830 protein-coding genes, 6 tRNA genes, 1 other RNA gene, 2 pseudogenes and 2 riboswitches (2 of these 841 running past the window's edge) are annotated in these 922746 nt (G+C 47.2%); of the genes and pseudogenes, 664 read left to right on the plus strand and 175 right to left on the minus strand.

Translation table 11 applies throughout. The features are described 5' to 3' along the window. The 6 genes from MHB82_RS08480 to MHB82_RS08505 all read left to right on the plus strand — a co-directional run. Positions 1–622, plus strand: the end of a protein-coding gene (locus MHB82_RS08480) for an NHL repeat-containing protein (RefSeq protein ID WP_341174441.1). It extends 845 nt beyond the left edge of the window; 622 of the gene's 1467 nt are visible here — the last part of the coding sequence; the start codon falls outside the window, past its left edge; the stop codon is at positions 620–622. After that, positions 603–1223, plus strand: coding sequence for a YIP1 family protein (locus MHB82_RS08485; RefSeq protein ID WP_183521348.1), 621 nt, complete (start codon positions 603–605; stop codon positions 1221–1223). The genes MHB82_RS08480 and MHB82_RS08485 overlap by 20 nt, the downstream gene beginning before the upstream one ends. 14 nt (positions 1224–1237) lie before the next feature. After that, positions 1238–3823 carry a DUF5696 domain-containing protein gene (locus MHB82_RS08490; protein WP_341174442.1) on the plus strand — a complete coding sequence of 862 codons (2586 nt, stop codon included), beginning with the start codon at positions 1238–1240 and terminating at the stop codon, positions 3821–3823. Next, complete coding sequence (locus tag MHB82_RS08495) at positions 3820–4719, plus strand: carbohydrate ABC transporter permease (RefSeq protein WP_095359179.1); 900 nt, start codon at positions 3820–3822, stop codon at positions 4717–4719. Before MHB82_RS08490 ends, MHB82_RS08495 begins: the two co-directional genes overlap by 4 nt. Before the next feature lie 30 nt (positions 4720–4749). Then, on the plus strand, positions 4750–5760 hold the full coding sequence (locus MHB82_RS08500) for a carbohydrate ABC transporter permease (protein WP_095359178.1): 1011 nt from the start codon (positions 4750–4752) through the stop codon (positions 5758–5760). A gap of 91 nt (positions 5761–5851) precedes the next feature. Further along, positions 5852–6814 (plus strand): glycosyl hydrolase, encoded by a 963-nt coding sequence (locus tag MHB82_RS08505; RefSeq protein WP_341174443.1) that lies wholly within the window; start codon positions 5852–5854, stop codon positions 6812–6814. Positions 6815–6926: 112 nt separating this feature from the next. On the opposite strand, the gene MHB82_RS08510 is transcribed toward MHB82_RS08505, so the two are convergent. Then, complete coding sequence (locus MHB82_RS08510; protein WP_341174444.1) at positions 6927–7208, minus strand: SunI/YnzG family protein; 282 nt, start codon at positions 7206–7208, stop codon at positions 6927–6929. A gap of 211 nt (positions 7209–7419) precedes the next feature. Between MHB82_RS08510 and MHB82_RS08515 the strand changes: the two genes are divergently transcribed. Continuing rightward, entirely contained in the window at positions 7420–7938 is a 519-nt protein-coding gene (locus MHB82_RS08515) for a GrpB family protein (protein ID WP_341174445.1), read from the plus strand. 58 nt (positions 7939–7996) lie between these two features. Next, a complete protein-coding gene (locus tag MHB82_RS08520; protein WP_341174446.1) occupies positions 7997–8539 on the plus strand; it encodes a hypothetical protein in 543 nt (180 codons plus the stop codon). Between the two features lie 103 nt (positions 8540–8642). Here MHB82_RS08520 and MHB82_RS08525 read toward each other — a convergent pair whose 3' ends face one another. The 3 genes from MHB82_RS08525 to MHB82_RS08535 form a co-directional block, all read right to left on the minus strand. Then, complete coding sequence (locus MHB82_RS08525) at positions 8643–9758, minus strand: MFS transporter (protein WP_095359234.1); 1116 nt, start codon at positions 9756–9758, stop codon at positions 8643–8645. A 74-nt stretch (positions 9759–9832) separates the two neighbouring features. Then, complete coding sequence (locus MHB82_RS08530; protein WP_341174447.1) at positions 9833–10378, minus strand: TetR/AcrR family transcriptional regulator; 546 nt, start codon at positions 10376–10378, stop codon at positions 9833–9835. Between the two features lie 73 nt (positions 10379–10451). Further along, positions 10452–11222, minus strand: a complete 771-nt coding sequence (locus MHB82_RS08535; RefSeq protein WP_110821144.1) for a DeoR/GlpR family DNA-binding transcription regulator — start codon at positions 11220–11222, stop codon at positions 10452–10454. Between the two features lie 210 nt (positions 11223–11432). On the opposite strand from MHB82_RS08535, the gene MHB82_RS08540 reads away from it, so the two are divergent. From MHB82_RS08540 to MHB82_RS08640, 21 genes are all read left to right on the plus strand, one after another. Next, on the plus strand, positions 11433–12398 hold the full coding sequence (locus MHB82_RS08540) for a metallophosphoesterase family protein (protein WP_095359164.1): 966 nt from the start codon (positions 11433–11435) through the stop codon (positions 12396–12398). Positions 12399–12439: 41 nt separating this feature from the next. Next, the gene (locus MHB82_RS08545) at positions 12440–13297 is read left to right on the plus strand and encodes an EamA family transporter (protein WP_341174448.1); all 858 of its coding nucleotides are present in this window, start codon (positions 12440–12442) and stop codon (positions 13295–13297) included. A gap of 260 nt (positions 13298–13557) precedes the next feature. Then, positions 13558–14109, plus strand: coding sequence for a nucleotidyltransferase family protein (locus MHB82_RS08550; protein ID WP_341174449.1), 552 nt, complete (start codon positions 13558–13560; stop codon positions 14107–14109). A 181-nt stretch (positions 14110–14290) separates the two neighbouring features. Next, on the plus strand, positions 14291–15022 hold the full coding sequence (locus MHB82_RS08555) for a YdcF family protein (RefSeq protein ID WP_341174450.1): 732 nt from the start codon (positions 14291–14293) through the stop codon (positions 15020–15022). 184 nt (positions 15023–15206) lie between these two features. Beyond that, positions 15207–15728 (plus strand): hypothetical protein, encoded by a 522-nt coding sequence (locus MHB82_RS08560; RefSeq protein WP_341174451.1) that lies wholly within the window; start codon positions 15207–15209, stop codon positions 15726–15728. 78 nt (positions 15729–15806) lie between these two features. Further along, positions 15807–16688 (plus strand): TIGR01777 family oxidoreductase, encoded by an 882-nt coding sequence (locus MHB82_RS08565; protein ID WP_341174452.1) that lies wholly within the window; start codon positions 15807–15809, stop codon positions 16686–16688. Between the two features lie 168 nt (positions 16689–16856). Beyond that, positions 16857–17858, plus strand: a complete 1002-nt coding sequence (locus MHB82_RS08570; protein WP_341174453.1) for a beta-ketoacyl-ACP synthase III — start codon at positions 16857–16859, stop codon at positions 17856–17858. After that, on the plus strand, positions 17848–19068 hold the full coding sequence (locus MHB82_RS08575; protein WP_255247887.1) for an ATP-grasp domain-containing protein: 1221 nt from the start codon (positions 17848–17850) through the stop codon (positions 19066–19068). Before MHB82_RS08570 ends, MHB82_RS08575 begins: the two co-directional genes overlap by 11 nt. Then, entirely contained in the window at positions 19065–20060 is a 996-nt protein-coding gene (locus tag MHB82_RS08580; protein ID WP_341174454.1) for an NAD-dependent epimerase/dehydratase family protein, read from the plus strand. The genes MHB82_RS08575 and MHB82_RS08580 overlap by 4 nt, the downstream gene beginning before the upstream one ends. Continuing rightward, a complete protein-coding gene (locus MHB82_RS08585) occupies positions 20054–20914 on the plus strand; it encodes an MBL fold metallo-hydrolase (protein ID WP_341174455.1) in 861 nt (286 codons plus the stop codon). The genes MHB82_RS08580 and MHB82_RS08585 overlap by 7 nt, the downstream gene beginning before the upstream one ends. Further along, positions 20911–22227: a F390 synthetase-related protein gene (locus MHB82_RS08590; protein WP_341174456.1), complete on the plus strand. Its 1317-nt coding sequence runs from the start codon at positions 20911–20913 to the stop codon at positions 22225–22227. The genes MHB82_RS08585 and MHB82_RS08590 overlap by 4 nt, the downstream gene beginning before the upstream one ends. A 98-nt stretch (positions 22228–22325) precedes the next feature. Continuing rightward, positions 22326–23183 (plus strand): SDR family oxidoreductase, encoded by an 858-nt coding sequence (locus MHB82_RS08595; RefSeq protein WP_341174457.1) that lies wholly within the window; start codon positions 22326–22328, stop codon positions 23181–23183. A 116-nt stretch (positions 23184–23299) separates the two neighbouring features. Then, positions 23300–23881: a DJ-1/PfpI family protein gene (locus tag MHB82_RS08600; protein WP_110821199.1), complete on the plus strand. Its 582-nt coding sequence runs from the start codon at positions 23300–23302 to the stop codon at positions 23879–23881. After that, on the plus strand, positions 23878–24426 hold the full coding sequence (locus tag MHB82_RS08605) for a GNAT family N-acetyltransferase (protein WP_341174458.1): 549 nt from the start codon (positions 23878–23880) through the stop codon (positions 24424–24426). Before MHB82_RS08600 ends, MHB82_RS08605 begins: the two co-directional genes overlap by 4 nt. Beyond that, on the plus strand, positions 24423–25322 hold the full coding sequence (locus tag MHB82_RS08610; RefSeq protein ID WP_341174459.1) for a serine/threonine-protein kinase: 900 nt from the start codon (positions 24423–24425) through the stop codon (positions 25320–25322). The genes MHB82_RS08605 and MHB82_RS08610 overlap by 4 nt, the downstream gene beginning before the upstream one ends. A 110-nt stretch (positions 25323–25432) precedes the next feature. After that, positions 25433–25798 carry a hypothetical protein gene (locus MHB82_RS08615; protein WP_341174460.1) on the plus strand — a complete coding sequence of 122 codons (366 nt, stop codon included), beginning with the start codon at positions 25433–25435 and terminating at the stop codon, positions 25796–25798. A 1-nt stretch (position 25799) separates the two neighbouring features. Further along, positions 25800–26495 (plus strand): GNAT family N-acetyltransferase, encoded by a 696-nt coding sequence (locus MHB82_RS08620; RefSeq protein ID WP_110821133.1) that lies wholly within the window; start codon positions 25800–25802, stop codon positions 26493–26495. A 91-nt stretch (positions 26496–26586) separates the two neighbouring features. Next, positions 26587–27027, plus strand: coding sequence for a hypothetical protein (locus MHB82_RS08625; protein WP_095359152.1), 441 nt, complete (start codon positions 26587–26589; stop codon positions 27025–27027). A gap of 24 nt (positions 27028–27051) precedes the next feature. Beyond that, a complete protein-coding gene (locus MHB82_RS08630) occupies positions 27052–27438 on the plus strand; it encodes a hypothetical protein (RefSeq protein ID WP_341174461.1) in 387 nt (128 codons plus the stop codon). Positions 27439–27536: 98 nt separating this feature from the next. Then, a complete protein-coding gene (murI, locus tag MHB82_RS08635) occupies positions 27537–28319 on the plus strand; it encodes a glutamate racemase (protein WP_341174462.1) in 783 nt (260 codons plus the stop codon). 42 nt (positions 28320–28361) lie between these two features. Then, positions 28362–28895: a histidine phosphatase family protein gene (locus tag MHB82_RS08640; protein WP_341176612.1), complete on the plus strand. Its 534-nt coding sequence runs from the start codon at positions 28362–28364 to the stop codon at positions 28893–28895. A gap of 71 nt (positions 28896–28966) precedes the next feature. Here the strand turns inward: MHB82_RS08640 and MHB82_RS08645 are convergent, their stop codons facing one another. Both MHB82_RS08645 and coaA read right to left on the minus strand, forming a co-directional pair. Continuing rightward, a complete protein-coding gene (locus tag MHB82_RS08645; protein WP_110821130.1) occupies positions 28967–29329 on the minus strand; it encodes a DUF423 domain-containing protein in 363 nt (120 codons plus the stop codon). Between the two features lie 61 nt (positions 29330–29390). Beyond that, on the minus strand, positions 29391–30320 hold the full coding sequence (coaA, locus tag MHB82_RS08650) for a type I pantothenate kinase (RefSeq protein ID WP_341174463.1): 930 nt from the start codon (positions 30318–30320) through the stop codon (positions 29391–29393). A gap of 196 nt (positions 30321–30516) precedes the next feature. Here coaA and MHB82_RS08655 point away from each other — a divergent pair, with 196 nt between their 5' ends. From MHB82_RS08655 to odhB, 10 genes are all read left to right on the plus strand, one after another. After that, complete coding sequence (locus tag MHB82_RS08655; protein WP_095359146.1) at positions 30517–31302, plus strand: DUF3891 family protein; 786 nt, start codon at positions 30517–30519, stop codon at positions 31300–31302. A gap of 149 nt (positions 31303–31451) precedes the next feature. Beyond that, the gene (locus MHB82_RS08660) at positions 31452–31946 is read left to right on the plus strand and encodes an 8-oxo-dGTP diphosphatase (RefSeq protein ID WP_110821128.1); all 495 of its coding nucleotides are present in this window, start codon (positions 31452–31454) and stop codon (positions 31944–31946) included. Between the two features lie 43 nt (positions 31947–31989). Continuing rightward, positions 31990–32364, plus strand: coding sequence for a YybH family protein (locus tag MHB82_RS08665; RefSeq protein ID WP_095359144.1), 375 nt, complete (start codon positions 31990–31992; stop codon positions 32362–32364). Positions 32365–32506: 142 nt separating this feature from the next. Then, a complete protein-coding gene (locus tag MHB82_RS08670; protein WP_341174464.1) occupies positions 32507–32929 on the plus strand; it encodes a GNAT family N-acetyltransferase in 423 nt (140 codons plus the stop codon). Positions 32930–33111: 182 nt separating this feature from the next. Then, positions 33112–33597: a GNAT family N-acetyltransferase gene (locus MHB82_RS08675; protein WP_095359142.1), complete on the plus strand. Its 486-nt coding sequence runs from the start codon at positions 33112–33114 to the stop codon at positions 33595–33597. Continuing rightward, entirely contained in the window at positions 33594–33950 is a 357-nt protein-coding gene (locus MHB82_RS08680) for a cupin domain-containing protein (RefSeq protein WP_341174465.1), read from the plus strand. The genes MHB82_RS08675 and MHB82_RS08680 overlap by 4 nt, the downstream gene beginning before the upstream one ends. A gap of 155 nt (positions 33951–34105) precedes the next feature. Further along, positions 34106–34537, plus strand: coding sequence for an NUDIX domain-containing protein (locus MHB82_RS08685; protein WP_341174466.1), 432 nt, complete (start codon positions 34106–34108; stop codon positions 34535–34537). Positions 34538–34748: 211 nt separating this feature from the next. Further along, positions 34749–34822: transfer RNA gene (locus MHB82_RS08690), tRNA-Pro, on the plus strand. A gap of 560 nt (positions 34823–35382) precedes the next feature. Then, positions 35383–38256, plus strand: coding sequence for a 2-oxoglutarate dehydrogenase E1 component (locus tag MHB82_RS08695; protein ID WP_341174467.1), 2874 nt, complete (start codon positions 35383–35385; stop codon positions 38254–38256). Between the two features lie 5 nt (positions 38257–38261). Continuing rightward, positions 38262–39545, plus strand: coding sequence for a 2-oxoglutarate dehydrogenase complex dihydrolipoyllysine-residue succinyltransferase (odhB, locus tag MHB82_RS08700; RefSeq protein WP_341174468.1), 1284 nt, complete (start codon positions 38262–38264; stop codon positions 39543–39545). A 125-nt stretch (positions 39546–39670) separates the two neighbouring features. On the opposite strand, the gene MHB82_RS08705 is transcribed toward odhB, so the two are convergent. The 4 genes from MHB82_RS08705 to MHB82_RS08720 form a co-directional block, all read right to left on the minus strand. Further along, the gene (locus MHB82_RS08705; RefSeq protein WP_341174469.1) at positions 39671–40651 is read right to left on the minus strand and encodes an alpha/beta fold hydrolase; all 981 of its coding nucleotides are present in this window, start codon (positions 40649–40651) and stop codon (positions 39671–39673) included. A 27-nt stretch (positions 40652–40678) separates the two neighbouring features. Continuing rightward, entirely contained in the window at positions 40679–41656 is a 978-nt protein-coding gene (locus MHB82_RS08710) for a type I phosphomannose isomerase catalytic subunit (RefSeq protein WP_341174470.1), read from the minus strand. A gap of 212 nt (positions 41657–41868) precedes the next feature. After that, entirely contained in the window at positions 41869–42453 is a 585-nt protein-coding gene (locus MHB82_RS08715) for a class I SAM-dependent methyltransferase (RefSeq protein WP_341174471.1), read from the minus strand. A gap of 1 nt (position 42454) precedes the next feature. Beyond that, on the minus strand, positions 42455–43408 hold the full coding sequence (locus MHB82_RS08720) for a TIGR01212 family radical SAM protein (protein WP_341174472.1): 954 nt from the start codon (positions 43406–43408) through the stop codon (positions 42455–42457). A 305-nt stretch (positions 43409–43713) separates the two neighbouring features. On the opposite strand from MHB82_RS08720, the gene MHB82_RS08725 reads away from it, so the two are divergent. Together MHB82_RS08725 and trmB are read left to right on the plus strand one after the other, a co-directional pair. Further along, positions 43714–43914 (plus strand): hypothetical protein, encoded by a 201-nt coding sequence (locus MHB82_RS08725; protein ID WP_095288345.1) that lies wholly within the window; start codon positions 43714–43716, stop codon positions 43912–43914. Positions 43915–44065: 151 nt separating this feature from the next. After that, positions 44066–44815 (plus strand): tRNA (guanosine(46)-N7)-methyltransferase TrmB, encoded by a 750-nt coding sequence (trmB, locus tag MHB82_RS08730; RefSeq protein ID WP_095359134.1) that lies wholly within the window; start codon positions 44066–44068, stop codon positions 44813–44815. A 95-nt stretch (positions 44816–44910) separates the two neighbouring features. Here the strand turns inward: trmB and MHB82_RS08735 are convergent, their stop codons facing one another. Next, the gene (locus MHB82_RS08735) at positions 44911–47163 is read right to left on the minus strand and encodes an AraC family transcriptional regulator (RefSeq protein WP_341174473.1); all 2253 of its coding nucleotides are present in this window, start codon (positions 47161–47163) and stop codon (positions 44911–44913) included. Positions 47164–47567: 404 nt separating this feature from the next. Between MHB82_RS08735 and MHB82_RS08740 the strand changes: the two genes are divergently transcribed. The 3 genes from MHB82_RS08740 to MHB82_RS08750 all read left to right on the plus strand — a co-directional run bounded on the left by MHB82_RS08740 (position 47568) and on the right by MHB82_RS08750 (position 51058). Then, on the plus strand, positions 47568–48473 hold the full coding sequence (locus MHB82_RS08740) for an ABC transporter permease (protein WP_095359132.1): 906 nt from the start codon (positions 47568–47570) through the stop codon (positions 48471–48473). A 30-nt stretch (positions 48474–48503) separates the two neighbouring features. After that, positions 48504–49406: a carbohydrate ABC transporter permease gene (locus MHB82_RS08745; protein WP_341174474.1), complete on the plus strand. Its 903-nt coding sequence runs from the start codon at positions 48504–48506 to the stop codon at positions 49404–49406. Positions 49407–49504: 98 nt separating this feature from the next. Beyond that, positions 49505–51058, plus strand: a complete 1554-nt coding sequence (locus tag MHB82_RS08750; protein WP_426640406.1) for an ABC transporter substrate-binding protein — start codon at positions 49505–49507, stop codon at positions 51056–51058. Positions 51059–51164: 106 nt separating this feature from the next. On the opposite strand, the gene MHB82_RS08755 is transcribed toward MHB82_RS08750, so the two are convergent. After that, complete coding sequence (locus MHB82_RS08755) at positions 51165–52313, minus strand: MGDG synthase family glycosyltransferase (RefSeq protein ID WP_341174476.1); 1149 nt, start codon at positions 52311–52313, stop codon at positions 51165–51167. Between the two features lie 50 nt (positions 52314–52363). Then, a complete protein-coding gene (locus MHB82_RS08760; RefSeq protein WP_110821117.1) occupies positions 52364–52891 on the minus strand; it encodes a phosphatase PAP2 family protein in 528 nt (175 codons plus the stop codon). A gap of 700 nt (positions 52892–53591) precedes the next feature. Between MHB82_RS08760 and MHB82_RS08765 the strand changes: the two genes are divergently transcribed. The 9 genes from MHB82_RS08765 to MHB82_RS08805 all read left to right on the plus strand — a co-directional run bounded on the left by MHB82_RS08765 (position 53592) and on the right by MHB82_RS08805 (position 62403). Continuing rightward, positions 53592–54830, plus strand: coding sequence for a glycosyltransferase family 2 protein (locus MHB82_RS08765; protein ID WP_095359127.1), 1239 nt, complete (start codon positions 53592–53594; stop codon positions 54828–54830). A 305-nt stretch (positions 54831–55135) separates the two neighbouring features. Further along, positions 55136–55630 (plus strand): translation initiation factor IF-3, encoded by a 495-nt coding sequence (gene infC / locus MHB82_RS08770; protein ID WP_110821116.1) that lies wholly within the window; start codon positions 55136–55138, stop codon positions 55628–55630. A 24-nt stretch (positions 55631–55654) separates the two neighbouring features. Further along, on the plus strand, positions 55655–55858 hold the full coding sequence (gene rpmI, locus MHB82_RS08775) for a 50S ribosomal protein L35 (RefSeq protein WP_017689665.1): 204 nt from the start codon (positions 55655–55657) through the stop codon (positions 55856–55858). Between the two features lie 88 nt (positions 55859–55946). After that, positions 55947–56306 carry a 50S ribosomal protein L20 gene (rplT, locus tag MHB82_RS08780; RefSeq protein ID WP_095288335.1) on the plus strand — a complete coding sequence of 120 codons (360 nt, stop codon included), beginning with the start codon at positions 55947–55949 and terminating at the stop codon, positions 56304–56306. A gap of 556 nt (positions 56307–56862) precedes the next feature. Further along, entirely contained in the window at positions 56863–57903 is a 1041-nt protein-coding gene (locus MHB82_RS08785; RefSeq protein WP_095288334.1) for a BMP family lipoprotein, read from the plus strand. A gap of 343 nt (positions 57904–58246) precedes the next feature. Then, positions 58247–59785: an ABC transporter ATP-binding protein gene (locus MHB82_RS08790; protein ID WP_341174477.1), complete on the plus strand. Its 1539-nt coding sequence runs from the start codon at positions 58247–58249 to the stop codon at positions 59783–59785. Further along, positions 59778–60857 carry an ABC transporter permease gene (locus MHB82_RS08795; RefSeq protein WP_110821115.1) on the plus strand — a complete coding sequence of 360 codons (1080 nt, stop codon included), beginning with the start codon at positions 59778–59780 and terminating at the stop codon, positions 60855–60857. The genes MHB82_RS08790 and MHB82_RS08795 overlap by 8 nt, the downstream gene beginning before the upstream one ends. Next, a complete protein-coding gene (locus tag MHB82_RS08800; protein WP_095288332.1) occupies positions 60858–61820 on the plus strand; it encodes an ABC transporter permease in 963 nt (320 codons plus the stop codon). 208 nt (positions 61821–62028) lie between these two features. Then, positions 62029–62403, plus strand: a complete 375-nt coding sequence (locus MHB82_RS08805; protein WP_095359124.1) for a hypothetical protein — start codon at positions 62029–62031, stop codon at positions 62401–62403. A 6-nt stretch (positions 62404–62409) separates the two neighbouring features. On the opposite strand, the gene MHB82_RS08810 is transcribed toward MHB82_RS08805, so the two are convergent. Further along, entirely contained in the window at positions 62410–62853 is a 444-nt protein-coding gene (locus tag MHB82_RS08810; RefSeq protein ID WP_375335114.1) for a GNAT family N-acetyltransferase, read from the minus strand. A 601-nt stretch (positions 62854–63454) separates the two neighbouring features. On the opposite strand from MHB82_RS08810, the gene ilvB reads away from it, so the two are divergent. The 4 genes from ilvB (at position 63455) to MHB82_RS08830 (ending at position 68660) form a co-directional block, all read left to right on the plus strand. After that, the gene (gene ilvB / locus MHB82_RS08815) at positions 63455–65206 is read left to right on the plus strand and encodes a biosynthetic-type acetolactate synthase large subunit (protein ID WP_110821114.1); all 1752 of its coding nucleotides are present in this window, start codon (positions 63455–63457) and stop codon (positions 65204–65206) included. Next, the gene (ilvN, locus tag MHB82_RS08820) at positions 65203–65685 is read left to right on the plus strand and encodes an acetolactate synthase small subunit (RefSeq protein WP_095288328.1); all 483 of its coding nucleotides are present in this window, start codon (positions 65203–65205) and stop codon (positions 65683–65685) included. The genes ilvB and ilvN overlap by 4 nt, the downstream gene beginning before the upstream one ends. 301 nt (positions 65686–65986) lie before the next feature. After that, the gene (ilvC, locus tag MHB82_RS08825) at positions 65987–66979 is read left to right on the plus strand and encodes a ketol-acid reductoisomerase (RefSeq protein ID WP_095288327.1); all 993 of its coding nucleotides are present in this window, start codon (positions 65987–65989) and stop codon (positions 66977–66979) included. 139 nt (positions 66980–67118) lie between these two features. Beyond that, entirely contained in the window at positions 67119–68660 is a 1542-nt protein-coding gene (locus MHB82_RS08830; RefSeq protein ID WP_341174478.1) for a 2-isopropylmalate synthase, read from the plus strand. A 164-nt stretch (positions 68661–68824) separates the two neighbouring features. On the opposite strand, the gene MHB82_RS08835 is transcribed toward MHB82_RS08830, so the two are convergent. Beyond that, entirely contained in the window at positions 68825–69805 is a 981-nt protein-coding gene (locus tag MHB82_RS08835) for an aldo/keto reductase (RefSeq protein WP_095359120.1), read from the minus strand. Positions 69806–70021: 216 nt separating this feature from the next. Between MHB82_RS08835 and leuB the strand changes: the two genes are divergently transcribed. The 15 genes from leuB (at position 70022) to MHB82_RS08910 (ending at position 90942) form a co-directional block, all read left to right on the plus strand. Next, a complete protein-coding gene (gene leuB / locus MHB82_RS08840) occupies positions 70022–71107 on the plus strand; it encodes a 3-isopropylmalate dehydrogenase (RefSeq protein ID WP_341174479.1) in 1086 nt (361 codons plus the stop codon). A gap of 287 nt (positions 71108–71394) precedes the next feature. Beyond that, complete coding sequence (locus MHB82_RS08845) at positions 71395–71934, plus strand: peroxiredoxin (protein WP_062320195.1); 540 nt, start codon at positions 71395–71397, stop codon at positions 71932–71934. A gap of 363 nt (positions 71935–72297) precedes the next feature. Then, entirely contained in the window at positions 72298–72714 is a 417-nt protein-coding gene (locus tag MHB82_RS08850; protein ID WP_024628323.1) for a hypothetical protein, read from the plus strand. Between the two features lie 466 nt (positions 72715–73180). Next, positions 73181–74284 carry an ATP-binding protein gene (locus MHB82_RS08855; RefSeq protein WP_095359119.1) on the plus strand — a complete coding sequence of 368 codons (1104 nt, stop codon included), beginning with the start codon at positions 73181–73183 and terminating at the stop codon, positions 74282–74284. A gap of 124 nt (positions 74285–74408) precedes the next feature. Continuing rightward, positions 74409–75377, plus strand: a complete 969-nt coding sequence (locus MHB82_RS08860) for an AAA family ATPase (protein WP_341174480.1) — start codon at positions 74409–74411, stop codon at positions 75375–75377. 2 nt (positions 75378–75379) lie between these two features. After that, positions 75380–76504: a DUF58 domain-containing protein gene (locus MHB82_RS08865; protein WP_095359117.1), complete on the plus strand. Its 1125-nt coding sequence runs from the start codon at positions 75380–75382 to the stop codon at positions 76502–76504. Then, positions 76501–77811 (plus strand): DUF4129 domain-containing protein, encoded by a 1311-nt coding sequence (locus MHB82_RS08870; RefSeq protein WP_341174481.1) that lies wholly within the window; start codon positions 76501–76503, stop codon positions 77809–77811. The genes MHB82_RS08865 and MHB82_RS08870 overlap by 4 nt, the downstream gene beginning before the upstream one ends. A 99-nt stretch (positions 77812–77910) precedes the next feature. Then, positions 77911–78867: an aldolase catalytic domain-containing protein gene (locus tag MHB82_RS08875; protein ID WP_095288318.1), complete on the plus strand. Its 957-nt coding sequence runs from the start codon at positions 77911–77913 to the stop codon at positions 78865–78867. Between the two features lie 376 nt (positions 78868–79243). Continuing rightward, positions 79244–81370 carry a bifunctional diguanylate cyclase/phosphodiesterase gene (locus tag MHB82_RS08880; RefSeq protein ID WP_095359115.1) on the plus strand — a complete coding sequence of 709 codons (2127 nt, stop codon included), beginning with the start codon at positions 79244–79246 and terminating at the stop codon, positions 81368–81370. A 142-nt stretch (positions 81371–81512) separates the two neighbouring features. After that, positions 81513–81586: transfer RNA gene (locus MHB82_RS08885), tRNA-Pro, on the plus strand. Between the two features lie 11 nt (positions 81587–81597). Beyond that, positions 81598–81668 (plus strand) — tRNA-Gly (locus tag MHB82_RS08890). A gap of 554 nt (positions 81669–82222) precedes the next feature. Beyond that, positions 82223–84127, plus strand: coding sequence for a ribosomal protection-like ABC-F family protein (gene abc-f, locus MHB82_RS08895; RefSeq protein WP_341174482.1), 1905 nt, complete (start codon positions 82223–82225; stop codon positions 84125–84127). 410 nt (positions 84128–84537) lie between these two features. Further along, positions 84538–85572 carry a phenylalanine--tRNA ligase subunit alpha gene (pheS, locus tag MHB82_RS08900; RefSeq protein ID WP_341174483.1) on the plus strand — a complete coding sequence of 345 codons (1035 nt, stop codon included), beginning with the start codon at positions 84538–84540 and terminating at the stop codon, positions 85570–85572. 69 nt (positions 85573–85641) lie between these two features. Continuing rightward, the gene (pheT, locus tag MHB82_RS08905; protein ID WP_341174484.1) at positions 85642–88095 is read left to right on the plus strand and encodes a phenylalanine--tRNA ligase subunit beta; all 2454 of its coding nucleotides are present in this window, start codon (positions 85642–85644) and stop codon (positions 88093–88095) included. A 138-nt stretch (positions 88096–88233) separates the two neighbouring features. After that, positions 88234–90942 carry a hypothetical protein gene (locus MHB82_RS08910; protein ID WP_341174485.1) on the plus strand — a complete coding sequence of 903 codons (2709 nt, stop codon included), beginning with the start codon at positions 88234–88236 and terminating at the stop codon, positions 90940–90942. A gap of 101 nt (positions 90943–91043) precedes the next feature. Here the strand turns inward: MHB82_RS08910 and MHB82_RS08915 are convergent, their stop codons facing one another. Further along, positions 91044–91433, minus strand: coding sequence for a cytochrome C oxidase subunit II (locus MHB82_RS08915; protein ID WP_095359111.1), 390 nt, complete (start codon positions 91431–91433; stop codon positions 91044–91046). Positions 91434–91681: 248 nt separating this feature from the next. Beyond that, complete coding sequence (locus MHB82_RS08920) at positions 91682–92047, minus strand: phage holin family protein (protein WP_095288311.1); 366 nt, start codon at positions 92045–92047, stop codon at positions 91682–91684. 188 nt (positions 92048–92235) lie between these two features. Here MHB82_RS08920 and MHB82_RS08925 point away from each other — a divergent pair, with 188 nt between their 5' ends. The 4 genes from MHB82_RS08925 (at position 92236) to MHB82_RS08940 (ending at position 97119) form a co-directional block, all read left to right on the plus strand. Further along, on the plus strand, positions 92236–94602 hold the full coding sequence (locus MHB82_RS08925; protein ID WP_341174486.1) for an endonuclease MutS2: 2367 nt from the start codon (positions 92236–92238) through the stop codon (positions 94600–94602). A gap of 70 nt (positions 94603–94672) precedes the next feature. Then, on the plus strand, positions 94673–95092 hold the full coding sequence (locus MHB82_RS08930; protein WP_164764308.1) for a DUF350 domain-containing protein: 420 nt from the start codon (positions 94673–94675) through the stop codon (positions 95090–95092). A gap of 125 nt (positions 95093–95217) precedes the next feature. Next, positions 95218–95784 (plus strand): hypothetical protein, encoded by a 567-nt coding sequence (locus tag MHB82_RS08935; RefSeq protein ID WP_095359109.1) that lies wholly within the window; start codon positions 95218–95220, stop codon positions 95782–95784. A 120-nt stretch (positions 95785–95904) separates the two neighbouring features. After that, positions 95905–97119, plus strand: coding sequence for an MFS transporter (locus MHB82_RS08940; RefSeq protein WP_341174487.1), 1215 nt, complete (start codon positions 95905–95907; stop codon positions 97117–97119). 70 nt (positions 97120–97189) lie between these two features. Here MHB82_RS08940 and MHB82_RS08945 read toward each other — a convergent pair whose 3' ends face one another. Next, positions 97190–98410 carry an NAD(P)/FAD-dependent oxidoreductase gene (locus tag MHB82_RS08945; protein ID WP_341174488.1) on the minus strand — a complete coding sequence of 407 codons (1221 nt, stop codon included), beginning with the start codon at positions 98408–98410 and terminating at the stop codon, positions 97190–97192. Between the two features lie 99 nt (positions 98411–98509). On the opposite strand from MHB82_RS08945, the gene MHB82_RS08950 reads away from it, so the two are divergent. The 7 genes from MHB82_RS08950 (at position 98510) to MHB82_RS08980 (ending at position 102773) form a co-directional block, all read left to right on the plus strand. Continuing rightward, on the plus strand, positions 98510–98740 hold the full coding sequence (locus tag MHB82_RS08950; RefSeq protein WP_095359106.1) for a hypothetical protein: 231 nt from the start codon (positions 98510–98512) through the stop codon (positions 98738–98740). 37 nt (positions 98741–98777) lie between these two features. After that, the gene (locus tag MHB82_RS08955; RefSeq protein WP_095359105.1) at positions 98778–99173 is read left to right on the plus strand and encodes a spore coat protein; all 396 of its coding nucleotides are present in this window, start codon (positions 98778–98780) and stop codon (positions 99171–99173) included. A 182-nt stretch (positions 99174–99355) separates the two neighbouring features. Then, positions 99356–99856 (plus strand): Lrp/AsnC family transcriptional regulator, encoded by a 501-nt coding sequence (locus MHB82_RS08960; protein ID WP_095288304.1) that lies wholly within the window; start codon positions 99356–99358, stop codon positions 99854–99856. A 13-nt stretch (positions 99857–99869) separates the two neighbouring features. Then, positions 99870–101078 (plus strand): aminotransferase class I/II-fold pyridoxal phosphate-dependent enzyme, encoded by a 1209-nt coding sequence (locus tag MHB82_RS08965; RefSeq protein ID WP_341174489.1) that lies wholly within the window; start codon positions 99870–99872, stop codon positions 101076–101078. Between the two features lie 189 nt (positions 101079–101267). Continuing rightward, positions 101268–101489 carry an aspartyl-phosphate phosphatase Spo0E family protein gene (locus MHB82_RS08970; protein ID WP_307721001.1) on the plus strand — a complete coding sequence of 74 codons (222 nt, stop codon included), beginning with the start codon at positions 101268–101270 and terminating at the stop codon, positions 101487–101489. Positions 101490–101647: 158 nt separating this feature from the next. Next, positions 101648–102199, plus strand: a complete 552-nt coding sequence (locus MHB82_RS08975; RefSeq protein ID WP_095359102.1) for a hypothetical protein — start codon at positions 101648–101650, stop codon at positions 102197–102199. Positions 102200–102233: 34 nt separating this feature from the next. Beyond that, positions 102234–102773: a bifunctional adenosylcobinamide kinase/adenosylcobinamide-phosphate guanylyltransferase gene (locus tag MHB82_RS08980; protein ID WP_176476027.1), complete on the plus strand. Its 540-nt coding sequence runs from the start codon at positions 102234–102236 to the stop codon at positions 102771–102773. 112 nt (positions 102774–102885) lie between these two features. On the opposite strand, the gene MHB82_RS08985 is transcribed toward MHB82_RS08980, so the two are convergent. Next, the gene (locus MHB82_RS08985; RefSeq protein ID WP_095359100.1) at positions 102886–103497 is read right to left on the minus strand and encodes a DedA family protein; all 612 of its coding nucleotides are present in this window, start codon (positions 103495–103497) and stop codon (positions 102886–102888) included. A gap of 227 nt (positions 103498–103724) precedes the next feature. On the opposite strand from MHB82_RS08985, the gene MHB82_RS08990 reads away from it, so the two are divergent. From MHB82_RS08990 to MHB82_RS09025, 8 genes are all read left to right on the plus strand, one after another. Next, positions 103725–104300: a cob(I)yrinic acid a,c-diamide adenosyltransferase gene (locus tag MHB82_RS08990; protein ID WP_095359099.1), complete on the plus strand. Its 576-nt coding sequence runs from the start codon at positions 103725–103727 to the stop codon at positions 104298–104300. Next, positions 104297–105292 carry an RluA family pseudouridine synthase gene (locus MHB82_RS08995; RefSeq protein WP_341174490.1) on the plus strand — a complete coding sequence of 332 codons (996 nt, stop codon included), beginning with the start codon at positions 104297–104299 and terminating at the stop codon, positions 105290–105292. The genes MHB82_RS08990 and MHB82_RS08995 overlap by 4 nt, the downstream gene beginning before the upstream one ends. 224 nt (positions 105293–105516) lie before the next feature. Then, positions 105517–105882 (plus strand): arsenate reductase family protein, encoded by a 366-nt coding sequence (locus MHB82_RS09000; protein WP_095359097.1) that lies wholly within the window; start codon positions 105517–105519, stop codon positions 105880–105882. Positions 105883–106056: 174 nt separating this feature from the next. Beyond that, positions 106057–106950 (plus strand): 5'-3' exonuclease, encoded by an 894-nt coding sequence (locus MHB82_RS09005; protein WP_095359096.1) that lies wholly within the window; start codon positions 106057–106059, stop codon positions 106948–106950. 5 nt (positions 106951–106955) lie between these two features. Beyond that, positions 106956–108062 (plus strand): phosphodiester glycosidase family protein, encoded by a 1107-nt coding sequence (locus MHB82_RS09010; RefSeq protein ID WP_255247885.1) that lies wholly within the window; start codon positions 106956–106958, stop codon positions 108060–108062. Between the two features lie 30 nt (positions 108063–108092). Further along, on the plus strand, positions 108093–108782 hold the full coding sequence (locus tag MHB82_RS09015; protein WP_341174491.1) for an MOSC domain-containing protein: 690 nt from the start codon (positions 108093–108095) through the stop codon (positions 108780–108782). Positions 108783–108852: 70 nt separating this feature from the next. After that, positions 108853–109731 carry an ROK family protein gene (locus tag MHB82_RS09020; protein ID WP_095359093.1) on the plus strand — a complete coding sequence of 293 codons (879 nt, stop codon included), beginning with the start codon at positions 108853–108855 and terminating at the stop codon, positions 109729–109731. 181 nt (positions 109732–109912) lie between these two features. Next, positions 109913–110914: an HRDC domain-containing protein gene (locus MHB82_RS09025; protein WP_341174492.1), complete on the plus strand. Its 1002-nt coding sequence runs from the start codon at positions 109913–109915 to the stop codon at positions 110912–110914. Between the two features lie 98 nt (positions 110915–111012). Here the strand turns inward: MHB82_RS09025 and corA are convergent, their stop codons facing one another. Continuing rightward, positions 111013–111948, minus strand: a complete 936-nt coding sequence (gene corA / locus MHB82_RS09030) for a magnesium/cobalt transporter CorA (RefSeq protein WP_095288290.1) — start codon at positions 111946–111948, stop codon at positions 111013–111015. Between the two features lie 49 nt (positions 111949–111997). Between corA and MHB82_RS09035 the strand changes: the two genes are divergently transcribed. The 7 genes from MHB82_RS09035 to MHB82_RS09065 all read left to right on the plus strand — a co-directional run bounded on the left by MHB82_RS09035 (position 111998) and on the right by MHB82_RS09065 (position 119769). Next, a complete protein-coding gene (locus MHB82_RS09035; RefSeq protein ID WP_176476026.1) occupies positions 111998–112141 on the plus strand; it encodes a hypothetical protein in 144 nt (47 codons plus the stop codon). A gap of 261 nt (positions 112142–112402) precedes the next feature. After that, positions 112403–112528: riboswitch (SAM riboswitch) on the plus strand. A 238-nt stretch (positions 112529–112766) separates the two neighbouring features. Beyond that, positions 112767–113684 carry a homoserine O-acetyltransferase MetA gene (gene metA / locus MHB82_RS09040; RefSeq protein WP_095359091.1) on the plus strand — a complete coding sequence of 306 codons (918 nt, stop codon included), beginning with the start codon at positions 112767–112769 and terminating at the stop codon, positions 113682–113684. Between the two features lie 24 nt (positions 113685–113708). After that, complete coding sequence (locus MHB82_RS09045) at positions 113709–114896, plus strand: PLP-dependent transferase (protein WP_095359090.1); 1188 nt, start codon at positions 113709–113711, stop codon at positions 114894–114896. Next, positions 114889–116058 carry an aminotransferase class I/II-fold pyridoxal phosphate-dependent enzyme gene (locus tag MHB82_RS09050; protein ID WP_341174493.1) on the plus strand — a complete coding sequence of 390 codons (1170 nt, stop codon included), beginning with the start codon at positions 114889–114891 and terminating at the stop codon, positions 116056–116058. Before MHB82_RS09045 ends, MHB82_RS09050 begins: the two co-directional genes overlap by 8 nt. A gap of 380 nt (positions 116059–116438) precedes the next feature. Next, a complete protein-coding gene (mqnC, locus tag MHB82_RS09055) occupies positions 116439–117578 on the plus strand; it encodes a cyclic dehypoxanthinyl futalosine synthase (RefSeq protein ID WP_095288286.1) in 1140 nt (379 codons plus the stop codon). A gap of 215 nt (positions 117579–117793) precedes the next feature. Next, entirely contained in the window at positions 117794–118759 is a 966-nt protein-coding gene (locus tag MHB82_RS09060) for an aldo/keto reductase (protein WP_341174494.1), read from the plus strand. Continuing rightward, positions 118756–119769, plus strand: coding sequence for a zinc-binding alcohol dehydrogenase family protein (locus MHB82_RS09065; RefSeq protein WP_341174495.1), 1014 nt, complete (start codon positions 118756–118758; stop codon positions 119767–119769). The genes MHB82_RS09060 and MHB82_RS09065 overlap by 4 nt, the downstream gene beginning before the upstream one ends. Before the next feature lie 120 nt (positions 119770–119889). On the opposite strand, the gene MHB82_RS09070 is transcribed toward MHB82_RS09065, so the two are convergent. The 4 genes from MHB82_RS09070 to MHB82_RS09085 all read right to left on the minus strand — a co-directional run bounded on the left by MHB82_RS09070 (position 119890) and on the right by MHB82_RS09085 (position 123352). Next, the gene (locus MHB82_RS09070; protein ID WP_127539438.1) at positions 119890–120795 is read right to left on the minus strand and encodes a YitT family protein; all 906 of its coding nucleotides are present in this window, start codon (positions 120793–120795) and stop codon (positions 119890–119892) included. A 110-nt stretch (positions 120796–120905) separates the two neighbouring features. Further along, positions 120906–122144, minus strand: coding sequence for a cation:proton antiporter (locus tag MHB82_RS09075; RefSeq protein ID WP_110821089.1), 1239 nt, complete (start codon positions 122142–122144; stop codon positions 120906–120908). A 4-nt stretch (positions 122145–122148) separates the two neighbouring features. After that, positions 122149–122643 (minus strand): cation:proton antiporter regulatory subunit, encoded by a 495-nt coding sequence (locus tag MHB82_RS09080; protein ID WP_110821088.1) that lies wholly within the window; start codon positions 122641–122643, stop codon positions 122149–122151. Between the two features lie 304 nt (positions 122644–122947). Beyond that, on the minus strand, positions 122948–123352 hold the full coding sequence (locus MHB82_RS09085; protein ID WP_095359083.1) for a hypothetical protein: 405 nt from the start codon (positions 123350–123352) through the stop codon (positions 122948–122950). Between the two features lie 172 nt (positions 123353–123524). Here MHB82_RS09085 and MHB82_RS09090 point away from each other — a divergent pair, with 172 nt between their 5' ends. From MHB82_RS09090 to MHB82_RS09165, 16 genes are all read left to right on the plus strand, one after another. Beyond that, complete coding sequence (locus MHB82_RS09090) at positions 123525–124478, plus strand: putative sporulation protein YtxC (protein WP_110821087.1); 954 nt, start codon at positions 123525–123527, stop codon at positions 124476–124478. 418 nt (positions 124479–124896) lie between these two features. Beyond that, positions 124897–126834 carry a threonine--tRNA ligase gene (gene thrS / locus MHB82_RS09095; protein ID WP_095359081.1) on the plus strand — a complete coding sequence of 646 codons (1938 nt, stop codon included), beginning with the start codon at positions 124897–124899 and terminating at the stop codon, positions 126832–126834. A 400-nt stretch (positions 126835–127234) separates the two neighbouring features. After that, on the plus strand, positions 127235–127768 hold the full coding sequence (locus MHB82_RS09100; RefSeq protein ID WP_375335113.1) for a 3D domain-containing protein: 534 nt from the start codon (positions 127235–127237) through the stop codon (positions 127766–127768). A 112-nt stretch (positions 127769–127880) separates the two neighbouring features. Then, complete coding sequence (locus MHB82_RS09105) at positions 127881–128099, plus strand: hypothetical protein (protein WP_095288277.1); 219 nt, start codon at positions 127881–127883, stop codon at positions 128097–128099. Between the two features lie 181 nt (positions 128100–128280). Beyond that, a complete protein-coding gene (liaF, locus tag MHB82_RS09110; RefSeq protein WP_095359080.1) occupies positions 128281–129339 on the plus strand; it encodes a cell wall-active antibiotics response protein LiaF in 1059 nt (352 codons plus the stop codon). A 3-nt stretch (positions 129340–129342) separates the two neighbouring features. After that, positions 129343–130380, plus strand: coding sequence for a HAMP domain-containing sensor histidine kinase (locus tag MHB82_RS09115; RefSeq protein ID WP_341174497.1), 1038 nt, complete (start codon positions 129343–129345; stop codon positions 130378–130380). Next, entirely contained in the window at positions 130377–131039 is a 663-nt protein-coding gene (locus tag MHB82_RS09120) for a response regulator transcription factor (RefSeq protein WP_341174498.1), read from the plus strand. Before MHB82_RS09115 ends, MHB82_RS09120 begins: the two co-directional genes overlap by 4 nt. 147 nt (positions 131040–131186) lie before the next feature. Continuing rightward, entirely contained in the window at positions 131187–132869 is a 1683-nt protein-coding gene (locus MHB82_RS09125) for a S1C family serine protease (protein WP_341174499.1), read from the plus strand. Between the two features lie 186 nt (positions 132870–133055). Beyond that, positions 133056–133745, plus strand: coding sequence for a response regulator transcription factor (locus MHB82_RS09130; RefSeq protein ID WP_095288273.1), 690 nt, complete (start codon positions 133056–133058; stop codon positions 133743–133745). Between the two features lies 1 nt (position 133746). After that, on the plus strand, positions 133747–135207 hold the full coding sequence (locus MHB82_RS09135; RefSeq protein ID WP_341174500.1) for a sensor histidine kinase: 1461 nt from the start codon (positions 133747–133749) through the stop codon (positions 135205–135207). A 67-nt stretch (positions 135208–135274) separates the two neighbouring features. Further along, positions 135275–136228: a 4-hydroxy-3-methylbut-2-enyl diphosphate reductase gene (locus MHB82_RS09140; RefSeq protein ID WP_095288433.1), complete on the plus strand. Its 954-nt coding sequence runs from the start codon at positions 135275–135277 to the stop codon at positions 136226–136228. Between the two features lie 236 nt (positions 136229–136464). Further along, positions 136465–137529: a 3-deoxy-7-phosphoheptulonate synthase gene (gene aroF / locus MHB82_RS09145; RefSeq protein ID WP_095288271.1), complete on the plus strand. Its 1065-nt coding sequence runs from the start codon at positions 136465–136467 to the stop codon at positions 137527–137529. A 401-nt stretch (positions 137530–137930) separates the two neighbouring features. Then, positions 137931–139355, plus strand: a complete 1425-nt coding sequence (gene glnA, locus MHB82_RS09150; RefSeq protein WP_095288270.1) for a type I glutamate--ammonia ligase — start codon at positions 137931–137933, stop codon at positions 139353–139355. 229 nt (positions 139356–139584) lie between these two features. Next, positions 139585–140673, plus strand: coding sequence for a 3-phosphoserine/phosphohydroxythreonine transaminase (serC, locus tag MHB82_RS09155; protein ID WP_095359076.1), 1089 nt, complete (start codon positions 139585–139587; stop codon positions 140671–140673). A gap of 137 nt (positions 140674–140810) precedes the next feature. After that, positions 140811–141275, plus strand: a complete 465-nt coding sequence (trmL, locus tag MHB82_RS09160) for a tRNA (uridine(34)/cytosine(34)/5-carboxymethylaminomethyluridine(34)-2'-O)-methyltransferase TrmL (RefSeq protein ID WP_095288268.1) — start codon at positions 140811–140813, stop codon at positions 141273–141275. Positions 141276–141446: 171 nt separating this feature from the next. After that, complete coding sequence (locus MHB82_RS09165) at positions 141447–141701, plus strand: AbrB/MazE/SpoVT family DNA-binding domain-containing protein (RefSeq protein ID WP_024629045.1); 255 nt, start codon at positions 141447–141449, stop codon at positions 141699–141701. A gap of 97 nt (positions 141702–141798) precedes the next feature. On the opposite strand, the gene MHB82_RS09170 is transcribed toward MHB82_RS09165, so the two are convergent. Further along, positions 141799–142722 (minus strand): serine hydrolase domain-containing protein, encoded by a 924-nt coding sequence (locus MHB82_RS09170; protein ID WP_341174501.1) that lies wholly within the window; start codon positions 142720–142722, stop codon positions 141799–141801. 466 nt (positions 142723–143188) lie between these two features. Here MHB82_RS09170 and MHB82_RS09175 point away from each other — a divergent pair, with 466 nt between their 5' ends. The 7 genes from MHB82_RS09175 to MHB82_RS09205 all read left to right on the plus strand — a co-directional run bounded on the left by MHB82_RS09175 (position 143189) and on the right by MHB82_RS09205 (position 154461). Next, a complete protein-coding gene (locus tag MHB82_RS09175) occupies positions 143189–143953 on the plus strand; it encodes an alpha/beta hydrolase (RefSeq protein ID WP_095359074.1) in 765 nt (254 codons plus the stop codon). Between the two features lie 11 nt (positions 143954–143964). Continuing rightward, positions 143965–144924 (plus strand): ABC transporter permease, encoded by a 960-nt coding sequence (locus MHB82_RS09180; RefSeq protein WP_095359073.1) that lies wholly within the window; start codon positions 143965–143967, stop codon positions 144922–144924. 18 nt (positions 144925–144942) lie between these two features. Next, positions 144943–145845 carry a carbohydrate ABC transporter permease gene (locus MHB82_RS09185; RefSeq protein ID WP_095288264.1) on the plus strand — a complete coding sequence of 301 codons (903 nt, stop codon included), beginning with the start codon at positions 144943–144945 and terminating at the stop codon, positions 145843–145845. Between the two features lie 55 nt (positions 145846–145900). Continuing rightward, complete coding sequence (locus tag MHB82_RS09190; RefSeq protein ID WP_095359072.1) at positions 145901–147499, plus strand: ABC transporter substrate-binding protein; 1599 nt, start codon at positions 145901–145903, stop codon at positions 147497–147499. Between the two features lie 133 nt (positions 147500–147632). Beyond that, positions 147633–149798, plus strand: a complete 2166-nt coding sequence (gene bglX / locus MHB82_RS09195; RefSeq protein ID WP_341174502.1) for a beta-glucosidase BglX — start codon at positions 147633–147635, stop codon at positions 149796–149798. 121 nt (positions 149799–149919) lie between these two features. Further along, a complete protein-coding gene (locus MHB82_RS09200) occupies positions 149920–153291 on the plus strand; it encodes a GH36-type glycosyl hydrolase domain-containing protein (RefSeq protein ID WP_341174503.1) in 3372 nt (1123 codons plus the stop codon). 153 nt (positions 153292–153444) lie between these two features. After that, positions 153445–154461, plus strand: coding sequence for a LacI family DNA-binding transcriptional regulator (locus MHB82_RS09205; RefSeq protein WP_095359069.1), 1017 nt, complete (start codon positions 153445–153447; stop codon positions 154459–154461). Positions 154462–154808: 347 nt separating this feature from the next. Here the strand turns inward: MHB82_RS09205 and MHB82_RS09210 are convergent, their stop codons facing one another. Beyond that, positions 154809–155873, minus strand: a complete 1065-nt coding sequence (locus MHB82_RS09210) for a phosphodiester glycosidase family protein (protein ID WP_341174504.1) — start codon at positions 155871–155873, stop codon at positions 154809–154811. Then, positions 155870–156280 (minus strand): hypothetical protein, encoded by a 411-nt coding sequence (locus MHB82_RS09215; protein WP_341174505.1) that lies wholly within the window; start codon positions 156278–156280, stop codon positions 155870–155872. Before MHB82_RS09215 ends, MHB82_RS09210 begins: the two co-directional genes overlap by 4 nt. Before the next feature lie 429 nt (positions 156281–156709). Here MHB82_RS09215 and MHB82_RS09220 point away from each other — a divergent pair, with 429 nt between their 5' ends. The 3 genes from MHB82_RS09220 (at position 156710) to MHB82_RS09230 (ending at position 159604) form a co-directional block, all read left to right on the plus strand. After that, positions 156710–157366 carry a response regulator transcription factor gene (locus MHB82_RS09220; RefSeq protein WP_095359066.1) on the plus strand — a complete coding sequence of 219 codons (657 nt, stop codon included), beginning with the start codon at positions 156710–156712 and terminating at the stop codon, positions 157364–157366. Between the two features lie 140 nt (positions 157367–157506). Then, on the plus strand, positions 157507–158730 hold the full coding sequence (locus MHB82_RS09225) for an aminotransferase-like domain-containing protein (RefSeq protein WP_341174506.1): 1224 nt from the start codon (positions 157507–157509) through the stop codon (positions 158728–158730). Between the two features lie 184 nt (positions 158731–158914). Next, positions 158915–159604 (plus strand): FMN-dependent NADH-azoreductase, encoded by a 690-nt coding sequence (locus MHB82_RS09230; RefSeq protein WP_426640425.1) that lies wholly within the window; start codon positions 158915–158917, stop codon positions 159602–159604. A gap of 98 nt (positions 159605–159702) precedes the next feature. On the opposite strand, the gene MHB82_RS09235 is transcribed toward MHB82_RS09230, so the two are convergent. Next, positions 159703–160572, minus strand: coding sequence for a DUF2161 domain-containing phosphodiesterase (locus MHB82_RS09235; RefSeq protein WP_341174507.1), 870 nt, complete (start codon positions 160570–160572; stop codon positions 159703–159705). 358 nt (positions 160573–160930) lie between these two features. Here MHB82_RS09235 and MHB82_RS09240 point away from each other — a divergent pair, with 358 nt between their 5' ends. The 4 genes from MHB82_RS09240 (at position 160931) to MHB82_RS09255 (ending at position 168048) form a co-directional block, all read left to right on the plus strand. Then, a complete protein-coding gene (locus tag MHB82_RS09240) occupies positions 160931–162826 on the plus strand; it encodes a PrkA family serine protein kinase (RefSeq protein ID WP_095288253.1) in 1896 nt (631 codons plus the stop codon). 245 nt (positions 162827–163071) lie between these two features. Next, positions 163072–164076: a globin-coupled sensor protein gene (locus MHB82_RS09245; protein WP_110821074.1), complete on the plus strand. Its 1005-nt coding sequence runs from the start codon at positions 163072–163074 to the stop codon at positions 164074–164076. 130 nt (positions 164077–164206) lie between these two features. Next, complete coding sequence (locus MHB82_RS09250) at positions 164207–165211, plus strand: LacI family DNA-binding transcriptional regulator (RefSeq protein WP_095359062.1); 1005 nt, start codon at positions 164207–164209, stop codon at positions 165209–165211. A gap of 356 nt (positions 165212–165567) precedes the next feature. After that, the gene (locus tag MHB82_RS09255; protein WP_341174508.1) at positions 165568–168048 is read left to right on the plus strand and encodes an EAL domain-containing protein; all 2481 of its coding nucleotides are present in this window, start codon (positions 165568–165570) and stop codon (positions 168046–168048) included. Between the two features lie 86 nt (positions 168049–168134). Here the strand turns inward: MHB82_RS09255 and MHB82_RS09260 are convergent, their stop codons facing one another. Further along, entirely contained in the window at positions 168135–169571 is a 1437-nt protein-coding gene (locus MHB82_RS09260) for a SpoVR family protein (protein ID WP_341174509.1), read from the minus strand. After that, the gene (gene yhbH, locus MHB82_RS09265; RefSeq protein WP_095288248.1) at positions 169568–170734 is read right to left on the minus strand and encodes a sporulation protein YhbH; all 1167 of its coding nucleotides are present in this window, start codon (positions 170732–170734) and stop codon (positions 169568–169570) included. Before yhbH ends, MHB82_RS09260 begins: the two co-directional genes overlap by 4 nt. A 260-nt stretch (positions 170735–170994) precedes the next feature. On the opposite strand from yhbH, the gene MHB82_RS09270 reads away from it, so the two are divergent. From MHB82_RS09270 to MHB82_RS09310, 9 genes are all read left to right on the plus strand, one after another. Next, positions 170995–172326: an MFS transporter gene (locus tag MHB82_RS09270; protein WP_341176613.1), complete on the plus strand. Its 1332-nt coding sequence runs from the start codon at positions 170995–170997 to the stop codon at positions 172324–172326. A 378-nt stretch (positions 172327–172704) separates the two neighbouring features. After that, positions 172705–173976 (plus strand): sulfotransferase family protein, encoded by a 1272-nt coding sequence (locus MHB82_RS09275; RefSeq protein ID WP_445671226.1) that lies wholly within the window; start codon positions 172705–172707, stop codon positions 173974–173976. After that, on the plus strand, positions 173973–175910 hold the full coding sequence (locus MHB82_RS09280; protein WP_341174511.1) for an asparagine synthase-related protein: 1938 nt from the start codon (positions 173973–173975) through the stop codon (positions 175908–175910). Before MHB82_RS09275 ends, MHB82_RS09280 begins: the two co-directional genes overlap by 4 nt. Positions 175911–175965: 55 nt before the next feature. After that, positions 175966–176097: a paeninodin family lasso peptide gene (locus tag MHB82_RS09285; protein ID WP_110821067.1), complete on the plus strand. Its 132-nt coding sequence runs from the start codon at positions 175966–175968 to the stop codon at positions 176095–176097. Between the two features lie 137 nt (positions 176098–176234). Further along, entirely contained in the window at positions 176235–177179 is a 945-nt protein-coding gene (locus tag MHB82_RS09290) for an HPr kinase/phosphorylase (protein WP_110821066.1), read from the plus strand. Next, positions 177176–177475 carry a lasso peptide biosynthesis PqqD family chaperone gene (locus tag MHB82_RS09295; RefSeq protein ID WP_341174512.1) on the plus strand — a complete coding sequence of 100 codons (300 nt, stop codon included), beginning with the start codon at positions 177176–177178 and terminating at the stop codon, positions 177473–177475. Before MHB82_RS09290 ends, MHB82_RS09295 begins: the two co-directional genes overlap by 4 nt. Before the next feature lie 4 nt (positions 177476–177479). Further along, positions 177480–177962 (plus strand): lasso peptide biosynthesis B2 protein, encoded by a 483-nt coding sequence (locus MHB82_RS09300; protein ID WP_341174513.1) that lies wholly within the window; start codon positions 177480–177482, stop codon positions 177960–177962. Continuing rightward, positions 177952–179142, plus strand: a complete 1191-nt coding sequence (locus MHB82_RS09305) for a nucleotidyltransferase domain-containing protein (RefSeq protein ID WP_341174514.1) — start codon at positions 177952–177954, stop codon at positions 179140–179142. Before MHB82_RS09300 ends, MHB82_RS09305 begins: the two co-directional genes overlap by 11 nt. Positions 179143–179148: 6 nt before the next feature. After that, positions 179149–180984 carry an ABC transporter ATP-binding protein gene (locus MHB82_RS09310; protein ID WP_176476028.1) on the plus strand — a complete coding sequence of 612 codons (1836 nt, stop codon included), beginning with the start codon at positions 179149–179151 and terminating at the stop codon, positions 180982–180984. A 104-nt stretch (positions 180985–181088) separates the two neighbouring features. On the opposite strand, the gene cysC is transcribed toward MHB82_RS09310, so the two are convergent. Continuing rightward, positions 181089–181724, minus strand: coding sequence for an adenylyl-sulfate kinase (gene cysC / locus MHB82_RS09315; protein ID WP_095359051.1), 636 nt, complete (start codon positions 181722–181724; stop codon positions 181089–181091). Positions 181725–181872: 148 nt separating this feature from the next. Between cysC and MHB82_RS09320 the strand changes: the two genes are divergently transcribed. Then, on the plus strand, positions 181873–182271 hold the full coding sequence (locus MHB82_RS09320) for a hypothetical protein (protein WP_095359050.1): 399 nt from the start codon (positions 181873–181875) through the stop codon (positions 182269–182271). A 120-nt stretch (positions 182272–182391) separates the two neighbouring features. Further along, positions 182392–183174 (plus strand): delta-lactam-biosynthetic de-N-acetylase, encoded by a 783-nt coding sequence (gene pdaA / locus MHB82_RS09325; protein ID WP_095359049.1) that lies wholly within the window; start codon positions 182392–182394, stop codon positions 183172–183174. A 101-nt stretch (positions 183175–183275) separates the two neighbouring features. On the opposite strand, the gene MHB82_RS09330 is transcribed toward pdaA, so the two are convergent. Further along, positions 183276–184124: a DegV family protein gene (locus tag MHB82_RS09330; RefSeq protein ID WP_341174515.1), complete on the minus strand. Its 849-nt coding sequence runs from the start codon at positions 184122–184124 to the stop codon at positions 183276–183278. Between the two features lie 52 nt (positions 184125–184176). After that, positions 184177–184611 carry a hypothetical protein gene (locus MHB82_RS09335; protein ID WP_341174516.1) on the minus strand — a complete coding sequence of 145 codons (435 nt, stop codon included), beginning with the start codon at positions 184609–184611 and terminating at the stop codon, positions 184177–184179. Positions 184612–184892: 281 nt separating this feature from the next. On the opposite strand from MHB82_RS09335, the gene MHB82_RS09340 reads away from it, so the two are divergent. Further along, positions 184893–185279, plus strand: coding sequence for a DUF423 domain-containing protein (locus MHB82_RS09340; protein ID WP_110821058.1), 387 nt, complete (start codon positions 184893–184895; stop codon positions 185277–185279). Between the two features lie 138 nt (positions 185280–185417). Here MHB82_RS09340 and MHB82_RS09345 read toward each other — a convergent pair whose 3' ends face one another. Continuing rightward, on the minus strand, positions 185418–185993 hold the full coding sequence (locus tag MHB82_RS09345) for a hypothetical protein (protein WP_095359045.1): 576 nt from the start codon (positions 185991–185993) through the stop codon (positions 185418–185420). A 336-nt stretch (positions 185994–186329) separates the two neighbouring features. Between MHB82_RS09345 and MHB82_RS09350 the strand changes: the two genes are divergently transcribed. Further along, entirely contained in the window at positions 186330–186632 is a 303-nt protein-coding gene (locus MHB82_RS09350; protein WP_095359044.1) for a YunC family protein, read from the plus strand. Between the two features lie 159 nt (positions 186633–186791). Here MHB82_RS09350 and mtnA read toward each other — a convergent pair whose 3' ends face one another. Further along, on the minus strand, positions 186792–187865 hold the full coding sequence (gene mtnA, locus MHB82_RS09355) for an S-methyl-5-thioribose-1-phosphate isomerase (RefSeq protein ID WP_095359043.1): 1074 nt from the start codon (positions 187863–187865) through the stop codon (positions 186792–186794). A gap of 22 nt (positions 187866–187887) precedes the next feature. Then, a complete protein-coding gene (gene mtnK, locus MHB82_RS09360; RefSeq protein ID WP_341174517.1) occupies positions 187888–189105 on the minus strand; it encodes an S-methyl-5-thioribose kinase in 1218 nt (405 codons plus the stop codon). A 298-nt stretch (positions 189106–189403) separates the two neighbouring features. On the opposite strand from mtnK, the gene MHB82_RS09365 reads away from it, so the two are divergent. The 9 genes from MHB82_RS09365 (at position 189404) to MHB82_RS09405 (ending at position 197301) form a co-directional block, all read left to right on the plus strand. After that, positions 189404–189865 (plus strand): Dps family protein, encoded by a 462-nt coding sequence (locus MHB82_RS09365; RefSeq protein WP_095359041.1) that lies wholly within the window; start codon positions 189404–189406, stop codon positions 189863–189865. Between the two features lie 137 nt (positions 189866–190002). Next, positions 190003–190578, plus strand: a complete 576-nt coding sequence (locus MHB82_RS09370; protein ID WP_341174518.1) for a DUF1802 family protein — start codon at positions 190003–190005, stop codon at positions 190576–190578. A gap of 365 nt (positions 190579–190943) precedes the next feature. Next, positions 190944–191726 (plus strand): Fe-S cluster assembly ATPase SufC, encoded by a 783-nt coding sequence (gene sufC, locus MHB82_RS09375; RefSeq protein ID WP_095359039.1) that lies wholly within the window; start codon positions 190944–190946, stop codon positions 191724–191726. Positions 191727–191750: 24 nt separating this feature from the next. Then, positions 191751–193055 (plus strand): Fe-S cluster assembly protein SufD, encoded by a 1305-nt coding sequence (sufD, locus tag MHB82_RS09380; RefSeq protein ID WP_095359038.1) that lies wholly within the window; start codon positions 191751–191753, stop codon positions 193053–193055. Next, complete coding sequence (locus MHB82_RS09385; protein WP_183521222.1) at positions 193052–194272, plus strand: SufS family cysteine desulfurase; 1221 nt, start codon at positions 193052–193054, stop codon at positions 194270–194272. The genes sufD and MHB82_RS09385 overlap by 4 nt, the downstream gene beginning before the upstream one ends. Continuing rightward, positions 194262–194693, plus strand: coding sequence for a Fe-S cluster assembly sulfur transfer protein SufU (sufU, locus tag MHB82_RS09390; protein WP_095359036.1), 432 nt, complete (start codon positions 194262–194264; stop codon positions 194691–194693). Before MHB82_RS09385 ends, sufU begins: the two co-directional genes overlap by 11 nt. A gap of 20 nt (positions 194694–194713) precedes the next feature. Further along, positions 194714–196111: a Fe-S cluster assembly protein SufB gene (sufB, locus tag MHB82_RS09395; protein ID WP_095288223.1), complete on the plus strand. Its 1398-nt coding sequence runs from the start codon at positions 194714–194716 to the stop codon at positions 196109–196111. A gap of 200 nt (positions 196112–196311) precedes the next feature. Next, a complete protein-coding gene (locus tag MHB82_RS09400) occupies positions 196312–197034 on the plus strand; it encodes a M23 family metallopeptidase (RefSeq protein WP_341174519.1) in 723 nt (240 codons plus the stop codon). A gap of 135 nt (positions 197035–197169) precedes the next feature. Next, complete coding sequence (locus MHB82_RS09405; protein WP_212676985.1) at positions 197170–197301, plus strand: YjcZ family sporulation protein; 132 nt, start codon at positions 197170–197172, stop codon at positions 197299–197301. A 137-nt stretch (positions 197302–197438) separates the two neighbouring features. On the opposite strand, the gene MHB82_RS09410 is transcribed toward MHB82_RS09405, so the two are convergent. Further along, positions 197439–198488: an HD-GYP domain-containing protein gene (locus MHB82_RS09410; RefSeq protein WP_341174520.1), complete on the minus strand. Its 1050-nt coding sequence runs from the start codon at positions 198486–198488 to the stop codon at positions 197439–197441. Between the two features lie 120 nt (positions 198489–198608). Further along, entirely contained in the window at positions 198609–199358 is a 750-nt protein-coding gene (locus MHB82_RS09415; protein ID WP_341174521.1) for a molybdenum cofactor biosynthesis protein, read from the minus strand. Between the two features lie 121 nt (positions 199359–199479). Here MHB82_RS09415 and MHB82_RS09420 point away from each other — a divergent pair, with 121 nt between their 5' ends. From MHB82_RS09420 to MHB82_RS09450, 7 genes are all read left to right on the plus strand, one after another. Beyond that, positions 199480–200913 carry a bifunctional metallophosphatase/5'-nucleotidase gene (locus MHB82_RS09420; RefSeq protein WP_095359032.1) on the plus strand — a complete coding sequence of 478 codons (1434 nt, stop codon included), beginning with the start codon at positions 199480–199482 and terminating at the stop codon, positions 200911–200913. A 105-nt stretch (positions 200914–201018) separates the two neighbouring features. Continuing rightward, positions 201019–202101, plus strand: a complete 1083-nt coding sequence (locus MHB82_RS09425) for an HD-GYP domain-containing protein (RefSeq protein WP_341174522.1) — start codon at positions 201019–201021, stop codon at positions 202099–202101. A 222-nt stretch (positions 202102–202323) separates the two neighbouring features. Then, positions 202324–203460 (plus strand): radical SAM/CxCxxxxC motif protein YfkAB, encoded by a 1137-nt coding sequence (yfkAB, locus tag MHB82_RS09430; RefSeq protein WP_095359031.1) that lies wholly within the window; start codon positions 202324–202326, stop codon positions 203458–203460. A gap of 58 nt (positions 203461–203518) precedes the next feature. Beyond that, a complete protein-coding gene (locus MHB82_RS09435; protein ID WP_095359030.1) occupies positions 203519–204892 on the plus strand; it encodes a hemolysin family protein in 1374 nt (457 codons plus the stop codon). 234 nt (positions 204893–205126) lie between these two features. Continuing rightward, positions 205127–205366 (plus strand): spore coat associated protein CotJA, encoded by a 240-nt coding sequence (locus MHB82_RS09440; protein ID WP_095359029.1) that lies wholly within the window; start codon positions 205127–205129, stop codon positions 205364–205366. Then, positions 205356–205631: a spore coat protein CotJB gene (locus MHB82_RS09445; protein WP_095288152.1), complete on the plus strand. Its 276-nt coding sequence runs from the start codon at positions 205356–205358 to the stop codon at positions 205629–205631. The genes MHB82_RS09440 and MHB82_RS09445 overlap by 11 nt, the downstream gene beginning before the upstream one ends. Before the next feature lie 141 nt (positions 205632–205772). After that, the gene (locus tag MHB82_RS09450; protein ID WP_110821050.1) at positions 205773–206342 is read left to right on the plus strand and encodes a manganese catalase family protein; all 570 of its coding nucleotides are present in this window, start codon (positions 205773–205775) and stop codon (positions 206340–206342) included. A gap of 85 nt (positions 206343–206427) precedes the next feature. Here MHB82_RS09450 and MHB82_RS09455 read toward each other — a convergent pair whose 3' ends face one another. From MHB82_RS09455 to MHB82_RS09470, 4 genes are all read right to left on the minus strand, one after another. Then, a complete protein-coding gene (locus MHB82_RS09455; RefSeq protein WP_341174523.1) occupies positions 206428–207420 on the minus strand; it encodes a 3-oxoacyl-[acyl-carrier-protein] synthase III C-terminal domain-containing protein in 993 nt (330 codons plus the stop codon). A 54-nt stretch (positions 207421–207474) separates the two neighbouring features. Beyond that, entirely contained in the window at positions 207475–207825 is a 351-nt protein-coding gene (locus MHB82_RS09460; protein WP_341174524.1) for a hypothetical protein, read from the minus strand. Between the two features lie 184 nt (positions 207826–208009). Next, positions 208010–208378 carry a carboxymuconolactone decarboxylase family protein gene (locus tag MHB82_RS09465; protein WP_110821047.1) on the minus strand — a complete coding sequence of 123 codons (369 nt, stop codon included), beginning with the start codon at positions 208376–208378 and terminating at the stop codon, positions 208010–208012. An 11-nt stretch (positions 208379–208389) separates the two neighbouring features. Beyond that, positions 208390–210021, minus strand: a complete 1632-nt coding sequence (locus MHB82_RS09470; RefSeq protein WP_341174525.1) for a thiamine pyrophosphate-binding protein — start codon at positions 210019–210021, stop codon at positions 208390–208392. 416 nt (positions 210022–210437) lie between these two features. On the opposite strand from MHB82_RS09470, the gene MHB82_RS09475 reads away from it, so the two are divergent. Then, positions 210438–211427, plus strand: a complete 990-nt coding sequence (locus MHB82_RS09475) for a Gfo/Idh/MocA family protein (protein ID WP_341174526.1) — start codon at positions 210438–210440, stop codon at positions 211425–211427. Positions 211428–211573: 146 nt separating this feature from the next. On the opposite strand, the gene MHB82_RS09480 is transcribed toward MHB82_RS09475, so the two are convergent. Continuing rightward, positions 211574–213292, minus strand: coding sequence for a methyl-accepting chemotaxis protein (locus MHB82_RS09480; protein WP_341174527.1), 1719 nt, complete (start codon positions 213290–213292; stop codon positions 211574–211576). A gap of 291 nt (positions 213293–213583) precedes the next feature. Between MHB82_RS09480 and MHB82_RS09485 the strand changes: the two genes are divergently transcribed. Next, entirely contained in the window at positions 213584–214270 is a 687-nt protein-coding gene (locus tag MHB82_RS09485; RefSeq protein ID WP_095359022.1) for an HAD hydrolase-like protein, read from the plus strand. A gap of 158 nt (positions 214271–214428) precedes the next feature. Here the strand turns inward: MHB82_RS09485 and MHB82_RS09490 are convergent, their stop codons facing one another. From MHB82_RS09490 to MHB82_RS09510, 5 genes are read right to left on the minus strand one after another with little or no spacing between them, the layout of a single operon-like run. Next, positions 214429–215613: a YheC/YheD family endospore coat-associated protein gene (locus MHB82_RS09490; RefSeq protein WP_095359021.1), complete on the minus strand. Its 1185-nt coding sequence runs from the start codon at positions 215611–215613 to the stop codon at positions 214429–214431. 35 nt (positions 215614–215648) lie between these two features. Further along, on the minus strand, positions 215649–216755 hold the full coding sequence (locus MHB82_RS09495; RefSeq protein WP_095359020.1) for a YheC/YheD family endospore coat-associated protein: 1107 nt from the start codon (positions 216753–216755) through the stop codon (positions 215649–215651). Further along, positions 216755–218128: a YheC/YheD family endospore coat-associated protein gene (locus tag MHB82_RS09500; RefSeq protein WP_095288141.1), complete on the minus strand. Its 1374-nt coding sequence runs from the start codon at positions 218126–218128 to the stop codon at positions 216755–216757. The genes MHB82_RS09495 and MHB82_RS09500 overlap by 1 nt, the downstream gene beginning before the upstream one ends. A gap of 60 nt (positions 218129–218188) precedes the next feature. Then, positions 218189–219379 (minus strand): YheC/YheD family endospore coat-associated protein, encoded by a 1191-nt coding sequence (locus tag MHB82_RS09505; protein WP_341174528.1) that lies wholly within the window; start codon positions 219377–219379, stop codon positions 218189–218191. Between the two features lie 30 nt (positions 219380–219409). Next, on the minus strand, positions 219410–220777 hold the full coding sequence (locus MHB82_RS09510; RefSeq protein WP_110821040.1) for a YheC/YheD family endospore coat-associated protein: 1368 nt from the start codon (positions 220775–220777) through the stop codon (positions 219410–219412). Between MHB82_RS09510 and MHB82_RS09515 the strand changes: the two genes are divergently transcribed. From MHB82_RS09515 to MHB82_RS09530, 4 genes are all read left to right on the plus strand, one after another. Beyond that, positions 220770–220976 (plus strand): hypothetical protein, encoded by a 207-nt coding sequence (locus tag MHB82_RS09515; protein ID WP_095288138.1) that lies wholly within the window; start codon positions 220770–220772, stop codon positions 220974–220976. The two genes, MHB82_RS09510 and MHB82_RS09515, sit on opposite strands and share 8 nt — an antisense overlap. Positions 220977–221056: 80 nt before the next feature. Next, a complete protein-coding gene (locus MHB82_RS09520) occupies positions 221057–221404 on the plus strand; it encodes a YlbF family regulator (RefSeq protein ID WP_095288137.1) in 348 nt (115 codons plus the stop codon). A gap of 96 nt (positions 221405–221500) precedes the next feature. Continuing rightward, positions 221501–221788: a hypothetical protein gene (locus tag MHB82_RS09525; RefSeq protein ID WP_076289792.1), complete on the plus strand. Its 288-nt coding sequence runs from the start codon at positions 221501–221503 to the stop codon at positions 221786–221788. Between the two features lie 171 nt (positions 221789–221959). Beyond that, positions 221960–223294 carry a DRTGG domain-containing protein gene (locus tag MHB82_RS09530; RefSeq protein WP_095359017.1) on the plus strand — a complete coding sequence of 445 codons (1335 nt, stop codon included), beginning with the start codon at positions 221960–221962 and terminating at the stop codon, positions 223292–223294. 153 nt (positions 223295–223447) lie between these two features. Here the strand turns inward: MHB82_RS09530 and MHB82_RS09535 are convergent, their stop codons facing one another. From MHB82_RS09535 to MHB82_RS09545, 3 genes are all read right to left on the minus strand, one after another. Beyond that, on the minus strand, positions 223448–223789 hold the full coding sequence (locus tag MHB82_RS09535; protein WP_095359016.1) for a YtpI family protein: 342 nt from the start codon (positions 223787–223789) through the stop codon (positions 223448–223450). A 95-nt stretch (positions 223790–223884) separates the two neighbouring features. Then, positions 223885–224373 (minus strand): hypothetical protein, encoded by a 489-nt coding sequence (locus MHB82_RS09540; RefSeq protein WP_095359015.1) that lies wholly within the window; start codon positions 224371–224373, stop codon positions 223885–223887. Positions 224374–224394: 21 nt separating this feature from the next. Next, complete coding sequence (locus tag MHB82_RS09545) at positions 224395–224724, minus strand: YtrH family sporulation protein (protein ID WP_095288133.1); 330 nt, start codon at positions 224722–224724, stop codon at positions 224395–224397. A 243-nt stretch (positions 224725–224967) separates the two neighbouring features. Here MHB82_RS09545 and MHB82_RS09550 point away from each other — a divergent pair, with 243 nt between their 5' ends. From MHB82_RS09550 to MHB82_RS09585, 8 genes are all read left to right on the plus strand, one after another. Beyond that, positions 224968–228960 (plus strand): DNA polymerase III subunit alpha, encoded by a 3993-nt coding sequence (locus MHB82_RS09550; protein ID WP_341174529.1) that lies wholly within the window; start codon positions 224968–224970, stop codon positions 228958–228960. Positions 228961–229185: 225 nt separating this feature from the next. Beyond that, positions 229186–229674: a phosphatidylglycerophosphatase A family protein gene (locus tag MHB82_RS09555; RefSeq protein ID WP_095288131.1), complete on the plus strand. Its 489-nt coding sequence runs from the start codon at positions 229186–229188 to the stop codon at positions 229672–229674. 251 nt (positions 229675–229925) lie between these two features. Next, the gene (locus tag MHB82_RS09560; protein ID WP_017689496.1) at positions 229926–230114 is read left to right on the plus strand and encodes a hypothetical protein; all 189 of its coding nucleotides are present in this window, start codon (positions 229926–229928) and stop codon (positions 230112–230114) included. Between the two features lie 409 nt (positions 230115–230523). Further along, positions 230524–231417 carry an acetyl-CoA carboxylase, carboxyltransferase subunit beta gene (gene accD, locus MHB82_RS09565; protein ID WP_095359012.1) on the plus strand — a complete coding sequence of 298 codons (894 nt, stop codon included), beginning with the start codon at positions 230524–230526 and terminating at the stop codon, positions 231415–231417. After that, entirely contained in the window at positions 231418–232458 is a 1041-nt protein-coding gene (locus MHB82_RS09570) for an acetyl-CoA carboxylase carboxyltransferase subunit alpha (RefSeq protein ID WP_341174530.1), read from the plus strand. 107 nt (positions 232459–232565) lie between these two features. After that, positions 232566–233993, plus strand: a complete 1428-nt coding sequence (gene pyk, locus MHB82_RS09575) for a pyruvate kinase (RefSeq protein WP_095288128.1) — start codon at positions 232566–232568, stop codon at positions 233991–233993. Positions 233994–234128: 135 nt separating this feature from the next. Continuing rightward, positions 234129–234635 (plus strand): acyl-CoA thioesterase, encoded by a 507-nt coding sequence (locus MHB82_RS09580; protein WP_095359010.1) that lies wholly within the window; start codon positions 234129–234131, stop codon positions 234633–234635. A gap of 6 nt (positions 234636–234641) precedes the next feature. Beyond that, positions 234642–235037, plus strand: a complete 396-nt coding sequence (locus tag MHB82_RS09585; protein ID WP_110821036.1) for an FxsA family protein — start codon at positions 234642–234644, stop codon at positions 235035–235037. Positions 235038–235127: 90 nt separating this feature from the next. Here MHB82_RS09585 and ytvI read toward each other — a convergent pair whose 3' ends face one another. After that, the gene (gene ytvI, locus MHB82_RS09590) at positions 235128–236246 is read right to left on the minus strand and encodes a sporulation integral membrane protein YtvI (RefSeq protein WP_095359008.1); all 1119 of its coding nucleotides are present in this window, start codon (positions 236244–236246) and stop codon (positions 235128–235130) included. A 469-nt stretch (positions 236247–236715) separates the two neighbouring features. On the opposite strand from ytvI, the gene citZ reads away from it, so the two are divergent. The 4 genes from citZ (at position 236716) to MHB82_RS09610 (ending at position 240788) form a co-directional block, all read left to right on the plus strand. Beyond that, positions 236716–237828 (plus strand): citrate synthase, encoded by a 1113-nt coding sequence (gene citZ / locus MHB82_RS09595; protein ID WP_095359007.1) that lies wholly within the window; start codon positions 236716–236718, stop codon positions 237826–237828. A gap of 150 nt (positions 237829–237978) precedes the next feature. After that, on the plus strand, positions 237979–239271 hold the full coding sequence (icd, locus tag MHB82_RS09600) for an NADP-dependent isocitrate dehydrogenase (protein WP_095359006.1): 1293 nt from the start codon (positions 237979–237981) through the stop codon (positions 239269–239271). Between the two features lie 15 nt (positions 239272–239286). After that, complete coding sequence (gene mdh / locus MHB82_RS09605; RefSeq protein ID WP_095288122.1) at positions 239287–240228, plus strand: malate dehydrogenase; 942 nt, start codon at positions 239287–239289, stop codon at positions 240226–240228. 134 nt (positions 240229–240362) lie between these two features. Then, positions 240363–240788 carry a hypothetical protein gene (locus MHB82_RS09610; RefSeq protein ID WP_095359005.1) on the plus strand — a complete coding sequence of 142 codons (426 nt, stop codon included), beginning with the start codon at positions 240363–240365 and terminating at the stop codon, positions 240786–240788. A gap of 158 nt (positions 240789–240946) precedes the next feature. On the opposite strand, the gene MHB82_RS09615 is transcribed toward MHB82_RS09610, so the two are convergent. After that, positions 240947–242506 carry a histidine kinase N-terminal 7TM domain-containing diguanylate cyclase gene (locus MHB82_RS09615; protein WP_341174531.1) on the minus strand — a complete coding sequence of 520 codons (1560 nt, stop codon included), beginning with the start codon at positions 242504–242506 and terminating at the stop codon, positions 240947–240949. 363 nt (positions 242507–242869) lie between these two features. On the opposite strand from MHB82_RS09615, the gene MHB82_RS09620 reads away from it, so the two are divergent. The 12 genes from MHB82_RS09620 to MHB82_RS09675 all read left to right on the plus strand — a co-directional run bounded on the left by MHB82_RS09620 (position 242870) and on the right by MHB82_RS09675 (position 256053). Continuing rightward, positions 242870–243739, plus strand: a complete 870-nt coding sequence (locus MHB82_RS09620) for an SDR family oxidoreductase (protein WP_341174532.1) — start codon at positions 242870–242872, stop codon at positions 243737–243739. Between the two features lie 290 nt (positions 243740–244029). Next, positions 244030–244365, plus strand: coding sequence for a cupin domain-containing protein (locus MHB82_RS09625; protein ID WP_095359002.1), 336 nt, complete (start codon positions 244030–244032; stop codon positions 244363–244365). 40 nt (positions 244366–244405) lie between these two features. Then, a complete protein-coding gene (gene pnpS / locus MHB82_RS09630) occupies positions 244406–246235 on the plus strand; it encodes a two-component system histidine kinase PnpS (protein ID WP_095359001.1) in 1830 nt (609 codons plus the stop codon). 117 nt (positions 246236–246352) lie between these two features. Next, positions 246353–247084, plus strand: coding sequence for a response regulator transcription factor (locus MHB82_RS09635; RefSeq protein ID WP_095288117.1), 732 nt, complete (start codon positions 246353–246355; stop codon positions 247082–247084). A gap of 149 nt (positions 247085–247233) precedes the next feature. Then, entirely contained in the window at positions 247234–248418 is a 1185-nt protein-coding gene (locus tag MHB82_RS09640) for a methyl-accepting chemotaxis protein (protein WP_341174533.1), read from the plus strand. 220 nt (positions 248419–248638) lie between these two features. Beyond that, on the plus strand, positions 248639–249394 hold the full coding sequence (gene pstB / locus MHB82_RS09645) for a phosphate ABC transporter ATP-binding protein PstB (protein ID WP_095288115.1): 756 nt from the start codon (positions 248639–248641) through the stop codon (positions 249392–249394). Between the two features lie 64 nt (positions 249395–249458). Beyond that, complete coding sequence (phoU, locus tag MHB82_RS09650) at positions 249459–250118, plus strand: phosphate signaling complex protein PhoU (protein WP_095288114.1); 660 nt, start codon at positions 249459–249461, stop codon at positions 250116–250118. A gap of 222 nt (positions 250119–250340) precedes the next feature. Beyond that, positions 250341–252995, plus strand: coding sequence for a DNA polymerase I (gene polA / locus MHB82_RS09655; RefSeq protein ID WP_341174534.1), 2655 nt, complete (start codon positions 250341–250343; stop codon positions 252993–252995). 113 nt (positions 252996–253108) lie between these two features. After that, positions 253109–253939, plus strand: a complete 831-nt coding sequence (gene mutM, locus MHB82_RS09660) for a DNA-formamidopyrimidine glycosylase (RefSeq protein ID WP_095288112.1) — start codon at positions 253109–253111, stop codon at positions 253937–253939. Between the two features lie 192 nt (positions 253940–254131). After that, the gene (locus MHB82_RS09665; RefSeq protein ID WP_341176614.1) at positions 254132–254887 is read left to right on the plus strand and encodes a manganese efflux pump; all 756 of its coding nucleotides are present in this window, start codon (positions 254132–254134) and stop codon (positions 254885–254887) included. Between the two features lie 9 nt (positions 254888–254896). Continuing rightward, the gene (gene coaE / locus MHB82_RS09670) at positions 254897–255493 is read left to right on the plus strand and encodes a dephospho-CoA kinase (RefSeq protein WP_341174535.1); all 597 of its coding nucleotides are present in this window, start codon (positions 254897–254899) and stop codon (positions 255491–255493) included. Further along, on the plus strand, positions 255490–256053 hold the full coding sequence (locus tag MHB82_RS09675; protein WP_095358995.1) for a lytic transglycosylase domain-containing protein: 564 nt from the start codon (positions 255490–255492) through the stop codon (positions 256051–256053). The genes coaE and MHB82_RS09675 overlap by 4 nt, the downstream gene beginning before the upstream one ends. Positions 256054–256208: 155 nt before the next feature. Here the strand turns inward: MHB82_RS09675 and MHB82_RS09680 are convergent, their stop codons facing one another. Continuing rightward, positions 256209–256433, minus strand: a complete 225-nt coding sequence (locus MHB82_RS09680) for an alpha/beta-type small acid-soluble spore protein (protein ID WP_095288108.1) — start codon at positions 256431–256433, stop codon at positions 256209–256211. A gap of 113 nt (positions 256434–256546) precedes the next feature. Between MHB82_RS09680 and nrdR the strand changes: the two genes are divergently transcribed. From nrdR to MHB82_RS09700, 4 genes are all read left to right on the plus strand, one after another. Continuing rightward, positions 256547–257014, plus strand: a complete 468-nt coding sequence (nrdR, locus tag MHB82_RS09685) for a transcriptional regulator NrdR (protein ID WP_095288107.1) — start codon at positions 256547–256549, stop codon at positions 257012–257014. Between the two features lie 185 nt (positions 257015–257199). Then, positions 257200–257272 (plus strand) — tRNA-Ala (locus MHB82_RS09690). 296 nt (positions 257273–257568) lie between these two features. After that, on the plus strand, positions 257569–258378 hold the full coding sequence (locus MHB82_RS09695; RefSeq protein WP_341174536.1) for an alpha/beta hydrolase: 810 nt from the start codon (positions 257569–257571) through the stop codon (positions 258376–258378). A gap of 48 nt (positions 258379–258426) precedes the next feature. After that, complete coding sequence (locus MHB82_RS09700) at positions 258427–258948, plus strand: MarR family winged helix-turn-helix transcriptional regulator (protein WP_095358993.1); 522 nt, start codon at positions 258427–258429, stop codon at positions 258946–258948. A gap of 207 nt (positions 258949–259155) precedes the next feature. Here the strand turns inward: MHB82_RS09700 and MHB82_RS09705 are convergent, their stop codons facing one another. Both MHB82_RS09705 and MHB82_RS09710 read right to left on the minus strand, forming a co-directional pair. Next, entirely contained in the window at positions 259156–260805 is a 1650-nt protein-coding gene (locus tag MHB82_RS09705) for a DUF4179 domain-containing protein (protein ID WP_341174537.1), read from the minus strand. Further along, on the minus strand, positions 260780–261325 hold the full coding sequence (locus MHB82_RS09710) for an RNA polymerase sigma factor (RefSeq protein WP_341174538.1): 546 nt from the start codon (positions 261323–261325) through the stop codon (positions 260780–260782). Before MHB82_RS09710 ends, MHB82_RS09705 begins: the two co-directional genes overlap by 26 nt. A 241-nt stretch (positions 261326–261566) precedes the next feature. Here MHB82_RS09710 and MHB82_RS09715 point away from each other — a divergent pair, with 241 nt between their 5' ends. Both MHB82_RS09715 and MHB82_RS09720 read left to right on the plus strand, forming a co-directional pair. Continuing rightward, positions 261567–262412 carry an AraC family transcriptional regulator gene (locus MHB82_RS09715; RefSeq protein WP_341174539.1) on the plus strand — a complete coding sequence of 282 codons (846 nt, stop codon included), beginning with the start codon at positions 261567–261569 and terminating at the stop codon, positions 262410–262412. Positions 262413–262422: 10 nt separating this feature from the next. After that, positions 262423–262896, plus strand: coding sequence for an NUDIX domain-containing protein (locus tag MHB82_RS09720; RefSeq protein ID WP_341174540.1), 474 nt, complete (start codon positions 262423–262425; stop codon positions 262894–262896). 637 nt (positions 262897–263533) lie between these two features. On the opposite strand, the gene MHB82_RS09725 is transcribed toward MHB82_RS09720, so the two are convergent. Together MHB82_RS09725 and MHB82_RS09730 are read right to left on the minus strand one after the other, a co-directional pair. After that, positions 263534–264748, minus strand: a complete 1215-nt coding sequence (locus MHB82_RS09725) for a helix-turn-helix domain-containing protein (protein WP_341174541.1) — start codon at positions 264746–264748, stop codon at positions 263534–263536. Between the two features lie 914 nt (positions 264749–265662). Further along, the gene (locus tag MHB82_RS09730; RefSeq protein ID WP_095358987.1) at positions 265663–267165 is read right to left on the minus strand and encodes a hypothetical protein; all 1503 of its coding nucleotides are present in this window, start codon (positions 267163–267165) and stop codon (positions 265663–265665) included. 188 nt (positions 267166–267353) lie between these two features. Between MHB82_RS09730 and MHB82_RS09735 the strand changes: the two genes are divergently transcribed. The 3 genes from MHB82_RS09735 to MHB82_RS09745 all read left to right on the plus strand — a co-directional run bounded on the left by MHB82_RS09735 (position 267354) and on the right by MHB82_RS09745 (position 272813). Beyond that, positions 267354–268838 (plus strand): amidase family protein, encoded by a 1485-nt coding sequence (locus MHB82_RS09735; protein ID WP_341174542.1) that lies wholly within the window; start codon positions 267354–267356, stop codon positions 268836–268838. Positions 268839–269083: 245 nt separating this feature from the next. Next, positions 269084–270649 carry a class I adenylate-forming enzyme family protein gene (locus MHB82_RS09740; protein ID WP_341174543.1) on the plus strand — a complete coding sequence of 522 codons (1566 nt, stop codon included), beginning with the start codon at positions 269084–269086 and terminating at the stop codon, positions 270647–270649. 133 nt (positions 270650–270782) lie between these two features. Further along, entirely contained in the window at positions 270783–272813 is a 2031-nt protein-coding gene (locus MHB82_RS09745) for a YheC/YheD family protein (RefSeq protein WP_341174544.1), read from the plus strand. A gap of 188 nt (positions 272814–273001) precedes the next feature. On the opposite strand, the gene MHB82_RS09750 is transcribed toward MHB82_RS09745, so the two are convergent. The 3 genes from MHB82_RS09750 to MHB82_RS09760 all read right to left on the minus strand — a co-directional run bounded on the left by MHB82_RS09750 (position 273002) and on the right by MHB82_RS09760 (position 274486). Continuing rightward, the gene (locus tag MHB82_RS09750; protein WP_341174545.1) at positions 273002–273298 is read right to left on the minus strand and encodes a putative quinol monooxygenase; all 297 of its coding nucleotides are present in this window, start codon (positions 273296–273298) and stop codon (positions 273002–273004) included. 89 nt (positions 273299–273387) lie between these two features. Next, positions 273388–274038 (minus strand): nitroreductase family protein, encoded by a 651-nt coding sequence (locus MHB82_RS09755; RefSeq protein ID WP_095358983.1) that lies wholly within the window; start codon positions 274036–274038, stop codon positions 273388–273390. 28 nt (positions 274039–274066) lie between these two features. Further along, positions 274067–274486 carry a MarR family winged helix-turn-helix transcriptional regulator gene (locus tag MHB82_RS09760; RefSeq protein ID WP_095358982.1) on the minus strand — a complete coding sequence of 140 codons (420 nt, stop codon included), beginning with the start codon at positions 274484–274486 and terminating at the stop codon, positions 274067–274069. Positions 274487–274881: 395 nt separating this feature from the next. On the opposite strand from MHB82_RS09760, the gene MHB82_RS09765 reads away from it, so the two are divergent. The 8 genes from MHB82_RS09765 (at position 274882) to MHB82_RS09800 (ending at position 283846) form a co-directional block, all read left to right on the plus strand. Further along, on the plus strand, positions 274882–275403 hold the full coding sequence (locus MHB82_RS09765; protein WP_341174546.1) for a TetR/AcrR family transcriptional regulator: 522 nt from the start codon (positions 274882–274884) through the stop codon (positions 275401–275403). Positions 275404–275523: 120 nt separating this feature from the next. Next, positions 275524–276477: an SDR family NAD(P)-dependent oxidoreductase gene (locus tag MHB82_RS09770; protein WP_341174547.1), complete on the plus strand. Its 954-nt coding sequence runs from the start codon at positions 275524–275526 to the stop codon at positions 276475–276477. 395 nt (positions 276478–276872) lie between these two features. Further along, on the plus strand, positions 276873–278300 hold the full coding sequence (locus MHB82_RS09775) for an NAD(P)-binding domain-containing protein (RefSeq protein WP_095358979.1): 1428 nt from the start codon (positions 276873–276875) through the stop codon (positions 278298–278300). Positions 278301–278542: 242 nt separating this feature from the next. Next, a complete protein-coding gene (locus MHB82_RS09780; protein ID WP_141236946.1) occupies positions 278543–278917 on the plus strand; it encodes a hypothetical protein in 375 nt (124 codons plus the stop codon). A gap of 266 nt (positions 278918–279183) precedes the next feature. Next, positions 279184–279930 (plus strand): DeoR/GlpR family DNA-binding transcription regulator, encoded by a 747-nt coding sequence (locus tag MHB82_RS09785; protein WP_341174548.1) that lies wholly within the window; start codon positions 279184–279186, stop codon positions 279928–279930. Positions 279931–279932: 2 nt separating this feature from the next. After that, entirely contained in the window at positions 279933–280844 is a 912-nt protein-coding gene (pfkB, locus tag MHB82_RS09790) for a 1-phosphofructokinase (RefSeq protein ID WP_341174549.1), read from the plus strand. 86 nt (positions 280845–280930) lie between these two features. Next, on the plus strand, positions 280931–282898 hold the full coding sequence (locus MHB82_RS09795; protein WP_341174550.1) for a PTS fructose transporter subunit IIABC: 1968 nt from the start codon (positions 280931–280933) through the stop codon (positions 282896–282898). Between the two features lie 162 nt (positions 282899–283060). Then, positions 283061–283846 carry a class I SAM-dependent methyltransferase gene (locus MHB82_RS09800; RefSeq protein ID WP_341174551.1) on the plus strand — a complete coding sequence of 262 codons (786 nt, stop codon included), beginning with the start codon at positions 283061–283063 and terminating at the stop codon, positions 283844–283846. 117 nt (positions 283847–283963) lie between these two features. Here the strand turns inward: MHB82_RS09800 and MHB82_RS09805 are convergent, their stop codons facing one another. Together MHB82_RS09805 and MHB82_RS09810 are read right to left on the minus strand one after the other, a co-directional pair. Beyond that, positions 283964–285103, minus strand: coding sequence for a zinc-dependent alcohol dehydrogenase (locus tag MHB82_RS09805; RefSeq protein ID WP_095358973.1), 1140 nt, complete (start codon positions 285101–285103; stop codon positions 283964–283966). A 78-nt stretch (positions 285104–285181) separates the two neighbouring features. Then, entirely contained in the window at positions 285182–286345 is a 1164-nt protein-coding gene (locus MHB82_RS09810; protein ID WP_341174552.1) for an oxalate decarboxylase family bicupin, read from the minus strand. A 290-nt stretch (positions 286346–286635) separates the two neighbouring features. Between MHB82_RS09810 and MHB82_RS09815 the strand changes: the two genes are divergently transcribed. Further along, positions 286636–287196, plus strand: a complete 561-nt coding sequence (locus tag MHB82_RS09815; RefSeq protein ID WP_341174553.1) for a nitroreductase family protein — start codon at positions 286636–286638, stop codon at positions 287194–287196. Positions 287197–287333: 137 nt separating this feature from the next. After that, positions 287334–287852, plus strand: a complete 519-nt coding sequence (locus MHB82_RS09820; RefSeq protein ID WP_341174554.1) for a MarR family transcriptional regulator — start codon at positions 287334–287336, stop codon at positions 287850–287852. An 87-nt stretch (positions 287853–287939) separates the two neighbouring features. Here MHB82_RS09820 and MHB82_RS09825 read toward each other — a convergent pair whose 3' ends face one another. Beyond that, positions 287940–288821: an SDR family NAD(P)-dependent oxidoreductase gene (locus MHB82_RS09825; protein WP_341174555.1), complete on the minus strand. Its 882-nt coding sequence runs from the start codon at positions 288819–288821 to the stop codon at positions 287940–287942. Positions 288822–289029: 208 nt separating this feature from the next. On the opposite strand from MHB82_RS09825, the gene MHB82_RS09830 reads away from it, so the two are divergent. Further along, positions 289030–289464, plus strand: coding sequence for a MerR family transcriptional regulator (locus tag MHB82_RS09830; protein WP_095358969.1), 435 nt, complete (start codon positions 289030–289032; stop codon positions 289462–289464). 74 nt (positions 289465–289538) lie between these two features. Here the strand turns inward: MHB82_RS09830 and MHB82_RS09835 are convergent, their stop codons facing one another. Beyond that, positions 289539–290471, minus strand: a complete 933-nt coding sequence (locus MHB82_RS09835) for an AraC family transcriptional regulator (protein WP_341174556.1) — start codon at positions 290469–290471, stop codon at positions 289539–289541. A gap of 160 nt (positions 290472–290631) precedes the next feature. Here MHB82_RS09835 and MHB82_RS09840 point away from each other — a divergent pair, with 160 nt between their 5' ends. The 5 genes from MHB82_RS09840 to MHB82_RS09860 all read left to right on the plus strand — a co-directional run bounded on the left by MHB82_RS09840 (position 290632) and on the right by MHB82_RS09860 (position 295394). Continuing rightward, positions 290632–290916 (plus strand): Atu4866 domain-containing protein, encoded by a 285-nt coding sequence (locus MHB82_RS09840; protein ID WP_341174557.1) that lies wholly within the window; start codon positions 290632–290634, stop codon positions 290914–290916. A gap of 19 nt (positions 290917–290935) precedes the next feature. Next, a complete protein-coding gene (locus MHB82_RS09845; protein ID WP_095358966.1) occupies positions 290936–291673 on the plus strand; it encodes an SDR family oxidoreductase in 738 nt (245 codons plus the stop codon). 57 nt (positions 291674–291730) lie between these two features. Then, positions 291731–292633: a LysR family transcriptional regulator gene (locus MHB82_RS09850; protein ID WP_341174558.1), complete on the plus strand. Its 903-nt coding sequence runs from the start codon at positions 291731–291733 to the stop codon at positions 292631–292633. Positions 292634–292865: 232 nt separating this feature from the next. Next, entirely contained in the window at positions 292866–293609 is a 744-nt protein-coding gene (locus tag MHB82_RS09855; protein WP_341174559.1) for a spermidine synthase, read from the plus strand. 165 nt (positions 293610–293774) lie between these two features. Then, positions 293775–295394, plus strand: coding sequence for a sensor domain-containing diguanylate cyclase (locus MHB82_RS09860; RefSeq protein WP_341174560.1), 1620 nt, complete (start codon positions 293775–293777; stop codon positions 295392–295394). 79 nt (positions 295395–295473) lie between these two features. On the opposite strand, the gene MHB82_RS09865 is transcribed toward MHB82_RS09860, so the two are convergent. From MHB82_RS09865 to MHB82_RS09875, 3 genes are all read right to left on the minus strand, one after another. Beyond that, positions 295474–295836: a winged helix-turn-helix transcriptional regulator gene (locus tag MHB82_RS09865; protein ID WP_095288069.1), complete on the minus strand. Its 363-nt coding sequence runs from the start codon at positions 295834–295836 to the stop codon at positions 295474–295476. Positions 295837–296054: 218 nt separating this feature from the next. Next, positions 296055–297047, minus strand: coding sequence for a Gfo/Idh/MocA family protein (locus tag MHB82_RS09870; RefSeq protein WP_110759577.1), 993 nt, complete (start codon positions 297045–297047; stop codon positions 296055–296057). 41 nt (positions 297048–297088) lie between these two features. After that, positions 297089–298282, minus strand: coding sequence for an adenosylhomocysteinase (locus MHB82_RS09875; protein WP_341174561.1), 1194 nt, complete (start codon positions 298280–298282; stop codon positions 297089–297091). 218 nt (positions 298283–298500) lie between these two features. On the opposite strand from MHB82_RS09875, the gene MHB82_RS09880 reads away from it, so the two are divergent. Further along, positions 298501–298585, plus strand: a tRNA-Leu gene (locus MHB82_RS09880). A 116-nt stretch (positions 298586–298701) separates the two neighbouring features. On the opposite strand, the gene MHB82_RS09885 is transcribed toward MHB82_RS09880, so the two are convergent. After that, on the minus strand, positions 298702–298893 hold the full coding sequence (locus tag MHB82_RS09885) for a hypothetical protein (protein ID WP_095358960.1): 192 nt from the start codon (positions 298891–298893) through the stop codon (positions 298702–298704). 158 nt (positions 298894–299051) lie between these two features. Here MHB82_RS09885 and MHB82_RS09890 point away from each other — a divergent pair, with 158 nt between their 5' ends. Further along, a complete protein-coding gene (locus MHB82_RS09890) occupies positions 299052–300200 on the plus strand; it encodes a sn-glycerol-1-phosphate dehydrogenase (RefSeq protein ID WP_095358959.1) in 1149 nt (382 codons plus the stop codon). 221 nt (positions 300201–300421) lie between these two features. Here the strand turns inward: MHB82_RS09890 and MHB82_RS09895 are convergent, their stop codons facing one another. After that, positions 300422–301018 (minus strand): helix-turn-helix domain-containing protein, encoded by a 597-nt coding sequence (locus MHB82_RS09895; protein ID WP_095288064.1) that lies wholly within the window; start codon positions 301016–301018, stop codon positions 300422–300424. A gap of 447 nt (positions 301019–301465) precedes the next feature. Between MHB82_RS09895 and MHB82_RS09900 the strand changes: the two are divergent. The 10 genes and pseudogenes from MHB82_RS09900 to MHB82_RS09945 all read left to right on the plus strand — a co-directional run. Then, positions 301466–301849: pseudogene (locus tag MHB82_RS09900) on the plus strand (phage holin family protein); the annotation flags it as partial. A 250-nt stretch (positions 301850–302099) separates the two neighbouring features. Then, positions 302100–302387 carry a Dabb family protein gene (locus tag MHB82_RS09905; protein ID WP_095288062.1) on the plus strand — a complete coding sequence of 96 codons (288 nt, stop codon included), beginning with the start codon at positions 302100–302102 and terminating at the stop codon, positions 302385–302387. 175 nt (positions 302388–302562) lie between these two features. Then, on the plus strand, positions 302563–303024 hold the full coding sequence (locus tag MHB82_RS09910; protein ID WP_341174562.1) for a DUF86 domain-containing protein: 462 nt from the start codon (positions 302563–302565) through the stop codon (positions 303022–303024). An 11-nt stretch (positions 303025–303035) separates the two neighbouring features. Next, on the plus strand, positions 303036–304001 hold the full coding sequence (locus MHB82_RS09915) for a DUF4261 domain-containing protein (protein WP_341174563.1): 966 nt from the start codon (positions 303036–303038) through the stop codon (positions 303999–304001). 182 nt (positions 304002–304183) lie between these two features. Next, positions 304184–304579, plus strand: coding sequence for a YtxH domain-containing protein (locus tag MHB82_RS09920; RefSeq protein WP_095358955.1), 396 nt, complete (start codon positions 304184–304186; stop codon positions 304577–304579). 229 nt (positions 304580–304808) lie between these two features. Continuing rightward, positions 304809–305618: a glutamate racemase gene (gene racE, locus MHB82_RS09925; protein ID WP_095288100.1), complete on the plus strand. Its 810-nt coding sequence runs from the start codon at positions 304809–304811 to the stop codon at positions 305616–305618. 237 nt (positions 305619–305855) lie between these two features. Next, on the plus strand, positions 305856–307088 hold the full coding sequence (locus MHB82_RS09930; protein ID WP_341174564.1) for a M14 family metallopeptidase: 1233 nt from the start codon (positions 305856–305858) through the stop codon (positions 307086–307088). A 148-nt stretch (positions 307089–307236) separates the two neighbouring features. After that, the gene (locus MHB82_RS09935) at positions 307237–307488 is read left to right on the plus strand and encodes a hypothetical protein (RefSeq protein WP_095288057.1); all 252 of its coding nucleotides are present in this window, start codon (positions 307237–307239) and stop codon (positions 307486–307488) included. Between the two features lie 149 nt (positions 307489–307637). Further along, positions 307638–307940: a heme biosynthesis protein HemY gene (locus MHB82_RS09940; RefSeq protein ID WP_095288056.1), complete on the plus strand. Its 303-nt coding sequence runs from the start codon at positions 307638–307640 to the stop codon at positions 307938–307940. A gap of 21 nt (positions 307941–307961) precedes the next feature. Continuing rightward, positions 307962–308183 (plus strand): DUF1450 domain-containing protein, encoded by a 222-nt coding sequence (locus MHB82_RS09945; protein WP_095288055.1) that lies wholly within the window; start codon positions 307962–307964, stop codon positions 308181–308183. Between the two features lie 79 nt (positions 308184–308262). Here MHB82_RS09945 and MHB82_RS09950 read toward each other — a convergent pair whose 3' ends face one another. Beyond that, a complete protein-coding gene (locus MHB82_RS09950; protein ID WP_341174565.1) occupies positions 308263–308634 on the minus strand; it encodes a hypothetical protein in 372 nt (123 codons plus the stop codon). Positions 308635–308862: 228 nt separating this feature from the next. Between MHB82_RS09950 and MHB82_RS09955 the strand changes: the two genes are divergently transcribed. The 3 genes from MHB82_RS09955 (at position 308863) to MHB82_RS09965 (ending at position 311360) form a co-directional block, all read left to right on the plus strand. Beyond that, positions 308863–309144: a hypothetical protein gene (locus tag MHB82_RS09955; protein ID WP_095358951.1), complete on the plus strand. Its 282-nt coding sequence runs from the start codon at positions 308863–308865 to the stop codon at positions 309142–309144. A 179-nt stretch (positions 309145–309323) separates the two neighbouring features. Beyond that, positions 309324–310154, plus strand: coding sequence for an aldo/keto reductase (locus tag MHB82_RS09960; RefSeq protein ID WP_341174566.1), 831 nt, complete (start codon positions 309324–309326; stop codon positions 310152–310154). A gap of 300 nt (positions 310155–310454) precedes the next feature. After that, positions 310455–311360: a prenyltransferase gene (locus MHB82_RS09965; RefSeq protein ID WP_341174567.1), complete on the plus strand. Its 906-nt coding sequence runs from the start codon at positions 310455–310457 to the stop codon at positions 311358–311360. Positions 311361–311511: 151 nt separating this feature from the next. Here MHB82_RS09965 and MHB82_RS09970 read toward each other — a convergent pair whose 3' ends face one another. From MHB82_RS09970 to MHB82_RS09985, 4 genes are all read right to left on the minus strand, one after another. Then, positions 311512–312249 (minus strand): DsbA family oxidoreductase, encoded by a 738-nt coding sequence (locus tag MHB82_RS09970; protein ID WP_341174568.1) that lies wholly within the window; start codon positions 312247–312249, stop codon positions 311512–311514. A 215-nt stretch (positions 312250–312464) separates the two neighbouring features. After that, positions 312465–312869, minus strand: coding sequence for a cytidine deaminase (locus MHB82_RS09975; RefSeq protein ID WP_221806940.1), 405 nt, complete (start codon positions 312867–312869; stop codon positions 312465–312467). Positions 312870–312950: 81 nt separating this feature from the next. Continuing rightward, the gene (locus tag MHB82_RS09980) at positions 312951–314945 is read right to left on the minus strand and encodes an LTA synthase family protein (protein ID WP_341174569.1); all 1995 of its coding nucleotides are present in this window, start codon (positions 314943–314945) and stop codon (positions 312951–312953) included. Between the two features lie 201 nt (positions 314946–315146). Then, complete coding sequence (locus MHB82_RS09985) at positions 315147–316298, minus strand: THUMP domain-containing class I SAM-dependent RNA methyltransferase (protein ID WP_095358946.1); 1152 nt, start codon at positions 316296–316298, stop codon at positions 315147–315149. A gap of 241 nt (positions 316299–316539) precedes the next feature. On the opposite strand from MHB82_RS09985, the gene MHB82_RS09990 reads away from it, so the two are divergent. Further along, complete coding sequence (locus MHB82_RS09990) at positions 316540–317172, plus strand: O-methyltransferase (RefSeq protein ID WP_341176615.1); 633 nt, start codon at positions 316540–316542, stop codon at positions 317170–317172. 560 nt (positions 317173–317732) lie between these two features. Here MHB82_RS09990 and MHB82_RS09995 read toward each other — a convergent pair. Next, on the minus strand, positions 317733–318947 hold the full coding sequence (locus tag MHB82_RS09995; protein WP_095358945.1) for an asparaginase: 1215 nt from the start codon (positions 318945–318947) through the stop codon (positions 317733–317735). Positions 318948–319382: 435 nt separating this feature from the next. Between MHB82_RS09995 and MHB82_RS10000 the strand changes: the two genes are divergently transcribed. Further along, on the plus strand, positions 319383–320588 hold the full coding sequence (locus tag MHB82_RS10000; RefSeq protein WP_341174570.1) for a cytochrome P450: 1206 nt from the start codon (positions 319383–319385) through the stop codon (positions 320586–320588). 89 nt (positions 320589–320677) lie between these two features. Here the strand turns inward: MHB82_RS10000 and MHB82_RS10005 are convergent, their stop codons facing one another. Beyond that, entirely contained in the window at positions 320678–321889 is a 1212-nt protein-coding gene (locus tag MHB82_RS10005; RefSeq protein ID WP_110759547.1) for an MFS transporter, read from the minus strand. Between the two features lie 194 nt (positions 321890–322083). Between MHB82_RS10005 and hemE the strand changes: the two genes are divergently transcribed. The 6 genes from hemE (at position 322084) to MHB82_RS10035 (ending at position 328565) form a co-directional block, all read left to right on the plus strand. Further along, a complete protein-coding gene (gene hemE, locus MHB82_RS10010) occupies positions 322084–323148 on the plus strand; it encodes a uroporphyrinogen decarboxylase (protein ID WP_095358942.1) in 1065 nt (354 codons plus the stop codon). Next, complete coding sequence (hemH, locus tag MHB82_RS10015) at positions 323141–324091, plus strand: ferrochelatase (protein WP_095358941.1); 951 nt, start codon at positions 323141–323143, stop codon at positions 324089–324091. Before hemE ends, hemH begins: the two co-directional genes overlap by 8 nt. Beyond that, positions 324091–325515: a protoporphyrinogen oxidase gene (gene hemY / locus MHB82_RS10020; protein ID WP_341174571.1), complete on the plus strand. Its 1425-nt coding sequence runs from the start codon at positions 324091–324093 to the stop codon at positions 325513–325515. The genes hemH and hemY overlap by 1 nt, the downstream gene beginning before the upstream one ends. 163 nt (positions 325516–325678) lie before the next feature. Beyond that, the gene (locus MHB82_RS10025; RefSeq protein ID WP_341174572.1) at positions 325679–327103 is read left to right on the plus strand and encodes a CapA family protein; all 1425 of its coding nucleotides are present in this window, start codon (positions 325679–325681) and stop codon (positions 327101–327103) included. Between the two features lie 34 nt (positions 327104–327137). Beyond that, a complete protein-coding gene (locus MHB82_RS10030) occupies positions 327138–327881 on the plus strand; it encodes a glycerophosphodiester phosphodiesterase (RefSeq protein ID WP_341174573.1) in 744 nt (247 codons plus the stop codon). Positions 327882–327932: 51 nt separating this feature from the next. Then, positions 327933–328565, plus strand: a complete 633-nt coding sequence (locus MHB82_RS10035; RefSeq protein ID WP_341174574.1) for a fumarylacetoacetate hydrolase family protein — start codon at positions 327933–327935, stop codon at positions 328563–328565. A 110-nt stretch (positions 328566–328675) separates the two neighbouring features. Here the strand turns inward: MHB82_RS10035 and MHB82_RS10040 are convergent, their stop codons facing one another. Beyond that, on the minus strand, positions 328676–329083 hold the full coding sequence (locus tag MHB82_RS10040; protein ID WP_110759534.1) for an SHOCT domain-containing protein: 408 nt from the start codon (positions 329081–329083) through the stop codon (positions 328676–328678). Positions 329084–329437: 354 nt separating this feature from the next. Here MHB82_RS10040 and MHB82_RS10045 point away from each other — a divergent pair, with 354 nt between their 5' ends. The 9 genes from MHB82_RS10045 to MHB82_RS10085 all read left to right on the plus strand — a co-directional run bounded on the left by MHB82_RS10045 (position 329438) and on the right by MHB82_RS10085 (position 338863). Further along, on the plus strand, positions 329438–329995 hold the full coding sequence (locus MHB82_RS10045) for a MarR family winged helix-turn-helix transcriptional regulator (RefSeq protein WP_341174575.1): 558 nt from the start codon (positions 329438–329440) through the stop codon (positions 329993–329995). 51 nt (positions 329996–330046) lie between these two features. After that, positions 330047–331489, plus strand: coding sequence for an aryl-sulfate sulfotransferase (locus MHB82_RS10050; protein ID WP_341174576.1), 1443 nt, complete (start codon positions 330047–330049; stop codon positions 331487–331489). 39 nt (positions 331490–331528) lie between these two features. After that, positions 331529–332557, plus strand: coding sequence for an ABC transporter substrate-binding protein (locus MHB82_RS10055; protein WP_445671253.1), 1029 nt, complete (start codon positions 331529–331531; stop codon positions 332555–332557). A 25-nt stretch (positions 332558–332582) separates the two neighbouring features. Next, entirely contained in the window at positions 332583–333359 is a 777-nt protein-coding gene (locus MHB82_RS10060) for an ABC transporter ATP-binding protein (protein WP_341174578.1), read from the plus strand. A 17-nt stretch (positions 333360–333376) separates the two neighbouring features. Then, on the plus strand, positions 333377–334150 hold the full coding sequence (locus MHB82_RS10065; RefSeq protein WP_095358932.1) for an ABC transporter permease: 774 nt from the start codon (positions 333377–333379) through the stop codon (positions 334148–334150). 225 nt (positions 334151–334375) lie between these two features. Next, positions 334376–335185, plus strand: coding sequence for a DUF92 domain-containing protein (locus tag MHB82_RS10070; protein ID WP_341176616.1), 810 nt, complete (start codon positions 334376–334378; stop codon positions 335183–335185). A 13-nt stretch (positions 335186–335198) separates the two neighbouring features. Beyond that, positions 335199–335777: a TetR/AcrR family transcriptional regulator gene (locus MHB82_RS10075; RefSeq protein ID WP_095288031.1), complete on the plus strand. Its 579-nt coding sequence runs from the start codon at positions 335199–335201 to the stop codon at positions 335775–335777. A 67-nt stretch (positions 335778–335844) separates the two neighbouring features. Further along, positions 335845–337776, plus strand: coding sequence for an ABC-F family ATP-binding cassette domain-containing protein (locus tag MHB82_RS10080; protein ID WP_341174579.1), 1932 nt, complete (start codon positions 335845–335847; stop codon positions 337774–337776). A gap of 148 nt (positions 337777–337924) precedes the next feature. Continuing rightward, positions 337925–338863, plus strand: a complete 939-nt coding sequence (locus MHB82_RS10085; RefSeq protein ID WP_341174580.1) for a hypothetical protein — start codon at positions 337925–337927, stop codon at positions 338861–338863. A gap of 104 nt (positions 338864–338967) precedes the next feature. Here the strand turns inward: MHB82_RS10085 and MHB82_RS10090 are convergent, their stop codons facing one another. The 5 genes from MHB82_RS10090 to MHB82_RS10110 all read right to left on the minus strand — a co-directional run bounded on the left by MHB82_RS10090 (position 338968) and on the right by MHB82_RS10110 (position 343042). Next, on the minus strand, positions 338968–340008 hold the full coding sequence (locus MHB82_RS10090) for a M42 family metallopeptidase (RefSeq protein ID WP_341174581.1): 1041 nt from the start codon (positions 340006–340008) through the stop codon (positions 338968–338970). A 101-nt stretch (positions 340009–340109) separates the two neighbouring features. Beyond that, entirely contained in the window at positions 340110–340493 is a 384-nt protein-coding gene (locus MHB82_RS10095; RefSeq protein ID WP_095358928.1) for a LapA family protein, read from the minus strand. A gap of 138 nt (positions 340494–340631) precedes the next feature. Further along, the gene (pepF, locus tag MHB82_RS10100) at positions 340632–342422 is read right to left on the minus strand and encodes an oligoendopeptidase F (protein WP_095358927.1); all 1791 of its coding nucleotides are present in this window, start codon (positions 342420–342422) and stop codon (positions 340632–340634) included. A gap of 197 nt (positions 342423–342619) precedes the next feature. Further along, positions 342620–342805 carry a hypothetical protein gene (locus MHB82_RS10105; RefSeq protein ID WP_095288025.1) on the minus strand — a complete coding sequence of 62 codons (186 nt, stop codon included), beginning with the start codon at positions 342803–342805 and terminating at the stop codon, positions 342620–342622. A 3-nt stretch (positions 342806–342808) separates the two neighbouring features. Continuing rightward, positions 342809–343042, minus strand: a complete 234-nt coding sequence (locus MHB82_RS10110) for a hypothetical protein (protein ID WP_095288024.1) — start codon at positions 343040–343042, stop codon at positions 342809–342811. A gap of 163 nt (positions 343043–343205) precedes the next feature. On the opposite strand from MHB82_RS10110, the gene MHB82_RS10115 reads away from it, so the two are divergent. Beyond that, positions 343206–343403 carry a cold shock domain-containing protein gene (locus MHB82_RS10115; RefSeq protein ID WP_056700251.1) on the plus strand — a complete coding sequence of 66 codons (198 nt, stop codon included), beginning with the start codon at positions 343206–343208 and terminating at the stop codon, positions 343401–343403. Positions 343404–343532: 129 nt separating this feature from the next. Here MHB82_RS10115 and MHB82_RS10120 read toward each other — a convergent pair whose 3' ends face one another. Next, positions 343533–344711, minus strand: coding sequence for an MFS transporter (locus tag MHB82_RS10120; RefSeq protein WP_341174582.1), 1179 nt, complete (start codon positions 344709–344711; stop codon positions 343533–343535). Positions 344712–344746: 35 nt separating this feature from the next. Further along, positions 344747–346087: a multi antimicrobial extrusion protein MatE gene (locus tag MHB82_RS10125; RefSeq protein WP_095358925.1), complete on the minus strand. Its 1341-nt coding sequence runs from the start codon at positions 346085–346087 to the stop codon at positions 344747–344749. Positions 346088–346320: 233 nt separating this feature from the next. Between MHB82_RS10125 and MHB82_RS10130 the strand changes: the two genes are divergently transcribed. Together MHB82_RS10130 and pfkA are read left to right on the plus strand one after the other, a co-directional pair. Beyond that, the gene (locus tag MHB82_RS10130; RefSeq protein ID WP_095288097.1) at positions 346321–347346 is read left to right on the plus strand and encodes a tetraprenyl-beta-curcumene synthase family protein; all 1026 of its coding nucleotides are present in this window, start codon (positions 346321–346323) and stop codon (positions 347344–347346) included. A gap of 54 nt (positions 347347–347400) precedes the next feature. Beyond that, positions 347401–348372 (plus strand): 6-phosphofructokinase, encoded by a 972-nt coding sequence (pfkA, locus tag MHB82_RS10135; protein WP_095358856.1) that lies wholly within the window; start codon positions 347401–347403, stop codon positions 348370–348372. A gap of 92 nt (positions 348373–348464) precedes the next feature. On the opposite strand, the gene MHB82_RS10140 is transcribed toward pfkA, so the two are convergent. From MHB82_RS10140 to MHB82_RS10155, 4 genes are all read right to left on the minus strand, one after another. Next, positions 348465–349829 (minus strand): MATE family efflux transporter, encoded by a 1365-nt coding sequence (locus tag MHB82_RS10140; RefSeq protein WP_341176617.1) that lies wholly within the window; start codon positions 349827–349829, stop codon positions 348465–348467. 181 nt (positions 349830–350010) lie between these two features. Then, positions 350011–351192 carry a putative glycoside hydrolase gene (locus MHB82_RS10145; protein ID WP_341174583.1) on the minus strand — a complete coding sequence of 394 codons (1182 nt, stop codon included), beginning with the start codon at positions 351190–351192 and terminating at the stop codon, positions 350011–350013. A gap of 162 nt (positions 351193–351354) precedes the next feature. Next, positions 351355–351543: a hypothetical protein gene (locus MHB82_RS10150; protein WP_170948057.1), complete on the minus strand. Its 189-nt coding sequence runs from the start codon at positions 351541–351543 to the stop codon at positions 351355–351357. A 174-nt stretch (positions 351544–351717) separates the two neighbouring features. Then, entirely contained in the window at positions 351718–352539 is an 822-nt protein-coding gene (locus MHB82_RS10155; RefSeq protein ID WP_095288017.1) for a YitT family protein, read from the minus strand. 302 nt (positions 352540–352841) lie between these two features. On the opposite strand from MHB82_RS10155, the gene MHB82_RS10160 reads away from it, so the two are divergent. From MHB82_RS10160 to MHB82_RS10175, 4 genes are all read left to right on the plus strand, one after another. Beyond that, positions 352842–354416, plus strand: coding sequence for a DEAD/DEAH box helicase (locus tag MHB82_RS10160; protein WP_095288016.1), 1575 nt, complete (start codon positions 352842–352844; stop codon positions 354414–354416). A gap of 206 nt (positions 354417–354622) precedes the next feature. Continuing rightward, positions 354623–355432: a YesL family protein gene (locus MHB82_RS10165; protein ID WP_341174584.1), complete on the plus strand. Its 810-nt coding sequence runs from the start codon at positions 354623–354625 to the stop codon at positions 355430–355432. Positions 355433–355483: 51 nt separating this feature from the next. Next, positions 355484–355675, plus strand: a non-coding RNA gene (ssrS, locus tag MHB82_RS10170) — 6S RNA. A 185-nt stretch (positions 355676–355860) separates the two neighbouring features. Beyond that, on the plus strand, positions 355861–356253 hold the full coding sequence (locus MHB82_RS10175; protein WP_095358853.1) for a DUF1499 domain-containing protein: 393 nt from the start codon (positions 355861–355863) through the stop codon (positions 356251–356253). A gap of 73 nt (positions 356254–356326) precedes the next feature. On the opposite strand, the gene tpx is transcribed toward MHB82_RS10175, so the two are convergent. Beyond that, positions 356327–356845 carry a thiol peroxidase gene (gene tpx / locus MHB82_RS10180; RefSeq protein ID WP_341174585.1) on the minus strand — a complete coding sequence of 173 codons (519 nt, stop codon included), beginning with the start codon at positions 356843–356845 and terminating at the stop codon, positions 356327–356329. A 146-nt stretch (positions 356846–356991) separates the two neighbouring features. On the opposite strand from tpx, the gene MHB82_RS10185 reads away from it, so the two are divergent. Both MHB82_RS10185 and MHB82_RS10190 read left to right on the plus strand, forming a co-directional pair. Continuing rightward, positions 356992–357621 (plus strand): rhomboid family intramembrane serine protease, encoded by a 630-nt coding sequence (locus MHB82_RS10185; RefSeq protein ID WP_095358852.1) that lies wholly within the window; start codon positions 356992–356994, stop codon positions 357619–357621. Between the two features lie 79 nt (positions 357622–357700). Continuing rightward, on the plus strand, positions 357701–358612 hold the full coding sequence (locus MHB82_RS10190) for a LysR family transcriptional regulator (RefSeq protein ID WP_095288011.1): 912 nt from the start codon (positions 357701–357703) through the stop codon (positions 358610–358612). Positions 358613–358650: 38 nt separating this feature from the next. On the opposite strand, the gene MHB82_RS10195 is transcribed toward MHB82_RS10190, so the two are convergent. Continuing rightward, positions 358651–359331, minus strand: a complete 681-nt coding sequence (locus MHB82_RS10195; RefSeq protein ID WP_095358851.1) for a zinc metallopeptidase — start codon at positions 359329–359331, stop codon at positions 358651–358653. Positions 359332–359359: 28 nt separating this feature from the next. Next, positions 359360–359788, minus strand: coding sequence for a MerR family transcriptional regulator (locus MHB82_RS10200; protein WP_095288009.1), 429 nt, complete (start codon positions 359786–359788; stop codon positions 359360–359362). A 355-nt stretch (positions 359789–360143) separates the two neighbouring features. On the opposite strand from MHB82_RS10200, the gene MHB82_RS10205 reads away from it, so the two are divergent. Genes MHB82_RS10205 through MHB82_RS10215 form a run of 3 tightly spaced genes read left to right on the plus strand, consistent with a single transcriptional unit; the run spans position 360144 to position 363409 of the window. Next, complete coding sequence (locus tag MHB82_RS10205) at positions 360144–361547, plus strand: ammonium transporter (protein WP_095358850.1); 1404 nt, start codon at positions 360144–360146, stop codon at positions 361545–361547. Between the two features lie 42 nt (positions 361548–361589). Beyond that, positions 361590–362675: a DUF294 nucleotidyltransferase-like domain-containing protein gene (locus tag MHB82_RS10210; RefSeq protein WP_095288095.1), complete on the plus strand. Its 1086-nt coding sequence runs from the start codon at positions 361590–361592 to the stop codon at positions 362673–362675. Continuing rightward, entirely contained in the window at positions 362672–363409 is a 738-nt protein-coding gene (locus tag MHB82_RS10215; protein WP_095358849.1) for an exonuclease domain-containing protein, read from the plus strand. The genes MHB82_RS10210 and MHB82_RS10215 overlap by 4 nt, the downstream gene beginning before the upstream one ends. Here the strand turns inward: MHB82_RS10215 and MHB82_RS10220 are convergent. Next, positions 363395–363883, minus strand: coding sequence for a Mov34/MPN/PAD-1 family protein (locus MHB82_RS10220; RefSeq protein ID WP_341174586.1), 489 nt, complete (start codon positions 363881–363883; stop codon positions 363395–363397). The genes MHB82_RS10215 and MHB82_RS10220 overlap by 15 nt on opposite strands. Positions 363884–364127: 244 nt before the next feature. On the opposite strand from MHB82_RS10220, the gene MHB82_RS10225 reads away from it, so the two are divergent. Then, positions 364128–364676, plus strand: coding sequence for a TlpA family protein disulfide reductase (locus tag MHB82_RS10225; RefSeq protein ID WP_341174587.1), 549 nt, complete (start codon positions 364128–364130; stop codon positions 364674–364676). Positions 364677–364750: 74 nt separating this feature from the next. On the opposite strand, the gene cimA is transcribed toward MHB82_RS10225, so the two are convergent. Then, positions 364751–366370 (minus strand): citramalate synthase, encoded by a 1620-nt coding sequence (gene cimA / locus MHB82_RS10230; RefSeq protein WP_127536437.1) that lies wholly within the window; start codon positions 366368–366370, stop codon positions 364751–364753. A 529-nt stretch (positions 366371–366899) separates the two neighbouring features. Here cimA and MHB82_RS10235 point away from each other — a divergent pair. The 3 genes from MHB82_RS10235 (at position 366900) to MHB82_RS10245 (ending at position 370238) form a co-directional block, all read left to right on the plus strand. Beyond that, the gene (locus MHB82_RS10235) at positions 366900–368201 is read left to right on the plus strand and encodes a DNA polymerase IV (protein WP_341174588.1); all 1302 of its coding nucleotides are present in this window, start codon (positions 366900–366902) and stop codon (positions 368199–368201) included. Positions 368202–368319: 118 nt separating this feature from the next. After that, complete coding sequence (locus MHB82_RS10240) at positions 368320–368562, plus strand: ferredoxin (RefSeq protein WP_062322102.1); 243 nt, start codon at positions 368320–368322, stop codon at positions 368560–368562. Positions 368563–368798: 236 nt separating this feature from the next. After that, positions 368799–370238 (plus strand): L,D-transpeptidase family protein, encoded by a 1440-nt coding sequence (locus MHB82_RS10245; protein ID WP_341174589.1) that lies wholly within the window; start codon positions 368799–368801, stop codon positions 370236–370238. Positions 370239–370316: 78 nt separating this feature from the next. Here the strand turns inward: MHB82_RS10245 and MHB82_RS10250 are convergent, their stop codons facing one another. After that, complete coding sequence (locus MHB82_RS10250; RefSeq protein ID WP_164764163.1) at positions 370317–370454, minus strand: hypothetical protein; 138 nt, start codon at positions 370452–370454, stop codon at positions 370317–370319. 270 nt (positions 370455–370724) lie between these two features. Between MHB82_RS10250 and MHB82_RS10255 the strand changes: the two genes are divergently transcribed. The 3 genes from MHB82_RS10255 (at position 370725) to MHB82_RS10265 (ending at position 373265) form a co-directional block, all read left to right on the plus strand. Then, a complete protein-coding gene (locus MHB82_RS10255) occupies positions 370725–371822 on the plus strand; it encodes a quinone-dependent dihydroorotate dehydrogenase (protein ID WP_341176618.1) in 1098 nt (365 codons plus the stop codon). A 140-nt stretch (positions 371823–371962) separates the two neighbouring features. Continuing rightward, positions 371963–372778, plus strand: coding sequence for a GTP pyrophosphokinase (locus MHB82_RS10260; RefSeq protein ID WP_095358843.1), 816 nt, complete (start codon positions 371963–371965; stop codon positions 372776–372778). Then, entirely contained in the window at positions 372765–373265 is a 501-nt protein-coding gene (locus MHB82_RS10265) for a DUF309 domain-containing protein (protein WP_341174590.1), read from the plus strand. The genes MHB82_RS10260 and MHB82_RS10265 overlap by 14 nt, the downstream gene beginning before the upstream one ends. A gap of 183 nt (positions 373266–373448) precedes the next feature. Here MHB82_RS10265 and MHB82_RS10270 read toward each other — a convergent pair whose 3' ends face one another. Beyond that, the gene (locus tag MHB82_RS10270) at positions 373449–373994 is read right to left on the minus strand and encodes a thioredoxin family protein (RefSeq protein WP_095358841.1); all 546 of its coding nucleotides are present in this window, start codon (positions 373992–373994) and stop codon (positions 373449–373451) included. A 217-nt stretch (positions 373995–374211) separates the two neighbouring features. Here MHB82_RS10270 and MHB82_RS10275 point away from each other — a divergent pair, with 217 nt between their 5' ends. The 5 genes from MHB82_RS10275 (at position 374212) to MHB82_RS10295 (ending at position 379912) form a co-directional block, all read left to right on the plus strand. Beyond that, positions 374212–375867: an RsmB/NOP family class I SAM-dependent RNA methyltransferase gene (locus MHB82_RS10275; RefSeq protein WP_341174591.1), complete on the plus strand. Its 1656-nt coding sequence runs from the start codon at positions 374212–374214 to the stop codon at positions 375865–375867. Further along, positions 375864–376610, plus strand: a complete 747-nt coding sequence (locus MHB82_RS10280) for a pseudouridine synthase (RefSeq protein ID WP_341174592.1) — start codon at positions 375864–375866, stop codon at positions 376608–376610. The genes MHB82_RS10275 and MHB82_RS10280 overlap by 4 nt, the downstream gene beginning before the upstream one ends. 681 nt (positions 376611–377291) lie before the next feature. Next, positions 377292–378095 (plus strand): Cof-type HAD-IIB family hydrolase, encoded by an 804-nt coding sequence (locus tag MHB82_RS10285; RefSeq protein ID WP_110759485.1) that lies wholly within the window; start codon positions 377292–377294, stop codon positions 378093–378095. A gap of 101 nt (positions 378096–378196) precedes the next feature. Further along, a complete protein-coding gene (locus MHB82_RS10290) occupies positions 378197–379264 on the plus strand; it encodes a hypothetical protein (RefSeq protein ID WP_341174593.1) in 1068 nt (355 codons plus the stop codon). Between the two features lie 102 nt (positions 379265–379366). Continuing rightward, positions 379367–379912, plus strand: coding sequence for a GNAT family N-acetyltransferase (locus MHB82_RS10295; RefSeq protein ID WP_110759481.1), 546 nt, complete (start codon positions 379367–379369; stop codon positions 379910–379912). Positions 379913–380024: 112 nt separating this feature from the next. Here the strand turns inward: MHB82_RS10295 and MHB82_RS10300 are convergent, their stop codons facing one another. Continuing rightward, the gene (locus tag MHB82_RS10300) at positions 380025–381419 is read right to left on the minus strand and encodes an RsmF rRNA methyltransferase first C-terminal domain-containing protein (RefSeq protein WP_341174594.1); all 1395 of its coding nucleotides are present in this window, start codon (positions 381417–381419) and stop codon (positions 380025–380027) included. Positions 381420–381610: 191 nt separating this feature from the next. Between MHB82_RS10300 and MHB82_RS10305 the strand changes: the two genes are divergently transcribed. After that, positions 381611–382741, plus strand: coding sequence for a glycosyltransferase family 4 protein (locus MHB82_RS10305; RefSeq protein ID WP_110759477.1), 1131 nt, complete (start codon positions 381611–381613; stop codon positions 382739–382741). Between the two features lie 108 nt (positions 382742–382849). Here the strand turns inward: MHB82_RS10305 and MHB82_RS10310 are convergent, their stop codons facing one another. After that, positions 382850–383908, minus strand: coding sequence for a YkvI family membrane protein (locus tag MHB82_RS10310; RefSeq protein WP_110759474.1), 1059 nt, complete (start codon positions 383906–383908; stop codon positions 382850–382852). 205 nt (positions 383909–384113) lie between these two features. Here MHB82_RS10310 and MHB82_RS10315 point away from each other — a divergent pair, with 205 nt between their 5' ends. The 4 genes from MHB82_RS10315 to MHB82_RS10330 all read left to right on the plus strand — a co-directional run bounded on the left by MHB82_RS10315 (position 384114) and on the right by MHB82_RS10330 (position 385914). Then, complete coding sequence (locus MHB82_RS10315) at positions 384114–384695, plus strand: xanthine phosphoribosyltransferase (RefSeq protein WP_341174595.1); 582 nt, start codon at positions 384114–384116, stop codon at positions 384693–384695. Positions 384696–384791: 96 nt separating this feature from the next. Beyond that, positions 384792–385121, plus strand: a complete 330-nt coding sequence (locus MHB82_RS10320; protein ID WP_095287969.1) for a hypothetical protein — start codon at positions 384792–384794, stop codon at positions 385119–385121. A 118-nt stretch (positions 385122–385239) separates the two neighbouring features. After that, positions 385240–385455 (plus strand): hypothetical protein, encoded by a 216-nt coding sequence (locus tag MHB82_RS10325; protein ID WP_095358831.1) that lies wholly within the window; start codon positions 385240–385242, stop codon positions 385453–385455. Positions 385456–385584: 129 nt separating this feature from the next. After that, on the plus strand, positions 385585–385914 hold the full coding sequence (locus MHB82_RS10330) for a carboxymuconolactone decarboxylase family protein (RefSeq protein WP_095358830.1): 330 nt from the start codon (positions 385585–385587) through the stop codon (positions 385912–385914). Positions 385915–385993: 79 nt separating this feature from the next. Here MHB82_RS10330 and MHB82_RS10335 read toward each other — a convergent pair whose 3' ends face one another. Next, positions 385994–386458 (minus strand): C40 family peptidase, encoded by a 465-nt coding sequence (locus MHB82_RS10335; RefSeq protein ID WP_110759472.1) that lies wholly within the window; start codon positions 386456–386458, stop codon positions 385994–385996. A gap of 5 nt (positions 386459–386463) precedes the next feature. Beyond that, a riboswitch (cyclic di-AMP (ydaO/yuaA leader) is annotated at positions 386464–386595 on the minus strand. 360 nt (positions 386596–386955) lie between these two features. Between MHB82_RS10335 and MHB82_RS10340 the strand changes: the two genes are divergently transcribed. The 12 genes from MHB82_RS10340 to MHB82_RS10395 all read left to right on the plus strand — a co-directional run bounded on the left by MHB82_RS10340 (position 386956) and on the right by MHB82_RS10395 (position 412165). Next, positions 386956–387040, plus strand: a tRNA-Leu gene (locus tag MHB82_RS10340). Between the two features lie 340 nt (positions 387041–387380). Beyond that, the gene (locus MHB82_RS10345; protein ID WP_341176619.1) at positions 387381–391268 is read left to right on the plus strand and encodes a X2-like carbohydrate binding domain-containing protein; all 3888 of its coding nucleotides are present in this window, start codon (positions 387381–387383) and stop codon (positions 391266–391268) included. Positions 391269–391545: 277 nt separating this feature from the next. Further along, on the plus strand, positions 391546–393756 hold the full coding sequence (locus MHB82_RS10350; RefSeq protein ID WP_341174596.1) for a helix-turn-helix domain-containing protein: 2211 nt from the start codon (positions 391546–391548) through the stop codon (positions 393754–393756). Between the two features lie 321 nt (positions 393757–394077). Beyond that, the gene (locus tag MHB82_RS10355) at positions 394078–394962 is read left to right on the plus strand and encodes an ABC transporter permease (protein WP_341176620.1); all 885 of its coding nucleotides are present in this window, start codon (positions 394078–394080) and stop codon (positions 394960–394962) included. 17 nt (positions 394963–394979) lie between these two features. Then, positions 394980–395879, plus strand: a complete 900-nt coding sequence (locus MHB82_RS10360) for a carbohydrate ABC transporter permease (RefSeq protein WP_181429810.1) — start codon at positions 394980–394982, stop codon at positions 395877–395879. A gap of 63 nt (positions 395880–395942) precedes the next feature. Beyond that, complete coding sequence (locus MHB82_RS10365; protein WP_341174597.1) at positions 395943–397589, plus strand: extracellular solute-binding protein; 1647 nt, start codon at positions 395943–395945, stop codon at positions 397587–397589. A gap of 95 nt (positions 397590–397684) precedes the next feature. Further along, a complete protein-coding gene (locus tag MHB82_RS10370) occupies positions 397685–399436 on the plus strand; it encodes a right-handed parallel beta-helix repeat-containing protein (RefSeq protein WP_341174598.1) in 1752 nt (583 codons plus the stop codon). 12 nt (positions 399437–399448) lie between these two features. After that, positions 399449–401833, plus strand: a complete 2385-nt coding sequence (locus MHB82_RS10375; RefSeq protein WP_341174599.1) for a glycoside hydrolase family 95 protein — start codon at positions 399449–399451, stop codon at positions 401831–401833. Between the two features lie 150 nt (positions 401834–401983). Further along, positions 401984–404026 carry an alpha-galactosidase gene (locus MHB82_RS10380; RefSeq protein WP_341174600.1) on the plus strand — a complete coding sequence of 681 codons (2043 nt, stop codon included), beginning with the start codon at positions 401984–401986 and terminating at the stop codon, positions 404024–404026. A 121-nt stretch (positions 404027–404147) separates the two neighbouring features. Further along, positions 404148–406478, plus strand: coding sequence for a glycoside hydrolase family 95 protein (locus MHB82_RS10385; protein WP_341174601.1), 2331 nt, complete (start codon positions 404148–404150; stop codon positions 406476–406478). Positions 406479–406574: 96 nt separating this feature from the next. Continuing rightward, positions 406575–408116 (plus strand): response regulator, encoded by a 1542-nt coding sequence (locus MHB82_RS10390; RefSeq protein WP_341174602.1) that lies wholly within the window; start codon positions 406575–406577, stop codon positions 408114–408116. A gap of 260 nt (positions 408117–408376) precedes the next feature. Then, on the plus strand, positions 408377–412165 hold the full coding sequence (locus MHB82_RS10395) for an S-layer homology domain-containing protein (protein ID WP_341174603.1): 3789 nt from the start codon (positions 408377–408379) through the stop codon (positions 412163–412165). An 80-nt stretch (positions 412166–412245) separates the two neighbouring features. Here the strand turns inward: MHB82_RS10395 and MHB82_RS10400 are convergent, their stop codons facing one another. Continuing rightward, positions 412246–413973: a cache domain-containing sensor histidine kinase gene (locus MHB82_RS10400; RefSeq protein WP_341174604.1), complete on the minus strand. Its 1728-nt coding sequence runs from the start codon at positions 413971–413973 to the stop codon at positions 412246–412248. A 253-nt stretch (positions 413974–414226) separates the two neighbouring features. On the opposite strand from MHB82_RS10400, the gene MHB82_RS10405 reads away from it, so the two are divergent. From MHB82_RS10405 to MHB82_RS10420, 4 genes are all read left to right on the plus strand, one after another. Next, complete coding sequence (locus MHB82_RS10405; RefSeq protein ID WP_341174605.1) at positions 414227–415183, plus strand: ABC transporter permease; 957 nt, start codon at positions 414227–414229, stop codon at positions 415181–415183. A 24-nt stretch (positions 415184–415207) separates the two neighbouring features. Next, complete coding sequence (locus tag MHB82_RS10410) at positions 415208–416098, plus strand: carbohydrate ABC transporter permease (protein WP_341174606.1); 891 nt, start codon at positions 415208–415210, stop codon at positions 416096–416098. Between the two features lie 137 nt (positions 416099–416235). After that, positions 416236–417846, plus strand: a complete 1611-nt coding sequence (locus MHB82_RS10415; RefSeq protein ID WP_341174607.1) for an extracellular solute-binding protein — start codon at positions 416236–416238, stop codon at positions 417844–417846. 202 nt (positions 417847–418048) lie between these two features. After that, the gene (locus MHB82_RS10420) at positions 418049–418876 is read left to right on the plus strand and encodes a divergent polysaccharide deacetylase family protein (RefSeq protein WP_445671254.1); all 828 of its coding nucleotides are present in this window, start codon (positions 418049–418051) and stop codon (positions 418874–418876) included. Here the strand turns inward: MHB82_RS10420 and MHB82_RS10425 are convergent. Continuing rightward, positions 418851–419612 (minus strand): N-acetylmuramoyl-L-alanine amidase, encoded by a 762-nt coding sequence (locus MHB82_RS10425; protein ID WP_341174609.1) that lies wholly within the window; start codon positions 419610–419612, stop codon positions 418851–418853. The genes MHB82_RS10420 and MHB82_RS10425 overlap by 26 nt on opposite strands. Positions 419613–419832: 220 nt before the next feature. Here MHB82_RS10425 and MHB82_RS10430 point away from each other — a divergent pair, with 220 nt between their 5' ends. Then, positions 419833–420057, plus strand: coding sequence for a YqzE family protein (locus MHB82_RS10430; protein WP_341174610.1), 225 nt, complete (start codon positions 419833–419835; stop codon positions 420055–420057). 100 nt (positions 420058–420157) lie between these two features. On the opposite strand, the gene MHB82_RS10435 is transcribed toward MHB82_RS10430, so the two are convergent. Genes MHB82_RS10435 through MHB82_RS10445 form a run of 3 tightly spaced genes read right to left on the minus strand, consistent with a single transcriptional unit; the run spans position 420158 to position 424410 of the window. Beyond that, complete coding sequence (locus MHB82_RS10435; protein WP_341174611.1) at positions 420158–421372, minus strand: hypothetical protein; 1215 nt, start codon at positions 421370–421372, stop codon at positions 420158–420160. Between the two features lie 24 nt (positions 421373–421396). Further along, positions 421397–422647, minus strand: a complete 1251-nt coding sequence (locus MHB82_RS10440) for a YqhG family protein (protein ID WP_341174612.1) — start codon at positions 422645–422647, stop codon at positions 421397–421399. Between the two features lie 2 nt (positions 422648–422649). Further along, on the minus strand, positions 422650–424410 hold the full coding sequence (locus tag MHB82_RS10445) for a DEAD/DEAH box helicase (RefSeq protein WP_110759435.1): 1761 nt from the start codon (positions 424408–424410) through the stop codon (positions 422650–422652). Positions 424411–424743: 333 nt separating this feature from the next. Here MHB82_RS10445 and MHB82_RS10450 point away from each other — a divergent pair, with 333 nt between their 5' ends. From MHB82_RS10450 to MHB82_RS10485, 8 genes are all read left to right on the plus strand, one after another. Continuing rightward, positions 424744–427380 carry an adenosylcobalamin-dependent ribonucleoside-diphosphate reductase gene (locus tag MHB82_RS10450; RefSeq protein WP_341174613.1) on the plus strand — a complete coding sequence of 879 codons (2637 nt, stop codon included), beginning with the start codon at positions 424744–424746 and terminating at the stop codon, positions 427378–427380. A 588-nt stretch (positions 427381–427968) separates the two neighbouring features. Next, entirely contained in the window at positions 427969–430053 is a 2085-nt protein-coding gene (locus MHB82_RS10455; RefSeq protein WP_341174614.1) for an acyltransferase family protein, read from the plus strand. Between the two features lie 208 nt (positions 430054–430261). Next, complete coding sequence (locus MHB82_RS10460) at positions 430262–431575, plus strand: extracellular solute-binding protein (RefSeq protein WP_095358795.1); 1314 nt, start codon at positions 430262–430264, stop codon at positions 431573–431575. Positions 431576–431745: 170 nt separating this feature from the next. Next, a complete protein-coding gene (locus MHB82_RS10465) occupies positions 431746–432624 on the plus strand; it encodes a carbohydrate ABC transporter permease (protein WP_095287994.1) in 879 nt (292 codons plus the stop codon). A 39-nt stretch (positions 432625–432663) separates the two neighbouring features. Continuing rightward, entirely contained in the window at positions 432664–433518 is an 855-nt protein-coding gene (locus tag MHB82_RS10470) for a carbohydrate ABC transporter permease (protein ID WP_341176621.1), read from the plus strand. Between the two features lie 29 nt (positions 433519–433547). Continuing rightward, positions 433548–435299 carry a sensor histidine kinase gene (locus MHB82_RS10475; RefSeq protein ID WP_110759427.1) on the plus strand — a complete coding sequence of 584 codons (1752 nt, stop codon included), beginning with the start codon at positions 433548–433550 and terminating at the stop codon, positions 435297–435299. Then, entirely contained in the window at positions 435296–436882 is a 1587-nt protein-coding gene (locus MHB82_RS10480) for a helix-turn-helix domain-containing protein (RefSeq protein ID WP_341174615.1), read from the plus strand. The genes MHB82_RS10475 and MHB82_RS10480 overlap by 4 nt, the downstream gene beginning before the upstream one ends. Before the next feature lie 82 nt (positions 436883–436964). After that, on the plus strand, positions 436965–439541 hold the full coding sequence (locus MHB82_RS10485) for a beta-mannosidase (RefSeq protein ID WP_445671255.1): 2577 nt from the start codon (positions 436965–436967) through the stop codon (positions 439539–439541). 92 nt (positions 439542–439633) lie between these two features. On the opposite strand, the gene MHB82_RS10490 is transcribed toward MHB82_RS10485, so the two are convergent. Both MHB82_RS10490 and MHB82_RS10495 read right to left on the minus strand, forming a co-directional pair. After that, a complete protein-coding gene (locus MHB82_RS10490) occupies positions 439634–440746 on the minus strand; it encodes an FAD-dependent monooxygenase (RefSeq protein ID WP_341174617.1) in 1113 nt (370 codons plus the stop codon). A 241-nt stretch (positions 440747–440987) separates the two neighbouring features. Beyond that, positions 440988–441512: an NAD(P)H-dependent oxidoreductase gene (locus MHB82_RS10495; protein ID WP_095358789.1), complete on the minus strand. Its 525-nt coding sequence runs from the start codon at positions 441510–441512 to the stop codon at positions 440988–440990. Positions 441513–441700: 188 nt separating this feature from the next. On the opposite strand from MHB82_RS10495, the gene MHB82_RS10500 reads away from it, so the two are divergent. Further along, the gene (locus MHB82_RS10500; RefSeq protein ID WP_095358788.1) at positions 441701–442183 is read left to right on the plus strand and encodes a MarR family winged helix-turn-helix transcriptional regulator; all 483 of its coding nucleotides are present in this window, start codon (positions 441701–441703) and stop codon (positions 442181–442183) included. Between the two features lie 88 nt (positions 442184–442271). Here MHB82_RS10500 and MHB82_RS10505 read toward each other — a convergent pair whose 3' ends face one another. Continuing rightward, positions 442272–442571, minus strand: a complete 300-nt coding sequence (locus MHB82_RS10505) for a hypothetical protein (protein WP_341174618.1) — start codon at positions 442569–442571, stop codon at positions 442272–442274. Between the two features lie 210 nt (positions 442572–442781). On the opposite strand from MHB82_RS10505, the gene MHB82_RS10510 reads away from it, so the two are divergent. From MHB82_RS10510 to MHB82_RS10520, 3 genes are all read left to right on the plus strand, one after another. Continuing rightward, the gene (locus MHB82_RS10510) at positions 442782–444806 is read left to right on the plus strand and encodes a Na+/H+ antiporter (RefSeq protein WP_341174619.1); all 2025 of its coding nucleotides are present in this window, start codon (positions 442782–442784) and stop codon (positions 444804–444806) included. 117 nt (positions 444807–444923) lie between these two features. Continuing rightward, complete coding sequence (locus tag MHB82_RS10515) at positions 444924–445862, plus strand: aldo/keto reductase (RefSeq protein WP_341174620.1); 939 nt, start codon at positions 444924–444926, stop codon at positions 445860–445862. A 67-nt stretch (positions 445863–445929) separates the two neighbouring features. After that, a complete protein-coding gene (locus MHB82_RS10520) occupies positions 445930–446694 on the plus strand; it encodes a polysaccharide deacetylase family protein (RefSeq protein WP_110759415.1) in 765 nt (254 codons plus the stop codon). Between the two features lie 78 nt (positions 446695–446772). Here the strand turns inward: MHB82_RS10520 and MHB82_RS10525 are convergent, their stop codons facing one another. Both MHB82_RS10525 and MHB82_RS10530 read right to left on the minus strand, forming a co-directional pair. After that, positions 446773–448314 (minus strand): DHA2 family efflux MFS transporter permease subunit, encoded by a 1542-nt coding sequence (locus MHB82_RS10525; protein WP_341174621.1) that lies wholly within the window; start codon positions 448312–448314, stop codon positions 446773–446775. 9 nt (positions 448315–448323) lie between these two features. Continuing rightward, positions 448324–448959, minus strand: coding sequence for an efflux RND transporter periplasmic adaptor subunit (locus MHB82_RS10530; RefSeq protein ID WP_095287931.1), 636 nt, complete (start codon positions 448957–448959; stop codon positions 448324–448326). 159 nt (positions 448960–449118) lie between these two features. Between MHB82_RS10530 and MHB82_RS10535 the strand changes: the two genes are divergently transcribed. From MHB82_RS10535 to MHB82_RS10545, 3 genes are all read left to right on the plus strand, one after another. Next, positions 449119–449589, plus strand: a complete 471-nt coding sequence (locus MHB82_RS10535; RefSeq protein ID WP_341174622.1) for a hypothetical protein — start codon at positions 449119–449121, stop codon at positions 449587–449589. 127 nt (positions 449590–449716) lie between these two features. Beyond that, positions 449717–449923, plus strand: a complete 207-nt coding sequence (locus MHB82_RS10540; RefSeq protein ID WP_095287993.1) for a YwbE family protein — start codon at positions 449717–449719, stop codon at positions 449921–449923. Positions 449924–449942: 19 nt separating this feature from the next. Further along, positions 449943–450539 (plus strand): DUF4269 domain-containing protein, encoded by a 597-nt coding sequence (locus MHB82_RS10545; protein ID WP_341174623.1) that lies wholly within the window; start codon positions 449943–449945, stop codon positions 450537–450539. Positions 450540–450553: 14 nt separating this feature from the next. Here the strand turns inward: MHB82_RS10545 and MHB82_RS10550 are convergent, their stop codons facing one another. After that, a complete protein-coding gene (locus tag MHB82_RS10550; protein ID WP_426641578.1) occupies positions 450554–451927 on the minus strand; it encodes a hypothetical protein in 1374 nt (457 codons plus the stop codon). Positions 451928–452396: 469 nt separating this feature from the next. Between MHB82_RS10550 and MHB82_RS10555 the strand changes: the two genes are divergently transcribed. From MHB82_RS10555 to MHB82_RS10650, 20 genes are all read left to right on the plus strand, one after another. Next, on the plus strand, positions 452397–454193 hold the full coding sequence (locus tag MHB82_RS10555; protein WP_341174625.1) for a sensor histidine kinase: 1797 nt from the start codon (positions 452397–452399) through the stop codon (positions 454191–454193). Between the two features lie 4 nt (positions 454194–454197). Further along, positions 454198–455811, plus strand: coding sequence for a response regulator transcription factor (locus tag MHB82_RS10560; protein ID WP_341174626.1), 1614 nt, complete (start codon positions 454198–454200; stop codon positions 455809–455811). Between the two features lie 197 nt (positions 455812–456008). Continuing rightward, positions 456009–456995, plus strand: coding sequence for an ABC transporter permease (locus tag MHB82_RS10565; RefSeq protein WP_176476010.1), 987 nt, complete (start codon positions 456009–456011; stop codon positions 456993–456995). An 18-nt stretch (positions 456996–457013) separates the two neighbouring features. Further along, positions 457014–457922, plus strand: a complete 909-nt coding sequence (locus tag MHB82_RS10570; protein WP_095358777.1) for a carbohydrate ABC transporter permease — start codon at positions 457014–457016, stop codon at positions 457920–457922. 151 nt (positions 457923–458073) lie between these two features. Continuing rightward, positions 458074–459597 carry an ABC transporter substrate-binding protein gene (locus MHB82_RS10575; protein ID WP_341174627.1) on the plus strand — a complete coding sequence of 508 codons (1524 nt, stop codon included), beginning with the start codon at positions 458074–458076 and terminating at the stop codon, positions 459595–459597. 130 nt (positions 459598–459727) lie between these two features. Continuing rightward, entirely contained in the window at positions 459728–460426 is a 699-nt protein-coding gene (locus tag MHB82_RS10580) for a hypothetical protein (RefSeq protein ID WP_095358775.1), read from the plus strand. Positions 460427–460732: 306 nt separating this feature from the next. Continuing rightward, positions 460733–462499 carry a sensor histidine kinase gene (locus MHB82_RS10585; protein WP_341174628.1) on the plus strand — a complete coding sequence of 589 codons (1767 nt, stop codon included), beginning with the start codon at positions 460733–460735 and terminating at the stop codon, positions 462497–462499. A gap of 69 nt (positions 462500–462568) precedes the next feature. After that, a complete protein-coding gene (locus MHB82_RS10590) occupies positions 462569–464191 on the plus strand; it encodes a response regulator (RefSeq protein ID WP_341174629.1) in 1623 nt (540 codons plus the stop codon). A 128-nt stretch (positions 464192–464319) separates the two neighbouring features. Further along, positions 464320–466002 carry an extracellular solute-binding protein gene (locus MHB82_RS10595; RefSeq protein ID WP_341174630.1) on the plus strand — a complete coding sequence of 561 codons (1683 nt, stop codon included), beginning with the start codon at positions 464320–464322 and terminating at the stop codon, positions 466000–466002. Between the two features lie 245 nt (positions 466003–466247). Beyond that, complete coding sequence (locus tag MHB82_RS10600; RefSeq protein ID WP_095358771.1) at positions 466248–467138, plus strand: ABC transporter permease; 891 nt, start codon at positions 466248–466250, stop codon at positions 467136–467138. A 30-nt stretch (positions 467139–467168) separates the two neighbouring features. Continuing rightward, positions 467169–468047, plus strand: a complete 879-nt coding sequence (locus MHB82_RS10605; protein ID WP_095287918.1) for a carbohydrate ABC transporter permease — start codon at positions 467169–467171, stop codon at positions 468045–468047. Positions 468048–468085: 38 nt separating this feature from the next. Further along, on the plus strand, positions 468086–469198 hold the full coding sequence (locus MHB82_RS10610) for a glycoside hydrolase family 53 protein (protein ID WP_341174631.1): 1113 nt from the start codon (positions 468086–468088) through the stop codon (positions 469196–469198). 34 nt (positions 469199–469232) lie between these two features. Continuing rightward, complete coding sequence (locus tag MHB82_RS10615) at positions 469233–471305, plus strand: beta-galactosidase (protein ID WP_341174632.1); 2073 nt, start codon at positions 469233–469235, stop codon at positions 471303–471305. A 175-nt stretch (positions 471306–471480) separates the two neighbouring features. After that, entirely contained in the window at positions 471481–472920 is a 1440-nt protein-coding gene (locus MHB82_RS10620; protein WP_110759386.1) for an NAD-dependent malic enzyme, read from the plus strand. A gap of 2 nt (positions 472921–472922) precedes the next feature. Then, complete coding sequence (locus MHB82_RS10625; protein WP_341174633.1) at positions 472923–473636, plus strand: HD domain-containing protein; 714 nt, start codon at positions 472923–472925, stop codon at positions 473634–473636. 362 nt (positions 473637–473998) lie between these two features. Next, entirely contained in the window at positions 473999–475063 is a 1065-nt protein-coding gene (locus tag MHB82_RS10630; RefSeq protein WP_341174634.1) for an FUSC family protein, read from the plus strand. A 132-nt stretch (positions 475064–475195) separates the two neighbouring features. Beyond that, the gene (locus MHB82_RS10635; protein ID WP_341174635.1) at positions 475196–475657 is read left to right on the plus strand and encodes a pyridoxamine 5'-phosphate oxidase family protein; all 462 of its coding nucleotides are present in this window, start codon (positions 475196–475198) and stop codon (positions 475655–475657) included. Positions 475658–475946: 289 nt separating this feature from the next. Further along, entirely contained in the window at positions 475947–478322 is a 2376-nt protein-coding gene (gene helD, locus MHB82_RS10640; RefSeq protein ID WP_341174636.1) for an RNA polymerase recycling motor HelD, read from the plus strand. A gap of 278 nt (positions 478323–478600) precedes the next feature. Next, on the plus strand, positions 478601–480457 hold the full coding sequence (ade, locus tag MHB82_RS10645) for an adenine deaminase (RefSeq protein WP_341174637.1): 1857 nt from the start codon (positions 478601–478603) through the stop codon (positions 480455–480457). 438 nt (positions 480458–480895) lie between these two features. Then, positions 480896–481816 carry a hypothetical protein gene (locus MHB82_RS10650; RefSeq protein ID WP_095358763.1) on the plus strand — a complete coding sequence of 307 codons (921 nt, stop codon included), beginning with the start codon at positions 480896–480898 and terminating at the stop codon, positions 481814–481816. A 70-nt stretch (positions 481817–481886) separates the two neighbouring features. On the opposite strand, the gene MHB82_RS10655 is transcribed toward MHB82_RS10650, so the two are convergent. Further along, positions 481887–482801, minus strand: a complete 915-nt coding sequence (locus MHB82_RS10655) for a helix-turn-helix domain-containing protein (RefSeq protein ID WP_341174638.1) — start codon at positions 482799–482801, stop codon at positions 481887–481889. Between the two features lie 174 nt (positions 482802–482975). Here MHB82_RS10655 and yicI point away from each other — a divergent pair, with 174 nt between their 5' ends. The 4 genes from yicI (at position 482976) to MHB82_RS10675 (ending at position 490117) form a co-directional block, all read left to right on the plus strand. Then, complete coding sequence (gene yicI, locus MHB82_RS10660) at positions 482976–485294, plus strand: alpha-xylosidase (protein WP_341174639.1); 2319 nt, start codon at positions 482976–482978, stop codon at positions 485292–485294. A 100-nt stretch (positions 485295–485394) separates the two neighbouring features. Beyond that, positions 485395–485553 carry a hypothetical protein gene (locus MHB82_RS10665; RefSeq protein WP_341174640.1) on the plus strand — a complete coding sequence of 53 codons (159 nt, stop codon included), beginning with the start codon at positions 485395–485397 and terminating at the stop codon, positions 485551–485553. A gap of 147 nt (positions 485554–485700) precedes the next feature. Continuing rightward, positions 485701–488631, plus strand: a complete 2931-nt coding sequence (locus MHB82_RS10670) for a glycoside hydrolase family 3 C-terminal domain-containing protein (RefSeq protein WP_341174641.1) — start codon at positions 485701–485703, stop codon at positions 488629–488631. 187 nt (positions 488632–488818) lie between these two features. Next, positions 488819–490117 (plus strand): MFS transporter, encoded by a 1299-nt coding sequence (locus MHB82_RS10675; protein WP_341174642.1) that lies wholly within the window; start codon positions 488819–488821, stop codon positions 490115–490117. A gap of 94 nt (positions 490118–490211) precedes the next feature. Here MHB82_RS10675 and MHB82_RS10680 read toward each other — a convergent pair whose 3' ends face one another. Beyond that, the gene (locus tag MHB82_RS10680) at positions 490212–491510 is read right to left on the minus strand and encodes an MFS transporter (RefSeq protein ID WP_095358758.1); all 1299 of its coding nucleotides are present in this window, start codon (positions 491508–491510) and stop codon (positions 490212–490214) included. Between the two features lie 33 nt (positions 491511–491543). After that, positions 491544–491966 (minus strand): MarR family winged helix-turn-helix transcriptional regulator, encoded by a 423-nt coding sequence (locus MHB82_RS10685; protein ID WP_095358757.1) that lies wholly within the window; start codon positions 491964–491966, stop codon positions 491544–491546. 249 nt (positions 491967–492215) lie between these two features. Here MHB82_RS10685 and fucU point away from each other — a divergent pair, with 249 nt between their 5' ends. The 3 genes from fucU (at position 492216) to MHB82_RS10700 (ending at position 494072) form a co-directional block, all read left to right on the plus strand. Next, positions 492216–492689, plus strand: coding sequence for an L-fucose mutarotase (gene fucU, locus MHB82_RS10690; protein WP_341174643.1), 474 nt, complete (start codon positions 492216–492218; stop codon positions 492687–492689). A 238-nt stretch (positions 492690–492927) separates the two neighbouring features. Next, positions 492928–493398 (plus strand): GNAT family N-acetyltransferase, encoded by a 471-nt coding sequence (locus MHB82_RS10695; RefSeq protein WP_095358755.1) that lies wholly within the window; start codon positions 492928–492930, stop codon positions 493396–493398. 53 nt (positions 493399–493451) lie between these two features. Then, positions 493452–494072: a TraX family protein gene (locus MHB82_RS10700; RefSeq protein ID WP_255247865.1), complete on the plus strand. Its 621-nt coding sequence runs from the start codon at positions 493452–493454 to the stop codon at positions 494070–494072. A gap of 72 nt (positions 494073–494144) precedes the next feature. On the opposite strand, the gene MHB82_RS10705 is transcribed toward MHB82_RS10700, so the two are convergent. Both MHB82_RS10705 and MHB82_RS10710 read right to left on the minus strand, forming a co-directional pair. Then, the gene (locus MHB82_RS10705; RefSeq protein ID WP_341174644.1) at positions 494145–497858 is read right to left on the minus strand and encodes a non-ribosomal peptide synthetase family protein; all 3714 of its coding nucleotides are present in this window, start codon (positions 497856–497858) and stop codon (positions 494145–494147) included. A 42-nt stretch (positions 497859–497900) separates the two neighbouring features. After that, entirely contained in the window at positions 497901–499643 is a 1743-nt protein-coding gene (locus MHB82_RS10710; RefSeq protein ID WP_095358822.1) for a methyl-accepting chemotaxis protein, read from the minus strand. Positions 499644–500308: 665 nt separating this feature from the next. Here MHB82_RS10710 and rpiA point away from each other — a divergent pair. From rpiA to MHB82_RS10775, 13 genes are all read left to right on the plus strand, one after another. Next, positions 500309–500980: a ribose-5-phosphate isomerase RpiA gene (gene rpiA / locus MHB82_RS10715; protein ID WP_095358753.1), complete on the plus strand. Its 672-nt coding sequence runs from the start codon at positions 500309–500311 to the stop codon at positions 500978–500980. Positions 500981–501125: 145 nt separating this feature from the next. After that, positions 501126–501587 carry a MarR family winged helix-turn-helix transcriptional regulator gene (locus tag MHB82_RS10720; RefSeq protein WP_095358752.1) on the plus strand — a complete coding sequence of 154 codons (462 nt, stop codon included), beginning with the start codon at positions 501126–501128 and terminating at the stop codon, positions 501585–501587. A gap of 241 nt (positions 501588–501828) precedes the next feature. Further along, positions 501829–502917 (plus strand): cobalamin B12-binding domain-containing protein, encoded by a 1089-nt coding sequence (locus tag MHB82_RS10725; RefSeq protein WP_341174645.1) that lies wholly within the window; start codon positions 501829–501831, stop codon positions 502915–502917. Positions 502918–502931: 14 nt separating this feature from the next. Continuing rightward, on the plus strand, positions 502932–504638 hold the full coding sequence (locus MHB82_RS10730; protein WP_095358750.1) for a hybrid sensor histidine kinase/response regulator: 1707 nt from the start codon (positions 502932–502934) through the stop codon (positions 504636–504638). Between the two features lie 132 nt (positions 504639–504770). After that, positions 504771–505724 carry an alpha/beta hydrolase gene (locus MHB82_RS10735; RefSeq protein WP_341174646.1) on the plus strand — a complete coding sequence of 318 codons (954 nt, stop codon included), beginning with the start codon at positions 504771–504773 and terminating at the stop codon, positions 505722–505724. Positions 505725–505777: 53 nt separating this feature from the next. Continuing rightward, positions 505778–506128 (plus strand): hypothetical protein, encoded by a 351-nt coding sequence (locus MHB82_RS10740; RefSeq protein ID WP_095358748.1) that lies wholly within the window; start codon positions 505778–505780, stop codon positions 506126–506128. A 21-nt stretch (positions 506129–506149) separates the two neighbouring features. Continuing rightward, positions 506150–506863: a class I SAM-dependent methyltransferase gene (locus tag MHB82_RS10745; protein ID WP_341174647.1), complete on the plus strand. Its 714-nt coding sequence runs from the start codon at positions 506150–506152 to the stop codon at positions 506861–506863. A 106-nt stretch (positions 506864–506969) separates the two neighbouring features. After that, positions 506970–507956: an N-acetylglucosamine kinase gene (locus tag MHB82_RS10750; RefSeq protein WP_341174648.1), complete on the plus strand. Its 987-nt coding sequence runs from the start codon at positions 506970–506972 to the stop codon at positions 507954–507956. Between the two features lie 65 nt (positions 507957–508021). Continuing rightward, positions 508022–508459: a GNAT family N-acetyltransferase gene (locus tag MHB82_RS10755; RefSeq protein WP_095358745.1), complete on the plus strand. Its 438-nt coding sequence runs from the start codon at positions 508022–508024 to the stop codon at positions 508457–508459. Positions 508460–508689: 230 nt separating this feature from the next. Beyond that, positions 508690–509148, plus strand: coding sequence for a MarR family winged helix-turn-helix transcriptional regulator (locus tag MHB82_RS10760; RefSeq protein WP_127536322.1), 459 nt, complete (start codon positions 508690–508692; stop codon positions 509146–509148). Next, positions 509145–512312, plus strand: a complete 3168-nt coding sequence (locus tag MHB82_RS10765; RefSeq protein ID WP_341174649.1) for an MMPL family transporter — start codon at positions 509145–509147, stop codon at positions 512310–512312. The genes MHB82_RS10760 and MHB82_RS10765 overlap by 4 nt, the downstream gene beginning before the upstream one ends. Positions 512313–512496: 184 nt before the next feature. Beyond that, on the plus strand, positions 512497–513123 hold the full coding sequence (locus tag MHB82_RS10770; protein ID WP_095358742.1) for a GDSL-type esterase/lipase family protein: 627 nt from the start codon (positions 512497–512499) through the stop codon (positions 513121–513123). A gap of 144 nt (positions 513124–513267) precedes the next feature. Continuing rightward, positions 513268–514323, plus strand: coding sequence for a phosphotransferase (locus tag MHB82_RS10775; RefSeq protein WP_341174650.1), 1056 nt, complete (start codon positions 513268–513270; stop codon positions 514321–514323). A 136-nt stretch (positions 514324–514459) separates the two neighbouring features. Here MHB82_RS10775 and MHB82_RS10780 read toward each other — a convergent pair whose 3' ends face one another. From MHB82_RS10780 to MHB82_RS10790, 3 genes are all read right to left on the minus strand, one after another. Further along, on the minus strand, positions 514460–515137 hold the full coding sequence (locus MHB82_RS10780; RefSeq protein WP_176476008.1) for a tetratricopeptide repeat protein: 678 nt from the start codon (positions 515135–515137) through the stop codon (positions 514460–514462). A 17-nt stretch (positions 515138–515154) separates the two neighbouring features. Next, complete coding sequence (locus MHB82_RS10785; RefSeq protein WP_341174651.1) at positions 515155–517128, minus strand: translation factor GTPase family protein; 1974 nt, start codon at positions 517126–517128, stop codon at positions 515155–515157. A 107-nt stretch (positions 517129–517235) separates the two neighbouring features. Further along, the gene (locus MHB82_RS10790) at positions 517236–518105 is read right to left on the minus strand and encodes an AraC family transcriptional regulator (protein WP_095358739.1); all 870 of its coding nucleotides are present in this window, start codon (positions 518103–518105) and stop codon (positions 517236–517238) included. A gap of 192 nt (positions 518106–518297) precedes the next feature. Here MHB82_RS10790 and MHB82_RS10795 point away from each other — a divergent pair, with 192 nt between their 5' ends. Continuing rightward, a complete protein-coding gene (locus tag MHB82_RS10795) occupies positions 518298–519815 on the plus strand; it encodes a tagaturonate reductase (RefSeq protein ID WP_341174652.1) in 1518 nt (505 codons plus the stop codon). Continuing rightward, on the plus strand, positions 519812–521326 hold the full coding sequence (locus MHB82_RS10800; RefSeq protein ID WP_341174653.1) for a UxaA family hydrolase: 1515 nt from the start codon (positions 519812–519814) through the stop codon (positions 521324–521326). Before MHB82_RS10795 ends, MHB82_RS10800 begins: the two co-directional genes overlap by 4 nt. A 173-nt stretch (positions 521327–521499) precedes the next feature. On the opposite strand, the gene MHB82_RS10805 is transcribed toward MHB82_RS10800, so the two are convergent. The 3 genes from MHB82_RS10805 to MHB82_RS10815 all read right to left on the minus strand — a co-directional run bounded on the left by MHB82_RS10805 (position 521500) and on the right by MHB82_RS10815 (position 525644). Then, positions 521500–522180, minus strand: a complete 681-nt coding sequence (locus MHB82_RS10805) for an AlkZ-related protein (protein WP_341174654.1) — start codon at positions 522178–522180, stop codon at positions 521500–521502. Positions 522181–522197: 17 nt separating this feature from the next. After that, complete coding sequence (locus MHB82_RS10810) at positions 522198–523169, minus strand: helix-turn-helix transcriptional regulator (RefSeq protein ID WP_095358735.1); 972 nt, start codon at positions 523167–523169, stop codon at positions 522198–522200. A gap of 447 nt (positions 523170–523616) precedes the next feature. Further along, positions 523617–525644: a beta-galactosidase gene (locus tag MHB82_RS10815; protein ID WP_341174655.1), complete on the minus strand. Its 2028-nt coding sequence runs from the start codon at positions 525642–525644 to the stop codon at positions 523617–523619. A gap of 150 nt (positions 525645–525794) precedes the next feature. Here MHB82_RS10815 and MHB82_RS10820 point away from each other — a divergent pair, with 150 nt between their 5' ends. From MHB82_RS10820 to coaD, 15 genes are all read left to right on the plus strand, one after another. Then, positions 525795–526631, plus strand: coding sequence for an AraC family transcriptional regulator (locus tag MHB82_RS10820; protein ID WP_110822643.1), 837 nt, complete (start codon positions 525795–525797; stop codon positions 526629–526631). A gap of 196 nt (positions 526632–526827) precedes the next feature. After that, a complete protein-coding gene (locus MHB82_RS10825; protein ID WP_181429974.1) occupies positions 526828–527619 on the plus strand; it encodes an alpha/beta hydrolase in 792 nt (263 codons plus the stop codon). A gap of 48 nt (positions 527620–527667) precedes the next feature. Further along, positions 527668–528330 carry an SGNH/GDSL hydrolase family protein gene (locus tag MHB82_RS10830; RefSeq protein ID WP_110822642.1) on the plus strand — a complete coding sequence of 221 codons (663 nt, stop codon included), beginning with the start codon at positions 527668–527670 and terminating at the stop codon, positions 528328–528330. Between the two features lie 14 nt (positions 528331–528344). Beyond that, positions 528345–529235, plus strand: coding sequence for an SMP-30/gluconolactonase/LRE family protein (locus MHB82_RS10835; protein ID WP_255247864.1), 891 nt, complete (start codon positions 528345–528347; stop codon positions 529233–529235). 351 nt (positions 529236–529586) lie between these two features. Next, positions 529587–531116: a response regulator transcription factor gene (locus MHB82_RS10840; RefSeq protein ID WP_341174656.1), complete on the plus strand. Its 1530-nt coding sequence runs from the start codon at positions 529587–529589 to the stop codon at positions 531114–531116. A gap of 18 nt (positions 531117–531134) precedes the next feature. Continuing rightward, a complete protein-coding gene (locus MHB82_RS10845; RefSeq protein ID WP_341174657.1) occupies positions 531135–532907 on the plus strand; it encodes a sensor histidine kinase in 1773 nt (590 codons plus the stop codon). 352 nt (positions 532908–533259) lie between these two features. Continuing rightward, entirely contained in the window at positions 533260–534552 is a 1293-nt protein-coding gene (locus MHB82_RS10850) for an ABC transporter substrate-binding protein (RefSeq protein WP_095358819.1), read from the plus strand. Between the two features lie 146 nt (positions 534553–534698). After that, on the plus strand, positions 534699–535586 hold the full coding sequence (locus tag MHB82_RS10855; RefSeq protein ID WP_095287984.1) for a carbohydrate ABC transporter permease: 888 nt from the start codon (positions 534699–534701) through the stop codon (positions 535584–535586). Further along, positions 535579–536409, plus strand: coding sequence for a carbohydrate ABC transporter permease (locus MHB82_RS10860; protein WP_095358728.1), 831 nt, complete (start codon positions 535579–535581; stop codon positions 536407–536409). Before MHB82_RS10855 ends, MHB82_RS10860 begins: the two co-directional genes overlap by 8 nt. Before the next feature lie 163 nt (positions 536410–536572). Next, entirely contained in the window at positions 536573–539620 is a 3048-nt protein-coding gene (locus tag MHB82_RS10865; RefSeq protein WP_341174658.1) for a glycoside hydrolase family 2 TIM barrel-domain containing protein, read from the plus strand. A gap of 153 nt (positions 539621–539773) precedes the next feature. After that, positions 539774–540079, plus strand: a complete 306-nt coding sequence (locus MHB82_RS10870) for a hypothetical protein (RefSeq protein WP_095358818.1) — start codon at positions 539774–539776, stop codon at positions 540077–540079. Between the two features lie 110 nt (positions 540080–540189). Next, a complete protein-coding gene (locus MHB82_RS10875) occupies positions 540190–540474 on the plus strand; it encodes a hypothetical protein (RefSeq protein ID WP_141236942.1) in 285 nt (94 codons plus the stop codon). 26 nt (positions 540475–540500) lie between these two features. Continuing rightward, positions 540501–540932, plus strand: coding sequence for a hypothetical protein (locus MHB82_RS10880; RefSeq protein WP_341174659.1), 432 nt, complete (start codon positions 540501–540503; stop codon positions 540930–540932). A 329-nt stretch (positions 540933–541261) separates the two neighbouring features. After that, on the plus strand, positions 541262–541870 hold the full coding sequence (gene rsmD / locus MHB82_RS10885; RefSeq protein ID WP_095287869.1) for a 16S rRNA (guanine(966)-N(2))-methyltransferase RsmD: 609 nt from the start codon (positions 541262–541264) through the stop codon (positions 541868–541870). Between the two features lies 1 nt (position 541871). Next, positions 541872–542378 (plus strand): pantetheine-phosphate adenylyltransferase, encoded by a 507-nt coding sequence (coaD, locus tag MHB82_RS10890; RefSeq protein ID WP_095358817.1) that lies wholly within the window; start codon positions 541872–541874, stop codon positions 542376–542378. On the opposite strand, the gene MHB82_RS10895 is transcribed toward coaD, so the two are convergent. Next, positions 542356–543606 (minus strand): nucleoside recognition domain-containing protein, encoded by a 1251-nt coding sequence (locus MHB82_RS10895; RefSeq protein WP_341174660.1) that lies wholly within the window; start codon positions 543604–543606, stop codon positions 542356–542358. The genes coaD and MHB82_RS10895 overlap by 23 nt on opposite strands. Positions 543607–543811: 205 nt before the next feature. Between MHB82_RS10895 and MHB82_RS10900 the strand changes: the two genes are divergently transcribed. Then, positions 543812–544852, plus strand: coding sequence for a SepM family pheromone-processing serine protease (locus MHB82_RS10900; protein ID WP_095358723.1), 1041 nt, complete (start codon positions 543812–543814; stop codon positions 544850–544852). 155 nt (positions 544853–545007) lie between these two features. Here MHB82_RS10900 and MHB82_RS10905 read toward each other — a convergent pair whose 3' ends face one another. Then, on the minus strand, positions 545008–546240 hold the full coding sequence (locus MHB82_RS10905) for a nucleotidyltransferase (protein WP_341174661.1): 1233 nt from the start codon (positions 546238–546240) through the stop codon (positions 545008–545010). Positions 546241–546496: 256 nt separating this feature from the next. Continuing rightward, positions 546497–547735, minus strand: a complete 1239-nt coding sequence (gene hmpA, locus MHB82_RS10910) for an NO-inducible flavohemoprotein (protein WP_341174662.1) — start codon at positions 547733–547735, stop codon at positions 546497–546499. 455 nt (positions 547736–548190) lie between these two features. On the opposite strand from hmpA, the gene MHB82_RS10915 reads away from it, so the two are divergent. The 8 genes from MHB82_RS10915 (at position 548191) to acpP (ending at position 554022) form a co-directional block, all read left to right on the plus strand. Then, positions 548191–548697, plus strand: coding sequence for a YceD family protein (locus tag MHB82_RS10915; protein WP_095358720.1), 507 nt, complete (start codon positions 548191–548193; stop codon positions 548695–548697). Positions 548698–548760: 63 nt separating this feature from the next. After that, on the plus strand, positions 548761–548934 hold the full coding sequence (gene rpmF / locus MHB82_RS10920) for a 50S ribosomal protein L32 (RefSeq protein WP_090923906.1): 174 nt from the start codon (positions 548761–548763) through the stop codon (positions 548932–548934). 416 nt (positions 548935–549350) lie between these two features. Next, positions 549351–549899, plus strand: a complete 549-nt coding sequence (gene fapR / locus MHB82_RS10925; protein ID WP_221192561.1) for a transcription factor FapR — start codon at positions 549351–549353, stop codon at positions 549897–549899. Next, entirely contained in the window at positions 549896–550891 is a 996-nt protein-coding gene (gene plsX / locus MHB82_RS10930) for a phosphate acyltransferase PlsX (protein WP_095358719.1), read from the plus strand. The genes fapR and plsX overlap by 4 nt, the downstream gene beginning before the upstream one ends. 8 nt (positions 550892–550899) lie before the next feature. Further along, positions 550900–551889 carry a beta-ketoacyl-ACP synthase III gene (locus MHB82_RS10935; RefSeq protein ID WP_095358718.1) on the plus strand — a complete coding sequence of 330 codons (990 nt, stop codon included), beginning with the start codon at positions 550900–550902 and terminating at the stop codon, positions 551887–551889. A gap of 27 nt (positions 551890–551916) precedes the next feature. Beyond that, entirely contained in the window at positions 551917–552849 is a 933-nt protein-coding gene (gene fabD, locus MHB82_RS10940; protein ID WP_341174663.1) for an ACP S-malonyltransferase, read from the plus strand. Between the two features lie 37 nt (positions 552850–552886). After that, positions 552887–553636: a 3-oxoacyl-[acyl-carrier-protein] reductase gene (gene fabG, locus MHB82_RS10945; RefSeq protein ID WP_095358716.1), complete on the plus strand. Its 750-nt coding sequence runs from the start codon at positions 552887–552889 to the stop codon at positions 553634–553636. Positions 553637–553788: 152 nt separating this feature from the next. Next, the gene (gene acpP / locus MHB82_RS10950; RefSeq protein WP_024630176.1) at positions 553789–554022 is read left to right on the plus strand and encodes an acyl carrier protein; all 234 of its coding nucleotides are present in this window, start codon (positions 553789–553791) and stop codon (positions 554020–554022) included. 46 nt (positions 554023–554068) lie between these two features. On the opposite strand, the gene MHB82_RS10955 is transcribed toward acpP, so the two are convergent. Further along, positions 554069–554209 carry a hypothetical protein gene (locus MHB82_RS10955; protein ID WP_337039190.1) on the minus strand — a complete coding sequence of 47 codons (141 nt, stop codon included), beginning with the start codon at positions 554207–554209 and terminating at the stop codon, positions 554069–554071. On the opposite strand from MHB82_RS10955, the gene fabF reads away from it, so the two are divergent. The 13 genes from fabF to MHB82_RS11020 all read left to right on the plus strand — a co-directional run bounded on the left by fabF (position 554201) and on the right by MHB82_RS11020 (position 567963). Then, positions 554201–555439 (plus strand): beta-ketoacyl-ACP synthase II, encoded by a 1239-nt coding sequence (fabF, locus tag MHB82_RS10960; RefSeq protein ID WP_095287861.1) that lies wholly within the window; start codon positions 554201–554203, stop codon positions 555437–555439. The genes MHB82_RS10955 and fabF overlap by 9 nt on opposite strands. A 13-nt stretch (positions 555440–555452) precedes the next feature. After that, positions 555453–556151: a ribonuclease III gene (rnc, locus tag MHB82_RS10965; protein WP_095287860.1), complete on the plus strand. Its 699-nt coding sequence runs from the start codon at positions 555453–555455 to the stop codon at positions 556149–556151. Positions 556152–556347: 196 nt separating this feature from the next. Then, positions 556348–559923, plus strand: a complete 3576-nt coding sequence (gene smc / locus MHB82_RS10970) for a chromosome segregation protein SMC (protein ID WP_110822631.1) — start codon at positions 556348–556350, stop codon at positions 559921–559923. A 74-nt stretch (positions 559924–559997) separates the two neighbouring features. Continuing rightward, complete coding sequence (gene ftsY / locus MHB82_RS10975; RefSeq protein WP_095287858.1) at positions 559998–561011, plus strand: signal recognition particle-docking protein FtsY; 1014 nt, start codon at positions 559998–560000, stop codon at positions 561009–561011. Positions 561012–561155: 144 nt separating this feature from the next. Beyond that, positions 561156–561803, plus strand: a complete 648-nt coding sequence (gene trhA, locus MHB82_RS10980) for a PAQR family membrane homeostasis protein TrhA (protein WP_110822629.1) — start codon at positions 561156–561158, stop codon at positions 561801–561803. A 262-nt stretch (positions 561804–562065) separates the two neighbouring features. Further along, positions 562066–562416 carry a putative DNA-binding protein gene (locus MHB82_RS10985; protein ID WP_095358713.1) on the plus strand — a complete coding sequence of 117 codons (351 nt, stop codon included), beginning with the start codon at positions 562066–562068 and terminating at the stop codon, positions 562414–562416. Positions 562417–562476: 60 nt separating this feature from the next. Next, positions 562477–563853, plus strand: a complete 1377-nt coding sequence (ffh, locus tag MHB82_RS10990) for a signal recognition particle protein (protein ID WP_024630183.1) — start codon at positions 562477–562479, stop codon at positions 563851–563853. A gap of 54 nt (positions 563854–563907) precedes the next feature. Continuing rightward, positions 563908–564180 (plus strand): 30S ribosomal protein S16, encoded by a 273-nt coding sequence (gene rpsP, locus MHB82_RS10995; protein WP_024630184.1) that lies wholly within the window; start codon positions 563908–563910, stop codon positions 564178–564180. A gap of 23 nt (positions 564181–564203) precedes the next feature. Beyond that, positions 564204–564434 (plus strand): KH domain-containing protein, encoded by a 231-nt coding sequence (locus MHB82_RS11000; RefSeq protein WP_024630185.1) that lies wholly within the window; start codon positions 564204–564206, stop codon positions 564432–564434. A gap of 248 nt (positions 564435–564682) precedes the next feature. Continuing rightward, positions 564683–565195, plus strand: a complete 513-nt coding sequence (rimM, locus tag MHB82_RS11005) for a ribosome maturation factor RimM (RefSeq protein ID WP_341174664.1) — start codon at positions 564683–564685, stop codon at positions 565193–565195. A gap of 1 nt (position 565196) precedes the next feature. Then, positions 565197–565970 carry a tRNA (guanosine(37)-N1)-methyltransferase TrmD gene (gene trmD / locus MHB82_RS11010; RefSeq protein WP_095358711.1) on the plus strand — a complete coding sequence of 258 codons (774 nt, stop codon included), beginning with the start codon at positions 565197–565199 and terminating at the stop codon, positions 565968–565970. Between the two features lie 223 nt (positions 565971–566193). Beyond that, entirely contained in the window at positions 566194–566571 is a 378-nt protein-coding gene (locus tag MHB82_RS11015) for a VOC family protein (RefSeq protein ID WP_095358710.1), read from the plus strand. 144 nt (positions 566572–566715) lie between these two features. Next, a complete protein-coding gene (locus tag MHB82_RS11020; protein ID WP_095358709.1) occupies positions 566716–567963 on the plus strand; it encodes a hypothetical protein in 1248 nt (415 codons plus the stop codon). Positions 567964–568002: 39 nt separating this feature from the next. On the opposite strand, the gene MHB82_RS11025 is transcribed toward MHB82_RS11020, so the two are convergent. After that, positions 568003–568932 carry a polysaccharide deacetylase family protein gene (locus MHB82_RS11025; protein ID WP_095358708.1) on the minus strand — a complete coding sequence of 310 codons (930 nt, stop codon included), beginning with the start codon at positions 568930–568932 and terminating at the stop codon, positions 568003–568005. A 307-nt stretch (positions 568933–569239) separates the two neighbouring features. Here MHB82_RS11025 and rplS point away from each other — a divergent pair, with 307 nt between their 5' ends. The 8 genes from rplS to MHB82_RS11065 all read left to right on the plus strand — a co-directional run bounded on the left by rplS (position 569240) and on the right by MHB82_RS11065 (position 576351). Next, on the plus strand, positions 569240–569581 hold the full coding sequence (gene rplS / locus MHB82_RS11030; RefSeq protein WP_018883527.1) for a 50S ribosomal protein L19: 342 nt from the start codon (positions 569240–569242) through the stop codon (positions 569579–569581). A gap of 298 nt (positions 569582–569879) precedes the next feature. Then, positions 569880–570497 carry a signal peptidase I gene (gene lepB / locus MHB82_RS11035; RefSeq protein ID WP_095358707.1) on the plus strand — a complete coding sequence of 206 codons (618 nt, stop codon included), beginning with the start codon at positions 569880–569882 and terminating at the stop codon, positions 570495–570497. Positions 570498–570658: 161 nt separating this feature from the next. After that, complete coding sequence (gene ylqF / locus MHB82_RS11040; RefSeq protein ID WP_095287850.1) at positions 570659–571522, plus strand: ribosome biogenesis GTPase YlqF; 864 nt, start codon at positions 570659–570661, stop codon at positions 571520–571522. Positions 571523–572048: 526 nt separating this feature from the next. Then, on the plus strand, positions 572049–572747 hold the full coding sequence (locus MHB82_RS11045; RefSeq protein WP_445671227.1) for a ribonuclease HII: 699 nt from the start codon (positions 572049–572051) through the stop codon (positions 572745–572747). 30 nt (positions 572748–572777) lie between these two features. Next, entirely contained in the window at positions 572778–574832 is a 2055-nt protein-coding gene (locus tag MHB82_RS11050; RefSeq protein WP_341174665.1) for a hypothetical protein, read from the plus strand. Continuing rightward, positions 574829–575137, plus strand: a complete 309-nt coding sequence (locus MHB82_RS11055; RefSeq protein WP_110822623.1) for an EscU/YscU/HrcU family type III secretion system export apparatus switch protein — start codon at positions 574829–574831, stop codon at positions 575135–575137. Before MHB82_RS11050 ends, MHB82_RS11055 begins: the two co-directional genes overlap by 4 nt. Next, positions 575134–575535, plus strand: coding sequence for a YraN family protein (locus MHB82_RS11060; protein ID WP_341174666.1), 402 nt, complete (start codon positions 575134–575136; stop codon positions 575533–575535). Before MHB82_RS11055 ends, MHB82_RS11060 begins: the two co-directional genes overlap by 4 nt. A 258-nt stretch (positions 575536–575793) precedes the next feature. Continuing rightward, the gene (locus tag MHB82_RS11065; RefSeq protein ID WP_341174667.1) at positions 575794–576351 is read left to right on the plus strand and encodes a nitroreductase family protein; all 558 of its coding nucleotides are present in this window, start codon (positions 575794–575796) and stop codon (positions 576349–576351) included. Between the two features lie 143 nt (positions 576352–576494). Here MHB82_RS11065 and MHB82_RS11070 read toward each other — a convergent pair whose 3' ends face one another. Both MHB82_RS11070 and MHB82_RS11075 read right to left on the minus strand, forming a co-directional pair. Continuing rightward, positions 576495–578099, minus strand: coding sequence for a YifB family Mg chelatase-like AAA ATPase (locus MHB82_RS11070; protein WP_341174668.1), 1605 nt, complete (start codon positions 578097–578099; stop codon positions 576495–576497). Between the two features lie 276 nt (positions 578100–578375). Next, the gene (locus MHB82_RS11075; RefSeq protein WP_095287845.1) at positions 578376–578804 is read right to left on the minus strand and encodes an organic hydroperoxide resistance protein; all 429 of its coding nucleotides are present in this window, start codon (positions 578802–578804) and stop codon (positions 578376–578378) included. Between the two features lie 229 nt (positions 578805–579033). Between MHB82_RS11075 and MHB82_RS11080 the strand changes: the two genes are divergently transcribed. From MHB82_RS11080 to MHB82_RS11595, 104 genes are all read left to right on the plus strand, one after another. Then, positions 579034–579489, plus strand: coding sequence for a MarR family winged helix-turn-helix transcriptional regulator (locus tag MHB82_RS11080; RefSeq protein ID WP_095287844.1), 456 nt, complete (start codon positions 579034–579036; stop codon positions 579487–579489). Positions 579490–579747: 258 nt separating this feature from the next. After that, positions 579748–580908: an ADP-forming succinate--CoA ligase subunit beta gene (gene sucC / locus MHB82_RS11085; RefSeq protein ID WP_095287843.1), complete on the plus strand. Its 1161-nt coding sequence runs from the start codon at positions 579748–579750 to the stop codon at positions 580906–580908. 182 nt (positions 580909–581090) lie between these two features. Continuing rightward, the gene (sucD, locus tag MHB82_RS11090; RefSeq protein WP_095287842.1) at positions 581091–582020 is read left to right on the plus strand and encodes a succinate--CoA ligase subunit alpha; all 930 of its coding nucleotides are present in this window, start codon (positions 581091–581093) and stop codon (positions 582018–582020) included. A 241-nt stretch (positions 582021–582261) separates the two neighbouring features. Beyond that, on the plus strand, positions 582262–583392 hold the full coding sequence (dprA, locus tag MHB82_RS11095; RefSeq protein WP_341174669.1) for a DNA-processing protein DprA: 1131 nt from the start codon (positions 582262–582264) through the stop codon (positions 583390–583392). A gap of 111 nt (positions 583393–583503) precedes the next feature. Further along, positions 583504–585603, plus strand: coding sequence for a type I DNA topoisomerase (gene topA, locus MHB82_RS11100; RefSeq protein WP_095287840.1), 2100 nt, complete (start codon positions 583504–583506; stop codon positions 585601–585603). Between the two features lie 15 nt (positions 585604–585618). Next, on the plus strand, positions 585619–586962 hold the full coding sequence (gene trmFO / locus MHB82_RS11105; protein ID WP_437126812.1) for an FADH(2)-oxidizing methylenetetrahydrofolate--tRNA-(uracil(54)-C(5))-methyltransferase TrmFO: 1344 nt from the start codon (positions 585619–585621) through the stop codon (positions 586960–586962). Between the two features lie 27 nt (positions 586963–586989). Next, positions 586990–587532: an ATP-dependent protease subunit HslV gene (gene hslV / locus MHB82_RS11110; protein WP_095287838.1), complete on the plus strand. Its 543-nt coding sequence runs from the start codon at positions 586990–586992 to the stop codon at positions 587530–587532. A 129-nt stretch (positions 587533–587661) separates the two neighbouring features. Then, positions 587662–589062: an ATP-dependent protease ATPase subunit HslU gene (gene hslU / locus MHB82_RS11115; protein WP_095287837.1), complete on the plus strand. Its 1401-nt coding sequence runs from the start codon at positions 587662–587664 to the stop codon at positions 589060–589062. A 986-nt stretch (positions 589063–590048) separates the two neighbouring features. Continuing rightward, complete coding sequence (gene flgB / locus MHB82_RS11120; RefSeq protein ID WP_095287836.1) at positions 590049–590456, plus strand: flagellar basal body rod protein FlgB; 408 nt, start codon at positions 590049–590051, stop codon at positions 590454–590456. 5 nt (positions 590457–590461) lie between these two features. After that, a complete protein-coding gene (flgC, locus tag MHB82_RS11125) occupies positions 590462–590911 on the plus strand; it encodes a flagellar basal body rod protein FlgC (protein WP_095358630.1) in 450 nt (149 codons plus the stop codon). 56 nt (positions 590912–590967) lie between these two features. Beyond that, complete coding sequence (gene fliE, locus MHB82_RS11130) at positions 590968–591279, plus strand: flagellar hook-basal body complex protein FliE (protein WP_095358629.1); 312 nt, start codon at positions 590968–590970, stop codon at positions 591277–591279. A gap of 147 nt (positions 591280–591426) precedes the next feature. Next, the gene (gene fliF / locus MHB82_RS11135; protein ID WP_095358628.1) at positions 591427–593010 is read left to right on the plus strand and encodes a flagellar basal-body MS-ring/collar protein FliF; all 1584 of its coding nucleotides are present in this window, start codon (positions 591427–591429) and stop codon (positions 593008–593010) included. A gap of 11 nt (positions 593011–593021) precedes the next feature. Continuing rightward, the gene (gene fliG / locus MHB82_RS11140) at positions 593022–594038 is read left to right on the plus strand and encodes a flagellar motor switch protein FliG (RefSeq protein ID WP_095287832.1); all 1017 of its coding nucleotides are present in this window, start codon (positions 593022–593024) and stop codon (positions 594036–594038) included. Beyond that, positions 594031–594885, plus strand: coding sequence for a FliH/SctL family protein (locus tag MHB82_RS11145; RefSeq protein ID WP_095358627.1), 855 nt, complete (start codon positions 594031–594033; stop codon positions 594883–594885). Before fliG ends, MHB82_RS11145 begins: the two co-directional genes overlap by 8 nt. Then, complete coding sequence (gene fliI, locus MHB82_RS11150) at positions 594872–596191, plus strand: flagellar protein export ATPase FliI (RefSeq protein ID WP_341174671.1); 1320 nt, start codon at positions 594872–594874, stop codon at positions 596189–596191. Before MHB82_RS11145 ends, fliI begins: the two co-directional genes overlap by 14 nt. A gap of 11 nt (positions 596192–596202) precedes the next feature. Next, the gene (gene fliJ / locus MHB82_RS11155; protein ID WP_095358625.1) at positions 596203–596655 is read left to right on the plus strand and encodes a flagellar export protein FliJ; all 453 of its coding nucleotides are present in this window, start codon (positions 596203–596205) and stop codon (positions 596653–596655) included. A 44-nt stretch (positions 596656–596699) separates the two neighbouring features. Next, the gene (locus tag MHB82_RS11160) at positions 596700–597638 is read left to right on the plus strand and encodes a MotE family protein (protein WP_095358624.1); all 939 of its coding nucleotides are present in this window, start codon (positions 596700–596702) and stop codon (positions 597636–597638) included. A gap of 35 nt (positions 597639–597673) precedes the next feature. Then, entirely contained in the window at positions 597674–599044 is a 1371-nt protein-coding gene (locus MHB82_RS11165) for a flagellar hook-length control protein FliK (RefSeq protein WP_341174672.1), read from the plus strand. A gap of 20 nt (positions 599045–599064) precedes the next feature. Then, complete coding sequence (locus MHB82_RS11170; RefSeq protein ID WP_341174673.1) at positions 599065–599607, plus strand: flagellar hook capping FlgD N-terminal domain-containing protein; 543 nt, start codon at positions 599065–599067, stop codon at positions 599605–599607. After that, the gene (locus tag MHB82_RS11175) at positions 599604–599987 is read left to right on the plus strand and encodes a TIGR02530 family flagellar biosynthesis protein (protein ID WP_341174674.1); all 384 of its coding nucleotides are present in this window, start codon (positions 599604–599606) and stop codon (positions 599985–599987) included. Before MHB82_RS11170 ends, MHB82_RS11175 begins: the two co-directional genes overlap by 4 nt. Before the next feature lie 81 nt (positions 599988–600068). After that, positions 600069–600887 carry a flagellar basal body rod protein FlgG gene (gene flgG / locus MHB82_RS11180; RefSeq protein ID WP_341174675.1) on the plus strand — a complete coding sequence of 273 codons (819 nt, stop codon included), beginning with the start codon at positions 600069–600071 and terminating at the stop codon, positions 600885–600887. Between the two features lie 68 nt (positions 600888–600955). Next, complete coding sequence (locus MHB82_RS11185) at positions 600956–601177, plus strand: flagellar FlbD family protein (protein WP_056700597.1); 222 nt, start codon at positions 600956–600958, stop codon at positions 601175–601177. Next, entirely contained in the window at positions 601177–601638 is a 462-nt protein-coding gene (locus MHB82_RS11190) for a flagellar basal body-associated FliL family protein (protein WP_341174676.1), read from the plus strand. Before MHB82_RS11185 ends, MHB82_RS11190 begins: the two co-directional genes overlap by 1 nt. A gap of 39 nt (positions 601639–601677) precedes the next feature. Further along, the gene (fliM, locus tag MHB82_RS11195; RefSeq protein ID WP_183520905.1) at positions 601678–602676 is read left to right on the plus strand and encodes a flagellar motor switch protein FliM; all 999 of its coding nucleotides are present in this window, start codon (positions 601678–601680) and stop codon (positions 602674–602676) included. Further along, positions 602666–603934 carry a flagellar motor switch phosphatase FliY gene (gene fliY, locus MHB82_RS11200; protein ID WP_341174677.1) on the plus strand — a complete coding sequence of 423 codons (1269 nt, stop codon included), beginning with the start codon at positions 602666–602668 and terminating at the stop codon, positions 603932–603934. The genes fliM and fliY overlap by 11 nt, the downstream gene beginning before the upstream one ends. Positions 603935–603962: 28 nt before the next feature. After that, entirely contained in the window at positions 603963–604328 is a 366-nt protein-coding gene (locus MHB82_RS11205; protein ID WP_095287820.1) for a response regulator, read from the plus strand. 11 nt (positions 604329–604339) lie between these two features. Continuing rightward, positions 604340–604876 (plus strand): flagellar biosynthetic protein FliO, encoded by a 537-nt coding sequence (locus MHB82_RS11210; RefSeq protein ID WP_341176623.1) that lies wholly within the window; start codon positions 604340–604342, stop codon positions 604874–604876. Then, on the plus strand, positions 604873–605628 hold the full coding sequence (gene fliP, locus MHB82_RS11215) for a flagellar type III secretion system pore protein FliP (RefSeq protein WP_095358618.1): 756 nt from the start codon (positions 604873–604875) through the stop codon (positions 605626–605628). Before MHB82_RS11210 ends, fliP begins: the two co-directional genes overlap by 4 nt. A gap of 25 nt (positions 605629–605653) precedes the next feature. Then, positions 605654–605923 (plus strand): flagellar biosynthesis protein FliQ, encoded by a 270-nt coding sequence (gene fliQ, locus MHB82_RS11220; RefSeq protein WP_095358617.1) that lies wholly within the window; start codon positions 605654–605656, stop codon positions 605921–605923. A gap of 10 nt (positions 605924–605933) precedes the next feature. Then, entirely contained in the window at positions 605934–606722 is a 789-nt protein-coding gene (gene fliR, locus MHB82_RS11225; RefSeq protein WP_095358616.1) for a flagellar biosynthetic protein FliR, read from the plus strand. 23 nt (positions 606723–606745) lie between these two features. Continuing rightward, positions 606746–607828, plus strand: coding sequence for a flagellar biosynthesis protein FlhB (gene flhB / locus MHB82_RS11230; protein WP_095287816.1), 1083 nt, complete (start codon positions 606746–606748; stop codon positions 607826–607828). 24 nt (positions 607829–607852) lie between these two features. Further along, complete coding sequence (flhA, locus tag MHB82_RS11235; protein WP_095358615.1) at positions 607853–609886, plus strand: flagellar biosynthesis protein FlhA; 2034 nt, start codon at positions 607853–607855, stop codon at positions 609884–609886. Further along, positions 609883–611238, plus strand: coding sequence for a flagellar biosynthesis protein FlhF (gene flhF / locus MHB82_RS11240; protein ID WP_341174678.1), 1356 nt, complete (start codon positions 609883–609885; stop codon positions 611236–611238). The genes flhA and flhF overlap by 4 nt, the downstream gene beginning before the upstream one ends. After that, positions 611235–612122, plus strand: a complete 888-nt coding sequence (locus MHB82_RS11245; RefSeq protein ID WP_095358613.1) for a MinD/ParA family protein — start codon at positions 611235–611237, stop codon at positions 612120–612122. The genes flhF and MHB82_RS11245 overlap by 4 nt, the downstream gene beginning before the upstream one ends. Positions 612123–612155: 33 nt before the next feature. Continuing rightward, positions 612156–613568 (plus strand): protein-glutamate methylesterase/protein-glutamine glutaminase, encoded by a 1413-nt coding sequence (locus tag MHB82_RS11250; protein WP_341174679.1) that lies wholly within the window; start codon positions 612156–612158, stop codon positions 613566–613568. 33 nt (positions 613569–613601) lie between these two features. Continuing rightward, on the plus strand, positions 613602–615668 hold the full coding sequence (locus tag MHB82_RS11255) for a chemotaxis protein CheA (RefSeq protein WP_341174680.1): 2067 nt from the start codon (positions 613602–613604) through the stop codon (positions 615666–615668). A 36-nt stretch (positions 615669–615704) separates the two neighbouring features. Beyond that, positions 615705–616163 carry a chemotaxis protein CheW gene (locus MHB82_RS11260; protein WP_095358610.1) on the plus strand — a complete coding sequence of 153 codons (459 nt, stop codon included), beginning with the start codon at positions 615705–615707 and terminating at the stop codon, positions 616161–616163. 9 nt (positions 616164–616172) lie between these two features. Further along, positions 616173–616793 carry a chemotaxis protein CheC gene (locus tag MHB82_RS11265; protein ID WP_095358695.1) on the plus strand — a complete coding sequence of 207 codons (621 nt, stop codon included), beginning with the start codon at positions 616173–616175 and terminating at the stop codon, positions 616791–616793. After that, positions 616786–617283 carry a chemotaxis protein CheD gene (locus MHB82_RS11270; protein WP_095287809.1) on the plus strand — a complete coding sequence of 166 codons (498 nt, stop codon included), beginning with the start codon at positions 616786–616788 and terminating at the stop codon, positions 617281–617283. The genes MHB82_RS11265 and MHB82_RS11270 overlap by 8 nt, the downstream gene beginning before the upstream one ends. Positions 617284–617287: 4 nt before the next feature. After that, the gene (locus MHB82_RS11275; RefSeq protein WP_341174681.1) at positions 617288–617731 is read left to right on the plus strand and encodes a hypothetical protein; all 444 of its coding nucleotides are present in this window, start codon (positions 617288–617290) and stop codon (positions 617729–617731) included. A 15-nt stretch (positions 617732–617746) separates the two neighbouring features. Further along, a complete protein-coding gene (locus MHB82_RS11280) occupies positions 617747–618535 on the plus strand; it encodes a FliA/WhiG family RNA polymerase sigma factor (protein ID WP_095287807.1) in 789 nt (262 codons plus the stop codon). Between the two features lie 60 nt (positions 618536–618595). Then, positions 618596–620005, plus strand: coding sequence for a DUF342 domain-containing protein (locus MHB82_RS11285; RefSeq protein ID WP_341174682.1), 1410 nt, complete (start codon positions 618596–618598; stop codon positions 620003–620005). 51 nt (positions 620006–620056) lie between these two features. After that, positions 620057–620371 carry a hypothetical protein gene (locus MHB82_RS11290; protein ID WP_095358607.1) on the plus strand — a complete coding sequence of 105 codons (315 nt, stop codon included), beginning with the start codon at positions 620057–620059 and terminating at the stop codon, positions 620369–620371. 65 nt (positions 620372–620436) lie between these two features. Beyond that, positions 620437–621006, plus strand: a complete 570-nt coding sequence (locus tag MHB82_RS11295) for a DUF6115 domain-containing protein (protein ID WP_341174683.1) — start codon at positions 620437–620439, stop codon at positions 621004–621006. Positions 621007–621009: 3 nt separating this feature from the next. Further along, a complete protein-coding gene (locus MHB82_RS11300) occupies positions 621010–621645 on the plus strand; it encodes an endolytic transglycosylase MltG (protein WP_095358605.1) in 636 nt (211 codons plus the stop codon). 273 nt (positions 621646–621918) lie between these two features. Further along, the gene (rpsB, locus tag MHB82_RS11305) at positions 621919–622617 is read left to right on the plus strand and encodes a 30S ribosomal protein S2 (protein WP_047842496.1); all 699 of its coding nucleotides are present in this window, start codon (positions 621919–621921) and stop codon (positions 622615–622617) included. A 120-nt stretch (positions 622618–622737) separates the two neighbouring features. After that, positions 622738–623388 (plus strand): translation elongation factor Ts, encoded by a 651-nt coding sequence (gene tsf / locus MHB82_RS11310; protein WP_341174684.1) that lies wholly within the window; start codon positions 622738–622740, stop codon positions 623386–623388. A 229-nt stretch (positions 623389–623617) separates the two neighbouring features. After that, positions 623618–624346: a UMP kinase gene (gene pyrH, locus MHB82_RS11315; protein ID WP_095287801.1), complete on the plus strand. Its 729-nt coding sequence runs from the start codon at positions 623618–623620 to the stop codon at positions 624344–624346. Beyond that, positions 624346–624900, plus strand: coding sequence for a ribosome recycling factor (gene frr / locus MHB82_RS11320; RefSeq protein WP_095287800.1), 555 nt, complete (start codon positions 624346–624348; stop codon positions 624898–624900). The genes pyrH and frr overlap by 1 nt, the downstream gene beginning before the upstream one ends. An 89-nt stretch (positions 624901–624989) precedes the next feature. Beyond that, positions 624990–625757, plus strand: a complete 768-nt coding sequence (locus MHB82_RS11325; protein WP_095358604.1) for an isoprenyl transferase — start codon at positions 624990–624992, stop codon at positions 625755–625757. A gap of 16 nt (positions 625758–625773) precedes the next feature. Further along, complete coding sequence (locus MHB82_RS11330) at positions 625774–626568, plus strand: phosphatidate cytidylyltransferase (protein WP_341174685.1); 795 nt, start codon at positions 625774–625776, stop codon at positions 626566–626568. 77 nt (positions 626569–626645) lie between these two features. Beyond that, complete coding sequence (locus tag MHB82_RS11335; RefSeq protein WP_341174686.1) at positions 626646–627785, plus strand: 1-deoxy-D-xylulose-5-phosphate reductoisomerase; 1140 nt, start codon at positions 626646–626648, stop codon at positions 627783–627785. Positions 627786–627898: 113 nt separating this feature from the next. Further along, positions 627899–629170 carry an RIP metalloprotease RseP gene (gene rseP, locus MHB82_RS11340; protein WP_095358601.1) on the plus strand — a complete coding sequence of 424 codons (1272 nt, stop codon included), beginning with the start codon at positions 627899–627901 and terminating at the stop codon, positions 629168–629170. A gap of 62 nt (positions 629171–629232) precedes the next feature. Beyond that, positions 629233–630687 (plus strand): proline--tRNA ligase, encoded by a 1455-nt coding sequence (gene proS, locus MHB82_RS11345; RefSeq protein ID WP_095358600.1) that lies wholly within the window; start codon positions 629233–629235, stop codon positions 630685–630687. A gap of 146 nt (positions 630688–630833) precedes the next feature. Further along, the gene (locus MHB82_RS11350; protein WP_341174687.1) at positions 630834–635156 is read left to right on the plus strand and encodes a PolC-type DNA polymerase III; all 4323 of its coding nucleotides are present in this window, start codon (positions 630834–630836) and stop codon (positions 635154–635156) included. Between the two features lie 256 nt (positions 635157–635412). Next, the gene (gene rimP, locus MHB82_RS11355; RefSeq protein ID WP_110822598.1) at positions 635413–635874 is read left to right on the plus strand and encodes a ribosome maturation factor RimP; all 462 of its coding nucleotides are present in this window, start codon (positions 635413–635415) and stop codon (positions 635872–635874) included. Positions 635875–635997: 123 nt separating this feature from the next. Then, a complete protein-coding gene (gene nusA, locus MHB82_RS11360) occupies positions 635998–637095 on the plus strand; it encodes a transcription termination factor NusA (protein WP_095287723.1) in 1098 nt (365 codons plus the stop codon). Positions 637096–637120: 25 nt separating this feature from the next. After that, on the plus strand, positions 637121–637429 hold the full coding sequence (gene rnpM / locus MHB82_RS11365; RefSeq protein WP_095287722.1) for an RNase P modulator RnpM: 309 nt from the start codon (positions 637121–637123) through the stop codon (positions 637427–637429). After that, complete coding sequence (locus MHB82_RS11370; protein ID WP_181429973.1) at positions 637419–637748, plus strand: YlxQ family RNA-binding protein; 330 nt, start codon at positions 637419–637421, stop codon at positions 637746–637748. Before rnpM ends, MHB82_RS11370 begins: the two co-directional genes overlap by 11 nt. Further along, entirely contained in the window at positions 637741–640341 is a 2601-nt protein-coding gene (gene infB / locus MHB82_RS11375) for a translation initiation factor IF-2 (protein ID WP_110822596.1), read from the plus strand. The genes MHB82_RS11370 and infB overlap by 8 nt, the downstream gene beginning before the upstream one ends. Positions 640342–640366: 25 nt before the next feature. After that, positions 640367–640726, plus strand: coding sequence for a 30S ribosome-binding factor RbfA (rbfA, locus tag MHB82_RS11380; protein ID WP_095358595.1), 360 nt, complete (start codon positions 640367–640369; stop codon positions 640724–640726). A 19-nt stretch (positions 640727–640745) separates the two neighbouring features. Continuing rightward, entirely contained in the window at positions 640746–641723 is a 978-nt protein-coding gene (locus MHB82_RS11385; RefSeq protein WP_341174688.1) for a DHH family phosphoesterase, read from the plus strand. Next, positions 641717–642640, plus strand: a complete 924-nt coding sequence (truB, locus tag MHB82_RS11390) for a tRNA pseudouridine(55) synthase TruB (RefSeq protein WP_095358593.1) — start codon at positions 641717–641719, stop codon at positions 642638–642640. The genes MHB82_RS11385 and truB overlap by 7 nt, the downstream gene beginning before the upstream one ends. Before the next feature lie 70 nt (positions 642641–642710). After that, entirely contained in the window at positions 642711–643649 is a 939-nt protein-coding gene (locus MHB82_RS11395; RefSeq protein ID WP_110822593.1) for a bifunctional riboflavin kinase/FAD synthetase, read from the plus strand. 159 nt (positions 643650–643808) lie between these two features. Continuing rightward, positions 643809–644078 carry a 30S ribosomal protein S15 gene (rpsO, locus tag MHB82_RS11400; protein WP_056700672.1) on the plus strand — a complete coding sequence of 90 codons (270 nt, stop codon included), beginning with the start codon at positions 643809–643811 and terminating at the stop codon, positions 644076–644078. A 232-nt stretch (positions 644079–644310) separates the two neighbouring features. Beyond that, entirely contained in the window at positions 644311–646413 is a 2103-nt protein-coding gene (gene pnp, locus MHB82_RS11405) for a polyribonucleotide nucleotidyltransferase (RefSeq protein ID WP_341174689.1), read from the plus strand. Between the two features lie 177 nt (positions 646414–646590). Next, complete coding sequence (locus tag MHB82_RS11410; RefSeq protein ID WP_110822592.1) at positions 646591–647586, plus strand: polysaccharide deacetylase family protein; 996 nt, start codon at positions 646591–646593, stop codon at positions 647584–647586. Positions 647587–647681: 95 nt separating this feature from the next. Continuing rightward, on the plus strand, positions 647682–648965 hold the full coding sequence (locus MHB82_RS11415; protein WP_095358589.1) for a M16 family metallopeptidase: 1284 nt from the start codon (positions 647682–647684) through the stop codon (positions 648963–648965). Further along, entirely contained in the window at positions 648925–649371 is a 447-nt protein-coding gene (gene dut / locus MHB82_RS11420; protein ID WP_170948039.1) for a dUTP diphosphatase, read from the plus strand. The genes MHB82_RS11415 and dut overlap by 41 nt, the downstream gene beginning before the upstream one ends. Before the next feature lie 139 nt (positions 649372–649510). After that, the gene (gene dpsA / locus MHB82_RS11425) at positions 649511–650410 is read left to right on the plus strand and encodes a dipicolinate synthase subunit DpsA (RefSeq protein WP_095358588.1); all 900 of its coding nucleotides are present in this window, start codon (positions 649511–649513) and stop codon (positions 650408–650410) included. Beyond that, positions 650407–651003, plus strand: a complete 597-nt coding sequence (locus tag MHB82_RS11430) for a dipicolinate synthase subunit B (RefSeq protein ID WP_095358587.1) — start codon at positions 650407–650409, stop codon at positions 651001–651003. The genes dpsA and MHB82_RS11430 overlap by 4 nt, the downstream gene beginning before the upstream one ends. Before the next feature lie 416 nt (positions 651004–651419). Continuing rightward, the gene (gene dapG, locus MHB82_RS11435) at positions 651420–652637 is read left to right on the plus strand and encodes an aspartate kinase (RefSeq protein WP_095358586.1); all 1218 of its coding nucleotides are present in this window, start codon (positions 651420–651422) and stop codon (positions 652635–652637) included. A gap of 45 nt (positions 652638–652682) precedes the next feature. Then, complete coding sequence (dapA, locus tag MHB82_RS11440; protein ID WP_341174690.1) at positions 652683–653561, plus strand: 4-hydroxy-tetrahydrodipicolinate synthase; 879 nt, start codon at positions 652683–652685, stop codon at positions 653559–653561. Between the two features lie 473 nt (positions 653562–654034). Next, the gene (locus MHB82_RS11445) at positions 654035–655714 is read left to right on the plus strand and encodes a ribonuclease J (protein WP_095287708.1); all 1680 of its coding nucleotides are present in this window, start codon (positions 654035–654037) and stop codon (positions 655712–655714) included. Between the two features lie 216 nt (positions 655715–655930). Then, positions 655931–656704, plus strand: coding sequence for a ClpP family protease (locus MHB82_RS11450; protein WP_371859910.1), 774 nt, complete (start codon positions 655931–655933; stop codon positions 656702–656704). Beyond that, positions 656701–656931: a YlzJ-like family protein gene (locus tag MHB82_RS11455; RefSeq protein ID WP_095358583.1), complete on the plus strand. Its 231-nt coding sequence runs from the start codon at positions 656701–656703 to the stop codon at positions 656929–656931. The genes MHB82_RS11450 and MHB82_RS11455 overlap by 4 nt, the downstream gene beginning before the upstream one ends. 90 nt (positions 656932–657021) lie before the next feature. Further along, positions 657022–659754, plus strand: coding sequence for an FtsK/SpoIIIE family DNA translocase (locus tag MHB82_RS11460; RefSeq protein WP_341174691.1), 2733 nt, complete (start codon positions 657022–657024; stop codon positions 659752–659754). A 189-nt stretch (positions 659755–659943) separates the two neighbouring features. Then, positions 659944–660771 (plus strand): spore cortex-lytic enzyme, encoded by an 828-nt coding sequence (gene sleB, locus MHB82_RS11465; RefSeq protein WP_341174692.1) that lies wholly within the window; start codon positions 659944–659946, stop codon positions 660769–660771. 130 nt (positions 660772–660901) lie between these two features. Next, positions 660902–662182, plus strand: a complete 1281-nt coding sequence (gene yfmF, locus MHB82_RS11470; RefSeq protein ID WP_341174693.1) for an EF-P 5-aminopentanol modification-associated protein YfmF — start codon at positions 660902–660904, stop codon at positions 662180–662182. A 3-nt stretch (positions 662183–662185) separates the two neighbouring features. Beyond that, positions 662186–663466, plus strand: a complete 1281-nt coding sequence (gene yfmH / locus MHB82_RS11475; protein ID WP_341174694.1) for an EF-P 5-aminopentanol modification-associated protein YfmH — start codon at positions 662186–662188, stop codon at positions 663464–663466. A 22-nt stretch (positions 663467–663488) separates the two neighbouring features. Next, positions 663489–664238, plus strand: coding sequence for an elongation factor P 5-aminopentanone reductase (gene ymfI / locus MHB82_RS11480; protein ID WP_426640577.1), 750 nt, complete (start codon positions 663489–663491; stop codon positions 664236–664238). A gap of 121 nt (positions 664239–664359) precedes the next feature. Then, the gene (locus tag MHB82_RS11485) at positions 664360–664623 is read left to right on the plus strand and encodes a DUF3243 domain-containing protein (protein WP_341174695.1); all 264 of its coding nucleotides are present in this window, start codon (positions 664360–664362) and stop codon (positions 664621–664623) included. A gap of 187 nt (positions 664624–664810) precedes the next feature. After that, positions 664811–665578 (plus strand): DUF3388 domain-containing protein, encoded by a 768-nt coding sequence (locus MHB82_RS11490; protein WP_095287700.1) that lies wholly within the window; start codon positions 664811–664813, stop codon positions 665576–665578. Positions 665579–665649: 71 nt separating this feature from the next. Beyond that, complete coding sequence (locus MHB82_RS11495; RefSeq protein ID WP_110822580.1) at positions 665650–666705, plus strand: helix-turn-helix domain-containing protein; 1056 nt, start codon at positions 665650–665652, stop codon at positions 666703–666705. A 73-nt stretch (positions 666706–666778) separates the two neighbouring features. Then, a complete protein-coding gene (locus tag MHB82_RS11500) occupies positions 666779–666943 on the plus strand; it encodes a hypothetical protein (RefSeq protein WP_164848671.1) in 165 nt (54 codons plus the stop codon). A 149-nt stretch (positions 666944–667092) separates the two neighbouring features. Further along, positions 667093–667584, plus strand: coding sequence for a YajQ family cyclic di-GMP-binding protein (locus MHB82_RS11505; protein ID WP_095287698.1), 492 nt, complete (start codon positions 667093–667095; stop codon positions 667582–667584). A 322-nt stretch (positions 667585–667906) separates the two neighbouring features. Further along, positions 667907–668494, plus strand: coding sequence for a CDP-diacylglycerol--glycerol-3-phosphate 3-phosphatidyltransferase (gene pgsA, locus MHB82_RS11510; protein ID WP_095358576.1), 588 nt, complete (start codon positions 667907–667909; stop codon positions 668492–668494). A gap of 108 nt (positions 668495–668602) precedes the next feature. Continuing rightward, positions 668603–669859, plus strand: coding sequence for a competence/damage-inducible protein A (locus MHB82_RS11515; RefSeq protein ID WP_095358575.1), 1257 nt, complete (start codon positions 668603–668605; stop codon positions 669857–669859). 237 nt (positions 669860–670096) lie between these two features. Further along, on the plus strand, positions 670097–671161 hold the full coding sequence (gene recA, locus MHB82_RS11520) for a recombinase RecA (RefSeq protein ID WP_095358574.1): 1065 nt from the start codon (positions 670097–670099) through the stop codon (positions 671159–671161). Positions 671162–671439: 278 nt separating this feature from the next. After that, entirely contained in the window at positions 671440–672180 is a 741-nt protein-coding gene (locus MHB82_RS11525; RefSeq protein ID WP_341174696.1) for a regulatory protein RecX, read from the plus strand. Between the two features lie 306 nt (positions 672181–672486). Then, positions 672487–674028 (plus strand): ribonuclease Y, encoded by a 1542-nt coding sequence (gene rny / locus MHB82_RS11530; RefSeq protein ID WP_095287693.1) that lies wholly within the window; start codon positions 672487–672489, stop codon positions 674026–674028. Between the two features lie 156 nt (positions 674029–674184). Next, positions 674185–674979 carry a TIGR00282 family metallophosphoesterase gene (locus MHB82_RS11535; protein WP_095358572.1) on the plus strand — a complete coding sequence of 265 codons (795 nt, stop codon included), beginning with the start codon at positions 674185–674187 and terminating at the stop codon, positions 674977–674979. A gap of 117 nt (positions 674980–675096) precedes the next feature. Continuing rightward, a complete protein-coding gene (locus MHB82_RS11540) occupies positions 675097–675357 on the plus strand; it encodes a stage V sporulation protein S (protein WP_019005392.1) in 261 nt (86 codons plus the stop codon). 102 nt (positions 675358–675459) lie between these two features. After that, positions 675460–676425, plus strand: coding sequence for a dipeptidase (locus tag MHB82_RS11545; protein ID WP_341174697.1), 966 nt, complete (start codon positions 675460–675462; stop codon positions 676423–676425). A gap of 200 nt (positions 676426–676625) precedes the next feature. After that, the gene (gene pduL, locus MHB82_RS11550) at positions 676626–677198 is read left to right on the plus strand and encodes a phosphate propanoyltransferase (protein WP_017689107.1); all 573 of its coding nucleotides are present in this window, start codon (positions 676626–676628) and stop codon (positions 677196–677198) included. A gap of 411 nt (positions 677199–677609) precedes the next feature. Then, the gene (gene miaB, locus MHB82_RS11555) at positions 677610–679166 is read left to right on the plus strand and encodes a tRNA (N6-isopentenyl adenosine(37)-C2)-methylthiotransferase MiaB (RefSeq protein ID WP_341174698.1); all 1557 of its coding nucleotides are present in this window, start codon (positions 677610–677612) and stop codon (positions 679164–679166) included. A gap of 315 nt (positions 679167–679481) precedes the next feature. Then, a complete protein-coding gene (locus tag MHB82_RS11560; RefSeq protein WP_095358694.1) occupies positions 679482–679895 on the plus strand; it encodes a RicAFT regulatory complex protein RicA family protein in 414 nt (137 codons plus the stop codon). Positions 679896–680194: 299 nt separating this feature from the next. Then, a complete protein-coding gene (locus tag MHB82_RS11565; protein WP_341174699.1) occupies positions 680195–680620 on the plus strand; it encodes a PaaI family thioesterase in 426 nt (141 codons plus the stop codon). 58 nt (positions 680621–680678) lie between these two features. Next, positions 680679–681482 (plus strand): NUDIX hydrolase, encoded by an 804-nt coding sequence (locus MHB82_RS11570; protein ID WP_095287688.1) that lies wholly within the window; start codon positions 680679–680681, stop codon positions 681480–681482. Positions 681483–681551: 69 nt separating this feature from the next. Continuing rightward, on the plus strand, positions 681552–682115 hold the full coding sequence (locus MHB82_RS11575; RefSeq protein ID WP_341174700.1) for a cysteine hydrolase family protein: 564 nt from the start codon (positions 681552–681554) through the stop codon (positions 682113–682115). Positions 682116–682277: 162 nt separating this feature from the next. Further along, positions 682278–683732 carry a nicotinate phosphoribosyltransferase gene (locus MHB82_RS11580; protein ID WP_341174701.1) on the plus strand — a complete coding sequence of 485 codons (1455 nt, stop codon included), beginning with the start codon at positions 682278–682280 and terminating at the stop codon, positions 683730–683732. Positions 683733–684111: 379 nt separating this feature from the next. Further along, positions 684112–684765 carry a hypothetical protein gene (locus tag MHB82_RS11585; protein WP_095358567.1) on the plus strand — a complete coding sequence of 218 codons (654 nt, stop codon included), beginning with the start codon at positions 684112–684114 and terminating at the stop codon, positions 684763–684765. Positions 684766–684802: 37 nt separating this feature from the next. Next, a complete protein-coding gene (locus MHB82_RS11590) occupies positions 684803–685822 on the plus strand; it encodes an acrylyl-CoA reductase family protein (RefSeq protein ID WP_095358566.1) in 1020 nt (339 codons plus the stop codon). A gap of 77 nt (positions 685823–685899) precedes the next feature. Further along, a complete protein-coding gene (locus tag MHB82_RS11595) occupies positions 685900–686457 on the plus strand; it encodes a hypothetical protein (protein WP_341174702.1) in 558 nt (185 codons plus the stop codon). A gap of 98 nt (positions 686458–686555) precedes the next feature. Here MHB82_RS11595 and MHB82_RS11600 read toward each other — a convergent pair whose 3' ends face one another. Further along, positions 686556–687074, minus strand: coding sequence for a MogA/MoaB family molybdenum cofactor biosynthesis protein (locus tag MHB82_RS11600; RefSeq protein ID WP_095358564.1), 519 nt, complete (start codon positions 687072–687074; stop codon positions 686556–686558). 170 nt (positions 687075–687244) lie between these two features. Between MHB82_RS11600 and MHB82_RS11605 the strand changes: the two genes are divergently transcribed. The 7 genes from MHB82_RS11605 (at position 687245) to MHB82_RS11635 (ending at position 694132) form a co-directional block, all read left to right on the plus strand. Next, positions 687245–688303: a CobW family GTP-binding protein gene (locus tag MHB82_RS11605; protein ID WP_341174703.1), complete on the plus strand. Its 1059-nt coding sequence runs from the start codon at positions 687245–687247 to the stop codon at positions 688301–688303. Positions 688304–688370: 67 nt separating this feature from the next. Beyond that, a complete protein-coding gene (locus tag MHB82_RS11610) occupies positions 688371–688706 on the plus strand; it encodes a four-helix bundle copper-binding protein (protein WP_095358562.1) in 336 nt (111 codons plus the stop codon). Between the two features lie 622 nt (positions 688707–689328). Then, on the plus strand, positions 689329–691056 hold the full coding sequence (gene argS, locus MHB82_RS11615) for an arginine--tRNA ligase (protein ID WP_341174704.1): 1728 nt from the start codon (positions 689329–689331) through the stop codon (positions 691054–691056). Between the two features lie 6 nt (positions 691057–691062). Further along, positions 691063–692130 carry an ABC transporter ATP-binding protein gene (locus tag MHB82_RS11620; RefSeq protein ID WP_341174705.1) on the plus strand — a complete coding sequence of 356 codons (1068 nt, stop codon included), beginning with the start codon at positions 691063–691065 and terminating at the stop codon, positions 692128–692130. Continuing rightward, positions 692127–692837, plus strand: coding sequence for a hypothetical protein (locus MHB82_RS11625; RefSeq protein WP_110822570.1), 711 nt, complete (start codon positions 692127–692129; stop codon positions 692835–692837). The genes MHB82_RS11620 and MHB82_RS11625 overlap by 4 nt, the downstream gene beginning before the upstream one ends. 100 nt (positions 692838–692937) lie before the next feature. Next, positions 692938–693492, plus strand: coding sequence for a hypothetical protein (locus tag MHB82_RS11630; protein WP_255247853.1), 555 nt, complete (start codon positions 692938–692940; stop codon positions 693490–693492). Next, positions 693485–694132 (plus strand): YdcF family protein, encoded by a 648-nt coding sequence (locus tag MHB82_RS11635; protein WP_341174706.1) that lies wholly within the window; start codon positions 693485–693487, stop codon positions 694130–694132. Before MHB82_RS11630 ends, MHB82_RS11635 begins: the two co-directional genes overlap by 8 nt. A 229-nt stretch (positions 694133–694361) precedes the next feature. Here MHB82_RS11635 and MHB82_RS11640 read toward each other — a convergent pair whose 3' ends face one another. Then, positions 694362–696452 carry an ABC transporter ATP-binding protein gene (locus MHB82_RS11640; protein WP_095358557.1) on the minus strand — a complete coding sequence of 697 codons (2091 nt, stop codon included), beginning with the start codon at positions 696450–696452 and terminating at the stop codon, positions 694362–694364. Positions 696453–696464: 12 nt separating this feature from the next. Continuing rightward, positions 696465–698210 carry an ABC transporter ATP-binding protein gene (locus MHB82_RS11645; RefSeq protein WP_341174707.1) on the minus strand — a complete coding sequence of 582 codons (1746 nt, stop codon included), beginning with the start codon at positions 698208–698210 and terminating at the stop codon, positions 696465–696467. Positions 698211–698704: 494 nt separating this feature from the next. Here MHB82_RS11645 and MHB82_RS11650 point away from each other — a divergent pair, with 494 nt between their 5' ends. Both MHB82_RS11650 and MHB82_RS11655 read left to right on the plus strand, forming a co-directional pair. Continuing rightward, on the plus strand, positions 698705–699001 hold the full coding sequence (locus MHB82_RS11650; protein WP_095358555.1) for a HesB/YadR/YfhF family protein: 297 nt from the start codon (positions 698705–698707) through the stop codon (positions 698999–699001). Positions 699002–699126: 125 nt separating this feature from the next. Further along, on the plus strand, positions 699127–699576 hold the full coding sequence (locus MHB82_RS11655) for an NUDIX domain-containing protein (RefSeq protein ID WP_095358554.1): 450 nt from the start codon (positions 699127–699129) through the stop codon (positions 699574–699576). An 83-nt stretch (positions 699577–699659) separates the two neighbouring features. On the opposite strand, the gene MHB82_RS11660 is transcribed toward MHB82_RS11655, so the two are convergent. From MHB82_RS11660 to MHB82_RS11670, 3 genes are all read right to left on the minus strand, one after another. Next, the gene (locus MHB82_RS11660) at positions 699660–700172 is read right to left on the minus strand and encodes an ADP-heptose synthase (protein ID WP_095287670.1); all 513 of its coding nucleotides are present in this window, start codon (positions 700170–700172) and stop codon (positions 699660–699662) included. Positions 700173–700355: 183 nt separating this feature from the next. Further along, on the minus strand, positions 700356–700799 hold the full coding sequence (locus MHB82_RS11665; RefSeq protein ID WP_095358692.1) for a DUF441 domain-containing protein: 444 nt from the start codon (positions 700797–700799) through the stop codon (positions 700356–700358). Between the two features lie 5 nt (positions 700800–700804). Then, on the minus strand, positions 700805–701803 hold the full coding sequence (locus MHB82_RS11670; RefSeq protein ID WP_110822564.1) for a YpdA family putative bacillithiol disulfide reductase: 999 nt from the start codon (positions 701801–701803) through the stop codon (positions 700805–700807). 170 nt (positions 701804–701973) lie between these two features. On the opposite strand from MHB82_RS11670, the gene MHB82_RS11675 reads away from it, so the two are divergent. The 6 genes from MHB82_RS11675 to MHB82_RS11700 all read left to right on the plus strand — a co-directional run bounded on the left by MHB82_RS11675 (position 701974) and on the right by MHB82_RS11700 (position 707168). Further along, positions 701974–702567 carry a DUF2087 domain-containing protein gene (locus MHB82_RS11675; protein WP_095358552.1) on the plus strand — a complete coding sequence of 198 codons (594 nt, stop codon included), beginning with the start codon at positions 701974–701976 and terminating at the stop codon, positions 702565–702567. Between the two features lie 516 nt (positions 702568–703083). Continuing rightward, a complete protein-coding gene (gene rsgA, locus MHB82_RS11680; RefSeq protein WP_255247852.1) occupies positions 703084–704175 on the plus strand; it encodes a ribosome small subunit-dependent GTPase A in 1092 nt (363 codons plus the stop codon). A 55-nt stretch (positions 704176–704230) separates the two neighbouring features. Further along, complete coding sequence (locus MHB82_RS11685; protein WP_095358551.1) at positions 704231–704569, plus strand: L,D-transpeptidase; 339 nt, start codon at positions 704231–704233, stop codon at positions 704567–704569. Between the two features lie 114 nt (positions 704570–704683). Next, positions 704684–705229 (plus strand): GNAT family N-acetyltransferase, encoded by a 546-nt coding sequence (locus MHB82_RS11690; RefSeq protein ID WP_341174708.1) that lies wholly within the window; start codon positions 704684–704686, stop codon positions 705227–705229. A 108-nt stretch (positions 705230–705337) separates the two neighbouring features. Then, on the plus strand, positions 705338–706813 hold the full coding sequence (locus MHB82_RS11695; protein WP_341174709.1) for an aldehyde dehydrogenase family protein: 1476 nt from the start codon (positions 705338–705340) through the stop codon (positions 706811–706813). A gap of 202 nt (positions 706814–707015) precedes the next feature. Continuing rightward, positions 707016–707168 carry a hypothetical protein gene (locus MHB82_RS11700; RefSeq protein ID WP_181429970.1) on the plus strand — a complete coding sequence of 51 codons (153 nt, stop codon included), beginning with the start codon at positions 707016–707018 and terminating at the stop codon, positions 707166–707168. 100 nt (positions 707169–707268) lie between these two features. On the opposite strand, the gene MHB82_RS11705 is transcribed toward MHB82_RS11700, so the two are convergent. Then, positions 707269–707508 carry a hypothetical protein gene (locus MHB82_RS11705; RefSeq protein WP_095287663.1) on the minus strand — a complete coding sequence of 80 codons (240 nt, stop codon included), beginning with the start codon at positions 707506–707508 and terminating at the stop codon, positions 707269–707271. Between the two features lie 422 nt (positions 707509–707930). Between MHB82_RS11705 and MHB82_RS11710 the strand changes: the two genes are divergently transcribed. The 11 genes from MHB82_RS11710 (at position 707931) to MHB82_RS11760 (ending at position 722561) form a co-directional block, all read left to right on the plus strand. Continuing rightward, positions 707931–708251: a hypothetical protein gene (locus MHB82_RS11710; protein ID WP_095358548.1), complete on the plus strand. Its 321-nt coding sequence runs from the start codon at positions 707931–707933 to the stop codon at positions 708249–708251. A gap of 55 nt (positions 708252–708306) precedes the next feature. Next, positions 708307–712311, plus strand: coding sequence for a type VII secretion protein EssC (essC, locus tag MHB82_RS11715; protein ID WP_341174710.1), 4005 nt, complete (start codon positions 708307–708309; stop codon positions 712309–712311). A 16-nt stretch (positions 712312–712327) separates the two neighbouring features. Further along, entirely contained in the window at positions 712328–713158 is an 831-nt protein-coding gene (locus MHB82_RS11720) for a hypothetical protein (protein WP_095287661.1), read from the plus strand. A gap of 6 nt (positions 713159–713164) precedes the next feature. Beyond that, on the plus strand, positions 713165–713713 hold the full coding sequence (locus MHB82_RS11725) for a WXG100 family type VII secretion target (RefSeq protein ID WP_095287660.1): 549 nt from the start codon (positions 713165–713167) through the stop codon (positions 713711–713713). Positions 713714–713910: 197 nt separating this feature from the next. Beyond that, positions 713911–714186 (plus strand): WXG100 family type VII secretion target, encoded by a 276-nt coding sequence (locus MHB82_RS11730; RefSeq protein WP_017689071.1) that lies wholly within the window; start codon positions 713911–713913, stop codon positions 714184–714186. 156 nt (positions 714187–714342) lie between these two features. After that, complete coding sequence (locus MHB82_RS11735) at positions 714343–716436, plus strand: hypothetical protein (RefSeq protein ID WP_341174711.1); 2094 nt, start codon at positions 714343–714345, stop codon at positions 716434–716436. A 33-nt stretch (positions 716437–716469) separates the two neighbouring features. Further along, entirely contained in the window at positions 716470–717222 is a 753-nt protein-coding gene (locus tag MHB82_RS11740; RefSeq protein ID WP_095287658.1) for a vWA domain-containing protein, read from the plus strand. Positions 717223–717242: 20 nt separating this feature from the next. Continuing rightward, positions 717243–718073, plus strand: a complete 831-nt coding sequence (locus MHB82_RS11745) for a protein phosphatase 2C domain-containing protein (protein WP_255247862.1) — start codon at positions 717243–717245, stop codon at positions 718071–718073. Positions 718074–718283: 210 nt separating this feature from the next. After that, positions 718284–719090, plus strand: a complete 807-nt coding sequence (locus MHB82_RS11750; RefSeq protein WP_341174712.1) for an SDR family oxidoreductase — start codon at positions 718284–718286, stop codon at positions 719088–719090. Between the two features lie 114 nt (positions 719091–719204). Continuing rightward, complete coding sequence (hrpB, locus tag MHB82_RS11755; RefSeq protein WP_341174713.1) at positions 719205–721724, plus strand: ATP-dependent helicase HrpB; 2520 nt, start codon at positions 719205–719207, stop codon at positions 721722–721724. 234 nt (positions 721725–721958) lie between these two features. Then, positions 721959–722561 carry a general stress protein gene (locus tag MHB82_RS11760; protein ID WP_095358543.1) on the plus strand — a complete coding sequence of 201 codons (603 nt, stop codon included), beginning with the start codon at positions 721959–721961 and terminating at the stop codon, positions 722559–722561. 191 nt (positions 722562–722752) lie between these two features. On the opposite strand, the gene MHB82_RS11765 is transcribed toward MHB82_RS11760, so the two are convergent. Then, positions 722753–723157 (minus strand): YidH family protein, encoded by a 405-nt coding sequence (locus MHB82_RS11765; protein ID WP_341174714.1) that lies wholly within the window; start codon positions 723155–723157, stop codon positions 722753–722755. A 63-nt stretch (positions 723158–723220) separates the two neighbouring features. Here MHB82_RS11765 and MHB82_RS11770 point away from each other — a divergent pair, with 63 nt between their 5' ends. The 5 genes from MHB82_RS11770 (at position 723221) to MHB82_RS11790 (ending at position 728251) form a co-directional block, all read left to right on the plus strand. Then, positions 723221–724369, plus strand: a complete 1149-nt coding sequence (locus MHB82_RS11770; protein WP_341174715.1) for an acyltransferase — start codon at positions 723221–723223, stop codon at positions 724367–724369. Positions 724370–724673: 304 nt separating this feature from the next. Beyond that, a complete protein-coding gene (locus tag MHB82_RS11775) occupies positions 724674–725048 on the plus strand; it encodes a helix-turn-helix transcriptional regulator (RefSeq protein WP_095287651.1) in 375 nt (124 codons plus the stop codon). A 2-nt stretch (positions 725049–725050) separates the two neighbouring features. Next, positions 725051–726055 (plus strand): Gfo/Idh/MocA family protein, encoded by a 1005-nt coding sequence (locus tag MHB82_RS11780; protein ID WP_341174716.1) that lies wholly within the window; start codon positions 725051–725053, stop codon positions 726053–726055. A 165-nt stretch (positions 726056–726220) separates the two neighbouring features. Beyond that, positions 726221–727498 carry an MFS transporter gene (locus MHB82_RS11785; RefSeq protein WP_341174717.1) on the plus strand — a complete coding sequence of 426 codons (1278 nt, stop codon included), beginning with the start codon at positions 726221–726223 and terminating at the stop codon, positions 727496–727498. A 108-nt stretch (positions 727499–727606) separates the two neighbouring features. After that, a complete protein-coding gene (locus MHB82_RS11790; RefSeq protein WP_341174718.1) occupies positions 727607–728251 on the plus strand; it encodes a helix-turn-helix domain-containing protein in 645 nt (214 codons plus the stop codon). A gap of 131 nt (positions 728252–728382) precedes the next feature. Here the strand turns inward: MHB82_RS11790 and MHB82_RS11795 are convergent, their stop codons facing one another. Then, positions 728383–728949, minus strand: a complete 567-nt coding sequence (locus tag MHB82_RS11795) for a TraR/DksA C4-type zinc finger protein (protein ID WP_095358537.1) — start codon at positions 728947–728949, stop codon at positions 728383–728385. A 254-nt stretch (positions 728950–729203) separates the two neighbouring features. Here MHB82_RS11795 and MHB82_RS11800 point away from each other — a divergent pair, with 254 nt between their 5' ends. From MHB82_RS11800 to MHB82_RS11955, 32 genes and pseudogenes are all read left to right on the plus strand, one after another. Continuing rightward, complete coding sequence (locus MHB82_RS11800; RefSeq protein WP_095358536.1) at positions 729204–729581, plus strand: DivIVA domain-containing protein; 378 nt, start codon at positions 729204–729206, stop codon at positions 729579–729581. A 41-nt stretch (positions 729582–729622) separates the two neighbouring features. After that, positions 729623–730057, plus strand: coding sequence for an Rrf2 family transcriptional regulator (locus tag MHB82_RS11805; protein ID WP_110822552.1), 435 nt, complete (start codon positions 729623–729625; stop codon positions 730055–730057). 33 nt (positions 730058–730090) lie between these two features. Continuing rightward, positions 730091–730588, plus strand: coding sequence for a metallophosphoesterase family protein (locus MHB82_RS11810; protein WP_095358534.1), 498 nt, complete (start codon positions 730091–730093; stop codon positions 730586–730588). Between the two features lie 268 nt (positions 730589–730856). Continuing rightward, positions 730857–731747, plus strand: coding sequence for a sugar phosphate isomerase/epimerase family protein (locus MHB82_RS11815; RefSeq protein ID WP_095358533.1), 891 nt, complete (start codon positions 730857–730859; stop codon positions 731745–731747). Further along, a complete protein-coding gene (locus MHB82_RS11820; protein WP_341174719.1) occupies positions 731744–732916 on the plus strand; it encodes a Gfo/Idh/MocA family protein in 1173 nt (390 codons plus the stop codon). The genes MHB82_RS11815 and MHB82_RS11820 overlap by 4 nt, the downstream gene beginning before the upstream one ends. Before the next feature lie 66 nt (positions 732917–732982). Next, positions 732983–734065 carry a Gfo/Idh/MocA family protein gene (locus MHB82_RS11825; protein WP_341176624.1) on the plus strand — a complete coding sequence of 361 codons (1083 nt, stop codon included), beginning with the start codon at positions 732983–732985 and terminating at the stop codon, positions 734063–734065. 229 nt (positions 734066–734294) lie between these two features. Next, entirely contained in the window at positions 734295–734696 is a 402-nt protein-coding gene (locus MHB82_RS11830) for an NUDIX hydrolase (RefSeq protein WP_341174720.1), read from the plus strand. Between the two features lie 10 nt (positions 734697–734706). Further along, entirely contained in the window at positions 734707–734958 is a 252-nt protein-coding gene (locus tag MHB82_RS11835) for a hypothetical protein (RefSeq protein WP_341174721.1), read from the plus strand. A 34-nt stretch (positions 734959–734992) separates the two neighbouring features. Further along, positions 734993–735490, plus strand: a complete 498-nt coding sequence (locus MHB82_RS11840; protein WP_341174722.1) for a GNAT family N-acetyltransferase — start codon at positions 734993–734995, stop codon at positions 735488–735490. Between the two features lie 83 nt (positions 735491–735573). Further along, positions 735574–736332, plus strand: a complete 759-nt coding sequence (locus MHB82_RS11845) for a creatininase family protein (RefSeq protein WP_341174723.1) — start codon at positions 735574–735576, stop codon at positions 736330–736332. Positions 736333–736405: 73 nt separating this feature from the next. Further along, complete coding sequence (locus MHB82_RS11850; RefSeq protein WP_341174724.1) at positions 736406–736987, plus strand: GNAT family N-acetyltransferase; 582 nt, start codon at positions 736406–736408, stop codon at positions 736985–736987. Between the two features lie 673 nt (positions 736988–737660). Next, positions 737661–738056, plus strand: a complete 396-nt coding sequence (locus MHB82_RS11855; RefSeq protein ID WP_341174725.1) for a VOC family protein — start codon at positions 737661–737663, stop codon at positions 738054–738056. Positions 738057–738110: 54 nt separating this feature from the next. Beyond that, entirely contained in the window at positions 738111–738674 is a 564-nt protein-coding gene (locus tag MHB82_RS11860) for a GNAT family N-acetyltransferase (protein ID WP_445671256.1), read from the plus strand. 67 nt (positions 738675–738741) lie between these two features. Then, positions 738742–738900: a hypothetical protein gene (locus MHB82_RS11865; RefSeq protein ID WP_341174726.1), complete on the plus strand. Its 159-nt coding sequence runs from the start codon at positions 738742–738744 to the stop codon at positions 738898–738900. A 269-nt stretch (positions 738901–739169) separates the two neighbouring features. After that, entirely contained in the window at positions 739170–739517 is a 348-nt protein-coding gene (locus tag MHB82_RS11870) for a hypothetical protein (RefSeq protein ID WP_341174727.1), read from the plus strand. A 168-nt stretch (positions 739518–739685) separates the two neighbouring features. Further along, positions 739686–740566, plus strand: a pseudogene (locus MHB82_RS11875) (methyltransferase domain-containing protein). Between the two features lie 18 nt (positions 740567–740584). Continuing rightward, positions 740585–741079: a hypothetical protein gene (locus MHB82_RS11880; RefSeq protein ID WP_341174728.1), complete on the plus strand. Its 495-nt coding sequence runs from the start codon at positions 740585–740587 to the stop codon at positions 741077–741079. Positions 741080–741130: 51 nt separating this feature from the next. Beyond that, on the plus strand, positions 741131–741676 hold the full coding sequence (locus tag MHB82_RS11885) for a GNAT family N-acetyltransferase (protein ID WP_110822540.1): 546 nt from the start codon (positions 741131–741133) through the stop codon (positions 741674–741676). 401 nt (positions 741677–742077) lie between these two features. Beyond that, a complete protein-coding gene (locus MHB82_RS11890; RefSeq protein WP_246058076.1) occupies positions 742078–742998 on the plus strand; it encodes a phosphate/phosphite/phosphonate ABC transporter substrate-binding protein in 921 nt (306 codons plus the stop codon). A gap of 31 nt (positions 742999–743029) precedes the next feature. Beyond that, positions 743030–743797 (plus strand): phosphonate ABC transporter ATP-binding protein, encoded by a 768-nt coding sequence (gene phnC, locus MHB82_RS11895; RefSeq protein WP_341174729.1) that lies wholly within the window; start codon positions 743030–743032, stop codon positions 743795–743797. 1 nt (position 743798) lies between these two features. Beyond that, positions 743799–744590 (plus strand): phosphonate ABC transporter, permease protein PhnE, encoded by a 792-nt coding sequence (gene phnE, locus MHB82_RS11900; protein ID WP_095287629.1) that lies wholly within the window; start codon positions 743799–743801, stop codon positions 744588–744590. Then, entirely contained in the window at positions 744587–745426 is an 840-nt protein-coding gene (phnE, locus tag MHB82_RS11905) for a phosphonate ABC transporter, permease protein PhnE (protein WP_341174730.1), read from the plus strand. The genes phnE (MHB82_RS11900) and phnE (MHB82_RS11905) overlap by 4 nt, the downstream gene beginning before the upstream one ends. Before the next feature lie 47 nt (positions 745427–745473). Beyond that, positions 745474–746478 (plus strand): tyrosine-protein phosphatase, encoded by a 1005-nt coding sequence (locus MHB82_RS11910; protein ID WP_341174731.1) that lies wholly within the window; start codon positions 745474–745476, stop codon positions 746476–746478. A gap of 158 nt (positions 746479–746636) precedes the next feature. Then, positions 746637–747290 carry a GntR family transcriptional regulator gene (locus MHB82_RS11915; protein ID WP_341174732.1) on the plus strand — a complete coding sequence of 218 codons (654 nt, stop codon included), beginning with the start codon at positions 746637–746639 and terminating at the stop codon, positions 747288–747290. A gap of 108 nt (positions 747291–747398) precedes the next feature. After that, on the plus strand, positions 747399–748034 hold the full coding sequence (locus MHB82_RS11920) for a hypothetical protein (protein WP_341174733.1): 636 nt from the start codon (positions 747399–747401) through the stop codon (positions 748032–748034). Positions 748035–748159: 125 nt separating this feature from the next. Then, positions 748160–748708: a glutathione peroxidase gene (locus MHB82_RS11925; RefSeq protein WP_341174734.1), complete on the plus strand. Its 549-nt coding sequence runs from the start codon at positions 748160–748162 to the stop codon at positions 748706–748708. 103 nt (positions 748709–748811) lie between these two features. Beyond that, complete coding sequence (locus MHB82_RS11930) at positions 748812–749669, plus strand: AraC family transcriptional regulator (protein WP_341174735.1); 858 nt, start codon at positions 748812–748814, stop codon at positions 749667–749669. 67 nt (positions 749670–749736) lie between these two features. Next, positions 749737–750492 carry an acyl-[acyl-carrier-protein] thioesterase gene (locus MHB82_RS11935; protein ID WP_341174736.1) on the plus strand — a complete coding sequence of 252 codons (756 nt, stop codon included), beginning with the start codon at positions 749737–749739 and terminating at the stop codon, positions 750490–750492. 117 nt (positions 750493–750609) lie between these two features. Beyond that, positions 750610–750858 carry a hypothetical protein gene (locus MHB82_RS11940; RefSeq protein ID WP_341174737.1) on the plus strand — a complete coding sequence of 83 codons (249 nt, stop codon included), beginning with the start codon at positions 750610–750612 and terminating at the stop codon, positions 750856–750858. A gap of 124 nt (positions 750859–750982) precedes the next feature. Continuing rightward, positions 750983–751585 (plus strand): nitroreductase family protein, encoded by a 603-nt coding sequence (locus MHB82_RS11945; protein ID WP_095287620.1) that lies wholly within the window; start codon positions 750983–750985, stop codon positions 751583–751585. Between the two features lie 104 nt (positions 751586–751689). Continuing rightward, a complete protein-coding gene (locus tag MHB82_RS11950; RefSeq protein WP_341174738.1) occupies positions 751690–753321 on the plus strand; it encodes an S-layer homology domain-containing protein in 1632 nt (543 codons plus the stop codon). Between the two features lie 188 nt (positions 753322–753509). Next, positions 753510–754439 carry an NAD(P)/FAD-dependent oxidoreductase gene (locus tag MHB82_RS11955; protein WP_095358512.1) on the plus strand — a complete coding sequence of 310 codons (930 nt, stop codon included), beginning with the start codon at positions 753510–753512 and terminating at the stop codon, positions 754437–754439. A 106-nt stretch (positions 754440–754545) separates the two neighbouring features. Here the strand turns inward: MHB82_RS11955 and MHB82_RS11960 are convergent, their stop codons facing one another. Then, positions 754546–754737, minus strand: a complete 192-nt coding sequence (locus MHB82_RS11960; RefSeq protein WP_095358511.1) for a hypothetical protein — start codon at positions 754735–754737, stop codon at positions 754546–754548. Between the two features lie 125 nt (positions 754738–754862). Between MHB82_RS11960 and MHB82_RS11965 the strand changes: the two genes are divergently transcribed. The 7 genes from MHB82_RS11965 to MHB82_RS11995 all read left to right on the plus strand — a co-directional run bounded on the left by MHB82_RS11965 (position 754863) and on the right by MHB82_RS11995 (position 759928). After that, the gene (locus MHB82_RS11965) at positions 754863–756308 is read left to right on the plus strand and encodes an FAD-binding oxidoreductase (RefSeq protein ID WP_341174739.1); all 1446 of its coding nucleotides are present in this window, start codon (positions 754863–754865) and stop codon (positions 756306–756308) included. Beyond that, positions 756305–756850 carry an MFS transporter gene (locus MHB82_RS11970; RefSeq protein WP_341174740.1) on the plus strand — a complete coding sequence of 182 codons (546 nt, stop codon included), beginning with the start codon at positions 756305–756307 and terminating at the stop codon, positions 756848–756850. The genes MHB82_RS11965 and MHB82_RS11970 overlap by 4 nt, the downstream gene beginning before the upstream one ends. Before the next feature lie 91 nt (positions 756851–756941). Then, positions 756942–757286, plus strand: coding sequence for a DUF3243 domain-containing protein (locus MHB82_RS11975; RefSeq protein WP_095287616.1), 345 nt, complete (start codon positions 756942–756944; stop codon positions 757284–757286). Positions 757287–757484: 198 nt separating this feature from the next. Further along, a complete protein-coding gene (locus MHB82_RS11980; protein ID WP_110822529.1) occupies positions 757485–758051 on the plus strand; it encodes a hypothetical protein in 567 nt (188 codons plus the stop codon). A gap of 151 nt (positions 758052–758202) precedes the next feature. Then, positions 758203–759060 (plus strand): heme o synthase, encoded by an 858-nt coding sequence (cyoE, locus tag MHB82_RS11985; RefSeq protein WP_095358508.1) that lies wholly within the window; start codon positions 758203–758205, stop codon positions 759058–759060. A gap of 139 nt (positions 759061–759199) precedes the next feature. After that, the gene (locus tag MHB82_RS11990; RefSeq protein ID WP_095358507.1) at positions 759200–759682 is read left to right on the plus strand and encodes a tetratricopeptide repeat protein; all 483 of its coding nucleotides are present in this window, start codon (positions 759200–759202) and stop codon (positions 759680–759682) included. A 42-nt stretch (positions 759683–759724) separates the two neighbouring features. Continuing rightward, the gene (locus tag MHB82_RS11995) at positions 759725–759928 is read left to right on the plus strand and encodes a hypothetical protein (protein ID WP_341174741.1); all 204 of its coding nucleotides are present in this window, start codon (positions 759725–759727) and stop codon (positions 759926–759928) included. Between the two features lie 81 nt (positions 759929–760009). Here MHB82_RS11995 and MHB82_RS12000 read toward each other — a convergent pair whose 3' ends face one another. Next, the gene (locus MHB82_RS12000) at positions 760010–760885 is read right to left on the minus strand and encodes a LysR family transcriptional regulator (RefSeq protein ID WP_095358505.1); all 876 of its coding nucleotides are present in this window, start codon (positions 760883–760885) and stop codon (positions 760010–760012) included. Between the two features lie 163 nt (positions 760886–761048). Between MHB82_RS12000 and MHB82_RS12005 the strand changes: the two genes are divergently transcribed. The 4 genes from MHB82_RS12005 (at position 761049) to MHB82_RS12020 (ending at position 766889) form a co-directional block, all read left to right on the plus strand. Next, positions 761049–761996, plus strand: coding sequence for a DMT family transporter (locus MHB82_RS12005; protein WP_341174742.1), 948 nt, complete (start codon positions 761049–761051; stop codon positions 761994–761996). 181 nt (positions 761997–762177) lie between these two features. Then, complete coding sequence (locus MHB82_RS12010; protein ID WP_341176626.1) at positions 762178–763218, plus strand: LacI family DNA-binding transcriptional regulator; 1041 nt, start codon at positions 762178–762180, stop codon at positions 763216–763218. A gap of 202 nt (positions 763219–763420) precedes the next feature. After that, positions 763421–765967 carry a beta-mannosidase gene (locus MHB82_RS12015; RefSeq protein ID WP_341174743.1) on the plus strand — a complete coding sequence of 849 codons (2547 nt, stop codon included), beginning with the start codon at positions 763421–763423 and terminating at the stop codon, positions 765965–765967. Positions 765968–766346: 379 nt separating this feature from the next. After that, on the plus strand, positions 766347–766889 hold the full coding sequence (locus MHB82_RS12020; protein WP_341174744.1) for a hypothetical protein: 543 nt from the start codon (positions 766347–766349) through the stop codon (positions 766887–766889). Between the two features lie 523 nt (positions 766890–767412). On the opposite strand, the gene MHB82_RS12025 is transcribed toward MHB82_RS12020, so the two are convergent. Beyond that, entirely contained in the window at positions 767413–769410 is a 1998-nt protein-coding gene (locus MHB82_RS12025; protein ID WP_341174745.1) for a beta-galactosidase, read from the minus strand. A gap of 307 nt (positions 769411–769717) precedes the next feature. Between MHB82_RS12025 and MHB82_RS12030 the strand changes: the two genes are divergently transcribed. From MHB82_RS12030 to MHB82_RS12050, 5 genes are all read left to right on the plus strand, one after another. Continuing rightward, positions 769718–770395, plus strand: a complete 678-nt coding sequence (locus MHB82_RS12030) for an SOS response-associated peptidase (RefSeq protein ID WP_341174746.1) — start codon at positions 769718–769720, stop codon at positions 770393–770395. A 236-nt stretch (positions 770396–770631) separates the two neighbouring features. After that, positions 770632–771762 carry an NADH-dependent flavin oxidoreductase gene (locus MHB82_RS12035; protein ID WP_341174747.1) on the plus strand — a complete coding sequence of 377 codons (1131 nt, stop codon included), beginning with the start codon at positions 770632–770634 and terminating at the stop codon, positions 771760–771762. Positions 771763–771907: 145 nt separating this feature from the next. Then, on the plus strand, positions 771908–772675 hold the full coding sequence (locus tag MHB82_RS12040) for a DeoR/GlpR family DNA-binding transcription regulator (RefSeq protein ID WP_095358499.1): 768 nt from the start codon (positions 771908–771910) through the stop codon (positions 772673–772675). 243 nt (positions 772676–772918) lie between these two features. After that, entirely contained in the window at positions 772919–773377 is a 459-nt protein-coding gene (locus MHB82_RS12045; protein WP_153978116.1) for an OsmC family protein, read from the plus strand. Positions 773378–773433: 56 nt separating this feature from the next. Beyond that, on the plus strand, positions 773434–774024 hold the full coding sequence (locus tag MHB82_RS12050; RefSeq protein WP_095358497.1) for a DUF2062 domain-containing protein: 591 nt from the start codon (positions 773434–773436) through the stop codon (positions 774022–774024). Here MHB82_RS12050 and MHB82_RS12055 read toward each other — a convergent pair. Continuing rightward, entirely contained in the window at positions 773999–774931 is a 933-nt protein-coding gene (locus MHB82_RS12055) for an AEC family transporter (RefSeq protein WP_341174748.1), read from the minus strand. The two genes, MHB82_RS12050 and MHB82_RS12055, sit on opposite strands and share 26 nt — an antisense overlap. Before the next feature lie 214 nt (positions 774932–775145). On the opposite strand from MHB82_RS12055, the gene MHB82_RS12060 reads away from it, so the two are divergent. The 13 genes from MHB82_RS12060 (at position 775146) to MHB82_RS12120 (ending at position 790796) form a co-directional block, all read left to right on the plus strand. Then, entirely contained in the window at positions 775146–776228 is a 1083-nt protein-coding gene (locus tag MHB82_RS12060) for a lactonase family protein (protein WP_110822518.1), read from the plus strand. 355 nt (positions 776229–776583) lie between these two features. Next, entirely contained in the window at positions 776584–777216 is a 633-nt protein-coding gene (gene hxlA / locus MHB82_RS12065) for a 3-hexulose-6-phosphate synthase (protein ID WP_090993813.1), read from the plus strand. A gap of 4 nt (positions 777217–777220) precedes the next feature. Further along, complete coding sequence (gene hxlB / locus MHB82_RS12070) at positions 777221–777784, plus strand: 6-phospho-3-hexuloisomerase (protein WP_095358494.1); 564 nt, start codon at positions 777221–777223, stop codon at positions 777782–777784. 203 nt (positions 777785–777987) lie between these two features. Continuing rightward, positions 777988–778347, plus strand: coding sequence for a winged helix-turn-helix transcriptional regulator (locus MHB82_RS12075; protein ID WP_095287596.1), 360 nt, complete (start codon positions 777988–777990; stop codon positions 778345–778347). A 179-nt stretch (positions 778348–778526) separates the two neighbouring features. Then, positions 778527–780329 carry an oligoendopeptidase F gene (gene pepF, locus MHB82_RS12080; protein ID WP_341174749.1) on the plus strand — a complete coding sequence of 601 codons (1803 nt, stop codon included), beginning with the start codon at positions 778527–778529 and terminating at the stop codon, positions 780327–780329. A gap of 109 nt (positions 780330–780438) precedes the next feature. Beyond that, a complete protein-coding gene (locus MHB82_RS12085; RefSeq protein WP_255247848.1) occupies positions 780439–780954 on the plus strand; it encodes a DUF2500 domain-containing protein in 516 nt (171 codons plus the stop codon). 202 nt (positions 780955–781156) lie between these two features. Next, positions 781157–782650, plus strand: a complete 1494-nt coding sequence (locus MHB82_RS12090; protein ID WP_341174750.1) for a rhamnulokinase — start codon at positions 781157–781159, stop codon at positions 782648–782650. A 2-nt stretch (positions 782651–782652) separates the two neighbouring features. Beyond that, positions 782653–783414 (plus strand): DeoR/GlpR family DNA-binding transcription regulator, encoded by a 762-nt coding sequence (locus tag MHB82_RS12095; protein WP_095358491.1) that lies wholly within the window; start codon positions 782653–782655, stop codon positions 783412–783414. 90 nt (positions 783415–783504) lie between these two features. Further along, positions 783505–784233, plus strand: coding sequence for a (Fe-S)-binding protein (locus MHB82_RS12100; protein ID WP_095358490.1), 729 nt, complete (start codon positions 783505–783507; stop codon positions 784231–784233). Then, a complete protein-coding gene (locus MHB82_RS12105; protein WP_341174751.1) occupies positions 784230–785747 on the plus strand; it encodes a LutB/LldF family L-lactate oxidation iron-sulfur protein in 1518 nt (505 codons plus the stop codon). The genes MHB82_RS12100 and MHB82_RS12105 overlap by 4 nt, the downstream gene beginning before the upstream one ends. Next, positions 785737–786462 (plus strand): LutC/YkgG family protein, encoded by a 726-nt coding sequence (locus MHB82_RS12110; protein ID WP_341174752.1) that lies wholly within the window; start codon positions 785737–785739, stop codon positions 786460–786462. Before MHB82_RS12105 ends, MHB82_RS12110 begins: the two co-directional genes overlap by 11 nt. Before the next feature lie 238 nt (positions 786463–786700). Continuing rightward, positions 786701–787258 (plus strand): glutathione peroxidase, encoded by a 558-nt coding sequence (locus MHB82_RS12115; protein ID WP_341174753.1) that lies wholly within the window; start codon positions 786701–786703, stop codon positions 787256–787258. 364 nt (positions 787259–787622) lie between these two features. Continuing rightward, on the plus strand, positions 787623–790796 hold the full coding sequence (locus MHB82_RS12120; RefSeq protein ID WP_341174754.1) for a bifunctional cytochrome P450/NADPH--P450 reductase: 3174 nt from the start codon (positions 787623–787625) through the stop codon (positions 790794–790796). 186 nt (positions 790797–790982) lie between these two features. On the opposite strand, the gene MHB82_RS12125 is transcribed toward MHB82_RS12120, so the two are convergent. Then, positions 790983–791390, minus strand: a complete 408-nt coding sequence (locus MHB82_RS12125) for a hypothetical protein (RefSeq protein ID WP_341174755.1) — start codon at positions 791388–791390, stop codon at positions 790983–790985. 121 nt (positions 791391–791511) lie between these two features. On the opposite strand from MHB82_RS12125, the gene MHB82_RS12130 reads away from it, so the two are divergent. After that, positions 791512–791856 carry a hypothetical protein gene (locus MHB82_RS12130; protein ID WP_110822509.1) on the plus strand — a complete coding sequence of 115 codons (345 nt, stop codon included), beginning with the start codon at positions 791512–791514 and terminating at the stop codon, positions 791854–791856. A gap of 125 nt (positions 791857–791981) precedes the next feature. Here the strand turns inward: MHB82_RS12130 and MHB82_RS12135 are convergent, their stop codons facing one another. The 7 genes from MHB82_RS12135 to MHB82_RS12165 form a co-directional block, all read right to left on the minus strand. After that, on the minus strand, positions 791982–793628 hold the full coding sequence (locus MHB82_RS12135; protein WP_341174756.1) for an MGH1-like glycoside hydrolase domain-containing protein: 1647 nt from the start codon (positions 793626–793628) through the stop codon (positions 791982–791984). 32 nt (positions 793629–793660) lie between these two features. Then, complete coding sequence (locus MHB82_RS12140; RefSeq protein WP_341174757.1) at positions 793661–794977, minus strand: ABC transporter substrate-binding protein; 1317 nt, start codon at positions 794975–794977, stop codon at positions 793661–793663. 42 nt (positions 794978–795019) lie between these two features. Beyond that, a complete protein-coding gene (locus tag MHB82_RS12145) occupies positions 795020–795859 on the minus strand; it encodes a carbohydrate ABC transporter permease (RefSeq protein WP_095287782.1) in 840 nt (279 codons plus the stop codon). Positions 795860–795864: 5 nt separating this feature from the next. Then, positions 795865–796779 carry a carbohydrate ABC transporter permease gene (locus MHB82_RS12150; protein WP_153978132.1) on the minus strand — a complete coding sequence of 305 codons (915 nt, stop codon included), beginning with the start codon at positions 796777–796779 and terminating at the stop codon, positions 795865–795867. A 126-nt stretch (positions 796780–796905) separates the two neighbouring features. After that, positions 796906–798507: a response regulator transcription factor gene (locus MHB82_RS12155; RefSeq protein WP_341174758.1), complete on the minus strand. Its 1602-nt coding sequence runs from the start codon at positions 798505–798507 to the stop codon at positions 796906–796908. Continuing rightward, positions 798485–800302, minus strand: coding sequence for a cache domain-containing sensor histidine kinase (locus tag MHB82_RS12160; RefSeq protein ID WP_341174759.1), 1818 nt, complete (start codon positions 800300–800302; stop codon positions 798485–798487). Before MHB82_RS12160 ends, MHB82_RS12155 begins: the two co-directional genes overlap by 23 nt. Before the next feature lie 133 nt (positions 800303–800435). Further along, positions 800436–801725: a Gfo/Idh/MocA family oxidoreductase gene (locus MHB82_RS12165; protein WP_095358478.1), complete on the minus strand. Its 1290-nt coding sequence runs from the start codon at positions 801723–801725 to the stop codon at positions 800436–800438. Positions 801726–801850: 125 nt separating this feature from the next. On the opposite strand from MHB82_RS12165, the gene MHB82_RS12170 reads away from it, so the two are divergent. Continuing rightward, positions 801851–802723 (plus strand): AraC family transcriptional regulator, encoded by an 873-nt coding sequence (locus MHB82_RS12170; protein ID WP_341174760.1) that lies wholly within the window; start codon positions 801851–801853, stop codon positions 802721–802723. A gap of 135 nt (positions 802724–802858) precedes the next feature. Here MHB82_RS12170 and MHB82_RS12175 read toward each other — a convergent pair whose 3' ends face one another. Next, the gene (locus MHB82_RS12175; protein WP_341174761.1) at positions 802859–803803 is read right to left on the minus strand and encodes a glycosyl hydrolase; all 945 of its coding nucleotides are present in this window, start codon (positions 803801–803803) and stop codon (positions 802859–802861) included. A gap of 368 nt (positions 803804–804171) precedes the next feature. On the opposite strand from MHB82_RS12175, the gene MHB82_RS12180 reads away from it, so the two are divergent. The 10 genes from MHB82_RS12180 to MHB82_RS12225 all read left to right on the plus strand — a co-directional run bounded on the left by MHB82_RS12180 (position 804172) and on the right by MHB82_RS12225 (position 813799). After that, positions 804172–804618 (plus strand): RidA family protein, encoded by a 447-nt coding sequence (locus tag MHB82_RS12180; RefSeq protein ID WP_341174762.1) that lies wholly within the window; start codon positions 804172–804174, stop codon positions 804616–804618. Positions 804619–804624: 6 nt separating this feature from the next. Further along, positions 804625–805215, plus strand: coding sequence for a GNAT family N-acetyltransferase (locus tag MHB82_RS12185; protein ID WP_341174763.1), 591 nt, complete (start codon positions 804625–804627; stop codon positions 805213–805215). A 17-nt stretch (positions 805216–805232) separates the two neighbouring features. After that, entirely contained in the window at positions 805233–806048 is an 816-nt protein-coding gene (locus MHB82_RS12190; RefSeq protein WP_341174764.1) for a phosphotransferase family protein, read from the plus strand. 31 nt (positions 806049–806079) lie between these two features. Next, entirely contained in the window at positions 806080–808260 is a 2181-nt protein-coding gene (locus tag MHB82_RS12195) for a class I SAM-dependent methyltransferase (protein ID WP_341174765.1), read from the plus strand. Then, the gene (locus MHB82_RS12200) at positions 808257–808850 is read left to right on the plus strand and encodes a histidine phosphatase family protein (protein WP_341174766.1); all 594 of its coding nucleotides are present in this window, start codon (positions 808257–808259) and stop codon (positions 808848–808850) included. The genes MHB82_RS12195 and MHB82_RS12200 overlap by 4 nt, the downstream gene beginning before the upstream one ends. After that, the gene (locus tag MHB82_RS12205; protein WP_341174767.1) at positions 808847–809530 is read left to right on the plus strand and encodes a 3'-5' exonuclease; all 684 of its coding nucleotides are present in this window, start codon (positions 808847–808849) and stop codon (positions 809528–809530) included. The genes MHB82_RS12200 and MHB82_RS12205 overlap by 4 nt, the downstream gene beginning before the upstream one ends. Then, on the plus strand, positions 809530–809907 hold the full coding sequence (locus MHB82_RS12210; RefSeq protein ID WP_341174768.1) for a hypothetical protein: 378 nt from the start codon (positions 809530–809532) through the stop codon (positions 809905–809907). Before MHB82_RS12205 ends, MHB82_RS12210 begins: the two co-directional genes overlap by 1 nt. A 174-nt stretch (positions 809908–810081) precedes the next feature. Then, positions 810082–811089: an ABC transporter substrate-binding protein gene (locus MHB82_RS12215; RefSeq protein WP_341174769.1), complete on the plus strand. Its 1008-nt coding sequence runs from the start codon at positions 810082–810084 to the stop codon at positions 811087–811089. A gap of 115 nt (positions 811090–811204) precedes the next feature. Further along, the gene (locus MHB82_RS12220) at positions 811205–812863 is read left to right on the plus strand and encodes an AraC family transcriptional regulator (RefSeq protein ID WP_341174770.1); all 1659 of its coding nucleotides are present in this window, start codon (positions 811205–811207) and stop codon (positions 812861–812863) included. Between the two features lie 24 nt (positions 812864–812887). Then, entirely contained in the window at positions 812888–813799 is a 912-nt protein-coding gene (locus tag MHB82_RS12225) for a GNAT family N-acetyltransferase (protein ID WP_341174771.1), read from the plus strand. A 107-nt stretch (positions 813800–813906) separates the two neighbouring features. Here the strand turns inward: MHB82_RS12225 and MHB82_RS12230 are convergent, their stop codons facing one another. Beyond that, positions 813907–814284, minus strand: coding sequence for a VOC family protein (locus MHB82_RS12230; protein ID WP_095358466.1), 378 nt, complete (start codon positions 814282–814284; stop codon positions 813907–813909). Between the two features lie 249 nt (positions 814285–814533). Here MHB82_RS12230 and MHB82_RS12235 point away from each other — a divergent pair, with 249 nt between their 5' ends. From MHB82_RS12235 to infC (MHB82_RS12265), 7 genes are all read left to right on the plus strand, one after another. Next, positions 814534–816648, plus strand: a complete 2115-nt coding sequence (locus MHB82_RS12235; RefSeq protein ID WP_341174772.1) for a putative PEP-binding protein — start codon at positions 814534–814536, stop codon at positions 816646–816648. Positions 816649–816866: 218 nt separating this feature from the next. Beyond that, positions 816867–818804: an LTA synthase family protein gene (locus MHB82_RS12240; protein WP_341174773.1), complete on the plus strand. Its 1938-nt coding sequence runs from the start codon at positions 816867–816869 to the stop codon at positions 818802–818804. Between the two features lie 246 nt (positions 818805–819050). After that, positions 819051–820058, plus strand: coding sequence for an LLM class flavin-dependent oxidoreductase (locus tag MHB82_RS12245; protein ID WP_095287568.1), 1008 nt, complete (start codon positions 819051–819053; stop codon positions 820056–820058). 68 nt (positions 820059–820126) lie between these two features. Beyond that, on the plus strand, positions 820127–820900 hold the full coding sequence (locus tag MHB82_RS12250; protein WP_341174774.1) for a metallophosphoesterase family protein: 774 nt from the start codon (positions 820127–820129) through the stop codon (positions 820898–820900). A gap of 103 nt (positions 820901–821003) precedes the next feature. After that, entirely contained in the window at positions 821004–821327 is a 324-nt protein-coding gene (locus MHB82_RS12255; RefSeq protein WP_110822490.1) for a (2Fe-2S) ferredoxin domain-containing protein, read from the plus strand. Between the two features lie 169 nt (positions 821328–821496). After that, positions 821497–822429 carry a manganese-dependent inorganic pyrophosphatase gene (locus tag MHB82_RS12260; protein WP_341174775.1) on the plus strand — a complete coding sequence of 311 codons (933 nt, stop codon included), beginning with the start codon at positions 821497–821499 and terminating at the stop codon, positions 822427–822429. Between the two features lie 97 nt (positions 822430–822526). Beyond that, positions 822527–823018: a translation initiation factor IF-3 gene (gene infC / locus MHB82_RS12265; RefSeq protein WP_341174776.1), complete on the plus strand. Its 492-nt coding sequence runs from the start codon at positions 822527–822529 to the stop codon at positions 823016–823018. A gap of 178 nt (positions 823019–823196) precedes the next feature. On the opposite strand, the gene MHB82_RS12270 is transcribed toward infC (MHB82_RS12265), so the two are convergent. Further along, a complete protein-coding gene (locus tag MHB82_RS12270) occupies positions 823197–824021 on the minus strand; it encodes a protein-glutamine gamma-glutamyltransferase (protein WP_341174777.1) in 825 nt (274 codons plus the stop codon). Between the two features lie 284 nt (positions 824022–824305). Between MHB82_RS12270 and MHB82_RS12275 the strand changes: the two genes are divergently transcribed. Further along, entirely contained in the window at positions 824306–827062 is a 2757-nt protein-coding gene (locus tag MHB82_RS12275; protein ID WP_341174778.1) for a PAS domain-containing hybrid sensor histidine kinase/response regulator, read from the plus strand. 87 nt (positions 827063–827149) lie between these two features. On the opposite strand, the gene MHB82_RS12280 is transcribed toward MHB82_RS12275, so the two are convergent. After that, positions 827150–827362 carry a hypothetical protein gene (locus MHB82_RS12280; protein WP_095358458.1) on the minus strand — a complete coding sequence of 71 codons (213 nt, stop codon included), beginning with the start codon at positions 827360–827362 and terminating at the stop codon, positions 827150–827152. 136 nt (positions 827363–827498) lie between these two features. After that, complete coding sequence (locus MHB82_RS12285) at positions 827499–828248, minus strand: hypothetical protein (RefSeq protein WP_341174779.1); 750 nt, start codon at positions 828246–828248, stop codon at positions 827499–827501. A gap of 698 nt (positions 828249–828946) precedes the next feature. Between MHB82_RS12285 and MHB82_RS12290 the strand changes: the two genes are divergently transcribed. From MHB82_RS12290 to MHB82_RS12360, 15 genes are all read left to right on the plus strand, one after another. Then, the gene (locus MHB82_RS12290; RefSeq protein WP_110822484.1) at positions 828947–830641 is read left to right on the plus strand and encodes a M3 family oligoendopeptidase; all 1695 of its coding nucleotides are present in this window, start codon (positions 828947–828949) and stop codon (positions 830639–830641) included. Positions 830642–830918: 277 nt separating this feature from the next. Then, positions 830919–832070 carry an iron-containing alcohol dehydrogenase gene (locus tag MHB82_RS12295; RefSeq protein ID WP_341174780.1) on the plus strand — a complete coding sequence of 384 codons (1152 nt, stop codon included), beginning with the start codon at positions 830919–830921 and terminating at the stop codon, positions 832068–832070. A gap of 553 nt (positions 832071–832623) precedes the next feature. Then, positions 832624–833793 (plus strand): glucose-1-phosphate adenylyltransferase, encoded by a 1170-nt coding sequence (locus tag MHB82_RS12300; protein WP_341174781.1) that lies wholly within the window; start codon positions 832624–832626, stop codon positions 833791–833793. 26 nt (positions 833794–833819) lie between these two features. Beyond that, entirely contained in the window at positions 833820–834923 is a 1104-nt protein-coding gene (gene glgD, locus MHB82_RS12305) for a glucose-1-phosphate adenylyltransferase subunit GlgD (protein ID WP_095287557.1), read from the plus strand. Between the two features lie 298 nt (positions 834924–835221). Beyond that, a complete protein-coding gene (locus tag MHB82_RS12310) occupies positions 835222–837654 on the plus strand; it encodes a glycogen/starch/alpha-glucan phosphorylase (RefSeq protein WP_341174782.1) in 2433 nt (810 codons plus the stop codon). 181 nt (positions 837655–837835) lie between these two features. Then, on the plus strand, positions 837836–838702 hold the full coding sequence (locus tag MHB82_RS12315; RefSeq protein WP_341176627.1) for an AraC family transcriptional regulator: 867 nt from the start codon (positions 837836–837838) through the stop codon (positions 838700–838702). 40 nt (positions 838703–838742) lie between these two features. Beyond that, entirely contained in the window at positions 838743–839204 is a 462-nt protein-coding gene (locus tag MHB82_RS12320) for a VanZ family protein (RefSeq protein ID WP_341174783.1), read from the plus strand. A 172-nt stretch (positions 839205–839376) separates the two neighbouring features. Continuing rightward, positions 839377–841086, plus strand: a complete 1710-nt coding sequence (locus tag MHB82_RS12325) for a glycoside hydrolase family 13 protein (RefSeq protein ID WP_375335142.1) — start codon at positions 839377–839379, stop codon at positions 841084–841086. 136 nt (positions 841087–841222) lie between these two features. Further along, positions 841223–841915 (plus strand): metal-dependent hydrolase, encoded by a 693-nt coding sequence (locus tag MHB82_RS12330; RefSeq protein WP_341174784.1) that lies wholly within the window; start codon positions 841223–841225, stop codon positions 841913–841915. A gap of 300 nt (positions 841916–842215) precedes the next feature. Next, entirely contained in the window at positions 842216–843568 is a 1353-nt protein-coding gene (dctA, locus tag MHB82_RS12335; protein WP_095358450.1) for a C4-dicarboxylate transporter DctA, read from the plus strand. Positions 843569–843893: 325 nt separating this feature from the next. Beyond that, complete coding sequence (gene treC, locus MHB82_RS12340) at positions 843894–845615, plus strand: alpha,alpha-phosphotrehalase (RefSeq protein ID WP_341174785.1); 1722 nt, start codon at positions 843894–843896, stop codon at positions 845613–845615. 29 nt (positions 845616–845644) lie between these two features. Continuing rightward, positions 845645–847660, plus strand: a complete 2016-nt coding sequence (gene treP, locus MHB82_RS12345; RefSeq protein WP_095358448.1) for a PTS system trehalose-specific EIIBC component — start codon at positions 845645–845647, stop codon at positions 847658–847660. A 228-nt stretch (positions 847661–847888) separates the two neighbouring features. Next, positions 847889–848740: a chemotaxis protein gene (locus MHB82_RS12350; protein WP_341174786.1), complete on the plus strand. Its 852-nt coding sequence runs from the start codon at positions 847889–847891 to the stop codon at positions 848738–848740. Between the two features lie 43 nt (positions 848741–848783). Further along, entirely contained in the window at positions 848784–849044 is a 261-nt protein-coding gene (locus tag MHB82_RS12355) for a YkgJ family cysteine cluster protein (RefSeq protein ID WP_341174787.1), read from the plus strand. 76 nt (positions 849045–849120) lie between these two features. Then, complete coding sequence (locus MHB82_RS12360; RefSeq protein WP_336779765.1) at positions 849121–849324, plus strand: hypothetical protein; 204 nt, start codon at positions 849121–849123, stop codon at positions 849322–849324. Positions 849325–849436: 112 nt separating this feature from the next. On the opposite strand, the gene MHB82_RS12365 is transcribed toward MHB82_RS12360, so the two are convergent. The 3 genes from MHB82_RS12365 to MHB82_RS12375 form a co-directional block, all read right to left on the minus strand. Continuing rightward, positions 849437–850558 carry an AbrB family transcriptional regulator gene (locus MHB82_RS12365; RefSeq protein WP_341174788.1) on the minus strand — a complete coding sequence of 374 codons (1122 nt, stop codon included), beginning with the start codon at positions 850556–850558 and terminating at the stop codon, positions 849437–849439. 163 nt (positions 850559–850721) lie between these two features. After that, the gene (locus MHB82_RS12370) at positions 850722–852029 is read right to left on the minus strand and encodes an MFS transporter (RefSeq protein ID WP_341174789.1); all 1308 of its coding nucleotides are present in this window, start codon (positions 852027–852029) and stop codon (positions 850722–850724) included. 101 nt (positions 852030–852130) lie between these two features. Beyond that, positions 852131–852820 carry an O-methyltransferase gene (locus MHB82_RS12375; RefSeq protein ID WP_095358444.1) on the minus strand — a complete coding sequence of 230 codons (690 nt, stop codon included), beginning with the start codon at positions 852818–852820 and terminating at the stop codon, positions 852131–852133. 138 nt (positions 852821–852958) lie between these two features. On the opposite strand from MHB82_RS12375, the gene MHB82_RS12380 reads away from it, so the two are divergent. Next, positions 852959–853870 carry a LysR family transcriptional regulator gene (locus tag MHB82_RS12380; RefSeq protein WP_341174790.1) on the plus strand — a complete coding sequence of 304 codons (912 nt, stop codon included), beginning with the start codon at positions 852959–852961 and terminating at the stop codon, positions 853868–853870. Between the two features lie 78 nt (positions 853871–853948). On the opposite strand, the gene MHB82_RS12385 is transcribed toward MHB82_RS12380, so the two are convergent. After that, positions 853949–854677 (minus strand): YoaK family protein, encoded by a 729-nt coding sequence (locus MHB82_RS12385; protein WP_341174791.1) that lies wholly within the window; start codon positions 854675–854677, stop codon positions 853949–853951. Positions 854678–854769: 92 nt separating this feature from the next. Continuing rightward, positions 854770–855642 carry an alpha/beta hydrolase family protein gene (locus MHB82_RS12390; protein ID WP_341174792.1) on the minus strand — a complete coding sequence of 291 codons (873 nt, stop codon included), beginning with the start codon at positions 855640–855642 and terminating at the stop codon, positions 854770–854772. Positions 855643–855884: 242 nt separating this feature from the next. Between MHB82_RS12390 and MHB82_RS12395 the strand changes: the two genes are divergently transcribed. Both MHB82_RS12395 and MHB82_RS12400 read left to right on the plus strand, forming a co-directional pair. After that, positions 855885–856631, plus strand: coding sequence for a GTP pyrophosphokinase (locus MHB82_RS12395; protein ID WP_095287774.1), 747 nt, complete (start codon positions 855885–855887; stop codon positions 856629–856631). Positions 856632–856675: 44 nt separating this feature from the next. After that, the gene (locus tag MHB82_RS12400; RefSeq protein ID WP_341174793.1) at positions 856676–857902 is read left to right on the plus strand and encodes a multidrug effflux MFS transporter; all 1227 of its coding nucleotides are present in this window, start codon (positions 856676–856678) and stop codon (positions 857900–857902) included. Between the two features lie 62 nt (positions 857903–857964). Here the strand turns inward: MHB82_RS12400 and MHB82_RS12405 are convergent, their stop codons facing one another. Further along, positions 857965–858558, minus strand: coding sequence for a hypothetical protein (locus MHB82_RS12405; protein ID WP_341174794.1), 594 nt, complete (start codon positions 858556–858558; stop codon positions 857965–857967). Between the two features lie 250 nt (positions 858559–858808). Between MHB82_RS12405 and MHB82_RS12410 the strand changes: the two genes are divergently transcribed. The 4 genes from MHB82_RS12410 (at position 858809) to MHB82_RS12425 (ending at position 864364) form a co-directional block, all read left to right on the plus strand. After that, the gene (locus MHB82_RS12410) at positions 858809–859810 is read left to right on the plus strand and encodes an iron-hydroxamate ABC transporter substrate-binding protein (RefSeq protein WP_255247840.1); all 1002 of its coding nucleotides are present in this window, start codon (positions 858809–858811) and stop codon (positions 859808–859810) included. Positions 859811–859977: 167 nt separating this feature from the next. Then, positions 859978–860598, plus strand: coding sequence for a flavin reductase family protein (locus MHB82_RS12415; RefSeq protein ID WP_341176628.1), 621 nt, complete (start codon positions 859978–859980; stop codon positions 860596–860598). Between the two features lie 256 nt (positions 860599–860854). Beyond that, the gene (locus MHB82_RS12420; RefSeq protein ID WP_341174795.1) at positions 860855–863059 is read left to right on the plus strand and encodes an MMPL family transporter; all 2205 of its coding nucleotides are present in this window, start codon (positions 860855–860857) and stop codon (positions 863057–863059) included. Between the two features lie 285 nt (positions 863060–863344). Beyond that, positions 863345–864364, plus strand: a complete 1020-nt coding sequence (locus MHB82_RS12425; RefSeq protein ID WP_341174796.1) for an alpha/beta hydrolase family protein — start codon at positions 863345–863347, stop codon at positions 864362–864364. 95 nt (positions 864365–864459) lie between these two features. Here MHB82_RS12425 and mnhG read toward each other — a convergent pair whose 3' ends face one another. Genes mnhG through MHB82_RS12455 form a run of 6 tightly spaced genes read right to left on the minus strand, consistent with a single transcriptional unit; the run spans position 864460 to position 870365 of the window. Continuing rightward, positions 864460–864852 carry a monovalent cation/H(+) antiporter subunit G gene (gene mnhG / locus MHB82_RS12430; protein WP_110822468.1) on the minus strand — a complete coding sequence of 131 codons (393 nt, stop codon included), beginning with the start codon at positions 864850–864852 and terminating at the stop codon, positions 864460–864462. Beyond that, positions 864836–865120, minus strand: coding sequence for a Na(+)/H(+) antiporter subunit F1 (locus tag MHB82_RS12435; protein ID WP_095287537.1), 285 nt, complete (start codon positions 865118–865120; stop codon positions 864836–864838). The genes mnhG and MHB82_RS12435 overlap by 17 nt, the downstream gene beginning before the upstream one ends. Next, positions 865120–865596: a Na+/H+ antiporter subunit E gene (locus MHB82_RS12440; RefSeq protein WP_095358436.1), complete on the minus strand. Its 477-nt coding sequence runs from the start codon at positions 865594–865596 to the stop codon at positions 865120–865122. The genes MHB82_RS12435 and MHB82_RS12440 overlap by 1 nt, the downstream gene beginning before the upstream one ends. A gap of 6 nt (positions 865597–865602) precedes the next feature. Next, the gene (locus tag MHB82_RS12445; RefSeq protein ID WP_095358435.1) at positions 865603–867081 is read right to left on the minus strand and encodes a Na+/H+ antiporter subunit D; all 1479 of its coding nucleotides are present in this window, start codon (positions 867079–867081) and stop codon (positions 865603–865605) included. Next, positions 867074–867412 carry a Na(+)/H(+) antiporter subunit C gene (locus MHB82_RS12450; protein ID WP_095358434.1) on the minus strand — a complete coding sequence of 113 codons (339 nt, stop codon included), beginning with the start codon at positions 867410–867412 and terminating at the stop codon, positions 867074–867076. The genes MHB82_RS12445 and MHB82_RS12450 overlap by 8 nt, the downstream gene beginning before the upstream one ends. 1 nt (position 867413) lies before the next feature. Continuing rightward, positions 867414–870365, minus strand: coding sequence for a Na+/H+ antiporter subunit A (locus tag MHB82_RS12455; protein ID WP_341174797.1), 2952 nt, complete (start codon positions 870363–870365; stop codon positions 867414–867416). A 320-nt stretch (positions 870366–870685) separates the two neighbouring features. Here MHB82_RS12455 and MHB82_RS12460 point away from each other — a divergent pair, with 320 nt between their 5' ends. Next, on the plus strand, positions 870686–872359 hold the full coding sequence (locus tag MHB82_RS12460) for a diguanylate cyclase domain-containing protein (protein ID WP_341174798.1): 1674 nt from the start codon (positions 870686–870688) through the stop codon (positions 872357–872359). A gap of 27 nt (positions 872360–872386) precedes the next feature. Then, entirely contained in the window at positions 872387–872908 is a 522-nt protein-coding gene (locus tag MHB82_RS12465; protein ID WP_341174799.1) for a hypothetical protein, read from the plus strand. Positions 872909–872994: 86 nt separating this feature from the next. Here the strand turns inward: MHB82_RS12465 and MHB82_RS12470 are convergent, their stop codons facing one another. Then, a complete protein-coding gene (locus tag MHB82_RS12470; RefSeq protein ID WP_341174800.1) occupies positions 872995–874119 on the minus strand; it encodes a GGDEF domain-containing protein in 1125 nt (374 codons plus the stop codon). A 221-nt stretch (positions 874120–874340) separates the two neighbouring features. Here MHB82_RS12470 and MHB82_RS12475 point away from each other — a divergent pair, with 221 nt between their 5' ends. From MHB82_RS12475 to MHB82_RS12505, 7 genes are all read left to right on the plus strand, one after another. After that, positions 874341–881060: a DUF7507 domain-containing protein gene (locus tag MHB82_RS12475; RefSeq protein WP_341174801.1), complete on the plus strand. Its 6720-nt coding sequence runs from the start codon at positions 874341–874343 to the stop codon at positions 881058–881060. Beyond that, complete coding sequence (locus tag MHB82_RS12480) at positions 881057–882748, plus strand: DUF11 domain-containing protein (RefSeq protein ID WP_341174802.1); 1692 nt, start codon at positions 881057–881059, stop codon at positions 882746–882748. Before MHB82_RS12475 ends, MHB82_RS12480 begins: the two co-directional genes overlap by 4 nt. A gap of 155 nt (positions 882749–882903) precedes the next feature. Beyond that, on the plus strand, positions 882904–883161 hold the full coding sequence (locus MHB82_RS12485; protein WP_110822460.1) for a YolD-like family protein: 258 nt from the start codon (positions 882904–882906) through the stop codon (positions 883159–883161). A gap of 93 nt (positions 883162–883254) precedes the next feature. Beyond that, positions 883255–883374 carry a hypothetical protein gene (locus MHB82_RS12490; RefSeq protein WP_017688846.1) on the plus strand — a complete coding sequence of 40 codons (120 nt, stop codon included), beginning with the start codon at positions 883255–883257 and terminating at the stop codon, positions 883372–883374. A 191-nt stretch (positions 883375–883565) separates the two neighbouring features. Next, positions 883566–884069, plus strand: a complete 504-nt coding sequence (locus tag MHB82_RS12495) for a ferritin (protein WP_095287527.1) — start codon at positions 883566–883568, stop codon at positions 884067–884069. A 397-nt stretch (positions 884070–884466) separates the two neighbouring features. Then, positions 884467–885207, plus strand: coding sequence for a polysaccharide deacetylase family protein (locus tag MHB82_RS12500; RefSeq protein WP_095358427.1), 741 nt, complete (start codon positions 884467–884469; stop codon positions 885205–885207). Between the two features lie 73 nt (positions 885208–885280). Then, complete coding sequence (locus tag MHB82_RS12505; RefSeq protein ID WP_341174803.1) at positions 885281–886192, plus strand: hypothetical protein; 912 nt, start codon at positions 885281–885283, stop codon at positions 886190–886192. 85 nt (positions 886193–886277) lie between these two features. On the opposite strand, the gene MHB82_RS12510 is transcribed toward MHB82_RS12505, so the two are convergent. The 3 genes from MHB82_RS12510 to MHB82_RS12520 all read right to left on the minus strand — a co-directional run bounded on the left by MHB82_RS12510 (position 886278) and on the right by MHB82_RS12520 (position 889180). After that, a complete protein-coding gene (locus MHB82_RS12510) occupies positions 886278–886877 on the minus strand; it encodes a response regulator transcription factor (RefSeq protein ID WP_095358425.1) in 600 nt (199 codons plus the stop codon). A 2-nt stretch (positions 886878–886879) separates the two neighbouring features. Further along, positions 886880–888022, minus strand: coding sequence for a sensor histidine kinase (locus tag MHB82_RS12515; protein ID WP_341176629.1), 1143 nt, complete (start codon positions 888020–888022; stop codon positions 886880–886882). Between the two features lie 99 nt (positions 888023–888121). Beyond that, positions 888122–889180: a fatty acid desaturase gene (locus tag MHB82_RS12520; protein WP_095358423.1), complete on the minus strand. Its 1059-nt coding sequence runs from the start codon at positions 889178–889180 to the stop codon at positions 888122–888124. Between the two features lie 381 nt (positions 889181–889561). Between MHB82_RS12520 and MHB82_RS12525 the strand changes: the two genes are divergently transcribed. After that, a complete protein-coding gene (locus MHB82_RS12525; protein ID WP_341174804.1) occupies positions 889562–890401 on the plus strand; it encodes a YitT family protein in 840 nt (279 codons plus the stop codon). A 363-nt stretch (positions 890402–890764) separates the two neighbouring features. Here the strand turns inward: MHB82_RS12525 and MHB82_RS12530 are convergent, their stop codons facing one another. Further along, complete coding sequence (locus tag MHB82_RS12530) at positions 890765–891352, minus strand: AAA family ATPase (RefSeq protein ID WP_341174805.1); 588 nt, start codon at positions 891350–891352, stop codon at positions 890765–890767. A gap of 154 nt (positions 891353–891506) precedes the next feature. Between MHB82_RS12530 and MHB82_RS12535 the strand changes: the two genes are divergently transcribed. Both MHB82_RS12535 and MHB82_RS12540 read left to right on the plus strand, forming a co-directional pair. Then, on the plus strand, positions 891507–891842 hold the full coding sequence (locus MHB82_RS12535; protein ID WP_095358420.1) for a PadR family transcriptional regulator: 336 nt from the start codon (positions 891507–891509) through the stop codon (positions 891840–891842). After that, positions 891839–893176, plus strand: a complete 1338-nt coding sequence (locus tag MHB82_RS12540) for an FtsW/RodA/SpoVE family cell cycle protein (protein ID WP_341174806.1) — start codon at positions 891839–891841, stop codon at positions 893174–893176. The genes MHB82_RS12535 and MHB82_RS12540 overlap by 4 nt, the downstream gene beginning before the upstream one ends. Positions 893177–893220: 44 nt before the next feature. On the opposite strand, the gene MHB82_RS12545 is transcribed toward MHB82_RS12540, so the two are convergent. After that, complete coding sequence (locus tag MHB82_RS12545) at positions 893221–894942, minus strand: ABC transporter substrate-binding protein (protein ID WP_341174807.1); 1722 nt, start codon at positions 894940–894942, stop codon at positions 893221–893223. Between the two features lie 136 nt (positions 894943–895078). Here MHB82_RS12545 and MHB82_RS12550 point away from each other — a divergent pair, with 136 nt between their 5' ends. From MHB82_RS12550 to yidC, 3 genes are all read left to right on the plus strand, one after another. After that, positions 895079–896704, plus strand: coding sequence for a DUF4153 domain-containing protein (locus MHB82_RS12550; RefSeq protein ID WP_341174808.1), 1626 nt, complete (start codon positions 895079–895081; stop codon positions 896702–896704). A 92-nt stretch (positions 896705–896796) separates the two neighbouring features. Further along, positions 896797–897147 carry a hypothetical protein gene (locus MHB82_RS12555; RefSeq protein ID WP_176475996.1) on the plus strand — a complete coding sequence of 117 codons (351 nt, stop codon included), beginning with the start codon at positions 896797–896799 and terminating at the stop codon, positions 897145–897147. Next, positions 897084–897953, plus strand: coding sequence for a membrane protein insertase YidC (gene yidC / locus MHB82_RS12560; RefSeq protein WP_095287516.1), 870 nt, complete (start codon positions 897084–897086; stop codon positions 897951–897953). Before MHB82_RS12555 ends, yidC begins: the two co-directional genes overlap by 64 nt. A gap of 122 nt (positions 897954–898075) precedes the next feature. Here the strand turns inward: yidC and MHB82_RS12565 are convergent, their stop codons facing one another. Next, the gene (locus MHB82_RS12565; protein ID WP_341174809.1) at positions 898076–899182 is read right to left on the minus strand and encodes a helix-turn-helix transcriptional regulator; all 1107 of its coding nucleotides are present in this window, start codon (positions 899180–899182) and stop codon (positions 898076–898078) included. 128 nt (positions 899183–899310) lie between these two features. On the opposite strand from MHB82_RS12565, the gene MHB82_RS12570 reads away from it, so the two are divergent. The 8 genes from MHB82_RS12570 (at position 899311) to MHB82_RS12605 (ending at position 907232) form a co-directional block, all read left to right on the plus strand. Further along, on the plus strand, positions 899311–900021 hold the full coding sequence (locus MHB82_RS12570) for a class I SAM-dependent methyltransferase (protein WP_341174810.1): 711 nt from the start codon (positions 899311–899313) through the stop codon (positions 900019–900021). Continuing rightward, positions 900005–901105 carry a saccharopine dehydrogenase family protein gene (locus MHB82_RS12575; protein ID WP_341174811.1) on the plus strand — a complete coding sequence of 367 codons (1101 nt, stop codon included), beginning with the start codon at positions 900005–900007 and terminating at the stop codon, positions 901103–901105. The genes MHB82_RS12570 and MHB82_RS12575 overlap by 17 nt, the downstream gene beginning before the upstream one ends. Positions 901106–901237: 132 nt before the next feature. Then, complete coding sequence (locus MHB82_RS12580; RefSeq protein WP_341174812.1) at positions 901238–901531, plus strand: hypothetical protein; 294 nt, start codon at positions 901238–901240, stop codon at positions 901529–901531. Positions 901532–901608: 77 nt separating this feature from the next. Next, positions 901609–902901: an amidohydrolase gene (locus MHB82_RS12585; protein WP_341174813.1), complete on the plus strand. Its 1293-nt coding sequence runs from the start codon at positions 901609–901611 to the stop codon at positions 902899–902901. A gap of 306 nt (positions 902902–903207) precedes the next feature. Then, positions 903208–905043: a UbiD family decarboxylase gene (locus tag MHB82_RS12590; protein ID WP_183520719.1), complete on the plus strand. Its 1836-nt coding sequence runs from the start codon at positions 903208–903210 to the stop codon at positions 905041–905043. A 277-nt stretch (positions 905044–905320) separates the two neighbouring features. Continuing rightward, a complete protein-coding gene (locus tag MHB82_RS12595) occupies positions 905321–906424 on the plus strand; it encodes an HD-GYP domain-containing protein (RefSeq protein ID WP_341174814.1) in 1104 nt (367 codons plus the stop codon). Positions 906425–906578: 154 nt separating this feature from the next. Then, on the plus strand, positions 906579–907034 hold the full coding sequence (locus tag MHB82_RS12600) for an SRPBCC family protein (protein WP_341176630.1): 456 nt from the start codon (positions 906579–906581) through the stop codon (positions 907032–907034). A gap of 36 nt (positions 907035–907070) precedes the next feature. Further along, the gene (locus MHB82_RS12605) at positions 907071–907232 is read left to right on the plus strand and encodes a hypothetical protein (RefSeq protein WP_167301695.1); all 162 of its coding nucleotides are present in this window, start codon (positions 907071–907073) and stop codon (positions 907230–907232) included. A gap of 1 nt (position 907233) precedes the next feature. Here MHB82_RS12605 and MHB82_RS12610 read toward each other — a convergent pair whose 3' ends face one another. After that, positions 907234–908484, minus strand: a complete 1251-nt coding sequence (locus tag MHB82_RS12610; RefSeq protein WP_341174815.1) for an MFS transporter — start codon at positions 908482–908484, stop codon at positions 907234–907236. 224 nt (positions 908485–908708) lie between these two features. On the opposite strand from MHB82_RS12610, the gene MHB82_RS12615 reads away from it, so the two are divergent. From MHB82_RS12615 to MHB82_RS12625, 3 genes are all read left to right on the plus strand, one after another. Continuing rightward, positions 908709–909302 carry a TetR/AcrR family transcriptional regulator gene (locus MHB82_RS12615; RefSeq protein ID WP_341174816.1) on the plus strand — a complete coding sequence of 198 codons (594 nt, stop codon included), beginning with the start codon at positions 908709–908711 and terminating at the stop codon, positions 909300–909302. Continuing rightward, a complete protein-coding gene (locus MHB82_RS12620; protein WP_341174817.1) occupies positions 909299–910387 on the plus strand; it encodes a hypothetical protein in 1089 nt (362 codons plus the stop codon). Before MHB82_RS12615 ends, MHB82_RS12620 begins: the two co-directional genes overlap by 4 nt. A gap of 498 nt (positions 910388–910885) precedes the next feature. Continuing rightward, on the plus strand, positions 910886–911857 hold the full coding sequence (locus MHB82_RS12625) for a D-2-hydroxyacid dehydrogenase family protein (protein ID WP_341174818.1): 972 nt from the start codon (positions 910886–910888) through the stop codon (positions 911855–911857). Between the two features lie 142 nt (positions 911858–911999). Here MHB82_RS12625 and MHB82_RS12630 read toward each other — a convergent pair whose 3' ends face one another. After that, the gene (locus MHB82_RS12630) at positions 912000–913031 is read right to left on the minus strand and encodes a LacI family DNA-binding transcriptional regulator (protein WP_095358403.1); all 1032 of its coding nucleotides are present in this window, start codon (positions 913029–913031) and stop codon (positions 912000–912002) included. Between the two features lie 352 nt (positions 913032–913383). Here MHB82_RS12630 and MHB82_RS12635 point away from each other — a divergent pair, with 352 nt between their 5' ends. The 8 genes from MHB82_RS12635 to MHB82_RS12670 all read left to right on the plus strand — a co-directional run. Then, a complete protein-coding gene (locus MHB82_RS12635; RefSeq protein ID WP_110822439.1) occupies positions 913384–914433 on the plus strand; it encodes a 2,3-butanediol dehydrogenase in 1050 nt (349 codons plus the stop codon). 216 nt (positions 914434–914649) lie between these two features. Further along, positions 914650–915963, plus strand: a complete 1314-nt coding sequence (locus MHB82_RS12640; RefSeq protein ID WP_341174819.1) for a hypothetical protein — start codon at positions 914650–914652, stop codon at positions 915961–915963. A gap of 260 nt (positions 915964–916223) precedes the next feature. Next, entirely contained in the window at positions 916224–917327 is a 1104-nt protein-coding gene (locus MHB82_RS12645; protein ID WP_341174820.1) for an NADH:flavin oxidoreductase, read from the plus strand. Between the two features lie 441 nt (positions 917328–917768). Further along, positions 917769–919064 carry a beta-N-acetylhexosaminidase gene (nagZ, locus tag MHB82_RS12650; protein WP_095358676.1) on the plus strand — a complete coding sequence of 432 codons (1296 nt, stop codon included), beginning with the start codon at positions 917769–917771 and terminating at the stop codon, positions 919062–919064. Between the two features lie 78 nt (positions 919065–919142). Further along, positions 919143–919847, plus strand: a complete 705-nt coding sequence (locus MHB82_RS12655; protein WP_095358399.1) for a response regulator transcription factor — start codon at positions 919143–919145, stop codon at positions 919845–919847. Then, positions 919844–920827 carry an ATP-binding protein gene (locus MHB82_RS12660; RefSeq protein WP_154893424.1) on the plus strand — a complete coding sequence of 328 codons (984 nt, stop codon included), beginning with the start codon at positions 919844–919846 and terminating at the stop codon, positions 920825–920827. The genes MHB82_RS12655 and MHB82_RS12660 overlap by 4 nt, the downstream gene beginning before the upstream one ends. A 279-nt stretch (positions 920828–921106) precedes the next feature. Then, the gene (locus tag MHB82_RS12665; RefSeq protein WP_095287496.1) at positions 921107–921877 is read left to right on the plus strand and encodes an ABC transporter ATP-binding protein; all 771 of its coding nucleotides are present in this window, start codon (positions 921107–921109) and stop codon (positions 921875–921877) included. Next, positions 921852–922746 carry the start of an ABC transporter permease gene (locus MHB82_RS12670; protein WP_341174821.1) on the plus strand. Its footprint extends 1067 nt past the window's final position, so only the first 895 of its 1962 coding nucleotides appear in the window; the start codon lies at positions 921852–921854; the stop codon falls past the right edge of the window. Before MHB82_RS12665 ends, MHB82_RS12670 begins: the two co-directional genes overlap by 26 nt.

Raw genomic sequence — 922746 nt, forward strand, 5'->3', positions numbered from 1 at the left:
GGATATCCGGTTTCGCAACAATACAGGGCCATCCAAGCTCATTGATGTGAAAGTGCTGGGCAACGGCATGTACAGTGTGCTGGACGCGACACAGAATCGGGTGTTCACTTACGACGACGAGGGTCATCTGCTCTATATCTATGGTGGTAAAGGAAATCAGGTAGGCACGCTCAAAACACCCGTTGCCATTGAGCAATCCGGCGATCACCAACTGGTTCTTGACCGGGGGAAGAACAATCTGGTGGTCTATGAGCCGACTCGGTTTGGAACCCATGTGAATGAGGCAGTTGCCCTTCATTATCAGGGTGAGGATACGGAAGCTGTGCATATTTGGCAAGAAGTGCTGAAGCTGAACGCCAATTATGATATTGCCTATATCGGTATCGGCAAATCCTTGCTCATGGAGAAGAAAAATAAGGAGGCTCTCGGTTACTTCGAGCTTGGGATGGACCGCAAGAGTTATTCGGTGGCGTTCAAAAGATACCGGCGGGAGATGATGAAGGAACATTTCGGCACGTTTCTGACCGCAGGTATTGCCCTGATTTTCATTCTGATCCTGGCCCGGGTGGCGGTTAAATGGAGACGGAGGAGGCAGATTGACCGTGAAGCAGGATTACATTAAGTTTCCGCTGCATCTCATTTTTCACCCTATCGATGCATACTGGGACCTCAAGTCGGATAACCGGGGACGGATGCTTGTTGCCTTTTTGGCACTCGCGCTTACCATCATCATGATGACTTTGCAAAAGCAATACGCGGGATTTCTCGTCAATTTTACTGATCCTCGCACCATCAACAGTATTGTGGAGATCGCGACGGTTGCGGTGCCGTTCTTTCTATGGTGCGTTGCCAACTGGTCGGTGACGACGCTGATGGAAGGGGAAGGCAAGTTCAGGGAAATCTTTCTGGCGACAGGATACTCACTCATTCCGGTTATTTTGATCTATGCCCCGATGATTGTGATCAGCCGGTTCATGGTGCAGGAGGAGACTGCTTTTTATTATCTGTTTAACAGCATCGCATTCTTCTGGTTTCTGCTGCTCCTGTTCATTGGCACGATGACGGTGCACCAATATACGGTGTTCAAAACGATCATTACGATGCTGCTGACGCTCATTGTGATGGGGATTATCGTTTTCCTCGGAGCGCTCGTGTTCAGTATGCTGCAGCAATTATATGAATTCGGTTATAACATATACCGCGAGTTGATTTTTCGGACCTAAAGGAGGCGGCATCCGTGATCAAAAGGCAACGATTATATACGGTGCTGGCCAGCGGCACAGCTGTGATTCTGATGACAGCCGGACTGCTGTATATGAACAACAGGGGAGTACCCGCTATAGAAGTAGCAGCTTATCTGGAAGCAACAACCGAGGCGATACCAGCCGAAACGGAGACACTGAAGTATCTAGCGGATACCTCGAAGGGTGTGCCAGGCATGCAATTGGTCGCTGAGGATCAGGGATTGGCGCTTTATTATAACGAGGAGACAACCGAGATCGCCGTGCGTGACGGAGCTAGCGGAGAGATCTGGTACAGCAATCCCAAAGAACGCACCCAAGATGGTCTGGCCTCGGCTTATGAGAAAGAAGTTCTGTCGTCCCAACTCAACATCTCCTTCCGGGATGCGATAGGTACACTGGAGAACTTTCCGAATTTCAGCACCAGTATTACCAACAAACAATTTGTTGCTGCTAATGTGGATGGGGGAATCCGGATTACTTACACACTTGGAGATACCTCGCTCGGTATTGATGCATTGCCCAGATTGATTAGCAAACAGCGCCTGGAGGAAAAGGTTCTTTCGAAACTGGATGCTACCGCCGCAAGGTATGCTTCTGCCCGTTACTATCCAACCAAGGACAATCCGGATGTTCTGGAAAGGCTGGATGGACAGATTTCGAAGCAGCTCGTTCTGAACAAGATGCTGGATGCCTTTGAGACAGCGGGTTACACCGCAGACGATCTTGCTTATGACAATCAGGAAAATGGGGTTGAAGGTGGTGGGGCATCGGATAAGCCCAGCTTCGTCATCCCGGTGGAATATCGGCTGGATCAAGGCTCGCTGGTGGTAACCGTACCTCTGAGTCAAGTGGAAGAGAGTGGTCAATATCGTATTCGTAACATGGATTTGCTCGCTTACTTCGGTGCCGCGGATACAAAGGGCGAAGGGTATATGTTCGTGCCGGACGGGTCAGGCAGCTTGATCCATCTGAATAATGGAAAGGTCAAGGAAGAGCAGTATGTACAGCGTGTATACGGTGCAGATCCTAACGACAATTCGCTCAGTCGGCCCCAGGTCAGCGAATCAGCCCATATGCCTGTATTTGGTCTCAAGAACGGGGAGCATGCCTGGTTTGCCGTGATTGAAAAAGGAGACGGAATGGCCAGCATCTCTGCCGATATCGGAGGCAGGCAGAACAGTTACAACCATGTACATGCGACCTTCTCCCTGCGTGGGGAGGATGAACTGGAGATGTATACCTCGCAGAAAATGCAGGAGATTCAACTGCTGAGTGAAGAGCCTTTTCGCGGAGATATCCAGGTCCGATATCATTTCCTGCATGGAGAAGATGCCAGTTATTCCGGTATGGCTCGCCTGTATCAGCAGCAGTTGGTGGATGGGGATGTGCTGAAGCCGCTGGAAGAACAGACGGAGCTGCCGTTCTATGTGAGTGTACTCGGTGCAGTCGACCAAAAAGCCTCATTTCTGGGTGTGCCTTATCGGACCACACTAGCCATGACGACGTATGAACAGGCTGCCGACATGGCAGCAAAGTTACAGCAGGAAGGTGTGAGCCGTGTACAGATGCGGTATCAGGGCTGGTTCGGTGGCGGGTTCAGCCACCATACGCCGACCCAAGTGAAGCTGGATCGTGAAGTAGGAAGTCGTTCTGAGCTGCAGGAGCTGTCTGCCCGATTGCAGCAGTCAGGGGGAGCCCTATTCCCTGATGTGGCATTCCAGCGAATCTATCATGATGACTCGCGTTTTGCGCCGTCTTCCGATGCGGCCCGGTTTGTAACCAAGGAGACCGCGGAATTGTATCCTTACAGTCCTGCTCTCAACCGAATGGATCAGAGCAAGGACAGCTATTATCTGCTCTCGGCTGCGAAGCTTCCTTATGTGATCAGCGAATTTGCCGGGAACTTTACAAAACTGGAACTCGGCGGATTATCACTCCGTGATCTCGGGCAGGTTCTGACTTCCGATTATCGGGATAACCGTGTCATTCACCGCGAGACGGCCAAGAACATTGTGAAGGAGCAGCTTGGCAAGCTGCATCAGGAGTATCCGAGCATGATGTTGTCATCGGCTAATGCTTATGCATGGGGATATGCAGAGCATGTAGTCGATGTGCCTCAAGGCTCCAGTTGGTTCAACATTACCGATGAGGAAGTTCCTTTTTATGAAATGGTCATTCATGGATATATGTACTACGCAGCATCCCCCATGAATACGTCAGGAGATCAGGACTTGCGCAAGCAGCTCCTGCGAAGTATTGAGCTTGGTGCAGCTCCGCATTTCCAATGGACTCATGAACCATCATCCAGGCTGAAGTTAACGAATTATGATTCGGCTTATGCTACAGCGTACGAAGACTGGATAGATGACGCGGTTGTTCTGTACAAGGAAGCAAATGAGGTGTTGAAAGGGTTGGGGAATCAGCAGATGACCGGGCATGAACGAATTCAGGAAGGCGTGGTCCGGGTCACGTACAGCGGCGGTACGACTATCCTTGTAAACTACACTGACGATCGGGTAACTGTAGACGGAGTGTCGGTTGGCAAAATGGACTATGCCGTGGAAGGAGTGAGCCAATGAGAACTCTGCGTTTATCATTGAAATCACGGAGAGCACTGCTCGGTCTTGCGTTTATCTCACCGTGGCTGCTTGGTTTCATCTTCCTTTTTGCCACACCGCTCCTGCAATCGATTCGGTTCAGCTTCAGCAACTTGTCAGTGGCTCCAGGAGGATACGTTCTTGACTTTGTCGGACTGAAAAATTTTAAGGATGCACTTCTCGTGGATGCTACCTTTAACCGGATCCTGATTGATTCGGTTGGGGCCATGCTGCTAAATGTGCCCATGATATTGTTTTTCAGTCTGTTTACGGCGACCCTGCTCAACCAGAAGTTCAAGGGTAGAACCATGGCGCGGGCGATCTTCTTCCTGCCCGTTATTCTGGCCTCCAGTGCGGTAGCGGCAGCCGAATCTGCAGGTCTGATCAATTTGATGGGCGACGCCAGCGCCGTTGAATCGACGGCTGATGGAGGAGCTTCGTTTAACGTGGTTTCCATCGTGCGGATGCTGGCCGATGTTGGACTGCCGATGGCCTATGTGGATTATATCGTGGAAGCCATCATGCGAATTTACGAGATCATTAGCCGCTCAGGCGTTCAGATTCTGATCTTTCTCGCCGCCCTGCAGTCCGTACCTGGTTCCATGTATGAAGTAGCCAAAATCGAAGGGGCAACGGCCTATGAATCATTCTGGAAAATTACATTTCCAATGGTCAGTCCGCTGATATTGACGAATGTCATTTATACGATTATCGATTCATTTGCTGGAAGTCCGGTTACACAAGCCATCTACCAAACGGCATTTAAGACCCAGAATTTTGGCCTGAGCTCGGCAATGTCCTGGCTGTATACGCTGGTGATCGGCCTTGTGCTGCTCGTTGTCGGCTGGGTATTGTCACGGCGGGTGCATTACAACTGACGGTTCATGTAAAAGGAGGGCTACTAGACTATGGCTGTGTCGGGAACGGATCGCATGGTGGTGGTTCCGAAGCAGAATTATCAACTGCAGCGAGTTCGGAATAAAACATCGGACCTCCTGTATTCCATATTCAGATATGCATTGATCATCGGCATTTCATTTATTATTCTGTATCCGTTATTTCTTAAAATCTCGGTTGCGTTCAAGGATAAACAAGACATCTATAATCCAACCATTTATATGATTCCCCAGCATTTCACGCTGGACAATATCAGGCTGGCCGCACAGGTAATGGATTACCTGCCTTTGCTCGCGAACACCTTGCTGTTTGTTACCATAACCACGCTTTTGACGGCGATATCCTGTGCGCTTGCCGGATATGGATTTGCCCGCTTTACTTTTCCAGGCAGCAATGTCCTCTTTGTGCTGGTGATTCTCACCATTCTGGTGCCGACAAGCACGCTGATGGTACCGATGTACCTGCATTTCCGGAGTTTCGACTTTCTGGGCATTATTCAGCTGTTTACGGGCAGGGAGGGGGTCAATCTGTTAAATACCTATTGGCCTTCCATGATTACTGCAGCGACGGCCGGTGGGCTGAAGGCAGGGCTATTCATTTATATTTTCAGACAGTTCTTCAAGGGTATGCCCAAAGAGATCGAAGAAGCTGCGCTGATTGATGGCGCGGGCGGATTCCGTACATTTGCCCGAATCATGCTGCCCAACGCCATTTCACCACTGATCACAGTTATTCTGTTTTCCTTTGTGTGGCAGTACAATGATACGTTCTATTCGGCGCTGTTCATGAGTGAAAGTTCATTGATCTCGCTGAAGGTCGCTTCATTACCCGCTCAGGCGAATCAGTTGATTCCCCAACTGATGGGTTTTGGTTCGAGTTCCGGCATGAAGGCTGATCCGAACTATGTCGCCATGATCGTGGATACGGGCATTTTGCTGGCGATTGCACCTCTGATTATTTTGTATCTGTTTGTACAGCGTTATTTCGTGGAAAGTATTGAGCGTTCTGGCGTTGTTGGTTAAGCGGGTTTGGCGTAGTCAGATAGGATACGTAATTCGGTTGATTTTGATATTTGGGTCGCTATGTACCCTGCCTTGGAATGGGGGATTATCAATGACGGAAAATAAGATAAGCAGTACCTTGGTAAATCAAGATGCGACTTCCGAGGCCAGGGAATTGATGAAGTACTTGGTGAAGAGTTATGGGACGGCAGTACTCTCGGGTCAGCAGGAATACAGCAACTTGAACTGGATTAATGAGAATACGGGACGGAAACCGGCTGTGATTGGGTTTGATCTGATGGAATACTCACCTTCAAGGACAGAGCGGGGAGCGACTTCCGAAGAAATACGAGATATGATTGCATGGCATCAGCAAGGCGGGATCGTGACCTTGTGTTGGCACTGGAATGCACCGTCCCAACTGATCGATGAACCTGGTAAAGAGTGGTGGCGGGGATTTTATACGGAGGCCACAACGTTCGATCTCGCCTCCGCGCTGGCTAACCCCGAATCGGATGAGTATGCCTTGTTGATCCGGGATATCGATGTGATCGCCGGGCATCTGCAGGAGCTTAAGGAAGTAGGCGTACCCGTGTTATTCCGCCCGCTTCATGAAGCTGAAGGAGGGTGGTTCTGGTGGGGAGCGAAAGGACCTGAACCTGCCAAACAGTTGTATCGTCTGCTGTATGATCGATTGGTCAACCAACATGAGCTAAATAATCTTATCTGGGTGTGGAACTCGGAACAGCCGGAATGGTATCCGGGCGATGATGTTGTGGACATTGTGAGCGTGGATGTATATCCGAAGGCAGGGAACCATGATCCACTTGCAGAACGCTACGAGAACTTGCGGAATTTGGTGAGTGACAGCAAAATGATAGCACTCGCGGAGAACGGCTCCATTCCTGATCCGCAGCAGATGGAGGAGCAGGGCATTCATTGGAGCTGGTTCTGTACCTGGACAGGTGAGTTTCTGAGGGGTGGCCAGCATAATACAGTGGAATTTTTAAAAGAAGTGTACAACAGCGACTATGTCATAACTCTGGATCAGTTGCCTGAGTGGAGTTGGAAATAGTCGTTCAAGGCGTTCAGCGTATCGTGAACCTAAAAAGCGTTAGCATGGCATAAGAAATTATGCGGATGCCAGCGCTTTTTTAATCGTGATTTTTATGGATGGTGGATGATAATTAAATGTAATGGTTACTCGCTGAGCTCGATATCAGAGCATTGATCTTCGGAAATAAAGTCTCATTGGAAGTGAACAGGACGTAAGATTGATGGGGTGTGCGGATTAGAATGGTTTCAGAAGCGCCATACGCTGCGCCGATTCGAATGGCCGAAGGCTCACTTCCACCATAGGTATCCTCAAGGGTAACGGATTGGATATCTGTTATCGGAATACTAATTTTAGAAAACTGCCAGCGAATGATCAGTTGATTTTTTTCCTGCTCTACTTTTACACCTAGCATCATATGTCCTCCTAATCAGTGATGAGTTAAGGTGAACTACCTTTATACCAGTTTATCATTAAGTGGTTAATATTTCCTTATTAATAACGAATAATGCTAAATAAACAATTTGAAGCCAGACCGAATTGATTTACAACAGTTATTTCCATCATTGTTCACATGATGTACACTATGACTAATAAATGTAAGGCACAGAAAGGCTTGAATCACTATGAGAGAAGAAGTGGTCGTATCGGAATATGACCCAAGATGGGTTGAGGATTATCACGAAGAACGTAATAAAATCATGATGGTGCTGGCAGAGATCTGCGTGGATTTTAAACATGTTGGGAGTACATCTGTGCCGGGTCTAGGCGCGAAACCATTAATCGATATGATGGCAGGAGTACACGAGTTGAACGATGTGGAGGCAGTACATATGGAAGCATTGGGACAACTGGGGTACGAGTATGTACCCAAGTCGGATTTCCCGGAACGTTTGTTTTTCCGAAAAGGACAATGGAGAGCAGGTACGCATCATCTCCATATCTACAAGTACAGGAGCCTGGAATGGACGGATAACTTGCTGTTTCGCAATGCTCTCAGGAGAGACACTGAAATTATGCAAGAGTACTACGCGTTGAAGAAAAAGCTGGAACAGCAGTTCAGACATGACCGTGTGGGGTACACCGCAGCCAAAGCTTCTTTTATTCAATCCGTCATCCGGAAGGCCAGACTGTATGATGAATAGATAACGCTAGTTTGATAGAAGAGTGTGTATTTGTATCAATGACAAAGGTGTGATCTGTATGACAGACCTGAATGCATATCATTATTTTGAGAAACGTATTGGACCGTTCCGCAATCTCTCCAGCTTGTCTAAACAGGATGCGGAAGTCGTTGCACAGCAACTCAGGCAGGAAGGCCGGAATTTTGCCAGTCAACGTTCAGCAGATTACTTGATAATTCGCAAAATGCTTGAACAACAAGCGTTAGAGCAGTTTACTGCCAAAGGTGGGAGACCGACAAGCTCCTATCCCCATTACATGACTCTGGGTAAATGTGAGTGGCTAACATCGTGGTATACGGAACCGGAGAGGATCGCCATTTCTTGGTGTGATCTGCCTCCCGAAACCGTAAGTTTTACCTATGGAGATCTCTTCCCAACCATGCGTTATTCGGATGATAAGCCGTATCGTAAGCAGGTGTATACCAAAGATGAAATCCTGCAGGTCATACAGTTCTATGGGTGGCCTCAGGAATGGAACCAGAATGGTGAATTGGGCCCGGAACGTTATATAGAAGTTCAGGTGTGGGATGAGCTGATCATCCAACCGTACCAAGGCATTTAAGGTTCATCCTCAACATAAGAATTCCCAAAACACCAGATACATCCACTGGGCACATCAGTTTCAGATGTGCCGCGAATGTGTCGACCGTATAGCTGCATAGACGTCAATCAGCTACTTTGACCCGAATCAGCAATCCAAACAGCCCCAACACGGCAAATGCGATAAATGCTGTCGTATTGGAGAACGCATCAATCGTGTAACCCGCAATGGAAGAGCCGAAGAACTGTCCTGCACCCAGTGCAAGAAAGGCAAGGCTAATCCCAATCGACGTATTTGGACGAAATAGTCTGGTCGCCCAAACGATAAACACACTGGTCAGGAAGATGTAGGTGCTTCCGAACATAACAGCAGACGTCAGGCTCGCGGTCATGGATGGCAGAATAATAACACCAAGGGAGATGGCGAGCAGCAGGATACCGACATGATAGGAACGCCCGATTCCAATTCGTTCGATAATTCGGCCGGCACATCCGCCCAAAATCCCCAAAATCCCCATCACAATCCAGAACAATACGGCTTCCGAATCGGAGGCCCCTTTTTCGTCCGTCAGAAAGCTTCGCGCGAACGTCCAATAGATTGCAGAACTAAAGCCTGTCAATAGGGAGGCCATAAGCAGAGCCATACCAGGTCTAGTAGGTTTCATGCATGCCCAGAGAGATTTGGTGCAAGGTTCGGTTTTGCGTGGCGAAAGAACGCGTCTGTTCCACAGCAAAACCAAAACACCAAGAACGGCGAAAAAAATATAGGACCAGCGCCAGTATTCACTGAACAATAGATAAATTGGGCCGGAAACGATAATGCCGAAGCTTGTTCCCGTGTTAATCCAGCTGTTACCTCGGGCCTGCTGCTCAGGCTGAAGTTCCGCATAGACGGTGTTACCCAAGGCAGGAGAAGCCAGGCCTGTGCTCAGTCCGGCGAGAAATACGGCTATGGTTAGGACCAAGGCATTTGGAGAAAGGGCGATGCCAAGTAAACCAAGTATGGCGCTTATGCCTGCCATTTGAATAACCGGGTAGTGACCGATGCGATTAATAATCAAAGGTGCAATGATTAAAGAGAGACAATAGGCAATATAAGTAGCCGAATTGATTGCACCCGACTGGGTATCATTCAGCTGCAGCGATTCCGAAATTTCCGGCATAAACAGACCATAACTGAATCTTCCAAACGCATAACATACCGAAATAAGTGCAATCCCGGGAAAAATAATTCTTTTCAACATATCCACCGCCTTTTTAGATAGAACGATCATTATATTTCTGCTGAAATAAAAAAAGTGAGTTGAACTATAACTCACCCGGTGTGGGACAACTTGAAACTGTTTCGAGTCATGTCAAGCAGTTCCCGGCAGACAATACTTACATCTTGAGTCTCAGCGAGCGCGGTGGAGCCCTCCAAGAGTAGGGAAAATCGGATCATATCCCGATCCGTAATGGACGCATCCAATTTTTTTATCAGGGTCATCACATGTTTTTTGTGCGTATGCACAGCTTGAACTATCACATGTTCCGGATCGCCGCCAAACTCTTCCTTGGCACGCAAGAACATACAACCCCGGGACTCGTGCTCCATCAGCCAGCGTGCATGCCCTTCAGCTAAATTCAGAAACAGGGGCTGTGCCTTGTTATCGGCATACTGTCTCAGCTGTTCCAGATATCGCTGTTCTCTACGAAGAAGAACCTCCACGATGAGGTCATCCTTGGAATCAAAGTGATTATATAAAGTCATGATGGCAATATCTGCATCCGTGATAATCCGCTTCAGGCCAATGGAGTGAAATCCATGTTGATAGAATAAATTTTCTGCCACGTTCAACAGCATTTCCTTTTTGCTGCTCATAGCTGCAATCTCTCCCTTTAGACTCAGATAGAACGATCATTATATCCCAAATTATAACAATACAATTCGATTGTCAAATTTTGTGAACCATTTCAATCTCCATTCCGTGCAGCGTGTCTACCCACTCTGCGGGACATCCATCGTCCGTGATGACCATGGAGATCTGATCCAGGGGTGCAATCTGCGCAAAGGTGGAGCGTCCAAATTTGGTGTGGTCCGCTACAAGAATGGATTCCTCCGCACGTTCCATCATCTTACGGGAGATCAGGGCTTCCTCCAGCATATAATCTGTGATGCCATCCGTTAACGATATACCGCCGGCAGAGATGAAGGCTTTATTGACTTTGAATTGATTCAACAATTCATGAGCAAGATGACCCGTCGAGGCTTGTACCGCTGGATTGATATCGCCTCCGGCAAAAATGATCTTACCTGCGAAATCCTCCAGAGCACAGGCAAGAATGGGCACAGAGTTGGTAATAACCGTGATCTGCGACCGATTTTTCAGCTGGCGCATGATTTCAAGCGTCGTTGTCCCGTTGTCCAGCATTACGGTTTCCCCATCCTCAATCAGAGATGCTGCAGCAGCGCCGATACGTTGTTTTTCGGTCATTTGCAATAATGAACGCTTCTGAAAAGGGTCTTCAATCATTCCTGAGCGCACACGTACTGCACCGCCATAGACTTTACGCAATTCTCCTTCTTTTTCAAGCCGGTCCAAATCGCGCCGGATGGTCTCCGTTGATACCTGAAAGTGGTCAGCCAGCAGCTGCACCTGAACTTTTCCCTGGGTGGCCAATTGAGCTAGAATGGTCTGTCTTCGTTCTTCGTAGGTTAATGACATACAATGTCCTCCCGTATTCCATTTCGTACTTTTTCTATTCTACGTTAATTTTTATACTTCTAGCTACAGTATGCTTGTTGCATGACCGGAATAAATGTATTGACAGGATGAAGAGGTGGAGATAAGATCGGATCAAACAATCAACATGAAACCACAAAAAACCACAGAGATGTGGTGTATGTACATAACGAACCATTAGGGGGAACCGATATGAGACGTCAGCTTGCATTTCAAGCGGATGAAACGTTCAAAATTGTTCAGTTCACGGATCTGCATTGGAAAGATGGTCGGCCTGAAGACTTGCGTACCCGTCAGTTGATGAAAACGGTCATCGAAACAGAGCAGCCGAACCTGGTTGTATTTACGGGAGATGTAATCTACACAGGACCCGTTGATCCAGGGAAAAAGGCGTGCGAGTATCCAGAACAGGCCTTCCGCGAAGCCGTATCTGTTGTGGAGGAATGTGGGATTCCGTGGGCATTTGTGTATGGTAATCATGATACCGAAAATCGGATTACACCGGCTGGTCTGATGGATGTCATTCAGGAGCATCACCATACGGTAACGGAACCGGGTCCGGGAGAAATTGCAGGCCTGGGCAATTACACACTTGAGATTGCAGGAGTGGATGGCACTCCCGCAGCCGTGTTGTATTTTCTTGATTCGGGAAGCTATTCTTCGTTCCCGGAGATCCCCGGTTATGGCTGGGTTCAGCCCAATCAGATCCAGTGGCTGATGTCTGAATCCACACGCGTGAATCCCGGCCGCAGCCGCGGGGAGAAGCTTCCAGCCTTGGCGTTTTTCCATATCCCGATTCCGGAATATCAAGTGATGTGGGACACTCAGACATGTTACGGCAGCAAGCACGAACCGGTCTGTGCTGCACAAGTCAACTCCGGTCTGTTCTCGGCGCTGCTGGAGATGGGAGATGTGATGGGGACGTTCTGCGGACATGATCACGTGAATGATTTTCACGGCGAACTACACGGCATTCGTCTCTGTTACGGGCGCTCGAGCGGGCACAATACCTATGGAAGAGAAGGTATGCTGCGCGGAGGAAGGGTCATTCAGCTGCAGGCAGGTCAGCGCAGCTTCGATACCTGGATTCGTCTTGAAGACGGATCACTTGTCATGGAACAGTCGGAACATCAACCTGAGAGCACTTCAGCGAAATAGAGTTCATTAGAGCAAGGCGATTAGAGAGGAATTAATAACGTATGATTTTACCGATATTTCTGGTGCTCGCATCCGGAATGGCTCATGCCGTCTGGAGCATGTTCACCAAACGAAGTTTGAATAAAAGTGTGTTTCTGTGGTCCATTATGATGATTCCTACCGTCATCCTGCTGCCTGTACTCATTGTGGAGTTGGTACGTGAACCCTTAACCATGCCAGCTTATGCCCTGTTGGTTTTGTCGATGGCTCTGCAAGCGTTATATTCCTGGCTGTTATCCCAAACCTACGAGCTTGGTGACTTGTCTCAGATTTATCCGATTATGCGGGGAACGAGTACCTTGCTGGTGCCTCTGATCGGTGTCTTTTTCCTGGGAGAAACCCTGTCTTCGTTCGGATGGATCGGGATTGCCTGCATGCTCGGTGGATTTCTGGTACTAAGCGGGGTAGGAGGAAAAGATGCCAAGCAGGGCTCACGGACACAGGGATTGAAGCCAGTACTGATGGCTTTATGTGTGGGACTATGCACGACCAGTTATGTATTTGTGGACAAATTAAACCTGCAGCATATCTCGCCCTTATCGTTGCTTGAGGTGACGAACATCGGATTTGTTGCCGGACTGACACCGGCGCTCCTGGCTTCCCGGCAACTACGCCAGGAGTGGAAAGTGAACCGATCCACCATTATGCTTGGGGCACTTTTGAACCCAGGTTCGTACCTGTTATTCCTGTTTGCTTTGGAGCAGGCTCCCATGGCGAAATTGGGCCCTTTGCGTGAAGTGGGAACGGTATTTGCGGCGTTCCTCGGCATTTTATTGTTAAAAGAGCAGCAGGGGAAAAAGCGAATTCTCTGCTCCATCATCATTTTTGGTGGAATCCTGCTGATCGGCATGTGGGGATGATTCCATTTCCAGGTCATGGATACATGGTGTATGTCCTTGCTGCTGTTCCGGGCTTCTGAAGCTTCCAAATAAACCTTTCAAATCCCCTCAGTGGAGACATACCTTAAGGAGCATCTGTCCAAGATGATCTTCCAGGTATGGGCTGAGGGGATTTGTCTATTTTATCGAAGGTACTTAAGCATGGTATATTGGAGTCAGACGAGTTCAAAGAGGTAGAGTCAAATAGAACCTAAAGAGCAAAGAAGTAAGGAGAGGATCAGGTGCTGCTTGAGGAGAGATTCATCCAGTCCATTAAGGCACATGAGAAATTAATGCTTGATTTGCGGCAGGTTCGGAGCCTGGAGCTGCCTCAGTGTTACATCGGTGCGGGGTATATTCGTAATTACATTTGGGATCTTCTCCATGGATATACTCGGCGCGAACTGCACAGCGATATTGATGTGGTATACTTCGATCCCGAAGACCTGAATGAAGGGCGCGATGTACAACTGGAGCAGCAGCTGCGGGAGACGACAGGCAATCCCAAGTGGTCCGTGAAAAACCAGGCGAGAATGCATCTGCGCAATGGCACAGTGCCTTATCAGTCTACAGAAGATGCCCTGCGATACTGGCCTGAGATCGTAACGGCCATAGGCGTTCAGCTGGATGAACAGGACCAGATTGGGTTCTGTGCCCCGCATGGATTAGATGACCTGTATGCGTTAACTGTTCGCCGCAGTCCATTATACGAGAATGTCATGGAGTACAACCGGCGTGTAGAGAAGAAGCGCTGGCAGGAGCAATGGCCAAAGCTCACGATTGTGAAGGGATGAGTTTCTGGGGTCGTAATGGACCTCCTAGCGAACCTGCTCACATACGATCCATGGAGCCTGGTGGCAGATTTGGGTCGTAACGAACATTCATATCATTTGTTTATTTGGTATACAACAGCCTGGTTATGGGATCCGTAGAGAACCGAGCGGTGCAGGTTTAAGAAGGAGTGTTACCCGGTTAATGAAAAAGTTTATTCAAGATAAAGGCATGATCATTGATCTTGTTTTGGTAGCCTGTTTTATCGTTTTTCTGATACTCTGGGGCCGAAATTTCGCGGTGATGTTGTTTGGGCTGCTTACGGTGGCTTTTATCATACTACGACGGATTGACTACCAGAAGCACGTGGTGCTTAAGCGTATTTTGTTAACGGTGTTCGGTATTGGTGCCGTTTCCTTTGTCATTATTGAAGCACTGGTATTTACACAGCTGAATGCGAATGATCCGGAGCAGGCGGATTATGTCATTATCCTGGGGTCAGGCATCAAAGGCACAGAGTTATCACTGACGCTGAAGCAGAGGCTGGATGCCAGTCTGGACTATATCCGCAACCACCCGCAGACGCCGGTTATTGTATCCGGAGGCCAGGGGCCAGGGGAGTCTATACCAGAAGCACTCGCCATGAAAAGTTATCTTGTGGAACAGGGGATTACGCCAGCCCAGGTAATTATGGAAGACAAGTCAACCAGCACGCAGGAGAATATGGCCTTTTCCAAAAAAATCATAGACGAAGCGGGGCTGGAGCACCCCGAGATCATGATTGTCACCAGTGACTACCATATGTTCCGTTCCAAGTACTTGGCTGCCAAAAATGGCTACGCTGCCGAATACGGCATTTCTGCCCCGTCTCCGGGATACCTGAAACCGATCAACATGATCCGTGAGTATTTTGCGGTGGTCAAGGCTTTTATGTAGAGTTATCTTCTCTATTCATTTAAAAGTTTCATGAGGTTCAAATTCATAACATGGTGCAAAAAGCAGTTGAGCAGAATGGATTCTGGCTTGACTGCTTTTTTGTCGTTGTTCAAGTGAATTCAAGGATACTCAGCCAAATCATGTTATAATATACGTCATTAATAGATGAACGATGTAGGAGTGAATGACGATTACCACTTATTTGTTACCTGCTCTCTATGAGCAAAAGAAGATTTCAACGAACGACATGGAAGAAATTGTACGCCTGCTTGCACAAGCACCATTATTATATGATGACGGCTCAAGCATCCGGGTTGAGGATTTCACGGAAGGCTTGGACATGGACGTCAAGCATGAAGTTCGGCCTGCTCTAATGGAACTGTATGACCTGGCTGTTAAGGCCTGTCGCCAGTTCCCTGATCCGGCTGTCTATGAGCAGCTCCAGGATGCCCTGGGATTACAGGCAGAACTGTGGCAGGAAGAAGTGCTTGATCTTGTCTCGTGGATGACCTGGCTGAAGCAGGTTGGGGAAGGACAGAGGGCCCTGCCGGAGTATGATTTTGTAAGCATGCTTGGGACACTGCCTGAAGGATTTATGATTCATGATTTCTATGATGAACTCCGTTATCAGCTGGAGCAGAATCCGTCAAACACCTGGGCTATTCAAGAGCGGGATCGGCTGTATGCAGCCATGGGTGCCAGATAACATCGAACGAAACGTGCAGTAACCGTGTTTATCCATATATGAGGGATTGTCTTATCCTTATGGAAATGAGGGGATCACGTGAAGAAGGTTGTATTGGCCGGAGGTACGGGATTTGTCGGTCAGGATTTTGCACAAAGATTCAGGAAACTTGGATATGAGGTGCTCATCATCTCACGTCAGCCAGGTCATATAGCCTGGAAGGACTCCGATGGTATCAGGCAAGCACTTGAAGGTGCCGAAATGTTGATTAATCTGGCCGGGAAATCTGTAAACTGTCGTTACACCGACGAGAATCGCAGGATTATCCTAGAATCCAGGACCAGCACGACACGTATTCTTGGCGAGTCTATCCTTGAATGTGAACATCCGCCTAAACTATGGATCAATTCAAGTACGGCCACGATCTACAGACATGCAGAAGATCGCCCCATGACAGAAAAAGAAGGTGAGATTGGCTCCGGATTCTCGGTGGATGTTGCCAAGGCGTGGGAACAGGCTTTCTTCGAATTCAGTCTGCCTTCTACCCGCCAGATTGCCTTGCGAATTGCGATTGTGCTTGGCAAAGGCGGCGTCATGGAGCCGCTTACAAATCTGGTGCGTTTTGGCTTGGGTGGGTCACAGGGACCCGGAACACAGCAGTTCAGCTGGATTCATATTGAAGATTTGTTTCGCATGGTCCTTTATCTTCAGCAGCATCCAGCACTTGAAGGGGTGTTTAATGCTTCATCTCCGCATCCGGTTACCAATCGCCAACTGATGGAGAGCCTGAGACGTCATATGGGCGTCCGCATTGGGCTTCCTTCTCCTCGCTGGATGCTTGAAGTAGGAGCGCGATTTATTCGGACCGAAACGGAGCTGGTCCTCAAAAGCCGCTGGGTTATCCCAGAGCGGATAGAGCAGGAAGGGTTCACGTTTATATACGATACGCTCGACACTGCACTAGATGAGATTCTGAAATAGTGTGAATTACGGAATAACAATATTGAATATAATGTTTCATTCGGAAGGGCAGATGATCTGCCCTTCTGGTGTATGTTCTGGAGATTCGGGTCTGCTGGCGTTTCGGGATCTCTGGTGCAGAGTAAAAGTCATTTGATCAGTCAGATGAAACAGAAAGAGGTTGGGGAAATGCAACTTAGAAGAGTGAGAATTGCCGGAACGGGCAAGTATCTGCCGGAGCGAAAGGTAACGGACGAGGAGCTGGATATCCGCTTGAATGTGCCGGCAGGTTGGGTGTCCAAAGCCACGGGCGTAGGTGTTCGCCATTATGCTTCCGGTCAGGAAACGTCTTCGTTCATGGGGGCGAGGGCTGCAGAAGCTGCGCTTGCCGACGCAGGACTGCGATTTGCCGACATCGACTGTCTGGTGTGCACCAGCGGTACGAAGGAGCAGCCTTTGCCAAGTACAGCGGTATTCATTCAACAAGCCATGGGAGAACAGGAATCAGGCATACCGGCATTCGATATGGATGCAACCTGTTTGAGTTTCCTAAACGGTCTGGACGTCATTTCCTATATGGTGGATGCGGGTCGTTATCGCCGGGTACTGCTCGTAGCAACAGAGATTGCCTCTGCAGGTTTGAATTGGTCGGATAAGGAGAGTGCAGCTCTCTTTGGCGATGGAGCCGCTGCGGTCATTATCGAACGTTCCGAAGAAGGGCAATCTTCCCGGATTGTGCATGCTTCCCTGAAGACCTACAGCCGAGGGGCGAGATTCTCGGAAATTGCTGGTGGGGGGACACGGCTGCATGCCTCCAATTATGTGGCCGATCAGCCAGAGCCTTACCTTTTTCACATGGATGGGCAGGCGATCTTCCGGATGGCTTCCAGGCTTCTTCCCGGATTCATGGACGATATGCTGAAGGCCTCCGGAAACCGGGTGGAAGATTTTAAGCTGGTCATTCCGCATCAGGGCAGTGCCATGGCCATGAGATTGATCCGCAAAAAATTAAATATTTCCGAAGACCGCTTTATGGACATTACACGAAACCATGGGAATACCATTGCCGCATCCATTCCCATGGGACTGCATGAGGCGATCAAGCAGCAGCGTATTCGGCGAGGTGATCGGGTGCTCCTGATCGGAACCGCCGCTGGATTGTCATTGGGAGGACTTATTTTTGATTACTAGATTGAGAGAATCGAATGACGCTGCTGCAATCCGAAATGTATTACTCACTGGGGGGCGTGCTCCCGTTACACTAGATCTGGCACGCATGCTCAAGCGAGCAGGTTATCGTGTGTATGTTGCGGAGAGTGCATCACGTCATCTATGCAGATTGTCCGGTGCAGTGGAGCAATGTTTTGTTGTACCATCCCCGCGTCATGAAACGGCGCAATATCTGTCTGAGCTCGAACGGATTATTCAAGCATCGCAGATCGACCTGCTACTTCCGATGTGTGAAGAAGTGTTCTATATTGCGCAGGGAGCAGAGAGATTGCGTCCGTATTGCCACGTTCTTGTTTCTCCACTGGAGCAGCTGCATAAGCTGCATCACAAGTTTCATTTTATCCAGCTTGCGCAATCTATGGGCCTTGCTGTACCGGATACGCGTTTGGTTCGCAGCCGTGAAGAATGGATTCAAACCCAATCGGTTCTGGAAACGGACCGGAAGTGGGTATGGAAGCCGGTATATTCCCGATTTGCCGCCAGAGTTCGCATGCCGGGCTCACGGAACGTTCCTCCGAGTGAGGCAGAAATATCATCAGCACTCCCCTGGGTAGCTCAGGCTTACGTTTCTGGGCGAGCATTGTGCACATACAGCGTTGCGCATGAAGGGAACATGGTGGCTCATACCACGTATGACAGCCGCTATCGCACAGGCAGTGTCGGGGCTAGTGTCTATTTCGAACACGTGGAACACGAGGGTACATATGAGTGGGTTCAGCAATTTGTAGAGGCTACCGGATTTAGTGGTCAGATTGGTTTTGATTTTATTGAAGGAACGGAGGGCCGGGTGGTTGCAATTGAGTGTAATCCCAGGGCTACGAGTGGAATCCATCTCTTCTACCCAGGAGATGAATTGGTACGAGCCATCACTGCGCCTGAGTCGCTGGTGAAGGAAGGTATCCTGATAACGCCCAAGCAGCACAGCAGGGCCATGCTCATGCTGCCGATGCTGGGCAGCGGATTGCAGCAGATGGGACGACGGGATAAGTGGCGAGCATGGATGACTGCCTGGCGAGGTACTAGAGATGTCGTACACATTCAGAATGATAGACGCCCCATGCTGGAACAAGTGGCCGTTGTGCTATCCGCCTGGCGTCTTGCACGCAAGTACAAGCTATCTCTGACTGAAGCATTGACTCACGACATAGAATGGAACGGTGAACAACCATGAATAGAGCATTGGTTACAGGAGCAACAGGCTGTTTGGGCAGACATCTGGCGCTAAGGCTTGCAGAACAGGGCTGGAAAGTGACGGGCATGGGCCGAAAAAAAGAATATGGTATGCAGCTGGAAGCCCATGGTATTCAATTTTATCAAGGTGACCTGCGTGACAAGTCAGTAGCAGCCGAGGCATGTACCCATCAGGATGCTGTCTTCCACTGTGCGGCGCTATCGTCGCCTTGGGGCAAATACCAGGACTTTTACAGCAGCAATGTGGAAGCGACGCAGCATTTGGTCGATGGTTGCAGGCGAGCGGGGGTACAGCGATTCATCCACGTATCAACGCCCAGTGTGTATTTTAATTATATACCCCGGTATGACATTCATGAGGATGACCCCATGCCAGCCAAACCAGCGAATCATTATGCAGCGACCAAAAGAATGGCAGAGCAAGTGGTATTGCATGCCCATGCGAATGGACTTCCGTCCATCATGATTCGCCCGAGAGCCATCTTCGGTCCGTATGATCAGACGCTTTTTCCCAGAATCGTTGCAGCTAACCGTAAATCAGGTGTGCCCATGATTGGCGGCGGCCAGGCTGTCATTGATCTCACCTGTGTGGATAATGTCGTGGATGCGCTGCTGTTATGCTGGAATGCGCCGTCTGCAGCGCTGGGGAGGGCATACAATATTTCCAATGGCGACCCGAGGCCGTTTCGCGAACTGGTGAGTCATCTGTTTGAATTACTGGGTATGCCGCTGCATGGCCGAAATATTCCCTACAGAGCTGCTTATGGAGCAGCATCGCTGCTGGAGAGTGTGCATCGTCTCCTGCCTATGCTTGGCGAACCGCAGCTAACCAGATACACCGTGGGTTCGTTAGCCATTCCGCAAACGCTGAATATTCATGAAGCCCGAGAGCGGATAGGATATACACCGCGAGTAACCATTGAAGAAGGCCTGCAGCAGTTTGCAGATTGGTGGAGGGCAGAATCATGCTGACAACAACGAAGGTAGAACTTCATCTGGGGGCGGCAGGCCTCTGTACCCATCCGGAGTTTCTGACCATTCGGGGCGGAAGTTTACGGCCAGTGCCCTTTCCTGCAGGCTTTGCCTGTATTATTCATCCCGTGCATGGTCCGATGCTGCTGGACACGGGATACAGCTCCCGTTTCTTCAAGGAGACGGCACATCTGCCCAATGCGTTGTATCGACATATTACACCTGTGGTGTATCGTGAAGAGGACAGTGCGGTACAATTCCTTGCTCGGTTAGGTTTAAAAGCGGCGGATATTCGTTTCATTATTCTCTCCCATTTTCACGGCGACCATATCGCAGGGGTGCGTGACTTCCCGGAGGCGCAGTTCATCTATCTGCCCCAAGCGTATGAGGCCGTGCGACCACTCGGCCCGGTTGCTGCAGTGAAAGCCGGGTTTCTATCCGGACTTTTGCCGGGAGATTTTGCAGACCGTTCTTTGCCCGTGATGAGACAATCTGAGAGATGGACGAAGGCGGGAGACGACTTCCCTTTTTCTGAGGTATACGATCTTTTTGGTGATGGCAGCCTGCTTGGTGTAGAGGTATCGGGTCATGCAGAAGGCATGATGGGCATCCTGCTCAGCACGGGGGAACAGGACTACTTCCTGTGCGCGGATGCGGTTTGGTCTAGCCGGGCTTTCCGTGAACAGCGCAGACCGCATGCACTGGCAGGCATCATCATGTCAGATCGCTCCGAATACAGAATGAATTTTGACAAGCTCGTTCGGCTGCACCAGCAGTTTCCCGAGATTCGGATTGTACCCAGCCACTGCCTGGAAGCGCTGAATGCGTGGGGGACGGGAGGGAATTACATATGAGCACCATGCGTATAGTCTATCATTATGCATTGGCACGTGGACTGCGAAAATGGAAATCACGTAAGGAGCTCGAACACTGGCAGGAACGTCAGATCCTTCGGCATATCGGGCGAGTTCGTGTACAGTCTCCGTTTTACCGAGAGTGGTGGGGAGATGCTGAAACATCCACCTGGAGGAGCTTTCCAATAATCGATAAAACGATCATGATGCAGCATTTCGATCAGCTCAACACGGTCGGGATTTCGAAGAACGAAGCCATGACCCTCGCAGGTGAAAGTGAGGACACACGTGATTTTAAGCCGTCCGTTCAAGGCATTACGGTTGGTCTTTCCTCCGGGACATCGGGGAACCGGGGATTATTTCTTGTGAGTGAGCGGGAGCAGGACGCCTGGACGGGGACAGTGCTGGCCAAACTGCTGCCTGGTGGGCTGTGGAAGCCTGCCAAGATAGCCTTTTTCCTGCGGGCTAACAGTAATCTGTATGAGTCGGTGCAGCGGGGCAAGCTGCAATTTCGATATTTTGATCTGCTGGAACCCGTGCATACCTTGGTCGAGCGTATGGAAGAGTATCGTCCTACCGTGTGGGTAGCTCCCCCATCCATGCTGAGAATGCTGGCCGATGCTTATCAAGCGGGTTCGTTGACCGTGTCACCCGAGAAAATCATCTCTGTGGCCGAAGTCCTGGATCCGCTCGATCGCAAGGTGCTGGCGCGTGTCTTTGGTCAAACCATTCATCAAGTCTACCAATGTACAGAGGGTTTTCTGGGTGCGACCTGCCGTCTTGGCACACTGCATTTGAATGAAGATATTGTCCATATCGAAAAAGAGTTTATTGATCCTGCTTCCCGGCGATTTGTCCCCATTATTACGGACTTCTCCAGAACATCACAGCCGATAATCCGCTATCGGCTGAATGACATTCTAACCGAGGCAGCCGTCCCATGCGACTGCGGCTCTCCCTTTACTGCCATTGAGCGGATTGAAGGCCGCTGTGATGATACGCTTTATTTTTCACATCGTCATACAAGCGAGGAAGTACCTGTATTTCCGGACTTCATCACCCGTGCGGTCATTGCCGCTTCTTCGGATCTGGAGCACTACCGGGTCGTTCAGCGTATGGACGGATCATTGGAAATCGCTCTTCGACTTGGGGGGAATATTGATGATCTCGAGCTGGTAAAGACCGAGGTGCAGCGTCAACTGCTGAAACTGGGGGAGCGGCTTGAGTGTATTGTGCCACAGACGGATTATGTTCCCTATACATTCGAACCGGGAATGACCAAGCTGCGCAGAGTGGAGAGACAGCGTGCTTGAACTTGGACTTGAGTGAAGCGGATATTCCGCTATGTTCAGTCATGTGATGGTAGAAATGGAGAAGCTAATCGATTCAATGGAGGAAGGTGGACGGGGAGATGGTACAGAACACTAAGGGAGAGACTGCACCTGTAGCGTTAATTACAGGCACCTCGAGTGGGTTCGGCATGCTTACTGCGATTACACTTGCCAAGCAGGGATACCGGGTTGCCGCAACCATGCGCGATCTGAGCCGGAATGAACAATTAGTCCAGCTGGCAGAACAAGCAGGCATTGCGGATCGATTGCATTATATGTGTCTGGATGTGACGGATTCAGATTCGATACAGGCGGCTGTGGCGGCCGTGCTTCAGATGTATGGGCGAATTGACATGCTGGTAAACAATGCAGGGTTTGCGGTTGGTGGTTTCATTGAGGAAGTAACCATGGACGATTGGCGGCGGCAAATGGAGACAAATCTCTTCGGTCTCATTGCAGTGACGCGTGCGGTGCTTCCGGTGATGCGTGAACAGAAGCGGGGACTCATCATCAATCTCTCCAGCGTCAGCGGTTTGTCGGGGTTCCCGGGCTATGCGCCTTATGCTGCTTCCAAATTTGCCGTGGAGGGTTTCACCGAAAGTCTTCGGCATGAAATGGCTTCATTTGGCGTAAGGGTAGTCCTGGTTGAGCCGGGAGCGTATCGCACACCCATTTGGAATAAAGGACTGGGTGAAATTCACCGCGATGATAACTCCCCTTATAAAGAAAAACTGGATGCGGTGCTTCGTTATTCTGCACTTGCAGGTCAGACTGCGCCCGATCCGCAGGAAGTGGCTGACCTGATCGCCCGCATTGCACGGATGCGTGCACCCCGGCTCCGCTATGCACTCGGCAAAGGATCTCGTGTGCTCATTGTTGGCAAAACGCTGCTTCCGTGGAAGTGGTTGGAGTGGATTATTGCGCGTGCTCTGAAATAGGGCAGACCTTATAAATTTAAGTCAGGAGGGCTTGAGCTTGTTCGAAGTTATCGTGATTGGGTGAAGGAAGCGATGGAACGAGACGCGTCGAAATAAAAACATGGGAGGTTTTCACGTTGAAAATTGCTTTTGTTTTGTTTGATGGTTTAACTTTTCTTGATTTTGCAGGGTTTTATGATGTGATCAACCGGCTGAATTTCTTTGAACCCACCAAGGGTAGTACATGGGAAACTTGCGCGATGACTGATCAGGTCACGGACGAATCCGGATTAACGCTCCAAGTGGATCGAGTGAAGCCGGACTTGGGTGAGTACGATATGGTTTTTGTTCCTGGTGGCATGGGTACGCGCAAACTTCGGTTTGATGAGGCTTTCGTGGGATGGCTGAAACAGGCGGAGAAGGTTCCGATGAAGGTGTCGGTATGTACGGGCTCTTTGCTGCTCGGTGCGGCTGGTTTTCTTTCTGGTAAGAAGGCTACGACTCATCCTAATGTGTATGATCTACTGCAGCCGTACGCAGACGAGGTCATCCAGGCCCGGATTGTCAAGGACGGAAATGTCATTACGGCCGGTGGTGTCGCGACGTCAATTGATCTCGGAATTTACGTACTGGGATTGCTTGCCGGACGGGAGGCAGCCGAGAATGTGAAGTGGCAGATCGACTATCCTTACGAGATGCAAGGAGTGATCGAAGAATGAGCGAAGATATCAAGCAGAGCATGTTCACTATTCGCAATATTCGGCGTGATGAAGCGGATCAATACTGGTCTTTGCGTCTGGAGGCGCTGAAAAATCATCCGGAGTCCTTCGGAGCATCATACGAGTTGTCCGTTCAGCTTCCCATGAATGAAGTGCAGGATCGCATACATAACGAGCACGATGATTACATCCTTGGAGCTTATACCGCAGAAGGAACACTGGTTGGAATGATGGGTTTCAAGAGAGAATACGGCCTCAAACTCAGGCACAAAGGATTCATCTGGGGTGTATACGTGGCTCCGCAATATCGGGGATATGGACTTGCTTCAAGGTTACTTCGAGAAGTATTGAAACGGGGAGAGACATTGGAGGGCATCAGGCAAATTAATCTAAGCGTGGTTACGACAAATGAATCAGCCAGACGGTTATACGAAAAGTACGGATTCGAAACGTATGGCATAGAGAATTATGCTCTTGAAGTTGGGGGACAAGGTTATGATGAAGCCCATATGACATACGTTTATCCAACTGTGAGTTCCATATGACAGAGGCAGTTCATCTGGAAGTAGACGGGCATGCCTTCGTATTACAAGAGTCCCATTCTTTCGAATGGTTGCGGCCACTGGGCAAGGTATTTCGCGTATTTGATCAGCAGGATTCCGGAAATCTATCCTTTGGTATCATGCAGCAGGACGGAACAAGGCTCTTTGTAAAATATGCGGGAGCACGTACCATTCATGCGAATACACTCAATAGTCCGCAGGAAGCCATCCGAAGTTTGATGTCTTCTGTTTCAGTCTACGAGGATTTGAAGCATGACGCCCTGATTCGACTAAGAGACCATTTTGCAACGGAACGGGGTTATGTCTGTGTATTTGATTGGGTGGATGGAGAATGTCTGCATTCCCAATGGTATTTTCCGGCTCCAGCGAAATATGAAGATCCGCGTTCACCGTATTATCGTTTCAGGCAACTCCCTATTAAGATGCAGATTCAGGCGATGGAGCAGATCTTGAATTTTCATATTGAGGTGGAGCGAAAAGGGTATGTGGCTGTTGATTTCTACGATGGCAGTCTGATCTATGATTTTGAACAAAATAGGATCAAAATTTGTGATATCGACCTGTATCAGAAGGGTTCACTTACCAATACCATGGGACGCATGTGGGGCTCATCCCGCTTCATGTCTCCTGAGGAGTTTGAGCTCGGTGCTCCCATTGATGGAGTAACTAATGTATTCAACATGGGTGCCGCGGCATTCGTACTGCTTGGTGGAGAGAAGGATCGTTCATATGCCAAGTGGAATGCTGGAGGAGCCTTATATCAGGTTGTAATTCGAGCAGTAGATCCTGATCGAGCCCGTCGCTTTGCATCCTTGATGGAACTCGGTGAAGCCTGGAAGCTGGCGGTAAGACAGGATGAATGTATTACTGGTGAATGATGGATCAAAAAATTCAGTTCAGTATATTCCCCATTAGGAATGACCAGTTTGCATTCGTATCTCCCTGGAATATACCGTATAATGGAAATTAATGAGGGAGGTGCAGTTCTTTGTGTAGATATGCCATGTCAGGACCATACAAAGATACGTATGCCTGTTTCGACTGCCGCAAATCATTTAAGCAAATATCGAGACATGATCTCGTTCCTGAAGTGTATGAAAGGCTTGAATTTAAATGCCCGCAGTGTGCGGCACCGATGGTTAGCATGGGAAAAGATTTTAGAGCACCGAAGCAAAGCGATCTGAAACAATGGAAGAAGGTAGCGATTCTTTATCGCCACGGATTCACCTACCATAGTTGTGGCTGCGGGCCCGGATATCGTCCGGCTGAATTGCGGCAACTGCCCGAGTTTCTGGAAAAGTCTGTTCATAAACGAAGTGAAGGCGAGCGGTTATTACTAAGGCTGGTTAATTAATATGGATCGCCTATTCAATATTGAACCGTCTGACTTGATGAAAATACAGGCACAGACCTTATATACGATGAACATGCAGCAGCGTCTGACTGGTATTAACGAACCGGAAGGCGGGCATGCGCCTGCCTTGTTTATTGGCATGACTTCTGCTGGACTTCTGCCTTATTACCATGAGCACCTGCCGCCAAACCTTACGGATCAGCTGGCGACTGAAGCGAAGCTTCCGCTTGACATTCCGAAGCTGCTAGGGATGATCGAGGCTTATAAGCCCGTCAAGCATCTATGGATGGGACCTGCATTTGTCTTCCGGGAGAAATGGGACAAGTGGCATTCACGTGTGCAGCTTATTGACCGCCATCATACGTTTTTGCTGGAAGAGCATTTTCCCGATCTCATCGGGCGATTGCATGCAAAAGCACCTGTAGTTGCTTATGTTATTGGAGATTCCGCCGTAGCCGTATGCTGCTCTGCCCGAACTTCGGAGCTGGGCGCAGAAGCGAGTCTGCATACCATTCCTGCGTACCGAGGACATGGATATGGGGTGGAGACGGTCAAATGCTGGCAGTACCACGTGCAAGAGAGCGGACGCATTCCTCTCTACAGTACATCCTGGGACAATCTTTCCTCGCAGCAGGTGGCCCGCAAACTGGGACTGTATCAATACGGCATGGATTTCAGCATAACGACTTCGTCATAGAGGGTGAACCCGGTGATTCGGACATATGTACAAAAGGATCTGCAACATGTCATTGAAGCTCATATCCGTATTTACCGGGAGGAGTATAATTATGAAGACAGAACCTGAATATGCGCAGAATACCATTACGGGAGTCCAGTTTCGTGGAACGTTTTGCTGGTATGTAACTGAGCGGGAGTACTGGTTTTTGAATGTGGAGATGGAGGAACGGTTCGGCATCGAAATACTGAACGAGGAAACCGCTGCAGCATTCCTTCATGCCATTCAGGACGAGCGGGTAACGGCCGCAGAGCTGCAAGACTGTCTCTATGAATTTAGGAAGCATCATCCAGAAGATGACGAGTGGTTGAAGTTTGTACCGTCATTCCTTGTGGATTTTGACCAAAGGCAGTTTTGCTCCATGTTTCCCGAGCCGGCGTCTTTCGAACATTACATGCCTCAAGGCTGGATTGGATCCTATGTGGATTTCCTGGATCGTGTGCCAGAGGAGCAGCGATACTGGGAAATGGATGGCAGCTCCCTGTTTCGTTAAACTTTTGTTGAAAGGCGTGGTCCGATGATACGTAAACATTTGGTACGCAGCCTGGTATCCCTGAGTATTGTATTTGTGGTGGGAGCGTGCTCGGTCCAGACCGAGAAACAGAGTATATCAGGGATGATTGAGCACAGCCTGCAGGAGATGGTTAATGAATCTGTAATTATGAGCAGCAGTAATCCTAACGATTATATTGCAGGTAACCCGGAGGCATATGGATTAATCCTGAACACCGGTCAGGAAGGACTGGATGTTCTTTTACAGAAACTGGAGTCCAGCTCCGATAACGGCCTAAGGGAATGGATTATGGCTCAGGCAAGTACGGAGATGCTCGGGGAGCAGAATTCCGTGAACGGGTGGAACAGTGGCAAAGACTGGCTTAGACAGTATAAAATGAGTGAAGAATAGTAATTCTCAACAACAATCCTCACCTCCAGTCATCATGAGCAGGAAATACAGGTTCCTGGACCTGGTACCCAAAAGAATACGTTATAGAGGTGAAACCCTTGAATAAGAAAATTGCATTTTTTGACTCGGGCATCGGCGGTTTAACCGTCCTGCATGAAGCTTTGCAGCAGCTGCCTGAAGAACAGTTTTTGTATTATGCAGATACGCTTCATGTCCCCTACGGAACCAAATCTGCCGATGAAGTAAGAGGGCATATCTTTGATTGCGCGGAAGCGATCGTGCGGGAACATGTAAAAGCAATCGTGGTTGCCTGCAACACGGCGACAAGTCTAGCGGTTAAGGATTTGCGTGCCAGGTATGATATCCCGGTCATCGGAATGGAACCTGCGGTGAAGCCGGCTGTAGAGATGAACCGTGAAAGCGGGAGGAGAGTTCTTGTATTTGCAACGCCATTAACCTTGAGTCAGAGCAAATATAACGAACTTGTATCCCGCGTGGATGACCATCACAGTGTGGATTCCATGCCACTGCCTGAACTGGTGGAATGGTGTGAACAGCTGGATTTTGATCCGGAAAAAAGTGCTGCGTATTTTCGCCGGAAACTGGCTGATCTGGATCTGGATTCATACGGTACGGTTGTACTTGGTTGTACACATTATCCGTTCTATTCACATATCCTCCGGACCGTACTTCCGGAACATGTACAGATTATTGATGGCAGCGCAGGCACGGTCAACCGTCTGAAGCATTTGCTAGAGTTGACAGAGCAGCATGGGAACAGACCGGAGGAGCAGGTTACATTTTTGAGTTCAGGAGGACAATTGGAAGATCAGGAGAAAATGAAGGCTGCTCTTCGGTATCTTGACACGATGTCCGGATGAGCTGTACCAGAGGAGGGGAGAATCCTGCAATCGATCTACCTCATTCGTCACGCCAAGGCAACAGGACAGGAACCGAATGCAGAACTTACAGATGATGGTCTTCGTCAGGCAGAGCGTTTGGCGGAGAAACTTGCTGTTCATTCCATAGCTTACATTGTCTCCAGTCCGTGGAAAAGAGCGCTCCAGACGGCAGCCCCGCTCGCCAGAGCTGCATCTCAACATATACATACCGATGAGCGTCTTCAGGAAAGAGTGCTGAGCACTCGCCATCTGGAGAACTGGATGGAAGTACTTGAACGGACATATACGGATGAGAACTTCGCAGAAGAAGGCGGAGAGTCGTCACGCATCGCGACCGCACGTGGGATGGAAGTGCTGGAGGAATGCTGGAGTCGCCCGGAGCAATCTGTGGCTGTTATAACTCATGGCAACATACTATCTCTGCTCCTTCGCCATTATCAAAGGTCCTTTGGTTATGAAGAGTGGAGGCTGCTAACCAATCCCGATGTATATGTGCTGGAACGACAGCGAGGAGAGCAGGGGCCACCTTCCATTCGCAGAATATGGACAGATTAAACAACAAAGAGTGCTCCAGCGATCATCTACATCGGCTAGAACACTCTTTTTCGTTTACAATCCGTTCTGTATTACAGAACGGCAATGATGACCATGACCCATCCGGCAAGGAATGCGACTCCGCCAAGCGGAGTAATCGCACCAAGTTTGCGGACACCCGTTATGCTTAGTGCATAGAGACTGCCCGAAAATAGGAGGATGCCTGCGAACAGCAGCCATCCGGCTGCCATAATGAGCGAAGACTGTTCCAGGCGGTCCGCAATCAAGCCTAGAAGGATCAATCCGAGACCGTGGGCAATGTGGTACTGAACTCCGGTTTCGTATATTTTGATCATATCTGCAGATAATTTTCGCTTGAGCGCGTGAGCACCGAATGCTCCGAGAGCTACGGCGAGAAACATCATGATACTACCGAGTACAACCAAGGTTTGCATAGGCTATTGTCTCCTTTAGTAGAGGGGTAGTTTGATCATCGATACAGCTTGCTGACAGCAATCAAAGTTTGCGCAGTTTAATGTGCTGAATCGAGTGGTCGGCTTCTTTTCTTAGGATCAGTCTGGCACGTCCCTTGGTTGGCAAAATGTTCTCGTGCAGATTCTTGGCGTTAATGTCCTGCCAGATCTGACTGGCCGTCAGTACAGCTTCCTCTTCACCAATGTTGGCAAAGCGGTCATGGAAGAAGGAATCTGCATTCTGAAATGCGGTGCTGCGCAGCAGCTTGAAACGTTCAATGTACCAATGACGGATGTGCTCCTCTTCTGCATCAATATAGATGGAAAAGTCAAAAAAATCGCTGACAAGCAGCGGTGTTTCCTTTTTCACCTGCAGAACGTTAATGCCTTCAATAATCAGAATGTCCGGTTGGCAGATCGTTTGCTCTTCTCCTTGAATGACATCATAAGCAAGGTGGGAGTACACTGGAGCTTTTACTTCAGGTTTACCCGATTTTACATCGCCCATGAACTGAATAAGTGATTTGATATCATAACTTTCCGGGAATCCCTTCCGGTTCATGATGCCTTTCTCTTCCAGTATGGCATTGGGATATAGAAAACCGTCGGTCGTAACGAGGTCAACCTTGGGTTTGTTTTTACCTCTGGCGAGCATGGCCTGGAGCAAACGAGCTGTCGTACTTTTGCCCACGGCAACACTGCCCCCAATTCCGATGATGTAGGGAGCGGGAGATTGTTCCTTTTTCAAAAAAGAAGCCGTTAATCGATTCAATTCACGTGAAACTCTTGCATATAAGTCAATAAAGTGGGTAAGTGGTAAATAAATATCCTCCACTTCCTGAATGGATACTTCTTCATTCAATCCCTTTAGTTGTTCCAATTCGGCTTCCGTCAGTGGAAGGGCGGTCTGATGCTCTTTCAGTTCAGCCCATTCCTTGCGGTTAAACTCGATGTAAGGAGAGTATAAATTCATGAGATCCCGCTTTCTGTATGTAATGTAATCAGTGACACAATCTTTAGTGTACCAAATTTCAGGCAACTGACAACACCTTTACATTTGCAAATTTGTTATGCCGTCCGGGCGAAGAAGAAAAAGTGAAGTGATAACGGGACAATTTATACCAGTATATGTAAAAGTTGAAGTATACCATGCGGAAGGGTGACAGCAAATGATCGTATATGAGAGAGAGCATGACTTTGTTTTGACCGCACAGCATGAGCATGGACAAGTAGCCGGCGTGATGGCTTCCCACTGGAAAGATGAACTGCTTGCTGATTCCCGTCACCGGGAGGAGCTTATACTTGCAGCAAGAGAACACGACCGTGGCTGGATTGAGCTGGATTCCGCACCTTTTTGGAATGATTACAGCCAGTCCCCGTATTCGTTTCGGGATTTCCCGTTACGTCCGCGTTTTGTATTTTACCAAAAAGGAATTGACGAAGTCCGTGAAAAAAGTCTGTATGCCGGGCTATTGTGCAGCATGATGTACACGGAGCTTTTTCAGAACACCTTGGGTGCTAACCCTATCGATGATGACGATATCAGGGAATATTTGAAGAAAGAACAACGTTTTCAGGAAGATTGGCAGCAGCAGCTCGGCGGAGGAGATGAACTCAAGCGCAGATTGCAAAGTGACCTGGAGATCATGTTATTCTGTGATCAGCTAAGCCTTTTTCTCTGCATGGAGGAGCCGGGAACCCCCGCATCGCGCTATGATTTTTTTGCAGAGGGACTAAGCTGCACCTTCGATGCCTGTGGAAGAGAACCGATTCGGGCTGAATGGATCTCAGGTGATAAAGTAGGACTCTCTTACTTTCCATTTACTCAGGAATTCACAGTTGGTCTACCTTACAAGTCGGTACCCAAAGCAAGTATTCGCAAATTTGGCCTGCTTCAGGCTTATCGTCGTGCCGAGTGGAAAGAACGCAGAGTATTGATTACAAGTATGGACTGAATCATAAAGGATTAATAGCAGGCCTCGAAGATAAATTCGAGGTCTGTTTTGCTTTTGTTTTTTTATCCTAGCGAAGAGGCAGGAAAATTCAAGGGATGACCAGAAATGTTAATGTACAACCAAGTGAGAACAGCGGCAGGAGGATAATGATGAGTACCAGAATTGACATATTTACGATGTGTATGGTGTGGGACAAGCACAATGGCAAGGTTTTGTTGATGAACAGACCTGATCGTAAGGGGTTTCCAGGATATATTGCGCCAGGGGGCAAGGTGGATTTCCCGGAAAGCATTGTGGACGGAGCCATGAGGGAAGTGAAGGAAGAAACGGGACTCGAGGTCCGTGAGATTACATACAAAGGGTTGGATGAGTTTTGTGATCCCGAGCAGGGACTACGCTATATGGTTTTTAATTATCTGGCCACTTCATTTGAAGGTGAATTATTGCAGGACCCGCCTGAAGGTGAATTGCTGTGGATCCCGGTGGAACAGGCGCTTGAACTGCCTATGCAGGATTGGTTTGCAGAACGATTCCCGCGCTTCTTTCAAGAAGGTACATTCGAACGAAGCGTGATTTGGGAAAAGTCGACGAACCGTACGCTAAAAGAAACATTTATGATGTATACCGATGCGGTATTGAGATAGAGAGCAGTAAAAATGATAATGAGTGCCATAGGGAGATGACATAATGGGATACCAAGAAGCACTTGAGGGATATATCGCAGCAACGAATACACATGATTTTGATGAGGTGAGCAAATGGGTTTCGGCAGATGCGGTGTATTGGTTTACAGACACCTCCTGCACCACAAAGGAAGCCATTCGTTCCTATTTTGAACAGGCTTGGGACATGGTAAAAGAAGAAGTATATACAGCAGAAGATCTCTCTTGGATTGCGGTGAGTGAGACACAGGCTGTCTGCATTTACACCTATCATTGGGAAGGTATTTACCAAGGGAAGCCGGCTTCCGGGAACGGTCGAGCGACGAATGTGTTTGCTGCTGGGCCGGATGGAGAATGGAAGTTAATTCATGAGCATCTAAGCGCAGGGGAAAAACGGTAAAACTTCACAAAAGAAATCATGAATACGGTAGGGTTAAGAGCGTACTAGGGGCTAGAACAGAATGTATCATCCATTTTCATGTATACGTATCCATATATTGTGATATAATGAGGTTTGCTTTTTTTGATGGGAGGGGTGAGCGATGAGAATCTCTTACCGATCGAATTTGGACGGAATAGGCGTGGAGCAACTGAGCGAACATTTTTTTGATGGCTGGCCTAATCCACCGTCACAGGCGACTTTTTTGAGACTGTTGGAGCAATCGTATGCAGCCGAGCTTGCAGTGGATGATGAGACAGGGAAGGTCATAGGCTTTATTCAAGCTATTTCGGATGGGGTGCTTAGTGCATACATTCCATTGCTGGAAGTGGTGCCGGAGTTCCAAGGTAAGGGGATTGGGACAACGCTAACAGAGAGGATGCTGAAGAGGCTCCAGGGTTTGTACATGATCGATCTGTTATGTGATACCGAAACGCAGCCTTTCTATGAGAAGCAGGGAATGCGCAGAGCCAGCGGCATGATGGTTCGCCATTATTCCAATCAGAATGGAACAACCTACTTATAGTAAATAGAGTTATTAGATGTTTCGATATGACCAGATTAATAGAGAGGGCAAGATGTATTTCGCTATTGATCCTAGTGCCAACGTGTGACGAGAATCATCCAAATTTAGCGTTTAAGCTGATACATAGGCTTCTGCAAACGGGCTGTAAATGAATATTGTACGATGAAAAGGTGGAGATCCGCATGAGACTAACGTTCCGAATACTGGATTGGGAAGAGGAGAAGCCCTATGAACTTTTGCTAATGGCTGATCCCTCCAAAGCCAAAGTAGACGAATATTTAAGTCGTGGTCTATGTTTTATCGCCGAATATGAAGGCGAGATGGTAGGCGAATTTGTTTTGCTTAAGACCCGGCCTGAGACTGTTGAGATTGTTAATATTGCAGTTCAGGAAGAATTACAGGGACAAGGCGTCGGCAAGCACATGATTAAGGAAGCGATTGAAGCAGCAGGCAGGCTGGGCTGTCGTACTGTCGAGATCGGAACAGGCAATTCCAGTTTTCATCAGTTGAAGCTGTATCAGCGCTGCGGTTTTCGCATTATAGGAGTTGATCGCGATTATTTTGTAAGACATTACGATGAAGAGATTATTGAGGACGGTATTCGCTGCGTGGATATGATCCGCCTGGCGGTGGACTTGGATACTCTAGCGGAGGAAAGCAACAAGTGAGAATTTATCGTGTAGCACCTGAAAATGCGCGAAACGTTACGGCTTTTGGAAGTAACGGAGCAGAAATTACGCCAATACTTCGAAACATCTCGGGTTGCCATGTGTCCTATCTCAAACTCACTGGCGGCGGAGAATTGGGTCTTCATCCGGCTGTAGGCGAGCAGGTGTTTCTGGTGCTTGAAGGTGAAGGCTGGGTTGAAGGTGAAAGGGGGGAACGTGCAGTTATCCAAGCTGGAGAAGCCGCATTGTGGATGGACGGTGAGAACCATCGTTCCGGTTCGGAGCATGGGTTAACGGCCATGTTGATCGAAGGAAGTGAGCTGGATATTCGTTTGTCCTTGTATGCTAAATGAATCTGAAAAGGGGATTGTGAAGCCTTGAGTATGCTCTGGGTGGTCGTCATTATAACGGGGTTAATCTTCACTCCATCGTTTTATCAGATGAATAAGCGGATACGAAAATTGGAGGAACAAGTCAGATACCTCACAGATGAAAGAAGGGGTCATTTATGAATCAACATACACATTTGGGGGTATATGGTCTCATTCGATGGTGCGACAAGATATTGTTAATTCATAAAGCACGAGGTGCGTATAAAGGGTGTTGGGATCTGCCTGGTGGCAGACTGGAATTCGGAGAACAGCCGGAGACCGCTCTGCACCGTGAGATTGAAGAGGAAACGGGTCTTACAGATGTGCAGGTGACCATTCGTTCTGCGGATTCCACTGTTGTGAATTGGGTGTATCAGGAGGTACCTGAGGAGCTTCATCATATCGGCATTTTGTATGATGTGCAGTTGAAGTCGGACAAGCAGGCAAGTGAGATCAGGAAAGGACCGGATGGGGAAGATTCATTGGGTGCAGCTTGGTTTGCAATGGAGCAGGTTCAGCAGCTATCCTTAACCCCATTTGCATTACATATGATCTATGGACGTAGTTAAGAGACAGGGTTGGATAACCGGATCCCTGTAATTGGTAAGGTAGCGTTTTTAAAGAAACCCATAGGTAGACAAAATGTTATATATTGCCAGGTGAAGCGAGTGTACGGTATAATTTGGATATATGTTGATTGGGATCCCGCAATGGGATTTAGCGATTTGGTGATATGAAAAAGAACTACACTATAATTCGCGAATTCAATTTGCGATTTATCGGGGTATAGCGCAGCCTGGTAGCGCGCACCCTTGGGGTGGGTGAGGTCGTGGGTTCAAATCCCGCTACTCCGATTCGAAACTGTACACCGAAGTTAAGGCTGTGAATCTGTCGATTCACGGTCTTTTTTTGTTGAATCTGTTCTCAAATGGTTAATGTTTAACTGGACGGTTTGTTTTGGCTGGTTATGGACCACAATTCATATTAAAGGGGGTTAATGTGGAAGCATGGGAACAGATTTATCTGCGATATGCAGAGTTTATGCTTCATTTATCTGATTCATCTAATTTATGCATCAATTGAACTAAAAATAGGAAATGCTCCTGAGCGTAAAAGTTTATAGAATAGACATTAGAAAACGAATTCGATTTACATTGAGCTAGATGGAACCCTCGAGCAGATTCGGACACGATTCGACATCTGTGTTGGCGGTATATCCAATTATTTCTTATTATGTTTTTGAAAACGCAGACAAACCTTGACGGGAGCGTCGGAACAACGTTATTTACCCCCAACATCACGATGATTGGACTTCATGAAAAATTTCGCTTAAAATGTTGAACGAACGCAAATTACGGCTTAGTCAATGATTTCCGTCAAAAAACACGACTAAATCAAGACGGAGGGAACGTCGATGACGATCGAGGAAGGCAACAAGAAGCCCTGGGAAAGTTACTATGGACCCAATTTGGGATACGTACAAGAACAATATGAATTATTCTCTCAAGATCCTGAATCGGTTACACCCGCATATCGGGAATTGTTTGAACAATGGGGTGCTCCGCCGATGCCTGGCAGAGATGCACATACAGCCACTTATTCCGGCAACGCCCAAACAGCTTCCGGGAGCGTGGATATTCAGTTATTACAGAAAGCGGTTACAGCCGGGAAACTGGTTTGGAATATTCGAACTTATGGTCACCTTGCCGCGGATATTGATCCGCTTGGCATAAGTGAAGATTCAGATACATCTTTATTGGAACCGAAGCATTTTGAATTGAATGAAGAAGATTTGAAAGCACTGCCCGCATCCCTGATCTGGGAAGGTGCAGATGGACAGACGACCAACGGCTGGGATGCCATTCAGCGTCTGCGCCAGATCTATACAGGTCCGATCGCTTATGAATTCAGCCATGTTCATGAAGTTCATGAACGCGAGTGGCTTAACCGCCGTGCTGAATCCCGGACTTCCCCGGCACCACTTAATCAGGATGAACGGAAGGCACTGCTGGAACGTCTGGTTGAGGTGGAGCAGTTCGAGGATTTCCTTCACAAAACGTTTGTGGGACAAAAACGCTTCTCGATTGAAGGAAACGACGTGCTCGTACCGATGTTGGATGAAGCAGTACGCATTATGGCACACTCGGGATCAAGCCACATTTTGATGGGAATGGCTCACCGTGGACGCCTGAACGTGCTTGCTCATGTCCTTGGTAAACCATACAGCAAAATTTTCTCTGAATTCCATCATTCCCCGAACAAGGATCTGGTTCCGTCTGAAGGATCGACAGGAATCAACTATGGCTGGACAGGGGATGTCAAATACCACCTTGGTGCGAACCGCTTTGTAAAAGATGGCGAAGCAGTACAGGCTCGTCTGACACTTGCTAACAATCCGAGTCATCTGGAGTACGTTAACCCTGTCGTTCAAGGCTTTGCACGTGCGGCGCAGGATGATCGGCGTGATCCGGGATATCCGAAACAGGACGTTACAAAAGCAGCGACAATTCTGATGCATGGCGATGCAGCCTTCCCTGGTGAAGGCATTGTGGCGGAAACGCTCAATTTCAAAGCACTCCCGGGCTATCAAAACGGCGGAACGATTCATATTATCGTGAACAACCGTCTCGGGTTTACAACCGATAGCAGTGATTCCCGTTCTACTTATTACGCGAGTGACCTTGCCAAAGGTTACGAGATTCCGATTGTGCATGTGAATGCAGACAACCCGGAAGCATGTATCGCGGCGATTCGCATGGCAGCAGAGTACCGCAACAAATTCAAAAAGGATTTCCTGATTGATCTGATCGGTTACCGCCGCTATGGTCACAATGAAACGGATGATCCGGAGACAACCCAACCGAAGGTCTATGAAAAAGTGAAGAGTCACCCTACAGTGAGTCATCTGTATCAGGACCAGCTCAAGCAGGAAGCGGTTGTTGATGATGCCTCCATTGGCAGCATTCGCGATGCCGTAACGAATCGTCTGAAAGAAGCTTATGAACAAATGAAGAAAAACGAAGTTCATGAGCAGTCACAACTGAAAGCCACTCAACCTGAAGCGGTGTCACTTATTCCAACAGCTGTGCCGCTGGAGAATCTGCGTAGCATTAATGCCGATCTGTTGAAATGGCCAGAGAACTTCAATGTATATCCGAAGTTGCAGCGTATTCTGCAGCGTCGCAGCACTTCCCTGAACGAGGGCGAAAAAGTGGACTGGAGTCTTGCCGAGACACTGGCATTTGCCACGATTTTGGCTGACGGCAAGCCAATTCGGATCAGCGGACAGGACGCAGAACGTGCAACCTTCGCTCACCGGAATCTGGTATTGCATGATTCGGAGAACGGGACAACATTTTGCCCGCTGCATCATCTGCCACAAGCACGTGCAGCGTTTGCCATTTACAACAGCCCGCTGTCGGAAGAGTCGGTGCTTGGATTCGAGTATGGATATAACGTGTACTCTCCGGATACGCTTGTCATCTGGGAAGCTCAATTTGGTGACTTCGCCAACTGTGCACAGGTTATTTTTGACCAATTCATATCCGCTGGCCGTGCCAAATGGTCTCAGAAGTCGAGTCTGGTCATGCTGCTTCCTCATGCCAATGAAGGGCAGGGACCTGAGCATACAAGTGCCCGTCTTGAACGTTTCCTGCAGCTCTGTGCAGAAGATAATATGACGGTTGCCAACTTGACGAGTGCATCCCAGTATTTCCATCTGCTGCGCCGTCAGGCTTCGTTGACTGAAACTGAAGATGCACGTCCTCTGGTCTTGATGTCGCCGAAGAGTCTCATTCGTAATCCGCGTGTTGCATCTCCCGCTGCAGCGTTCAGTGAAGGCAAGTTTGAGCCAGTACTTGAACAAGCAGGGCTTGGAACCAAACCGGATCGCGTAGAACGCATCATACTGTGCAGTGGTAAGATCGCCATCGATCTCGAGGATGCTTTTGAGAAAGACAAAGCCGACTGGTCCTGGCTTCACATCATTCGTGTTGAACAGCTGTATCCGTTCCCGGCGGAAGAAATCAAGGGCGTACTTGCACGTTTCAGCAAGCTGAAAGAACTGGTTTGGGTTCAGGAAGAGAACAAAAACATGGGAGCCTGGACATACATGGAACCTCGCTTGCGCGCTATTGCACCGGAAGGAACAACCGTGAGATACGAAGGCCGTCCGGAACACGCGAGTCCTTCCAGCGGTTATCAAAGTGTGCATAGCATGGAACAGCAACAGATTATTACATCCACGTTGAAGCAAACGACGAAGAATAATATTCCACTGGGGAGGTAACAGCTGTGAGTGAAATTAAAGTACCTGCAATGGGTGAATCGATTACTGAAGGAACGGTTTCCAGATGGCTTGTCAAAGAAGGCGAAACTGTAAATCAGGGTGACGTTCTTCTGGAGCTGGAAACCGATAAAGTAAATATCGAAATCAGTGCCGAAGAGAGTGGAGTACTCGAGAAAATTATTCGCCAGGAAGGCGAGACGGTTGAAATCGGAGAAACGATTGGTACACTGGGAGCAGGAACAGGAGGAGGAAGCGGAGCACCCGCTTCCCAGCCGGCTGCAGAACAGCAGCAGGCTGCGGCCCCGGCTCCAGAAGCAGTGGCAGTAGCAGTAGCGACTCCACCTGCAGCTGCAGCTCCGGAATCTTCCGAGAATGGTACCAAAACGGCTTCACCAGCTGCACGCAAGCTTGCTCGCGAGCGCGGCATTGAGCTGGATCAGGTTCAGAGCAAAGATCCGATTGGACGTGTGTATCAGGAAGACGTAAAAAGTCATAACACGCAGGCACCGGCTTCAACGCCAGCTTCTGCAAGCAAAGCTCCGGCAGCACCAGCAAGTGCTCCGGCAGCTGGAGGTTCTACTTATGCTAAACCAGTTGAACGCCAACGCATGTCCCGTCGCCGGGCTACCATTGCGAAGCGTCTGGTAGAAGCACAGCAAACGGCGGCAATGCTGACAACCTTTAACGAAGTAGACATGACTGCAATCATGGATGTTCGTAAACGTCGTAAGGACAAGTTCAAAGAGAAGCACGATATCGGCCTGGGATTCATGTCTTTCTTTACCAAAGCCGTGGTTGGCGCACTGAAAAAATTCCCAACCATCAATGCTGAGATTGATGGGGAAGATGTTGTACTCAAAAAATATTACGACATCGGAATCGCAGTGTCTGCCAAGGAAGGTCTTGTTGTTCCTGTCGTTCGCGATGCAGATCGACTGGGCTTCGCTGAGATTGAGAAGAGTATTGCGGACCTGGCTTCCAAAGCTCGCTCCAACTCTCTTGCGCTCTCCGACCTGCAAGGCGGTACGTTTACAATTACCAATGGCGGAACATTTGGTTCCCTGTTGTCTACACCGATCCTGAATACTCCTCAAGTTGGTATTCTCGGTATGCATAAGATCCAGCTTCGTCCGGTGGCGATCGATGCAGAGCGTATGGAAAATCGCCCAATGATGTATATCGCATTGTCTTACGATCACCGCATTATCGATGGTAGCGAGGCAGTACGCTTCCTCGTTACGGTGAAGGAACTGCTGGAAGATCCAGAATCCTTGCTGATCGAAGGGTAACACGGACCGAAACAAACATTAGCAATCATTATAGATTCACCTAGCAGAAAGCCCCTACCAAGGGACACAGTTTGCGCTGTGCTCCAGGTAGGGGCTTTCGTATTGCTATAGCTTTGTAAGGATAGTCAGACCGTATCAGCGAGTGTATCACGAATGTCATTCGTGCGGTCTTGCTCGGAGCCCGGCGTGTGACGCTCTAGCCAGTTGACCACATGCAAGCATACTTCTTCACGATTGGTCTCGTGCAGCATCTCGTGCCGTCCTTCGGGGTACAGGCGATATTCTACATCCTGAATCTGTAGCTGTCTGTACTGGGAGACAAGGTTATACACACCTTTACCATTCAGTCCAACAGGGTCCATTTCTCCGGAGAACAGATACACTGCTTTATCTTTTGGAATCCGCTTCATGTTTTCAGACGTATGGATTTCCAACAACAGTTTGAAAAAATCACGAAAGAATCCGGCGGTACAGATGGCCCCGCACAATGGATCGTCGATAAATCGTTTAACTTCGTCCGTATCACGCGATAGCCAATCAAAAGGCGTGTTTGCTGGACGGAAGGAACGGTTAAAGCCGCCAAACACAATGGCGTTAAGCAGCATGCTCGGATGTGCCGCACCCTGGATACCACATTGCATGAGTGCGAGTTTTTCACCAAATCGGAGAAGACCACGCTTCCCATTGGTTCCGGACAATATAAATGCATGGTAACGTTCATGTCCAGCATACATCAGATGCTGCACCAGGAACGACCCCATACTATGTCCCATAAGAAACAAGGGGATTTCCGGATGTTCCTTGGATGCGAGCTCACCGAGATTGATCATATCACTTGCCATCCAGCGAAAGCCGTCTGCTCCGGCATTGCCGAGCAGTTTCGGATTCTCGACAGATTTCCCATGCCCTCGGTGGTCATTGGCGTAGACAGCATACCCGTGACTGGTAAGACACTCGGCGAATTCTGCGTATCGTGCTGCGGTCTCGGCCATACCGTGCGCAATTTGTACAACGCCTCTGATATGGCATTCCGGATCGGGAAGCCAGCGGTAGACATGAATGCGGGTACCTTCATTACCCACAAGGGCAAACGTAGATTCCTGCATCGTGTAACCCCTCCTTCACTGGTTTGATTAAGGTAGATAAGAACGAAGAACTGTCGTATTGCCATCAAGCGTATAAGCTCCAAGATTGGCAGGCAGCAGGTAGCATTGTCCAGCGCTCAATTCAATTTTTTCCTGAGTATCATTGTCCCATTCCAAGGTTCCGTTCCCTTCACAAACGACGAGAATGGTGAAACTTTCAGCATGCGTAGAGAGTTCCCACCGATCCGTAACAATTCCTTTTTCTACAACAAAATAAGGGCATTCCGCAAGCTTCAGCCATTCACCTGGTGTCGCGTTATTGGTTTTCATTGTGGTAGCACCAGCGCCCTCATAGGCAGTCACATTCAAGGAATCTTCAACATGCAGCTCACGTGGTTTTCCATCCAGTCCTGGACGATTATAATCGTAGATCCGGTAAGTTGTATCCGAATTTTGCTGGATCTCGGCAACGACGACTCCTGCGCACAGAGCATGTACCGTTCCGGCAGGGATGAAGAACGTATCTCCCGCTTCAACCGGTACTTGACGGAGCCTATCCATCACCGTGCCATTCTCCAATGCTTCCTTCAGCACCGCACGATCTACCCCTTCGTTTAAACCATAGATGATGTGCGCTCCCGGTTTCGCGTCCAGCACATACCACATTTCTGTTTTGCCAAGTTCACCTGGAGGGAGGGCTTCATAATCATCTGTCGGATGAACCTGTACGGATAGATCATCATTGCAATCCAGCAGTTTGATCAGGAGGGGGAAGCGTCCGCCTTTTTCAGATACACCTTTTGTACCGAGCCACGAAGTGCCTAGCTGTTCCCGCACTTCATCCAGACCTTTACCTGCAAGTTCGCCATTAATGACTTTGGTTGTACCGTTAGGATGATCTGCAATCATCCATCCTTCTCCAATATGTCCTTCAGGTGGTGTCAGACCGAATTGCTCCAGCGCCCGACCTCCCCATACACGTTCCTTAAACTCGGGTTGAAATTGTAGTGGGTATGGCTTAGACATCGTAATCTCTCCTCTAGTATATGAAGTGGTGAATCGCTTTAATCAAATCCATGCCTGTGCATCCCGGATTGTATACGGTTGCAGCAGCCAAATATGTAAAGCACGCATCGTCATTGTAAACGAGCCGAGGTTGGAGCTTGGCCCATATTCATGCACAGCGATGTCGTGCTATTTAATGTGTTTATTTTATGGCATTTGGAGAGTAAAGGAAATTACTTTTTCTCAATACCAATCAGAAATGGAGAGGCTGCGCGCTGAAGCTGGCGGTACATGACAACTTGTGCCTGGTCTACAGGCAAAGCCGAACACCAGGCCAGTACTGCATCTGCCTCCTGTGCACCACCCTCATGGCCTGGATACAACACAGCTGTAATTATGCCGCGTGTTCGCAATAGGCCCAGTGCTGCTTCCAATGCCCCAATCGTGCTTTCCGATTGAGTTATAACAGAAGCATCCGCTCCTTCGGCCGGCAGGTATCCCAAGTTGAACATGACTGCGCCAACTTGGCCTTGCCATTGCTCGGGAACAGCTTCATCCATTCGGTCATGGCTTAACTCCATTAGGGAGATGGAACCGAGCTTTGAGCCGTCTTCCTGTTTACGAATTCTGGCTTGGGCCAGAGTTAGCGCTTCATTTTGGATATCAAAACCGATGACTTGGCCGCGTTTCCCAACCTGCTGTGCGAGAAACAGGGTATCGGCACCCGTGCCTACTGTGGCATCAATCGCAAAATCCCCGGGCTGCAAACGGGAGGATACCCATTGATGGGCGCAGCTAAGAACCGAGAGAAAGCCCATCTTATGCTCCCCTCCAATATTTACCCTGCCACGATTCACGTAAACGCAATTCGCGGTCTATGGAATTCAGCACTTCCCACTTTTTCATGGACCACATCGGTCCAATCAGCAGATCACGCGGAGCATCACCGGTGAGGCGGTGCACAATCATTTCCGGTGGAAGCATCTCGAGTGTATCGACAATCAGTTTGATGTACTCGTCTTGTTCCAGGAATCGAAGAAGCCCGGCTTCATACTGTTTGACCATCGGCGTCTTGCGCATGAGGTGCAGCAGATGGATCTTAATGCCTTGCACATCCATATTGGCTACTGCGCGTCCGGTATCCAGCATCATTTCATGCGTTTCCTGAGGCAAGCCATAGATGATATGTGTGCACACGCGTATATTCCGTTTCCGCAGCTTCTCTACGGCCTCTTCATAACATTTCGTATCATGCGCGCGGTTGATGAGCGTTGAGGTCGACTCGTGGATGGTTTGAAGTCCCATTTCAACCCACAGGTAGGTACGTTCATTCAGTTCGGCCAGGTAATCCACAACATCATCAGGCAAACAATCGGGGCGAGTGGCAATGGACAGACCGACGACACCAGGCTGCTGTAAAATCACTTCAAAATACTCACGGAGCTCCTCAACAGGAGCGTATGTGTTCGTATACGCCTGGAAATAGCCGATGTACTGGGCCGTAGGCCATTTGAGGTGCTGTTTGTCCCGAATCGTATTAAATTGGGTAACCAGATCATCCCGCCGGCTGCCGGCAAAATCTCCTGATCCCCGTGCACTGCAGAAGGTACATCCGCCCTTGGCAATTGAACCGTCACGGTTTGGACAGGTGAATCCTGCGTCAAGCATAACTTTGAACACTTTATTGTTGAACTCGTTTCGCATTTCATAATTCCAGGTGTGGAATCGTTTATCTCCCCAGGAAAGAGGAGGCTGTATTGCAGGTGCATTCATCTTCAGGGTGCTCCTTTGGCTGCCGCATTCCCTCTCGGGAGAGACAGATGTTTATCTATTCACGTGATAGAACGGATTGTGAAAATCCGTGTCTCCATGGACTTTAACCATTGTATCAAAAAACGCAAAAAAAGGGGAATTCGAACTCAAAAATAGACTGGTTTATCAAGGTTTTTCTCTTGCTATAGTTTACACCTTGTGTTATATTTAACTTAACGTCAGACAGCATCCAATGGGTACTATTCATCATAGCATTTGAATCAAAATTGACGTCATGGACCATACTAAACCGTGAGGTGATATGAATGAATTCCCAAGTTAAAAACAATAACCTTCATCATGTTTCAGTTGAACTGACGGCAGAAGAAGCACTGGCTTTGACAGGTGTTCGTTTTAATGGCAATCCGAAAGTGGAAGCGGCTGCAAGACAAAAAGTTCGCACAGCTTTCGAAAAGACATTTGATTTTTCACACCAAGATAAGGTAGACTATGAACTATTAAAGTAGTTGGACCCCAATTCCAAATAAATCGAAGAGGGAATCTTTGAGATTTGCCCCAAGTGGCAGATCCGAAGATTCCTTTTTCATTGCTCTTTACAATTGGCCGGTTCTTCGGCAAAATGAGTCTGAGACAAGTATGGACAAACGGAGGAATAAAATGCGTTTACGTGGCAGAAAAGGGATTCGGGAAAATCTGGAGGAGCAAGTGGATCTTGTTGTTCTGGAACCCAAACAGTACAAGGGGAAATGGTCTGAACTGTTTGGCAATGACCATCCGATCTTTGTTGAATTTGGTATGGGTAAAGGTCAATTTATCAGCCAAATGAGTTATAAATATCCGCAATACAATTTTATCGGTATCGATATGTATGATGAATTGGTGCGCCGGGCTAGTGAGAAGGCCCGTAATGCGTGGAGTGAGGCAGATGTAGAAACTCCACCCAATGTGAAGCTTGTCCTGGCGAACATTGAACAGATCGAGGAAGTGTTCGAAGTGGCTGAATTGGAACGAATCTATCTGAACTTCAGTGACCCATGGCCAAAAGCCAAGCATGCACGCCGTCGTTTGACTCATCCGCGGTTTTTGAAGAAATACACGGAGCTGCTTAACGCCAAAGGCCAAATTCATTTTAAAACCGATTCGGAGACCTTGTTCGAGTTCTCGCTCAACGCGATTGCCGACTACGGTCTGCAGATGACTAATCTGTCCCTGAACCTTCACCGTGATGGATTGAATGAAGAGCATGTCATGACAGAATACGAGCAGAAATTCATGGGCAAAGGCATGAACATTCACCGTGTGGAAGTCATTGTGGGTGAAGAGGCGCTGCGTGAGTATCAGCAGATGCGTCTGGACAAGTACAAAGTACGTGAAGCTTCGGATGATTCCGGAGAAGACCAAGAGTAAAATGAATAAGCGGCACATGGAGGAGTGACTCATCACCTCGTGTGCCGCTTTTTTTGATTGTTCTTGTTCATGATCATTAGAAGATATCGATATCGTTACATTTGCTCGGAGCGCAGTTCCTTGCGACGATAATCATTGGGGGTCACCCCATTGAACTTTTTGAACATGCGATAAAAGTAGGAGCTATTGGTGAATCCCGTTTTCTCTGCAATATCTGCAACGGAATTCTCGGTCTCAATCAGCAGATGCTGGGCTTTGATAATTCGTGTCTCGTTAATCACATCTGTTAGTCCTTTTAACGTGAGTTGTTTATACAGCCTGCTGATATAGATGGGCGACATGGTGAGTTCCTCAGCAATGGAGGTGAGACAGAGATTGGTGTCGGCATAGTCCCGTTCAATAATGCTGTTAATTCGGCGTAAGAGCTCCTCATGCCTCAGCGTTCGTTTTTCCTCCACTTTCAATCCTAATTCATCAAATAGACGATAGAAGTGGGCATGAACTTCACGGAGTTCCTCCGCTTCATGGAGAGGAAGCATTGCAGCGTCCGAGATCGTGTTCAGTGTAAGCTGGTTATTTTTTTTAAGCGTATTGCGTACGTGGTTCAGTGTCATCGTCAGATGGGATAGAGCCAATTGGAATACGGTAAAAGGGTATGCTGCCGTTTCATCCACGATATCCGTATAGATTTGTTTGGCTTCGCACGTTTTGCCTGTCATGAGGCAATCAATGAGCTGCCGCTCTTTACTTGCCGGAAATGCATATTCCTTGGCCTGATAGGCCATGATGTCGGTTGTATACAGCAGGCAGCCCGGACCGCTGAATAATCGGTGCAGGGAAGCCTCCGCTGAGTGGGGGTAGCCGACGATTGCATCCTCGAAAGAGGCTTCCTCGGGCCCGACGGTGAACGAAACGGAGCATTTCAAATGCAGCATTACCGCATCCTGCAGCATACGCAGTAGTTCCTCCATATCTTCCTCTGCATCCTGTGCGTTTTGCTGATCCGAATTTTTGTGATTGAAAAGAAGGCTAATCATGTCCCCGCCCATATCGACGGTTTCCGTGTGGTAGCGAAATTCCGCTGATTCCACGCAAATGTTCATCATCGCATATTTTACAAGCTTGATATCGTCCCGGTAAGTTTCGCAAAAATCTACAAAACGATCAATACGCAGCAATACCAGTCTGGACGGACGATGAATCTGGACAGACGAACCATAAAACTTCATGCGCTCTTCCAAAATCCCCCCGGAGACCGTCTCTCGCCCCTGTAGAGCACCGCGCAAAAAATCCTGACGCAGGATGTGCAGACTTCCACGACGCTCGGCTTCCATAACTCGCATTCGAACAATGACTTTATCGATGGGATGATATAGCTTCCGAGAAACCAGGTAAGAGAGCAGCAGACCAGCCATAAGCAAGCCTAGACAAAACAGGACGGTGTGCGTGCGCATGCTGCGAATATCAGCAGTGATCAGATGATCAGGTGTAATTCGTACATAACGCCATCCCAAATTATCAGGTGTGGTATAGGTAATAAGTGATTTTTCCCCATCAACATCAGCGGTAAAGTAGGCAGATTGCTCCGTATTTTGCAGAATGGGGTGCATGAAGTCTTCCTTGGAGAGATCCTGCATTAAGGCCCGATCTCCAAAATCGGACAGAAGCTGACCGTTCTCGTTGATAATAAATGTGTTGCCCGGCTGATCCGCTGCATTGATGTTGGGACTTAACCAATCGTCCTTGATATTGACTACGACTGCGTAGTTTAATTCGGCATTATCATTGATGGTGTCATAGCAGAGATAGGTGTAACTATTCACTTCAACTTCTTCTGTAGAACCAACCCGGTAAGTACGTGGAATCGGAACAAAGGGTTTGTATTCATGAAATCGCTGGAGAATATCCTTAATACCCTGATCGTCTAATTCGGCTAGGGTTTGCTGACCATTACGTGTTTCTGAACTAATATAGAATTCGTTGCTTTTGGAGTTGTATACATAGATGGATTCGATAAAGGGAAGGGACATGCGGTAGTTATCGAGCTGCTCCATGGCTGGAGTGACTTCATAAATGCTTGGTTTTGAGTACAGGAGAAGTGCAGAGATGCTGTAGTCCTGATAAATCTGATAAGACAAGGATTTGGCCGTTTCGGTCATTTTGGATACTTCTCGGCTGGTCTGTGTGAGACTGTTCATATCGGTACGATAGACCTGGCGGAGAGCAATGCGATTGTAGTTGACGTAGAGAATGGCAGAAGCGACGAGCAGGGTAGCAACGGTACTGACGATGATGCCAATCAGTATGCGAGAAAATACATTTTGACTGTCCTCCGAACGTTTGCGCATCAATCAGTTCCCCCTGAACATCTGCATTTTTGGGTGAAAAAGAATTCATTTCACAGCGTTACGCCCTGTTTCACAGCAGGTCGCTTTGGATGAGGATAGCCCTTCAAATTATATATCATGTATGCGTTTACATCAATATTGTACAAGGTTTAAAAGGTTGTTTCAGTACATATCGTTCAACTTTCGCTGAATTGTTCACGATGCCCAGGTTATGCACGATATCAACATTTGTGAACGTATTGGAGTTCTTTTCAGTGTTGGTTCACATTGTTCATGTCCGGTTTGGCAATATCGTTCATTTTCCGGCGGGAAGCTTCAGTATCCGGGAGCGAGAAGGGCGTCTACACTAAAAACAGAGCTCCACGGCGCTACCGTGCTGCAAGAAATCCGGGAGGGATCGAGCCATGCTCAAAGAATTGAACAAAAACAAAATCATGTTTCTGATGCTGCTGCCTACACTGATCTTTTTTCTCATTAACTCTTATTTTCCGATGGTGGGTATCTACTATGCGTTTACCCGGTATGACTTTGAAGGCGGATTATTCGGCAGTCCTTTCGTAGGGCTGGAAAACTTCAAGTTTCTATGGCAGTCCGGCATGCTGCTGAAGCTTACGACCAATACGGTGGGTTATAATCTGGCTTTCATTATTCTGGGAAACGGACTCGCCATTTTCTGTGCCATTATGTTAAGTGAAGTCCGTGGCAAGCTCTTTAAGAAAATTACGCAATCCGTGATGTTCTTACCGTATTTCATCTCATTTGTACTATTAAGTGTAATCGCTTACAACATGTTCAACTATGAATCGGGTTTTGTGAACACGGTGCTCAAACGCTTTGAAGCCGGCCCGATTGATATTTATAACACGCCCTGGATATGGGTGTTCCTGATCATCATCTTTTATCTATGGAAGAATCTTGGCTACAGTATGGTGATCTATCTGGCGGCCATTACCGGGATCAGTGACGAATATTATGAAGCTGCCCGTATTGATGGAGCGAATATTTTTCAGCGTATCTGGTATATCACCGTTCCCATGCTGAAACCGACCTTTGTCATTCTGCTTCTGTTCTCTCTGGGGAGCATTATGAAGGGGCAATTTGATCTCTTTTATCAGCTTATTGGCAATAACGGCGTGCTGTATAACGCCACAGACATCATTGATACGTATGTGTATCGTTCCTTGAAAGTGACGTTTGATATCGGAATGGCTACCGCAGCAGGCTTGTACCAGTCTCTATTCGGCTTCATTCTGATCATGACCGTGAACTACATTATCCGAAAAGTGAATGAGGATTACGCCTTGTTCTAGACCGCCCACCGGGCAGGAGGGAGAACCATCATGCATACTACCCGTGCCAGAGATTCAGAGTTTACCTTGCTGTTTCAGATCATCTCTTATGGCGTCATTCTGATTTTGTCCATCATGTGTCTGCTGCCTTTTCTTCTAATTCTATCCGGCTCCTTCAGCAGCAATGAATCGATTGTGAGAGATGGATATCATCTCTTTCCAACAGACTTTTCCCTGGAAGGTTATCAAATGGTGTTCAAATTCCCTACTCAAGTGCTGAAAGCATACGGAGTGACAGTCTTTACAACCGTTGTGGGGACTGTGCTCGGACTGTTCCTCATTACGATGGCGGGCTTCGTACTGCAGCGCAAAGATTTTAAATACCGTAACACCTTCTCTTTCTTCATTTACTTCACCACGCTCTTTGGCGGTGGGTTGGTGCCTTGGTACATTATGCTGGCAAATTATTTCAATCTGACGGATACGTATACCGTACTGATTTTCCCTGGATTGATGACGCCATTTCTCATCATTTTGATGAAAAACTTTATCCGTTCTGCTGTTCCGGATGAGTTGGTTGAATCCGCCAAAATGGATGGTGCGAATGACTTCCGCATCTACTTCAGCATTGTATTGAAACTGGCGATGCCCGGGATCGCAACCGTAGGTTTGTTTTTGGCTCTGGGGTACTGGAATGACTGGTTTACTTCGTCCCTGTTCATTAATAACCCGGATATGTACCAGCTGCAGTTTTACCTGTATAACACGATGAATACGATTACTTTCATTGATCAGATGGCCATCGGCACAGGAATTACGCTCAGCCAGGATGTACCTACGGAAGCAACCAAGATGGCCATGGCGATTGTGGTGACGGGCCCCATTCTGTTCCTATACCCGTTTGTACAGCGCTATTTTGTCAAAGGTCTTACGATTGGTGCAGTAAAAGGTTAGAACGTAAGAATGCTCGGGGCGCCAGCCAGCTATTCGTTTACTGCTGCTCGCGTCCTGACAGTTTACGCTAACATATAAGGTTTCCTACAAAAGGGAGGATGCGTATGCGCAACAAAATAATTCGGCACCTGTCTCTGGTGCTGGCCCTGATGATGTTTGCCGGGGTATTAGCCGCGTGTAATAACGGATCTGGGGGATCGGTGCAAGGGAGCGAGGAGGGCGCTTCATCTACAGACAAAGGTGAGAAGGTCACCCTTCAGTTTTACATGCTTGGGGACGCGCCCAAAGACTTGCCTGTTATTGAATCCGAGATTAACAAACTCGCTGAGGCTGATCTGAACGTCAATGTAAAATTCAACTACACTTCCTGGACGGATTGGGATCAAAAATATAAGCTGCTTCTGTCTTCTGGCCAGCCGATTGACTTGATTTTCACTGCGGACTGGACATTCTATCAATCGTATGCCAAAAAAGGAGCATTCCTTCCGCTCGATGAGCTGCTGCCAAAGGCTGCACCAACATTGCAATCCCACGTACCCGATGACATGTGGAATGCTGTTAAAATCAATGAAAAAATCTATACCGTGCCTTCGACCTGGATCGAGTATGTGACAGAAGGAATCGCTTACCGTGAGGACCTGCGAGAAAAGTATAATTTGCCCAAACCGGAATCCCTGGAGACACTTGAAGCTTATCTTGAAGGAATCAAAGCCAATGAACCGAACATGATTCCGATTGCGGACAACAATTCCAATCACACTCACGGCATCCGTCAATTAACCTCCAAATTGGTGAATACCGCTGGTCAGCTCCCTTACGGGCTTGATATTATGTACGATTCGCCGTCAACCATCACGTCCTATTGGGGATCAGCCCAGCATCTGGAGGATCTGAAAACGTACAAACGCTGGATGGATAAAGGGTTTTTCCCGAAAAACGTGCTGAACGTAAAGGACACATCGAATTCACTGCTGCAAAATGGCAAGGCGGCTGTTGTTCTATCAGGCGAGAACCCGAACAAGTTTAATGCGGATGTGATCAAAGTCCAATCTACGCATCCCGATTGGAAGCTGGGATACTTCGCTTATCCGAATGCCAAAGGTTTTGCACAGCCGGTTCATCCGATTCACAATGGATTCGCCATACCGCGAAGCAGCAAAAATCCGGAAAAGGCACTCGCTTTTTATGAAAAGCTGGTAACAGACAAACGTTACAACTGGCTTACGGAATATGGTGTAGAAGGGAAGAACTTTGAAGTGCAGGATGGTTACTACAAAATGGTGGGCGATGCTCAGACCAATGGATTCCCGCGTGAGGGCATGAATGGCTGGGCTTGGCGGAATCCGGAATTCATGCTCTATGATAAAACGTTCGACGACGTACTCGTCATGTTCGAGGAGCTGGACAAAATCAAGAAGCCGGATATCTTTACCGGATTTGCAGAGGATTGGACACCGTTTCAGGCGGAGAAGGCTGCGCTTGAGCAAGTGGAAAAACAGTATCTGTATCCACTGAACGTTGGCTTGGTTGAAGACGTTGAAGCAGGCTTGAATACATTTATGGAAAAAGCTAAGCAGGCAGGGCTGGAGAAAATACAAGCCGAGTATACCAAACAATGGCAGGAATATTTGAAATCGGCGGGCATTCAGTAGTTTGAATTTATTTCATTTTATAATAGACATGAAAAAAGGTACCTTCAGGCTGAAGGTACCCTTTTTCTATGCATAAGTGTATGCGGCTTGTTTATCGAACTTTTGATCATAATCTGGCCTGATCAGCCTGGAACGGCCGAAGGTCAAGAAGATCAATGATGCTTTGTGCACTTTCCATCGGACGATATTTGGCGATCTGTGCCAAATGGCGTTTACGTTTCCGGACGATGTCGGGATATTTATGTAACAATTTATTCATCCATTTAACCACGACATCAAGCGAAGTGATCGGTTCGCCCAGTCCTCTAGCGGTAAAATATTGAACGTTCTCTTCCTCCTGACCCGGAATGGGATTATGGAACAACATCGGAATACCTTTGGCGAGTCCTTCCGTGCAGGTCATTCCACCAGGCTTGGTTATCAGCAGATCGGAAACTTCCATTAGCTTATCCACTTCTTTGGTGTATCCGATAATGTGAATATTTTCTTTCCGGTACTCCGGGTTTTGTTCCATACTGATGCGGATTTTGTCATTGCGTCCGAGACAGAAGATGATCTGAATGTTGTTATGCCAGCGAGTCAGAAGCTTATTGACCACTTCATCGCTGAGCATTCCCCAGCCGCCGCCCATGACAAGAACGGTGGGCATATCTTTCAGATTAAACTTGGCACGAATCTCATCCCGGCCAGGATGCTCCCAAAAGTTGGGGTGCACCGGAATGCCGGTAACTCGTATTTTGTCCACGGAAACTCCGCGCAGCATCAATTTGGACTTGACCTCTTCTGTAGATACCAGATATAAGTCCACTTCGGGACTGATCCACGTGCCATGCGCATCGTAATCGGTAATGACCGTGCAGAGTGGCACTTGCACTCCGAGGCGCTTTAATCTTGATATGACCGCACTTGGGATGGGATGGGTACATACAATGGCATTTGGACGAAGCTGTCTTACGACACTACGTGTATGTGTGTAAAACAGCTTGTGCAATGCGAGTGTAGTCAATCGGTTCAAAGACTTTTTATATTGATGCCTGTATACGTATCCGACAAGTTTAGGCTGGTTGGTTACCGTTTTTTTGTATGCCGTAATAATAAGTGGTGCGACCCTGGGGTTAAGGAAACTACCCAGTTCGAGCACTTTGGTCTGTACTTCCGGAGAGAGCTTTCTCAAACTGCTGGACAGTGCATAAGCGGCTTGTGTATGACCGGCTCCAAAGCCTTCAGAAAGTAATAATACTCGTTTTTTTTCCACGCTTGCTTCACCTGTTCCTGCTAGGTTTTCCTTAGTCTAACATATCTGCTTTAGGACCATAATGCAACTGTCGCAAGTGCGACTAAAGTACCGATTGTGGCACCTGCAAGCACATCTGAAGGATAGTGCAAACCCAAGTAAATTCGAGAGAATCCGACAATCAGTGCAACCGGCAGTAGCGTCAGCAGCAAAATAGGTTCCATAGTCATAAACGGAACAGTTACCGAGAAGACAGCGGTTGTATGCCCTGAAGGAAATGAGTGGTCCGTCAGGGGATTGCGGAAGGTGATCGTCTCCGGCATGGCCAGATATGGCCGGATGCGAGGATACAACCTTTTGGCGATTGCTACAGGAATATGACTCACAGCCAGAGCGATACATGCCTGTAGGCCTGTCGTATTCCAAGGGGCTGGAGCGAGCAGCCATATCAATAAGGATACGGCAATAGAAAATGTTGCTCCGCCCAGATGGGTGAGATAGTACAGCCAAAAATTCATAAATCGATTATGAAGTCGACCATTAATCCACATAAACACATTGCGATCGTACGCTTGAAACTTAACGAATAAACGGCTCATATTGGCCTCCTGCCAGTCAGGCCGCCCGAATTGGCGGCAGTATTTCCGGTATGTTTCCTGTGTCCGGTGTTGTCCTGATTACTATATAACCGTTTTTCGTGAAGTTCAGGTTATTTCAGGTATATGTTTATCATATTTTTAAATGTTGTCCTTTTCAAGAAGAAGACATGTGAACAACGTAAAATTCATGTTAAAGAGTGGTTAATCATCCAACTTAACTTTTTGACTCGGACGAGCTAAAAAAGATACAATGATTCAACATGGCTGAAATGAGGTTAAAAAAATGTGAGTTTTATATTGAACTTTTTGGTGCTCGTTTGCGTTATTTTTTGTATAGCCTCTGGTTGGACAGTACTGGGTAATGAAAAAAGCAGGGACTTTAGAAATAAAAATCAAGCAAACGGCTGAAAATAAGATATAACAGGCATGAATGCGAGGGCGCAGTATCACGAACTGCCAATTCAGCGTTTAATGTTCACATTTCTGCTTTAGGAAGTGAAATTGCGGTTTTGACAAATAGCTGAAAAGCATCCAAAATCGATAAAGCAGCCAAATTGGAAGCAACCATGCTTGAAATACTTGCGTAGTAAACAAAAGACCAGGGTCATATTCTGCACATTACAAAAAAACAAAGATGCAGAATCAGGTAGAGAAACGCTAAAGTAAACAGGGTTTGAAAAAAAGGGGGTAACAGAGAACGATGTTGGACGCTATATTCGTCACGATGCAGGTCATTCTGGCACTGCTAGCCGTGTACCAATTCACGTTTTCGCTGTTCGGTCTGTATAAGAAAAAGAAAAAGAAACATTATCCTGCCACAAAATCTTTCGCTGTACTCGTTGCAGCACACAATGAAGAGCAGGTCATCGGAGCGTTGATGGAGAACTTGAAACAACTCGATTATCCGGAAGATCTGTACGATGTGTTCGTTATCTGTGATAACTGTACGGATGGTACTGCTCAAATCGTCAGAGATCATGGCTTGAATGCATGTGTGCGTACAAATGCCGATCTCAGAGGTAAAGGTTACGCCATTGAGTGGATGCTCAAATATCTGTGGAAATTGCCTCGTCAGTATGACGCCGTTGTTATGTTTGATGCTGACAACCTGGTTGATCGCAATTTCTTGCTTGAGATGAATAACGACTTGTGTAACGGTTCGCGTGTTATTCAAGGATATATCGATACGAAAAATCCGGAAGATTCCTGGATTACTGCAGCTTACGGCGTATCGTACTGGTACATTAACCGTTTGTGGCAGTTGTCCCGTCATAACCTGAACATGGCCAACTTCCTTGGTGGTACAGGAATGTGCTTTGAAACGAATTTGCTGAAGGAAATCGGTTGGGGTGCGACTAGTCTGGTCGAGGACTTGGAGTTTACGATGCGCAGTGTGCAGCGTAATGTGTATCCCGTGTTTAACTATGATGCAAAAGTATTTGATGAGAAGCCTTTGACATTCAAAGCTTCGGCCAGACAACGTCTGCGCTGGATGCAAGGTCACTTTACGGTAGCACGGAGATATTTCTTCCCGCTGCTGTGGCAAAGTATTAAGGAAAGAAGCCTGGTCAAGTTCGACCTTGCCATATATGGTGCTAACGTATACGTTGTATTATTGACATTCCTGATGACCGCTGTTATGTGGGTGGATACAGCCGTATTTAGCGGCCCGCATATTGCCAACATCTACGGATATTTCCCGCTGTGGGTAGGATTCGTTGCTATTGGTTTGAACATTCTTACGTTCCTACTGTCGATGGCACTGGAGAAAGTCACTTTTGCGAAAGTGTATCTGTATCTGATTGTATTCCCGATCTATCTGCTATCCTGGTATCCAATTACGTTCTATGCGTTCTTCACGCAGAACAACAAACAATGGAGCCACACCCAGCATACACGTGTTGTACGTTTGGATGAGGTACAGAGCAAGCAAGGGTAATGATGAACAGCTTCACAAAAAAGATTACAGAAAATATTCTAAAATATATTGACTATAGTTAATGGAGATGTTATAGTATTCAAGTGCGTTAAATGAATAGCAATGGAATCACAAGCAGAAGTCCGACTTCTCACCTGACCAACATTAACGTTGGCTGGTCAACGATCCCAATAATTTATGAAGTGTATACTCATGAAGAATTGTGTTGATTACAGGGATGTCGGTAGCTTGACCGGCATCCCTTTTATTTTTGTTTAACAGTATTCAAAATGACCTGGAGGTGGACGGTTATTAGTAAAGATCACATGATTAATGATGAGATTCGGGCGAAGGAAGTGCGCCTTGTCGGAGCTGAAGGAGAACAAATTGGGATCAAGCCCATTCGGGAAGCACTGCAAATGGCGATTGATCTGAACTTGGATCTGGTCAATGTGGCACCACAGGCTAAACCGCCGGTATGCCGCATCATGGACTATGGCAAGTTCCGCTATGAGCAACAAAAGAAAGACAAAGAAGCCCGTAAGAACCAGAAAATTGTTGACATTAAAGAAGTATGGTTCCGTTCCAATATTGAGGAGCACGATTATCAAACGAAGCTTCGTAATGTAGTTAAGTTTTTGAAAGAAGGCGACAAGGTTAAATGTTCTGTTCGTTATCGCGGACGTGAAATTGCCCATGCCGCCATTGGTCAACGGATTCTGGAGCGCGTTAAGGTGGAAGTGGCAGAACTGTGCACCATCGAGCGCCAACCAAAATTGGAAGGCCGCAGTATGATCATGATTCTGGCTCCTAAAGCCTGATAACATTGGAGGAGGAAACACAAAATGCCTAAAATGAAAACACACAGCAGTTTGAAAGGACGCTTCAAAATTACCGGTTCCGGTAAAGTCCTTCGTTACAAAGCACACAAAAACCACTTGCTTTCCCACAAATCCAAACGTGCTAAGCGCGTTCTGAACGGTAACCCAGTTATGGCTGCCGGGGATGTTAGACGTTTGAAACAAGGTTTGGCTAACTTGAAAGGCTAATTCTAATTAGTACATTCCGTATGGGGGATCGGCTGCGGCCGTACACATACCACGGATACATTTATATTTATTTGGGAGGTTCTTTAATATGGCAAGAGTAAAAGGCGGTTTTGTAGTACGTCGTCGTCATAAAAAGGTTTTGAAACTGGCAAGAGGTTATTTCGGTTCCAAACACCGCATTTTTAAAACAGCTAACGAGCAAGTAATGAAATCCCTGGTTTACGCATACCGTGACCGTCGCAACACTAAACGTAACTTCCGCAGACTGTGGATCGTTCGTATTAATGCAGCAGCACGTCAAAACGGTTTGTCTTACAACAAACTGATCCATGGATTGAAACTTGCTGGAGTGGACATGAACCGCAAAATGTTGGCTGATTTGGCCGTTAACGACATCAATGCGTTCAACTCTTTGGCTACTGTAGCTAAAGGCAAAATCAACGCCTAAATTGTAACATGCAAGCCGCCGTACCTTATGGCGGCTTTTTTTACGCCAGAAAGTGTGGGACGAATACACCGGGGTCCGGGAGGACAAACTTAGATTGGATGCGGTTGACAGCTATCAAGCCTCTGGCAGATACATAAAAACCGAACGTTCATATAATGCAAATGAAAACTAGGAGTTACTGGCTAATGGTGATAATGATGGTATATTTTTGTTATATAACATTACATCGTTGTAACGTTAGCGTGTTAAACTGCTAAAATTTTAAGCGTTTTCAACAATAAAAGTCTAAAAATATGTGATTTTTAGTCATGAAACATCTGGATTTTAACACTGGTTGAATGTATAATCACCTCTAGTAGGCTAGTCCTAAACTTTTCTCTCCTAGTCATAATGTTCGGTTTTTCGGCAGATGATCCGGTTAAGATAAGGTGTGAATGGGCTCTTTATGTCGAAGAAACCATACATTCCTCATAAAAGTCATATCAGACATCTGTTCATCGTTCAATATCGACCCGGGTAGGAATTAGGTATATATCATTAAGGGGGAACAAGAGAAATGAAAAAGATGCTCAGCTTGTCTTTGGTCATGTTGCTGGCAGTATCGGTAATGCTCGCAGGTTGCGGAAGCAAACCGAAGGAAGAAACAAATGCCGGTGGAACAACAGGTGGTGAATCCACTGAAGCAAAATCCGATTTGCAGATCGGTATGGTTACTGACGTAGGTGGCGTTAACGACAAATCCTTTAACCAATCCGCTTGGGAAGCCCTGCAAGCAACTGAAACTGAAACAGGTACGGCAGTTAAATACCTGCAAAGTAAATCAGATGAAGAGTACATTCCTAACCTGAACGAATTCGTTAAAGGTGGATATGACCTGACTTGGGGTATCGGTTTCCAATTGGCTGACGCAATCAAAACAGTTGCTGATCAAAACCCTGAATCCAAACTGGCGATCATCGACAGTGTTGTAGATTCTCCTAACGTTAAATCCGTTACATTTGCTGAAGAGCAAGGTTCCTTCCTGGTTGGCGTTGTTGCCGGTCTGACTACAAAAACGAACAAAATCGGTTTTGTTGGCGGTATGGACAGCCCACTGATCAAGAAATTTGAAGTTGGTTTCAGAGAAGGAGTTAAAGCAGTTAACCCTGATGCTGAATTGATCTCCAACTATACAGGCGCATTTGACAAACCAGACCTTGGTAAAGCAGCTGCAGCTACAATCTACAACCAAGGCGCGGACATCATTTTCCACTCTTCCGGTGCTACAGGTAACGGTGTGTTCAACGAAGCAATTGCCCGCAAAAAACAAGGACAAGATGTTTGGGTAATTGGTGTGGATAAAGACCAATCTCTGGAGTTCGGTGATGATGTTACACTGACTTCCATGATCAAAAAAGTTGACGAAGCAGTTAAGAAAGTAAACCAAGAAGTTATCGATGGCACATTTGCTGGCGGTTCTGAAAACCTGACTCTGAAAGAGAACGGTGTAGGTATTGCTGATACTTCTACCAAAAATGTTTCTGCTGACATCCTTGCTAAAGTGGACGAATACAAAGAAAAAATCATCAGCGGCGAAATCAAAGTACCTACAGAGTAATTGCTTCGCTTGCGAATTGAATAATCACGAGGCCGGTCTTGACCGGCCTTATGATTGTCAGGACAGGAAAATTTGCTCAAGCCATCATAACATTTGTACCTAGTTAACAGGATACTGCTGGAAACCTTCCAAATGCAGAATCAATGTTTTTGGTAATAACGCTCCGGAAGGAGCTTTTCTTAAGATTATGGAATGTATACATTTCAGCTGTGCTGGATGGATTCGATAATCTCAAGAAAAGACAAATGACCGCAACAAAGCGGTTTTTTTCCTTGAACATACGTCGATAGACGTTTTTCTTACGTTTGCGGAACCACACTATATCAGTTATAAGGGTGATTACATGGGTGCAGCAACCCCCGTCGTTGAGTTAAAACAAATCACGAAGCGTTTTCCAGGCATTGTTGCCAACGACGCTATCAGCCTTCAGCTTCGTAAAGGCGAGATTCATGCTCTACTGGGCGAAAACGGCGCTGGTAAGTCAACGTTGATGAATATTGTATTTGGTCTCTATCAGCCAGATGAAGGTTCCATTGAAGTGAATGGCAAGCCTGTCATGATCGATAGCCCGAACAAAGCAATCGAGCTTGGGATCGGCATGGTGCATCAGCACTTTAAGCTTGTTCAGCCGTTCACGGTAACAGAGAACATTATTTTGGGATCTGAACCAACGAAAGGTCTCAATATTAACTATAAAAAAGCGGCTGCCGAAGTGCAGCGTTTATCCGAGCAATATGGACTCAAAGTGAATCCGCATGCTAAAATTCATGACATTTCAGTTGGTATGCAGCAGCGCGTTGAAATCGTAAAAACATTGTACCGCGGCGCTGATATCCTGATCTTTGATGAACCAACGGCTGTTCTGACTCCTCAGGAGATCAAAGAACTGATGGTCATCATGAAAAAACTCGTGGCAGAAGGCAAATCCATAATCCTGATTACACATAAGTTAAAAGAAATTATGGAGATCTCGGATACGGTCACCATTATTCGCCGAGGGAAAGTCATCGACTCTGTAAAGACATCGGAAACCAATCCCAATGAGCTTGCTGAAAAGATGGTTGGTCGTAATGTCACGTTTAAAGTGGATAAAAAGCCGTCAACGCCTGGAGCCAATGTCCTTGAAGTCAGCAAATTGACCAGCAAAAACAAAGAGGGAATTTCTGTTCTGAATGAACTGAACTTGAATGTTCGTGCTGGAGAAATTCTGGGTATTGCAGGTGTAGATGGCAATGGACAGAGCGAGTTGATTGAAGCTCTGACTGGACTGCGCAAAGTGGATAGCGGATCGATCCGTTTGCAAGGAAAAGAATTATCCAACCACTCACCGCGTCATATTTCGGAATCGGGAGTAGGTCATATTCCGGAAGACCGACATAAGCACGGATTGGTTTTGGATTTCTCGGTCAGTGAAAATATTGTTCTTGAATCTTACTACAAATCTCCTTACACGCGTAAAGGATTCCTTAATTTCGATGCGATAAAAAAACAGGCAAAACGACTTGTTGAGGCGTTTGACGTGCGGACACCTAGCATTGAAACCAAAGCACGGTCCCTTTCTGGGGGTAACCAGCAAAAGGCGATCATTGCACGGGAAGTCGATAAGAACCCGGAACTGCTTATCGCAGCTCAGCCAACACGCGGCTTGGACGTAGGTGCTATTGAGTTTGTCCAGAAACAGTTGATTGCTCAGCGTGACCAAGGAAAAGCGGTATTGCTGATTTCCTTCGAGCTCGATGAGATTATTAACGTTTCGGACCGCATTGCTGTCATTTATGAGGGCCAAATTGTCGGTGAGGTCCTGCCGGAAGAAACGAATGACAGGGAGCTCGGCTTGATGATGGCGGGCAGCACCCAAAAGAGAGGTACTGTACATGAGTAAAGTATTGAAATGGTTTACCCGTGATTCCTTTATCCTGCCTATCGTTGCAATCCTCATGGGGTTAATTCTGGGCGGTATCGTTATGCTTATTGGAGGATACAATCCAATTGAGGCATATGGCGCATTGTTTAAAAAAGTCTTTGGTGACATGTACAACTTCGGTGAAGCTGTGCGTGAGATGACACCTTTGATCATGACAGGCCTCGCGTTTGCGTTTGCGTCCCGGGCGGGACTGTTTAATATCGGTGGAGAAGGACAATTTCTCGTCGGTATGACAGCTGCTACATTTGTGGGGGTAAAGTTCGCCGGACTGCCAATTTACATCCATGCTCCACTGGCGTTGATTGCCGGTGCAGTATTCGGTGGACTGTGGGCAGCCATTGCCGGTTACCTGAAGGCCGCTCGCGGCGTGAACGAAGTTATCAGCAGTATCATGTTGAACTGGATCGGTTTGTATTTGGCCAATCTGATTGTCCGACAGTTTTTGCTGCTTCAAGGGGAAAACCGTTCGGTAGATATTAGTGAGTCAGCTTCAATCAGCTTGACTTGGTTGTCTGAACTAATGGGCAACTCCCGTGTTCACCTGGGCACATTGATCGCTTTGGTTATGGCAGTTCTCTTTTATATCTATATGTGGAAAACCAAGCAAGGGTATGAAATCCGCGCTGTAGGTTACAACCCGAATGCGGCTGAATATGCAGGTATGCATGTGAATCGCAATATCGTAAAAGCCATGTTTATCAGTGGTATGCTTGCGGGTCTTGGTGGAGCTTTCCAGGTACTTGGTGTATTCCAGTATCAGACAGTCATGTCGGGATCTCCAGGAACAGGTTTTGACGGCATTGCCGTTGCCTTGATTGGTTTGAACCATCCGTTTGGTGTTCTCCTGGGGGCGTTGCTATTTGGTACGCTTACCTATGGATCTGCTGGTATGAGCTTTGCTGCGGATGTACCGCCAGAGATTATTCGGATTGTAATAGGTTCGATTATCTTCTTCATTGCGGCACAAGGCATCGTGCGCTGGGTTCTTAAACCGTTCTACTCCAAGCGCAAGAAAGAGAAGGTGTTGTAGATGGACTTGTTGACAATTGGGCAAATTATCAATACGACGCTTGTCTTTGCTACGGCATTGATTTTTGCTTCCCTTGGCGGGATATTCTCTGAAAAATCTGGTGTCACCAACCTGGGACTTGAAGGTTTTATGGTCTTTGGTGCGTTTGCAGCCGGAATTGGGGCGCACTATGCCCAAGAAGCTGGAATGGGTGGTACAACGTCCGCCTGGATGGGCGTTTTGGTTGCCGTAGCATTGGGTGTACTCGTATCTCTTATTCACGCTGTGGCATCGATTACGTTTAAGGCGGATCAGATTATCAGTGGTATCGTTATCAACTTCCTGGCAGCAGGAAGTACACTATATTTGGTTAAATTGTTGTTTGAAGGATCCGGGGACTCACCTTTGGTGCAGGGCTTCAGCAAGTTTGATGTGCCACTTCTCAAGGATATTCCTTTGCTTGGGGAAGCGTTGTTCAAGAACGTTTACCCCACAACATATCTGGCGATCATTCTTGTATTCCTGACGTATTACATTCTCTTCAAGACGCCATTCGGCCTTCGTTTGCGCTCCGTGGGTGAACACCCAAGCGCGGCTGATACTGTAGGTGTGAAAGTTCGTCGCTATCGTTATGTAGGCGTGATGATCAGTGGTGCACTGGCTGCGATCGGTGGAGCTGCTATCACACTCACAACAACAGGCACGTTCTCGCATAATACGGTTTCTGGTCAAGGATACATTGCGATTGCAGCGATGATTTTTGGTAAATGGAATCCAATCGGAGCATTTGGTGCTGCTGTATTTTTCGGATTCTCACAAGCAATTCGAAACTATGTGCAGCTGTTCGAATGGTCTCAAAGTATTCCCCAGGAAATTATTTATATGCTGCCATACCTGCTCACGATTATTGTTCTTATCGCGGCAGTCGGGCGTTCGTCAGCTCCGTCTGCACTCGGTGAACCGTATGATCCGGGGAAAAGGTAGACGTAAGCAATTCATTAAACAATATCAAAAGTTTTATCTGAGAAAGAGTCCGCTTCGTGCGGGCTCTTTTTTGTTATGCAAACAGCAATTCATACGTTTCCATTGTGTCAGGGTAGAGACCCATATTTTCAAGTAGGGACAAAGAAACAGGCGAAGCAGGTGATGGACGAATACACTGTTTTGAATGATCCGAGGAGGAGGGGAAAGTATGAAACAACATGTTACGCGTCGTGAAGCGTTGAAATTCGTGGGCAAAAATATCGTTGCGGTGAAAAAAGACGGCACTCGGGTTACGGGGAAGCTGTTGAAAGTATCCGGCAATAAATTAGTGCTAAAGCGTGTGAATGGCAAAAAAGTGCGCACAAAAGCTATTCTTCCACTGGTTTTGTTTGATTTGCTTGCAATCGCCACATTGCCTTACGCTTACGGCCCGGGACCGGGCTTTGGGGGCCCTGGCTATGGAGGTCCTGGGTATGGACCAGGCTACGGACCTGGACCAAAACCCGGCCCCGGATATGGTCCAGGCTATGGTCCGGGACCCGGGTTCGGACCGTACGGACCGCGTCCACCAGGATTTTTCTAGGAGAATCTAAATATTCTTTTCCATTTCGTAACAGCGGCTAATCATAATATAACGAACGGTACTATATCCATTTTTTCGATAAAACTGCAGCCCTTTTGTATTGCCTTCGTCGACCATTACTTTGGATCTTTTGCAGCCTCGTGATGCGGCGAAGTTTTCGGCTTTTTGCAGCAAAGTCTGACCGTACCTTTTGCGCTGTTCCTTTGTAGCAACTGCCATCATATCGACATATAACAACTCGCCGTGCATAAGAAAATGTATAAAAGCTACAGCTTCTTTGTTCGGGTCCGGTGAGACAACAAAGGTCATGCCCCTGTTCATACGCAGGGGTATGTCTTTGCGTATTTTGTTGATTTCATTGGCACTCATATGGGATAGAGGAACAAGTTGCGAGTCAATTAAACTCATGATGGCGCCATCATCCAGCCTCGAATTGCGTTGCCGAATCACCATGCTGATCCTCCTTTCAAGACTAGTCGTGCTGCTCGTATATCCTATGCCTGGAGCAAGATAAAAGGTGACTGAATGAAGTGAAGGGAATAGGGTAACGTTAAGTAGCGTAGTAGCGAGATAAAGGGCGTTTAAAAAAATTATCCAAATCAGGTATTGACTTATCGGTTGGAGGAATCATATAATGTTCCTAACATTTAACGAGAATATTTAATCGGCTATGAAGAGGACGAAGTTTTAAGGGCTCTTTTGCTCAGAGAGTGGATGGATTTGCTGAAACCACCACCATAATCCCTTATATACGAGCTCACCTCGGAGCTGTTTTCCTGAAAAGCATTGGATGTCACTCCACTCGCGTATTAGGGGAAATCGTATGTCTGCGTTACAGACAACAGGTATGGAAGACGGCTATGTCCGTTTGACCTATCGTTTTTTGTACCTGGTAAGGTCCGTTATTGCGAAATTTCGGACAAAGTTGGGTGGTACCACGGAAGCAACAACCTTTCGTCCCTCGCAAGCATTAACTTGTTTGCAGGGATGAAAGGTTTTTTTTGTAACTTCAAATGTCAGAATGATGTAAATTCCGAGAGGAGGATGACTGATGGGAGCTCAAATTCCAGAAGTACGATCAACAGATGAATTACGTGAAAAATGGATGAAGCCGGAGGTCATTAGCGGTTCTGAGATTCTGCTAAGAAGCTTGTTGCTGGAAGGTGTCGAGTGCGTATTCGGTTATCCGGGCGGAGCGGTGTTGTACATTTACGACGCGATGTACGGTTTCGAGGACTTCAAGCATGTACTGACTCGGCATGAACAAGGTGCGATTCACGCAGCAGACGGATATGCACGTGCGAGCGGCAAGGTTGGTGTTTGTATCGCAACATCCGGTCCGGGAGCAACGAATCTTGTAACCGGAATTGCAACAGCATATATGGATTCTGTACCGCTCGTTGTCATTACGGGGAACGTCATTTCCAGCCTGATTGGTTCGGATGCTTTCCAGGAAGCGGATATCACGGGTATTACAATGCCAATTACCAAACACAGCTATCTGGTAAAAGACGTTAAAGATCTGCCGCGTGTCATTCATGAGGCATTCCATATTGCCAATACAGGACGTAAAGGTCCGGTGTTAATCGACATTCCAAAGGATGTTTCTGCCAACAAAACCTTGTTTGAACCAAGTACTGAACCAGTGACACTGAGAGGCTATAACCCTCGGACGGTGCCAAATAAACTTCAGGTTGATCGTTTGGCTCAGGCCATTCAGGAAGCAGAGCGTCCGATGATTCTTGCAGGTGGCGGGGTCGTTTACTCCGGTGGACACGAAGCACTGTTCGAATTTGTTGAGAAAACAGGCATCCCAATTACAACGACACTTCTTGGACTAGGTGCTTTCCCAAGCGGACATGAACTTTGGACCGGAATGCCGGGTATGCACGGAACATATACGTCCAACCAGGCGATTCAACAATCGGATCTGCTGATTAACATCGGAGCTCGTTTTGATGATCGGGTTACAGGAAAACTGGACGGTTTTGCACCGCATGCCAAAATCGTGCACATCGATATTGATCCAGCAGAAATTGGCAAAAACATTGCTACGGATATCCCGATTGTTGGGGACGTGAAGACGGTACTCGAAATAGCCAACAAGGAAGTGCAGCGTGCCGAGCGTGCGGATGCTTGGAGAGACCAGATCAAGCAATGGAAGCAAGAGAAACCTTACAGCTATACGGATTCCGAAGACGAGTTGAAACCACAATGGGTAGTTGAGTTGTTGAATGATACAACCAAAGGTGAGGCGATCGTAACTACTGACGTTGGACAGCATCAGATGTGGGCGGCGCAGTACTACAAGTTCAATCAACCTCGCTCATGGGTAACCTCCGGCGGACTCGGAACAATGGGCTTTGGATTCCCTTCGGCAATCGGAGCACAGATGGCGAATCCGGACAGACTGGTCATCTCCATTAATGGTGATGGCGGAATGCAGATGTGTTCACAAGAACTGGCAATCTGCGCGATCAATAATATCCCGGTCAAGATTGTTATCATCAACAACCAGGTGCTTGGAATGGTTCGCCAGTGGCAGGAAATCATCTACGAGAACCGTTACAGTCACATCGATCTGGCAGGAAGCCCGGATTTTGTAAAACTGGCTGAAGCATATGGTGTAAAAGGACTGCGTGCCACGAACAAGGAAGAAGCTGAACGGGCATGGCAGGAAGCGCTGGATACACCTGGACCAGTCGTTGTAGAATTTGTTGTTCGCAAAGAAGAAAATGTATATCCAATGGTTCCGCAAGGAGCAACAATTGATCAAATGCTGATGGGGGATGCTGAGGAATGATTAGACATACGATTTCGATTTTGGTCAACGATCAGCCTGGCGTCCTGCAGCGGGTATCGGGGTTGTTCGGTCGACGCGGATTCAACATTGAGAGCATTACGGTAGGTCAGTCAGAAGAAGCGGGCTTGTCCCGTATGGTCATTGTCACTATTGGTGACGACAAAACGCTGGAGCAGATTGAGAAACAGCTCTATAAAATCATTGACGTAATCAAAGTAGTGGATTTCAGCCTCAAGCCGATGGTTGCCCGTGAACTCGCTTTGATTAAAGTAAAAGCAGAACCTTCCGAACGCCCTGAAATCATGGGAGTGGTTGAAACGTTCCGTGCGTCGGTTGTCGATATTGGTCCAAGTAGTCTAATGGTTCAGGTTGTTGGAGATACCGACAAAATCGACGCCATGATCGAGCTGCTTAAGCCGTATGGCATTCGCGAACTCTCGCGGACTGGAGTAACTGCACTGGTACGTGGAAACGTATAATTGCCAATAGATCTAAATCTATGGTCTAATATGCATATCGGGTAAGCAACGAAGGATACGAGAAGAAGCAGTACAACAGACTGCAGGTGATCCTTGAATGACATCGTGATCCTGCATCTGCTGCAATTCAACATTTTAGTGATGTAACGCTTGAAAAGAGAGCTACACACCCGCATTAAAGGGCGGGTGTCTGAACGGATCGGATCAGACCAGAGTTGCTGGAACAGCCAGCATGCCGGTCCATTGAGACACCCGCTCATTAATGAAGGGTTCTTTACAATACAAAGGAGGACTTATAAACATGCCAGTAACTACTTATTATGAACAGGATGCAGAGCTTAGCGTATTGAAAGGAAAAACGATTGCCGTAATTGGTTACGGTAGCCAGGGCCACGCCCAAGCACAAAACTTGCGTGATAGCGGTTTGAATGTAGTCATCGGACTTCGTGAAGGTAAATCGTTTGACACTGCAAAAAATGACGGATTTGAAGTATTGTCTCCGGCTGAAGCAACTAGCCGTGCAGATGTGGTTCAAATCTTGCTCCCTGACGAAACGCAAGCTTCTGTATACAAAAACGAAATCGAACCTAACCTGAAAAAAGGCGCAGCATTGCTCTTCTCCCACGGTTTCAACGTTCATTTCGGTCAAATCGTTGCTCCAAAAGACAGCGATGTTCTGCTGGTAGCTCCTAAGTCCCCTGGCCACATGGTACGTCGTACCTACGTGGAAGGATTCGGTGTACCGGGCCTGATCGCGATCGAGCAAGATGCAACAGGTAAAGCAAAAGACATCGGTCTTGCATATGCAAAAGGTATTGGCTGCACACGTGCAGGCGTTATCGAAACATCCTTCCGCGAAGAAACAGAAACAGACCTGTTCGGTGAACAAGCTGTTCTGTGTGGCGGTGTAAGTGCCCTGGTAAAAGCTGGTTTCGAAACGTTGACAGAAGCTGGTTATGCTCCTGAAATGGCGTACTTCGAGTGTCTGCACGAATTGAAACTGATCGTTGACCTGATGTATGAAGGCGGACTTGCAAGCATGCGTGATTCCATCAGTAACACAGCCGAGTACGGTGACTATGTAACTGGACCTCGCGTTGTAACTGAAGATACGAAGAAAGCGATGAAAGAAGTCCTTTCCGATATCCAACAAGGTAAATTCGCACGTGACTTCATCCTGGAAAACCAATCCGGTCGTGCGTTCCTGACAGCAACTCGTCGCAACGAAGCTGAACACCCAATCGAAGTGGTTGGCGGACAATTGCGTGAGATGATGCACTGGATCAAGAAGTAAGCATTTGCACTTAGAGGTTCATGCACTTTTAAGATAAGCAATTTTACAGCTTTAACCGGAAATAGCGGCCGTGCTTATGCGTGTGCCGCTATTGCTGGTTTAGAGGCAAACATACATTACAGTCTAGGAGGTGCGAGGCGTGCGTAAAATCTATGTATTCGACACAACGCTGCGTGATGGAGAACAATCCCCGGGAGTCAATTTGAACACTCGTGAAAAGGTGGAAATTGCCCATCAGCTCGAGCGGCTTGGGATTGACCGGATGGAAGCCGGCTTTCCGGCAGCATCTCCAGGCGATCTGGCAGCGGTAAATGCAGTAGCGAAAGCGGTTAAAAATATTACGGTTATCGGCTTGTCCCGCTCCAGAGAGCAGGATATTGATGCGGTTAGAGAAGCGCTGAAAGGTGCACAGGACCCGTGCATTCACGTATTTTTGGCAACTTCACCGATTCACCGCGAGCATAAATTGCGCATGGACAAAGCGCAGGTGCTGGATACAGCTCGTTCTGCTATTCGTTATGCGAAGAAGTCATTTTCCAAAATTGAGTTTTCTCTTGAAGATGCAGGCCGTACTGAGTATGACTTCCTCGTTGAAATGGTGAACATGGCCGTAGAGGAAGGCGCTTCGGTAGTTAACATTCCGGATACAGTAGGGTATCTGAGTCCTTATGAGTACGGTAACATTTTCAAGCATCTCAAAGAGAATGTTCATGGTATTGAAAAAGTGCAGCTTAGCGCACATTGTCACAATGACCTGGGTATGGCAACCGCCAATACACTGGCTGCCATTTTGAACGGTGCAGATCAGATCGAAGGTACGATTAACGGAATCGGTGAACGTGCAGGAAATACGGCAATCGAAGAGATTGCCATGGCACTGGAGACACGTCAGGAATTCTTCCAGGCAAAAACTTCTCTGCAGCTTTCGGAAATTGCACGTACCAGCCGGCTCGTTAGCCGTTTGACAGGAATGGTTGTTCCAGGAAACAAAGCCATTGTTGGTGCGAATGCCTTCGCACATGAATCCGGTATTCATCAGGATGGCATGCTGAAAGAAAAAACAACGTACGAGATCATGACACCAGAGACGATTGGACTGAAGGAAAGCAAGCTCGTACTGGGTAAGCACTCTGGACGCCACGCGTTCCGTGAGCGCTTGATTGAGCTGGGTTATGAACTGGATGAAGAAGCACTGAATCGTGCTTTTGCCCAATTCAAAGATCTGGCGGACAAGAAAAAAGAAGTCACTGATGAGGATTTGCTCGCCGTGATCGAAGAGAAGTTGCAGGATGCACCTGAGGTGTACAAACTGGAGTCCATCTTCGTGACGTATGGGGATGAATCAACTCCTACAGCCAAAGTCCGTATTGCTACGCTTGACGGTAACACCGTTGAACAGCAAGCGGAAGGTAATGGTTCCGTTGATGCCATTTACAATGCAATTGACAAGGTGAGCGGGGAAGAAGTTACGCTGTCCGATTACTCCATCAAGTCCGTTACACATGGTAAAGATGCACTCGGTGAGGTTCATGTTGTATTGACACAAAACCAGGTTTCCGTTCAGGGACGCGGTGTAAGCACTGATATTTTGGGTGCAAGTGCACGTGCTTATGTGGATGGCCTTAACCAGCTGATTGAGAAACGTAAAACATACACCAACCGTGTCAACGTGAATCTGTAAACAGACGCAGCACACATCCAAAGCACTTGAACAGTACTGCTGTTTGTTGAGCAAGCTAAAAAAAGTCTGACCCTAGGTATGGATCTAAGGTCAGACTTTTTGCTATAGCTTGAATGATATGTTTATCAAGTAGGACGGATCTGGAAAATTGCAATTAGAGCAGATTACCACGCATACGCGTTAGGGGCATGTCCACCAGGACCTGGGAATATCTCATCAAGACGTTTAAGTACCGCTTCATCCAATGTGACTTCAAGACATTTAAGTGCAGTCTCGAACTGCTCCAGCGTACGGGGACCGATGATTGGTGCGGTCACTGCTGGATTGGCTGCAACCCAAGCCAAAGCAATCGTATCCTGTGGTTCACCTAGATCGCGGCACAGTGCTGCAAATTCTTCAAGCTGGGTTTTATGATGTTCAATACGTTCCGCGATGCCGCCGCTGCGTGTGCCTTCCAGCTTCTGAAGTGCATTTCGACCCAGTAAGCCACCATCAAGTGGGCTCCATGGAATCACGCCGAGGCCCAGCTCTTTGGCTGCAGGCAGCACTTCGAGTTCAGGCAAACGACAGTTAAGACTGTATTTATGCTGCTCGGACACCAAACCGAGGAAATGGCGGTTTTTGGCTTCGCTTTGAGCAATGGCAATCTGCCATGCAGCGAAGTTGCTTGATCCGACATAACCAATTTTGCCTTGATGGACAGCATTTTCGAATGCCCCCCATAGCTCGTCCCAGGAAACCGCCGGGTCCACGTGGTGCATTTGATATAGCTCTACATGGTCTGTCTGCAAGCGGCGAAGGGAACCTTCCAGATGACGTCTGATTTTATAGGCAGAGAGACCAGCATCGTTGTTGGGACCATCCGTTTCATCATGCATGGAACCATACACCTTGGTTGCAAGCACCACTTTTTCACGTCTGCCGCCACCCTGGCTGAACCAGCGACCGATAATTTCCTCGGTAAGGCCGGAATTTTCACCCCAACCATAAATGTTAGCGGTATCAAAAAAGTTAACACCAGCATCGAGTGCTGCATCCATGATACGGAATGCTTCTTTTTCGTCTGTAGCGGGCCCAAAATTCATGGTGCCGAGACAAATCCGGCTTACTTTAAGACCTGATTTTCCCAAGTACGTGTATTGCATGGTTTGCAATCCCTCCTGAGTTACCTGAATTTGACTTCACGTATTATTTTACTCCAGTCTGACGAGCAGAACAACAGCCCTCCAAACCTCTTATAGGTAAAATCTATTAAAGTCATAGATTGTATATCTTGGTCAAATGACCACTGAATATGATACAAAAGAGAGAGTTAAGTATGACACGTTCGATTGAGAATGAATGAAGGAGTTGGACAACCCATGACAGACGTAAAAAAAATTGCAGTCATCGCAGGTGACGGTATCGGTCCGGAAGTTGTAGCGGAAGCAGAGAGAGTACTTAAACGTACGGAGGAAGTATTCGGTTATCGTTTTGAAACCGAGCACGCACTGTTTGGCGGAATTGCGATCGATGAAAAAGGCACACCTCTTCCAGAGGAAACACTCACCGTATGCAAAAGTGCGGATGCAGTGTTGCTCGGAGCCGTTGGCGGTCCGAAATGGGACAACAACAGCAAGGAACTCCGTCCGGAAACGGGCTTGCTGGGAATTCGCAAAGCGCTCGGATTGTTCTCCAACTTGCGCCCGGCAGTTGTGTTTGACTGCTTGAAGGATGCATCCACATTGAAACCTGAAGTACTGGAAGGCACGGACCTAATGGTGGTTCGGGAGCTGACCGGAGGCATTTACTTTGGTGAAAAATTCAGACGTGAAGGCTCACAGGGGCAAGAAGCTGTGGATACCTGTGTATATAATGTAACCGAAGTAGAGCGGATTGTTCGTCAAGCATTCGGAATTGCTCAAGGACGCCGCAAAAAACTCGCTTCTGTGGATAAAGCCAATGTACTGGAGACATCTAGACTATGGCGTGAAGTGGTAAACCGGGTAGCACCGGAATATCCGGATGTTGAAGTGGAGCACGTTCTCGTTGACAACTGTGCGATGCAGCTGCTGCGTCGTCCAGCCAGCTTTGACGTCATCGTAACGGAAAATATGTTCGGAGATATCTTGAGTGATGAAGCAGCAATGCTGACAGGTTCAATCGGCATGCTGGCCTCTGCATCACTGGGCGAAGGAAGCTTCGGCTTGTATGAGCCGGTACACGGTTCGGCACCGGATATCGCTGGTCAAGGATTGGCAAATCCAATTGCTACGATTCTGTCCGTTGCACTTATGTTCCGTACAACCTTTGGTTATGCAGAAGGTGCGGATGCCATTGAAGCTGCTGTAGCTGAAGTGTTGAATGCAGGACACCGTACAAGTGATATTGCTGTAGATAAGAGCAAAGCCATCAGTACTACGGAAATGGGCGATCTGATCGTTGCAGCGATCCGTAAACAGGCATAATTTAGACATCATGATCGGGCAGCCCTTAGCTTTCCAATAGGAGAGATTGAGGGCTGTTCCTTTATATGTTGGACTTTAGATTTTGGCACGAAAATTTCTTATTTATAATTATTATAAAAAAATAACGTTTATAATCTTGACTTTGAGAAGTCCGGATGATAACATTTTACTTGTACTTGTTATCAAGTATCAAACCATTTTAATAACAGGAAAAGCGTCCGCGCTTTTCTTGATGATGAGCAATCCATATGGATGCTTACATAATCCCAAAGGAGGAATTTTTAGTTATGGCAGAACGTTTGGTTGGTAGACCAGCACCAGATTTCGCAATGGAAACAGTATCGGGAGACGGACAAGATTTTGGTTCCGTTAAATTGTCCGATTACCGTGGCAAATGGCTCGTATTCTTCTTTTATCCTTTGGACTTCACATTTGTGTGCCCAACTGAAATTACAGCTTTGAGCGATGCTTCCGAGCAATTCAAAGCTTTGGATACTGAAATTCTTGGCGTGAGCGTTGACTCCGTACACAGCCACAAAGCGTGGATCAATACACCTAAAGACAGCAATGGCTTGGGTCAATTGAACTTCCCACTGGCTTCCGACATCACGAAGCAAGTGGCTAAAGATTACGGCGTTCTGATCGAAGAAGAAGGCGTTGCATTGCGCGGTCTGTTCATCATCGATCCAGAAGGCGAATTGAAATACCAAGTGGTTAACCACAACGATGTAGGCCGCAGTGTTGAAGAAACACTTCGCGTACTGCAAGCACTGCAATCCGGCGGATTGTGTGCAATGAACTGGAAACCAGGCGACAGCAACCTGTAAGCCTGATTAACTTGAACGTTTGTGGTTCAAGCCCTCATCCCATTCGGGATTGAGGGCTTTTTGCACCCTTTTTCCCAAATATAATTTGGAAGTTGGATTAGGGTGTTTAGACAGGGCAAGAAACGTGTTAATGAAGTATTATAGGAATGAGAGGTTTTTACATCTCCCGAAAGAGGAATTGAAGGCCTTTGAGGCGAATAGGGTATGGAAACCCCGTAAATATTTTCGGGACATCACCATGATAATATGGTAATGAATGAGATACACTGATGGAACAACTTCTTTTTTAGAAAAGCTGCAGGTGCTAGGAAGACCATCTCTAAATTAAAAGGTCCCGGCACGTAATAAGGAGGGTGAACAAAAATGAGTTACTGTTGTGGGGCAAGTATGGTGGGAACAAAGGGCACGCTGAAGCATTACCGCACCCAGGTTCATAATGTTCCCCTGCTGTTTTGTCCGGTATGCCACCGGGTAGAAGTGCATTACAAAGTGGAAAATGAATATGAAATTTTGGCTGAATATGCGCATGGCGACGGAGCTTCCGAGATTGATTTTCAGGATTACGTGACGGAGGATGAGGATGCAATCTTCGAAAATTGCGTCAACCGCGAGAGCGAAGATGCGATGGTCATTGTTCAGCGACAAATTGACATGTCACTTGATCTCCTGAGACTGGCCAAGGAAATGAAGGATGAGAAGTGGGAGAGCGAACTCAAACGCCGATTAGCCGTAATGAGCCAGCGCAGACTAAAAATTCAGCACAATAAAAGCGGACTATAGATTAATTTGATTGCTATGCTCTATATTGTTATGTAATCATTTGGATATGAACGAAGCTGATTCGCGATATTTGCGAAAAGGCTTCGTTTTTGTGTTTTGAAAATCGGGTATTTCGAGGTTTTTCTTAAAATAATTTCCATTCGACACTTTCTCTGATTGACTCTCTTCTATAAACTTGTCTATGATAAAAACAGACTTGCAAAAGAGGCGGAGCAAATAAAATGTTCGTGTTTGGAAATAGGAGAAGGTTTTGAATGGAACAAACAAACTTATATTATTTTCCGGATCAATTGTTGGTTACCGGGAATAGACCAGCTAAGGTTCCGGACGTGCCATCCATATTTTCGGCTCAGCCCCCCAACGAAAGGGCACCGGTAATGAAAAATAAATCGGCCCTTCCTGTTTCTGTGATGATATGATGTCCGAATGGCAAGTTTATCATTTACGTGAAAAGGAGGAACCTGTCATGATTAGTGAATTTCAGGATACAGCGCCTCACCCAACGAACAGTTTCCCGCCTGTACATCTGGATTACAACAAATATGAAAATGTTCTGGAGCATTTGGATAGCGGTATTATGTTGTTTGACAGCAACGGTGTATTGACGTTTATTAACGTTCAAATGGCAAAATTGTTGGAGCTTCCCAGAAGTCTGTTGAGCGGCTGCACCCTGATGCAAATGCTGCATCATCCACAGATGAGCCGATTCAAGAAAAAGAAAATTTTACGTATCTACCGGGAGACCATCTTTCACCGTAAGCGCTATCATGAACTGATTGATGAGTATGGCAGACACTGGCTGGTCACAGTAACCTACGGAGATCAGATGGATGGAGATTTTTTGTTCAGTGTCAAGGACGTATCTGATTATAAACAAATAGAACAGACTGCTTATCAGAATGACAAGCTTGCCATGCTGGGACGCATTTCAGCATCTATCGCGCATGAAATACGCAATCCTTTGACAGCGATCCGCGGGTTTATACAGCTGCTGCGCCCACATTTGCTGCAATTAGGGAAAGATGAATACGCCAGGATCATATTGACGGAGATTGACAGGGCGAACGATATTATTTATGAATTCCTGAATTCCTCCAAACCGTCAGCACCGCAGAAGACCATTATGTCGGTGGATTCCTTACTCAAAGAGGTGGTCTTACTAACGGAAAGCGAAGGCTTGATGAAAGGGTGCGAGATTACCCTAGATAAAGCAGACTCGCCGATGAACGTCTCCATTGATGTTAAGCAGATTAAGCAGGTTATTCTGAATATGGTGAAAAATGCAATGGATGCCATCGATGGCGTAGGCGAAGAGCATACAGGTCTCATACGAATCTCCACTGAAACCGAGAACAAGTATGTGCAGATCTCCATAACGGATAACGGTCAGGGTATGGACCACAACACGCTTGTACGTTTGTTCGATCCATTTTTCACGACAAAAGAGAGCGGGACAGGACTGGGTCTTTCGGTAAGTTATCGCATCATCAAAAACCACGGGGGCACAATCTCGGTTGACAGTAAAAAGGGTGAAGGCACCCGGTTTATGATTATGCTCCCATTAGTGTAATAGTGCAGGATGAGCAGGAATCGGCATGTTGGCCGATTCCTTTTGTTTTTTTTTGGAAGCATTATGGGTTATAGTTAGAATGAATGCGGATACATATTCATAGCTTGCGAAAGGAAGGTGCATGATGAATATTCAGGAAATGGAACAGATGAATAAAAATCTGACGAATCATGTGGGACAGGTGATTGTAGGCAAGGAGCGAACCATAGAACTGATCATGACCGCAGTTATCGCTTCAGGACATGTATTGCTTGAGGACGTACCAGGTACAGGAAAAACAATGCTGGCCAAATCGGTAGCTTCATCGTTGGATTGTACGTTTCAACGCATACAATTCACCCCTGACTTGCTGCCGTCTGATCTGACGGGAATTCATTTCTACAATCAAAAGTCTGGTGATTTCGAATTCAGAGCCGGTCCGTTGTTCGCGAACCTTGTGCTGGCTGACGAGATCAATCGTGCTACACCGCGAACCCAATCAAGCTTGCTGGAATGCATGGAAGAGCGACAGATCAGTATTGATGGTTCAACGAGACAGCTGGAACGTCCATTCATCGTAATAGCAACCCAGAACCCAATTGATAATCAGGGGACCTTTCCGCTGCCTGAGGCTCAAATGGATCGATTCATGATGAAGATTCGCATGGGTTATCCAAGCAGTGATGAAAGTGTAGAGATTCTGAGAAGGACTGTAGCGGGTCGTTCGGTTAACGATCTTACATCCATTTTAAGTCGTGAGCAGCTTCTTGAGGCGCAGCGTACATACCAGTCCGTCCAGGTCGAAGAAGACCTGCTTAAATACATGATTCGTCTTGCAGAAGAGACACGTAGACATCCTGAGCTTTCGCTTGGTGTTAGTCCGAGGGGAGCGCAAGCCTTACTGAAGGCGTGTCAGGCCTGGGCAGCATTGCATGGCAGGGATTACGTTCTACCAGATGACATCAAGGTTCTGGCTGAATCTGTACTGGCTCACCGACTTGTATTCCGTAACAGGGTGAGGCAACAGGAAGGCGCTGCGGAACGGATCATTCATGAGATTCTGAGCCAGGCAGAGGTGCCAACGGAGAGCATTGGCACCGGCAGTGGACGGTAATTATGGCACTATTATGGCTTGTCATTGTAGGAGGCATTATCATTGGCCTACAAGGTGTATGGTTTGGACGCCCGGCATTACGAAGGCTGAAGTATACACGTGAATTCAGCAAACTGCGCTGTTACGCAGGCGATGAGCTTGAGATGGTGGAGACGATAGCGAACGAGAAGCGGGTCACAGTCCCCTGGCTGAGACTTGAGGCAATGATGCCCGGATCCTTTGTATTTCGCAGTGGTTCAGGCATGGATATCAGCCAGGGCGATATCTACCAGAATCACAAAAGTATATTTACTTTGAAACCATTTACGAGAATTACACGCAAGCATCCGATTATGTGCAGTAAACGTGGTATCTACACGTTGAATACGGTGACCATGACAGGTGGAGATCTGTTTGGCGTCTGGCGCAGTACCCAACCGATCCCTGTTCATCTGTCCATGATCGTATATCCTTCGCTGGTCGCTGCTGAAGATCTGCCTGCTATTTATCAGGTGTGGCAGGGGGAGGTAGAGGTATCCCGCTGGATCGTGGAGGATCCATTTCTTATTCTTGGCGTACGTCCTTACGGAGCAGGCGATCCCATGAACCGAATTCATTGGAAAGCAAGCGCACGTACAGGCGAGCTGCAGGTATACAAGCAAGGCTGGACAGCGGATCCACAGTCATGGATTATTGTGAATATTCAGGAGTCGGAGGATATGTGGAGTGTAGTAACCCGACCTGAGCCGATTGAGCGTGCACTGAGCTATGCAGCAACGGCTGCAGCCGATGCGATTGGCAGAGGACTCCCTGCCGGATTCGCTCATAACGGCTATCGGGTGAATGGCGGGCGTGATCCGCTTCGAATTGAACCTGATTATGGCAGTCCGCATCTGGAGCTTCTTTTGGAGGCAATGGCTGAAACCGAGTTGAAATGCATGGTTCCCATGGAACAGTTCCTGAATGATGAAGTGAAGCGCAATGAGGAAGCTCATCAGGCACGAAGCTATCTTTTAATTACATCGTACGTTTCTACTGCCATGGAGCATGAGATTGCTCGCCTGCATGAACAGGGACACCGAGTAACCATTCTGCCTGTGGAGGCAGATCACATCGGTACGAAGAACAACAAGGCGGTGAGTGCATGAGTGATCCGACTTGGGAAAGTAAATCCAGACTAGGGATGTCTCTGCTCGCGATACTGCTAATTGGCGTTTATGTGTTTCCCTTGTTGACCCTTACTTCATTCTATGCAAACGGTCATTTTCCTTATTTTCTGCTGATTATCTATGCTCTGACAAGCGGCATTGGCGTGCTGCTGGGCCACAGGTTTCAAGGATTAGGAACCCGTATGTGGCTTCGGCTAGTTGGAGCTCTGCTCCTGGGGGTGGTTGTATCCCTTATCGTCGCTTGGATAAACGGATTTACGGGACCGGAATTAATCACAGCTCTTCTGTGGGGGGCGTTATCAGCTTTTGTAGGATTGGCGCCAGAACCATCGCTTCGCTCCACCTTGATGTGGAGATGGCAGGTCTTCGGCGTTGTCGGATCTATTATAGGAGGTATCTTCTCGCGTTGGTTCGAGCCCTTATTCCCTTTGCAGACCTATGGAGGAACATTATATGCAGCAGGCTTCATCAGTTTTGTTGCTTGTCTCCTTAATGTCTACAGTTCACAGCTGGATAGAGCCGTATTAAATGATGGCAAGAGAAAGATTGTGCTTCGGGAATTCAACAGAGCGAATCATCAGCGTTTAATATGGATGTTGTTAATCATTGCAGGTATCGGAGCATTTCCCAGTCTAGCCGCCTGGCTCGCTCCACTGCGGGATCGTCTGCTCGCATGGATCAGAGGATTAATAGGCCCGTCTTCCGATCCGCAGCTGCCCATGACACCAGACTCTGGTATTGACCCATCAAAGCTTCCAGGCAGAGTGACAGAGCAGTCAGAACCATCTGTTTTCTGGGACATGCTGGGATGGTTCGTTCTAGGTGCTTCTGCTGCGCTGATTCTATGGCTTATATTCAGATTGGGAAGAAAGACTATAAACCGTCTTATGGACCGATTGAGGGGGATGATGGAACCCAGGGAGCGTAGGGCCGAGCCGCGGACCGAATACATCGATATTAGTGAAACGCTGGAAACACCCGTGAGACCACGCAAACCATGGTTCCGGAAAAAAGAAACACCTCCCTCACAGGAGGCGGAGCGTGTACGTTACTACTACAGAAAATGGATAGATCAAGCCAGACAGCAAGGGGTGGAAATTGAAGCTGCACAGACTCCACTGGAAGCAGCAGAAAAGATCCTTCATCATAAGTCTTCTTCAGACAAGCAAGATACGCAGAGATTTTCCGACATGTTAACAAGGACATATAACGTGGTTCGTTATGGCAAAAAAGCTCCGAATCCTTCCGAAATGTCCGAGATTGATCGGAACTGGAAGTCCCGATAGAACCATTAGACCCAATAACGTGTTTATCCCTTTACTTTTCAAGTCACGTTCAAGTATCATGAGAGGAATACACAAGTTGGTCAGAAAAGGAGCAGACAAATGAAGACAAATCATTGCAAAATTGTAGATTGCACCATTCGTGATGGTGGATTGGTAAATAATTGGGACTTTAGCGTGGACTTCGTTCAACAGCTATATGCTGGATTGAATGAGGCAGGCGTTGATTATATGGAAATCGGTTATAAAAACTCGCCGAAACTGCTGAAAGGTGCCGAAGAAGCAGGACCATGGCGTTTCCTGAATGATGACTTCCTGCGCAAAGTGATCCCGCAAAAAGGAAATACCAAATTGTCTGCTCTGGTTGACGTCGGACGTGTGGACGAGAATGACATTTTGCCGCGCAGTGAGAGCATGCTGGATCTGATCCGTGTAGCCTGCTACAGCAAAGATGTGGACAAGGCTTTGGCACTTGTTCAAACATTCCATGATCGTGGATATGAAACAACACTGAACATTATGGCTCTGTCCAATGTCATGGAGAACGAATTGCTCGAAGCCTTTGAATTGATTAAAGAGAGCTCCGTAGACGTTGTGTACATCGTTGACTCTTATGGCAGTCTTGACCATAACGACGTGAAGTACCTTGTTGAAAAGTTCAAAACCCATCTGCCAAACAAACGTCTCGGTGTTCACACTCACAATAACATGCAGCTTGCATTCTCCAATACGCTTGTGGCTGCAGAGCTTGGCGTTGAACTACTGGATGCTTCCGTATATGGTATGGGCCGTGCAGCAGGTAATTGCCCGACTGAACTTCTTGTGGCGCATCTGAAGGGCACGAAATATAACTTGCGTCCGGTACTTGGCGTATTGGAACAATTGATGGTTCCTCTTCGCGAAAAAGAAGAATGGGGCTACATCCTGCCATATATGATCACAGGAGCACTCGACGAGCATCCGCGTTCGGCAATGGCCCTGCGTTCGTCAGCCGAGAAGGATAACGTCGTGGATTTCTATGATAAATTGACAACGCCTGAAGTGAATTTTGATAAATAATTTTTGGTAAACATCATAAAAGCAACGGTCACGTATCAGATTCCCCGCAATGCACTTTGTATGGAAAATAGTCTGATATGCTGTTGCAAACTAAAGGGACATGGACTCCAATTGGAGATTCATGTTTTTTTAGTTCTTAGTGCCTTGTTTTTCTACGTGGCTATGAATACATATTCCTATTTTCAACTATTTTTTAGTTCACGTCCGTAGAATTAAATGTTATTATGTACCAGATAGCATGTATTGGCATGTGAATTGAACGTTGGTAAATATTTATTGTCGAATGGTGTAATAATGAAAGTTTTCAAACCTGAACGTCACAGGTGAGGGCTAAAGGTTATTCAGGATAGGTGATCCCGGGAAGGAAAAACAAGGCATGAAGGCAAATTCGCAAGATCAGAGAAAAGTAAGTTGGGTCGCACTAGGCGGCTTATTATGTTTCCTCGTAAGTCAATGGTACCGTTCCTCTGCAAGCTCTGATCTAATCATATCCGGATACCCTGTGCTGACGCTACTTGGCGGATTCGTTGCAGCTGCAGCCTGTATCGGGATTTACAACCAAAGCTGGTTGTTCCAGACCCAAAAGTTAACCCTGCGCAGAATCATGATTACAACGCTTTTTTTATTGATTGGCCTGTTTGAATTAATTCATATCGTTTCATATGCGGAAGAGATGCCGAGTGGCGCGATGTTGGAATCGGAATTTTCGCTCAAAATGATGACGCTGGGCTCCGTGGTCTGTGCAGTGGGTTTATTGCTTATTTATGCAGTGAGAGAAAAAGAAGTTGCGTTACCGCGTAAATTTTTACTATTTAGCGGAACGCTGGGTACGTTTGTCCTGTTGTACACAGCGGGTATTCAGGAATGGAGCTGGCTGCCCAAATTAACTCAGCAAGAAGTGTTAAGCGAAACGTTTATGAAAATTCACTTCTTGGTCGGTCTTCTTTACGGGATCACCGCATTTGTGTTGTTTTTGAAATGGAAGAAGGGGAAAGAGGGAGATTTGCCTTCTATTCTGTGTGGAGCCCTGTGCTTCTTCTACGGAGAGTGCTACTTGATTTCTGCAACGCAGGTCAGCGACTTGAATCTGTTATTTGCATTGTGGATGAATTGCCTAGGATATTTCTTTGTACAAAAAGGACTATATACAACGGTAGTGGATACCCCGTTTCTGAAGCAGCAGGCTGCTGAAGCCAAAATGAACTATATTGCTCATCATGACGATGTAACGGGTCTGCCAAATCGCCGCCGTCTTTCCCAGAGACTCAAAAGATTGATGGATGAAGCAGTGAAACAGGACGAGCTCGTCGGCGTACTCGTTTTGAATATCAACCGGTTCAAAACGATTAACGACTCCCTCGGTCAGCAGGCTGCAAACCGTGTTCTTCGTCAAGTGGGGCAGCGTCTGAAGCAATCGTCTCTGCCGGGCGAAGAAGTGTATGGTCTTGGCCGGGACGAGTTCGTGGTCACGATGACGGACTTCTGGAATACAGAGAATGCTCTGCGCCGAACAAGATCGATTTTGCAGCTGTTTGAAAAGCCGGTCATGGTTGATGGCAACGACTATCATATAACGGTTGGAATTGGCATGGCCATATATCCCCATGACGGGGGATCACCCGAGGAAATCATTCAAAATGCGGATACTGCGCTTCATAACGCCAAGGAACAGGGGATCGAATTGAACCGGTATGCTCATGCAATGCAGATGAAGGCACAGGAACGACTGCAGCTGGAGAATGATCTGCGCAAAGCGCTGGATCGAGGTCAGTTTTATCTTGTATATCAACCACAAATCAATATTGCAAGTGGTTTAATCGTTGGTATGGAGGCTCTGGTACGCTGGGAGCATCCGCAGCGCGGCGCAATTTCTCCTGCAGAGTTTATCCCACTGGCAGAAGAGAGCGGACTAATTGTGCCGCTGGGCGAGTGGGTGCTTCGGGAGGCATGTGCGCAGAACAAGCAATGGCAGGAAGCTGGATACCGCAAACTGTGTGTGTCTGTCAATCTCTCGATGAGACAATTCAGACATTCCCATCTGCTGGATAACATCAACGGCATACTGAGGGAAACAGGATTGGAGCCGGACTGGCTGGAACTGGAGATTACCGAAAGTATGACATTTGACAAAGATCGTGCGTTTGAACAACTTCGCAAAATTAAAGAGATTGGTGTGCAAATCAGTATTGATGATTTTGGAACAGGATACAGTTCGCTGCATTACCTGAAGGATCTGCCGATTGACCGGCTCAAAATTGACCGTTCATTCGTGAACGAAGTCATGGAGGATCGCAATAATGCAGCGATCGTCTCCACCATTACGTCCATGGCTCATCATCTGCAATTGAAGGTGACAGCCGAAGGAGTGGAGAACGAGTCGCAGCTGGTGTTCCTTCGGGATCAGCATTGCCATGAAGCGCAGGGATACTTTTTCAGTAAACCCATTGTGGCGGCTGATTTCGAAAAGCGGTTTTTACGTGATGTGGATAAACCTACAGGATAGCCATTAGACAGGAGCGGGAGTCGCTTCTGTCTTTTTCGTTTGTGACCCAAAAGGAAAAAATGGGAATTAAAAGTTGCAAGGACCGGATGAACGTGTTATATTAGTTTTTGTAAAAACCGTGTTAAGATTCTTAGGAACTTAACGGGACGTAGCTCAGCTTGGTAGAGCACCTGGTTTGGGACCAGGGGGTCGCATGTTCAAATCGTGTCGTCCCGATCGTCAATCGTGCGGGTGTAGTTCAATGGTAGAACTTTAGCCTTCCAAGCTAATAGCGTGGGTTCGATTCCCATCACCCGCTTAACTTAGAAAACCTTCTTGTTCATCACAAGAGGGTTTTCTTTTTTTACTCAAAGTGATGAAAGCGCAGTATTTTCTTTTTTACATTCATTCAAAGCTTTGCAATTTCCCCAACTTCTGGTACAATAACGGAGAAATTGATACTTCACATGAATGAGAGGTAACCACACGTCCCATGAAGTAAGACACAAGAATTGAACCCCAGTAACTGCAGAAGATGTATGACGCAGTCAGCCGAAGCGGCTGAGCAATGAGGGGATTCGTGTGTCCAAATTCAGCTATGGGATCAGGTGTGTGTGAGCCGAGTATTGTGGCTTGTGTACCCTTCTTGGGTGTTTATTTGTCATACCTGGGTGTACCTTGTGCTTGTTTTTTGACGCTTTATCCAAACCTGAATTGCCAGACCGCCGGCGGATGCCAGCGGTTTTTTTGTTCAGGAAATGATGTCTAAGGTTTCCTGCGGGCCGAGGCAGCTCTGCGTGATCAAGATTAAAAATATCATCTCGAAAAAGCACGGGATGAATTTGATTTTTAACGCAGGAAGGATGAAGTCTTATGATGACATTGGTACGCCTACATGAAGTATCAAAAGAATGGAACGGGATGGAATTGTTTGCAGGTTTAAATCTGGAAATTAACGAAGGTGAGCGGCTTGCGATTCTCGGTCGCAATGGATGCGGTAAAACCACATTGTTACGCATCATTTTAGGGGAAGAGGAGGGAGGCGGACATATTGAGCGCCACGTCCCGCAGAAGGAGTGGGGATTCATGCGTCAACGCTCTCAAATTGACCCAGGTATGAAGGTGCTGGATGCAGTACGGAAGGAAAGTGGCCGGATCTATGAAGTGAAATGTGAGTTGGAAGAACTGGAACGGCGTATGGGCATGAGCGGGAGAGAAGATGAGCAGCGGCTGCTTGAAGCCTATACCGTAGCCATGGAGCAATATGAGCAGCTGAACGGCTACATGTGGGAGACCGAGGTGGAAAAGGTGTTGACCCGTCTGGGTTTAAGCTCGGAGCACTGGAACAGATCCTATCACTCCTTGAGTGGTGGACAAAAAACCAAGGCAAGGCTGGCAGGACTGCTGGTCAGCAAACCCAAATTTCTTATTTTGGATGAACCGACGAATCATTTGGATGAGGATAGCATGCGATGGCTCGAAGAATGGCTATCCAATTACACCGACACGCTGCTCTTTGTTTCACATGACCGGACCTTTATTGATCAGGTAGCAACAGGTGTCATTGAGTTTAGTCCGCAAGCGCTCAACAAATATAAAGGCGGATATTCTGACTACAAAGTTCATAAGGAGAGGGAACGGCGAGAACAGGAAACCCTATACCGCAAACAGGAACTGGAACGCAAAGCGCTTGAAGAGACCATTCGCAATTATCAGGAGTGGTTCCATAAGGCCCACAATTCAGCAACGGACGTGGAGGTTAAGATCACTCAGAGCTTTTACAAAGCCAAAGCCAACAAAAACATTTCGCGTTACCATGCAAAACAGAAACAGTTGGAACGGCTGGAGAATGAGCGGGTAGAGAAACCTCGCGATGCAGTCAAGCTAAACATGGAATTACAAGTTGACACGTTAGCGGCACGCCAGCTGCTTGAAATGAGAGACGTCAGCTTCGCATATCCGGAGGGACATCCGTTATTTCACAATCTGGGAATTGCCGTCGGGCGAGGGGACCGGCTTGCCGCACGTGGACCGAATGGTACGGGGAAAACGACCCTGCTGAAGCTGATGATTGGTGAACTTGAACCAGAGCAGGGGGTGGTGAGAAGGCATCCACAGCTGAAGATCGGTTACTTTTCTCAAGAGCTTGAGGGACTTCCCGAGAATCAGACTCTGCTGGACAGCTTGCTCAGTCTCCCATCCATGACTCAGAGTGCTGCCCGAACCATTCTGGGATGTTTTCTATTTACCAGAGAGGATGTATTCAAGCGCATCGGGAACCTGAGTATGGGAGAGAAATGCAGAGTTGCGTTTTTGAGATTATACTTTGGCGGTGCGAACTTGCTGGTTCTGGATGAGCCGACAAACTATCTGGATATTGATACCCAGGAAGTGATGGAGAATGTATTAAAACAGGCTTCGGGTGCTCTGGTACTTGTGTCTCATGACCGAATGCTGACCAAAATGCTGGCAAACCGCTTGCTTGATCTGGAGCCAGGAGGGAAGGCTACGGTATTTGAAGGAGGAGTTCTGGATTGGGAAGAGTCGAGAAAACTCCGAGATTCTTCACTTGGCCAGCGGGAATCGGATGATGAACGATTACGCCTGGAAATGCGACTGTCCGAACTGCTATCTCCCATGAGCAATGCGGGCTTAGATATCCTTGCCCATCCGGAAGCTGTTGAAGAACGAGCTGCGGAAGCCGCTGAGATCCGTGACATTCAAGAGCGGTTAATTCAGCTTAGGCGGAAGGATGTGAGCAAAAAAATAGATGATTGACTGGCTTGCTATTTCGATTGAATTTGCATATAATTATGAACGATCATCGATAAATACGTCGATATAGGTTTAATTTCATTAACAAACGTGATGATGGAGACAAGTAAGCAGTGCCTCTGGACAGGGAGGAAGCGCCGTAGATTGAGAGCGTTTCTGTAGAACAAGGCTGCCGAAATTCACTCCGAAGCGGTTCCCTGAACTTGACTTGGCAGCAATTGCTGAGGCTCAGCAGTAGGGGCAAACGGTTAACGGTCGTTATTCCGTACAGAGTGAGACAGACGTGTTGCAGGCCGGAAGGGCCAGTCAGCACCGGATGTCTAACAAGGGTGGTACCACGGTCTTTTCGTCCCTTTTGGGGAGAAAAGGCCTTTTTTTGTTGCATTAACACCACATAAAGGGGGCAATTACACATGAAAGAACGTTTAGAAGCATTGAAGATTGAAGCGCTGGAACAATTGTCCGGCGTGAACGATCCGCAGACGCTTGGTGATCTGCGTGTGAAGTATTTGGGGAAAAAGGGTGCATTGACCGAAATTCTGCGTGGCATGGGTGCACTTAGTGCAGAGGAACGTCCCGTAATCGGGCAAGTGGCCAACGATGTTCGCGGTGCCATTGAGGAAGTCATCGACAGCAAGCAGGAGCAGTTCCAGAAGGAAGAGACGGCGAAGCGTCTTCAGTCCGAGACCATTGATGTCACCCTGCCAGGACGTCGTGGACGTCAAGGCGGTCTGCATCCACTAACTAAAGTGGTGCAGGAAATCGAAGATATTTTCATCGGCATGGGATATCGCGTAGCGGAAGGTCCTGAGGTGGAAATGGATTACTATAACTTTGAAGCACTGAATCTGCCGAAGAATCACCCGGCTCGCGATATGCAGGATTCCTTCTATGTAACAGAAGACCTGTTGATGCGTACCCATACGTCTCCGGTGCAAGTACGGACCATGCAAAGAATGAAAGGGGAAGTACCTGTCAAAGTCATTTGCCCGGGTAAAGTATACCGCCGTGATGATGATGATGCTACGCATTCCTTCCAGTTCAATCAGGTTGAAGGTCTGGTCATCAGCGAAAACATTCGCATGAGCGACTTGAAGGGTACACTGCTGCAATTTGTGCGTGAAATGTTCGGTGCTCACACTGAAATTCGTCTGCGTCCAAGCTTCTTCCCGTTCACCGAGCCAAGTGCTGAAGTGGATGTAACCTGTGTACAATGCGGCGGCAGTGGCTGCCGAGTATGTAAACAAACCGGATGGCTTGAAATTCTGGGCGGCGGAATGGTTCATCCGAAGGTGCTGGAAATGGGTGGATATGATCCTGAGAAGTACAGCGGTTTCGCCTTTGGTATGGGGGTAGAACGTATCGCGATGCTGAAGTACGGTATCGACGACATTCGTCATTTCTATAACAGTGATATGGCATTCCTGAAGCAATTCGGACGGCTGTAAACTTTACAATAAGCAAGCGCTAAAGGCAAGTTAGCTAAACCAATTTATAGATTAAGGAAGTGAACGTCCATGAGAGTATCGACAGATTGGCTGTCTGATTATATTGCCCTTGAAGGTGTGACGCCACAGGAACTGGCAGAGAAAATTACACGTGCAGGGATCGAAATTGATGTAGTGGAGAACCGCAACCAGGGCGTAAACAAAGTGGTTGTAGGGTATGTGAAGAGCAAGGAGAAGCACCCGGATGCGGACAAATTGAACGTATGCATCATTGACGCCGGTCAGGAAGAGGATCTTCAGATCGTATGTGGTGCGAAAAATGTGGATGCGGGTCAAAAGGTAGCCGTAGCCCTGGTTGGAGCGAAGCTCCCTGGCGGTTTGGATATCAAAAAAGCCAAGCTGCGCGGCGTCGTTTCACTTGGCATGATCTGTTCTGCAAAAGAGCTCGGCATGAACGACAAGCTGCTTCCTAAAGATCAGCAGGAAGGCATTCTTGTCCTGCCGGAGCAAACGGAAATTGGCACACCAATCAGCCAGGTGCTTGGTCTGGACGATCATGTGCTTGAACTGGACCTGACACCAAACCGTTCCGATTGTCTGAGCATGCGCGGTGCAGCTTATGAAGTTGGGGCCATTCTGGGTCGTGAAGTGAAGCTGCCTAATCCGAAAGAACAGCTGGTTGAAGTCGGTGATGCTGCTGCAGATCATATCTCGGTGGAAATCACGGCGCAGGAACAATGCAGTCACTATGCTGCACGTTATGTAACAGACATCAAACTAGGGCCTTCTCCGCTCTGGATGCAAAACCGTCTGATGGCTGCTGGTGTCCGTCCAATTAACAACATCGTAGATATCACGAACTATGTGATGCTGGAGTACGGTCAACCGCTGCACGCCTTTGATGCAGATAAACTGGAAAAAGGTCATATTGAAGTACGCATGGCTAAGGAAGGCGAAACGATCGTGACCCTGGATGGTCAGGAGCGTAAGCTGGAAACGCATATGCTGCTGATTACCGATGGCGTGAAACCGGTAGCCATTGCGGGTGTTATGGGTGGCGAGAATTCCGAGGTATCGGAAGGCACAGTCAATCTGCTGCTCGAGTCCGCCAAGTTCGACGGCGGAACGGTTCGGAAAACGTCGCGCCAATTGGGGCTGCGTTCCGAAGCTAGCATGCGTTTTGAGAAGGAAGTTGACCCGGGGGCTGTTATCACGGCATTGGACCGTGCGGCTGAATTGATTCAGCGCTATGCTGAAGGCCAAGTACACCAGGGCATTGTGGAAGCTGGAGCCGAGGTGGCAGAGAAGGTTGTTATCCAGCTGTCACTCGACAGACTGAACCGTTATCTGGGAACTGACCTTTCATTGCTTGAGGTGAAAACCATTTTTGCTCGTCTGCACTTTGCATGCGGCGATGCTGAACAAGGATTGCTTGATGTGGAAGTACCCACGCGCAGAGGCGATATTACTCGCGACGTAGATCTCTTTGAAGAAATTGCCCGTTTGTATGGATATGACAACATTCCAACCACATTGATTGAAGGACCAACAACACCAGGAGCCTACACACGCTCACAGGCAATGCGTCGTACCATTCGTGGACTGCTCGCAGGCAGCGGATGGCAGGAAATGATTAGCTACTCCTTTGTACATCCGGATAAAGCGTCCTTGTTCCCGGCATTGACTGAAGGAAGCAAGGCTGTGAAGCTGGCTATGCCTATGAGTGAGGATCGCAGCGTGCTTCGCACAAGCGTCCTGCCGCAAATGCTGGATGCAGCAGTGTACAACATGAACCGGAAGCAGGATTCACTTGCTGTATTCGAAGTGGGCAGCGTGTTCTTCACTGAAGAAGAGAAGCTGACGAAGCAGCCGCATGAAATTCCGGTCCTGAGCTTGCTGCTTACAGGTAACCGTGCCGCTCAGCAGTGGAATGTAGGGGTAGAAAAAGTGGACTTCTTCGATCTGAAAGGTGCACTTGAGAACCTGTTCTCCTATGTTGGATTGGAACAACGCATTCGTCTTGTTGCAAACAGTCCGGAAGGGTTCCATCCGGGACGTTCTGCCTCCGTGTATTTGGAAGATAAGGACGGCGGTGAAGGTAAATTGATCGGTACCATGGGTCAATTGCATCCTGAACTTCAACAACAATATGATCTGAACGATGTGTATATCGCAGAGATTGCTCTTGAGGCAATCTATAGTGAAGCAGACGTGGATATCCGTTACCGTGAGCTTCCGCGTTTCCCGGCTGTTGAACGCGATATTGCCGTAGTCGTAAGCAAAGACATTGAAGCAGGAGCCATGCTCAGCTCGATTCGTGAGGCTGCAGGAGAGCTGCTTCAAACCGTACAGGTATTCGATGTGTTCACAGGCAGCAAACTGGGTGAAGACAAGAAGAGTGTGGCGATGGCGCTTGTGTATCGCAACCGCGAGCGTACGCTGACGGACGAGGAAATCACCGAGGTTCATGCTCGTGTGGTTGCCCGTCTGGAGGAGCAATTCGGAGCAGAATTGCGCAAATAGAACAGAAGCCAATTTTTTGAACAACAATTAGCAGGAATTGCTTGAAGTCACATCGAATCCTTAGCATTAGAGGATCGATGTGACTTTTTTGTCATTACAGCTTAGAATCAACATACAGACTTGAAGGAGGGCACAACTGTGACTACACCTGATCGTACACGCGTCACCGTAGAGATCTACGGGACTTCCTATAAACTGGTTGGCAGCAGTGCCGACTATATGAAACAAGTAGCTAATCTGGTGGATGAGCGCATGAGCGCAATTTCCAAGAACCATTCCCGTCTGGATACCCCGCGTATTGCGGTACTGGCGGCTGTACATATGGCTGAGCAGTCTCTTCAGACCCAGGAGATCCGTAATGAACTGAAAATGCTGACTGGTGAACGGACAGAACTTCGAAATGAATTGAACAGGCTAAATGCAATTCAAAGTGAACATCAGCAGGAGCTGGAGCGTCGTGATCAGGCGCTGGCTGAAGCGACCAAGCAGAAGACTGAGGCAGAGCAGGCCGTGGCGAAGCTGCAATCCGAGAAGCAGGATGAAGTAAACAAGCTGAAATCATTGCTTGAGCAGGAACGAAGTCAGGCTGCAGCCCGTGAACAAAAGTTGCAGTCACAGACTGCTGCGGAGCTGAAGGAAGCTGAAGAGAAGATGAAATTGCGCCTGAAAGAAGCAGAAGAGAAGGCGGCCAACCAGCTTAAACAGGCTCAGGCTCAGGCAGCTGCGGAGCTGAAGGAAGTACAGGCACGGGCTGCAGCCGAATTGCAGCAGAGCCAGGCGAAGGCCGCAGGACAGTACAAGGAACTGCAGGATAAGACAGCAGCCCAGATTAAGGAAGCGGAGAGTCGTGCTGTCGCAGAACGCCAGAAAATCGAGGCAAAAGCCGCACAGCAGGTGCAAGCAGCCAAAGAAGAAGCCGAGGCTGCGATTTTGTCCGAATTGGAACAGGCTGAGAGTCAATTGAAGAAGGTTCAGGAAGAGGCCGAGCTTCAATACCGTGAACTTCAATCCCAAACGGATCAGCGTTTACAAGAGGCGAAGCAGCAGGCAGCCGAGCAATTAAGATTCCAGCTTGGCAAGGTCCAGGAAGAGCGGGCATCACAGCTACAACAAACGAAAGAGGAACACTTAATAGAGATCGAAAAGCTGAAAGCCGATTTCCACGAATCTTCAGAACAGGCCGAATTGGAATGGATGGAAAAAGAAGCAGCCTATGAGGAGCAATTGCAACAAGTAAAAGCCGAGGCAGCTTCTCAGTTCACAGAAACCGCAGCTAATGCTGAGGCCAAACTACAGGAAGAACGCGGGAAACTGCTGCAGCAGCTGGAAAACGAGCGCACACAAGCCGAGAGTCGTGTAGCGGAAATTGAGAACCAGCTTAATGATATACGCAAGCAGCTTGAAGAGGCACTGGAAGTGGCTGCCGATCAGGAACAGCAGCTCCAGCAGGAACGCGCTGAGCAGGATGCATTGCGCAAGGAACAAGCGCAGCGCAAACAGGATCAGGAAGTTCAGGCTCGTCGCATAACGGAACTTGAACAGCAGTTGGGGCAGCTGAAGGAAGACAGTACCCAGCTCCAAGAGCAGCTGCGTGAAACGGAAATTGCTTTGCAAAAGTCTCGTGAAACGGAGCAGGAATGGAAACGACAATACAACGAGACGGTGGAGAGAGAAACTTCCCTTGCAGCACAGCTTCGGAAAGTACAGGAGCAGCATGGACTGCTTGAAAAAGATATTCAGAAGCTTCGTGAAGCCGAAGAGAAGTCCGAGAATGAACAGCGTAGATTGCAGAAAGTTCTGGAGCAGGCTCACGCTGCCGTACGTACATTGCAAAATGAAATCAGTACGCTTACCGAAAGCGAAAAATCATGGAAAGACCTGGCCGAACAGCGCCTTGTCGAAATGGGAGAGCTGGAGACTCAGGTGCTTGAGGCAGCAGAACAGAATGAAACACTGGAGTCTGGTGTACAGTCCCTTCATGATGAATTAACCGTGGTTAAGGAAGAAGCTCGCGGGTACAGAGAAGAAGCGAATCGCTATAACGAGCAGGCAAGTCGTGTGCAGCAGGAGCGCGAACAGCTTGAAGAGGAGCTGAACCGGATCCGTGAAGAACTAAACCAACTTCAGGAATCCTATAAACAAATCCGCAACGATTATGGGGATGCATTGCAGCGGGAGGAAAATCACACGCGCAAACTTGCTGAACTGGATCAGGAAAAGCAGGCACTGGAACAAGCAATTGTAACATCCGGCGAGCATGCTGCCAAGCTAACTGAGCAAATCGCAGAACAAAGAAACTTGCTTGCACAGACAGAGGAAGAAGCACTTGAATGGCAGATTAAGCATGAAGAATTGTCTGCAAAACAGGAAGAGCTTATCTCACAACTGGATGAGTTAAAGGAGCAGGAAACTCGGTTACTCTCTCGTGTGGAACAAGCCGAGCAGCAGGACCAGGTCTGGCAGCGTCGTGCAGATGAATGGGCCGTACAGGAGCAATCCTGGCAGGAACGCTGGAACCTGCTTGAAAATGAATTGAATGTCTGGCAGAAGGAAAGTGCAGCCAGTGTTGAAAAGGTAGAGGCGCTAGAACAGGAGCGTGAGCAGCTTGATAAGCTCCGTAACGAAGCTATAGAAGAGAAACAAACGATGGAAAATGAACTGCTGGAGATTGGTGAGCGCTACGAACTCGCTGCGAATCAGCTTCGACTGCTGCAGGTTGAACGCGAAATGGAGCAGGAGAAGGCAGAGCAGTTGAACATGGAGTATCGCCAGCTGCGGGATGAATATACGAAATTGCAGACGGAATATAACGAATGGATCGAATTGATTGAACAGGATCAGACCTAAGGGCATCAGATCATCACTAAATCATGGGCATCGTACGATTGTACAATTTGTTATAATACAGAAAGAGCTCCCGTCATTACGGGGGCTCATTGTCTTGGGGCTTATTCTTCGACAATAATTTTGGAGATCATGCTGCTATGTCCACTTCCACAGAACACGGAGCAGGACATCTCGAATTCTCCAACCTTGTCAGGGGTAATGACTTTAGAGCTGTTTTTGGTGTCCAGCTGAAGATTCAGCTCCGGAACGAGAATGCCATGATTACCATTGACGTTTTCGTAAACAATGTTAACGGGAACCCCTTTTTTAAGATGGTATTCCGGTTGGTCAAATTCATAGTTGCTCGCTTTAATGACGAGTTCCTCGCTAGCGGTTACGCCTGCATCGGATTCACCGCTGCTGCCCGAGTCTGCTGATTGCTTGTTTCCTCCGCAAGCGGCGAGCACCAGAATTAACATGCAGGCTGCAAGCCAAGCCATAGTTTTTTTCATCATGAGCCTCCTTAAGCATGATATAGATGAAATTTTAATTATTTCTCAAGTCATCATACCGCAAAATGGTAAGGCCTGTACATGAAGGCTATGTCGTTTTTTTGAAGATTAGTCAGTAGGATTTTCTCTCTAATCTTGAGGATTGATTGAGAGGTTATGGAAATGAAAAAACCTCATCTGGCATATGGCCATCAGAGGTTGAAGGAGAAATCGCAGGTGTTGCATGCAATTGCATGATTAGATGCTTCTTAGTTGTTATTCTTGGAGCTTCGTCCTGCTTCAAAAGGTGTGGATACCGGAATGAACAAATCGATAATCCCAATCACCAATGCAGCAAGAATAGCGCCAAGCAAACTAACTTCGACATGGTCAACAATATATTGACCAAGCCAGATCACCAATGCACTGACAATGAAGCCGACGATTCCGCGGCCAAAAGGAGTGACCCTTTTGCCAAAGACGCCTTCAATGATCCAGCCGAGCAGCGCAATAACCAGAGCAAGCAGCAGAGCGCTCCAGAAACCACCGACAGCGAATCCGGGAACGATCCAGCTGACAACCATCAATACGATTGCAGCGATGATAAAACGAACGACATGTCCCAAGAAGTTCAACGTGTTTACCTCCTTTAAGTTCAGATCGGATTATGCATTTGGAACCATCACACATGGAGAGGTTGCAAAATCCTGACACCTGTAGTTTGCGGCATGATGTCAAAACTTATGTGTGGAAGGATTCGTTAAATAGCGCAGTAAAGTTTCTTTCGTTATAATACAGATATAGTTTGGAAGGAGTTGTACACTTGGACACGAAAATTTTACACACACTGGAATACCGCAAAATTTTAAATACATTGCAAAGCTATGCCCAAACAACCATGGGTAAGAAGAAAGCGGAACAACTGGAACCCATCAGTGAATTGGAAGAAGTAAAACGGTTGCTCCAACAAACCGATGAAGCCTTCACTTTTGATCGTCTGAAAGGGTCGCCTTCTTTTGGAGGCATTGTGGACATCACGGCATCCGTGAAACGGGCCGAAATTGGAGGGACCCTGAATCCGCATGAACTTCTCGGGATTTCCAATACAACCTTGGCTGCTCGCCGCTTGAAACGCCAGATTGCCGCTCTACACGAAGATGAGAAGATTGATTCCCTGTTCTTTATCAGCGATCAGCTGTCGGAGCAAAAAGCACTGGAAGACGCGATTCGCGTCTGTATTGATGACAATGCAGAAGTGGCGGATAGTGCCAGTGTAACTTTGGCCCAGATCCGGCGTGAACTGCGCGGGGGAGAAGCCAGAATCCGTGAGAAACTGGACTCCATGATCCGTTCCTCAACCGTATCGAAAATGCTTCAGGACCAGCTGATCACCATTCGTGGAGACCGATTCGTTATCCCGGTAAAAGCGGAATACCGCTCTTACTTCGGCGGGATAGTACACGATCAGTCCGGTTCAGGAGCCACGCTGTTTATCGAACCAGAGTCCATCGTAGCGATGAACAATAAATTGCGTGAGACCCGAATCCGGGAAGAACGCGAAATTGAAGTGATTTTGCAGAAATTGACAGCGCTTGTCAGTGAGCAGGGTGAGTGGCTGTTGTATGATGTCGATTTGCTGGGCTCTCTGGACTTTATCTTCGCCAAAGCACGGCATGCTCGTGAATTAAAAGCCACCTTGCCGCGCATGAATGATCGTGGGTTTATTAAGCTCAAAAAAGGGCGTCACCCGCTGATTGCTATCGAAAATGTGGTGCCGACCGACATTGAACTGGGCAATGATTATACATCCATTATTGTGACGGGGCCGAATACGGGTGGTAAAACCGTAACACTCAAAACAATTGGATTACTAAGCCTGATGGCGATGTCCGGCTTGTTCGTTCCTGCTGAAGATGGTAGTCAGCTCTGTGTATTTGACGCAATTTATGCCGATATTGGGGACGAGCAGAGCATTGAGCAAAATCTAAGTACGTTCTCCAGCCATATGACGAACATTATCCGGATTCTGAAAAATATGACTACTAAAAGTCTGGTGCTGCTTGACGAGCTTGGTGCAGGAACGGATCCTGCTGAAGGATCTGCACTCGCAATCTCCATTCTGGAACATATGCATCAGACAGGATGCCGCATGGTAGCGACAACACACTACAGTGAGCTGAAAGCTTATGCTTATGAACGCAAAGGTGTCATTAACGCCAGCATGGAGTTTGATGTGAATACACTAAGCCCGACCTACCGTTTACTGGTCGGTGTTCCGGGACGAAGCAACGCGTTTGCTATCGCTGAGCGCCTTGGTTTGCCCGGATACATTCTCGATTATGCTCGTGGTGAAGTGAAGGAAGAGGATCAACGTGTCGAACACATGATTGCTTCTCTGGAAGAAAACCGGCTTACAGCTGAGCAGGAACGGGAAAATGCGGAGCGTCTCCGTCAGGATATGGAGAAATTGCGGAGCCGTCACCAGTCCGAACTCGAGAAGCTGGAACAGCAGCGTGAACGACGGATTGAAAAAGCAGAGGAAGATGCTCGTAACATCGTGGACAAGGCGAGAGCCGAAGCTGAGAAAATTATTGCGGACCTGCGTCAGCTTGCGATGGAGGAAGGCGCATCCGTGAAAGAACATAAGCTGATTGCTGCCCGCAAACAGCTGGATGAAGCTGAACCGGAGAGACGTAAAAAGACAGTGAAGCGCACGGGATCAGCACCAAAAACCCGGGCGATCGGCCCAGGGGATGAAGTGCATGTGTACAGCTTGAACCAAAAAGGGCATGTCGTGGAATTATCGGGCAGCAAAGAAGCTGTAGTACAGCTGGGGATTATGAAAATGAAAGTATCCCTGGATGATCTCGAACTGAAGCAATCTGCGCCAGAAGTCAAGCCTAAGCAGAAACCGGTCACTAGCATGAAGCGTACACGTGATGACAACGTGAAGAGTGAACTGGATCTGCGAGGAACCAATCTGGAGGAAGCATTGATGGAGACGGACCGTTTTATCGATGAAGCCTTCCTGGCGAATCTGGGTCAGATCTATATTATTCACGGTAAAGGGACGGGAATTTTGCGTTCCGGTATTCAGGATTATCTGCGTAAGCATAAACATATTAAAAGTTACCGGCTGGGCAATTACGGAGAAGGCGGAAACGGCGTAACTGTTGCAGAATTGGAATAGCCGGACCTTGAAACAACGGTGTTCCACTGCGAGGTGAGAGGGGCAGTGGAACTGGGAAGGGGAACAGTGAGTGAAAGGGACGATTGACCAATTGCTGTCTCATCCCTTGGGGATGGTACTCGGGTTTTTCTCGGTAGCCATAATGGAGCTGCTTGTGTTTCTGGCTTGTTTTGAACTTGTAACCAAATACAAATGTTGGGATGAGATCAAGAAAGGCAATGTGGCTGTTGCCATGGCTACGGGGGGCAAGATCTTCGGAATCTGCAATGTGCTTCGATTCTGCATACAGGCCAAGTCTTCTGTCTATGAAGCCATGACATGGTCGTTTGTGGGCTTTGCTCTACTGCTGATTGCTTATTTTCTGTTTGAGTTTCTGACACCGGTATTCTCCATTGACAAGGAAATTGAGCGGGATAACCGGGCAGTGGGCTTGATATCCATGATTATTTCTGTCTCGTTGTCATTTGTCATCGGCGCGAGCATCATGTAGGGGGACCTGGCATGAAGATATTGATACGAATTTTGTTTGCGGCTTCCATTGTGTTTTTTGCTATCGGTGTCATATACGTCATGAACACCTGACAATAAGATTGTATAAAAGAAAGGTTGATTTAATTGGAAACAACAGTATGTCCGTGGTGTCACACCGAGATTGTATGGGATGAGGAATTGGGCCCTGAAGAAGAGTGTCCCTATTGTCACAATGAACTGAAGGGTTACCGTACGCTGAACATCAACATTGGAGAAGAAGAGGATGAAGATGAAGTCGGCGATATTTACGATGTTGATGATGCTCAGGACAGCGATCAAACCACTGACCTCGCGGCATTGTGGGGAGATGAAGTTGAACTGAAATTGCCTGAACTGCGAACACTAACCAAATATGCGGACGATGGCAATGATCTGATCCTATATGAAGAAGGTGTGGAGAAACAGCTGGATCTGCAGGAAGAAGTACCGGAATGTCCACATTGCCGTGAATTCATGATTCTCGCAGGTACACAAACGTCCACGAAGGACACATTCACTCCTGTAGCTAACGCGGTTTCAAGAACGGATTCCCTGCTGGATGCACCATTTACAGTACAAATGTATGTCTGCTCCGGCTGTTTCCAAGTTCAATATAGCTTGTCTGAAGATGATCGTCTGCGCCTGATTCAAAATCTAAGCGCCAAGAAGTAATTTCCATTCACTGAAAATGAAATATTCCTGAGATTCGTCATGTTTTTCCTCTGCTTGGGGTACGTTAACCCTGAGACTTGCCGCGAAGTGCTGACTTCAAGCGGAATAAGGAGGGAGCAGATGAAGATATCTCTGGGCCGACAATCCATTCTGCTTCTGGGCGTGAATGGATTGTTTGTGTTAGCCGGAGCTTTGTCGGGGACGTTTCTGAATGTATATCTATGGAAGAGTCGTCCGGACTATGCGATGCTGGGATGGTTTACGGTAAGTCAACAGCTTGCACTTGGATTGACATTCTGGTTAGCCGGTAAATGGGTTAAAGAACATAATAAAATGAGTGCGCTGCGTCTAGGCACAGCATTGTCTGGCATTTTTTATATGCTTGTTCTGTGGGCTGGACCAAGAGCGGTGGACTGGATATGGCCACTCGGCATATTGCTCGGATGTGCTCTGGGTCTGTTCTGGATTGCTTTTAATGTGGTGTACTTTGAAGTTACAGACCGGGAGAACCGGGACCTGTTCAATGGATGGGTCGGGTTATTGGGCTCCATGACAGGAATCATTGGTCCCTGGTTCTCGGGATTGATAATCTCGAAGATGGCGGATAATTCAGGTTATCGGCTCATTTTTACCGTGTCACTTGTGATATACGTGATTGCCGTTGTCTTCAGCTTTTTTTTGAAAAAGAGAAAAGTAAGCGGCACCTACCGCTGGTCGGAACCCTGGCAGCAATTATCAAGATCAGGCAGCGAGTGGAGACCGCTGGGGCTAGGGTTGGCTGCCCAGGGTGTAAGGGAGGGCGTATTCGCCTTTCTAATTGCATTGCTCGTTTATGTAGCCACGGAACAGGAGTACAAGCTGGGTCAATTCTCGTTAATTACATCCGCTGTAGCTTTGGTCAGTTATTGGATGGCGGGCAAGTGGTTCAAACCGCATTATAGATCGAAAGGTATGTTGACGGGGGCAATTATATTATTTCTCGTTCTTCTGCCTCTCATCTGGAAAGTAAGCTATGGCACGCTTTTGATTATGGGGGTTGGCTCAGCGGTCGCCATGCCGTTATACATGCTTCCCATGATTGCGGCAGGATTCGACTTGATGGGCATGAGCGGCGAAAATGTAGAGAAAAGGGTTGAACTTGTCGTTTTAAGGGAGCTCTGTCTGATGACAGGCCGCCTAGCTGGTCTTGCCGTGTTTATCATTATTGTAATGAATGGCCCTTCGCTTCGTACGTTAACCTGGCTCATCGTGGTTTTGGGAGCTTTCCCATTGGTCGGCTGGTTATTTATGCGTAAAATGTTAGTAAGGACGGAGCAGGGTAAGCCAGGGTCCTGATCCGTTTGGTCACAACAGAAAAAAGGTGCAGAATCAGGAAAGCCATTCCTGATCTGCACCTTTTTCTATTTTACACGGGGGAAGGTTTAGTGGTTCTGGTCAGAGAGAACAGTTCCATGTCTTCGTTATGGCTCCCAGTAATCACATCCGCAAGAATGGATGCAGCAATCATGCTGTATACGGTTCCGTTGCCCCCATATCCTTCGATAAAGTAACAGTTCGGGTATTCAGGATGAGGGCCAATCAGCGGAAGCCCATCATGGGTGCTGCCGAATACAGCTTCCCAGGCATAGTCTATTTCCAGATCCGGAAGTGGGAAGTAGTTAGCTACCTTTTTAAGTAAATCCTCAGCCCTATGCTCGGCCCGAATTGCACGCTGGTCTTCACGCGGAATTTCCTCATCGAGGCCCCCGGCAATAATTCTGCCATCCGGGGTGGTCCGCATGTATAAATAAGGACGCGCCGTTTCCCATATCAAGCTTCGGTTGTACCAGCTGCTAAGATCTTTCAGTGGCTTGGTTGCAATCGCATAGGTGCTCTTTAGATAAGCGCCACGGTCATTTTTGATCTCCTGCGTCTCGTAACCAGTAGAGAAGATAACCTGCTTGGCACGAATTGTTCGGTTCGGAGTGTAACAGAGGACACCTTCTCCACCATATTCACAATGGATCATCTCAGTCCGTTCATACACTTGAGCTCCTTCTTTTGAAGCAGACTGCAGGAGACCATGTACTAGCCTATAGGGGTTAACTTCGGCATCTCCTTTGGTATACAGCGCCATCGGTTTGCTGAATGGGAAGCTCGCACTAATTTTTTCCCGGTTCCACAGCTCAACATCAAAGCCATGGGTTTTGAGTGTATGGTATTCTTCTTCCAAAAGAGCGACATCTTCTTCAAGGCTTGCACAGTACAAACTGTTACGAGGGATATACCAAGGATCAAGATCGAGACTCGAAGCGGTCTCTTCTAATTGCTTCATGGCAGTACGGCATAGTTCATAAAAACGTACCCCGCGTTGTTCGCCAAAGGTATGTATACAGGAGGTAAGCGTTTTGTCATTGGAATATTGAAGTAGTCCGGTGTTTGCCATACTGCTGCCATGACCGATTTCTCTTTTATCAATAACGACTGTATGCAAACCTCTCTCGGTTAATAGTTTGGCGGACAGTGCTCCTCCCATACCACCACCGATAATGAGACAGTCACAGGATATCTCGTCTTCTAGAACAGGATAACTGTATGGGGATGTAAAGGTACTTGGCCAGAACGTATTACCATTAATAAGTTCCATTATGAATCACCTCGGTTTGGATTGTTAAATAAGTATACTTTTGCAGGACAAGGTAACAATAAATTCGCATAAACTTTAGGTTAAGGAGGAAAAAAGCACATGCAAAATACGCAGATGCAGGCGCTTAGCCCCAAGGAACTGAACTACATTGCGGATTCGATCTCCAATGAAGAAATGCTGATCAAACAGTGTGCAGCAACAGCTTCCATCACACATAACCCGCAAATCCAGCAAGCTCTGAACCAGTATGTACGCTCACATGAACAGCATCTGAACACACTCGTCAATGCTCTTCAGCAGCATCAGTCCCTTGCACCAACACAGTCTTAGATAGGCACAAGAAATTAAATGTATAGGAGGAAACCGCGTGTACTCTCAATCTTTGTCATCTGGTGGAAATTTTATGCAGGAGCAGGATCTCCTGAAGTCGATTCTTGCGGATTTAAGACGAACTTCCCGTGAATACACTACAGCAACGACTGAATCTTCCTGCCCTGTTACCCGCAGAATGTTTACAGATCTGACGAACGATACCCTTAGATTGCAAGGAGAGCTGTTTAACCTGATGCAGCAGAACAACATGTATTCTGCTTCTTCCAAAGCCTCTCGGAGCGAGCTGGACAAATCGATCCAGTCTGCACAACAAACGCAGCAGAAGTGTCATCAGTTCATTCAGGAAAAGAATACCCTTTCCAGTCCATACAGCCAGGCGCCTAATGTGCCTCAGCATCAACCTAATTACGGTAACCCTTATTACATGTAACCTTTTTGCGAACAGGTTGAAGCATAACCGAGAAATAAGGATTGAAGCATAGATTGTCCAGACCATACCACCGCTTGCCCGAATTGAGGGCAGGCGGTTTTTAGCTTTGCACAGACGTTAAATTCATGTAATATAAGTATTAATTCATTTTCAGGAACCTGGATGACGCTGGAGGGAAAGTCATGAAAGATTTGAACGATCTGCAATTAAAAGTTCTGGATCTGCTGAAGGAAGACGCAAGAAGGTCTCCGGCGCTGCTGTCTACACTGCTTGGGGAGTCAGAAGACAAGATCAAGAACGCTGTGGCCCAGCTCGAACAGGACCACGTTATTGTAAAGTATGCTACGGTGGTTAACTGGAGCAAAATCGACGATGAGAAAGTGACAGCCCTGATTGAAGTACAGATCACACCGGAACGTGGTCGTGGTTTTGAGGGCATCGCCGAACGCATTTATTTGTATCCACAAGTGAAATCCGTCTATCTCATGTCAGGTGCATACGATCTGCTCGTTGAAGTAGAAGGTGGCAACCTGCGTGAAGTCGCTAACTTTGTATCAGAGAAGCTGTCTCCAATCGATTCTGTGCTTTCAACCAAAACCAATTTTATTCTTAAAAAATATAAACAGGACGGGATCATTTTTGAAGACCATCAGGAAGATAACCGTCTCATGATCTCGCCGTAAAGGAAGATGTGTCATGATAGTGAATGAACAGACAACAGGGAACAACAAGAAGATGACCTCGTATCTGGCACCTCTGGTTCAGCAGATACCCCCATCCGGGATTCGGAAGTTTTTCGACCTGGTTGGTGACAACAAGGATATAATTACGCTCGGTGTCGGAGAACCTGACTTTGTTACCCCTTGGCACATGCGTGAAGCTTGCGTATACTCCCTCGAGAGAGGTATGACAAGTTATACATCCAACGCTGGGATGCCCAAATTGAGAGAGGCCATCAGTAATTACCTGGATACTCAATTTGATACCAAGTACGATCCCAAGGATGAAATTATCGTTACGGTTGGCGGCAGTGAGGCGATTGACCTTGCTCTGCGTGCATTGATTGTGCCAGGAGATGAGATTCTCATTCCGGAGCCTTCGTATGTAGCCTATTCACCAATTGCTTCAATTGGCGGAGGAATTCCTGTGGGTGTCGAAACCTATGCCAAAAACCAATTCAAATTGACTGCAGCGTCGCTGGAAGCATCCATCACACCGAAGTCCAAAGTGGTGATTTTGTGTTATCCAAGCAATCCGACCGGTGCGATTATGACGTACGAAGACTGGCTGCCCATCGCAGAAGTCATCAAAAAGCATGATCTGATCGTCATTGCTGACGAAATTTATGCAGAACTGACGTATACTCAAAAACATGTCAGCTTCGCTTCGATCCCCGATATGAAGGAGCGGACGATTCTTGTGAGCGGCTTCTCCAAAGCTTTTGCCATGACGGGTTGGCGGATTGGTTACATGTGCGGTCATCCGGAACTTATCGCAGCCATGTTGAAAATCCACCAGTATACCGTAATGTGTGCTCCAGCGATGGGACAGGTCGCAGCGCTTGAGGCGTTAACGAATGGACTGGGAGAGAAAGACCGCATGGTCGAATCCTACAATCAGCGCAGACGTCTTATCGTACAGGGATTCCGAGACATCGGCCTGGATTGCCATGAACCTCAGGGAGCCTTCTATGCATTCCCGAGTATTCAAAATACGGGCCTGAACTCTGATCTTTTTGCCGAACGTCTCCTGACCGAAAATAAAGTTGCTGCTGTTCCTGGTAACGTGTTTGGCCCACAGGGAGAAGGTTTCTTGCGCTGTTCTTATGCCACTTCAGTGACCCAATTGAATGAAGCTTTGGAACGAATCGGAAATTTTGTTTACAAACTGCAAAAAGAGGGTTAATTAGAAGTAAGGCGTTCTCGGAAATGTGGACATTTTGCAACTTAGAAAAAAATAACTTTCATTTACAAAATATTGTGATATAATTTCAATTTGAAATATGTTTTTCATATATTTGGAAACTAATTTTCCAAGGAGGGGTTAGCATTGTTTTGTGTAGAATATGATTTACCGACTAATCGTGGGCAATACCTGGCTGAAGGCGATCAAGGCGACCGATGGTCGGTGAGACCAGATCACGAATCTTTGCATGACATTTCCTTGGAAGATGAGATCCACATGCTTCGTCGCAAGATGGAACAGATTTTTATGGAGGAGAAATCCTTTACTTCAGAAATTGTGATTGAAATCAGCAGTTTATTGGATCTGAAGATCAATGAATATATGAAAGCTAACCCGATAAAAGGGAGATAAATTGATAGTTACGAAAACGTTACCCATATGAATGTTAGAGGAGACCTTTAGGGTCTTCTTTTTTTGGTGGGAATAAGAATCTCTTATTTGTAAGGGCTATTTTTTTGCGTGGAACAATTGTGATATATTGTACTAAGGAGACTAAAGGGGGAACTGGAATGAAGAGATTTTGGGGGCTAACAGCACTCGTATCATTGATTTTTCTGCTCGCTGGATGTGGTGATAAAGACGGATTTACCATTTTTATCATTGATAATCAAGGTAATCCATCCGTAATCGGAGAACAGTTACAGGCCAATCTGCAGCAAAAACTGGGTGAGGAACCTAAAGTGGAAGTCATTACAAGCGCCATGTATGATGTACAGAAAATTATGGTAGAATACGCAGCAGGCAGTCATGATATTTTTATTTTGCCAGAGGCAGATATGAAACAATACGGAAGCAATGGTTCCAATATTCCACTGGATGATACATTTGATCCTGAGAAGTATGAGCGTGGTGTATTTGAGGGCGGGGTGTTAGTTGAGGATGGCCAGGGAGACAATGGCACCGATATGAAGCAAGAAACCCATCTCTATGGCATCCCACTCGAAGATATGCAGATGTTCAAGGATGTGGAATATGCCGCCCAAAATCTGTTTGCTACCATTCCGCTATCGGCTGCCAATGTTGAAGAATCCAAAAAAGTGCTGAAGGCGCTGACAGAATAGCGTATAAGTATGGTAACTGAAGGAGGGGAGCGGATTGCTGATTACGGTCACTGGCGGGATAGGTAGTGGTAAAACCAGGTTTGCCCTAGGTTATGCAGCTCAAATCAGCCGGGAAGGAATCTATTTATCCACAGGCGATCATGATCCGGTGATACCGGAACTGCCATCCGCTCATTATCGAGCCATTTCAGCCGGAAATGGCCATCACCTGACGGAAGTCATTCACCAGATCAATCGGGAATCGAATTTGTTTCTGGCTGATCAGCGAATTGTCATAGTAGACAGCCTGACATCGTGGATGGCTGCCGGATTTAGAGCAACGGATGATCTTGATCAACAACGCGTACATACACAACAGCTGCTTGATGCCTTACTATCTTATCAGGGCAAGCTGCTGGTCATTACCAATGAAATGCAGGGTTCCCTATATCCATCGGAAGAGGAGCGTATTTTTGCCGCAAGGATGGCTTCGGTGAATCGTGCACTGCAGTCTCACTCGGAACGCATGTACATGGTGGTATCGGGACTAGCCATTGATTTGAAGAAGCGAGAAGTACGGTACCACGACATCTGATAGGTCAAGATAACAGGCAAAACAAAAGCCTCCCTAACCACAAACTGTGGTACGGAGGCTTATTTATATTTAGAAATGTATGATTACAATTCAGCTGCGTGAGACGCCGGTTCTATTTGCTTTTTTTCATACGTCTGATCCACCAAATTGCGCATCCAACCAGGATAATGGCGAGCAGCGCATATACCACCAATGAATAGACGTCCATAAAGTGCAAAATGTTTTCCCAAGAAGCGCCAAGCGCGGCCCCAACCGAGACCAAAATAATGTTCCAGGCGAGTGTCCCGATGGTGGTGAAGAGGACGAATAAACCGAATTTCATATTGGACATGCCTGCCGGAATGGAGATGAGACTGCGAACAAGTGGCACCATGCGGCAGAATAGTACAGTCCACATTCCATATTTGTCAAACCATGCATCAACACGGTGGATATCTTCTTTTTTGATTCGCAGAATATGTCCCCAGCGATCTACAATTTTCTCCAGACGCTCCACATCAATCAGCAATCCGATTCCATAGAGAATCACTGCACCCAGCACAGAACCGATAGTAGCCGCAATGATAACACCTGGAAGAGTAAGGCTGGTGTACGTTGTCATAAATCCGCCAAAAGGCAAAATAATCTCCGAAGGAATGGGAGGAAATACGTTTTCGAGCGCAATAATGAGTGCGATGCCTATGTAGCCGTATTGTTCCATGAAATCGGTTATCCAGTTTTGCATAATCGTCTCCTCTACTTTTGATTTACCTGAATTTGACGTATACTCGGGCAGAGCACGCCAATTCATATATACGTGCAAAGGGTACAAGCGGTTTCTGAAAAAAATGCATTTCCGTATCAAGCAGAGGTCAAGTATACTGGTTAAGTTGAGATTAGAAGGGCAGGCATGTTAATAATTAACCGATGTTTTGCCATGTGAATGAAATTAAACATTTGGAGGGATTGCAAATGGGCATCTATACACGAACAGGTGATGAAGGGCAAACTTCGGTCATCGGAGGACGGGTGATCAAAGATGACGACCGCGTTGAAGCTTACGGTACCATCGATGAGCTGAATTGTTTTGTCGGCCAGGCAATTAGTCTGATCGATGATACAGAGGGGAAATTCGAGGATTTGCGCGAACATTTGCTGGAGGTTCAGCAAGAATTGTTTGATTGCGGGTCGGACCTGGCATTTGTGAAAATCAGCGAAACCAAATACAAAGTGCGGGATGACATGGTCACCCGGCTTGAACAATGGATTGATCAGTATGATGCGGAGAACCCGAAAGTGGAACGGTTCATTATCCCGGGAGGCAGCCCGCTGTCTTCAGCGCTTCATGTGTGCCGTACGGTATGCCGCCGTGCAGAGCGCCGCACGGTAACATTGGGACAGCATACGGATATTAATCCTTCGGTACGACGTTACTTGAACCGTCTGTCTGATTATTTCTTCGTTGTAGCACGGACCGCCAATGCCAGACAGCAGGTGTCGGATATTGAATATGTACGGAGCAAAAAAGTGTTCCGCCGCAAAGAATGAGCGGCTATTATTCGCCGATTGTCTACACCGTTCCCGAACATGAGGATGGCTGGCTGCTGAAAACCGTGCTTCAGCGGCGGCTGCAGGTATCGCGCAAGCTCTTGTCCAGGCTGAAGATCACGGAGCAGGGAATTATGTTAAATGGAGAACGCGTGTATATCAGCGTGAAGGTATCGGCTGGAGATATCGTGGAGATTCGGATGGAACAGGAGGAATCGGATGACATTTTGCCGGAATCCATTCCTTTTTCCATTTTGTATGAAGATGAGCATTTGCTTATTGTTAACAAGGATGCCGGCGTAATTGTGCATCCGACACATGGACACTATACAGGCACGTTGGCGAATGGGGTTGTTCATTACTGGAAGTCCAAGGGAGAGCTTTTCCGGTTTAGACCCATTCATCGTCTGGATCAGGAGACTTCCGGGGTGCTGGCTATTGCCAAAAATCCATATGTGCATCAGCATGTGTCTGAACAAATGATCGCAGGAACCGTAGATAAAAAATACATTGCGTTTGTGCATGGGAGTCCTGCTCCTGAACAGGGATCCGTTGATGGCGCTATTGATCGTGATCCGGAGGAGCCTCATCGCCGTATTGTCACACCTGACGGCTACGCAGCAAGAACGTTGTACAGCACGGTAACCCGGTGGAACGGAGGGACTGCTAGTGCGGTCAGCCTGAAGCTGGAGAGTGGCAGAACGCATCAGATTCGTGTACATATGACTTCTGTCGGATGTCCCTTGATCGGTGATCGAATGTACAAGACACTACCTACGGATGAGATTGACGAACAGACGGCTGCAATGCGAGAAGAACGGGACTTGTGGATCGATCGCCAGGCATTGCATGCCTGCGAGCTGTCGTTTGTTCATCCACTTACACAGGAACGCATGACGTTCCATGCACCTCTTCCTTCAGATATGGCTGCGCTGGAGAAACGTTTAGATACCGAGGCAAAGCCAAGGGAAGAGCTGCCATGCGGAAACTAAATGAATCAAAGAAGGATAATGGAATTAACCTACTCTACTCAATAATGTAGAAGACAGCAATTTCTTAGAGAAGTGCAGCGTTAGCCTGAGGGTCTTTTTGAGAAAAGTGATGTGCTCTAACAACAACTACGTTGCGATGGTATCAATTTTGAGCGACTTTTGGATTTGCGAAGCAAACCAAGGAAAGCGAGAAATAGAAACCGGAGCACTTAGGAGGAAATGTAATGAGTAAACTGAAAGTATACCAGTATGCAAAGTGCGGAACTTGTCGCAAAGCAGTAAAATGGCTTGAAGCTCAAGGCCATGAGCTGGAGTTATTCCCCATTTTTGACACACCCCCGTCCGAGGCAGAATTAACCGACCTCATTCAGAAGAGCGGACTTGAAGTGAAGAAGTTTTTCAATACAAGTGGAGAAGTGTACAAGGAGCAGCAGTTGAAGGACAAGCTGCCTGGCATGTCTGCTGAAGAACAGATTCGTTTGCTTGCTTCCAATGGCCGTCTGATTAAGCGTCCAATCGTAACGGATGGGGAACAGGTGACCGTAGGATTCAAGGAAGAGACGTATGAGCAGGAATGGAAGAACGCTTAGCAATAGGCTGAGTGACGTGTCTGTCCATTCATAAATGAAGCCGATTAGCAGCCCTGAAATGTTCAATATTCAGGGCTTTTTTGGCTGAACGATGCTTGGCGGAACTATGCTATAATGATAGAATTAGTTTCGATATTTTATTTGCTATATACAGATAGGAGAGAACAAAATCAAGTGAATCAACGTAATGAACCTACTTTGTTGCTGGTAGACGGTATGGCGGTGTTGTTCCGTGCATTTTATGCGACATCTGCAAGCGGATATATCAGACGGACAAAGGCAGGCTTGCCAACCAACGCGGTATACGGATTTATCCGTTATTTCTGGGATGCGGTTCAGACTTTCGGACCAAGTCATGTGGTATGCTGCTGGGATATGGGTGGCAAGACGTTTCGCGGTGAAGAGTACGCGGCATACAAAGGCAATCGTCCCGAAGCACCGAATGATCTGATTCCCCAGTTTGCATTGATCCGTGAAGTCATGGACAGCCTGGGTATTCCGAATATTGGAGCAGAAGGGTATGAAGCTGATGATTGCATCGGTACACTGGCCAAGTATTATACGGAGCAGACGGATATGAACGTGATGGTGCTGACCGGTGACCATGATATGCTGCAGCTGATCAATGACCGGACAAGCATTATTATTATGAAAAAAGGTCACGGCAATTACATGGTGTATACGCCGGAATCTCTCATGGCAGAAAAGCAGTTGACTCCTCGTCAAGTCATTGATATGAAGGGTCTGATGGGGGATGCAAGTGATAATTACCCTGGAGTACGTGGAATCGGTGAGAAAACAGCTCTAAAACTCGTGCAGGAATATGGCACCATTGAGGGTATTCTGGATAATCTGGATAAACTCACGCCATCGGTACGTAAAAAAATCGAGAATGATCTCGACATGCTGCATCTGTCCCGTAAACTGGCAGAGATTCACTGCGCTGTTCCGGTAGCCTGTGCACTGGATGTATGTGAATTGCGTCTTGATCCGGATATGGTGATGGACAAGTTCGAACAACTTGAGATGAAGAGCCTGGGCTCTTGGATGGGAGTGGCAATAGGGTGAGCAACATGCAGACAAAACGTGCCGGTAGAAAGTGGTGGACAGGGGCTATGGCCCTCGTCCTGGCTTTGCCGGTATTACTATCAGGCGCAGTAAGCGCTCCGCAAACAGCTGATGCAAAAGCGGCAATTAGCACCAAAGTACAGAAAGTAAAAGCAGCAGGACGAAATTTCACCGTACAAACGGTAAGCATTCCCAAAGGAACACCGGTGACTGTAGGGTTAGCCAAGAAACAGGTAGGACAAACGGCAACATTGCCTTCCATTGTAAAATCATACGGTGCTCAAGCAGCCATTAATGGGGCATTTTTTGAAGCGTATAATGGAGCACCAGATCCTTATGGCATGTTGATAGCAAATGGAAAAGTAATACATATTGGACGATACGGAACAACGATAGGTTTCAAGGAAGATGGAACAGCAATTATGGATTCACTTCAGGTAAGTCTTACAGGTAAAGTTACCGATTCAGCAGGTAAGTCACGCAGCTGGTACGCAACATTCATTAACCGTACACCTTCTGCGAATGCGAGCATATCAATGCTCTATACTCCGGAGCGCGGCCCAAAAGTTGGATTCAAGGGTGGTACTGCAGTTGTGATGGAGAAAGGGATTGTCACCAAAAAAGTAGCCAATAACAATGTAGCGATTCCGAAGAATGGATCTGTATTGGTCTTTACAGGCAATCAGAAATCTACTGCAGATCGCTTCGCCGTGGGTTCGACTGTAGAAATGAACTATAAATATACCAATGCATCAGGCAAAGAGATTCCCTGGGAAGACGTAGTAACTGCTGTTGGTGCTGGTCCTCGTCTTGTGAAAGACGGTAAAGTCGCCGTGAACCCAACCAGCGAAGGATTCAAGGATACCAAGATTCTGAATGCCTCGGGTGCCAGAAGTGGGATCGCCATCATGGCCGACGGTTCGGTAATGCTTGCAACTGTATCGGGAGCCACCATTAAGGAGTGGGCCGCAGTCATGCAGAAGCTTGGTGCCAAGCAGGCCATGAATCTGGATGGAGGAGCTTCCTCGGGCTTGTATGCAGGTGGGAAGATGTTAACTTCACCAGGACGGCTGTTAAGTAATACACTCGTTTTTGGCGGCTCAGTCCGTTAAAGTACTAATCGTATGGGAGGTATGAAGCACATGACAATCGCACATGATCAACAGTCAGCAGAACGTAATACAGCTGTTCTTGCCATTAATGTGGGCCAGCCTCAGCCATTGCCTGGCCAGAAACGTGAAGTGCTGAGCGGCATTGTCAAACTTCCCGTATCCGGCCCGGTTTTCCTGTCATTCACTGGAATGACAGGAGATGGCCAGGCGGACCTGGAGAATCACGGCGGACCGGATAAGGCTGTTTGTGTATACGATTACAGTCGGTATTCCGTACTGGAACAGCTGATGGAACGCAAGCTGGACTGGGGAGCTTGTGGTGAGAATTTAACGGTGGAAGGCTGCTCCGAGGATCAAGTCCGGATTGGTGATGTATATGAACTGGGCGGAGCCTTGGTTCAGGTTAGCCAGCCAAGACAACCCTGCTTCAAGCTCGCTGCCCGGTATGATTTCAAAGAGCTGCCTGTATATTTTCAGGAAAGCGGCTTTACCGGCTTCTACTTTCGCGTGCTGGAGGAGGGAGAAGTCGCTCCTGACTCTCCGTTCAGGCGTATCCGCACAGACCCTTCATCCATGACCGTTCTCGAGGCCAACCGGGTCATGCATCAGGGGAAGAAGGATGCCGCCGGAATGCATGCATTGCTGGCTATTCCATCTCTGTCAGATAGCTGGAGGCAAACGTTATTGAAACGTTTGGATAAGCTGGAGAGCGGGCAGTAGATTCACAACATATCATCGTCCAGAACCAAAGATGAATTTCACTTTAAACTAACTTGGGAGTGTGACTAACTTGACGATTTTAGGCGCAATTGAAGCTGGGGGAACCAAATTTGTATGTGGGATTGGAACTGAAAATGGTGAGGTGCTTGAACGGGTAAGTTTTCCTACAACGACACCGGAAGAAACGATGGCGCAGGTTATCGCTTTCTTTGAAGGCAAAGGGATTGAAGCTTTGGGCGTAGGTTCTTTTGGACCAATTGACCCGATTGAAGGAAGTCCTACGTACGGATATATTACAACTACACCGAAGCCTCATTGGGGTCAATATGATATCATTGGCAAACTCAAGGAACATTTTGATGTGCCGATGACGTTTGATACGGATGTAAACGGAGCTGCGCTTGGAGAAGCAACCTGGGGAGCAGCACAAGGACTGGAGAGCTGTCTGTATATCACTGTCGGAACAGGTATTGGTGCCGGAGCAGTCGTAGGCGGTAAAATGGTTCACGGTTTATCTCATCCAGAGATGGGACATATTATTGTACGCAGACACCCTGAGGATACGTATGAAGGTTTTTGTCCATACCACGGGGACTGTCTGGAAGGGCTCGCAGCGGGACCAGCTATCAATAAACGTTGGGACCAGCCGGCATATGAGCTGCCAGCAGATCACAAAGCCTGGGAGATTGAGGCACATTATCTGGCGCACGCACTCATGAATTATGTACTGATTCTCACTCCGGAAAAAATTGTGATGGGTGGTGGGGTTATGAAGCAGGAGCATTTGTTCCCTATGGTACGCAGCAAATTGCAAGAGCTGTTAAATGGATATGTTCAGCATCCGGCCCTTCACTCGGGGATCGACGAGTATGTCGTTCCGCCAGGCCTTGGTGACAATGCCGGTTTGTGCGGATCGCTGGCCTTGGCCAAATTGGCTTTGAACAAATAATTCAATTGATCACAAGTGGTTGACGAATTTTTCCATTGTGGTAAGATATGAGCAACAGCATACTACGGTTAATGAGGAAGCACCTCTCTTGCAATGAATTTGCAGGAGAGGTGCTTTTTTTGTTGCCTGGAGGCGGCTCATCTAACTGTGAATAGGCTGCAATATTAAGGAGGGGAAATCAATGGAAGTCATTTTCATGAACAGATTGTCCAAATTGTCAGGTCAACATGAGGAACACGCTCAGCTGTGGATTGGTGAGGAAGAAGGTGCTTGGCATCTCGGGTGGAGCCATTATGAGGAAGGAGATCGCGAAGACAGCATCTGGTATGAGGGGAGCTCCTGGGCAGAACTGCTCCATATTTATCGCCACCAGTTGGCAATTCGAATGAGTGAAGGTTACCGGCCATTGATTCAGGGACTGTTTCATGAGACGGATGATCTGAAATTACGCAGTTATGGTGGACAGCGTCTTCATTGTTATAGTGAACGCTACGGCAATGAAGAATTATATGCTGATCTATGCACATGGCGGAGAAGAAGGGCAGCGTCTGACCGGAAGGCCCCGTACTTTATTGCAACGAATCGTTTGCTGCGCATGATCAGTGCATTCGTACCACAAACCATGGATGAACTCATGCAGTTACCAGGTGTTGGGGAGAGCAAGGCAAGTGAATACGGTCAGGAGTGGATGGAGCTAACAAGCGGAGTAGAGCGTTCTACGGCTTTTCCACTTGATTGGGTACAAACGGTATTGTCCGAAGATGAATATGAGAGCTGGTTGTACAAGCAAAAAGAACAGAAGTATAAGCAGGAGCTGGACAAATTCACCACTCGCAAGCAGGTGCTTGAGGGTATGAAGGAAGGGTATACGCTTGAAGAGATTTTGAACCGCTCCGGACTATCCCGCAGAGAGCTGATTGAACTGCTGGAGACACTCGATACGGAAGGTTATGATACGGATAGCCTACTGGATGCAGAGCTTGCGGTCATGCCTGAGCAGGAGCAGGAGGCGGTCTGGAGTGCATACGAGGAGCTGGGAGACAGTTTCCTGAAACCTGTATTACATAGAGTATACGGCGGGGATAAACCGGTTAGCGGTAATCTGGAGCAAGTGTACGAGAGATTGCGCATGATCCGCATTCGATTCCGAAGACATGTAGAAACAGAGCAGAACGTCGGCTAGACACCCCATATCGTTTTGAGAGAAGTTTTTGAGTACAGAAAAAAAGACGAAGCTGTTTCTCCCTGGATGGAGTGCTTCGTCTTTTTGAATGAATACGTTCAGATCCAATCTTTTTTGCGGAAAATAAAGAACATGCTCAGGCCGAGGGTCACCATCAGGCCAATGACTACAAAATATCCATACTTCCAGTCCAGCTCAGGCATGTTGTTGAAGTTCATCCCATAGATGCCGGTAATAACCGTCAGGGGCATGAACACCGTTGTAATGGCGGTAAACACGCGCATGATTTCGTTCGCTCGGTTGGCGATACTGGATTGGTAAGCTTCTCGCAAGTTTCCCATCAGGTCTCGATAAGTCTCAAATGTCTCGGATATTTTCACAGCATTCTCATAGATGTCACTGAAGTACTTCTGCAGTTGATCATCGATGAGACGCAAATCCTTTTTGTTGAGCGTATTGATGACCTCTTTTTGAGGTCCGAGCACTTTTTTGAGCCACAGAATTTCACTGCGCAGCCCGATAATTTCATTCAAATGGGACTTTTTCGTATGCATCAAAATATCTTCTTCCAATTTCTCAATGCGTGCTTCGATCCGGTCGCCGACGGTAAAGTAGTTATCCACAATCAAATCGACCAACAGATACAGGAGACGATCCGGGGTGCTGACTTCCTGTTCCCACAGAATAGGCTTCAAGGTCCGCAGTTCGCTGACCTTTTGCTTCGTAACACTAATGATATAGTGTCTCCCTAGAAACAGGTTAACCGCACGCAAAAAGATCTCTTCGTCATCAAAACGAATGCTGTTTACGACAATAAAATAATGGCTCTCATAAATTTCAATCTTCGGACGCTGCTCTTCATCACTCAAACAGTCCTCTACAGCCAGATCATGCATCATGAACAGCGGCTGAAGTACCGCCAGATCATCAACGTCTGCATCAATCCAGTAAAATCCCTCAGCTGGTGGCGTTAGCGCCTGCTCAATATCGTCCACCGGGATAAATACACCGTTGTTTACCAACCGGATTTTCATCGTTCATCCACTCCTTCTGCACCCGCCAAACAGGCGGATTTTCATCAATATGGGCGCAAAAAGAACAGATCAGCCGGTCGGCAGCGGAGCCTGGAAGTCAGGAGTGCGTTCGCTCTATAACCAAACGGAAATAACGTCCCGCTGCCGGCATGCTGATGTCAATTCTCTATGCAGTTTGTCGGAATACGGCTGACAGTCAGGCCTCGGGTCGCCATCCATTGAATATGTCACCTCTCACATAAGGGTTTGCAACACTTGTTTAGTATACCGCTGGTACATGGTGCTTTCAAGCGCAAAAATGTGTCTATTTCGCGCCCTGAAGCAGTGTATGACAGCGATAGACAAACGGTTCCGGTCTACATGAACAGACATAAAACTACATGCTTGACGTGAGAGGATTAATGTTTTAAAGTAGACGGTGAAGTACACTAAATACACAATTGAATAAGGCGAAATCTTATCAAGAGTAGGTGGAGGGACTGGCCCGATGAAACCCGGCAACCGGCGGTATACCGCACGGTGCTAATTCTTGCAGCGACTAAGTGTCCATTGAGGCACTGTTGTAACTGAGAGATGAGAGAGGCGCATATCTATTTACATATGACCTTTCTCGGAATCCGAGGAAGGTCTTTGTTATATGCACCGACTTCTCAGCACTGATTTTCGCTATGGAACTTGAGTTTGTCAGATCAGAGCGTTGCGCTTTTTGCAATTCTCCACCTATAGACAAGCTCATGGCAGTCTAGAACAGTATTGATGTGAAAACATCAAACCTGTGATGGCTGCATCTATCTATGCACAAGGAGGAGTTGTACATCATGCCAATCAAAATTCCAGACGCACTGCCTGCCAAGGAAGTCCTCGCAGGTGAGAACATCTTCGTAATGGACGAGACACATGCTTACCAGCAGGATATTCGTCCACTACGCATTGCTATATTAAACCTGATGCCTACTAAGGAAACAACAGAAACCCAACTGCTTCGTTTGGTGGGGAACACCCCAATACAGGTCGATATCGTTCTGGTTCATCCCAAGTCTCACACATCGAAGAACACATCACAGGAGTATCTGAATCTTTTCTACAAAACCTTTGATGAGATTGAACACCGCCGTTTTGACGGGATGATCATTACAGGTGCCCCTGTTGAGCAAATGGATTTCGAAGACGTAAATTATTGGAAGGAAATCCAGGAGATCTTCGATTGGACCAAAACCAACGTCACATCGACCATGCACATCTGTTGGGCTTCTCAGGCTGGTCTGTACCATCATTTCGGTGTACCTAAGGTACCGCTGGAAGAGAAGTGTTTTGGCGTATTTCCACATACGATCAACAAATCTCATGTACAGCTGCTTCGCGGATTTGATGAAGTGTTCAATGTCCCACATTCCCGTCATACCGAAGTTCGGCGTGAGGATATTGAGAAGAACGATAACCTCGAAATTTTGGCCGAATCGGAGGAAGCTGGCATTTTCCTGGTTGCCACCAAAGACGGCAAACAAATTTTTGTGACAGGGCATGCGGAGTATGATCCATTGTCCTTGAAATGGGAATACGACCGCGATGCATCCAAAGGATTGGACATCGCACTGCCAAGACACTATTTTCCAAACGACGATCCATCCCGTGTTCCTCCGGCAACCTGGCGGGCACATGCAAACTTATTATTCTCTAATTGGCTCAATTACTATGTGTATCAGGAGACGCCTTACGATATTGGCCCGCAAATCTAATCGAGATTACAGGAGGATACTGCAATGGAAGACAATAAGTTGAAAATCGAAAGCCGCTTGGCTCAAATCGGATCCGTCAATGAGCCGGGAACTGGTGCCGTGAATTTCCCCATCTATCAATCAACGGCGTTCCGCCATCCAAAGCTCGGGCAGAGCACAGGCTTTGACTACATTCGTACGACCAATCCAACGCGTAAGGTACTGGAAGAAGCTGCAGCCGCTTTGGAATCAGGTGATGCCGGTTTTGCCTGTAGCTCGGGCATGGCAGCGCTGCAAACGATCTTTGCCATGTTTGGACAGGGAGATCATCTGATTGTCTCGCTGGATCTGTATGGGGGAACGTATCGTCTTCTAGAGCGTATCCTCTCCCGTTTTGGCGTAACGGCAAGCTACGTGGACACGAATGATCTGGTGGCCATGGAAGACATTCGTCAGCCGAACACCAAAGCTGTATTTATCGAAACGCCAACCAATCCACTTATGATGATTACGGATATTGAAGCGGTCAGCTCCTGGGCGAAAAGCCATAACCTGTTGACGATTGTGGACAATACACTGCTGACGCCGTTCTTCCAACGTCCTATCGAGCTCGGAGCAGATATCGTTGTTCATAGCGCAACTAAATACCTGGGTGGACACAACGATGTGCTTGCCGGATTGATTATCACCAAGGGCGAGGAATTGTCAGCTGAAATGGCATTCCTGCATAACTCCATTGGTGCGGTACTATCTCCAAGTGATTCCTATCAGTTGATGAAAGGCATGAAGACACTCGCGCTTCGTATGGAGCGTCATGAGTATAATTCACTTACCATTGCCAAGTATCTGCTGGAACATCCATCCGTGGGGGAGGTATATCACCCTGGTTTGTCAGATCACCCTGGATACGAAGTGCAGAAGAAACAATCTAAAGGAAATACAGGCATCTTCTCTTTCAAAGTAAAAGATGCCCGTTTAGTTGAACCTTTGCTGCGCCATATCAAGTTAATTGCTTTTGCCGAGAGTCTTGGCGGCGTAGAATCGTTGATGACGTATCCTGCGGTGCAGACGCATGCAGATATCCCGCTCGAAATACGCGACGCCGTAGGTGTAGATGACCGCTTGCTGCGATTCTCCGTAGGAATTGAGCATGCAGACGATCTGATTGCGGATTTGGGAAATGCCCTGGAAGCTGCGCAGCGTGAAGTTGAAGGAGGTGTACATCATGAGTGAGCAGAACAACAAGCAATCCGAATTGAAGTTTGATACCAAGCTGCTGCATTTTGGTGATGAAGTGGATAAAACAACCGGAGCCTCCAGCGTACCGATCTACCAGGCGTCCACATTCCATCATTTTGATATCTTTAATCCACCACAGCATGATTACAGCCGTTCAGGTAATCCGACACGTCAAGCGTTGGAGGATTACATCACACTGCTTGAAGGTGGAGCTCGAGGATTCGCCTACTCTTCAGGAATGGCTGCAATCTCCAGTGTGTTCCTGATGTTCTCGGCAGGCGACCACATGATCGTAACAGAAGATGTGTATGGAGGAACATACCGCCTGCTCACGTCCATTCTTAGCAGAATGCAAATTGAGACGACGTTTGTGGATATGACCAATATTGAAGAGGTGAAGGCGGCCATTAAGCCGAATACGAAGGCAGTCTATATGGAGACACCTTCCAACCCAACCCTGCGGATCACGGATATTGCTGCCGTCACATCCTGGGCACAGGAACATGAACTGATCACCATTCTCGATAACACATTTATGACGCCATATTATCAGCGCCCGATTGAGCTCGGCGTGGACATTGTTGTACATAGTGCAACCAAGTTTCTTGGTGGACATAGTGACGTACTTGCCGGACTTGCCGTTGCCCGTACCGAAGAGCTGGGGAGACAACTCAAACAGCTTCAAAATGGGCTTGGTACCGTACTCGGTGCTCAAGAATCCTGGCTTCTGATGCGCGGCATGAAAACACTTGGAGCTCGTATGGTACACAGTGAACAAAGCACGGCGAAGCTGGCTGCCTGGCTTAGCGGACGCAGCGATATTACCGCAGTATACTATCCTGGATTGCTGGAGCATCCGGGTCGTGAAGCTCACGAGCGCCAATCCACGGGTTATGGAGCGGTTGTCTCATTTGACGTAGGCTCGGGTGACCGTGCCAAAGCGGTTCTTAACCGGGTGAAACTGCCAATCGTGGCAGTCAGTCTGGGTGCTGTGGAGAGTATTCTGTCCTATCCTGCGATGATGTCCCATGCTGCAATGCCTGCAGAGGTTAGACTTGAACGGGGCATTACCGATGGGCTGCTGCGCTTCTCAGTCGGGCTGGAAGATATCGACGATCTGATTGCTGATCTGGATCAGGCGCTTCAGGAATCATAATCATCATTTTGGGCCAGCTGAACAATCAATAAATCTGTCTAAAAAAGCTGGAATTATAATAGAATGAATATGTCAATATTTTTACTTAAATTTAGGGCACCTTTCCATAAGGTGCTTTTTTTCACATGTAACCTGTGTTACGATAGACAGAGTACAGAAATGCGATGTTGCCACCAGCACTTGCAAGCGATGCGTCTTATGCATAGATTCAATGAGCCGTTTTTTTCAATAACCCAGAATGGATCGAAAGGTTCCAATCCATCTAGAATTTCTATTTCTACGCAATCGTTTGGAACCAACCAATCATGCACAAGGCTGGCATATATACAAGTCGGGACGGATCGTGAACATATTTCTCTTCATGAGGGAGGCTTTTTACGATGAGTACGGTAGACCGTATCTTAGATAAAGCCCTTCGGGGCGAACGATTAGACCTGGAAGACACAATTCAGCTGTTTGAATCGAATGAAGTCGACAAAATCGGGGCAGCTGCCAATGTTATTATGAAGCGTATGCACCCTGAGCCATACAGAACATTTGTCATTGGGCGTAACGTCAACTACACCAACGTGTGTGATGTGTACTGCCGTTTTTGTGCTTTCTATCGCAGACCTGGATCAGATGAAGGGTATGTATTGCCGGACGAAGTGATTTTCCAGAAAATTCAGGAAACACAAGATGTGAATGGTACTGAGATTCTGATGCAAGGCGGAACGAATCCCAACCTGCCTTTCAGCTATTACACGGATTTGTTAAAAGCAATCAAAGAACGTTTCCCGAACATTACCATGCACTCCTTCTCACCAGCGGAGATTATGAAAATGGTAGAAGTTTCGGACGGTCTTACGCTGGAAGAGGTTGTACGTGCCATTCACGAAGCAGGACTGGATTCCTTGCCAGGTGGAGGCGCTGAGATTCTGGATGACCGTACACGCCGCAAAATCAGCCGTCTGAAAGGTTCATGGCGCGACTGGATGGACGTTATGCAGACAGCTCACCGGATCGGGATGAACACAACCGCAACAATGGTTATCGGTTTGGGCGAATCGATGGAAGAGCGTGCACTTCACCTGCTTCGTGTACGTGAAGCCCAGGATGAGTGTATTGCAAACAAATATGACTCAGAAGGGTTCCTGGCATTTATTCCTTGGACATTCCAACCGGATAATACGAATCTGAAACTGGAGCGCCAAACTCCGGAAGAATACCTGAAGACGGTAGCGATCAGCCGACTTGTACTTGATAATATCAAAAACATTCAATCTTCATGGGTAACTATGGGTCCTGAAATCGGTAAGAAATCGCTTGAATTTGGCTGTAATGATTTCGGCAGCACGATGATTGAAGAGAATGTCGTATCCGCTGCGGGTGCTACATACAAAGTCAATATTGGCTCGATTCTTCAGCTTATTCGTGAGGCGGGTTATATTCCCGCACAGCGTAATACAAGATACGATATTCTGCGGATGTTTGATGAAGAAGAGAATTCTGTGCAGCAAGATTTTGTCATGCAGAACTAATAAGAGAATAATTTATCTTTATCTAGATATTAGAATGAAGACACGGGTTGCCCATTGAAGGGTAATCCGTGTTTTTTTGTTGGATGCTTGCCTTAATGGGCCATTCCGAGGTCATGAAAGAGTACATATTACGCATATGGCGATATTTTATAATGATATTGAACTGTTAAAATGAAAGAAACGGAGCAACAGACATGCTGGAGAGGAGCAAGTGAATGAAGAGAAGGATACTTGGCAGGACCGGTCTCGATGTACCTGTGTTGAGTTTTGGGGCGTCTTCCCTAGGTTCGGTATTTCGCGATATTGACCGCGAGGAAGGTATTCGTACGGTACATGCAGCTCTGGATGCCGGAATGAACTATATAGATGTGTCACCCTATTATGGTCTAACCAAGGCAGAGACGGTACTGGGAGAAGCGATACGAAGCCAGCCGCGCAGTTCATATATTTTATCAACCAAGGCGGGACGATACGGAGAGAATGAGTTTGATTTTTCCCGTAAGCGCATTCAGGACAGTGTCAAGGAAAGTCTGGATCGATTGCACACCGATTATATCGATATTCTGTTCCTGCATGATATTGAGTTTGCACCAGCAGAGATCATTATTGAAGAAGCCTATCCAGCCTTGCTGGAACTGAAAGAGCATGGTGTAATTCGTCATGCGGGAGTCTGTGGTCTGCCCCTGCCCTTGTTCGAGAAAGTGCTGCCGCAGATTGATGCCGATGCCATCATCTCGTATTGTCATTATGCATTGAATGATACCTCATTATTGTCCCTGCTGCCGTTATTGGAAAAAGAGGGAGTTGGCCTCGTTAATGCTTCGCCTCTCTCCATGGGCTTATTAGGTACAAGAGGGACGCCCGCCTGGCATCCGGCAGATGAACGCGTCAAACAAGTCTGTCTTGAAGCTGCGCAGTTCTGTGTAGAGCAAGGTGCGAATATTGCTAAGCTGGCTGTGCAATTTGCAACGGCAAATGAACAGATCCCAACCACACTGGTGAGCAGCGCAAGTGTAAATAACATCCGTCATAATGCGGAGTGGGTAGATGAACCGCTCGATGAAGAGCTTTTGGCAGAGGTACTGCACATTCTGGCACCCGTTCATAACGTGACGTGGGCAAGTGGTCGTCCCGAGTATAACGATCCACAACAGAGAGCAGCGAAGGGGGAACAGGGATGAAGGCTGTGGTGTGTGAAGAGATCAATCAATTGACAATACAGGATACCGACGAACCGATTCGAGCTGAACATGAGGCCATTGTATCGATCAAGCGGATTGGCATCTGTGGGACGGATCTACATGCTTATAAAGGCAACCAGCCCTATTTTACCTATCCTCGTATTCTGGGACATGAACTGTCAGGGATCATTGATGACATTGGGCCGAATACTGCTGGCCTTCAAGTTGGAGATCAGGTTAGCATTATTCCCTATCTGCACTGTGGTCACTGTATTGCCTGTCGAACAGGGAAAACCAATTGCTGTGCATCTATGCAGGTCATGGGAGTACATGTGGACGGAGGGATGCGCGAAAGAATCAGCGTGCCTGTTTCCCATTTGATTAAGGCAGAAGGACTGAGCCTAAATGAAACAGCGATGGTTGAACCGCTCAGTATCGGTGCTCATGCCGTAAGAAGAGCAGGTGTGCAGCCTGGGGAGCAGATTATAGTCATCGGAGCAGGACCGATCGGACTTGGTGTCATGGCTTTTGCGAAACAGGCAGGGGCTCGAGTAATTGCCATTGATCGGAACCTGGACCGATTGGAACTAAGCCGCACCTGGGCTGGGGTAGATGTTGTAATACAGGCAACAGACCAAGTGGTGGAGCAGGTAGCTGAAGTGACAGGAGGGGATTACGCTACCGCTGTATTTGATGCAACAGGTAATGTACAGTCCATGAATGAGGCCATTCGGTATGTAGCTCATGGCGGACAACTGATCTATGTGGGATTGGTCAAAGCCGATATTACGTTTCATGATCCTGAGTTTCATAAGCGAGAGATGAGCATATTGGGCAGCCGTAATGCAACGCGTGCGGATTTTGAGCAAGTGATATCGACTTTGCGGCAGAAAAAGCTCAGCATGGATGGCTACATTACGCATCGGGAGTCTTTAACTGAGCTTCCTTCCGCCATGGACAAGTGGTTGCTCCCAGATACACATGTAGTAAAAGCTATAGTTGAACTATAAAAGTGGTATCGGAAATAAAGGAATAGGAATAAAAAGCAGGAATAAAAAAACCTCTCTCTAACCTGAAGTGATATTCTATCACAGGGCTAGAGAGAGGTTTTTGGGGTTCGAGTCGTTGGGTCATTTCTCCGGATGGGTGATAATACCAGCGTGCGGATCAATATGGCGCACAATGGATTTCAACCAGATCATCTCCAGAAAGTGAACTTCATAGTACAATGCCCCCGGAATGTGATGAATCCATCCTTCAGCAGGCAATAAGGAAGCAGATTCTGAAGAAGGTACAGGAGATCCGGGTTCCCGTCGCAGACGCTTGCGAACGGCTTTTTCAACCTGCGAGCTTTGGGTAGTCAGAATGTACAATTTGCGAGTGGTCGTAAATCCGCGGAACGCGATATAGACCGTTTCATATGCAATAAGATAGGCAATAACAGAGTACATCGCTTGATCCCAACCAAAGACAACACCAGCGGCTGTCAGAATCAGCAAGTTGAGCAGCATGATTATTTTTTCGATAAGCATCCGTTTCCCGCTAAATACCCTTTCAGGTGGCCGGGAGGACGGATCACCGATTTCCAGCGTATCCAGTGTCCCGCCATACCGCACCACAAGTCCGATTCCAACACCCAGACATAGTCCGCCGAACATGGCGGCAGCTAGCGGATGTTCAACCAGAGGCGGCATGGGATGAAGCACGATGGCACCAATCGAAAAGACAACCAGACCCAGTACAGTAACGAGTACAAATTTCTTTTGTACCAGCCTGTAGGATAAAAATATAAATGGAACATTGAATAAGAACAGGAACAATCCAATTCTCATCTCAGTCCAATGAGCGAACAGAGAAGATATGCCTGTTATGCCTCCAATAATAATCTTATTGGGATGAAGGAATAATTCAAGTCCCACGGAGGCTAGAATTCCACCAGCGATCACCAGCAAAAGATTCAGGAAGCGGCGCGTGGATGATATTCTGGTCTTAGCGGTTTGTGGCACCGGATTAGCCGATATCAGAGGTGCTTTCATACGTCATCCTCCTTTGTGCGGCTGGCGAGCCATTCTCCCTGGGTTGATCACAGAAGATCGGCGAAGAGCCGCAGTTACGATCATATGCCTGTTCTGAACAGGCACAGGTTTTATCCTTCTTTCTGTAAAACCTTCGGTTCTTCTTTCTTCTTCCGAGGATCTTTGAACTTAAATATTTTATCCAAAATTCTAAACACATGTTTGGACTCTTTGGTTAATAGTGGTCCAAGAATGGCCAGAATCAGTACGTACAGTGCGGCAAACGGCTGGAGAAGCGGCAAGAGTCCTCCAGCTTTACCCATGTTGGCCATGATGATCGAAAATTCACCGCGGGATACAATGGTTAAACCAATATTAGCAGAAGCTTTTGGAGACAGTCCCGCACTGCGTCCAGCCAGCATGCCTGCCAGGAAGTTACCGAATAGTGTAATAACAACAGCAATCAAAGCCAGCCATACAGCTTCTCCGCCAAGGGACAAAGGGTCAATGGACAATCCGAAGCTGAAGAAGAAGATGGCTCCGAAGAAGTCACGGAACGGCAGGATTAGATGCTCTATCCGTTTGGCATGTTCGGTCTCTGCCAGGACCAGACCAACAAGTAATGCACCGATGGCTTCGGCCACGTGAATGGTTTCAGAGAATCCGGCTACCAGGAACAATGCACCAAAAATCACAAGTGAGAACAATTCATTAGAGCGTATTTTGAGCAGTTTGTTAAGCAGTGGAGTCGCTTTGCGCCCCAGAATGATGACAATAAGCATGAATCCAAGCGCGATGAGCGCGGATACGATGACGCCTCCGATCGAGGATGAGTCACTGAGCACCAATCCGGATAGGATGGAGATGTAGACAGCCAGGAACACATCTTCGAACATGATAATGCCAAGAATCATTTCCGTTTCCGGATTGGCTGTACGTTTTAGATCGACTAACACCTTGGCCACGATGGCACTGGAGGATATGGTGGTAATCCCAGCAATAACAAGTGCCTCAGCTGGTGGGAAGCCGGAAGCAAATCCGAAAACTAATCCAAGTGTAAAGTTAATCGCGATATAGATCGAACCGCCTACGGCAATGGATTTACCGGATTTGATCAGACGTCCTACCGAGAATTCCAAACCGAGATAGAAGAGCAGGAACAGGATACCGATCCGGCCCATAAATTCGATGAAAGGCTGACTTTCAATAAAACGGAAGTCCAGATGCCATATTTTCATGGCATGTGGACCAACCGCCATCCCGATCAGAATGTAAAACGGGACGACCGAAAAACGCAATTTGGCAGATAAGAGGCCAGCGGCAGCAATGAGAACGAGCGCCAGACCTACTTCAAAAATCAGATGATCCATCGACTCACCCCCTTCCGGTCAGGAGGAGGGATTTGAAGAGTTTCTGTTGGTTGCGTTCGCCAACGGCAACAACGGTAGACTCAGCAGTAATCACGACCTCAGGACCGGGGCTGATATGTTTTTTGTGGTTTTTCTCAACAACGGCAATAACCGTTGCCCCAGAGTTTTGACGTACGTCCAGTTCACCGATGGACTTACCGATACATCCATAGGAGGATTCGACTTTGTACCATTCGATAATCAGATCATCGAAAGTAACTTCAATATTTTCAAGTTGTTTCGGCTTATAGGTCAATCCGCCAACGATAGCGGCAATTTGTCTGGCTTCATAATCATCAAGCGTAATCATGGAGATGCTTTGATCCGGATCGTCGTATTCAAAATGGTACATTTCACGCCGTCCGTCATCATGAATAATGATCACAATTTTATCTCCGCTGCTCGTTTCAATCTGGAACTTCTTGCCGATTCCCGGCAAATCTGTTTCACGTACATCCATGGATAATATGCCTCCTTAAATTGAGGGCTGGCCACAGAAGACAGGCTTATTTCCCGAAAATAGAATGATCTGTATTTGGAAGAAACATTAAATGATGCGGGCAAACAGAGCCAGGTACTCCTGACACACAGCCGTATACATTGAGTTTTGTATAAAAATGGATATGACAAATACAACATCGTGACACACGGTTAACCTTGTCGTTAACTAACGTTTGCTTAAAGGGTTATAAGTTATGCACAAGTACACCGTCTGTTGGACAGAGATGTCTCTATGCATGGCAACCGAACATACGGTGCAACGCCTAGTGAAGGGCGTTTACGTATCTTGGTGCATGAGGGGCGAGGGACAAATACATACTGGTGAATTTAATGGGTAGCAGAAATAATCTGCGCTTAAACAGACAAATCAACGGTTTAAAGGGCAGACGCGGAGTAGGAATTCGCAGCATCAGCAATAAGGCAAGCACCAAAAATACAGGCTTGTTATTCGTCACTGCAATCAGCTTGACCATGACTTGCGAGTATTTGCGGATAGCAGGTTTTTGCTGAGTTTCGGGTATTTGCAATAACACTTCCTTATTGGAAGTGGCATCAACGGATACCCCAACAGCGGATTCGGTCTGCATCGGAATAGGAAAGCACAAAGCTTGGAACAAACACAAAATGATGATAAAAGCACTGCGGAGCATTCTAGGTTGTTGTCTCATTTTGGCTTCCCCCCTTTTCCGTGAAACATACTGTTATCAAAATAATAACACATTTTTGTCTGAACTCCAAACCTCTTTACAAATATACTGAGAAATGATGACACGCTTTCCATCAATCCGCTTCGTATATCCCCCTCGGCCTTGCCATATACTTTGAACAGGAAGGAAAGGAGTGATTCTTGTGGAGCTGTTCGCCGTATGGACCGATGTGTCAGGGCAAGAGGAAGCAGATCAATTTTATCGCTGCATCAAAGATAAAACCAAAGGTTTACATATAAGCAAAAGAGGTTTCCGGCTCACCTTCAAACATAATGACGGCAAAGCAGCCTGGGTCTGCAGAGGGAATGAAAATCACGTGGATTTTCAGCAGTGGCTGCCTCAGATCAGTGATTTGCTTGCCAAAGGACTGGCTGATTTCATTATGGATACCCGGGAGCGCTCCATTGTAGAAAACATGATTTCCAAGGCCTGTTCCGTTATGGATGAATATGAAGTGGAGAAGGTACACCGGATCTGCATGCCCTTGTTATTCAACGGTGATCTGGATCAACCAGGGCTTCGAGAGAAACGGCGCTTAACCCTCGCAAATGGTCTTAGACATGATCTGGAGGAGGTTCATTTCTTTCACCTGGAAGGCATTCTTCATTTTCGAATGAAGCAATACAAACAGGAACTGCACGAACTGGTGGAGTATGCACTGGATGAATTCTGGATGGATCGTCAATACGAAGAATTCATGGGACTGTTAAAATATTTTGTGTTCTTTCAGGAAGCCAAAGTTCCTTTGGTTCATCTGGTGCACAAAGGCTCGCATGAATTTCAGGTTCTGGATGCAGGGCTTAACCAGCTCCCTGTACAAAAAGATGAGCAAGTCGTTGTGGAGATGCCTGGTCTTGAACTGGAAATGGATATTGAAGACATGATTGTAAGCACACTTATATCGATATCTCCCGAAAAAGTGATGCTTCATACCAACACACCCGATCTGCCGATTATATCGACGATTCGCCAGATCTTCGAGGACAAGGTTCAATTATGCCATCATTGCCCGGAGTGTGAAGTGCTTCGTTCCGGGCTGCTGTCAGGCCTTGACGCAAGTGATCTCGGCAATTATAATAACTGTTGATCCATGAATTAACGAACATGTTTTTATGGATGAACTTTTACTAATAAGCAAAAGCGTTGACAAAGACAAGGACCATACGCACGGTCGGTGCAGAGAGAGGGAACCAGGCTGAAATTTCCTCCGGATGCCACGTTTGGTTTACCCCTTTGTAGCTGCAGTTTTGAAAACGGAGATGAATGCAATCGTTCCGTGAGTAAGGATATGCCGGGTCATGCCCGTTACCGTCATGCCAATGAGGGCTGTATTTTCAATCAAGAAATGAAGCAGCTGAATTAGGGTGGAACCACGAGTATACAACACTCGTCCCTTTGCCGGGACGGGTGTTTTTTGCGTTCTTTGCCAATCAGCAGGAATAGCAATAGATCATCAGTCCATGATTTTGATGGACAAGGTTACATTTACAGGAGGAATGAGACAAATGGCAGTTAACATTAAACTACCGGATGGTTCAGTACGTGAGTACGCCGATGGCAGCAGTATTGAGGATGTAGCAGCATCCATTAGCAGCGGATTGCGTAAAAACGCCGTAGCTGGGAAACTGGATGGAATTGTGGTGGACTTGTCGACCAAACTTCACGAGGGAGCATTGGTAGAGATCGTAACTTTTGACTCACCAGACGGACTTGAAGTGATGCGCCATAGTACAGCTCACTTGCTCGCTCAAGCTGTGAAACGCCTATATGGCAGCAAAGAGGTTCACCTTGGCGTTGGACCTGTCATCGAAGACGGATTTTACTATGATATGGACCTGGAACACCCGCTTAACCCGGAAGATCTGCAAAAGATCGAGAAGGAAATGGAACGTATCGTAAGTGAAAACCTGCCAATTGTACGCAAGGAAGTTAGCCGCGCTGAAGCAATCAAAACGTTTGAAGAAGTGGGCGATCCTTACAAACTCGAATTGATTCGTGATCTGCCAGAAGACAGCGTGATTACCATTTATGAGCAGGGCGAGTTCTTCGATCTGTGCCGTGGACCTCACGTACCTTCCACAGGTAAGATCAAAGTGTTCAAATTGATGAATGTCGCTGGTGCGTACTGGCGTGGTGACAGCAAAAACAAAATGCTGCAGCGTATCTACGGTACAGCTTTTGTGAAAAAGGCTCAGCTGGATGAACATCTGCACTTCCTGGAGGAAGCACGTAAACGCGATCACCGCAAGCTGGGTAAAGAGCTTGAAATGTTCACGTTCTCCCAACTGGTTGGACAAGGTCTGCCAATCTGGCTGCCAAACGGCGCCAAACTGCGTCGTACGCTGGAGCGTTACATTGTGGATTTGGAAGAAAGTCTTGGATACCAGCACGTATATACACCGGTTCTCGGTAATGTGGAATTATACAAAACATCCGGACACTGGGAGCACTACCAAGAGGACATGTTCCCTAAAATGGTAATGGATAACGAAGAACTCGTTCTCCGTCCGATGAACTGCCCGCACCATATGATGGTGTACAAGTCCAGCATGCACAGCTACCGTGACCTGCCGATCCGGATTGCCGAGCTCGGCATGATGCACCGGTACGAGATGTCTGGTGCACTGACTGGCTTGCACCGCGTTCGTGCGATGACCTTGAACGACTCACACATTTTCTGTCGTCCAGATCAGATCAAGGAAGAATTCGCTCGTGTTATTGAATTGATCCAAACGGTTTACAAGGATTTTGGTATTCATGAATATCGCTTCCGCCTGTCTTACCGTGATCCGCAGGATACCGAGAAATATTTCCAAAACGATGAAATGTGGGAAATGTCCCAACGTATGCTGCGTGAAGTTGTGGAAGAACTCGACTTGCCTTTCTATGAAGCAGAGGGTGAAGCAGCATTCTATGGTCCGAAACTCGACGTGCAGATCAAAACAGCACTGGGCAAGGAAGAAACATTGTCCACCGTACAACTGGACTTCCTGCTTCCAGAACGATTCGAACTGGAATATGTCGGAGATGACGGACAGAAACATCGGCCGGTCGTTATTCACCGCGGCGTAATCAGTACAATGGAACGTTTCACTGCATTCTTGCTGGAGAACTTTGCGGGAGCATTCCCACTGTGGCTGTCTCCTGTTCAAGCAAAAGTCATTCCGGTATCCGGAAACTTCGACGATTACGCACGTGAAGTGGAAGCGAAACTGAAGCGCGCGGGAATTTCTGCTGAGGCTGATTTGCGTAACGAGAAGCTTGGATACAAAATCCGTGAGGCACAACTTGAGAAAATGCCTTATATGTTTGTTGTTGGGGAGAATGAGCGCAGTGCCGAATCAGTGTCTGTGCGTAAACGCGGAGAAGGCGATCTCGGCATGAAACCTGTGGATGAAATCGTAGCTCAACTGAAAGAAGAAATCAGCACAAGATCAATATAAATATATGCATTTGAAAAAGACCGTCAGGGCATGGGCTAATCCATGCTCCTGGACGGTTTTTTTGCTATTATTCCGTGCTGGAACCTAGTGGAGTAGAAAATGTATAAGCATTTTGCTTTTTGGAAAACCTTTGCAGTAAGGGGGAGGTTTTAAAATGAAAAAGCAAAACGCAATGAAAACAAAACAATTACGGGTTCTGATTTCAATTATGGTCATGTCCATTGGGTTGGCATTGTCCTGGAATCAGGCAGAGGCGTATACATTTGAAGAGGAAAATGAAGTGCTGTATGTAATCAAGCGGCAGGATGAAGCTGCAACGCGCCAGGTTGAAAGTCAGTCCGAGGTATCGATCCATGATTATGAATACAGTGATCAGGTACAGGTCACGACGATGGTCTATATGGCTTTATTGTGGTCTCCACAGCCCATTGTCATTCCTAAGCCGGATGTCCCAGGCAAGCAGCTTGTACTCGACCCATCCATGCCTGTGATGGCGCCGCGCTCAGAACAGGTACTGGGAACCCAAAAGGTGACCGCGACGGGTTATACGGCAGGTGTAGAGTCAACCGGTAAAGGGCCAAAACATCCTCAGTATGGTATTACTTACTCCGGAGTGAAGGTGCGAAGAGACAAAGAGACGGTGTCAACCATTGCTGCTGACCCCAAATTATTCCCGCTTGGTTCCATTCTCTATATTCCCGGGTATGGTTACGGCATCGTGGCGGACACAGGTTCGGCCATCAAGGGTAATAAAATTGACCTTTATTTTCCGACCACGAAGCAAGTGTATAAGGAATGGGGCAAAAAGGACGTCGAGGTACAGGTGATTAAACAAGGCGACGGAAAGTGCACGGAAAAGATGCTGGACGAGTTGTCTGAAGCAATCGATGTGTATAAATCCGTGCCGGATTCATGGTTAGACAAGGCCGTTTAATCTGGGATGTTAAGGATGAATAACTGAAGTGTTCTCTTCACATAATATTGACTGGGGACGAACCCCGCGCAGCAGCAGTGCAGCGTAAATATGAAGAGAGAGGTGATTCGTTGTGGCTAAAAGAACACAAGGACAAGGGTACCAAACGCCAAACGAGAAGTACAATGCTGAGTTTGGACAAGAAACTGCGGCAAGCAAAGTGAAACAATCCGAGCAAAACAAAGTACAAGAAAATTTCCAAACACCTGATGAAAAATACAATGCAGAGTTCGGTGTAGAAAACACTGGACAAACAGGCCAAGTGGGCCGTGCAGGCAAATTTCAAAAATAAATAATGATTCAAGGCACCCTGGAGCAAGCGCTCCAGGGTGTTTTTAGTTTTCAATAAATTTTACATAAATATCCTCTGTCCTCAGTCTGTAGACCGAGATGAATTCCACCTGCCGCCGCTGTTATCGAACCCTTGTCTGAGGTACACTGGATACAGAATACAGACGAAGGAGACATGAGCGATGAAACGATCTATGCGAGACCGCTGGTGGGTTGGCATACCGTTGATTGCCGTTGGTGCAATCATTTTGTTTCGGCAATTGGGTTATGACATTGATATAGGATATATATTTAGAACATATTGGCCGCTGTTTCTAATCTGGTGGGGCGTAAAAGGAGTGACTGAAATTCGTCGCAATGGCGGTTATGCCATGATTGGACCTGTCATTGTACTAGCTATCGGCGGATACTTCCTGTCACGAAATCTCGGCTGGATTGATTATTCCATGGGTGAGTTCATTCGTTATCTCATTCCAATCATGTTGATTGGAGGAGGGTTGTTTGTTCTGATTGGGCCTCGCCGCCGGGATCGCAAACATCAGGACAAAATGCAGCCACCTCCGCCGCCTGAACCTTACCAGCCCTTGTCTTCCGAGGATCTGGAAATGCCCTCTTCTTTTGACGAGCAGTTCGAAAAGACGTTTGGGAAACCCAAACAAGAGCCAAAAAACAACCATTACGATCCATACGCCAATGCGGCTGAAGATGAATTGCATCAGGGACAGCAGCATAAGAAAAAGCATCATTCTCATTCCCATAGCCATACTCATTCACATGGTCCAGATGGAAACGGGTATGGAAGCCACTATGGTGATGGCGGAGGCGGATACGGTAGTGAATATGAAGATTACGGCAGCAAAAATACCGTTAACAAATCAGCATTTATCGGTGATCTCTACATGGGACAGGAAGTGTTCACCCTTAAACCGATGAATATCTCGGCGTTTATCGGTGATACGGTTATTGACTTGACGAAGGCACAGATCCCTTATGGCGAAACCAAAATCAACATTTCCTCATTTATTGGGGATGTAAAGGTATTCGTGCCGGAAGACATGGATCTGGGAGTCACTGTCACGACGAACTCTTTTATAGGAGATATGTCGCTGTTGAACCAAAAACGGGGTGGCTTCCTCAGTAGTGCCCAAGCGGAAACTTCCCATTACCGCGAAGCAGGAAAAAAGGTGCGGATCGTAGTAAGTGTATTTATCGGAGACGTCAAAGTAAATAAGGTGGGTTAACGCATGATTCGAACGATTCTCAAAGCCAACAAGTGGGAACTAATGATGTATTTTGTCCTGACGGGGCTGATTACACTGGGCGGGTTCTACTTGCTGTACGGAGAGGTATTGATGGGAACAGGACGACAGCGTGCATGGATGTATGTGGCTGTTGTTGTGCTGGCAACTGTAGTTACCGGATATATTGCTGCACTGCGGCTCCAGCGCAAAATCGACCTGCTTGATCTGAATATGCTGAAAGTATCCAAGGGGAACTTGGCCGTTCGCATGCCTGAGGCAGATGATGCCTCTTTCGGCCGGGTATACCAGGAGTTTAACGTCATGATGGATTCGATTGAGAAAAAAATGAGACTGCTCCAGCGTCTGGGTGAGCAGGAAGTGATCGAGAAAGAACAGGCTTCCGAACGAGCCGTTCTTGAAGAACGCAGACGGATGGCGAGGGACCTGCATGATACGGTCAGCCAGCAGTTGTTCGCCATTCATATGTCAGCGTCTTCCCTGCCCAAACTGCTGGAGATGAATCCGGAGCACGGAAACAAAGTACTGGACCAATTAATCCAAATGTCGCATATTGCACAACGTCAGATGCGTGGTCTTATTGCACAGCTTCGTCCGGTGGAGCTTGAAGGAAGGGACCTGGCTGAGGCACTGGATCGATGGTTCCCGGATTATTGCAGACAGAATGGATTAAAGGGAGTGAAAGAGCTGGAACTGGATGGCGGCGTCTCCGATGCCATCGAGCACCAGCTGTTTCTTGTTATTCAGGAGGCCGTTGCCAATGTAGTGAAACATGCGGAGGCTGGCCTTGTTAGTCTGTCCATAAGGGAGAGCGAGCATCAGATCAGCATGAGCATAAGCGATGACGGTCAGGGCTTCATGCAGCAAGTTGAGCGGCCAGGATCCTATGGATTGTCCACCATGCGTGAACGGGCAGAAAAGCTTGGCGGGGATGTCCAGATTATTTCGAAACCGGGAGCGGGAACGACAGTACGGGTGCTTATCCCGAAATTCCCGGATGAACCAGAGGGGGAAACGGAATGAACGGAAAAGTGAATGTAATGATTGTGGACGATCACGATATGGTGAGAATGGGCTTAAAAACGTACCTGATGCTTGAGCCGACATTTCATGTCATGGGAGAAGCGGGAAATGGACAGGATGCGATTAACCAGCTCCGCAAGCTGGATCAGAGTGAGATGCCTGATCTTATATTGATGGACCTGATGATGCCTGTTATGAACGGGGCCCAGGCTACGCAAGCCATCATGAGTGAATTTCCGGGTTCCAAAATAGTTATGCTTACAAGTTTTCTCGAGGATGATCTGGTGGTGCAGGCCATTGAGGCGGGAGCTGTTAGCTATGTCCTGAAGACTGTATCTGCTGAAGAATTAATCTATGCGCTTCAGGGAGCCTATCGGGGAATGCCTGTCATGACGGGAGATGTGTCCCAGGCGTTAACCCGGGGAATCAGGCAGCGCACGGCGAGAGAGAACGAATCCGGTCTGACCGAACGGGAGAAGGAAGTTCTTTTGCTCATTGCAGAAGGCAAAACCAACAAAGATATTGGAGAAGAACTACATATTAGTATCAAAACCGTTAAAACACATGTAAGCAACCTGTTAATGAAATGTGAAATGGATGATCGGACACAACTGGCCATTTATGCGCATCGTCAGGGTTGGGTGAAGAACAAGGATTAAAATGCTGATTTAACGGGAAAAATGTTCTATTATTGCGTGCTTTTATCTCCTTTTTAATTGTTTTTAAGGTACGGTTAAGGTTTAAAGTACAAAATAAGGACAGTTAAAGAATATCTCTTGTGAAGAAGAGATTGGGAGGTAGAAAGCATGGACGAACGTAATTACAGACCGAACCGTCAAGACGAGGAAGACCAAACAAAGCAAGCGGATAACCGCAATACATCCGGAACGGACGAATCCTCTTACTATTATTCTTATGGACCTTTTCAGTCCGTGAATCACGAAGATACAGCAAGCAGTCATGTGAACTCTAGCGAGCGTGAAGAGGGTAATGTACAGATTACAAGACCCGATCCTGTCAAGCCGCTTCCGATGTATTATAATAACGGATCTTCCGAACAGGCGGGCCGCGGCAACGGAGGCAGCGGTTCCGGAAACGGTGGAGATGGTGGCAACGGTGGCAAAAACGGTAATGGAAACTGGAACTACAACAACCGTAAGCCTCGCTCCTCGGTCAGATCATTATTGTTTTCCTTTATAGCAGGGATGTTGGTCATTACAGTACTGATGTACACGGCAGACCGCACGAACATGTTTACTCCGCAAGAAGCCTTAACAAGTGCAGAGAATCAAAGCACAAATCAGGAATCGACTTCTACGAATACGGGCAGCAGCAATAATGTAACTGCATCGCTTCTGCCAACAGGTAAAGAGGATGTCTCTTCTGTAGTGACGAGTACAAGTCCTGCGGTTGTTAAGATTGAAACATTGGCTAAGCAGTCCACACGCAGTGGAAGCCAAGGTGGATCCACGATGAGTGATCCGTTGTATCAATACTTCTTCGGTAATGGAGGTAACGGAAGCGGCGGAACGGATAGCAACCAAGGCCAACAGCAGCAGCAACAGGGAAGCAATCAGCTTGTGCCGCTCGGCATTGGTTCCGGATTTATTTTTGACAAAGAAGGATATATCCTGACAAACCAGCACGTTGTTCAAGGGGCAGATGTCATTCAGGTTACACTGGAGAACAACAGCAAACCTTACGAAGCCAAACTGCTGGGAAGCAGCTTCGATCTTGACCTTGCCGTATTGAAAATCGAGAAAAACAGCGGTGACGATGATTTCCCTGTTGCTCCGCTTGGCGACTCAAACAGCACACAAGTTGGTGAATGGCTTGTTGCCATTGGTAACCCAGAAGGGTTCGAGCACACTGTTACTGCAGGTGTACTGAGTGCCAAAGAACGTACAATCAGCATTCCGGACGAAGAAACAGGTAAAACCCGCGAATACAGCCATCTGCTGCAAACCGATGCGTCGATTAACCCAGGTAACTCTGGTGGTCCGCTGCTTAACCTTAACGGTGAAGTCATCGGTATGAACGTAGCTGTTAGCGCTGATGCGCAAGGTATTGGATTTGCGATCCCTTCAAGCGTCATATCGGATGCCGTAAAATATCTGAAAGAAAACAAAGAAGTTCCAAAAGAGCCGGTACCGTTTATCGGTGCGTCCCTGATGGCGCTGACGCCTGAAGTAGCGAAACAAATGGGAACGGATATTACTGAAGGTTCTGTCGTAGCCAGCACCATCTATCAATCTCCGGCTTACCAAGCCGATCTGCGTGCTTATGATATCATCACGGGTGCGAATGGAACGCCTTACAGCACAAGCCAAGACCTGATTGATTTTATCAAAACCCAGGAAATCGGCAGCGAAGTTACGCTGAATGTGGTGCGCGATGGCAAGAAGATGGATATCAAAATCAAAATCGGCAACAAAAACGACTATGATACTTCACAAACATCGGATCAACAGCAACAAACACAACCATAACTTGAATGGTGGTTCGAGATTCAGAAGAGCGGAAGGGTTTGAGGGCCCTTTCGCTTTTTTTGTCCTAATGAAGGCATGATTAAGATACCAAGCAAGGCTTGGAGAAGCGAAAAATGCGGCCAAGATGCAGACTGGGCTTTTGGCTGTTACAATGAGATTAAAATGTGAGAATAAAGGAGAAAGACCATGCGCTCAACTATTTTGATTGTGGATGATGATGAAAAAATCGTGTCCATGCTCCGCCGGGGGTTGGCATTTGAAGGTTATGAGGTACAGACTGCTTCCAATGGGGCTGAGGGTCTTAGTAAATTGATGGATAAGGAACCGGATGTAGTGGTGCTGGATGTCATGATGCCTCAGATCGACGGTTTCGAAGTATGTCGCCGATTAAGGGAAGCAGGAAGCAAAGTACCTGTGCTCATGTTAACCGCGAAGGACGAGGTACAGAGCCGGGTGACCGGCCTGGATACCGGAGCGGATGATTATCTGGTGAAGCCATTCGCACTGGAAGAATTACTGGCCCGTGTCCGCGCCTTGCTGCGTCGTAAATCGGATATTGCAGAAACGCCGGATAACCGGCTCGTCTACGAAGATATTATATTGGATAATGACTCACGCGAAGTGCTGCGTGACGGGAAACGTCTTGAGCTGACAGCGAAGGAATTCGAACTATTGAACTTGTTTATGCAAAATCCGAAAAGAGTGCTCTCCCGTGACCTAATCATGGATAAGATCTGGGGCTATGATTATAGCGGCGAGTCAAACGTACTGGAAGTATATATTGCGATGCTCCGGCAAAAAACAGAAGAGTATGGAGGCAAACGCTTAATCCAAACGATTCGTGGAGCAGGTTATATTCTGAGAGGTGACTCCTGACATGTCCATTCGGTTAAAACTAACCGCATGGTATTCTGGCATCTTGGCAGCTGTGCTTATTTTTTGGGGTGTCGTAATCTATGCCTTTGTTTATTTCAATACGTATCAGGAAGTCGAACAGCAGTTAAAGTCAAAGAGTGCACGAATTACGGACCAGATCGGGGTTAACCCTTTATCTCAGACGCTTGATCTGGACCCATTTACCGAGAGTCAGCTGCAGGAAGCCCAAATTTACATTCAACTCTGGGATTACCAAAGTCAGTCTGGCAAAATCTCCGGAAACATGGAGAAGCTTCGCATCCAATTCCCGGTTTTGAAACCAAAAGAAATTATTGAAAAATACGGAATATCCAAGATATACGTGGATGGGACGCCATTCTTGGTCAATCAGCAGCCCTTGTCTCTCCAGGGAACCAATGAAATCCGGGGACTTCTTCAGGTCGGTGCCAATGTAAGTTCACAGGAACGATTGCTGGAGGCGCTGCTTAACATTCTGATCTTTGGCTGGCTTGTCGCCATGGCACTGGCAATTACTTCAGGTCTCATTCTTGCCCGCAAATCGATGCGTCCCCTCGTCAATGTCATCGATGCAGCCAATCAGATTCAATCCGGTGACGATCTGAGTGTCCGGATACAATATACGGGTCCCAAGGATGAAATCGGCCGCCTGATTGAAACGGTGAATAACATGCTCGAACGGACAGAACTGTCCTTCCGCGGCCTGGAGGAGACTAATGCTGCTCAGCGAAGATTTGTGTCCGATGCCTCTCATGAGCTGCGTACACCGCTGACCACGATTAGAGGGAATGTCGATTTCCTGAAAAAGTTATGGGATCAGGAAGGTAATGACCGACCGAATCTGGACGAGGAGACCGTCAAGGAGATGTCGCTTGAAGCGATTGAAGACATGGCGGACGAAGGCAAGCGCATGAGCAGGTTGATTAGTGACATGCTCTCCCTGGCAAGGGCCGATACAGGACAGAAAATAGAACTGAATCCGATACCGCTGCAAATTTTGGTGCAAGAAGTAGCTCGCAGAGCACATTTCCTGGATCACCACGCGGAATGGCGGGTTGGCGATTTATCGATTTTAAATGGAATTTATGTGAACGGCAGCAAAGACTATCTTCAGCAGATGCTCTTTATTTTCATTGAAAATGCGTTCAAATACACTCCGGACGGATCAGTAACGCTTGACGCCATCCTATACAAAGGGCAGGTTGGTCTCCGGATCAGTGATACGGGAATCGGTATGGATAAGGACGAGGTGCCGTTTATCTTCGATCGTTTCTATCGTGCGGATGAATCACGCGGAGCTACACCGGGCATTGGACTGGGGTTATCCATTGCTAAATGGATTATTGAGGAGCATATGGGCTCCGTTGAGGTCGTGACCAGACGTGGTGAAGGAACGACTTTCATCATCTGGATGCCAGTTGTCTTTGCTCCACCTATCGAATAAAGGTATAATAGACTGGACTGCAATTACATCGGCAGTGATGCTGAAAAAGAAAGCGGGTGGCAACCAAGTGGAAGTACTGCGAATTTCGCCGCGAGGGTATTGTTACGGGGTTGTGGATGCCATGGTATTGGCACGTCAGGCAGCACGTAATCTTGATTTACCACGGCCTATATATATATTGGGTATGATTGTGCATAACAAACATGTGACGGATTCCTTTGAAGATGAGGGGATCATTACACTGGATGGTCCGAACCGGATTGAAATCCTGAGTCAGGTAGAGAGCGGTACGGTCATCTTTACGGCCCACGGTGTATCTCCTGAGGTACGCAAGATGGCGCGGGACAAAGGGCTCACTACAGTAGACGCCACATGTCCGGATGTAACCAAGACGCATGACCTGATCCGGGAGAAAACGGCTGAAGGATATCAGATCATCTATATCGGCAAAAAGAATCACCCTGAACCCGAAGGGGCTATTGGAGTTGCGCCTGACCAGGTGCATTTGATTGAGAAGGAAGAAGAGATTGATGCACTGAATGTGCCAGCTGGCAAGATTCTCATTACCAATCAGACGACGATGAGCCAATGGGATATCAAACACATCATGAGCCGTCTTCTGGAGAAATTCCCTGGCGCTGAAATTCATAACGAGATATGCCTGGCTACCCAAGTTCGTCAGGAAGCAGTGGCTGAGCAGGCAGGTCAGTCTGATCTGGTTATCGTTGTGGGTGACCCGCGCAGTAACAACTCGAACCGGCTTGCACAAGTATCGGAAGAGATTGCGGGTGTAACGGCCTACCGGGTATCGGATGTGTCCGAGATCAAGCAGGAATGGCTGAAAGGGGTAAACAAGGTAGCCGTAACTTCAGGTGCTTCGACGCCGACACCGATTACGAAGGAAGTTATCAGTTATCTGGAGCAATATGAGCATGATCAACCGGAGACGTGGGAAATTAAGCGTACCGTCAACATGAGCAAACTACTGCCCCCAGTGCGGGAGAAGACCCGCACAACGTAACAAATATCGATGAATCCTGTGTTGCAGCCTTGAATCTGGGCATGCGGCACAGGATTTTTTTGTATTAAGCATCCCTGTAGTCATCTTGACGAGAATGGCAGACTATGATATATTTACTTTAGTGGATAAAAGCTTAAAAGCGAACAAGCGTTTAAGCGTGACAGAACTTTTAATTATAATCAGATGCGCATCGAAACAGTTTGGTGCTCTCATACAAGGAAGGATGGGAATTAATTATGATCGTTATTGCAGGTAAGGCAACACCGGAGGAACAGATTCAGGATATCGTCGCTGTGATTGAAAAGGAAGGGCTTCAGGTGCATATCTCCCGCGGAGAGGATCGTACCATTATCGGGTTGATTGGCAAAGTGGAACCTAAAATGCAGGAGCACCTTCGTCAAATGAAAGGTGTAGAGAATGTCGTAAGGATCTCTAAATCCTACAAATTGGCCAGCCGTGACTTCCACCCTGAAGATACAGTCATCTCCATTAAGGGAGTGGATATCGGCGGAAAAGAACTCGTCGTTATGGGTGGACCATGTGCGGTTGAATCTGCTGCCCAAATTGATGAAATTGCCGGTCTCGTGAAAGCTGCTGGTGGCCAGGTATTGCGCGGTGGTGCATTTAAACCTCGTACCGGTCCTTACAGTTTCCAGGGAACAGGTGTAGAAGGGCTCATCATGATGGCTGAAGCTGGTAAGAAACATGACCTGCTGACCATCACGGAAGTCATGACTCCGGAATACGTGGATATTTGTGCGGAGTACGCGGATATTCTTCAAGTCGGTACCCGGAACATGCAAAACTTCGACTTGCTGCGTAAGCTGGGCGAATGCGGCAAACCCGTATTGCTGAAACGCGGCTTCAGTGCGACATACGATGAGCTATTGAATGCAGCTGAGTACATCCTTGCCGGCGGTAACCCTAATGTAATGCTCTGTGAGCGCGGCATTCGTACGTTTGAGTCCTATACTCGCAATACGCTCGATCTGTCGGCGATTCCTGTGCTGCAGTCTCTTAGCCATCTGCCTGTCATTTCCGATCCTAGCCATGGTACAGGACGCCGTGAACTGGTAGAACCGATGACGAAAGCTTCTGTGGCTGCTGGTGCCAATGGACTGATTATCGAGATGCACACAGATCCAGACAACTCCATGACAGGCGACGGTGTACAATCCCTGTTCCCTGACCAATTCGCCAACTTGCTGCAGGATCTGGAGAAACTCGCTCCAATCGTGGGCAAAACGTTTAATACAGCCAAACAACCTGCTGAGTTTTTCCCGGCAAGAGTGGGCGTCTAATCTTATAGTTAGCCATGATACAATCGGACATTTCCCTCGTTTCATTCTTGAGAATGAAACAGGGGGATGTCCGGTTTTTCATATCATGGGGGGATTGAATACATTTATTAATCAATAGTGATAAGAAACATTTATGATGTAATGTTTTTCCCATGTTTTAGGATGTTATTATGGTTACTTTACCGCATTAACTCGGTTAAATGTATAATAAATCCGTTGTTAAGTGAATTTAGCGGATTTATAAAATGTAAGTATAGCTAACATAGTCGCAAAAAATACCTTACATAAGTATTGACGATGTCATGTTTAAGAATTTATAATGACGACAGAAAAAAATTCGAATATGGACATTTTCTTTCGTGGGGTTGTTTATTGTTCGGAATATTTGGGAGGACGAATACATGTCGGTTGAAAACGTATTGAAATCAATTCAAGAGAACAACATCGAGTGGGTAGATTTTCGTTTTGTAGATTTAGCTGGTCGTGCACATCACATCTCGTTGCCAGCTTCGGCTGTTGATGCAGACACATTCGTAAATGGAGTAGCTTTTGACGGTTCTTCTATCCAAGGTTTCCGTGGAATTGAAGAGTCCGATATGGTTATGATGCCAGATCCTGAAGCGACTTATGTCGATCCGTTCACTGCACACCCTACATTGAATGTTATGTGTGATATCTTTACACCAGATGGCGAGCGCTATGAGCGCGACCCACGCAGCATCGCTGTTAAAGCTGAAGCTTTCCTAAAAGAGAGCGGTGTAGGTACAGCAGCATTCTTCGCACCTGAGTCCGAATTCTTCATCTTCGACGATGTACGTTATGAGAGCGGCACGAACAGCTCTTCCTATTACGTTGATTCCGAAGAAGCATCTTGGAACACGAACCGCAAGGAAGAAGGCGGTAACCTGGGCTTCAAAGTTCGCACTAAAGGCGGATATGTACCTGTAGCACCAGTGGATACTCAACAAGATATCCGTAGTGAAATGTGTCGTTTGTTGGAAGAAGCTGGCCTGTCGATCGAACGTCATCACCACGAAGTGGCAACAGCTGGTCAAGCCGAAATCAACTTCCGTTTTGATACGTTGAAGAAAACAGCAGATAACCTGCTTGTATACAAATACATCGTGCATAACACTGCACGTCAATATGGCAAAGTAGCTACATTCATGCCGAAACCATTGTTCGGTGATAATGGTAGCGGAATGCACGTTCACCAATCCATCTTCGATGGCGATTCCCCATTGTTCTACGACAAAGCGGGATATGCAAACCTGAGCGAAATGGCTCTGCACTACATTGGAGGAATTCTGTATCACGCACCAGCGCTGATTGCGTTGACTAACCCAAGTACAAACTCATTCAAACGTCTTGTACCTGGTTACGAAGCACCGGTAAATCTGGTTTACTCCAAAGGTAACCGCTCTGCAGCAGTACGTATCCCGGTTGCAGCTGTGACACCTAAAGGTTGTCGTATCGAGTTCCGTACGCCTGACTCCACTGCCAACCCTTACCTGGCATTCTCCGCAATGCTGATGGCGGGTCTGGACGGAATCAAACGCAAAATCAACCCAACTGAGCTTGGTTACGGTCCACTCGACAAAAACATCTATGACTTGTCAGATGCTGACAAAGAAAACATCCGCAGCGTTCCAGCTTCCCTGGAAGAGGCGCTTGATGCCCTGGCAGCAGACAACGAGTTCTTGACTGAAGGCGGCGTATTCACTAAAGAATTCATCGAGAACTACATCAACCTCAAACGTGATGAAGCAAAAGCTGTAGCGATTCGCATTCATCCACACGAGTACAGCCTTTACTTCGATTGCTAATCCGATCGAAACAAGTGTACCTACAATTTAAGCCTCCGGGACTCGCTCTCGGAGGCTTTTCCATGAATGGACGATGCAGCACGTTAACTTTGCAGGGTGATAAAGTATTTTGATGACCTTAAATGCTAGCTTCAGTGCTTATTGCCCTTGATGCGGATAGGGAATACTGATATCATAGCGATAATATTCACTTCATATGTAAGCTACGGATGGAAAGGGCGGGGGAAAAATGACAAAGAGAGCGTATAATTTTAATGCAGGACCAGCGGCACTGCCACTGGAGGTTTTGGAGCGTGCGCAAGCAGAATTTGTTGATTTTCGTAACACAGGCATGTCGATTATGGAGATGTCTCACCGTGGGGCAGTGTACGAGTCCGTACATAATGAAGCTCAAGAGCGTTTGTTGTCGCTCTTAGGCAATCCGAAGGGATACAAGGTACTGTTTCTTCAAGGCGGAGCGAGCACCCAGTTCGCCATGCTGCCGATGAACCTTCTAGGGGCAGGCCAAACTGCAAGCTATGTCATGACAGGCAGCTGGGCGAAAAAAGCGTTGTCTGAAGCGAAGCTGATTGGTGAAACCCACATTGCAGCTTCTTCCGAGGCTGATAAATACATGAAATTGCCTGATGTATCGAACCTGAGTTTGCCTGACCGCACAGCTTATGTACATCTGACATCCAATGAAACGATCGAGGGTACACAGTTCAAGTCTTTCCCGGACACGGGATCTGTACCTTTAATTGCTGACATGTCGAGTGATATTTTCTGTAAACCATTCGATCTTAATCAGTTTGGTATGATTTATGCGGGTGCACAGAAAAACCTTGGACCATCCGGGATTACAGTGGTAATTGCTCGGGAGGAGCTGGTAAGCGAATCGCCAAAAACGATTCCAACGATGCTTCGTTACAGCACACATACCGAAAACAATTCCCTGTATAATACCCCGCCTTCTTTCTCTGTTTACATGGTCAATGAAGTTCTGAAATGGATTGAAGAACAAGGTGGACTGAAAGGGATCGAACAAAAGAACATCAAGAAAGCGGAATTGCTCTATAATACCATTGATACCTCAGGCGACTTCTATCGCGGCTGTGTTGAGACTGCTGACCGTTCCCTGATGAACGTGACATTCCGCCTTGCTTCGGAAGAATTGGAGAAACAATTCATTAAAGCTTCCGAACAGGAAGGGTTCGTTGGATTAAAAGGACACCGCAGTGTTGGAGGCCTTCGTGCATCCATCTACAATGCAGCGCCTTATGAGAGTGTTAAGGCACTGACAGACTTTATGAGCCACTTTCAGAAGACAAATGGATAAATCATAGGGGAATGGATGAGAGGCCTGAGCCTTCCAATCTAACCCTTCCAGAGCCTTCCACATTGACGTGTGGGAGGCTTTTCTTTAGAATTAGAGGATTGCAACAGATACATGAACTTAAAGGAGATTGAACACATATGGCTTTGCATATCGTTCTGGTTGAACCGGAGATTCCCGCGAATACCGGCAATATTTCTCGCACCTGCGCGGCTACGGGAACGCATCTGCATCTGGTTCGCCCACTCGGGTTTCGGACGGATGATGCTACCTTGAAGCGGGCTGGCCTGGATTACTGGCATGCAGTTCACATTGAATATCATGATTCATTCGCTGAGGTTCAGGAAAAGTATCCGGAGGGTCGCTTTTTCTACGCAACCACGAAGGCGAAGAACAACTATAGCGATTTTACATTCCAGGATGAAGATTTTTTGGTTTTTGGCAAAGAGACCAAAGGACTACCTCCTGAATTAATTGCTGCCAATCCGGAAACTTGTATGAGAATGCCAATGACAGGTGATGTACGTTCATTAAACTTGTCCAATTCGGCGGCAATTATCGTTTATGAAGCATTACGACAATTGAATTTTCCGGGCTTGGATTGATCCTAATTCGCGTTCAAGTGCTTGTTAGAATTCGCTAAAAAAACATTTTTCAAAAAAAAGGACAAAAAATGTTTATTTCCAGCAGGATTCGACAAAATCTTGGCGAATCTTTAAACATAGTACAATTGTACCTAGAAATTTAGAGTAAGATAGGAGAGGTGTGCCGTAGCTATGAAGCCAGCTGGAGTAGTTCGCAAAGTTGATCAATTGGGTAGGATCGTATTGCCTAAATCTTTGCGTAAAAGGTATCAAATGAATGAGGGAGATCCTGTAGAGATCTTAGTACAAGGGGACCATATCATTCTGGAGAGATACCGTCCAAAATGTATTTTCTGCGGATCAATGGAAGAAGTCAATGAGTTCAAAGAGCGTTACATATGCGCACAATGTCTAGATGAAATGACCCAGCTTCCACAGCACGGGTAAGTAAAATAAAGAAGTATCATGACCGATAAAGGCATGATACTTCTTTTGTTTTTTCAATATACTTTGCAAAAATACATTTAACATATAATCATATAAACTAGCTTAATGGTTTACTTTCAAGATGGGGAAGGATATCGGACCAGATCAGATCCAAAATGGCCTGCATGTTCAATTCGTCACTACTAACGGCAACTACAGCGTCCAGTTCGGGCAGGACCACGCATAGTTGACCATAAGCCCCATCAGCACGGTATGCATTGTGAGAACACAGCCAAAATTGATATCCGTATCCTTGTCCCCAATCGCCTTCACCCGGCGTCGTTATCTGGCGAGTTGTTGCTTGGTCTATCCATTTCGCAGGAACCAGCTGACTGCCGTTCCAATTGCCCTTCTGAAGCAAGAACTGTCCGAACCGGCCTAATTCCTCATTCGTAAGCTGCAAGCCCGCACAACCTAATGTAATGCCCAGTGGAGAGGTTTCCCATTCGACGTTGTAAATCTCCAGCGGATCAAACAGTCTGGGAACCAGATAATCTTTTACGGTCTGGCCCGAGGCTGCCTGAAACATGGCCGAGATCATAAAAGTATCGGCACTACTGTATGTAAATGCCTCGCCAGGGACTCTGTCGATTGGAAGTGACATGTAATATTTAGCCCAATCTTTCTCCGCAAGCGTGGCCCGTTCCTCCGCCCAAAGCACAGGCACATCATGCCCAGAAGACATCCGCAGCAGATCATACAGTGAGAGATCTGCAGGAGAGAATGTTGTTAGGTCCGGAGCAGGTGTTGGCCATGTGAAGTATTCTCCCAGTTTGGATTCGAGTGTGAATATGCCTTCTTCGAGTGCCAATCCTACAGCCATGCAGGTAAACGACTTACTGATCGAATGCTGTAAGCGCCGCTTATCCTCAGTCCGATCCCACATTCCACGTGTTTCTCCATGCTGCAGCACACGAACTGAAAGTACGTTTAATTCCTGAGCCTCAATATGTTGAACAAAGCGATGAACAATGCTGGACATAATAACATCCTTTCATTAAAAAAGACGACATTTTATGGGTGGTGAAACGTTTCCGTAATCTGGAACCAAAATCAGAAATTATGTTAGTACAATCCGAAGGTGATGTCAATGAAAGATGTGCAAACGGTTACCAAAAGGGTCAATTTTCACAAATAAAGTGCCTTTTGACGCAAATTTACACTCGAAAAAGAAGTTTTTTGAGAAAATAACGCGAAATTTGTAAAAAGGTTATTGACAGGATTTACTCATCGGGATTATGATTTATTCGAAACGATTCGAAGAAATCGCTTCCAAGTAAAAAGTGCTGTTTTTAAGTCCATGTGAATCAACGTTAGCTATGTTTTGAAACGATTCGAGAAAATCGTTTCGATAACTAGCAGGGTAATGGGGGAACGGCAAAAAGTCGTAGCAGAAAAGCGAGAGTAGAGAGAGTACAGGCGACAGCTGATGATGAAAGGGGTTGCACATGGCACATATCACGATCGAAACCGGATCGCCTACATTATGCATGAACACAAGCATACATGTAGTGTCCAGTGACTCCGGAGAGACTTCAGGCGGTACGCTATATCTGCTGCATGGGGCAGGCGATAATGCGAGTACATGGCAACGATTGACTACAATTGAAATGTACGCTGCACAATATGGCTGTACCATCATCATGCCGGAGGCAAACCGAAGCTACTACACCGATATGGAATACGGCCTGAATTACTTCCATTACATTACTCAGGAGCTGCCTGAGTTTTGCAGACGTCAGCTCAACCTGAACACGGATCCCAAGAAGACTTACATTGCGGGATTGTCCATGGGTGGATACGGTGCTCTGAAATGTGCACTGACTTATCCCGAACGTTATCGCAAGGTGGTTTCTTTATCCGGAGTAACCGACATTCAGACAAGGCTTCATGATCCCAATATGCCACCCGGTATGATCAAGGAAATGAAAGCGGTTTTTGGAGAACGGTTACAGGTAAAGCCCGACCAGGACATCTACGCACTGTCAGACAAATTGTTGCAACAGGGCAGGCCTTTACCGGATGTGCTTAGCTGCTGCGGTGAAAGTGATCCATTTATTGAAATGAACCGTAGGTTCGCCGAGTACATGATGGGAACTGCGTATCATTTCCGGTACGTTGAATCTCCGGGAGCTCATGAATGGAGATTTTGGGAGCATCACCTGAGAACCATGTTTGATTTTCTGTATAACGACAAGACCAAAGTAGAGTGAGGAGATGCAAATTGAAACCTGCAGCCGAAGGACCTAGCAAAAAGCTGAAGGGAAACTTGAAAGGGAATTCGCTCTGGAGTGAAATCTGGAAGCACAGAATGACGTACACCCTGCTAATTCCGGGGCTTGTCTGGCTCATCCTGTTTGCTTATATGCCAATGGGCGGTCTGTCTCTGGCATTTAAGGATTACAAAGCGAACCTGGGAATCTGGGGAAGCCCATGGAGCGGATTTGAGAACTTCAAATACGTTTTCCGGGATCCAACGTTTATAGACGCGGTATGGCGGACATTGTATATCAACATTTTGAAGCTGATTATCCAATTCCCATTCCCGATTATATTGGCCCTGTTACTGAATGAACTGCGTATGCGCAGAGGGAAAAAGTGGTTCCAAACGGTTCTTACATTCCCTCACTTCCTTTCGTGGATTATCGTATCCGGGGTTGTCATTAATGTACTGGCTTATGACGGATTGGTGAATAGCACGCTTGCATTGCTTGGATTGCCAACGATTAACTTCCTGGGTTCCGAATCCAACTTTGTACCGATGCTTCTGTTAACAGATATCTGGAAATCAAGCGGCTGGAGTGCCATCATCTTCCTCGCTGCGATCTCGGGTATCGATCAGGATCAATACGAATCTGCACAGATCGACGGAGCTTCACGGTTGCAGCAAATGTTCCGCATTACGCTACCGAACATCCTACCGACCATCACCGTTATGTTTATCCTGTCTGTCGGTGGTTTGATGTCATCCGGTTTCGATCAGATCTTCAACTTGGCAAATGCCGCAACCAAAAATGTATCGGAAGTACTCGATGTATATATTTATCGGATTACGTTCCAATCATCAACCGACTTCTCGTTCTCGACAGCGGTCAGCTTGTTCCGTTCCCTTGTGAATATGATCTTGCTGCTTCTTGCTGACAGATTTGCGAAGCTGCTTGGCGGAGATGGATTGTTCCGATAAGAAAGGAGGAAAAATGAAATGAGCAAGAAAGCTAACAAAAAGTCGAAGATTGGTACAGAACGAATGACGCTTCTGGATTACGTTATCTTCGCCATCTTACTTGTGCTTGCCCTGATGATTCTGATTCCGTTCTGGAATGTCATCATGATCTCGTTTGCAACACAAAAAGAATATGCCGACAATCCATTGTTGATGTTTCCTAAAGAGTTCACTTTGGATTCCTATAAAGCACTGTTTGCGGACGGGACTATCCTTTCGGGGTACAAAAATACACTGATCCTGCTGGTGATTGGCTTGCCTCTCAGTATGTTCCTGACAACAAGCATGGCGTATGGACTAAGTCGCAGTAACTTTCCGTTTAAGAAATTTATCTTTTTCCTAGTGCTGTTCACCATGATCTTCAATGGTGGTATCGTACCACTCTACCTGATCATGAAATCACTTCATCTGACGGGGTCGCTATGGTCCGTTATTCTGGCGGGAAGCTTCAGTGCATTTAACATGATCCTGATGATGAACTACTTCTACACTTTGCCGGAATCGCTAATGGAATCTGCGCGTCTGGATGGTGCAGGGGAGTGGAGAATACTGTTCAACGTCGTTCTTCCGCTCGCTACACCCATTATCGCTACGATCACGCTGTTCTATGGCGTGGCCTACTGGAACAGTTGGTACGACGCGATGATCTTCCTGCGAAAGGCGGATCAGTTACCACTGCAAAATGTACTTAGGACGATTATATCTACATCACAAACCAATGCCTCCAATGCTTCCAGCGTGGATGCAACGCAAGTCAGCAATTTCTCAATGGGGATGAAAATGGCTGCGGTATTTGTCACTATGGTGCCAATTATGTGTTTCTTCCCAATGCTGCAAAAGCACTTTGCCAAAGGGGTATTAACAGGGGCTATCAAGACCTGATTATACGTATAGGATTTTGACTTAAAATTCTACTAAAAAACATGGGGGTAAAAGCATGAAGACGAACAAAAAGTTGTCTGTTAGATCCATTTTTGCCATCACGCTCTGTATGTTGATGTTGGTGGTGACAGCTTGTTCCAGTAGTAGTTCGGAAGGCAGTAACGAGAAGGATGCAGAGGGAAATTATACAGATAACCTGACCATCTCTGTAGCTAACCTTACAGAAGTAAAAAACGGGAATATGGATAATGAGTTCCATAAATTCTGGACAGACAAGTTCAATGTAACTTGGGACTACAACTATATTGACTGGGATTCATGGGGCGAAAAACTTCGCCTGTGGATCAACTCAGGAGATTTGCCGGATGTATCCGTATGGAACTATGTTCACGGTGATGCCTTGAACAATATTGATCAAGGACTCTTCTACAAATTCCCGGATGACTGGAAGGAACGCTGGCCGAACGTGGCAGCAGCTTACAACTTGACAGGACTCGGAGATAAGTTGGAAGAACTGACTGGCGGAACGTATCTCTTACCTAGACCAATCTATTATGAGAACAAACCTGCTGATCCACTGACAAACCAAATCGGGGTTATTGCACTCCGTAAGGACTGGGCTGAAGCAGTTGGTTTCGAGCTGAAAGATGCGTATACAACATCTGAAATTAATGAATATGCTGCGCTTGTGAAAGAAAAAGATCCAGGCAAAGTAGGCAACAAACTTGTACCTCTGTCCTACAATGCGGCAGATGCTATGACAAACATGATTATGCCGAACAGCGTGCATGCCATGACGGATTCTCCGTTCTATAAAGGTGAAGATGGTCAGTTCCACTGGGGACCAGCAGATCCAGAGACGCTGACAGGACTGAAATTGATGCAAAAAGCCTATAAGGATGGACTGCTCAATCCAGAGTTCTACACATGGAAAAACAATGAAGGTCAAAACAACTTTAAAGTAACAGGTACTGCTGCAGTTACAAGTCTGGGTGGATTGGCTTCATACAGACAAGGTTTGGACACGGATATGAGAAAGAATCTGGGTGTAGATAGTGATGAGCTGGTACACACTGCAATCGTTCTTGGAGATGACGGTAAATACCGCAACTTGGAGCAAGCAAACTTCTGGTCTGCGCTGATTTTCAACCCTGACATCAGTGACGAGAAATTTGAACGAATTATGGATTTGATCGACTACTCCGCGACAAAAGAAGGACAGCTGCTTATTAACATGGGCTTCGAAGGAACGGACTGGAAATATGATGAAAACAACGAACTGGTTAGCTTGCTGCCAGAAGGAACAGTTCTGGAAGACAAATACCCAGCACGCTTCGAAGGTCTGTATCTCCTGGGTGACGACTTCAGTGTTGTAAACCCTGCTATTAAAAAGGATTACCGTGATAGAGCCGTAAAACTGTTCGAGGAAAAAGCAAAACTCGGTACAGAAGGTCAATCGCTCGCAACATACGACTGGGATGTCAACCTGTATGATTCCAAAGCTAAGAGTCAAGCTTCATTCGATTACCAGAACGAATATGCCAACCTGATCCTCAAAAGTGGAGATCTGGAAGCTAACTGGAAAGAATGGGTGAACAGCAAGATGTCCCTGGTTCAACCTTACCTGGATGAACTGAACAGCGAATTCAAGTAATCATTCAGTAGTTAACAAGATGGGACATGACAGGACAATTCTGTCAACCCACCATTCTGAACCCGGTGCGCGGTCTCTCCCCGAACGCAGCCGGGTTCTTTATTTCAACAACATGCAGTGGAGGATAACGGATATGAATAATGAGCAGTTGCTTGACTTGGTCAAACAGATGACGCTGGAGGAGAAAACAGCTCAGCTTCTTCAATTGACCGCGAATTTTTACGAAGGGACGGATGCCCAAGGTCAGATTACTGGACCGATGGAAGAAATGGGAATTACAGAGCAATCTGTCGTTGCCAGTGGCTCCATCCTGGGCTTGTCAGGCGCACAGGCCATTATTGATGTACAGCAAGCCTATCTGAAAAAAAGTCGTCTCGGTATTCCGCTGTTGTTTATGGCGGATGTCGTACATGGTTTTAAAACGATTTTCCCGATTCCACTGGCGATTGGGTGTTCATGGGATACGGACTTGGCTGAGAAAAGTGCAGAGATTGCTGCACGCGAATCCGCAGTATCTGGTTTGCATGTGACATTTTCGCCAATGGTGGATCTGGTTCGTGACCCGCGCTGGGGCCGCGTGATGGAGACGACAGGCGAAGATCCGTACCTCAACAGCCTGTTCTCGGCGGCTTTTGTACGTGGATATCAGGGAGACAGTTTGAAAGATGAGCCAGATCGTCTCGCTGCTTGCGTCAAACACTTTGCAGCGTATGGCGCTGCTGAAGGCGGACGTGACTATAACACCGTAGATATGTCCGAGCGCAATCTGCGTGAGTATTATTTGCCAGCATACAAAGCTGCTCTGGATGCAGGTGTCGAAATGGTGATGGCTTCGTTCAATACAGTAGATGGCATCCCAGCGAGCGGTAATGAAAAGTTGATGCGTGACATTTTACGTGACGAGTGGGGCTTTGATGGTGTATTGATCTCGGATTGGGCTTCCATCCGCGAGATGATTGCTCATGGTGCAGCCGAAGATGATCGTGAAGCGGCATACCGTGCCATTCGCGCAGGCGTGGATATCGAGATGATGACCCCTTGTTATGTTAATCATCTGCCTGAGCTGATCCAGAGCGGTGAAGTGGAAGAGAAGCTTATCGATGAGGCTGTACTCCGTATTCTGCAGCTAAAAGAAAAACTGGGATTGTTCGACAATCCACTCCGTGCCGCTGATCCGGAACGCGAGCGCGAGATTGTATTCTCGAAGGAACATCGTCAGGTATCCTACGAGCTGGCAACCAAATCGGCTGTTTTGCTGAAAAATGATAACAGCGTACTTCCGCTTCAGCCGGAAGCGAATATCGCATTGATCGGGCCTTTTGCCCAGAGTGAAGACATTCTCGGCTGGTGGTCTTGTGAAGGCGTGAAGGCGGATGCTGTCAAGCTGGGAACGGCACTGCAGGAGCGTCTGCAGCACGGACAGGTTCACATGGCCCAAGGAAGTGGCGTTCACACGATCACCTCGGAACAAATTGCTGAAGCCATGGAAGCAGCGAGCAAAGCAGACCTTATCGTTCTGGCTCTGGGTGAAGATTCTGAAATGAGTGGTGAAGGTGGTTCGCGTACCGATATTCGTCTGCCAGCAGCTCAGCTTGAACTCATCAAACAGTTGAAGACGACAGGCAAACCGATGGCTAGCGTGATTTTTAATGGTCGTCCTTTGGATCTGCATGGCGTGTTTGAAGAATCGGATGCCGTACTTGAAGCGTGGTTCCCCGGCAGTGAAGGCGGAGCAGCGATTGCTGATGTTCTCATAGGCGTAGTGAATCCATCTGCACGTTTGACGATGTCGTTCCCGCAGTCCGTAGGTCAGATTCCGGTGTATTATAACCATTTCATCACAGGACGCCCTCTGAACCCGGAGAAAACGGAAGAACGTTATGTTTCAAAGTATATAGATAGTCCGAACGAGCCACTGCTTCCGTTTGGTTATGGCTTGTCATACACCACATTTGAATATGGTGATCTGGAAGTGTCCAGCCATGAGATGACTGCTGATCAACCGATCAGCATCCAGGTTCGTGTAACGAATACCGGACAGCGCGCAGGTGTGGAGACGGTTCAACTCTATGTGCGTGATGTAACCGGTGAGGTAGTCCGTCCAATGCGTGAGCTGAAGGGATATACGAAACTTGCACTTGAGCCAGGCGAGAGCGGTACGGCTACATTTACGTTAAATGAGGAACAACTTCGCTATCATCATTCCGATCTGACTTATCGCAGTGACAAAGGGACATTCCAGATTTTTGTCGGTCCTAACAGCCGCGATACTATGGAACGCACGTTCAAGTTGGTTTAATGATGCAAGTTACCCCAAGTGAGTGATTGGTTTTAGCATAAAAATGCAGTGAAGCTGCACTGCCTTCTTCATGGCTGCTTGGCAGAGGAAGAAGGCAGGATAGGAGGATATGAATAGATTCATGAATACGATGACTAGATCGCAAATCAACATTCAAGCCGGCGAGCTGAACTTCACATTCTGGGAGAGCGGTGATCTGTTCCAGGCAGTAAGTGGACAGGCCATGATCAATCAATTAATGACAAGTCCGGTGGACGGGTCCATGAATAATCTCTATTTGCGTTTTCATGACGAATCCAGTATTCGTTATGTCCCGATGCTCGGCATCCATTCCGAGAGCCAGGTTCATCAGGACGGAGACCGCTTGGTGTGGGTGGGAAATGCGGAAGGTGTGACTTATCAGGTTGTTTTTGCACCGACAGCTCAGGGAGTCTGGTTCTGGGATGTAAAGGTTAATGGCCACGGGGAAAAAGTGGATGTCATTTACGGCCAAGACATTGGCATAGCTGACCCCGGAGCGGTACGAAGCAATGAAGCCTATCTTTCGCAATATATCGATCATGCCGTATTCGAGGATGACCAATGGGGTTATGTCGTAGCATCCAGGCAAAATCAACCCCAGGGCGGGGTATTTCCTTATGTGCAGCAGGGATCTTTAACTCGTGCTACGGGGTATTCAACCGATGGATTCCAATTCTTTGGCTTAAGCTACAAGGAAACGAATATTCCGGAAAGCCTGCTTAAACCGTCGCTGGCGAATGAAGTATATCAATATGAATTTGCGTATACTGCCCTTCAGTCAGAAACTGTGGTTTTGAATGGCGAAGCCCGCTTTGTATTCTACGGCCTTTTCCAGGCGAATCATGCGGCAGCCATTAAGGAACTGGAATATAAAGATGTGGTGGAACAAGCCTGGAACGAATATGAAGCGAAACGTGCTGGGAACGCTTCGGTTGCAGCTGGCTCTGCCAATGCTTTGCCTAAAGTTTCCCTGAACCCGGCTCTTGGTGAGCCGCTTCGTACTATGGCTATGTCTGAAGACGAAGTGAATGCCCGTTTCCCGGCCTCAACCAGACAACAGGAAGAACGTGCCGATGGCGAGCTGCTGGCGTTTTTCACAGACACATATGAGCATATTGTCCTCAAGGAAAAGGAAATGCGCGTGGAGCGTCCGCACGGTCATATTCTGATGAGTGGAAACAATGTGAAACTGGGGAAGAATGTAATTACGACGACTTCCTATCTGTACGGTATTTTTAACTCACACATCGTTGTGGGCAATACGAACTTTAACAAAATGATGAGCAATGCCCGCAGTGCGCTGAATATTGCAAAATCCTCCGGTCAGCGGATCTACGTGGAGATGGACGGAATCTTCCATCTGCTCACCATGCCGTCTCTCTTCGAGATGGGCTTCAACTATGTGCGCTGGTATTACAAAACGGATCAGGACACGCTGATTGTCACGAACTATACAACACTGGATACTCCTGAAATACGTTTGCATGTGAAATCGGAAAAAGGAATCGCTTATCGCTACCTGATCACCAATCAGATCACCATGAATGTGAATGAATATGAATTACCTGCCCGTGTCACCGAACAGAACGGTGAACTTCGCATTAAGGCGAATACGGACAGCCTCAGCGCCAAGGAATACCCGAATCTGGAATATCGCATGTCAGTGAGCGGAGCGGGAGTGAAGGTAGGCGATGAGACCCGACTGGCGAGTGGTGTGAATTCGGGTGACGGATCCATTTTCACTTTGCAGCTGGGGAGTACGGCTGAATGGACAATGACCATTCAAGGCCTGCTTGAAGGAGAGAGTGTGGTGTTGTCCACACGCAGCTTCGAGGAGGAAGTGGATGCTTATCGTGCCTTTTATGCGAAAGTCATGAACGGGTTCCATCTGTCGCGTCCTGGGAAGCCAAATGAAGAAGAGTTGTTCAAGGTCAATGCGCTTGCATGGTGGTATACCCATAATATGCTGGTCCATTACTCCGTTCCGCACGGTTTGGAGCAATATGGCGGCGCAGCTTGGGGAACACGGGATGTATGTCAGGGGCCGGTCGAATACTTTATGGCTACGCAGAAATATGAACAGGTCCGCGATATTTTGAAAATGGTGTATTCGCACCAGTATGAGGATGACGGCAACTGGCCGCAATGGTTCATGTTTGACCGTTATTTCAAAATTCAGCAGGAAGAGAGCCATGGAGATATCATTGTATGGCCGCTTAAAGTACTGAGTGACTACCTGATTGCGACCAAGGATTACTCCATTCTGGATGAAGAGGTTCCTTACACCGTTAAACACGGTTTCCATTTTAGTGAAGAGAAAGCATCGGTGCTGGAGCATGCGCAGAAAGAGCTTGAATATATCCGCAGCCACTTCCTGCATGATACATTCCTTTCCTCGTATGGTGATGGAGACTGGGATGATACACTTCAACCCGCGAATGCCCAACTGAAACAGTATATGGTCAGCAGCTGGACCGTTGCCCTTACGTATCAAACACTGAGTCAGCTATCCAGAGCACTTGTGCCTGTGAAGCCGGAACTAGCGGCAGAATTAAGCAGCATGGCTGCAGGGGTGAAAAAGGACTTCAACAAATATATGCTGGATACCGACGTTATTCCTGGTTTTGTATATATGGAAGATCCAGAGCAAGCCAAGCGGATGCTGCATCCGGATGATAGCGAGACTGGCATTCAGTACCGTCTATTGCCGATGACACGCAGCATGATTGCCGAGCTTCTGGAGCCTGAACAGGCAGCGTCCCACTATCGTTTGATTAAGGACAAATTGTTCTGCCCGGATGGTGTACGGCTTATGAACCGCCCAGCCCAATATGATGGAGGGGTAAGTACACATTTCAAACGTGCAGAACAGGCGTCCAACTTCGGTCGTGAAGTTGGTCTGCAATATGTGCATGCACATATTCGCTACATTGAAGCCATGGCGAAACTTGGTAATCCCGAGGAAGTATGGAACGGCCTTGGCATCATCAATCCTGTGGGTATTCAGCAAGTCGTGCCTAATGCGGATCTCCGCCAGAGCAATGCTTACTTCAGCAGTTCTGATGGTAAATTTAACAACCGCTACGATGCGCAGGAGCAGTTCGATAAGCTTCGCACCGGTGATGTTCAGGTAAAAGGCGGCTGGAGAATCTATTCCAGCGGACCAGGGATTTACATGAACCAACTGATCTCGAACGCACTTGGCATTCGCCAAGAGGAAGAGGATCTCGTAATCGATCCCATCCTTCCGGCAAGTCTGGATGGCCTGCACTTTGATTTCCAATATAACGGAAAGAAAGTGACCTTTGTCTATCATCTTGGCGGAGAAACGGTACAACGTGTGCTGCTTAACGGCAAGGAACTGGAGACGACGAGACTGCAGCAGCCTTATCGTCAGGGGGGACTGCGTATATCACGTACAACCCTTGAACAAGGTCTGGCCGAAGGTAACGTGATCGAGATTTACAGCTAAAAATAGCAGAAGAACTTTGGAGTAACAGCGATCGAAAGATGATTCTGTAACCGGAGTGTCATTTAGATAAGGGTTAGTCCGTTTGCCAACTATTCAAGAAGTCAGGTCCTCCTGCCCGGAGGACCTGATCAACATAACAGGGGAGCGAAGATTGTGGTCAGTATCAAGGATATCGCCAAAAAGGCGGGGGTTTCGATCTCCACCGTGTCTTATGCGCTGAATGGCAGCAATAAAGTGACAGATGAGACCAGCTCCAAAATTTTGGCCATTGCCAAAGAGCTGAACTATGTACCGAACGCTGCCGCACGAACGTTGAAGAAAAGGGAGTCCAAAATTCTCGGTGTATTTCTGACAGACTTTAGCGGAGATGTATATGGGGATTTGCTTAGTGGGATGAAAACGGTTTGCAACGCTCAGGGATATGACTTGATTGTCTGCAGTGGCAAGCAGTCCCACCGGATGCTTCCGGAGCGAATGATTGATGGAGCGGTTATACTCGATCATACGTTTGCCAGCGAGGAGCTGCTGCAATATGCCGATCGGGGACATAAAATTGTCGTTCTTGACCGAGAGCTTCATCATCCGAATATCAATCAGGTACTGCTGGATAACAAGGCAGGAGCTACACTGGCGATGGAACATCTGATTGAGCAGGGACATACGAAGATATATGTCGTAACCGGTCCGGAGGGTTCATTTGACTCGGCACAGCGGATGAAAGCGGTAAGGCAAGTGACCGAGCGGGAAGCAAATGTTGAATGGATCGAGATTGTGGGAGACTTTGAGAAAAGTGGCGGAGAGCAGGCTGCTGAGTTAATTATTCAAGAGTATACGAGACCGGCTGCAGTGTTCTGTCTCAATGATGAGATGGCCATTGGTCTGTGTAATCGCTTGGCCGAAAGTGAGCTGCAGATTGGCCGGGATATTGATGTCATCGGTTTTGACAACATTGAACTGAGCAAATATGTTCAACCAAGACTGGTCACCATTGATTATTCCAAAAGGAAATGGGGTTCCCTTGCAGCGGAGCAGTTAATCAAAATTATTGCCGGAGAACCGGTGGACCATGAACGAATCTACGTTACATTGGTGGAGGGCGGTTCAGTTTGCAGACAGGTTCCACAAGATATCCCATTGCCTATTCGCCATGAACGGGTGGTTAGCTCTTGATGCGAGAGGATGACTACGTCAGTTGTATCATCACGAAAAGCTTCAACGATGTCAGTGCTGTACCCCGAGAGACAAGGCTTAGAAGAATTACAGCATTCTTTTAAGCCTTGTCTCTTGGTATATGAACATAATAAAAAAGCCTCTCACAAGGAGAGGCTTGGCCATTAAAGGCCCTTGGTTTTGTCGTTGTTGTAGGATGCAGTGAAAATGCCTGTCATGAACAATGCAAGTACAATTGCAATAATCCAGAATGTCAATGAGAACGACATACACTTGCCACCTCCTGTACATTTAGCACTTTCTTCTATTATAACCAATAAAGGAAGAAAAGGAATGCCTATACAGGATCATTTGTAAAATAAAAAGTGAGTAGGCACAGGTCTGAGATTGCCGTCTGATGGATTGTTCACAACCCGATTGTTCAGGATTAGCGAGGAGGAGCCGCCGCCATCCAAATTGTAGGCATCCACTACGCCCAGTTTGTATAATCGACCTTGAAGCTCCTCAAGAGTGGCACCAGAGCTTCCGCTTTCGTTATATCCATCCACAACGATAATAAGCAGCTGATCATCCTTGTAATTGCCAATTACAGTACGGGGAGCCCTCTTGGGTGACACCTTCCACTTAGCAGGAATGGCTGTTTTCTTGCCGTTCTGAAGCAGGACAGGTACAAAAGTAGCACCGAACTGTGGTTTGAGGCGGTCCAGGGAGTTTTTATCAAAAAATTTGCCGCCTACCAGTTTGCCCGTATCGTTAAGTCCTACAAAAAACAGATCCTTGAAACTGGCTTGGAAGCCGTTCACATATTTACCGTCCATGACCGTTGTGCTGAGCGGGTATCGTTTGCCACCGCTATCTGCGAATCCGCCTGCATTGATTCCGGCGATCGCACCATTTCGCTTAACGGCCTGCATGGTTGTCTCTGCTTTTCCAGGTTCACTGCTCAAAGCCATTTTCATGGCCGTAGGGTCCTTCAGTTTAACTTTCATCGCGTAACCCTTATACGTGCCAGGGTTCACTCGATAGAGTTCAATCGTAAGCCGGTCACTGTTAACCCGTTCAATGGGAACGCCGAGCTTGGACGAAATACGCTGGTTGTATAGCGTTTCCGGACGTGCGGCTTGTACCGATGCCGATTGTACGATGGTAGACATCGTACTGGTCGTACGATTATACAGCTCTGTCGTTCTTTTAATAGAAGAAGAAGTTTGAACGGCAGCTTCCTTGGCCCCAGCAAGCTCCTGGCGTATAGCCTGAGTCTGGGGAGTAATCGTTTCCTCTGACAGTCCGGAATGAATCAAATCCCCAGGTTCAAGCGGGGGGCGAAGCAGCAGCAAACAGATGATCAATCCAATAAAAGGAGCAAGTGCAAGCATAAAAAAACGATTAACCTGTTTTACGGGTGTAATCATTTGAGCAGGTCCATCTTTTTCTGGAGGGTTTCCAGTTGCTTTTTGACTTCGCTCAGCTGAGTGTACAATTTATTGCTGTTATCCGTTTTATCGCTTGCATTATCCTTAGTAAACGTTAGCAGCTCATTGAAGGATTGAACTTGTCCCTGCAGGTCGGCTACTTCCTTCGATATCGTTGTTAGCTGATTTTCATAGTCCGCTTTTAGCGCGGCAATCTGCTGCTGATTATGGGCCTGAATCTGACTAAGCATCTGCTTCTGAAGATGGTTACTATAGTAGTAGGTTCCCACAACTCCGAGTGCAATGAGAACAATCCACATGACCAGAAAAAGCTTGACTGAAGATCCGGCCTTGCCTTTGGCTCTCCGGGTGTGATGGATGTCAGAAGGTTGAGCAGAAGGTTTCATATCATCACTCCTGGTTATAAATAGTTTAAAAAATACCAATCCTCATTCTAACATGCCACTATTGATTACGCAAAAATGAAATTCTTTAAGTAATAGGATAAAAAGAGATTGCATCGGATGGAAGTCCTAGGATACAATTTCTTATAGATGCAATAAGTAGGAACTTTGGGCAGGATTTTCGACCTTTTTAGCTAGATATGCAGGAAAATTATACTATATTTTGCATGAGTGAGGCATATATATTGCAATGTCATGATGCAGTTTTGGTGAAATAAAGCAGCTGTATGGCTGTTCATCCATTTATTCATCATATTTCGACATTATTCGACTTTGCTTCTTCTATACGTGGACTGTCGCAAGTATGGTGATAGAATCAAGGCAAAAAAAGTAGAAAAGTATTTGTCCAATACATAACCAGGGGGAACAATCATGAAAAAAGTATGGCAGGTGGTCATCGTAGATATCCACCCCACCAGCATGCTGGGTACCAAATTGATTTTGGAAGAGCAGCAGGATTTACTTGTACGGGGAATGACCTCAACAGGTACAGAAGGACTAGAATTGGTGAAGATCCATCAACCCGATCTCATTTTGATGGATTATCGGCTTCCTGAAGGGCAAGCAGATCCATATATTACTCAGATGAAGAATGCATCCGTGCATAGTCATGTTATTATTTTGACAGATGAAGACAATGTGAAGTTGTTTCGTCATCTTATGGGTCTTGGTGCAAGCGGCATGCTGTCGAAACAGGCTTCCCCTAGCCAGCTGATTCACCTTATTTCCGGCCTGCGGGAGGGTTGCGTATCCATTCCGATCTCCTGGCTTACAAGCACTGAATGGGCTCAGCCGTCTGACTCTCCGGGAGAAGAATTTCTGGTGGAACTGACAGAAACCGAAACTTTTATCATGGAAAGAATTGTTCAGGGCGTAACCTATGATAAAATAGCCAGTGAGATTAACGTCAGCCGACGTTCCATTGATAACTATCTGCGCAAAATCTATGTGAAGCTGGATGTAAGCAGTCGCGCACAAGCTATTGAACGCTATGCCTTATATGCGAGACAGGCCAAGACGCTATCCTGATAACCATTCTTCATTTATAAAGGTACAGGATGTGAATCAGGAGGCAGGTCCAATCGTCATATTCGGCGCTCAGCAGGAATAGGTTGAAGTGGCTGTGGACTGCGAGCACAGTTCGGAATTGATGAAAGGGGAACGGACCGATGAAATATTTCTTCGCCTCCCGTACAAACAGGCTGTTGTCTTCACCACTCCGGGATATTCGTGAAATGTCTGGCCGGGATTATTTCATTTCTCTGGCCGAAGAGTTACCTGCAGAGGAATTATTTCCGTTCAAGCTGCTGGAAGAAGCAGCCGTATCTGTATTCAGTTCTGGGCCATCTGCTCTTCAGTATGGTGAGCCAGCAGGCTACAGGCCTCTGAGAGAGTGGCTGGACACGGACTGGAATATCCGAAAAGACATACGTACAGTGCCAGAGCAGATTTTATTAACCACAGGAACCCAGCAGGCAATTGATTTGGTGATGCGTCTGCTGCTGGAGCCAGGGGATTCTGTATTGGTAGAACACCCTACCTCTCCGGGTTGTCTTGAAGTTCTGGAAATGCAAGGGGCCAAAATTGTGCCTGTCCTTGGCGATTCAGACGGCATATTGCCAGATCTATTGGAGCACCACATGCAGCAGCTTAGACCGAAGCTGCTTTTTGCTGCGCCAAGCTTCTCGAATCCGACGGGCGTGCTGTGGTCCATGGAACGGAGAGAGGCTGTGCTTGATCTGTGCTCTCGATACGGAGTTTTGCTTGTTGAGGATGACTCGTATGGAGAGCTCCACTTCGACGGTCTGGAGACGGCCGACTTCTATCGCAGGTTTCCTTCGTTATTTGCGCTCGATACTGCTGATCAAGGCGGGCATGTACTATATATTGGTTCGTTCAGCAAAACGGTTGCACCTGCACTGCGCACGGGCTGGGCAGCAGGACATCCTGCCTTGATACAAGCCATGGCTTTAGTCAAGCGGATTGCAGATGGGCAATCCAGTCCAATGAATCAGCGGTTATTATATCAGCTGCTCGCCCAGTCTCCATTTAAATGGAGTGACCATCTATCCATGCTAAACCGGGAGTACAAAATCAGACTGAAGCTGATGCTTGAGTTGCTCAAAAGGCCTGGCTGGAAAGGGGTTCAATATACCATCCCCAAAGGGGGCATGTATCTGTGGGTTCAACTTCCCGAGGGGCTGGATAGCGGAGCATTGCTCAAAGTGGCACTTTCCAAAGGTGTGTCCTTTCTGCCAGGTTCTCTCTGCTCAACGGGTGTCCAGGATCACCGTCACATTCGGTTGAATTTTAGTCATCCTGGACGCGACGAGCTGCTGCTGGGCATGAACCTGATCAGTGAAGCCATCTCAGAATTCACTGCCCGCAATTAGCAGAATGATAAAGAGAGCGAGAGCGACTTTCTACAAAAGAAAGTGAGAACTGCGATTCCTAAATAAATATATGAAATTTTGAAGAACAAATAAAAAGAGTTCATAACCCAAAGTAATTACGTTATTGCATCCACTAACATTTTTATATATAATATGTATTAATGAGTTGTTGTTTTCTTTATATATGTTGTATTCAACGCGATTTCAGGAGAAACACTCATATATTTTAATTAACGGGGGAACGAACATGTCCAACATTCTATTTGTAAAAGCAAACGACCGTCCTGCGGATCAAGCAGTCAGCGTAAAATTGTACGATGCATTTTTGAGCGCATACAAAGAATCCCACCCAGGTGACACCATCACTGAGTTGGATCTCTACAATACAGATATCCCTTACTACGGTAACACTGTAATTACAGGTGGATATAAAGCAGCTAACGGTATCGAAGCAACTGCTGAAGAGCAGCAAGCTGCTGCACTCGCGGCACAATTGCAAGATCAATTCCTGGCAGCTGATAAAGTGGTATTTGCATTCCCACTGTGGAACTTCACTGTACCTGCACCACTGGTAAACTACATTTCCTACCTGAGCCAAGCTGGCAAAATGTTCAAATACACAGCTGAAGGCCCAGTAGGTTTGGTTGGCGACAAAAAAGTGGCATTGCTGAATGCACGTGGCGGCGTTTACTCCGTTGAGCCAATGGCATCTGCTGAAATGTCCGTAAAATATGTAACAAACGTACTGAACTTCTGGGGTATCCAAAACCCTGAGCTCGTTATCGTTGAAGGTCACAACGCTTCACCTGATCGTTCCCAAGAGATCGTGAATGCTGGCCTGAAATTGGCAACTGAAGTAGCAGCAAGCTTCTAATTGCAATTATATAGAATCATTTAGCAAGAGCCTGTCATCTCGGAGGAGATGACAGGCTCTTTTGTATGCATCATGATTGCTGAAACATTTATCTTTATTTATTTAACTGTTGATTTGGACGATTGGCCAGAAACTTCGTCTTGGAGTGCCCGATACTGCTCAGTTGCCTCCGTAATTTCTCCTAGCTCTTCCACAATAAAATCCTCGGAGGAGTCCAGACTCCATGGCACCATTAGATCATGTTCCAACGTATCATGGTCTTCCAGCATATGAGAATGCTCGGACAGGGCTTGTGCCCCTTTGATCGTAAGTACGTATTTACCGCGTGACAATCGTTCGAACCACCCATAGTAATTTTTCTGCAAAATGGCTGCAGCGGATCCGACTCCGGTTTGTCTTGCGAGTACGGCAGGAGAAGCTTCCCCTTGGGTTCGCAGGGCAGAGGCGACACGCAGCGCCTTCTCCCGGTATGCGGTTACCAGCTGCCTGCGGGTACTGCCGCCCGTGTTGTAGTCTCCGCTGCGTTCTTCAAATTCCCTCATCAGCCGTTGACGCCTTACCCCACCTTTACGGGAAGGAATCCGGTTTGTACGGTTCAATGCCGCAGGCTCACACAGCACATCAATGAATGGTGACTTGGTCTTATAGAACGTCACAGTAATCAGGCCAAGCCCGAGCTGGTGACACAGTGCTGTGAGTTCGCTCCAGCGCTGGTTAACAGCCCCGCGTTTGCTCCGATTGCGCTCTACAGCCAGATAAACGAATGGACTAAGTTTTAGCCTCTGCATCCCCTGAAGAAGCAACGAAAGATTGAAAGTTTTTTTCATCTCCACAATAAGGGGATCGTCTTGATCGGATCTGACTCCGACGAGGTCGCAATGTCTGACTTCAGCCTTGATCAGGAATCCCTGCTTTTCGAAAAAGGCTTTTAGTGGCGAATATAACTCGGTCTCGTATTTTACTGCCATCCTTCCTCCTCCTTTCCCAAGAAGTTGTCCACGGCGGGACGTTGTCCGGTTTCCTGAATTTAGAACCTTCATTATATCATAACCGTGCTTTTTTTTCTGAGGGCACAAGATGTCTGATAGAACAGGGAAAAGCCGAAATTATGGATCGTGAATTGAAAAAAAGAGGTCAACTTATCCGATTTGCCGCATAGGTATGTAATACACTTTTCACAACAATACAAGACGTTTGGACAGAGGGTGGCGGGACTAATCCGGACCGCAGATTGGTATTCAAGCAGGAGCTGCAATTCTATTGATTTCTTCATACCATTCGGAATGGTTGACAATCACACTAAAGGAGCCATGGGAGGTACCAAGCATGAATATTTTTGAACGCGTTGCGGAATATCGGGCAGAGAGTGACCGTTTGTCTTGGAATGGAACATTTGAAGATTATATTGCTCTGCTGAGAGAGGACCCGACTCCGGCAATGACGGCTCACGCACGAGTATATCAGATGATTGAATCGTTTGGCGTGGAAGAAGTCGGGGGGCATAAGCGGTATAAGTTTTTTGAACAGGAGATTTTTGGACTGGATCGCTCCATTGAGAAGCTGGTCGAGGAATATTTCCATTCCGCAGCACGCCGTCTGGATGTACGGAAACGGATCTTGCTCCTTATGGGTCCGGTAAGTGGAGGGAAGTCGACGCTCGTCACTTTGCTGAAGCGCGGTCTTGAACAGTTCTCGCGGACGGAAAAAGGGGCAGTTTACGCCATCGAGGGATGCCCAATGCATGAGGAACCTCTGCACTTAATCCCTCTGGAGCTTCGTCCCGAAGTGGAAAAAGAGATTGGTGTCCGTATTGAGGGCAACCTGTGCCCATCCTGCCAGATGAGACTTCGTACCGAATATGGCGGGGATATCAGCCGCGTCAAGGTAGAACGGGTTATCATCTCCGAGGACAACCGAATAGGAATCGGGACATTCAGTCCGTCCGATCCAAAGTCCCAGGATATCGCAGATCTCACGGGCAGCATCGACTTCTCGACCATTACCGAGTTTGGTTCCGAATCCGACCCGCGTGCGTATCGTTTTGACGGAGAACTAAACAAGGCAAATCGTGGATTGATGGAGTTCCAGGAGATGTTGAAATGTGATGAAAAGTTTCTGTGGAACCTCTTATCGCTCACGCAGGAGGGCAATTTCAAAGCAGGCCGGTTTGCCTTAATCAGTGCCGATGAGATGATCGTTGCTCATACCAATGAGTCTGAGTACAAATCGTTTATTTCGAATAAAAAGAATGAAGCCCTGCAATCCCGGATGATTGTGATGCCTATTCCATATAATCTGAAGGTCTCCGAAGAAGAGAAGATTTATGGAAAGCTTATTCAGCAAAGTGACATGAAACATGTTCATATTGCACCGCACGCGCTGCGGACCGCAGCCATTTTCTCCATACTTACCCGCCTGAAGGAAACGAAAAAACAAGGCATGGACCTCGTCAAAAAGATGCGGATGTATGATGGTGAGGAAGTTGAGGGTTACAAGGAAGCCGATCTGCGTGAAATGCAAAATGAGTATCTGGATGAAGGCATGTCCGGCATCGATCCACGTTATGTCATCAACCGGATATCCAGTGCTTTGATTAAGCAAAACCTTCAGTGCATTAACGCGTTGGATATTTTGCGGGCAATCAAGGACGGTCTGGATCAGCATGCTTCCATTACCAAAGAAGAACGCGAGCGCTATCTGAACTTTATTGCCCTGGCGCGTAAGGAATATGATGAACTGGCCAAAAAGGAAGTGCAAAAAGCTTTTGTGTATTCGTTTGAAGAGTCTGCCAAAACGCTGTTCGAAAATTACCTCGATAACATCGAGGCCTTCTGCAACTGGTCCAAAATCCGTGATCCGTTAACCGATGAGGAGATGGATCCGGATGAGCGTTTAATGCGTTCGATTGAGGAGCAGATCGGAATATCCGAAAATGCGAAAAAAGCATTCCGGGAAGAGATTCTGATCCGAATTTCTGCATACTCCCGCAAAGAGCGCAAGTTTGAATACAGCAGCCACGATCGACTGCGGGAAGCGATTGAAAAGAAGCTGTTCGCAGACCTGAAAGACATCGTCAAGATTACAACTTCAACCAAAACACCAGATGCTACACAATTGAAACGGATGAACGAGGTTATCAAACGCCTAATTGAAGAACATGGATATACGGCAGCCAGCGCAAATGAACTGCTGCGTTATGTGGGCAGTCTGCTGAATCGCTAACAGGTTCAAAACCATTCCGGATCAGGCTCCTGATGCCTGCTGTGAGGCTCCTTCACGGCAGGTGAAGGAGTCTTTTTGCATGAACAGTCGATGAAACTCGCGAAAAAACTGACACCAGAAGTTAAATTCATGACAAATTAGTTCTAATGGTATATGTAAATTTAGGTCATTTAGTCTATAATCGGTACAGTAATTTTACAAATTGGTGTTTTTTAGTAGTTATTAAGGAGTTGACGGAACTAGTTATGAGTATTACTGCAGCAAGACAAAAGCAACTCGATTATATTGGACTCACCAGAGCGGATCTGCAATTGCTTGCCGACCACAGGCCGGTATTCCAGAAGGTTGTACATGATGTGGTGGATCACTTCTATAATCATGTCGGAGGTTATCCTGAACTCGCAGAGATGATTACACGGTTTTCTTCCATTGAACGATTGAAAGAAACGCAGCAAATGTACTGGCTGTCCATGACGGATGGCATAGTGGACGAGGCTTATATTGAACAGCGTATTGCGATTGGATTGGTACATTCACGCATTGGATTATCTGAAGATTATTATCTGGGGACATATATGGTTTATCTCGATATTGCAACAAGCATATTTCAGCAAGTCATCCCTGATTCGTGGCATCGTGTGATTCAGGCGCTGAGCAAAATGTTTAATCTCGACGCCCAGCTTGTCCTTGAAGCTTATGAGAAGAAGGAAAAGGAAAAGCTGCACCAGCTTGCTGCAGAACAGGAGCATACTCTGACGGCCGTTACGCAGATTACCCAGCAACTGACGGGAATGATCTGTGAATTGAACGAAAATGCCCAGGCTATCTCGGACGTCGCGAGAGAAACCGCTGCCTCGCAGGATCAAGCCCATGAATTGCTGGAGGCATTAACAGATGAGATCCATCAGATTGGCAAGATGGGAGAACTCATTCGTGAAATTTCAGAGCAAAGTCATCTGGTCGGCCTGAATGCAGCCATCGAAGCTGCACATGCAGGCGAATTCGGGCGGGGGTTCGAAGTTGTTGCAAGTGAAGTCCGGAAGCTTGCCGCCAATTCCCGTGAGGCACAGGGAAAAATCCAGGCGAATCTCGAACAGATTATGAGGAAGCTTGGAAGTGTACAACAAGAGTCGCAGCACACATCTCAAGGAGCGAGACGCCAAGCTTCACGTTCGGAGGAACTTGCGGTATTTGCAACCACGATGGAGAAACTCGCACTGGATCTGAGAAAACTGGACAGGCAAATATAGGCTGTTAGTACCCCAAGATCCTGCGATACCGTTTCTGGCTGTTTTAAGCTATAATGGGTAGACAAACCTGCCGAATGTCATAGTAATTGCAGCCGGAGACAGGGGATTTGAAAGAGGTTGAGGTGATCAGGTGGCTTCTATCCATGATGTGGCCAAAGAAGCGGGCGTATCTGTTGCAACCGTTTCCAAAGTGCTGAACGATTATCCCGATGTAAGTGACAAAACTCGCAAAAAAGTCAATATAGCCATTGAACTATTGAAATATCAACCGAATGTGGTGGCACGCGGACTTGTAAAACGCCGTTCATGGACGGTAGGGGTGCTGCTCACAGTTCCTTTTACCAATCCGTTTGTTTCGGAATTGCTGGAAGGGATCAAGACAGCACTAGAGAATAGCGGTTATGATCTTGTCCGTTTGTCCACACGGTTCGACGATCCGGGATACTCGTTTATCAAACATTGCCGCAGCCGGAATGTGGATGGCGTTGTTGTGTTCGGAGAAGGAAGAGACAACAAAAGTATCGAGGAATTGGTTCAAGCTGAGATTCCGACCATGTTTATTGATACAGATTTGTTTGGCAAACGGGCCGGATATATTACTACGGATAATTCCAATGCGATTGCAATGAGTGTTAAGCATCTGCATGAGTTGGGTCATCGCAAGATTGCCTATATCTCGGGCACACTCGGCCCCGCCGTAGCCAATCTTCGGTTGGAAGGCTACCGTGAAGGATTGCGCGAGTGCGGTATTCCGTATTCAACCGTGTATCTGGAGGTATGTGACTACTCCTTTGAAGAGGGAAGCAAGGCTGCACGGCGATTGCTGGCATTGAAGGATCAACCAACAGGGATCGTCTGCGCTTCAGACATGGCCGCATTCGGTGCGATTCATGAGATTGAGAAACACGGTCTAAGCGTGCCTGAAGACATTTCAGTCGTTGGCTTCGACAATACGTATTACGCTCAGGTATTTAAACCGGGGTTAACCACGATTAATCAAAACATCTATTCGATCGGCATCAAGTCGATTGAGTATCTGATTGCGATGATTGAAAATCCGGATTATTCTCCGCCGGTTATTACGGAGCCGTCCAATCTGGTTGTCCGGCAGACCACTGCACCTGTCAAAGGGTAACGGTCCACGAAGTAAGCACAGCTGCTGGCTGTGCTTATTGGGTATGTAAAACGAGAGTGGAATACATAGAGGCCGTAAGGAATCTTCACGTCAAAATCGCTTCATTTTTTGAAGTTTAACAATGTATATTCATGTTCCTTAATACTGGAAAAAAGTGTTGATTTTCGTCATTAGGACGTTTAGACTATATACATCACTATTAACGGGTTTCTGATGTATGGCTGCTGTGCTATGCAAGCTGGTGGTCACGAGTCAAAATGAAACGAAGGGAGTGCCTGTCACCCGGACAGTGCACTGCCTTCTTTTTTACATTATGCCTTCATACAAGATACTTCCCGGTTGAAAGGAAAGACATCGTGGAACACCTACATGGAACGTATAACTTGGAACTGGTTGTTTTATCTTACATTATTGCTGCTCTAGCATCATATGCTGCACTTGACCTTGCTGGCCGGGTAAGCTTGGCGAAAGGAATATCCAGAAGGGTATGGCTTGCTTGTGGTGCCATGTCCATGGGACTTGGCATCTGGTCCATGCATTTTGTGGGCATGCTGGCTTTTGTTCTTCCCATGCATGTCTCCTATTCCATGGACAAAGTTGTCCTGTCCGTCCTGCTCGCAGTTGCTGCATCAGGGATTGGGTTACACATTGCAGGCAGGAAATCGGGCAATGTGCGCCAGATTGTTGCTGCCGGTCTGCTCATGACTGCGGGCATCACCAGCATGCACTATGTGGGTATGGCTGCCATGTCCGTTCCAATCAGTTACGAGGCAGACATGGTATTTACTTCTGTACTGATCGCAGCAGGTGCCTCCTTTGCAGCCCTATGGCTTATGTTTTATTTGAGCCAGCACCGGACACGGTTCACTTGGGTTTACAAATTGGGCAGTGGGCTCATTATGGGGCTGGGAATCACAGGTATGCATTACACAGGGATGTCCGCTGCGCAGTTTCATCAGCATTCGCATGCCCAGATGGTAAATTCCATGATGCAGATTGAACCGGGGCTACTGGCATACCTGGTTGCAGCAGGTACGTTCCTTACCCTTGGACTGACACTCTTTGGCATTTATATCAATCAACGAATGTCCATGAAAGATCAGCGCATTCGTGAAAATGAGCAGTGGTACCAAGCGCTCTATGAGAACCATTCAGACGCCATTCTATCGGTAAACAATGAGGGAATTGTCAAAGGATTAAATGCTGCAGTTACGCGGATTACCGGATATCCGGAGCGATTAGTCATTCATCGCTCTCTGGATGAAATATCGAAGCATATTGATATCCACTGGAGTTCCGATGAGCTTCAAAGTGTGGATTTATCGGGTGCAAGCCTTGAACAGCGTTATTATACGGCAAGTATGAAAGGGATGGATGGACAGCATTTGGATTTAAGCATTAGCGTTGTACCTGTTTTGATCGAAGGTACAGATGTTGGCAGCCATATTCTAATCAAGGATATCACCGAGGAGAAGCAGGCTCAGGAGATGATTCGTCATCAGGCCACACATGATCCGCTTACTGGCCTGCCGAACAGACGTAAACTGGATGAGGTGCTGGCTGAAACGATTGCAGTTTCCGAAATATCCAATCATGCGTTTGCCGTGATGGTGATGGATATTGACCGTTTCAAAATGATCAATGATTCGCTGGGGCATTCCATTGGAGATGTTTTTCTTAGGGAGGTCAGCGACCGAATTCTTAAGGCAATCCGTGCATCCGATCCTAAAGGGATGGATAACGTGATGCTGGCCCGAATGGGTGGTGATGAATTCACACTGGTCGTCATGAATGAACAGGGGAATGAGGAGCGTGTGGCCAGCCTGGCTGAACAAATTGTTGAAGCTATCCAATTGCCGTACCGGTTAAAAGAGAATGATTTTTACGTTACAGCCAGTATCGGAATTGCCATGTACCCGGAGCATGGAACGGAAGTGGATACCCTGTTGAAGCATGCGGACACTGCCATGTATGAAGTCAAGAAAAATGGCAAAAACGGATTTCAGTTCTATACTACACAACTGGATTCGGAATTGTATGAGCGTATTGAGCTGGAGGGATATCTGCGCAAAGCGCTCGAACGCAATGAATTGCTCCTGTATTACCAGCCGCAGATTCGCACGGCGGATAGCCGGATGATTGGTGTGGAAGCTCTGATTCGCTGGAAGCATCCACACAAGGGGATTTTGTCACCAAATGTGTTCATTCCCATTGCAGAGGAAACGGGTATCATTTATGACATTGGGAACTGGACGCTGAGGGAAGCTTGCAGGCAGATGAAACAATGGCACGCTAGCGGTGGTCCATTAATTCCGGTATCGGTAAACCTGTCCAGCCAGCAATTTCATCAGTCCAACCTCGTGGAGCAGGTGAAGCTTGCTCTGGAGGAAACAGGGCTGGAAGCCCGCTACCTGGAACTTGAAATTACGGAAAGCATGATGATGGATGCTTCAGTCTCAACAGGCATACTGAATCAGCTTACTTCCCTCGGAGTCAAGATTAGCCTGGATGATTTCGGTACAGGGTACAGCTCGCTGAGTTACCTGAAGCATTTTCCGATTCATAAGCTGAAGATCGACCGTTCGTTTGTTACAGACATCACCGAGAATCAGAGTGACCAGGCGATTGTGGCGACGATTATCACCATGGCACAGAATCTGAAGATGGATGTTATTGCGGAAGGCATTGAGACCAAAGGACAGCTGGATATCCTGATGCAGAACGAGTGCAGGGAAATCCAGGGATACTACTTCAGCCGCCCGTTGCCAGCAAGTGAAGTGGAGCATGATTTCTTTGTTCCACTGCGCCTGCAGGGAAATCCGATCATTCATGGATAAGTAAACTTAAAACATGCCAAGCGGCAAGTCCCCGCCATCTGTCAGGGACTTGCCGCTTTTTTTGTCTCCATTTATATAGAAGAAACTTACATAAATTTGCGATGGTGCTTCTTGCCGTCATACGTAAACCAAATCGGTTTATCCTCGACGCGTGTCTCGACATGCACCGTTCGCCCCCAGAGCCGGTACAGGTAAGGGAGGGTGCGCTCCATATACTTCAGGTCCAGCTCAATGCCTTCATACTGGTGCTTCAGCACAAGTTCACCTGTTCGCAGGTAATCGGCGTCCTGAACGACCAGATACGGAGAGCCTCCGTTAATACGAGAGAATACAAGTTGATCACGTATGTTTTCCCAGGACTTGTCGGTGATTTTCCAGTCTGGGCCTTTTTTCTCGAATACATAGAGATCCAGATCTTCAGTCAGCTGCTTCGTCATGTAATTTCGGATGAAAGAGGTGTCAGAATCGAATTCGCGAACCTCAAACATTTTGGCACGGCCCTGACCGGGTTTGCGGCCAAAGCGCTCCTGTTCTTCCTTGGACGGATGATCCCAGCGGCGTTCAATATCTTCAAAAATTTTAAGCCCCAAGTAGTATGGATTCAAACTTTGTTTGGACGGCTGCACCACGGAAGAATTCAATTTTGCAAATTCGATCGTGTCTTCACTGCTCAGGTCGAGCTCGCGTATAATGCGTTGATGCCAGTAGGAAGCCCAGCCTTCGTTCATGATCTTGGTTTCCATCTGAGGCCAGAAGTAGAGCATCTCTTCACGCATCATACTCATAATATCCCGCTGCCAATCTGTCAGCACTTCCGAGAACTCCTGAATAAACCACATGATGTCCTTTTCTGGCTCGGGAGGGAAGTGGTGAACCTGTATTCCTTCGGGTGGAGCTTCCTCTTTCTGCATATCGTCAAGCGACCATAAGTCGTCATATCGTCCTTCTGGACGTGGGGTCTTCACACCACGCTGCTCCCGCATTTTCATCTCCATATAACGTTGTTTGTCCAAATGACGTGGTTTGATGAGTTGAGGGTCTACATGTTCTTGAATGGCGATAACGGCATCGATAAATGACTCAACAGCTTCGGTTCCGTACTCCATTTCGTAGTTGCTGATCCGGTCCGCCGTAGCGGCCATGCTTTCGACCATATTGCGGTTCGATTTGGAGAAACGGGCATTGTTTTTGAAGAAGTCACAGTGCGCGAGCACGTGGGCCACAATCAACTTGTTCTGAATCAGGGAATTGCCATCCAGCAGGAAGGCATAGCAAGGGTTGGAGTTAATGACGAGCTCATAAATTTTACTGAGGCCAAAATCATACTGCATTTTCATCTTGTGAAAGGTTTTCCCAAAGCTCCAGTGACTGAACCGGGTTGGCATCCCGTAGGCTCCGAAGGTATATATGATGTCTGCCGGGCAGATCTCATAACGCATCGGATAATAATCCAGGCCGAATCCATCGGCAATTTCCATAATCTCGGCAATGGCGTATTCAAGGTCGCGGATTTCATCTGTCATCTTACGCTGCCTCCTTCCCGTTTCTGGAAAAAGCTGCGCAAAGCTTTGTACACTTCGCCTTTTTCTTTGATCACATAGTACATAAACTGATCCATCTTAATATGTCGATAAGCCGACATTAATGTACTGCTGCGGTTATATTGATTGACCTCTCCATATCCAAACATGTTGCTGCGCTTCATTAGCTCACCAATCAGTTTCACGCAGCGTTCGTTATCCGAGGTAAGATTATCCCCATCTGAGAAATGAAACGGATAGATGTTGTAGCTGGAAGGAGGGTAACGCCGATCGATGATATCAAGAGCCTTCATATATACAGAGGAGCAGATCGTTCCTCCGCTCTCGCCGCGTGTGAAAAATTCCTCTTCCGTCACTTCTTTGGCTTCCGTATGGTGAGCCAGGAACACAATTTCAACCTTCTCGTATTGGCGGCGCAGAAAACGGGTCATCCAGAAGAAGAAGCTGCGAGCGCAGTACTTTTCAAAAGAACCCATGGACCCGGAAGTATCCATCATGGCGATAATGACGGCGTTGGACTGCGGAATAATTTTGTCTTCCCATGTCTTGTAACGCAGATCATCCGGACTGATATGATGAATACCGGGATTTCCGGTTGTGGCATTGCGCCGGAGGTTTTCAAGAATGGTTCGTTTCTTGTCAATGTTGGACTGCATGCCTTTTTTGCGGATATCATTGAATACCACGGTATGTGTTTCAATCTGATCCTTGTCTTTCTGCTTCAGATCCGGAAGCTCAAGTTCAGAGAACAGCATATCTTCCAGTTCTTCAATGCTGACTTCGGCTTCTACGATATCATGACCAGGCTGATCTCCGGCTTTTTCGCCTTTGCCCGGTTTTTGGGAGGCAGGATCACGACCGATGACATCCCCGACCTGACTGTCACCGTCGCCTTGACCGACGTGTTTTTGCTTTTGGTAGTTATACACAAAACGGTACTCATCCAGACTGCGGATCGGTACCTTGATGATTTGTTGTCCATCGGACATGATAATGTTTTCTTCCGTAATCAGATCAGGCAGATTTTGCTTAATGACATCCTTAACCTTTTGCTGATGGCGCTGCTGGTCCTGGTACCCTTTGCGGTGAAGCGACCAATCTTCCCGGGATACGACGAACGAGTAAGGCTGGTGTGAATTTGACATGTAGGCACCCCCCATTAATTACGCGGCACAGTTTGGCCTGTCGGTAATTAAGTATATTCACCGGCGGGGACGATATGTGATGCGAGAGGAGATAAAATGATACAATTTACGCGACTGCGATTTCGATCACCGCTCAAAATGCTTGATGCAGCTCGAACTTTTTACAGAAACGATGAACAAGTATGACAAACTTCCTTTAAAATAGGGACAGGCGTTGAATTGGCATTCTCTCAGGAATGCATGAAAAGGAAGGATTCTACTTGGATAAACGGGCCGTTAAAGCTTGGATTATGTACGACTGGGCCAATTCTGCATACGCGACCACAGTACTGGCCGCCGTTCTTCCGGTTTTCTATGCTTCGGTAGCTGCGGCAACACTGGATGAAGGCACAGCCGCATCTTACCTGGCCTATACGCACTCGGTAGGGATGTTATGTGTGGCCTTGTTAACCCCGCTGCTGGGAGCGTTGTCGGATCTGTCTGGCCGTAAAGGGGATTTTCTGCGCGTCTTTGCTATCACGGGAATGATTGCAACACTGGGCTTCAGCACGGTTGGGGAAGGGGACTGGTTGCTGGCCTCCGCCTTGCTTGTGATCTCGACCATTGGATTTGCTGGCGGGAATACTTTCTATGATGCTATGCTGCCTGATCTCGTTTCTGCGGAACGCAGGGATATGATCTCATCCAAAGGGTATGCGTATGGTTACATTGGCGGTGGATTACTGCTGGCTGTCAACATGCTCATGATCCAGCAGCCTGGTTGGTTCGGGATGGGAAGTACACTGGCAGGTACCCGACTTGCCTTTATTTCCGTAGCGCTCTGGTGGCTGTTATTCTCCATCCCGCTGTTCCGTTATGCTCCCCGCCGTCCTGCGGCACCGGATATGCCTGAATCGTGGAAGGGATACGCAGAGGTGGGCATACGCAGAATGCGCCAAACCTTTCGCCAAATGCTTCGTTTTCCCCAGCTGATTCGAATGCTGGTGGCTTTTTGGTTTTTTAATGACGGGATCAATACGATCATTCTAATGGCGACGATCTATGGGACGAGTATTGGCATCGGGACAGCCGATCTGATGCTTGCGCTGCTGCTCACCCAATTTATCGGTTTCCCATGCACCTTGCTGCTTGGCGCATGGGCACAGCGTTTGGGGGCGAAGCAGATATTGATGTTGAGTCTGTCCATCTACGTGTGTATTGTCATCCTCGGATATTTCATGACAGAAGCTATCCATTTCTACTTGCTTGCCGGGCTCGTTGGCGTAGTGCAAGGTGTCAGTCAATCGACTGCCCGTTCATTATTTAGCAACCTGATGCCTTCAGGCAGAACAGGGGAGTATTTTGGCTTTGTTAACATCACCGGCAAATTTTCATCCATTTTCGGCCCGTTTGTTTTTGGCTGGGTGGGCCAGATTACGGGTTCAAGCAGGTGGGGCATTCTTTCCCTGCTCTTTTTCTTCCTTGCAGGTATGGCCGTTCTAATGACAGTTAAAGTGAAGCAAGGCATGAACGACGCACTTGAGGCAGATCGGGAAGACAGCCGTATTTTGGAATCCATTGCCCCTTCTTCTGGAGTGAATGCTAAGGCATAGTGGATAATAGAACACAACCCTTTTTTTGAAAAGAGATAATAAAAAAATAGCTGCTCCGGAACTGTTTATCAGAAACAGATTCGGAGTTTTTTCATGTTTGTGCACAGTCATATTTCGTAGGGAGAGTGGATTAAGTATGGAGTGCTGAGTTGTTGGTGGGAGGGAAAAGAGTGAACGGAAAAGGAAATTATGAAAAAGTGAAAATAAAAGATTGACATGATACATTTTGTATCATAGAGTAAAACTATGAATACAAAACGTATCTGAAAGCTGTCGAAACATCATAGAATTGGAATTGTACATCTTCTGTTTCTTCAGAAAAAAGGATGAGAATTCGATGACCAACTGCATGCTCATTATATTCGGACAGAGGAGGGGATGCCGGTGGTAGATGTTCAAGGTAACGGACTTGTCTTTTTACTCTGTGTCCCTCGTAGTGGAAGCTCACTATCCACCGTCATGCTGCAGAACCACAGCCGCATATTTGCAACACAGGAAATGTGGTTTCTGATGAATCTGGTGGATCTGTCGAAAGCGGATGCTCGTCCTTACGGAGGAAGCCCCATTATTCATCAATTTTATAGTTCCATGGTCTCAGATGATGTATATGAAAAGGCATGCAGGAGTTTTGCCCTTGAAATATATAACGGATTTCTGCAGGGGAATGCAGCAGATTTCGTTGTCGATAAATCTCCGCGTTATTATTATATGCTCGAATGGCTGGATCGACTTTTTCCAGAGTCCAAGCGTATCCACCTTCAGCGTAATCCACTCTCCATCGCTGCTTCCTACAAGAAAGTTAATCGTAACCAAGGAGAAGGGTTTGATCTGGTCAGCAGTTTAACAAGCCCACATCTGAATATGAAAGCCGTTGATCTTACACTCGGCTTGCTTCGCTTAAATGATTATTTCGCAGTAAAGCATGCAAATGCATATGAGCTTCGTTATGAACAGCTGGTCTCCAAGCCTAAAGAAGAAGTCGAAAAGTTGTGTGAGTTTCTCGGCGTTGGATATGAAGAGGGCATGGAGCAATATGGCCTTCATGTAGACAGTTCGAAATCCAACATGTTCTACAGTATGGGGGTCGGGGACCCGTTCTTGTCCACGCATCAAGAAGCACACAAAAATTCTGTTAACAACTGGAAAAGTATATTGAATACTTCTGAAGTCGAAACCTATTGCCGTGTTCTGGGGGCAGACGTGTTCCATCGTATGGGTTACTCTGAGCAGCTGCAAGAGGCGGAACAATGGACAGGAGTCCGTTATGAAGCAGCCCCGGATCAGGAAGTCATTGAACGACTTGGCCATCAGTTTACGGAAGCAACGGGTTGCAGATGGCAAGCACATTACAGCATACAGGGATCCTCATCCATAAGTACGACGAGAGATGAGATACACAGAGCAGCCCACCGTACGGAGTCCGATACAGATCCAACCTTAGCTGCGCTTGCCACAATCAGACAATTGGAAGCAGCACTTCGTGCAGCAGATAACCGCTTGGAGCGAGGATACAGTGAGCAGGAACGATTGAAGAAGCAGCTGGCTTCTGCTCATAGCAAGCTTCAGCGAATTAAATCCTGGATTCCATTTGGTAACCAAATCAGTGCGTGGGCATCCCAGCGCAAGCTACTTCGGGGAGGAAAGTCATGAGTGCCATAGCGGGAATTGTTCATACCGATGGTCAGGAAGCGTTTTGGGAAGATAGCTGGCGCCTGTATGCGAGCCTCGGACATATTCCGGCGGATACAACCGGGGTTTGGAAAGGGAACCAGGCATTCCTGAGTTGTCATGCTCAGTGGATCACACCCGAGTCAGTCCATGAGAAGCTGCCTTTGGTTGATGAGGTCAGTGGTCTCACGATAACCGCGGATGCTATTTTGGATAACCGGGAGCAGCTCGCTGATCAGTTATTCATCTCCAGAAGCCAGTTGTCCGTCCTCTCGGACAGTGAACTGATCTTGCGAGCCTATCAGCAATGGGGTGAACAGGCAGCCAGCAAGCTGATTGGGGACTTTGCTTTTGCAATCTGGGATGACCGCAAGCGGACATTGTTTGCAGCGAGGGATATCACCGGCATGAGGACGTTGTATTATCGGCATGACGGCAAACGTTTCTCATTTTGCACACTTATTGGTCCTTTGCTTGATCTGGAAGGGGTAACCAAGGATTTGAATGAGACCTGGTTATCCGAATTTCTGGCCATCCCGGAAATGCATGGCTCGGCAGATATTCACATGACGGCTTATTGTGGAGTGAACCAGTTACCTCCTGCTCATACCCTGGTCTTCCGAGCAGCCACTCTCCAAGTGGAACTGAAGCAGTATCATCGCTGGGACGAAGTAGAGCCGCTGCTTCTCAAATCCGATGGGGAATACGTTGAAGCATTTCGTGATGTGTTCACTCAGGCGGTCAGTGCTCGCTTACGAACCCATCGGCAGGTAGCAGCTGCTTTAAGTGGTGGACTGGATTCCGGTGCTGTTGTCGGCTTTGCTTCTGGCTCCCTGCGCAGTCAGGGGAAGAGGCTGAATGCGTACAGTTACGTGCCTGTGTCTGATTTTACGGATTATACTTCCAAAACGCTGCTCGCTGATGAACGACCTTTCATTCGCTCCACAGTGGATCATATCGGGAATATATCGGAGAACTATCTTGATTTCGAGGGCAGAAGTCCTTTTAGTGAGATCGATACCTGGCTGGACATGATGGAAATGCCTTATAAGTATTTCGAAAATTCATTCTGGATCCGAGGGTTTTACGAAAAGGCAAGCCAGCAGGATGCAGGTGTTCTCCTTACAGGAGCCAGGGGGAATTTCACCATTTCCTGGGGACCTGCACTGGACTATTACGCCAGTCTCATGAAACGCGGCCGATGGATCCGCTTGCTGCAGGAGATGAGGCAATATTCCCAGCGAACAGGCATGAAATTTTCCAGAATTGCTCGTATTACCGCACAAAAAGCCTACCCGGAACGTTTTCATACTGCCTCGAAGGGGGCAGCCAATGTCGCGACGAGCCAACTTATACATCCGGAATTTGCGAGCAGAACCGGGGTGCTGGAGAGACTCGGATCACTGGTTATGCTTCAGGGAGGCGCTAGAGCAGATGCGCTGAAAGTAAGAGCCGAGAAATTCAACAATCTGGCCATAGCAAACAAGAATGGAGCAGTAGCTACCAAATGTTCCTTGCGTTACCGGGCATGGGAGCGTGACCCCACCAGTGATGCCCGTGTCATACAGTTTTGCCTGTCGGTACCCATCGAACAGTATGTCAGCAAGGGAACAGATCGCTCCCTGATCCGGCGTGCAACTTCACCTGAATTGCCTGATAAGGTGAGACTCAATCAACGTGTTCGCGGCATACAGCCCGCGGATTGGCTGCACCGGATGATCCCTGATTGGGGTGCTTTTACCTCAGAAGTGCAGACGCTTTGTTCTGATAGTCGTGTAGCCGGCATATTAAACACCGACCGGATAGAATTGGCACTTAAAAACATTCCGCAGCCGCGGCCTGAACTTGCTTCTCACCCCGATATGCGTTTGATGATGCACAGCCTGATCGTATATCGCTTCATCCGCAAATTTTGAACGTTAGAATTACATACTAGGCAGCACTGTAGACTCTTGAAAGGAGGTGACAACAATGGAAAAGAAAGAATGGCAAGCACCTGCACTGGAAGTGTTGGAAGTAAACCAAACTATGGCTGGAACTGGATTCAGACAAATCGACTGGATCTCCGATCACGATGCTGATCTCTACGATCCAACTTCCTAAGTTATTAAGTTTTACGAAGAGCAATCATACTTAAAGGGCGGAAAGACAACATCATCTTTTCGCCTCCGCCCTTATATTTGATTCCTATGAATATAAGGGCTTTTTTACATTCAGCATTGCTAAGGAGGAGTCATTCATTGTTGCCTGTGCAGTATGAAGCATATGGATTGCGTTGGCTAAGCCAATTTCAAATGCCAGAACTCCAGATCGTGCAGAACAGTAGTCAGGATGCTGGTGATATTGACGTACATATCCAGTCTGCCGATTTAACCGCGCTTTGGGAAGCGTGGAATGTGGGGAATGAAAATTTCGTATCTCGTGACGGCAGCCTTTTTTTTCGAATTGAAGACACAGGCATCTTTCTGATTGAGCAAGGACGCAGAATTATCGTTAACCCTAAGCCGAACGCTGATGAAAAAAAAGTCCGATTGTTTATTCTCGGTACTTGCATGGCTGTCATCATGATGCAGCGGGGCATTCTGCCACTACACGGAAGTGCTGTGGTTATTGATGGCTGGGCTTATGCATTTGTGGGTCATTCAGGTGCTGGGAAATCCACTTTATCGGCGGCTCTGGCTTCACGCGGGTATCCGCTTCTGACCGATGACGTCGTTGCACTAACCTGGGATGCCGGAGGAAGAGCTATTGTATCTCCAGGGTATCCGCAGCAGAAGCTGTGGCAGCCCAGCCTGGATGGGTTTGGCATGAAAGAAGAGAATTATGCCACCGTGCATGCCGAGATAACGAAGTATGCGATACCGGTTAAACATTATTTTCATGAGAGAGCTGTCCCGCTCGCCGGCATTTTCGAGCTGAATCCCAAACCGGATGACGTAAGAAAGCCCATTCAATTGACGCAGGTTCACGGACTGGAAAGACTTCATCTGCTGTGTACACATACCTTCCGAAGTACTCTTGTCGCAAGACAAGGCCTTGCACAGTGGCTGTTCGAGACTGTTTCCAGATTATCAGCGAGCATAGAAATTTGTAGATTGACGAGGTCAGGTTCTGATTTTACTGCATTTGAAATGGTTGAACGGATCACAGATCATGTACGCAAAGGAGTGCACACAGAACAATGAAAAGTACAAAACAATTCGATTGGAAAGATCGTGTGAAGCAGAAGGAAGGCAATCTTGTCAGTGATATGGGCGGAGAAAAGGTCATGATGAGTATCCAAAGTGGAAAATACTACAATCTAGGCAGTACTGGCGGGCGCATCTGGGAACTGCTGTCACAGGAACGGACAATCGCCGACTTGGTTGATGTTCTGGCTACCGAATACGAGATTGATGCAGATACCTGTCATGCGCAAGTCATTCCGTTTCTTGAGCACATGTCCCGTGAGGGATTAATCGACGTTGTTCACGAGGATTAAGACGATGCTGCGCAAAATCAAAGCTTATCGTTCATTGCCCCGTGAAGTCAGGCTGATGGTATGGGAGGCTTACATTCATTTGGGGTGGGCACGAATCCTCAAAGCCAGACCTTTTGCCAAAATCGCCCCTGGGCTCGGCACAGCACAATATGAAACCTCGATGAACGGATTGAATCGAAATCAGATTATAGCGATTAGACATGTTTCCAAAGCCATTTTGCTGGCGAGCAAGTACACATTATGGGAAAGCCGCTGTCTAGTCATGGCGATCGCTGCAATGAAGATGCTGGAACGCCGCAAAATAGAGAGTACGCTGTACATGGGAACTGCGCGCAGTAAGCAAGGACAAATGATGGCTCATGCCTGGCTGCGAAGTGGAAAAATTATCGTAACCGGGGCAGATACTATGGACCAATATACGGTTGTCGGCGTGTTTGGCAAGCGTTGTCCGGAGAAGGGAACTGGAGAATTTGTCTATGAATCCTGAATTTGATGACTATACAAAAGGGTTTCCACAGGAGCTCAAGCTCATTTTGACAATCATGAAAGATGAGCTGCACGGACTTGCTCCGGAAGCAGTCAAAGCTATAACCGAAGGAATAGACTGGAAGCTCTTTTTACGACTTGTCTATCATCACAGATTGTACTCGGTCCTATATATGAAACTCAAAACATTAGAATCTCCCTTCATTCCTGCGTCTGTTGTAGAGAGTTTAAGGCAGGAATATACGGCGAATACGTTTCGCATGCTGCATCTGACCGCGGCGATGGAACAGGTCTGCGGAGCTTTCAACGAACAGGGAATTCGGAGTATTACGTTAAAAGGACCGGCACTCGCCCACGATCTCTACGGAGATGTATCCTTAAGAACATCCAAGGATTTGGACATTCTCATTCCTTTTGATGATGTGGAGTCTGCGGAACAGATTTTGGAAACGCTCGGTTATGTATCCAAGGAAGGTAAACGGCGTCCAACCGTGCAGAGCTGGAAGTGGCGGGAGCATCATATCTGTTACAAGCATCCTCTCAAAAAAACTCAAGTGGAAATCCACTGGAGGCTAAATCCGGATTCCGGAAAAGAAACGGACTTTGAGTTGCTGTGGCAGCGCAGTCGGTTCAGTACGTACACGCAAACCCCGATCCGCATGCTGGAAAGAGAAGACTTATGGGCATATCTGGTAACTCACGGCGCCCGACATGGCTGGTTCAGACTGCGCTGGCTAATGGACATCGATCAGATGATTCGCAGCATGCCTGTAGATGTAAACCTGTTAACCAGACGCCTGAAAGCTGAAGGGCGGCTTTTTATTGGTGCCCAAGCGCTTCGCCTTGTATCCGTGCTGATGAACACACCACTGGATGCTGATTATCGCAGCTTAATGTCCTCTCAAGAACGAGCAGGAGAACGGCTGGCTAAACATGGTGTGTTATTTATGAATGATATGCTGGACACGCCGGAAAATTTACGTAGTTACCGCTCCTATCTGTTTGCACTGAGAAGTACCAGGCAGAAAATGTTTTTCTTCATTGAACGATTATATCCAAGTACCTGGGATGTGGAACAAATGCCGCTTCCGCGCTCTTTGCACTTTCTGTATTTTCCGTTACGTCCTTTCCTCTGGTTCTGGCGGCGAATGAAAAGGAACGCGATGACGGAAAGGGGTTAACGAATGATTTCAGAACTTCGATTTTATATGCGCAAGCTTCGTGATGTAACAGGACCCATTCTCTATTGGAACTTACTAGGCATGATCTGCATTAGTTTGATGGAGGGAATTGGCATCTATATGCTAGTCCCGATGTTAAGTTTGATCGGTATATTTGAGATGGGTACAACCGGTTTACAGTTATCTTGGCTGTCCGAATGGTTAGGTCGTCTTTCCGAGAACAGTCAATTAGTGTTGATATTGAGCATTTTCGTGGTTATCCTCTCCGGACAGGCCTGGCTTCAACGTATGCAGACGATTCGAAATACCCGAATTCAACAGCAATTTATAAGAACTTTGCGACAGGAAACGTACCGGGCCATTATTATGGCCAAATGGTCCTTTTTTCTCCAAAAACGAAAATCCGATTTCAACCATATATTAACGACAGAACTTGCACGAGTCAGTCAAGGCACGAATCTGATCCTGCAAATGGCTGCGTCCTTGATTTTTACAGCTATTCAGATTGGGCTCGCTTTTTGGCTATCTGCGAAGTTAACTGCGATTGTACTCGTCTTTGGACTTCTGTTGTTCTTCGTGCTCAAGAAGTTCGTGCAGCGGGCCAAGCAAATCGGTGATCAGACATCCGAGCTATCCCAGCACTATTATAATGGTATTACAGAGCATTTTAACGGTATCAAGGATATCAAGAGCAACATGCTTGAGGAGTCGCATATCGGATGGTTTGAAAAAATATGTAAACGCATCGAGCGAAATGTCATTCAATTCAGCCAGTTGAACAGTGGAACACAGCTCATTCACCGCGTATCCTCTGCTGTTATTATTGCTGCCTTCATCTACCTGTCACTGCGTGTTCTTGCTGTACCTCCGGCGAGTTTACTGCTGATCATTCTCATTTTCTCCAGGCTATGGCCTAGGTTTACATCCATTCAGTCCAATCTGGAGTATATTAGCTCCATGCTGCCCGCCTTTCAGCTCGTCAGAAAGCTGCAGGCTGAAACCAATTTAAGTCGTGAAATTAGTAGTTCTACCACAGATACAAGAGCTTCAAACCGGAATATCGAAAAAGAAATTCATCCGATTCAGCCGCTTGAACTTATGCGATCCATCGAATGTATAAATGTCAATTACCGTTATGAGGGCAGTTCAGCTTATTCGCTCGAAAATGTTAGTGCATCCATTCCTGCGAAAGGGATGACAGCCATTGTGGGTAAATCAGGTGCTGGAAAGAGTACCTTGATTGATCTCATTATGGGGCTGGTCCGTCCAGAAAGTGGGCAAATTCTCATCGATGGTGTTCCACTGTCTGAGGAGCAGTTATTGGCGTGGAGAAGTTCTATTGGATATGTGTCCCAGGATCCATTTCTGTTCCATACAAGCATTCGTGAGAACCTGCGACTGGTTGACCCTAACGCAAGTGAGGAACAGATGTGGCAAGCCTTGCAGTTTTCCTCCTCAGCAGCATTTGTCCGCAAACTTCCTCACGGATTGGATACGATGATTGGAGATCGTGGGATTCGGTTATCCGGAGGGGAACGCCAGCGTCTTGTCCTGGCAAGAGCGATGCTGCGCAATCCGTCTGTACTCATTTTGGATGAAGCCACAAGTGCGCTGGACAGTGAGAACGAGCAGCACATTCATGGGGCACTTGAACGACTCAAAGGACATGTTACCATAATCGTAATTGCCCATCGTTTGTCCACGATTCGCACAGCGGATCGGGTGATTGTACTGGAGGACGGCCGAGTAATTCAGCAGGGAGGGTACCAACAATTATCCACTGACCCTGTGGGAACCTTCAGCAAGTTGTTGAATATGCAGGCCGGTGTTGTAGGCCAGTAATCGATGGATAAAATCATACTCACGCACACTCCAAAAAGGCACAGGGTCGTCACTGTGCCTTTTGTCTATAATGGGTCCATAACCTGAATCCATACGTATGCGGATTAAATCTGACTGGTAGTAGGAGCGAGAGGAAGCTGAAGTGCTCCTGTTAATTCCAGGTACTGCACAATCTTGTGAATGGCTTCGTCCAAGGACAGTTGTTCCGTATCAATAATCAGTGAAGGATCCTCTGGAACATCATAAGGTGCTGAGATTCCTGTAAAATGGGGGATATTCCCGCTGCGAGCTTTTTTGTACAACCCTTTTGGATCGCGCCTTTCACATTCTTCGATGGAACACTGCACATAAATTTCAATAAAATCTTCAGGCTCAAATAATTGTCTGACCATTTCCCGATCCTGTGCATGAGGAGAAATAAAGGCTGAAAGAACGAGTAATCCGGCGTCCACCATCAATTTGGCCACTTCACCAATACGGCGTAAATTCTCTTGTCGATCTTCCGATGTAAAACCAAGATCGCGATTGAGCCCATGACGCACATTGTCTCCATCAAGTACATAACAGCGAACGCCTCGGCCATGCAGATGTTGTTCCAAGGCAAATGCAAGTGAGGATTTACCAGCACCGGATAATCCGGTAAACCACAACGCACGGCTGCGATGGCCGTTATGTAATTCCCGTGCATGCCTGCTTAAACTCGATTGCTGCCAAGTAATATTGCGCTCTTCCTTCGACATGGAAATCCGCCTCTCCAACTCATGATATGTAATATATTTTAACATATTTACAAGAATATAGCACGATCTTTAATGATCTGAGGTTTAGCGTGAACTTCATCATTTTCGGGTATAGAAGTAGTACACCCATAGCAGGAGGAAGAGCAATATGAACGAAAAAATACAGAAAATACAGGTTAGCTTTCAATGTGCGGACTGTGAGCATGACATTCTTGTGAGTTTTGCTGCACAACAGGTAAGTACCGTACGATGCTCCGGGTGTAATAGGGCTTACACCTTAATGAAACCCACGATTGGTGAAGAAATATTGCTCGATTGGGAGCAAGAGGCGTTATATCATAAGATGCGGGCAGATCGTTCAGAGATGGACTACGACAGCATGTCGGCACTTATTATTAAGGTGATCGAACTGCTGACCTGGCGTGATCGTGGTGACGGGCAAACGAAGGCGATCGAAACGGTCAGGGAATGGTTGTCCTCCAGCGGTAAGCCGCAAACATTAATTGAGTTGCTGCATCAACCCGAACAAAGCAACAAACGATTCTAATGCGGTCATGGCAAGTGTCAAGGAAAAGGTACATACATTCGCTGTTCCGGTGGCATATTACCTGTAGGGGCTCGTGATAGGAAGCGACAACCCATTATTCAGGAACAGGAGCGGTTGAAAATGAAGCGACTGGTTTTATATATGCTGTTGACTGCCTTATCGGCGTTCAGCATTTTTCCGGTGCACACCGAAGCATCGCCCGTTACCGGAGCATATCACTTTGGCTTCAAGAGAAGCCAAAACGGGCAGCTGCCCTCTATTGACCAGGAGGGTTTTAAGTCGATCCTGGAAAACAATGAAGCGATCTTTTTGGGGGATACCAAACAAAAAGAATTGTATCTCACGTTTGATAACGGATATGAGAATGGATTTACACCTGCCATTCTGGATGTGCTGCGTGATAAGAAAGTTCCTGCCGCATTTTTCGTCACTGGTCATTATCTGAAGGATCAGCCGGAATTGGTAAAGCGCATGGCTGCTGAGGGACATATTGTTGGCAACCATTCCTGGAGCCATCCGGATATGACCCGGGTATCCAACGAAAAGCTGAAAACAGAGCTTGAACAGGTCAAGGCGGAAGTGAATCGTTTAACCGGCCAGCAAGCCACTTTTTTGCGTCCGCCGCGTGGTATTTTCAATAACCGTACGCTTGCGGAGAGCCATGCTCAGGGGTACATCAATGTATTCTGGTCACTGGCTTACAAGGACTGGGATGTCAATGTACAGCGCGGAGCTGACTATGCACGACAACAGGTGCTCAAACAATTACATCCTGGCGCTGTTATTCTCCTGCATTCAGTCTCCAAAGATAACACAGAGGCACTGGGTTCGATCATAGATGAAGCACGGAAACAAGGATATGCGTTCAAGAGCTTGAATGACTTGAAAACAAAAAGTTATTAATATAGGAGTACTATAAAGGGCATCCTTGGCTGAGTACAGCCAGGATGCCCTTTATGCGCTGGTTATCGTCGTTTAACCAACGTCAACGTTTATTGCTTTTTTTACAGAACCGTGTTATAGATGATACCTATTGTTTTGGGTCCGCAATGGCTGCAGATTACACATCCTGCTGTAGTTAATTCAACTCGTCCACCAGTTTGATCCTGCAGGGATTTCTGCAGCTCAAGTGCATCCTCTTCAGCCATGGTATGTACAACAATGATGAGGTCTGTGTCGATCCGCTGCTTTTCGCTGAGTGTATTTTGCAGCATTTGGTCCAGCGCCTTTTCCCTTTTTCCACGGACTTTGTAGGCTGGTGACATCTTGCCATCTGTTACCCGAATGACCGGGCGAATCTTGAGAAGGCTTCCGATCAGGTTTTGCATGCCTGAACAGCGTCCACCCTTGTGCAGATATTCCAAAGTATCAATCACAAATTCAGTCCGTACATTGGGCTTCACTGCTTCAACCAAATGAGTGATTTCTTTCAGGCTCTGACCTTTCTGCGCAGCATGCACTGCCTTCATGACAAGCAGTCCAATTCCCGAGGAAAGATTGAGTGAGTCCACAACAGAGATGCGGCCTTCGGGAAACTCTGAACTTGCCAGCAGTGCATTTTGATAAGTGGATGATAGCTCAGAAGACAAACTAATATACAGGATGTCGTCCCCTTGTTCTATGTATGGTTGAAAAGCCTTTATGAAATCAGCGGGGGATGGAGCAGCCGTTTTGGGCAGTCGTCCGTCTTTACTTACGCGCTCATACAGCTGTTCAGGTATGATTTCAACACCATCCTTCAGCGATTCATCACCGAACACAACGTACAACGGAATAATCCCGATATCGTGAGTCTTAATCCAGTTTGGATTCAGATCACTTGTGCTATCTGCAAAAATCTTGATTCTTGACATGTCAATCTCCTTTGGATACGAGAATTTGGCTAAATGGTGTGGTCTGGTTGTTTTACGTCATATAAATGCCTGCCAGAATGAGTCCTGCAAATGTAAGGATCATGATACCGTTAAGGATTGTACCGATAATGGGAAATACCTTTTTACGATTTTTAAGCACAAGACCGATGACTCCGAGAATAAGACCGGCCAGATTTAGAACAAGGCAAACCAGGATAAACAAGGATGCCATCAATACAGCTGGATGCAAAGCAATTTCCTCAACCTGCACAGGCTGTGTTATCGTCCCAAGGGCACTGCTAAGTGCTATGGTGGCGAGGAAGAAGGTCATAATAAAACCCAAGAGGGCTACCAGTCCAATGACAAAACTTGCGATACCCGGACCTGAATGTTTCGTTTTGTTCAGTACGGGATCTGTTGGATCTGCCGGATTGGTCGTAAAAGGATCATTACTGCCGGCTTGTTCATACGTATTTTGATGTTCCATTAATATCTTTTCCCTCCCTACTCGTTATTGATTGTTATTAACCTCATTTAAGCATGGTGATTCTCCTGATGGTTACAGGAGTACAGACCCTTTTACTTTTCCACAACTACCGATAAAAATCAAGGTTTCTCTTTACTTTATGCCCCATCAGACCAACCTTTCGATCCACATCTCAACGCCATATGTATGGAAGCTCATAACATCCCACTGAACTGGTAAACAGCTCAGAGATTCGCTAAAATAAACATTAGTGTGACATGACATAAGGGGAGAGAAGTGAAATGCAACGAGTATGGATGACAGTTGGAGCCGTGATGACAATGCTGTCTGTAGCGATTGGTGCGTTCGGTGCCCATATGCTTAAGGAAAAAATCGGCGCAGATGCGATTGCCGTATATGAAACCGGAGTGCAGTATCACATGATTCATGCCCTGGCCCTGTTGATTGTTGGGTTAACAGCTGGTCAACTTGGGATGTCCTCCAAGCTAAAATGGGCAGCGCGTCTGTTGTTTATCGGTATTATTGTGTTCTCCGGCAGCTTGTATGTACTTAGTATTACGGGCATCAAAGTTTTAGGTGCCATTACACCTATTGGTGGAATTGCTTTTATTGCTGGATGGCTGTTATTTGCCTTAGATGTGTGGCAACGAGGGAAAGAGCGCTCCTAACTAGGGTGTGACTACCCAACTGGTCAATTGTCCGTGAGAAGTCAGGAATCAGCTTACATGAGAATGGAAAAAGCAACTTACGGGAATAATGTGAAATTTCCACGTAAGCTGCTTTTTTGGTTTGCGTTCGTAATGGATCTACAAAAACTCGTCAATTTCATTCGTACGGAAGGTGTAGACCTGTTTTTCATCTACATGGTAGACACTTACAATGCTGTTATCCCGATCAAAATTCAAAATGCGGCATGGAATACTCTGATGTTTGCCGTTCTTGTTGTTGACCACAATTCGTGTAAGCCGGTTTTCCTTAATGAGGGTATCAATCCATTCATCAAAGGAATTTCCCAGAGAAGAATTGGCCGACTCTGGTGCAGCTGCATTCTGAGAAGAAACCGTTTCCTTTTGGTCTTGTGGTTTTGCCGAGTTTGATGAATTTGTTGATTGATTCGATGGAGCTGTTTTCAGTCCGCTCAATTGAGATTTTTTCCGTTCGTGGTGAAGGGAGGTGATCGAATCTTTCCTGGACTGGATCGTTGCTTCAATAATCTTGCCAAGCTCTAAGCCAGACTGAATGCGAAAGTCCGCAATTTGTTCCTCTTTGTTCATGAGCTCCAACAGGGACTGTAGCGCCAAGGCATTCGAGCGGCTTTTGATAAGAATGTCGACATTAAATAAAAAGCCAACTTCTTCTCCGTTGGATAAGGTTTCCTTCATTCATCCCAGCCCCGTTTGTAGATATGTCAGTCGATAAATACGCTTCAATTCACTATATCATTAATGTGGCAATAATCATAGTACTAGAGAAGCAGAAAATAACAAGCAGCACTACGGTGCTGATACAGTTTTTATTGGGCTAGATACATATTCTGCATCTATTTAATTTTATGGGATGTGGAGAGAAATTTAGTATGAATCACAAAGGATCCAATTTTAATTTAAAGTGACCTTTTTAAGCCTTTTAGTTTGTTTTCCGCAGGTGTCCACACCGAGACTCGGAATGGGGCATACAATTATCCTGACCTGCGGGAATAGGAGGTGGATCGTGAGATTATGGTGAGCATGGAGCCGATTGTAGTTGGAGAGCATGTGCTGGTTGGGGTGGAAGTGAAGTTACCCAAAACGACGTTACTGACAATCAACACATCCAAAGGATATATCATGTGTGGAGCACTTGATGTCGGATTACTTAACGAAAAGCTTGGGGATCGCAAGATTATTGCAGCTCGAGCGGTTGGGGTGAGAACACTGGATCAGCTGCTGCACGCGCCGATGGAGTCCGTCACAACCGAAGCGGAAGCGATGGGCATAACGGTTGGTATGACAGGTGTAGAGGCATTGCTGAAGATGATCTGATTCGGGACAACGTACGATGAAATGAAGAGAGCAGCTGAGGTAGCTTCGGAACAGTGCTGATGCGACTGGGCTGAACTCTGCAATGGTTTTATAAGAAAAAGTAAAAGGGCCCCCCTTACGGGCCCTTTTTTATGTGCAGCATCTAAGTCAGATGCTATTTTATACTTCTTCTTTGGCAAACAAGGCTGCTAGGTTTTCTTTGAACGGAGCACGAACGACACCTTTTTCCGTAATGATTGCAGTTACATACTCATTAGGCGTTACATCAAATGCAGGGTTAAATACTTTCACCCCTTGCGGTGCTGTACGTTTGCCAAAGCCTTCGGTTACTTCCTCGGCAGAACGCTCCTCGATCGGGATGAGATCTCCGGAAGGTGTGGACAAGTCAATGGTGGACAGCGGGCTGGCTACATAAAACGGAATATTGTGCGCTTTGGCAAGCACCGCTACGCTGTATGTTCCGATTTTGTTCGCCACATCACCATTTGCCGCGACGCGGTCTGTACCAACGATAACGGCTTGTATCCATCCTTTGGACATCACCATACCTGCCATATTGTCACACAGAAGGGTAACATCGATCCCCGCCTGCTGCAGTTCAAATGCGGTAAGCCGCGCGCCTTGAAGAACAGGACGTGTTTCGTCTGCAAATACTTTAAGTTGAATGCCACGTTCCTGAGCGAGATACATTGGCGCGGTTGCCGTGCCGTATTTGGCTGTGGCAAGTCCACCAGCGTTGCAGTGCGTAAGCACACCCATACCATCTTCGAAGAGTGGAAGGGCATGTTCTCCGATCATCCGGCAAACCTCTTCATCTTCTTTTTGAATCAGGAGAGCTTCTGCTTCGAGTGCAGCATTGCTATCTTCAATGCTTGTTCCAGCTTCAGCCAGATCACTTGCCTTTTGCATCATTCGATCGAGTGCCCAGAACAGATTCACCGCTGTTGGGCGTGAAGTGGCCAGATGGGCACAAGTGGACTTTACATGATCAAGCCAGCCTTGAATGAAAAGTCCATCGTAAGCTTTAGCCCCCAATACGACACCGAATGCAGCAGCGATTCCAATAGCTGGAGCACCGCGGACTTTCATGGAGTGAATGGCTTCCCACACTTCTTCAGGCGTGTACAGCTTAAGCATCAGAATGGTTTCGGGCAGAAGGCGTTGATCAAGCATTTCAAGCTTGTCCTGTTTCCAATTGAGGGAGGACAGAGGCTGATGTTCAGGGGTTGTCATGGATGTTCCTCCGTTCCTAAGTTTAAACTTTAATTGAGGAGATGGCTGTGGACACAAGGTCCAGCACTTCACCAATGGTATTCAGTCGGCGATTGTTCTTGATTAACGTTTTACCAATAGCAAGTGCTTTGCGCTGAGCATGTTCACGTTCTGTAGCATCCTGAATTGTATCAATATCTGCCACGTGGGCAAGGCCGACAATGCGGCGTACCATTTTCGCACCCGCGAAGCCAATGGAATCTCTGAACAATTGTTGTACATAAAGGTCTTGATATCCCGGGGCTTTCGCCATTGGATCAACGAGATCAGATTCCCATAATGCACGGAAGCGGGTCTCAAATTCATTCCATACATCACGAACCATATCAAGCAACAGCGTTTCGCGGTCACGCAGTGCATTTTCATCCTGAATCCAGCCTGGCAGAGAAGCATAGTTCAAAAGCAGGTTGGCGAGTACAGCACCCACGTCGAATCCCATCGGACCATAGTAGGCAAACTCGGGATCAATAACTTTGGTCGATTCTGGTGTGACAAAAATACTTCCCGTATGAAGGTCACCATGAAGCAGAGCTTGTCCATGTGTGAGGAATTTTTCCCGAAGCAAGGCCACTTCCAGATGTAATGCTCCGTCTGTGCGAAGGGCTTCAGCCTCGTCCTCGATGGAAGGTTCATAATTGTTTTTCTCAGCGATCCGGTATGGTTCGTCAAAGATCAGATCTTCCGTGATTTTACACTGATCGGGATTCACGAATCGACCCTGCTTTTCCTTCTTCAACTGTTGATTCATACCGAGATCGGATGTGAAGAAAAGCGTTCTTGCCATGAATTCTCCAATATGCTGTGCGAAGAGAGGGTATGTGACACCTTCAATGAGGCCTTTGCGCATAATTACATGATCACTGAGATCTTCCATAACCGTCAATGCGAGATCATCATCATAGTGGTACACTTCTGGTACCATCCCCGGGCAGAGACGATACTCTTCCTGGAGAATTTCGCGTTCAATCCGGGCACGAACCAGGGACAGAGGCCAAGATTTGCCAACGACTTTCGCATAAGGAAGGGCCTGTTTGATAATGATACTTTTATCGGAGTTCTGATCCGTGATATGGAAAACCAAATTCAGATTACCGTCTCCGATCTCACGGCATTCCAGATTTGCATCTGCCGTAAATGGACCCGGTAAGGTTTTGGCCAGTTCGATTGCTTCTTGGGGGGTTAACGGGTGATATTGAGACAAGGATGCCACCTCCATATATATGAAGAAACAGGAAAACCCACTTCTTTGCTTGGTATAAGTCAGTATATCGGAATTAACCCGTTTTTTGTACCCTTTTTTTAAGGCCAGCCCTATTGGACTTGTTTCGAAGCCAGTGTGCCAGGGTAAAAACAAATAGGCCGGACGGTTCACAAATTACTGCCTACAAGGCCAGCCGCTATGCAGCGGTGACGAACTGTTTAACTCTCTGTTATGTAAGGCAGATTCATCTGTCAACTCTACATAATAGACTAATTTTATAATAAAGGATGGGATTCACATGGCTACAAAAAACAAAACAGATCAAGCGAAATCAGTTGAACAAGTACTTAATCGTCAGGTTGCTAACCTGAACGTCCTGTATGTCAAAATTCATAACTATCACTGGTATGTAAAAGGACCAAACTTTTTCACGCTGCATGTGAAATTTGAAGAGTTCTATAATGAAGTTACTGTACAAATGGATGAAATCGCTGAGCGTATTCTTACCCTTAAAGGCAGCCCTGCAGCTACTATGAAAGAGTACCTGGAGCTCTCTTCCATCCAGGAAGCTGCAGGTGGCGAAGATGCAAAAACAATGGTGCAAAACCTGATCGAGGACTTTGCTACGCTGTCCAATGAGTACCAGGAAGGTATCGAAGTAGCAGAAGCTGCAGAAGATCAACCGACATCCGACATGCTGACCGGTTTCAAAGCCGATCTGGAGAAACACATGTGGATGCTGCGTTCCTTCTTGGGTTAAGCCACAACATAGAGCCGTGTAATAAAGTTAATGTCTTCTATAAAGGAGCACTTCCCAAACCCTTGATCTTAAGCTGTTGTCAGGAACAGACAAAGCGTCTATACTGCTGACAAGACAGATTTCGGGAGGAGATCCGCATGTTAGGCACAACGATACCGGCATTAAAAGAGTGGGCTTCCGCAATTAAAGCGCTGGAAAACGGTCACCAGATTCTGGTGATGCGCAAAGGCGGTATTGTGGAGGAAACCAGACATTTTGAGCTGAAAAGTCCAGCATTTTATCTGTATCCGACTTATGAACATCAGCGTAAAGAACTGATTAAGTCCTCAGATCGTTCGTATGTTGAAGAATCATTGGCCGAATGGGTGCCCGAAGCTTCGACAATCCGCATCACTGCATATGCCGAAGTGATACAGGATTTGGAGATCAGAGATCAGGAGATGCTGGATCGACTTCATGACTTTCATATATGGACATCGGATTTTGCCGAAGACCGCTTGAAGTGGAAACGGAAAGATCCGTTACATGTATTGATACTCCGTGTGTACCGTTTGAATGAACCGATGGAAATACCGGTGCTGCCCGAATATAATGGGTGCCGTTCCTGGATTTCCATTCCGAATGGTCCGGTGCCGCGCGAAATGACGCCGGTGGTGGATGTTGCGGATTTTGACGAACAGGTACAGAAGATTAACGATATGCTCAAAATATAAAATGAAATAAGGAAGGGCTTGTCCAGATTATGGATAAGCCCTTTTTGGCTGACTAACACGGAATGAAATAATGAATTACAGTGATTTTTCTCACTGTGAGTTGGAAGAAATAACGGTTTCTCATTTGATTCAAACCCGCTTTTATTATAGAATCAGGTAGAATCATGTTTCCTGAGATGACAAGTGTTCTCGGAAATGACTTGATAATCAATGAGAATCAGTTTAGAATTATTCTAAAGTGATTATTGCTTTGGAAATTGCGGTACTTGTAGAAATTCAGGGGAAGCCCTGTTCAGATATTTAATAGGCGCTTTTTCGTTTTCGACAGCAAACATCAATTTAATCAATGGAGGGAAACAATACACATGGCTACGAATTTCGTCATTGAAGGTCTGAAAGCGACGATCGAAGGTAAAGAAATCCTGAAAGGCATTAACCTGGAAATGAAAGGTGGAGAAATCCACGCAATCATGGGTCCGAACGGAACAGGTAAATCCACATTGGCATCGGCTCTGATGGGTCACCCTAAATATGAAGTAACTGACGGTACAGTAACCCTTGATGGTGAAGATGTACTGGACATGGCAGTAGATGAGCGTGCGCGTGCAGGTCTATTCCTGGCTATGCAATATCCGAGTGAAATCGCAGGCGTAACGAACTCCGACTTCCTGCGCAGTGCAATTAACGCACGCCGCGGCGAAGGTAACGAGATCTCCTTGATCAAGTTCATTCGTCAAATGGAAGGAAAAATGAAAGAACTCGACATGAATCCAGAGTTTGCACACCGTTACCTGAACGAAGGTTTCTCCGGTGGTGAGAAAAAACGTAACGAGATTCTGCAAATGATGCTGCTTGATCCAAAAATCGTAGTTCTTGATGAGATCGACTCCGGTCTGGATATCGACGCTCTGAAAATTGTAGCAAATGGTGTAAATGCAATGAAGAGCGAAGAGCGTGGATTCCTTATCATCACTCACTATCAGCGTTTGTTGAATTACATCACACCTGATTATGTGCACGTTATGATGCAAGGTCGTATCGTGAAATCCGGCGGACCTGAACTGGCTCACCGTCTGGAAGCAGAAGGATATGACTGGGTTAAGGAAGAGCTGGGAATCACGGATGAAACTGTAGGCCAAGAAGCGTAAAGACAAAACGGAGGAGGATAATCAATGACTACACAAACAATTCTTCCGGTTGAATCTGAAGCGCTTCGCGCCCTGTCGGAAAGTAACAACGAACCCGGCTGGTTGACCGAGCAGCGGCTTGAAGCCCTTAAGCTTGCAAGTGGTCTTGCGCTTCCGAAACTGGAAAAACAAAAAATCGAACGCTGGAATGTCAGCGAATATGGCACATATAAAGCAAGTGAAGCTATTTCTTCTCTGGAAGAAGTACCTGCTTCAATTAAAGATCTCGTTCAGGATCAAGCTGAAGGCAGTCTGGTTATCCAGCGCAATTCCGGTACAGTATACTCTAAGGTATCTGCTGATCTGGCAGCCAAAGGCGTTATTTTCACGGATCTGGCTACTGCGGTTCGCGAACATGCTGATCTGGTAAAACCTTACCTAAACACAGCTGTGAAGGCAGATGAGCATTCCCTTGCTGCTCTGCATGCGGCTCTCTGGAACGGTGGAGTATTCCTCTATGTTCCTAAAAATGTGGAAATTGAAGTACCGCTTCAAGCTGTTTTGCTCACAGATGATGCAACTGCTACATTTGCACCTCATGTCCTCGTTGTTGCTGAAGCGAACAGCTCTGTAACTTACGTTGACAACTATGTTTCCGGCGAACTGTCCGCACCTGTTTTCCATAACGGTGTCGTGGAAGTCTTCGTAAAATCCGGTGCAAAAGTACGTTTCGCGTCTGTTCATCAGCTGTCTACGAATGTTACTGATGTTTCCTTCCGCCGTGCAGTGGTCGAGAACGATGGAACAATCGAGTGGATCGTTGGTGAAATGAACAACGGCGATACAGCCAGCAACACGATGTCCGTGCTGAAAGGCAATGGCTCCAGCTCGGATTCAAAAGTCATCGCTGTTGGTTCCGGATCCCAAAAAATCAACTACACTACAGAAGCTCGTCACTTCGGTAAAAACACGCCGAGCCAGATGATTACTCGCGCAGTTATGCGTGAAGAAGCTTCTGCCATCATCAACGGAATCACGAAGATTGAGAAAGGTGCAACCAAAGCGGACGGTCAGCAAACAGAGAAAGTACTGATGCTGAGCCCGAAAGCACGCGGAGATGCCAACCCAATCCTTCTGATCGACGAGGACGATGTTACAGCAGGTCACGCGGCTTCCGTAGGTCAAGTCAATGCTGAACAGATCCATTACTTGATGTCTCGCGGGATTAACCGTACGGATGCTGAACGTCTGATTATCTACGGCTTCCTGGCTCCGGTGGTGGCGGATATTCCTCTGGAAGCACTGCGTACCCAATTGCAGTCTCTTATTGAACGGAAATTGGGACAATGAACCCGTCCATCCGCGAGCAGTTCCCGATCCTCCACCAGGAAATTAACGGACACCCGCTCGTATATTTAGATAACGCAGCGACTTCCCAGAAGCCGCTGTCCGTTATCAATGCGATTAAGCATTATTATGAATTTGAGAACTCCAATGTGCATCGCGGTGTGCATACACTTGGAAGCCGGGCTACGGATGCCTATGAAGGTGCACGCGAGAAGGTTGCCAAGTTTATCAATGCACGGCGTACACAGGAGATCATTTTCACCCGTGGGACCACAACAGCACTCAATTTGGTGGCTTCGTCCTACGGCCGGTCTGTCTGCAAAGAAGGCGACGAGATCGTTATCACACCGATGGAACATCACAGCAACCTGATTCCTTGGCAGCAGGTTGCCAAGGAGACAGGTGCAACATTGAAATACATTCCGCTTCAGCCGGATGGCAATATCGATTTGGCAGATGTGGAAAAGACGATTACGAACAAAACAAAAATTGTAGCAATCGCATATGTATCCAATGTCATGGGTGTCATTCATCCGGTAAAACAAATTGCTGAAATTGCACACCGCAATGGCGCTGTCATCGTTGTTGATGGCGCACAGAGCACTCCGCATATGAAGGTGGACGTACAGGATCTCGACTGTGATTTCTATGCACTGTCTGGTCACAAAATGTGCGGACCAACCGGAATCGGTGCACTTTACGGCAAAAAGGCGCTGCTGGAGTCCATGGAACCGGTTGAGTTCGGCGGTGAAATGATTGATGATGTTGGTCTCTATGAATCCAATTGGAAAGAGCTTCCGTGGAAATTCGAAGGCGGAACCCCTATTATCGCAGGTGCGGTAGGTTTGGGTGCAGCCATCGATTTTCTGGAGCAGATTGGCATGGATGAGATTGCCCATCATGAAAGTGTATTGGCAGCTTATGCAACAGAGCGTATGGCAGAGATTGACGGGCTGACCATCTATGGCCCAGCGAAGCGTCATGTTGGTGTGGTCACCTTCAACCTGGGGGATGTACATCCACATGATGTGGCAACTGTACTGGATGCGAGTGGTGTAGCCATTCGTGCTGGACACCACTGCTGCCAGCCGCTTATGCGCTGGCTGCAAGTCAGCTCAACAGCTCGTGCCAGCTTCTATCTATATAACAATGAACAAGATGTGGACCGGCTTGTCAGCGCCTTAATTCAGACAAAGGAGTATTTTGGCGATGCAACTTGATGATCTGTACCGGCGTGTCATAATGGACCACTACAAAAACCCGCGTAATCGCGGAACATTTGATAATGACGCTGTCACGGTGAATTTGAACAATCCTACGTGCGGCGACCGGATTTCATTGCAGCTTTTACTGAAAGACGGAATCGTCCAGGAAGCCAAGTATACGGGAGAAGGCTGTTCCATCAGCATGTCGTCGGCATCCATGATGACCGATGCTGTCAAAGGCAAATCGATGGAACAGGCACTCGATCTGGCTGACCGTTTTTCCTCACTGATGAAAGGGGAAGAAGTCGATTTCGACGATTATGAAGATCTCGAAGCCCTATCCGGTGTGAACAAGTTCCCTGCACGCATCAAATGTGCCACTCTGGCCTGGAATGCATTACGCAAAGGGATTGACGAAGAGGACAATGTACAATAACGATAGGGAGGTAGAGCAAGATGGCTAAAAAAGCACCAGAAATGGAAGAGTATAAATATGGTTTTCGCGATGAGCACAAATCCATCTTTCAAACCGGTAAAGGTCTGACTGCAGAAGTCGTTACCGAAATTTCCCGGATTAAAAACGAACCGGAGTGGATGCTCGAGTTCCGCTTGAAAGCTCTGAAACAGTTCGAGAAAATGCCAATGCCAAAATGGGGCGGAGATCTCGATGAGCTGGATTTCAACGATATCCAGTACTATGTTCGTCCTTCTGAAAAACAAGGTAAAACATGGGAAGAGGTTCCTTCCGAAATCAAGGAAACCTTTGATAAACTGGGTATTCCTGAAGCAGAACAAAAGTTCCTTGCAGGTGTATCCGCTCAGTACGAATCTGAGGTTGTATACCACAACATGCAAAAAGAACTAGAAGACCAAGGCGTAATCTTCATGGATACCGATACGGCTCTTAGAGAGCACCCGGAAATCCTTCGTGAATACTTCGCTACAGTAATTCCGCCAGCGGACAACAAATTTGCAGCACTGAACAGTGCCGTATGGTCTGGAGGAAGCTTCATCTACGTGCCTAAAGGCGTTAAATGTGAAGTGCCTCTGCAAGCTTATTTCCGGATTAACTCCGAGAATATGGGACAATTCGAGCGTACGCTTATCATTGCTGACGAAGACAGCTTCGTTCACTATGTTGAAGGCTGTACAGCTCCAATTTACAGCACGAACTCACTCCACAGTGCCGTGGTTGAGATCATCTGTAAGAAAAATGCCCGTGTTCGTTACACTACGATTCAAAACTGGGCACCAAACATCTACAACCTGGTAACCAAACGTGCAGTTGCTGAAGAGAACGCAACAATGGAATGGGTTGATGGTAACATCGGATCCAAACTGACAATGAAATATCCAGCCGTTGTACTGAAAGGCCGTGGAGCAAAAGGTTCCGTACTTTCCATCGCTGTAGCTGGTAAAAATCAGCATCAGGATGCAGGTGCGAAAATGATCCACTTGGCTCCGGACACGACTTCTACAATTGTATCCAAGTCCATCAGTAAGCATGGTGGTAAAGTAACCTACCGTGGTCTGGCTTCCTTTGGTCGTCAAGCAGAAGGTGCCAAGTCCAATATCAAATGTGATACGCTCATCCTGGATAATGAGTCCACATCGGATACAATTCCTTACAATGAAATCATGAATGACAACATTATGCTGGAGCATGAAGCTACGGTATCGAAAGTATCTGAGGACCAACTCTTCTATCTGATGAGCCGTGGTCTGACCGAAGCTGAAGCAACACAAATGATCATCATGGGCTTCATTGAGCCGTTTACTAAGGAATTGCCAATGGAATATGCGGTAGAAATGAACAGATTGATCAAATTCGAAATGGAAGGCAGCATTGGTTAATTGCTGCATGCATAAGGACCGAGGGATTTCCTCCGGTCCTTATTTTTTTTACACGAAAATAATCCGATTGATATGAAAAAACGGACTTGTATGGCAGAAAACCGGATGGTTGAATTGCTGTTTTTCGCATAAAATAGGTTCAACAGCACAAGCGATTTCATAGATTGCTGCATCTATTGATAGAAAAGGATGGTGAATCTATGAGCTTCAATCCTTTTATAGGATATCGCATTACGAGTTCGTTTGGTTATCGCATCCATCCAATTCATGGTGGACAGACCTTCCATCGGGGAATTGACCTCGTCACAGAACCTTGGAATGGCCCTGTATACGCCTTTATGGAAGGGACCGTACGATTTGCTGCTGAAGGAGCTACGGGCTCCGGATTCGGCGGTTATGGGCTTACAGTTGCTGTACAGGATCATCGTGGGTGTCTGCATTGTTACGCCCATCTGTCGCAAATTGCGGTTAGCGTAGGTCAGCGGGTGAAGCGTGGTCAACTCTTGGGCAACCAAGGGAGTACGGGTCAGAGTACAGGACCCCATGTCCATTACGAAATTCGTAAAACAAGTACCCCTTCTTACGGGTATACAGCCAGTGTGGATGGAGTGGTTGAGCCAGAGGCATATCTGCAATCGGAATTCGGTTCCACATCTGAAGAGCAGGAGGCTCTGCCGATGACAAGTGAAGAGAAGAAAGCTTTTGAAGCGATGGAAAAGACACTGGAAGCTCAGGCGTCCTGGATCGCGCAGCAGAAGAATCTATCCAATATGCCCTGTCCGTCTTGGGCAGCTGACGCGTATCATTACTATCGTTCTTATATCCTGACGGATACAGGCAGTTACGACTTCTGGAGACTACTGGTTATTATGTATCGCAAGGAAAAAGGAATTCAAGTATCGTCCGATTCGGGAAAACAATAAGGGTCAGTGTGCTGATTACGATGATTCGTATTGAAGCAGGCGAAAAACCATTTATGGAATATTGCCATTTCGCCCGGTTCGCTTACCCTGCAAGATCATATGTTAGGGTATACCTGATAAAGAGGAGGCAATCACATGAGCGAAGTAGGATATGGTTGTGGTGGCAATGTTGGCGGCGTAGGTGGATACAACCCATTCACATCGGTAGGCGCAATCTTGGTATTGTTCATTCTGTTGGTTATCATCACTAAAGCATTCTGCGTGTAATATGCGTATCAAACCTGAATAAAGCAAAAGGGAAACCGAAAATTCGGTTTCCCTTTTTACTTTTTATAAAATAAGTTCCTGTAGTGTAATTCTTCGTAATCATTCATTTTTCTAGGTGATGCTACGAAACCATAGAGCTATTGAATATAAATTTCGACGATGGCGATATCTCTTTCTTTCGCTAAATCAATAAAGGCTGTGGATGTCTGAACAAGCGGACGGAAATAGTCTGCAGGGTTATTCATGACGATGATGCCCGTTTCCCCCGAGGTGAGCAGTACCCTTTTGCCTATAAAATTAGGCAGCATATGTTTGATAAGCTCCTGGGTAGCTTCTCCATTTAGTTGGCCAAAGCTCAGGCTGTACAGCTCGCACAGCACGGAGATTAACTCCTGCTTGGTCTGATATACCCGGTTGGTCGTCATGGCGCTGTAAACGTCAGCTACGGCCGTAATACGGGCATACGGATGAATATCGTTCCCTTTCAGTCCATGAGGATAGCCGCTTCCGTCTTCCCGCTCATGATGCTGAAGGGCGACCGTAGCCAAAATCTCATCCTGCGTGGACTCATTAACAATCTCATATCCGTATAACGTATGTTTCTTCATTTCTTCGAATTCTTCCGGGGTTAGTTTTCCCGGTTTATGTAGCATTTCAGGAGAAATTTTGGATTTTCCAATATCATGCAGATAACCTGCTTTTGCTACTGTCAGGCATTCTTCAGGATTGTAGCCCATCCAGCCAGCAATATAAAACGCGAGCATTCCCACTTGCAATGAATGGTTGTAGGTATAATCATTATCGCCGTCAAGCATAAGTAGAAGGGAAACGACATCCTTCTGTTTCTCCAGTTGAGTTGTCAGGTTAATCAGAATTTCATCGACCTGAGCTTCGTCAATAAACCCTTTCTCCATCGCTTGCTGAAACAGAGATTCGGTACCTTTGATCGTATCGTCAAACAAGGTAGTTAACAGACGGGTCTGATCGGAAGGCATGGTTTGCGTATCAGAGTGTAGGTTGGATGTTGTATGTTCTACATCTGCGTAATCGATTCCATGTTGCAGCAATTTGGTAATATCGTCTTCGCTGAGTAAGGAACCTTTCATCAGCATGTGGAGACCTGAACTGTTGTATACATCATTTTTTAACAGATCACCAGGTTTAAGATCAGTAACATGCACTCTCACGTATAAACCACCTTTTCCTCGACTTATATCGACATATATGCTTATAATAACAAGAAAAAAATGGGTTGACAACGACTTATTTACTAATTTAATTAGCCTTGCAAGAGGTGGAATGACTATTTATAAATTGCCCAAGGGGTTCCAGGGTCCCAGTTGATGCCCCTTCCACTCGGAACCATCGTCCCATATTTCCTTTTTCCAGATCGGGACCGTTTGTTTCAGTCTCTCGATAGCGTAGCGACTGGCGTCATAACAATCACTGCGGTGAGGCGAGGAGACGGCAATAATGACACTAATCTCTGCAACGTCAACCTGACCGATCCGGTGGCTGATTGCACATCTGACACCTGGCCAGCGCTCGGAGATTTCACTTCCGATGTTAGCCATCTGAGAAAGCGCCATCGGTACATAAGCTTCATATTCCAGATGGACCGTTCGTTGTTCCCCGGTCATTTCACGAGTAGTACCCACAAAAGTCAGTGCTGCCCCGTGGTTTGCGGTAATAACCAGAGCTGTTGTTGCTTCCACAGACAAGGGGGACTTCGTAATCATAAACATACCGTCCGGAGTACGATGTTCGGAGAGTGAAGACCTATGATCATCCTCGGACCCTTCAGTACCGTCACCTCCTGAAACGGGGGGAATTAAGGCAAGCTCATCTTCGGGCTTAATCATTGTATCGGCTGGAGCGTACTGCTGGTTTACCGCCAGAAAGGATGTTCGAATCTGTGATGCGGCCTCTGGATAGGCGAGTGCCAGGCTTTCTTTGAGAAGAGCTGCAGTCAAAGGACTTTCCGTATATTCATATTCAAGCAGGGACGTGCCCAGACGTTCAGCAATACCTGCAAACAGTTGTATGGTTAATATCATGCTTATGCGTCACCTCTTTTTTATCTCTAAACCCTTTCAATATATCATAACGACGCGGAAAATGTTATGCTTATCTATTAGAGGAATGTACGTTAGGCAAGGACTGAGAGGAGGCGGTGTGATGAGCACCAAGGAAAAACAAACGTTAACCATTCTGCACACCAATGACATCCATAGTCATTTTGGTTCCATGAGCTCTATCGCCGCCATGATTGAACAAGAGAGAGAACGGAGCGAAAACGTTCTAGTTCTGGATATCGGAGATCATATGGATCGTATGGCCGTAGAGACAGAGGGGACACTGGGGGGAGCCAACGTCGATGTGATTAATTTGACGGGGTATGATGCCATAACGATTGGCAATAACGAGGGACTGACGTTTACACCGGAGCAGCTGGCACAGTCCTATTCGGGGTTATTATGTCCTGTCGTGTGCGGAAATGTTGTGGAAGAGGCCAGCGGTCTGCCTCCAGTATGGATGAACTCATCCCTTATTGTGGACAAAGGTCCATTTCGGATAGGTTTGCTCGGAGCTACTGCACCGTTTACTGCTTTTTACGACTTGCTGGGATGGAAGCTGCTTGACCCGGTGGAAACACTACGTGAGCAAGTTGAAGCGTTGCGCCCTAATGTGGATATCGTCATCATACTCTCCCATCTGGGTCTATCAACGGATCGAAAACTCGCGGAGCAGATTGAGGGCATTGACGTTATTCTTGGCGGACACACACACCATGTGCTCGAGGAACCTCTGGTCATTGGGAATGCGGTGCTGGGAGCAGCCGGAAAATTCGGTCAGTGGCTTGGTAAAGTCGTACTTGAGCGGGATAGCGGTGCGAACAAGCCTAGACTGATTAGTAGTGGCTGTTTTCCATTGAAGGATCAGATGCTGGATGAGAAGGTTGCACTAGCTATCGCCGCACATCGCGCGGAGGCAGAGAGAGCTCTTGGACAGACAGCTGTAATGATTGACCGAACTCTTCCGATAAAATATGAGAAGGAATCACCATTCGCTTCGCTGCTTGCGCAGGCAGTAAGGCATTTCACGGGAGCGGAGCTGTCACTGGTTAACGCTGGCCAACTCCTGGGTGAACTTCCACAAGGGGACATCAGCAAGGGAATGCTGCATTCACTATGTCCTTCTCCGATCAATGCTTGTACAATAAGGCTGAAAGGCAGAGAGATTCGTGAAGCGCTGGAGCAGTCTTTGCTTCAGGAGTATGCGGACAAGCCCATCATCGGATTTGGATTTCGCGGGAAGATACTTGGTACGCTGTGTGTGGATGGTATTGAGGTGGAGTATGATCCTGCGGGTCCCCCATTTCAAAGGATCAATGCATTATATGTCGATGGTAAGCCTATGGGTGATGAACAGGAATATGTGGTCGGAACACTAGACATGTTTACATTCAATGTGGGATATCCTTCGTTAGCCCGGGGAACCGAGATCGCATATCGACTTCCAGAATTTATACGGGATCTGCTGGAGATCGAATTAAAAAGACCAGGGGCATTGGATGATAGCCTGCGATCCCGCTGGCATGAAAGAAATTAACGAGTACTTGCCTTCTGCTGAAGCGGCGGCTAGTGGAAATTACATCTACGGAGCGGGAGAGGATAGGCTGTGCGTTTAGTACATATAAACCTATTGCAGCCTGGCATGAAGCTGGGGAAACGGATTTATAGCGAAGAGGGTTTGGTTCTGCTTAGTGAAGATGTGGAACTGACCGAGCGGTTGATTGGACGTCTAAAAGACCTCGGCGTAGGTTACGTATATATTAAGGAAGCAGCGACAGAGGATATCATCGTTCCCGATATGCTTCAGGAGGAAACGAGGCGCAGGGCACTGGTAGAAATCAAGCAGCAGTTTCAGAGTATGTCAGGTTTGAAGACCAAAAGCCGGATTCCGCATTTTGGCAAAGCGCTGAGTGGTCTGATGAATACCATTTTGGAGGACATCGGCGGTCAAAAGGAAGCAATGATCATGCTGATGGATATGAACTCCAGTGATCTTGATCTGTACAACCACTCCTTGAACGTATGTGTGTACACACTGGTTTTGGGCGTCGCCTCAGGGTATTCTAGACAGCAGCTGATGGAAATTGGACTGGGTGCCTTGCTGCATGATATAGGAAAGACACAGATTGCTCCAGATGTTTTGCATAAACCGGCGAAATTAACGGATGAGGAATTTAAAATCATTCAGCAGCATACTACATATGGACATCGTATTTTAAAAGATGAACCTGGCATACCGCTGCTGGCAGCACATTGTGCCCTCCAGCATCATGAGCGAATCGACGGTAGTGGCTATCCGTTTGGCCTCAAGGGTCCTGAAATTCATGAGTATGCCAAGTGGATTGCACTGGCTGACTCGTATGACGCGATGACGAGTAATCGCGTATACCGTAAGGCATTGCTCCCTCATCAGGCAGTGGAGGTATTATATACTGGATCTGGCTCGTTGTATGAACAGCGTATGCTGGAGAAATTCCGTGACTGTGTGGCCATTTATCCCGTAGGTCTATCTGTGACGCTGAGTACGGGGGAAGTCGGAGTCGTTGCATCCATCGATTCACGTATCCCGCAGCGGCCCCGGATTCGGGTGTTGAAGAATGCGGATGGACAGACGTTAAAGGCGCCTTACGAAATAGATCTGTCCAAAGTCCTATCGGTTATGATTACTGGTGTTGAAGGCGATGAGGGCGTGCCTCCGACTCCTTCCTGTGATGAATTTTCTTGATCGCTGTTAAGTTATTGCCAGCAGGGAGACTGCGCTCATAGCAATATCCGGGCCGGGTTGGCCCTGGAGTTGCATGGGCGTTTTTGTCATGTAATGGACAGAGCACTTCATGCCGAAGCGTTCAAAATTGTGCTATGATAAAAGATAGCTCCAAAAAGATCATGCCGAAGTATGATGTAAATAAAACTTTTTAGGTTAATAAAAGGAATAAGGTGAAGAACAATGACCATGCTAAACTCAGGATCGGTTGAACCGATGCCTTTATCGCCGACTAATGATCCATGGGATCCGATCGGCTCTTTGCGTACATATGGACGCCACGTGTTAACCAGTGTTGAAATGACCGTGACTCATCTGTGCAATATGCGATGCGAGCACTGTGCTGTAGGGGATATGCTCACGATGCGTGAAGCTCCCGCACTGCCACTGCCTCTTATGCTGAAGCGGCTGGACGAAGTGGAGCATCTGCAGACTATCAGTTTGACAGGTGGTGAGCCAAGTTTCAGTCAAAAGACAGTGGATGAAATGATCATCCCGCTGCTGAAATACGCCAAGGAGCGCGGCATAAGATCACAGATCAACTCCAACCTGACGCTTGATCTCAGTCGTTACGAGAAACTGCTGCCATACCTTGATGTGATGCATATCTCATTCAACTACCTGAATGCCGATGATTTCCATCAAGTTGGTTTTGCTAACAGCGGCAGACCTGTCAAGCGTGAAGTAGCTGTGAAAATGTATGAGAAAATGATAGAAAATTCGCGCAAACTGAGTGAAGCAGGCATGTTTATCTCTGCTGAATCCATGATTAATTTCCGTACTCATGACAAGTTGGAGGGAATCCATCAACTGATTCGGGAGATGGGCTGTGTACGTCATGAAGTACATCCGATGTATAACTCGAATTTTGCTTCCACATTGCCTGTCCTGTCTCTGGACCATATGCGTGCAGCCATCCATCGCTTGCTGGATGTGCGCGACAAAGACATGTGGATGTTGTTCGGAACACTTCCATTCTTTGCTTGCAGTGCGGCCGACCAGGATCGGGAATTGATCAATCGCCTGTACAGTGAGCCTAATGTGACCGTACGCAATGATCCGGATGGTCGAAATCGCGTTAACGTCAACATGTTTACAGGCAATGTGTACGTTACAGATTTTGCCGACATCCCTGCCTTTGGCAACATTCGGGATCGGAAGCTGGATGATGTGTTCCATGAATGGTCTGCGGAGCATCCGCTTAATCAGACCGTTAACTGTCACTGTGATGCTGCGTCCTGCTGCGGCCCTAACCTGCTGGTGGCGGACATGTATTATAAAGGTGTGGATTTCAAATCCAGAAAAGCAATTACGCGCTGATTAGGCGCTGATATTCCAGGTATATTCCTGAAATAGATAGAAAAAGGGGAGTGTCGACTTGGATATTCATACCGAATTTCATCTCGGGCAGTTGGTGTTCAATTTGGTTTGCGTTTTTCTGCTCGTATTCTTGAATGGCGTATTTGTTGCAGCCGAATTTTCTCTGGTTAAAGTCAGGCAGACCCGGTTGACTCAATTGCAGAGCGAGGGAAATCGGATGGCTGGGTATGCATTAAAGGTGAATGGAAAACTGGATGCTTACTTGTCGGCAACCCAGTTCGGCATTACCCTGACATCCCTGGGGCTTGGCTGGCTCGGTGAACCCGCCATTTCCGAATTACTGGTAGAGCCGCTTATGTTCAAACTGGGCGTGGCGGATACAGGACTGATCTCTACCGTTTCCGTTATCGTCGGTTTCTGTATTATTACGTTTCTGCATATTGTACTTGGAGAACTTGCGCCGAAGTCGCTTGCTATTCAAAAAACAGATGGCGTGGCTCTGCTATTGTCCGCACCACTTCTGCTGTTCTACAAAATCTTTTTTCCATTCATCTGGATTCTCAATGCATCGGCCAATGCGCTGCTGCGACTGGCAGGGATAGAGCCTGCGAGTGAAGGAGAAGCCCATTCTGAAGATGAACTTCGAATTTTGATGAAGCAGAGTGCGAAGAGTGGCGTCATTGACAAGGATGAAATCAAACTGATGGATAACATCTTTGATTTCTCTGATATGCTTGCTCGTGAAGTCATGCTGCCACGTACAGATATGGATTGTCTGTATACCCATCTGTCCCTGGAAGAGAACCTGAAGATTATTAATGCAACGAAGCATTCCCGTTATCCTGTTGCCGTTGAGGATAAAGACGAAATTATCGGATTTATCCATATTACAGATCTACTATTGGCAGCCCCGGAACAGCAGCAGGATATGGCTTCACTTGTGCGGCCCATCTTGAACGTTCCGGAATCCATGGAAATCAGCCATGTGCTTCAACTGATGCAGAAGAAGCATTCCCAGATGACCCTTGTTGTTGACGAATACGGCGGCACCGCCGGATTATTGACGGCGGAGGAAATTCTGGAGGAGATTGTAGGGGATCTATACGATGAGTTCGAGGATGAGCGACCTCATATGGAACGCAGCGGCGATTCCTTCTCCATTGATGGACGATCTCTCATTGAAGAGGTTCATGAATGGACCGGAGCCATCATTGATGACGAAGAAGTGGATACCATTGGCGGTTGGTTGTTCAAAGAGCTTGAAGGTAGCCCAGCCAAAGGTAAAACACGGGAGCAGAACGGCTATGTCTTTGAGGTGGAGGAATCCACCCGGTTACGAATTACCCGAGTCAAGGTGTATAAGAGCCCAGTCTCTGAAGAAGAGGCTGCTGCTTTGGATGAGGCTCGGGACGATGCCGAATCGGACAAGTAGTGACGTATGAGGAACTACCATATTGAAATGAATGTGACCTTTGGAACACTTCCTGTGGGGAGTGACCAGGGGTCTTTTTTTGTGAAGAAGTAGGCGTGAGAAATTCCAAGAGTTGTTTCGGCTGAATTGGGATTAACTTAAGAACGATGACATATGGATAATAGACGGGAAAAGCAAGGATTTTGGTCGCCTACCGACGAGTGACCAAATTTTAGTGAAGGGAGGCGTTTGAACATGATTGATCCACAGCTTCGCGCATATGCCCCTTTTGTGGGGCCGTTTGATCCATGTAAACCGATTGAAATTAAAACCTACCTTGTTCCTCCGCAGTTATTTATTCCTTTCCAGCCGATGGGCTGGCCCCAATACAGTCCAGCAGAAGCACTGAGACTCGGAACATTGTGGCCTGCGCTATACAGTCCTTATACATCCAAAAAAACAAAAGGGAGGGAGGTAGGAGCAGATGGAGCCTGAAGCAGCAAAAGCGTGTGACGCCAGATATTATGAGTTGTTGGAGGAACTGCAAGCCTTGGATTTTGTGCTGGTGGAGCTGAATCTGTATCTGGATACTCACCCAGGGGACTATCAAAGTATTGAACAATATAACAAGTTTAGCCAGGAGCGGATGAGGGTTGCCCATGAATTTCAGCAGCTGTATGGACCGCTCATGAACTTTGGGCATGCGTTCTCCAAGTATCCTTGGCAGTGGTCAGAGGCACCCTGGCCTTGGCAGGTGTAATGAACGTTTGAGTTGAAAGCAAAAGTATACTGCACCCGGGTTTTCCGGAAACGCAGAATCGGGATACCCGGGAAGTGCAAGTATGAACGATCCGAGTCGGATGACATTCATTTCGTATTTTTGAAGGGGGAATCGTGCAACATGTGGGTATACGAGAAAAAGCTGCAATATCCTGTTAGGGTAAGTAAATGTGATCCTCATATGGCCAAATTGCTGATGGAACAGTATGGTGGAGCAGACGGGGAACTGGCTGCAGCCCTTCGGTATATGAATCAGCGCTATACGATTCCGGACAAAATTATTGGTCTCTTGAATGACATCGCTACAGAGGAATTTGCCCATCTTGAGATGATCGCAACAATGATCTACAAACTTACCAAGGATGCCACCATTGAACAGCTGGAGAAGGCAGGCCTGGATGCTCACTATGTGAATCATGACAAGGCTCTCTTTTACAGCAATGCGGCGGGCGTACCTTTCACTGCAACCTACATTCAAGCAAAGGGTGACCCTATTGCAGATCTGTATGAAGATATTGCTGCGGAAGAGAAGGCTAGGGCTACATATCAATGGCTAATTGATCTGACGGATGATGTGGACCTGCAGGACAGCCTGAAGTTCCTGCGGGAGCGGGAGATTGTGCATTCGCTTCGTTTCCGTGAGGCGGTCGAGATCCTGAAGGATGATCGGGAAACCAAGAAGATCTTCTAATCGTGCAACCTTCCTTACACATATATAAAAGAAGGATGTCCCTTGAAGTAAAAAAGGACATCCTTCTTTTTGTTGGAGGATCTGCTTAGTATTCGACCACCATGGCAACATTTTGCCACCCTGCTCCGACCGTCCAGAACAACACTTTATCACCACGCTCGATCTGACCTGAGGTTATGGCCCGATGCAGAGCGATAAAGGGACTGCTGGTTGACGTATAGCCGAATTCGTCTCCAATGTAGACGGCAACATCCTTAGCGATCCCAATGTTCTCCGATACCGCACGAATATTACCGATGGATAATTGGGAGAAACAGGCTGCTTTGATCTGATCTGCTGCAATCTCGTTGCGTCCTAACAGTGTACGAATAGATTCAGAAGCAGCATCGACGCAGATCGAATCATCGAACGGTGTGAATTTGACATGAAAAGCTCCTGCATCCACCCCGGTCTGACCTAGTTTCGCCAGACCTTCTGCAGGAAAGAGGGAATTACCGTACACACAGGTATCCGTTTGATAGATGGAATCAACGAATCCGGTAGCCTGTTCGTCGCGTTCTATGATGACAGCCGCTGCTGCATCGCCAAAATTGGCATAGTAGACAGGATCATCTGGACTCGCGTGTGGGGCTACATAATCTGAACCGATAATCAATGCTCTTCGAATTCGGGGATTCCCCAGCATCTGCCGGCTCACCTGTTCAAAGGCTGCCGTCATTCCGGCACAGTTAGCGTTGCTGTCGATACAGATGGTATGGGATGCTCCATTAATTAAACGATGAATCATTAAGGAATTCGTAGGGAAAATGTATTCCGGCGTTTGACTTGCATAGGCAATCAGATCGATATCCGCCCCGTTCAGTCCGGTCTTTTCCAAAAGGTTACTGGCTGCCTCATAAGCCATGCTTAGTGAGTTCTCGTCATCGTTGTTAATTTTGTAACGCTTATCACGCCCAAGCGCTTTTAACAATCCCCGAATATCTACCCCTCTCGCATCAAAATGTTCAATGTAAAAGTCATTGTCCACCTGGTGCGCTGGATGATAAATATCTATATCCACAATACGAATTCCGGCCATCTTCATTCTCCTCTTGAGCGGATGGGTGGATCCACAACTTGTCCGCCTGATTTATTAGGTGGTAACGGTAGATATAATTTCGAGGTTGTCCAGTCCTACAGCACGTCCAAGCCTGGACAACTGCATTTTCAAAATGGCATTATTTTCGAGTGTGAGTACAACCTTTTTGAAGCCGTCCTTTTTGAATAGAGCCAGGCAGCCTTCGAGCAGAGGTACAATTTCCGGAGCGGTGACATTCAGCTTTTTGCAGTCGATACGCAGTTCATATTCCTTTGGGTCAATAGGAGCAATCGTATCCTGATAAGCTGAGATGGAACGCAATCCATCTTCTTGAGAGAAAGATCCCTCCAGTTCAATGTTAAGCACCTTGTTTGGAACGTCAGTCTTGAGTATAAAGCTTCCCATAATTGTCTCTCTCCTTTAAATGAGTTAAGGCTATCCTGCTACCAGGGACAAGGTGTTATCGCCACCGTTACTGGCTTCTAAGATGTAAGCTGAGATCGAGGATAATTTACCCATATTATAAAGGCGTAGATGTAATGAGATCAAGAATAAAGTCGAATCGTGTATAAAAATGTAGAATAGTTAATTATTGGATTTCATTTAGCGTGGCAAGTAGGACGTTAAATGCACTAATAATACGCGGCGCACCTACACAAGGTGCCAGATGCAGCAGAATTCCTTTGAGCTCCTCCACAGTTACACCAACACGCAGTGCCATAACATAATGAACGCCCAGTTGTTCAAACTGCCCTTGTGTAATCAGTGAGGAAATAACAGCAACTTCTTTCCATTGATCCGAGATGCTGGTACGTTGGAAAATGTCTCCGTAAGCTGTACCCATAATGAATTCTGCCAGCTCGGGAAAGTGTTCCTTAATGGGGGCCAAGGCTTTGGCTCCGTACTCTCCAGAAAGATTCGCGAAACGCTCCAGCCCCTGAACAACCTGCTCGCTCATTTTTGCTCCTCCTAGTTCAAATTCACGGTACGATGGGCCGTAGGCGGAATCTCATCGCGATCCGTCAATAGCTCGATTACAGCCACTTGTTTCAGTTCTTGTGCTGCTTTGAGTGCAGCGGCGAACTCGTCATGTGTTTCTGCCCGAAATGCGGCTGCACCGAGAGCTTCAGCAAACTTCGACGCATCCATAGGCACCTCAAACAAGGTACCGTCGATCCGGCCTGTTGTTTTTTGCATGCCTTTGAGCGCCATATCCAGCTGTTTATTATTCACTACGATGAAGATGACCGGCAGATTGTGGCATACAGCGGTATTGATCTCGGCTCCGAGCATCATGAAGCATCCGTCGCCTGTAATACAGACGATCGTCTCGTCTGGTGCTGCTGCCTTGGCTCCGATCGCCATACCAATGGCATTGCCCATACAGGCGAGATATGCGTCAAATACAAAACTGCCAGGTTTTTTTACTTTATAACGCTGAACAGCATGGAAGCCATGACTTCCGTCATCAACGAATAAAGTATGATCATACGGCAGCATATCGCTCAGTTCATCCAAAATCGATGCAAGGGAGAGGTTAGGCAGCGTTGGCAGGGGGACCGTATAGTCTACTGCCGTGGACTCTCTCTTAGGAGTTTCATATTCGGTCAGGGTACCCAGCAGAAACTGCAGATTGTCTTTTAGATCGCCAGTAATATGTAAGGTTTGTGAGTGGAGTATTTTACCGACAAAGGCAGGATCCGAGTCGAACTGAATGAGATGTGCAGGATGATTCTCCGGTTTGAGATTGCAGATCGTCATGTCACTCAGCCGCGACCCGAGCACGATATAGAGGTCACTCTGGTTGAGCAATTCATCGGCATGGGGGAAGCCCCCGACACCACAAGGTCCATGATATAACGGATGGTTCCAGGGGATAGCACCTTTCCCACCGGGCGTCGTGATGACAGGAATTTGGAATTGTTCTGCAAACTGCAATAGCTCGTCATGAGCCCTGGATCGATTGACGCCTTTGCCTGCGATAATTAATGGATGACTGGACTTGTGAAGAAGGGGAAGAATTCGATTAAGGTTAGTGATGCTAATTAGAGGCTCGGGTTCAGGCATGACAATTCGGCATTCAGCAAGCAGCTCGGTCTGAACGTCAAAGGGTAGACAAAGATGAACCGGACCTTTGTTCGGGCCAAGTGCAATGGAGAGGGCATGATTGAGCAATGTGCCGAAGTGGTCGCCACGCTCCACCAGTTTGCTGAATAACGTAGCGGGTTTGAACATCTCTGCGAGATCGGCCAGATAGGAGGAAGAGTCCTGGCACTGTGGAATGCCTAATTCCTGAATGGATTGATGCCCGGTAATAAATAACACCGGAAGGTTATTGGCTTTGGCATGAGCTGCAGCGGTTAAAAGATTGGTTCCACCCGGACCTGAAGTGGCGAATGCTACACCCAGCCTTCCGGTTTGGAGAGCGTAACCAGCTGCTGCAAATCCTGAACTGGATTCGTGGCGACCTGGAATGAACTCAAGGCCGTGGTCCACCATCTTCAGAACAGCAGGGCATATCGATTTTCCAATAATACCAAAGACGTGAGTAACACCAAGCTTGTGCAGCGTTTCTGCCAAATAGTCCGCAACGGTTTTCATGCGGGACACCTCGCTTCATAAAATAGGTTTTAAGACCCATAGGGTATAATCCAAATTTTTTCGAATGCAAGTGGTTGTCTAAGGTTGTAAAAGGAAATATATCCTTGTTAATACGAAGGTTATCTTTTTATGTGGTTTTTTGTCAACTTATTTTTATAAGTAAAACTACCTGATTCTTAAGTTGGTAACGCTTAACATCTTAAAGGATATAGGAAAATGAAATGGTTATATATTCCTGCAACCAATGTCCTAATGATTATTTTTTTACATTATATGTAAAATAAAGACATCAGATATAGACGTAACCTTTAATTGATCATAAGCATGAAGCTATATGCTTTTCTTTGCATGTTAACGCAAGAAAACGGAGCCTATTTAACTTCTGTTATAATGGAATTCAGATTGGAGGAGACATAATGACACGATTGAAACTGGCTGTGATCGGGTTAGGAAAGATGGGTTTACATATGATTCAACAGGCGAAGCAAGCAGAGCTGAATGGAAGTATTAAGCTTGTAGCCGTATGTGAGGCACACGAAGAATCGCTTAGGAATTTTGCTGAATCCCATGCAGAAATTAGCGCATACAGCGATTACATGCAGCTGCTGGATGAACATGAAATTGATCTATTGTACATTGCTGTACCGCCTAAATTTCATTATCCTGTTGTCATGGAGGCCTTAAAGCGGAAGATCCATGTGTTTTGCGAGAAACCGCTGGCGAACAGTACAGAAGAGGCGAGAGAGATGCTTAAGGCCGCAGAGCAGGCAGGGGTAGTCCATGCCATTCATTTCTCCATGCCTCATGAACCTTCGGTATTGAAGTTGCAGGAACTGGTGGAGCAGCGCAGCATAGGTATGATTCGCAAAATAGAGCTGATTCTGCAATTCCCTCAGTGGCCGCGTGCATGGCAGCAAAATTCATGGATTTCAAGCCGTGAGCAGGGGGGCTTTATCCTTGAGGTGGGCATCCACTGGATCCATATGATACAGCATGTGTTTGGACCAATTACAGAGGTAAGCAGTGAGGTCCAGTACCCCGATAATGCGGAAGAATGTGAACATGAGGTACAGGCTGTAATGAAGCTGGAAGACGGAACCCGTATTCAGCTTAATGGAATTGCTCATTTTGCAGGTAAGGAACGAGTATCCATGGTCGTTTACGGAACTGAAGGCACAATCGCTCTGGAAAACTGGGAAGAACTAATGATGGGGCCAGTTGGCCAGCCGCTTGCAACCGTAGAGGTAGATGAATCGATGGGAGAGCTGCCAGTTCTCAAGCATGTCATTGCCCGTATTCAGGGACAGCCGGCGAAAATCTATGATTTTAACGACGGATACCGTGCCCAATTGGTGTTGGAAGCTCTGCGTAATCCGGAGGGGAACACGATCCAGATCAGCCGCTAATCGGTAGTGTTGCCGTCTTGGATCAAATGCTGAAAGGAACAATAAGCTTAACTAATTTACACTCTTTCAGAAATAAAATATAAAAAAAGAAGCGGCTTCCTTAAGTGGAAGCTGCTCTTTTTGTTTTAGCTGTTGTAATCACAAGGTTAAGCCAGCTTGAATCGTTTTACCAGTTCGTCGAGTGCATCGGACATTTGATTCAGCTGTTTGGAAGTGTCACTCATTTCCTGCAGGGAGGCAAGCTGTTCTTCAGTCATGGCGGATACTTCCTCCGTAGCGGATGCAGTATCTTCCACAACGATCGATACTTCGTTAATGGAATTCATAACAGCCTCACTGCCCGAAGTGAGCTCTTCAACCACCGCAGATACATCCATCATTTGACCGCTGAGGTCATGTATATGTTGTGTAATATTGGCAAAGGCATGCCCTGCGTCCTCAATGGTCCGCAGTCCCTCGTTAACATGAACCGTGCTCTCATCCACAACATCCACTGTACTATGAACACCTGCGACCACGGTTTCCAATATGCTTGTAATTTCCTTGGCTGATGTGGCGCTTTGGTCCGCAAGGTTGCGAATCTCTGCTGCGACAACTGCGAATCCACGTCCGTTATCTCCTGCCCGTGCAGCCTCAATTCCGGCATTCAATGCGAGCAGATTGGTTTGTCTCGCGATCCCTGACATGGCATCCGCAATGTTAATGACTTGATCGGACATCTTGGAAATATCATTAATAGCTTCCTGTACAGAGAGGAAGGATTGCTCAATAACTCCCATTTTGCCAACTGCATTGTCAATGCGCTGCTGCCCATCGATGGCTATGGATTCGGTACGTACTGCCCGTTCAGCCACGTCTGCAGCAGATGCAGCCACCCGGCTGAGTCCGGTCTGAGATTGTTGCATTGCAGCGACCATCGTTTGGGTAAGAGCAACCTGCTCATCTGCCCCTTCAGCTACTCGTTCCATGGCTGTGGCTACTTCTTTACTGGCCAGGTGGCTGTCCGCCACACCTTTATCCATACGATCCGATGCGGTGCTGAGAACAGTGGCATTGCGCTGGATGTCCAGCATCATCTGCTGCAAACCAAACAGCATCGTATTCGCAGACTCGGCGAGTTCTCTCGTTTCATCCCTCATCGGGGTGGCGATGCGCAGGGTCAAGTCACCATTGGAGGAACCGATGTCATTCAGCGCTTGGGTAACAGTACGAATGTTTTTGACAATGGCACGGGACAAAATTAATGCCGCAAAGATGGATATAAGGGCAACAAGAATTAAAGCTCCGTAGAGTTCCCAGTTCAGGATCGTGTTTTTCTGTTTTAATGCTTCTGTACGTGATTCTGTCAGAGCCAGTTCATTGTTTCGGAAAGTAATCAGGGAACTGCGGATCTCGTCCATATCTGCTTTGCCTGGATCTGTTGCAAAAAACTGACGGACGGCTTCCAGATCATTAGCCTGACGCAGGGAGACAACCGGCTCTCCGGCCACTTGAATCCAGTCATTCATGGAGTTATGTATATCTTGCAATAATGTCAATTGAGCCGGGTTATCGGAGATAAGGCCCGCTAGCTGCTCCTTGAGCTCGACTAGCTTTTCTTTTCCCTCTATATATGGCTCCAGGTAACTTTCCTGTCCAGTGATCACGTAACCACGCTGTCCGGTCTCCATATCCACCATGTTTTTCTCCAATTCATACGTCATGGCATGCACTTTCATGTCGTGATCGACGAGATAATCTAACTCTTCCTGCAGCTGACCAATACTGTTCTGAATCAGTAGAATGCTTCCAGCCAGTACCGCCAATACAAGCAGGTAACCCAGCCCAATTTTATAAAAAATTTTGAATATTCTCTGTTTCTTCATGATTCCTTTTCCTCTCTTTTGGTTATATGTATTTGTCGAAAAAACTTGAAAAAGCAACTTACAGGACTTATGGATCAGGAGGCTTAAGAACTATTTTTCAGTATTATACGTTATGAAAGTAAGTTTGTACATAGTTTGCTTACATTTTGTATATAGTTTGTATCAATACATGAGACATGACCGAGTAAACCTTTTACAGTGTTCGGTTTACACTGCCAAACGTTTTTGTTTATCATGGAAAGGGTATGATGCCGATTACATATTTCAATCCGAAAGGAACGAATCCTGGAAATGAGTAAAGAGACTGTATTGCGAAAACCGGAAGCGATGATTTTTGATATGGACGGAACGTTGTTCCAGACAGAAACCTTGCTGTTGCCTGCTTACCAAAAGCTTTTTGATACACTGCGTGCCGAAGGTCATTTCGAAGGGGAGACACCTCCCGAGGAACGGATGCTGGGAAGTTTGGGTATGCTGCTCGAGGATATATGGAAAGTGGTCATGCCGGAAGCCTCTGAAGCGGCACATCGTCGTGCAGATGAATTGCTGCTTCAATTGGAAATTGAGGGACTTGATCAGGGAAGTTCCCAACTTTACCCCCATGTAAAAGAGACGCTTCAAGCCCTCAAGGAACAAGGTGTTCGTTTGTTTGTTGCGAGTAATGGACTGGAGGACTATGTCAAAGGGGTTGCGTTTGCACACGAGATTATGCCTTTATTCGAAGGCGTATACAGTGCAGGGCAATACAAGACACCTTCCAAGGTAAACCTGGTACAAATACTGCTTGAAAAACACCGGATTCAGGATGCCTGGATGGTAGGTGACCGCTCGTCCGACGTTGAAGCAGGAAAAATGAATGGGCAAACTGTCATTGGCTGTGCATATGCCGGCTTCGGACGTGATGAGGAACTTGCAGGATCAGATGTATTAATCTCTGACTTTACCGAGCTTACTCGTCTATACAGAGAAGCTGAATAGCAAACACCACATCTTGAACTGATCTGGATCAGTGTTCAAAACCGGAAGAGCCTTTATCTCCGAAGCCTGTTTAACGGGCGAGGCGGAGATAAAGGCTCTTTGAGACGCAATGAGTATCGATATTAAGATGCTCGGAGGTCAAATCCAAAGTGAAGCGGCTATTTTAATCTTGATTTCCGGGACCTCCGGGCTACGGTGGTCTTACCGGTTACAGGTTTGGTTACTTTAACTTTGTTCGGAGTACTAACCGTCCGGTTGCGGTACACCCAGAGAGCATACTCCAGCGGCTGAGTAATTGCTTTGTAATAGATGCTCCGCTCACCAATCCGTGCAAATACCTCTCGTGCCGGTTTGGGATTCACTTCAAGCAGGAAGATGCGGCCATCCTTGTCAATCGCCAAGTCCAGAGCAAGCTCACATAGATCACCGTACGTATCTTCCAGGAATGTGGCCACCGAAATGCCGAGTTTCTCGGCTGTGGAATTAATCTCATTCCTCAGTTCCTCATCGGTGATCCATTGTTTCATCAATCGGTGCATGGGAACAGCCTGCCCGCCGCCATGCAGATTCGATGTTACACTTTTCTCAGCTCCCATGCGCCCAGCACAGCCGGTCAGTTCCCAATCGCCCTCGCCATTCTTCTGTACGAGCATGCGATAATCATGTACACGACCATTAGGGAGCTGGAGCTGGATCCCTTCCTGAACCAGATATTTATCTTTCATGTTCCAGTGCTGGAGCAGAGAACCGAGCCGCGATAAATGGACTTTGCGCGGGGTAATGATACGTCGTTTCTGATCACGACCTTGGACCAGAACCATGTTGGCTTCGCTACTGATGCGCTCAATTCGCAGGATTCCACGTCCGCCTGTTCCGTTTATGGGCTTCAAATAGATCAGCGAAGAAGCTTTAAGCATTCGATTGACATCAGACATATCTTGGAACAGAACGGTCTCTGGCAAATGTTCACGAAAGGCGGATTTTGCCGAGAGGGTCTGATGTATGGTCCATTTATTGCGAAGCGGCCGGTTTAGGAAAAGCATGTGCCCGTATTTCTCGCGAAAGGCGAGCAGCTGCTGAAATCTGCGATTTCGCTGTATGCGACAGCGGTCGAAGATCATGTCCGGAAATGGACGCCATTCCCTGGACCACCCCTTTTCCGAATGGAAGACCATCGCCTCGATCTTTTTACCCCCTGGATGTACATCCGCAGGTGTGAACACGTAAATGTCGAGCCCCCGCTTGCGTCCTTCAAGGATCATTCTGCGGTAGATGCTCCGTTCTTCCAAGGCGCGATGTTCGTTTAAGTACAACGTCATAATGCCTAGAACAGGTGAGGACACAAACAATCACCTTCTTTAGCTGTTATTCCTTTCCATTATCGTTTGGACTGGCGGGCCAGATAGGCGCTATATTGGAAAATGCGCTCTAAAGATTTTTTACGAATCTGGGGTTCGTCGAATTTCATTGGTTTCGCATTGGCTTCGAAGAACCAGATTTCTCCGAGATCATCGATACCCAAATCCATAGACATCTCCCCAAGCGTATGGCCAGAGCCTCGTTCAACCTGCCGTGCAATGGTTAATGATGTCGATCTGACCTTTTTCAATAGTGTAGTGGTTGTTTCTTCCCCGAACAGATCGGTAAGAAGCTTCTCGGGATCCTCGACGCTGCCTCCACGTGGAACGTGGGTTGTAATGCTTCGCGAACCAGCCAGTCTGGCACCAACCCCTGTTACACTCCACTGTCCTTTACCATTCTTCTGTACCAGAACGCGCAGATCGAAGGGGCGTTTGCGGGAGGAGGCAAGTTCAATTCCTTGCTGCATGATATAAGGCGTATGCCCGGTTTCCCTGCGAATGCGAGACCATAACTTCGCAAGCGTTGCTGCCTTATACGTGGTGCTCTTACGGGAACTTTGTATTCTGAGCCGGAACGGCAGACGTTCCTTCTCCTGAAACTTTAGCATCATAATGCCTTTTCCCGCTTTCCCGCTCTCCGGCTTCAGATATAGATAGGGAAATGCACGCAGCACCGTACCCAGCGTAGTAGCACTTCGCATCCGGCGTGTATGAGGGATCAGATGCTGGGTGGATTTGGACTTCTTCAGCCATTCGAACAGATCCCATTTATTGAAGAAAAACGGATTATACAGCTCGATCCCCGCTTGCATGCATTCCTCAATTTTCCGCTGAACGGAGGGCTTTCGCTCATCTTCCCGATAGGGAATGCGATTGTACAGCACATGAGGGAGAGGGAAGGACTGTGAAGTCCACTTTCCGCTCCCTTTGTTATACGTATAGCCCTTAACCGTAGGACCGCTCACGTTCAGATCTCTTACAGTTACGATATATACCTGATAACCCATGTTTTCGCCTGTCTGTATAATGTCCAGAAAATTTTGATGGTTTCCCCTGAATCCCCGGTGGTCGTCGTGCATGGTCAACACGGCAATGACAGGTTTGAAATCATCATGAAGGCTCATCAAATGCCGTCCCTCTTCCGGAATTTGCTCAAATACAGGCAGTGTTCCAAAATGTGCTCCACCGATGATTTTCCCTCCACCCGGAGTGAAGGGTGACGGAAGATGGAGCGCCCGGGTTTGGCGTTCGCTTCGAACATCCATACATGTTCCTCCTGATCAATGCCCAGATCAAAGCCAATCTCACCAATCAGATGCTGGTGCTGGGTTTCAATCGCCTGGGCCAGTGTAATAGCGACGGATTTGGCCTGCTGCAGCACTTCTCCCGCACGTTCGCCGAAGTTACGGCTAAGCGCCTGTTCAGGGGTCATCAGGGAGCCGCCATTTTTGATGTGGGTAGTCACGCTGCCCCGACCAGCCTTTTTAGCACCGATACCGACGACGACCCATTGATTGCTCCCGTTTTTGTGCATATGGAAGCGAAAATCAATCGGACACTCATCGATCTCAATGAGCCGGATTCCCTGCTGTACGACATAGCCTCGCAACTGTTTTCCATGTCTGCCCTGTAGCATGCGCATTAGGCCATTGAAGGAGCCAAAGCGAAGCAGGGCATTGCCGCCTTTTTTGCGATAACGTGCGAAATATCCGCGTTTGGGCGAATACGTTAAGCGGTAGATTCCGTTACCGAGACTTCCAGCTGTTGGCTTATAGTATACAAACTGGTGTCGCTCCAGCATTTCTCTCATTTGTTCGACAGTCGGATTGGTGATTGATTCTGGAATGTACCTACCTGCTTCAGGATCATTCTCCAGCAGCTTGTAGATGTCCGATTTATTGAAAAAGCTCCAGTTGAAAAATGGGATTTTACGGCGGACAAACCGTTCCCTCAATTGATTGATGGCAGGCGAGAAATCGGAACGACGGCTGGGTAACCTGTTGTACACGACGTCTGGCAAAGGGACCGTTTTCCGTACAAAACTTCCGTTTTCGTTCAGAAAAAAACCGGATACCGTTTCATTCTGCCAGTTAATATCCCTTGGAGTAAACGCATAGATATAGGATTTACGGCTGCCTTCCCGGAGCAATTGCTTGATGAACCCGGTACGGGAGCCAAACGGATTCGAGCTCGTTGCAGGTCCATCGGACAATACTCCAATCAGTGGACCAAGCTGGACTTCATCATTTTGCAGGTTGCGCAGATAGATGCTGCCCCGCTTGGGAACGTTCATCAGATTGCGTATGCCCGAGGCGAGATAGAGGTGTTTCCCTGCCTTCTTGATCGGTTTGATGGTTGCAGGCACCCGGTCTCGCCCAAACCGCAGATGTATCGTTTTTTTGCCGGATAGATTCAGACTTTTCATTAATGCGTTGGATACATAAACCACTTTATCCGGTTGCTGCGTAAAATGCAGATTGCAAAAGGTCAAACTCATGATTTATCCTCCTATCCTGAAAAAAATCCTTCGGCTCCATGGCAAGCGGGCGCTGCGGGCCTAGCCGCCTTGAATCGGGATGGGTTTCAGGCCAGCTGTGCTGGATGTATTCGGCATTTTCATTGGACGAACGACGTCCGTGAGAACATGTTGTTGCAGCAAATAACGAGCGTAGGCAAGCGGCTGGGTGTAAGTCAGTGTCTGCATGTGTCGGTCGCCTGCCTCTGCGAATGAAGAGCGCCCTGGCTTCGAATTGACCTCCAGAAGCCAGAGACGACCTGTCGAATCTGCTCCAAAATCCAGTCCCAATTCAGCAAGTCTGCCGAATTGACCCTCCAGCAAGGGAGGGATTAGGGCAGCAGCATGGTGGATCCCTTCTAAAATGGTGTTGGCACGCATACTTCCGTATCGATCCATAAGATAAGAGCGAGCTGGATAGGCCTTCCCTCCGCCATGCAAATTGGAGGTAAGGGAGCCCTCGGCACCCTCGCGAACCATGCACCCAGTCAGGGTCCAACGTCCGTGTTTGTTCTTTTGGACCAGGGCACGGATATCGAATGGATGCCCATCATGACTCAGGTCCAGATATGGCTGCATGATCATCCGGCGACTGGAAATCTTGGATTCAAGCCAGGTTGAGAGCGCATGACGTGTATAAAATCTACGCTGATAACGTTCATTGTCCTGATCTCTGCCTTCAATGACCCATGTGGGGGTATCATTTTCCTGGGTGAGACGAAATGTTTCCTTGCCATGGGTTCCTGAAACAGGCTTGAAGAAAAGTCCCTTGGGCCACCGTTTTAGCCACTGCTCCCATGGAGCATGAGGTTGAAAGAGTACGGTAGGGACGAGAAGTCTGCTCAGCTGTTTTTCCCGAGACAGTGCCCGGTGGACTTTCCATTTACCCGGGAGGGAAACAGACCAGTAGGGTCTGATGTGCCCGCTGCCCGATAAAGCAAGTTCATGAAGCTGCTGTCTCCATCGTCTTGGAAGTGGCAGCAGGCAACGATCCATCAGCATCTGCACCCCGTGAACAGGAGCTGTTTTCCATTGTCCGTTACGGTAAATGTATCCTTTTTCTGGTAGAGGGTTATCTCTATCAGCGGATATGGGCAGCACAATGATATTCAAGTTATAGCGATGACTCTCCAAGCTGAGACGACGGCAAAAGAGTTCATCCGAGAACGGCGGTGATCCCTCTGCACCACGGACCAGGATGGCTATGGTTGATGTTTGCGGCGATGATGGCATCGGAATGCACCTCCTGTAATGGATCACTCTTCAGAATCCAGCCAGATATGTGGAGTATTCCAGCATGGCTTTGACAGAGGGCCGGATTTTACTCTCGCTCAGTGGCGTATTGTCATTCTTGGACGGTTTCGAATTAACCTCGAGCAGCCAGACACGACCAGTGGTATCCATCGCAAGATCAATACCAAGTTCACCGAAATGGGCCGGAATCGCTTGTTCAATTCCTTTGGCAATGTCGAGCGCTGCCGCATGAAGATTGGCAAAAGCTGAGGCTTTGGCTGATGCGGGAAGCTGGGTTTTGGCCACGGCCTCCTTAACGGTACTGAGGCTTCCGCCGCGGGCTAGATTCGATACATAGTGGCTGCCTCCGGCAATGCGGGCCACGATGGAGGTGACACTCCATTTGCCTGATCTGTTTTTTTGTACGAGGGCACGGAAGTCAACAGGTCGGCCGCTGTTATCAATGAGAGACAGGCCTTGCTGGATCTGGTATCGCGTTGTCTTCATTTTTCCGGACAGACTGGCATAGAGTTTATCCAGGGAAGTATACGTTTGTTTGCGGGTGCCCCCAACACTGGTTGCGAGTGTAAGGAAACTGCCGTCAATTTGACGGGAGACCCGGATGATTCCTTTGCCAAGCGAACCTCGCACAGGCTTGAGAAATACAACCGGATACCGGGTGCACATCGTTTTGAGCGTCGCAGAGGACTTCAGCAGATAAGACTCCGGCAGGACCCTTTTGAGCGTTGTAATGGACTTCAAGGCATCAAACACTTCATTTTTGTCCAGGAACTTTTCATTAAAGGTTTGTGTGCCGTAGAGAGATTTTACTTCTTTCATGAAATGCTGTACGCTAGGTTTGTTCTCAAGCTTACGGGATGTCAGCCTGTTATTGACGACGTCTGCAATGGGCAGAACCGTCTTTTTCCAGCCGTCATCATACACCCAGCCCTGAATATGACCCGTTACCGCTCCGATATCCTCTGGTGTGAAAAAGGATACATAGGCGCCCTGCTTACGGCAGGCCTTCACCAGCTCATGGCAGAACATCGTGATGGAGCCAAAGGGCCGATCGGGCTGATCGGGATAATCCTGGCTTACCAGCACACTGATGAAGGGTCCAAGGCGCAGCGTACGGCTGGCTGAACGATAGGATACACTCAGGACCGAACGGGGAACCAGGCCGGTCTTGCTGGCTACCGTCTGATTGATGCGAAGGCCGTCGTATCTGGGAACCGGAATAACGGTGACTTCACGGCGGTAGGAGCCGAATTGAAGCTGAAGCGGCCTTCCCGAAGGGATTTTAAGGGCCTTGAGCACCCCTTCGCCCAGCATGATGACGTCGTCCTGCAGGATGCCCGAGCCGGTAACCTGAATCGTTACTTTTTTAGTGGACATCACGGATCTCCTTCCGGGCGGCAACTTGATGTCTGATCTCGAAGTTGAACGGCATCTGAACATGGCATGTGCTTCATCATATGAGGACATATACCCCTTGGTGATTGACCCATTTGGATTAAATGCAATTGATTTGACATCGGAATCGATGACCTGTCTGGGTCAGCCATTGTTTGAGAGAAGAGAAATGCGTGTATAAACACGGGTGAACGTTGCGACGAGAAAAATGAAGGAATGATTGAATAGCAGCAGAACAATCCAAATTGAGGAGGAATAATAGTGAATATTTATGACAAAGCCAATGATCTGGCCAAAGCACTGAGAGAAAGCAGCGAGGTGGAAGAAATTACTTCCGCAATGAAGCTGATCGAAGCTGATCCGGAGGCGAAACGCATGCTGGACAGCTTCCGTGATCAACAAATGGAATTGCAGCAGCGCATGATGAGCGGCGACATGCCGGCACCGGACGAGATGGAGAAAATGGAGAAGTTGTTTGAGGTACTGAGCCTGAATCTCAACATCCGTCGCCTATTTGATGCGGAGCGTCGTCTGAGCGTGATCATTGAAGATGTGAACAAAATTATTGCTGACAGCCTGGGCCATCTGTATGGCGGTGCTGAGGCGTAAGTCGTTTTACAGGTTATTTGTCTGAATCTTTCATATTGCACAGTTCCCGTTCATAGACTAGACATATAGAGTCGATCAAGAACGAAGGAGCTGTGTATGGTGAAAAGGTTGAAAAAGGCAAAACATGTGATCTATCTGCTTATCGCTCTGTCTATGCTGGTTATCGCGCTGCCGCGAATTTCCTTCGCTGGTGGAATGGACTGGGTTAATATTTTTGGCATCGTATGGGTGCTGTTCTCCCTATTAATCATTGGTGCGCACCTTCATTTCATTCTCGGTGTAGATGAAGAGAAGAAGCGTGCACTCGAAGCTGTTCGCCGGGCCAAGCTGCGGCAGTGGGAGATGAAGCTGGTGGACAAGCAGGAGCAGAGCAAGTCTGTATAAGCCTTGCATCAAGGCGTCAGGACAGAATCCGAAGACCGGTCATCCTTCAATCCGAAGGGTAATCGGTCTTTTTGCGTTGATAAACGAAGAGCGGGAGGATGGGGTTATTTTCCTCGGAGCGTGTTATAATAGATACAGAATAGTACAGATGCATCTTCGGGGGTGGTACAGATGGACGGACAGGAAGAGAATGTGACGAAGCACGAACAGCTGCTGCAGCATATCGAGCAGTTAAAAGTCGGCAGTAAAATATCGGTCCGTGGCCTGGCAAGAGAGCTAGGGGTAAGTGAAGGGACAGCTTATCGGGCAGTCAAGGAAGCAGAGAACTTTGGGATGGTGGTAACCAAGGAACGGATCGGAACGGTACGGATCGAAAAGAGACCGCGCGGCATGTCAGAACAGCTGACCTTTGCTGATGTGGTCACCATTGTAGAAGGTCATGTGCTCGGAGGCAGTGATGGCTTGGCCAAACCGCTGCATAAGTATGTAATTGGTGCGATGAAAGAGCAGGCCATGGCCCGCTATATAGATGCCGGAAGTCTCCTTATTGTAGGTAACCGGGATAATGCCCATTCGCTTGCGCTTGAGCAGGGAGCGGGTGTACTCATCACCGGTGGATTCGGCACAAGTCGTGAAGTCAGATTGCTGGCTGATGAACTGGGACTGCCGATTATTTCTTCCAGACATGATACATTCACCGTGGCTTCCATGATTAACCGAGCAATCTTTGACCGATTGATCAAGAAAAAAATCATGCTTGTAGAGGATATTATCGGTCAGAAGCCCCGTCTCCAAGTGCTTAAGGTCACCAGCTCTGCCGCTGATTTTCACAAGCTGGTTGCCGAAACGGGAGATCATCGCTTCCCGGTAGTTGACGAATGGAATCGTGTTATCGGCATTGTCAGCCTGAAGGATGTGAGCGAACTTCTGGAAGACCAGAGCATTGAGAAATGCGTCGTGCGCCGCCCGGTTACGGCCTCGCTGCAAACCTCACTGGCTTCTGCCGCGCAGATCATGACTTGGGAAGGCATTGATTTTCTGCCCATTGTGGATCGCAATCGGAAGTTGATTGCCTCCATTACGCGGAAGGAAGTACTGCAGGCCATGCGCGACGCGCAGAAGCAGCCGCAGCTCGGCGAGACCTTTGATCATCTGATCTGGAACGGGTTTGCCGAGGAACGTGGAGAACAGAATGAGTTGATGTTTCATGGTTTCATTATTCCGCAGATGGCGACAGACTTGGGCACGATCTCTGAAGGGGTGCTGCTGAACGTCATGACGCAGGCAGGACGGCGGGCTGCCTGGGATGTTACGGGCAACGATTATGTTGTGGATAATGTAACGACGTATTTTGTCCATCCGGTGCAGATAGAGGATCAGATTTTGGTTCGACCCGTTATTCTGGAGACGAGCCGCCGAACCTGCAAAATGGACATTGTCATTACCCGTGAAGGAAATGTTGTATGCAAAGCGGTCATGACGCTGCAATCCATTGATCACGGCTAGTTCAGGTGATTAGTGAATCACTGCTCCCATATATAACAAAGAGGATATCCTCCACTATTGTCATGTCGAACTGCTGTTCACAACCGGCATTCAGACATGTATCCATGGGTGGAATATCCTCTTTTCGCTGCAGATAAGTTTTAGCTGCGTACATTAAACAGACTGCCTGGACGCGCTGCCTGACTGATTTCCGCTGTGCTCCCGTAGACGGGCAAAGTAGCTGCGGTTGCGCAAACCGGCGAACAGATTGTAGGCACCGATAATCAAAAAGAGCGCTTCCACAACAATAGACAGGCTCGATCCGGTGAAGACAAACATGAGGATTATGGACAATACAATCAGCATACCACCCATCCAGATATTAGTCCATGAACGGTAAAGGCCAGCGTCAGCGGCATTCGCGGCCCGGTACGAGCGAATGCTGTTCAGCGCCGAACAGACCATGGCTAGAGCGAAAATGGCAATCAGGACATACTTGAGAACATCAATCAACACGAATGAGCAGCTCCTTTTCTGGAAAGCATTTACTGCCCTTATTGTACCACGCGAGCCAGGGACAAGGGCAGTTTTTTCTAGCGGCTTTCCAGTGGTTAAGCCGGAACATGCATCCTAATTTGTACCCAAACCTGAAGTACGCCTTCCATAACAAGCATGGTTTTGACCTGAACGGTATATTGTTTTTCTCTTACCGTGTATACTTTCTGGTTCAACATGATACGGGTCATTTTGCTGTACTCATCGATATTAAATACATCACGACCGCGAAGAACCTCAAGCTCGTCCCCCAGCTTCTGCAGCATGATTTTAAGAGAAGCTTCGTCCGGACCTTTGTCAGACTCTTCAGCGCGCACCTTAATTTCCTTAATGACGGTTTGCCGTTTACTGTATTTTTTCAGCGTTTTGATATCCTCCTCATTCTGATGCAGCTGGAGCTGCAACTCCTGATTGGTTAGCCAAAGTTTGTTATAACTCAGGTGAAATACACCGTTGTATACAGCGCTTCCCGCGATCATTCCCAGGACAAACACGGCTGTCATGCGCATAAGCGGACGGTAGCGTGAAAAAGGCGGAATCCTCATGGGCTCAGTCCCGGTGCCATATTATCCCCGCCCTCCGCCGCATACCCATTTTACGAGTTCGGTTCCCATATGAGCGCCCATAAAGGCCGAGATCAGGTACAAAATTTGCTTGACCGCTGGCGACAGATTGCCGTCGAGAACGTTGCTCTCAATAACACGCATCGGATCGATGGTGCCCCCAACTGCGGCTGCAAGCGCCCATATCTTGATTTTGCCGGAAATATCAAGCATCGTCTGAGTCGGAGGCTGGAGAGAGATAACAGCACCAATTCCTCCGATCATCGCGCCGCCCAGCACAATGCCAAACGCAATAAAGAAATCAAGAATGGCTTTGGATAAAAATGTGCTCACCCGCTAACACCCCTTTCAGACCCAGCAGCGCACCTCCTGTCAGTGGCCCGAAACAGGGGGAGCGGCTTGTACTCTTATTGTATGGGCGTGCCCCCGGACGATATGATAAAATAGAATAATAAAGTACGGTTGTACGTGCTGAAATTGTATTCAGTTATTGTATTCATATAGATGAAAGATAGGCAGCAGCTGGGCTCTGAAGACAGATGCTGCAGCTATCCGCGGCGAAAGGAAGTAACGAACATGAGTTCTTTTGTGCATTTGCACGTTCATAGTGAATATAGTTTGCTGGACGGCGCTGCGCGTATTCCGGATCTCGTGAACCAGGCCGCAGATCTTGGGATGACCACACTCGCATTGACCGATCACGGCGTCATGTACGGCGCTGTTCCCTTTTATAAAGCCTGTATCGAACGAGGCATCAAGCCGATTATCGGTTGTGAGGCATACATGACCGCAGGGTCCCGCAAGGAGCGGGGTAGCCGCAAGGATCAGCCCATTCACCACTTGATTTTGCTGGCGAAGAACATGACAGGTTACCGCAACCTGATGAAATTATGCTCTATTGGGCATTTGGAAGGTTTCCATTACAAGCCACGTATTGATATGGAGAGTTTGGCTGCCCACCACGAGGGCATTATCTGTCTGAGTGCTTGTCTGGGAGGAGAAGTGCCTCAGCATTTGCTGCATGGACGGGAAGAAGAGGCCCGGCGGGCTGCGCTTCGTTATAAACATATTTTTGGTCCTGATTTCTATCTGGAGCTTCAGGATCACGGCCTCGCTGAGCAGAAAAGAGTCAATCCCCAATTGATTCGTCTAGCCGAGGAACTGGATATTCCGCTTGTAGCTACCAATGATGTGCATTACCTGTCCGAAGCGGACGCTGAACTTCAGGATGTGCTCATTTGTATCGGAACCGGGAAAACCGTTGATGATGAGAGTCGTCTTCGGATTGGTACCAATCAGCTGTATTTGAAAAGTGAGCAGGAGATGGCTCGCTTGTTCCCTCATGTGGAAGAAGCGCTGAAGAATACGGTTCGTATTGCCGAATCCTGTGAACTGCAGCTGGAATTTGGCAAGTCCATCTTGCCTGAATACAGACCGCTGCCTGAGGGACAGAGTCCTTCTCAGTACCTGAGAGAGCTATGTGAAAAAGGCATGGAGGAACGATATTCGGGCTCAGAACGCTGGACGGATTCGGCTCTTCGTTCCGAGCTGGAGCAGCGATTGAACTATGAACTTCAGGTCATCGACAGTATGGGATTCTCGGATTACTTCCTGATCGTATGGGATTTTATCGCTTATGCCCATAGACAAGGGATCGTTACCGGCCCAGGGCGGGGTTCTTCGGCGGGAAGCCTTGTTGCTTATACACTGCATATTACCGATGTTGATCCGATGAAATATAACCTGCTCTTTGAACGTTTCCTGAATCCTGAACGTATTTCCATGCCCGATATCGATATCGATTTCAGCGATGAGCGGCGGGATGAGGTTATTGATTATGTCGCAGACAAATACGGAAAAGCACATGTGGCACAGATTATTACCTTTGGTACCATGGCTGCACGTGCAGCAGTAAGGGACGTTGGACGGGCGTTAAATGTACCTTATGGCGAGGTGGATAAGGCGGCGAAGCTTATTCCTGCCCAACTCGGGATCAACATCCGTCGTGCCATGGAAGCAATGCCTGAACTGAAGGCTTTATATGAAACGAAGCCGAAAACCCGTGAACTTCTGGATATGGCCATGAAGGTGGAAGGCATGCCGCGCCATGCGTCCACGCATGCTGCCGGGGTCGTTATATCACGCGATCCTCTGACCGATGCCGTTCCGCTTCAGGAAGGAAGCGAGGGCACTGCGCTAACCCAATACTCGATGGAAAATCTGGAGTCAATCGGGTTGCTCAAGATGGACTTTCTCGGACTGCGAACCCTTTCCATTATTGAACGCTGCCTGCGTTGGATCGGGGAAGAAGGCCAAGTTCCGGATTTCCGCTATATCGCTGATGATGATGCAAAGACGTATGAGATGCTTGGCCGTGGCGACACGATGGGCATATTCCAGCTGGAATCAGCGGGCATGCGTCGTGTGCTGAAGGATCTGAAGCCGACAGTATTCGAAGACATCATCTCCGTTCTCGCTTTGTATCGTCCGGGTCCAATGGAGTTCATCTCCAAGTATATTCAGGGCAAGCATGGAGAGATTGAGGTCGATTATCCCCATGCCGATCTGGAATCTATTCTTAAGGATACGTATGGTATTATCGTCTATCAGGAACAGATCATGCAGATTGCTTCACGCATGGCGGGTTTCTCCCTGGGGGAAGCAGACTTGCTGCGCCGAGCCGTATCCAAAAAGAAACGGGAAGTGCTCGATCTGGAACGTGGACATTTCGTTCAGGGCAGTCTCAAACAAGGTTATAGCGAGGAAGAAGCGGACCTGGTCTATGACATGATCGTGAAGTTTGCCAACTACGGTTTCCCGCGTGCCCACGCCGCGGCATATGGTGTACTGGCGTTCCAGACCGCATATCTGAAGGCTCATTACCCGGTTCATTTCATGGCTTCCATGCTGACCGCTGTTATGGGCAGTCACCGCAAGGTTGCGGAATACGTCGTGGAATGTCGGCGTATGGGGATTGAGGTCCTGCCACCTGACGTCAACGAGAGCGGCATTCTGTTTACTCCAGTTTTTGCAGTACCCGGCAAACCGGCGAACAATCTGACTCACAGGTCCGACATGGACAATGGGAACAACACCGAAAATCATATGTATGATCATCCCGGTCAGGAAGAATATGGCGATGCACCATTGCCGGATGACCCGGGCCCTATGCCCGAAGAAGGTGATGATTCATATGGCTGGCAAGCTTCGACCGTGATGCCTGAAGACTTGAAACAAGAGGGGTTATCTGGAAACGGTAGGGAAGCGTCGGCGATAAAACATGTAGATCAGGATGGAACAGGTTTATCCGGCGGAGTGGACCAGAATCAAGCTGAGGTATTTGCATCAGGCTCTATCCGTTTTGGACTGGCTGCTGTGAAGAATGTCGGAACCCAAGCCATGGAGAGTATCATGCTCGTCCGCAAGGAGCGCCCGTTCGACAGTTTGCTCGATTTTTGTCGCCGCGTTGATCTGCGAGTCTGCAACAAACGTGTCATTGAATCGTTGATTCAGGCGGGAGCTTTTGACACTTTGCCCGGACACCGGGCTCAACTGCTCGCGATGCTGGACGAGACGGTGGAAGCTGCTCTGAAGTGGCGCAAGGAGCGCGAGGATCTGCAGATTCAGCTGTTTGATTTTGTTGAGACGCCCAACTGGGAGATTGAATATCCACAGATTCCTGCGTATTCCGCCACTCAGCAGCTGGAGCTTGAGCGGGAATTGTTGGGTCTATATCTCTCCGGTCATCCGCTTGATGATTATGAAGATGTGCTCGAATCGAGCGGGGCGGACCGGATTATGGAGCTGACCGAAGCAGCCGACGATACGATGGTCGTCGCTGCCGGGATGGTGGTGTCCGTGAAGTCGATCACGACGAAACAGGGTAAGGCCATGGCGTTCATGGAGCTGGAAGACCAGATTGAACGATGCGAAGTGGTTCTCTTTCCCGAAGTATGGCGGCGGAGCCAGCAGCATGTCGGGAAAGGCGAACTGCTCGTCGTGCGTGCCAAAGTACAGCAGCAGGACGAAGGGTTTAAGCTGCTGGCTGAGGAAGTGGCGCCGCTCACACAGGCGGCACTGGAACAGCAGCTGCGCAGCCGCGAACGGCGCGGGAAGCCCGGCAGCGGCAGTCCTTCGCGCCCGGCGGCTCCGGCGGCAAGGCAGCCAGCCGGTGCGGGGGCTGGAGCAGCAGCTGGAGCTGTACGCAGCAGCACAGGCGGAGGGCCTTCAGCAGCGCACCGTGAAGAAGGCGCAGGCAAGGCTGAGGTGACGTCTGCATCGTCGCCAGGCAGTGCCGTTTCTGCCAGTGGATCTGAGCAGATTCGCCGATCTCAGGCCGCACAGCAGCGGGTGTTCGTGAAGATCACACCGCAGTCCGAGAAACCGGAACTGCTGACACGTTTGAAGCAGCTGCTCCAGCAGCACCCGGGTCCGGTTGCAACGGTACTTTTCTATGAGCAGCAGCAGAAGCTGCTCGCTTTAAGCGATGCTTACCGGATTAAACCGTCTCCTACACTGTTCTCCGAGATGGAGCAGATGCTGGGCGAGGGTACAGTTAAAATCAAGTAATGGCCTTGGCAGCGCCCATCGCCAAAGGAGGAACCTGTCTGGTTATGCCGGACGGGTTCTTTTGTTTGGCCAAACCAAGTGAGACTACTGCCTGGAAAGCCTCCTTTAACCCCGGACAGAAGTCCATTTGTGTTTTTTTATGAACGTTTTGCTGGGTAGCCGCATACACTTGAGAACACCGAAGGACCTCGCGGTCCTCGGGGGAGCGATGCGGGAGGTCGAGATATGTCATATGAAATCGTAGAAGCTATGCTGGCCCGGCGGGGTGTACAGATTGATGCAATCGCTGAAATTGTATATCGTCTGCAAAAAGGGTACCACCCGGAACTGACTATGGATGATTGTGTAACCAGTGTGAAGTCGGTACTACAAAAAAGAGAGGTTCAGTATACGCTGTATACTGGCATTGCTCTGGATGAACTGGCTGAAAAACGTCTCTTGCCCCAGCCGCTGCAGGCTATTATGGAAGCGGATGAATCCCTGTATGGAGTGGACGAGACTCTGGCCCTTGGCATTACCCATGTGTATGGCATGATTGGTTTAACCAGTTTTGGTTACCTGGATAAAGAAAAAATAGGCGTCATTCACGATCTGAATGAAGATGGATCAGGCATTCATGTCTTCCTGGATGATCTGGTCGCCGGTCTGGCTGCCGCGGCTTCCGCACGTATTGCCCACAAAAATCTCAATGCTAAAAAATACCCTACCGATTAATAATTTCCTCCCTAGCTGCAGGACATCCAGGGCGGCAGGTGCTGCCCTGGAGTACCTGAATGTCTTATCTCCCTTGCCTAAATATCGGACGAAGTGTTAAGCGTATTGGTTATCCTAGTGGGACAAATGTCCCCCAAGATCCCGTTTTCTCCCCTAAGGTCCTGAACCCTTCCTTGCAGAAAAAAACGGAGGTATGGTATCATTAGTCCAATATACGGGCTCTGAACATTAGCTTAGGGGGCGGACATGGCATGTGGACGGTGATTTACATTGCACCGACAGCAAAGGTTGCGGACAAGATTAAGACCAAGCTTTCGGAAGAAGGTTTTCTGGTACAGACCCGTCCCATCAGTTTATCCAAACAGCAATTTGAGATTCGCGTCCCTTCTGGGGAATTGGAAGAAGTCCAGGAAGTGCTGAATTCAATTCTGCATTCCTGATTTGATTCAACATCAGAGGTGCCTTGGCGAAGAAGAAAGTACCATCGGTACATAAGGGGCTGACCGCGCAAGCGGAGAGAGGAATCGACTTGCATGTATTGTATGCTGCTGTCCTTCCTTCTTTTTTTGTTAGGCTATGGACTGACCAGGCTGCTCCCGGAGACCCTACCGAGACAAGTTCAAGTATTTCGCGCATCAATCTTTCGGTATTACAGGTAACATCAATCGTGCTGATAGAAGCCACTGATTCTTGCCTTATGCCGGCGGATTTTTTTGTTGTGAATGCCTGGACAAGGCCCATTGCAGCGTGTGGGTCGTAAACGGTTCACCGCAGTACCTCTGTAGAAGTCGCTTTTCGCGATGTACTGCAGGGTGCGGCTATCAAATCAACGGCTGGAGAGGTGTAGTTGTGTTCAAAGATATATTCCAAAAAAAACGGAAGTACGCTACCATACCTTCCGAGCGTGCGGTTCGTGGCGAAGGCCAGGAAGTCGTAGAACGTCCAAAGCGTGAAATCCCTGAAGGACTTATGAACAAGTGCAGCAAATGCGGCACGATTCAATATAGCAAGGAATTGGAGAAAAATCTGAAAGTATGCCCTGCTTGCGGCTATCACATGCGCCTGAATGCCATGGAGCGTATTGCCATGGTTTTGGACGAGCAAGGCTTTGTAGAGCTGGATGCCGACATGGTTTCGGTGGATCCGCTTGGTTTTCCGGGATACAGCAGCAAGCTGGAGCAGCAGCGTCTGAAGTCAGGACTGAAGGAAGCTGTAATTACAGGAGAAGGAACAATTGAAGGTTTACCTGTAGTTGTTGCTGTTATGAGTTTTGATTTCTTCACAGGCAGCATGGGTTCTGTTGTAGGGGAGAAAATTACTCGTGCAGTAGAGCACGCGACGGAGAAAAAATTGCCCCTGATTATTTTCTCGACCTCTGGTGGAGCGCGGATGCAGGAGAGTATCCTCAGCTTGATGCAGATGGCCAAAACAAGTGCGGCACTGGCTCGTTTGGATGAACAGGGAGGACTTTATATTTCGGTCATCACGGACCCGACCACAGGTGGGGTATCAGCGAGTTTCGCCAGTCTGGGTGATATCAACATCGCTGAACCAGGTGCCGTATTTGGCTTTGCCGGCCGAATTGTTATCGAGCAAACCATTCGTCAGAAGCTGCCAGAGGATTTCCAGACGGCAGAATTTAATATGCAGCATGGTCAGTTGGACTTGGTGATTCATCGGAAGGAACTTCGTACGACCCTTGCCAAGCTTCTGGATATGCACAGCGAAAAAGGAGGGGTCTAAATGGCGGGTGAGTTGCCATATGAAGCGCCTCTGGTTGAGATGCGCAAAAAGATTGAGGAGCTTGTACAGTTTGGCCAGGAGAAGGGCATTGATTTCACCGATGAAATCGCCCGCCTGGAGGAACGTTATCATAGACTTGAAGAAGAGATTTATTCCGGCATAACGGCAGCTCAGAAAATGCATTTGGCGCGTCATCAACAGCGTCCAACTGCACTTGACCTGATCCAGCTGATTTTTACCGATTTTATCGAACTTCATGGTGATCGGATGTTTGGCGACGATTTGGCCGTCGTTGGCGGCCTTGCGAAACTGAATGGAAGAACGGTAACCGTCATCGGACAACAGCGGGGGAAAGATACGAAGGATAATATCGCCCGCTTTTTCGGGAGCGCGCATCCGGAAGGTTTCCGCAAAGGACTGCGGCTGATGAAGCAGGCGAACAAATTTGGCCGTCCAATTATTACATTTGTTGATACTAAAGGAGCCTATCCGGGTAATACTGCAGAAGAGAGAGGTCAATCGGAAGCCATCGCCCGTAACCTGATTGAAATGGCGAAGCTCACGGTGCCTGTAATTGTTGTGGTTATCGGTGAGGGTGGAAGCGGCGGCGCACTCGCCTTGGCTGTAGGCAATCGTGTACTCATGCTGGAGCATGCCATTTATTCAGCGATCTCTCCGAATGGTGCAGCGTCCATCCTGTGGAAAGATGCGTCCAAGGCAGATCAGGCAGCGGAAGCGATGAAGATAACTGCCAAGGATCTGCTGGGGATGGAAGTTATCGAGGAAATTGTCCCTGAACCACGTGGTGGTGCGCATCGGGATTATGAAGGTGCTGCAGCAGCGATCAGCGAAGCTCTGGTTCGTCATCTGGAAGAGATGAAAGGCTGGAGCGGGGATCAGCTGAAGCAGGATCGGTACGAGAAATTCCGGAAAATCGGATCTGTTACGTTCGAAACTCCAACGCCACCGGCCCCAGTTGAAGCTCCGGAGGAGCCTGTTCGAGTGGATGTAGTGAATAATTTGTCGGGAAATGCAGAATGATGTGACGAATTTCCTATACAAAAGAACGAAAGTATAGTAAATTTAATAGTTGGAAAAAGAAAAAAGACATATACAGAGAGACCTTTTAAAATCGGAGGAAACCCAAAATGCGCAAAACGAAAATTGTATGTACAATCGGTCCATCCAGTGAATCACTGGAGAACACCAAAAAACTGATTATGGCCGGTATGAACGTGGCCCGTCTGAACTTCTCCCACGGTGATTTCGATGAGCACGGCGGACGGATCAAAGCGATTCGCCAAGCATGCGAAGAGTTGAACAAAACCGTAGCAATCCTGCTGGACACCAAAGGACCGGAAATTCGGACAGGTAAACTCGAAGTTGAACCGATTGAACTGGTTCAGGACGAGTACATCACTTTGACAACAGAAGAAATTCTGGGCACCAAAGAACGTCTTTCCATTACGTATGCAGATCTTCCAAATGATGTTGAGCCGGGATCTACAATTCTGATCGACGACGGTCTGATCGGACTGACTGTGGTGGAAGTGCAAGGCACCGAGATCAAATGCCGTATCGTGAACGGCGGAACGATCAAAAGCAAAAAAGGTGTTAACGTTCCGGGCGTTGCCATTTCTCTGCCGGGTATCACTGAAAAAGATGCGAACGATATCGTATTTGGTATCGAGCAAGGTATCGATTTCATCGCGGCTTCTTTTGTTCGTAAAGCAAGTGACGTGCTTGAGATTCGTGAACTGCTTGAGAAACACAATGCTGGACATATCCAAATCATCTCCAAAATTGAGAACCAACAAGGCGTAGACAACCTGGATGAGATCCTTGAAGTGTCTGATGGCTTGATGGTAGCTCGTGGTGATCTCGGCGTGGAAATTCCTGCGGAAGAAGTACCATTGGTACAAAAACGCATGATCGAAAAATGTAATGTTGCAGGCAAACCGGTTATTACAGCTACACAAATGCTGGATTCCATGCAGCGCAACCCACGTCCAACTCGTGCGGAAGCAAGTGACGTTGCGAATGCGATCTTCGACGGAACAGATGCAATCATGTTGTCTGGTGAGACAGCTGCGGGTAAATACCCGGTTGAATCCGTTCTGACAATGTCCCGTATCGCTGAAAAAGCAGAGTCCGCTCTGCCTTATCAAGAGCTGTATCTGAAACAACGCGTTGCACAACAAACAACTGTTACAGAGGCAATCAGCCAATCCGTTGCGCTGTCCGCTCAAGATCTGAACGCAAAAGCGATCATCACTTCGACTGAATCTGGCCATACGGCTCGTATGGTTTCCAAATACCGTCCGGAAGCTCCAATCATTGCTGTGACTACGGAAGATAGAACTTCCCGTCGTCTTGCACTGGCTTGGGGGGTTACACCGGTGAAAGGCAGACGTTGTGACTCAACGGACTCCTTGTTTGAGAATGCAATCGAAGGCGGTTTGAAATCCGGAATCGTCAAAGAAGGTGATCTGGTTGTCATCACTGCGGGTGTACCTCTGGGTCGCTCCGGTTCCACCAACCTGATCAAAGTAAGCCAAATTCCAAACAACGCTTAATTGAACAATTAAGTTTTAGATGGATCAAAACAGGAATGAAGCAATGGGGCAATTGTCCCGTTGCTTTTTTCCATCTTTATGAGACTTTTCACTGAATAAATACGTATAAAGGGTAGACCCAAGGAGGCGGGTAACATGCAAGAACAGCACCATGGAAACTGGTATGCGGCACGTTTGCGTGTGCGCTATCAAGAGAGTGATCAGATGGGTGTGGTCTATCACGCCAACTATTTGAATTGGTTTGAAATCGGTCGAACCGAGATGATTCGCCAAATGGGGTATACATATCGTAAAATGGAGGAACAGGGGCTACTGCTTCCCGTAACTGGACTGGATGTGAAGTATCATAAGCCTGCAAAGTATGATGATGAGATTATGATATTCACCCGAATTGTTGCATTTAGTGGTCTGCGATTAAATTATGAGTACGACGTAAGACGCATGACCGAAGACCTTGCTGTACAATTCGGCATTGGAGAGCAGATATGGGCTTCTGATGAATCGCTTCCGGGAGAACGACTGGTTACAGGCTCTACCCAGCATGTATGGGTGAATGGAGATTGGAAGCCGGTAAGACTGGATAAAGCCGCCCCTGAGCTCTATAGCGCACTGGAGAAAGTGTGGCTCTCAGGAAAGGAGTAATTTGTAATGCGAAAATGGATGTGGGCTATATTATTATTCGTTCCGGTTATTGAATTGTTTGGATTCATTCTGATGAGTGACTGGATCGGAGCCGGGAAGACCTTGCTTCTCATGATTCTCACGTCCTTGATTGGTATAGCGATGCTGCAGTTTGAAGGGCGAAAAGTACTCGTCGATGCCAAAACCGAGATGGAACGCGGTAAAGTGCCTGGACGGAAAATGGTAGACGGACTTTTTATTTTTGTGGGTGGTTTCTTGCTGTTGATTCCGGGGTTTGTTACGGATATCATCGGATTCACCCTTGTATTTCCGTTAACACGTGCTGTGTACCGCTTGTTTTTCCTGGGTTGGCTTGAGAAAAAAATGAAAAACGGCAGCATCACATTCTACCGCCGTCGCTAATATGGTGTTGATTCATTATTAAAGGCTCCTTCGCGCAGATCTTGTTCTGCAGAAGGAGCCTTTTTGATGTATTAAAAAAATGTACAAATGCTATCGGACCCGGCCATTGATAATGTACGTTCTCAGGTCACGCAGCACATTCGCACGATTGAAGGCATCAAGAATGACCAAGCTGACAGGACCGATGATCAGGCCGAGTACGCCAAAGAGCTTCAGTCCAACAAACATGCCCACCAGTGTCGCAAGTGGATCCAGACCTACACTGCTTGCCAGTACCTTTGGCTCAATGATCTGTCTCGCAATCAGTACGATGAGATAAACGACCGAAATACCAATCCCTAGATAGAGGTCTCCGTTCATAAACAGGTATGCTGCCCATGGAACCATGACCAGCCCGACGCCAAGATAAGGAAGAAGATCAACCAGGCCGATTAGCAATGCAATAGTGAAAGCAGACTTCACCTGTAAGATGAGCAATCCAATCATGACAAATACCGCAGTTATTGAAATCATGATCAGTTGAGCACGGGCGTAGCCGAACAATGCTTTCTTTAAGTCGTTCCATATATCCGTAATCGGTTTGCGGATTGAAGAAGGCACCCATCCCGAGACTGTAATGCCGTGGCGCGTCCAGCTTTTGCTAATAAAGAACGTGGAGAGCAGAACGACAATTAATACCGCTCCCATGTTGGGAAGAGAGGTCAGCAGGCCCAAAATCATATTGAAAAATCCGGTAACCAGATCGCTGACAGCCGTACCTACCGTTTCGGTTGTTTTGCTGATATTGCTGTTGATCGTTTCCTGATAGTTAGGATTTTCCTTATAAAATTCGTTAATCTGTCCGATCAGGTTCTGGATCGTATCGTTTTGGGTCCAGCGGACAAAGGTTTCCTTAATCTCGTCCACATGCAGGTCAAAACTCGTGGTGAGTGATATCACTTCTTTTACCATCCGGGTTACTGCTGCGGAAAGTATCACAACGATTGCCCCGAAATAGACAATCAATGAAAGGGTTACGGCTAACCAGCGTGGAAAGCGGGCTTTGTCCTGAAGCAGCTTCACCAGCGGATTCATCGCATAAGCGATAATCCATGCGATGACAAAGGGGTATAAAAGCGGGAACAGCACGTATATGGCAAAGGCGATCAGAACGGTCGCAATAATGACCCACAAGCCGCGCAGCAGGCGTTTCATAATAATTCTGTCCAAACGTCACGTCTCCTTCTAACAATTTCGATCAGCATAGAAGCTATCTAGTTAATATAGAGCAATTGCAGCGTTTTGAAACGTTTGTTTGGCTTGCCAAAGAGCATTTATTTTCTTTTGCCTAGAGTATGCCAGAACACACGGATATATAGCAATATTCATCGCGCAGGTACACAGAATTATATAAATAGGATAAAATGTCAACCTTGTTTTTGTAAAGGCTTTCAAAAATGATTTATAGGCGTGATAAAGAAGTTTGATGTGCGAATGGCCTTTGGTGATGTTCACATAACCGACAAAATCCAGTATGATGTTATAAGGAAATACCGATTGACAGATAAGAAACCCGAATTTTGACGGTTTTACTATTTAATGAATTGTAAATGTTTTCAACACCAATTATTATGCTATTCTAAGAGCTTCATCATGCTTTGTGGTTTCTTGATTTCGTTTATTAAAGGAGAGATGTAATATGACAGCTACCAAAGGTCTGGAAGGCATCGTTGCAACAACCTCTTCGATCAGTTCCATTGTAGACGGTGTACTTACATACCGTGGCTACAATATTGACGATTTGGCTGAACATGCAAGCTTTGAAGAAGTTGCTTATTTGCTGTGGTTCGGCAAATTGCCCAATACGGATGAATTGAAATCCCTTCGTAAAAGCCTGAGCGATTACGCGCCGATTCCGAGCGAGTTGATTGCACAAATCCAATTGTATCCGAAAAACATGAGTACCATGGCAGCACTGCGTTCTGCAGTATCCGCTCTGGGACTGTATGATGAGCAGGCTGACGAGATGACAGCTGAAGCTAATGAAAATAAAGCGGTCAAGTTACAAGCTCAATTGCCAACGATTGTGGCAGCCATCGCCCGCATCCGTCAGGGAAAAGAGCCTGTGGCTCCTAAAGAAGGCGCTTCCATCGCTGAGAATTTCCTGTACATGATGACAGGTGAAGAACCTTCCGATACGGCAGTTAAAGCGCTGGATCAGGCTCTGGTTCTGCACGCGGATCATGAACTGAATGCTTCGACGTTTGCAGCACGGGTAACCGTAGCTACGCTCTCCGACATTTATTCAGGCGTAACTTCCGCTATTGGCGCACTGAAGGGACCCCTGCATGGTGGTGCGAACGAAGCCGTCATGAAAATGCTCAATGAGATTGGCACGCCAGATCGTCTGGAAGCAGCGATTCAGGAGAAGCTGAACAATCGTGAGAAAATCATGGGCTTCGGACACCGTGTATACAAAAATGGTGATCCACGTGCCAAACACCTGCAGAAGATGTCCAAAGAGCTGGGCACCATGAACAATGACACCCGCCTTTATGAGATGTCTGTGAAGATTGAAGAACTGGTTACCGGGCAAAAAGGGTTGAAGCCGAACGTGGATTTCTATTCCGCTTCCGTGTATACCCAGCTGGGTATCGAACAGGAACTGTTCACGCCGATCTTTGCCATCAGCCGGGTATCCGGATGGACAGCACATATTCTGGAGCAGCTTGCGGATAACCGCATTATTCGTCCGCGTGCAGAATATACAGGTCCAACGGATCAGCGTTACATTTCAGTTGAGCTTCGCTAATAGACGGAAAACCAGTATAATAAACTGGATGGGGTGAAGGGTCCCGAAAACTGGCAGCAAGCCTGGCCAGACATCAAGACCCTTCCTTCGATAAGACAAGCGGTATCATGATACCGGAAATATACCAACACTCAAGGAGGAATTATGATTATGAAATTAGAAAAATTCGCTCATCCAACTGAAGGGGAAAAAATTCAGATTGATAACGGAACACTGCAAGTGCCTAATAACCCGATCATTCCTTTTATCGAAGGTGACGGTACAGGCCGCGACATCTGGAAAGCTTCCAAGCGTGTATTGGATGCAGCTGTTGAAAAAGCATATGATGGCAGCAAAAAAATTGCATGGTATGAAGTGTTTGCTGGTGAGAAAGCATTCAATACATACGGTGAGTGGTTGCCGAATGATACGCTTGAAGCAATTCGTGAGTATATCGTAGCCATCAAAGGACCTCTGACGACGCCAATCGGTGGCGGAATTCGTTCCCTGAACGTAGCATTGCGTCAAGAGCTTGACCTGTACACTTGCCTGCGTCCTGTGCGTTATTTCGACGGAGTGCCTTCCCCGGTTAAACGTCCTGAACTGGTAGACATGGTCATTTTCCGTGAGAATACAGAAGATATCTACGCTGGTATCGAGTATGCTGAAGGTTCCGATGAAGTGAAAAAAATGATTCAGTTCCTGCAACAGGAAATGGGCGTTAACAAAATCCGTTTCCCTGAAACTTCGGGTATCGGTATCAAGCCAGTATCTTCCGAAGGTTCCAAACGTCTGGTACGTGCAGCAGTTCAATACGCCATCGATCACAACCGTAAGAGCGTGACATTGGTACACAAAGGCAACATCATGAAATTTACTGAAGGTGCCTTCAAAAACTGGGGTTATGAAGTCGCTGAGGAAGAGTTCGGCGATAAAGTGTTCACTTGGGCACAATACGACATCATCAAAGAAAAAGAAGGTACGGATGCAGCGAATGCAGCTCAAAAAGCAGCTGAAGATGCAGGTAAAATCATCGTTAAAGATGCGATTGCCGACATTGCTCTGCAACAAGTATTGACTCGTCCAGGCGAATTCGATGTTATTGCTACATTGAACCTGAACGGTGACTACCTGTCCGACGCACTTGCTGCACAAGTTGGTGGTATCGGTATCGCTCCTGGAGCGAACATCAACTATGTAACAGGCCATGCGATCTTCGAAGCTACTCACGGTACTGCACCTAAATATGCGGACAAAGACGTCGTGAACCCTGGTTCCGTTATCTTGTCTGGCGTTATGTTGCTTGAGCACCTGGGATGGCAAGAAGCAGCAAACCTGATCTACAAAGGTATGGAAACTTCCATCAACAACAAAACCGTAACGTATGACTTCGCACGTTTGATGGATGGTGCTACTGAAGTTAAATGCTCTGAATTCGCTGATCAAATCATTAAAAACCTGTAAGGGGAGTTGAGAGGCATGACTATTCAGCGCAAAAAAATCACAGTAGTCGGTGCCGGATTTACCGGAGCAACAACCGCTCTAATGCTTGCCCAAAAGGAGCTTGGAGATGTTGTGCTGGTTGATATTCCTCAATTGGAAAACCCGACTAAAGGTAAAGCACTCGATATGCTGGAGGCGAGCCCTGTTCAAGGCTTTGACAGCAATATCGTCGGAACTTCAAACTACGAAGATGCGGCTGGTTCAGACATTGTGATTATCACTGCAGGCATTGCCCGCAAGCCGGGAATGAGCCGGGATGATCTGGTCAATACCAACGCTGGAATCGTGAAGTCCGTGTGTGAAAACGTGAAAAAATATTGCCCTGATTCCATCGTCATTATTCTGAGTAACCCGGTAGATGCGATGACGTATGCTGCATATAAAACACTAGGATTTCCTAAAAACCGAGTTATCGGCCAATCCGGTGTCCTGGATACAGCGCGTTATTGCACATTCATTGCGCAGGAGCTAAATGTATCCGTTGAGGATGTTCGTGGTTTCGTTCTTGGTGGCCACGGAGACGACATGGTACCACTTGTTCGTTATTCAAGTGTTGGTGGTATTCCAATCGATACATTGATTCCGGCAGATCGCATTGAATCCATCGTACAACGCACACGTGTTGGCGGCGGCGAAATTGTCAATCTGCTGGGTAACGGAAGTGCCTATTATGCCCCAGCAGCTTCACTGGTTCAGATGACCGAAGCCATTTTGAAGGACAAAAAACGGATCATCCCAGTGATTGCTTACTTGGAAGGCGAGTATGGTTATAACGACTTGTTCCTCGGTGTGCCAACCATTCTGGGTGGTAATGGGATTGAGAAAGTATTTGAACTCGAGCTCACACCTGAAGAAAAGGCGGGGCTGGACAAATCTGCGGATTCTGTTCGAAACGTCATTTCAGTCGTGACCATATAAGTTTGAAAACTTCTTGAACATAAAAAGTGAGAAAACCTCCGGAAATCCGGAGGTTTTCTTTTCTTTGGATAAGTTCCCCAGTATAATGGGATGTGATGTATAGCACACTGAAAATGTTGAGGAGGATGGAAATTTTGACAATGATTATGTATTTGCTCCATATCGTCGGAGCGCTATCCATGGGGTTCTATCTGATCTTGCCGTTCGTGGTTGGTAAGATCCGCACACTGAATGCTGCGGCACAGGAAGGGGCATTTACATCGGTTCGTTCCTTGAACCGCATCGCCCAGTATGGGTTGGTTATCCAGCTTCTCACAGGGGGATACCTGATGACGAAGGGTGAGTATTCCCACCTGTGGATGGGTGTCGTTGTTGTTTTATTGCTTGCCATTGCTGCCATTGGCGGTATTATGGGTAAACCGCTGCGTCTCGCCGCAGAAGGTGTGAAAAGCAACCGTGATGTGAGCCCGGAACAGGGCAAGATTCGTACGTTCAGTACAATACTGGCTGTCCTCTTGCTCATTATGGTTTATCTTATGGTTGATCGCACGATCATCTAACTAGTTATCTGCAAGACTATTGCTCGATACAGCCTGTTAACCAAAATCTAAAACGCTTGCATAAAATGCGGGTAGACAAGCCTTGCAGGGTAATCATGTTAGTATCAAAAATAGACAACCCATGGGGCTGTCTATTTTTATTTGTTTAACATATTGGACTAGGCAAGGCTGACTGTATGAGTAAATACAGCGTTGCGCCCATTTCGTTTGGACTCGTATAATGCGCTATCGGCATCCCGAAGCAAGGATTCCAGTGAATCCGTTTCACGGCTATACTGGGCCACCCCAAAGCTTGAAGTAATAGGCACAAGACTTCCCTCCACATGAAGAGGGTCATTCAACAAAGCCACACGTAACTGCTCGGCTAGCTGCTTTCCATCCTGAAGAGCTGCATTCGGCAGGGCAATGACAAATTCCTCTCCGCCATACCGGGCGAACACCATTTCAGGTTTCAAATAACGATTACATACTGAGACGACATGAATAAGGGCCTGATCCCCAACTTCGTGTCCATAAGTGTCATTGATCCGTTTGAAATGATCGATATCAAATAGAATAAAAGATGCAGGCTGATGGCTAAGCTGTGCCTCGTTCAGTATTTCACGGCCTTTATGCAGAAACTGCGTTCGATTGTATATTTTGGTCAAACCGTCGAAATATGCGAGCTGCTTCAATTGTTCTTGTAGAAACCGCTGCTCCGTAATATCGATCAGCATGATCAGACTTCCAACGGGCTCTCCGTTTTTGTTATACACATAAGATGTTCTGACCTGATAACAAACCGTCTGCCCATGCAACTGCCAATAGAGATCCGTCTGCAGGCCTTCTCTTCCGTATTCCACGGGAAAAGTCTCGCCGGCCAGTAAAAGCCAAATATCATTCAGCGGCTGTCCAACCATGCTTGTCTCCAGTTCAGGCAGCATATCGCGCAGCGCTTTGTTGTAATCGACCAGACGATTCGAACCATCCAGAACAATAACGCCCTCGCGCATGCTCTCAAAGATACTGTCTTTGGCTATAGGAACGATGGTCAACAGACGAGAAGACAGGATTGCCCAGATGTACATGGATGAAGTGACACACATGAGTAACGGCACAGGATCCATTCCTCCTGGCGTCAGTCCCATTAAGTAAAGAAAGGCACCCGTCATCGGTATCAGTTGGGATGTAATCAATGTAAGCAGCTGACGGCGATACATTTTCTTGGTGTGTTTCCATTGCGCAATAAGGATCAGACACGCACATAACAGACATGAAAACGTAAATGCTCCATGAACAACATACCATTGGCCAGCGGCAATATCCATCAAAGGAACAGAACTATCTGTTCGAAGCCATACTTTTTTGTAGAATAAATGGTGGTAGTCATTGGTTGCAACCATGAAGAGCGTAATCGTCGGAATGACGAACAGCGCTGCTGTTGCCTTTTTCGATAGTGACTTGCCCGTATACTGGATCATCAGGATCAAGCCGAGGGAGGCGGAGAAAGGCATGCCCGTGTACTCCACTACCGTCCAGAATTTCATTTGTTCCAGTGTATTGCTGGCGAGCTCAATGGCATAACCAAAGGTATAAACGGATAAGGCAGCCGTATAGAGCATAAATACGTTGGCTCTTGAAATTTCTGCTCTTCTAAAATAGGTGTATACACACAAAAAAACATTCAGGACGGCTGAAGTGGTTACAAGGGATATATAAGCGTTAATGTGCGATTCCATTGTTTGGCTCCATGTCAGATTGAGAATCTGTTATTTGAGGTGCTTGATCGAACGCAGAATATATACCGGGTATAAGGTACTAAAATCACAATTGTATACTGTACATTGTACCTCAGCCCAAGCGGCATAGGAATACAATTTGTGTCATGAAACAGGTCATTTTCGAAAAATAATCGAAATTTGGTGCAATCTATAATTCATCCTATTTTCTGTTTGACCTCCAAAAGAGAGTGGTAAGTAAGTATCGAGACAGCAGAAGTGAGTTTTGGATGATGTCAGCTGCAGCAGGAATAATCTGCACTGTTCATGCCATCCTACAGAATGAGAAGTTTACAGCCATTCATTTTGAGAGGAGTATGTGAAATGTCAACCAATACACAAACGCAAAAAACGATGCCAGCACAACATCAGGACCAGCGTCCCGGAATTGAATCGGTGATGCACCCTAAGCCGGAGTTTGAAAAACCGCAGTATAAGGCGGCTGACAAATTATTGGACAAAGTTGCCCTTATTACCGGAGGTGACAGTGGAATCGGACGTGCCGTTGCCGTTACGTATGCCAAAGAGGGCGCGGATGTAGCCATTGTATACCTCAGCGAGCACCAGGATGCAGAAGAAACCAAACGTCAAGTGGAGCAGGAAGGACGCAAGTGTATCCTGATTGCCGGAGATATTGGTGATGATTCATTTGCCAAGCAAGCTGTTCAACAGACGGTGGAGCAGCTGGGCAAGCTGGATATTGTGGTTAACAATGCGGCCGAGCAGCACCCACAGCAGCAGCTCGAGGATATTACGCCTGAACAGCTGGAGCGGACGTTCCGCACCAACATCTTCGGGATGTTTTATATCACGCAGGCCGCCCTGCCACATCTGAAGCAAGGCAGCACAATTATCAACACGACGTCCATCACAGCCTATCGAGGTAGTCCGACTCTGCTCGACTATTCGTCCACCAAAGGAGCGATTACATCGTTCACGCGTTCCCTGTCCATGAATGTTATTGAGAAAGGCATTCGTGTAAATGCGGTAGCTCCAGGCCCAATCTGGACACCACTGATTCCATCGACATTTGATGAGAAAAAGGTGAGCGAGTTCGGCGCTACGCAGCCGATGAAACGTCCTGGTCAACCGGATGAGCTGGCTCCTGCATATGTATATCTCGCTTCGGATGATTCCTCCTATGTGAGTGGACAAGTCATTCACATCAACGGTGGCGAAGTCGTTAATGGATAATCTAAAGCTCCGTTCGAGTTAGTATTTTCAATCACATATCTAAGACGTATCGTTCAGCTGCTGCTGGCGGTACGTCTTTTTAGTTTTGACAATGATCCCAAATTTCTGTGCTATGTTTACAAAAGTCAGGATCAGAGATGATAGTTACATGATATTCTTGATACATGTTCTCTTGAACCTCGTACCGTAAAAAGTACTTCATGTCGTAATCTGGTTTCAATTAGAAACGAATCTGTCCCAAAGGCAACTGTGATATGATAGACGGAACATACCTATCGGGAGGATACAACATGAAGATTAGCAAACAAAACGCAGCACATTACATATGGGGTGCACAATGTGATGGATGGCATCTCGTGCAGAACGAGGGTTTAAGCATTATTCATGAGCGCATGCCTGCAGGAACAGCTGAAGTACGTCATTACCATAACGTAAGCCGCCAATTCTTTTTTATCCTGAGCGGAGTGGGGTGTATGGAGCTTGATGGCGTGGAGTACACACTTGAGCCACATGAAGGACTGGAGATTCCACCGGGAGTCCCTCATCAGATGCAAAATACAAGTGCAAATGAAGTAGAGTTTCTGGTTGTTTCACTGCCAGGTACACGTGGCGATCGGATAGAGTGAACTGACCTATAATTGAGATTAACTAAAAAGGAAGAGATTAATGAGACCGTTTCGAGTTCGCCTTTCCATCATCATGATGATATTGATTGGTGTATCCGTCATTGTGGCTGGATATACGATGGGCAGAGTATTTAAAACAACACACACCACGGCACTGGAGCAAACGATGGTGCGTGAAATCAATTTGCTTAAGGCAACGTTTCCTTTCCACGATGCGACCGATCCAACCTCGGCAGAAACAAGAAAGTACTATTCGGATCGGGCAGGCGAGCTGGAGAAGCTCACCGATTCCAGGGTAACGTTTATTAATCGGGATGGAACGGTCATTGGTGATTCAGAGAGTGATCCTGCTACAATGGATAATCACTTAGACCGGGAAGAGATCAAGGGTGCAGTTGGTGATGGTTATGGCCAGTCGATCCGTTTCAGTGAGACGCTGGGAGAAGATATGTTATATGTCGCTCTGCCCGTGAACTCGGATCAAAGTGACATGGTAGAAGTGCCCGGAGGAGAATTCGATGGTTACATCCGATTATCCATGAGTTTGGCTGCTGTTGATCAGGGGTTACAACGTGGCTGGTTAATCATGTTTGTAGCCTTGGGGCTGTTGTTCCTGATTGTAGCTCTGGTCAGTTACAGGGTTGCTCGGGGATTAACCTCACCAATCGAACACATAACGAAGGTAGCTCATCGGATTACCAAACTGGAATATGATGCCAGGGTAAAGGTAACACGCAGAGACGAAATTGGACAGCTTGGACTGGCGATTAACGGAATGGCTGACAGTCTACAGACACAGCTTAAAACAATTCGTGATAATGAGGCATTACTGCAGAGTGTCCTGGCCAACATGGCAGGCGGCATTGTCATGATTGATGCGTCCCAATCCATTGCACTGGTAAACCGGGAAGCAGAGCGTATGCTGGGTATTCAATCCGAACGCGTGACAGGTAAACCCTATATTGAATTGAAGAAACATTATGAATTGACGCGGACGATTGAAGAAAGTGTAGCTGTTCAGGAACGGATGCATGAGGAGGTAAGTATCTTTAACCCGGAGGAACGTCTGATTCGTATTGATGGTGTTCCGATGACTGAAGATAATGGCGGATACCGCGGAATGCTTTTCCTTTTGCAGGATGTTACGGCGATACGCAGACTGGAGTCAATGCGCAGTGAGTTCGTTGCGAATGTTTCCCATGAATTGAAGACTCCTGTGGCCGCGGTCAAAGGGTTTGCTGAGACGCTGCTCAGCGGGGGAGTGCAGGACAAAGAGACGGAACGGTCATTCTTGCAGATCATCTATGACGAAGGCGATCGATTAAACCGGTTAATCGGGGATATTCTGGAGTTATCCAAGATCGAATCCAAGCGGGCACCGCTGCAATGTTCTCCCGTACATGTGCATTCGTTCTTCGAGATGGTTCTGGGTACACTATCCAAAGTGGCAGAGAAGAAGCAGATTCGACTGCAGATGTTTGTGCCAGAGGAGCTGTATATCGAGGCTGATGAGGATAAAATGAAACAAATTTTCATTAATCTGCTCTCGAACGGGATTAACTACACTCCTGAAGGGGGACGTGTCAAATTACAGGTGACGGTCGAACGTGGTGAAGCCGAGGAACAGGTGGTATTTGCAGTATCTGATACCGGAATTGGTATTCCGAAGAAGGACCTGCCGAGAATCTTTGAACGTTTCTACCGGGTAGACAAAGGAAGATCACGCAACTCTGGTGGTACGGGGCTTGGGTTATCCATTGTGAAACATCTGGTTGAGCTTCATCATGGCAAGTTATCGGTTGAGAGTGAACTTGGCATGGGTACAACGTTCAAGGTAATCCTTCCCCTAATACAGGATGAAGAAATCTAGGCCTGAAGAAGTGAATTGTAAAATCGAATAAATTGCTTTACACAGCGTTAACAAATAAGTGCTATGATATAAAAAGTGTTGTGGCAACAGACAACCTATAAGGAGAGAAGGGGTATCATGGCACAGCGTTTGCTAGTTATTGAAGATGAACCTACATTATCGAGATTACTTACGTACAACCTGACACAGGAAGGCTATGACGTTACCGCTGAGGATCATGGATCTTCAGGATATGACCGTGCAGTTTCTCAGGACTTTGATTTGATCCTGCTGGATCTGATGCTGCCCGGAATGAACGGTCTGGATATTCTGAACAAATTAAGAGTTCAGGGTGTAACTACACCCGTCATCATCCTTACGGCGAAGAACGGTGAAGCCGAGGTGGTACAGGGTCTGAAATCTGGAGCTGACGACTATATTACAAAGCCCTTTGGCGTTTCGGAACTGCTTGCCAGAGTGGACGCAGTATTAAGAAGATATTCCAATGGTGATGACCTGCCTCAGCCAGAGGACAAGGATGGTTCACGAATTGTACTTGGCGAACTTGAGATCTATCCACTGAAGTATGAAGTGACGCTGGGTGGACAATCCATAAGTCTGCGTCCTAAAGAATTCGAAGTTCTGCTCTATTTGGCCAAGAAGCCAGGCGTTGTACTTACACGTGATGACCTGATGAATGCGGTCTGGGGCTTCGATTATATCGGAGGCCAGCGCACCGTTGACGTCCATGTAAGTTCATTACGTAAAAAGCTGGAGCTGGACCCGGAATCCGTACACATTGATTCCATTCGAGGTGTAGGTTATAAACTGGTTGTAAAAAGAAAAACTCCCCATCATTCAAGTTCGTAATGATCGGGGAGTTTTATTTTACGTCTGATTTACATAAACCTTTATTTTCCTTTACATAGAGGGAGTAGCATGAACTTGTCCGAGTGATTCTTAGGACCTACATAACCCATCTCAGGACGGAGCTCATACGTAAAGGAGATTGCGCATTTATGCCCACGTTGCTCGAAGAGAAGCCTGATCTATCCGTAGAAGATACATATAAGCATGAGGATGACTCGATTCGTTTAACTCAGGATGATCTTACAGAATTAACCCTTAACAACCAGGTGTCCATCCGAGAATACTGCCGTCAGGTTCCCATGGTGGGGGTGAAAACCACCTGTGGAGAGGCTGCCAGCATACTGAGTCAGGAACAGAAATATCCATGTGTAGTATTGGGTGATGATCAGAATCGCCCACTGGGGTTATTGATGCGGGAAACCTTGTATCGAATACTGAATGGACGTTTCGCCGCGGATTTGTTTTATCGCAAGTCCATATCACATGTTGCTGATTCATCTCCGGTAGTCGTGGATGTACTGGCTGCTGCGCCAGAAGTGATTGATGTAGCTTTGTCACGAAGTGAGGAGCATTTCTATGATTGCATCATTGTAACGGAGGAGAACAGGCTGCTTGGCGTATTAACCATGCGGGATCTCATGTCCCTTTCCAGAAGGATGCAGCACGAGGCTGGAAAAGAGCGCATTCACACCATTACCGAGAGCCAGAAAGAAATATCCCGGATCCATGAGTCGATTACGAAACTGGTTCAATCCGCTGGAAAGACAGGAGAAGATGCGAAACAAATTATTCAATTGTCTGAACAGGGTGCAAGCAGTCTTATGCAGGTTGAGGCTTCGTATAACCGCGTACATCAGCACATGGGAGGACAACGCCAGCACGCTAATGATATGCTGACCTCAATAGAAACCGGAGCGGGCATGGCACATTCCATTCGTTCTCTGGCCGATCAGAGTGCGTTGCTTGCCATGAATGCTTCCATTGAGGCAGCTCATGCTGGCGAGTATGGGCGAGGCTTCCAAGTGGTTGCTAGTGAGATTCGGGCCTTAGCCAAGCAAACCCGCGAGGTTGCTGGAGATATGTCCTCCTTGCTCGAAGGGATCGGTGAACTAACCAGACAAACCGTTGAACTGGTTCGCGCCAGTGCTGCTGAAATTGACGATAGCTCCGTACATGTTACCGAAGGAAGTGCAGCTTTCAATCGTTTAAACTCTGCCGTGGAAGGTATGCTGCATATTGCTGCCAACATCGCAGAGGAAGGCAAGCAGACTGGAGAAGTGGCGGATTATATCCGAAAAAAACTGGATTCTATGATTTCTGGAGGAGAATTGTAAACAAGATAGACATCATTTACCATCTATGATCGTAACGGGAAGGTCATGGCTTGTGAACGATGTCTTTTTTACATTCCGTTAACATGAAAGTGATACTCTTTTTACAATAAGAAGGTAGGATATTAAGGATGACCGAGATGCTGAAGATTATTGATCTGGACTCGGCCTCAACGTAAAGGGAGCTTGGTTTGTCCCTCCAGCGAAGGAGAAGTGAACATCCATGAAGGAACTCATTCACATTGAAGGACTTAATCTGTACTATGATACGCATCATGCGCTTAAAAATATATCAATGGACCTGCCGGAACGAACTGTAACTGCATTCATCGGACCGTCAGGTTGTGGTAAATCCACGTTGCTCCGTACATTAAACCGGATGAATGACATGATTCCGGGAGTACGTGTCGAGGGACAAGTTCTGCTCGATGGATCGGATATCTACAGTAATGAAATCGAAGTTGAAACGCTGCGCAAACGAGTAGGCATGGTGTTTCAGCAGCCCAATCCTTTTCCAAAATCAATCTATGATAATGTCGCATACGGCCCACGTTTGCACGGTGTTACCCAGAAGGCGGAGCTGGATCAGTTGGTTGAGCAAAGTCTTGTACACGCTGCATTGTGGGATGAAGTCAAGGATGTACTTAAAAAATCAGCACTTAGTCTGTCCGGCGGTCAGCAGCAGCGTCTCTGTATTGCACGAGCCCTCGCGGTACAACCTGATGTATTGCTGATGGATGAAGCCACCTCGGCCCTGGACCCCATCTCGACATTAAAGATCGAGGAACTGGTCAAGGAACTGCACAACAAGTACACCATCGTCATGGTAACCCATAACATGCATCAGGCTGCCCGCGTATCGGGTAAGACGGTGTTTTTCCTGAATGGTGAGGTTGTGGAGGCCGCTGATACAGAAACGCTGTTCTCCACGCCCCAGGATTCCCGGACCGAGGATTATATATCCGGACGGTTCGGTTAAGCAAGCTGAATTCGAACGAACCCGGCGTATCCGGAGATGATGGACAAGGGGGACATGGAAACCTATGATTCGCAGAAAAGAATTTGATCAGGAGCTTGAAGAGCTTCGCATTTTGCTTCGGCAAATGGGTGAGCATGTAGGAACGGCATTGGATGGTGCTATTGAGAGTTTACGGACATTGGATGCTGAGAAAGCTCAGGTCATCATCAAGAATGATGCGAATCTGAATGCGCTGGAAGACAAAATCATGGAACTGGGCTCCAAGCTGATTATTACCCAGCAGCCAGTCGCGAAGGATTTGCGCCGTATTATTGTGGCGTTCAAAATCTCAAGTGATCTCGAGCGTATGGGAGATCTCGCCTTGGACGTTGCCAAAGTTACGCTTCGTATGGAAGGCCAGGAGCTGATTAAACCACTTGTGGATATCCCGCGTATGGCGGAAATCGTCAAAGAGATGATTGATGAATCCATCGAGTCATTCCTGAAGGAAAATACGGATCTGGCTTACAAAATGGCACAAACGGATGACCAGGTTGACCAGCTGTACAGTCATATGATTGGCGATCTATACAGTTTCATGACCTCTCATCCAACTCAGGCCTCTCAGGCCATGCTGCTCATGTTGGTAGGACGGTATATTGAACGCATAGGTGATCATGCAACCAACATTGGGGAGAGCACGGTTTATCTGGTAACAGGTAAGCGTCCGGATTTGAACCAATAATCATTAACGGCAAATCATTGGAATTGGGGACGATTTGCTGCAAAAACAAGGGACTTTCTCCCGGCGGCCTGCGAGCGACAGGCTGTCTGTGGAGAGAGTTCTTTTTTTGCTGGATAGAATGTGTAAAAAGATGATCAATCTTTTTTGTAGTAACAGGTGTGTATGTTATCATGAGAGTAGATGTACTTGAGGGTTTGACCATACGATACGTGAGGTGCTGGAATGGAAAAGTTTATTCTCATAGATGGAAATAGCATTATTTACCGGGCATTTTTTGCAATGCCTCCTCTGACGAATTCAAAAGGATTGCATACCAATGCGGTGTATGGCTTCACCACCATGCTGCTCCGATTGCTGGAAGAGCATAAGCCGACTCATGTTATGGTGGCATTTGATGCTGGCAAAGTCACTTTCCGTCACGAAGGTTATCAGGAGTATAAAGGTGGCCGGGAAAAAACACCACCCGAGCTGTCGGAACAGTTTCCATTACTCAAAGAATTGCTGCAAGGATTGGGTATTGCCCAGTTTGAGCTGGCCGGGTTTGAAGCGGACGATATCATCGGAACGTTAACCAAACGCGCAGACGAGGCTGGAAGACAGGTATTGGTTGTATCGGGTGACAAGGATATGCTGCAGCTTGCCTCCGAACATGTACATATCGGTCTCACGCGCAAAGGGGTAACGGATATCGAACTGTATGACCCTGCTCAAATTAAGGAACGGTATGGTCTGACGCCACTCCAAATTATCGATCTCAAAGGCCTGATGGGCGATGCGTCGGATAATATTCCGGGTATTCCGGGAGTTGGAGAGAAAACAGCGTTGAAGCTGCTGCATCAGTTCGGATCGGTAGAAGATGTGTTGAACGGGACAAGTGAACTGAAAGGCAAGATGAAAGAAAAGATTGAGGCCCACGCCGAAGATGCTCGGATGAGCAAACAACTGGCGACCATTCACCGCGAAGTGCCACTGGAGCAAACCTGGGATGACATGCAGTTCGCTGGATTAAAAGAAGAACAGGCTGGTCCTGCACTGGCCAAGCTGGAATTCAAATCCTTGCTCGAACGCCTGTCGTTTAGTGGCAGCATTGCTTCTGAACAGGAAGCGGTCCCTGCTGCCGAGGTAGAGTCCTCTATTGCAACAGAGGAGAACATAAGTGAGCTGTTCAGTTCCCTGGATTCCATTGATGTACTGCACGTGGAGACACATGGGGATAACCCGCACCAAGCAAAATTGATTGGACTTGCTGTAGGTTCCGCTGGAACCTATACGTTCATATCTCCCGAAGTGCTTCATTCCGAGGCAGCGGCTCCAGTGCGGGAATGGCTCGGTAATTCAGAACAACCGAAACGCGGGTATGATCTTCATCGTGTAGACCTGGCCCTTCATGCACATGGTATTGAATTCGCTGGCGCATCTTTCGATGTACAGCTGGCAGCGTATTTGCTTGATCCAACGGAATCCAACCAGACAATTAGTGGACTCACAACCAAGTATGGTCTGCCATCACTCGTGGAGGATGACACGGTTATGGGCAAAGGGGCCAAGTACAAGGTGCCGGAAGCAGAGATACTGGGCGATTTCCTGTGCCGCAAAGCTGCTGCAGTCGCAGCCATTATTCCACTTCAGGAGCAGGCACTGGCGGGCGATGAGATGAACTCGCTTTTCCACGAGCTTGAGATGCCATTGTCACGTATATTGGCGGACATGGAGAAGCAGGGCATCAAGGCCAATACAGCCGATCTGCAAGCACTGGGCAGTGAGTTTGAAGAACAGATCAGCAGATTGATGGCTGAGATCTACAAGTTGTCAGGAACGGAATTTAATCTGAATTCACCGAAGCAGCTGGGTGAGATTTTGTTTGATAGACTGGGTTTGCCAGTGGTGAAAAAAACAAAAACAGGCTATTCCACAGATGCGGAAGTCTTGGAGAAATTGGCTCCTTATAATGATGTGGTCAAGCATATTCTGCAATATCGTCAGCTTGCCAAACTGCAATCCACTTATGTGGAGGGCTTGCTTAAAGAGATTTCTGATCGGGATGGCAAGGTGCATACGTATTATCGTCAGACCATTGCTGCAACGGGACGACTTAGCAGTCAATTCCCGAACTTGCAGAACATTCCGATTCGGATGGAAGAAGGTCGCAAAATCCGGAAGGTATTTGTTCCTTCCGAGCCAGGATGGTCCATTCTGGCAGCAGACTATTCCCAGATTGAACTGCGTGTACTGGCCCATATTTCGGACGATGAGCGCTTGAAGGAAGCGTTTGTCAATGATATGGATATTCATACCAAGACCGCTTCGGATGTATTTGGTGTGAATCCAGAAGATGTGGATGGGGATATGCGTCGTTCCGCCAAGGCAGTTAACTTTGGTATCGTCTATGGAATAAGTGATTATGGATTGTCTCAGAATCTGCATATTACGCGTAAAGAGGCTGCACAGTTTATCGATCAGTATTTTGAAGTCTTCCAGGGTGTGCGGCGATATATGGATGACATTGTGAAGGAAGCTCGCCAGGATGGATACGTTAAAACGTTGTTGGAACGACGTCGCTACCTGCCAGAGATTAATGCCAGCAACTTCAATCTGCGTTCCTTCGCAGAACGTACGGCGATGAATACACCTATTCAGGGAACAGCGGCTGATATCATCAAGCTGGCCATGGTGCAGATGGATGAAGCGCTGCGTGAACGCCAATTGAAGAGCCGCATGCTGCTTCAGGTACATGACGAACTTGTATTTGAAGTACCTGCGGATGAGCTGGAGCTGATGAAGGAGCTGGTGCCATCCGTTATGGAAAAAGCATTGGAGCTCTCGGTACCACTCAAGGCAGAAGTCAGTTTCGGGGAAAATTGGTACGAAGCCAAATAACCAACGGTATGTATTTCCGTTTATTTACAAACATTTCCTCACAACGATTCGACATAAGAAGGGGTCCCGCTGAAGCTCAACTTCCGTTATAATATAGGGGAGGTGAGAACATCATGCCGGAATTACCGGAAGTCGAAACAGTCAGAAGAACATTGAATCAACTTGTTGTAGGTAAGACCATTGAACGCGTAACCGTTAACTTGCCGCGCATCATTCAGCGGCCGGACGATATAGATGCATTTGCACTGGAACTCGCAGGACACACCATCATCGGAGTGGAGCGCAGAGGGAAGTTTTTACGGATTTTGTTGGACGGGCTGGTACTGGTCTCCCATCTGCGGATGGAAGGTAGATACGGCGTATACGAGCAGCACGAAGAAGTGGAGAAGCATACCCATGTTATCTTTCACTTCACAGATGGTACGGAATTGAGATACAAGGACGTACGACAGTTTGGAACCATGCATTTGTTTGCAGCGGGCGAAGAGCTCGTATCCAAACCTTTGTTGAAGCTCGGCCTTGAGCCGCTGGATCCGGCATTTACCGTGGCTGCATTTCGTGAAGCTGTTGGTAAACGGACAACCAAAATCAAGGCTGTGTTGTTAAATCAGGCATATGTCGTTGGCATCGGGAATATTTATGTGGACGAAGCCCTTTTTCGCGCAGGCATTCACCCCGAAACCATTGCCAAGACGCTGACTGAAGCCCAATTGACGGTGCTGCACGAGGCTATTGTAGCTACGCTGCAGGATGCCGTGAATGCAGGCGGATCCTCCATCAAATCGTATGTTAATGGACAAGGTGAGATGGGCATGTTTCAGCATCAACTGAAAATCTATGGTCGCAAATCCGAGCCTTGTACAACGTGTGGTACATTGATTGAGAAAAGCGTTGTTGGCGGTCGCGGGACGCATTACTGTCCGAAGTGCCAACCATTAAAATAACCCAAGGAAGATACAAATTGAAATTGTCGTTTACACGCTAACGGTTTTAATTTGTGCCGAAAGAACGAAATGATTAAAACGTAGCACCCATGGATTACTCCCTCCATATACTGATATGGCAGAAATAAGCGGGCGAATACCTACCTGTAACCGTAGGTGGAAACGAGTTCCCGCACAGGGGAGGAATCCAGGGTGCTGCATCATTTTGTTTCATTGCTGGCGCTTGCTTTGGCGCTTAGTTTAGATGGTTTTGGTGTCGGGATTACATACGGGCTGCGCAGGACGAAGATCCCGCTGTTATCCATTGCTGTCATCTCCATTTGTTCGGGGTTGGTCATTGCGTTGTCCATGCAGGTGGGAGTACTCCTATCCCATGTGGTATCTCCTGATTTGGCTTCGTTCGTTGGTGCGGTTATTCTGATTGCCATCGGTGCGTGGTCATTAATTCAGTTGATTTGTAAGCAGGGGAAGGATCGCCTCGAATCGGAAGAGGGAACGGAAGCAGTCGGAGATGAAGAGCAAGCACTCAATGCAGCGCCGGTCAAAGGCAGAAATCAAGTGCTGGCACTTGATCTTGAACCATCTGCATCCGGCGGATCACTGGAACGCATGGTATTTACATTGGAACTGCGGAAATTAGGTGTTGTCATTCAAATATTACGCAGTCCTTCCAAAGCGGATATGGACAATTCGGGAAGCATATCTGCTCAGGAGGCAATGTGGCTTGGAATTGCTCTGTCACTGGATGCCTTTGGTGCAGGGCTCGGAGCTGCTTTGCTCGGTTTCCCCACATTGTGGACTGCGCTTGTCATCGCGCTGTTCAGTGGCGCATTTCTGTTAATAGGCATGAAAGTTGGATTACGCTTTTCAGCTCTACGCTGGATGAGAAGACTGTCCGTACTGCCTGCTTTGTTACTGATGATTATGGGAATAATGAAGCTGTTATGAGGTGAAACGATGAATATTGGCTTAACCGGCGGGATCGCAACGGGAAAGAGCAGTGTTTCCGCCCTTCTTGCCAGTAAGGGAGCGCTGCTGATTGATGCAGACGTGATTGCCCGGGAGGTCATGATGCCCGGGCATCCTGTTTTGGCTGCCGCTGTTCAGCGGTTTGGACAAGCCATATTAAATAAAGACGGGACACTGGACCGGAAAAAGCTGGGCAGCATTGTGTTTCAAAATCCCGATGAGCGTAAAGCCCTCGAGGCAATCACACATCCGGCTATTCGCCAGGAGATGCGGGAACGTGCTGCTGCATATGAACAGGCCTATCCGGACAAGCTTGTGGTATCGGATATTCCTTTATTGTTTGAATCCGGTCTGGAAAAAGGATTTGATGAGGTTATCGTTGTTTACGTCCCGAGATCTGTGCAGCGCGAGCGGCTGATGAGTCGGGATGGTATGACAGAGGAACAGGCTGACGCCCGTATTAATGCGCAGATGGATATTGAACATAAGAAGCAGCGTGCTGACGTGGTCATTGACAACAGCGGCTTATGGTCGGAGACGGAGCAGCAGGTTATTTCATTTTTGCATCATAAGGGTCTGATATGAAGTTACTGCGCAAGAAACGGGTACTGCTGTTGATGTTTGTTTCATTTGTATTGGTGCTGTTCCTGAATACAAACTGGATGGCGTGGTTTTATCCGATTCATTACAAGGAAGAGATTCGTGCGCAGTCTCAAAGCTATGAGGTGGACCCATTCCTTATCGCTTCCATCATCAAGGTGGAAACCAATTTCAAGACAAGCAAGGAATCCAGAAGAGGTGCCATCGGGCTGATGCAGCTGATGCCGGATACGGCCAACTGGATCATGGAGCAAGCCAAAATTCCCGGGACCTCGTTAGAGGAGCTGAAGCATGAACCCGGCAGGAACATTCAGCTTGGGACATGGTACCTGCGTAACCTCTCAGAACAGTTTGACGGCAATGAGACGGCCATGATTGCCGCTTACAATGCCGGACCAGGCAAAGTAAGTGGATGGATCAGAGATGGTGTCTGGGACGGCTCATTCGAGACAGTCAAAGATATTCCTTTTGGAGAAACCCGGCACTATGTACAACGAGTCATTTATTATTATAATCAGTATGTAAAGATCTATAATACGTTCTAATGCTAATTGCATGGATTATGCGGTAGTCTAGAGTACAATCGGTTTGATTTGAATTTTGATATCGTATGTCTTATCTAATAGTAGAAGCACAGAGCAGGCCGGTTATTCACCGGCCGCTCCATGCTCCTCTGTCTAAACGTATTACAATGCAGATATTATTGGTATTGACCTGCCAATTGCTGTTCTGCAATTGTTACCAGACGTTTCGTGATGTATCCACCGATCGAACCGTTCTCGTAAGAAGTCATGTTACCTTGGTATCCGTCTTGTGGGATGCTGATTCCGAGTTCTTGAGCAACTTCATATTTCAATTGCTCCAGTGCTGCGGAAGCGCGAGTTACTACCAAGTTGTTGGAGTTACCGTTGCTGTTTTGGGCCATTGCTGTTCACCTCCTCGCGGTTGGTAAAAGTATTATGTGTCTTCAATGCGATTTTCATAACTAGAAGTGACAGGGAATTTATGGTAAAAGAAAAACATGGGAAGTGATCTGAGTTGAAATGTCCTTATTGCGCCTATCTAGGTACAAAAGTGCTGGATTCTAGGCCTGCTAATGAATCAAAATCCATCCGCCGTCGTCGTGAGTGCGAGCAGTGCAGCCGCCGTTTTACAACATTTGAAATGGTCGAAGAGACCCCGTTGATCGTCATTAAGAAAGATGGCAGCCGTGAAGAGTTTAGTCGCGACAAAATTCTCCGTGGTCTTATCCGGGCTTGTGAGAAACGTCCTGTCTCTGTAGAGACGCTGGAGATGATGGTTTCCGAGGTGGAGAAGTCACTGCGCAACACTGCGGAAGCTGAAGTGGAAAGCCGCCAGATTGGCGAGCTGTTGATGGAGCAGTTGTTCCCGGTTGATGAAGTTGCCTACGTGCGGTTCGCTTCCGTGTATCGCCAATTCAAAGACATCAATATGTTCATGAAAGAACTGAAGTCGTTGTTATCCAAAGAGGATCTCGACGATTAAGAAGTGGATTATGGGAGAAGAGCAGTCTGCGCTTGTAATAATGAGTGTTCTTGTCTGTACAGAGGTTGTTCTTCTCCAAACACTTTGCGTTCTGAAAAAGTTATTGACAGCTAAAGCTGCATTTTATATGATATAGGAGTCGCCTGTGAAACTTCGCAGAAGCGGACAAGTACATATATTAATGTGGGGCCTTAGCTCAGCTGGGAGAGCGCATCGCTGGCAGCGATGAGGTCAGGGGTTCGATCCCCCTAGGCTCCATACCGAAAACCTCTTGGTATCCAAGAGGTTTTTTGCTTTTTATGAATTTCTTTTACCCATGTCTGTAGCCAAAATGCTCATATTGTCTTACACCAAATTTTTATGTAAACGCTTAAATGATTGATGGACAAGAGCGAAAGGCTAATGTTATATTGTTTCTATAAGAAACAATATAATCTTCATAAGACACTAAATTTTATTGGATGAGTGGACATGACAATGCTTACTAAATGTGCTCAAGGTTCAATGTTGTGATCTCTTGAATGCTTTAGCACCATGAAAAGGATGGGATGAGTATGAACCACAGTGAGACAACGATTAAATCATTTGACGGAACACAGCTTTATTTCAGCAAGGATACAGCCGAAGATGCGAAGGCAGCGGTGCTCATTGTCCATGGACTCTGCGAGCATGCCGGGCGTTATGATGAGTTAACGAAGCAATTAAACAAACGAGGCTGTAACGTATATCGATTCGACCATCGTGGTCATGCGAGATCTGAAGGAAAGCGTACATTCTACAGTGATTTTCATCAAATCATCGAGGATGTGAATGTCGTAGTTGAGAGGGCTTTGCAAGAGAGCAGTGACCTCCCAGTATTCGTCATTGGACATAGCATGGGTGGATTTGCAACCTCATCATTTGGCACGAAATATCCAGGCAAGGTCAAAGGCATTGTTTTATCAGGAGCACTTACCCGTTACAATACGAAGGTTGCTGGTGAACTGCCGCTTGATCTTCCTACAGGGACGTATATCCCGAATGAGCTTGGCAGTGGCGTATGCAGTGACCCTGAGGTTGTATCCGCTTACGCGAGTGATCCGCTGGTAGAGAAACAAATTTCTGTGGATCTTTTTAATAGCCTAGGGAACGGCGTGGCGTGGTTAAAAGAACATGCCAAGCAGTTTGTGGACCCGGTGCTCGTTCTGCATGGAGCAAATGATGGGTTGGTGAGCGAGCAGGATTCACGTGAATTCTATGGAGACATTGCCTCGACTGACAAAACGTTGAAGATCTATGCACATCTCATGCATGAAATATTTAATGAACCGACTAGACATGAAGTCATAGAAGAAGCCATTACATGGATTGAAAAACACATCTAATTTCAGTAGAGTAAAAGAAAGAGAATCTGAAAATGAAAGGGATTACTCATGAAATTAGATTGGATGGGCGACCATCGGACCCTGATTGAGAAAATTATCAAATACGGCAATGCATACTCGAACACCTATAAGCTGCAGCGAAGCTATGGTACGGACGTGATGTTCTCCGCCTCTCAGATCCAGACCCTGGAATACATTCTGGAAGCAGAGGATAAGGAGGAGAAAATGTCAAAGATGGCCGCACGTTTGGGCGTTAGCCGCAGTACATTCTCCAAGAATGTGAAGAATCTGACGGAAAAAGGCTTGCTCGAAAAATATCATTTAAGCGGTAACCGCAAAGACATTTATGTCAAACCTTCGGCGAAAGGGCGCGAGGTATACGCAAAGTACACTGATTTTGTCCGTGAGCTTTGCTTTGACGATATCTTTAAGCATGCTGACCAAATTTCAACAGCCGACAAGGAGAGTTTTATTCGCATTATGGATCTGTTCGCAGATGTGCTGGTTTGGTATGGTGAGAAGGAACAGGAACCGCGCAAACTCATTAAAATTGATCCGGGCAGCGATTAAATTCTAGGGTTATCGATGTACATGTATCATTCAGTTCAGCTTGTATGGATTGAGCCTAACAAAAGGGGATTAACTTTCAAGGTATTAAACTTGAAGGGATATTCCCTTTTTTAAATTAACCAGCTTAGTATAGGAATAAGAAAAATGCCCTTGAACAAGGGCATTTTTCTGCGCAATAGTTTTTTCATCTTGGTTAAGGTTTGGTTACTATTTAGTGCTATTAAGTGGAATTCGTAATTCTCCATCCGGCTCTTTAGTTGTATAATTCCATACATATAGATCGATGTTCTTACCTTTAAAATCATGAAATACTTCCATATGTTTATTATCGGAGTCGTTGAAATACAGCGGCGTTAGGTATTGCTTTTCTCCCGCATCAAGGAAATACGTTTGGTTGATCCCGCCAAATGTAGACTCAGGGCTGGACGACCCGACGTACAGGTTACCGTCCTTGAGATAATAAGTCCAGTTGATAAGGAACCCTTCGTACTCCCTTGTTATCATTTGTGGCTGAGTCGAAATATCCTTTAGACGAATAGAAGTCTGGTCACCAGCATGCTCATCAACGCGGTCCTTCGCGATTAAGGTTATGGGTTTGTTAGCCACAGAACTTACATCTATGACAGACGAGTCGGACTGTTCAAATCTCAGTTCGGTCTGGTTAGGATTCAACGTGCCTTCGAGGGAAACGTATCCTTCCAACACTCTGCCGTCCACTTCCAACTGATAAGTCCGGTATGGCATTCTGTAGTAGTCTTTTTGGTGATCAATAGTTAAACGAACCTGGGTTGGTGTCACCACTACTCCACTGATTCTAGCCTCTCCATCTAATGAATTCAGTGGAATATCCATTTCTTTCTTGACTGCCCCTGTTTCCATCTGCTGTTTAGACAAGGAGAGATCGACGTTCCAAGTTCCATCTGTTCGCTCTTTCTCATGTGTATAGGTGAAGGTGAAATGATCTGTTCTCTCTTTGAACTGCTGCTCGTTAAAAATTTGCGTGCTGGAGTATGCTCCGGTTGCACCTGCTATACCGTAGACTGGGCTTTCCGTTTCTTTAATCATGTTCCCGTTTGGATCATAAGCTGTAATTCGGGCCCAAGTCTGTTCCTTCAACTCCGCATCTGTGAAAGTCACGTTGGAACGAATCATGATTTGATCTTCCGTGTGCTGGAAGGACTGTACTTCTACCGTTTTGATTCCGTCCTTCTGTATATTAAATTTCTGAGTATTCGTGTTCTTGGGATCGAGTGTAATGTCCTCTTGAATGTCTTGCAAATATCGTACACCTGTAATGGCGAATTGCAGATCGGATTGGTTCTCTGACATCACCCAGTCCGTTTCGAAGTATCCCTGATACACACCTTGCTCTTCGTTCCATTGTTGATAATAGTGTCCTTCAATAGGTGTACCCTCACTGTCTTTCAAAACGATCTGATCATATCTGATTTCTGCTCCGTCTGTTTCCATGCCGGGTTTAATCGTATAGAGAAGGACTGTTCGGTTATCATCCACAAAAGCGTTATGCACCGTTAAGGTCACTCCGTGAGCTGTGACGCTTTGTTCAATAGACTGACCATATCCCGCTTGGAGAGCTGATTCAATTCCAGACTTATGGGATAGGACATCACTCCAATCATATTGAAAGGCTGCATATACCGGAGTTGCCATTACCGCTATAGAGACACCCAGGACAATAGCAACTTTCGTCTTACCGCGTTGCGATCTTTCCGTGAGCTGATCTGCTACCCGAAGCTCGTCCATCTGTATGCTGTTAAACATCTTATCAAAATCTGGATATTCAATGTGATCTGAATGTTTCATGTGATTCTTAATTTTGGATTCTACTGTATTCAAAACGGTTCTCTCCTCTCATGTTAACCTTCTCGTAGTACTCCAGTTTCTTTCGCATTAATTTAAGAGCCTTGTGCAATCTGGATCGAACGGTACCCTGACGTATATTGAGGATTTTCGAGATTTCCGCAACAGATAGATCACCAATGTACCGCAGGGTCACAACACTTCGCAGCTTGTCAGGCAATTGGCGCAATTGCTGTTCCAATTCAGCGAAGGATAACTTAGCTATAACTATCCCATCGACCAAATCTCTAGTAAGAGCCTCGTGTTCATGCTGCTTCTGTAGATGGTCTTGTTTGTCATTTTTGACTTTGTTCTTACGAATGACGTTGAGGCAATGATTCATGGCGATTCGCATAATCCAGGCCTTGAGGTGTGTAACATTTCTCCAGTCCTGCCGAAACACAGTTACAAACACATCATGGCATACATCCTCGGCATCCTGAATGTTTTTGAGCATATACAAGCAGGTACGATATACATCTTTGTTGTAAGAATAGAAGAGTTCGTGCTCGGTCACTTCCGCTGCTCCTTTCTTGTTGGGATATATAATAGACAAGTGAGCGCCGAAAATGATTCACTTTTTTTATCCTGTCTCTTGATAAAGAACATGTTAAGATAATCCATTATGGTTGATTCCTCGTGAGTTGAACAGATTAACAGTTACCATAAAAGACTCGGACCGGACAGATCAAAGCAAATAATGACAGGCCGCAAAACAAGTATTCCTCTATTATAGAAATCAAGGAGTGGTCAACCGTATGAACTGGATTGAATCGTTGCAGAAGGCTATACAGTATATCGAAGAGCATCTACTCGAAAATGTAACGATAGAGCAGATCGCAGCACAGGCTCATATCTCGCCTTTTTATTTTCAACGTACGTTTACGCTATTAACAGATGTTACCGTATTCGAATATATACGGCGGAGACGATTAACACTGGCAGCACATGAACTTGTACAGAGTGAACAGAAAATTATTGATCTAGCGTACAAATACGGGTATGACACTCCTGAATCTTTTTCCAAAGCTTTTCGCAGACAGCATGGGGTTGCACCAAGTGAGGTACGAAAAAGCAGCACCTCAGTTAAATCGTATAATCGCTTGGCTATTCAAGTAAGTTTAAAAGGAGCGGAACCGATGGATTATAAAATTGTTGAACAGGCTGAATTTTCGTTAGTTGGAATTAAGCAAGCTTACTCTTATGCAGATGGAGAAAATTTACGAGAAATCCCGAAGATGTGGCAAGAAGCGTATTCAAGTGGGACAGAAGACCGTTTATTAGAACTGAATAATGGGGCCATACGAGGATTACTTGGAGTCTGTGTAGATCAGACCGAAATTGAAGAGAAGCAAATGGAATACTGGATTGGTACGGCGTTTGATGGTGAAACACCTGAAGGACTATCATCCATCACCATTCCTGCTTCCAAATGGAGTGTTTTCGAAGTTCAGGGCCCAATGCCTGAAAGCATACAGAGCTTGTGGAAACAGATCGTTTCCGAATGGTTCCCATCTAATCCTTACGAGCATGCCGGAACACCCGAATTAGAGGTTTATGCAGGTCCTCATCATGCGCCACAAATCTGGATACCGATTAAATAAGGGGGTGAAGGTGATAACTTCGAAATTTCATCATCTGACAAGGGGAATTATAATCAGTCAGAATCAGGTTCTGCTCGCCCATGCCATTGGTCATCAAAATACGTTCTTGCCAGGAGGTCACATTGAATTTGGTGAGAGCGCACCGGATGCCCTAAAAAGAGAAATCGAAGAGGAGCTTGGGTTGTCATGTTACATCGATGGATATTTAGGATCAGTAGAGCATCGGTGGGAGAAAAATAAGGAGCTACATTGCGAAATGAACCAGGTTTTTAGAGTGAAAGTCTCTGAACTGGATGTGTTACAATCTCCTGTATCTCTCGAGTCTCATATTGAATTCTATTGGGCGTCTGTGTATGAGCTGGCTGGGCATCATTTGCAGCCTTATCCATTCCGTAAGCTAATTCCACAGCTTGTCAGAGGAGATACATCCATATGGTGGGAAAGTACGTTGAAGGATGGTATAACAACGGATAATATCGAATAAGGTTCTACTCTAGTTAGGGAAGCGTGAGGAGTTCACACCGTTCAATGTTGTTTTCTAATATTTTGAAGATGGAGGTGTTCCAAAGCCTTTCAATACCCTTCATCAACACCTTATTTCAACATCTTAGTTCAATACCATTTTTTAAAACCATAGATTAACACCTTTAATTAATACCTTTTTACAAGCAACAAAAGTGCCTCAAAAGGCTTGATCCATAAGGGCTTCTGTATCTGGATAAATTTAGATACGGAAAGCCCTTATTTTTATGCAAAATGATAACGCTAAGGTACACATCAGGAAACGCCAAGCCAACACTACATGAATTGAAATACCCATTAATGATCTATGCATCCAAATGAACAAAATCAATATAAACATTACCTATATTACAAAAACACATGAGATAAAACGTTATCCACAGTTTTAGTGGCGAAATTGGGATTCACAGGAAGTTATGAGATCAATTCTATTCCGCTATTGAAAGTGCAAATCTAACTAAATCCAACTATAAGCTCGTATTAACGGTAGAGTAGAAAAAACAAATAGCAGTCATTCTACTAATTCGTAGAACCACTGCAACACAAGTTAGACTGAAATGAATGATAAGGATGCACAAATAAATCTAATCCTATAGAAATTAGACGATGTGCGCTTGGGATCGAGTATTTTTTTGTCTATTCATATACTTCTCAATTTCCATCTTGATCTCCAGAATTGGAGCTGGAAGAGTTCTGATCCGGTAATAATGCTGGATAAACCATTCCGGATGTTGTCTGAAACGATTAAGCCAGCACGAATGGATGAGACGAAGTTTGTCCCACACTTTAACTTGTTGGCTATGCGCTGCTTCAATTAGTTCTTGATTCATCATGGAGATCTCATCATTGGCAGAGAGGTTGGTCTCCGCCATGTGTTTTTTCTGCTTGATCTGCTCAAGCTCCACAGATAGTTGTACCGCATAGTTTAACTCGGCTGATTCCATAACGGACCGAAAATAGGCACTGATCTCATTCAGTTCATTCTTTTCTTCATTCACAATATAGGACGAATCTTCCCTGTAGATCATGTTAAAGAAAGTCTGTGACCGTCTTTTATAATTTTGAATGCTAAAGAGAGCATGGTCAAAAATCTCAGTTGCATACTCATATCCAAATTTCGCATAGTAATCTTCCATGACTTTTGCTATTTGCCAAACCGCTTTCCGGGATATAAAGTCACAACAAAAACGATGCTTGATCAGCTGTTTGGTCACCCACAGCTCAGCACCTTCAGAATAGATTTCACCCATGTCAATCCATTTGGAGTGAACGTTCAGTACTTGGAAGTTTTCAGTATGTATTTTGATTTTCAGATATTTGGAAGCCTTCTTAAGAATCGTGATCGCTTCTTTTGGCGTACGTATATTAAGAAGTCCAGTTGGCCCATAAAGATCATTGATGTAACCCCAGCGGAAATTGCCTGGAATGTAGATAAGCTCTTTGCCAACGTAATGAAGCACAAAGCGTTGAACATTTCGGTCCTCAGACAAAAACTCATCGCATGTAAAGAAGGCAAAATTTTTGGCATAGAGCGTTTCCTGTGAAACTTCTGCTTGATCACGTACAAAGATATAACGGTCAAAGAACAATGTACCAGCGTTATTGTAGTGAATAATACCCTCGTGTTCTAACTTGTGGAGAAGAATTCGGATTCGATAAGTGGAGGTACCCATTCGTTTAGCGAGTTCGGTCTGAGAAAGAGGAACTTCTCCGCCATATGCGCAAACGGTACCCAGCAGGAGTTTAAGTTTGAAAAGCAAACGAGTATCATGATGTAGGGTCTGTGCATCGAATAGATCAGGATGGTGTTTCATCTGCGCCTCTCCTTAACTCCCAACTGTAAAAATGGGTATGGAAAATAAGGGTTTTGGCTTTTGTTTTTTTAGAAGACATGCTATAATGAACACATCAAAAAAGAAGCAAGACCAAGACCCCGACTTTTCGTGGTTTTAATAAGTGTCAGTCGCCAAACTATCCACTTATTAGAACGATATCGTTGGGTTCTTTTTTTATTTTAACAGAGATTTTTATTAGCTTTCCATTTACTATAAATAGATTATAGCATCCGACTATTTAATTGGGAACACCATGAAAAGTACGAGAAATGCGTAATAAAAATAGAAATGAAGAATGAAACGTAATTTGACGACCATACATATAGTACGAAAAAAAAGTTAGAAAATTATAAATAGGGCTACAAGCTTGCATTTAGGTTGTACTCGACACAACTAGAACTTTTTTTTGGTCTTTTTAGTACGTGGAATTCGTAATAAATTTATTAAGGTACGAGTTTTGAGTAATAATTATTAGAAAGTACGAAAAATAAGTGAGAATTACGTTAATATTTACGTCGGTACCCTATAGCGTAAAGCTTGAAACAGCGAATCGAAGTACGAGTTTTTCGTAATAAAAATGAGACCGTCTTTTCAGAGCATTATATATTGTGAATAATCAATTAAAGTACGAATAAAAAGTAAGAAAATGAAATCAGGTACGTTGTTTTCGTAATAAAATAATGTGGGGGAATTGCACGAATGGCGTTGTAGTGGGATATTTATTTTTATTACGAAATGAAGTACGAAAAAAAAGTAATAATATAATGCCAGTACGAGAAATGAGTAATAAAAATTCAATCAAGCAGCACTACAAAAAGTTAACATTTCTAATCATCAGGGTAGATGGGGCTGCTAGAAAACCTACATAAGCAAAAAAAATTGGAGAATGAGGTTCATTCTCCAATAAGTTCAGTCTGTATAGGAAAGGTAAGCTGAATAGGCGGCTCGGCTTGATCGAAAAAGTCATGCATTTCCGTATGTGTCAATGGAATAAACGAGATCTCAAAAGAGGAATGAAGTCTTTTATAATCGGCAATCAGGAAATTCAGGCTTTTGAACTCCTCAAGCGCGTCCTGGATCTTTTTCATGTTTTGTTCCGTTTTTCTTTTGTCCATTCGGACTTTACGCAAGAAATAGCTGAGCGGAAAGATATCGATGAATTGGTTCCCTTGTACATACCGCTCCAGACGCTCCTTCTGTAATGCATGGACCAAAATCTTAGAGATGTTTCCTTCAATGGAGTTGAGGCTGTCTCTATAGATTTTGACGGTCTGTTGATTAATGTATTGCTGGTGGAAGTACGTACCGATAACAATTTCGGCATAACGTCTGCCATTGGGATTGGAGTTGATGACAACCGAGTCAAATATGGACCAGTCGGCAGAACCGGATCTTGCTTTTTCAGACTTCTTCTTAATCACGGCCTGGAAGCCAAACGACCTGATTTTACGCAATCTTTTCTCAATTTCAACGTAGTTTTTAACCCCAGAAGAGTTATAAGCTTTGCTGACCAGCTTGGATATATCAACCGTAATCGTTCGATCGGTGTAAAAGGATTCATCCTTTTGGGAAAGGACATAGAAAATGATATCCCGATCAGTACCATCTAGTGATTTCGTAAGGCTCTTATCCGCGAGCAGGAAATCTCCATCCTCAACCTTGATAATGGTGCGCAGGAACTCATTGTCACTGATCTCATAATCATCAAAATAGGTTTGTTTGTTGGTGATTTCGTCTAATTCCATTCGAATCTTCAGGTTTGTTGATTTTTCGGCAAAAACGACATCTTCGATCAGGCCATGAGGCTGCACATCCACTGCATTGGTTAGATCGTGTTTATCAATAATATCAGCCACAATAAAGTGCAGATCGGTTTCGATGGCCTTTTTGATCTGATTGGTTTTTTTACTCGACAAGTAACGATAGTCCGTGAGGTAGGTGGAGCTGGTGGTTGCCCACTCACTAATTTGTTGCAAACGTAAAGCGGGTAAATCATTCAGGTCTTTTACGCCAATCAATCTTTCGGATTCAGCAACGATATCCAGCCCCGCATTCGATGCTTTCATTTGCTCCAGCGCAAGTTTCCAAGAGCTAATCTCAATCAGAACAGGATTGTTTGGCACCGAATCCAGTTCCTCTTTAAATTTCTTAAGCCAATATTTTTTGCTCTGTTGTCTTTTGCGATAATTTTTATCCCGAATCTCAACGTGATCTTCCAGATGAGGCGTATCAAATCCAAAATTTTGGATTAAGAGTTCCTTGATTAGCTCAAACAGCCACGTCTCTTTTGAGGTGCTGGTCGTTTCCTTGTATACATACATGTATAGATGATCGACAATTCTCGGTGGTAAGCACTCAATTGTCTTGGTAATTGCAAAAAGCGAAAGTTTAACCATAACCATTCTCCCTTAAAAAAACTTCTCCTTAAAAATATATCATAACTTCATATCCATTAGGGGAGGGATTATCATGGAAAAGGATTTAGTTTAGGAAAATAAACCATTTCCTATTCTATGAGGCTAGAGGACAACTGCCAGCTTCGTCGAACCATTAGTAGTAGTTGGACAAAAGGGGAGACTATTAAATGGATAGATCATTAGATGAACTTCTACTAGAGGCAGACATCACTTCGCTGCAGTCTGCGATGGAATCCGGATTGTTATCATCAGAAGTCTGCGTTCGTTGGTATTTGGAGCGAATTGCGAGACTCAACCCCAAGCTGAATTCGGTACTCGAAGTCAATCCGGATGTAATAGAGGAAGCTATCGCGCTTGACGCGGAGCGGAGGGAACAGGGAGTGCGAGGACCGCTTCATGGTATCCCCATCCTGCTCAAGGATAATATCGATACAGGAGATCACATGCATACCAGTGCGGGTTCGGTCGCGCTAGCGGAACATATTGCACAGTCAGATTCAATGGTGGCTGCACAGTTAAGAGCGGCTGGAGCCGTATTTCTGGGAAAGGCAAACATGACGGAATGGGCAAACTTCATGTCGAGCACCATGTGGTCCGGATACAGCTCAAGGGGCGGACAGACGTTGAATCCTTACGGTCCTGGAGAGCTGTTCGTTGGGGGATCGAGTTCGGGCTCCGCAGCAGCCGTGGCCGCCAATCTGTGTACCGCCGCCATAGGGACAGAAACATCAGGTTCAATTATAAGTCCAGCCTCGCAAAACAGCCTTGTTGGCCTTAAGCCGACGATCGGTCTGGTCAGTCGTACAGGGATTATCCCCATCACCTATAGCCAGGATTCAGCTGGCCCCATGACACGTACGGTCAGAGATGCAGCCCTTTTGCTCGGTGCAATGACTGCAGTGGATCCGGATGATGCGGCGATGCACGAGAAAGGACGGAAAGCCTACACAAATTATACGCCCTTTCTGGATGCGAACGGACTGCAAGGAGCAAGAATCGGCGTTCCGCGGTTCTACTATGAGGATCTGGATGAAGCACGAGCAGAAGTTATCGAACGAGCCATCCGTGTATGCAGAGAACAGGGAGCGATCATGATTGACCCGGTGTCATTGCCCTGTGAGAGTGCGAAGTGGGACTGGGACGTGATGCGATATGAATTTAAAAAAGGGTTAAATGACTATTTGGCCAAAGCGGGTTCCGGTGCTTACGTTCAAACGTTAGATGAACTTATCGCTTATAATGAGGAAAATGCTGATGCTGCGCTTAAATATGGACAGGATACGCTGATCTGGTCGAATGAAACAAGTGGTACCTTGTCTGAACCGGAGTACGCCAAGAGTTTGCAGCTTAATCGTCAGCTTTCACGGGACCAAGGAATCGATCACGCGATCCGTGAGAATCAATTAGATGCATTGATCTTCCTGGGCAACGAGGAAGGGCTCGATTTGTCTGCACGCGCTGGGTATCCTGTAATTACTGTTCCCGGCGAGTACGTCGACACAGGTATTATTGGTGAAGATGGTTATACGACCAAAGGGCCACAGGGAATTACATTTGTCGGAACCGCCTACAGTGAGCCGATCCTTTTCAGGATAGCTTACGCCTATGAACAAGCGACTAAATATCGTTTTGCGCCTAACGAGGAGCTCTAATCCGTTTGAACAATCAAAATATCTGAAATTAACATACAGCAAAACACCCATACACGGTAACCACAACAGGTTGCCGTTTTATTGATTAACAAGACTAGTGAGAGTTAATCATTATCAGGTAAGTTGATGAGACTCATTGAAAAACGTTATGTTTAGTATTTCTAGAAATATGATATGATTCCCTTAATCCTAGTACTCATACCAGATTAAGGGGAGGTATCATGTTTCTATTCGAACGATTACCTATGGCAGCACATTTGTTTTCTAATGCTCCTGCACTTAGGCGGCATGGTCATACGATCACATATGGTGAGCTGCATCATCTGGTTGAAAAACTTGGACGTGCCTTCTATGCGAATGGTCTTCGGCCAGGAGATCGTCTTGCTTTTCTCGGTAATCCAGATCCTCAATTGGTTGTATGCATTTATGCAGCAGTTGAAGTGGGTGCGATACCGACAGCGATTTCACCGTTACTAAGTGTCCCAGAGATTATAGCTATTCTTGAAGATGCTGAACCCAAATTTCTAGTTCATGATAATTATTCTGCTGATGCAGCATATTCCGCTGTAAAACTTCTCTCGAAACCGCCAATCCTTTATTCTACTGAAGAACGTTCAGTTTCTAATTCGATGACAGCTAGTTTACATCAGGATCTAGCACCTATTCCTTTTGAAGCTATTGACCGTCAACTGGATGATATCGCTGTATTGATTTATACAGGAGGAACAACGGGCAGACCCAAAGGAGTAATGCATTCTCATCGTGGTATGTCTGCTTGGAACCAATTTACGCCTAGTAAGGGGTTTGGATATGATCAAGACCGCCGAGTGCTGGTACTTAATCTTTCACACCTTGTTGGCCAATTCCAACTATGGGCGACTATGGCTGCTGGCGGCTGTCTGGTCTTTCTTGATGAGTATCCGGCGAATATCCAGCATATCGTTGAGATAGTGGATCGAGAACTAATCTCGCACCTAAGCACGGTCGGGCAATTGCTGCGTGACCTGATCAATGAGGTAATCGCAACGGGTAGGGATTTGCCAAGTCTTAAAGTCATTGGGTGTGGAGGATCAGTCATATCACCAGATACTTTGAAGAAAGCGGTTGAACATTTCACAGAGGCATTAATTGTCAACAACTATTCCCAAGCAGAATGTGGTATGGCTATTAGTCGATTACTACCTACACGTCATATGGATAATTTAATGGTTCTACGATCAGTAGGCCGTCCTAACGACCTAGCTGCACAAGGTGAAAAAGCTTTTGAGGTAAGGATCGTTACTCAAGATGGACAAGATGCAGCAGATAATGAGTCTGGCGAGATTGTAGTTCGTGGAGCCCAAACGATGTTGGGGTACTGGCGTCAACTAGAGATCACAAATGAAATCAAAGAGAATGGATGGATTCACACGGGGGATGTTGGTTGTCTTGATGGTGAGGGATATCTGTATGTATTAGATCGTCTTAAGGATATGGTCATCATTAACGGTTCCAATGTGTTCTGTCCTGAAGTGGAACAGGTATTAGTGGGTCATGCACAGGTTAAGGAAGTTGCGGTTGTCGGAATCCCTCTCTCCAGTGAAGGGGAGGAACTTGTAGCTTGCATTGTTCTACGTGACGGGGGGAGTTTAAAGCTGGAACAATTGTGGGCGTTATGCGAACCTAGGCTAGCCCGATATAAATGGCCAACAAAGATCTGCATTCTCGATTCTCTGCCTCGAACTGCTGTGGATAAGGTAGACAAAAAAAGTTTGCGCATGCAACTGTCCTTATTGTCGTGGAAAACAGAGGGAAAAAGCACAGATCTTTAGAAGAGGGAGCCACCTCTAATATATATAGGGCGATCATTCACCTACGTGGATGATCGCCCTTTCTGTGTTCAGAATATGTTCAACTCTGCCCTGTATAATCGACGTTAGAATTTTTGGGATATGAGGTGGTTCGTTGTTAATCGGTGTATATTGCAAAAACGACCCTCTGCAGATGCTGCCCGAGAGACGTATCAGCGCGATCGTTGGGGAGGGCTGGAGACAGGGCGTGGACGTATTTTTCTTTGACGCGAGCAGCATTGATATGGAGCAGGAAAGCATCAAGGGGAAATTTCAGGTAGGAGATTTCTGGATGGAGAAAAAGGTGCCTCTCCCGGATGTTATTTTGAATGAAGCACCTGATCCGGTTGAGAGCAGACCTGAGAGTGAGAACTGGCTGCGCCGCAGAGTTCCTTTTACGACATTTCTGATCCACGGCAAGTACGAGATTCAGCAGAAACTGGAGACTCACTTCCAAGAACATATGGTGCCAACCGAGCGGCTGCTTGATCTAAACGAGCTGCTGGCATTTTTGGATGAACATAACGAGATTATAGTGAAGCCTAATCAGGGCCATAGAGGTAATTCCATTTTTACTGTGAAGAAAGAGGATCAGAATTACATATGCCGTCAGCATGCTACAGAGCGTCAGCTGAACTATTCTGCTCTGGAGAAGCATGTGCAGGATGTTCTGGCACAAGGTCCAAGTATTATGCAACCTTATGTTCCTTTAATGAATGAAATGCAGGAGGTTGTGGACTTCCGAGTACATATTCAGCGCAATGGTACAGGAGGGTGGGTGCCAACCAAGGTGTACCCAAGAATTGGGGCTCCGAATTCCGTCATTAGTAATTTAAGCAAAGGCGGCCGTACCGGGGATACAAGAAATGTGCTGCAGCAGCTGCTCTTGGACGAGGCTGATCTGAAGATTCGGGAAATGGAACAGCTGTCGATTCGAATGGCAGAGCAAATCAATTGTTCGTATCCCTTTCTGATTGATGAGCTTGGCATGGATTTTATCGTGAAACCTGATGGTAAGTTATTGTTTTTGGAATCGAATATAAGTCCTCAAACGAGGTTTCATGAACGAGAGCGCGCTGCAAATATGATTGAATATGCTCAATATGTGGCCGGTGCAGGACGCATGGTGCCGAGTCCCGTTGTGGCCATGCTCACAGCTGACCCTGCAGACAAACCGCTCGCAGCGGCCTGTGCTTACGCTGCGAAGTGGAATGATGCAGAGTTCTATTATTTTGGTCCAACAGACGTGCACGCGGAATGGCGGTTTATTAAAGGATACGTCTACCAGAATGGAGAGTGGGAAGCAAGGTACTGTCCTTTTCCGAATGTGGTTTACGACCGGCTGAAAGAGCGTGGGAATGCGAATTTTGGTAACGTCTATGCTGCCTTGAGACATGTACCTTTCACGGATGAACGAAAAGGAGGATCCTTTAGCAAGAAAAACATATATGAAATGATACAAATGGATCCGGAGCTATTGGAGCATCTTATTCCTTATCAAGAGGTGAAACATAGCGACGAGGTTTTGGCTTTTATAGACATGCATGGTACCTCTGTCATCAAGCCCTCTTTAGGCTCGTTTGGCGAAGACATACTCATTGTTCAGAGGGAAGAAGGTGGTTACACCGTTAAGGATCACGTGCATAACTGCCTAATGAGTGAGAAGGACTTTACCGAATTGATCACGATGATCGCAGCTAAGAACAGTCATCTTATTCAAAAGTTTATCCGAAGTGAAACGCAGAATGGCCTGCCTTTCCATCTAAGGCTTCATCTTGTTCGTAACGGAGAAGGAGCATGGTCATTCCTATCCGCAAGTCCCTTTTTGTCCACGCAAAGTGATCATAAGGTGGTCAATCATCCGGGATCTCTGCGTGCGTTTACGACCTGGGACTGGCTCTCTAGGCATGAGTATCCCGATAAGCAAGAAGCGATGTTTGCCACACTCCAACAGCTCGGATTGAGAATCGCCAATTATATTTCCGCCAATATATCGGAACGCATATGTGAATTAGGAATTGATATAGGTATCGACACTTTATGCAAAGTATGGTTATTTGAAGCGAATATGAACAAAATTGGATCAACACATAGAGAGTTTGAAGTTGCGCAGAATATAGTGCCATTTGCCCTTTCTTTGCAATGAATTCCAATCTGAATCCAGTTCAATTCGTACCCGACAACCTTAGGAGCATGATCAATACATTTGTCTTCTCCAAGACAAAAAGCCGTCCCCCAAATCAAATGACTTTGGAGGCGGCTTCTTATTGTTTGTTAGGCCACAAGGGAGCTTAAGCTTATAAACTCAAATAATGACCCGATGCGAATCTTATCTTAGTGTTTAACTGCTTCGCCAGCAAACACTTCAACGTTCATCGGTGCAGCCATGAATGCTGCTGCTTGTTGAACAAATCCTTGGAAATGAGCGCTTGTGTTGTGAGCTGCTGTAGCGGCTTCGTCTTTCCACAATTCGATCATGACATACTGATGTTCTTGCTCAGTACTTTTGTTCAGAGTGTAGCTGATGTTGCCTTCTTCATTGCGAGTTGCTGCAACGAGTTCTTTGGCTGCTGCGAGGAATACTTGCTCTTGATCCGGTTTAATGGACAGGTGTGCGTGAATGATAATCATGTGTGTTTACCTCCGTAATGTATATAAATTGTTTGATTGTTGCCAATAGTTAATGGTGACGCAGTTCAATGACAAGTGTGATACATCAATTATGCCCAAGTTGTAATCGTATCAACTGGCAGACGGTAGGATGGATGACCCTCTTTGGCTGATTTACCCATGGAGATCAGCATAACCGGTTGATAGCGTTCTTTGTCCATACCGAACGCTTCAGCGATTTGATCTTTTTCGTAACCGCCAATAGGGTTTGTATCATAACCGTGAGCACGGGCAACCAGCATCAATTGCATGGAAACCAGACCTGCATCAATCAGGTTGACATCGCGAAGAGCGGATTCTGGCATAACCTTGTAATAAGGCATTACTTTAGCCAACTGCATATCTTTTACTTCTTGTGGCATATAACCAAGCTCTACTGCTTTGCCGAAGATTTCTTCCATATATTCGATGTTGTTCATGTCAACAAATACGCCGATAACTGCAGAAGAAGTCAACACCTGATTTTGATTGAATCTGGCAAGGGGAGCAAGCTTCTCTTTACCTTCAGCGGTGTCCACAACCAGGAAGCGCCAAGGCTGCAGGTTGATGGAGGATGGGGCACGAGAAGCTTCGGCCAGAATTTCGGTCATCTCTTCACGGCTAATTTTTACCTCTGGATCATAAAGTTTAACGGAACGACGGCCGTAAGTGATCTCGTTAAAATCGTTCGTTTTTTGAAATGTACTTTGAAAGCTACTCATTCAGTGGATCTCTCCTCTATATAAGGTATCAAAAATTGTTCTGCATGCGTTCCAGATAACTTGCAAGATCCTGGATTTCATCTTCACTGAAATCATGTAGAATCTGATGAATAAAATTTTTCTTCTCTACTTTGTAACCCTCAATATGTTTCCGGCCATCATCGGTCAGACGAACAAAGGTAACCCGGTTGTCTTCCGGATTTTTGCGTCTGGTCACCATGCCGTCCGCTTCGAGCTGTTTCAAATGGCGGGTGATGGCAGCACTGTCGATATTGATGATTTTTTGCAGCATCGATTGGTTAATCTCGTCGACCTGATCCAATTCATACAGAATCTCAAAGCGAGATGAACTGATTCCTGTGCACCGCTCGAACTTCGGGCTAACTTTGTTGCCAAGGGCATTAAGCAGATTGATAATCTGCTCTTCCTTTGAAACGATACGTGTCATGACTAGACCTCCCGGGTGAATCTGGACATGAACAACGGCTTATGTTCACACAATCCGATTGTGGCCTTTTAAGTACGAAGCCAGTGTTGATGAAAATAGTGGATGCCTCAACAATTGACATGTCAATCATTGATTGCTCAATTAATATATCATGCCTCTTTTTGTTTTGCAACCCAAAATAATATGAAAAAATATGCACATCAATCGGATCCTTCGTAATCACGCTATGCAGTAGGATGTCCTGTTATAGCCATAAATATTGAGATTATATTTAAGTCAAAATGGCTATCAACTATAAAATGAAGTAGAAAAGGGCTATATTTTACAAAGACTGCTGTTATCCTATATACTTCAAGCTATTGATCAATTAATTACTACAGTTAGAGGTGAACAACATGGCCAAAGATACAACGGCTTCAGTTAATCGGCGGAACGACATTATTTCAGCGGCAATTGATGTATTTGCAGAAATCGGATACTACCGTGCAACGACAGCACAAGTTGCTGAGAGAGCGCAGATTTCGCAGCCTTATATTTTTCGTTTTTTCAAAACGAAGGAAGCCCTGCTGCTATCTGCACTGGAAGTATCATGGACGCGAGTCATTGATTCATTTCGACAGGTTGTAGAGACAGCAGCATCGGATCAACTGGAGCGCGAATTGATAGACGCATACGAGAAAATTCTGGAATCGCACCAAAGTGAAATCCTGCTTCAGATGCAAGCTCAGACCATTCAGGAGGATGTGATTCGTCAGGCGATGCAGAAAGGGTTTAGTGAAGTGAGAACCATGGTTTTGAATGCTTTTAGCCATGCCGGCATTGCCGAAGCGAAGCAAAGAACGTTGGTTTTCCTGGCGATTGGCATGTTATGCAATGTCTCGATAGCACTGGATATGCCTGAGCTCAAAGAAAGATAGGAAGGGTAAATGCCCTTTTTCAAAATTAGTTATTGATCAATCACTAAATATGCGTTATATTGTGTTCATGAGTTGTAAGTAATTGATCAATAACTAAATGAAATGAGAGGATGTATGGAGATGAAAAAGGCAATTGTTATTGGTGCAACAGGCGGAACGGGTGCTGCCATTACACAGGAATTGATTAAGCGGGGGATCGCAACGGTTGCCTATGGACGTTCACGGCACAAATTGGAACAGCTTGCTGCTAAGCTGGGTTTCCCGGGTCATCTTCAGCTCGCTGTGGGTGATGCATTTAACCCGAATGAAATAGTCGCTGCTTCCCAGAATGCAGATGTGATGTTCCACTGTGCCAACGTGCCTTACCATGAGATGGAGAGCAGACTCCTACCACTGGGTGAATCCGTTATGAAGGCAGCTGAACAGCTGAGTCTGAAAGTGGTGGTCATTGATGGGATCTACCCCTACGGGAGAAGGCAAATGAACGAAGTAACGGAAGAACACCCGAAGCAGCCGCATACCCGCAAAGGAAAAACAAGACTCGCCTACGAGCAGATGTTATTCAGCAGCAGGTGGTCCAGAGCGCAAGTCATGATTGTACGTTTGCCTGATTATTATGGTCCGACCGCGAATGAAGCCTCTTATCTGGGTTCAACACTTGAATCCATCGCCAGGGGAAAAATGGCTTTTTTCATCGGTAATATGGAAACACCACGGGAATACATCTACCTGCCTGATGCAGCGGTAATGGTAGTGGAACTGGCAAGCAGGGAGAACACATACAATCAGAACTGGAATATACCTGGTGCTGGCATTATTGCAGGCAAAGAGATCGTTAGGATCGCACAGAGGGCGGCGGGTGTAACGAAACCAGTCATGGCACTTGGGAAAATAGGACTGTCCCTGATTGGGCTGGGGGTGCCGGTCATGAAGGAAGTCGTAGAGATGTTATACTTAACCAAGGAGCCTCTCGTTTTAAGCAGGCAGAAGTATGAACGCAGCATTGGTCCTGTGCAGGCGACGCCTTTCGCAGAAGGAATTGCTGAAACCATTGCACAGCTTCAGAAAAAGTAAATTATATTTTCGATGTTTAGTTATTGATTAATCACTAACAAATCAAATAAATGAATACTGCTTATGAATGACAGACAGATCCGGAAGCATTACCCGGGTCTTTTTTATATTTGTACGCCTTGGTCATAACGATGACATCCAACTTTCAGTAACGGACAACATTTATTTGAGGGCGCATTTCGTAACGGTCAACAAGCATGTTAGCTATTTTTAGATTGGATGACAATAAAGCTTCCGTCATATTCAAAAAAGTAAAGGCAACCCATATACTAACGCTAATATAATGTCGTAGATGCAGTAATGTAACTGAAAAAAGAGTTAAATATGACATCAACTTAACGTTAGGCTGAGAGTGTATCGAAATCGATTAATGTACCTTGAAAGGGTTGGGGATCATGAGCCTGGAAGCTTTGAATCAACGAGTAAAAGAAGATCTCGCATATTTGGCCTATGGCGGTGCAAACTGGGTGCGTTCGACGGAACATGCGGAGGGTCATGTATATGACGTGATTATTGTAGGAGGAGGACAGAGCGGCCTTGGAGCAGCTTTTGGCCTGCTGCGTGAGCGGATTTCTAACATTTTGGTTATTGATGAAAATAAAGCCGGACTGGAAGGCCCATGGGAAACATATGCCCGTATGACAACTCTACGTACCCCTAAACATCTGACGTCCATTGATCTTGGTATTCCATCGCTAACCTTTCGTTCCTGGTGGGAGGCTCAGTTTGGACTGGAAGGCTGGGAAGCGGTGGACAAGATTCCACGCGGGGATTGGATGAATTATTTGCGGTGGTATCGGGACGTGCTGAATCTGCCTGTGATCAATGAAGTAAAGCTAAAATTGATCGAACCCGCATCTGAGGGGCTTCACCGACTTCATGTGGAGGGTTCCAGTATCGATTGCGGCACGCTGCTGGCGCGAAAGGTCGTGCTGGCTACCGGCATACAGGGAGGGGGAGAATGGCACGTACCTCCCTTGATTGCAGAACGACTGCCGAGAGAACTGTATGCTCATACATCTGAGGCTATTGATTTTGAACGGTTGCGCGGCAAAAGAATTGCCGTATTAGGGGGAGGAGCTTCCGCTTTTGATAATGCAAGTTTTGCGCTTGCTGCAGGAGTTGCTGAAGCACATGTGTTTGTGCGGCGAGCACAACTTCCAAGTGTCAATCCCATACGCCAGATGGAGCAATCCGGGATGATTGAACGTTTTCATGCATTAGGGGCAGCTGATAAATACGCGGTAATTTCACACTTTTTTCAATATAATCAACCTCCAACCAATGATACCTTCAACCGGGCAGCAGCCTGGCCGGGCTTTGAACTGCATTTGAATTCACCTTGGCTCGGTGTGGAAGCAAACGAGGATGGAGCCGTAGTGACGACAGCCAAGGGGAAATTTGCTTTTGATTTTCTGGTGATTAGTACGGGGCTGCTAAGTGATCCCGCATTGCGGCCGGAACTTAAACTGGTGGAAAGTCATATTGCTCGTTGGGCGGATTGTTATGAAGCGCCGGCTGAGCAGCGCAATGAGCTGCTGGATGCACATCCCTTCCTTACTTCCGGATTTGCGATGACGAGCCGAAGTGAAGCAGGCGAGTCACAACTGCACGGGCTGTTTGTCTTCAATTACTCTGCCCTTGCAAGCTGTGGTCTGTCCGCTTCTGCCATCTCGGGTACCAAAAGCGCAGTTCCCAAACTGGTGTCAGCCATAGCGGACCAGCTGTTTTTGGATGATCGGGAGACGATTTTACAGCAATTTTTTGATTACGATGAGCGGGAGTTCACAGCATCCTGGGTAAAAAGCAGCGTTCCCAGCTGAACCAACCTTATTGTAGCCACATTACCAACCGCACAGTGAGTTTCTGCTGTGCGGTTTGTTTATTTTACTGGAGAACTTACACTCTGCATGGTTTTGTTGTAAAATGTCGAATGGAACATGTAAAGGGCAGGTGTACGTTGATGAAAGAAATGACCTACGAACAGTTTAGAGCTCATGTGAAGAAAGCTTCACGTAAGCGGGGTGTACCCATAATCAAGATAGTTGCGTTTCAGGAGAAATACATGAAGATCGAAGATATTCAGTTCTTCGATGTCGAGCAAAATTATATGAGTGTACAGGCTTGTAATACACTTTGGATGAATCTGGAGAACAAGTCTTTTCGAAATATGGTATCTCATCCTCTGCAGTTTTATAAGGATATGGAGGATCTCGGAAGACAATCGTTTGAGAATATGATTAAGGAATTGTATGATACGGCAGTTCCACTCTGGTTGGAATATGACCCCAATGACTATTATACCTCTGAACAGCTCGCTGAGATTCTGGCTACCGATGAGCAGAAGCTGATTGAACAGCTCGAAATGGGGCGTTTCAAGGGTGCGTTTATAAATGAAGAAGGGAAATGGCTTAAACCCAAACCGGGAATAAACCAGTAATGCCTGAGATGATCCTGCATGCGATGAACGGCTTTGCAGGATTTTTTGAATGTAAATAGGCAAGGGATAGACCTGCTGAGATACAGGGACACCGATATAGGATTTTAGTATTGGATGATTGTGAACGTTTTAGTTAATATTATGGGAGATAATGGAGTGCAAAAGTCGAAAGATGCAAGTTTCTGAAGGTTTATAAATTATTTTGAACGAAAATGATTGTTTTTTGCGGAATTTATGTTACTATAGAAGCAGTTGGAGGAATGAAGATGCTGACTGAAGAACGATATGCTGCAATTATAGAGCGCTTACATAAACAAGGGATAGTTAAATTACAGGAACTTGTCGACGTGCTTGGTGCTTCTGAATCAACGATAAGACGCGATTTAATTGACTTGGAGAGCCGTCAGATGCTGAAACGCATCCATGGCGGGGCAGCATTAATGAACGAAAAGACGCTCGAGCCAGGCATGGAAGAGAAAACATCCAAAAACATTCAACAAAAAGTGTCGATTGCTCGTTTGGCTGCACTGGAGATCGAAAATGGCGATTGTATCTATCTGGATGCAGGTACGACGACGCTGGCCATGATTCCCTATATTGAAGCCAAGGACGTAACCGTGGTGACCAACGGTCTATCCCATGTGGAAGCACTCGTTAGCAAGCGGATTCGAAGTTATTTGCTTGGTGGCATGATGAAAATCCATACCAAAGCCGTCATCGGAAGTATTGCATTACAAAATATGGACAACTTTCGTTTTGATAAATGTTTTCTTGGAACCAACGGTGTGGATCCCGAGATGGGGTATACGACTCCGGACCCGGAGGAAGCCTTGATTAAGAGAAGGGCGCATCAATTGTCCGGGAAATCTTACGTGCTGGCAGATTCCAGCAAGATCGGTGAAATTACGTTTGCCAAGTTGTTTGAGCTGGAGGAGGCAGATCTGATTACCGAGCAGATGCCAGATCACTGGCGAGCCGTAATAGAGCAGAAAACTAAAATAATTGAGGGATAACAATGATATATACGATAACACTTAATCCTTCCATTGATTACATCGTGGAAGTGGATGACCTGAAGCTCGGCGGATTGAATCGCATGAATCGGGATTTGAAGCTTCCAGGTGGTAAAGGCATCAATGTATCACGTGTGCTGAATCAGCTGGGAGCAGGTAACACGGCGATTGGATTCCTTGGTGGATTCACAGGTCGTTTCATTAATGACAAGTTGCAGGAAGATGAGATACAGACTGATTTTGTTATGATTGCGGATGATACGCGGATCAATATCAAGTTGAAGCATGGAGACGAGACAGAGATTAACGGTCTTGGCCCAGCCATTTGTGAAGAAGAAGCAGCACAACTGCTGCAGAAACTATCCTCGCTGCAAACGGGAGATATCGTCGTTCTATCGGGAAGCATTCCGCCATCCCTGGGAACTGATTTTTATGATCGTCTCATTCAGGTCTGCAAGCAGACGGGTGCAGAGTTTGTCATTGATACCACTGGACCGGCATTAATGGAAGCACTGGTGCATAAGCCATTGCTGGTGAAGCCGAATCATCACGAGCTCGCTGAACTTTTCGGGGTTAATATTGAAACTCGGGAAGAGCTGGTCTTGTACGGTCGCAAGCTTCTGGAAGCAGGGGCCAAGCAAGTATTAATCTCCATGGCCGGAGATGGAGCCCTGTTGATTACGGGATCAGATGTGTACCACGCAAGTGTGCCAAAAGGAATGGTGAAAAATTCGGTTGGGGCTGGAGATTCCATGATCGGAGGATTCGTAGGCACTTATGTATTAAATGGTGACATCCTTGAAGCCTTCCGTACGGGAGTCGCTTCCGGTAGTGCAACGGCTTTCTCGGATGATCTTGCTACACGCGAATTCATTGAAGAGCTTCGAGGCGAGGTTACCATCACCAAATTGTAGATCGACATTTCAAAGCCAAGCCAATTGTAATTTATAAATTCGGCCTGACAAGCGCAGGCCGACTGAACTCAAGGGGAGTGTAACAGATGAGAATAACAGACCTGATGATCCAGGAAACGATGATCATGGACCTGCAAGCCACAACCAAAGATGAAGCAATTGATGAACTCATTGCAAGTCTGAACAAAAGTGGACGCATTAATGATCCAGTTCTGTTTAAGGAAATGATCTATAAAAGGGAAGCAGAGTCCAGCACAGGAATCGGCGGCGGTATTGCCATGCCCCATGCGAAGACATCTGCAGTGAATGAACCAACCGTAGTATTTGCAAAAAGCAAAAATGGATTGGACTTTGCAGCGCTTGATGACGAGCCGGCTCATATCTTTTTCATGATTGCTGCTCCTGAAGGTGCAGGTAATACCCATCTTCGCACACTCGCGGCTCTTTCCAGGTTGCTGATTGATAGCGATTTCATTGCTCAGCTGATGAGTACGGATACGCCTGCAGAAGTAAGTGCATTATTTGATGCGAAGCAGGAGGAAGCAGCGGAGAAAGAAGCTGCCAAGGAAAAAGCGAAAGCCGAAAAGGCTGCAAAAGCCGCAAGCGAAGCGGGTTCTGCACCGCAGCAAACTCCTGGCATCATTGTAGGTAATGAGAATTCCGAAGATTTCGTCGTAGCTGTTACAGCATGTCCAACGGGAATTGCACATACCTTCATGGCTGAGGATGCACTCAAGAAGAAAGCTCAGGAAATGGGCATTAATATCCGTGTAGAAACCAATGGTTCCGAGGGAGCCCAGAACGTTTTGACCCCAGATGAGATTGCTCGTGCCAAAGGGGTTATCGTCGCGGCAGATAAAAATGTGGAGATGGCCCGGTTTGACGGCAAGCCGGTACTGCAAAGACCGGTAAGCGACGGAATTCGTAAGTCTGAAGAGCTGATTCGCAAAGCGGTGAATGGAGATGCTCCGATCTATCGCAGCGAAGGCGGCAGCAATGTGAAGGAAGACGGAGCGAGTGCGAACAAAATGAGCGTAGGTAGCAAGATCTACAAGGATCTGATGAACGGGATCTCACACATGCTTCCGTTTGTCGTGGGTGGAGGAATCCTCCTTGCTATTTCGTTCCTGATCGAACAGCTTGCGGGCGAGGATAATCCTCTCTTCCAGCTGCTGCAGACGATTGGCGGCGGAACGGGTGCATTCCACTTCCTCATTCCGGTACTGGCCGGATTTATCGCAATGAGTATTGGTGACCGTCCAGCCCTGATGCCTGGTATGGTTGGTGGATTGATGGCCGTGAACTCCAATGCCGGTTTCCTTGGCGGACTTGCAGCCGGTTTCCTTGCTGGTTATGTTGTTATCGGTTTGCGTAAGCTGCTCAGAGGCTTACCTAAAGCCATTGACGGTCTGAAACCCATTCTGCTGTATCCTGTACTCGGATTGCTCATTGTTGGTGCAATCAGTTACTATGTCTTCGATCCGATCTTTGGCTCGCTTAACACATGGCTTGTAGATGCACTTGGAAATCTCGGAACAGGAAATGCGGTATTGCTTGGATTGCTTCTTGGCGGTATGATGTCCATTGATATGGGTGGACCGTTCAACAAAGCAGCTTATACATTTGCCATTGGTGTATTTACATCAAGCGGCAACACGGACGGTGCCTGGATGGCTGCCGTAATGGCAGGCGGGATGGTGCCACCTCTGGCCATCGCTCTGGCTTCCACGTTCTTTAAGTCCAAATTCACGGAACAAGAACGTAAATCCGGCTTAACGAACTATGTACTCGGATTATCCTTCATTACTGAAGGTGCCATTCCATTCGCTGCGGCAGATCCGCTGCGTGTACTGACATCCTGTATTATTGGTTCGGCCGTTGCAGGCGGACTGACACAGCTCTGGAGCATTAACGTACCGGCTCCGCACGGAGGGATTTTCGTAGCAGCACTGGCTAACCATGCTCTGCTGTTCCTGCTAGCCGTTGCGATTGGTGCAGTAATCTCGGGTCTGATATTGGGATTGTGGAAAAAGTCACCAACGGTTGTAAAATAAGCAGTGTTCTAATGTAAGAATACCAAGGCATTTCCTGAGTGGCTTCATTCAGGGAATGCTTTTTATTTTCGCTTGGCCCTGATCTGTGCTAAAATAGTTACAATAATTTAACTTTTGAAACGATGTTTCATCTATCGGAACATTAGGCAAGGAGGAAGCAGTATGACTCATGACGGAATGAAAGGACAAGTGCAGCAGCAATTCGGCAAAAATGCCGAGAAGTATGTGACCAGCCCCCTGCATGCCAAGGGCAAGGATCTTGATGTGCTGGTGGCTTCATCTGGGGCAAGTCCTGATATGCATGTACTTGATATAGCAACGGGAGGAGGGCATGTTGCGTGTGCGCTGGCCCCTCTTGTTAAGCAGGTAACGGCTTTGGATTTGACAGAGCAGATGCTCCAGGTGGCTGAACGCTTTATTAGGAAGAGCGGTCATCAGAACGTGAATTTTGTACCGGGAGATGCGGAGCATTTACCCTTCGAAGATGATGTCTTCGATATCGTCACCTGCCGGATCGCTGCGCACCATTTTCCCGATGTTTTTTCTTTTCTAACGGAGGCGTTCCGGGTAACGAAACCAGGCGGAAGACTGCTGCTGATAGACAACGTGGCACCGGAGCGTGATGAATATGATCAATTCTACAATGAAGTAGAGAAGCGTCGCGATCCCAGTCATGTTCGTGCATGGCGCAAGTCGGAGTGGATTCGAATGATGGAAGTGGCGGAATACCGCGTGGAAGCGATGGTTTCCTTCGAGAAAACCTTCCTCTTTGAAGATTGGTGCAAGCGTGCTGGTCTGCCGGAAGCAGATGGACGGGAACTTGAAGCAAGCATGCTATGTGCACCTTCGGTCATTAAAAAGTTCTTCCGGTTCGAAGAGGCAGTACCGAATAAGCTGTCAAGCTTCGGGGGAGAGAGTGTACTTATTCAGGCTTCAAAAGCGAGATAGTTCAAGAGATGCAACAAGGGTACCCATTTTCATCCAGACTGGCCTATGAATAACAACACAAAAGGCAGATGACCTGTACAAGGGCATCTGCCTTATTACTGTGCTCATTCTCCTACATTAAGGTTTCAGTACAACTTTGGTACATTCGTCTTCATGATCGTTGAAGATCCGATATGCCTCACTGGCATTTTCCAGCGCAATGCGATGGGAGACAATCTCGGTCGGATCGAATTCACCTGCTGTAATCTTGCGGAACAATTCCGGCATATAGTGGATGACAGGAGCCTGTCCCATTTTAAGATTGATGTTGCGTTCAAACATACTGCCCAGTGGGAACATGTTGTAGGACGAACCGTACACACCTGTAAGTTGGAATGTACCGAATTTGCGTACGGCTTTCATACCAATTTCAATGGCACTCAGCGCACCACCGTGTAGTTTCAGCTTCTGTCCGATTTCCTCCAACGTGGATTTTTTGCCGTCCATGCCCACACAGTCGATGACCACATCGGTACCGCCACCCGTGATCTCGCGGATATGTGCGCCCATATCATCATAATTTTCAAAATTGAAGGTTTCCACATCATTCATGCGCTTGGCTTTGTCGAGGCGATACGGAAGGCGGTCAACAGCGATAACCCGCTTCGCGCCTTTCATCCAGGCGAACTTCTGGGTCATCAGGCCAATGGGCCCACTGCCCAGTACGGTTACCGTATCTCCAGGTTTAACACCGGCATTTTCGACACTCCAGTAGGCGGTAGGAAGAACATCGGATAGAAACAGCAAGGCTTCGTCTTCCAGTTCACAGGATTCCGGAATCACAAACGGCATGAAATTTCCGTAAGGCACACGCAGGAATTCCGCCTGACCACCAGGGTGATTGCCATACCGTTCCGTAAATCCGAAATAACCACCGGTGTGAATATCCGGATTACCGTTGGAATTGTCACATTGGCTTTCCATGTCGTGATTGCAATAGAAGCATTCGCCACAAGAAATATTAAAAGGCAGGACCACACGGTCCCCCTTTTTTACGCGTGTCACTTCAGGACCTACTTCCTCCACGATCCCCATCGGTTCATGACCGATGACATAATCCTTTTCAGCGGGTAATGCTCCCTGATAAATATGAAGATCTGATCCACATATCGCTGTAGAAGTAATACGAACGATAATGTCATCCTTTTGTTGCAGTCTTGGATCTTCAACCTGCTTTACCTGAATATCCTTGGTCCCTTGAAAAGTAACGGCTCTCATCATCATATTCCTCCTATCGTAGAGTAGTTCTCTGAGAATTACCCCGTTTGAGACCATTTGATAGAGGTACATATGAAATTAAACGACAGGCCATTTTACTTTGCGCAGGGCATCCAGCAGCTCCGTTGGCGCGTTCAGATTGTCGCGGACAAGCTCACGAGGTGTAAGTGCCATCCATTGGTTCAATGAGATATCTTCGAAACGGTCACTTCGGAAGATCTCCAAAAACCATAAGGTATCGCTGCCCGTGTTTTGAACATAGTGTCCCATGGCCACAGGAACATACCCTACATCTCCGGCTCTGTAATTGAATGTGCGTGCCGTACCATTGCCGCCGAACACCGTCATTCTTCCTTGTCCCGTGAGATAATACTGCCATTCATCCGCATTCGGATGCCAGTGCAATTCACGCATGCCACCAGGCTTAATCTCGACCAGCGCAGCAGCAACGGTTGTGGAGATAGGGAAGTTGGTGGAATCCACGATGCGTACACTTCCTCCCGGCGTTATAAGCGGCTCCTGAGCCAGCAAGCGGTGTTTGAATGAAAAGGGGACTGTACCATAGGGTGAAGGAATCTCCTGACTCGCGAGTGAACCTGGAACCTGATCCTGAAAAATATAAACCTGATCTGTCGGCCTGGACTGAAATGCAGATTCGGGTACTCCGAAATTGACAGACAATACCTCTGCAGGGGTGTGCGCGAACCAGTCTGAAATGGATAACGTATTGAGATCGGAGAAGGAACCGTCATCAAAAACAAGCAGAAATTCACAGCCCTCTTCGAGTCCTTGAATGGAATGGGGCAGACCTTTGGGAAAGAACCACAGATCTCCTGGTCCGACATCAGCGATAAAATTGCGGCCCTCCTGATCCACGGATGTGATTCTTGCCGTTCCCCAGATCATATAAGCCCACTCGGATTGCTGGTGCCAGTGGAGTTCCCGTACGCCGCCTGGAGTCAAACTCATGTTGACCCCAGCCAGAGTCGTGGCAATGGGCAGATCGCGTACTGTAATCTCGCGTGACCATCCGCCATGGTTTAATTGCATATGTGTATCGGAAAAGGACATTTTCAGATTGGGGAGCAGCCCTGCATCCGTTGCAGGTGGAACCAGCATATCCGGATTTTCAAGGTCTCTCATGACATCACGTGGACCCAAATCAGGCCCGCCTGCCCCATCTCTTCGGATTGGTTGTGGAAAAATGGTTGGTTTACCATTAGGTTGTGATCCTTTTGTCATTCGTTTATCCCTCCAGTTCAGATCATGCCGATGCAGACCTGGTCGTCATTCATACATGTATGAACCAGGGCCTGGATATTATGAAAGACAGGGGGATAGACGGGATCCATGGCTTGATTGTGCAATAGACTCTTGAGACATGAAGGAGGACGCTTCTGGCATTTGCTCGTTTGTGGTTTGAAACATATGGATTGACGTTCGTTGCATTTCATAGTACCCTGATATTGTTTCGTATGAAACAAAACATATACAAGCGGTATACATACTTATTCGGAAATGAGGAAGTTCATATGACAATAGCCGATACGATTCGCTCTCGACGAAGTATCCGCAGCTTTAATACACAACCGGTGTCCACGGACTTAATTGTTGAATTGCTTAATGATGCGGTCTGGGCACCTAATCATGGCATGCGAGAACCATGGCGTTTTATTCTCGCTGAGCGTGCAGAGGCAAAAGAACATGTGGCCAGTCTGATGCTGGAATCGGTGCAAAACATGAAATTGATGAAGTTGATGCCCGGCAAACTGCAGCAGGCGCTGAAAAATAAGTTCAGCCGCATGCCTGCGCACCTTATTGTGGTAATGAAGAATGAAAAGGATCACCATAAGCAGGAAGAAGACTACGCGGCTGTAAGCTGCGTTATTCAGAATTTTCAACTACTTGCCTGGGAACAGGGCTTAGGTATGATTTGGTCTACGATGGAATACATTCATTCCCCTATTTTTTGCGAGGGTTTGAGCGTGAAGTCAGATGAGCGAATAGTCGGTGTGTTGCATATGGGGTACTTCGACAAAACACCGAAACCCAAGTCGCGCACTTCAGCTGAACAAAAGCTTACCCTGCTGTAGTCCCGGAACAGGAGTCTGATATATATCGTATCCATTCTGATTATATTGTTTCCATTGAAACAAATTACGGTGTATAATATATGTTATTCAAGCCTAGCTTGCATAATAGACCGAGAGAAGAAAAGGTTGGGGAAACTATGGATCAGGAACAGACGGATCTGCGTTATATTTATGGATTGTTTATTAAGCTTTTGCATCAAAAAGAACAAAAGGATGATCAGGAAAATCTATTCTTCATGAATATTATTCGCAAGACTCTGTCATCAGACGCAGCTATGAACATGACGGATGTGCATGTGATTGCGTGTATTGGGGAACACGAACCCATTAATCTGACTTCCATAGCTGAACGTATGGAGCTCAGCAAGGGGAATACCTCCAAAGTGGCCCATAAACTGCTGAAGCAAGGATGGCTTCGAAAAACACAGTTAAATGACAACAAAAAAGAAATTTATTTCCGGCTAACATCACCAGGCAAAAAGCTGTTTCATGTTCATGCCGATCTGCACGAAAAGATTGAAAATCAATTCCTCCGTTTTCTGGGCGAATATAACAAAATGGAGCTTGAGTTTTTAAAGAGATTTGTGCTGGATCTGACACGTTTCTATGAGCAGTTGGACACTCGAAGTTTAATGGACGGCCTGGAGGAAGAGTGATTTGACAGGGAACAAAACTGGAATCGAGAGAACCCCGTGGTAACACGGGGAGAATTGTTACTTGCCAAAATACAGTCTTTCCAGTTGTTACTCGATTTTTTGATTTCCACTTCCTGCAGGGATTGAACATAGAAACTCTTGCTCATAAATTTCATGTACCCGCTTCAAAATGAAGGGACCTTGCTCTTTGAAACGAAGTTCAGTCGGTTTATTTTTAATCAGGAATGTACCTGATTCGTGATTGGTCTGTGAGAATGCAGCTCTATACAATAACGAAGCACCGTGACTTGGAGGAGGGAAGAACAGTTTCATGACAGGCTTGATGTAAAAGGGCAAACCGGATTTTTTGCTGCCGCGTAAAGTATTGTTGCCTCCAGGATCTACGCTCAGAAGACGAATGCCATCGGACTTCGCCGCCTCAGCCGCCTCGCGTGTCCATAAGGAGAGGCCAAGCTTCGAGGTGGCATATGGACCAAACAGCTTCTTGAATTCCGTTGGACGTTCCAGAATGTCCAGGTTGAACTGTCGGACCATACTGAATGCACTCGTTGAAGTATTAACAACGGTCTTGAAGGTGCTCCTGCGTATAAGATCATATAACTCCATATAAATGATATAAGGAACGATGGTTTGAAGTTCAAAGTGCATTTCATGCCCTTGGTCAGAATAACGAAGCTCTGCCGCACTGCCCCCTGCGTTATTAAACAGGACATCAATCGTATCCAATTGGAGTTTAATCTGATCGAGCGCGATTTTCAGACTTTCGTAGTTGGTCAGGTTAGCCTGAACCCAATGAAGCTGCCCTGAACGTAATGCACGTTGAATATCGCCTTGCTCTGCCGGAAAAGGTGAACGGTTGAGGCCGATGACCTGCCATCCTTCGGCCAATAACGAGCGGGTCAGTTCGAGGCCAATTCCTGAGCTTGAGCCCGTAATCAGCGCGGTGTGTAGTTTGTTTGGTTTATTCATAGTTACCTCCATTATGTTGGGAATTACAGAACGAATCTGTGTGCTGCGCTCATTCTATAATTTGGAGTCGACTCCAAGTCAAGCAGTTGGATCGAATGAATTTTGAACGTTCATGTTGATTGGTTGTAGGGCTGAATTTGGCTTGACTTGGAGCTGACTCCAAGTTGTAAGATGAAGGTAGGTATGAGGATGAGGGAGGCTGAGACGGATGAGTAATGAGGCACTATATTCCATTAAGGAAACAGCGGAGAAGGCAGGGTTATCGGAAGATACCATTCGATATTATGAGAAGATTCAGCTTCTGCCGCGGGCAGATCGGAAGGCGAACAGGCACCGTGTATACCGCCAAGAGGATATTCGAACCATGAAACTCATTTCTTGTCTGAAGAAGACAGGTATGTCTCTGGAGGATATGAAGCCTTACCTGCACATGTCGATGGATTCGAATCTGGACGAATTCCCGGAAGAGCGTGAGATGCTGGTGAGCCATCGAATGAAAATAGAAGCGCAGATAGCCTCGCTGCAGCAGGTCGTTGATTTTATCGATGAGAAGCTGAACAAGCAGAGCTTGTTTCCTGATGAATGTCCTATAACTGGAGAGAATCAGATGTCGGTTTTTGAAAAAAAGAACATATTCTCCTGATGGGCACCATCCCAATAACATTCATTAAAGCCGAGAACCCACGTCTGGACGACGCGGGTTCTTTTTGTTTGCGATTAGTACTCCATTTGAAGTGTATGACGAAGACGTTGGATATCACTTTTTGGTGGAAGGCCATACATTCGTGCATATTCCCTGCTGAATTGGGAAGGGCTCTCGTATCCAACCTGAAATGCAGCATCGGCGGCATCAGTTGAACCAGCGATGAGCATACTTCTGGCTTCCTGCAGTCGGATTTGTTTTTGAAATTGAATAGGGCTCATGGCGGTGATGGCTTTGAAATGGTAGTGAAGTGAGGAGGAACTCATATTAACCATGGCGGCAAGCTGGTCCACGCGCAGCGGTTTGTCATATTCGGATTGGATGACTTCGATCACCTTGGCGATGTGCTGGGCGTGGCTGTTTTGAACGGCAAATTGTTTGATCGAGTGTCCATGTTCATCCTGAATAATTCGATATAAGATTTCACGGATAAACATGGGAGCGAGTATAGGAATATCTTCAGGTGTGTCGAGCAATCGAACCAGTCGGATGATGGCTTCAAGAAGCGGGACCTTGATAGAACTGACAAATAACCCACGCTGGGTGGAGTTGTCCGGTTTGGATGGCATCGCAGCTGGACTCTGTATCAGATCAAAAATCTGGTTAGAGTCAAAATCAAGTCGCACACATAGATACGGCTTCTCTGCAGTAGCTTGAACCACCTGTCCTGAAATGGGCAAGTTTACTGAAGCAACTAAATATTGTGTACGGTCGTAGGTGTAACTCTCTCGTCCGAGTACAACTAACTTGGATCCTTGAGCAACAATGCAGAGAGCAGGTTGATGAACAGAATAGATGGGTTGCGATATTTCCGAAGCACGAATCAAAGAAAGCGAAGGGATAGCCGTAGCATGAATTCCGTCATTTAGGGCAAAACGCCCAATAAGATGAGCCATTTCCTGCATCTGACGAGTGACATCGTTATCCATATGTAGTGATGAAACCATGGTTTCATCCTCCTTTATTCGAATCGGTTTATTTTATTCTAGAATGTTCTGGAGGAATAGGCAAGATTGTTGGGGGAATCTTCTATCTGGTGTGAGATGATCTCCTCCATAATAAGGATAAGCAATTGAAGCTTTTGAAAAACAGCAAGGAGGTTGGGAAATGGAATACAATCCATCAGGTAACAGAGAGGAACATGGACACCCTTATGTTGGCATGTGGGTGACAAAGGATGGTTATATCCGGCATGAACTGCTCTCGAATGGTCGATATGATGAAGCCAGAGGTCAAAGGGAAAGTGCATATCAAGGACGTTATGTCGTGGAAGGAAATCATATTGAATATGTGGATGATACGGGTTTTACAGCGGATGGAGACTTTGTAGAAGGTATCTTATATCACGCAGGCATGGTTTTGTACAGAGAAACAAACATCAATAACCAATAATAAAGGGAGTGGATTTCATATGTTTAATGTAAAAGGAAAAGTCGTTGTCATTACAGGTGCTAGCAGCGGAATTGGAGAAGCGACGGCTCGATTGCTGGCACAGCAAGGGGCTCACGTGGTTATTGGGGCTAGACGCGTCGAACGTTTGCATGCACTCGCATCTTCCATCCGTTCTGAGGGTGGATCCGTGGAGGTTCAGGCACTCGATGTCACCCGGCTGGAAGAAATGCAGAGCATTGTGGATCTTGCGCTTACCCGCTACGGTCGTCTGGATGTCGTTATCAACAATGCGGGTTTGATGCCTTTGTCTCCTCTTGAAGCCTTAAAAGTGGATGAATGGAATCGAATGATTGATGTCAATATTCGTGGAGTTTTACACGGGATAGCCGCTGGGTTACCTGTTATGAGAAAGCAGGGTGCTGGCCAATTTATCAACATCGCTTCCATTGGTGCCTATGCCGTAACACCGACAGCATCCGTATATTGTGCAACCAAATACGCAGTCCGTGCGATCACGGAGGGTTTACGTCTGGAAGTGGGTGGAGATATTCGGGTAACGCTTGTTTCTCCAGGGGTAACCGAATCGGAGCTTGCCGAGACGATCACGGATGTCGGAGCGCGTGAGTTCATGAAGGATTATCGGCGAGTGTCCATCCCAGCATCGGCCATTGCACAGAGCATCTTATATGCAATTAGCCAACCTGCTGAAGTGGATGTCAATGAAATTGTCGTCAGACCAACAGCAAGTCTCGTTTAAGGCGAATACTCTTTTGGTATATAATAGAACTAACTATACGAAAAGAGGAATAACACGTTGACTCTGCAACAATTAAAATATGTGATTGAAGTTGCCACGCGCGGCTCCATGAATGAAGCGGCCAAACGGCTATTTATTTCCCAGCCGAGCCTTTCGAACGCGATTCGCGATTTGGAACAAGAGATGCGCATTACCATTTTTGAACGTACAAACAAGGGAATCTCGCTGTCCAAAGAAGGCGTGGAATTTCTGAGTTATGCCCGGCAGGTTGTGGAGCAGGCAGAATTGCTGGAGAATCGTTATTTGAATGCCAAGCCTTCTCCACAGCATTTCTCGGTATCCACCCAGCATTATGCGTTTGCCGTGAATGCCTTTGTACGTCTGGTACAGCAGTATGGTCAAGATGAATATGAGCTGGCACTGCGGGAAACAAAGACATATGAAATTATCCAGGATGTAAAGAGCCTGCGAAGTGAAATTGGGATTCTGTATTTGAACGAGTTCAATGCCAAGGTGATTAACAAATTGTTAAAGGATGCCGGTCTGGTATTCACAAGCCTCTTTATAGCCAAACCGCACATCTTCATCAGCGTGAAGAATCCTCTGGCTAAGCAAGCATCCGTGGCGATTGAGCAGCTGAAGGACTATCCTTACCTGTCATTTGACCAAGGAGAGTACAACTCTTTTCATTTTTCCGAAGAGATTCTGAGTACGTTATCCCATCCCAAGAGCATCCAGGTCAATGACCGGGCAACGTTGTTTAATCTGCTGATTGGTCTGAATGGTTATACGATTTCAACAGGTGTACTCAGCGCTGATTTGAACGGAAATGAGATCATTCCTGTTCCGCTGGAGTGCGAGGAATCGATCAATGTGGGCTGGATCAGCCACAAAAGCACCTCTCTTTCCAATCTGGGTGTGGAATATGTCAAAGCTTTGCATGAGGCCATAGGGCTCTGACTGTACGGACAAGTTGGTATTTTTCTAAAAAATGTGCACACTTATTCCAATCCCGTATTGGGGTTTGGTCACTATTAAAATTTGTGAACTTATCTCAAGCCATTCAAAACCGTTTCCGGGTAACCGTGAACGGTTTTTTTCTCATTTTTATGGAGTACGGCGATAGAGAATTGTTATAATGAAAAATAGTTTATTTGCATGTAATGGATGGAACTTGAGAGGAGTACAGCTCGTGAGAGTTTTATATCGGAATATAAGTGAGCAGCATGCGTTAACCGTATATGATACATCCAGGCTTTATGGGGAAAAGGGACATTTCCGGGTTTTGGAGTTTTCGAACGAGGCTGTTCAGGGAGCCATGGACCTCGATGAGCCTTCACGAATGCTGCTTGAATACCCAAGGGCAATGGTTCATCTAATGGAGCGCAATACGCCTGAATACGAAAAGGTTTTTGTAGTGGGGCACGGAATTGGTACGCTCTCGACTTATCTGTCAAACCGCCAGGTGAAGATCGCCGAGCTGGACGAGGAAGTGGTTGAATTAAGCAAGACGCTATTTGGATATGAGGGCAGTGCAGTCATGGTGGGAGATGGCCGGAAGCTGCTGCAGCAGGAACTGCCTGGGACATATGATTATATTATTATCGATGCATTTACCGCAGAAGGAACACCGAAGCAGTTTACCTCCAGATCTTTCTTTACGATGGCTCAAAGCAAGCTGCGTTCTGGTGGAAGCATACTGTTGAATGTATTCGGGCGTGGGGGCAATGACAGACTTGTAAACGCGATATATGCAACGATGGCTGACCAGTTTGATTACACACGTTCATTTGCTCTACCTACGGAAACGCAGGATGAGATACAGAATCGAATTCTGGTGGGCAGCGATGCTCCTATTGAGTTCCAATCGCGTTATATGGCTGGGTTTGTGGAGCAGGAGCCTGGGGAAGGATACATCATCGAGGACGAGCTTTGATCCTGGAGAAGAAGACAGACACCTAATTTATAAGACTTGTCATGGAGTTATCAATTTTAATTGAAGAAACTGTAAAATATTCATACAAAATTAATACATTCATAACAACTTTCGTATAGAATAGAGAGAATATGCCTTTTCATGAAAATCCGGGGGAAAGCACTAATGATCGCAAAGAACAAAGCATCCAGATGGCGAAGAAAAGCGAGAACCTATAAAAAAATCAGTCTTCCTGCCTTGCTCAGTGGGCTGGTCACCATTTCGGTGCTGATGACCTTAACTATCATGTTTATTTCGTCTTACACAACGCAGAAGCAGTCTCTCATTGATAATACCTTGTCTCTTAATTATTCAAGCGCAGCTCAAATGAGTCAGACACTGGATTCGCTATTTCAGTCCATGCAGAGCAGCTTGAAATATGCTGCAGACTATTTTCCGCAGATGGACTATTCAGATACGGAAAAGTTGGATTCGACGCTGGAATTAATCCAACGCAGCAGCAATTATTTTAACTCTGTAGCCCTTGTGGACGATCAGGGTATAGTACGCAGCATATCGCCATATTCGGGTTTATCCGTCGGGGTGCAGGTTTCATCTGATGCAGCCAAAAAAGCGATGGAGCTTAAGGCGCCCTATATTTCCGAAGCCTATCAGACCCCAAGGACGAAGCGCAGAAATGTTTTTGTCAGTGAACCGATCTTTGATGCAGCTGGACAATTTAAGGGGACCATTGGCGGTAACATTTATCTGCAGGAAAATAATATCCTGAACCTCTCTTTTGGAAGTCAGCTGAGGACAAGCAATGGTTCTTATTTTTTTATTGTCGATTCCAAGGGTACGCTTCTATTTCATCCAGATACCAAAAGAATTGGTGAGGACATCAGTAAAAATGAAATTGTACAAAAGCTTCTGGATGATCAAACCGGTAAGGAGCAGTACAAAAATCTGGCTGGCATAGATTCGCTTGCCGGGTATCAGAAGGTGCCTGCTACCGATTGGGGGGTCGTTGTCGTATCTCCAACCCAGACCGTGTACGATCAGTTGAATGAGCATATTCGCATGTTATTACTGTATACTTCGGTACCGTTTCTCATCCTGACCCTGATTGTCATTCGGGTAGCGCGGAAATTGGCGAGTCCGTTTGTCTATTTGGCCGATCTGGTTAATCAGGTGGATCAGGGCAAAGTGGACCTGCCAACGATGAAACCGCATTGGAACAGGGAGGCCGATTTGCTAACCCGCACGGTTTTGGGTGCATTGGTGAATTTTCGCAAGCAAACGGATCAGCTTACCTATGATGCCAGAACGGATGTGCTGACAGGCATGACGAATCGCAGGACATTTGAAGAAGTCATTCAGCAATGGATTGATGAACAGACGCCATTCTCGATTATTGTTCTGGATATCGACCGCTTCAAATCCATTAATGATACTTACGGGCATCATGCTGGAGACGAGGTTCTGAAGCATATTGCAGGTCAGATCAGGTTGGCCGTTCGGCCGCAGGATGTGAGTTCTCGTTTCGGAGGGGAGGAGTTTGTCGTGCTGCTCCGCCATACCGGAGCTGAAACCGCCTATCAGATTGCCGAATTTATCCGTGTATCGGTTGAGGAAAGTATCATGCCGATCGATCGCTCCGTGACGATCTCGGCAGGGATTGCCGAATATCCGCTGCATTCATCTTCAGCGACGGAGCTGTTCCATCTCGCGGACACAGCCCTGTACCAGGCGAAGGAAGAAGGGCGCAATCGTACCGTGACCATTCAGACCGTAGAAAGGTTATAAACTGGCCGGGAAGATCGCCTATGAAATAACTATAAAAAAGCTGATCCCTTATGAGAAGGAATCAGCTTTTTTGCGTTCACTATACTTCCTGTGACTTGGCTTGAACAACTTCATTCGTATAGGTTTCTCCCCAGTCCCTCATGCTGAATATGATTGGACGGAGCGTTTCCCCAAATGGCGTAAGTGAGTATTCCACTTTGGGTGGCACTTGAGGGTAGATTTCCCGGTGTACAATCCCGCTGCTCTCCAATTCTCTTAATTGCAAGGTGAGCATTCGCTGCGTAATGTCGGGAAATAACTTTCGGAGTTCATTGAATCGCAAGGAACCCGAAAACAAGTGATACAGAATGGCACCTTTCCATTTGCCTCCAATAACGCTAAGTGTAACTTCTACGGCGCAGCCATAAGGTTTGGGGCATGTCTCGGTTGAGATTTTTTTCATCTATCTGCACCTCCGTCAGCTATGTGTATAGTATCAATTTAAGTACTACGTACCCAAAATGTGTGTATATTCTCTTCAAAGCATACCATGTCTGATTCGGATTATAAACCCTAGATATCGGATTAATGAAAAGGTGCAATGTATAGTAAAGAACCCGGTTTCGTTATACGAAACAACGGGTTGATGTAAGATTGAGGGTATACAGTAACATTTAGTTGTTAGACCAGTGAAGACAAGATGGTATCACACAGGGCCATCGTTCCGACATTATCCTTGCCGCTTGAAAGCGGAAGCGAATTATTGTGGCAGCATGACATAAAATGCGCCATCTCGCCTACAAATCCACGAAGGTAGAGATCGCGGTATGCGCCTGACATGGGAGAGCTGGAAGGAGTATAGACCGTATCCTGCTCTTCAAGAGCCTTCCAGGGAAGGCTGTCCGAGGTGCGAGAGTGATGGACGGTAAGTGTATTCATTTCATCTGCTGACGCAAAACCGTGATCGAATGTAACCAGTACGCTTTCGCTTTCACGTGACCATGCACTCATGCCTGCAAAGTAGGCACTGCCCACAATACCATTATCAAATTTTAGAGAGATGCTCTGATTAATATGTTCCCCATCCTTGAATGTGGTACCCGTCACGTGCTGTACTTCGCCGAAGAGGAAACGCATCAGGTCGACCATGTGAATGGCAGCGAGCTTCATAAACTGTTCTTCATTCTTGCAAAATGGAGTACTGTCCACCGCAAATTTCATCTGAAACGATCGCGTTCTACCCATTGAACCACCATCAATCAGTTCCTTTAATTTCATATATATAGGCGCATAGCGTTTCATAAATCCTACCATCAATACAACGCCAGCCTTTTCGGCTGCATCTGCAATTTCTGCAGCTTCTCTGGCAGTCCAGCCAAGGGGTTTGTCAACATAGACATTCTTGCCTGCCTTGATGCATTCCAAGGCGAGAGATGTTTGATCCTGAGGTTGAGCTACTACAACAACGTTGCTGCAGTCTTCGTTTTGCAGCATGAGAGCTGCGTTATCATATGCTGACCCTGTGCTGCCGTACCGCAGCAAGGCGGCTTGAGAGCGTTCGATACTGCGAGTGGAGATGGCCTGGATGGTAGCCCCTGCTTCTACAGCAGAAGGGTAGATATTGGTCGTTGCATGAAATCCGGCACCGATAAAACAAAGATTCGTTTGAGTCATAACCATTCTCCTTCATTGTTGATCGAACTATTTTTGTCAATCTAAACAGGATTCTCGCTCAAGTGGTACAGCATCTGGCTTGCAATCTCTGAATTGACGATATGAGGAACAGGCTGTGGTCCGTTCACCAGATGCTGACGCTGCTGAACAAGATAGAGCAGGGAAGCAGCTTGGAGGGACAAGCCCAGATCCATCGTCTCGGCAGGATTTCCGCTTCCACCTGCAAGATTAAGCATCTCACCTTGGGTAAGCAGCATGAGCCGTCGGCCATTCGCAAAGGTGAATTGTTCGATATCTGTTGTAAGACGTTCGGTATGTGCAGCTTCCTGCCGAAGTCCGTCCAGGTCCAATTCCCAGGAGAAATGTCCAGCGTTGGCAAGAATCGTACCATCGTTCATCTGATTGAAATGCTCCATTGAGATAGCATTGGGGCGACCTGTAACCGTGATGTAAACCTGGGCAAAAGCGAACGTTTCTTCCAGTTTCGCTACGCGAAATCCATCCAAAGCAGCTTCGAGTCCAGCGATAGGATCGGTCTCAACCACAATAACCTGGCTGCCTAGATTACGCAGATATCGGGCAATCCCGCGTCCACAGGAACCATATCCTACGATAACGAAGCGTCTTGTAGGCAGAATCAGATTCGTGGTGCGCATGAATCCTTCAATAATGGTCTGACCCACGCCATGTTCATTTTCCATGATGCGCTTGAGAGGACTATCATTAATGACAATAATCGGGAAGGTCACTTCCGCCCCTGTTTCCTCACGCAGGAGATTGGCTCCTGTCGTGGTTTCTTCTGTTCCGCCAATGAGCGCACTATGGTCATAGTGCTGAATGAGAGTGCGAGCTAGATCAGCTCCGTTATCCATGAGAAGATGCGGCTGGTGTTTAAGCACGCGATGAATATTGTGCATATGCTGACGGCGTTCATCTGAACGTTGTCCATACACGGGAATGCCTTCAGCGATAAGTGCAGCAGCAACGGCATCCTGTGTTGTACCTGGGCTTCCTGTTAGTACAACGTTGGCTCCACCAGCCTGTAGGGTTCGGCATAGAACAGCCGTCTTAGGCTCTACGTGAATACAGATTCCAATAGTAAGGCCAGCAAAGGGGCGTTCTTTGGAAAATCGGGTTTTTAGTGCAGCGAGGAGGGGCATATGCATTTCTGTCCAATGAATATGTCGTTTTCCTTCTTCAATAATTTCAGGTGTCATGTTCATAGATTTGCTCATATTCCTCTCTATCCATGGGTTTTCTGTCCTTGAGGACAGTTGCTGATGCTTAGGATAGGAGGTTTTGAATTTCTATAAAAGGACATATGTCCTATCAATTTCAGATCATAAAAAAAGTATTGCATTCTTCTTCCAGAGCCTGTATACTCTTAATTACGGTGAAACGAGAAATGAATTAACCGGGTGCTTTTCATCAACGATGAGAAGATACATATTATGCGGTCGTGGCGGAATTGGCAGACGCGCACGGTTCAGGTCCGTGTGGGCTAACCCCCCGTGGAGGTTCGAGTCCTCTCGACCGCATCCAAGAGAAAAAGGTTCGAAGATTGCTTTTGCAATCTCTCGAACCTTTTTTTATTTTTCTACGAATTGAAATGTTCTGAAACAGGCTTTGGTAATGTGTCCTCTTGGTTTAGTTGTTAGTGTTGACGCTGGCGCTGGCGTAAGAAAATCGCTGTCCATAATCCGGACAAGGCACCAATGATGCCGAAAAAGGAAACGCTGCCGACCACTTCATACGCCTGAAATTGGAACAAGAACGCAATCCCGCTACCCAGGGTCGTTCCTGCAAGAAAACCGAGAGATAGGCCTGTATCTTTGCCGAGCTGCATTGGATCACCTGCTTCAAATAGTTTGTCAAAACATTTGCAAAATGCGGGTACAAGAAGTAAAGTGTGAACAGGAAAATCATTGAAATTTTTCCTATACTCATTGTTTGGCTTTTCCAGTGCAAATATGCATGAACTTAGAAACGGGAGGTTACGAACACATGAATATGAACGAACGCATTGCCGCTTGGAATGCGGAAGCGCAGCAGTGTACCTGTGGACATGATCATCGGCTGGTGCAAATGCAGGTCTTTTTGGAACATGGTGCAATTCGTAGATTACCGGGGTACCTGTTGGAACAGGGCTATAACCAGGTTACTGTGGTATATGATGGCCAGACAGGTCCGGCTGCGGGATATGAGGTGGTAAAAAGCCTACAGGATGCGGGGCTCGTAGCAGATGAATTCCAGATGCCGGAGAACAGTGCGGGGGATATCATTGCCGATGAGGCTGCGATTGTGCAGGTACTGCTTGGTGTAAAACAAATGACTCAGGCCATCATCGCAGTGGGATCGGGGACCATACATGATCTGGTGCGATTTGTGTGTGCCAAAATGAACAAGCCATTTCTGTCTGTCCCAACAGCGGCATCGGTTGATGGGTTCACTTCAGCGGGAGCGCCGCTCATTGTAAGCGGCATCAAGCAGACGTTTCAGGCTGTTCCGCCCGAAGCCATCTTTGCGGATATTGACATTACCCAGCAGGCTCCCCAAGCAATGACGGCCGCGGGATTCGGTGATATGTTAGGCAAATATACGTCTCTGGCAGATTGGATTGTGTCGCGTGATCTGGGCGGGGAGCCATTCTGTCCGGTTGCTTATCGGATGACGGAAGAAGCGTTGAAGGCCTGCATCGAAAATGTGCAAGCCATCGCCGAAGGAAGAGCTGAGGGTATAACCGCATTGATGGATGCGCTAATCATTTCCGGTGCCTCCATGCTAATTATTGATCATTCCCGTCCGGCATCCGGCGGTGAGCATCACATTTCTCATCGTTGGGAGATGGAATTGATGGTAGCGGGCCGGAAACCTGTTCTGCATGGGGCCAAAGTCGGCGTAGCTTGCGTGCTTCTTACAGAGCGATACAAGGAACTTGCGAGTTTGTCCCGAGAACCTGTTTTTGATGTGTATGCTACTTTACCTGATGCTTCACAGCTTACGGCATGGCTTGAGCAGGTTGGGGGTCCGACCACAACAGATCAGCTTGGGGTTACACCGGATATGGTGGAACATGCATTTGCAACGGCACATACACTTAGAGAGCGATATACCGGACTCAAATATATTAATGAATCTCTGAATGTAGTTTAAAATAAAACCAACCTGTACATCGGATAAAATTATCGGAATGGATCTGTGTCTTGCTCTGATTTGTACGTACAAATCATAAAATTATTTGTTATAAGTTCGAACAATTTACTGGAGCAAAGTGCAGGGGATACAAGTCACAGGTGTATCCAGAGGTATGTTTCATTTAAAAAGGCTCTGTCTTCCCTTGTGGGAAGAACAGAGCCTTTTGTCTGTTCGCTTATTTAGTTGTTGCGACGGTCTTTCAGGATGACATCTGCGAACAGGATGGTTTTCGGGATGCGGAAAAATTGTTCCGCTTGTTCCTGAAACGCGGCAGAAGGCAGCGTTCCCTGATGCAGCCATTTGCGGAAAGTGCCGGGATGAACCCCGATCCAGTGGCTGACATCTGTCACCGACAAATCATGGACCATACACAAGCCTGTCAGAATACGGTTGCTAACCGGAGATCGGGTCACCGTACGCTTCATGAAACGGGAAGGCTCGGGCTGACAAATGACCGGGCTTTTGCGTACAACTTCTTCATTGAAGAGGATGTGACGCGGGTAGCCTAGCAATTGGCACGCTTTGTCCAAATTGGTACTGCCGGGTATCCGCCCCTCATACACCCACGCGCTCACGCTGCGTGATGAGATGGATAGATCTTCGGCAAGCTGGGACAACTTGATATCATTGGCCATCAGCACGGCTAGAAGAACGCGGTTTCGGATTTGACAGCGTGTCGGTTTACGGAATCGTTTAACACGGACGCCTTTTCCCAAGTATTTACGGTTGATCAGAGACCACGCCTGGATGGAATGTTGTTCTGGTTGATTAGGCATATTTCCTCCGATTTTTTTAACCAAATACTACAATAAGAACCGGGGTACTTTCAAGTGCCAGGTGCACTGGTTTGGATTGGGCTCAATCCTTTGAGAATGTTAAAGGAGGGAATTATGGACTAGGGTATGTGCAATTCATTTCCTAGTATATTCCTAGATTACAATGTTTCACTAAATTTCAGGGATCAAAGAGAACATGAAAACCAATAAATTAGGTCTTAAATACTATTTATAGGACTTTTATACTTTTCTCTGATTTTAGTTGATATGATGCGGATTATTACCTAAAATCCACCAAAAAATTGGGGCGGTACTAATTCTTATCCCGAAATGATGTGCACAAATCCGAAAATAAAATCCGCAAGTTGAGCCAGGCGATTGGTCTGTCAAAATCTCTAACTCTTACATATTTTGTATAATGATCAATTCAGAGAGAGGGGTGAAAACGTGAGTCCAGCCGTAAATACCTTTGCTGCAATTTCCGGAGCGTTCGTAACGTTTGCTTTTGGCGTTTGGGATGAACTGCTGAGTCTGCTTGTCATTGCGATGGCTGTGGATTATGTTACAGGTCTCGCTGCAGCGGTGAGGTCGGGAACAGGTTTAAATAGCAACATCGGGTTCTGGGGACTTGCCCGCAAGGGGCTAATGCTGACCGTTATCCTTCTTGCTCACCGTATTGATCTGCTTATGGGAACAGACATTATCAAGGGAGGAGCCATCTACTTCTACTTGGTTAACGAGTTAATTTCCATTACAGAAAATTATGCCAGGATTGGTCTTCCGCTGCCTGATAAGCTCAGACAAGCCATTGCCGTGCTGAAGAAACAGGAAGACCTTTCGGATCGGAAGTGGTCCAAACCGCAAGTAAAAGCACCTGAAGCTGATTCGAACCCCCCTTCAGAAGAGACATCTCCAGCTCAGGAAGATGATAATACAAAAAAGAACAGTTCAGCATAGCATTCTTTTATCGTTTAGAGAACGTTTACAAGTATCCTTTCGCAATAACTAACGTTATGATATATTTTGGTTACACGAAAATTCATTCATTTCCACTAATATATGCAAACGGGGTGCTTGTTCAATGATTAAACATATTGTTCTTTTCAAAATGAAAGATCGTTCTCCAGAAACCATTGAGGCTGCTGCAAACGTTCTTCGCAACTTGCAAGGCAAAATTGATGTCCTGATCTCATTGGAAGTTGGCGTGGATGTGCTTCGCTCTGACAGATCTTTCGACATCTCATTGACAGCCGAATTTGCATCACTGGAAGATCTGCAGGCCTACCAGGTCCACCCGCTTCATCAGGAAGTCATCAAGTACATGAACGAGGTCAGAGAACAGTCTGTCGCAGTGGATTACGAGATCTAATTTAATCATTTCATTCTGCAGTTGTTAAAGGAGACTGGGCATGAGCGATTTAAGAGACGTTATGGAATTTTTATATATTTTTATCGTGTTTTTGATCGCTTGTCCGGTGATGCTTTTCTGGCTTAAGCGAAGAGGAAAACGGAATCGATAATTCACTGAACGGGAAGTGACTGCATTGTATTACGTAAACAGAGAACAGATTGCCCGCAGACTTGCTGCCGTGCCGGAAGTAGCCGAAGGGCTCCGCCGGGCAGCGCAGGCTTGGGATGGCAGTCTTATGCTTGGTCTGGTCCAGGAGCGCTGTCTTCATCTGGCTATTGAGATTGTAACAGATGTGGGAAGCTATCTTATTGATGGTTTCATTATGCGGGATGCCAGCAGTTATGATGACATCATTCAAATCAATCACGAAGAGAAGGTATTTGACGTTTCGACTTACGAGGTGCTGAAGCGTCTCGTGTCGCTGCGCAAGCCGCTGGTACAGGATTACTTCAGCTGGGAGCGGGGAGAATTGCACCCGTTAACTGCAGAGGTACCATCTATTCTGGAACAGTTTGCTGAGCAGGTTAGTATCTATGTGGAAAAAGAACTTGGTCCATTTCAGCAAGGTCAGACCGAGGGACAGAGTAAGGAATGAGGGGAACCAGCATGACAAATGAAAGGCAAGATGAAATAGAGAAAAATGAAGCGAATGATATTCCTTCCGGCTTTCACCCTGTTTATATGGTGGAGCTGTTATTTCGAGAGCAACCTATAATAGATCGGATGCGGTTGCAGAATGCACTTACCCGTTATACCGGACAAGTGCGTCTGGCTGTGAAGCAGGTCAATGATCAACGCTCCTCACAGAATAAGACGGATGAAACCGAGACGGAGATCGGGAAAAGTGAACCTTCAGAGCATAACCTGGACATGCTTGTTTTCTATCATATGGATCATCCGGTTTCATTTGAGGAAGGGAATATACCTGCACAGACCTGCATGCTTCCTGTGAACGAGATCAAGGATCGTTCCCGATTCGGTGGGGCGGTTCAGCAAGCCTGGCACTGGCCGGAAGCAGGAGATGCCGTCAAGTCAGCGCAGTATTCGATCCGTCTTCATGATATGTTCTCTGCAGCCATGTCTCGCAAACAGCGTCTGGAATTGTTCCAGAATACGCTCCAGGCAGTCATGGAAGTTCTGCCTTGTGATGGAACGTATTGGTACGGCAGCGACAAGCTGGTCGAGCCGGAGGCTTACATTCAGTCACAGAAGCGGGAAGAACATCTCTATGGAGCAATGAATGTCCGCATGTATCAGGCAGGTGGAACCGAAGAACAGCGTGAACTGGTTATGGATACCGTTGGGTTGTCTGCACTTGGTGTTCCCGATGTGCAGTGTCACTTTACGGGACTGGATCCGGATACGGTAGCTCAGACATTGCTTGGGGCGGCCTATTACATATTCGATCAGGGTGATGTTCTGCAGGACGGACAAACACTGGGCTCTTCTGGAGGAAGACGCTGGCGCTGTGAGCATCAGACTGCGCTGATTGCGCCTGGCCGTTATGTCATTGATCTTGACCCGGGAGATGCACATGCTGCACAGCCGCTCGAATCATCTCGGCATCATTAATGCTGACATTCTAATGCCCAATACGGGATTTAAAAAGTTTTTGCTATCTGGAGTGTCAGGTCAAGCCCTTGCTGCTTATACTGCATCAACAGAGTAGGCATTCGCCCGGATCAATAAGCATCAAGATGTCTTGTTGCTTGGTGGTATCCGGTACTTCATTAAGGTAAAGGGAGAGATGCAACGTGAAGGATTCAAACAAAAGTTTGTTGTGGGGAGCATTGATCGGTTCGGTAGTGGGTTCTGTTACAGCACTGCTGTTGGCGCCAAAATCTGGACGTGAGCTGCGTCAGGATATTTCAGAAGGTGCGCGTCAGGTCACCGAGAAAGGTCAGGAACTGGCCGTTAAGGTCGGCGAACAAAGCTCACAGATCGTATCCAAAGTAAAAGAAACGGCAGACGTTGTCATTCAGGATATCCAATCCTGGCGGAATTGCGCTGAAGGGAAGGAATTACGCGTATCTGCAGTCATTACCGACTCGGATACGTCTGCAGACTCTGCTGTGAATAATGATGATAATGAGTCTGGCATTAACGTTGTTGCGAAGCTGCCTGTAGATGATTCGAAAGATAATAGCTGAAACATTGCTGGGCAATAAGCAGGCTTTCCTCGAAGAATGAGGGGAGCCTGCTTGTTTGTGTGCGACAATGATGTGGAAGCCGCAGCGTGCGTTGTTTTATTTGAACCCTGAGATGAAATCGGGTAAGATGTAGGTACCTTTTTGCCGGAATAATCATACGGTAGGAAGAAAGCTCTGGAACCCAAATCGTTATCAGAACCAATTCAATGAAGAAGGAAGCGGTGTGTTCGTGCAGCAAGCAATCGCTATATTAGACTCCGGTGTAGGGGGATTGACCGTCGCCAAGGAAGTGATGCGTCAGCTCCCGCGGGAAAAGATCATTTATTTTGGAGATACTGCCCGGACACCGTACGGACCCCGTTCGTCCGAACAAGTTAAACAATTTACGGAACAAATCGTTGATTTCTTGATCCAGTTCGATCCGAAGGTTATCGTTATCGCCTGTAACACAGCCACGGCTGCAGCCCTTGACTATATCCGGGCGAAGGTGAATGTGCCTGTCATTGGGGTCATCCATCCCGGGGCGCGTGCTGCCATTACGGCTACTCGAACAGGACGCATTGGCGTAATCGGTACAGTGGGAACGATAGGAAGTGGTGCATATACTTCAGCACTTAAGCAGTTATCCCCCTATATTGATGTCGTCAGTCAGGCTTGCCCTGCATTGGTGCCCCTGGTAGAGCAGGGTGAATTTCGTTCCGAACAAACAACACTTGCGGTGGAGCAGTCGTTGGGTCAGATCAAACAACAGCCAATTGACTGTCTCATTTTGGGTTGTACCCACTATCCATTTCTCATGGAAACAATCCAGGAAGTCATGGGACAGGAAGTGAAATTGATCAGTTCGGCAGATGAGACGGCGAGGGAAATCAGTACGATTTTGTATGATAAACGAAAGCTGGCAAGTGGGGATGAGACACCGGTGCATCAATTTTTCTGTACGGGAGACCCGCGCATGTTCCAGAATATTACCCGCCAGTGGTTGGGAGAACAGATCTCGAAAACACCTGTCGTGTGGCAGGTCACCCGTTTAACGTAACTTAGCAGTACTACCCTTTCATATTTGGAGTTGAGGTTGAAGCTTAACCCACTGCACTCATCAGTCATCCGGAGCCCTGGCGCTCCGGTTTTTTATTTATACGGATAACAGCGCTTGGAAAAGGCTCGCGTGATTCATGTCACATGACGGACAACCGGGTTCGCATACATATTAGGGTAGCACAATAAGAGCATAGGACGGGGAGAACTGCATTCTCCTGCCGGGAAAGGAGACACCATGGAGCTTCAGTGGATTATTGTTCAGTCAGGGGATACCTTATCCCGTATTGCTTCTGCGCACCACATGACGAGGGCGTTGCTGGCTGCCCTGAACCCGGAGGCAGCGGCACAACCCTACTTGTTTGCCGGGCAGATGCTGCGAATCCTGCCGGGAACCGGTCGCAGATATGCTGTTCAGCCTGGGGAAAACGTGGGGTGGATCGCAGAACGTTTTGGCCTGAATGAAAAAGAGCTGCGTGACGCCAATCCCGAGTTTGCGAACGTTGAGGATTGGTGTGGGCGATGTATTCATATTCCGGATTCAAATGGCAAAACTATTGTCAGGTTACAGGGTGAATACGGTTACCGTGAATTGAGCCGGGATGTCGCTTTGCTTGAGAAGCAATATCCGTTCATCTCCACAGGTATAATCGGTGCAAGCGTCATGGGGAAGGCTATACCCTACGTAAAGATTGGTGAAGGACCGCGCCATATTCATGTTAATGCGTCCGTCCATGCCAATGAATGGCTTACGAGTGCGGTAATCATGCGCTTTATTGAAGAATATGCGAGGGCATACACTGACAGTGTGCCTTGGCAGCAATTCAGGACAGAGCGTTGGATGCAGGAAACGACGTTGTGGGTCGTGCCTATGGTCAATCCGGATGGCGTGGAGCTCGTCCAGGAGGGTGTAGTGAATAGACATCCACATGCCAAGCAGCTGCTTGCATGGAATGCCGGTCGTCCGCATTTTACCCATTGGAAAGCCAATATTAGAGGGGTTGATCTGAACGATCAATTTCCGGCTCACTGGGAGGAAGAGGCTGCGCGGAGAGGAATTACATCACCTGGTCCCCGAGATTATGCAGGCAAGGCACCGTTATCTGAGCCAGAAGCAAAGGCACTTGCAGAGTGGACAGAACAACACCGCTTCGCTGCTGTCGTTTCCCTGCATAGTCAGGGGCAAGAGATCTATTGGAATTACCGTGATTTAGAGCCCAGAGAGAGTGCGCCGTTATCGCGCAGGTTGGCACGGGCCTCGGGTTACAAAGCCGTTAAATTAGGTGGAAGCGATGCGGGATACAAGGACTGGTTTATTCAACAGTTTCGGAAGCCGGGCTTCACGGTGGAAGTCGGACTTGGCGTCAACCCACTACCTGTTGAACAGTTTGATGATATCTGTGTCGAGGTAGGTCTGCTGCTGGCTGAGCTGCTGTCGGATGGGGAGACCGGAAACGAAGCTCTGTCATGAAACTTCTAGCATCCCATTTCGTATAAAACATACGGGCGCTGTGACAGCGTCCCGTCTTTTTTGGGTTATCATACCATTCTTAAAAGGGTAATGAGAGGAATACGATCATGTGCCGTTATTGGCTCATGAAGAATATGGAGGGGTTCACATGAAGTGGAGAAGACTGCTGTCGTTCAAACGATGGACTGAAGTGTTCAAGAGACTGCCCCGCCTGTTGCGGGCTCCGCAGATCCCTTTGCATGAGAAACTGCTGTTCATCATCCCGGTCATACTGTATTGGGTTCTACCCGATGTCATGCCATTTATGCCTATCGATGATATTGGTGTTACTTTGCTGCTGATGAACTGGTTTGTCAGCCGTGCGGAGCGTAAATATCCGGTGCTGCCCTCCCGCGCCTAAAGGGGCATAAGGTGAATCGATACGGTTTACCTTTGATTTTGCATCAATGTTATTGCGAAGCGGAGTAACTTTCTTTACAATAGATGCTGGAGTTTAGAAATGCTGAAATTGTTGGAACCAGCAATTACAATATAGGAGATGAAGTCGAAATGAACTGCAAAATTACTCGTAATGCTGCCAAAGTATTGAAATTGGAGCTGGACAAGCCCGAAAACGAAGGGAAAAAACTTCGTGTAGTTATCACGCATGCTCACGGTGACCACGCTCACTACGGTCTTGATCTGGACACGCCGAAAGAAAACGATACCGTAGTATCTACGGACAAAGAGATCGATGTTATTCTTGAAAATGATCAACCGCTTCTGGATGGCGTTAAAATTGACTACCTGTACCTTCCTCAAGAAGGATTTGTCATCACGAACCCTTCCAAAGGCAACCACGGCGACCACTAAGGCCGCGAAGAAGGGGAACTCATGGCTAACGATATCCGCGTATGCGAAAAGTGTAATCATATCAGACTGAAGTCGATTGTACCCAAGCTGGAGAAAATGGCTCCGGATACGGAGATCAAGATTGGGTGCAAATCGTACTGTGGTCCGTGTGCGAAGCGTGCTTTTGTGTTTATCAACGGTCGGTACATTAGTGCGCCGACAGAAGAAGAAGTGCTGGCAAAAGTTGCGAAATTCGTGAAGTAAGAGAGGCTGATGCCTCTCTTTTTTTGTGCGCAGTGATAACTTGGTAGTATTTCAATGTTCCAAGAACACTTAGGGAGGATTATAAGGGAGCGTCTTTTTCCATTTCATGAATTTCAAAGGTATCCTCACGTATTTCGATAGCGACTACCGTGTCGTTTTTTTTGAGGAAATGAACATGTCCCATTCGGTTCTCCTCCAACTCTACCCATCCTTCTTCGTGTAATTTCTGAAAATAATCAGCAGGTGTATAAAGGCCTTGTTCACCTCCGATATGTTTCAATTCATACGTTTCACTTATTTTGATATTGGGGTTTGCTGAATCTGTCGTGACTTTTAATGGTTTGGCATTCGTTGGAACTGGAATATCATCAATAATGGGAGAACTTGTATAACCCGTTATTTCATACGTTGCAGAGGCACAGCCACTGGTTATCAATAACAAAGTCAACATGATGACCGGAATCCTCAGGTTTTTCAACCAACCACCTCTTTCTTCTAAAAAGTCATCTATAAGATAAACGCAGTGAGTTAGGAGAAGGTTACAACCATGGGATTATGAAGGTTTAAATGGAGTCACGACATGACATTCATAAATTGTTTATGCAAAAGAAGAATAAGGCAGGACCTCATCATCCATCCTAAAGGGGTAACAGGAACATGATCCCAAGGAGGAATACTCATGCCGAAGCGTTATGATTCCAGTTTGCAAGCGAATACGACCGTATCTCAGGCGCAGAATGCAGTGAACAAACTTCATTTTGCCGTATCTCAGGCCATGTCACATCCAACAGAGCAGACCATTGAACAGGCCGAGCGCCGATTGGCGCATACGGAGCAGGCGATGCTTCAGGCTGAACGTTCGCTTGGAGGACAGGGTGTTGAGCTGGCAGAAGAGATGTTCTCTGAGGAGAAGAGAAGATTGAACTCCATCCAGAGTCAGAACGGGCAAGGGAATCAATAGCTGATCCTGTCACACCAGAACCCGCATGCCATAGAGCCTTGCGGGTTCTTTTTCTCATGCTGCCTTTTCAAGAATCTCCCGGAAATAGGTCGCCTGTACAGGAAGATAAGGAAACGCTTAAATTTCTGTCAGAAGGTTAATAAACCTTGAGCAGCCAAATTCCATACGGGAGGTACAGGATGACCAAACATATTACAGATTGCACGATTCTGAATAATGGGGTAACGATGCCTTGGCTAGGATTTGGAACATATAGAGCAAAGGGTAAGGAAGTGCAGCAAGCGGTTGAGACTGCATTGGAAGTAGGATATCGCAGTATTGATACGGCATCGGTCTACGGGAATGAAGAAGAAGTGGGACAAGCCATAGCAAGCAGTGGAATTGCCCGCAATGAGCTGTTCGTGACAACTAAGCTCTGGAATGAAGATCAGGGTTTTGATTCGACTCTCAGAGCATTTGAGGCCAGTCAGAAGGCACTGGGATTAAACGTCATTGATCTATACTTGATTCACTGGCCGGGAAGAGACCAGTACAAGGAGACGTGGAGAGCATTCGAACGTCTATATAGCGAAGGAAGCGTACGGGCGATTGGTGTGAGCAATTTCCAAATCCATCATTTGCGCGAAATTATAGATGAAGGTGGAAAGGTACCTGCAGTCAATCAGGTGGAACTGCACCCGGGTCTGATTCAGCAGGAATTGCAGGATTTCTGCGGGGAACAGGGGATTCAGCTGGAAGCCTGGAGCCCGATCATGCGAGGGAAACTGAACAATGAATCCACGTTGAAGGCCCTTGCCCAAAAATATGGAAAGACACCGGCACAGATCATTTTGCGCTGGGATATTCAAAATCAGATTGTGACCATACCGAAGTCCGTTACACCCGAACGGATACGTGAGAATGCAGACATTTTTGATTTTGAGTTAACGCCGGATGAGCTCAGATCGATTGATGCCTTAGATTCTGATAAGAGAACCGGGCCGCATCCGGATCAACTCTTTTGGGATTGAGTAAGGATATAAGGAATATCTAATTCATGCACCATGCCATAATCTGAAAGGTCCTCTTCCGGAAGGAGAGGGCCTTTTCTATCTTTCATCATTGCTGCCTAACTTGGATTCGAGAGGGAAGCTGCCTATGTGAGGCTTTTGATAAAGAAAAACGTTTAACGCAGGTAACTGAAGATTCAGTCCTAATACCGAACAAAAATTTCCTATCACAACAATGTCAATTTGGTGTATAATCTAATATTATGTGAACGTCGTCACAAAGTGTTAAAGATTTAGCATCATAGGAGGCATATATACATCATGAGTAATTGGGCTTTATTTAAAAATATGACCCGACTGTATTCCGTAACGGTAATGGTTGTTCCAGTAATACTAGGTACCATCTCTGCCTACGCCATGCAGAAGGAATTTAGTATTCTTTTGTTTTTGCTAACGCTAGTAGGCGCGGTGTCAGCTCATATTTTTTCCAATATGGTAAACGATTTATGGGATTATCGAAACGGAACCGATACCCAAGCAACGGAGACTGAAGGCGCGATTTCGACGCACTCCGGGTTTCTGACTTCGGGAACCATGACTGAAAAGAAATTTGCGGCAATTACCTGGGGATTCCTTGTGCTGGCTGGGGCTTGTGGTCTCATTCTTACGATCGTCAGCGGTTGGCCGATTCTGGCTATTGCGCTGATCGGTGCTTTGATCGCTTATTTCTATGTTGCGCCGCCCATTAAATTCGGCTACCGCGGTAAAGGCTATAGTGAAATTGGGATATTTATTTCCTTCGGTATCCTGCCAGTTTTGGGTGCCTACTATGTACAGACAGGAGAGTTTGCGCTTTCGCCGCTGCTGCTGTCCTTGCCGGTCGGCATGCTGACCACCATGCTGCTATTTAACCATCATTTTCTGCACTGGCGTGCGGACCGTGACATCGGCAAGAAGACACTGGTTGTTATGTGGGGGGAAGAGCGGGCGCTTCGTCTATCCAAGCTGATGACAATTCTTGCTTATGTTCTTTTGATCATAAGTGTAGTGTTCCATGCTTTGCCCGTTTATGGTCTTGTCGCGATTATTTCCGTTATTCCAATGTATAAGGTTTATAAGTCACTGGGCAAAGTTAATCCGTCCGAGACGTATCTTCCCCTTATGGGAGCTTCCCAGCAATCATCTGTGCTCTGTGGTCTGATCATGTGCGTAGGGCTGCTGCTCTAAAAGAGAGGGAGTAAATAGGGTCCGGTTCTGCATTAGGCAGACCGGATTTTTTTTATACTATAAGGATGAATTTTTCGTATGAATTAATCAGGTTTAAGTTGAAAAAAAGCAGCGGTTCAGGGGGAGTGCCCCTGTTCCTGCTGCTTTTGTGTTATTTGGATGGTTTATCGGATTGCGGGACTACGCATCCATCATCAGTGCACACACCGCCGGCATCAGCGTTAGCTGTGCTGGATTCAACCATGGTAAAAGGGGAACGCTCATCCCATGCCTTCTGAATGGCATCCCGGAACACGTCGTCCGGCTGCGCGCCTGATACCGCGAATTTGCGGTCGAATACGAAGAATGGCACGCCGCGAATGCCTAATTGCTCGCCTTCAGCCTGATCTGCACGAACCTGCTCCGCGAATTGATTGCTGGCCAACACCTCGGCAGCTGCGTTGCGATCCAGACCCACTTCCTCGGCCAGTTGAATCAGTACATCCGTGTCACCAGCATGTTTGCCTTCCATGAAAATGGCCTTGAACAAACGCTCGCTGAGTTCAAGCATTTTACCTTGTGTATCTGCCCAGTGGGTCAGGCGGTGTGCGGAGAACGAGTTGGTTGGAATCATCTCATCAATGTTATATTCCAATCCGGCCGTACGAGCATTGGCATTCATTTGAGCATTCATGCCTTTTGCCTGTTCCACGCTCATATTGTATTTGGCAGCCAGATATTCCGCGTTCGTTTTGCCGCTGTTCAGTTCAGCATTAGAATCCAGCTCGAAGCTTTTGAATTGCAGTTTCACTTCGTCACGGTGTGGGAACTGAGCCAATACATTTTCCAAACGGCGTTTGCCAATATAACAGAAAGGACACATAAAGTCGGACCATATTTCAATAATCATTTTTTTAAACCTCCATATAAATGAAACTATTTTAGTTACAATTATAAAGCGACTTTCTAAATAACGCAAGGCAGGTATCGGACCGGTCCCCAAAAAAGAAGTGTTAAACATGCGGTGGGCTGCACGCTTAACACTTTTGTGGTAAATAAAGGTGGAAGTCTGCGATTCGAAAGTGCCTGAATACTTGAATTACGTAAAGAAGCGGAATAATATCACTATTTATCCCGGTATGCCTGGGACCAGTGGTAAGGCTGGATTTCGTCCAGTCTTTTATAGATTAACCTTCCATCCGGGTCATATACAGCGGCTTTGACATCTTCACCCCAGAAAAACAAACGTTCCTGACACACCCCGCAAGGAGTGAGAACTTTGAATTCCGAATGTTCGTCATCTCGTGCCACGCAGATGGAGTGAGTAACTCTCTCGTTTAATTTATGTGCTTCGAGGTAGGCGCCCGTCTCCATGCACAGGTGTGTGGCATCATTGATCACTTCTGGAGCAACGCTGATTAACAGCGAACCCGCTGCGGTATAAACTGCTGCTGCACCACCCCAACCCTGAGGGTAACGATGCTTCACAAAGTTCGCTGCTTCATCATATAATTTTTGTTCAATGGACAAGGGTTCTGATTGAATTGTCATGATTCTATGTTTCTCCTTTTATCAAAAGCTGCTAAACGAAGACATTGGCAGTAGTTTCATCTAGGATGCAGGTTCTGCGCTGTTCTCTTCACGGAATCGCCGGATTAGGTCATACGTTATGACGGTATCGGACACATGCAATCTCTTCGAAGCTTCGTCATGTCCGGAATTGCACGCACTGATGTCTGTCATGCTGCGGGTGGACAGATCATAACATGAACCGTTCTCGTAAATATAATCGTCTGAAGGGATATAAAATACGGAACCGTCAGTGAATGCACCACTTCGCAATACAACGGTTCGGGATGATCCGTCATAGATGTCGTTCCCCATGTGATAATATTCATCTGGGATGCCGAGCAAATGAAGCGCTGATGGAGTGATATCCAGTTGTCCGGCAGGTTGGTCTACGGTTCCTGCTTCGGCTCCGTCCGGCAGATGCACCAGCAGCGGGACCTCATTCATGATTTGCTCCATATCCAGTTCATTCAGGGACCGTCCAAGGAACTGCTCATACTGGGCTTGTTCTTTGATCGAATTATCGTGATCCCCATAGAACATGAAGATGGTTTTGTCCCATAATCCCCGGTTCTTCAGATCTTCCACCATACTGCCCAGCGCAGAATCCACATAATGAACGGATTGCAGGTAATCACCAAACATCGTGCCCTCGAACTCACCTACATCAAGCTGCTGTTTATCCTGCGGGAGTGCGTAAGGATGATGACTGCTGAGTGTGATGAGGAAGGAATAGAACGGTTCGGTAACCTCGCTGTCCATCTTCTGAACGGATTGCCTTAAAAAAGACTCATCGGACAGGGACCAGCCGAGTGGATCATCCTGTTCAAAATCATTTTTGCTGTAAAATTTGTCGTAGTTCATGTTCTGATACATCGTGTAACGGTTCCAAAATCCACTCTCGTACGCATGAAAAACATTGGTGCTGTAACCATTGTCCTTCAGTATTGAAGGCAAAGAATCATACGCGTGGTCTGCGTAACGAACAAAAGCTGATCCAACAGGTAGTGGGTGGAGTGAGATATTGGCTCCAAAATCAGCATCCGATGTTCTGCCTTGACCTGTTTGGTGATAAAAATGACTGTAATATTGGCTTTCTTTCATCAGTTCATTAAAATGCGGCGTGATTTCCTGACCGCCGATACTTTGCCCGATCATGAAATTCATGAAGGCTTCTCCTTGAACGATGATGAGGTTACTATCCTTGTACTTGCCAAACAGGGCATTTTCACTAGAAGCGTTATTCTGTCTGTCAGCAAAAAAGGATTTGGCTTGCTCGACATCTGCAGGATCGGCTTCGGGGCCGGAACCGATATGGTCTATTGCATAGTTGTACAGATCATATCCATGAAAAGCGAGAAGTCCGGTCACGTTGTACATGGAGACGTTCCACCAATTATTGTCGAACAGCCCCTTGGCCCACGTTTTACTGTAAAAATAGATTGGCCCCACCGCAAGACACAGTCCAAGTACCAAGGCAATGCCGCCTGCAGTGAGTCTGCGCATGCCTCTTTTCTTGCCGCGGTAATGGGAGTAATTCCCGAACCCATTACTGGTTGTAGATAAACGGGAGATACGATTTTTCCTGCTGAATAGCAGGATGGCCCCATACGGAATGATGGCAAGCCAGTCTGCGAAAAACCACAAGTCACTGACGTGTATGAGCGTAGCAATGCTGTCGCCCAGAGCATCAACTTGTCTGGCCTGCATTAACACAGGGATCGTTAGAAAGTCCTGAAAGTATCGATAATAAACCATATCGGCATAGATCAGCGCTGTGAGGAGCAGATTGAGCACGACAAGAGATAATATCATACCCCGTCTAGGCAGCCACCAGGTCCAGAAGGACAGGAGCAGCAAAGAGCCTATAGCAATGACTTTATCCAGAAGACCCATGGTGATGTTATAGGCATGCAGGTTGTGATGAAGCCACATGAGTTTCAGCAGCATCAGCACTAGAAAAATGAGATATAACGTAAGTGGATGATTAAGAAGCCTACGCGGCGTCATGCTGCGTGTAGGCTGTGAGATGACCATCTAGGTTCCCTCCCAGTTGCAGTGTTTTGTTCATTTAATGTTAACGGAGTGTAAAAACAGGGCTCCATTCATTATAGCTCTCCTTCATGGCATTTCAACTATGCCCCTAGCAGAAGTGCTTCATGCAGATCGTTGGTTGCATAACCGTACAAAAAAACGCCCTAGCCGTGAAGGCAGGAGCGTTCAGTTTAAATCGTATCGTTACTGTTTCGGTGATGAATTCCGCGGAGGTAATGGTCCCAAGTACTGGTAGTATTGGGTCTCAATGCGTCCGTTAAACAGTTTGCGGCGTTTGTCCGCTTTACGGCCAAAAGCTTCTTCGAAGGATTTGGTTGAAGTGATGGCAAAAAAGGACCAAGTCGGCATCTCGAGATAACTGCGGCCTAAGGAGCGGATCAGCTTCAAGACGTCCTTCTCTTCGCTAAGGCGTTCACCATATGGCGGATTGGTGATAATTACACCATACTGCCCTTGAGGTCTGGCACGGTGCGCAGGCAGTACGCTGACTTCAATATCTTTGGCAAATCCGGCACTTTTGATCGCTGCCTGCGCTACCTCGATTGCTTCAGGGTCAATATCACTACCCGAAATCTGCAATGGAACATCGTCACGAACCGCATCAAATGCCTCCTCGCGAGCCTGTTCCCACAGTTCTTTAGGGATGACATCCCAATTCTCGGAGTTGAAGGAGCGACGCAGTCCTGGTGCGATGTTCCAACCGATCATGGCTGCTTCAATCAGCATGGTGCCTGAACCGCAGCACGGATCATAGAAGGGGCGGGATACGTTCCAGCGACTAAGCTGAATAAGCGCTGCAGCGAGTGTTTCTTTCAGCGGAGCCTCCGTCACCAGTTTACGATAACCCCGTTTGTGAAGTCCTGGTCCGGTTGTGTCGAGTGTAAGCAGGGCGCGGTCATTCAGCAAAATCACTTCAATGACATAACGAGCTCCGTTCTCGGGGAACCATTCGGTGTTATGTGTCAGCTTCAGTTTCTCAACGATCGCTTTTTTCACGATACCTTGGGAGGCAGGGACACTGCTCAGTTGGGATTTGTGTGAGCGGCCTTCAACAGGGAATTCACCGTTCGCTGGAATCCATTCTTCCCAAGGGAGCGCCTTGGTACCTTCAAACAATTCGTCAAATGTGGTTGCAGGGAATTCACCCATCTTGATAAGGACGCGGTCAGAACTTCTCAGCCACAAGTTGCAGCGGCAAATATCAATATAATCTCCAGTAAATACAACCCGGCCGTTCTCGACCGTAACATCCTCATACCCCAGCTGTTTCAATTCCCGAGCTACAACAGCCTCAAGTCCCATAGCTGAGGTCGCAATTAATTGCAATTGAGCCATGTGTTTCATTTCAACTCCATTTCAAGCGGAAGAGGACGATGCCTTCATCCAGCTGTATAGTAACGGTGCGGCCTTGCCGCATTCCGTGAAAAAACTTACAATGAGAAATGCGGTGAGCACTAAGCTCGCTAAGAAGCAGGTGATACTGTAGTCTAACCGCCTGTGTTGATAACAAACATTCATTATAGAACATTGGCATCCATAAGGAAAGCAGTCCAAGTGTCCAAGGAGGATATACGTGGTGAATCTTACCCCTGACGAATATGTAAATCAATTATTTCAAGAGGATGAGCTGTTATTAAAGGTAAAAGAGGCCATCCGTTCAAACAACATGCCGGAGGTGTCGGTTGCACCGGCTTATGGCCGTTTGCTTACGTTTCTCGCCAAGACATCAAAGGCAGAGGCTGTGCTGGAAATCGGCGTATTGGGCGGTTACAGCGGAATTTGCCTTGCTCGCGGCATGAGGGAAGGGGGAACTCTGACGTCGCTGGAGTTGAAAGAAGAATACGTGGCGATGGCTCGTGGGCATCTGGAGGAAGGTGGCTTCGGCGAAAAGGTAGAGTATCGCATTGGCCCGGCGGCAGACAGCCTGAAGCAATTGGAACTGGAGGGTCGCACTTTCGATTTCTTCTTTATTGACGCAGATAAGGAGAATTATCCGGTTTATCTCGATTATGCCATTAAGCTGGCCCGGCCGGGTGCTGTCATTGTAGGCGATAATTGTTTCCTGCGTGGTCGTACGTTGAATCCGGACAAGCAAGGTCCCGCTGTGCTTGCTGTGCGCCGTTTCAATGAGCAGATGGCGAGTGACCCGCGCCTTGTCACCACCATGCTGCCGGATTATGATGGCTTGGCGCTGGCTTGGGTGAAGTAAAAGTAGAAACTTCCTAAAGATCAAACTCCGATGAATCATGATCTCACACTCTTGTGTTTGTGAGGAAATCTTGATTCAGTTCGGAGTTTTTTTAGTTTGAAATATATTGATCGTTAAGAATGAGTTTTTATTGAGGTTTTATATAAATATGAATTCCTTTTTAGCGAAGAAGGTATCAAAACTCCTTTCAGGAAATCTTATGGTAATATTGTATAAAAGGAGTTATAAATTTCTATCTATAGAGGTGTTAATTTGAGACCTTTATTCATTTTTCTTTCTTTGCTTCTGATCTCAGGTTTCGTATTTCATTTTCTTAACGTATACACGCCATTTTTAATACTACCAGTTTATATTGTACTTATTGCGGTGTTGGTTTTTTTGATTTGTTATCTTTTTAAGTATTATTTTATTAAATAGAATGTATTTAAAATGAATCAGAGAAAGTAATACACACATTCTGGAAACACAAAAAAAAGAGATGAACACATCCCTGATCACAGGGCCCGGGTTCATCTCTTTTTTTGCCATTTTATAAAATAAGGATAACGGTATGAGAGCTATTAAACTTCAGGTGTGCCGTATGTTTCAAACCATTTTTTGATGGTGTCAAAGTCATCACTGAATGACAGGCCGAGCATGAGCAAAATACGTGCCTGTTGAGGGCTGAGGTTGTCCCCGGCAATGACACCGTTGCCGCCGCCATATACGCTTCCTGAACCTGTACGGGTCGTGGTTACGAAGATGACGCCCTCTTCAATTGCTTTCGTACGGGCTTGTCCCATTGCTCTAGAGATGCCGCCTGCTCCGGTACCGGAGGTTACGATCCCTTTGGCTCCGCCGCGTACGAAACCTTCGATCGCTTCCCCGCCAGCTTCCTGATAGGAGATGGCAATTTCGACTTTCGCCAGATCAGCCTTCGTAATCTTGCTCAGATCGAATGCAGGCTTGGCTGTGCCTTCAGGCTTCAGTGCGCGTGCCGGAGCACGGTAGATTCGGATATTCTCTTCATCGATGTAACCAACAGCACCGAGCATTGGCGTCTCAAATGTATCCGTACGATAGTCATTCGTTTTGGTTACTCCACGTGCAAGCTGAATCGTATCGTTCAGCATCAGTACCGTTCCGAACGAGGTAGTGCGTCCGCTGCCCGCAAGTTTGATGGCATTGTACAGGTTCGCTTGGGCATCTGAACCGATAACGGTCCATGGTCGCATGGAGCCGGTAATGACCACAGGCTTATCGCTCTGCACCGTCATGTCAAGGAAATAAGCGATCTCCTCCATAGTATCCGTACCTGTCGTAACCACGACACTGTCATACTGCGCAAGTGCCTTGTCTACAGTAAGGGATAGATCGTATAGATCAGCCATTGTATATGAACCCGAACCTGAGTTGCCGAATTGAAGTGTGCTAACATCTGCTATCTTCTGTTTGTCGGGTAGCGCATCAACCATTTCTTCAATGGGGAGTGTGCCTGCCTTGTAATTTTGGAAGCTGGTCGCATCCTCGGATTGACCTGCAATCGTTCCGCCTGTTCCAATGACAAGTACATTAGGTAATGCAGATTGTTTGGAGGATTGAGGCAAGGCCGGAATGGAAGTATTCCGTGCTGGAGTTGTAGGTGAAGTGGACTGTACCGCACTTGTTGTTCCGCTTACTTCAACAGTAGCTGCTTGAGCGGCATAGGTTCCGACCGGGGACAAAGAGATGGTCAGAGCGGTTAAAGCAGCAGTACTCCATACAGCCCAGGGACGAAGATTTGAATGTTTACTCATAATTAGCACTCTCCTTCAGGTTAGTAACATGTGATGTTTGTTCAGAAGATTATGTAAATGAATTGAGATGATTGTATTTGATGTTAATTAATATGACAACAGTAGAAAAACGGAGATTATAAGACTATATCGATAGATATTCAGAGTAAAACTATTATTTATAAGGTTAAATGAATAAATATAAACCGCCAAAAGTAGAATTGAAAGGAGAGATATAGCTCAGTAGGGATTTGCATGTTATTTAAGATGACATTCGAAACGACGTATAAGACTTTTATCCTGATTGAAAAAAGAGGTTCGTGGGATTTAAATGGCATTCCCTAGGAGAAGAGGCTCAATTATTGCCAAATATTTGTATGACCATACAGTAAAGTCTATAATATATGGTGTTTCTTATATGTAAATAAATATATATTAACGATTGGAGGAATGACGATGAACCGAGCACCCAGAAAGTATGCCAATTATATTCCGATCCGGGAACTGGAAGCAGTAGAGCAGCAGCTATCGCCCTTCCAGGTGTACGCCGAACTTCGTGAGAATACTCCAGTCCGATACGATGAGCACCGTGAATGCTGGGATATCTTTCGTTATGAAGATGTGCAGTACGTACTGAAAAATCCCAAGTTGTTTTCTTCCGCACGTGATCGTGCAAACACCAGTATGCTTACAACGGATCCGCCCAAACACAAGCAGTTAAGGGACTTGGTGAATCAGGCATTCACACCGAGGGCCATAGAAGCGCTTGCTCCGCGCATTCAGGAGATTGCCGATGAATTAATCACTCCCCGGTTGTCGCAAGGTCAAATGAACCTGGTCGATGATCTGGCGACTCCGCTGCCTGTTATCGTCATTGCGGAACTTCTGGGAGTCCCTGCAAAAGACCGGCAGAAGTTTAAAGTATGGTCGGACGCCTTGGTTAAGGGGGCGCGCGATGACAGTGATGAAGCTTTCCAGGAGCTTATGGAAGAGAAAAAACGAAATCAACAGGAACTGGCCATCTACTTTACAGCCATTATGGAAGAACGCAGGCAGCAACCGCAGGATGATTTAATCTCTTTGCTGCTGGCAGCAGAGATTGAAGGGAAGAAGCTGAGCGAGGAGGAACTGGTTGGTTTTTGCATTTTGCTGCTTGCAGCAGGTAATGAAACGACGACCAATCTGATTACCAATGCGGTTCGCATTCTTGCAGAGCAACCCGAGCTGCAGCAGCGGCTGCGTGAACATCCTGAGCACGTTGCATCAGCTGTTGAGGAGACGCTCCGTTACTACCCGCCGATTGTTGCGATTGGACGCGTAGCCAAAGAAACGGTTGAATTGAACGGGCAGACCATTCAGGAGGGGACTCAGGTTATTTCTTGGGTAGGTTCGGCCAATCGGGATAGCGACGTGTTTGGCAACGCAGAACAATTTGTCGAGGATCGCAAACCGAACCGGCACATGGGATTTGGGTTTGGCATTCATTTCTGCTTGGGAGCTCCGCTAGCCCGTCTGGAAGCGAGGGTTGTACTCCACACCATGCTTCAGCAGATGCAGGGTATCAAGCTTGTTCCGGGAACGACACTGCAGCCGATCCAGAGTGCTTTCGTATTTGGTGTGAAGGAGTACCCTATCCAATTTGAAAGCCTTAAGCAGTCTTAACAAAGTGGTAACGAAAAAAGCCGCATTCTTTGTCCCTAGGGCAATGAATGCGGCTTTTGTGATGCGTTCCAAGTGAAGGGATGTCCTGCTCAGGATTCCCTGACGAGAGCAGGCTTTTTGTATAGTTTGAATCGAACCCATACCATATTGATTAACAGGAGTCCGCCAGATACGATAAACAATCCCTCAATGCCGATGAATCCTGCCATAAAACCGCCGATTACGGCTCCGAGCATATTCCCGAGAGCGAGTGTACTCGTGTTGAAACTGAATGCACGACTGACCATGCCATCTGGAGTGTAGGCTCGAATCAAAGCGTTGACGCTAGGCAGCAAACCACCCATGAATACACCCATAGCGAAACGTACCAAAATAAGTTGCCATACCGATTGTACGAAGGCTTGTGGTATTAGCAGCAGTCCCGTTCCTATAAGAGAGAAGGTCAGTACCTTATGTGCGCCAACACGATCACTGAGCTTGCCGAGTATTGGAGACATGGCCATGTTGGATAGTCCGGTGACAGCCCCGACAAGACCGGCCCAGAATGCCACGTTTACATCCGATGCATGCAGCTTCTGTACATACAGCGGCAAGAGTGACATGGGGCTAATCATCGCAAACTGCAGCAGGAACGTTACAGCAAACAGTGCGGGCAGCTGTGGTGACTTGTTCAATTCCTTCAGTCCGGACAATACGGATTGTTCAGGCAGTTTGGCCGCTTCCTTGCGGTCGAATTTTTCCCGAACAAGGAACATGGCCAGCAGCGATGCAGCAAAGATGAGTCCGCCTGTAATGTAGAATATGGGCCGGAAGCCAACGGCATCCGCAAGCAAACCGCCGATCAGCGGACCGAGAATCGTTCCGGCTACTTGTCCGGACTGACTTATACCCATGGCGAAACCCATGCGATCCTTGGGCGTTGTTCCCGAGATCAGGGCAACGGCTGCCGGATTAAAACCGGAGATGGTACCGTTGAGCAAACGCAACAAGAGGAGTTGCCACGGATTTTGAGCAAATCCCATGAGCGCGATTACAATCGCCATCCCGAATCCGGAGCGCAGCAGCATAATTTTACGTCCATACTTATCGGACAGTTTGCCCCACAAGGGCTGGAACAAAAATGAAGTGAGGAAATTGGCAGCAAATATAAATCCCGCCCATATGCCAATCTCGTGCTCACCGACAACGCCTAAATCCTTGGCAAGGTATAGGGATAAAAAAGGCGTAATCATGGTCATGCCCGAATTGACCAAGAACTGTCCAAACCAAAGCACAATGAGGTTTACTTTCCAAGTTTTCAAAGTGCTTTCACTTCCTTTCTGTAATTCGTGGAAAAAACACCATTCTTTCATTATACCATAATTGGCATATGGATGATTCGATGTAAGGAATGTCATAGTATTGTCATCGGAACAGAACGGCACGTGGTTGTTACAGCTCTTCAAAAAGGGCATAATGAGAGTTATGAGTCCAAAAACTATTGGAGGCTTCTTACATGAGCTATAATGATCGTTTGATTCGAGCCAGCTTCAAGCAGCAAGTAGACCGTGTTCCTGTATGGTACATGCGTCAGGCTGGGCGTTATGATCCTGAATATCGTAAAATTAAAGAAAAGTACTCTTTGCTCGAAATTTGCCGCAGGCCAGAGCTAGCAGCTGAAGTTACACTCATGCCGGTACGTAAACTCGGTGTGGATGCGGCTATTTTGTACTCCGATATTATGAATCCGGTTGCGTCTTTGGGCATTGATTTTGATATTGTAAAAAATATTGGTCCCGTTATTGATAACCCTATACGTTCGGCGGCAGATGTGGACCGTCTGCGTCCGATTGATGTCGAAGGGGACCTGTCGCATATTTTGGAAACCATTAGGATTCTGGATAAGGAATTGGATGTTCCCCTTATCACATTTGCGGGCGCACCGTTTACCATTGCCAGTTATCTGATCGAGGGTCGCCCTTCAAAGGGATATATTCGCACCAAAACCATGATGTACAGCGAGCCTGAAGTATGGCACAAGCTCATGCAAAAACTAGGCGATATGGTAATTACATATGTCCGTGCACACATTGCTAATGGAGGCAAGGCTTTTCAGCTATTCGACAGCTGGGTTGGAGCCCTTTCTCCAAATGATTTCAAAACGTATGTGTTGCCGACGATTACCCGTATCTTTACCGAATTATCGGATTTGAATGTACCGAAAATCTATTTCCCTGGTGTGGCCTCCGGTGAACTGCTTCCGACTCTGACGGATCTGCAAGCCAATGTGATCGGTCTGGACTGGAGAGTTTCCATCACAGAAGGCCGCAAGAGACTGGGTGGCAAATTTGCTGTACAAGGCAATCTGGATCCCTATGTGCTGACAGCACCGATGGACTTGATTAAGCAGCAGGCAAAAGTCATTCTTGATGAAGGTATCAAGGAGCCAGGTTATATTTTCAATCTGGGACATGGCTTGTTCCCGGAAGCTTCTCTTGAAAAATTGAGAGAACTTACGGCATATATTCATGAATATTCTGCAGAAGTTTTGAAGACGGGGGTGACGGTTAGCAATGACTAATACCGTAGGTGTACTGGTGATGTCTTATGGCACACCTGAAAATATGGAAAGTATTGAAGCGTACTACACACATATTCGTAGAGGACGGCCGCCTGAGCCGGAACAACTGAAGGAACTGACGGACCGGTATGAGGCTATCGTAGGGGGTGTTTTCCCGCTGCGTGAAAATACGGATAATCAAGTTAAGGCCCTGCAGGAGACGCTGAGCCAAGATGAGCGTACGAACGGAGTGGAGTTCCGTTGTTATCAAGGGCTGAAGCACGCTCATCCATTTATTGAAGATGGTGTGGAACAGATGGCGAAGGACGGAATTCAGAAAGCAGTCGGTATTGTACTTGCTCCTCACTATTCCACAATGAGTGTAGGCAGCTACATCAAGCGTGCTCGTGAAAAAGCAGAGGAACTGGGAATTCAAATGACATTTGTTGAGAGTTACCACCTGCATCCTAAGCTGATCCAGGCTCTCTCTTCCCGTGTCAGTGCCAAGCTGGATGAATTCGAAGAGGCTGGTGCGAAGCGCGGTGATGTACGAGTCCTGTTCAGTGCACACAGCTTGCCTGAGCGGATCGTAAGTCTGGGTGATCCTTATCCGCAGCAATTGCTCGAAACCTCCGAAGTCATTGCTTCACGTGAAGGTATTAGCAACTGGCAATTTACATGGCAAAGTGCTGGACGTACGGCTGAACCGTGGCTTGGTCCGGATATTTTGGACACACTTCAGGAACTGTCCCGCGAACAAGTTGAGGATGTGCTGGTCGCACCCATTGGATTCGTCTCTGATCACCTTGAAGTACTCTATGATCTTGATATTGAGGCCAAAGCGATTGCCAAGGAGATCGACATGCGCTTAATGCGGATTGATTCGCTCAACAGTGATCCTCTCTATATGGAGACGTTAAGTGACGTCATCATTAGCCAGTGGCAGCAAGGGTCGGATGTGTAATGGAAGACCAGAAACGTCGTGTTGTTGTCGTTGGCGGAGGCCTGACAGGCCTCAGCGCGGCATTTTATATTCGAAAACATTACCGGGAAGCCGGGATTGAACCTCAAATTACACTAATTGAGAAAAGTTCGTCCATGGGTGGAATGATTGAGACGCTGCACCGGGATGGATTTGTCATTGAAAAAGGTCCCGATTCATTCCTGGCCCGCAAAACTGCCATGATTGATCTCGCCAAGGAATTGGAAATTGATCATGAACTGGTAAGCCAAAATCCGGAATCCAAAAAAACGTATATTATGCAGCGGGGTAAGCTTCACCCCATGCCTGCTGGACTTGTGCTGGGAATACCAACAGAGTTGAAGCCATTTCTGAGAAGTGGCCTGGTTTCTCCCGCAGGCAAGCTGCGCGCGTTGATGGATTTCTTTATTCCACCGCGCCGTACAGCGGAAGATGAATCCCTCGGTTACATGATCGAACGGCGTCTCGGTCCGGAGGTGCTTGAAAACCTGACCGAGCCTCTGCTTGCCGGTATTTATGCCGGGGATATGCGTCGTCTGAGTCTTCAGGCGACATTCCCGCAATTCGGTGAAGTGGAACGGGATTATGGTAGTCTGATCCGCGGCATGATGACAGGCCGTAAACCTGCGGAGACACATACGGGAACGAAGAAAAGCGCGTTCTTGAATTTTCGCCAAGGACTTCAGAGTCTTGTTCACGCCTTGGTTCACGATATGCAGGATGTGGACCAACGCCTGAATACGTCTGTTCTATCATTGGATGTTAAGCAAAGTGGTCAAACGAGGTACAGTGTGCAGCTCAATAACGGGGAGTGTATTGAAGCGGATGACGTGATTGTTACAGTCCCGACGTATGTGGCATCCGAACTGCTCAAACCGCATGTGGACACCTCTGCGCTGGATGCAATTAATTACGTATCTGTAGCCAATGTGGTCCTTGCTTTTGAGAAAAAGGATATTGAACATGTATTTGATGGTTCAGGCTTCCTCGTTCCACGCAAGGAAGGGCGGAATATTACAGCCTGTACCTGGACATCGACCAAATGGCTGCACACCAGTCCAGATGACAAAGTGCTGCTGCGTTGTTATGTCGGCCGCTCGGGAGACGAGCAAAATGTTGAACTTCCCGATGATGCACTGACAGCTCTGGTGCTCAAGGATCTGCGGGAAACCATGGGTGTAGAGGCCGTTCCGATCTTCTCGGAGATTACCCGCCTACGCAAATCCATGCCGCAGTATCCCGTAGGCCATCTTCAGCATATTGCCGCACTGCGTGAGGAACTTGGCAGTAAGCTGCCGGGTGTTTACATTGCAGGTGCTGGTTATGAAGGAGTAGGTTTGCCGGACTGTATCAAACAGGCAAAAGAAATGTCGCTTCAGGCAGTTCAAAAGCTGGCTGTGCACTAATGCAATCAATATAAGGCTGCCTCTCCCGCGGAATGAATTCATTCTGTAGGAGAGGCAGCTTTTTTCATGCAGGATATTTATTTACAAGTGAATTGAATGATGGAAATCCAGGATATGCCTGATATAATGATAAAGGATTGCTGTAGAAGAAGAGGAGCTGCCTATGTATCCCCCAAGATCAAATCGAAGTAATCAAAAGAAAAAAGAAAAACGTGCACGCAGACGTATTATCTGGATGATCAATCTGTTTCTGATTGCTGCAATCGGAGGGGTAGGCATATATTACGCAGCAGAGGTGCAGAAACAGCAAGCGGAGCCGGCGACAAATGAAGCTGTAGTAAAAGAGCAACAACCTGCGGATCAGGAGGATGCCAAAGGTGGTGATGAGTTGGATTCGCCTGAACCGGAGTCAGATGCAGATTCGGATGCAGAACAAGATTCTATGGAAGCAACCAGTCCGGAGTCAGAAACTGCTGAAGATGAGAGCGTTTCATCCGGTGGTGAAACAACGGAGTCAGGCAGTAAGGAGTCTGTTAAAGGGTCCGAAGAAGGACAAAAAGGGACGGAAACAGCCAAACCATCAAATTCGAAGGACAATGAAAGTTCCGGAGACCAAACAACGGTTCCACAGCCTACAGGATCAGGGAAGAATGTAACCATTAATTTTGTTGGTGATATTCAGTTCTCTGGTAAGGTGGCCGAACTGCTCGATAAGAATGGCTACGATTACCCGTATGCCAAGCTTGGCAGCCTGTTTAAGAATGATGATCTGACCGTAGGCAATCTGGAGACACCCGTCACCCTGGGCGGATCAGCGGCTGAGAACAAAACATATGTTTACAAATCTTCGCCAAAAGCATTGGCGGCGATGGCTGCTGCCGGATTTGACGCAGTAAATCTGGCCAACAACCACATTTTGGACCAGGGTGTTGAAGGACTCGTCGACACGCTAACCTACCTTCAGGAGTATGGTATTGCCCATACTGGGGCGGGGATGAACAAGGACGAGGCTTATGCGCCTGCCTATCTGGAACGGAAAGGCATCAAGATCGCACTGCTTGGCTTCAGCCGGGTTGTGCCGGAACCGACCTGGAAAGCGGAAGGGAATCGTGCCGGTGTTGCAGAAACCTATGATTCTACAGGGGCGGTAAACGCGATTCAAGAAGCTCGTCGGAAGGCGGATCTTGTGATCGTGGTAGCACATTGGGGAGAAGAGCGAGTCAGTACACCCAATGATGATCAGACCAGACTGGCACATGAGTTTGTGGATGCTGGGGCTGATCTCGTCATTGGTGGTCATCCTCACGTGCTTCAAGGAGTAGAGTATTATAAGGGCAAGTGGATCGCATATAGCACAGGCAATTTTATTTTTTCGAAATCAACGACGGAAGAAACCTGGAAAACAGCTGTTTTTCAGGCAGAATGCAGCGCAGAAGCGAAGTGCAGCATGAAGGTTATTCCATATGAGGCGGGGCTTGGTCAGGCCATACCAATGTTAGGTGAAGCCAATAAGCTGTTATTGGAGCAGATGACCAAGCTCTCACCAGGCATTCGGTTTGATGCGAATGGAGTAGCCTCAACAAGCTGATACAAGAATGAATACGTCTAAGGAGTGGGAATACATGAGTAACCTATGTGTAGCACACCGTGGATTTTCTTCCACTGCACCTGAGAATACGATGGCAGCTTTTCAGCTGGCCATGGAGCAGCCTTATGTAACTTGGATCGAACTGGACGTGCAATTGTCCCGCGATGGCGTGCCTGTAGTCATCCATGACTTTTCGTTCAACCGGACGACGAATGGAGAAGGGCTTGTACGGGAGACCAACTGGTCTGATATTCAGAAGCTGGATGCAGGGAGCTGGAAGTCCAAGGCATATGCGGGGGAACGCGTACCGGCTCTGAGCGAAGTGTTGGACAGCTGCAAGGGCAAAGTCCTTCTGAACATTGAGCTGAAAACACAGGGAGACATGTATCCGGGGTTGCCGGCAGCCGTTATTGAGGAAGTACGAAAAAGAAATATGCAGGACGAAGTCGTTTTCACTTCCTTTGAACCTGCTGCGCTGACTGAATCCAAAAAAATTGCACCCGAAATCACTACAGGTCTCATTATTGATGCACGTCCAGGCGATCTATTAGCCAGACTTCGTCAGCTGCAATGCGGGTTCCTATCGATCGGTTACACCAACGTGGACAAATCACTGATGCGGGAAATGAAGAACGATGGCATTCAGGTCATGGCCTGGACCGTAGATGATAAGATCATTATGAAGCGCCTCGCTGGGATAGATCCTGAGCTCATGTTGTGTACAAATCGTCCGGACGCTTGGTATCAGGCATTGCAAAAGTCGAGCAACCGGGCATAAATATTAGGGTTCATATATGCTAATTAATCCAATAAAGGTGGTCGTATTCCGATGCTCTCAACGATTCGTAACGTATACTGTGTAGGACGCAATTATAAACTTCATGCGGAAGAGCTGGGTAACGCGGTTCCGGATGAACCGATGATCTTCATGAAGCCTTCGCATGCGGTTGTACCATTGAACGGAGAGGCGATTGAATTGCCTGCTTCTCGTGGCGAAGTTCACTATGAAGCTGAACTGGTCGTTCAAATCGGCCGGAGTTATGAACCAGGGGTTGCTGTAGAGGATTTGATCGAATCGTATGCATTTGGCATCGATTTTACGCTGCGTGATGTACAGTCGGTCATCAAGAAGAAAGGCCACCCGTGGACTGCGGCCAAAGGATTCAAAAATTCCGCACCTGTAAGTGGTTTTCAGGCCTTTTCCGGTACGGAAGCTTTGCTTGAAAAAGACTTTACGCTGACCCAAAATGGTGTTGAAGTGCAGCGAGGCAACATTCGCAACATGATTTTTGACCTTCAACACATTATTGATTATGTAGGACATCACTATGGTCTTGGTACAGGCGATATCATCTTCACCGGGACACCGGAGGGTGTGGGACCAACCGTAGAGGGAGATGTGCTTGAACTCGCCTGGGATGGTCAATCCGTTGGGAAATGTACCATTGCAGCAGCGAAATAATTCTGTAAGTTTCGTATGAATTATAATTATACACTCATCCATTCAGGGGCGGGAAACCGCTCCTTTTTGACGTGATCATAGAAGATAAATGAACACGCATCTGTACGCGTTTAGGCATACTCATAAGAGGTACGGGCGCTTTCCAGAACAATTTGTTCGATTTCCGCATGTTGTGCCTCATATTGCTCTTGAGTGATACTTCCGCTTGCCAAACGATCATCCAGCTGCTGCCTGAGTTGGTTGACCTGCAAAGCCACGACCTGACTGAAATCTCCATCATTTTCGTCTGCAATGGTTTTGAGTGATTTGCCTGCATACAGATCTTGATACAGATCTTCCTCGGAGGAGTGGTTCAGTGCAGTCAGCAGCTCATCCTTGTTATCATCTTTGGTATTTATACTTACGATGGACCACTCCGTTAAGGGAATCGGCGAAATGGCTGATTTGCTCCAGGCAGTTCCCGCAAAAGACATGGTTACAATCATCGTACCCACAAACATTACACGTTTTATATTCATTCTTGTCATCCTCGCTTCTCTATTTAAGTACGAAGGGAATCGTAGCTTAATCTTGTTGTTTTGATCTGAGATTAGTTTAACCGGAGAAGCTGAAGTGAAACTTAAAATGACATAAATAAATCCTAACAGGCAAAAAAAGAATAAAAATTTTAAATCTTACTTGACAGGTTGGGTTAGTTGGTTATATGATGAACTCAATTATTTTAACACTCATTAAATGAACAGTGAAATAAATTTAAATACGGATGCGAGCTGATTGGACCACCAAAGGCTCCCGGGACTACTCCATATGGAATGTCTTCGGGAGCCTTTTTGCGTACTTGCTAACGTTTCGGTTGGATAGGAGGAAATGAAATGAACGAGAGAGATTGGGATGCGTTGGAGAAAACGGATTGGCTGTTTCGCAAGATGGTCAGACGATTCGTCAAGGAGCGGGATCGCATAACGGTGGAAGGTATTAGCCTGCCGGGTATGCTCATCCTGCACAAAATTATTCGTGAAGGAGAACAGCGGCTCGGCGACCTGGCCGATCAATTGGATTTCACTTCCGGTGCCATTACTGCACTGACTGACAAGCTGGAGAAAAAGGGATTAACGATCCGCAGACGCAAGGAAGACGATCGCCGTACCGTTCTGCTCGATATAACCGCCAAAGGTAGGGAGATGTATACCCGTAATAGCAATATCGGTGCCCGATGTATCACGCTTCTGTTTGAGGGATTTACCACTGTGGAACTGGAACAGCAAAGCCAATTGTATGAGCGGGTGATCGCGAATCTGGAAGGATTCTCAGATACACTCCTGGAGCTTGCCGAGAGCAACACGAGAGATGAGACAGATCCGTCCGTGGACAACGACCTTGAACAGAAGCGAATGGGGAATTCCGGAAAGAACAACTATCTCAGTTATTAATGCTTGAACTGTAGTGAATGAATTTAACAATCCAAGGGAGAGATGAGAACGATGGGACACTCAACAATTTATCCAACGGGAGCAACGCTGTATAATCCGGAAAAGGCTTGGGGTGGTTACACCGTGTACCAGGCAGGTGAAGAAGGCGTTGTATTAATTGATATGAACGGTAAGGAAGTTCACCTCTGGAAAGGACTGCTCGGATTTCCGGCCAAGATTTTCCCCGGAGGTTATGTACTGGGAAGCACGGGCAGAAGAGATCCAAAGTTCGGTATTCAGGATAATGTGGACCTGGTTCAGGTGGACTGGGATGGCAACATCGTGTGGAAATACAATAGCTACGAACATATTGAAGATCCGGGATACGAACCATTGTGGTATGCCCGCCAGCACCATGATTTTCAGCGTGAGGGCAATCCGGTAGGGTATTATGCTCCTGGTCTTGCTCCGAAGGGTGGCAAGACACTGATCCTGGCTCACAAAAACGTAAGCAATCCGCAAATCTCGGATAAACCTTTGCTCGATGACGCCATTATTGAAGTGGATTGGGAAGGTAATGTGTTGTGGGAATGGCTTCCGAACGAGCATTTTGAAGAACTGGGCTTTGACGAGGCAGCTCGCAATGTATTGTACCGTGACCCGAACACACGATCATTTGGTCACCTTGGTGGAGGTGTAGGTGATTGGCTGCATATTAACTCGGCTTCCTATGTTGGCCCTAACCGGTTCTATGAAGCGGGAGACGAGCGCTTTAACCCGGATAACATCATATGGGATGCCAGAGAAGCCAACATTATTGCCATTACAGACAGACAGAGCGGCAAAATTGTTTGGAAGCTCGGCCCGGATTATTCCTCTCCTGAAGCGAAGCATATCGGCACCATTATCGGACAGCATCATGCGCATATCATTCCTCAAGGCCTGCCGGGCGAGGGCAATCTGCTGGTGTTTGATAATGGAGGATGGGCAGGTTATGGTCTTCCGAATCCGGCTTCTCCATACGGCTTGAAACACGCTATTCGTGATCATTCGCGTGTGCTCGAGATTGACCCGTTGACATTGGAGATTGTGTGGCAGTATACCTCTGCCGAAGCAGGGTTTTCCGTACCAACCGATTCGTATAAATTCTACAGCCCATATATAAGCTCAGCCCAGCGCTTGCCTAACGGTAACACCTTGATTACCGAAGGGTCCAATGGCCGATTGTTTGAAGTTACAGCAGAGCACGAGCTGGTGTGGGAGTATATTTCTCCATACAAGGATGGGCGTAATACCAATATGGTTTACCGTTCGTATCGGGTTCCATATCAATGGGTTCCTCAACTGGAGAAGCCGGAAGAGGTGGCGATCGAAGCCATTGATGTATCGGTCTATCGAGTGCCAGGAGCAGCAGCCAAAGGCTCTGACTCGATAGTCAGTGTAGAGACAACACTGCCGTTTGTTGAAGGAGCAGCTTGCGTAGCAACATCGGATGAGGGAAAACAAGGCAGTTAACGGTAGCCGAGGATAAATTGATTGAACGGGGTGCATGTTGTGAAAAAAAAAGCCATTTTAAAGGGAGCATTCCTGCTGCTCCTCTCCATAACTTTTATCATCTCCGGATGTTCTTCAGACGGAACAGTATCCGAAGCGAAAGGCGGCTCCGCAAGTGGTGCCGCCAAGGCAAAGATCCGCATAGCGGATACAAGCACCAACCCGACGTTTAGGGTAGCCATTGCCAAAGGTTTTTTTGAAAGCCAGGGCATTGATGCAGAAAGTATTACCTTTGGTTCTCCGGCAGAAGGCGTAAATGCGCTGTTTATCAAACAGGTGGACATTGCCTATGGTGCTGACTTCCCAGTGTTGAATGCTCTGGGCAAAGGGAATTATTCGATTATCGCTTCTGCGGGTCAGACAACGGATGAAGCAGCAGCAGCATGGAAGCTGTATGCCAAGGATGAGATCCAGACGGGTGCAGACTTGAAGGGCAAGAGCGTAAGCTTTATTCGCGGAACATTCATTCCTTATCTGTGGGATGAGTATTTGAAGGATCAGGGGCTTGCTCTTGGTGATGTGAAGCAGATTGGGCAAGGGGCCTTCGATGAGTCCTATATTGCATTGAAGCAAGGGGAACTGGATGCCACTTGGGTTATCGGATCTGCATTAACCGACAAGTTCGATACGCTCGAAGGCGTGCATCAGCTGACAGATATGTCCCAGACTCCAGTAAGGCTTGGCATGGGATTGGTTGCAAGCAATGAGTTCATTGAAGCGAATCCGGAAACGGTAAAGGGATTTCTTGTGGCGCTGGATCAAGCTTCAACATATGCCCAAGCTCATCCTGATGAGGTAGCGGATCTAATGTACAAGGAGACAAAACAACCCAAGGAAGCAACTTTGAAGGATCTTCCCATCAATCCGTGGGTCGTTGGATTTACCCAGGAAGCTTATGATAGTTTGGCGGGACAGAAGCAATACATGGTGGATAACGGAATCATTGAGCAGGATTTTGATCTCAAAGGCAAGTTACACCTGGAACTTCTGAAACAGGCATTGCCGGATAAAGTAACATATACCGAATAACCCAAAACGTACTGGAGGTGTCCTTATGTCCTTACCCGCGGATCGTCACACGATTCATATTGAACAGCTTCGAAAAACCTACAACGCTCCAACCAATGGAGAAGTACATTACATTATCAAGGATGTTGATCTGGTGATCAAGGGCGGCGAATTCTTCGTTCTGCTTGGTCCCAGCGGCTGCGGAAAATCAACGTTACTTAATATGATCGCGGGTTTTATCTCCAAGTCGGGTGGGCAGCTTAAAGTGAATAACAAGGAGATCGACAAACCTGGAAGGGATCGTGCAATGGTGTTCCAACAGGCAGATTCCTCACTCTTTCCGTGGCTTTCCGTAAGGGAAAATGTTGAATTCGGGCTTCGGATGTCCAAGGTGCCCAAGTCTGAACGCCGTACGGTTTCGGACCGATACATTCAGCTTGTGGGGTTGGGAGGACACGAAGGGAAGTATCCAAAGGAGCTGTCGGGAGGAATGAAGCAGCGGGTACAACTGGCGCGGGTGCTCGCCAATGACTCGGCGATTCTGCTCATGGATGAACCCTTCGGTGCGCTGGATGCCATGACTCGAAGAGTCATGCAGAAGGAACTGGTGAATATCTGGAGGGAAACACATAAGACGGTTATTTTTGTCACCCATGACATCCAGGAGGCTCTATTGCTCGGTGAACGGATCGGAATCATGTCAGTGGGGCCTTCGTCGAATATAACGGATATTTACCATAACGTTCAGTCTTATCCGAGAAATATTGCTTCGGCTGAATTCAATAGCCTGTACGATCAGATTCAAAGCCATTTTGAAGAATAACTGAGGTGATCTGGACCATGAAATGGTTGGAGAAAAAGTGGGTGTCTGTACCGATATTGTGGATTACAGTCATTCTGATATGGCAGCTTGGTGCATTGCTCTACGGGCCGGACGTGATCCCTGGTCCATGGGATACTGTGCAGGGTGCTCGCGAATTAATTGCGGATGGCACTCTCATGCAGTATATCGGGATCAGCTTCACACGTGTACTGGCCGGTTGGGTGCTGGGAAGTGTCATTGCCATTCCGGTAGGGCTGCTTATCGGCAAGGTTCACATCATCCGTCTGTTTGCCGAACCCTTTCTTAATTTTATTCGATTTATACCGCCAATTGCTTTCATTACATTGTTCCTGGTCTGGTTCGGCATTGGGGAACAGTCCAAGATTGCACTGATCATGTATGCGACATTTTTCATTGTTGTACTGAATACACTGACGGGTGTCCTGTCCATTGAAGAGGATAAGATTCGTTCAGCCCGCAGTATGGGAGCGAATGAGTGGCAGATTTTGCTGCATGTGGTTGTCCCTGCTACGACCCCATACATTTTCACAGGTATTCGATTGGCGATGGGAACTTCCTATATGGCCATTATCGGCGCAGAGATGATTGCCTCTAATGAAGGCGTGGGTTATCTGATCTGGAATTCACGGCTGTTTTTCCGGACGGACTGGATTTTTGTTGGCCTCATTTCTTTGGGATTCATGGGTTTTCTCACGGATCGTTTGTTCAACTGGTTTGGTCGCCGTGTGTTGTATCGTTATGGCGTCATCGGCGGGGTTAAGAGAGGCTGACACTATACGGAGCCGACGATGCGATGATTGTTGTAATAGGGCAGTTTTGATCGATTATATTTCATCCAGCAGACCTGATTCGCAGCTTACTAAGCTGTCGGATCAGGTTTTTGTCATGCCTGCAACGGCAGTTTCGGCATTGGGCTCAAACCGTGGTATAATTGAATTTCAAAAATAACATTAACGTCATGTGGACCATAGATGCTGCCACATGCAGGAGAGATTATGGACTGGATTATCGGCGCCGTATGCGCTTTTATTGTGGCGGGTGCAGCCTACGCGAAGAAATCGCTAACCCTGTCCGGTTGCTTGGCAGCTGTGTTGATGGGAACGATCTATTACGGGGCAGGCAACCTGTTTTGGTTTGGCACACTGCTGTTGTTTTTCATAACTTCAACCTTGTTGTCCAAGTATCGTAAGGAACGCAAGCAGGAGCTGGAGAAATCGTATGCCAAGACAGGCAATCGGGATGCAGGGCAGGTGTTTGCCAACGGGGGAATGGGCATGCTTCTATGTTTGGGATACTGGATATTTCCACACCCGGCCTGGATCTATGCTTTCATTGGTGTAATGGCAACCGTAACATCCGATACCTGGGCTACCGAACTCGGAAGCCTGAGCCGCAAGCCGCCACGTTCTGTGGTGAGTTGGAGGGTGCTGACCCCGGGCGCTTCCGGTGGTGTGTCGTTACTTGGGACAACAGCGGCGGCAATAGGCGGAGCATTAATTGGAGCAGGGGCATTTATCTTTTCTTGGATCGCAGACTTTGAAACGCTCGGATTTCTAAGCTGGATGTGTGTTGGTCTTGTAGGTGGACTGGCTGGAGCATTTGCCGATTCCTACCTGGGAGCAACAGCCCAGTTGATGTATCGCTGTACTGAATGCGGCCGTGAAGTTGAGGTCAGTGAACACTGTGGCCACAAGACCGTTCGCGCACGAGGCTGGACATGGATGAGCAACGATCTGGTCAACGTGCTGAGTTCGGTGATCGGCGGATGTGTGGCTATCGGTTTGGGTATTATTTTGGCGCTGTAGGGAGGGAGTGCAATTGAGCACTGTGCAGGGAGACAAATCGGAGGCTATTTTGGATGCGGCTTATGGTATTTTTGGATCAAAAGGATTTTATGAGACAAAAATGTCCGATATTGCTGAGGAAGCTGGCATTGCAAAAGGCACCATTTATTTATATTTTAAGAGCAAGGAACAACTATTTGTCGCGGTTTCCAAGCGGGACTGTAACAGTTTTATCAGCAGGCTTGATTATGCCTTGAAATCTCAGGAGAATACAGGTGAAAAGCTTGGCGCAATCGCCAAGACGCACCTGACTTATTATTACGAGCGGCGCAATCATACGAAGCTGTTTTTTATGGCACCTAATAACGATCCGGATCTAATGAAATTCATGAAGGCCTTTATGAATGAGTATATGAGCATGGTGTGTGAGGTGTTGAAAAGTGCAAGTGTACCTGAGCCTGTGCTTTTAGCAGAAGCCTATATCGGAATTTTGGATCGATTGAAGATGGATATTATGCTGAATCCGGAGTTCAATGAGGAAGATCTGAATAAACGGATTGCTTTTGCAGCGGCACTATTTCTGGACGGTTGTCGTTCTTTTTTACAAGTATAAGTATCATCATGAGCATGGAATCAAGAGAATCTTGAACCTCAATTTACAGAGAAGTGGGTAACGAGCAATGAACATAATGACGGTAGAGCAAATTTCAAAAAGCTATGGCGAAAAAATATTGTTCAAGGACGCCTCGTTTGGCATGGGCGATCAGGATAAGATCGGCGTCGTTGGCGTAAACGGAACGGGAAAGTCCACGTTTCTGCGTGTAATTGCAGGCATGGAACCGGCTGATGAGGGACAGATTGCCATCGGGAATGATGTCCGCATTCAGTTTCTGGCACAAAATCCCGATTTTAACCCTGACAATACCGTACTGCAGCAAGTTTTCGAGGGCGATAGCCCAGAGATGAAAACAGTGCGTGAATACACGGAGACGATGGAACTGTTGGAATTGAATCCATCCGATCCTGCCCTGCAAGAGCGGTTATTGCGTCTGAATCAACAGATGGAGCAGCTTCAAACCTGGCAGATGGAAAGTGAAGCCAAAAGCATTCTGTCCAAACTGGGTATCCGTCAATTTGACGCGCTAATGGGAACATTGTCCGGAGGACAACGTAAGAGGGTAGCTCTAGCGTCTGCGCTGATTCATCCCTGCGAGCTTCTTATTCTGGATGAGCCGACGAACCATATCGATAATGATTCCGTTGTTTGGCTGGAGCAATATCTGCAAAAACGTCGTGGTGCACTCCTCATGATTACGCATGATCGCTACTTCCTGGATCGTGTGGCGAATGTGATGCTGGAGCTGGATCATGGGCGTTTGTTCCGTTATGAAGCAAACTACACCCGCTTCCTTGAACTCAAGGCAGAGCGGGAAGAGCGCGAATCAGCCTCAGAGCAAAAACGGCAAAATCTGCTTCGTACAGAGCTTGCCTGGATCCGTCGTGGGGCCAAGGCGCGGACCACGAAACAAAAAGCAAGAATTGACCGTTTCGAACAGCTAAAGGATCAACAGGGGCCGAATCGCTCTGGCTCATTGGAGGTTTCAGTAGGCTCTACTCGTTTGGGCAAGAAGATTCTGGAGATTGAGCACTTATCCAAATCCGCAGGTGGACGCAAATTAATTGAGGAACTGAACTATATCGCCGTGCCTGGTGACCGGGTAGGTATCGTGGGTCCGAATGGCAGTGGTAAATCGACGCTGCTGCAGCTGATCTCAGGTAAATTGGAACCGGATGCTGGAGAAGTCGTCCTTGGTCCAACCGTTAATCTGGGCTATTTTACGCAAGAGCATCAGGAGATGGATGAATCTCTGCGTGTCATTGAATATATCAAGGAAGTGGCCGAGAATGTGCGGACGGCGGATGGATCCCTGATCACGGCAGCCCAGATGCTGGAGCGGTTTCTCTTTACTCCTGCGTCGCAGTGGACGCCAATATCCCGTCTGTCAGGTGGGGAGAAACGTCGTCTATATCTGCTGCGTATTTTGATGGCTGCGCCCAATGTATTGCTGCTGGATGAGCCTACGAACGATCTGGATATTCAGACGCTGGCGGTACTCGAAGATTACCTGGATGACTTCCCTGGTGTTGTTTTCGTTGTCTCCCATGATCGCTATTTCCTGGATCGTACAGTGGATAAAGTGCTGGCCTTCGAGGGTAATGGAGCCATCCGGGTACATGTTGGCGACTACAGTGAATATGCGGAATGGATGCTGAAGAATGCACCTGGAGCTTCTCAGGTGAGCGATACTGGATCAGCAGCGAAAAAAGTAAAAACAGATGAGGTTAAGCCTGCTGCATCTACGGCTAAGCCGAAGTTGAAGTTTAGCTTTAAGGAACAACGGGAGTATGATCAGATCGACGAGAATATTGAGAAAGCGGAGGCTAACCTTGCGCGGATCAACACTGCGATGGAGGAATCCTTCAGTGATTCAGCCCGTTTGCAGGAACTCATGGCAGAGCAGGCTGAAGCAGAGCGTCATCTGGAAGAACTGATGGAACGTTGGACGTTCCTGAATGAGCTTGCAGAACAGATTGAGAAAAGCAAATCCTAATTGAAAAGTACAAATCGTCATCATTTGAAATAAGGCTTAACGCCTTGTTTTGAAGGATGGCGATTTTTTTATATGAAACGTTAGCCATATCCATTACGTTGTAAGTAGTAAGGCATTAATTCCAGCGAAAGGAGAGAACACCACATTTATGTATAAAGAATTGAATGAACAACTGGCTGTGCTCAAAGAAAAGGGGAGAATTTACGAGAAATGGAACAATCGCCTGGAGAAGTTGAACCAGGAAGAAGCTGAGTGGAAGGCAAAAGTACAGCGGCGCCTGGAGCATCTCCAGAAGGAGCAGAATGATGTGGACCGGCTGAATTGCATGACCTTATCTGCATTTTTCTATAACTTGATTGGCAAAAAGCAGGAGAAGCTGGAGAAGGAAGAACTGGAATTGATGGAGAGTAAGGCTGAGTATGATACAGCCTGCCAAATGTTACAAGACATTCATGAGCAGAGGAAAGAAGTGCGGCGCGAACTGGATGAGCAGAGTAAATATCGATTCTGGGAAAATGATTACAAGGTGCTGTGGGGCAAAAAGGAAAATCAACTGCTGGCGAATCACGATGAACTTAGGCAATTGGCAGAGGATCTGGAGCATTTACGCGGAGAAATGAAGGAGCTTAAGGAGGCAGACCGCGAAGGGGAACGCCTGCTAAGTGCACTCAACCGTGCAGGGGATGCGCTCAAGTCTGCAGGGAATTGGGGAGTATACGACATGATGGGCGGAGGTATGATATCCACTCATATCAAACGCGGTCGCATGGATGACGCTCAATCTGCCTTAACTGAAGCAGGAAGACATTTGAAGCGATTCCAGAAGGAGCTTGAAGATGTGAAAATGGCGGTACACGCTGACTTGGAGCTTGGGGGATTATTATCTTTTGCAGATTATTTCTTCGATAATCTCTTCGTGGACTGGATGGTGCAAGACAAAATCCGAAAAGCCGAATCCCAGGTGGAGGAGGGCCGTCTTACCGTCCGTCGTACATTACATGTGTTGAAAAACGAAATTCGTGATCATGAGAGGGAAGTAACACAAATCGAGCAGCAATATCGTCAGTATGTGGAGCAGGCTGACTAAGGTTGATGTCCAGTTAGGAGAACGTGATAGGGTAAAAAAGATGCCAGACAGCGATGTGAGCTGTTGCTGGCATCTTCCTATATTCCTTAAGTATAAAAGGGTAATTACTTGGTTGTGATGTATGAAGCGAGCAGTCTGGCTGTATTCAAAACGGCATCCTTGTGCGTGCGCTCCATCGAATGGGAAGCATGCACCCCAGGACCAATCAGTGCAGCGCGAATGTTGTTTCCACCTCGCAAGGCAGCACTGCCATCTGATCCGTATTGTGGATAAATATCAACGACATAATCGAGATTTGCTTGTTTGGCAATTTCAATCAGGCGACTCGTCATGTCATAGTCATATGGACCTGAAGAGTCTTTGGCGCAGATGGATACATCCGTTTCTTTACAGCTGAGATCGTCACCCATTGCCCCCATATCTACGGCGATCAATTCACTGATCTCGGACGGGATATACGAGGCACCATGTCCAACTTCTTCGTAATTCGAAATAAGCAGAGAGACGTTATGTAGAGGCTTCCAGCCTTCCCGATGAGCAGATTCCAAAATGCCGAAAAGGGCAGCTACACTAGCTTTGTCATCCAGATGACGTGACTTGATATAACCGCTTGGCGTAATAACCGCACGTGCATCGAATGAAATAAAGTCACCAACGCCGATACCGAGTTCAAGAACATCTTCCTTCGAAGAGACCAATTCATCAATACGAACTTCCATATGACTTTCCTTACGCTCAAAGGTGCGGGCATCAGGGTAGACATGAACGGAAGGGTGCAGGGAGAGAATCGTACCGGTATATGTTTTGCCATCACGTGTGTGGATCGTGCAATACTCATTTTCAATACTGTGCATGGTGAATCCACCCACAGAGGTTAGCTTGAGCGTACCGTAAGACGTGATGGAACGTACCATCGCGCCTAGCGTATCCACATGTGCACTGAGTCCAATGGTCTTGGAGGCATCCTGCCCAGGCAAAGTGAGTACGGCTCCGCCTTTGTTATTTAATTCAAACGAAATATTCAATGATTGGGCTTCTTCCCGGATCATCTCGATAATGTGGTGTGTGTAGCCACTTGGACTCGGCGTATCCAGCAGCCTTTTCAGAAGGTCCAGGACGTAGGATTCATTAATTGTAAAATTCATATAGAGACTCCTCCTCATAATCAGTGTTCCCAAAACAAGAATACAGCCTGTCTGGTCGAATGGGACATCCATTCCTTATGCCAGCAGGCTGCTTGTTCTACTTACAACGAATCTGCAGAATTTCCTTTGCGCTGCTGACTCTGGATGGAATCCGTCTCAGCCATGCGATCCGTTTCAGTTGTTTCGAAGGCTCCCATTGTCGCGGTGGAACCCGGTGAAGAATAGCTCGAAGCCGTGTTCTCCAATTCGGTTACACGCAATTTCAATTGCTTGTTCTCACGCTGCAATCGATACTGACGGAAAATGCCATAGGATCCAACGATGATTCCGCCAATCAGGGTGCAGCCCAGAATCAGCAAAATCAGGGGGATTTGAACCGTATTAAACAGCAGATTAACCTGCACGGAATCCACATTAATAACAGCGAAGATTCCGGTAAGAAGTGCAAAAACAAGACCTGCGATGAGGGTCCATTGCATTTTCATGGTGGTGCCTCCTTGTTGAACAATTCAGAAATACAAATGCATTACCCCATAGAAGGCGCTGTGCATCTGGCCTGATTATAAAATCCCTTGCCCGAAAATGGGCAAGGGATGCAGGTCGCATGTAACAGAAAGACAACTTTATTTAGTCAATTGTTCCATCTGTTCAATCAATTCTTTGAAGACACTCATGGCTTCGCGAATTGGCTGTGGAGAAGACATATCCACGCCTGCTTTTTTTAGAATATTGATGGAGTAGTCACTTCCACCACTCTTGAGGAAGCCAAGATAACGGTCTACCGCAGGCTGACCTTCTTCGAGAATCTGTTTGGAGAAGCTCGTTGCTGCAGAGAACCCGGTTGCGTATTTATAAACGTAGAAGCTGTTGTAGAAATGGGGGATACGTGCCCATTCCATCTCAATATCCTTATCCACAGCCATGCTGTTTCCATGGTATTGGACGTTGAGGTCGTAATAAATTTCAGACAGCAGCTGCGGTGTAAGGGCTTCGCCCTGTTCAGCACGCTCATGAATGATTTTCTCAAATTCGGCAAACATCGTTTGACGGAACACCGTTGTACGGAATTGATCTGCATAATAGGTCAACAGATACAGTTTTTCCTTCGGATCGGTGGATTTGTTAAGCAGGTAATCCATCAGCAATGCCTCATTGGTTGTGGAAGCAACCTCTGCCAGGAAGATGGTGTACTGTGCATCCCGATACGGAAGGGTAGTGTCCGAATAATAGGAATGCAGAGCATGACCCATTTCATGTGCCAGTGTAAACATGCTGTTCAGATTGTCTTTATGGTTAAGCAGGACGTATGGGTGTGTGCCGTATGCACCCCAGCTGTAAGCACCTGAACGTTTGTTTTCGTTCTCATATACGTCAATCCAGCGGTCATCATAACCAGCCTGCAATGTATTCGCATAATCCTCGCCCAGCGGTTTCAGGCCATCTTTGACGGTCTGTTTCGCTTCCTCATAAGTGATGTCCATTTTATACTCATCAACCAGAGGGGCGAACAAGTCATACATATGCAATTGATCCACACCGAGCAATTTTTTGCGCAGATCCATATAACGGTGCAGGAGCGGGAGGCTTTCATGAATGGTGTCCACCAGGTTGGTGTAAACCTCTGTTGGAATGTTGTCACCATACAGTGACATTTCCATTACGGAAGGGTACTTCCGGACATTCGCATAGAACATGTTTTTGGTGACATTGGCATTTAGGGCTGCGGCGATCGTATTCTTCTGTTTGGCGTACGTTTCATACACCGCTTTGAAGGCACGTTCGCGAACTTCGCGATTAGGGTTCTCCAGGAATTGGATGTAACTTCCGTGGGTAAGCTCCACATCGTTGCCGTGTTCATCCTTAATTTTCGGAAACTTGAGATCGGCATTATTCAGCATGCTGAATATGGTTTGCGGCGCTTGGGACAAGTTGCCCACCTGTGCAAGCAGGGCTTCTTCCGTTTTGCTCAAGACATGAGCCTTCTCACGTTTCATCTCTTCCAGTGTGAACTTGAATGCAGACAGTTTCTCATCTGCAATGAATGCATCCAGCTGATCATCCGGCAGAGAGAGAATTTCTGGTGTGACAAAGGAAAGAGCTTCTCCGACACGCACACTCAGCTTTTGCGCTTTTTGGGACAGGTTTTGGTATGTAGGATTAGCTGTGTCTTCATCTTGGTGCATGCGTGCATACACAAAAAGGCGTTCGATTTTGAGACTTACCTCATCTTCGAGTTCAAAACAGGCCTTAAGCGATTCCGGCTTGTTCAGCTTACCTTGAAATTCGGAGGCTTTCTTGGTCAGAGACGTTACTTCTTCGTATTCCTGATCCCAGGCTTTCTGATCGACGAACAAATCTTCGAGTTTCCACGTATGTTCAGTTGGCACCTCGGAACGTTTCAATAATTGACTCATGGGAATCCTCCTTTGATGAAGTTGATGTATAGACCAATCTGCTCCCGTCTCGCTCGCTTGTGCGGAGAGAGACGAAGGAATCAGACTGAGTACTAGCATGACAAACAGTGATTTTCGATATTTCAACGGCCTTCCTCCTGACTATACGAGCAATTCGGTATAGTATGGCCTCGGGCCTGTTGAAATATTTGAGAACACTAGGCTCCCATGTTGGCCAGGAAATAGACAATCAGGAAAAAAGCAAAACAAATAAGCAGTGTGGCTATTAGGGCCATTCCCCGTCGCAGTCGATCCGGGATGGAACTTCGTCCCAGAATAAGCACAACTCCCAGCGAGAAGGCAAGGATAATGAAGATGACAACATTGCTTGAGTCAAGCGTCATTCATTACACCTCTTTGAAAGCAGCCATCAGCTGACGCCATTCATCCTCGCGGTTCTCGAAATCGGCTTTTGGAAAACGGCGCTCAGCCCAGTGCATCAAGGCAGGGCGGCTGAGGAACGTATGGCATTCTTCGCCCCATTCCTCTGAAATTTCACGGAGTACGAGGTATTTGCCTTGTACTTCTACCGTCATCATATTCCACTTGTCTCTTTTGTATATTTCATGTTTTTTAATCATAGATAGTCTCCAAACTTACGGTTTTGGTAAAATGATACCGTACCCTACGTTTCAAAGCAAATTTTTTCCGCATTTATTGAAAAGATAAATTGCAAAGTGGAAAGTCATACAGTATAATGAGGGTATTCGCCATAGATGGCGATATTTTTAGGAGGTTGTTCATTTGAAAGGTACAGTTAAATGGTTTAACGCAGAAAAAGGCTATGGCTTTATTTCAGTTGAAGGCGGCGAGGACGTATTCGTACATTTCTCCGCAATCCAAGGCGACGGCTTTAAAACATTGGAAGAAGGTCAAGCGGTAGAATTCGAAATCACTGATGGAAACCGTGGTCCTCAAGCAGCTAACGTAACTAAATTGTAAGATTTTTCCGTTCAACGGATTTCTTATAAATGATTGGCTTTTAGCTGAATATAAAGAACCCAAGCACAGTCCCCCTACGGAGACTGTGCTTTTTTGTGTTCATTTTTTATAAAGGAGAGCGAGGTGTGCTCATTCTGCACGTTTGGTCATGCTGGATAACAGCTTCAGGATGAAGCCAAGAAGTGCAGCGAGTGAGAAGGCCATGGCTGTAAGGTAAAAGACCTGTCTGCCTGCATGATCCAATATTAACCCGCCAAAGGTTCCGCTGAGCAGACCTGAGGCACTTGACCATACGATGGTGAACAGGGCCATACCTGTCGCACGATACGCATCTGGTACAAGGCGGGTAATATAGCGAACGGCGGTTACGTAGAAAATGCCAAAGGTGACGCTATGCATGGTTTGAATGGCAACAACAGCCGCTGGTGTATCCGATACAGACATCAGCAATAAACGAAGGGTATACATTAGTGCAGCAAAGGTGAGTAACGGAAGCTCCTTATACCGATTGCCATACTTGCTGAGCAGCAGGAATATAGGAATCTCACTCACGGAAGAGATGAGCAGCGACCAGCCGATCAGGCCTTCACTGGCACCGAGATCCTTCAGCGTGATGGTGAGAAAAGCTTCATTCATCCGATGCCCTAATGCGAGCAGGAAGACACACCCGAAAAAGCTCAACACATCTCTGCGTTTCAGGATTGCCCAGAGTCCCGAGAGTTCCATTTTACTGCCGCTTCCAGAGGGTTCATTTTGATCCTGCAACCGGAAACCGATCAGAAGTGTAATGGCCGCAAGTGTAACGCACACCCACATCGTCCACCCGGGTCCAAAAGAACCAAGAAAATAACCAATGCTTAATGCAAAAAATGCATAGCCAATGGAGCCGAAAACTCGAATGGACGTGAAATTTCGACCGTATTTGCTTGCGGTGGTAATCGCCATCGTATCGGCAAGCGGGTAGACCGGATAGTAGAAAAAGTAAAATAACGTCACCAGGATAAATACTTGGCCAAAGGACGTCGCATTGGCGAGCATGACACCTGTAATTAATTGTCCGCCGAGCAGAATGATCATGACTTTGCGAACGGTTTTGTAGCGGTCACTGGCCATACTCCAGAACATGTTGGAGAATACGGAGACAAGTGGACCGATACCGTACAAGTAGCCAATCTCGGCCCGGCTGAATCCCAGATGACTGAAGTAGAGCTGGAGATAGGATACCACCAGCACGGTCGAACCGAAGATTGTAAACATAAGTGCCCGCAGCCAGTTTTGATCCGGGCGGGCGTTGTGACTTAATTTCATGTTGAGAGACTCCATTCTTCATTACATTTCAGTATTTAGCCTTTAAGTGAAGATGACTTGCGGGACGGTGGGGCAGACATGGTAGGCTCCTTCTGCGTGCGCCGGATAACAAGCCATACAATGATCAGTTCTGCCAGCAGACCGAGGGACTGGGCGACCGCACCAATCATGCCGTTCCAAGCCGGGAAGATACTAACCAGAATGAGCAGTACGATCACGGTACAGATTGCATTGGCTGACTGGGAGCGGAACATCGTTTTGGTCTGTCCCCGCAGCAGGATTAGTCCATTGCTGAAATCAAGAAAAGGCGAAATCAGCGGAAATAGCACGAAGGCCCGCAGCGTCCACAAACTTTGCTGCAGCAGGTTTCCTTGAACACTCATTACATTTTCCAGTACCCATGGACCTAAAGGCGTATAGGCTATGGCAGCTGTCATGGCAAAAGGTATAAATCCGGTCACCAGTGCGAATTTTTTCACCAGTTTCGCATCCATCTCATAGAAATTAAGCACAATTTGATGGATGTAGGTGAAGAAGCTTAACATGAGCTGCATCAAACTGCTGGCTACGGCAAAAGAAGAGATAGCCAGCGCAATACCGGTTGTTTTGCCAAGGACGATATTAATGACAGGTCCGATGAACAAGGCGACAAAACTGGATAACAGCAGCGGTTTGTAGAAGCGGAAAACGTCTCCTTTGTTTTCGACAGGATGATCCTCCAGCTTGGCTGGCATGTTACGCTTGATGCTGTTTCCCTCAAGAAAACTGACGAGCGCTTCAATCATCATGCCTACCGCAAAAATGATAGCGCCTACACGACCACTGTTAATACTGTCTGTATAGATGAAATACAAAGATAGGCCATACATGCCTCCAAGACGGAATAACATGCCTATCGTCAGCCATTTGGTCCGATTATTCGTAATAATAATGCCTTGATAGATATTGCGAATGACCGAGAAGATACTGACGTACATCAGGATTTCGTAGACATCAATTACTTTGGTTAATAAATCGGGACTCACGCCGAACAGATATTTAAACACCACTGTACCAATGGGAGAGTATACGATCAAGAATCCGATCAGAAGTACGCAGGCAAGAAATATTTTAGTGACGAAAGTGAGGGCCTGAAAGGACAGGCGGTCCCGAACCAGCGCGGAACAGGTTTGCCGCAGCAGTGTGGAGGGGCGTTCAGTGAGAGTCAGCAGGCTGCCAGCAATCGCGTAGCTGGCGATGACCGTCTCCGGATGGGCGGATCTGGCAAGTGTACTATTAATAATTACGTGAGAAATGGTAACCAAAGAGGCGGATATGCCGAGTGGTACAAAAAAAGCAAATAACCGTCTCCACGAGAGAGGCTCACTTGACATCATGTCAACGACTCCTTTGATGGATGAAATATGCTTAGTATATCACAAAGACTAGTTGGCGGAAGCGACTTTTTCCCGTGATTATGCGGTAGATCATTTGTACAATTAAGGGGTTCATATTATAATGGGATTGGTTAAAAATCGCTCTAATACGTATTCAACCAAGTGGAGGCACATTTATTTTGAGCCAATCTAATCAAAGTCGACATCAATATCCGCGAGGACCGCTGGAATTGATGAGAAGGGTGTACAAGTACACCATTCCGGAAACGCGGAAAGAACTGGCTGAGTGGAGAGCTAAAGCTGAGAAAATTCCGAATGAGGAATTGCGCAATCAGGCTCTGGCTAGTCTCAAGGACAAACAGTTTCACTGTGAGGGTGGAACGGTTTATGCTTTGCCCGATATGCCAAAGAGGCACATCTTGATTCCGCTCATCGTTTCTTATCAAACCATTAGTGATTATTTGGACAATCTGTGCGACCGCAGCACATCGATGGACCCGAATGATTTTCGGCTTCTCCATCAATCCATGCTTGATGCGGTAGATCCCGAAGCAACACCGGTCAATTATTATGCGCTCCGTGAGGAGCAGGACGACGGTGGATACTTGCGGAATCTGGTGACGACATGTCAGGAGCTCACACGTCAGCTGCCTGGATATGCGTCCGCCAAGCCCCAAATTCAGGATCTGGCAGGCCTATACACGGACCTGCAGGTATATAAGCACATCAAACCGGAACTGAGAGAAACGGCACTGCTCGAGTGGTGGGCAGAGCATCGCCACCGCACACCTCAGTTCCGTTGGAACGAATTTGCCGCCGCTACCGGCTCTACGCTGGGCGTATTCATGCTGTTTCTGGCTGCGAGTGATGATCAGCTGACTGAAGAGCAGGCGGCCTCAATCCATACTGCCTATTTTCCGCATGTATGCGCATTGCACATTATGCTCGATTATTTAATCGATCAGGATGAAGATCGTATCGGTGGAGATCTCAACTTCTGCAATTATTACGAAAATGTGGAGACGATGCTAGACCGCATTGCTTTTATTGTGGAGATGGCCCGCAGTGATGTGCAGAATATTCCGGGAAGTGCTTTTCACCGGATGATTATCGAAGGACTGCTTGCCATTTACCTGTCTGATCCCAAAGTCAGCGAACAGCAGGAAGTTCGCGCCATATCCAAGCGTTTGATGAAGAAGAGTCCAATGACCAGAGTTTTTTTCTTTATCTTCAGTCGCTGGATTCGCAAGCATATGTAAGTCAGGCGCATTATTGCGGAAGCCTGAAGTGAAACTAGAGGAGGAAGAAACATCATGACAGCAGTAAAAAAAATCGCAGTTTTAACGAGCGGTGGTGACTCACAAGGAATGAACGCGGCTGTTCGTGCGGTGGTTCGCAGCGGACTGTTCCATGGTCTCGAAGTGTACGGTGTTCAACGTGGGTACCAAGGCCTGTTGAACAACGATATATTCCCAATGGATCTGCGTAGTGTAGGTGACATCATTCAGCGCGGGGGGACGGTTCTGCAATCGGCCCGCTGCAAAGAGTTCTATACTGCCGAAGGTCAGGAAAAGGGAGCGGACATTCTGCGTGCACGCGGCATTGATGGTCTGGTTGTAATCGGTGGGGACGGCTCCTACAATGGTGCCAACAAACTGAGTAAACTGGGAATCAATACAATGGGTCTTCCGGGAACCATCGATAACGATATCTCGTTTACGGATTACACGATCGGGTTCGATACAGCAGTGAGCGTTGTGGTAGATGCAGTCAACAAACTGCGTGATACCATGTCTTCCCACGAACGTTCTTCCATCGTTGAAGTTATGGGCCGCCACTGTGGTGATATTGCGCTTCATGCCGGACTGGCTTCGGGTGCTGAAACGATTCTGGTGCCGGAAGTTCCATTTGACATGGATGAAGTGGCAGACCGGATGAAAGCCAACTTCGCACATGGCAAACGCCACAGTATCATTATCGTTGCCGAAGGTGTTGGCAGGGGTGAAGATGTGGCCAAAGAACTGATGGAACGCTGTCCGACATATGAGCCGCGTGTAACAGTACTGGGTCACATTCAACGTGGTGGTACGCCGACTCCGTTTGACCGCAACCTTGCCAGCCGTCTGGGAGACTTTGCAGTGCGCAGCCTGATCGCGGGAGAGACCGACAAGGGATGTGGCATTATCAAAGGTGAGCTTGTTCTGACAGACATCGATAAAGTTGTTAACACCAAAAAGGATTTCGATATGAACACCTACGAGCTTGCACAACGTTTATCTCAATAAACAACAAGCAAAAGAGCACAGCGCCGTCTATACGGGCTGTGCTCTTTTTGTATGAATCAACATGATGATCTGTTTGAGTTATATCGATCGGTTTATCTGGATTGCTCGATCATGCGGACAGCCTCTTTTCGCTGAACCAGGAATAGCCTCCATAACAGTGCCACAGCACCGACCGCGAGGCCGGCAATCAAGCCGATCCAGTATCCAAAAGCACCGAGCGTTGTATACGTAGCTGTAATGTATCCCACTGGAAGGCCAATGATCCAATAAGCCACAAACGTAATGATCAGTGCAGGATTAACGTCTTTGTATCCCCGAAGAGCACCCTGAGTCGGTGTTGCAATGGCATCTGAAATTTGAAAGAAGATGGCGTATATCAGGAAATGCTGAGTCAACGCAATGACCTCTTGCTCGTTTGAATACAACCCTGCAATTTGTTCCCCGAACACGAGCAATACGACTGCAGTGAGCAGCGAGAGTACAATAGCTCCGCCGATGCCAAGCAAGCTGTATTGTTTGGCATCTTTCAAACGTCCTGCACCCGCCTCGTAACCGACCAGAATGGTGAGGGCCATACATATGCTCACTGGCAGCATGTACAGCGTAGAGGCGAAATTAAGAGCAGCCTGATGTGCAGCAATCGTGATGGTATCAAATCGGCTCATCATTAATGTGACAGCTGCAAAGATTGACGTTTCAAAAAAAGTAGCGAACCCAATGGGTACCCCGATTTTGAGCAATTCTTTCCATTTGCCCAGCGATATGCCGGAGAGATGGCGGAACACGCCATACTGGGCGAAGGGTTCTATCCGGTGAACAAAGAAGATGCTGATCAAAAAAATGATCCAGTATGTACACGCGGTAGCGACGCCGGCACCCACCCCTCCCAGCTGGGGGAAACCCCAACGTCCAAAGATGAGCAGATAATTCAGCAAAATATTAACCGGAAGTGACACTAACGTAATTAACATGGTTATTCGTGTCTGTCCAAGTGCATCCATAAAACTGCGAAGCACGGTATATCCGAACAGTGGAATAATGCCAAAAGCCAGTGCGCTCAAGAAATAAAGAGCTACCCGGGAAACCCGTGGCTCGAGGGGCATCCCATTCAGAATTGGAGTAAGTACCACGGCTCCGATGGCCAGAACGGCTAGGCTCACCGCGATGCCCAGATAGAGTGCCTGGATCACACTGTGGCCGATCTGATCATTGCGCTTGGAACCCAGCAGGTGGGATACCACGGGAGTGATTCCGATAAGAATACCGCTAAGCCCGGTTTGTACCGGCATCCACAGACTCGTGCCAATGGCTACACCAGCGAGATCCGCGGGGGAAAACTTGCCTGACATATTGGTGTCGAAGAAAGACATGGCAGACAGGGCAATTTGTGTTGTGAATATCGGTAGAAATATAATCAGGAATTGCTGTACTTTTTGCGAAAAACGGGTGGTTGTCATGTTCACTTGAAATGCCTCGCTATTCATATAAGAATGATCATCAAACTATCATACGACAGCTACTCATTGTAGTGGATTTTGCTGAATTTGAACAGGGAAAGGCCGGAATTACGTGGCAAAATAATAAAAACCCCGCTCCGCGTGAGCGGAACGGGGAGATGATAGGTAGGGGAAGAGTGCTTTACTTATAGTTCACACCTGAGGTATAACGATTGGACGCATTCCAGAGCAGATACTCATCCACATCCATGTCTTTCATTGCACGAATCTGGTCTTCAACCTGCTTTTTGCCGTATTTGATGTAGTGTCCACTGCCGAGCCAGCTGGCCGTAAAGTCCTGAATCCAAGGCCGAATTACCGGTTTGAGATCCTTGGTTGGGTCGAGTTTCTTATGTGTATCCTCCATGGAGCCTTTGATCGTTGTATAAGGGTCCTTGTCAGGATCCTTTACGCCATACCATCCAGTGGAGTAGTGACTTGGATAGACCATCGGTGAGATCACGTCCACATTTTCGGAGATTTTAACAAAGTCCTGACCGATCCCTTCTGCTGCGGGTACAGAGGCCGCATAGCCGAAAATATCAACGGAAACCCGGACACCCAGAGGCGCAAGCTCCTTGCGGGCGTATTGAACAAATTCCGCAACAACATCGACCCGCGATTTGTCGGTTTTGGTGTACTTCAGTATATCGGCACGGTTCTCGAAACCTTCTGGGAAACGCACATAGTCAAATTGAATTTCCTTGAATCCAAGCATGGCGGCTTCCTTGGCGATTTCAATATTATAGTCCCAGACTTCCTTGCTGTACGGATTCACGAAACTGTCGCCTTTGCCATTGGCCCATACCGATCCATCCTTGTTTCGGAAGGAAAGCTCCGGATTTTTTTTGGCAAGAATCGTATCTTTGAATACAACGACCCGGGCAATCGGGTAGACCTCATGTTTTTGCAGTCGTTTCATTAAGGCGTCAATATCCCTTATAAACGGTTGGGATTTGCCCATTTTCTGTAGCGATTGGTTCTCTGTAGGGTAGGTTATGTATCCGAGGTCGTCCTTGATATCAATAACCATGGAGTTAAGCTCTGTGTTATCAATCAGATCGAGCAGCTCCTTCATCCGGGCTCCGCCGGCACTGTAAGCCGTAACATAAATTCCTTTGACAACTGGAGCATCCGGCTGAGGGTCAACTTTGGCAGGCGGATTATCCGCATCAATGACGACTTGGTCCTTTTGGGATTGAATAATGGCGGTGTTAAAACTATTGGTTAACGATTGAAGCTGCTGGTTACCCTGATCGGCTGTTGCCGTTGCTCCACTGATGCTTCCCAAGGCCATGGCCAGTAAAGCCCAAAACGTGTTCATTTTTATTCCCACTCCCTTTATGTACATTCCATGATTGAATTATATAACAAAGCCTCTGGGCTTTTAACCATATTAATCAAGCGATGAAACATTCCGGAAAAAATGAAAACCGCTTCCTGCGAGGATAACCTCCCGAGAAGCGGCGTGATCAATCGAAAAATATTATTGAATGTAGATGTCGTTCTGATGCTCACAAATACTGTACTGAATGATTTCCATTGCGTCTCCCTGCTCCAGAATGCCCAGCCCATCCCGGAGAACAATAAGTGAATCGAGCTCATTCGGTTTCAAGAAAGGGAGCATTTCCGGGCACCATCTGTTGACGATTTCAAACAGTTTTACCGTTTCCATATCCACAATAATCACCCTTTCCTACTCGAATTCCAAAATGGTAAGTCATTCGGCGCGAATCGGAAAAGCATATGGCCTGTGAAAGTGAAGGGCAGATCCTGCTATACATCATATTTAGGAGCAGTGCACAATTATTATACCACAATTATATAAATTGTTAACCGTACATGTGTCTCAACTTCGGCGGAAAGAACCCATGACACCGACTGTTTCTACGATATTGACGAACGCATTTGGGTCGGTTTCTTTGATGATGCGTTTAATTTCAACCAGCTCATACCGAGTAGTCACTGTCATTAACATGTCCTTTTCAATGTCGGTGTATGCTCCCTGAGTTTTGATCTTGGTGACACCACGGGGACGAACCAGCAATTTTTTCAACATGGCTTCCGTCTCGTTCGTAATAATGTACAACGTCACCTTTACATGGCTGATGTGGATCAGATCAAGCACCTTACCTGTAATGTAGATCGAAACCATGGAGGCGAGAGCGATATTCCAGTCATTGTTCAGATAACCAGCGAGCATAATAATAGCTCCATTCATACCCGCCATAACGGTACCGATCGGGAAATCCCGGTAACGCGTGAAGATGGAACCCACAATGTCGAGTCCTCCTGTAGAACCGCCTACACGGAAGGAGATACCTGTACCGAGACCTACGAGCACGCCGCCGAACACACAGCTGAGCAGAGGGTCTGTTGCCACGACAAAAACAGGCAGCAATCCGATAAACCAGGATGTGGCTGCTACCGACACGATGCTTAATATAATAAATCGTCGTCCAAGAATAAACCAACCTGCGACTAACAGAGGAATGTTAAGAACAAAGTACATTATACTAAGATTCAAACTTGTAAAATAACCAAGAAGCATGGAAATACCGGATACCCCGCCGCTTAGCAGCTGATGGGGGACCAAAAACCAGTTGAAGCCACAGGCAATAGCTGCAGCACCCAATATGATCACTAAAGAGTGCCATATTATTTTGGGCAATTTAATCACCTCATTTATATTTAAAACCAGATTGCTGGTAATCTTGAATTGTTTTGTGATATAATGATTTGTGGATATTCTTGAGTAGGGAACTTTTTCCAAATGGAACGATAAAATTTGAAATGTTTCACACACATGTATGTAGTTTTAGTCTTATGTTGGGGACCCATTCACGAATTATGTTGATAATGAAAATAATTTGCCCAGATGGGATACCCTATAAATATTAACGCTACTTAAGAATACAGACAACAAAGTGGATTGTCCACCATGTCCACCCTATAGAAGGAGTATGAATAATTTTGACAAATTTAAATTTCGTAGATTTCAATCTTGAACCACTGGTGCTGCAAGCCATCACCGAACTCGGGTTTGAAGAGGCAACGCCGATTCAATCCAAATCGATCCCAATTGCGCTAGAAGGCAGAGATTTGATCGGCCAAGCTCAAACAGGTACCGGTAAAACAGCTGCATTCGGTATTCCGCTGATCAGCAAAATCTCCAAAAGTGACGAAAAAATCCGCGCCCTCATTATGGCACCTACACGTGAACTTGCGATCCAAGTTGCCGAAGAGATCGAAAAACTTACCCGCTTCAAAGGTTTGCGCTCCCTGCCAATTTACGGAGGACAAGATATCGTTCGTCAAATCCGTGCACTGAAAAGAAAACCACAGATTATCATCGGTACACCTGGACGTCTCCTGGATCACATCAACCGCAAAACGATTAAACTTGAAGATGTACAAACTGTTGTATTGGATGAAGCAGATGAAATGCTTGACATGGGCTTCATGGAGGATATCCAATCCATCCTGAAACAAGTTCCAGCTGACCGTCAAACGATGCTCTTCTCAGCAACAATGCCTCCTAACATTCAAAAATTGGCTCAGCAATTCTTGAACAACCCAGAGCACGTGTCCGTTATTCCGAAACAAGTTAGCGCACCTTTGATTGACCAAGCGTACATTGAAGTGCCAGAACGTCAAAAGTTTGAAGCGCTTAGCCGCTTGCTTGATATGGAATCTCCAGAGCTCGCAATCGTATTCGGTCGTACAAAACGTCGTGTTGACGAATTGGCTGAAGCATTGCAAAAACGTGGATATTCTGCAGACGGTCTACATGGTGACCTGTCCCAGAACCAACGTGATACAGTAATGCGTAAATTCCGTGATGGAAGTATTGACGTACTCGTTGCAACTGACGTAGCTGCACGTGGCCTCGACGTATCTGGCGTAACACACGTTGTGAACTTCGACCTTCCACAAGATCCGGAAAGTTACGTTCACCGTATCGGTCGTACGGGACGTGCTGGTAAAGAGGGTGCTGCTTGGTCCTTTGTTACACCGCGTGAGATTGATCACCTGCACTTTATTGAGCGTGTAACTCGTCACCGTATCCCTCGTAAGCCTCTGCCAACATTGGCCGAAGCAGTAGAAGGAAAGCAACGTTTGACAGCTGAGCGCTTGCTCGAAATCGTACAAAATGGCGAACTGAACGAATACAAAGGTATCGCTATCCAATTGCTTGAGCAATACGATTCTGTTCAACTGTTGTCAGCTTCCCTGAAGCTCCTTACAGGCGACAAAAAAGATGCTCAAGTTGATCTGACTCCTGAAGATCCGATCCGTGCGAAACGTCGTAAACCGGATGTTCGCTCTGGCGGACGTAAGCCATCAGGTTACAGCAGCAACCGTAGCGGTGGTGGCGGTGGCTACAACCGTGACCGCAACAGCAGTGGTGGCGGACGTGGAGGATACAATCGCGATCGCAACAGCAGTGGCGGTGGAAGCAGAGAAGGTGGTTACAACCGTGACCGCAAACCACGTCCAAGCAACAACGAAGGACGTCGTCCTGCGAAAGATTCTTCTTTTGAATAATATGCAAGACTGATTTAAGAAATGGGGCAGGCAACTGCTCCATTTTTTTTTATGTCTCAAATTGCCTGAATCCGTTACGCTTTAGAGCTCTTAACAAGCAGGGTTACTGATCTGTTTTCGGGAAGTACTGGCTTTTCCTATCAATAATAAGGTATATTAATATTAGACTTCAGGTTATACGCAAGGCTGCGGAGGAGGAGAAATGTTTGGAATTTAAAGGAGCTATGGGTGGGATCTATCGGCTTACAGAGTGGATTACGAGACTGGCCGCAACCAATCTGTTGTGGGCTATTTGTTCGTCTCCGTTCTTGTTTTTCTTGATTATGAAACTGCTCGTTATGCAGCAGAACCTCGCAAATGAATCATTGCAAATGAACTGGGCTATAGCTATTGTGGCACCGCTTACACTATTTCCGGCAACATCGGCCCTTTTTACGGTCGTTCGTAAATGGAATATGGGTGACACGGATGTGCCGATCTTCCGTACGTTCTTTGTAGGCTACAAAGAGAACTACAAACAAAGCTTAATCGGGGGCATATTTTACACCTTGCTTTTTGCCATCATGTATCTGGATTACACGGTATACATGACACAGTTCCGCAATATGCAGCTTGTGGGAATTATCATGCTTGTGCTGCTGTTACTTTTGTTTGTTTCCTTGTTTAACTTTTTTTCGATGGTTGTACACTATCATATGTCAATCGGACTCATTATTAAAAATGCAGTACTTTTGACTCTGATTAGACCGTTTCGTGTATTCTCCACATTGCTCGGAAGCGGACTATTGTTTTACATTGGATTCCGGTATCCGGTATTGTTTGTCTTCTTTATTATCAGTATCATTGCCTGGTTTGCATTCTTTAACTTCTACGCAACCTTCATGAAGATGCAGGAGCAGATGGAGAAAATGCAGCAGAAGAAGGAAGAGGAAGAAGCGGCGCAAAATGATGATGGAGCAGATAAAATCGGTGATCTTGAAGCCTCTGACGTGAAAAGCGATAATCTTCAAAAATAAAACATGAGGCGTCACCATTTACTTTTTACGCGGTTAGGGATATAATAACTGTACATCCTGCGATGTACGTTTCGGTTATTCGTTGTTTTGAACCAATGATGATGTCTTCGGGAGATCTACACAGAATGTTGCTGAAACGCCCTGTCTATACGACATGGGGACTTCAAAAATACATTATTGCGGTCACCCACCTGCCAAGCAGGTTCATAAGACAATGTAGCCGGACGGCATGGCGGGTTCCTATGTTACAAGTACAGCACCCTGACTCTTTCCTCTAATCCAGGAAGCTCAGGGTGTTTTTTGTTTGAACATTTATATTTTGACTAGTGTATTTGCGTTAAAAGCGCGGTACGCCCTTTTGTTACTACCTGAACAATGTTACACTAGAATACATAAATGGAACGGTTACATTCAAAGGAGGAAGGGTCTTGACCTTAAAGAGAACGCTCGTCGGTATCATCCGCAGTATGGAGGGAACCAGCGATCGAGCCAAGGATCCCAAATTAAAAACACGGTATTATAATTTATCCAAAGAAAGAGCCTGGGAAGAAGTTTCTTCGACATTGAAAAAGATTCCGGGTTATAAGGTGCTTCACGAGGTTCCTTCGGTCGGAGAGATTATTCTGGAGAAACGCACGACGTTTGGGAGGACCATGGATATTACGGTTTCAGTTATTTCGGTAAGTCCGGTTCGAAGTGCAGTAGATATGTATTCAGCTTCACGTGGTTCGCTTGGAGATCTGGGTTCCAATTATCGAACGATCATGAATCTGTTTTCTGTGCTCGATAAGAAGCTCGTCAAATATAAGGCAAACGATTGAAATAGATGGATGGTAAAACAAAAAGCGAGAGAAGGTGAACCTTCCTCGCTTTTGTTCTGAACGTGGATTCCTTTTACAGCAAAGCTTTTACAGCAGCAATGGCTTGCTCGAAGTTAGGGGATTCTGTCATCTCAGGCAGATATTCCACATATGTAATCCGGTCTTCGGTATCCACTACGAAGATGGAACGCATGTCCAATTGGAATTCCTTGATCAGAACACCGTAGTTTTCGCCGAAAGAGCGTGTTTTGTAGTCGGACAATGTTACAACGCGGTCTACACCGGCTGCTCCGCACCAGCGTTCCTGTGCGAATGGAAGGTCAACGCTTACCGTCAAAACGATAACATTGTCGCCAAGGTCTCCGGCTTCAACATTGAAGCGGCGAGTTTGGGCATCGCATACTCCAGTATCCAGTGAAGGAACGACGCTGATTAGTTTGATTTTGCCTGCGAAGTCTTTCAGGGATGCATCTTCAAGCAAGTTTTTGCTCAATGTAAAATCGGGAGCTTGATCGCCCACTTTCAATTCGGGTCCGATCAATGTAATAGGGTTGCCTTTGAATGTGGCTGCGCCTGTACGTTCTTGTGCCATAATAATGTTCCTCCTTAAATTGGTGATCCGTGCCAAAATCCATTATAATCTTTTATGAAAGGCATTGTCCAATTCGGGCGTGTAATTATGATAATGAATACCAAGTGAAGGAAGATCTGAACAGGGTGGAGTGAAAGGGAAAACGTATGATATTTATTCGGTATGAAAATTGGAGAAGTTATTTGAAGTTTTTCCCGCTGACGTCAATTTTGTTGGTTGCCAATGTCGTGATGTTTATATTACTTGCTGCTAATGGTGGATCGACGAATACAATGACATTGCTGAGATTTGGTGCTTTGACTAACCATGAGTTTTTCTCGGGAGAATGGTGGAGATATTTTTCGTCCATTTTTCTTCATGCTGGTTTCAGTCATCTGCTGTTTAACAGCTTTGCACTGGTTGTATTCGCGCCTCCGATGGAGCGTTTGCTCGGGTCGGTAAGATATGGCTTATTATATCTGGGCAGCGGGGTTCTGGGTAATGTCTTGGCACTTGCCTGGTATAACTCTGCAGGAGAAACAACAATCTCTGTAGGTGCATCAGGAGCCATTTACGGGATTTATGGTGCGTTTCTGTATGTTGCTCTGTTCCAGCGGACGATGATGGATGAAGCATCGCGCAAAACGTTGTATACACTGCTTGCATTCGGTATTATTTTCTCATTTGCCATGTCGGGCATCAACTGGATGGCTCACTTGGGTGGATTGTTGGGTGGATTCTTTATTTACGGACTTCTTATCCGATTGTGGCGGCCTAGGAAATTCAGAAAGCAATAAACACGTGAGGGTGTAATGATCTGAAGACGGAATGCAGGCAGGTCTAAGAAGGGTATAGCAGAATGGAGAGATCAGGCGAGTGGAATTAAGACAGTTGCATTACTTTTTGAAAGTGGCACAGAAGGAGCATGTGACCCAGGCAGCTGAAGAGCTGCATGTCGCACAGTCAGCAGTGAGTCGCCAGATTCATCAGCTGGAGGAAGAGCTGGGTGTTGACCTCTTTATGCAAAAGGGGCGGAATCTGCAGTTGACCGCAGTAGGTCAGCTCTTCTGCAAACGTGTTGAAGGGATTTTAAAGGATCTGGACAAAGCAGTCGGGGAAGTTCATGAGTTTTTGGACCCGGAACATGGTGAAATTCGTATTGGTTTTCCTCATAGTCTGGGTATTCATCTGATTCCTTCGGTCGTGGCCGCATTTCGTCAGCGTTATCCCAATGTCAAATTCAGATTTAAGCAGGGCATGTTCCCGACGCTCATTCGTGACGTGCTGTCTGCTGAGGTGGATCTGGCTTTCATATCACCTTTCCCGGAAAAGCATGATCAGGTCGCAGGTGATATCGTGCTAACCGAAGAATTACATGCCATTCTTCCTCCAAATCACCCGCTTGCAGGAGAAGAGGAAATCGCACTTGAACAGCTCAAAGATGATAAATTTGTTCTGTTCAGCAAAGGGTACTCATTGCGTCCGATCGTCTGGCATGCCTGCCTGGAAGCAGGGTTTACGCCGAAAATTGCTTTTGAAGGTGAAGAGACGGATACCATCCGCGGGTTGGTTGCAGCGGGCATGGGAGTGAGTCTGCTGCCAGAAATGGCACTTTTCCAGACGAATCCACTACAACCGGCACATGTGGCCATTTCTCATCCAAAAGTAACGCGGACCATTGGTTTAATCCATCGTGCGGATGACAAATTACCCCTTGTAGCACAGTCATTTCGTTCGTTTTTACTTAACTATTTCGGTTTACAGCAAAACAATACCCCATCCGAGTAAACGGTGGGGTATTGTTTTTTTTTTTCTATTATGTTTGATTAGTCGCGACTGTTGAAAATTCCGATGTAACGGATCAATTCAAGCAGGGAGATCAGTGCAGCTGCTACGTATGTTAACGCTGCGGCGTTCAGAACCTTGGCAACGCCTTTTTCTTCTTCATTTCGAATGTAACCTTCAGAAACCATGATTTCACGAGCGCGATTGCTGGCATTGAACTCTACTGGCAACGTGATGAGCTGGAACGCAACGGTAACAGAGAAGAAGATGATACCGAGACCAACAAGGTTCATTGCGCTAAAGATGAATCCTGCAATAAGTAGAAAAGGTGCAATTCCGGATGCAAAGTTCACAATCGGGAAGATCCGGTGACGAAGTACGAGCATCGGATAACTTTCCTTGTGCTGTATGGCATGGCCGACCTCGTGACAGGCTACGGAAACAGCTGAGATCGAATTTTCATAATATACAGGTTCGGACAATCGTACAACCCGGTTAATCGGATCGTAGTGATCTGAAAGGGCCCCGCGCACGGGTTCGATTGGGACATCGTGCAGACCGTTGGCATCCAGCATATGACGAGCTGCATCATACCCGGTCATGCCGTTCAGGTTTTGGACACCAGACCAACGGTTGAATGTGCTCTTCACGCGAAATTGCGCCCACAAGGAGAGCAAAAAGGCGATAATGATCAAAACGAACATACCGTTATTAAAACTCATATTCATTCCTCCGCTTTCTAATAATAAGCTACATCATGGTGTTCTCAAGCAAGATTTTCAAGGCTTCCATGGTACCAGCACTTTTCGTAAGTAGGCCAGCCATCATTTTACGTGCTTGTACAGGTTTCATCTCGCCAAGCAGTGGTTTGAGTTCATTGACCTCTCGCTCAAGTTGTTGAACATGGAGCTCAAGTGTTGTCAGTTTGCTGGCAACCTGCTCTTCTGTGCTAACCAGACTCCACTTCTCAAGAGATTGCTTAATCTCGTCGAGACTATATTTCTCTTGTTTCATCTGTACAATACGTTCGAGCCTGGTTAAAGTTTCATTACTATATAGACGATAGTTTTTTTCTGTCCGCTCTTCAGGAGCGATCAAACCAAGCTTCGTGTAGTAATCAATCGTCCGTTCACTCACACCAGCGGTCTTGGCAAGTTCGCCAATCCGAAACAGTTTCATATCCCCAATGGTATTCACCTCGCTTGCAAGTTCTATTGTAGGGAATTGTAGATTCCACTTGCGGCTTTACAGACTCCGCCCCATTCTTTTCTTACTATATAGTTATGATACATGATCTTTAACCATACAGTCAAACGTTATGCTTTTATTGTGAAAGAGGCATGCTTCTATGTCTATGTGCTCACAGGACATGAATATGTACTTAAGTGCAAGAAAAAGACGTATGACTTTATTCCCAGAAATATTTTTCTGATTTGATTAAAATACTCTTGTCAACTTTCCTGTCTTCTGCTTATAATGACATTAAGAGTTTCACAATATGTGAAGAAACTTAACATAAGAGGGAGTGGGGTATATGAGAAAGAAATGGTTGGTTGCGGTGTTATTAATGCTTACGTTACTGGCTTTCCCAGTCAGCGCATTCGCTTCTGCGGAGGGGCCGACTAACATTGAACTTCAAACAGGTTTGAACTCAGCCTTTACGTTTTTGGCTGTTGTGCTGGTTTTCTTGATGCAAGGGGGATTTGCTTTATTGGAAGCAGGTTCAACACGAATGAAGAATGCAGGACATATTGCGGGTAAAACGATCCTGACATTGGGTATTTCGGTTATTGCCTTCTGGGCTCTCGGCTTCGGTCTTGGCTTCGGTAACGGAAACAGCTTTTTTGGAACAACAGGATTTTTCCTGAGCGGTGACCAAATGGCTGCATCCTTCGAATCACTGGCCTTCTCCGATGTTCCACTTACCATTAAATTTGTATTCCACCTCGCTTTTGCTGCAGTATCTCTGGCCATTGCCTGCGGTGGTATGGCTGAACGTGCAAAAATGAGCGTATATATTGTTTTCGGAACACTTTATACCATTATCATGTATCCGGTTGTTGCTCACTGGGTATGGGGCGGCGGCTGGCTCGCAGAGCTGGGTATGCAAGACTTCGCAGGTTCAACTGTAGTTCACTTGACGGGTGCAACAGCAGCATTAGTAGCTACGATCCTGTTGAAACCGCGTATCGGCAAATACAACAAAGACGGAAAACCTAACATCATTCCGGGTCACAACCAAGTTTACTCTGTTCTCGGTGTTATCATCCTCTGGATCGGTTGGTTCGGATTTAACCCAGGTAGCACATTGTCTGCTATGGGCGATGGATTCTTCGGTTATGTTGCATTGACTACAAACGTTGCCGCTGCAGCGGGTGGTGTTGCTGCACTGTTGATCTCTTGGGCAGTTCTTGGTAAATCCGATATTCCTAGCATGCTGAACGGTGTGCTTGCAGCACTCGTTGCGATTACAGGTGCTTGTGCCTTTGTAGAACCATGGGCAGCTCTGGTTATCGGTGCTTTGGCAGGTATTATCACATTCTTCACGGCTCAATACTTCGATCGCAAAGGAATTGACGATCCAATCTATGCTTTCTCCGTCCATGGTATCGCTGGTATGTGGGGAGCGATTTCCACAGGATTGTTCGCAACTCCGGAGCTTGCTGAAAATGCAGGTGTAGGTCAAGCGGGTCTGTTCTACGGTGGTGGATTCCACCAGCTGGGAGTTCAACTTTTGGGTCTGGTTGGCGCATTCGCCTTCGTACTGGTTGTTTCCTTCATTATCCTTGGCGGAATGAAAGCCATCATGGGCATCCGTGTAACTGAAGAAGAGGAAACCATGGGTCTGGATCTTAGTGAGCACGGTACTTATGGGTACCCTGAGCAAATGAAAAATATTGAAGGTAAAACGAGTGGTGGCGGTACGTTCAGCTCCTAAGGTGAATGATGACTGAATCACGCTTCAAGGAGGCAGGACATGATGGAACCTATCCCGTTTATAAACCATTCTTGGTCCTATCAAGGGATCGATGGTGCTGCTTCAACCGAGGAGCTGCGCCAGGCACGTGTAGTATTGCAGAATGAGCTCCAGGAATTGTTGTCCGCTTCCTTGTCGCCAATCGAGTGGTACCAAACGGTAAATGAACTGCATGACCGAATATACCGGAAAGCAGTAGAGTTATGCATCCAGGGGATGGTAGAGGAAGGCTTCGGCCGGCCTCCCGTCCCCTATGCCTTTATCGTTTTTGGTAGTTCGGGCAGGGAAGAAGCTACATTATGGAGTGATCAGGACAATGGCATGATTATCAGCGATAACCCGCATGAGGGAAAAGAGGAGTATTTTGCCGAACTCGGACGACGAATGGCTGATATGCTTGAAGATCTAGGCTATGCCAAATGTGAAGGGAAAGTGATGTGTTCAGAGCCGTTATGGCGCAAAACACTGGAATCCTGGAAGGAACAGCTTCGGGCGTGGAGGTCGGATCTGGCGTGGGAACCTGTACGCAATTTGATCATTGCTTCGGATATGCGTTTTGTGGCAGGGGAGAAAGGTCTAGCTGATGAATGGATTGCTGCCTTCTATGATGGGTTCAGAGCCGTTCCCGAGCTGTCTGATGCTGTCCTGCGTAATACCGTTAAACACAAGGCAACCCTGAATATTCTCGGTCAGGTGGTCACAGAAAGGTTTGGAGAACATGCTGGCGGATTCGACGTCAAGTATGGACTATATATTCCACTGGTAAACAGTGCGCGTTTCCTGGCACTCCAGCATGGAATTAAGGAAACATCTACGCTCAAGCGAATACAGAGATTGGTGTCCCTTGAAGCGGTCCCCCTTACACTGCTTGATGCGGCAGGGCGTGCTTTTATGATAGCACTGAAGTTTAGACGCAGTACACCAGTCGTCATTAGAGGTGGGCTGCAGCAGAGCAGTGGTTTTCTGGATGAGAAACAAATGAAGCAAAAACAGATGCATTATGAATTGCGGGATACATTAGGACAGGTGCGACGTGTGCATCGCGCACTGCAAAGACAACTTCGTTTTGCAGAAAGGAGACGTCCATGAGAGAGCCGGCAAGGGGCAATACTGGATTTTGGAATTCGCTGCGTCAGGGAGGGGTTCCTTCTGCCATCGCTTCCATAATGGGGGCCCCAACGGCGCAACACATGGCGTTCATTCGTTCAATGATGAGGGAGCAGCGCAGACCGGAAGTTCTGCATACGCCGCTGAATGAATTGGATGCGGTTGTATTCGATCTGGAGACGACAGGCTTTTCTCCGCAGCATGGAGACGAGATTCTATCATTTGGCGCCGTGCGCATCAGCGGTGGTGTAGTGCTGGAAGGAGAACAGTTTTATACACTCGTTCAATCCAAAGCTTCAATACCAGAACACATTACCGAACTTACAGGTATCACAGAGCAGATGTGCGTTGATGCACCTACTTTGCTGGAGGGCCTGCATGATTTTATGTCTTTTGTTGGAGGTAGTGTACTGGTTGCGCATGCAAGTGCGCATGATCGGGCATTTCTGAATGCTGCTCTGTGGCGCACCTCCAAAGTGAGGCTGAGCCATCGGCTGATCGACACCATGATGCTGGCTCGCTGGCTGGAGCCGGGAAGACCGGGCTATGGTCTCGATGAACTGCTGGAATCAAGGGGGATACCGATATACGGACGTCATCATGCATTGGAAGATGCCAAGATGACCGCGCAGCTATGGTCCTGTTATTTGGAGGATATGACTCATAAAAATGTAGAAACACTGGGTGACTTGTATACCCATTTAAGTCATGCGTAGTTGTACTGGCTGAAGATCATAGCGCTTTTGCTGATTGGACTTACTTGGGTTTTCCGCGTTGTACAGGATCTCATAACCATTCAAATGCATACAAGGTTCTGACTTGCTTGTCAGAGCAGGCGTGCCAATCAGATACACCTTGATTAATTCGGCGTAAGCTGGAAGGGCCATGAGGTCCTGATGGGACGGTACGGGACTGTTTTGCGGATGTGAGTGGAAGATACCAACGAGCTGTGGCTCGTTAAATATGCAACGAATCCATTCCGCTTCATCCAGGCTGAAGTGATGCAGCGGGTTAGGCGCAACGTTGCGAATTGGCTGAAACCGACTGATTCGTATGCCGCCCGCTGCAGCTTCACCCAGCATAACCCCGCAGGCTTCCTGCGGCAGCGAATTGAACATGTGTTTCGACATTTCTTGCTCTACGGAAGAAGAAATGAAGATCGTGTTTTGCTGTCCGTGAAGTGCTGCCATTTTGTATTCACCCCTCTCTCTTTGGCTCCTGCTTAGGCAGGGGTCCTTTTTTTGTTTGAATTTGCCTGATCCCTGATTGTAAAATTTTAAAGGAAAAGGGTACAATATTAAAGAGAGTATTTTACAACAAGGAATAAGTGACCTCACCATGAGCAAACGTAATCAAGTGGTTAGGACCACTTCAAATGAGTGACGGTAATGAAGTCATACCCGAGATGCTGATTCTACAAGAAGGTGGCTGGCCATGAAACGAAACATATACATACTGCTTGGTGTTGTATTGCTCATTGGGGTTGCACTGGCTCAAAATACGGATAACGGAATCGCTGCCGTGTTCAAACAAGAAGAGCCGCTTCCAACAGAAACAGGACCGAGAGCGGGATTACTGGCCCCGGGGTTCTCTCTTAAAGGCATGGATGGAGAAACGTATACCGCAGGAGGAGCGAAGGAAAAGGCTCTATTTGTAAGTTTCTGGGCTTCCTGGTGTGAACCCTGCAAGGAGGAAGCGCCAGCGCTTAATACCTTGGCGGATAAATATAAAGATGAAATGGATATGTATGGAGTCAATGTTACCCCTTACGATAAGCTGAAAGATGCTAAAGCTTTTGTGGATGAATACAAACTGACGTTCCCTATTTTGCTCGATGAAGACGGGGAAGCCTATGCCAAGTATAATGGTGTCGCTTTTCCTACTAATGTGCTGATTGACAAGAATGGGGTGATCCAGGAAGTCATACTCGGCATTTTGCCTGAGAAGGAATTGGAGCGTAGAATCAAGAAAGTCATCAACTAGTAAGTTTAATAAAAAGCGCCTATCCCCAGTAATTTTGGAGACAGGCGCTTCTTTTATTTTCCGGGAAATAAGCGTTAATGGTTGCTTAATCCATGCATGGCTGTGTGGACAACATTTGGCTCGTCCTGTAACTTCTCCTGAAGCAAGGCATAGCGGAAACTGTGAACAAGGGCTTCCCAGCTGGCTTCAATGACGTTTTCGGAAACGCCAACCGTATTCCATGTATTCTCTGTATTTTTGGATTCAATTAATACACGTACTTTGGCTGCCGTGGCATCCTTCTCATCAAGTACACGAACTTTATAGTCAGAGAGATGCATGTTAGCAAGCGAAGGGAAGTACTGGACAAGCGCTTTTCGAAGAGCGTTATCGAGAGCATTCACCGGACCATTACCCTCAGCAGCGGTATAAACGCTTGTTCCAGCAACATTGAGCTTAACGAATGCTTCGGAGACAACGGATTTGTCGGCTGCTTTTTCCACAAGCATTTTGAAGGATTCAAATGTGAACAGTTCCTTCATATCTCCGTTTGCTTCGCGAATGAGCAGCTCAAGGGAAGCGTCCGCACCTTCAAACTGATAACCTTGGTGCTCCAAATCTTTGATTTTTTCAATGATTTGGCGTGAATTGGCGCTGCTTGGATCGAACTCCAGTCCGAGTTCCTGTGCCTTGGAGACGATGTTGCTCTGTCCAGCCAGCTCTGAAACGAGTACACGCTGTTTGTTCCCGACAAGTTCAGGTACGATATGTTCGTAAGTACGGGAATCACGTAGGATAGCAGAGACGTGAATGCCGCCCTTATGAGCGAAGGCTGCATTACCGACATAAGGCTGATTGATCGGCATGTTCACATTGGCAATCTCGCTAACATAGCGGGCTACGTTTGTGAGCTGTCTCATCGAATCTTCGGACACGCATTCATATCCAAGCTTGAGCTGTAGGTTCGGAATAATGGAAGCCAGATTGGCATTACCGCAACGTTCTCCATAACCGTTCATCGTGCCTTGAACCTGTCTAGCCCCGGCTTGTACAGCGCTAAGCGTATTGGCGACAGCCAGTTCACAGTCATTATGTGTATGAATTCCGAGATGAGCATGAGGGAGACTTCCAGAAAGTCTGGATACAATCTCGTATACTTCATGCGGCATGGTGCCGCCGTTGGTATCACACATCACGAGCCAGTCTGCACCAGCTTCATGAGCTTTCGTTAACACAGCTTGAGCATACTCCGGATTATGCTTGAATCCGTCGAAGAAGTGCTCGGCATCGAAAATAACTTCCATTCCATTTTGTTTCAAATAAGCAATTGAATCATAGATCATGGATAGATTCTCTTCCAGGGTGGTTTGCAAGGCAGTATGGACGTGGAAATCCCACGATTTACCGACCAATGTTGCTGCTTGTGCACCGGATTCGATCATCCGTTTCAAATTGGCGTCTTCGCTGGCGATGCTTCCTTTGCGACGTGTGCTGCCAAAAGCAACGACCTTGGCATTGAGATTTAATTCTTTTACTCTTTTGAAAAACTCAATGTCCTTGGTGTTGCTGCCCGGAATTCCGCCTTCAATATAATGAGCACCCAGGTCGTCGAGTTTTTTGGCAATTTTAAGTTTGTCATCTGCCGATAAACTGACACCCTCCCCTTGTGTGCCGTCACGTAAAGTCGTATCGAAGATGGAAATGGCCTTTGACATGAAGATCCTCCTTTGAGATAAAGCGCTTTTTTAAATAGTTGAATTTTGTGTTGGAAAAGTATTCAAATAAGTTAGCACGTGAATCCTTCGGTTCTGCAACGCTACACTGTGTTAAACTCCATGCGTTGATTTGTCCTAAAGACGCGAATTTGTATAATTAATTATTATAGCACCATTATGGCCAAATGCTACACAGAAATCGCAGTTTAGTGTAACAAATTTTTGTTTATCGATGATCGGATAAGTGATTGATATCAAAATGTATGTTATATTGAAATTCGACTGGTAAATGGGATAAATGGATAATAGGAGGGGTGTATATGTCTTTTGTATGGGAAAATAACATTATTTTCTTGATTTCTCTAGTCCTTTTTGTGAGTGTAGGGTGGCTAATTATACGATCGATCATCCGATCTAATCGGAAATGAGAAAATAACAAACGTAACTGATTTTACATAACAAACTTGATATAATAGAGTGAATAGATTTTTACACTTCATTAATTAGAAGTACGAAAGGGCGGAGGTACATGTCTGGGGATGGAACCCGTCACACGAATGTGGATCGATATTATCCTGCCGCCGGAAGAGTCATTTTGCATGTCGACATGAACGCATTTTATTGCTCGGTGCATGAGGCCGAAGAGCCGGAACTATACAGTGGTAAAGCAACAGCTGTTGCAGGCAGCAGTGAAGTGAGAAAAGGTGTTATTGTTACGTGTTCATACACTGCACGAAGAAAGGGCATCTTCACCGGCATGGTGGTCCATCAGGCGATGAAAAAATGTCCGGATTTGATCATCATTCGTCCTGATTTTCATTTATATCGCCAATATTCAAGAGCATTTATGAAAATAGCCTACAGTTATACACCGCTGCTGGAGGCAACTTCAATAGATGAATGTTATCTGGATATCACAGGTTCTAAACAGTTCGGCACACCCATGGAAATTGCGGAGAGCATCCAGCAACGAATACGGGAAGAACTGGGACTTCCATGTTCCATTGGCATTGCACCCAACAAACTGCTGGCGAAGATGGCTTCCGATCTGAAGAAACCTAACGGTATTTCCATTTTGCGAATGAGAGATGTACCTCAGATTCTCTGGAATAGACCCTGCAATGAGTTGTTCGGTATTGGCAAAAAGACGGCTGAAAAACTGAAAAAGCTGGGCATCGAAACCATAGGACAGCTTGCAAAATCGGATGAGCGAATGCTGACGGATGTATTTGGAATTAACGGTACCTGGCTGAAGAATTCAGCCAATGGCATCAATCATTCTAACGTTCAGGCAGAGCGGGAAGCGAACAAATCCATCGGTCACACCACGACACTCCCAGCGGACATTACCGAGATGGACGACGTACACCGGGTACTGCTTAACATTAGTGACCAAGTGGCCAGGCGTTTGCGCAAGCACGAGATGTTGAGTCAGGGGATTCAGATTACTATTCGAACACCCGATATGAAAACCATCACCCGTTCACGGATGATGGAAGTTCCTACGGAGGATGCAACGATAATCTACCGAGAAGCCTGCGCTTTATTTGCCAAGCACTGGAGTAGTGGGAAGCCTGTACGCATGCTGGGAGTAACTCTTCAGAATTTGATTCCACGTGAGGAATCAGCTGTACAGCTGGATTTGTTTGAATACGAACAGAAGCCGAAAAAGGAGAATCTGATTCGCATTATGGACCAGCTGCGTGACAAATTTGGAGAGAATGCTGTTGTAACAGCGGGCATGCTTGGGGATGACCCTTCCGTTTTGCTCCGTAATCACAAGGTTAGGGGCACGTCTCTGCAAAAAGATAACTTGCAAAGTCTTGATTAAATAGGGCATAATATACTCTTGATGTTGTCAAAATAATTTGAAATTACTTTTACTTTGGTTTAATATGTTTTTTAGATAAAAACACTGTACGTTTCGAATTTTAGGAGGAGAGAATGTAATGAGTAAGTACACTTGGGTTGAAAAAGATACATGTATTGCATGTGGTGCTTGCGGAGCAACGGCGCCTGACATTTATGACTATGATGATGAAGGTTTGGCAGAAGTGATTTTTGATGGCGACGCTAACCAAGGAATCAAGGCGATCCCGGACGACCTGTTCGATGATATGCAAGATGCTTGTGATGGCTGCCCAACGGATTCCATCAAAGTAGCGGATGAACCTTTCAACAAAGAAGGCTAATCATTCATACACCATATAACCAGGAAGAAGCACATTCCTCTGTCTTAGGGCAGTGGGACGTGCTTTTTTTAATGCGTAGAAATTCATGTTGGTACGGGTTTTATACTTTATCAGGTTGTGATATTTTGTCGAATGCTTTGCGTTTTATCCGGGTACTCAAGTCCTATGGATTTGATTCTGTCCTATGCCGATATAATAGATAGTAACGGAAAAAGAGAAATCAAGCGGAGGATCGGATGCAGAATACTCACCTAAGAACATATGTTAAGAAACATCCTGATAATAAAATGGCCTGGTATTTGCTCGGTAAGGAGTATGTGCGTGAAGGTCAGGAAGGCAAGGCCAACTATTGTTTTCAGCAAGCGGGCGAAGTTTACGAAGCATTTGAACGGAGTAAGGCTCCTGCAGACATATGGGTGGATTATCAAAACAAGCTGGTGGAGATGGGAGAACAGAAGGAGAAGAAACAGCGCATTCGCAAAATGTGGCTGACTCTGCTGATGCTGCTTGTGTTAGCTCTGGTACCGCCTGCAAATGCTCCAGGATTCAATCGTGATGCCGCTGAAGCGTTGGCCACAGCTTTGGAAACCGGGGATGATGATTGGGCGGATGGCCCAATCTCTGATGAGCGTGAAGCTGCTTCAGCTCCTATCACCAATTCGAATGTTTTTACAGCTGCGAGATTCGGAGGGAATCATCAGGGAGAAACTGCGCTCGCTGCTGCATGGTCAGGTGCGGGACCCAAGGTAGCGACCTCCGCTGTTCTGGGCATGCAGACTTCTGACGAATGGGCGTTATGGAAACGGAATATGCCGGTAAAATATATTGTGCAAACAAATAGCAGCGGCAGATTAACAGCCCAAAGTTACGATGCCGACCAGTGCAACTGCGAACCGCCTGAAGTTTCAAAAGACATCAAGCAGCTTGCACAAGCGTGGACAGCCAAACAAGAATCAGCAGCATCGTTGTCCAGTGCAATCCATACATACTACAAGCAAAACAAAACCTGGCCCAAAAACGTAAGTCAGCTTGCGCAGCCTTTTCCAAACAACATTTTGGGTGAGACAGCACCGGGGATGAAAGACATGTTTCCTGCAATACTTGCGATGCAGAAGCAAGGAAAGGAAGAGGCAGGTCAACAAGCAGGTCAGGAACAAGCCGGACAATCAACTGCTCTGCAAGCGGATGGTCCATTTGCAGACACGCTTGGAGGGGAACTCTTTTTACAGGATCAATTGGAGATCGTAGTTGATAAAAGCAACCACAGACTTGCGTTGATTAGCGGTAATACCATTATTCGAAATTATGAGGTCGGGCTAGGGGGAGGGCGAACACCAGAAGGCACTTTTGTCATTACGGACAAAGTCGTGAATCCAAATGGTCGCTCTGATGGAGAATTTGGGACAAGAGGCATGCAGCTGTCGGATACGAATTATGCCATCCACGGGACCAACGAGCCTGACAGTATTGGGCTGGATGAGTCCCTTGGATGTGTGAGAATGAGTGCTAGGGATGTGGAGGAACTGTTTGCACTCGCACCTCAGGGCACCCCTGTACGCATTGGAACGAATCTGCTGCCAGAGACCATCCTTGTACCGGAAGCGAAGGAGCGCTATCAGCATACGCTTGTTCCCAAACAAAACAATCCAAACAAGACGTATCATTGGCTGAACTAATCGATTCCTGTTACCTGTTACGATGGCGTGTACTCCAGCTGAAACATTATGTACTGGACTGGCAGTCGGTTTGACCGTTTACATATTGGCGATAATGATGAGTGCGCCGATAATAATGATCAATCCGATGACGCTGGCCGCTGTCCAAGCAATGGCTTTCCGATTGACTTCTTCTTTTTTTTGCTGCAAAGCAGGCGGTTTACGTTTGGGAGCCATGGGCTGTCCCTCCTTCGTTCATTGGTACTGGTATTTCGTTGCCATGCTCCCATTGTAAAGAATTCACCACGCCATTTCCAGTATGCGGGATTATTTCTTCCATAAGGTTTAAAGTGGCTTGCAGACATGGACAAAATGAGAATGTCTATGCGCAAACTACTTTCCTTTTGATGAAGAAACGGATAGACTTGTGTGTAGAGTGTTTTTTTACATATGAAAAAGACGGGAAAGCATATTTACGGCGTACCGGACGAGAACGGAGTGAGTGATTTGTTATATAGAAGTCTTGCGAAACCCTTGTTGTTCAAAATGGACCCTGAACAAGCCCATCATCTGATTATTGGCGGCCTTAGCGGCATGGGCAGTATTCGCCCGGTGCCTTCCGGCTTGCGGGTGATGTATGGCGTGCGTGAAACGGAAGATCTGGCTGTCGACATGTTCGGCTGTCATTTCCCTACCCCAGTGGGCCTCGCAGCAGGTCTGGACAAAAACGGACAGGCCGTAACAGGTTTCTCATCCATTGGATTCGGGTTCATGGAAGTCGGCACCGTAACACCGCTTCCGCAGCCAGGCAATGATCAGCCACGTCTGTTCCGTCTGCCTCCAGATGAAGCTCTGGTGAACCGGATGGGGTTCAACAACCTTGGAGCGGAAGCCATGGCAGGTGAATTGGCACGTCTGAAGGAGCGTCGTATTCCCGTTGCAGTCAACATCGGCAAAAACAAGGCAACACCTAATGAAGAAGCACATTTGGATTATGAAAAATGTATTCGGGCGCTGTATGATTATGCGGATTTGTTCGTCGTGAATATCAGTTCACCAAATACACCGGATCTGCGTAACCTGCAACATGGGAATGAATTGAAGGAACTGCTTGCTGCAGTAATGAGTGAAATGGAAGCACAACGCACAAAAGCAGGCGGATCGGTCAAATCGGTGCTGGTCAAAATCGCACCGGATGTCAACGACCAGGAGCTTGAATATATGGTCAGCACCATTGCGGATAGCGGCGTTGCCGGCATCATTGCCACCAACACGACAGTTAACCGGAATGGTCTGTCCCATCAGCATGCCAAGGAAACCGGTGGACTCAGTGGTAAACCGCTGCGGGATCGTTCCACGGAGGTTATTCGGCGCATCTATCGTCAAACCGAAGGGAAGCTTCCGATTATCGGCTCCGGTGGCATTTTTACAAGCGAAGACGCATACGAAAAAATTAAAGCCGGTGCAAGTCTGGTGGAAATATACACAGCTCTGATCTATGAAGGGCCTGAAGTGAATCGGCGTATCCATGCCGGATTGCGTGACTTATTGCGCAAAGACGGCTATCGTCATATCTCCGAAGCTGTCGGTGCAGAGCACAGATAAGAACATGAAAGATAAGAAGTTCCCCGGAGCGAAAATATAGAAGCTTGGAAGAGGGTATTGCGTACGGGACTCTTCCCCCCGCTGAACATCATGTATAATAGACTGGAACAGGGGACGCTATAGAGACAGGAGGCATAAGCATGGACGGTAGAGACTGGGGTACATTTTTACTTCCTTATGAACAAGCGGTAGAGGAATTGAAAGTCAAATTCAAGACAATGCGAGCGGAACTGAAGAAACGGGAAGAATACGCCCCGATTGAATTCGTTACCGGTCGTGTCAAAAAAATATCCAGCATTCTGGAGAAATCCAGACGTCTGAATGTGCCACTAGATCAGGTAGAGACGGGAATTGAGGATATTGCGGGAATTCGTATTATGTGTCAATTTGTGGATGATATTCGCAGAGTGGCGGAGTACATTCGCGGACGCAAGGATTTATCGGTATTGATTGAAAAGGATTATATTACGAACTTCAAAGAGAGCGGTTATCGTAGTTTCCATATGATTATTGAATATCCTGTTCAGACGGCTCTGGGACAGAAGAAAGTGCTGGCTGAGATCCAAATCCGGACGCTGGCCATGAACTTCTGGGCTACGATTGAGCACTCACTGAGCTATAAATATCGGGAAAGTCTGCCAGATGATATGCGGGCAAGGCTGAAGAAAACGGCAGAAGCCGCGTTTGTATTGGATAATGAGATGTCAGCCATCCGGCTGCAGATCCTCGAAGCGCAGAAGGAGTTTGAAGATGATTCAAACATCGTATCCAAGACACTTTCCATCATACATCAGTTGTATTTCTACCACCTCGTTAATGAGGCCATTGAGGCTCAGAAGCGCTTTAACGACTGCTGGGAGCGCCATGACATGGAAGCACTTAAAGATTTGTTGGATGATGTGAAGGCTCTTCTGAATTCGGCTAGGAAGGGCGAAAATCCCGATGAGCAGCTATGAACCGCTGTATATTGATTATCTGATCTATTTTAACCGGGATCAGGACTACTTCGAATGCCATGAGGTATTGGAAGAGTTATGGCTGGAACAGGATCGGGACCCTTTCTATAAAGGCTTGCTGCAGATTGCAGTTGGCTTATATCATTTCAGAAACAGCAATCTTCGTGGAGGCCGAATGATGTTGCAGAGTTCGGTTGAACTGCTGGAGCGTTATCCTGCTCGTACAAAAGGGATTGAACTTGGAGAATTGGTCGAGGAAGTGAAGGGACTGGTCAGCGGATTAGCAGGTCCTGAATCGCAGCATTTTCCATACAGGGATCTGACCATACGGATCTGGGATGAGACACTGACTAGTGCATTTCAAGAACGATCTAAGGAACTGAAACCCAACATTCCGCAGCGTCGCAGCCCGACGCGGGGACGCATCTATGAAGAGAAAATGAAAGCAATGCAGCAGGCGAACAATTTCGGCGAAAATCAGAATTAGTATAGATGGCATGATGCATATCGTATATAACATAAATCACCCCGGCTGAACCTTGGATAAGGATTAGCCGGGGTGATTTTTTGGTCTGCGTTTATTGGCTATAAAGCTCTGAGTAAAAACGGAAGAGCCTGTCCACATGCACAGCTTGAATTGAGATGTTAATTTGTAGTCAATGATTACTTCTTAGCTTGCCGAAGCAGCAGAGCTGCCTTTGTACTTGTCAAAAAATTGTCTGTAGTCATCCAGCGTATAACCGTTCTCACTACCATTCTCCTGAAGTCCGCCAACCATGCGATCCTTCTCAACGCCATCTTGATAATAAACCAGCGTAGGTGTAAATTCGATATTATAATCTGTCCAGCCTGAATCAAACTCACGCAGATTGAATTGTGGCAGCTCAATACCTACTTCGTCTACCAGCGGCATCAACTGTGGTGTCGTTGCCCGGCAATGTGAGCAGTCAGAGGCAAAGAAATAAACGAAAAAGCTTTCCTTATTGTCAATTTTGGATTTGAGATCATCCGGCAGAATAATCTGTTGATAGTTAGGGTCATCGAGCAATTCGCGTGTAGCTGGATTAAGCTTGGAAGCTGCAATACCATAAGCATTCTCCACAGCGTCCATTTGTTTCTTGGATTGTTGGTTTACAACGATAAGTGCTGCGATTAGGACCACGAATATACCCAGGAAAATCAGGATTGAGGCACTTTTCTTTTTCTTCGATTTCATTGGACATCCCCCATCGATCATATCAAAATATAGTTTTGGCAAAAATAAAGGTTGGGATAATATACATAAACACCCGTTTTTCGCACGAGAATCAACCTACTTGTCATTATACAACATTACACGCTGTAGTGGAATATGCAGTGAATCAATAGGAAAGCTGCACCGGGATATGATAACATAGAACAATATGCATTTTAACAGGACAGGATGAGTGAATATGGCTGTACAGCTACCTTCAATCTTCGCCGAGCGCATGGAAAACTTGCTCGGAGATGAGTTTGAACAATTTATGAAATCATATGAACAGTCTCCGCATGCGGGACTTCGAGTGAATACGTTAAAAATATCGATGGAGCAATTTGATAAATTGGCTCCTTTTGATTTGCGGCCCATTCCGTGGTGCGGGACGGGCTTTTATGTGCCACATGGCATGAAGCCAGGTCTACATCCGTACTATCATGCAGGTCTATATTATATTCAGGAACCAAGCGCGATGGCTCCGGTGGAGCTGCTTGACGTTCAGCCAGGGGATCATGTACTCGATTTGTGTGCAGCACCTGGCGGCAAGTCTACACAGATCGCAGCAAAGCTGCGGGGTAAGGGTGTGCTGGTGACCAATGATATTCATTCCGAACGGACCAAAGCACTTGCCAAAAACGTGGAGTTGTACGGTGTGCGAAATGCTGTTGTCCTGAATGAGTCTCCGGAACGGATTGCCGGTGCATTTCCGCATTATTTTAATAAGGTACTCATTGATGCTCCTTGTTCAGGAGAGGGAATGTTCCGAAAAGATGAAGACATGGTTAAGTCATGGGAGCATCATTCGGTAGAGAAGTGTGTGCTAATGCAGCGAGATATTCTGGAGACAGCTGCGAAGCTGCTCGCTCCGGGAGGAACGATCGTATATTCCACGTGTACGTTTGCGCCGGAGGAAAATGAAGCTATGATCGCCGAATTTCTAAATCTCAACCCAGACTTCACTGTTCATGATATTCCGGAAACGGACGGATTCGCTCCAGGAAGACCGGATTGGGTACGCCAGATGCTGCCTGAAACGGCAGGAAAAACAGGCGCTGTACTGGATCAGACACGTGGTACAGCGAGATTGTGGCCTCACTTGTTGGAAGGCGAAGGGCATTATGTAGCTGTGTTGCAGCATCGTTCTGAGACTTCTACAGAGCAGATCAGCAGCGTTGAGGATGAGAAGGAGACTGTATCCAAGATCGACGAGGATCAAGGGATTGCTGTAACTCAGCCGCTCAGCAAAGCGGACCGAAAACGTGAACGATTGATGAGAACTGAATCGAGAGAACGGAATGACAGACCAGCTCGAGGCGGTAAAAATGAGGGAAAAGCCGGAAGAAACAACGAGCGTGATGCGCGTAAGTCCAATCGTGGAAAAGGTCGAGGAACTGATCAGGTGAACATTGACCCAGGGACCGTGTATCAACAATTCATTGAAGAGCATCTGGAAATTGAGCTTCTTGGGGAAACGGTATTTTACGGTGACCGTGTTTATCAATCGTCTGTTGGCGCATCGCGTCTGGAAGGGCTTAAAGTGATCCGGCCCGGATGGTTTATGGGTACCGTAAAGAACGGAAGGTTTGTCCCGTCTCATCCACTGGCATGTGCGTTGAACAGCTCTGAGGCGAGAAGGGTTATAAACTTAGCTTCTGCAAGTGGAGAAGCGGTAAGGTACCTGAAGGGCGAAACGCTGAATATCGAAGAAGCGCGCGTCGAGTGCAAGTCTGGAGCAGCAGCCAAAGGTTACGCGCTGGTATGCGTGGATGGATATGCTCTTGGTTGGGGGAAATGGCTGGATGGCGTGCTGAAAAATGAGTACCCTGCTGGCTGGAGGTGGACATCGGTATGAGTGACAAAGGAAAGAAAACACAGCGTCTCGACAAAATATTAAGTCACATGGGTGTAGGCACCCGGAGTGAACTCAAAAAAATGGTAAAGCAGGGCAGAATTTTAGTCGATGGCAAAACTGTGAAGGATAGTGGTATGCAGGTGAATCCAGAGACCAATGTCATTGAAGCCGATGGAGAGCGTATCGTTTACCGTGAAACGATTTATTTAATGCTGCATAAACCTCCGGGTGTTGTGTCGGCAACGGAAGACGCCAGGGATAAAACAGTTCTGGATCTTCTACGTAAGGAGGACCGGGTATTCGATCCGTTCCCTGTAGGGCGGCTGGATAAAGATACAGAGGGATTGCTCATTCTGACGAATGACGGTCCGCTTGCGCATGATCTGTTATCTCCACGCAAGCATGTACCCAAAACATATGAAGCCCGTGTATTGGGGAAAGTGGATGACGAGGATGTTCAACGTTTCAAGGCGGGCATACAGCTGGATGACGGTTATGAAGCCATGCCAGCCGAATTGACCGTGCTTCATCATGAGGAGACGGAGGAGGGAGTCATCTCTTCGATCTCTCTCATTATCCACGAGGGTAAATTCCATCAGGTAAAACGGATGTTCCAGGCTGTAGGCAAACGAGTGGTTTATCTGAAAAGGGTAGCCATGGGCGACCTGCAGCTGGATACGGAGCTTCCGATCGGCAGATACCGCGAACTAACCGCAGACGAGCTGGCCTGTCTGCGTAAGTAAAGCTCCCGCCCTTCGCGGAGCGGAGCAGGGAGCCGGGCAGAGGGCGAAGCCCTGCCCACCAGCCGGAGGCGCAAGCTCCCGCCCTTCGCGGAGCGGAGCAGGGAGCCGGGCAGAAGGCGAAGCCCTGCCCATCAGCCGCAGGCACAAGCTCCCGCCCTTCGCGGAGCGGAGCAGGGAGCCGGGCAGAGAGCGAAGCCCTGCCCACCAGCCACAGGCGCAAGCTCCCGCCCTTCGCGGAGCGAAGCCCTGCCCACCAGCCGCAGGCGCAAGCTCCCGCCCTTCGCGAAGCGGAGCAGGGAGCCGGGCAGAGGGCGAAGCCCTGCCCACCAGCCGCAGGCGCAAGCTCCCGTCCTTCGCGAAGCGGAGCAGGGAGCCGGGCAGAGAGCGAAGCCCTGCCCACCAGCCACAGGCGCAAGCTCCCGCCCTTCGCGAAGCGGAGCAGGGAGCCGGGCAGAGAGCGAAGCCCTGCCCGCAATGGTCGCCCTTAAGCTTGGCCTGGATTTCGCGATAAGCGGAGATCCAGGCAGACAAGCGCTCCCACACCTACCGTCACATAGCAAGAACCTACCAAACGCCGATCAACAGACGGGAGTCCAGAGGGCAGAGCCCTCTGGGGCCCTCCCTCGGAAGGGAGGGTTTGGGAGGGTGCGATTACCTTAACAGTTGAGGAGTGAAGACCCGATGACAATCAAATTAATTGCGCTTGACGTAGATGGCACACTGCTTAATGATCATCATGAGCTTACCGAATGGACCCAAGAGATTCTAATCCGTGCTTCCCAGCAGGGAGCCGAGATCGTTCTGTGTTCGGGCAGAGGCCCAGCCAACACCATTCCTTTTATGAAGCGAATGGGGCTTGACGGATATGTGATTACACATAACGGAGCCGTAACGGCCGAAGTGGAGAGCCGTGAAATTGTGCACAGATTTGCCATGGATGGTCAGGGACTAGAGCCCTTTGTCACGTATTGCCGTACAAATGATGTGCATTTTGACATTAACACGGCATTTGGATTATATGTGGATCAGCCGGAAGGATTGGAATTACAGGTTCGGGAGATGTACAACAACTTCATGATGGAGCCTCTAAAGCTGCCGCAGTGGGCAGACCTGTCAGAACCACTTGCCAAATTCACCGCGTTTGGCCCAATAGAGCAGATGGACAAGGTTCAGCAGGAATGGGGAACTTGGAATCTCCCTTACTACATGACTCGCAGCGGAGACTTTTTCATTGATCTGATGCACCCGGAAGCCTCCAAGGGAGCGGCGCTGAAGAGACTGGCCGAATCCAAAGGTATTGTACCTTCCGAAATTTTGGCAATTGGCAACTATTACAATGATATCACGATGCTGACTTATGCAGGCAAAGGGATCGCAATGGACAACTCGCCGGAAGAGGTGAAGGCTGCTGCGGATGAAGTGACACTCTCCAATAACGAGCAGGGTGTTGCGCATGCTGTCCAAAAACACGTCCTAGCTGTCTAATGACAACCACATTTTTCATTTTCAAAGGCTCCTGCTTCATAATCTACTGGCCTCATGGGTAACCTATGAGAATACCATTAGAAATGGAGGAGGACAGGCACATGAAACAGAAAGTGGAGCTGATTCCGGATCTGCGTACATCAGGTGGTGAAGTGCTCGATATAATGGTGAATGATCAATACGCGGGTTCACTTCTGCTGGTATATAGAGAAGGAGACCGTTTGTCTGGCAGTCTTCAGATGGAACGGGAATTGGTTTCAGCGGATGAGGAAAAGCACATCATTGATCAGGTTCATGCATATATCCGATCACTTACGGATGCAGTGGAGGCGATCTATTATGAAGTGCTGGTCAGCTGTGGCACATTGCATTCCGTTCTGCAAAACCTGGACTTTGATCCAGAGCGTCAGTCGGATGATATGCACTATGAGGCTGATGGATACTTGGATCAGATGGATGTGGATGATGATTCACGCGTAATTCCGGATGCAGCAGATGAAGCTTTTACATATGAAGATCGGGAACATGTGCTGGAAATGGAGCTGGTAACAGCCGGACGAAGCATATCGACCTATGTGTTTAACGATGCTGACGGGACTGAGCTGGCAGAGGCCTCATTGAAACAATATGGAGCCGACATTCAAGGCGAGATACACTGGTATGACGTGCCTCTCGAGAGCCAGCTTGATGCTGCAGCAGAGCTGCTCGTAAGAGAACTCGACGAAGAAGTGATCGACACGATTACTCTTCGCATGTGGCATCAGGGGAATGAGCTGGAGTCCATGGAGTGGGTACACCGCGACTTTGTGGATGACTCGGAGGAAGAGGAGTTTACCGAATACGAGGACTGGGATGATTCTGAAGACGAGGTAGACGAAGCAGAGGATTCCTGTTATGTCATGTTGGTTCGCAAGGACCGTGAATTCAGGGTCTATGAGCTATTTCTGCAAGAACGTGGCGGATTACCTGTGGGGACAGCAACCATTGATACATCTCATGCCGACCTGACGGGCTATATGGATTATCAGGTACCCGGAACCAGTGCACAGCGGCGGGATCTGGTTGAGGTGCTGCTTCAGGAACTGGACAAGGACCTTGAATTCGACACATTGCACCTTACCATGCTGTACCGGAACCAGATTATAGATGAAGCGAAGATCGGCGGGTAAGAGGCTTAGGCCTTTTACCTTTTTTGCATTTGTTTTGACGAAAAATTCATTTCCGGGTATAGTTCCAATAGTTCTAAAGAGATCTGGAATTGGAGGAGAACCATGAAGCACTCATTTAAAATCATTACAGAATATATTAACGATGATTTCAGAGCGATGCAGGCTCAGCCGGAAGACACGGAAGATGTACTATCCTTGCTTAGGGAGACAGCCGAATGGTTACGCAGCCAGGGATCTTCCCAGTGGAGTGCTCTTTTGAAAGGTGAAGATTCCCACGATACAGCAGGGGCCATTCGCCGGGGTGATGTGTTTGTCTTCAAGAAAGACAATGAAGTTGCAGGGATGGTTATTCTGATGCAGCAGCCAAGTGCTTGGGATTTCGAGCTATGGGGATCGAAAGCGCATCAAGCAGATGGCGCCGTTTATTTGCATCGTTTGGCCATTCGGAGAAAGTACGCCCGTACCGGACTGGGTCGGGACATTTTGAGTTGGTCCAGCAGTGGAATCCAATTCGACAACAAACACGTCATGCGATTGGATTGTGTGGGTGACAATGAGAGGCTGAATGAATTTTACCCGCGGAACGGATATACCTTTGTAGGGAAAATTAATGGGTATAGTACGTTTGAGAAGCCATTTCAATCCTAAATATATCTTTATCAGGTCATTTTATTTCATCAACCTGTTAACTCCATTAATGAACGGAAAATAAAGCCGGGAGCACTAATGCTCACCGGCTTTGAGTCGTGATAGGGCTAGTCTATTGCATGCGTCTAAGGCCTTTAGGCAGACGGTTCTTTAGCTGTCCTGCACTGGCTTTGCCCCACCCCAGTGGGAGCCCGTTGAAAGTCACAAGAGTCCATCCGGTAAGTCCGCTTTCGGCAGGAAGGCTCTCACCGCGAAGATATGCCGCCACTTGGCTGGTCTCTGCATCTAGTGCTGCATGCTGTATGTTAACAGCCTCCTGTTGTCCCAGAGCCAGCGCGAGTGCATGAGCAGGCTCGAAGCGCCCTTTTTTCCAGTCACCGACATGAAGCCCTGGACGAGGCAGCTTCAATCCGTTTAACCGATCATCGGTCAGCAGCTGGGCAGCCCGCTCTGGCAATACATACAAAGCTTCACCAAAAAGCAGAGGTCTGCCGGTTCCGTTAGCTACCGTGTCTGTATGGTCAGAACTCCAGGCCAGATAAGCATTCCACGCAGATTCCACTTCTTTGGATGACGCCGTTTGACGTGGATTTCTTCCTCTTTTATCTTTGCGTTTGCGAGGTGGTTCTTCCAGCTCTTGGGATGCATGAGCTTGGGATGCTGCTTTGGTTATTACAGCTACAAAGTGTCCCTCGCCCTGGGCTAGGTGAGGCCAGATTCGTTCAGTCCGTACAAGAGTCAGATCTGGATAAGCGGTAACGAAACGTTCCATCATGCCTTCATTCTCTTCCCGATTGAAGGTGCAAGTGGAATAAGCCAAAGTCCCGCCCGGTTTAAGCATGATATAGGCATCCTGCAAAATGTCCCATTGTCTGTTCACACACAGTGTGACCAGATCATCGCTCCACTCGGTGACCGCATCCGGATCTTTGCGGAACATACCTTCGCCAGAGCAAGGGGCATCCAGCATAATCCGGTCAAAGGCTGCAGGAAAGCGGGCCGACAATTCTCCCGGCGCTGCACTTGTAACAACGACGGAAGAGAGTCCCATTCGCTCTACGTTCTCTGCCAAGATTTTGGCTCTGGCCGGATGAATTTCATTGGAAACGAGCAGCCCCTGGTCTTCCATGAGTGAGGCAATGTGGGTTGTTTTGCCGCCTGGTGCAGCCGCGAGATCCAAAATAATCTCACCCGGTTGTGGGTTCAGCATTTCCACCGCCGACATCGCAGAGGGCTCCTGAATATAGTACAGTCCTGCAGCATGATACACATGTTTGCCAGGACGCTCATTCGATTGGTAGTAGTATCCCGTCTCGCACCAGGGAACCTTGGTCAGGTTAAACTGCTCTATCACCTGTTTTTTTAGCTCTGGTGTAGCTTTAAGGGAGTTAAAACGCAACCCCTGTACACGAGGCTTGTCATAGCTGTCAATAAATGCTTCTGCTTCTGAGCCGAGCATTTCCCGAATATGATGTATATACGACTCAGGGAGTGAAGGCTTGCTCATGTCTTGTTGCTCTCCTTTTCATTAGCTTGTCCGCATGACCCTTCCCGGATAACCCTCAGGGTCTGCAAGCTGCAACGTTGTTGTTAAAATGCTGAGGAATAAACAGTTATTTCTTTACTGAAACATACGTTCTAATATATCATGATTGAAGATGTACTGAAAGACTGAAGCTAGAAAGGGGGAAACTAACGGTGAAATTGCTGCAGGCGCTTTTCTTTCCTCCGGAGCAGCCCGGAGGTGTATCCTCTATGATTCCGTATATGCAGGAGAGGTTTACGTCTCCGAGGTGGGAGATGGACTTGTTCTCGCTGCCGAAGCGAATTCGCAACAAGGGCAGGGAGGACGTGCAGTTCGAAACGTTCGATTGGACCAAGTATCAGGAAAGTCCTGTCGTCCAAAAATATATGCAGACGTACCGTGATTATTTATGGTGGACGAAGCTGCGCATTCAGAAGCCTTATGATTTAATTCATGCTCACCATCCCATTGCAGGTCTTGCCATGAAAAGTGTATTTCCAGATACACCGCTCATTCAAACCATTCACTCCAGTTATGAGCGTGAGTTGATATTAAATGGACGAATTGAGCCAGGCGGTCTGGATCATCAGTTTTTGAGTGCCATTTATGGCGAGCTGGAGCATCAGGCAGAGCAGTTGTTAACCGTCTCCGAATCTTTTCGGCAGTATTTAACTCCTTACGTGAAACAGCCTGACGTCATTGGCATTATTCCGAACGGATTTGATGAGAAACGTTTTAAACCTATTCCTCATGATAATGCGATCCCGCAGCTGGTTACGGTATGCCGGCTTGTCCCGGCCAAAGGACTGGATATTTTGTTCAAAGCCTGTGCGGAGCTCAAAGGTCGAGGACATGACTATGTTTTACATATTATCGGGGATGGTCCGATTCGACCTGATTTGGAAGAGCTGGCTCAGCGTTTGGGTATCTATAACGAGACTATTTTTTATGGATACACCCTGCATCCGGAAGAATTCATGCCATTTTTCGATATATTTGTACTTCCTTCCAGGGCAGAGGCGTTTGGTTCCGTGTTTGCCGAGGCAGCACTGAGTTGTCTTGCGCTTATTGGTACGGACGTGGGTGGAATTCCTGAACAGATCGAGAACGGCAGCAACGGGCTGCTCGTTCCCCCTGAGGATCCTTCGGCACTTGCTGAGGCGTTGGAGAAAGTTATGCTGGATCCTTCATATCGTTACGAACTTGCACGTTCCGCGTGTGAGAAGGCCAAAACGCACTATTCTTTGGGCAGATCGGTTAATGAACTGAAAAAGCTGTACCTGCAATACGCCAGCAAAGCCTAGATTCATCCCTGAAAATAAAATAAACAGAAGAAGCCGCTGGAGAACAGCGGCTTTTTGCTTGCGAGAATATGGCATTGAAATGTAATACATTTTGGAAGACAGTATAACTTACAAGTTTTTATGTCTCGTGCGAAAGCTTCCCCAACGGTCAATCACCAATCTTCCGGCCCAGACTAGGGCAAGGCTGCCGAAGATCGGATAGAGAATGGATAGGAGAGAACTGAATCCAAACTGGCTGAGTGAGTAGCACAGCATCATAATGGTTAATGTAATTAATCTAGGGGGCACTTGTAAGTGCTGACCAAGCTGAAGAGTCATACCATAGATATCTGCGACGAATGTTGTGAATATTTCCATGAAGATCAGAGTTACATACACAGATTGCACAGCCCATCCAAGTTGGAAGGCGATGCTCCCCATCGGAATTTCGAACTGCATGATACCTGGCATCTGGGCTGACATGGCGAAATGGGCGGCTAACAGCATGAAGCCTACGCCGATTCCGCCGAGTACACCGCCCCATTTCAGGACATTACGATCACGGATTTGATTGCCTACCGGCACTAAAACAGCTTGGGCCAGTACCAGATTGAAGGATGAATACAATAGTGGAGACAGCCACACCTTTATAGGATTGGTATCCGTAGTCAGTGTAACGAACCGTAAGGCACCGGGATGGTGTATGGTGCTTGTAATCATGAGAATGGACAACAGGAGCATCATCGGAACCACAATGCTATTCATTTGCAATATGGCTTTGATGCCTCGTCCAAGAAGCAGGTACGTTCCCACTATCGTAATAATCAAACCAGTCTGGTAATGCAGTCCAAGATGCTCCACGAAGACAGAGCCTGCTCCGGCGAGCATTACACTGTTTACACCAATAAGTATCAGAAGCGTTATCCAGGTAATCCACTTTCCAGCCTTATGGCCGAATAGGTGCTTGTTCAGGTCCTCGTAAGAGCGGGAGCCGGTATCATGGGCGATGAGCATCATTTTGGTGCCCAGCCAGACAAATAGTATGGTCGATAAGCCAATGGTGATGGTGGCCCATTTGCCATACTGGGTAAAAAACTGCAATATTTCCTGCCCTGTTGCGAAGCCTGCTCCTACAACCGTTCCGATGTATGTAAATGCGATCTGCAGCACCCGGAATGCCTGTTTCATGCGTTTCCCCTCTCAGGCCCCATAATAGTTTGGACATGCGGGTACCATGGTACAAGGTATGCTTGACCCTGGTAACTCATGACAATTGAAAGAAAGCTTTGTGTTCCCAGAATCGGTCAATGATGGAGGAAAGCCGATTTCGCTTGAACTGACAGCCTCATCTATGATACTTTTACCTCATAGGATAGGCTTGGGAGGTCGAATGATGGAAGTATTAAAACAACGAATATTACAAGAAGGCGTAGTCATCTCGGATCAGGTGCTGAAGCTGGACGGATTATTGAATCACCAGATTGATCCTGCACTGACAATGGAGATGGGCCGCGAGTTTGCTGCTCGCTTTCGTGAAAGTGGAGTGACACGGGTCATAACGGTGGAGTCTTCAGGGATTCCAGTTGCTTTTGCCGCAGCACATGAACTTGGGGTGCCGCTCGTATTTGCCCGTCGAAAAAAGACACTTCTGGCAGATCCCGATGCCTACTGTGAACGTGTACCTTCCTTTACCAAAGGGATCGTAACCGATATTATGGTATCCCGCGAATATATTCATGAGAATGACCGTATTTTGTTTATAGACGATATTATCGCCAACGGAGATGCAGCTCGCGGTGTCATTAAGATCATTGAACGTTCAGGGGCGGAGCTCGTCGGATTCGGTGTCGTGGTCGAGAAATGTTTTCAGGCCGGTGCACGTACGATTCGTGAGCAGGGCATCCCGGTGGAAGCCTTGGTTCGCATTCGTTCACTGAATGATGGAACCGTGCAATTCGACGATAAACAAATGTGACAGTTTAAAGGAAAAAGCCTATTTTTTGAACAATGCCTTTGCATGACCGCGGATTTCATTTATAATGGGGTTATGTTAGGGAGAGGAGGCAACACCATGGGGAACCAACCGGCATCAGAACAATTTTTTATTGAAAAGCTGGCGGAGTCGAAAGTTCATTTTGAACGTGCCCTGGATTGTAAACATACGGAATTTGATGACCTTTATCCCTATATGATTGAACATCCTCAATTTTTCTGGTACAAACGCTATGTTGCCTGGTCAGAGTTGCTGACTATTGTAGGCTTGTGTGAAGAGTTGTCCTTCGCTTGGAAAGAACAATTTACACCACATCAAGTGGAGTACCTTGAAGAACGTGTGATGTCCGCCAAAGTGCTTGATTTTTGGTTCGAGAAGAACGACAGCAAAGAGCACGCGCAGCGGTAACTTTCAGTCGGGATATTTTTCGAATGACATAACAGTCCAATACAGTCACGTGAGACCTAAATGACTCTTCATTTAGGTCTCTTTTTGTAAATTATTTTGGAACATAGGAGCCATAGACATGATTAGTGATGCAGAACTGGATGCACTGCGCTTATCGGGTGAAAAAGTAAGAGTGGTACGGGATGGTTTGGAGTCCAACGATGTAACAGGGATTGTCGTTGCATGGGATGGGGAACAGGTGCTTATCCGTCGCCAGAACAGACGTGTGGTCAAGCTGGACCGTAGTTATCGCTATCAGCTCTTTAGCGAACCGCGCCAAAGTCCGGCTGAATGAATAGAGCCGCTCTGGAGACGGATGCATGGAATTACCATGGAGGGTTTGGCATACTTCTGCCACTCGGGAGAGAAGATAGGTACAGCGAGAATTCGTAAACTTATCAGCCGAGAGGATGTGCGGGTAGCCATGACATTGATGAATGATAAGGTACATGCCTACAAGGATCAGATTGGAGAATTAAGCGATGTATTGCCTGGCGTAGTCAAAGCGTATCACGAATTTACGGGTGAATGTTTCCAGTCAGGTGCCATTGATGCCAAAACCAAGCAGCTGATTGCCCTCGGCATTGGATTGTTTGCCAATAACGAAGTATGCACGTTTTACCATGTAGAAGAGGCCCGTGCGAAGGGCGCAACCGATCAGGAGATTATGGAGACCGTTGCGGTAGCCGGAGCGGTAGGCGGCGGTCACGCACTGTCTCAAGGTGCAATGCGTGTGCAAAAAGCATTGCACTAGGTTTTTCCTGCAAGTGAGTCTGAATAACAAGACAGCAAAACAGGCTCTGGAATGATCCAGAGCCTGTTTTTTGTCCAACTTATATTTTTCCAAGCATCTTGTTATACATAAACTGTCCAGTCACCCGTCGTGCTGTTACATAACGGTCACTGAAGTATGGATTCGACATTTTGGTGATGCTGACACCTTTACTGCTGGAAGCATGAGCGAATTGTCCGCCCCCGATGTATACGCCCGTATGCGAAATGCCGCTACCTGAAGTGTTGAAGAATACCATGTCACCTGTGCGCAGATTGGCTTTGGATACCGGAGTACCCGCCTTGGCCTGTTGCTGTGAAGTGCGTGGCAATTCAATGCTATATTTTTGGAAGATATATCTCATAAATCCAGAGCAATCAAACCCGGCCAGCGTTGTGCCGCCCCACTTGTAAGGTATTCCAGTCATGTTGTTAACGACGGTGTTAATACTGCTCGCCTCAGTGCTTGCTGCACCAGATGTAAATAGAACGGCTGCGCCAAAAATAGAAATGATCAGTTTTTTCAAAATCAATGTTCTCCCTTCGATGCCTACGGAGTTAGCTAAGGGTTCGGTAGAAGGTTCCCTATATTTCCTATGTATAAGAATAATTCACCCAAAATGGTTCCCCCGTTTTCAAACATGAAACTCGGCAAATGAATAATTAATATTTTGTAACCTTTTGAAACTATATTGCATAAATGCGTAATTGTCAAACCTTTCTTCCTCCTGCAATGTTAACGGAATTCAAGACTTTTTGTGGAAAGTAGTAGTTCTCCATGTTTATTTATGATGACAAAAACGTAATTTGTGTTTCATCAGCACATAAATTGGACAAATAAGTAAATTGGAGTAGTAGAGTAGAGCAAGGTTCATTCTCAACAGGGAAAGGCAGGTTTCGACCAGATTTTATAACTTTCGGTTATCGTAGTCTTATACTAATCATTTAACTGTTGACACGTTAAATTTCACATGATATATTATTTCTTGTCGCCGCGATAGATTATCTCGGAGATATGCCATATGCGGTCGTGGCGGAATTGGCAGACGCGCACGGTTCAGGTCCGTGTGGGCTAACCCCCCGTGGAGGTTCGAGTCCTCTCGACCGCATCATAAGAAGAAAAGGTTTCTCGTTAGGCTAGCGCCTGCGGGAAACCTTTTTTTATTTCTTTTTTATGTGACCAAAACCACGATACACACATCGTTACTTAAACAACGTCCTCTGAATCGATCTGATGGCAGCAGTTCACTTGCAAAATCTCCGGTGTAAGGGGAGAAATGCCTGTTCTATGGTTGTTGTACCCCTGCTTTCACGGTGAAATGTACGCAAAATTCCGAATTGTACCTATCCTGAGCATAATACATCCACTATTCTTTTCACGTAAGGAAAGCGCTATCATTATGGATTTGAATTCACTATTTCAGAGGGGGTAGGGATGATTTGAAGCGAATGGGTAAACGGATGGCGATGGTTTTTGTGGTGTTCATCTTTGCAGCAGTTCAGTTTGGTTTTACAGGGACCAAAGGTCGTGTGGTTGAAGCTGCTGCAGAGACAAAATTAGCTGAGAAACCTTACATGGGCTGGAGCAGTTACAGTATGCAGGTGTATGACCCTTCCGTAAAATGGACATCAGCGGAGAGCATCAAGAAGCAATCGGATGCCATGCGCGAGAAGTTACAGGCTCATGGCTATGAATATATCAATATTGATGCGGGATGGAACGGAGATAATGATGAATACGGAAGACCGATTCCTAACCAAGAGCTGTATCCGAACGGATTCCAGGAGGTTATCGACTATGTTCATAACAATGGTCAGAAGATCGGGATCTATCTGATTCCCGGATTGTCCATTGATGCATATAATAAAAACCTTGAAATCTATGGGACGGGCGGAGCTTGCCGGATGCAGGATATTGCTTATCAGCCGCTTACCGTGATGGATGCTTGGAATGCGTATACCTACAAGATTGATTTTTCGAATCCATGTGCTCAGAAATACATCGATTCCATCGCAGATCTACTGGGCGAGTGGGGCATTAACTTTGTCAAATTCGACAGCGTGACTCCAGGATCAGGAATTAACAATCTGAGCCGGGATGCACGAGGAGATGTGGAGGCCTGGTCCAAAGCTTTGGCAAGGCATAATATCTGGTTCGAGCTTTCATGGGCACTGGACCATAACTACGTGGATTTCTGGAAAGAACACGCTAATGGCTGGCGTATCGATTGGGATGTGGAAGCATACGACAGCAATGTGGGATTAACGCAGTGGGCTAATATTGCACGATTGTTTCCAATCGCTGCGCTTTGGTGGCGTGATGCAGGTCCTGGCGGGTGGAATGATTTTGACTCGTTAAACGTGGGCAATGGTTCCATGGATGGGCTCACCAAGGATGAACGGAAGACAGCCATGACATTCTGGGCGATCTCGTCTGCACCGTTGTATACAGGGAATGACATGACCAGGCTGGACAGCTATGGACTTGAACTTCTTACCAATGATGAAGTGATCGCTGTCAATCAGGCTGGACGTCCGGCTCATCCGGTATCGATGGATACCCAGCAGCAGGTATGGTATGCCAATAACGGAGACGGAACATACAGTGTGGCTCTGTTTAATCTGGGGAACCGGAGCGCTGAGGTTAAGGTCAATTGGAGTGATATTGGTCTGGAAGGACCTGCATCGGTCCGTGACCTGTGGAGCCATTCCGAACTGGGTACCTTTAACGAGGGATTTAACAGCGGTTTATTGGAGCCACATGCTTCACGAATGCTGAAAGTCAAGGCACTGAGCGGAACATCGACGGTGAATGACGATGATACAGGCATGCGTTATACCGGAGATTGGAAGCGAAATGGAGGCAAGGAACAATTAGAGGGTTCACAGGATCTGACTATAGCGATTCAGGATTCCACAGGCAATAAGAGAACGAATGCGGGTACAGCAGGAGACTCCAATGTAGCAGATGAACCTGCTGCTGAACCATCCGTTGTGGGAGACGATACCACGGTTACCGAGGTGGTCTACGTTAACGATGACGATAGTGAGATACATTACACAGGTTCATGGAATACGAATACCGGCAGAGGTTTCGGGGACTTCAATGACGATGTGCATTATACGGAAAAAGACGGAGATTATTTTGAATACACGTTCACAGGTACAGGCATCGAGCTGTTGACAGAGAAGCATCAAGAGCAAGGGGACATGAGTATTATTCTTGATAATGGAGAGGCAGAACAGGTAAGCGCCTATACCGATGGAGAAAGGGAAGCCCAGCAGGTCCTGTTCAGCAAAACAGATCTGCCAAGTGGAACACATACCCTGAAGGTCGTTAAGGCATCGGGCCAATACATGCTTCTGGATGCGCTCAAGGTAATCAGGGAAAAAGAGTCTGGTGGGCAGAACAGTGCAATAAGCCCAACCGCTGCAGACTTTGATAAGGCAGTGGATCAGCAGGCGGATGTGAAAATTACGTTAAACCTGAACGGTAATACGTTAACTGGTGTGAAATACGACGGGGGCGATCTCGGCGAAGATGACTATGATGTCATTGACAATACGTTAACGATCAAGAAACAATACCTCACCCAGCTGCCCGTCGGCACAACGAAGTTTAACGTGTTATTTAGCGCGGGGGATCCGCAGACGCTGACGATTAAGGTTATTGACACCTCAGGAATCCGATTCGCGATGATTAACAATGACGATCCCGCAATTAAGTATAGCGGCAACTGGTCACGCAGCACGGGAAGAGCATTTGGCGACTATAAGGATGATGTGCATTACGCCGAGCAGAACGGCGATTATTTTGAGTATGAATTCAGGGGAACGGGTATTCAGTTTTTTACGGAAGTGGATCCGTCCCAGGGCGACATGGATATTTACGTGGATGGTGAGTTTAAGGAAACGGTAAGTGCTTACCGTGACGGACGTTTGGCGCAGCAAAAGGTCTATAGTGTCTCAGGGCTGCCAGATGGGCTGCACACACTTAAAGCCGTGAAAAAGTCGGGACGGTTCATGCTGCTTGACTTCCTCAAGGTGGAAATCCCCAATATCATTCAGCCGGTGAGTGCTGTTTTTGACAAAGCTGAATCTGCGCAAGCCGATATTGAAGTGACACTTCTGCAGGAATCGGAAAGTTTCAAGAAGATTATGAATGGCTCACTTGAGCTGGTAAAGGGAACTGATTATGAGATAACTGGGGATAAGGTGACGCTTAGAAAATCCTACCTTGCTGCGCAGCCTCTCGGCACGTTGAACCTCCGTTTTGTTTTTGGCGGCGATTATCTCAACGATGTTCATTATTCGGCGGTAAATGGTGATTCCTTTGAGTATGTCTTCAAAGGTACCGGCATCCGTATGATTACTCCGACTGGGCCTCAGCAGGGTGAGGTGGAGATCTACATCGACGGAAATCTGGTGCAAACCGTAGATACGTATAGTGATGGACGTAAAAATAGGCAGGAGATCTACAGCATAACAAACCTGACAAGTGGAGTGCATACGCTGAAGGCTGTCAAAAAGTCGGGTGAGCTCATGCTCACGGATCAATTGAAATTTACGATATCTGCTGGGGACAGCGGGCCAACAAACCCAACAAATCCAACAAATCCGAGCAGTCCATCTGGACCTTCCAATCCGAGTGGACCTTCAACCCCTGTTGTACAGCCTCCAGTTACTCCGGTTCCGGAAACAGAAGCGGGAGAGGAACCTTCCGGGAATACTCAGACGACTCGGCATGAGGCGTATATTAACGGTTATAAGGATGGACTGTTTAGACCGAATAACAAAATCACTCGCGCAGAGATGGCAACCATGCTCGCCAAAGTCGTTGAAAAAGACGTAGCATCATCAGATTTGACGTTCAGTGATGTGAGTTCTTCCCATTGGGCAGCAGCAGCTATAGAGAAAGTTGCAAAAATGGGACTGATGCAAGGCTACAAGGATGGCACATTTAAACCGAATCAGTCCTTGACCCGTGCAGAGATGGCAAGTTTGGCTGAGAGTCTGGCTCCGGATACGACCAAACCAGGCAGTGGGTTCTCTGATATTGGCAGTCATTGGGCTAAGGAAGCAATTCAAAAAGCCCAAGGCCTGGGAATCCTGACAGGTTACAAGGACGGCACCTTCCGGCCGAATGCTGAGCTGACAAGAGCAGAAGCCGTTGTTATCATTAACCGGTCGCTGGGAAGAGGACCACTTAAGGGAGTTTCACAGCCTCAGTGGAAGGATGTATCACCTTCCCATTGGGCTTTTGGAGATATTGAAGAAGCGTCGGTTAATCATGGTTCGAAGCCTGCTGCAAGTGGCGGAGAGCAATGGGTGGAATAGATCTGAAAATAGTGTGACTGAGAAGGGGACCGTATAGGTCCCCTTCTTTCTGAATCATTTTAATAAAGAGTGGGCTGCATCAGTAAAGTGTAATGAATGAGCTGCTGCACAAGCAAGAAAACAATTGACTAAGCCAAAAAATGATATAATCTTTGATTATGATAGCGCTACCAACAAATCGGAGATGGAGGGGCTGCCCATTCGAAATTCCAGTGTTTTTCGGAAATTTCTCATTTCGTATGTCATCATTTTGGTCATACCCAGCATAGGTGGCTACATGTCTTATCTGACTTCGATTTCCGTAACGCAGTCCATTTCCATTGAGAATGGGGTTACTCAGCTTGAGAAGGGCCAAGAAATATTGGAACGGCGCATGGCTGAAGTTGAAGGCTTTACCAGACAGCTTGCCGTGAATCAGGAACTGAACGTCCTAATGAATGAAAGGGATAACGAAACGAATGTGTATGGCATATGGCGAGCCATGGAGAATGTGCTGACGTTTGGACAGACGAATGATTTCCTGCAAAATTATTATATTTATTTAGCCAATTATAATTTAATTCTTACCCCGGGTTCTTCCTACAGGCCGAATCATTATTATGCCGACTTTCATTATACGGATCTGTCACTGGAAGAATGGATGAAGCAAGTATTAAAGCAAACGCATCGAAGTGAGATCAAGCCGCTTAGTTCCTATGTCACCAGAGGGCAGCAAACTTCGGTTATTACATATATGCAGTCACTGCCGCTGGACAGTTTCAACGATTCCTCGCCAGCGGTAGCCGTCGTCGTCATTGATGAGAAGATGATCGTAGGACTGCTGTCCAGTATGACGGACCGATATGGCGGCTGGGTTCACATTAGCGATGCGGAAGGGAGAACCATTGCGCTGAAGGGGAGCGGAGAACCTGAGATGGCCAAGATGATCGATGATCCGAAATTCGATCCGAACAAGGTTAGTCAGTTCTATGAGGATGATCTGGTTATCACTACGCAATCGGATTCTAACGGCTGGGTATATCAGGCCGGGATTCCACGTGACCTTCTTCTGGAAAATGCAAACAAGATCAAGAAGATGAGCATGCTCATTACAGGTGGAACACTACTGATTGGACTGCTCGTAGGGTTGGTGCTTGCTTATCGTCATAGCGCTCCAATTAATCGACTGCTAAGTGTGATGAAGGAGCAATTCGGACGAGATGACGGGACTTCCAGAAATGAGTTTGATTTTCTAAGCGGAAACATCTCGGATATGATCACCAAGAACAAGCTGCTCGAGACAGAATTGAATCGCCAGCTGCCACTCGTAAGAGATGCTTTTTTGAAGCGCCTGATCTCCGGTGAATTCAAATCACGGGACGAGATTTGGTCTGCTGCCGAACAGGCGGATATTCATTTGCATCAGGGAGCAGGATATGCGGGTCTCGTTCAGATCAAAGGTTATGGCAGCATGGATAACGTGGATATCCTGAATGAGCTAAATGCTTCTCGGTTGCTGTTGAAGCAGGCGCTGAGCGAGCTTGGCGCTAATGTACAGATGACCGATTGGGGATCGGATAAGGTGGCCACGTTGTTTTTCTCCACGGATGAGGAAGCTGATACACAACGCACTGTAGAAGATATTACGCAGATCATGGATGATTTGGCACAGGTTGTGTTTAATGATTACCGGATCACCATCCAGTCGGGATTCGGCAACCATTTCTCGTCCGTGACGGAGGTCAGTAATTCCTTCGACCAAGCAAATCAAGCTCTTGAATATGCTATCTACATGAACGCAAGGGGCATGGTGTGGAGCAGTGAAACACAGACCGAAAATACGACCTATTATTATCCGCTCGACTCCGAGCAGCGACTGATTACCACGATCCGGGCTGGAGAGCTTGAGGAGGCCAAGCGGATTATCGAAGCCATCATGGTACAGAACATGGAGCAACGGGAGTTATCCATGGAAATGAAACATCAACTGATTGGCGAGATGAAGGGAACCTTTATCAAGCTGCTTGATCAAAAGGCATTTACGGAATACGATTGCATCGAAAACGTCAAACGGCGGGTCATCGATATTGGGTCCGCGGAGCCACTGGAGACCGTTAAGTCTGAATTGTACGAAATCATGGAAGAGCTGTGCGGACTGATTGCAAACAAGAAGAAGGATACTCATAGTCAAATCGTTAAACAGATCAAAGCGTATACCGCAGAGATGTATTCGGATGCCGAGCTAACCCTGTATCGCGTTGCTGAACATGTTGAGCGGCCTGAAAAATACATTTCCCAACTGTTCAAGGAGTATACGGGGGTTAATTTTTCTGATCATCTGATCAAAGTGCGAATGGATCAGGCGATGATCCTGTTAAGGGACAGTAATTATACCGTGGACGAAATAGCAGCAAGAGTGGGGTACAACAGTTCACATTCCTTCCGGCGTGCCTTTAAACGATTGAATGGTATTTCTCCAAGCGTGTATAGACAGACTCCCTACGAATGAATTCAATCAGGTCTTATGGCCGTGTTGTCCCAAGAGGACGATGCGGTCTTTTTGGTGCAATCTAGCGGTTTATATGGAGAAATGGCCGTTCTGTTGCAGGTTTGTGCCCTCGAAAAGGGATAACTGTACGCTCTACATCTCAATTGTACCTGTTAAGAATACATCCCAATCCACTATGATCAACGTGTAGTAAGCGCTATCACCATTGAACATCACAGGCTGAAGTCAGGGGGGGTTGTTCTGGAAAAGGAAGTCGTTGTGAATCACAGGTCATTGCCACAGAGAAATGAAACGAGCTTATGGAGCAATGCCCGCAGGAAAATGAGGAAGCACTGGCAATTGCATCTGCTGGTGATTCCACCCTTGCTGTTTTTTCTTATTTTCAAGTATTACCCAATGATTAATGCAGTCCTTGCCTTTAAGGACTATAACGTCATTAAAGGCATTTGGGGAAGTCCCTGGGTGGGGCTGCAAAACTTCCGTCTGTTCTTCGAAAATCCGTTATTTTGGACACTGGTGAAGAACACGATCATATTGAGTGGATATTTGCTGCTGGCGGGATTCCCGATTCCAATTATCTTAGCCCTTATGATTAATGAGGTGCGGAGCACGAAGTTTAAAAAGTTCGTACAGCTCGTATCGTTTGCGCCCTATTTCATCTCAACCGTCGTAATGGTATCCATTATCATGCTGTTTCTGGCACCGCGGCTTGGCTTTGCCAACATTGCCCTGAATTTTTTCGGGCTTGAATCGGTCAATTTTCTCGGTGAACCCGGGATGTTCCGATCCATCTATGTCTGGTCGGATATATGGCAAACAGCAGGATACAGTGCAGTGATCTATTTGGCAGCTCTCGCCGGAATTGATCCGACGCTGTATGAAGCGGCCAAAGTCGATGGAGCTTCACGGTTCCAAAAGATCAGACACGTCGATCTCCCAGGTCTTGTGCCGACCATCGTCATTATTTTGATTCTCAATGTTGGGAATGTCATGGCCATTGGCTTCGAAAAGGTCTACCTGCTGCAGAATCCGCTTAACCTAGCCAACTCTGAAATTATTGCAACCTACGTTTACAGCATTGGCCTGTTGAATGCCAACTATAGCTTTGCGACCGCGGTCGGACTTTTCAACTCGCTGATTAATCTCGCTTTGCTGGTTACCGTGAACGGTTTGGCGAAACGAGTGACCAACAATAGTATCTGGTAGGAAAGGAGGGTCCTCAAGTGGCAGCAACGGTACCAAAAAGGATTAGGGAATCTGCCGCCGACAGAGCGTTTCTGATTACGATCTATATTGTGCTCAGTCTTGTTGTACTGGCGGTGATCTATCCTCTGATTTTTATTATCAGCAGCTCGTTAAGCAGTCCGGCAGCCGTCACTTCTGGCCGTGTATGGCTCTGGCCTGTAGATATTTCATTCAGTGGTTACAAGGCACTATTCAACACACCCGAGATTTTAAAAGGGTACGGTAATTCCATCTTCTATACGGTGGTAGGTACGCTTATTAGTGTGGTCCTGACCATCATGATTGCCTATCCGCTATCACGCAGAAGCTTTTTTGGCCGAAATGCCTTAATGATGATCATCACCTTTACGATGATTTTCAGCGGCGGATTAATTCCGACGTATATGGTTGTGAAGCAGCTTCATCTGATCGACACACGCTGGGCGCTGCTGATTCCGAATGCCATTTGGGTATGGCAAGTCATCATTGCCCGTTCTTTCTTCAAATCCTCCATTCCCGAGGAATTGCTGGAAGCCAGCGAGATGGACGGCTGCAGTGACATGCGCTTCATCTGGAGTATCGTTCTCCCTCTATCCAAGCCCATTATCGCTGTGCTGGTGCTCATGTATGCGGTTGGGCAATGGAATGCTTATTTTGATGCTCTTATTTATCTTAAATCGGCTGATCTGTTCCCGTTACAGCTCATTCTACGCAGCATCATTATTCAGAACAACAGTGCAGGAGCGATGGATGCGGCGAAAATGGTGGAGAGACAGCAGCTTGCCGAGCTGTTAAAATATTCCTTGATTGTGGTGGCTACGTTGCCTGTGCTGGTGATCTATCCGTTTGTACAGCGTCATTTTGTACAGGGAATGCTGGTTGGTTCCATTAAGGGTTAACTCACAGCTTGAGTTAGGGAATCATTTTCTTCACCGGTAAATTACTATAGGGAGTGATCCATTTTGAAGAAAAGTCTGACAATCATACTCATGCTGCTCATGGCGTTCACGATTGTAATGAGCGGATGCTCAAGTGACAACTCGTCAAGCCCTGAATCAGGAGAGCCGGCTGCAGGAGACGGTACGGTGAACATCAGTGTATTTTCCGTACAGGAATCGGGGATCGATATCCCGACCAACCAATTCACCAAATTCGTGGAAGACAAGTTCAACATCAAATTCAACTGGCAGATCAATCCGTCGGACGGAGCCAAGGAGAAGCGCCAGATCTCACTGGCAAGTGGCGACTATCCCGATGCCTACCTGCTTACTCATTACATTGACCAATTCTCCCAAGCCGATCTTTTGAAATATGGCAAACAGGGCGTTCTCGTTCCACTCAACGATCTGATTGATCAATATGCTCCCAACATCAAAGCAGCGATGGAAAGTAACTCGAATTTGAAAACGCTTAACACAGCACCGGATGGCAACATTTATGGCCTTGTTGCCTATACGGAATGTTTCCACTGCTCCTATCCGAGCAAGATGTGGATGAATACGGAGTGGCTCAAAAAGCTCAATCTGGAGATGCCAACCACGACGGAGGAATTCAAAAATGTGCTGCAGGCGTTCAAAACGCAGGACCCGAATGGAAATGGCAAAGCGGATGAAGTACCCCTTAGCGGTTCCATCGAGGAATTTGGTGTACGCATCATTCCATTCCTCATGAATGCCTTTGTGTACGATGATGACCGCAACTACCTGCAAATGGACGGAGGAAAGGTTCAATCCGCAGCCATTACGCCGGAGTGGAAGGAAGGATTGACCTATATCAAATCGTTGTACGATGCAGGTCTCATTGATCCAGGAGCTTTTACACAGAACGCTGAAGCCTTTAAGAAAATTGGGGAAAATGCAGATGCAGAAATTCTCGGCGTCGGGGCAGGAATGCATCCCGCAATCTTCGTAAACATTGATCCTGGCAATACACGCTCGGCACACTATAACCCTGTACCTCCGATTTCCGGACCGGGAGGCGTGTCGTACGCAACGCATGATGGGGGCGGCGTATCTCCGGGAGCCAAATTTGTCATCACCAACAAGGCAAGCGAAGAAGCGCAGATTGCTCTAATTAAAATGGTGGACTATATGTTCACTGCCGAAGGTCAAACGAACGGGGCGAGTGGTCTGAAAGGAATCGATTGGACCGATCCGGGAGAAGGCGACGTGGCACTCGGCAAGGATTCCAAGCCGATGGTTAAACAGATTCCGATGGCTGAGGGAGAGGCGCCGCGCAATGCGGGCTGGAGCGGAATGGCTCATTTTTATATGCCGAAGGAGTATCGGGATACCTTTGTTCAAGGCACGGATATCTATGCTTCCGACGGTTATGAGCGCAGACTGTATGATGCTACGCTGCTGTATGAAGGACATGAGCCAGAAGAGCTGTTCCCGATCTGGTCTGTATGGATTGATCCTTCCGAAATTGATGAAGCAAGCTTGCTGCAAACCAATATCCGAAACTACATTGAGCAGAACCAGCTTCAATTCATTACAGGCAACAAGGATCTGAACAAGGATTGGGATGCGTATGTTAAAGGTCTGGAAAACCTGAAGCTGGACCGTTATCTCGAAATTTTGCAAAAGGCCTACGAGGCGTCCAAATAGCAGGTGAAGATTCGAACATCAGGGCCTGAGTTGGACCAGGCACCTGATGTTTGTTGCATTCACAGCATAAGGATGATGAGAGTAGTCTTCGTTCAATGACCAACAAGAAAGGGTGGATAATCATTCATCGGTCGAAACAAGCTGCAGAGGTTGCACCTGTGATTATTCGATTAACGGATTATGGGGCTCAGCCGGATTCGGAGCAGGATACTCAACCTGCCATGACTCGTGCCATTCGGGCAGCTTCTCAAATCTCCGGACCAGTGGTTCTGGACTGTGCTCATGGGAGGTATCATTTTTATCCGCATGAGGCCATTCAGGCTCCATATTACATCTCAAATACAGCCAGTGAGGAAGAGAACCCGGATATCACTAAGACGATTGGCTTGCGGTTGAAAGGTCTGGATGGACTAAAACTGGAAGGCAACGACTCATTGTTTATTTTCCACGGGAAGCAGACGATGCTCGTTCTGGACGGTTGCACCAATGTGGAGATATGCAATCTGCGTACTGACTATGACCGGCCAACGGTGACCGAGATGACGATTGTAGACAGGGGAAGCAGCTATTTCGATGCCAGGGTTCATCCTGATTCCCGGTATAAGATCCTTAACGGACAACTGACCTGGGTCGGAGAGGGTTGGAGCTTTATGAACGGTCCGATGCAGACCTATGATCCCTTGCGCAATACAACATGGAGAATGGACAACTGGCTGGAACAGGTGATAAAAGTTGAGGAGATCGAGCCGAGACTGCTTCGTTTTCATTTTGATTTCTCCCCTGATGTCGGCCTTGGTCATGTCCTGCAAAACCGGGATGGGCTTCGTGATCAGGTGGGTGTACTTATCACTGAATGCTCAGACGTCACCTTTGCAAATGTCGGTCTGCATTTCATGCATGGACTTGGTGTTGTGGGCCAATTCAGTCGTAATCTTACTTTTCGCCGAATGAATATGACTCCTCGTATCGAAACCCGAAGAACGGTTGCCGGCTTCGCCGATTTTCTTCATCTGTCCAGCTGTGGAGGCAAGGTCGTGGTGGAGGGCAGCCGTTTTATAGGTTCACACGATGATTCCATTAATGTGCATGGGACCTATCTTCGTATCATCGAGCGAATGGGGGAGAATTTTGTAAAAGTCCGTTTCATGCATCCCCAGACGTATGGTCTTCCTGCGTTTTACCCAGGGGACGAGATCGAGTTTGTTCGTGCTGGCTCTCTTACCACCTACGCAGCGAACCAAGTGGTGGGAGTCCAACGTCTGACTGCACGTGAGTTCATTTTGACCTTGGCCCATGGTCTTCCCGAAGATATAGGCAGCGAGGATGTGATTGAGAACATCACCTGGACACCTGAGGTAGAGATTGTGAATAACTATTTTGCCAGGGTCCCGACTCGGGGCATTCTGGTAACCACCCGGCGTAAAGTATGGATTGCTAACAATGTGTTCGAACGGATGCATATGAGTGCTATTTTAGTAGCGGCGGATGCCAAGTCATGGTATGAGTCAGGGAGGGTAGAAGATGTGACCATTACAGGCAATCATTTCATTGAATGCGGGAGCGAGGAATACCCGGTTATCTCCATTGCGCCGGAAAACGAAGAGATGGATGAGGGTTTACCCGTTCACAAGCAGGTGATTATTCAGAACAATCAATTCGAGACGTGCAGCAACGTTATGCTCTTATGTGCCAAGAATACCTCCGGATTAGTCTTCAGATCGAATGAAATCGTTCGTGCTGGCGGAGTGGATCTGCGGTCCTGCATTGAAGACTTCGTCCATATCACCGCTTGCACTGAAGTTGATATTCAAGGCAATACAGTCAGTAGCAATGCCAAAACGCAATGAGGGAGAGAACCTATGAAACTTCAATATGACAAACCTGCCAGTGTATGGACCGAGGGGCTTCCCATTGGTAATGGTCGTGTCGGTGGAATGATTTTTGGAGGAGTAGAGCAGGAGAAAATCAGTCTGAACGAGGACACTTTATGGTCGGGCTATCCTAAGGACGGTAATAATCCGGGCGCGAAGGAGGTTTTGCCGAAGGTTCGCAAGCTGATACAGGAGAGACGCTACCAGGAGGCAGATACGCTGACGAGAGAGATGCAGGGACCCTATACGCAATCCTACTTGCCCTTCGGAGATTTGCTTCTTCGTTTTGAGCATGGGGGTATTCATCATTCCTACAAACGGACGCTGGATATAGAACAGGCACTGCACAGCGTTGAATACCAGGTTGGGAACGTTACCTACAAGCGTGAGATGTTTGCTTCGAATCCCCATCAGGTGATTGTGCTGCGTCTAACCACAAGTGTACAGGGGAAACTCCATGTGCATGCCGCTCTGGACAGCCCGCTTCGGCACACACTTCAAGTAAAGGAAGATCGCTTCGTATTATCAGGTACCGCTCCGGAACATGTGGACCCCAGCTATGTCGCAAGCGATAATCCCATAAGATACGGTGAACCGGGAGCCGGGAAGGGCATGGTTTTCGAAGGACAGCTGGCGGTGACAGCAGGGGATGGACAGGTGATTGTGGATAGTCAAGGAATACATCTATTGGGGGCAACGGCTGCCACCTTCTATTTCAGTGCAGCTACAAGTTTTAATGGCTATGCCAACATGCCTGAAGGGGAGAAAAGAGATGTCACAGCGATAAATGGGTCACGACTGAACATGGCGATAGCCCAGCCATATACAAGTCTGCGTGACGCCCATACCTCGGATTATCGCTCCCTGTTTGACAGAGTGAAACTGCACCTCGGTACGCCGCTCGCTCCGGAAGGCATGTCTACAAGCCAGCGGATTACGACCTATGCGGCAGAAGATCCAGGACTTGTGGAGCTGCTCTTTCATTATGGACGCTACTTGCTGATCTCAAGTTCTCGCCCTGGTACACAGGCCGCCAATCTTCAGGGAATATGGAATGCACTTACCCGTCCGCCATGGAGCAGCAATTATACCTTGAACATTAACACGGAGATGAACTATTGGCCGGCTGAGGTCTGTAATTTGGCGGAGTGCCACATGCCTCTGCTGGATCTGATCGGTAATCTGGCAGAGAAAGGTACTGAGACTGCACAGGTTAACTATGGTACCCGTGGCTGGACGGCTCATCATAACTCGGATCTATGGGCGCATACAGCCCCGGTTGGAAATTACGGAGGTGGAGATCCAAGCTGGGCGTATTGGCCAATGGGTGGCGTATGGCTGACCCAGCATTTATGGGAGCATTATGCTTTTAGCGGAAATGAAACATATTTGAGGACAACCGCCTATCCTCTCATGAAGGAGGCGGCACTCTTTGTACTTGATTGGCTTATTGAAGATGGAAGCGGAAATTTGACTACAGCCCCATCCACTTCTCCAGAGCATAAATTTCGCACAGCAGAAGGTGTAGCAGCGGTCAGCTTGGGTTCAACGATGGATATTTCCCTGATCTGGGAGTTGTTCACCAACTGCATGGAAGCCGCGGAACGACTAGGAACAGACATGGAATTCAGGAAGGAGCTGGAGAGCGCCAGGGAACGCCTGCAGCCGCTGCAAGTCGGTAAGTATGGTCAACTTCAGGAATGGTCGGAGGATTTCGAAGATGAGGATACATACCACCGGCATACTTCGCACCTTGTAGGTGTATATCCTGGACGGCAGTTGTCCGAGGAGGAAACGCCGGAATGGTTTGCCGCGGCAAGAACTTCACTGGAGCGTCGCGGAGACGAAAGTACAGGCTGGAGCCTGGGCTGGCGTGTTGCTCTCTGGAGTCGGTTCCGGGATGGTAACCGTTCTTTGCGACTGCTCTCCAACATGCTCCGTCTGGTTCAGGACGGGGACACGGAGCAGTACAACCACGGCGGAGTATACGCCAATCTGCTTGGCGCGCATCCACCATTTCAGATTGACGGTAATTTCGCCGCATCCGCCGGCATTGCCGAGATGCTGGTGCAGTCTCACTTTTCGTATCTTGAATTGCTTCCGGCCCTACCGGATTCGTGGCAGAAGGGCTACGTATCCGGGCTGCGTGCCCGAGGCGGTTTTGAAGTTAGCATCTGGTGGGATAGGGGACAGCTCGCCGAAGCGCAGATCACCTCCATGCTGGCTACGGATTGTGTACTTCGTAGTGATGTCCCGCTCATCGTAATTTCGAATGGCACCCGGTTGGACGTGATCCGCATCAATGCCTCGACACTGAAATTTCCAACAGCAGCTGGCCAAACGTACAGTATTGCAGTGGAGGGTGACCAGTAAACATTTTGCCAGGAAGTGTGTTAAATCGCGATATGGATCGGAAGATCGGTGCATGGATTACGGTCTGTCCTGTCTTTATAATGAGGGCAGACTTGGGGGAGGGGATGACCGCTCCTGCCAACCAACCATGCAACATCGAGGAGGCATATGATGCTAACGAACGATACAGCCGTTGAAGTGCAGCAGAATGACACACGGATCCAAGTGAGCAACGGCCATGTAAATCTGGAGATTCATCTTGAAAATGGTGAGGCTTCGTGCAATGACAACCGCTCTTGTTTTGTTAACCATTTCCGCAGCGCTTTTCGCTGGCAAGGCCGGGAATATAACACGGCACACTATGAGAGACATGAGCTGAAAAGCAAGGAAGCTATTGTCCGGGAAGGATTCGGCAAAGGAGTGCACTTGGTGATCCTGCACCAGTCGTCCAAGCTTCCCCAACTAGAACAGCATTTCTATGTATACGAGTCTGTACCGTTTGTGTTGGTACAGAGCACAATCCAAAGTGATAAAGAGATCAAGGTCAATCGCATCGCGGTCGTTCAATCCAAACAGGTAACGCTTAACGCAGGAAATCAACAGGAAGAGCTCAGCATCCTGCGGATTCCTTTTGATAACGACAAATGGGTTCGATACACGGTTGTCAAACCTCCAGTGGATGTCGAAAGCTATGAAGCTGCAGCCGTGTTCGAGCCGGATAGCCGCCGGGGGTTGATTCTGGGTTCACTCACGCATGAGGTATGGAAAACGGGCATCCGGTTTAAAAGCGAGAAGAGCGGCCACGTTGAAGAACTGGATCTCTATGGCGGAGCTGTCAGTGAGCTGACCCGCGATTCCCAGCCGCATGGATATGTGACTGGGAAAATCATTGAATCACCACTCGCATTCATCGGATTTTACGAAGATTATAGAGATGGACTCGAAGCTTATGGCCGTGCCAACACCTGGATGGAGGCCCCACTGCCATGGAAGGACGGCGTTCCGGTCGGTTGGAACAGCTGGTCTGCAGCGATGAGTAAACTCGATTATGACTTGTATACGTCGACCAGTGATTTTTTGAAGAAGGAAGTGCAGCCTCTGGGTTTCCAGAACGAAGAGACCTTATACGTTAACTTTGATGCCTTCTGGGACAACTTTACACCTGAACAGATGAAAGATGCGCTGGACCGGGTACGGCAAAATGGACACAGGGCGGGTACCTACTGGACGCCATTTACATTCTGGGGGAGCCCCGAACAGTTCACCCAAGTCGTGGAAGGGACAGATGGCCAGTATACCTACGGGGATATTCTGCTTAGAGACATGGAAGGCGAGGTTTTGCCCGATGTAGATGGCGGTTTGGCTATAGACCCGACGCATCCCGGAAATCTGCTGAGAATGGACTGGTTTGCGAACAAATTCATCTCGGAAGGATTCGAGTATATTAAGCTGGACTTCCTTGCACATGGTGCCCTTGAAGGGCAGCATTACGACTCCGAGATCACAACAGGGATTGCAGCGTATCGCCACGGCATGTTTTATTTACAGCAAAAGCTCTCACCGGAGGCTACTGGCCGCCCGTTCTTCATCAACCTGTCCATTGCGCCGATCTTTCCGTATGCCTTCGCTCACAGTCGCCGCATTTCCTGCGATGTCTTCGGTACGCTTCAGGATACGGAATACCTGTTAAACTCATTGACCCATGGCTGGTGGATGAACAATACGCTGTACCGCTACAATGATCCGGACCATTCCGTGCTGTATAAGAGCTTCAACCAGGAAGCAACTGGCTGGCACGAAGGAAGAAGCCGCCTTACCGCCTCGGTGATTGCAGGTACGGTATTGCTGCTCGGAGATGATTTCCGTCAGGCAGAAGCTGCGGAGCGGGCAAAAGACTGGCTTGCCAACAAGGAAATCATGAACATTGCCCGGCTCGGCCGAACGTTCCGTCCGCTGGAAGGAGATTGTGGGAAGCAGGCATCAGACGTATTTGTACTGGAATCGGCTGACGAAAAGAGCTTTTATTTGGCCGTTTTTAATTTTGATGCTGCGAATGCCGCACATAGAACGGTTTCCCTGGAGAGAGCCGGACTGGATGCAAGTACGGTGTACAGTTATCAGGATTTATGGGAAGGGGGACAAGGGGAAGCCAGCGGCCATATGAGCGTAATGCTGGAACCAGCTGAATCCAAAATTTTCAGATTAACAGTTTGAAGAAGCTGACAATCTGCATCAACCTAATAATAGGCGCGCTTTTGTTGGACACAGACAGCGCGCTTTATTTGGTTTTCGTCATTATAGATTCAGATAATCCATTTGAACAGGAGGACGTGAAATGGACGATTTTACATTGTGGTACTCGACCCCAGCAGTGAATTGGAATCAAGGATTGCCCCTAGGGAACGGAAGAATGGGAGCTGTGGTCATGGCTGCACCGAATCGTGAAGTGTGGAGCATGAGTGAGGTGACTTACTGGTCCGGTCAAGCAGATCCAGAGCCGGCTCTTACAGGAGGGAAGAGGGCACTGGAGGAGATGCGGCGTCAGTTCTATTCCGGCAATTATGATGAGGGAGATCGTCTTGCGAAGCAATATTTGCAGCCCGACAAGCAGAATTTCGGCACCAATCTGGGGCTGTGCAAGGTTGTCATACAATTTGCCGAGCAGGCCCCTGAAAGAACGCTAGAGGAAAGCTTCCGCCGTGAGCTGGACTTAAACCTTGCGCTGGCCAAGGCTGCCTGGAGGAACAAGGATGCAACTGTGTATCGTGAGGTTTTTGCATCACATGCTGACGACCTAATTGTTTCCAGAGTTTGGAGTGATCGCTCTGGGGGCGTGTCCTTTTCGCTCCGTCTGGAGGGAGACGCGGGATCGTTCCGCAGCATAATAATGGATGACTGTACATTGAAGTTTGAGGGCCAGGCTACCGAGAATGTTCATAGCAACGGCAACTGTGGTGTATCGGCCGAAGGGTATGTGAAGGTTGTCGTCGCTGGCGGTACGGTTACCGGGAGTGACGGAATATTGACCGTCCAGGGAGCGGATGAGGCCTCCATTTACTTTGCTGTCAGTACCGATTATCGCAAAACGGGACCGGAGTGGAAACAGGAGAGCCGTGTAATACTCGATAAGGCAGTAGGCAAAGGATATTCCCTTCTGCGAATGGATCACATCGAGGATTACGCAGAGCAGTATAACAAGGTCGACATTCAGATTGGGACTGCAAGCAAAAGTAATCTAACGACAGATCAGCGCATCCGGCTGCTGGCTGGAGGTGGGGATGATGATCCCCAGCTTTTTGCGCTATTTCTGCAATATGGCCGGTATCTGACCATTGCCGGTTCGCGTGCCAATTCTCCGCTTCCCCTTCATCTTCAGGGAATATGGAATGACGGAGAAGCATGCCGTATGGGCTGGAGCTGTGATTATCACCTGGATATCAATACCCAGATGAATTATTATCCGGCAGAGATTACGAATTTGGGAGACAGCCATCTTCCGCTCATGAGGTTTGTTGAAGACCTTGCAGCAGCCGGAAAGTCAACGGCACGTAACTTATATGGCAGTGAAGGCTGGGTTGCGCATGTCTTCTCTAACGTCTGGGGATTTACACTTCCCGGCTGGGATACATCGTGGGGGCTGAATGTTACCGGAGGACTGTGGCTCGCCACTCACTTAATGGAGCATTATGAATATAGCCAGGACCGTGATTTTCTGGAAAATACGGCTTATCCTGTGCTCAAAGAAGCCGCAGTATTCTATCTCGACTATATGGACATTCATCCCGAATATGGTTGGCTGGTGACTGGGCCATCCAATTCTCCGGAGAATCATTTCTATCCGGGTACAGCTGGCGGTGCTGTGCACCAGCTCTCGATGGGAACGACATTAGACCAGATTCTGGTGCGTGAGCTGTTTGAATTTTGCCTAAAATCGATTGAACTACTGGGGAGGGACCAGGATTTCGGTGAACAACTGAGAGAAGCTGTTAATATGCTGCCACCGCTGCAGATTGGGAAGAAAGGACAGCTGCAGGAATGGCTGGAGGACTATGAGGAAGCGCAGCCGGAGCATCGGCATCTCTCACATCTATTCGCCCTGTATCCGGGGCATCAGATCACGCCTGAGCGGACACCTGAGCTTAGTGCGGCAGCAAGAGTGACGATGCAAAACCGGATGCTGCAAGAGGAACTGGAGGATGTAGAATTTACGGCTGCCCTGTTTGGACTCGGTTTTGCGAGGCTGCATGATGGAGAAATGGCCTACAAACATGTCTCGCACCTGATAAGTGGACTGTGCTTCGATAATCTGTTTACGTATTCCAAGTCAGGCATTGCCGGTGCAGAAACCAATATTTTCGTCATTGACGGAAATTTCGGAGGAACAGCGGTTATTGCGGAGATGCTGCTGCAAAGTTACGCAGGCGAAATTCATCTCTTGCCAGCACTGCCGCAGGCTTGGAGTAAGGGGAAGGTAACCGGGCTAAGAGCCAAAGGCAATGCCGAAGTAGATGCAGTTTGGGAGGATGGAGAGCTGACGTCCGCCACAATCCGTGCATTTACGTCTGGAACGTACACCGTATGCAGAGGAGAGCGGAGAACGACTTTTCATGCCGAAGCAGGAGGAAGTTACACATTTAATCGTGAGCTGGACTTGATTGACCGATAAATCATGCCAATAAGCAATTGTATCATAACCGATCTGGTCGAATGGGAGAGAAAACATATAATAGAGACAGAGATAGCTTAAATGGAGGGGACTTCAATGTACAGTATTTTTCTCGTAGACGACGAAGAGCTCGGGCTTGGGATGATGAGAGATTATATTCGCTGGGAAGAGATGGGGATCTACATTATTGGGACAGCGAGCAACGGCAGAGAGGCTTTGGAGAAGATTGAGGCCCTTCAGCCTGATATTGTACTTACCGATGTGCAGATGCCCATTATGAACGGAATTGACCTGGCTCGAAAAATACATGAGTTGTATGATTCCATTCAAGTGATGTTCCTGACGGGACATGATGAATTCCATTATGTGAAATCAGCGCTTCATGTCGGAGCGGTCGGATATTTGCTTAAACCCCTTGATTTGAATGAAATTGAAGGCGTTATTTCGAAAGTGAAACAGCGCTGTGAAGAAGTTGCAATCAAGAAACGTTCCACGGAGGCTGCTAAAACCAAGATTCTAAAGGAACTGTCCTATGAAAAAGACACGACTCGTGCTGTGGAGCTGGCATCCGATTATAGCAGGTTGACCCGTCTGCCCGTGACATCACGGTATGCCTTGGCCTTGTTCAGCATCGATCCCATTGAAGCCGAAGAAGAGCAGCAGAGTCTGGAAGAATGCACCACCAGGCTGGTGGCTTATCTGAATTACTATTTCCAGGCGAAGAATCTGAAGGCTACCTTTGTTGATTACAAGGAAGGCGAGACAGGACTGTTTATAGATGCAGACCAACAGCCAGGGTATTACGCCTGGGAGGACTTGGCTGTGGCAATGCGAAGTGCACTCGATTTTACGGTGACTGCAGCGGTCGGAGCCGAAGCTGCCGAATTGTCCAATCTCCACTATTTATACGAGCAAATGCGTGTGATCCTGAATGAGCGTTTCTACGAAGGAACCGGAACGATGATCCATGCAGAAGCCGTAACGAATCAATTGTACAGCGAACATATGCCGCCTTTTGAGAAGAAAGAATGGTTTGAAGCGATACATCAACTGGATTTTGAGTGGGCAGCACAGAAGCTGCATCAATATATTGATGCCCTGGCTGCCATGCGAATCAAGAAGAAGATGATATGTGACTGGTCCATCGATCTCGTCGATGAACTGCTGGAACAGGTGCAGGAGCACTTATCGAAGGGGGTTCAACGAGCCGAGCTGTATCACTCCATTTATAATGCATCGACGTTGCATGAGATAGAGGGGCTGATTCTGGATGCGGCAGGTCACGCCGTGAATCTGCTGGGAGAGCGATTTATGGATAAAAATGAAAAACTGATTCATAAGGTACGCACCCTCATTGATCAAAATTACAATCACCCGGTTACGATTAACAGCCTGTCTGAACAGGTTTATCTGTCACCTAACTATTTGCGGTCCATTTTCAAGGAAAAGACAGGAATGACCATCCATGATTATTTGACGCGTATCCGGCTTGGCAAAGCAAGGGAGATGCTGGCGGATGGCTCGCTCAAGATTCATGATATTGCTCAGAGAGTAGGCTACGAGAGCACGTCCTACTTCATTTCTCTTTTTCTTAAGAATGAAGGAGTAACGCCGAATGAATACAGGAAATCGATCTGAACGTTTATAAATCGCCTGATTGTTTTGTAAAAGAGAGAAATTCAAATATGAATCGTAACATTGCGATATGGATCATTCCTGTCGCTCTTTTTACAATTAGGCATGTAACCAATATGCAGCGCTTAACCCTTATTACAACGAAAGAATAAAGGAGGATGAGAAACCAGATAATGAATTGAAAGCGATTACAATGGTGATTTATTGCTTAATGATCCATGTGAAACGAACGTTTGCCTAATCATTGAAGTTGGAGGGATGTTATGTTAGAACGAGTCCTGCAAAAATCCTTTATATTCCTTTTGATCTTCTGTCTGGTGACAGGTATCGGTCCAACGGCAGCCATGGTAAGTGCCAGTGAACCTAACAGCTATGAAGCCGAAGCGGATGGGAATACGCTGAGCGGAAATGCGAGTGTATCGGATAGTCCATCTGCATCGGGGGGCAAAAAGGTCGGAGGTATGTACCAAGGTAGTTCGCTGCAATTCAATAACGTGATCGTAAACGAGTCGGGAAACTATAAAGTTGTCGTTTATTACATTTCGGGTGATCCCCGGCCGTTCAACATAAGTGCCAACGGCGGGGCAAAACAATTCGAAGAACCACCGAAGACTGCGGATTGGGATACCGTAGGCACATATGATGTAACGCTGCCCTTGAACGCAGGGAGCAACTCGATCCTGATCGATGACAACAACTGGTATTCACCTGATATCGACAAAATTGTCATTGCCGGATTGGATGATAGTGAGACAGAGCCCGGGAATCCCGGTGAAGAAGAAGACCTGGGCACACCAGGGGATACACACCAATATGGAACAATTTCGGTAACGGATTATACGTACGGATTTCTCGTGGCAAACGAACATTATGAAGTAACTTATAATACCCAGTCAGGATTGGTTGGTTACAGCTGGGCTGACGGGCAGAAGCTACGGGGCGTATACAGCAGCATGAAACTCGGTGATGAGTCTCTCGTGCAGAGCAAAGATTATGAGGAACATACCACTGCTGGTGCACCACTGGAATTGGAAGACGGATTCGGCAAAGGAATCGAGCTTTCATTTGTCCACACATCTGCTGGTAAACCGACGTTGAAGCAGGTGTATCGTTTCTATGAAGATAAGGCGTATTTTCTGACCGGTTTAAATGCAGTTGGGGAAACGGAGATCCATACGAATTACATGTCCCCGATTACGGTGACCAATACAGGTGGGGTGGACATCGGTGATAGCTCGGACAATCGTGTACTCACCGTGCCTTTTGACAATGATGCATGGATTAGGTATAAATCTCAAACCATGAATCGGACAGATACAAGTTATGAAATGACGGCCATCTTCAATAACGCAACACGTAACGGATTGGTGATTGGTTCGGTAACACATGATACTTGGAAAACAGGTATTGATTGGCAAGGATCTGCCAACCGAATTCATGAACTTTCCGTATATGGCGGAGCTGCCACTGATGTGACAAGAGACACCCAGCCGCATGGCAGTCTGACGGGAACGGAGCTGTCCTCGCCGTTGATTATGGTGGGAGGGTTCAGTGATTACCGGACAGGTCTTGAAGAATACGGTAAGGCCAATGCAGTCATTACGCCACCACTGGAATTAAATCCGGAACTTCCGCAAGGCGTTCCCTTTGGCTGGAATAGCTGGGGAGCGTATGGCAGTACACTGTCTTATCAGAACGTTGTGGATGTCTCCAACTATTTTAAGAACAACTTGGAGAATTTTAACAACGAGGGCAATGTATTTATCAACATGGATTCCTACTGGGATAACCTGAGCGATGAAGAACTTGCACAGGCTGTATCCGTTATAAAGGGCAACGGTCAGCATGCGGGTATCTATTGGGCACCATTCGTGTATTGGGGAAACAATATGAACCAGTCGGTGGAAGGCACCAACAACCAATATACGTATGGTGATATCGTTCTTAAGGATTCTACCGGCAAACCGCTGCCTACCCTGGACGGGGCCTATCCCCTGGACGTGACACATCCCGGAGCCAAGATGCGGATGGATTATTTTCTGGATAAGTTCAAGAATCTTGGTTTTACCTACATCAAACTGGATTTTCTGACTCACGGTTCTCTGGAAGGGGAGCATTATGACGAGGAAGTAACCACTGGCATCCAGGCTTACAATCAAGGTATGCGTTATGTGGAAGAGCGATTGGACGGAAAAATGTTCATCAGTGCATCCATTGCACCGATCTTTCCAAGCCAATATGCGCACAGCAGACGTATCTCATGTGATTCGTACGGCAGCATTAACGAGACAGAATACATGTTAAATTCGCTGACCTACGGCTTCTGGCAAAATGGAACCATATATTCCTATACCGACCCTGACCATTTGGTACTGGCCAAAGCATCAAGTCTGACCGAAGCTCGCAGTCGGGTGAACTCGGGTGTCATTGCGGGAACGGTCATGATGGCTTCCGATGATGTGAATAATTCCAAGGCTCAGGAGTACATGACTGCACTGTACAACAATAGGGATGTTCTAAATGTTGCGAGGAAAGGAAAAGTATTCAGGCCTCTTGAAGGCAACACCAACGCCAATGCTGCGGATACGTTTGTGTTGAAGGATGGGGATGATTATTATCTTGCCTTATTTAACTACAGCGCGACCAGTTCCGCTGAGCGGACGATCGACTTGAAACGTGCCGGATTGAATGCTGCCCAAATGTATTCGCTAATAGACCTCTGGACAGGCGAAGTTTCATCCGTATCGGGTTCATGGTCGGTGACGCTGGAAGCAGCTGAATCAAGAATGGTGAAATTGACGGAAATGAAAGATACTCCCGGCAATCCGAGCAATCCGAGCAACCCGGGTAATCCAGGGAACCCTGGCGTGCCAGGAAACTCAGGAAGTACTGGCAATACTCATGGCAGCAGCCTAAATGAGAACAACGGGAGTCAAGAGAGTGTGACTACAATCCTGTCCATCACAGCAGATATGCTGAAAACGAACAAAGAGTCAGGTCAAGCCGTCGTGGAAATCAAGGCTGATACGCAGGAAGTGCAGTTATTCTCAGCTGTTGTCAAGCAGCTTGGAAACGACGCACTGGTGTTGAAATCGGGCAAGCTAAGCCTTCACATTCCTGCAGAAGTGCTTCAGCAGCTTATGAATAAGCTGCCAGAACAGCAGCAGGAAGGAAGCATCATCTCACTCAAGATGGTTCCACTTGGCAGTGAAGGGAACGAGATCATTGCCGCAGCACAGGTCATGAAGCAAGCCAAGGTTTCATTGAAGAGTGAAATCTACGGAATCAGTATATCCATTGAGAGCAAATCAGGGTTAAACGAAACACTCTCCAAGTTTGATAAGCCCGTCGTGTTGAGTCTGCATGCGGTTGAAGGTTTCATTTCTTCTAAGGGTGGTATGTATGCGATTGGAGATAAAGGTAAGCTTGAATTTGTCCGAGGTGAATATGCAGCGAATGTGTTAACAGGGGAAATCAGTGAATTCGGCACATATGCTGTATTGGAGCTGGAGCGCTCCTTCACAGATGTCCCTGCTTACCACTGGGCGAGCCCTGTTATTTATGAGTTGGCGGCCAAGCTGATTGTCCAAGGTACACATGAAGGCCTGTTTGAACCAGGCCGTGAGGTCACAAGGGCCGAGTTCGCTTCAATGCTCGTACATTCTCTGGGACTGACCACAGCCGGGGAAATGGAGTTTCGCGATGTAGCTGCAGATCGCTGGTATGCTGCGCCTATCTCCATCGCGTACAAGGCCGGGATTGTTAGCGGCAAAAGTCGGGATGCCTTCGGACCAGATCTGCCGATTACTCGCGAGGAAATGGCAGTCATGGTAATGAAGGGTTATTCCTTGGGGAAGGATCAGGAGCCTGTTGATACCAACGATACCATATTCGGCGATATAAATCTGGTGTCACCATGGGCAGCTGATTCAGTAACTGAAGCAGCCAATCTGGGCCTGATTCAAGGAAACAGACATGCCAAGTTTGAGCCCAAAGGGATCGCATCCCGGGCAGAAGCGGCACAGGTCATCTACAATTTGATTCTGAAGTAGAACATCAAAGGGCTGCGGAGCAATTCCGCAGCCCTATTTCCGTATTTTTGTATAGAATAGTACGATGGCATTCATGAGTGTTATAAAAGGGCTTTTTGTGGAAGGATGATCTGCACAGTCGTCCCCGCACCCAATCTGCTGTATACGTGGACACCGTAATTCTCTCCGAACTTCAGCTTAATCCGCCGGTCCACATTGGAAATACCATATCCCCGTCCTGGTTTGTCTTCAAGTAGAGATAGAAGGGTTTCACGCGACATGCCCATCCCGTCATCCATGACGGATAGGATAATCGAGTCATTTTCGAAGACCCCTTTGATATGAATATTAAGCGGCCTCTCTTGATTCCAAACGGCATGAATAATCGCATTTTCAACAAATGGCTGGAGAGCAAGCTTAACCGTGGAGTAGGGTAAAATCGCCTGATCAATGGTATAAATGAAATTTAACTGCCCCTTGAATCGGATCAGCTGAATGGCGTTATAGCTTTGGGTTAATTTCAACTCCTCATTGATAGTCAGAACACTTTTTCCTTTGTTCAGGGATATCCGATAAAACTTGGCAAGATTTAATACCATCTCCTGAATTTGCGGATCCTGATGTTTAATCGCGAGAGAAGAGATCGAGCCCAGTGTGTTATACAGAAAATGAGGGTTAATCTGGGCCTGCAAAAGATCGAGCTCGGCTTCCTTGCTCTGCAGTTCTTTTTGATATACCTCGGTGATGAGACTTCTCAAACGGATCGTCATTTGCTGGAACGCGAAGTGAAGCTGTCCAATCTCATCACTGCCCAATTGTTCCTCATGTGTTGGTGTGAAGTCTCCGCGCTCAATCCGGCGAATCATACGGATTAAGGTCCGGATGCGTTTGCTGAACAGTGAAGCCGTAATATAAATGAGCAGCAGAGCCACACCTATAAAGGCAAGTGACACTTTAATCATAAGCTGCGACAGTGATTTGGCATCTTTAATAATACTTTCATAAGGGAAGATGGAGACGGTCTTCCAGCCATTTTTGAGTGTGTTATAGACGGCTAGTGCTTTAACGCCCTGATAGGTCGTGTCGAATCTGCCGGAAAGAGAGTCATCAAACTGTTGGTCAAGCAGTTCCGGCAACCGTGTATTGATTAATTTTTTGTCCGCAGAAGATAGAATAACACCTTGGTCATTCATGATAAAAATGTCTTTGCCTCCGGCTTCCTTCTCCATTAACGAATAGATAACCGACTCGGAAATTTGGAATACCAGCATCCCATACGGATATTGATTGCTATTATTATTCAGCAGTCTCGCAAGGGTAAACATGGCAGGTCCATCCGCCGTTTGCGGGGAGGAGAGGTGAATGATATTACCATACGACTGTTTCAGCTTCTGGACCAGCTCAGTCTCCTCAACTTCGGGTGTAATGGGCTTGATATAGTAGTTATCCTTAGGCAGAGACGGATTGTCCGAATAAATGAATGCGCTATCAAAATCAGGGTAGGCAGCCATAATGGTATCGATGCGATTGCCAATGTAATTATAAACATCCAGATAGGAAGGATCATCCTGATACTCTGTCGTCAGGTAATTGGCAAGTCGATTATCCAGATAAATGGAGGCTGAAATATGTTCATAGCTATCGAGTTTATTCTCCAGGTTTTTGGTGATCTGGGCGGTTGAATTCATCATGTTGATGTACAGCTGTTCCGTCAGCTTGGATTTGGTAAGTTCGAACGAGAAATAAACCAGCAGCATCATCGGGATAATGGTGACCAGGACAAAAACAAGAAAGAGTTTGGATCTGAAGCTTAAATCAACAAAAGGCATGTAAATGTATTTTCTGTAAAATGGACGCATCGAGCAGCCCTCTCTCAATTGAAAGTGATTTCATAGAGTTCATCATAGCAGACGAAATATGGAAAACCAATAACGCTTTTCACCGAAAACATCTTTAAAAAGCGGCATTTATCGGAGAATTGAAGTATGGAAAGCAAGCGCTATCAAAATTAAGATAAAAAGGTAATCAGCTGAATCTGAATCAGGCCAATCATGATGGTATAAAGAAAGGGGAGGGCATCTGATGCATAAGGTAAGCGCTATCAAAACAGTCAGGAGCAATAATCTGATCAGCAGACTAAAAGAACAAAAATGGTTATTCGTGCTTATGCTGCCTGCCTTCGTTGCAACTTTGCTGTTTTCCTATGGTCCCATGTTCGGACTGTATATGGCATTTACGAATTATCAGCCGGGAGGGGAGTCTTTTTTTAGGCAGTTTTTTCATGCAGAGTTTGTAGGCTTCCGGTGGTTCGAATATTTCTTCACCACAGGTGATTTCTATCGGGTTATGCGCAATACACTCGCAACGAGCTTGCTCACACTGTTGTTCGGGTTTCCTGCGCCAATCATCCTTGCGCTTGTCCTGAATGAAGCCAGACAGGGATTTTTCAAGCGCTTTGTACAGACGGTATCATATTTGCCCCACTTCATCTCGTGGGTTATTGCGGCCAATATTGTCATTACACTCCTGGCTTCAGACGGTATGCTCAATAATATTCTGGTGCTGCTGGGTATTGTGGATGATCCGATCGCGTTCCTGCAAAATGGACCTTTGTTTTGGTGGATTATTGCCTTGTCCAACATGTGGAAAGAGATGGGCTTCAGCGCAATTATGTATCTTGCGGCCATTTCCTCCATTAACCCTGAACTTTATGAAGCTGCGAGGGTAGATGGGGCGAGCAGATTTAAGCAAATGTGGCATATTACTCTGCCGGCTTTGCGTCCAACCATTGTCATACTGGCTATTCTTGCAGTCGGCGGAATTCTGAATGCAGGCTTTGAACAGCAGTATCTCTTGCAAAACAATACGGTACTTGAGTATTCGGAAGTCATCGATATTTATGCCTACAAATACGGCTTGCAGAACAGCATGTTTTCATACGGAGCTGCCGTTGAAATGTTCAAATCTGTCGTTGCTTTCATACTCGTTGTTATTGTGAACCGGATCTCAAGAAAGGTGAATGATCAGGCGTTGTTCTAACCAAGAAGGAAAGGAGTGCTCATCATGTTATTAAACCGATTCGGTGATCGGATATTTAAGTTCTTTGTATATCTCATTCTGGTCCTGGTTTTACTGGTTACATTTCTGCCTTTCTGGAATATACTTGTCCTTTCCTTGAATAGCGCGGAGGATACGGTTCGGGGCGGTGTCTACTTGTGGCCACGCGTGCCAACCTTGGACAGCTACAGCCAGATTTTGAAAGACAGTGAAATTTTGAATGGGCTGTGGGTCACGGTCAAACGAACACTGATTGGTGCACCGCTCTCGGTGCTGGTTATCACGATGCTGGCGTATCCGCTGAGCCGGCGGAATTTGGTGGGGCGCAAGGGTTGGAATTTGTACTTCATATTCACGATGTATTTTGGCGGCGGATTGATTCCCTATTACATGGTACTCAAAGCGCTGAACATGATTGATACGTTCTCCGTCTTCATTCTGCCCAGTCTGATGAATGTGTTTTACATGATTATTGTACGAACGTTCATGGAGCAGCTTCCTCATGAGATTGAGGAATCAGCCAAGGTGGACGGAGCTAATGATCTTACGATTTTTTTCAGAATTGTCATGCCGCTAACCACGCCTGTACTCGCGACAGTTGGATTATTCCAAGCTATTGGACACTGGAACTCCTGGTTTGACTCTTATGCATTCACGTACAGCTCAGACTTGAAAACCTTGCAAGCCGTACTTGTCAAAATCCTGAGTCAGTTTCAGACCGGTGGGATGATCTCTCAAACGCAGATGCTGGCTAACTCAGCCAAGCGGAATGCTGTTTCGAGTGACACCATACGAATGGCTGCGACGATGGTTGCTACGTTGCCGATCATTCTCGTCTATCCGTTTTTGCAGAAGTATTTTGTCAAAGGCATGACGCTCGGAGCAGTAAAAAGTTAATTATTGCTGGTCTGGCTGCCAGAGGAAGGCTTCTCGGCAGGCACTCCTTCACTCCTGAAAGGGGGTGGTACAGATTCGTTGGTTTGCTCCATAATACACGCAAGTCACTTCATTCATTGGGAGGAATTAGGGTGTCAATGAAAAAGACAAAAAAATGGATGGTTATGGGTATTACTGCTGCATTAGTCGTAGGTTTGCTTGCGGGATGTTCTTCGAGCGAGGGGACAGATAGTGCAGGTACAGGTGAAAAAGGAGCTGAACAAGGCCCGATCACGCTGACCTGGTTTGATGGCAATACCAAAGGTGAGCCATTCACTGATGCGGTTGCCCAGCAAATCACCGAAAAAACCGGAATAGAGATCTCCATACAGCAGCCGACGGGAAATCCGACGGAGAAGCTGAGCTTGATGCTGGCGAGTGGAGATTACCCCGATGTCGTGGTCATGAGCCGGGGAGATGCCTCACTGGACAAATATATTTCTAGCGGAGCCTTTATTCCGCTTGATGAGTTAATCGAGAAATATGGAGCAGATTTAAAGGAAATGTACGGGGACACCTTGACCAAGACACGTTATACGGACGGCAAAAACTATTACCTGGCAAACTGGTATGGACTCGACAGTGATCCAGTCTTCGGTATGCTGATGAGGCAAAGCCTGCTGGAAGAGCTTGCTCCTGAGAAAGCGGATGGCTCCGAGCCGCTCACGACAGACGAGTTTGAAGCACTGCTTAAACAGTTTAAACAGAAATACAGCACAATTGATGGTAAAGAATCGGTTCCCATGACGATGAATGGAGAGAATATGGGAGCGAATCTGGGTACCTTCAAGGGCATGTGGGGGTTAAAAACCTACTACGATAATAATGGCAGATTGCAATATGATGTCAAAGATCCGAAGTATCGTGAAATGCTTTTATATATGAACCGTCTATATCGAGAAGGACTGATCGAGAAGGAATTCGCCATTAGCAAAACACAAACATGGATTCAGAAGCTCACAACAGGTGCGGTATTCTCCACACCAGGCGCGTACTGGGATCCGGGCAACGGCAATGCCGCATTGAAAAAGGATGGCGGTGAGAAGAATCAATTATTCGCATATAAAGTCGTAGCTCCTGGTGTGGACCCGGCCCAAACGACCTTTGGACCGAGAAGCTCGCTCGGATGGGATGCCATTGCCATAACCAAAAATAATAAACACCCGGAAGAAACGATGAAGCTGTTCAACTATTTGGCGAGTGATGAAGGACAGCACTTGCTCCTATGGGGTAAGGAAGGCGAACAATACACCATGGTGGATGGAAAACGTCAACCTGATCCTGCATTCCTGCAGAGCTTCAAGGATAACTGGGATGAAACGGTGAAAACAAGCGGGGTTCGTAAATGGCTGTGGTTTATCAAAAATGGGTTGGATCCAAACGGACAGCCGTACGACATGGCCGTCAAATATCAGCGCAGCGAAGTGGATGAACTGGCCATCAAAAGTCTTGGTGATTCGGTATGGGATACTGCTGAATATGATAACCTCAATCCGGATGGGGGAACACCCGAAGCTCTGACGGCACAAAAGGTCAAGGATATTATGGACCAAAGCATTACCAGAGCCATTATTGCCCCGACTGAAGCAGAAGCCAATGCCATATTTGACAAAATGCTAGAGGATATGAAAAAGGCAGGGGATGAGAAAGTGGAGGATATTATCAACCAGAAATACGCGCAGCGTATGGAGGTATGGAAAACCAAGTGAGCTGGACGGAATGGATTATATAGTGGAAGGCTCTCCTAAAAGGAGGGCTTTTTCATGTGCATGGAACAGGCTTTTTTTGTCTAACATATTCCTTCTTCATTGTTCAAATAATGAGGGGAACGAACAAAGGAGGGAACGATGGATGAAAAAGGCCGAACGTAAAGTACGGTCCAGTACATGGACGATTCGAACTGTATGGTTGATGGTGAGTATGCTGTTTATTACTTATGGAGTGAACTTGTTTACCTGTAGTGCAGAACCACTGGTCACAGAACCTGCTCAGGCAGTGGTAATGACTCAACCCCAATCACAGTCGAAACGAATGGCGATCATTATTGATGATGCGGGCAACGATATGAAAGGCACGGCAGAAATTTTGAACATGCCAGTCAAGCTGACGCTTGCGGTCATGCCGTTTTTGTCCACCACCAAAAAAGACGCTATGGCTGCACATGAAAAAGGAATGGATGTAATCGTACACATGCCCATGGAACCCAAATCAGGAAGACCTGAATGGCTCGGTCCCGGTGCGATTACATCCAGTCTCACAGACGATGAAGTCCGCGAACGAGTGGAGAAAGCCATTGATGATGTTCCCTACGCCATCGGCATGAACAATCATATGGGCTCCAAAGTTACTTCAGACAAACGAATCATGTCAATTGTGCTTGATGTTTGCCGGGAACGAGGGCTGTTTTTTGTAGACAGTCGTACAAATTTCCGTTCGGTCGTGGGTGAACTCGCGGTATCAAAAGGCATGCCTCCGGTCGGCAACGATATTTTCCTGGACGACCAGAACTCTAAGCCGCATATTCGCCATCAGATGGAATTGGCAGCCAAGCGAGCTGTCGAAAAGAATATGTGCGTTGTCATTGGACATGTGGGTCAGACGGGACTAAACACATCCAGCGTTGTTCACGAATCCGTCACCAGGCTGAAGGGTGAGATCGAGTTTGTTGGCATCGGTGATCTGGTGCGTGAAGTTTGGCACTGGCATGCTGCCCCTACACTACCGACAAATAATAAATAATGCCATCGGCAATGGACTGGGCAATGCGTTTCTGCTCTGCAGGATCATTCATCATGGCCCGGTCCTCTGCATTGCTCAGAAATCCGGTTTCAACGATAACGGCCGGTTGTTTAATCTGATTCAGCAGGTAGAAAGGCTTACCCCACACAACACCGCGCCGAGTGCCAAACAGGTGGTTTAGCTCGGTCTGGATGGAGTCTGCCAGAAGGTAGCTCCTGCCTTCATTCTGGTAAAGAACAACTGGCCCCCTTGTAGACGATTTGGGACTCCAGTTCCCATGGATGCTGACCACAATATCCGTGCTTACTTCTTCACTGAGACTCTTGCGCTGTGCCAGATCCCTGCGATGACGGGATCTGCTGTTCAGCCAGCGGTTTTCGTCACTAAGGGCGTAGTCTCCAAGCCGGTTGATGATGACAGCATATCCTTTGCTGCGAAGCAGGAGGTACACCTTTTGACTGATCGACAGATTGATGTCTTTTTCAAGCACCCCATCTTCTGACGTACCCCCATCAATACCCCCGTGTCCCACATCCAGCAGGATGACAGGAGCTGCAAAAGCATGGTGCGTGGAACGATAACTGTCACCATCCGTTACAGGCAGCAGGGTAGGACTTACTGATTTTTGGTTGGGGTAGGATGACTCGATAACCGCGGAGGTTGCTTGCGCAGGTAACATTAGTATTGAATTGAACCCGATTAGCCATGCCACTAACGCAGATAGCAGCTTAACCATGTGTATGCACGCTCCTTTTTCTCATAGGAATCTCTTGCAATGGCGTATTAGGATGGATACCTTTGGCATTAGACTGTGCATTCTTGGTTATTTCATACTCTCAGCAGCAAAAAAAATGTTTATGCATGGACTGTTCTGCACACAATAGATGTATCGTAAGCTTGCGAATTACAATTGAGCATCTCGAATCATGCTCAGGTAAAGAAGGAGGCAGAGATGGATGGCCAAAAGTGATGAGCTGGTGAAGTATATTACACAGCGTGTTGTTCATTTTATAGATACACCGAAGGAAGAACGGAAAGGTCGTTCCAAGGTAAAAGAGCCTTGGGCGATGAAATGGTTTGGCATGCTCCCCTTTGCCGTATCATTGTGGGTAGGGAAAAAGGAAAAAGCATTAGATCCTCGTGGGGAAATGCAGAAACGAAGCTCTTCTGGAAAGGGATAAACGGCTTTTAGACTCAACATAAAAAGACGCGTTCCTGATTATGAAATCAGAGGAAGGCGTCTTATTTGTGTTTGCTTGAGACTATACAAAACTCACGGCTTCACGGCGTGAAAGTATAAAAATGACCGTCGTTCATCAGCGTGTCGATCGGAACGAAACGTTTTACGGAAAAGTGTCCCCCAATCGCTACATATTCCATTTTCTCCGAACCGTCATTCATTCTCCAGACCTGATATCCGGTAACAGGAACAGGGCCTCCATATAATACATTGCGCTCATCTGCCGAAAAGACGATGGCCTGATGGTTTTTCCACTGCTGTATTAACGGCTGCAAGCTTGTTACAGGGACGGCTTCCGAAGTAATCCACAAGAGATTTTCGGCAGGATCAAAATTCGGTTGCACGTTGATCGGATCCGCTGAAAAGGATGAAACCTCGGGTAGTTCATCTGTTCCGGATTGAAGTTGTACAGACACGGATAGCGTTGGAGAAGGAGAGCGAGTATATTCAACACGAGATTCACGCTCCATGGCCTTTACAGCACCATTCGGTAAAGTGTCACCGTTGGTTGCATCGATGTAGATGGTGCCAGCACCTGATTGCTCTACTTTCCAGTAGGCAAGAAGAGGGGAGGCATAACGTAACTGGATGTCCTCTGCATGTGACAATTCTTTCAGACTCAGATTATGTCGTTGAAGAGACTGCTTCAGCAGAGAGAGGTCATACGGATTGTGTTCTCCCTGTCCGTACTCGCTTAGCTGCAGTTTCCCTATGCGGTTAGCTGTGATAATCATATATCCAACAGGTGTTCCATCGATATGAGCGTTTACAAGCCAGCTGTGCGTTCCGGGACCAAGAGGCGTAAAGTCTAGCTGTGCCCGGTTCCAGCCCTGGTCCATCTGTTGGAAGGAGCCCAAGGCCTTGACTTGTTGAAGAGCAAACTGCTGAACAGCAGCAGGAGCAAACTTGTCAGATGCATGGGAAGCATCGCTTTTTGCCGTCGTTAACTGGTAGGAAAGTTCTGTGGTGGCTGCCTGCAAACCTAAGGCATCTTCTGCCTGCAATGTTGTGGACAACGTAGTTAAACCCAAAAGACACATGACACCCACGCCTGCTGCCCGGCGGATGACAAGCCATGGCCTATGAAAGATTCGGTTCATAATTAACACCTTCTTTTTCTGGAGTACATTATGACGAACAGGGACGATTATTCGCTGCACGATCACTTCTAGGTTCATTCTAGTGGACAAGCGATGCAAAGGTTGCTGCAACCTGTCGGGTGGCTGCTCATGAATAAACACTACTTTTGCCGTCATTTGCTGGAAAAGTAGTGTCTGCGTCTATCTTAAATGAAACATGCCGCTGCTTATGGCCGTGACCTTCACTTTGGGCTCATACTGCCAGATCATTTCTGTCCGGCGGGTTTCGTATTGCAGTTTCATCGCCTCACGGTCCAGAACCGCCTGGCGTGCCTTCTCCTGCTCGGTATCCGTTTCCTCATCTAAGGGGACAGCCTGTTCAGCAGCAAGTTCGACATCCGAGTGTGTCTCCAATCCAGCCCTGCCTGCGGATATTCGATTCACAGGGGGGACATGGGAGTGATCCCCTTCAACAGTCTGAATTTTCATGGAATTAGTCCCGAGCTCTTGCCCGGTGGGAGCAGAATCACGACCAGCTCCTGTGGAATTGTCGTCTAACTCAACCTCAGGCGTATCCTCCCTAAGTACGGCTTCGTAATACGCATCAACCACAGCAAGTTCCAGGTCCAGTCGTGCCTTGGCTTGTTCAGCCCAACCATAATCCAGTTCCAGCAGACGCCTGGTAAGGTGTTTCTCGAGTGCTGCTCCAGCATCCGACAGCGATACCTTAGCTGTCTGGACATGCATGTTCTCAGCCAGCCTTGGGCTGAGGTCTCGCCGGTTCAGCTTGGAACCGAATTGTTCGATAATTTCACCTGTGCGAAGGGAGATGCCAAGAAAATGGAGCTCCTCCCGTTTCAAATCACAGGCGAATTCCACTTTGAAACATACACCAAGCCATGGTTCATATACAGCTGGTGCCGCAGCGCGCAGCTGACGTTTGGGTGCCTGCTCAAACAGGTTCACGAATGCGCCGCCTTCACGGGCTGCCTCGAAGATCTGCTGCAGTCTGCGACTGCCATAGACGACGTCTTCACGCAGGATGCGGCCGGGCCCGAGCTGCGGCAGAGCTGGAGTAATGCCAAAATAGCGGCCAAGAATGGTTTCTTTAGGTGCATCTGGTCCGGAACCAGACCCTGCGCTGCCTGGGCCGACAGGTCCGCTCTGACTTGGAGAGAGCGAGGGAGATGCCTGAGCGGCTCTGGCTTCTGCTGCCTCGATGGCTTGCTGATGCGCTGCCGGATCAAATACGAACGTAAAGGACATCGTCTCCGCCGGAGCTCCAGTGCGCTCAACAAATCCCCAATAGTACGGACGGTTGGTTAGAGCCTTGTCGGCCTCCGGCGATAGTTTAACAGTTAGATGTGCAGGAGAACGCTCCATGATCTGGCATTCCATGGCTTCGAGATAGGTTGTTACATAGGTTTGAACTTCTTGGGGTGACATGGTCATGGTCAGTGTCCTCCTTTGCCCAGATCTAGAAGGGAGACGGATGGCACTTCATCGGCGACTTCACGCTGAATGGAATTAAGTGATTGTCCAAGCGAATCCACTTTCCGGCGAATGTCATCTTCGTTCTGGGATTCGAGCATGATCTTATAGAGACTCTTTTCGATGGATTCCTTTTTCTCCAGGCGTTCCAGAATAACGTCCAGTCCGCCGATGACCATCTCGAACATATTGATCTTTTCATGCAGCAGATTCAGGATGTGTTCCTCAATCGTGCCTGTCGTCGACAGATTGTAGATGTTGACGTCATTTTGTTGTCCGAGCCGATGTACCCTACCAATTCGCTGCTCTACGCGCATCGGATTCCAGGGCAAGTCGAAATTAATCATGTGATGGCAAAATTGAAGGTTAATGCCTTCGCCACCAGCTTCGGTTGCGATCATGGCCTGAACACGGCCTCGGAAAAGGTCCATCATCCAGTCCTTTTTCCCCCGGTTCATACCGCCACGATATGGAACAGCTGTGAGTCCGTTGTTGCGAAAATAATTCAGCAGATACTCCTGCGTGGCCCGGTATTCAGTGAAAATGATGACTTTCTCATTCATGTTTCGAATCAGTTCCATCGTTTTCTCGGCCTTCGTATTTTCCTTAATGGCCTTGATATGGGCAACCAGATCCCAAATTTTGTCCCGGAGCGGGGAGTCCAGCGGGAGCTTCTTGGACAGATTGACCAGCGTAACAAACACTGCATCCCGGCTGCTGCACACCTCCCGCTGCAGCGTAACAAGGGAGAGCATGCTGCTCAGGTTTCCACCAGCCTCCTGATATTGATCTTTAACAAAGGAAGTTACCCCATCATAGAGTGCCTGTTCTTCAGGAGATAGCTGCAAATTCACATTGGAAACATTCCGCTTGGTGAACTGTACTGGCCCTTCACCGCGGCGGTTCCGGATCATGACTTTGGACAATTCGTCCTTAAGCTGTTCCTGGTTTTTGGGGATTCGTTTATCCACGACAAAGTTCGCACTAAAGTCACCTTGACGACCGAGCTGGCCCGGCTTCAGCAAGTTTATTAGATTGAACAGCTCGCTCATGTCATTTTGTACAGGTGTCGCCGTCAGCAGCAGACAATATTTTTTTCGCAGTTTCAGCATGAATTGATAGTTGGTCGTTTTTTTATTTTTGAGTTTGTGCGCTTCGTCAATAATGATCATGTCATAGTCCGTACTCAGCAAGATGTCCTTATGCGGATCTCGCTTAGCCGTATCCATGGAAGCCACCACCACTTCATTTTGCCAGGAATAGGCTTTTTTCTGTGCAACTGCGGGAATGCCAAACTTTGAATTCAGCTCTCGTACCCATTGAAGTACAAGGGATGCAGGCACGAGAATGAGGACCTTCGATACAAGACCACGGACCATATATTCTTTCAATATCAGACCGGCTTCTATGGTTTTTCCCAGACCCACCTCGTCGGCAAGAATGGCACGGCCTGACATTTCAAATAATACTTTGCGTGCAGTGTCCATCTGGTGCGGAAGCGGGGTCAGTCCCTGCAAATGCTTAAGACACTGTATTTCATCAAAATTGGGAATCAGATTGGTCTCTTCCGCTTGAATACCAAGCTGAAAGAGTCTGTAATCTCCCCAAGGACCGCCTTTATCGAGCCGTGACTCCAATTGGGTCAGCCAGCTGCGATCGAATTCGAGCGGAACGGGCAGTTCTGCTGCAGGTTGATTCATGTGAAGCGGATGTTTCCGGTTCATGGTGATGCCTCCCCTGCCATACATGATGACGTTTTATTCGTAGCTCATAGTATGGACGAATGAGAGGCAGTTCATAACCACCCTCCAAATAAGGTGCGAAATCGAACCTTTACGTCTAAAAAAATTCACAAATTTTGAATGAGAGAGTCTGATGGCGTAAGAGTGAGCTAGTCCAAGTACAGGGCGAATAGAAAGGCTGGCTGTGACTTAAGTCACATGGAAAATCAATATATGGTGTACTATACTGAATATGAATCACTATATGTGGTGTTTCGGCATATTTATACACATAATAGAAATGTAATGGGATTTTTGGGGAGGCTGTCAAACATAATGAATTCGAACAAATTGTCGCACAAGTTGGAAGGATTAAGTGAAAAAATATTTTTGGACCGTTATGCCTGGAAGGATGCTGATCCAAACCATGCCAAGGTAGGAGATGTTGTACTTGTTCTGACGAAAGATGACCCGAAGTTTCCGACAAAGGAAGTGGGGGAAATCGTGGAACGGCAGGGTCAGACGGTGAAAGTGAAGACTCGTAGTGGAGAAACGATCCAGACGGAAGTGGAGAAGCTGACACTTAATATAGAAAAAACACCGGAGGAGATGTGGGACCGGCTCGCGAGAGCGATGGCTTCTGTAGAATCCACTCCGGAAGAACAGCAAATGTGGCAATCCAAGTTCCGGGCTGTCCTGGACGATTGGAAGCTGGTTCCGGGAGGCCGAATTGCTGCTGGTGCGGGTGCTAGCGATGAGCTGACCCTCTTTAACTGTTATGTCATTCCTTCTCCACAGGACAGTCGGGGTGGCATCATGAAAACGTTGACTGAAATGACGGAGATTATGGCTCGCGGTGGCGGGGTTGGCATCAACCTGTCGTCACTCCGTCCACGTCGTGCAGTAGTTAAAGGGGTCAATGGATCTTCCAGCGGTTCGGTATCCTGGGGAGGATTGTTCAGTTATACCACTGGACTGATTGAACAGGGAGGCAGCCGCCGGGGAGCACTTATGCTGATGATGAACGACTGGCATCCGGATGTGATGGATTTTATTACCGTCAAACAAACGATGGGGCAGGTTACCAATGCCAATCTATCCGTATGCGTGAGCAACGCATTTATGGAAGCTGTCAAACAGGACGGGGACTGGGAACTTGTTTTTCCGGATACGAACGACCCCGAGTATGACAACGAGTGGAACGGGGATCTGCAGCAATGGAAGGAAGCCGGGCACCAGGTTATCCATTACCGTACAGTAAAGGCCCGGGATATATGGCGTACAATTATCGAATCGGCCTGGAAATCAGCAGAGCCGGGTGTTGTCTTTATGGAGTATTACAATCAGATGTCCAACAGCTGGTACTTTAATCCGATTATATGTACAAATCCATGCGGTGAACAAGGCCTGCCAGGATGGGGCGTCTGCAATCTATCGGCTATCAACTTATCCAAATTTTACGATGAAACCAGTCATGATGTAGCATGGCAGGAGCTGGCGGAGACGACACGAATTTCGGCGAGATTTTTGGACAATGTGATTGATGCAACACCTTATCATTTTGAGGAAAATCAGAAGAATCAGCAGCGGGAGCGCCGGGTTGGACTTGGCACGATGGGTCTCGCAGAGCTGATGATTAAGCTGCGCATCCGGTACGGCAGTCCGGAATCGCTTGAATTTCTGGATAAACTGTATGGCTTTATCGCAAAAGAAGCATACCTCGCATCAGCAGAGATTGCGGCCGAGAAGGGAGCGTTCCCTGCCTTTGAAGTGGAGCCGTACTTACAGAGTGGATTCATGAAAAATCTGGTCGGGACTTATTCGGAAGTGGGAGAGGCCATCCGCAAGCAAGGCATTCGTAATGTAACGCTTATCACGCAGGCCCCAACAGGAAGTACGGGAACGATGGTGGGTACGTCGACAGGAATCGAACCCTACTTTGCGTTTAAATATTTCCGTCAAAGCCGGCTCGGTTACGATGAGCAGTTTGTCCCCATTGCTCAAGAATGGCTGGATGAACACCCTGGCGAGGAACTTCCTGACTATTATGTAACGGCGATGGATCTGTCCGCAGAAAATCATATTCGGGTACAGGCAGCGATTCAACAGTGGGTGGACAGCTCCATCTCGAAGACGGCCAACTGTCCGGCTGATTTTACGGTTGAAGATACGGCACAGTTGTATGAGCTTGCTTTTGATCTCGGTTGTAAGGGAGTCACGATCTACCGGGACGGCAGCCGCGATGTACAGGTCCTATCCACGACGAAGAAGGAAGAGGCGAATAGCGAAGTAAGTGAACAAACAAGTGTGACAGATCCGGTAAAAGAAACAAGTGCTGCAAACGAAACGACAGCTTTCACGTCAGAACCTTCGGAGACAGAGAACGAGGGCAAAACAAGTGTGGCGGCTTCGCCTGCAGCCAAAGTACTGGATAAACAGTACAAGAGTCGTCCGCAGGTACTGCGGGGAGCAACGTACAAAATAAATACTCCGTTTGGCATGGCTTACATTACGATCAACGACCTGGGCGGCATTCCGGCGGAGATCTTCCTGAACGTGGGTAAAGCCGGTTCCGATGTATTCGCCATGGCAGAAGCGCTAGGAAGAGTGTGCTCCCTGTTCCTGCGATATGGTGACCACGGACATAAAGTCGAACTTCTTATCAAACATCTGAAAGGCATCGGTGGTTCGGGAGCGATTGGCTTTGGTGTAAACCGGGTAGAGTCCATTGCAGACGCAGTAGCGAAGGCGCTCGAAAGTCATGTACAGAGCACAGCTGAGGAGAATGCATCCTCTACTAATGAAGAGGCAGACCAGAGTGTGAATCGAATTTCTGAATCGGCGATTGTGGACGAACCATTAGCAACCTATACTGCATCGAGAGATTTGTGTCCTTCCTGTGGTTCAGCTTCATTGATCAATATTGAAGGCTGCAAGACTTGCAGCCAATGTGGATACAGCAAATGTAATTAGAGGATAGACATCATCCAGGTTCATGTGATGAGAAGAATACCGTTAAGGGTGACCAGCACTTTGGTCGCCCTTTTTGGACCTGACGTAGAATCAGCGGGCTTCAAAGGATGATTTCAACTAGAAGATTCCCGGAATAAAAGAGGATTCGTCCTTTTCACCTCCAGAGTCCTAGGCATCTAGAAGCATTTATGGGCAAAACTTTCAATCCGGCTGGGGATAGGTTTATAATGGATTGTGGCTGCTGAGGAAGTGGGCGGTCTTTTTGTATTGATATGGTAGTGAGGTAATATTACCCAGCCCAAGAAAAAGACTGTATTAAACGACAATTTTGGAGTATGATTTTACAGCTATATTAGCTGGCAGGAAAGGTTACATCGTTTCACCACTTTGTAACTACTGCTGTAATTTATCTCACTGCGCTTGAGCGTATAATGCTAAACGTGAGTGTTGATCGATATATTGGAAATGAATGACGAAAGGTGCAATACGTATGTTAATGACAACCAGAATCACGATGCGAAGCCAAGCTGATTTGCAACTGCCCCAGACATCCATGATGTGGGCCCGAAGCAACAAGGGGGGGCGCGAATGTCACAAACGTTGAACAACAGGCGGCATATGAACGGACTGGATGGTCTGCGGGCCATTGCCGTGCTTGCTGTGATTGGATATCATCTTAATCTGGGTTTTATTCCCGGTGGTTTGCTCGGTGTAGGCATTTTCTTTGTTTTATCAGGTTATCTGATTACAGATATTCTTGTGTCCCAATGGCAGGAACATGGACGCATATCACTCGGTGATTTTTGGGTGAGACGAATCAGACGTCTCGTGCCTGGCATGCTTACCATGACTGCAGTGGTCATGATTTGGCTTCTCTTCACAGATCCTTCCCGGCTTGCTTCCCTGCGTGGGGACGTTATATCGGGTGTATTATACATAAGCAATTGGTGGTATATCTTCCACCATGTATCCTATTTCGAGAGTTTCGGTCCTCCATCACCGTTCGGACATTTCTGGTCGCTTGCCGTGGAAGAGCAGTTTTACCTTGTGTGGCCGCTGCTCCTTATCCTTTCAATTAAGCTGTTCAAAAGAAAGGGATGGCTCGTTGTTTTTATTGTCGTTGCCGCTGAGTTATCTGCTGGAGCAATGGCTATTCTATACAATCCGAATCTGGATCCGAGCCGTGTATACTATGGTACGGACACGCGTGCTTTTGCCTTGCTGGCCGGGGCTGCACTGGCTGTAGTGTGGCCAAGCCGAAAACTGTCCTCCTCCCTTGCGAGCCTTAATCGAGCCGTGCTCGATGTATCGGGCTTGGCAGCGCTGGCCCTGCTGGTCTACATGATGCTGAACAGCAGTGAATATGAACCATCGCTCTACCAAGGGGGTATGGTACTTCAAGCCATAGCTACTACCCTGCTGGTCGCTGTGTTGGCTCATCCCTCTTCGATGCTGGGACGCCTGATTGGTGCAAAACCGCTGAGATGGATTGGGGAGCGTTCCTATGGGCTCTATCTCTGGCATTATCCTGTAATCATCCTGACAAGTCCTGTGGTTGATACGGGAGGTTTAGATCCGGTTCGAATGATTCTGCAGGTGGCAGCAACGGTAGTGCTGGCTTCACTATCATTGAAGTTTATCGAAAATCCAATCCGTTATAACGGATTCCGTGATACCTGTTCCCGGCTATGGGGTAGAGGGCGAAACGGTATTAGTACGCATCAGATATGGTTGAAGCGGGGCGGAGTGGTGATGTCAGTTCTGTTTATGTGCTTCACCGTGTCACAGATGATGATTTCCTCTGCGGCGAACTCCGACTCACATTCTGTATCGATGTCTACCACATTGAATGGAGAACATGCTGTGCATGAAGAGATAGGACAGGATGTTCTTCCGGCTCCTGTTGATACTGCAGGTTCCGGCCAGAAGTCGGCACCTCAGAAGAATGACAAGCCTGCAGATGATGGTGGCAATCAGCAAGACAAGCTAGCAGAGCAGACGTCGAAGCCAGATACACCTTCCAAAACGGAAGAACCGGCATCCGATGAAGGAGATGGAACGGCTGCTAACGAGCCGAACCAGACTGCTGCAGACGATGCTGGAAATAAGGATCATGCCGATGATAACGGGGCTGATACTGCGGGGAACCCGGATCAGCCAGGTGATGCTTCGCAAGAGGGTGGAGACAAAGCTCCCCCTGCTGAAGACGGCAAGATCCACTATACCGTGATAGGGGATTCGGTCATTCTGGATGCCAAGCCTTATTTGGAACAACATATGTCCGGGGTACACGTGGACGGTCATGTTGGCCGTCAAATGTGGGAGGCAGCCGATGTCCTGGATGGGCTCAAACGAAACGACCAACTTGGCAATCAGGTTGTCCTGGAATTGGGAACCAACGGTTCATTCAATTCCAAAAGCCTGGATTCTGTTTTGGATTACCTCAAGGATGAGAATCATGTATATCTGGTTACTGTCCGGGTCCCGCGTCCTTGGGAACGAACGGTTAACAGAGCATTGAACGAAGCAGCCTCATCCTACAGTAACGTTTCCCTCATCGATTGGAACAGTGCAAGCGAAGGGCACGATGAGTACTTTGAAAAAGATGGCGTACATTTAACAAAGGAAGGCTCGGAAGCTTTTGCAGCTCTTATCAAAAGCAGCATGAAATAAATTGAACTTATTCTTTTTCATACGAAATAGATTGTTTGCTTAAAGAGCTCTCACATAGAGAGCTCTTTTTGTTCTAATTACAAGTAACACGCTATTGGGTGTGGCATCCGATATTTTTCACCCCACCATCCGTGGATCGTCACCTTACGTTATGATAGCGTTACCATTTACAATGAGGGTATTCAAACAGCCAAGGGGGAGTATAGAGATGTTAAAAAGATGGCTTTCGGGTTTTGTGGCAATTGCCTTGTTTTCGATGGTACTCGCTGCCTGCAGTGGCGGTGATGCTTCGGAGGGAACGGGCAGCAGCGATAAAGTCACGGTTACGCTGTGGCATAACTGGACCGGACAGGATGCAAAGGCAGTAGCCATGCGTAAAATTATTGAAGATTTTCGGGCAGCACATCCAGATATTGAAGTGGTGGATGAGGGCTTGCCGACAGACGGCCTGAAAACAAGGCTCCGTACTGTAGCAGCTGCAAACGAAATGCCGGATTTGTTTGTGATGTGGCCGGATGCCATGACGAAAGAGTTTGTAAAAGGCGACCTGCTTCAGCCCATTAACACAGAGCTGGATGCGAAGCCGGAGTGGAAGGACAACTTTATCCCGAACGCACTGGATGGATATACGGTTGACGGAAACATCTACTCCGTGCCGATGAATCTGGCGCCAAGTTCCTTCATTTATTACAACGAAGCACTGTTTAAACAGTATAACGTCAAAGTTCCTGAAACGTGGGCTGAATTGGAACAGGCCATTGCAACGTTTAATGAGAACAAGGTTATTCCAATGGCCCTGGGGAACAAGGCAAACTGGGTAGCACAATCAACGATCTTCAGTACATTGGCAGACCGGATTACGGGTACAGATTGGTTTCTGAAAGCAGCAGCCCAGGAGGGTGCCAGCTTTACGGATCCGCAGTTTATCGAGGCGTTAAACAAAATGCAGGAGCTTGGTAACAGCAAGGCATTTCAGGATGGGTTCAACAGCATTGACGAAACCCAGATGATGCAGCTGTATTTTCAGGGGAAAGCAGCCATGGTCATGAATGGTGGATGGGCCCTGGCGAACCTGGTGAACAACGCACCTGCGGAGGTATTGGACAACACGCATATTACTATTCTTCCCCCGGTAGATGGTGGTGAAGGAGAGCCAAGAACGACATCAGGCGTGGTAGGTACCGGTTTGGGTGTAAGCAAAAAGCTGAGCGGTGCCCAAAAAGAGGCAGCCATGGAGCTGTTCTATGCCCTGGCAGGACCTGACGGTCAAAAGGCTACGCTGGACAGCAGTACACTCGTTAGCTACAACATTGAGCTGGACAAATCCAAGGCACATCCTTTGTTCATTGAATTGTACGACTTGATGCAGGAAGTGAAGATTAATCCGGTTTACGATTCCAAGCTGGGGTCTGCAACGGTTGAAGTTATTAATAATGGATTGCAGGAACTGTTGATGGGCGGCAAAGCGGAAGATATCGCTGCCAAAATTCAGGCTGCACAGGCCAATGCCGCTAGCAACTAACAGAATGGATGAGGAATAGGTTGTAGATTGAAAACGCTCGGTGATTCGTACTTCATGAGATTAACTGAGCAGTATAGCCCCTTCCCGGCAGGGGAGGGGTTTTCCGTTTTATTTGCAGGCTTCAATGTGTGAAGGGGATATGTAAGGTATTAAAGAAGGGAAGTGAAGGAATGAATGCACTGCGCAGTCGTCGCTTTATTATGCTGGGGCTTGCTCCGGCAGTCATCATATATGCATTGTTTGTATTTGTTCCGGTTGTATGGTCAGCCTATTACGGCTTCTTCAACTGGTCCGGCATCGGGGAGTCCAAATATATCGGTCTGAATAACTATGTCGAGATCTGGCATGACCCGGTATTCTGGCGGGCACTGAAAAATAACGTCATTTTTGTACTTGCCTCCGTGTTCGGTCAGATTCCGTTAGCACTGATGCTCGCGGTCATTTTACACAAAAGCAATCCGCTGCAGCGCTTCCTGCGCTCTGCTGTCTTCCTGCCCATGGTCTTGTCTACCGTCGTTATCGGCATGATCTGGCAGTATATCTATCATCCGCAGATCGGGATCCTGAACTTCCTGCTGGATGCGCTCGGTCTAGAGAGCTGGAAGCTGCAATGGCTGTCTGACGACAAAATTGCCATCTTCTCTCTCGTACCGCCACTGCTGTGGAGCTTCGTTGGTTTGTACCTGATTATTTTCATCTCTGCGCTGCAAAACATTCCTGGTGAAATTCATGATGCTGCCAAAATTGACGGCGCTTCGGGCATCCGTAAGCTGGTATCGATCTCACTGCCCATGATCTGGGGAACCGTGCAGGTTGCGATCATTCTGTGTATTTCGGGTAGTCTGAAATCGTTTGATCTGGTGTACATCATGACCAAAGGTGGTCCGGCTCATGCAACCGAGCTGCTCGCTACGTATATGTATAATTCAACCTTTACAACCTACCGTTATGGTTTCGGTAGTGCAATCTCGACAACCATCGTATTGATCTCCTTGCTGCTTATCGGAACAAGCCAGTGGGTGACCAGTCGCAAAAGAAAAGAGAATTAGAAGAGAGGGGGAACTGCAATGAGTACGACACCTGTAACGATGCCATCACCAGGAAGAGCTTCAGGTCATCCGGTTCGCCGGCTGCGCAGCGGAATTGTTTGGACGCTGCTGACGGTGTATGGTATTTTAACATTGTATCCGTTTTACTGGCTTGTGATCAGTGCGTTCAAAACGAATGAAGATTTCTACAGCAGGCCATTTGGTTTGCCGGTCCAATGGAATGTAGCCAATTTCAGCAATGCGTGGGAAAGTTCCAAATTGGGTACGGCATTTGGCAACTCACTGGTGGTATCATTAGGATCATTGATTTTGACTTTGTTTATTGCAGCTCTAGCCTCATTCATACTGGCACGATTCCAGTTCCGCTGGAAAGGGCTGGTCATGACCTTTTTCGTTGTAGGCATGCTGATTCCCATTCATAGTACACTGGTTCCTTTGTTCATTCTGATGAAGCAGATGTCTCTATTGAATACGTATTGGGCATTAATCCTGCCGTATACGGCCTTTGCATTGCCAACTGCCATCTTTGTACTGACGGCATATCTGACAAGTGTACCACGTGACATTGAAGAGGCAGCGTTTATCGATGGAACAGGTCTGTGGGGACTGTTTACCCGGATCATGCTGCCGATGTCAGTGCCTGCCTTGTCCACCGTTACAATTCTGAGTTTTTTGCATGCTTGGAATGACTTTTCGTTCGCACTTGTATTCATTAACAAGACAGGATTGAAAACGTTACCGCTGGCGATTGCGAACTTCGCAGACGGATACCAGACGGATTATGGATTAACGCTGGCCGCCATGACATTGTCGGTTATCCCGACCATTATTCTATATCTTGTTTTTCAGGAACAGGTTATGAAAGGCATGACGGCTGGAGCGGTTAAGGGTTAAACGAAGGCGCATCCAGAGGAGGAAAAGCATTGGGAAGCTGGCTCACATCATCGCTGCAGAGGAAGCTCTCGGTTGTCGTAACTGCCTCCATGATCGTGCCGCTGCTGGCGCTGGGTCTGTTCGCATTTCTGATCTCTTCCCGCATTACCGAGCAGAAGACGAAGTTGTCCGGTATGGACACGTTGAAACAAGTGGAAGCCAATCTTCGCTATATGCTGCAGGATGCCGAGAATATTTCGATTTTCCTGATTGGAGAGCGCGATATTCAGCAGTATCTGAGCCGAAATGAAGATCACGAGCTGGACCGCGTGGATATTGTCGGCAGGATGACCAATCTGGCGGCGTCTAAAAAGTATATTGCGAATATAGCGATATATCCGGATCGGTTTGATGCTGTCCTGACAACGGCTACCTGGTATGAACCGGGTACTTCCGATCCTCCAGCTCCTGCTGGCGATGCGGTTAAAATGTGGACCGGCGTCTACCCGGTTCGCAACTATGCAGGCATACAAAATGTGATTACGTTGGTGCGTCCCATCCGCAGCATTCATGATTATCGACCCATCGGATGGCTCGCGATCAGCCTGGATGAAAAGGCCATTTCCAAAGACTGGGCTGCGCTCGGACTTGGCAGAGGTGAAGGGCGTCTGGAGCTGGTCGGACAATCCGGAGAGATCCTGTCCTCCATGGATAAATCTCGGCTTGGGCAGACTCTGGAGCAGGTCGAACCTGAATTGCAGACGCTGATTCGGCAGAGTGAGAGCGGGACGACTACGTATGGCAGTGGAGAAAACAAACGGACGCTGCTCTATTACCCGGAACAGCTGACTGGATGGACGTTGACTGGAACAGTTCCTTACGACCAATACAAGTCGGAGAATGGTTATATTCTGATTCTTACGGCTGTAGCCGTGGTCGCTTCTGCGGTAATCTGTGCAGGGCTGGTCTGGTTTACCGTCCGCCGCGTAACAAGGCCGCTCCGTGTGCTTACCAGGCACCTGTCCCGTATTGACCCGGATCGGCCGCTGCCCTTGTTTCGATCTGAAAGTGATGATGAGATCGGCAGACTGGGAGAGAGCTACAATCTGCTCGGTGCACATATCGAGAGCCTGAAGGAAGAGGTTATACAAGGTGAAGCCCGCAAGAAAGAAGCTGATCTCAGGGCACTTCAGGCACAGATCAATCCCCACTTTCTGTATAATACCCTTTCGTCCATTCACTGGATTGCCCTGATGTCAAAAGAGAGCCGGATTGCGGATATGGTCGAAGGTTTAAGTGATTTCCTGCGCATCAGCCTGAATAACGGCAAGGATTTCTGTCCTGTTGGGCAGGAGATTGCCCATATCCAGCATTATGTACGGGTGCAGTCCATCCGCTTCCCTGATAAATTTTCGGTGCACTATATTGTGGATCCTGCCTTGGAGCAGCGGATGATGCTGAAGCTTCTGCTGCAGCCGCTCGTTGAGAATGCCATGGTACATGGTATTCAGCCCAAGAATGGTCCGGGAACGATCACCATCATGATTCGTCAAGATCAGGATGAAGCACGAATGAACGTACTGGTGCTGGATGATGGTGTCGGCATGGGCCAGGAGAGGCTGGAACAGCTGAAGGAAAGACTGCCGGAAGTGAATCCCACTGCTGGTGGCTACGGGATCCACAACGTTAATGAGAGATTGCTGCTCCATTATGGGGCGGCTTCTCAACTTGAGATGGACAGTCGTGTCGGTGGAGGGACCCGTATTTCATTTTCCATACCCTTTCTGGAGGAATCGCCATGAGACTACTGATTGTCGATGATGAAGTGATCATTCGTACCGGACTTGCCAGTGTTATTGCCTGGGGCGAGCTGGGGATTGATCTCCTTACACCAGCAGCCTCGGCTGAAGAAGCGTTGTCCCGGTTGGCTGAGGAGCGTCCGCACATTCTGATGACTGACATCCGCATGACTGGCAAGACAGGGCTTGAACTTGCAAATGAAGGACTGCAATTGCTGCCTGAGATGGAAGTCATTATTTTGTCAGGCTACGATGACTTCTCTTATGCTCAGCAGGCGATTCGGCAGGGTGTGACGGATTATCTGTTAAAAACGAGCAAACCGGAAGAGATTATCAAAACGGTTCTCCAGGCCAAGCAAAGAGTTATGGACCGCTGGACAGAAAAGTCCAAGGAAGGGCGACTTTTACAGGAGAATAAACAGCGGTTATTTGAACGATGGGTTATTGAAGGTGATGTGATCACAGGTTCGTGTCCAGCATTTTTGAAGCCGGGCGCGGCGGAGTCTGCTGGTGTATCATTGGACGGCAGTCAGGTCTATAAGCAGGTTGTATTTGTTATTCGTGCGCAAGGATGGAGCCGCTCTTCTGCTGCACTTCTGAGATTTGCCGTGCAAAATATGCTGGAGGATATGCTGCCTGGTGCAGCCGCTCATATTCACAAGGAACAGATTATTGGTGTAATGCAGGTAACGAGCAGGCAGCAGGAATTACTGAACACGCTGGGAACGGTAGTTAATCATATGGAGCAGCTCCTGAAATGTACGCTGCGTGCAGCTGTAGGGCATCCGGTTTGTGGCGAGGTACATCTTCACGAAAGCTATTTAACGGCATCCGCAGCGTATCAATATCTGAGTCTGCTTGACGATAAAATTTGGAGCATTGAGCATGTAAAACACCGCAAGGGTGGTAAAACATTACTTACGCATGAAGAGGAAACCGTGCTGGGGACCCTTTTGCTCGATAATGACCCTGTCACGCTCACCACATGGACACGGGAGCTTGTAAAAGAACTCATGTTGGACCCGGAGGTAACACCGGAATCGTTCAATGCCTGTTTGCATTCTGCGGTCATTGCAGGACAACGCTGGCTGGTTCGCACGATGCGTGCAATAGGAAGAGAAGAGCCTGTACGATATGATCCATGGGTGCCGGAACCTGAAGCAGATGCTGCGGACCTTCAGGATATGCTGTTTCACCATTTATATGGTCTGATGCATACATATTACAGCCAAATGGGCCAAGGGCAGGCTTCGCATGTGCAAAAGGCCATTGCCTACATGGAATCCGGATTGGCACAAGAAATCAGTCTACAGCAGGTGGCTGGCCAAATCCATTTGCACCCTGGACATCTCAGCGAACTGTTCAAGAAAGAGACAGGTACAACGTTTGGGGATTTTGTAACGAATATGCGTATTCGGCGGGCGATGGAGATGTTGGCAGTCTCTCCTGCAAAAGTCAGTGAAGTGGCTGCCATGAGTGGGTATGAAGACGTAAAATACTTTAGCAGGCTGTTCAAAAAACATACAGGCAAGACCCCGAGTGAATTTCGCGAAGAGGCTTATGCATTCAAGCCTTCAGGAAGTTAACAGACATGAATGGTTGTACTTGTTTCTGCAAACGTTTTCGATAATGTGGAATAATTCAGGGATCTGGGGAGCGAGGTATATGATGAAGAAGAGTGATTCAATTCAGGATCTGTCAGGTCAATGGAAGATCCAGCATTTTGAAGTCGGGGAAAAACGGACGATGGACATCGCAGCTGCTGCACTGGATGACCGTTTCTGGATCGGGGCGGAAGTGCCAGGGGATGTTCATTCGGCCTTGGTGGCGAGGAGCATAATTGATCCACCATACTACGGGCATAACGATGCCAAGAGCCGTTGGATCGAGCAAAAGGAATGGTGGTATCGTACCAACTTTAACCTGGTGAAGGCGGAAGAGGATCAGGAACATTTTGAACTTGTCTTCGAAGGTTTGGATACGTTTGCAACGGTCTATGTGAACGGACATGAGGTGGGGAAAACAGCCAATATGCTCATGTCCCATACCTTCGATGTTACGACACTGGTCCGCCATGGGTGGAACGCCATTGCAGTTCGATTCGATCCGCTGTCTCTGCACAACCGGGACAAAGAGACGTTCGACTGGTCATCCTATACGAAGGAACGGCCTTGGCTGCGCAAGGCAGCGATGAATTTCGGCTGGGACTGGGGACCGCGCATGGTTAGTGTCGGCATCTGGGGTGCAGTCCGGTTAGAGAGACACAAGATAGCGAAGCTGGATAGTGTGTTTGCACGGACCAAGTCTGTCAGCCAAGAACAGGCGGTGATCGATGTTACGGCAAAAGTGAAATCGGTGATGTCCTTCCGAAGCAGACAGCAGCTGAAGCAAGCTGTGGTCACGACATGTGATGTCCGCTTATTGGATGCGGGCGGTGAGGAAGTGACTCAAGCTGCTGCGCTGACTGTCCAAGGCGGACAGGCGGATACAACACTGGCTGTGCCTTCACCGCGATTGTGGTGGACGCATGATCTGGGTGAACCGTATCTGTATACACTGGAGGTAGTCCTGTACGCCGATGGAATTGAAGTAGACCGTTATCGCGAGCCCTATGGGATACGAACCATTGAACTTGCCCTCCACAATGAACAGGGAGAAGACGCATTTACTTTTATACTGAACGGAACCAAAATGTATGCCAAGGGGGCCAACTGGATACCCGCTGATCACCTAATTGGTGCTATTCCCAACTCGAGATATCGGGAGCTCATTGAGCTGGCTGTCGAAGGAAACATGAATATGCTGCGAGTGTGGGCAGGCGGCATCTATGAGAAGAATGTCTTTTATGATGAGTGCGATCGGCTAGGGGTGTTGGTGTGGCAGGATTTTGCCTTTGCTAATGCATTATTTCCTGACTTCAATCAAGATTTTATGGAGAATGTCAGATGCGAAGTAGAAAATAATGTGATCAGGCTGCGGAACCGGGCTTCACTTGCCCTCTGGTGCGGCAATAACGAGATTGACTGGCTTTACGATATGAAATCTGCCAGCGGAGACATCACTAGTCCGTTCTATGGGGAGCTGATCTATCATGAGCTGATTCCTGAGGCTCTGGAACGTCTGGATCCGTCCCGTCCGTATTGGCCGTCTTCACCGTTTGGAGACAAGGATGGCAATGATGCCAATGATCCGGATGTTGGTGACCGTCACAACTGGCAGGTTTGGCATGGGTCTGTTTATCCAAGAAAACACGGTGAACCGCCGCTGCTTGACTACAGCATTGAGGGCGTAACATTTAAAAATTTTAAAAAGGATTATGCCTTGTTCAGCAGTGAATTCGGCATGCATGCTTCGGCCAACCGTTATACGCTGGAGAAAAATATGCCTGAAGGGCAGTTCTACTGGGGAAGTCCGGAGATGGCCTATCGCAACAAGGATACCAATCACCAAAAGGGCATTCTTCTGATGGAAGGCTACACGGGCATTCCACAAACGATTGAAGAATACATGAATTATTCGATGCTGACTCAAGCGGAAGGCTTACGGTACGGAATCGAGCATTTCCGGAGGATCAATCATCGGAATAGTGGTGCGCTTGTGTGGCAGCTGAACGACAGCTGGCCGGGAACGAGCTGGTCCATGATCGATTATGAGCTGCTGCCCAAGGCATCCTTTTATTATGGGAAGACCTTCTTCCATCCGGTTCTACTGTCACTAGAGCATGAGCCAGGCGATCCGCTTGCTTTGTGGGTCGTGAACGATAAACTTGAGGGGTTACAGGGACATCTTCGAATTAATGTATATCAATTGAATGGGGAGAAAGTATACTCGGATACACTGCAGGTGGAGGTTGAAGCCCAATCTTCTTCAAAGGTTGGAGTATTAAGTGAAGCAGCAGTGCTGCAGGGCAGACGTCCCGAAGAAGTCATGATTGAACTTGTATCGGAAGGATTTGCTGCCCCGCTTAACCGATATTTCCTGCGTGATCCGAAGGACATCGCGCTGCCGTTGTCTCAGCTGAGTGTGCATGTGAATGAGGAGGAGCAGTCTGTTACCGTTACAGCTAGCGGTGCCATCGCAAGAATGGTTAAACTGGAGCTTCCGCTGGGACGTGTGCGGTTCAGTGACAACTATTTCGACTTGCTTCCAGGGGAAAGTCGAACGGTGTATTTGCGCCATCCAGAGATGGAGTCGCTGCCCCTGAATGAGCTTCGGGTAAGTGCAATGAACGGTCGCGAAATATAATTGCAAAATGAAGCAAAACATGCCGATGGCCTCTGAACAGAAGCCATCGGCATGTTTAATTTGAATTAAATACGATCGATTTCGAGCGGTTGCTAGCGCAGGGATTCGTAACGCTGTTGAAAGGAGGATTCCATCTCCACCTGACGAGCAAGCTGTTGTTTCACTTTGCTGCTGCGAATCACCTGAAGCTGCTTCAATAGATCCACCGATTGAAATTGATCAGAGGCCATCCGAATGATGATCTCGGCAAGTGCATCGGCATCTTCCAGCGCTGCATTGAGCCCAAAGGCTCCTGTAGGCGTCATGGTATGTGCCGCATCGCCGAGCAGAACCACATTGTCTTGAGTCCATGACTCGCTGTAACTGCTCTCTACGGATAACAGTACAAAATCGCTCCAGGTCTGAATATGTGCAGCGACCGATTCCGCGAGACACGGGAAGGCTTCCACGAGTTTCTCCACAAAAGGGGCAAAGGGCTGCTCACGCAGCTTGGAGAAGGAACCCTGCGGGATATTCCAGCCAATCTGTACATACCCGCCGTATTGGGAGAACAGCGCCAGCTGCTGACCGTTCATGCTCGCCATACGAACGGCTGGTTCCCAGCCTACAGGCGCGGGAATTCGGGCCCATAACAGATCATACCCATGCTTGTGTATATCCGGGGTGAGGCCAGCGTATTTTCGTACAGCAGAATATCTCCCGTCCGCTCCGACAATAATGGCTGCTTCTATAGAAGCGGGAACACCATTATGCCGAACATTGATGCCTACTGTTTTTCCTGTCTTATCTCTAAGCAGTCCGGTCATCACCGTATTAAATAGTACCGTCTCGTGATTGTGCGGCAGGGCCTGTGATTGTGACACGATAAAATCCAGCAGGTGATCCTGCGGAACATGTATGCCCACATGCGATTCTCCCTCACCAGGGTAAATCGTGTGGATAATCTGTCCGTTCTCCCAATATTGAATCTGTTCTAAAGGCATGGCTCCGAGCTGTGCTACACCCGAATAGAGTCCATGCTTGCTCAGCACAGCTTCACCGTCCTGGTTAAGCAGTTCACCGCGAAATGACTTGTGCAGATGAGGCTGACGCTCAATTAGTGCTGTTGATATTCCTTGGCGGTTCAACAAGTAAGACAGGAGGGCACCGCCTGGTCCGGCTCCAACAATACAGACATCTACTTGTAATGGATTATTGTCATTCATATATAAAATTCCCTTGCTATGTTATTATATTACTTTCTGATAACAAATTTCTAAAAATTATTAAGTAACTAAAAGTAACTTTAACACACTAGTTATTATAAACAAACACGCTTCAATTTTGCAATAGGTAGTTGCGACTTTACTTAGAAGTGGACTCAAGCCTGCGCTGTTTCCCGCTTCTTGAAGGGAGGGCAGGCTTGAGAACAAAATGTAAGATACATCCGCCTGAATGATACACGGTCTAGCTGATCAGACGATTGGTGATCCGGGCGACACGTTCTCCAAGGGCTTTGCCAAGAGCAATTCCTTGATCGCTTAACAGAACGTCACTATCCACTGGACAGGTAACCCCGACACCATAATAGGAACCGTATAATGCGTTGTCAGCAAAGTTTCCTGGCAGCCCGGTAATAATCATTCCCTGATGCAGCATCGGGGTCAGCAGATGAAGTAATGCTGACTCGAGTCCTCCGTGTTCTGTGGCAATCGTACAGAAGACAGCACCTACTTTATCCACGAGTTTTCCTTCAGCCCATAGGTAACCCAGCTTGTCGATCCATTTTTTCAGACCGGAGCTGATGGAACCGAAGTGACCTGGACATCCCCATATAATGGCATCCATTTCCACCAGTTTGTATACATCAGCTTCTTCGGTGGAGTGCAGATGAACGGTGGCCCCGTGCACACTGGCAGCCCCGGCGGCAATCGCCTCAGCCAGCGCCTGTGTATGACCGCCTTCGCTATCGAAAACAATATAAATATTCAAGTTTCATTACCTCCTCAAAATGCATCATTTATCATGCTATGAGGTAGCTTGTCACATGTATCGCAAAAATAAGCATGAACTTTACAAACAACAATGGATCCAAGGAGCAAGCGTATTTTTCACAAACAAAAAAGTACAAATATGTTACAATGTTAGGAAGGTTATGATGAAAGGCAGGAGGAACGTTTATGAGCCTGGATACGGAGCAAAACTCTCAATTGGCAAACATTGATCAATTGTTGGAGGCCTTCTTCAGATATAAAAATAAGGTATTGGACCAGCAGCAGAAAACAGAAACAAACTGCAAACTGAATCCGACTAAGAGTCATATATTGGGCATGCTTTTAAGGGAACAGCGCTGTATGGCTGTCGATGTGGCGAGGCAGCTCAGCTTATCATCTGGCGCTACCACCATTGTATTGAATCAGCTGGAGAGTGAAGGGTTGATTCAGCGGGTACGCAGTGAAGAGGATCGAAGAATTGTGTGGTTATCCCTGACGGAAGATGGAGAGCAGCTGGCCAAATCCCTGACTGCAAACCGTGGACGTATGACATGGGAACTGTTACAAGCGCTTACGGAAGAAGAACAGCAGCAGATGATAGGCATGCTTAAGAAAATTGAACTGAAGCTGCTCGAAAAAATGAAGGTTTTGGAACAAACACATCGTTAAAATGGAATTGAAGCGTCAGTCTTCAAGGTTCGCCCCAGGTTGGGACGAATGTTGAAGTCTGACGTTTTTTCATGTTTTAAGCTGATTATTACAGATGGAATCGTTCAATGTGGTCTATTAGGCCAATTTCAATCAAAACTTCTTTTTGCTTCTGTCCAAGCAGGTCAAAATGGGGAAAAGGCTGACGTTGATGGATATAGCGCGGATCAAGACCATGTTCCAGACACCATTGTTCAAGGCGTTCCAGATTCGAGCAGCCTACTTTGGTTACGCTTGTAATGCCCGGAAAACGCGGGTCTATCCAAAAATGAGTAAGATAAGCAAGTTCGCCGCGTGATACACGGTCTTTCCATTCTGACAACTCCTGCCGATTAATTCCAAATGCCATAGATACCAAGTTCCTTTCCAAACGGGTATTGTCCTGAGCATATTGTAACATCTTATAAACAAATCCAAACTGAATTGTTACTCTGAGCTACCTATCTTCGCTATCGGGGGAATGGATATGACAACATTTTTATAACAAAAACGGATATATGTTAAAATAAGACTACTCCAATTGGACTTATTACTTCATTTAGGGAAAGGGATTACCATCATGGAATTGTTTATTGCGGTACTTGTATTGCTGGTACTCATCGGTTTATCGAACATCCTGAACCGGTTTGTACCTTTTATCCCGGTTCCGCTCATTCAGATTGTCCTCGGGGTAGCCATTGCGCTTCTTCCTGCAGGGGTACATCTGCCATTGAATCCGGAACTGTTTTTTGTACTTTTTATCGCGCCATTGTTATACAACGATGGGAAACGAACACCAAGGCATGAACTGTGGAATTTAAGGGCTCCCATTCTGCTGCTGGCACTTGGTTTGGTCTTTGTTACCGTAGTTGTGGCTGGTTATGCCATTCACTGGCTGATTCCAACTATCCCGCTGCCTGCCGCTTTTGCTCTTGCGGCCATCCTGTCCCCGACCGATGCGGTTGCCGTTGGCGCCATGGCAGGGCGTGTACACCTGCCCAAAAGCATACATAGACTCCTCGAAGGCGAAGCATTGATGAATGATGCATCCGGCCTGGTTGCATTTAAATTTGCCATAGCAGCAACGGTTACAGGCGTTTTCTCGTTAGCGGAGGCTTCATTCAGCTTTCTCATCATTGCCATTGGTGGTCTGCTGGTAGGTGCGCTATTATCCTTTCTGCTCATTCGGCTCGGTGTATGGATCCGGCGTTTGGGTATGGAGGACGTCACTGTGCATATGCTGCTGCAGATCCTTACGCCATTCGTTATTTATCTGGTGAGTGAAGAAATTGGGGTCTCAGGCATTTTGGCCGTTGTGGCGGGAGGTATTATCCATGCCATTGAACGTGACCGAACGGAATCGGTTCAGTTGAAGATGCAGGTGGTCTCTGCAAGCACATGGTCCGTTATTTTATTTATCTTGAATGGTTTGGTGTTTGTGATTCTGGGTGTCCAGATTCCGGATGTGCTGAATACAATCTTTAAGAATGTAACCTTTAACAATTTGCAAGTTCTGGGGTATGTAGGATTAATATCCGTGTTGTTGTTACTGCTTCGTTTTGTCTGGATCTATCTGTTCTGGCAGGGGAATGAGTGGTTCCGCAGGAAGTCCCCGATTGGAAAACCAAGGTTAAAAGAGATGACCATTATCTCTCTGTCGGGTGTGAGAGGCGCGGTAACCCTTGCGGGTGCATTCTCCATCCCGTATGTGCTTCAGGACGGATCCCCTTTCCCGGAACGGGATTTGATCATATTCCTGGCAGCCGGAGTTATTCTGTTTACGTTAATCGCTGCAAGCGTGTTTCTGCCAGTACTCGCCAAGAATGATGAAAAGGCTGCTGCTGGCTCTCAGCAAACGACAGAACGAAAGGCACAGGACATCATGCTTAATGCAGCCATTCGGGCAGTCAAGTCCGAGATGACCGACGAGAACAAAGCTGCTGCACTTGCTGTAGTCTCTGATTTATCGAAATACATCAGGCAGGCTGCAGGACAGATGACAGCGGGCAAACGCAAGGACATCATGAAGCAGGAAACGGCCATTAACCTGATTGGCACGCGTGCGGAGCGCAAGGAAATTGAAAGTATGATGGATGAGAACGTCATTGCATCCGAAGCGGCGTTTAAATGTAACAGCTGGCTGGACCGTAAGGAAATGATGCTGGCTAACCGCACCAATACGCAGATGATGTTCTCCATTAGTGAGATCGGACGCGTGCTCGGTCATCTGTTTACGAATCGCTCGGAGAAGCCCGAGCAGCCGTTCATGTTAGAAAATGCAGATCAGTTTCGTCAGGTTAAGCTTCGTACTTCGGAAGCGGCTATCAAAGCCATACGGGCTCATATGAACGATGGCAATCGGCCTGTGGCTCTGTCCGTGATTGCGAAGTATGAGCGGGTGATCGCCAGACTGAGAAGCTGGAAGCAGGAGAAGACCGAAGATCCGTTCAATCAGGAGAAGCTTGAGCTGCAAATGGTAGCCATTCAAGAGCAGCGGAACACGGTACAACAGTTGTATGAGAATGGTGAGATCAATCGAGACGTGGCTGCGAAGCTGCGCCGATTTATCAATGATGTTGAAGCGACCGTACTGAAAAATAGCTAATCCGATAAATCCGATATTTTAAATGTAAATATGACTCTGATATAATGGATTCACCGCAGGAAGAACTACTTATGATAACCATTTAACCAACGCTCAGGAAAAGGAGATGGATGAAACATGGCACAGCAACAGACTCGCTTGGGAAAAACCGAATTGCTCGTTAACCCGATTGGACTCGGGGCAAATGCAGTAGGGGGACATAATATCTACCCGGATATGCTGAACGATGAGACGGGCAAGGAAGTGGTTCGTACAGCGCTGAAACAGGGGATTAACTTTGTGGATACGGCTTTCATCTATGGACCTGAACATTCAGAGCGTTTAATTGGAGAGGTGCTGAAGGAAACGGGGCAGCGTCAAGAAACCATTATCGCCACCAAGGCAGCCCACAAATTCGTGGATGGCAGCGTGGTGATGGATAACTCTCCTGCTTTTCTGAAAGCCTCGGTCGATGAAGCCTTGAAACGTCTTCGGACAGATTACATTGACTTGTTCTATATCCATTTTCCGGACGAGCAGACACCGAAGGATGAAGCAGTAGGTGCATTAAAACAACTGAAAGACGATGGCAAAATCCGCGCGATCGGTGTATCCAACTTCTCCATCGAACAGCTGCGTGAAGCGAACCGGGATGGTTATGTGGATGTGCTGCAATCCGAATACAATTTGTTCAAACGAGAGGCTGAGAAAGATCTGCTTCCGTACACGGCTGAGCATGAAATTTCTTTTGTTCCATACTTTCCGCTGGCAGCCGGACTGCTGGGTGGTAAATATAATCGGGATACGACATTCCAGGATGGCCGGGCCAAAAATCCGCTGTTCACGGGTGAAAACTTTATCCGCAATTTGGACAAAGTGGAACAGCTCCGCAGCATTGCCGAATCCAAAAATGCCGAAGTTGCACATCTCGTGCTGGCCTGGTATCTGACTCAGCCTTCGATTGATGTACTTATTCCAGGGGCGAAGAAACCAGAGCAGGTCATCAACAATCTGAAAACCTTGGATGTAACGTTGTCTGCCGAGGAGATCGCAGTGATTGACCAGATTTTCCGTTAAATAGTTCCGGCATTTCGGGAAATGCTAACAGGGAGTTTACGTTTGACGATAAAGAGAGGACTTAAACATGAACCTGAAGGCAGCCCGAACGATCGGATTGTTCACCCTGATTCTCATGCTAGGCACCAGTTCTGCCTATGCGAAGCCGGTACAGAAGAATCGTCAATATTACGAGGAACGAGGAGAGATTGTCTGGGAGGTCCCTACCCATGACAAGCTCATTGCGTTGACCTTTGATGATGGTCCTGACCCGGTACAGACCCCGCAGATTCTGGCCTTGCTTAAGCAGTACCAAGCTAAAGGCACTTTTTTCGTACTGGGTAAATGGGCGGAAAAGTATCCTGAGCTGGTCATGCAGGAACAGCATGAAGGACATGAAGTGGCCAATCATACTTATGCACACACTTATGCGGTTAAATCCACTGCTAAGGACAAGTTTACGCAGGATATGGTGGCTGCCGAGCAATCCATTATGGATGCTGGTGTCCCACGTCCGCTGCTGTTCCGACCACCCGGAGGATTTTACAATGACATGGTCATTGATGTTGCAAAACAAAAAGGTTATACCATTGTGTTATGGTCATGGCATCAGGACACCCGGGATTGGGCTTCTCCTGGGGTAGCGGCCATTACGAACAAGGTGCTGAAAAACGCACGCAATGGGGATATTGTTCTGTTTCATGACAAGGTGGATGGAAGGAATCAGACCGTTGCTGCGCTCAAAACAATTCTTCCCAAGCTTCAGCAAGAGGGATACCGTTTCGTCACTGTATCGGAACTGCTTGCGATGAAGGCAAAAGAAGCAGGCAAGGATGGCGTTTCCTTTAAATAGTGCTCCTAATACAATAGTAAAAGCCGCCGGTTTTCTCTTAGGAGAGACCGGCGGCTTTTGTTATGTTTCCGAATAAGATTATTGTTCTGTCTTCACCGCACGAGGGCGGGCTCTTGCCCGCCGCAGAAACAGCGACAGGAGCAAACCAATAATGGAAATCCAGGTGGCAACAATAAAGGCATCGTTAATGCCTTCAATCGTCGAGGTCTGAACTGCGATACCGTATAGCTGCTGTAACGCCAGTGTAGAACCCTGTTCAGCCGGCACGCCTGCTACGGCAGCCATCTGCGAACCCAGGAGCCCGACTTGTTCAGTCAGGGGCACATTGGTTGTCGTGACCGTATTGCTGTAGTCAGCCAAATGAATGCCTGAACGTGTAGCCATAACGGTAATCAGCAGGGCTGTTCCAATCGAGCCAGCTACCTGCCTTATCGTGTTGGACATGGCTGTACCGTGACTGGTCAGATGAGGGGGTAACTGGTTTAGGCCTTCGGTCTGTACGGACATCATCAGCATGGACATGCCGAAGCTCCGAAGAGTATACAGCATCATAATGTGACCATAAGGCGTTTCCCCGGTCAATTTGCTGAATTCATAGGTAGAGAATGCCGTGATCAGCAAGCCTACAATGGCTAGTGGGCGGGAGCCGATCCGGTCGAATAGCGCTCCTGATATGGGTGACATAACCCCCATCAGCAGTGCACCTGGCAACAGCAAGAGTCCCGATTGCAGAGGGGAAAATCCTCTTATATTTTGCAGATAGATGGGTAACAGAAGCATCCCCCCGAAAAGTGCCATGTTGATGGTAGCACTGACCAGTGTGGAGATGGTGAAAATATCGTATTTAAACACACGAAACTCCAGCAGGGGATGTTTCATTGCTGTTTCCCTGAGAACAAAGAACGTGATGAACAGAATACCGATGATCAAGGTCAACAGTACAATTGCACTGCTCCATCCCTTGTCGCCGGCAGAGCTGAATCCATACAGCAGAAATCCGAATCCGATCGTTGAAAAGAGCGCACCATACGCATCGAATTTGGGAGAACTGAGCTTGGATACATTTCGCAGCCAGAGAAAAGCAAACAGGATATCGAGCAAAGCCAGCGGAATAACCATGTAGAACAGAATGCGCCATGTGTAGTGCTCCACGATCCAGCCTGACAAGGTAGGACCAATAGCTGGAGCAAACATCATGGCGATCCCCATGGTTCCCATCGCTGTTCCCCGTTTTTCGGGAGGAAATACGGTTAAAAATACGTTCATGACCAGCGGCATGATAATGCCCGCACCACTGGCCTGTACAATACGTCCAATCAGCATGACCGTAAATCCCGGACTGATTGCGCAGATGGCAGAGCCAACGGTGAACAGCAGCATCGCTGTGGTGAACAGTTTACGAGTCCCGAATGACTCAATCAGATAGGCTGTTATGGGGATGAGAACCCCATTCACGAGCAAATAGGCAGTCGATAGCCATTGCACTGTTGTTGCCGAGACGTTGAAATCATTCATCAGATGGGGGATCGCCACATTAAGCAGAGTCTGATTCAGAATGGCGATAAAGGCGCCGAGCAGCAGGACGGCAATGGTTCTTCCGAGCGGCAATTGATTATCCATCGGCAGACCTTATATATGAACGCGCACAGTGGCGCTCATGCCTGGGACAACACCCAAACCTTTGTAACCCTCAATCGTAATGGTAATCGGGATAACCTGCGTAACTTTGGTGTAATTGGCATTGGTATTGGACGACGGCAGTAGGGAAAAAGAGGAAGCCGTAGCAAGCCCAATCTGATCTACTTTACCTGTTAGTGTGGTATCTGGAAATGCATCAATGTATACGTCAACGATTTGTCCGCTTTTGATTTTGTCGATGACGGTTTCTTCCACATTCGCGGTCACATACAAGTTATTAAAATCATAGGCTCTAGCCAGTGGATTACCGGCAGAAACCAATGAGTTCTCCACTGCGGTCGCCTGGACAACGGTGCCGGCAACAGGCATGGTAATTGGAGTTGATTTACCGCCTGCAGAGACGGTCCCGATCGTATCCCCTTGATTGTACGAGGTACCTACTTTGCCTTTCCACGTTTGGAGTTCGCCGCTAACGGTGGAAGCAATGGATATGGGCTGACCCGTGACTAACGCATTATCCGTCTTGACGTAGCTGGTGGATTGGTTGTAGTAGTATATGCCTGCGGCACCTGCCCCCAAAATCACCAGAATGACAATGATATTGATCAATATGGCACGAGAGTTCATGTGGATCATTCCTCCTAATATGTTCTTCTGCTGACAATCCTGTTTGGAGCATTCCCGGTACTCTGCTGCTCTATACGAAACAACATGAAATATAATTCGCAGATTGGGGAACCAATATATTGATAAGTTGCCACAGGCGATGACAAGGAGGATGCTCAGATGTTGATTATATTGGCCGTAATTGTTGTACTAGGGATTATTTTTCTCATGATCTTTAACTCAAGATCGACCCGCAGAGCTGCAGAAGCCAGGGCTGCCCAAACGGTTGAGACAGAACGAGAGCCTGTCCTTCTGCAGGGGGACGATCAGACAGAGGAAAAATTGCTGGATTCGTCAGACCCGGTGGATTATACGGAAACGGATGGACCAAGAGAGACGAAGACGGAAACGGAATTACGGGAAAACAAGATTGAAGTGAGCCACCAAGCCAAGAAGCAGGAAACTCAAACAAAAGGAATCGATAGTGAGTACCGTCAAGCTCTGCTTCATTTTCGCAAACCAACTGAACCCCAAGAGGAACCAGTCGAGTCCACCTCTAATGAAATAGAAAAGAGTGCGGATGAGGTCTACCGGTCCGCATTGCGGGACATGAAGAGCAAATCCTCCCCTCCGGACTCAGATCCGAAATAAGGATCTGCACGTTTCCATGCAGCGGGCATGGCTTTTGTTTTAAATCCAAAAGATTTACAATAGATGAAGCTTTGCTCTAACATAGCTGAATGGATTGACGTTGCAAGAGGAAGGAGAGGAATGAATTATGAACGGACAACAACGAGTGAACATTAAACCTGGGCTGGAAGTGGATATCGTACTGAAGCAAGATCAGCCTACAGGGAAACTGACAAGGGGAATCGTCAAGGATTTGCTGACCAAATCACCCACGCATCCCCATGGTATCAAGGTTCGTCTGACAAGTGGGCAAGTTGGTCGTGTAAAACAGGTGATTACAGGAGCAGCAGAATGATCCGGCTGGCTCAGAATTCATGAAGACAACTGCTGAGGTTTTGGCACATCTGGCATCCGGGAACGAACGGCAGCGGGATGCTTACAGGGTGCTTATTCAAAGTGATTTGTTCTCCATTTTGGAGGCATATACCCCTTATCCGGCAGGAACCGTACCCATTGATATAGACATTCCTGGCAGTGATCTTGATATATTGTGTGAAGCTCCTGATCTGAACGCGTTCGAGATGGTAGTGACTCAGCATTTTAGCGGAATGGGGCGTTTTTCGTGTGAACGCGGAACGGGGCTAGGTATGGATATACCTAGTGCCTACCTGACTTGTTCTTTTCAGATTGAGGGTTGGCCATTGGAGATTTACGCCCAATCGTTGCCGGTCAATAAACAAAATGCCTACCTTCATATGTTAGTCGAATGGGAGCTGCTGCAGCTCTGGGGTGCCGAAGGTCACGCCGAGATCCGCAGACTGAAATCGGTTGGATTGAAGACAGAGCCAGCCTTTGCCGCAGTGCTCGGATTACAGGGTGACCCTTATGTGGAGCTGCTGCATCTAGCCGATTGGAGCAGGCACAAGCTATGGCTCTGGGCCAGGCAGCGTACTTCTTTTCAAAATACGTAAAAAGATTACACGAATTATAGTAAGAAGATGGCGACGATCGTCGTGACCGTTAAACCAAGCAGTACCGGCTTCAGGTTGCGACGCGCCAGTTCAAATGGACTGACTCCGCAGATAGCAGCAGCTGGAATCAAAGCCCAAGGGATTAAGGTACCACCGCCAACCCAGATGGCAGCAACCTGACCGAGTGCTGTTAATACGGGGGCTGAATCTGCTGTGCCGGCAAACATCGAAGCGATGGACCCCACCAGGGATATCCCTGAAAACCCCGAACCATCCATTCCCGTAACGGCTCCAATCAAGGTCATTGTGATCGCACCTACCGTATCATTCAAGGGAACCAGCCCCGCAAGAGCAACACCAAGATCATTGACTATACCATGTGATCCATCAGGTAGAGGGTTACTAAACAATTCGGTGATGGCTGCATCCCCCAGATAAAAGAAAGCTGCAATAGGAATAACGGGACCGAATACTTTGAAGCCAAACTGAAAGCCTTCAATTAAATAATTCGTTGTCTCTTCAGGGCCTTCATGCCGATGTGCTGCGAGAGTGACCGTGATGAGGATAAGTACGGCGGTACCTCCGATTAAGGCTGTAGCGTCCCCGCCCTGAAGCTTAAGAACAAACATCAGAATCACATCCACTGTGAATAACAATGGAATAAGTATGGCGAATGCCTTTTGTAATCGGATCGGTATCGATTGACGTTGTTGTTCAGGTACGACCCCGGCACCCGGTAAGGTTTCGGAAGGAGAAGAAGCCTCAATTAGAGGTTCACCTGGGACAGGAGAATGCATCTGAGTGCTGACGCCACTTTTCATCTCATTTCGTAACATCCAAAAGGCCGTTAGTGTGGATACTGCGCCCATCACGATGACCAGCGGTATGCTTGCCGTCATGACGGAAGTAACCGGAAGGCCAGCTGCATCTGCCGTCAGTTTGGGAGCTCCTTGAATGATATAGTCCCCCGAGAGGGCGATTCCATGTCCGAAAAGATTCATTGCGATGGCAGCACCAATGGGTGGAAGTCCTACACGAACGGCGACGGGAAGCAAAACTGCCCCGACCAGGGCTACCGCTGGCGAAGGCCAGAAAAACAGGGAGACCGTCATCATGATCAGCCCAATTCCCCAATAGGCCACCTGAGGAGAACGAATGAACCTGGTTAGTGGAGCAACCATGACTTCATTAATACCTGTGCGAATCAGTACCCGGCTCATGGCGACAATGATCGAGATGATAAAGATCGTGCTGAGCAGCTCTTTGGCAGCATATACAAAACTATTAAAGATTCCTGACACCGCACCACTTAACGTCTCTGTTGCCAGTAATCCAATCGTCATAATCCCGGCAACACAGATAATCATCGTATCCCGGCGCCGTATCATGACAGCCACAATGAGCACGATAAAAGCCAGATATACATAATGTAACGGTACCAATTGAATATTCACACCGCATACCTCCTTCCACCTTAGTCCTAAGGCGTGATATATCGTATGCATGTCAGGACCGGGCGTTCATGGAGAAGAGGAGTGCAGGAAGGCTTTATTTTTTGTGTAAAACGTGTGCGTGTGACAACCAGCAGGAATTTTTTTGAAAATGGAGAATTGATTAGACGGTACATATCGAATGACGACGTGATCAGGTCACCAGAGCTGACAGAGAAAAGTCACTTCATCATATATACAACACGTAATAAGCATGATTACAATGAACATGCCGCCGTTAAGGAAGAAATATGGAAATTTAACAGCAGATCGGAATAGAAACCGAATAGTAAGGTTGTTTATTTTTGATAACGTTTACAGTGTGAATGGTCATATAAAAACATTGAGAATAAGAGGGCGGGAATCCATGAACTTTATCCGTTCACTGCGCTTCAAATTCATGGTTGGCTTGACGCTGATCATGCTGCCGCTGTTTCTGCTGTTGTATTACAACAATATCTATGCAATTCGAGTCGTCAGGGACAAAGTATCCCTAACCAACATGAATCATCTGGCGAAGAGTGTGGAGCAGAATGAGCGAGTGCTGCAGGAGACCAATCGGTACTTATACAGTCTGGGCGAGCGGGACCCGGATATTATTTCGCTTTTTTTCCTGAAATACGGCAGCGGGGACTATATCATTGCGAAACAGCGAATCATGAACAAATTCATGACTGATATCGGATTCTACAATCTGATTGATTCCTTCTTTCTGTATGATGCGGTAAATGATGATCTGCTGCTGGCGACTTCGGGCAGTTATGACGTCAAAATGTCACTCGTCCGGGAGAGCATGCCTGCACAGATGACGCAATTGAATGATGAGACTCAGCGGCCAGAATGGAGCATTGTTCACGGTGGTGGATGGAATGCACTGGTCAAAACGGTCCGAATTAATCAGCAGTTCTACGCTGGTGCGCTTGTGGATATGAATGCACTGAACCATCCCGAACAATTCACTGAATCCGGTGAACGGGGGGGTGCCGTTATCGTGGATGACAATGGGGGAGCGCTGTCCGGTTCGGCCCTCAGCTCGGCGCAGATCAAGCTGGCTGCAGCACATCTCTCCGGCCTGGAGAATCCCTACCAGGTCATATCGGAGGTTACATCCAAGGGGTATGAACAGCAGTACCTGATGCTCGGCTTGCCTTCGGCGATGTCCGACATGAACTATATTGTCCTGTTGCCGGAAGAGGATATGCTGCGCAACCTGCCGTTCTTTCAACAGATTATTCGCCTGCTGCCTATTGGTGCAGCGGTCATTTTGATCACGGCCCTGATTTTCCTGCGTCAGTTGCTGTTTCGACCTATGAATACTTTAATCAAAGGGATGAGACGGGTCAGTCGTGGAGAGCTCGACGTGAGACTTGATCCGCCGACTTCATCGGAATTAGAATTCGTCACTCACAGCTTCAATCAGATGACCAGCCAGATTCAGCATCTGAAAATCGATGTCTATGAAGAACAGCTGCGTACCAGAGAGGCCGAATTCAAGCAGCTTCAGATGCAGATCAACCCTCACTTTTATCTGAATTCCCTGAACATTATTCATAGCCTGGCTTCACTGCAAAAACATGAACTGGTCCAGCAGATGGCCGGACATCTGGCCGATTATTTCCGGTTTAGTCTCCGGGCAGGCAAACGCGTTATCCGGCTGGATGAAGAACTCGAGCACATTCGTCACTATCTGGAGATTCAAAAGCTCAGATTCCCGAACAAATTGGATTTTTCTCTGGACGTGGATGAAGGTCTTGGTCATTTTGTACTGCCGCCTTTAACCCTCCAGCCTTTTGTGGAAAATGCCATTATTCATGGATTTAGACGGCGTACGGAACCATTTGTCATACGCATCTCAGCCAACTTAACGAAAACGTTATCCAGTCCACATTCTGAGGTTGAAGATATACAGCACAACACTATATTAAGGGTTTCGGTAGAGGATAACGGTGTCGGCTTCGAACAAGACATGCTTGCGCGTCTCCAGCGGGGGAAGTATGCCGAAGACCCAAGTGGACAGCACATCGGGATTTGGAACGTTGCTCACCGTTTGCTAGTGAAATATGATGAATCAGCCAAATTGGAGTTCCAAAACCTGAATGCTGGCGGAGCGGCAGTGATCCTGTATCTGCCCGCCCAAACGGAAGAGGAAGAAGGGGGAGCTTGAACTGATGCGAAATCTATTAATCGTGGACGATGAGGTTTATGCTCTTCAGGCTATGGTAGAAGGGATTGATTGGCGTTTGGCCGGCATCGATCGGGTATTTAGTGCGGGTGATGCGGAAGAGGCACGAATGGTGCTTCAGAGCCAGTCTATCTCGATCATGATCTCTGATATTGAAATGCCGGGAGAGACGGGTCTGGATCTGCAGAGCTGGGTATTGAAGCATGCTCCGGGCATCCTGACGATCTTTCTGACAGGTCATGCCCTGTTTGACTACGCCCAGACAGCGCTCAAGTTAAACAGCTTCGATTATGTGCTAAAACCTGCCCAGGCTGATCAACTTCTTAAGGTGGTTACGCAGGCCGTAGATAAACTCAAGGCCGGAGAGCAGCGTTCGCGTACCAATGAAATATATGAGTCGGTATACAAGCGCTGGCAAACCCACAAACCTCTGCTGACGGAGCGGTTCTGGAAAGATGCCATTTCCCAGCGCGTCACTCTAACCAGGCCACGACTGAAAGAGCTGGCCGAAGTCTATGGTGCGGAGATCGACCCGCACGCCCGCATTCTGCCGATTGTCATTTCGGTAGAGGAGTGGGTCAGGGAATTCGATCTGCGTGATGAGGAGGTACTGGAATATGCTCTTCGGAATGCAGCGAGGGAGATGATCCTTGGGGATCGGCCAGGAGAAGTATTTCAGGACCATAGCGGTCTGAATATTGTACTTGCGTATGAAAAGGATGGGGTCGTACCTGCTGCTAGCCAGGTGGCACAGAATTGTCAGCTTTATATTCGGGAATGTGGGACTTATTTCTACTGCCGCTTGTCCTGTTACGTAGGTGCACCCGTGGCTATAACCGAATTGCAGGGTTTGCTGAATGAACTGATGGATATGGAGCGACGCAATATCAGGGAGCTTGAGGGAGTATTCGTATATGATGAGCAGGGAAAGAAACCGGAGGACCGATTTCTGCCAATTCCCTGGTTTTCGGAGTTGTCAATTTTGTTTGAAACCGGCAAAGTGGATGATCTTCGTGAACGCGTTGAAGAAATATTTGAGCTGCTGGCTGCCCAGGAACAGTTATCTCCTGAGATTCTGTGCCTGTTCTATCATGCCATGCTGCATGTGGTCTATCCCCTGCTTCATCAGAAAAATGTATCCGTACGCAGTCTGTATCCTGGTGAACGTGAGCCTGAAGAAAGTATGGTTACACGCTCCTTGCCGCAATTAAAACTTTGGTCCCTGGATCTGATTGACCGTGTCATTCCGATCCTGTATCCGGATGATCACAGTCCGATGACGATTGTGGACCAACTATGCATTTATATCGAGAATCATATTGGCGAAGATCTGATGCGTGAGGAACTGGCATCGTTTGCCGGCTTCAATCCAGCATATCTGTCCCGGCTGTTTCGGAAGGAGAAGGGAATGTCTCTCTCTGAATTTATCTTGCAGCGGCGGGTAGACAAAGCCAAAACCTTGTTGTCTGAATCCACCGTAAAGGTCACCGATATTGCCGGCAAAGTAGGTTACTATAACTACTCCCATTTCACGAAAATGTTCAAAAAGTGCACGGGCATTACGCCGCAGGAGTTCCGTAAACAGTCCAGAACGGTCTAGCGTTGACGCAGCATGCTGCGTCTTTTATTTTGTTTTTATTTTATTTGGTATCATGCCAATGTCATCATTTGATAAGTGAAAAGGTCACCACAGCCGATATTGGGCCAGAGCTCCCCGCGGTTATACTTGAACCACAGGATACACAGCGGTGCTTCATCCTGAGGAAGGAAATCAAGAGGAGTGAGGGAGAAGAGGTTATGAAGACACAACCCCAGGCGGGTAAGGGTGTACGGGTAGCGGATATACCGGATAGATCAGTCCGCAAGCGAAAGTCTGTTTTGTACAATCTTGGTAAGTTCAAAGTCTTGTATCTCATGTTTTTGCCAGGGATTCTGTTTCTGCTGGTGAACAACTATATGCCGATGTTCGGCGTCCTGATTGCATTCAAAAATGTGAATTACGCCGACGGAATTTGGGGCAGTCCCTGGAGCGGTTGGGATAACTTCAAGTACCTGTTTTCCACGAGTGATGCTTGGGAGATCACACGCAACACACTTGCGTATAACACGGTATTTATTGCGCTGAATCTGTTTGTGGGGGTAGGGCTTGCGATCCTGCTAAATGAAGTAAAGAACAAAGCGATGTCCAAACTATATCAATCCTTGATGCTCCTGCCTTACTTCTTGTCCATGATCGTGGTTAGCTATCTGGTTCTGGCGTTTCTCGGCAAGGATTCGGGTTTTATGAACTCGACGATCCTGCAGCTCTTTGGCGGGCAGCCCATTGACTGGTACTCGGAGCCGAAGTATTGGCCGTACATTTTGCCGATTGTGAACACCTGGAAAAACATCGGATACTATGCTGTCATTTATCTCGCAGCCGTCGTAGGCATTGATGAGGAGTACTACGAAGCCGCCGTGCTGGACGGAGCAAGCAAGTGGCATCAGATCCGGTTTATCACGGTTCCGTTTCTCGTTCCGCTCATTGTCATCATGACCTTGCTGCAGATCGGCCGAATCTTCTATGCGGACTTTAGTCTGTTCTATCAGGTTCCATTGGAATCAGGGGCATTGTTCCCTGTAACGAACGTTCTGGATACCTATGTCTATCGCACATTCCTCATTGGCGGCGACATTGGGATGTCTTCTGCGGCTGGACTGTATCAGGCTGTTGTCGGATTTGTACTGGTGCTTGTATCCAATACGATCGTCCGAAGAATGGATAAAGATAATGCATTATTTTAGAAAGGAGGCAAGTCTGCTGTGAAATCTCGTGACCCACTTGCTGTATCGCGGCGTTCCGCGTCCATTATACACGCAATGTTTATTTTCTATGCCATAGCCTGTATCGTTCCGATTTTGCTTGTCTTCGCCATTTCCTTCTCGGACGAGACAACCGTCATTGCGAACGGATACAAGCTGATCCCCGAGAAATTTAGTCTCACTGCCTATGAGTTTCTGTTCAAGGATATGGATCAGATTATCCATTCCTACGGCATTTCCATCATCGTGACGGTGGTAGGTACCATTACCAGCGTGGCGTTGACTGCACTGTATGCCTACCCGCTTTCCAGAAGGGATTTGCCCTACCGCGGATGGTTTGCCTTCTTTATTTTCTTCACGATGCTGTTCAACGGGGGGCTCGTTCCCTGGTATCTCGTATACGTCAATGTCCTGGATCTGAAAAATTCCATTCTGGCCTTGATATTGCCGTTATTGTTATCACCGTTCTTCGTTCTGGTGATGCGGACATTTTTCGCCAATTCCATTCCGGTATCCATTCTTGAATCGGCTCGGATTGATGGCGCAGGTGAGCTCCGAACGTTTACACGGATCGTACTGCCGCTCTCCTTACCGGTTATGGCCACCGTGGCATTGTTCAGCACGCTGAACTACTGGAATGATTGGTACCTCAGTATGATTTTTATCTCTGATAACCGGACGATCAGTCTTCAGTACCTCATGTACCGAACACTGCTCGATATTCAATATTTAACATCCAACTCCAATGTTTCTTCACAGATTTCATCACAGGGCGGATTGTTGAATCTTCCTAACAAAACGCTGCAAATGGCGATGGCTGTCGTGGGCATCGGTCCGATTGTGCTGGCCTATCCGTTCTTCCAAAGGTACTTCATTAAAGGTCTGACGGTGGGTGCTGTGAAGGGTTAACTCCGTCCCGGTCAGCGGGGTAGTGGATGATCCCAAGATAGAATGAAAGGGCATATATACAATGCAGTGAAGGATCTGAGTTAGATCCGGGTTACATGCGAATTGGGGAAATCGTGTGCGCAAAAGTTCAACATTATTGGGAGGGGTTCAGTTGATCAAATCAATGAAGGTATGGACGCGACTTACGGCAGCCGTGATGGCATTCAGCCTGGTGCTTGCCGGATGTTCATCAGACCAAGGCGGAACAACGCAAGGGACACAAAACGGAGGTTCAGGGGAAAATGCAGCCAAACCATATGAGGTAACGCTGTACTACCCGGGGACACCACAGAAAGACGTGGCACTGGTGGAAGCTGAGATTAATAAAAAAATGGAGCCCAAGATCGGAGCTACGCTCAAGATTAACGCAATCGACTGGGGACAGTGGGATAACAAGCTCAACCTGATGATCTCTTCCGGAGAAAAATCGGATATTATTTTCACGGCGGCATGGCAGAACTATACCGTCAACGTGGCCAAAGGTGCGTTCCTGCCCCTGAATGACCTGCTTGATCAATATGGGCAGGATATCAAAAAAAATCTGGACCCTGCTTTCCTGGAAGGTTCCCAGGTTGATGGTGTAAACTACGGCGTTCCGACAAACAAGGAATTGGCAGCTACACGAGGTGTTCTGGTGCGCCAGGATCTCGCAGATAAATACAAACTTGACCTGACCACGGTAAAAACGTGGACCGATCTGGAGCCTCTGCTGAAAACAATCAAGGAAAACGAACCAGCCGTTACTCCATTCTATATGTCGAACACCAATGGTAACGGACTGCTGGAGAATCTGGATTGGGATTACCTCGGTGATGCATCCGTACCTGGAGTCATCTCCAAGACAGCTGGCACAACAACCGTGCTGAACGAAGTGGAGACACCTGAATTCAAGGAGGCCGCTGCACTGGCACGCAAATGGTATCAAGCGGGATACATCAATAGCGATGCGGCAACTTCCAACGTCTTCCCGAAAGATCAGGCGAAGGCAGGCAAGGCGTTTATGTGGACGGACGGCATGAAACCGGGGAAGGACAAGGAAGAAGAAGGGTACGTCGGATACCCGCTGACTCAGATTGAAATGACAGAGCCGACCATCACAACCGGTGATGCTTCCGGTGCCATGCTGGCAATCTCACGTTCTTCCGAGCAGCCGGAAAAAGCGATGCAGGTCATCAACTTGCTACACTCGGATAAGGAAATCAATAATCTGTTGAATTTCGGAATCGAAGGCAAGCATTATGTGAAAAAGGATGGTCAGGACAATATTATCACGCTGCCTGAAGGCGTGGATGCGAACAGCCGCACGTATAATCCTGGTGCCCAATGGCAGCTTGGTAACCAGTTCCTGAACTTCCTCTGGGATAATGAAGATCCTCAGAAGTGGGAGAAGTTCAAGGAGTTTAATGCCAAGGGAGTCAAGTCTCCTGCACTTGGTTTTACCTTCAACAGCCAGTCCGTCAAAAACGAAATAGCAGCGGTTAATAACGTAAACAAACAGTTCAAACCAGGCATGACATCCGGAGCAGTGGATCCAAACGAAATGATTCCCAAGTATCTGGAGAAGCTGAAGGCCGCAGGTATCGATAAAATCATTGCAGCCAAACAGGAACAGCTCGACGCATTCCTGGCCAAGTAACGATACTTCTTATGATCAAGGTGTTTTCGGCAATAGTCGAAGATGCCTTGATTTATTTTTTTGATATGGATTGCACACCATAATTAGGAAAATTATGATATAATCAGGTGGCTAAATAGGGGGTGTTCCTGTGTCGAGGACGAAATTAGCGTTCTCTGCGATTTTGCTGCTTTTTGCAATCATTTTTACGTTTAATCACCACCTCGGTTACTCGGTAGGAGATCGGATGTTATCCAAAATAGGATTATCCCCCTATACCACGGCGTACATGAGCGGTGTACATATTACGTTATTTATAGGACTAGGTATATTAGGATGCAGTTTTTATCTAACCCGCAAAGAAATAAAGTCTTCGTATCCTCGGCTCGCAAGGCAGCTCTGGCTGATCGTTGTGGTCATTATTTTAAGTTATTCCTACATAACAGATAAGGTGATGTATGTCGCCAAATGGGGTTCCACAGGCATCCATAGTTTATCTTATCTTCAGAATGGTAGCTCCTGCATGTACGAAGTGGCTCTGAATGGAAATACAAGAGTAAGCTGTGATCTCACACTTAAAAATTATAGCAGGCAGCCTGTCGCAGCTGTACTTTTACCCGACTTGGCGAGAAGTTACAGACAGAAGGATGATCCTTTATACGAAGCTCTGAAGTCCGTTGAACTCCAGCCGGTCCATCTCGAGATCATGCCTCATGGCACGTTCACCGGCAAAATTGCATTTTCAGGTTCTGCACAGTCACCGCTTCAAGTAAGGGGAAAACTTAGGGATATTGTGCTGGATGTAGAGGTAGAAGGTCAGAACATTGTATTTGATTATGCCATACCATAAGTTTCAGCAAGGAACACATACATATAGAATCAGATTCCAAGAAGCATGCAATAGCGATGTTATCCGCGAAGAGCTGGCCAATAGGCTGGCTTTTTTGTGTTGTGGAAGTTGCAATTAGTGCAGAAATATTGGTTTTATGACCTTTATCCTCAATATGGTAACGCTTACGCTATAAATGAGCCGGTTTGATTGAGTCTGGTGAATGGGCAAAGGCAGAGAACTGCGTGGATAAAAAAAGTAATTGTTTTTACCGCTTACATCATTACAATTAATGTCACGACAATTTTAGACAAGGTGAGATGAATAATGTCATACCGGACCAATCTGTTTTCCAAAATGGTGATCTTGATCCTGATTATGCTGATCCCCGTTGTACTGCTCTATTGGTATTCGAATCACAAAACGACGGCTGTACTCAGGGATGAATTGAATCGTTCCAATAGCAACCAGCTTGAGTTTTTTCAAAATCAGGTGAATACGCACATTGAGCTGTTATCGTCCTGGCCTAATCTTCTTATCCATGATCCGGATATTGCGAGCTTCCGCCGGATTTATACCGATAGTCGGTATTTTGACCTTGATGCAATCAATCTGGTCAAGCGGATCCAGAACAAGCTGAGTATTCAGGAAAGTTCGTCGAACTGGACAACGAAATTATATTTATATTCCCCTTCCATGGGCAGGGTTGTCTCCGAACGGGATGCCCGTTTTTATGACAAGCAGGCACTTAGGGAAAGTATGGTTTCGGGCTGGGATGTCCGCAAGATTGTGGACGGGAAAGATGAGAAATTCATGTTCAGCTGGATTACTGCTTCTCCGTATGGGATTAAGGACCCCGCGGTGAATGCAGAGACCATTATCAAGCTGGAATTCGACAGTGATAACATTCGGGATATGCTGGACAAGTTCAAGGACGATGGAAGACATGATCCCTTCTATTATCGAGAGGAATCCGGTGTCATCTATAACCGAACCTCGGATCGTGAGCTGACCAATCGGCTGATAGACCAGCTGGCGATTCATACACTTCAGGATGTGGACAATCGTACAGTGGTCATCGACAACGAACCTTACATGGTAAATACGGTCAAATCCAGCACGACAGGCTGGTATCTGGTGGATTATATGCCGTTATCCGATATATTGAAACCCATTCATCAATCGAATGTGCTTTTTTATTCCTCAATGATATGTTTGCTCGGCATGAGTTTCCTGGCCGCCTATCTGTTGTACGTTCAGGTACAGGTACCTGTGAAGCAGCTTATTCGCGGATTCCAGCGATTGAAGCAGGAAGATTATTCGGTACGAATTAAGCCCAAGGGCCGGAATGAATTTAGCTTTTTGTCCGAGCGATTCAACTCCATGGTGGATCAGATTCAGCAGCTGTTTGAGCATGTGTATCTGGAACAGATTCACGTACGTGAAGCCAGGTTGAAGCAATTGCAATCCCAGATTAACCCGCACTTTTTCTATAACTGTTTCTCTTTTATCACAAGTATGGCGAAATTGAAACGTGTGGATGCCGTAGTAGCCATGTCACACAATTTATCCAGATACTATCGCTATACAACCAGACAGGAACGTGATGTTGTGCCGCTGAACGAGGAAATCGAATTCGTGAACTGTTACCTCGAAATCCAGCAGATGCGCATGAATCGGATTCGTTACCGCATTGATCTGCCAGACAGTATGATGAGGCAGGAGGTTCCACCCCTTATCGTGCAGCCTTTGGTTGAAAATGCGGTCATTCACGGCATTGAAGCTGATGCAGATGCTGGAGAGATCAGGGTATCCGGAGAAAAGCAGAATGGTGTCATGATTCTAAAGGTCGAAGATGACGGCCAGGGCATGGCCAGTGAGGAACGGGATAAGCTGCTGGACAAGCTCAGGGGCACGATGGATCAGGATATGGGTTGTGGTCTGTGGAATGTGAATCAACGATTGCAGCTGCGGTATGGAGAACAGGCAGGCATTCACATAACCGAATCTCCACTGGGGGGTCTCTGTGTCGCCTTGTCATGGCCAGCAGAAGATGAAATAGATGAGGAAGATGTAAGTGCCGATGCAGAGTGATTAACAACCATTGATTGCTTTTTGAGAGTGAAAATATATTGCACATGTACAGACAGGGAGTGACGAACGTTGATTGATATACTGCTGGTGGATGACGAAACGTATGTAACGGAGAGTCTGGAAATGACCATTCCGTGGGGAGAACTCGGAGTAACGACGGTGCTTCGTGCAGCGTCCGGCAAGGAAGCGCTCGAGATCATGGAGGAAAATGCGGTAGATATCGTCGTTACCGATATTCGTATGCCCGGTATGAGCGGATTGGACCTGATTGAAGAGGTGAGCAGCAGATGGTCTCATATCCGCTGTATTCTGCTGACCGGGCATAGTGATTTTGATTATGCCAAAAAGGCAATTCAACTGCAGGCATCCGATTATATTCTGAAACCCGTGAATGATGAGGAATTTATGGCTTCGGTCTCTGCTGCGATCACGTCTCTTCGCGGGGAGTGGGATGAGTTTGATAAATATCATAGGCTCCTGTACAGCCGGAAATCGGATTATAAAATTTTGCGTGAAAATCTGATGCATGATCTGCTGCTTGGCCGTGAAATTACAACGCGTGCGCTTCGCGAACAGCTGCAGCAATATGAGATTGGACTTGAGCCCGAAGAACCGGTGGTCATGCTCCTTATTCGTCTTACAGGTCGATTCTCTTCCATGGATCAGCAATCACTGGACCTGATGGACTTCGCGGTAGGCAACATTGCAGAGGAAGTCCTCGGGGACCAGTTCAAAGTCTGGTTTGGACGAGGGCCGCATGAATGTCTGGTCATGTTTCTACAGCATCAGGTTCGGGTGGAGGAAGCATCCATGAGCCAGGAGACATTGACCGGACCCGTGGATACTTTCCGGGAGCATGTCATTCGTTACCTGCAGGGCGATCTGTCCATGGTGGTTACACCGCCATTCCCGTTTAAAGAAATGACCGCGGCCTACCGCCGAAGTCTGGGATCACTTGTCCTTTCTGGACCGGAAGAGAACAAGATCATTTTCATAGATAATGATAGGTCCCAACGGATGGAAAACGATGCAGCCCAAGCGCTGGAAGAACTCTATAAACCTCCTGTTTTGCCCCAGTTGCTCGAAACGAAGCAGTGGGAAGCTGCAGCGAGCAAGCTTAATGCTGTATTTGACGCGGCAGAGCGGGTGTGTTTGTCCAGAGAGCACGTGTATGAAATGTATTTGTCTGTGACCAATGCGTTCATGTATATCGCACACAAGCAGGGTCATTTGGTGCACGAGATCGATCACGCAGGCTTTGACCTGCTGCTGGCACATCAGTTGATCCAATCTCCCGAACGGCTGCGACGCTGGGCTACGGAAATGCTTGCGAAGCTGCAGGAAGAGCTATCTGATCAGGCGGGAACCCAGAGCCGCAGACATGTCATCAAGCAGGTTCAGGAGATGGTTACCCGAGATACGGGTCAGGATCTGTCCGTGAAGATGATTGCCGACAAGGTATACCTGCATCCCGTGTATCTGTCGAAGATTTACAAAGCCGAAACCGGCGAAGGACTTGGGGACTACATGATTCGCATGCGAATGGAGCGCGCGCTGTATCTGCTGAAGAACAGCAACAAGAAGATTTACGAGATTACGAGTGAACTTGGATATCAAAATCCGCAATACTTCAGCAAAATGTTCAAAAAGCACTACGGCATGACGCCGAATGAATTCCGTGACCAGGCATAATTTCATCCTCTATTCCAATATATAGGTTGTCAAAGGTGCAGAAATCTTGTTTTCGTGACATAGGCTGAAAGGCCTGGCAGGCCTATAATGAAAGGGTAACCAAAACGATTGATTGAGGGGGAACAACAATGAGAGCGAAATCTACAAAAAAGAGATGGCTGCCGCTCCTGGCTACGACAACGTGTTTGGCTGTCATTCTTGCTGCATGCGGTGGAGGCAGTGGCGGTGAGAGTGCGAGCTCCAGCTCGTCTGCCATTGAAAACGAATACAAAGAAAAATACGATCCGGAAGTGACCATTACGACAGCATGGGGGATTGACCCGGAACTGAAGTTCAAAAATGGAGAATCGATGGAAAACAACGTGGCAACCAAGTGGGCCAAAGAGAAGTTTGGTATTAATATCAAATCCCTGTGGTCCGTTACGGACACAAATGGTGCGTTTGCAACGAAGCTTCGTCTGGCGATGTCTTCCGGTCAAGAGATGCCTGACGTGGTAACGGTAGGGGATAACCTGCTGGCTCAGGATTTGATTGATTCCGGCATGTATCAGGAAGTCGGTCCACTTTTCGATAAATACGCATCCGATACTTGGAAGAAAGCAATGGAGCAGGACCCGAACGTATGGAACCAGTACAGCCGTGATGGCAAAAGAATGGGTATACCGGTGCTCGACTATGCCTACAACAATGACTACCTGCTCTGGATTCGTCAGGACTGGCTGGACAAGCTGAACATGAAAGCGCCAAAAACGATTGACGAACTGGAAACCGTAATGGAGGCGTTCAAAAACAAAAACCCGGATGGTTTGGCTCCCGACAAGGTCACTCCACTGAGCATCGGTTTCAAAACATCCATGAACACTTGGATGGGTGATCCCTCCTGGATCTTCGGTGCCTACGGTACATTGCCGTTCCAATGGAATCTGGGTGCAGATGGCAAGCTGGAGTATGGCTCCATCAACCCTGGCATGAAACAAGGGTTGGCCAAATTGAGTGAGTGGCTCAAAAAGGGATACATTCCACAGGAAGCAGCTTTGTGGGATGAGAATAAAACGGCAGAGCCTGCTGTGGCGGGAACGGCCGGTATTATTCCAGGCCCTTACTGGATGAGCGGATGGCCGCTGCTGGATACAGTGAAAAATGTGCCAAGTGCCGTTTGGAAGCCAATCGAAATCCCAGTAGGACCTGAAGGTAAAGCCATGCGTCATGGTACACAATTTGTAAATGGTGTCATCCTGATTAAGAAAGACATGGAGCATCCTGAAGCCTTCTTTACTTATGAGAACTACCTGTTCGACAACTATGCAGATCCTGCACCAGGAAGCCCGTATGATAATGGTCTGTTTGAAAAGTATGACTATCAATTGGATGCCAATGGCAAACAAATGCCGATAGATGATATCGAGGGCGGTTATGTCAACGTTGTCCGTTACCTGCTTGTGCGTGATGGTGCCCGTATTCCAGATGCACAGATGAAAGCACTCTTGAACCTGGCAGACGGCAAAGAGCCTGAAACGAAGCTGGAGAAGGATGTTGCCGTCAACTACGGTAAGGAAACGCCAGCTGCAGCGAAAGTACTGCTTGGTCAGGAAGAGATCTCGTTCAAGAACATGTTCACAGGTCCGACGACGACAACGATGAAGTCCAAGCTCGACTATCTGAACAAAATCGAGAATCAGGCATTTAATGAAATCATTTATGGCAAAAATCCTGTAGATGCGTTTGATACCTTCGTTCAAACGTGGAAATCAGGCGGTGGCGATCAGATCACACAAGAGGTCAACGAGTGGTATGAGAGCGTAAAAAAATAATGGTTTTTGGCGCACAGACAGTATAAGTCTGTGCGCTTTTTTGTCGTTTTGACTATCCATTTTGCTTGATAGGGGTGCTGGTCCAAGAGGGAGGAATGGCTGTAAATGCAGCTGGTCCAAAGTGGTTGCTTTTGTGCCATTTATATTGCTTTTATGTGCTGTTTGACCTATGCAAACGGTTGATATAATCGCAGTATAAGCCACTCAGGAAGCCTTGAGTAGGAAGAATTACAGGGGGAGCAATCATGAGAACTTTGAAACGAACTTGGCCATTTCACGTAATGCTGCTGCCAGCCATCATCTTTCTGATCATATTCAGTTATATTCCTATGGGCGGCATTGTCATGGCATTTCAGAACTATAAGCCTTGGCTTGGCATAAGCGGCTCGGAATGGGTCGGGCTGGATAACTTTCGATTCTTGTTTGAACGTCAAGACAGCCTGCAGGTGATATGGAATACATTGATCATTGCTGTACTTAAACTGATATTTAATTTATTTGTACCCTTTGTTTTTGCCATTTTGCTGAATGAGATTCGTAAGATGGCTATACAACGAACCATACAGACACTGGTGTATCTGCCTCACTTTTTGTCCTGGGTTATCCTGGGTGGGATTTTGATCGATCTGCTGTCAACAGGAGGCTTGGTAAACCGGGTTTTGGGAAGCTTCGGACTCGGTCCATACTTTTTCCTTGGTGATAACAGCTGGTTCCGTACGACGGTCATTCTGACGGATGTGTGGAAGGAATTTGGCTATAACATGATCGTGTTTCTGGCTGCTCTTGCCGGGATTAATCCCGCGCTCTACGAAGCAGCAGAAATTGATGGAGCTGGAAGATGGAAACAAACGCTGCATATCACGGTGCCTTCACTCGTGCCGATGCTGATGGTCGTTGGAACACTGGCACTCGGAAATGTACTTAATGCCGGATTTGACCAAATTTTCAACCTGTATAATCCGCTCGTCTATCAAACAGGTGACATCATTGATACATTCGTATATCGTTCAGCCATGCAAAATGGCGAGATGGGCTTCGCTACGGCAATCGGATTGTTCAAGTCGGTAATCAGCATGATACTAATCCTTGTATCCTACAGCTTAGCCAAAAAATACGCCGGATACCGCATATTCTAATCGAATGAACAAAAGAAAGAAGGGACCACGATGTATCACAAATCAATGCCTTATCGCGTGTTCAATATAATCAATACCTGCTTTCTGATTCTGGTTGCCATCATGTGTATTGTACCGATGATTCATGTTCTGGCGGTGTCCTTCAGCTCGAAGGCAGCCGCCGATGCCAATCTGGTCAATCTCTGGCCTGTCGGCTTCTCGCTTGAGGCCTACAAAAAAACGATGAATAACCCCATCTTCCTGAACTCACTTTGGATCTCCCTGCTTCGTACCGTCATTGGTACAGCGATTACCTTGCTGATTACCTTTTTGGCAGCATATCCGTTATCCAAAGAAAATAGTGAATTTAAAGGAAGAACGATATATTCATGGATTTTCGTTTTTAGTATGATCTTTAATGGGGGACTGGTGCCGTTCTATATGGTTATCCAGAAGATCGGCTTGATGGATTCCTTCTGGGTACTGGTACTCCCGGGAGCAGTAAACACCTTCCTGGTCATTCTCATGTTGAACTTCTTCCGCGGTATTCCAAAAGAGCTGGAAGAAGCAGCACTGATGGATGGAGCCAACCATTTCAGAACTCTGTTCACGATCTTCCTGCCCATTTCAATGCCGTCCATTGCTACCATTGCCTTGTTTAGCATGGTGTTTCACTGGAATTCCTGGTTTGACGGTCTGTTATACATGAATAACGCCAAGGATTATCCACTGGCTACTTTTATGCAAACGGTCATTATCGGACGGGATATGAGCAGTATGAGCATGAATCCCAAAGAAATGGAGGCTCTCTCGCAAACCACGGTAAGAGCTGCACAGATCTTTATCGGAAGCGCCCCAATTTTGATTGTGTATCCGTTCCTGCAGCGTTTCTTTGTTAAAGGCATGACACTGGGTTCAGTTAAAGGCTGAGCCTGGTTGCTAAATTTAATCCAATGGAGGTTGAACAAGTGAGCAACTTGGAGAATAAGCCATTCATTCTTGGGATGGATGTGTCTTTTATGGATGAAATTGAACAGCATGGAGGGAGCTACAGCGACACGGACGGCAAGGAACAGGACCTGCTGTCCATCCTGAAGCTGAACGGTGCCAATGCGATTCGGCTGCGGATCTGGAACGATCCTGTCGGAGGATTCTGCAATCTGGAGCGAACCGTTACGATTGCCAAGCGGATCAAAGAACAAGGGCTGCAATTTCTGCTCGACTTCCATTACTCGGATCGCTGGGCTGATCCCGCCAACCAGTGGAAGCCCAAAGCGTGGGAGAATCTGTCTTATGAGGAGCTTCAGCGGGCGGTGTGCACGTACACAGCAGATGTGCTTCACACGTTAAAAGAACATGACGCGCTGCCTGACATGGTACAGGTCGGGAATGAAATTACCCCTGGCATGCTGTGGGACGAAGGAAGAGTGAGCGGTGAAGAGCACGACACCGACGAACAGTGGGAACGTTTTGCAGGCCTGGTGAAGTACGGTATTGCTGCTGTTAAATCCGTTGATTCCAATATCAACATCATGATCCATATCGATCGTGGCGGGGATAACGTGGAAAGCCGAAAGTTTTACGATCGTTTTGAAGCACTTGGCGTGGAGTTCGATACGATTGGACTCTCGTATTATCCGTGGTGGCATGGGACGTTGGACGCGCTGCGTGACAATTTGCATGACCTGGCCGCCAGATACGGCAAGCCCATTAACGTGGTTGAAACCGCTTATCCCTGGACACTGGAACAGCCTGAAGATCACGAGTGGATTCTGAATCAGGAAGATCTGCTGCTGCCAGGTTATCCGGCAAGTGTGGAAGGCCAAGCGCGCTACCTGCAGGACTTACTCCAGATTATTCGTGAGGTACCGGGAGGATTGGGTCAAGGTTTTTACTACTGGGAGCCTGCATGGATCCCGAGTAAGCCGGAATGGTCTGTTGGACATCCGAACAACTGGGGAAATTTGACGATGTTTGATTTTAAAGGCCGCAAATTGGAATCGTTTACAGCTTTGAAGGCTGATGCAATTTCGGAAGAATCCAAAACGGATACGCCGAAGGGCTCGCCATTGATCAGATAGAGCTATTCAATATAAGGATAAGGAGACTCGAAATATGACATTTAAATATCCACCTGTAAGTACGAAGGTGCCGCACATGCTGCATGGTGCAGATTATAACCCGGAGCAATGGCTCAAATATCCTGAGGTGCTGGAAGAAGATATCCGTCTGATGAAGCTTGCCAAGTGCAACGTGATGTCCATTGGCATCTTCTCGTGGGTATCCCTTGAACCGGAGGAAGGTGTATACAACTTTGAATGGCTGGATCGTGTTTTGGATACGTTTGCAGCGAATGGAATTTACGCCTTTCTCGCGACGCCGAGCGGTGCAAGACCTGCCTGGATGTCCGCCAAGTACCCGGAAGTATTGCGTGTAGGAGCCAATCGGGTTCGCAATCTGCACGGTTTCCGTCATAATCACTGTTATACATCTCCTGTGTACCGGGAAAAGGTAACAGCTATCAATACCAAACTCGCCGAACGTTATTCGCAACATCCTGCGATTATCGGCTGGCATATTTCCAATGAATTTGGCGGCGACTGCCATTGTGACTATTGTCAGGAGGCTTTTCGCGGCTGGGTGAAAAATAAATACGGCACGCTGGATGAATTGAATCATTCCTGGTGGACTACGTTCTGGAGCCATACGGTTACAGACTGGAGTCAGGTGGAATCCCCTTCGCCGCATGGTGAGACACAGGTGCATGCCATGAATCTGGACTGGCGCCGGTTCGTTACGGATCAGACAGCAGACTTCATCGTGCATGAAACCAAGCCGCTCAAAGCAAGTAATCCAGATCTGCCCGTCACCACAAATTTGATGGAATTCTATGAAGGGTTGAACTACTGGAAGTTTGCCGATATTCTGGACTTCCTGTCCTGGGACAGCTACCCGACATGGCATGATGCGGATGAGGAAGATAAACAGGCCTCCAGAATAGCAATGATGCATGACATCGTTCGTTCGATCAAAGGCGGGCAGCCGTTCCTGCTGATGGAGAGTACGCCAAGTTCTACGAACTGGCAGGAGACCAGCAAGCTGAAACGTCCAGGCATGCATCTACTGTCTTCTCTTCAAGCGGTAGCGCATGGTTCGGATAGTGTGCAGTATTTCCAATGGAGAAAGAGCAGAGGCTCCAGCGAGAAACTGCATGGCGCTGTCGTGGATCATGTTGGACATGAAAACACACGTGTGTTCAAGGATGTGACGGACGTAGGCACGGCTCTTGAAGGAATGGAAGCAGTTGTAGGCACGGCTGTACCGGCAGAAGTGGCCATCATTTTCGATTGGGAGAACCGCTGGGCAGTGAAGGATTCCCAAGGACCCCGTAATATTGGCGTGAAGTATGAGCAGACGGTAGAGTGGCATTATGATGCATTTTGGAAAAAAGGAGTACCTGTGGACGTGATCGATATGGAAGCGGATCTCTCCAAGTACAAATTGCTGATCGCCCCGATGCTCTACCTTGTGCGGGAAGGTGTAGGCGAACGGATTGAGCGATTTGTCGAAAATGGTGGTACATTCGTTGGAACCTATTGGTCAGGAATCGTCAATGAGAATGACCTATGCTTCCTGGGAGGTTTCCCCGGTCCGCTTCGCAAAACGCTTGGAATCTGGTCCGAAGAGATCGACGGGTTGCATGACCGGGATCAGAATGGGGCGATTCCTGTGAGTGGAAACGAGCTCGGTCTGCAAGCTGAATACGATTCCATCGAATTATGTGATCTCATCCATCTGGAAGGGGCGGAGACGCTGGCAACCTATCGTTCAGACTTTTATGCCGGTCGACCTGCATTGACTGTTAACCGATTGGGGTCCGGTAAAGCGTATTATATCGCAACGCGTTTCACTGCACCGTTCTATGATGATTTCTATGGCAAGCTCATTGCCGATCTGGGAATTGAACGTGCACTCGATACCAAACTTCCGGCAGGAGTCACTGCGCATCTGCGGACTGATGGTACATCCGATTATGTATTTGTGCAGAACTATACGCCGGAAACCAAGCAGCTTGAACTGGACAAGCAAACTTATACGGATCTGCTTTGTGGCGATGAAGTTCATGCCCATTTGGATCTGCAGCCGTATGACATTCGTGTCTTGAGAAGACCAGCTGCAAGAAAATAGCATCAATGAGAAAGGCTGTCCTATACGTCAGATAGACGTAAGGGCGGTCTTTTTTTGTATAAAGTCATGTAGCAGTTGTCACTTTTTCTGGACAAGATAAAGGAAAAGAGTGCATGTACAGCGAAGAGAAACAGGTAACGTGCAACTCAAGACTTTCAGTCTGGGAGGAATTGGAATGAATCAGAGAAATCTGGACGGCAACAGCATTATTATTCGGCTGGAAATGACAACGAAAGATATCAAGTTTGGCGAAGTGGCCTCGGCCATCTCGGAAGCTGGGGGAGACATCATTGCCATCGACGTGATTTCGACCAATCAGGATGTGAGTGTGCGCGACTTGACAGTTGCGGTAACGGATGCGCAGGATAACAGCAAAATCATAGAAGCGGTACGCCAGCTCAAAGGTGTGTCCATTATTAACGTGTCTGACCGCACGTTTCTCCTGCACCTTGGCGGCAAAATCGAAGTCACTCCCAAAACGCCGATTCATAACCGGGAAGACTTGTCACGTGTTTATACACCCGATGTTGCTCGTGTATGTTCGGCGATAGCCGATGAACCGGGCAAGGCATTTTCGCTCACCATCAAGCGGAACACGGTTGCCGTTGTATCTGATGGCAGTGCCGTGCTCGGACTGGGGAACATTGGGCCTCGCGCAGCGATGCCGGTCATGGAAGGAAAGGCTATGCTGTTCAAGCAGTTTGCAGGTGTGGATGCATTCCCGATCTGCCTGGATACACAGGATACCGAGGAGATCATTCGCACGGTGAAAGCGATTTCACCCGCTTTTGGCGGTATTAATCTGGAGGATATCTCATCTCCGCGATGCTTTGAAATCGAACGAAGGCTGAATGAGGAACTGGACATTCCCGTGTTTCATGATGACCAGCATGGTACGGCTGTAGTGTTATATGCAGGTCTGATTAATGCGCTCAAACTTGTCGGCAAATCCATTAACGATGTGAAGATCGTCGTCTGTGGTATTGGCGCCGCAGGGGTGGCCTGCAGCAATATTCTCCTGTCCGCTGGAGCAAGCCGGTTAATCGGTGTTGACCGCGAGGGAGCTATTGTACGGACACAAACCTATGAAAATGAGGTATGGAGTGATTATGCTTCACGAACCAATCCGGAGCTCGAGTCGGGTTCTTTGCGGGATGTCATTCGCGGAGCAGACGTGTTTATCGGATTATCCCGTGGCAATCTGTTAACTCGTGAAGATGTACAATCCATGGCGGAGAACCCTATCGTATTTGCGATGGCAAACCCGGTACCGGAGATTATGCCGGCTGTAGTGGAGGATATCGTGGCCGTCATGGCTACAGGCCGTTCGGATTATCCGAATCAGATTAATAACGTGCTTTGTTTCCCGGGGATGTTCAGAGCAGTTCTGGACTGCCGTGCGACAGAGATTAATGAAGAAATGAAACTCGCAGCCGCGAAGGCTATTGCTTCTGCCATCTCGGATGAGGAACGTACACGTTATTATATTATTCCAAGTGTGTTCAACGAGAAGGTGGTCAAGTCCATCCGTAAGCGTGTAGTTGAAGCAGCAGTGAGAACTGGTGTTGCGCGGCGTGTGCCGCGTGAACAGGCCCGAGAAAGCGGGGAAGAGTAATCGTGGACGACAATTCCAGTCTGACAATGAATATATCCGGACATCCTGAGCATGTAGATGGTACATCTGCCCGAGAGGCCATCCTTGGCGCCGCCCGAGCCTTTGTCCAGGGGGATGCCGGGAAGCATACGGACGGTCATGATTGGCCGCATATTGAACGAGTTACTGCGCTTGCTGTTGAGCTAGCCCATCGAATGGGAGCAGATCCTTTTGTTTGTGAGCTGGCTGCACTGCTGCACGATGTGCCGGATGAGAAGCTGAACGAAAGCCTGGAAGCGGGGATGAAAAAGCTTAACGAATGGCTGGATCAGCAGAAGCTTGAGCCAGGCACCCGGGAAGCTGTGGTTAACATCATCAGTACAATCTCGTATGCGGGAGGACAGCGCCCTGCTGTATCTTCGCTGGAAGCGCAAGTTGTGCAGGATGCCGACCGGTTGGATGCAATGGGGGCCATAGGTATCGCACGCACGTTTGCTTTTGCAGGTGCGCGAGGCCGTGAAATGTATGATCCATCCCTTCCGCCGCGGGAACAGATGACCCGGGAGGAATATCGGAATGGACGGAGCACGACAATTAATCACTTTTACGAGAAGCTACTTAAACTGAAGGATCTCATGAATACATCCTATGGCAGGGAACTGGCCGAGCAGCGCCATGCGTTTATGGCAGAGTTCGTGGAGCAGTTCAAGCGGGAGTGGGAAGGGACAGATCGTTAAGCAACCTTGTACATGGTGAGCGATAACCAAAGCAACATACTAGCAAACTTTTGATGGTGGTAATACCACATTTCAAAAGTTTGCTTTTTATTTGTAAGAAAACAGGTTATCTAATCTTGTGAAATAAACATTATGAGGAATCACATGGTAACCACAGAGCGTCCGTGGTAAAATAAGTCGTTCTGATAAAATTAATGTTGAAGTTACATGGCTATGGAACATTAAAAGGGGCTGCTGTTATCGTTAATGGATGAAAAAGTGAAGTATTGGATCAAAATAATTCAACAAAAAAAGAAATACGGGGTAATAATGATTATTAATGGTTTCGTTCAAAATGAGAGTACAGGTAAGGAGGGGTTACCGTGTCGTTTGGAGCACGCGTGCTTAAGACAGGAATTGCGGTAACGCTTGCTCTGTACCTGAGCATGTTCTTGAATCCGCAGTCACCGGTACCGGCTGCCATAGCTGCCATCTTCGCGATGCAGCCATCAATCTATCGTTCCTGGAAGTATTTCCTGGATCAATTGCAGACAACTACGCTTGGAGCCATTGTTGCCCTCTTGGGCGGTATGGTATTGTCCAATGAGCCAATCGCAGTGGGATTGATCATTGTGCTTGTTATTATGATCTGTCTTAAACTGAATATGGGTGAGACCGTAGGGCTGACTCTGGTTACCGTCGTTTCCATTATGGAAGCTTCAGGTGACTGGCACTTTGCATTGAACCGGTTCCTGCTGACACTTGTTGGTATTGTATCCGCGTTTCTCATTAATATCACGGTATTCCCGCCTAAGCCCAAGCTGCAGTTTGTGAAGCAGATCCAGAATGTGTTCAACAGCATGTCCCTGCTGTTACGCACGTCCATCTCGGATGAGATCAAGGAAGTTGTTTTCAGGGATGAGAAGGGCAGTCTGGGTGGTTCCATCAAATCGCTCTCGGATAAGTACAATTTGTTTGAGGAAGAACAGAAGAAAATGAAGCGTTCCAAATTCAGCGAGACGCGGCAGATGGTTGTATATAAACAAATGCTGCTGAGCCTGCAAAAAGGGTATGACGTGCTGGATTCTGTGGAGCGGCATTATTTCCAGGCACAGCGTACGCCGGAGATGGATCAGTTTTTTGATACACATCTCGAATTGGTCATTAAATTCCACGAGCACGCCCTGCTCAAATTTGAAGATAAGTTGAAGCCAAACGGGGAAGAGGCAGCACAGTTTATACTGGATAATGATCGGTTCATGGAACAAGCCATTTCCCAGTTTGATATCGATCAGGAAGGCATGCTTAGACTATCTATCGTTGCTGCAGCCATATACGATTACGGATATCAGCTGGAACGGCTCAACAGGCTTGCCGAACATGTGCATAGCTCCACGGAAGACAACGAGTCACAGGATAAGATCCTGAACTGGCTTAAGTGGCCTTAACAGCAATTGCACACAGGCTTTCCAATCAGATACAATAGAAATACAACGTGCAGCCCGGACAACTGTGTCCGGGTTGTTTTGTATACATAACTGATGGATAAAGGTCATCTTAGTGAACCGAGGGAGAATAATATGAACGATAAACATCTTAATCCAGAATTTGTTGAATGGCTGAGTGGTGATCAATTGGAGGAGAAACAGCATGAGGCCATGCAGCTGCTAACCGTAGCGGAGGATGGGTGGCCTCATCAGGCCATGATTAGTGTGGGTGAGATTCTTGCTATGGATCCGGATACACTTAGACTCGCATTATGGCCAGGGACACAAACAAGTATGAATATGAACAGAACAGGCAAGGCTACCTTGATTGCCGTACATGAGCATAAATTGCTGTATGTGCGCTTGGAGATCAGAGCACTTCCTCCGTTAAAGGAAGCCATTCACCCAAGAGACCGGTATGAGGCTCAAGTAGCGGACGTACGCGTAGATCATGCTCCATATGCCGAAATCACGACAGGAATCACGTTTCAACTAAAAGACGAAGCAGCATCCATATCAAGATGGAAAGAGACGATTGCAGAATTGCGTCAATAGAAGACAAACCATATCTATATTCATCCATTTCGAGGGTAATAATAAAGAGGACTATTGGAACGATGCCCTTGTTATAAAGATTAATATTTAAGGGTAGAAACAACAAAAAACGCCTCCGCTTGCATCGGGACGCTGTCACTGGTACAATAAAAAATGGTTTTCAGAAAATTAGAACTAATTAACATAAAATTAAAATGTTTAATTTCTAATTAATTATACCATAGCCTTTTCGGGCTTGTCAAATGGACTTTTGAGGACACAATCCGGGGAAAGAGGGGCGTATTAACATATGAGTACTGACCAGCAATGGAGCGAGGAGCAGCAGCGAGTAGACATCGTAACCGATCAGATCGAGCGGAAAATAACGGACCTTGAAAAGGAGGTTGGTTCCTTCCGGGATGAAGTTGTGGAGATGAGAAAGGACTTCTGGGATGAAGTCACCATGAACTTCAGTGAGGCGGATGATGTTGGGGAAACATCCACCAGCATGCGGCAGCAATCGCAGGTCCTGTCTGATCGGGAGCGCAGTCATCTGAATACGGCAGCAGCGCTGGACAAAATGAAACGACTGCATCACTCGCCCTATTTTGGACGTATCGATTTTAAGGAAGACGGTTATCCGCAAGCAGAGCGGATTTATCTGGGTATTGCCTCACTACTGGATGAGAAGGAAGAATCCTTCCTGGTCTACGACTGGCGAGCGCCGATATCCAATCTGTACTACGATGGTGCCCCCGGACCAATTACTTACCATACACCAAGCGGGGAAATCAGTGGCGATATCGAAATGAAACGACAGTTTGTCATTCGGGATGGGCGTATCCGTTTTATGTTCGATACCGGGGTTACCATTGGAGATGAACTTCTTCAGGCGGTGCTGAGCCGGACATCGGATGCACAAATGAAAAGCATTGTGGCGACCATTCAAAAGGAACAAAACCGAATTATCCGCAATGACCGTACACGCATGCTGATTGTACAGGGAGCAGCCGGCAGCGGCAAAACGTCAGCTGCACTGCAGCGTGTAGCCTACCTTCTATACAAGTATCGCGAGCATTTGCAGGCCGATCAGATGGTACTTTTTTCGCCGAACCCGATGTTCAACAGTTACGTATCCACGGTACTGCCTGAGCTTGGGGAAGAAAATATGCTGCAAACGACGTTTCAGGAGTACCTGGAACGTAGGCTTGGCCGCGAATATCAGCTGGAAGATCCATTCATTCAGCTTGAATACGTCCTCTCCAATATGGAGGATCCAGGATACACGGCACGCATGTCAGGCATCCGCTTCAAGTCTTCCGAATCCTTCCTGAAAGTGATTACGCGATTCAAAGACAGCCTGATGTCGGAAGGCATGAAATTCAAACCGGTGCGGTTCCAGGGACAGGCGGTTGTAACAGCGGAGGCGATGGCTGAGAAATTCTACAGCTTCGGGTCATCCGTGAAGCTGGTGAATCGTCTGGAAATGCTGCGGGACTGGATGCTGAAGGAATTGTCGGCCTTTGGCAAAAGTGAATTGGAAGCACCTTGGGTTGATCAGCAGCTGGATCTGATGGAACCGGAAGATCTGCAGCGTGCTTATCAACGGCTGAAGCGCAAACAAAAGGGGAAAGTGGATACATTCGATGATTTTGCACAGGAACGGGAGATCCTGGCCCGCATGGTGGTTAGTGATCGGCTCAAGCCATTGCGAAAGTGGATCAAATCGCTGCGATTCGTGGATATTCGCCAGTTGTATGCGCACCTGTTTCAGGACCAGGCACAGATGATTCGACTGCTGGAAGGCGAGGCACTGCCCGCCCACTGGGATGAAATCTGCAGCATGACCCTTCGCCGAATGAAAGTACAGGAACTGGCGTATGAGGATATTACCCCTTATCTGTATTTGCGGGAGCTGCTGCTTGGATTCCATATCAACTCGAATATAAGACATGTGATTATTGACGAGGCCCAGGATTATTCTGCGTTTCAGCTGGCTTTCATGAAAAGACTGTTTCCACGGGCGAAAATAACGGCCTTGGGTGATTTTAATCAGGCGATCTATGCCCATTCTTCAGTACTTCGTGGTACTGGACCACTTACAAACCTGTATGGACCAGAGAATACGGAAGTGATCGAACTCACGCGGAGCTACCGTTCAACACAGGAGATTGTGGAGTTTACAAGAGGGATGGTTCCCGGTGGGGAAGAGATCATTCCGTTCAATCGCAGCGGCGAGAAGCCGGCAGTCATTGTGTCATCCAATACGGAGGAGCATATGAAGAAGATTGCAGCGGATCTCAGCCATCTCATTCAGGAAGAGTATGAATCGGTTGCGGTAATCTGTAAGACAGCGGAAGAGAGCAAGGAAGTGCATGAGGCGTTAAGCCGCGTACTGCCTGCTGCACCGAAATTGATTAAGAAGACGACACTTGCCTTCGAACGGGGTGTGCATGTCATACCGGCATACCTTGCAAAAGGGGTGGAGTTTGATGCGGTGCTCATCTATGACGGTTCAGCAGAACAATATGTGCAGGAGCACGAACGCAAACTGTTCTATACGGCGTGTACCCGAGCGATGCACCTGCTTCATGTGTACAGCCTTGGTAAACCAAGTCCGTTCATAACCTCACAGCCGCAGCAATTATATTCCATTGACCATGTATCTGCGGCTCAAACAGATTAAACAAGGTGATCCTTTTATATGAGAAGACTTCCGTTCCCTCGAACGGGAGTCTTTCTATGTAGTGTAAGGTTTCGACTATAATAAACGGAATGGAAGAGCTGGGCTGGATAACTATTCCTGACATAAGAATGAATGGGTTTAGTTCGGTGGATAATTATGGAGCTTGAATTTGTACTCATGCACAATTGGTGGGAATTTTCTTTACACATGCCGTGCGGACTCATATAATCGTAACAATATATTTTTTTGGATCGTTAATGAATGAAGGAGGCAATGGCATGAACAAACCATCTTTTGAACGGCCATTAATGGCGGATTGTGTACCTGATCTGGTAGCAACAGCGCGAGGAGATATGAAGGCGACTTTAGTCATTCAAGGAGGGACCCTGGTTAATGTCATCTCGGGTGAAATTTTGCCGGATATGTCCGTTGCGGTGCAGGGAGCTCGAATTGCCTATGTTGGCAAAGATGTGAGTCATACCATCGGAGAACATACACGCATTATTGAAGCAGAAGGGAAATACATTGCTCCAGGATTACTGGACGGACATTGTCACATTGAGAGCACGCAGATGAAGGTGACGGAGTTTGCGAGAGCCGTACTGCCTTCCGGTACAACCGGTGGTTTTTTTGACCCGCATGAGATTTCCAACGTACTTGGTCTCAAGGGTCTGCGGCTTATGCTGGATGAAGCGAGAACCACGCCGCTCGCAGCCTATATGCAGGTGGCTTCCTGTGTGCCTTCAACACATCCTGGTTTGGAGACGACAGGAGCTTACATCGGACCTGAGGAAGTGGCTGAGGCTCTCTCCTGGGGCCCTGACATGATTGGGCTTGGTGAGGTCATGAACTTCCCGGGTGTCGTATACGGGGATAAAACGATGATTGGAGAAATCCAGGCTACGCTGCGGGCCGGCAAGGTGGCGGACGGTCACTTTACCTGGGCAGCGGATGACTGGCGTTTACCTGTTTATGCGGCAAGCGGTGTGACTGGAGATCATGAATGTGTAACGAAGGAAGATGTCGTGGAGCGTCTGAGACTTGGCATGTATGCCAAAATGCGTCAGGGATCAGCCTGGCATGACGTGGCCGAAACCATCAAAGCCTGTACCGAACTCGGGCTGGATACCCGCCGAATGATGCTGGTGACCGATGACCGGAGTTCCGAATCGCTGCTCAAAGAAGGACACATGGACTTCGTCGTCCGACTGGCCATCTCGCAGGGGGTCAAACCCGTAACTGCCTTCCAAATGGCAACGATAAACACGGCTGAACGTTTCGGTGTGGCACGTGATATTGGGGCTGTTATCCCTGGTAATATAGCTGATATTATCTTACTGGATGGCCGACTGGCAGATGTGCGTGTTGGCATGACGATTGCTGCCGGGCATGTTGTCGCAGAGAAGGGGAAGATGACGGCCGTCTGGGATAGCTTCACTTATCCGGAAGAAGCGTTGAATACGGTGAAGCTGGAAGCTAATATTCAGCCGAAAGATATGGAACTGCCAGCGCCGATTGCCGAGGGAACCATTGGGGCAAAAATCATTCATGTAACCGAAAACCATGTGGATACAAAAGAGAAACATGTTCCTGTAACGGTGCAAAACGGTAAGGTAGCTGTGTCCACGACGGGGGATATCTGCAAAATTGCGGTGCTGGAACGGCATAAGCAAACCGGAAACAAGGCAGTTGCACTTGTCGGCGGCATTGGATTCACACGCCCTGCAGCCATTGCCATGACCGTAGCTCATGACAGTCACAATCTTCTCATTATCGGTAACGATGATACCTTGATGGCGGAGGCAGGTAATCGGGTAATCCGCATGCAAGGTGGGGTTGCCGTGATTACGGACGAAGGTGTAACCGAGTTTCCGCTTCGGATCGCAGGATTAATGTCCACCGAGCCCTTTGAAGAAGTTGCTGCACAATCTGCTGCAATCAGTGAAGCACTGCAATCGGCAGGCTGTACTCTGAATAATGCCTTTATGACACTTTCCCTGCTTGCACTGGTCGTTATTCCTGAGCTGCGTTTGTCCGATAAGGGATTAGTACGGATCTCGGCAGAGGGAATTGAGCTGGTGTCGCTATTCGACGAGACAACGGAAAGCAGTCCGAGTACCCCTGCTGGAACATAACATGAGAGCGTGTTTTCTCATGCTAGCTGGTTTGTAAGAACGTGATGATCAGAAATGACCACATATAGATGGATGAATATTTCTGTGTAAGATGGAAGTCGCCTTTATGGCGGCTTTTTTTGTTTCTTTTATAGAAAACGCTTCCTAGGTCTTCTGTTGGTCATTCATATATGGCAATAACGACAGAAGTTGTAGAAATTTTCTGCGTAAATTAAAAATTTTTTAATAAATGAGACTTTAGAACTATGAATACAGAAGTGTGAATTCCCGAAATAATCTTATATGATCCTTTCGTCGTAAGTCTAGAAGATGATATTGCATATGAAAGCAAATGCATAAACGAATTGTTTATCTGATTCATAAAATGAAGGGTAAAACGACAAACATTTTTCCGGATTACGACGATGGAACGGTAAATTACAAGGGGAGTGTACAAATATGCAAAACAAGCGGGGGTTTCATTTTATTAAGATCATCAGCTGTTTGGTCCTAATTGCGGGTGTCACGTTCTCATCCAAGACTATTGCACAGGGTTCTGTAGAAAGTTATGAATCGATCCATGGAAACGTGGAAGGGCCGATTAGAGCGACCTGGGTATGGGATACCACTCAGATTGAAAAGAATCCGCAAGAGGTGCTGAAATTTGCCGTAGACCACGATATCAACACGATCTATCTGCAGATCAATCGCGATGTGAAGATACCTTACTATACAGATTTCATTCGTAAGGCCAGAGCTTACAATATCGCTGTCGATGTGATGGATGGAAGAGCGGCTTGGGGGCTAACCGAAAGCAGAGAGCAAATTGCAAGTTTCCTCGACTGGATTGAAGCCTATCAGGATTCCGTAGAACCTGACGAGAAATTTGCTGGGATTCATCTTGATATTGAACCGCATGTGCATCCGGAGTGGAAAACCAATCAGGCCAGCGTCATTACCCAGTGGCAAGGGAATGTTCAATACATCGTTGACCGCGCTGCCCTGATGAATATGCCTGTGGGAGCAGATTTGCCTTTCTGGCTGGATAACTACAAGATTCCGGGTTCAACAATGGCTGTGAGCAGCTGGATGATTCGCAAATTTGATTCGATCACGATTATGGCATACCGCGATACGGCTGCAGCAATCTATAACGTGGCCAAAGACGAGCTTGCAGAGGCTTCCCAGCTGGGCAAAACGATCTCAATTGCCGTAGAGACGAAGCAGAGCAAAGAAGGCGATTTCATTACATTTTATGAAGAAGGTTCAGTGTACATGGAATCTCAACTGAAGCAGGTGGAGAAATTGGCGGCAGAGCATTCCTCATTTAAGGGATTCTCTATTCATGAATACACTTCCTGGAAAACGTTGAAAGAATAATGCGTAACTAGGCATAGCAAAAAATTAAAAGGTGCTTGCAGCATAACCGCTGTAGGCACCTTTTATTGCTTCATATTAGAGCAGGCTCCATGGCCACCTTTTCATAAAACATTTTCCGATACTGCGAGGGGGTTGTATTTTTGTGTTTTTTGAATGTGGTGATGAAATAGCTCAAATGTTCAAAGCCAACATCCATGGCAATATCCACGATTTTGTGATCCGTGTTCTCGAGCTGGTAACAGGCTTGCTGCACACGGTAGTAGTTAATATAGTCGACAGGACTTTTCTGTACCATCTGCTTGAAGAAACGACAAAAGTGTCCTTCACTCATATTGGCCTCGTCGGCCAGCTCTTTAAGCTTCAGCGGCTCAGGGTAGCGTTTGTGAATGTAGCCAAGGACGGATTTGAGCCGCTCCACTTTGTCATGGCTGCCTGTCGGGACGGTACCTTTTACAGGGGCAGGGCGCATGTGTTCGAACATACGAGCGAAAATGAGATACAGGTAGGCTTTGGTTGTCATCTCACAGGTTTCAGAACCGTTAGCATGATCCGCAAAAATATGCTGGAGATACAGCAGGATCTCACGGCCCCAGTCATCCTCCGACTTCATGTGAAATGGAGGGATAAGTGTCTTATGAACGAGCGGTCTGATGAACTTCTCCTGCACGGCATCGAAGGTGCGGCTGCCCAGCAGCTCCGGACTGAACACGATGGAGGAAAAAACGCAGGGAAGGTCGCTTTTCAAATAGCCTGCATGAATTTCGCCCCGGTTCACAAAAATCGCCTCGCCCGCTTTCACCTCTACGGTATTCATGTCAATCTGGAACACGGCACTGCCTTGAGTAACCATCGTAAATTCCATCTCATCATGCCAGTGGCAATCCAGAATGCTGTCTCCATTAAGCTGTTCAATATCCGGATAAACACTGACGGGATACATAGCATTACCGTGTATTCGGTCCTCCCGTAATCGTTCGCGTTCCATAGAAGGTCCTCCTTTATGGTATCATTATTAATGTAATCGTTTCCATAGATTGGTGATCTTGCTTGAGAATCGGATATAAAATATCAAAATCGTGATATATTTGGTCAAAATATCGGAAGAAAACCATGTTTAATATCAATATTATTATAGTATAACCGAAGGGGGAAAGAAAACATGAAATTTACTGATGGATTCTGGATGACTCGTGAAGGATACCACATTCAAAACCCGACTGACATTCGTGATATTGTGCAAAAAGGGGATTCGTTGACCGTATATGCGGCAACTAAATATATTCGTACCAAAGGTGATACGCTGAACGGTACCTTGCTGAAAGCAACGTACAGCTCACCTATGCCTAACGTTATTCGTGTAACCTTGAATCACCATAAAGGAAGAGTGAAAAAGAGTCCTGAATTTGAACTCAACTATCAAGATGTGAATGTTGACATCACGCAAGATGAACAAGGAGCTGTTTTGAAAAGCGGCAATCTCGAAGTTCAAATCGACAAAACCAAAGGTTGGGACGTCAGCTTCCTGTATGAAGGAAAACGGATTACAGGCAGCGGTCAGAGAGCGGCTGGTTATATTACAGGTCCGAGTAAAGAAGCATACTTCCGCGAGCAGCTTGATCTTGGCGTTGGTGAATACGTTTACGGTCTGGGCGAGCGCTTCACACCATTTGTTAAGAATGGTCAAGTCGTTGACACATGGAATGAGGACGGCGGTACAAGCAGCGAGCAGTCCTACAAGAACATTCCTTTCTATTTGTCCAGCAAAGGTTATGGTGTATTCGTAAACCATCCTGAACGCGTATCATATGAAATTGCATCTGAAAATGTATCTAAAGTGCAGTTCAGCGTAGAAGGCGAGACTTTGGAATACTTCATTATCGGCGGTGACAATCCGAAGGATGTACTTGATAACTATACGAAATTAACAGGTAAACCAGCGCTTCCACCGGCATGGACGTTTGGTCTGTGGCTGACAACATCATTTACAACCGATTATGATGAAGCAACCGTTAACCATTTCGTGGACGGCATGGCTGAACGTGATCTTCCACTTTCCGTATTCCACTTTGACTGCTTCTGGATGAAGGAATATCAATGGTCTGATTTCGTATGGGATGAAGCGATGTTCCCGGATCCGGAAGGCATGATTCGCCGTTTGAAAGACAAAGGTCTTAAAATTTGTGCTTGGATTAATCCATATATTGCAGAAAAATCCTACTTGTTTGATGAAGGTATGGAGAACGGTTATCTGGTAAAAACAGCTGATGGCAGCGTGTGGCAGTGGGATATGTGGCAAGCAGGTATGGCTCTGGTTGATTTCACGAATCCGGATGCTGTTAAATGGTATAAGAGTAAGCTGGAAGTACTGCTTGATCAAGGTGTAGATTCATTCAAGACGGACTTCGGCGAAAGAATTCCGACGGATGTTGTATACTTTGACGGCTCTGATCCGGTTAAAATGCATAACTACTATACGCATCTCTATAACAAAGCTGTATTTGAATTGCTTGAAGAGAAAATTGGCAAGAACGAAGCTGCCCTGTTTGCCCGTTCGGCAACAGCAGGTGGTCAACAGTTCCCGGTTCACTGGGGCGGAGACTGCTCTTCTACTTATGAATCGATGGCTGAATCACTTCGCGGCGGCCTGTCACTCGGACTTTCCGGTTTCGGCTTCTGGAGTCATGATATCAGTGGATTTGAAAATACAGCGACACCTGACGTATACAAACGCTGGGTACAATTCGGTCTGTTGTCTTCCCACAGCCGTCTTCACGGAAGTACCTCGTATCGTGTGCCTTGGCTGTTTGACGAAGAATCCGTGGACGTTGTTCGTGACTTCACCAAACTTAAAAACAGCCTGATGCCTTACCTCTATAATTCTGCTCAGGAATCGACTGTGAAAGGTATCCCGATGATGCGCGCCATGGTGCTGGACTTCCCAGAGGATCCTGCAACATACAGCCTGGATACGCAGTACATGTTCGGGGATTCGATTCTTGTAGCGCCGATCTTTAATAAGGAAGGCGATGTAACTTACTACTTGCCAGAAGGAACATGGACAAACTTCCTGACAGGCAATAAAGTACAAGGCGGCCGTTTCGTACGTGAGAATCACAACTTCCGCACATTGCCAATGATGATCAAACCAAACAGTTTGATTGCAGTGGGTGCAACCAATAGCAAACCGGATTATGATTTTGTAAATGAAGTTTCCCTGCACTTGTTCGAGCTCGCTGATGGCAACACGGCGCAAGCGGTTGTTGTGAACCAACAGGCTGAACAGGAACTGGTTGTAAACGTAACCCGTAATGGATCTGTTCTGGAGGTACGTGCTGAAGGTGCAGGCAAGCCATGGAATGTGGTGCTTCGCGGCATCGAAAGTGTATCCAGTGTCGAGGGTGGATCCCAGGCAGCTGGTGAACAAGGCATCGTAGTAACTGCAGCAGCAGGCGTAAGCTCGCTCACAATTCAATTGTAATTAGCAAGCATGACTTAGAGGACGGTACCGCAAGGTGCCGTTCTGTTTGTCTAGGGCGGAGACAGACAGAAGTAGCTGCAGCCAGCAAGTCATCGTATGATTGAGCTTACACCGGGCTATTCCAACCGAGATATTATACCAATTGGTGGAGAAGAATTTTGGAACCGCTACCAAAGTGGAAGAGTACTCCCTCTTGCAGGGCGGACTTTTCAATACAACTTACCGGGTAATGCTGGAGCATGCGCCGGCTGGCCTATAGCATATTGTCCTCTTATTTTAATGCTTACGTCCATGAGTATCAGATTGATCAACCGCATGACCGACAGAAGTTTCGTCAATGTACGTTGGACCTTATGGAACAATGGAAGATGATGATTGAACCATACCAATACTAGGAGGAGTAAATATGAAGGAATATGAACAATACCCCATGTGGGATGCAGCTTTGCCACTCGAACAGAGACTCGATGATCTGATTAAACGTTTGACGATAGAAGAGAAGATTAGCCTGATTCCTACACGCGAAGCAGCAGTCCCGCGGCTGGGGATTCCTGCATACAACGTTGGAGGAGAAGCGGCCCATGGGGTGGCTTGGAAAGGGGAAGCAACCGTTTTTCCGCAGCCTCTCGGACTCTCAAGCACATGGAATACGGCACTCATGCGTGAAATTGGTTCAGTCATTGGGGATGAGGCGAGAGCCTACCACCATCGCGAACCTGAACGCCACGGCTTGACCCTGTGGGCACCAACCGTTGATCTGGAACGTGACCCGCGTTGGGGAAGAACCGAAGAAGGCTACGGTGAAGACCCTGTGCTCACAGGGGAGATGTCAGCAGCTCTCGTGCAAGGCATGCAGGGGAATCATTCATTTTATTTGAAAATGGTAGCTACGTTGAAACACTTTTTCGCCAACAATAACGAGAAGGACCGGCTGAATTGTTCATCCAGCATTGATCCGCGAAATTTGCGCGAGTACTATCTTAAGGCATTCGAGACACCGTTTGTTGAAGGTGGTGCCTTGTCCATGATGACAGCCTATAATTCCATCAACGGCACGCCTGCAATAGAAAGTCCTTATGTGAACGACGTGGTTAAGGGCGAGTGGGCTATGCCTGGTTTTATCGTCTGTGACGGGGGAGACCTCTCGCAAACCGTAAACTATCATGGATACCATGCGACGCATGCCGAATCTGCGGCAGGTGCCTTGAAGGCAGGCGTAGATTGTCTGACCGATGAAGTGGATCTGGTGGTAGCTGCATTGCAAGAGGCCCTTGATCGAGATTTGCTGAAGGAAGAGGATCTGGACCGGGCTATTCGCAATATTTTTGGTGTTCGCATGCGTCTTGGACAACTGGACCGCTCGGGTCTTAATCCATACGCGTCTATACCGGAGTCTGTCCTGTGTGCGCCGGAGCATGCCAAATTAAGTTATCGAGCTGCGGTAGAATCTATTGTATTGCTAAAAAATGACGGGTTGCTCCCATTAAAGTCGGATGCACTTCGCAAGGTAAGCGTCATTGGACCTCTCGCGGATGCAGTGTTCACCGATTGGTATAGCGGTACGCTACCATATCGAATTACCGTATTAGATGGTTTACGGAACAGATTGACTGATGCAGAGATTCTCTATGAAGACGGGAATGATCGTATTAGCCTCCAGACACAGGAAGGGCAGGTATTATCGCTCGGAGATGAAGGCACCGTTGTAGCCGTTCCGGAAGGCAGTGCGGAGAAGGCTATGTTCGTTCATCAGGATTGGGGATGGGGAAGTCACACGCTGAGAAGCGTGAACAATAATCGCTATATTACGTTAACCGAACAAGGAAAATATCAGGCGATTGCACCAGAGATCGGGGGATGGTTTGTTAAGGAAGTTGTGCAATTTGATCCCGAGATCGATAACAGCCACTTATTGCGGACGTGGAATGGTCTTCCTTTAGGACTTGCTGAACATCAGGGCAAACATGTTTTGGCACCCGTTGCTGCAGATTCATTAGAAGATGGAGCGACAGCGTCGAAAGCAAATGACCTGGTGATTGGAGCGAAGGAGCCAGTACGACTGGTGAAGCATGTCGAGATGGATGGTATCAAGCGAGCAGCAGCTTCTGCAAAAGCCAGTGATCTAACTGTAGTCGTTGTTGGCAACAGTCCCTATATTAACGGCAAGGAAGAAATTGATCGGCCTGGTCTTACGCTCCCGTCTGAGCAGGTCCGTCTGGTCAAGGAGGTTTGCAAGGCAAATCCGAATACCGTAGTCGTCATTGTGGGGAGTTATCCATTTGCACTTCAGGAATTGAAGGACATAGCTCCAGCCATTGTATATTTGACCCATGCAGGACAAGAACTTGGTCATGCGGTTGCGGATGTGCTGCTTGGCACATATGCTCCGGCAGGCAGACTGAATATGACTTGGTATGAGGATGAGTCACAGCTTCCCGATATCATGGACTACGATATTATTAATAACGGTACGACATATATGTACCATGAAGGTCCCGTCCTATATCCATTTGGACATGGTTTGACTTATTCTCCATTCGAATACAATGCAATGGATGCTCAGCGGATTAAGGGAGTATCCGGAGCTGATGTATTGAAAGTTGAAGTGCAGGTTCGAAATGCGGGAGACGTTGCAAGTGATGAAGTAGTGCAGATCTATGGGCGCCCGCAGACATCCCGAGTGAAGCGGCCTTTGAAGCAATTAATTGGCTTTAAGCGTATCCATCTTACACCTGGCGAAGTGCAGACCATATCTTTTGAAATTCCTGTTCAAAAGCTTGCCTTCTGGGATGTCACACGTGACCGATATTGCCTAGAGACAGCGACCTGGTCCATCATGGCTGGACGCTCCTCGGAAGATATTCGCCAGACAGTCGATATGGAGATTGAAGGGGAGGTTATACCTGCCCGTCAATTGGACCTGCCAACATTTGCAGAGAATTTTGATGAGTATGCAGGTGTGCTCCTGGACGAGTGCTTGGAAGGACGATCAGCAGTTCGGGCGGTTGTTCCTGGAGAACCACTGTATAAGGTCGATCGGCTGTCCTGGATTGCTTTCCTGAATAGCGGAACACAAGGAGCACATACATTTGAAGCACGGGTAGCTGCTCTTGGAAAAGGTGGCGAGCTGCAGATACGTTCTGGAGGGCCAGATGGGGCGCTTCTTGGAACATGTCCCGTGCCCATGAATGGTTCTGAATCCACACTGGTCCAAGATCGCTCTGACATCCAGTGGACAACAGTCCAATGTCCACTTCAACCAAAGCAGGAACTTGAGCGTTTATATATTGTGTTCCAAGGTGGCGCTGCCATTCAGCAGTTCAGATTAAAATGTTAATCATTGCTGCGGAGTGAAAAAGATCTGTTCAACACAATGAATGATACACATGACCGTTCCGATCGCACAAACCGGAACGGTTTTTTATCATGCTGTAACTGAACTTTTTTACATATCCCGTATAATCAATTGGCGAACGAACCACACTAACATTGTTGTTTTCCGATCTTGTAAAGGTGGTTAAGGCATGAAAGATAAAAAGTGGGACCTCGTCGCACTTGCTTCCATCCCGGTGATTATGACGTTGGGTAACTCCATGCTGATTCCGATCCTTCCGCAAATTGAGCGTGAGCTGAAAGTTTCGTCCTTCAAGGTCAGCATGCTTATTACGGTATACGCAGTGGTTGCCATACTGCTTATCCCGATTGCAGGGTATCTGTCTGATCGGTTTGGACGTAAAGCGGTCATCATCCCCAGCCTTATCATTGCAGCAGCAGGGGGTGCGGTAGCAGGCGGAGCTGCGTTAATGCTAAACGGAAGCATAGCGTATTGGACCATCCTTGGCGGAAGGCTTCTGCAAGGAATAGGCGCTGCTGGAGCTTTTCCCATCGTCATACCCCTTGTTGGTGACATGTTTGACGACGAAAAGCAGGTCAGCAAAAGTTTGGGTATTATCGAAACATCCAATACGTTCGGTAAAGTCATAAGTCCCATCTTGGGTGCTGCGCTGGCCGTTTGGCTGTGGTACCTCCCGTTTATGGCCATACCGGTGCTATGTTTGCTGTCCCTGGTACTCGTTATTTTTCTGGTGAAAACGCCGAAGAAAAAAGAGAAGCCACCGACCTTCTCCGAGTTTGTCTCATCCGTTCGCACAGTGCTAAAAGAAAAAGGCCGCTGGTTATATTCACTTTTTGCCATCGGTGGAATTTGCATGTTTGTTATTTTTGGCGTGCTGTTTTATTTGTCGGAGACGCTGGAGTCTGAGTATCAGCTTAAAGGTGTTCTTAAAGGTCTGGTGCTTGCGATTCCGCTGGCGGCTCTATGCTTGTCATCTTTCCTCGCAGGTAAATGGATTGGAAAGAGCAAGGTTCGCATGAAGTGGGTGGGTTTTACGGGACTTGTGATTCTGACCGGATCTTTGATCATTATGGGGCTCTGGGATAACATCTATCTGGTGGTGGGATTGTTCACTCTGGGTAGTGTAGGGATTGGTGCCACGCTTCCCTGTCTTGATGCACTCATTACTGAAGGCGTTGACAAAGCGCAGCGCGGTACGATTACAGCCTTGTTCAGCAGTATGCGTTTTATTGGCGTTTCTTTGGGGCCACCGGTAGTATCCCTTCTCATTGGTACATCGCATTTTATTCTTTTTATTGTAATCGCAGCTACCGGAGCGGTAGGTGGCCTGCTCACATTATTTGCGGTTAAGCCTGAAAAAGGAAAACAGCCCAGCTCGGGGGAAGCCCCTGACAAGTTGGAGCAGAATGCGGAGACGAATCATGTACCTAGAAGGGTACCCGTTAGGCGAAAGAAAAGTCCATTTTAAATGAACTGCGTTAATGCGTAGACACAAAAACGCGCTTGCTGGCGAGAACATCATTCTCAACCGGCAAACGCGTTTTTTATTTGACGAGAGTTTTTTATTTTTCAGCGGTTGTGGTTGAACTTGACTCTTTGGAGTCAGAATTCGTGCCGGATATATGTGTATGGGCAAGTAACGGATGGACGGTGACTGCGAAAGTTCCACTTCGTTTACCTTGGATAAGATAGATTAGCAAGAACACAATCATGAAGATGACAGAATACCGGTACATGTCCGTGTAGCTTGTCATGGAGGCGATCGCACCAAGCAGCAGAGCACCCGTAGCAATCCCCAAATCAAGTGTATTCAAGAACATGCCATTCGCCATCCCGCGCTGGGTTGGAGCTACAATCTGAATCATCCAGGTCTGCAGTGACGATTGCATGGAACCATACCCAATGCCGTATATAAATGCTGCGACAAATAAAATCGGCATGGACGTTGCAAAAGAAAGGATAGTCAGTCCGATCGCCACAAAAATCGCTCCAGGAATAAGCAGCGCTTTGGGTCCCTTGCTGTCATACAATCTGCCTGCAAATGGTCTGACTAACAGTACAGCTAACGCGTTAAACAAGAAAAATAAAGCAGGGTTGGCCAGATTGGCCTCTTTGCCATATAACACAATGAATCCGACAAGTCCACCATAGGTGATGGATAACAAGCAATTCAGCACACTGGGCAAGATCAATTTGCGATTAAAAGGAATTTTCTCTTTCGTTCCGGAAACGTTCGCTACCGGCCCAGCTGAAGTTTGAGGTGAACCAGCATGTGAACGTGATGCTTTCTTACGTGTTAACGAATAACTGAGTGGATAGATGACCACGATCACGGCCGCTGTACACAGCATAAGTGTTACAAATCCCGAACCCTGCAGCAGCGTAACCCCGATGATGGGACCCATGGACATGGCAAGACTGGTAGATAACCCGAAGTAGCCCATACCTTCTCCCATACGTTTAACCGGAATGATGTCAGAGGCCATGGTTGGGAAGGCGGTACTGCTCATTCCGAAACCAACACCAAAAATCATTCGCAGCAGCAGCAGAACAGCTATGCCGGCAGCAAAATAATACCCGAGTGTAGCAAGAAGGGCTACAGACAGGCCGATGTAGATCATGGCATTGCGGAGGCCTTTTTCGAGTGCTTTGGCTGAGTATAGGCGTGCTGCAATTGCACTAAGCGCAAACAGACAGGTGAATAAGCTGACTTCAAATGCATTCGCGTGGAATCGTTCCTGTACGTAGGAAGGAAGAGGAGAAACAATCATATGCAGCTGTAGGAAAAGCAGGAAGTTACAGAGCATGAGCAAAATAAAGTCGGTGGTCCAAAGTTTAACCTGTGTAGAACGGTCTTTCATATGAATTCATTCCCCCTTGAGATGTTCAGTTCTTTACAAGTTGCGATTGATGAGGGAAAGAGTATGTTTAAATGCTTCCATCTGGTCTTCGGGTATACCTTCAGCAAGTTCTTTATTCATTTCTCTTTCAATGGGAACCAGAATATCGATCAACGCTTTTCCTTCCGCAGTCAGATAGAGGAGATAAGCTCTGCGATCCTGTTCACTGGTCCGACGTTCAACCCATCCCTTTTTCTCGAGTAGATCAATAATGCGTGCAGTGGTGGGTTGATCCTTCAGAACGCGACTCGCAACTTCCTTTTGGTTCACGCCTTCTCCCTTATCGATATTGAATAGAACAGAGAATTGCTCTGTTGTAATATCGTAAGGTTTAAAACGGGTCGCAAGTAAAGCAGCGGCTTTGCGATATGTGAAGCCCAGCATAAATCCGACAGATTGCTCTAGCGAATAGTCCATACGAACGTCGTTCCTCACTTTCCTATAAATCATCTTCAAACGAATTACTTGTTATAACAACTATATGTGATGCAACTAATTTTGTCAAAGTAAATTAGATATAAACTACGTTCAAAATGGATTATGCGAAGTTAGAAAATCCTGATAGAATGGAAGTGAACTGCATAGGTGGAAAGTTAAGGATGTCATCTTGGAATACCGAAGGTTATTCTGCTCCATTCGATGTGGAGCTAACAAGGAGAGCTGAGTATGCTGAAAAACATTCCTGCAATAATTTCTCCAGAACTGCTTAAGATTATGTCCGAGATGGGGCACGGGGACGAATTGGTGCTCGCTGATGGCAATTTCCCTGCAGCCAGCCATGCCAGGCATCTCATCCGTTGTGATGCGCTGGGAACCGTAGAGTTACTGAAGGCCATTTTGAGTTTGTATCCACTTGATACGTATGCAGAACGGCCTGCAGCCGTCATGCAGGTTGTAGAGGGAGATCAGGTTGTTCCGATCATATGGGAGGATTACCGCAGGCTGATCTTGGAGCATGAAGGCATCACAGACGCCTTCGATCAAGAAGAACGATTTTCTTTCTATGAGAGGGCTTCTCGTGCCTATGCCATCGTTGCTACCGGTGAACGTGCCCAGTATGCCAATCTCATCTTAAAAAAAGGGGTCATTTTCCCTGATGTAAGTCCTGATCCACAAAGTCAACGTATGGAATTAAAGTGATTTCCAATAAAGTATTTAGTCCATGGCGACGGAGGCACTTACGCTCCTGTTCGCCTTTTTGTGTTATATCGGATTGTTCTCAGACAAGGGAAATCTGTACGTGTGAACTTATTTTGTTCCAAGGAACGAAATATATTGCAAACTTTGATGCAGATGATGAATGGTAGATGGTTGTAATTGCCTTAAAATAAATAGAGTATATGAAAAAAACATTCGGGGTTAAGGGGGGAAGGAATAAATGGTGTACCGGGTTAGACGGGCAGGGCTTGTTGATGCGCAGCAGATAGGTGAATTATTCAACCAGTACAGAATGTTTTACAACCAGGTTTCTGATACGGAGAGGGCCGTAAAGTACATTCAGGAGCGTTTGAGCAAGGATGAATCTGTGATATGGATGGCAGAATCGGATTCCAAAACGGAGCCTGGACTTGGGAATATAGCCGGGTTTGTTCAGTTATATCCAAGCTTCAGTTCAGTGTCCATGGGGTCCATATGGGTCCTAAACGATTTATATGTACATAAGGATCACCGCAAGAAAGGTATAGCACGCAAGTTGATGCATGCTGCACAAACCTTCGCCAGCGAGACAGGGGCAATTCGAATAACCTTATCCACAGCGATTAACAATACAAAGGCACAGGCATTATATGAATCAGAGGGGTATGCGAAAGATGACCACTTCCTGTATTATGAACGTAATGTTGATTAACCTGGAATAGGTATATTGGAAGTAGAGATAGATAGGGGAGGGATTAACGCAAAATGATGCAGTGGATCGCCATGATCACGATGTTGATTGATCACATAGGGGCTGTCTTTTATCCGCAGGTTGAGGAACTGAGGATCATTGGGCGGATTGCTTTTCCCATATATGCATTTGCTGTCTATATCGGGTATAAGCATACACGTAATGTACAAAAATACATCTGGCGTCTTTTTTGGATCGCTGTGCTCTCCCAAGTCCCTTTCATGGCGGCATTTAATCACTTGTCATTAAACGTCGTATGGACCCTATGGTCGTCCCTGCTGGTTTTGCTGGTACTGGACAAACAGCCGAACCGATTACTGGGTATCCCGATTGTTATCGGGGCAGGTATAATTATGGAAGTAACGGCCATGGATTATGGCATGTATGGACTGCTGCTGGTACTGTTATTCCGGTACTTCCAGGGCCCCATACTTGTGCTGGGGCATGTTTTGTTAACGGCTCTTTATATCCAGCTGCACAGCAGTTCGGTGCAAATGTACAGCGTAGTGGCTACGTTAGGCATTGCGATTGCGCAGTATTACGGGGCAGGTTTTCGTCTGAAAGGGCCAAGGTGGATCTGGCGTTATTTTTACCCGGCTCATCTTGCGATTATTGCTATTATTCGCTGGACATAAAAACAAACAAGCCACCTTGCTGTCAGAAGTGACGGCCAGGTGGCTTGTTTGTTTTAAGATAAATGAATGGTCCTACTCCACAATATGAGGCGTGGAAGAGTCAAGCTGCGGCTGATTAGCAGCAGGGAAGTACCCAATGTTAACTGCATATTGCAGCATGCTGGAGATGAATGAGTCATCTGCTTTTGCACAGTGAATTCCGGCTGGCTCAACATACGCTGTTGTTACCGGGCAGGCATATACGTAAGCTGAATCCTTTGCACCGTCACCTTCCAATTGGGCAATGGCGAGCTGCAGGGCCTCTGGGTCCTTGCTGATGGATGAATCGAATAACCAACTGGTATATTCATCAAAAGGCAGCGTTTCGACTTCATATCCCGCACGATTAATGGAGGCAATCAAACTATCGTAACGGATCGACTCGGGATTACAAATGTGGAATACCCGTCCAGCCGTGTCATCACGTAGAGCCAGATGCACGATAGCCTGGCTTGCATAATCGATCGGTGTGAAATCAACCAACCATTCGGCAGCTGGAGCTTTGCCGAGAAGGAGCATCGCTTTGATCATCCGGTAGAAGGCATTGCTGTCGATGTTGGACTGGAAGCGTCCTGTTTCCGAATGACATGTCAGGTTACCCGCACGGTAGATGCTAACTGGTACACCTTCCTCTGCTGCAAGCATCAATACTTTCTCCGCTTCAAGTTTGCTGTCAGAGTAGAGGTTCTCTACATGCAGATCTGCCGGGAAACGGTCATACTGAAGGGATGATTCCCATTGTCCGCTGAGTGCCAAATCTTCCGGTATGCCCATGGTCGAGACATGATGGAAGGAAGCACCGGGTTTGCTGCGAACCAGATTCAGCAGGGCTACCGTACCCTCAACATTGGTTTTGGCAAACTGTTCTGCATCTCCAAAGTGTCTTACGTCTGCCGCACAGTGAATTACACGATCAATCCGGGCTTGTACCTTACTGGTTTGTTCAGCGGTTAAACCGAGGTTAGGCTTCTCCAGATCTCCCTCGATAATCTCCACACGTGAAGCGAGAAGTCCACTGATCTCAGGGCCGAAATATCCCTCCATAACCTTGCTTAAACGCTGCATGGCTGTATTACCGTCAGACGGACGACGAACAAGCGTATGGATTGTCACATCCGAATGAAGAAGGAGCTGCTGCAGCACATGTGAACCAAGGTAACCTGTAGCGCCTGTTAGCAGAACATGCTCCGGATTAAGAATCTCGGGGTAGCCTAGTTGGGAAGCCAATTCGACCGGATGCTCTGCCAGTAGAGTCATTACGCCAGTTTGCTCACCGGATGGGGCAGTTTGCTCGGTAATCTCCGCAAGTGACTGTACCCGAAGTGCCAGGGAACGAATGGTTTTTTCTGCAAAGAAGTCAGCAATCTTCAGCTGCGGATAGTGCGGCTTCAGAATAACCAGGACATGGATTACTCGCAAGGAGTCGCCACCAATCGTAAAGAAGCTGTCTTCAATTCCAAAGTCGCTGTGTCCGAGAATTTCTTTCCATGCATTGAATATGATCGCCTCGGTCTCTGTCTCAGGCATGACCCGATCCGGCCGATTTTCATGTCTTTCCTCGTTTGGAAAGGATACCATCGCTTTGCGGTGAATTTTGCCGGTAGGTGCGATAGGCATTTCATCAAGCTGACAGATCCATTTCGGTACAAAATAGGATGGAAGCTTGTCTGCCAATTCAGCTTTAATCTGATCTACGGATAGAGTGGTGCCATCCTTGGAAGTGAAATATCCCACAAGCATGTTCTGACCGTCCGATTCCTTCTTGGGAATGACCACAACATCCTGAATCCCTTCAAGGCGAGCAAAATGATCCTCAATCTCACCAATTTCAATCCGATGACCACGGATCTTCAGCTGTGAATCACTACGTCCGACATATTCCAGCAAACCGGTATCAAGCAGCTTGGCAATATCACCGGATTTATAGATTTTCTCATCGATTGCAAAAGGGTTATCAATAAAGGCTTGCTCTGTACGTTCTGGTTGATTCAAGTACCCTTTCGCCAGTGCTGGGGTAGCAATATATACTTCACCAGGCACACCTACAGGGCAGAGCTGCTGCTCTTCATTGACGATATACACTTTGTAGTTATGAATCGGTTTACCAATTGGAATGTTAGCCACATGATCCGGGACCTGTTCACTGATCCGGTGTGTCGTTGTCGCCACAGTACATTCGGTAGGCCCGTACACATTGACGATATCGATCTGGTTACCAAATTTGCGCTGGAAGGCGCGAACCTGTTCTCCGTAGAGGGCTTCGCCCGCAACGGTAATAATTTTAACCTTGGCCAGCTTGTGGAACCCTTCGTCTGACAGATAGGATGCAAGCTGGTTAAAGAAGATCGTAGGCAGGATCGTAATAATCGTTGTGCCTGTGCGCTCAATTGCCGTGGCGAACTCCTCTACAGATACACGTTCCTCGGCAGATAACAGATACAATTCTGCACCATAGAACAGTGCACCGATCGTATCCCAGACGGAAGCATCGAAGCTGTATGTAGCAAACTGAGTCAAAACGTCCCCGGCTTGAATGTCACAATCGCGCTGCACGACACTTCCAAGGTTGACAACCCCGCGATGGGCAACGAGTGCGCCTTTGGGTTTGCCTGTGGATCCGGAGGTGTAGATGATGTATGCGAGATCGTCTGCCTGAATATCCAGATTAGGATTACTTGCTGCAAACCCGGCCAGGCGTCCATCCACAGCCAGAATTTGACGAACGGTAGGAATACCCGAGAATAACCGTGAAGCTTCTGCTAGAGAGGACTCCTTGGTTAAAACAAAAGAAGAAGCCGTATCTTCCACGATATAACTATTGCGTTCCTGCGGATGTTCAGGATCAATCGGAACGTATACACCGCCTGCCTTCAAAATGCCGAGCAGGGAAATGATCGTTTCCAGACTGCGTTCCATGAAGATGCTGACGAACTCACCCTTTTGCAGTCCGTTAGATAACAGTACGCGTGCGACTTGATTGGCACGTTCGTTCAATTCTCTGTAGCTATACCGGCCAAATGGGGACGTGATAGCGGGCGAATCGGGATACTCGGCTGCCGTAGCTTCGAACCAGCCATGGATGGTCTGATGCTCAGGCTCAGACACACAGGTATCATTCATCTCGCGGTACAGCGTCCGGTCAGAGGCGGACAAAATATCCACGGAGCCAATGGTCACGTCTTCATCCCGAATCATCGAGAGAAGCAGAGTTTGATAGTACTCAGCATATCTCATCACGGTTGCTTCTTTCAGAAGGGATGCATCAAAGAACAAATCGAGTGTATATACATTCTGCTCCTCACGGATACTCCAATTGAGCACCTGCGGAGCCTGAGGAAGCTGAACACTATTAAACATAAACAAGGTTTCCGGGTAAGCACCCGGCTGCATCGAATCTTCTTTTTCTTGCAAAAGGGTAACTTGACGAATTAGCTCACGGAAGCTCATCTTGCCATGTACCTGCAGCAGCAGAACTGATGCAGAACGATCCGGATCAAGCGTGCCAATGCCTAATTCCTGTTCTCCAGATAACCGGAATAACAAGGCAGCATATGCCGACAGGAGCGCGTTATAAATCGACGTTGAGCCATACTTCTGAGTGAGTTCACGGCTCTGTGTTGGCTGCAGCTGTATATGAGCTGATTCATACGAAAATGATTGTTGACGGCGCCCAAAATCCAGTGGAATCTGGAGAACTGGCAACTCAGATTCCACTGTCTGGGAAGATGAAGAGTGATGATCGATCACGTCTATTTTCCTCCTTAATTATAACGTTCGTTTTATTGTTTTTTAGGACTTGCTTACATTAAAGTGAGAGATCAATTCCTGTAATTCCTCGGACATGCTGGTCAAACGGGTGGAAGAATCAACAAGGGTCGACAGAGAAGCCTTCTGGTCATCGACGGAAGCGGCAATACGCTCACTGCTTTCTGCTGTTTTGCTAACGCTGGCAGACAAATCATCTGCGGTAGCAGTCATTTCCTCGGTACTTGCAGAGATCTCTTCTGTAGCACTGGAAACTTCCTGAATCTGATTCGATACTTTCTTCGCAGCTTCCAGAATATCTTCAAACAACTTTCCTGTCTGATCTGCAACGTCAAGTCCGGTATCGACTTCTGCCGTACCTTTTTCCATTGCGCGGACAGCTTGTTTGATCTCGGTTTGAATCTCGTCAATCAATACGGCGATCTGGCTTGTGGATTGTTCGGATTGTTCGGCGAGCTTACGAACTTCACCAGCAACAACTGCAAATCCTCGGCCCTCTTCACCAACACGAGCTGCCTCAATGGATGCGTTCAATGCAAGCAGGTTGGTTTGGCTGGAAATGCCGGTGATGATGTTCAGGATATCTCCGATTTCCTGTGAACGGCTCTCCAGAACCTGAATTGCTGAAGCTGTATTTTTCACGGATTCCGTAATCAGTGTCATTTGCTGAGACACTTGGCGTACAACCGTATTACCTTGCTGGGAACGGCGCTCCATTTCGTAAGCTTCATCAGCTACATTAGCGGAACTGCTGGCAATCGTTTGAATCACAGTCGCCATTTCGGCCATGGCACGGGCACTATCAATACTTGCCTGTTCCTGTCCACGGATGTTGGAGGTAATTTGCGTTACATTGCTGTTGATGGAATCTGCGTTCTCGCTGTTTTTCTCAGATACCTCATACAGCTCTTTGGCTGATTGGTTAACCTCTTGAGAAGTGACTTGCACTTTAACGATTGTGTCATTGATTTTGCGAACCATCGTGTTGAACTTCTCGTTTACAAGTCCGAGGTCGTCTTTTCCTGTCGGAATGTTGACATTCAAATTACCCCGGCTAACGTCATCGATCCCTTTGATCAGGTGACGAATTGGGGATAGCGTATTTTTAACTACCAGGTATTGGATAATCAGGAACAACAGAAGGAAAGCAACCAGAATGATGATACCGTTTTTAAGCAGTGATTTCAGTCCGGCAGGTACTGCTGTTGCATCTGCATCGACTGCAAAATAAGAGAAGATTTTGCCGTTGCTGTCCTTGATCGGATAAGCGATGGTTGTCCATGTGCCAAAATCATCTGAATAGAAAGTCGTGAAGGTTGGACGGTCCGTATTCAGCATTTCTTTGAGGGCATTCGCCACAACAACAGGTTGTTCATACATGTCGCCAATATTAACATTATCGCTCTGGAATGCTTCTCTCAGATTGGTCGGCATAGCAACGAGAGAAGTTTCTCTTTTCGTATCTCCGCCTAGCTCTACACCGAAGATATAAGCTTGGGCGATATTCGGATAATATTCTTGCATTTCATCGAAATAAGCACGCAGCTGGGTTTGTACTTTTCCATCATAACTGCCTTCTGCAATAGCTGCCTCTACGTCGGCAGGTTTGATTCCCTCTGCCCACTTTTTAGTGATTTGTTCTACTTGTCCATGCAGCTGGTCTACGAGAACCGTCTTTTGGAAGTAATAGCTGCTCGCAATAAGTGCAACCCCGATAATAATGATGTTGGTGAATGAAAGTAATAAGTTTTTTGAGAAAAAGGACATGCTTTTCCAACTAAATGATTTCACTAAATTCCACTCCTGATCTTCTTGTAATTAACAAACCTTTATTTGCTTGCATGAATGCAGCCAATCAAGTCATTTGTTGATCCCCCTCCAGAGCTTATGTATGCGACCATGGTCTTGGGTTCGCAGTCTTAATGCAGAGACTTTTGTACCTCATAATCCATAGGTGTCTAATTATTAAAACACATCTATACTTAATATGTCGTATGAAATGTTGTTAAATTGAATAGTTTCGTTAAAACTTTTTTAATAATTTACATATTTGCGGACATAACACTTATTACATAGGTATTTAGAACTGTTTATTTGGAGAAATTTCCATTTTCTAGTCTCCATCTTTATTTTATAACAGGATGATACAAAAAACATCCTTAAACCTTAGAAATAAACCCAGGCTTGAAAGTTAATGTAATGAGGAGGAACGGCCTATTGTCTGAAAAGGAGAAGGTAGTATGCCAGATTTCTTATACCAATTTAACTAACGATAAACTTACATAGCAGGAAATGGCGAAAACCGGGATTTGTCGTTAGATCAAATTTCCTGCTGCATGGCATTCGGCATGGATATACATCGGAAGCGGTTTTATCTATAATAAAGACAGTGTGCATTTTTCAAATCATAAGCAGGCGGGGGTTTATTTTAGATGAATCTGAAAAAAATTGCAGCAGAGCGGGCGGCAGAATACATTCAGGATGGCATGAAGGTTGGACTCGGAACAGGCTCGACGGCATATTTTGCGATATGCAGACTGGGGGAGCGTGTGCGCGAGGGGCTGCAAATCCAGGCTGTGGCGACTTCGGAAGCTTCGGACAAGCTGGCTCGCGAGTGGGGAATTCCGATCATCCCGTTTGACCAGATTGGAAGGCTGGATATTACGATCGATGGTGCAGATGAGGTCGATCCTGATTTCAATCTGATCAAGGGCGGCGGCGGAGCTCTTTTGCGTGAAAAAATCGTGGCGGCTAACAGTGATAAACTCATCATAGTTGCTGATGGCAGCAAGGCGGTTCAACAATTGGGTCAGTTTCCACTGCCAGTAGAAGTGGTTCCTTTTGCATCGGAATGGACCTTCCAGGCGCTGGAGAAGCTGGGCTGTCGACCAGAATGGCGTATGAATGAAGATGAGCGCTACCTTACGGATAACGGAAACTTGATTGCCGATTGCCGGATGGAATCCATCGTCAACGTGGCTGAGCTCAATGTACAACTCAACATGCTGCCAGGCGTAGTTGATAACGGTTTGTTCGTTGACATGGCCGATACGGTGATTCTGGCTAAAGATGACGGTAGTATTGATGAGCGCCATCGTTCCTAAAATCGATCAGATAATCGAAGGATACATGTGCTTGGTTTATTGATTGTAATAACTTGTTTTGAGAAGTGCTGTGTGAGGGATGAAAACGCTGCTTGGCGTCGAAACGCAGCCTGAATTTGCAAACAATTGACGGAGGATTATGGAAATGCCGAATACGGAGGACAATCGGGAACTATCGTTGCAATTATTCGTGGTTCTCGCCAGAGCTTACAATTCCGTTACATCAAGGTCCAATCGTGACATCCAGAGTCATGGACTGAATACGACAGAATTCGGGGTACTGGATTTGTTATATCATAAGGGCCCACAAGCCTTGCAAAAAATCGGAGAGAAAGTGCTAATGTCCAGCGGGAACATAACCTATGTAGTGGATAAGCTGCAAAACAAGGATTTGCTGTTTAGACGTGCATCCAAGGAAGACCGCCGTGTTATTTATGCGGAATTGACGGAAAAGGGAAGAAATCTATTCGCCCAAATATTCCCTGGACATCATCAGGTTATCATTGATGCAATGGAAGGTTTAGAGCCTTCGGAAAAAGCGGATGCCATTCGCCTACTGAAGAAACTAGGACTTGCTGCTGAAGGGAAAACCGACTTGCGTCCATAACGCAGGCCGGTTTTTTTGTGTGGAAAAAAGGGGCATGTACTAGCTATATGACTTGCAGGAATGCTCATAATATAGGAAAATCGTTCTAATATGCAGCTCCATATGAAACGTTTCACCTTGGGGTTCATGTATAATAATAAAAGCATTTCCCGATCAATAGCTGATTGAAATCGAATCGACTCTTATCGTGGATATTCCATCATGGTTGATACGATTGCACGGCAAGAGGAGGGATAACATAATGACCCATCAGGAAGCTGGGGAACGCTTGCTGAAAGCAGCAGGTGGGCTGGCTGATAAAATAACGGAGAAGCAGTATACGCTGCAACCTGATTTACTTGAACGTTTTGGTGAAAATGGCAGAATGCGCACTCAACAGGATTCGCAATATAGTTTGAATTATCTGGCAGAGAGCGTTCTAGTTAAGAGTCCTAACCTGTTTACTCATTATATATCTTGGCTCAAAACACTATTGGCAGGTTATCACGTTTCGGCGGATGATCTCGCCATTAATTTAAATCTAATCAAAGAGACGTTAGAAGAAGAGTTTGATGATGCATCCAAGTCACTTGTTCTAGATTATCTGGAAATGGGAATCTATCAAATTCAGCATCATGACGTAGCACAAGGATTTATCAACGAATCTTTGCCATACGGACATGCTGCCAAATCTTATTTGCAGGCGCTTCTGGATAGCAGACGCCAAGAAGCGTTTGGCATTATTGAAGCCGAGCTGGAAAGCGGAGCAAGCATTCGTGATATTTATCGTTATATTTTTCAACCCACTCAATATGAAATAGGCCGCTTGTGGCAGCTTAGCCAGATTAGTGTCGCTCAGGAGCACTTTTGTACGGCAGCCACACAGGCTATTATCTCGCGGCTGTATCCCCGCTGGTTGATCCATGAGCCACAGCAGAAAAAGCTGGTTGCAGCCTGTGTAGGCAGTGAGCAGCATGAGATCGGTTTACGTATGCTTGCTGACGTGTTTGAGATGGAAGGTTGGGATACGTATTATTTGGGGGCAAATGTTCCGAATGGCAGCCTGCTTGAGGCGATCGAACGCCATCAGGGAGATGTGGTGGCTATTTCAGTAACGATGACATTTCATCTTCATCTTGCCAAAGAACTTATCCAAATGATTCGTAATCACCCGGCTACCTCGCATGTAAAAATCATGGTAGGAGGTTATCCATTCAACATTGATCCGGATTTATGGAGGACCGTTGGGGCAGATGGTTATGCTCCCGGAGCTGATGAGGCTGTTGCCGTTGCAGAAAGCCTGCTGGCTCAGCAATCTGCCAACTGCAACGTTGGTACGATTCGCGAATAGAGAGGAATGACGCAATGTCTAATGAAGCTGGCGAGATCGAAAAGCTGCGTAAAACGATTGAACATTTATCTGATCAAATTATTCGCAGTAAGGAACAGGAAGAGCGAATTCTTAGTGAATTCTCCGAAATGAACAATGAACTGGTGACGCTTCAGCGTCTGCTTGCTAAAAATAACGCAAGTCTGGATGCCGCTCGAAAAGAAGCAGTATCGGCAGGAGAATCCAAGAGTTCATTTATAGCTGTAATCAGCCATGATTTCCGTACACCCTTAAATGGAATATTAGGCATGGCTGAACTTTTGCAGCATTCTTCCTTGTCCGAAGAACAGCAGCATTCGGTTCAAGTGATTCAAGAAGCAGCGAGACTTCTGCTGAAGCTGATTCAGGACCTGCTGGACTTTTCCAAACTGGAAGCAGGTCAGATGCGTCTTGAAATGGGAGATGTCGAACTGAAGCCTACGTTTAACTACATCATTCGTTTGCTGGAGCCCAAAGTGATCCAAAATGGGAACAAACTGGACGTGGAATGTGATCCCCGAATCTCGGGGGTTCTTGAGGGAGACTCCACACGAATTACACAGGTTTTGATGAACCTGATTCAAAATGCCAACAAATTTACAAAAGAAGGGTCAATACGTATTCAAGTTGTCCTGGTTCGGGAAGATGAGAACTCACAATGGATCCGGTTTGAGGTAAAGGATACGGGAATTGGAATCGCCGAAGAAGATCAGGAAATCTTGTTCCAACCCTACGTTCAAACGGAAAAAGGCCGTTCCAAGGAATATGAAGGAACAGGCCTGGGGTTATCCATATGCCAGTCTCTTGTGAAGTTAATGGGCGGTCAGATTGGAGTCATTAGTCAAGAGGGCCAGGGCTCGACATTCTGGTTTGAAATTCCAATGGGACGCAAGACAGAACCGGTGAAGGCCATAGCCCCAACGGGACAAGATACATTGCATGACTCTGGCGCCTTACTACAGCAACCCTATTTTCGACCAATCCTGCTGGCAGATGATAATCTGATTAACCGTCAGGTTGTTTTGATGCAGCTTAAGAAACTTGGGATCACCGAGGTCGATTCGGTTTCCAACGGAGAAGAGGCTGTTGCGGCCTTTCTTAGCAAGAGGTATGGAATCATTCTAATGGATAACATGATGCCGGTTATGGATGGACTCGAGGCAACACGCAAAATAAGAGCCATGGAGCAGGATGAAATGCGTCATGCCATTCCGATTATTGCGATGACAGGCAACGTCATGGATGGAGAGAAAGAAAAATGTCTTGAAGCTGGAATGAATGATTTCATTGGCAAGCCGTTCACACTGGAATCCTTAAAAAACATGATTCAAAAATGGCAGCATCCCTCTGAACCTCGGGAAGTGCTGAATATGAGCATAGTCAAAGAGATTGGCGAATTGAACAGCGACGGTGAACAATCGATACTTGAAATGCTGCTAGATATGTATCGTAACGAAACACCTGGCAAAATTGAAGTGCTTCGGAGATACGTTGTTTCCGGAGACCATATTGCAGCTGCGGAATGTGCCCATGATCTGAAATCCGGCAGCTTGAGTCTCGGAATAGAATATTGTTCGACGCTTTTTGCGAGGATTGAACAGCTTGCTAAAACAGGTCAGGTGAGGAAGGCTGAGCCATTGCTGGGTGAATTGATACCTGCATACCAGGAAGCCTGTGAAGCTTTGGAAAAGGTAATCATTTAAAGGGTTTGCTGTCTTAACGAAATAGGTTAGGGCAGCAAGCCTGTTTTTTCGCCTGAAAACGAGTGTACATAAGAACATGTATCCTTAAATGTGTTAGGGGTAGAAGATCTTGAGAGGGAGAGAGAAGCATACATGTTAATATACGGGATTACCGCACTTATTCTGGTCATTCTTATTTTGACTTGGTTCGGAGGACTATACTTTTTCAAAACAGCTATTCGCCGAGCGCCAAAACCATTTCTAATCGACAATCCGAATTTAATGCCTGAACCGGATAATGAATTGATCAGCAGTGCTTCAGACCTGGAGTGGTTGGACATGCAGGATGGAGAAAAGGTAAGCATCACGTCTCACGATGGGTTGAAATTGCAGGGAATATGGTTGGCTTCAACTGGGAAGTCGAGTCAGACGGTAATTCTGGCGCACGGGTATTCCGGGAGAGGCAGAGAAATGGCTGGTTTTGCAAGGTACTATGTAGAGAAAAGAGGCTGTAACGTACTCATGCCTGATGATCGCGCTCATGGTCACAGTGAAGGAAACATCATCGGATTCGGCTGGCTGGATCGGAAGGATTATGTCGATTGGGTCCACTGGGTGATCAACAAGGTGGGAAACCAGACAGACATTGTGCTGCATGGCATCTCCATGGGCGGTGCAACGGTTCTTATGACAGGAGGGGAGTCTCTGCCGGAGCAGGTAAAAGCCATCGTGTCAGACTGCTCCTATACATCGGTGAAGGATGAGCTTACGTTTCAGCTTAAACAATTGTACAAATTACCGCCCTTTCCATTTATCCCTGTGACAAGTCTGATCTCCAGATGGAAAGCAGGGTATTCCTTCGGGGAGGCATCGGCTCTCAAACAGCTCGCCAAGGTGCAGGTTCCCGTTCTGTTTATTCATGGAGAGGCGGATACCTTTGTCCCTACAGAGATGGTGTATCGGCTTTATGAAGCTTGTCCTACGGAAAAAGAGCTGCTGACCATTCCCCGTGCAGGTCACGGTACAGCTTTTCAGGTGGATCGATTGCGTTATGTGGAAGTCCTTGATGCCTTCCTTAACAAGGTAATGATGCAGCGCGCGAAATAGATTTTAATATCGTGGATAGTTAAAAGTAGGTGCTTATAACAGGGAGGTGCAGCATGCCGCGTTCACGAAGAGTTTGTTCTTACTGTCAACAGGAAATGGGTGTAGACGAGTTCAAATGCAAAGCATGTGGCAATCTGGTTGAAATGAAGACCGTTCCTGCGGAGACAACACAAATGGGAGAATACGAGGAGGATGTATTGGATCGTTACTCCATAGGTCTGCTAATTCTAATTGCGATTTTTCTTCCACCGATAGCGATTGTTATTGGCGGGGTAATGTTATTTAATGACGATCCTTACAAAAGGGACACCGGGAAAATGCTTGTCACAGGTGCCCTGCTAGCGTTAGTTATTTGGGCCATCATTCTAATTTCGATCTCAGGAACGCTGACAATTCAATTCTAGATTATTACGGGGGTGCCATTCATGGGAAATGAACAATTCGAAGCAGCACGCAAAGCGGAGGCAGGTTACCATTCGAACTTTTATCAGAATAATGAGCTATTTGAAGCCGGAACGTGGATGGCGAGACCGATGCCAATGGTGATGGAGATGCTGGAACGTTTGCTTGCACACCAATCGGAACTGCGAGTGCTTGATCTGGGATGCGGAGTAGGGCGACACACCATTCCAATTGCACAGCGTCTGCAGCAAACGAACAGTGAGGTTATCGGTGTGGATCTGCTGGACGAAGCAGTAGAAGGACTTCGGAAATATGCGAAGAAGTATCGGGTTGATCATATGGTAAAAGCCGTGAAAGCAGACGTGGAGCATTATGATATCAGGCCGAATAGTTTTGATTTTATTGCAGCTTGCTCCTGCTTGGAGCACGTATCGGGTGAAAATGCTTTTCTGGAAGCGCTAAGTCGTCTCCAGGCAGGGACACGCACAGGTGGAATTCATTGCATCACAATGAGTACAAGTGTAGAGGAGCAGGAGATTAGCACTGGACGGCGAATTGAGCCTTTGATCGAACTAAATCTGTCAACAGCCAAGGCCACCGAATTGCTTGAAGAGGCATATGCAGGATGGAATATCCTGCTTCAGGAACACGTAACTCAGACCATTGAAGAAGAAAAGTACGATGAACCAACACAGTTCCGCTGCGAATTGCTTCGTTTTGCCGTACAGAAGCAATAGCAGAACCTGCCGGGAAGTATGAAGTTATGCAGCCTGGCAGTTCTGTTTTCTATGACATAAGGAAACGTCGTTAATACAGTCTATTATCAGAGTATGGGGGATACAGATGAATACATATGTGATAGGTATAGATGGTGGGGGAAGTCATACAAGAGTGGCCGTAGCCGATGGATATGGACAGCTGTTGTCCTATGTGGAAAAGGGAGGTTGTAATCGTTATCACGATTCCAATGCTGAGCAGCATGTGCTCGGTGGCATAGCAGAAGCGCTGGAGCAGGCTGGCATTAAGGGAGAACAGGTGGCTGCGATTCAAGCCGGTATGGCAGGTCTGGACCGGGAAGAAGAATTCGCCTGGGCCGAGGGTGTTCTTGCCAAAACGGGCATCCTTGGGAGGAGAAGTGCGGTAAACGATACACATATTGCTCATACAGCTGCCTTTAATGGTAGGCCTGGAATCGTAGCAATTGGGGGCACCGGGTCTTTGATCCTTGGCAGGACGGAGCAGGAAATCTGGCTCCGAAACGACCAATTTGGGCACTATGCTCCGACGGCAGCGCGTTTTCTGTCATACGATACCGTGCATTCCGTTCTGGCAGGCCGATATGAGCCAGAGGATCATTCCTTAATCGAGCAGATTCTTGCATATTGGGATGTGCGTTCAGTGCCGGAGCTCGCAGCGCTTGGAGCGGCAGGGTTTGCTGATGATAAACAGGCGATGAACCGCAAATTCAGCCAAATGGCACCCTTGGTAACGGAAGCTGCCACTCAGCAAATTCCACTTGCGATGAGGGTATGTGACTCGGCAGCAGATACAGCTGTTGTGGGTATTCTTATCTTGGCAAGCTGTTTTCAATCTAAACAGGTCTCTTATACACTGACTGGAAGCTGCCTGACCTCATCTTATATGAAGGTTGCTGTTCAGAAAGGGTTAGGTCAAAACAATCCATCTACAGGAAAAGAGTTCGATTACATATCCAGCGAATTACCAGCCGTTGGCGGCGCAATATTGGATGCTTTTCAATTGGCTGGTATTCAGGTGAATCAGAGTACTCCCGCAGCGCTTCAGATTCAGTTGCAAGGGTATGGGACTTGAACTTTGACAGGCTAACGACTACAATACGATAACGGAATTAAGCAAGTCATAGGGGGAATATAAGAGTGTTGATTAATCTAAAATCACGCATACAGGAGCCGGAAGTGCAGGAATTGCTGTCCTACTCGGTTTTTCCGGACCCGGAGCAAGTTGGTCATGCGCTGCAACAATATGTGAATAAGGACGAGCTTCTGCTGGATGGATATGAGGATGAGGGACAGTTAGTCGGCTTGGTTGGGTATGAGAAAACGGGGACCAGCGAGATTACCATCCAACATATTGCGGTATTACCGGAGAACCGTTTCAAAAACTATGGCCGTGGCATGATTGCACAGCTGCTGGAGAAGTATAATCCGGACAAGCTCATCGCGGAAACGGACCAGGAAGCTGTAGAATTTTATCGTAATACTGGCTTTGTCGTATACAGCCTGGGTGAGTTATATCCAGGTGTCGAACGATTCCGCTGTGTACTGGAAAAAGACGAGGATGCAATCGAAGAATAGATGATGAATCACCTTAATCATGGTGACCTTTCGTAATGTAACAAAACAAGAAACAGGGCGTGTGACTTGGCCGGGAGCTAAGCCTTACGCCCTGTTTTTTTGTCGTGAAAACACAAAATAACAGGAATAAAGTATTGCTTTGCATTATAGTTTCAATATAGAATAGTTTCATTGAAGAATAGTTCGATAAGTGAACTATATGGACAAAAAGGTCAGAAAGGAGAATAAACATGAATACACCGGATGCCAAAAGTTTGGTGAACCGTTATCTGGATGCATCCTTCCTGGTATCCAAACAGTTTGATACGCGAATACGTGAAAAGGTGGGGCAGACCATGACAACAGACCAGTTCTGTGCTCTTCGTTTGATTGAGGAGAAACCGTCCTGCACACCATCCGATCTGTCAGAGCTCCTCTGCGTCGGGAAAAGCAGCATCACGGCATTGGTTAACAAGCTGGTTGATCGTGATCTGGTCCATCGGGCCGGAGATGAGCGGGATCGCAGAGTGGTCTATCTGACTTTGACAGATACCGGTCGTCAGGTATATCGCGAGACAGAACGGGAAATACAGCAGCTTCTTGAGCCGTACCTGGTCCACTTTAAGCCGGAAGAAGTACAGAATTTTATTGAATCCTTTGAGAAGTTGGCGACCTTGCTTACGAATGAGGGAGGACAGGAGAGCGAATGAGAACGATTCTGAAAGCAAGATGGTGGTTGATGGGGTTATGGGTTGTTGTAGCCGCTGTATTGATGTTCACAGCACCCAACATGAGTGAACTGATTCGGGAAAAAGGACAGTTTTCGGTCCCGGAAGGGTACTCATCCACCCAGGCAGCTGCCATCCTCGATGAAGCTGCTGCACAAAAAGGCGAACAGCAGGGCAGTCAGCTGGCACTTGTATTTTATAACCCAGATGGTTTGGGTACAACCGGCAAACAAGAGGCGGAAAAGGCTGTAAAGCAGCTGGAGTCGAAGAAAGAAGAACTCGGCATTTTGTCCATCTTGGAGCCCTTCTCCCAGCCAGAATTGTCAGACAAAATGATCTCTGCTGATGGAAAGACGATCCTGACGTCTCTTTCTATCGATCAGGGAGATCGTACCGTCAAGGAAATGCGTGAGGATCTGAATGAAACGCTGGACTCGGTCAATGTGGAACACTACATAACCGGTAAAGGATTAATCGATGAAGATACGGTAGAGAGTTCCCAGGAGGGACTCAAGAAATCGGAGTACATTACGGTTGTATTTATTTTGCTCATATTGTTCCTTGTATTCCGTTCGTTTGTAGCTCCATTTGTCCCTCTGCTTACCGTGGGTATCAGCTATATTGTATCGCAGCAAATTGTTGCATTCCTGGTCGATGGGGTGGATTTCCCGATCTCGACCTTTACGCAGATTTTCATGGTTGCCGTTATGTTCGGGATTGGTACCGATTACTGTATCCTGCTCATCAGCCGATTCAAGGAAGAATTGGCCCATCATGAAACGACGTGGGAAGCCATTATTGCAACCTATCGGACAGCAGGCAAAACGGTATTCTTCTCTGCTCTTGCCGTGCTGGTTGGTTTTGTAGCCATCGGTTTTGCGCAGTTTATGCTGTACCGTTCCGCAGTGGCAGTCGCAGTCGGCATTGCCGTAATGATGCTCGCGCTGGTTACCATTGTTCCGTTCTTCATGGCGGTGCTGGGCAAGAAGCTGTTCTGGCCTTCCAAAGGTTCACTTGAACATGCGGAGAGCAAGATCTATGGAGCAGCGGGCCGCTTCTCTCTAAAACGTCCATGGGCTGCGCTGCTTATCGTTGCAGCTGTCTGTGTGCCGCTTCTGGCTACTTACGATGGTAAACTGTCGTTTAACAGCTTGGATGAGATTGGTGAGAAGTATGATTCGGTAAAAGCGTTCAACATTATCTCCGACAGCTTCGGTCCAGGGGAATCCCTGCCGGGTCAGATTGTTATTCAAAACGACGAAGCCATGGACAATGCCAAATATATGGCTGTAGCCGAGAAAATCAGTCGTGAAGTGGAGAAGGTTCCAGGAATCTCCGGGGTACGCAGCATGACAAGGCCGACTGGTGACGAGATCAAGGATTTCGAAGTGACCCAACAAGTGGGAACCTTGTCGGACGGACTCGGGGAAGGGAAGACGGGTCTGGATAAAATCCGTGATGGTCTGAGTGAGGCGAGCAGTCAATTAAGCAAAAATGAACCCCAGATCAAAGAAGCTGCAAATGGTGCGGGAGAACTGAGCAAAGGTACATCCCAGCTGCAATCGGGAATTAGCCAGTTGTCCGAAGGCCTTCAGCAGATTGAGCAAGGAATTCGTGACGGCTCGGCCGGTGCTGGTGATTTGCAAGCAGGGCTGCAGCAGGCGAAAACAAGTGCTGACCAGCTGGCTCAGGCGAGTAATCAATTGCTTGAAGCTTACCGTCAGGCTGGAGCAGGCGTAGCTGCGCTTGGCGAGGGTACCGGGGAGATTCAGCAGCAGCTCACAGGCATATCTGTGGCGCTGACCAGTCTGAATGAATCATTTGCATCGCTTGAAGAAAGATACCCTGACCTGCTGCAGGACGCAGACTATCTGCGGGTCAAAGGTACACTTGGTGAAACGGGAACAGGCACAGCCCAGCTTGCCCAGGCACTGGGACAGATTCAAAGCAATCTGAGTCAAGCTGCTGCAGGGATCAACCAGGCTAACGAAGGCTTCGCTTCCGCTGCATCTGGACAACAGGCTCTGGCTAGTGGGCTGGGTCAGATTGTAACCGGAATAGGACAGCTTGAAGCCGGACTCAAGCAGGCGGCGGATGGTCAAGGTAAAGTGATCAGCGAGATTCCTTCCATCCAGGATGGACTCAGCCAGCTTCAGGGTGGTCAGGAGAAAATGAGGCAAGGCTTCTCGGACCTGAGTGGTCAGCTGAACCAATTAACGGATGGTTTAAATCAAAGTGTGGATGGAATCGCGCAGGTGTCCGGTGGTCTTGATTCCGCACAGGATTATTTGATACAGCTGCAGAATTCACCGGATTCCGATCTGGCCGGCTGGTATGTACCTGAAGAAGCATTGAGCAACAAAGACTTCGCACAGGTATTCGATACGTATCTGTCCCAGGATCGGAAGACCATGACGATAGATGTTATTTTCGCTGAAAATCCGTATGGTATAGAAGCGATTGATCGCGTACCGGATATCGAAGCTGCGGTTCACCGTGCTGTACAGGGTAGTGCGCTGGAAAAAGCAGACATTGCTGTCGGCGGGGTAACCAGCACGTTCGCCGATTTACAGGAGATCTCCAACAACGACTACACACGCACGGTGATGCTCATGCTTGCAGGCACATTTATCGTTCTTGTCCTGCTTCTGAGATCCGTGATCATGCCGATATATTTGATCGTGTCCCTGTTGCTGGCCTATTTCACATCCATGGCTCTAACCGAGGCGATATTCGTGAATATCCTTGGTTTTGCGGGCATCAGCTGGGTTACGCCTTTCTTCGGATTCGTAATGCTGATTGCGCTTGGTGTGGATTACAGTATCTTCCTGATGGATCGATTCAATGAAAATAAAGGCATGAGAGTTCAGGATGCGATGCTGTATGCCATGAAAAACATGGGTACGGTCATTCTGTCGGCAGCCGTTATTCTGAGCGGAACTTTTGCTGCCATGTATCCATCCGGAGTTCTCTCCATGATGCAGATTGCTACCGTTGTTCTTAGTGGTTTGGTTCTGTATTCATTGTTGTTCCTGCCGTTCTTCGTGCCTGTCATGGTGAAGATGTTCGGCCGGGCCAACTGGTGGCCTTTCCCTAATAAGGATCAGAAGGATTCGGCGGATTCGGACCGTACGTTGAGCATGTAGTTGAAATCTTATAATGCCCCTACGAAATATGAATATTTTCGTAGGGGCTTTTCATTTTGAGGAAATATGTGCATGTCGTAAAAAATAAAGGTAAGCGCCTACGGACACCATCCCGCGCCTTGTCTTCGGTTCTTTCATATAGATATAGCAGTCAGTCATAAGTTAGCAGAGAGGGGCGACGGTGATGGTATATCGATATGCGGCCATTGGAGACTCGTTAACGGTAGGCACAGGCGCGCTGCTGGGCACCGGCTTTGTTCCTTTGTATCGCAGAATGGCAGAAATGAATGTTCGCACATTTGTCTCGATGGATAATATGGGGGTCAACGGATTAACCTCAGGTGAACTGATGCAAATGGTATCCTCCAACACGAGGGTAAGACAGTCTCTGCGCGAAGCAGACATCATTACAATATCCATTGGCGGAAATGATCTCATTCGCACATTCAAGGCGAGCGGAGCTATGCCAAGCGCAAGTAAAATGACACAGGTGCTTGGAGATACCCGCAGTAACGTTTCACAGATCATGAGACATATTCGTCAGTTAAAAGGTAACAGTGCCTATTTGGTCCGAACGATCGGATTGTACAACCCGTATCCTCAAGCCGCAGAGGCAGCGTATTGGGTTCGTCAGTATAATTCCTTTCTGAATGGTGCAGGGTCGGGGAACTACGCCTGTGCTCAAGTATACGACCGTTTTGAAGGGCATGAACGGGAATTGTTATTCTGGGATCGTGTTCATCCCAATGCAAGAGGGTATCGTGTTATTGCGGACCAACTGAATCGTATGGGGTATAGACCTTTTAACTGAAGAACTCATTAGGACATTACGATATGGCTGTGGGTATACCTGATTCGGACTGGACCCGCATATGGGCATACGTTAAGATGGGGAGAATAAGGGATTATATCTTGTCGATCCATATAGATATTACAGTTGAAGGAGTATTAATCGGTGCACAACATTCATTTACGTCCTCATGAGGATCTGGAACAGCAGCTGATACAGGAAGTGATATCCGCAATTCTGCCTCAATCCTGCTGGGAAGCGGTACGCGGATACGGCGGGATGAACAACACAACGTATATGCTTAAACTGGATGGTGAGCGTTATGTTCTCAGAGTGTACGAAACACATACGGATCTTGTGAAAGTTGCTTTTGAGCACCATGTGTTATCGGCACTGAGAGAATCGGACTTCGGACTTATGGTACCAGCTCCAGTCAAAGCCATAAAGGGGGATGGGCACACGTTCCATTCCATTTACGATCCGAGGAATGAACAGTACAAAATCGCAGCCCTCTTTACGTATAATACGGGCAAGAATCCGGTGTGGAATAGGCCAGATCAGCTTGTTGAACTGGGACATGCGGCGGGTTTGCTGTCTGGTGCTCTGTCAAGACTGGAAATATCACTTGAACCTGTATACCCGCCTTATTATCAAATTCAACAGGCGTATCCACTCTGTCCGCCGGAAAAATTAATACAGCTATGTATGTCTCCACCTAGCGAACTCCAGGCGTGCGCAGAAGAAATGCAGGATCTGCTGCCTGTGCTTCCAGCTTTGTTCGAGGCTCTAAACGGGATGGAACGTCTGCCTCATCAACTGGTTCACGGAGATGTGAATGCATCAAACGTCTTGTCGGATGACGATGGCCGAATCTGTGCCATTCTGGATTTTGAGTTTGCCACATGGGATCTGCGGGTCATGGAGCTGGCTGTTCCCATGTCGGACCTGCTAACTATGGACAAGAGTGATGAATGGATGTGGGAAGCGCTTGAAGGACTGATCCGAGGATTTCGGAAACAGGTGATTCTGGAGCCGGATGAACTGCTGGCTATTCCGCAGCTTATTCTGCTGCGCAGTCTCGATGTGGTTATGCATTTTATCAGCCGCATGTTCGAAGGAACGGATGAACCTGAAGTTGCCGTTAACCAGATCATTAAGCTACGCGAGCGGATCCTCTGGATGAATCACAATGAAGAGCGTTTACGCAAATTATTAATGTGAACAAGCGTCTTTTAGTCTTTGGCATCAAAAACAAAAGAACGCCGATTTCTGTTTTGAAACAGATCGGCGTTCTTTTAGTTATGGCATTTGACTCTACCTGAGCGTATGCCGAACACTTGTCGACATACCGGGTTGCCTACAATCCGCGCTTGCGGAACCAACTGCGGACAGCCCACCGGCGTTCCTGGCGCTTCTTGTATTTTGGCAGGGAGCGGTAGACGTTCAGGGATTGCTCATAGGCATGCTTGGCATCTGCGGTACGTTCCAGCGAACGGTAGACGGAACCCAGCAAATAATAGGCTTCACTCGAGGATGAGTGGATATCCTGAAATTGATGTACATATGTCAATGCCTTGTCTCGATCTGACTCCTTAAAGGCATTGGCTAAGGTTAGATAGGGCTGACCATACTTAACTCTTGGATTGATGTCGAGAGCCTGCAGGATATGCCGCTCACCTGCTTCCATGTGACCAAGGTGAAGTTCTGTCGTTCCCAATGCCTCCCAGTATTCGGCAGATTGCTCATAGGGACGTTCAAGCTCCAAAAGCAATTCATAAGCTTCGTTATAACGTTTACGTTCGATCAGAAGTCTGGCCAGGTCAAGCTTGGAAGAGACTTCATTGGGACTCATCGCAATCTGCTGACGCAGCCGTGAGATCGTACGCATACGTTTGATCGGTTTCATGAAACTGGGGAACACCCCGACATAGCGACGATCCAGGAAATACAGAATAATGAGAAGAATCAGAACAGCCAAAAACGGATTGCCAACAATCCGCCATAGAAGGCCGAATATCAAAAATTTAATCAGCACAACAAGTTCAACTCCGTTTATGATGTTATCGCATTTCGAACACTCAAAATATATTTGGATTGATCCAGCGGATTCACACCCCTGCGCTTGCGCATCGGCTTCACATCCGGAGGGCAATCCTGATATCCGGCAAAAGAGGTGACAAGTACACCCCGTCCCCCGGTTTCAGAGCGGAGCTTCACCGGATAATCCATGGAAGAGGCTAGCGGAATCTGCCCTTCCACAATACATCTCCCGCCGCCAATAACAGGCGCTTCGAACGTTGCGCGCATATGCACAAGATCGCTTAGAGCCTTGCCTCCGTATTCTTCCGGTACCGTCAAGCGGAATTGCAGAAGCGGCTCCAGCAGTTTCGTTCCTGTACGAGCCAGCCCATCCATGATTCCCATCGGTGTAGCAACGACAAAGTCCAGCGGATGCGTATGCCAGACATGATGCTCTCCTTCGACAAGTGTTACTTTCAGATCGGTGACTTCCCAGCCGAACATGCCTTGAGACAGGGCCTCTGGTATACGGCGCTGTACTTCATTTTGATACCGCAGCAGCAGTTGGTCTGTTCGAACGGTGGATTCATAGATCAGACCGCTTCCGCGAGGCAGCGGCTCCATTTGGAAGCGAAGAATGGCCCAGCAGGGTTTAGGCATCGTATAAGCGATGAACCCTTCACCTGGAGCGTTTAACGTTTCTTTGTAAATGACAGAAGGCGGGTCAAAAACAACTTCCAGTCCAAAACGACTGCTTAACAAGCTCGACAGGATCTCAAGCTGAATGGTTCCCATGACTTTGAGGTGCAATTCCCGATCTTCTGGAAGCCATTGCAGGTCAAGCAGCGGGTCTTCATCGGTTAATTCTTGCAATGCAGCAACAAGGTCGGGGTAGCGTGCCGGATCCTGGCCGTGTACCTGTACTGTCAGCAAAGGCACCGCCATATGGGGCATGGGAGGAACGGCGTCTGGACTTCCTATAATGTCACCTACATGCGTCTCGCTCAGACCGTAAAGAGCGGCGATCTGCCCGCTGTGTACTGCTCCGGTATCTGACCATTTGCGACCATCCATCTGGCGGATTTGAGTCACTTTTTCTTCCAGTCCCCTGGTCGTGTTATAGATCGTGTCCCGGTTGTGAATGCTGCCTCCGTACATGCGTACGTAAGCTGTTCGTCCCATTGTTTTGTTTCGTTCAATTTTGAATACAACCCCCGAGACCGCAGAATCTACTGTGATTGCAGGAGGTGGGAGGAACCAGGTAACCGAATCAAGCAGTTCGGATACCCCAATACCTTTCCCCGACGCACCAAAACAAACCGGGAATATCTCGCCTTGATGCACCAGCTTGCGGAATGTTGAATCAATCTGCTCTGATGGCAGAGGGACTTCATTAATGTAGGATTCCATGATCGCTTCATCCAGCTCTGCAATCATCTCGAAGAGTCCGGGAATCGTTTGCTGATGCGCCTGATCACGCCATAAGGAATGAACTCCGATGAATGAATCCTCATCCATGACGCAGGATTGTACCGGGCATGCGAATGGTGAGAACGTGGAGTGAACCTGTTCCATAATGGCTGCTGCTGATGCGCCAATCCGGTCCATTTTATTGATATAAATAATCGTGGGGATGCGAAGGGATCTCAGAGCGTGCCAGATGGTCTCACTCTGGGACTGAATCCCTTCCACAGCTGACAAAATGAGAATGGCACCGTCCATTACACGCAGGGAACGTTCCACTTCCGAGCTAAAATCGATATGTCCCGGGGTATCGACGAGGTCGATCACGGTATTGTTCCATGTAAGGGAGGTCATGGCTGCCTGTACGGAAATTCCGCGTTCTCTCTCAATGTCCAGGGAGTCCGTAGCTGCCGTACCGTCATCTACCCGGCCGGGGCTGCGAACAATGCCGCCATGATATAACATATGTTCTGTTGTGGTTGTTTTGCCTGCATCTACGTGAGCAAAGATACCGATATTTCGGCGATTGAATTCGTTATGCATGGGATCTAAAGCTCCTCTGACCGAAGAAACGTATCGTTTCTGACATTGTTATTCCGTATTATCATACCACAAGGGCCGTATGGAAGAATATGTTACACTTTTGCAAATCAACCATTCATCGTTCTGCGGTAAGCCGCAGGCGTGGTGCCTGTAATTTTTTTGAATTGCCGATAAAAATGGGGTAGGCTCTCAAAGCCGCAGGCATCCGCTACAGATGCCATGGTGTCATCGCTCCGAAGCAGATGCTCCTTCGCCATGATCACCCGGCGGGCTAGAGCGTAGTCGGTTAGGGTCATGCCAGTATACTTTTTGAACGCTCTGCTGAAATGAGCAGGAGAAACTGCAGCCTGCAGAGCGAGCTCGGACAGGGAAAGTCCGCTGCGCAATTTATCGTCAATATTGGACAGCGTGGCTGACAGCCAGCTCGGACCGGAATTGGAATGAACAGAGCGCGCAGGGCCGGCGTCCTCGAGACGCTCAAGAAATATGAGCAGCAATTGAAGCCGAAGCAGGGCTGCATGGGCGCTCAGCTGATTTTCCATCTGGAATTCGGCATGGATTTCTTCAATAAACGCAGTCACTTTGGCTTGTTCCTCCGGCGTCAGGTGTCTTTTATAAACCCTGCGTCTGCGGCATCGTTCGAACAGGGAGAGCAGGGCTGAAGCACTTCCTCCTGCAGCCGCAGTCAGTAATCCGGGACTGAAAAACAGAGCTGAAGAGGTTACAGGATTAATCTCGTCCGGCAAAGCCCGGTGTACTGTACTGCCAGGAATGATGAATAAATCCCCGGTCTGCATGTCTTCAAGACCCGTATCGATAAAAATGGTCCCTTGACCGCGATATACGTAAATGATTTCATGCCAATCATGCAGATGATCCGGCAGTTCATTGTGGGGAGCTTTCGTATCTGCATAGACCAGTCGAAAGGGAATGCCTGATTCTGACTGGATGGTTGTGCGAACGGGCGAGCGTGCCATAAGGACTCCTTTCTAAAGCTAGTTCATACACGGGGGAACACGCCTGGTCATGAAAGAGTATATTTAACGCAATATAAGCAATTTAATTTCCTTTTTTTGATGATACAATGAATTTAAAGCGTTTTCAATTGATGAGTATAACAGATGAAATCGGATTCGGATGATCACAAATAAATGATGAGGTGAGTGTGCATGTCGGCGAGCACCAAACGACCAAGACTGAAGCTGAATCTGTTGGGAAACGACGGGCAGCGAAAGTGCAAGGAAATTATGGATCGTCCCGTAAAGGTTCTGCAGATTGGAGAAGGTAACTTTTTGCGGGGATTTGTGGACTGGATGCTTCATGAGAGTGCTAGACAAGGCAAATTCCATGGCAGTGTGGTGGTTACCCAGCCAAGGCCAGGGGGCAAGGCGAAGCTGGAGCAGATCCGGGATCAGGATGGATTGTATACGATGATTACCCGAGGTCTTTCTCAAGGTAAAGCCGTGGAGCGCACCGAGATGATTTCGATCTTTTCCCAGTGCATGAATCCTTATGAAGAATGGCAGGCCTTTTTGGAACTGGCCGAGCTTCCTTCACTGGAGTTTGTTATCTCCAATACGACGGAGTCGGGATTAAAATATATTCAGTCGGATTACGTGGAAGGAGAGCCTGTTTCTTCATTTCCAGGCAAGCTGACCGTGTTTCTCCATCAACGTTATGTACGGTTTGAGGGTGATCCTTCGAGAGGATTGATTCATCTGCCATGTGAACTGCTCGAAGGGAATGGTGATGTACTTCGCAGCTGCGTATTGCGTCACAGTGAGGACTTTGGCTATTCGGATGCATTCCGTGATTGGATTAAAGACCATAACCTGTTCCTGAACAATTTGGTTGACCGGATTGTAACGGGTGCGCCAGCTGAGGAAGAAGCCGACACATTGGCAGGGCGCTGGGGTTATGAGGATCAACTGATTAACACGGCAGAGCCTTATCATTTCTGGGCCATCCAGGCTGATGAGGGACTGGACAAGAAACTGCCGCTGAAGCAGGCTGGACTCAATGTTCACTGGGTCAAAGATCTGAAGCCTTATCAGGTGCGAAAAGTTCGTATTTTGAATGGCGCACATACCTTGATGTCCTCTCTTGGCATTCTTCAAGGCAAGCAGTATGTGAGGGAAACGATGGAGGATCCCGAATTTGGACCATGGATCAGGGAAGCCGTGCATCAGGAAATTGTGCCTGCGCTGGATATGCCGGATCATCAACTTGACCAGTACGCTGAAGAGGTATTCGAACGATTCCTGAATCCCTATATCAATCATAAGCTTCAAGATATTGCGTTAAATACCATTGGCAAATTCAAGGTGCGTGTTCTGCCTACCTTATTGTCTTATGAACAAACTCAGAACAGCTGGCCGACACGCCTGGTTCGGGGATTTGCCGGACTGTTGTTATTGTACCGCCCGGTGAATACGTTAGACGGATACCATGGGCATCGTTTCAACGGTGAATCTGTTGTGCTGAGGGACGACCCGGATGTTCTTGCAGCCTTAACTGCACATTGGGAGAGCTATGATTCACTCCGTAGGGACCGGCAGCAGTTGAACGACAGGCTGTCTGCCGTATTGGCGGATTCAACCATTTGGGGAGAGAATCTGAATGAGCGAAGAGGACTGCGCGAAGCGCTTCTTGATGAGATCGTTCTACTGGAAGGTGAGACGGAATGAATACAACAAGTACAACGCATGACTGGATTGCCATACAGCCGCAGGATGATGTGATCATAGCTCTTCGTGATTACACAAAGGGAGAAACAGTCAACCTCCCTGACGGGGTTTCATTTACACTGCTTGATGATGTTCCCAAAGGGCATAAGATCGCTGTACATGGAATTGAACCAGGTGATGATGTCCTGAAATATGGTTTCTCCATCGGTATTGCCAAGGAACGGATTGAACAAGGGAACTGGATTCATAGCCATAATCTGAAAACAGGGCTGCATGGCTTGCTGGAATATGAATATCAGCCTGGTGCATCCGTTCAAGCCGATATGCCCCCGGAACATTTACGGACATTTGAAGGCTATTTGCGCCCTAATGGAGAGGCAGGCATACGCAATGAAATATGGATCGTTAATACGGTAGGATGCATCAATAAGGTATGCGAGGCACTGGCACGTATGGGGCAATCACAGTTCGGCAGCAGGGTGGACGGCGTGTACCATTTCCCTCATCCATTCGGCTGCTCGCAGCTTGGCGATGATCTGAAGTATACCCAGCAGCTGCTGGCTTCCCTCGTCGAACATCCGAACGCAGGCGGTGTATTGGTTATCGGATTGGGCTGTGAAAATAATCAGGTCGACCAGTTCCGCGAATGCATCGCACCAGAGTATCAGGGGAAGGTCCGTTTTCTCAAGGCACAGGAAGCAGATGATGAACTTGAAGAGGGTTTGCGCCTGATGGAAGAGCTGGTGGAGATTGCCGAGCTGGAACAGCGCCAGCCGCTTCCGCTTAGCAAGCTCAAAATCGGATTGAAGTGTGGCGGTTCAGATGGTTTATCCGGCATCACTGCCAATCCGCTAGTGGGCTCCGTTGCCGATATGCTGGTAGCTGCAGGAGGGACGGCCATTCTTACCGAAGTGCCAGAGATGTTCGGGGCAGAAACCATTCTAATGAATCGGGCTGCAAATGAACAGGTTTTCGGTGATTTGGTGGATTTGATTAACGGATTCAAGCAGTACTTTGTAAACCATGGTCAGAACATATATGAGAATCCTTCCCCTGGTAACAAAGCTGGTGGCATAACGACACTTGAAGAGAAATCATTGGGTTGTACTCAAAAAGGCGGTCGTTCTTCCGTCGTTGATGTGCTTCGTTATGGAAAACGTGTAACCCAAACCGGCTTGAACATTGTAGAGGCGCCCGGTAATGACTTGGTGTCGGTCACGGCATTGTCAGCTGCAGGTGCTCACATTGTACTGTTTACTACAGGAAGGGGGACCCCATTCGGAGGTCCGGTACCAACGGTCAAGATTGCAACGCAATCGGATCTGGCGAATCGAAAAAAACACTGGATCGACTTCAACGCAGGTCAACTGCTCGAAGGACGGACGATGGATGACGTAAAAGTTCAGCTCTTCAGCCAGTTGATTGACATTGCCTCAGGACGTACTCAGACACTCAGTGAGCAGCATGGGTTTAGGGAAATTGCCATATTCAAAGATGGTGTAATCCTATAGGTTACACATTCCTTGATTCCTCGGCATAGCATATCTAAATTAACTTATTAAAAACCCCGGTAGCCAATGGTGATTTGGCCTCCGGGGTTTTCGTTGTGTCCAGATATGAATAATCGACATTTTAAATGGCCTGTTTCTATTGTCGAAGTGTATCTTAAGTGCAAGATGTCGGTTTAAACGATGCCAAACGCCTTTTTGATTTTTACCAGTCCAGCCTCAGTTGTGTGTCCAACGAGTTTGTCCAGTAAAAGGTCACGTGCTTCTGTGATGCTGCCGTTAAAAGGTTCGATACCCTGACGGCTCATCCAGTGACCTGCCGTCTCATAAGAAGAACTGTTCCAGGCCACCTTGCCGTCTGCGAGACCTTCCTTTTCCTTGGTCCCGCTAATGACAATGGCTGTACTGCTCTGAAGATCCAATAGCCCTTGATCGAATGCCTTCTTATCTTCCTTGGCGCCAAATCCATCCTGTGCACGTAATGCCCGTCCATCAATGCCTTCCTGATCCTCGATTCGCTCATAGAGCTTGAATGCGTCACGGGAGAGCAGGCCGGCATCATATTGCTCCTGTATGGTTCTGCTGTCAAATAGCAACCGGTGCACCCAAGGGAAACATTCACGGGAGATGAGGATGGCTTTCTTTTTGACAAATTTGCCGTATGCAGCAGTGCCTTCTTCAGCCAGGCGTGAACGCCACAGCCAGGGATCGAGAGGAGAATCGGTATGCCAATTTTCCGATGGCGTTAACGAAGACAGCGAAGGAAAGTCCGGAAATAACGGTGCGAGTGGAAGCAATCCCGCAGTGTGTATACGCTGGACAGCTTCCTCATAGGTTACAATCGGCTCGGTAATCATGGTTAAGGCATCTCCTTTTATGTAGTTGTACAGGAATTAGGGTTAGCACTCACATACAATCGGTACACGTCCTGGGCATGCTGCCTGATCTCGCTGCGGAGTTCCTCGGGTTCAATGACTTCGGCTTCACGGCCCAGACGATAAAAGAAACGAACAGCCCAATCCCATTGGTCTGCTGGACAGAGGAAAGAAAGTTCCCAGAGATCTGGGGCAATCTCTGTCAATTTCTCACCAATGTGCCTGTCTTGTTCTGCCTCGACCATGGCACTGTAATTTAAACGTGCTCTGATACGAACGGCAGGTTTTTCCAAAGGGCGAGGCTGGCTCAATTCGCGCTCGGCATCTATCGTTAACTGTTCGGTTTTGGAGGAGTCAATAGACTCAGCTTCCAGAATCCGGTCCACTCGAAACACACGCTGTTCCCCATGTTCCTCTGAATATGCATCACAGTACCAGAATCCTGCAGAAGCATAAATGCGAATCGGACGGATCTGGATCCAGCGCTGGCGTGCAGCCGAACGATACAGGATACGCAACCAACCGTGTTCAGGAATGCATGCAAGGAGCGGTTCCAGATGATGAAGAATATAGTTGCGCTCCGGGATACAGTGATTCAGCTGTTTGAGCATGGGATCAATTCGAGCCATGACGTCATCCGGAATAATGCCTTTGATTTTATCCATAACCGTCCAGCGTTTCTCTTGAAAAGGTGTATCTGCATATTGGCTAATTCCCTCAAGAGCGAATATGAGAGTTGCTGCTTCCACCGGATCCAGCTGCAGTGGAGGCAGCACATAACCCTCCATAAGCCGAAAGCCGCCGCCAGGGCCGGAAATAGCAATAATCGGCACGTTCATCTCGGAGAGGGACTGGATATCTCGCAAAATGGTACGACGGGACACTTCAAACTTGTCTGCCAGTGAATGTGCTGTTTCGAGTCCGTGCTGTAATGCCATGACGATGGCAGCAAGCCGATTTATTTTGTTCATGTCAGCCACTCCGTTTCGAGAGTTAGGCCGCCGGAAAGGTTGCCGGAGTGCTAAAGCCATTGTAACAGCCGATTAGTGACATCTTGGGTGTCACCAATCATATGTATGCCTTTAATTTTGCTGAGTAATGGTGAATGAGGGAGCGCTTTTCCGGCAGGGGCCCTTATAATATGTGTCTCGTCCAAATTCGCCCTATGGAGTAATATTTCCTTCTCACCAAAAATCCACAAATGTTGCCAAAAAACCGTATCCGGTTATACGGATACGGTTAGTAGCAGCTAGTATGATGAAAAGAAGATCACATCTAGCTTAATTGATTGAGAATTACGTAATTTTTAAGAAAAAGCATGAGTGTTAAGATTAATTCGTAACAAGTTGTATCGAATGGTTACCAATCGTTCTGTTTTTTGTCTTTTTCAACACGGATAGGATCACTGCATCTCGAACTTACTTCATCTCAAGCAGCTGAACACCGCGGCCCTCAATCTCCACACTACCCGAAAATTCGCGATCCGTTAAGAGGTCCTGTGCCTTGCCATTTCCAAGTTCATACGACTGAGTGGTCGCATTGTGGTTCATGACGAAGAGGTACTGCTTGCCGTCTTTTGTACGTGCGCTTACTTCCACACCATCTGGTGTTTCGAGCAAAGGGTGGATGTTTTTGGCTGCCGCAAGCTGTCCCAGCAGGCCATCCAGGAAGCGTTCTTCCGGATCGGAAGCCACATACCATGCTTCACCCTGACCGAACGTGTTGCGGGTTACGACAGGCATGCCTTGATAGAAATCATCTCCATACTCGGCGATCACTTCAGCACCTTCGCTGTGCAGCAGGTCACACAGCATGCCGCATTCATATTTGCCTTGAAGATCACCATACGTGTCTTTCAGCACGATGCTGTTCTTCTGTTCAGGAAGCAGAGCGTCAATCTCTTCGACCCAGATCCCAAGCAGCTTACGAAGTTCACCTGGGTAACCACCTGTAGTGACGAGGTCACTCTCATTGACAATGCCGCTGAAGAATGTGGTCAGGAACGTACCGCCGGCTTCAACAAACTTCTCCAGTTTGGCTGCAAATCCGGGTTTGACCATATAAAGTACCGGAGCAAGAACGATATCATACTTGCTAAGATCGGTATCCACGCTGACAATATCCACTTGGATATTGCGGCGGAAAAAGGCAGCGTAATATTTGTGAATCTGATCCACATAATTCAGGGCAACGGTAGGACCGCTGGATTTCTCAATGGCCCACCAGTTATCCCAGTCAAACACAATCGCCACTTTGGATTCCACCGTAGCATCCAGTGTTTTGTCACCGAGCAATTGCAGCTCCTTGCCAAGCTGGGCGACTTCGCGGAATACACGTGTATTCTCGTGTCCAACGTGCTCGATGACCGCGCCATGATACTTCTCGCATGCACCGATGGAGCGGCGAAGCTGGAAGAACATAACGGTGTCTGCGCCATGTGCGATCGTCTGATAGCTCCACAGTCGCATCACCCCAGGACGCTTCAGCGAGTTATACGGCTGCCAATTTTGCTGGCTTGGTGTCTGTTCCATTAGCATGAATGGCTGACCATCTTTCAGCCCGCGCATCAGATCATGTGCCATGGCGGTGAAGCTGAATGGTGTGGCAAGACCCGGATAGCTGTCCCAAGAGATGATATCCATATATTTGGCCCATTTGAAATAATCAAGCTGTTTGAAGAATCCCATCAGGTTAGTTGTTACGACCGAATCAGGGACATGCTTCTTAATCGCATCATATTCCAAACGGTAACAATCAAGCATGCTGTCGGAGTTGAAGCGGGAGTAATCAAGGGAAATACCTTGGAACGTCGAGTTGTTGTTACCCCAGTGCTCACTCAGATTGCTTGGCAGAACGATTTCGTCCCAGTCATAGAAGGTGTGGCCCCAGAAGTTGGTGTTCCATGCTTGATTGAGCTGATCGAGAGTCTTGTAACGCTCTTTCAGATACACACGGAAGGCTTTCTCGCAGTTGTCGCAATAGCAGTCTCCGCCATATTCGTTGGAGATGTGCCATACCAGGACAGCAGGATGATCTTTGTAGCGTTCCGCCAGTTTATCGGCAATTTTCTCCGAATATTTGCGATAGGTTGGGCTGTTTGGACAGGAATTATGGCGTCCGCCGAATTTGCGTTTGCGTCCATCAGCATCCACACGCAGTACATCCGGATATTTTTTGGCCATCCACGCAGGATGAGCAGCCGTGCTGGTAGCCAGACAAACGTAGACACCGTTTTCATAGAGACTGTTAATTAATTGATCCAATTCTTCAAATCTATAGGTTACCTCATCAGGCTGAATCAGAGCCCAGGAGAAAACGTTAATTGTGGCAATATCAATCCCTGCCAGTTTAAACATGCGCAGGTCTTCAAGATGGGTCTCGTGATCCCATTGTTCAGGGTTGTAGTCACCGCCATAGAACATTTTGGGTAATTTGCTGCTAATCAATATATTCACCTCTTGTATAAGAATAATTGTATATTATATGATTCAAATAGCTTTTAAAATATAAGAAAAGTAATGATTCATATAAGAATATGGAAATGAGAGAAGCAGCTGTGCATTGGCTGAACGCTTACACATCGAGAGGAGAACACCATGTTAATCTCACCAACACATCGAAGATATTTCATGACTCCGCGCGAAGAGCCGCTCCCGCTGTATATCGAAAGCATCGGTTATAACGGCAATCAGGAGAACGTCCTCAGACCTGCAGGCTATCCTTGTTATCACTGGCTTCAGACGGTGAAGGGAGCAGGGGAGTTCCATTTTGCTGGTTCAACTGTAGTCCTTGGTGAAGGCTCCGGAATTCTCCTGCCTCCGAATGAGCCGCATGAATATGTACCTTCATTAGGGGAATGGGAGACGCTCTATATTACGTTTGGCGGATCCCAGTGTCCGGCCATTACCGAGGCACTTGGACTTGGGGAGGCGGCACTTCATCAATGGGAAGCAGGAAGCCCGCTGGAGAACTACGGCAGGGAGGTGCTGGGTTCCATCGGCAGTGACCAGGACTTGTCCGGACTGGAAGCTTCCGCCGATATGTACCGCTTTTTGATCCTGCTCAAAAAACACGGCATGACTGGCAGCCGGTCATCCATCTCGCATGCCGTGGAACGGCTAGCACCGCTCATTGCATTCATGGACCAGCATTATGCGGATCCCGATATCGGACTTGAACAGATGGCTGCCGTGCCAGGAATTACACCAAGACATTTGAATACGTTGTTTAAACAATCATTCGGCATGACGGCCTACAGCTATTTTATTCTTCTGCGGATTCGCAAATCCAAGGAATGGATGACAGGGAACAGCAAATTGACTGTGAAGGAAACGGCTGCGCGCGTCGGTTTTCGCGATGCGAGCCATTTTGTAGCAACATTCCGGCGAATTGAAGGTGTAACACCTGAGCAGTTTCGAACGTTATATTTATAGCGAAGTAGGGAGGAGTACGGCTCTTAGATTACGGTATCTAACCGTGTTTTTCCGCCCGCGATGTGCCTATGAACAAAAGTGATGCAAGGAAGGTATTGATGCATGGGGGCAGTTGCCGTATGATGATATCGATTCCTTCAATTGGAAAACGAAAGCGGATGATCGTATCCGTTCTACTAAGAGAGGATGATAGAAGTTGACAACAACAACCATTCCATTATGGGATCACGCAGCACCTCATGCGGCTAAAGGGCATGAAGAAGAAATGCCACATCTCATACCTTTTATTCAGCCTGGTTCCGAGAGCGCTGTCATTGTATGTCCCGGCGGCGGTTACGGGTTTCTCGCAGATCACGAAGGAGCCCCAATTGCCGAATTGCTCAACCGTGCTGGTATTAGTGCATTTGTGCTGAAATACCGCGTAGCCCCGCATCAGCATCCGGCACCACTATCCGATGGTCAGCGTGCCATCCGATATGTACGCGCCCATGCCCATGAATTTGGTATCAATCCTTCCAAAATCGCTGTACTCGGCTTTTCTGCAGGCGGCCATCTTACAGCTACACTGGGTACCCTTTATGATAAGGGACAGCCGAATCACGAAGATCCGATTGAGCGTGAAAGCTCACGCCCGGATCGGGTTATTCTCTGTTATCCGGTTATAACGATGGAATCATACGGACATGCTGGTTCGCGCGAAAATCTGTTGGGCCCGGATGCCTCGCCTGAACAGATTAGAGCATTTAGCGCAGAGCAGCAGGTTAAAGCTGACGCACCTGAAGCATTTATCTGGCATACGAGTGATGATCAGGCGGTGCCTGTTGAAAATAGCCTGCGTTATGCACTTGCATTGGGTGCTCAAGGTATTCCTTATGATCTGCATGTATTCGAAAAAGGATCGCATGGTCTGGGCCTTGCTGAAGATGATCATGCCGTTCGGGCGTGGTCGGATCTGTTGCTGACTTGGCTCAAAAATCAAGGATGGTAACCGTTTACCCCTCATTTTAATGCGCTATAGGGCGAAGGAGATACGACTATGAAATTTCAAAAGAATGACAAGCTGCTCTTTATTGGCGATTCCATCACGGACTGTGGTCGTGAACATCCTGTAGGTGAAGGCAGTTCAGGACTTGGACATGGTTACGTTGCACAGGTATACGCACTTTTGCGTTCCATTTATCCGGAGTTGATGCTGCGTATTCAGAATGTGGGTAATAGTGGGAATACCATTCGCGATTTGAAGCAGCGCTGGGACCGTGATGTTATTGATCTGAAGCCCGATTGGTTGACGATCATGATTGGCATTAACGATGTATGGCGTCAGTTCGACCGTCCACTTTCGGCAGATTCGCATGTGTTTTTGGAAGAGTATGAATCCACTTTGAGAGAACTTGTGGCTTCTGTTCGCCCCAATCTAAAAGGACTTGTCTTGATGACCCCATATTACCTGGAGGCCAATCCAGAAGATCCTATGCGCGCGACAATGGATATCTATGGCGAAGCTGTGCGTAGGGTAGCGAATGAGTTTGATGCCATTTTGGTGGATACACAGGCAGCCTTTGTTCCGTTCTGGGATCATTTCTATACGTCAGTTCTGACTTATGACCGTGTTCATCCAGATGCAACAGGCCATATGATTTTATCCAAAGCATTTTTGGATGCCATCGGTTTTGAATGGTCAGGCGGCGCCAAATCATAAAAGGATGTGATTGCTTGAGCAAGCTTAACATTGCAGTACATACCCCGGCACGGCTGGGGGAAGGTCCAAGCTGGGATGCAGAAAACAATCGTTTGTTATGGGTGGATATCGAAAGTTACAAGGTGCATGTCTATGATCCTCAAACAGGGCAGGATCAGGCTTACGACGTAGGTGAACATGTGGGTGCTGTTGTTCCCTATCGCGGCGATGAAGTTGTTGTGGCGCTCCGAAGCGGGTTCCATACCTACCATCTGAGCACGGGAGAATTGAAGGCAATCGAGGATCCCGAGAGCGACAAAGCCACCAATCGATTCAATGATGGGAAATGTGATTCCCTTGGTCGGTTCTGGGCGGGTACAATGAGTTTGCATGATGAAAGTAAAGCAGGCTCACTGTATTGTCTCGAGGAAGGCAAACCGGTTAGAACCATGGTTCGAGATGTGTCTACCTCCAATGGACTTGGCTGGAGTCCGGATGAGCAAACGATGTACTATATCGATACCCCTACACGTTCCATTGACCGATTTGATTTTGATCTCGCAGCAGGTGAAATCACGAATCGAACAAGTGTTATTTCGGTACCGGAGGACTTTGGTTTCCCTGACGGAATGACGGTGGATAGCGAGGGCATGTTGTGGGTTGCTCATTGGGGCGGCGCAAGAGTGACACGGTGGAACCCGCACAACGGAGAATTACTGGAGCAGATTGAAGTGCCTGCAGACCAGGTAACCTCCTGTTGTTTCGGCGGACCTGACTTGGAGGATCTCTATATCACAACTGCGCGAATAGGCATCAGTGAGGAACGTTTGGTGGAGACGCCTGATGCCGGTTCTGTCTTTGTGGTTAGGCCCGGTGTTAGAGGGCAGAAGACCCATGCGTATGGCAGAGTGCATCAGGCTGACTAAATCACAGCAGGAATTTCAATGTACATGAAGAGTTTTGGTTTGTTCAAGTAATCATTGAACTTTAAGTAGATCGTAAGATATGATAAGGAGTCCTGGAACACCCATTGTCTTTAGGTGAACCATGGCTTCTTTTTTTGTCGAAAAATAGTGTAAAATGAATGAGTGGATTTTCTTTCAGGAATACGTCTGGCTTTCAATTTCCATTGATTTAACAACGATTTTGGGATATAAAGAGAGAACCAAACTTTAAAATTGTTGTAACCGCTAACACTGGGGACCCGTTATATCCGATATAAAAAAGGTATAACCTGTAGAGACATAGAGGAAAGATTAGACAAGGGGGTCGCGATCATGAACCGGTTGTGCAAGGTGCTGATTGTTGACGATGAGTTTCTGGTACGCCAGGGGATCAAGCATCATATGAATTGGGAATCGGAAGGATTCCAGATTGTTGGGGAAGCGTCCAATGGCGAAGAAGGCCTGGAACAGGTGCGTTTGCTGAAGCCTGACATCGTCATAACCGACATTGTGATGCCACTAATGGACGGTGAAGCGTTTGTACGAACGCTTAAAGCGAGCCAGCCGCAGATCGAAGTCATTGTGCTCAGCAGCTTCAGTGAATTCGAATATGTGCGTTCGACACTTCAGCACGGAGCTGCAGATTACATTTTGAAACCAAAGCTGGACACCGACGAGCTGCTGCAGGTACTTCAGCGAACGGCCGGGAAAATTCCTGAACTGCAGTATGAGCCTTCAAATGAAGGGTGGAAGCTGGGACAGTTTATGGAGAAGATGATATCCGGTTTTGCATTGGAAGATGAAAAAGATATGGCTATGGTCAGGGACACGTTTCCACATCATTGTTTTCGCCTCCTTGTTTCCGGGAAGCATTCGCACTTGAGTCAGAAGGATACCGAAAGCAAGCTGCTAAATTACCTTGCCGATGTGGAATGTGCTATGGTACCGGTGGAAAGTGAAATGCCTATATTCCTTTTGAATGTAGACCCTGCCAAAGAGGAGTGGATGATCGGGCGGATCAAAGAGATGGCCATTGAAAATGGAGCAGGCATTAATGGTCCCAGCTGGGTCTTAAGTGACAGCTTTACATCATTTGATCAGATGGGTGAAGTGTACCGTAATCAACTTATTAAACTCATGGAATATCGGTTTTATTATGAGGAACGTTCAATTCTTGTCTTCAGCGAACTTCCACCACTGCATACGGCAGGTTACCAGTTTAATGTGAATATGTTTTTGCAGCACGTAAAGCGGAATCGTACCGAGTCAGCCAGGGAGTATTTGAAAGAGCATGCCCTTACCCTGGGACGTGACTACATTGCGGATGTGTTCGAAATCAAATCCTTTTTGGGCAATCTGATTTTCAACGTAACGATTACCCTTGCGGATATGGATGTACAATCTTCGGCTCTGGAAGAGAGCAAGTATTCTTATTTCAAAAACGTGGACGGAGCTTCAAGCCTGAATGAAGCCATGCAGGTGCTTGATCAGTTCATGCTTGAAGTGCAGGAATGCACGGCTGGTGATGGAGGAAAACGCAGTGACCCCAATATGAAGATGCTGCTTGAATATATGCATGAGCATTTCGATCAACCGCTCGGTCTCGCTGAAGTCGCGAAGCATTTTCATTTTAATCCATCGTATCTATCGAGTTATTTTTCGTCACATAAAAAAGAAGGATTCAACGAATATCTGAACAAAATTCGCATTGAGAAGGCAGAAGAACTATTGCGATCGGATGATGTTACCATTTCCGAAATCAGCAGCATGGTAGGCTATTCGGATCACAGCTATTTCTGCAAAGTGTTCAAAAAATTTACCGGACTGTCACCAAGCCGATATCGTCGGAAATTCTGGGCATAAAGTCAGAAGGAATAGATCATGAAGAAATGGATGAACGGATTATCACGTCTCGGATTGTTTCCTAAGCTGTTTCTCGTCATGGTGATTAGCATCATTCTCGTTTCCGTACTTATTTTATGGACTACCGTCCATATGTCGACGAAGCTGTTTACCGAGACATTTAGCATCACCAACTCCAAGGTGCTTAGTCAGATTAAGACCACCTTCGAATCCTTTAATGATGCGATTGCGGCCGTCTCCAACAACGTAAGCCAAAGCGGGGCCATTCGCGGCTATCTGTCCGAGGGAGAAGGGGATTCTCTCACGATGGCTAAGTCCTATTATAATATGAGGGAATCGATGGACCGTATCCAGTCCATTATGGAATCCTATGAGGTTGGCATTACGATTAGCGGAATTAATGGGCGTACCTATTCTACGGACCGGTCCCACCTGAGGATGTCGCTGGAGGAGTTGAGAGAACTGCCGATTACGATCGACGCGGTGGAGACACCGAATCGGTTGATTTTTGACGATTACCGAACGGACACCGACGTTGGCACAGAGCAGATGATCTCCGCTACCAAAGCACTGGCGGATCGAACCCAGAGCCGGATTTACGGAACGCTTTATGTAACCATCAAAGAGAATGTGTTCCGTCAGTTCTACAGCAGTTTCACGAGCAGAGGCAACGATGTAGTCATCCTCAATGAAAATGGGGAAATTGTATCTTCCAACCGGGAGGAATGGATTGGTACGAAGCAGCTGGAGCTTTTATCTTATGCCAGACAAATGGCCACGAAGAGCGAGAATAATGGTATAAACGCAAAGGTAATGGAGCAGGACAGCGTAGTATTATCCGAATATCTGCCGTTTTACCGTTTCTATATTATTAATGTCGTTGATAAGAATCAGGCTGTGGGACAATTGCTTGATCTCAAAACCATTGCCTTGATTTGTGCAGCCATTGTAGCTGGGGCGCTTGTACTGGTGTTTCTAATCACCAACCAGATTACAAAGTCGCTGCGCAGGCTTGTGAAGCAAATGTCCAATATTACAAAAAGCGATCTCGATAACTACATTCCGGTTAGTGGAAGTTATGAGAGCAGGCAGCTTGGTCACGCGTACAATTACATGCTTGATGAGCTTCATGACTATGTGGATCAGCTCGTATTGACCCAGCGGGAACAGCGCAATGCAGAACTTGCGGCATTGCAAAGCCAGATCAATCCTCATTTTCTGTATAACACCTTGGCTTCGGTGAAGGTACTCGTGCAGCAGGGAAACAAGGATCGGGCAGCAGAGACGATTAATGCATTGATTGCCTTACTGCAAAATACGATCAGTGATGTAAGCGAGACGGTCACGGTAGAGCAGGAAGTGGAGAACCTGAGGAACTATGTCTTCATCAATCATGTCCGTTATGGTGGACGAATCAAAGCGGCCTTCTATGTAGCACCCGACTGTAATCACTACCATGTACCCAAACTTGTCATCCAACCGTTTATTGAAAATGCCTTCTTTCACGCCTTTAACCGCAAAGAGACCGGCACCATTCATGTTCTTGTTTCTCGGACAGGAGAAACACTGATATGTGAGATCATGGATAACGGAGATGGTATTGAAGGGTTCTCAATGGGCGAATCATTGCCTAATCCCAAAAATAATCGGCAGCTGTTTAGCGGCATTGGTATTCGTAATGTACATGACCGAATTGAACTGCTGTATGGTGCCCCTTACGGTGTGACCATTATGAGTACCCCAGGCGAGGGGACAAGAGTGACGGTCACACTTCCGCTGATTACAAGCTGAAGAAATGGCGCAAATGCAATATGAGTGTACAAACACGGATCAAAAGTCTTTCTGTGGAGTGGTCTCCACACGAAGGGCTTTTTTTGTTTTGGTAAATGAAAGCGGTGTTTTGCTTGAATGGTAAAATTTTTGGCTCGATCTACTCCAAAATCAAAAGGAATTACCAAAAGCCAAATTTAATGCAAACGGTTTCTGTAAAGGTTTTCATTGTGGCAATAAGATGACAAATCCGTACAAAATTATTACTAACGAATGCCGATTTGGGAATGATAAGATGAATACATCGAAAGCAACCGCTTTCAGAAAACGCAAACAAATTACACACAAAGAGGTTGAAGGGGAGTTGAATGATTTGAAAAAAATGTGGGTATTGATGCTCGTTACTGTCCTGCTGTTGTCCGCATGTTCTTCCGGAGGAGGAGGCAACACGGCTAGCGAGGGTGAAAAAGAATCCAATGAGATTACGATCTGGGCATGGGACCCGTCGTTCAACATTGCTGCATTGAATACAGCAAAAGAAGCTTACGCTAAAGATCATCCTGATGTAAAAATCAACGTTGTTGAATACGCACAAAATGATATTATCCAAAAACTTAACACAGGTCTGAACTCGGGAACAAGCAACGGTCTTCCAAACATCGTACTAATTGAAGACTACCGTGCACAAAGCTTCCTGAATGCTTACCCTGATGCCTTCAAGGATCTGTCTTCCAATTTCACGGCTTCTGACTTTGCCGATTACAAATTGGGACCGACAGCTTATGACGGCAAACAATATGGTGTTCCATTTGACTCCGGTGTAACAGGTCTCTACTACAGAACCGACCTGCTGGAGCAAGCTGGTTACAAAGCTGAAGATCTGCAAGATATTACGTGGGATGATTACATCCAAATTGGTAAAGATGTAAAAGCAAAAACAGGTAAAGATCTGATCACTCTGGATCCGAATGACCTGGGTCTGATTCGTATGATGATTCAATCCGCAGGTTCATGGTACTCCAAAGAAGATGGCAAAACACCAAACTTGGCTGGCAATGAAGCACTGAAAGAAGCATTTGTCACTTACAAAGCAATGATGGACGCCAATGTGGTTAAACTGAACTCCGACTGGAGCCAGTTCGTAGCAGCATTCAACAATGGTGACGTATCCACTATCCCAACAGGTAACTGGATTACACCATCCGTTCGTCAAGAAGCATCCCAATCCGGACAATGGGCGGTAGCTCCGCTTCCTAAAATGGCTGGTCAACCAAACTCTGTACATGCATCCAACCTTGGAGGAAGCTCCTGGTATGTCATGAACAATGTTCCTGGTGCAGATCAAGCTGCAGATTTCCTCGGCAGTACGTTTGGTTCTGACAAACAATTGTATCAAGACCTTCTGAACGGTATTGGCGCAATCGGAACATACAAACCGGCAACTGAAGGTGAAGCGTTTAACAAAGAAGATGAGTTCTTCGGTGGACAAAAAGTGTTTGCAGACTTCGCAAAATGGACTGAAGAAATCCCTAGCGTAAACTACGGTATCAACACATATGCAATTGAGGACATTCTGGTTGTTGAAATGCAAAACTTCCTGAACGGCAAAGCAATCGACGACGTTCTGGCTGATGCACAAAAACAAGCTGAAGCTCAACTAAACTAAGATGATCCACGGTAACTTATAGAACCCAAGGAAGCATCGGAGCCGTTCCACCGTCTGGCGAAGCACACTGCCGACCGGACATGGTGGAAGGCTCCATGGGTTCTATCCATGTTGCATGGAGAGAGAGGAGCCATACTGTGAAAGCCATGAATACAGGAGACAGTCTCCAAAAGAAAAATAATTTGACTGGATGGGCTTTTATTTCACTCGCTGTCATCGGGATTGTTGCATTTTACTTCTATCCGATGCTGCAGGCACTGCTCTTATCTTTCAAGTCTGGCGTGGGTGCCAATCTTGAATTTACGGGGCTCGATAACTATAAAAGGTTGTTTATTGATACAACATTCCGTACAGCCGTATCGAATACATTTTTGTATCTGATCATTCAAGTCCCTGTCATGATCATTCTCGGATTGTTCATTTCCGTTCTGTTGAATGACAGCACACTGCGCTTCCGCAGCTTTTTCCGTACTGCAATCTTTTTGCCTTGTGTAACCTCACTGGTTGCTTACTCTGTTGTATTTAAGTATTTGTTCTCTGCAGATGGAATGGTCAATCAATTCCTGATGAATCTGCATGTCATTGCTGAACCGATTCAATGGATCACCGACCCCTTCTGGGCTAAAATTACGATCATAATCGCCGTTACTTGGCGTTGGACCGGATATAACATGATTTTCTATCTGTCTTCCCTGCAAAATATTGATCAATCCATCTATGAAGCAGCACGTATTGATGGTGCAAATGCATTTACTCAATTTTTCAAAATTACAGTACCATTGCTCAAACCGATTATCCTGTTCACGTCCATTACATCAACGATTGGTACCTTGCAAATCTTTGATGAAATCATGAATATCACCAAGGGTGGACCGGGTAATGCAACGATGTCCATCTCGCAATACATCTATAACCTTTCGTTCAAATATTCACCGGACTTCGGTTATGCGGCAACCGTTTCGTATTCCATCGTGCTGATGATTATTGTATTGTCCATCATCCAGTTTAAAGTGGCAGGTGATAAAAATGGCTAAGAACAAAGTGAAACGCATTTTCACCTATGTATTCCTGTCCCTTGTGGCCTTCATATCGATCTTCCCATTTTTCTGGATGCTCGTCAGCTCCACGAATGCTTCGGTAGATGTCACCAAAGGCAGATTGTTACCCGGCTCGGCTTTCATAGATAACTTCACTAAGCTGCTGGATACGACCAATCTGGTACAGGCACTGGGCAACTCGGCCATTGTGTCCATTATTTCCACAGTGCTTGCATTGTTGATTGGTTCCATGGCTGGTTACGGTTTTGAAGTATACCGGACGAAATCACGTGATATCGTCTTCAACATCCTGCTGCTTTCCATGATGATTCCGTTCGCAGCCTTGATGGTACCGCTCTATCGGATGTTTGCAACCATCTCGGGAATTGCACCGTTTATGGGGATCAATACAATGGCGGCAGTCATTCTGCCAACGATCACAACGGCCTTCCTGATCTTCTTCTTCCGTCAGAACACCAAAATGTTCCCGAAAGAGATGCTTGAAGCAGGCCGGATCGATGGTCTTAGCGAACTGGGTATCTTCCTGAAGATCTACATGCCTACAATGAAAACAACATATGCGGCAGCAGCGATCATTACATTCATGAGCAGCTGGAATAACTACCTGTGGCCACTCGTTGTGCTGCAGACACCAGATCAACAAACGATTCCTTTGCTGATCTCCAACCTCGGCTCCAGTTACTCGCCGGATTATGGGGTGATCATGACAGCGATAGTCATCGCCACGCTGCCTACAGCATTAGTGTTCTTCATTATGCAGAAACACTTTGTCGCTGGTATGGTTGGTTCTGTGAAATAAAGGAATAGTGGATGTCATCTGAAAAGGCTGATGTAGAAAAAAACGCAGAGGACACCAGCAATGGTGTACCTCTGTCTTTCTGTTTGTTATTGGAAGAGGAAATACAGGTTTGAATCTTGAATAATTCATATTATACAATTCGCACTAGAGGGAGAGAGAGCCGATGAAAGCAACACAAGCAGATATCAACTGGCTGGGAAATGTAAGCGTTTTTGAGGTCAACCGTCTAAACGCTTACTCGGATCATCGTTATTACAGCACCATGGAGGAAGCTCAGGCTGCAGGAACCATGAAAATGCGTTATGACCTGAACGGAACCTGGAAATTCAATTATGCCATCCGTCCGGATTGTCGGCCGGAGCTGTTCTACCAATCGGATTACTCCAGTGAAGGCTGGGATGATATCGAAGTGCCTGGTCACATTCAGCTTCAAGGATATGGCCAAATTCAATATGTAAATACACAATACCCTTGGGATGGATTGAACGAACTGCGTCCGCCAGCACTGCCACAGGACAAAAATGCAGTTGGAAGCTACATTCGGACGTTCCACCTGCCATCAGAATGGCAGAACAATCCGGTATTTATTTCCTTTCAGGGAGTGGAATCCGCATTCTATGTGTGGCTTAATGGACAGTTCGTGGGATACGGTGAAGATAGCTTCACCCCATCGGATTTCGATCTGACACCGTTCCTTCAGGATGGAGAGAACAAACTGGCTGTGGAAGTATATCAACGCAGCACGGGCAGCTGGCTGGAAGACCAGGATTTCTGGCGCTTTTCCGGCATTTTCAGAGACGTATATCTCTATACGGTACCGGCAGCGCATATCCGGGACCTGCGTGTGGTAACAGATCTGGACCCATCTTATACCAACGGTACGCTGAACCTCGATCTGAAGCTGGAAGGTAAAGCTGCTGCGGGAGCACGAGTTGAAGCTGAGCTGCGTGATGCTGAAGGGAACGCTTTGAGAACATTTGGTGGTGTGGAAGTTACGAATGGTCTGGTTAGTCTTCGGGAAGAGTTCGGCAAGGTAAACTTGTGGAGTGCGGAGATTCCGTATTTGTATCGTTTATACATCCGTGTATATGATGCTGCAGGGCAGCTGGTTGAAGTGGTTCCTCAGTCCGTTGGTTTCCGCAAGTTCGAAATGATCGATAAAGTGATGCATATCAACGGTAAACGCATTGTATTCAAAGGAGTAAACCGTCACGAGTTCAACCCGCGTCGTGGCCGTGCCATTACCAAAGAGGACATGCTCTGGGATGTGCGTACCATCAAACAGAACAATATGAATGCGGTTCGTACATCACATTATCCGAATCAAAGCTTGTGGTATGAATTGTGTGATGAATACGGGTTGTATGTTATTGATGAGATGAACCTGGAGACACATGGTTCCTGGCAAAAGCTTGGCGCCGTTGAGCCTTCCTGGGTCATTCCTGGAGATAAACCAGAGTGGCATGACATTGTCATGGACCGGGCTGTATCCATGGTGGAGCGTGACAAAAACCATCCGTCCATTCTGATCTGGTCCTGTGGTAACGAGTCACACGGCGGCGAAGTCATCTACAAAGTATCCCAATACTTCAAATCGGCTGACCCAACACGTCTGGTGCACTATGAGGGAGTCTTCCATGATCGTCGTTTTGATGAGACAAGTGATATGGAGAGTCGCATGTATGCCAAGCCAGCAGACATTGAGGAATTCCTGAATGCGAATCCGACCAAGCCTTACATCAGCTGTGAGTACATGCATGCCATGGGTAACTCCATCGGTGGCATGCACAAATATACGGAATTGGAAGACAAATACCCGATGTATCAGGGTGGATTCATCTGGGATTACATCGATCAATCCATTTACAAGAAAGACCGTTACGGCAAGGAATACCTCGCATACGGCGGCGATTTCGGCGATCGTCCTTCGGACTACTCGTTCTGTGGGAACGGCATCGTGCATGCGGATCGCAAAGTAACGGCCAAAATGCAGGAAGTGAAGTTCCTTTATCAAAATATCAAGTTGTTCCCGGATCGTGAAGGGGTCAAAATCGTTAATGGCAACCTGTTCGCAGATACATCAGCATTGGAACTGGTGTACAGTTTGGAACGTGAGGGACATGAAGTGCTGCGCGGAACGTTGGAAGTCAATGTACCTGCACAAAGCGAGAAAACAGTAAGTCTTCCGCTGGATGCAGATACTCTGGCTGGTGGCGAATATGCGGTTAATGCTGCGTTTGTTCTCAAAGAGGCTACCCTCTGGGCGGATAAAGGGGACGAAGTCGCGTTTGGTCAATTTATCTTCGCACAAGATTCGGCTGCAACAGCTGCAGAGGATCTGAATCTGACAAATGATATTCAGGTGGTTGAAGGGGATGTGAATATTGGTGTCCGTGTAGGTCAAACTCACGTACTGTTCTCCAAAGCCTTCGGAACTTTGGTATCCCTCAAACTGTCAGGCCGTGAGACGATTGCTCAGCCTCCTGCGCCATTGTTCTGGCGGGCAACGACGGATAATGATAAAGGGACTGCCATGGGCTTTGAACTTGGTGCGTGGTATGCCGCTAGTCTGCTGCCAAGATGTGCCGAGTGGAAGGCAGAACAGAAACCGGATCAATATCGCATTGAATTCACGTACAAGCTCAACATTTCTGCAGATGTGCAGGTAAAAGTGACTTATACTGTGCGTGCAGATGGAAGCGTGCATGTTCATAACGCCTATAAAGGTACAGCAGGATTGCCTGACCTTCCGATTCATGCCTTGTCTTTCAAAACGTCACCGGAATATGGCAACGTGGAATGGCTGGCCATGGGTCCGGAAGAAAACTATGCGGATCGTGCATTTGGAGCACGCTTGGGCATTCATGGCAGTAAAGTGGCAAATACGGTTGCTCCATACCTGGTACCACAGGAATCGGGCAACCGCACAGGAGTACGCTGGGCGAAACTGATGGATGATGCAGGACGCGGCTTCAAAATTGAAGCTTCTGCAGCTCCCGTTGAGCTAAATGTATCGCCGTATACGGCATTCGAACTGGAAAACGCGCAGCATGTATACGAGCTGCCGCCAGTGCACTATACAGTGGTTACTGTAGCTGGCAAACAGATGGGTGTTGGCGGTGATGATAGCTGGGGTGCGCCGGTTCATCCGGAATATCGCATTGCCTCGGACGGCGAACTGGAATTTGAATTTGTCATTCGTTCACTGTAAGAGTCATTTCAAATAAATAGAGAACAGGGGTCCCCGTATATCGGAGGCCTCTGTTTTTTATTGTTGGAAGAAAAGTGGAAAATTGCATTTCGTGAAACCGCTATCGAAGCTGTTTCGTACTGTACGAGACATGGATTGAAGGGGGGCAACATTATGAGTAGAAAGGCAAAAACGGGCGTATGGGTTACCGTCCTGGCTGTACTCGGTATCATTGTGGGGTGTTTCATCTGGTATTTCAATACGGCTTCGGGTGAACGGGCGCTGAAAACGATGAGATCCAACAACTCCGGGGGTCTGGAGCGGATTGTTAAGGTGTACAGTGACTCTGGTGAGTTGATTCAGACCTATGAAGGGAAAATCGATGTGCAGGATACGGAATATGGCAATAAAGTGTTATTTGATCTGAATGGAAAACGTGTTGTGATCTACAACGCAACGGTTATTACAGAAGAGAAGTAACATGGAAACGCAAAATATTTCTTGGAGTTTAACTTGAGACACACATTTTCTTATATGGTAAAATAAAGGAACTTAAGGTAAACAAATTTGGAGGTGAGAGGGGCATGTTCATGGAAATGTTAATTGCTCTAGTCGCAATCCTAGGTATGGGTGTGTTCTATGCTGTGCTTGTGTATTACCTCGTTCGTCTCATCTCCAAAAAAGCATTTAAGCATACGCTAACCAAGGTTGAGGCTATTGAAATACTGGTCTGGCTCGCGATTGTGTTCTTCGGTATTGTGATGATTATTAAGCAGAATTGGAATCTATTTTTACCGGTAGTTCTTCTGTTGTTCTCCATGGTTAACTTGCGGCGCTCCAATCGGAAATACCGGGAGATGGAGAACAATGAATAACTGGTAAATCAAGGAGGTGGGTTACTGTGAAAATGGGCAAAACATCCGATACGTCCGGGTTAACATACATCGCCTCCCTATCTGACGAGTTAGAGCCTGTTTTCGAACAAGCTGAAATGAAGTATCCGGCATGTGATATCGAGCTGTTCTTTGTTTTTCGCTGCCTGCCGGAAGAATATGAACGAAAGTCTACGGTCAGATATGCCAAAAAAGAGCAAGTGATTTATTTTGACATGACGGTAAGTGAGGACTGTTACAAAGAGTTCAGTAAACGAAGACAACGGGTTGAGTTAGGTCATTCCTTTTATGCTTTTTTGAGTGAGAAGATAAAGAAATACAAAATAGCGAATTTGGATCATGCAGCGTTTCTGAATGACATGGAAGTTTGGCTCAAAGAAATCGGTTGGTTGGAGCCGGAAGCAGATGTTGAAGTGGAAGGAGCCGTAACACCTTATTGAAGAGGGCATACAGCCTTAGCTAATCGTTTCCATACATATTTAAAAGCAAATAAAAACAGGCCCTCTTTCGAGGGCCTATTTTTCATGGGAGAGGAGAAACCGGACGAAGAGCTTATGGGGAAACGTAAGTCTTCTCCGCGGTTGTCTACGACACTTGTGATGTCGATAATTATAGAATGGCCGAAATGTTTCCTTTTTATACATATGCGTCAAAAACGGGTCAACAATTTTTTGAAATGAATGGAGACAGACTATTTTTCAAACTGAACCCGAGTGTGGTACGATAGCTGTATCAATAAACTTACATAGAGAGAAAAGGTGACTCATCAGTGAGAGTGGTATCCGGGAGTGCGAAAGGCAGACCGCTGAAGGCTGTTCCTGGCAATGGAACACGTCCGACCACCGACAAGGTGAAGGAAGCGCTGTTTAGCATGATTGGCCCTTATTTTGAGGGCGGTACAGCATTGGATTTGTTTGCGGGTAGTGGTGGTCTCGGAATTGAGGCGCTGAGCCGCGGCATGGACAAGGCTGTTTTTGTTGATTTGGAATCCAAAAGTATTGAAGTGATCCGCGCCAATCTGAAGGCAACCAAGCTGGAGGATCAGGCAGCTATATACCGAAATGATGCAGGTCGTGCGTTAAAGGCGCTTGCCAAGCGAACGACACAATTTGATCTGGTGTTTCTCGATCCGCCTTACCGGATGAAAAACGGGGATGAGCTGATGCTTACGATGCATGAACTTGAACTGCTTAAACCGGAAGCGACGATCGTGCTTGAATATGAATCCAAATATAGTTACCCTGAGCAATTCGGCCCGTTTGAACAAACGCGCAAGGCTGTGTATGGGGAGACAGCTGTGTCCATCTATGATTATGCACCTGAGGCATCGAATGATGGAGAAAACAGCATAGCAGAAGAGGAGGCTCCTCATGACTGAAATGATACACAGGCAGGAACGGATTGCCGTATATCCCGGGAGTTTTGATCCTGTAACGATGGGCCATCTGGACATTATCGCCAGGGCTTCCAAACAATTTGACCGCGTCATCGTGGCTGTACTGAATAACATGAGCAAAAATCCACTGTTCACGGTGGAAGAGCGTAAAGCGCTCATTACAGAAGTTACAGGCCATCTGTCTAATGTGGAGGTGGATAGCTTCCGTGATCTGACAGCCAATTATGTTCGGCAAAAAGAAGCTCAGGTCATCGTTCGTGGTATACGCTCCGTGACTGATTTTGAATACGAGCTGCAGCTTGCTTCCACCAACAGCAAGCTGAACCCGGATGCGGAAACCATCTTTATGATGACCAATCCGAAATATTCGTATTTGAGCTCCAGTATCGTCAAGGAAATTGCTCATTACCATGGAGATGTAACCGATCTGGTGTCCCCGGAAGTGGAAACTGCACTTCGCCGGAAAATCAGCGAGAAAAACGGCGGTTAAACCAGTGGGTCAAGCCTGACAGGCTGATCATAACGGCAAGAATGATCGCAAGTCCGATACAGACTGCCGGGAAGCTGCTCCATAAAATTTCTGCCGCAGCGGTGCTGCCTTCAAGCTGGGATTGCATCGGCAGCAGAGTCGTCTCATCCGCGCCTGCAAAAGGCCAGAACGGAGTCCATACCTCTGCACTGTAGCGGCTAAAGGGTATCCAAAGGAAGACACTTAATGAAAAGGCAATCAGTGCATGAAGCAAACGTACAGCAGCAAAATAGATCATGCTTTTGCCTGCCATTCCGGCGGATTTCATCACAGCTGAGACTTGTAAATGGGAGCACAGCCCACCCCAACCAAGAACCGCAGCAATCAGGGGAATCGTAAGCAAGGGAGCCCATGGCGTTTGACTTAAATGGTATGTGCCCAAATGCACTTCCAATACAGAAGGCCAGAGGGCAGCCGAACTGCCGGGCGTGATGTACAGGCCCAGAAGTCGTATGAACACGGCAAAACCGATGATGTAACCACCAGTCATCATTAGCGTCTGAACCGCATGAGACACGGTGTCACCCAGCAGTTTGCCGAACCCGCGGCCATCTCGGGCCTGGGCTTCACGGGCTGCGTTCATCATTTGAAACCAAAGCCCCTGGTGCTGACTGCGCTTGGGGGGACTGACTGTAGTGGACTGTTTTTGAACACTGCGATTGAGATGAATGGCAATGATTGCGGCAATCCATCCACTGAGCCAATGAATCATAACCAGAAAGTATCCGGCAGCAGGCTGGTGAAGAAAAGCGGCACCTATGACCAGAATGATCATCATCGGATTGGTGAAATGAGCTGCAGCGACCAGAATAATGGCCTGTTTGCCGGTTATTTGCTGATCCCGAACCAAACGGGACGCTGTGTCCGCCCCAGCAGGAAATCCTCCACACATGCCGACGGCAAGGGCTAGTCCAGCTTCGCCGGGGAGGCGAAACCAACGCTGCATCAGTGGTCCCAGCAAGACGCCAAGAGCGTCTGTAAAACCAAATGCAGTGAGCATTTGCGACAGCATCAGAAACGGAAGCATTGCCGGGAAGATAATTTTCCACCAGATGTCCAATCCTTGAATGGAGGCATCGAAGGCATCTTTCGGAGATACAACTACAGCGACGACCAGTAACAAAGCGCCGGTACTAAGGAGTATTGACCTGATCGGGTTGGATCCTGTAACCTCAGTCTGCATTGTCATCGTTTCACCTCATATGAAATAGCGCCGATTCATTCGGCTGCAGTAATCGGATTGGACGGCCGAATGACGTCCTGGGAACGGTTCGGCCTTGACCGGACAAGCGACAGAATACTGCGGCCTATCCGGCCTGTACCATTGTATGCGTGAGATTGAGGATGTTAGACTTATAATTATAGAAGAAACGCAAAGAACGGGGGCTCATGCGATGAATCGGATTCGAAAATCTGGCGGCTTCAGAGCTTCGATCTTTGTGATCGTGGTGGCTCTGGTTGTCTATGTTGCAGTGTACATGCCAACGCCATATATCATCTATATGCCTGGCAGCGCGGATGAAGTAAAACCGATGGTTACGGTTAAGGATGGGGACCAGGAAGAACGTGGTGTATTCATGATGACGACGGTGTCAGCAACGTATGCCAATGTGTTCTTGCTGGGTACGTCCTTGTTTAACCGAAATATGCAAATTGACAAAAAGGAAGACCGCCTGCAAGGAAAAACGGAAGCAGAGTACTCTGCCGAACAAGTGTGGTTCATGAGCGATTCCCAATCTTCCGCCATGGAAGCGGCTTATGAGCAAGCGGGTGTTAAGTATTCCATCGTTCCTGAACATATCTTCGTGTTTGGTTTATCGGAGGATCCGAAACCACAAGGAGATATTGCTCCTGGCGACATTATCCTCGGCGTGAATGGCACAGCTACACCGGATAACACCGTATTATCTGCCCAGTTGAAGGATAAAAAAGTGGGAGATACGGTAGAAATGCAATTGGAACGCGAAGGCGAGACGATTAGCCGTGATGTGAAGCTGATTGAAGTAAAAGACAGCAAAACGGGTGCTACCCGGCCTGGATTGGGCGTAATGATCGGAACCGTACAGAAAGTAAAACCCGAAGATTCGAATAAACAAATTACGTTTACGGATACTCAGGTTGGCGGTCCTTCGGCCGGATTGATGTTTACCCTGGAAATTTATAATCAGCTTACTCCCGGAGACCTTACCCAAGGTCATCGAATTGCTGGCACGGGCACGATTACCAAGGAAGGCGTAGTCGGTCCCATTGGTGGTGTGGTGCATAAAATCGTTGCTGCAGATCGAAAAGAGGCGGAGATTTTCTTCGTTCCGAAACAGAATTATCAGGAAGCAGAAGCCAAAGCCGAACAGATTGGCACTAAAATGAAACTGGTTCCTGTGAATACGGTAGATGATGCCCTGGCTTATCTGAAAACATTGTCTGCCAAATCATAAAAGGTTGATAGTGATTGATGCGATTTGAAACAACTGCGCTATCAAGGAAGAGTAAGAGTAAACAAACGGAAATCCCCTATGCATCGTTTGAATAAACGATATGACATAGGGGGTTTTTTTGATAGAACACCTAGAACAATTTATTTGTGCTTCGTTTAGCATCGAACTGGTGGCTCATAATAGTCGCTGTACATGGCACGTGTGTCCGTCTGCTCATAAGAGAGGGCATACGCTGCTTGTGCCTGCAAATCAAGCTCCAGCTGGTTGTGAGTAAAGGCAGACGGTTTCAGCACAACAGGCAGGGACGAAGTCGTTTTCATCTGCTTCAAGAGACTTTGGCCCAGTGAATTGAATCCAAGGACACGAAGATAACCAGGTCCTTCGGCTAGCTTGTCCGGGGTAAATTCAGCCTTGGCATGATTCAACAGAACATGGGTCAACATTCGCTGCAGCTTGGTGCGTGTGTACCGCTTGGTTTTGAGTGCATCCAGCAGCGATTCGACCGATGGCTCCGGAAGCTGAGCCAGTGTGCGAAGCAGCCTGTGCTCCAATCCTTCCGTGACTTCGGCGATATTTGCCAGCTCGGAGGCACGGCGGGTCGCCGCGGTGTGCAGCAGCGGCTGGGCGAAGCGCTCCCAGTGCACGGGAGCGCGTCCCGCTTGCCATTCGCGCTGCAGAATGGCAAGTGTTGCCGCCGGCACATACGGCGCGGCGGCCTGGGGGCCGTCCGCCATCAGTAGGCGGCGGACGGCTGTTGCACTGGCGATCGCCCCCGGTCCGGGCGTCGCCTCATGATACGCGGCACCGGTGCGTGCCGTCGTCAAAGGCTGGATCGCGCTGCCGATTCGTTCCAGCGCGATCAGGTAGTGCAGCCCAAGCGAATTGTTGGGCTGCCCGAGCAGTGCGGCGGCGGCAACTTCGCTTACGCCGCCGGGCGCCAGCGCTGCCGCCGCGCCTGCGTACGCGGCGGGGTAGCTGGCGCCTTCCCGCAGGCGGCGCGCGATGTCCTCGCGCAGCCCTGCGGGCTCCACAGCCAGCACGCGCGCAATGCGCTGCAGGCTGTCCAGGTCGCCGGACTCGCTGCCGAAGCAGAGCGAGTCCACAACCCCGGTGCGGTGCAGCAGCGAGACCGCACCGAAGGCAAACCATTCCGCCGGTTGTACCGCATAGGCAACCGGCAGCTCAATCACCAGATCGGCGCCTGCGTGCAGCGCCATCTCGGTCCGAGCCCTTTTGCCCACAATGGCAGGTTCGCCGCGCTGGAGAAAAGGGCCGCTCATGACGGCCACAAGGGCATCTGCACCGCTTAGACGTCTGGCCTCATTCAAGTGATAGACATGTCCGTTATGCAGCGGATTATATTCAACAATCACACCTACAGCTTTCATCAGCGTGCACTCCTTTCAATAACAATGTTATATATCTTCAATACCTGACTGAAATTTTGTTCGCATTGGTCGATTAATGTCATTGCTGCTTCGCCGAGCAGAAACGTCTTGTTTAATAATAGGGGATACGAGTGTCGTTATTCAAATAAAAGCGTTAAGAAAACGCCAAAAAAGCACGGTGTCGCATTCAGATGAATACGGCCCGTGCTCTCAGGGGAGTCATGGATGATCCTTTATTATTTCTTCTGGAGAGAAATTAAATGGCTTCCGATGCAGGAATCAGGTTTGTTTTGGGTCCAAAGAACTCATAATGAATATTCTCAGGTGAAACGCCTATCTCGCCTAGTGCCGCATACATCGTCTGCATAAAGGAGACAGAACCGGTCAAATAGTAATCAGATTCCAGGGGCTCGCGAATCATCTGTGACAGCCAGGCTGCATCAATATAACCCTCTCTGTGAAAACGCGATTGCTCGCGGTCATCTGGTGTCGGCTGTGCATAACAATAAAATGCCTGTATGTTTTCATGCTGTTCTGCCAATGTGTTTACATGATCCTTGAAAGCGTGAACTTCCCCATTTAGGGCAGCATGGACAAAAGTGACTGAACGCTGGACATTTCTGTCAACCAGGGTGTTCAACATGCTGATCATCGGAGTAAGCCCAACGCCACCGCTCAATAATACGACATTGCGTGGATCCTCCGTGTTCAGTGTGAAATCGCCTGCAGGAGCAGACAATTCGACCAAGCTTCCTTCTGTGATATGATCATGCAGATAGGTCGATATAACACCATCTGGTCGTTCCATCCGAGCACTCTCACGTTTAACAGAAATACGGTAATATGGTTTTCCTGGAGCGTCCGAAAGACTGTACTGTCTAATTTGGGCATACGCATTTCCCTCAGGTTTCATTCGGAGGCTGATATACTGTCCAGGTTGAAATGTGGCTATGGGATTGCCGTCCGTTGGCACTAGATAAAAGGAAGTAATCAGGTCGCTTTCTTTTACCTTTTTGGCAACCCGGAATGACCGGAAACCTTCCCAGCCACCGTTTTGGTTTTCGCTTGCTGTGTACAGCTCCTTCTCTAAACCGATAAAGACACCGGCAATAACATTGTAAGCGTCTGCCCACGCAGCAATAATCTCCTCGGTCGCAGCATCACCCAGCACATCCTTGATCGCTTTTAGCAAATAGGTGCCCACGATTTCGTATTGTTCCGGGGCAATGCCAAGACTGCGGTGTTTGTGCGCAACCTGACGCACGGCTGGCAGGACTGCGGCGAGATTATCAATATGCAGGGCAGCAGCGTATACCATATTGGCAAGAGCGGCCTGCTGCCGCCCCTGTTTTTGGTTAGCATGATTGAAAATATTCAGTAGTTCGGGATGATGTGCAAACATTGTTTTATAGAAATGGCTGGTAATGGCCTCTCCGTGAACTTCAAGTACAGGTACGGTGGATTTGATCACTCGAATTGTATTTTCGCTTAACATGGATTTTTCCTCCTATGAAATGGATTGACAATTTAGATGGATAACCTTGCGCCATGGATCTATTATGCGTGGCATATAGCAAGTATAGATAGGGTCTAAAGGGGGACATGTGATCTACATCACACGAATAATTAAAGAAATGTGTCCGTCATGCAAGCAAAAGGATTAGCTTGTAGTATGGCGGAGAGAAAGTTTATAATGCGGAAGAGTGTTTTTATCGGTCGGGTATCTTTCTTTTCCAAAAGGGTGTAAAGTTAAAAGTGTTGACAAACGTCTTGGAAAATCGGTATAATGATTTTTGTTTGTTAAGTCAATTTCATAATACTTTTAACGATGAATCGTCAGAATACATACAGTCAAGACATGAAGCGTATAACGATCAGACTTGATCTGTATAACTGCGGTAAAGCATTTAACATGAATTATGAAATTGGTTTCGTTTGGAGTGATGGGAAATGTTATTGCCATTTCGCAAAGTGGCTATCAGTGACCGGCCCCTGCAGTTCAATGAACAGTGGGATATTAAGGAACTGATTTCTAACCGACAAGATATCACAGCCGTTACCCCGCTGACTGCGGATTTATCTGCAGAACAAGCAACGGGGGGCGTGGTGGATGTTCATGGCAAAGTGTCAGCTGGAGTGGACATGTTGTGCTCACGTTGTCTCAAGCCGATTAGTGAACATCTTCATATTGATTTTCATGAGCAATTCAAGCAGGGAGAACAGCCGGAGGACTTGTCTGAAGATGATGATACTGTCTATGTGGATGGAGAGGACATCGATCTGAAGCTATATGCCGAGGAAGCTTTTCTGCTGCACCTACCGTTTATACCGCTATGCAGCGATACATGCAAAGGGCTATGTCCAAAGTGTGGCCATGAGCTGAACGAGGGTGACTGCGGTTGCGATAACGAAGTTATCGACCCGCGGCTTGCAGGGCTCAAGGATTTTTTTAAATGAGCAAATGAAAATCTAGTGTAACAACTACCTGCAAAGGTTGATTTTGATAAGGAGGTGGGAATAATGGCAGTACCTCAACGGAGAACGTCCAAGACGCGTCGCGACAAACGTCGCACTCACTTTAAATTGGCTGTACCGGGCATGGTGAAATGTGAACAATGCGGCGAATTGAAGCTTGCTCACCACGTGTGCAAAGTGTGCGGAACGTACAAAGCAAGAGAGATCATCTCTCAATAATAGTTAGACATCAAGTAGTACTTCATTTCGATGAGGTACTACTTTTTTTGAATGTTTAAATTTATGTTCCTGTTAAGGGCTGGGCTGACTTCGGTTGATTGTTTCAAGAAGAAAGATTCGTAGAATGCAGGAGAGCGGCTGTTTAGCAGCGAGTGGTTTTTGCCCGCCCAGTCTTTCTTTTTGACACAGGATGAGATATACTATGCTTTAGTACCAGGTTCTAAGATTTGGGGTTACATAGAGAAGAACCATAAATTCGTGTGTTGAATAACCTCTGAAGTTTAGAGGCTCAATTATAGAGAACGAAGTGAAATGATAGAACGGACCTGCATGGGACGCTTTCTTATACGATACAGCGGGGGGTGTCAGGCATCGAACGTGTACCGAAGAGACAGAGGCAGCAGCAATTGACCAAAATGATCGAAGACAATCCGTTTGTGACAGATCAGGAACTTACTCGCCAATTGAAGGTGAGTATTCAAACGATTCGCCTCGACCGTCTGGAGCTGGGGATTCCTGAGCTTCGTGAACGAATGAAACTGATGGCAGAGCGTTCGTATGACCAGGTACGCTCGCTGCCTCTGCATGAGATTATCGGTGATATTGTAGATTTGCAGCTGGACAAAAGTGGGATTTCCTTGTTTGAGATCAAGGAAGAGCATGTATTTTCAAGGACGGGAATTGCTCGTGGTCACTATGTATTTGCCCAGGCTAACTCCCTGGCAGTCGCTGTCATTAATGATGAGATTGCATTGACGGCTTCGGCCGATATTCGATTTGTTCGTTCGGTTCATCTGGCCGAGAAATGTATTGCGAAAGCGTATGTGAGATCGATCTCGGGTCAAAAGGGGAAAGCAAAAGTTGAAGTGTTCACCTATGTAGGTGAGGAAATGGTGTTTCAAGGCAACTTTGTCATCTACCGTTCGGGTGGAGACGACAGCCTAGAGGGAGGTCATCTGGAATGAAAATCGTCATAGATGCCATGGGAGGCGATCATGCACCCCAGGCAACGGTAGAAGGTGCAATAGCTGCCGCCACGGAATGGGCAGATACACAGATCGTGCTTGTTGGTGATGAAGCCAAGCTGGAACCGCTTTTGAATCAGTCAGCGATCAAACCGGCTAACCTGTCAGTCCGTCATGCTTCGGAAGTGATCGGTTCGGATGACGAACCTGTTAAGGCCGTTCGTCGCAAAAAGGATGCTTCCATGGTGGTCGCGGGCCGCATGCTTAAGGAAGGTGAAGCAGATGCCATGATCTCTGCAGGTAATACTGGAGCGCTCATGACAACCGGCCTGCTCGTGGTGGGCCGCATGGAAGGTATTGAACGACCAGCACTTGCACCTATGATTCCAACAATAGATGATGTTGGCGTGCTTGCGCTTGACCTGGGTGCCAACATGGATGCCAAGCCCGAACATTTGGCACAATATGGTCTTATGGGTAGCTTATATCGGCAGAAAGTACAAGGAGTCGACTCACCCCGAGTGGGATTGCTCAATGTCGGAACGGAGCCGGGCAAAGGGAACGAACTAACGAAGCACGCATATCCGCTACTGGAGCAGCTTCCGATTCGATTTGTCGGTAATGTGGAAGCTCGCGATGTCCTTACCGGTGCATGTGACGTGCTTGTCTGTGACGGATTTGCTGGTAACATTTTGCTGAAATCGCTGGAAGGCACAGCAGGTGCCATCTTTGCATTGCTTAAGGAACAGTTCTCATCTTCGCTCAAAAGCAAACTGGCTGCAGCGGTGCTGATGCCTGAGCTGCGCGGGCTGAAACGGAAACTGGATTATACCGAGCATGGCGGTGCGCCGCTTCTCGGGTTGAGCAGACTTGTAGTGAAGAGCCATGGATCAGCGGATGGCAATGCGATCAAAAACGCTGTTCGCCAAGCTAGAATTGCAGTGCAGAACCAATTGGTAGAAAGCATATCTAAGGAAATTAGCGGGAAGTGAGTGACGACATGAATAATTTGCGCCCGGTAGGGGTTATCGGTACAGGGAAATATGTACCGGAGAAAATTTTGACCAACAGTGACCTTGAGAAAATGGTAGATACCAATGACGAGTGGATCGTAAGCCGCACTGGAATTAAGGAACGTCATATCGCAGCTCCGGATCAGGCGACTTCGGACCTGGCATACGAAGCAGCTATGAAGGCGCTGGAGTCTGCTGGAATGACAGGCAGTGATCTGGATCTGATCATCGTAGCAACAATAACGCCGGACTCGGCATTTCCGTCTACGGCCTGCATTTTGCAGGATAAGCTCGGCGCCAAAGGCGCTGCGGCGTTTGATTTGTCCGCTGCATGTTCAGGATTTGTATATGGCCTGGCAACAGCAACTAGCTTTATCCAAAGCGGCATGTACAACAACGCGCTTGTTATTGGTGCGGATTGTCTATCCCGGATCACGGACTATACAGACCGTAACACATGCGTATTGTTCGGTGACGGAGCGGGCGCGGTCGTTATTGGCGAAGTTCCTGAAGGTCGCGGGTTCAAATCGTTTGACCTTGGAGCGGAAGGTGCTGGAGGCGGCCTGCTTCAACTGGAGGGCGGCGGTTCCCGTCTGCCTGCATCCGCAGAGACGGTTGAGAATAAAAAACACTACATTTACATGAATGGCCGTGAAGTGTTCAAATTTGCCGTGCGTGTAATGGGTACAGCAACGGATGAAGTTCTGCGTAAAGCAGGGTTGGAGCGCACCGACGTGGATCTGTTTGTTCCTCATCAGGCCAATATTCGTATCATTCAATCCGCCATGCAGCGACTTGAGCTTCCGGAAGAAAAAGTGGTTGTCAACGTAGACAAATACGCCAATACTTCGGCAGCATCCATTCCGCTTGCATTGGTGGAAGCAGCTGAAGAAGGTCGCATGAAAGCCGGCGACACCATCTTGATGGTTGGGTTCGGGGGCGGACTGACTTGGGGTGCATCTGTACTCGTTTGGTAAATTAGATAGCTGGGAGAGATAAATCTAATGAGCAAAATCGCATTTGTATTTCCTGGACAGGGATCACAGGCTGTAGGCATGGCCAAGGACGCGTATGAGTCCGTGCCTGCGGCAGCAGAAATTTTCCGTACAGCCGATGATGTGCTGGGCTTCTCGCTGAGCAATCTCGTGTTTGAAGGACCAGAGACCGAGTTGAAACAGACATCAAATACGCAACCGGCTCTGCTCACTGCGAGTATTGCATTGCTTGAGGCTTTTAAAGAAAAAGGGATTGAGCCTGACTATACGGCTGGACACAGTCTGGGTGAATACAGTGCTCTCGTTGCAGCGGGCGTTCTGACATTCGCTGACGCCGTGAGCGTTGTACGGGCACGTGGTCAGTATATGGAACAAGCAGTACCAGGCGGGCAGGGAGCAATGGCTGCTGTTCTGGGTGCGGATCGGGAAGCGCTGGGGGTGCTTTGCCGGGACGTATCCGAAACAGGTCACGTTGTTGAACTTGCTAATATGAACTGTCCGGGTCAAATTGTTATTTCCGGTGTCAAGGAAGGTGTGGCTGCTGTAGCGGAACGGGTGAAGGAAGCTGGCGGTAAGCGTGCTATTCCACTGGAAGTTAGCGGTCCTTTTCATTCCTCATTGATGAAGGAAGCTGCTGGGAAACTGGCAGAGAAACTGGAGACCGTAACATTTTCGCCAGCCAAGGTTCCTGTAGTCGCTAACGTGACAGCAAGACCTGTGGAAAATGGACAGGTTCAACAATTGTTGACGGAACAGGTCTATTCTCCGGTTTTATGGGAAGACAGTGTGACATGGCTTATTGAGCAAGGTGTAGATACCTTTGTTGAGATTGGTTCTGGAAGTGTATTGACCGGATTGATTAAAAAAACAGATAAATCCGTAAAATTGTACAATGTGAACAGTCTTGAAACGCTTGAAGCTACTGCAGCTGCATTAAAGTGATTAAAAGACAGGTTATTTGGGGAAAGGAGGAATTAGGTTGTCTAAACCGTTAGAAGGTAAAAACGCACTGGTTACAGGGGCATCCCGCGGGATTGGCCGCAGTATTGCACTTGCTCTGGCTGAAGCAGGTGCCAATGTAGCCGTAAACTATGCAGGCAGTCAGGCTGCTGCTGAAGAAGTGGCGGAAGAGATTCGTGCCAAGGGAGTTCAGGCCATCACCATTCAGGCGAATGTTGGAGTAATGGATGAAGCTGAACAAATGGTTAAGGCTACTCTTGAAGCCTGGGGCAATGTTGACATTCTGATTAACAATGCAGGAATTACACGTGATAATTTGATCATGCGCATGAAAGAGGAAGAGTTTGATCAGGTTATTGAGACCAATCTCAAAGGGGTATTTAACTGCCTTAAAGCCGTTACTCGTCCAATGATGAAACAACGCTCGGGCAGAATTATCAATATCTCTTCTGTTGTTGGTGTTCTGGGTAATGCCGGACAAGCCAACTATGTTGCTGCGAAAGCGGGGGTCATCGGTCTGACCAAGGCGTCCGCTCGTGAGCTGGCTTCCCGTGGCATCACGGTTAACTGTGTAGCACCTGGGTTCATTGAGACGGATATGACCAAGGAATTGTCACAGGAACTTGTAGATGGTATGCTGAGTGGCATTCCGCTGTCCCGACTGGGGCAGCCGGATGAAATTGCCGGAGTTGTTACATTCCTGGCATCGGGAGCTTCATCGTATATGACAGGGCAGACATTACACGTCGATGGCGGCATGTACATGTAAAACATCCCGTACTTAAATTAATAGTCGGGGAACAGGCGCTGGACGATCCGAAATGCCGGAAAAAGGCCGGATTCCCCGGCCGGGAGCCGCATATGTCTTCTATGGCATTTTGCCTGCGATTCTCGTATAATACCAAGGAGGAGGTGAACCGGATGTCCGATGTATTGGAGCGTGTAAAACGCATCGTCGTCGACCGCTTGGGCGCAGACGAAGCTGAAGTTACACTTGAAGCATCTTTCAAAGAAGATTTGGGTGCTGATTCTTTGGATGTAGTAGAATTGGTCATGGAATTGGAAGATGAATTCGATTTGGAAATCTCTGATGAAGATGCAGAAAAAATCACGACCGTAGGTGAAGTTGTAAACTACATACAATCTCATACCTAAAGTCAATTCAGTCCCGCACCTGTTTTCGAACAGGCGGGACTTCTCATCATTCATTGGTTTTTCTCATTCCGCAGCGATGCTGATCCAGCTTGATTTTCGGATCGGGATGGGTGAGCATCCGCTTGCGGATATTCCCACAAAATAATTGCGCAAGCAGTCGATATAGAGGTGAGTCGGTTTGAAACAAAGAGTAGTAATTACCGGAATGGGCGTAATGACATCGCTCGGAAAAGATTTGGAAACGTTCTGGGGAAGTTTAATGGCAGGCAAGTCCGGAATCTCTCAGATTGAGGCCTTTGATGTGAGTGAATACACGACACAAATTGCTGCCGAAATTAAGGATTTCAATCCGGATGAATATATGGATCGCAAGGATGCTCGCAAAATGGACCGTTTTGTTCAATTTGCTGTAGCAGCTGGTTTCAAAGCTGTTGAAGACAGTGGTTTGAAAATTAATGAGAACATTGAAGCCGAGCGCTTTGGCGTATCTATCGGTTCAGGTATTGGCGGATTGGGAACTTGGGAGGACCAGCACAATGCATTGCTGCAAAAAGGTCCAAAACGGGTTAGCCCATTCTTCATCCCTATGATGATCTCTAACATGGCTTCTGGCCAAATGTCGATTTCTCTCGGAGCTAAAGGTCCGAACACCAACGTAGTAACAGCCTGCGCTACAGGAACGCATTCCATCGGGGACTCTTTCAAGATGATTGCAAATGGAGATGCAGACGCGATGATCTGCGGTGGTGCGGAAGCGACAATCCGCCCAACGGGTCTGGCGGGTTTCTGTGCAATGCGCGCGATGTCTACACGCAATGACGAGCCGGCTAAGGCAAGCCGTCCTTTCGATACAGGACGTGACGGATTCGTTATGGGTGAAGGAGCAGGCATTCTGATTCTGGAATCCTTGGAACATGCTCAAAAACGTGGTGCACGTATCTATGGTGAAGTGATCGGTTACGGTTTGACTGGCGATGCGCATCATATGACTGAGCCGGATCCTGATGGAGCAGCACGCTGCATGAAGATGGCTCTTCGCAATGCCGGAATTGAACCGGAAGAAGTGGACTACATCAATGCACACGGTACATCAACTCCTGTGGGTGACCGATCCGAAACGCTCGCGATCAAAAAGGCGTTTGGTGATCACGCGTACAAGCTTGCAGTAAGTTCCACTAAATCCATGACTGGTCACATGCTGGGTGCAGCTGGTGGCGTGGAAGCCGTAATCTGCGGATTGTCTCTGACTCATCAGACACTCGCACCTACGATCAATTTGGAAAATCAGGATCCGGAATGTGATCTGGATTATGTTCCGAATGTTCCGCGTGAAACCAACGTGAACGTAGTCATGTCCAACTCGTTTGGATTCGGCGGTCACAACGCTACCATTATCCTCAAAAAATTTGAAGCATAAGGGGCTAGTTCGTTTGAGTGAAGATCTGAAGCAGTTACAACACAAACTTCAAATCAAATTTGACAACAGGCAGCTTCTAAAACAAGCGTTTACCCATGCTTCCTATGTAAACGAACACCGATTCAGTCAGCACCAGGATAACGAACGTCTGGAGTTCTTGGGCGATGCGGTGCTTGAGTTGACTGTATCGGAATACTTGTATCATTTGTATCCTAACCGTCCGGAAGGTGAACTAACGAAGCTGCGGGCATCTATTGTCTGCGAGCCTTCCCTCGTCAAATTTGCAGAAGCACTTGGTTTTGGGCAGTATGTACTTCTTGGTAAAGGTGAGGAACTGACTGGAGGACGAACACGGCCGGCTCTGCTGGCTGATGTGTTTGAATCTTTCATCGGTGCATTGTATCTGGATCAGGGATTGGAGCCAGTCAGAACGTTTCTGGACCAGCATGTTTTTCCGTTGATCGTTCTGGGCGGCAAGCTTCAGATGAGCGATTACAAGACGGAACTGCAGGAACTCACTCAGCATCACAATATGGGAGCTCTTGAGTATCGGATCGTCGAAGAACGGGGCCCTGCCCATGAACGTGAGTTTGTCTCGGAGGTCCATATGGGTCAAGAACGGCTTGGCAGAGGTACAGGACGTTCCAAAAAGGAAGCCGAGCAGCAGGCTGCATCCGCAGCGCTTGATCGATTGAAGCTTCCGGAAGCCTGAGCTTTACCGGGTAGCGCATAGACAAACGAAGAGCAAAGAGCAGCCCCTCGGGTCCGCCCCGGCGGAAATTATCGGCCGGACTGCTTTTTGCTCTTTTTTTTGTAAAGAGAGGATGGGGAAGAAAGATTCATTCCTAATCCAAGATCAGCGCTGAAGGAGCACATGAAATAAGCAAGAGGAGGTGACGGGATACCCTATGTTTCTGAAACGAATTGAACTGGGTGGATTCAAGTCATTCGCCGACAAAACAGAGATGGAATTCGTTCGCGGCATTACGGCTGTAGTGGGTCCGAACGGAAGTGGCAAGAGTAATATTTCAGACGGGATTCGCTGGGTGCTTGGAGAACAAAGTGCCAAATCACTACGGGGCGGCAAAATGGAAGACATCATTTTTGCTGGCAGCGATGCAAGAAAAGCCGTCAATTACGGTGAAGTGTCGTTAACGCTGGATAATGAGGATCACGCGCTTGCCCTTGATTTTGGTGAAGTGACAGTGACACGTCGTGTACATCGCAGCGGGGACAGTGAATATTTTATTAACAAACAGTCCTGTCGGCTGAAAGATATAACGGAATTGTTTATGGATACCGGGATCGGCAAGGAAGCTTACTCCATTATCGGACAGGGGCGTATCGAGGAGATTTTGAGTACTCGTTCTGAAGATCGGAGGGGTATCTTTGAAGAGGCATCCGGTATTGTGAAGTATAAATCCCGCAAGCGGGATGCCACACGCAAGCTGGATGAGACGGAGCAGAACTTGCTGCGTATTCACGATTTGGTTACAGAGCTGGAGGACCAGATTGGCCCGCTGAGAGAGCAGTCGGAAAAAGCGATTCACTACAAGGAATTGCGTGGACAGCTCAAATCGAAGGAAATCTCTATGTATGTCTACCAGATCGAACAGATTCATGCGTCCTGGAGCAAGGCGAATGAACGGTTACAGTCGCTAAAAGAAGAGGAAGTTGGTCTTGCCGCCATTGTTTCCACACATGATGCCAAGCTGGAAAGCGACCGGAATGCACTGCGAATTCTGGAATCGGAGACGGAAGAGCTGCAATCTGCCTTGCTGCAGTTCAGTGAAGCAACAGAGAAAAGTGAAGGTCTTGGAGAATTACTCAAAGAACGTTCTCGTCATCTGCAAACCAATCATGAGCAGCTCACGGTTACACTTGCTGCGAGTGAAGAACGACATCGGGAACGTGAGGCTGAGCTGCTTGCATTACGCGAGAAGTTTGGCAAGCTGGAGCAGGAACTGGGTGACGTGCGAAACCGTCTGTCTGAAGAAGAGGCGAAGCTCATTGGCGTTACAGGCGGAATCAGTCAGCAGCAGGAAGAAAGCCTTAAGGGGAATTTGCTGGAACTGATGAACCAGATGGCTCAGACGCGCAACGAGATCCGGTACGCCGATCAGCAGAAAGAGTCGCTTGAACGTCGAATGAACCGTGCATCCGAGGAGTCTGGCAAATGGGAAGAGCAGAAGGAAACGCTCGAAGCCCGAAAAGCCGAGATTGAGAAAAAAGTAGTCCGCTTGGGTAAAGAGATCAGTGACTTACGCGGCGGATATATAACTGAAAGTGAACGACTGCAATCTTTGCAAAAGCTGCTGGAAGAGAGTCGCAGCACGGTTCGAAAATGGGAACAGAAGCGCGAAGCTCAGGTATCCCGCCGGGATACGATGAAAGAGATGCAGGATGATTTTGACGGGTTTATGCTTGGAGTCAAAGAAGTCCTCAAAGCTTCTCGCAAAGGTACTCTTAGTGGTGTACATGGAGCCGTGGCGGAACTGGTTAAAGTTCCTGAAAAAATCGAATTGGCTGTGGAAACTGCAATGGGTGCTGCACTTCAGCATGTCGTTATGGAAAACGAGTCGGTCTCCAGACAGGCCATTGCATTCCTGAAGCAGCGTCAGCTCGGTAGGGCCACATTCCTGCCGCTTGATGTCATTCGTCCACGTACCGTTGGTTCCAGTGAGCGTTCCATGATCGAAGGTATGGATGGTTTCGTGGGGATTGGTGCGGATCTCGTACACTACGATTCCCGTTATGCGAATATCATTGGAAGCCTGCTCGGGAATGTCATCATTGCCGAGACGCTGGAATACGCCAATAAAATTGCGGCACGCTGTCAGTACCGTTTCCGCGTCGTGACCCTTGAAGGGGATGTGGTCAATGCAGGCGGTTCCATGACAGGGGGAAGCCAGCACAAGAAAAATGTAAGTCTGCTCAGCCGGAAACGGCAGCTGGATCAACTGGATCAGGATATTTTGGATACCGAAAACCAGATTGTGAAGCTGCACCGCAGCGTTGACGATGTGAAAACCCAGTTGGAACAATGTCAGGACAAGCTGGATGAGCTGCGTCAATCGGGTGATGATACACGAAATGCCGAACAGCAGGCGTCGATGGAAATGAAACAGGTCGAGCATGAGCTGCGCCATGTGTTGGAACAGGTTGCGGTAGCTGGCCAGGAGAAAAATGGATTTACCGAAGAAATCAAAGAGATGGATACGGCACGCGAAGCAGCTGTGCAGAAGCTGGAGAAGCTTGAAGAAGAAGAGAAGGCAACTCACCGTGCCATTCATGCTGCAGAGTTTGCCCGCAAAGCGAATGAGTCTGCGAAGGAAGAGCTGCAGAGCCAGTTGACCGAACTGAAAGTCAGAGAGGGTAAGCTGGATCAGGAACGGTTCTCTAATGAGGAGCAGCTGCGCCGATTGGAGCGGGAAGTGGAGTCGCTGGTCAAAGATCTACGTCAAAACCGGACACTGCTGGCTTCCATGGAAGCAGACCTGAAAAAAACGCAGGTGGAGAGCGTTAAACAGATTGAAGATCTGAACCAGTTCAAGCTGAAGAAAACGGAAGCTTCCGAGCAGCTGGATTTCAAGCGTGCTGCACGAAGTGAGCTGTCGAAGAAGCTTGAACTTGCTGAGAGTGAAACGAAGGAACAGCGTACACAGTTAAAAGCGGTAGAAGAACAGATGCGTCAGACGGAAATTTCCGTGAACAGGCTCGATGTCGAACTCGAAAACATACTGCGTAAACTGATGGACGACTATGAACTTGGTTATGAGCTCGCGAAAGAGAGATATCCAGTACCGGAAGATGTAGAGAGCACTCAGGCTGAAGTGCAAAAGCTTAAGCGCAGCATCTCAGCTCTGGGTGAAGTCAATCTTGGGGCGATTGAGGAATTCCAGCGGGTTAATGAACGTTACGAGTTCCTGAATGAGCAGAAAAATGATCTGGTGGAAGCAAAAACGACGTTGTATCAAGTCATCCGTGAGATGGAAGATGAGATGGCTAAACGTTTCAAGACAACCTTTGATGCAATCCGCCGTGAGTTCGGTACGGTATTTACCAAGCTATTTGGCGGTGGGCGTGCGGATCTGGTTCTGATGGACCCGGAACGGCTTCTGGAAACCGGAATTGATATCGTTGCCCAGCCACCAGGCAAGAAACTGCAAAACCTGCAGCTCTTATCTGGCGGAGAACGCGCATTAACCGCAATGGCGCTGCTGTTCGCCATTTTGCACGTGAAGCCAGTACCGTTCTGTGTGCTGGATGAAGTCGAGGCAGCGCTGGATGAGGCCAATGTGGTACGTTTCGCCCAGTATTTGCGGGAATTCTCCGAACAGACACAGTTTATCGTTGTTACTCACCGGAAGGGCACAATGGAAGAAGCAGATGTACTATATGGTGTCACTATGGAAGAGGGCGGAGTATCGAAGCTCGTTTCGGTTAGACTGGAAGATGAGGAAGCCGAAATAGCCAGTGCTTAAAGAATTCTATATGCATCAGGAACTTGTTAATTAAATAAACAGCACTAAGATTACGTACACGATGGAGGGGCTTTATGAGTTTCTTTAAGAAGCTGAGAGACAGCATTGCAAGCAAAACGGAGTCGGTAACAAAACAGTTCAAGGATGGACTGGAGAAGACTCGTAAAGGGCTTGTGGAGAAAGTATCCGATCTCGTTATTCGCCGCAAAAAGATCGATGAGGAATTCTATGAGGAACTGGAAGAAATCCTGATTGGAGCGGATGTTGGGGTCAATACCGTCATGAACCTGATTGAAGACCTGCGTGTCGAGGTCAAAAAACGCAAAATTGAAGACGCGGCTGAATTGCAGCCTGTGTTGTCCGAGAAATTGACAGACCTCCTGCGCGGTGAACAAAATAACGAACTGAAGATGAACCCGGATGGCATTACCGTCATTCTGTTTGTCGGTGTCAACGGCGTAGGTAAAACAACAACGATCGGCAAGCTGGCACATCGTTTCAAACAGCAGGGCAAAAAAGTCATTATGGCTGCTGGTGATACCTTCCGTGCCGGTGCAATTGAGCAGCTTGAGGTATGGGGACAGCGTGCCGGCGTTGAAGTCATCAAGCAGCAGGCGGGATCAGATCCGGCTGCGGTTATGTATGATGCTGTGCAAGCAGCCAAACAGCGTGGAGCAGATGTTTTGCTTTGCGATACGGCAGGTCGTCTGCAGAACAAATCCAATCTCATGGAGGAGCTTAACAAGATCTATCGTGTCATTCAGCGTGAGATCCCGGAAGCTCCACACGAAGTATTGATGGTTCTCGACGCGACAACTGGACAGAATGCATTGAATCAGGCCAAACTGTTTGGGGAGAAAAGCGGCGTGACTGGACTCGTACTGACGAAGCTGGATGGTACGGCGAAAGGCGGTATTGTCGTTGCCATTCGTCAGGAACTGGATCTGCCAGTGAAGATGGTAGGTCTTGGTGAGAAAATTGACGATCTGCAGCCATTCGACTCCGAGCAATTCGTGCATGCGTTGTTTGCCGGACTGATCCAAGAGCAACCGGATCAGGACGCAGAAGATGAGGAAGCCAGTTCTTAGAACCATTAATAAATAGGATGATTTAATAGCGTTAACCGTATTGCCAGTGATATACGTGATAAGTGTCACGTGTAATGTCACTGGCAATACGTGTATAATGGGAATAAAGAAGGCAAGGCTAAAGGGCTAGAAAGGACGGTTGATATGGCCAATACCTATACCTATTCCCGTCGTGAGGAAGTCGCCAATGCGGTGACTCATGGAATCGGCGCTGCGCTCAGTGTAGCTGCACTGGTGCTGTTGATTGTATTTTCGAGTATGAAAGGCACGGCTTGGCATGTGGTCAGTTTCACGATCTACGGGATCACCATGTTGCTGCTCTATACGAGCTCTACACTCGTGCATGCATGGAAAGATGGGAAAATGAAAGATTTATTTGAGATTTTCGACCATTCTTCCATTTATTTGTTTATTGCGGGATCGTACACTCCGCTTCTGTTTATTGCTGTTCGCGGCACACTTGGTTGGACCCTGTTCGGTGTAATCTGGGGAATCGCTTTATTCGGCGTGATCTTTAAGGCGTTTTTTACGAAAAGGTTTCTATTCATGTCCACGATTTTCTATATTGCGATGGGCTGGCTCATCATTATTGCCTGGCAACCGCTTATGGCTGCCATTCCTACAGGCGGAATCGTGCTGCTGGTTGCTGGAGGTCTGATGTATACACTGGGTACGCTTTTTTATGTGTGGCGTGGATTTCCGTATCACCATGCGATCTGGCATCTCTTTGTGTTGGCAGGCAGTATTCTTCATTTCTTCATGGTACTGCTGTACCTGACACCACTTCGCTAGAACACGGTAGATAGTGTAAAAACGAATCGGCTCCATCTGTGGAGACCCATTCGTTTTTTTGTTCTATATTAAGGATGCAGCAGGTCGTATTCTGCTGTATAGGAATGGCTAAGATCAACCGTATAGTCACGAAAAATGAGTGCAAAATGAACGTTTTTATTGTGACAAGTATTTTTGCTTGACATCCTGATTTGTTTTCGGTATTATTAGGAACGTTGCAAGAGTGTAAAGTGTTTTTCCTTGACGAAGGGAGTGCCCCGATATGAGTCAAGAAAACCGGCTTGAGAAGACAAACCGGATTAACTTGCTGTTTGCTTTCTATGAACGTTTGCTTACTGAGAAACAGCAAACATTTCTGAAATATTACTTTCATGATGATTTCTCGCTTGGTGAAATTGCAGCCGAGTTCGAGATCAGCCGCCAGGCGGTATATGAGCATATCAAGCGTGCTGAGCAGGTGCTGGAAAATTACGAAAGCAAGCTTGGCTTGCTGGAGAAGCACGAACGACGCAGCCGCAATCTTGAAGATTTGCAAAATGCACTGGAACGCGCAGGCGTCTCCATTGATAACAACAAACAAATAAGCGATATTGTTCACCAGCTCCGGGAATGAGGAAATGGGACGGAACGTATCGGTAATAAAAACAGTATTACAGCTTAAGGAGGTGGGATCATGGCATTTGAAGGATTAACGACCCGATTGCAGAATGTGTTCAGCAAGCTGCGCGGCAAGGGCAAGGTGTCGGATGAAGATGTTGCCGAAGCTATGCGTGAGGTACGTCTGGCATTGCTCGAAGCGGATGTAAACTTCAAAGTGGTCAAGGAATTCATCGCCAAGGTGAAAGAGAAAGCTGTCGGCAAGGAAGTTATGGAAAGCTTCACGCCAGGCATGGTAATCATCGACATCGTTAACAAGGAACTGACGGACTTGATGGGTGGAAGCCAGTCAAAACTGGCTAAAGCGAACAAGCCGCCTACGGTGTTGATGATGGTAGGTTTGCAGGGTGCAGGTAAAACGACGACATCCGGTAAGCTGGCTAAAATGCTGCAGAAGCAAAACAGCCGACCATTGCTGGTCGCGGGGGATATTTATCGTCCGGCAGCGATCAAGCAATTGCAAGTACTGGGTGAGCAGATCAAGGCTCCGGTGTTTACATTGGGAGATCAGACAAGCCCGGTGGAGATCGCACGTCAGGGTCTGCAGCATGCCAAGGATAACGGCAATGACTATGTCATTATCGATACCGCGGGACGTTTGCACGTTGATGAGGAACTGATGGAAGAACTGCGCCAGATTCACAGCGTAGTGAATCCGGACGAAGTCCTGCTTGTGGTGGATAGCATGACAGGTCAGGATGCTGTTAATGTGGCGGAACACTTTAACCAGCAGCTGGATTTGACCGGGGTTGTCCTGACTAAGCTTGATGGCGATACACGTGGTGGTGCGGCACTTTCTGTTAAAGCAGTTACTGGCTGCCCGATCAAGTTTGCGTCACTCGGCGAGAAGCTTGATGCTCTTGAACCTTTCCATCCGGAACGGATGGCTTCACGGATCCTCGGCATGGGGGATATGCTTTCCCTGATTGAGAAAGCACAATCCAACATAGATACTGAGAAAGCCAAGGAAATGGAACGGAAGATGCGTAATGCAGAATTTACGTTTGAGGATTTCCTGGAGCAAATGGATCAGGTGAAGAAGCTGGGACCTATCGATCAGATCATGGATATGATTCCCGGCATGGGCAAGATGAAGCAAGCCAAGGACCTGAAAGTGGACGACAAGCAAATGGGCCGGATTGAAGCGATTGTGTACTCCATGACTACTGAGGAGAAGCGCAACCCCGACATGATCAATCATAGTCGCCGGAAACGTATTGCTACAGGTAGTGGTACATCTCTGGCTGAGGTTAACCGCCTAATCAAGCAGTTTGATGAAATGCGCCGCATGATGAAACAGTTCTCGGATATGATGGGACCTAAAGGCGGCAAGAACAAGGCAATGAAGCAGCTGAAGGGTCTTGGCAAAGGAATGAAGTTTCCTTTCCGTTGATTACATGGGTTGCTGAGGAATATACAGATTTCATTGAAGGAGGTGAATTTTCAAATGGCAGTTCGTATTCGTCTGAAACGTATGGGTGCTCACAAAGCTCCTTTCTACCGCGTAGTGGTATCGGATTCCCGTTCCCCACGTGACGGTCGTTTTATCGAGGAGATCGGTTACTACAACCCGGTTGAACAACCGGCTGTTGTTAAGATCGATGAAGATAAAGCATTGCAATGGCTTCAAAACGGTGCGCAAGCATCCGACACTGTCCGCAACTTGCTGAGCAAAGCGGGCGTGATGAAGAAGTTCCACGAGTCTAAATTGACTAAATAAGGTGCTGATTCGGAGGGTCATCTATGGAAGAATTAGTAAGCATAATTGCTAAGGCTTTGGTCGATCATCCGGAAGATGTGGCGGTTCGGACGGTTGAGAAAGACCGGCTTGTCGTTTACGAGTTAACTGTTCATCCTGACGATGTCGGGAAGGTTATTGGTAAACAAGGGCGAATCGCAAAATCTCTTCGTACGGTCGTCACATCAGCAGCAGTTAAGATGGATAAACGGGTTACCGTCGATATCATATCTTAAAGATATACGAAAGGGGGTTAGGATGCATGTCCTAGCCCCTTTTCGTGCATGCTGAAACTTAAATACTATGATTAACTAGCTCGTCAAACATGAATAACGCTTGCGGTTGCCTTTATCACTGAATTTTAACCTTTGAATAATGAAATTTAAAATTAGAGGATAACAGCGATCGGATAACGATCTATAACTGGAACGACCTTAAGAAAATCATGACTTTGAATAATATTGAACGAATGCAGGAGGAACGTATGGCAGAGTTTATGAATGTAGGTAAAATCGTCAATACACACGGAATTCGTGGTGAGTTGAAAATCATGCCTTTAACCGATTTCCCGGAAGTGCGTTTTGCGAAAAATGCGGAGCTGTATTTGTTTACACCCGATAACCACCCTGTGATGGTTCATGTGGAATCGGCACGATTGCATAAAAATATGTATATCGTACGATTGAAGGAATACGGAAACATTAATGAAGTGGAAAAGTTCAAAGGCGGCATAGCCAAAGTCTCCAAAGAGAACTTGGCTGAGCTGGAGGAGAATGAGTATTACTTCCACCAAATCGTTGGATGTACTGTTGTGACAGAAGAAGGTGAGAACCTGGGAACCATCTCTGAGATTCTGACGCCTGGAGCCAACGACGTATGGGTTGTTAAAACGGCGGCAGGCAAGGAAATTCTGTTACCCGTTATTGACGATGTGGTACTTGATGTCGATGTGAATGAGAAACTGGTTAAGGTTCATCTGATGGAAGGATTGCTGTAACATGAGAGTAGATGTACTAACGTTATTTCCAGAAATGTTCGAAGGTGTATTCGGGACAAGCATTCTTGGCAAAGCTCAGACGAAGGGGCTCGTGTCACTGAATGCAGTAAACTTCCGGAATTATGCTACGAATAAACATAATACGGTTGATGATACACCTTATGGCGGAGGCGGAGGAATGGTATTAAAGCCTGATCCGATCTTTGCTGCTGTGGAGGATGTCCTTGAAAAACGCAGCAAAGAGTCAGCAGCAGCATCGGCCAAACCTCCTCGCATCATTCTAATGTGTCCGCAAGGTGAGACGTTTACACAGAAAAAAGCAGAAGAACTGGTACAAGAAGATCATCTGATTTTTATCTGTGGACATTATGAAGGCTATGATGAGCGTATTCGCGAATTTCTCGTCACCGACGAAATATCCATTGGGGACTATGTATTAACCGGAGGTGAGCTGCCTGCAATGGTTGCCATCGACAGTATTGCTCGTCTGATCCCTGGTGTCCTCGGAAACGAGACGAGTGCTGTCACGGATTCATTCAGCACAGGGCTGCTCGAATATCCGCATTATACACGACCGCCTGAATTCAGAGGCATGAAGGTACCGGATGTGCTGTTATCTGGACATCATCTGAATATTGATGCATGGCGCAGAGAACAATCTCTAATTCGTACGTTGGAGCGCAGACCGGATATGCTGGATACTGCTGAATTGACGGAAAAAGAACGGATTTGGCTCGATAAACTTCGTTCTGAGATGGAACGGACTTCCGAGTAGCTGCAAATATTTTAAGATCGCATGGTAAGTAGCATAGCTATGATTACAAGATATACAGACCACCCTTGGTTAACAAGGTTGGTCTTTTTTTGTTGTTGTGGGAGTATACGAAGGAAATTTCAAGATGATTGAAATGTAAAAAGATGGATTAAATAAGCAAACTATTATAAAATATAATTATGAAACGTTGTTTCACTTAATGAAACGAGGAGGGGTTACTGAATTGAATTATAACTTTTATGGTCTTGATCATGTCCAACTTGCGGCACCAGAAGGATGCGAAGCGGAAGCACGGAGATTTTTTCATAACCTTATGGGATGGACCGAAATTCCGAAACCTGAAGTTCTAAAAAAACGTGGTGGTGTATGGTTTCTATGTGGAACTCATCAGGTTCATATTGGAGTACAAAAGGATTTTGTGCCCGCAACCAAAGCTCATCCAGCATTTCACGTTCAGAACCTAGACTTACTTAAGGAACATTTGAGCGGCAAACAGGTTCATATCATAGATGACGATGCGAGAACGGATGAAGGAGTAAAACGCTTCTATGTTCACGATCCTTTTGGCAATAGGCTGGAGTTTTTGGAATGGATTAAATAGGATGAGGCAGCAATCCTGCAGGAGTAAAGAATGTGAATGTTTATTTTTTCAGGAATTCAGAACAAGAGCTGTCAAAAACAGATGAGATCTTTATGTTAAATTTAGGGTGAGCAATCTATAACGATAAAACGGAGGACGAAGATAATGTATCATCAGCCTTACGAGATCGGCAGAATAGATATAAGTAAAGCCGGGGAACGATGCAAAATGCTTCTCGGGGATCTGAATGGAGATGGACGATTAGAGATGCTCCTGGTTCAAGCTGACGGCGGAATCGATGACCGTTATGTTCCGCATCAGGTATCTTGTCTGACGGCATATGATCTGGATGGAGAGCTCCTCTGGCAAGTGGGAAAGCCTGATCCGGATGCTGGTGGTCCTGGATCGGATTACCCCGCTCAAATTGCGGATTGGGATGGAGACGGGAACAATGAAGTTATTTGTATCATGGGTAAGCAGTTTCTGATTTTGGACGGAAAAACCGGAGATATTAAAAGCACACATTCTTTACCGGGTGAAGAGGCACATGACTGCATTATTCTTGCGAATCTGACCGGGGATGAGCAGAAGCTGGATGTCATACTCAAAGATCGCTATAAAACCTTATGGGCACTTGATCATGATTTCAATCTTCTATGGAAGCACGAAGGCAATGTAGGACATTTCCCATGGGTATACGATATCGATGGAGATGGGAAGGATGAGGTTATGGCAGGCTATGACATGCTTGATCATGACGGAACCTTACTATGGTCTTGCACTGATCTGGACGATCATGCAGATTGTATCTGGTTTGGAGATGTGAACGGAGATGGTCATATTGAAATCGTTATCGGCGGCAGTGTAACGGTAATGATGGACCGTTACGGCCATGAGATATGGCGCTATGCCGATTCTATTGAATCGCAGCACATCGCTTTAGGGAAATTTTGCGACGGGCTGCCCGGTTTGCAGATCGCTGGTCTTGATCGTATCATCCGCGGTGATCTGCATGGAAAAGACGGAATGTTTTTGTTGGATTGCGAGGGAAAAGAACTCTGGAAGGAAGATCGGACTACACGTGGCTGGCTAACGATTATAGAGCCTGTACGGGACTGGGATGACAGTGGACTGGATTATATATTGGCTTATCGCCGAGGCGGAGGGGTACGGCCTTCTTTGGTAGATGGACAGATGCAATCGGTTGCAGTATTCGGAAAAGAAGGATATGCCGTACATGCTGATCTCTGTCAGACCGGTAAAGAACAGATCATAATCTACGACGCGACTGAAGCTGTCCTGTATTCCAGCTCCAAGATTGAACTGACCCCATGGACCTCCAAAAAAGCCGAGCCACAGTCCAAAAGACTGTACAGCTCGACTCTATATCCAGGCGGAGAAGTGTTGATTTAACTTCTATTGACTGATGTCGACCAAAGGGAGTATTTCCGACTAATCTGCCTCTGGGTTAAGCAATTTGGCTAAATCCGTTCCGGTCGTCACTGTTAGTCTTGGGAGCTTCATCGGGTTATCTCCCGGATGAACAAAACCCGAGCGAACCGAGAAAGCCATGCGGTAGCCATTTTGCTGCAGCTGATAAATCATTTGTGTGCTGGTGTAACCGAAAGGATATGCCAAATAGGGCGTGTCGATTCCCTTTTCCTTCATCATCTTGATATCATCGCTCAGCAGGCTTGTATCAAGTCCTGCAGGCACGCTCTCACCGCAGCGCATAAACCCCTTGTGATGCAAGTTATAGGTGTGGCTGTTAAACTCAAATACATCTGCTGCTGCCTTCATCTCCGGTTCGGAGATAAATGTTTTTTTGGCGGGATCAAAATCAGCTGGCTGATCCTGAATCTTGCTGCCGATGACAAAGAGAGAAGCATGAAAATTATATTTTTTGAGTACGGGATAGGCAAGTGTATAATTGTTCTGATATCCATCATCAAAAGTGATCACAATGGACTTCTTAGGTAGTGAGATCAGACCATTTACGTAGTCTTCTAACTGCTCCAATGTAATCGTAGTGTATCCTTCATCATGCAAGTACTTCATATTGTCCTCGAAATCCTCAAGGTTAATGATGGACTTGTTTCCTGTTTCGTGATTATTCACTTTGGGCTGTATGTAGTGATACATGAGTACAGGAACTTCCGTAGCAGTACCAGGCGCAACTTGAAAGGTAGCCAGATTCAGCCCGGTCTTGCTAGAGTAGTCCGTGTGTGACATCAGGAATGCTTTACGCTTGACCATGTCCCAGGATGTGCATGCTTTGTGCGATAGTGCATTTGTCGGATGATTAACAGCGTAGGCATATAGCGTAATGATGCAAGTAATTGCGGCTAGTGACGCAAGGGTAAACCTTTTCCAATATTTCATAGTTCGGTTGTTTCTCCTTATACAATTTCATTTCTTAGTGCAATGCAGACAGACCTTCAGTAATCTACCAAGCTATATCATAGACGAACATTCTTGACAGAAAGTTACATTATTTTTTCCGTAATGTGGTTGACTTCGGGTGAAAGAGTTGTTTGTGATATTATGTTTATTTTTCCTTGTGTTTTGATATATGGCATGGTACAATAATTCTGTTATGTGGAATACGGCGGTCCTCTATGGATAATGAAGGAGACAGGGTGTTCTCCGGAAGAAGTATGAACGCCTGTACGGAAGGAGGGAGTCATAGATGAATATCGTTCAAGCGATTACTCAAGAACAACTTCGCAAAGATATTCCGAGTTTTCGTCCTGGTGACACTTTGAAAGTGCACGTTAAGGTTATCGAGGGAACTCGTGAGCGTATCCAATTGTTCGAAGGTGTTGTGATCAAGCGCCGTGGTGGTGGAATCAGTGAGACTTTTACAGTTCGTAAAATTTCTTACGGTGTAGGTGTGGAAAGAACTTTCCCGCTTCATTCCCCTAAAATCGATAAAATCGATGTGGCTCGCCGTGGTAAAGTGCGTCGTGCGAAGCTTTATTATCTTCGTGAACTACGCGGTAAAGCAGCGAGAATTAAAGAAATTCGTTAATATAACGGATACCGGAGAGGGCTTGGAGACAAGCCCTTTTCGTTTTTGTCCGGGAAAAGTTGAACCGGAGGTACACTTCCGAGTAAAATGGTATGGCGGCACACGCGTGAGAGTCCGGGAGGCTTGTGTAATCAGTTAGAGCATATGTAATATGCGGATCATTTGTATTAAAATGAAATGCTCGTGTAGAAGTACATAACTGATTTGAGAATTTTCATGAATTCAATGAAATGAATGATGTGAAAAGCTGGATGTGTAAACTGCTATAACATGTACCGTGAAGAGAGGAAGATCAATAATGGAACAGGAAGTTCAACACCAGGACAATTCTGCCGAAGAGAAGGGCAGTCGATCCAAAAAAGCCAAAAATGAAATTGTCGAATGGCTCAAAGCGATTGTGATCGCATTGGTGCTCGTTATTTTAATTCGATGGTTATTGTTCAAACCGTTTGTCGTGGACGGACCTTCCATGCAGCCGAATTTCCATACAGGTGAACGTGTCATCGTGAATGAAATCCTGTACGATATCCGGGAACCACAGCGCGGAGAGGTTATCGTATTCCATGTCCCTTCTGAAGGACGTGATTTCATCAAGCGTGTCATTGCTGTAGCGGGTGATACTGTGCAGGTGAGTGGGGATACGGTTATGGTAAACGGAGAGAAAGTGAATGAGACTTACATTCAGGGAGCGATTGACGCAGCCGAAGCGAATGGCGGAACCTATAATGTGAAGGACTTCCCGAATGAGCAATTCCCGGATGGCAAGGTACCAGAAGGCCATGTGTTTGTAATGGGCGACAATCGTCCGAACAGTACGGATAGCCGAATGATTGGATACGTGTCTCTAGAAGATATCGTAGGACGTGCAGATGTTATTTTCTGGCCGATCGGTGATATCAAGTGGATTAACCACTAATCAAGTTCAGGATATATAAGCTAAATATATCGTTTACTCCATACCAGAGAGGGCAAAATAAGAATGGGGATACCCGTGACCGGAAACGTGTTTGCCAATGAAGGGATAAAGTGAATTGTAGCTTTAGCTTATATATCATTAAATAATGAGGTGAAGACAAGGTGACGATACAATGGTTTCCAGGTCACATGACCCGGGCCAGACGCCAGATTCAGGATAAGTTAAAGCTGATTGACGTGGTCATCGAACTGCTGGATGCCCGTCTGCCTGTCTCCAGCCGTAATCCGATGATTGATGAAATTTTACAGGGTAAGCCTCGCATGATTTTATTAAACAAATCTGATCTTGCGGATGCCAAGGTGACACAGGAATGGATTGCCCATTTCAAAAATGAAGGAATTACTGCGTTCCCTGTGGATGCATCCACAGGTACCAATGTAAAAGACATTCCGGCACAGGCTCGCTTGCTGCTCAAAGAGAAAATTGACCGTCAGCTTGCGAAGGGTATTAACCCGCGTGCCGTTCGTGCACTCATTGTAGGTATTCCCAACGTAGGGAAATCCACATTGATTAACCGGCTTGCTGGACGAAATATTGCAGCGACGGGAGATCGTCCTGGTGTAACGAAGGGTCAGCAATGGATTAAAGTAGGCAAAGAGATGGAACTGCTCGATACGCCAGGTATTTTGTGGCCCAAATTCGAGGACCAGAACGTAGGTTATCGGCTTGCGGTCACAGGAGCCATTAAGGAGGAGATCCTCAATGCCGAGGATATCGCCTTCTTTGCAATTAGCTACCTGATGCGCTACTACTGGGATGCTCTGGAGGAACGCTATGAGCTTCAGGAGTTCTCCAAAGATGCAGATGATTCGGATAGCGTTATAGCCATCATGGAACAGGTTGGTCGTAAACGGGGCTGTATTGTTAGCGGTGGACGTGTGGACCTGGAAAAAGCATCGCGTGCTTTTCTGCGTGAATTGCGAGCAGGTAAGATGGGACGCTTCTCTATGGAAGCCCCATATTAAAACGGATTTGCATATGCAATATTGAGCCGAAAGAAGCGGCCGTTACCGGATTACCGGGAGCGGTCGCTTTTTTCATTTATACAAAAAATATGATAGAGCAGCGAATATAAAGCAGGGATGAGAGATGACCACAAATAGGAAGGGATGAGATTGTCTTGTGTATATATCTGAGGTATAAAAATCGTGCTATGATGAGAGTTCAAGCTATTGGCCTAGTTGATCACAGGATATCTTCAATTTAAATCTTCAGATACCGATAAATGAAGAAACAAACTCTTATTATTATATATGCATATCAAGGTGCTAATGAAGACGAAGTAATTTTTGCTAATCTGAAAAACAAAGAGCTGGAATCTGCGTCTATAACAGAGTACCACGTTCAGGGTATGATCAAGAGAGTAATTGATTTACTCATATTAGCGTGTCAAAAAAATGGGTGCTTCCCGAGCCGTGCTCAGGGACTCGAGACGTTGATGACTTATAGAGAAACATGTTAAAGCTTGCGAGGGTAGAGGAGATGAAAGCAATGACTGAACATAATGAAATGAATGAACTGATACCAATGGAACCTTCTGAATCCAAGAAGAAAAAAGCAGAGATTGAACCTCGTGATCTGCTGATTCATGAGAGGGAGTATTGGGAGAGTGGTTTTGAGCGAATTGCAGGAATTGATGAAGTGGGCCGGGGATGTCTATTCGGAGATGTGGTGGCCGCTGCTGTCATATTGCCTCGTGATCTGATACTGGAAGGTGTTAATGATTCCAAAAAACTAACAGAGAAAAAGCGTGAAGCTCTGTATGACGTAATTATGCAAAAGGCTTTGTCCGTAGGTATTGGTTTTGCGGATGCAGAAACGATTGATCGGCTCAATATTAAACAGGCCACTAGACTGGCAATGAAGCGTGCTGTGGAGGCCTTGGACGGATTGCCTGACTATCTATTGGTTGATGCCGAAAAAGTGGACGTAAATGTACCTCAGATCTCCATTATCAAAGGCGATGCCAACAGCCAGTCCATCGCAGCAGCATCCATCATTGCGAAGGTAACCCGCGATCGGCTCTGCAAGGAGGAATGGGAGACATTATATCCAGAGTATGGTCTGTCGATACATAAGGGATATGCAACAAAGTTTCATCGCGAACAGATCATGGCTCTTGGAGCCACGCCGATGCACAGGCGGAGCTTTCTCGGCAATCTGCTCGGCGAGCAGCATACTTTGTTTTAACCAAGACGTAAAGGAAGGAGGGAGAGAACTGTGAATATTAGCTCCATGATTCGTGGTCTCCTGGGAGACAGCAAGCCGGGGAATGCCAAGCCGCTAGAGCTTAAGGAGGGTCAGGTTGTACGTGGATCTGTCGTAAGTGTCTCAGAGGATGGTGGAGAAGCTGTTCTGCAAATTCAGGGCGTACAGGTACGTGCGAAGCTCGAGACACCACTTCGCCCAGGGGAAACCACACTACTTCAAGTGCAGCCGCCTGGAGAGAATGGCGTGACCGTTATGAAGCCGCTGGCTGGCACGTTGTCTGAACTGCCGCAAGCATCCTTGAACAATCTGCTTCAAGAGGTAGGTTTACCGGATACCAAGGGAAATCGGGAACTGCTGCTCGCCATGCAGCGCAGCGGGTTACCGCTTACGAAGGATAATGTGGCCATGGTTCAAAATATGATGACTGTCAAACCAGCTCAGGTACCTGTGGAAGAGTGGGTGCAGGCAACGGGTATTGCTTTTCAGCGTGGTCTGCCGATTACGGCGGAAACGGTAAAAGGATTGCATCAGACGGTATTTGGTCCACCCCTTCATCAGCTGCTAAATGGGTTAACAGAGCAGCTGGAAACGTTTCTTACTCAGAATGCGGGAAAAACCATGGTCATGGGCGAACATGCAGCCACACCAAAGCTGCCAGCGTCGGGTGGTTTGCCTATAACAGCAGCCGGAGGGCAGCAAACGGATGATTCGGGAATGTCTCCGGCTGGAGGACGTCAGGCGGGAACCTCTGGCCAAACGGCACCACTGCCGCAGGGTGCTACAACAACCCCGACAGGAGCAGGTAATGTTCCGTTGTCCAACAAAGGCACAGCGGAAGCAGCGGCAGACCTGCGGGGACATATACAGACTAACCAGGGCTCGGGGAATGCTGAGACTGCAATAAAATCTGGAGCCGGACAAGCGGAAACGGCCGGAAAATCTGGGCCAGGCATTCAGGCAGGGACGGGAATCCCTGGAGAGAGCCAGCGTGCAGTGGAAACTGGCCGCCCGGGTATACCTGGGGCGGCAGCGGATGTGGCAGCTGGACGAGGGATTGCCGGCCAGCAGGAAGGTAGCGCGGCTAGGCGACCAGATGGCCGCGCGGAGACGCCAGCAGCTGCGAGTGCTTCGCCCGCTGCAGCGCAGACCGGGGCAGCAGCACCAACAGCGGCGCAACTGGCGCCGAAGCTGCTGGCCCTGCTGGACGCGCTGCGCAGCGCGACCACTGCCGCACCGGCACAGCCTGGTGCGGCAACACAGGCCGCCCCTGCGCCCGCGGGCGGCCAGGCGGCTGCGGCTGCCGGAGGCGTGCCGCAGCCTGTACCAGCCGGCGCTGATGCGCAGCCGGCTGGGGGGAATGCGGCAGCACCTGCGGGAGCTGCCGCACAGCACGCGCCTATCACCCACGAGGGAGACCCGTGGGTGGGGCGCGTGCTGAAGCTACTCGGTGCAGAGCACGAGCAGCAGGCAGTGCACGGCGCGGCTGCGCAGTCGCGCGTGGGTGAAGCGGCGAGTCCGGGCACCGCGGACTCGCTGAAGGGCTTGCTGCTGCAGCTTGCCAGCAGCGACAGTGCCCCGGCGGCCCTGAAGGAAGCCGCCGGGCAGGCTGTGCAATACCTGACGGGTCAGCAGTTGCTGATGACAACGGACCGGGGCTCTACCTTTGCCCAGATGCACTGGTTCATCCCGATTACCGGACCCAATGGAGAAGAAACGGCTTCTGTACAGATTCAATCCCGGCGTGGCCAGCGCGGTGAACTGGATGCATCCAATTGCAGATTGTGGTTTGATCTGGACATGAAGAGTCTCGGGCCAACACTGGTCGATGTGCATGTCGTCAACAATATTGTCAGCCTTCGGGTTCTCAACGATCGGGAGGGCATGGGTCCGCTTCTGGATAGCGGGCGGGAAGTGATTCAAGAGGCGCTGGACAAGCTGGGCTATCAATTACTAACCTTTAAGACAGAGCCCTGGCCAGTTGGCCAGGAACCGGGTGCTGAGCGTAAAATAAATGCGTCCGACTACAGCCCTGATCGCTACAAAGGGGTGGATATGCGAGTATGAAAGATGAGCCGCAGCCAGATCTTCTTTCCAAAAAGGCTGTTGCCTTAAAATATGTACCGGGAGAAAGTGAAGCACCGGTCGTTGTAGCCAAAGGCCGCGGCAAAGTCGCGGAAGCAATCCTTGATAAAGCTAAGGAAAACGGAGTTCCTGTTCAGGAGGACGCAGCACTGGTGGAAGTTTTGTCCAAGCTTGACTTGGACGAGCAAATTCCGGCAGAGCTCTATCAACTGGTGGCTGAGGTGTTAACCTATATTTACCGAGCAGACCGCCTCGCTTCCGGACGTGAGGGAGAGGATACATGGTGAGCCATTCACCTGGACCAGGACATAACTCTACTCCCAAACTTACGCGTCAGCAAAAAGGCAAGTTGGGTGAAGAAGCGGCCTGCAGGTGGCTGCGTGAGCAAGGTTATCAAATTATGGAACAAAACTGGCGTTGTCGCCGTGGTGAGATTGATATTATCGCTTCACATGGTGATCTGCTTGTCTTTGTTGAGGTACGAAGCCGTAGTGGAGCAGGGAAGTATGGTACACCGCAGGAATCGGTAGATCTCCGTAAGATGCAGCAGGTTCGTTCCACGGCTGCCGTATACCTTCAACAATCAAGAGGGAGAGAATTACAAATTCGTTTTGATGTGGTTGCTGTGATGCTTGATCCGGCAGGTCTGATTGTAACTGTTGAGCACATTGAAAATGCGTTCTGAATTAATAAACTGAATCAGTTTAACATGGTGTTGTCTAAAATGAATGGATTCTCTCGTGAATTCAAATTTTAGAAACACCTTTTTTGTGTGAAACATAGCCAAAACTCATTCCATGGGCGTTCTTTGAATCTGAAGAACGGTTCGTTGTATAATCAAGAATGTAACCAAGCGTATTGCATTTTATTTATTATAAAAGTCCGTTAGCAGCGCTATTGGAATTTGCTGTGATGGAGAATTTTCCATAGGGAGGTAAGTTCAGTGACCAAATCTACAAATATTGATACAGTTAATGATGTAAAAAGTGCCATTCAAAACCGGCGTACCGTTAAAAAGTTTAAAAAAGATGCTGTGCCTACAGAACAAATTATCGAGCTGTTAGATACGGCAGTCTGGGCACCAAACCATAAATTGCGTGAACCGTGGAGATTTTTGTTATTTACTGGAGATGGGCGAAAGAAGCTTGCAGAAGCGATTGAAGCAGAGATGGGCGAAGATAACAAATTTTCAGCCAATGTTATGCAGGTACCATCGATCATGCTTGTGGTTCTGGAAGAGGATCCAAGACAAAATATATGGGATGAGGATTTTGCTGCAGTAAGTGCACTGGTGCAAAACTTTATGCTAGCTGCATGGAGTGAAGATATTGGAACCTTTTGGGTAACCAAGCCTTTCCTGTATGCACCGAAATTCCGCAAACCACTGGGGATTGAGGCTGGCGAAAAAATTGTCGGTATGGTCTACATGGGTTATCCGGAGGTCATCCCTTCTGCGAAAGAACGCACACCGGCCAAAGACAAACTTACCCTTTTTGATTGAGTAAATAGAATGCCTGTCCGTGTCTTAACCAATAAACCGTTCAAGGTCTTCTTTTCAGTGAAATGAAGGAGATAACCTGAACGGTTTTTTTAGTGGCGTCATTGAAATGACTTTACATGTTATGAGCTGGAGCTGCTAAGGGTCTAAAACAAATTCAGATCCAACTGCCGATACTGAATCGCCTCAGCCACATGAGCAGTTAAAATTTCGCCGTCATGATCCAGATCGGCAATTGTCTGTGCCATTTTGATAATGCGATCATGAGCACGCATACTTAAGTTAAGAGCCTGCAGTGTTTGCTGGAGCAGATGGTCGGCTTCTGCGGGAAGACGTGCTGTTCGACGGAGCAGTCTTCCGGATAACTGACTATTCCAACGCACAGAGCTGCTCGCATAGCGCTTTGCCTGGATATGATGAGCGTGGACAACCTTGGCTTGCATCTCGGCAGAAGTGGGGGAAGGTGCTGCCTTCCGCCATTCGCCAGGTGGAGGAACCTCGACCTGCAGATCTATTCGATCCAGCAAAGGGCCCGATATTTTGGCCCGATATGCTGCAACGCGTGAAGGGCTGCATATACAGCGCTGATCCTCGGATTGAGCGGACAAATACCCGCACGGGCAGGGATTCATGGAGCATGCAAGCATAAACTGTGCGGGAAACGTAAAAGCAGCTCTTGCTCGGCTTATGGTGACCGTATGATCCTCCAGTGGCTGCCGTAAAACTTCAAGAACTTGACGATGAAACTCAGGAAGTTCATCAAGAAACAGAATACCGCGGTGTGCAAGGCTGACTTCACCCGGCTTCGGAATACCGTTTCCACCGATGAGGCCGGAAGTGGATATCGTATGATGTGGTGACCGGAAGGGTCGTTCCGTAACCAAACCGGTTGACGTTTCTTTCAGTTTCCCAGCAGCACTTAGCACTTTGGTGACTTCCAGTGCTTCTTCCTCTGATAACGGAGGGAGAATAGTGGGCAGACGTTTGATCAGCATCGTTTTGCCAGTCCCTGGTGGTCCCACTAGCAGTATATTATGCATCCCGGCTGCGGCAATCATCAGCGCACGCTTCACATGATGTTGCCCGAGGACATCACTGTAGTCATCGTTTAGCGAAGCCGGAATCTGAGTCTTGGCGTTGGGAATGGAGAGACCCTGTTCATATGCTGCAGGTTTAATAAGGTGAGCGAAGTTATTCAAAACGACCGTTCCCGCTTTGGGCAAGACACCATCTTTCGTCTGGGAATCAGGCTTATCTGGCGCAATGTCTCTTAAATGTCCGATTCCATATACGTTGATACCGCTAATTAACGAAGCTTCTGCCAGATTATCAACGGGGAGGAGAACGGAAGTGAAGCCTTGACGCTTAGCCAGATCCACCATGGCAAGTACACCTGGTACGGATCGAACCGAGCCATCCAATGCCAGTTCGCCGAGTAAAAGTGTTCTTTCCTGGGACGGCAGCACGAGCTGCCCACTTGTCATTAGCAAAGCTACGGCAATAGCAAGATCAAATGAAGAGCCTTCTTTGCGAAGGTCAGCTGGGGCAAGATTGATCGTAATCCGTTGTAATGGATATTGATATCCGCAATTTTTGACAGCAGCACGAACACGCTCTACCGCTTCACGAATCGCCGAGTCCGGCAGGCCGATAATGGAAGTCTGGGGCAGTCCGTTGGACAAATCTGTTTCCACTTCAATTAATACCCCGTCAATTCCATATAAACATGCACTATACAATTTTCCGTACATAATAAAAAAGAAACACCTCACTTCGTCCTTGGCTGCGCATAATGCGGGCCAGTGTGCGAATTAAGGTGCTTCCTCAGCTTCTAATAAGCATTGTATATAAAAGAAATCAGGGCGTCAACCTGTCTTCATCATCGCTGCAATTCTAACCCTGAATTCTGAATTTTTATCAATTCACTCTCGTGAATATCATCAGAAAATCATTGTCTGAATAGGTTATATCATTAATAATACTAACCATCTCAAAGAAGAGGAAATGAAACTGTTTTACGAATTTAATTAAAGTACGTTTAGTTCGACATCAATGTTGCCGCGTGTTGCACGGGAGTAAGGGCAGGCTTGATGAGCCGCTTCTACCAGCTTCTCTGCTGTAGCCTTGTCTACGCCTTTTGCAAGAACGTCGAGTGTTGCCGCGATGCCGAAGCCGCCGTCCTCCACTTTTCCGAAATGAACTGTAGCTGTGACTTCAGTACCTTCTAACTTGATTTTTTGCATGCGGGCAACCATATTTAGTGCACTATCAAAACAAGCTGCATAACCTGCTGCAAACAATTGCTCCGGGTTGGTACCTTCTCCACCTGCACCGCCCATTTCTTTCGGTGTGCGTACATCTAAACGAAGTTCCGGACTGGAGGATTCTACATAACCGTTACGTCCGCCAACTGCTTTTACCGTAGTTTCATACATTTTTTGTTGAATAGTCATCATGTCAATTCGCTCCTTTTTGTTAACAATTATATTTTATACAATTTAATTTAACACAATAAAATAGAAAAGTAAAATCCCTTGTGCTCAATTATTCTGTTTTTTTTCTAATTTGTGATAATATATATAGAGAAAGTTTTTTAGGTTGTGCAGATAGCATGCAAAAGACAGACTTAACACAGAGCTTTCTACAAGAAATTTAAATGTACAATAGGCAGGTGGGATTAATATTATGCAAACGGATGCTTTGAAGTTGGATAACCAATTATGCTTTGCTATATATGCTTGTTCACGTGAAATCACAAAGATGTACCAGCCATATCTCGAAGTACTGGGTGTCACCTACTCGCAGTATTTGGTCATGATGGTATTGTGGGAGCGAGAGGAATGCACGGTTAAAGAAATCGGAGAGGCACTCTACTTGGATTCGGGAACGTTGACACCGCTATTAAAACGCCTGCAATCTGCCGGACTCATTCATCGTGAACGTTCAGCACAGGATGAGCGCAAAGTGCTTATTACGTTAACTGATTCAGGTAAGGAGCTTCGCAATAAGGCTCTGTCCATTCCGGATTCTATTCAGGGGGATGCTTGCCTGAGCAGTACGGAATTTGAATCGTTGCTTGGTCAGTTTAAAGGGCTTCTTCAGAAGGTACATGAAACGAATATGAAAGAAGCTAGAAAATAACCTGGAAATAATTTTGATATAACGAAAAGGGGGGACCTTAGACATATTAGTCTGAGGTTTTTTCCATTAATATCCAAGCATTCACAATATGGGATGATATCCATATCAAAAAGCTGTCTATTAACCATTACTTTTTTAAGGAAAGCGTTTTAAAAACGTGTTACAATGAATTGGGTTTAAGTGAAAATAGTCAACATTTGTCTTTTGGTAGTCAACCAACCCGCCTTGTTGCAGTCATGTTGATAGGAGGATTCGAGAATGAATATCCATGAATATCAAGGAAAAGAAGTACTGAAACAGTATGGAGTTGCCGTTCCTAATGGGAAGGTTGCTTATACAGTCGATGAAGCGGTTGCGGCCGCAGAGGCATTGGGCAGTCCGGTGACTGTAGTCAAAGCGCAAATTCACGCAGGTGGCCGGGGAAAAGCCGGCGGCGTAAAGGTAGCGAAGAGCGCAGACGAAGTTAGAGCGTATGCTTCCGAAATTTTGGGAAAAGTACTGGTGACACACCAGACCGGACCGGAAGGCAAGGAAGTAAAACGTCTTTTGATCGAAGAGGGCTGCGATATCCGCAAAGAGTACTACGTGGGTGTTGTAGTTGACCGTGCAACGGGCCGTGTCGTGATGATGGCATCCGAAGAAGGCGGTACGGAGATCGAAGAAGTGGCTGAAGCTACTCCTGAGAAAATCTTCAAAGAAGTTATTGATCCTGCTATTGGATTACAAGTGTTCCAAGCACGTAAATTGGCCTACAGCATTAATATCCCGAATGAATTGGTGAACAAAGCGGTCAAATTCATGCTTGCATTGTACACTGCATTTGTGGAAAAAGATTGCTCCATTGCTGAGATCAACCCTCTTGTTGTTACTGGAGATGGAAACGTTATCGCGCTGGATGCAAAACTGAATTTTGATTCGAACGCATTGTTCCGTCATAAGGATATTTTGGAACTGCGCGACTTGGATGAAGAAGACGAAAAAGAAATCGAGGCTTCCAAATACGACCTCAGCTACATAGCACTTGATGGCAACATCGGCTGTATGGTTAACGGTGCGGGACTTGCGATGGCTACGATGGATATCATCAAATACTACGGCGGAGACCCGGCCAACTTCCTTGATGTTGGGGGCGGTGCAACAACGGAGAAAGTAACAGAAGCTTTTAAAATCATTCTGTCTGACGCCAAAGTGGCGGGCATCTTCGTTAACATTTTCGGCGGAATCATGCGCTGTGATGTCATTGCAAACGGTGTGGTTGAAGCAGCGAAGCAGCTTGGCCTCACAAAACCGCTGGTTGTTCGTCTTGAAGGAACGAATGTGGAGCTTGGCAAACAGATTTTGGGTGAATCCGGCCTGAACATTGTACCTGCTGATTCCATGGCCGACGGTGCACAAAAAATCGTTGCCCTCGTAAAATAGTTCATTCCTGGGCCATTTATATCAATCCAAAGAGCGGTTTGCAATCTTCATGAATTGGATCGGAATGCTTCAGTCCGTCTAATTCATGTTCCCGCTAGCGATGGAATCGGATGATATAAATTGCTTTCTTAGTGCCGGAGCTGTCCGGAACTTGAAAAATAACCGTAAGGATGTGAAGCAACGTGAGTATTTTGATCGATAAAAATACAAAAGTCATTACGCAAGGCATTACGGGTTCAACGGGAATGTTCCATACGAAGGGCGCATTGGATTACGGAACCCAGATGGTAGGCGGTGTAACACCAGGCAAAGGCGGGACCAATGTTGATATCACGCTGGAAGATGGCAAAGTCGTTAGTCTTCCGGTATTCAATACGGTACAAGAAGCGAAGGAAGCTACAGGTGCAACAGCGAGTGTTATCTATGTGCCACCAGCATTCGCAGCGGATTCCATCATGGAGGCTGTTGACGCAGAGCTTGATCTTGTAATCTGTATTACAGAAGGTATCCCTGTCCTTGATATGGTGAAGGTAGACCGTTTCATGGAAGGCAAAAAGACGGTATTGATCGGACCGAACTGTCCTGGTGTTATTACACCGGGTGAATGTAAAATCGGGATCATGCCTGGTTATATCCATATGGCTGGACATGTTGGCGTCGTTTCCCGTAGCGGAACGCTCACCTATGAAGCTGTTCATCAATTGACTACACGTGGAATTGGACAGTCTTCAGCGGTAGGAATCGGGGGAGACCCGGTTAAAGGTTCCGAATTCATTGATATCCTCAAACGATTCAATGAAGATCCTCAAACTCATGCTGTCATCATGATCGGGGAGATCGGTGGTACAGCAGAGGAAGACGCTGCAGAGTGGGTACGCGACAATATGACCAAACCGGTTGTTGGATTTATCGGTGGTGTTACTGCGCCTCCAGGCAAACGGATGGGTCATGCTGGTGCCATTATCTCAGGAGGTAAAGGTACAGCCAAGGAAAAAATCGCGAAGCTTGAATCCTGCGGTATCAAAGTTGCGCCAACGCCTGCCGAGATGGGCTCTACACTGGTAAGCGTACTAGAAGAGCGTGGTATTTTAAATTTGTGCACGACACATTAATTCTTTTCCATTATAATAGTAGAAACGGTGCGGAGATGTTATCTCTCATAACCGACTATTGTGATACGGAAAAGGTAAGCAACCTTTTGTCCTTAAACGGGGCGAAGGGTTGCTTTTTTGCGTTGAATTACTTGCCAAATGAGGGAGCTGAAATGCTCTCTTTAAAGTAAACGCTTGCATTCTGTCGTCACAACCTACACAATATGAGGGAAGTGTTCTTCCCGCTTGGGAGGCTTATAGAATGGAGAAAAGCTTGATTCTGTTTGGTTTGCATGAGATGGATGGTGTTGGGAAGAAAACGATCTCGAAATTAATGACAGGGGGACATAACCTTCCGGATTTGCTTCATTATGACGAAGGAGATTGGGTTCAAGCCGGGTTGCGTAAAGATCAGGCCGCCAGGCTTGTGAATACTTTCGATGCAGACTGGATTGAGCATAGGCGTGAAGCGGTTTATAAACAAGGAATTCAGGTTATTACCTATCTGGATGAAGAATACCCCATATTAATGAAGGAAACCGTTCAGGCACCTTGGGTTATGTACGGCCGTGGGGACATGAATTTGTTACATACAAAGGCAATTGCCATGGTAGGAACTCGAATGCCAACTGTATACGGTCGCAAAGTAGGCGAGAAACTGACGACAGAATTCTGTCATGCAGGGTTGACCATAGTAAGTGGTCTTGCCCGTGGTATTGATAGCACCTGTCATGAGGCAGCTCTTCGCGCAAAAGGTAAAACCATTGCTGTTTTTGGCACAGGAATTGATAAGATCTATCCACCTGAGAACAAAAAACTAGCTGAGCAAATTGCTGAAACAGGTCTATTACTGTCGGAATATCCACCAGGCACACGTGCTCATCAAGGACTATTTCCGGAACGTAATCGAATTATTGCTGGTTTGACACTTGGAACGCTGGTTGTAGAAGCAGATATCCGAAGCGGCTCCCTTATTACTGCAGATGCTGCGCTTGAAGCAGGAAGAGATGTATTTGCTGTTCCGGGCCCCATTACATCTCCCAAGAGTCGAGGGTCACATAATCTGATTCGTCAGGGGGCAAAATTGGCCACTTGTGCGGACGATCTGCTTGAAGAGTACCGAATGGACTTGCCAAATCCCGAACAACTTCCTTACAATAGAGGACGTTCCCCAGAAAAGGGAGAAGGTAATCATCCGGATATGTTTCCTAAGGTGAGTCTCTCATCTGATGAGAGAAGGATCATCTCTCTGCTGGAGCAGGACGAAAGATCTTTGGATCAACTTGTAGAGCAGCTCGGTTGGGATTTTGGACATTTGCATTCAGTTCTGTTATCTTTAATCATAAAAAAACAGATTAGCCAATTACCTGGAACCAAATATGCAAGGGTATGACAATGCTGTGACCACGCGGCATGTGAAAATAGATTATTAACGGAAGTTATTTAATTGCTGACAAGGATGAAAAGGAACAAGCAGTTTCATGACTGAGAGGAGGATGAACCTATGGCGGATTCACTCGTAATCGTGGAGTCGCCCTCAAAGGCGAAGACAATCGGCAAATATTTAGGCAGCAAGTTCATCGTGAAGGCTTCGATGGGACATGTGCGCGATTTGCCGAAAAGTCAGATCGGCGTTGAGGTGGAGAATGATTTTAATCCGAAATATATTACGATCCGCGGTAAAGGTTCGATTTTGAAAGAACTGAAGGATGCACGAAAGAAAGTAAAAAAAGTGTACCTCGCAGCTGACCCGGATCGCGAAGGCGAGGCTATTGCATGGCACTTGGCTCATGCACTTGAACTGGATGACACGGAGGATTGCCGAGTTGTCTTCAACGAAATTACGAAGCAGGCAGTTAAGGATGCGTTCAAAACACCACGCAAGATTAACATGGACTTGGTTAATGCACAGCAGGCCAGACGAATTCTGGATCGGCTTGTCGGATATAAAATCAGTCCTCTATTATGGAAGAAAGTCAAAAAAGGATTGTCCGCTGGACGTGTGCAGTCGGTGGCAGTCAAAATCATTTTGGATCGCGAAAATGAGATCGATGACTTTGTTCCAGAAGAGTACTGGAGCATTACGGCGAAGCTGACTGCAGACGGCAATCCGTTTGAAGCGAAGTTCCATCAATTGAACGGGGCAAAAACCGAACTGGGAAGCGAAGCCGAAGTACAAGCTATCTTGAAACAAATTGAGAATGCGGATTTTACCGTCAAAGAAGTGAAAGAGAAAGAACGCAGCCGGAATCCATCCGCTCCGTTTACGACAAGTTCTTTGCAGCAGGAGGCTGCACGGAAGTTGAATTTCAGGGCTTCCAAAACGATGTCGGTTGCTCAACAGCTCTATGAGGGCGTAGACCTCGGAAAAGAAGGCACAGTGGGTCTCATTACGTATATGCGTACAGACTCCACCCGGATTGCGGCATCAGCTCAGGAAGAAGCCAAAGAATATATTGTTGGCAAGTATGGTGAAGCTTTTGCACCTGAAACGCCAAGAAACTATTCCAAGAAGGCTGCCAATGCGCAGGATGCTCACGAAGCTATTCGTCCTACATCCATTTTGCGTGATCCGGATTCCATCAAATCATTTATGAGCCGTGATCAGTTCAGACTGTATAAACTGGTATGGGAGCGCTTCGTGGCTAGCCAGATGTCTTCCGCTGTCCTCGATACACTCTCTGTGGATATCGCAGCTGGAGATACCATTTTCCGTGCAGCAGGCTCCAAGGTTCGCTTTCAGGGCTTCATGAAGGTTTATGTGGAAGGAAACGATGATGGTACTACGGAAGAAGATCGTTTGCTGCCTCCACTAAAAAATGGAGATCGGTTAGAGAAGCAGGAGATTGAACCGAAACAGCACTTCACTCAACCGCCGCCCCGATATACGGAAGCAAGACTTGTACGTACGCTGGAAGAGCTGGGCATAGGGCGTCCAAGTACATATGCACCAACCCTGGAAACCATTCAGAAGCGTGGATATGTGGCAATCGAAGAAAAAAAATTCATGCCGACCGAGCTTGGAGAACTGGTCATCGAGCAGATGGAGGAGTTTTTCCCTGAAATTCTGAATGTAGAGTTCACTGCCAATATGGAAGGTGATCTTGACCATGTGGAAGAAGGCTCGGAAGACTGGGTCAAGGTTCTTGCTGAATTTTACGAATCATTTGAGAAAAGACTCGAATTCGCAGAAGAAGAAATGAAAGAGATTGAGATTGAAGATGAGGTCTCGGACGAAATCTGCGAAAAATGCGGCAAGCCACTTGTTTACAAACTGGGTCGGTTCGGCAAGTTTCTTGCGTGCTCCGGATTTCCGGACTGCCGGAACACCAAACCGATTATTAAGGATATTGGCGTAACTTGTCCGAAATGTAAGGAAGGACATGTGGTTGAACGCCGTAGTAAAAAAGGACGTATCTTCTATGGCTGCGACAAGTATCCAGAGTGTGATTTCGTATCGTGGGATAAACCGTCGGCCAAACCTTGTCCAAGTTGTGGTTCTCTCATGGTTGAGAAACGAAACAAGCAGGGGACGCGTTTGCAATGTACATCCTGTGACCATCAGGAACCGGTCGAGGAACCGGAAGAAGAAACAGCGGATTAGCATATATGGGGGTAAATGATTTTGACGAATGAACAAGTAGTAACGGTAATTGGTGCCGGGCTGGCAGGAACGGAAGCAGCTTGGCAAATTGCAAGTCGCGGTGTACGTGTGAAGCTATATGAGATGAGACCGGTTGTAAAAACACCGGCTCATCATACTGATAAATTTGCAGAACTGGTGTGCAGCAATTCGCTGCGTGCCAACGGTTTGACTAATGCAGTTGGTGTGCTGAAAGAAGAAATGAGAATGCTGAACTCCCTGATACTGGGTGCAGCCGATCGAAATGCAGTTCCAGCGGGAGGAGCACTTGCTGTTGACCGCGATGGATTCTCGGGAGAGATTACTTCCACGCTTCATCAGCATCCACTCATCGAGGTGGTCAACGAAGAATTGACCTCCTTGCCAGAGGACGGTATCGTTGTTGTTGCAACCGGTCCACTGACTTCGCCAGCATTATCCGAACAAATCAAGGCACTGATGGGCGAGGAATACTTCTATTTCTACGATGCAGCTGCTCCGATCATTGAAAAAGACTCCATTGACATGAACAAGGTGTACCTTGCATCTCGTTATGATAAAGGGGAGGCAGCCTACCTAAACTGTCCCATGACAGAAGAAGAATTTGATATCTTCTATGATGCTCTGATTACGGCAGAGGTTGCCCAATTAAAAGAGTTTGAAAAGGAAATTTACTTCGAAGGCTGCATGCCGATTGAAGTCATGATGAAGCGAGGAAAACAAACGGCTCTGTTTGGTCCGATGAAACCTGTTGGTCTCATTAACCCGCACACAGGGGAGCTGCCACACGCTGTGGTACAGCTCAGACAGGATAATGCAGCAGGAACCCTATATAACCTGGTTGGATTCCAGACACATCTGAAATGGGGAGAGCAGAAGCGGGTATTCTCGCTAATCCCTGGTCTGGAAAATGCGGAGTTTGTACGTTATGGTGTTATGCACCGCAATACGTTCATTAACTCTCCCAAACTGCTGCGTCCGACGTATCAGTTCAAGGAACGTCCAAATCTGTTCTTTGCAGGGCAAATGACAGGTGTTGAAGGGTATGTTGAATCTGCTGCTTCAGGTCTGATTGCGGGTATGAATGCAGCCAAAGCGGCACTTGGACAGGAACTTGTAGTGTTGCCGGTAGAGACAACGCTGGGCAGTATGGCACAGTATATTACTACGGCTGACTTCAAACACTTCCAACCGATGAATGCAAACTTTGGTTTGCTGCCAAAACTGGAAACGAAGATCCGTAACAAAAAAGAAAAAAATGAAGCTCTTGCACAGCGTGCATTGGATGGGATTGCCCGTTTTGCTGCTGCAGAAGGTCTAACCGTTCCGGGACACGTATAAATTAGTTTCGTGGGAGGAGGCTGAATCATGGATATGTCATTTCATGCTACAACGATCTGTGCAGTTCGTCATAATGGCAAGGCAGCGATTGCCGGAGATGGTCAGGTGACCATGGGGCAAAGCGTTGTGATGAAAAATACGGCCAAAAAAGTAAGACGTCTATACCGCGGACAGGTTGTAGCTGGTTTTGCCGGTTCGGTAGCGGATGCCATTACACTATTCGAAAAGTTTGAGGGTAAGCTGGAAGAGCATCATGGCAATCTGCAGCGTGCCGCGGTGGAGCTTGCCAAAGACTGGCGTCAGGATCGCATTCTGCGCAAGCTTGAAGCACTTCTTATCGTTATGGATAAGACAGGAATGCTGCTCATCTCTGGCGGAGGCGAAATCATTGAGCCGGATGACGATGTCATTGCGATCGGTTCTGGTGGGAACTTTGCCCTGTCTGCTGCACGTGCATTAAAACGTCATGCAACAAACCTGGAAGCCAAGGACATTGCCCGTGAGTCGCTGCAGGTTGCAGCAGAGTTATGTGTGTATACCAACAATAATATCATTGTAGAAGAACTGTAATATAACCCCGCAAACTGAAACATAGAGCATGGCCGTTAGGGCTATTCCTATCAATTTGCGGGGTTATCCCTAATTTTGATAACATATTTCTATGCAGGATTTTAAGTAGACTGGTAGGAGGGAAGCGAAATGCAAACACAAGCGTTAACACCAAGACAAATCGTTGCAGAGCTTGATAAGTATATTGTCGGTCAGAAACAGGCCAAAAAATCGGTGGCTGTTGCCTTGCGCAATCGATATCGCCGCAGCCTTTTGCCAGAACATACGCAGGATGATATTGTACCTAAAAACATATTGATGATTGGACCGACAGGTGTTGGTAAAACGGAAATTGCCCGCCGTCTGGCTAAACTGGTGGGAGCCCCTTTTGTAAAAGTGGAGGCAACGAAATTCACGGAAGTGGGTTATGTTGGTCGTGATGTTGAATCCATGATCCGTGACCTGATTGAAACGTCCATGCGCATGGTCAAGCTGGAACGGACCGAAAAGGTAAAAGACAAGGCTGAAGAAGCTGCCAATGAACGCATCGTACATATTCTGGCTCCTTCCCAATCCAAGTCCAAAAATCAACGTAACCCGTTTGAAATGATATTTGGCAATAACGGAAACAATACGCCCGAGCAGGAAGAACCAGAGCCGGACACCAATGTCGCAGAGCGGCGTCGCAAGATCAAATTCGACTTGTTATCTGGTAAGTTGGAAGAAGATATTATTGAGATTGATGTCGAGGATACCGCCCCGAATATGATGGATATGTTTGCAGGGCAGGGAAATGACCAGATGGGCATGAATATGCAGGAGATGTTTGGAAGCCTGCTGCCACGACGCACCAAAAAACGCAAGCTGGCGATCAAAGAGGCTCGTAAAGTTCTCATCCAGGAAGAAGCAAGCAAGCTGATCGATATGGATGACGTTACGCAAGAGTCCATTCGCAGAGCTGAACAGACGGGTATCATATTTATTGATGAAATCGACAAGGTGGCCAGTCAGGGACGCGGCAGCGGCCCGGATGTTTCTCGTGAAGGGGTGCAGCGGGACATTTTGCCTATCGTGGAAGGTTCTACTGTGATGACCAAGTACGGACCTGTCAAAACCGATTATATTCTGTTTATGGCGGCTGGAGCGTTCCATGTGGCCAAACCTTCGGATCTGATCCCGGAACTTCAAGGACGTTTCCCAATTCGGGTTGAGTTAAATAGCCTATCCCTGGAGGAATTCGTATCTATCTTGACGGAACCTCAAAATGCGTTGACTAAACAATATGTCGACTTGCTGCGGACTGAAAATATTGAAATTGAATTCTCGGATGAGGCCATTCGTGAGATTGCCAAGCTTGCTGAATCCGTAAACCAAAATACGGAGAATATTGGTGCTAGGCGTCTGCATACTATTCTTGAGAAACTCCTTGAGGATTTATCCTATGAGGCACCTGAGCTCACACTGGAGAGAATGGTGATTACTCCGGAGTATGTGCGAGAGAAGCTGAACGATATTGCACAGGATCGTGACCTGAGTCAATATATCCTGTAACAACTTTTCACAGTAATCAGAAGAACTTTATGATATTGAAGTTTAAAGGTGGTATTCACTGTTTAATAGAAATAAGCGAGCTGCTGTTGAAGGAATAATCCTGATCAGTTAGCGATTGCTTATCTTTCTGACAGATGAATGCTGCCTTTTTTTGTTCCCGACTAATGGATTTCTATAGAAAAACCGATAAAAAGATTGAAGTTACATTTTAAGGTAGGGGAAAAGTAGGACTTGTGCCGCAGTTGTCAGGATTCAAGGTCGTAAGATTCCGAAAAAGACAATGTTTGCGAGTGGAACAGTTTCCAAAATAAGGTTGTCTGTTTTATCCAAGTCTGGTTATCGGTTTAATTACCTTGCCGACAAAACTTGCGCAAATGCGCAAAAACTCGATTGGAGTAATACGCTGATGTAGTAAAATATTTTCGTTGACTTCCAAGTGTAACGGGGTTTTTAATTGTTAAGAAAGTGTTGTGTTATATCTGGGTAAACAAGTAAAGCAAGAAGGTTAGCTTGTCAATTATTTAATGTATTGAATGTTTCCTTCTAAAATTCTGATGAATAAAAACCTTGTTGCAACGGCAAATATTGCTAACACAATTAAGAGAAATTTTCCCAATTGCAGATGAAGTTGATGAAGTGACGGTAGGAATAAGATGGAAGAGCCTGCTATAAATTTTAAGAATGTTTAAGTGTGTGTTTTGTAGATGTGAACTCCAATTTGTTTTGGGACTCAACATTTGCGAAAAAATTCATAATTTGCAGAAAATACACAAAAAGCCCTCTCTTTCAGAAAAGATAGGGCTTTTTTCTTATTGTAATAAATGCCAATCTCGAAGAAACTTATGTTATACGACAACATCAGAGTTAATTCTACTTAAGTCCTAGAAAAACGCGAAAAGGCGAATGTTTTTGTCGAAAAACATAAGCGAATTTGAAGGGGAAAGATTGAATCTTTTTCCATAATTTCTAAGGAGAGGAGGGAAATCGTGAATCTTTTGAATGATATTAGCTTTAAAAGATTACAAGGCGCACTCGATGCGTCCAACACTAGACAACAAACGATTGCAGACAACATTGCGAATGCGGACACCCCGTACTACAAGCGTTCTGACGTATCTTTTGAAGAAATTTTAAAGCAGCAAACGGATGGAGATATGCCAGTTCTTAAGGGGAAAGTAACGGACTCAAGGCATTTTGTCATAGGACCTTCCTCTTCCGTTCCTACACCTGTAGTAACAATGGATCATTCGACATCCATGAATAATAACCAGAATAATGTCGATATCGACAAAGAAATGAGCCTTCTGGCGGAGAACCAGTTGCGTTACAACGCTTATATTCAACAAGTGAATGAACAGATTAAAATGATGCGTGTTGGAGTGGAAGGGAGATAACTTAGGTGAATATCAGTAACAGTTTTAACATTAGCTCCTCGGCCCTGACAGCCCAACGCTTGAGGATGGACGTAATATCTTCTAACATCGCTAATGCTGAGACGACTCGCGCCAGTGTATCGAATGGCGAAGCCGTTCCCTACAAAAGAAAAATGGTAGTTCTCGAACCAAACAAAGCTTCGTTTAGCAGTATCCTGCAGAATCAGATGGGTAATAAGGCCTCGGGTGAGGGAGTTAGAGTATCAGAGATTCGTGAAGATCAGTCTCCTCTGAAACCTGTATATGATCCTTCTCATCCAGATGCCAACGCTGAAGGGTATGTGTATATGCCAAATGTGGATATTGCGAAAGAGATGGTTGACATGATATCAGCTTCTCGGTCCTACGAGGCAAACGTAACAGCGCTAAATTCAACCAAAGCAATGATAACAAAAGCTTTAGAGATCGGAAGATAGATTACGGTAATGTCAATGAGGTTTTAACATGAATAATGGGATAAGGGGAGACATTGATGATTCAGAACAACATGTTTAATACACAGGTAGTTCAACCGTTGCAGATGCAAAATGCTTCCGTTAGCAAAACATCGACACCAGCCGAAACCATTCAGAGCTTCGGTACATACTTACAAGAGGCATTAGGGTCCGTGGCAACGCAAGAGAAACAGGCACATGAAATGTCCAATCAATTTCTATTGGGTAATGTGAACGTGGATCAGGTAATGATCGCTTCAGAACAGGCCCTGTTGAGTCTGCAACTCACGTCGCAAGTCCGAAACAAAGTAGTCGAAGCGTATCAAGAGATTATGCGTACGCAAATGTAAATAGAGCATGATTGCGCTTCGATACCAGCGCTGATCATTACAACAAGCAGCTGCGGTGCTGCTCCTGAGGCGAATCTCGTACTTTAGTAATAGAAGTACTTTGATGGCTCGGGACAGACTAAGCAAAGTTTCGGATGGGGTGACAGAGTGAATGAGAGAATTGCCCAGTACAGGGATAAAGTAACCCAGTATTGGAATAGCTTCAGCAAAAAACAGAAAGTTTTACTGGTTTCCACCTTTTTATTTTTAATTCTGGCAGCGGTTGTACTAACTATGCAGCTGTCCAAAACAGAATATGAAGTGGCATTTACTGATTTGAATTCCAGTGACTCAGCAGGAGTCATTAACTACCTGGATTCATCCAATATCCCCTACAAATTAAGCGCAGACGGGAAAACCATATCGGTACCAAGCACGGATGTTGCACTTGCAAAAGTCAACATAGGATCACAAGGAATTATTCAGAATGGTTCATTAGGATATAAATCATTCGAGGAGTCCTCATCACCGATCGGGATGACGGACAAGGAATTTGATGTTAAATACAACAATGCGATTAACGGAGAGGTCGAACAGTTACTCCAGCGCATGCAGGGTATTCAAGATGCAAAAGTCTTGGTCAATATGCCGAAAGATAATATCTTTGCCGGCCTAGAAGAGCAGGACAAGGCATCCGCTTCCGTAGCATTGCAGTTTAAACCGGGATATCACCCGAATCAGGCAGCGGTGGATGGATACTTTAACTTGGTGAAAACCGCTATTCCCAACCTGCCGATTGAAAATATTACGATCACCAACACGGATGAAGCCGAGTTGATTCCAACTGCCCGTGGAGGCAGTGGTGGATTATCTTCCGAAGTTCAGGAAAACATGGCTTTGCAGAAGAAGTTTGAAAATGACGTACGCAACAATGTAAAACAGTTTCTGTCTCAAATCGTAGGCGAAGACAAAGTAAATGTACTCGTTGCTTCCAAGCTTAACTTCGATAAAGTGACAAGCAAAGAGAATCTGGTTACACCGGTTGATGAAGAGAACATGAAGGGCATCGAGATCAGTGTCCAGGAGATTCAAAAGAGTTATACAGGTGCGAGTACTCCAACAGGCGGTGTCGCAGGTACCGGTCAAGAAGAAGTTCCTGGGTATCCTTCAGCGGATGCAACGGGGAATTCTACTTCTGAGGAATCATCAAGCACTGTAAACTACGAAGTCAATCGAATTGCCAAAGATATCATTTCCAGTCCTTATACTGTTAAAGATTTAACCATTAACGTAGCCGTTGAACCACCTGAAGGGCAAACAGAATTACAACAACCTGTCCAAGATGCAATTGAAAATATTTTGGTGAATATCGTTCGAGCTTCACTTGCAGATTCAGGTAATGTAATTACAGACGCTGATCTGACCAAGAAAGTTTCGGTTATATCCCAAGGTTTCCAGACAGCAGCCGCTGCAGAAACAGGATTCCAGCTGTCAACAGGTATGATGTGGGGCGTAGGAGCATTGGTGGCCGCGTTAATCGCAGCAGTCGTTATCCTCCTCGTACGCCGTCGACGCAAACAAAACGAAGAGGAAGAAGAAGAGATTCCTCTCCCAGTAGCAACAGAGTTCCCGTCCATTACGTTGGACAGTGTAACGAACGAAAGTCAAGTGCGCAAACAATTGGAGAGTTTGGCGAAGAAAAAGCCAGACGAATTCGTCAATCTGCTGCGTACGTGGCTGGCTGACGAATAGAGGTGAGCGCATTGGCAAAGGCAAGCAGTCAAGGTTTGACTGGAAGACAAAAAGCAGCAATTTTATTGATTACACTAGGTCCGGAAGTGTCGGCACAAATCTTCAAACATCTGCGTGATGAGGAGATTGAACAATTAACATTGGAGATTGCCAATGTTCGCAAAGTTGATGCTTCCGAAAAAGATATGATTATGGCGGAGTTTCACCAGATCTGTCTGGCCCAGGAATACATCTCTCAAGGCGGTATTACTTACGCAAGAGAAATATTGGAAAAAGCACTTGGATCGCAAAAGGCACTTGAAGTTATTAATCGTTTGACAGCTACGCTTCAGGTTAGACCATTTGACTTTGCACGCAAAGCAGATCCAAACCAAATATTAAACTTTATTCAAAACGAAAGTCCACAGACGATTGCCTTGGTACTATCCTATCTGCAATTCGAGCAGGCAGCAGCAATTCTATCCTCATTGCCTCAGGAGAAGCAGGCTGATGTTGCGCGAAGAGTCGCTGTCATGGACAGCACATCCCCTGAGGTTATCTCTCAGGTGGAACGTGTATTGGAACAAAAGTTGTCGTCAACGGTTACACAGGATTATACAAATGCAGGTGGCATCGAGTCGATCGTACAGATTCTGAATGGGGTCGACCGGGGTACGGAGCGTACCATTTTGGATTCTCTGGAAATTCAGGATCCGGAACTTGCCGAAGAAATCAAAAAACGCATGTTTGTATTCGAAGATATTGTCAACGTGGACGATCGTTCAATTCAACGTATCATCCGCGATATCGACAACGCAGACTTGCAGCTTGCACTCAAAGTGGCGAGCGAAGAAGTTCGCGATGCAGTGTTCCGCAACATGTCCAAACGGATGTCCGAGACATTCAAAGAAGAAATGGAATTCATGGGACCTGTTCGGTTGCGTGATGTGGAAGAAGCCCAGACTCGTATCGTAGGAACGATCCGCAGACTGGAAGAAGCTGGTGAGATCATTATCGCTCGCGGCGGAGGAGATGATATCATTGTCTAATTTGATTAAATCTTTCCAGTATGTGCCGGTTGATGACCGCAAACGTCTTGAAAATCATCATCATTATGGTGGTCCTGAAACTGAAGGAACAGATAGCGAAGTGGAAGGTGCAGAGACAGAGGCGTTACAGGCTCGTGTAGACGAAGAAACCAAACGTCTGACTGCGGAGATGCTGGAGGATGCCAAGGAGTTTGCAGAAAAGCAGGTACGCGAAGCTTCCGAGGAAGCGGAACGCATGCTTAAAGAAGCCCGTGAGCAGATCGATAGCTGGTGGCAAGAACAGCGTCAGCAGGATGAACATTTAATTGAAGCGATGCGCTCACAAGGTTTTCAGCAGGGTTTTGATGAAGGCAAAGTACAAGCTGAACTGGATCTCCAAGTGCAGATCGAACAGATGATGAAAGAAGCTCAGGAAGTACTGCAAGAGGCTTATGTAGCAAAAGATCAAATTATCCAGGAAGCAGAGCCTTTTCTTGTAGAGCTGGCATGCGGAATTGCAGAGAAGGTTATTGATAAGCAGCTCACTGTTGAACCAGAGCATACTCTCGAATTGATCCGTCAGAATCTGTCACGGAAACGTGAACAAGGAATGATTGCCTTGTGTGTAGCTCCAGAGCAATTTGCTTTTGTACAAGCTGCGCGTGAAGAGTTGTCCTTATCCATCGATTCACAAGCCGAACTTCAAATATTGCCGGATGCAACGGTAAAAGACAAAGGGTGTGTCATTCGCTCGTCTTTTGGAAGCGTGGATGCCCGTATTGATACACAACTTTCTGAAATAAAAAAAGAACTGGTCCGCATAGCACTTGAGGATGAGGGGCGAAAAAATCAACATGAAGGTTCTTAGTTCACAGCGTTACATGGAGCACTTACGCCAATTTGATCCTGTTCGGATTAATGGTAAGGTCACACAGGTTATCGGGCTTATGGTTGAATCCGAAGGTCCTGACGCAAGCATCGGTGACGTATGCTACATCTATCCGGGGAAATCGGAGAAGCCGATTCAATCAGAAGTCGTTGGTTTCCGGGATAACAAAGTGCTGCTGATGCCTTTGGGTGAATTGCAATCGATTGGTCCGGGGTGCGATGTTGTAGGTACCGGGAAGCCGCTTGGAGTTCAGGTTGGTTCAGAGCTGCTGGGCAAAGTGCTTGATGGACTTGGTCAACCTCTGGATGGATCGTTGCTACCTTCACGGATGCCGATGTTCTCCACATCGAATAAACCTGTGAATCCGATGGAACGGCCGCGTGTACTGGAAACCATGGGTGTAGGCGTTAGAGCGATTGACGGTTTGTTGACTGTTGGTAAAGGTCAGCGGGTTGGTATTTTTGCCGGATCGGGTGTTGGTAAAAGTACATTGATGGGCATGATTGCCCGTAATACGGCCGCTGATGTGAATGTTATAGCTCTTGTAGGTGAACGGGGACGCGAGGTTCGTGATTTTATTGAACGTGATCTTGGGCCAGAAGGGCTGGAGCGCTCGGTCGTCATAGTCGCAACTTCTGACCAACCGGCATTGATTCGAATTAAAGGGGCAGTCATTGCCACCACGATAGCGGAATATTTCAGGGACAGAGGCATGAATGTCATGTTGATGATGGATTCCGTTACTCGTTATGCCATGGCTCAAAGGGAAGTTGGACTGGCTGTAGGTGAACCTCCAGCCATGAGAGGCTACACACCTTCTGTATTTGCGAGTTTACCTAAATTGCTGGAACGTGCGGGAACTGGACCAACCGGTTCCATAACAGCATTTTACACGGTACTCGTTGATGGTGACGATATGAATGAACCGATTGCGGATGCGGTTAGGGGTATTCTGGACGGTCACATTGTGCTGAATCGGTCCATCGCGAACAAAGGACATTTCCCTGCAATCGATGTGTTAGCGAGCATTAGTCGTGTCATGAAAGATATCGCGCCTGAAGAACAGCTGGAAGCCGTTAATAATATGAAGCGATTGATGGCCGTGTACAAAGAATCGGAAGATTTGATCAACATTGGGGCTTATCAAAGAGGGTCGAATGCAGCTATTGATGAAGCGATGGATCAAATCGAAAGCATATGGAACTTTACCAAGCAAAAAGTGGATGAAAAAGTAACACTGAGTGAAGTGCAGGAACGTTTGATTCTTGAATTTGCAAGGAGATGAAAGGTTTAACGATGAAATTTCGATATCATTTCCAAAAGGTAGTTGACCTGAAGAGCAATGAAAAAACACAAGCGGAGTGGATGTTATCCACAGCAATCGGCAAACTTCAAACAGAGGAAGAACACCTTTTACAACTTATGAATGATAAAAACGAACTGATTAGTGTCATTCAATCCGCAACGGAGAGCACTGCTTCTGTATCCAGTCTGCAAGAAATGCACCGATACGTGTATCACCTGGATGAGTGCATCACCAAAAAGAACACGGATGTTAAACACGCTCAGGTCAATGTGCAGCGAAATCAGACGTTCTTGAACGGTAAGATGGTTGATGAAAAAGTGTGGCTTGAAGCGAGAGACAAAGCCAAAAGCAAATTTCAGCAGGAGATGCTCCTCCGGGAACAGAACGATCTGGACGAGATGGCTACTGTACGCTTCGCTGCAAAGACCGGACGCGCAATCTGATGGGCTTCGCAAGCGAAGTTGTCTCGTGAAGGAGGAATGAAATAATGGCTGTTAAAGACACAGATATCGAGAAAGAATCAGGTAGCGGTTGGGAAAAGTTTCTAATGATTTCGATCCCCATTGTCTTCACCGTCGTACTGCTCGGTGTGCTGCTTACCTTATTTAATGTAGATATACGTAATAACATGCTTGAGCTAGCTAACAAAATTCCGGTAGTCAAGGATTGGGTGCCTGATCCTGTGCTGGATCCAGAAAAGGAAAAGCTGGACGAAAGCGAAAAGCAAGTGGAGAGTGCTGAAGCAACAATCGAAAAGTTGAAGTCTCAGGTTGCGGCTAAAGAAACAGAGCTCCAGGCAGCAAAAGAGGCTACTACGACTGAAGCAAAAAAGGCAAGTGATCTGCAAGCGAAATTGGATGAAGCGGAGAAAGCAGCAGAAACTGCAGCCGCTGAGGTTCCGGAGAGCGAGTCTGATTATCAGAAACAGATTAAGGATCTGGCCAAAATGTATGCGGATATGAGTCCTAGCAAAGCAGCACCGATTTTACAGAACATGACTAATGAAGAAATGGTACTTCTTCTGAGTGCGATGCAGTCGACTGCCCGTACGAAAGTGTTGGAGAAAATGGATCCGAAAACGGCGGCAGATGTCACGATGATGATGAAGGATGCAAAACCATCCGGAGATCTGGCACTCGATGCTTTGCAATCCAGATTGAAGAAAGAAACGGCTGCGACCACAACGACGTCTACTACCAATTCGAAAAACCTGGACAAAACACAGCTCAGCCAAACGTTCTCTTCAATGTCGGCCTCAAGCGGCGCAAAATTGCTGCTAGAGACGTATAAACTCAGTCCAGATAAAACATTGACCATTTTGAATTCGGTAGACGATGCAACGCGCTCACAATTACTTGAGAATATGTCTACAGAGAATTCAGCTGAAACAGCGAAAATCTTAAACCGGTTAATGGGCAATAAGTAGGTATGACGATCTTAATTCGAAAGGAGGTGAAACAAATGTCAATCGTATACCAAATGACCTCAGTAGCCACATCAAAGACAACGGGAGCAGCGCAAACTTCGTCTGGAACGCAATCTAAAGGTGGGGTTACAGGGACCGATGGTGGATTTTTGCAAACACTGGCACAGTCATTGAATAGTACCACTTCGGAAGAAAACAACTCGGCTACAGCTGGAGGTTTAACTGTTAATCCGTTAGCTATAACCCTAGCAACTAGTGAAGAAGGGGAAGAAACGTCTCTTACAGCTGTTCTGGACTCGTTGTTTGGTGGCTTGGATTCGCTAGATGAAGTTCTGGAGAATGACCTGACATTACTGGCAGAATTGCAAAATCTGATTCAACAGCTGTATGCCCAATTAAACGGTGCTTCCGTTGAAACGGAAAAAGCGGATGGAACAGTAAATGCGCCAACAACTGTTAACGCTACTGCGGTTATGGATCTTACTGAACATCCAGCTGCAGTTCGCTTTGTACTGCAGGATGTACTTACTCAGTTGGTTGCAAGCATGACTGAACCAGATAGTCCTATAGCCAAAAATACAGTTGAGTTTAAGCAGTTGCTTCAAACTCTCCAGAATCAGCTGCAGGAGGCTGGAGTTGATCTGAGCAACAATAAAGGATGGACGGAACTTAAAACAATCGTTGATTCCATGGATTCATTAAAAGATCAAGGTGTACAAACCAAAGCTACTCCATCTACGGAGAAAGAATTGACTGCGATTCTGTCTTCTACTAAAGAGCTTAAAGTGACAGGTGAAACAGATGTGGACACTTCCTCGGCTGCGAGTGAAGGTGGAGAAATGGATCATTCGAAAGTCATTACAGCCGGTGAGTTATCCATGCGTACTTCGGGCACAACGGTAGCTAAGCCAGCTGAACCTGTAATGCAGGCATCACAGTTTGCAAAGGAAATGACGCAATTTGTGGTGAATAAGCTGGATATCGTGCAGCAAAAAGGCTTTTCAGAAGCTACGATCTCACTTCGACCAGAACATCTGGGTAAGCTGGATGTACAGATTACCTTGCAGAACGGACAATTGGTTGCACGCTTCATGACTGAACATGCGATGGCGAAGGATATGCTAGAACAGCAAATGACTCAGCTTCGTACCTCGCTTCAATCCCAAGGTATACAAGTGGAGAGAATCGAAGTCACTCAGAGCAGTTCTCTAGGTTCAGAAATGTATCATGACGACGGACGTCAGCAAGGAAATAACTCGCAAGATCAGCGCCGCTCACGGGAACGTGAAGAGCAAACAGACGATGCAATAACTACGGCAAACCTTCAGGAAGAACTGCGGAATTGGCGCAGTGAGAATGAGGAAGGAAACGACTTCCAAGGAGGCTCGTTTACAGCTAAAGCTTAAATAGAAATGAGGTGAAAATATTGGCTACTGAAATTGTTTCTACTAATAATACATGGCCGAACTACTCGGCTTCGAACACAGCCACAACTAGTGCAGCTACCAAGGAGTTAGGGAAGGATCAGTTTCTTAAGATACTAATCACCCAACTTCAAAATCAGGATCCGATGCAGCCTATGGAGGATAAGGAATTTATTGCTCAAATGGCGCAGTTCAGTTCGGTAGAACAGCTTGTTAACATTTCGTCGCAACTCAAAACGCTGAATCAGTCTCTTGGTGCGGTTTCAAGCATCATTGGACGAGAAATTAGCTGGCTTTCTTCTAATAAAGAGGACAATGGAACACTTCGTCAGGGAATTGTAGATTCAATCATCGTACGGGATGGTGTGCAGTACGCTAAAGTAGGCAACGACGAGATTGAGCTGAATGAAATTATTCAGGTTTCGAATCCTGCTCCAATCGAAGAGGAAGAAGCCAAGGCTCAGAGTACTGCAGATGCTTCAGCACCAGTGAATGAAAGCGAGGAAGCTGAAACAGCTGTTCAAGATAGTGGGAACACGTTATGAGTGAACGAATAACGGTAGGACAACTATATACAGGCCCAGTAACACCTAACTTGCTTAATCGCCCTAAACAGAGTGAAACAACAATCACTCCCGAACGACCTTTTGCTCAAGTGCTTGAGGACAATCTGTTGAAGCTTAGCAACCATGCTGCCAAGAGATTGGAACAGCGGGGGATTGAGCTGAAAAGCGAGCAAATGCAGCAGATTGGAACTGCACTCGACAAGGCTGCGGCCAAAGGTGCAAAAGAATCTCTGATCCTGATGCAGGATATGGCCTTTATTGTTAATGTTAAAAATCGCACTGTAGTCACAGCTATGGATAGCGAAAGCATGAAGGATAATGTATTTACACAAATCGATAGTGCAGTAATCATTTCTTAACCGGCTGGCCCTTCTCGGGAGCCGGAACACCGCTGACCGACTGATGCGGTAACCAAATTAAGGCTGGGAGGATTTATAATCATGTTGAAATCGATGTACTCTGGCGTTTCCGGGATGCGGGGTTTTCAAACCAAACTAGATGTTATTGGTAATAATATCGCGAACGTAAACACCGTTGGCTTCAAGGGTAGCCGTGTCATGTTCAAAGATATAATGAGCCAGACTACTGCAGGAGTAACCGCACCGACAGATACTCCAACTGGTGGTGTGAATGCGAAACAAATTGGTTTAGGTGTATCTGTAGGTTCTATTGATACATTGCATCTTGCAGGAAGCCCAATGACAACGAATAATCCCACAGATCTGCGAATTAACGGAGATGGCTTCTTTCTTGTTTCCATGGGAGAGGATCAGGAGATTCCATTTTTAACTCGTGCTGGAGATTTTCATGTAGATGCGTCTCGTAATCTCGTTACTTCAGATGGACTCTTCGTGTTAGATAGTGAAGGTGCACCGATCACGATTGCAGATGATGTTGTTTCGTTTACGATTGGTCAAAACGGTATGATTAACCAGACTATGGCTGACGGAACCATTGAAAGTGAAACTCAGCTGGGGATTGGGAAAGTTGTCAACCCTGAAGGACTCGAAAAAATAGGCGGAAACCTTTATCGAATGACGGCTAATGCTAACCCTGATGGCACCCTGGATCCATTAACAGCGAATGATGCTGAAAACGGAACTGGTTCGATCATTGCAGGCCAACTGGAAATGTCCAATGTGGATTTGACGGGTGAATTTACAGAGATGATCGTCGCTCAACGTGGTTTCCAGGCGAACTCACGGATTATCACAACATCCGATGAAGTGCTTCAGGAAGTTGTTAACCTGAAACGTTAATAGCTGATTAGAAAGTGTTAATGCGTGGAGGGGCTCGCTCCTCCACATTGATCGAGAGGGGGCTTAGCATGATTTCGGTAACGCGGTTAAATGGTTCTCCCATGTGGTTAAATGCGCTGATGGTAGAGATTGTAGAAGAAACGCCGGATACGTATATTACTCTGGTAACTGGTAAGAGACTGATTGTCCTTGAAAAGGCAGATGAAGTCATTTCCAAAATCAAAGAATACAACCGTGAAATCGGGGTTCAGGCAGCCACTATCAAAGTGCAGCAAACGGAGGAATCCTGATGAAAAAGATGATGCCCTGGCTGGCAACGATTTTGCTTGCCATAACACTCATTGTGGTGGTTGTGTTTGTATTTATGCAAGGACAGACGGGTAACAAAGCTGAAACAGATGTAGCTTCGGCTGCTGAAGTCAAAAAGATGACTGCCGATGAAATTGTCGAGGTTACTTCCGAGATTACCGACATCAAAACCAATTTGGCAGACACCAATCACATCGTACAAGTCAACCTGGCTTTTAAACTGACTGACGCTACAGCAAAAGAAGATTTCGAGAAAATCAAAGAAATTACCGTAAAACCAATTATTGTTCAGACTTTTGCCGATGCACAGCCAGAGGAGTTAAAAACAGCCAAAGGACGTTCTCAGTTTAATGAAAAACTGACGAAACTGATCAATGAAGCATTGCCTGAACCAAAGCTGAGCAGCACAAACTTTACTTATTTTTTGATGGCATCAATGTAATGAACAGAGCACGCTGTAAAACGGTAAGGGGGTGAGAACATGGTGGATGTATTATCACAAAATGAGATTGATGCCCTATTAGCAGCACTTTCCTCAGGTGAGATGGATGCCGAGGAATTAAAAAAGGAAGAAACTCAGAAGAAAATTAGATCATATGATTTTAAACGGGCAGTAAGATTTTCTAAAGATCATATCCGAAGCTTGACCCGGATTCACGAAAACTTTGCTCGGTTTCTCACCACTTATTTTTCAGCCCAATTGCGGACCTTCGTTCAAATTAATGTCGTTCAGGTCGAACAGCTGCCTTATGATGAATTTATTCGTTCAATCCCTAAAATGACGATATTAAACATATTTGAAGCAGAACCATTACAAGGTCGAATGGTCATGGAGGTCCACCCCAATGTTGGTTATGCGATGTTGGATCGATTGCTGGGTGGGACAGGAAGCGCGCCGACTAAAATAGCTTCAATGACTGAAATAGAAACGACAATTATGGAGCGAATCTTCAGCCGAGCGTTCGAAAGTTTGCAGGAAGCTTGGAAGACAGTGCTCGACATATCGCCGAGAATGGAAGCACTGGAGACGAACCCACAGTTTATGCAGATCGTATCACCCAACGAAACGATTGCCTTGATCTCGCTGAGCACCAAAATCGGTGACACTACGGGCATGATCAATTTGTGTATCCCGCATGTCGTTCTTGAACCTATTATGTCAAGGCTGTCGACACATCAGTGGTTTGTTTCAGAGAAGAAAACAAGAGCGCCGGAAGAATACGATGCCCTTAGAGAACGTGTGAACAAAGCCAAATTGCCAGTTGTTGCGGAACTGGGTGAATCCAGAATTTCGATCTCGGAATTCCTTGGCCTTTCGGTGGGCGATGTCATTACGTTGAACAAACCGGTTGATGAGGGGTTATCCATCAAAGTGGGCGACAGGTTGAAGTATATGGGCAGTCCGGGAACGATAAAAGACCGTGTGGCTGTACAAATAGATAAGATTGTCACCGAAGGAGTTGAAGAATTTGACGAGTAAGGATTATTTGTCCCAGGAAGAAATCGATGCTTTGCTCCGGCAATCCGAATCGATGGGTAGCACGGAACCTGCTGAAAAAACAGTTGATGACTTTTTGACTGAACTGGAACAAGATGCATTGGGGGAGATCGGTAATATTACGTTTGGTAGCGCAGCGACAGCATTGTCCACGCTATTGGGATTAAAAGTAGATATTACAACACCGAAGGTATCCATTATCAGCCGTTCGCAATTCGAAGAAGCCTTTCCAAAGCCACATGTTGCAGTACATGTCAATTATGTGGATGGATTTGAAGGGATCAATTCACTAGTTATCAAGAAGCGCGATGCACAAGTCATTGCTGATCTGATGCTTGGAGGCGAAGGGAATCCTGCGGATGAAGAGCTGAATGAAATCCATATTAGTGCAGTACAGGAAGCAATGAACCAAATGATGGGTTCATCAGCAACCTCCATGTCTACGATTTTCAACCGATTTGTGAATATCTCTCCGCCAGGCATCGATATTCTCAATATGGAAAGTGGCGAGGGTGTCAGCAATCTCCCGCATGACGAAACGTTGATTCAAGTATCGTTTCGCCTCCTGATTGGTGATTTGATAGACTCCAATCTGATGCAGCTTTTGCCTGTTGATTTCGCCAAACACATGGTGGATATGTTGATTGGCGGAGCACAAGAATCAACGGCTAATGCACCAGTCACAACACCATCCCATGCAGCACCAGCGGCGGCAGCTCCACCTGTGGCACCGGAACAACCATCGGTTCAACAGCAAATGCCTCCACAGGCGCCTCAACAGCCTGCTCCAGACTATAATGGGTATGGACAGACACCAATGGGTATGCCGCAAGGAATGCCGCCACAACAGCCTTACGGGATGCCACCACAGCAACCGTATGGTGCACCACAACACTACGGCGGTATGCCAAACAGGAATGTGAATGTACAACCTGTCCAGTTCGCCAATTTGCAAAACGGGGCTTACGGTCAGGTGGACGAAAATAATTTGAATTTATTGATGGACATTCCCCTTAAAGTCACCGTAGAATTAGGAAGGACCCAGAAGCAAATTAAGGATATATTGGAACTCTCACAAGGTTCAATTGTCGAGCTGGATAAACTGGCCGGCGAACCTGTCGATATTTTGGTCAATAACAAACTGATCGCTAAGGGAGAAGTCGTCGTTATCGATGAAAACTTTGGTGTTCGTGTTATAGATATCGTAAGCCAATGGGACCGAATTCAGAAATTACAATAAGCACAATTTAGGGAGGACTTGAATCAAGATGGCAAACCGAATTTTAGTCGTGGACGACGCTGCATTTATGAGAATGATGATCCGGGACATTTTGTCCAAAAACGGATATGAGGTCGTTGGCGAGGCTCAGGATGGAGCACAAGCAATTGAGAAATTTAAGGAACTTCGTCCTGATCTGATCACGATGGATATTACCATGCCTGAGATGGATGGTATTGCAGCGCTGAAAGAAATTAAAAAAATCGATGCGAACGCTAAAGTCATTATGTGTTCAGCTATGGGACAACAAGCGATGGTAATTGATGCGATTCAGGCTGGTGCCAAAGATTTCATCGTTAAGCCATTCCAGTCTGACCGAGTCATCGAAGCTATCAGCAAAACGCTGGGAGTTTAAGACACATGATGATGGCGCAGGGTGATACTCCTGGAGGAGCTGACATTGGGACCAACTATTATTTTCAGCTTGTATGGGTGATTGTCGTCCTGGCCGTCATCCTGGTCCTTATCGTCTACCTGCTCCGCTTTTTGAACAAACGGAATCAGCAGTGGTTCCGAAGTGGTATAGTCCGTATTTTGGGTGGTGTGGGGCTGGGGCCGAACAAGTCACTTCAGATCATAGAAATTGGTGGCAATGTTTATCTGGTTGGTGTTGGCGAAAATATACAATTGCTAGACAAAATTTCGGATTTAGAAGAGGCACAGAGAATTGTTGATTCATTTGAGAGAGAAGCTTCTTCACAACAGGGAAGCCTTTCACCATTAATCAACAAGTTGGCATCCCGCTTGCGTAAGAGTGAACCACCAAGGGAAATGGAACTTGAGGAAACAGCCTCTTTTCACGAGCTGTTTGAGTCGAAACTGCGGCAGATGCCTAACCGAAAAGAGAAGATGGACAAGCTCCTGGAAGAAGACAATACTACAGATCGGTCGAGGGATTCATGAAGAAAAAGATTTGGCTAGCATGTTGTTTGATGGGGCTTATCAGCCTGGCATCTGTGACGGTTGCCTTTGCCGAACCGATACCGAACATCGATATCCAAATCGGAAGCGGAGATGGTGGAACACCAAGTACGAGTTCACTGTCCATAATACTGTTAATTACGGTGTTAAGTATAGCGCCTGCAATACTGGTGTTAATGACCAGCTTCACCCGAATTGTTATCGTTCTCGGTTTTATACGGACATCCTTGGGGACGCAACAAATGCCGCCCAATCAGGTGCTTGTCGGTTTAGCGCTCTTCCTGACACTGTTTATCATGTCACCGACGCTGTCTTCCATTAATCAGGTAGCTCTTCAGCCTTATCTCAAAGGAGACATTACGCAAACGGAAGCGCTTGAAAAGGCACAAGATCCCATTAAGAAATTTATGTTCTCTCACACAAGGGAGAAAGATCTACTGCTATTTATGAAATATAATCAGACCGAAAAACCAGAAACATATCAAGACATACCGATTACTGTCATGGTGCCAGCGTATGCAATCAGTGAATTAAAGACAGCATTCCAGATGGGATTCATGATTTTCATTCCGTTTCTAGTCATAGACATTGTAGTAGCAAGTACACTCATGGCTATGGGGATGATGATGCTACCACCGGTCATGATCTCATTACCTTTTAAGATATTGCTATTTGTCCTTGTGGACGGTTGGTATCTTGTAGTGAAATCACTGCTGCTGAGCTTTAACACATGAGCAGGAAAGTTGAAGGAGGACGGTCATGACTTCAGAATTTGTTATAGGTCTGGCCGGGAAAGCAGTATATACATCGCTGCTGGCTAGCGCACCCATGCTTATACTTGCTCTAGTTGTGGGTCTCATAATCAGTGTATTTCAAGCAACGACCCAAATTCAGGAGCAGACATTAGCCTTTGTACCGAAAATTATTGCCGTACTTTTGGCAGTGCTCTTATTCGGACCTTGGATCTTAAATATTTTGGTAGATTTTACGTATAACATTCTCGATAATTTATACAGATATATAGGGTAGGCTTTCGCACATGGAGACATTGTTGCAAAGTTTTCCTGTCGCTCTGCTTATGTTTTGTCGAATTGCATCATTTTTTGTAACTGCTCCAGTATTCTCAGCTCGAAATGTGCCGAATTCCATTAAGGTTGGACTTTCGGCATTTGTAACATTAACGGTTTATGTCGTTTATGGCATGAATCAGGAAGTGCCTACCGATCTGAGTTATATTCTGTTGATTATCCGGGAGATATTAATAGGATTGCTACTAGGTTTCGTAGCCTATCTGATCATGACAGCCGTGCAGACGGCGGGAACATTCATTGACCTTCAGATTGGCTTTGGTATGGCGAATGTATTTGATCCGATGACTGGTGCTTCTGCACCGCTGACAGGTAATTTCAAATATGCTTTTGCTATGCTGCTTTTCCTGACGATGAATGGACATCACTACCTTCTGGACGCCATTGTGTACAGCTATCGCTGGATACCTTTATCCAATGCCTTTTTCATACGATTGGCCGACGGTAGTATTGCTGAGTTTCTTGTTCATACATTAGGCGAGACCTTTATGCTTGCCTTCCAAATGTCGGCACCCATTGTAGTGGCTTTGTTTTTGACGGATGTGGGATTGGGTTTCTTGGCTAAAACTGCTCCTCAATTCAATGTGTTTGCTGTCGGTATGCCGTTAAAGGTCCTGGTGGGAATCGCCATATTGCTTTTGATGGTTCCGAGCTTCGCCTTTGTATTTAGCCAATTGTTCGAAGCGATGTTTAGATCTATGGAAAAGTTGCTTGGAACGATCGGACAGAGGCCGGGCTAAAGGAAACGGAGGACAGGATTTAAATGAAATTTCAGCTTGACCTTCAGTTATTCGCAGGGGAGAAGACGGAGAAAGCCACCCCGAAAAAAAGGCAAGATACGCGCAAAAAGGGACAGGTTGTCAAAAGTATGGAGATCTCCGGAGCATCCATTCTCCTGTTCACCTTTTTAATCATGATGGTATTCAGTGATTTTTACAAAGAACGCATTGTTCGGTTATTTACAGATATCTTTATGAATCGGCTGAGCTTGGAGATTACCGGCGAGAATGTAATGGCCCTTATGATGCGCTACGGCATTGAAGTTATGCTGCTGCTAGCACCCGTACTGATAGGTGCGGCGGTTGTTGCCTTGATCGTCAATTATATGCAGGTTGGCTTTCTACTTGTGGGAGAAGGCTTGAAGCCAAAGCTTGAGAAGCTTGATCCTATCAAAGGTTTCAAGAACATTTTCTCACTCCGTTCATTAGTGGAGTTTGCAAAATCCATTTTGAAAATGTCGATTATCGGTTATCTAGTCTACAGTACGATTACAAGTTATCAATCGGATATTGCTTCACTTTCCCATTTTTCTTTGGATGCCATATTACATTTTTCGGCTTCAATCACCCTCAATCTGGGTGTCAAAATTGCTGTGGCCTTAATGGTACTCGCAGTGTTTGACTATATGTATCAGAAATATGATTACGAGAAAAACATTCGGATGTCCAAACAGGACATCAAGGACGAGTACAAAAAAATGGAAGGTGACCCGCTGATCAAGGGTAAAATCAGGGAACGACAGCGTCGCATGGCTGTACAGCGCATGATGCAGGAGGTTCCAAATGCAGATGTGATCATCACAAACCCGACACACTTCGCAGTAGCGCTGAAGTATGAAGGGTCTGAGATGGAAGCACCTCAGATTATTGCCAAAGGTCAGGATTACGTCGCCTTGCGCATCAGGGAGATTGCCAAAGAGCACGGTGTCATTACAATGGAAAACAAGCCGCTGGCACGGGCATTGTTCCAGAGGGCCGAGATTGGCGACGCCATACCGGCTGATTTGTTTCAAGCGGTAGCCGAAGTGCTGGCTTATGTATATAAATTAAAGGGCAGAACGAAATAAAAGGGATCGGAGGCCGTACATTCATTGAAAACAAAAGATATTGCTGTCCTTGCGGGTATCATTGGCATTGTGTTGATGATGATTCTCCCGATCCCAACCTGGTTGTTGGACATGCTGCTGGTTGTCAACATTTCACTTGCATTGATGATATTGCTTGTAGCGATGAACAGCAAGGAAGCGTTACAATTTTCCATCTTCCCGGCATTATTGCTGATTACGACATTGTTCCGATTAGCTTTGAACATTTCAACAACGAAGCTGATTCTTGGAAATGGGAATGCGGGGTCTGTCGTAGCAACTTTCGGAAGCTGGATCGCGGGCGGTCAGATTGCAATTGGTTTCATCGTCTTCCTCATACTGGTTGTTGTTCAGTTTATCGTCATCACCAAGGGTTCAGAACGTGTAGCTGAAGTTGCTGCACGATTTACACTCGATGCGATGCCAGGTAAACAAATGAGTATTGATGCGGACTTAAACGCAGGCTTGATCAATGAACAACAGGCTCGTGAACGTCGTTCGAAAATTGAGAGAGAGGCTGATTTCTACGGTGCAATGGACGGTGCCAGTAAATTCGTAAAAGGGGACGCGATCGCGAGTATCATCATCTTGCTGATCAATCTCATTGGTGGATTTATTATTGGTATGACCGTACATGGTCTCCCGTTTGCAGATGCATTGTCCACCTATTCTGTATTAACAATCGGGGATGGATTGGTCAGTCAGATTCCTGCACTTCTGATTTCTACAGCAGCGGGTCTTATCGTCACTAGAGCGTCATCCGAAGGTAACTTGGCAGATGATATTACGGGGCAGTTGTTTACATACCCGACGCTCTTATATATTGTAGCTTTTGTAATAGCAATGCTTGGTTTCTTCACTCCAATTCACGCCATTACGACCATACCTTTGGCAGGTATACTGGCTTTTGCCGCATGGAGGATGCAAAATACGCTGAAATCCAAACAAGAGGCAGAAGAACAGATGGAGGAGGAACAACAGATCGAAGAGGTTAGAAGTCCAGAAAGTGTAATTAACTTGCTTCAGGTTGATCCAATCGAGTTCGAGTTTGGTTACGGTTTGATTCCTCTGGCCGATAACCAGCAGGGTGGAGATCTACTGGATCGGATTATTATGATACGTAGGCAATGTGCGCTTGAATTAGGGCTCGTTGTCCCTGTCATTCGGATTCGAGACAATATTCAATTGAGACCTAATGAGTATGTCATTAAGATCAAGGGTAATGTGGTGGGTGGCGGTGAATTGCTGCTTAATCATTATCTGGCTATGAGCCCTGGGTACGAAGAAGAATCTGTGACAGGAATTGAAACTACGGAACCGGCTTTTGGCCTTCCTGCTCTATGGATCGACGAAGTGACCAAAGATCGAGCTGAGCTTGCTGGTTATACCGTTGTGGATCCGCCATCCGTAGTGGCTACCCATCTGACGGAACTGATTAAGAAACACGCACATGAGCTTCTCGGCAGACAAGAGACGAAGGCGCTTGTGGACAATCTCAGAGAGAATTATGCTGCACTTGTCGATGAACTGATTCCATCGGTTTTGGCCATTGGGGATGTACAAAAAGTGCTGGCAAAACTTCTGCGCGAGAAAATTTCCATCCGGGATATGGTTACGATTTTCGAGACACTGGCTGACTATGGGACTTATACCAAAGACCCGGATGTTCTGACAGAGTACGTTAGACAATCGCTTTCCCGTCAAATCACCCAACAGTTCTCCCAAAAAGGTGAAACACTTAGAGTGATTACCGTTGGGCCTGGATTGGAAAAGAAAATTGCCGAAAGTGTACAACAATCCGATCAAGGAAGTTACCTTGCACTGGATCCTGCGTCTACACAAAGTGTGTATCAAAAATTGACCGAGCAGGTCAATCGATTAATCCAATCAGGTCAACAACCTGTCGTATTAACTTCTCCAACCATTCGTATGTATCTGCGTCAAGTCATTGAACGTACCATGCAGGACATACCGGTGCTTTCCTATAGTGAGTTGGAACCGAATGTTGAAATCCAAAGTGTCGGAGTGGTGAACTTATGAGAGTAAAACAATATATTGTTGAGACCATGCCCGAGGCTATGCTTCAAATTCGGAAAGATCTAGGAAGTGACGCTGTCATTCTGTCCACCAAAGAAATTAAGGTGGGCGGAATGATGGGAATGTTTCGCAAAAAGAGAATTGAAGTTGTAGCTGCGGTTGAAGAGGAAGATAAAAAAGAGGCCAAGAAGCAGATACAGAACCAAGTTGCGTCAGTGCCTCGTTCGTATGTTCCTGAAGCGTACAGGCAGACGGCTCGTTCATTTGTGAACGAAGCCAATGAATCGAAATCGGCTGCTCAGATTGTTGAACAATACGCCGATGAACAACGTAACGAAACCGCTGCTCATGCTGAATCGATGAACGTTGATTCAGTTAGAGGGCACGGTAAATTTGAGTCAAGCATGGATTATAAACCGCGACCGGAAGGGGCGGATTTTTCGGTTTCATCGTCTCCGGCTGTGCAGGAACCAAACAAACCGGGGCAACAAGAACTGATGTCTGAACTGAAAGAACTCAAAAAGATGATGACTCAATTATCTAGACAGAATGAATTGGCTGACCCTGTACCTGAAGAGTTTCTTTTTCTTAGAGAGCGGCTGATTAATCAAGAGGTGCGGACGGAAGTTTTTGAGTCATGGTTTGAAACGGTTCAGACGCAGTTAGATGCTAAAGAGTTGGACGAAAACGAGATTGTTCAATCCGTTCAGAAACAGATTTTAACGTTTCTGGAGGAACGTATCGATGCGGGGATATTATCTGGCACTCGTATTGTTTATGTTGCTGGACCCACAGGTGTGGGGAAAACAACGACCATAGCCAAACTGGCGGCTGAGCAGATGTTTAAGCATCATCGGAAAGTGGGATTTATTACATCGGATACTTACCGTATATCAGCAGTAGAACAACTTAGAACCTACGCTTCCATTTTGAATGTTCCACTTGAAGTTGTACAGTCTCCAGGAGATACACAACGAGCCATATCTCGTTTGCAGGATTGTGACCTGATCTTCATGGATACTGCAGGGAGAAATTATAGAAACGAATTGCTAGTTTCTGAGTTGCAAAGTCTGCTGGCACCAGTAGAGAATAGTGAAACCTTTCTCGTCATGAGCATGACATCCAAAAGCACGGACATGTTTGAGATTACCGAACATTTCAGCAAGTATGGGTTGGATAAAATCATTTTCACCAAAATGGACGAAACGGGCACTTGTGGTCCAATGATTAACCTACTGCACCACTTCCCGTTGAAACTTGCCTATGTGACCAATGGACAGAATGTTCCGGATGACTTGCTCAAACCAGATCCGGCTTCATTGACTAAACAATTGCTGGGAGAACTCGCGAAATGAAGGACCAGGCAGCCTCTCTTCGAAGTTTGGTGTCAGCACCGAGTGCATTGGACAAAACCCAGCGCAGTGGTCGCTCTTCGAAAATCTTGACGATTGCCAGCGGCAAAGGTGGAGTAGGGAAATCCAATTTCACGTTAAACTTTGCCCTTGCGCTGCAAACGCTGGGCAGGAAGGTACTCGTATTTGACGCAGATATCGGTATGGCTAATATTGATGTCCTTATGGGGACTTCATCTCCCTATAATCTGTATCATTTATTGTATCGGCAGAAGTCCATACAGGAAATCATTCAGCTTGGTGCGAATGGACTACCTTACATTGCTGGTGGATCTGGCATGAAAGAGTTATTTTCGTTGTCGGACCGTGATTTGGAATTCTTTGCAGAGCAAGTGGAAATGGTTGCCCAGGAGATGGATTATGTCATATTTGATACTGGAGCGGGGCTCTCTCGTGAGAATATGAAGTTTATTGGTGCAGCTGACGAATGTATGATTATAACCACACCTGAACCCACTTCCATAACAGATGCATATGCACTGGTCAAAGTGATGCATGGTCAGGAAAATGCTACACCTTTTCGGATGGTCGTTAACCGTGTTGAAAATGAACAGGAGTCGGAACAGGTGGCGGACAAAATAGCAGGAGTAGCCAAGCGTTTTTTACAAACGGATATCCCCCTGCTTGGGTATGTTTCTGAAGATCCGAATGTTGTTAAAGCGGTGAAGAGACAAGTGCCTTACAGCTTGGCTTATCCCCATTCAAAAGCTTCCAGAGATATACAGCGGCTAGCCCTTCGCTATTTGGCTGAACCTGCGGTTAACGAAGCCGGAACCTTGACAGGAATCAGGGGATTTATGAAAAAGTGGCTTAGGAAGACAACATGATTCTTGAATAAAGGAAACAGAGGTGGACAAAACATGGCGGTGTATCAAGTATTGGTTGTCGATGATTCCGCTTTTATGCGCAAAATTGTCACGGATTTAATTGAAGCTGACCCGGAATTCAAAGTTGCGGCAACGGCTTCAACCGGCAAGGAAGCAATTGAAAAAGCAGTGGATTTAAAGCCAGATGTAATTACGATGGATGTAGAAATGCCTGAGATGAATGGGCTGGATGCACTGAAATCGATCATGCAAAAGTCATCGGTGCCTGTAATTATGCTATCAGGTATTAATGAGCAAGGTATGAAGGAAACCATCATGGCGCTTGAGGCGGGAGCCTTTGATTTTATACGTAAGCCTTCCATTTCACATGATCAGGATATTGCTCAGGTAGGCAAGGCCCTCGTCGAGCGGATGCGGGCGGCCATGAACGAAATCAAGCGAAAAGCAGAGCGTGAGGAGTCTTTAAAACAGACGAAAGAGATTCAGGAACATCTCTTGCGTCAATCTCAGCGAGTACAGCGTGATGCTCCTGCACAAGTTCGCAGAGAACCCGCTCAAAAAAGGATTGATCCTGTTCAGCCAGTTACACGGCCAAACAGTGAACCAAGTGATCGACCCCAGCCCAAAGTGCTGCAGCGAAACATGCCGCTGGCAGATCAGAAAAAAGAGCGGTCAGACAAAAAACTGGAAGCTGCAAAGAGCCCAGATCGTGCTCCTAATACAAGAGAAGCTAAGGTGCCTAAACCTATTAAGCCTCTTCACACTCCGAAGGAGTTGCGGAATGCTGAGCCAATACGGTCGGTAATGGAGCAAACGGCTGCATCCTCAAGTCAACCATTACCAAAAGCAGTAACGGGTACTGATAGTGCATTCAACAAAATTGTCGCAATTGGCTGCTCTACGGGAGGCCCAAGGGCCCTTAAAACTTTGCTTGAGGAACTGCCTGCTGATTTGCCTGCACCTGTCATCATTGTGCAGCACATGCCGCCCAACTTTACTAGGTCTCTGGCACAACGGCTGAATTCCTTCAGCCCGCTGCATGTCGTTGAGGCTGAAGAAGGTATGGTTCTAAAGAAAGGTTCCGCTTATATCGCTCCTGGTGGATATCACATCGTCGTAAGTAAAGCAACCGATGGAAGGTATATCCTGAAGCTTACGGAGCAGCATCCGGTGAATGGCCATCGGCCTTCAGTGGATACGATGTTTGAGTCGTTATTGCCTTTTACGTCGCTTCAGCGACATTTGGTTTTGCTGACGGGTATGGGCAGTGATGGAGCGAGAATGATGAAAAAGCTGTATGAAGCGGGTGTAACGTCTACCTTTGCGGAAAATGAAGAGACCTGTGTGGTGTATGGAATGCCGCGTTCTGCTGTAGAGCTGCAATGCGTACGTCATCTTCTGCCTTTGCAGGAGATCGCCCCAAAACTTGTTCAAGCAGTGAAATAAACGGAGTGTAACTCATGGAGGAGGTGCCTCACAATGGACATGAACCAATACTTATCCATGTTTATTGATGAGTCTAATGATCATCTGCAATCCCTTAACGACAACATGCTTCAACTCGAAGGCAATCCGGAGGATCTGGGTATAGTCCAAGTCATTTTCCGCTCTGCTCATACTTTGAAAGGTATGGCCGCAACAATGGGCTTTGAGGATTTGGCATCATTGACACACAAAATGGAGAATGTGTTAGATCTTGTGCGTAATGAGAAATTGAAAATGCAGGACTATATTTTTGATACCCTGTTTAAGAGTTTGGACGCGCTTGAATCCATGGTTCAGGATATTACCAGTGGTGGAGAAGGTAAAGCCGATGTTTCCGCAATTGTCGCTTCCCTTCAAGCTATTGAAAGTGGTGAATGGACAGGTGGTGAAACTCCAGCTGCTACAACAACGGCTAAGCCGGTAGAAAGCATTTCATCGGCTGTTGATCTGGACGAATTCCAATATTCTGTTCTGGACCAGTCTATCGCGGAAGGGCATCGAGTTTTTTACATTGATGTGCTTGTTAGTGAGGATAGCCAGCTGAAAGGTGTACGTGCCTACATGGTCTTTGATCTCTTGGAGCGCTCGGGTGAAGTTGTGAAGTCTTTCCCTACGGTTCAGGATATTGAGCAGGAGAAGTTTGAGCGCAGTTTCTCGTTGTATTACATAACAACCAAAGAAGCGCAGGAACTTGAAAAAAGCATTTTAAGCATTTCAGAGATAGAAAGTGCCAAAGTCATTCAGCTGGATCAAGAAACTCTTCAGCAGATGACCAATCAGGCTGCAGCTGCAGTTGAAGCTGAAACAGTCGCCATAGCAACAGCCGTATCACAAGAGGTCGCAACTGCGGTCAAAATAGAAGAAAAACCAGCAGCCAAACCTGCTGCACCAACTAAACAGGCAGCCGCACCTTCGCGTACGATCCGAGTGGATATTGAGCGATTGGATGTACTGATGAATTTATTCAGCGAATTGCTGATTGATCGGTCACGTCTGGAGCAGTTGGCAAGTGAAACGGGTAATAATGATCTATCTGATACTGTGGCTCATCTTAGCAGAGTCAGCTCAGACCTGCAAAATATCGTTCTCAAGCTGCGCATGGTACCTGTAGATACCGTATTTAACCGGTTCCCACGAATGATTCGTGACCTAGCCAAGACCTTGGATAAAAAAATTGACCTGGTCATTACAGGTGCTGAAACCGAATTGGATCGTACGGTCATTGACGAGATCGGTGACCCACTGGTGCATTTGCTGCGTAACGCTGTGGACCACGGTGTCGAATCAATCGCAGAACGTGTTGCTGCTGGAAAACCTGAAATGGGTACAGTTAACCTTCGAGCTTTCCACAGTGGCAATCATGTTTTCATTGAGATTGAAGACGACGGCAAAGGAATTTATCGTGAGAAGCTTTTACAAACAGCCATTAAACGCGGTGTCGTAACGGAAGAGCAGGGTGCGAAGATGAGCGATGATGAAGTTAATCAGCTTTTATTCGCTCCTGGTTTCAGTACAGCAGACAAAATCTCGGATATCTCTGGTCGCGGAGTAGGTTTGGACGTTGTAAAATCCAAAATCACTTCGCTTGGCGGCAATGTAACCATTCATTCCACACCAGGCAAAGGCACTAATTTCTCGGTTCAACTGCCACTGACGTTGTCAATTATCGCTGCAATGCTTGTACGAGTTGGTTCCGAGAAATATGCGATTCCGTTGTCCTCCATCGTGGAGACGGCCATTGTGCAGCGTGAACAAGTTCGCAATATTCATGGTAATAAAATGATTACGTTCCGTGAATCCCTCATTCCGTACTTGTCGCTAAACGAAGTGTTTGGCGTACCTGATTTCAATGATGAGGATGAGTCGGAAACAGAAATCGTTGTCATCCGCAAAGGAGATCGTCTAGCAGCGGTTTCCGTGGAAGAATTTATCGGACAGAGCGAGATTGTTCTCAAATCAATGGGAACCTATCTTCCTTCCATTGAAGGAATCTCCGGAGCAACCATCCTGGGAGATGGACAAGTAGCTCTCATCGTTGACCCTAACGCATTTATTAAATAAGCAACTAAGCCTTACACTTATAGGGAGGTTTTATTCATGGAAGAATTGAAAGTCATCGTCTTTAAACTAGGATCTGAAGAATACGGTATTGAGGTTGAAAAAGTTCAGACGATTGAACGTATGATGCCGATTACTCGTGTCCCTAAGACATTTTCCTTCGTAAAAGGGGTTATTAATCTTCGCGGGGTTGTTATCCCTGTTATCGACTTGCGTGGTCGTTTCAATCTGCCAGAAACAGATTATACGGATCAAACTCGAATTGTCATTGTAGCTGTAGGTGACATGCAGGTTGGATTCATCGTTGACGCTGCCAATGACGTAATTGACATTAAGAGCAGCGCAATTGACAGTCCGCCGGAAGTGGTGGGTGGAGTCAAAGCGAGATATCTTCGCGGAGTGGCTAAATTGGAAAATGAGCGTTTGTTGATCATGCTTAATCTGCATGAAGTATTGAATAAAAGCGAAGTTGTACAGCTGGAAAGTGTCGAGGGCTAACACGTGGAGATGTTCAACCGATTTGAGGGATTCCAAATGGATGTGCTCAAAGAGGTCGGTAACATTGGAGCAGGCAACGCCGCAACGGCGTTGTCTCAACTTCTAAATAGACCGATTGACATGGGCGTGCCGACAGTACAGATGCTCCCTTTTGAAGAAGTAGCTGAAAAAGTGGGCGGGGACGAACGAATCGTGGTGACTGTCTTTTTACGTGTTGAAGGCGAGGCGCCAGGTAATCTGTTTTTCATGATGACCCCGGAAGCCGCCAAAATGCTGCTTAACCGGCTTGCTGGTTTTGATCTGAAAGATGGCCTCATGTTTACGGATATGGAACAGTCTGCGTTATCAGAAATCGGTAATATTCTGGCTGGTTCATATCTTTCATCACTTGCGGATTTCACCAAACTGTCGATGTATCCAACGGTTCCCGGACTTGCCATTGACATGGCAGGGGCAATACTCAGCTATGGGCTGCTGCAATTTGGCGAAATGGGAGACGATGCACTTTTGATTGACACATCGTTCTTCGAAGGAGAAGATCAGGTGGAAGGTCAATTTTTCCTGATTCCCGATCCATTGTCATTTGCCAAGATATTTGAATCTTTAGGGGTGCCTCTGGATCATGATTGAAGAAAAAAGCGTCGTTAAAGTCGGTATGGCGGATTTGAACATTGCTCACCTTCCTGGCATAATCCGCACGACAGGGCTTGGTTCTTGTGTGGGGTTAACGATGTATGATCCGCATTTGAAGCTGGCTGGAATGGCGCATGTGATGCTTCCTTCTTCAGAGATTGCAAGAGAAGGAAAATTGAACACAGCTAAATATGCCGATACGGCGTTGCCTGAGTTATTAGAAAAAATGTTAAAACTCGGTGCATCTCGTTCACGTATCGTGTCCAAAATGGCAGGTGGTGCTCAGATGTTTGCTTTTTCAGGGGCCGGAGATACCATGCGTATTGGGCCGAGGAATGCGGAATCTTGCCGGGAATGGTTGCAAAAGCTTAATATTCCTCTTCTTGCTGAAGACACTGGTGGAAATTATGGCCGGACCATTGAAATGGACTGTGAAACAGGGATTTTAAATATTAGAAGTGTACAAATGGGTGTAAAGGAATTATAAAACTATGATAGGAAACTACCGCATTAATCTTGGAGCAGGCATAGTCGGATTTATTCTGACTTTTTTTGTAGCATACAGCAGCAATTTGTTGATGACCAGTTTAATTCGCGGGTTAATCGGATTCGCAGCCTGGTACGCTCTTGCTTTTGGTTTGCGCTGGGGGCTGGGGTTGTTGCTGACCCCGTCCGCAGGAAGTAAGGGTTTCGATTATGATCCCCAAATTGGTCCAGAAATGAGAGGTTCGCAGGTTGACATTAAACTCGAAGACGATGGACAAGAGCTGAACGACTTGCTCAAGAATGGACAGAACGCCTCCTCTGGGGAAGAGATTCCGCCATCCGAGACGAAAGCTCCAACGGGTTTCGCCCCATTGGATCCGCCTAAACTGGTCCGGACCAAGGATCCGGAAGAATTGGCGCAGGCCGTTCGTCACCTGACAGACAAATAAGGAGGGTGAAAGCAATTGGACGAGCGTAAAGCTTCACATTTGAACCATGCTGATCTGTGGGAAAAGTGGAAAGAGCACGGAGACCTTGAAGCCAAAAAAGCTTTAATTGAAAAATATCTTCACATTGTGAATTATGTATCCGGTCGTTTGGCCGTCGGATTACCCAAAAATGTCCCAAAAGATGATCTTGAGAGCAACGGCGTCATGGGACTAATTGATGCTCTTGAGAAATTTGACTATGAACGAGGCCTTCAATTTGAGACGTACGCCTCATGGCGAGTGCGTGGAGCGATTCTGGATGGTTTGCGTCAAGGAGACTGGGTTCCGCGTTCTGTGCGAGAAAAGGCAAAACGAATCGAAGATGCTTATCAGCAGCTGGAGCAAACCTATTTACGGTCAGTAAGCGATGAAGAAATGAGTCAGTATCTTGACGTGTCGACCAAGGACTTCCAACATATGCTCCAGGAAGTGGCGGTAATGTCACTGTGTTCTCTCGAAGACCCGATTCGGGAAGAAGAATCAGAGACGCGTCTTTCCTTAATGGTCGATGAAAAGGCCAAAAATCCAGATTACAAAGTGAACGAGTTTTATCTGAAGGATGCTTTGGTTCAGGGGCTCGATAAGCTGACAGTTAAAGAGAGAACGGTCGTTTCCCTCTTGTATTATGAAGACTTATCGCTTAGTGAAATCGCTGAAGTGATGTCTCTTTCACCATCGCGTATATCTCAGCTGCATTCCAAAGCCATTTTGAGACTCCGTGGAACGCTCGAAAAACAGAAGGATCTGTTAATGCGCAAAGATTAATAGAAAGCTTGATTACACGGATTTCGGGGAGTGGAAAGTCTAAAAGGAGGAAGAACTGCATTGACACAGCGAATTGCTTTGGAACAATGCCTTAGCGTTGTTTTATCGGAAGATAAAAGTACGGCCTACCTTGAGTTTTCCAAGCAGGAAGAAGGTTTCACCTGCACGCTGGATGAACTGGAACAGTTTATTGCGGGTCAGGGCATTAAGTATGGTGTGCTGCGTGAAGCACTGCTCGTGTTTGTGAATCAACCTGAAACATATATGAATACGCAGTTGAAGATCGCCGAAGGCATCGCGGCTGTTCCTGGAACAGACGGATACATCAAGGTATTGGTTGGCATGGACGATGCGAGTGAACGGCGGCCTCTGGAAGCAGAAGATGGCAGGGTGGATTACAAAGAAGTAACTCGGTTGAATAATGTAAAATCAGGTCAAATCATTGCCGAGCGCATTCCTCCAGTAGATGGTTCAGTAGGTCAGGCCGTTACTGGTGAGGAAATTCCTTTTCGACCAGGGAAAGACGCACGATTCAAAGTGGGGAAGAATGTTGTTATTAATCCGGATGGATCTGCAATGTATGCCGCTTTGGATGGACTCGTGACCAAAACGGAAGGAAACAAACTGAATGTATTCCCGGTATATGAAATAAATGGCGATGTAGACTACAATATCGGTAATATTGATTTTGTAGGTACGGTGGTCATACGCGGCAATGTACTGACTGGTTTTAAAATAAAAGCTGCGGGTGACATTCGCGTTGTTGGCGGTGTCGAAGGCGCAGAGCTTGAAGCAGGGGGCTCTGTTGAGATCACTGGCGGTATTATCGGATATAATAAAGGGCTTGTTCAGGCGGGTCACAATGTCAAATGCACCTTTATTCAGGAAGGTAACGTAGATGCAGGTGAAGATGTTCTCGTCTCCCAAAGCATTATGCATTCCAATATCCGTGCAGGCAGGGGCGTGATCTGTGCCGGCACTAAAGGCCTTATTGTTGGTGGATCCATTCAAGCCGGTGAAAATGTTTCAGCACGAATTGTGGGGAACAGCATGTCGACAGTAACTTCGATTGAAGTTGGTGTTCTACCCAAACTGCGTAACGAACTGAGTGAATTGCGTAAAGGGCTCAGGGAACAGATGGATTCCTTGGACAAAACGAAAAAAGCATTGGTACTGCTGGACCAATTAGCTGCTGCTGGACAACTGAGTCCTGACAAAATGGCAATGCGAGTTAAGCTTACGGCTACACAAAAGTCTGCACTTCGGCTTAATGAAGAAACCAAAGTACGTATACTTGAAATTGAAAATGTACTTGAGGATACGAACAGAGCCAGAATAGACATTTTGAAAATAATTTACGGTGGGTCTAAAATAGTTATCGGCAGATACACCAAATTTATTAAAAATCCTGTGAGTAGAATTTCATTTTATTATCATGACGGGGACATTACGATGACTCCATTCGTTTAAGTACAGCATCAGGCACAGGTAGAAAACCATTCGAAACCGTGAGGTGAACGTATGAGTTTTAAGGCAGTAGAGTTGCAGATTGCAGTACCACGAACAAGTGAAGCCGGTCGGTATCAGAGCGAATATCAGCAGCGGCCGGTCACGGACCAGAATTTACTGGCAGTGCAAACGGCCAAGGAAGCAGAAGAGGCAAGACAGCGCAGTGAAGCGATGGAAGAAACAGCACATACAGGTGTACGAGACGGTCAATCTAGTAATGGAGAGCACGAAGGGGGTTCCCGGGAGCAGGAAACGATCCAGATGTCAGAGCAAGTCAAACCTGCGGAGCATCCGTACAAAGGAAAGCATGTGGACCTGTCATTGTAACCCTTTCCGTATTCAAAAATGAAGACTTGAGCTTTGAAGGCGATATCCAAAGGAGAGGAACCAATTTGTCACCATGGGTTATTATTGTCATATTAGGTGCCTGTGCCATTGCATATGCATTCATCATGCCCAAGAAAAATAAGAAGCCAGAACCGAGCCAACAATTAGTGCAAGAGATGGAATCCACACTGGAACATTATATGGCTGAAATCGAAAGCGATAATGATGCCCTTATTCAGCGTGTTGCTGAAATGAAGGGAGAGGCAGCTGCTGCAGATCAGCGCATGCAAATGCAGCTTGAAGAATTGCAGAAGCGTCTCAATGAACTTGAAAAAAGCAAAGAGTCCGACACCCATCATGTTTCAGATATATCAAAGGATGAATTCAATGCGTTGCAGGCTCAGGCTCTTGTGGCCAGTGTGAGAGATGACGCCGCTAAGCAGATTTCAGAAACCGAGCCAATACCAAGTGGCCAAAAGCCTGTCAATGAGCGAGAGTCAATCAAAGATCGGTATTCAGAAGTGTTTCATTTGTATGATGAAGGCAAATCAGTGGATGCGATCGCAAAACAGACCGGCATACAGCGTGGAGAAGTACAGCTGATTCTTCAGCTGGCAGAACGGGAGGAAGGCTAAGAGATGGACAAGCGCTCCCTATGGATTGGAATTGGAACGGGCATGATCATTGGAGCAGTGCTGCTTCAGCTTGCCACAGTGGGACAAAACGCCCTATCTGACAGCAGTTTGGAAACGGATCCAACTGCAACTGCAGCCAATCTGACGAAGGAAGAGTTGGAGTTGGCTGCCAAAAGCATGGATTTGAAGCTAGTCGGTACAGAGGACGAACTATACACGGAAGCCGAATGGGTACAAAAGAAGAAGCAGGAGAGCAGTGAAATGCAGGGGGAAACGGCTACTGCTCCGGAGAAGGCAGAGGATACAAGTGATCCGGAAGCTCCCACGGAGCCTCAGCAGCCCGCTTCAAGTGGTAATGAGAGTCCGAATAATGTGAGCGAGCCAAAAGCAGCAGAGCCATCGTCACCGAATACGCCTCAAAAGGCAACAGTCACATTTAGAGTGCGTTCTGGTAACAGTTTGGCGATTGTCGCTGGAAATCTCGAGAAAGCTGGCATAGTAGATGATGCTCAGGCCTTCATTAAGGCGGGAAAGGCAGAGCGAATTAACACCAAGATTCAGGTGGGAACGTACGCACTTGAAAAAGGGGAAAGCTTCAAATCGATCATCGCCAAAATTACTCAAGAACCGTCAAGCTGAGTACACTCAGGCAAGACGGTTCTTTTATTTTATAGTCCAATTGGGCAATAATTATAGTCGGAGATTTCACATAACATAAAAACGTTGTGCGACTAGGTATTTTTTGCTTTCAAAGACTGTTGCATCAGCCAAGCAGTTATGCTATATTAGATAACGGTGTTAAAACACACGCATGTGCTAATTTTGTTGAGGGTGCTTTCCTGATGGAGAGTCTTGGCGAAAAATGATGCCGGCGGAGGACACAATAAAAACCATATTAGGAGGTGTGTGAAGATGGCAGTAATCTCCATGAAGCAGCTTCTCGAAGCTGGGGTACACTTCGGTCACCAAACTCGTCGTTGGAACCCAAAAATGGATCGTTATATCTTCACTGAAAGAAACGGAATTTACATCATCGATTTGCAAAAAACGGTGAAAAAAGTCGAAGAGGCTTACAACTTCGTTAAAGGAATCGCAGGAGAGAATGGTACAATTCTTTTCGTGGGTACTAAGAAACAAGCTCAAGATTCTGTTAAAGAAGAAGCTGAACGCGCTGGTCAATTCTACATTAACCAACGTTGGTTGGGCGGTACTCTGACTAACTTCCAAACGATTCAAAAACGTATTGATCGTTTGAAACAATTGGAAGCTTGGGAAGAAGACGGTACATTCGCTGTATTGCCTAAAAAAGAAGTTATCTTGCTTCGCAAAGAAAAAGATCGTCTGGAGAAATTCCTCGGCGGTATTAAAAATATGAAAGGCCTGCCAAGCGCCCTGTTCATCATCGATCCACGCAAAGAGCGTATCGCTGTTGCTGAAGCTCGCAAATTGGGTATCCCAATTGTAGGTATCGTTGATACTAACTGCGATCCGGACGAAATCGATTATGTTATCCCAGGTAACGACGACGCAATCCGCGCTGTTAAGCTGTTGACAGGTAAAATGGCTGATGCCGTAATCGAAGCTAACCAAGGCGAAGAAACTTCCGCTTAATAGATTCGAACATAACGAATGAACTAAATGAAAAGGGTGGTTGGTAGGTGGATAACCTCTCACTGCCCTTTTTTTAGAGTGTACGTGTACGTACAATACTTATTTTGGAGGGAATTAATAATGGCAGTTAACGCGAGTGCAGTAAAAGAACTTCGTGAAAAAACGGGCGCTGGTATGCTCGATTGCAAAAAAGCACTGGAAGAAGCAGATGGTGATATCACAAAAGCGGCTGAAATTCTGCGTGAAAAAGGTCTTTCCGCAGCTGCAAACAAAGCAGGACGTGCAGCTACTGAAGGTACTGTAGAATCTTACATCCACGCTGGTGGCCGTATTGGTGTCTTGGTAGAAGTTAACTGCGAAACTGACTTCGTAGGTAAAACAGACCAATTCAAAGATTTCGTTAAAGACATCGCTATGCAGATCGCTGCAGCTAGTCCGAAATTCGTAACTCGTGAAGAAGTTCCTGCAGAAGAGCTGGAAAAAGAAAAAGAAATCTTGAAAGCTCAAGCGCTGAACGAAGGCAAACCAGAAAAAATCGTTGAGAAAATGGTTGAAGGCCGTATCGGTAAATACTACGAAGAGTACTGCCTGATGGAACAAACTTTCGTTAAAGATCCAGACAAAACAATCTCTCAATTGCTGAACGAAAAAATCAGCCAAATCGGTGAGAACATCTCCATCCGTCGTTTCGTTCGTTACGAACTGGGTGAAGGTTTGGAGAAAAAAGTAGATAACTTCGTAGAAGAAGTTATGTCCCAAGTGAACAAATAAGACGGTTTTATACCGGTAAGCAGAAATTGGTTTTCGAAGATATAAGAATGATAAAACTTCGAAGCAGAGCTCCCTTATATCTCAGGAAAACAGTGCCTAACCGGTTAATCGTTTTTCTAAAAGAGTGGAACACAGTCGTGTTCCTTTCTTTTTAAGCAGGAGGCCATGCGCGAGAAGTTTTGTTGATTGAACACCGAAGGTGCTCAAGTTTAAAGTGGAGGGTGAACAATTGGAACAGCCAGTATTCAAACGCGTTGTCTTAAAGGTTAGTGGGGAGTCCCTTTCCGGTCAAAACGGCTATGGTATTGATGCAGAGACGATCTCGTCGATTGCTCAGCAGGTAAAAGAAGTTGTTGAACTTGGTGTGCAGGTTGCCATCGTATGTGGTGGTGGAAACATCTGGCGTGGAATCGCCGGCAGCGAAAACGGCATCGATCGAGCAACAGCCGACTATATGGGAATGTTAGCTACAGTAATGAACTCGCTAGCACTGCAAGATGCATTGGAACAGATTGAAGTGCCTACACGTGTACAGACTTCTATTGCCATGCAGCAAATTGCAGAGCCATATATCCGTCGCAGAGCTATTCGTCATCTAGAGAAAGGCCGTGTCGTTATTTTTGCAGCTGGTACAGGTAACCCGTTCTTCTCCACGGATACAACAGCAGCACTGCGCGCAGCGGAGATCGAAGCAGAGGTCATCCTGATGGCTAAAAACAAAGTTGATGGCGTATACTCGGCCGATCCGTTCAAGGATAGTACTGCTGAGAAATATGAGCAACTGACTTACCTCGATGTACTTAACAAAAATCTTGGTGTAATGGATTCGACGGCGTCCTCGCTCTGTATGGACAACAACATTCCGTTGATCGTATTTGCCATTACAGAACAAGGTAACATCAAACGTGTAGTTCTCGGTGAACGCATCGGAACAATCGTTAAAGGGAGTGTAGATTAATGCCAGAAGCGGTTAAAAAACATGCCGAAGAACGTATGGATAAAGCAATTCAAGCGTTACGTCGTGATCTTGCCACTTTGCGTGCAGGACGTGCAACTCCGGCTCTTCTGGACCGGGTTCAGGTAGAGTATTATGGAGCAATGACACCACTTAATCAACTTGCAAATATTAGCACACCAGATTCCCGTACGCTGATGATTCAGCCGTGGGACAAATCTTCTATGGGCGAAATTGAACGTGCGATCATGAAGTCGGATCTGGGATTAACACCGGCCAACGATGGTAACATGATTCGTTTGTCCATTCCTCCACTTACAGAGGAGCGCAGAACAGAACTCGTTAAACTGACGAAAAAGTTCGGCGAAGAAGGAAAAGTTGCGATTCGTAACATTCGTCGTGATGCGAATGATGATATCAAAAAAATGGAGAAGTCAGAGATTTCCGAGGACGAGTCCCGGAGACATCAGGACGATATCCAAAAATCGACCGACAAGTTTATTGCTGAAGTCGATAAGGTACTCGCTGCCAAAGAAAAAGAAATTATGGAAGTGTAAGACAAGCGCAGCCCCTCCAATACGGTGGGGTTTTGTCTCTTTTTCTAGTCTTCAGGTGAAGAAACTTCAGGGATTTTGGAGGAACAGGAATGATCAAACGGGTTCGGTCGTGGTGGAATGGGGCTGAAAAGCAGGAAACGCTGACTATATCCGAGGATAATATCCCGCAGCACGTTGCCATTATTATGGACGGGAATGGTCGATGGGCCAAACGTCTGGGTCTGCCACGCATAGCTGGGCATCAAAATGGCATGAAGGCAGTGAAACGTGCAACCATCGCGGCGGATGAACTGGGCATCAAATATCTGACGATGTATGCTTTTTCGACAGAAAACTGGACACGTCCAAAAGAAGAAGTGGATTTTCTAATGAGACTTCCACAAGAATTTCTGGCGATTGAGTTAGATGAACTTATAGAGAAGAATGTCCGCATACGCATGATGGGGCAGGAAGAGAAGTTACCTTCACATACCGTTAATGCCCTACGTGAAGCAATTCGTCTTACGGAACACAATACGGGGCTTGTATTGAACTTTGCAATGAATTATGGAAGTCGTCGAGAAATGACGGACTGTGTGAAGCAGATTGCGCTGCAGGTCCAGTCGGGGGAACTCTCGGCAGAAGACATTACACCTGAGCTCATAGACAAACATATGTTGACTGTGGATATGCCTGATCCGGATCTGTTAATCCGGACAAGTGGAGAATTAAGGCTCAGTAATTTTATGCTTTGGCAGCTTGCATATAGCGAGTTATGGTTTACGGATATATACTGGCCCGAATTTGGCAAACAGCACTTGCTTGAAGCAGTAGCCGAATATCAGCGCAGAACAAGGCGTTACGGCGGTTTGAAATAGATGGAGGATGAAGCCGTTGAAACAGCGATTAACGACAGGGATAGTAGCAGGTGTGTTGTTTTTGGGTTTTTGCATGCTGGGCGGACCTTGGTATCATGGCCTGGTACTGCTTATGGCTCTCATCGGTTATTATGAATTTGTGAAAATGACGGGGGTACAACCTTTTTCAGGTGTAGCCCTGATTGGATATGCAGGTGTTTTTGCACTTGTCTTTCCATGGGAAATGGTGTGGGAAGGCAGACCGCTGACGCTGTTCCAGATTAGTTGGCTGGTTATGCTTGTTTTAATGACGGCCTCGGTGATAACCAAGAACAGGATTCCTGTGAATACAATCGCCATGCTCTTTTTGGGTGTGCTGTATATAGGCATCGGTTTTTATTATATTGCTGAGTCCAGACATCTTCATCACGGGCTATTTTGGACATTCCTATTATTAGGCTCAATCTGGGCCAGTGACGCTGGTGCCTACTTTGTTGGGAAGCTCATGGGGAAGAACAAATTATGGCCATCAATAAGTCCTAACAAAACGGTGGAAGGCGCGTTGGGCGGTATTGTGATTGCCGTTGTAACATCTGTTGTGTTTGCGATGTTATCGAATGGCTTGTTATCTTGGCAGAGAGCAATATTGATTGGGCTCGCATGTGCTGTAGTCGGCCAAATGGGGGACCTAATCCAATCCGCTTACAAACGTGTGTACAATATTAAGGATTCCGGCAACCTTCTTCCGGGGCATGGAGGTATTCTGGATCGGTGCGACAGCTGGATTGTTGTGTTTCCATTTGTACATATACTAATGCTTCTGCCTTACTAATGTTTTGAACATAAGACGTGTATAACCAATGGATTCGAAATTATGCACGCGATGGATAAATAAAGATGAGGTGCAGCATGAAGAAAATAGCAATTCTCGGATCCACCGGTTCGATTGGAACTCAAACATTGGATGTCGTTGACATGCATCCTGAGCTTTTTCAGGTGGAGGGCCTGGCTGCCGGAGGGAATACGGAACTTTTAATCAAACAAGCCAATCGCTATCGGCCAAAAAAGGTATCTGTAGGTACCAAAGAATTGGCTGAGACGGTCGCCCCGCACTTACCTGCGGGAACGCAGCTCTTTTATGGAAAAGAGGGCTTGGTGGAAGTAGCAGCCGGGACAGACGCAGATACTGTGGTGACAGCTGTCATGGGGAGCGTAGGACTCGAATCAACACTGGCTGCCATTGAAGCAGGCAAACAAATAGGGCTTGCCAATAAGGAAACTCTGGTGACAGCAGGACATATTGTGACAGCGCGAGCTGTGGAAAAAGGTGTCTCTCTGCTGCCGATCGATAGCGAGCACTCTGCGATATTTCAATGTTTGAACGGAGAAAACCGTAACCGGGTAGCAGGAATTACCCTTACGGCCTCAGGGGGTTCTTTCCGCGATTTCTCACGTGAACAGCTGCGGGATGTTACGGTTGAAGATGCCCTGAAGCATCCCAATTGGTCGATGGGCTCCAAAATCACGATTGATTCCGCAACGATGGTGAATAAAGGCTTGGAAGTGATAGAGGCTCATTGGTTGTTCGGGTTGACCTATGACCAGATTGACGTGCTGCTTCACCCAGAGAGTATTATACATTCCTATGTTGAATTTGAGGATACGAGCATCATTGCTCAACTTGGCAATCCGGACATGCGTGTTCCGATTCAGTACGCGTTAACTTATCCGGATCGGCTGCCTTCACCAGCACAGCGACTCTCTTTGGCCCAAGCAGGCAAGCTGCAATTCCGTGAGATGGATATGGAACGGTTCCCTTGTTTAAGACTTGCTTATGAGTGTGGTAAAATGGGAGGGACTGCAACTACGGCATTTAATGCCGCGAATGAGGTTGCTGTGGCACGCTTCTTGCGCAAAGAGATTTCGTTCCTTAAAATAGAGGATATTATTGCTTCCGTGCTGGATGCACACCGCAATGTGGACAATCCTGATCTCGAAGAAATTGCAAGATGTGACCAGGAAAGTCGTAAACATGCTTTTAGTCTATAATCCTTTTTTCATCACAAATATGGAAGAAGTGATTCTCTTGTGCGGCACCTTGGAATAATGATAATCTAAAGGGACAGACTTCGGTTCGTGCCGTGAAGGAGGATGGATAGGGATTGGAAACCATACAAGTTGTATTTTTAACGGTGCTCATGTTCTTTGTCATCGTGACGGTTCATGAATGGGGGCATTATTATTTTGCCAAACGCGCCGGTATTCTTGTAAGGGAATTTGCGATCGGTTTTGGTCCCAAATTGTTCTCATATAAAAGAAACGAGACCCAGTTTACATTGCGTTTGCTTCCATTTGGCGGATATGCACGTATGGCTGGTGAAGACCCCGAGCTTGTAGAAATCCAAGAGGGTCAGACCATTGCGGTTAGACCGATGGATGATCAAGTGAAAATGATTTATCTGGACCAATTGGATAATCGTAAAAATGTAATACGTGGCGAAGTGATCTCCATTGATATGGAGAATGCGTTGAAAATGCAATTGGATGTTGATGGAGAGGTACAACACTACCGCATACATCCACAAGCAATGCTCGTTAGTCGCGGTAAACAAACACAAATTGCTCCGAAAGACCGGCAGTTTGGCAGCAAGACGGTTGGACAACGGGCGATGGCGATTTTTGCTGGACCATTGATGAACTTCATTCTGGCTTTTGTCTTGTTTGCTGTGTATGCACAAATGGCCGGAGTTCCGGTGGAAAACCCTAAAAATCTGCAAATCGGTGAAGTACTTGAGGGCGGCGCTGCCGACCAGGCCAACCTGAAAGAAGGAGATATCATTGAGACTATCAATGGTACGGCTATAGGTATTGATTCGCAAAAAATGGTGGCTATGATTGCTGAGTCGAAAGACAAGCCGATGGAATGGACCCTGCGTCGGGGAGATGAAACGTTTAATATAACGATTACGCCCCGTACTGTAGAGGGACAAGAGGGTGGTAAGGTGGGAATCGTGCCAACACTGCCGACCCGATCTGTTGGATTTGCAGAAACGTTCAAAGTATCAGGTTTAGCCATGGTAGATACCACAAAAGTCATCTTTGAAGGTTTCAAACATCTGATTAATCAGTTTAACATGGACGACATTGGCGGACCGGTACGTACATTTGAAGTAACAGGTCAGATTGCCAAACAGGGCATTGAACAGCTAACAAGATGGGCTGCTATTTTGAGTTTGTATCTTGGAATCTTCAACCTGTTGCCAATACCTGCGCTGGATGGCAGCCGATTGGTATTCCTTGGAATTGAAGCGCTAAGAGGACGGCCTGTTGATCCTAACCGTGAAGGTATGGTTCACTTTGTAGGCTTTGCCATGCTGTTTGTACTGATGCTGGCTGTAACATATAATGATATACTACGTTTAATTAACGGATAATTATGGTTTGACTACACTCTGAATTTGCAGAGAGGGTCGTTATGGGAGGACGCTGGAGTCTTATGTCAAAGGAAAATGATAAACAATTCGTGACTGAAATCACACCACAGGGCGAGGATTTCTCCCGTTGGTACATTGATGTTATAAAAAAGGCCGATCTGATGGATTATTCGCCGGTTCGCGGATGTATTGTGTTCAAGCCTGACGGATTTGAAATCTGGGAACATATCAAGGATGAACTTGATCGTCGTTTCCGCGAAACGGGCCATCGCAATGCGTATTTCCCGATGTTCATTCCAGAGAGCTTTTTCCAAAAAGAAAAAGAACATGTTGAAGGATTTAACCCGGAATTGCCTTGGGTTACCGAAGCTGGTGGTGAAAAGCTGGAAGAACGCCTGGCAATTCGTCCGACTTCCGAAACCATCATTGGTCACATGTATTCCAAATGGATTCAATCCTATCGTGATCTGCCAGTTCTGATCAACCAGTGGGCTAACGTTGTTCGTTGGGAGAAAAGAACATTGCCTTTCCTGCGGACAAGCGAATTCCTCTGGCAGGAAGGTCATACGGCTCACGAAACGGAAGAAGAAGCACGTGAAGAAACGATGCGCATGCTTGAAATCTATCGCGAAGTCGTAGAAGAGTATTTGGCAATCCCGGTCATCACTGGTCAAAAAACGCCATCAGAGAAATTTGCAGGTGCGGTGGATACATACTCCATCGAAGCGATGATGAAAGATGGACGTGCCGTACAGGCCGGAACTTCTCACTTCATGGGTACTAACTTTGCAAAAGCATTTGAAATTCAGTATCTCAGCAGGGAAAATGTGCTTGAGCATGCGTATACGACATCGTGGGGCGTAAGTACACGCTTGATCGGTGCGCTGATCATGGTGCACGGTGATGATCGTGGCCTGGCACTTCCTCCAAAAGTGGCACCAACCCAAGTCGTGATGATTCCGATTGGACCGCCAAAAACACGTGATGCCGTTGTGGGTCGTGCGGACGAATTGTTCGCTGAACTGAAAAAAGCAGGCATTCGTGTTAAAATGGATGACCGCAGCGACGTTCGTCCAGGCTGGAAATTCAATGAATACGAGATGCGCGGAGTTCCAATTCGTCTCGAGATTGGTCCTCGCGATATGGAAAATGGTGTATGTGTGCTTGTGTCTCGGATCACTGGTGAGAAAAAAGTAGTAGAGCAGGCGAATCTGGTGGAAGAAATTCAGAATATGCTGAATCAGGTTCAATCTGATATGCTGGAACGTGCACGGACATTTATGTCGGACAACTTCTACTCTGTAGATACGCTCGATGAGATGAAGGAATTGATGGAAAACAAACGTGGCTTTACGCTGGCCGGCTGGTGCGGCTCCGAAGCTTGCGAAGATAAAGTGAGAGAAGTAACAGGTGCAACAAGCCGGAACATTCCGTTCCAGCCTGCGGAAGAAAAGCATACGTGCCTGGCTTGTGGTGAAAAGGCGAAGAACACAGTAGTGTTTGCAAGAGCCTACTAGGTCATCATTAACATCAGGAATATTCACCGTATGAGTAAGTAGTGGAAGGCTTCTGTCGGATAAAATGAGTCGGTGCGGGTTCGGATCGGGGACATTTTTGATTGCAGGAGCTTTTCATGTTTTAAGGGGGTACAAGGAGGAACACGATGAGTGGATTCGAGGAGAAACGAAAACGGTTTGAATTGTTGATGAAACAGGCAGAGCTGCCTGCAGGTCTGACCGATCCCTATTTTCTGGACGGATGGATTGAACAGGTAGAGACGAACCGCAGCAACCGGGAATGGCATATCCTGATCTGTAAGGATACGTTGGTCCCTGCACCGATCTATCGTACGTTTAGCCTGCATATTCAGGAGAAAATGAATCATATCGCCAAAATTACATTTGGTTTTAAGTATACAGAGCAAGTGCAGCCCGGTGATATTGTCAGTGAATATTGGAATTTGTTTCTAGAATGGGTTACTCGCGAGATTCCATCCGTAAATGGATGGATGAACCGAACTACCTTTGAATGTGAAGCAGATTTGCTGCAATTGACCATGAGTGATTCTACATCGATGGAGCTGGCGCGCAAGAAACAGATTGATCAAGCGATTACAACATTCTATGAAAAGTATTTTCATCTCCCGCTCCGCATTAAACTACAAGTTGGTGAAGTGGGAAGCAATAAGGAAGCGATGGAGCAGTTCCAGGCGCAGAAGAAGGTTGAGGAGCGACAGGTCATCGAACAGATGATGAGCGAAGTGACCGAAATGGAAGCTCCAGAAGACGAAGATCAGGGCGATGTACGCTTGCAGATGGGCTATGAGATCAAAGAGCCAGCTGTACCGATGCAGGACGTTCAGGATGAAGAGAAGAAAATTACACTTCAGGGCTCGATCTTTGGTCTGGACCGCAAGGAGCTGCGGAACGGAAATACGCTGTTTACCTTCTATCTGACCGACTTTACAGATTCGATGCAGATGAAGATGTTTGCGAAGACAAAAGAGGATGTTAAAATTTTGAGCCTCCTGGCCAATGGGAAATGGGTCAAGGTTCGCGGACGCGTAGAGTACGACCGGTTTATGCAAATTCCTGAACTGGCCATGATTCCTTCGGATCTGACCGAAATCAAAGCACCTCCATCAAGAAAAGATACCGCGCAGGAGAAACGGGTGGAATTCCATCTGCATTCAACTATGAGTACCATGGATGCTGTAACCTCCATCGATAAATATGTGAAAACTGCTGCTGAGTGGGGACACAAGGCAATTGCCGTCACCGATCACGGTGGAGTACAAGTCTATCCGGAGGCAGCCAAAGCAGCAAAGAAAAACGGCATCAAAATGATATACGGCCTAGAGGCCAATGTAGTGAATGATTCCGTTGCCGTTGTTCTCGCACCACAGCCAATTGATCTGAAAACTGCGACCTACATCGTATTCGATATCGAGACGACGGGTCTTTCCGTTACACAGAACAAGATTATTGAGATTGCTGCGGTTAAAGTGCAAGAGGGCAAAGAGATCGACCGGTTTGCCACCTTTGTAAACCCACATGAACGAATTCCGTACAACATTCAGCAATTGACCAACATTACGGATGAGATGGTCAAAGATGCACCGGAGCTTGAACCGGTCATTCGTGAGTTTGTTGCGTTTGCGGGTGATGGCGTGCTGGTCGCGCACAATGCACGATTTGATATGGGCTTTATCCAGGCGTCCCTTAAAAATTTGGGTATGCCTGAGCTGCCAAACCCTGTGCTGGATACGTTGGAATTGGCGCGGCTTTTGTATCCAAAAATGAAAAACCACCGACTCAACACATTGGCTGACAAATACAAAGTTGCACTGGAAAGCCATCACAGGGCGATTGATGATACGATTGCACTTGCTGGAATCCTGAATGGACTAGTGAATGATGCAGCCCAGTTAAAAGGCTTAACCATGCTGGACCGGTTGAACGATTACGTTGGGGTTGATCTGTCGAATACACGTCCATTCCACTGCGGGATTTACGCATTGAATGATGTCGGCAAGAAGAATTTGTATAAACTGGTGTCCTTGTCTCATACGGAATACTTCAAGCGTGTCCCATGTATTCCGAAGTCTAAACTGGTCGGCTTGCGTGAAGGACTGGTTATTATATCCGGATGTGAAAAAGGAGAATTCTTCGAGGCTGTTCTGAATAAATCACTGGAAGAGGCCGAAGAAATCGCCGAGTTTTACGACATTTTGGAGATTCAACCCCTTACGATGTATATGCATCTAGTGGACAAGGGACTTGTGGCCACACCGGAGGAACTGAAACTTGCGGTTCGTAAAGTAATTGATATCGGAGCCAAATTGAACAAGCCGGTTATTGCTACAGGCAATGTGCACTATTTGGAGCCGAGGGACAAAATCTATCGGGATATTACCATCCACGGAATTACCGGTTTCAGTCCGCTGAAAGACCAGCGCAAACCGGATGCCCATTTTAGAACCACAGCAGAAATGTTAGAGGAATTCCAGTTCCTGGGTCAGGATAAAGCCTACGAGGTTGTCGTCACGAATACGATAGAACTTGCTGATCGCTTTGAGGAAATCAAGCTGTTCCCGGATAAACTGTTTACGCCAATACTGGAAGGTGCTGACGAAGAGATTCGGAATACCTGCTACAATACGGCAAAGTCGATATATGGTGAAGACCTGCCTGAAGTCATAGTGGCACGCCTAGAGAAAGAGCTCCAGCCGATCATCAAATACGGTTTCTCCGCAAACTATCTGATCTCGGAGCGTCTGGTGAAAAAATCAAATCAGGATGGTTATCTGGTAGGCTCCCGGGGATCTGTAGGATCATCGGTTGTCGCAACCTTCCTTGGCATCTCCGAGGTTAATCCGCTTCCGGCTCACTATATCTGTGTAAACTCTGAATGTAAGCACAGCGAATGGTTCCTGGACGGAAGTGTACCAAGTGGATTTGACCTTCCAGAGAAGGAATGTCCCGACTGCGGGGGCAGACTGAAGGGAGAAGGGCAAGATATACCGTTTGAGACGTTTCTTGGCTTTAAGGGGGACAAGGTTCCCGATATCGATTTGAACTTCTCGGGTGATTACCAGCCACATGCTCACAACTACACGAAAGTACTCTTTAGTGAAAAAAGCGTGTTTCGGGCTGGAACCATTGGTACCGTTGCCGAGAAGACAGCCTTTGGTTTTGCCAAGAAATATGAGGAAGAGCATCATAAGAAATGGCGCGGAGCAGAATTGAATCGACTGGCTTCAGGTTGTACAGGGGTCAAGCGGAGCACGGGACAGCATCCGGGGGGAATTGTCGTTGTGCCGGATTATATTGAAGTGGAAGATGTTACTCCTGTTCAATATCCTGCGGATGACGTTAATGCAGAGTGGAAAACAACGCACTTTGATTATCATGCCTTTGAAGAGAACTTGTTGAAACTGGATATTCTAGGACATGATGATCCGACGATGATGCGGATGCTGCAGGATCTGACCGGGGTCGATCCTACCACCATTCCGATGAATGATCCGAAAGTCATGAGCATGTTCAACTCTACGGAAGCACTGGGAGTAACTCCTGAACAAATCCGTTCACCTGTTGCAACCTTTGGTGTGCCGGAGATGGGGACGAAGTTTGTGCGACAAATGCTTGTCGAATCCCAGCCGTCGTCTTTTGCCGATTTATTGCAAATTTCGGGGTTGTCCCACGGAACAGGGGTTTGGCTTGGAAACGCACAAGAATTGATCAAGAACGGTACATGTAACATTAAAACGGTAATTGGTTGCCGGGATGATATCATGTTATTCCTCATTTATAAAGCGGGGATGGATGCAAGTCTGGCCTTTAAGATTACAGAGAGTGTTCGTAAAGGGCGGGGGTTGCCTCAGGAGTGGATTGATGAGATGAAAAACTGCAAAGTGCCACAATGGTACATTGACTCCTGCCTCAAAATCCAGTACATGTTCCCGAAGGCCCACGCGGCCGCTTATGTCATTTCGGCAGTTCGTACTGCATTCTTCAAGCTGTATCATCCTATTGAATTCTACGCAACCTATTTTACAGTTCGTGCAGATGAGTTTGACATCGAGCTGGTTTGTCAGGGGTACGATGCGATCTATCGGAAAATTGTTGAAATTGAACAATTGGGTTTCCAGGCACCGCCAAAAGAAAAAAACATGCTTCCTGTGCTTGAGATGGCTCTGGAAATGGCAGCTCGTGGATTCTCACTCAAGCCGATTGATTTGTATCGTTCTGAAGCTACCAAATTTATCGTAGACGGAAATGCACTGGTTCCTCCATTTTCTGCACTGGCGGGAATCGGTGATAATGCAGCACGTAATATTGCGGCGGCAAGAGATCATGGTGAGTTTCTGTCGATTGAAGATTTTCAGCAAAAATCCAAGGCAAGTAAAACGATTGTCGAACTATTGTCTGGCATGGGCTGTTTCCGGGGGCTGCCGGAAAGCAATCAATTATCCCTGTTTTGATGGAAGCTTAACCCGTCAAAAAAACGCCTTTCAGAGGGTTGCGTGATTTTTTCTTCATTAGTACGCAATTGACCTGAAAGATCGCTTACTTGTCACTATTACCAGACTATGTTATAATTTCTGAAGTGAACGAGATAGTACGAATTTCTGAAGAGTGGGGAAACCCACTCTTTAGTCTTTGGTATACAAGAATCTTGGGTATTACGAAATTGTCGGCTTAACATGTCGGCGTAACCTAAGTTGGAGGTTATCGGTTTTGAGCACAACGAAGATTAAATCTACCGTGGAAGAAATGATCCAACCCTACTTGAATGAACAAGGCTTCGAGCTGGTTGACATCGATTACGTCAAAGAAGGCAGTAACTGGTTTTTACGGGTTTATGTCGACAAAGAGGGTGGCATCGACATCGATGATTGTGTCTTGATCAGCGAACAGCTGAGCGCCAAGCTGGATGAGAACGATCCGATTCCAACCGTCTATTTCCTTGAAGTGTCTTCTCCGGGAGCTGAACGTCCACTGAAAAAAGCGGAGGATGTTGCAAAATCCGTAGGGAAAAACGTATTTGTTACTACCTACGAAGCAGTGAATGGAATCAAGGAGTTTGAAGGTAAACTGCTTTCCTTTGATAACGGGGAACTTGTGATCGAAGCAGGCAAGAAGCAGTACACGGTTCCTTATGATAAGGTAGCCAGTGCGCGCTTGGCCATTCTGTTTTAAGTGCCTTGTTCACTTTATTAATGAAAAAGACACATCTCACGATAACGGCAAGGTGCTCATGAGTTTTGAGCCTTTCGCCGTTTTACGTATGAGATGCCATGTTTGAAAGGGGGATCAACATTCATGAGTATGGATTTTATTGAAGCAATGAATGAATTGGAGCGGGAAAAAGGGATCAGCAAGGATGTGCTGTTTGAAGCGATTGAGGCGGCATTAATCTCCAGCTACAAACGTAATTTCAACACCGCTCAAAACGTGCGTGTTGATATGAACCGCAACACTGGAGTTATTCGTGTATATGCACGCAAATTAATCGTGGAGGAAGTCCTCGATTCACGTACCGAAATTTCGTTGCCTGCTGCACGTGAAATTAACCCACACTTCCAGCTGGAAGATATTGCGGAGATTGAGGTTACGCCGCGCGATTTCGGACGTATCGCCGCACAGACTGCCAAACAGGTAGTGACCCAGCGGATTCGTGAAGCCGAACGCGGCCTGATCTACAACGCTTTCGTAGACAAGGAAGAGGATATCGTTACGGGAGTGGTGCAGCGTCAGGATTTGCGCAATATCTACATCGATCTGGGCAAAATCGAAGCGGCATTACCGTTAACCGAATTGATGCCGAATGAAAAATTTGTTCATGGTGACCGTATCAAGGCATACATCACTAAGGTCGAGAATACGACCAAAGGGCCGCAAATCATTTTGTCCCGCACACATCCGGGTCTATTGAAACGTCTCTTTGAACTGGAAGTTCCTGAAATCTTTGATGGAGTTGTTGAGATTCGCTCCGTTGCACGTGAAGCGGGCTTCCGCTCCAAAATTGCCGTACATTCTCGCAATGAGGAAGTTGACCCGGTTGGATCATGTGTAGGCCCTAAAGGCATGCGCGTGCAGACCATTGTGGGTGAGCTGCGCGGTGAAAAGATTGACATCGTTCGTTACTCCGAACAGGTAGACGAATATGTGGCTAATGCATTGAGTCCTTCCAAAGTGTTGGAAGTTCAAGTATTTGAAGAAGAGAAGATGGCCCGTGTCATCGTACCGGACTATCAACTGTCCCTCGCTATCGGCATCAAGGGCCAAAATGCCCGCTTGGCAGCGAAGCTGACCGGCTGGAAAATCGACATCAAGAGCGAGAGCCAGGCGGAACAGGAATTCGGCAGAGAAAAAGACTCTTCTTCAGAAATGCACCAAGATTCCGTCTCCGTCGATTAAAGTAAAGCACGGGGGGCGCTAACGTATGAAACAGAAAAAAGTACCGCTGCGCAAATGTGTGGCGTGCCAAGAAATGATGCCCAAAAAGCAACTGATCCGTATCGTTAAAACGCCAGAGGATGAAGTGCTGATCGATTTGACTGGCAAAAAGTCCGGACGTGGCGCTTATTTATGCGGCAAGGAATCCTGTTTTAAACTTGCACTCAAAAACCGGTCTTTGGATCGGGCGTTGAAAGGCAAGGTTTCACCTGAAATTTACGAGCAATTGGCTGCTGATTTCGCTTCGGTTGAAGATGATTTCATCGCAGCGCAGGAGCGTGATCATGATGAATAACAAAGCGTTGTCTTATCTGGGACTCTCCATGCGCGCAGGCAAACTGGTGACAGGTGAAGAAATCGTGCTCAAGGCGATCCGTTCTTCCGAAGCTAAGTTGGTTATTGTTGCGGGTGACGCCTCGGCCAATACACAGAAGAAATTTCGCGACAAATGCGGAACCTACAAAGTTCCGCTGGTGATCGGATTTGACCGGGATAGTCTGGGTTCAAGTATCGGTAAAGAAACGCGGGTTGTTCTTGCGGTAACGGACCGTGGGTTTGCAAAAATGATCTCCAAGCAAGTCGGTATAATGTCGGAGGTGGAGTATATTGAGTAAACAGGAAAACAAGGATAAATTGCGAGTTTATGAATATGCGAAGTCCCTTAATATGAGCAGCAAAGAAATTATAACCATTCTTAAAAAACTGGATATTCCCGTAAACAATCATATGAGCGTCATGGAGAATGGTTCAGTGGGTAAGGTGGAACAATTTTTTAAAGATATAAAATCCACTGCAGCATCGAAACAGAACAGCGAGGCTAAACCAGTCGCTACTTCGTCCGTGCGCAGTGAAAAAACAGTGGACAGCAACAAGCCGGCCGGCGGAGCGAACACGCCGAACAACAGTAATTCATCCGGTAGTCCCGTACAAACAAAAATACAACAGGAAAAGCAGGTAGGTATGAACAATAGACCAAATTCAAACAATAACAACGGCTCCCAAAGACCCAGCGGCCAAGATAGCCGCAACAGAACGAACTCTTCCCAAGGCTCCAGCCAGGGCGGACAAACAGGTAATCGTTCCAGACCTTCGCAAGGCGGACAAAGTAGTACGGCTTCACGTCCACAAGGCGGAACAAGCAGCACAGCTTCACGTCCACAAGGTTCAGGACAACGGCCTAACAACAGTGGTGGCGGTCAAGTGAGAAGCGCTGGGCCAAGCAACACTGGCAATGGCGGTAACCGCAGCGGTGGCCAAGGACAGAATCAAGGTCAAGGTCAGCGCAGAGGCGGTCAAGGAAATTCCGGTAATAACAACGGCAACCGTTCAAACAGTGGCGGCGGTGGACGTCGTTACGATGACAACCGTGGCGGCAACTTCCGCGGTAACCGTGGTGGCAAGAACAACCGTAACAGAAACCAGCAGCAGTACCAACAACGCGAGAAAATTGATAACACACCTAAGAAAATCATCGTACGTGGTGATATGACTGTGGGTGAAACAGCGAAGCTGCTTCACAAAGATGCTTCCGAAGTTATCAAGAAACTCATTGGTATGGGTGTTATGGCTACAATTAACCAAGAGCTCGATATCGATACCATTCTTCTGCTCGCAGGTGAATTCGGTGTTGAGGTTGAAGTGAAAATTGTGCTTGAAGACGATCGTTTCGAAACTGTGGAAGAGAACGATGATCCTGCGGATCTGCAATCCCGTCCTCCAGTTGTAACGATTATGGGTCACGTTGACCATGGTAAAACAACACTGCTTGATGCCATTCGTTCCACGAATGTAACGGGCGGCGAAGCTGGCGGAATCACGCAGCATATCGGTGCCTATCAAGTAGAAATCAACAACAAAAAAATCACGTTCCTGGATACACCGGGTCACGAAGCGTTTACAGCGATGCGTGCTCGTGGTGCACAAGTAACGGATATTACCATCATCGTTGTTGCTGCGGATGACGGCGTTATGCCACAGACTGTTGAAGCTATTAACCACGCAAAAGCAGCGGGTCTGCCTATTATCGTTGCGGTTAACAAAATCGATAAGCCTGGTGCAGATCCGGACAAAGTAAAACAAGAACTTACCAACTATGAACTCGTTCCGGAAGAATGGGGCGGTGACACCATCTTTGTTAACGTTTCGGCGAAACAAAGAATGGGTCTGGAAGGTCTACTTGAAATGATCCTGCTCGTTGCTGAAGTGAACGAGTACAAAGCGAACCCGGACAAACGTGCCCGTGGTACAGTGATCGAAGCCGAGCTGGATAAAGGACGCGGCCCAGTTGCCCGTATTTTGGTACAGCATGGTACGTTGAAAGTTGGAGATGCCTTTGTAGCAGGTAACTGCTTCGGTCGCGTACGTGCGATGGTGAATGATAAAGGTCGCCGTCTGAAAGAAGCTGGACCTTCTACTCCTGTAGAGATCACAGGGTTGACTGAAGTTCCAGGTGCGGGAGATCCATTCATGGTATTTGAGGATGAGCGTAAAGCTCGTTCTATCGCTGATAAACGTGCGATCACGCAACGTGAATCCGATTTGGGTACCAACACACGTGTAACACTGGACGATCTGTTCCAACACATCAAAGATGGCGAAATCAAAGATCTGAATGTCATTATCAAAGGTGACGTTCAAGGTTCTGTTGAAGCATTGAAGGGTTCACTTGCAAAAATCGAGGTTGAAGGCGTGCGCGTGAAGATCATTCATAGCGGTGCTGGTGCAATTACCGAATCCGACATCATCTTGGCTGCTGCATCAAATGCCATCGTGATCGGTTTCAACGTTCGTCCTGACAATCAGGCGAAAATAACTGCAGATCAAGAGCAAGTAGACATCCGTCTTCACCGTGTCATCTATAGCGTTATTGAAGAGATTGAACAGGCGATGAAAGGAATGCTTGATCCGATCTACAAAGAAAATGTAATCGGTCATGCTGAAGTTCGCAGTACGTTCAAAATCAGCAAAGTGGGTACCATTGCAGGATGTATGGTTACCTCCGGCAAAATTACACGCTCAGCGGAAGCACGCTTGATTCGTGATGGCATTGTTCTTTACGAAGGTAAGCTTGATTCACTGAAACGTTACAAAGATGATGCCAAAGAAGTAGCTCAAGGCTACGAATGTGGTATTACTCTTGATAACTATAACGATCTCAAAGAAGGCGACGTTATCGAAGCCTTTGTTATGGAGACGGTACAACGATAAGCAAGGAAGCATGAGGTGAACAACTATGGCCAAGATTCGTACAGGTAGAGTGGGCGAGCAGATCAAGAAAGAATTGAGCGTGCTCATCCAGTCCGAACTGAAAGATCCACGTATCGGCTTCATTACCGTAACAGGTGTCGACGTGACTAACGACTTGTCGCAAGCCAAAGTTTATCTGAGTGTCTTCGGTGAACAGGAGCAAAAAGATAACTCGCTTAAAGCACTCGATAAAGCAAATGGATTTTTGCGTTCCGAGCTGGGCAAGCGAATTAGACTTCGCCATGTACCTGAATTGATATTCAAGATCGACGAATCGATCGCTTATGGCAGCCGTATTGAGAAGCTGCTTGGCGACATCGGTACCGACAAGAACGAATCCCAGTAACAGCATAAAGGAGACGGCAATGCACACTTATGAACAGGCGCTTCAGGCAGGAAAGCAATTCCTGCTGGAGCATGATGATTACCTGGTCGTGTCGCATGTACAGCCGGACGGTGACGCAGTCAGCTCGACGATAACAGTGGGCTGGCTGCTGTCATGTCTGGGGAAGACATTCACGATGATCAATGAAGGTGAGATCCCGCAGCGGATGCGCTTTTTGTGGGGTGCAGCTGAAATCGTGAACATGACCGAGCAACCACCGCAGCGTAAATATAAAGCAGTGATTTGTGTAGACTGTGCAGATTTTGCAAGAGTGGGCCTAACTCGCCATTATTTCGAAGAAGATGCTGTTATTCTAAATATTGATCACCATCCCACCAATGATGCTTATGGAACGGTTAATATCATTAAGCCGGATGCAGCAGCTACTGCAGAGATCCTGTTTGATTTTGTAAACTTGTTCCCGGTGACGTTGAATCAAGATGCTGCAACGGCTATCTATACAGGGTTGCTTACGGATACAGGCGGGTTCCGGTACGCGAATACCAGTCCAAATGTGATGTCAACAGCATCCAAATTGCTTGAGCATGGTGTAAATGGACCGTACCTTGCGCAAATTTTGCTTGAACAGGTTACGCTTCCCCAAGTTCGGATATTGAATCAGGCGCTTTCGAGTCTGCAGATGACAGAGGATGGAAAAATTGCCTGGGTGGTTATTACGCCTGAAGATATGATTGCTTGCGGAGCGGCTAATGAGGATCTCGAAGGCGTTGTAAACTATCCCCGTAATATTCAAGGTGTAGAAGTGGGGATTTTTTTCAAAGTCATCAACAATAACGCGGTGAAAGTGTCTCTTCGGTCGGCAGGCAAAGTCGATGTTGCTGCGCTTGCACAGACATTTGGCGGGGGAGGCCACGTACTGGCTGCCGGGTGTCGTGTGGAAGGTGAGTTGGAAGAGATCGTAGCCAAAGTGCTGAAGCAGGTGAATGCGCAATGGTAAAACCACTTGAAGGAATTTTGCCTGTATACAAGCCGGCAGGATTCACCTCGCATGATGTTGTAGCCAAAATGCGACGCATTCTGAAAATGAAGCGTATTGGACACACCGGAACATTGGACCCACAAGTTACAGGTGTACTTCCGCTGTGCCTCGGTCGGGCCACACGGGTAGTCGAATACATGCAGGAACTTCCGAAAGAGTACTTGGCAACACTACGATTGGGCCTGTCTACGGACACGGAGGATCTGACAGGTGCGGTTATTGAACGTGCGGAAGAATCAGTCCAAGTTACCGAAGAACAGGTGCTTGAGGTCCTGAATCAGTTTAAGGGTACGATTTCGCAGGTTCCACCCATGTATTCAGCGGTAAAAGTCGACGGTAAACGTCTGTATGAGCTTGCACGTGAAGGCAAAACAGTGGAGCGTAAGAGCCGTGAGGTTACGATTTACGAGATTGAACTGACCGGAATCGAAACGCATGGTGACACGACAGATATTTCCTTCAGGGCATTATGTTCTAAAGGAACATATATTCGAACATTGTGCGTAGATATCGGCCGAGAACTGGGTTACCCATCTACCATGGTACAGCTTGAGCGTACCATTTCTGCAGGAATCACAGCGGATCGGTGCTTGCGATTTGAGGATGTGGAACAGCACATGGCCGCAGGTACGCTGGCTGAAGTGCTGATTTCGGTAGATGATGCCGTTGACTACATGCCTGCCCATAAAGTTCCAGAGGATAACACCAAAGGCGCTCTCCAAGGACAGAAATTGTCTGCACGTCTATTGGAACCGCCCGTGGAACAGCCAGGACTTTTGCGGTTATATGCTCAGGATGGCACATTTCTCGGTATTTTCGAACGGGATGAACATAAACCAACAGTTCGAGCTGTTAAGGTATTTTTACCGGAATAAAGAGGCCTTGAGTTTAGGTTCATGTGATGTTAAGCTCGGTCTATCAAGTGAAATGCAGGTGAATGATTGTATGAAAACCGTAATGCTAACGTATCCGCAGACATTAACTTCCGATGAATTGCGTAGACAACCCCAGGTGCTGGCCATTGGCCAATTCGACGGAATGCATCTCGGACATGCAAGCGTCATTCTGTCAGCTGTCCGCATTGCTCGTGAAAAGGGCATGCAGTCAGCGGTAATGACCTTCCATCCGCATCCGAAGGAAGTCATGCGCAAAGGAGATTATGAAGGTTATTTGACGCCCCTGAGAGATAAGGAAGATATCTTGGCAGAGATGGGCGTTGACGTGTTATATGTTGTGAAGTTTAATGAAGAATTTTCACATTTGACACCGGAGCAGTTTGTACATGATCTGTTGATTCCGCTTCAGACACGAACGGCGGTCGTTGGTTTTGACTTCCGTTTTGGTCACAAGGGAGCTGGTGATGAACAGATGCTTCGTTCGCTGGGCAGCAATGAGATGGCTGTAGAAACTGTACCTCCATTCCTGCTTAATGGCGAGAAGGTTAGCAGTTCTTTAATTCGTGGTTTGCTTAAACGTGGAGAAATGGATGAGGCAAGTCAGTGGCTTGGACGACCATACAGTATCAGAGGAACCGTTATCCACGGAGAGAAACGCGGCCGGACTATTGGTTTCCCTACTGCCAATCTCGAATTAACAGATCATTATGTGGCACCAGCAAAAGGTGTGTATGCCGTACGCGTATATCATGGGAAGCAGTCGTTGCGAGGGGTAATGAACCTCGGTGTGAAACCTACGTTCCACGATAGCGGGATGAAGCCTACATTTGAAGTACATGTGCTTGATTTTGAAGGGCATCTTTATGATGAGGAACTGAAGGTTGAACTGGTTCACTATATTCGGGAAGAACGCAAGTTTGACTCCATCGACGCTCTGATCAGCCAGATTCGGGAAGATGCCTTGACTGCGGCAAGACTCTTAGGTTGAAATTTTGAGTAAAATGTATGTTTACATTTACTTTGGTTAGGCAACTATGATATAATGTACTACGTTGTCGTTTTGGACAACAGACAACCTTAGCTTGGTTGCACGCTCTCACCGGCGGTAACGAGGCTAATGGCGATTATAATGAAGGAGGTGAATAGGATGGCATTGACTCAAGAACGTAAACAACAACTGATCGACGAGCACAAAACTCATGAGTCCGATACTGGATCACCTGAGGTGCAAGTTGCTATCCTTACGGAAAACATCAGAAGTTTGACAGACCACTTGCGTACGCATAAGAAAGACCACCACTCACGTCGTGGACTTTTGAAAATGGTAGGTCAACGTCGTAAGCTTTTGGCTTACGTGAAAAACAAAGATGTTAAACGTTACAGCGCATTGATCGAGAAACTCGGATTGCGTCGCTAATTATCGTACATGTTTTCAAAACCAACCTGGCTGTTTTCCGTCGTTCCTCCGTATTGAGGACAAGCGGAGTTTACAGCCGGGTTGTTTTGTAGATGAACATGTTGCCATATATTTGTAGATGACAGCTCCGCAAGGAGCTTTTGTTTTGCAAGTTAATGAATGCAGGACAAGCAGGAAATACTGAGAAAATGCAGAATCCATTGTGTTAGGAACGATTAGAAGGAGGGATTTCATGGAAAAGCGTGTTGAAATGCAGCTTGGTGGAAGAACGCTTGTGCTTGAAACAGGACGTTTGGCTAAACAGGCAAATGCTGCTGTTAAAGTAACATACGGAGATACGGTTGTTTTGTGTACCGTTACAGCATCAAGCGAACCGAAAGATCTGGACTTTTTCCCACTCACGGTGAACTATGAGGAAAGATTGTATGCTGTAGGTAAAATTCCAGGCGGATTCATTAAACGGGAAGGAAGACCAAGCGAGAAAGCCATTCTTGCTAGTCGTCTGACAGACCGTCCAATTCGTCCACTGTTCCCTGAAGGTTTCCGTAATGATGTACAAGTTCTTAACATCGTTATGAGTGTTGATCAGGACTGTGAACCACAGATTGCTGCCATGATCGGTACATCGGCTGCACTGAGCATTTCGGACGTACCATTCAACGGGCCAATCGGTGGCGTAAAAGTTGGACGTATTGATGGCGAATTCATTATCAACCCAACCATTGCACAGCTTGAAGTCAGTGAAATTGAACTCGTTGTTGCAGGAACCAAAGATGCCATCATGATGGTAGAGGCAGAAGCAAACGAAGTTCCGGAAGAAGTCATGCTTGAAGCTATCATGTTCGGACATGATGAAATCAAGAACATTGTGGCTGTCATTGAAGAACTGGTTCAAGTGGCCGGCAAAGAAAAAATGGCTGTAAAACTGCACGCTGTAAATGCGGAAGTGAACAGTGCTGTACGTGAATATGCGAGTGCTCGCTTGGTAGAAGCAGTTAAAATCGCTGAGAAGCATGCTCGTCAAGATGCGATTGATGTAGTGAATGACGAAACCGTTGCTCATTTTGAAGAGCAATACATCGAGACTCCTGAACTGCTCAAAGACGTGAAAGAAGTACTGCACGACATCGTCAAAGAAGAAGTGCGCCGCTTGATCACACATGATAAGGTTCGTCCGGATGGACGCGGACTTGCTGAGATTCGTCCAATTGAGTGTGATACATCTTTGCTGCCGCGTACACATGGTTCCGGCTTGTTCACACGTGGTCAAACACAAGCGCTTAGCATTTGTACCTTGGGTGCATTGGGTGATGTTCAGATTTTGGACGGAATCAGTTTGGAAGAAACCAAACGCTTCATGCATCATTACAACTTCCCGCCATTTAGCGTGGGTGAAGCTCGTCCATTGCGTGCTCCAGGCCGTCGTGAGATTGGACATGGTGCATTGGGTGAACGTGCTCTTTCTAAAGTTATTCCTTCGGAGACGGACTTCCCGTACACAATTCGTCTGGTATCAGAAGTATTGGAATCAAACGGATCAACTTCACAAGCAAGTATCTGCGCAAGTACGCTTGCGATGATGGATGCTGGTGTACCAATTAAAGCTCCGGTTGCCGGGGTAGCTATGGGTCTGATCAAAGATGGAGAGCATGTGTCCATTCTTAGTGATATTCAAGGCATGGAAGATCACCTGGGCGACATGGACTTCAAAGTGGCAGGAACACCTGAAGGTGTAACAGCGATCCAGATGGATATTAAAATTGATGGTATTGATCGTCAAATTTTGTCCGAAGCTTTGGCTCAAGCCAAAGAAGGTCGTATGCATATCCTGGGCAAAATGACTGAAGTAATGAAAACACCGCGTGAGCAGTTGTCTCAATATGCGCCTAAGATTACGACTATGCATATTAATCCGGATAAGATCCGTGATGTTATCGGTGCGGGTGGTAAAATTATCAATAAAATCATCGAGGAAACTGGTGTTAAAATTGATATTGAACAGGATGGACGCGTATTTATCGCTTCTTCCAACCAGGACATGAACGATAAGGCAAAATCGATTATCGAAGGAATCGTACGTGAAGTGCTGGTCGGCGAGATTTATGTCGGCAAAGTAAAACGTGTTGAGAAATTCGGTGCATTTGTCGAAGTTCTGCCGAACAAAGAGGGTCTGGTTCACATCTCACAACTGTCAACAGAGCGTGTTGCCAAAGTAGAAGATGTTGTAGCCGTAGGTGATTCCATTACCGTTAAAGTAACGGAAATTGACCAACAAGGTCGCATCAACTTGTCCCGCAAAGCAGTATTGACGGCTGAAGTTCCGGCGCAGTCCTAAGCTCTGCCTTGATTTTTACAGATCCATTGAATGAAGAGACAGAATGTGTATTTCTGGCTCTTTTTTTAACGTCTAAAATCGGAAACGGTAATGGGTTTCAAAAGACTGCCTGAATTTGTTCATATTCTTGCCCTTGTCCTCATATGATGGGGACAAAGACGGCGGGAGGATGGAACTGTGAAAAACCAATCCAAAAAGCTGGTTGCAGTTCTGGCGGGTGTGGCGGCTGTCATACTGGTCGGACAAGTAGGCAGTGTACGTACATACATTACGGAGATTCGGGATGGCCCGGGGACACAAAATGCATTCGATATGTTTCAAGAGGCGACTGGAGAGGATGCCCTGTTGTCGGCGATCCGGGATAAAGCGGCCGAAACAAAAGTAGCTCCGGTCAACGCCAAAGTGGACAGGGTGTGGAAGGCGATACCGGGATATAACGGCTTGGAGATTGATGTGGAAGCCACGTATCGCAAGGCACTGGGTGGTAACCTCAATACCAAAATTGCATATGTTTATCGTCAGGTTGAACCAGAAATCCAACTCAAGGATCTTGGGGCTCATCCGGTATACCGGGGGAATCCGGCAAAACCGATGGTTTCGTTTATGATTAATGTGGCTTGGGGGAATGAGTATATCATCCCGATGCTTGACACGCTCGATGCCGAGAAGGTGAAGGCGACCTTTTTTCTGGATGGAAGCTGGTTAAAGAAAAATGCCGAGCTCGCCAAAGAGATTCAGAAACGAGGTCATGAACTGTCCAACCATGCCTACTCTCATCCGAACATGAGTCGATTGAGCGCAGAACGGGCCAGACTTGAGATAAGCAAGACAGAGGATCTGCTCAAAGAGACGCTAGGGGTGGAAAACCGCTGGTTTGCCCCCCCGTCAGGTGACTTTAATCAGAAAACCGTAGACATTGCCTCAAGCATGGGGTTGCAAACGGTCCTCTGGACACTGGATACCGTCGATTGGAGAAAGCCAAGTTCAGCTTCCATTGTAAATAAAATTGGGGCAAAAGTGGAAGCGGGTACGTTAATTTTGATGCATCCCACTGCATCCTCATCAGGAGCACTAAAAGGCATGATTGATTCGATTCGTGCGAAAGGCCTCGTTCTGGGTACAGTGAGTGAGACGTTATCTTCGGAACGCATAAAAGCTCCAGCGGTTGAGTGAGCGGCGTTTTTTTGTTAATATCAAACAGTTGGAACCAAATGTCGATTTCGTTTTTTGGAGATCAGGGCAATTATAGAGATGTAGGAGGGCCAACCGTGAAAAAAATTCAGCTGGGCAATGGCCTCAGGGTAGTCATGGAACAGATTCCGACCTGTCGTTCCGTGTCTTTTGGTATATGGGTCAAGACAGGATCGCGCAACGAGCAGCCTGTTAACAATGGAGTATCACATTTTATTGAGCACATGTTGTTCAAGGGAACGGATCGTTACGATGCCAAGGCAATTGCGGAACAGTTTGATGCTATCGGCGGTAACGTGAACGCGTTCACTTCAAAAGAATACACGTGTTATTATGCTAAAGTACTGGATGAACATCTGCCTATCGCTGTAGATGTATTGTCTGACATGTTTTTCCGTTCCAAAATGGATGATGGCGAGCTCATCAAAGAGAAAAATGTCATCCTCGAAGAGATTTCAATGTACGAGGATACCCCGGATGATATGGTACATGATCTGATGGCTACGGCTGCTTATGGAGAGCATCCACTGGCTTACCCAATTTTGGGTACGGAGGAACGACTCAAAGCGATGGGTTCGAACGATTTGCGTGCTTATATGAAAGAGCACTACACCATTGAGAACACAGTGATTAGTATTGCAGGTAATATTGATGACAGTGTAATTGAGTTGATGGAAAAACACTTTGGATCATTTGACGTTCATGGTGAGGCAGAACAGATTACCGTTCCCAAATTCCAGAGCGGGCAGCTCTTTCACAAGAAGAAAACGGAACAGAACCATATCTGTATTTCGTTCCCGGGCTGCAAAATAGGAGACCCACTGCAGTTTGCCATGGTTGTATTGAACAATGCTATTGGTGGCGGCATGAGCTCCAGATTGTTCCAGGAAATTCGTGAAAAACGCGGACTGGCATACTCCGTATATTCGTATCACAGTTCACATGCGGATAGCGGTCTGTTCACGATATATGCAGGTACTGCACCAAAACAAACAAAAGAAGTGTTGGACCTGACCAAAGAGGTACTACAGGATCTTGCAGTTAACGGTCTGACGGAAGATGAACTGCGCAAAGGAAAAGAACAGCTGAAGGGAAGTCTGATTCTCAGTTTGGAAAGCACGGGAAGCCGGATGAATCGTTTGGGCAAAAACGAACTGATGCTGGGCAGACACCATACGCTGGATGAAATGATTGCCAAAATTGAACAAGTAACGATGGAAGATATCGATGCTGTACTTGACCTGATGTTCGCGGAGCCATTTGCGCTTGCTATGGTCGGTGCCTCTGATCGCACCATTGCTGGATTAAGAAGGGATGATTTTGTTGCATTACGTTCAAATTCAAAAGTTACCGGGCAATGAAGATATAAAACTGCCTCAAAAAATGTCGGAGCTTGCATCAGGCTTTGATGTAGTTGCTGCGCTTCAGGAGGACGTTGTACTGCAGCCGGGACAGCGCACGCTGATTCCGACAGGTCTGGCTATGGCTATGCCTGCGGGCCTTGAAGCACAGATTCGCCCACGCAGTGGCCTGGCGTTTAAACACGGCATTACCTGTTTAAACACACCGGGTACCATCGATGCGGATTACCGGGGTGAGGTTAAAGTGCTTTTGATTAATCTAGGCCAGGAGCCATTCACGATTGTACGGGGTGAACGCATTGCCCAGATCGTGTTTCAGACTGTGCCTGCTGTTGAACTAACCGAAGTAAGCGAACTTTCGGAAACGGTTCGCGGCGAAGGTGGATTCGGTCATACCGGAAAATAATAAACGACTACGAATGATGAAGGGCCTTCCCATGTGGGAAGGCCTTTTTTGTTTGAAGAAGAGATAGGAAATGTTTTCACCCCCCTGTGGGCCCCTGCATACGATAAGGCATACATGTGGTGAAAGGAGTGACGTCCCGATGCTGACCGGAGTCCGGATAGTAGTCCTGGGCGGAGATGCGCGGCAGCTTGAAGTCATTCAAAAATGCGCAGAGCTGGATGCCACAGTGAGTGTGGTCGGTTTCGACAAGCTGGAGCGTTCTATTCCGGGGATCGAACATCATGAGCTGGAGGATGAGGTGTTGGCATCTGCGGATGTGCTGGTGCTGCCCGTGGTTGGATGTGATGATCAGGGGAAAGTAAGCACCTCATTCAGTGACTTGCCGATTTTCCTCAAAAAAGAACAGATAGCGGCATTGCCAGAGCATTGTATTGTTTTCACAGGAATGGCAAAGCCATTTTTGCGTGAGTTGTGCGTGGATAACGGCTTGCGGCTTATTGAGGTATTGGATCGTGACGATATTGCGCTCTACAACTCGATACCGACAGCTGAGGGAGCGGTCGCGATGGCGATTCGGGAGACGGACTTCACGATCCACGGGTCGGAATGTATTGTGCTTGGGCTCGGCCGAACGGGATTCACAATGGCGAAAACGCTCCAGGGTCTTGGGGCAAATGTACGGGTGGGAATCAGACGGGAAGAAGATGCAGCTAGGGCTAACATCATGGGCTGGAAGCCTTTCATGACAACGGATTTGGCCGCTCAAACCGGGGCAGTTGACTTGCTTTTTAATACGATACCGACTATGATAATCACAGCACAAATCCTGTCCAGAATGCCGCAAAAAGCAGTCATTATTGACCTCGCATCCGCTCCTGGCGGCTGTGATTTCAGATATGCTGAAAAACGCGGCATTAAAGCGCTTCTAGCGCCAGGCCTCCCCGGCATTGTTGCTCCCAAAACGGCTGGCGGCATTATTGCCGACGTGTTGATCCGTTTGCTTTTGGAAGAACAAAACGCACGGGAGGTTGAACTATGAACTGGAAGGGTAAAACGGTAGGTTATGCGATTACAGGTTCTCATTGTACGTTTGAAGAGGTTATGCCGGTAATTAGCCGGTTTGTGGCTGAGGGCGCAAATGTCATTCCGATTATTTCCAATTCGGTATTAACAACGGATACACGCTTTGGTACGGCTCAGAACTGGCAAAAACAGTTGAAAGATATAACCGGTAATGATATTATTTCTACAATTGTTGAGGCGGAACCGCTCGGGCCAGCCAAATTGCTTGATGTGCTCGTGATTGCTCCCTGCACAGGGAACACCACCAGTAAGCTGGCTAATGCGATGACCGATAGCCCTGTGCTGATGGCAGCCAAAGCCCAGATGCGGAATCAGCGTCCGGTAGTGCTTGCTATCTCCACAAATGATGGTCTAGGACTGAATGCCGCGAACATCGCCAAACTGCTTGTGGCAAAATATATGTACTTTGTACCGTTCGGGCAGGATGATCCGGTGAAGAAACCAAACTCGTTAGTAGCTAAAATGGAACTTATTCCGGAGGCATGCTGGAGTGCACTGGAAGGTAAACAGTTACAGCCAATGATTGTGGAACGTTCTGCACAGGCTTAATCGTTTATTAACCAAGTTTAACTAATGCTTACAGGTTTGATTTCGGAGTGGAGAAGTTCCAGGATAACGGTTATACGCATGAAGAATTGAACTTGGTTAGGGTAGACAAAGAAAATCATGGGGGACGATATGTCGGAAGTTTAACAGCTTTCTGTGTACGCGTTCCTGTCGTTGAAGGGCATTCCTGCTTGCAGTGAAATGATCGCAAGCGGGATGCGTTCATGAAGATATGCATGTCGTGATCGGTGACAACCGAGCTTCAGTTTGTGAATTGCTTTGAGCAATCTACAGAGGAAAAACGGCATATAATGTCGTAATCATTGCTGAATTTATTGCATCGGAACGCTCCCTGGGTTGATCCATTTGTTGATTTGACCGTGTCCAGTCTTCTTGCGTACACAAATGGAGGAATTAAGATGCGTATCATGGTACAGAAATTTGGAGGCACGTCGCTCTCTACAGTTCAGGCGAGAGAGCACGTGCTCCGTCATATTAAACGTGAACTTGAGGCAGGACTTAGTCTTGTCATTGTTGTGTCCGCTATGGGCCGCCGGGGTGAACCCTATGCTACAGATACACTGCTCGACTGGGCAGCACAAAATGGTAATTCGCTGTCTGCACGTGAAAAGGATTTATTATTGTGCTGCGGTGAAATCATATCAGCTACAACGCTCAGCAGTCTTCTGGAACATGAAAACATCCCCACCACTGTACTGACTGGTGCGCAGGCAGGCTTTGTGACGGACGACAATTTCGGGAATGCCCGGATTTTGGATGTCCGTCCTGTTCGTGTGCTGGAGGAGCTTCAAAAGAATCGTGTTGTTATTGTTACTGGTTTCCAAGGGCAGACAGAGAGCGGGGACTTTACCACTTTAGGTCGTGGGGGTAGTGATACATCAGCGACGGCACTGGGGGCTGCTCTTCATGCGGAGATGGTGGATATCTATACGGATGTAAACGGCATTTTAACTGCCGATCCGCGAATTGTTGAGGATGCACGTCCGTTAACTGTGGTGAGTTATGCGGAGATCTGTAATATGGCGCATCATGGGGCCAAGGTTATTCACCCCCGAGCAGTTGAAATTGCAATGCAATCCCAGATTCCTGTACGCGTGCGTTCCACTTTTGCCGACAGCGAAGGAACCCTTGTTACCCATCCGGAAGGCTTCCAGGATGTGCAGACAGGCATAGTAGATCGTTATGTGACGGGTATTGCTTACGTTAGCAATGTTACCCAAATCACAGTGGATGTACCTGGAGGCGCAGATCGGCTGCAGCTGAAAGTCTTCAAAACAATGGCTGAAAATTCGATTAGTGTTGATTTTATTAATGTTACCCCTTCAGGAGTCGTCTATACCGTATTTGACAGTGACTCTGAAAAAGCAATTCAAGTATTGCAAGAGATTGGTCTTAAACCTCAAAGTCTGTCCGGCTGTGCCAAAGTTTCGGTGATCGGCGGTGGAATTAACGGTGTGCCTGGCATCATGGCAAGAATCGTTGAATCGTTAACACTGGCTGACATTCAGATTTTGCAATCGGCAGATTCGAACACAACCATCTGGGTACTTGTAAAAAAAGAAGATATGGTTCAGGCCCTGAGGGCGCTTCATACCTCATTCGAACTTCATCTGTAAATAGAAGCGATCGGAGCCAGACCTGTTTTGAAGGAGGAAATCGAATTGGACTTTGGAAGATTGATTACAGCAATGGTCACTCCGTTCAACGAACAGGGGGAGATTCATTGGGAGGAAACTGCAAGGCTTATAGACTATTTAATTGCAGATCAAAAATCTGAAGCACTTGTGGTGTCCGGTACAACCGGTGAATCTCCTACACTTAGCGACAGTGAGAAGGTGCAGCTTTTTGAGTTTGCAGTAAAGCATGCTGCAGGAAGATGCAAAATCATTGCCGGAACAGGGTCTAACAATACTGCCCATTCGATTCATCTGACTCAAGAAGCTGAACGTGTCGGCGTGGATGGGGTCCTTTTGGTCGTTCCTTATTACAACAAACCAAGCCAGGAAGGCATGTTCCAACATTTTGAAGCCATCGCGAGCTCAACTAAACTGCCTGTTATGCTATATAACGTACCAGGGCGTACCTCAGCCTGCTTGTCTGCGGCCACAACGCTTCGTCTGGCTCAGATACCGAATATCGTGGCTACGAAAGAATGTGCTTCTTTGGAGCATGTGACACTCGTCGCTGCAGGTGCACCCGATCATTTTAAAGTATATACGGGAGACGATGCGTCAGGCTTACCAGCTATCACGGTGGGGGCATACGGCATTGTTAGCGTCGCGAGTCATGTGGTTGGTTCAGAGATGAAGCAGATGATTGATTCCTTTGTCGCCGGAGACACTCAAAAGGCAACGAAGTTGCATCAGCAGCTTTTCCCGGTGTTCAAAGGTTTGTTTGAGTGTCCTCAGCCTTTGCCGAACCCGGTTGCAGTGAAATATGCACTGACGTTACGTGGGATGAATGTGGGTTCTGTACGTCTACCGCTCATTGCTCCAACCGAAGACGAGCAGGGCTTTATCCGTGGCTTGTTTAATGAATAGCAGGCACAAGTCTTGAAATTATTAATCTTGGCAACCTTTTTTAAACAGACAGGAACCGCTCTTCTGGAAAAGAAGAAGCGGTTCTTTTTTCGCTTTTTTGGGTTGTTTCATCCTGGCTGATAAAGGGAAACCTAGGGCTCAACGACAGAGTGACTTGTTTTTTTTGTTTTTAATCATGTATAATGATGTCAAGTGACTGGGTGCGGTATTTTTTTGAAATTGAAAGCGACATCGTTTCGAGATGTGGCTTTGCGGTGAAAAGGGAAGGAACGGCTAAGAAGGAATGATTTCAAACCCAACTTGTTGGTGAAGGTGAATTACTTCGAAGAACTTCTTCCAAATATCGTGAATAAAGGTGTTCTTTTGCATACATGCCTATCTATTGGTTTGTTATGTGGAGATTACTTTTTTAACTTACAATAAATAAAATAATAAGGTACGACGTCCAACTACCATAGGAGGTTCAGATTCATTTGTCTAAGAAAAATAATAACGATAAACTGATGATTTTTGCACTGGGCGGCGTAGGCGAGATTGGTAAAAATATGTATGTCATCCAATACGCTAACGACATTGTTGTCGTAGATGCTGGCCTTAAGTTCCCTGAAGAAGATATGCTTGGAATAGACATTGTCATTCCTGACATTTCGTACTTGACTGAGAACCGTGACAAAGTAAGAGGTATCATTTTGACTCACGGTCACGAAGATCATATCGGTGGATTGCCGTATGTTCTGAAACACCTTAACGTTCCTGTATACGGAACCAAGCTTACACTCGGACTGGTGGAAAACAAGCTGAAAGAAGCCAATTTGCTGGGTGAAACAAAACGCATTCTGATTGATGCTGATTCCGAAATCCAACTTGGTTCGGTATTGAAAGCAACATTCTTTGCTACTAACCATAGTATTCCGGATTCCGTTGGTGTATGTGTTGAAACACCAGAAGGTGCTGTAGTTCATACAGGTGACTTCAAATTCGACCACACACCAGTCAATGGTCAATATGCGGATCTTCAACGTATGGCACAGATCGGTACAAATGGCGTACTTGCGCTTTTGTCAGATAGTACTAATGCCGAGAAACCAGGCTTTACGCCTTCTGAGAAAAATGTGGGTATTGTTCTGGAAGATATCTTCCGTAAAGCGAGCCAGCGGGTTGTTGTCGCTACCTTTGCTTCCAACGTACACCGGATTCAACAGGTCATTAATGCAGCAGAAGTGACTGGCCGCAAAGTGGCTGTCATTGGACGCAGCATGGTGAATGTTGTAGGTATTGCTTCGGATCTGGGCTATCTGGATATTCCGGACGGCATGATCATTGAACCTGAAGAAGTTGGTAAAATGGCTGCTGACCGTGTTGTTATTCTCTGCACAGGAAGTCAAGGCGAGCCAATGTCTGCATTGACTCGGATGGCTCGTTCTACTCATCGTAAAGTAGACATTCTTCCTGGTGACACGGTTATTATTGCAGCAACGCCGGTACCAGGTAATGAGAAGTATGTAGGCCGTACCATTGATGAACTGTTCCGTCTCGGAGCTAATGTGCATTACAGTGGTGCGAACAGCGGTGTACACGTATCCGGACACGGTAGCCAGGAAGAGCTCAAGCTGATGCTTAACCTGATGAAACCTAAATTCTTCTTGCCAATTCACGGTGAGTTCCGTATGCAGCGCCGCCACGCCGTTCTTGCTGAATCTGTAGGTATCGACCCTGATAACATCTTCATCACGGATATCGGTGAAGTGGTTGAGATTCAAGGCGGAGCAGCACGCAAGGCCGGTAAAGTTACTGCAGGAAACGTATTGATCGACGGATTGGGTGTAGGCGATGTAGGTAACATCGTATTGCGTGATCGCAAACTGTTATCCCAAGATGGTATTCTTGTCGTTGTAGTTACCCTGAGCAAACAGGATGGTAAAATTGTATCCGGTCCGGATATCATCTCCCGTGGATTTGTATACGTACGGGAATCCGAAGGATTGCTTGATGAAGCCAACCGTATTGTCAGCAGCACTCTGCAAAAGTTGATGAGTGAGAACGTAAACGAATGGGCTTCACTCAAAACGAATGTAAAAGACGCACTGGGACGCTTCCTGTATGAGCAAACTCGTCGCAGACCGATGATTTTGCCAATTATCATGGAAGTTTAAAATACATTAAAATCATATATTCAGGCACACAGTCGCCCCTGATCTACGAGTAATATTGGACGGTTCCTCGTAGATCAGGGGCTTTTTTTGTTTTTTACGGTTTGGATCCATGGAGGATGTGAGAGATTTTTGGCAGGTCATTGGGTATAAGTAGACTGGAAAATTCCCCATACTAAGGAATACATTAAAATGGTTATGGGGAAGGGGATTAATCTAATGAGTGAGTATATAAATGGCAAACAGACATCCAAGTCGAATCAACCCGAGACAGAGACACCGGGCATGCCTGCCCAAGATGACAAAGGGTTGGCTCCAGTTACAGAGGCCATCCAGCAGTTCGGACAGACTCAATCACCTGCAGGAGAGTCCAATATTTTCTGTATGACGATTATTGGACAGGTCGAAGGTCACTTGATTCTGCCTCCGCAAAACAAAACCACGAAGTACGAGCATATTATCCCGCAATTGGTTGCTGCTGAACAGAATCCCCGGATTGAAGGCATCCTGATTATTCTGAACACCGTGGGAGGAGACGTGGAGGCAGGGTTGGCCATTGCCGAGATGATTGCTTCTCTGAGCAAGCCTACCGTTACCGTTGTTATTGGGGGAGGACACAGCATTGGGGTTCCAATTGCAGTAGCATCCACCTATTCATTGATTGCCGGAAGTGCAACAATGACGATTCATCCCATCCGGATGAACGGACTGGTCATTGGGGTGCCTCAAACATTCGAGTATATGGAGAAAATGCAGGAACGGGTTGTTCGCTTTGTCACCACGCATTCGAATATTTCGGAGGACATGTTCAAAGAACTTATGTTTAAGACAGGGGAATTGAACAGGGATATCGGTACCGCCGTGGGGAGTGCTGATGCAGTCAAATACGGATTAATGGATGCGGTTGGCGGTATTGGACAAGCCATTGCACAGCTGAACAAACTTATGGGAGACAAGAGACAGACCCTGCAGGCAGGAGGCCTTACACAATGACCATGTATACTGTAATGCCGCCGGAACATCTCTGGTCGGGGATGTGGAATGAAGGGGAGGATACGCGTGAAGTCAAGATTAACGGTTTATTGATGCAGATCAGACCGGTTAGTGAGAGCGAAGCTGTTATAGTGCGTTTGCTTGACTGCCCGCTTGAAGCGTACCTTGATCCCGCCAATATGCCTGGCTCCAAAGTTCCTCTTTCAGGTAACGCGGGACCAACATAACATGACGAAAAAAGACAAATAGGGCAAGAAAAGAACATATGTACGGATTAAATTTGTATGGTATAATATTCTTCTGGGGGTGACCTGATTTTGGCCAGAAGAAAAAAGAAGAAGAAAAAAGGCGCTGCGTTCAGCGGCGTTTTAAAATATGAAATCTATGGTATAGTGCTCATTACTCTGGCGGTTATCGCTCTATCCGGAGAAGCAACGGTAGGACGTTCACTATCCAAAATGTTCGGATTAATGCTAGGGAAGTTCTATTTCGCCATTCCGCTGGTTGGGATCTACTACGGATTGATGGTTATGATTCATCGAAAGTGGCCAAGCGGTTGGACTACTCGCAAGACCGGGCTTGTTCTTCTGGTGTTTGCTTTAACGTTGATGAGCACCGTATCTGCAATGCATCAGAAGCTTATTCCTGTGGGGGCTCTCGAGCCAGGTGCGGTGATTACACAAGTACATAATGATATGCAGACCGAACTGCTTCAACCTGCCCCAGGTGAACGTGATTCCATGTTAAATAAGGACATAAGTGGTGGCTACATTGGGGCTGCTCAGTTTGCTCTGTTCCTGTGGCTGTTCGGTAGTCTTGGCGCGCGTTTGATCATGATCGTGATGTTTATTATCAGTTTTATGCTGATTACGAATCTGTCCTATGTCGATCTGGTGCGTATATTCAGAACGAAGGTATGGGATGCCGGCAGTTCGATCTACAAAAAGCTGGAGTCCAGACCATCAGCACGATCTGCTGCAACATCCTCGGGAAAAAAAGGTGGAGCAGCACGTAAAGTGGTTCCTATTCCGGCAGATATTGAAGAGGATGAAGAGGATGACTTGGAAGAGATGCATCTTCCCAAGCGGAAAGCACCCATTTTCTTTCAATTGTTTGGTAAGTGGGGTTCGGATCGGGAGACAACCAAATCAGACCGAGAGATGGAGCAAGAGCAGCCACCGGCAGCAGAGCAAGTATTATATCGCGCTGAGCCGGATCATTTCGCAGAATCATGGAATGAAGAGCCATCATTTGTCTCGGATGTTCCATCCTCTGCTGGAAAGACTGCTTCACCGAAAACCAGTTCGGCTCCGATTATTCGTGATTTCTTCGAACACGTCAGATCCGAGGATCATGTGAAGGATGACGATTTGGACGATGCGTATCCTTTTCCTGAGGACTTTTCAGATTCCAGCCGAGAAGACGACATTCCGATCAAAATTAGTGATGAACTGGTAGATGGAGCGGATTGGCCTGTAAACGAGGCGAGTGCTGATGACCTGAGTGAGATGGAAAACAGCCCGGAAGGACAACCTGGTGGGTTAAATAATTCATCTTCGGTGATGGACGGTGAAAGTGTTGAGGGGCAGGAGATGGAGCCTGTTAAACCGCCTCCACCACCTCCGAAGCCCTATAAACTCCCTTCGTTCCGCCTGCTTGCGAAGCCTAACAACGGCGGTAAGGGTGGGGATCAAAAAGATTATATGCAAACTGCCCGGAAGCTTGAAGCCACACTGGAAAGCTTCGGTGTGCGGGCGAAGGTGCTTGAAGTTGTTAGAGGACCAGCAGTTACGCGATATGAGATTCAGCCGGATATAGGTGTAAAAGTTAGCCGGATTGTAAGTTTGACTGATGATATCGCACTGGCATTAGCGGCCAAGGATATCCGGATGGAAGCGCCGATTCCGGGTAAATCAGCGATCGGTATTGAAGTGCCTAACGGTGAAGTTTCCGTTGTAACGATGCGTGAGGTTATGGAAACATCCACGTTTCAGGATGCAGAATCCAAAGTGACTATTGCATTTGGACGGGATATTTCTGGTCAGACCATCATCGGCAACCTTGCCCGTATGCCCCATTTGCTTGTTGCAGGTGCTACGGGTTCTGGTAAATCGGTATGTATTAACGGGATTATCACAAGTATTCTGTACAAAGCGAAACCGGATGAAGTGAAATTTCTGATGGTCGACCCGAAAATGGTTGAGCTTAACGTATACAATGGCATTCCTCATCTGATGGCACCGGTAGTTACGGATCCCAAGAGAGCCTCGCTGGCCCTCAAAAAGATTGTGGTCGAGATGGAGAAAAGGTATGAGCTGTTCTCCAAATCGGGTACACGGAACGTCGAAGGTTACAACAACCTGATGAAGGATAACCCGGCAGCCGTGTTGCCATACATCGTTGTTATAGTGGACGAGCTTGCGGATCTGATGATGGTTGCAGCCGGGGATGTGGAAGATGCCATTGCCCGTCTTGCGCAAATGGCGCGTGCAGCCGGAATCCATCTCATCATCGCCACGCAGCGGCCTTCTGTAGATGTCATTACAGGTGTCATCAAAGCCAATATCCCTTCCCGGATCGCATTCGGTGTGTCTTCACAGGTGGACTCCCGGACGATCTTAGATATGGGTGGAGCCGAGAAACTGCTGGGTCGCGGTGATATGCTGTTCATGCCAATGGGGGCTTCCAAGCCTGTACGGGTGCAGGGAGCTTTCATGAGTGATGAAGAAGTTGAGAATATTGTTAATTATGTGCGTGGACAAGGCGAAGCCCAGTACGATGAATCAATTGTTCCTGAAGTCGATGACTCCGTTCAAGCGGCAGATGAAGTACAGGATGAATTGTACGAGCAGGCTGTGCAAATTATATTGGAAGCGAAGCAAGCTTCCGTATCCTTGCTTCAGCGGCGCATGCGTGTGGGTTATACTCGCGCTGCACGTCTGATCGATTCGATGGAGGCTCGTGGCGTTATTGGTCCGTATGAGGGCAGTAAGCCAAGGGAGGTTCTAATTTCGCTGGAACAATATCAACAAAACAAAATAAGTTCCTAAGTACCACTAAGAATTGTATCTATGCAAGCCCCTGACAATAAGTTGGGGGCTTTTTTGTTCTTGATGGTCGTTGAGGTTTTGCCATGTTGTCCAATGATCGGATGATTTGGTGCATAGGAAGCAAGCAGGCTTGTCATAATAACGTTAGCGATTCTGTTAATCCCACAAGAGAAAGGTAGAGCACAGTCGATGCGAAAAATGAACATATGGCTTTTCACTGCGATCTTGCTGATGTCTGCATTGGGAATTCGTTATTTGCTCCCTGACCATTCGGCAAACCAAGAATCCAAACCAAATACTTCCCAGGTGGAAGAGAAATCGCTGCCCACCTTCAGCAGCAACACCGTGCAATATGGAAGTTATGGACAGGATGTATACGAGCTACAAGGCAGACTGAAGTACTTAGGTTTTTACAATGGTAAAATCGATAGTAACTTTGGCAGCAGCACACTAAAATCCGTAAAGTGGTTTCAATCTGAATTCGGTATGAAAGCGGATGGCGTGGTTGGCGCTAAAACTAAACTGAGATTGTACAATGCAACTAAACAATGGTCCCCGACCGAGCCTCCACTGCACAAGGAATCGTCAGGCCAGGGTACGGACAAAACCGACAATGCAAACAAAGAGCAGGACAACATGGGTTCCGCCAATTCCATGGGCTTATCGGAGAATGAGATTAAGATTATGGCCAATGCGGTATACGGCGAATCCAGGGGAGAACCCTTTGAAGGTCAGGTTGCTGTAGCAGCAGTCATATTGAACCGTGTTAAATCACCGAGTTTTCCAAATACACCATCCGGCGTCATTTTCCAGCCTGGTGCATTTACCGCTGTAGCTGACGGGCAGATCTATCTGGAACCCAATGCTCAAGCCCGTAAAGCAGTTGAGCAGGCAATGAATGGCTGGGACCCATCTGGTGGCTGCCTGTATTACTTCAATCCCAAGACGGCTACTTCTAAGTGGATCTGGACCCGTCCTCAGGTGAAAACAATCGGTCAGCATATCTTTTGTATGTGATGATGTTGGAAGCAACCAGAAGACGCGTCTTCGGTTGCTTCTTGCCTTTTGCATGGGTTAAAATGGTTGTTGCACTTGAGAGTTACTGAAATATTGCCTAACAAATGACGCCGTAAAGGGGTTTTGACATTTGAATACATCAGGATTTGAACGGGGCAGTCAAAAGGAGTTTCGTATCCATGTACTGCCCACTAAACGTTTCAAGACTTTTGCCATTTCGTTGTATGCAGGAGTCCCGCTGCAAGAAGAAACGGTCACCAAAGTAGCGCTTACGCCATTTGTGCTTCGTCGTGGAACCCAGTCTTATCCTGAAACAACGGAGTTTCGTGAACAGTTGGAGCATTTGTATGGAGCTGGATTTGGTTTTGACGTATACAAACGTGGAGACTATCAGATTGTACAGTTCCGGATGGACACGATTAATGATTCCTTTGTAGGCGGGGATGAGCAGCTTTTGGATCGTTCCTTTGCATTTTTGGGGGAGGTACTTACTCGGCCAGCAATGGAAGATGAGCATTTCAGGAAGGCCTATGTGCATTCAGAACGTGAGACCGTCCGCAAACAGCTGGAGTCTGTTGTTAATGATAAAATGCGTTATGCGGCAGAGCGCAGTATCGAGGAAATGTGTAAAAATGAGCCGTACCGCTTGCATCCGTTAGGGAAACGTCAGGATCTGCCGGGAATCGAACCTGATGTGCTAACGACCGCTTATCAGACGTGGCTGCAGCAGGCTAGCATGGATCTGTATGTTGTAGGTGACACGACGCTCGAAGAAGTGGAGAGTCTAGTTCAAAAACATTTTGATGTAAATCGTACCCATTCCTCTAACTATGTGACAAACCAGGCCGTCCGCGGTGACAAAGAAGTGGAGACGGTTGTTGAACGACTAAATGTTAACCAAGGTAAACTGAATATGGGACTTCGTACGTCTATTACGTATGGCGACCCGCAGTATGCAGCAGCATTAATGTACAACGGCATTCTTGGAGGATATCCGCATTCCAAATTGTTCGTTAATGTTCGTGAAAAGGAGAGTCTGGCGTACTATGCCTCCTCCCGGTATGACGGACATAAAGGCATCGCGACGATTCAATCCGGGATTGAAATACCTAATTATGAAAAAGCTGTTTCGATCATCAAGCAGCAGTTAGATGAAATGAAAAGTGGAAATATTAGTGATCTGGAAATGTCCCAGACCAAAGCGATGATCCGCAATCTGCTCAAAGAAATGCAGGATTCGGCTTTTGAGATGATTGCGTATGACTTTAATCGTCAGTTATCGGGCAAGGAGCGGACCGCTGACGAGCTGCTCGCTCAGGTTGAGCAAATCAGCAAAGAAAACGTTCGTGAGGCGGCAGAGCAATTCCGTCTGGACACGATCTACTTCTTGCGGGATGAGAAGGGGGAATAACTGGTGGAGAGCATACATTACGAACATTTGCAGGAAACGCTGTATTACGAAGTCATGGATAATGGGCTTCATGTCTATGTATTGCCTAAACCCGGATTCCAAAAAACGTTTGCCACGTTTGCAACCAAATACGGCTCTGTAGACAATCATTTTCAGGTGAAAGGTCAGGAAGAAGTTCAGGTTCCCGACGGTATCGCTCATTTTCTGGAACATAAAATGTTTGAGGAGCCGACAGGTGATATTTTTGCAACTTTTGCATCCAATGGGGCATCTGCCAATGCATTTACGAGTTTCGACCAGACCGTATATTTGTTTTCTGCGACAGAACATGTGAATGAAAATATACAAACATTAGTCGACTTTGTGCAAAATCCTTATTTTACGGACCAGAATGTGGACAAGGAAAAAGGCATTATTGCACAAGAGATTAATATGTATGCCGATAATCCGGACTGGCGTGTGTATTTTGGATTGATTGAAGCAATGTACCAAAAACACCCCGTCCATATCGATATTGCGGGAACGGTGGAATCGATCGGCACGATAACCAAAGAAACGCTGTACACGTGTTACAATACGTTTTATCATCCAAGTAATATGCTTTTATTTGTTGTAGGTGGAGTAGAACCTCAAGAAGTCATGGATATGGTTCGTTCGAACCAGGCAGAGAAAAACTACGAACCTCAAGGTGAAATCAAACGGATATTTGAACAGGAGCCCAGTGGGGTTGTGGAGGCCAGGAGGGAAGCAAGGCTCGCGGTTTCATTGCCCAAGTGTCTGTTTGGCTTTAAGGAAACGGATGTTGGATTCTCGGGGGAAGACCTGCTCCGGCGTGATATGACGACCAAATTGATGCTGGATCTTCTGTTTGGCGCTAGCACGGCCCTATTTCAAAAACTGTATGATGAGGATCTCATATCGGATAGCTTCGGACATGAATACATTAGTTCGCCGCAGTATGCATTCTCTGTAGTTGGTGGTGATACTAAAGACCCGGATCTATTGCTGGCCCGCATACGGGAAGAGGTTGATGTCATTGTTAAAAAGGGATTCGAAGCTTCGGACTTTGAGCGAGCACGCAAAAAGAAAATCGGGGGATATTTGCGCATGCTTAATTCACCGGAGAATATTGCCCATGAATTTACACGTGAGCAGTTCCGTGGCGGTGATTTCTTCAACATGATTCCGATATATGAATCCATCACACTGGAAGAAGTAAATCGCAGACTGAAAGAGCATATTCGCTGGGAACAACTGGCTGTATCGCTTGTCGTGAGTCCGTAAAATGGAGAGGGGAACAGGACAAATGAAGCCGATTGGAGATATGACAGTACTGGTTACTGGAGCAAGCGGTGGTATAGGAGCAGCTATTGCAGAACGATTTGCAATGGTCGGTATGAACGTGGTTATTCACTATATGAAATCCCATGAGGCAGCCAATGAAGCAGCGAGAAGGTGCATGGAAAAGGGCAGCGGTAAAGTCATGACGGTGTCTGCGGATCTCCGCAGCCGGGAACAGATTGAGCGTATGCGTGAAAAATTGGAGTCACATGGATTAATGCCTGACATTCTGGTAAATAACGCAGGCATTTCACATTATGGGTTGTTGTCTGACGTGACGGAAGAAATATGGGATGAAGTAATGGCCATTAATTTGAAAGGCACATTTCTGTGTACTCAGATCATGATGCCTCACATGATTTCACAGCGATACGGACGAATCATTAACGTATCCTCCATCTGGGGATTATCTGGTGCATCTTGTGAGGTACTGTACTCCACCACGAAAGGGGGCGTAAATGCCTTTACAAAAGCTCTTGCGAAAGAGCTTGCACCTTCCGGTGTTACTGTAAATGCAGTTGCCCCCGGAGCCGTTCAGACCTCTATGCTGAATCATCTGGATCAGGATGAACTGAAAATGCTGGAGGAGGAAATTCCAGCTGGGAGACTTGCGCAGCCTGATGAAATTTCCTCTCTTGTTTATTTTCTCGCGCTACCAGAATCCGGATATATTAACGGCCAGATCATTAGTCCGAATGGCGGCTGGCTTACCTGAAGAATGGAAGTTTAGCGGGTCTCGGCTGAATGGATGATTTATCCTGAATATTAATTGCTCGATAGGCACATATTACAACTGTTGATTTTAAATCTCATGCGACAGCTAAGGAGGATTTATCATGTCAACAGAAAAAACGGTGCTCAGCAGTTTTGACACATGGAAAAAGTTCTTGGGTGATCGCGTACAGCAAGCAGAGAAGATGGGGATGAGTGAAGAAACCATCAACAAACTTGCGTATGAGATTGGTGACTTTCTGGATGAGAAAGTGGATCCAGCGAACCATTCCAACCGGGCATTGAAGGAAATATGGGATGTCGGCGATGCCGAAGAGCGTCGTACGATTGCGCGCCTGATGGTCAAATTGGCCAAACAAAACGCATAAGATCCACCGATGGAGAGCTCCCGCAAGGGGGCTTTTCTCTAATGATTACAGACCTGTTCTTGTAATTCATTTTCTTTTTATATATCATTAACGTGACCCATTTTTAGAAGATGTCTCAGTTCGGTGTCCTTCGGGCACGATCTGCTGCTGTCGAACAATGTGGAATATTGCATTACGGGGTGTTTAAATGGAATCTAAACAATGGTATATGGAATATAAAATACATAAGAACAGACCCGGTTTGTTGGGGGACATTGCCTCCATGCTGGGGATGCTTGAAGTAAATATATTGACCATTAATGGTGTTGAGGGCAAAACAAGAGGAATGCTGCTCGAATCCGACGACGATGAGAAGATTCGTTTGCTGGGTGAAATGCTTGCAAAAGTGAACAGCATTACGGTTTCCGCTCTGCGTCAACCCAAATTGGTCGACATCTTGGCTGTGCGTCATGGCCGGTACATTGACCGCGACTCGGACGATCGCAAAACTTTTCGTTTCACACGAGACGAACTTGGGTTACTCGTGGACTTTTTGGGTGAAGTATTTAAAAGGGAAGGCAATCAGGTGATTGGCCTTAGGGGCATGCCTCGTGTCGGAAAAACGGAATCCATTATCGCCGGTAGCGTCTGTGCGATGAAACGATGGACGTTTGTTTCGTCCACTTTGCTTCGTCAAACGATAAGGAGCCAACTTTCCGAGGACGAAATGAACCCAAACAATGTCTTCATCATTGATGGTATCGTAAGTACGATTCGTTCCAGTGAACGGCATTATAATCTGTTGCAGGACATTATGACGATGCCGAGTACCAAGGTCATTGAACATCCTGATATTTTTGTGCAGGAATCAGAATATGACTATAACGATTTTGATATCATTATTGAACTTCGCAACAATCCGAATGAGGAAATTATTTATGATACGTTTACGGCCAGTTACACCGACGAACTGTAATGCTCCGTACGGAATCATGGAATAGATAGCAACAACCAAAGAGAAAAAGATAAACATAAGGAGGAGATAGCATGTCTGAACTGGGTCAGCAGTTAAGAGAGGCCCGGCTGCAAAAGGGGATGAGTCTCGACGATGTACAGGAAATGACTAAAATTCGCAAGAGGTACTTGGAAGCAATAGAGGCTGGGGACTATAAGGTGCTTCCTGGCAGCTTCTATGTGCGAGCTTTCATTAAAACCTATGCGGAGACGGTTGGACTAAACCCTGATGAGCTGCTGGAGGGACATAAGAAAGATGTACCGGCAGAGGAAACAGAAGCAACCATGGAGCCCGTGATTCAAAAACGTTCAAGTCGACCTGTCGAGCGCAGCAATCGATGGATGTCAGTAGCGTTAATGTGGACATTTCCGATTCTGATTGTTGCCTTGCTGTACGTGTATGTGGTCATGAATAGAGATGATGCGGATACACAAGGCGTCGATCAAACCAAAATTACAGATAGTCAGCAAACGCCGAATGATCAACCGGATGAGACGACGGACAACGGTCAAGCATCCACTCCACCGGATAACGAATCTGCAGGACAAGAAACCGGTCAGGCCGAAGGAGAAGCAGGCGGCAATGGTGGGGGGACCGACGTTACTGGTGAGGGTACCGAAGGTCAGACGGACGAACAAACCCCGGATGACACCGAAGATCAAGAGCCAGCAGATAATGCAGGGACTGTAACGGTTGCTGAAGATGGAAAATCAGGTAATATTACAAATTTCAAAGTAAATGGAAGTGCAGGTCAACCGGTTAAGGTTACTATTAATGCTTCAGGTCAGAGCTGGCTGGAAGTGTATAAAGGTGAGAATTCAAGCGGAGAAAAACTGCAATTTGGTATGACAGCCGATGGAGACAGTATGTCATTTGATCTGGATAGCACCGGCTTGTACATTAAGTCTGGATATGCTGCGGCTACGACCATTGAAGTTGGTGGTCAAGTCGTAACGGATGGGAAGGCCACCAACCGGATTCGTCTCCAATTGGGAGATGAAAGCACAGGCGCGTCTACCGGAACAAATGCGAGCTCTGTCGAAGGCTCCGATGCAGGAACCGAAGGCTCTGTCACAGGCGGCGAATAAGGGCATTAACTGCGGGGGACAATAAGTTTGTCTTCACTAGCAGTTAACTTTCGGTAAAGCGAGGTGGATGGCTATGACAGTCAGCTGGATCGTCACAGGTTTAGGAATCATTGTCAGCCTCCTGGGTTATTATTTGACTCCAAGCGCTTGGGGTTACGGAATTTTGGGCTTCGGACTTGCGCACGTCATTCTGGGTGTGCTCGACATGTTCAGACAGCCCAACCGCAGCCGATATTAGATTGCTCTGCGTTAAAGCATTTTTGGTTACTGCAAAAGCGGTGGCTGAAAATGCTTTTTCGTTTGTTTACCCCTCAAAATTAGACTTTTCCCGGGCGAATCCTCTATAATGTTACACAGAACAAATGATTAATTGAAAGGGTGACCAGATTGAGCTCAGAGAATTCGTTCGATATCGTGTCCAAAATGGACTTGCAGGAATTAACGAATGCCGTTACACAGACGGAAAAGGAAATCAGTACACGTTACGATTTTAAAGGTAGTAAAAGCAGCTTGAAACTGGACAAGGATGCATTGACAATTGTATCGGACGATGAGACCAAACTTAAGGCTGTTATTGATGTTCTTCAATCCAAAATGGCGAAGCGGAATCTGCCGCTCAAAAACATTGACTATGGCAAAGTGGAGCCAGCTTCTTCCGGGACAGTGCGCCAGCGTCTGAGTTTTAAACAGGGGATTGATCAGGATATCGCGAAAAAGATCAATATTCTGATTCGTGATTCCAAAATGAAAGTGAAGAGCCAGATTCAAGGGGACCAGCTCCGGGTAACTGGTAAGAGTAAAAATGATTTGCAAGCCGTTATGCAGCTTTTGAATGGTGCCAATCTGCCTCTTGATTTGCAATATACCAATTTCAAATAAGTTTGTTACGTCCATTTTTGTTGTGGAAAACGTGTTTTGACACTGCAATTGGCGTATATTATACTAAGTGTGCATTGCTAGCAATCAAGCATAAAGCCCAGTCATCATCGTTTTGCTGACTTTGTGAAAAGCAGTACACCTTTTGGAGGTCGCCGGAACGTTTTAAACGATTTTGCGTTTGAACGGTTGACTTTATTTTTTGCGTTTTTACATATGAGATCAGTGGTGTACTCAGTGTATTTTACATGTTCACCTTCCGGATGATGGATACGGGGTTAGGATGATTGTTTGAAGTATTGGAGGATAAGAGGGAGGGCGTCTTGTGAATTTACCCAACCGGATTACGCTTGCACGAATTTGCTTAATCCCTTTTTTAATGGTGTTTCTGCTCGTGGACTTTCCATTTTATCCGGAGCCTATGCAGATTGGAAGTTTTTCGCTTCCGTATAATCAGCTGATCGCTGCCATTATCTTCATCATTGCAGCCAGTACGGATGGAATTGATGGATACCTGGCAAGGAAAAACAATATGGTCACCAATTTGGGCAAGCTGCTCGACCCGCTGGCTGACAAGCTGCTAGTGACTGCAGTGCTCATTTCACTTGTTGAGATGGGTAAGCTGGACTCATGGATCGCTGTCGTCATTATCAGCCGGGAGTTTGCGGTGACTGGCCTTCGCCAAATTGCTTTGCTGGATGGATCGGTTGTTGCGGCCAGCAACTGGGGCAAACTGAAAACCGTAATACAGATTGTAGCCATCGTTTTGCTCCTGCTTAACAACTTCCCGTTCTCTTATACTGGGGTACATGTTGATGTTATAGCCGTTTGGGCTGCAGCGATCATTACGATTTGGTCTGGCATTGATTATTTCATCAAAAACAAAAATTTGCTTAATTTATCAAAAGCGTAAAAGTTTAAGGTAAAACGGGTAATTTATGAAGGACAGCTTGCGCAAAGGGCAATAGGAAAACATCCTATTGCCCTTTGATCACTCACATTGTGTACAGGAGGATGCTGAATGAAGGCAGAAATTATCGCAGTCGGAACAGAGTTGCTGCTCGGACAGATCGTAAATACGAATGCCAGATATTTATCCCGTGAATTGGCTGCTATCGGGATTGACGTTTATTTTCAAACGGTGGTAGGGGACAATCTGAATCGTCTCAGTGAAGCCATTCGAATTGCCCAAGGGCGAGCTGATGTCATTTTGTTCTCAGGCGGTATCGGACCTACGCAGGATGATCTAACCAAGGATGCCATAGCAGCAGTGTTGGGACGCAGCCTACATATTGATCGGATGGCAATGGATAAAATCGAAAGCTTCTTCAGGGATCGCAATGTGGAGATGACGGAGAATAACCGGCGTCAAGCCATCGTGGTTGAAGGAGGGACCCCGCTGGCTAATGAAACGGGTCTTGCAGCGGGTAATGCCATCTCGGATAATGGGAAGCATTATATTGTCATGCCTGGGCCACCAAAAGAACTGATTCCCATGTTTGAGCAGGAGGTCAAACCTTGGTTGTTCCAACATGTTCTTACGAAAGAAATGCCGATTTATTCGAAAATGTTGAAATTTGCCGGGATCGGTGAGTCGGCATTGGAAGACCGTCTGCTTGACCTGATTGATAGCCAAACCGACCCTACGATTGCACCTTATGCAAGTGAGGGAGAGGTAACGGTACGGGTGTCCACCAAGGCTCCGAGTGAGAATGAGGCCAAACAGAAGCTGGATGCCATGGAGGTACTCATTCGGGAACGGTTGCCTGAACACCTCTACGCGAACGAGGATGTGCCTATAGAGTACACAATTGTAACCATGATGGCTGATATGGGTCTGACCCTGAGCGCGGCTGAGAGCTGTACAGGAGGGCTTGTTATGCAGAGCCTGACTTCGGTTCCTGGCAGTGCTTCCATGCTCAAAGGCGGAATTGTATGTTATTCCAACGAGATAAAGGAAAAGCTGCTGAATGTCCCTCATGACTATCTGGAGGGTGAAGATGCTCCCGGGGCTGTGAGCCCTGAAGTTGCTAAAGTATTGGCTGAACAGGTACGCATGATCGGTGATTCCGATTTTGGTCTGGCCGTTACAGGAGTAGCAGGTCCAGGTTACTCTGAGCGTAAGCCACCAGGTCTGGTTTTTATCGCTCTTGCTGAGCGGGGAAAAGAGACGGAGATTCACGAATTGCGTATCAACGGTAATCGGGAGACTGTCCGCATCCGTTCGACCAAGGCTATTTTATACCGCTTATGGCGCAAACTGGTTGCTATGGACTAGGTATACCTTGAATTGCTTTTACAGGGATATTCAAGTATAATCAAAACAGACGGAAGAACCGTAGAATTGGGCACTCAGCCTTGTTTGCGGTTCTTTTTTCTGTTTCATTGCAAGTTTTGCCTAGGAAGAGGCGCCTCGGCCTTTATAAAAAAAACGAATGTATGTTCGAAAAAAAGCTTGGCAAACGTGTTAAAACAAGGTATCATTATCTTATAAACAGTAAAGGGTGTGAGCATATTGTCAGACCGTCGTGCCGCGCTTGATATGGCGCTCCGTCAAATAGAGAAGCAATTTGGTAAAGGATCTATCATGAAACTGGGTGAGTCAACTCACATGCAAGTGGAAATCATACCCAGCGGATCCTTGGCTCTGGATATAGCACTTGGAACAGGCGGCTTGCCAAAAGGCCGGATTGTTGAAATATATGGACCTGAATCTTCAGGTAAAACAACTGTAGCATTGCATGCGATTGCTGAAGTGCAAAGAGTCGGTGGACAAGCTGCATTTATCGATGCCGAGCATGCTCTTGACCCTCAATATGCAAGTAAACTGGGTGTTAACATTGATGAATTGCTTTTGTCCCAGCCGGATACGGGCGAACAAGCATTGGAAATTGCTGAAGCACTTGTGCGCAGTGGTGCTGTTGACATTATCGTTGTTGACTCTGTTGCTGCCTTGGTACCAAAAGCTGAGATCGAAGGCGAAATGGGGGACTCCCACGTTGGTTTGCAAGCACGTCTGATGTCTCAGGCGTTGCGTAAATTGTCTGGTGCAATCAGCAAATCCAAAACCATTGCCATCTTTATCAACCAGCTTCGTGAAAAAGTTGGTGTAATGTTTGGTAACCCTGAGACAACGCCTGGTGGACGTGCCCTGAAATTCTACTCTACAGTTCGTTTGGATGTTCGCCGTATTGAGAGTATTAAATCAGGTAATGACATAATCGGGAACCGTACCCGTGTGAAGGTTGTCAAAAATAAAGTTGCACCACCGTTCAAACAAGCAGAAGTAGATATCATGTATGGTGAAGGTATCTCCAGAGAGGGTAGTATCATTGATATTGGAACAGAACTCGACATCGTTAATAAAAGTGGTGCTTGGTATTCTTACGAAGGCGAACGTCTGGGTCAAGGTCGTGAAAATGCGAAGCAGTTTATGAAAGAGCATAAAGAGATCGCTCAAGTGATCGAGCAAAAAATTCGTGAAGCCAGCAATCTGACGACGGTAGTTCCTGCTCCTACGAGCGAAGATCAACAAAAAGAAGAAGCAGAAGAACAAGAATTGTTTGAGATTAACGAGTAATTCTTCCCTTGCCAGGAGGATCCAGAAGGCGTTGCTTACTGGACTTCCCGGATTGGGGTGAATTGTACCGATCCTGCTAGGGGAGACGGCGCGTGTTTCTCGCGCTGTCTAACAGCTCCTGTCCATTGGACAGGGGCTGTTAGCACATTTATTGAGTGAGCTGGAGCCGGGTTGGATTCCCGGCTTTTTGCATTTTGGTCTGCAGTTTTCTTTAAGAAGGTAGGTATTTCATAATTTAGAAAGATACAGAGTTGAACAAAAAGGAGGGAGAGGCCTGAATGGATCAACATGATGATGATGATTTGTACGAAACAGCAGAACTGGAGGGGATCTCCCAATTCCCGGATAACGAAGAACTTGTCATTACACGGGTAGAACGAACAAAAAGCAGGCAGGCCCGGTACCGGATCACGTTCGGTATGTACTCGATTACGGTTCTGGAAGATGTAATGATCAAATATCGAATGACCCGGGGCAACACATTTGTGAAGAAAGATCTCGAAGAGATTATAGTAGCGGATGAGCGGCAGCAAACCTATGTTCAGGCATTGCGTTACTTAGAGCACAAACAGCGTACAAGGCATGAATTAAGCCAGCGACTTCGTCAGAAAGAGTTTGCAGCACCATTAATTGAAGAAGTACTGGATCGGCTTGAGCAGGAGAAGCTTGTGGACGATGAAGGGTTTGCGAAGGAATGGACAAGGCAGCGTATGACAGGGCAGAGGAAGGGAAAACTGTGGATAAGGCAAGAGCTGCGTCAAAAGGGCATTGCCAATGAGCTCATCGTTGAAGCGCTTGAAGGCGTGGATGCGGATGTAGAGTTTGAGACAGCTTTGACCGCAGGGCGAAAGAAGTGGAACCAAGTCAAAGGGGACGTTGCAGAGAAGAAACGCAAAACGCTTCCCTTCTTGATGAGACGCGGTTTTCCTATGGATATGGTACGTAAAGTTGTGAATTGTTTAATTGAAGAAGATGAAGTCGAAGATTCTGAAGATGACGAGTTGTTACCATGGGATTAACAGAGACTACACAGTGTACTGCATTCTCTTGACAATTTCTTTCGTCAAATACTAAAATGGACATGAGTCTGTAAGAAATGGACAACCCTTTTTCCTTCCAAAAAAGCGGTTTCGGTTTCTTAGGATTTACCCTTCATGATTATGGATTCGCTGAAGGCAGCGAATAGTACGTGGTAACATGTACACTTGAAATGAAAATCGGCGGGGGATCGCCGTAGGTATCGTTATTCCCAAACATATGTAAGTTTGAAAACAGCAGATTGACCCAAGGAGTGCCTTGGAGGAACCAACGAGGAGGTGAACAGTATGGACATTGCAATCACGATCGTTCTCGTTGTGGCCGCGCTCGTTATTGGGTTCGGAGTCGGATATTTTATTCGCAAATCTCTTGCAGAGGCTAAAATCTCCAGTGCGGAACAAGCTGCCGTACAGATCGTTGAGAACGCGAAGAAAGAGGCAGAAGCACAGAAGAAAGAGACGGTGCTGGAAGCGAAGGATGAGATTCATCGCATTCGGGCCGAAGCTGAAAAAGACACTCGTGAACGTCGGAATGAAATTCAACGACAAGAAAGACGATTGTTGCAAAAAGAAGAGTCGCTGGATAAAAAGATGGAATCACTCGAACGTAAAGAAGAGCAAGTGGCCAACAAAGAGAAACGTATTGATGAGACACAGCAGCAGATCGAAATGATCTACAAAAATCAGGTGACGGAGCTGGAGCGTATATCCAACCTCACTATGGAAGATGCACGCAGTATCATACTGTCCAACGTAGAACAGGAAGTTCGTCATGAGACGGCTCAAATGATCAAGGACATTGAACAGCAGGCGAAGGAAGAAGCGGACAAAAAATCCCGCGAAATTATTACCCTTGCCATTCAGCGTTGTGCGGCTGACCATGTGGCAGAGACAACCGTATCTGTTGTCACTTTGCCTAACGAAGAAATGAAAGGCCGGATTATCGGTCGTGAAGGACGTAACATCCGTGCACTTGAAACCCTTACGGGGATTGACCTTATTATCGATGATACGCCAGAAGCAGTTATTCTGTCGGGCTTTGACCCGATCCGTCGTGAGATTGCCCGTACTGCCCTTGAGAAATTGGTGGCTGACGGACGCATTCACCCGGCACGCATTGAAGAGATGGTGGAGAAATCCCGCAAAGAAGTGGACGAGCGCATCCGTGAATATGGTGAGCAAGCTACCTTTGAAGTGGGTGTACATGGTCTGCATCCGGATCTGATCAAAATACTGGGCCGGTTGAAGTTCCGTACAAGTTACGGTCAGAACGTCTTGAAGCATTCAATGGAGGTCGCTTATCTAGCTGGACTGATGGCTGGCGAACTCGGAGAAGACGTTACACTTGCAAGACGTGCAGGTCTACTGCATGACATCGGTAAAGCGCTGGATCACGAAGTGGAAGGATCACACGTTGAAATCGGCGTGGAGCTGGCGAAGAAATACAAAGAACATCCGGTAGTAATCAACAGTATCGCGTCCCATCACGGGGATTGCGAAGCAACTTCGGTCATTGCCATGCTGGTTGGTGCAGCAGATGCACTGTCTGCAGCAAGACCGGGTGCACGCCGCGAAACACTGGAGACGTATATCAAACGACTGGAGAAACTGGAAGAGATTTCGGAATCGTTCGAAGGTGTCGAGAAATCGTATGCCATTCAAGCTGGACGCGAAGTTCGCGTTATGGTGCAGCCTGAGAAAATCGACGATGCGGAAGCATTCCGTCTCGCACGTGACATCACGAAGATGATCGAGAATGAACTCGATTATCCGGGTCATATCAAAGTCACCGTCATCCGGGAAACCCGGGCGGTTGAATACGCTAAATAGAGCTTTACGGAAAAGTGGCCGCTGTAGTGGGCCACTTTTCCTGTTGAAAGCCCGGTAATGGGCTTGATAGGACGAACTAGTGAGTTAGGGATGCCCGTAAAGACTTGATGCTGGTTATACCAAGTTAAGCTTGCGGGGAATTAAGGAGGCAATGCAATGAAAGTGCTGTTTATCGGTGATATTGTGGGTAATGTAGGACGTAAGGCTTTGAAGGAGAACTTGCCGTATCTGAAGACGAAATATAAACCACATGTGGTTATTGTTAATGGAGAAAATGCAGCAGCGGGCCGTGGAATCACGGGGGCTATTGCCAACGAATTTTTCAACTGGGGTGTGCACGGGATTACGCTTGGCAACCATACTTGGGACAATAAAGACATTTTTGATTTTATAGATGACGAACCGCGCATGATCCGACCTGCCAACTTTCCACCAGGAACACCAGGCAGAGGATACACGGTGGTCAAAGGTGAAGGCAAGGAGCTGGCGATCGTGAATTTGCAGGGTCGTACGTTTTTGCCCGCGCTTGATTGCCCATTCCGCGTTGCGGATGAGATTGTGGATGAGCTGCGCCGGGATCATAAATGCATTCTGGTCGATATGCATGCCGAGGCGACTTCCGAGAAGATTGCCATGGGCTGGCATCTGGATGGGCGTGCGTCACTGGTTGTAGGTACACATACGCATGTACAAAGTAATGATGACCGTATTCTACCTGGTGGAACAGCATACTTGACGGATGCGGGCATGGTGGGGCCGCGTGATGGAATCCTCGGTATGGAGCGTGAAGCAGTACTGCGAAAATTTTATACCCAGCTGCCGGTACGTTTTGTAGTTGATGACGGCAAGTGGCATTTCCATGGTGTATTCGTTGAAATTGACGAGTCCACAGGTGCAGCAACCAAAATTGAAAAAATCCGCCTGATGGAAGACGAGTGGCGCATGGAATAGGGGTATTGTCCCATTTTGCAAGGAAACCCGTCTAAAAAGAAGGAATTTTTTTACCTCCCGCGAATAACATCTAGTAAGTGGAAACAAACATTCAACATTCCCAGGGAGGTACTTACCATGGAAGTATTAAAAGTTTCAGCAAAGTCCAATCCCAATTCCGTAGCCGGCGCACTTGCAGGAGTTCTTCGTGAACGTGGAAATGCTGAACTGCAGGCCATTGGAGCGGGAGCACTGAACCAAGCCATTAAAGCGGTAGCGATAGCCCGGGGATTTGTAGCACCAAGCGGAGTTGACTTGATTTGTATTCCAGCTTTTACAGACATTGTGATAGACGGTGAGGATCGAACGGCCATTAAGCTGATTGTAGAGCCCAGATAATACATGTGATTATGCATTGAACCTGTTTACAGAGTAGACAGGTTTTTTTGCATTCTGTCTATAGGCTTAATAAGAATAGGGTTTACATAGGGAGGGTTAATCATGACCAAGTGGCAAGTAGCCGATTTCCACTGTGATGCGCTCAGCAAAATGTTAATGCAATCTGAACTGTCCTTCGAAGATGGTTCAACACTGGATGTCAATCTGGAGCGGATGAAGCAAGGGAATGTGGGTCTGCAGGCATTTGCCATTTATTTGCCTGAAGTGCTCGGCAGGGGCAAGTTTGAACATGTGGTTGGTCAGCTGGAAGTATATCACACACGTGTGGAGAAGAGCCCTGAACGGCTTGGGGGCGTAAACAAATTATTATGGCGGGAACAGGTTGGTGAGGTCGGTCAAACGGCTAATCCTTGGGGGCTGTTGACGCTGGAAGGTGTAGACGGACTCGAGGGGAATCTGTTTTATCTAGAGCTTTGTTACCAAATGGGAGTAAGAATAGTAGGGCTCACCTGGAATTATGCCAACTGGGCAGCTGATGGTGTGTTGGAGAAGCGAGGAGCAGGATTGACCGAGAGAGGCAGGGAGCTGGTCCGCCTTTGTAACCGGATTGGCATGCTGCTGGATGTGTCACATCTCACGGAGAAGGGATTCTGGGAGCTGGCTGAGCTGAGTGAGCGTCCGTTTATTGCTTCACATTCCAACAGCTATACGGTTTGTCCAAATGTGCGTAATCTGAAGGATGATCAGATCCGGGCTATCATTGCACGGGAAGGGCGGATTGGGCTAACGTTTGTTCCCTGGTTTGTGAAGCAGGAGGGAGAAGTTAGAATCGAACATTTGCTGCCACATATTGAACAGATCTGTTCGCTTGGCGGGGAGCAGCACCTGATGATGGGCTCGGATTTTGATGGTATACCCACATACATTCAAGATCTTGAACACGCAGGCCAATATCCGAGGCTGATCGAAACCCTTCTCCAACATTACGATGAGAAGCTGGTACGCGGCTGGTTGTGGGATAATGCCATGAGTTATCTTGGGAAACATCTGCCTGAGGGGAATTTGTAATAAACACCAATTACAACAGCGAAAGCACTGCATTCAATACAGATTGTTTTACAGAATAAGGATATTATTGATAGTTAAATAAGTGTATTTCATGAATTTTCAGCAGTTCGTTTTCATTTCACGTCAAAAAGGGGTATAATACCATTGGATTGTTAAGAGCCTAATCGTAGGCCACAGATAAACAAGGAGTGAAATTCACGATGAGTAAAACAGTACCAGTGGGCGTATCTGCCCGTCACATTCATGTATCCCAAGAGCACGTTGAGATTTTGTTTGGTAAAGGCTACGAATTGACTGAGTTTAAACCTCTGTCCCAACCTGGTCAATATGCTGCGAACGAAACAGTAGCAGTCATCGGTTCCAAAGGACAGTTTGATAAAGTGCGTATCCTTGGACCTGTGCGTCCTGAGACACAACTGGAAATCTCGATGACAGACTCTTTCGCCATTGGCGTTAAGGCACCTGTTCGCGAGTCCGGAAGCATTGAAGGTACACCTGGCATCACGATCAAAGGACCAGCTGGTGAAGTTACGATTGATAAAGGTGTTATCGTTGCTGCCCGTCATATCCACTTCCATACTTCCGATGCTGCTAAATGGGGTATCGAAGACAAACAAATGCTGAAAGTTCGCCTTGGCGGAGATCGTGGTCTGGTACTTGAAAATGTACTGGCTCGTGTATCTGACTCTTTCGCACTGGACATGCATATTGACACAGATGAAGCGAATGCTGCTGGCGCTCGTAACGGCGACACTGCTGAGATCATCGACTAATCAAATGAACCGATATTCAACTGAGTTTTCTTCGGTTGGAGCAACTTAAAAAACCTGAGTACATCCTGGTAAGCTGTTTTACACAGCGAAGGGGTTTGTGCTCGGGTTTTTGTGTATTTTGCGTCATGTATGAGGTAGAGTTTGTATGGTAGGATTGTTAAATCAATGGCGGCTTGGAATGTGGAATTACAGCCCAGATCATGTTATAATTTGATGTAATGCTCTTTTGGTGCATGTTGTATGAAATCGATAAGAATCCAAGAGAGATAAAGAAGTTAGAAATATGAGATGGTGACTTTTTTGCAGAGGTTGCTGCTCATATCGAACGTATATACAACTGCCTGATGCACCGTGTTGTCTTAAGAACTTGAAACTTTTATTAATAGAGGCTGTAAGGAGTGACCGAAGGAAATGGCTAAAGACTCAAAAAAGGATTACTCCCAGTATTTTGATTTCTCCGATGCCAAAGTAATTTCGCAAGATGAATTCAGCAAAAAGATTCGAATTCGGGGCCGTGAGATCAACATCAAGTCGGAGCCTAATCATCGTCAGGAGAAACAACGGGGCAAGGAAGACGTTCAGGTGCTCTATGAGAATGCAGTACCGGACGAACTGAAAACGATTGGTAAAGGCAAACACTATATCGTATACACGTACGGCTGTCAGATGAACGAGCATGATTCCGAGACCATTAAGGGACTCCTGGAATCCATGGGATATCAGGCAACCGAGGACCGCAAAGAGGCGGACATTATATTGCTGAACACATGTGCCATCCGTGAAAATGCGGAAGATAAGGTGTTTGGTGAGCTGGGTCACCTCAAAACGCTGAAGACGGAGCGTCCAGGGCTGCTGCTTGGCGTATGCGGGTGCATGTCTCAGGAAGAAGGTGTCGTGAACCGGATCATGCAAAAACATGGCTTTGTGGATATGATCTTTGGTACGCATAACGTTCACCGATTGCCGCATCTGATTCAGGAAGCGCTCTTCAGCAAGGAAATGGTTGTTGAGGTTTGGTCCAAGGAAGGCGACATTATCGAGAACCTGCCGAAGAAACGTGAAGGCATGCGCGGCTGGGTGAATATCATGTATGGCTGTGACAAATTCTGTACATATTGCATCGTTCCATTTACACGGGGGAAAGAGCGCAGTCGCAGACCGGAAGATGTAATCGCCGAGGTTCGTGAGCTGGCAAGACAGGGATTCAAGGAAATCACATTGCTTGGGCAGAACGTGAATGCTTATGGCAAGGATTTTACGGATCTGAAATACAGTTTCGGTGACCTGATGGACGATATTCGCAAAATCGACATTCCGCGTGTACGGTTTACAACCAGTCACCCACGGGATTTCGATGATCGACTGATTGAGGTGCTTGCCAAGGGCGGAAACCTGGTGGAACACATCCACTTGCCAGTACAGTCTGGCAGCACAGAAGTGCTGAAGCGCATGAGTCGTAAGTACAGCCGTGAACATTATCTCCAGCTGGCGGATAAAATTAAGAGAGCCATCCCTAATGTCGTTCTGACCACGGACATTATCGTTGGTTTCCCAGGTGAGACAGATGAGCAGTTCGAAGACACGTTGTCACTGGTGCGCGAAGTAGGATATGACTTTGCTTATACCTTTATCTATTCTCCTCGCGAAGGTACGCCTGCTGCGGTGATGGAGGATAACGTGCCGATGGAAGTGAAGAAGGAACGTTTGAAACGCCTGAATGAAACCATCAACGAATACAGCCACAGAAGCAATGAACAGCAACGTGGCAAGATCGTTGAAGTGCTCGTCGAGGGCGAGAGCAAGCGGAATTCGAGCGTCCTTGCAGGACGTACACGCAGTAATAAGCTGGTACATTTCGAAGGACCCAAAGAATTGATCGGTACATTTGTGAACGTGGAAATTACCGATCCGATGACTTTTTATATCCGTGGCAACCTGCTCACCGAGCCGGTAGCCGCCAATCAGTAATACACAACACAACCGAATAAGATGAATTAGAGTGGATTGATATTGGGTTTTGGACGTTACAGCGAAAGTAGCGCAGGGGACGGAATCGATTCTGTAGAAGCGGCAGCGTTCGCCTTTGTCCCGTAGTTTTAACATTTGATAAATTTAATCAGGGAAACTTGGGGACAACAGCGATCGGAAGAACGATCCGTAACCGTAGCGGTAATTAGCAGACGTTTGGAGCTAATATTGCCAGGAATTCATCTTATAATATCTCATAGAAATGGAGCGATTTCAGTGGCGCAGGAAGAAGAAGTGCAGTACAACCATTATGGAATGCCTACCTACGATACGCGCAATCTGGTCATACGCGACGACATTATGGGAAAAGCCAAAGAATTGGCTGATATGCTCGGCACAAGCGAGGAAGTAAGACATTTCCAACAGGCTGAGTCCAAAATTCGCGATCATGAGCGTATCCAGCAATTGATTGCAACAATCAAGAAGAAGCAGAAGGAAATTGTTGCCTTCGAAAGCTTCAAAAATGCAGAGATGGTCAGCAAAATTGAACAGGAAATTGAAGAATTGCAGGATGAACTGGACAGCATCCCATTGGTAACCGAGTTCCAGCAGAGCCAAAGCGATATCAACTACCTGCTTCAACTTGTCATCTCTGTCATTCGGGATACCGTTTCCGAAAAAGTGAATGTGGAGGCAGGCACGGATTCACCTCCGTCCAGCTGCGGTTAATGGACAAGAAGGGTGCGGACGCGGTCCGTGCCTTTTTTGACTTATAGGAACAGGGAGCTAATACAATCGATCTTGAAATACATTTCGAAGAGCTCCACGCAGTGGGGTTCTTTTGTGCGTGTACGGGCTGCCGAATGCCATACAGGAATAAGACCAGGCTGGCAAGAGCAGGCTTATTAATATTGATCAGCGGTATGAAGGAGATAGCCTCCGAGAGTCAGCAGCAAGATTACAAGTACAATAAAAAATATAGACAACTTAGTCGATAACATTAATGTGCAACAAAGGGGAAATGGAAAATGGATATTTTGGATAAAATGGTCGAAGAGGGCAATGAACGATTCTGGGGGTTCCTGGGTTGTCGTTATATCAAAGGGAATGAAAAGGAAGTACAGATCGCATTAACGGCTGGCGAACATCATACGAATTCGATGGGGATTATTCATGGCGGAGTGCTTACTTCCCTGATGGATCAAGCGATGGGGATGGTAGCTACAGCAGCGATGGCCGTGGACAGCTGCGTTACGACCAATCTGAATGTGCATTTTCTGGCACCGATGAAACGGGGTGAGTTAATGGTGACAGCAACGGTGCTGCACCAAGCCGGACGAAGCCTCACCGCCCAAGCGGAAATTCGTGATGCATCAGGTACATTAGGATGTATGGCAACAGCCACGTTCCGTGTGGCACGATCAAAAACGCCAAGTACAGAATCCAAAGGTTGACAAACGACATTATTATGTCATAATGAGATTATCAAAATGAAAGTAGTCGGTGGTGCCCATGAGCGAAAACTACGAACACGTCAATGAAGAGAACGATGAACAGGCAGCACTTGCCTATAGTTCCAAGAAATATCGTACCCCCGATGGCGTTCCTGCGGATATCGTGATGTTCACCTTAACCAAGAGAGAACGCAAGACGGTAACCAAGACACTTCCCATTCGTGAACTGAAAGTGATGCTAATCAAGCGCAAAGGCTGGCCTTTTGCAGGTCGCTGGGCTTTGCCCGGTGGTTTCTGTCAGGAAAATGAGTCCATCTATGATGCTGCTAAGCGGGAGCTAATGGAGGAGACCGGTGTCGACGGCGGACATCTGGAATATTTGAATGTATATAGTCAACCCGGGCGTGACCCGAGGGGATGGATTATCTCCCATGCGTTTTTCGCGCTTGTAGAAGAATGGATGCTGGAACATCGCCAGGCGGCAGATGATGCTGAAGATGTGGGCCTGTTTACCATACAGGAAGCATTGCAGGAGCTGGAGCTTGCCTTTGACCACCGGACAATCATTGAGGACGCATACCGCCGCATACAGCAGCAGATGCTGGAAACGACGATTGCAAGACAATTTCTGCCGCGTGATTTTACGTTAAGCGAATTGTACCAGGTCATTCAGAGTGTGGTACCTGATTTTGAAGAACCGAACTTCATTCGGAAAATCACTTCCACTCGCAGTCGAAAAGGGATTGTAGAAGAGGTACGAGACGAAGAAGGGAACCTGCTAAGTTCCAACCAGTACTCACAGCGGCCGGCACAGCTTTATCGTTTCACGGAACTTGTACCACGTCTGTCGATCTATACTTAATTTCGGAAGTTCATCATTAAGGAGTGTATCTGGATCAACCCAACCTATTCTCAAAAGGGAGTGTGGACGATGAAAGCACTGATTGTGATTGATTTTACCCGTGATTTCGTAGACGGATCCTTGCCTGTAGGCCAGCCTGCGGTAGAGATTGAGGAGACAGTTGCAGCGATAACGGAAGAATATTGTAATAATAAGCATGAAGTCATCATGGCAGTTGATCTGCATGAAGAGAGTGATCCGTACCATCCGGAAACGGCTCTTTTCCCACCGCACAATGTTAGAGATACAGAAGGAAGGCAGCTATATGGCCGTCTGGCTCAGGTGATGCAGGAACGTCAAGAAGATATTCGGTGGATGGACAAAACAAGATACAGCGCATTCTGTGGTACAGACCTGGAACTCAGGCTGCGTGAACGCGGGATTACAGACATCTCACTGATCGGGGTATGTACGGATATTTGCGTTTTGCATACAGCGGTGGATGCCTATAACAAAGGTTTTCACATTACGGTGTATGAAGATGCCGTTGCCAGCTTCAACCCGGCGGGACATGAATGGGCACTCGGACATTTTCGATCAAGCCTTGGGGCTCAGGTTATTAAGGCCAGTGAGACCATACTTGCAAGGGCTTAGCCTGGCGTTGAGTGATGGGTTAATAAAATGATGAGCAGGAAATAAACCGGAGACTCGTATCCTTACACATGTTCAGAAACAAAAGTGAGGAGTCTCCACATGTTGACCCGAGTGCACAGGATACACTTGTGTAACGAGCGGAAGTCAGAGAGGATGAGACAAATGCAGACGACTAGCCTGGCTTTACATACGGATAAATATCAAATTAATATGATGTATGCACACTGGGTGAATGGAACTCACAAACGAAAAGCGGTGTTTGAGGCCTATTTCCGCAAGCTTCCGTTTGGTAACGGTTATGCCGTTTTTGCCGGTTTGGAACGGATTGTGAACTATATCAGCCAGCTTCGCTTCACCATGGAAGACATCAAATATTTATCCAAACAAGAGGAAAATTACGATCCGGTCTTTCTGGAAGAGTTGCTCCAGTTTTCATTTCAGGGGACAATTCACTCCATGAAGGAAGGAGCGCTCGTTTTCCCTGATGAACCGCTCATTCGGGTAGAAGGCTCCATTATGGAGACCCAACTGGTGGAGACGGCAATACTTAACTTCATGAACTATCAGACCTTGATTGCCACGAAGGCTTCGCGGATCAAACAGGTGGCCAGTCAGGACACGCTGCTAGAATTTGGAACCAGACGGGCTCAGGAAGCCGATGCAGCCATATGGGGTGCACGGGCATCATATGTCGCCGGATTCCATGCAACGTCCAACATGCTGGCAGGAGAACGTTTTGGCATTCCGACAGCAGGAACACATGCCCACTCTTGGGTACAGAGTTTCATGAGTGAGCAGGAGGCGTTTGACGTCTATGCCAAAGTGCTGCCAGATCAGGTGACCCTGCTCGTAGATACCTTTGATACGCTGAATAGTGGAGTACCTCATGCGATCAAAACAGCCAAAATGCTCGAAAGCCAGGGCAAGAAAATGAATGCCATCCGTCTGGATAGCGGTGACCTTGCCTACCTGTCCATTCAGGCACGTCAAATGCTGGATGAGGCAGGACTGGATTACGTTAAAATTGTGGCGTCCAATGACCTGGATGAGAACACGATCTTCAACCTGAAAGCTCAGGGCGCTCGCATCGATACATGGGGCGTAGGTACACAGCTGATTACAGCATCCGACCAGCCATCCCTCGGCGGGGTTTACAAGCTGGTCGAACGTGAAGTGGATGGTGCCATGCTGCCGACGATCAAAATATCGGCCAATCCCGAGAAGGTATCCACCCCAGGCAAAAAAGAAGTATTCCGGATCATTGATCCGAAGCATGGCAAGGCCATTGCAGACTATATCTGCTATCCTGGAGAAGAACAGCCGCTTCTGGGCGGGCCGCTCAAGCTGTTCAATCCGCTACACCCGTATCTCAAAAAGACAGTAACGCGCTATGAAGCGGTAAATATGCTTGAACCAATCTTTGTGAATGGGTTGAAAGTATATGAGCTGCCTACCCTGGATGAAATCCGTAGATACCACCGTGAACAGATGGATCTGTTCTGGCCAGAGTATTTGCGTAAACTCAATCCGGAGATTTACCGTGTGAACATCAGCCCGGCAGCATGGAATATGAAGCAGAAGCTGATTGCTGAACACGTACAATTCACAGAGGAATGAGAATGGAAGAAGGCATAATCGGTATGTTTACCGGGTTATGCCTTTTTGGTTTCAGATTTGTTTTGCAACTGTTCATCTCCTTCAGGCTTGGCTTTACGAATTAACGCGGCTGTATCCAACGTCACGACAGAGGGGGTAGGAGCCGCAGTATAATAGGGTTGAGGACGGAATGTAGTCTAACATGGGCATAATTATTTCTCGGGAAATGGTAAAAGACGTCAAAATTCTGCATCGTGCAGAAGTTATGGATCTGCATAGTCTTAAGGAGTTGCACCTGGACAGCACGGGCAGCATCCAATTTGCGAGCAATTCCAGAATCTTACGTTTTCTGTTTCAAGCATGCAGCCTCGGGGGATGAATCATTGAGGGAGGTGTACTCATGAAATGGATCTTGGGAATGATCTGGCTGGCCTTCTTGGTATATGCATGGATTTGGGCACCTGGAAAGCCTATGGGGAGCGATCCTGTGTTCAAAGAGTTGATTACGCTGCAGAGCAAGGAAGCATGGTTGATGACCGTGTTCTCATGGCTGGGTATTTTTCCAGCGATCTTCACTTGTCTCCTGTTAAAAACACCTGCAAACGAGCGTGGAAGCCGTGTGCCTGTTTGGCCGTTCGTGCTCTTGTCTTTTGGCTTGGGAGCCTTTGCGCTTCTTCCTTTTTTCGCATGGTCTTCACCAAAGCGGAGTAGACGGGGAACGGAGCATCTTCATTTTGGCTATCGCCGCAGCTCTGTAATTGGGCGGATTGCAGCACACAAACTGACTCATGGTATACTTTTATTGTTGACGTTGGGTACGGCATGCTACGGATTCATTCAAGGCCATCCGGCTGTATATATGGAAGCATTCAGGCAATCTTCCTTTGTACATATTATGACGATTGATTTTATTGTGCTGACACTGCTCTCCGTTATTGCAATCTATAGGGATGCCGTGTTCAGTCGCAGATCGCGTGTATGGGCATTAACAGGGGTGGTGCCCCTGATTGGACCGCTCGTGTATTTGGTAGCGGATAGAAGAAGTGCAGCTTAAGATCAGAAAAATCACCAAACATAAGGAGAGGATTTACATGGAGAATACGTTTCCGGCATATGTCATCCGAAGTCAAGAACAAGGCGGAGTTAAGGCATCTGTAGAACAGTTGAAAAAAGAAGATCTGCCGAATGGAGATGTGACTGTACAAGTACAGTACTCCAGTGTCAATTATAAGGATGGACTCGCTACAATCGAAAAAGGGGGAGTTGTTCGTGAATATCCCATGGTACCTGGGATCGACCTGGCAGGTATGGTAGAAGAGTCCGTAAGTGGACGATTTGCCCCGGGGGACCGGGTGATCAGCACAGGCTTTGAGCCAGGGGTGTCTCATTTTGGAGGCTACAGCAGATACGCTCGTCTACGGAGTGAGTGGCTGGTTCCGCTGCCGCCGGGTCTCAGCGAGAAGGAAGCGATGGCAATCGGTACAGCCGGTTTTACGGCAGCTTTGTCGGTTGATGCTTTACTTCAGGCTGGGGTTACACCAGACATGGGCAAGATTTTGGTTACGGGGGCAACCGGAGGCGTTGGGAGTATAGCTGTGGCCATTCTGGCGAAGCTTGGCTTTGAAGTGACGGCTAGTACCGGAAAAAAGAAAGATCAGGAGAAGTTGCTTATAGATCTGGGCGCCTCACATGTTATTACACGCGAAGAAGCTGACGCCCCGGCCAAAGGGGCGATGGGCAAACAGCTGTGGGCAGGGGTTGTTGATCCTGCCGCAGGCCCAGCACTGGCCGAACGCTTGAAACAGGTTCAATATGGAGGTGCAGTTGCCGTATCCGGACTGACTGCTGGATCCCGGTTTGAATCTACCGTATTTCCCTTTATCATGCGGGGCATTCAGTTAATCGGGATTGATTCGGTGTATTGTCCAATGGAGAGACGGGAACGCTTGTGGAACCTCCTTGGCGGGGATTGGAAGCCGGATCGCGCGCTGGAGCTGGGCATTCAGGAGATCACCTGGGCACAGCTGCCACACACGCTGGAGAACATTTTGCAGGGTGGGGCGGTCGGTCGTACCGTGGTAAATACGATGGCAGAGATTCCAACCGAATAAGATTCTTTTCTCCTAGACATGCTAATCCTACCTAAGATTGCCACGAATCACGAAGTGGTGCGAAAGGAAGGAAACGTATGCGTGTTGGAAGAAAAGAGGCGCAGTGGGAAGTAGGACGAGGTGCAAGAACCGTAATTGCTGGCTGTATTATCCTGCTGTGTATGGGATCACTTGTTGCCTGTTCAAATGAATCTGCTCAGCAGGAGCGAAAGGTATACAGCGGGCAAGCGACGGAAGAGGGCAATGTGAGAGCCAAGAGTCAGGGACACGGCTTGAATGGCCCACTGATACAGGAGCTGGATAAATCTTTTGCCGCCAAAGACATCAAGTTAATGAACAATATGTCCGCAGATGATGGCGAAGGTGGAATCTCCTATATGTACCTGCTGAATGGCAGCGGCCGACATATTGTGAAGGTTCACATTTTTGGTGATCCGGACACACGAACCGCACGAATGAAAGAAATGTACGGTATTTCTGACGAGCAGGCAGTGATTGAAAATGCACTTGGCCAAACAACGATTCGGAGCAAAGGGTATGTGTCACTTGTATACACCGCTTCAGGTGGAGAGAAGGACATTTATGAAGAAAAGGTAACCCAAGTGTTCCAGCATGTGCTGAATCAGTTGAACTGATCTCAGATGCAGGAAAGCAGCAATATCCTTAAACTTATTAGTTCATTCATGGGATGAATTAAATAAATTTATAGAAAAACACAAACCCGTCTGATAATTCAGACGGGTTTGTATATTTCGCGCATCACATGCCGCAGCTCCGGAATAATGATTTTTTCCATTGCTAGCTTGACTGCACCTTTGGAGCCCGGCATGGAGAAAACAGCCGTCCGTCCAATCGTTCCGGCTACGGCTCTGCTCAGAATCGCAGCTGAACCGATATCCTCTGTATAACTGAGGAAACGAAAGATTTCACCAAAGCCGGGCAGTTCCTTGTCAAGTAGGGAGGATACGGCTTCATACGTTGTATCTCTAGGAGCGATCCCGGTACCCCCACTGAGCAGTACGGCTTCAATATCATCCCGTACAGCTGCATCCTGCAGAATGGTGCGGATGCGCTCGGTTTCGTCTGGCGTAATGATATATTCGGCAATTTCATATCCTGCCTCAGTCAGCAGTTGATGCATGAGTTGTCCGCTGGTATCCGTGTCCTTGGTGCGGGTATCGGATACAGTGACAACCATGCAAGAGACCTTGTCCGGTGCTTCTTGACGATGTTGTTCCACTGAGTTGGTCATGAGACATCCTCCTAATCCATATTTTCTCATAGCATAGACCATTCGGCAGTTTCAGGCAATGCGCCTGAGTGAATTGCCCCGTATTGCACATTGAATGCAGGATGGTGTACACTCGCAAGATATAGAACTAGTATGTTTCATACAATGGTCAGCCAGAGAGGTGTATAGCAATGAGTGTAACGAGTGAAAAAGAAAAGTCCATACCAGTATATATATTGTCAGGTTTTTTGGGGAGCGGAAAAACGACGCTTCTTGTGCAGTTGATTGAACATTGGCAGCAAGCAGGCTTGCGTCCTGCAGTAGTCATGAACGAGCTTGGTGAGGTAAACCTCGATGGTCAGGTGGTAGATGCTGAAGTACCCATGACCGAAATGCTCGGGGGCTGCATCTGTTGTACGGTTCGAGGCGACTTGGGCCTTCAGCTTGCTGATCTTGTGCAGGAGGAGTCGCCGGATGTCATTGTCATTGAAGCGACGGGAGCAGCCAACCCGATGGAAATTTTGGATGCCGTGACGGAAACTTCGTTGTACATGCGTCTTGAGCTGAAAAGTCTCATTACCGTTGTGGATGCAGCACATCTGTCAGGCTTGTACCAAGAGCAGAAGGGGCAGACGTTCAAGCTGATGCAGGAGCAGATTCGCTGTGCCTCGGTATTGATTCTGAACAAAACAGACCGGGTCGGTGAACAGGAAATAAGTGATCTGCAGCAGCTGCTCACGAAGTGGAACGGTTTTGCCCCAATTATTCAAGCTGTGAGATGTGAAGTCGACATGGATATGCTGCTTCAAAGTGGGGATGGAGTGCATGCCTATCAGGCTGCAGCTGAATCGGATCATCAAGAGACTGCGACAGCGCACGTCCATACTGAGGCATGTTCAGAGCATGGTTGTGGTCATAGTCATGAACATCATCATGATCATCACACTCCGCACGCATCACATGAGCATGTTATGGTATATACGCACTATTTCAACCAACCGGTGAATAGCGAAGCTTTTGAGCGGTTTATAGCTGGATTGCCGCGAGATGTTTACCGAGCCAAGGGAATTCTCTCCTTTAGTGATACAGCTAGCCGCTTCTGGTTTCAGTATGCGTATCGGGAATCGGACTATATGAAAATCACGCCTCAGGGTGACGTGCCCAATGTGGCTGTGTTCATAGGTGAGCATTTTGACCAGGCTGTCATTCGCCATCAATTGCTGGAAATGGAATCCATAAATCAGGCTTAATGATTCAAGGTTCCTCCGAACTGGGTATTAAGAAGCATAGCAAACTTTGCCTGGGAGGTAACTTTAAATGACACAAAAACAATATCAACAATGTATTGATGCTTGCCTGGAGTGCATGAATGCTTGCAATGTATGTTACATATCCAGCCTGAAAGAATACGATCTAGCGATGCTTCGTGACTGTATCCGACTGGACCGCGAATGTGCCGAAATCTGTGGCTTCGCTGCTCAAGCCATGACGCGTGGCAGTGACTTCATCGCTGAAATTTGCGAACTTTGCGTAAAAGCTTGCGAAGCATGTGCAGCGGAATGCAGCAAACATGAACACGATCACTGTCAGGCATGCGCCGAAGCTTGCCGTAAATGTGCAGAGGCTTGCCGTTTGATGGCAGCAGTAGCTTAATTATAGATGCATGAATGAGCGGCCAAATGGATTTGAATATGATTGGTGCAATCCCCTCTTGAAATCAACGCAGAGTACATCAAACCAGATGTGCGGATACGTTGCAATCATGAGGGGGTTTTTGCGATAACGAGCACTTGAAAGCATGCACCACATATGGGATGCTACAGAACAGGATGATAGAATCAGGCTGCCTTCATCGGAGAATAGTTCCTACAGGTTGCCAAAGTCAGAAGTGATATGTATAATGATGGAAATGTATTGACATGATGATAAATATCCGTGATCGGGAGAGTAACCAGAACCATGCTTAACAGCGAGCCGGAGCAGGTGGAAGCCGGTATGACATGACCTGTGTGAACCGCACCCGTGAGATGGTTATCCGAAGTGATGCTTTATGGGAGTGAAAGGCAAAGCATCTTCATGAGGGTAATCCGGCATGCGGCCGTTATTCGCACCAAGCGGAGCAGCTTCGGGCGCCATACAACATGTGGCAGTACGAGGTTGTTCACCTAGAGTGGTACCGCGGGAACTGTCAGATCAGCTCTCGTCTCTTATATAGAGACGAGAGCTTTTTTATTTTTATATTTTGTAATCCATATCAGGCAAAGGAGTGTTTATTATGTTAATGAAACAAGCGGCAGTACATCTTGCTCCTCTTACGGGGCTGGAGGAAGAAGAGGTTCTCAAGCTTTTGGAAATCCCGCCACAACCGGAGCTCGGGGATGCAGCATTCCCTTGTTTTGTACTCGCCAAATCACGCAAGAAAGCACCTGCAGCGATTGCTGCGGAGATTGCCGGCGAACTGAAGACAGCAGACTTTACAGCTGTAGCAGCAGGGCCTTATGTGAATATCCAGTTTAACCGGGAAAAGTGGTCCTCGGAATTACTGAAATGGGTGGGCCAACCTTCGTTCGGTAAGCTCAATATTGGCAATGATGCACGCGTACTAATTGATATGTCGTCCCCCAACATCGCGAAACCGTTCGGAATTGGACATCTTCGTTCAACGGTTATTGGTGCAGCGTTATATCGGCTATACAGTGAAGCGGGATATGTCCCGGTGAGTGTAAATCATCTTGGAGACTGGGGAACCCAGTTTGGGAAACAAATTGCTGCCTACAAACGCTGGGGTAACGATGAAGCGCTTCAGGCAGAACCTATCCGCACTTCCCTTGAACTCTATGTACGGTTCCACGACGAAGCAGAGAAAGACCCAACCCTGGAAACCGAAGCACGTGAGTGGTTCCGCAAACTGGAACAGGGAGATGAAGAGGCCAGACGATTATGGACGTTCTTTGTTGAGGTGAGCATGAAGGAATTCGACCGGATGTATGAACGTTTGAATGTACAGTTTGACCATACTCTCGGTGAGAGCTTCTACAATGACAAGATGGGAGCCGTTGTGGAAGATCTCAAAACCAAGGGTCTGCTGGAAGAGAGTGACGGAGCGTTAGTCGTACGTCTGGAGGAAGAGAATATGCCGCCTTGCCTGATTATCAAAAAGGACGGAACAACCATCTATCCGACACGGGATTTGGCCACAGCCGTTTATCGTCATGATGTTATGAAGGCAGATAAGCTGTTATATGTCGTTGGGGGAGAGCAAAAGCTGCATTTCAAACAGGTATTTGCCGTATTGTCCCGGATGGGATATGAGTGGGCTGCGAACTGTGAGCATATTCCGTTCGGATTGATGCGCTTTGAAGGGCGGAAGATGTCCACCCGGCGTGGTAAAGTCGTCTTTTTGCAGGAAGTGCTGGATGAAGCGGTTGCTCGGGCTTTACAGATCATCGAAGAGAAGAATCCAAACCTGGACAACGCGCAGGACGTTGCGGAAGCCGTAGGTGTAGGGGCAATTGTTTTTGGTGATTTGCGCAATAACCGGCTGAATGATGTCGATTTCTCTTTGGAAAGTGCAGTCAGTTTTGAAGGGGAGACCGGACCTTATGTGCAGTACACCTATGCTCGGATCAACAGTGTACTTGCCAAGGTTAAGGACGCGAACAATGATAGTGATAATGGCCAATTGGCTAGCTCGAATGATACAGAGTTTAATGATGTCGCAGGTCGTGCAGCGACCGTTGGAGACGCCTCTTGGACGCTGCTTAAGTTATTGGCAGATTATCCGCAATATCTTGAAAAAGCCGTTGGGCGTAATGAACCTTCGGTGATTGCCAAGTATGCGATTGATTTGGCTCAGGCATTCAACCGTTTCTATCACGCAGAACGGATCGCTGACGCCCCCGCTGAAGTACGGCCGTTCCGGGTGAATCTAACCAAGTGCACAGCGGAACGTATTGTCCGCAGTCTCTATTTGCTCGGCGTCCGGGCACCCGAGCGGATGTGATGTACTGTGAGATGGGGGAAGCGTAAAACTGGTTGTGAAGCAGATGGAACTAAAAATGAGGAAGCTGGCAAGTTGCCCGAAGGGATCTCGCTTCAGCATGTGAGTAAACGTCTCGGAGGCGTATCCGTATTGAATGGGATTAATTTACATGTAGAAGCTGGAGAATGCGCTGTGTTGGTGGGCAGAAATGGTTCAGGTAAAAGCACCCTGCTGCGCACCTTGGCAGGATTCTTGGTTCCTGATCATGGCGTGGTGTGTCAGACGATAAAAGAAAAGAAGATGTACGCGCTCGATGGATTGCCACGTTTGCCATTCACTTCAGGCGAATATTTGTGGGAAATGGGCCGGATTCGGGGCATCCGACCTGCGTTGCTGCGACAACGAATAAACGAGCTGAGTGAGTTGCTTTTTCTTGGGTCTGCGCTAGATCAGAAATTATCCCTGTTATCCAAAGGAACGCTTCAAAAGGTCAACTTGATTCAAGCGATGCTGCCAGGTCCAGATGGGCTCATGCTGCTGGATGAGCCGTTATCCGGCCTGGACCTTCCTGCCCAGGAGGCGGTCGTAACCCTGCTGCAGCAATGGAAAAAGAAAGGAACCTCCATTGTGACAGCTTGTCATGAACCGCTATTTATTGAGCGTATGGCCGATCAGGTCTATGTACTTCAAAATGGTCGTGTATTACGGCATTGGAAACGCGCAGATCTAAAAGAGTTGGGAGAGCCCATTGTCCAAATCCAGAGTTTAATGAAGGGATCGAATATGGAGCTGCAAAATACATATTCGAAACTTGTTGAACAGGAGGGTGTATTACAGATCCATCGTCATGGGGAGATGCATGATCGCAACGAAGTAGTATGGGACTGGAAAGTTGAACGCAGTACCACGGATTATGTGATCCATGAAATTATTGCGGCTGGTAGTTCGATTGTGTCTGTTTTGCAAGAGGAAAGCCGAGTACATATGGAGCATTTGCTGGAAGGTCATCATCCGGCTAATCATCGGAAGAAAAGCGCCACCGAATCTGCTTCCTCCCATTCTCGGTTGGACACTATGGAAGGAGAATCTCCATGATTCATCTAACCCGGTATTTGCTCAGACAGTACATCCGTTCACAGAAGTATTTTGCACCCGTGGTGATGTACATCATCGCCATGCTCCTGATCTACTCATATCGGCCGAACCCGGTAGCGGACAGTTATAGTGTTACGGCCATGCTTCTCTTTTTTGGGTCTGCCTGGCTAGGATTGACCGTAATGAACGCAGAGCCAGCAGGGCAAATTCAATTGCTTGTTCTGCATGCAGGAAACCGACGAAAAGTTATCCTTGGCCAATTATGGTGCACCTGGTTGATGCAATGTGCGCTTGTGGTGATCACCGTGTTGTATCCTGTGATGTTTGGTATGTTCGAGAGACCGCCGACTGGCGGAGAGTGGATGATGGCGTGGTCGGGACATTTGGCATTATCTCTACTGGGTTTAGCTGTAAGTCTTTTCTTTCAAAAATCGTATATTCCCCGGCTTAGTCGCAGTCTGCCTGGTTTGATTGTTATGCTGCTTCTTTCATTTGTCCAAGGTTCACTCGCAAGTCATTTGCCAAACTGGCTGCAATGGTTGAGCAAAGTCTTGCCCCCAGCTTTCTATCTTGTGCGTGAAATGATGTTATTTGAAGAAGCAAAGTGGATAACTGTCTTATTGCCCATCCTGTGGGCTGTAATGTACGCGTTCGTCCTGCTGTCCATTCATATATGGCTGGCTGGAAGAAGGGATTTACGGAGTTAGAAGCCGTTAATCCCTACGACTTGAATGTTGCTCTTTCTTTAGTTACGATAGAGGAACATAAAACGGGAAATGGGTACGGGAATGAAAGGGGAGCTCGCTTTTGCAAAACTCAGACATGCAGCATGGTGACATGCTGGATAGCGAACACTCCAGAGAATTGTTTGCATACTATGGATTAGCTGTTTACTATGGACAGGCTCTTGAGCAGCAGCTCGTCAATCTGATCCTGTTGATGAAAATGTCTCAAGGCAAAGTTGTATCCGATGAAGATCTGGAAGATCTATACGAGCGGAAAATGAGCAGTTCACTTGGGCAACTTATCCATGAGGTTAAGCATCACTTTACGTTTTCAGATGAAGAAACCCGTCAGTTGAATGAACTATGGAAGCAGCGGAACAGCATTGTGCACCATTACTTTAAGGAACGAATTCACGAAACCTTTAGTCCTGAGGGACGAACTCGCATGATCAAGGAATTAGAGGATTTCAAATCCCGTGCGCAGGAGCTTGAGATTAGCCTTCAACAGTACACGGGTGCCTGGATAGCACAGCTTGGATTGAATGCTGAGTCGGCTGCGGCGCTGCGGCGACTTGAACAAATGCATTCAGAGAGCTCGCATGCCCGAAGCATGGAAGAGGAGAATCAGCTTGATTGAAGGCAAGGTAGGGGAACTAAAACGGAAAAGAAGAGGGAAACGAAGCTGGCTGGTCATTTCCATTACATCCCTGATGCTCATGGGGATTCTCTGGGCCATAGTTACGGCCTGGCTGATCACGGCTTACACGGCTGAGCAATCAACCAGACAAAGTGATGCCGCCATCATCCTTGGTGCTGCTGTTGACGGGGATAATCCCTCGCCAGTATTTCGAGAGCGGATCGAACATGCTATATTATTGTATTGTCAGGGGACGATACCTAACCTCATTTTTACCGGCGGTTCTGGCCGTGAAGGCGAGCGCTCTGAAGCGGAAGTGGGGAGAGATTATGCAGTTGCACACGGCGTAGATCCTGCAGATATTCTTATCGAAACACAATCGAGAATTACAGAGGAGAATTTGATTAACTCCATCGTGATTGGGGATAAGGCAGGGTACCAGAATTATACAATTATAAGTGACCCGCTGCATATGAAGCGGGCCATGAAGCTGGCAAGCGGACTAGGCATGGATGCTGTTCCGTCTCCAACACAAACGACAGCCTATCAGACCTGGCGCAGCCAAATTCCATTTTTGGCGCGAGAGACTGTGTTATACATGGGATATACGGTAAAAGGATGGATAGACAATCTGCAGTAGCCTTGAGGCGAAAAGTGTGGATTGTTTTTTCTTTTTGCACAACTGGGCAGCTGTGATAAGTCCAACCGTTTTCAATCATACGCCTCCTCATTATATGAACCTCCTTATGCACTTCGCTTTGTTCACATTAGAAAAACGCCCTGTGCGCAGACCGGAAAGTCTGCACGCAGGGCGGGAAAAGAGAACCTTTAGACATTGTATGGTCAATGAATGTCTTATGAATAAAGAGTTATAGATTACCTCCAGCCAAGGAAGGGGTTGTAGGGATAACCTGACCTGAGCTGCTGCTCTCATTTCCCCCGCTAACCGCTTGTGCGCCTTGTTGAAGCTGATACATCTGATAATATCGTCCTTGAAGTTCCATCAGTTCATCGTGAGCACCCTGTTCCACAATGCGACCGCGGTGCAGGACCAGAATCTGGTCAGCAGAACGAATCGTTGAGAGGCGGTGAGCGATGATGAATGTGGTCCGTCCTTTTTTGAGGACTTCCAGTGCATTTTGAATCAAGGCTTCCGTTTCCGTATCGATATTGGCCGTTGCCTCGTCGAGAATTAGAATAGCCGGATCGAAGGCGAGTGCTCGGGCGAATGAAACTAATTGACGTTGTCCGGCAGATAGCGTACTTCCTTTTTCGATAACGGGTTCATCGAATCCCTGAGGCAGATGTGCCAGGATCCGTTCTGCTCCCACATCACGAAGCGCCTGCTCGATCTGTGCGCGAGTAATGCGCTCATCTCCAAGACTTACATTAGACGCAATGGTGCCGGTGAACAGATAGGGATCCTGAAGCACGATCCCCATATGCTGCCGAATCCACTGTTTCGGCAACTCCTTGACGTTCTGACCGTCGATGGTAATCTTGCCTTTTTGCGGATCATAGAACCTGAATAACAGGTTAATAATCGAGCTTTTACCCGAACCGGTATGACCAACCAAGGCAACAGTTTGGCCCTGTGAGGCTTTGAACGAGATATTGTTCAGCACGAAGTCCTTTTTATATGCGAAGGATACATCGTCAAATACCACATTTCCCTTGTACCTTGGCATCGAGCCATCGGTTACCGGTTCTCCCTGTTCGTCCATGAGCTCAAAGACACGTCCAGCGGATACGAGGGAGGAATCCAGGTTCGCCAGTTGGTTGACCATGCCGGTGATCGGTTGGAACAAACGACCCAGAACATCGACGAATGCATACAGAACACCCAGTGAAATAATACTGGAGCCGTCCAGCACACTGGAACCGAAGTACCATAGAACAACGGCAAAGGCGATATTCCGCAATACATTTACCAGGTTGTGAGAAGTGAAGGCGTTTAAGTTCAGCATTTTGTTCTGATGTTTCATATAATCGTCGTTCAGATCTTCGAATTCCTGTTTGGTCTGCTTCTGGTGACGGAATACGCGAATAATGGACATCCCTTGAATGGATTCATTAATGATCGCATTGATCTCACTCAGCCGTGAACGAATAATGGTATTGTAACGGGTAGCGAATTTACGATAGAGCACAATCCACAGAATCAGCATCGGTACAACGAACAACGAGATCAGTCCGAGGCGGAAATCCAGTAGGAAGAGGGCGACATATACACCTGTAATCGTAATGATCCCAGAGAAAAAGTTCGATAGCACGGCAACGAACAGATCCTTAACGGCTTCAGTATCGTTTGTGACCCTAGAAACGACTTTACCTGCGGGAAGATTATCAAAAAAGTGTACGGGCAGCCGTTGAATATGGGCGTAGACATCATTACGAAGCCTTTGAATGACCTTGTTTGCAGAGGATTGCAGCCAGTAGGTTTTACCAAACTCCATAATGACCGAGATCACGAGAAAGATCATGTAATATACAATTAATTGATAGATGCTTGGCATCTCAGGTTTGTAAAAAGCGAAGAGTTCACCCGCGGAAAGCGGCTCTGCTTCAAATTGGCCAGTCACTTCACCCGCACGCGTAACCGTTAAGGTTCCATTCTCATATGAACGATCTCCATCGGGTGCAGTTACGGGTTCATTGACGAAATAAAAGCTTTTGCCGGCCTGCAGTACTCTGACTTCGGCACCTTTCACTTCACCGGTTTCGAATCTGCCTTCTCGTTTGTAATTCTTGCCGTTGTACACTGCGGCTTCGGATGAAGCCTCTGTTTCATAGAACGGCTGCTCAATGGCAAGCAGATGATTGTCAATCATCGACTTGGCGATGAACGGACCGGCGAGTTCAGCCGCTACACCGATCGTTAACATGATTAATGCTGCAATAAAAGTACCTTTGGCTTTCAGGGCATATTGCAGCAGCCTTTTGCCTGTATTCGACTTCAAAACGTTGACCTCCTACGTGGACAGATTGGATTCCACCTGCTGCCGTTCATATTGTTCACGGTACCAGCCGTTCATGGCAAGCAGTTCCTGGTGGGTTCCTTCTTCCGTAATTTTCCCGTGCTCCAGTACGATGATCCGGTCTGCGTGTTCAATGGCGGACAGGCGGTGCGTTGAGATCAGCGTGGTTTTGCCCGAGCGTTTGTTGCGTATATTTTCAATGATTTTGGCTTCCGTTCTTGCATCGACTGCAGATAAGGCATCATCGAGGATCAGAATATCCGGATCGGCAATAAAGGCACGTGCCAGAGATACCCGCTGTTTTTGTCCCCCCGACAGGGCAATTCCCTTTTCACCAACAAGGGTATCCAGTCCATCGGATAATGTCCCCAAATCTCCATCAAAGGCTGCAGTACGGATGGCTTCCATAATGACTTCATCACTTGCACCCGGCTTGCCGAATTGAATGTTTTGACGAACTGACTTGGAGAATAGCACTTGCTCCTGCGGAACGTAACCGATCCAGCTGTGTAAGTCATCCTTGGCGATCTCCTGAATCGGATGGCCCGATATGCTTAATGAACCGGAACCGGCAGGGTATTCATGAAGCAGCTGTTTGAGCAGGGTGGACTTGCCGCTTCCCGTACGTCCCACGACACCGAGTGTCTGACCACGGCGAAGCGAGAAGCTGACATGGCTAAGATTATCGACAGTGGAACTTGGATAACGGAATGTCACATCACGCATCGAGATCTCTTCAGGATTCGTAATATGTGCTGGCTGATCAACGTCCTGAACAGCGGGCTCTACAGATAAAGTTTCGTTAACCCGGTCCAGTGAGGCGCTGCCACGCTGCATCAGGTTAATCAGTTCGCCAATGGCAAACATAGGCCAGATCATCATCCCCAGATACATGTTGAACGACACGAGATCTCCAAGAGTGATTTCATTGTGGAACACGAGATAAATCCCATAGGCTAACGCAATTACATAACTGAGACCAACACACAGCCGAATCGTAGGTTCAAACAGTGCATCCATCTTGGCAACAGCCAGGTTTTTGCGATAAACGTCTTCGGTGACATCAGCAAACCGTTTCTGGTCCAGACGTTCCTGAACATAAGCACGAACCACACGAATACCCGCGATGGATTCAAGAACCTGATCATTCATGTCCCCGAACGCATCTTGTGCCAAGGTGTAACGTTGATGAACGGCTTTCCCGTAGATCATCATGGCAATCGCGATAAATGGCAATGGCAGTATTGCAGCAAGGGTCAGTTTCCAGCTCACCAGAAAACCCATAGCGAACAATACGGTGGCCAGAAAGGCAGTTGAGTCCGTTAGTGTCAGCATGCCGAAGCCTGCTGTTGTGGCAATGGAGCGAAGGTCGTTGGTCGCACGAGCCATCAGATCTCCCGTTCTGTTCTTCTCAAAGAAAGGCGGGGTCATCCGCAGCAGGTGATCCATGAAACGTGACCGCAACAAGCGTTCAACCAGATTCGCACCACCAAACAGTTTGTGCATCCATATGTACGTGGTCAGATAGATAATAACGACTGTTCCTAGAATAAGTAAAATGTAACGTGTGAGTGAGGCGCCAGTAATGGAACCGCGCACAATCTCGTCAATGGCATTGCCTAGCAGACGAGGGGGGAGCAGTTCGGCTACACCCACGAGAATGAGCAAAATGACACCAATCAGGTATCGTTTGCGTTCCAGCCGGAAGAACCAGGCCAGGTTTTTGAGTACAGAGAACAAGTGGTATCCCTTCCTTTCAAGTGTCAGTGAAATACGTTATCTACTCATGTGTACCGGTTTCTACCCACAAAAAAAGACATACCGCACGCAGGCGGTATGTCTTGGATATCAATCATACGGCGCATGGCTCCGAGAGCAGAGCCACCGCTGAACATAAGTATCGAAAGTGTGCGCGGCAGTTAACCTTATTCAGGATTACTGCAGTGCTGACTTAAGTACAGAATAACGATTTCGAGGGTGCTCCGGTATTTAATTGTGAGCTGAATAGACCATCCATATGAATGTTAAACACCGTAATCACCCTTTCTGTTTTGGAAATAAATTGAATGTGGATCTCGTATGTTTGCATCTTAACACCGCCTTTTGGGATCTGTCAAACTTTTTTCACAATTGCATAAGCAGCTCTTTTTGTTTATTTCTGTGGTGTAATGTTTGAACTCAAGCCCATCAAGCGATATGATGTAACATATATATAGAGAAGGAGCTGACATCAAATGAGTACCATACATGTATCTGACCGCGCTGCCCGCTGGTATAAAGAGGAACTAAACTTGAACGAAGGAGACAGCATCCGATTCTTCGCGCGTTATAGCTCCGGCGGAGGTCTCCATCCTGGTTTTTCACTGGGAATCGCTGTTGAGGAACCGCGCCACCCGGCTGAACAAACAGAAGTTTCGGGGATTCGCTTTTTTATGGAAGATCACGATTATTGGTACCTGAAGGGCCACAAGCTGCATGTCGATGTAGTGGAAGAAGGACAAGATATCGAATATCGTTATACTGAGGTCTAATCAGGGTTATTCTTGCGATACCTTCAGTTCAACCTGTGTAACGAGGTGAAGGAACCGGATTGAAATGCATCTAAGCATGGATTGTACCGCTGGCTTCTGCCGGCTTCGAACAGGAGGGATAGGAATTGAATCCGCCAGCCCGAGATTTGGCCCAATATATTGCACACCGCTCCCATATTGTAGTGAAGGCTGCAGTTTGGGCTGAAAACGAACGAGGTGAATTGTTGTTGATCCAGCACGCCGAGCAAGGTCATTGGCGTATTCCCGTTGGACAGATGCGTCCTGGCGAAGCCATTGAAGATACAGCTCATCGTGAATTGTGGGAGGAGACGGGATGGACAGCAAACAGCATGATACTTGAAACACTGCATTCGGGTCCCGACCTGAGACAGCTGCATTCCAGCGGGGATGAAGATTATTATGTGATTGCCCTGTTCCGAGCCCGTATCATTCAGGATCGTCTGGTGGAGTCGCGAGTAAACAGCGAGGCAGGGTTGAAGTTTTTTGACCCGAGATCACTTCCGGTGCTGAATAGTCTAAGTCGTATGTTGCTTGACGGTAAGATACTAGATTAAACGGCAAGATAAAAGAAGCCTTTCCAACGGGGGAAGGCTTCTTTTGTCTATATCACATGCGCATACAGAACTTTTCAGATCAGCTAGACCTGATCGAGCGGTTCTTCGTCCATCGCAAAATCAAAGTCATCAATATCAAATACTTGCACAGGGGCCGATGACTCTATAATTCGTGCGATCAGTTCAACCTGATCCGTGAGAATGGGGATGCTCAGGCGCTGTGAAGTGAGCAGCAGCTCTGTCTCAATCGGATCGAAATACTCACCATACTGAGCTGTATCCACCGCATTGATAATAGCGATGGACACCTGATCACCAAACAAGATGGACGGGCTTTTTGCCCAGGGAACGGATAGGGCACGTTCAATCTTTTTCTTATTCAGCGGTTCTTCAAAATAAGAAATGATCTCGTTAATTTTCGATTTAACATGCTGATCATCAGCAGGGTTATCCATCAAAGGATCCGGACTGACCTGAAATTCATATAACTCCAAGACGGTGGTATAAGGAACAATATATTCAACAGGCGCGGGCGGCGCGAGCAATTGACCGTAAATAGCCACCATCACGGCTTCTGTAATAAACTGACGTGACATGGTACCTGAATCCTCCTGCGGCCATTAATAATTGCGAGGTGAATCAATTTGGTTATGCAAACGAATACAAATTAAATTGATTTCTCTGCTATGGACATGGATGCATGAATTGCATGAATAGTAGTATATCATACAACGGTGGGAAATACAGCCAGTCAGTAGAATGTCAAGTCCCAACTTCAATCAGGATTTGCCGAGCAGCAGGGACAGTATGCCTGCTGCAATCAGTGGTCCCACAGGGACTCCTTTGAATAGGGCTACCCCAAGTATGGTTCCAATAAGTAACCCAGCAACAACGGTTGGCTGCGTGCTCATGAGCGTAGCGCCCCGTCCACCCAGATAAGCCACCAGTAAGCCCACACCTATGGCAAGCAGCGATTTCCAGTGAAGGAAAGACTCCCCGATCGTCTGCAGACTCATCTTGCCGCTAGCAAGGGGCGCCATGACCCCGATTGTCAAAATGATAATGCCAAGCGTAAGTCCGTATTTTTCAAGCCAGGGAAAAGCTTGGTTCACATTCAATACACGTAACAGGAGCAGAAATACCATGGCTACGGTCACAGGTGTATTGCTGCTGATAATACCAAGTGCTGCAAACACGAGCAGCAGCAAAGAGGTCATATCCATGGATTTCAATTCCCTTCAGCCTGCCCGCGTTGCCGACTTACGATATGCTCCGCAATATATTTTCCATGCCAGCGACCGGATTCGATGAATACTTCATTGGCGTTGCGTCCTGAGGCGATGACTCCGCCAACGTAAACTCCTGGTACGCTGCTTTCCATCGTTTCCACATTGTACACAGGTTTGTCCATGTCATCTGACATTTCAACGCCGACGGAAGAAAGCAGTTTGCGGTCCGGACGGAAACCGGTCAAAGCCAGAACGAAGTCGTTATCAAGTTCGCTTGTTGATCCATCTGCATGAAGCAGGCGAATGGAATCGTCCAAAATCTCATTAACCCGTGCACCGAGATGGAGCGTAATGCGGCCTTTCTGGACCATGCTCTCAAATAGAGGGCGTACCCATGGCTTTATATGCTCGGACAGACCCGTACCCCGATATACCATGTCAATGTGGGCGCCTACACGGACGAGTTCCATCGCTGCATCCACGGCGGAATTGCTGCCTCCGATGATTGCAACACGTGTACGAGTGTAGGGATGTGCTTCCCGGAAATAGTGAGTCACTTTATCTTTGTCTTCTCCCGGAATACCGAGGTAATTCGGGTGGTCGAAGTAACCTGTAGCGACAACGACATTGCGTCCCTGATGAACAATGCTTTCCCCGCGGCGGTTGACCGTATGTACTTCGAAGGTTGCATCGTCTCTACGTTTGATTTCGCGGGCTTCCTCATAATTATGAACACGCAGGCCGAAGTGTTCGGCTACTTTGCGATAATAGGCTAGTGCCTCGTAGCGAAAAGGTTTGTCGTTTGGCGAACTAAACGGGACATTTCCGATCTCGAGCAGTTCCGCTGTGCTAAAAAATTGCATATGGGTTGGATACAGATAGATGGATTGTACAATATTGTACTTCTCTACAATGACAGCTGACAGACCCAGCCGTTCACATTCGATGGCAGCGGATAGACCACAAGGTCCTCCACCAATGATAATTACATCTTCCATGTTCTTACTCCTCCTTCATTCAAGCAATATTATCCTACCGTAAATAGTCATGTAATGCCAGTTCACGCCAGGAATTGACGGAAGAAAATTCCGAATTACAGGTTTGACTTTGTTGAGAGAAAAGATTAACATCAAATTAGATGTTTATCTAAACGAAAGAGGCGACGCCCATGCAACTGGAGAAAATTGTGGCTTACCACAAAGCTTTGGCTGATCCTACCCGGCTTCGTATGCTGTTATTGCTGTCTGAGGGTGAACTGCACGGACAGGCACTTGCCGAGAAGCTGAATCTGTCACAGCCCACAGTTACTCATCACGCATCCAAGTTGAGAGAAGCAGCATTGATCAAGGAACGGAGAGAGAAAAATACGGTGTTCTTCTCCCTCAACCCATCCTTTATACGGGAGCATGCTCAAGCTTCCGTTGACTTTATTTTTAAAAGGGAGGAGGTAGCCGATATGAGTGATGTGAACGAAACGCTAAAAGCATCGGTCATGCGAAATTTCTTTTCCAAAGATGGACGCTTGCGTCAAATTCCTGCCCAGTACAAGAAGAAGCTGATCGTGCTTGGTCATCTGGTTGAACAGCTTGAATTCGGACGCAAGTATACGGAGAAAGAAATCAATGAATTTATACGTACGTACCATGAGGATTTTGCCACCATTCGCCGTGAATTCATCATGCATCAATTTATGTATCGGGAAGATGGGATCTACGAGCTTAATCCGAAGGAAATGTGGACACGCTGGGATCAGGTAAAATAACGATTATAATAAAAGAAATGAAAGTAATGAAATTAAAACAGGCAGGTAACATATAATATAATTAGGCTTGACAAAAGCAGAGTACAGTGTGTAACATGTTGGATAAATCTACAAGGGAGGCGATGTTATATGACAAACCTAACGGCAGTATACGTTAATTTGAATATGGACAGCGTCTCCGGAACGGATCAAAGCATGTAAATGTATGTGGATTGGACAGGTATGTCCATATTCGCATAGCGTATGATTACATGTGCAGATGAAGTCACGGGTGACGCACCCGTGGCTTTTTTTGATTATCGGAAAAGAAGGGTGTCCTGTATTGCATGCTGCAGTTTGTTAAACTTAACGTTCTGCAGATAGTGCATATAGGAGAATCTTGATTCTGTTAACTTCGAATTGCCGCGGGTGGTTTATCACTCGTGGTTTATTTTATTTGCGTTTAATCCGATCTGGAGGGCTCGTTCGCATCAGTGGTAGGTAGTTTTTAAAACATAATCTAGGAGGAAACTCAATTTGAACAATTACTTGGAGAAGTACGGCTGGTCTGCTGAGTGGCAGGAATTTTGGCAGCAATCCGGGATGGATCAGCAACTGAGAAAACCTGCGCGAGTCATAGCTGACCACGGACAATTGCAGCGTCTTATTACAGCCGAAGGCGAATGCTGGGGAAGGGTATCGGGACGTATGCGTCATGACAACCTGGAGACAGGGACACTTCCTGCAGTAGGGGATTGGGTAGCAATTACGGGAGAGCCCGGAGAAGAGGCTGCAATTCACGGTATTCTCTCAAGGAAGAGCCGGGTATCCAGGCAGGCTGCTGGGTCCGTAACGAAAGAGCAGCTGATTGCTGCAAATGTAGATACGTTGCTGATCGTCGCAGCGCTTAATCATGATTTTAACCTTAGACGGTTGGAGCGGTATATTATGATGGCTTGGAATGGAGGGGTTAGACCTGTCATCGTTTTGAGCAAGAGTGATTTATGCACTGATGTAGAGGAAAAAAGGGCGATGGTAGAGGGAATTGCCCCTGGCATTGAAGTGCTTGCGCTGTCGGCTGCCGAGGATTATGGAAAAGCTTCACTTGAAATTTATCTGCAGCCGGGGACCACAGTAGCCTTGACGGGATCTTCGGGGAGTGGCAAGTCTACTCTTGTCAACTGGATGATGGGACGGAATGTGCAGCTTACCCAATCCGTTCGGGAGGACGACAGTCGGGGAAGACATACGACTACCCACCGGGAGATGTTCGTTTTGCCTCAAGGGGCTGTGCTCATTGATACACCTGGCATGCGTGAACTGAACCTGTGGGATGAAGGAAATGATGGACTTTCCCAGGCGTTTGGTGAAATTGAACAACTTGCTGAAGCATGCCGATTCGTGGACTGCAGTCATACACGTGAAGCAGGCTGTGCTGTCATCGAAGCCATTCAAAATGGGTCTCTGGAAGAAAAAAGGCTAAACAATTACCTGAAAATGCAGAAGGAATTGCAGTATCAGCAGCGGAAAGAAGCAGTTGCTTCCAAGCGTCGGACTGCTACAAGCAAACCTTCGAATTCACGTAAACCCAAACATGCCCGGAGAGTGAACGATTGGGAAGAGGCTTAAATTAGGCGGGCATCCTTATGACTTCAGCATAGAATAGGTCAGGAGGGATGTCGTCATGCCGGAATACAGAATTATCGTGGATCTGTCCGATCACATGTTATATCTTCTGGATGGCAATCAGGTAATCAAGGGCTATCCAGTGGCAACAGGCAAGATGCTTACTCAGACTCCAAAAGGGGAATTTACCATTGTCAATAAACAACCAAATCCGGGTGGACCCTTTGGTGTACTGTGGATGGGCTTATCTGAACCTCATTATGGCATCCATGGGACGAATGAACCTTCGTCTATCGGCAAGTCTGTATCACACGGATGCATCCGTATGTACAATCCAGATGTGTTGGATCTCTCTTCAAAGGTATCTGTAGGCACAAGAGTAACGATCCGGCCCTAAGGGCTGATCGCTACTCTCTCCTAAATCGGACTGTATGGATGGATTTGGTAAATAGGATCAACATGCTTATAATAATGTACAACCACTACAATCTGAGAGGTAGGTGAGTGTTCGTTGGTACAGATCAGACAAGCCCGTGAAGGGGATGCAGAAGGAATTGCCCGTGTACATACAGAGAGTTGGAAGACGACATATCGCAATATTGTACCGGATGATTTTTTGGATCATTTGACTACAGAATCAAGAATATCCCAATGGGAGCAAACCATACGCTCTGACGAAAAAAATCAGATTCTGGTGGTGGCTGAACAGCCGGGAGGGAATATTGTCGGATTTGCCTGCGGAGGAAGGGAGCGCGAAGGTAAGCTGCCTTATGATGCAGAGTTATATGCCATTTATTTGCTGGAAGATGCGCAGCAAAAGGGAATTGGTCAGCAACTGGCCGTGCAGGTTGTACGGTATCTTCATTCTCTGGACATGAAACGTCTATTGATCTGGGCATTGGAGCGAAATTCGGCATGCCGTTTTTATGAAAAGATGGGTGGAAGTCCTGTCCATACACAACCCATACGAATAGGAGGGCAAGATCTGATAGAGATAGCCTACGGCTGGGAGAATCTGAATGATTTTGCCAGACCGGAGGCGCCTCCGTCGGATTAGTAGAGTCATGAGTGACGCGTTTGCGCAATCTTTAATCAGGTTAATGAAGTACTACACTTCTTATAGAAGAAGGAAGGACATCTAATCTTGATTAGGAGGCGCGTCCAGATGACTTTAATGGAGAAAACACCTGCAACTTGGACCAAACAGTATATTAATGGCGAATGGGTAGAAGGCTCCGGTGAGAAAACGATGGAGAACATGAACCCTTATACGGGCGAAGTGATTGCAACCTGGCGTTCTTCCAGTAAGACCGATATAGATCGGGCATATGAAGCCGCCCAAAAAAGCTCTTTAGAATGGAGAAAGTCCCTGCCAGGTATAAAAGAAGGCATATTGCGAAAAGTGTCATCCTTAATGACCAATCGCAAAGAAGAAATATTGAATCTGCTGATTACAGAATCGGGGAGTACGCGTATTAAGGCAGAAGCTGAGTTTGCCGCAGCGAAACGTATAGTGGATGAAGCGGCTTCGTTTCCGTACCGGATGAAAGGTGAGCTGCTTCCTTCAAACACGCCAGGCAAAGAAAACCGAGTCATTCGCGAACCCAAGGGTGTGGTCGGAGTCATTGGACCATGGAACTTCCCACTCCATTTGTGTCTTCGCTCCGTTGCCCCGGCCATTGCACTTGGAAATGGTGTAGTTATTAAGCCAGCATCGGACACGCCGATTACGGCAGGCTGGTTGATCGCGGATTTATTTCATCATGCCGGATTACCTGAAGGTGTCCTGAATGTGGTTGCCGGAAGTGGCGGTGAAATAGGGGATTATTTTGTTGCTCATCCCATTCCCAAGGTGATTTCCTTTACAGGATCGACCAAAGTCGGGCAGGGGATCGGGAAACTGGCAGGAGAGCATTTAAAAGAAACAGCACTTGAGCTTGGCGGTAATAATGCAATGGTGGTACTCGAAGACGCAGACATTGAACGAGCCGCAGAGGCTGCGGTTTTTGGCAAATTTCTTCATCAGGGGCAAATCTGCATGGCACTCAACCGGATCATCATACATGCCGATGTATATGACCAATTTGTCAAGTCGTTCGTGGACAAAACGAAGCGTATACGGACAGGCGATCCTGCAGATTCAGAAACGATGGTAGGTCCCCTTATTCGCGAAAAAGAAGTACATCGCTTGTTGGAATGGATTCAAACTGCTCAGGAAGAGGGGGCGCGTTTGCTTCATGGCGGATCAGGTAAGGGCCGTGTGTTAGAACCGACGGTGCTTGTGGATGTCAAACCTGAACAAGATATTGTCCAACAGGAACTCTTTGGTCCGGTGGCCGTCCTCATGCGAGCAGAAGACGAGCAAGAAGCTGTCCGTCTGGCAAATGATACACCATATGGATTAAGTGGTTCTGTATTCACCAGCAATCTGGAGAGGGGTTACCGGGTAGCCCAGAACATTGAATCCGGTATGGTGCATGTGAATGACCAATCTGTAAATGATGAGGCACATGTCATGTTTGGCGGCGAAAAATCTTCCGGGATTGGCCGTTTTGGTGGCGATTGGGCCATTGAGAAATTCACACGTACCCGTTGGATCAGTCTGCAGCATGAATACCGGGATTTCCCTGGCATCAATTAAACAGATCGTTCGAGATAGATCGACATGGAATGCGAAAGTCCTCTCCTGCCTTGAGGTGGCGGGCTTTTGCACGTTTTTACATCATCAATTTGGACCTGGAGAAATCCGAGGGAAAAGCTGTTTGGGGCTCGTCCAATCTGGTTATTTATGGATACACGGGAGTACCGATCCGTAAATCCAAAGGTAAAGGGGCTTGAATTCCATGTCCATTGACCGTTTTATTTTGAGAAAATTGAACACTTGTCAGGAAGAGCATACACGTGCCAATCTGGTTCGGCTGTTTGTCATTCGTATCCGCAGAGCCGAGATCGCAGAGGAGCATGAGACTACTTATGCTGTCAGCAGAGTGCATTAAAATAGATAGAGGAACCTTGCCCTCATCAAAAAAAAGGAAGCTTGTCTTCATGGACAGCTTCCTTTTTCCTTGCATATGCAATTTTTTTACCGACTCTGCTTTAATACAGCGACAAGGCTAGAGAGTCATTTTCACTGCGGCTGTGCAGAATAGCCTCACAACCGACAATCTCAATGCTAATCAATGAGTGCAGACATTTTTGCAAAGCGCGTTTACCATTACTGATTTTATGCTCAAGGGCACTGCTAAGCAGTCTTAATGTCTTTTGCATAGGTTGTTTGTTTTCTTGATTGAAATATACAGGGATTGATTTGTTTTGAAAAGTTATTAGTGTTCTCACTAGAAATCACCTCACGAGAGTTATTTCATACTGGTTATATTAAATTCCAATGCTTAAAATTACCTTAAAATCAGCTTATGAAAACATAAAGGTGGGCAATGTTTGAAAAGTGTTCACAATTTGATTGTGGACGAAGGAATAGGAAGTCCCGAATACGAAATGTTCTCTCCCATTTATATGGAAGAAAAAGAAGTGTTTTCGCATCCTCGCAACAATTAACGTGAATAATGCCTCAAAAGTTCTGAGTCCATTGGACGATATTTTAATATTTATGTGGGTCATATGTAACAAAAACACAGGTTGTACATTGCAAACAGGGTGTTAATGTAAGAAAATAGGGTTGGAATAACGATTCATCCGCATTTATTTGATTTAATTTGACATTAGGACAATTTACATATGAGACCATGGGAGGGATTATGATGATTCTTACCGTGTATTCCGGCCGGGAGGAAGGTGAATGGTTCGACATTGAAGTCCCGGATGAGTGTACGATTGAACATTTAAAAACATTGCTGGGGGTGCGGATTTTTGGACAGGCGCCTGGTGATGGTATCCAGTACATCCTTGAAGCCAAATTCCCCGAAGGTCTGTGGTTCTCTCCGCAGAACTCGCAGCAGCTGATGGAAACGGGCCTGCGGCAAGGAAGCTGTGTACGGGTTCAGCGGGCATTCTCAACCACTACGGAAGAAGCACCTGTATACGGAAGACGTTCGTTATTTCAGCAGGAGAGCAACGAATGAGTCTATTTGACGTATACATTCATTATCGAACCAATTATAAGGAGGTCTTCTCTTCGTGAATGTGTTATATCAACGTTCTCCAAGAATGACACCGGTTCTTAAGGAAGAAAGGCTGGAAATTCTCAGACCTCCAACGGAGCCGAGCAAACCTACGTTTTCAATGATTTCTATTATAATACCGATCATGATGACGATGGTCAGTATCGGATTCTACGTATATATCAACATGACGGGCAAAATGGGCAATCCCAGTTATATGATGTTTCAGATGATGACTGTCATGATGATGCTTACGTCATATACCATTCCGTTTTTTGTGTATCTGAGTAACAAAAAGACGTATCGCAAAAAAATCGAAGAACGTAAGGCCATGTACCGAGCACAACTGGATAAGCACCGTGAAGAGCTCAAGGAAGCTCAAGCCGAGCAGGTCAAGAGCCTGTACGAGATTCATGGTGATCCCAATGTTTGTCTCCAAGTCGTGAAGAATCGCAACAGTTCCTTATGGGAGCGTTCACCGGAAGATGACGATTTCTTGCAGGTACGGATCGGTACGGGAGAAATTCCATTCCGAATTAAACTGCAGGTTCCACGAGTGGATGGTTATGAAAAAGATGAATTAATCGAGGCTGCTCATGAACTTGCAGCAGAATTTGAGACGGTCCCCGAAGCTTCCATTACGCTCCCGCTGTTCCAATCGAAAGTGATGGGATTGGTAGGGAATCGGGAAGAAGTGCTTGCTTCCCTGCGCGTCATCATTTCACAACTTACGGTGCGGCACTCGCCGGATGAATTGAAGATTGCTGCTTTTTATGAAGAAAAAGAAGCGAAGGAATGGGACTGGCTGCGCTGGTTACCCCATATCTGGGATGAAGATCAGGGACAACGCTATATGGCCGACAGGCACAGCGGTGCGCATCAATTGGCGGACAGCTTGTTTTCCGTGTTAAACCGTCGTCGAAACAACAAAGAGGACCGATACAAAAAAAGTGTGCAGACTCCATGTTATGTGGTGGTTCTCTCGGACACACAGCTTATTGAAGAAGAGCCTCTTCTTCCATTATTGCTTGAATCTGCACAGGAGATCGATGTGTGTACTATTATTTTGGCAAACCGCAAGGAATCCCTTCCGATGCATTGTCAATTGATCATGGAAGCATCCAAAGGCAAGGGCGTGTACATCAAAAAAACGGAAGATGCTGACGTTGTACAGCAGACGTACACACCAGATGTGATATCAAAAGAGACCGCTGAGGCACTCTCACGTTACATGTCTCCCATTCGGCTGAAGCGATCTTCCGCTTCGGACATCCCGCAAATCCTTCCGTTATTTGATATGCTTGGCACCTCACGTGTTGAAGACCTGGATGTAATCACCCGCTGGGGCCAGACACGATATCCGGATACGCTGCCTGTACCCATGGGCGTGCGCGCAGGTGGCAAGAAAATTGCCATCAACTTACATGATAAAATAGAACGTCAGGGTCACGGCCCACATGGATTGATCGCAGGTACGACGGGTTCAGGTAAAAGTGAGGTCATACAGTCTATCGTGGCTTCCCTGGCTGCAGAGTTCCATCCCCATGACCTGGCCTTTATGTTGATTGACTACAAAGGCGGGGGGATGTCCAATACGTTCGTAGGCTTGCCTCACGTGGTTGGTACGATCACCAACCTGGATGGCAATTTGATTGAACGGGCCAATATCTCGCTTCGGGCCGAATTGGTCAGAAGGCAGAAGATATTGAATGATGCCGGTAACCTTCAGCACATTGATGAATATTACAAGATTTTACGTTCCAGACATGAACAGCCATTGCCTCATTTGGTCATTATTATTGATGAGTTTGCCCAATTGAAACGGGACCAGCCGGAATTCATGGATGAGTTGATTAGTATTGCGGCTATTGGCCGAACACTGGGTGTCCATCTGATTCTGGCAACTCAAAAGCCGGCAGGCGTAGTGGATGACAAAATATGGAGTAACTCCCGTTTCCGTATCTGTCTTCGTGTACAGAGCGAGGGAGACAGCCGGGATATGATCAAAATCCCTAATGCAGCATGGATTACTAAGCCGGGCCGCGGATATTTCCAGGTCGGCAGTGATGAGGTATTTGAGGAGATGCAGTTTGCCTGGAGTGGTGCGCCCTATAACCAGCAGGAGGACACATCGACTGTACTGCCTGTCATGGAGGTGCGTCTTAACGGTAAGAGAGAACCACTTTTAACTGGCGAACGCAGGGCTGTCCTCAAAGGCGAAGATGTTCCTAAGCAACTACAGGTCTTCATTGATTATGTGGCACAGTCTGCCGCAGATGCAGGTATCAAAAGATTGCCTGGTCCATGGCTGCCTCCCCTTCCCGAGACGCTGGAATGGGATAGTCTAACGGATTGGCAGGATGAAGAGCACAGAGAGCTATTGCTTGACGGCGGAGCAAGTGGCTTGAAGCCGGTGGTTGGTCTGCTTGATGATCTGCCTAACCAGCGTCAGATGCCTCTTGCACTCCCCGTAGATCAAGGGCATTTGATTGTGTACGGTATGCCTGGTTTGGGTAAAACGACGTTTGTCCAGACTTTGCTGATGTCACTGGCACGTTCTCGTCGTACGGATCCATGGCATGGATACATTATTGATATGGGACGGATGATGAAGGACTTTACAGGACTGCCGCAGATCGGTGGCGTTCTGATGGCCGAAGAGGAGGATCGGATCAAGCGTCTATTCCGGTATATTCTCAAGCTGTCAGCACAGCGTAAAGATATGATCTCGGAGGCAGGCGTTAAAACGATTTCGGCTTATCGTCGTACAGCACATGCAGCTGTTCCACAGATTGTTGTTGTAATAGATGGTTATCTATCATTCCGCAATGCTTACCCAGAAGAGAATGAACTGCTGGAAACGATTCTTCGTGAAGGTGGAAGTCTTGGAATTACATTCATTCTGACTGCGAATCGGGTGACAGATGTGTTCGAGAAGTTCAGAAGCAACATACCAAACGCGGTTTCCTTTGAACTATCCGATCCAAGTGACTATTATTACGCAGTTGGACGGCCTTCCAAGGCACCAAGCCAGCTTCCACCAGGTAGAGGTCTTGTAAAAGGACAGGTACCACCATTAATGTTCCAAGCGGCTCTGCCATCGTCCGGTGAGGATGAAGGGAAACGTTCGTCTGCTCTCCGCGGGTTGATCGCAGAGATTCGGAATAGCTGGACAGGAGAAGAGGCTCCGCAGATTGCTCCGCTTCCTGAAGAAGTGAAGCTCAAGGATTTACTTGTAAGTACGGGGGCAATTGCCCAAGCAGGAGAATTCTCGACGGTCAATGTTCCTGTAGGCTTGTTGACAGATGATCTCGAGCCTTTCTTGCTGAACCTTCGTGAAGGTCCGCATTTTATGGTCACAAGTCCAATGGAGGGCGGTAAAACAACATTTTTGTTGACATGGATGTTATCTCTGGCGTATCATGCTTCTCCTGAAGATGTGCAAATCTATACGGTAGATATGAGATATGGTACCGGAGGACTGGGAGAGATCAGCAGTTTGCCCCATGTCCGCGGACATGTGTCCCGTGAAGAACAGCTTGCGCCTGTGATCCAACAGTTGTACGATGAAGTTCTAAAAAGAGGCGAGTTAAAGGGTGGACCGGAGATCGTGCTTGTAATCGATGATGCGGATACTCTGTCCAAACAGTTGAATGATTTTAACGTGAAAGATCAATTGGGAGCGATTGTTCGTCAAGGGCGGGATCGCGGGATACATGTCATACTTTCGGGTGTTCCAGCTGATTTCCCAACGTTTGGTTCAGACTGGGTAAGTGATGTGAAGGCTTCCCAGAGTGGATTGTTGTTCGGGACTTTAGACCCTAACGATCTCTCGTTCTTCCGTATTCCTTATACCGAATCTGGAGGTAGCTCAGCTGGGCTGAAGGTACTGCCACCAGGTCAAGGCTATTATGTTAAACGCAAATATTCCAGGGTTAAAGGTGCAGTTCCTTGTGATGACACCTGGAAAATGACAGATTGGATTTCTGAAATTCGTGACCGATGGCATGTTGTAGTTTGAGGGGAGGTGGCTCATAATGTTGACGGTTCATGATTCCAAGCAAAAGGTAGTCACTTTGCAAATAAAAGAACTTTTTTTCCTGGCCGGGATTCTCGGTTCAGACCGATTGCTTGGCGTTGAAGACCCCTTCCGCGGTTACATGGCAGAAGACATCGCTGTGGAATGGGAGCACGTCAAAACTTCTCTGCTCGAAAAGGGATATTTGATTCAGGATCAGGACAGCAATGAGCTGATCATGACACCGACCGTTTTCTCCAGAGTAGCCATTGCTGGATTGTCAGACAGGGCTTGCTGGATTCGCTACACATCCAGTGGCACTTCGTATGAAAGTTATATCCATTGCACGGACGAACGGGTCGTTGAAGTTTCCCGTGTTGCTGATGAACCGGACTCCTTCCGGTTATCTGATCTCGGGAACGTTCGTGAAGCGATTGACTTCCTGATTCAAAGGATGAAATGGAGTGGCCATTCACCAGCGGAGAAGCCGGCATTGATGTGCTCCAAGAAAAAATTCTATGATGTTATGAACGAGCTTAACAACAAAGAAGAATCTGCAGTTGCTGATGAACTGGCACAGGAGACGAACGACCCGGAAGGTTCGCTGGCTCTTGCACGTTGTCTGGTTAACAAAGAATCAGACGGTGAACTGCGATTGCTTGTATGGAACGGAGAAGGTTGGAAGTCACAGTCAGCAGCATTCGCTGCTAGCTCTGTATCCAACTGGTTGTTCCGCATGAGTACAGCCGCTTCAGATGATTGGCTTGTAGCGGCGCTGACGACGAGAGAACAGTTTCACGAGATGCTGCTGGACTGGCTTAAACAGCCTGCAGGGGAAGAGGAAAGGTGATGGTAAATGCGCATTCGTGTGGAACCGGATGTGCTTCGGGCACTGAGCAGGCAGATTCAGTATGCGGCGGAGCAAATACAGCAAAAGATGACAGTGTTGGAACAGGCAATCCATTCGCTGGAGTGGGATATTGAGGCCCGGGCTGCGGTGATGAGTGAATGGAGTCACAGCAAGCGACTTGGCGAAGATGCGGTGCGTCGTTTTATGGACTTAAGCGTGCAGTTGGGACGCAAAGCCTTGTTATTCCAGCAGGCAGACATGGAGTATCGTACAGTGCTGAGTCATGTGAACACAGCCTATGGCAATGCGGTCAATATGCTTAACGTTCTAGAAAACAATCGTGTAGGGGAAATCATGCCTACACACGCCGCAGCTGCTGCTGTAGTATCCGATCCCCTTTCCGCGGTGGCGGCAGTATACCGGGTCCAGGATGCTGCGCCGCCCGACGGTTCTCCCGCTACATTGATCCAGGCAATGCAGCCTGAACCTGTAGCTTGGAGATTCACAGATCCCACCTTTCGGGGGAGAAGAGGAACCGAACCTGTGGTATCCTGATTAGGCAGTTTACAGAAGTGCGAATTAAGGACAGCAGAAAGTGAATCATTTATGTAAATAGTCTGTTAGGGGAAGTTTCAATCACCAAAAATGGGGTAAATAGGATTAGGTCCTTCGGCTTTTGTTCGATCGATCCTGGTATAGTACAATTTGAATAAGCAAAAATTTAATTGCACAAACCAAGGAGGAAATTACACATGGCAGGACGCATTTTAGTTACCCCAGAACAACTTGATCAGGTTTCCAACCAATTCAAACAAAGCGGTGAGCAAAGTCAGCAAATCGTTTCTACATTGACTCAATCCATCACAAGCATGGAAGGACAATGGGAAGGTATGACGAAACAACGCTTCTTCCAGGAGTTCCAGGAAGCAAGCAAACAAATGCAATCATTCGTTCAAACGCTGAACAGCATCAGCGCGGAACTGACGGCTATTGCCAACAAATTCCGTACAGCTGACCAAGCTCGCTAAACTGCTTTACATAGATCAGGCCGATGTCATGTCTGACCCGGCACTGGATCGTACGCAGGCAGCAAGCTGAAGATGTATAACTACAGCAAAAACCGGGCGTTTTACGACTCCCGGTTTTTGCTGCACTATGACAGAATGACAGAGAGAGGGATGAGTATGTCTTTTCAACCGAATCCCGGGGATGAAGTGGTGATCAATGACATTGCCTATACCATTGGGCAGCACCCGGCTGCGCCCGGTCTGGCATACGCCCAAGCCGGAAGGCAAGGGATCGTTTACCAGTTAATACCCCGAAATGGTTCAATAAGTGGGTCCAAAGCACTAAAAGTATTTTTCCCTAAATTCCGTATCCCGGCTATGGTCTATCAGTCTGAGCATATGGAGCCTTATAGTGAACTGCCAGGTTTGCAGGTATGCAAGCGTGATGTGCTCACTCCGGAAAGAAACGGAGCGCTCATTGGTGAACATCCCGATTTGTTGTACGCGGTTTTAATGCCGTGGGTGCAAGGTCTGACCTGGTTTGACGTAATCAGTGATCAGAAACAGCTGACTGCAGAAGAAAGTCTGAAGTTGGCCAGAGCACTAGCAGGGACTGGTTCGGCCATGGAGCAACGAGGACTTGCTCATTGTGATTTGTCCGCACCCAATGTGATGATTCCGTTTTTTTCCGAAGTGGAAAACCTGGGAGCCCCATCCGCGGTTGAACTTGTCGATGTAGAGCAGATGTACGGTTCCAAAATGGATCGTCCAGATGCTCTACTTGCTGGTTCACCTGGTTATGCAGCTCATCGGGCAGTACACAGTGGTCTGTGGAGTTCATATGCCGATCGTTTTGCTGGTGCAGTTATTATCGCCGAGATGCTGAGCTGGTCTGATTCGACCATTGTGGAGAAGGCATGGGGAGAAAGTTATTTTGACCAGCATGAAATGCAAACGGTGAGTGAACGATATTTTGCCATGCGGGACTCACTCCAGAATCGATGGGGTTCCAAAATATCCGATCTGTTCATCCGTGCCTGGGAGAGTCACGATTTGAGCAGCTGTCCAACATTTGGTGAATGGTTTGTTGCCTTGGCATCAGCTAATGCCAGTCAGGCGGAAGCGGCCGGAGTGAAGGAAACTGAGGAGCAAGCAGCAGATGCGGCAAATGCAGCGGCGTTGAGCAAGACAGTCGCAAGTGCACCGGATACTGGCGTACCAGATTCGAAGTCAGCTAATGGACATGATTCGTCCACGTCGATACCTGAAGTGCCTCCTGGACAGGAAGCTGTGGTAAACAGACTCTTCCTGCAGGCCAGAGCTCTTGAGGATGAAGAAAAGCCTGCAGCAGCCCTGGAAGTATACCGTTCGCTGTATCATTTCATTCCGGCTAACAGTGCGATGCAGATGGAAGTTGAGGCTGCCATCAACGGGCTGGATGCCAAGCTGAATCCCAAGGAAGAAGTCGCACAGCCTGTCCGTGTTCCTTTTTACAGATCCAAAAAGTTCATGATCTCTTCCGCTGTCCTTATTGTATTGCTGGCCGGTACCGTGCCAACTGTCAAAATTTTGGCTGATCAAGCCGAAGTCAAGCAGCAGGAGGAACAAGAAGCAGCAAGACTGGCGGAGATCAAGGCTGCCGAAGAAGCGGAAGCTGCAAAAGCTGCTGCGCTGAAGCAAAAGGAAGAAGAGAAGAAGAAGCAGGAGGCCGAAGCGGCGAAGCTTGAAGCCGAGGAAAAGCAAAAACTGGCTGAAGCACAGAAAAAGGAAGAAGAACGGAAAGCTCTTCAGGCAAAATACGATAAACAGGCAAAATACGAGGCTTATCTCGCAAAACAGGAACAGCAGAAGAAAGAAGCAGCTAAGAAGGCGCAGCAGGAGAAGTATGACAAGCAGGCGAAGTATGAAGCCTACCTGGTCTGGAAGAAAGAGCATGATGCTCAAGTAGCGAAGCAGGAAGCGGAGCGCAAGGCAGCGGCTGAAGCTCAGCGCAAACTGGAAGCGCAAAAAGCAGCCCAGGAAGCTGCTCGAAAGGCTGCACTTAAGAAAAAACGTGCTCAGAACGTGGTTACGCTGATTGCTCACTATAACAAGGCCTATAATGCGCAAATAGGTAACAAGACCGAAAACGCGTTGTCTTATGCCCGTGATTTTAAAAATTTGTATAACACGGATGCCTCATACTTCAAAGGGGTAGGCAAAGTCGCAGCGCGAATGAGTGCAATTAATAAATTTTTGAGCAATAACAACTATAATCTACCCAACTTGTAAATTATGTGAACGACGGAGGTGGCTCAGGCCCAGATGAACTATACAATACAAGCATCCCAGCGCACACCCGCACTTATTATTTATCTCATTGATATCAGTGCCTCCATGAATATGGTTCTGGAAAACCGCAGACGGATTGATGTCGTCTATGATGCCCTGGCCCTGGCCATACGCCAAATGGTGTTTCGCTCAACCAAAGGAAATCGATTGACACCTCGCTATCGGATTGCCATTCTTGCATACAGCGATGACGTCTATGATTTGTTGAATGGTATCAAGGGAATCGACGAAATTGCAGCGGTTGGTTCGTTGCCAGACCTGACACCTAAACGTTTCTCGGATTCGGCTAAAGCCTTCCTGCAGGCAGAGAAGATTCTGCAGGCTGAAATACCGAATATGCAGGATTGTCCTGCGCCGCTCGTCTGTCATATGACGGATGGAGTGGCTACGGGCGAAGATCCGGAACCCATTGCCAAACGAATTATGGGCATGAGTGTGCCTGATGGCAATGTACTCGTCGAAAATATTTTTATATCCGATCACCTATTGGAAGGTCCTATCCCTGAACCGAGAAGATGGAAGGGGATATCGCCGGAAACCGTTCTTAAGGATGAGCATGGAGAGAAGCTGCGCAATATGTCTTCTGTTCTGCCTGAAAGTTACCGTGAAATGCTTGTCGAGGCGGACTATTTGCTCGCACCCGGTGCATTGATGATGCTGCCAGGCACATGTGCAGAACTGGTGTCCATCGGGTTTCAAATGTCTGCTGCTACGCCTGTGAGATAGGAGGGGATTATTTGAGAACGATGCGATTGGCAGCATTGCCTGCTGGTGAGAGAGGAAGCCAAGGAAAGCAGCGTCGTGGAATCTTTCGTTATGTTAGCGCACAGACCGGAGAACAGCCGCTTACTCGTTATCAGGGTACTTTTAAGTGTCGCTATGGCTATGGAAGAGCTGCAGAGACGGTTCATCAGGGGGATTCGGGTCAAGACTTTGCTGCCGTTCGCATGGACGGAAATGTATGTACGTTCGTCTTGTGTGATGGGGTAGGCATGAGTTACCTTGGTGATTTTGCCGCGCGTTTTCTGGGCAATGCTCTCCTCGAGTGGTTGGAAACAACCTCTAATCCTACAGTAGAAGCGATGGAGCATCTGCTACAAGAACTGACGGTTCCCGCATCCGAGCAGCTGAAGAAAATTCAGCCACTGGACAACTCGCCCCTGCTTTTACGTGAAGTGTTAATGGAGAAGCGAAGCAGAGGCAGCCAGGCGATGTATGTGTGTGGTCGAATTGAGCTGTCCCGCGGTATGGGGAAAAGTCGTATCTGGATGGCTTGGCAAGGGGATTCACGCATACGTCTATGGCGCAATGGTCAGGAACAATCCGGAGCTTTTCAGAACCACTGCCGGACGAATGAACGCTGGTCAACCCTGGAAGGGCCAGTTGGAGGCAAGCCTCATATTTATGAGGCGAAGCTATCCAATGAACCGATTCGTCTGCAGCTGTACACAGATGGTTTGAATGATCTGGATGCCATACAGGCATATATCCCGGATGAACACATTCAGGTACTGCTGGATGCTGCACACACCGGGGGGCTTGAAGATGATGCCGCTTTCATTGAGCTGGAATGGTAGATGAACTACTTTCGAATAAATCCTTCGTCTTGAGTATGTTTAATGAGCGGTAAAAATCAGCTGAGAAAAAACTTGTCGTTATTGATTTAAAAGGCGCTCTTTTTGGGTAATCTTGTGAAGAATCTACTTAGTTAGCATGCTGCATCATGCTGATACACAAGTCTTGGATGTACATTCTTACATAATTGCTGAGAAGGAGTGGAATGGAGCATGACACAACATAACGACAAGTCTCGGTTTGCAAACAAAATAGCTATCATTACTGGAGCCGGTTCCGGCATTGGTAAGGCAACGGCATTAAAATTGGCGAATGAAGGTGCTCACGTTGCGTTGTTTGATCTGGTGAATGATCGGATCTCTCAGACGGAAGCCGAAATTAATGCCCTACATCCAGGTACTGCACGCGCATTCGATGTGGATATCTCCGATCCGGCCCGGGTGGAAAAAGCGGTGCTGGAAACGGTGGAGCTGTTCGGCGGTTTGGACATTGTGTTTGCCAATGCTGGCATTAACGGTGTCTCGGCGCCAATTGAGGAAATTCAGGTGGAGGATTGGCAGCGGATCATTACGACCAATCTGGATGGCACCTTCTTTACAATCAAGTATGCTCTCCCACATCTGAAGAAACGCGGCGGGGGAAGCATTGTTATTACGAGTTCCATTAATGGTAACCAACGGTTCACCAGCTTTGGGATGTCGGCATACAGTACATCGAAAGCGGGACAGGTTGCCTTTTCGAAGATGGCTGCACTGGAACTGGCCAGATTCAAAATCCGGGTTAATGTCATATGTCCGGGAGCTATCGCAACGAATATTGATCAAAGCACGGTAAAAACGGATGAATTGCATCAAATCGTTATTCCAATGGAGTTCCCGGAAGGGGAGCAGCCGCTCGCAGATGGCCCTGGACAGCCGGAGCATGTGGCCAATCTCGTCGCCTTCCTGGCATCGTCAGAATCCAAACACATTACGGGTGCAGAGATTGTCATTGATGGCGCCGAATCGTTGCTGCGTTAATACGCTTGATCCAAAGTAGTCGTTCCTCTGGAACGGCTTTTTTTGTTATAATGCTAACATTCACTTTGGATTGATTATATATTGCATGGTGCCTTATGAATTAGGAGCGATAATATGAATATAGAATTACCGATACAACAGATTTTGCCTGAGCTGAAACAGCTATTTCGAAAGCAGGATACAGGTGTTCTTATTGCAGAGCCGGGGGCAGGCAAAACAACTGTAGTACCTCTATCCCTATTAGAGGAACCATGGCTAAACGGGCGTAAAATCATAATGCTGGAGCCCCGCAGACTTGCGGCGCGCTCAGCCGCGGCGCGGATGGCAGCAGCGCTGAATGAAAACGTGGGACAGACGGTAGGGTACCGTGTCCGCATGGACACTCGGGTCAGTCAGGCAACGCGGATCGAAGTTGTCACAGAAGGGGTACTTACACGCATGCTTCAGCAGGATCAGGGGCTTGAAGATACTGCGATGATTATCTTTGATGAGTTTCACGAGCGTCATTTGCACGGCGATCTTGGTTTGGCTCTGGCTTTGGAGTCACGGGCGATGCTGCGTCCGGATCTGAAGGTGCTTATTATGTCGGCAACGCTGGACCCTGACCCCATCTGTACATTGCTTGGCGAAGGGACCCGCGCGATTGATTGTCCGGGACGCACGTTTCCAGTGGAAACCCGTTATGTATCAAAACCTGCTTCTGCTGTGCTGGAGGAGTTCACGGCTCAAGCGGTTGTAAAAGCTTTAGCACAGCAGGAAGGAGATGTACTGGTCTTTCTTCCAGGAGCCAGAGAGATTCACCGGACAGAACGGGAACTGTCTAAGCTTCATCTTTCTTCTCATGTCGAGGTGCATTCCCTGTATGGAAGCATGCCGATTGAACGTCAGGATGAGGCCGTGCGCCCGGCAGTTGAAGGAAATCGTAAGGTCGTACTGTCCACCTCCATTGCGGAATCAAGCCTTACGCTTCCGGGTGTCAGAGTGGTTGTCGATGCTGGACTGAGTCGTGCATCCGTATTTTCCCCGCGCACAGGCATGAGTCGGCTTGTTACCCAGCCGGTGTCCAAGGCTTCCGCCGATCAGCGGCGGGGGCGTGCAGGGCGAATTGCACCTGGGGTGTGTTATAGATTGTGGAGCCAAGAGGTTCATGACGGTCTGCCGGAGGCGGCCAGACCGGAGATTGCCTCTGCGGACCTCGCACCGCTGGCGCTGGAGCTTGCCGCCTGGGGTGTCCAGTCCCCTGCAGAACTGCAGTGGCTGGACATCCCGCCTGCGTCTGCCTACGGCCAGGCACAGGCGCTGCTCCGCCAGCTGGGCGGCCTGGATGACACAGGCCGCATCACGCCCTTCGGGCGGCGGATGAACGCGCTTGGCGTGCATCCGCGACTGGCCAGCATGCTGCTCCGCGCGGCGGAGCTTGGGCTGGCCAGCTACGCCAGCATGCTGGCGGCACTGCTGCAGGAGCCTGCCGGCCTCCGCAGCAGTGGCAGTGCAGGCGCGGGCACGGACCTGCGCCCGCGCGTGGAAGCGCTGCTGATGGCGGGCAGCAGCGGTACGCCGCAAGCCGCAGCGGCGGTCGCAGACATCGCTGCCGTACGGCGCATCCTTCAGGAGAGCCGACAGCTGCGCACGGCTCTCGGCCCGGCGCGGGAGGATCCGGAAAGGCCGGATGAGGACAGCTGCGGGCTGCTGCTGTCCTTCGCCTATCCGGACCGGATCGGGCAGCGCCGAGAGGACGGCCGCTACCTGCTGAGCAGCGGCCGCGGGGTACGGCTCAGCCAGGCGGAGTCGCTGAGCCGTTCAGCCTATCTGGTCGCTGCCGAGGCGGACGACCAGGGCGCGGATGCACGCATCCTGCTGGCTGCACCGGTGAGGGAGCAGCTCTTGCTGGACTATGGTGCTGATCTCATAGAAGAGGATGTGCAGATTACATGGGATCCCAGTACACGAAGTGTGCGGTCTCATCGAAGACTGCGAATTGGAGCAATCCTGATGAAGGAGAGCAGTATCGTACAACCTCCGGAAGATCAGGTGCTTGATGCGCTGCTAAGCGGAATCCGCACAGAAGGTCAGGATTGTCTTCCCTGGACCAAATCATCAAGGCAGCTGGCGGACAGATTACGTTTTCTGCATCGTCATCTGCCGGGGTGGCCGGATCTCGCGGCAGATCATGTATCAGCGGAACTCGAAGATAAACTCAGTCCTTTTCTGGCAGGAATGCGTTCAGCTTCGGATCTGAAGAAACTGTCCATGCAGGACGTGTTACTTAGCGGATTGAGCTGGGAACAACGGCAGCAGTTGGACCGGGAGGCGCCAACTCATATTCAGGTTCCCAGCGGATCACGCATTCCGGTTGATTATAGCCGACCTGAAGATCCTACACTGGCGGTACGACTTCAGGAAATGTTCGGGCAGCAGGATACACCGCGTATTGCTGGAGGTCGGGTGCCGTTAACCCTGCATCTGCTGTCCCCTGCGCACCGCCCTGTTCAGGTGACCCGGGATTTGAAGAACTTTTGGCGGGAGACTTATTTCGAGGTGAAAAAAGACCTGAAAGGCCGATATCCAAAGCATTACTGGCCAGACAATCCTTTGGAGGCCATGGCGACCAATCGGGCGAAGCCGCGCACCTAGAGAGCATGATGGTTTTTTTCGCTCACCATTGCATATATAAAAGCTTGGATATTGATCTGGCTTTTCAGAGACCCCCTTTGATAAGAATGACTTCATAAGCGTATGTTTTATCAGCGAATTAAGCTGTATTTATTCGTATTTGCGCACGATATAATAGCTGCAAGCGTTTGAAAGAAAATTGTACGGGTAATAACATAGCGAAGCGAACTCTTAAATGACTAGGAGGAATTCACTATGCAGAAGAAAATCGTAGGTGTTTTTGATACAGAACGTGAGGCATCTCAAGCCATAGAGGGCTTGAAAGCGCAAGGATTTAGTTCAGACGAAATTTCGGTAGTGACGCAGGATCGGGACGAGTTGAAGGCCATCCGGGAAGAGACGGGTACTAAGGCGCCAGAAGGTGTGGCAGCAGGTGCAGCCACAGGTGGCGTATTAGGTGGCGTAGCCGGGCTGTTGGCTGGTATCGGGGCTCTGGCCATTCCAGGTATAGGTCCAATTTTGGCAGCAGGTCCGATTGCAGCAGCGTTTACGGGAGCGGCAGTAGGTGCCGGTGCAGGCGGTTTGGTCGGTGGACTTGTCGGATTGGGTATTCCTGAAGAGGATGCCAAACAGTATGAGGAATATGTACAAAACGGCAAAATCCTTCTCCTGGTTGACTCCACCGATCGCGATTCGGATGTCTATGATGTATTCAGCAACACCAGCTATCTGAATCGTGATCGATACGCAGCTCATGGTACGGATGTGCCAGCAGAGCGAACGGATCTCGACATGGAAGAGCGGAGACTGGAAGCTCAGGATAAAGCAGCACGATTTGGAAACAACACGTTCCTGTAAGCTTGGATTGTTCAGGCTAGTACACTGGATTTGTATACAAAGTTAAACAAGAGCAGCACATATAAATCATGGTTTGGTTAATGTGAGCCGTCAGGCGCTCAAAAGCCGGTTTCCTTCGAGGATGCCGGCTTTTGTCCCTGTAATTCCATCCCGGAATCATGATGAAGTGTTGACTGTGTGTAAAGGTAAGTCTAAGGAGCAGGGAATAATAATACATAGAGCAGAATAGCAAGCGCCAGGCCAATGACCAACAGAGTAAGTGTCAGGAAGCGAATCAATCGGGTTGAGGCTTGAAAGGTTTGCTGATTAATTTGTTTGCGTTTGCGGTGATACGAAGCAGCAGAACACAGAATAATGGCAATGCCGCTGATCAGGGAGGTTACTCCGGTTATAATGGCTGCAATGTGTGCAATCTGGTCATAAGAGGAAGAATTAAATCCCAATCCGGCAGCCAGGAATCCGACGCCGACCATGGCTATTCCTGTACGAACCCAGGCCAGAAACGTCCGTTCATTGGCCATATGCTGTTGTACGTATTGAGAGTCAATCGTGGGGGTGTCTAGTTCGGAATCAGCGATAGGAATCCCTCCGTTCATCTTTTATACGATTATCATTGTACTTATTTTTTACTGTAAAACCAAGAAAGGCGGCTGGACGTTATGCCACGAAAAGAAAGAATTGCTGAAATTGAAAGTTTAAGGGGGATTGCCTTTGCAGCTGTTGTACTCCAGCATTCCATTGCCCATTTTTCTCTGGTTCCGGAAGCCGGACTGGAAGATGGGGTTCTGCTTGCAATCCTGCTGATGGCTTCCAAATTTGCCGTCCCTTTATTTATTTTCATCACGGGCATGGTTTTGTTTTATAACACAGGAGAGCAGCTGAAATACGGCCGTTTCATGCAGAAACGATTAACGGATGTGATCGCACCATATGTCGTGTGGTCGTTGGTGTACTTCACCTTGACACCACAAGGGTGGACCGCTATTGGCTGGCAGGATGTCCCTGAGCTTGGTTTGAAGCTGCTTACCGGCAAGACCACATCTCATTTTTGGTACATTATCATGTTGATTCAATTTTATTTGCTGTTTCCCTTGTTTCTAAAGGCCATACGATATGTATATAACCGTTACGATTCACGGGGACGCCTAATTGCTGTCCTGATTGCGGGAGCCATATACCTCGTGTTAGCTGATCAATTGGGGAATATTGCACGAGTCATGGAGCGACTCCATATTCCAGTACTGACCGATGTATTCACAACCTATGCCGATCGCAATTTCCTGTATTTCTTTTTTTATTTTGTGCTAGGTGCTGCAGCCGGATTATCTGTTAAAAGCTGGAACATGTGGATTCATCGGCTGCGCTGGGTATATTGGACCGTGTTTATAACCATGGGTCTTCGGTTTACATATCTATTAATGCTGGAATTTCAAAAGCCGGAAGGCATTCAGATCACATTTTATACCCTTAGCTTGATCAGGCCGGATATGGCTCTCTTTCTAATCGCGTCGATCATGGTCATGTATCAGCTCGCAGGCAAACTGCATAATCACCTGGCCGTGGGCTGGCTTGGATGGATCGGCAGCGTTTCTTACGGCGGTTACCTCATGCATATGCTTATGCTGCGCTACAGTTACGTTCCGGATGAATACTTTTACGTTGCATGGGGTCTAAATCCGACTGTACGAATGATTCTAACTTGGGTACTTGCTTTAGCGCTATCCTGTGTGCTCACTTGGTGCATTTCGCGTGTAAGTTGGGGGAAATGGATCGTGGGTACTGTACCGAAGGCCAATTTCAGAAAGTGAAAGAGGCAATGAATGAAAAATTCACAATAGAAGTCATCATTCTTGAAGGTAGTGATCTAGGGTTGTGATGTAAGTCAGCGTTTGCTTTTGTCGAACTGAAGCTTATCTAGGTATACATTTTAAAAAATCATTATATGAAAAATTCAGAATAAAAACCCCAATGCCGTTCTGCCACACTATTTGCTATCTATCCTGTGCTTTGTTCTCACCTGCTGCATAACCGGGAAAAACGGAGAATGATGGCAGAAACCGAACACAAGTTTTATAATATGAAGTAGAGCGGTAGAGGATAGGGGGAACAAACATGGCTTTTATGATTGCCCAGCGGGCATTTATCAAGCTGTATCTCATTACCATGGTTGAACAGCACAGAGGATATGGTTACGAAATGCTGGAGGCTATGAAGCAGGAATTTAAAGATTACGGTTATGTTCCGCCTCAGAGTGAGGTATATCGGGCATTGCATGAACTGGTACAGCAGGGTGTATTTTATCGGACGAAGAAGTTGAAGGGCAGCGATCCTAAAGTGGATTTTCAGGAAATCGTTTTATATCACTTTACGGATGATGGAGCGGAAAAAGCCGAATTGTACAAAAAGCAGGTCAAGGCAGACCTAGACCGTTGTCTGGGCATGCTGCACAAGGCAGAAGAGGACAATTACGGGACGAAAGGAAGATGAGCATGAATAAGCAGCTACAGTGGGGAGTACTTGGTACTTCCACCATTGCAAAGAATGCGGTAATTCCGGCAATCCAGCAATCCGAACGGGGAGAAGTGCTTGCTATTGCGAGTCGAAGCAAGGAGAAGGCTAAAGCGCTCGCCGAAGAATTGGACATTGCTAGATGCTATGGAAGTTACGAAGAGCTCATTGCAGATCCCGATATTGAAGCAGTATATATTCCGTTGCCTAACCATATGCACAAGGAATGGACGATAAAAGCCGCTCAGGCCGGAAAGCATGTATTATGCGAGAAGCCAGCTGCACTGAATGCGGACGAGTCTACCGAAATGATTCAGGTATGCAAGGAGCACGGCGTTCTTTTCGCAGAGGCAATCATGTATCGTTATCATCCCAAGCATCGGCGTGTTCAGGAGATTATCGCGAGTGGAGAGATTGGTGCTGTTCGTGCCATCCATGGCAACTTTACCTGTAATACGGCGGATGATAAGGAAAATGTAAGGTTCAAACGGGAAATGGGCGGAGGCTCGCTCTTTGACCTTGGTGTATATCCTATCTCTGCAGCACGGATGTACCTGGGCCAGGAACCCGAAGCCGTTACAGTACATGCCTTATTCTCCGATGAACATGATGGAGTGGATATGATGGCTTCGGGGCTTGTGGAATTTCCGGGATCCGTAGCGTTAACGTTTGATTGCGGTATGTGGGCTTCCGGGAGGGCGGAGATGGAGATCCTCGGTACAGACGGACGAATTGAGTTGCCAAAAGTCTTCGGCTGGGAGAATAGTGATATCCCACCTCAAATTATCGTTCACACGGATTCGGTCAGTCGGGAAGAGCGGGTATCCGTATCCAATTCTTATGTTCTGCAAGCGGAAACCTTTGCTGCAGCAGTGCTGGATGGAACACCACTGCCGTTTACTCCGGATAATACGATAGCGAATATGCGGGTGATTGATGCCTGTTTGCAATCGGCAAGGACAAGGCAGCGCGTTTCATTGATATAAAAAAATGAGTTAACCAGACTCCATCCTTCAGGATGGAGTTTTTTAGTGTGAACTAAATCGGCAAAACGTTAAAAAAAATTTCACGAAGGGGTTGATTTCCAGAAATTCTCCGTTAAAATAATATTAACATTAAAAATATTTTAACGTTGAAGGGCGGAACCGATAATGAGAGAAGGCACAGCGGTAAACAAGCCAGGGATTGGAGAGTTAATACGAATTAAACCATATATGCAGTTTATGCTGGGGAAGATGGTAGCGAGGTTTGGTGATTCCATTGACTCCATTGCGTACAGCTGGATGGTGTACATGTTAACGGGTTCCAAACTATTGATGGGTACGCTGCTTGCAGTCAACTTTCTGCCGAACATTCTACTCGGCCTTTTTGCCGGAGCGGTCGTGGACCGCATATCTCCCAAGAAAGTCATCGTGCTGACGAATTCGGGCCGGGGATTGCTTGTTGGCGTAACTGCTCTGTTATTTGGTATGGGAGAACTGCAAGTATGGCATTTGTTTCTCGTCACGATTCTGAATTCGCTGCTTGAATGCTTCTCGTCACCTGCCGAAATGTCCAGCGTGCCGCGATTGCTGCCGCAATCCATGCTGCTTTCCGGCAATGCCATGTCGTCTTCGGCTACCCGATTGGCTGAACTTGCCGGGCTTGCTTTAGCAGGTGCTCTTATTGCTACTGTTGGAATAACGTGGACGATTTTGATGGACGCTGGCCTATTTGCATTAAGTGCTGTGCTAATGAGCCGGGTTGTCTATCCATCCGATCCCAGCACGGAAGAAGTATTAGCTGAGAAGTTATCTTCCACAGATGCTCCAAGAAGTTTGCTTTCGGATATGATTGAAGCCTTTCATTTCATGCGCAAGCATTCCCTGCTGCTAATTGGCTCCATTTTATTTGCCTTTGTCAACTTCTGCCTGATGCCCTTCAATGTTCTTCGAACTCCATATATTATCGATAATCTGCATGCTGGAGCAGGGGGCTTAAGTTTGCTGAGCGGGTTAATGGTGGGTGGCATGGTGCTGAGTGGATTGTGGATGACTCACAGAGGAAGCAGCTATCGGAAGAGTGTATTGATTATTAGTGGAATCACCATGCTGGGTCTTAGTTATGCCATGACCGCGCTTCCTGCGTATATGTCTGCTTATCAGCTACCGCTGGCAGCTATGTTTTGCTTGATGATGGGACTCGGCATACCATTAGCTACGACACCTCTTGCCTCATATCTGATGGAGGTTACGCCAGCCAGTATGCTCGGCAGGGTGTCTGCACTACAAAGTATGCTGATCGTAAGTGCTATTCCGCTTGGAAGTCTAGTTGCGGGTGCTGCAGCAGAAGTGCTGTCCACGCCTGTGTTATTTATTGCTTTTGGCATTTTACTTGCTATGTCAGCGGTATCGCTCCTGCTCAGCAAAACATTCCGGCGTAATATATAGCCTAATTCCTGTATCTTTCTGTAAGACCTGTTTTGACCGGGGACCCGACTGAACGGTATAATATGCATATATAAGGGCAAACGGTACCCCGGAAATGAGGATACAGGTATGCAGCAGAAAGTACTGTCAACGATCGAAGAGATCAAGATCTACTCCGACCCGTATCGGATCCAGATCCTGAATATGTTTAATAAACAGGGAAGGCCTTCTACCGTGAAAGAAATAGCTGATAAACTTGGGGAAGTGCCCGCGAAAGTACATTATCACGTGAAAAAGCTGGAGAAAATTGGTTTGCTTACCATCGTATCCACGCGAGAGATTAATGGAATCATTGCCAAATACTACGAACCTTTTCAGGGAGAAATCCATCTTCGTCATGAAGATGGGGAGCACTCCCCACTGAAGCAGGTTTTTCGTTCTGAGACGCTTAAACTGTTAAATGAAATGTATGAACAGAGCCGCCAGATGTTTATGAAACAGGCCAAGCACGGTGAGAACATGTTTGGACAAATCTCGGACATGACGTTATATGCGAGCCGTGAGGAAGTCGAGAAGCTGTACAAGGATATCACGAAAATGTGTGAGCCTTATACGAAGCGGAGTGAACAGAAGGAAGATCAGGAGGTTTTTCAGCTGTTTACGACGTTGTCCCAACATGTGGATGAAACGACTGAATCTCCGAAAAGTAAAGTGCCACAGGATCAGCCGGGAGGTCAGAGTTCCAAGCCGAATGACGATGCAAAGGAAATATAATCTAGGGAGACCGATGCGACAACAAAGAAAAGGCCGCCTGAAGGCGGCTTTTTGATGTGTGGTGAGGACCAATGGTGACGGCTCAACTATACCTTATATACATGGAGAGAGGCCGACAATCATTGTCAGAACTACATGTTCTCATCGTAATCCCGAACTTCTCGTTTGGCTGCGGTAGCTGGCGAATTGGATGTACCGTAATCCTCAACAGCTTCCCAGGCTTCGGCATGATCGAACTTGCCAGCATTTCGCTGTCTGACCTCTCCGGCACCAGTTGGGGGCATAGTCATCACCTGCTCTTCCACAGGGCGGTCGTTGCTGAGCTCCCGGTTCGGTGTATCGTCAATACAGTACGCCGTGTATGGAATGGCCTGAAGCCTCTCAAACGGAATATCCTGTCCACAAGTGACACATGTTCCGTAGGTTCCTTTTTCCATACGCTCCAATGCATCGATCACTTGGTTAAATTCATCCGTTAATGTATCGTCTATGGCCAGATCACGACTGCGTTCAAACGTCTCCGTCCCCGCATCAGCCGGGTGATTATCGTATGATGAAAGCTCGCCTGTAGAATCTTTAAGCGACTCGGCCGGAGCTCCATCTTCCATGTTGGATTCAAAATGACGCTGCAGATTATCACGCTGCTCCAGAAGGGCGCTCTTCAGTTCCTGAAGTTGATCTTTGGTTAATGTACTCATAACGACATGCTCCTTTCCCGCTTTAGGGGTGTGTAGTCTGTCCTTACCCGATTTTAGCGGTATACAATCATTTTGCATCCTTGAAGAGGCGTTTGATTTTATATCTGGCCGATAATGTGTTATAAAAAATAGAGAGAGAAACTGCCGCGATTTCCCCGCGAAGTCGTATTGCACCGTGCTCCTTGAAGAGACGGTCCCGGCTACTTTTGAATATACGTCGATAGACGTTTTTTCTTATAATGGAGGTTGTCAAGATGGATGAACATATGAAACGAAGATTGGATAAACAGAGACAATTGTTTAAACAACTGGGCGTACAGCTCGATGCCTTATCAATTCATGAAAAACAATTCAATTATAAGCTCCGTGGCTATGATCCGGATGAAGTCGATGCATATCTTGACCTGGTCATCAAGGATTACGAACGCTTTTATGCCAATATTGCCGATCTGATGGATAAATGGCAGGAGCAGCAGCTCACCATTCGGGATCTTAAGTCGACGGCCAGACCCGTAGATGATCCGACGAAAATCGATCGCAAACAGCTGGATGATATTGTGAAGCAGCTGGAATACAGCGTACGGCAGCTGAAAATCAAGGCACGTCCGGAACAGGGTCTGTTCCCTGAATAGATTGAAGCACCAGGATTATATTACGTTAAAGGTGGTTAATCATGAGTACACATTTTTCGGTCAGTGTGCATTGTTTGTTGTTGTTGTCCTTCAGCGCGCCTGAACGAATCACTTCTGCAATGATTGCAGGAAGCGTCAACACCAACCCTGTTGTCGTAAGGCGTATTTTGGGCGGGCTGAAAAAGGCAGGTCTGGTCGAATCCTCTCCCGGAACGAGAGGGTTTTATCTCGCCAAACCGGCTAGTGAAATTACCTTGGCCATGATCTATCAGGCTGCCAAGGACGAAGGTCCGCTATTTCCGATTCATGGAAATTGCAACCCCAATTGTGATGTTGGTCTTCGCATAGACAGTCTGCTGACGAATCTGTATCAGGTGGCAGAGGCAAAAGTCGAACAGTTCTTCGCATCCATTACGCTTGAAGATATGGAACGTTCCTGCTCCCAGATGGAGACTGTGCCTCCGTCTGCAGAGTAGGGTATTGTCTGAACCAGGGAGGTGTGCTTGGATATGAAAATAATCGTGATCTCGGATACGCATTTGCCCAAAAGAGCTAAGCAGCTGCCAGAACCACTGCTTCAAGTGCTGCCGGAGGCTGACCTCATATTACATGCAGGCGACTGGTCGGATTGGAGTGTATACAAGCTGCTAAGCGAGTATGCTCCCGTTGCAGGCGTAGCAGGCAATACGGATCCGCCTGAAATTGGCAAGAAGCTGGGCTTTTCCCGCATCGTGGAGGCAGACGGTTTGCGTCTAGGTCTGGTGCATGGGCACCAGGGATCGAAAACGACCGAGCAGAATGCCATTCATACATTTGCCGGTCAGCAGGTAGATGCCATCATATTTGGACATTCGCACATTCCCTTGATGCATACCGTCAACGATGTGCTGATATTCAATCCGGGTTCACCAACGGATCGGCGCCGTCAGCCGCGGTATTCGTTCGGAATCCTGACGACCCGTCTCGGAAAATTGCATGCTGAGCATGTGTTTTTCGATCGAAAATAGATAACGATTAAACTAATGAAATGACCAATACATCCCCATTCAGAGTGGACATCTGAATGGGGATGTTTTTTTGCGTAGGAATATTACCCTGGAGAAGTATGGTGACATCCACCGCAGCCAAGCTACAGTTATCCCTGAATGGGGAATGTTGCCTCATGTTTATCTCTTATTCATGTGTTGGAGCAGAACACTATTTGTACATATGCAGGAATGATACAATTCGTTTATCCAATAAATTTGAATACGTTTACATAAGGAGATGACCAAGATGAAACTGTCTGTATTTACTGTAGCGACGCCTGACCTGAACGCAGAAGAACTGGCTGCAGCGGCAGCATCAGCAGGTATCGACGGAATCGAGTGGAGGTTCCGCGGAATACCGGAAGACGCACGTACAGAGGAACCTTCTTTTTGGAGGCATAATCGGAGTTCAATTGATCCTGCCAAGTGGGAGGAACAGGTCCCTGATTTTCGTGAAGCGACTGCAAAACATGGTCGACGTTCCATAGCACTGGTACCGTATCTGAGCTGTGGAGATCTTCAAGCGACAGAGCAGGCATTTCAGGCAGCGGCTGATTTGGGTGCATCCATGATGCGTGTAGGTGTGCCGGGATATGATCGTAAAACTAGTTATCCCGAGCTTTACAGCCAAGCCGTTAGGTATTTATCCGAAGTGCAGGAGATGTCTCAACAGTATAACGTCAAAGCCGTGGTAGAGACGCATCACCAGACGATCGCTCCAACCGCTTCACTGGCCTACCGACTGGTGCAGTCGCTGGATGCCCAGCATGTTGGCGTGTTGTATGATCCAGGCAACATGGTACACGAAGGATATGAGAATTATCGTATGGGGCTGGAACTTTTGGGTCCTTACCTTGCTCACGTCCATGTGAAGAATGCAGCTTGGTACAAGGAGGAACAAAACGGAGAGAGTGCGGAGAGTTCTGTATCCGCAAAATGGAGATGTCATTGGTCACCGCTGACTGAAGGTATCGTGGATTGGATGCAAGTGTTCCGTGATCTGAAATCAGTGGGATATGACGGATACTACGGTATTGAAGATTTCAGTGGAGAGTTTAATTCCCAAGCGATGTTGCAGCATTTTGCTGAGGTATTCGGCGAAATCGAGCGTCGTCTGGAAGAGGAGGTACAGGTATGAGTTTGATTCGAGTAGCCGTAATTGGTATTGGAAACATGGGTGCAGCACATGCCAGAACACTCATTGCCGGAGATGTGCCTGGTGCGGAGTTGGTAGCCGTATGTGATGTCCGAAAGGAAATGGAGAGCTGGGTGGCCAGTAATTTCCCGGCTTCGGTCGGTTACTGGCAGAATGCGGAGCAGATGATGGCATCCGGCACCATAGATGCGGTCATTATTGCAACACCTCATTATGATCACCCTGAGCAGGCAATCCAGGCCTTTCAGCACGGTTTGCACGTCATGATCGAGAAACCAGCCGGCGTTTACACTAAACAGGTGCGCAAGATGAACGAAGCTGCTGCAGCCAGCGGCAAAGTGTTTTCCATGATGTATAATCAGCGGACAAATCCTCTGTATATCAAACTGAGAGATCTTATTGCTTCTGGAGAACTCGGGGAAGTAAGACGTACGAACTGGATCATCACGAATTGGTACCGATCCCAGAGTTACTATGACTCCGGCGGTTGGCGGGCAACCTGGGCAGGTGAAGGAGGCGGCGTGCTGATCAATCAGGATCCTCACCAGCTTGATCTGTGGCAGTGGACCATTGGCATGATGCCTGTGCGAATGCGTGCATTCTGTTCGTTTGGCAAGTACCGGGATATTGAAGTGGAAGATGATGTGACAGCTTATGTGGAGTACGCAAACGGAGCAACAGGCGTATTTGTAACAACTACGGGTGAAGCTCCAGGTACCAACCGATTTGAGGTCAACGGAGACCGCGGTAAAATCGTGATTGAGGATGGTCAGCTGACCTTCTGGCGCCTTCGGGAGTCCGAGCCTGAATTCAATAAACGGTTTACCGGAGGTTTTGGACAGCCGGAATGCTGGAAGTGTGAAGTTCCGATTACAGGTACCGAATCCGGCCACCCAGGACTGATTCGAAACTGGATTGACGCCATCCGTACGGGTGCAACTCTTATTGCTCCAGGAGAAGAAGGTATACACGGATTAACCTTGTCTAATGCGATGCTTCTCTCGACCTGGACGGACAATTGGGTTGAGCTGCCCATCGATGAGGAGTTATTTTATGAACATTTGCAGGAGCGTATTGCCAGTTCGAACACCAAGAAAGACAAAAGTTCCAGCGGTAGTCAGCCTGCGGACCTGACACAAACATTTAAGTAGGCAGTTGATATCAAGCGTTGTACTTGAATCTAATGAAAAGGTGGAGATGACGTGGCTAAGGATGGAATGTTTTATGCACCCAAAAGTGTGAAAAAAGAGGTGGTATGCGGACCTGGTGAGTTCACTATTGCTGCTGTTGCACTCGATCATGGGCATATCTATGGTATGGTTGGAGGTTTGTTGGAGGCAGGGGCAACGCTTAAGTGGGTATATGATCCGGATCCTGCCAAAGTGGAGGCATTCCGTAAACAGTTCCCACAAGCACAGGCCGCAGCTTCGGAAGAGCAAGTGCTGGCAGATGATCAGGTGCAGTTAGTGGCCGGAGCAGCGATTACTTCGGAACGTGCGCCACTTGGCATGAGGGTTTTGGCGTCAGGCAAGGATTATTTTACGGACAAAGCCCCATTCACAACATTGGACCAATTATCTAAGGCAAGGGAAGAAGTTAAACGGACCGGGAAGAAATACATGGTTTATTATAGTGAGCGCCTGCATGTCGAAAGTGCAATCTATGCCGGGCAGTTGATTGAGCAAGGAGCCATCGGTAAGGTTGTGCAGGTGATGGGCACAGGGCCGCATCGATTGAATGCTCCAGGACGACCGGATTGGTTTTTCCAACATGAAAAATATGGCGGTATCCTCTGTGACATTGGAAGTCATCAGATTGAACAGTTTCTCACGTTCGCTTCATGCACGGATGCGGAAGTGGCATTCAGTCGGGTGCATAACTTCCATCATCCACAATTCCCTGAACTGGAGGACTTCGGCGAAGCGTCTCTCATTGGAAACAATGGAGCATCCGGTTACTTCCGGGTAGACTGGTTCACACCGGACGGTCTCGGGACATGGGGAGATGGGCGTACTGTAATCTTGGGAACTGACGGGTACATTGAGTTGCGGAAATATATCGACGTCGCGAGAGAGCGGATGGGAGATCAGGTCTATCTGGTTAACCATGAAGGTGAATACCGTTACAGTGTCAAAGGACAGGTGGGCTATCCGTTCTTCGGAGATCTCATCCGGGATTGTCTGGAGCGGACGGAGACAGCTATGACACAGGAACATGCTTTCAAGGCGGCAGAGCTTTGCCTGATTGCCCAGCATAAAGCCATGAGTGAAAGAGTTGTCTGGAGCAGCGGCGCGAAGTAAAGGTTATTCAAGTGAATTAATAGTTCATGAGTCATCTTCAATGTTGAGAGGGCAGCCTGTAGCCAGGTTGCCTTTTTTTATTAGATGGCTTCGCAAATGGCATTATATGGTTTATCATGGATGAAGTTGGTGAGTTGTTAAAAATAATAGTAAATATGATTGTATAGATTTGAAGGATGTTTTTTAGAATTGAGAGTCGGAAGAAAATCAAACACAAGGGGTGATTTTTATGAAATTTATCGTTTCTGCAAGTGTAATCGTACTTAATGAAGATAACGAGATTTTGCTTATGAAAGGGAGAAGGGGATGGGAAATGCCGCAAGGATGTGTGGAACAAGGAGAAACAATAAGGCAAGCCGCCGTTCGGGAAGTGAAAGAAGAAACAGGGATTGATATCGATCTGGTCCATTTTTGTGGTGTGTACCAAAATATCACTCGAGGAGTATGTAACCATATTTTCACCGGGAAGCCTGTAGGCGGCACGCTCACGACAAGTAATGAAAGTGAGGCGGTCGGTTTCTTCACATTGGAACAGGCAGATGAAATGATTACTTGGGGAAATTTCCGGGAACGAATCCATTACGCTTTGGATGCCGCGATGCATCCCTTTTTGATTGAATTTGCAGAATAGGAGAATGAACATGAGTAATACAAATAAAATTTTGGGTGCGTCGCTGATGTTGGGGAGTGCAGGTATTGCGTCCATGGAGCGAATTTCCGTAAGACTATCTGCAGCGATTGTTGAAGCAGGTTATGCGTCCGGTGGTAATCCAAGAGAGATTGTATCATTGAATGACAATGGATCAGGCTGGCTTGTCTACTTCCTGTTTTTTATCGGATTTGTGCTGCTCGTTTCCGGATTTCCGGGAAGTTATCGGAGGAAAGAAAAATAGGTGTCATAATATGAATTGGAAGAAGGGTGACCACATGATTACATATCGATTTGTTACGAATGAGGATATCCCCCATATCCAAACCATTGCTCATGCTACGTGGATGTTTACTTATGGGGACATTTACTCCAAAGATTACATTCATAACTTTCTAAATGTTGCTTATTCGACTGAGAACTTAAGTCGTTCTGTAGAGAGAGACCTGCAAAGTTCCAAACGAAAGTTTTTAATAGCGGAATATAATAACGTCATCGCTGGATTTGCCCAAACAACTCAAGTTCATGAAGAAGAGTATGAATTAACCCGAATCTATATACGGCCAGAATATCACAAGCTGGGAATTGGAACAGGCTTCATTCAGAGATATATTCAAGTGTTAGCACCGATAAAGCATCTGTTTGCATGGGTAGCGAAAGACAATGATATAGGAAGAGGGTTCTATGAAAAGTGTGGATTTAAAGAAACAGAAGAGAAGGTTGAACTAATCGGAGGAAACACCAAAAAACAGCTTAAATATGAAATGGAATTATAGATGTTAAAGCTGAATTCTCGTGAACGTAATAGAGTTACAGATAATGAAGTAATGAAATGGATTAAAAAGAAGGGTGATTAATATTGTTAGATTATACGAACACCACTGCACAATTAACTGAACATAACCTGGATACCGTCGTTATACCCGTTGGTGCAACAGAGCAGTTCGGCCCTTATTTACCAATGCACTTAGATACATTAATTGCAGAAAAATATGCTAAGGCCTATGGCGAAGTACTTAATGCCTATGTTCTCCCGTCACTTCCTTTTAACACATCCGAAGAACATGCGAATTTTAAAGGAACTGTAACCGTAAGCCCTAATATATTAACAGCCATGCTGGAAGAGATCATCTATAATTTATCCAAACAGGGTTTTTGTAAATTTCTGATCTGTTCCGGGCACGGAGGTGCTTACTGGGAAGGGGCTTTTATTAAACATATCAATTATAAGTATCCAGATATTCTGGTGATCCACCCGCATCATCAACATGATGCATGGTCAGTAGCAGTAAAAGCAGCAGGCTTTGAAGGGATAGAAGAATTACATGGCGGCTTTATGTCCGTGTGTACCGCTTTGTGGTTGTGCCCAGAGAATGTAATTTTACAATCAATGGGGTCTGAAATACCAGATAGGAATAGAATATTTGCTGATTTTATGGGCTGGGACAAGTTAACTAAAGACGGGTGTTGGGGAAACTATGTGCCGGGAGAATTAACCAAGGAAGAGATGGCCGAGAAGGGAAGAGTATTTTGGGAAACGTTTATATCAAGAAAATGTAAAGGGCTGAAAGAGGTATTAGATGAAGCGTACCAACGAAAAACGGATCGGAAAAGCTAGGAATCTTAAAGCAAACCACATGTGTGCAAGAAGTCGTGTAGGAGCATAAGTACAGACACTTCAGGAGGTTAAGATGAGAGAGATAGATTACACCAATTATTTCTGGCAAGATCACAACGTAAGATTACGCGCGATAAAGGAAGAGGACTGGGAAGGTTGCTATATCAGTGATTTTGACACTCCTGCCCGGATTCTGCTGGAATGCGCAGTGGAATTGCCGCCTACTCAATCAGGAGCCAAGAAATTTGTTGAACAAAATGCCGACTTTTCCTCAACGAACGGAAGAATTATGTTTACGATTGAAAACCTGAATGGCGATAGTATAGGCGGCATTAATTTAAACAGCATCGATGAGAGAAATGGAACATTCAGTATAGGCATTGTTATTGATAAGGAGTACCGAGGGAAGGGATATGGCACAAGTGCCATGAACATCTTATTAAAATATGCGTTTCTGGAACGCAGACTCCATAAATTCAATGACTATATTCTTGAAGGAAATGAAGGATCAGCCAGAATGATGAGGAAGCTCGGTTGTGTGCAGGAAGGTGTTCGCCGCGAGGTGGCCTATGTTAACGGAAAATATTTAGATTATATCCTGTTTGGATTAACGAAAGATGAGTTTGTTGAAAAACGGAGCGAAGTCAGCAATTGAATTTAGATAGATTGGTATACAATTACGGAAACTATATCAAAAGGGAGTTGTCATCAATATTAACTTATATGAACTCAATCAGGCGATAAAGAAAGATCAAATAGAAAATTGCCTGGGGTTCAGATGAAATATAATTGTGGCAATTCACATTTACTCAGCGCGATATTGCAGAAGGCAGCCCGAATGAACACATCGGATTTTACCCAAAAGCACTTATTTTTACATTAGGTATTTAAGATTTCAGGTGGTATGAGGATGCACAAGGGACTCCAATAGGTGGATTTGGTTTGCGGTTGAAGATTGCAGACATATTGAAATTTGGAGCGCTGTATTCACAAAATGGTGAATGGAATTCTAAACAACTATCCCTCCAGATTGGATTGAAACATCAACGAATCACAATACTTTTGCAGAATCGCAGTATGGATATCATTGGTGGATGTTGGATAACAAGAAGCAAGACGGTGACCAGGATAAGACTTATTATGCCATGGGAATGGGAGGCAAGAGAGGACAATATATATTTGTTAACCGGGACCAACTATTAGTTACCGTCTTTACAAGTATTTTATCCGAGAGCGTCTCAAGCCCAGTACTACATTTTAAAAATATATTTTTAAATTCATAGGAATGAGATTGATCGACAAAATTTCAAACGAATCCGGGGGGCTTTATGAAAGTTGGGAAAATAATAGGGATCGCCTACAATGTGATTCCGGTTAACGACGTGGAACAATCCGCAAGCTGGTTTGTTAAACATTTTGGGTTCAATATTAGAAATCGAAGAGAAGGCTATCTGAGTCTGTTTAGGGAGAATAGGCCGATCTTGGATATGATTCAAAGTGATAATGATACCAGAGCTGTATTTGAAGTAAACAATCAAAAAAGATGGGTAATTACATTCTTCACTAATGATATTTTGACTTTACATAACGATCTGAAAACAGCGGGTGTTAACGTCAGAAACATTAGTGATGAAGGCAAGTATGGTAAGTTCTTTGTGTTTGAAGATCTGGATGGGAATTTGTTTGACGTTTGGGAACATCATGATTGTGAACTGATTTACTGATAGGCACAGGACTAATACATCGGAAAAAGAATAGGAGTTTAACCCTTTATGATCATTAGTGAAACCATGGTGTTAAATCATAACGTTCTAATTAGGGAGATAGCGCACGATGATATCCCTGAGCTCTACGAGCTGATATATGGTGAAGAACAACCGGAGTGGAAAAAGTGGGACGCACCTTATTTTCCGTTGGAGCATGTCAGTTATGCTGTATTTCAAGAATATACGAGTAAGGAAATGCTAGAAGACGGTGAGCCCTCACACAGAATGATCATTCAAGTTGATGATGAGATCGTAGGCACAGTGAATTATTATTGGGAGCACAAACCGTCCAATTGGATGGAAGTGGGGATCGTCATATATAAACCTGAGTATTGGAATGGTGGATATGGAACGGCTGCTTTGAAGATGTGGATTGACTATTTGTTTAATAAGCTACCTATAGTCCGAGTAGGATTAACGACTTGGTCAGGTAATGAAAGAATGATGAAGGTTGCAGAGAAACTGGGCATGCAGCTGGAAGGAAGACTTCGGAAGTGCCGCTTCTACAATAATACATACTATGATTCGATCCGTATGGGATTATTAAGAGAGGAATGGATTACCGAACAATTTTGATTATACTTGCCATTCACTTCAGTTTATTTAGATGAATATTAAATTAGAATCGTAGGAGGTTATTGAATTGGAGAATAAAGAGACGTTTAATTCAATTGCAAATGAATATGAAAAATATAGACCTACCTACCCAAATGAAATGTATAACGATATATTTGATTATTCAAATCTGAACAGGGAAGACAAAATTCTGGAGATTGGTTGCGGGACAGGCCAAGCCACGTGAGGAATGGTCGAAAGAGATTACAAACAAATTACCTGTATTGAATACGGTGACAGTTTGGCCCAGTTCACTGCAAAGAAATTTAAATCCTATGAAACGATTAAGGTGATTCATAGCTCGTTTGAAGAATGGAACGGTGAAGGGGGCCTTTTAAGTTAGCCATTTCAGGCACAGCATTTCATTTTATCGAACCTAAGCTTGGTTATCGTAAAGTATGGGAAGTTCTTGAGAGTTCGGGTTCGATTGCCTTTTTTTGGACCATACATGTGCCCATGTTTGATGAGCTCCATAACGAAATACGATCTCACTATAAAGAACTTGCACCACATTTGGACGATTCAACGTTCCACCCCCCCGAAGAAACCATCGAAGAAAGAAGAGCAATCACGGAGGAGACAGGAATCTTTTCCAATGTAATGGTGCGAGAATATAGTGAAATTCTTACATATTCAAGCGGCGACTACGTTGCATTACTTAACACGAATTCGAAGCATAGACAGCTTCCCGATAAACCAAGAGATATCTTATTAGATAAGATTAAAAATTCAATTGATAGATCAGGCGGAACAATTTATAAAGAACACAGAGTGGCATTATTTTTAGGGAGAAAATTAATGTAATGGGACTACTCGGAACATTAGATGCACATGAACTATACGAACAGTATCAATTCCATAGAAACCAGGATCGATTCATGGTAAGACTTCCAAATGAACTAAGGGAACAGTAAATAACGATGTACCAACAGTTCTGTAAATAAACGTACCAAAGGAAGGGAGCATGGAATGATGTCTGAATATTACTGGGACAACAAAATTGAATATCTGAGGAATACGCGAGGGCTCTACTATAATGACGATTACCTGCAATTTCTTGTACAGCGTGTGTGGAAAATTACCAATCCTGTAAGCATTATTGATTATGGTTGTGGATTCGGTTACCTAGGTCTTAAACTACTTCCTTTGTTACCTAAAGGCTCAAGCTATACGGGAGTGGACAAGGGGGAGGAATTGATAAAAGAAGCGAGGGAGACATTCTCAAACATTCCGTTTCAGACTGAGTTTATATCCAGTGACATTGAACAGTTAGACGTAGAAGAGAAGTATGACATTGCCGTGAGTCATGCTTTTTTATTACATATGAATAACTCAGAAGTGATCCTACAGAAGATGATTGAAAGTGTAAAGGATCAAGGAAAAGTCATCTGTTTCGAACCTCATTGGATTGGTAATATGGCGAACTGTCATCTGGATGGTGTTGAACAAAGCCGTTTAGTTAAGCTAGGCGTCCTGCAAACGCTATTTGAGAACGATTACAGACGTACAGGTAAGGATGGAAACATTGGATAAAGCTGCCTATACGAATGAGTCAATTGGGATTACAGAACGTGGAGTGCAGGATGAGTGATAAGGTTAATATTTTGGATCAGAACATGGATATGGAGAGCAAAAGCGCTTTGTTTGGTTCATTGAGAGAGGAAGGGTTTGGCCAGGAACCTGGTGATTCTGATGAGAGCTTAGACAACTTAGTGAATAGAGAATTACAGCCAGAGGAAGCACGCGAACAGTATGAAGCTGAATTAATGTTTTCCAAGAGATTTAATCAGGAGTCCTGGCTAACGTATGCACCCAGTATGAAAATTTCGTTCGGAACGGTCCAAAGAGCGTAATTCGTAGGAGAGATTTAAATGAAAAAGATTCTAATCCTGGGTATTGTGGCGAGTGGCAAAACAACATTGGCTAAGGAAATTTCTCAAAAGATAAATATACCGTGGTATGAGCTGGATACGATCGTCCATCATGAGACACCTCATGGAAGAAATAAACGAACACCGGATGAGCAAATTGCGGTGATTCAGGACATTGACCGTCTCGGAGCATGGATATTCGAAGGAACGGATCGGGAATCTTACCGATGCTTATGGGACATGGCAGATACCATTATCTTTTTGGATACACCCTTGTGGAAAAGAAAAACGAGAATCTTTTTGCGATTTATCAAACAAAATCTAGGAATTGAAAAGAGTCATTACACATCTGATGTACAGATGTTAAGAATGATGTACAAATGGACAAGGGATTTTGAGAGAAATCGAGTGGAGTTTGAAAAAAGTTTGCAACCATACCATCATAAACTGATCATCTTAACGGATAACAAAAAATTGGAGTTAATCCATTCATAATTGTTGTGAAGAGAATCAATAGCTAAGCATCAATGGAAAGGAAGGGCCCTCATGCAGTATGATGACATTCAACAAAATTTGACTACGGAGCGGCTGTGCCTGAGATTGTTCGAGGAATCCGATGCTGCCGCTGTCACTGAGCTGTGTAACAACTACAATATTTATAAAAGCACGCTTACGTTACCTTACCCTTATACATTGGATTGTGCGTTATCCTGGATTCAGCATCACCGACAGAATTTTGAGAAAGAGAAACACTATGAATTTGCGATTTGCGATAGGGCAACAGGAACACTATACGGAGCGATAGCCTTATCTTGTGATCATCGGTATGATCTTGGCGAAATTGCTTATTGGACCGGTGAGGCGTATTGGGGAAAGGGTTATGCGACAGAAGCTTCACAAGCGATGTTGCACTTTGCCTTTCATGTGAAGAGGTTTCATAAAGTATATGGACGACACTTTGCTTCGAATCCGGCGTCTGGAAAAGTTCTTCAAAAGGTAGGTATGACCCAGGAAGGTGTCCTCATGGATCATGTGAAGAAAGAGGGCCAATACGAAAGTCTGATCTATTATGGAATTGTAAAAAGAGAATAGGAATAAACGCAGCTTATGATTCTCAGGGTTTTAAATAGAAGATAGAACCTTCACAGCTTTATTTCCACATTATTAAATTGAATGAGCAGACAATGACGGTACATGGTGCATCCGTTCATTTTCTGCTTCTTTTTTGGTTTTCGAAAACGTAAACCTATCCCTCCAATATGAGTAAATCAACACTTCTCCTTCCACTCAGAATTAAACGAATAATATCCCTGAATATAGTGATATATCTATAATTTATTATTTTTATGCATTTTTATGATTACTAATACCCTCAAATGTTTTACAAATTCGGTGATTTACCAAATCATTCTTCTTACATTCAACTTGTATCCTACTTGTGTACCAGAGAAATATCGGTATGGAATCAACCACATTTCAGGAGGGTATACATTGTGAAAAATAGTAAACGCAAAAGTTATCAAAGCTTGATCCTCTCGCTTGTATTTATGCTTGTCATCCTGTCGGGATGCGGGGCCTCGGCTAGCTCAAGCTCCAGTGAAGGTGGAATGCCCGAAGTCATCCGAATCGGTATTATGCCAAGTGAAGAGGGCGAGATGAACCGTTCCCAGGAACAGCTAGCAACAGATATTACAGAAGCAACTGGTATCCCTGCTGAAATTTTTGTAGCTGAAGATTATAACATGGTTATCGAAGCCCTGCGTGCAGGCAAAATCGAAATTGGACTGATCGGGCCGTTTGGTTACATCATCGCTACGGAACGAGCCAATGCCAAGCTGCTTGTCCGTTCTGAAAGTGATCAACAATCGAATACGGTCATCCTCGTTCGTAATGACTCTCCATATCAAAGTGTACAGGACCTTAAAGGAAAAGATTTTTTGTTTGCTGATCCGGCATCAACCTCCGGCAATTTGTACCCACGTGCCACATTGATGAAAGAGCTGGGTCTTTCCAATAAGGAGCTGGATTCCTTTTTCGGTAGTGTAGCGTTCTCCGGTGGACATGACAAATCACTGCTTGCACTGGCAAACGGCAATGCGGATGCGATTGGTACGTCAAGTCTCATGGTGCCGATGATGGCTGAATCAGGACTTATTAAAGAGGAAGATTTCCGCGTGATTGCCGAATCGGATCCGATCGTCGGTGGGGCTCCACTGCTTTACCGTCAAGACTTGCCAGAAGAATTGGTTACACAGCTGCGTGAGCTCATGCTGGACTATGATACGAAAAACCCTAAATTCCTCGAAAGCGTAGGCGCAGCCCGTTTTGTAGAAGGCAGTGACAGTGATTTTGATCCAATCCGGGAAGTCGCCAAAGCACTTGATATGTCCCCAGAGGAACTGCTGAAGAAATAGAATTAAACTTGAAAGATAAGGAGGAAATAATATGACACTTTTACAGGTAGAAGGGTTGTCCAAGGTATATTCCGACGGAACCAAAGCGCTTGATAACTTGAACCTGACGATTAATGCCGGAGAGTTCGTTGTCGTCATTGGACCGAGCGGCGCCGGGAAGAGCACCTTGCTGCGAAGCCTGAACCGAATGATCGAGCCGACAAACGGAAAGATTCAGTTTAAAGGCAGTGAAACCATGGGCATCAAGGGGAAAAAGCTCCGTGAACTTCGACGCCATATGGGTATGATTTTTCAGGGATATAACTTGGTCACTCGCGTATCTGTTCTTAATAACGTGCTGCATGGACGATTAGGCTACATGAATCCGCTCAAAGGCGCACTGGGTCTATATTCCAAAGGAGATACAGAGGCAGCCAAGGTCATGCTTCACCGTGTTGGTTTGCATGAACAGATGTATAAAAGAGCAGATGAGCTCAGTGGAGGACAGCAGCAGAGAGTCGGCATTGCACGTGCACTTTCGCAGAAGCCGGATTTGATACTGGCGGATGAACCGATAGCGAGTCTCGACCCTGCTTCCTCGGAGACGATCATGCATTACTTGTATACGATCTGCAAGGAGGAAGGTATTGCCTGTCTGTGCAATCTCCATCAGGTGGATATTGCGAAGAAATATGCAACCCGCATCATCGGTATTCACAAAGGATCCAAGGTGTTTGACGGAACACCTGATGAACTGACGGAGGATATGATCCGGCTCATTTACAACCAGACCAATCCCAAAGTGAAGGAGACAGCCTGACATGAATGCGGCTCAGTTGCAATCTGCCCGAAAAATGAAACGCACGCAGACGATATTGTTTGTTATTGTGCTGCTGGCTCTCATCATCTGGTCTTCCATCGGCGCAGAGTTTTCATTAGGAGCTTTATTCGCAGGGATAGGAGAGAGCTTCCGATTTATCTTTTTCGATTTTCTTCCACCTGATCTTTCTTCGCTTTCCCAGCTCATTGAACCTGCTCTGCAGACCCTGTATATGAGCGTGGTAGCGATGGTCATCGGGTCGGTTGTAGCAGGAATGTTATCCTTTTTAGCCGCGGCTACGACAAGCCCACATCCTTACCTTCAGGTATTTGTTCGTGCAGCTACATCGCTGTTTCGTAACATTCCCGTAATTATCTGGACGATACTGCTTGTTGCAGCGTTTGGACTAGGTGCTGTAGTCGGTACGATGTCGCTGATCCTGATTTCGATCGGTATGCTGACGCGTTCCTTTGCCGAGGTGCTTGAAGAGATTGACATGGGGCAGGTAGAAGCGGTTCGTGCTGCCGGCGGAAGTTATTTTCAAGTATTGTCCCAAGCCGTATTTCCACAGTTCCTTCCCGGGTTTATCGGCTGGAGCTTGTACAACTTCGAAATCAACGTACGCGCATCCACGATTGTAGGTATGGTTGGAGGCGGTGGCCTCGGCTTTATCCTGCAATCCAAGCTGAAGTTGTTTCAGTATCAGGAAGCCAGCATGGCCGTGCTGCTTGTGCTCGTTATCGTTCTTGTTGTGGAAACGATCACCAATCGCGTAAGGGAGCGAATCATATGAGTATGCAAATGAACGAAGTGAAGCCATCTTTTACGCTGTATACTTCCATTCCAGAGCCACCCAAGCCGAAGAAGAACAAGCTGTTAGTGATCGGTCTGCCGCTTATTGCTTTGCTTTTTGTATTCAGTCTCGTCCAGCTGCAGTTCGACTATGCCAAGATTGCCCAAGGCTTTACGAAACTCGGCGGTTATATGGGAACCATGTTTCCACCTGATTTCTCGGCCTGGCGCCATGTCCTGCTCGCGGCTGTAGAATCATTGCAAGTTGCCATTCTTGGATCGGTGCTGGGGATTGTCGTAGCGTTCTTTCTCTCCTTTTTGGCTGCAAGCAATTTGACGCCTCATCCGTTCGTTGCCTGGATCATTCGAAGTGCTGCTTCATTGCTTCGTGCGATTCCCACCATCGTGTGGGCTCTCATTTTTATCGTGTCAGTGGGTCTTGGACCGCTTCCCGGAGTGCTTGCGATTGCTGTCTCAGCGGCAGGTATGCTTGTCAAAGTATTTGCCCAGTCACTGGAGGAAATCGACAAGGGCGTACTCGAAGCGATGCAGTCTACGGGTGCTAGCTGGCTGCAGATTGTCATGCAGGGTATTTTGCCTACGGTGAAGACAGCCTTTATCGCCTGGTGCGTGCTGCAGCTGGAAGGAGGCATTGCCGAATCCACAATTCTTGGTGCGGTTGGCGCAGGAGGTATTGGATATGAGATGACTCATGCCATGAAATCCTATAACTTTGCAGCGGCTTTATTTGTAGGATTGGTCGTTTTCGCCATGGTATTCAGCGTGGAGTTTGTGGCAAACCGATACAAAATGAAGCTAAAAACACGTCAGAACTAATTCATTTAAATTCATAATAATGTGTATCATTATGAGGAGGAAGCACAATGTCAACATCTAATTCACTTTTAAAACAAGGCCCTCAGGTTCAAGCTAAGTATAGCGAGAAAAACGGGATAGCATTAGCCTGGAATATGGCAGAGTCCATGGAGGTGGAGGCAGTTTACCATTCTGTGAGTCCGGAATTTATTGAATCTAGCAGCACGCTGCTGGATATACAGATTGACCCTACAGGAGCGGTATTTACGAGAACGGTGTCTCCCGGCCGTAATTATTATCATGTGAAGTTTACGAATGGGTCGGTGTCAACCATTAACGATCGCATGATCTACACCGATGGCGTAATTAATTTCCGGGATATGGGCGGTTACCTAACAGAGGATGGTCGTACGACCCGTTGGGGTATGCTGCTGCGATCTGCTGATCTGCATGAGCTTAGTGAGCAGGACCTGCAAACGGCAGCTGCGCTAGGCATTGATTGGATTTGTGATCTGCGCAGCGATTTTGAAGTAGCCAGCCGTCCAAGCCCGGCCATTGGCCATGCGATCAACACGAATATTCCCTTTATGGCGGAAGCAAGTCCTGAGGAAATGCAGAAGATCGGACATGATCTGCATGCAGGCTACAAAGCCATGATTTTAAATACGGAGAAATGTACACTTATCCTAAATGAACTATTAAAAGAAGAGCGGGGTACTTCCTTATTCCATTGTGCCGCTGGTAAAGACCGGACCGGGGTTGTATGTGCCTTGATTCTTCTCACCCTGGGTGTGCCGCGAGAAGTCGTTATTGAAGATTACGAGCTAACGAATCTGGCGGTGGACGGACTCATGCAGCGTTTCCTATCCGGAAACAACAAGGACTATCAGAAATATATGGATCAAATGCCTGAACTACAGGGAGCGATTCCGGAAATGATGAAAGCGGCCTTCATCCAGGCTGCACTCGAAGCAATCGATGAGAACTACGGGTCTTTCGAGCAGTATCTTTCAGAGGGACTAGGCATTACCTCAGAGCAAAGGATAGCTCTTCAAAACAAATACCTGGTTTAAAAAAAATGGAGTCCAGACACTGGAATACAGTGCTCGGACTCCTTCTTGCCTCCGTCTGGTTGCGTAACTTCTTCTAAGACTGGTAATATAGGGTGAAATGTGTAGATTGCGTTAAAATTCAAATGAAGTCCTCATCAATGGGAGAAAGGGATTATGATATGAACAAATTATCGCTTGTCGATACAGCATATATGATGCTTCGTGAGCGAATGGTCTGCGGAGAATTAATGCCCGAAACCCTGCTATCGGAGAACGAATTGGCGGAGGAGTACCAAATGAGCCGTACACCGATTCGTCATGCCATTGCTCGTCTTGAATCAGAAGGTTATGTAACTGCTCTTAAAAATCGCGGTGTCTTGGTTAAGGATGTCGGCGGGAAGGAATTTCTTGATCTAATCGAACAGATACAATCCATGCTTTTTTATTCTTTTGAAATGATGAAAAACCCGAACCGAGAGATCTATTTAAATCTGGATTCGCTTGCAGCTCATGTGGAGGTTCAGCGAACCGCCGAGAAAAGGAATGATTATGCTTTATACACCGAGCATCATTTTCTTTTCATGCGGGAGATCGTTGAATCCTTGAATAATGGCGTCATGCTGAACACATTTGATTCCTTTCGGGATAAACTCTACATGTATTCCATCGTCCGCTTCAAGCGAACTCCACATATCAAACACTACAGTGCGATCGGGATTAATCGAGACACGCTGCACGCCTTATCCAACAATGATTATAACGCAGCTCAAGAGGTTGTGTTATCTCTCATTCCTATTACCAGAGAGCGTATGCTTGCTACAGGTCAGTTTTAACTTTTTTTCTATGAAAATGTATTGAGTTATTTTCACATGACAAATGCTTTAGAACTAAAAAACGCTGCCTCAACGGGCAGCTTATTTTGATAGAGGAAGGTGAGGAAAATGACTGTTGCAGGTATACTCGGAACCATTCATAATCCGGAATTGAGAGAAAAATATAATTGTTCACTCGCCCTATACGAATCTATTATAACTGAATTTGAGCCGGATATCATTTGCGGAGAAGTACATCCGTTAAGCTGGCAAAAATACATGAAGGACCACAACAATAAGGGATATTGGGGAGAGCCGGCAAGCGAATATTGGGAGCTCATTTTTCCATTATGTGAGGAGAAACACATTGAATTTGTACCCATAGACTGGTTTGAATTAGATGTGTGGAATAATTTCGATCCATTTGGCGGGTACTCTGAAGTGGAACGTAAAGAGCTGGAGAAAAAAGACGATGAATGGTTTTTCAAACAAATGAGTACACATGCAGTAGGAAACATACCCTTCAATTCGGTGGAGTTTGATGAGATGACCCGTCTGAAATATGAATGGTTAAATCAGATCAATCCAACGGCTCATAACATTCGCTGGGTCGTGCGTAATCAAATCATGATTCAACGGGTGAAAAATACATGTGATTCGAATCCGGATAAGCGAATTCTGTGTATTGTAGGAGCGGATCATAATTACCTGTTCCAAGAGGCGCTAATCAAAGAACCGATTCAACTGATCTATCCATTGAGGTAGTCTGCCCGATTTGATGCACTGAAATGATGATGTCCATACATTTTTAATACAGCAGAGACCATTTCGTATATAATAGAGGACACGTATCATTCTACATACTACATAACAACGAGGTGCACCAATTTATGGCAACAATCTACGATTTTACAGTTACCAAAACTAGCGGAGAACGATTCCCGCTCTATCAATATGAAGGAAAGCCCGTGCTGATTGTGAATACGGCAAGTAAATGCAAATATACGCATCAGTTCGATGATATCCAGAAGCTGTACGATAAGTATAAGGATCAAGGCTTTCAGGTTATCGGTTTTCCATGCAATCAATTTGCTGAACAGGAGCCCGGAAGCAGTGAAGAAGCGGCTTCATTCTGCCAGATTAATTATGGTGTGAAATTCCCCATGTTCTCCAAAATGGACGTGAATGGCGATACGGCACATCCCCTGTATGACTTCCTGAAAAAATCAGGACCGTTCGCAGGGTTTGACGAGTCCGATGTGCAAGCCAAATTGCTGAAGTTAATGGTCGCGGATAAGGCACCTGAATGGCTGCACGGAGATGCAATCAAGTGGAACTTCACGAAGTTTCTGATCAATGCCGAAGGGCAAGTAATCAAACGCTTCGAACCTGTGGATTCCATGGATGAAGTTCAGGCTAGCATTGAGCAGCTGTTGTAATTATAGAGATATTTTGAAGAGGCTATGAGTTGAACCGTGAACAGCGGTACGTTCATGGCTTCTATGCTAGATAAGAAAACCTCTCCCATAGGGGGCGCTCAAAATGACACGTATGCATCAGTTTAATGCACCGCTGGAATACAGTTACCGTTCAACGCGCACTTTTTTCAGCGGGGCGTCAGACGGATTTCATTCTCATCCGCACTATGAGGTCTATTATTTTCATGCCGGAGAGTGTACCTATATTATAGGCGACCGTGTGTACAGCCTGGAACCAGGAGACCTGATTCTAATGCATGGGATGACGCTTCATCGGGCTCATCCGGTACCTGGCGGCTTATATGAACGCACAACACTGCACTTTGATCCATCACTTATTCGCAGCAGCCTTCATCCCGATCGAATCAGCGAGGTACTTATGCCTTTTGATGAGCTGCGAAACTGCCGAATTAATCTGACGGGTGACATCCGTACGGAATTTGAATCCCTGCTGCTGAACCTGGATCAGCTATCGAACAATTCAGGCGAGTTCAGACAGGAACGAATGACAGTACGTTTGTGCGATCTTTTATATTTTGTGGCTGGCATTTGCCATGGCATCGTGGTGGATCATCGTCCTTCATCGGATAAGGAGCGACATGTCCAGCACATCATGGGTTATGTAGATACGCATTATATGCAGGATATCGGTCTGGATGATCTGGCGAGCGAGCTTCATTTATCCAAGCCTTACCTGGCGGGGTTGTTCAAGGAAATGACAGGCAGCACCATATTTAAATATTTGTATGACCGCCGTATCAACCAGGCCAAACTGTTATTTCAGTTTCAACCTGATATTTCGGTTACGGAGGCAAGTAGGTTGTCAGGGTTTAAGCGTTTGTCACATTTCAGCCGCATATTCAAACAAAACGTGGGCTGTGCACCTGACCTATATCGTACTCGCCTACATAAGACCCAGTGATGGATACGGCAAGATATTACCTTAATCAACAGGCACAATTAGTGCGAACCGAAGGAGGTTTTAACGAATGACAACGGAATTACCTTATGCATTTCAGTACCGAATCGGATCATCCGAATCAGACTATAAGTCATTATACCGGCCATCCGCATTGCTGGAACATATGCAGCTTGCAGCAGACCGCGATCTGGCACGGATGGGTATTACCGTATCGGAAATGCTGGATCAAGGGCTGGGCTGGATGTTAATCACGACGGATTTGACCATATTCCGCCAAGCTCGATTGGAGGACGAAGTCAGTCTCCAGACCTGGCATAGAGGCAACAAAGGAGTCATGTGGCTGAGGGATTATGTTCTTACCGATACAGAGGGGAATCATATCGCGGAGGCACGGACTTCCTGGGCGCTTGTCGATCTGGAGAAACGAAAGCTCCTCAGACCAGCAGCGCTGCCTTTTGAAGTGAAGTCACATCCCGAATTATCGCTGGGTGAACCCCCGGAGAAAGTGATTCTTCCTACAGGATTGGAGCCACAGGAAGACTATCGCCTGATTGTTCGATACAGCAGCACGGACAGCAACGGTCATATGAATAATGCGAGATATGCCGATGTGTGCTGTGACGCACTTACTGCTGAAGAACTTGCGGCTCGTCTGACACACATGCAGATATCATATCACAGGGAAATTCGAATGCAGGAAGAACTGGTCGTGGAACGGACGGAAGCGATGGATGGGGTAATCTGGATTCGCGGACGATCAGGAGCAGATGCGCAGAATACCATTTTTGAAGCAAAGTTAAGCCTTGAAGAGGTCGTTGCTTAACTATTTAATATTGAGATTAAAGGCCACCCAAATCTTGGGGGTGGTCTTTTTGCTGTGTTTAGAAGACAGGCAGAAAAGGTAAAGAAAGGGTAATGAAACCAGAGGAGGCGTTTAAGAATGAAAAATCAAATTCCCGGTCAAAATAAAGAATCGAATAAGGAACACGGGCACGATAATCCCGAACAATTCCCGACGGAGAAGGAAAGTTTGCTTGACCAGTATGAAGAAGAGCAGACCGTGGACCCCATCCCCTTGGAGGATCTGAATATGGAACAGCAAGAAGAGAAAAATAAGGATCAGACCAAGAGCAACTCTTCGACTGAAGAGAAATACCGTGCGGATTATCGGGAGAAGGACAAAGATTGATTTTGCATATTTGCATATTTAGTGAGATTAAAATAGTTTGTTGACTAATGTATGTTACTATATTATAGTTACTAATGTTAGTTTAAAAAATCTTGATATTAAACCAATGTGGAGGCGAATCGTTATGTCTAAATCTTTCTTTGACGCTTTGAAAAACAGAAGATCCTATTACGGAATCAGCAAGGAATCCACGATCTCGGATGCGAAAATTCAAGAAATCGTTGAGGAAGCCGTAAAGTATACGCCAACTTCTTTTAACTCACAAACTTCCCGTGCAGTGGTTTTGCTTGGTGAACAACATGATAAACTGTGGAACCACACTGAAGAAATCTTGCGTGAAGTGGTTGGGGATGCAGAAGCCTTCAAATCCACAGCCGAGAAAATGGCCGGATTCCGCAGCGGATACGGTACAGTATTGTTCTTCGAAGACAACAATGTCATTGCACAACTTCAACAGAACTTTGCAGCCTATGCGGATAATTTCCCGATCTGGGCTAATCAATCCAACGGCATGCTGCAGCTCGTGATCTGGACAGCACTCGAGCAGGAAGGTCTTGGAGCTTCCCTGCAGCACTACAACCCACTGATTGATGAGAAAGTGAAACAAGAATGGAATATTCCAGAACACTGGAGACTGATCGCTCAAATGCCATTTGGTAAGCCAACAGCAACTCCAGGCGAGAAAGAATTCCAACCGATTGAAGAGCGTGTTAAAGTACACAAATAAGTATTAAGCTTTAAGCAGATTTCCAACATTTAAACACATACGGCCTCGCTTCAATTTGATACGATGATGTAAGATCGTACTCCAATGAAGCGAGGCTTTTTGATGTGAACAATAGAATAAAGAAACATGCTGGTCGAAGAGTGGCAGCAGTCTTGTTCGTTGCTCTATGTATACTTGGACTGGTACCAGTCTTCCCCATCTCGGTGGGAGCAGCAGCGGCAAAACAGCAGTTCCAGGATATTAGCACCAGTTATGCGAAAGATGCGATAAATCATTTGGTGAACGAGGGTATTGCTGCCGGAACGTCAGAAACCAGGTTCGAACCTAAGAAGGCTGTGACACGAGCTGAATTTGCGACTTTTGCAGTTCGATTGCTCGGTTTGAAACCTGTTGAAAATAATATTAGTCCCTACAATGATACCCGTACCACGGCATGGTATTATGGCAATGTCTCTGCAATGACCAATCTTTCCATTTTGGAGGGAAAAGGGCAGGGAGCATTTCAACCTAACGCATCCATAACGAGAGAAGAGGCGGCTGCTCTGCTCGTGAGAATGCTGAAACAGACGTCCGGTTCTACAGGACTCTTGTCTACGACTTACGTTGATGCTTCTAATATTTCAGTATGGGCGAAGCCTTATGTACAGAAGGTATATCAGCTCGGCCTGATGCGTGGTAGTGATGGTTTATTCCGACCGCAGGATCAGGTGACTCGCGAGGAAGCTGCCGTGATGCTGGATGCCATTTTACAAAAGAAAGAATGGTCGCAGCAGCTTGGGAATGCTGATTCCTTGGGAATACAACTGGGCTGGCAGTATAACTCCACTACAGCAGAATTCAAGAAGCAGGTTGAACAATCCGAGGTAAATACACTGGTTCCCCGGTGGTTCTTTTTGAACAGCAGCATGCAGATTACAGACCATACAGACTCTGCGCTGCTCACATGGGCATCGTCAACCAATCGGGAAGTTTGGCCTTTGCTTGGCAACCGTTCCGATGCTGCGATGACCCACCAGATGTTATCCAGTTCAGCCAATAGGACGTCGGTCGTCACTCAGGTTACTGCTTATGTGAAGAAATACCAATTGGATGGTATTAATGTGGATTTTGAAAACGTGTTGCCAGAAGATCGGGCAGGCATGACTGCTTTTGTGACGTCACTTGCTGCTTCGCTGCAACCGATTGGTGCTGTTGTGTCGGTGGATGTGTCTCCTGATCTGGGTACGGACTGGACCGACGCATTCGATTATGCCAAGCTTGGTGCGGTCTCCGATTATATGGTTCTTATGGGATATGAGGAACATTGGAATGGAGACCCTATTGCCGGGTCGGTTGCCTCACTTCCTTGGGTTGAAAATGCCCTGGATACCATGCTTACGGACGTTGTGCGTGCCAAAGTTATTTTGGCGCTTCCGCTCTACACCAGAGACTGGTCATCGGCTAGCCCGGCAACAGGTTCATGGGATATTACCCTTGCGGAGCAGGGGACACGGGCACATGCTGCGGGCTCTGTGAGACAGTGGAATGCAAGTCTGGAGCAATATGTTATTGGTTATTCGAGTAACGGCTTGGCAAGATACATCTGGGCAGAGGAGAGCCGCTCCTTAACTGCCAAAGTTAGAATGAGTACAGACCGGAAGATAGCGGGGCTGGCTTATTGGTATATGGGCGGGGAAACCGCAGATGTCTGGGATGCCATCTCCAACGCTTCCCGTTTTGAATCATATTTATTTTAATTTTAAATCTAATGTAAGGAATAAGAGACCCAAATCGGACCGTGAACCATGCGGACGGTTTGGGTTATTTATTTTTTGTACAAGCTAGAGCTAGGACGTTTGAGTCTGATTGAGCGGTTTAATGTATAGAAGGATCGGAAGCGATCTACATATACCAAGACAAAAGGATGGACTGGAGGAGATGAAGGTTGCGAGAATATGATTGCATCATTGTAGGTGGCGGACTCGCAGGACTTCAAGCTGCCATTCAGCTGGGACGTTACAGTTCGCATCAGGTGCTGGTGGTGGATGCTGGAGAAGGCAGGTCAACCCTGTGCCGAACCTATCATAATATTTTGGGATTTCCAGAGGGTGTATCAGGTGAAGAATTAAGATCCAAAGGCAGAATGCAAGCCGAGAAGACTGGAGTTACATTTGAAAAGGATCGTATTGTTAAAGCAGAACGAGTGGGAGAACAGATTCAATTAACGGGTTCCTCTGGCACCTTATATTCAGCAAGGACTGTGCTGCTGGCAACCGGGCTTAGTGACCGTTTCCCCGCGATTCCGGGACTCAGGCCAACACTGGGCAGATCAGTTTACGTATGCCCGGACTGTGATGGATATGAAATTCAGGATCGTCGCACCATATTGCTGGGATCAGGAGAAGCTGGTGCCAATATGGCCATGATTCTGATCGAGCGTACCAATGATCTTTTGTATATCAACCATGAACAGAAACCAATCTCTGCTGAGCTTCACCGAAGCATGAAGGAGGCGGGCGTACGTTATCTTGAAGCTGCGGTTCAGGAAGTACAACAGACAGAGGACGGATATATTACAGGTGTACTGACCGAAGATGGGCATATCTATGAATCAGAACGCGGATTTATTGCTTTTGGTGGCAACCGGGTGCACTTCGAGCTTGCAGAGCAGCTTGGAGCGGTTATCGCTGATAATAAGCATGTTGAAGCGGATCATCGCAGTTTGCAGGCTGCCCCGAATGTTTGGATTGCAGGGGATTTGGGACTTCATGCGGAGCAAGCTACGGTAGCGATGGGCGAAGGCTCCATAGCGGCCATCTGGATTCACAAAGAGTTACAGAAGATCAAAAAGGAAAATAAAGTGAAGCAGTTGTAGACAAAAGCACGGTGCGACCAGGTTTTCCTTTCATAGACATACGAAAAGTCCTTCAGCCTGTTTAGGTTGAAGGACTTTTTGATTGAGCTGCAAATATGTGGAGAATCTATTCGTTTGATTTATTTTGGTGGGTTGCTGCCGACTTGTCTTTGGGATGTCCAGAAATATTGTCCACGATATCTCCAATCGCATCCTCAATCATGTCTGTCGGGCCAGGATTGTTGGGATCAGGATGAAGGACAGTATTGACACCTGGCTCAAGATCTTTGTTTTTCTTTTCTTTTTTAATTTCACTCATACGTATATCCTCCTTATCAATCAGGTCTAGGGTGTTCCTTAACATCTCCAAACGTTGTAATGTATATGTAAACGATTAACCGCTGGAATGGGTTTGAAACGTTTTGGGTTGAAGGAGGTAGTTATGTGTTCAAAAAAATGAGTGTACTCCTGCTGCTCCTTGTTTTATGTTTTTGGACGTATTGGAGAACGGGTGGAGAAGATCAGAATCCATATCTCATTACAGACTACAGTCGCCTACACCCGGTAAAAGTGGAACGAGTCGTGCAGGGTCATCAGGAACAGCAGCTTGTAGAGCTGCTAAAGGATGCAAGGGAGAATCATCTGACTGTGTCCATAGCAGGACAACGTCATAGTCAGGGCGGACATACCTATTACCGAGACGGCATCATTATTGATATGACTTCTTATAACCGTATACTGGACATTCAGCCGGAAGCCAAAAGGATAACCGTTCAGGCCGGAGCGACATGGGCGGACGTGCAGCGAGCAATCAATCCGTATGGCCTTTCGCTCAAAAATATGCAGTCTCAAAATATCTTTACGGTCGGAGGTTCGATTAGTGTGAATGCCCACGGGAGGGAGCTTCGCAACGGATCTCTGATTCAGAGCGTGGAGTCCTTTCGTCTCCTGACTGCAGATGGGCAGATTCGGGAAGTGAGCCGTTCATCCAATTCGGAATTATTTCCGTTGGTTTTAGGCGGATATGGACTCTTTGGCCTGATTCTGGATGTGACGCTGACGCTAACGGACGATGAATTATATCAACTTAGCGTAGACCGAATTCAGGCCTCAGCGTACCCAACGTATTTCCGTAAAAATGTACTAGGCGATCCGGACATGCGGATGCATCTGGCCCGCATCTCACTTCAGCCGGGTGAAGGGTATTTTAGCGATATGTATGCTCTTAATTATGCGATAGATACGGGGGCCTCGCTTCAGGATTATAATAAAATGTCTGTACGCGAACCTGGCGTGCTGCCTGCCAAGATTCTATTCAACCTTAATCGCGGAACGGTTTGGGGCAGAGAGTGGTTTTGGGAACTGCAGCAGCGCTATTTCGATTCACAGAACGGAAAAAGGATCAGCCGGAATAATGCGATGGCTTCTCCATCGGCGTTTATGGAATATCATCAGCCCGGCACTAACGACTTGCTGCAGGAGTATTTTATCCCTATGGATGCTTTTCCTACTTTCGTTAAGGAGATGGGGCAGATCGTTTCCCATGAGAAACTGGATCTGCTGAACATAACCGTTCGTTATGTCCCGCAAGACGATGAAGCCGTTCTATCCTATGCGACACAGGACATGTTTGGTCTGGTATGCCTTTTTCATGCCTCGCTGTCAGAAGAAGAACAGAGTAAGTTTAAGGCTAGTTTGCAGAAGATCATAGATTCTGTGATTCGCTTCAAAGGGACCTATTATTTGCCTTATGAGGCATATGCCACAGCAGATCAATTTGATCAGGCCTACGCTCACAAGGACGTTTTCTTTGCAGCGAAGGAACAGTACGATCCAGAGCATGTATTTATGAACTATTTTATGGAGCAATACGGAGGGAACGGTAAATGAATATGAAGTGGTTGGTCCGTTCACAGAGCATGGTTACCCTTGCTTCGGGTATGATTTATCCTTATTATTTGTTGTTTCTTAAAAATCTCGGGAACAGCTTCTCCAAATATGGACTTGCCTTTGCTGTTTTTACAATCAGTTCAGCGGCTGCATCACAGTGGCTGGCCCCTCGGCTGGACACGTATGCAAAACGGTGGCTTATGATGAGTTCGCTGGGCATGGCTGGAGCAATGATTGCTTTTCCGTGGATTACAAGCTACATATGGGTATTGCTGCTGCAGGTAATCATGGGGCTCTGCAATGCCATGCAGCGAATGAGTGAACGGGTGCTGCTTGCAGACTATACGGAGCCAGGTAAACGGGGCAAGCCGGTTGGCAATTATCATTTCTGGACATCAGCTGCATCAGGATTTGCCGTAATTATCGGCGGACTGCTGATCGATTGGCTTACGATTGATGTTTTGTTTTATCTAAGTGCCTTGTTGTATGTTTGGGGAAGTATATCCATATGGCGGTCAAATGATGCAACAAACCGTTGTTAAATGAAGTATAGAAATAGCCTGATTAAACTCCAGCGAGACGTTTATATTATAGATGACAAGCCAAATCATTACGCTCAAGGAGGAATATAAAATGAATGAGAGTAATCATGTAATTCATAAAGATGGTCAAGTGGCAACGGAGAAGGTTGAGAATGCAATCGATAAAATTGCACCTGAGGAAAGAGAACAGATTCTGCAAAACTTCGATGCATTTAAAGAGTATTTGGGTAAACGGATTGCTATGGGAGAATCCATTGGCCTGGGTGAAGAGCAGATGGCGAAAATTGCCGAGAAGGTAGCCGATTATCTGGCAGCCAAAGAAGAGCCGCGTAACCGTGAAGAGAAATTGCTGCAGGAGCTATGGAATGTGGGTAAGGAAGAGGAACGACATATGCTGGCTCATATGCTGGTCCGTCTTGCACAGCACACTCATTAAAAGCAAGAGAACCTTGGATGCGAGGCATTCAAGGTTCTTTTTATTGTAACTATTTTTCATCTCGCTGATACTTTTAAATGATTGTAAACAAGTATGATGATTTTAGTAAAAAATTAAACGAATTTTCACATGACCGTTTGAAGCCAAACCCTTCCGGTTAAGGAATGAATAACGTTCATATAAGGAGAGATGCTGCCTATGAAGAACGCGGCGAAACAATGGAAATTAAAAATACTTGGTACTGCTGCACTGTTGCTTGGTATCATCGTGCTTACTACATATTTGCTTACACCGGCAAATGCCGAGGAAAGTGCCGATTCCTCACAGGCTTCCGCAAAAGAAGCTCAGGCAGCCAATTCCGAGATGTATACAGCCTATGTGGATGAGCTTCAGCAGGAGAATGGCAAACTTTATTTGATCGTGGATAGAATCGGATGGTATCAGGGAGAAGAAGCGGATAAAGTCTTCGAGCAGCGCAACCCTGATTCGGGTATAGATGGAGCTCCGGATGGATACTATATTATCAACGACAGCAAGGAGCAGGACAAGATTGAAGTCAGCAGCAATGCCGAAGTGCTGATGCAGCTGTATGATCGCGATGGAACGGTTAAAGGAACAGACATTCAGTGGAATGAATCGATTGCTCTCAGCAAATTTGAATCCTTGTACGACAACAAAAACATCGTGGATCTGTCCGTATTCCCTTATCACCTTACTGTGCAGGATGGTAAGGTTACAAAGATCGTTCAGCAATATATCCCATAACATTATGAGCTTAGTTAGCATTCCTCCTGTTCGTCAGAACGGTGAGGGATGCTTTTTTGATTATGACAAAATGTTAAAGAAGATTGTAATTCATTGTAGGTACATGTATCATTATTGGAATGGTGTTTTTACATAGTTCAGGAGGCTTCTCATGCTTAAAGACATGATTGCATTAACGAAGCCCAGACTTCTGCGGCTTAATGTATTTGCGGTTGCGGTAGGATTCTGGGTCGCTTCAAAATGGGATATCTCGTGGTTATCCCTGCTGCTTGTTATTATTGGATCAACTCTGGTTATCGCCTCGGCATGTGTCATCAACAATTACTGGGATCGAGAACTTGATCAGAAGATGGAGCGGACCAAAAAACGCATCGAGTATATCAACCATCTTCGTCCCGCCTTTGTGTTATGGTACGGTATTATTCTGGGTGTTGCCGGTTTCGCCGTGTTATACGTTTGGGTGAATCCGCTGTCAGGCTGGCTTTCGCTTCTTGGATGGTTTGCATATATCGTGATCTATACGATGTGGCTGAAGCGCAGCTCTACCTGGAGTACTTCTCTTGGCGGCATAGCCGGGGCGATGCCACCGGTAATTGGTTATTGTGCGGTGACCAATCAGATTGATATGGGAGCATGGTTGCTGTTTGCACTGTTATTTCTATGGCAGCCGCCACACTTCTGGTCGCTCGGGATCCGGCGGGTTGAGGAATATCGTGCAGCGGGGTTTCCGCTTTTGCCTGTTGTGAAGGGGATTACACGGACCAAGTTTCAAATGGTGCCTTATGTGTTCCTGCTGCTCCCTGCTGTATTTTTGTTGTACTACTACAATTACGTTGGACTTATTTTTCTGATCGTGTCGCTGCTAAGCAGTGTGGTCTGGTTCATCCATACCCTTAGCGGGTTGAAGACGCAGGATGACGAGAAATGGGCCAAAATCAACTTTTTGATTTCGGTTAACTATTTAATGCTTATTTTTATCTTGATGGTTGTGAATACGACCTGGAGGTAACCCATCAAAACGAACGCCTTATGGAACAATGTGTGGACAAGCTGATTGTCTTCATTAAGGACCAGAGGTGTTTTTTTGTTATAATTAACAGATGAGTCATATTGAAGTGGATAATTTTAGGGAAAAAGGGTGTAGAGATATGAGTCAACTAGAGCAGGCAATACGGTTAAGACAGGAAGGCAAGACGCAGGAAGCGATCGAGTTATTACATACCATGGCGGAGAAGGAACCGGGCAATGCAAACGTATGGTATCAATTGGCCTGGGCACATGATTCACTTGGATTGGAACGCGAAGCCGTACCATATTATGAAACAGCGCTAAGCCAGGGATTAAAGGGGGAAGACAGAGCAGGAGCCATTCTGGGTCTCGGCAGTACATATCGGACCCTGGGTCAGTATGAGCAGGCTAAGAAGTGGTTGGAAACGGGAATGGAAGAATATCCGGAACAGCGAGAATTTGAAGTCTTCTATGCCATGGTACTCTACAATACCGGGGAGCATGCGGAAGCCATGAAACGACTGCTGGTTCAGCTAGCGGATACATCTTCGGATCAAGGCATACAAGATTATCATAAGGCAATCCGCTTTTATTCGGATCAATTAGATCGCATCTGGGAGTAATACTGATTTTTTTATTTAGTAGTACTAAGAGGGGATGATATCATGAGCTCCAATGAAGAACTGGAACAGATGAACGAAAGAATGGATCGGCTTGAGCAGAAGCTGGATCATTTGGCATATCATCTTCAGGGAAACCGGCTTTCACCCGCTACACGATTTTTGATTGGCTTTGCTGTTGTGTTGGCGATCCTCTTTATACTCATGATATGCATCGGTGTTATACAATTTGTAAGTAACGTGAACTAAGATAAAGGGGGAGGTTCGCTCCCCACTTAATGAAGAAATGTAGCTTGTACTCTGGAGCTTATCTTGAATCCTACCTTCAGACTAAGGGGTATGCGCCAGCCATTCTTGTACAGCTTCAATAAAACGGCGGGTGGCTGGAGACAGATTGGCAAGAGATGGGCAGGCTAGCCCAATGGTACGATAAGGGTCGCCGCTGAGTGGTACAAGTGCCAGTTCATTCGTATGACCTTGTAATACCATCTCTGGCAGGAGACTGATTCCGAGTCCGTTTCGAACCATGGCCATGATGGCCTGATCTTCAGCAACTTCATAAACCACATTCAGCTTGGCGGCGTGCTGTCGAATCAAACGTTCAATCTCATTGTCACCACCCCAGCGGGGCAGGATAAAAGGCTGCTCCAGGAGCAATTCAAACGATACAGAAGTTTCATCTGCAAGTGGATGACCTAGAGGCAGGATGCACATCATCCTGTCTTTTTGCAATGGGATGTTCTCATAAGACATTGATTCGCCAAGGGATAAAAAGCCGAGATCAATAGCCCCACCAGCCAGCCAGGCTTCGATTTCAGCATAGTCACCCTCCCACAGTTTGATCTCTATACCCGGATGCCGCAAGCGGAATTGCTTCAGTATTCCAGGCAGCCATTGGGTCGAGACGCTGGCAAATGTTCCAATGCGCACTGTACCGACCTCAGCTCCGCGAATCAGGGATATCTCCTGGTTCATGAGCTCATTCCAACGCAATATTTCACGCGTGTAACCAAGAATCCGTTCCCCTTCAGCGGTAACCTTCACACCTGTTCGGCCTCGATTCAACAATGTAAATCCACAATCCGACTCCAGACTGGCAATGGCATGACTGATAGCAGACTGAGTAATATTCAGGGCATCCGCAGCTTTGGTAAGACTTCCGTATTCTACGACGGCATTCAGAATTTCATATTTGACCAATGACATAATTCAATCCGTTCCTTCCGGTAAATAATGCATGAATTCATTTCATAAATACTATTATAAATATTCATTTTTATAATGGAAAGAGATCGTTTATACTTGCCAAGGCGAGTTAATTGGTACGGACTCAGCATAGAACAATACATAGAATGAAGGTTGAAGCAGAGTGGGCAGAGTCATTGGAAAACAAGTCAATGTTTCAAGAAGAGCAGATCTGCAGATGCTGCTCGCAACGGTTATTTGGGGTTCCTCCTATTTATTCATGAAGTCAGGTCTGGAGTCCATGCAAGAACTCAATCTGGTCGCATTCCGCTTCAGTATCGCTTTTATTGCCGCAGCGCTCATTTTCCACCGGAGACTGTTCCGAATGGATCTGAAAACACTTAGGGCAGGTACCATCATGGGTACTGCATTATTTGCAGCTTTTTTGCTAATTACTTATGGAGTACAGCGGACAACGACTTCGCAGGCAGGATTTTTGATTAGTTTGGCCGTAATCTTTGTACCGATCCTAAGCACCATCTTACATAGACGCATGCCGAATACAAGGCTGATGATTAGCATTATTGTGGCTGTTGCCGGACTTGGTCTGCTAACACTCCAGCATGAGCTTAGCCTGCATACCGGTGATATCCTGTGTATTTTGGCTGCTCTAACGTATGCAATTTATATTATGATTGCTGGAAGGTATATTCCGAAACATGATCCCTTAACGCTTGGTACCATTCAGTTGGGGGTTGCAGCACTCTGGGGAATCGGGGCCACTTTCCTGTTCGAGAGTCCACGGTTGCCGGATAGCCTGGAATCCTGGGTGGCTATTGTCGGACTAGGGGTACTGTGCAGTGGTATTGGATATATCCTCCAGACACTGGCTCAGCGTCATGCATCGCCTACCCGGACCAGTCTCATTTTCTCTCTTGAACCGCTATTTGCGGCAGCCTTTGCTTTTAGTTTCCAGGGAGAGACATTAACGCCGCAAGGATATACGGGAGCCGCATTGATGCTCCTGGGTGTATTAATAACAGAAATCAAAACAATGGACGTCAGATTTTGGCGCAGGAAGCGGGGGACGATACCTGCAGAACTTGGGGAGCAGGGAGCTTCCGGAATATAAAATCGGCATAAGACAAAAGAGTTCGAACATCTCTTTCTAGAAGAGTGGACGAACTCTTTTTTGGTATAAATTACAATCTATGTTGGCTAACAAAACAAACAAAATTATAACTTGTTTTGTTGGATTATGTTTTTTATGCTACACTAAATGTAAATTAAGGGAGAACGGGTGAGTGAGTAATATGGGCAAAAAGGTGACCATGCAGCAAATTGCCGATGCTGCGGGGGTGTCAAAATTCGCAGTGTCGCGTGCTTTGACGGGAAAACCAGGGGTGAGTGAACAAACCAGGGAAATGATTGTGAGAACGGCAGGTCAACTGGGGTATTTCAAAACAGAAACCAAGCGATATCCTGTTGAGCCACAGCCTGTACGCAGCAGCAAGCCAGTACAGTCAGGCACGATTCTCATTTTGTTTCCCAATATTCGTTCCCAAAATCGATCCTCACTGTACTGGGGGCCTGTATTTGACGGTATTTCTGCCCGCCTTAACGAACAGGGGATGGATATATTAACATTAACCGAACCATCTTCGGACCGGATGTTCTCGGTACTTAATCCTGAAGCAATTAGCGGCATTATAACCGTGGGATCCATCTCCACCCCTATACTGCTTGAGATTTATAGACTTCAAATACCGCTCGTGATGGTGGATCATGAAGACCCGGCCATTCACGGGGATACCGTATTTACGGATAATATCAAATGTATGAAAGAACTGGTGCTGATGCTCGTAAGCAAGGGGTACAGACGATTCCAGTTTGCCGGCCAGCTTCCTGATGCAGCAAGCTTCAGAGAGCGTTGGTTAGGATACCGAACGGTGCTTGAAGAAATGCAGCTATCAACAAAGCAGTATGCTGACTTGCTGGGACCGGATCTCAAGCTCATTCAGAAGGCAATAACCGAAATGCCGTTAGAAGATATTCCAGAAGTCATCGTCTGTACCAATGATCATACGGCAGTAATTGTCCTGCGTGCCTTACAGAGTCGAGGCATTGCAGTGCCTGAGCGCTGTGCGGTAACGGGGTTTGATAATACGAGTGTAGATGAGCCTATTCTGGCCACGGTTCATATCAACAAGGAAAACCTCGGCATTAGGGCTGTGGATCAATTATTATGGCGTACGGATCACCCCCATGAGCCGTATGAGCGCAAGTTGATCTATTCTGATTTGGTTGTCCGGGATGAGTACAACGCCATTCGTGAGCAAGATCAAGGTGAATAAATGCTTTTTGGATAGAGAAGAAGACATGAGCGATGAACGGCTCATGTCTTTTTTTGTTTTCCTATTTTGTTATTTGAGAAAAACGGATTGACGTTAAGTGTGTTATCATGTTAATTTTGTTTTGTAAGTTATTCGATAATTTAATAACAAAACCTAACAAATCGTTTCGCTTAAGACACTTCATCGATAAACGGAGGCTGTTATGAGTAAAATACAATCACAGATTTTTCAAAATTGGACGTTCAAGGCTTGTGAGGATCAAGAATGGTTGCCGGCTCAGGTACCCGGCTGTGTGCATACGGATTTGCTGAAACTGGATAAGATTCCGGACCCGTTTTATGGAACGAACGAGAAAGAGATTCAGTGGATTGACAAGAAGGATTGGGAATACCGGACAGTTTTTGATATCAACGAGGATTTGTTATCACAGGAACATCTGGAGATTGTGTTTGACGGTCTCGATACATATGCGGATGTATATGTGAATGACCAGCACGTATTATCTGCTGACAACATGTTCCGCGTGTGGAATGTGGATGTGAAGTCCATTGTGAAGGCCAGTGGTAACGTACTCCGAATTCGTTTTCGGTCACCGATCCAGGAAGATCTGCCCAAGCTTGAGAAGTTGGGTTATGCATTGCCTGCATCCAATGACCAGTCCGATGTCGGTGGACTTGGTGATAAACGAGTGAGTATTTTTGCCCGGAAAGCACCTTATCACTATGGTTGGGACTGGGGTCCCCGCTTCGTAACCAGTGGTATATGGCGTGAAGCGCGTCTGGAATGCTGGTCCGAAGTGAAAATCAATGATGTATTCATCCGGCAAAATGAAGTAACCGCTTCCGCAGCCTCGCTGACGGCCATCGTGGAAGTTGAAACGTTCAACCCGATTGAAACGATTATCCGTATTGGTACGGATGGTCAGACATGGGAACAGGCTGCTTCGCTGCAGGCAGGGGTGCAAACGATCGAAATTTCAGTTTCGATTAACGAACCGAAGCTGTGGTGGAGCCGGGGATTAGGTGATCCGCATATGTACTCCTTTGTTACGGAAGTGCTCAAGGGAGAACAGGTTCTGGCCGATTCGACAGTTAAGACAGGGCTTCGATCTATTCGCCTGGTGCGGGACAAGGATGAAGCTGGAGCTTCTTTCTACTTTGAATTGAACGGTGTTGCCGTCTTTGCAAAAGGAGCGAATCATATTCCAAATGACAGCTTTATTACGGAGATTACGGCAGAGCGTTATCGACATGAGATTGTCTCAGCAGCCGAGTCCAACATGAACATGCTTCGGGTATGGGGCGGCGGTATCTACGAAGAAGATGTGTTCTATGAATTATGCGATGAGTATGGCTTGCTGGTTTGGCAGGACTTTATGTTTGCATGCAGCATGTATCCGGGTGACGAGGCGTTCCTGAACAGCGTGAGACATGAGGCCATCGATAATGTGAAACGTTTGCGCAATCATCCAAGCATCGTACTGTGGTGCGGAAATAACGAAATCGACTCGGCTTGGGCTCATTACATTGAAGACGGTGGCTGGGGCTGGAAAAAGGATTATAATGCCGAACAGCGCGAGAAGATCTGGGCAGATTATGAAGCCATTTTCCATGAGCTACTTCCGGAAGTGGTTGAAGCCTATGCGCCAGGTGTGGACTATTGGCCTTCTTCGCCACTCGTATCACTGACGGGTGATGACAAGCAGCATGCTAATCCATCAACGTCGGAAGGAGATATTCACTACTGGGGCGTGTGGCACAGCGTTGAACCATTTGAAAACTACAACGTTTACGTTGGCCGTTTTATGAGCGAATATGGATTCCAGTCGTTCCCGGAATACAAATCTGTTCGCAAATATGCGGAGGAAGAAGATCTGGCACTGGAATCCGAAGTGATGCTAGCACACCAGAAGAACGGTGCAGGTAACCGTCTGATCAAGCAGTATATGGACATGTACATGCATGAACCGAAGGACTTCCCATCCTTCCTGTACATGAGTCAGGTGCTTCAGGCTGAAGCAATGAAAACAGCCATTGAGGCACATCGCCGCCGTAAACCTTATTGTATGGGAACACTCTACTGGCAGATGAATGATTGCTGGCCGGTCGCTTCCTGGGCAGGCATGGACTACTTCGGTAACTGGAAGGCCTTGCAGTATTATGCCAAACGCAGTTTCAGTGACGTACTGGTCTCGGTGGATGGTACGAAGGAAGACAGAACGGATGTATACCTGATTTCGGATCAGCTGCAGCCGGTAGAGGGTCAATTGCAAGTGCGACTCATAGGGTTCGATGGTACGGTATACCGGGAGGAAGAGCACGCAGTGAGTCTGGAGTCGAATTCCGGTAAACAGGTCCTGACCCTGAACAACGCCGACTGGCTCCAAGGCCGCGATGCGGCAGCAACCCTGTTGCGATTGGAACTGAAGCAGAAGGGTCACGCAGACATTGTACAGGAACACTATTTTGCACCATCGAAGGATCTTGGCTTGAAGCAAGCAGCGATCCAGGTGACTGAAGTGCAGGAGTCCGATGGTTCATATGTGGTTCTGAAGAGTGACACCCTGGCTAAACAGGTATGGATATCTACAGAAGCTGAAGGCGTGTTCTCCGATAACTTCTTCGATCTCATTCCTGGCATTCCGGTGAAGGTCAAGTTCACGTCCAGAGAAGGATTACAGCATGCTGGTGCTGCCTCGGAAACTGGTGCGATTGAGGTTCGTTCGATGGCTGATTTTATTAAACTGTAATCTTCGATGCTGGTTAACTAAGTAGCTCCTTAATTCAAAACCGTTGATTCTCCTTCTTACTAGGGAGACAACGGTTTTTTGTTAATTAGGCTTAAAAGACTTTATCTTCAAAGGATGATATAGATTCGTTTAGAATGATAATTCTGTAGAGTAATACATAAGGTAGGTTGTGTATGACCATATCAATGGGGAGAAGAAGTCCACATTGAATGGTTTTTTTTACAAATACTAAATTTACTGAAGTGACATTCAACCAAAGGAATGCGACCCTACTAGGTCTTCTCTTTGGTTGAATGCAACATTAACTAATTCTAAGCTTATAAATAAGATGTGATAGCATAATACAGGAGAAATCATTACTTCATAAGGGGGAGAACGAATGAATAAAAAATGGATTGTTGTTATCGTTTTAGTTTTGATTGTCGGAGCTGGTACTATTGGATATATGACAACAACAAAAAATAGCTCAATGGTCGAAATAGAGGGGCTTCAATCTTCTTCTGAAGAAACAAATAATACAATCGACTATAAATCCATAGGAAAACTACCCGAGACTCTTTCTTATAAACGTCTGTTAGCAGCTGCAGATGAGTGGTATGTTGCTCCACATGGCCCGATTAAACCAGATGATGCTGATAAGATTGCAGAAATTGAATTCCCTGAAACTCAGCCGCAATCCTTAACCGAGTTATTGGCTGAAATGGCAGCAATGTATCGAGGGGAGACACCGTTTACTCAGGCTCGCATCGTTTCTTTTGAATATTTTTCGAGTATTGACCCGATTTCGAATGAAATTAAAGACTATGGCCCATTGCCAATTCCAGAAATAAGTGACGCAGATAACCAGGATATTCGTGTAGTCGATATTGAAAATGCATATAAAAACTTCAAAGCATATGTTGATAATGTTAAGGTTAACTAACCATGAAAACTAAAGCTGAGAAGCATCTTATTCTCAAAAAAAAGCGTTACACCACGCGAAAACCTAACAACTTCATTAGAAACAAAAATACGTTTCACCCTATTTTCTGTTAAAGTTTAATCCTAGGAAAGCCGATTGTACTTATATCGTTAGCAGACTTTACGGAGTTTATCCAACAATTTAATTAGCTGATCTGACTTCAGTATGGCTAGAATCTATACTTGATTCCTATGCTCAATGAACGCATAAACGATTATAAATGAAGTAGGTCAGCGAAACGCTACCTTCACATTGAATAGTTACGTGATTTTCCTGGACTCTAAAGATGTGAGATACAAGAGACCAAAAGCTCAAATTTGCTATATTATGAAACTAGAGATGAACTCTCCATGGTCAAAATGATTAATTTCTACAAGTATACTAGTAGTATCTACTTAAATGTTAAATGTTAAGGCCCGGTTGCATTGTACTTGCACACCGGGCCTTTTCTTATAAACACATTATTCGAGGAACAGGATGCTGCTTACTCAGTAATCTCTATAATTTCAATATCGTAAGCACCGAGTTCCAGGTGAGAGCCTTTGACTATGCCGTCCAGCGCACTTGTATAGGTATCATTCAACTGGATGGAAACAGGCTCGGGGCTTAAGTTCAGAATAAAACGAAATGATCCATTCGGACCTGTCCGGGTGGTGATCTGTACCCCCTCAGGTAGAGCTTCAATTCCCGCAAGCTGGCGTTTGTCGCCAATCGTTCGCAGTAACTTGCGCAAATAGACCTCTTCCGGCTGGGTGGCTATGTAATAGACCTGACCCTCACCCCACTGGTTCCGCGTAACGGCTGCACTTTCGGCATAGAATTGGTCCGCATATACAGCAACAGGTTGTGCCGTATCGAGTTCAAGTACATCTGCCCACTGGGATGCGGCATATTCATTGCCCTGATCATCCCGAATCGTGATGGTGTCGCCGCCTACTGGGTCATATTCGGTCACTCTCACACCGGAACAAGCGGACAACAAGCCCGGAAGCGGGGCCATCACACATACATTATGGTCATCCTTAACGCCGGAACGATGCGTAAGGATCAGGGTTCCTCCTGCAGCTGCAAATGCTTGGAGTCGCTCTGCGGTTGCCTCGTCCAGGAGGTACAGATGAGGAGCAATAATGATTTTATAGCCGTCCAGTGATGCGGAAGAGTGGATGACATCTGTACTGATTCCCAATTTGGTCAAGGCACGATGCCATACTTTTATATTTTCGTAGTAGTTCAATCCCTCAGCCTGAGGTTGAATATGCAGGGCGTATAATTGCTCATGCGAATGAAGGATGGCAACTTCATTGTCCAGAGTTGAACCTTGCAGACGCTCGCCGAGTCTGTTCACCTCCGTGCACAGCTGCTGGAATTCTTTAAACCGCCGGCCGGGCACATTGCTGTGGTCTATAAGGCCATGCCAGAACTGTTCTGCTCCTACCGTAGCACTCCGCCAGCGGAAATGCACAACCACATCTGCTCCGCGGGCTATGGTCTGCCACGAGTAAGCACGCAGAAAACCCGGACGTGGGGCGCGCCACATTGGAAACCAGCATCCTGGCGGTCCGCTTAGCTGTTCCATAATCCAGAAATTGCGGCGTTTGATGCCACGTGTCAGATCTAGAGACAGCGCTCCACTGTATGGTGCCGTTTCGGTTTTGTTTGGTGATGGATTCGGATAATAATCAAAAGAAGCGAAATCGAGCTCTGCTGCAATTTTATATTGATCCGCCTTCTGCGGATAACTATGGAAATTATGCGTAATCGCATGGTCAGGACAATTGCGGCGAATGATGTCTATCTGAATCTGCTGAAAGGCGACGATGGAATCCGACTGAAAACGGGAATAGTCCAGCAAGAAAGAAGGATTCTGAAAGTTGGAACCCCCATAAGGCGGTGTAATCTGTTCCCAATCACTGTATTCACCACTCCACACCACAGTACCCCAGCGTTGATTGACTTGTTCCAGCGTCGAGTAACGCGCTTGAACCCATTCGCGAAAAGCGTCCGCACAGGCGGGACACTGGCAATCCGTGAAGCTGAATTCATTGTCTGTTTGCCAGCCCACGACTCCCGGGTGCTTGGCATAACGTTCAGACAGTTTCTGCACGATGCGTGCACTGTACGTTCTCATGCTCGGACTGTTATAGCAGCGGTGGCCACGAACCCCTTCGTGGTATCGTTGACCGTTGGGAAGGATAGGCAGAATATCCGGACACTTCTCAGTGAGCCAGCGTGGTGGTGTCATGGTAGGGGTTCCAATGATGATCTCTAATCCATGACGATGCAGAATATCCAGCGCCTGATCAAGCCATGTCCAATCGAACTGCCCATCCGCAGGCTCCATACGGCTCCACGCAAATTCACCCACACGCACAAGGTGTACACCGCTATCGGCCATCAAACGGGCATCCTGTTCCCATAACCGAGGTTCCCAATGCTCTGGATAATAATCGACGCCCATTCGAACGGGACGTTTGAATTCCATATGAATTAGCTCCTTTGTTGTCGAAATAGTAAACGGCATATGAAGTTCATATGCTTGAAACGGTCATATCAGCAACGCCATCCTATGAACGTAAGGTGCTTCTAACTCATTGTATAATGGATGTTTTCAGTGGAGTATAACATCATGTTGTGATCATTAGCATCATTTTGTCATTTTCAAAAGTGTCTCGAAATGTAATGTCTTGTACGCAGTGGTTACGCATTAATTCTTTGCATATGGCCATGCATAATTTCCCTTTAATTACAAACAATACATTCAAATTCACACAGGGAAGGAAGCGTTGAGCATGTGCAATCGTTTTTCATTGGCAGCTGATCTGGATGAAGTGAGGGACCATTTTAAGATTGAACGCGTGATGTACTATTACAAGAACCGCTATAACATTAGTCCGACGCAGCATACGCCGATCATTTTGCATCAGGACGGTGAACGGGTATTGGACGAGTTTCGCTGGGGATTTATTCCGTTCTGGGGGCGTGATGCCGTCAATGCCAACCTGATGACCGTGCATGAGAACCCATCCTACTACAAACTGGTGGAAACGAAACGGTGCGTTATCCCATGTAATGGACTGTATTACTGGCGCAAGGAAGGCAAAAAAAGCTATGCGGTACGAGTGGTAATGCCGGACCGGGGGTTGTTTGGTATAGCAGGATTATATGAAATTTGGAAAGACACCCGCAAGGAGCCGCTTCGCACCTGTACGATGCTAATGACTGGTGCCAACATGGTGACCCGGGAGTTCGGGAGCAAAATGCCGGCGATTCTCTCGGAAGACGAAATCAACACATGGCTTGACCCTGCTAATACACGGGTAACACAGCTGCTGCCTCTTCTCAAATCGTACAATTCGACAGATATGAACCTGTACCCGGTGACACCTATGGTAGCTAATGATGAACATGATTGTTATGAATGTGTGGAAGAGATGGATCTGAAACTCGCATATGTACGCAATTTCTAAACGCATTTGGTGGATGGCGATCCATGGGGCGGAGTGTAGGATGTCACTTCGCCCTTTTTGCTGTGAGCTTGATGCGGCGTGAATGTGTTTAATAAATGAAGGAATTGAACCGTCCAAAAAGATTTGAAAATGAAAAGTTGAAATATGGAGTAATAGTAACTATAATGGTTACAGTAATCGAAATACGTATTCATATATCTATTTAAAGAGATATTATAATCAGGAGGGAACCACGAATGAATCCAAAGTATAGCCAAATGTTTGAACAAGTTTCACTACCAAACGGCATTAATCTCAAAAACCGGATCGTACTCGCTCCTATGACTCATATGTCCTCGAATCCCGACGGTACTGTCTCGGATGCTGAACTGGCTTATTATGCTCGTCGCACTGGCGGTGCAGGTATGTCCGTGACTGCCGTAACGTATGTAACACCGAACGGTATCGGATTTCCGGCGCAATTTGCAGCCTATGACGATAGCTTCGTTCCGGGCTTGAAACGCCTCGCCGACACGATCAAGCAGCAAGGTTCCAAAGCAGTACTTCAGATTTTCCATGCCGGACGTCTCACTCCGGAACAAGCTGTACCCGCTGGTCAAGTGGTAGCACCGAGTGCAGTTGCCAGTGAACGTCCAGGATCTCCTCAACCGAGAGAACTGTCTGACGAAGAGATTACGTCCATCATCAACGATTTCGGTGAAGCGACACGTCGCGCCATTGAAGCCGGATTCGACGGTGTAGAGATCCACGGTGCGAACGGTTACTTGATCCAGCAGTTCGTCTCTCCGCATTCCAATCGCCGGGAAGACCGCTGGGGTGGCAGCATTGAGAAACGCCTGACATTCCCGCTGGCTGTAGTGGATGAAGTGAACAAGGTAGTTGCGAAACATACCAAGCTTCCGTTTATTGTCGGATACCGTTTCTCTCCTGAAGAACCGGAAACACCAGGTTTGACTATGGAAGAGACTTACGCACTTATTGACGCACTGAAAGAAAAAAATCTGGATTACTTGCATGTATCCCTGAACGAGTTCTGGTCCAAACCACGCCGGGGCGAAGCAGATACCCGTTCCAGAATGGAATTTATCCTTGACCGTGTAGGCGGAAAATTGCCGGTTATTGGTGTAGGTGCAATTCACACGGCAGACGAGGCAGCGGAAGCTCTTCAAACTGGAGTGCCACTGCTTGCCATCGGACGTGAGTTGATTATTGAACCGGATTGGGTAGAAAAAATCGAGAGCGGACGAGAAGAGGATATCGAGACCGTTTTGACAAAAGTGGATCAAGAGCGTCTGGTTATCCCTGACGGATTGTGGAATGCCATCATTAACACACCGGGCTGGTTCCCTTTGGCAGACGATAAATAATACATCTCAGCAATGACGGAGGGAGCATAGGCTCCCTCTTTTTGCACGTTCTTCATCCCGATAAAATTCTCCTTCAGGTAGCACTGTGGTATGATTGGATGTACAGGATTCATCTTGGATATCAACGGTTTGGAGTGAAGAAATAATGCTCGTGGCTGAACGTTATGAGAAAATTGTGGAATGGGTGGATGCGCAGGGAAGCATGCGTGTAACCGAGCTTAGTGAGCGCTGCGGGGTGACGGAGGAGACGATTCGCCGCGATCTGGACAAACTGGAGCAAGCTGGCAGGCTTAGAAGATCCCATGGCGGTGCGGTAAGCGTAAAATACAAAGAAGAAGGACAAGCGGAGATCCCTTATCCTGAACGGGCGATTACACATGCTGAAGAAAAGCGTAGAATAGCCGAAGAAGCCATCAAAATGGTACAGCCAGGCGACCGGATTGCACTGGATGCAAGCACAACGGCATGGTATATGGCTGCAGGGCTGCCGAATATTCAGCTAACTGTATTGACCAACTCCATCAAGGTGGCCGCTGAACTAAGCAGCAAGGAACAGATCAGGGTTATTGCTACGGGAGGGCAGCTTGCTTCCAAGTCATTGTCTTTTGTAGGCCCGCTCGCTGAACGTTCACTGGATGCCTATCATGTGGACAAGGTGTTTCTGTCCTGCAAAGGGGTGCATTTGACCAAAGGCATCAGTGAATCGAACGAATTACAGGCTCTCGTGAAACAGAAGATGATCAGTATTGCGGATGAAGTTATTTTGCTCGCCGATTCGAGCAAGTTCGATATACAGGCTTTTACGAGAGTTGCAGAACTCAGCAGTGTGACACAGGTTATTACCGATGTGGGGTTGAACGAAGAGCTTGTTAGCGCACTAAACGAACAATCCATACCATGTAAACGAGTGTAGTTATAGAAAAGTATAACCTAATATCTACACTTGAACGGAGAAGACAGAAAAACTGGAAAAGCGGAGCGTTCGCTACAAGCTTTCTGCAAAGAAAGCTACATCGGAAGCATACGCTTATCACCGGATTTCCACTTTATAAGGGAATTAAGAAAAATCTGGGGATAACAGCGATTGAAAGTTTTCTGACTTCGGAGTTCTCTTGTGTAGATTCATTTTTTACTTTTCAAGAAAGGAATGAGTGAAATGAAACATCCTTTTCATCTGAAAGCCGTATGGAACGGCGGACGTAACAGTGAGGGAACAATTGATGCTGGAGGATTAAAATCGGTCATATCCATCCCACAGGAGATGGGGGGGCCAGGTACAGGAACCAATCCGGATGAAATGCTGCTGGGTGCAGCCTCCACCTGTTATCTCATTACCCTGGCAGCCATGCTGGAACGCTCGGATATTACACCGCATGAGCTGACACTGGAGTCGGAAGCAACGGTGGATGTCACCAATAATATTTTTACGTATGAACGAATCGTGCATCGACCACGCATTGTGCTTCAGTCTAATGCAACAGAGGCTGAACTGACCAAAGCGGATCGACTTGCACATAAGGCCGAAGAGTCTTGTATGATATCAAGAGCAGTAGCAGGGAATGTAACCATCGAAACGCAGCCTGTTATTGTCACAGCTGATGTTAAAACAGTCTAAAAGAAATGAAGAGACGGCGCGAGCCGTCATTTGTGTAAAATAAGGGGAGGTTCGGTATGAATTCACAGAAAAGCAAAGCGAACCGATTCGTGCGTTTAACGCGTGCGTTGAAGCTGAATTTTCTTAAATTGTTACGTGCTCCAGGAGGAGCACATAAGGTTTCCACCGGATTTGCGATCGGCTTTGGTCTCGAATTGATCGTTATCTCCACGGCATCACTGATCTATCTCGTGTTTTACCCCATTGTGCGATTGTCTGGCGGTTCACTTCCGGCTGCTATCGTTGGTAATGTGATCGGAAAACTGACGTTTCTGCCGATTCTGCTCATGCCTCTTGCCAAGCAGATCGGGTCATGGATATTGCCAGCGCACAGCATGGGACAGGGCCCTGTACACGAGAGTGCCTTCATGGAGCTATTTCGCGGCAACTGGTCTGCGCTGAGCGAACTATTGCTGGGTGGGCTTGATATCCTCGCAGGTATGTCTGTCTTTGGCGTGATTCTGGGGTTCATTTCGTATTTTGTGGTCAAATTCTTCTATGTCAGAGCTCTCCGGCGTCGCCATGAACGAAGATTGGAAAAGCGCCGCCTAGCGGCGATGTCGCCTGGACCAGCACCCGTGCTTATCCGGAAGACATCACAATCATAACCGGTAGAATAACCATGGATGCGGCGGTTGTCCATAGAATGCAGCGGGATACAAATTGCGGAGAGGCATTGAATTGTTCAGCCAAAATCACTGCGTTAACTGCCGTCGGCATGGATGCCAGAATCAGCAGGACGCTAAATAAGGTGCCTTCGACCTGAAGTGCGGTCAATATCAGGTAAGATAATACCGGCGCAGCAGCGAGACGCACGACAAGTCCAGTCCAGAAAGCACGCCGCACATTAGGCTGCCATGGCTCGGCGGAACCGCGTGGTCGTAACATCTGTGCACCCAATATGGCAAGCACGACCGGGGAATAGCCCGCTGCAAGCATCGAGATACCTCCATCCAGAGCTTCAGGAAGACTGATGTTGGTGGACCGCAGCACGATTGCAATGACTGCGGCATAAATGGACGGCATACGGAATACGGACAAAATGGCATGTTTGACCGTAAATTCCGACCTGGCTGCGAAGAAGATACCGACCGTATTCACAATAATCATCTGTCCGATCACATAGACCGAGGCCTTGTCCAATCCCAGTTGTCCAAAGGCAAGCAAAACGAGCGGGAGCCCGTAATTCACACAGTTTGTAAACGTGGAGACAAGGGTGAGTCCTGCTTTTTCGCTTGCACCCAGGTGGAAGATCCGGCTTAATAGTTCGGCCAGCGCCCATAACGCGATCAGATTAATAATGGAAAACCAGAACGTGCCTGTGACGTCCGTCCAGGTTATTTCGGCATGCAGCAGCGTATCAAAGATAAGCGCAGGGCTCAGAATATAGAGGGAGAAGGTTGATAGTGACCGGGTATCCCAATTTTTGAACCGCTTTAGCAGAATGCCTCCGATGACTGGCAGGGATATGGGCAAAAAAACATGATACAACGTAAGCAGAAATGATTGCAGCAACCGAATTCAGTCCTTTCGTGATGAAAAACCTATCTAATCATAGCAGAAGTTGTCCTGAATCGTGAATGAATACCCGCATGATATTTCTCCGATAACGTGCATGAGCCCCTGTAGGTTGAGCGTGGAGAGGGCTGACGGATTGCTATTTTGATATGGCAGATTTATTATAGAAGAGGTGCAGCTAGACTACATACACATAGAGGAGGAAACTGTAATGAGTGAATCAAAACGCTTGCTCGTATTGGTCGGCTCTTATGCCGAAGCGGAAAATGAGGGCATTTACGCATATGAATTGAATGAGGATACAGGCAGCTTAAGCAAGCTGGACGGCATCTCGGGTGTGAAAAATCCAACGTTTGTAAACGTTAATGCCGAAAACAACAAAGTATATGCGATTGGGGAAGCTGTGTCTCCAGAGGGAAACAAAATGTCCGAAGCGGTTGCTCTGAACATTGATCCTTCCACAGGTAAACTATCCTTGCTTAATCGTAATGATTCCATCTCGGCTCCACCATGTCATATCCAGCGCGATCCTTCAGGACGTTACCTGATCCTTTCCAGCTATCACGGTGGACTGGTAGGTCTGCAATCGTTGACGGATAACGGTGAAGTCGGAGCGCTTTTGGACGAGAAAAAACATGAGGGTAAAGGTGCACATCCAGAGCGTCAGGACAAGCCCCACGTTCACTCTGCTTTCTTCAGCCCGGATGGCAAATACATGATGGTACAGGATTTGGGTGCTGATAAGATTGCCATCTACACGATTGATGCTGACAACAATGAGCTTGTGCTGCATAGCGAAACAAAAACCCATGCAGGAGCAGGTCCGCGTCACTTGGCGTTCCATCCGAATGGCCAGTTCGCTTATGTGATTAACGAAGTGGATTCTTCCATTACGTCTTACCGTTATGATGCAGTAGCAGGTACGTTGACTGAAGTATCCACTGTGTCGACCTTGCCGGATGGCTATGAGGGCGCTGAAAATACAACTGCTGAAATTACCGTATCGAATGATGGCCGTTTTGTATACGGATCGAACCGTGGACACGACAGCATCGTAGTATTTGCAGCAGACGCTGAAACAGGGCATCTGAAACTGGTAGAACACGTTTCTGCTGAAGGTGAACATCCACGTCACTTTGCATTGACACCGAACGGTAAATTGCTCATTGCAGCCAACCGTGATACCAACAACATCGTTACGTTCACTGTAGATCAAGAAAGCGGACGTCTGAAATACACAGGACATAGTACAGGTGCATCCAAACCGGTATGTGTAAAACCTGTTTATTTCTAAACCGAATATAGATCCAGTTGTACATGTATAGATACATGGAAAAATGCCCCGCCTTATGGCAGGGCATTTTTATTAATGTAAGGAAGAGTTTTGTTTTCGATACTTCTTCTATAGAGTGTTCATTAATTGATTTTGATTTTACGCTTCGTATAACAACATAATTTAGTCAATAGTATCGTGTAGGTAACTACCTGACTTCAAAGTGCGTACTTCCTGAATGGAAAGTCAGCCTCTACAATGAATGAGTAGCCAAAATAAACGTTGCATGCATCTGAAGAGGCTGATTGGTGCAGGCTAATTATTTAGAATCCTATACAGCAATACTCATACTTGAACAACAAAGGAGAAATGAATCATGAAATTGCAACTCGCACTCGATCTGGTAAATATCCCTGAAGGTATCGCTCTCGTTAAAGAAGTGGAACAATATATCGATATCGTTGAGATTGGTACACCAATCGTTATTAATGAAGGTTTGCACGCGGTAAAAGCGATGAAAGAAGCATTCCCTAATTTGCAAGTTCTTGCAGACCTCAAAATTATGGATGCTGGTGGTTATGAAATCATGAAAGCAGCTGAAGCTGGTGCGGATCTGATCACTGTGCTTGGGGCAACCAATGACAGTACGATCAAAGGTGCAGTAGCAGAAGCGAAGAAACAAAACAAACAAGTTCTCGTGGACATGATCAACGTGCCTAACCTTGAACAACGTGCTCGTGAAGTTGATTCGCTTGGCGTAGATTACATCTGTGTACACACAGGTTATGATCTGCAAGCTGAAGGACAAAGCCCGTTCGAAGATCTGCAAACGATCAAAGCTGCTGTGAAAAACGCAAAAACGGCTGTAGCTGGTGGCATCAAGCTGGAAACATTGCCTGAAGTGATCAAGGCACAACCGGATCTGGTCATTGTGGGCGGCGGAATCACTGGACAAGCAGACAAAGCCAAAGTTGCAGCTGAAATGCAACGTCTTGTTCAACAAGGGTAACGAAATGAGCAGCAGACAATACGCAGCTGATATTCTGAAGGAGCTGGAACGTACACTAAGCCAGATCGACGATTCGGAGATGCAGGCGATGGCTGAGCATATTCTGGCTGCTGAACAGATTTTTGTGGCAGGTGCTGGACGCTCCGGTTTGATGGGAAAGGCTTTTGCCATGAGATTGATGCAGATGGGTTTCCGGGTATTCGTCGTCGGGGAGACTGTCACACCAGGCATCAGTCCGAAGGATTTCCTTCTGTTATGCTCGGGTTCGGGAGAAACAGGCAGTCTGGCGGCGATGGCTCAAAAGGCCAGTAAAGCCGGTGCTCCTGTCGGTCTGATCACGATCAAGCCGGAGTCCACCATCGGTCAATTGGCCAGCACCGTCGTTCGTCTGCCTGCATCAGCGAAAGAGGACACGGCAACGTCAGGCGCATCAGTCACGATTCAGCCAATGGGTTCGCTTTTTGAACAAGGATTGCTGCTTGCTATGGATGCTTTGGTACTCACGTTGATGGATATGAAAGAGATGACCGGGGCGGACATGTTTGGCCGTCACGCAAATCTGGAATAGAAGATCGCTTATAGATCTTGAAGTAAACATAGACAGGACCGGGTCCCTTATATAAGAGGGGAGCCGGTCCTTTCTGTCATGCTTTATACGATGATGGATCACGTCTCCTATGCATCCGGGCCATGCTGTAGTAGAATTAAGAGAAGCTATATCGAATAATGTACCTATTGATATAAGAATGTAAGCTAAGGGGGCTCGGAGCCATGGCAGCCGAAGTCAAGGAACGGATAAATCTGAAAGAAATCAACTGTGAGAAGGAATTGACCCTTGCTGTTATTGGCGGCAAATGGAAACTTATTATATTGTGGCATCTGGGCCTGGAAGGAACCAAACGATTCAGTGAATTGAAACGATTGATCCCTCATATCACCCAAAAAATGCTGACGAACCAGCTTCGGGAGCTGGAGGAAGATCGGCTGATTGAGCGCAAGGTTTATGCAGAGGTCCCTCCTCGGGTAGAATACAGCTTGACGGACCATGGACACAGTCTGATGCCAGTCCTGCGAGCCATGTACGATTGGGGCAAAAATTACGGAGAAAATGTAATCTGGAAATCAGAATAATTTAGAGTCAAATAACCTAAATCAACTAAACCGCCGAGGTATGGAATAATTCCACACCTCGGCGGTTTAGTTTGAATCAGCTTGAACCCAAAGTCTCAATTTGGGAGATGTCAGGTATAAACGGTCGTAATATGATACGATGAGAGATATTGGAAATGCAAGGAGGAGGACATATACAGATGGAAAAAATACGTACACGCGACGAGGTAAGCCAGGAGTCGACATGGAATCTGACCGATTTGTTTGGAACTGATGCGGAGTGGGAACAGGAACTCAGATCACTTCCTGATGCAGCTGTCGATATTGAAACGTTCAAAGGACGTCTGGGCGAAGGTGCCGAACAGCTACTGGCTTGTCTGGACGCTCGTGAAGCACTTCAGGAACGGATTGTGAAGACCGCATCTTACGCACGCCTGAAACAATCTGAGGATAGTACCAATCCGGTAAACATGGAGAACTCGGCCAAAGCGGGAGATATCCTATCTTCTCTGTCGTCTTCCTTGTCTTTTGTCAATTCGGAAATTGCAGATCTTCCCGAGGGAACAGTGGAACGCTATATCGCAGAACTTCCCGGACTGGAGCCCTATGCTCGCAGCCTGAACCTTCTGCTTCAGGAAAAAGCTCATCGTCTCTCACCGGAGACGGAGAAGGTGCTGGCTTCCCTCGGTGAGGTATTGGATTCGCCATACCGGATCTACCTGCGCGGTAAACTGGCAGACATGACTTTTGACGATGCGCTGGATGGAGAAGACAACAACCGTCCACTGTCCTGGTCTTTTTATGAAAATAACTACGAAATGTCTTCTGATACCAAGCTGCGCCGTTCTGCTTATGCAGCCTTTAGCTCCAAGCTAAATGATTATAAAAATACTTTTGCCGAAGGTTATGCAACCGAAGTGAAGAAACAGGTTGTTTTATCCAGGCTTCGCGGTTACGACGACGTCACCGATATGCTGCTTAGCCCGCAGCAAGTTAGCAAAGAGATGTACAACAATATTCTGGATATCATTCAGCAGGAACTTGCACCGCATATGCGCAAACTTGCGGCTCTCAAGAAACGCGAGCTGGGGCTGGACAAGCTTATGTTTTGTGATCTCAAGGCTCCACTGGATCCTGAATTCAGTCCGATCATTACATATGAGGAAGCCTGCACGCTCATCCGCGAAGCGCTTGCTGTGCTTGGACCCGAATACAGCGAAATTGTGGAGCGGGCATTCAGCGAACGTTGGGTGGATTACGCAGATAATGCCGGCAAGTCAACGGGTGCTTTCTGTTCATCCATTTATGGCGCGCATTCGTATATCCTTATCTCATGGGCTAACAATATGCGTGGTGCGTTTACGCTCGCTCATGAAGTCGGACATGCTGGACATTTCATGCTTGCCGGACGCTATCAGCGGATCACCAATACAAGGCCTTCTCTATATTTCATTGAGGCACCATCAACCATGAATGAAATGCTGCTGGCTGATCATCTGTTAAAACGCTCTGACAATCCAAGAATGCGTCGGTGGGTAATCTTGCAATTACTCAACACATATTACCATAACTTCGTAACCCATCTGCTTGAAGGTGAATTACAGCGCCAAGTATATGCACTTGCGACCAAGGATGAACCGATTACAGCCAAGCTGCTCAGTGAGCTCAAAGGAAACATTCTTTCCGCGTTCTGGGGTCCTGACCTGGTTGTAGATGAAGGGGCGAAGCTAACCTGGATGAGACAGCCTCATTACTATATGGGTCTGTATCCTTACACCTATGCAGCCGGTTTGACGGCATCGACTGCAGCTGCCGGACTGATTCGCGAGGAAGGACAGCCTGCCGTGGATCGCTGGCTCGAAGCATTAAAAGCAGGAGGTAGTCTCGCACCTCAAGAGCTGATGAAACTTGCGGGTGTGGACATGTCCGGACCTGAGCCGATTCGTGCAGCCGTGGCGTATGTAGGCAGTCTGGTTGATGAACTTGAACGTCTGTATTCCTAATTACGTTCATATAGTATACGGACAAGGCTAGTAAGGTTGTCCACGTGCACCGTCTCCTTGGCAAGGGACGGTGCATTCTTATTTTGGAGCCGGAAAGGAACGATGATGAATGACAACGACCAACATATCCTCATCGATGGGCAGATTAACCACAGACGGCTTCGGTATATTTGACGACATGAATAGTGTGCCGGGATTTGAGGGGAATCAGGGAGGTTTTTTTTCGGGATTTAATGAGTTTGGGGCCATGAGTGCATTCGGATCCATATTTATTGGTGCTATATTTCTCATCATTGCATGTGTGATTGTGTACGCCATTATTTCAGGGGTTCGAACATGGTCTTCGAATAATGCAGCAACACTACTCACCCTGCACTGCACCGTGGTGGCGAAGAGAACCCAAGTTACCGGAGGGAGCGGGGACAGCAGTGCCTCCACCTGGTACTATGCAACATTTCAACTGGATAACGGAGAACGTGTGGAACTGAACGTCGGCGGAAGCAACTACGGCATGCTGGTGGAAAATGACCAAGGCATGCTGACGTATCAGGGCACAAGGTTCAAGCATTTCGAGAGAGACGTGCAGCCCCAGTCCGGCGTAAGCAATGGCCGCTTTTATACGTAATCCAAACGTAATTGAACCAGAAGAACGACTTATCCAAGGGATCAGGTCGTTTTTTTGTTGGGAAAGAACAAAACACAGGGTATTCAAACGCTTACATCAGTGATATACTCGTGAAATAAAGCTAAACAGTATAAAACAAAAATAAACAAACAAATAAGTAAGGGAATAAACAACATTTGTATAGAAAGGTTGGTGTAGAGCAGTGAGCGTGTTGGCATATGATTTGGGAGCTGGAAGCGGTAGGGCGCTGCTGGGTCATCTGGATGACCGCGGAATAACGGCCACCGAAGTTCATCGATTCAAGAATGAGCCGGTCAAAGCAGGCGAGCGAATGTACTGGGACATTCTGCGTTTGCATCATGAAGTGCTGCAAGGTCTGCACCTGGTCAAGCAGCAGGGAGAGCAACCAGGCAGTTTGGGGATCGACTCCTGGGGAGTTGACTTTGGACTTCTGGGCCACAATGGAGAATTGCTTGGTAACCCCTATCATTATCGTGATGGACAGTTCAACGGCATGATGGAACAGATTCGCAAGGAGTTAACCTCCCAGCGGATCTTCGAGCGAACAGGTATTCAATTTCTAAGTTTTAATACCCTTTACCAGCTCGCAACCCTGCAGCGGAACGGTTCACCATGGCTTGATGCAGCAGATCGTTTTCTTATGATTCCGGATCTGCTTCGGTACTTTTTGACTGGAGAAGCAGTGAATGAGTTTACCAATGCAACGACAACACAGCTTTACAACCCGGTGAGCGGGCAGTGGGACGGAGAATTACTTGCTCACATCGGGGTCTCGGATCAGCTGTTTGGTGAAGCGGTGATGCCGGGTACACGAGTAGGTCAACTCCGCAGCAGTATATCCGGTGAATTGGGGATATCAGCAGTTCCTGTTATTGCAGTAGCCGAACATGATACGGGCTCAGCAGTGGTCGCTGTCCCGGCAACGGATCGTTCGTTTGCTTACTTGAGCTGTGGAACCTGGTCCTTGATGGGAACGGAGATCGATCATCCTGCCATTACTCCGGAAAGTTTGGCCTTGAATTTTACGAACGAAGGCGGAGCTGGCGGAACATTCCGTCTGCTGAAGAACATTATGGGACTCTGGATCCTGCAGGAGAGCATGCGTGAATGGGAGCGTCAGGGGAAGGGGATCAGTTACGCTGAATTATTAAAACAAGCTGAAGCGGCTCCTCCATTTGCAAGCTTGTTTGACCCCGATGACGATCTGTTTATGCCAGCAGGTGACATGACGATTCGGATTCGCCAGTATTGCCGAGATACGGGACAGCAGGAACCACAGGACCAAGGAGCTATTGCCAGATCCATCCTGGAAAGTCTTGCGCTGAAATACAGAAGAGTACTGGAATGGACGGAACAATTATCGGGTCAGTCTTTTAATGGATTGCACATGGTCGGTGGAGGTATCCAGAATCAATTACTGTGCCAGTGGACGGCAAGCTCTATTGGCAGACCGGTATGGGCAGGGCCGGCAGAAGGCAGTGCAATTGGTAACATGGCTGTCCAATGGATTGCCAGCGGAGCGTTCAAAGACATTTGGGAGGCTCGCAGGGTCATTCGTGATTCGTTCCCGGTAACCGAGTATGAACCGAAAGACAGATCGATTTGGGAAGAGGCATACGGCAGATTTCTTAGGTTAACGGACTCATCGAAATCACAGGCCGGAAGTGAGGTGTAACCATGCTGGCTGCGGAGCGGTATGATCGGATTGTCGAGATGGTTAATGAAAGCGGAAGCATGCGTGTGTCCGAGCTAAGTGATCGCTGTAAGGTAACCGAAGAGACCATTCGCCGCGATCTGGATCGGCTGGAGCAAGCCGGGCGATTAAAACGCTCCCACGGAGGTGCTGTGAGCATCAAGGATGATCAGCCGGAGATCCCGTATCGCGTGAGGGAAACGACCCATGCGGAAGAGAAGAAGCGAATTGCTCAGGCAGCCCTTGCCATGATTCGCCCCGGGGATCGAATACTCCTGGATGCCAGCACCACTGCAGGTTATATGGCTGCGAACATGCCGGATATTCCGCTGACGGTGTTAACCAACTCGATTCAGGTAGCGACTGAACTTAGCAGCAAGGACAAAATAGAGGTGATTTCTACCGGGGGCCAGTTGGCACAGCGTTCGCTATCGTTTGTCGGGCCGCTCGCTGAACGTTCACTGGAAACGTATCACGTTGATAAACTGTTCTTGTCCTGCAAGGGGGTCCATCTGGATGGTGGCGGAATTAGCGAATCCAATGAACTGCAAGCCAGGTTGAAACAAAAAATGGTCGGCATCTCCGACCAGGTTATTTTGCTCGCAGATGCCAGCAAGTTTGGTGTGCGAGCGTTCGCCAAGGTAACCGGATTGAATGCGGTTCATGCGGTCATACTCAATGAGCAGCAGGATGGTGATCTCATGAAACGATTGAAGGACTATGACATCCAAATTACGACTGTATAAGCATATGGGCACGTGGTCAGCTCGTTCTGCTTGATACCTAGTGTTAACTACAATAAATCAATTACTAATTGATTATGGGAGCGTGTATTTATGAAGGTCTCCTTGTTCATTACCTGCCTCAGCGATGCCATCTACCCGCGTGTCGGAGAAGCGATGGTCAGACTGCTTGCCGCTCACGGCGTTCGGTTGGAATTTCCACCTGTCCAAACCTGCTGTGGTCAGCCTTCTTATAATAGCGGGTATTGGGATGAGACGAGAGTGGCAGCCAAAACGATTCTGGAAGCGTTTGACGACAGCGATTTTGTAGTCTGTCCTTCGGGGTCTTGCACGTATATGATTCATCATTATCCCGAGCTGTTCGCGGATGATCCGGTGTGGCTCGAAAAGGCGAAACGGCTGGAAGCAAAAGCCTATGAATTTACGCAATTTCTGGTGCAGGTGCTCGGGATAACGGATCTGGGCGCACATTTCCCTCACAAGGTTACGTACCATCCATCGTGCCATGGCAGCAGGCTGCTCGGGGTGAAAGACGAACCGATGGCGCTGTTGTCTGCAGTGAAAGGGCTGGAATTTGTACCGCTTCCGTATGGAGAGGATTGCTGCGGGTTCGGGGGAACGTTTGCTGTAAAAATGTCCGATATATCTGGCGCCATGGTTACCGAGAAAGTGGATCATATCAAAGAGACCGAAGCCGAGGTGCTTGTTGGACTGGATATGGCGTGTCTCATGAATATCGCAGGCAATCTGCGTTACCGGAATGAACCGGTGCGTGTCATGCATTTGGCGGAATTACTGTATGAGGGGGTGCAAACAGGATGAGTCAGCCTGGTGTAATGGATGTGTCTGTCAAGAAGCGTGCGGAACTCGCGCTCAATGATGATTTTCTGCGCAAAGCCGTCAAGTTTACAACAGAGCGTCTGCGGAACGGAAAGAAATCCGCTTCGGAGGAACACGGAAACTGGGATGAATGGCGGGAACGGGGCCGCCAGATTCGACTGCACACAATCGCATATCTGGATTATTATCTGAATGAATTCGTCAATAACGCTCGTGCTAACGGTGTCCATATCCATTTTGCAGATACATCGGCCGAGGCAGCCGCAATTGCCCTTGATATAGCGGCCCACAATGAAGCTGCGTCCGTGGTCAAATCCAAATCAATGGTGTCGGAAGAAGTACATCTGAACCATGCGCTTGAATCTGCAGGCATTGAAGCTATTGAGACCGATTTGGGTGAATATATCATCCAGTTGGCTGGGGAAGCCCCCTCACATATCGTTATTCCGGCGATTCACAAAAATCGTTATCAGATTGCGGATTTATTATCAAAAGAAGCAGGGGAAACCCTTGAACCGGATACAACCGTGCTCGCCGGGTTTGTACGCAAAAAGCTGCGCGAAAAATTCCTCGAGGCTGACATCGGGATGACGGGCTGTAACTTCGCCATTGCGGAGACAGGCTCCATGGTGCTGTTCGAAAATGAAGGCAATGCCCGTATGGTATCCACTGTACCGAAGACACAAATTACCTTGATGGGAATGGAGCGTATCATTCCTTCCTGGACCGATCTTGAAGTGATGGCCACGCTGCTGCCGCGTTCCGCGACAGGACAAAAATTGACCATGTATATGTCAGGCATCACCGGGCCGCGCCGAACAGCAGACGGGGATGGTCCTGATGAAATGCATATTATTATCGTGGATAATGGAAGATCCCTGCAGCTTGGCGATCCTGAGTTCCAGGAACTGCTGAATTGCATACGCTGCGGAGCCTGTCTGAATGCTTGTCCGGTATACCGTCATATAGGCGGTCATGCCTATGGTGGTACCTACAGCGGTCCGATTGGCGCGGTGTTGACCCCAGCACTGAATGGAAATATAGACGAGTGGAACGACATTGCCAGTGCTTCGAGTTTGTGCGGGGCCTGTTATGAGGCCTGTCCTGTCAAAATACCTTTACATGATATGCTCGTGTATTTACGCAGACGCAAGGTTGAAGAAGGCCACGGAAACAAGCTGGAGGGAGTCGGCATGAAGGGATTTGCCGCAGTGGTGTCCAGCTCCAAACGTTTCAGTGCTGCTATTCGTCTGGGCCAGCTTGGCCAGAAGGCTGTTGTACGCAATGAAGGAATCTCCCTCAAGCTTGGTCCGCTCAAGGGCTGGAACACATACCGAGTTGCACCGAGCCTGGCCAAACGTTCATTCCGCCAGCAGTGGAGTAAGCTGGATCAGGAACTGAATCAAGATCCAAAAGAAATGGATAGCAACGTCCGCAACCGGATGGAGCACATTTTGCGAGAACGGGAGCAAGGAGGCGGCAGACATGAGCACTGAGCATCAGCAGTGGCTGAACCAATTGGAGAAGCGGTCGCGCGAGAAACAGGAAAAGTTCATGAACGGTATTGCTACCAAGCTAAGAAGGCCCCGCCAAAATCATGCGCCAACGCAGCCTTTTCGAGGTGCGCCGTCATTCTGGAATGAACTGGAATGGGATGAAGAGAAACGTATACAGGCATTTACCGATAACTTTGTGAGTGTGGGTGCTCACATTGCTCGGGTGAAGAATCTGGAGGAAGCATCCACCTTTATAACAACGAAAGCCAATGAACTGGGAGCAAAGTATGTGATTCGTCAGAACGAACAGGATCTGGATGAATTGCAGCTTGAAGCAGAGCTGCCGGAAGTGCAGATTTCCGTATGGAACAGCAAGCCGGATGAAAACTGGAAAGCCCGGGCCGCAGAGGCCGATATTGGGGTGGTCATGGCGGATTATGCGACTGCTTACACAGGTTCAGTTACGGTACTCTCTTCACCGGAGAAGGGACGTGCTGTGAGCCTTCTGCCAACCGTATTAATCATAATCATTCCGGTAGAACGCCTGCATACCCGTTTAGGCGAGACACTGAATCGTTTTGATGAAGCAGGAAGAGAGAACCTTCCTGCAGGTATTCATTTTATTTCCGGTCCCAGCCGGTCTTCCGATATCGAAAACGATCTGACGATTGGCGTACATGGTCCGGGTGTAGTATACGGCCTGATTATGGGGTAAAGTGAACGTCTGAATCTTCCGAATTTATCAATTTTCTAATAACCCAGCACAGCAACTGTCCATTGGAGTAGATCCTTTCTCTGCTCAGGTCAGTTGTTTTTTTTGCATACTTTCACGAGGTGTAATAGATGTTAGCTATTAAGTTGATATGTTTTATATATTTCATCTATAAGAGGAGCGCAGATATAATTTAGGTCAAGAACCTATTTTAGTCTACATCTTATGGGAGGCGCTATCTATGAAACATATTTATTCTTATCAAGTTTCTTCAAAGGATGGACATATTGCTGATTTATCAAGGTTTGAGGGAAAGGTCCTGCTCATTGTCAACACTGCCAGCAAGTGCAGCTATTCCAGACAATTTTCGGAGCTGCAGCAGCTCTATGACAAGTATGGCGAACAAGGCCTGGAAATTTTGGCGTTTCCCTGCAATCAGTTCAATCATAAAGAACCGGGTAATAATGCAGAGATCACCGAATATTGCAAAAGCAATTTTCATGTGACCTTTCCGATGTTTGATAAGATCGAGGTTACCGGAACAACAATTCACCCGCTGTTTCGTCATCTGGTCGAAAAGGCTGCATTCCAGGGATATGATCTTGAAACGGAAGAAGGTCGGTGGATGGATCATTTTGTAAGGGAAAATCATCCTGCATTGTATGACGGGGACGGGATCAAGTGGAATTTTACCAAGTTTTTAGTCCGAGCGGATGGCGAGGTTAGTAACCGCTATGAAACGACAGTTGAACCTTTGATGATGGAAACGAAAATCAGGGAACTGCTGGAGCAACGCTAGTTTACATGGTGAAGCTGCCGTGTAAAAATCAAGAGTGGGCAAGGCCTGAATAGGTTTCAGGCCTAGAGACCACCTAGGCCAATGAGCAGGGGCGACCCCATGGTCCTATGACTTTGAGACTGTTGAAGATTGGAACTGGAAATGTTAGGGTAAACGTAAGATAACGAAGCACCTCATTTTTTTTACTCAAAAATGACTGATATACCAAATTGGTCAGTTGGTTCTATTGTGTTTTATCATGATTTGAATCAAATGTGAGTACTTGTAGAAAATGATGGTATACCTATTTATTTGAATTCTGAAGTTAACAGAGCCATGATTCATGATCGGGTCGACCATATGAGTTGGAATAGGAGTGAAGAAGATGTCGCCAATGTCAGTACCCCAGCCCAAAACCTTTGGACCACTGGGTAACTTGCCACAATTGAACTTTGATGAACCGGTGCAATCATTGGTTAAGCTTGCTGAGGAATACGGACCGATCTTTCGAATGGAATACCCTGGACGGAGTGAGCTGTACATTTCGGGTCATAAGCTGGTTGCCGAGGTGACGGATGAATCCAAATTCGATAAGCGTGTATGGGCACCGCTTGCGAAAGTTCGTGCGTTTGCTGGAGATGGATTATTTACAAGCTGGACGGATGAGCCCAATTGGAAAAAAGCGCATAATGTGCTTCTGCCCAGCTTCAGTCAGCGTGCCATGCAGGGATATCATAATAAAATGATCGATCTGGCCGTGCAGCTTGTTCAGAAATGGTCTCGGCTGAATCCGGATGAAACGGTGAATGTACCCGATGATATGACACGTCTAACGCTGGATACGATCGGGTTATGCGGATTCAATTACCGGTTTAACAGCTTTTATCGGGAAGAACCTCACCCCTTTATTACAAGCATGGTACGCGCTCTGGATGAATCCATGAGTTCGCTGCAGCGTCTCCGTCTTCAGGACAAATTGATGATTAGCAAAAAGAAACAATTTGAGCAGGATATTCGCTCCATGTTCGCGCTGGTCGATCATATTATCGCCGAGCGCAAAGAGCAGCCTCAGGAGGGCGCAGACGACCTATTATCCCATATGCTGAGCGGTAAGGACCCGGAGACGGGTGAAACACTGGATGACGAAAATATCCGCTACCAGATCATTACGTTCTTGATTGCAGGACATGAGACAACGAGCGGACTTTTATCCTTTGCCATTTATTATTTAATGAAAAATCCGGATAAACTGGCTAAGGCACAAGCCGAGGCTGACCAGATTCTGAAGGATCCGGTTCCTACGTACAATCAGGTTCGGAGCCTAAAATATATCCGCATGGTACTGAACGAAGCACTTCGTCTGTGGCCAACAGCTCCGGCGTTCTCCCTCTACGCCAAAGAAGATACTGTGCTCGCCGGAGAGTATCCGTTAAAAAAAGGGGACAGCGTTAGTGTGCTCATTCCCAAGCTGCATCGTGACCGCGATGCCTGGGGCGACGATGTGGAAGAGTTCCGTCCGGAGCGATTTGAGGATCCAAGCAAGGTGCCGCACGATGCATATAAACCTTTTGGTAACGGTCAGAGGGCGTGTATTGGGCAGCAATTTGCACTTCAAGAGGCCACGCTGGTGCTGGGCATGGTTTTGAAACATTTTGACTTCATTGATCATACGGATTATCAGTTGAAGGTGAAAGAGACCTTGACGCTTAAGCCGGACCATTTCACCATCCGTGTTCGTGCCCGTGGTGGGCAGCCTGTCATGGCTGTACCGGGTGTAGCGTTGGAAGAGCCAGCTCCTACTGTCAAACGAAAAGAGCTGGACACGGCAAATGCCCATCATACCCCGATGCTTGTTCTGTACGGTTCCAACCTGGGTACTGCGGAAGGCATTGCACGTGAGATTGCAGATACTGCGCGATATCAGGGCTTTCGTAGCGAAGTAGAGGCACTGGATAATCGGGTAGGCAACCTGCCGAAGGAAGGTGCCGTCATTATTGTTAGTGCATCCTACAACGGTCAGCCGCCAAGCAACGCCAAGAATTTTGTGGAATGGATTCAGCATGCAGAAGCCAATGCTTTTGAAGGAGTACGCTTTGCAGTTCTTGGTTGCGGGGATCATAACTGGGCCAGCACGTATCAGCGTATTCCGCGTTTGATTGATGAACAGCTCTCTTCCAAGGGGGCAACCCGGTTGTCCCCACTTGGCGAAAGTGATGCCAGCGGAGATTTCGAGAAGCAGGTTGAGGACTGGAGCGAACAATTGTGGCCGGATCTGGCACAGGCGATGGGATTGAAGCTGAACAGCAGCTCGGGCAGTGAGCGCAGCTCGTTGTCCGTGCAATTTGTTAGTGGGCATGCGGTGACGCCGCTTGCTGATACGTACGATGCCCATGTGGCTCACGTGTTGGAAAATCGGGAACTTCATGATGCTGGCAGCCTCCGGAGCACGCGTCATCTGGAGATTCAGCTGCCAGAAGGCATGACTTACAAGGAAGGCGATCATCTGGGAGTTCTCCCGCAAAATCCACCAGAACTCGTGGAACGTGTACTCAAGCGTTATGGTTTTACGGGTACGGAACACCTGGTTTTGGATGCATCCGGTCGAAGCGCTGCGCACTTGCCACTGCATCAGCCGGTTAATCTGGTTGACTTGCTCAGCCACAGCGTGGAATTGCAGGAGGCAGCAACACGTGCCCAGCTGAGAGAGCTGGCAGCATACACCGTATGCCCGCCGCACAAGAAGGAGCTTGAAGCACTTCTGGACGAATCCGTATATATGGAAGAAGTGCGGGGTAAGCGCGTATCGATGCTGGATTATCTCGTCAAGTATGAGGCGTGCGAAATGCCGTTCGAACGCTTCCTCGAACTGCTGCCTTCACTCAAAGCGAGATATTATTCCATCTCGAGTTCTCCTCGGGTACAGCCAGAGCAGGCCAGTATTACGGTCAGTGTGGTTCGAGCTCCGGCTTGGAGCGGACAAGGGGAGTATAAAGGTATTGCGTCCAATTATCTGGCAAACTTGAAACCGGGTGAAGAGGTGGTTATGTTCGTTCGAACGCCTGAATCCGGGTTTGAATTGCCATCTGATGCAGAAGTACCCGTTATCATGGTGGGTCCAGGAACGGGGGTGGCACCATTCCGTGGATTCCTGCAAGCAAGACGGGTTCTGAAGGAACAAGGACAGAGCGTGGGCGAAGCTCATTTGTACTTTGGATGCCGCAATCCGGAGCATGATTATTTGTATAAAAATGAGCTTGAAGCGGCACAGCAAGAAGGACTTGTCCAGCTTCACACAGCCTTTTCCAGAGTCGATGGACAGGATAAATGTTATGTTCAGCATCTGATGAGGGATGACGCGGAAAAACTGATTCCTCTGCTGGAGCAGGGCGGGCATCTGTATATTTGCGGAGACGGCAGCAAGATGGCTCCTGATGTGGAGGCAACACTCAAACAGGCATACACTGACATTAGTGGCAAGCCTGTAGATGAGGCAGATGCATGGCTCGAACGCTTACAGCAGGAAGGTCGTTATGCCAAGGATGTATGGACAGGGCTATAATCAGAATAACTCAAGTAGAGTCGAATACAGTGTTCATTACATGGATAAGCTTTAATTAATGAACTTCGCGGTGAGACACAGAGAAATTCTGTGCTCACCGTTTTTGCCGTGAAGCGCTAAGCAGGCAAATCGATGCAGGTTGCGTTATAATGATATGGGCCGTATGGATTAGAGGAACAGCGCGGATTAACGTGTCTGACTTTTCTTCTTGATTGTTGGACGATGGATGGATTCGATCTGACTCAGGGGAAACAGGATGCGGGAAGGGAATTTGCCGGTTCCCTGCAGCTCCAGATAATCAAGTCCCACGCCAACCAGCCGGATATTTCGAAAAGCATTTTTGGATGGGAACACGGTGCGAATGCCGACTCGAACACCCCGGCGTGTCTGAGGTGTATCAAACACACGAATGGACAACAGGCTGAGCGGAATAAACAGTTGTCGATTTACTTTGATAAAATGGCGAGAATACACCCGTTTGATCCGGCCTGGTTCAAGTCCTGACCGCGGTGTATTGAGCTCGGCCAGATGTCCCTGCAGCTCCGCCAGACGCTGTTGCAGCGTTTTGCCTGTATGGAGATGATGCCACTTCATAAGTCATCCTCCGTTCTCCGTTTATACCTACTATATGAACGGATCAGGTCAGGTGGTGAGCAATTGCCTGCCCATGTTTTATCGTATTGGCACATTATTTGAGATATAGGGAGTGATTTCAATGAACGTGGAACTGAGTAAAGATTTGGTCAAGGATGACCGCGGAAATTACTATATTGCGGTGCACAAGGAAGGGAAAGAGTTAACACTCGTCAATGCGTTTGTGGAGTCATCCTTTACCCCCGAATTCATATACAATGAAGAGTTTCGTAATCGGCACAAGGAGAACGAGGGCGGGTTTCTAGGCAAAATTGCAATGGACCTGCTGCGGCATGACGTGGTCATGGGATTAAAAGAAATTGACCGCAAACTGTTCAATTTGTCGGAAGTAGAGCAGGAATACAACGTAAGTTTCATTGATACGATTGAGTTTTATCGCCACCCGTCGTGGCAGCGAAAAGCTTAAGTGAGTCTGTTTCGCTATAGCATCATAAACCGGGAGAAATGGACACCCTCTCCGCGGTAATGGACATGCTTTAGATAAGCAAAGGCGCAGGTGCATGGAGACTTCTCCGCACTTGCGCCTTTTTACTATTGGTAGCTTGGATAGATCATGCCAATATCCCGGACGGTTTGCAAACCATCCCCAGTGAAGCACTGCATCTCATTTCCTTTAATTTGAATCGGAAGGGATTTCCCCTGATAGGTAAGCTCGCCCTCAATCGTTCGCACGCTCATTCCGGTGATACTTTCCAGCCTTCCATCACGATCGGTGATCACCCGGATACCAGACGGAGCCTGAATATGAATGCTGCCTTTTCGATAGACCATCATCTGATCTGAGGTATTCACCAGTTCAAACGGTTGCCCGTCAACCGTTCGGCTGTAGGCCGTACTCCCGGCAACTTCTTCGCCATGGTCCATGGCTGGGGGAAGAAGTCCGGTAAACCACAGCTGGTCTGAACCGACAGGCATAATGCCGCATAACCTTTCCACAAAATCAAGTAGACACAGGATAGCCGGGGAGTAGGTTTCCGTGAAGCCTTCTTCACCGGTCCATGGACTAAGGGTTTGAGCAAAACGCTTCGCTCTGGATAAAACAGCCAGGATCGGATTCAGCACCCATGTCAATTCCACATAGCGATGGTGATGTTCGAAGGCATGGGGAGCCCGAATGAGGCTCAGGAAATTAGACGGCCCACCCCAGCTGTTATAGGTGGATGAAGGGTCGAACCTGGGATCATCCATGGCTAGGGACGTAAAGGGATATCGGGCAAAAAACTTGCTTGTGTTGAGCAAATATCTTTGCAGCAGCTGGTCAAACAGATGTTGGTCACCCACCTCACAGGCCATCACGCGCAGCAGCACATCCGATTGAACTCGAACAAACTTGTCATTGCGATCACGATCATAAAAGAACTGATCTTCTTTGTCATAACAGTTGCGAAAGAGTCGCTCCAGACTGAATTCAGCTTTTGCTTTCCATTCCAGACCCGATTCGCCAAGCTCCTCTGCCATACGGGACAAATACATACGCTGGCAATAGATATTGGCGGTTAAATCGGGTGCCAGGAAAGGCAATATTGGAGAGTCCGGATGGTAGGCACCTGGATCGTTCTGGTATGGCGTATCGGGCACATGCCAGAACCTGGGTGATAGATCATGTCCGGTATCAAATGTGCTGAAAGCCTCTACACATCCGGTTCCCCGGGTATCCCGGTGCTTCGCAATCCATTCGTCATAACGTGTCATGGCTGTATACATCGTACTCAGGAAACTCCGGTCCTTACCATGAAGCTGATAGTGATTCCATACACTTCGTGCAAGCGGAGTAACCAATTGAATCTGACGGAAGGAGGGACCAGTTTCTGTCAGTTTGTAAGGAAGTAATCCATCCTCCCGCTGATGAGCTGCGAAGCTTAGATAGGTTGCTCTGGAAACGGAAGGAAGCAGGCGGGAGAGCAGTTCTGCGTTAATTGTGCCCGTGCTCTCCAGCCAGCAGCCGAGATAGATGCCTCCTTCCTGGAGAACAGGATCTCCGCTTCTCATGGGTACGATACAGGCCAGCAGCTTCTCTATTGCTGCATAATAAGCCTGTTCCAGGCCTCCTCCCGAAGCGGCAAAACGGACTCCCGATTCCTGCCATTCTAGCAAGATAGCTGCATCTTCCGGCTTACTGGGCTGAACAAGGTTTGGAATGGACATCTGGCGCAGCCGGTTCAATAGTACTTCTGCCATGTTCGCCTCCTAATGGAATGTGTTGGTTATTGCTATTGGTTGGATTCGAAAATCCGGAGCGTACCGCTGTAGAAGCTTGATACCGCCTCCTCAACACTTTTGCGTCCAAATCCGATTTCCTGGGTTGTCGTCTGAGCCAGCTTGGAGAATTCCGCAAAACCAGGAGGGTTATAACTTACGTCAAAAGGCTCCGTTTTGGTGGCTTCAGATACAAAATTGGTATAGTCATAAACGAGTTCTTCAACGGCTCCGGCTTCTTCCTGAAGAAGATTACGATTGGTTTCCGTAACCGGGACGCCGCGGTCATTGCCAAGAATTCGGGCCGCATCCGGATCATTGATCCAGAAGTCCATCAGCATGGCAACCTCTTTGGGATGTTTGGTATTCGCATAGCCTGACAATCCCTGACTGGATTCAAATACCACACCTGTACCCTTGGGTCCGCGCGGAACCGGATGCAGAATGAGCGGATCCTCCGTCAGGCTCTGGAATGCAGCGAGCTGGTTGGACGGAAGCAGGGTCATGGCCGCTTTGCCTGTAATCAGCAGCGATTTGCTCGTGTCATCATGCGGATTGGATACCTGCAATTCAGGTGTGACTACACCACCGTCGGCCGATGCCTTTTCCCAGTATTGGAACCATTCGAGAATGTCCTCCTGTGCAAAACCCAATGTACCGTTGGTCATGTCATACAGCTGTTTGCCACGCTGCTTCAGGTAGATATCCATACCGTCCACCGTAAAGTTATACGTTCCAAATATGCTATCGCCGAGCTTGTCAGAGAGCTCCTTGCTGATTGCCGCATAATCTTCCCAGGTCCAGTCCGTCTCAGGCAGAGGCATGCCAGCTTTTTCGAACAACGCCTTGTTGATTACAATTCCGCGTGCGTTGGCGCCTGCTGAAATATGCTGAAGCTTCTCGTCAAGACGACCGTATTCCACCATGGTGGGATCCATGCCGTCCAGATTCAGTTCATTTCCGACATATGGATCGAGGTTGAGCAAGACATCCTTTTTGGCATAATCAACCACATTGCCACCCAGGAAGAATACATCGGGTGCCGTCCCTGATGCCAGCTGTGTATTCAATTTGTCAAAATATCCGGAGGAAGGAGCGAATTCACCTACAATTTTGATGTCCGGATGTTTTTCCTGAAAGACTTGAAGAGCTTCGTTTGTAATATCTGCCCGTTTCTGATCACCCCACCACATCATGCGCAATTCGACCTGGCCGTTTGATTCGTTACCTTGATCCGTATTACCGCCAGCACCCGTATGATCCGTACCCGAGCAGGCGGTTGCAAATAGCAGGAGTGAGGCGGCCATTCCCATCATGAGTCGCTTAAACATTGTTCATCCTCCTAACGAATATGGTGATTGCGAAAATAGAACTTACTTCAGACCTGTAGTAGCAATGCCTTCCAGAAAATAGCGCTGAAATACCAGAAAGATGATCGTTACAGGCAGCAGGGATAACGTGGACATGGCAAGCAATGCTCCCCAATCGGATTGTCCTGATGGATCAAACAGGGAACGGATGCCCAGCTGTACGGTGAACAGATCGATCTTGCTTAGGTAAATCATCTGGCTGAAGAAATCATCCCAGCTCCAGATAAAGGTGAAGATTGCCGTTGTGATCAATGCAGGAACAAGGAGAGGCACCACGATTCGGAAAAAAATTTGGGATTGTCCGCACCCGTCAATCGTTGCGCTCTCGTCGAGTTCCCGCGGAATGCCGCGGATAAATTGTACCATTAGCAGAATGAAGAAGGAGTCCTGTGCCAGCCACTTCGGCAAAATAAGCGGGAAATACGTATTGATCCACTGCAGCTCGTTATACAGAATATATTGAGGTACAAGTGTTACATGGTAAGGCAGCATAATCGTGACCAGCATGATGCTGAACCACAGCGTTTTTAACTTGAAGCGGAGTCTGGAAAAAGCATAGGCAGCAAGCGAACAGGAGATCACATTTCCCAGTACGCTCATGACCGAGATGAGTGCCGAATTGCCGAAGAATCGGCCGAAGGAAACGCCCTGTAATCCTTTCCAGCCATTCACGTAATGATCCAGTGTGAAGCTGGTCGGAATCAGACTGCTGTTCGTAAAGATCAGCTGGTTAGGTTTGAACGAACTGAAGATCAGCCATAACACCGGGTACAGCATCAGCAGCCCGAGGAGGATGATGACCGTATGTCTTCCGGTCTGAATCAGCTTTCGTTTGAACGGCATATGCATTACCTCCCCTCCTGATTGTCGCCATAGAATACCCAGAACCTGGATGTAAGAAAGACAATTGCAGTGAATATACCGATAATGACCAGCATGATCCAGGCGAGTGCTGAGGCGTAACCCATATCAAAGAACGAGAAGCCTTTCAGATACAGATACAAGGTGTAGAACATGGTCGCATCGAGTGGTCCTCCGCGGCCATCTCCAATGACATATGCCGGTGTGAAGGCCTGGAAGGAATTGATCATGCTCATGATCAGGTTGAAAAAAATGACGGGTGACAGCATGGGCAGCGTGATGCGGAAAAATTGACGCAGCTTGCTCGCACCGTCCACATCCGACGCTTCGTAAAGATCGGCCGGAATCTGCTTCAGGCCAGCGAGGAAGATCACCATCGCCGAACCGAATTGCCACACGGATAAGGTTACGATGGTATAAATGACATAGTCGGGATGTGCAATCCAGGAAGGTCCCGCTATGCCGAACCAGTTCAGAAATTGATTAACGAGCCCGTTACCATCAAAGATTTGACGCCATACAATGGCGATGGCAACACTTCCTCCCAGAAGGGAAGGGATGTAATACACGGTTCGATAAATACCGAGGCCGCGAATGCCTTTGTTTAGTGCCATCGCTACCAGCAGAGCAAAGGCCAGGCGGAGCGGGACGGACAAGAATACATAAAAGAAGGTAAGTCCGAGCGATCTGCGAAATGTATCGTCTTCACTAAAAATTTGCACATAGTTGCTGAGCCCCGTCCACGTGGGCGGTGATAACAGATTGAATTTGGTCATGGATAAGTACAGCGATGCAGCCATTGGCCCCAGCGTTAGACAGAACAGGCCGATCAGCCAAGGCAATAGGAACAAGTAGGCTGTTTTATTTTGCTGGCCGTATAAGGGCGTGGACATTTTTTTCATGATTTGCCTCCCTTCAGGTTAAGAGTGGTTGAACATTCACAATTCCAATCACTGAATCCGCTTACATGATAAGCGGTGAACGTTTTGATAACCTCATCTTACCTGGGAGCCAATGCGGCCGGAATCTCATTTCTTCGGATTCTCACTAGTGATTTTTTCGGATTGAAGCACCCGGTATTCGGATGGACTCATGTGGTGCATCTTTTTGAAGCGAGCGCTGAAATAGCTCGGGGAAGAGAAGCCTGTAAGCTCAGTGATATCCCATACACTCAATTGAGTTTCCTTCAGTAAGCGTGTGGCGTGTTTCATCCGGGTTTCCGTCAAATATTGAATAAATGAGATGCCTGCACCTTCCTTGAACATTTCAGAGAAATACGAAGGGTGATAGTTAAATTGCTCTGCGATGGAGGTGAGCGTAATTTCCTGCATGTAGTTTTCTTCGATATAACCTTTCGCTGATTCGATCATGGTTGCTTCTGTGGTCTCGGGTGGCTGCTGCCCGTCTACAAAATCCTGTGCCCATTGCATCAGCAGCCGTTCAGCTTGTTCGGGAGTCTCCAACCACAGTACCCATTCAGGAGAGATCCAGTGAGATGGTGTGCCATAAGCCTGTCGCATGCAGTCCACGGTGGCAGACTCCATCAGCAGTGAAATTTGCAAAAGACAGCGGATTAAACGGGAAGAGGACCTGTGAAAGGCATCGTCCAGCTCTTTTCGAATCATGCTGCGAAAGGAATCAAGGTCTCCTCGGAGAAGACATCGATGCATGGCGCGGTTGATCTCCTCGGGAATCAGTGGACTGTGATCGGTTACCTCTATAGTCTGAGCTTGCTCAGCCTGACGTCCGGCCAAGTTCCATGCCAGAAGGGAATGAACGTACCCTTCCTTCCATTGTTCTAGTCCTGTCACTGTCAGCCCAATTCCAATCTGCACTTCCATGGTCAGATAGGACATCATCTGTACACGCAGTCTTTCCGAGAACTCATGCTGCACTCCGTCCAAAATCATGAAATGCATGATTCCAGGATGGGCCGTGTCCTGGAATACAAGTGCAGTTCCCGTATAAGATTCAGCAATCTCATGACAGACCATTTGGAATGGGAGGTGCATGTTCTCCGGAATCCGGATTTCAGAAGCAGGAGTATGGATTGTTTCCCGCAAACCTGCAGTCAGGAAGCAGACGTCGGAATGCTGCCATTGTTCCAGATGAAATAATCGGATTCGTTCAGGCAGTGAAGAAGGAGGGAGCTTGTTACCCTTGACGAGATCCATAATAAAGTGTGTTTTCATCTGTTGATAGTATTGGGACAGACGCCATTGGATCCTTTCGGATTCATTCAGAGCCTTGCGTTTCTTATCCAACTCTTCCTTGATTTTGGTCAAGGCTGCTTTCAGTTCTCCGCGGGTTACCGGCTTCAATAAGTAGTCCATGGCATGATTACGAACACCGGCTCTGGCATACTGGAAGTCCTCATATCCCGTGATGATAATGATTTCGATGGATGGATTGTGGGTTCTACAGATGTCGAGCAGCTGCACTCCATCCATGACCGGCATATTCATATCGGTCAGGAGCAGGTCATAGTGTCCCGATTGGAGCAACCGAGCGGCTTCCACTCCGTTGGCGGCCTCACCTGAGATGGCAAAACCCATTCCATTCCAATCTGCTTTCAGTTTCAGGCCTTCACGGACCTCAATCTCATCATCAGCGATCAAAACGTTGTACATGATTTTCCTCCTGTACGGGTAAAACCAGTTCAATACAAGTGCCCTGGGTATCCCCGTTCGTAATATGAATGGCAAAGAGCGAACCATAATGCAGCCGGCACCGGGCAACCACATTGCCAAGTCCGATATGCCAGCTTGCATGGCGAAGCATCGGTTCAAGTTGGGCTGTAACGGTCTCTAAATCCTGCAGTCTAGTGATAATGTCCTGAGGCATCCCCGGACCATTGTCCTTAATCTGGAGCTGCAGGCGTTCCTTGTTCCTGCAGATTCGAATACGCACCTGAGCAGTCGTTTGATAGTTAAAACTGTATTTGACTGCATTCTCGATCAGCGGCTGCAGAATAAACTTGACTATAACGAGGTGATCCAGCCTGCCCGATTCTTGGGTGGAAATATCAAGCTTGGGTCCGAAGCGGGTTTGAAGAATGGAGATATAGTGGCGGACGTAATTAAGTTCCTCGGCCAGTGACACACGATCATCATTCGTATGCATGGAGTACCTCATCATTTTCCCGAGATCCTCAATGACCTGCACCGTGTCGTCTGTTCGGCGCTGCATCGCAAGACTGCTGATCAGTTCCAGTGTGTTGAACATAAAATGCGGATTAATCTGCATAAGGAGAGCCTTATATTCCGCCTGCTGTCGAAGCAGCTTCAGCTCAAATTCATTCTGGATATGCTGTCTGAGCCGGATGATCATGTAGCGAAACGTAGATATCACATAACTAATCTCGCTCTTAACATTCTGGTCTGGGGGAAGCAGGGATTCGGCCTGATCAAATGCACCCCGCTGTACCTGTCTCATCGCCAGAACCAGGCGGGTTAAGGGCTTGGTTACGCCGTAGGACAGCCAGGCCGCAGCACACAGGGACACCAGGATGATGACAATCGTCACCACAAATGTTGTCGTTTGGAGTTTGTGCAGAGAGGAATACATCTCTTTTTCCGGTGCCAGACCTACCAGCATCCAGCCTGTTCGCCCGAGTTTTTTGTATACCATCATGTCTCGTCCGCCCGCTTCATTGGTCAGGTATTCAACGCCTGATTTTGGTGTGCGGTTTCGAATATGTTCGATGTCGGATAGAGTTCCGGCCCCAAGCTCATGAGCTTGTTGGGAGAGGAGGGGCCGACCTTGTTCATTGAGCAGAAAAATGGTGCTGTTGTTGGCCAGATGAATCCGGCTGAGGGGTTCTAGAAAATAAGACTCGCTTACATTGACCTTCATGACATTACGCGTCGTAGCATGATGGAAGGTACCCAGAGGCATAAGCAGGCTGACCACCGGGTTGCCATGGTCCCTGACCCGTTCATGAACGTCGGTATGTGCAGCCAGCCATCGGTCTCCGGATGTGAAGAAGTTCGTATACCATGGTTCTTGCAAAAACGAAGGATCGCCCACGACCTGATTTTCGCCGCCAATCCGAAGCCCGTTTCGCCGATAGATGGACACATCGGAAATGCTGGTATAGCTGTTTGTGGCCTGCGTCAGAAAGCGGCTCATGGCGAGGTTAGCCAGCATTTTCTCCCCCTCGGACAGGTGTGGGTCACTCATGGCATTATCCCAATTTCTCGCCATATCGCTATTGAAGACGAGAGAGGCTACATCATAAATTTGCATTTGTACCATATCGATGTAAGAGCCGTATTCCTCCATTTTCTCGAGAGCAGAGGACTCGATATAGGAACGGATTACAGCCCGGGATTCCGCAAACAACAGGAAGGAGAGCGTGCCGAACGAGAGTACGAACAGGACAAGAATTAAGGCAATTAATCGGCTTTTTAAAGAAAAGAACATCCATTTCCTCCTTCAACTTGGTGATCATTCAATGTTCGCTTTTGGCTCTTAAGAAGAGATTACAAATGGAAAAAAGACCGCGTAAATACGCAGCCTTGAATCATGACCGTTCTAGAATTAACTTTCCATCAAATTAAAACTGAACCAGGCTCTTGATGTGGACCGGCAGCCCGGTTGAAATCGCACGGTTGGCTGCAATACCGGTCAGGATCGATCTTGCTCCATCAATATGGTTGGCAGCACGAGCATACGGATCTTCCGCAGGCTCGCCAAACAGATCATTGAGCAGAACAGGATCGCCTCCGCCATGGCCGCCTTTTTGCTCTTCGACATGCACTTCATATGGGGCATCGAACATGGGCAGCACACGAAGCGTTTTACCGATCAGGGCACCTTCGAGACTTTTGTCCCCGAGTGAATTGACATAAGACTGTTCAACGATAGACATCTCGATCCGTCCTTTGGTGCCGTTAATGGCTATACGGTATCCTTCCCACGGCTGGTAGGCAACAAGGGAATACGTCAAAATGGCTTTGTTCTGATACTGGACAAGCACGCCCATCGTATCCTCAATGTTAATGCCATCTCCGAATACGCTCTGATCACGCTGGTAGCCGTCCTCAGGCTCCGCATCCAGATACATCGCTTTGAGGTGCGCATCCGAATCCAGGTGGAGGGCAAAAGGATCTTCCTTAGCGAGCGGGTTGCCGGTGGCACGGCTGTAAAATTGGGTAACGCCGCGTTCTTCGGCATTCTCACGCCCATAATACATGAGATCGCCGAAGGCAAAGACCGTTTCGGGCTGGGAGCCGATCCAGAAATTGACGAGATCAAAATGATGGGTGGATTTATGGACGAGTAAACCGCCGCTGTTACGTTTGTCGCGGTGCCAGCGACGGAAGTAGTCTGCACCGTGCCGGGTATTGAGCAGCCATTCGAAATGAACGGAGGTTACTTTACCGATGGTATCGTTCATGATCAGCTCACGGATCTTGGTATGGTGGGGAGCATATCGGTAGTTGAAGGTAACCCGGATATTCTGCCCGGTCCGTTTGGCAGCATCGAGGATATCCTGGCATTTGTGCTCATCGATGGTCATGGGTTTCTCGGTCACGACGTCACATCCAAGCTCCATCGCCCGAATAATGTATTTGTGATGCGTACGGTCAACGCTGGTCACAATGACGGCATCGGGTTTCTCGTTCTCAATCATCTGGTCAAACTGGTCTGCTGTATAGGTAGGAACCTGATTGTATTGATATCGTTCTTGCAGCAGTTGATTCGCATAATTCATCCGCGTTTGATTAATATCACAAAAAGCTGCGAGCTCGGATTGTTCACGGAAATTTTTCGCTAATGCTCCATAAAAAAATTCTGCACGGCCACCGGTGCCGACCAGTACATAGCGTTTTTTGCTACCCATATCTATCGCCTCCTTGAATATAGCTCTAGCCTATAACAAGGGAATACTTCTTTCGCCGCATTTTTTGCGTAATCGCTTTCAAACCCCGCTTATTTTGCTATAATCCTTGAAAAGGGGGCTGCTTCATGTCACAGCCGTTTCGAGCGGATTACCACGATTCCACCGGATATTTGGATATTGAATATGATCGCAGGGTGGGCTATTATTCCATGACCGCGGATCATCTCCACGATCATTATGAGCTCTATTATCTCCTGAAGGGGGAACGCATTTATTTTATTAAAGACCGTTCTTACCATGTCAAAGCCGGGGATTTTGTATTTGTTGACCGAAATGCAGTACATAAGACGTTGGAAAGCGGAAGGCCCGATCATGAACGAATTGTACTGTATCTGAAGCAGGATCTTTTTAAAGAGATGAGTATTGCCCCTGCGTTGATGGAGGGGTTAAAGGAGCCATTTGAATGGGAAGTTCCGATGTTAAGGCTTCCATCACCTGTTAGCGATACGGCAGAACGGATCATTCATGAAATGATTGATGAGATGATTCAGCCTAAGGCTGGAAGCAGTCTGCTGCTGCGCCATCGCTCCATTGAATTGCTGCTTCTCGCATATCGCAATCAGGAGCAGGGGAGAGTATATTCTGTCGAGAGCGAGCCGGTCCTGCATCCGAAGACGCAAGCCGTTGTTCGCTTCCTGAATGATAATTATCGGAACCCTCTTACCCTGCCAGAAGTTGCGGCAGAATTCCGAATCAGTCCGCATTACCTCAGTCGATTGTTTAAACAAACCACGGGTTTTACTTTCATTGATTATTTGAATTTACTTCGCGTGAAGGAAGCGCAGCGGCTGCTGCGCGAGAGCGAGGATTCCATTACGGAGATCGCCTGGCGAGCAGGCTTCGGCAACTTTTCTCATTTTGGCAAAGTGTTCAAGCGAACCGTACAGATGTCTCCACGAACATACAGGCAGAGGGATGGGAAGGCGCGTCCATCATAATCGATGTAGCGATTACAGGAACATGCACAGTTCGTCCAAGTAGACCTGATTAAGCCTGCAGGAGCAGGAACTTGTTCAGGTCTTTTCCGTATTTTTTCACAATATGAAGGGTGCTAATCTTCTACCTCATGGGGTTCAAACCGAAATAGGACTCTCATCTGTCTCCGGACGAAGCATCAATTGCAGCTCTTCATCCCGATTACAGACCATAACCCCATTCACAACATCCAGGCGTGCAGCTTGAATGGAGGAACGACGAGCAGGCTCACTTGCATGATCTACTCCTTCAACGCGATCAGGATGGGTGAAGTAGAAAATATAAGCTGTATCATCCTGGACCACTACATCTGCATGCAAACCGATAACGCCATCGTCTTCACGTGTCCCCGGCTGATCGAGAATCATGCTGTTCCATACCCAATTCTCGAGATCATCTGATTGGTATACAGCCTGTCCTCTCCATTCATCCACAATCATCCAGTAGGTGTTATGAAAGCGGAAAACGTTGGGTCCTTCGTGGGCGCGACCTTTAATGACGGGACCGATAACATCCCAGTGGTAAAGATCCGTGCTGTCTGCGGCATAGGTATGAGATCCATTTGCCTCATCTTTGTACCACATCCGAAAGCGACCATCCGGAAGCGGATAAATACAGGCATCAATGACACGGTCTGAGCTGAGCTCCAGTTTGCCATGATATGTCCAGGTCAGCAGATCCGGGCTCGTGTAATGTAAAATGTGGCGGTCATGATCCGGCCAGTCATGCGGCACGCCTTGAATATAACTGACATACATGTGATACGTGTTATCATGCCAGAAAATTTCCGGCGCCCAGAACGTATTATGTCCCCATTCATGTTCCAAACCGGTTAACGTACCACGATAGGTCCACGTCTGTCCTTCATCGGACGATGAGGCAACGCCGAGATCCGTGCCATGAACCCAGGCAAATTTCGGTCCTCCTGCTGTAGCTCTGCGGTTGGTGTAGATTATCCACCAGGTCTGTTCGGCGCGGTTCCATACAACGACCGGATCAGCGGCTCCATCGAAGATAGGGTCACGAAATAAGGGTGCATTCAAGATAACGTCCTCCTTTGAGTAAACAGATTATTTATGTACTTGTTTGTAACTATCGTAATAGAGAACAACAGGAATTACAATATAACGTTTTCAAAAGATTAGAATTAATATATTAATTAATCCTAAACTGGAGATTGCAATGTAGAAGCGTTTTGGATGATCCAATGATCTGATAAATCGTAAGTAGTGGAATTAGAGCATAACGTTACTTCATCAAAGTGACATTCATAGAAACCGAAAGAGTATCGTCCATCATGATCAAAGCGATCATTGCTTAAGCCTAAGATCGAGCGTATATTAATGTTTATCCAAAATAGTAATATATTGATAGGTTTACGCTTAGACATTGTCTCTTGGGAGGGAAAGCGATGATAGCAACGAGATTGAGTGAACTGGGAATTATTTTGCCTGAGGCAAGCGCTCCAGCTGCGAAGTATGCCAATGCAGTTATTGTAAATGGGTTAATGTATGTATCAGGGAAAGGTCCGAATACGGTGGAGCGTGGCAAATTGGGAGAGGACTTCACGACGGAACAGGGATACGAATTTGCCAGAAATGCCGGGATTGAGGTGCTCGCTGTGGTTCAGGATGTGCTGGGTTCACTGGATCGGGTGAAACGAGTAGTCAAAGTCCAGGGTTTTGTTAACGCGTCGGCTTCCTATCAGGAACACCACAAGGTGTTGAACGGGTTTTCAGATCTAATGATGGATGTATTTGAGGAAAAGGGTGTGCATGCACGTTCGGTTTTTGGAGCTGTTTCTGTCCGGGATAACCTCCCGCTTATTGTGGATTCGATATTCCAGGTAGAGGAGTAGGACACTATGTCTAACACGGAACCAACACATCCAATTATGCTATCCTTTCCCGAGCGCTTCGACACAGCTCGTCTCACGATACGAGCTCCTGAGTGGGGAGATGGCGCTGATGTCAACGAGGCTATTCGGGAGAGTGTTGAACAGCTGCGGCCGTGGCTGCCATTTGCCGAAAAGGTACCTTCGCTTGAGGAATCCGAAGCACATGTCCGCAAAGCCAGGTTACAGTTTATGGAGCGGACAGATCTCGTTCTTCATTTGCGAGATAAGCATACTGATGATTTTGTAGGCAGCAGCGGCCTGCATCGTATTGATTGGAATGCATGCTGCTTCGAGATCGGCTACTGGATCAGATCGTCGCGTGCAGGTGAAGGATTAATGACGGAAGCTGTAAGGGGAATTGAGCAATTTGCAATAACATATCTGAACGCTAACCGTCTGGAGATTCGCTGTGATTCTCGGAATGTACGTAGTGCCAAGGTCGCTGAGCGTGCAGGTTACACCCTGGAAGGTATACTGCGAAGTATGCGCCGGGACAGTACAGGTACCCTGGTCGATGTCATGGTGTTTAGCAAAATCAGAGGCAAGGAATTCGATTAAACGCTGGAGGCTAAAGTATGAAGCTAATTGGTCAAGGTCGAACTGCGGACATCTACGCATACTCGTCCAATCAAATTTTGAAACTGTACCAAACTGACTTTCCGATTGAAGCCATCCAGAATGAATTCAGAATTACACAACTGTTAAATGATAAGAAATTACCCGTGCCTCATGCACGGAAAATTATAGTTGAAGGGGAACGTACGGGTATTGTATTTGAACGGATCGAAGGTCAGACGATGTTCTCCATGATGTTCCGTCAGCCTTCAAGCCTTCGAGAACTGGTACATCAAATGGCTGCCAATCATCAGGAGCTTCATACCCAAAGTGATGATGAGAGAGTCCTGCCTTTACAGAAGCAGGTTTTGTCAGGGGCGATTCAGAGAACACAGCAATTGTCTGCACAGGACAAAACCCGGATACTTGATTATCTGACCCGTCTCCCTGAGCGAATACAGATCTGTCACGGTGATTTTCATCCCGATAATGTCATGATGAACGAGATCAAGAACGACTACGATGTTATCGATTGGATGACAGGCATGTCGGGCGATCCTGCAGGTGATGTGGCACGCAGTTGGGTCATATTAACGAGCGCATCGCTGCCAGAGGATGCCGATCCCGCGATACGATTGGGGTTTGAAAGGTCTCGTGATACGATAGTGGAGGGGTACATCAACCATTACTTGCAACTATCAGGCTTAACCTGGCAGGAGATCGAAAGTTGGATTCTGCCCGTTGCAGCTGCTCGCCTGGAAGAGAGTTTACCGGGGAATGAAGCAGAAAAGGTGCTGAAACTTGTGAAGGATCGATTAGACCATCTAGACAAATGAATTGAACTAGAATAACGAGGTGAATGTCAACATGCTGCACTCATTAGAAGCCATACATTCTTATAGAACAGGCAACATCCCAGAGGATAAGCAGCAATTATGGCTGCAGCTGCTGGCGGCGGCTGAGCAGCCCCATATTAATCTTGAACGCATTCATTCTATTGCTGACCTTGAGGGAACAAATCCCGTTCTGGACTACGTCGAGCGGACCTTGCACGTCCTGGATCAGCTGAACGTTTCCTTTTGGGTGCGAGAGGTCGTGGAGGAAGTACTTGTCTGGTCGGAGACAGCCAAGGCTGGCTCATTGCAGCAAAGGAAGGTGTGGCAGCGCGCAGGGGTGAATTTGTTTGTACACAATAGGGGCTCTGCACAGTTATACAGGGAGTATGTTATTAATCGCAGTACTGAAAACATCGGTAGTGACGATAAAGCTGTGGCCCAGGTTAATGAGGCGAATCCAATTCAGAAGAAAGAAGCTACGCCAAGACAGGAAATGATCTATGCCCTCATTGGAACGCATGGACTGATTGGACAATACATACGCGGGGAGATACCTTTTGCCGAGAACGCTCCGCTTCATGATTTTATCACTCCTGGCTGGCTGACAGCTGAAGAATTGCACACGGTTCTGATGACGCTCAACCAATGCATTATTGCTGGAGTTGATCCGAATCTATGGCGGCAGGTTGAAGCAGAAGTAGAGCGAATGGTTGGGTGGATTATCAGCGAACCGAATCATGCAGACTGGTCTCTGAAGGAACGTTTATCCCGGCTCCGAAGCTCGTCCATTCGCGAAGGTGAGGCGCTGGATGAGGCGTACGCTAAACTGCAAACAGAGCTTGATGTAGACAACATGCTGGCTCCTCTGTCTCATCGTACATTGTGGTATGTGGAATCTGCCCTGCGGGATTTTTCCTTGCAGGAAATGGTAAAAGTGTTCCTTCTCTCACTGAATCGTGGAGACATGTCTCAAACGGCAGACAACAGAGACGATGTACGTCATATCAGTTTTGAACCGTTAATGAATACGATGTATTACGACTATAAAGGTGTCAAAAAGCTGAATATTTACAAAAAACGAATGATTGAAAAGTACCTTGAGCAATGGTCATGGGAGCAGATTGAAGAGGAACATTCGGTCGTTTATCCGCATCTGACCCATCGCGTAGTACGTCAACCGGATCTGCCGGATACGGTTTTTGTGACCTTTGAGTTCTCCCCGGCGGCTGAGAAGCTAATTGCGTTCTGTATTGAAGCCGAGAAATCACCGCTATATGAGAAGGCCGTATTGCTGCTCTTCGATTTGTTCGGACTGCGGCGTGATGCGTATGACCGATTCCATAATGAAGAAACGTATTTGGCGGACATGAACAGCTCGGGGGATTATAAAAAAGTGCTGCTGGACTACATCGTTGGCAAGCGTGTACTCGATATCGGTCCAGGTGGCGGCGTTCTGCTGGATCTTATTGAGCAGGAGAAGCCGGAAGTGGAGCCGATTGGCATTGATATTTCTGCCAATGTCATCGAAGCGCTGGAGCGCAAGAAGCAGCGAGAAGGTCACCGCTGGCAGGTGATGAAGGGGGACGCCTTGAGGCTGGATCAATACGTGCAGCCAGGCTCGGTGGATACGGTCATCTTTTCGTCTATTCTGCATGAATTGTACTCCTATATAGAGCGGAATGGACGGAGATTTAACCCGGATACGGTTGTCGCAGCACTTCAAAGTTCGTTTCATGTTCTGTCGCCGGGTGGAAGAATATTAATCCGTGATGGCATTATGACAGAGCCTCAAGAGCAGAAAAGACGGATTCGGTTTATGGAGCCGGAGGGGATGCAGTGGATGGAACGATATGCTCAGGACTTTCAGGGCCGGAAGATTACGTTTGAACAAGTTGCTGAGAATGAGGTCGTTCTTAACATTAATGATGCCATGGAATTCCTGTATACGTATACGTGGGGCGAAGAAGCATACGTTCACGAGATTCAGGAACAGTTCGGCATCTTTACGCCATCGGCTTACGAAAACTGTATTCGTGAGGCGCTTGGTGAGCAGGCAGAGATAATTAAGCTGGAGCATTTTCTTCAGGAAGGATATACCGAGGCACTTGAGGGACGCATTGTGTTTATGAAGGAAGACGGACAGCCTGCACCCTTGCCAGACAGTACTTGCCTCCTTGTGATTGAGAAGAAGAAGGGACTGGCTGACGGATGAGTGAAGAGTCCAGAACCATCTTGTATTTTGTGCGGCATGCAGAATCCGCCTATGTGGAAGGACAGGAACGAGAGCGAGGACTCACAGAGCGTGGTTGCCGAGATGCAGCGAATGTTGCAGAAGTTCTCAGTCAGGAGAAGATTCAATGGTATTATTCCAGTCCATACCGGCGAGCAGTTGATACCATTCAGGAATTGGCTGACAGGACGAGCGCCGCTGTGTTGATGGAAGAAGATTTGCGCGAACGCCAATTATCTGATGAACGTGTTAAGCATGCCGATTTCCATGAATCCAAATTAAGATTGTACCGTGACCCTTCATTTGCATACGCTGGCGGGGAATCAGGTGAACAGGCAGGTTCGCGGGCCGTAGCCGTAATTCATCGGATCCTTAACAACCACACGGGACAAAAAGTAGCGATAGGGACACATGGAGATGTGATGACCCTGATCTTCCAACATTACGACTCGTCCTACGGATATGAGTTCTGGAAAAGTACGACGATGCCGGATATCTATAAACTGGAGTTTAACATGGAGCATCAATTGGTACAGTTCACCCGTCTGTGGCAAGGGGGAGAGAATATATGAAAATTACATTTAACCCTGATTATTATGTAATCGACGATCTGCACATCCCTAAGCTGCATGAGCATCTGTACTGCATCTTTGATCTGGAGGGAACAGGCATTCTTCCGGATCGGGAGAGCATAACCCAATTCGGCGCAATGAAATACAAATGTGGAGAGGTTGGCAATTCAACATTCTCCACGCTGTCACGTGCTAGCAAACCGATACCGGATGCTGTGGCAGAGTTAACGGGCATATCAAATGCGGATATGATGACTGCTCCTGCGTTTGCAGAAGCCTATCGTTTATTTTCCAGCTTTATTGGGGAAAAGATTCTTGTAACCCATGCTGGGTATGAGTATGATCTGCCTATACTGAAGCGCCACTGCGAGCAATTGGGCGTGACGATGTTTAGCAATAAGGTGCTGGATACAAAAGCGATGTTTACCTATATTCATCCTGAAGTACATGAAGTCATATCCACGGATTATCTGATTCGGCATTATAATATCAATACAGACGGCATTCGAAGGCATGATGCCTTGGCGGATTGCGGTGTAATCGCTCGCATACTTGAACACCTTCTGCGGGAGTATGAGGAGAGGGGGCTGGATCATTTTACAGCCGATCCGAATCGCAGCATACGAAGATTCGAAATACCTGAAATGTACAGCATCACAGATGATGGAGGGATTACCTAATGAATAGAAGAGAGGCGGAGAAGCTCCTTAACGAACTTAATGAAGGCAGGCTGATTACAAACGAGCTGTTTCAAGGGCTGGATATCGACAGCTATCTGGACAAGCGTGATGATTCGAATTTTGCAGATGAATGGATGTCGGCATATCAGAGGTGGGTACAAGATGCTGATTCTATCGCTGAGGATGAACTGCTTCGTGCATCGAGGGAACTGGCATTCAAACAGACGCTGCAGCATACAGGGGATCCCGAATTGGCTGGTTATGTGAGTGATGATATTGGCCTTATTGGGGCTGCAATGCTGCAGGGTGAGCATGAACATTCTTTCGTAGGTCAATTGCTTGAGAGTTACCATAACGGAAAACTGCCTCTGCTCTAGCAGGGGCAAGGGTGTTCTGTATCTTTCGTTTGTATAAAAAAAAGGATTCAAATGTGTATTGTGAGTGCGGCAAGGCATAAGGTACAATTCACCTTAGACATTAATTGAGAATGATAATCATTGTAGATAGGCATTCTCTTTAATACAGCTGATTACATAGGGGTGGAGAGTAGCATGGCAAGTTTGAGTAAAGGGATTAAAGGTTGGGGAATTACAGTTCTGGTCATGGCAGTATTCATCGCGGGCTGCAGCTCGAATTCGGGAGCAACGGAGGAACAGGCACAATCGCCAGTAACGGAGAACACAACTGCTGGCAGCAGCAATTCATCCGAGTCGAGCCAAGAAGCAGAAACACGTGTGGTGCAGGATGAATTCGGAGATGTAACGATTCCGGTTCGTCCACAGCGTATTGCGGGGATTTACGTGGAGGATTATCTCAAGGCTTTGGACATCACGCCAGTAGTGCAGTGGTATAATCCGATGTGGGGCGTACAGGAATATCTGGATCTGGATGTGCCTCAATTTGATATTACAGGCAGCATTGAAGCTTTACTGCAATATAATCCGGATCTCATCATAGTGGATGGCGGTGCGGACATGGAGCAATATGAAATGTATTCAAAGGTGGCACCGACGTACCGCCTGCCAGAAGACATTTTACAGGATTCCAATCAGATCTTGACGACCATTGCCGAGGTTGTAGGTAAACCAGACAAGGGAAAAGAAGTTGTAGCGGCATATGAGGCCAAAATTGCAGACGCTAAGACGAAGCTTCAGGAAGCGGTCGGTGATGAGACTGTAGCGGTCGTCCGGCTGAATATCAGCAATAATACACTGGCATTGTTCGGAGTTAAAAATCGATTAACCGGATTTATTTATTCGGAGCTTGGTCTAACGCCTCATCCACTGGTTGGCAGCATGGAAGAATATCAGGAAGTCCTTTCTGAAGAGGCTATTCCGGAGCTTGATGCGGATCACATTATTGTATTCCCATCCAATGGAGAATGGTCATCCCCCGAGAACAAGGAAGCTTTGAAGCTGCTGGATAGCAAGTTGTGGAAATCCCTTCCGGCAGTTAAAAACAACCAGGTATACATGATGGAGAGGTCGTATTGGCAATCAGGTGCGATTACAGCAAACTCAATGAAAATTGATGATCTTCTGGAAAAAATGACGCCATAACCAACATCGATAGAATAATTTAAAAAAGAAAGCTCCTCAACCAGGGTTGAAGAGCTTTCTTTTTTGGTTTAGACTATTCCTAATGATAACTATTCTCAATTAAGGAAGATGACGAATGTCTCATACCATAGAACAGATACTTCCCATGCCCTGGCTGTGTTCACTTCAGCATATTCAATACGTTCAAAACTCTGCCTTGGAGCCTTACAATGGTTTAGAATGCACATCGTCGAAGGGCTATTCGATTGTTGTAGTAACCCAAGGACAGGAAGAATTGATGGCGCAAGATGTCATCTTCAAGTTAAAAAAAGGTACGATTCTGTTTTTCCCTTCTGATATACCCGTCTTACCGCTGCAAACTGGAGTTGGTTCAGAATCCAAGCTGCATTATTATAAGCTTGATCTGACCGCTGGTGAGACAAGTAGGATTGGATCCACCACTCAACTCGAAGAGACAAGTCCTGCTTTTCCACAGTCGCAAGTCATCTCGGAATCATCATCGCCTATTGAGTTATCCTACACCCCTTGGAGCTCCTGTCTGGATATATTGGATCAACTGTTACAGCAGCGGGCGACAGAGGATTGGCTGAAACAATGGGACTTGCAGCTTCGTTTCCAGGAATGGTTCCGGATGCTGATTCTGCAAAATGATTCGAGCAATGCTTCCATGGATCATCGAACTCGCTTACAACAATCCATTCGCTATATCCGTGATCATTATAACCAGCCCATGACGGTGGATGATCTTGCTGCGGGTATCCGTCTTACCAGGTCAAGCTATACGCGACAATTCAAGGAGATGACCGGCAAGCTTCCTCTGGATTATGTGAATTCGATTCGCTTGGAACGTTCCAAACAACTATTACAGCAGACAGATGATCGGCTGCACGATATTGCCCAAAGTGTCGGATTCAGTAACGAGTATTATTTTAGTCGTCGGTTTAAGCAATATGCAGGCATCTCACCGGGCGTATATAGACGTCATTATCGTCAGGACGTGCGAGTATTTGCACCGTACCTCGAAGATTTTGTATTAGCTCTAGGTGTGGAGCCCGTGCTTCAATACGCTCACCACTTGTGGGGCAAGCAGCACTACTTGGGGATGGATGATGTTCCTGAATTCGATGTGGCCCATCAGGATGCCATGTTCCAAGAGAACCATAAGCCGGACTTTATTATGCTGAGTGATGGCTATGAGCGGTGGAATCTGGCCCGTTTCGAACAGGTGGCACCTACGTTTTATGTGAATCATAAGGGAGAGGACTGGCGCTCCATATTAAGATCAACAGCAGATGTATTGGGAAAAGGAGATCGGGTTAGGGACGTCGTAGGTTCATATGAAGAAAAAGCTCGTGAGGCCAACGCTCAATTAACACGATCTGCGCAAGGAAAGACGGTAGCTTTCTTGCGGATCACTGCCTCAGAAATTGTGTTGTACGGTGTACAGCAGGGTTATGTGGGACCTGTGATGTATCAGGATTTGGGGTTAACGCCACATCCTCTGGTGCAGCAATGGGCCCTGAAAGAACGTAGAGTTAGCATAAGCGTTGATCAATTGAAGCTATTGCAGGCGGATCATTTATTCATTACATTTGACTGTCTTGATTCGCCAACGATCGGAGATGAACGGAAGCTGCTGGACAGCAAGGAATGGCGGCAGCTTTCAGCAGTAAGAAACGGATGTGTATACGAAGTGGACTTTCTAACGTGGATGAATTACGGGGTTATCTCCCATGGGAAGAAAATTGATGATATCCTGCGTGTGTTGGCTTAGACAACCTTTGGAAGGAGAGCAGTCATGGAACGTATTATTACTCAGATTATGGATAAGTCAGTGATCGCTGAATTTATTGCGGAGCTGAACCAGCATCATGAGCATCATATTGGGTACTGCGGCAAGGATGCGCTTGAAATTGAGCAAGCAATGATGGATGCTTTCGGTGATCAACCGGACCTGTGGATTAGTACCCTGAGTGAGGATGGGCAGCTGACAGGAGTGCTTGGGATGGATATAGATACGGATACAGGGACTGTAGAGTTGTGGGGTCCATTTATTCAGTGCGCTCCTGAGCAGTGGCAAGAACTTGCAGTCCGTTTGTGGGAGCAGGGAATAAACAAGTTAACTGAAAACTGGATACATATCCGAAAAATTTACGGGTTTTATAATGAACATCATGCGAATGCCATCACATTCATGAAGGATAAGGGAGCTAAGCTCGGGAGCAGGCAGGTTATTTTGCATAATCGCTCATTGAATGAAGTAAGCCTGGACCAGGGTGAAAATAACAGAATTCAAACCATTGCTCCAGATCAGTATCCATCTTTTATCCAGTTACATGATTCCACCTTTAGCGGAACGTATTACGATGGTGAAACACTCATTCAGCGCTTAGGCAAGGAGCATCATTATTTATACGTTCTCTCTGGCTCGGAAGGAGAGATTCGCGGATATGTCTACGCCGAGGCTGATCCTGAATTTGGTGAGGGCAGTATTGAATATATTGCCGTGAATCCGGATTATTTCAGGCAGGGACTGGGTTCGCTTTTACTGAAGAAGGTGTTATATGAGCTCAATCAGGAGAGCCAAGTGAGTGAAATCCGCTTATGTGTAGATGAAACGAATTCTGGTGCACTATCGTTATACCGTAAGGCCGGCTTCGAAACGGAGCATGTGCTGGAGCTGTATCAATTAGATCATATGTATGAATAACAGTTATAAAGGCGGCTGACTCTTTGTCAGACGCCTTTTTGTTTATATACGAAGAGGAAAATCAAGCGCCCGCCCAAGTGGGGAGAACGGAGCCAGATTCCAGGAATCTAGGCTCTTTCCATCACAGCGAAGTAGTTGTTTTCATCATCAGCAAAGTTGAAAACTCTTCCGCCCGGAATCGTAACCAGTTCACCTAACGTAACCTGCTTGCTGGCCAAGTCCGCATAGAGCCCATCGAGATCTTTGGTGAAAAACATGAGCGAAGGTGTGCCCAGATTCAACTCGGGGGACATTTTGGCTACGAATTCCTTGTCGTGAAGGATAATGGTTGTCTCGGCACCTTCTTCAGGAGCAATTTCAATCCAGCGCATACCCTCGCCGTTGACTTCGGAGACCACGTGAAAGCCTGCTTTTTCTGTCCAAAATTGAAGGGCCTTGTCCTGATCGTTGACATACAACATGATTTGACCAACTTTGCTAAACAATGATACTCACTCCCCAGTTATCGTATTGTTCCAACCTTGAAATGATAGGATTCGCTTCTTAGGTTCATTCGTTTGAGTCAGTTTTATAATACCATAAAACTCTTTTGATCAACGTTTACATTCCGAGTACAAAATGCGTACACAGATGTCCTTGACTGCGCGTTTGCATCATACCATTAACTAGAGGGTGATTCGCAACAATTGAATACCTCTAAGCATAGCCATGGAATGGCGGATGGGAGCGCTGTAATGACGACACGGGTAGTTCTGTTGGAAGAAGGCACGGCAGAGATGAAAGGACTATTGGGCAGTAAAGGAGCCGCGCTTGCGGAGTTATGCCAGGCGGGGTGGCCTGTTCCGGCAGGATTCACCATTACAACGGAATACTGTCTCGAGTTCCCTAGCTGCTCAGAAACAATTTTTGCCGAAGGTTCCGAAGATCTGGCCAGGGCAGTCCGTCAGCTGGAACGACATACGGGCACTGCCTTTGGTGATCCGGAGGCCCCGCTTTTGCTTGCTGTGCAATCCAGTGACGTGCTTCCCCGGAATGCGAACTCCTTGGTGCTGCTAAGCGTAGGACTTAATGACATTACAGTAGAAGGCCTTGCCCGGCGCATGAACAACCGCCCGTATGCACTCAACTGCTATCGGGTGCTGCTGCAGAATTATGGCTGGTTGGTTCATGGCATCCCGCTTGAGGTTTTCGATGAACGATTGGGCGATATTACGAGTTTGGATGAAACGAGACTAGAGTACGCTATAGCACAATATAAAGACGTCATTGAGGAACAGGGACATCCTGCTTTCCCTCAGGATGTGCAGCTTCAACTGTACAGGATCATCCAGGCATTCTCCCTTTCTGATCCAGGATTGCATAAGCGAGCCTTGAGCTCCAATTCGATCGCCTATGGTATGCCGGTTTTGATTCAGGTGATGGTGAATGGAGAGTGTGGAGAACGTTGCGGAAGCGGTACAATCTACTCACGTCATCCATTGACTGGGGCCCAAGGGATCTATGGCGAATACATGTCGTTTGCAGGCTCAGGGTATGACCTGGAGGAACTGGAACAGATCAGGCATGTGGAACCAGAGCTGATTGGCCAGCTGTTGCAAGCGAGCCGTGAGCTGGAGAGAGTGAACGCCGCAGTTCAGGAAATTAAATTTGTCATTGAGTCAGGGAAGCTTTACCTTTTACAAGCACGGGATGCACGTTTAACTCCTGAAGCTGTGATCAGGACCATAGTGGATTTTGCAAATGAAGGTCTGATAACTAGAGAAGAGGCACTGCTGCGTGTCGAGTCTTCTAACGTAATTCTCACATCTGAACTTCAGCAATTGCTTGAATGGGCCGATGATGTGAAAAATATAACGGTACTCGCAAATGCAAGTCATCCTCGTGATGCTGCCATGGCCCGTACGCTTGGAGCCGACGGAATTGGCATCTGCCGAACCGATCATATGTTACTGTCTTCGTCGCGGATGCCTTATGTACAAAAGATGGTGCTGGCAGAAACCGACGCTGAGCGCAAACGCGGTCTTGAACGGCTGCTGCCCATGCTGCAGTCTGATGTGGAGCAGATTTTTGAGGAAATGAACGGATTTCCGGTAACGATAAGACTATTCGATCCTCCATTATATAAACTTCTACCGGATGTGGAACAGTTGGTGGAACGTCAAAAAGAATTACAGGCAGGGCATGCAGGAGGACATGATGTGAATCAAGAGGACCTGAGTCGCATGATCCAGCTTGTAGAGCGGCTGCACGAGCAGCATCCAATCAGCAGGCAGTATGGATGTCATCTTGGAACCGTTTTCCCGGAAATTTATGAAATGCAGGCAGAGGCTGTCTTTCGTGCAGCGCTCAAATGTATTCGCCAGGGATTGTGGGTTCGCCCCGAGATTCTTGTAACGTCAAGAGGACCTGGTAGCGAGCTGCAAGTAATCAGGGAACTGATTGATCAAGTGGCTGAACAGATCCTGGGGGAGGAGAGACGTCACTGCCATTACAGGGTAGGCTCGCTGATTGAAGGGGCTCAAATGGCACTAACCGTGGCACATACAGCAAGGCAGGCTGATTTCCTGTCATTTGGAGCAGGGATTCTGCATCTGGATGGGGGAGAACAACTACTGGAACGCGCTGTCGTTCAGGCTCGGCTCCGTAAACCTCATTTGAGAGTAGGTCTCTGCGCGGAGGAACATGTTGACCTGAGTACCTTTACCTACAGCCAGCGTATGGGAATGGATTACGTAAGTTGTCCACCTGAACAGGTGGCTTTCGCCAGAATTGCTGCTGCGCAGGCCGTACTCATTGCACGGATGCAGAACAGTAACGTACAGGATGATGATATATCGACGACAGCTTAACCTAGGGAGATTGGCACGAGTCAATGAACGTCTTCCTATAGGTGAATTATAAATTAGTTTAGGCGTTCTTGTCCTAATCTCAACGGGGACCAGATGCTGCAAGATGCTAGTTACAGGAATTTGGGTCCGTTCATGGAATACAAATAGCAAAACTGTTATACTGAAATATGCGTTTTGTAAAACGAACGTAAAATTTCAGATAAGGGTTGAAAGCGACCATGTTAAATTCCAAAAATGAACGGACCTCCTCACGGATTTTATTTGCCGTCTTGTTTATCCTTATGCTGCTGAAGCTGTCGCTTTTGCGGTATTTCTTTTTCCAAGGACTGTCCGGGATCGGTCTGGTGACGGATGCTTTAGGAGCTCTGACTGTTGTGTGCATCCTGGATCTCATTGTGCCGAAGCGCTGGAAGCGGATTGTGTATGGCGGGTTTAACCTGCTCTTTTCTCTCGTCCTGTTTGCGGCAACGCTGTATAATGTGCATTTTAGCTCCGTACCCACCTATACGGCGCTCAGTGAGATCGGGCAGGTTGCACAGGTGCGGGGGAGTATTGGACCACTGATACGGCCTTCCCATTTTTTGTTCTTTGTTGACATCGTGCTTGCATTGCCGGTTTGGCTCATGTTGCGTCGTCGGCGGTCGGGTGTCAGAAACGGAAGTTACCGGGACAGCGGGCTGCATTTCGGAAAAATGCGCAGAAGATACTGGGGCAAGCTGGGGGTAGCTCTTACGGCTGCATTCTGTATCGTGTTGTCAGGCAGTTTTATTGTCAAAGGCGAAACGATTGATAACGAATTGGTGCGGGCTGAGAATCTTGGATTTCTGAATTATCAGGTGTCCTCGGCCATATTGACCAGCAAAGAAAACGAAGCTATAGCGAATGGCAATATTAATGAAACAATCGACAAGATTAATCAACTGGTGAGCCAATATCCATATCAGGACAAAACGAACCAGGGAGCGGCAATCAAAGCCAAATATTTTGGTGAGGCCAAAGGCAGCAATTTGATCGTACTGCAATTGGAATCCTTTCAGAATTTCCCGATCAATGCTTCCCTGGATGGTCAGGTATTGACACCGGTACTGAACGATTTAGCCAAAGAAAGCTATTATTTCTCTCATTTTTTCCAACAGATCGGTCAGGGTAATACTTCGGATGCCGAGTTTATGTCCAATACGTCCATCTATCCAACCGGGGTTGTTCCGATGTCAGCCGGATATAGCGACCGCGAGCTGCCAAGTCTACCGAAGCTGCTTCGCAACGAAGGCTACCAGTCGGAGACTTTTCACGTGAATGACGTAACGTTCTGGAATCGGAACAAGATGTACCCGGCCCTCGGTTTTGATCGATATTTCGATAAGCCGAGTTTCGAGAATGACCGCTTTAACGATTTTGGTCCTTCGGATGAGGAGTTATATCGTGTAGGTGTGGAAAAAATGGCTGCGCATCAAGCGGCAAATCAGCCGTTCTATGCCCAGTTCATTACCGCATCGAGCCACTCGCCGTTCACGGTTCCAGCGGATCGGGCTCGCATCACCATTCCTGCAACGATTACGAACACATTGCTTCACGATTATTTGCAGGCCATTAATTACACCGATTATGCCGTCGGTCAGCTCATTGATGAGTTGAAAGCGAACGGGTTATGGGAGAATACAACACTCGTTATCTATGGGGATCACTTCGGCTTGCCCGCAAATGACGAGATTACCGAACAGATTCAAGCGAGCCTGAATGTTCCATATGATGGTAAGGTGAGCCGTTTTAATATCCCACTTTTGATTCACACGCCTAACCAGGTTAAGGGTCAATTGATTGAACAGCCTGGTGGTCAGCTCGATATTCTGCCTACAGTCATGAATCTAATGGGTGTTTCGTTAAAAGAAGAACAGTTCACTGCATTTGGGCATGACCTGCTGAATATGGACCACAATGCATTCGGTATTCGGTATTACTTGCCGACAGGCTCGTTTGTCAACAATGACATTATGTTTATACCAGGTGCAGGTTTTGATGACGGAACAGCATATTCCCTTAAAACATATGAACCGGTTACCGATCTGGAGCCATATCGTTCCGATTACGAGCATGTGCTCAGCCTCATGAGGCTATCTGACGAGTATGTGAAGCTGCTGCCCAAACGAGCACCATAATCAGAAGAAAAAGCTTTGATTCAAATAGGATGTGCCACCAGCTGTTGTTGGTGGCACTTTTTTATTCAGTGTAAACGGGACCGTGTATATTAAGGAAGAAAGAGGAACAAGTTGTTAATTGCAATTCCACAGATAAGAATAAAGAGATTTTGAAACTGTAATTAATAATGTTACAATGAAGTGAGTGTGAATTTTGCATTCGAAAAATATGGCCAGCAACCCATTCGACGAGAGGAATGAATATAGATGAAACTTAGTGTACTCGAACATGGACATATCAATGAAGGACGCAGCGTACAGGACACACTGCAGGAGACTGTGACGTTAGCGAAGCATGCCGATGAACTGGGGTACTCCAGGTTCTGGATGTCCGAGCATCATGGCGGCGGAGCATTGTCCTTCTCCAGTCCGGAGGTTATGATCGCACATGTCGCAGCTCATACCGACCGGATTCGGGTTGGTTCCGGTGGCGTAATGCTGCCTCATTACAGTGCCTATAAAGTCGCGGAGAACTTCCGTCTGCTGGAGGCACTGCACCCTGGGCGAATTGACCTCGGCATTGGCAGAGCACCAGGCGGCATGCCGATTGCGAGCCGGGCTCTGAACGAGGGCAAGGCTTCCAATGTACAATTTTTCCCGCAGCAAATTGCTGACCTGGGCGGTTATTTCCACGAGCAGCTGCCAGAGGATCACCGTTTTGCATCCCTGGTAGCCGGACCGTCTGTACCAACGGTACCTGAAGTATGGCTGCTGGGCTCCAGTTCAGAAGGCGCCCGAATTGCTGCAGCACAGGGGACATCCTATGCATTTGCGCAGTTTTTCGGAACACCTGGCGGGGAAGAAGCAATGAAATACTATCGTAGACATTTCAAACCATCGATTTTGAATGACAAACCTCATTCCATGATTGCCGTAGCGGCCTTCTGTGCAGAGACAGAGGAGGAAGCAGCAGAACTGGCCCGTAGTAATGAACTGTTCTTTTTGCGTCTGGGCAGAGGATTAGAGCAGAGTTCATTTCCTTCGCTGGAAACAGTCCATAATTATCCTTATACAGCGATGGAAATGGAACAGATTCGTCAGCGTCGCTCCTTCTCCATAATTGGTACACCGGATCAAGTGAAGGATAAAATTACGGCCATGGCAGAACGTCATGAAGCGGACGAGGTCATTATTGCATCAGCCATTCATTCGTTTGATGCACGCTTGCGCTCTTTTGGCCTGATTGCTGAAGCTTTTGGTCTCAAGAAGGATTAGAGCCGGTTGAACTGGAATTTATATTCTAAGGGGTTGGAGTCCCGCTATGCGGGGCTTCAATTGTATTCTTGTGTAAGCAGAGAGGAGGAATTCACATTCGCAGATGTATCATTAGTGATATTCATGGCTGTTATGATGAATTCAATGCGCTGCTTCGTCAAGTGCATGTTGACCTCAATCAGGATGAACTGATTCTCCTTGGAGATTATGTGGACCGGGGACCGAAAAGCCGGCAGGTGGTTGAGCAGATCATGGAACTTAGGGAGAAGCATGGTGTAGTGGTGATCAAGGGAAATCATGATGCGATGATGGTCAAAGCCTTAATGAATGACGTGGAAGAGTATGATATGCACTGGATTCGCAATGGCGGATTGCAGACACTGGGCAGTTATGTGGAGATCTGTTTTGATGAAGAGCAGATGGATTGGACTGCCTACATGGAAGCCAAGCACTGGATTCGCAGCAGATATGAGCATCATCTCCGTTTTCTGAGTGAGCTTCCCCTTGTTCATGAAGTACCAGGTTATATCTTTGTGCATGCAGGAATCAATCCGGATGTAAAGGATTGGCGCAGTCAGCCTGAACGGGACTTTATTTGGATTCGGGAGGCCTTTTACTTGAGGCCCACATCCATCCCGGATACGGTGATATTTGGACACACACCAGTGAAGCACCTGCATGATTGTGCAGATATCTGGTTTGATCCTGGTGGTGACAAGATCGGCATAGATGGCGGATGCGCGTACGGTGAGCAATTGAACCTGCTTGAGATCGGTGAGGACGGCAGTTTACAGACGTTTCATGTGAAAAGGGGAGAGACTGGAGAAGGCTCGGCAGATTAATATTTGCATTGCGTATCCAGGTTCCGTGTGCTACTTTATATTTTTATGAAAGATACTTGATTATCAATACATATCATAGAAGTCGAGGGGAATGAACCGAGTTTTGGCTATTTATAATCTGGATCAACTTCAGCACCACATCCTGCTCTGCAACGGTGGTACTTGCATGCGGAATGAAGGAGAGGAAGTCACTCAGGCTGTACGGGATGAAATTCTGAAGCAGCAGGCTGGTGGATTTATTCATACAACACGAACACGCTGCAACGGGCGGTGTGACGATGCTTGCGTGACGATCGTGTATCCGCAGGGAGACTGGTATGGCAAAATGACCCCGGAATCCGGCCGGGCACTGGTACAGGCACTGTGTGAAGGGGAGAAGCTGGAGAGTCACCTGATTGCGAACGTGGCTCAACCGGCCTCCAAATAAAACTGCAGGGTTTCTCCCTTTTCCAGTGATGAAGCAGACCCTGAGAACGAATTTCAATCAATTCGCTGTTAAGGGTTTGGAATTAAGTCTTATTGACGCTATAATCAGTAAGGTATGATTTGAATTATGACATGATTATTCTAATCACAATTGACGGAGGGCTATAAATATGGAAAAAGCGTTAATCTTTGGTCACAAAAATCCCGACACGGATACGATCTGTTCTGCACTTGCGTATGCGGATCTCAAAACTAAACTGGGACAGGACGTTGAAGCTGTGCGTCTTGGTGAAGTGAACGGTGAAACCCAGTTTGCACTGGATCATTTCAAGGTAGAAGCTCCACGTCTGATCAAAACGGCTGCGAACGAAGTAAACAAGGTTATTCTGGTCGATCACAATGAGCGTCAGCAAAGTGTAAGCGATATTGAGGAAGTGACGGTAGCTGAAGTTATTGACCATCACCGCATTGCTAACTTCGAAACAAGCCAGCCTCTGTATTTCCGTGCAGAACCAGTAGGTTGCACAGCAACCATTTTGAATAAAATGTACAAAGAAAACGGCGTTGAAATTAGCGCACCGATTGCAGGACTGATGTTGTCCGCGATCATTTCGGATTCCCTGTTGTTCAAATCCCCAACTTGCACAGAGCAGGATGTAGCAGCAGCACGTGAGCTGGCTGCCATTGCGGGTGTGGATGCTGACAGCTACGGTTTGGATATGCTGAAAGCCGGTGCGGATCTGAGCCAGAAAACAATTGCAGAACTGATCTCCCTGGATGCCAAAGAGTTTGCCATGGGACAAGCCAAAGTGGAAATTGCACAAGTAAACGCCGTTGACGTTAACGATGTGCTTGTGAAACAACCAGAACTTGAAGCAGCGATCGAAGCGATTATTTCAAGTAAAGGGCTGGATCTGTTCCTATTCGTGGTAACAGACATTCTGAATAATGATTCCGTTGCACTGGCTTACGGTAAGTCTACCAAAGCGGTTGAACAAGCATACAATGTGACACTTTCCGATAGTAAGGCACTGCTGAAAGGCGTCGTGTCTCGCAAATCGCAAATCGTCCCTGTTCTGACCGAAGCATTCAATAACCTGTAATTGAACCATCGGGCACGAACATAGCATTAATCTGATCCAAGCCTGCTCTGATCTGTCATAGGTCAGGACAGGCTTTTGCCGTAAAGGAGGATACACCATGATTATGAACGAAAAGATCAAAGCATCCGAGATTGAACTGACCGGACTGAACGGCGAAGATCTCGGTATTATGTCCACAAAAGAAGCTTTGGCACTTGCCAAGCAGCATAAAGTGGATCTGGTATGCCTGTCCCTGATGACAAGCCCGCCACCCTGCAAACTCATCCGTGCCGGAGCAGCCATACAGGAAGCTCAGCAGGAGAAGAAAAAATCCGGTAAATCGCCGGACAAACGCAAGGTTAAGGAGATTCGTCTCAACTTGCAGATGGAAGACCATGACCGGGATACGAAACAAGCTCAGGCGGAACGTATCTTGAAAAAAGGTGACTCGGTTAAGCTGGTCATACAGGTTCACGGAAGCAAAGAAGGCGCCGCAGGTAAGGAGTGGGCTGAGCAGCTGAGCAAGTCGCTGGCTGAATATGGCACGAAAACAACAGGTATTCAGGTTAGTGGCAAGCAGGTTGTTGTCCAGTTGGACCCAAACACATAATAACAGGTTGATTTGTGCCTGGCATGCGGAAAAATGGAAAACCCGTGAGGTTTCCCAATAAGTTTACGCTCAGAAGCCCAATGAAAAGGCAGTGAATCTGTTTTTCCATTGGGCTTTATTTATGTTGTGGTCAAACGTTTTTCTTTCCTCTGATTCCTCGTTAGCCAATCATTCAGCTTCATGTTCGGAGATACCGACTGCCGCCAATCCGTACATATAATTGTCCGGGCAATACAGGCGTCGTTCCTGCAGGTGCATTCAGATCACTATTTTCGGCAAATCGGGACAGATAATAAAAATCGGGATAAATCACATTATCCATCAAGTACGCTGAAACTTGGCTTCCGGGAGTGCGGAATTGATTCAAAGTGCGAATAATCTGTCCCCCTGAGGCAATACCGATGCCATGACCATAATACAGATCTTCACGGAGCATAATCGTGTTTTCCCCTTGCCACTCTGGCGTTTCGGAAGAGACATCTGGGTTTTTAAAATAAAGTACATCGCCGGGAAGTGCGTTATGGCTGCCGTTCTTCTCGGTTAAGCGCAGATCGCTGTCATAGTGCCAATCGAAGAGCAGTAAGTCGCGAAAGAGTGAATTGAAGGCCTCCTCGCGAATACTTTCGAGTACCCCTCCGTACAACACAATGACTGTTGCAGTTGCGCATTCAAATGCATACAGGGAACCATTCCTCCAAATATCCCGAATGCCTTCAGCCGGAGTTACATTCGGTTTGAGTTCAAATCCTCCCTCATTGTTGAGATTCCAGTAGGCGGGATTACATCTTGATTTCTCAAACGAAGCAAAGCTGACTCCGCTGGCATTCAATCCCTCAGCTGCATGAACCAGAGAGGCGCGAAGCTTCCATTCGAATTGCAGATGATCCATGGTCTGATAGGAATATAGGGTCGGTCTGTTCTGAAGCTGCTGCAACCAATGCCATTCAAAAGCAGACCACTTAGAACGTACCAAATCAAGCGGTTGATTCGCAACGATGATCATACATGACAACCTCCGTTTCGTTGGATGTTCGGGCTTGTGTGAACGGAACCTCACGCGTATCTTTTCATTTATATGACGGTTGGCACCCGGAATTGTACTCTGTTTGAACATTCCCCGTATGAGAGCGCACACAAAATGTCGATTCATGCAAAAGATTCAGTGGATATCGTTTAATCATCATCCTATTTGGGGTACTACTCTATAGATGAAGTTATGTACAGCACAAGCTGTTAATTACGAATAATATGGATTAGAGAATAATTTGGAAAAAAGGAGGATAAGCGGTGTCGAATCCAATTACAGAGAGCCGCTCTCTGTTTGAGCAACTATACAAATATGCACCAATCGGCATTGCTGTTGCTTCGCATGTGAACGGACGTTGGCTCCAGCTTAATCCTGCGTTTTGTGAAATGCTGGGATTCAGTGAAGATGAGTTAATCGATTCACCGATTGAACATATGATCCATGAGGTAGATCAGGAGATGGAGAGATTCAGGTCCAACTTCGGGGATATGACAAATGGGGTAAGCCAGATGTACGAGACGGAAATCCGATTAAAGCGTAAGGACGGTTCTCTTCTGTGGTCGAACATACGGGCCTGCATTGTTAGGGATGAGGAGAACAACCATCCTCTTTATTTGCTTGTACAGGCAGTGGATATTACGAGACAAAAGGAAGCGGAGCAGCACTTGATTGAACAGCGCAAACAGTTGGAAGAGAGCACCCGAATCTCTCGTATCCTTACGGAATCTTCTCTCGATCTTATTGCCATACATCACGCTGATCAGGAACGTACCTTCAAGTATGTGTCACCCGCCAGTCTTGGGATGCTGGGGTACAAACCTGAAGAAATCGTGGGTCAATCCGGACTGTTCTGCATTCATCCGAACGATATTCCAATCGTGGAAGCGTATGTTGCAGGACAGATGCAGGGTCTGGCACCAGACCGTATTAACTACCGTCTGCTGCATAAGGATGGTTCTGTGGTGTGGGCTGATACGATCACTCACTACATCTATGACGAGCAGGGAAATCTGCAGGAGATGATTGCGGTGACCCGGGATATTACGGCGAGCAAAAAGCAGGAGCAAAGTCTACAGGAGTATCAATCACTCTTTGACTGTAACCCGTTAGGCGTTGCATCCCTTGATCTGGAAGGAAATTTGCTGAAAGCGAATGTCGGCCAGGAACATTTGACGGGACATTCCAAGGAGGAACTGCTCAGCCAATCCTTTGATCATTTGATTGATCCGGTGGATCTGGCCAAAACCCGCTATCATTTTGAAGAGTCTGTTAAAGGAAAGGCCCAGAGTTATGAGATTGGGCTGATTCACCAGGACGGACGCCGAATTGAAACCAGAGTCATCAATGTTCCCATTATCCTTGAGGATCGAGTCGTTGGCGTGTATGGAATTACAAGTGATATCACCGAGTCCAAAAAATATGTGGAGGAGATCGAGAATCTGAGCTACGAACGTGCCCTGATTCTGAATGCGATGTCTGAAGGCGTCATTGGACTGGACCAGAACGGGAAATTGATATTTGCCAACCCCGCTGCAGCCGAGATGATGGGATTCTGTCCAACAGAAATGAATGGTGTGCACTTCGAGCATATCATTCTGCAAATGCAAAACGAGGCAATCCCTTACCCGGTCAATGAATCACCGATTGTAAAGGCAGTACGGGAAGGTCGAAGTTTGCCTAGATCGGAATCTGTTTTCTGGAGGCAGGACGGATCAAGCTTCCTCGCGGAATTTCAGCTGAAACCGATTATGGATCAAGGAAATACCCGCGGAGGAGTACTGGTGTTCCGGGATATGACTTCGGTGAATGACATCATTCGTGCCAAGGAGTTAGCCGAACAGGCGGACCGTGCCAAATCCGAATTTCTTGCGATTATGAGCCATGAGCTGCGGACTCCGCTGAACGGGATAATGGGCATGGCCAATCTGTTGAAAGAAACTGAGCTTGATGAAGAGCAATCCGGATTCGCTGAGATCATCATTGATAGTGGGGAGTCACTGCTTCACATTCTCAACGAGATACTTGATTTCAGTAAAATTGAGGCTGGTAAAATGGATCTGTCACGTGACGCCGTGGATATCCAGGAAATGCTGGCCAGTGTTGTTGAACTGTTTGCCCTGAAAGCTGCCGAGAAAAATATAGAGCTGTATTGCGAGATGTCTGACCAGATCCCTGAGCGTGTCAGAGGGGACGTAACCCGAATTCGTCAGATTCTGATCAATCTTGTGGGCAACGCGGTTAAATTTACGGAGAAAGGAAGCATTCAAATTCGTGTGAGCGTGAATGCCCCCGAAGATGGTGATCCGAACAAACTCCAGCTCTCTTTTGTCGTAAAGGATACGGGAATCGGCATCGCCATGGACAAACAGCATCAATTGTTCCAGTCCTTCTCCCAGCTTGACCCGGCCATTAATCGCAAATACGGTGGTACCGGTCTTGGACTTGCGATCAGCAAGAAGCTGGTTGAATTAATGGATGGTGCGATTGGGGTGCATAGTGAAATAGGCAAGGGAGCCGAGTTTCATTTTACCCTGCTGCTTGAGAAATGGCAGGACGAGTCTGATGACGGAATGGAAGCTTCAGACCATACTTGGGTTGAAGCAGATCAATCCCTGCTCGCAGCAAATATTCGCATCCTGATTGCGGAGGATCAGCCGGTGAACAGCCACCTGATGGAGGAGCTGCTGCGCAAGCTGGGCGGCGTCTGTGATATCGTTGAGAACGGAGAGGCAGCGGTACGCGCACTCGAAAGGGAATCTTACGATATCGTCTTCATGGATATCAAAATGCCCATCATGGACGGGATTGAAGCAACCTGCAAAATAAGACAAAGCCATCCCGAGATTCCGGTCATCGCTGCCATAACGGCATTTGCGGGTGAGAGTGATCGTGATGCATGCCTGGAATGCGGAATGCAGGATTTTATTAGCAAGCCGTTCAGTTCATCCGAAATTACCCGTGTGCTGCGCACCTGGGTACCTTATATCCGGGCTCATCGGTTAATGCTGGATACATGAAAGAGTGAGATGAAACCTAAAAAAACCTGCTCCCGATTAAAGGGGCAGGTTTTTTAGGTCTATACCATAGTCCATGACCAAAAAGGATCAGGACCATCCTCCGATCAACCCGGAGAGGGTTACGCATTCATCATCTTCCAGTTCCGCAATCAATGTAAGTTCTTCGTGATCACTTGGATCAACAGAGAACAATTCGCGGCGTCCATCTTCGTGTTTAATAATAACCAATTGGTTGCCGCTTTTTGTATCAAACTGGTACTTAACTCCGATACCAGGCAGTGGGCATTCCCGGATATTCATGAAACCTGTCACCTCTTTAGCTATTCCATAATGAATTTAACCGTTCACACAGTACGGATGTATTCTACTATCCATAACACGGTTTGGCAAGTCAAACATCCAATTATGCTCCAGTATTCACATTAACCGGGTGAAGTTATCCCATGCGGCGGCGTCTTGTCCGTTTGCGACGGACAAAAAACCAGATGAGCAGTGCAGCGACGACAATTAAAGCGATGACTGAGGTAATGATAATGTTACGAATGTTTGGTACCTGTACTGTCAAATCCAGTGTATTCGAATTGAGGGGAGAAATGTGCCAGGTCAGTGTCTTCCCCTGATCTTCAACCAGGTCCGCGTTGGAATCTTCAGCTTTGATTGGCAGACTCAGTTTGAAGTCGAACTTCACATCTTTGAGCAGCAGGTTTTTAAGGAAGCTTGGCACCTTGTTGATCTGATCCTTAATCTCCCCATCCGGCATGGATTCCATCAGGTCAGCGGTGGCAGTAACATGGAATTTGGAAGTGAAGAAGCCTGGCTCCGTGGACTGCTCAACCTGGATGCCTTTTGGAAGCTTGGACAGATCGAAGCTAGCGGCAGTATTGCTTTTCTCATAATGGGTTGTTGCTGAGAGCTGCTTCCGTTCTCCGTCGTCTACGACCTCGGCCTGAAAGTTGTTTTTCTTCAGGGCTTCTTCGAGCAGGGGCATCAGATTGTCCTGTCCAATCTTTCCGAGCGCGGATTCGGTTACACCGAGATGGATATCCAGGTCTGTTGAACCATCCATGTTGACCGTCAGATGAGCTTCTCCATCGGCACAAGCGGATAGAATAATCAGCATGAGGCCAAGCATAAATGTGAGAAATAGATGGCGTAAGGGGATACGAGTCGGCGACATTGATTTCAACCTTTCTACGTAAGCGATTTGCATAAGTCCATGCTGCATGCTGCATTCAAACTATTACTTAATTAATAGATTTATAGTATACACCGTAAATATGTCAGATGGAACTTCTGGTAAGTCATCCTGACTTGATAACCATTTCGATATGACGAATGGGATGCTGATCGAATAGTTGTGCAATAATAATTTAGGATAAAATTAAAGATGTCGTATTTTTGTCAATGTTAGGACAATTCAAAAGGCGTTTCAACGTGTAAACTGTAAATAGTATGTTGATCAATCGGATGCAGGGAGGGGTACATTCATGACATACATCATTATTCTAATTGCAGTAATGGTTGTGGGAATGATTGGAATGGGCTGGTTCTTTCAGATTCTTGACAAAGACAATAGCTAAACCATAAATGACATGGATGACATGGACATGAGACAAGCCATAAGCTTGCTTCGCGCGTTTGCGAGGCAGGTTTATTTGTTTTGGCAAGATGTTATCCTGATGTTCTGTGCAATACGTTACTTACATATAAATTTGTACCTTACATAATCGCGTAATATATACAACGAAAGGTGTCGCACAATTTGACCGATGGACAAATATTTTTCGTAAATATGGGATTTTTAGGCTGCTCTTTTGTATAATAGGGATTAGTCCAACTCGGGATATTTCCCGAAATATGCCTAACAGGAAAGGGTGTACATAAATGAAATTTAGTGAATATACGTATACACGTCCCGATCTGGAAAAAATCAAAACTTCTTTCCGTGAGCTGTTGAAGGGTTTCGAAGCTGCGGCTACGGTGGATGAGCAGAGCGGATTTATGGATCAGATTAACGCATTGCGCAGTGATTTTGAGACTATGGCGCAACTGGTCTATATCCGTCACTCCATTGACACGAATGATACATTCTACAAAGCAGAAAACGAATTTCTGGATGAAAGCTCCCCGATCATTCAAGAGTATATCACCGATTATTACCGGGCACTGGTGAATTCAAAATTCCGTGCGGAACTGGAGCAAAAATGGGGAACTCAGCTGTTCCAGCTGGCAGAACAGTCCCTGAAGACCTTCAGCCCTGAAATTATCGAGGATCTTCAAAAAGAGAACAAGCTGTCCACAGAATATAATCAATTGATTGCTTCCGCAAAAATTCCGTTTGAAGGCGAAGAACGTACCTTGCCACAGCTGCATCCGTTTGAACTGTCTACAGATCGTTCCATGCGGGAACGCGCTTCGGCAGCAAGATATACGTTCATGGCTGAGCACGAAGCGGAATTTGACCGCATTTACGATGAGCTTGTAAAAGTACGTACGCAAATTGCCAAAAAATTAGGCTATCCATCCTATGTGGAACTTGGTTATGATCGCATGAATCGTACCGATTATAACGCGGAGATGGTTGCCAATTTCAGAGCACAGGTTCGGGATTATATTGTGCCTGTAGCAACGAAGCTCAGAGAGCGTCAGCGCAGCCGGATCGATGTGGATACCCTCTATTTTTATGACCAGGGTTTCAGCTTCAAGACAGGTAACCCGACTCCTAAAGGGGATCCGGACTGGATTATTGAGAATGGTAAAAAAATGTACGCTGAGCTGTCCCCTGAGACGGATACGTTCTTCCAGATGATGACGGAGAACGAACTGATGGATTTGGTTAGTAAAAAAGGCAAGCAGGGCGGCGGATATTGCACCTTCCTGAATGATTATAAAGTACCGTTTATTTTCTCAAACTTTAACGGTACATCCGGAGATATCGATGTCCTGACACACGAAGCTGGTCACGCGTTCCAGGTGTATGAGAGCCGTCACTTTGAGGTGCCGGAATACAACTGGCCGACTTACGAATCGGCAGAGATTCATTCCATGAGCATGGAATTTTTCACATGGCCGTGGATGGAATTGTTTTTCAAGGAAGATACGGACAAATACAAGTTTGATCACCTGTCCTCCGGTTTGCTCTTTATTCCTTATGGCGTTGCCGTGGATGAATTCCAGCACTTCGTCTATGCCAACCCGGATGCAACACCGACTGAGCGCAAGCAGGCATGGCGCAACATTGAGAAAACGTACCTGCCACACATCAACTACAAGGATAATGCCTATCTGGAGCAAGGTGGATTCTGGCATAAGCAGGGGCACATTTTCTCCTCGCCGTTCTATTACATCGACTATACGCTGGCTCAGATCTGTGCCTTCCAGTTCTGGAAACGCAGTAACGAGGATATGAAGTCTGCATGGGCCGACTATCTGACATTGTGCAAGGCGGGAGGAAGCCTCTCCTTCACAGGATTGGTTGAACTGGCTGGTCTGAATTCCCCGTTTGAGGATGGCTGTGTCTCCTCCGTAATCGGTGATATTGAAGCGTGGCTGGATGGGGTAGACGATAAAGCTCTGTAAGCAAGTTTTCTGCAAACAGATACCGATCGTTTCATACCATTTTGATGGTAAATGATAGGATTACAACATTCATAAAAAGCGGCTTTGAAACCTCTGGTTTCAGGCCGCTTTTTTTGCACGCAGTTAAACTTGTGAAATAAAAAGGGAAGGGAGATTCAGCATCTGGAAAGGGGAAATGTAACATTTCTGCATTGAATGTGATTTATTTCACTATATCTGAAAACGGATTCAGGTACAATAAAGACAGTAAATCAGGGGTTACAGGAGGCTGGTTCAAATGGCAACACATGCTTATTATGTTCCGCCCGTGAACTTGATGGGTAGGGGATGTTTACAGGAAGCAGGCATGATGATTCAGGACATGAATATTCGCAAAGCGCTGGTTGTTAGTGATCGGCAGTTGATCTCTTCCGGTGTAGCTGAGCAAGTACTGTCTATATTAAGAAAATCAGGGCTAGACTACGTTGTATATGATGAAATACAGCCCAATCCAACGTGTCATAATGTGCATGAAGGCCTCAAAAAGTATCAGGAACATGGCTGTGATGCCATTATATCGATAGGTGGAGGCTCACCCCAGGACGCAGCCAAAGCCATCGGCATTGTCGCTACCAATGGTGGACATATTCGGGACTACGAAGGATTGCATCAATCGCATCATAAGTCTGTACCGCTTGTAGCGTTCAATACGACCGCCGGTACATCGAGTGAGGTGACCATTAACTACGTGATTACAGATGAGGAACGCAAGGTGAAAATGGTGATGGTGGACCGGAACAGTCTGGTTTCCCTGTCAGTCAACGATCCGGAATTGATGCTCAGCAAGCCAGCTAGTCTGACCGCAGCAACAGGCATGGATGCTCTGACTCATGCGGTGGAAGCGATGGTGACACCTGGTGGATTTACAGTCACCAGCGCGACCGCTGCCGCAGCGGTTGAACTGATCTTTGAATATTTGCCGCGAGCGGTCAGAGACGGGAGCGACCTTGAAGCCAGGGAGCACATGACCTATGCCTGCTTCTTGGGAGGAATGGCTTTTAATAATGCGGGTCTCGGCTATGTGCATGCCATGGCACATCAACTCGGAGGTGTGTACGATCTGCCGCACGGCGTATGTAACGCCATGCTGCTCCCTTATGTGGAGGAGATGAACGCGAAGCATGTGCCAGGTAAATTCCGGCATATCGCCAAAGCCATCGGCATGAATGTGAAGGATAAGAGTGATGAAGAGTGCTCCATGTATGTCATTAACGCTATTCGCCAGCTCTCCAGGGAAGTGGGCATTCCCGAGAAATTGTCCGAACTGGGCGTAACGGATCCCGATCTTGAGCTGCTTGCAGATAATGCGATGAAAGATGCTTGTGCCCCCGGCAATCCATATCAGCCTTCGAGAGAAGAAGTGATGGAGCTATTCCGCAAAATTATATAGATACGAATATCAGCATCCTGAATAGCGCAAGTCAGAAACAAATAAATGAGCAGGCAGATGAGCCGGGTGAAGTCCTGGCTTTTTGTCATGCCATAGCACAGAGGAGTTACTTATTTTTCCATTTTAATCAATCGTACAAAAGCAAAAGGATTTTGATTCCCTACAGCGAATACAATAATTGAATCACAGCAGTATCAAAAAGGAGTGATATCGGCCTAATCTTTTGCCTTATGATTCCAGCAAGATTCCCCAGCCCGTTTCGTGTTTAATGTTAATTAGGGATAATGGATTACATTTCTCACGGGGTACATCTTAATTTCGATTCCACCAATCACCTCTGCACGGCAAGTCAAGGCTATTCTGCAATAATCATCCTACTCAGACATGACAAAAAATTACGTTCCGTTGAAATCTCGATCGAGATTTCATACCAGGATACACGGTTTGTTTGTACAGCATGCTCCTAATCATGACAACAGCGTCCACACAACAGAATATTGGATTATGGGCTCTGAAATGAACCAGAAGAATGCGCGTGGAGGAGGCTGTAATGATGGCAAAAAAAGAAGTTGTAGCGATGCTGCTCGCAGGAGGGCAAGGCAAAAGGTTAAAAGGGTTGACCAAATCACTCGCTAAGCCGGCTGTATATTTTGGCGGGACATACCGAATTATTGATTTTCCTCTAAGCAACTGCTCCAATTCAGGCATCGACACCGTTGGTGTACTTACACAATACGAACCTCTGGTACTACACTCCTATATCGGCATCGGCAGCGATTGGGATCTGGACCGCAAAAATGGCGGAGTATATGTCCTTCCACCACATGAGCGTGAAGACGGGAGCAGCTGGTACCGAGGCACAGCGGATGCGATTTACCGGAACCTGAATTTCATCGAACAATTCGATCCAGAGCATGTACTCATCCTTTCAGGGGACCACATCTACAAAATGGATTATGAAAAAATGCTCAGGTATCACAAGGAAAAGGACGCAGATTGCACCATATCAGTCATTGACGTTCCGCTGGAAGAAGCCAGCCGGTTTGGGCTGCTTAACACCCACGATGATTACCGCATCTACGAATTCGAAGAAAAGCCTCCAGAACCCAAAAGCACACTTGCTTCCATGGGTATTTATCTCTTCAAGTGGGATGTACTGAAACGATTCCTGATCCAGGACGAACAACAGGCATCCACCTCATACGACTTTGGCAAAGACATCATTCCCTTATTGCTTGAAAATGAAAAATCCTTATACGCTTATCCTTTTGAAGGCTATTGGAAAGACGTAGGTACCATCCGCAGTTTGTGGGAGTCCAACATGGATCTTCTGGATGAGGAAACACCGCTCAACCTGAATGATCCCAATTGGCGCATTTACACCCGTAATCCGAATCAGCCGGCACAGTACATTTCACCTGTGGCCAAGGTACGTAATTGCATTATAAGTGAAGGTAGCATCGTACATGGAGAGGTTAACCACTCCATACTGTTCTACGGGGTGGAGGTTGGAGAGCACACTTCCGTCATAGATTCTGTCGTCATGCCACGGGTGAAGATCGGGAAGAATGTGCACATTCACAGAGCAATCATTGCGGAAGGGCTGGTCATTCCGGATGGAACCTACCTATCTCCTGCGCCTGAGGATGAAAGTGACGTATTGCTTGTGGACCATGAAGAATTGGAACGTCAGCTTCAACAGGGAATGACAACTAAAGTCTAATCTGAGCCCAAAGGACGGTGCATGCGATGAAACCATTAATCGGTGTTATTAACCTTGATCATGAACTTGAGGAATTGAAGGAATTGACGTACTTTCGCTGCGGAGCCGCGGTTCCTTACGCCGGGCGTTACCGTCTAATCGACTTTGTATTATCCAATATGATGAATGCGGGCATAGAGAGTATTGGGGTGTTTGTCCGCCGCAAATACCGTTCGTTAATGGATCACCTGAGTGACGGCAAACCCTGGGATCTGGATCGCAAGCATGGAGGCATGTTCATCTTGCCGCCAGACTGGAATGATCCAACGGATACGTCACAGGGGGATTTGCAGCATTTTCACAACAATCTCGATTTCTTTCACCGCGGTTCGGGTGAATATGTGGTTCATGCCGGCAGTCGGCATGTGACCAAAGTAGATCTGCAGGATGCCTATCGATATCATGTGAATAAGGGAGCAGACGTGACGCTGATTTGCAAAAGAGTGGACCAACTGCTGCCTGAGCACGATGCCTGTGTCAAAGTTGAACATGACGGGAACGGTAATGTGGTGGACATTCACCAAAGCGCCGATCACCCGAATATATATACAGAAATTTTCATCATGAAAAAGGAGTTGTTCCTGCGTCAGGTTCAGCGCTGCATTGATCATGGCGAGAGCCATTTCTTCCGTGATGTTATACAGAAAAATCCGGATGGTTTAAACATTGCGGCATATGCTTATGAAGGCTACCATGCCGTGATTAATTCCATTGACAGTTATTATCGCAACAGTATGGAGCTGTTGAATACGGGGCTGTATGAACAACTTTTCAGAGAAGAACCCGTTCAGACCAAAATTAAATACGAGGCACCTGCGAAATACCTCGACACGGCCGAGGTCAAACATTCCCTGCTTGCCAATGGTTGTATTGTGGGCGGAGAAGTGGAGAACAGCATTTTGTTCAGGGGTGTGCAGGTAGCGAAGGGAGCCAGAATTAAAGGCTCAATTATCATGCAGAAATGTTACATCGGTGAAGATGCGGTACTGGAGAATGTCATTCTGGACAAAGACGTGAAACTGACTGGCGGACAGACGCTCATCGGTGACCCGTCGAACCCGTATATCTTGGCTAAGAGTACTATTATCTAATACCTGCTGTTAACCGATATCATCTATAAATAAAATATAAATTCTGAAGGATGGTTATACGCGCAATTGCAATGCTCAAGCAGAAAGAGCAGAAGTAGTGAAGGGGACGAAGTCGATTCTGGAGAAGCAACGCGTTCGCATTTATCCCTGGATTTTCACCTTATTAAAAAGTTGAAAAAATCCAGGGATAACGGCGATCGGAAGAACGATTCGTAACCGGAACGGGCACTTGCTGGATTTGAGCAGTGAAGCGTATGAAATAAACCATCCTCAGAATTTCACCGGGAGGAACCTGCTTTTGTTTGACAACAAGGAAACATTCAAGAGTATTTTTGGGCGGAATCTGGTCAGTAAATTGGGCAAACCACTTGAAGAAGCCACGAACGAAGACGTCTATCACGTTCTGGGCAGCATGATTCGCGAGTATGCGGGTCAGGACTGGGCAGCGTCGAATCAGGGATTCAAGCAGCGCCAGGATAAACAGGTATATTACTTCTCGCTGGAATTCCTGATTGGACGTCTGCTGGGCAACAATTTGTTGAATGTGAACGAACTGGAACTGGTTCGCGACAGTCTCGCCGAGCTGGGCTTCTCACTGGAGGACATTGAAGAGCAGGAATCGGATGCCGGTCTGGGGAATGGCGGATTGGGCCGTTTGGCGGCGTGCTTTCTGGACTCGCTCGCATCCCTCGGCTATGCTGGCCATGGCTGTGGTATCCGGTATAAATACGGATTATTTGAGCAAAAAATCATTGATGGCAATCAGGTAGAGCTTCCGGACAACTGGCTCGATAAGGGCAATGAATGGGAAGTAAGACGCCCGGACAAAAAGGTCGAGGTTCAGTTCTGGGGACGGGTTGAGGCCTATGAGCAAGACGGACATTATCATTTTGTGACCAAGGATGCGGAATCCGTCGTTGCGGTACCCTACGATACTCCAGTTCTTGGATACGGTCAGCCGCATGTGAATACACTTCGCCTGTGGAGTGCAGAGCCGAAGAGGGAAACCTCCTTGGATACCCCTTCGAACTATTACGGTTACCTGGATTACAGCCGGTCGGTGGAGTCGATATCGGAGTTTTTATACCCGGATGATTCGCAGTACGAGGGCAAGCTGCTTCGCTTGAAACAGCAATACTTCATGTGCTCTGCTGGCGTACAGAGTGCATTGCGTACATTTAACAAGCTGGAACTATCATATGACCGGCTACCAGACAAGGTAGCATTCCACATCAATGATACCCACCCGACGCTGGTCATTCCGGAATTGATGCGGATTCTCATTGATGTGAAAGGTTATGGTTGGGATGAAGCGTGGGATATTACAACGCGTACCGTCTCTTATACCAATCATACAACGCTGAGTGAGGCGCTGGAGAAATGGCCGGTGTCCATGATCAGCAAGCTGCTGCCACGCATTTATATGATCATTGAAGAGATTAACAAGCGATTCTGCGGCATGCTTCTGGATCGTTATCCGGGAGAACAGGATCGTATTCAGCATTTGGCTATCATTGCGAACGATCAGGTTCGTATGGCACATCTGGCGATTGTCGGCAGTCACAGCATTAATGGTGTCGCTGCATTGCATACCGAAATCCTGAAGGAGCGGGAGATGGCGCCGTTCTATGCCTTGTATCCAGAGCGTTTTAACAACAAGACGAACGGGATAACGCATCGTCGCTGGTTAATGCATGCGAATCCCAAACTGTCCAATCTGATTACCGATACGATCGGTAGTGAATGGATGACAGAGCCAGGCAGATTGAATGAACTCGCCGAATTTGCAGGCGACGCGTCATTCCAGCAGCAATTTAGGTCCATTAAACACGAAAATAAGGAACGGCTCGCGGCATACATTCTGGATCATACCGGAACGGCAGTTAATCCGGATTCCATTTTTGATGTACAAGTCAAAAGGCTGCATGGCTACAAGCGCCAGCTTCTCAACATTTTACACGTCATGCACCTGTATAACCGTCTTAAGAATGACTCGTCATTCGAGATCGTTCCACGTACATTCATCTTTGGAGCGAAGGCTGCACCAAGTTATTATTTCGCGAAAAAAATCATCAAGCTGATCAACACGGTTGCGGATACCGTGAACAAGGATAAGGCGGTAAATGACCGGCTGAAGGTATTTTTCCTCGAAAATTATTCCGTCTCTCTGGCAGAAAAAATTATTCCGGCCGCGGACGTCAGCGAACAGATCTCCACTGCAGGGAAGGAAGCTTCGGGTACGGGCAATATGAAGTTTATGATGAACGGCGCATTAACCATTGGTACGATGGATGGGGCCAATGTGGAGATGGCTGAGCAGGTTGGAGAAGAGAATATGTTTATCTTCGGTCTGCGAGCGAATGAAGTGATGGATTATTATCGTTCAGGCAGCTATCGTCCTAACGAAATTGTGCAGCAGGATGAGCGCATTCGCGAAGTAGTGGAACAGCTGGTTCATCCAGGACCGTTCTGTTGTCGGGAAGGCGAATTCTGGGATATCTATGATTCATTACTGGCACATGGAGATGAGTATTTTGTATTGCGTGACTTTGCTGCCTATGCCGATGCCCACGCGGCCATTGATAAGGCTTATCGTGATGGGCCCGGCTGGTCACATAAAGCGATTCTGAATACGGCTCAATCCGGTATTTTCTCCAGTGACCGTACCATTAGTGAATATGCTACCGATATCTGGGGAATTCATCCGGTTTCGGGACACTGGAAAGGCTGAGATAAATAAGTCAGGAGATGAAGTCCCCTTGATGCAAGGGGACTTTGTTGTATTATTTTTATGGAAAAGGGTTTAATACCGCACGCAATATCAAAAAAATAAACTTCCGTTAAGTGATAATCAAATTAAGGAGACAGCATTCAACTCCATTTCTATGAAGAAAGGGAAATTACTCGTTATGGTGGATCATTACTCGCAAATACAACGGGCTATTGGGTATCTTGAGGAGCATTTGCAAGATGAATTCAACATGAGGGAGGCAGCGGCAGCCGCGGGTTTTTCCGCGTTTCATTTTCAGCGTTTATTCCAGGCGATCACCGGGTTTACCGTACTTGAATATGTGCGCAAGCGCAGACTGACAGAAGCAGCTCGGCAATTGCTAAGCTCAGCAGATGGCATCCTCCATGTGGCCTTGAAGTGGGGATATCATTCACAGGAAGCTTTCACCAGAGCATTCACTGCCCATTGGGGGACGACACCGGCCCGCTTTCGCAAGCTGAATGAGCAGCCCGCTTCTGCTAAGATTCAGCAGAGTATTGACTTTAATGACTATCGTACCCGACTGGGAGGAGGGTTTATCATGAACAAACCACGCCTTGTAACCATGAAGGCCATCCAAATCATAGGTTACGCTTACCACACGAACTTGAATAACGACCAGCACTATAATGAAATTCCGGGATTCTATCATGATTTTGGTTCAGAACAGAAATTTATGAATATCCCTGAACGAGCATGTCCTGATTTGGCCTATGGTGTCGCCTGTCAATTTGAGGATGATGGTGCATTCACATTTCTTGTTGGTGAGGAAACTTCATCTGACAAGGCACTGCTTCAACCAGGTTATACAGCATTTGAGATCCCGGGTGGATTGTACGCTGAATTCACAGTGGATGGTTCCGGACAGGATATTCGCAAGATGATTTATGGCAGCTGGCTGCCCCAATCCAATTATGAACGCAGGGAAGGTCCTGATTTTGAGATAACCGATGTGTGGAAATCCACCCCTGAGCAGTTGGACATGAAGATCTATATTCCGGTAAAATAAGGGAGCCGCGCTGCGGTAATCATTCCCGGAGGATAAAGTCATGCAAAAAGGTAGGGGAATAGACAAGCCCTGGATAATGGTCTTGGTTGCCGTTTTTGCAATAGCATACCTATGGATTATGGGGAATTTGTTATTTATCCATGGAAGGGTCTCCGCGGATCGTTATCAATACAATCTTGTTCCGCTCGAGACGATCAGACCCTTGTTACTAGAGAGGGATAGATACAGTACGGAGGCCTGGGTGAAAAATCTGTTCGGTAATATTGTATTGTTTATTCCACTCGGCATATGGATTCCCTGGTTGTTCCGTTCATGCCGAGCGGGGTTGAAATTTACATGGACCGTTATTTTGCTGCTGCTTGCCGTTGAGTTGGCGCAACTGGTTTTACGTGTGGGTTCGTTTGACGTGGATGACATTATCCTCAATACCCTCGGTGCCTCGATCGGTTATATTGCATTTCGTCTGTTCATACCATTCATAAAGACAAGGAGATCGGAATAGAAGTCTGCCACTCAGGCGGGATTCATTTTGGTCTTTTTTTGTGTGCTTTGGGACACGTTTGTGTTTATACAGTCGGCATTTCGGATAAAACATATTAACGGGTTATTCTGCACCTAAATGACCTATGTTCATGACAGATATCGAAATAATGCGAATGTGCGGAAAAAAATGAGTGAAGAGCGGAAACGGGGTGATCCACATCGTGTGGTGGAAAGAGAGTGTTGTATATCAGATCTATCCTATCAGTTTCAAGGATTCGGATGGTGATGGTCACGGTGACTTACAGGGCATTTATGAAAAGCTTGATTATTTGACGGATCTGGGGATTGACGTCATCTGGATCTGTCCCATTTATGAATCTCCTGGATATGATAACGGTTATGATATCAGTGATTACTATGCCATTATGCGCAAATTCGGCACGATGGAGGATTTTGACCGGTTACTCGCAGCGGCTCACAGCAAAGGGCTCAAAATCATGATGGATCTGGTACTGAACCACACATCGGATGAGCATGCCTGGTTTGCTGAATCCCGCTCATCCAAGGTCAATCCCAAACGGGATTATTACATATGGCGATCAGGTAAAAATGGTCAGGTTCCGAATAACTGGGAATCCTATTTCGGTGGGTCCGTGTGGAAGCATGATCCCGAAACGAACGAATACTATCTGCATTTGTACTCCGAGCATCAGCCTGACCTGAATTGGAACAATCCACAAATGGCCGAGGAGATGTACGAAATGGTACACTGGTGGCTGCAAAAAGGGGTGGACGGGTTCCGTTTTGATGCGGTAGCCCATATTGCCAAGGCTGAAGGATTGCCCAGTGCACACAATCCTGACAATCTGCCGGTTGTCCCAGCATACCAGCTCTTCTCCAACCTGGAACAAGTACATTCCATATTGAACAAGCTAAACGACATGATTCTGAAGCCGTATGGACCCATGACCGTCGGAGAAACGTCAGGTTTGGGTCCAGAGCAGGCTCTTGCTTACGTGGGAACAGATCGCAACGAACTGAACATGGTGTTTCAGTTTGAGCATATGTTTGTGGACGCCAAATCTTCGGGGATAGGGAAGTGGAATTACAGGGAGTGGAAGCTGACTGAACTGAAGGAAATCATGAGCCGCTGGCAGACAGTCCTGCACGGTAGAGGCTGGAATGCCAACTATATGGGCAATCATGACCAGCCGCGCCCGGTTTCCCGTTTCGGAGACGATGGCCGTTACAGGGTTCGGTCTGCTCAGATGTTGGCTACCTGGATGCTCACCCTTGAAGGAACGCCTTACATCTATCAGGGTGAGGAGATAGGTATGACGAACGTAGCATTTCCGAATATCGAGCAGTATCGAGACATTGAAACAATGAATTATTACAGGCATTATATCGCCCAAGGGCGGGACAAAAATGACATTATGAAGGCGATCTGGCTGAAAAGCCGGGATAACGCACGTACACCCATGCAATGGGATGACACGGAGCATGCAGGGTTTACGGAAGGCGAGCCTTGGATTCAGGTCAACGATAACTACACAGAGATCAATGTGGCTTCTGCCGAAAATGACCCCGGATCCGTATTGCATTATTATCGCAAGCTAATTGCCCTTCGGAAGAAGAGCAAAGTGCTGATCTACGGTGAGTATGAACTGCTCTTGCCGGATGATCCGGACATTTATGCTTATACACGTACGCTGGACGACGAGAAGATGCTCATTATCCTTAATTTTCGAGAGCATGAACCGGAGATGCACTGGCCAGAAGGCTGGACAGAGGAACGTGCGAAGCTGGTCATCAGCAATGTAAAAAGACGATATTCAACGGATGAAGGTACTATTCTGCTGCAACCCTATGAAGCCAGAGTCTACCGTTTGCAATCCTGAAGGCAACATTTTGCTTCCCGCAAACGGTTTGATTTATAATAAAGTAGGTAAATGCCATTAAGATGGATGTGAACGCAGCGGAACTTAAGAAATGAAATTGCTCATATCTCACATCCAATCGTCAGGAGGACTTAAGATGTTGAAAATGACGTACCATGGACACTCCAGCGTACAATTGGGTACGGAGGAGAAGTCTTTAATTATCGATCCGTTCCTGCGTGGCAATGAACTGGCGGTGACCAAGCCGGAAGACATCAAAACCGATGCCGTTTTGCTGACGCATGCACATATGGATCATATTCTCGATGCCGAACCGATTGCTAAGGCAAATAATGCCAAAGTCGTCGCCATCGTGGAGCTGGCTACATACATGTCCTGGAAAGGACTGGACACCATAGGCATGAATATGGGCGGAACAGTAGATCTGGATTTTGCCCAGGCCAAAATGATTCAGGCGTTCCATTCTTCGGGGATTGTGCTTGAAGAGGAACAGCGAATCATGTATGCAGGAATGCCTGCAGGATTCATCATTAACATAGGTGGTAAAACCATTCTGCATGCGGGAGATACAAGCCTGTTCAGCGATATGAAAATGATTGGCGACCGTCATCAGATCGACGTAGCTTTTCTGCCGATTGGCGGGCATTTCACCATGGGCCCAGAAGACGCACTGCAAGCCGCGGAGTGGTTCAACGCAGAACTGACCATTCCGGTGCACTATGATACATTCCCGATGATCCGCCAAGATTCTGAGAACTTTGTACAGCAACTTGCTGCCAAAGGACTGAAAGGTCAGGTCCTTGCACCAGGCGAATCCATCTCGCTTTAATTGAATTGAATTGAATTGAATTGAATGATTCTTGTTAGCACGTAATGTCGATTTACGTAATCGTTTTTTGTACATGAACACTATTTTATATAATTCAAATATACGCCCAAAGGCGAATATCACGTTATGATAACTGACGTGATATTCGCTTTTTTTCGGTTTCAGGTTCAAAAAGTGGGCTTGAAGTTGGTACATATAACAAAAATATTGAATTTTCATTGTAGCAGGCTGGTGGGGGATGTTATAAAAAACTACACGTAAACAACGTTCCGAATGGAACGGAAAATAGGGGGAACGTTCATGTCATTTATGAAATCATTGTTTTTCCAAATTATTGTGGCGGTGATTATTGGGATAGGTGTAGGTATCTTGTGGCCTGATTTGGGCAGCTTACTGCAACCGCTTGGAACAGGCTTCATCAAATTGATTAAAATGATTATTGCACCTCTTATTTTTATGGTGATCGTTACAGGTATTGCCAAAATTGGTGATCTGAAGTCGGTTGGGCGAATCGGACTCAAAGCGATTATATGGTTTGAAATTGCAACGACGATTGCTCTTGTCCTTGGTCTCGGTACAGCCAACCTGCTCCGTCCCGGTGCAAGCATGAACGTTGATCCTTCAACACTTGATGCAAGTGGCATTGAAGCCAAAACGAACGGATCCGAGCTGCCGCATGTGGTCGATTTTATCATGAACATCATTCCGACCAGTGTTGTGGACGCTTTCGCACAAAACGCATTATTGCAAGTACTGCTTGTAGCTTGTCTGTTTGGAGTGGCACTGGCGGCAACCGAGAACAAAGCAAAGGAAAATGTGCTCACATTGATTGAAAATATACTGGGAATTTTGTTCCGGATTATTGGGTACATCATGAAACTTGCTCCAATTGGTGCGTTTGGTGCTATGGCCTACACGGTTGGAGCGTATGGAGCCTCCACGCTCTCTTCATTCGGAATGCTTATTATTGCCTGCTATGGAGCGGCGTTGTTGTTCTTGGTGATGCTTGCACTTGCGGCTTGGTGGATCACTGGTCTTAACTTTTTACAATTTGTAAAATATACCCGTTCTGAAGTCATGCTGGCGATTGGAACAGGTTCATCCGAAGTGGTTATGCCCCGTATGATGGATAAGCTGACGAAAGCGGGATGTGACCGAGCAGTCGTTGGTCTCGTCGTTCCGACAGGGTACTCGTTCAATCTGGATGGTGCTTCAATCTATCTCTCCCTTGCAACCGTATTTCTGGCTCAAGCCGTAGGCATCGACCTGACGCTTGGACAAGAGATCACAATCCTGCTCGTGTTAATGCTAAGCTCTAAGGGGATGGCTGGTGTTCCCGGTTCTGCCTTTCTTGCATTATCGGCTACCGCAGCTGCGCTCAATGCATTCCCGGTTGCAGCTGTTGCCCTGCTGCTTGGTGCAGATCGTTTCATGGACACGATGCGTGTCTTCACAAATCTGATGGGCAATTGCGTGGCCGCATTCGTCGTAGCGAAGTGGGAAGGCCTGCTGGATCAGAAGCGCATGCGCGCCGTTCTTTCCGGTGAGATCGGCGCTGCAGAACTGGAACGTGAAGAACAGGCCTCACTTTCATCAATGCCAGTAAGTAGGCCTGAACAAGGGAAAAGAGCCGTATCGCCGGAAATGCTTTAGGAAGGGGCAGAGTCTTTATTCACGAGTGCACCCCCTTTACAAGGGGAACTGAACCTACCAACCATAAAGGCGTCTGTTTTTGCAGTGCTATCACTGCGAAAGCAGACGTTTATTTGCGTTCACCAATACATGTATCAGGGAGTTGCCAAACGCAAACCTGCAAAATTTATGTTACAGAGTGAATATTAATGGGGAATGTGTAGAAGAGGAATATTCTAGGTATATTGTAGTTTCAACTTGTATATACATGTTTACTTATGTAATATAGAAATGTAGTCAACTGAGATATTGATCATGTGCAATACAACTTATTGGAGGCGTTAACATGAGTTCAAACGATACAACTTCCTCATCGTGGTGGAGAACCTCCACGGTGTATCAGGTATATCCCAAGAGCTTCAACGACACCACGGGTTCAGGTACCGGGGATATTCGGGGGCTGACCGAGAAGCTCGATTATTTGCAGCACCTCGGAATTGATATTGTGTGGCTGCAGCCGGTATATGTATCTCCGCAGAATGATAATGGTTACGACGTAGCGGACTATTACGAGATTAATCCGGACTTTGGTACGATTGAAGATTTTGATGAATTATTGAAGGGCCTGAAAGCTCGTGATATGAAACTGATGATCGATATTGTGGTGAACCACTCGTCAACCGAACATGAATGGTTTAAGCAAGCGCGTTCATCCAAGGATAATCCGTACCGGGATTATTACATTTGGAAAGATCCGGCTCCGGACGGCGGCGTACCAAACAACTGGCAGTCCAAATTTGGCGGACCCGCTTGGCAGTACGACGAACAGACAGGGCAGTACTTCCTGACTTTGTTTGACAAAACCCAGGCCGATCTGAACTGGGAAAACGAAGAGGTTCGCAAGGCTGTAAGGGACATGATCAAGTTTTGGGCAGAAAAAGGTGTAGATGGTTTCCGGATGGACGTCATTAACCTAATCTCCAAGGATCAGCGTTTTCCGAATGATGACGGCAGTGAAGGACCAGGAGATGGACGCAAGTTCTATACGGACGGACCACGTGTTCACGAATATATCACCGAGATGTACGAGGAAGTATTCGGTCCTTACAACATGGTAACGGTTGGAGAGATGTCTTCCACAACACTGGAACATTGCATCCGCTATTCGAATCCGGCTTCCCGTGAATTTTCAATGACGTTCAATTTCCATCACTTGAAGGTGGATTATCCGAATGGACAGAAGTGGGAATTGATGCCTTATGATTTTGAAGCGATGAAACGCTTGTTCAGTGAATGGCAGACAGGAATGCAGGCAGGTGGAGGCTGGAACGCACTCTTCCTTAACAACCATGATCAGCCGAGAGCGCTGTCCCGTTTCGCAGATGATGGGGACTACCGTGCCGAGAGTGCCAAAATGCTGGCAACAACCATTCACGGCATGCAGGGCACGCCTTATGTCTATCAAGGTGAGGAGATCGGAATGCCGAATCCCGTCTGGAATGACGTAAGCGAATTCCGTGACATTGAATCTACGAATATGTATCGTTTGCTTCAGGAAGAACGCGGTAAGTCAGCGGAAGAAGCCTTTGCCATCGTGAAAGAGCGCTCCCGAGACAACTCCCGTACGCCGATGCAGTGGGATGACAGCAAGAACGCCGGATTCACAACAGGTACACCTTGGATCAAAGTAGATGAACGTTATCCTTCGACAAACGTAGCTGAGCAATTGGCTGATCCGAACTCGATCTACTATCACTATCGCAAGCTCATTGCACTGCGTAAACAGGTCCCCGTACTGACAGACGGTCTGTATGAGCGCCTGGATGATGCACATCCCGAAGTATTCGCTTATGCCCGGACAAATGGCAATGCAACATTGATCGTTGTGTCCAACTTCAGCGAGAGAGAGGTATCCTTCTCAATACCAGCAGCGGTCTGGAACGATCACGTATCTGGTAAAACGGCTGAACTGCTTATTGGCAACACAGAGGTGGCACCTGCTCTGGATCAAGTGATTTCACTTAGTCCGTACGCTTCTTATATGTGGCTTGTACCACAACAGGACTAAATTACATTATCTAAATAGGAAGTGACAACATGGCAATCGATAGAAAACAGGTTGAGGAGATCGTACGGGCAGTCGGTGGAAAAGAAAACATCGAAGCTGCGACGCACTGTGTCACACGACTCCGGTTCGCCTTGTATGATGAGAGTAAAGTGGATACTGAAGGTCTGGACCAGAATGACCTGGTCAAAGGGCAATTTTCATCGCAAGGACAATTCCAGGTTGTTATCGGACCTGGACTTGTCGATAAGGTATACGATGAGATGATCCAGATTACAGGCGGTGACCGTGCGTCCAAGGACGATGTGAAGGCAGCTGCTGGCAAAAAGCAAAATCCGATCCAACGAGCGATCAAAACGCTGTCGGACATTTTTATTCCGATCCTGCCTGCCATTATTACGGCAGGTCTTCTGCTCGGAATCAACAATATTCTGACAGGGCCGGGCATATTCTTTGATGAACAATCGCTGGTTGATGTTTATCCGGCATGGAAGGACCTTGCGTCCATCATTAATACCATTGCAAGCACAGCCTTTACATTCCTTCCTGCCTTAATTGGATGGGCAGCGGTAAAAAGATTCGGCGGAAGTCCGCTGCTGGGGATTGTGCTTGGGCTGATCCTGGTACACCCTGATCTGCTGAGTGCCTACAGCTACGCGAATGCAGTAAATGAAGGCACCGTGCCGACCTGGAATCTCTTCGGCTGGCACATTGAGAAAATTGGTTATCAAGGCCAGGTTCTGCCGGTATTGGTTTCGGCCTACCTGCTGGCCAAAATTGAGATTTTCCTGAACAAAAGGGTTCATGACTCCGTCAAGCTGCTTGTCGTGGCCCCTATAACGTTACTTGTTACCGGATTCCTTGCATTTACCATCATTGGTCCCGTTACGTTCGCCATTGCGAATGCGATTACATCTGGCCTGATTTATATTTATGAATCCTATGCGGCACTTGGTGGTCTAATCTATGGTGGTCTGTATGCATTGCTGGTTATTACAGGTATGCACCATACGTTCCTCGCGGTCGATGTGCAATTGATTGGTAGTCAGGGAGGTACCTTCTTATGGCCGATGCTGGCGCTGTCCAATATCGCCCAAGGTTCAGCAGCACTTGCGATGATGCTGGTTCTGCGCGAACAGAAGATGCGCGGACTTGCGGCTACTTCATCCGTATCAGCTTTCCTAGGTGTTACGGAGCCTGCAATCTTCGGGGTAAACATCCGTTATCGTTATCCGTTTATCTTCGGTATGGTAGGTTCAGCCATTGGTGGCGTTCTGTTGACCATGAATAATGTCCAGGCGACCTCCATCGGTGTAGGTGGGGTTCCCGGATTCCTGTCCATCTTCCCGAACAAATGGGGAGTGTTCTTCATCGGCATGGCGATTGTGCTCATTGTTCCATTCGTTCTGACGGTGATTTTCGGCAGAGCGAAGTTGAGAAAGCAAGATCGCAGCACTAATGCTGAAGCAGTAACCGGAAGCAAAACAACCGCAGTCTCCGCGAGCAATACAGCGGTTTCGGGTGAGGAAGCAGCCGCAGCCGAACGGACACGCACAAACGCACAAGTGGGAGACGAACCGGTAAACACGCTGGAAGTCATGGCACCATTAACAGGAACAGCGGTTCCGCTGGAGCAGGTACCGGATCCGGCTTTTGCCGAGAAACAGATGGGTGAAGGGGTAGCCATTGAACCTTCAGGCAATCAAGTAGTTGCCCCGTTTGATGCCCAGGTTGCACATGTTATCAAAAGCAAACATGCGGTGATTCTGGAACATGCAAGCGGCTTGCAAATTTTGATCCATGTTGGGATCAATACGGTATCGCTGAAAGGCGAGGGCTTCAACATGCACGTCGAAGCTGGTGAACATGTTAGAGCGGGACAGACGCTGCTCGAATTTGATCGTAATGTCATTGAAGCTGCTGGACATCCGCTCATTACACCAATTATTATTCCGGACGGGCAGGATATGGTCGATCGGGTAGAAGTAACTACAGGTGACGTTTCATCGAATCGCAATGGTATATTAACCGTTCATTTGAAGGGATAATTACCCACCCGAGCTTATTATAATATTCGCTTTCTACTATTCAAGACGAACCAGTACAGGTCTGCGAACCTGGAACTGGTTCGTTTTTCTTTGGGGTCATGATACACTATGTATAACTAAAATTTGAAATAGACTATCGTTGATCTCCGCGTGTATGCATGTTACGGATGAATTATTCATATGGTTCTGAGGAGAGTTCCTAGTGCTAAGGACGATAGGAGGAGAGCCATGACGCGTGTAGCTGTGATGGTTATACATGGGCTGGGTATGCAAAAGGATGATTATGCGGATAAATTGATTTCACGTTTGCATAAGGAATTTGATCAAGTGATGGTCATGCGTGGTGCAGCGGAGAAATATTTGGACATTGAGCCGGTCTTCTGGGCGGACGTCTTTGAAGAGAGGGAAGAAGCGCTGTTCCAACAGTTGGTAAGCTCTCAGCGGTTGAATTTTCAGGTGCTGCGCAGATTTGTTATTCACTATTTGGCGGATGCCGTCGCCTATCAGCCCGTTGAGCATCAAGGTCATAATTATGACGCTGTACACAGCACCCTCAACCGGGCCATGCATGTACTGGCACAGCGCAACGGTCCCGAAACGCCGCTCTGCGTAATTGCTCACAGCCTGGGTGCTGTCATTGCTAGCAATTTTTTTTATGATCTCCAGTTTCCATCGAGCCGTGTTCCATCGATCGTGGATGTGACCTCTGCATTGGAGCGGGGAGATACGTTAACCAATTTCTATTCGTTCGGAACGACGCTGCCACTTTGGAGTCTACGTTATCATGACTTTAGCAGTCCGATTCATGTGCCATCCTCCATGGCAGCACAGCAGTACTTTCCCGGGCTGGAGGGGGAATGGGTTAATTTTTATGATCGGGACGATATTCTTGGATATCCATTAAGACCTATCGATCCGGCTTATGAAGCCGCGGTCAAGGAAGATATAGAAATTAACTCAGGTGGTTTGATTGGGAGCTGGAATCCGCTCAGTCATGGGGGGTACTTCGCCAATAGTGCTATGAACCGCAGGATTGCCCAAGGACTGGCACGGACCTGGAGTTGGGTGAATCGTGAATGACATCTTTGTATTTAGGATACGACTGTTGGAAGGGGGAATTACTTTGGAATGCAGGACAGGCTGTGCCGCATGTTGTATCGCCATATCCATCTCTTCACCGATACCAGGCATGAAAGATGGTAAACCCGCAGGTGTACGCTGCGTACAACTGACAGCCGATAATCGATGCAGCATCTTTGGTCATCCGGATCGTCCGGCTGTTTGCAGTGGATTACAGGCTACGGTTGATATGTGTGGAGATTCGGATCAGGAGGCTTTTCATATTTTGAAACGGTTGGAGGAAGAAACAAAACCCAGATTCTAACGTGAGGTTGTTTAATTGAAAAAGGGTAATTATACTTATTATGGAAGTTATATAAGTAGAGAGGAGCATGGGGTTAATGCATCTGGTCAAACGATTTCTGGTCGTGACAGCGAATATGATCGCTGAACTGTGGATGGGATTCTATCGACGAAACTCGGACTTCTATGATAAGCAAACTTCTGGATCGAAAAGTAAAACGGGCTATTATGTTTTTGTAATTACTGCTGCAGTGGTTGCAGTAGGTGTGGTCAGCTGGATGTATAATCGTATGTACTCATAAGTGGCTAAGAAGAATGTACCCTGCACGAATCAAGCTCAACGTGTAAAATCAAACCAAAGAGTATCCATGGATAACAACCAAGGGATACTCTTTTTTTTGGTGTGCTTGTCCCTCAGGATCTGGAGGAACGAACACGCTCTTCTTTTTTCTTCAGCATGTGTGTGAGAAGCAGCTTTAACACGGAGGATACAATGAAGAAAATAAAAAGAATCCGGAACAGCTGATACCCTGACACCACGGACAAGTTGGCATTGACTTCATGAGCCATGATACTCATCTGATCCATTCCACCTGGCGCCATGCTGAGCAGTGAGGTAGCGGCTGAAAGAGAGAACAGATGCATGAGTACATAACTTAACCCAAGCGAGCTGGCAATAAGGAGAACACTGCTAAGCACAGCGAGGGTAATGGTCTGTGTTTTGCGCTGCAGATGCTGAGGCCTTAGCATGAGACCCACATGACTGCCAATCATCAGCTGAGAAATATTCAGCAAGGAGGAAGGCAAGGGTGATGTTTGCATTGTTGTAGTCAGATGTATGACACACATAACAATCATTGGCCCAAGCATAAACGCTGTAGGAAAACGAAGCTTACGAGCAACCCAGGCACCAGCTACACAGAGCGGACCATAGAGCAGGATCTCCGGAAAGAGATTCATCCATGACGCTGTCTGGGCCGCTTGCGGATCAGCTGCAGCGCCCGCCGCACCGCCAATCCATGGACTGAACACCAGGAAAGGCACACAGAACACAATCAAGATCAACCGAGTCACTTGCAGGAAGGTCACCAGCGTCAGATTAATGGACTTCATTTCTTCCGCAAGCGAAACCATTTGGGACAACCCGCCAGGAATACTTCCGACCAGGAGAGAAGGGAAGTCATAATCAGTCAGCTTAGATGCGATGTATGCGGTTAACGTACATAATCCAATCAACAGCAGGGTCATGAGTAGCATCACGGGAAGCTGGTGGAGAATGCCCTGCAATGCATCTGCTGTCAGTGACAACCCGATAGAATAACCGACGATCAGAATCCCATAATCCCGGATGGACGTTGGCCATAGGAGCGGCAGTTTAACGATCTGGGACCCAAGCAGCATAAATACCATGGGGCCGAGCAGCCAGGGAATCGGGGTGTGGATGGCTGTGAACAGAAGTCCGCCGAGTACCGAGACGCACAGACTAAGAATGAACCGGAAAAAGGCGGAGGGACTGTGCTTATGCATCAGTTCCATCCGCTTGGTCTTTCTGCTGGATCAGGTTGTATCAGTAGTAAGTATGAGTCTGAATTAAGAGTATGAACCATGTGTGATCACTCCTGATGATAAAATACGTCCCTTCACAGTTTGCTATTTATGAACGAACTACGACATGTTAAGCGAACTTGCTACAGCTTAATTAGTTTAACCGAATACGAGCTGAAGGTTTGGGTTCTTTAAACATCATATAGTACATCAGCGAGGAAATCACGTATAAACCACCCGTAATACTAAACGTAATGGCGTAGCCCCAGTAAGTTCCATATGTGGTTACAAGATAGGATTGAACAGGTCCCATCGTTGCCCACCCAATCATAAATGCAGTTTGCATCAGGGAATTGGCGATTCCGCGACGCTTGTCGGAAACTCTGTCTACCAGAATGGCAGATTGAATCGGATTCGCTGCATTCATCAAAGCTTGTCTGAACAAAAAGCTGACCGAAGCAATGACAAGTACGTTAGTGAAGCCGGTCAACAACAAAAATGGAAGGGAAAACACCTGAAATAGGACTACAGCTCGGACACTTCCGACTTTGGCGGCAAGCGTTGGCCCGATCAGCATGGAGACGATCGTCATAATTTGTCCAAGCGAAATAAGTAAGCTCATCGCACTTAGCGAGACGGAAAAGCGGTTGGTAAAATACAAATTCAGGTAAGGCACGACCAGCCCGGAGCCGAATCCAATCAGTAATTGAGTGATAACAAACTGACCAATCAGTCGGGAATCTTTATTGTTATTCTGTAATTTCCCAGACTCCTCGGTCGTTGACAGATTCTTATCCTCAGTGGCAATCGCCGCAGGAACAGTATGATCCGTAGTCACAGTCTGTGCGGAAGCCTTATCATCGGATACAAACAACATCGGAATAAATGCAGCCAGCGTTGCTGCACCTCCAATGAACAATACCGTTTGCAGTCCAGTAACCTTGGCGATTCCCAGTGTATGCAGAAGGTCGGCAAACACTCCCCCGCCAAGACTTCCGAGCACCTGTGAGGCGAGCACAAGGGAAGAATAGTAGCTGAACATCTTCAACCGCTGGCTTTTCTTCACATTCTCTGCGAGAAACGGAATGGCCAGAACCTGAAAGACGCCTGCGAATAGCCCTGAAAATACAGCAAACCAGATCAGGCCGCTCGCCGAATAATCAAATGACCGGCCGATAAGAAAGATTCCGCTGAATAAAGCCCCTGCGATTAGCAGTCTTTTTCGACTGAAACGATCACCACCAAGTCCGATAGGTACAAACATGATCGCTGTGGCTAACGATTGAATACTTACGATCTGGCCGTTCATTGTATCATTGTAGCCTAGACCCTGAATGTACAGATTGTACAAAACCGAGAACATGCCATTTCCGATCTGATACAGGATGCTTGCCAGAAAAAAGAGTTGAATATTTCGGGACCAACCCCGAATCTCAGCACGAATCTGTTGTAAAACTCTCAAGTGTAATCCCCCAGTCGTTACCAGTGCAGTGATTCCAGTGTAACAGGAAAGGGGGATTTGCGGAAGAATTGACCACTGTTTATTTTGTCATAAGGCTTTAATTATGCAATGACACGAGCGATAACCAAACCATCATACCCTTTGCTGCCTACCGTTTGCAGTGCAGTCGCTTCAAGCCGAGGGTGATCGGCGATCAGCTTCAGGAATTGACGTACGCCCTGAACTCTGGGGTCCGTACTCTCTGCATGGATCACTTCGCCATCTCTGACGATGTTATCCCCGATAATGAGACTTCCCGGCCGGGACAGACGGAGCGCCCATCGGAGGTAATCGGGATTGCTCGGTTTGTCTGCATCAATGAAGATCAGATCAAAAGGCTCTCTGTAGTCTTCTTGAACGTCAGGAAGGGTTGTTAATGCAGGTCCAATCCTCAGATCAACCTTGTCAATTAGGCCAGCCTGCACCAGATTGGTGCGTGCGATTTCCGCATGATGTGGATCAGCTTCTAGCGTAACGATTTTTCCGTGCTCAGGCAGTGCTCTTGCCATCCAGATTGTGCTGTAAGCACCCAGCGTACCTATTTCTAGCACACGTGCTGATCCATGGATTTGAAGCAGAAGCTGAAGGAATTTCCCCTGGTTAGGAGCAACATCATGGGCTGGCAATCCGGCTTCTGTGTTCCTACGAAGCGTCTGTTCCAGCTGAGGATCCGAGGGAATAAGCAACTGATTCAAATAGTCGTCGACCTGACTCCAAGTGTGCTCAAGAGAAGAATAATCAGTGTTTTTCATAAAGGTTTTTTCCTTTCCAGAAACGATAGTTTGAATTTCATAATTCAACTATAATGATTACAGAAGTATAAATAAAATATATATTATATATAAAATCATAAATTATAGTTATATATTGCAGACATAGGAGTGACAGAAATGAATTTGCACGGACTACGACTGTTCCATGCCATTGTAAGATATGGTGGCGTTACCCGCGCCGCAGAAGAACTGAATATTAGCCAGCCTGCGGTCTCGTCACAGGTGAAGAAATTTGAGCATGAGCTGGGCATTCGTTTATTTGTTTCAGAGAGTAGACGACTGGTTCTTACCGATGTGGGTGTGCAGTTAAAAGAATACGCAGAACGTCTGTTTTTGCTTGAACAGGATGTGGAGAACTTTGTGCAGGATATGCGGGAAGGGAAAAAAGGCATCATTCGATTAACGGCAACGTACTTGCCTTCTAATTTTTTGCTGCCTGGATGGATTGCGAAGTTCAAACAAACGCACGAAGATGTGGAACTTGTGGTCAGTACGACCAATACCCGGATGGCCTTTGATCAACTGCTGCGATATGAGGCTGAGATTGCCGTATACGGTGGGAGCGGGGTTACACATCAAGACGTACATTGGGATGAGTTGTTTGAGGATGACATGTGGTTTGTCGTGCATCCAGCGCATCCGTATGCTGATCGGGAAGTGGAGTTGACCCAGATGGTAGCAGAACCCTTCATCATGCGTGAAGAAGGAAGTGCGACGCGTGAGCGGCTGTTCTCACTATGCAGTATGAATAACGTGGCTGCCCCTCGAATTGCGCTGCAGTTCAACGGGTTGAATGAAACGATCAGTGCTGTAAAGGCCGGTTACGGAGCCAATTTTATATCCTCATTGGTCGTGAAGGAAGATGTTCGTGAGGGCAGGCTTTCACGTGTATATGTCCGAGGAGTTCATCTGAAGAATAAGATTGCCGTGTGTACCCGAGCTGGTGAGGTGTTATCACCTGCAGCGCAGCATCTGGTACAGCTAATTCGGGAGGAGGCATCCCGGATTACCGGAGATGACATCCGATAAACGAATGGAGCATATCTGAAATGCACACTAACACTATATGCCTCCCAGAATGTTTCGTAAGAAGATTGACATGCCTTATCAAACTCGAATGTTAACGTTCTGCTGACCACCTTGCTGATCGTTAAACCGGTATAGGGCAAGCAAAGTCACGCCTCCAACCACGACAACCGGTATCCAGACCGCAATCATAGGGATGTTATGAAACATAAGCGCCGCGACAATGACACCAATCAAATAAATGATTACGGCAAATACCCGCAAGTACGAATCATTGGATAATGCCTTCATCAGTGAACCTATACTCGTGTGCCGGAGACGCTGCATAATGCTTACGGCATCTTCGACGACTGCGGCAAGATTGTTTGTCAGTACTGTGGTGGAAATCCCGGCGATGCCGATCCGCCGTGCAGCTGTAGTCTGCATTCCCATAGCAGCAGCCAGTATGGCGATTAACAGATAGGCAAGCTGTTCTGAATAAGGGCTGATCATAACGAGCGCGAATATCAGAAGCAGGATGCTTTCGACAACAAAAACACGGGTTACACGGGGGGACCATCCGTTTTGGGTCTGATTGGTACTGATCATGCGTGCGGCAATGGCATTGCCGGCAATGAAGCCCGCCAGAGCAATAAGGGAACGCACCACGATAAACTCCTGCGCACGGGCAATCGCGATTCCCAGCAGGACGATATTGCCGGTCATATTCGCAGTAAGTACATGCCCCAGTCCCAGATATCCAATGACATCGACCATTCCGGCCGCTAGACATAGAAGCAGAAGTGAATACTTTTGCAGAGGTTGCTGCATGGTGAATCCGTCCTTTCAAGAAATGCTCAACCCCTCAAGTATACAGCATCATCCCATAAAATAAAGACGGTACGTTCACTTATGGTGTGGAACTAAGGTGAAGCAAGCCAATCAAACATGTTGTTTACCGCGGCTGCATGGATATTGTCATGGAACCAGTGATTCTGTCCCCCATAGGCATGAAAGGTCACTTCGATTCCTCTTCGTTTCAACCAATGATACATACGGGTTCCATGACTATAGTTGACTTGGGTATCTTCTGTACCGTGCATGATCAGTACAGGGCAGCGAAGCTTGGAGGCGGCAGCCAGCGGAGATCGGGCAAGATAGGCCTCGGGAACAGCACGAGGCGATCCGCCCAGAATACGTTTCAATGTGCGTCTTAGGTCGGTTCGTTCCTGATATGTCCGTTCGACATCGGCAACACCGCTCCACAGCACAAGTTTATGTACATGGTGGGGGCCTTCGTTGAAAAAGGTAGCTGTATGCACAGCATTGATGGCCCCGCGGGAGAATCCCATAAGCGAAATACGCGAAGAATCGGCATATGGAAGTGCTTGTACTAGCCGGTATGCGGCTCGCACGTCTTCAATATCATGTCCACCATACTCGTCCCGGCCTTCGCTGCCCTCATTGCCGCGATACGAGGGAGCGAACACGATGTACCCCTTGTGCGCAAACTGCTCCACCCAGGCTGTTTTTACGCCGCCATAGTTGCCAAGGCCTCCGCGACAATAGATAAGAACAGGCCAACTTTCTTGCTTATGGTTACCGATTTGCGTTGGAGGATAACGACTTGCCAGCAGCCGGAATTTCGCATCATGTAATAAGTCCGTGCTGCATGTTCCAATATGTTCCTCCGTCTCATGCTTGTGGCAAGGAGAAGAGATTATACAGCCTTCGGGCAGATACATATATGCTTTAACCCTGAATTCATTGGAGGAATAGGTCACTTGATACAGCAAGAAAAATCAGCCTCTTTCATGGTCAATAGATGCGTTTATGACAAGGTGCAGAGCATGGAATAACATGTAGCATGTGTCAAAAATCTGATCCCATACCTCTCGTTAATCCTAACTGCCCACGTGTCACAAATTCGTTTATTGGCTCCATATGTTTTATAATGAATCTGAGACAGGTGCGACAGCCTGAATTCTTATACCTGTAAATTACTCAAGTGTGCATAAAAGAAAGGAAGAAAACCATGATGAACGCTCCACATCCGATTGACCAATTCAAGAAATTCAAATATGAAATTACCAGATTCATGATGATTTATAAATTTGCTCTGGATCAGATGGAAACCAAAATTGAAGTTTTAAAGGAAGAGTTTCAGTCCTTGCATGATTACAGCCCGATTGAGCATACGAAATCCAGATTGAAGTCTCCTGAAAGTATCATGAACAAGATGTTTCGCAAAAATCACGAGCTGACCTTCGAAAGCATCAAGAAAAATATCAAGGACATTGCCGGCGTTCGTATCACATGCTCCTTTATCTCGGACATCTATCGGATCAAGGATATGCTGTGCAATCAGAGTGATCTGCGTGTGCTTGAAGTGAAGGACTATATCCAGAATCCGAAACCCAATGGATATCAAAGCTTGCACCTTTTGGTGGATGTACCTGTTTATATGTCCAATGGTGAAGAGCGGGCCTGCGTTGAGATTCAGATCCGTACCATTGCCATGGATTTCTGGGCAAGCCTTGAACATAAAATCTTTTATAAATACAATAAGGACGTTCCTGAACGTCTGACCAAGGAATTAAAAAGTGCAGCAGATTCAGCCAATGCCCTTGATCAACAGATGGAGAGGCTTCACCGGGAAATTCAAGAGATCAAAGATGCAGAGAATGAACGGGATGAAGAGGAGCTGCGCCGCATTATCATTAACAATCAGCAGTTTACACTGCCATCCAACCTGCTGCGGCTGCTTGGAGACGGAGAACACTAAAGCAATCAGGAAACATCGTAAGGAAAGGAACAAGTTTAATCCCTATGAAAAGTACATCAGCCTCCTTAAATCATCAATCATCATCACGTGTACGTATGGCCTTAATATTGGGGACACTGTCTGCCTTCGGTCCGTTGTCTCTGGATATGTATCTGCCCGCACTGCCTACACTTGCTGAGGATTTTAATTCCTCTCCTTCGTATGCACAGCTCAGTTTAACAGCCTGTATGGTCGGGCTTGCTGCAGGGCAGCTGCTGGCAGGTCCCCTTAGTGATGTACGAGGACGTCGTACGCCGCTTATTGCAGGACTTGTGCTATATACGATTGCTTCCATACTATGTCTGGTCAGTCCGACAATGGGTTCTTTTGTTGTGCTGCGCTTTATTCAGGGGGCTGCGGGTGCAGCCGGAATTGTTATATCCCGGGCAGTGGTAAGAGATGTGTATTCGGGTCCTGAGTTGACCCGGTTCTTCTCCCTGCTGATGCTTATTAACGGGGTAGCGCCTATCGCAGCACCGATTATCGGTGGGCAGCTGCTCGCTTATACTTCATGGCGTGGTGTCTTTATCTTATTGAGTCTTATTGGGGTGCTTACGTTACTGGCCGTTATTTTTGGACTTGGAGAGACCCTGCCGTCCGAACGAAGATCCAGCGGAGGCTTGAAGCAGACTCTGGTCACATTCCGGCAAATCGCATCGGACCGTCTGTTCATGGGATATGCATTGACTCAAGGATTTGTAGCAGCGGGAATGTTCGCGTACATATCGGGTTCACCATTTGTACTGCAAAAGATTTACGGCGTCTCTCCGCAGATGTTCAGTATCTGCTTCGCCGTTAATGGTCTCGGAATCATTCTGGCAAGTCAGATTGCCGGGAGATTGGCGGGTAAAGTGTCCGAAACGCGTTTGCTCATAACCGGCCTCGTTGCCGCTGCTGTGGGAGGCACATCTCTGCTCATTGCCATCCTATTGGGAGGCAATCTGATCTCCATCTTGGTTCCGTTATTTCTTGTCGTTTCCAGTGTGGGTCTCGTCAACACGGCTTCCTTCGCGCTGGCCATGGCCAACCAGGAGAAGTCAGCTGGCAGTGCCTCTGCACTTATAGGGGTCATGACATTCCTGTTTGGCGGGATCGTAGCTCCGCTCGTCGGTTTGGGAGGAGAGGGAACCGCGGTACCAATGGGAATCGTTATCGCATGTGCCGACCTTGGGGCTTTATTGCTCTATCTGGTTATGGTCGGTAAGCGTGGGCACCGTCAGCAGACCCGTTAAATCTATATTAAAATCTAAGCGCCCCATTCGAAGCTCTAGACTTCGGACTGGGCGCTTATGTGTTAGCAAAGAGCGAACAAGATTTGCGTATTGAGCAAAATGCCAGGGGTCAGGAACGGATAGAAGTAACCGACGACAAAACCAAAGATATTCGTGACAGGCCACATGAGAAAGACGTCATTGTAGGTGAAAACAAGGGACCATCGGTTGTAACAGAAATTTGGCAGAACACGCTGATTCTGATCCCTTGGGACGCTTACGCCTGTTTGGGCGAATTGCACGGCTTGGGTCAAATTCTGTGGTTGCTGCTGGATAAACAACGGCAGAAGTCCGGGGCTGCTTTTGATCAGATTGTATAGAAATATCATCTCAGCTGGTGGCTGCCCAACCGGACGTGGATAGGCGCTTAACAGGGTAGGCAGATTGCCTTGTGACAACTGTACGGGAACGCCTTGAACCGTACCTTGGCCTCCTCCAGGAAAGAACGGCGGCTGTCCCCCGGTGGTTCCACCTGGAAAGTAAGGGGGAAACGATCCCTGTCCTCCGGGAATTCCTTGGATAGGCTGCCCTCCCTGGCTGCCACCCGGGAATAATGGAGGAAACTGTACAGAGCGGTCTTCTCCGTAACCTGTATAAGTATGATTGAAGTAATCCATCTACGAACATCCTTCCTATCGTCGTATTCTGAAAACATCATATGGCGGCATTCGCCCAAAGGTGAATGGATCACCAGATATCGAACACGGTAAAGGTAAAACCGGATTGACAACTCAGTTGATAACAATTATCATTGTCAATGGAAATGGACAAGTACATACGGGGATTATATGCCGAAGGGTATAGAGATCTTTTAAAATTGCCATACCAGCTCATATTGAGATGTTCATCATGAAAGGGGATAATCACGTGTTGAAGAGTAATAAAAAAGGAATCATGCTGCTAATCACGATTATGGTCATGTCATTGTGGCTGGCCGCATGCGGAACGAAATCTGCAGATAATGGAACTGCAGCAGGAGAGACAAATACTACAACGGAGACTGAGACACAGACAGAAGCTCCAACAGAACGTACAGTAAAAGATGCACAGGGTCATGATGTGACGATTCCAGCTAATCCACAGCGCATTATAGCTTCCTATCTGGAAGATCATCTGGTAACACTTGGCGTTAAGCCAGCTGCTCAGTGGTCAGCACGTGATGGCAGCAGTGTGCAGGATTATCTTCAAGGAACTCTGAATGGAGTCCCTACTATTGCAAGCGAACTTCCTTTTGAAGCTGTTGCCAGCTTCTCACCGGATCTGATCATTATGGGTTCCGAGAGTACAGTAGAAGGGGAGAAATACGAACAATACAACAAAATCGCCCCAACTTATGTACTTGGTGATGATGTGAACAAGGATTGGCGTCAGGCTCTTTTGAAAATAGGCGAGTTGTTGAACAAATCAGATGAAGCTCAAAAAGCGCTTGACGATTATGATGCAAAAGCAAAAGAAATTAAGGAAAAGGTGGCTGCCGCAACAGGTGGTACGAAAACTGCAGCGGCACTCTGGCTCTTCAATAACAAGTTTTATGTGGTTAGTAACAATGTCTCCAGTGGTGAAGTCATGTACAATGAACTCGGACTGCTGCAGCCTGAAGTTGTGAAGGAAATATCGGCAAAAGCAACAGGGAACTGGTCCGAGGTTTCCTTGGAAAGAATCGCAGATATGAATGCTGACTATCTCTTCCTGGTTAACAGTGATAAGGGAACAGGGGCAGAAGCGTTGAAAGATGCAGTCTGGCAAAGTATTCCTGCTGTGAAAAACGGAGAAGTATACGAGTTTGAGAGCACAAGCAGCTGGTTGTATAGCGGAGTGCAAGCCAACACGCAAATTCTAGAAGATATCCAGAAAAGCATTGTTAAATAAATGAAATGGCACAATGATGTGTGCTGCACATCATCGTACAACTCTCTGGTGTCCATGGGCATCAGGGAGTTTTTTGTTTTTTTAGTATGACCCGATATATACTTACGAAGTAACAGTGTCCGTATGGGAACCATTCGTTCCCGATTAGGAAAGGGGATAGGTCGATGATGTATACATTGAATCCAAATGATCTGACGAGCAGAGATAATTATAAATTGATGAGCGGTTCGGTAGTGCCGCGACCGATTGCTTTTGTTACAACCCTATCAGAAGACGGCAACGTCGTGAATGCAGCCCCGTTCAGTTTCTTTAATGTCGTTAGCTCCGATCCGCCGTTGTTGTCCATTTCCATTAACCGTAAGGATGGAGTGATGAAAGATACCGCCCGCAATGTGATTGCAGGGCAAGAGCTGGTCGTACATATCTGCGACGAATCAATCGTTAACGAAATGAACGAGACAGCAGCACTGCTTGAGCCGCATGAGAGCGAGCTGGAGCGAACCAGCCTGACGACGGTACCCAGTTCAGTTGTGGCGGTTCCCGGAATACAGGAAGCACTGATCCGCATGGAGTGCCGTCTGTATCAGCATATTCCGGTGTCTAATGACGAAGGAAAACCTGCAACGGATCTGCTTCTCGTTCGCATCGTACAGTATCACTTTAATGAAGAAGTGTATGACCCCGCTCATCACTACATTTTGATGGATCATCTTAAGCCTGTAAGCCGGCTTGCGGGCAATGATTACGCTAAACTTGGTGAGCGATTCACTGTAGTTCGGCCTGTATAAGGTCATTCACTTGGTCATTTACTTTTCATCTTTTCATATGAGATCCTCATGTTAATTATCTAAATCGATTAATCAAGACGGACAACCTGTGCGAACGTGCAGGTCTTGTCCGTCTTTCCTTGTTTGCTGAACATAAACTTCTTCTGGGTTGAATAGACTTGTACTATTCTGGTGTGTTACTTGATTGTATTGTAGGCGCTGCTAGCCATCATAAATGAAGAATGAAATGCCAATCTGATAGAAGAGGAGCTTGGATATGGGTTATCGCAGCCTTGCTTACCTCATAGGCCGATATCCACGGTTCATCATGATCAGCTGGGTTTTTATTATCGGGGTATCTGCCGTATGGGCATGGAATCTGCCCGGCGTTCTTCAGGATCATGGGTTGAAACGGATTCATGGAGATGCACATCATATTGAGCGTATTCTTAAGGATGACTTCGGAATACCGGATGATCCGATTATTGTCGTTTATGAAAAGCAGACAGGCACCTCTCCAGCAGAATTTCGGAATTGGGTCAACAGACATTTGCAAGAGGTAGCCACGCTGCCCCATATTTCAACCATAATCTCTCCACTTGAGGCTGGAAGAAGCGCAATGATGCGGGATAGTACGGCATATGCACTCCTGGATTTTAGTGTACCGGCGCACCGGATGAATGCTCCCATTGAGCAGCTTCGTTCCCTGAATACAGCTGGTGATCAAGGAATGATTCGTTTAACCGGTAAGCCCGTAGTTCAGCAGGATGTGAATCAATTGAGCTTTCGGGATCTGGAGCGTGCGGAGTTCGTTGGCTTACCAATTGCCCTGGTTATTCTGTGTTTTGCTTTTCGAGGTTTATATGCGGCCCTTGTTGCCGTATTTATGGGGATCGTCGGTGTGGTCACAGCCATGGGTTTGACCTCTCTCATGGGGCATTACGTGGAACTTTCGAATTTCGTTATTAATGTCATACCGATGGTGGGAATGGCGTTAAGCATCGATTTTGCGCTGATCATTCTAAGCAGATTCAGGGATGAGATGCAATTGTCTCCGCATGATCATGGGCATAGTTCGTTTGAGATTATCCAGAGGACACTGCGTACAGCCGGAAGGGCTGTTTTATTTTCTGCCGCTTGTGTGCTGCTTGGCCTGTTGTCGCTGGTCTGGATCAGACTCCCCATGTTTCTGAGTGTCTCGCTTGGTGCCATGACGGTGCTGATGATATCCGTGTTAATCAATGTGACCTTACTGCCAGCCATTCTTACCCTCTATGCGCAGCGGATTTTTAAACGAAAAAACCATTTTTCAATCCGTACGCCGCCGCGTAAACCCTCGATATGGCTTCACTGGTTTGGCGCAGTGATGAAACAACCGATACGCATGACCTTGTTTGGTACAGGCATTCTGCTTTTCTGTCTGCTTCCGGTTCAGCAGTTGGAGTTGGCGATTCCAGATGCAACCTCATTGCCAGCAACAATAGAATCCAGGCAAGCTGCAGAGAAGGTGCAGCAGGTTTTCGCTCAGGAGAACATCGCTTCCGTCGATATCCTCATTGGAGGAACGGGTGAGAGGTTAACCGCATCACACTGGAACACGGCGCTTCGAAAGGTAAGGGAATTGCAAAAGGATGAAAATGTGCTTCAGATTGAATCCGTCTGGGGAATGGATCGGAAGTACAGGCCAGGACAGAACAGAACCTCGCCGATTGGAGGCGTGAGCAGCGAGCTGATCTTACACGATTCGCTTCTCTCCTCATACGTATCTGAGGATGCTATTCGTCTGGTGGCGACCATTAAGGGAGATCCCGGATCGGAACAGGCTGCAGACTGGCTGAACATAATGAATGACAGGGACGCGCAACAAGGCGCTCAGGGGGTACCTATTCGGTATGGCGGAGAAGCTGCTTCCCAAGTTGAGATTATGCAGGAAATTTTGGGACAGCTGCCCAAGGTGCTGGTTTTCGTAATCGTATCTAATTACATTGTACTGCTAATGGCATTTCGTTCGCTGCTGATTCCAATCAAAGCGATTCTGATGAATATACTCAGCCTGACAGCTTCTTTTGGAGTGTTGGTGCTGGTCTTCAATCAGGGACATCTGGGGATGGAGCCCTCGGCGATTGCCATCATGATTCCGGTGTTTATCGCTGGACTTGTCTTTGGTATTTCAATGGACTATGGCGTATTTATGCTCAGCCGGATACAGGAGTTGTATCGTCTGACAGGAGATAGTGACCAGTCGGTCATGCAGGGACTTGCTTCAACAGGTCGACTGATTACATCGGCTGCTGCCATTCTGCTTGCTGTGACTATACCTTTTGCCTTTGGAGATGTGGAAGGAGTGAAGCAGCTTGGCGTTGGCATTACTGCTGCGGTGCTCATTGATGTCACAGTCATTCGTTTGCTGCTCGTGCCAGCACTAATGAAACTGATGGGAAAATGGAATTGGTGGCTCCCAGGACAAAAACATAACGCTTGATCAGCATGGTTCTGATTACCCAGCTTGCAAAATGTTCCTATAAGGTAGCCATCAGATGATAAAGGGAGATTCCTGAAGTCTGCTTTTGCAGGCTAGGGGAATGTCTCTTTTTTCATAAGAATAGCAGGGTTTTGGGGTAATGCGGCATGAATATTAAATTCATAGGCCATGGGCTTGCACTATAATGTACTGGAAAATAGTACGGATGTTGATTCGTATAGTTCATTTATTATGTTTTATTCCATATGGATTGGTGCAGTGAATGAACAAGGAGGTTTACCATTAATGACTGCGATTGAATCTTATCTGCAACAACAAACAACTAAACGCGGACGTTATGCATATCAGGCAGGACAGCCTTTGGAACAATGGAGTGAACAGCTGCGTTCAAGAATACGTGCACGACTTGGTAGTTTTCCGGCTGATGATGCAGAGCTGAATGCTGTCGTGTTGGAGCGTATTGCCTGCGAGGGTTACGTGAGGGAACGCGTGGAAATAACGACCTATGCAGGCTTGCGAATGCCAATTTACGTATTGATTCCTAATGAGTTAAGTAACACAAATACACCTGTGCCTGCCATGATTGCCTGTCATGGCCATGGATATGGGAGCCGGGAGATAAGCGGTATGGAGCCTGACGGCTCACCGCGAGCGGCAGCACCCGGACTGCATAAAGATTTTGCCGTATCCCTGGTGCAGCGAGGGTACATGGTTGCCGCTCCAGAATTGCTCGGATTCGGAGATCGAAGACTGGAAGAGGATAAGGATAAACCGTCAGGAATTAGCTCCTGCACGAAGATTGCAGCTCATCTGCTGATGGCAGGACATACACTGGCCGGACATCGTGTCTACGAGACGATGAGGGTGCTTGATTATTTGTCTACCCGCCCTGAAGTTGATGCAGAGAGGATTGGAATCATGGGCATCTCGGGTGGAGGGCTCGTTGCGGCCTTTACGGCTGCGCTGGATGTAAGATTCCAGGCTGCGGTAATCAGCGGATATGCCAGTACCTTTCAAGCAAGTATTCTGGACCGGAACCACTGTCTTGATAATTACATTCCAGGCATCTTGCGGGAAGCGGAGCTGCCGGATATTATCGGACTGATCGTGCCAAGACCATTATTCATTGAAGCAGGAAAGGACGATCGGGTATTTCCGCAGTCCGCGGCGAGAGAAGCTTTCACCAGGTTGGAGGAGATCTATGCACAAGAGGTTGCACTGGATGCTTTGGGTGCCGACTTCTTTGCAGGCGGGCACGAAATCAGTGGTGCCAAGGCGTATGATTGGCTGGACAGGTTTTTATAATTCACTGCGTCACTGGACCCAAAAACAACCCCGTAACAATACGCACTGGTGCGTTTGCTGCGGGGTTGTTTTAATAGGAATCGAATTGGTTTTCATCATTCCATCATATCCTTGGCCTCATGGTTGACTTTTTTACCTTTGAGCAGCGGTTCAAGCTCATCCTGTACACTCTGTTCCCAGAGTGGAACGTCTGTCCGATATGCCGCGCGCGCATTCAGATGCCCGGCAACCGGAGCGGTAATAAAGACAAACACAATGCCAAGAAGTACGCGTGCACTAATGTAGTTGTCGAAGTACCAAAAGAAGAAAAATGTTCCGATGAGCACGCAAAACACACCGAGTGTTGTACTTTTAGTCGCGGCATGCGCACGCAGGTAAACGTCTGGTAATCGTATGAGTCCAAAGGCGCTAAGTGCACTCAGTAAAGCTCCGCACAGAACAATCAGACCGATAGCAATTTCAGCGGTTCCATTAACGATCTCCTTCATTTTTGAATACCGCCCCCCGTTCAATATAACGTGCGAATGCGACTGTACTGAGAAAAGCAAGAATACCAATCAGCAGAATGATATCCAGATAGGCCTGCGTGTGAAGCATCATGGACAGCACAGCTACAATGGCGATGACGTTAATGCCGATGGTATCCAGGGCCGTAATCCGGTCAGCCATGGAAGGACCGCGCAGCACACGGTACAAGCAACCCAGGATGGCCAAGGACAGTACAAGCAGGGATATAAATAACATTGAGGATAGCATTATCGCGTCACCTCCATAATGGCTTTTTCAAACGTATTTTTGATATCATCCCTCATTTTTTGTTCATCCTTGATATCCAGTGCATGAATGAACAGTTTTCGTTGATTCCCAGATATCTCAAGTGGTAACGATCCCGGTGTCAGCGAGATGAGCAGGCATAAAAAGGTAACCTCCCAATCGGAAGACAATTGAGTCCGGTAGGTAAAAATGCCAGGACGAATTTCAAGCCTGGGCTTGATAATCTGGCGTATAACCTCAATACTGGCTCGTATTAATTCCTTGAACAGCAGATAAAGCAGCTTCATGATGGCCCAGACTCGAACGATATAGAAGCGCTGGGGGAAGAACCGCCGCATACTCCCGATTAACAGCAGACCGAGCAGGTAACCAATAAGAAAACCAATGCCATTCCAGGCATTGTTCAGAAACATCCATACAAAGGCAATGATAAGATTTAGTATGATCTGAAAGGCCATAAGCATCTACTCCTTCAATACTGCATCAATATAAATATTGGGATGCAGCAGAATGTCGCCTGCGCGGGAGGTTAGCTGAAACATTCCTTCAGCCCCCAAGCCCATGACGATAATAAATATGAACAGGATGCCTGCAGGGATTAAGAGTCCGTTTACCGCGTAAGGCCGTCTAACGATACCTGCTGGCGGTTCGCCCCAGAAGGCCTGAATGAAAATGCGCAGGACCGAGTAGAGCATCAGCAGGCTGGAGAGTACCGCAATTCCTGTAAGACCGTATAGGCCGGCCTGCAAGCCACCCTCGAAGAGCAGCAGCTTACCCGGGAAACCACTGAATGGAGGAATACCTGCCAGGGCAAGTGCGCTGATGAAGAACATCCATCCAAGCAGCGGATAACGATGGAGCAATCCACCCATGTTTTCAAGTTTGGACGTACCCGCAACGGCGATCAGGGCACCTCCCAGCAAGAAGAGCAGCGTTTTGATCAACATGTCATGCAGCATGTAGAAGAGCAGCCCTTCCAGAGCCTGACGACTTGCAGCGGCCATGCCGAAGGCCACAAACCCGACACCTGCAACCACGTTATAGACCAAAATTTTGTTCACGTCACGATAGGAGATGGCGCCAATTACCCCGAGGATCATGGTTGCGCCAGCCATCCAGCCGATTAAGGCATTGAAGAAATCCGGATCATGATAAAAAATGAGCGTGAATGTGCGCACAATCGCATACAGCCCTACTTTGGTCAGCAATCCGGCGAACAAAGCCGTTACTACGGCAGGCGGAGCTGCATAGGAGCCTGATAGCCAGAAGAAGAGGAACAGACCGGCTTTGATGCTGAACACAATGAGAAACAGGACAGCAATCAGAGTAATTACACCACTCTGACCCACCTCGGCAATCCGATTGGACAAGTCCGCCATATTCAGCGTGCCTGTTACCGAATACAGGAAGCCGATGGAGGCGACAAACAAAGCGGAAGAAACGATGTTGATCAGGACATACTTGATCGTTTCACGAAGCTGTCTTTCCGTTCCTCCCAGCACAATTAGTGCGTAGGAAGAGATCAGCATCAGTTCAAAACAGACAAAGAGGTTAAACAGATCGCCTGTCAGAAAAGAACCGTTCACGCCTGCAATCAGAAAGTGAAAGAAGACGTAGAAATGATGCTCCTCCCTCTCTTGGTTAATGCTTCGGAAAGCATACAGCAGACATGCCAGAGCAATGATGGAAGCAGCCACAACGAGCAGTGCAGATACCATATCAGCTACCAGAACGATACCGTACGGTGGAGCCCAGCCGCCCATATTAAGGGTTTGTACGCCCGAGCTCGCGACCTGTGTAATTAAAACGGTTGATGCAGCAGCGGTCAATAGTGTCCCAATGACACTGACGATGCGTTGAATGCGGACTTTACGGAAAAACAGTATGGTAATAACACCTGTAATTAGCGGCAGAAGCAAAGGTAGAACCACAAGGTTATTCATATGGGCGCCCCCTTACTTCTTCCATATCGTCCGTTCTCAATTTTAGATAAGAGCGGTAGGACAGAACAAAGAAGAAAGCAGTTAGCCCGAAATTGATGACAATGGAAGTCAAAATCAGCGCCTGGGGCAGCGGATCGACATAGCTTTCTGCATTTTCTCCCAGCAAGGGAGGAGCACCTGTCTTAAGACGTGACATCGTAATCAGCAGCAGATGCACCCCATGCGTGAGGATGGACATGCCTAACACGATTCGGAGCAGGCTCCGTGACAAGATTAAAAAGACGGCGACGGCAAATAGTATGCCAACGGCAACGCACATCAATATTTCCATATCAGCGATCCTCCCCGATCTGTAGAATGATGGTCATGGTGACACCAAGGACAGCGATATACACGCCGAGATCGAACAGCATCGCGGTCGCAAGCTCCGTCTCTCCCAGCAAAGGAAGTTCGAAATAACCGAAGGTCTGACTGAGGAAGGGAACCCCGAATAAAAAGGAGCCGGCCCCCGTCAACAGGGCAATAGCTAATCCAACAGCCGTCAACGTACGAAAATCAATGGGCAGCGCCTTGCGTACCGTATCCGTACTGAATGCAAGAGCAATCAAGACCAGTGCAGCGGCTGTGACCAGTCCACCAATGAAACCGCCACCGGGGTTATGATGTCCCGCGAAGAACAAATGCAGCGCAAACGTCAAAATGATAAAGACGACTACTTTGGTCGTCGTTTGCAGCAGCACATCGTTACTCTGTAAGGGAACGGTATCCCAGGTGGAGGAGCTGCGTTCCTGATTGCCATATTTTTTCGTATTATCGGCTTCTTCATCCAGATTATCGTTATCTTTGGTTTCTTCTTTTTTGCGGAATTTCAATCGCGCTCCGAGATCCTTGGCTTCAAGATTCAGATTAATCATGGAGTAGATGGATAGTGAGGCTACCCCCAGCACCATGATTTCCAGAATCGTATCAAATCCGCGGAAGTCTACGAGCAGTACATTGACGACGTTTTTACCTCCTGCAAGGTCATAGCTCTCCTGAATGAAGAAATTGGAGATGCTCTCCAGCGAAGCTGTTCCGCTTGCAGCAAGAGCTACGAAGGTCATTACGATACCCACCGCAATAGCAACAATCATGTTTACGCTGAGATACCTGCGGCTGGACCGTCCACGTTGAAGCTCAGGCAGATGGTAGAAGCACAGCAGGAACAGCGCAACCGATACGGTCTCCACAATCATCTGGGTTAATGCCAGATCGGGTGCACGGAACAATACAAATAGCAGCGTAACCAGATACCCGACAGCACCCGTCATAATGACCGCAGAGAGCCTGTTTTTTGCAAACGGAATGGAGACTGCAGCAGCAATCAGGGCGACAAGCAGCACCGCTTCATAGAATGAGAAGGGAGCATGCCCCTTGAAATTCCAGGTAATATTCTCGCCTGAGCGGAAAAAGGCATAGCCAAGCAGTGCAACGGTGAACGAGAAGATGTACACCAGATAATTGCGGACAGATCCATTCATGTAAGCTTCCGTCCATTTGCGGGCATAATGCTGCACATTATCCAGAATGACGTGATACATATTGTTAATGGTCAGGCCCTGCGGGTAATGTTCATACACATTTCTCCAGCGAGGTAACAGTTTATACAACGTGATACCAAGAATAATGACACCGATGGTCATGATTAATTCTGGAGTTATTCCGTGCCATAAGGAGAAGTGAACGTCAAAATGCTCGTTTCCGTCCAGCAGTGCTGGAAGCACGGAGGCCATCGCCGGCTCGATAAGCGATCCAGCCAGCAGATCCGGGAAAAGTCCGAATGTAATGACAAGTACACCGAGGATTACCGGAGGAATCAGCATACCCAACGGAGCTTCATGCAGCTTCTCCGCTGGAAGCTCCGTTCGGCGGTTACCGAGGAACGTTTTGAACACGATGATCAGCGCATAGATTAAGGTAAATACGCTGGCGAGCCAAGCGAGTACAGGCAATAGGATGCTCCACGAACCAAGTCCGAAGATGCGCAGATGTGTGACCTCTACCATGGCTTGGAAAAACAGCTCTTTACTTAAGAAACCGTTGAAAGGCGGAATACCCGCCATGGCAAGTGCTCCCACAAGCGCTACAGTGAACGTGATTGGCATAAAGGAAGCCAGTCCTCCGAGCTTGCGAATATCGCGTGTACCCGTTTCATGATCAACAATGCCAACGACCATAAACAGCGCTGCCTTGAAGGTCGCGTGATTGAAGAGATGAAGCAGGGCTGCTGTAATTGCAACCGTATAAACGGCAGAGGAATCGCCATATCCGAAGTAGAGTGCTGCGGAGCCGACGCCAAGCAGGGACATGATTAATCCAAGCTGTGAGATCGTGGAATATGCGAGAATAGCCTTCAGGTCGTTCTTCTTCACAGCAAGGAATGATCCATAACATAAGGTCAGAAGACCTACGCCAGTGACCAGCCAAAACCAGGTTCCCTCTCCCCCAAAGATGGGCGTGAAGCGGGCTATAACGTACAAGCCAGCCTTAACCATTGTGGCCGAATGCAGATATGCACTGACGGGGGTCGGAGCTTCCATCGCATCCGGCAGCCAGATGTGGAAGGGAAACTGCGCGGATTTGGTAAATGCCCCGATCAGAATCAGCACCAGTGCAGGCAAAAATAATGCACTATCCTGAATCTGTCCCCATTCCGTAATGGTTGCACGGATACTAAACGTTCCAGTCATCAAGTACATCATCATGAATCCCGCTAACATGGCGAACCCGCCAAACACGGTAATCAAAAACGACTTTTGAGCGCCTGAAGTTGAAGCCTTGCGTTTGTAATGAAACGCGATTAGCAAGAATGACGTGATACTTGTAAGTTCCCAGAATCCGTACAATACAATCATGTTATCGGACAGAACAACGCCCAGCATGGCCCCCATAAACATGAGCAAATACAGGTAAAAGCGGTTCAAATCCTCTTTTTTGTCCATGTAGTAGATGGAGTAAAACACCACCAGAACTCCGATCCCGGTAATAAGTAGTGTCAACAGCAGGCTTAAGCCATCCAGATATAGATTAAATCCAATGTCAAGTGACGGAATCCAAGGCACATAACCGGATATCATATTTCGCTGAGACACGGAAGGTATGAGGCTTGCAAAATAACCGAACAACAGTGCCGGAACAATAAGAACCGGCCACCCCATATGTATTCTACGGAAAAAGCGGTTCAGCATCGTAAGCAAAATCCCCATGGCAAAAGGGAAAATAACAGCAAGATGAAGCAGGCTCAATATTACACCCCCAATTTCTAGTTGAAGTTCTCTCTGTACGACAGACATGCTGAATCATCATCTCATCATTGGATGATATGCTTGCTCTCTATATTCATAACCCAAGTATGTATATACAGAATCGTGACTATTCTTTGAATGGAAGAAACACGGTTGTTTTGACGGAGCAAATGGAATCGAATAATGCAAAAGGCATGTATAATAAAACAGGTCATTAATTCCGATAAAGATGAAAACGAATAGGTGACATTCCGTGTGCCCTTTACAGCATATTTCGTGTTGAAAAAGCAAGATGGTTTCACCGATTACTGGAGGCCAACATGTCTTACAAACTCAGAACGATACTTACCGTGACCTTCGCCATATTGTCCTTGCTGGTGACATTAACGATCGGTTATATTTTTAGTCAAAAATCAGCGGTCGCTGTTGAAACGGAGATTGGTCACTCGCTGACCAGCACGGCTTCTCAGACAACAGACAAGCTGGATCGCTTCATGTGGGCGCGTTCCGGAGAACTGGAGCTTCTTGGCCAGATGGCTGCACTTGAAGATCGCTTCGAGCCTGCTGATATACAGATGCTGCTGAATCAGCTACAGAATAGCTTTCCCACATTCTCCTGGGTTGGATTCATGGATCCAAAAGGAAAAGTACTTGCCTCAACAGACGGCATATTGCGCGGTGAAGATTTATCTGAACGGCCTGTGTATCAGGAAGGAATCAAGGGTAAGTTTATTGGAGACGTACATAACGCAGTGCTTCTAGCCAAGTTGCTTCCGAACCCTACCGGAGAACCACTGCAATTTGTCGATATCAGTTTTCCCTTGAAATATAAAAATGGTGAGATTGCTGGCGTACTGGCTGCGCATTTAAGCTGGGAATGGGCTAAAGAAGTGGAGAAAGGCGTCCTCGAGCCTTTGAAATACCGGGAAAAGGACATTGAATTGTTTATTGTGAGCAAGAGAGAACATACGGTGCTGCTTGGTCCTGACGAATGGATTGGCAAACCGTTAAAGTTGTCCGGAACGGAAACAGCGGAGATCAACAAGACGAGCTGGTCCATAGAGAAGTGGGCTGACGGTAAGGAATATGTTACCGGACTCGCATACAGCCAGGGTCATCTGGATTATCCCGGTCTCGGGTGGACTGTTGTCGTTCGCCAGCTCAAATCAACGGCTTTTGCTTCCGTATCCGATATGTTATGGTTCAACGTTTGGGCGGGGCTTGCCGTTACCGTATTATTTGCGCTCATTGGATGGTTGCTTTCTCGCCTGATCTCTTCGCCAATTACTCGATTAACTAAAGTGGCAGACCAACTTCGTGCAGGTAATGAGGTGCAGATTCCGGAGAACAGGGGGATTAAGGAGATCGAAGTGTTATGCCGCTCGCTCAGGGGCATGCTAACCGCACTCACCAATAAAGACTCGGAACTCGTTTTTATGCAGAATTTGGCCCATTACGACCAACTGACAGGTTTGCCAAACCGGACAGCACTCGAAGTTTATTTGGAGGAATCACTTGAGACGGAGAGTACGGATCACACATTGACTTTCCTCTATCTGGATTTGGATGGATTCAAAAGTGTGAATGATACCCTTGGACACCAAACCGGAGACGTCCTGCTTCAAAAAGTGGCCCAGCGTTTAATGGCCCTCAGCCACGACAAGGGAATTACGGTTCGTTTGGGCGGCGATGAATTTCTCATTGTACTCCGTTCCATTGGGGCTAATCCAAAAGAAGAGGCACAAGCTTATGCGAATGAGATTATCCAGAGCTTGAATAAGCCATTTATCATAGAATATGAGCGGATCCATATTGGATGCAGTATCGGTGGTGCCGAGTATCCGACAAACAGCGGCAATCCGAGTGAAATTATCCGTATGGCAGATGAAGCCTTGTATGAATCGAAGCGTTCGGGCAAGAATAAAATGACATTCTATGTGGATTTGAACAAAGATCAGGATGAGCAGGATGAGCAGGATACCCAAAACAAATAAGAATTGATGACGGACTGGAGGAATATCATGTCTGGAAATTATACATCGGTTCCGTACGGTTACGAACCGCCTGCAGCAAGCCGGAAAGGTACACTGATTTTCTACGATTCATTCGAGCATGTGACCGATGAACAACTTCAACATGCAGCAGTCACTTCAGATACGCGCGCATTTACGCAGTTGGTCCTTTATCCGCTGCATGAGAACACGGTTAAGCGTATGAGCAAGGAGGGGGTACTGCCGTATTATAAGAGAGAGGACCGCTTGCATGAGTGGAAACGAGATCATACGGAGTACCGCATTAAGGTGGAGGGACTGGAAGGCAAGAGGAAGAAGTACACACCAATGGATTCGGCTCTGCGTCATCTGACTGCTGAATATCCGGCGCCTCATTTTCTGTACCTCACCTCTGAAATGGCGAATCTGTTTGCATCGTTCGACTCGTTCAAGGACTGGATTACGAAACTTCGTCTGCTTATTGATGGCCAGCCGGGTACACTTCATCCCAAGTTGGAGCAGTATGCCCATCGCTGGGAATGGGCCGAGTAAGACGAATATTCTAGATGTAAAAAAAGTTGCACTGCACAACCGAATTCGGTGTGCGGTACAACTTTTTTTGATGTCTCTTGTATTCACTAAACCTCAACAAGGTCAATGGAAGTCACGGTTTTGTTTTTACCCGTCCTTTTGGCAGCGTATAGACAGGCATCCACCTCTTCAAACAGCTTTTCTTTGGTCAGCCGGGCATTGAAACTTTTGAGTCCCACACTTACGGTGATGGAATTCCCCTCCAGTTCCAAATGGCCCATCAGGGCTATTTTTTGACGAATCTGTTCCACGAGAGCATAAGCCTGATCGAAGGACTGTTCAAACATAAGCAATGCGAATTCCTCACCGCCATAACGGGCTGCAATATCACTTGAAGTGATGTTCTTCTGAATAACATGCGAAACTTTCTCCAGAATGATATCGCCCACCCGATGACCATAGGTGTCATTAATTGATTTGAAATCATCAATATCAATGAGTGCCAAATGAAGGCTCATACCGCTCTTGGCATACTCATATGCTTTATCGTAATAGTCTTTGAAAGAGCTCTGGTTATACAGATTGGTAAGCCCATCGGTTTTGGACTGCTTGGTCATAATGGCATTTCGTACAATCAGTTCCTGCTTGGCTAACATGCTGTCCTTGAGATCATCCAATACCTCAACACCACTTGTGACAATGACCTGAGCTACATATGTACCGACAATGAGAAAGGCTGGGATGGAGACCATGTCAAAGGAAGTCAGATAGGAACGATAGCCTGAATCAAACAGAACCAAAACATAACCCGTTGTTTGCATCAAACATGCGGTCCAGACCCGTTTCCTGCTAAAAAACAAAACCGACGTAAAGATGGGCAGCAGGCTGATCGCTTGAATAATTCGAATGTCATAATTGACATGAATGATCGTCCAGGCAACAACCGTGCTGGCTGCTGACATGGCATAGAACGAAAAGGCATTGAAGCGTTGGTCAATCCAGCTGGCAATCAAAATGGACGCAACACCTGAGGCTGTGGGCCAGATTAGAACATGAATGATGAAATCCTCTGGAGTGCGATCATAGTCCAGGAACAGGAAACAGCCGATTTGAACCACGAAATGTGTGATTACAACAACCCAATAAGCATGAAGCATTTTTTTGATCCATTTGGAATGCTTGAATTCATATTCTGTTGGAATATGGTTGCTATGTGTAGACAAACTCTTCATATATCACCGCTGACTGCATCATAATGGTACGACAGAATGACTCTCGTATTAGTTGATTATAAAACAGATTGTGCAAAACGCAAATGTTAATTAAATGGGTGTAAACAAAGTGACATAAACGCAGAACCCAAGCAGAAACTTTTCACAGGGACAAACAAATTTCGGAATGAACCTCATAGACTGATACAAGGCTCCGTCTCATACGATGATTACAATCCTTGATGAAGGAGGTGATTTCTATTCCTCTTGTCGTTCGTTCAACCGTCAACGCTACGGGAGCAATTACATTTACAGGCAATACACTTGGTTTGAGTCGTTCTGAAACGGCAGGGGTACCAGGAACACAGGACAGTATTGGGGCATTCACAACAACCAATACGGCCTTGACTTATGGGACATATCCAGCAGGTACGACAAGCTTGTATCAGAGCAACAGCTCAGCTGCCATACTCGTCCTTCCTGCAGGCAGTACCGTTCTATACGCAGAGTTGATCTGGGGCGGAAGCTATATTAATGGCAACGTAAACCTGAGTGCGGCCATTAACAATCCGGTCACCTTCATCACACCCGCAGGGTCATCCAGCGTTACTCCGGACCCGGCGACATACAATCAATTCGACCTTGGGAACGGCGCTGCCGGATATGTGCGTTCGGCTAATGTTACGTCACTGGTACAAAGTGGGGGAGCGGGTACATATATTACCGGAGCAGTCGTGGGAACGATTGTTATCAACAATGATGCAACGGCCAACCATGCAGGCTGGACACTAGGAGTCATTTATCAAAATCCGAATCTGCCCTTCCGAAACATGTCGCTCCGGGCAGGCGGGGTGCTTGTCCAAGCGTCTTCAGCGCCGGTGGTGACCACACTGACCGGATTTGCGACTCCAATCTCTGGCACGCTCGGAGGAAGAGCGCTTTTCAGTGCGCAGGAAGGAGACGCGAATCGGACCGGAGACCAGGCGCTGTTTGGACCAACGTCGGCGACTTCGGTTGCCTTGTCAGGGCCTAACAACCTGGCTGCCAACTTTTTTGCATCCCAAATTAACGGAGACACTGGAGCACTTAACACGACAGGAACCTTTGGAACCCGGAACCAGATTAACGGTGCACCAGGCTCCAACATTTCTGGCGGACGACAGGGCTGGGACATAACCAATGTGGATGTGTCAGCCAGACTGATCAACAATCAATCTTCAGCCGTGTTGACGTTAACTACATCGGGAGATGCATATATCGTTAACGGCAATGCCATTCAGGTCGATATTAATGCACCAAGAATTACCGTATCGAAGGGATCAACGGCCACCGGTGCGGTAGCAGGGGACAGCATTCTCTATACGGTTACGGTTGCCAACGCAGGTACGGCCAGCGCCGCCAGTGTAGTGCTATCGGACTCGTTGCCTGCTGGACTAACTTTTATTCCTGGGAGCGTCACCGTTGCAGGTGTATCCCGTCCAACACTGGATATAACCGCAGGCATTCCGCTGGGTTCATTAGCCCTGTCCAGCAGTATTGTTGTAACCTACCGGGCGCTTATCGGACAGGATGCAAGCATCCTGCAGCTTGTGAATTCGGCCAATGCAGCTTTTACGTTTCAGAGTGTGGCAGGAGGTCCAACCATAACAGGTGTAATTCCATCCAACAACTCCACACTTCCTGTATATTCACCGAACCTGTCCATTGTGAAGTCGGGGAGTACCACCAATGCCACGGTGGGTGACACGGTAACGTACACGCTTCAGGTAAATAACGGAGGGAATGTTGCAGCGAACGTCACATTGACAGATAACATCCCAAGTGGCAGCTCGTATGTAGCAGGCAGCTTTCGCCTGAACGGAAATGTCATTGCAGGCGCCAATCCGGCGACGGGTGTGAATTTGGGCAGCCTTGCTGCAGGCAGCGCCAATACCGTCACCTTTCAAGTGCTTGTCACAAGCTTGCCAACACCGCCAACCCTTGTGGATCAGGCTGCTGCTTCATATTCGTTCAGCTCGCCTGACGGACGGACCATAACAGGAACAGTAGCATCGAACACCTTGACGATTCCGGTGACATTACCCAATGTCACCGCGGTTAAATCCGCTTCCGTCAGTGACGTAGCCGTAGGGGAGACGTTCACCTACACCGTGGTTACCACGAACGGTGGCATTCAGCCGATTAACAATGTAATTCTGACGGATGCTCTCCCTTCAGGAACCATATTTGTTCCGGGGAGTGTGACCGTAAGAGGCACTGTCGTTGCATCGGCTAATCCAAACAGTGGCATATCTGTTGGAACATTAACTGCAGGAAGTTCCGCGACGGTGACGTTTCAGGTTACGGTTCAATCCTTGCCTGCATCAGGCTCACTGCTTAATCGGGCTTCTGTGTCCTATAGTTCAGGTGCCTTTACGGGCATTTCCAACTCCAATTCGATTACTACACCTGTGTACCAGCCGATCATTGCGATCAACAAGTCGGCGAGTCAAACGAATGCAACATTGGGAGATCAGCTTGCATATACACTGGTGGTAACAAACAGCGGAAACATAGCAGCTCAAGTTACGGTAACCGATACCATCCCTGCAGGACTGACGTTTGTTCCGAATTCGGTAACGGTGAATGGTACTGCGCGTCCGGGAACCAGCCCCTTAACCGGAATAACGCTGGGCAGTCTTGCGCCAGGAGCCACGGCAACGGTCGTGTTTCGCGCAACACTAAGTACACTTCCATCTCCGCCAACACTGGAGAATCAGGGTACTGCAACTTACACGTACCAACTACCGAGTGGGCGGAATCTTTCAGGCTCAAGTCAATCCAATATCGTTCGCATACCTGCATCGGCCCCGAATATCTCGATTAGCAAAACGGTAAACACACCTGATGCGACGGTAGGTGACATCCTTACCTATACCGTTATTGCGACCAATGCGGGAATTAGTGCGGTCCAAAATCTGGTGATCTCGGATACGCCGACCGGCTCGGAGTTTGTGCCGGGCAGTGTCACCATTAATGGAATAGCTTCCGGAAGTGCAAGTCCGGTCTCGGGCATTGCTATCGGAACCCTGAACAGCTCAAGCAGCGTCACCGTGACCTACCAAACCAGAGTGATGTCTGTTCCATCCACAGGATCAGTGACCAACCGTGCCATCGCAGCGTTTACGTCGGGCAGTTTTAATGGTGTCTCTTCATCGGTTACAGTTAGTACACCCATATTTCAGCCCGTCATTCAAGTAGTGAAATCAGCAAGTACAACCAATCTGACGGTAGGCGATACCTTTAATTACAGCATTCAGATTAACAACACTGGTAACATCGCCGCTTCGGTTACTTTGACAGATCCGATTCCTGCGGGAGCTGTTTTCAGTACGAACAGTGTCATCATTAATGGTGTACCTACGCCAGGTGTAAGTCCGGCAACAGGTATTAGTTTGGGATCCATTGCAGCGAACTCAAGCACAACGGTTACTTTTGTCGCAACGGTCACGAGCTTGCCAGATTCAAGACAGTTGACTAACCAGGCGGTCGCTTCATTCTCCTACACACTTCCAAGTGGAAGAACGATTGCCGGATTCTCGTCATCCAACACCATCTCGATTCCTGTCTCTCTGCCCAATGTAACGATTGTTAACAGTGACAATGTAGAGTACGGCGTAGTCGGGGATGTCATCAGGTACACATCTGTTATTCGCAACAACGGAACCGTAGCAGTTAACAATGTGGTATATGTCAACCCTCTTCCTCCGAATACCCCATTTGTACCCGGAAGCGTCATTGTGAACGGGACTTCATTCCCGCTCTCCAATCCGACCGCCGGCATTCCAATCGGTACTTTGGCTCCAGGAGCTGAGGTTACCGTAACTTTTGAGGTGACGATTACCATGCCGATCCCTTCGCAGATTAACAATCAGTCGACGGTCAGCTTCACATCCGGTTCATTTTCGGGGTCATCCTCGTCCAATACGACACAGACTCCGGTTATCCAACCGCAGATTTCACTTGTCAAAACGGCCAATACAGTCAATGCCACCGTAGGTGATACGGTTGTATACACGGTGACTGTAAGTAACACTGGCAATTTACAGGCCAATGTTACCGTCACAGATACGATTCCTGCTGCGACTTCTTTTGTAGCCAACAGTGTTGTGGTATCAGGTGTACCGCAGCCTGGAGCGACACCGGGAACGGGTATTCCGGTAGGCATTGTTGCCGCTGGAGCAACCGCGGTTGTCACGTTTGCTGTGGTTGTGGATACACTTCCATCTCCGCAGCAGCTTAGCAACTTTGCTACATCTTCCTTTACCTTCACACCTCCGGACGGACGTACGTTGACAGGAACAGCCACCTCAAATACGCTGACGTTTCCGGTCTCTTCTCCAAATGTTGCTGTCGTTAAAAGTACACCTTCAACTGCGGCTGCCGTAGGTGATACCGTCACTTATTCCGTTCAGGTAACAAACAGTGGTATCGCTCCTGTAAACAATATTCAGTTTTCGGACCCGATTCCTGCCGGAGCCTCCTTTGTCACAGGCAGTGTGACGGTGAATGGCGTGGCACAACCTGCAGCCAACCCGGCAGGAGGGATATCACTCGGCACGCTTGCTCCAGGAACGTCCGCAACCGTAACCTTCAGCATCCGTGTGGATGCGATACCGCCAAGCGGCCAGCTGAGTAATCGATCCACAGTCAGTTTTACTTCAGGGGCATTCTCAAGCACGACGTTTTCCAATACGGTGGTCACGCCGGTATTCCAGCCCATTCTCTCTGCAACCAAAACGGCAAGCACACAGAACGCCACCGTAGGTGACACCGTTAGCTACACGGTCACTGTCTCCAACACGGGTAACTATGGGGCCCAGATTAACCTGACGGACAATATCCCGGCGGGAACCATTCTTGTTCCGAACAGTGTCATTGTGAATGGCCAGCCGCTGCCAGCCGCCAATCCAGCCACAGGCATTTCGGCAGGCACTGTCGCTGCCGGTGCGACAACAACCATTACTTTTTCTGTGGTTATCGATACGCTGCCGTCTCCGCAGCAGCTGGTGAATCAGGCTTCGGTGGCTCTTTCCTTCACATTGCCGGACGGTCGGACGATTACAGGCTCTGTTCTGTCCAATGTACTTACCATCACCGTGTCGGCTCCGGATGTCGATGTGGTGAAATCAACGACATCAACGTCGGTATCGGTTGGCGATATTGTGACATACAGCGTAGCAGTCACAAATAACGGAATTGCGACGGTCAATAATGTAGTCTTCACAGACGCGGTACCGGCAAGCACCGTTCTTGCACCAACAGGCGTATTTGTGGATGGGGTTCTTCGCCCCGGTGCTAACCCTTCAACGGGAATTACCATTGGTTCCATCGCACCTGGTGCTACCGTGACCGTTGTTTTTAGTGTGCAGGTTACAGCTCTCCCTGCAAGTGCGGTTTTGAACAATCAATCCACGGTCAGCTTTACATCAGGGGCGTTCTCAGCCACCACGTTCTCCAATACAGTTACAACACCAGTGTTCCAGCCGATTCTGACGGCTGTCAAAACGGGAGATCAGGCGATAGCCACGGTAGGGGATACCGTTGTGTACAGCATCGCCATCTCCAATGCCGGGAACTACGGAGCCTCCGTTACGTTGACCGATACGATCCCTGCCGGAACCGAACTTGTACCCAACAGTGTTATCGTCAATGGTGCATCTGTACCGGGTGCCGATCCGGCTTCAGGCATTCCGCTTGGGGTCGTTTCAACAACAACCATGGTTATGTTCTCCGTTGTCATCGTCACTCTTCCGTTGAGTCAATCGATAACGAATCAGGCTTCTGCAACCTTTACGTATACGCTGCCAGACGGAAGAACACTGGGGGGCAGTTTAACATCCAATTCCCTTAACATTCAGGTTTCCGCTCCAGATGTGAGCGTAACGAAGACAACAACGGCGGTAGATGCAGTGGTCGGCGACACGATTGTATATCAAATGGTTGTGACCAATAATGGGATCGAACCTGTTAACAATGTGGTACTAACCGATCCCATCGATCCAGCCACCACATTTGTCGCTGGAAGTGTTCTGGTAGACGGTGTTCCGCGTGCCTCGGCTAACCCTGCGCTGGGTATCGCTATTGGAACTTTGGCTCCAGGTGCATCTGCAGCAGTGTCCTATGCGGTACGAGTCAATACGCTGCCTACACCACCTGTTGTGAGCAGTCAGTCTGCCGTAAGTTTCACATCGGGTGTCTTCTCTGGTGCTTCATATTCGAATATCGTAGTAACCCCAATTTATCAACCGATCATAGCTGTAACGAAGACGGCCAATACATCCAATGCAACGATCGGCGACACCATCGTATACTCTTTCACCATTAACAACAGCGGAAATCTGGCTGCCAATCTGACCTTAACGGATGACATTCCGGATGGGGCTGTGCTTCTTCCAAACAGTGTATTGATTGATGGTGTTCCGCAGCCAGGAGCCAATCCGGAAACAGGCATTGTTGTAGGCACCATACCGCCAGGGGGGTCCGTTAATGTGACCGTTACCCTTGAAGTTACCGTGGATTCGCTGCCGCAAGATCAGCGGTTGACTAACCAAGCCGTCGCCAATTATACATTTAGTCCGCCGGATGGCCGTCAGTTAACGGGTACGGTGTCTTCCAACGTCCTTGTCATTCCAGTATCTGCACCTAACGTGACGGTTGTCAAAAGCACAGACGCCATTGATGCTGTTGTCGGTGATGTAATCACTTATACGGTTGTTGTTACAAACGCTGGTATTGAAGTGGTCAATAATGTGGTCATGGTTGACCCTGTGCCGGTAGGAACGGTGTTTGTACCGGGAAGTGTAACGGTGGATGGAGTGGCAAGACCAACTGGCAATCCGAATACGGGAATAACGCTCGGATCGATTGCTGCGGGCGCTTCGGTTACGGTTACATTCAGAGTAGAGGTCGTGGTGATATGAGCCAGTCCTCCGGTCCGTTGTCCCACTGGCTACAGAATCAGTCCCTGGTTCGGTTCAGCTCGGGTACGACTGAACTGGAACAGGTGGCCTACTCTAATACCGTTGTTACACCATGGGTTGGACCCAGACTTGCAGTAAGAAAGGAAGCCAATGTCACTGTTGCTGCACTGGGACAGTCGCTCACTTACCAGATTGAGATTACGAATTCAGGTAATCGAAGTGCCATCGTATACGTAGTAGATCCGCTCTCGGAAGATACGTCACTGCTTCCGAATAGTGTACTTCGTGATGGCGTTCCATTACCCGGTGCATCACCTCAGCTTGGGCTGCCTCCTGCAGAGGTTACGCCGGGAGCTACACTGCGCTACCACTTTCAAGTTGCCATCGTGCGATTACCTCCGACATTGAAGCTGCTCAATCAGGCACAGGTTAACTATGAATTTCTAACACCGGAAGGCAGGACGGTTACAGGCCGAGAACTATCCAATACGGTTGAGGTCACTCTGGCCTCATCCCGTCTGGAGGTTGCCCTTCAGTCGGACCATATCCCGACCTTTTCAGGGGATATTGTTTTGTACAGTGTCGTTGTGAGCAATCCTGGATTTCTGACAGCTGCAGGTGCCAAGGTGACCATCGCTTTGGCTCCTGGCCTTGTGTTTATTCCTGCAAGTGTTGTAATTAACGGAATGTTCGCCCCCCAGATGACCCCGGATTCTGGAATAGAGATCGGTGACATTGAGCCCGGAAGTAAGGTTACCATTCAATATCGGGTACAGGTTGTTTCGGTAAGAGATGCTGAAAGCATTCCAAGTCAGGCGGTGCTGGAGTATACTTCTGCAGGCAAGCAGGAGATCGTTTATTCCAACGAAGTTACACTTGAAGTCATCCAGCCTTTTATTTCGATCCAAAAGAGGGTACATCCAGTAGTTGCCTCAGTAGATGACACCATAAGATATGACATTACCATAGCGAATGAAAGCAATTATGCGGTGGATGCCAGGGTGTCAGATTCATTGCCAGCCGGCATGACTTTTGTGGAGGGGAGCCTTAGCTGGAATGGAGTCAAGCGGCCCGGGGCCAATCCGGTCAAAGGCGTTAGCCTGGGAACATTGACTGCACGGTCTGTCATTAACATTCAATTTGAAGCCAAAATTATTGAACACGGGACCGGGGTGCCTGAATCATTCGAGCTGGTTAACCAGGCGCGTCTCTTGTATACGTATCGATTGCCTGATTCACGAACGGTGCAGCGCATGGCCGCTTCCAACGAAGCAACAGTCTACCTGAAGAGCCCAATGATTAAGGTCCACGTTGAAGTAAATCCCAATTTAGTCGAGCAGGGAGGATCCGTTATTTTTCAGGTCCGCGTCGAGAATACAGGCTCTCTGTCTGCTCGTGTACAGTTGACAGGCGTTCTTCCACCTGGAGCCAAATGGCGCGGTCAAGCGGAAGATCAAGTTCAATGGAACATACCCGAATACTCTTCGCCAAGGGTTCTGCATCTGGGAGAACTGGCCCCGGGTGCGGAGAAAAATATTTCTTACGTAGCGCAGCTATCGCCAGAGGAAACGGGAACGCTGAATGGTTTCCTGACGGCCCTCTACACCTATGAACTGAACGGACAGAGAAGAAGCGGTGAAGCTCGATCGAACGAGTACACGATTGTAATCGAGTACCGTGATGAATAACGTCAATCCACTTACAGTGATGAATTGGGAAATTTGCTCCAAATGACTTCCATGACATTACACGAACGCAAATGAATGGTATACTAATTGAATATGCCCTCGGCAAACAACCCGTGGAATCGGGACGTCGGATTAGCTGTAGAGGAGGCTCCACATTGGCAAAAGCAAAAGTTGCAAAAAGACCTACCCGGGATGAATTTGAGCTGGAAGAGCTGGGGAATCAATTGGTTGAAGCGTATCATGAGCGTTCGGAAGTGCTGTTGACGGTATGGGGGAAAGAAGAGCAGGTGCAAGGGGTTATTGTTAAGCTGGATTCCCGTACTCGGTTGGTACATGTAGAGTACACTGAAGAGGAGTTCATGGCAAAAGTACCTTTTCTCGATATCATGCGGGTGGAATCTCCCCGTTATTAAGAAGTGCAATTTTAAATAATAGGGCATTCGCCCGGTCAAACCCGTTCTTCCTGCATAAGATATCCCATACCTGTTGCAGAGGAGGTACGGTCAATGAGCGAAGTATTAGGTGGAGAAACAAGAGGCTACGGATACGGAGGTTTCACTTCTGTAGGTGCCATTCTGGTTCTGTTCATCCTGTTGGTTATCATCTCCAAAGCGTTCTTGGTATAATTCATTTCTCCAAATGAAAGAAGAGAGCTCTGCCATTCCGGCAGAGCTTTCTTTTATTCTGATTCGCTGCACATCTCATATGAAGAACATAAATTCGTTCATTGGCCGATTAGGTAGATAATCCATGTCAGTCGAACGTTCATTATGATAGAATAGGAGCATTCCTAGAGAAAGCATGAGGTGTGTCGAATATGAGTAAAGAGCTAACACAAGCATTGAACCAACAGATGAACTTTGAATTTTATTCTGCCCATGTATACCTCGCGATGGCAGCATACTGTTCCAGTGAAAGTCTGGACGGCTTCGCGAATTTTTTCATTGTACAGGCTGAAGAAGAACGATTCCATGGCATGAAAATATACAAGTTCCTGAATGATCGCGGACAACGCGCGACACTGGAGGCTTTGCCAGAACCGAAAAATGAGTATACTTCCATGCTGGATGTGTTCGAGCACGGATACGCACATGAACAGCAAAACACGAAAAAATTCTACAATCTGGCTGACCTTGCCTTGAATGAACGCGAGCATGCCACAATGTATTTCCTGAAATGGTTCATTGATGAGCAGGTAGAGGAAGAAGCGTTGTTTGACAGCATCATTCAGAAGCTGCGCCGTATTGAAAAAGACAGCAATGCTTTCTACATGCTTGACGCTGAGTTCGGTAAACGTTCATTCACCGCTCCTGCGGAGTGATAGCGAGAGCAAATTAGTAATACGTATTCCATGTTCATGGAGTATACCGTTCTACATATGAAAAGTCTGCCTTTGTGTAGGCTTTTTTTGCTGTGTTTTTTAGATCTAATTGATCAAAGAAGGAACAACTTCTAACTTAAATCTATCAGATCATTCAAAATAGGTTAATGAAACATATGTCAAAAAAGATCTATCCTGACGGGTATGATTTTCACTACAAATCTATCAATTTCGTTTTATTTCCTTGGCTAATCTGACAAAAGTGTAACTCGAACGTAGCATTTGAAGCGAGAATGAGGCCTGTCCTTTTTGCTAGTATTAGGATTATCGCCAAGGGATGCAATGAGAGATTCGAAGACACCCGGGGAAATACGAGACACAAGGGAGATTTATATTTATGCTACATATTCGAAAGTCATTTATTGCTGCACTCGCCATCTTACTTATGATTCCACTCCTGCTACCTCAGTCGGTATCCGCGAAGCCAAGTGCTTCAAGCTCTACTGGAGCAAAAGCGAATGCGAAGATCATATATCTTACGTTTGATGATGGGCCTACAGCCCATACAGGACAACTGCTGGATATCTTGGATCAGTATCATGCCAAAGCGACATTCTTTATGCTCGGACCGGAAATGAAGCAATTTCAAAAAGCAACGAAACGTATAGTTGCGGATGGGCATGGCTTGGGACTTCATGGTATGACACACGTTCCTAGCAAGTTTTATCAATCGGCATATAGCGGCTTGAAGGAAATGCAGCAGGCGAATACGACGCTGAACCAAGTTGCCGGAGTGAAGACAAGTCTTGTCCGTACACCGTATGGCAGTAAGCCATATCTCAAATCGTCTTACCGTAAAGTATTACTTTCTCAGGGTGGATTCCACCTCTGGGATTGGAATGTGGACTCTGAAGATTGGAAATACAAGAAAGATCACCAAAAGGTCTACAACAGTGTAATGAAGCAGATCCACACGGTCCAAAAGAGTGGTACAACACCGGTTGTGCTCATGCATGATCAGGAAGCGACGTTAAAAGTGCTTCCGCAATTGCTAAAAACATTGAAAGCAGAAGGATACCAGTTCAAAGTACTGACCAAAAAAGTACAGCCGGTTAACTTCTGGAACGATAAACGTTAATCTAGTTACACTCTATGGAACTAATAATGAAACATAATTCACTGGAAATAAAGACATCGAGGAGGTTATCATCATGAAAAAGCAAAAACGTTGGGTCATCATTCCTGTTACCACAGCTGTGTTACTTGCGCTAGCAGGTTGTGGAGGACAGGATAACAATACGTCACAGGCAAGCAATACACCTACTTCGACTTCAGGAGAGCAAACACAATCCGGGAGCGGGGGGGCCGATTTTTCAAACACTTCAGAAGGAAGCAATGCGGCAGCAGGCACGGCCAATAATGAAAATAACTCAGAGGGTACCACCAGTACTTCCGGGGGCGAAACAACCGAAACACAAGGGCAATCCAGCATGAACGATGTCCTTCAGGAAATTCGCAGCCAGTTGAAGATGAAGGATGCTGTTCTGCCGACATCATTCGCCCTGAATAAAGGTAAGCATCTTGCAGCAGCCATTCCAGTCAATTCGTCAGATGCTTTCAAAGTGAATTTCTATTCCGTAGATCAGACCATTCCGGTCAATGATGCTTCGTTGTCGTCTTCCAAAAACGCACCAGATGTGCTCGCTTCCTATGAAGTGAAAACCTATAAGGACCCGGATAGTACAGGGATTTTCCCGGATACGGATCTGGACAACATTCCCGATGAAATGTCAGTTGATCTTGGACATGGAATCAAAGGCATGGCCGAAGGTGCCGCAGGGAGCCAGTATCTAACCTGGAAGGAAGGCAGATGGACACTGCAGATCCGATCGGTTTCCGAAGATAAGATGAACAATCCGGGAATTGCCAAGAAAATGGTCGAGTACCTGGAATCACATACACTGCCTGCTCCTAAGGATAAAGGCTTCGTAAACGTGGAATATCCGAGTGGTGGGGAAACGGTGAATGTCACGATTTCATGGCAGGAAGGCAAGCAGATTCATCAGCTGCAAACGAACCAGGTGCCGAATAACGCATTGGGTATGGTAGCATCAGTCAAATAAATATACGTTAATGAAATAGCTTGGCTGGGAGTGGAAGCTCCTGACCAAGCTATTATTTGTGTCGTAATGGGTTGAAGCGGTACTTTCATTTGAACCAGCCCTTTTCCTTGGAACGGGTGATGGCTTCAATCCGATTGCTTGCATTTAATTTGTTCAAAATGATGGAGATATAGTTGCGGACGGTGCCGGTTGTAATAAAGAGGTGTTTGGCAATTTCCTTCGTGTTCTTGCCATCAGCCATGAGGCCGAGAACGGCATTCTCTCGCTCCGTAAGCGGATTTTCCTCTACATAGGCTTCGTCCACCAGATCAGGAGCGAAGATCCGGCGTCCGTTCATGACCTGGCGAATGGCTTCAGCCAATTCCTCGATCGGACTATCCTTTAACAGGTAACCTCTAACTCCGCCTTTTAGTGCACGTTCGAAATACCCTGTCCGAGCAAAGGTCGTTAAGATAATAACCTTGCAGTTCATGCCTTTCAATTCCTCAGCAGCTTCCAGCCCACTTTTGATAGGCATTTCAATGTCCATTAGGCATATATCCGGTGTATGCTGCTGGACGAGTTCAAGCGCCTCCTGCCCGTTGCTTGCTCGCCCAACCACTTCCATGTCTTCTTCCAGGTTAAGCAGGGAGGAGAGGGCACCCAGCATCATGCGTTGGTCTTCGGCGATGACGATTCTGATCATGTTTATTCCTCCTTGATTGGTTTGCGAACCAGCTTCGGTACCTGAATAATAAGCTGCGTTCCGTCTATATTTGTTCCCGAGCGAATATCCAGACAACCATTAACAAATTCCAAGCGTTCTTTCATGCCAAGAATTCCTGTACCGCGGCGTTCTTTGTTATTACTGTGTTCCAATCCAATTCCGTTGTCATGAATAGTCAATATGTTATCGGAAGGTGTATCTTTCAGGCTGATGGTACACATTGTTGCCTGGCTATGCTTGACCACATTCGTAACGGCCTCTTTCAGACACATCCCCATCACATTTTCGTTAAGCTGAGAGGTGTCCTGCAGCTTGGGGTTGCCATCGAGCTTGAACTCGATCGCAGCAGCTTTCAGGATCTGCTCGGCACGGTGCAATTCATCAACCAGCTGTGTTCCGCGCATGGTAGTAACCATTTCCCTAACTTCCTTGAGTGCTGTGCTTGCCGTCTGACGCAAGTCGTTTAGCTCCACCTCGGCCTGCTCGGGATTGACACGAAGCAGGCGTTTCGCCAGATCGGTTTTCAAGCCGATCAAGGAGAGTTTCTGTCCGAGGGTATCGTGCAGATCACGAGCGATTCGCTGGCGTTCTTCCATTTTGACCAGATCATCCAGTCGTTTGTTTGCATTCTCCAGCTGCCCCTCCAATTGCTCACGGTTGTTTTTGTTATACGTGCTGATCGGAAGCAGAATCGATGCCATCAGACTGATAAATACAAACGGAAGCTGACTGAGTAATCTGGAGCTCTGAATAATGAAGCCGTAATTTATAGTTAAAAAACTGGCTGCCAAGTTGATCGAATAGAGGGTGAAAAAACCTGCTTTATTTTTAATATTCCCAATGAAAAAAGCAAGAAACAGCGAGAAATACGCATAATCATATGCGATCGTCATCGTGATTGAAATGGCAATCAGCAGACCGATCCACATATATACTTGCCAGCCCTTGGTGATGAAGGCGAGTAAATAACAGACAAAGAAGACAAGAATGATCACAATTCCTGTCACCAGAGTCCACAGTTTCGAGTATTGCGAAATATAATAGAAGGGCAGGATGAAAAAGACGAGCCACACGTACGGATTCAATCCTGTATTTTTATAAAAGAGCTGCATCCACTTTTGAATGAAAGTTCTCCTCCTTACACGACTTTGCGCGGTATTCCAACTTTAGCCTGACTGTAGCATGACTTCAGCCTGAATACAAGAAAACGAATCCGACAGAGTTTAAGGCTTCTCTGTCAGACCCGCTTGATTGGTTACGCGTATAGGTGGCTGAGCATAAGGTTTGCGGTATAACGATTTGATCTCCTTGAAGCTGATAAATCGTTTGGATTCCTCATCCCACAGACGGAAGCGAAGGGCTGCCAGACTGGAACGAAGGGTAATTGTCGTTGCCTTTTGCAGAGGTGGTGTCGCATTATGTGCCTCTTCCAGGTAATAGTTCGGTACACGCGGACTCAGGTGATGCACATGGTGAAATCCGATATTACCGCTGATCCATTGCAGCAGCTTCGGCAGCTTGTAGTATGAACTGCCTTCAACAGCAGCCTTGACGTAACTCCATTCATCCTCATGCTCGAAGTAGGTGTCTTCAAACTGATGCTGAACGTAGAACAGCCAGATGCCGAAGAAACCGGAGAAGAAAAACACGGGTGCCTGCACCATAACAAAGGCCTGCCATCCAACCAACCAGGACATGAATGCATAAAGTGCAACGATCAGTACCGTAGTCAGATGTGTGTTGATGCGTTCTTTGCGACGAGCAGCCTTGCGGTTAAAACGGTAAGCGAGTAGAAATACATAGATTGGACCAATGCCAAACATTACGACTGGATTACGATAGATGCGGTAGAAAAGCCGTCCCCATGGTGATGCTGCTTTGTACTCTTCAACTGTCATGACCCAGATATCGCCTACACCACGTTTGTCTAAATTACTGCTGGTGGCATGATGGATGGAATGTTCGGCTTTCCATTGCTGGTAGGGAGTAAGGGTTAAGACGCCCGTAATAGTCCCGAGAATGTCGTTCGCACGTTTGTTTTTGAAAAAGGAACCGTGACAGCAGTCATGGAAAATGATAAACGTTCGAAGTACAAATCCGGATGCCACCAAGGCAATCGGAAAGGTCAGCCAATACGAAACGGACAGGCTATAGTAGGCTGCGGCCCACAATAAAAAGAGTGGAAGGATCGTATTTATAATTTGTCGGATACTTAATCGTAGATCATTTTTCTCGTAAGGGGTAACTTCTTTTTTCAGTGCCATTTCTTTTGCTCTGCTCATGAATGGTAGTCCTCCTTCAGTCGTTATAACCAAGCACGGCTATAACCTGGCGTTTCCCTGATCAATCCTGAATGGGAAGCGTTTTTATTATTGTAAAAGAATTCGTTTCATCCGGTAAGTCATAAACGTCAGCCATGTGTAATGATGAATATCAAGGATGACACATGACATTTGTCATGTGTGGAAAAGGTGTGGCTATTTTTTTGTTTACCCATTCAAAAATGATTCCAATCTAGAATCCTTTGCACATTTCGTGCAACAATTTGTATTATGTATACAAATTTTGCTGGCGACATGGTAGAATCTATCATTGTGAGTGCATATGACAACTTATGAGCCTGATGGATAGGTTGATTTCTGAAGGATTGGAAGGAATACATGATGAAGAAACGAATAACGGATATTTTATTTATTATGGCGGGTGCATTTTTATTTGCCTTGGCGGTGAATCTGTTCGTCATTCCAAATGATCTTGCTGAGGGTGGCGTAACGGGGATCACCATTATTTTGTATTATCTGTTCGAATGGTCACCAGGTTTAATGAATTTGATTCTGAACGGGATTTTGTTAATTGTGGGTTACCGGTTTCTGGACAAGACCACAACGGTATACACCATTATTGCAGTGGTATTCAATTCCTTGTTCCTGCATCTGACCGAGAGCTGGACAATTGATTCGCATGAGCTGTGGATTAATACGATTTTTGGGGGATTGTTTGCCGGTCTGGGAATTGGTTTGATTGTGAGAGTTGGCGGCACAACCGCGGGAACCGTCATCTTGGCGAGACTCGCCAATAAGTATCTGGATTGGAACATCAGCTATGGACTTCTGTTTTTTGATCTGATCGTGGCGTTCTCCTCTTTCTTCATAATCGGGGCACAGGGACTCATGTGTACGATTGTCATGCTGTTTGTTGGAACCAAAACGATGGAGTTTATTATAGAAGGGTTGAATCCGAAAAAGGCGGTTACCATCATCTCGACAAAGCAGGATGCGATTGCGAAGCAGGTCATCGAGAAAATGGATCGCGGTGTAACGGTTCTGTCGGGCCATGGTTACTATACGAAAACATCGAAAGAAATTCTCTATATTGTCATTAGCAAACAGGAAGTTCCCATGTTGAAGAAGATTGTACGTGCTGAGGATGAGATCGCGTTTATCACGATTCACGATGTTCGTGACGTGTTCGGTGAAGGATTTATCGAACTATCCAAAACCTAATATATAAGGAAGTAAAACCGGAGGCACGATGCCCCCGGTTTTTTTGGTACTAAGAAAGCCCTTCTCCATCGAGAAGGGCTGAAGATTATTATTAATGATGATTTCTTTTTCTGATTACACCATATTTAACAGTAACATGACAGTGCTTTTTAACCTTGGTGGGAACATATTTGATTTTAGTTACACAAGTTTTGGTAATCTTTTTGTAATAGCATTTCGTTACGGGTGGATGACATCTATGCTTCTTTCTATTCATTTCGACCCCTCCTGACTAGTGATAGTTCATTCTATGTAAGGGTCAACATTTCGGAAACATATAAACGTCTAAAAGAGTATAAAAAAGTTTACGAGAAATGTATGGCTCTAATTACCGTACATGTGTCTCTCAACTTCGGATAGAGCCACATTCACATCATCCTCTGAATTATCGATATAAACGACGGACGAAGCAGGCAGTGGCCAGGCCACTTGCTTGCGGGCAAGGGAAGCGGTGAAGGTATCCCAGTTAGCCAGCTTATATTCATCAAGAGGAGATTGTCTTGCCATGATCCGCTTGTGATACAATTCTTCGTTTGCCAAATAAATGTACGCTACGCGAACATCCGTATCTTCCAGTGAACGTCCGATTCGGCTGAGCTCTTGCTCAATCCAATTCGTTGTTTCGGTTTCTTTGGTAAACGGTCCGACGACCACGGTATCGATTCCTAATTGAACGTTATCCAGTGCCGCATCCATTGTGATGCGATATCCCAGATCACGACATAAGTGTTTGTATTCAGGTGAATCCCGGTCAGATGGATCAAGTCCCTGAAGCGTCATGATTGCCTCGGCTGCCGGGCGGAGCAGGATATCCATATCGAAGAAGGCTGCCTTATATTTGCGGGAAAGGGCTTTGGCCAGGGTCGTTTTGCCGCTGCCGGCACCGCCGAGAAAGAAAATCAGTTTACTCATGAGAGTCACCCTCCTTAATAGGGTTATTTTATCACAAAGCAGATCGAAACGATGGATAGACAGAAAAGGAAGAATAAGGTAGTATGATACCTAGATTAACAATGCATAGGTTTCCGATGTAACTACTTGAATGACAGGAAGGAGGAGAATTCATATGAATGTAAACAAACAAATGATTAAAGGAAGTACAGAAACTCTAATTTTGACTTTATTGCACAATCAGCCACTTTACGGTTATGAATTGATCAAGGAACTTCACCGTCAATCGGAAGGTGTATTTAATTTGAAAGAAGGCACATTATACCCTATCCTCCATGCCATGGAGATTGAAGGTTGGGTTGAATCCTATTGGATGGAGGTAGACGGCCGAAAACGTAAATACTATTCCATTCGCGACAAGGGCGTGGAGGCCTTACAGCACAAAAAAAACGAGTGGTTTTTATTCCGACGTGCTGTGGATCGTGTACTTGGGGAGGGAGGCTTAACATGACGGATCAACATGATAAGATTAAACGTTATCTAGACGAGATGTGCAGTCAAGTCAAAGCTCGTGAAGTACATACCGATCTGCGCGATGAATTGGGAAACCACATAAGAGAAATGATGCTGGACAAGGAAGAGGAGGGTTTAACTCAGGAAGAGGCTGCCGAGTATGCCATAGAGCAAATGGGTGATCCCACAGCAGTAGGCAAAAGCATGCATAAGCTGCATCGTCATCGGATGCATTGGGGGCTGATAATCGGATTGATCAGTTTAGCCATCGTCAGCCTGTTTCTGATGTGGATTTTTACAACCAATGTCACAAATACAATGTACCAATCCCTGTATAACAATCATGTGGTTTACACCGTCATGGGGATAATGTTAATGTCATTCTTTATGTTCTTCGATTATCGCAAATGGAGAAAAGCTGCTTGGTGGATATATATCCTGCTTAATACCATGTTAATGATCAATACAATGATATCCTCAAGTATCAATGGGATTTACAGATACTATAACGCTTATGGATTTGTATTAGATCTGACCACAGCTGCAATGTGGATATTACCACTTGCCATTGGTGCTATTTTGATGGATAAGCTTCGTTCCCATTTTGGTGTGCAAACCATATTATCCTATATAGCGATGGTGGCGTTATCGGCAGCTTTGTTGTTTCATATATCGGATTGGGTACGCCTTGTAATGTTCGGGATCATTTCACTAGTATTATTTGGTTGGATCACGCGTAAATGGCTCTATACAGTCATAGCAACAGTTATAACTGCATGTATCGGATTTTTGTTGTTGCTCACAACGGATTCTTACCATCGTTTGGAAAGATTCTCGGTTGTGTTCAATCTTGATGATGACCGAATGGGAAATGGCTACTACAACCTTTCAATCATGAACATCCTTCAATCAGCTGGATGGTGGGGAAATGGACTTGATACAGCATTTGACAGGTTTAAAACGAGTTATTTTGATTACCCAGGTGTGCTGCTCATCGATGTGTTTGGCTGGGCAGCCGGAATAGGACTATTGGTGGCTATCATCTGGTTTGTTGCAAGTATGGTAAATACGCTCCCTCGCATTCGGGATGACTTTGGTCGGATGATTATCGTCATTATTACGTCCATGTTTGCACTGCAAATGGTTTATTCGCTGGCAATGACCACTGGTAGAGTTCCGATTTTAAGTGTGGTCTTTCCTTTTATAGGATACGGCAACCATCTCATCTTTGATTATGCCATGATCGGATTGCTTCTTGGGGTGTATCGCCGCAAAGACACCGTTTCGCTAAGGAATGAGAAGAGCCACCAGACAGCAACACCAATACAATGAGCAGTCTATTATCGTTCACACATTAACTGAATGTAACTTGTCTTTCAATCTTCTAACACTTTACTTCCAGATGGAAACCAGATATGGCGCAAGTTGACCCAGCCTTGACTATTAAACGAAAGCCCGCGCACGGAAGGCAGATAGGCGGTTTCCACAGGTTTCTCAGATAAATGAAACATCAAATGATGATCCAGCAAAAACTGTTCAATCCGCTCAAGGCCTGCAATTCGATCTGTCATTAATGGTGACTCGATAACGGTTTTCAGCATCATCTGCACACGCAATTGTATGGATTCATCCAGATGCTCCGACAGGGTAAGATAGAGGTCTGTCCTCCGCAATTCTTCATCCTGGTCCCGGATCAGGGAGAATAATATGAGATCGGACTCCAGCCGCAGTTGACCTTTGAATTGTTCCATCGTTGCCGTATGAATCTTGCAAGCATATCCGCATTGTTCCAGTTTGGCTGCGATGAGAGCAGCATCCTTGCGATATTGTGGAATGGTAGCCAGCTGTAAGGGAATCGACTGATCCTTGACCAAGGGATTATCAGAGGATTGGATCACGCCAGTAATGCATTCGTATAGATGAGTTCGTATAGCCGGATCGCTTAGCGGTCCGGTTTTTTGCGTGTTACAAGTGAGCAGCTTATTCACCATGACACCCGCACTAATTTGTGTCCAGTCCGCACCCTTAGCGGCAGCCGGATTCGGAACAAGGTGGAAGAAAGGTGTTTCCGCTTCGGCATGTTCTCCCCATTCGGTCTCGGCACTCCAAGGAATCTGCAGAATATCCACCCGGTCCAGATGGGCTCTTCCTTGAAAATAGGCCGGGAATGCTTCCAGTCTGCACAGGTGTTCATCCCATAACGTCACCTTGAAGGGGCCTGTTCCTACAGGCTTTTGCAAGGACGTGGATTCAACTGACTTGTCGTCGCCAGGCTTCGTGATGCTGTCCGAAGGGACTATGGCTGCACGGCTTGTGGCTAGAAAGGACAGAAATAATTCATGCGGTGCTTTAAGACGGAAAACTACGGTGAGCGAATTCAGGGCTTCCACAGATAGAATCTGTCTGCTCACATCCCGATACAATGTACGTCGCTCTGTAGACTGCAACCTGGCAAATGTATGCACCACATCTTCTGCAGTCAATCGTCCTCCATTGTGAAACAGGACACCTTTGCGCAAATGAAAAAGCCAGGTTTTCCGATCTGGGCTAACATCCCAGGTGTGGGCAAGACATGGAATGATATCTCCTTGCTCATTACGCTGAACCAGCCCATCAAACACATGACTGGTGACAAAGGACTCGGCAAGTAGATTAATATACAGCGGATCAAGGGCATGAAGCTGCTGCTGCAGTGGCAGTCTCAACGTATCAATTCGCTCGTTATGCTCCCCTGCTTCTGTATGATGGCCCGAGTAACCGAGCAGCCAGTGGTTTAAATGCTCTCGCATCATGGTCGAGGTGGAGAAGGCGCGCACCTGTTCAGCGGCCTGATGCAATTCACGGCGATTGAGGGCTTGCATCATATATTCTGCTGCGATCTGTTCGGCTGGTACGAGCAGCGTGAGTGTTGACCTGCGACCTCGACCACGCTGGGAGATCCAGCGAATCCAATCGCAGGCCGCCATTTTTTTGACAATGGTAAGCGTATTTCGATGTGTGCAATCCAGCAGTTCTGCGAGCTCGGAGAGCGTAGCTTCATGCTCGGACATATCACCAAAGCGGTTATGAAGCAGCAAATATTGTTGATGCAGTTTCACGATTTCAAGCCTCCTTGGGAAAAGAGCTGTTGTTGCAACCGGACTAAAATAAGAAATTTTATCTCTTATAATTTCTCTTTATCTTCTTATTTTATCATCTAGAATAAAGTCTAGAAAGATAATGGAGGTTTTTCCCATGATTGAGAAAATACTGGCTTCACCGAATCGTGCTTTGATTACGCTGTTGTCTGCCTTGCTCCTGGCGGTTATTCATCAGTATTTGTTTTATGGAAGAGAGCCAGGCGTATCGTATCTGCTCTTTGTGCTTCTCTTTTATGCATTTATGTATGTGTTTGCGAGGGATCGAATCCGTACATTAACCCTGATTGACGCATGGATGGCTGCAGTCGTACTCATGCTCGCGCTAACCTTTTTACTTTTTGACAATGAACTGCTGCGTGTTCTCAATTTTCTGCTTGTCCCCGGTTTGATTATTTTACATATGACTTATTTGGCTGGACGTAAGCGGAAGCAGTGGTGGGATCTCCGAATCATCGGTACCTCCCTGGATCATTTGCTGCCACAATCGATTCGCCACTGGGGGACCATCGGGGGCATTGTGGTAAAAGCCGGGGGACGTGGGATGGAGAAGTCCCAGAAAGCAGTTCTGGTCAAAGTTCTCATTGGACTGGCCGCATCCTTCCCGATCCTGATTGTGGTGGTTGCATTGCTGACTTCCGCAGATGGCGTATTCAATCAATATTTGTCCGGTTTTCCGGAATGGTTGAACCATCTGACCCTAACACCTGGATTTCCGAGAATCCTCTGGATTTTCATAGGAGGCATTTTGCTGTTTAGTTATGTATGGGGATTCGTTCAACCTATGGAGTACGAAGCTGAGAAGAGGGAGAACGCCCATTGGAAAAATGCAAACTTGTTATCGCCTGCGGCAGTACATGTCTCCGATCATGACCATGCAGGCCAGAAGAATACGGAAACCGAATCGAGCAAGACGGTTGAACCCAAAACCCATACTCATTCCATCCCTACCGGCAGGGAGACGTTGAAGCTGGATCCCATCATCGTGGGCACTATGCTGTTTGTTATTAACTGTGTGTATGTACTGTTTGTATTTGTACAGTTTTCCTACCTGTTTGGTGCAGGGAGTGGGCATCTTCCCTCTGACCTGTCTTACGCAGAATATGCCCGCAGTGGCTTTGCCGAACTTGTGCTGGTCACCAGTATTAACTTTCTCATTTTGATTGTTGCACTCCAATGTACAAGACCGAGTGGGAGAACAGCTTCGATTATTCATCAGGTGCTTCTGCTTATTCTTGTGGGCTGCACAGCCATCATGCTGTATTCTGCGTTTATGCGTCTCCATCTGTACGAACAGGCATACGGGTACACGTATATTCGATTCTTGGTACATGCCTTTATGATTTTTCTGGCATTGCTGCTTCTCATCGCCGGTTTACGCATCCGATATACCTCCATTCCACTGCTTCGCTGGTACATTGTACTGTCACTTACAGCTTATGCAGCCGTCAATTATGTGGGTATGGATAACCGGATCGCCGAGCTGAACGTGGAACGTTACCATAAGACAGGTAACATTGATGTAGCTTATCTGGCGAATTTGTCAGCGGATGCAATTCCGCAGTTAAGAAAGTTTGCGCAAGAGGAATTTCCGGCACTGAAGGATCATCTATTGGAGCGTGAAGCTTACATGAATGAGAGAGAAAACAGCAGTTCCTGGCCTTCTTATAACGTGGCAAGACATAGGGCTGCGAAGGAATTGTCCAAATTGAGAACGGAATAGCGATTGATTGTAACATCTGAGCCTTGAATTTATGCAAAACGGATATGTAAGTGTTATAATATAAAAATGAACCTATAAAGGGGGTGAATCCCTTGTTTGAACTTCAGGAGTTATTACCTTATTTATTCTCAATAGGGCTTATTTTCACCGTGAGCTATGCCTACATTGCCCATCTGCACTGTGGATTGACAGAGTACTGGATGGAAGGCGGAGGCGGAGACGGCGTTGAACCCGGACTCCCTACACTGACGCTCGATGGAAAGCATAGACCTGAAGATTTAACCAGGATGATCAGACGTAGAGAAGCACCGGATGAAGATGAGCCAGATTGTATATCCTCGTTGGATACATTGAAACCTAATCAACGAGGAGGATATATATGGAACATAAGACAAGCAAGGGATTCACTTTTACATCTGGCAAGGGACGGATCTATGGGCTGATTGCCATTTTATTTGCAGTCATGCTTTTGGCCGGATGCAGTAACAATGTTTCGGAGATTAACGCTTCAACACCTGGATTCTTTAATCACTATATTGTATTTCCGCTGTCGTATCTGATTCAGCACATTGCAACCATCTTTGGTGGCAGTTACGGCGTCTCCATTATCGTGATTACTTTGGTCATTCGGCTTGCGCTGCTGCCTTTGATGATGCGGCAGGCCAAATCCCAGCAGGGTACCCGAGTGATCATGAATGCCATGAAGCCAGAGATGGATGCACTCAAGAAAAAATACGAGGGCAAGAATGACGCAGCAGATCGTCAGAAGCTTTCCCAAGAGACGATGGAGCTGTACAAAAAGCATAATTTTAATCCACTGAATATCGGCTGCTTGCCGCTGCTGATTCAGCTGCCAATCCTTTCGGGGATATATACGGCAATTCGGCTAACGCCAGAGCTGTCTTCACATTCTTTTTTGTGGTTCAAACTCGGGGCACCCGATTATGTGCTTGCTGTTGTGGTTGCAGTTATCTACCTGATTCAGGCAAAAGTTTCACAGGCCAATATGGCACCTGAGCAGCGAAAACAGTTTGCAATCATGGGGTACATTTCACCGCTGATGATGGCCTTTTTCTCTCTGACAGCACCTGCAGCCATGCCGCTCTATTGGACGGTTGGCGGTTCATTCCTTGTCCTTCAGACGTTATTGTTCCGTAAACTGTATCCGGTGGAGCATCCTCAGGAAACAGTAATCCTGCAGGAGAAGAAGATCAAACCAGCCAAAGGAACCAAACCCGCAAAATCATAGTTGTGACTTATCAACAAAAAACGCTATGAGAAGCGCAAGCTGGTTAGGTGTACTCAAGCGAATAGAACAAAAGAAGCGTAATCCTTAGATGGATTACGCTTCTTTTTTGTTCTCCGTCCTTCTTAAACGGCACGATCATCTTTAAGTTGGAAACGGGATACAAAATACCAAATGAGCTCCCGGCGTGAGTATACGCTTGTCTTGGCGAAAATGGATTTTAAATGATCCTGGACTGTATACGCGGATATATTCATCGCTGCAGCGATTTCTTTGGAAGAGTAGCTCCGGAGCACATAGCCCAGCAATTCCCGTTCACGCACAGATAAACCGTGACTCTCCGCAAGCAGGGGTAGCAAATCCTGCGGCATAGCCTGTTCAAGTCTGACGGCGATCTGATCCGGACCAGTCATCTGCTGCATGCGACTTGCGTGTAGCACAAGATATCGACCATCCAGTAGCTGTATGCAGACTTTGGAAGGTGACTTTGCGGACAACTCCGAAGATACAGCCGATGACAGCGTCTGGCTCAACAAATGAGAACTAACTGCGCGTACCGGACGAGGCAGAATGTCCGGGCCTACTAACTCAAGCCGCTGCAATTGGGTTAGCCAATATTGTGCTGAGTCATTGGATGACAATAACTGAAAGGTATCGGTTATCATTATAAGCCCCGGATCGGCTGGACTTCCTTGTTTGATCTCATCCATAAGTGACAGACTGGTCCTTTTCAACATCCTGGCTATGGAAGTGGTCCATTCTTCAATCCATTGCCCTTCCTCTTCCGAGAAGAAAGGCTGATCTGCCTTTCGATAGAGGGTGAGGTAACCCCAACACGTCTCGTCACAGATCAGGACTGCTCGAAGCTCATCCCTGAAACCAGCAGGCTGCAAGATCGAACGATATCGCAAACTTCGTTCGGGCATAGCATGGATGGATGCCTGTAGAAGGGCGATAGGCTTGTTGCTGCGAATCAAGTCTGCATATTTATGTACATCGTCTTCCGTATATTCGTTAATGAACAGCCGATCATGTATCGCTTCAATGCCGTCTTCTGTCACAGCACCGGTTGATAACAGGGTCTGTGGGTCCACTGTCGTGAAACAGTATGCATCATAGGGAACAACGGCGTGGATTGCTTTTAGTACGGCTTCCCTATAGGTACGGGAGGTCCAGGATCCTTTTTCGAGAGACGTTATGGATGTTCTGCCTTGCTCTAATGCTGACTTCATATCAGGTGTCTCCTCTCCCGCGGGGGTATCCCATTGTTCTGGGATTGTAGGCTCATCGTACTCTTTTATAATGAAATTAGATGAATCAGGAGTCAAGTTTAACATCAACACAGAAGGAGTGTGGCACCATGAACGCGGATCACTCATCCCTGATGAGCTGGAAGACAGCAGATGAAAATCGTTATGAACAATCCATTTCCCTGAAGATTCCGGGATATTCCCATATGCATGATCTGATGGAGAGGCTGCTGGCTGCATCATTAACGGATAACAACGAATCTAAGATACTCATTGCAGGTGCCGGAGGAGGGAAAGAGATTACATTGCTCGCTGATAGACACCCAGGGTGGACGTTCACCGGCGTTGATCCTTCCGGACCCATGCTTCAGTTAGCGAAGCGAAGGGTTGCTGAAGCAGGATTAGGTCCAAGAGTGAAACTGGAAGGCATAACGGTGGAAGAACTGCCACTGGATGAGTTATACGAAGGGGCAACAAGCATGCTGATGCTGCATTTCCTTCAGGGTATGGAGGCGAAGAGGAAATTTATGACCAGTCTCGCTGCGAGGCTTAAATCCGGAGCACCGCTGCTTCTTGCCGCCGTCAACGCTGATCTGAGTTCACCTGCCCATAAGGTCATGATGAACGCATGGAGGGACCACATGTTAAGTGCGGGAATAACACGGGAAGAATGGGATCGGTTTGCGGCATCCCTGGGAAGGGAGTCTGATCCGATCTCGTCTGAGCAGACCGTGGCGCTGCTCTCTGAATGTGGTTTTACTCATATTACACGCTATTTTGGAGCATTTTGGGTGGAGGGTTATTATGCAATTCGAATCTAATGTTAAGGTGGCAAATAAAGACCAAATCTGGGTCGTAGGCGGCTATGGTCAAGTAGGACAAATGATATGCACCCAGCTAGGGCAGTTGTTCCCGGGTAAGGTGTGGGCAGCTGGAACTCGGATGAATCGAGCGGAGGAATTCAGTCGCACTACAGGAGGGACTGTGAAGCCGCTGCAGCTGGATGTGAGACAAGCTATCGATGCAGTCATGCTGGAATCAGTTAAGCTGGTCATCATGTGTGTCGATCAATCGGATACGAGGTTTGTGGAGGCATGCGCACAATCAGGAACGGATTATATGGATATCTCGGCCAAGGTGGATTTTCTTGCTCAAGTGGAAACATTACATAAGAAAATGCAGCATCACAAGGCAACAGCCATGCTGAGTGTGGGCCTGTCACCTGGCGTGACGAATCTGCTTGTACGTGAAGCTGTTGCTCAACTGAATCAGGTGGATGAGGCAGAAATTACCATCATGCTGGGACTGGGGGAGAAGCACGGAAAGGCAGCGGTGGAGTGGACTGTTGATCAGATGAATGCGACTTATACTGTGATGAAGGATGGTAAGCCAACCGAGGTAAGGAGTTTCCAGGATGGCAAATGGATTGATTTTGGACCAAAGTTGGGACGCAGAAAGGCATATCGGTTTAACTTTTCGGATCAACATGCGGTTGCCCGCACGCTGCGTATTCCAACCGTGTCTACTCGCCTATGCCTGGATTCCCGCTGGATTACAAGATCCATGGCGATTACAAAGAGAGCAGGGGTGTTCAGCTTGCTGCGTTACCCTTCCATTCGAAGCGGAACGGTCAAGGCATTCGGTCTCATTCCCGGCGGAGAAGAGATGTTTGCAGTCAAGGTAGATGTAGCTGGATGGAAACAAGGCAAGCCGGTTCGAGTTGAGCACTTGCTAGTAGGTGAGCGTGAAGCCGATGCGACGGCCGCAGTGGCTGCTGCAGTTGCAGAGCGAATGTACCATACTGAACTGCCCCACGGCGTCTTCCATATTGAACAATGTCTCACCCTGCAAGATGTTCAGCAAGCGCTCCCATCTCTGCTGAATGTCGTAACCGTGATCAAGTGAGTATTTTGGATAAACCCCATAAGTCCGCTCCAATCTTCAATGTTATAGATCGAAATTCAAGTTGATTATTTTGGCTCACCTCTCCAATCTGCTATGATGGAACCAGAATCCTGACAAGAGCGGAGGGGGATCATGACCTGTATTGCAGTACTGCCATACTATAAAGTACAGAGGGAAGTGACAGGTCTCGCGCAAGAGATCAAGTCGAACGAACGATCCATGATCCTGTACTCGGACAAAATAGTAACGAAATATCGCGAGTTTCATATCAAGGATGTATTCGACATGTCCTTTCGAAGAATGGGCAATGAGGGGGGATTTTTCTACCTCCATACAAGTACAGGGGTATATCCTTACATGGTCAAAATAGACCCTAAACCTTTCATCCAAAGTTATCGAAAGATAACGATGCCGAAATATTCATGACTTGACCTTTCCGTTACGTGAAGGCTTATCTTTTGGATCTGAGCTATTTATTTGAATCCAGAGGAGCTGTGAAACGTATGGGCATATTGATTCAGCAAGCGATGATTCTATCCATGAAAGACGGAGAGGCCCCCTTCCTGGGGGATATTCGTATTGAAGGAGACCGGATTGCGGAGATCTCGCATCACCTTGCCGCCAATCCGGGTGACGACATCATGAACGGAAAAAACATGCTTGCCATGCCGGGTCTGATTAATGCACATCAGCATTCCCCAATGAGTTTGCTTCGCGCGTTTTCGGATGATCTGAGGTTAATGGATTGGCTGGACCGCAAAATGCTGCCTGCTGAAGCACAAATGACGCCTGAAGACATCTATTGGGGAGCCCAATTGTCCATGGCCGAGATGATTCGATCGGGTACCACAGCCTATGCAGATATGTATATCCACATGAATGAGATCGCTGAAGCCGTATCCAAAACGGGCATGCGTGCATCTCTCACGCGCGGAATGGTATTCATGGAGGATGACGGAGGCCGTAGGATGCAGGAAGCCATTGATCTCGTTCAACGCTGGTCAGGCAAGGCGGATGGAAGGATTACAACGATGTATGGGCCACACTCGCCATACACCTGTCCCATGGAACCGCTAATGGAGGTTATTGCCCTGGCTGAACAGGATGATATACCTCTTCATATCCATCTGGCCGAAACGAAGGAAGAAGTCGCGAAGATTCGCGAACGTTACGGTATGACCCCAACGCAATACCTTGAGGAAGCAGGTATGTTCGAGAACGCACATGTGCTGCTTGCCCATGGAGTGCATCTCAATCGCAGAGATATCGGCAGGCTAAAAGGCATGCGTGGAGGCATAGCCCACAATCCGGTCAGCAATCTGAAGCTGGGTTGCGGCATTGCTCCAATCACGGACATGATTGCACAGGAGATCCAAGTCGGACTCGGAACAGATGGAGCTGGTAGTGCGACGACTCTAGATATGTTCGAAGAGATCAAAGCTGCAACATGGCTGCAAAAGCTCGATTACGGAGATCCGACTCGCTTGCCGGCAAAACAAGTGCTGCAGATGGCGACTCGGGGCAGCGCGGGTCTGCTTAAGCTTGAGGAGGATGTAGGTATGCTGGAGGCAGGGCGCAAGGCGGATCTGATTCTGATCGATCTCGAGAAGCCCCATCTTCAGCCTGTACATGACGTGGAATCTCTACTTGCATACAGCGTAAATGGTGCGGACGTCGATACGACGATTGTAAACGGACAGGTTCTAATGAGAGGCAGGAAGCTCTTAACGATCGATGAGGATGAACTTTATCGTGAGGTGAAAGTTAGAGCGAAGCGGATTGTTGAGGGAATTTAATATTCTCTTTCGTATGAGGGATAAGGAGGCCAGCTTGGAACCGAGGTTCTTAGCTGGCCTAATTGCATATACACGGAAGTGTAATGTTCGGGAGCCCCATCTTTAACCTTAGTCAGTGAGGTTAATATATATTTTTTGTTTACTAGCAGATCATTTGATAAAATAGAAGAGACGTGAAGAGTGAGTCTTTTAGAATGAAGTAGATTAGGACGTGGACTCAGGCGGTTGGTTCAAAATTCTTGTTTGCGCGTCCATGTGAATATATGAACATAAATATATATTATATCAAAAGAATGGAGCCATCCCATGAAATATCGCAATATGGAAGATTGCATCAACGATCTGGAGCAGCATGGACATCTGATCCGGATTAAGGAAGAAGTAGACCCGAATCTGGAAATGGCCGCAATACATATGAAAGTGCACGAGGCGAAAGGCCCGGCGCTGTTGTTTGAAAATGTAAAAGGCTCGAAGTTCCAGGCGGTATCCAATCTGTTTGGCACGCTCGAACGCTGCAAATTCATGTTCCGTAACACGCTCGAAGGCGTACAACGGGTCATGGCCGTACGGGACGATCCGATGAAGGCGCTCAAGACGCCATTGCAGCACATCAGCACAGGTCTAGCAGCGTGGCAGGCGCTGCCCAAACAGAAGTCGATCAGTCTGCCCGTGTCGGCTCAGGAAATTCAAATCTCGGATCTGCCGCTGATCAAGCATTGGCCTATGGATGGGGGGGCCTTTGTAACGTTGCCGCAGGTATATTCGGAGGACCCGGATAAACCAGGGATCATGAACTCCAATCTGGGTATGTACCGTGTCCAGCTGAGCGGCAATGATTATGCAATGAACAAGGAAATTGGGCTCCACTATCAGATTCATCGTGGTATCGGTATACACCAGGCGAAGGCTGTCAAAAAGGGAGAGCCGCTGAAAGTCAGTATTTTTATCGGTGGTCCTCCAGCTCATACCCTGTCTGCGGTGATGCCTTTGCCTGAAGGTCTCAGTGAACTGACCTTCGCCGGTCTGCTCGCTGGACGTCGTTTCCGTTATAGCTACAAGGATGGATACTGTATTAGCAATGACGCTGATTTTGTCATTACCGGAGATATTTATCCAGGTGAAACGAAACCGGAAGGACCGTTTGGTGATCATCTGGGCTATTACAGTTTGACGCATGAGTTCCCGCTGATGAAAGTGCACAAAGTGTATGCGAAGCCTAATGCAATCTGGCCATTTACGGTAGTCGGTCGTCCTCCACAGGAGGATACGGCATTTGGTGATCTAATCCATGAAATTACGGGCGATGCGATCAAACAGGAGATTCCGGGTGTCAAAGAAGTACATGCTGTAGACGCTGCCGGGGTGCACCCTCTTTTATTTGCAATCGGAAGTGAGCGTTACACGCCATATCAGACGGTGAAGCAGCCGACAGAATTGTTGACCATTGCAAACCGTATTCTGGGTACGGGGCAGCTTAGTCTGGCCAAGTATCTGTTTATTACAGCTGAGGATCAGCAGCCGCTGGATACCCACCGCGAAGTGGAATTCCTGACCTATATTCTGGAGCGCATGAATTTGCAGCGGGATATCCATTTTCATACCAATACAACCATCGATACACTGGATTACTCAGGAACCGGGTTAAATACCGGTAGTAAGGTCGTTTTTGCAGCCTACGGCGAGAAGATTCGGGAGCTGTGCACAGAAGTGCCGGATACCTTGAAAAATATTCGTGGTTATACAAATGCACAGCTGATTATGCCGGGGATCGTATCGATTCAAACGTCAGCTTTTACGAGTTATGAAGAGACGGCGCGGGAAATGCAGCAATTTACGGATATGCTGAAGGAACAAGGAGGACTTGATTCCTGTCCATTGATCATTCTGTGCGATGACAGCTCTTTCCTGAGTGCAAGCCTCAGCAACTTCTTATGGGCTACATTTACGCGCAGCAATCCATCACACGACATGTATGGGGTAAACAGCAGCTATACGCATAAGCACTGGGGCTGCGATCAGATGATTATTGATGCCCGGGTGAAGCCGCATCAGGCACCACCGCTTATACCTGATCCTGCGGTTGAGAAAAGCATCGAACGTTTATTCGTCAGTGGAGCCAGTCTGGCATCAGTCAAAATTTAGCTCAATAGGGAAGGGCCCAAACAGAAGTTTGGGCTCTTTATATTTCTCCATTCCAAAGAAAGGTAACATTCCATGTTCCTTATTTGGCAAAACCGGGATTATTTTAGAAGTATGAATGAGAAGAAAGTCTTACTCGTTCGTATTTCCTTTTGCGATTAAGGTCGTTTGAACTATGCAGAAAATCAAGAAAATGAACGATATAAAGAAGTATAGGTATTTTGGGGACCCAATCCAACGGGTACTGTTACTATAATGAATTGTTCAGGGGGAATACCGATTGAGAATCCATATTATGAACCTGCAAGACGGAGACCGTCTGACTGCGGATACATTTAGCGATGCGGGGTTGCACATTCTCGGGAAAGGGACTGTAATCAAAAGTGAGGATATTTCCTTGCTCATGCAGCACCGTGTGGACTATGTAGATATTGAATCACGTGAAGAAGAAATAACAGAAGCTGAGTTTTTTGCCGCTGCAGCCAAATTTGCAGCCGGTTCGAGTATGGCAGCTGGTTCGAGTATTAAGGAAGAACCGCCTGAAGAAGAAATGAAATCCCAATTTAAACAGACTGTACATAATTACCAAAATGCATTTCTTGAAGCACTTACTGTGGGTAAATTTAATGCTACCATGGTGGACGATGCACTGCAGCCAATGGTGGATGGACTGGATGAGCAAAAGGATGTCGTACATCTCCTGATGATGCTGGAACGTGATGATGTAAACAACTACACACACTCCATTCAGGTTGGATTGCTGTCCTTCTATATTGCCAGCTGGATGGGTTATTCTCAGAAGGAAAGCTATCAGATCAGCCGCGGCGGCTATCTGCATGATATAGGCAAATGCAGAGTGTCCCATCGGATTCGTAACAAAGTGGAACCATTGACGGCGGATGAACAGCTTGAATTGCAGCGTCATTCCATTTATGGTCATGATATCATCAAAAGTTCCATGACAGATGAGGCTACTGCGCTTGTAGCTCTTCAGCACCATGAACGTGAAGATGGCTCGGGGTATCCGATGCAAATAGATAAAAATGAAATCCATCCATACACGCAGATCGTGTCAGTGGCAGACGTATACATCGGCATGAGATCCGGTATTCACGGTGGAAGCAATCCGAACCTGATCAACAATCTGCGTGACATCTATTCGATGGGATTTGGCAAGCTGAATGAAAAGCCGGTTCAGGCCCTGATGCAGCACCTTCTTCCGAACTTTATCGGCAAGCAAGTTCTTCTGAGCAATGGTGAAAAAGGGGTAATCATCATGAATAATACGTCAGACATCTTCAATCCGCTGGTCAAGGTCGAGTCCGAGCAGTATCGTGACTTGTCCAAAGAACGCAGCATTGCTATTAAAGAACTGATTATTTAAGGTTATAAAAGTTTAGAGTAAAAACAGGTCTCCTGCATAATGACAGGGGACCTGTTTTTGTGTAACGGCCTTTGGTGCATTGTTCTCGAAGGAGAGCAAGCGTATACTGGGTACAAAATCCATTGTACCTGAGGAGCGATAAACCTTGATTGAAGTGGTCACCGAAATGACAATACGTGCTCCAATTGAAAAATGTTTTGATTATGCCCGGGATATTGATGTTCATACACAGACGGTATGGAGACATACACGGGAACGAGCTGTTTCGGGCGTGACCTCTGGCAGAATAGGTGCCGGCGACACGGTGACGTTTCAAGCAACTCATTTTGGCATAAGGCAGAAACTGACTTCCCGTATCGTGCAATATGAACGTCCGCATGTGTTTGTCGATCAGATGGTAAAAGGGGCATTCCGGAGTATGCGTCACGAACATCATTTCAGCAGGATCGATGACCAAACCACTTGCATGAGGGACATGCTGAAATTTGAAGCACCACTCGGTGTGTTGGGAAGACTGGCCGAGCGGCTCGTCTTGAAGAATTATATGCATGCATTTATCCAAAGCCGCAACACGAAGCTGAAAGCCATGCTGGAACAGTTGAATGAATAGGTATGACAACAATTACTTATTAAGGAGTGATGAGTGATGGATAACGAATATTTTGTTGGTTGGGGCACCCTTGCGTTAATTAATGCCGGACTTGCTCAAGGGAAAAACAGAAGTGGGCTTAACTGGTTTCTGATTTCCCTCTTGTGTGGTCCGCTAGCCACGCTGTTCATCGTTGTATGGAATAAGTTAGAAAAATAATTCAGTTTCCTTTATGTGTTGGAGCACATGAGGAATGGATCACATTCCGTTGTAAGTAACAGTCAACAGCCCAGAACAGAAATCCTGCTGCACTTACACCTGCTCCCAACCAGCATACGCCCTTCCATCCTGCCCAGGCGTACATCATAGTCGAAGCAATAGATCCGGCTGCACTGCCCACCGAGTAAAATATCATGTATGCAGCAGTAAGACGGCTCTGTGCTTCAGGACGAACCTGATAGATTAGGCTCTGGTTGGTGACGTGGACTGCCTGTACAGCGAGGTCGAGAACGATGACGCCAACAATCAGAAACCATAACGATTGATGAACGAAGCTGATCAGCAGCCAGGACAGGAGGAGAAGCAGAAGAGCGAATCCAGTTGTGTGCTGTCCAAGACCCCGATCAGCGAGTTTGCCGGCGCGGGCAGCAGCCAGTGCACCTGCGGCACCTGCCAAACCAAAAGCACCGATGGCGGTATGGGACAACGAGAATGGAGGTGCGCTGAGCGGAAGGACCATGGCAGTCCATAAAATGCTGAAAGCAGTAAAAATCAGCATGCCCAGCACGCCACGAATTCGGAGTATAGGCAGCTCCCGATACAGTTTTATTACCGAAATAAGCAATTGAGGATAATTTAATTTTGTTCGCTGAGGCTCATGCTTCGGCAGGAGAAGGAGCAGGGCAACTACTCCGAGCAATGTTAGCGATGCGGAGAACAGGTAAACCGACCTCCAGCCGATCCAATCATTCAGGGTGCCCGCAACCGTTCGAGCGAGCAATATGCCAATCACGATCCCGCTAGTCACGAGTCCTACAATCCGTCCGCGTTCCGAAGGAGCAGCGAGTGCTGCGGCAAAGGCAACGAGCGCTTGAGTATTAACAGCCAGTAATCCGACCAGTGCTATCGCTGTGAAAAAGATGGAACTAGATGGTGTGGTACCAACGACAAGCAGAGCCGCGACGGAGAAGAGCATCTGCACAATGATCAGTTTTCGTCTGTTAATCAGATCACCGAGAGGCACAAGAAAAAAGAGTCCAAGGGCATAACAGACTTGGGTCACTGTAATGATTACGCCGATATGTGAGTGGGAGATCCGGAAATCTCTGGCCATGGCATCCAAAAGGGGCTGAGCATAATAAATGCTGGCTACGGAAAGTCCGCTGCACAGAGCAAAGAGGAGCGCAACAAGTCGGGACATGCCAGCATGAGCTTTTGAAGATGGGTGTACCTGTTGAATCGGAGTATTCATGAGAGTCACCTTTCAAGAGTGGATTTTTGAATTTGTTTTATACTGATCAGTACATAATGATTCTGAATTAACATACTGTATATATCATCCAAATGTCAATTTTATATTTTAAAGTATTCGTATGTTATTTATTTCAATGATTTAGTGAAGGGTTAGAATTGACATCATGATGGATGATAGCTACGATATAGTATATCGATTGGTACATAAAAAGGAGAAAGAAAATGGTGAGACAACGGGAGTTTGATACCGATAAAGTGCTTGATGCAGCCATGCACATATTTTGGGATAAAGGATTTGAAGCCACTTCATTGACTGACCTGACATCCGCAATGGGTATTCAACGTCCCAGTTTGTATGCTGCCTTCGGGGACAAAAAAGAGTTATTTGAGACGGCGCTGCGCAGATATACCACCCTGCATGCCGCGCAAATTAGATCGAGCCTTCAGCATGAAGGGTCTGTAAAACAGGCATTTCGTGCGCTATTTGAGCACATTGGGGCGGAGGGGGATGTATCCAAGCCGAGCCACGGTTGTTTTTGTATTAATACGATGGTTGAACTGGCTCCGCACGATTCGAAATTCGCCGTTTTAACCCGGGAGCATCAGATGTATCTGGCAGTAATTTTTCAGGAGACGATCGAACGGGGGCAGCGGTCCGGAGAATTGTCCGGTGATCTAAATGCGAGTGCAGCTGCAAAATCTTTGGTTATTTCAATGATTGGACTTACTGTGTTAATGAAATCGGGGCCAGAGCGCTCGTTTGTAGAGCAAAGTATTGAGGCGGCGTTATTGATTATTGGAGGGGACTCGATATGATACAGCCCACCGAAACATTGTGGGAATGGTTTCATTCGGGTCGTCCCCTGGATCTGGGTGTCATTCAATCCTATTGCCGAGTTATTGCGAGGTATGGGGACCGGGAGGACGCAGCTGTCTTGCTCCAGTTATATTTGGAGCATCCGGAGGATTATCGATATGTACTGCTGCTGGAGGTCGTCATGCGTTGCGGTGATTTGGAGCTTGCCCGGCAGCTTCATCAATGTAGTTTTGTGAATGGAAAGCTAAAAGAGGAGGTTCCCGGAGACATTCTGCATGTCCTGGCTTACATGGGATATCAACTCAGCGCCGAATATCTGGTGGATTGTGTAATGACAGATGATTGGTATTTGTCCAAAGATGCTTGTTTGGCCTTGCTGCACATGCCTTGTGAGGATCAACATCAGCGATTGAAAGATAAATTTGAGCAAGTTTACGGAAATGCATTTTTCCCAGAGATCCTCCCTGCATTGTGTGCAAAATGGGCTCCAGCTGATAAGATGGTGCCCAAGCTTCTGGCATGGGGAGAACAGGCGTCAGTGGACTGCAATGGCGGGCTGGTGTGGGGTATTGCAATGTATGGAACATCCCAGAAGGAACATATTCGAAATGTGTTATGGAACCCGAATTGGGAACTGTACGGCAATGGAACAGGCAGTCATTGGTGGGCCTACATGGCCATGCCCATGGTTGGATTAACATTCTCGGATTTGATCAGAGATCTGAAGGACGAAGCTGGCTTAGCTACATTTACAGATAAAGTGAGTAGTGTGCAGACTTCCCAAGAAGGCTTAACAAGAAGTGTGGCTGCGGAGCATCGTTTTCACGTGTTCCATGACTTGCTGCAGTTAAAACTCGAATCCGTTTCACACCCGCTTAGCTATGTTAAGGAGAGCCAAGAATCAATGTTGAACCTGTACCATCAGCTGTTTAGCTGGAGTACACCACATGTGGATGATTCCATATTAAGTGTGATTGCGCAAGCACTCGGAATGGATCATGTATTGGTCGAACGGTATAATCAATTGAGATCCAGGATGGAGCTAATTGTCAGTCATGAAATTGAGCTGGATGCTTTGCGTTAAGAGTTGGGTGCACGTTAAACCCTGGTATCTTAAATCGATAGGAAAATATTGATTATATGAGACGATATGTAAAGTGAAACGTAAATATAGTAACATCCAATTCCGAGGAGGAATTTCATGGTACTTACTACATATTGGCGATTGTATCTTACTATTTTTTATGTCATAGGTGTATCGATAACGACTCTTGGTGGAGTAGGCATCATAACATTCAGTCTCCTCATGTTTGGAGTATTGGCTCTGGCCGCGATAGAAGCATCCCTCTTTACCAATGATCAGGGAAAATTAGATCGGTTTGTATTCAAAATTCGGGGGTTGTCAAAGATCACGATTGCGATTATAATAACGGCGCTAATTTTTAAAATGTTAATATGAATTGAAGAGGCGGAACTGACTTCCGGCTCTTTTTTATGTCTAAGGACATTGGGCAGACCGGTGTCGAATTGATACAATACGGGTAGGTGTAGGATACAACGCATTTTGAAGGAGGGGTACATCTTGCAAACGAAATTACGTTGCGCCATATTGGACGATTACCAGAACGTCGCCCTGTCATTGGCTGATTGGAATTCAGTCCAGGATCGGGTTGAGGTTCAGACCTTTAATCATTACATGGGCTCGGAAGAAAAGGTCATCCAGGAGCTGCAGGATGTGGATATCGTCATTCTGATGCGTGAGCGTACGCTGTTTCCTGAATCGGTTATATCCAGGCTTCCCAAGCTGAAGCTGCTGATTACAACTGGGATGCGAAATGCCTCAATTGATCTTAAGGCTGCGGAACGCCATGGAGTGACGGTGTGTGGGACAGAGGGCAGCTCCAATCCACCGACGGAACTAACCTGGGCACTTATCTTGGGACTGTCCAGGCAGTTGGTTACCGAAAATAATGCGCTGAAATCCAATCGCAACTGGCAGAGTACGGTCGGCATGGATTTGTACGGAAAGACGCTCGGGCTGCTCGGATTGGGCAAGATAGGTTCCCGGATGGCCGCGATTGCGAAGGCTTTTGGCATGAACGTCATGGCCTGGAGTCAGCATCTGACACCTGGACAAGCTGGAGAACAAGGCGTAATCTGGTGCGAAACAAAGGAAGAACTGCTGGAGCAAAGTGATATCGTGTCGATTCATCTGGTGCTAAGTGAACGTACTCGTCATCTGATTGGACAGGCTGAATTCCAGCGGATGAAAAAGACAGCATTGCTGATCAATACATCCCGTGCGGGAATTGTGGATCAGGGGGCTATGGTTGAGGCATTGCAAAATGGTCTGATCGCCGGGGCAGGACTTGATGTCTTTGAACAGGAGCCTTTGCCTGTTAATCATATCATGCGAACCTTACCTAACGTGCTGGCAACACCGCATTTGGGTTATGTGACCCGAGGGAATTATGAAATCTATTACAATCATGCGGTAGAAAACATCGAGATGTTTCTAAAAGGGAGCCCGATTAGACAGTTGATCGTGAAGTAATAACAAACGATGCCAGAGTGCTCGTCCGTTTTTATTAAATCGATACAGAACACAAAAAGGTGACCCTCAGGCCGTGATTAATGGCTGCGGGACACCTTTTTTGCTTGTAATTTTCATCATTTCATCCATCTATTGTGAGCCATTAGGAACGTGATGAAGAGGGACGAATCATCGCTACACTTGATTCACGTACGATAAGTCTGGGTTCAAACTGGATATGCTCATAGTCGGTAGTGCTCATCTCGCGGATTCGTTTGAGCAGTAATTCTGTCGCCAGCCTGGCAACCTCTTCGCCCATAATGGAAACCGAGCTGATCTGCGGGGACGAGACCGTAGTCCATTGATTATTATCGACCCCAACTACGGCGACATCTTCGGGTACACGTACACCCAATTCTTTGAACCGGTTAACCAATCCGATGGCTACCATGTCATTGATGGCGTAGACTGCGTCTGGCATATGGGTCAGTCCATGGAAGTAATCCGCAGCGTTGGCACCCGTGTTAAGGGAGAAATCTTCCCCGAAATAGACAAGCGAAATATCGACATGAGGCAGAGCTTGTTCATAAGCACGGTAACGCTCCTCAATGATGTCCTTTGGGGCACCCGCATAGGCAATTCGGGTTCGTCCAATTTTAATCAGGTGTTCCATCACAAGTTTTCCCTCGGGCTGAGATAGAGAGACGATATCTGCCTTCATGCCGGGTTCAAGCCTTTTGCCATAGTTAATCATGGAGATGGGAAGAGGAGCCTTATCGATCAAGCCTGGCAGCGTTTTGGGATAAGCGAGCGGCATGAATATGAGACCGTCCACATGCAGCTTTTTAATATTTCGAATGGTTTCCAGTTCGGTACGGGCATTCCCCGCCGTATTAATCTGCACCACGTGATAACCGTGCTGTTTGGCGGTTTGTTCCACAGACCAGGAGATCTCTGGAATGATGGCATTTCGTATATCCGGAACAACCAGGGCAATTTGGTGCGTCTGGCGTATTTTAAGACTCTGAGCGGATGTGTTGGGAACAAAACCGAGCTCTTCAATGGCCTGCATGACCTTATCTCTGGTTTTGCTGCTGATACCCTCAGAATTATTAATGGCTCTAGAAACGGTAGCAATTCCAACTCCCGCTAACTCCGCCACATCCTTGATGGTGACTTTTTGTTCTTTGCTCACGTTTGGGTAACCTCACTTCAACGGAAACGATTCCGAATCTATAGTAATTTCATCTTGAATTCATGTGTATACTCTGATTATAACACTTTTTGTAAGTCAATAGACTTTCCATGACCTATAACCGTAAGCAGGTTGCTAACTTATTCCAAACGTTCTTGAGCATATAATCTGTAAAACCTTTGGATACAGGCAATCACATCGGGTTTTATCATGCTGCATGTAAAGGCATAAAATTCATGAATTCGACTTATTTATGGGAAAATGTGTTTGACAGACTATCTAAACTGTGACATATTTAACTACGGAAACGTTTCCGGTTATATTCAAACCTATGATCTGGGAGATGAAATGAATGAAAGCATTACGTTGGCATGGAGTTAAAGATTTGCGTCTCGAACATATCGATGAACCTAGCCCGGCAAAGGGGAAAGTTAAAATAAAAGTAGAGTGGTGTGGAATTTGCGGCAGTGACCTGCATGAATACACCGCAGGACCGATTTTCATTCCTGCTCAAGCACCGCATCCGCTAACAGGCGAACAAGCACCTGTTGTGATGGGGCACGAGTTCTCGGGACAAGTCGTTGAAGTGGGTGAAGGGGTTACCCGTTATAAAGCTGGAGACCGTGTTGTCGTTGAACCTATCTATGCATGCGGACATTGTGAAGCCTGCAAACAGGGAAGATACAATCTGTGCGACCAGATGGGATTCCTCGGTCTCGCCGGAGGAGGCGGAGGTTTCTCCGAATACGTAACAGCTGAAGAGTATATGGTACACGCCATCCCTGACTCCATTTCCTACGAACAGGGAGCATTGGTGGAGCCGTCTGCGGTTGCGCTGCATGCTGTGCGTCAAAGCAAGCTGAAAGTAGGCGATACTGCAGCTGTATTTGGTGCGGGTCCAATCGGTCTGCTCGTTATTGAAGCATTGAAAGCTTCAGGCGCATCCGACATTTATGTGGTCGAGCTGTCCGAGGAACGCAAAGCGAAAGCCGAAGAGCTTGGCGCCATTGTTATTGATCCAACCCAGTACAATGTCGTGGAAGAGATTCATAGACGTACACACGGCGGCGTGAACGTTGCTTATGAAGTGACAGGTGTTCCACCTGTGCTGCAGCAGGCGATCGACTCGACACGTATTGGCGGAGAGCTGATGATCGTCAGCATTTTTGAGCAAGCGGCTCCGATTCTGCCTAACTCTATCGTCATGAAAGAACGTACAGTGAATGGTATTATTGGTTATCGTGATGTTTTCCCGGCCGTGATTAGTCTGATGGATAAAGGTTTCTTCCCGGCAGACAAGCTGGTGACCAAGCGTATTTCGCTGGATGAAGTGGTGGATCAAGGATTCGAAGCTCTACTGAAAGAGAAAAATCAGGTGAAAATCCTGGTCAAAGCCGAGTAGCAGCAACTCAGAAATCTTTTCTTTTAAAAAAACGAAGTCATTTTGACGAAATAGAGTACCTGCGTAGGCAGCTCATCTTCGGATGCAGCTGTCTATTTTTGTTGAAAAGGGCGGAATGTATTGCATGCTTGTTCTGTTTTACATAATATAAAAAGATACAATTTGTATCGTTTATATGAAAAGGCATTCAATATCAAAACGAAGGAGGAAGCGGGCATGCATAACAACACGAAATGGGCAGCTCTAATTTTGACGATCGTTGCAAGCGTGGGCTGGATGCTTACAGGGAGTGCCAAGCCCAAAAGCAGTGACAAGGCCGAGCGCAAGCCGACGGTTGAACGGGCTATGGCGAAGGTATCCAATGTACCCATCAATTCTGCGGATGTGACAAGCAAGGTTGAGCTCCTTGGACGACCTTTTGCCAAAACGCCTTATGCCAATAATGTGTGGGATATGCAGTTGTACAGAGACAAGATATATTTGGGCCATGGCAACAGCAGTAATATGGGGGTAGCGCCGAACTCGGGGCCCATCCCGGTCATTTATTTCGATACAACAACCTCATCCTTTAATAGGCAGGCAGTCAGCAACAGCAATCCAGGAATTGTTCCATCGACCAAAATGGTTGTGGATGAAGAGCAGATTGATATTTATAAGGTGCTGGACGACAAGCTCTATATTCCGGGAAATGATTCTGACGGAGAGCAATGGAGTTTCGGAAACTTTTATCGGCTGGATGGGGACGTATGGACGAAATACCGCAACCTTCCGCTCGGGGTACACGTTTATGACCTTGCCTTGTATCAAGGCAAAATGTTTGCCGCCCTCGGAACAGAAGATAAGCCAACGATTCTGATTTCACATGATATGGGCGTAAGCTGGCAGAAGTTCGCAAACATTAATACGTTTGGACTGAGAGCGTATACGCTGTTTGAGCTCGGGGGCAAGCTGTATGCATCCGGCATGATGTATCCTGCCAATAAAATCTGGAATGACAAGACCAATTTCCTTGAGATTAACGCGAATCTGGAGAAGAAAGACGTCGTAATCTACGGTAACAAAATCCTGCCGGGACTGACCTATCAACAGGGCACGGTTCCGTATAACAAGATTGGGAAAAATGTTAACTTTGATAACAAGTTAGTCTATATCGCTGGTGGTGTATTCAATGACGGTCAATTGCTTCCTAAATCTTTGAATGTCATGACGGCCATTAACCAGGCTAGACGCGTGATTTTACCAGATGCCAAAGCCCTGCCAACAGACTTGCTTCTGCGCGACGGTAAAGTATATGTACTCACCTACACGTTGCAAAACAAAAACCTGTATATTAACCGGGTATACCAAACCACGGATCTGATCAGTTGGCATGAAATCCTCCGGTTCAACCAGGATACGTATGCAAAGTCATTTGAAGAGCATGAAGGGGATTTCTACTTCGGTTTGGGCACGGATCCGGACGTAGTCTCACCTTCATCAGGCAAAATCCTCAGAGTTCATCGCAATGACATTCCTGTGAATTCGGATTAAGGGGAACGCACAGAAAGAGTAGGGAGTATATACTATGATTCATATCTATTTTTGGTTATCATTTAAAATGAAAAAGACGTAAACACAGAGCGTACACGTGCAGCAGCGTAATTGTTTTCCACTTGCTGCGGGGATGCTCTATTTTTTTATGTTACATAATAGATCACTTCATGAGCGAGTTTGAAAATAAAACTCACAAACTATAAAATGGAAAGGTAATTGGGTTCTGACATTCCACAAGATAAAGGAGCTATAAACAAATGAATATACCTTCAGCGTTGTTTACACCCTTCACTTCAGACAAGCTTACATTGTCCAATCGGATCGTCATGGCACCCATGACTCGCGGTTTCTCTCCAGAGGGTGTACCCGGGCCGGAAGTTGCTGAATATTACAGACGCAGAGCAGCTGGCGGTGTAGGGCTCATTATTACGGAGGGAACAGGGATTAACCATCCTTCCTCTGTAAGCGGTGCGAGTATCCCGTTATTTCATGGAGATGAATCCCTTCAGGGCTGGTCGAATGTGGTTCAAGCCGTCCATGAGGCGGGCGGTAAAATCATGCCTCAATTGTGGCATGTGGGCACAGCAAGGCGTACAGGAGATCTGCCTCATGCAGAAGCGGAACCAGTTAGCCCCTCTGGCATCAGCATGGCAGGGGAAGAGAACAGGGAACCTTTAACCGAAGAAGAGATCCAAGGCCTCGTACAAGCGTTCGCACAAGCGGCTGCAGATGCGAAGCGGATCGGTTTCGATGGCATAGAATTGCATGGCGCTCACGGATACCTGATTGATCAGTTTTTCTGGGAACATACCAATCGTCGTACAGACAAGTATGGCGGTGACTTGGTCAGACGAACACAATTCGCAGTCGAGGTCATTGAAGCGTGCCGCAAGGCGGTTGGACCGGATTTTCCGATCGTGCTTCGTTTCTCGCAATGGAAAATGGGCAATTATGATGCTCGCCTGGTGGATACCCCTGAACAGCTGGAGCAATTTCTTGCGCCGCTGGCTGCGGCAGGCGTAGATATCTTTCATTGCTCGACTCGTCGCTTCTGGCTGCCGGAATTCGAAGGATCCGAATTAAACCTTGCCGGGTGGACACAAAAATTAAGCGGGAAACCTGCGATATCCGTTGGGTCCGTTGGTCTGGAAGCCGAATTAGTGGACCGATCAACCGAGAATCAGGGGACTGGCGATGCTCACTTGGACCAATTGAATACGATGTTAGAGAACAAGGAGTTTGAACTTATCGCTCTGGGACGTGTACTGCTTAGTGATCCGGAGTGGCCTGCAAAAGTACGTGAAGGACGCCAGTCCGAGATCATTCCATTTACAACTGAAGTGTTGAAAACATTGAATTAGTGAATAGTAGCTAATTATCAGCATTCTTCTGCATATTCACCAACAAGGAAGACAAAAACGAGCAATCCACAACAACCTTATGCCGCCGAAAGGCGGCTTTTTCAACCTGCTATAATAATAATTTCAATATATGAAAAATTCACAACAAATTACCATTTCTCGCCCGCAATTACGTTCCCCGTTGATCCATACAACACCCACGCCCTTCGTTGAAAAAATCATTGGAAACCATACTACGACTTTCAAATGCAAACATTTTATTGGCTAATCAGACTCATATCTCACTCCTTTATTTAAAGCACGTGATTTTGAAAAAAGAGTTGCTTATGTTAATGTTATGCCTGAACATTACGGTACACATTCCAACATGAATTAGGAGGATGACTTTCCTTGTATGTACATAACAATTCTATAAAAAGAAAACGAAGACACTCGGTGCAAATGTTATTTCTGATTATTGCAGTCCTTATGCTCATTACTGCATGCGGAGAAACGCAAAAGCCCGGCTCCACAGCGAATTCCTCTGCAGGCTCTACTACGGAACAACAAGCTGCACCGGAAGGCAGTGCTGATTCCGATGCGGAGGAAGCTGAGGAGAACAATGAGCAGAACAATGCTTCCCCTCAGGAAGAGGCAGATCCGGTTCAGGAGCAGCTGAACCAGCTCTCGCTGGATGAAAAGATTGGACAGATGATTTTGGCCGGTGTACAGGGGACTACTTTGGATGACCAGGCCAAACAAATGATTGCGGACCAAAAGGTAGGAGGCATCATTTTCTATGGTAATAACGTGACGACTTTGCAGGGAACAGCGGATTTTGTGAAGTCCATCAAAGAAGCAAACCGTTCCAATCCGGTGCCAATCTTCATAAGTGTGGATCAGGAGGGCGGCAAAGTCAGCCGAATGCCGGATGAAGTGGAGAGTATTCCTTCCAATGGTAAAGTCGGAGCGACGAAAGACGCCGAGCTGGCTGAAACCATGGGAAGGTTGCTGGCAAGACAAATCCAACTTGCAGGTTTTAATGTGGATTTTGCTCCGGTATTGGACGTCAACAGCAATCCGAACAATCCGGTGATTGGTGACCGTTCCTTTGGCAGTTCGGCTGAACTCGTGTCTCGTCTCGGCGTCGCTGAGATGAAAGGTCTGCGCAGCGAGGGAATGATTCCGGTCGTGAAGCATTTTCCCGGTCATGGGGATACGTCGGTGGACTCCCATCTGGATCTTCCCGTGGTGAACAAAACAGAGGAGCAGCTTGCTGAGCTGGAGTGGATTCCGTTTCAGGCCGCGGTGAAAGAGCATGTGGAAGCTGTAATGGTGGCTCACATTTTATTCCCTAAGCTGGATCCCGATCATCCTGCTTCGTTATCGGATGTCATTATTGGTGAACATCTGCGGGGCAAATTCAATTATGACGGCGTCGTCATTACAGATGATCTCAGCATGGGTGCAATCGCCAAAAACTATAAACTGAATGAAGCTGCAATCGCGACCGTTCAGGCAGGCAGTGATATTTTGCTCGTGGCTCACAGTTATGAAAGTGCCAAAACGATATTTGATACATTGAAAAATGCGGTGAAGAATGGCAAAATCACCGAATCTCGAATTGATGAAAGCGTGTATCGTATTCTGGCACTGAAGCAGTCGTACAAGCTGTCTGATGAGCAGCAACCATCTGATGACCTCAAGCAATTGAACGCAGACATTGTGCAGTGGCGCAAACAGGTTCATGCCGAATAATCCATCCTGTGTTATGATTTTGGAATGAGAGAGAACATATTACATTTCATTATTACAGGTTAGGGGTGCGGCCCATTTATGTATACCATAATGATCGTTGAAGATGATCCCAAAATTGCAGGACTGCTGAAATCCCATATTGAACGTTACGGGGACAGAGCCGTTCTGGTAGAGGATTTTGAGCGGGTGATACAGCAATTTGAGCAGATCCAGCCACATGTTGTTCTCCTGGATATCAACTTGCCCAGCTATGACGGATTCTACTGGTGTCGTCAGATCCGTACGATGTCAACGTGTCCGATTTTGTTTATTTCCGCCCGGAGCGGCAAGATGGACCAGGTGATGGCGCTGGAGAACGGAGCAGATGATTATATAACGAAGCCGTTTGAACATGAGATCGTGATGGCCAAAATCAAAAGTCAGCTGCGACGTGTATATGGAGATTACGCAGCCCGTGACGAAGAACGCAAGGTCGAGCTTGAAGGGTTGACAGTATACCTGGAAAGACTGGAGATTCAGCTCGGTGATCGCAAAGTGCAGCTGACGAAGAAGGAAACGATACTGCTGGAAACGCTCCTTCGTCGTAGTCCGAAGCTCGTGAGCAGGGAGACGATTCTGGAGAAACTGTGGGATGACTCCTTTGTAGACGACAATACGCTCAGTGTCAATGTAACCCGTGTACGCAAGCGATTGGCCGAAATAGGCATAACAGACGCTTTGGAAACGGTGAGAGGTTCCGGTTATCGATTAAACGCAAACTGGAATACGGCTTCACCATCATGAAGCTGTTTATGAGAGAACACCTTGCTTTGACTTGCTGGGTGGTCGTCATCTTGCTTACTGTCGTCGGCGTATTTTGGTATGACGGTTACGACCATGTGCTGACGGCAGTTTATGCCGTATCGCTGGGGTTATTTTTATATGCAGGTTACCTGACTTACCGTTATATGTCTCACAGGGCGTTCTATACCCGAATGACACAGCCCATGAATTCGCTTAATGAATTTGTTCCGCTCGAAGAGATGGTTCCCTTATCGGTAGCGCTGGAGAAGCTGCTGGATTCACAATATGGTCATTATCATGCCCATCTCCACCGTCTGGAGCAGCGCCAGCAGGAATATCTCACATTTATGAATCAGTGGGTACACCAGATGAAGACACCTTTATCCGTGATTGAATTGACCGTGCAGGACCAGGAGGACGATGACCCACGTCTCAGGAGTATTCGTGAGGAAGCAGATCAGATGAGACGTGGATTGGAAACGGTGCTGTACGTAGCGCGTTTGGACACATTTGAACAGGACTTCAGTGTTGAACCGGTTACACTTAAGGCAGCAGGCGAAGAGGCCATTCATGAGCTGAAGCGTTTCTTCATTCGCAATCATGTCTATCCGGAGATTCAGATGGATGCTTCGCTAATTGTGCAATCGGACGCCAAATGGATTCGTTTTGTCATCGTCCAACTACTTTCCAATGCGATCAAATACTCCTCTGGTAACGGACAAAAGATATATCTGCGTGCATATAAAGCAGAACGGTCCATTATTCTTGAAGTTCAAGATCAGGGTGCCGGTATTCCTAAGTCGGATCTGAACAGGGTGTTCCAGCCTTTCTTTACGGGAGAGAATGGTCGTCATTTCAAGGAGTCAACGGGTATGGGGCTGTACATCGTGAAAGAGGTCCTAACCCGAATGAATCACCGGATCGATCTGGAATCGGTATATGGTGAAGGGACGACGGTCCGGATTACATTTAGTGTCTAGTGAGTGTAAGGTGATTTTCTACATTGTTTTTCAAGAGGATGGTTCAAGAGAATCGACGTCTGTTACCCCGGGGTAATGACGTCTTTTTTGTTTTATATAGAAGAACCTTACAACTTTGTCATGCAGGTGAAAGGTTAAGCCATAGGAGATTAGCCGAAACTTCGGTAAACTGAAGTCAGAAGTCAGGGGCATCAAGAGTACCAATGAATAACCAATGAATAAATAGACGCGAGTTGGTCATGGTTGACTCATGTCCAACGTAAAAAAGGAGTGGTACATATGGAAATATGCTCGGTAAAACAGATCAGCAAAATCTATAAAGGGATCGTCTCCTATGAAGCCTTATCGGGGATTGACCTCAGCATACAGGAAGGCGAATTTGTAGGAATCATGGGTCCATCCGGCAGCGGCAAAACGACACTGCTCAACATGATTTCCACGATCGACCATCCGACATCGGGAGAACTGCGCATTGCCGGGAAAAATCCGTTTGAGCTGAACCAGGATGAGCTTGCGCTGTTCCGGCGCAAAGAGCTGGGATTTGTCTTTCAGTCATTCAATCTGCTCAATACCCTTACGGTGAAGGAGAACATTGTGCTGCCGCTTACGCTCGATGGAACACCGCTGGGGGAGATGAACGCTCGTGTGGAACGGCTCGCAAGCAAGCTGGGGATTGAGGGGATTCTGGACAAGCGGACCTATGAGATTTCAGGTGGACAGGCACAGAGAACGGCTATTGCCAGAGCACTAATCCATTCCCCGAAACTAATATTGGCGGATGAGCCAACAGGCAACCTGGACTCAAAGGCGGCACGTGATGTCATGGAGATGCTGGAGCTCCGCAATCAGGAGGATCAGGCGACGATGCTTCTGGTTACACACGATGCAGTTGCAGCGAGCTACTGCAGCCGGGTCGTCTTCATCAAGGACGGCAAACTCTATAATGAGATTCACTACGGCGATAACCGGGCAGCTTTTTATCAAAAGATTATTAATGTGTTATCCCTAATGGGAGGGTCAGGACATGAATTTTCGCCAGTTCGCCATTAACAATGTAGTTCGCAACAAACGGATTTATTTGGCTCATTTTCTGAGCAGCACATTTTCCGTCATGATATTTTTCACATATGCACTGCTTCTGTTTCACCCGGATTTGAAGGATGGTTTAAAAGGTTCGAGTGAAACCGTAACGATGCTTGCGAACCAAGGTTTTATGATCGCAGAAATCATAATTTTCATCTTTTCATTCCTGTTCTTGCTGTACTCGGTAGGTTCTTTTCTGAAAACACGCAAGAAGGAATTTGGTATCTTCCTGATCATTGGGATGACACGCAAGCAGATGAATCGGCTTCTGTTTATGGAGAACATGTGTATCGGGATCGCCGCCATTGCAGCGGGTGTTGGACTGGGGATGATCTTCGGAAAACTGATACTGCTCATCTGCGGTTCCCTGCTGGCTGTGGAGAACAGTCTACGTTTTTATTTTCCATTAAAAGCAATTGCTCTGACAGCTGTCGCATTCCTTATTCTGTTTGCTGTCATTGCACTGTCTTCTTCTCTGCTTATCCGCAAGGGAACGCTGATTGATTTGGTGAAATCGGAGGAAAAGCCGAAACCGGAGCCGAAGGCATCACGTTTGCTCGCGTTTCTATCCGTGTTGTTGATTGGCGGTGGCTATGCAGGGGTGTTCACTTTTGTGTGGGTGACGTACTCATTCCCGCTGCTCCTGGGGAGTGTCATTATGGTTATCGCAGGTACATACCTGCTGTTCACGCAGCTCAGTGTGTATGTCATTCGGGCGCTAAAACGAAATCAACGTTTGTTTTTCCGTAAAACCAATGTACTGTTTCTATCCGAGCTTACGTATCGCATGAAAGACAATGCTGTCATGTTTTTCATGGTAAGTGTCATCTCAGCCT

It is taken from the genome of Paenibacillus sp. FSL K6-2862, from assembly GCF_038005125.1.
GTDB lineage: Bacteria > Bacillota > Bacilli > Paenibacillales > Paenibacillaceae > Paenibacillus > Paenibacillus illinoisensis_A.

What these genes read in the sequence shown, in the direction of transcription:
- yfkAB (WP_095359031.1), top strand. Translation starts at nt 202,324, where the DNA reads ATGACCATGCTAAACTCAGGATCGGTTGAACCGATGCCTTTATCGCCG.
- MHB82_RS09130 (WP_095288273.1), top strand. Translation starts at nt 133,056, where the DNA reads ATGCGCTCAACTATTTTGATTGTGGATGATGATGAAAAAATCGTGTCC.
- MHB82_RS12260 (WP_341174775.1), top strand. Translation starts at nt 821,497, where the DNA reads ATGGAAAAAGCGTTAATCTTTGGTCACAAAAATCCCGACACGGATACG.
- MHB82_RS08945 (WP_341174488.1), bottom strand. Translation starts at nt 98,410, where the DNA reads ATGGAACTTATTAATGGTAATACGTTCTGGCCAAGTACCTTTACATCC.
- MHB82_RS12505 (WP_341174803.1), top strand. Translation starts at nt 885,281, where the DNA reads ATGAAAAAGCAAAAACGTTGGGTCATCATTCCTGTTACCACAGCTGTG.
- hmpA (WP_341174662.1), bottom strand. Translation starts at nt 547,735, where the DNA reads ATGTTAAGCGAAAATACAATTCGAGTGATCAAATCCACCGTACCTGTA.
- MHB82_RS09345 (WP_095359045.1), bottom strand. Translation starts at nt 185,993, where the DNA reads ATGAAGGAAACCTTATCCAACGGAGAAGAAGTTGGCTTTTTATTTAAT.
- MHB82_RS09200 (WP_341174503.1), top strand. Translation starts at nt 149,920, where the DNA reads ATGAATACGATGACTAGATCGCAAATCAACATTCAAGCCGGCGAGCTG.
- MHB82_RS12320 (WP_341174783.1), top strand. Translation starts at nt 838,743, where the DNA reads ATGCAAAAAGGTAGGGGAATAGACAAGCCCTGGATAATGGTCTTGGTT.
- MHB82_RS11785 (WP_341174717.1), top strand. Translation starts at nt 726,221, where the DNA reads ATGAGAGAAGGCACAGCGGTAAACAAGCCAGGGATTGGAGAGTTAATA.
- MHB82_RS10415 (WP_341174607.1), top strand. Translation starts at nt 416,236, where the DNA reads ATGAAAAAGACAAAAAAATGGATGGTTATGGGTATTACTGCTGCATTA.
- MHB82_RS09235 (WP_341174507.1), bottom strand. Translation starts at nt 160,572, where the DNA reads ATGGCAGTAAAATACGAGACCGAGTTATATTCGCCACTAAAAGCCTTT.
- MHB82_RS10235 (WP_341174588.1), top strand. Translation starts at nt 366,900, where the DNA reads ATGTCTGGGGATGGAACCCGTCACACGAATGTGGATCGATATTATCCT.
- MHB82_RS08800 (WP_095288332.1), top strand. Translation starts at nt 60,858, where the DNA reads ATGGACTTGTTGACAATTGGGCAAATTATCAATACGACGCTTGTCTTT.
- MHB82_RS09415 (WP_341174521.1), bottom strand. Translation starts at nt 199,358, where the DNA reads ATGATATTAACCATACAACTGTTTGCAGGTATTGCTGAACGTCTGGGC.
- MHB82_RS10830 (WP_110822642.1), top strand. Translation starts at nt 527,668, where the DNA reads ATGAAATTTCAAAAGAATGACAAGCTGCTCTTTATTGGCGATTCCATC.
- hxlA (WP_090993813.1), top strand. Translation starts at nt 776,584, where the DNA reads ATGAAATTGCAACTCGCACTCGATCTGGTAAATATCCCTGAAGGTATC.
- hslU (WP_095287837.1), top strand. Translation starts at nt 587,662, where the DNA reads ATGCAAACACAAGCGTTAACACCAAGACAAATCGTTGCAGAGCTTGAT.
- MHB82_RS11025 (WP_095358708.1), bottom strand. Translation starts at nt 568,932, where the DNA reads ATGAAATATTGGAAAAGGTTTACCCTTGCGTCACTAGCCGCAATTACT.
- MHB82_RS10585 (WP_341174628.1), top strand. Translation starts at nt 460,733, where the DNA reads ATGTCATACCGGACCAATCTGTTTTCCAAAATGGTGATCTTGATCCTG.
- MHB82_RS11880 (WP_341174728.1), top strand. Translation starts at nt 740,585, where the DNA reads ATGAAAAAGATTCTAATCCTGGGTATTGTGGCGAGTGGCAAAACAACA.
- MHB82_RS11775 (WP_095287651.1), top strand. Translation starts at nt 724,674, where the DNA reads ATGGCTTTTATGATTGCCCAGCGGGCATTTATCAAGCTGTATCTCATT.
- MHB82_RS09620 (WP_341174532.1), top strand. Translation starts at nt 242,870, where the DNA reads ATGTCAACCAATACACAAACGCAAAAAACGATGCCAGCACAACATCAG.
- dapG (WP_095358586.1), top strand. Translation starts at nt 651,420, where the DNA reads ATGCGTATCATGGTACAGAAATTTGGAGGCACGTCGCTCTCTACAGTT.
- MHB82_RS10655 (WP_341174638.1), bottom strand. Translation starts at nt 482,801, where the DNA reads ATGGAACGCGAACGATTACGGGAGGACCGAATACACGGTAATGCTATG.
- MHB82_RS10870 (WP_095358818.1), top strand. Translation starts at nt 539,774, where the DNA reads ATGAGTAGAAAGGCAAAAACGGGCGTATGGGTTACCGTCCTGGCTGTA.
- ftsY (WP_095287858.1), top strand. Translation starts at nt 559,998, where the DNA reads ATGAGTTTCTTTAAGAAGCTGAGAGACAGCATTGCAAGCAAAACGGAG.
- MHB82_RS12030 (WP_341174746.1), top strand. Translation starts at nt 769,718, where the DNA reads ATGTGCAATCGTTTTTCATTGGCAGCTGATCTGGATGAAGTGAGGGAC.
- MHB82_RS10465 (WP_095287994.1), top strand. Translation starts at nt 431,746, where the DNA reads ATGAATGCACTGCGCAGTCGTCGCTTTATTATGCTGGGGCTTGCTCCG.
- MHB82_RS10450 (WP_341174613.1), top strand. Translation starts at nt 424,744, where the DNA reads ATGAATTCGAACAAATTGTCGCACAAGTTGGAAGGATTAAGTGAAAAA.
- MHB82_RS08705 (WP_341174469.1), bottom strand. Translation starts at nt 40,651, where the DNA reads ATGCAGGAATCTACGTTTGCCCTTGTGGGTAATGAAGGTACCCGCATT.
- MHB82_RS11830 (WP_341174720.1), top strand. Translation starts at nt 734,295, where the DNA reads ATGAAATTTATCGTTTCTGCAAGTGTAATCGTACTTAATGAAGATAAC.
- MHB82_RS12240 (WP_341174773.1), top strand. Translation starts at nt 816,867, where the DNA reads ATGTTAAATTCCAAAAATGAACGGACCTCCTCACGGATTTTATTTGCC.
- MHB82_RS10800 (WP_341174653.1), top strand. Translation starts at nt 519,812, where the DNA reads ATGAATACAACAAGTACAACGCATGACTGGATTGCCATACAGCCGCAG.
- MHB82_RS09510 (WP_110821040.1), bottom strand. Translation starts at nt 220,777, where the DNA reads ATGTCCACTAAAAAAGTAACGATTCAGGTTACCGGCTCGGGCATCCTG.
- MHB82_RS09085 (WP_095359083.1), bottom strand. Translation starts at nt 123,352, where the DNA reads ATGAGACAACAACCTAGAATGCTCCGCAGTGCTTTTATCATCATTTTG.
- MHB82_RS09300 (WP_341174513.1), top strand. Translation starts at nt 177,480, where the DNA reads ATGCTGCGCAAAATCAAAGCTTATCGTTCATTGCCCCGTGAAGTCAGG.
- MHB82_RS10000 (WP_341174570.1), top strand. Translation starts at nt 319,383, where the DNA reads ATGAACCGAGCACCCAGAAAGTATGCCAATTATATTCCGATCCGGGAA.
- MHB82_RS11490 (WP_095287700.1), top strand. Translation starts at nt 664,811, where the DNA reads ATGGAATCTAAACAATGGTATATGGAATATAAAATACATAAGAACAGA.
- pheT (WP_341174484.1), top strand. Translation starts at nt 85,642, where the DNA reads ATGAGAGTATCGACAGATTGGCTGTCTGATTATATTGCCCTTGAAGGT.
- MHB82_RS09320 (WP_095359050.1), top strand. Translation starts at nt 181,873, where the DNA reads ATGAACGAAAAAATACAGAAAATACAGGTTAGCTTTCAATGTGCGGAC.
- mnhG (WP_110822468.1), bottom strand. Translation starts at nt 864,852, where the DNA reads ATGAAGGAGATCGTTAATGGAACCGCTGAAATTGCTATCGGTCTGATT.
- MHB82_RS10325 (WP_095358831.1), top strand. Translation starts at nt 385,240, where the DNA reads ATGATTAGTGATGCAGAACTGGATGCACTGCGCTTATCGGGTGAAAAA.
- MHB82_RS11990 (WP_095358507.1), top strand. Translation starts at nt 759,200, where the DNA reads ATGAGTCAACTAGAGCAGGCAATACGGTTAAGACAGGAAGGCAAGACG.
- MHB82_RS11185 (WP_056700597.1), top strand. Translation starts at nt 600,956, where the DNA reads ATGATTTCGGTAACGCGGTTAAATGGTTCTCCCATGTGGTTAAATGCG.
- MHB82_RS10140 (WP_341176617.1), bottom strand. Translation starts at nt 349,829, where the DNA reads ATGACAACCACCCGTTTTTCGCAAAAAGTACAGCAATTCCTGATTATA.
- MHB82_RS10620 (WP_110759386.1), top strand. Translation starts at nt 471,481, where the DNA reads ATGAATCAGAGAAATCTGGACGGCAACAGCATTATTATTCGGCTGGAA.
- MHB82_RS10120 (WP_341174582.1), bottom strand. Translation starts at nt 344,711, where the DNA reads ATGAAATTAAGTCACAACGCCCGCCCGGATCAAAACTGGCTGCGGGCA.
- MHB82_RS12490 (WP_017688846.1), top strand. Translation starts at nt 883,255, where the DNA reads ATGAGCGAAGTATTAGGTGGAGAAACAAGAGGCTACGGATACGGAGGT.
- MHB82_RS10285 (WP_110759485.1), top strand. Translation starts at nt 377,292, where the DNA reads ATGACAATCAAATTAATTGCGCTTGACGTAGATGGCACACTGCTTAAT.
- MHB82_RS09715 (WP_341174539.1), top strand. Translation starts at nt 261,567, where the DNA reads ATGAACTGGATTGAATCGTTGCAGAAGGCTATACAGTATATCGAAGAG.
- MHB82_RS09000 (WP_095359097.1), top strand. Translation starts at nt 105,517, where the DNA reads ATGAGTAAACTGAAAGTATACCAGTATGCAAAGTGCGGAACTTGTCGC.
- MHB82_RS09740 (WP_341174543.1), top strand. Translation starts at nt 269,084, where the DNA reads ATGGCAGCACATTTGTTTTCTAATGCTCCTGCACTTAGGCGGCATGGT.
- MHB82_RS11335 (WP_341174686.1), top strand. Translation starts at nt 626,646, where the DNA reads ATGAAGAAAATAGCAATTCTCGGATCCACCGGTTCGATTGGAACTCAA.
- MHB82_RS10350 (WP_341174596.1), top strand. Translation starts at nt 391,546, where the DNA reads ATGTCTTATCTGACTTCGATTTCCGTAACGCAGTCCATTTCCATTGAG.
- MHB82_RS12120 (WP_341174754.1), top strand. Translation starts at nt 787,623, where the DNA reads ATGTCGCCAATGTCAGTACCCCAGCCCAAAACCTTTGGACCACTGGGT.
- liaF (WP_095359080.1), top strand. Translation starts at nt 128,281, where the DNA reads ATGAAACGATCTATGCGAGACCGCTGGTGGGTTGGCATACCGTTGATT.
- MHB82_RS12530 (WP_341174805.1), bottom strand. Translation starts at nt 891,352, where the DNA reads ATGAGTAAACTGATTTTCTTTCTCGGCGGTGCCGGCAGCGGCAAAACG.
- MHB82_RS10300 (WP_341174594.1), bottom strand. Translation starts at nt 381,419, where the DNA reads ATGAGCAAGCCTTCACTCCCTGAGTCGTATATACATCATATTCGGGAA.
- mtnA (WP_095359043.1), bottom strand. Translation starts at nt 187,865, where the DNA reads ATGACAACCCCTGAACATCAGCCTCTGTCCTCCCTCAATTGGAAACAG.
- MHB82_RS09935 (WP_095288057.1), top strand. Translation starts at nt 307,237, where the DNA reads ATGAAGTGGAGAAGACTGCTGTCGTTCAAACGATGGACTGAAGTGTTC.
- MHB82_RS10845 (WP_341174657.1), top strand. Translation starts at nt 531,135, where the DNA reads ATGAAGAAATGGATGAACGGATTATCACGTCTCGGATTGTTTCCTAAG.
- MHB82_RS11810 (WP_095358534.1), top strand. Translation starts at nt 730,091, where the DNA reads ATGAAAATAATCGTGATCTCGGATACGCATTTGCCCAAAAGAGCTAAG.
- MHB82_RS10440 (WP_341174612.1), bottom strand. Translation starts at nt 422,647, where the DNA reads ATGACCATGTCACCCCAAGAAGTTCAAACCTATGTAACAACCTATCTC.
- MHB82_RS08660 (WP_110821128.1), top strand. Translation starts at nt 31,452, where the DNA reads ATGAGTACCAGAATTGACATATTTACGATGTGTATGGTGTGGGACAAG.
- MHB82_RS08805 (WP_095359124.1), top strand. Translation starts at nt 62,029, where the DNA reads ATGAAACAACATGTTACGCGTCGTGAAGCGTTGAAATTCGTGGGCAAA.
- MHB82_RS11270 (WP_095287809.1), top strand. Translation starts at nt 616,786, where the DNA reads ATGATTGAAGAAAAAAGCGTCGTTAAAGTCGGTATGGCGGATTTGAAC.
- MHB82_RS11570 (WP_095287688.1), top strand. Translation starts at nt 680,679, where the DNA reads ATGAGCGAAAACTACGAACACGTCAATGAAGAGAACGATGAACAGGCA.
- MHB82_RS11915 (WP_341174732.1), top strand. Translation starts at nt 746,637, where the DNA reads ATGAACAAATTATCGCTTGTCGATACAGCATATATGATGCTTCGTGAG.
- MHB82_RS10430 (WP_341174610.1), top strand. Translation starts at nt 419,833, where the DNA reads ATGGCCAAAAGTGATGAGCTGGTGAAGTATATTACACAGCGTGTTGTT.
- MHB82_RS09010 (WP_255247885.1), top strand. Translation starts at nt 106,956, where the DNA reads ATGCAGACAAAACGTGCCGGTAGAAAGTGGTGGACAGGGGCTATGGCC.
- MHB82_RS08685 (WP_341174466.1), top strand. Translation starts at nt 34,106, where the DNA reads ATGAATCAACATACACATTTGGGGGTATATGGTCTCATTCGATGGTGC.
- MHB82_RS12220 (WP_341174770.1), top strand. Translation starts at nt 811,205, where the DNA reads ATGTCTCATACCATAGAACAGATACTTCCCATGCCCTGGCTGTGTTCA.
- MHB82_RS09755 (WP_095358983.1), bottom strand. Translation starts at nt 274,038, where the DNA reads ATGAGTAGCTTTCAAAGTACATTTCAAAAAACGAACGATTTTAACGAG.
- MHB82_RS09555 (WP_095288131.1), top strand. Translation starts at nt 229,186, where the DNA reads ATGTCATATGAAATCGTAGAAGCTATGCTGGCCCGGCGGGGTGTACAG.
- MHB82_RS10250 (WP_164764163.1), bottom strand. Translation starts at nt 370,454, where the DNA reads ATGGCTCCCAAACGTAAACCGCCTGCTTTGCAGCAAAAAAAAGAAGAA.
- MHB82_RS12155 (WP_341174758.1), bottom strand. Translation starts at nt 798,507, where the DNA reads ATGTACAACGTTTTGATCGCTGATGATGAGATTGAGGTCCGTGAAGGC.
- MHB82_RS10740 (WP_095358748.1), top strand. Translation starts at nt 505,778, where the DNA reads ATGCCGCGTTCACGAAGAGTTTGTTCTTACTGTCAACAGGAAATGGGT.
- MHB82_RS09895 (WP_095288064.1), bottom strand. Translation starts at nt 301,018, where the DNA reads ATGCCTAATCAACCAGAACAACATTCCATCCAGGCGTGGTCTCTGATC.
- MHB82_RS12025 (WP_341174745.1), bottom strand. Translation starts at nt 769,410, where the DNA reads ATGGAATTCAAACGTCCCGTTCGAATGGGCGTCGATTATTATCCAGAG.
- MHB82_RS11935 (WP_341174736.1), top strand. Translation starts at nt 749,737, where the DNA reads ATGACAACGGAATTACCTTATGCATTTCAGTACCGAATCGGATCATCC.
- MHB82_RS08950 (WP_095359106.1), top strand. Translation starts at nt 98,510, where the DNA reads ATGCAAAATACGCAGATGCAGGCGCTTAGCCCCAAGGAACTGAACTAC.
- MHB82_RS09915 (WP_341174563.1), top strand. Translation starts at nt 303,036, where the DNA reads ATGACAAATGAAAGGCAAGATGAAATAGAGAAAAATGAAGCGAATGAT.
- rnpM (WP_095287722.1), top strand. Translation starts at nt 637,121, where the DNA reads ATGAAACAGAAAAAAGTACCGCTGCGCAAATGTGTGGCGTGCCAAGAA.
- MHB82_RS08725 (WP_095288345.1), top strand. Translation starts at nt 43,714, where the DNA reads ATGAATTCCCAAGTTAAAAACAATAACCTTCATCATGTTTCAGTTGAA.
- MHB82_RS11710 (WP_095358548.1), top strand. Translation starts at nt 707,931, where the DNA reads ATGATTCTTACCGTGTATTCCGGCCGGGAGGAAGGTGAATGGTTCGAC.
- MHB82_RS08695 (WP_341174467.1), top strand. Translation starts at nt 35,383, where the DNA reads ATGACGATCGAGGAAGGCAACAAGAAGCCCTGGGAAAGTTACTATGGA.
- MHB82_RS09365 (WP_095359041.1), top strand. Translation starts at nt 189,404, where the DNA reads ATGGCTACAAAAAACAAAACAGATCAAGCGAAATCAGTTGAACAAGTA.
- MHB82_RS12125 (WP_341174755.1), bottom strand. Translation starts at nt 791,390, where the DNA reads ATGAAGTGGCATCATCTCCATACAGGCAAAACGCTGCAACAGCGTCTG.
- MHB82_RS09930 (WP_341174564.1), top strand. Translation starts at nt 305,856, where the DNA reads ATGGAGCTTCAGTGGATTATTGTTCAGTCAGGGGATACCTTATCCCGT.
- MHB82_RS12170 (WP_341174760.1), top strand. Translation starts at nt 801,851, where the DNA reads ATGTCACAGCCGTTTCGAGCGGATTACCACGATTCCACCGGATATTTG.
- MHB82_RS10215 (WP_095358849.1), top strand. Translation starts at nt 362,672, where the DNA reads ATGAGAGAGCCGGCAAGGGGCAATACTGGATTTTGGAATTCGCTGCGT.
- MHB82_RS10545 (WP_341174623.1), top strand. Translation starts at nt 449,943, where the DNA reads ATGAAGACAACTGCTGAGGTTTTGGCACATCTGGCATCCGGGAACGAA.
- MHB82_RS10240 (WP_062322102.1), top strand. Translation starts at nt 368,320, where the DNA reads ATGAGTAAGTACACTTGGGTTGAAAAAGATACATGTATTGCATGTGGT.
- MHB82_RS12540 (WP_341174806.1), top strand. Translation starts at nt 891,839, where the DNA reads ATGACGGATCAACATGATAAGATTAAACGTTATCTAGACGAGATGTGC.
- MHB82_RS09950 (WP_341174565.1), bottom strand. Translation starts at nt 308,634, where the DNA reads ATGTTGACTTTGTTATTGATAACCAGTGGCTGTGCCTCTGCAACGTAT.
- yicI (WP_341174639.1), top strand. Translation starts at nt 482,976, where the DNA reads ATGAAATTTACTGATGGATTCTGGATGACTCGTGAAGGATACCACATT.
- MHB82_RS08940 (WP_341174487.1), top strand. Translation starts at nt 95,905, where the DNA reads ATGAAGATATCTCTGGGCCGACAATCCATTCTGCTTCTGGGCGTGAAT.
- MHB82_RS10510 (WP_341174619.1), top strand. Translation starts at nt 442,782, where the DNA reads ATGGAATTGTTTATTGCGGTACTTGTATTGCTGGTACTCATCGGTTTA.
- MHB82_RS09475 (WP_341174526.1), top strand. Translation starts at nt 210,438, where the DNA reads ATGACACGATTGAAACTGGCTGTGATCGGGTTAGGAAAGATGGGTTTA.
- MHB82_RS12085 (WP_255247848.1), top strand. Translation starts at nt 780,439, where the DNA reads ATGACAACGACCAACATATCCTCATCGATGGGCAGATTAACCACAGAC.
- MHB82_RS10670 (WP_341174641.1), top strand. Translation starts at nt 485,701, where the DNA reads ATGAAGGAATATGAACAATACCCCATGTGGGATGCAGCTTTGCCACTC.
- fliI (WP_341174671.1), top strand. Translation starts at nt 594,872, where the DNA reads ATGAAGGTTCTTAGTTCACAGCGTTACATGGAGCACTTACGCCAATTT.
- MHB82_RS09585 (WP_110821036.1), top strand. Translation starts at nt 234,642, where the DNA reads ATGCGAAAATGGATGTGGGCTATATTATTATTCGTTCCGGTTATTGAA.
- MHB82_RS10710 (WP_095358822.1), bottom strand. Translation starts at nt 499,643, where the DNA reads ATGTCCTTTTTCTCAAAAAACTTATTACTTTCATTCACCAACATCATT.
- MHB82_RS09455 (WP_341174523.1), bottom strand. Translation starts at nt 207,420, where the DNA reads ATGGCCGGAATTCGTATTGTGGATATAGATATTTATCATCCAGCGCAC.
- treC (WP_341174785.1), top strand. Translation starts at nt 843,894, where the DNA reads ATGAGTTCAAACGATACAACTTCCTCATCGTGGTGGAGAACCTCCACG.
- MHB82_RS08760 (WP_110821117.1), bottom strand. Translation starts at nt 52,891, where the DNA reads ATGAGCCGTTTATTCGTTAAGTTTCAAGCGTACGATCGCAATGTGTTT.
- icd (WP_095359006.1), top strand. Translation starts at nt 237,979, where the DNA reads ATGAAATTAGAAAAATTCGCTCATCCAACTGAAGGGGAAAAAATTCAG.
- MHB82_RS10390 (WP_341174602.1), top strand. Translation starts at nt 406,575, where the DNA reads ATGTACAGTATTTTTCTCGTAGACGACGAAGAGCTCGGGCTTGGGATG.
- MHB82_RS10265 (WP_341174590.1), top strand. Translation starts at nt 372,765, where the DNA reads ATGAGCAGCTATGAACCGCTGTATATTGATTATCTGATCTATTTTAAC.
- MHB82_RS09275 (WP_445671226.1), top strand. Translation starts at nt 172,705, where the DNA reads ATGCCGGTGGTAGATGTTCAAGGTAACGGACTTGTCTTTTTACTCTGT.
- MHB82_RS09980 (WP_341174569.1), bottom strand. Translation starts at nt 314,945, where the DNA reads ATGGTCATCTCACAGCCTACACGCAGCATGACGCCGCGTAGGCTTCTT.
- MHB82_RS10070 (WP_341176616.1), top strand. Translation starts at nt 334,376, where the DNA reads ATGGACTGGATTATCGGCGCCGTATGCGCTTTTATTGTGGCGGGTGCA.
- MHB82_RS09840 (WP_341174557.1), top strand. Translation starts at nt 290,632, where the DNA reads ATGGAATACAATCCATCAGGTAACAGAGAGGAACATGGACACCCTTAT.
- MHB82_RS09870 (WP_110759577.1), bottom strand. Translation starts at nt 297,047, where the DNA reads ATGACTCAAACGAATCTTTGTTTTATCGGTGCCGGATTTCATGCAACG.
- cysC (WP_095359051.1), bottom strand. Translation starts at nt 181,724, where the DNA reads ATGTCGAAGGAAGAGCGCAATATTACTTGGCAGCAATCGAGTTTAAGC.
- MHB82_RS08850 (WP_024628323.1), top strand. Translation starts at nt 72,298, where the DNA reads ATGAGTTACTGTTGTGGGGCAAGTATGGTGGGAACAAAGGGCACGCTG.
- MHB82_RS12295 (WP_341174780.1), top strand. Translation starts at nt 830,919, where the DNA reads ATGGCAACACATGCTTATTATGTTCCGCCCGTGAACTTGATGGGTAGG.
- corA (WP_095288290.1), bottom strand. Translation starts at nt 111,948, where the DNA reads ATGAAAATCCGGTTGGTAAACAACGGTGTATTTATCCCGGTGGACGAT.
- MHB82_RS11835 (WP_341174721.1), top strand. Translation starts at nt 734,707, where the DNA reads ATGAGTAATACAAATAAAATTTTGGGTGCGTCGCTGATGTTGGGGAGT.
- MHB82_RS09845 (WP_095358966.1), top strand. Translation starts at nt 290,936, where the DNA reads ATGTTTAATGTAAAAGGAAAAGTCGTTGTCATTACAGGTGCTAGCAGC.
- MHB82_RS09285 (WP_110821067.1), top strand. Translation starts at nt 175,966, where the DNA reads ATGGAAAAGAAAGAATGGCAAGCACCTGCACTGGAAGTGTTGGAAGTA.
- MHB82_RS09760 (WP_095358982.1), bottom strand. Translation starts at nt 274,486, where the DNA reads ATGACACGTATCGTTTCAAAGGAAGAGCAGATTATCAATCTGCTTAAT.
- MHB82_RS10405 (WP_341174605.1), top strand. Translation starts at nt 414,227, where the DNA reads ATGCATAAGGTAAGCGCTATCAAAACAGTCAGGAGCAATAATCTGATC.
- pepF (WP_341174749.1), top strand. Translation starts at nt 778,527, where the DNA reads ATGGAAAAAATACGTACACGCGACGAGGTAAGCCAGGAGTCGACATGG.
- MHB82_RS09050 (WP_341174493.1), top strand. Translation starts at nt 114,889, where the DNA reads ATGAGTGAGCAGAACAACAAGCAATCCGAATTGAAGTTTGATACCAAG.
- MHB82_RS10820 (WP_110822643.1), top strand. Translation starts at nt 525,795, where the DNA reads ATGTTAATCTCACCAACACATCGAAGATATTTCATGACTCCGCGCGAA.
- MHB82_RS10635 (WP_341174635.1), top strand. Translation starts at nt 475,196, where the DNA reads ATGAACGATAAACATCTTAATCCAGAATTTGTTGAATGGCTGAGTGGT.
- MHB82_RS11585 (WP_095358567.1), top strand. Translation starts at nt 684,112, where the DNA reads ATGAAATGGATCTTGGGAATGATCTGGCTGGCCTTCTTGGTATATGCA.
- sufC (WP_095359039.1), top strand. Translation starts at nt 190,944, where the DNA reads ATGGCTACGAATTTCGTCATTGAAGGTCTGAAAGCGACGATCGAAGGT.
- MHB82_RS12160 (WP_341174759.1), bottom strand. Translation starts at nt 800,302, where the DNA reads ATGTTCTTTTCTTTAAAAAGCCGATTAATTGCCTTAATTCTTGTCCTG.
- ilvB (WP_110821114.1), top strand. Translation starts at nt 63,455, where the DNA reads ATGGGAGCTCAAATTCCAGAAGTACGATCAACAGATGAATTACGTGAA.
- MHB82_RS09065 (WP_341174495.1), top strand. Translation starts at nt 118,756, where the DNA reads ATGAAGGCTGTGGTGTGTGAAGAGATCAATCAATTGACAATACAGGAT.
- MHB82_RS08505 (WP_341174443.1), top strand. Translation starts at nt 5,852, where the DNA reads ATGACGGAAAATAAGATAAGCAGTACCTTGGTAAATCAAGATGCGACT.
- MHB82_RS11045 (WP_445671227.1), top strand. Translation starts at nt 572,049, where the DNA reads ATGACTGAACATAATGAAATGAATGAACTGATACCAATGGAACCTTCT.
- bglX (WP_341174502.1), top strand. Translation starts at nt 147,633, where the DNA reads ATGAATAATGAGCAGTTGCTTGACTTGGTCAAACAGATGACGCTGGAG.
- MHB82_RS12300 (WP_341174781.1), top strand. Translation starts at nt 832,624, where the DNA reads ATGGCAAAAAAAGAAGTTGTAGCGATGCTGCTCGCAGGAGGGCAAGGC.
- MHB82_RS11575 (WP_341174700.1), top strand. Translation starts at nt 681,552, where the DNA reads ATGAAAGCACTGATTGTGATTGATTTTACCCGTGATTTCGTAGACGGA.
- rpmF (WP_090923906.1), top strand. Translation starts at nt 548,761, where the DNA reads ATGGCAGTACCTCAACGGAGAACGTCCAAGACGCGTCGCGACAAACGT.
- MHB82_RS09905 (WP_095288062.1), top strand. Translation starts at nt 302,100, where the DNA reads ATGATTAAACATATTGTTCTTTTCAAAATGAAAGATCGTTCTCCAGAA.
- infC (WP_341174776.1), top strand. Translation starts at nt 822,527, where the DNA reads ATGATTATGAACGAAAAGATCAAAGCATCCGAGATTGAACTGACCGGA.
- pnpS (WP_095359001.1), top strand. Translation starts at nt 244,406, where the DNA reads ATGAGACCGTTTCGAGTTCGCCTTTCCATCATCATGATGATATTGATT.
- MHB82_RS11980 (WP_110822529.1), top strand. Translation starts at nt 757,485, where the DNA reads ATGAAGAACGCGGCGAAACAATGGAAATTAAAAATACTTGGTACTGCT.
- MHB82_RS10810 (WP_095358735.1), bottom strand. Translation starts at nt 523,169, where the DNA reads ATGAACAAAATAAATCGGCTTGCTGCCATCGTCATGGCATTACAGCAC.
- MHB82_RS11395 (WP_110822593.1), top strand. Translation starts at nt 642,711, where the DNA reads ATGAAAACCGTAATGCTAACGTATCCGCAGACATTAACTTCCGATGAA.
- MHB82_RS08845 (WP_062320195.1), top strand. Translation starts at nt 71,395, where the DNA reads ATGGCAGAACGTTTGGTTGGTAGACCAGCACCAGATTTCGCAATGGAA.
- MHB82_RS10110 (WP_095288024.1), bottom strand. Translation starts at nt 343,042, where the DNA reads ATGATTAAAAAACATGAAATATACAAAAGAGACAAGTGGAATATGATG.
- MHB82_RS09800 (WP_341174551.1), top strand. Translation starts at nt 283,061, where the DNA reads ATGACTCATGACGGAATGAAAGGACAAGTGCAGCAGCAATTCGGCAAA.
- MHB82_RS10520 (WP_110759415.1), top strand. Translation starts at nt 445,930, where the DNA reads ATGAACCTGAAGGCAGCCCGAACGATCGGATTGTTCACCCTGATTCTC.
- rplT (WP_095288335.1), top strand. Translation starts at nt 55,947, where the DNA reads ATGGCAAGAGTAAAAGGCGGTTTTGTAGTACGTCGTCGTCATAAAAAG.
- MHB82_RS12235 (WP_341174772.1), top strand. Translation starts at nt 814,534, where the DNA reads ATGACGACACGGGTAGTTCTGTTGGAAGAAGGCACGGCAGAGATGAAA.
- MHB82_RS12525 (WP_341174804.1), top strand. Translation starts at nt 889,562, where the DNA reads ATGAAGAAACGAATAACGGATATTTTATTTATTATGGCGGGTGCATTT.
- MHB82_RS09825 (WP_341174555.1), bottom strand. Translation starts at nt 288,821, where the DNA reads ATGAATAAACCAAACAAACTACACACCGCGCTGATTACGGGCTCAAGC.
- MHB82_RS09465 (WP_110821047.1), bottom strand. Translation starts at nt 208,378, where the DNA reads ATGAGCGAGCAGGTTGTTCAGGGGCTGGAGCGTTTCGCGAATCTTTCT.
- MHB82_RS12440 (WP_095358436.1), bottom strand. Translation starts at nt 865,596, where the DNA reads ATGGCCTTTCAGATCATACTAAATCTTATCATTGCCTTTGTATGGATG.
- sufB (WP_095288223.1), top strand. Translation starts at nt 194,714, where the DNA reads ATGGCTAAAAAAGCACCAGAAATGGAAGAGTATAAATATGGTTTTCGC.
- cimA (WP_127536437.1), bottom strand. Translation starts at nt 366,370, where the DNA reads ATGTCAAAGGCCATTTCCATCTTCGATACGACTTTACGTGACGGCACA.
- MHB82_RS12200 (WP_341174766.1), top strand. Translation starts at nt 808,257, where the DNA reads ATGAGTGAAGAGTCCAGAACCATCTTGTATTTTGTGCGGCATGCAGAA.
- fucU (WP_341174643.1), top strand. Translation starts at nt 492,216, where the DNA reads ATGCTGAAAAACATTCCTGCAATAATTTCTCCAGAACTGCTTAAGATT.
- MHB82_RS12480 (WP_341174802.1), top strand. Translation starts at nt 881,057, where the DNA reads ATGAGCCAGTCCTCCGGTCCGTTGTCCCACTGGCTACAGAATCAGTCC.
- MHB82_RS09830 (WP_095358969.1), top strand. Translation starts at nt 289,030, where the DNA reads ATGAGTAATGAGGCACTATATTCCATTAAGGAAACAGCGGAGAAGGCA.
- phoU (WP_095288114.1), top strand. Translation starts at nt 249,459, where the DNA reads ATGATTCGCAGAAAAGAATTTGATCAGGAGCTTGAAGAGCTTCGCATT.
- MHB82_RS11020 (WP_095358709.1), top strand. Translation starts at nt 566,716, where the DNA reads ATGTATCATCAGCCTTACGAGATCGGCAGAATAGATATAAGTAAAGCC.
- MHB82_RS10685 (WP_095358757.1), bottom strand. Translation starts at nt 491,966, where the DNA reads ATGGACTATTCGCTAGAGCAATCTGTCGGATTTATGCTGGGCTTCACA.
- MHB82_RS09350 (WP_095359044.1), top strand. Translation starts at nt 186,330, where the DNA reads ATGGTGAGCATGGAGCCGATTGTAGTTGGAGAGCATGTGCTGGTTGGG.
- MHB82_RS09460 (WP_341174524.1), bottom strand. Translation starts at nt 207,825, where the DNA reads ATGGGAAGCTTTATACTCAAGACTGACGTTCCAAACAAGGTGCTTAAC.
- MHB82_RS09340 (WP_110821058.1), top strand. Translation starts at nt 184,893, where the DNA reads ATGCAACGAGTATGGATGACAGTTGGAGCCGTGATGACAATGCTGTCT.
- MHB82_RS10750 (WP_341174648.1), top strand. Translation starts at nt 506,970, where the DNA reads ATGAATACATATGTGATAGGTATAGATGGTGGGGGAAGTCATACAAGA.
- MHB82_RS12215 (WP_341174769.1), top strand. Translation starts at nt 810,082, where the DNA reads ATGGCAAGTTTGAGTAAAGGGATTAAAGGTTGGGGAATTACAGTTCTG.
- trmD (WP_095358711.1), top strand. Translation starts at nt 565,197, where the DNA reads ATGAGAGTAGATGTACTAACGTTATTTCCAGAAATGTTCGAAGGTGTA.
- MHB82_RS09730 (WP_095358987.1), bottom strand. Translation starts at nt 267,165, where the DNA reads ATGGTTAAACTTTCGCTTTTTGCAATTACCAAGACAATTGAGTGCTTA.
- MHB82_RS10805 (WP_341174654.1), bottom strand. Translation starts at nt 522,180, where the DNA reads ATGATTACCGAGCCGATTGTAACCTATGAGGAAGCTGTCCAGCGTATA.
- MHB82_RS11370 (WP_181429973.1), top strand. Translation starts at nt 637,419, where the DNA reads ATGATGAATAACAAAGCGTTGTCTTATCTGGGACTCTCCATGCGCGCA.
- MHB82_RS08580 (WP_341174454.1), top strand. Translation starts at nt 19,065, where the DNA reads ATGAATAGAGCATTGGTTACAGGAGCAACAGGCTGTTTGGGCAGACAT.
- MHB82_RS11265 (WP_095358695.1), top strand. Translation starts at nt 616,173, where the DNA reads ATGTTCAACCGATTTGAGGGATTCCAAATGGATGTGCTCAAAGAGGTC.
- MHB82_RS09995 (WP_095358945.1), bottom strand. Translation starts at nt 318,947, where the DNA reads ATGAGTAAACATTCAAATCTTCGTCCCTGGGCTGTATGGAGTACTGCT.
- MHB82_RS10790 (WP_095358739.1), bottom strand. Translation starts at nt 518,105, where the DNA reads ATGGCACGCTCGCCCGTTCGCACAACCATCCAGTCAGAATCAGGCATT.
- MHB82_RS10095 (WP_095358928.1), bottom strand. Translation starts at nt 340,493, where the DNA reads ATGAAAATGCAATGGACCCTCATCGCAGGTCTTGTTTTTGCACTTCTT.
- MHB82_RS11925 (WP_341174734.1), top strand. Translation starts at nt 748,160, where the DNA reads ATGGCAACAATCTACGATTTTACAGTTACCAAAACTAGCGGAGAACGA.
- MHB82_RS09165 (WP_024629045.1), top strand. Translation starts at nt 141,447, where the DNA reads ATGAAGCCAGCTGGAGTAGTTCGCAAAGTTGATCAATTGGGTAGGATC.
- MHB82_RS11660 (WP_095287670.1), bottom strand. Translation starts at nt 700,172, where the DNA reads ATGTCACGTCAGTTTATTACAGAAGCCGTGATGGTGGCTATTTACGGT.
- MHB82_RS10080 (WP_341174579.1), top strand. Translation starts at nt 335,845, where the DNA reads ATGAACATAATGACGGTAGAGCAAATTTCAAAAAGCTATGGCGAAAAA.
- MHB82_RS11300 (WP_095358605.1), top strand. Translation starts at nt 621,010, where the DNA reads ATGGACAAGCGCTCCCTATGGATTGGAATTGGAACGGGCATGATCATT.
- MHB82_RS11080 (WP_095287844.1), top strand. Translation starts at nt 579,034, where the DNA reads ATGCAAACGGATGCTTTGAAGTTGGATAACCAATTATGCTTTGCTATA.
- MHB82_RS11930 (WP_341174735.1), top strand. Translation starts at nt 748,812, where the DNA reads ATGACACGTATGCATCAGTTTAATGCACCGCTGGAATACAGTTACCGT.
- MHB82_RS11995 (WP_341174741.1), top strand. Translation starts at nt 759,725, where the DNA reads ATGAGCTCCAATGAAGAACTGGAACAGATGAACGAAAGAATGGATCGG.
- MHB82_RS10130 (WP_095288097.1), top strand. Translation starts at nt 346,321, where the DNA reads ATGAGAAGGGTGTACAAGTACACCATTCCGGAAACGCGGAAAGAACTG.
- MHB82_RS08990 (WP_095359099.1), top strand. Translation starts at nt 103,725, where the DNA reads ATGGGCATCTATACACGAACAGGTGATGAAGGGCAAACTTCGGTCATC.
- MHB82_RS10435 (WP_341174611.1), bottom strand. Translation starts at nt 421,372, where the DNA reads ATGACGGCAAAAGTAGTGTTTATTCATGAGCAGCCACCCGACAGGTTG.
- MHB82_RS10185 (WP_095358852.1), top strand. Translation starts at nt 356,992, where the DNA reads ATGATATTTATTCGGTATGAAAATTGGAGAAGTTATTTGAAGTTTTTC.
- MHB82_RS09070 (WP_127539438.1), bottom strand. Translation starts at nt 120,795, where the DNA reads ATGAAAGCACCTCTGATATCGGCTAATCCGGTGCCACAAACCGCTAAG.
- MHB82_RS12590 (WP_183520719.1), top strand. Translation starts at nt 903,208, where the DNA reads ATGAAATATCGCAATATGGAAGATTGCATCAACGATCTGGAGCAGCAT.
- MHB82_RS12245 (WP_095287568.1), top strand. Translation starts at nt 819,051, where the DNA reads ATGAAACTTAGTGTACTCGAACATGGACATATCAATGAAGGACGCAGC.
- thrS (WP_095359081.1), top strand. Translation starts at nt 124,897, where the DNA reads ATGGCAGTTAACATTAAACTACCGGATGGTTCAGTACGTGAGTACGCC.
- MHB82_RS12660 (WP_154893424.1), top strand. Translation starts at nt 919,844, where the DNA reads ATGAAGCTGTTTATGAGAGAACACCTTGCTTTGACTTGCTGGGTGGTC.
- argS (WP_341174704.1), top strand. Translation starts at nt 689,329, where the DNA reads ATGTTAATGAAACAAGCGGCAGTACATCTTGCTCCTCTTACGGGGCTG.
- MHB82_RS10320 (WP_095287969.1), top strand. Translation starts at nt 384,792, where the DNA reads ATGGGGAACCAACCGGCATCAGAACAATTTTTTATTGAAAAGCTGGCG.
- MHB82_RS09615 (WP_341174531.1), bottom strand. Translation starts at nt 242,506, where the DNA reads ATGGAATCGCACATTAACGCTTATATATCCCTTGTAACCACTTCAGCC.
- fapR (WP_221192561.1), top strand. Translation starts at nt 549,351, where the DNA reads ATGATCGAAGACAATCCGTTTGTGACAGATCAGGAACTTACTCGCCAA.
- MHB82_RS10935 (WP_095358718.1), top strand. Translation starts at nt 550,900, where the DNA reads ATGAATAATTTGCGCCCGGTAGGGGTTATCGGTACAGGGAAATATGTA.
- MHB82_RS10345 (WP_341176619.1), top strand. Translation starts at nt 387,381, where the DNA reads ATGGGTAAACGGATGGCGATGGTTTTTGTGGTGTTCATCTTTGCAGCA.
- MHB82_RS11700 (WP_181429970.1), top strand. Translation starts at nt 707,016, where the DNA reads ATGTCCATTGACCGTTTTATTTTGAGAAAATTGAACACTTGTCAGGAA.
- MHB82_RS09245 (WP_110821074.1), top strand. Translation starts at nt 163,072, where the DNA reads ATGAGTATTACTGCAGCAAGACAAAAGCAACTCGATTATATTGGACTC.
- abc-f (WP_341174482.1), top strand. Translation starts at nt 82,223, where the DNA reads ATGATGACATTGGTACGCCTACATGAAGTATCAAAAGAATGGAACGGG.
- MHB82_RS10615 (WP_341174632.1), top strand. Translation starts at nt 469,233, where the DNA reads ATGACATTTAAATATCCACCTGTAAGTACGAAGGTGCCGCACATGCTG.
- MHB82_RS09805 (WP_095358973.1), bottom strand. Translation starts at nt 285,103, where the DNA reads ATGAGAGCCGTTACTTTTCAAGGGACCAAGGATATTCAGGTAAAGCAG.
- MHB82_RS12395 (WP_095287774.1), top strand. Translation starts at nt 855,885, where the DNA reads ATGAACGCTCCACATCCGATTGACCAATTCAAGAAATTCAAATATGAA.
- serC (WP_095359076.1), top strand. Translation starts at nt 139,585, where the DNA reads ATGACAAAGAGAGCGTATAATTTTAATGCAGGACCAGCGGCACTGCCA.
- MHB82_RS12610 (WP_341174815.1), bottom strand. Translation starts at nt 908,484, where the DNA reads ATGAATACTCCGATTCAACAGGTACACCCATCTTCAAAAGCTCATGCT.
- MHB82_RS12115 (WP_341174753.1), top strand. Translation starts at nt 786,701, where the DNA reads ATGAAACATATTTATTCTTATCAAGTTTCTTCAAAGGATGGACATATT.
- pdaA (WP_095359049.1), top strand. Translation starts at nt 182,392, where the DNA reads ATGAAGCGACTGGTTTTATATATGCTGTTGACTGCCTTATCGGCGTTC.
- coaA (WP_341174463.1), bottom strand. Translation starts at nt 30,320, where the DNA reads ATGAATTTATACTCTCCTTACATCGAGTTTAACCGCAAGGAATGGGCT.
- MHB82_RS09335 (WP_341174516.1), bottom strand. Translation starts at nt 184,611, where the DNA reads ATGGAACATCAAAATACGTATGAACAAGCCGGCAGTAATGATCCTTTT.
- MHB82_RS11790 (WP_341174718.1), top strand. Translation starts at nt 727,607, where the DNA reads ATGCAGCAGAAAGTACTGTCAACGATCGAAGAGATCAAGATCTACTCC.
- mqnC (WP_095288286.1), top strand. Translation starts at nt 116,439, where the DNA reads ATGAGTACGGTAGACCGTATCTTAGATAAAGCCCTTCGGGGCGAACGA.
- MHB82_RS10675 (WP_341174642.1), top strand. Translation starts at nt 488,819, where the DNA reads ATGAAAGATAAAAAGTGGGACCTCGTCGCACTTGCTTCCATCCCGGTG.
- MHB82_RS10875 (WP_141236942.1), top strand. Translation starts at nt 540,190, where the DNA reads ATGGAAATGTTAATTGCTCTAGTCGCAATCCTAGGTATGGGTGTGTTC.
- MHB82_RS11745 (WP_255247862.1), top strand. Translation starts at nt 717,243, where the DNA reads ATGCGATTGGCAGCATTGCCTGCTGGTGAGAGAGGAAGCCAAGGAAAG.
- MHB82_RS09060 (WP_341174494.1), top strand. Translation starts at nt 117,794, where the DNA reads ATGAAGAGAAGGATACTTGGCAGGACCGGTCTCGATGTACCTGTGTTG.
- MHB82_RS09955 (WP_095358951.1), top strand. Translation starts at nt 308,863, where the DNA reads ATGCCGAAGCGTTATGATTCCAGTTTGCAAGCGAATACGACCGTATCT.
- MHB82_RS09445 (WP_095288152.1), top strand. Translation starts at nt 205,356, where the DNA reads ATGGAGCCTGAAGCAGCAAAAGCGTGTGACGCCAGATATTATGAGTTG.
- MHB82_RS11765 (WP_341174714.1), bottom strand. Translation starts at nt 723,157, where the DNA reads ATGAACGGAGGGATTCCTATCGCTGATTCCGAACTAGACACCCCCACG.
- MHB82_RS08740 (WP_095359132.1), top strand. Translation starts at nt 47,568, where the DNA reads ATGCTCAAAGAATTGAACAAAAACAAAATCATGTTTCTGATGCTGCTG.
- MHB82_RS09865 (WP_095288069.1), bottom strand. Translation starts at nt 295,836, where the DNA reads ATGAAAAAAATCTCAACCGAGACATGCCCCAAACCTTATGGCTGCGCC.
- MHB82_RS10090 (WP_341174581.1), bottom strand. Translation starts at nt 340,008, where the DNA reads ATGAATTTTACAATTAATGAATCCTACGTCCTGGACCTTCTGAAAAGG.
- MHB82_RS11750 (WP_341174712.1), top strand. Translation starts at nt 718,284, where the DNA reads ATGACACAACATAACGACAAGTCTCGGTTTGCAAACAAAATAGCTATC.
- MHB82_RS09045 (WP_095359090.1), top strand. Translation starts at nt 113,709, where the DNA reads ATGGAAGACAATAAGTTGAAAATCGAAAGCCGCTTGGCTCAAATCGGA.
- MHB82_RS09985 (WP_095358946.1), bottom strand. Translation starts at nt 316,298, where the DNA reads ATGGCTCAATTGCAATTAATTGCGACCTCAGCTATGGGACTTGAGGCT.
- MHB82_RS08965 (WP_341174489.1), top strand. Translation starts at nt 99,870, where the DNA reads ATGATAGTGAATGAACAGACAACAGGGAACAACAAGAAGATGACCTCG.
- pfkA (WP_095358856.1), top strand. Translation starts at nt 347,401, where the DNA reads ATGACAGCAGTAAAAAAAATCGCAGTTTTAACGAGCGGTGGTGACTCA.
- MHB82_RS09815 (WP_341174553.1), top strand. Translation starts at nt 286,636, where the DNA reads ATGACAATAGCCGATACGATTCGCTCTCGACGAAGTATCCGCAGCTTT.
- MHB82_RS10065 (WP_095358932.1), top strand. Translation starts at nt 333,377, where the DNA reads ATGAAATGGTTGGAGAAAAAGTGGGTGTCTGTACCGATATTGTGGATT.
- MHB82_RS12010 (WP_341176626.1), top strand. Translation starts at nt 762,178, where the DNA reads ATGGGCAAAAAGGTGACCATGCAGCAAATTGCCGATGCTGCGGGGGTG.
- rplS (WP_018883527.1), top strand. Translation starts at nt 569,240, where the DNA reads ATGAATATCGTTCAAGCGATTACTCAAGAACAACTTCGCAAAGATATT.
- MHB82_RS09240 (WP_095288253.1), top strand. Translation starts at nt 160,931, where the DNA reads ATGAATATTTTTGAACGCGTTGCGGAATATCGGGCAGAGAGTGACCGT.
- MHB82_RS11800 (WP_095358536.1), top strand. Translation starts at nt 729,204, where the DNA reads ATGGATGAACATATGAAACGAAGATTGGATAAACAGAGACAATTGTTT.
- MHB82_RS09370 (WP_341174518.1), top strand. Translation starts at nt 190,003, where the DNA reads ATGTTAGGCACAACGATACCGGCATTAAAAGAGTGGGCTTCCGCAATT.
- glnA (WP_095288270.1), top strand. Translation starts at nt 137,931, where the DNA reads ATGTCGGTTGAAAACGTATTGAAATCAATTCAAGAGAACAACATCGAG.
- fliJ (WP_095358625.1), top strand. Translation starts at nt 596,203, where the DNA reads ATGAAATTTCGATATCATTTCCAAAAGGTAGTTGACCTGAAGAGCAAT.
- MHB82_RS09945 (WP_095288055.1), top strand. Translation starts at nt 307,962, where the DNA reads ATGGCTAACGATATCCGCGTATGCGAAAAGTGTAATCATATCAGACTG.
- MHB82_RS10500 (WP_095358788.1), top strand. Translation starts at nt 441,701, where the DNA reads ATGAGCCTGGATACGGAGCAAAACTCTCAATTGGCAAACATTGATCAA.
- acpP (WP_024630176.1), top strand. Translation starts at nt 553,789, where the DNA reads ATGTCCGATGTATTGGAGCGTGTAAAACGCATCGTCGTCGACCGCTTG.
- MHB82_RS10445 (WP_110759435.1), bottom strand. Translation starts at nt 424,410, where the DNA reads ATGAACCGGAAACATCCGCTTCACATGAATCAACCTGCAGCAGAACTG.
- MHB82_RS09700 (WP_095358993.1), top strand. Translation starts at nt 258,427, where the DNA reads ATGAAATTAGATTGGATGGGCGACCATCGGACCCTGATTGAGAAAATT.
- MHB82_RS09220 (WP_095359066.1), top strand. Translation starts at nt 156,710, where the DNA reads ATGAAAAAAGTATGGCAGGTGGTCATCGTAGATATCCACCCCACCAGC.
- rpsO (WP_056700672.1), top strand. Translation starts at nt 643,809, where the DNA reads ATGGCATTGACTCAAGAACGTAAACAACAACTGATCGACGAGCACAAA.
- MHB82_RS12405 (WP_341174794.1), bottom strand. Translation starts at nt 858,558, where the DNA reads ATGGATTACTTCAATCATACTTATACAGGTTACGGAGAAGACCGCTCT.
- MHB82_RS10270 (WP_095358841.1), bottom strand. Translation starts at nt 373,994, where the DNA reads ATGAAATCGAAGAAAAAGAAAAGTGCCTCAATCCTGATTTTCCTGGGT.
- MHB82_RS09635 (WP_095288117.1), top strand. Translation starts at nt 246,353, where the DNA reads ATGGCACAGCGTTTGCTAGTTATTGAAGATGAACCTACATTATCGAGA.
- MHB82_RS12185 (WP_341174763.1), top strand. Translation starts at nt 804,625, where the DNA reads ATGTCTAACACGGAACCAACACATCCAATTATGCTATCCTTTCCCGAG.
- trmFO (WP_437126812.1), top strand. Translation starts at nt 585,619, where the DNA reads ATGATTTTGACGAATGAACAAGTAGTAACGGTAATTGGTGCCGGGCTG.
- MHB82_RS11725 (WP_095287660.1), top strand. Translation starts at nt 713,165, where the DNA reads ATGCGCATTCGTGTGGAACCGGATGTGCTTCGGGCACTGAGCAGGCAG.
- aroF (WP_095288271.1), top strand. Translation starts at nt 136,465, where the DNA reads ATGATCGTTATTGCAGGTAAGGCAACACCGGAGGAACAGATTCAGGAT.
- MHB82_RS10905 (WP_341174661.1), bottom strand. Translation starts at nt 546,240, where the DNA reads ATGAAAGCTGTAGGTGTGATTGTTGAATATAATCCGCTGCATAACGGA.
- MHB82_RS11175 (WP_341174674.1), top strand. Translation starts at nt 599,604, where the DNA reads ATGAGTGAACGAATAACGGTAGGACAACTATATACAGGCCCAGTAACA.
- MHB82_RS08570 (WP_341174453.1), top strand. Translation starts at nt 16,857, where the DNA reads ATGCAACTTAGAAGAGTGAGAATTGCCGGAACGGGCAAGTATCTGCCG.
- MHB82_RS12035 (WP_341174747.1), top strand. Translation starts at nt 770,632, where the DNA reads ATGAATCCAAAGTATAGCCAAATGTTTGAACAAGTTTCACTACCAAAC.
- MHB82_RS09025 (WP_341174492.1), top strand. Translation starts at nt 109,913, where the DNA reads ATGGAAGTCATTTTCATGAACAGATTGTCCAAATTGTCAGGTCAACAT.
- MHB82_RS09775 (WP_095358979.1), top strand. Translation starts at nt 276,873, where the DNA reads ATGAGCCTGGAAGCTTTGAATCAACGAGTAAAAGAAGATCTCGCATAT.
- MHB82_RS08870 (WP_341174481.1), top strand. Translation starts at nt 76,501, where the DNA reads ATGAGTGATCCGACTTGGGAAAGTAAATCCAGACTAGGGATGTCTCTG.
- ilvC (WP_095288327.1), top strand. Translation starts at nt 65,987, where the DNA reads ATGCCAGTAACTACTTATTATGAACAGGATGCAGAGCTTAGCGTATTG.
- hxlB (WP_095358494.1), top strand. Translation starts at nt 777,221, where the DNA reads ATGAGCAGCAGACAATACGCAGCTGATATTCTGAAGGAGCTGGAACGT.
- MHB82_RS11165 (WP_341174672.1), top strand. Translation starts at nt 597,674, where the DNA reads ATGTCAATCGTATACCAAATGACCTCAGTAGCCACATCAAAGACAACG.
- MHB82_RS11190 (WP_341174676.1), top strand. Translation starts at nt 601,177, where the DNA reads ATGAAAAAGATGATGCCCTGGCTGGCAACGATTTTGCTTGCCATAACA.
- MHB82_RS10060 (WP_341174578.1), top strand. Translation starts at nt 332,583, where the DNA reads ATGTCCTTACCCGCGGATCGTCACACGATTCATATTGAACAGCTTCGA.
- MHB82_RS10355 (WP_341176620.1), top strand. Translation starts at nt 394,078, where the DNA reads ATGAGGAAGCACTGGCAATTGCATCTGCTGGTGATTCCACCCTTGCTG.
- MHB82_RS10865 (WP_341174658.1), top strand. Translation starts at nt 536,573, where the DNA reads ATGAAAGCAACACAAGCAGATATCAACTGGCTGGGAAATGTAAGCGTT.
- MHB82_RS09185 (WP_095288264.1), top strand. Translation starts at nt 144,943, where the DNA reads ATGAGCAAGAAAGCTAACAAAAAGTCGAAGATTGGTACAGAACGAATG.
- MHB82_RS10290 (WP_341174593.1), top strand. Translation starts at nt 378,197, where the DNA reads ATGAAACAGAAAGTGGAGCTGATTCCGGATCTGCGTACATCAGGTGGT.
- fabD (WP_341174663.1), top strand. Translation starts at nt 551,917, where the DNA reads ATGAGCAAAATCGCATTTGTATTTCCTGGACAGGGATCACAGGCTGTA.
- MHB82_RS08860 (WP_341174480.1), top strand. Translation starts at nt 74,409, where the DNA reads ATGAATATTCAGGAAATGGAACAGATGAATAAAAATCTGACGAATCAT.
- MHB82_RS09115 (WP_341174497.1), top strand. Translation starts at nt 129,343, where the DNA reads ATGATTCGAACGATTCTCAAAGCCAACAAGTGGGAACTAATGATGTAT.
- fliP (WP_095358618.1), top strand. Translation starts at nt 604,873, where the DNA reads ATGAAGAAAAAGATTTGGCTAGCATGTTGTTTGATGGGGCTTATCAGC.
- pheS (WP_341174483.1), top strand. Translation starts at nt 84,538, where the DNA reads ATGAAAGAACGTTTAGAAGCATTGAAGATTGAAGCGCTGGAACAATTG.
- MHB82_RS11450 (WP_371859910.1), top strand. Translation starts at nt 655,931, where the DNA reads ATGAGTGAGTATATAAATGGCAAACAGACATCCAAGTCGAATCAACCC.
- MHB82_RS11805 (WP_110822552.1), top strand. Translation starts at nt 729,623, where the DNA reads ATGAGTACACATTTTTCGGTCAGTGTGCATTGTTTGTTGTTGTTGTCC.
- citZ (WP_095359007.1), top strand. Translation starts at nt 236,716, where the DNA reads ATGACAGCTACCAAAGGTCTGGAAGGCATCGTTGCAACAACCTCTTCG.
- MHB82_RS11730 (WP_017689071.1), top strand. Translation starts at nt 713,911, where the DNA reads ATGGCAGGACGCATTTTAGTTACCCCAGAACAACTTGATCAGGTTTCC.
- flhB (WP_095287816.1), top strand. Translation starts at nt 606,746, where the DNA reads ATGAAATTTCAGCTTGACCTTCAGTTATTCGCAGGGGAGAAGACGGAG.
- MHB82_RS11590 (WP_095358566.1), top strand. Translation starts at nt 684,803, where the DNA reads ATGGAGAATACGTTTCCGGCATATGTCATCCGAAGTCAAGAACAAGGC.
- MHB82_RS12105 (WP_341174751.1), top strand. Translation starts at nt 784,230, where the DNA reads ATGAGTCAGCCTGGTGTAATGGATGTGTCTGTCAAGAAGCGTGCGGAA.
- MHB82_RS08610 (WP_341174459.1), top strand. Translation starts at nt 24,423, where the DNA reads ATGACAGAGGCAGTTCATCTGGAAGTAGACGGGCATGCCTTCGTATTA.
- MHB82_RS09485 (WP_095359022.1), top strand. Translation starts at nt 213,584, where the DNA reads ATGAGTAAAGAGACTGTATTGCGAAAACCGGAAGCGATGATTTTTGAT.
- MHB82_RS10860 (WP_095358728.1), top strand. Translation starts at nt 535,579, where the DNA reads ATGGCTAAGAACAAAGTGAAACGCATTTTCACCTATGTATTCCTGTCC.
- MHB82_RS10535 (WP_341174622.1), top strand. Translation starts at nt 449,119, where the DNA reads ATGTTGATTATATTGGCCGTAATTGTTGTACTAGGGATTATTTTTCTC.
- MHB82_RS08995 (WP_341174490.1), top strand. Translation starts at nt 104,297, where the DNA reads ATGAGCGGCTATTATTCGCCGATTGTCTACACCGTTCCCGAACATGAG.
- MHB82_RS09260 (WP_341174509.1), bottom strand. Translation starts at nt 169,571, where the DNA reads ATGACAGATGAAATCCGCGACCTTGAATACGCCATTGCCGAGATTATG.
- MHB82_RS11795 (WP_095358537.1), bottom strand. Translation starts at nt 728,949, where the DNA reads ATGAGTACATTAACCAAAGATCAACTTCAGGAACTGAAGAGCGCCCTT.
- MHB82_RS10785 (WP_341174651.1), bottom strand. Translation starts at nt 517,128, where the DNA reads ATGCATAACGAATTCAATCGCCGAAATATCGGTATCTTTGCTCACGTA.
- MHB82_RS08715 (WP_341174471.1), bottom strand. Translation starts at nt 42,453, where the DNA reads ATGGGCTTTCTCTCGGTTCTTAGCTGCGCCCATCAATGGGTATCCTCC.
- MHB82_RS12435 (WP_095287537.1), bottom strand. Translation starts at nt 865,120, where the DNA reads ATGCTATCCTCAATGTTATTTATATCCCTGCTTGTACTGTCCTTGGCC.
- MHB82_RS10025 (WP_341174572.1), top strand. Translation starts at nt 325,679, where the DNA reads ATGTATCCCCCAAGATCAAATCGAAGTAATCAAAAGAAAAAAGAAAAA.
- MHB82_RS12225 (WP_341174771.1), top strand. Translation starts at nt 812,888, where the DNA reads ATGGAACGTATTATTACTCAGATTATGGATAAGTCAGTGATCGCTGAA.
- MHB82_RS12570 (WP_341174810.1), top strand. Translation starts at nt 899,311, where the DNA reads ATGAACGCGGATCACTCATCCCTGATGAGCTGGAAGACAGCAGATGAA.
- MHB82_RS09440 (WP_095359029.1), top strand. Translation starts at nt 205,127, where the DNA reads ATGATTGATCCACAGCTTCGCGCATATGCCCCTTTTGTGGGGCCGTTT.
- sufD (WP_095359038.1), top strand. Translation starts at nt 191,751, where the DNA reads ATGACTACACAAACAATTCTTCCGGTTGAATCTGAAGCGCTTCGCGCC.
- sleB (WP_341174692.1), top strand. Translation starts at nt 659,944, where the DNA reads ATGCGAAAAATGAACATATGGCTTTTCACTGCGATCTTGCTGATGTCT.
- MHB82_RS08790 (WP_341174477.1), top strand. Translation starts at nt 58,247, where the DNA reads ATGGGTGCAGCAACCCCCGTCGTTGAGTTAAAACAAATCACGAAGCGT.
- ilvN (WP_095288328.1), top strand. Translation starts at nt 65,203, where the DNA reads ATGATTAGACATACGATTTCGATTTTGGTCAACGATCAGCCTGGCGTC.
- polA (WP_341174534.1), top strand. Translation starts at nt 250,341, where the DNA reads ATGGAAAAGTTTATTCTCATAGATGGAAATAGCATTATTTACCGGGCA.
- MHB82_RS12140 (WP_341174757.1), bottom strand. Translation starts at nt 794,977, where the DNA reads ATGTTTAAGCGACTCATGATGGGAATGGCCGCCTCACTCCTGCTATTT.
- MHB82_RS12330 (WP_341174784.1), top strand. Translation starts at nt 841,223, where the DNA reads ATGTTGAAAATGACGTACCATGGACACTCCAGCGTACAATTGGGTACG.
- MHB82_RS10765 (WP_341174649.1), top strand. Translation starts at nt 509,145, where the DNA reads ATGAGAACGATTCTGAAAGCAAGATGGTGGTTGATGGGGTTATGGGTT.
- MHB82_RS12040 (WP_095358499.1), top strand. Translation starts at nt 771,908, where the DNA reads ATGCTCGTGGCTGAACGTTATGAGAAAATTGTGGAATGGGTGGATGCG.
- MHB82_RS12145 (WP_095287782.1), bottom strand. Translation starts at nt 795,859, where the DNA reads ATGCCGTTCAAACGAAAGCTGATTCAGACCGGAAGACATACGGTCATC.
- MHB82_RS11855 (WP_341174725.1), top strand. Translation starts at nt 737,661, where the DNA reads ATGAAAGTTGGGAAAATAATAGGGATCGCCTACAATGTGATTCCGGTT.
- MHB82_RS11275 (WP_341174681.1), top strand. Translation starts at nt 617,288, where the DNA reads ATGATAGGAAACTACCGCATTAATCTTGGAGCAGGCATAGTCGGATTT.
- MHB82_RS10560 (WP_341174626.1), top strand. Translation starts at nt 454,198, where the DNA reads ATGCGAAATCTATTAATCGTGGACGATGAGGTTTATGCTCTTCAGGCT.
- MHB82_RS09525 (WP_076289792.1), top strand. Translation starts at nt 221,501, where the DNA reads ATGGTGAAAAGGTTGAAAAAGGCAAAACATGTGATCTATCTGCTTATC.
- MHB82_RS10700 (WP_255247865.1), top strand. Translation starts at nt 493,452, where the DNA reads ATGATGCAGTGGATCGCCATGATCACGATGTTGATTGATCACATAGGG.
- MHB82_RS12135 (WP_341174756.1), bottom strand. Translation starts at nt 793,628, where the DNA reads ATGGCAGAAGTACTATTGAACCGGCTGCGCCAGATGTCCATTCCAAAC.
- MHB82_RS08735 (WP_341174473.1), bottom strand. Translation starts at nt 47,163, where the DNA reads ATGCGCAAACGTTCGGAGGACAGTCAAAATGTATTTTCTCGCATACTG.
- MHB82_RS11600 (WP_095358564.1), bottom strand. Translation starts at nt 687,074, where the DNA reads ATGACCAACTCAGTGGAACAACATCGTCAAGAAGCACCGGACAAGGTC.
- plsX (WP_095358719.1), top strand. Translation starts at nt 549,896, where the DNA reads ATGAAAATCGTCATAGATGCCATGGGAGGCGATCATGCACCCCAGGCA.
- mutM (WP_095288112.1), top strand. Translation starts at nt 253,109, where the DNA reads ATGCCGGAATTACCGGAAGTCGAAACAGTCAGAAGAACATTGAATCAA.
- MHB82_RS09970 (WP_341174568.1), bottom strand. Translation starts at nt 312,249, where the DNA reads ATGATTATTGAAATATGGTCCGACTTTATGTGTCCTTTCTGTTATATT.
- MHB82_RS12565 (WP_341174809.1), bottom strand. Translation starts at nt 899,182, where the DNA reads ATGAAGTCAGCATTAGAGCAAGGCAGAACATCCATAACGTCTCTCGAA.
- phnE (WP_341174730.1), top strand. Translation starts at nt 744,587, where the DNA reads ATGAGTATGCAAATGAACGAAGTGAAGCCATCTTTTACGCTGTATACT.
- MHB82_RS12095 (WP_095358491.1), top strand. Translation starts at nt 782,653, where the DNA reads ATGCTGGCTGCGGAGCGGTATGATCGGATTGTCGAGATGGTTAATGAA.
- MHB82_RS11975 (WP_095287616.1), top strand. Translation starts at nt 756,942, where the DNA reads ATGAATGAGAGTAATCATGTAATTCATAAAGATGGTCAAGTGGCAACG.
- MHB82_RS10745 (WP_341174647.1), top strand. Translation starts at nt 506,150, where the DNA reads ATGGGAAATGAACAATTCGAAGCAGCACGCAAAGCGGAGGCAGGTTAC.
- MHB82_RS12060 (WP_110822518.1), top strand. Translation starts at nt 775,146, where the DNA reads ATGAGTGAATCAAAACGCTTGCTCGTATTGGTCGGCTCTTATGCCGAA.
- MHB82_RS10195 (WP_095358851.1), bottom strand. Translation starts at nt 359,331, where the DNA reads ATGAGTTTTAATAACGGTATGTTCGTTTTGATCATTATCGCCTTTTTG.
- MHB82_RS08710 (WP_341174470.1), bottom strand. Translation starts at nt 41,656, where the DNA reads ATGTCTAAGCCATACCCACTACAATTTCAACCCGAGTTTAAGGAACGT.
- MHB82_RS11735 (WP_341174711.1), top strand. Translation starts at nt 714,343, where the DNA reads ATGTCTTTTCAACCGAATCCCGGGGATGAAGTGGTGATCAATGACATT.
- MHB82_RS10555 (WP_341174625.1), top strand. Translation starts at nt 452,397, where the DNA reads ATGAACTTTATCCGTTCACTGCGCTTCAAATTCATGGTTGGCTTGACG.
- tpx (WP_341174585.1), bottom strand. Translation starts at nt 356,845, where the DNA reads ATGGCACAAGAACGTACAGGCGCAGCCACATTCAAAGGCAACCCTATT.
- MHB82_RS12350 (WP_341174786.1), top strand. Translation starts at nt 847,889, where the DNA reads ATGACGCGTGTAGCTGTGATGGTTATACATGGGCTGGGTATGCAAAAG.
- MHB82_RS08785 (WP_095288334.1), top strand. Translation starts at nt 56,863, where the DNA reads ATGAAAAAGATGCTCAGCTTGTCTTTGGTCATGTTGCTGGCAGTATCG.
- MHB82_RS11545 (WP_341174697.1), top strand. Translation starts at nt 675,460, where the DNA reads ATGACCAAGTGGCAAGTAGCCGATTTCCACTGTGATGCGCTCAGCAAA.
- MHB82_RS12645 (WP_341174820.1), top strand. Translation starts at nt 916,224, where the DNA reads ATGAATATACCTTCAGCGTTGTTTACACCCTTCACTTCAGACAAGCTT.
- MHB82_RS09100 (WP_375335113.1), top strand. Translation starts at nt 127,235, where the DNA reads ATGGCTTTATTGTGGTCTCCACAGCCCATTGTCATTCCTAAGCCGGAT.
- MHB82_RS09280 (WP_341174511.1), top strand. Translation starts at nt 173,973, where the DNA reads ATGAGTGCCATAGCGGGAATTGTTCATACCGATGGTCAGGAAGCGTTT.
- MHB82_RS08560 (WP_341174451.1), top strand. Translation starts at nt 15,207, where the DNA reads ATGACGATTACCACTTATTTGTTACCTGCTCTCTATGAGCAAAAGAAG.
- MHB82_RS08535 (WP_110821144.1), bottom strand. Translation starts at nt 11,222, where the DNA reads ATGTCATTAACCTACGAAGAACGAAGACAGACCATTCTAGCTCAATTG.
- MHB82_RS09495 (WP_095359020.1), bottom strand. Translation starts at nt 216,755, where the DNA reads ATGAGCCTTCATGATGATTTCAAACCTGTCATTGCCGTGTTGACCATG.
- MHB82_RS09080 (WP_110821088.1), bottom strand. Translation starts at nt 122,643, where the DNA reads ATGGATGTACGTGAAACAGATTTGCCGGGAATCGGCAAGAAGTTCCAG.
- MHB82_RS08555 (WP_341174450.1), top strand. Translation starts at nt 14,291, where the DNA reads ATGAAAAAGTTTATTCAAGATAAAGGCATGATCATTGATCTTGTTTTG.
- MHB82_RS11940 (WP_341174737.1), top strand. Translation starts at nt 750,610, where the DNA reads ATGAAAAATCAAATTCCCGGTCAAAATAAAGAATCGAATAAGGAACAC.
- MHB82_RS09875 (WP_341174561.1), bottom strand. Translation starts at nt 298,282, where the DNA reads ATGAGCAAATCTATGAACATGACACCTGAAATTATTGAAGAAGGAAAA.
- MHB82_RS12110 (WP_341174752.1), top strand. Translation starts at nt 785,737, where the DNA reads ATGAGCACTGAGCATCAGCAGTGGCTGAACCAATTGGAGAAGCGGTCG.
- MHB82_RS11290 (WP_095358607.1), top strand. Translation starts at nt 620,057, where the DNA reads ATGAGTTTTAAGGCAGTAGAGTTGCAGATTGCAGTACCACGAACAAGT.
- nusA (WP_095287723.1), top strand. Translation starts at nt 635,998, where the DNA reads ATGAGTATGGATTTTATTGAAGCAATGAATGAATTGGAGCGGGAAAAA.
- MHB82_RS10150 (WP_170948057.1), bottom strand. Translation starts at nt 351,543, where the DNA reads ATGGAAACGGTAAAACTGTTTGAAATCGTCAACAGATGGTGCCCGGAA.
- dprA (WP_341174669.1), top strand. Translation starts at nt 582,262, where the DNA reads ATGGAGAAAAGCTTGATTCTGTTTGGTTTGCATGAGATGGATGGTGTT.
- yidC (WP_095287516.1), top strand. Translation starts at nt 897,084, where the DNA reads ATGGAACATAAGACAAGCAAGGGATTCACTTTTACATCTGGCAAGGGA.
- pyk (WP_095288128.1), top strand. Translation starts at nt 232,566, where the DNA reads ATGCGCAAAACGAAAATTGTATGTACAATCGGTCCATCCAGTGAATCA.
- MHB82_RS08595 (WP_341174457.1), top strand. Translation starts at nt 22,326, where the DNA reads ATGGTACAGAACACTAAGGGAGAGACTGCACCTGTAGCGTTAATTACA.
- smc (WP_110822631.1), top strand. Translation starts at nt 556,348, where the DNA reads ATGTTTCTGAAACGAATTGAACTGGGTGGATTCAAGTCATTCGCCGAC.
- MHB82_RS10410 (WP_341174606.1), top strand. Translation starts at nt 415,208, where the DNA reads ATGTTATTAAACCGATTCGGTGATCGGATATTTAAGTTCTTTGTATAT.
- hemY (WP_341174571.1), top strand. Translation starts at nt 324,091, where the DNA reads ATGGAAGACCAGAAACGTCGTGTTGTTGTCGTTGGCGGAGGCCTGACA.
- MHB82_RS08975 (WP_095359102.1), top strand. Translation starts at nt 101,648, where the DNA reads ATGAAGAGATTTTGGGGGCTAACAGCACTCGTATCATTGATTTTTCTG.
- MHB82_RS10795 (WP_341174652.1), top strand. Translation starts at nt 518,298, where the DNA reads ATGTCGGCGAGCACCAAACGACCAAGACTGAAGCTGAATCTGTTGGGA.
- MHB82_RS12615 (WP_341174816.1), top strand. Translation starts at nt 908,709, where the DNA reads ATGGTGAGACAACGGGAGTTTGATACCGATAAAGTGCTTGATGCAGCC.
- dctA (WP_095358450.1), top strand. Translation starts at nt 842,216, where the DNA reads ATGTCATTTATGAAATCATTGTTTTTCCAAATTATTGTGGCGGTGATT.
- fliR (WP_095358616.1), top strand. Translation starts at nt 605,934, where the DNA reads ATGGAGACATTGTTGCAAAGTTTTCCTGTCGCTCTGCTTATGTTTTGT.
- MHB82_RS09385 (WP_183521222.1), top strand. Translation starts at nt 193,052, where the DNA reads ATGAACCCGTCCATCCGCGAGCAGTTCCCGATCCTCCACCAGGAAATT.
- MHB82_RS08745 (WP_341174474.1), top strand. Translation starts at nt 48,504, where the DNA reads ATGCATACTACCCGTGCCAGAGATTCAGAGTTTACCTTGCTGTTTCAG.
- glgD (WP_095287557.1), top strand. Translation starts at nt 833,820, where the DNA reads ATGAAACCATTAATCGGTGTTATTAACCTTGATCATGAACTTGAGGAA.
- MHB82_RS11720 (WP_095287661.1), top strand. Translation starts at nt 712,328, where the DNA reads ATGTTGACGGTTCATGATTCCAAGCAAAAGGTAGTCACTTTGCAAATA.
- flhF (WP_341174678.1), top strand. Translation starts at nt 609,883, where the DNA reads ATGAGAGTAAAACAATATATTGTTGAGACCATGCCCGAGGCTATGCTT.
- sucC (WP_095287843.1), top strand. Translation starts at nt 579,748, where the DNA reads ATGAATATCCATGAATATCAAGGAAAAGAAGTACTGAAACAGTATGGA.
- MHB82_RS11910 (WP_341174731.1), top strand. Translation starts at nt 745,474, where the DNA reads ATGTCAACATCTAATTCACTTTTAAAACAAGGCCCTCAGGTTCAAGCT.
- pstB (WP_095288115.1), top strand. Translation starts at nt 248,639, where the DNA reads ATGAAGGAACTCATTCACATTGAAGGACTTAATCTGTACTATGATACG.
- MHB82_RS11535 (WP_095358572.1), top strand. Translation starts at nt 674,185, where the DNA reads ATGAAAGTGCTGTTTATCGGTGATATTGTGGGTAATGTAGGACGTAAG.
- MHB82_RS09120 (WP_341174498.1), top strand. Translation starts at nt 130,377, where the DNA reads ATGAACGGAAAAGTGAATGTAATGATTGTGGACGATCACGATATGGTG.
- pduL (WP_017689107.1), top strand. Translation starts at nt 676,626, where the DNA reads ATGAGTAAAACAGTACCAGTGGGCGTATCTGCCCGTCACATTCATGTA.
- ffh (WP_024630183.1), top strand. Translation starts at nt 562,477, where the DNA reads ATGGCATTTGAAGGATTAACGACCCGATTGCAGAATGTGTTCAGCAAG.
- miaB (WP_341174698.1), top strand. Translation starts at nt 677,610, where the DNA reads ATGGCTAAAGACTCAAAAAAGGATTACTCCCAGTATTTTGATTTCTCC.
- MHB82_RS09860 (WP_341174560.1), top strand. Translation starts at nt 293,775, where the DNA reads ATGATCGCAAAGAACAAAGCATCCAGATGGCGAAGAAAAGCGAGAACC.
- MHB82_RS08510 (WP_341174444.1), bottom strand. Translation starts at nt 7,208, where the DNA reads ATGCTAGGTGTAAAAGTAGAGCAGGAAAAAAATCAACTGATCATTCGC.
- phnC (WP_341174729.1), top strand. Translation starts at nt 743,030, where the DNA reads ATGACACTTTTACAGGTAGAAGGGTTGTCCAAGGTATATTCCGACGGA.
- MHB82_RS08655 (WP_095359146.1), top strand. Translation starts at nt 30,517, where the DNA reads ATGATCGTATATGAGAGAGAGCATGACTTTGTTTTGACCGCACAGCAT.
- MHB82_RS11685 (WP_095358551.1), top strand. Translation starts at nt 704,231, where the DNA reads ATGCCGGAATACAGAATTATCGTGGATCTGTCCGATCACATGTTATAT.
- MHB82_RS09400 (WP_341174519.1), top strand. Translation starts at nt 196,312, where the DNA reads ATGAGCTTCAATCCTTTTATAGGATATCGCATTACGAGTTCGTTTGGT.
- MHB82_RS09450 (WP_110821050.1), top strand. Translation starts at nt 205,773, where the DNA reads ATGTGGGTATACGAGAAAAAGCTGCAATATCCTGTTAGGGTAAGTAAA.
- MHB82_RS10225 (WP_341174587.1), top strand. Translation starts at nt 364,128, where the DNA reads ATGAAACGAAACATATACATACTGCTTGGTGTTGTATTGCTCATTGGG.
- MHB82_RS10530 (WP_095287931.1), bottom strand. Translation starts at nt 448,959, where the DNA reads ATGAACTCTCGTGCCATATTGATCAATATCATTGTCATTCTGGTGATT.
- MHB82_RS09640 (WP_341174533.1), top strand. Translation starts at nt 247,234, where the DNA reads ATGCCCACGTTGCTCGAAGAGAAGCCTGATCTATCCGTAGAAGATACA.
- yhbH (WP_095288248.1), bottom strand. Translation starts at nt 170,734, where the DNA reads ATGTCAAATTCACACCAGCCTTACTCGTTCGTCGTATCCCGGGAAGAT.
- MHB82_RS10915 (WP_095358720.1), top strand. Translation starts at nt 548,191, where the DNA reads ATGTTATTGCCATTTCGCAAAGTGGCTATCAGTGACCGGCCCCTGCAG.
- MHB82_RS10680 (WP_095358758.1), bottom strand. Translation starts at nt 491,510, where the DNA reads ATGAAAGACCGTTCTACACAGGTTAAACTTTGGACCACCGACTTTATT.
- MHB82_RS10380 (WP_341174600.1), top strand. Translation starts at nt 401,984, where the DNA reads ATGCTAACGAACGATACAGCCGTTGAAGTGCAGCAGAATGACACACGG.
- MHB82_RS10565 (WP_176476010.1), top strand. Translation starts at nt 456,009, where the DNA reads ATGAAGACACAACCCCAGGCGGGTAAGGGTGTACGGGTAGCGGATATA.
- trhA (WP_110822629.1), top strand. Translation starts at nt 561,156, where the DNA reads ATGGCCAATACCTATACCTATTCCCGTCGTGAGGAAGTCGCCAATGCG.
- MHB82_RS12075 (WP_095287596.1), top strand. Translation starts at nt 777,988, where the DNA reads ATGGCAGCCGAAGTCAAGGAACGGATAAATCTGAAAGAAATCAACTGT.
- MHB82_RS08865 (WP_095359117.1), top strand. Translation starts at nt 75,380, where the DNA reads ATGGCACTATTATGGCTTGTCATTGTAGGAGGCATTATCATTGGCCTA.
- MHB82_RS11670 (WP_110822564.1), bottom strand. Translation starts at nt 701,803, where the DNA reads ATGGAAGATGTAATTATCATTGGTGGAGGACCTTGTGGTCTATCCGCT.
- MHB82_RS11675 (WP_095358552.1), top strand. Translation starts at nt 701,974, where the DNA reads ATGCAACTGGAGAAAATTGTGGCTTACCACAAAGCTTTGGCTGATCCT.
- MHB82_RS11605 (WP_341174703.1), top strand. Translation starts at nt 687,245, where the DNA reads ATGAGTGTAACGAGTGAAAAAGAAAAGTCCATACCAGTATATATATTG.
- MHB82_RS10540 (WP_095287993.1), top strand. Translation starts at nt 449,717, where the DNA reads ATGAACGGACAACAACGAGTGAACATTAAACCTGGGCTGGAAGTGGAT.
- MHB82_RS09125 (WP_341174499.1), top strand. Translation starts at nt 131,187, where the DNA reads ATGGACGAACGTAATTACAGACCGAACCGTCAAGACGAGGAAGACCAA.
- fliE (WP_095358629.1), top strand. Translation starts at nt 590,968, where the DNA reads ATGATTCAGAACAACATGTTTAATACACAGGTAGTTCAACCGTTGCAG.
- MHB82_RS11580 (WP_341174701.1), top strand. Translation starts at nt 682,278, where the DNA reads ATGCAGACGACTAGCCTGGCTTTACATACGGATAAATATCAAATTAAT.
- MHB82_RS12550 (WP_341174808.1), top strand. Translation starts at nt 895,079, where the DNA reads ATGATTGAGAAAATACTGGCTTCACCGAATCGTGCTTTGATTACGCTG.
- MHB82_RS10770 (WP_095358742.1), top strand. Translation starts at nt 512,497, where the DNA reads ATGGTATATCGATATGCGGCCATTGGAGACTCGTTAACGGTAGGCACA.
- MHB82_RS10105 (WP_095288025.1), bottom strand. Translation starts at nt 342,805, where the DNA reads ATGACGCTTGACTCAAGCAATGTTGTCATCTTCATTATCCTTGCCTTC.
- MHB82_RS08500 (WP_095359178.1), top strand. Translation starts at nt 4,750, where the DNA reads ATGGCTGTGTCGGGAACGGATCGCATGGTGGTGGTTCCGAAGCAGAAT.
- trmB (WP_095359134.1), top strand. Translation starts at nt 44,066, where the DNA reads ATGCGTTTACGTGGCAGAAAAGGGATTCGGGAAAATCTGGAGGAGCAA.
- MHB82_RS12270 (WP_341174777.1), bottom strand. Translation starts at nt 824,021, where the DNA reads ATGATCATCGTTGCGAATCAACCGCTTGATTTGGTACGTTCTAAGTGG.
- MHB82_RS12365 (WP_341174788.1), bottom strand. Translation starts at nt 850,558, where the DNA reads ATGGAACTGATGCATAAGCACAGTCCCTCCGCCTTTTTCCGGTTCATT.
- MHB82_RS09230 (WP_426640425.1), top strand. Translation starts at nt 158,915, where the DNA reads ATGTTGTATTCAACGCGATTTCAGGAGAAACACTCATATATTTTAATT.
- MHB82_RS08585 (WP_341174455.1), top strand. Translation starts at nt 20,054, where the DNA reads ATGCTGACAACAACGAAGGTAGAACTTCATCTGGGGGCGGCAGGCCTC.
- MHB82_RS08795 (WP_110821115.1), top strand. Translation starts at nt 59,778, where the DNA reads ATGAGTAAAGTATTGAAATGGTTTACCCGTGATTCCTTTATCCTGCCT.
- MHB82_RS09625 (WP_095359002.1), top strand. Translation starts at nt 244,030, where the DNA reads ATGAAGATTAGCAAACAAAACGCAGCACATTACATATGGGGTGCACAA.
- MHB82_RS09890 (WP_095358959.1), top strand. Translation starts at nt 299,052, where the DNA reads ATGAATATGAACGAACGCATTGCCGCTTGGAATGCGGAAGCGCAGCAG.
- MHB82_RS09885 (WP_095358960.1), bottom strand. Translation starts at nt 298,893, where the DNA reads ATGCAGCTCGGCAAAGATACAGGCCTATCTCTCGGTTTTCTTGCAGGA.
- MHB82_RS10370 (WP_341174598.1), top strand. Translation starts at nt 397,685, where the DNA reads ATGACCAACAAGAAAGGGTGGATAATCATTCATCGGTCGAAACAAGCT.
- MHB82_RS12000 (WP_095358505.1), bottom strand. Translation starts at nt 760,885, where the DNA reads ATGTCATTGGTCAAATATGAAATTCTGAATGCCGTCGTAGAATACGGA.
- MHB82_RS12165 (WP_095358478.1), bottom strand. Translation starts at nt 801,725, where the DNA reads ATGGGTAGCAAAAAACGCTATGTACTGGTCGGCACCGGTGGCCGTGCA.
- MHB82_RS10525 (WP_341174621.1), bottom strand. Translation starts at nt 448,314, where the DNA reads ATGGATAATCAATTGCCGCTCGGAAGAACCATTGCCGTCCTGCTGCTC.
- topA (WP_095287840.1), top strand. Translation starts at nt 583,504, where the DNA reads ATGGCGGATTCACTCGTAATCGTGGAGTCGCCCTCAAAGGCGAAGACA.
- MHB82_RS09780 (WP_141236946.1), top strand. Translation starts at nt 278,543, where the DNA reads ATGAAGATCGAAGATATTCAGTTCTTCGATGTCGAGCAAAATTATATG.
- MHB82_RS11210 (WP_341176623.1), top strand. Translation starts at nt 604,340, where the DNA reads ATGGCGCAGGGTGATACTCCTGGAGGAGCTGACATTGGGACCAACTAT.
- cyoE (WP_095358508.1), top strand. Translation starts at nt 758,203, where the DNA reads ATGCTTAAAGACATGATTGCATTAACGAAGCCCAGACTTCTGCGGCTT.
- MHB82_RS11770 (WP_341174715.1), top strand. Translation starts at nt 723,221, where the DNA reads ATGCCACGAAAAGAAAGAATTGCTGAAATTGAAAGTTTAAGGGGGATT.
- MHB82_RS12460 (WP_341174798.1), top strand. Translation starts at nt 870,686, where the DNA reads ATGTCTTACAAACTCAGAACGATACTTACCGTGACCTTCGCCATATTG.
- MHB82_RS11560 (WP_095358694.1), top strand. Translation starts at nt 679,482, where the DNA reads ATGCCTACCTACGATACGCGCAATCTGGTCATACGCGACGACATTATG.
- MHB82_RS11160 (WP_095358624.1), top strand. Translation starts at nt 596,700, where the DNA reads ATGGCTGTTAAAGACACAGATATCGAGAAAGAATCAGGTAGCGGTTGG.
- MHB82_RS10275 (WP_341174591.1), top strand. Translation starts at nt 374,212, where the DNA reads ATGGCTGTACAGCTACCTTCAATCTTCGCCGAGCGCATGGAAAACTTG.
- MHB82_RS08750 (WP_426640406.1), top strand. Translation starts at nt 49,505, where the DNA reads ATGCGTATGCGCAACAAAATAATTCGGCACCTGTCTCTGGTGCTGGCC.
- MHB82_RS12520 (WP_095358423.1), bottom strand. Translation starts at nt 889,180, where the DNA reads ATGAGCAGAGCAAAAGAAATGGCACTGAAAAAAGAAGTTACCCCTTAC.
- ymfI (WP_426640577.1), top strand. Translation starts at nt 663,489, where the DNA reads ATGAAGCCGATTGGAGATATGACAGTACTGGTTACTGGAGCAAGCGGT.
- MHB82_RS11625 (WP_110822570.1), top strand. Translation starts at nt 692,127, where the DNA reads ATGATTCATCTAACCCGGTATTTGCTCAGACAGTACATCCGTTCACAG.
- MHB82_RS11075 (WP_095287845.1), bottom strand. Translation starts at nt 578,804, where the DNA reads ATGATGACTATTCAACAAAAAATGTATGAAACTACGGTAAAAGCAGTT.
- MHB82_RS09330 (WP_341174515.1), bottom strand. Translation starts at nt 184,124, where the DNA reads ATGTCAAGAATCAAGATTTTTGCAGATAGCACAAGTGATCTGAATCCA.
- MHB82_RS09420 (WP_095359032.1), top strand. Translation starts at nt 199,480, where the DNA reads ATGAGCACCAAGGAAAAACAAACGTTAACCATTCTGCACACCAATGAC.
- MHB82_RS10900 (WP_095358723.1), top strand. Translation starts at nt 543,812, where the DNA reads ATGAATCGGATTCGAAAATCTGGCGGCTTCAGAGCTTCGATCTTTGTG.
- frr (WP_095287800.1), top strand. Translation starts at nt 624,346, where the DNA reads ATGCCAGAAGCGGTTAAAAAACATGCCGAAGAACGTATGGATAAAGCA.
- MHB82_RS11325 (WP_095358604.1), top strand. Translation starts at nt 624,990, where the DNA reads ATGATCAAACGGGTTCGGTCGTGGTGGAATGGGGCTGAAAAGCAGGAA.
- MHB82_RS10855 (WP_095287984.1), top strand. Translation starts at nt 534,699, where the DNA reads ATGAATACAGGAGACAGTCTCCAAAAGAAAAATAATTTGACTGGATGG.
- MHB82_RS10720 (WP_095358752.1), top strand. Translation starts at nt 501,126, where the DNA reads ATGCCGAATACGGAGGACAATCGGGAACTATCGTTGCAATTATTCGTG.
- MHB82_RS11205 (WP_095287820.1), top strand. Translation starts at nt 603,963, where the DNA reads ATGGCAAACCGAATTTTAGTCGTGGACGACGCTGCATTTATGAGAATG.
- MHB82_RS10840 (WP_341174656.1), top strand. Translation starts at nt 529,587, where the DNA reads ATGAACCGGTTGTGCAAGGTGCTGATTGTTGACGATGAGTTTCTGGTA.
- helD (WP_341174636.1), top strand. Translation starts at nt 475,947, where the DNA reads ATGAGTACTGACCAGCAATGGAGCGAGGAGCAGCAGCGAGTAGACATC.
- MHB82_RS09765 (WP_341174546.1), top strand. Translation starts at nt 274,882, where the DNA reads ATGGCCAAAGATACAACGGCTTCAGTTAATCGGCGGAACGACATTATT.
- MHB82_RS08495 (WP_095359179.1), top strand. Translation starts at nt 3,820, where the DNA reads ATGAGAACTCTGCGTTTATCATTGAAATCACGGAGAGCACTGCTCGGT.
- MHB82_RS10420 (WP_445671254.1), top strand. Translation starts at nt 418,049, where the DNA reads ATGGTGAGTATGCTGTTTATTACTTATGGAGTGAACTTGTTTACCTGT.
- MHB82_RS09135 (WP_341174500.1), top strand. Translation starts at nt 133,747, where the DNA reads ATGTCCATTCGGTTAAAACTAACCGCATGGTATTCTGGCATCTTGGCA.
- MHB82_RS12470 (WP_341174800.1), bottom strand. Translation starts at nt 874,119, where the DNA reads ATGAAGAGTTTGTCTACACATAGCAACCATATTCCAACAGAATATGAA.
- MHB82_RS10515 (WP_341174620.1), top strand. Translation starts at nt 444,924, where the DNA reads ATGGCACAGCAACAGACTCGCTTGGGAAAAACCGAATTGCTCGTTAAC.
- MHB82_RS11920 (WP_341174733.1), top strand. Translation starts at nt 747,399, where the DNA reads ATGACTGTTGCAGGTATACTCGGAACCATTCATAATCCGGAATTGAGA.
- MHB82_RS12415 (WP_341176628.1), top strand. Translation starts at nt 859,978, where the DNA reads ATGTATACATTGAATCCAAATGATCTGACGAGCAGAGATAATTATAAA.
- MHB82_RS09940 (WP_095288056.1), top strand. Translation starts at nt 307,638, where the DNA reads ATGAACTGCAAAATTACTCGTAATGCTGCCAAAGTATTGAAATTGGAG.
- trmL (WP_095288268.1), top strand. Translation starts at nt 140,811, where the DNA reads ATGGCTTTGCATATCGTTCTGGTTGAACCGGAGATTCCCGCGAATACC.
- MHB82_RS12205 (WP_341174767.1), top strand. Translation starts at nt 808,847, where the DNA reads ATGAAAATTACATTTAACCCTGATTATTATGTAATCGACGATCTGCAC.
- fliQ (WP_095358617.1), top strand. Translation starts at nt 605,654, where the DNA reads ATGACTTCAGAATTTGTTATAGGTCTGGCCGGGAAAGCAGTATATACA.
- MHB82_RS09550 (WP_341174529.1), top strand. Translation starts at nt 224,968, where the DNA reads ATGAGTTCTTTTGTGCATTTGCACGTTCATAGTGAATATAGTTTGCTG.
- MHB82_RS11945 (WP_095287620.1), top strand. Translation starts at nt 750,983, where the DNA reads ATGTCTAAATCTTTCTTTGACGCTTTGAAAAACAGAAGATCCTATTAC.
- MHB82_RS09540 (WP_095359015.1), bottom strand. Translation starts at nt 224,373, where the DNA reads ATGAGGATTCCGCCTTTTTCACGCTACCGTCCGCTTATGCGCATGACA.
- MHB82_RS09295 (WP_341174512.1), top strand. Translation starts at nt 177,176, where the DNA reads ATGAAAAGTACAAAACAATTCGATTGGAAAGATCGTGTGAAGCAGAAG.
- MHB82_RS08960 (WP_095288304.1), top strand. Translation starts at nt 99,356, where the DNA reads ATGAAAGATTTGAACGATCTGCAATTAAAAGTTCTGGATCTGCTGAAG.
- MHB82_RS11665 (WP_095358692.1), bottom strand. Translation starts at nt 700,799, where the DNA reads ATGGATATGACCTCTTTGCTGCTGCTCGTGTTTGCAGCACTTGGTATT.
- MHB82_RS10245 (WP_341174589.1), top strand. Translation starts at nt 368,799, where the DNA reads ATGCAGAATACTCACCTAAGAACATATGTTAAGAAACATCCTGATAAT.
- MHB82_RS11430 (WP_095358587.1), top strand. Translation starts at nt 650,407, where the DNA reads ATGAACTGGAAGGGTAAAACGGTAGGTTATGCGATTACAGGTTCTCAT.
- MHB82_RS11970 (WP_341174740.1), top strand. Translation starts at nt 756,305, where the DNA reads ATGAATATGAAGTGGTTGGTCCGTTCACAGAGCATGGTTACCCTTGCT.
- MHB82_RS12385 (WP_341174791.1), bottom strand. Translation starts at nt 854,677, where the DNA reads ATGCAGCAACCTCTGCAAAAGTATTCACTTCTGCTTCTATGTCTAGCG.
- MHB82_RS08620 (WP_110821133.1), top strand. Translation starts at nt 25,800, where the DNA reads ATGGATCGCCTATTCAATATTGAACCGTCTGACTTGATGAAAATACAG.
- MHB82_RS08605 (WP_341174458.1), top strand. Translation starts at nt 23,878, where the DNA reads ATGAGCGAAGATATCAAGCAGAGCATGTTCACTATTCGCAATATTCGG.
- MHB82_RS11610 (WP_095358562.1), top strand. Translation starts at nt 688,371, where the DNA reads ATGACACAAAAACAATATCAACAATGTATTGATGCTTGCCTGGAGTGC.
- hemE (WP_095358942.1), top strand. Translation starts at nt 322,084, where the DNA reads ATGAGCTATAATGATCGTTTGATTCGAGCCAGCTTCAAGCAGCAAGTA.
- MHB82_RS09820 (WP_341174554.1), top strand. Translation starts at nt 287,334, where the DNA reads ATGGATCAGGAACAGACGGATCTGCGTTATATTTATGGATTGTTTATT.
- MHB82_RS12475 (WP_341174801.1), top strand. Translation starts at nt 874,341, where the DNA reads ATGAAGGAGGTGATTTCTATTCCTCTTGTCGTTCGTTCAACCGTCAAC.
- MHB82_RS08665 (WP_095359144.1), top strand. Translation starts at nt 31,990, where the DNA reads ATGGGATACCAAGAAGCACTTGAGGGATATATCGCAGCAACGAATACA.
- rpsB (WP_047842496.1), top strand. Translation starts at nt 621,919, where the DNA reads ATGGCAGTAATCTCCATGAAGCAGCTTCTCGAAGCTGGGGTACACTTC.
- MHB82_RS10760 (WP_127536322.1), top strand. Translation starts at nt 508,690, where the DNA reads ATGAATACACCGGATGCCAAAAGTTTGGTGAACCGTTATCTGGATGCA.
- MHB82_RS10035 (WP_341174574.1), top strand. Translation starts at nt 327,933, where the DNA reads ATGCTCTCAACGATTCGTAACGTATACTGTGTAGGACGCAATTATAAA.
- MHB82_RS11540 (WP_019005392.1), top strand. Translation starts at nt 675,097, where the DNA reads ATGGAAGTATTAAAAGTTTCAGCAAAGTCCAATCCCAATTCCGTAGCC.
- MHB82_RS09035 (WP_176476026.1), top strand. Translation starts at nt 111,998, where the DNA reads ATGGGCGCAAAAAGAACAGATCAGCCGGTCGGCAGCGGAGCCTGGAAG.
- MHB82_RS11650 (WP_095358555.1), top strand. Translation starts at nt 698,705, where the DNA reads ATGAGTACCATACATGTATCTGACCGCGCTGCCCGCTGGTATAAAGAG.
- MHB82_RS11515 (WP_095358575.1), top strand. Translation starts at nt 668,603, where the DNA reads ATGAAGGCAGAAATTATCGCAGTCGGAACAGAGTTGCTGCTCGGACAG.
- MHB82_RS08875 (WP_095288318.1), top strand. Translation starts at nt 77,911, where the DNA reads ATGAAGACAAATCATTGCAAAATTGTAGATTGCACCATTCGTGATGGT.
- MHB82_RS11245 (WP_095358613.1), top strand. Translation starts at nt 611,235, where the DNA reads ATGAAGGACCAGGCAGCCTCTCTTCGAAGTTTGGTGTCAGCACCGAGT.
- dpsA (WP_095358588.1), top strand. Translation starts at nt 649,511, where the DNA reads ATGCTGACCGGAGTCCGGATAGTAGTCCTGGGCGGAGATGCGCGGCAG.
- MHB82_RS11525 (WP_341174696.1), top strand. Translation starts at nt 671,440, where the DNA reads ATGGATCAACATGATGATGATGATTTGTACGAAACAGCAGAACTGGAG.
- MHB82_RS12575 (WP_341174811.1), top strand. Translation starts at nt 900,005, where the DNA reads ATGCAATTCGAATCTAATGTTAAGGTGGCAAATAAAGACCAAATCTGG.
- MHB82_RS09210 (WP_341174504.1), bottom strand. Translation starts at nt 155,873, where the DNA reads ATGATTACACCCGTAAAACAGGTTAATCGTTTTTTTATGCTTGCACTT.
- MHB82_RS10695 (WP_095358755.1), top strand. Translation starts at nt 492,928, where the DNA reads ATGGTGTACCGGGTTAGACGGGCAGGGCTTGTTGATGCGCAGCAGATA.
- MHB82_RS09215 (WP_341174505.1), bottom strand. Translation starts at nt 156,280, where the DNA reads ATGAAACCTTCTGCTCAACCTTCTGACATCCATCACACCCGGAGAGCC.
- MHB82_RS11815 (WP_095358533.1), top strand. Translation starts at nt 730,857, where the DNA reads ATGAAACTGTCTGTATTTACTGTAGCGACGCCTGACCTGAACGCAGAA.
- MHB82_RS12655 (WP_095358399.1), top strand. Translation starts at nt 919,143, where the DNA reads ATGTATACCATAATGATCGTTGAAGATGATCCCAAAATTGCAGGACTG.
- MHB82_RS09725 (WP_341174541.1), bottom strand. Translation starts at nt 264,748, where the DNA reads ATGAAACACCATCCTGATCTATTCGATGCACAGACCCTACATCATGAT.
- MHB82_RS11780 (WP_341174716.1), top strand. Translation starts at nt 725,051, where the DNA reads ATGAATAAGCAGCTACAGTGGGGAGTACTTGGTACTTCCACCATTGCA.
- hemH (WP_095358941.1), top strand. Translation starts at nt 323,141, where the DNA reads ATGACTAATACCGTAGGTGTACTGGTGATGTCTTATGGCACACCTGAA.
- MHB82_RS10600 (WP_095358771.1), top strand. Translation starts at nt 466,248, where the DNA reads ATGAGAACTTTGAAACGAACTTGGCCATTTCACGTAATGCTGCTGCCA.
- mdh (WP_095288122.1), top strand. Translation starts at nt 239,287, where the DNA reads ATGACTATTCAGCGCAAAAAAATCACAGTAGTCGGTGCCGGATTTACC.
- MHB82_RS12360 (WP_336779765.1), top strand. Translation starts at nt 849,121, where the DNA reads ATGCATCTGGTCAAACGATTTCTGGTCGTGACAGCGAATATGATCGCT.
- MHB82_RS11250 (WP_341174679.1), top strand. Translation starts at nt 612,156, where the DNA reads ATGGCGGTGTATCAAGTATTGGTTGTCGATGATTCCGCTTTTATGCGC.
- MHB82_RS12195 (WP_341174765.1), top strand. Translation starts at nt 806,080, where the DNA reads ATGCTGCACTCATTAGAAGCCATACATTCTTATAGAACAGGCAACATC.
- MHB82_RS08520 (WP_341174446.1), top strand. Translation starts at nt 7,997, where the DNA reads ATGACAGACCTGAATGCATATCATTATTTTGAGAAACGTATTGGACCG.
- MHB82_RS08645 (WP_110821130.1), bottom strand. Translation starts at nt 29,329, where the DNA reads ATGCAAACCTTGGTTGTACTCGGTAGTATCATGATGTTTCTCGCCGTA.
- MHB82_RS10470 (WP_341176621.1), top strand. Translation starts at nt 432,664, where the DNA reads ATGCCATCACCAGGAAGAGCTTCAGGTCATCCGGTTCGCCGGCTGCGC.
- pfkB (WP_341174549.1), top strand. Translation starts at nt 279,933, where the DNA reads ATGATATATACGATAACACTTAATCCTTCCATTGATTACATCGTGGAA.
- MHB82_RS08915 (WP_095359111.1), bottom strand. Translation starts at nt 91,433, where the DNA reads ATGAAAAAAACTATGGCTTGGCTTGCAGCCTGCATGTTAATTCTGGTG.
- MHB82_RS08675 (WP_095359142.1), top strand. Translation starts at nt 33,112, where the DNA reads ATGAGACTAACGTTCCGAATACTGGATTGGGAAGAGGAGAAGCCCTAT.
- MHB82_RS11500 (WP_164848671.1), top strand. Translation starts at nt 666,779, where the DNA reads ATGACAGTCAGCTGGATCGTCACAGGTTTAGGAATCATTGTCAGCCTC.
- MHB82_RS09960 (WP_341174566.1), top strand. Translation starts at nt 309,324, where the DNA reads ATGACCAAACATATTACAGATTGCACGATTCTGAATAATGGGGTAACG.
- sufU (WP_095359036.1), top strand. Translation starts at nt 194,262, where the DNA reads ATGCAACTTGATGATCTGTACCGGCGTGTCATAATGGACCACTACAAA.
- MHB82_RS10400 (WP_341174604.1), bottom strand. Translation starts at nt 413,973, where the DNA reads ATGCCTTTTGTTGATTTAAGCTTCAGATCCAAACTCTTTCTTGTTTTT.
- lepB (WP_095358707.1), top strand. Translation starts at nt 569,880, where the DNA reads ATGGAACAGGAAGTTCAACACCAGGACAATTCTGCCGAAGAGAAGGGC.
- MHB82_RS11825 (WP_341176624.1), top strand. Translation starts at nt 732,983, where the DNA reads ATGTTTTATGCACCCAAAAGTGTGAAAAAAGAGGTGGTATGCGGACCT.
- MHB82_RS10735 (WP_341174646.1), top strand. Translation starts at nt 504,771, where the DNA reads ATGTTAATATACGGGATTACCGCACTTATTCTGGTCATTCTTATTTTG.
- MHB82_RS12665 (WP_095287496.1), top strand. Translation starts at nt 921,107, where the DNA reads ATGGAAATATGCTCGGTAAAACAGATCAGCAAAATCTATAAAGGGATC.
- MHB82_RS08545 (WP_341174448.1), top strand. Translation starts at nt 12,440, where the DNA reads ATGATTTTACCGATATTTCTGGTGCTCGCATCCGGAATGGCTCATGCC.
- rpmI (WP_017689665.1), top strand. Translation starts at nt 55,655, where the DNA reads ATGCCTAAAATGAAAACACACAGCAGTTTGAAAGGACGCTTCAAAATT.
- MHB82_RS09560 (WP_017689496.1), top strand. Translation starts at nt 229,926, where the DNA reads ATGTGGACGGTGATTTACATTGCACCGACAGCAAAGGTTGCGGACAAG.
- MHB82_RS09505 (WP_341174528.1), bottom strand. Translation starts at nt 219,379, where the DNA reads ATGCCATCATCGCCGCAAACATCAACCATAGCCATCCTGGTCCGTGGT.
- MHB82_RS11385 (WP_341174688.1), top strand. Translation starts at nt 640,746, where the DNA reads ATGCACACTTATGAACAGGCGCTTCAGGCAGGAAAGCAATTCCTGCTG.
- MHB82_RS08720 (WP_341174472.1), bottom strand. Translation starts at nt 43,408, where the DNA reads ATGAATGCACCTGCAATACAGCCTCCTCTTTCCTGGGGAGATAAACGA.
- MHB82_RS09675 (WP_095358995.1), top strand. Translation starts at nt 255,490, where the DNA reads ATGAAGTTACTGCGCAAGAAACGGGTACTGCTGTTGATGTTTGTTTCA.
- MHB82_RS12130 (WP_110822509.1), top strand. Translation starts at nt 791,512, where the DNA reads ATGAACGTGGAACTGAGTAAAGATTTGGTCAAGGATGACCGCGGAAAT.
- MHB82_RS11000 (WP_024630185.1), top strand. Translation starts at nt 564,204, where the DNA reads ATGGAAGAATTAGTAAGCATAATTGCTAAGGCTTTGGTCGATCATCCG.
- MHB82_RS10145 (WP_341174583.1), bottom strand. Translation starts at nt 351,192, where the DNA reads ATGAACACGTTTTGGGCTTTACTGGCCATGGCCTTGGGAAGCATCAGT.
- MHB82_RS11485 (WP_341174695.1), top strand. Translation starts at nt 664,360, where the DNA reads ATGTCAACAGAAAAAACGGTGCTCAGCAGTTTTGACACATGGAAAAAG.
- MHB82_RS09170 (WP_341174501.1), bottom strand. Translation starts at nt 142,722, where the DNA reads ATGTCCAGCATTGTTCATCGCTTTGTTCAACATATTGAGGCTCAGGAA.
- MHB82_RS10375 (WP_341174599.1), top strand. Translation starts at nt 399,449, where the DNA reads ATGAAACTTCAATATGACAAACCTGCCAGTGTATGGACCGAGGGGCTT.
- MHB82_RS10725 (WP_341174645.1), top strand. Translation starts at nt 501,829, where the DNA reads ATGACCCATCAGGAAGCTGGGGAACGCTTGCTGAAAGCAGCAGGTGGG.
- MHB82_RS10605 (WP_095287918.1), top strand. Translation starts at nt 467,169, where the DNA reads ATGTATCACAAATCAATGCCTTATCGCGTGTTCAATATAATCAATACC.
- MHB82_RS12020 (WP_341174744.1), top strand. Translation starts at nt 766,347, where the DNA reads ATGAATAAAAAATGGATTGTTGTTATCGTTTTAGTTTTGATTGTCGGA.
- MHB82_RS10505 (WP_341174618.1), bottom strand. Translation starts at nt 442,571, where the DNA reads ATGGCATTTGGAATTAATCGGCAGGAGTTGTCAGAATGGAAAGACCGT.
- MHB82_RS10030 (WP_341174573.1), top strand. Translation starts at nt 327,138, where the DNA reads ATGAGTAACCTATGTGTAGCACACCGTGGATTTTCTTCCACTGCACCT.
- MHB82_RS08530 (WP_341174447.1), bottom strand. Translation starts at nt 10,378, where the DNA reads ATGAGCAGCAAAAAGGAAATGCTGTTGAACGTGGCAGAAAATTTATTC.
- MHB82_RS09405 (WP_212676985.1), top strand. Translation starts at nt 197,170, where the DNA reads ATGAGCGAAGTAGGATATGGTTGTGGTGGCAATGTTGGCGGCGTAGGT.
- proS (WP_095358600.1), top strand. Translation starts at nt 629,233, where the DNA reads ATGTCAAAGGAAAATGATAAACAATTCGTGACTGAAATCACACCACAG.
- MHB82_RS09580 (WP_095359010.1), top strand. Translation starts at nt 234,129, where the DNA reads ATGCAAGAACAGCACCATGGAAACTGGTATGCGGCACGTTTGCGTGTG.
- MHB82_RS09795 (WP_341174550.1), top strand. Translation starts at nt 280,931, where the DNA reads ATGAGAATAACAGACCTGATGATCCAGGAAACGATGATCATGGACCTG.
- MHB82_RS11260 (WP_095358610.1), top strand. Translation starts at nt 615,705, where the DNA reads ATGGAAGAATTGAAAGTCATCGTCTTTAAACTAGGATCTGAAGAATAC.
- MHB82_RS10550 (WP_426641578.1), bottom strand. Translation starts at nt 451,927, where the DNA reads ATGATACGGCGCCGGGATACGATGATTATCTGTGTTGCCGGGATTATG.
- MHB82_RS10050 (WP_341174576.1), top strand. Translation starts at nt 330,047, where the DNA reads ATGGGACACTCAACAATTTATCCAACGGGAGCAACGCTGTATAATCCG.
- rbfA (WP_095358595.1), top strand. Translation starts at nt 640,367, where the DNA reads ATGGCCAAGATTCGTACAGGTAGAGTGGGCGAGCAGATCAAGAAAGAA.
- MHB82_RS11595 (WP_341174702.1), top strand. Translation starts at nt 685,900, where the DNA reads ATGCGTGTTGGAAGAAAAGAGGCGCAGTGGGAAGTAGGACGAGGTGCA.
- flgG (WP_341174675.1), top strand. Translation starts at nt 600,069, where the DNA reads ATGTTGAAATCGATGTACTCTGGCGTTTCCGGGATGCGGGGTTTTCAA.
- MHB82_RS10205 (WP_095358850.1), top strand. Translation starts at nt 360,144, where the DNA reads ATGAGAAAGAAATGGTTGGTTGCGGTGTTATTAATGCTTACGTTACTG.
- MHB82_RS11960 (WP_095358511.1), bottom strand. Translation starts at nt 754,737, where the DNA reads ATGAGTGAAATTAAAAAAGAAAAGAAAAACAAAGATCTTGAGCCAGGT.
- MHB82_RS10985 (WP_095358713.1), top strand. Translation starts at nt 562,066, where the DNA reads ATGAGTCAAGAAAACCGGCTTGAGAAGACAAACCGGATTAACTTGCTG.
- MHB82_RS08855 (WP_095359119.1), top strand. Translation starts at nt 73,181, where the DNA reads ATGATTAGTGAATTTCAGGATACAGCGCCTCACCCAACGAACAGTTTC.
- coaD (WP_095358817.1), top strand. Translation starts at nt 541,872, where the DNA reads ATGATACACAGGCAGGAACGGATTGCCGTATATCCCGGGAGTTTTGAT.
- MHB82_RS09175 (WP_095359074.1), top strand. Translation starts at nt 143,189, where the DNA reads ATGGCACATATCACGATCGAAACCGGATCGCCTACATTATGCATGAAC.
- MHB82_RS10280 (WP_341174592.1), top strand. Translation starts at nt 375,864, where the DNA reads ATGAGTGACAAAGGAAAGAAAACACAGCGTCTCGACAAAATATTAAGT.
- MHB82_RS09305 (WP_341174514.1), top strand. Translation starts at nt 177,952, where the DNA reads ATGAATCCTGAATTTGATGACTATACAAAAGGGTTTCCACAGGAGCTC.
- MHB82_RS12495 (WP_095287527.1), top strand. Translation starts at nt 883,566, where the DNA reads ATGAGTAAAGAGCTAACACAAGCATTGAACCAACAGATGAACTTTGAA.
- MHB82_RS11495 (WP_110822580.1), top strand. Translation starts at nt 665,650, where the DNA reads ATGTCTGAACTGGGTCAGCAGTTAAGAGAGGCCCGGCTGCAAAAGGGG.
- MHB82_RS08985 (WP_095359100.1), bottom strand. Translation starts at nt 103,497, where the DNA reads ATGCAAAACTGGATAACCGATTTCATGGAACAATACGGCTACATAGGC.
- MHB82_RS11760 (WP_095358543.1), top strand. Translation starts at nt 721,959, where the DNA reads ATGCAGAAGAAAATCGTAGGTGTTTTTGATACAGAACGTGAGGCATCT.
- MHB82_RS08590 (WP_341174456.1), top strand. Translation starts at nt 20,911, where the DNA reads ATGAGCACCATGCGTATAGTCTATCATTATGCATTGGCACGTGGACTG.
- MHB82_RS09835 (WP_341174556.1), bottom strand. Translation starts at nt 290,471, where the DNA reads ATGGTTTCATCACTACATATGGATAACGATGTCACTCGTCAGATGCAG.
- MHB82_RS11695 (WP_341174709.1), top strand. Translation starts at nt 705,338, where the DNA reads ATGACTTTAATGGAGAAAACACCTGCAACTTGGACCAAACAGTATATT.
- MHB82_RS10220 (WP_341174586.1), bottom strand. Translation starts at nt 363,883, where the DNA reads ATGGCAGCACTTCACGGACAGCAAAACACGATCTTCATTTCTTCTTCC.
- MHB82_RS10260 (WP_095358843.1), top strand. Translation starts at nt 371,963, where the DNA reads ATGGACGGTAGAGACTGGGGTACATTTTTACTTCCTTATGAACAAGCG.
- MHB82_RS08540 (WP_095359164.1), top strand. Translation starts at nt 11,433, where the DNA reads ATGAGACGTCAGCTTGCATTTCAAGCGGATGAAACGTTCAAAATTGTT.
- phnE (WP_095287629.1), top strand. Translation starts at nt 743,799, where the DNA reads ATGAATGCGGCTCAGTTGCAATCTGCCCGAAAAATGAAACGCACGCAG.
- MHB82_RS09015 (WP_341174491.1), top strand. Translation starts at nt 108,093, where the DNA reads ATGACAATCGCACATGATCAACAGTCAGCAGAACGTAATACAGCTGTT.
- MHB82_RS12580 (WP_341174812.1), top strand. Translation starts at nt 901,238, where the DNA reads ATGACCTGTATTGCAGTACTGCCATACTATAAAGTACAGAGGGAAGTG.
- MHB82_RS10125 (WP_095358925.1), bottom strand. Translation starts at nt 346,087, where the DNA reads ATGATGTCAAGTGAGCCTCTCTCGTGGAGACGGTTATTTGCTTTTTTT.
- coaE (WP_341174535.1), top strand. Translation starts at nt 254,897, where the DNA reads ATGAATATTGGCTTAACCGGCGGGATCGCAACGGGAAAGAGCAGTGTT.
- MHB82_RS10480 (WP_341174615.1), top strand. Translation starts at nt 435,296, where the DNA reads ATGAGACTACTGATTGTCGATGATGAAGTGATCATTCGTACCGGACTT.
- MHB82_RS11565 (WP_341174699.1), top strand. Translation starts at nt 680,195, where the DNA reads ATGGATATTTTGGATAAAATGGTCGAAGAGGGCAATGAACGATTCTGG.
- MHB82_RS12050 (WP_095358497.1), top strand. Translation starts at nt 773,434, where the DNA reads ATGAATTCACAGAAAAGCAAAGCGAACCGATTCGTGCGTTTAACGCGT.
- MHB82_RS12620 (WP_341174817.1), top strand. Translation starts at nt 909,299, where the DNA reads ATGATACAGCCCACCGAAACATTGTGGGAATGGTTTCATTCGGGTCGT.
- MHB82_RS12150 (WP_153978132.1), bottom strand. Translation starts at nt 796,779, where the DNA reads ATGAAAAAAATGTCCACGCCCTTATACGGCCAGCAAAATAAAACAGCC.
- MHB82_RS09785 (WP_341174548.1), top strand. Translation starts at nt 279,184, where the DNA reads ATGCTGACTGAAGAACGATATGCTGCAATTATAGAGCGCTTACATAAA.
- MHB82_RS12180 (WP_341174762.1), top strand. Translation starts at nt 804,172, where the DNA reads ATGATAGCAACGAGATTGAGTGAACTGGGAATTATTTTGCCTGAGGCA.
- MHB82_RS09680 (WP_095288108.1), bottom strand. Translation starts at nt 256,433, where the DNA reads ATGGCCCAAAACAGCAACGGTAACTCCAACAACTTGGTAGTAACTCGC.
- rpsP (WP_024630184.1), top strand. Translation starts at nt 563,908, where the DNA reads ATGGCAGTTCGTATTCGTCTGAAACGTATGGGTGCTCACAAAGCTCCT.
- MHB82_RS11885 (WP_110822540.1), top strand. Translation starts at nt 741,131, where the DNA reads ATGCAGTATGATGACATTCAACAAAATTTGACTACGGAGCGGCTGTGC.
- MHB82_RS09965 (WP_341174567.1), top strand. Translation starts at nt 310,455, where the DNA reads ATGAGTAATTGGGCTTTATTTAAAAATATGACCCGACTGTATTCCGTA.
- MHB82_RS10395 (WP_341174603.1), top strand. Translation starts at nt 408,377, where the DNA reads ATGTTAGAACGAGTCCTGCAAAAATCCTTTATATTCCTTTTGATCTTC.
- MHB82_RS12445 (WP_095358435.1), bottom strand. Translation starts at nt 867,081, where the DNA reads ATGAATAACCTTGTGGTTCTACCTTTGCTTCTGCCGCTAATTACAGGT.
- pnp (WP_341174689.1), top strand. Translation starts at nt 644,311, where the DNA reads ATGGAAAAGCGTGTTGAAATGCAGCTTGGTGGAAGAACGCTTGTGCTT.
- MHB82_RS12500 (WP_095358427.1), top strand. Translation starts at nt 884,467, where the DNA reads ATGCTACATATTCGAAAGTCATTTATTGCTGCACTCGCCATCTTACTT.
- MHB82_RS09425 (WP_341174522.1), top strand. Translation starts at nt 201,019, where the DNA reads ATGAAGCTGGGGAAACGGATTTATAGCGAAGAGGGTTTGGTTCTGCTT.
- MHB82_RS10315 (WP_341174595.1), top strand. Translation starts at nt 384,114, where the DNA reads ATGGAAGTATTAAAACAACGAATATTACAAGAAGGCGTAGTCATCTCG.
- MHB82_RS10295 (WP_110759481.1), top strand. Translation starts at nt 379,367, where the DNA reads ATGAAGCACTCATTTAAAATCATTACAGAATATATTAACGATGATTTC.
- MHB82_RS10455 (WP_341174614.1), top strand. Translation starts at nt 427,969, where the DNA reads ATGTCACAAACGTTGAACAACAGGCGGCATATGAACGGACTGGATGGT.
- rny (WP_095287693.1), top strand. Translation starts at nt 672,487, where the DNA reads ATGGACATTGCAATCACGATCGTTCTCGTTGTGGCCGCGCTCGTTATT.
- pepF (WP_095358927.1), bottom strand. Translation starts at nt 342,422, where the DNA reads ATGAGTCAATTATTGAAACGTTCCGAGGTGCCAACTGAACATACGTGG.
- hslV (WP_095287838.1), top strand. Translation starts at nt 586,990, where the DNA reads ATGGATATGTCATTTCATGCTACAACGATCTGTGCAGTTCGTCATAAT.
- MHB82_RS10485 (WP_445671255.1), top strand. Translation starts at nt 436,965, where the DNA reads ATGAAGAAGAGTGATTCAATTCAGGATCTGTCAGGTCAATGGAAGATC.
- MHB82_RS09810 (WP_341174552.1), bottom strand. Translation starts at nt 286,345, where the DNA reads ATGACAAAAGGATCACAACCTAATGGTAAACCAACCATTTTTCCACAA.
- MHB82_RS10310 (WP_110759474.1), bottom strand. Translation starts at nt 383,908, where the DNA reads ATGAAACAGGCATTCCGGGTGCTGCAGATCGCATTTACATACATCGGA.
- MHB82_RS12100 (WP_095358490.1), top strand. Translation starts at nt 783,505, where the DNA reads ATGAAGGTCTCCTTGTTCATTACCTGCCTCAGCGATGCCATCTACCCG.
- MHB82_RS12640 (WP_341174819.1), top strand. Translation starts at nt 914,650, where the DNA reads ATGCATAACAACACGAAATGGGCAGCTCTAATTTTGACGATCGTTGCA.
- MHB82_RS08670 (WP_341174464.1), top strand. Translation starts at nt 32,507, where the DNA reads ATGAGAATCTCTTACCGATCGAATTTGGACGGAATAGGCGTGGAGCAA.
- MHB82_RS12210 (WP_341174768.1), top strand. Translation starts at nt 809,530, where the DNA reads ATGAATAGAAGAGAGGCGGAGAAGCTCCTTAACGAACTTAATGAAGGC.
- nagZ (WP_095358676.1), top strand. Translation starts at nt 917,769, where the DNA reads ATGTTATTTCTGATTATTGCAGTCCTTATGCTCATTACTGCATGCGGA.
- MHB82_RS10460 (WP_095358795.1), top strand. Translation starts at nt 430,262, where the DNA reads ATGTTAAAAAGATGGCTTTCGGGTTTTGTGGCAATTGCCTTGTTTTCG.
- MHB82_RS10895 (WP_341174660.1), bottom strand. Translation starts at nt 543,606, where the DNA reads ATGACAATGCAGACTGAGGTTACAGGATCCAACCCGATCAGGTCAATA.
- MHB82_RS08625 (WP_095359152.1), top strand. Translation starts at nt 26,587, where the DNA reads ATGAAGACAGAACCTGAATATGCGCAGAATACCATTACGGGAGTCCAG.
- MHB82_RS11870 (WP_341174727.1), top strand. Translation starts at nt 739,170, where the DNA reads ATGTTTGATGAGCTCCATAACGAAATACGATCTCACTATAAAGAACTT.
- MHB82_RS12535 (WP_095358420.1), top strand. Translation starts at nt 891,507, where the DNA reads ATGAATGTAAACAAACAAATGATTAAAGGAAGTACAGAAACTCTAATT.
- treP (WP_095358448.1), top strand. Translation starts at nt 845,645, where the DNA reads ATGGCAATCGATAGAAAACAGGTTGAGGAGATCGTACGGGCAGTCGGT.
- infC (WP_110821116.1), top strand. Translation starts at nt 55,136, where the DNA reads ATGATTAATGATGAGATTCGGGCGAAGGAAGTGCGCCTTGTCGGAGCT.
- MHB82_RS12380 (WP_341174790.1), top strand. Translation starts at nt 852,959, where the DNA reads ATGAATTTGCACGGACTACGACTGTTCCATGCCATTGTAAGATATGGT.
- metA (WP_095359091.1), top strand. Translation starts at nt 112,767, where the DNA reads ATGCCAATCAAAATTCCAGACGCACTGCCTGCCAAGGAAGTCCTCGCA.
- MHB82_RS10425 (WP_341174609.1), bottom strand. Translation starts at nt 419,612, where the DNA reads ATGGTTAAGCTGCTATCTGCGTTAGTGGCATGGCTAATCGGGTTCAAT.
- MHB82_RS09480 (WP_341174527.1), bottom strand. Translation starts at nt 213,292, where the DNA reads ATGAAGAAACAGAGAATATTCAAAATTTTTTATAAAATTGGGCTGGGT.
- rpiA (WP_095358753.1), top strand. Translation starts at nt 500,309, where the DNA reads ATGAATCTGAAAAAAATTGCAGCAGAGCGGGCGGCAGAATACATTCAG.
- MHB82_RS10045 (WP_341174575.1), top strand. Translation starts at nt 329,438, where the DNA reads ATGAACGAGAGAGATTGGGATGCGTTGGAGAAAACGGATTGGCTGTTT.
- MHB82_RS10040 (WP_110759534.1), bottom strand. Translation starts at nt 329,083, where the DNA reads ATGAATATAAAACGTGTAATGTTTGTGGGTACGATGATTGTAACCATG.
- MHB82_RS11255 (WP_341174680.1), top strand. Translation starts at nt 613,602, where the DNA reads ATGGACATGAACCAATACTTATCCATGTTTATTGATGAGTCTAATGAT.
- MHB82_RS09225 (WP_341174506.1), top strand. Translation starts at nt 157,507, where the DNA reads ATGAAATATTTCTTCGCCTCCCGTACAAACAGGCTGTTGTCTTCACCA.
- MHB82_RS11850 (WP_341174724.1), top strand. Translation starts at nt 736,406, where the DNA reads ATGAGAGAGATAGATTACACCAATTATTTCTGGCAAGATCACAACGTA.
- MHB82_RS09075 (WP_110821089.1), bottom strand. Translation starts at nt 122,144, where the DNA reads ATGGATCATCTGATTTTTGAAGTAGGTCTGGCGCTCGTTCTCATTGCT.
- MHB82_RS09695 (WP_341174536.1), top strand. Translation starts at nt 257,569, where the DNA reads ATGAACCACAGTGAGACAACGATTAAATCATTTGACGGAACACAGCTT.
- MHB82_RS11350 (WP_341174687.1), top strand. Translation starts at nt 630,834, where the DNA reads ATGAGTGGATTCGAGGAGAAACGAAAACGGTTTGAATTGTTGATGAAA.
- MHB82_RS08880 (WP_095359115.1), top strand. Translation starts at nt 79,244, where the DNA reads ATGAAGGCAAATTCGCAAGATCAGAGAAAAGTAAGTTGGGTCGCACTA.
- hrpB (WP_341174713.1), top strand. Translation starts at nt 719,205, where the DNA reads ATGAATATAGAATTACCGATACAACAGATTTTGCCTGAGCTGAAACAG.
- MHB82_RS12510 (WP_095358425.1), bottom strand. Translation starts at nt 886,877, where the DNA reads ATGATCAGAATCGTCATCGCCGAAGACCAACGCATGATGCTGGGTGCC.
- MHB82_RS09190 (WP_095359072.1), top strand. Translation starts at nt 145,901, where the DNA reads ATGAAGACGAACAAAAAGTTGTCTGTTAGATCCATTTTTGCCATCACG.
- rimM (WP_341174664.1), top strand. Translation starts at nt 564,683, where the DNA reads ATGGCAGAGTTTATGAATGTAGGTAAAATCGTCAATACACACGGAATT.
- MHB82_RS12375 (WP_095358444.1), bottom strand. Translation starts at nt 852,820, where the DNA reads ATGAAAAACACTGATTATTCTTCTCTTGAGCACACTTGGAGTCAGGTC.
- MHB82_RS12015 (WP_341174743.1), top strand. Translation starts at nt 763,421, where the DNA reads ATGAGTAAAATACAATCACAGATTTTTCAAAATTGGACGTTCAAGGCT.
- MHB82_RS12400 (WP_341174793.1), top strand. Translation starts at nt 856,676, where the DNA reads ATGAAAAGTACATCAGCCTCCTTAAATCATCAATCATCATCACGTGTA.
- MHB82_RS11055 (WP_110822623.1), top strand. Translation starts at nt 574,829, where the DNA reads ATGAAAGATGAGCCGCAGCCAGATCTTCTTTCCAAAAAGGCTGTTGCC.
- MHB82_RS08765 (WP_095359127.1), top strand. Translation starts at nt 53,592, where the DNA reads ATGTTGGACGCTATATTCGTCACGATGCAGGTCATTCTGGCACTGCTA.
- MHB82_RS10330 (WP_095358830.1), top strand. Translation starts at nt 385,585, where the DNA reads ATGACATTGATGAATGATAAGGTACATGCCTACAAGGATCAGATTGGA.
- truB (WP_095358593.1), top strand. Translation starts at nt 641,717, where the DNA reads ATGGTAAAACCACTTGAAGGAATTTTGCCTGTATACAAGCCGGCAGGA.
- MHB82_RS12420 (WP_341174795.1), top strand. Translation starts at nt 860,855, where the DNA reads ATGGGTTATCGCAGCCTTGCTTACCTCATAGGCCGATATCCACGGTTC.
- MHB82_RS08835 (WP_095359120.1), bottom strand. Translation starts at nt 69,805, where the DNA reads ATGCAATACACGTACTTGGGAAAATCAGGTCTTAAAGTAAGCCGGATT.
- tsf (WP_341174684.1), top strand. Translation starts at nt 622,738, where the DNA reads ATGGCAGTTAACGCGAGTGCAGTAAAAGAACTTCGTGAAAAAACGGGC.
- MHB82_RS09470 (WP_341174525.1), bottom strand. Translation starts at nt 210,021, where the DNA reads ATGAAAACCGTTGCGGACTATTTGGCAGAAACGCTGCACAAGCTTGGT.
- leuB (WP_341174479.1), top strand. Translation starts at nt 70,022, where the DNA reads ATGACAGACGTAAAAAAAATTGCAGTCATCGCAGGTGACGGTATCGGT.
- MHB82_RS09570 (WP_341174530.1), top strand. Translation starts at nt 231,418, where the DNA reads ATGGCGGGTGAGTTGCCATATGAAGCGCCTCTGGTTGAGATGCGCAAA.
- MHB82_RS11740 (WP_095287658.1), top strand. Translation starts at nt 716,470, where the DNA reads ATGAACTATACAATACAAGCATCCCAGCGCACACCCGCACTTATTATT.
- MHB82_RS12045 (WP_153978116.1), top strand. Translation starts at nt 772,919, where the DNA reads ATGAAACATCCTTTTCATCTGAAAGCCGTATGGAACGGCGGACGTAAC.
- MHB82_RS10490 (WP_341174617.1), bottom strand. Translation starts at nt 440,746, where the DNA reads ATGAATGACAATAATCCATTACAAGTAGATGTCTGTATTGTTGGAGCC.
- MHB82_RS08630 (WP_341174461.1), top strand. Translation starts at nt 27,052, where the DNA reads ATGATACGTAAACATTTGGTACGCAGCCTGGTATCCCTGAGTATTGTA.
- MHB82_RS09750 (WP_341174545.1), bottom strand. Translation starts at nt 273,298, where the DNA reads ATGATTATCATTCACGCACACCTGTCCATTAAACCGGATCAAGAGCAA.
- MHB82_RS12290 (WP_110822484.1), top strand. Translation starts at nt 828,947, where the DNA reads ATGAAATTTAGTGAATATACGTATACACGTCCCGATCTGGAAAAAATC.
- MHB82_RS10085 (WP_341174580.1), top strand. Translation starts at nt 337,925, where the DNA reads ATGTATAAAGAATTGAATGAACAACTGGCTGTGCTCAAAGAAAAGGGG.
- MHB82_RS12585 (WP_341174813.1), top strand. Translation starts at nt 901,609, where the DNA reads ATGGGCATATTGATTCAGCAAGCGATGATTCTATCCATGAAAGACGGA.
- MHB82_RS12280 (WP_095358458.1), bottom strand. Translation starts at nt 827,362, where the DNA reads ATGAATATCCGGGAATGCCCACTGCCTGGTATCGGAGTTAAGTACCAG.
- MHB82_RS09530 (WP_095359017.1), top strand. Translation starts at nt 221,960, where the DNA reads ATGGACGGACAGGAAGAGAATGTGACGAAGCACGAACAGCTGCTGCAG.
- ade (WP_341174637.1), top strand. Translation starts at nt 478,601, where the DNA reads ATGAACAAACCATCTTTTGAACGGCCATTAATGGCGGATTGTGTACCT.
- MHB82_RS10730 (WP_095358750.1), top strand. Translation starts at nt 502,932, where the DNA reads ATGTCTAATGAAGCTGGCGAGATCGAAAAGCTGCGTAAAACGATTGAA.
- MHB82_RS12635 (WP_110822439.1), top strand. Translation starts at nt 913,384, where the DNA reads ATGAAAGCATTACGTTGGCATGGAGTTAAAGATTTGCGTCTCGAACAT.
- MHB82_RS09735 (WP_341174542.1), top strand. Translation starts at nt 267,354, where the DNA reads ATGGATAGATCATTAGATGAACTTCTACTAGAGGCAGACATCACTTCG.
- MHB82_RS08515 (WP_341174445.1), top strand. Translation starts at nt 7,420, where the DNA reads ATGAGAGAAGAAGTGGTCGTATCGGAATATGACCCAAGATGGGTTGAG.
- MHB82_RS12190 (WP_341174764.1), top strand. Translation starts at nt 805,233, where the DNA reads ATGAAGCTAATTGGTCAAGGTCGAACTGCGGACATCTACGCATACTCG.
- MHB82_RS10200 (WP_095288009.1), bottom strand. Translation starts at nt 359,788, where the DNA reads ATGAAACTGTTTCGGATTGGCGAACTTGCCAAGACCGCTGGTGTGAGT.
- MHB82_RS12450 (WP_095358434.1), bottom strand. Translation starts at nt 867,412, where the DNA reads ATGGAAATATTGATGTGCGTTGCCGTTGGCATACTATTTGCCGTCGCC.
- MHB82_RS10650 (WP_095358763.1), top strand. Translation starts at nt 480,896, where the DNA reads ATGCAAAACAAGCGGGGGTTTCATTTTATTAAGATCATCAGCTGTTTG.
- MHB82_RS12425 (WP_341174796.1), top strand. Translation starts at nt 863,345, where the DNA reads ATGACTGCGATTGAATCTTATCTGCAACAACAAACAACTAAACGCGGA.
- MHB82_RS11840 (WP_341174722.1), top strand. Translation starts at nt 734,993, where the DNA reads ATGATTACATATCGATTTGTTACGAATGAGGATATCCCCCATATCCAA.
- MHB82_RS10210 (WP_095288095.1), top strand. Translation starts at nt 361,590, where the DNA reads ATGGAACCTATCCCGTTTATAAACCATTCTTGGTCCTATCAAGGGATC.
- MHB82_RS10385 (WP_341174601.1), top strand. Translation starts at nt 404,148, where the DNA reads ATGGACGATTTTACATTGTGGTACTCGACCCCAGCAGTGAATTGGAAT.
- MHB82_RS09770 (WP_341174547.1), top strand. Translation starts at nt 275,524, where the DNA reads ATGAAAAAGGCAATTGTTATTGGTGCAACAGGCGGAACGGGTGCTGCC.
- MHB82_RS10595 (WP_341174630.1), top strand. Translation starts at nt 464,320, where the DNA reads ATGAGAGCGAAATCTACAAAAAAGAGATGGCTGCCGCTCCTGGCTACG.
- MHB82_RS09500 (WP_095288141.1), bottom strand. Translation starts at nt 218,128, where the DNA reads ATGAGTTTGACCTTTTGCAATCTGCATTTTACGCAGCAACCGGATAAA.
- MHB82_RS12605 (WP_167301695.1), top strand. Translation starts at nt 907,071, where the DNA reads ATGGATAACGAATATTTTGTTGGTTGGGGCACCCTTGCGTTAATTAAT.
- MHB82_RS12465 (WP_341174799.1), top strand. Translation starts at nt 872,387, where the DNA reads ATGTCTGGAAATTATACATCGGTTCCGTACGGTTACGAACCGCCTGCA.
- MHB82_RS11070 (WP_341174668.1), bottom strand. Translation starts at nt 578,099, where the DNA reads ATGTACGGAAAATTGTATAGTGCATGTTTATATGGAATTGACGGGGTA.
- MHB82_RS11820 (WP_341174719.1), top strand. Translation starts at nt 731,744, where the DNA reads ATGAGTTTGATTCGAGTAGCCGTAATTGGTATTGGAAACATGGGTGCA.
- MHB82_RS11455 (WP_095358583.1), top strand. Translation starts at nt 656,701, where the DNA reads ATGACCATGTATACTGTAATGCCGCCGGAACATCTCTGGTCGGGGATG.
- fliM (WP_183520905.1), top strand. Translation starts at nt 601,678, where the DNA reads ATGGTGGATGTATTATCACAAAATGAGATTGATGCCCTATTAGCAGCA.